The 673360-nt window shown below is 46.0% G+C and carries 602 protein-coding genes, 8 tRNA genes, 32 pseudogenes and 1 riboswitch; of the genes and pseudogenes, 297 read left to right on the plus strand and 345 right to left on the minus strand.

Annotation, left to right across the window (positions count from 1 at the left end):
• Positions 1-151: 151 nt before the first annotated feature.
• The 15 genes from BST99_RS08650 (at position 152) to BST99_RS14805 (ending at position 13455) form a co-directional block, all read left to right on the plus strand.
• Entirely contained in the window at positions 152-1129 is a 978-nt protein-coding gene (locus BST99_RS08650; protein ID WP_105001444.1) for a 3-oxoacyl-ACP synthase III family protein, read from the plus strand.
• Between the two features lie 2 nt (positions 1130-1131).
• Entirely contained in the window at positions 1132-1725 is a 594-nt protein-coding gene (locus BST99_RS08655) for a hypothetical protein (RefSeq protein ID WP_105001445.1), read from the plus strand.
• A gap of 158 nt (positions 1726-1883) precedes the next feature.
• Complete coding sequence (locus tag BST99_RS08660) at positions 1884-2561, plus strand: hypothetical protein (RefSeq protein WP_105001446.1); 678 nt, start codon at positions 1884-1886, stop codon at positions 2559-2561.
• 397 nt (positions 2562-2958) lie between these two features.
• The gene (locus BST99_RS08665) at positions 2959-3372 is read left to right on the plus strand and encodes a DUF6326 family protein (protein WP_104813706.1); all 414 of its coding nucleotides are present in this window, start codon (positions 2959-2961) and stop codon (positions 3370-3372) included.
• 220 nt (positions 3373-3592) lie between these two features.
• On the plus strand, positions 3593-4015 hold the full coding sequence (locus tag BST99_RS08670; protein ID WP_146106249.1) for a hypothetical protein: 423 nt from the start codon (positions 3593-3595) through the stop codon (positions 4013-4015).
• A gap of 267 nt (positions 4016-4282) precedes the next feature.
• Positions 4283-4762: an HIT family protein gene (locus tag BST99_RS08675; protein WP_105001448.1), complete on the plus strand. Its 480-nt coding sequence runs from the start codon at positions 4283-4285 to the stop codon at positions 4760-4762.
• Positions 4763-4910: 148 nt separating this feature from the next.
• Positions 4911-5462 (plus strand): nuclear transport factor 2 family protein, encoded by a 552-nt coding sequence (locus BST99_RS08680; protein ID WP_105001449.1) that lies wholly within the window; start codon positions 4911-4913, stop codon positions 5460-5462.
• Positions 5463-5750: 288 nt separating this feature from the next.
• A complete protein-coding gene (locus BST99_RS08685; RefSeq protein WP_105001450.1) occupies positions 5751-6938 on the plus strand; it encodes a hypothetical protein in 1188 nt (395 codons plus the stop codon).
• 155 nt (positions 6939-7093) lie between these two features.
• Positions 7094-8212, plus strand: a complete 1119-nt coding sequence (locus BST99_RS08690; protein WP_105001451.1) for a hypothetical protein — start codon at positions 7094-7096, stop codon at positions 8210-8212.
• 191 nt (positions 8213-8403) lie between these two features.
• Entirely contained in the window at positions 8404-9222 is an 819-nt protein-coding gene (locus tag BST99_RS08695; RefSeq protein ID WP_105001452.1) for an amidohydrolase family protein, read from the plus strand.
• Positions 9216-9887, plus strand: coding sequence for an amidohydrolase family protein (locus BST99_RS08700; RefSeq protein WP_105001453.1), 672 nt, complete (start codon positions 9216-9218; stop codon positions 9885-9887). The genes BST99_RS08695 and BST99_RS08700 overlap by 7 nt, the downstream gene beginning before the upstream one ends.
• Before the next feature lie 489 nt (positions 9888-10376).
• Positions 10377-11711, plus strand: a complete 1335-nt coding sequence (locus BST99_RS08705) for a sensor histidine kinase (RefSeq protein WP_105001454.1) — start codon at positions 10377-10379, stop codon at positions 11709-11711.
• Positions 11712-11720: 9 nt separating this feature from the next.
• Positions 11721-12263: an SDR family NAD(P)-dependent oxidoreductase gene (locus tag BST99_RS08710; RefSeq protein ID WP_105001455.1), complete on the plus strand. Its 543-nt coding sequence runs from the start codon at positions 11721-11723 to the stop codon at positions 12261-12263.
• Between the two features lie 50 nt (positions 12264-12313).
• Entirely contained in the window at positions 12314-13009 is a 696-nt protein-coding gene (locus tag BST99_RS14800) for a DUF819 family protein (RefSeq protein ID WP_105001456.1), read from the plus strand.
• The gene (locus BST99_RS14805) at positions 12976-13455 is read left to right on the plus strand and encodes a DUF819 family protein (RefSeq protein ID WP_181044189.1); all 480 of its coding nucleotides are present in this window, start codon (positions 12976-12978) and stop codon (positions 13453-13455) included. The genes BST99_RS14800 and BST99_RS14805 overlap by 34 nt, the downstream gene beginning before the upstream one ends.
• Positions 13456-13458: 3 nt before the next feature.
• Here BST99_RS14805 and BST99_RS08725 read toward each other — a convergent pair whose 3' ends face one another.
• Positions 13459-13938: a nuclear transport factor 2 family protein gene (locus BST99_RS08725; protein ID WP_105001458.1), complete on the minus strand. Its 480-nt coding sequence runs from the start codon at positions 13936-13938 to the stop codon at positions 13459-13461.
• A gap of 90 nt (positions 13939-14028) precedes the next feature.
• Here BST99_RS08725 and BST99_RS08730 point away from each other — a divergent pair, with 90 nt between their 5' ends.
• The gene (locus BST99_RS08730) at positions 14029-14916 is read left to right on the plus strand and encodes a PIG-L family deacetylase (RefSeq protein WP_181044190.1); all 888 of its coding nucleotides are present in this window, start codon (positions 14029-14031) and stop codon (positions 14914-14916) included.
• A gap of 14 nt (positions 14917-14930) precedes the next feature.
• Here the strand turns inward: BST99_RS08730 and BST99_RS08735 are convergent, their stop codons facing one another.
• Positions 14931-17000 (minus strand): TonB-dependent receptor family protein, encoded by a 2070-nt coding sequence (locus tag BST99_RS08735; protein ID WP_105001460.1) that lies wholly within the window; start codon positions 16998-17000, stop codon positions 14931-14933.
• 100 nt (positions 17001-17100) lie between these two features.
• Here BST99_RS08735 and BST99_RS08740 point away from each other — a divergent pair, with 100 nt between their 5' ends.
• The gene (locus BST99_RS08740; protein WP_146106250.1) at positions 17101-17361 is read left to right on the plus strand and encodes a hypothetical protein; all 261 of its coding nucleotides are present in this window, start codon (positions 17101-17103) and stop codon (positions 17359-17361) included.
• A 147-nt stretch (positions 17362-17508) separates the two neighbouring features.
• Positions 17509-17988, plus strand: coding sequence for a hypothetical protein (locus BST99_RS08745; protein ID WP_105001462.1), 480 nt, complete (start codon positions 17509-17511; stop codon positions 17986-17988).
• Here the strand turns inward: BST99_RS08745 and BST99_RS08750 are convergent.
• A complete protein-coding gene (locus BST99_RS08750) occupies positions 17985-19022 on the minus strand; it encodes an alpha/beta hydrolase (RefSeq protein WP_105001463.1) in 1038 nt (345 codons plus the stop codon). The genes BST99_RS08745 and BST99_RS08750 overlap by 4 nt on opposite strands.
• Before the next feature lie 146 nt (positions 19023-19168).
• Between BST99_RS08750 and BST99_RS14640 the strand changes: the two genes are divergently transcribed.
• Both BST99_RS14640 and BST99_RS14645 read left to right on the plus strand, forming a co-directional pair.
• Positions 19169-19780, plus strand: a complete 612-nt coding sequence (locus BST99_RS14640) for a hypothetical protein (protein WP_245916222.1) — start codon at positions 19169-19171, stop codon at positions 19778-19780.
• A 2-nt stretch (positions 19781-19782) separates the two neighbouring features.
• Positions 19783-20412: an APC family permease gene (locus tag BST99_RS14645; RefSeq protein ID WP_245916223.1), complete on the plus strand. Its 630-nt coding sequence runs from the start codon at positions 19783-19785 to the stop codon at positions 20410-20412.
• Between the two features lies 1 nt (position 20413).
• On the opposite strand, the gene BST99_RS08760 is transcribed toward BST99_RS14645, so the two are convergent.
• The 7 genes from BST99_RS08760 to BST99_RS08800 form a co-directional block, all read right to left on the minus strand.
• Positions 20414-20788, minus strand: coding sequence for an OmpA family protein (locus BST99_RS08760; protein WP_105001464.1), 375 nt, complete (start codon positions 20786-20788; stop codon positions 20414-20416).
• Between the two features lie 1591 nt (positions 20789-22379).
• Positions 22380-23348, minus strand: coding sequence for a PorP/SprF family type IX secretion system membrane protein (locus BST99_RS08775; protein WP_245916224.1), 969 nt, complete (start codon positions 23346-23348; stop codon positions 22380-22382).
• Between the two features lie 13 nt (positions 23349-23361).
• Entirely contained in the window at positions 23362-30603 is a 7242-nt protein-coding gene (locus BST99_RS08780) for a Calx-beta domain-containing protein (protein ID WP_146106251.1), read from the minus strand.
• A 149-nt stretch (positions 30604-30752) separates the two neighbouring features.
• Positions 30753-31628: an ACP S-malonyltransferase gene (gene fabD, locus BST99_RS08785; RefSeq protein ID WP_105001469.1), complete on the minus strand. Its 876-nt coding sequence runs from the start codon at positions 31626-31628 to the stop codon at positions 30753-30755.
• A 47-nt stretch (positions 31629-31675) separates the two neighbouring features.
• On the minus strand, positions 31676-32191 hold the full coding sequence (locus BST99_RS08790; RefSeq protein ID WP_105001470.1) for a gamma carbonic anhydrase family protein: 516 nt from the start codon (positions 32189-32191) through the stop codon (positions 31676-31678).
• Positions 32192-32195: 4 nt separating this feature from the next.
• Complete coding sequence (locus tag BST99_RS08795) at positions 32196-32930, minus strand: LytR/AlgR family response regulator transcription factor (RefSeq protein ID WP_105001471.1); 735 nt, start codon at positions 32928-32930, stop codon at positions 32196-32198.
• Positions 32927-35200 (minus strand): tetratricopeptide repeat-containing sensor histidine kinase, encoded by a 2274-nt coding sequence (locus BST99_RS08800; RefSeq protein ID WP_245916225.1) that lies wholly within the window; start codon positions 35198-35200, stop codon positions 32927-32929. Before BST99_RS08800 ends, BST99_RS08795 begins: the two co-directional genes overlap by 4 nt.
• A 170-nt stretch (positions 35201-35370) precedes the next feature.
• Here BST99_RS08800 and BST99_RS08805 point away from each other — a divergent pair, with 170 nt between their 5' ends.
• Positions 35371-36549, plus strand: a complete 1179-nt coding sequence (locus BST99_RS08805) for a vWA domain-containing protein (RefSeq protein ID WP_105001473.1) — start codon at positions 35371-35373, stop codon at positions 36547-36549.
• 61 nt (positions 36550-36610) lie between these two features.
• Here the strand turns inward: BST99_RS08805 and BST99_RS08810 are convergent, their stop codons facing one another.
• A complete protein-coding gene (locus BST99_RS08810) occupies positions 36611-37603 on the minus strand; it encodes a PorP/SprF family type IX secretion system membrane protein (protein ID WP_105001474.1) in 993 nt (330 codons plus the stop codon).
• A gap of 122 nt (positions 37604-37725) precedes the next feature.
• Here BST99_RS08810 and BST99_RS08815 point away from each other — a divergent pair.
• The 3 genes and pseudogenes from BST99_RS08815 to BST99_RS08825 all read left to right on the plus strand — a co-directional run bounded on the left by BST99_RS08815 (position 37726) and on the right by BST99_RS08825 (position 41562).
• Positions 37726-38617, plus strand: a pseudogene (locus BST99_RS08815) (NifU family protein).
• Between the two features lie 62 nt (positions 38618-38679).
• Positions 38680-40716 carry a thioredoxin domain-containing protein gene (locus BST99_RS08820; protein WP_105001475.1) on the plus strand — a complete coding sequence of 679 codons (2037 nt, stop codon included), beginning with the start codon at positions 38680-38682 and terminating at the stop codon, positions 40714-40716.
• A gap of 18 nt (positions 40717-40734) precedes the next feature.
• Entirely contained in the window at positions 40735-41562 is an 828-nt protein-coding gene (locus BST99_RS08825) for a mechanosensitive ion channel family protein (protein ID WP_105001476.1), read from the plus strand.
• Here BST99_RS08825 and tsaB read toward each other — a convergent pair.
• The 44 genes and pseudogenes from tsaB to BST99_RS09040 form a co-directional block, all read right to left on the minus strand.
• Positions 41559-42242, minus strand: a complete 684-nt coding sequence (gene tsaB / locus BST99_RS08830; protein WP_105001477.1) for a tRNA (adenosine(37)-N6)-threonylcarbamoyltransferase complex dimerization subunit type 1 TsaB — start codon at positions 42240-42242, stop codon at positions 41559-41561. The two genes, BST99_RS08825 and tsaB, sit on opposite strands and share 4 nt — an antisense overlap.
• Positions 42243-42301: 59 nt before the next feature.
• Positions 42302-43633: a TolC family protein gene (locus BST99_RS08835; protein ID WP_105001478.1), complete on the minus strand. Its 1332-nt coding sequence runs from the start codon at positions 43631-43633 to the stop codon at positions 42302-42304.
• Positions 43634-43666: 33 nt separating this feature from the next.
• Positions 43667-44800, minus strand: coding sequence for an efflux RND transporter periplasmic adaptor subunit (locus BST99_RS08840; RefSeq protein WP_105001479.1), 1134 nt, complete (start codon positions 44798-44800; stop codon positions 43667-43669).
• A gap of 30 nt (positions 44801-44830) precedes the next feature.
• Positions 44831-46093: an ABC transporter permease gene (locus BST99_RS08845; RefSeq protein ID WP_105001480.1), complete on the minus strand. Its 1263-nt coding sequence runs from the start codon at positions 46091-46093 to the stop codon at positions 44831-44833.
• Positions 46093-47322 carry an ABC transporter permease gene (locus BST99_RS08850; protein ID WP_105001481.1) on the minus strand — a complete coding sequence of 410 codons (1230 nt, stop codon included), beginning with the start codon at positions 47320-47322 and terminating at the stop codon, positions 46093-46095. Before BST99_RS08850 ends, BST99_RS08845 begins: the two co-directional genes overlap by 1 nt.
• Positions 47312-48017, minus strand: a pseudogene (locus tag BST99_RS08855) (ABC transporter ATP-binding protein). The gene BST99_RS08850 and the pseudogene BST99_RS08855 overlap by 11 nt, the downstream one beginning before the upstream one ends.
• Before the next feature lie 106 nt (positions 48018-48123).
• On the minus strand, positions 48124-48903 hold the full coding sequence (locus BST99_RS08860; protein ID WP_181044191.1) for a hypothetical protein: 780 nt from the start codon (positions 48901-48903) through the stop codon (positions 48124-48126).
• Between the two features lie 103 nt (positions 48904-49006).
• Positions 49007-49540 carry a cysteine peptidase family C39 domain-containing protein gene (locus BST99_RS08865; RefSeq protein WP_105001483.1) on the minus strand — a complete coding sequence of 178 codons (534 nt, stop codon included), beginning with the start codon at positions 49538-49540 and terminating at the stop codon, positions 49007-49009.
• Positions 49541-49844: 304 nt separating this feature from the next.
• Positions 49845-49997 (minus strand): hypothetical protein, encoded by a 153-nt coding sequence (locus BST99_RS14355; RefSeq protein WP_181044192.1) that lies wholly within the window; start codon positions 49995-49997, stop codon positions 49845-49847.
• Positions 49998-50086: 89 nt separating this feature from the next.
• Positions 50087-51280, minus strand: coding sequence for a zinc metalloprotease (locus BST99_RS08875; protein WP_105001485.1), 1194 nt, complete (start codon positions 51278-51280; stop codon positions 50087-50089).
• Complete coding sequence (locus BST99_RS08880; protein ID WP_105001486.1) at positions 51274-53175, minus strand: prenyltransferase/squalene oxidase repeat-containing protein; 1902 nt, start codon at positions 53173-53175, stop codon at positions 51274-51276. The genes BST99_RS08875 and BST99_RS08880 overlap by 7 nt, the downstream gene beginning before the upstream one ends.
• Positions 53150-54262 carry a hypothetical protein gene (locus BST99_RS08885; protein WP_105001487.1) on the minus strand — a complete coding sequence of 371 codons (1113 nt, stop codon included), beginning with the start codon at positions 54260-54262 and terminating at the stop codon, positions 53150-53152. The genes BST99_RS08880 and BST99_RS08885 overlap by 26 nt, the downstream gene beginning before the upstream one ends.
• A 36-nt stretch (positions 54263-54298) precedes the next feature.
• A complete protein-coding gene (locus BST99_RS14360) occupies positions 54299-54454 on the minus strand; it encodes a hypothetical protein (RefSeq protein WP_181044193.1) in 156 nt (51 codons plus the stop codon).
• Positions 54455-54674: 220 nt separating this feature from the next.
• The gene (locus BST99_RS08890) at positions 54675-54983 is read right to left on the minus strand and encodes a helix-turn-helix domain-containing protein (protein ID WP_105001488.1); all 309 of its coding nucleotides are present in this window, start codon (positions 54981-54983) and stop codon (positions 54675-54677) included.
• A gap of 165 nt (positions 54984-55148) precedes the next feature.
• Entirely contained in the window at positions 55149-56258 is a 1110-nt protein-coding gene (locus BST99_RS08895) for an efflux RND transporter periplasmic adaptor subunit (RefSeq protein WP_105001489.1), read from the minus strand.
• A 42-nt stretch (positions 56259-56300) separates the two neighbouring features.
• The gene (locus BST99_RS08900) at positions 56301-57557 is read right to left on the minus strand and encodes an ABC transporter permease (protein ID WP_105001490.1); all 1257 of its coding nucleotides are present in this window, start codon (positions 57555-57557) and stop codon (positions 56301-56303) included.
• Between the two features lie 6 nt (positions 57558-57563).
• Positions 57564-58814 (minus strand): ABC transporter permease, encoded by a 1251-nt coding sequence (locus BST99_RS08905; protein ID WP_105001491.1) that lies wholly within the window; start codon positions 58812-58814, stop codon positions 57564-57566.
• 68 nt (positions 58815-58882) lie between these two features.
• A complete protein-coding gene (locus BST99_RS08910) occupies positions 58883-59125 on the minus strand; it encodes a hypothetical protein (RefSeq protein WP_105001492.1) in 243 nt (80 codons plus the stop codon).
• Positions 59118-59651: a DUF420 domain-containing protein gene (locus BST99_RS08915; protein WP_105001493.1), complete on the minus strand. Its 534-nt coding sequence runs from the start codon at positions 59649-59651 to the stop codon at positions 59118-59120. Before BST99_RS08915 ends, BST99_RS08910 begins: the two co-directional genes overlap by 8 nt.
• A 4-nt stretch (positions 59652-59655) precedes the next feature.
• On the minus strand, positions 59656-60405 hold the full coding sequence (locus BST99_RS08920) for an SCO family protein (protein WP_105001494.1): 750 nt from the start codon (positions 60403-60405) through the stop codon (positions 59656-59658).
• Positions 60383-61018, minus strand: a complete 636-nt coding sequence (locus BST99_RS08925) for a hypothetical protein (protein ID WP_105001495.1) — start codon at positions 61016-61018, stop codon at positions 60383-60385. The genes BST99_RS08920 and BST99_RS08925 overlap by 23 nt, the downstream gene beginning before the upstream one ends.
• 72 nt (positions 61019-61090) lie before the next feature.
• Positions 61091-61474, minus strand: coding sequence for a cytochrome C oxidase subunit IV family protein (locus BST99_RS08930; RefSeq protein ID WP_105001496.1), 384 nt, complete (start codon positions 61472-61474; stop codon positions 61091-61093).
• 18 nt (positions 61475-61492) lie between these two features.
• Positions 61493-62476, minus strand: coding sequence for a cytochrome c oxidase subunit 3 (locus BST99_RS08935; RefSeq protein WP_105001497.1), 984 nt, complete (start codon positions 62474-62476; stop codon positions 61493-61495).
• Between the two features lie 89 nt (positions 62477-62565).
• Positions 62566-63147 carry a cytochrome c oxidase subunit 3 gene (locus BST99_RS08940; RefSeq protein WP_105002477.1) on the minus strand — a complete coding sequence of 194 codons (582 nt, stop codon included), beginning with the start codon at positions 63145-63147 and terminating at the stop codon, positions 62566-62568.
• 11 nt (positions 63148-63158) lie between these two features.
• On the minus strand, positions 63159-64058 hold the full coding sequence (gene cyoE / locus BST99_RS08945; protein WP_105001498.1) for a heme o synthase: 900 nt from the start codon (positions 64056-64058) through the stop codon (positions 63159-63161).
• Positions 64059-64169: 111 nt separating this feature from the next.
• Positions 64170-64727: an energy transducer TonB gene (locus tag BST99_RS08950; RefSeq protein ID WP_105001499.1), complete on the minus strand. Its 558-nt coding sequence runs from the start codon at positions 64725-64727 to the stop codon at positions 64170-64172.
• Between the two features lie 345 nt (positions 64728-65072).
• On the minus strand, positions 65073-65777 hold the full coding sequence (locus BST99_RS08955) for an energy transducer TonB (protein WP_105001500.1): 705 nt from the start codon (positions 65775-65777) through the stop codon (positions 65073-65075).
• Between the two features lie 48 nt (positions 65778-65825).
• Positions 65826-66257 (minus strand): VanZ family protein, encoded by a 432-nt coding sequence (locus BST99_RS08960; RefSeq protein ID WP_146106253.1) that lies wholly within the window; start codon positions 66255-66257, stop codon positions 65826-65828.
• Positions 66223-66603, minus strand: coding sequence for a glycine cleavage system protein GcvH (gcvH, locus tag BST99_RS08965; protein WP_105001502.1), 381 nt, complete (start codon positions 66601-66603; stop codon positions 66223-66225). The genes BST99_RS08960 and gcvH overlap by 35 nt, the downstream gene beginning before the upstream one ends.
• A gap of 37 nt (positions 66604-66640) precedes the next feature.
• Positions 66641-73760: pseudogene (gene sov / locus BST99_RS08970) on the minus strand (T9SS outer membrane translocon Sov/SprA).
• A gap of 5 nt (positions 73761-73765) precedes the next feature.
• Positions 73766-74347 (minus strand): Holliday junction branch migration protein RuvA, encoded by a 582-nt coding sequence (ruvA, locus tag BST99_RS08975; protein WP_105001503.1) that lies wholly within the window; start codon positions 74345-74347, stop codon positions 73766-73768.
• Positions 74344-76638, minus strand: a complete 2295-nt coding sequence (locus tag BST99_RS08980) for an NADP-dependent malic enzyme (protein ID WP_105001504.1) — start codon at positions 76636-76638, stop codon at positions 74344-74346. Before BST99_RS08980 ends, ruvA begins: the two co-directional genes overlap by 4 nt.
• 134 nt (positions 76639-76772) lie before the next feature.
• Positions 76773-78383 carry an MFS transporter gene (locus BST99_RS14650; protein WP_105002478.1) on the minus strand — a complete coding sequence of 537 codons (1611 nt, stop codon included), beginning with the start codon at positions 78381-78383 and terminating at the stop codon, positions 76773-76775.
• Positions 78384-78550: 167 nt separating this feature from the next.
• Positions 78551-79480, minus strand: coding sequence for a tRNA epoxyqueuosine(34) reductase QueG (gene queG, locus BST99_RS08990; protein ID WP_105001505.1), 930 nt, complete (start codon positions 79478-79480; stop codon positions 78551-78553).
• A 5-nt stretch (positions 79481-79485) separates the two neighbouring features.
• Complete coding sequence (ruvB, locus tag BST99_RS08995) at positions 79486-80517, minus strand: Holliday junction branch migration DNA helicase RuvB (RefSeq protein WP_105001506.1); 1032 nt, start codon at positions 80515-80517, stop codon at positions 79486-79488.
• Between the two features lie 4 nt (positions 80518-80521).
• Positions 80522-81352 (minus strand): GIN domain-containing protein, encoded by an 831-nt coding sequence (locus tag BST99_RS09000; protein ID WP_105001507.1) that lies wholly within the window; start codon positions 81350-81352, stop codon positions 80522-80524.
• 97 nt (positions 81353-81449) lie between these two features.
• Entirely contained in the window at positions 81450-83273 is a 1824-nt protein-coding gene (locus tag BST99_RS09005; protein WP_105001508.1) for a cytochrome c oxidase subunit I, read from the minus strand.
• 43 nt (positions 83274-83316) lie between these two features.
• Positions 83317-84380, minus strand: a pseudogene (locus BST99_RS09010) (cytochrome c oxidase subunit II).
• 27 nt (positions 84381-84407) lie between these two features.
• Entirely contained in the window at positions 84408-85841 is a 1434-nt protein-coding gene (locus BST99_RS09015; RefSeq protein WP_105001509.1) for a quinol:cytochrome C oxidoreductase, read from the minus strand.
• 8 nt (positions 85842-85849) lie between these two features.
• Entirely contained in the window at positions 85850-86413 is a 564-nt protein-coding gene (locus BST99_RS09020) for a c-type cytochrome (protein WP_181044194.1), read from the minus strand.
• A 4-nt stretch (positions 86414-86417) separates the two neighbouring features.
• On the minus strand, positions 86418-86942 hold the full coding sequence (locus BST99_RS09025; RefSeq protein WP_105001510.1) for a DUF3341 domain-containing protein: 525 nt from the start codon (positions 86940-86942) through the stop codon (positions 86418-86420).
• 2 nt (positions 86943-86944) lie between these two features.
• Positions 86945-88693, minus strand: coding sequence for an NrfD/PsrC family molybdoenzyme membrane anchor subunit (gene nrfD, locus BST99_RS09030; RefSeq protein ID WP_105001511.1), 1749 nt, complete (start codon positions 88691-88693; stop codon positions 86945-86947).
• 26 nt (positions 88694-88719) lie between these two features.
• Complete coding sequence (locus tag BST99_RS09035; RefSeq protein WP_105001512.1) at positions 88720-91845, minus strand: TAT-variant-translocated molybdopterin oxidoreductase; 3126 nt, start codon at positions 91843-91845, stop codon at positions 88720-88722.
• Between the two features lie 21 nt (positions 91846-91866).
• The gene (locus BST99_RS09040) at positions 91867-93231 is read right to left on the minus strand and encodes a c-type cytochrome (RefSeq protein WP_105001513.1); all 1365 of its coding nucleotides are present in this window, start codon (positions 93229-93231) and stop codon (positions 91867-91869) included.
• 224 nt (positions 93232-93455) lie between these two features.
• Here BST99_RS09040 and BST99_RS09045 point away from each other — a divergent pair, with 224 nt between their 5' ends.
• On the plus strand, positions 93456-93833 hold the full coding sequence (locus BST99_RS09045) for an SPOR domain-containing protein (RefSeq protein WP_105001514.1): 378 nt from the start codon (positions 93456-93458) through the stop codon (positions 93831-93833).
• A 13-nt stretch (positions 93834-93846) separates the two neighbouring features.
• On the opposite strand, the gene infB is transcribed toward BST99_RS09045, so the two are convergent.
• Genes infB through rimP form a run of 3 tightly spaced genes read right to left on the minus strand, consistent with a single transcriptional unit; the run spans position 93847 to position 98325 of the window.
• Positions 93847-96570 carry a translation initiation factor IF-2 gene (gene infB / locus BST99_RS09050; RefSeq protein ID WP_105001515.1) on the minus strand — a complete coding sequence of 908 codons (2724 nt, stop codon included), beginning with the start codon at positions 96568-96570 and terminating at the stop codon, positions 93847-93849.
• Between the two features lie 38 nt (positions 96571-96608).
• Positions 96609-97841 (minus strand): transcription termination factor NusA, encoded by a 1233-nt coding sequence (gene nusA, locus BST99_RS09055; RefSeq protein WP_105001516.1) that lies wholly within the window; start codon positions 97839-97841, stop codon positions 96609-96611.
• 22 nt (positions 97842-97863) lie between these two features.
• Positions 97864-98325 (minus strand): ribosome assembly cofactor RimP, encoded by a 462-nt coding sequence (gene rimP / locus BST99_RS09060; protein WP_105001517.1) that lies wholly within the window; start codon positions 98323-98325, stop codon positions 97864-97866.
• 132 nt (positions 98326-98457) lie between these two features.
• Between rimP and BST99_RS15165 the strand changes: the two are divergent.
• The 5 genes and pseudogenes from BST99_RS15165 to BST99_RS09085 all read left to right on the plus strand — a co-directional run bounded on the left by BST99_RS15165 (position 98458) and on the right by BST99_RS09085 (position 103754).
• Positions 98458-100154: pseudogene (locus BST99_RS15165) on the plus strand (glycoside hydrolase family 13 protein).
• Between the two features lie 74 nt (positions 100155-100228).
• Positions 100229-101038 carry a DUF3050 domain-containing protein gene (locus BST99_RS09070; protein WP_245916227.1) on the plus strand — a complete coding sequence of 270 codons (810 nt, stop codon included), beginning with the start codon at positions 100229-100231 and terminating at the stop codon, positions 101036-101038.
• Between the two features lie 230 nt (positions 101039-101268).
• A complete protein-coding gene (locus BST99_RS09075; RefSeq protein WP_245916295.1) occupies positions 101269-102225 on the plus strand; it encodes an oligosaccharide flippase family protein in 957 nt (318 codons plus the stop codon).
• Complete coding sequence (locus BST99_RS09080) at positions 102186-102560, plus strand: polysaccharide biosynthesis C-terminal domain-containing protein (RefSeq protein ID WP_105001519.1); 375 nt, start codon at positions 102186-102188, stop codon at positions 102558-102560. The genes BST99_RS09075 and BST99_RS09080 overlap by 40 nt, the downstream gene beginning before the upstream one ends.
• Positions 102561-102626: 66 nt before the next feature.
• Positions 102627-103754, plus strand: coding sequence for a sugar-transfer associated ATP-grasp domain-containing protein (locus BST99_RS09085; RefSeq protein WP_105001520.1), 1128 nt, complete (start codon positions 102627-102629; stop codon positions 103752-103754).
• Positions 103755-103758: 4 nt separating this feature from the next.
• On the opposite strand, the gene BST99_RS09090 is transcribed toward BST99_RS09085, so the two are convergent.
• Entirely contained in the window at positions 103759-104964 is a 1206-nt protein-coding gene (locus BST99_RS09090; protein WP_105001521.1) for a glycosyltransferase, read from the minus strand.
• Between the two features lie 516 nt (positions 104965-105480).
• Here BST99_RS09090 and BST99_RS15110 point away from each other — a divergent pair.
• Positions 105481-108932 (plus strand): annotated as a pseudogene (locus BST99_RS15110) (glycosyltransferase family 117 protein).
• Here BST99_RS15110 and BST99_RS09105 read toward each other — a convergent pair.
• From BST99_RS09105 to BST99_RS09115, 3 genes are all read right to left on the minus strand, one after another.
• On the minus strand, positions 108929-109225 hold the full coding sequence (locus BST99_RS09105; protein ID WP_105001522.1) for a thioredoxin family protein: 297 nt from the start codon (positions 109223-109225) through the stop codon (positions 108929-108931). The pseudogene BST99_RS15110 and the gene BST99_RS09105 overlap by 4 nt on opposite strands.
• Before the next feature lie 88 nt (positions 109226-109313).
• Positions 109314-110570 carry a metallophosphoesterase gene (locus BST99_RS09110; protein ID WP_105001523.1) on the minus strand — a complete coding sequence of 419 codons (1257 nt, stop codon included), beginning with the start codon at positions 110568-110570 and terminating at the stop codon, positions 109314-109316.
• A 73-nt stretch (positions 110571-110643) separates the two neighbouring features.
• Complete coding sequence (locus BST99_RS09115; RefSeq protein WP_146106254.1) at positions 110644-111387, minus strand: copper homeostasis protein CutC; 744 nt, start codon at positions 111385-111387, stop codon at positions 110644-110646.
• 36 nt (positions 111388-111423) lie between these two features.
• On the opposite strand from BST99_RS09115, the gene BST99_RS09120 reads away from it, so the two are divergent.
• Positions 111424-112413, plus strand: a complete 990-nt coding sequence (locus BST99_RS09120) for an isoaspartyl peptidase/L-asparaginase family protein (RefSeq protein WP_105001525.1) — start codon at positions 111424-111426, stop codon at positions 112411-112413.
• 73 nt (positions 112414-112486) lie between these two features.
• On the plus strand, positions 112487-115324 hold the full coding sequence (gene polA, locus BST99_RS09125) for a DNA polymerase I (RefSeq protein WP_105001526.1): 2838 nt from the start codon (positions 112487-112489) through the stop codon (positions 115322-115324).
• On the opposite strand, the gene BST99_RS09130 is transcribed toward polA, so the two are convergent.
• From BST99_RS09130 to BST99_RS09140, 3 genes are read right to left on the minus strand one after another with little or no spacing between them, the layout of a single operon-like run.
• Positions 115325-116881 carry an SLC5 family protein gene (locus tag BST99_RS09130; protein ID WP_105001527.1) on the minus strand — a complete coding sequence of 519 codons (1557 nt, stop codon included), beginning with the start codon at positions 116879-116881 and terminating at the stop codon, positions 115325-115327.
• Between the two features lie 3 nt (positions 116882-116884).
• Complete coding sequence (locus tag BST99_RS09135; protein ID WP_105001528.1) at positions 116885-118039, minus strand: LLM class flavin-dependent oxidoreductase; 1155 nt, start codon at positions 118037-118039, stop codon at positions 116885-116887.
• Positions 118040-118065: 26 nt separating this feature from the next.
• Positions 118066-118509: a MarR family winged helix-turn-helix transcriptional regulator gene (locus tag BST99_RS09140; RefSeq protein ID WP_105001529.1), complete on the minus strand. Its 444-nt coding sequence runs from the start codon at positions 118507-118509 to the stop codon at positions 118066-118068.
• Between the two features lie 93 nt (positions 118510-118602).
• Here BST99_RS09140 and hppD point away from each other — a divergent pair, with 93 nt between their 5' ends.
• The 15 genes and pseudogenes from hppD to BST99_RS09215 all read left to right on the plus strand — a co-directional run bounded on the left by hppD (position 118603) and on the right by BST99_RS09215 (position 135241).
• Positions 118603-119733 (plus strand): 4-hydroxyphenylpyruvate dioxygenase, encoded by a 1131-nt coding sequence (gene hppD / locus BST99_RS09145; RefSeq protein ID WP_105001530.1) that lies wholly within the window; start codon positions 118603-118605, stop codon positions 119731-119733.
• A gap of 13 nt (positions 119734-119746) precedes the next feature.
• Positions 119747-120906 (plus strand): annotated as a pseudogene (locus BST99_RS09150) (homogentisate 1,2-dioxygenase).
• Positions 120907-120915: 9 nt separating this feature from the next.
• Positions 120916-122148: a fumarylacetoacetase gene (gene fahA / locus BST99_RS09155; RefSeq protein WP_105001531.1), complete on the plus strand. Its 1233-nt coding sequence runs from the start codon at positions 120916-120918 to the stop codon at positions 122146-122148.
• A gap of 6 nt (positions 122149-122154) precedes the next feature.
• Entirely contained in the window at positions 122155-123036 is an 882-nt protein-coding gene (locus tag BST99_RS09160) for a flavin reductase family protein (protein ID WP_105001532.1), read from the plus strand.
• An 11-nt stretch (positions 123037-123047) separates the two neighbouring features.
• Positions 123048-124160, plus strand: coding sequence for a histidinol-phosphate transaminase (hisC, locus tag BST99_RS09165; protein WP_105001533.1), 1113 nt, complete (start codon positions 123048-123050; stop codon positions 124158-124160).
• Between the two features lie 491 nt (positions 124161-124651).
• The gene (gene rplM / locus BST99_RS09170) at positions 124652-125107 is read left to right on the plus strand and encodes a 50S ribosomal protein L13 (protein WP_105002481.1); all 456 of its coding nucleotides are present in this window, start codon (positions 124652-124654) and stop codon (positions 125105-125107) included.
• A 4-nt stretch (positions 125108-125111) separates the two neighbouring features.
• The gene (gene rpsI, locus BST99_RS09175; RefSeq protein WP_105001534.1) at positions 125112-125498 is read left to right on the plus strand and encodes a 30S ribosomal protein S9; all 387 of its coding nucleotides are present in this window, start codon (positions 125112-125114) and stop codon (positions 125496-125498) included.
• A 202-nt stretch (positions 125499-125700) separates the two neighbouring features.
• Positions 125701-126786, plus strand: a complete 1086-nt coding sequence (gene rpsB / locus BST99_RS09180; RefSeq protein ID WP_105001535.1) for a 30S ribosomal protein S2 — start codon at positions 125701-125703, stop codon at positions 126784-126786.
• Positions 126787-126860: 74 nt separating this feature from the next.
• On the plus strand, positions 126861-127688 hold the full coding sequence (gene tsf, locus BST99_RS09185; protein WP_105001536.1) for a translation elongation factor Ts: 828 nt from the start codon (positions 126861-126863) through the stop codon (positions 127686-127688).
• A gap of 85 nt (positions 127689-127773) precedes the next feature.
• Positions 127774-128481 carry a UMP kinase gene (gene pyrH, locus BST99_RS09190; RefSeq protein ID WP_105001537.1) on the plus strand — a complete coding sequence of 236 codons (708 nt, stop codon included), beginning with the start codon at positions 127774-127776 and terminating at the stop codon, positions 128479-128481.
• A 27-nt stretch (positions 128482-128508) separates the two neighbouring features.
• Positions 128509-129062 (plus strand): annotated as a pseudogene (frr, locus tag BST99_RS09195) (ribosome recycling factor).
• A gap of 97 nt (positions 129063-129159) precedes the next feature.
• Positions 129160-131604 (plus strand): efflux RND transporter permease subunit, encoded by a 2445-nt coding sequence (locus BST99_RS09200; RefSeq protein WP_105001538.1) that lies wholly within the window; start codon positions 129160-129162, stop codon positions 131602-131604.
• Positions 131605-131654: 50 nt separating this feature from the next.
• Positions 131655-133088, plus strand: a complete 1434-nt coding sequence (gene asnS, locus BST99_RS09205) for an asparagine--tRNA ligase (RefSeq protein WP_105001539.1) — start codon at positions 131655-131657, stop codon at positions 133086-133088.
• A 91-nt stretch (positions 133089-133179) separates the two neighbouring features.
• Positions 133180-134636, plus strand: a pseudogene (gene rpoN, locus BST99_RS09210) (RNA polymerase factor sigma-54).
• The gene (locus BST99_RS09215; protein ID WP_105001540.1) at positions 134636-135241 is read left to right on the plus strand and encodes a hypothetical protein; all 606 of its coding nucleotides are present in this window, start codon (positions 134636-134638) and stop codon (positions 135239-135241) included. The pseudogene rpoN and the gene BST99_RS09215 overlap by 1 nt, the downstream one beginning before the upstream one ends.
• 50 nt (positions 135242-135291) lie before the next feature.
• Here BST99_RS09215 and BST99_RS09220 read toward each other — a convergent pair whose 3' ends face one another.
• The 10 genes from BST99_RS09220 to BST99_RS09265 form a co-directional block, all read right to left on the minus strand.
• Complete coding sequence (locus BST99_RS09220) at positions 135292-135933, minus strand: porin family protein (RefSeq protein ID WP_105001541.1); 642 nt, start codon at positions 135931-135933, stop codon at positions 135292-135294.
• Between the two features lie 42 nt (positions 135934-135975).
• Entirely contained in the window at positions 135976-136443 is a 468-nt protein-coding gene (locus tag BST99_RS09225) for an ExbD/TolR family protein (protein WP_105001542.1), read from the minus strand.
• Positions 136440-137057 (minus strand): ExbD/TolR family protein, encoded by a 618-nt coding sequence (locus BST99_RS09230; protein ID WP_105001543.1) that lies wholly within the window; start codon positions 137055-137057, stop codon positions 136440-136442. The genes BST99_RS09225 and BST99_RS09230 overlap by 4 nt, the downstream gene beginning before the upstream one ends.
• 137 nt (positions 137058-137194) lie before the next feature.
• On the minus strand, positions 137195-137677 hold the full coding sequence (locus tag BST99_RS09235; protein ID WP_105001544.1) for an ExbD/TolR family protein: 483 nt from the start codon (positions 137675-137677) through the stop codon (positions 137195-137197).
• Positions 137678-137688: 11 nt separating this feature from the next.
• Positions 137689-138309, minus strand: coding sequence for an ExbD/TolR family protein (locus BST99_RS09240; RefSeq protein WP_105001545.1), 621 nt, complete (start codon positions 138307-138309; stop codon positions 137689-137691).
• Between the two features lie 12 nt (positions 138310-138321).
• On the minus strand, positions 138322-138762 hold the full coding sequence (locus BST99_RS09245; RefSeq protein WP_105001546.1) for a hypothetical protein: 441 nt from the start codon (positions 138760-138762) through the stop codon (positions 138322-138324).
• Positions 138763-138789: 27 nt separating this feature from the next.
• Positions 138790-139524 carry a MotA/TolQ/ExbB proton channel family protein gene (locus BST99_RS09250; protein WP_105001547.1) on the minus strand — a complete coding sequence of 245 codons (735 nt, stop codon included), beginning with the start codon at positions 139522-139524 and terminating at the stop codon, positions 138790-138792.
• A gap of 87 nt (positions 139525-139611) precedes the next feature.
• Positions 139612-139699, minus strand: a tRNA-Ser gene (locus BST99_RS09255).
• Positions 139700-139773: 74 nt separating this feature from the next.
• Positions 139774-140811 (minus strand): asparaginase, encoded by a 1038-nt coding sequence (locus BST99_RS09260; protein WP_105001548.1) that lies wholly within the window; start codon positions 140809-140811, stop codon positions 139774-139776.
• Positions 140808-141575: a TatD family hydrolase gene (locus BST99_RS09265; protein WP_105001549.1), complete on the minus strand. Its 768-nt coding sequence runs from the start codon at positions 141573-141575 to the stop codon at positions 140808-140810. Before BST99_RS09265 ends, BST99_RS09260 begins: the two co-directional genes overlap by 4 nt.
• An 83-nt stretch (positions 141576-141658) precedes the next feature.
• Here BST99_RS09265 and BST99_RS09270 point away from each other — a divergent pair, with 83 nt between their 5' ends.
• Complete coding sequence (locus tag BST99_RS09270; protein ID WP_105001550.1) at positions 141659-142105, plus strand: retropepsin-like aspartic protease family protein; 447 nt, start codon at positions 141659-141661, stop codon at positions 142103-142105.
• 8 nt (positions 142106-142113) lie between these two features.
• Here BST99_RS09270 and odhB read toward each other — a convergent pair whose 3' ends face one another.
• The 4 genes from odhB to BST99_RS09290 form a co-directional block, all read right to left on the minus strand.
• On the minus strand, positions 142114-143334 hold the full coding sequence (odhB, locus tag BST99_RS09275) for a 2-oxoglutarate dehydrogenase complex dihydrolipoyllysine-residue succinyltransferase (RefSeq protein WP_105001551.1): 1221 nt from the start codon (positions 143332-143334) through the stop codon (positions 142114-142116).
• 41 nt (positions 143335-143375) lie between these two features.
• Positions 143376-146174, minus strand: coding sequence for a 2-oxoglutarate dehydrogenase E1 component (locus BST99_RS09280; protein WP_105001552.1), 2799 nt, complete (start codon positions 146172-146174; stop codon positions 143376-143378).
• Between the two features lie 131 nt (positions 146175-146305).
• Complete coding sequence (gene galE / locus BST99_RS09285) at positions 146306-147322, minus strand: UDP-glucose 4-epimerase GalE (RefSeq protein ID WP_105001553.1); 1017 nt, start codon at positions 147320-147322, stop codon at positions 146306-146308.
• Positions 147319-148479, minus strand: coding sequence for a DegT/DnrJ/EryC1/StrS family aminotransferase (locus BST99_RS09290; RefSeq protein WP_105001554.1), 1161 nt, complete (start codon positions 148477-148479; stop codon positions 147319-147321). The genes galE and BST99_RS09290 overlap by 4 nt, the downstream gene beginning before the upstream one ends.
• A gap of 285 nt (positions 148480-148764) precedes the next feature.
• Between BST99_RS09290 and BST99_RS09300 the strand changes: the two are divergent.
• From BST99_RS09300 to BST99_RS14365, 3 genes and pseudogenes are all read left to right on the plus strand, one after another.
• Positions 148765-149891 (plus strand): annotated as a pseudogene (locus BST99_RS09300) (3-deoxy-D-manno-octulosonic acid transferase).
• 26 nt (positions 149892-149917) lie between these two features.
• The gene (locus BST99_RS09305; RefSeq protein ID WP_105001557.1) at positions 149918-151264 is read left to right on the plus strand and encodes a sugar porter family MFS transporter; all 1347 of its coding nucleotides are present in this window, start codon (positions 149918-149920) and stop codon (positions 151262-151264) included.
• Between the two features lie 99 nt (positions 151265-151363).
• The gene (locus tag BST99_RS14365; protein ID WP_181044197.1) at positions 151364-151501 is read left to right on the plus strand and encodes a hypothetical protein; all 138 of its coding nucleotides are present in this window, start codon (positions 151364-151366) and stop codon (positions 151499-151501) included.
• A 1-nt stretch (position 151502) separates the two neighbouring features.
• Here the strand turns inward: BST99_RS14365 and BST99_RS09310 are convergent, their stop codons facing one another.
• From BST99_RS09310 to BST99_RS09325, 4 genes are all read right to left on the minus strand, one after another.
• A complete protein-coding gene (locus BST99_RS09310) occupies positions 151503-151928 on the minus strand; it encodes a hypothetical protein (protein WP_105001558.1) in 426 nt (141 codons plus the stop codon).
• Between the two features lie 85 nt (positions 151929-152013).
• Positions 152014-153480, minus strand: a complete 1467-nt coding sequence (locus BST99_RS09315) for a T9SS type A sorting domain-containing protein (RefSeq protein WP_146106255.1) — start codon at positions 153478-153480, stop codon at positions 152014-152016.
• A 5-nt stretch (positions 153481-153485) separates the two neighbouring features.
• Positions 153486-154634 (minus strand): DUF6851 domain-containing protein, encoded by a 1149-nt coding sequence (locus BST99_RS09320; protein WP_105001560.1) that lies wholly within the window; start codon positions 154632-154634, stop codon positions 153486-153488.
• Between the two features lie 241 nt (positions 154635-154875).
• Positions 154876-154957 (minus strand) — tRNA-Leu (locus tag BST99_RS09325).
• Positions 154958-155086: 129 nt separating this feature from the next.
• Between BST99_RS09325 and BST99_RS09330 the strand changes: the two genes are divergently transcribed.
• The 4 genes from BST99_RS09330 to BST99_RS14990 all read left to right on the plus strand — a co-directional run bounded on the left by BST99_RS09330 (position 155087) and on the right by BST99_RS14990 (position 160106).
• Positions 155087-156475 carry a dipeptidase gene (locus tag BST99_RS09330; protein WP_105001561.1) on the plus strand — a complete coding sequence of 463 codons (1389 nt, stop codon included), beginning with the start codon at positions 155087-155089 and terminating at the stop codon, positions 156473-156475.
• 29 nt (positions 156476-156504) lie between these two features.
• Positions 156505-156819 carry a DUF4407 domain-containing protein gene (locus tag BST99_RS14810; RefSeq protein WP_105001562.1) on the plus strand — a complete coding sequence of 105 codons (315 nt, stop codon included), beginning with the start codon at positions 156505-156507 and terminating at the stop codon, positions 156817-156819.
• Complete coding sequence (locus BST99_RS09340) at positions 156809-158239, plus strand: DUF4407 domain-containing protein (RefSeq protein ID WP_105001563.1); 1431 nt, start codon at positions 156809-156811, stop codon at positions 158237-158239. The genes BST99_RS14810 and BST99_RS09340 overlap by 11 nt, the downstream gene beginning before the upstream one ends.
• A gap of 160 nt (positions 158240-158399) precedes the next feature.
• The gene (locus BST99_RS14990; RefSeq protein ID WP_105001564.1) at positions 158400-160106 is read left to right on the plus strand and encodes a DUF4407 domain-containing protein; all 1707 of its coding nucleotides are present in this window, start codon (positions 158400-158402) and stop codon (positions 160104-160106) included.
• A gap of 46 nt (positions 160107-160152) precedes the next feature.
• Here the strand turns inward: BST99_RS14990 and rfbD are convergent, their stop codons facing one another.
• From rfbD to rfbB, 4 genes are read right to left on the minus strand one after another with little or no spacing between them, the layout of a single operon-like run.
• Positions 160153-161019: a dTDP-4-dehydrorhamnose reductase gene (gene rfbD / locus BST99_RS09350; protein WP_105001565.1), complete on the minus strand. Its 867-nt coding sequence runs from the start codon at positions 161017-161019 to the stop codon at positions 160153-160155.
• 16 nt (positions 161020-161035) lie between these two features.
• Entirely contained in the window at positions 161036-161584 is a 549-nt protein-coding gene (gene rfbC, locus BST99_RS09355; RefSeq protein ID WP_105001566.1) for a dTDP-4-dehydrorhamnose 3,5-epimerase, read from the minus strand.
• 16 nt (positions 161585-161600) lie between these two features.
• Entirely contained in the window at positions 161601-162461 is an 861-nt protein-coding gene (gene rfbA / locus BST99_RS09360; protein ID WP_105001567.1) for a glucose-1-phosphate thymidylyltransferase RfbA, read from the minus strand.
• 28 nt (positions 162462-162489) lie between these two features.
• Positions 162490-163527 (minus strand): dTDP-glucose 4,6-dehydratase, encoded by a 1038-nt coding sequence (gene rfbB / locus BST99_RS09365; RefSeq protein WP_105001568.1) that lies wholly within the window; start codon positions 163525-163527, stop codon positions 162490-162492.
• Between the two features lie 271 nt (positions 163528-163798).
• On the opposite strand from rfbB, the gene BST99_RS09370 reads away from it, so the two are divergent.
• Positions 163799-164944, plus strand: a complete 1146-nt coding sequence (locus BST99_RS09370; RefSeq protein ID WP_105001569.1) for a hybrid sensor histidine kinase/response regulator — start codon at positions 163799-163801, stop codon at positions 164942-164944.
• On the opposite strand, the gene BST99_RS09375 is transcribed toward BST99_RS09370, so the two are convergent.
• The 36 genes and pseudogenes from BST99_RS09375 to BST99_RS09540 form a co-directional block, all read right to left on the minus strand.
• Complete coding sequence (locus tag BST99_RS09375) at positions 164941-166155, minus strand: glycosyltransferase family 2 protein (protein ID WP_105001570.1); 1215 nt, start codon at positions 166153-166155, stop codon at positions 164941-164943. The two genes, BST99_RS09370 and BST99_RS09375, sit on opposite strands and share 4 nt — an antisense overlap.
• Before the next feature lie 67 nt (positions 166156-166222).
• Positions 166223-167041, minus strand: coding sequence for a hypothetical protein (locus BST99_RS09380; protein ID WP_146106256.1), 819 nt, complete (start codon positions 167039-167041; stop codon positions 166223-166225).
• A gap of 98 nt (positions 167042-167139) precedes the next feature.
• A complete protein-coding gene (locus BST99_RS09385) occupies positions 167140-167508 on the minus strand; it encodes a hypothetical protein (protein WP_105001572.1) in 369 nt (122 codons plus the stop codon).
• A gap of 135 nt (positions 167509-167643) precedes the next feature.
• Complete coding sequence (locus BST99_RS09390; RefSeq protein WP_105001573.1) at positions 167644-168084, minus strand: thiol-disulfide oxidoreductase DCC family protein; 441 nt, start codon at positions 168082-168084, stop codon at positions 167644-167646.
• The gene (locus BST99_RS09395) at positions 168081-168755 is read right to left on the minus strand and encodes an acyltransferase (RefSeq protein WP_105001574.1); all 675 of its coding nucleotides are present in this window, start codon (positions 168753-168755) and stop codon (positions 168081-168083) included. The genes BST99_RS09390 and BST99_RS09395 overlap by 4 nt, the downstream gene beginning before the upstream one ends.
• A 77-nt stretch (positions 168756-168832) precedes the next feature.
• Positions 168833-169981 (minus strand): glycosyltransferase family 4 protein, encoded by a 1149-nt coding sequence (locus BST99_RS09400; RefSeq protein WP_219843827.1) that lies wholly within the window; start codon positions 169979-169981, stop codon positions 168833-168835.
• 10 nt (positions 169982-169991) lie between these two features.
• Positions 169992-171194 (minus strand): glycosyltransferase family 2 protein, encoded by a 1203-nt coding sequence (locus BST99_RS09405; protein WP_105001575.1) that lies wholly within the window; start codon positions 171192-171194, stop codon positions 169992-169994.
• 82 nt (positions 171195-171276) lie between these two features.
• A pseudogene (locus BST99_RS09410) lies at positions 171277-172628 on the minus strand (UDP-glucose dehydrogenase family protein).
• Positions 172629-172724: 96 nt separating this feature from the next.
• Positions 172725-174665: an LruC domain-containing protein gene (locus BST99_RS09415; RefSeq protein WP_105001576.1), complete on the minus strand. Its 1941-nt coding sequence runs from the start codon at positions 174663-174665 to the stop codon at positions 172725-172727.
• 23 nt (positions 174666-174688) lie between these two features.
• Complete coding sequence (locus tag BST99_RS09420) at positions 174689-175630, minus strand: glycosyltransferase family 2 protein (protein WP_105001577.1); 942 nt, start codon at positions 175628-175630, stop codon at positions 174689-174691.
• A 6-nt stretch (positions 175631-175636) separates the two neighbouring features.
• Positions 175637-177091 carry an O-antigen ligase family protein gene (locus BST99_RS09425; RefSeq protein WP_105001578.1) on the minus strand — a complete coding sequence of 485 codons (1455 nt, stop codon included), beginning with the start codon at positions 177089-177091 and terminating at the stop codon, positions 175637-175639.
• 73 nt (positions 177092-177164) lie between these two features.
• On the minus strand, positions 177165-177326 hold the full coding sequence (locus BST99_RS14370) for a hypothetical protein (protein ID WP_181044200.1): 162 nt from the start codon (positions 177324-177326) through the stop codon (positions 177165-177167).
• Positions 177326-179557, minus strand: coding sequence for a GumC family protein (locus tag BST99_RS09430; RefSeq protein WP_146106257.1), 2232 nt, complete (start codon positions 179555-179557; stop codon positions 177326-177328). Before BST99_RS09430 ends, BST99_RS14370 begins: the two co-directional genes overlap by 1 nt.
• 12 nt (positions 179558-179569) lie before the next feature.
• A complete protein-coding gene (locus tag BST99_RS09435; protein ID WP_105001580.1) occupies positions 179570-180316 on the minus strand; it encodes a TolC family protein in 747 nt (248 codons plus the stop codon).
• Positions 180317-180318: 2 nt separating this feature from the next.
• Positions 180319-181560 (minus strand): sugar transferase, encoded by a 1242-nt coding sequence (locus BST99_RS09440; protein ID WP_146106258.1) that lies wholly within the window; start codon positions 181558-181560, stop codon positions 180319-180321.
• Positions 181561-181596: 36 nt separating this feature from the next.
• A complete protein-coding gene (locus tag BST99_RS09445) occupies positions 181597-181962 on the minus strand; it encodes a response regulator (RefSeq protein ID WP_105001581.1) in 366 nt (121 codons plus the stop codon).
• Positions 181963-182212: 250 nt separating this feature from the next.
• Positions 182213-182506 (minus strand): STAS domain-containing protein, encoded by a 294-nt coding sequence (locus BST99_RS09450; RefSeq protein WP_105001582.1) that lies wholly within the window; start codon positions 182504-182506, stop codon positions 182213-182215.
• A gap of 72 nt (positions 182507-182578) precedes the next feature.
• A complete protein-coding gene (locus BST99_RS09455) occupies positions 182579-183277 on the minus strand; it encodes a LytR/AlgR family response regulator transcription factor (RefSeq protein WP_105002484.1) in 699 nt (232 codons plus the stop codon).
• Positions 183278-183290: 13 nt separating this feature from the next.
• Positions 183291-183596, minus strand: coding sequence for a histidine kinase (locus BST99_RS09460; protein WP_105001583.1), 306 nt, complete (start codon positions 183594-183596; stop codon positions 183291-183293).
• A gap of 1 nt (position 183597) precedes the next feature.
• Positions 183598-184404, minus strand: a complete 807-nt coding sequence (locus tag BST99_RS09465) for a sensor histidine kinase (RefSeq protein WP_245916229.1) — start codon at positions 184402-184404, stop codon at positions 183598-183600.
• A complete protein-coding gene (locus tag BST99_RS14670) occupies positions 184377-184649 on the minus strand; it encodes a hypothetical protein (RefSeq protein WP_245916230.1) in 273 nt (90 codons plus the stop codon). The genes BST99_RS09465 and BST99_RS14670 overlap by 28 nt, the downstream gene beginning before the upstream one ends.
• Before the next feature lie 24 nt (positions 184650-184673).
• Positions 184674-185801, minus strand: a complete 1128-nt coding sequence (locus BST99_RS09470) for an FIST signal transduction protein (protein ID WP_105001584.1) — start codon at positions 185799-185801, stop codon at positions 184674-184676.
• Between the two features lie 5 nt (positions 185802-185806).
• A complete protein-coding gene (locus tag BST99_RS09475; protein ID WP_105001585.1) occupies positions 185807-188191 on the minus strand; it encodes a PAS domain-containing sensor histidine kinase in 2385 nt (794 codons plus the stop codon).
• Complete coding sequence (locus tag BST99_RS09480) at positions 188184-188726, minus strand: heme NO-binding domain-containing protein (RefSeq protein ID WP_105001586.1); 543 nt, start codon at positions 188724-188726, stop codon at positions 188184-188186. Before BST99_RS09480 ends, BST99_RS09475 begins: the two co-directional genes overlap by 8 nt.
• Before the next feature lie 97 nt (positions 188727-188823).
• A complete protein-coding gene (locus tag BST99_RS09485) occupies positions 188824-189222 on the minus strand; it encodes a response regulator (protein WP_105001587.1) in 399 nt (132 codons plus the stop codon).
• Between the two features lie 146 nt (positions 189223-189368).
• Positions 189369-189719, minus strand: a complete 351-nt coding sequence (locus BST99_RS09490; protein ID WP_105001588.1) for an MmcQ/YjbR family DNA-binding protein — start codon at positions 189717-189719, stop codon at positions 189369-189371.
• Positions 189719-190156 (minus strand): Dabb family protein, encoded by a 438-nt coding sequence (locus tag BST99_RS09495; RefSeq protein WP_105001589.1) that lies wholly within the window; start codon positions 190154-190156, stop codon positions 189719-189721. Before BST99_RS09495 ends, BST99_RS09490 begins: the two co-directional genes overlap by 1 nt.
• Positions 190149-190775: a DUF4230 domain-containing protein gene (locus BST99_RS09500; RefSeq protein WP_105001590.1), complete on the minus strand. Its 627-nt coding sequence runs from the start codon at positions 190773-190775 to the stop codon at positions 190149-190151. The genes BST99_RS09495 and BST99_RS09500 overlap by 8 nt, the downstream gene beginning before the upstream one ends.
• Before the next feature lie 12 nt (positions 190776-190787).
• Positions 190788-191537 (minus strand): cyclase family protein, encoded by a 750-nt coding sequence (locus tag BST99_RS09505; protein WP_317046149.1) that lies wholly within the window; start codon positions 191535-191537, stop codon positions 190788-190790.
• Positions 191538-191547: 10 nt separating this feature from the next.
• Positions 191548-192687, minus strand: a complete 1140-nt coding sequence (hemW, locus tag BST99_RS09510; protein ID WP_105001591.1) for a radical SAM family heme chaperone HemW — start codon at positions 192685-192687, stop codon at positions 191548-191550.
• Between the two features lie 6 nt (positions 192688-192693).
• Positions 192694-193248, minus strand: a complete 555-nt coding sequence (gene ruvC / locus BST99_RS09515) for a crossover junction endodeoxyribonuclease RuvC (RefSeq protein ID WP_105001592.1) — start codon at positions 193246-193248, stop codon at positions 192694-192696.
• Positions 193249-193743, minus strand: a complete 495-nt coding sequence (locus tag BST99_RS09520; protein ID WP_105001593.1) for a hypothetical protein — start codon at positions 193741-193743, stop codon at positions 193249-193251.
• 41 nt (positions 193744-193784) lie between these two features.
• Positions 193785-194921 (minus strand): tetratricopeptide repeat protein, encoded by a 1137-nt coding sequence (locus BST99_RS09525; RefSeq protein ID WP_105001594.1) that lies wholly within the window; start codon positions 194919-194921, stop codon positions 193785-193787.
• A 23-nt stretch (positions 194922-194944) separates the two neighbouring features.
• Complete coding sequence (locus tag BST99_RS09530) at positions 194945-195547, minus strand: TonB family protein (protein ID WP_105001595.1); 603 nt, start codon at positions 195545-195547, stop codon at positions 194945-194947.
• Entirely contained in the window at positions 195436-196599 is a 1164-nt protein-coding gene (locus BST99_RS09535; RefSeq protein ID WP_105001596.1) for a M56 family metallopeptidase, read from the minus strand. The genes BST99_RS09530 and BST99_RS09535 overlap by 112 nt, the downstream gene beginning before the upstream one ends.
• Positions 196596-196955, minus strand: coding sequence for a BlaI/MecI/CopY family transcriptional regulator (locus BST99_RS09540; protein WP_105001597.1), 360 nt, complete (start codon positions 196953-196955; stop codon positions 196596-196598). Before BST99_RS09540 ends, BST99_RS09535 begins: the two co-directional genes overlap by 4 nt.
• A 159-nt stretch (positions 196956-197114) precedes the next feature.
• On the opposite strand from BST99_RS09540, the gene BST99_RS09545 reads away from it, so the two are divergent.
• Positions 197115-197636 (plus strand): DUF456 domain-containing protein, encoded by a 522-nt coding sequence (locus BST99_RS09545; RefSeq protein WP_105001598.1) that lies wholly within the window; start codon positions 197115-197117, stop codon positions 197634-197636.
• A 7-nt stretch (positions 197637-197643) separates the two neighbouring features.
• On the opposite strand, the gene BST99_RS09550 is transcribed toward BST99_RS09545, so the two are convergent.
• Complete coding sequence (locus tag BST99_RS09550; RefSeq protein WP_105001599.1) at positions 197644-198222, minus strand: nitroreductase family protein; 579 nt, start codon at positions 198220-198222, stop codon at positions 197644-197646.
• 279 nt (positions 198223-198501) lie between these two features.
• Between BST99_RS09550 and dinB the strand changes: the two genes are divergently transcribed.
• Positions 198502-199716: a DNA polymerase IV gene (dinB, locus tag BST99_RS09560; protein ID WP_105001601.1), complete on the plus strand. Its 1215-nt coding sequence runs from the start codon at positions 198502-198504 to the stop codon at positions 199714-199716.
• A 4-nt stretch (positions 199717-199720) separates the two neighbouring features.
• Positions 199721-202762: a DNA polymerase III subunit alpha gene (locus tag BST99_RS09565; RefSeq protein ID WP_105001602.1), complete on the plus strand. Its 3042-nt coding sequence runs from the start codon at positions 199721-199723 to the stop codon at positions 202760-202762.
• Here BST99_RS09565 and BST99_RS09570 read toward each other — a convergent pair.
• From BST99_RS09570 to BST99_RS09585, 4 genes are read right to left on the minus strand one after another with little or no spacing between them, the layout of a single operon-like run.
• On the minus strand, positions 202718-203896 hold the full coding sequence (locus tag BST99_RS09570; protein WP_105001603.1) for an acyl-CoA dehydrogenase family protein: 1179 nt from the start codon (positions 203894-203896) through the stop codon (positions 202718-202720). The two genes, BST99_RS09565 and BST99_RS09570, sit on opposite strands and share 45 nt — an antisense overlap.
• Positions 203897-203951: 55 nt before the next feature.
• Complete coding sequence (locus tag BST99_RS09575; protein ID WP_181044201.1) at positions 203952-204635, minus strand: tRNA1(Val) (adenine(37)-N6)-methyltransferase; 684 nt, start codon at positions 204633-204635, stop codon at positions 203952-203954.
• A 37-nt stretch (positions 204636-204672) separates the two neighbouring features.
• Positions 204673-205206: a ribosome maturation factor RimM gene (gene rimM / locus BST99_RS09580; protein WP_105001605.1), complete on the minus strand. Its 534-nt coding sequence runs from the start codon at positions 205204-205206 to the stop codon at positions 204673-204675.
• A gap of 9 nt (positions 205207-205215) precedes the next feature.
• On the minus strand, positions 205216-205863 hold the full coding sequence (locus BST99_RS09585; protein WP_105001606.1) for a 30S ribosomal protein S16: 648 nt from the start codon (positions 205861-205863) through the stop codon (positions 205216-205218).
• 247 nt (positions 205864-206110) lie between these two features.
• On the opposite strand from BST99_RS09585, the pseudogene dnaE reads away from it, so the two are divergent.
• The 4 genes and pseudogenes from dnaE (at position 206111) to BST99_RS09605 (ending at position 213271) form a co-directional block, all read left to right on the plus strand.
• Positions 206111-210504 (plus strand): annotated as a pseudogene (dnaE, locus tag BST99_RS09590) (DNA polymerase III subunit alpha).
• Between the two features lie 97 nt (positions 210505-210601).
• Positions 210602-211807, plus strand: a complete 1206-nt coding sequence (locus BST99_RS09595; RefSeq protein ID WP_105001607.1) for a hypothetical protein — start codon at positions 210602-210604, stop codon at positions 211805-211807.
• 147 nt (positions 211808-211954) lie between these two features.
• Positions 211955-212272, plus strand: a complete 318-nt coding sequence (gene trxA, locus BST99_RS09600) for a thioredoxin (RefSeq protein WP_105001608.1) — start codon at positions 211955-211957, stop codon at positions 212270-212272.
• Positions 212273-212341: 69 nt separating this feature from the next.
• A complete protein-coding gene (locus BST99_RS09605; protein ID WP_105001609.1) occupies positions 212342-213271 on the plus strand; it encodes a DUF58 domain-containing protein in 930 nt (309 codons plus the stop codon).
• Here the strand turns inward: BST99_RS09605 and BST99_RS09610 are convergent.
• The gene (locus BST99_RS09610; RefSeq protein WP_181044202.1) at positions 213268-214920 is read right to left on the minus strand and encodes a carboxypeptidase-like regulatory domain-containing protein; all 1653 of its coding nucleotides are present in this window, start codon (positions 214918-214920) and stop codon (positions 213268-213270) included. The two genes, BST99_RS09605 and BST99_RS09610, sit on opposite strands and share 4 nt — an antisense overlap.
• Before the next feature lie 147 nt (positions 214921-215067).
• On the opposite strand from BST99_RS09610, the gene BST99_RS09615 reads away from it, so the two are divergent.
• From BST99_RS09615 to BST99_RS09630, 4 genes are all read left to right on the plus strand, one after another.
• Positions 215068-215141: transfer RNA gene (locus BST99_RS09615), tRNA-Asp, on the plus strand.
• Between the two features lie 393 nt (positions 215142-215534).
• Positions 215535-216518, plus strand: coding sequence for a leucine-rich repeat domain-containing protein (locus BST99_RS09620; RefSeq protein ID WP_219843828.1), 984 nt, complete (start codon positions 215535-215537; stop codon positions 216516-216518).
• Positions 216519-216601: 83 nt separating this feature from the next.
• Positions 216602-217552: a HamA C-terminal domain-containing protein gene (locus BST99_RS09625; protein ID WP_105001612.1), complete on the plus strand. Its 951-nt coding sequence runs from the start codon at positions 216602-216604 to the stop codon at positions 217550-217552.
• Positions 217549-219747, plus strand: a complete 2199-nt coding sequence (locus BST99_RS09630) for a DEAD/DEAH box helicase (RefSeq protein ID WP_105001613.1) — start codon at positions 217549-217551, stop codon at positions 219745-219747. The genes BST99_RS09625 and BST99_RS09630 overlap by 4 nt, the downstream gene beginning before the upstream one ends.
• Positions 219748-220157: 410 nt before the next feature.
• Here BST99_RS09630 and BST99_RS09635 read toward each other — a convergent pair whose 3' ends face one another.
• The gene (locus BST99_RS09635) at positions 220158-221327 is read right to left on the minus strand and encodes a hypothetical protein (protein WP_105001614.1); all 1170 of its coding nucleotides are present in this window, start codon (positions 221325-221327) and stop codon (positions 220158-220160) included.
• A 292-nt stretch (positions 221328-221619) separates the two neighbouring features.
• Between BST99_RS09635 and BST99_RS09640 the strand changes: the two genes are divergently transcribed.
• From BST99_RS09640 to BST99_RS09705, 13 genes are all read left to right on the plus strand, one after another.
• Positions 221620-222543, plus strand: coding sequence for an HNH endonuclease family protein (locus BST99_RS09640; RefSeq protein ID WP_146106259.1), 924 nt, complete (start codon positions 221620-221622; stop codon positions 222541-222543).
• Positions 222544-223386: 843 nt separating this feature from the next.
• A complete protein-coding gene (locus BST99_RS09650) occupies positions 223387-224319 on the plus strand; it encodes a hypothetical protein (RefSeq protein WP_105001617.1) in 933 nt (310 codons plus the stop codon).
• Positions 224320-224354: 35 nt separating this feature from the next.
• A complete protein-coding gene (locus BST99_RS14815) occupies positions 224355-224921 on the plus strand; it encodes a DUF1963 domain-containing protein (RefSeq protein WP_105001618.1) in 567 nt (188 codons plus the stop codon).
• The gene (locus BST99_RS14820) at positions 224918-225244 is read left to right on the plus strand and encodes a YwqG family protein (RefSeq protein WP_262494668.1); all 327 of its coding nucleotides are present in this window, start codon (positions 224918-224920) and stop codon (positions 225242-225244) included. Before BST99_RS14815 ends, BST99_RS14820 begins: the two co-directional genes overlap by 4 nt.
• A 204-nt stretch (positions 225245-225448) precedes the next feature.
• On the plus strand, positions 225449-227179 hold the full coding sequence (locus tag BST99_RS09665; RefSeq protein WP_105001620.1) for a DMP19 family protein: 1731 nt from the start codon (positions 225449-225451) through the stop codon (positions 227177-227179).
• Between the two features lie 12 nt (positions 227180-227191).
• Complete coding sequence (locus BST99_RS09670) at positions 227192-227929, plus strand: carbon-nitrogen hydrolase family protein (protein ID WP_105001621.1); 738 nt, start codon at positions 227192-227194, stop codon at positions 227927-227929.
• 2 nt (positions 227930-227931) lie between these two features.
• On the plus strand, positions 227932-228249 hold the full coding sequence (locus BST99_RS09675; RefSeq protein WP_105001622.1) for a hypothetical protein: 318 nt from the start codon (positions 227932-227934) through the stop codon (positions 228247-228249).
• A gap of 15 nt (positions 228250-228264) precedes the next feature.
• Positions 228265-228687, plus strand: coding sequence for a hypothetical protein (locus BST99_RS09680; RefSeq protein ID WP_146106260.1), 423 nt, complete (start codon positions 228265-228267; stop codon positions 228685-228687).
• Positions 228688-228946: 259 nt separating this feature from the next.
• The gene (locus tag BST99_RS09685) at positions 228947-229459 is read left to right on the plus strand and encodes an STM3941 family protein (protein WP_105001624.1); all 513 of its coding nucleotides are present in this window, start codon (positions 228947-228949) and stop codon (positions 229457-229459) included.
• 53 nt (positions 229460-229512) lie between these two features.
• A complete protein-coding gene (locus tag BST99_RS09690) occupies positions 229513-230361 on the plus strand; it encodes a hypothetical protein (RefSeq protein WP_105001625.1) in 849 nt (282 codons plus the stop codon).
• A gap of 16 nt (positions 230362-230377) precedes the next feature.
• The gene (locus tag BST99_RS09695; protein WP_105001626.1) at positions 230378-230929 is read left to right on the plus strand and encodes a hypothetical protein; all 552 of its coding nucleotides are present in this window, start codon (positions 230378-230380) and stop codon (positions 230927-230929) included.
• A gap of 41 nt (positions 230930-230970) precedes the next feature.
• A complete protein-coding gene (locus BST99_RS09700) occupies positions 230971-231528 on the plus strand; it encodes a hypothetical protein (protein WP_105002485.1) in 558 nt (185 codons plus the stop codon).
• A 233-nt stretch (positions 231529-231761) separates the two neighbouring features.
• Positions 231762-232550 carry a hypothetical protein gene (locus BST99_RS09705; RefSeq protein WP_146106261.1) on the plus strand — a complete coding sequence of 263 codons (789 nt, stop codon included), beginning with the start codon at positions 231762-231764 and terminating at the stop codon, positions 232548-232550.
• Positions 232551-232664: 114 nt separating this feature from the next.
• On the opposite strand, the gene BST99_RS09710 is transcribed toward BST99_RS09705, so the two are convergent.
• Both BST99_RS09710 and BST99_RS09715 read right to left on the minus strand, forming a co-directional pair.
• Positions 232665-234137, minus strand: a complete 1473-nt coding sequence (locus BST99_RS09710) for a serine hydrolase domain-containing protein (protein WP_105001628.1) — start codon at positions 234135-234137, stop codon at positions 232665-232667.
• 90 nt (positions 234138-234227) lie between these two features.
• Entirely contained in the window at positions 234228-234968 is a 741-nt protein-coding gene (locus tag BST99_RS09715) for a LytR/AlgR family response regulator transcription factor (RefSeq protein ID WP_105001629.1), read from the minus strand.
• Between the two features lie 100 nt (positions 234969-235068).
• On the opposite strand from BST99_RS09715, the gene BST99_RS09720 reads away from it, so the two are divergent.
• The 11 genes from BST99_RS09720 to BST99_RS09770 all read left to right on the plus strand — a co-directional run bounded on the left by BST99_RS09720 (position 235069) and on the right by BST99_RS09770 (position 246495).
• Positions 235069-235398 carry a hypothetical protein gene (locus tag BST99_RS09720; protein ID WP_219843829.1) on the plus strand — a complete coding sequence of 110 codons (330 nt, stop codon included), beginning with the start codon at positions 235069-235071 and terminating at the stop codon, positions 235396-235398.
• Positions 235399-235415: 17 nt separating this feature from the next.
• Positions 235416-236138, plus strand: coding sequence for a hypothetical protein (locus BST99_RS09725; protein ID WP_146106262.1), 723 nt, complete (start codon positions 235416-235418; stop codon positions 236136-236138).
• Between the two features lie 12 nt (positions 236139-236150).
• Complete coding sequence (locus BST99_RS09730; RefSeq protein WP_105001632.1) at positions 236151-236570, plus strand: putative signal transducing protein; 420 nt, start codon at positions 236151-236153, stop codon at positions 236568-236570.
• A 57-nt stretch (positions 236571-236627) separates the two neighbouring features.
• On the plus strand, positions 236628-237734 hold the full coding sequence (locus BST99_RS09735; protein WP_105001633.1) for a DUF2891 domain-containing protein: 1107 nt from the start codon (positions 236628-236630) through the stop codon (positions 237732-237734).
• Between the two features lie 108 nt (positions 237735-237842).
• Positions 237843-240140, plus strand: coding sequence for a glycosyl hydrolase (locus BST99_RS09740; protein ID WP_105001634.1), 2298 nt, complete (start codon positions 237843-237845; stop codon positions 240138-240140).
• Complete coding sequence (locus BST99_RS09745; RefSeq protein WP_105001635.1) at positions 240137-242506, plus strand: Ig-like domain-containing protein; 2370 nt, start codon at positions 240137-240139, stop codon at positions 242504-242506. Before BST99_RS09740 ends, BST99_RS09745 begins: the two co-directional genes overlap by 4 nt.
• On the plus strand, positions 242503-243159 hold the full coding sequence (locus tag BST99_RS09750) for a T9SS type A sorting domain-containing protein (protein WP_105001636.1): 657 nt from the start codon (positions 242503-242505) through the stop codon (positions 243157-243159). The genes BST99_RS09745 and BST99_RS09750 overlap by 4 nt, the downstream gene beginning before the upstream one ends.
• A gap of 393 nt (positions 243160-243552) precedes the next feature.
• Positions 243553-243897 carry a PadR family transcriptional regulator gene (locus BST99_RS09755; RefSeq protein WP_105001637.1) on the plus strand — a complete coding sequence of 115 codons (345 nt, stop codon included), beginning with the start codon at positions 243553-243555 and terminating at the stop codon, positions 243895-243897.
• Positions 243870-244589, plus strand: a complete 720-nt coding sequence (locus BST99_RS09760) for a permease prefix domain 1-containing protein (RefSeq protein ID WP_146106263.1) — start codon at positions 243870-243872, stop codon at positions 244587-244589. Before BST99_RS09755 ends, BST99_RS09760 begins: the two co-directional genes overlap by 28 nt.
• A 162-nt stretch (positions 244590-244751) precedes the next feature.
• Complete coding sequence (locus BST99_RS09765) at positions 244752-245624, plus strand: alpha/beta hydrolase family esterase (RefSeq protein WP_219843830.1); 873 nt, start codon at positions 244752-244754, stop codon at positions 245622-245624.
• On the plus strand, positions 245608-246495 hold the full coding sequence (locus tag BST99_RS09770) for a hypothetical protein (RefSeq protein ID WP_105001640.1): 888 nt from the start codon (positions 245608-245610) through the stop codon (positions 246493-246495). Before BST99_RS09765 ends, BST99_RS09770 begins: the two co-directional genes overlap by 17 nt.
• A 149-nt stretch (positions 246496-246644) precedes the next feature.
• Here the strand turns inward: BST99_RS09770 and BST99_RS09775 are convergent, their stop codons facing one another.
• From BST99_RS09775 to BST99_RS09780, 3 genes are all read right to left on the minus strand, one after another.
• Entirely contained in the window at positions 246645-247709 is a 1065-nt protein-coding gene (locus BST99_RS09775; protein ID WP_105001641.1) for a hypothetical protein, read from the minus strand.
• Positions 247710-247859: 150 nt separating this feature from the next.
• On the minus strand, positions 247860-247994 hold the full coding sequence (locus tag BST99_RS14825; protein WP_262494655.1) for a hypothetical protein: 135 nt from the start codon (positions 247992-247994) through the stop codon (positions 247860-247862).
• A complete protein-coding gene (locus BST99_RS09780; protein WP_105001642.1) occupies positions 247995-248309 on the minus strand; it encodes a YbjQ family protein in 315 nt (104 codons plus the stop codon).
• 146 nt (positions 248310-248455) lie between these two features.
• On the opposite strand from BST99_RS09780, the gene BST99_RS09785 reads away from it, so the two are divergent.
• Positions 248456-248749 carry an STAS domain-containing protein gene (locus tag BST99_RS09785; RefSeq protein WP_105001643.1) on the plus strand — a complete coding sequence of 98 codons (294 nt, stop codon included), beginning with the start codon at positions 248456-248458 and terminating at the stop codon, positions 248747-248749.
• Here the strand turns inward: BST99_RS09785 and hutG are convergent.
• The 4 genes and pseudogenes from hutG to hutH all read right to left on the minus strand — a co-directional run bounded on the left by hutG (position 248735) and on the right by hutH (position 254466).
• Positions 248735-249718 (minus strand): formimidoylglutamase, encoded by a 984-nt coding sequence (hutG, locus tag BST99_RS09790; RefSeq protein ID WP_105001644.1) that lies wholly within the window; start codon positions 249716-249718, stop codon positions 248735-248737. The two genes, BST99_RS09785 and hutG, sit on opposite strands and share 15 nt — an antisense overlap.
• Positions 249719-249727: 9 nt before the next feature.
• Positions 249728-250966 (minus strand): imidazolonepropionase, encoded by a 1239-nt coding sequence (gene hutI / locus BST99_RS09795; protein ID WP_105001645.1) that lies wholly within the window; start codon positions 250964-250966, stop codon positions 249728-249730.
• A gap of 2 nt (positions 250967-250968) precedes the next feature.
• Complete coding sequence (locus BST99_RS09800; RefSeq protein WP_105002486.1) at positions 250969-252963, minus strand: urocanate hydratase; 1995 nt, start codon at positions 252961-252963, stop codon at positions 250969-250971.
• A gap of 10 nt (positions 252964-252973) precedes the next feature.
• Positions 252974-254466: pseudogene (gene hutH / locus BST99_RS09805) on the minus strand (histidine ammonia-lyase).
• A gap of 82 nt (positions 254467-254548) precedes the next feature.
• Here hutH and BST99_RS09810 point away from each other — a divergent pair.
• Together BST99_RS09810 and BST99_RS09815 are read left to right on the plus strand one after the other, a co-directional pair.
• On the plus strand, positions 254549-255445 hold the full coding sequence (locus BST99_RS09810; protein WP_105001646.1) for a LysR family transcriptional regulator: 897 nt from the start codon (positions 254549-254551) through the stop codon (positions 255443-255445).
• Between the two features lie 105 nt (positions 255446-255550).
• Positions 255551-255796: a hypothetical protein gene (locus BST99_RS09815; RefSeq protein WP_105001647.1), complete on the plus strand. Its 246-nt coding sequence runs from the start codon at positions 255551-255553 to the stop codon at positions 255794-255796.
• Between the two features lie 160 nt (positions 255797-255956).
• Here the strand turns inward: BST99_RS09815 and BST99_RS09820 are convergent, their stop codons facing one another.
• The 5 genes from BST99_RS09820 to BST99_RS09840 all read right to left on the minus strand — a co-directional run bounded on the left by BST99_RS09820 (position 255957) and on the right by BST99_RS09840 (position 260858).
• Positions 255957-257756 (minus strand): DUF3857 domain-containing protein, encoded by a 1800-nt coding sequence (locus BST99_RS09820; protein WP_181044203.1) that lies wholly within the window; start codon positions 257754-257756, stop codon positions 255957-255959.
• A 169-nt stretch (positions 257757-257925) separates the two neighbouring features.
• Positions 257926-258111: a hypothetical protein gene (locus BST99_RS09825; protein WP_105001649.1), complete on the minus strand. Its 186-nt coding sequence runs from the start codon at positions 258109-258111 to the stop codon at positions 257926-257928.
• Entirely contained in the window at positions 258108-259862 is a 1755-nt protein-coding gene (locus tag BST99_RS09830) for a DUF3857 domain-containing protein (protein WP_105001650.1), read from the minus strand. The genes BST99_RS09825 and BST99_RS09830 overlap by 4 nt, the downstream gene beginning before the upstream one ends.
• The gene (locus BST99_RS09835; RefSeq protein WP_105001651.1) at positions 259831-260310 is read right to left on the minus strand and encodes a toxin-antitoxin system YwqK family antitoxin; all 480 of its coding nucleotides are present in this window, start codon (positions 260308-260310) and stop codon (positions 259831-259833) included. Before BST99_RS09835 ends, BST99_RS09830 begins: the two co-directional genes overlap by 32 nt.
• A gap of 59 nt (positions 260311-260369) precedes the next feature.
• Positions 260370-260858 (minus strand): hypothetical protein, encoded by a 489-nt coding sequence (locus BST99_RS09840; RefSeq protein WP_105001652.1) that lies wholly within the window; start codon positions 260856-260858, stop codon positions 260370-260372.
• A 278-nt stretch (positions 260859-261136) separates the two neighbouring features.
• On the opposite strand from BST99_RS09840, the gene BST99_RS09845 reads away from it, so the two are divergent.
• The 6 genes from BST99_RS09845 to BST99_RS09870 all read left to right on the plus strand — a co-directional run bounded on the left by BST99_RS09845 (position 261137) and on the right by BST99_RS09870 (position 266612).
• On the plus strand, positions 261137-261784 hold the full coding sequence (locus BST99_RS09845) for a Crp/Fnr family transcriptional regulator (protein WP_105002487.1): 648 nt from the start codon (positions 261137-261139) through the stop codon (positions 261782-261784).
• Between the two features lie 12 nt (positions 261785-261796).
• Positions 261797-263539 carry a SulP family inorganic anion transporter gene (locus tag BST99_RS09850; protein ID WP_219843831.1) on the plus strand — a complete coding sequence of 581 codons (1743 nt, stop codon included), beginning with the start codon at positions 261797-261799 and terminating at the stop codon, positions 263537-263539.
• 145 nt (positions 263540-263684) lie between these two features.
• A complete protein-coding gene (locus BST99_RS09855; protein ID WP_105001653.1) occupies positions 263685-265088 on the plus strand; it encodes an MBL fold metallo-hydrolase in 1404 nt (467 codons plus the stop codon).
• A gap of 3 nt (positions 265089-265091) precedes the next feature.
• Positions 265092-265391: a thioredoxin gene (gene trxA / locus BST99_RS09860; RefSeq protein WP_105001654.1), complete on the plus strand. Its 300-nt coding sequence runs from the start codon at positions 265092-265094 to the stop codon at positions 265389-265391.
• Positions 265392-265634: 243 nt separating this feature from the next.
• Positions 265635-266192 carry a YeeE/YedE family protein gene (locus BST99_RS09865; protein ID WP_105001655.1) on the plus strand — a complete coding sequence of 186 codons (558 nt, stop codon included), beginning with the start codon at positions 265635-265637 and terminating at the stop codon, positions 266190-266192.
• A gap of 6 nt (positions 266193-266198) precedes the next feature.
• Complete coding sequence (locus BST99_RS09870) at positions 266199-266612, plus strand: DUF6691 family protein (protein ID WP_105001656.1); 414 nt, start codon at positions 266199-266201, stop codon at positions 266610-266612.
• A gap of 6 nt (positions 266613-266618) precedes the next feature.
• Here BST99_RS09870 and BST99_RS09875 read toward each other — a convergent pair whose 3' ends face one another.
• From BST99_RS09875 to BST99_RS09895, 6 genes are all read right to left on the minus strand, one after another.
• The gene (locus BST99_RS09875) at positions 266619-267026 is read right to left on the minus strand and encodes a Fur family transcriptional regulator (protein WP_146106266.1); all 408 of its coding nucleotides are present in this window, start codon (positions 267024-267026) and stop codon (positions 266619-266621) included.
• A gap of 6 nt (positions 267027-267032) precedes the next feature.
• Entirely contained in the window at positions 267033-267365 is a 333-nt protein-coding gene (locus tag BST99_RS09880) for a hypothetical protein (RefSeq protein ID WP_146106267.1), read from the minus strand.
• 96 nt (positions 267366-267461) lie between these two features.
• The gene (locus BST99_RS09885; protein WP_105001659.1) at positions 267462-267761 is read right to left on the minus strand and encodes a hypothetical protein; all 300 of its coding nucleotides are present in this window, start codon (positions 267759-267761) and stop codon (positions 267462-267464) included.
• On the minus strand, positions 267761-267901 hold the full coding sequence (locus BST99_RS14375) for a hypothetical protein (protein WP_181044204.1): 141 nt from the start codon (positions 267899-267901) through the stop codon (positions 267761-267763). Before BST99_RS14375 ends, BST99_RS09885 begins: the two co-directional genes overlap by 1 nt.
• Positions 267894-269174 carry an ABC transporter permease gene (locus tag BST99_RS09890; RefSeq protein WP_105001660.1) on the minus strand — a complete coding sequence of 427 codons (1281 nt, stop codon included), beginning with the start codon at positions 269172-269174 and terminating at the stop codon, positions 267894-267896. Before BST99_RS09890 ends, BST99_RS14375 begins: the two co-directional genes overlap by 8 nt.
• Positions 269171-269797, minus strand: coding sequence for an ABC transporter ATP-binding protein (locus BST99_RS09895; RefSeq protein ID WP_105001661.1), 627 nt, complete (start codon positions 269795-269797; stop codon positions 269171-269173). The genes BST99_RS09890 and BST99_RS09895 overlap by 4 nt, the downstream gene beginning before the upstream one ends.
• 101 nt (positions 269798-269898) lie before the next feature.
• On the opposite strand from BST99_RS09895, the gene BST99_RS09900 reads away from it, so the two are divergent.
• The 8 genes and pseudogenes from BST99_RS09900 to BST99_RS09935 all read left to right on the plus strand — a co-directional run bounded on the left by BST99_RS09900 (position 269899) and on the right by BST99_RS09935 (position 275649).
• A complete protein-coding gene (locus BST99_RS09900) occupies positions 269899-270288 on the plus strand; it encodes a MerC domain-containing protein (RefSeq protein WP_105001662.1) in 390 nt (129 codons plus the stop codon).
• Positions 270289-270334: 46 nt separating this feature from the next.
• On the plus strand, positions 270335-270937 hold the full coding sequence (locus tag BST99_RS09905) for a trimeric intracellular cation channel family protein (RefSeq protein WP_105001663.1): 603 nt from the start codon (positions 270335-270337) through the stop codon (positions 270935-270937).
• 65 nt (positions 270938-271002) lie between these two features.
• Entirely contained in the window at positions 271003-271425 is a 423-nt protein-coding gene (locus BST99_RS09910) for a 6-pyruvoyl trahydropterin synthase family protein (protein WP_105001664.1), read from the plus strand.
• Positions 271385-272163, plus strand: a pseudogene (gene folE, locus BST99_RS09915) (GTP cyclohydrolase I FolE). The gene BST99_RS09910 and the pseudogene folE overlap by 41 nt, the downstream one beginning before the upstream one ends.
• Entirely contained in the window at positions 272160-272708 is a 549-nt protein-coding gene (locus tag BST99_RS09920) for a glutathione peroxidase (protein ID WP_105001665.1), read from the plus strand. The pseudogene folE and the gene BST99_RS09920 overlap by 4 nt, the downstream one beginning before the upstream one ends.
• Positions 272709-272714: 6 nt before the next feature.
• Positions 272715-273095 (plus strand): alkyl hydroperoxide reductase, encoded by a 381-nt coding sequence (locus BST99_RS09925; protein WP_105001666.1) that lies wholly within the window; start codon positions 272715-272717, stop codon positions 273093-273095.
• A gap of 134 nt (positions 273096-273229) precedes the next feature.
• Entirely contained in the window at positions 273230-273919 is a 690-nt protein-coding gene (locus BST99_RS09930) for a Crp/Fnr family transcriptional regulator (protein ID WP_245916231.1), read from the plus strand.
• 269 nt (positions 273920-274188) lie between these two features.
• Positions 274189-275649 (plus strand): amidohydrolase family protein, encoded by a 1461-nt coding sequence (locus BST99_RS09935; protein WP_105001667.1) that lies wholly within the window; start codon positions 274189-274191, stop codon positions 275647-275649.
• A gap of 61 nt (positions 275650-275710) precedes the next feature.
• Here the strand turns inward: BST99_RS09935 and BST99_RS09940 are convergent, their stop codons facing one another.
• Entirely contained in the window at positions 275711-277909 is a 2199-nt protein-coding gene (locus BST99_RS09940; RefSeq protein WP_105001668.1) for a hypothetical protein, read from the minus strand.
• A 101-nt stretch (positions 277910-278010) separates the two neighbouring features.
• Here BST99_RS09940 and BST99_RS09945 point away from each other — a divergent pair, with 101 nt between their 5' ends.
• A complete protein-coding gene (locus BST99_RS09945) occupies positions 278011-278898 on the plus strand; it encodes a sugar phosphate isomerase/epimerase family protein (RefSeq protein ID WP_219843832.1) in 888 nt (295 codons plus the stop codon).
• Between the two features lie 16 nt (positions 278899-278914).
• Positions 278915-279286, plus strand: coding sequence for a DUF4345 domain-containing protein (locus tag BST99_RS09950; protein WP_105001669.1), 372 nt, complete (start codon positions 278915-278917; stop codon positions 279284-279286).
• A gap of 114 nt (positions 279287-279400) precedes the next feature.
• On the opposite strand, the gene BST99_RS15115 is transcribed toward BST99_RS09950, so the two are convergent.
• From BST99_RS15115 to BST99_RS09965, 4 genes are all read right to left on the minus strand, one after another.
• On the minus strand, positions 279401-279484 hold the full coding sequence (locus BST99_RS15115; RefSeq protein WP_146106320.1) for a DUF1272 domain-containing protein: 84 nt from the start codon (positions 279482-279484) through the stop codon (positions 279401-279403).
• 3 nt (positions 279485-279487) lie between these two features.
• Positions 279488-280006 (minus strand): DinB family protein, encoded by a 519-nt coding sequence (locus BST99_RS09955; protein WP_105001670.1) that lies wholly within the window; start codon positions 280004-280006, stop codon positions 279488-279490.
• A 76-nt stretch (positions 280007-280082) separates the two neighbouring features.
• Positions 280083-280604, minus strand: a complete 522-nt coding sequence (locus BST99_RS09960; RefSeq protein WP_105001671.1) for a peroxiredoxin-like family protein — start codon at positions 280602-280604, stop codon at positions 280083-280085.
• Positions 280597-281067, minus strand: coding sequence for an NAD(P)H-dependent oxidoreductase (locus BST99_RS09965; protein WP_245916232.1), 471 nt, complete (start codon positions 281065-281067; stop codon positions 280597-280599). Before BST99_RS09965 ends, BST99_RS09960 begins: the two co-directional genes overlap by 8 nt.
• Before the next feature lie 230 nt (positions 281068-281297).
• Between BST99_RS09965 and BST99_RS09970 the strand changes: the two genes are divergently transcribed.
• From BST99_RS09970 to BST99_RS09980, 3 genes are all read left to right on the plus strand, one after another.
• Positions 281298-281672 (plus strand): winged helix-turn-helix transcriptional regulator, encoded by a 375-nt coding sequence (locus tag BST99_RS09970; protein ID WP_105001672.1) that lies wholly within the window; start codon positions 281298-281300, stop codon positions 281670-281672.
• 96 nt (positions 281673-281768) lie between these two features.
• Positions 281769-282233 carry a hypothetical protein gene (locus BST99_RS09975; protein ID WP_105001673.1) on the plus strand — a complete coding sequence of 155 codons (465 nt, stop codon included), beginning with the start codon at positions 281769-281771 and terminating at the stop codon, positions 282231-282233.
• A gap of 144 nt (positions 282234-282377) precedes the next feature.
• Positions 282378-283043: a hypothetical protein gene (locus BST99_RS09980; RefSeq protein WP_105001674.1), complete on the plus strand. Its 666-nt coding sequence runs from the start codon at positions 282378-282380 to the stop codon at positions 283041-283043.
• A 34-nt stretch (positions 283044-283077) separates the two neighbouring features.
• Here BST99_RS09980 and BST99_RS09985 read toward each other — a convergent pair.
• Positions 283078-283159, minus strand: a tRNA-Leu gene (locus BST99_RS09985).
• A gap of 147 nt (positions 283160-283306) precedes the next feature.
• Between BST99_RS09985 and BST99_RS09990 the strand changes: the two genes are divergently transcribed.
• The 3 genes from BST99_RS09990 (at position 283307) to pth (ending at position 285549) form a co-directional block, all read left to right on the plus strand.
• Positions 283307-284263 (plus strand): ribose-phosphate pyrophosphokinase, encoded by a 957-nt coding sequence (locus BST99_RS09990; RefSeq protein ID WP_105002490.1) that lies wholly within the window; start codon positions 283307-283309, stop codon positions 284261-284263.
• Positions 284264-284277: 14 nt separating this feature from the next.
• A complete protein-coding gene (locus BST99_RS09995; protein WP_105001675.1) occupies positions 284278-284916 on the plus strand; it encodes a 50S ribosomal protein L25/general stress protein Ctc in 639 nt (212 codons plus the stop codon).
• A 66-nt stretch (positions 284917-284982) separates the two neighbouring features.
• Positions 284983-285549 (plus strand): aminoacyl-tRNA hydrolase, encoded by a 567-nt coding sequence (pth, locus tag BST99_RS10000; RefSeq protein WP_105001676.1) that lies wholly within the window; start codon positions 284983-284985, stop codon positions 285547-285549.
• A gap of 3 nt (positions 285550-285552) precedes the next feature.
• On the opposite strand, the gene BST99_RS10005 is transcribed toward pth, so the two are convergent.
• Complete coding sequence (locus tag BST99_RS10005) at positions 285553-286266, minus strand: hypothetical protein (protein WP_146106269.1); 714 nt, start codon at positions 286264-286266, stop codon at positions 285553-285555.
• On the minus strand, positions 286263-290000 hold the full coding sequence (locus BST99_RS10010; RefSeq protein WP_105001678.1) for a reprolysin-like metallopeptidase: 3738 nt from the start codon (positions 289998-290000) through the stop codon (positions 286263-286265). The genes BST99_RS10005 and BST99_RS10010 overlap by 4 nt, the downstream gene beginning before the upstream one ends.
• A 47-nt stretch (positions 290001-290047) precedes the next feature.
• Here BST99_RS10010 and BST99_RS10015 point away from each other — a divergent pair, with 47 nt between their 5' ends.
• The 15 genes and pseudogenes from BST99_RS10015 (at position 290048) to BST99_RS10085 (ending at position 302059) form a co-directional block, all read left to right on the plus strand.
• Positions 290048-290998, plus strand: a complete 951-nt coding sequence (locus BST99_RS10015) for a bifunctional riboflavin kinase/FAD synthetase (RefSeq protein ID WP_105001679.1) — start codon at positions 290048-290050, stop codon at positions 290996-290998.
• Positions 290979-292316: an HTTM domain-containing protein gene (locus tag BST99_RS10020; RefSeq protein ID WP_105001680.1), complete on the plus strand. Its 1338-nt coding sequence runs from the start codon at positions 290979-290981 to the stop codon at positions 292314-292316. The genes BST99_RS10015 and BST99_RS10020 overlap by 20 nt, the downstream gene beginning before the upstream one ends.
• A gap of 32 nt (positions 292317-292348) precedes the next feature.
• On the plus strand, positions 292349-293620 hold the full coding sequence (serS, locus tag BST99_RS10025) for a serine--tRNA ligase (RefSeq protein WP_105001681.1): 1272 nt from the start codon (positions 292349-292351) through the stop codon (positions 293618-293620).
• Between the two features lie 78 nt (positions 293621-293698).
• On the plus strand, positions 293699-295528 hold the full coding sequence (locus BST99_RS10030; protein ID WP_245916233.1) for a tetratricopeptide repeat protein: 1830 nt from the start codon (positions 293699-293701) through the stop codon (positions 295526-295528).
• 2 nt (positions 295529-295530) lie between these two features.
• Entirely contained in the window at positions 295531-295848 is a 318-nt protein-coding gene (locus BST99_RS10035; RefSeq protein ID WP_105001683.1) for a DUF4286 family protein, read from the plus strand.
• A 3-nt stretch (positions 295849-295851) separates the two neighbouring features.
• Entirely contained in the window at positions 295852-296685 is an 834-nt protein-coding gene (rsmA, locus tag BST99_RS10040) for a 16S rRNA (adenine(1518)-N(6)/adenine(1519)-N(6))-dimethyltransferase RsmA (protein WP_105001684.1), read from the plus strand.
• Positions 296672-298024 carry a magnesium transporter gene (gene mgtE, locus BST99_RS10045; RefSeq protein ID WP_105001685.1) on the plus strand — a complete coding sequence of 451 codons (1353 nt, stop codon included), beginning with the start codon at positions 296672-296674 and terminating at the stop codon, positions 298022-298024. Before rsmA ends, mgtE begins: the two co-directional genes overlap by 14 nt.
• 10 nt (positions 298025-298034) lie before the next feature.
• Positions 298035-298978: pseudogene (locus tag BST99_RS10050) on the plus strand (2-hydroxyacid dehydrogenase).
• 28 nt (positions 298979-299006) lie between these two features.
• On the plus strand, positions 299007-299462 hold the full coding sequence (locus tag BST99_RS10055) for a DUF1801 domain-containing protein (protein ID WP_105001686.1): 456 nt from the start codon (positions 299007-299009) through the stop codon (positions 299460-299462).
• Entirely contained in the window at positions 299459-299851 is a 393-nt protein-coding gene (locus tag BST99_RS10060; protein ID WP_105001687.1) for a VOC family protein, read from the plus strand. The genes BST99_RS10055 and BST99_RS10060 overlap by 4 nt, the downstream gene beginning before the upstream one ends.
• 19 nt (positions 299852-299870) lie before the next feature.
• Complete coding sequence (locus BST99_RS10065; RefSeq protein WP_105001688.1) at positions 299871-300215, plus strand: TM2 domain-containing protein; 345 nt, start codon at positions 299871-299873, stop codon at positions 300213-300215.
• A gap of 76 nt (positions 300216-300291) precedes the next feature.
• Positions 300292-300615, plus strand: coding sequence for an ArsR/SmtB family transcription factor (locus BST99_RS10070; protein WP_105001689.1), 324 nt, complete (start codon positions 300292-300294; stop codon positions 300613-300615).
• Between the two features lies 1 nt (position 300616).
• Positions 300617-301102, plus strand: a complete 486-nt coding sequence (locus BST99_RS10075) for a DUF6428 family protein (RefSeq protein WP_105001690.1) — start codon at positions 300617-300619, stop codon at positions 301100-301102.
• A 14-nt stretch (positions 301103-301116) separates the two neighbouring features.
• Entirely contained in the window at positions 301117-301632 is a 516-nt protein-coding gene (locus BST99_RS10080) for a GNAT family N-acetyltransferase (RefSeq protein ID WP_105001691.1), read from the plus strand.
• A 10-nt stretch (positions 301633-301642) separates the two neighbouring features.
• On the plus strand, positions 301643-302059 hold the full coding sequence (locus BST99_RS10085) for an arsenate reductase ArsC (RefSeq protein WP_181044206.1): 417 nt from the start codon (positions 301643-301645) through the stop codon (positions 302057-302059).
• A 6-nt stretch (positions 302060-302065) separates the two neighbouring features.
• Here the strand turns inward: BST99_RS10085 and BST99_RS10090 are convergent, their stop codons facing one another.
• The 3 genes from BST99_RS10090 to BST99_RS10100 are packed head-to-tail and all read right to left on the minus strand — an operon-like array spanning position 302066 to position 305685.
• Positions 302066-303919, minus strand: a complete 1854-nt coding sequence (locus BST99_RS10090) for a GNAT family N-acyltransferase (RefSeq protein ID WP_105001693.1) — start codon at positions 303917-303919, stop codon at positions 302066-302068.
• Positions 303920-303952: 33 nt separating this feature from the next.
• A complete protein-coding gene (locus tag BST99_RS10095; protein WP_105001694.1) occupies positions 303953-305200 on the minus strand; it encodes an aspartate kinase in 1248 nt (415 codons plus the stop codon).
• Positions 305197-305685, minus strand: a complete 489-nt coding sequence (locus BST99_RS10100; protein ID WP_105001695.1) for a GNAT family N-acetyltransferase — start codon at positions 305683-305685, stop codon at positions 305197-305199. Before BST99_RS10100 ends, BST99_RS10095 begins: the two co-directional genes overlap by 4 nt.
• A 134-nt stretch (positions 305686-305819) precedes the next feature.
• On the opposite strand from BST99_RS10100, the gene fbp reads away from it, so the two are divergent.
• The gene (gene fbp, locus BST99_RS10105) at positions 305820-306842 is read left to right on the plus strand and encodes a class 1 fructose-bisphosphatase (RefSeq protein WP_105001696.1); all 1023 of its coding nucleotides are present in this window, start codon (positions 305820-305822) and stop codon (positions 306840-306842) included.
• Between the two features lie 3 nt (positions 306843-306845).
• Here the strand turns inward: fbp and BST99_RS10110 are convergent, their stop codons facing one another.
• On the minus strand, positions 306846-307271 hold the full coding sequence (locus BST99_RS10110; RefSeq protein ID WP_105001697.1) for a tellurite resistance TerB family protein: 426 nt from the start codon (positions 307269-307271) through the stop codon (positions 306846-306848).
• A gap of 86 nt (positions 307272-307357) precedes the next feature.
• On the opposite strand from BST99_RS10110, the gene BST99_RS10115 reads away from it, so the two are divergent.
• The 5 genes and pseudogenes from BST99_RS10115 (at position 307358) to mfd (ending at position 316508) form a co-directional block, all read left to right on the plus strand.
• Positions 307358-308371, plus strand: a complete 1014-nt coding sequence (locus BST99_RS10115; RefSeq protein ID WP_105001698.1) for a ligase-associated DNA damage response exonuclease — start codon at positions 307358-307360, stop codon at positions 308369-308371.
• Positions 308368-309992 (plus strand): annotated as a pseudogene (locus BST99_RS10120) (ATP-dependent DNA ligase). The gene BST99_RS10115 and the pseudogene BST99_RS10120 overlap by 4 nt, the downstream one beginning before the upstream one ends.
• A complete protein-coding gene (locus tag BST99_RS10125; RefSeq protein WP_394335624.1) occupies positions 309986-312496 on the plus strand; it encodes a ligase-associated DNA damage response DEXH box helicase in 2511 nt (836 codons plus the stop codon). Before BST99_RS10120 ends, BST99_RS10125 begins: the two are co-directional and overlap by 7 nt.
• Entirely contained in the window at positions 312493-313125 is a 633-nt protein-coding gene (pdeM, locus tag BST99_RS10130; protein ID WP_105001700.1) for a ligase-associated DNA damage response endonuclease PdeM, read from the plus strand. The genes BST99_RS10125 and pdeM overlap by 4 nt, the downstream gene beginning before the upstream one ends.
• A gap of 30 nt (positions 313126-313155) precedes the next feature.
• Positions 313156-316508 (plus strand): annotated as a pseudogene (mfd, locus tag BST99_RS10135) (transcription-repair coupling factor).
• On the opposite strand, the gene BST99_RS10140 reads toward mfd, so the two are convergent.
• Positions 316505-317653, minus strand: a complete 1149-nt coding sequence (locus BST99_RS10140) for a serine hydrolase domain-containing protein (protein WP_394335614.1) — start codon at positions 317651-317653, stop codon at positions 316505-316507. The pseudogene mfd and the gene BST99_RS10140 sit on opposite strands and share 4 nt — an antisense overlap.
• A gap of 166 nt (positions 317654-317819) precedes the next feature.
• On the opposite strand from BST99_RS10140, the gene BST99_RS10145 reads away from it, so the two are divergent.
• A complete protein-coding gene (locus BST99_RS10145; RefSeq protein ID WP_105001702.1) occupies positions 317820-318410 on the plus strand; it encodes a hypothetical protein in 591 nt (196 codons plus the stop codon).
• Between the two features lies 1 nt (position 318411).
• On the opposite strand, the gene BST99_RS14680 is transcribed toward BST99_RS10145, so the two are convergent.
• The 4 genes from BST99_RS14680 to BST99_RS15120 all read right to left on the minus strand — a co-directional run bounded on the left by BST99_RS14680 (position 318412) and on the right by BST99_RS15120 (position 321561).
• Positions 318412-318645, minus strand: a complete 234-nt coding sequence (locus BST99_RS14680; protein WP_245916234.1) for a toxin-antitoxin system YwqK family antitoxin — start codon at positions 318643-318645, stop codon at positions 318412-318414.
• The gene (locus BST99_RS10150; RefSeq protein ID WP_245916235.1) at positions 318618-320390 is read right to left on the minus strand and encodes a DUF3352 domain-containing protein; all 1773 of its coding nucleotides are present in this window, start codon (positions 320388-320390) and stop codon (positions 318618-318620) included. The genes BST99_RS14680 and BST99_RS10150 overlap by 28 nt, the downstream gene beginning before the upstream one ends.
• A 66-nt stretch (positions 320391-320456) precedes the next feature.
• Positions 320457-321116 carry an aspartate kinase gene (locus tag BST99_RS10155; RefSeq protein ID WP_105001703.1) on the minus strand — a complete coding sequence of 220 codons (660 nt, stop codon included), beginning with the start codon at positions 321114-321116 and terminating at the stop codon, positions 320457-320459.
• Positions 321117-321171: 55 nt separating this feature from the next.
• Positions 321172-321561: a YraN family protein gene (locus tag BST99_RS15120; RefSeq protein ID WP_105001704.1), complete on the minus strand. Its 390-nt coding sequence runs from the start codon at positions 321559-321561 to the stop codon at positions 321172-321174.
• A gap of 117 nt (positions 321562-321678) precedes the next feature.
• On the opposite strand from BST99_RS15120, the gene BST99_RS10165 reads away from it, so the two are divergent.
• The 6 genes from BST99_RS10165 to BST99_RS10190 all read left to right on the plus strand — a co-directional run bounded on the left by BST99_RS10165 (position 321679) and on the right by BST99_RS10190 (position 330987).
• Entirely contained in the window at positions 321679-323187 is a 1509-nt protein-coding gene (locus tag BST99_RS10165) for a DUF1800 domain-containing protein (RefSeq protein ID WP_105001705.1), read from the plus strand.
• A gap of 10 nt (positions 323188-323197) precedes the next feature.
• Complete coding sequence (locus BST99_RS10170) at positions 323198-324901, plus strand: DUF1501 domain-containing protein (protein ID WP_105001706.1); 1704 nt, start codon at positions 323198-323200, stop codon at positions 324899-324901.
• Positions 324902-325088: 187 nt separating this feature from the next.
• Complete coding sequence (metG, locus tag BST99_RS10175) at positions 325089-327152, plus strand: methionine--tRNA ligase (protein WP_105001707.1); 2064 nt, start codon at positions 325089-325091, stop codon at positions 327150-327152.
• Positions 327153-327163: 11 nt separating this feature from the next.
• Positions 327164-327685, plus strand: a complete 522-nt coding sequence (locus BST99_RS10180) for a ferritin (RefSeq protein ID WP_105001708.1) — start codon at positions 327164-327166, stop codon at positions 327683-327685.
• A 29-nt stretch (positions 327686-327714) separates the two neighbouring features.
• Positions 327715-330078, plus strand: a complete 2364-nt coding sequence (locus BST99_RS10185; protein ID WP_146106270.1) for a hypothetical protein — start codon at positions 327715-327717, stop codon at positions 330076-330078.
• Positions 330079-330084: 6 nt separating this feature from the next.
• The gene (locus tag BST99_RS10190) at positions 330085-330987 is read left to right on the plus strand and encodes a histone deacetylase family protein (RefSeq protein ID WP_105001710.1); all 903 of its coding nucleotides are present in this window, start codon (positions 330085-330087) and stop codon (positions 330985-330987) included.
• Here the strand turns inward: BST99_RS10190 and BST99_RS10195 are convergent.
• A complete protein-coding gene (locus BST99_RS10195) occupies positions 330984-331355 on the minus strand; it encodes a single-stranded DNA-binding protein (protein WP_105001711.1) in 372 nt (123 codons plus the stop codon). The two genes, BST99_RS10190 and BST99_RS10195, sit on opposite strands and share 4 nt — an antisense overlap.
• Before the next feature lie 250 nt (positions 331356-331605).
• Here BST99_RS10195 and BST99_RS14490 point away from each other — a divergent pair, with 250 nt between their 5' ends.
• Positions 331606-331983 carry a hypothetical protein gene (locus BST99_RS14490; protein ID WP_105001712.1) on the plus strand — a complete coding sequence of 126 codons (378 nt, stop codon included), beginning with the start codon at positions 331606-331608 and terminating at the stop codon, positions 331981-331983.
• On the opposite strand, the gene BST99_RS10205 is transcribed toward BST99_RS14490, so the two are convergent.
• Positions 331970-332440 carry a CBS domain-containing protein gene (locus tag BST99_RS10205; RefSeq protein WP_105001713.1) on the minus strand — a complete coding sequence of 157 codons (471 nt, stop codon included), beginning with the start codon at positions 332438-332440 and terminating at the stop codon, positions 331970-331972. The genes BST99_RS14490 and BST99_RS10205 overlap by 14 nt on opposite strands.
• A 107-nt stretch (positions 332441-332547) precedes the next feature.
• Between BST99_RS10205 and BST99_RS10210 the strand changes: the two genes are divergently transcribed.
• The 3 genes from BST99_RS10210 to BST99_RS10220 all read left to right on the plus strand — a co-directional run bounded on the left by BST99_RS10210 (position 332548) and on the right by BST99_RS10220 (position 336424).
• Positions 332548-334839 (plus strand): M28 family peptidase, encoded by a 2292-nt coding sequence (locus tag BST99_RS10210; RefSeq protein ID WP_105001714.1) that lies wholly within the window; start codon positions 332548-332550, stop codon positions 334837-334839.
• Complete coding sequence (locus tag BST99_RS10215) at positions 334832-335662, plus strand: NAD(P)H-binding protein (RefSeq protein ID WP_181044208.1); 831 nt, start codon at positions 334832-334834, stop codon at positions 335660-335662. Before BST99_RS10210 ends, BST99_RS10215 begins: the two co-directional genes overlap by 8 nt.
• A gap of 69 nt (positions 335663-335731) precedes the next feature.
• Complete coding sequence (locus tag BST99_RS10220; RefSeq protein ID WP_105001716.1) at positions 335732-336424, plus strand: hypothetical protein; 693 nt, start codon at positions 335732-335734, stop codon at positions 336422-336424.
• Positions 336425-336429: 5 nt separating this feature from the next.
• Here the strand turns inward: BST99_RS10220 and BST99_RS14995 are convergent, their stop codons facing one another.
• The 3 genes from BST99_RS14995 to BST99_RS10230 are packed head-to-tail and all read right to left on the minus strand — an operon-like array spanning position 336430 to position 337480.
• A complete protein-coding gene (locus BST99_RS14995; protein ID WP_317046152.1) occupies positions 336430-336570 on the minus strand; it encodes a hypothetical protein in 141 nt (46 codons plus the stop codon).
• The gene (locus BST99_RS10225) at positions 336567-336938 is read right to left on the minus strand and encodes a nuclear transport factor 2 family protein (protein ID WP_317046153.1); all 372 of its coding nucleotides are present in this window, start codon (positions 336936-336938) and stop codon (positions 336567-336569) included. Before BST99_RS10225 ends, BST99_RS14995 begins: the two co-directional genes overlap by 4 nt.
• On the minus strand, positions 336935-337480 hold the full coding sequence (locus BST99_RS10230) for a hypothetical protein (protein WP_146106271.1): 546 nt from the start codon (positions 337478-337480) through the stop codon (positions 336935-336937). The genes BST99_RS10225 and BST99_RS10230 overlap by 4 nt, the downstream gene beginning before the upstream one ends.
• Before the next feature lie 63 nt (positions 337481-337543).
• Between BST99_RS10230 and BST99_RS10235 the strand changes: the two genes are divergently transcribed.
• Positions 337544-338479, plus strand: a complete 936-nt coding sequence (locus BST99_RS10235) for an NAD-dependent epimerase/dehydratase family protein (RefSeq protein ID WP_105001718.1) — start codon at positions 337544-337546, stop codon at positions 338477-338479.
• Between the two features lie 3 nt (positions 338480-338482).
• On the opposite strand, the pseudogene rimK reads toward BST99_RS10235, so the two are convergent.
• From rimK to BST99_RS10255, 4 genes and pseudogenes are all read right to left on the minus strand, one after another.
• Positions 338483-339879, minus strand: a pseudogene (gene rimK, locus BST99_RS10240) (30S ribosomal protein S6--L-glutamate ligase).
• A gap of 22 nt (positions 339880-339901) precedes the next feature.
• A complete protein-coding gene (locus tag BST99_RS10245; RefSeq protein WP_105001719.1) occupies positions 339902-340243 on the minus strand; it encodes a hypothetical protein in 342 nt (113 codons plus the stop codon).
• Between the two features lie 61 nt (positions 340244-340304).
• Positions 340305-340727, minus strand: a complete 423-nt coding sequence (gene moaC / locus BST99_RS10250) for a cyclic pyranopterin monophosphate synthase MoaC (RefSeq protein WP_105001720.1) — start codon at positions 340725-340727, stop codon at positions 340305-340307.
• 1 nt (position 340728) lies between these two features.
• Positions 340729-341166, minus strand: coding sequence for a molybdenum cofactor biosynthesis protein MoaE (locus BST99_RS10255; RefSeq protein ID WP_105001721.1), 438 nt, complete (start codon positions 341164-341166; stop codon positions 340729-340731).
• 87 nt (positions 341167-341253) lie between these two features.
• Between BST99_RS10255 and BST99_RS10260 the strand changes: the two genes are divergently transcribed.
• The gene (locus BST99_RS10260; protein WP_105001722.1) at positions 341254-341730 is read left to right on the plus strand and encodes a DUF4199 domain-containing protein; all 477 of its coding nucleotides are present in this window, start codon (positions 341254-341256) and stop codon (positions 341728-341730) included.
• Between the two features lie 7 nt (positions 341731-341737).
• Complete coding sequence (locus tag BST99_RS10265) at positions 341738-343246, plus strand: M20/M25/M40 family metallo-hydrolase (RefSeq protein WP_245916236.1); 1509 nt, start codon at positions 341738-341740, stop codon at positions 343244-343246.
• Here the strand turns inward: BST99_RS10265 and BST99_RS10270 are convergent.
• On the minus strand, positions 343243-343965 hold the full coding sequence (locus BST99_RS10270; RefSeq protein WP_105001724.1) for a tetratricopeptide repeat protein: 723 nt from the start codon (positions 343963-343965) through the stop codon (positions 343243-343245). The genes BST99_RS10265 and BST99_RS10270 overlap by 4 nt on opposite strands.
• Positions 343958-344491 carry an RNA polymerase sigma factor gene (locus BST99_RS10275; RefSeq protein ID WP_105001725.1) on the minus strand — a complete coding sequence of 178 codons (534 nt, stop codon included), beginning with the start codon at positions 344489-344491 and terminating at the stop codon, positions 343958-343960. The genes BST99_RS10270 and BST99_RS10275 overlap by 8 nt, the downstream gene beginning before the upstream one ends.
• A gap of 178 nt (positions 344492-344669) precedes the next feature.
• On the opposite strand from BST99_RS10275, the gene BST99_RS10280 reads away from it, so the two are divergent.
• The 5 genes from BST99_RS10280 to BST99_RS10300 all read left to right on the plus strand — a co-directional run bounded on the left by BST99_RS10280 (position 344670) and on the right by BST99_RS10300 (position 351174).
• On the plus strand, positions 344670-345941 hold the full coding sequence (locus BST99_RS10280; protein ID WP_219843833.1) for a hypothetical protein: 1272 nt from the start codon (positions 344670-344672) through the stop codon (positions 345939-345941).
• An 11-nt stretch (positions 345942-345952) separates the two neighbouring features.
• Positions 345953-346597 (plus strand): hypothetical protein, encoded by a 645-nt coding sequence (locus BST99_RS10285; RefSeq protein ID WP_105001727.1) that lies wholly within the window; start codon positions 345953-345955, stop codon positions 346595-346597.
• Positions 346598-346739: 142 nt separating this feature from the next.
• Entirely contained in the window at positions 346740-347240 is a 501-nt protein-coding gene (locus BST99_RS10290; protein ID WP_105001728.1) for a hypothetical protein, read from the plus strand.
• A gap of 17 nt (positions 347241-347257) precedes the next feature.
• Entirely contained in the window at positions 347258-348067 is an 810-nt protein-coding gene (locus tag BST99_RS10295) for a hypothetical protein (RefSeq protein ID WP_146106273.1), read from the plus strand.
• A 20-nt stretch (positions 348068-348087) separates the two neighbouring features.
• Positions 348088-351174, plus strand: coding sequence for a vWA domain-containing protein (locus BST99_RS10300; RefSeq protein WP_105001730.1), 3087 nt, complete (start codon positions 348088-348090; stop codon positions 351172-351174).
• On the opposite strand, the gene BST99_RS10305 is transcribed toward BST99_RS10300, so the two are convergent.
• The 5 genes from BST99_RS10305 to BST99_RS15125 form a co-directional block, all read right to left on the minus strand.
• Positions 351161-352681: a CHAT domain-containing protein gene (locus BST99_RS10305; RefSeq protein WP_105001731.1), complete on the minus strand. Its 1521-nt coding sequence runs from the start codon at positions 352679-352681 to the stop codon at positions 351161-351163. The two genes, BST99_RS10300 and BST99_RS10305, sit on opposite strands and share 14 nt — an antisense overlap.
• Before the next feature lie 20 nt (positions 352682-352701).
• A complete protein-coding gene (locus BST99_RS10310) occupies positions 352702-354327 on the minus strand; it encodes a tetratricopeptide repeat protein (protein WP_105001732.1) in 1626 nt (541 codons plus the stop codon).
• A 154-nt stretch (positions 354328-354481) separates the two neighbouring features.
• Positions 354482-355645, minus strand: a complete 1164-nt coding sequence (locus BST99_RS10315; protein ID WP_146106274.1) for a TolB family protein — start codon at positions 355643-355645, stop codon at positions 354482-354484.
• A gap of 191 nt (positions 355646-355836) precedes the next feature.
• Positions 355837-355908 (minus strand) — tRNA-Arg (locus BST99_RS10320).
• 23 nt (positions 355909-355931) lie between these two features.
• A complete protein-coding gene (locus tag BST99_RS15125; RefSeq protein ID WP_394335615.1) occupies positions 355932-356042 on the minus strand; it encodes a YgaP-like transmembrane domain in 111 nt (36 codons plus the stop codon).
• A gap of 315 nt (positions 356043-356357) precedes the next feature.
• Here BST99_RS15125 and BST99_RS10330 point away from each other — a divergent pair, with 315 nt between their 5' ends.
• The gene (locus BST99_RS10330) at positions 356358-357233 is read left to right on the plus strand and encodes a sterol desaturase family protein (protein ID WP_394335625.1); all 876 of its coding nucleotides are present in this window, start codon (positions 356358-356360) and stop codon (positions 357231-357233) included.
• Here BST99_RS10330 and BST99_RS10335 read toward each other — a convergent pair.
• Positions 357230-357616, minus strand: a complete 387-nt coding sequence (locus BST99_RS10335; protein WP_105001735.1) for a rhodanese-like domain-containing protein — start codon at positions 357614-357616, stop codon at positions 357230-357232. The genes BST99_RS10330 and BST99_RS10335 overlap by 4 nt on opposite strands.
• A 79-nt stretch (positions 357617-357695) precedes the next feature.
• Between BST99_RS10335 and BST99_RS10340 the strand changes: the two genes are divergently transcribed.
• Positions 357696-358274 (plus strand): DUF3109 family protein, encoded by a 579-nt coding sequence (locus BST99_RS10340; RefSeq protein WP_105001736.1) that lies wholly within the window; start codon positions 357696-357698, stop codon positions 358272-358274.
• On the opposite strand, the gene BST99_RS10345 is transcribed toward BST99_RS10340, so the two are convergent.
• The 4 genes from BST99_RS10345 to BST99_RS10360 form a co-directional block, all read right to left on the minus strand.
• The gene (locus BST99_RS10345) at positions 358255-359895 is read right to left on the minus strand and encodes a sensor histidine kinase (protein ID WP_105001737.1); all 1641 of its coding nucleotides are present in this window, start codon (positions 359893-359895) and stop codon (positions 358255-358257) included. The two genes, BST99_RS10340 and BST99_RS10345, sit on opposite strands and share 20 nt — an antisense overlap.
• Before the next feature lie 7 nt (positions 359896-359902).
• Entirely contained in the window at positions 359903-360640 is a 738-nt protein-coding gene (locus tag BST99_RS10350; RefSeq protein ID WP_105001738.1) for a LytR/AlgR family response regulator transcription factor, read from the minus strand.
• Positions 360641-361325: 685 nt separating this feature from the next.
• Positions 361326-362012, minus strand: coding sequence for a gluconate 2-dehydrogenase subunit 3 family protein (locus BST99_RS10355; RefSeq protein WP_105001739.1), 687 nt, complete (start codon positions 362010-362012; stop codon positions 361326-361328).
• Positions 362012-363730 carry a GMC oxidoreductase gene (locus BST99_RS10360; protein WP_105001740.1) on the minus strand — a complete coding sequence of 573 codons (1719 nt, stop codon included), beginning with the start codon at positions 363728-363730 and terminating at the stop codon, positions 362012-362014. The genes BST99_RS10355 and BST99_RS10360 overlap by 1 nt, the downstream gene beginning before the upstream one ends.
• 137 nt (positions 363731-363867) lie before the next feature.
• Here BST99_RS10360 and BST99_RS10365 point away from each other — a divergent pair, with 137 nt between their 5' ends.
• The 4 genes from BST99_RS10365 to BST99_RS10380 are packed head-to-tail and all read left to right on the plus strand — an operon-like array spanning position 363868 to position 367728.
• Positions 363868-364878, plus strand: coding sequence for a sugar phosphate isomerase/epimerase family protein (locus BST99_RS10365; RefSeq protein WP_105001741.1), 1011 nt, complete (start codon positions 363868-363870; stop codon positions 364876-364878).
• 10 nt (positions 364879-364888) lie between these two features.
• Positions 364889-365332 (plus strand): DinB family protein, encoded by a 444-nt coding sequence (locus BST99_RS10370; protein ID WP_105001742.1) that lies wholly within the window; start codon positions 364889-364891, stop codon positions 365330-365332.
• Positions 365333-365346: 14 nt separating this feature from the next.
• Positions 365347-366576, plus strand: coding sequence for a nucleoside permease (locus tag BST99_RS10375; RefSeq protein WP_105001743.1), 1230 nt, complete (start codon positions 365347-365349; stop codon positions 366574-366576).
• A gap of 9 nt (positions 366577-366585) precedes the next feature.
• Positions 366586-367728: a Gfo/Idh/MocA family protein gene (locus BST99_RS10380; protein WP_105001744.1), complete on the plus strand. Its 1143-nt coding sequence runs from the start codon at positions 366586-366588 to the stop codon at positions 367726-367728.
• On the opposite strand, the gene BST99_RS10385 is transcribed toward BST99_RS10380, so the two are convergent.
• Positions 367725-368189, minus strand: a complete 465-nt coding sequence (locus BST99_RS10385; protein ID WP_105001745.1) for an ASCH domain-containing protein — start codon at positions 368187-368189, stop codon at positions 367725-367727. The two genes, BST99_RS10380 and BST99_RS10385, sit on opposite strands and share 4 nt — an antisense overlap.
• A gap of 125 nt (positions 368190-368314) precedes the next feature.
• On the opposite strand from BST99_RS10385, the gene BST99_RS10390 reads away from it, so the two are divergent.
• Genes BST99_RS10390 through nadD form a run of 6 tightly spaced genes read left to right on the plus strand, consistent with a single transcriptional unit; the run spans position 368315 to position 372933 of the window.
• The gene (locus BST99_RS10390; protein WP_105001746.1) at positions 368315-369367 is read left to right on the plus strand and encodes a sugar phosphate isomerase/epimerase family protein; all 1053 of its coding nucleotides are present in this window, start codon (positions 368315-368317) and stop codon (positions 369365-369367) included.
• Positions 369364-370104 carry a 3-keto-disaccharide hydrolase gene (locus tag BST99_RS10395; RefSeq protein WP_105001747.1) on the plus strand — a complete coding sequence of 247 codons (741 nt, stop codon included), beginning with the start codon at positions 369364-369366 and terminating at the stop codon, positions 370102-370104. The genes BST99_RS10390 and BST99_RS10395 overlap by 4 nt, the downstream gene beginning before the upstream one ends.
• Position 370105: 1 nt before the next feature.
• Positions 370106-370909 (plus strand): 3-keto-disaccharide hydrolase, encoded by an 804-nt coding sequence (locus BST99_RS10400; RefSeq protein ID WP_105001748.1) that lies wholly within the window; start codon positions 370106-370108, stop codon positions 370907-370909.
• Entirely contained in the window at positions 370906-371763 is an 858-nt protein-coding gene (locus BST99_RS10405; RefSeq protein ID WP_105001749.1) for a YicC/YloC family endoribonuclease, read from the plus strand. Before BST99_RS10400 ends, BST99_RS10405 begins: the two co-directional genes overlap by 4 nt.
• The gene (gmk, locus tag BST99_RS10410; RefSeq protein ID WP_105001750.1) at positions 371760-372338 is read left to right on the plus strand and encodes a guanylate kinase; all 579 of its coding nucleotides are present in this window, start codon (positions 371760-371762) and stop codon (positions 372336-372338) included. Before BST99_RS10405 ends, gmk begins: the two co-directional genes overlap by 4 nt.
• 10 nt (positions 372339-372348) lie before the next feature.
• On the plus strand, positions 372349-372933 hold the full coding sequence (gene nadD / locus BST99_RS10415) for a nicotinate (nicotinamide) nucleotide adenylyltransferase (protein WP_105001751.1): 585 nt from the start codon (positions 372349-372351) through the stop codon (positions 372931-372933).
• Here nadD and BST99_RS15000 read toward each other — a convergent pair.
• Together BST99_RS15000 and BST99_RS10425 are read right to left on the minus strand one after the other, a co-directional pair.
• Positions 372905-373195, minus strand: coding sequence for a DUF6503 family protein (locus BST99_RS15000; protein WP_219843834.1), 291 nt, complete (start codon positions 373193-373195; stop codon positions 372905-372907). The genes nadD and BST99_RS15000 overlap by 29 nt on opposite strands.
• A 45-nt stretch (positions 373196-373240) precedes the next feature.
• On the minus strand, positions 373241-375502 hold the full coding sequence (locus tag BST99_RS10425) for an inorganic phosphate transporter (protein WP_245916237.1): 2262 nt from the start codon (positions 375500-375502) through the stop codon (positions 373241-373243).
• 156 nt (positions 375503-375658) lie between these two features.
• Between BST99_RS10425 and dgt the strand changes: the two genes are divergently transcribed.
• Entirely contained in the window at positions 375659-377017 is a 1359-nt protein-coding gene (gene dgt, locus BST99_RS10430; RefSeq protein WP_105002492.1) for a dGTP triphosphohydrolase, read from the plus strand.
• Here the strand turns inward: dgt and BST99_RS10435 are convergent.
• Positions 377014-378765 (minus strand): 1-deoxy-D-xylulose-5-phosphate synthase, encoded by a 1752-nt coding sequence (locus tag BST99_RS10435; RefSeq protein ID WP_105001753.1) that lies wholly within the window; start codon positions 378763-378765, stop codon positions 377014-377016. The genes dgt and BST99_RS10435 overlap by 4 nt on opposite strands.
• A 68-nt stretch (positions 378766-378833) precedes the next feature.
• Here BST99_RS10435 and BST99_RS10440 point away from each other — a divergent pair, with 68 nt between their 5' ends.
• Positions 378834-379280 carry a nucleoside deaminase gene (locus BST99_RS10440; RefSeq protein ID WP_105001754.1) on the plus strand — a complete coding sequence of 149 codons (447 nt, stop codon included), beginning with the start codon at positions 378834-378836 and terminating at the stop codon, positions 379278-379280.
• Positions 379281-379349: 69 nt separating this feature from the next.
• Here BST99_RS10440 and BST99_RS10445 read toward each other — a convergent pair whose 3' ends face one another.
• From BST99_RS10445 to aspS, 4 genes are all read right to left on the minus strand, one after another.
• Positions 379350-379544, minus strand: a complete 195-nt coding sequence (locus BST99_RS10445; protein ID WP_105001755.1) for a cold-shock protein — start codon at positions 379542-379544, stop codon at positions 379350-379352.
• A gap of 79 nt (positions 379545-379623) precedes the next feature.
• Positions 379624-379887 (minus strand): hypothetical protein, encoded by a 264-nt coding sequence (locus tag BST99_RS10450; RefSeq protein ID WP_105001756.1) that lies wholly within the window; start codon positions 379885-379887, stop codon positions 379624-379626.
• Positions 379877-381661, minus strand: a complete 1785-nt coding sequence (locus BST99_RS10455; RefSeq protein ID WP_105001757.1) for a chloride channel protein — start codon at positions 381659-381661, stop codon at positions 379877-379879. The genes BST99_RS10450 and BST99_RS10455 overlap by 11 nt, the downstream gene beginning before the upstream one ends.
• Positions 381661-383421 (minus strand): aspartate--tRNA ligase, encoded by a 1761-nt coding sequence (aspS, locus tag BST99_RS10460; RefSeq protein WP_105001758.1) that lies wholly within the window; start codon positions 383419-383421, stop codon positions 381661-381663. The genes BST99_RS10455 and aspS overlap by 1 nt, the downstream gene beginning before the upstream one ends.
• 201 nt (positions 383422-383622) lie before the next feature.
• Here aspS and BST99_RS10465 point away from each other — a divergent pair, with 201 nt between their 5' ends.
• Complete coding sequence (locus BST99_RS10465) at positions 383623-383970, plus strand: toxin-antitoxin system YwqK family antitoxin (protein WP_105001759.1); 348 nt, start codon at positions 383623-383625, stop codon at positions 383968-383970.
• Positions 383971-384059: 89 nt separating this feature from the next.
• Here the strand turns inward: BST99_RS10465 and BST99_RS10470 are convergent, their stop codons facing one another.
• From BST99_RS10470 to BST99_RS10485, 4 genes are read right to left on the minus strand one after another with little or no spacing between them, the layout of a single operon-like run.
• Positions 384060-387563, minus strand: coding sequence for an efflux RND transporter permease subunit (locus BST99_RS10470; protein WP_105001760.1), 3504 nt, complete (start codon positions 387561-387563; stop codon positions 384060-384062).
• Positions 387556-388737, minus strand: coding sequence for an efflux RND transporter periplasmic adaptor subunit (locus BST99_RS10475; protein WP_105001761.1), 1182 nt, complete (start codon positions 388735-388737; stop codon positions 387556-387558). Before BST99_RS10475 ends, BST99_RS10470 begins: the two co-directional genes overlap by 8 nt.
• Positions 388738-388758: 21 nt before the next feature.
• Positions 388759-390093, minus strand: coding sequence for a TolC family protein (locus tag BST99_RS10480; protein ID WP_105001762.1), 1335 nt, complete (start codon positions 390091-390093; stop codon positions 388759-388761).
• Positions 390094-390699, minus strand: a complete 606-nt coding sequence (locus BST99_RS10485; protein WP_105001763.1) for a TetR/AcrR family transcriptional regulator — start codon at positions 390697-390699, stop codon at positions 390094-390096.
• A 120-nt stretch (positions 390700-390819) separates the two neighbouring features.
• Here BST99_RS10485 and BST99_RS10490 point away from each other — a divergent pair, with 120 nt between their 5' ends.
• Positions 390820-391791: a polyprenyl synthetase family protein gene (locus BST99_RS10490; protein ID WP_105001764.1), complete on the plus strand. Its 972-nt coding sequence runs from the start codon at positions 390820-390822 to the stop codon at positions 391789-391791.
• Here the strand turns inward: BST99_RS10490 and BST99_RS10495 are convergent.
• Positions 391750-392922, minus strand: coding sequence for a lycopene cyclase family protein (locus tag BST99_RS10495; RefSeq protein WP_105001765.1), 1173 nt, complete (start codon positions 392920-392922; stop codon positions 391750-391752). The genes BST99_RS10490 and BST99_RS10495 overlap by 42 nt on opposite strands.
• A gap of 84 nt (positions 392923-393006) precedes the next feature.
• On the opposite strand from BST99_RS10495, the gene BST99_RS10500 reads away from it, so the two are divergent.
• The 3 genes from BST99_RS10500 to BST99_RS10510 all read left to right on the plus strand — a co-directional run bounded on the left by BST99_RS10500 (position 393007) and on the right by BST99_RS10510 (position 395171).
• On the plus strand, positions 393007-393660 hold the full coding sequence (locus tag BST99_RS10500; protein WP_105001766.1) for a metal-dependent transcriptional regulator: 654 nt from the start codon (positions 393007-393009) through the stop codon (positions 393658-393660).
• Between the two features lie 14 nt (positions 393661-393674).
• The gene (locus BST99_RS10505) at positions 393675-394496 is read left to right on the plus strand and encodes a ZIP family metal transporter (RefSeq protein ID WP_105001767.1); all 822 of its coding nucleotides are present in this window, start codon (positions 393675-393677) and stop codon (positions 394494-394496) included.
• A gap of 213 nt (positions 394497-394709) precedes the next feature.
• The gene (locus BST99_RS10510) at positions 394710-395171 is read left to right on the plus strand and encodes a DUF2141 domain-containing protein (protein ID WP_245916238.1); all 462 of its coding nucleotides are present in this window, start codon (positions 394710-394712) and stop codon (positions 395169-395171) included.
• Here BST99_RS10510 and BST99_RS10515 read toward each other — a convergent pair.
• The 7 genes from BST99_RS10515 to BST99_RS10535 are packed head-to-tail and all read right to left on the minus strand — an operon-like array spanning position 395158 to position 402163.
• Positions 395158-395553: a SusC/RagA family TonB-linked outer membrane protein gene (locus tag BST99_RS10515; RefSeq protein WP_105001768.1), complete on the minus strand. Its 396-nt coding sequence runs from the start codon at positions 395551-395553 to the stop codon at positions 395158-395160. The two genes, BST99_RS10510 and BST99_RS10515, sit on opposite strands and share 14 nt — an antisense overlap.
• Positions 395554-395562: 9 nt before the next feature.
• Positions 395563-396822, minus strand: coding sequence for a PDZ domain-containing protein (locus BST99_RS15005; protein WP_317046154.1), 1260 nt, complete (start codon positions 396820-396822; stop codon positions 395563-395565).
• On the minus strand, positions 396771-398840 hold the full coding sequence (locus BST99_RS15010; RefSeq protein ID WP_317046155.1) for a S41 family peptidase: 2070 nt from the start codon (positions 398838-398840) through the stop codon (positions 396771-396773). Before BST99_RS15010 ends, BST99_RS15005 begins: the two co-directional genes overlap by 52 nt.
• A gap of 30 nt (positions 398841-398870) precedes the next feature.
• Positions 398871-399020 (minus strand): hypothetical protein, encoded by a 150-nt coding sequence (locus tag BST99_RS14380; protein ID WP_181044209.1) that lies wholly within the window; start codon positions 399018-399020, stop codon positions 398871-398873.
• A 14-nt stretch (positions 399021-399034) separates the two neighbouring features.
• Positions 399035-401272 carry a ferrous iron transport protein B gene (gene feoB, locus BST99_RS10525; RefSeq protein WP_105001769.1) on the minus strand — a complete coding sequence of 746 codons (2238 nt, stop codon included), beginning with the start codon at positions 401270-401272 and terminating at the stop codon, positions 399035-399037.
• A gap of 3 nt (positions 401273-401275) precedes the next feature.
• Positions 401276-401512 carry a FeoA family protein gene (locus tag BST99_RS10530; RefSeq protein ID WP_105001770.1) on the minus strand — a complete coding sequence of 79 codons (237 nt, stop codon included), beginning with the start codon at positions 401510-401512 and terminating at the stop codon, positions 401276-401278.
• A 51-nt stretch (positions 401513-401563) separates the two neighbouring features.
• Positions 401564-402163, minus strand: a complete 600-nt coding sequence (locus BST99_RS10535; protein WP_105002494.1) for an SCO family protein — start codon at positions 402161-402163, stop codon at positions 401564-401566.
• 224 nt (positions 402164-402387) lie between these two features.
• On the opposite strand from BST99_RS10535, the pseudogene rseP reads away from it, so the two are divergent.
• The 3 genes and pseudogenes from rseP (at position 402388) to BST99_RS10550 (ending at position 404472) form a co-directional block, all read left to right on the plus strand.
• Positions 402388-403742 (plus strand): annotated as a pseudogene (rseP, locus tag BST99_RS10540) (RIP metalloprotease RseP).
• A gap of 112 nt (positions 403743-403854) precedes the next feature.
• Positions 403855-403928: transfer RNA gene (locus tag BST99_RS10545), tRNA-Asn, on the plus strand.
• A gap of 70 nt (positions 403929-403998) precedes the next feature.
• Positions 403999-404472: a cupin domain-containing protein gene (locus BST99_RS10550; protein WP_105001771.1), complete on the plus strand. Its 474-nt coding sequence runs from the start codon at positions 403999-404001 to the stop codon at positions 404470-404472.
• Positions 404473-404496: 24 nt separating this feature from the next.
• On the opposite strand, the gene BST99_RS10555 is transcribed toward BST99_RS10550, so the two are convergent.
• From BST99_RS10555 to BST99_RS10570, 4 genes are all read right to left on the minus strand, one after another.
• A complete protein-coding gene (locus BST99_RS10555) occupies positions 404497-404904 on the minus strand; it encodes a hypothetical protein (RefSeq protein ID WP_245916240.1) in 408 nt (135 codons plus the stop codon).
• A 168-nt stretch (positions 404905-405072) separates the two neighbouring features.
• Positions 405073-405801 (minus strand): nitroreductase family protein, encoded by a 729-nt coding sequence (locus tag BST99_RS10560; RefSeq protein ID WP_105001773.1) that lies wholly within the window; start codon positions 405799-405801, stop codon positions 405073-405075.
• 74 nt (positions 405802-405875) lie between these two features.
• Positions 405876-406358, minus strand: coding sequence for a nucleoside hydrolase (locus BST99_RS10565; RefSeq protein WP_105001774.1), 483 nt, complete (start codon positions 406356-406358; stop codon positions 405876-405878).
• A gap of 139 nt (positions 406359-406497) precedes the next feature.
• Positions 406498-407613 (minus strand): acyltransferase family protein, encoded by a 1116-nt coding sequence (locus tag BST99_RS10570; RefSeq protein WP_105001775.1) that lies wholly within the window; start codon positions 407611-407613, stop codon positions 406498-406500.
• 54 nt (positions 407614-407667) lie between these two features.
• On the opposite strand from BST99_RS10570, the gene BST99_RS14695 reads away from it, so the two are divergent.
• Together BST99_RS14695 and BST99_RS14700 are read left to right on the plus strand one after the other, a co-directional pair.
• Complete coding sequence (locus BST99_RS14695) at positions 407668-408081, plus strand: hypothetical protein (protein WP_245916241.1); 414 nt, start codon at positions 407668-407670, stop codon at positions 408079-408081.
• On the plus strand, positions 408045-408362 hold the full coding sequence (locus tag BST99_RS14700; protein WP_245916242.1) for a sterol desaturase family protein: 318 nt from the start codon (positions 408045-408047) through the stop codon (positions 408360-408362). Before BST99_RS14695 ends, BST99_RS14700 begins: the two co-directional genes overlap by 37 nt.
• A gap of 102 nt (positions 408363-408464) precedes the next feature.
• On the opposite strand, the gene BST99_RS10580 is transcribed toward BST99_RS14700, so the two are convergent.
• The 3 genes from BST99_RS10580 to BST99_RS10590 form a co-directional block, all read right to left on the minus strand.
• Positions 408465-409283 (minus strand): cobalamin-binding protein, encoded by an 819-nt coding sequence (locus BST99_RS10580; RefSeq protein ID WP_245916243.1) that lies wholly within the window; start codon positions 409281-409283, stop codon positions 408465-408467.
• Positions 409284-409339: 56 nt separating this feature from the next.
• Positions 409340-410170, minus strand: coding sequence for a hypothetical protein (locus tag BST99_RS10585; protein ID WP_105001777.1), 831 nt, complete (start codon positions 410168-410170; stop codon positions 409340-409342).
• 141 nt (positions 410171-410311) lie between these two features.
• Complete coding sequence (locus tag BST99_RS10590) at positions 410312-413533, minus strand: S41 family peptidase (protein WP_105001778.1); 3222 nt, start codon at positions 413531-413533, stop codon at positions 410312-410314.
• A gap of 109 nt (positions 413534-413642) precedes the next feature.
• Between BST99_RS10590 and BST99_RS10595 the strand changes: the two genes are divergently transcribed.
• Positions 413643-413972: a hypothetical protein gene (locus BST99_RS10595; RefSeq protein WP_105001779.1), complete on the plus strand. Its 330-nt coding sequence runs from the start codon at positions 413643-413645 to the stop codon at positions 413970-413972.
• A 14-nt stretch (positions 413973-413986) separates the two neighbouring features.
• On the opposite strand, the gene BST99_RS10600 is transcribed toward BST99_RS10595, so the two are convergent.
• Positions 413987-414601 carry a uracil-DNA glycosylase gene (locus BST99_RS10600; protein WP_105001780.1) on the minus strand — a complete coding sequence of 205 codons (615 nt, stop codon included), beginning with the start codon at positions 414599-414601 and terminating at the stop codon, positions 413987-413989.
• Between the two features lie 94 nt (positions 414602-414695).
• Here BST99_RS10600 and BST99_RS10605 point away from each other — a divergent pair, with 94 nt between their 5' ends.
• Positions 414696-415982, plus strand: coding sequence for an erythromycin esterase family protein (locus BST99_RS10605; protein WP_105001781.1), 1287 nt, complete (start codon positions 414696-414698; stop codon positions 415980-415982).
• Between the two features lie 250 nt (positions 415983-416232).
• Here BST99_RS10605 and BST99_RS10610 read toward each other — a convergent pair whose 3' ends face one another.
• Positions 416233-416646, minus strand: a complete 414-nt coding sequence (locus tag BST99_RS10610; RefSeq protein WP_105001782.1) for a hypothetical protein — start codon at positions 416644-416646, stop codon at positions 416233-416235.
• A gap of 371 nt (positions 416647-417017) precedes the next feature.
• Between BST99_RS10610 and BST99_RS10615 the strand changes: the two genes are divergently transcribed.
• Together BST99_RS10615 and BST99_RS10620 are read left to right on the plus strand one after the other, a co-directional pair.
• Positions 417018-418778, plus strand: a complete 1761-nt coding sequence (locus tag BST99_RS10615) for an LruC domain-containing protein (RefSeq protein WP_105001783.1) — start codon at positions 417018-417020, stop codon at positions 418776-418778.
• A 105-nt stretch (positions 418779-418883) separates the two neighbouring features.
• The gene (locus BST99_RS10620) at positions 418884-419333 is read left to right on the plus strand and encodes a GNAT family N-acetyltransferase (RefSeq protein ID WP_105001784.1); all 450 of its coding nucleotides are present in this window, start codon (positions 418884-418886) and stop codon (positions 419331-419333) included.
• 1 nt (position 419334) lies between these two features.
• Here the strand turns inward: BST99_RS10620 and BST99_RS10625 are convergent, their stop codons facing one another.
• The 4 genes from BST99_RS10625 to BST99_RS10640 are packed head-to-tail and all read right to left on the minus strand — an operon-like array spanning position 419335 to position 422374.
• Positions 419335-420090, minus strand: a complete 756-nt coding sequence (locus BST99_RS10625; RefSeq protein WP_105001785.1) for a LytR/AlgR family response regulator transcription factor — start codon at positions 420088-420090, stop codon at positions 419335-419337.
• Positions 420087-421145 carry a sensor histidine kinase gene (locus tag BST99_RS10630; RefSeq protein ID WP_105001786.1) on the minus strand — a complete coding sequence of 353 codons (1059 nt, stop codon included), beginning with the start codon at positions 421143-421145 and terminating at the stop codon, positions 420087-420089. The genes BST99_RS10625 and BST99_RS10630 overlap by 4 nt, the downstream gene beginning before the upstream one ends.
• 6 nt (positions 421146-421151) lie before the next feature.
• Positions 421152-421955 carry a hypothetical protein gene (locus BST99_RS10635; RefSeq protein ID WP_105001787.1) on the minus strand — a complete coding sequence of 268 codons (804 nt, stop codon included), beginning with the start codon at positions 421953-421955 and terminating at the stop codon, positions 421152-421154.
• Entirely contained in the window at positions 421955-422374 is a 420-nt protein-coding gene (locus tag BST99_RS10640; protein ID WP_105001788.1) for an ABA4-like family protein, read from the minus strand. The genes BST99_RS10635 and BST99_RS10640 overlap by 1 nt, the downstream gene beginning before the upstream one ends.
• A gap of 210 nt (positions 422375-422584) precedes the next feature.
• Between BST99_RS10640 and BST99_RS10645 the strand changes: the two genes are divergently transcribed.
• Genes BST99_RS10645 through BST99_RS10685 form a run of 9 tightly spaced genes read left to right on the plus strand, consistent with a single transcriptional unit; the run spans position 422585 to position 428698 of the window.
• Positions 422585-422749 carry a Lacal_2735 family protein gene (locus tag BST99_RS10645; RefSeq protein ID WP_105001789.1) on the plus strand — a complete coding sequence of 55 codons (165 nt, stop codon included), beginning with the start codon at positions 422585-422587 and terminating at the stop codon, positions 422747-422749.
• An 11-nt stretch (positions 422750-422760) separates the two neighbouring features.
• Positions 422761-423189, plus strand: a complete 429-nt coding sequence (locus BST99_RS10650; RefSeq protein WP_105001790.1) for a DUF2452 domain-containing protein — start codon at positions 422761-422763, stop codon at positions 423187-423189.
• On the plus strand, positions 423167-423457 hold the full coding sequence (locus tag BST99_RS10655; protein ID WP_105001791.1) for a TIGR03643 family protein: 291 nt from the start codon (positions 423167-423169) through the stop codon (positions 423455-423457). The genes BST99_RS10650 and BST99_RS10655 overlap by 23 nt, the downstream gene beginning before the upstream one ends.
• Positions 423454-424581 (plus strand): FAD-binding domain-containing protein, encoded by a 1128-nt coding sequence (locus BST99_RS10660; protein WP_105001792.1) that lies wholly within the window; start codon positions 423454-423456, stop codon positions 424579-424581. The genes BST99_RS10655 and BST99_RS10660 overlap by 4 nt, the downstream gene beginning before the upstream one ends.
• The gene (locus tag BST99_RS10665) at positions 424571-426019 is read left to right on the plus strand and encodes a cryptochrome/deoxyribodipyrimidine photo-lyase family protein (protein ID WP_105001793.1); all 1449 of its coding nucleotides are present in this window, start codon (positions 424571-424573) and stop codon (positions 426017-426019) included. Before BST99_RS10660 ends, BST99_RS10665 begins: the two co-directional genes overlap by 11 nt.
• A 1-nt stretch (position 426020) precedes the next feature.
• Positions 426021-426656 carry a flavin reductase family protein gene (locus BST99_RS10670; RefSeq protein WP_105001794.1) on the plus strand — a complete coding sequence of 212 codons (636 nt, stop codon included), beginning with the start codon at positions 426021-426023 and terminating at the stop codon, positions 426654-426656.
• On the plus strand, positions 426649-426783 hold the full coding sequence (locus BST99_RS10675) for a DUF2256 domain-containing protein (RefSeq protein ID WP_105001795.1): 135 nt from the start codon (positions 426649-426651) through the stop codon (positions 426781-426783). Before BST99_RS10670 ends, BST99_RS10675 begins: the two co-directional genes overlap by 8 nt.
• Positions 426780-428276: a cryptochrome/photolyase family protein gene (locus BST99_RS10680; protein WP_105001796.1), complete on the plus strand. Its 1497-nt coding sequence runs from the start codon at positions 426780-426782 to the stop codon at positions 428274-428276. The genes BST99_RS10675 and BST99_RS10680 overlap by 4 nt, the downstream gene beginning before the upstream one ends.
• The gene (locus BST99_RS10685; RefSeq protein WP_105001797.1) at positions 428273-428698 is read left to right on the plus strand and encodes a hypothetical protein; all 426 of its coding nucleotides are present in this window, start codon (positions 428273-428275) and stop codon (positions 428696-428698) included. Before BST99_RS10680 ends, BST99_RS10685 begins: the two co-directional genes overlap by 4 nt.
• 9 nt (positions 428699-428707) lie before the next feature.
• On the opposite strand, the gene BST99_RS10690 is transcribed toward BST99_RS10685, so the two are convergent.
• The 9 genes from BST99_RS10690 to BST99_RS10730 all read right to left on the minus strand — a co-directional run bounded on the left by BST99_RS10690 (position 428708) and on the right by BST99_RS10730 (position 435156).
• Positions 428708-429880 (minus strand): DUF6503 family protein, encoded by a 1173-nt coding sequence (locus tag BST99_RS10690; RefSeq protein WP_146106275.1) that lies wholly within the window; start codon positions 429878-429880, stop codon positions 428708-428710.
• Positions 429877-430173 carry a hypothetical protein gene (locus BST99_RS10695; RefSeq protein ID WP_146106276.1) on the minus strand — a complete coding sequence of 99 codons (297 nt, stop codon included), beginning with the start codon at positions 430171-430173 and terminating at the stop codon, positions 429877-429879. The genes BST99_RS10690 and BST99_RS10695 overlap by 4 nt, the downstream gene beginning before the upstream one ends.
• Positions 430174-430250: 77 nt before the next feature.
• On the minus strand, positions 430251-430493 hold the full coding sequence (locus BST99_RS10700; protein WP_245916244.1) for a colicin immunity protein: 243 nt from the start codon (positions 430491-430493) through the stop codon (positions 430251-430253).
• Positions 430494-430496: 3 nt separating this feature from the next.
• Positions 430497-430964, minus strand: coding sequence for a GNAT family N-acetyltransferase (locus tag BST99_RS10705; protein ID WP_105001800.1), 468 nt, complete (start codon positions 430962-430964; stop codon positions 430497-430499).
• A gap of 3 nt (positions 430965-430967) precedes the next feature.
• Positions 430968-431426, minus strand: coding sequence for a GNAT family N-acetyltransferase (locus tag BST99_RS10710; protein ID WP_105001801.1), 459 nt, complete (start codon positions 431424-431426; stop codon positions 430968-430970).
• A complete protein-coding gene (locus BST99_RS10715; RefSeq protein ID WP_105001802.1) occupies positions 431423-431881 on the minus strand; it encodes a hypothetical protein in 459 nt (152 codons plus the stop codon). Before BST99_RS10715 ends, BST99_RS10710 begins: the two co-directional genes overlap by 4 nt.
• Positions 431882-431891: 10 nt before the next feature.
• Positions 431892-434069, minus strand: coding sequence for a xanthine dehydrogenase family protein molybdopterin-binding subunit (locus BST99_RS10720; protein WP_105001803.1), 2178 nt, complete (start codon positions 434067-434069; stop codon positions 431892-431894).
• A gap of 3 nt (positions 434070-434072) precedes the next feature.
• The gene (locus tag BST99_RS10725; RefSeq protein ID WP_105001804.1) at positions 434073-434549 is read right to left on the minus strand and encodes a (2Fe-2S)-binding protein; all 477 of its coding nucleotides are present in this window, start codon (positions 434547-434549) and stop codon (positions 434073-434075) included.
• A gap of 7 nt (positions 434550-434556) precedes the next feature.
• Positions 434557-435156 (minus strand): c-type cytochrome, encoded by a 600-nt coding sequence (locus BST99_RS10730; protein ID WP_105001805.1) that lies wholly within the window; start codon positions 435154-435156, stop codon positions 434557-434559.
• A 225-nt stretch (positions 435157-435381) separates the two neighbouring features.
• Here BST99_RS10730 and BST99_RS10735 point away from each other — a divergent pair, with 225 nt between their 5' ends.
• Together BST99_RS10735 and BST99_RS10740 are read left to right on the plus strand one after the other, a co-directional pair.
• The gene (locus BST99_RS10735; RefSeq protein ID WP_105001806.1) at positions 435382-436656 is read left to right on the plus strand and encodes a ribonucleotide-diphosphate reductase subunit beta; all 1275 of its coding nucleotides are present in this window, start codon (positions 435382-435384) and stop codon (positions 436654-436656) included.
• Positions 436657-436659: 3 nt separating this feature from the next.
• A complete protein-coding gene (locus BST99_RS10740; RefSeq protein WP_105001807.1) occupies positions 436660-438453 on the plus strand; it encodes a ribonucleoside-diphosphate reductase subunit alpha in 1794 nt (597 codons plus the stop codon).
• A gap of 76 nt (positions 438454-438529) precedes the next feature.
• Here BST99_RS10740 and BST99_RS10745 read toward each other — a convergent pair whose 3' ends face one another.
• Positions 438530-439432 carry a hypothetical protein gene (locus tag BST99_RS10745; protein ID WP_105001808.1) on the minus strand — a complete coding sequence of 301 codons (903 nt, stop codon included), beginning with the start codon at positions 439430-439432 and terminating at the stop codon, positions 438530-438532.
• A 70-nt stretch (positions 439433-439502) separates the two neighbouring features.
• Between BST99_RS10745 and BST99_RS10750 the strand changes: the two genes are divergently transcribed.
• From BST99_RS10750 to BST99_RS10765, 5 genes are all read left to right on the plus strand, one after another.
• Positions 439503-441158: a caspase family protein gene (locus BST99_RS10750; RefSeq protein ID WP_105001809.1), complete on the plus strand. Its 1656-nt coding sequence runs from the start codon at positions 439503-439505 to the stop codon at positions 441156-441158.
• 138 nt (positions 441159-441296) lie between these two features.
• The gene (locus BST99_RS14385) at positions 441297-441440 is read left to right on the plus strand and encodes a hypothetical protein (protein ID WP_181044211.1); all 144 of its coding nucleotides are present in this window, start codon (positions 441297-441299) and stop codon (positions 441438-441440) included.
• 106 nt (positions 441441-441546) lie between these two features.
• Positions 441547-442224, plus strand: a complete 678-nt coding sequence (locus tag BST99_RS10755; RefSeq protein WP_105001810.1) for a metal-dependent hydrolase — start codon at positions 441547-441549, stop codon at positions 442222-442224.
• A 21-nt stretch (positions 442225-442245) separates the two neighbouring features.
• On the plus strand, positions 442246-442653 hold the full coding sequence (locus BST99_RS10760) for a DUF6503 family protein (RefSeq protein ID WP_146106277.1): 408 nt from the start codon (positions 442246-442248) through the stop codon (positions 442651-442653).
• 5 nt (positions 442654-442658) lie between these two features.
• On the plus strand, positions 442659-442991 hold the full coding sequence (locus BST99_RS10765; protein WP_317046188.1) for a DUF6503 family protein: 333 nt from the start codon (positions 442659-442661) through the stop codon (positions 442989-442991).
• Here BST99_RS10765 and BST99_RS10770 read toward each other — a convergent pair.
• Positions 442969-443514 carry a hypothetical protein gene (locus BST99_RS10770; protein WP_105001813.1) on the minus strand — a complete coding sequence of 182 codons (546 nt, stop codon included), beginning with the start codon at positions 443512-443514 and terminating at the stop codon, positions 442969-442971. The genes BST99_RS10765 and BST99_RS10770 overlap by 23 nt on opposite strands.
• Before the next feature lie 244 nt (positions 443515-443758).
• Between BST99_RS10770 and BST99_RS10775 the strand changes: the two genes are divergently transcribed.
• From BST99_RS10775 to BST99_RS10805, 6 genes are all read left to right on the plus strand, one after another.
• A complete protein-coding gene (locus BST99_RS10775; RefSeq protein WP_219843835.1) occupies positions 443759-445333 on the plus strand; it encodes a helix-turn-helix domain-containing protein in 1575 nt (524 codons plus the stop codon).
• Between the two features lie 107 nt (positions 445334-445440).
• Positions 445441-445728, plus strand: a complete 288-nt coding sequence (locus BST99_RS10780; RefSeq protein WP_105001815.1) for an SDR family NAD(P)-dependent oxidoreductase — start codon at positions 445441-445443, stop codon at positions 445726-445728.
• A 20-nt stretch (positions 445729-445748) separates the two neighbouring features.
• On the plus strand, positions 445749-445877 hold the full coding sequence (locus BST99_RS15130) for an SDR family oxidoreductase (protein ID WP_219843836.1): 129 nt from the start codon (positions 445749-445751) through the stop codon (positions 445875-445877).
• A 24-nt stretch (positions 445878-445901) separates the two neighbouring features.
• Complete coding sequence (locus BST99_RS10790) at positions 445902-446483, plus strand: TetR/AcrR family transcriptional regulator (RefSeq protein ID WP_105001817.1); 582 nt, start codon at positions 445902-445904, stop codon at positions 446481-446483.
• A 91-nt stretch (positions 446484-446574) separates the two neighbouring features.
• Positions 446575-447150 (plus strand): MarC family protein, encoded by a 576-nt coding sequence (locus BST99_RS10795; RefSeq protein ID WP_105001818.1) that lies wholly within the window; start codon positions 446575-446577, stop codon positions 447148-447150.
• A gap of 242 nt (positions 447151-447392) precedes the next feature.
• Positions 447393-447593, plus strand: a complete 201-nt coding sequence (locus BST99_RS10805) for a hypothetical protein (RefSeq protein ID WP_105001820.1) — start codon at positions 447393-447395, stop codon at positions 447591-447593.
• 4 nt (positions 447594-447597) lie between these two features.
• Here BST99_RS10805 and BST99_RS10810 read toward each other — a convergent pair whose 3' ends face one another.
• The 4 genes from BST99_RS10810 to BST99_RS10825 all read right to left on the minus strand — a co-directional run bounded on the left by BST99_RS10810 (position 447598) and on the right by BST99_RS10825 (position 451157).
• On the minus strand, positions 447598-449229 hold the full coding sequence (locus BST99_RS10810; protein WP_105001821.1) for a S41 family peptidase: 1632 nt from the start codon (positions 449227-449229) through the stop codon (positions 447598-447600).
• Between the two features lies 1 nt (position 449230).
• The gene (locus BST99_RS10815; protein WP_105001822.1) at positions 449231-449668 is read right to left on the minus strand and encodes a deoxycytidylate deaminase; all 438 of its coding nucleotides are present in this window, start codon (positions 449666-449668) and stop codon (positions 449231-449233) included.
• A 111-nt stretch (positions 449669-449779) separates the two neighbouring features.
• Positions 449780-450385: a HupE/UreJ family protein gene (locus tag BST99_RS10820; protein ID WP_105001823.1), complete on the minus strand. Its 606-nt coding sequence runs from the start codon at positions 450383-450385 to the stop codon at positions 449780-449782.
• A gap of 10 nt (positions 450386-450395) precedes the next feature.
• Positions 450396-451157: a TerB family tellurite resistance protein gene (locus BST99_RS10825; RefSeq protein WP_105001824.1), complete on the minus strand. Its 762-nt coding sequence runs from the start codon at positions 451155-451157 to the stop codon at positions 450396-450398.
• A gap of 124 nt (positions 451158-451281) precedes the next feature.
• On the opposite strand from BST99_RS10825, the gene BST99_RS10830 reads away from it, so the two are divergent.
• The 5 genes from BST99_RS10830 to BST99_RS10850 all read left to right on the plus strand — a co-directional run bounded on the left by BST99_RS10830 (position 451282) and on the right by BST99_RS10850 (position 455463).
• Positions 451282-451692, plus strand: coding sequence for a BrxA/BrxB family bacilliredoxin (locus BST99_RS10830; RefSeq protein WP_105001825.1), 411 nt, complete (start codon positions 451282-451284; stop codon positions 451690-451692).
• Positions 451693-451754: 62 nt separating this feature from the next.
• Complete coding sequence (locus tag BST99_RS10835) at positions 451755-452486, plus strand: SDR family NAD(P)-dependent oxidoreductase (RefSeq protein ID WP_105001826.1); 732 nt, start codon at positions 451755-451757, stop codon at positions 452484-452486.
• Between the two features lies 1 nt (position 452487).
• Positions 452488-453225 (plus strand): lysophospholipid acyltransferase family protein, encoded by a 738-nt coding sequence (locus tag BST99_RS10840; RefSeq protein ID WP_105001827.1) that lies wholly within the window; start codon positions 452488-452490, stop codon positions 453223-453225.
• Between the two features lie 3 nt (positions 453226-453228).
• On the plus strand, positions 453229-454002 hold the full coding sequence (locus BST99_RS10845) for an HD domain-containing protein (protein ID WP_105001828.1): 774 nt from the start codon (positions 453229-453231) through the stop codon (positions 454000-454002).
• Positions 454003-454038: 36 nt separating this feature from the next.
• Positions 454039-455463 (plus strand): Gfo/Idh/MocA family protein, encoded by a 1425-nt coding sequence (locus BST99_RS10850; protein ID WP_105001829.1) that lies wholly within the window; start codon positions 454039-454041, stop codon positions 455461-455463.
• On the opposite strand, the gene BST99_RS10855 is transcribed toward BST99_RS10850, so the two are convergent.
• The 5 genes from BST99_RS10855 to BST99_RS10880 form a co-directional block, all read right to left on the minus strand.
• On the minus strand, positions 455452-456540 hold the full coding sequence (locus tag BST99_RS10855) for a PA0069 family radical SAM protein (RefSeq protein WP_105001830.1): 1089 nt from the start codon (positions 456538-456540) through the stop codon (positions 455452-455454). The two genes, BST99_RS10850 and BST99_RS10855, sit on opposite strands and share 12 nt — an antisense overlap.
• 27 nt (positions 456541-456567) lie before the next feature.
• Positions 456568-458952: an enoyl-CoA hydratase/isomerase family protein gene (locus tag BST99_RS15135; RefSeq protein ID WP_394335616.1), complete on the minus strand. Its 2385-nt coding sequence runs from the start codon at positions 458950-458952 to the stop codon at positions 456568-456570.
• A gap of 2 nt (positions 458953-458954) precedes the next feature.
• The gene (locus BST99_RS10870) at positions 458955-460391 is read right to left on the minus strand and encodes a sensor histidine kinase (protein ID WP_105001831.1); all 1437 of its coding nucleotides are present in this window, start codon (positions 460389-460391) and stop codon (positions 458955-458957) included.
• Positions 460392-460462: 71 nt separating this feature from the next.
• Complete coding sequence (locus BST99_RS10875) at positions 460463-461008, minus strand: CopD family protein (protein WP_105001832.1); 546 nt, start codon at positions 461006-461008, stop codon at positions 460463-460465.
• Positions 461009-461084: 76 nt separating this feature from the next.
• Positions 461085-464183 (minus strand): WD40/YVTN/BNR-like repeat-containing protein, encoded by a 3099-nt coding sequence (locus BST99_RS10880; RefSeq protein ID WP_105002497.1) that lies wholly within the window; start codon positions 464181-464183, stop codon positions 461085-461087.
• Between the two features lie 184 nt (positions 464184-464367).
• Here BST99_RS10880 and BST99_RS10885 point away from each other — a divergent pair, with 184 nt between their 5' ends.
• Both BST99_RS10885 and BST99_RS10890 read left to right on the plus strand, forming a co-directional pair.
• Positions 464368-465666, plus strand: coding sequence for a hypothetical protein (locus tag BST99_RS10885; protein WP_105001833.1), 1299 nt, complete (start codon positions 464368-464370; stop codon positions 465664-465666).
• Positions 465667-465673: 7 nt separating this feature from the next.
• The gene (locus BST99_RS10890; protein WP_105001834.1) at positions 465674-465943 is read left to right on the plus strand and encodes a hypothetical protein; all 270 of its coding nucleotides are present in this window, start codon (positions 465674-465676) and stop codon (positions 465941-465943) included.
• Here the strand turns inward: BST99_RS10890 and BST99_RS10895 are convergent.
• A complete protein-coding gene (locus BST99_RS10895) occupies positions 465940-467325 on the minus strand; it encodes an MATE family efflux transporter (protein WP_105001835.1) in 1386 nt (461 codons plus the stop codon). The two genes, BST99_RS10890 and BST99_RS10895, sit on opposite strands and share 4 nt — an antisense overlap.
• Entirely contained in the window at positions 467322-468359 is a 1038-nt protein-coding gene (gene hemH / locus BST99_RS10900; RefSeq protein ID WP_105001836.1) for a ferrochelatase, read from the minus strand. Before hemH ends, BST99_RS10895 begins: the two co-directional genes overlap by 4 nt.
• A 90-nt stretch (positions 468360-468449) precedes the next feature.
• Here hemH and BST99_RS10905 point away from each other — a divergent pair, with 90 nt between their 5' ends.
• Positions 468450-469301 (plus strand): N-acetylmuramoyl-L-alanine amidase-like domain-containing protein, encoded by an 852-nt coding sequence (locus BST99_RS10905; protein ID WP_105001837.1) that lies wholly within the window; start codon positions 468450-468452, stop codon positions 469299-469301.
• On the opposite strand, the gene BST99_RS10910 is transcribed toward BST99_RS10905, so the two are convergent.
• A complete protein-coding gene (locus BST99_RS10910; RefSeq protein ID WP_105001838.1) occupies positions 469302-470204 on the minus strand; it encodes a helix-turn-helix transcriptional regulator in 903 nt (300 codons plus the stop codon).
• A gap of 195 nt (positions 470205-470399) precedes the next feature.
• Here BST99_RS10910 and hemA point away from each other — a divergent pair, with 195 nt between their 5' ends.
• The 12 genes and pseudogenes from hemA (at position 470400) to BST99_RS10970 (ending at position 481001) form a co-directional block, all read left to right on the plus strand.
• Positions 470400-471653, plus strand: a complete 1254-nt coding sequence (gene hemA, locus BST99_RS10915; RefSeq protein WP_105001839.1) for a glutamyl-tRNA reductase — start codon at positions 470400-470402, stop codon at positions 471651-471653.
• Entirely contained in the window at positions 471650-472567 is a 918-nt protein-coding gene (gene hemC / locus BST99_RS10920) for a hydroxymethylbilane synthase (RefSeq protein ID WP_105001840.1), read from the plus strand. Before hemA ends, hemC begins: the two co-directional genes overlap by 4 nt.
• Positions 472560-473261: a uroporphyrinogen-III synthase gene (locus BST99_RS10925; protein ID WP_105001841.1), complete on the plus strand. Its 702-nt coding sequence runs from the start codon at positions 472560-472562 to the stop codon at positions 473259-473261. Before hemC ends, BST99_RS10925 begins: the two co-directional genes overlap by 8 nt.
• 19 nt (positions 473262-473280) lie before the next feature.
• Positions 473281-474330, plus strand: coding sequence for a uroporphyrinogen decarboxylase (hemE, locus tag BST99_RS10930; RefSeq protein WP_105002498.1), 1050 nt, complete (start codon positions 473281-473283; stop codon positions 474328-474330).
• A gap of 5 nt (positions 474331-474335) precedes the next feature.
• The gene (locus BST99_RS10935) at positions 474336-474824 is read left to right on the plus strand and encodes a DUF6973 domain-containing protein (protein ID WP_105001842.1); all 489 of its coding nucleotides are present in this window, start codon (positions 474336-474338) and stop codon (positions 474822-474824) included.
• Positions 474821-475752 (plus strand): annotated as a pseudogene (hemF, locus tag BST99_RS10940) (oxygen-dependent coproporphyrinogen oxidase). Before BST99_RS10935 ends, hemF begins: the two are co-directional and overlap by 4 nt.
• Before the next feature lie 32 nt (positions 475753-475784).
• A complete protein-coding gene (locus tag BST99_RS10945; RefSeq protein WP_105001843.1) occupies positions 475785-476426 on the plus strand; it encodes a hypothetical protein in 642 nt (213 codons plus the stop codon).
• A gap of 13 nt (positions 476427-476439) precedes the next feature.
• A complete protein-coding gene (locus BST99_RS10950) occupies positions 476440-477243 on the plus strand; it encodes a PhzF family phenazine biosynthesis protein (protein WP_105001844.1) in 804 nt (267 codons plus the stop codon).
• Positions 477240-478229 (plus strand): porphobilinogen synthase, encoded by a 990-nt coding sequence (gene hemB, locus BST99_RS10955; protein ID WP_105001845.1) that lies wholly within the window; start codon positions 477240-477242, stop codon positions 478227-478229. The genes BST99_RS10950 and hemB overlap by 4 nt, the downstream gene beginning before the upstream one ends.
• 14 nt (positions 478230-478243) lie before the next feature.
• Positions 478244-479305 carry a bestrophin family protein gene (locus tag BST99_RS10960; RefSeq protein ID WP_105001846.1) on the plus strand — a complete coding sequence of 354 codons (1062 nt, stop codon included), beginning with the start codon at positions 478244-478246 and terminating at the stop codon, positions 479303-479305.
• A gap of 69 nt (positions 479306-479374) precedes the next feature.
• Entirely contained in the window at positions 479375-480505 is a 1131-nt protein-coding gene (locus BST99_RS10965) for a CNNM domain-containing protein (protein ID WP_105001847.1), read from the plus strand.
• Positions 480486-481001 carry a methylated-DNA--[protein]-cysteine S-methyltransferase gene (locus BST99_RS10970; protein ID WP_245916246.1) on the plus strand — a complete coding sequence of 172 codons (516 nt, stop codon included), beginning with the start codon at positions 480486-480488 and terminating at the stop codon, positions 480999-481001. Before BST99_RS10965 ends, BST99_RS10970 begins: the two co-directional genes overlap by 20 nt.
• Here BST99_RS10970 and BST99_RS10975 read toward each other — a convergent pair.
• Positions 480991-482115 carry a hypothetical protein gene (locus tag BST99_RS10975; protein WP_105001848.1) on the minus strand — a complete coding sequence of 375 codons (1125 nt, stop codon included), beginning with the start codon at positions 482113-482115 and terminating at the stop codon, positions 480991-480993. The two genes, BST99_RS10970 and BST99_RS10975, sit on opposite strands and share 11 nt — an antisense overlap.
• A 54-nt stretch (positions 482116-482169) precedes the next feature.
• On the opposite strand from BST99_RS10975, the gene BST99_RS14500 reads away from it, so the two are divergent.
• Positions 482170-482370 (plus strand): hypothetical protein, encoded by a 201-nt coding sequence (locus BST99_RS14500; RefSeq protein ID WP_219843837.1) that lies wholly within the window; start codon positions 482170-482172, stop codon positions 482368-482370.
• Positions 482371-482505: 135 nt separating this feature from the next.
• Here the strand turns inward: BST99_RS14500 and BST99_RS10985 are convergent, their stop codons facing one another.
• The 3 genes from BST99_RS10985 to BST99_RS10990 all read right to left on the minus strand — a co-directional run bounded on the left by BST99_RS10985 (position 482506) and on the right by BST99_RS10990 (position 485761).
• Positions 482506-484341: a S8 family serine peptidase gene (locus tag BST99_RS10985; protein ID WP_181044212.1), complete on the minus strand. Its 1836-nt coding sequence runs from the start codon at positions 484339-484341 to the stop codon at positions 482506-482508.
• Positions 484278-484634, minus strand: coding sequence for a hypothetical protein (locus BST99_RS14225; RefSeq protein WP_146106280.1), 357 nt, complete (start codon positions 484632-484634; stop codon positions 484278-484280). The genes BST99_RS10985 and BST99_RS14225 overlap by 64 nt, the downstream gene beginning before the upstream one ends.
• 137 nt (positions 484635-484771) lie before the next feature.
• Positions 484772-485761: an endonuclease/exonuclease/phosphatase family protein gene (locus BST99_RS10990; RefSeq protein ID WP_105001850.1), complete on the minus strand. Its 990-nt coding sequence runs from the start codon at positions 485759-485761 to the stop codon at positions 484772-484774.
• A gap of 32 nt (positions 485762-485793) precedes the next feature.
• On the opposite strand from BST99_RS10990, the gene hflX reads away from it, so the two are divergent.
• Positions 485794-487023, plus strand: coding sequence for a GTPase HflX (gene hflX / locus BST99_RS10995; protein ID WP_105001851.1), 1230 nt, complete (start codon positions 485794-485796; stop codon positions 487021-487023).
• On the opposite strand, the gene BST99_RS11000 is transcribed toward hflX, so the two are convergent.
• From BST99_RS11000 to BST99_RS11050, 11 genes are all read right to left on the minus strand, one after another.
• Positions 487020-487949 carry a DUF3078 domain-containing protein gene (locus BST99_RS11000; RefSeq protein WP_105001852.1) on the minus strand — a complete coding sequence of 310 codons (930 nt, stop codon included), beginning with the start codon at positions 487947-487949 and terminating at the stop codon, positions 487020-487022. The genes hflX and BST99_RS11000 overlap by 4 nt on opposite strands.
• Before the next feature lie 60 nt (positions 487950-488009).
• Positions 488010-488513, minus strand: a complete 504-nt coding sequence (locus BST99_RS11005) for a DUF2480 family protein (RefSeq protein WP_105001853.1) — start codon at positions 488511-488513, stop codon at positions 488010-488012.
• Positions 488513-488833, minus strand: a complete 321-nt coding sequence (locus BST99_RS11010; RefSeq protein WP_105001854.1) for an iron-sulfur cluster assembly protein — start codon at positions 488831-488833, stop codon at positions 488513-488515. The genes BST99_RS11005 and BST99_RS11010 overlap by 1 nt, the downstream gene beginning before the upstream one ends.
• A 1-nt stretch (position 488834) precedes the next feature.
• Positions 488835-489260: a SufE family protein gene (locus BST99_RS11015; protein ID WP_105001855.1), complete on the minus strand. Its 426-nt coding sequence runs from the start codon at positions 489258-489260 to the stop codon at positions 488835-488837.
• 4 nt (positions 489261-489264) lie between these two features.
• Positions 489265-490488, minus strand: coding sequence for an aminotransferase class V-fold PLP-dependent enzyme (locus BST99_RS11020; RefSeq protein WP_105001856.1), 1224 nt, complete (start codon positions 490486-490488; stop codon positions 489265-489267).
• 2 nt (positions 490489-490490) lie between these two features.
• Positions 490491-491801, minus strand: a complete 1311-nt coding sequence (gene sufD / locus BST99_RS11025) for a Fe-S cluster assembly protein SufD (protein ID WP_105002500.1) — start codon at positions 491799-491801, stop codon at positions 490491-490493.
• The gene (gene sufC / locus BST99_RS11030; RefSeq protein ID WP_105001857.1) at positions 491801-492553 is read right to left on the minus strand and encodes a Fe-S cluster assembly ATPase SufC; all 753 of its coding nucleotides are present in this window, start codon (positions 492551-492553) and stop codon (positions 491801-491803) included. The genes sufD and sufC overlap by 1 nt, the downstream gene beginning before the upstream one ends.
• Positions 492554-492597: 44 nt before the next feature.
• Positions 492598-494043, minus strand: a complete 1446-nt coding sequence (gene sufB / locus BST99_RS11035; RefSeq protein ID WP_105001858.1) for a Fe-S cluster assembly protein SufB — start codon at positions 494041-494043, stop codon at positions 492598-492600.
• Between the two features lie 41 nt (positions 494044-494084).
• Positions 494085-494414, minus strand: a complete 330-nt coding sequence (locus BST99_RS11040; RefSeq protein WP_105001859.1) for a HesB/IscA family protein — start codon at positions 494412-494414, stop codon at positions 494085-494087.
• Positions 494415-494522: 108 nt separating this feature from the next.
• Positions 494523-495860: a hypothetical protein gene (locus BST99_RS11045; RefSeq protein WP_105001860.1), complete on the minus strand. Its 1338-nt coding sequence runs from the start codon at positions 495858-495860 to the stop codon at positions 494523-494525.
• A gap of 10 nt (positions 495861-495870) precedes the next feature.
• Positions 495871-497190, minus strand: coding sequence for a choice-of-anchor B family protein (locus tag BST99_RS11050; RefSeq protein WP_245916247.1), 1320 nt, complete (start codon positions 497188-497190; stop codon positions 495871-495873).
• A gap of 60 nt (positions 497191-497250) precedes the next feature.
• Here BST99_RS11050 and thiL point away from each other — a divergent pair, with 60 nt between their 5' ends.
• Entirely contained in the window at positions 497251-498306 is a 1056-nt protein-coding gene (gene thiL / locus BST99_RS11055) for a thiamine-phosphate kinase (RefSeq protein WP_105001862.1), read from the plus strand.
• On the opposite strand, the gene BST99_RS11060 is transcribed toward thiL, so the two are convergent.
• The gene (locus BST99_RS11060) at positions 498303-498563 is read right to left on the minus strand and encodes a hypothetical protein (RefSeq protein ID WP_105001863.1); all 261 of its coding nucleotides are present in this window, start codon (positions 498561-498563) and stop codon (positions 498303-498305) included. The two genes, thiL and BST99_RS11060, sit on opposite strands and share 4 nt — an antisense overlap.
• A gap of 140 nt (positions 498564-498703) precedes the next feature.
• Here BST99_RS11060 and brnQ point away from each other — a divergent pair, with 140 nt between their 5' ends.
• Positions 498704-499993: a branched-chain amino acid transport system II carrier protein gene (gene brnQ / locus BST99_RS11065; RefSeq protein ID WP_105001864.1), complete on the plus strand. Its 1290-nt coding sequence runs from the start codon at positions 498704-498706 to the stop codon at positions 499991-499993.
• Here the strand turns inward: brnQ and BST99_RS11070 are convergent.
• A pseudogene (locus tag BST99_RS11070) lies at positions 499990-501281 on the minus strand (aminopeptidase P family protein). The gene brnQ and the pseudogene BST99_RS11070 sit on opposite strands and share 4 nt — an antisense overlap.
• Positions 501282-501291: 10 nt before the next feature.
• Positions 501292-501621 (minus strand): hypothetical protein, encoded by a 330-nt coding sequence (locus tag BST99_RS11075; RefSeq protein WP_105001865.1) that lies wholly within the window; start codon positions 501619-501621, stop codon positions 501292-501294.
• 95 nt (positions 501622-501716) lie between these two features.
• Between BST99_RS11075 and BST99_RS11080 the strand changes: the two genes are divergently transcribed.
• Together BST99_RS11080 and BST99_RS11085 are read left to right on the plus strand one after the other, a co-directional pair.
• The gene (locus tag BST99_RS11080; RefSeq protein WP_105001866.1) at positions 501717-504578 is read left to right on the plus strand and encodes a WD40/YVTN/BNR-like repeat-containing protein; all 2862 of its coding nucleotides are present in this window, start codon (positions 501717-501719) and stop codon (positions 504576-504578) included.
• Complete coding sequence (locus BST99_RS11085; RefSeq protein WP_105001867.1) at positions 504575-504973, plus strand: DUF2721 domain-containing protein; 399 nt, start codon at positions 504575-504577, stop codon at positions 504971-504973. Before BST99_RS11080 ends, BST99_RS11085 begins: the two co-directional genes overlap by 4 nt.
• On the opposite strand, the gene BST99_RS11090 is transcribed toward BST99_RS11085, so the two are convergent.
• On the minus strand, positions 504970-505923 hold the full coding sequence (locus BST99_RS11090) for a succinylglutamate desuccinylase/aspartoacylase family protein (RefSeq protein ID WP_105001868.1): 954 nt from the start codon (positions 505921-505923) through the stop codon (positions 504970-504972). The two genes, BST99_RS11085 and BST99_RS11090, sit on opposite strands and share 4 nt — an antisense overlap.
• A 3-nt stretch (positions 505924-505926) precedes the next feature.
• Positions 505927-506820 carry an ATP-grasp domain-containing protein gene (locus BST99_RS11095; RefSeq protein WP_245916248.1) on the minus strand — a complete coding sequence of 298 codons (894 nt, stop codon included), beginning with the start codon at positions 506818-506820 and terminating at the stop codon, positions 505927-505929.
• A gap of 145 nt (positions 506821-506965) precedes the next feature.
• Between BST99_RS11095 and BST99_RS11100 the strand changes: the two genes are divergently transcribed.
• The 3 genes from BST99_RS11100 to BST99_RS11110 are packed head-to-tail and all read left to right on the plus strand — an operon-like array spanning position 506966 to position 510393.
• A complete protein-coding gene (locus BST99_RS11100; protein ID WP_105001869.1) occupies positions 506966-507634 on the plus strand; it encodes a succinate dehydrogenase cytochrome b subunit in 669 nt (222 codons plus the stop codon).
• Between the two features lies 1 nt (position 507635).
• Positions 507636-509639, plus strand: coding sequence for a fumarate reductase/succinate dehydrogenase flavoprotein subunit (locus BST99_RS11105; protein WP_105001870.1), 2004 nt, complete (start codon positions 507636-507638; stop codon positions 509637-509639).
• A gap of 7 nt (positions 509640-509646) precedes the next feature.
• Complete coding sequence (locus tag BST99_RS11110; RefSeq protein WP_105001871.1) at positions 509647-510393, plus strand: succinate dehydrogenase/fumarate reductase iron-sulfur subunit; 747 nt, start codon at positions 509647-509649, stop codon at positions 510391-510393.
• Positions 510394-510712: 319 nt separating this feature from the next.
• On the opposite strand, the gene BST99_RS11115 is transcribed toward BST99_RS11110, so the two are convergent.
• The 7 genes and pseudogenes from BST99_RS11115 to trhO form a co-directional block, all read right to left on the minus strand.
• Positions 510713-511366 carry a 3-oxoacid CoA-transferase subunit B gene (locus BST99_RS11115; RefSeq protein WP_105001872.1) on the minus strand — a complete coding sequence of 218 codons (654 nt, stop codon included), beginning with the start codon at positions 511364-511366 and terminating at the stop codon, positions 510713-510715.
• Complete coding sequence (locus tag BST99_RS11120; RefSeq protein WP_105001873.1) at positions 511356-511703, minus strand: hypothetical protein; 348 nt, start codon at positions 511701-511703, stop codon at positions 511356-511358. Before BST99_RS11120 ends, BST99_RS11115 begins: the two co-directional genes overlap by 11 nt.
• Positions 511700-512402: pseudogene (locus tag BST99_RS11125) on the minus strand (CoA transferase subunit A). Before BST99_RS11125 ends, BST99_RS11120 begins: the two are co-directional and overlap by 4 nt.
• Positions 512403-512405: 3 nt before the next feature.
• Positions 512406-514733: a penicillin-binding protein 1A gene (locus tag BST99_RS11130; RefSeq protein WP_105001874.1), complete on the minus strand. Its 2328-nt coding sequence runs from the start codon at positions 514731-514733 to the stop codon at positions 512406-512408.
• 18 nt (positions 514734-514751) lie between these two features.
• Positions 514752-515234, minus strand: coding sequence for a gliding motility lipoprotein GldH (locus BST99_RS11135; protein ID WP_105001875.1), 483 nt, complete (start codon positions 515232-515234; stop codon positions 514752-514754).
• Positions 515224-516388: pseudogene (locus BST99_RS11140) on the minus strand (PSP1 domain-containing protein). The gene BST99_RS11135 and the pseudogene BST99_RS11140 overlap by 11 nt, the downstream one beginning before the upstream one ends.
• A 67-nt stretch (positions 516389-516455) precedes the next feature.
• Positions 516456-517487, minus strand: a complete 1032-nt coding sequence (gene trhO, locus BST99_RS11145; protein ID WP_105001876.1) for an oxygen-dependent tRNA uridine(34) hydroxylase TrhO — start codon at positions 517485-517487, stop codon at positions 516456-516458.
• Between the two features lie 270 nt (positions 517488-517757).
• Here trhO and recA point away from each other — a divergent pair, with 270 nt between their 5' ends.
• The 4 genes from recA (at position 517758) to BST99_RS11165 (ending at position 521298) form a co-directional block, all read left to right on the plus strand.
• Positions 517758-518765: a recombinase RecA gene (gene recA / locus BST99_RS11150; RefSeq protein ID WP_105001877.1), complete on the plus strand. Its 1008-nt coding sequence runs from the start codon at positions 517758-517760 to the stop codon at positions 518763-518765.
• 95 nt (positions 518766-518860) lie between these two features.
• Positions 518861-519289, plus strand: coding sequence for a hypothetical protein (locus BST99_RS11155; RefSeq protein WP_146106281.1), 429 nt, complete (start codon positions 518861-518863; stop codon positions 519287-519289).
• Positions 519290-519308: 19 nt separating this feature from the next.
• Positions 519309-519839 (plus strand): RNA polymerase sigma factor, encoded by a 531-nt coding sequence (locus BST99_RS11160; RefSeq protein WP_105002502.1) that lies wholly within the window; start codon positions 519309-519311, stop codon positions 519837-519839.
• A 10-nt stretch (positions 519840-519849) separates the two neighbouring features.
• Positions 519850-521298: an outer membrane beta-barrel protein gene (locus BST99_RS11165; RefSeq protein ID WP_105001879.1), complete on the plus strand. Its 1449-nt coding sequence runs from the start codon at positions 519850-519852 to the stop codon at positions 521296-521298.
• Here BST99_RS11165 and BST99_RS11170 read toward each other — a convergent pair.
• Positions 521282-522085, minus strand: coding sequence for a lysophospholipid acyltransferase family protein (locus BST99_RS11170; protein ID WP_105001880.1), 804 nt, complete (start codon positions 522083-522085; stop codon positions 521282-521284). The genes BST99_RS11165 and BST99_RS11170 overlap by 17 nt on opposite strands.
• Positions 522086-522137: 52 nt before the next feature.
• Here BST99_RS11170 and trpS point away from each other — a divergent pair, with 52 nt between their 5' ends.
• On the plus strand, positions 522138-523106 hold the full coding sequence (trpS, locus tag BST99_RS11175; protein ID WP_105001881.1) for a tryptophan--tRNA ligase: 969 nt from the start codon (positions 522138-522140) through the stop codon (positions 523104-523106).
• Here trpS and dprA read toward each other — a convergent pair.
• Complete coding sequence (gene dprA / locus BST99_RS11180; RefSeq protein WP_105001882.1) at positions 523103-524215, minus strand: DNA-processing protein DprA; 1113 nt, start codon at positions 524213-524215, stop codon at positions 523103-523105. The two genes, trpS and dprA, sit on opposite strands and share 4 nt — an antisense overlap.
• Positions 524216-524321: 106 nt before the next feature.
• On the opposite strand from dprA, the gene BST99_RS11185 reads away from it, so the two are divergent.
• Both BST99_RS11185 and BST99_RS11190 read left to right on the plus strand, forming a co-directional pair.
• Positions 524322-525251: an HU domain-containing protein gene (locus BST99_RS11185; protein WP_181044213.1), complete on the plus strand. Its 930-nt coding sequence runs from the start codon at positions 524322-524324 to the stop codon at positions 525249-525251.
• Positions 525252-525303: 52 nt separating this feature from the next.
• Entirely contained in the window at positions 525304-525816 is a 513-nt protein-coding gene (locus BST99_RS11190) for an acyl-CoA thioesterase (protein ID WP_105001884.1), read from the plus strand.
• Positions 525817-525922: 106 nt separating this feature from the next.
• Here the strand turns inward: BST99_RS11190 and BST99_RS14390 are convergent, their stop codons facing one another.
• The 22 genes and pseudogenes from BST99_RS14390 to BST99_RS11290 form a co-directional block, all read right to left on the minus strand.
• Positions 525923-526069, minus strand: a complete 147-nt coding sequence (locus BST99_RS14390; protein ID WP_181044214.1) for a hypothetical protein — start codon at positions 526067-526069, stop codon at positions 525923-525925.
• A 337-nt stretch (positions 526070-526406) separates the two neighbouring features.
• Positions 526407-527243 (minus strand): aldo/keto reductase, encoded by an 837-nt coding sequence (locus BST99_RS11195; protein ID WP_105001885.1) that lies wholly within the window; start codon positions 527241-527243, stop codon positions 526407-526409.
• Positions 527244-527279: 36 nt separating this feature from the next.
• Complete coding sequence (locus BST99_RS11200; RefSeq protein ID WP_105001886.1) at positions 527280-528503, minus strand: murein hydrolase activator EnvC family protein; 1224 nt, start codon at positions 528501-528503, stop codon at positions 527280-527282.
• A gap of 22 nt (positions 528504-528525) precedes the next feature.
• On the minus strand, positions 528526-529284 hold the full coding sequence (locus BST99_RS11205) for a DUF4292 domain-containing protein (protein WP_105001887.1): 759 nt from the start codon (positions 529282-529284) through the stop codon (positions 528526-528528).
• 7 nt (positions 529285-529291) lie between these two features.
• The gene (locus BST99_RS11210; RefSeq protein ID WP_105001888.1) at positions 529292-530218 is read right to left on the minus strand and encodes a tetratricopeptide repeat protein; all 927 of its coding nucleotides are present in this window, start codon (positions 530216-530218) and stop codon (positions 529292-529294) included.
• 68 nt (positions 530219-530286) lie between these two features.
• Positions 530287-531302 (minus strand): annotated as a pseudogene (locus BST99_RS11215) (sugar phosphate nucleotidyltransferase).
• Between the two features lie 15 nt (positions 531303-531317).
• Positions 531318-531752, minus strand: coding sequence for a dUTP diphosphatase (dut, locus tag BST99_RS11220; RefSeq protein WP_105001889.1), 435 nt, complete (start codon positions 531750-531752; stop codon positions 531318-531320).
• Positions 531733-532650, minus strand: coding sequence for an oligosaccharide flippase family protein (locus tag BST99_RS15015; protein WP_317046157.1), 918 nt, complete (start codon positions 532648-532650; stop codon positions 531733-531735). The genes dut and BST99_RS15015 overlap by 20 nt, the downstream gene beginning before the upstream one ends.
• Positions 532556-533194 carry a lipopolysaccharide biosynthesis protein gene (locus BST99_RS15020; RefSeq protein WP_317046158.1) on the minus strand — a complete coding sequence of 213 codons (639 nt, stop codon included), beginning with the start codon at positions 533192-533194 and terminating at the stop codon, positions 532556-532558. The genes BST99_RS15015 and BST99_RS15020 overlap by 95 nt, the downstream gene beginning before the upstream one ends.
• Positions 533191-533682 (minus strand): hypothetical protein, encoded by a 492-nt coding sequence (locus BST99_RS11230; RefSeq protein WP_105001890.1) that lies wholly within the window; start codon positions 533680-533682, stop codon positions 533191-533193. Before BST99_RS11230 ends, BST99_RS15020 begins: the two co-directional genes overlap by 4 nt.
• A 70-nt stretch (positions 533683-533752) precedes the next feature.
• Positions 533753-534616 carry an ATP synthase F1 subunit gamma gene (gene atpG / locus BST99_RS11235; RefSeq protein WP_105001891.1) on the minus strand — a complete coding sequence of 288 codons (864 nt, stop codon included), beginning with the start codon at positions 534614-534616 and terminating at the stop codon, positions 533753-533755.
• Between the two features lie 48 nt (positions 534617-534664).
• Positions 534665-536245, minus strand: a complete 1581-nt coding sequence (gene atpA, locus BST99_RS11240; RefSeq protein WP_105001892.1) for a F0F1 ATP synthase subunit alpha — start codon at positions 536243-536245, stop codon at positions 534665-534667.
• A 2-nt stretch (positions 536246-536247) separates the two neighbouring features.
• Positions 536248-536787: an ATP synthase F1 subunit delta gene (gene atpH, locus BST99_RS11245; protein WP_105001893.1), complete on the minus strand. Its 540-nt coding sequence runs from the start codon at positions 536785-536787 to the stop codon at positions 536248-536250.
• A gap of 3 nt (positions 536788-536790) precedes the next feature.
• Positions 536791-537291 carry a F0F1 ATP synthase subunit B gene (locus BST99_RS11250; RefSeq protein WP_105001894.1) on the minus strand — a complete coding sequence of 167 codons (501 nt, stop codon included), beginning with the start codon at positions 537289-537291 and terminating at the stop codon, positions 536791-536793.
• An 80-nt stretch (positions 537292-537371) separates the two neighbouring features.
• A complete protein-coding gene (gene atpE / locus BST99_RS11255; RefSeq protein ID WP_014032715.1) occupies positions 537372-537566 on the minus strand; it encodes an ATP synthase F0 subunit C in 195 nt (64 codons plus the stop codon).
• A gap of 29 nt (positions 537567-537595) precedes the next feature.
• Positions 537596-538714, minus strand: a complete 1119-nt coding sequence (atpB, locus tag BST99_RS11260; protein ID WP_105002503.1) for a F0F1 ATP synthase subunit A — start codon at positions 538712-538714, stop codon at positions 537596-537598.
• Positions 538715-538795: 81 nt separating this feature from the next.
• On the minus strand, positions 538796-539179 hold the full coding sequence (locus tag BST99_RS11265) for a DUF6168 family protein (protein ID WP_146106283.1): 384 nt from the start codon (positions 539177-539179) through the stop codon (positions 538796-538798).
• Positions 539179-539403, minus strand: coding sequence for an AtpZ/AtpI family protein (locus BST99_RS15140; protein ID WP_105001896.1), 225 nt, complete (start codon positions 539401-539403; stop codon positions 539179-539181). The genes BST99_RS11265 and BST99_RS15140 overlap by 1 nt, the downstream gene beginning before the upstream one ends.
• On the minus strand, positions 539387-539854 hold the full coding sequence (locus BST99_RS11275) for a bactofilin family protein (protein WP_105001897.1): 468 nt from the start codon (positions 539852-539854) through the stop codon (positions 539387-539389). The genes BST99_RS15140 and BST99_RS11275 overlap by 17 nt, the downstream gene beginning before the upstream one ends.
• A gap of 6 nt (positions 539855-539860) precedes the next feature.
• The gene (porW, locus tag BST99_RS11280; protein ID WP_105001898.1) at positions 539861-542401 is read right to left on the minus strand and encodes a type IX secretion system periplasmic lipoprotein PorW/SprE; all 2541 of its coding nucleotides are present in this window, start codon (positions 542399-542401) and stop codon (positions 539861-539863) included.
• A gap of 89 nt (positions 542402-542490) precedes the next feature.
• Positions 542491-543195 (minus strand): ABC transporter ATP-binding protein, encoded by a 705-nt coding sequence (locus BST99_RS11285; protein WP_105001899.1) that lies wholly within the window; start codon positions 543193-543195, stop codon positions 542491-542493.
• Between the two features lie 14 nt (positions 543196-543209).
• Complete coding sequence (locus tag BST99_RS11290) at positions 543210-544679, minus strand: DUF5687 family protein (protein ID WP_105001900.1); 1470 nt, start codon at positions 544677-544679, stop codon at positions 543210-543212.
• A 119-nt stretch (positions 544680-544798) separates the two neighbouring features.
• Here BST99_RS11290 and BST99_RS11295 point away from each other — a divergent pair, with 119 nt between their 5' ends.
• Positions 544799-545848 carry a ferredoxin--NADP reductase gene (locus BST99_RS11295; protein ID WP_105001901.1) on the plus strand — a complete coding sequence of 350 codons (1050 nt, stop codon included), beginning with the start codon at positions 544799-544801 and terminating at the stop codon, positions 545846-545848.
• Between the two features lies 1 nt (position 545849).
• Here the strand turns inward: BST99_RS11295 and BST99_RS11300 are convergent, their stop codons facing one another.
• Positions 545850-546662 (minus strand): patatin-like phospholipase family protein, encoded by an 813-nt coding sequence (locus BST99_RS11300; protein WP_317046159.1) that lies wholly within the window; start codon positions 546660-546662, stop codon positions 545850-545852.
• A gap of 128 nt (positions 546663-546790) precedes the next feature.
• On the opposite strand from BST99_RS11300, the gene BST99_RS11305 reads away from it, so the two are divergent.
• Together BST99_RS11305 and arsS are read left to right on the plus strand one after the other, a co-directional pair.
• Positions 546791-547126, plus strand: a complete 336-nt coding sequence (locus BST99_RS11305) for an arsenosugar biosynthesis-associated peroxidase-like protein (protein ID WP_105001902.1) — start codon at positions 546791-546793, stop codon at positions 547124-547126.
• 34 nt (positions 547127-547160) lie between these two features.
• Positions 547161-548216 (plus strand): arsenosugar biosynthesis radical SAM (seleno)protein ArsS, encoded by a 1056-nt coding sequence (arsS, locus tag BST99_RS11310; protein ID WP_105001903.1) that lies wholly within the window; start codon positions 547161-547163, stop codon positions 548214-548216.
• Here arsS and BST99_RS11315 read toward each other — a convergent pair.
• From BST99_RS11315 to BST99_RS11325, 3 genes are read right to left on the minus strand one after another with little or no spacing between them, the layout of a single operon-like run.
• Entirely contained in the window at positions 548213-549295 is a 1083-nt protein-coding gene (locus tag BST99_RS11315; RefSeq protein WP_146106284.1) for a glycosyltransferase family 9 protein, read from the minus strand. The two genes, arsS and BST99_RS11315, sit on opposite strands and share 4 nt — an antisense overlap.
• A complete protein-coding gene (locus BST99_RS11320; protein ID WP_105001905.1) occupies positions 549267-549884 on the minus strand; it encodes a DUF4254 domain-containing protein in 618 nt (205 codons plus the stop codon). Before BST99_RS11320 ends, BST99_RS11315 begins: the two co-directional genes overlap by 29 nt.
• A gap of 9 nt (positions 549885-549893) precedes the next feature.
• Positions 549894-550826 carry a hypothetical protein gene (locus BST99_RS11325; RefSeq protein ID WP_105001906.1) on the minus strand — a complete coding sequence of 311 codons (933 nt, stop codon included), beginning with the start codon at positions 550824-550826 and terminating at the stop codon, positions 549894-549896.
• 37 nt (positions 550827-550863) lie between these two features.
• Between BST99_RS11325 and BST99_RS11330 the strand changes: the two genes are divergently transcribed.
• The gene (locus tag BST99_RS11330; RefSeq protein WP_105001907.1) at positions 550864-551085 is read left to right on the plus strand and encodes a DUF6341 family protein; all 222 of its coding nucleotides are present in this window, start codon (positions 550864-550866) and stop codon (positions 551083-551085) included.
• 23 nt (positions 551086-551108) lie between these two features.
• On the opposite strand, the pseudogene purD reads toward BST99_RS11330, so the two are convergent.
• The 4 genes and pseudogenes from purD to BST99_RS11345 form a co-directional block, all read right to left on the minus strand.
• Positions 551109-552376: pseudogene (gene purD, locus BST99_RS11335) on the minus strand (phosphoribosylamine--glycine ligase).
• A 76-nt stretch (positions 552377-552452) separates the two neighbouring features.
• On the minus strand, positions 552453-553439 hold the full coding sequence (locus tag BST99_RS11340) for a UDP-glucuronic acid decarboxylase family protein (RefSeq protein WP_105001908.1): 987 nt from the start codon (positions 553437-553439) through the stop codon (positions 552453-552455).
• 77 nt (positions 553440-553516) lie between these two features.
• The gene (locus tag BST99_RS15025; protein WP_317046189.1) at positions 553517-553963 is read right to left on the minus strand and encodes a sugar transferase; all 447 of its coding nucleotides are present in this window, start codon (positions 553961-553963) and stop codon (positions 553517-553519) included.
• On the minus strand, positions 553956-554867 hold the full coding sequence (locus BST99_RS11345) for a hypothetical protein (protein ID WP_317046160.1): 912 nt from the start codon (positions 554865-554867) through the stop codon (positions 553956-553958). The genes BST99_RS15025 and BST99_RS11345 overlap by 8 nt, the downstream gene beginning before the upstream one ends.
• Positions 554868-554973: 106 nt before the next feature.
• Between BST99_RS11345 and BST99_RS11350 the strand changes: the two genes are divergently transcribed.
• Positions 554974-556077 carry a glycosyltransferase gene (locus BST99_RS11350; RefSeq protein WP_105001909.1) on the plus strand — a complete coding sequence of 368 codons (1104 nt, stop codon included), beginning with the start codon at positions 554974-554976 and terminating at the stop codon, positions 556075-556077.
• Here the strand turns inward: BST99_RS11350 and BST99_RS11355 are convergent.
• The 8 genes from BST99_RS11355 to BST99_RS11390 form a co-directional block, all read right to left on the minus strand.
• On the minus strand, positions 556019-557272 hold the full coding sequence (locus BST99_RS11355) for an O-antigen ligase family protein (protein WP_146106285.1): 1254 nt from the start codon (positions 557270-557272) through the stop codon (positions 556019-556021). The two genes, BST99_RS11350 and BST99_RS11355, sit on opposite strands and share 59 nt — an antisense overlap.
• Before the next feature lie 224 nt (positions 557273-557496).
• Complete coding sequence (locus BST99_RS11360; RefSeq protein WP_146106286.1) at positions 557497-558336, minus strand: hypothetical protein; 840 nt, start codon at positions 558334-558336, stop codon at positions 557497-557499.
• Positions 558337-558391: 55 nt separating this feature from the next.
• Positions 558392-559435, minus strand: a complete 1044-nt coding sequence (locus BST99_RS11365; protein WP_105001912.1) for a polysaccharide pyruvyl transferase family protein — start codon at positions 559433-559435, stop codon at positions 558392-558394.
• Positions 559436-559456: 21 nt separating this feature from the next.
• Positions 559457-560833 carry a lipopolysaccharide biosynthesis protein gene (locus BST99_RS11370; protein WP_181044216.1) on the minus strand — a complete coding sequence of 459 codons (1377 nt, stop codon included), beginning with the start codon at positions 560831-560833 and terminating at the stop codon, positions 559457-559459.
• A gap of 31 nt (positions 560834-560864) precedes the next feature.
• Positions 560865-561926 (minus strand): hypothetical protein, encoded by a 1062-nt coding sequence (locus BST99_RS11375; protein WP_105001914.1) that lies wholly within the window; start codon positions 561924-561926, stop codon positions 560865-560867.
• 9 nt (positions 561927-561935) lie between these two features.
• Positions 561936-563624 (minus strand): DUF6909 family protein, encoded by a 1689-nt coding sequence (locus tag BST99_RS11380; protein WP_105001915.1) that lies wholly within the window; start codon positions 563622-563624, stop codon positions 561936-561938.
• A gap of 61 nt (positions 563625-563685) precedes the next feature.
• Complete coding sequence (locus BST99_RS11385; protein ID WP_105001916.1) at positions 563686-565185, minus strand: GH3 auxin-responsive promoter family protein; 1500 nt, start codon at positions 565183-565185, stop codon at positions 563686-563688.
• Between the two features lie 9 nt (positions 565186-565194).
• A complete protein-coding gene (locus BST99_RS11390; RefSeq protein ID WP_105001917.1) occupies positions 565195-566067 on the minus strand; it encodes a M23 family metallopeptidase in 873 nt (290 codons plus the stop codon).
• 174 nt (positions 566068-566241) lie between these two features.
• Between BST99_RS11390 and BST99_RS11395 the strand changes: the two are divergent.
• Together BST99_RS11395 and BST99_RS11400 are read left to right on the plus strand one after the other, a co-directional pair.
• Positions 566242-566450 (plus strand): annotated as a pseudogene (locus BST99_RS11395) (twin-arginine translocase TatA/TatE family subunit).
• Between the two features lie 164 nt (positions 566451-566614).
• Positions 566615-568672, plus strand: coding sequence for an OmpA family protein (locus BST99_RS11400; RefSeq protein WP_105001918.1), 2058 nt, complete (start codon positions 566615-566617; stop codon positions 568670-568672).
• Between the two features lie 3 nt (positions 568673-568675).
• On the opposite strand, the gene BST99_RS11405 is transcribed toward BST99_RS11400, so the two are convergent.
• The 3 genes from BST99_RS11405 to BST99_RS11415 all read right to left on the minus strand — a co-directional run bounded on the left by BST99_RS11405 (position 568676) and on the right by BST99_RS11415 (position 572620).
• Complete coding sequence (locus tag BST99_RS11405) at positions 568676-569671, minus strand: DUF4837 family protein (protein WP_105001919.1); 996 nt, start codon at positions 569669-569671, stop codon at positions 568676-568678.
• Positions 569672-569680: 9 nt separating this feature from the next.
• Complete coding sequence (locus tag BST99_RS11410) at positions 569681-571303, minus strand: lytic transglycosylase domain-containing protein (protein WP_245916250.1); 1623 nt, start codon at positions 571301-571303, stop codon at positions 569681-569683.
• 123 nt (positions 571304-571426) lie between these two features.
• Positions 571427-572620: a phosphoglycerate kinase gene (locus tag BST99_RS11415; RefSeq protein ID WP_105001920.1), complete on the minus strand. Its 1194-nt coding sequence runs from the start codon at positions 572618-572620 to the stop codon at positions 571427-571429.
• Positions 572621-572705: 85 nt separating this feature from the next.
• Between BST99_RS11415 and BST99_RS11420 the strand changes: the two are divergent.
• Together BST99_RS11420 and BST99_RS11425 are read left to right on the plus strand one after the other, a co-directional pair.
• Positions 572706-573853: pseudogene (locus BST99_RS11420) on the plus strand (DNA polymerase III subunit).
• Positions 573850-574254 carry a DoxX family protein gene (locus BST99_RS11425; protein WP_105001921.1) on the plus strand — a complete coding sequence of 135 codons (405 nt, stop codon included), beginning with the start codon at positions 573850-573852 and terminating at the stop codon, positions 574252-574254. The pseudogene BST99_RS11420 and the gene BST99_RS11425 overlap by 4 nt, the downstream one beginning before the upstream one ends.
• 50 nt (positions 574255-574304) lie before the next feature.
• Here the strand turns inward: BST99_RS11425 and BST99_RS11430 are convergent, their stop codons facing one another.
• The 5 genes from BST99_RS11430 to BST99_RS11450 all read right to left on the minus strand — a co-directional run bounded on the left by BST99_RS11430 (position 574305) and on the right by BST99_RS11450 (position 581631).
• Positions 574305-574811: an OmpH family outer membrane protein gene (locus BST99_RS11430; RefSeq protein WP_105001922.1), complete on the minus strand. Its 507-nt coding sequence runs from the start codon at positions 574809-574811 to the stop codon at positions 574305-574307.
• Positions 574812-575032: 221 nt separating this feature from the next.
• On the minus strand, positions 575033-575857 hold the full coding sequence (locus BST99_RS11435) for a class I SAM-dependent methyltransferase (RefSeq protein WP_105001923.1): 825 nt from the start codon (positions 575855-575857) through the stop codon (positions 575033-575035).
• A 24-nt stretch (positions 575858-575881) separates the two neighbouring features.
• Positions 575882-577750: a tRNA uridine-5-carboxymethylaminomethyl(34) synthesis enzyme MnmG gene (mnmG, locus tag BST99_RS11440; protein WP_105001924.1), complete on the minus strand. Its 1869-nt coding sequence runs from the start codon at positions 577748-577750 to the stop codon at positions 575882-575884.
• A gap of 3 nt (positions 577751-577753) precedes the next feature.
• Positions 577754-578170 carry an rRNA maturation RNase YbeY gene (gene ybeY, locus BST99_RS11445; protein WP_105001925.1) on the minus strand — a complete coding sequence of 139 codons (417 nt, stop codon included), beginning with the start codon at positions 578168-578170 and terminating at the stop codon, positions 577754-577756.
• Positions 578167-581631 carry a DUF4175 family protein gene (locus tag BST99_RS11450; RefSeq protein WP_105001926.1) on the minus strand — a complete coding sequence of 1155 codons (3465 nt, stop codon included), beginning with the start codon at positions 581629-581631 and terminating at the stop codon, positions 578167-578169. Before BST99_RS11450 ends, ybeY begins: the two co-directional genes overlap by 4 nt.
• Before the next feature lie 111 nt (positions 581632-581742).
• Between BST99_RS11450 and gltX the strand changes: the two are divergent.
• Both gltX and BST99_RS11460 read left to right on the plus strand, forming a co-directional pair.
• Positions 581743-583250: pseudogene (gltX, locus tag BST99_RS11455) on the plus strand (glutamate--tRNA ligase).
• A 41-nt stretch (positions 583251-583291) separates the two neighbouring features.
• Positions 583292-584233, plus strand: coding sequence for an SPFH domain-containing protein (locus BST99_RS11460; RefSeq protein WP_105002506.1), 942 nt, complete (start codon positions 583292-583294; stop codon positions 584231-584233).
• 142 nt (positions 584234-584375) lie between these two features.
• Here the strand turns inward: BST99_RS11460 and BST99_RS11465 are convergent.
• Positions 584376-586063, minus strand: a pseudogene (locus tag BST99_RS11465) (glutamine--tRNA ligase/YqeY domain fusion protein).
• A 180-nt stretch (positions 586064-586243) separates the two neighbouring features.
• On the opposite strand from BST99_RS11465, the gene BST99_RS11470 reads away from it, so the two are divergent.
• The 8 genes from BST99_RS11470 to BST99_RS11505 all read left to right on the plus strand — a co-directional run bounded on the left by BST99_RS11470 (position 586244) and on the right by BST99_RS11505 (position 608115).
• Positions 586244-588505 (plus strand): T9SS type B sorting domain-containing protein, encoded by a 2262-nt coding sequence (locus BST99_RS11470; protein WP_105001927.1) that lies wholly within the window; start codon positions 586244-586246, stop codon positions 588503-588505.
• On the plus strand, positions 588505-589998 hold the full coding sequence (locus BST99_RS11475; RefSeq protein ID WP_105001928.1) for a PorP/SprF family type IX secretion system membrane protein: 1494 nt from the start codon (positions 588505-588507) through the stop codon (positions 589996-589998). The genes BST99_RS11470 and BST99_RS11475 overlap by 1 nt, the downstream gene beginning before the upstream one ends.
• A 54-nt stretch (positions 589999-590052) precedes the next feature.
• A complete protein-coding gene (locus BST99_RS11480; RefSeq protein WP_105001929.1) occupies positions 590053-597336 on the plus strand; it encodes a DUF11 domain-containing protein in 7284 nt (2427 codons plus the stop codon).
• Positions 597321-604313 (plus strand): T9SS type B sorting domain-containing protein, encoded by a 6993-nt coding sequence (locus BST99_RS11485; protein ID WP_105001930.1) that lies wholly within the window; start codon positions 597321-597323, stop codon positions 604311-604313. The genes BST99_RS11480 and BST99_RS11485 overlap by 16 nt, the downstream gene beginning before the upstream one ends.
• 194 nt (positions 604314-604507) lie before the next feature.
• Positions 604508-606625 carry a T9SS type B sorting domain-containing protein gene (locus tag BST99_RS11490; RefSeq protein ID WP_105001931.1) on the plus strand — a complete coding sequence of 706 codons (2118 nt, stop codon included), beginning with the start codon at positions 604508-604510 and terminating at the stop codon, positions 606623-606625.
• A gap of 18 nt (positions 606626-606643) precedes the next feature.
• Positions 606644-607591, plus strand: coding sequence for a PorP/SprF family type IX secretion system membrane protein (locus BST99_RS11495; RefSeq protein WP_105001932.1), 948 nt, complete (start codon positions 606644-606646; stop codon positions 607589-607591).
• Positions 607592-607642: 51 nt separating this feature from the next.
• On the plus strand, positions 607643-608017 hold the full coding sequence (gene folB, locus BST99_RS11500) for a dihydroneopterin aldolase (protein WP_105001933.1): 375 nt from the start codon (positions 607643-607645) through the stop codon (positions 608015-608017).
• A gap of 27 nt (positions 608018-608044) precedes the next feature.
• A tRNA-Cys gene (locus BST99_RS11505) sits at positions 608045-608115 on the plus strand.
• 11 nt (positions 608116-608126) lie between these two features.
• On the opposite strand, the gene BST99_RS11510 is transcribed toward BST99_RS11505, so the two are convergent.
• The 3 genes from BST99_RS11510 to rnr are packed head-to-tail and all read right to left on the minus strand — an operon-like array spanning position 608127 to position 611717.
• A complete protein-coding gene (locus BST99_RS11510; protein WP_105001934.1) occupies positions 608127-608792 on the minus strand; it encodes a LysE family translocator in 666 nt (221 codons plus the stop codon).
• A 3-nt stretch (positions 608793-608795) separates the two neighbouring features.
• On the minus strand, positions 608796-609485 hold the full coding sequence (locus BST99_RS11515; RefSeq protein ID WP_105002507.1) for a head GIN domain-containing protein: 690 nt from the start codon (positions 609483-609485) through the stop codon (positions 608796-608798).
• A gap of 42 nt (positions 609486-609527) precedes the next feature.
• Positions 609528-611717 (minus strand): ribonuclease R, encoded by a 2190-nt coding sequence (gene rnr, locus BST99_RS11520; protein ID WP_105001935.1) that lies wholly within the window; start codon positions 611715-611717, stop codon positions 609528-609530.
• A gap of 534 nt (positions 611718-612251) precedes the next feature.
• Here rnr and BST99_RS11525 point away from each other — a divergent pair.
• Positions 612252-612704, plus strand: coding sequence for a GNAT family N-acetyltransferase (locus BST99_RS11525; protein ID WP_105001936.1), 453 nt, complete (start codon positions 612252-612254; stop codon positions 612702-612704).
• Here the strand turns inward: BST99_RS11525 and BST99_RS11530 are convergent.
• The 5 genes and pseudogenes from BST99_RS11530 to BST99_RS11550 form a co-directional block, all read right to left on the minus strand.
• The gene (locus BST99_RS11530) at positions 612690-614327 is read right to left on the minus strand and encodes a S41 family peptidase (RefSeq protein ID WP_105001937.1); all 1638 of its coding nucleotides are present in this window, start codon (positions 614325-614327) and stop codon (positions 612690-612692) included. The two genes, BST99_RS11525 and BST99_RS11530, sit on opposite strands and share 15 nt — an antisense overlap.
• Positions 614299-614682, minus strand: a complete 384-nt coding sequence (gene rnpA / locus BST99_RS11535) for a ribonuclease P protein component (RefSeq protein ID WP_105001938.1) — start codon at positions 614680-614682, stop codon at positions 614299-614301. Before rnpA ends, BST99_RS11530 begins: the two co-directional genes overlap by 29 nt.
• Positions 614682-616535, minus strand: coding sequence for a M1 family metallopeptidase (locus BST99_RS11540; protein WP_105001939.1), 1854 nt, complete (start codon positions 616533-616535; stop codon positions 614682-614684). The genes rnpA and BST99_RS11540 overlap by 1 nt, the downstream gene beginning before the upstream one ends.
• 29 nt (positions 616536-616564) lie before the next feature.
• Positions 616565-618151 (minus strand): S8 family peptidase, encoded by a 1587-nt coding sequence (locus BST99_RS11545; RefSeq protein WP_245916251.1) that lies wholly within the window; start codon positions 618149-618151, stop codon positions 616565-616567.
• Positions 618152-618220: 69 nt separating this feature from the next.
• A pseudogene (locus tag BST99_RS11550) lies at positions 618221-619085 on the minus strand (MBL fold metallo-hydrolase).
• 224 nt (positions 619086-619309) lie between these two features.
• Between BST99_RS11550 and BST99_RS11555 the strand changes: the two are divergent.
• Entirely contained in the window at positions 619310-621157 is a 1848-nt protein-coding gene (locus BST99_RS11555; protein WP_105001940.1) for a cation:proton antiporter, read from the plus strand.
• Positions 621158-621160: 3 nt separating this feature from the next.
• Here BST99_RS11555 and lepA read toward each other — a convergent pair whose 3' ends face one another.
• The gene (lepA, locus tag BST99_RS11560; RefSeq protein WP_105001941.1) at positions 621161-622957 is read right to left on the minus strand and encodes a translation elongation factor 4; all 1797 of its coding nucleotides are present in this window, start codon (positions 622955-622957) and stop codon (positions 621161-621163) included.
• A gap of 98 nt (positions 622958-623055) precedes the next feature.
• Here lepA and BST99_RS11565 point away from each other — a divergent pair.
• Together BST99_RS11565 and dusB are read left to right on the plus strand one after the other, a co-directional pair.
• Positions 623056-625468: pseudogene (locus tag BST99_RS11565) on the plus strand (outer membrane beta-barrel family protein).
• A 49-nt stretch (positions 625469-625517) separates the two neighbouring features.
• Positions 625518-626510, plus strand: coding sequence for a tRNA dihydrouridine synthase DusB (gene dusB, locus BST99_RS11570; protein WP_105001942.1), 993 nt, complete (start codon positions 625518-625520; stop codon positions 626508-626510).
• 2 nt (positions 626511-626512) lie between these two features.
• Here dusB and BST99_RS11575 read toward each other — a convergent pair whose 3' ends face one another.
• Both BST99_RS11575 and rbfA read right to left on the minus strand, forming a co-directional pair.
• Positions 626513-627718: an ABC transporter permease gene (locus BST99_RS11575; RefSeq protein ID WP_105001943.1), complete on the minus strand. Its 1206-nt coding sequence runs from the start codon at positions 627716-627718 to the stop codon at positions 626513-626515.
• Entirely contained in the window at positions 627715-628110 is a 396-nt protein-coding gene (gene rbfA / locus BST99_RS11580; protein WP_105001944.1) for a 30S ribosome-binding factor RbfA, read from the minus strand. Before rbfA ends, BST99_RS11575 begins: the two co-directional genes overlap by 4 nt.
• A gap of 104 nt (positions 628111-628214) precedes the next feature.
• Between rbfA and mce the strand changes: the two are divergent.
• Positions 628215-628623: pseudogene (mce, locus tag BST99_RS11585) on the plus strand (methylmalonyl-CoA epimerase).
• 238 nt (positions 628624-628861) lie between these two features.
• Here mce and BST99_RS14395 read toward each other — a convergent pair.
• Positions 628862-629023 carry a hypothetical protein gene (locus BST99_RS14395; RefSeq protein WP_181044217.1) on the minus strand — a complete coding sequence of 54 codons (162 nt, stop codon included), beginning with the start codon at positions 629021-629023 and terminating at the stop codon, positions 628862-628864.
• Between the two features lie 145 nt (positions 629024-629168).
• On the opposite strand from BST99_RS14395, the gene BST99_RS11590 reads away from it, so the two are divergent.
• Positions 629169-629888, plus strand: coding sequence for a PepSY domain-containing protein (locus tag BST99_RS11590; protein WP_105001945.1), 720 nt, complete (start codon positions 629169-629171; stop codon positions 629886-629888).
• 84 nt (positions 629889-629972) lie between these two features.
• Positions 629973-630049, plus strand: a tRNA-Ile gene (locus BST99_RS11595).
• A 170-nt stretch (positions 630050-630219) separates the two neighbouring features.
• Here BST99_RS11595 and BST99_RS11600 read toward each other — a convergent pair.
• Together BST99_RS11600 and BST99_RS11605 are read right to left on the minus strand one after the other, a co-directional pair.
• Positions 630220-630681, minus strand: coding sequence for a BP74-related protein (locus BST99_RS11600; protein WP_105001946.1), 462 nt, complete (start codon positions 630679-630681; stop codon positions 630220-630222).
• A 730-nt stretch (positions 630682-631411) separates the two neighbouring features.
• Positions 631412-633403 (minus strand): immunoglobulin domain-containing protein, encoded by a 1992-nt coding sequence (locus BST99_RS11605; RefSeq protein WP_105001947.1) that lies wholly within the window; start codon positions 633401-633403, stop codon positions 631412-631414.
• A 178-nt stretch (positions 633404-633581) separates the two neighbouring features.
• On the opposite strand from BST99_RS11605, the gene BST99_RS11610 reads away from it, so the two are divergent.
• Positions 633582-634220, plus strand: coding sequence for a VOC family protein (locus BST99_RS11610; RefSeq protein WP_181044218.1), 639 nt, complete (start codon positions 633582-633584; stop codon positions 634218-634220).
• Positions 634221-634240: 20 nt separating this feature from the next.
• On the opposite strand, the gene BST99_RS11615 is transcribed toward BST99_RS11610, so the two are convergent.
• Positions 634241-634573, minus strand: coding sequence for a DUF6150 family protein (locus BST99_RS11615; RefSeq protein WP_105001949.1), 333 nt, complete (start codon positions 634571-634573; stop codon positions 634241-634243).
• Between the two features lie 73 nt (positions 634574-634646).
• Between BST99_RS11615 and BST99_RS11620 the strand changes: the two genes are divergently transcribed.
• The 5 genes from BST99_RS11620 to BST99_RS14510 all read left to right on the plus strand — a co-directional run bounded on the left by BST99_RS11620 (position 634647) and on the right by BST99_RS14510 (position 639532).
• Positions 634647-635561, plus strand: a complete 915-nt coding sequence (locus BST99_RS11620) for an HNH endonuclease (RefSeq protein WP_105001950.1) — start codon at positions 634647-634649, stop codon at positions 635559-635561.
• Between the two features lie 58 nt (positions 635562-635619).
• Complete coding sequence (locus tag BST99_RS11625; protein WP_146106288.1) at positions 635620-636123, plus strand: hypothetical protein; 504 nt, start codon at positions 635620-635622, stop codon at positions 636121-636123.
• Positions 636124-636244: 121 nt separating this feature from the next.
• Positions 636245-636625, plus strand: coding sequence for a beta propeller repeat protein (locus tag BST99_RS14505; RefSeq protein WP_219843838.1), 381 nt, complete (start codon positions 636245-636247; stop codon positions 636623-636625).
• Entirely contained in the window at positions 636589-638727 is a 2139-nt protein-coding gene (locus BST99_RS11630; protein ID WP_219843839.1) for a WD40/YVTN/BNR-like repeat-containing protein, read from the plus strand. The genes BST99_RS14505 and BST99_RS11630 overlap by 37 nt, the downstream gene beginning before the upstream one ends.
• Positions 638690-639532 (plus strand): flagellar hook assembly protein FlgD, encoded by an 843-nt coding sequence (locus tag BST99_RS14510; protein ID WP_219843840.1) that lies wholly within the window; start codon positions 638690-638692, stop codon positions 639530-639532. Before BST99_RS11630 ends, BST99_RS14510 begins: the two co-directional genes overlap by 38 nt.
• Before the next feature lie 75 nt (positions 639533-639607).
• On the opposite strand, the gene BST99_RS11635 is transcribed toward BST99_RS14510, so the two are convergent.
• Positions 639608-641119 carry a DUF2779 domain-containing protein gene (locus tag BST99_RS11635; protein ID WP_146106289.1) on the minus strand — a complete coding sequence of 504 codons (1512 nt, stop codon included), beginning with the start codon at positions 641117-641119 and terminating at the stop codon, positions 639608-639610.
• 184 nt (positions 641120-641303) lie between these two features.
• Positions 641304-641397, minus strand: a riboswitch (SAM-I-IV-variant riboswitch).
• A 54-nt stretch (positions 641398-641451) separates the two neighbouring features.
• Between BST99_RS11635 and BST99_RS11640 the strand changes: the two genes are divergently transcribed.
• The 3 genes from BST99_RS11640 to BST99_RS15030 all read left to right on the plus strand — a co-directional run bounded on the left by BST99_RS11640 (position 641452) and on the right by BST99_RS15030 (position 645122).
• On the plus strand, positions 641452-641931 hold the full coding sequence (locus BST99_RS11640) for a 5' nucleotidase, NT5C type (RefSeq protein WP_105001953.1): 480 nt from the start codon (positions 641452-641454) through the stop codon (positions 641929-641931).
• A gap of 66 nt (positions 641932-641997) precedes the next feature.
• The gene (locus BST99_RS11645; RefSeq protein ID WP_317046164.1) at positions 641998-644610 is read left to right on the plus strand and encodes a WD40/YVTN/BNR-like repeat-containing protein; all 2613 of its coding nucleotides are present in this window, start codon (positions 641998-642000) and stop codon (positions 644608-644610) included.
• A gap of 2 nt (positions 644611-644612) precedes the next feature.
• Positions 644613-645122: a hypothetical protein gene (locus tag BST99_RS15030; protein ID WP_317046165.1), complete on the plus strand. Its 510-nt coding sequence runs from the start codon at positions 644613-644615 to the stop codon at positions 645120-645122.
• A 343-nt stretch (positions 645123-645465) separates the two neighbouring features.
• Here the strand turns inward: BST99_RS15030 and BST99_RS11655 are convergent, their stop codons facing one another.
• Together BST99_RS11655 and BST99_RS11660 are read right to left on the minus strand one after the other, a co-directional pair.
• On the minus strand, positions 645466-646437 hold the full coding sequence (locus BST99_RS11655; protein ID WP_219843841.1) for a tectonin domain-containing protein: 972 nt from the start codon (positions 646435-646437) through the stop codon (positions 645466-645468).
• Between the two features lie 119 nt (positions 646438-646556).
• A complete protein-coding gene (locus tag BST99_RS11660; RefSeq protein WP_105001956.1) occupies positions 646557-647057 on the minus strand; it encodes a hypothetical protein in 501 nt (166 codons plus the stop codon).
• 29 nt (positions 647058-647086) lie between these two features.
• Here BST99_RS11660 and BST99_RS14400 point away from each other — a divergent pair, with 29 nt between their 5' ends.
• From BST99_RS14400 to BST99_RS11675, 4 genes are all read left to right on the plus strand, one after another.
• Positions 647087-647233 (plus strand): hypothetical protein, encoded by a 147-nt coding sequence (locus BST99_RS14400; protein WP_181044219.1) that lies wholly within the window; start codon positions 647087-647089, stop codon positions 647231-647233.
• A gap of 108 nt (positions 647234-647341) precedes the next feature.
• Entirely contained in the window at positions 647342-649306 is a 1965-nt protein-coding gene (locus BST99_RS11665) for a tetratricopeptide repeat-containing sensor histidine kinase (protein WP_105001957.1), read from the plus strand.
• Positions 649307-649375: 69 nt separating this feature from the next.
• Entirely contained in the window at positions 649376-650029 is a 654-nt protein-coding gene (locus tag BST99_RS11670) for a response regulator (protein WP_105001958.1), read from the plus strand.
• An 86-nt stretch (positions 650030-650115) separates the two neighbouring features.
• The gene (locus BST99_RS11675) at positions 650116-651168 is read left to right on the plus strand and encodes a hypothetical protein (protein WP_105001959.1); all 1053 of its coding nucleotides are present in this window, start codon (positions 650116-650118) and stop codon (positions 651166-651168) included.
• Positions 651169-651192: 24 nt separating this feature from the next.
• Here BST99_RS11675 and BST99_RS11680 read toward each other — a convergent pair whose 3' ends face one another.
• Positions 651193-652242 carry a retropepsin-like aspartic protease gene (locus BST99_RS11680; protein ID WP_181044220.1) on the minus strand — a complete coding sequence of 350 codons (1050 nt, stop codon included), beginning with the start codon at positions 652240-652242 and terminating at the stop codon, positions 651193-651195.
• A 245-nt stretch (positions 652243-652487) separates the two neighbouring features.
• On the opposite strand from BST99_RS11680, the gene BST99_RS11685 reads away from it, so the two are divergent.
• The 4 genes from BST99_RS11685 (at position 652488) to BST99_RS11700 (ending at position 656433) form a co-directional block, all read left to right on the plus strand.
• Complete coding sequence (locus BST99_RS11685; RefSeq protein ID WP_105001961.1) at positions 652488-653855, plus strand: carbohydrate binding family 9 domain-containing protein; 1368 nt, start codon at positions 652488-652490, stop codon at positions 653853-653855.
• Entirely contained in the window at positions 653792-654652 is an 861-nt protein-coding gene (locus BST99_RS11690; protein WP_146106291.1) for a hypothetical protein, read from the plus strand. The genes BST99_RS11685 and BST99_RS11690 overlap by 64 nt, the downstream gene beginning before the upstream one ends.
• Before the next feature lie 95 nt (positions 654653-654747).
• Complete coding sequence (locus tag BST99_RS11695; RefSeq protein WP_105001963.1) at positions 654748-655710, plus strand: hypothetical protein; 963 nt, start codon at positions 654748-654750, stop codon at positions 655708-655710.
• A gap of 363 nt (positions 655711-656073) precedes the next feature.
• Complete coding sequence (locus tag BST99_RS11700) at positions 656074-656433, plus strand: hypothetical protein (RefSeq protein WP_146106292.1); 360 nt, start codon at positions 656074-656076, stop codon at positions 656431-656433.
• Positions 656434-656507: 74 nt separating this feature from the next.
• On the opposite strand, the gene BST99_RS11705 is transcribed toward BST99_RS11700, so the two are convergent.
• Together BST99_RS11705 and BST99_RS11710 are read right to left on the minus strand one after the other, a co-directional pair.
• Positions 656508-657776 carry a hypothetical protein gene (locus BST99_RS11705; RefSeq protein ID WP_105001965.1) on the minus strand — a complete coding sequence of 423 codons (1269 nt, stop codon included), beginning with the start codon at positions 657774-657776 and terminating at the stop codon, positions 656508-656510.
• Positions 657777-657992: 216 nt separating this feature from the next.
• Positions 657993-658805, minus strand: coding sequence for a hypothetical protein (locus BST99_RS11710; RefSeq protein ID WP_146106293.1), 813 nt, complete (start codon positions 658803-658805; stop codon positions 657993-657995).
• A 134-nt stretch (positions 658806-658939) separates the two neighbouring features.
• Here BST99_RS11710 and BST99_RS11715 point away from each other — a divergent pair, with 134 nt between their 5' ends.
• Together BST99_RS11715 and BST99_RS11720 are read left to right on the plus strand one after the other, a co-directional pair.
• Positions 658940-660715, plus strand: coding sequence for a sensor histidine kinase (locus tag BST99_RS11715; RefSeq protein WP_105001967.1), 1776 nt, complete (start codon positions 658940-658942; stop codon positions 660713-660715).
• Complete coding sequence (locus BST99_RS11720; RefSeq protein WP_105001968.1) at positions 660712-661134, plus strand: response regulator; 423 nt, start codon at positions 660712-660714, stop codon at positions 661132-661134. The genes BST99_RS11715 and BST99_RS11720 overlap by 4 nt, the downstream gene beginning before the upstream one ends.
• Here the strand turns inward: BST99_RS11720 and BST99_RS11725 are convergent.
• Together BST99_RS11725 and BST99_RS11730 are read right to left on the minus strand one after the other, a co-directional pair.
• Positions 661131-661919: a sulfite exporter TauE/SafE family protein gene (locus tag BST99_RS11725; protein WP_245916252.1), complete on the minus strand. Its 789-nt coding sequence runs from the start codon at positions 661917-661919 to the stop codon at positions 661131-661133. The genes BST99_RS11720 and BST99_RS11725 overlap by 4 nt on opposite strands.
• Positions 661873-662730 carry a cyanophycinase gene (locus BST99_RS11730; protein ID WP_105001970.1) on the minus strand — a complete coding sequence of 286 codons (858 nt, stop codon included), beginning with the start codon at positions 662728-662730 and terminating at the stop codon, positions 661873-661875. Before BST99_RS11730 ends, BST99_RS11725 begins: the two co-directional genes overlap by 47 nt.
• Before the next feature lie 60 nt (positions 662731-662790).
• Between BST99_RS11730 and BST99_RS11735 the strand changes: the two genes are divergently transcribed.
• Positions 662791-664581: a sodium:solute symporter family protein gene (locus BST99_RS11735; RefSeq protein ID WP_105001971.1), complete on the plus strand. Its 1791-nt coding sequence runs from the start codon at positions 662791-662793 to the stop codon at positions 664579-664581.
• On the opposite strand, the gene BST99_RS11740 is transcribed toward BST99_RS11735, so the two are convergent.
• A complete protein-coding gene (locus BST99_RS11740; RefSeq protein ID WP_105001972.1) occupies positions 664578-665183 on the minus strand; it encodes a riboflavin synthase in 606 nt (201 codons plus the stop codon). The two genes, BST99_RS11735 and BST99_RS11740, sit on opposite strands and share 4 nt — an antisense overlap.
• Positions 665184-665224: 41 nt before the next feature.
• On the opposite strand from BST99_RS11740, the gene BST99_RS15035 reads away from it, so the two are divergent.
• The 8 genes from BST99_RS15035 (at position 665225) to BST99_RS11775 (ending at position 671327) form a co-directional block, all read left to right on the plus strand.
• A complete protein-coding gene (locus BST99_RS15035; RefSeq protein ID WP_317046166.1) occupies positions 665225-665542 on the plus strand; it encodes a hypothetical protein in 318 nt (105 codons plus the stop codon).
• Complete coding sequence (locus tag BST99_RS11745; RefSeq protein ID WP_317046167.1) at positions 665539-666273, plus strand: PdxA family dehydrogenase; 735 nt, start codon at positions 665539-665541, stop codon at positions 666271-666273. Before BST99_RS15035 ends, BST99_RS11745 begins: the two co-directional genes overlap by 4 nt.
• Positions 666274-666375: 102 nt before the next feature.
• Positions 666376-666906 carry a YceD family protein gene (locus BST99_RS11750; RefSeq protein ID WP_105001973.1) on the plus strand — a complete coding sequence of 177 codons (531 nt, stop codon included), beginning with the start codon at positions 666376-666378 and terminating at the stop codon, positions 666904-666906.
• 9 nt (positions 666907-666915) lie between these two features.
• Positions 666916-667113, plus strand: a complete 198-nt coding sequence (rpmF, locus tag BST99_RS11755) for a 50S ribosomal protein L32 (protein ID WP_105001974.1) — start codon at positions 666916-666918, stop codon at positions 667111-667113.
• A 197-nt stretch (positions 667114-667310) separates the two neighbouring features.
• On the plus strand, positions 667311-668309 hold the full coding sequence (locus BST99_RS11760; protein ID WP_105001975.1) for a beta-ketoacyl-ACP synthase III: 999 nt from the start codon (positions 667311-667313) through the stop codon (positions 668307-668309).
• A gap of 20 nt (positions 668310-668329) precedes the next feature.
• A complete protein-coding gene (gene accB, locus BST99_RS11765; protein WP_105001976.1) occupies positions 668330-668827 on the plus strand; it encodes an acetyl-CoA carboxylase biotin carboxyl carrier protein in 498 nt (165 codons plus the stop codon).
• A gap of 12 nt (positions 668828-668839) precedes the next feature.
• On the plus strand, positions 668840-670189 hold the full coding sequence (gene accC, locus BST99_RS11770; RefSeq protein ID WP_105001977.1) for an acetyl-CoA carboxylase biotin carboxylase subunit: 1350 nt from the start codon (positions 668840-668842) through the stop codon (positions 670187-670189).
• A gap of 16 nt (positions 670190-670205) precedes the next feature.
• The gene (locus tag BST99_RS11775) at positions 670206-671327 is read left to right on the plus strand and encodes an NAD(P)/FAD-dependent oxidoreductase (RefSeq protein ID WP_105001978.1); all 1122 of its coding nucleotides are present in this window, start codon (positions 670206-670208) and stop codon (positions 671325-671327) included.
• Between the two features lie 81 nt (positions 671328-671408).
• Here the strand turns inward: BST99_RS11775 and BST99_RS11780 are convergent.
• Positions 671409-673360 (minus strand): prolyl oligopeptidase family serine peptidase (locus BST99_RS11780; RefSeq protein WP_245916253.1); only part of this gene is annotated, 1952 nt, incomplete at its 5' end.

Raw genomic sequence — 673360 nt, forward strand, 5'->3', positions numbered from 1 at the left:
TTACTCATTCGCTCCGCTTGCCCATTTTTGCTAACTTCCTAATCAATCAAAAACGATCGGCTCTACTCGAACGAGTCATAGCCAAGACAGTTTAGCTGCAAGCATTGCACCCGTGCTGCACATCAACTGACAGACAAAAAAAAGACAACCTTTGGGAGTAAAAATTACAAGTTGGGGACACTTTATACCAGAGACAAAACTGACAAATTCTGAGTTGTCAAAACGTTTTAATGTAACGACTGACTGGATACTTGAACGAACAGGAATTGAAGAACGAAAATATTTTTCAGACGGTGCTACATCTGATATGATTGTAAAAGCTGCTTTAAATTGTATACAACAAACGGACCTATCGCCAACTGATATTGACTGCATAATAGTTGCAACCATGACACCTGACCAACACTGCCCATCAACAGCAACTTTTGTTCACCAAAAACTTGGGACTAAAAACGCTTGGGGTTTTGATATTATGGCAGCATGTAGTGGTTATTTATATGCTTTACAACTTGCGACTTCTCTTATTAATTCCAATAGCTACAAAACAGTATTGGTTTGTGGTGCTGATAAAATGAGCAGCTGCATTGATCCCAGCGACAGGAAAACAGTTTTAGTTCTTGCTGATGGTGCAGGTGTTTCATTACTCCAACAATCTTCAACTGACAACAATATAATTGACACAATTTGCAAGTTAGATAGTTCTCACTCCTCTGATATTTCAATGATTGCAAGCGGTAGCAAAGCTCCATCAACTATTGAAAATATTTCACAAGGAAAACATTATTTACGCTTTGAAAGCAAAACGATTTTTAGCACCGCAATATCTCTAATGCAAATTGTAGCAGAAGAAATTTTGAGCAAAAACAAATTGACATTTGAGGATATTGATTTCATTGTGCCTCATCAAGCTAACAAGCGTATAATTGAAACGTTGGCAAAGAAATTTGATTTACCAATTGAGAAGTTTCTAATCAATGTTGAACAAATTGGCAACACAAGTGCAGCGACAATACCAATTGCAATTTCCGAAGCATTAAAAGACGAGAAACTAAAAGGCAATGAAAAATTGCTTTTAGTTTCTGTTGGTGCAGGATATACCTATTCCGCAAGTTTAATGAACCTAAGTTAACTATGAAAAAAATTGAATACCGTCTCCACCATTTAATCTCAGATGAGATGGTTGAAAAGCGCTTTAATTGTTTTAATGAGGTATTACACTACTATAAAGATATCGAAAGTTCAAGAGAAACTTATGACAAAGATAGTTCACATCTTGTGTTTTATATTGATGGAAAATTTGCTGGATATACAAGGTTGACAGAATGCCCATATAATTACATGGCGTTAGAAAAAATGTCAGACATCAAACTTTCCAATGACAAATATACATTAGAGATGGGAAGAACATTTGTTATTCCAGAATACAGAGAAATTAAATTACTTAATGTAATTCTTGGCATTGGTTTAAATATTTGCAGACAAATCGGTTACAAAAAAGTAATCGGGAATGTTTCATATGAAAATCACATAAAAATGCCCGCAACAGTGGGTTTTGAATTCACTAACGAATTAGCGGACTTTAAAATGCCGTTTAGTGACAAAGGAAAGCATACTTTTTATCTATTAGAGTGTGACTTAGAAAAAACAAATGCAATCAGACAAAACGAATTACAAAGACTACAGGCACTTTTATTGACAAAAGGTTATGAGTTTGCAATTTACTAAAGAGTAAAGTATGCCAGCCGATAACATGGGTTTAGCATCATGTTGGGTGACGTGCATTAATTCAAAATTAGTTTTTCAAATCAACTTTAGTGCTGGTTTGACAGTTTTGCGCCCTGAAATCCCGTACGAACGCCAAGCCCAAAACCATTAGCTAACACATGAAAAGTAAAACTTGGACTTTATTATTCTTATGTTTTTGTCTTTCCTGCGGGTCTGTCAAACGAACTGACAATACAGATATTTTTGAAAAATCTTTTGGCCTTAAAAATTCAAAAGACTTGGAAAAGTTTGTACAAAAATTTGAAAAATTGGTACTTACTCCAAATTACTCAACTGGAGATTTAACGGAAAAATACAAGGACTTTGCCAAAACATGTCTAGAAAAGGGAGTTGTAGATGCTTTACCTGCAATTAATGGAGCTCTCATAGAATTCAGAGAAACTCAAGCATGGAATGAGATTTATGCACAAGTGGATTCCGTATGGACCGGTAAATATGAACAACTAAGTGGAAGGATAATCTACAATTCAGAAAAAGGGACAAAAAACATCGGGACAACAGGTTATCCCACCAGAAGAATTTCCAACTTGGATTCGTTAAAAACATCCATTCTTAAATGGCAAGTCTGGAATAATTATGGGAAATATGTCACAGCCCTTGAAAAGGTTAAAAAGGGGAATGCCTTTATCGAGGAGTATTATCAAGTCAAAACAAAAGTTGGAGAAATCAGCAGTGAAATTTTTTGCGATATGCTTCGGCGACACAATCCGGATTTTGAAAACCAATTGATTCGCAACATAATCGCAGTGGAGTTCGCACTATTATACGTTAGCTAACAAGGGCTATAATTCATTGTTTCTTTCTTATTAACTTTAAAGCTAGTAACCATTAACGGCCCGATTTCTAAACAACAATTTCCTGCCGGAAATCGTCACAACGAAATCATAGCCGAGACCGTTGACAAGCAACTAAAACGAGTCATTGAAAAGAATTACACCACTTAAAATATTAGGATTTATTTCTGTAATACTCGGACTGACAGTTACGATTCTGACAGATGGCTACTGTAAGGGTCCCTTACATTACCGCAAATTTGCCATCTTTCCGCCGTAGCCGAGACCGTTGGCAGCAAGCTGAAAATCGAACTAATTTTATTATTCAGGCAACCATTTGAAAGGATTTTTACGTCTTTATGAATGAACTGATTCTTAAAACTAAAAAGACCAAACCAAAATGTTAGAAAATCCTAAAGTAAACATCAAAATAAAACTTGCCTCATTGTGGGCTTCTGCGACATTCTGCTATTTATATGGCGACTATTTTGAACTATACACACCTAATAAAGTAAATAGCTTGATTTCAGGAGACAATATAATGGATAGTCCGACTACACTGCTAATTGCTTCTGTAATTTTAGCAATCCCATCTATTATGGTCTGTCTTTCAATTTTTCTCAAACCAAAAATAAACCGAACCCTTAATATAATATTTGGAATCATTTTTACAATAATGATGATATTTATCGGAATTATGTCAACGAACGAATGGTATTTATTTTATGTCTTTCTAGCATTTTTAGAAAGTATACTTACTGGGTTAATTGTTTGGTATGCTTGGAAATGGCCTAAAGAAAAAATAATTACTTAAAAAAGGTTTGACCGAATTATAAAATCTAAAAGCCAGTTGCCAACAATGGCTATAAGTAATAGCTTGTTCTCGTCTACTTCTCAAAATCCGCGAGGATTTTCAGTTCGGTTTGTACTTGCAAAGTTACCTGCTAACCCGCGCAACTACTCATAGCCAAGACCGTTGTGGTGCATTTGAAGCAACCAATGGAAAATTGGCTATCTAATAAAAAAGAGAATCAATGAAAAAAATATGTACATTTTTAATGATCGGGATTTTAATTTCTAGCTGTTCAGATGATGGCGGTGGTAACCCAATAAATTGTGATTTTGAAACATTAATAAGTGCTGAACAATACCAAAATGCACCTTCTGACCAATTAGAAATAAACAGTTTAGAAATAAATGGCAACTGCTTGAAAATTAATTTCAGTTCGGGAGGTTGTGACGGAAATACTTGGGAGTTAAAACTAGTAGATTCGGAAGATATTTTGGAGTCAAATCCACCTCAAAGAAATTTGAGATTATCATTAAAAAATGACGAAATATGTCAAGCGTATCTCACAAAAGAATTGACATTTGATATTTCGAACTTGCAAATAGACGGAAACGAAGTGCAACTGAACATAACAAATTCTCAACAAAATATTTTATACGAATATTAAAAAACGACACCACAACAATGGCAATAATTAATTGTTGCCTAAGAAATGATTGAATATTAATTGCCCATTTTTTTTAAAATGAAGAAAAATAAGAACGCTATGAAAGTTTAGCCAGTTGTGTTTCGCCACCCAAAGTGCCTCGGCCTAATCTCGATCCGATTGTCGGCAAAGCCATTGGTACAAAGCTGTCCAACAACAGAATAATCATAGCCTAGACCGTTGTGCGTAAGTAAAGAATGAACTTAAGAAAATAGAAGAATTAAATGAATGAGTGAAAGTCGATTTAGTGAAATTATAAACGGAGATAGAGAAAATGAACAAATAGTTTTTGAAAATAATAAATTCATTGTTTTAACTGACAGGTATAGAAAAACAAGTGTTGGCTCTATTTGTTTAGTCATTCCAAAAAAGCATAGACAGAATCTTTTGGAATTGACCGAATCTGAATCTAAAGAAATAATTCCAATAATAAATCTGATTTCTAAATCAATGCAAAAAGCTTATAAATGTAACGGAATAAGGGTTTGGACTGCCGTAAATAAAGAAGCTGGACAATCAATTTTTCATTGTCATGTTCACATTCTACCATGTAAATCCATTAAAGATAGACTAATTGCAAATTTTCCTGGGATTTATGATTTGAAAAGACTAGTTACAGGAAAGAGGGAATTATCAAAATCTTTAAATTATAGATTAGCTGAAAAGCTAAGGATTGAAATTAACACCTACGCACAACACAATTTATAAGTAATAGCGGTTTAAGTGATAAAATGAGAAACAAAACATAAAACAAAGGTCAGTGTAAAACCGAAAAGCTTGTGAGTAGAAATCCGCTACTATTCATACACTAGACCGTTGGCGGTAATTAGATAAAAACTAATCAAAAAAATAAATTATGGATTTCACAAAAGAACTTAATTCAAATACTAATCGAAAGTTTGTACTATTCTATTTGATTATTGTTTGCCTTTTGGTTTCATCCTGCAAAAATGACAAACCGGAAAACCAAACTGAAATAAAACCTGAAAACAAAGTCGAAGTTATCGAACAAATGAGTAAAGCCGCAGAGGAAATTTTAGCACAGGAAAATGCTTGGGCTTCAGCGCTTGTTGCAAATGACCTTAATACAGTAGAATCTATGATGCACAGAGACTTTCGACTGAATAGAGCTTATGATGATGCACCACCAATTAGCAAGGAGATGTATCTTGGAATGAAAGGAATGAGTGCTTCTGAAGCTGATGTGACATCTGTTAGAATATCTGAAGAAATGGATTCAATTGTTGTTGCTAGAGTGACTTGGACTATGGATTGGCAACAGGAAGGTGTAGGTAAACTACCACCTCATTTTGATATGATTGACACTTGGAAAAAAAATAAGAATGGGGATTGGCAAATTCTTTCAAGAGTCAGTCAGATTGCTGATAAGCCATATAGTGAGGAATAAATACTGCCGCTAACTATGGCTATAAGTAATAGCTTGTTCTCGTCTACTTCTCAAAATCCGCGAGGATTTTCAGTTCGGTTTGTACTTGCAAAGTTACCTGCTAAACCACGCAACTACTCATAGCCGAGACCGTTGGCGTTAATTAAACCATTCAAGAATACTTCAGTCAATTAGATATATAAACTAAACTAGTTTTTCAGGTTTTTTTGGGGGGAATTTGGGTAGGGTTTGTTGCCTAGGAAGTGTTTTAGAACTGTTCAATCTAGTTGCGTAACAAATCTTATTAAAATGAAAACGATAAAAGTTATTTCCGTCATCATGATGTTGGTCGTGATAACATCGTGTAGCAAAGATAAAATCCCCGAACCTTTAAATAAGTATTTAACTGCTGACTACATCCCCGTAAACAGAACTATCACCGGGATAGAGTTAGCACAGCAAGGCAATGTCACTTATGACAACGTTACCTACAACACAGATTTTTACCGGAATCTAAGCTATGATGCAGGTATAGAAGGAAAATATACTTTTTTAGTATTGAATCCAGCTAATAATCCAAGTGGAGAAGCTCCACTTTGGGTATATTTCCATGGAGGAAGCGTTGGCTATTATAACGATCAGCAACAATATCAATGTCTAAAAAGACAAAATGAATTGTCATGGAACAAAGAAGAGACCTACGAAAACTTGGTGAATGACATTTTGGGAGAAAGGCTCTTTGATGATGGTGTTTTAAGAGATAACACATTGTCGAGGAGAATACAGGAAGGTTATCGATTATTGGTTCTTTCTTATTCTGATCACGATTTTTACATGGGTACAGGAATCGACTACCCAAATAATCCTTACGGGGGTCAAGTAAATGGATTACAAGCTTCTATGTCGGCCGTTGATTTTGTAGCTGCCAACTACCCCACTACCTATGTATATTCTCACGGAACCAGTGCAGGAGGAGTGGGCGCATATGCAATGGGAGTAGCATATTATCTTGAAGGAACTCGATTAAGTGGTATTATTTCCGACTGCGGACCGCTATTAGCACAAGGTACAGAGATTTATGATGAATATGAGGGTCACCCAGAAAGTCTACAAATGCCAACTTTTAAAGGTCAAGGAGTACTTGAAAAAATTGGTGTCTTTGGCAATTTTGAAAACGGATTGTACGCTGAATCTATGGTTTCCAATGGATTTGATACGCCTTTATTGAGTATTGCAGGTAAAGCTGACCCATATTACAATTGTCATTTGCCTGTTATGTCAAAAGCAATAGTGGATGGTTATGACAACAATGTAGATTGGTTATTTAGAAACTTAATTGTAGAAATTGAGGAGCAACCTAATTCTTTACATAAAGTCTTGATATTAGATAACACAGGCCACGTTCCCTCGATTAAAAACAATCCTACTGCGAACAATTCCGTGGATGATTTTATAGATAATATTTTGTCAACCAACCCTGCTATTCCATTTAATTAAGAGAAAATAATCAAAATAGGAAAAAAATACCGCTAACATTGGCTATACGTAATACGGGCTAAAGTGCTGATATGAAAGCAAAAGTATTAAATAACCCAAGTGCTAAATTGAAAGGCAAGTGCTTTGAAATCCCGCACTACGCATAGCCGAGACCATTGGCAGCCATTATAATGAAACTACTGCAAATCATCATATTACTTTTTCTGAGCTTTCAAGCTTTTGGACAAAAGGTAACATATAACTTCAATGTTGATAGAGCAGATGTTGAAACTAAAAAGGTAATAATACTCTTTGAAAACTACTTGGCTTCAAGTCCCCAAAATAAAGGAAAAAATGAATTTTGGAATATTGAAGAGCAACAGAAACATAAGAACTACGACTTCTTGGAAAGTGAGTTTCAACCTTCACTTTATATGGGGTTTCCAGTTCACGTTTTGAGTATAAAATTCAGAAATAATATTTGCCAAATTAAAGCCCAGTTCTCTTACTGCAAAGAAGATGGAAGTCCATATGTTTTAGCAATAGTAAACTATTTTGCGAAAAAGGAAAACGGAACATTTAAACTGTTCAATGCGCTAACTGTAAATAAACAAACCTGGAATTGTACAACTGTTGGTGTTGTCGACTTTTACTATCCGACTTCCCATAAGTTCAACTATCAGAAAGCTCAAAAACTTAATAAGTTCATAAATGAAACTTGTGAGAATTTTGGGGTGCATCCAAAACCATTTGAATATTATCTCGCTGACGACTACGATGAAATCCAAAAACTAAAAGGGTTTGATTATTACATAGGAATGGGCGGACAGTCAAAACCAAGCGGTAAAGCAACTGACGACAAAGTTTATTGCGGTGGTTTGGGAGAATATTATCCACACGAAGTTTTCCACGTTCAAATAGACGAACACTTTCCAAACAAGCATTTTTGGGTTTCCGAAGGGGTAGCCACACTATTAGGAGGAAGTCGTGGAAAAAGCTTGGATTGGCATATAAAACGAACAAATATCTATTTACAGAAACATTCTGAAATAGATCTAAACGATATGCTCAAGTTAACAAACTTGGATAGCGAAACTTCTTATCATTATGTTTTGGGCGGACTAATAGCAAGGAAAATAGTAGAAAAAGGTAGTTGGAGTTTACTCTCGGAGTTTATGTCAAGTGGCAAAACTGATGAGGACTACTACAATGCGATTGAAAAATACTTAGGAATAAATAAATCTGAATTGAACGATTATATTAGAGAACAATTACAGATTGAAGTTAAAAAATAGCGGTTACAACACGGTTAATGAGTACTAGCGGAAAAGTTATAAACCGAAAGGTAAAGTACAAAACAAAGAACAGTGTAAAACCAAAAGGTGGGTGAGTATAAATCCACTATTACCCATACACGAGACCGTTGGCGGTAATTTAGATTAAACCTTATATGATTTATAAAGACCAAATGAGAAACTAACCCATAATGAAAAAATTAATCATACTCACATTAGGAATTGTTTTATTCTTCTCAGCATGTAACCAAAACAACAATTCAAAATCATCGGATTCAACAAAAAGCGTCGTTTACGACATTGTCATTGAAAACGGAAGGGTCATAGACCCAGAAACCAAAACCGACAAAGTCATGAATGTGGGTATAAAGGAGGACAAAATTGTCAAACTAAGCACAAAAACCCTGAAGGGTCGAAAAGTACTTGATGCGAAAGGGAAAATCGTTGCCCCTGGCGCAATTGATCTTCACCACCACTCACCAACCATTTTCGGAGCCAACAATTCCAACAGAGATGGAGTGACAACAATCCTAGAATTAGAAGCCGGTTCTTATCCTGTAACCTCTGCCGGTACCATGTTAGAAAATAAGTCAAAAGTTCATTTTGGTGCATCTTCCAGCCATATCATGATTCGAATAAAGGTGATAGAGGGAAAGGATTTAGGTTATTATGACATGGGAGATCAAACCACTCCGGCATGGTATCAAAAATCAACATTAGATGAAATAGCAGAAATAGAAAAATTGCATCATCAAGCGCTTGAAAATGGTGCTATTGGTATTGGATTGCTTTTAGATTATATGACTAATGCAATTACAGATGAAGAATTGGACATGGTTTTTAGAGTTGCGGCAGAACATCAAGTCCCTGTTTTTGTACATGTTCGCAGATATGTCAACGGAGATATTCGTGGATTAAAAGAAATTATTGATCTCGCAAAGGAAAAAGGAACACATGCCCATATTTGTCATCTCAATGCAAACGCCATGGGAAATTATCAAGCTTGCTAGACGCCATAGACGAAGCAAATACTGAAGGTGCTAAAATAACTACAGAGATTTTCCCTTATACTGCTGGTTCTACAAATATTACTGCAGATGTATTTACTAGAGATTGGCAAACGATATTTGACATTACCAGTAAGGATGTACAAATTAGTTCTTCCGGAAAGTACTTCACGAGTCTAAAAGAGTTTGAAGATTATAAGGATAATAATCCGACTGCTGTTATCATACATCACTACATGAAGGAAGAATGGATAAAAGCAGAATTAAAATACCCAAACATGATAGTTTCCACAGACGCTATGCCTTCTGTCTCAACAGAAGCTAAGGTTGTGCCAAATGGCATTGGTTCTTACACCAAATTATTAGCTCACTACGTAAGAGATGAAAAATGGATAAGCCTAATGGATGCTATATCCATGAGTAGTTATCGCCCTGCTAAATTATTGGAAAATGCAGCTCCAGTCTTTAAGAATAAAGGACGTATTCAAGAGGGTGCAGATGCCGACATTATTGTATTTGACATGAATAAACTAGAAACAAAAGCAAGTTTTATAAATCCTTATCAGCTCTCAACTGGTTATGATTATATACTAACAGCTGGCCAAATAGTCGTAAATCATGATAAAGGAACTGGTGCTACACCTGGCAAACGATTACTGGCTAAATAATATGAATTAATCTTACTATTAAACCAAATAATTCTTTCTATGAATCATTAGAAGATAGTTACAAGTGCTGCCAACAATGGCGATAAGTAATTGATTGTTATCACATAATTTGGAAATTCCGGCGGTATCCTCAACTTAATTTATACTTGCAAAAGTTAGTGCTACCCTACGCAACTCCTCATAGCCGAGACCGTTCTACACAATTTGTCCAACCGAAGAACAAAGAATTAAATATGGAAGCAGGTCCTTTGAATTCAATTAACGGAATTATCTTTTTTGCGGTAATTATGTATTTCGGTTTTAATTACGCAGATAGAAAGTATCTGAATCTAAAAAAACTATAGTCAGCGTTTACGCTCTGACTTTTTCTTTTCTCACCACGTTTGGCAGGGACTCTGCGAAGCGAACCCTTTTTAAACACAAAGCTAAGTCGCCAACCATTGCGGTTTTTTACAATAATATTTTATCTTACAAGTATAACTTATCCGGATGAAGACTCAAGATAACCCTGACGACTTCCGCAAGAAACTTGAAGAGCAAGCCGAAATAATAGAACGTCTGGAGGTTGAAAAGAATTTCTTTAAACGGGAACTTTATTCAATTCAAGAAAGAGATGAGGACTCCAAAGAGGTTATTAATCGCATTGCGACCTCCATCCTAGGAAAAACAGACTACCTCGCCATTGCTTGGGAATTGGCTCATATTATTCCTAGCTACCTCAATTGTGATGACTGTATTTTTTACTTGGTGGATTATGAAGATCGTGAATTATCGCAAATTGCAGCCTATGGTGAAAAGGTTTACAATGGCGAGATTCTCAATCACCTAACTATTCCGATAGGCAAGGGAATTGTCGGCACAGTAGCAGAAACTGGAATTCCGGAATTAATCCACGACACCTCAAAGGATGATCGATACATTACGGATTTAGAACGAAATTTTTCGGAGATTACTGTGCCAGTATTATATGATAACAAAGTCATAGGAATACTCGATTGTGAAGCCCACCCCAAAAACTTTTTTACCACCAAGCAGCTCAATACCCTGATGAGTATATCTCACTTAATCGGTTTACAACTCCACAATGTACTTAACATGCAGCGACTTAGGGAAGCAGAGGTGGCCACTCAGAAACTCAATACTATTTTGCAAACCCGGAACGAAGAACTAGAACAGTATGCGCGTATAGTCTCGCACGATCTTAAATCTCCATTAAGGGGACTTTCTTCGCTTTTTCACTGGATTAAGACTGATAATATAAATAAGATCCAAGAAAGCAGTCTGGAGCACTTTGATCATGTAGAAAGAACTCTGAGCCACATGGATAATTTGATATCCAGTCTTTTAGAATACTCCAGTTTGGATTCAAGAAAAGAAAAAATGGAGTCCTTTTCTATTCAATCATTAGTTGATGATTTATTAGTGACCATGTCTATACCGGAAAACGTAAAAGTCAACACGGAAATAGAACAAGGTCTTGAAATCAAAGCTTTTCGACTGCACTTTTTTCAAATATTTCAAAATCTGATTTCTAACAGTTTAAAATATATAGACCCTGATTCTGGGGAGGTCAGCATCAGAGCAAAGCTTCAAAACGGGTACTACCGCATAGAAGTGGAAGACAACGGAATAGGAATTTCTATGGATCAACGCAAAAAGATCTTTCAACTGTTTAGAACCGCCGGAAATCATAAAGACGAAACCGGTGTAGGCCTTTCTATCGTGCAAAAAATAGTACAACTCAACGAGGGTTCCATTTGGCTCGAGAGCGAACCGGGGGAAGGTGCACATTTCTTTGTTGAAATTCCGGAAGGTCAGCGCTAACGCTTTTCTATGCCCATCTCCAAGCCTGCGACAAATCTCAAAAACAAAGTAGCCCTGGTCACCGGAGCGAGCCGAGGCATCGGCAAAGGTACCGCCATTGCCTTAGCCAAGGAGGGAGCCACGGCGGGCTACAATGCGAGTCGCATCGCTTCAAATCATATGATTAAACAGGGTTCAGGTCTCATCGTCAATTTTTCCTTTTGGGCATCTCAGCAAAACGACAAAGGAGTGGCCTATGGAGTGGCCAAGGCAGCGACAGACCGAATGACCCAGATCATGGCACATGAATTGCTAAAACACCACATAGCGGTTGTTTGCCTTTATCCGGGCATCGTTCGTACCGAAGCGGTTTTGAAAGCCGCCGATCACTTTGACTTGAGTAATTCAGAATCGACGGAGTTCATGGGAAGAATCATTTCAAAATTGACCACCGACCCTGAACTCATGAAAAAATCAGGTAAAATCTTCATCGGAGCTCGTTTAGCTATGGAATACGGGGTCCTCGACACGGACGGCCGACAACCCCGCCCTTTGGGAATTGATGAAGTATAGGAGGAGACTTTCCTTTCGGTTGTAAATTGAATATATCTATCTTGTATCCCATGCAATTCACCACCAATCCCATTTACGTTCTCGCTGTTCTTTGCCTCTTGATCATTCTGGCCATTTATGCCGGAAAAACCCGATTTGGCAAGCAGTTTGGCCCCGCCCTTTTGGTCATTGTTTTTGGTGCGATCTTGGCCAATCTAGGACTCATTCCCACGGCTTCCAACAGCATTGAACTCTACAGTGGGATTTTTACCTATATCGCGCCTATTTCTATCTTTTACCTCCTCCTGGGCGTTAATCTTTCGTCCTTAAAACAAGCGGGATTACCCATGATTGGGCTGTTCCTTATCGGTTCTCTGGCTACTACGGCCGGCATCCTCATCTCTTGGTTTCTCTTTTCCCCTGCCGAGGTATTGGGCGACAAGGCGGCCATCATTGCCGGTATGCTAACTGGAACTTATACCGGTGGAAGCATCAATTTTAATGCTGTGGCCCTCGAATACGGATTTCAGGAAAACGGAGTGCTTTATGCCGGGACCATTGCCGTTGACAATGTCATTACCACCTTGTGGATCGTGGTAACCCTCGCCCTGCCCCACTTCATGCATAGAATTTGGAAAGCGAGTCGAAGCGCTCAGTCGGAAGAAGGAAGTCCAACAGAAAGCGAGGAGTCAAAAGTCGGGATGAGTTTGACCGGACTGGCCTGGTTACTTTTTTGGGTATCGCTGGTTTTTACCTCTCGGAACTGATCAGCCTGCCCCTGCCCGGGGTTCCTTTTATTCTGATCCTTTCTACCCTTGGAATTCTTTTGGCTCAGGTAAAATTCATCACCCGCTTACCGGGCAGCCATGAGTTGGGGCTTTACCTGGTTTACCTATTCCTGGCGGTCATTGGGGCCTATTGTGAGCTCAGTGCGGTTGCTGAACTCAAAGAAGTGGGGATAACCCTTATCCTCTTTACTGGAGTCGCCGTTCTATTACACGGGCTTCTCACTATTCTCTTGGGTGGATTGGTTTACCGGGATTGGCAAATGATAGCCATTGTCAGTCAGGCCAATATTGGTGGCGGTACCACAGCCATTGCCCTGGCCGAAACCTTTAAGCGCAAAGAGTTGGCGCTTCCAGCCATTTTAGTCGGCACCCTCGGAAACGCCCTGGGGACTTACCTCGGTTTTTTGGTGGTTTATATTTTGTAAGGACTAGTCTATGGTGGTGTACGCCTTAAACACGATTTTCCACTGCCCTTCCATCTTGTAGAGGGTAATGTAATCGGTATACGCATGACGATCGCCCTTGTAGTATATCAGTTTAGTCACGGCCACATCCTTGGCAATATCAACCATGCCGATCTCTCCACGGACTTCTTCCCCAGCCTTGTGCGGTAACTCGCCTTGGGCACGGCGCTTGACTTGGCGGTCTCTCCACTGCCCAATTGGGCGCTTAAAAATTTCGCCTTCTGCGGTGCGTCCAATCATTTCGAAAGAAGGGTGAAAACCTTGGTCTATTTTGACTGAATCCCCTTGATTTTGTAAGCCATCGATATAGGCCGAAAGCACTACCTCCTCGATGATTTTTTGTTCCGGATGAGGCGTATCCACTTGGGGTTCAGGAGTTGGTTGAGCTTGGTTACAGGCGCAAAACGTCACTGCACATAACAAGAGAGCAATTGAGGATTTCATGGTTCTAACTTAAGATCATAAGATAGGGATAAAGTCCAGCATGAGAAGATTTACTAACTTCCTCATCTGTAAATGCTAATTCAAGCCGCCATGAAATACCTCCTTCTCTTTTCGTGTGTCTTTCTACTACCTTTTTCAAACCAGGCACAGGTGCAAGAAAGTGATAGCCTTAGCCTGAACGTATTTCTAAGTGCTCACCCAGATGATTGGCAGCTGTTTATGAATCCCAATGCCTATGAAGCGATCAAGGCTAAAAGTCAAGTACTCTTTGTGCATACTACAGCAGGCGATGCCGGCACTGGGATGGGGTATGATGATTATACCCTGGCCCGAGAAGCCGGTAGTCTGAACGCCATCCGCTACCTGGTCAATATCGCTCATGGGGGTCGGGGAAAAGGCCCCCATGGAGTCGCTCAATCCGTCGAGATTAAAGGCAAGAAAATCCGAGCCTACCCCTACAAGCATACCACGGCTTACTTTTTACGCTTGCCTGACGGTAATGGGGACGGCAGCGGTTACGATATTCACCAATTCAAAAGCCTGGAAAAATTCTACAAAGGGGAAGTCAAAGCCTTGCATACCGTGGACAGCTCGGCCCAATACAAAAACAAAAAAGACCTTCTTAAAACCCTTAAAGCCCTGGTTAAAAAACACCACAAAATAGGGCAACTCCTGCGCTTTCATATTGCCGATACCAATGCCAAACGCAATCCTGGAGATCATTCGGATCACCGATTTACCTCTTGGCTCATACAGGAAGTTGCCAAAGATTTTTCGGGAGCTGAACTCTATTTTTACAAAGAGTACAGCAGCAACAAAGACCCCATGAACATCCTTGGGCAAGCCTTTTTAATTTCTGCAGGGACCTGGGGTGTAACCGCCCAGGGCTTAACAGATTTTGGGCACTACAGCACCTGGGATTCCGGACACAACGCCTGGGTAGGCCGGCAGTATTTTACTAAAACCATGGTGGAATAGACAGGAAGGAACAGCTACAAATCATAAGTCAACTTAAATCCACCAAAGAAATTCCGTCCGTTACCTGGATAGAAGAAACGCGGAGCATTGCCTCCAAAACCCACGGCATTGACCAAAACAGACTGAGCATAATTCACATTAAAGAGGTTGTTGACCCCAAAATGCATTCCTAGGTTCAATCGCGCTGACAATTCGGTAGAATAGCGACTGGTCAAGCCCATTACCTGGAAAGACTCGCTAAACAAGGTATTGCCATCATTGAGCGGCATCTCATCGACGTACTGGTGATTGATGGCCAAACTCCAGTTGTTTTGGTAAGCCAACAGTAAACCCGAATTCACCCGATGAACCGGAACTCCTGCCAAGGCATTCCCAGAAAAATCCTGTTCCTCATCAATAAAGGTCTCAAAACGGTGACGGTTGTAGGTATACCCCAAATGCGGGACCATTAGCCAACCTCCTCCCAGGACAATGCGGTAGCGCAAATCTAACTCCACCCCCTGATGACGGGAACTCCCCGCATTTTGTCCTATAAACTGATCCTCGCTAAAACGTTCGGCAACCAATAAATCATTGATATTCATCTGATATACCGCCACTGAAACAGCCAAGCGTTTGTCAAAAAGTCGACCGCGGTATGCCAATTCGTAATTCACTCCCTTTTCTTGTTCTATCTCCGGATTTAGAGCGCCATCCGGTGTCAAGGCCTCTTCCAGTCCAGGATTAGAGAATCCACGACTGATGTTCCCATACAGACTTCCATGGGTTAGTTGGTACTCCAGGCCCAAGCTGGGCAACAAAATAGGATCAAATGCCCGTTCAGCGGAGGTATTGTCTTCGCCAGAATTAAAGAGGTCTCTAAAGTCAAATCGGGTGTCGTTTAGACTTACGCCCAACTGCATCTGAAAATTAGAAGCCAAAGGCACCCGCCATACCCCAAACAGATTCAATTGAGAACGAAACTCTCGGTTATCACTTAACTGCCTTCCTTGCAAACTACCATTTCCTTCGTTATCCCTGAACAGATTAGCGTAAGTCTGCCAATTGTATTCGTCCCGATACAATTCCGCACCAAAATGCAACTCGGTCTTCCCAACTTGCCCGGTGGTTACAGACCGAAACCCAAATCCCTGAGTGTACTCATCCAGAATATTAAAGGGTCTGGGTTCGTAGTGATCCAGGTAAGTATAAAAAATACTCAGCTGACTCTCCCATCGGGAAGTAAAAGAGTGGGTATAGGAAGTTCCGACAAGGGTGTATTGGTTGTCTTCATATCCCCTTGCCGACAACCAATTGGCCGCCGCTTGCCGAGGATTTTCCCTAAAATTAGTGGCGTTCAAAGTACTCGGAATTCCAGCTTGGTAGTCAATATAATTCACCAAGAAACCGAGCTTGCCTTTTTCACCTGTCTTGACCCCGCCATTCACCAATAAGCCATCCCGCTCAAATTGATTATTCTGCCGAAATCCATCGGTGCGTAAATGATTGTAACTAACATTTAAATGGTACTTGGGCGTTGAATGTCGAAAAGCCAAATTATTCTTGACAAGGTCAAAAGAACCCAGAGTAAAAACATTCTTCAGTAAGGTGCGTCCTACCTCCGGCGGGCGCGTATTCAATACAATTGCTCCTCCTAAATTACTCCCCAAACTACTCCCCTTAGGACCTTTAACCACTTCGATTCGCCCCATATTTTCAAAATCAAAAGCCTCAATGGTCGACACCCCTGCTCCGTTGGTGACTGGAATCCCATTAAAGTAAAGACGAAGCTTATCAGTGCCGAAGGGCGTTCTGGCACCAACCCCTCGAATGGTGATCCGATTGGTATTCAAAGCCCCCGATAAAGTATAGAGACCCGTGATTTGATTGAGTCCACCTGCAAAATCCAGAGGACTGTACTGCTCTAAATCTGCAATACTAAGCTCATCAGAAGGGGTTATTCCAATAGCTAAATCATCCACATAGGATTGCAGTAGAATAACCTCTTCTAAAAAAGTTATACTGTCCTTTTCTTCTTGAGACCAAAGCGTATTGGTTTGCAGAAACAGTAGCCCAAAAAGGGTGAGTAAACCGATCTTTTTCATCCAACAATTTAAGACTGCAAGATACGCTTTTGCAAAAGGAGATCGGGAATGTGACTTTTTCAAAAAGAAGGTTTCTCATAGTTACAAAGCCTGGAAATCTATGATTACCTATCTCGATCAAAACAATAAAACCATCAGTATAAACCCCGATCTGGTCTGCTACTTAGAAAGACACAAGTCCGGGGCCGCCGTTCTTTATTTCAGCAAAGATTTTCACCTCCATGTTCCTCCTGAAGTCGCCCAACATATTGGCAGTTACCTCGAAACCAAGAAGAACGCCTACCACCTCTGGGCAAAACATCAGATTACCCCCGAATTTGGGTTACCTACAAAAGATACAAGTAAGAATATACAGAGCTAGCGAGCGGAATACGGCAAAATCCGCAATTTCAAACAAGGGCTATTTTTCTTTTTTACAAAAAACATCAGGAAGAAGCTTTTTCAGCCCAAATAGAAAAATGGCATTCTATTTGTACTTAATTTCATGTAATCATCAATCATAACAAACATGACAACCTCAACCTTTTTTCGTTATTCCATCAATTCTCTTCGGAAGATGGTTCGACTTCGATCTGTATCTCAACAGCTGTCTAAAACCGAAAACCAGACGGTGACAGATTTATTTGAATTAGCCGCCGAACCTCAGTTTGAAATCAAGAAAGACAAAGAATTTGATCAGCTCATGGAAGTCTCTGAAAGTGACCCCAAAGTACGCGACCTCATCAAGCGCTACGGAGCAGACCGAAAAATCATGCGCAAAATGTACGATCAACTCGTGCTACATGGTGCAGGTCGTTTTGCCCGAGGATACTGGGTAGCGGCTGCGAGTTTGGCTTTCCCAGAAACACTGGACGCCCTTTTTCGCCATTTTAATGGTGATATATTCCTTCTTCGAGGACATTCTGAGCACAATTCAGGATTAAAAGTAGCTTACCGTATGTTTACCTATTTTAGCGATCAAGAAAGCAGCGCCATAGAAGACATCTAGTTCACCGCTTCCGCCATTTCTGCCTCCTGCTCTGCGGCCTGAAGACCTAATACCTGCTCAAAGAATGCCACTGTAGCAGCCCGTACTTTGTCGACAGATCCGGAAGTGAGCGGAGAACCGATTACATGATCCCCAGCCTCAGGAAAGGCTACTTTTCTTTTATTATCATCAGGAGTAGCGAGTTCATCAAACATACTGAGCATGGCCGGCACAGAAACGACCATATCCTGTTCTTCTTCATTCTTGAAGTAATACCCCATAAAAACGGGTTGCTCAATCTCCTTAAAGGTTGCCGGCAGCATGGTCGCTTCTACCAGAATCTGCAGGTGCGTAAGGGCTTCCAGACGGTACTTCGTGGTCCAATATTTCTGTCGTTCCTCACTCGCCTCAAAGGTGTGGTAATTGCTTCCCTTGACAAAACGAGCCATTTCTAAGCCCCAGGGTTTTGCTAATAGCGTCGCATTCCCATCGTAAATCGCAACGTTAGGGGAATACAGAATTAAGGCGTGCAAATCCGGGTTACCCGCGGCCAAATGGAGGGCCAAAGTTCCTCCGGTGGAAGTACTCATCACGATTACTTTTTCTCCCAATTGCTTAGCCACACCAATGGCCTCCTTTGCAGAATCCAGCAATTGATCTGCAGTTAAGTTCAGCATGGGTTCTTCTTCTTCCAGTCCATGACCTGCAAGGCGTGGTAAATAAAGATTCGCACCGTAGCGCTCTGCCATTTCGCGGTGAAGAGGCGCACCTTCTTCCGCGCTGGCAGACCATCCGTGCAAATAGACAATACTGTATTCGGTTTTTGTCGGGATGCTGTCGTACCAAAGGATACGCGCTTCGTTCCCCGGTTTAATATTCGAAATGGATTGTTCCTGTACGGCGACTTCTTTTTCTAATTCAACCAGGTCGGCCGTCATGACAGGAATCTCCGTATCGAGCGATGGGGTGTCCACCCTGGGACCCAAAAGGTAAGCGGCCACGAGAATGATGACCAAAGCCAGGATTCCCCGGAATATTTTGGTGAGAAAATTCATTGTTGTAGTTTGGTTTTCAGATCAGAATTGGAAGATCTGTTGGTCACCATGAACGAGGGTAAAACAGCCTTCTTCTCTGAAATGAGTGGTTTTATCGCTAGAAGTAAATATATTAAAACCAATAACTTCCACCTAAGACCTCCGATGTGAAACGTTTTTTAAAGATCGTCGGCCCTGGATTGCTTTTTGCGAGCATGGCCATAGGAACTTCTCATTTGGTGCTATCGACTCAGGCCGGTGCACGTTTTGGCGGCTGGATGATACTCCCCATTTTATTGGCCAATCTGTTGAAGTACCCCTTTTTTGAATTCGGCGTGCGCTATACCCAAGTAACCCAACGCTCCCTGATCGAAGGTTATCAAAAACGTGGCAAGGCCATCTTTTGGACCTACGCACTGGTGACTCTTGTGAGCAGTTTTACTATTCTTGCCGCTCTTTATACTGTTACAGGAGGCCTCCTGATCAACCTGATGCCTTCTTGGCCGCTTGGACTGACAGAAACGGTCCTGGGACTGTTTGGTCTGCTTTCGGTGATCCTACTCATCGGACGTTACAAACTCATGGAAAACGCCCTTAAAATAGTTGTCAGCGCTCTTTTTATATCACTCCTTGTCACCACTTTTCTGGTATTGAATAAAGGCGCCATAGCTCCTGTCCAAAATTTTATGCCTGAACCCCTCTGGAACAAGGGCGGAGTTTTGTTCTTAATTGCCTTGATCGGCTGGATGCCAACAGCAGTCGAGCTTCCGCCTGGGTGAGTATGTGGAACCTCGAAAAGTTCAAAACTCTGGACCCCCGCCCAAGTTTTAAGGAAACCCTGAATGAATTCAATTTTGGGTACTGGATTACGGCATTTCTAGCTGCCCTCTTTTTACTCATTGGCTGGTTTACCCTTTACGGAAGTGGGGTACAACTCAGTCCTTCAGCCGTCGCCTTTGCTGATCAGCTGACCCGTCTCTTTACTGTGCATATGGGCGATTGGACCTATCCACTCATTTCCTTCGCCGCTTTTGCGACCATGCTCAGTAGCTGTATGAGTGCTCATGATGCCCTTGGCCGGGTAGCAGTAGATATCAAAGAAAAAATCACGTCCAAGACCAATCGATCCAAAAAAGAATACCCCTGGGCTATCATTATCCTGGCCGTAATCAATGGTGTAGTGGTTTACGCTTTTCAGGCGAATATGGGCGACTTGGTCACCCTGGCCACCTTTGTCTCTTTTGTATTCGCCCCGCTTTTGGGTTGGATGAACCTGAAAAATCTCTTTGGTAAAGAATTCGACTCACAATTCAGTCCATCTAAAACAATGCTGTTCCTGGCCCGGCTGGGAATTTTCTTTCTCAGCTTATTTGCGCTGTACTATGCCGCTCTCTTCTTTGAGCTGCTCTAAATTATTCGAAGAGTAAATTATCATTCAGCACAACAAAGAGTGTTCGCTGGTTTTGCTTGTGCAGAATCTCAAGGCAAAAAACGCCGTTCTTGCAATTGTTGGTGATTTTCTGCTCGCCAAACCCAACCGCATAGGGAATATTCGCCGCAGGAACGCCCTGCTGAATAAGATGATTCTTGATCGCGTCTGCCCGCTGTTGGGTAAACCTAAAATTCGTACTGCTTCCTCCGCGACTATCGGTATAACATTCAATACGAATCTGTGCCTCTGGGAACATCTGCATAAAGGAGACCACCTCGTCCAGTCGGGAAGAAATCTCCGGAGAGATATTGATTTTCCCTTTCCCGAATTCCAAGGGTTCCAAACCAAGAGCCATCTGCCTTCTTTCTTTTCGACAAGATCGTCATACAGACTCAGTCCAATATCCAAATTCTGGTTCTGCAAGGTTCTAAGGGCATCCTCATTAAAGGTCTGGCTAAAATAGGAATATCGGCTTTTGCTAGCCTTGAGTGTAATGCTATTCACCCAGGGTACTTCTACGCGGTAAATTCCTTCCTCATCAGCGTAGACCAGTTTCAAAAAATTGCCCTCCCCATCGTAGAGTTCCACCAGTGCATTCGAAACACCCTCTTTATTCCCATAGGGCTTGAGCACTTGCCCTTTGAGGGCTAGTGTTTTTAGACCCGGCTTTTTATCTACTCGAAAACCGTACACATCATCTCCCCCTAAACTTTCCTTTCGATTAGAAGCAAAATAACCGAGCAGTCCGTCCCGGTGATTGCGTATCACCAAGGCAAAGTCGTCTTGAGCACTATTGATTTGATCCCCCAGATTTACCGGTATACTGAAGCTATTGGCGTCTTCAACATTAGCCCTGTAGATGTCCATTCCCCCTCGACCATAGAAGACATCTGAGGCAAAAAAGAGGCTTTCTTCAAAAATGAAAGGAGCGATTTCATTCCCTGGGGAATTGATACGCGGTCCTAAATTGATCGGAGCCGACATGATCTGTCCGCTATTGGTATACACGTAGTAGATATCGGTTCCCCCATAGCCCTCGTCTGGGAAGTCCGCTGCAAAATACAAACGGCCCGAAAGATCATCGTAATAGGGATAATAAAAAGAGGTACTTAAATCCTTGAGCAGGAAATTGAATTTGCCATCGACCACCTTTTGACCGATGGCCAGAGCGTTCTTTCCCTTTTCATCAAAAGCCAAATCGCCTCCCTTGGTATTCGAAAGAATGTAGAGAAAACTATTCAGCGCTTTCGCATAAGAGGGGGTTGCTTTGTGGTAAGAAGATCTCGGTATTTCTTTAAATCGCTTCGGAAAGCTCGCCACTCCATTCTCGTTCAATTCCGACTCATAAATCTCCAGGTAACCCATCCCTTTGGAATTGGTGCTTTTTCCAGCGCCTGGTCGGGCACTCGAAAAGAGCAGTTTGTTCTGGTAAAAGGTCGGTGCAAAGTCGTCCTGTGTGCTGTTGATCCCCGGATTAAAAATCTCGTAGTTCAAATCCGCATCAGCCGGAGAACTCAAAAGCTGCAAATTGAAATCCGCATTCTCCAACAGTTCTTTGGGTAAAGAAGGGCTAAAGTCTTGCAGGTACTTTCCAAAGTCTTCCTTGCGCGAGGACTTGGCCAGACTCTGCATCATAAAATTGAAGTGGTAGCCATTCATTTGACGTGGACTCAAGGTGTCTTTATCGTAAAAAGCCACATAGGTATCAGCCGCCTGCTGGTATTGCCCCGTTTTGATGTAGCATTCTGCCATATTCAACTGCTGCGCAGATGTGAGTTGCCCACTGCGTTCCAACTGCTCATACAGCTGCCCCGCTTTGATGTAATTGTAGGCAAAGAAGTATTCATCTGCCGAGTATTTATCCTTGCGTTGTCCCCATACCAGGGCAACTCCAAAAAAAGCCAGCAAGAATGTTAATCTAAGGTGCATAGTTCTGGATTTAGGGCTTAAAAGAATCGAGGACTGTCGATTTGTTTTGGCTTGCCTTTGCTTCGCTTGGTGCGGCTGCTCTTGTTGCGTCCTAAGCCTTCACGGCCCAAGTAAAATTTAAAAATAAGTTCGTGTGAACCATTGGCAAAAGTGCTCAGGTTATTAATGACGTGATCATAGGAATAACCGGCAAAAACACCATCCGAAATCTGGAATCCTGCAAGCCCACTCACGGCATTGTCAAAACGGTAAGAAACCCCTAAGGTAAAGCGTTGATTCACCAGAGCATTGGCCGACAGATTCACATTCGCCGGTACACCTTCCGAAAAGTTCATCAAGAAGGCGGGCTTGAGCAGTAAATTATCGGAAACGTCAAAGACAAATCCTCCAATAAAGTTGTATTGAAATTGCTCTTGAATGAGAGCAGTAACCTCCTCGTTATAAAGCTCTCCACTCAGGAAATTGGGCACCGACATCCCTAGATACCAACTCTCGTCATACAAGAAGACTCCGGCACCTACGGTTGGGTAAAAGTTATTGGTTTGCAATTGACCAAGCAGAGGTTCTCCTGGGTTCTGAAAGTTTCCTTTGGTAAAGTCCAGATTCAAAAAGGATCCTCCGGCTTCTACCCCAAAGCTCAGGCGCGTGGTTTCAGAAACATTGATCTGGAAGGCATAGCCCACATCCAAAAAAGTCTGGGAAGCGGGTCCTATTTCATCGTAAATAATATTCACTGACATCCCATTCTTACCATTTGCAAAAGGAACATTGGTTCCCAGGCGCAAGGTTCGGGGAGCCCCTTCAATATCAAGCCACTGAGCGCGGTAGAGCGGGGTGATTTCGATATTCTCGACGGAAGCGGAATAGGCGGGGTTAAAACTTCCTATATTATACATATACTGGGTGTACTGGGGTTCCTGCTGAGCAGATACCCACGACACTCCTGTTGCCCACAACAGGATAAACACTACTGTACTGATGCGCATGCCTTTCATTCCCCTATCTTATAATTTGCAGCCATCCTTTGGTCGGTTCACTTCCATCTCCCAGATCCAGGATGTAGAAGTAGGTCCCGTTTGGAAGTTCTCCATTGTTCCCTGAGCCATCCCAGCTGTTATCGTAATTCGTCGCTTGGAAAACACTGTTGCCGTAGCGATCAAAAATCTCCAAGCTATTCCCAGGGAAATTCTCAATACAATTAATAATCAAGCGGTCGTTTTGTCCATCTCCGTTCGGCGAGAATTGATTGAACAAGAATCCACAATCTCCAATAGATCGGTTCACCGTAATACTGACAGAGGCCACATTATTCGAGGCCACATCATCCGAAGGGAAGGACTCCACAATGCGTACGGTATTCTCAAAAATTCCAGACACATTCAATTGAACTGTAACGGTCAAGGTCACTTCCTCTTCTGGATCCATATCCTCCACCAACCAAATACCGGTGGCGTCATTATAGGTTCCTTTGCTAGCCGTATGATTTACATAGGTGAATCCAGTACTTCCTCCAAGCAACTCTTGAACCCGTGCACTCCCTATGCGATCCATCGTCTCATTCGTCAGCGTAATCGTAAACACAATAGTCTCTCCAACCAAAGCACCTAAGCGGTCCGCAGTTTTTTGAATGGATAAGTCGATATTGGCCGGGTTACAGTCCGGAGTCAGGTTCGGATCACAAGCATCCAATGGGTTGGTGCCATCCAAGACTTCTTGTCCGTCGTTAATCCCATCACCATCGGTATCCGGATCATTCGGATCTGTACCCAAAGAGGTTTCTTCGCTCGTCGTCAAGCCATCGTTATCACAATCGCTATCGGGACGCGCTGTTCCACCGATATTATCACAATCATCCAAAGGATCAGTACCGTCTGCTACTTCTTGTCCATCGTCAATACCGTCGTCATCGGTATCAGGATCATTGGGGTCTGTTCCGATGTCGGCTTCTTCCTCGTCCGTCAAACCATCATTATCCGGGTCAGCCACACAATTCAAAACTGAAATGGTGACCTGCACTGAAACATCCGTACAAGGGGCTTGTGCAGTGTTGGTGGTGTACGTAAACACATAATCTCCGGCAGCAAGTCCTTCAAAATCTACCGTATTATCTCCATTGATCACTACAGAACCACCAGAAGGATCGGTCGTTATGGACCAAACTCCGGGATCAGCAGCTGTCAACGTATCGTCAAGATCAATGACTGTAGGATCGGAACCTCCTGTTGTCGAACAGGCATCCGCATTGGTGGCAGAACCGGCCGATGGCTCCTGATTAACAACGGCAAGAACCTCTTCTCTTGCAGAGGCACAACCGTTTTCTTCCGCCTCTACATAGTAGGAAGTAGTCATGTCCAGAATAGGGGTGGTAAAGCTACCTCCAGAAAAGAGTAGGTTACCTCCCGAAGGGGCGTCATACCAATTTAAAGTGGCCCCATCCGAAGTGGTCGCACTCAGTGTCAAACTAGCCGAACCACAAGATTCCGCACCTGATGTACTCAATATTTCCGGTGTTATGCTGATCGAAAGAGTGACCACCAGGGTCGGACTGCTACATCCATTCACACCGTCGTAGAAAAAACCGAAATAAGTTCCAGGCGCACTTACATTCGGGTCAATATGAGAAGATTCATCCAGCGGATCCGGATTAGCTCCTCCAGGAATCCAACGCAAGACAGCACCTGCTGGGGCAGGGCTACTCACAAAATCATTTAGGTTGACATTCAAATTGTCACAGAAAACCGTTGGTTGGCTTGCGTCCAAGGTTGGCGCAACCGTTCCCGCATCACAAGGCGCTGCACAATCGGTAACTGTTACCGTCAAGTCCGTTGAAGAATTCACACAAGGAGCAACCGCACCGGTAGTCGTATAACGGAAAACATAGGTTCCTTCGGCTTGCCCTACGAAGTTGACAATATTGGAACCATTAATAGAAATTCCTCCCGCGGAAGGATCCGTAATGATCGTCCATACCCCTGCATCTTCCCCATCGATCTGGTCATCCAAATCGATCGCGGTGTTTCCGTTAGCAACGACTGTACAAGCCGAAGCATTATTGGCGATACCTGGAGAAGGACTTGTGGTTTGGGTCAGGGTGATCTCAAGAGTCGGGCTGGCACAATCGTTTAATGGATCGAAGAAGAATCCGTAGTAAGTACCTGTACTGGTAACCACACTACTCGGCAAGTGATTAGCTTCATTGTCCAAGCCTGTATTTTGCGTACTCCACCTCAATTCAGACCCTGCCGGAGCAGTCGTCATGGAATAGTCATCCAAGTCTTTGGTAAAGGCATCACAAAAGTTGGTGTTCTGAGCGGGGTCCAGCATAGGAGCATCTGTTCCCGCTAAACAATCATCGTCGTTCAAGATAGTCACAACGGCGGTATCGTTCGAGAAGGTGACTAAGTTGTTTGTCAACCCAGAAAGTTGCACCGTAAATTGCTCATCGGCCTCGATCTCGGCGTCATTGAGAATGGTTAAGGTAATATTCTGAGACTGGTTCGCTGCACCTGTGAAGGTAAGCGTCCCAGAACCTACATTGTAATCCCCGTTGGCGACAGTAGCCGTTCCATCCGCCGTGTCAAAATCGACATCAAAAGCGCCTTGAACCGCACCGGTCAAGGTTACTGGCACATTGACTGTACCCAAATTTTCACTTACCGAAACATCCCCAATGGCCAAGCTTGCCGTATCGTCGTCTGTAATCGAAATGGTGGCCGGAGAACCAGAGACGCCGACACCGTTCGTGGGTGTTCCCAAAGTAATGATGAAGTTTTCGGTGGTCTCCACCAGGTTATCTGTTGTAATGGCAATCGGAATAGTTTCGACCTCATTCGCTGTACCCGCAAAAGTCAGCGTACCATTGGCAACGGTATAATCCGTACCTGAGCCTATGGCCGTTCCATCGGTTACCGTGTACGCTACCGTAAACCCTCCAGAAACTGCATTGTTTAGTGTCACATCTACATCCAGGCTACCGGCTCCCTCATTCACGGATTGGTCCAGAATACTCACTGAAGCCGCATCGTTATCCGTGATACTACCCGTGGCCGGCGTAGCACTAAAGTTGACCAAGGGGTTGGTTGAAGAAACCAAGGTCACCGTAAAGTTTTCGGTTCCCTCCACTATACTATCATCGGTCAGCGGAACAGAAATAGTTTGCTCCTCACCCAGGGTACCAACAAAAACAATAGTACCCGCTGTACTGTCGTAATCCGGGTTACCTCCACCTCCTGTCGCTGTTCCATCCGTAAAGGAATAGCCGATGGTCGCTCCACCTGGTGCAGCCTTGTCTAGTGTCACCGTAAATTCCAGATTTCCGTCACCTTCGCCTGCACTGGCATCCGCCACAGAAACTTCTGCAAAATCATCGTTCAAGATCGTGAGCAGTCCCGTATCTGAAATATTAACCGCTAAAGTAGTACCGGTTAGCGTAGAAAGCCCAATCGTCAGATTTTCATCGTTTTCTACCAAAGCATCTGTCGTTGGAGTAACTGTAAAAGTTTGGGATTCGCCAGCGGTTCCTGCGAAGGTCAAAATTTCTCCAACCACAGCGGTATAATCGCCATCAGCAACCGTTGCTGTTCCGTCCGAAGTACCTCCTAAGACTGTAAATCCACCTTGAACAGGGTTATCCAGGGTCACTGTGACAGTGATTGCGCCATCGTCTTCGTTCCCGCTTACATCGATAATGCTTAGGCTGGCCGTATCATCATTGTTTATGGTAATGATTGCTGTATCGCTAATATCAACAGTAAAAGCTGTACCGGCCAGATTACTCATACTGACCGTAAGCGTTTCATTGGCCTCGAGTTTCGTATCGGCTGTAGGAGTAACGGTGAAGGTTTGAACTTCCCCAGGAGTACCAGCAAAGGTCAGGGTTTGCGCCGTTACTGCGGTATAGTCCGAATCCGCCAAGGTAGCCGTTCCATCAGCCGTCGAGACATCCACGGTAAATCCACCGGGAATGGCCGTTCCCAATGAAACAGAGACCGTTATCGGTCCGTCATTTTCGTTTCCACTGACATCAACAATCGATAGGGTAGCTCCATCATCGTTGTTGATAGTCAAAATTCCTGTATCACTAATACCGACGGCCAGTGAGGTCGCGGCCAGATTACTAAGACTCAAGTTAACCGTCTCGTCTCCTTCAACCGTAGCATCGGCGGTTGGGGTAACGGTAAAGGTTTGACTTTCGGCGGCGGTACCGGCAAAGGTTAAGGTCTGAGAAGTTACAGTCGTATAATCACTGTCAGCTGTTGTCGCAGTTCCATCTGCTGTAGAGGCATCTACGGTAAATCCGCCTTGTACGGCATTATCTAAAGTTACCGAAACCGTAATGGCCCCATCATCTTCATCACCGTTCACATCGGCAATCGTAACCGATGCGGTATCATCATTGAGAAGAGTTGCCGTAGCTCCGTCACTGATATCGACTCCAGCGGTGGTTCCCACATAATTCGATTGACTAAAGCTTACCGTTTCATTGGCTTCTAGTTTGGTATCGCCTGTTGGCGTAAAGGTAAACGTCTGTGTTTCGGAAGCCGTACCGACAAAGGTTAGGGTCTGGCTCGTGATTGCGGTATAGTCGCTATCGGCCGTTGTTGCCGTTCCATCTGCTGAAGAGATATCCACAGTAAAACCGCCCTGAACAGCATTGTCAAGTGTGGCAGTGAAGGTGATATTCCCTCCATTCTCATTCCCGGATTCATCCTCAATAGTTACCGCAGCCGAGTCGTCGTTAGTGAAAGTAACCAAACCGGTGTCCGAGATACTGATTGAAAAAGCCGTACCCGTTAAGTTGCTCATACTGACCGTCACGGTCTCATTACCTTCCAAAACAGTGTCTGCCGTCGGCGTCACCGTAAAAGTCTGTGTTTCAGACGCAGTTCCGACAAAATTTAGGGTTTGGGAAACAACGGGCGTATAATCCCCACTACCTGAGGTCGCTGTTCCATCGCTGGTTGAAACATCAACACTAAAGCCCCCAGGAATGGAAGTGCCCAAAACCACGGAGACCGTGATAGCACCATCGTCTTCGTTGCCGCTAACATCCGCAATGGTCAGGGTAGCCCCATCATCATTATTGATGGTCACTAAAGCCGTATCGGTAATATCGACACCTAAAGTTGTAGCCGCTAGATTGCCCAAGCTAATCGATACATTTTCGTCTGACTCAACAGCAACATCGGCTGTTGGTGTGAGTGTAAAGGTCTGGGATTCACCAGCTGTACCGGCAAAAGTCAAGGTTTCAGAAACCACAGCAGTGTAGTCACTATTGGCCAGTGTAGCCGTACCATCTGCTGAAGAGGCATCGACCGTGAACCCGCCTTGAACCGCATTATTCAAAACCACAGAAACCGTGATGGGTCCGTCGTCTTCATTTCCGTTGACATCCGCAATGCTTAGAGCAGCCGTATCGTCATTGGTAATCGTTACCGTGGCAGTATCTGTTATGGTTGGTGTTCCTGTACCACTCAGACTGCCCATACTTAGGGTGAAGGTTTCGTTCGCCTCCAACTTGGTATCACCGACCGGGGTGATGGTAAAAGTCTGTGATTCAACCCCTGTACCAGTAAAAGAAACCGTTTCCGAAACCGCCGGATAATCGCTGTCGGCCGTAGTGGCGGTACCATCAGCACTTGTCACCACGACATCAAAAGCTCCTCCCGCATTTCCGTCGAGTTCAAGGGTAACGGTAATAGCCCCATCATTTTCATTACCACTCACGTCCGCGATGGTTACCGCCGCTGTAATCGAGTCGTCATTGTTAATCGTTAAGGTTCCCGTATCGGTAATGGTTACGGGAAGGGTAGTCGCCGCCAGGTTCGAAAAACTCAAGGCAACGGTCTCATTACTTTCAACATCGCTATCGACCGTTGGAGTCACCGTAAAGGTTTGGGTTTCCGAAGCCGTTCCGCTAAAAGTCAGTGTTTCTGCGGTGACTGCGGTATAATCACTGTCTGCCGTTGTCGCTGTTCCATCTGCCGTTGAAACATCGACCTCAAACCCGCCTTGAACCGCATTATCCAGCGTTACGGTCACGGTAATCGCCCCGTCATCTTCGTTCCCACTGGTATCGGTAAAGGTCACAGCAGCCGAATCATCGTTGGTAATCGTTGCCGTACCGGTGTCGGTGATATTGATTGCTGAACTGCTCACCCCAACGGTCAGAGGTACTAGACTGGTCATACTTAAATCAATGACCTCATTTGCTTCAAGCTTGGTATCCCCGGACAAAGTGATTGAGACAGTTTCAACTTCACCGGCTCCACCAGCAAATGTAACCGTCTGATTCACTACAGCTGTGTAATCACCATCTGCAGTGGTCGCCGTGTTATCTGCGGTATTGACAGAAAATAAGAATCCTCCATCAACAGCATTATCCACAGTAAGATTTAATGTTATTGAACCTGTATTTTCATTGACCGATGCATCTGTAAAGGTTACCGTCGCCGTATCATCATTGGTAATGGTGGCCGTACCCGTATCGGTAATATTGATTGCAGAACTACTTACAGTGACAGGAACCAAATTTGCGAAACTGAGATTGATTACTTCATCCGCTTCCACCTTGGTATCCCCGGTCAAGGTGATCGTAAAAGACTCCACCTCGCTTGCCGTACCTGCAAAAGTTTGGGTCTCATTCACAACAGCTAAATAATCACTATCGGCTGTCGTCGCGGTATTGTCAGCAGTACTTACATCGACATCAAAGCCTCCATCGACCGCATTATCTACCGAAACATTGATCGTTAAAGACCCTGTATTCTCATTAACCGATGCATCTGTAAAGGTTACGGTTGCCGTATCATCATTGGTGATGGTAACCGTGGCGGTATCGGTAATGGTCGCTGAACCTACACCCGAAAGACTTCCCATGCTGAGTGTAAAGGTCTCATCGGCCTCCACTGTGGTATCACCAACAGGGGTAATGGTAAAGGTTTGTATTTCGGGGCCCGTTCCGACGAAGGTGACCGTTTCGGAAACTGCCGGGTAGTCGCCCGGAGAAGAAGCTGTGACGTCTGAACTGCTGACAACAACATCAAATGTGCCTCCGGCATTGGCATCCAAACTAAGAGTTACGGTGATAGCTCCATCATTCTCGTTACCACTGACATCAGCAATGGTAACGGTTTGTGCCTGCAGCGTAAGGCTGACGCCCAAGAATACAAATACCGTAAAAAGAGTTTTACCCAGAGAAGTGGTTAAAATTTCTGCCGACTTTTTAAAGTAGAGAAACATTATAGCATATTGGTTATCAATCGTTTTTCTCAGGTTGATACGTTTGGGCGAACTCAATATTAATAAAAAATGTTACACATACCCTAGAATCCCGATTAAATCTGGGTTTTTTAGGCAAAATGTAGTAATCAGACTATAAAATGTAAAGATTAGCTTTGAGCAACTTCCACCTCCCGGTTGATCTTTCTGACCAGGCCTTGAAGAACTTTCCCCGGACCTACTTCAATAAAGCTCGCTCCTCCGTCGGCAATCATCTGTTGAACGCTTTGCGTCCAGCGAACAGGCGCCGTCAATTGAGCAATAAGATTTTGCTGAATTTGCTCAGGATCAGATATGGCAGAAGCAGTCACATTCTGATAAACCGGGCAAACCGGATTCGAAAAATTCACCGCGCGAATGGCCGCTTCCAATTCTTCACGGGCCGGTTCCATGAGCGGAGAGTGAAAAGCTCCTCCAACAGGAAGAAGCAATGCGCGTTTAGCCCCTGCCTCCTTTAAGACTTCGCATGCGGCTTCTACAGCGCTCAGCTCACCAGAAATAACCAATTGACCAGGACAATTATAATTGGCAGCCACAACAACCCCAGGGGTATCTGCGCAAGCCTTTTCCACGACAGCATCCTCCAATCCAAGGACAGCAGCCATCGTTCCAGGATTCGCATCACATGCTTTTTGCATGGCCTGAGCACGCTTAGAAACCAATTGTAAACCGTCCTCAAAAGAGAGGGTTTTGTTGGCCACCAGAGCAGAAAACTCCCCTAAAGAGTGACCGGCAACCATATCGGGTTGAAAGGAGTCCCCCAATACCGCAGCCTGAATAGTAGAATGCAAGAAAATAGCCGGTTGAGTTACGCGGGTTTGTTTGAGCTCTTCAGCCTCCCCCTCAAACATGATTTTGGTGATTTCAAAACCGAGGATTTCATTGGCTTTATCAAAGAGACTCTTGGCCTCGGCAGAGGAATCGTAAAGCTCTTTCCCCATCCCGATAAACTGGGCTCCTTGTCCCGGAAAAATGTATGCATTCATGGTACTACCTTTATATTTTTTGCGAAAATAGTAAAACCAAAAGGAAGCTATTCTTCCTTAAACCAAGAAGAGTACATCAGGTAGTTCTTGGCGATGCGTTCGATTTCTCCTTTACTGAGTTCCGGAGAGACTTCTTTCACCTTTTTCGCAGGAATTCCCGCATAGACAGAACCTGCTTCTACCCGAGTTCCCTGGGTCACCACAGCCCCCGCTCCAACGATGGATCCGCTCTCGACCACACAACCATCCATGACGATGCTGCCCATGCCAATCAATACGTTGTCTTCCAAGGTACATCCATGAACGATGGCATTGTGCCCAATCGAAACGCGATTCCCAATGGTCGTTGGCGCCTTTTGGTAAGTGCAGTGAATAACCGCGCCATCCTGGATATTGACCTCATCCCCGATATGGATGTAGTGAACATCTCCACGAATGACCGCGTTGTACCAGATACTGCAGCGGTCGCCCATTTTTACCTCCCCGACGATGGTCGCGTTTTCGGCTATAAAACAGTCTTCCCCTATTTGAGGATGATTTCCTCGAATTTCTTTTATGATCATATGTTTATTGAAAGTATTGCAGTAATTCAGCTTTCTTGGATGCGGAAACAGAAAGTTCTTTCCCTGTACTGAGCACCACGCTACCGCCTTTTCCTTTGCGGTAGCGGCTGACCTCATTCACATTCACCAGGAACGACTTGTGGATACGGGCAAAGGAAAAACCATCCAGTGCCGTTTCAAAATACTTCAGGGTTTTACTGACCAGAATTTTCCGATCCTTCAAGTGAATTTCGGTGTAGTTATCATCGGCCTTGCAGTAGATGATCTCCTGCGCACTGAGCACTTCAAAACCGTCTTGTTGAGGAACGGTAATCTTTCCTTCCACGGGCTGCAGACGCGCTTGCAGTACTTTTCCTTCAATGGCTTCTTCCTGCTTTTTGACTTCCCCAACATAGTCCACTGCTTTCACCAACTCATCAATGCTGATCGGTTTGGTAAGGTAATAAGCCGCATGGTGATTCAGGGCGTCCTTGGCATAGTGATCGTAGGCCGTAACGAAGACCGTTTCGAAGCTCCGGTCCGGCAATTGATCCAACAGATCAAAGGCGTTTCCAAAGGGCATTTCTACATCCAGAAACAAGAGGTCTGGTGGGCTTTGCTTTATAAGGTTAACCCCAGATTCTACCCCATCAGCCTCTCCCATAACCTCCACCGTTGGGCAGTATTTGCCTATGTAATTACGTAGGATCTCGCGGCTGTGGGTTTCGTCTTCAACGATCAGTGCCTTTAGTTTTTTCATTTTTTAGCCAATTCAAGTTCGACTCGGGTACCTCGCCCATCTGGAAAGAGGTCCTGAATTTCCACCTTGACCTGCTCTGCATTCAGCGCATTCAAAATGGCAATCCGCCTTTGGATATTCCCCATCCCTTTGGACTGTTGTTTCTTCTGATTCTTCGTTTTCAGCTGTTTGGATTGCTTTCGTCCAATACCGTCATCTGTAATGCTTATGCGTATACGCTCCCCTCCCATTGGTTCGAGACGAACCAGGAGTTCTCCTTTTTCCTCTTTATAGCGGAGTCCGTGCCAAATCGCATTTTCAATATAAGGCTGCAGGAGCATAGGCGGTATCGAAAAACCTTCGGTATCGAGATGTGGATCCACCTCGAGTTGGTAGTCGAATTTCTCGGGAAAACGCGAGTGCTCGAGCTTCATATACAAGCGAAGCAGTTCAATTTCTTTGGTTAGCGGGATAAAGTCCTCTTCGGAGTTTTCCAGTACCGAACGCATCAAGGTCGAAAAATCCGTCAGGTAGCGGTTGGCACTTCGCTCATCACTTTTTGCAATGAAGTTATTGACCGAATTCAGGGCATTAAAAATAAAGTGCGGATTCATTTGCGAGCGCAACGACTTCAAGTCCAATAAGCGGTTTGCAAACTGCTGCTGACGGAAGTTGCGGTAGAACAGATAAGCCGTAAGCCCCAAAAACAACAGACCTGCACATAGGGCGTAGATAACAGTCTTTTGAATGCGGTTTCTCTCTTGCCCCAATTCCTGCTCGGTCAAGGCCAGATCGTATTTGCTTTCGGCCAATTGACGATCTTGTTCTAAACTCGAAATACGCGCTTGCTTGGAAGCGATATCCCGGTTCATTCTCGCCGCCCTTGATATCTCTTGTTCCTTACGAACATACAGGGTATCCACTAAGGCCACATAAGCCTGATACGTTTCCAGGGCAGCGGTGTAGTCTCCTTTGTACTTGAGCACCTCAGCCAGCTTTCGGGTCGCATCCTTTTGAACGATGAGATCCGCCTCACTGTCGGCCTCTTCTATACTCTTTTCGAGATTAGGTATGGCCTCATCGTACTGATTTTGCTGAATATAGGCTTTGGCAATTTTATAATTGATACGCTGGGGAGTAATGGTGTCATTAGAAGAATAAACTGGTCTTCCCTGCTCATTTTTGGGCAGTTGCTGAATTTGATCCAAGCTCTTTTTACGCAATTGAATCTCGTCGTCATAGCGAGCGGTACGGTTGTAGTAATCGGCCACCTTTTCATTTTCTTCAATAGCTCGAGCCGGGTTTTGTTGTTCTGCCAATTGGAGGGAATTGGAAAAGAACTGATCCGCCTGAGGAGTAAGATCCTCTTTTTCGTAAGCCTCCCCGATCTTGGAATTCAAATCCGTCATCAGGTTGTTCTTTCTGAGCTTTGCTGCGAGGTCCAACGCTTTTTGGTAATAACTACGGGCTTCTTCGTTTTGATTAAGTCCTAAAAGTGCATCGGCCATCCCTTCCCAAATGGCAATTTGCTCGTCTGAAGACTTTTCGCTGCTCTTTTCTAAATCCTTGAAGGCATCTAAAGCAGGAGCATAACGTTGGGCTTGCAATAACACTTGTGCCAAGCGCAAACGCGTACGCGGGGTATCGCTTTGTCTGAGCGCAAACCGGTAATTGTCTATCGCCAGGTCATACTGCTTGTGGAATTCATAAATACGTCCCAGAAGTTCGTAGGCACTTGCCCTCTCGACGGGTGCATTGGCCGTACCGAGAGCATCAATCCCCAGGGTCACCCAATCCAGGCTCTTCTGAATGGGTTGGGTGGCATAAGCTCCAGCCGAATCGAGATAGCGTCTATAAGCATTCATCCGGGACCGCTCCACACTAACGGCCCGCTTAGAAATCTTTTTGGAAGGTGCCGATTCTTTTGAGGCTACCTTCATTTCCTCCTCCTGCTCCACCAAGAGCACCACATCGTCTTTAGAATTAACGATATGCCGTTTGCTGATGATCCCTTCGCCCTGAAAGGTTAAGAGGTCTCCGATTTGAACCCTTATACGGTATTGCCCCTGTGAATCGGTCTGGGCAAAACGGGCCCGGTCACTGCTGATTTCTATTCCAGATACGGGAGTTCGGTCCTCCGAAAGCAGCACCTTGCCCTTTAGAATAAAACTTTCTTTTTCGCTGCTTTGCACCTGAGCATACAGCCCGGACGGACTGGCCAGACCAACCCATACAAAGAGAAATAAAAGAGAAATCGCGTACTTCATAGGAGTAAACTTAGTCGTTTTCATGGGGCTTAAAAAATGGGGTTTTAGGGAATTAGTGTATTTTTTGGCATGATTTTCCCGGTTTACTCATTCAAAGGGCTCATTCACGCATCCACTTTCCCCCACGGCTCAATACCGATTTTTTGTTTGATAGGCCCCCACTACTTTTAGACCATTCATCAAAAGAAAAAACCATGAAACAAGCAAAGAACATCACACTATCACTAATGAGTTTACTGCTAGCCGGTTCTTTATCGGCCGCAGAAATGCCTGACTTTCTTCGGGCTAATACTCCAGAAACGACAGTAGAGACCCCAGTGGGACCTCTAAAACAACAGTACGTTCGTATTGCACTTTTACTGGACACCAGTAACAGTATGGACGGCTTGATCAATCAGGCCAAAGCTCAGCTTTGGGACATCGTCAACGAATTCACCTACGCCCGATGCGGCAACGGTACACGACCTCAGCTGGTCATTTCTCTTTACGAATACGGCAACGATAACTTGTCATCAGAAGAAGGCTATATCCGACAAGTAATTGGATTTACAGAAGACCTGGATGAGCTTTCCGAAAAGCTGTTCTCTTTAACCACCAATGGAGGAGAAGAGTACTGTGGAGAAGTTATTCAAACCTCCTTGGACCAATTGAGTTGGGGGAAGAATGCCGATGACCTCAAACTCATCTTCATTGCCGGGAATGAGCCATTTAATCAGGGAAAACTCGATTATAAAGACGCGGCACTACAAGCCAAAGAAAAGGATGTGATCATCAACACCATCTTTTGTGGCAACGTTCGACAGGGCATCAATACCCAATGGAAAGACGGAGCGGTCATGACCGGCGGCGAGTATATGGCCATTGATCACAACAGACAAGTGGTTCACATCAAAACCCCTTACGATAAAGTCATTATTGAGCTCAATGGTAAACTCAACAAGACCTATATCGGCTATGGTTCTCGCGGACGTGCTAAAAAAGCCATGCAGGCCACCCAGGACGCGAACGCGATGGCCATGGATGAGGCAGTAGCCGTAAAGCGAACACTGAGCAAGAATTCATCTTATTACAAGAATTCCTCCTGGGATCTCGTCGATGCCGTTGAAGAGGAAGAAGTCGAGATTGCCGATCTGAAAGACTCCGATTTACCAGAGGAACTCAAAGGCAAATCCGAAAAGCAGATCAAAGAGTACATCGCGAAGAAAAAAGCCGATCGCTCCAAAATCCAAAAGGAAATCAATTCCACCAATGCCAAACGTGCGGCTTACATCGCCAAGCAACAGGATCAGGAAAAAGGAGAACTCGAAAACGCCTTGATTACGGCGATCAAGAAACAAGCGACATCAAAAAATTTCACTTGGGATAAGAAGTAAGCCGATTGGACTTACTCAAACGGAAGCCCGTTTGCCACTCGGCAGGTGGGTTTCTTTTTGCCTAGTAGTTTGCCGCAGGGCAGAAGCAGTCGTATCTGTTGCTGTTCTGACCGATATTATAGCCAATGGTAATTTGGTGAAAACCACCATCCGCAAAACGGATATCGCCTACCTGGTAGCTGTAATTATAAGAGAACAACATACGCCCGAAGTTAATTCCGGCAATCGGTGTAAAAAGCTGAAGACGCTGTTCCCCGGCAGTAGTACCCGTATTGAAGCTGGCTCCGTTAAAACTTCTTCGGTAAGAAAGTCCACCCCAGATGGTGCTGTTACCCACATCCTTGTAGACCTTGGCATTCAAATCAAGAGCCCTCTCCCGAGTGAACTCCGAGACCTGCAACAAAACAGAAGGTTCAATGCGCAGGGATTTTCGCCCAAAAACATAGCCCATCGAAAACAGGAAGCGTCGAAGGTTATCAGTTTCTTGAACGGTATAGAGATCTCGCCCGGCACCCAGTACATTGAGCACTGCAGCGTGGGCGTAAAATTCAAAGATGTTATACGACACCCCTAAGTCGATATTGAAGTAGGCCACACTGTTGCGCTGACCACTGATCAAAGGGTCTGGAGCGACCGATCTAAAGTCTGTCTCATCCAGTGTACTCATGCTCACCCCGGTGCTCAATCCAAAAGAGAGTTGGTGCAGGGTTCTAAAATCGTAGCTCAACTTGAGGTGGTGCGCATAGGTCAACTTCAAACCGGTTTGGGAGTGATAGCCGTTACTATCGTTGTAGAGAATCCCTCCTACACCGCTGTTATCACTAACGCGGAAGTGGGCATTCAAAGTCTGTAAATTGGGAGCATTTTGAATATCAAACCACTGTTTACGAGCCGTAAGACGAATCTTTCCTCCTTCCCCAATTCCCGCCATAGACGGATAAACGAGGTAGTAGTTGTCTGCTAAATAATCAAAGTACACGGGAACTCCTTCTTGTGCACGCACAGAGAATCCGAAGGTCAGCATCACCAGGATAAGTAAAAACTTGGGATTCATTTGGAGATTGAGGCCTTAAAGTTAGTGTTCGATCGTACTCCTAGGTATAACGTCCGATTTCTTATGATAGTATAAAGATAAGCCAAGCTTTTTAGTTCGTATTTTTGCACGAAAATATAGGCATGTCCGACATCCATATCACTGTAAAAGAAACGGGTAAACCTCAGATACTAAAATTCGAAGCCAACCAGTTTCTGGTCAAACAAGGCAATTACGAATTTCACAATATTGACGAAGCCAAGGATTCCCCTCTGGCTCAGCAACTTTTCTATCTTCCTTTTATCAAGACCGTTTACATCTCCGGCAACTTTGTCGCCCTCGAACGATTCGACATTGTTCAGTGGTCAGACGTCAAGGACAGTTTAGCTCAGCAGCTCGTGGATTACCTCAACTCCGGTCAGCCCGTGGTCCGGGAAGAAAACCCCGACAGCCCGCAAGCGGTTACGGTTTACGCGGAGGTTACTCCTAATCCGGGAGTGATGAAATTTGTTGCCAATAAACTGGTTGTCCCTGCCATTTTGAATTCAAAACATCGATGAAGCAGCGGATTCACCCCTGGCCACAGAACTGTTTCACTTCCCTTATGTCAAGGAAGTTTTCTTTGATCAGAACTACGTATCGATTTCGAAGTACGATCGAGCAGAATGGAATGATATTTCTATGGAACTGCGCGAGTGCATCCGCGAATTTTTGGTAAGTGGCAAAGACGTGGTCGAACAAAAAGCCCAGGCCGTCGAACAAAACAAAGTGGCTTCAGAAGAAAAACAATGGGACGAGACCTCCAAGCAGATCATCGATATCCTGGAAGAATACGTCAAGCCTGCGGTCGCTTCTGATGGCGGAAACATTCTCTTTCAGGAATACGAAGAGTCAACGAAAAAGGTCCATGTTGTTTTGCAAGGAGCCTGCAGCGGATGCCCCTCCTCCACCTTTACCCTCAAGAACGGGATCGAGACCATGCTCAAGAACATGCTCGGTGACAAGGTGAGTGAAGTGGTTGCCATCAATGGCTAAGCTTTCGGCTTCTGCTGATTACCACAGTTCTCTTCTGGAGCTGTACCGAGAAAAAAGAGCCCATGGAACACGCCTTTACCAATGATCTGATTCACGAAAGCAGTCCCTACCTCTTACAACATGCCCACAATCCGGTCGACTGGAAACCCTGGAATCCGGAGGTTTTGGAACTCGCAAAAAAGCAGAACAAGCCCATTCTAATCAGTATTGGCTACGCCGCCTGTCATTGGTGCCATGTCATGGAAGAGGAATGTTTTGAGGATCCTGAAGTGGCCCAATTGATGAATGCTCACTTCATCAATATCAAGATTGACCGGGAAGAAAGACCCGACGTGGACCAGATCTACATGGATGCTCTACAATTGCTCACCGGTCGAGGGGGATGGCCCCTAAATGTCGTGGCCATGCCCGATGGAAAACCTTTCTGGGGTGCCACCTATTTACCCAAAGATCAGTGGATGTCGGCGCTTACCCAATTGGCAGAACTCTATAAAAGTGATCCGGGCAAAATTCAGGAATACGCTCAAAAACTGACCCAAGGGGTCCATGCCATGCAGCTTTTGAACTCTCCAAGCAGCGAACAACTGACCATGGGCCAACTCGATGCCTTGGTAGAAGACTGGACCCAATACTTTGACCCCTTTTTGGGAGGTTACAAAAGAGCCCCCAAATTCATGATGCCCAACAACCTGGATTTTCTAATGCATTATGGGTTCGCACAGGAAGACCAGGCCATTCTGGCTTATGTGGACAACACCTTAACCCGGATGGCTTATGGTGGAATTTTTGACGCCCTTGCCGGAGGCTTCTCTCGCTATTCGGTGGATACCAAATGGCATGTACCCCATTTCGAAAAAATGCTCTATGACAACGGGCAACTGATCAGTCTATATGCCCGGGCCTTCGGTCGCAGTAAAAATGCCTTGTACAAAGAAACGGTTGAGCAGTCGATTGCCTTTGTCGAAACCGAGCTCAAAGCCTCCACTGGCGGGTACTTCTCGTCTTTGGATGCAGACAGCTTGAACGAAAAAGGAGAACTCGAAGAAGGAGCTTATTATGTCTGGAAGGAAGACCAACTACGGGAACTTTTAAATGAAGATTTCGATCTATTTACCCAGTACTACAACATCAACTCTTATGGGTTTTGGGAGGAAGAAAACTATGTGCTCATTCGCGATAAAAGTGATGAGGAGATTGCTTCCCAATTCGAGATCAGCAAAGAAGAACTTCACAAGGTCATTGCTCGGTGCAAAGAGGTTTTGATAAAAACCCGAAACCTAAGGCCGAGACCTCGTTTGGATGACAAGATTCTCACTTCCTGGAATGCCTTGTATTTACAGGGCCTAATCGATGCTGGTCGATATCTGAAGCGGGAGGACTACCTTGAACTGGCTGCTCTATTGGCCGAGTTCATCGAAGGTCACCTTCGTCGTGAGGACGGGGGTCTGTTCCGCAACTTTAAAAACAACAAGGCCAGTATTCCAGCATTTTTGGAAGATTATGCTGCCCTTATCGAAGCTTACCTTGGCCTTTATGAAGTCAGTAGTGAAATGCGATGGCTAAACCGTGCCCAAGAGCTCTGCACCTATTGCTTGGAGTATTTTAGCACGGAAGAACAAGATTTATTCTATTACACAGAGGCGAGTCAACAAGAACTCATTCGCCGGTCTATCGAGACCTCTGATAATGTTATTTCGGCCAGTAACTCCATGATGTTTTTGAACTTAAAAAAGCTTTCTAAAATTAGGCCCCAGCAAGGGTACGCTCAGCGGGCATCCCAGATGCAGCTCCGTGTACAGGAGCTGCTCAAGCAACACGCTCAGGGGCACGCCAATTGGCTGCATGGAGTACTCTACGACACCCAGGCCTTTTATGAAATCGCAGTTGTAGGACCTCAGGCCAAAGAAACTGCGGAAGATTTACTGGCAGAGTATCGCCCCAACAGCTTTTTGGTCTGGAAATCATCAGAAAACCAATCCGACCTAGCCCTATTTCAGAATCGATGGCTGGATGAGACTACTTTGATCTATGTTTGCCAGGAAGGCAGCTGTCAATTACCGGTCGAAAACCCCCTAGAGGCCCTTAATCAAATGAACTAAAACCCTTGAATCAACAAAATGGATAAACTAGAAAACTACCGTAAACATATCGACCTAGCCATAGAGTGGCTTTGGAATCTGGTTCCTAACCTTGTGCTGGCTTTTTTAATTCTCGTCTTCGGTCTCTGGATCATTAAGTTCATCAACAAGGCGGTTGCCCACTTCTTCGATAAAAAGGATTACGATATTACCCTGGAGCGTTTCATTCAAAGTTTTATCCACTACACCCTGAGGATTCTTCTCTTTGTATTGGTCATCACCCAACTCGGGGTAAAAACATCCTCCCTTATCGCCATGTTGGGCGCTGCGGGATTGGCTATTGGCCTAGCTCTTCAAGGCTCTCTGGCCAATTTTGCTGGAGGTGTTTTACTTTTGGTTTTTAAACCCTTTAAGGTGGGGGATTTTATCTCGGCCCAGGGAATCGACGGAACAGTTAAAGAAATCAGCATCTTCCAGACCAAACTGAACACCTTTGGCAATCAAGTGGCCATTATTCCAAATGGACAATTATCCAACGGGAGTCTAATCAACTACAATGCAGAAAACATGCGTCGAGACAATTTCACTGTTGGAATTGGTTATGGCTCCGATATCAAGAAGGCCAAGGCTATTCTCCTTGATATTTGCCAAAGTCACGAGGATATTATGAAGGATCCGGCTCCGGAGGTCTATGTCAGTGAATTGGGAGACAGTTCGGTAAACCTAAGCTTAAGGTTTTGGGCCTCCAATGAGAATTTCTGGCCCGCTCATTTCTATGTTATTGAACAAACGAAAGAGCGCTTTGATCAAGCACAAATCGAAATTCCTTTCCCGCAGCAGGTTATTCACCGGACGGAGACCAACTAATTCTTGGGTTTAGCTTTGGGCTTTTGAAGTACGAAGTCTTTGAGGTAATAGGGTTCAAAATAGGCCACATCTTCGAATTCACCTGCACTGAACTTCGCCTGCGCTAAACCGATCATTTGAGCCGCCGAAGGGAGCAAATCGGGGTAATACGAAATTCCGTCCTCTCCTAGTATTTCTTGGCATTTTTCGGCTCCAGGGCCGATAAGATGCAGATGTTCCTCTTTGCGATAATCATGAAAAGAATCGGAGCTAATTACTTCGGCTTCTGTCGTTCGGATCTCGTTATGAGTGGAATCCAGGACTTTGGAATATACTTCCATCCTTCTAGCATCCAGCAAAGGGATCAGTACCCCCTCCACTTCGTTGACCTGATGAGCCAAAATATCCAGTGTTGGCAAGGCTATTAGTTTCAGGTCTTGTGCGAAGCACAATCCTTTGGCAGTAGACACGCCTATTCGCAATCCTGTATAGGATCCTGGCCCCATTCCTACCGCAACGGCCGTAAGCTCATCAAAAGAAACACCACAGTCTTTCAAGAGCGTTTCGATAAATACATGCAACCATTCAGAATGCATGTACTGACTACTGTTTTCTTCTTTTAGCCCCAATAGTTCACCCTCTCTTGCCAGAGCGACAGAGCATTGAGTGGTCGAGGTTTCTATACATAGAATGAGTGCCATGGAGGTAAAAAAAAGCCGGCCCCATGAGGACCGGCTAAAACGTTGTTGTTCCGATTTCCTTAATCCAAAGATAAGGGAACTCCGAAGTAGAATTCCAAAATCTTCAATCGGAAGATATAATCGTACTTGGTTCGGATGACGGTTGCATAGGCGTTATCTAAACGCGCCTGGGCTTGTCCAAACTCAAAGGCATTCATCAAACCAACATCAAATCGCTCTTTGGCGTAGTCATAGGCCAGCTTACGAGCATCCAAAGTTTTCTGAGCCGCTTCGTAACTCTTTCTGAAAGTCGTTACGTCTACGTAAGCCTGGTTGATGGTGTTTTCCAGATCCAATTTATCCTGCTCGAACTGCAGCTTAGTTCTAAGAACGTTGATCTTGTTTCGCTTGATGCTGTTACGCGTGCTAAAGCCGTTAAAAACCGGCACATTAAGCGACAATCCGTAACTGATACCATCGTTGTTCTCTAACTGTGTTTGAAAATCCAAGATGTTCGGAGTTACACTATTCTCGGTATAAAAAGAGCTGTAGTTCAAGAAAGCTCCCAAAGTTGGAAGGGCAGCTCCTCTAGCGATTTGCAAGTCTTTTTCAGCCAACTGAACGTTCGCTTCAGAAAGCTTAATATCGTTTCTGAACGTGAGGGCTTTGTCAAAAATAACCTTAGCACTGTTATCCAAGATATCTGAAAAAGGGACGTCAAAAGATTCCTCAGCAATATCGAAGTTTTCGTAATCCGTAATGAGTAGCAACTGAGCCAATCCGATTCTTGAAATAAGCACAAGGGCTTCGTTGTTGACGATTTGCTGCTCCTGGTTAGCGGCTGTGGCTTCAATCTCCAGCAAATCACCTTTGGGTACAACACCAGATTCTACTAGCTCTCGTGTACGCAACAAATCCTGCTCGGTAACTTTGTACTGCGCTTGAGCCACCTTCAAGGCCTCTTTGTTTGAAAGAACCTGTAAATAAGCATTGGCGACACGCAAACGGATATCGTCTTTCAAATCTTCGAGACGGTATTGATTGGCGATCTCATTGATCTTCGCACGACTGGCTCGGTGAACATTTCGTAATCCATCAAACACGGTCATGTTTGACGTAAGGGATGGAGAAACATTCAAAATCGTCGCCGAAGTAATGATGTTGGTCTGTGGATCGACAACCAAACCGGAACGCTCCGAAACCGTTACACTACCGCTTAAGGTTGGTAAAAAATTTCCTAGGGCATCGCTTTTATCAATACGAGCATTCTCTAGATCCAACTCGAACTGTTCTACAGTGATGTTGTTCTGGATGGCATATTCCACACATTCTGCCAAAGTCCATTTCTTGGTTTGTGCGTGAACACCTAGAGCTAATAAGGTCAATAGTGCACCTAAAACTACCTTCTTCATGTGTCTAATTTTGTCTGGTTAGGTTTATGAGAATTATTCTTCGGTGTTTTCGTTCTCTTCTTCCTCACCTAGCTTAATAGGCTCGGTTTTGTTCCATTGTTTTACGCTGTCTTCTTCGGTAAGCCCTGATATGATTTCAACAATAATCCCATCAGAAATTCCAATTTCTACATCGCGTCGCTCAAACTGTTGCTCTCCTATTGATACTTCAACATAGGGCTTATCCGTCTGATTATCGAATTGCAATAGGGCCTCAGGAATCACTAAAATGCTATCTCTTTTCTCCAAAATCAAAGAGGCGTTGGCACTATATCCTGCACGGATAACGGTTCCTTCGTCAACGGTTACGTCCCCTTCAATCTTAAACTGAACAGCACCAGCCTGCTCCACTCCTTTTGGAGCGACAAATCTCAAGACCGCATCAAACTTTTTATCTTCGATAGCACCCAAACTGATTTCGAGTGGCATCCCTATTTCTAACTTGCCCACTTCTCCTTCATCAACCTGTCCTTCGAAAATCATTTTTCCAAGGTCTGCAATTGTGGCAATGGTTGTACCATCGTTAAAGTTATTACTCTGAATCACCTGATCCCCTTCCTCGACTGGAATCTCTAAGAGAGTTCCACTAACGGTCGCACGAATATTCGTGTTTGCAGAGGCCGATCCACCAGCTGAACCTCGTCGAATAATCTGGTAATCTGCACGGGCATTTTTCAACTCTTGTTGTGCTCGCTCGTACGTCAATTTCAGGTTGTTATAATCCTGGTTAGAAATTACGCCTCGCTCATACAGTGCTTTATTTCTTTCGAATTCTATTTTAGAGTTGTTCAATGAAAGTTCTGCATTACGGACACGTCCGGCAGATTGGTTTAATGACTGCTCATTTGGAACTACTTTAATGACAGCAATTAGATCACCAGCCTTTACCTGATCTCCTTCTTCTTTGTAGATTCGATCTATAATTCCTGAAATCTGAGGTTTGATTTCGACCTCGTCTTGAGGAATTACTTTTCCGGTAGCAACAGACTTCTTCTCAATGGAAGAAATAAACGGCTTGTGGGTTTCGTAGGTAATTGCCGACTTACTGTTGGATTTAATAAAGAACATCGCTGCCCATAGACCTCCTGCGATAATTACGATTAGTAGGATCCATTTTACGACTTTCATGACTTGTATTTAAATTGATTTTTAGTAATTCTATTCTTCTCTTAATGCGTCAATTGGACGAATACTCACCGCTCTTTGCGCTGGAATTAGTCCGATTAATGTTCCCAGAACCACCATCAAAAAGAGGGCTCCTAAAACATAGGGTACGGGTACCGTTGGGTTGGTGTAAGGGAAAGCTGAACCTTCCGTCAGCGCGCCAACGAGTGCCAATGTAGCGGCACCTAAGGTAATTCCGATAATTCCGGAGATCAAGGTCAAAAAAACAGACTCGATCAAGATCAAGGAACGAACTTCTGCCGGTGTTGCACCCAGTGCTCTCCGAACTCCGAGTTCTTTGGTTCTCTCTTTTACAGATATCAAGAGGATATTACCGATACAGATAACCCCGGCTAAAATTGTTGCAATACCGATGACCAGAGACAGGAAAGTAAGTCCGCTGGAAAAGCCCATAACTTGTCCAAAGATCTCTCCTAGGTTGAACGTACCAAAAGCGCGTTCATCAGTTGGATCTACCCTGTGAATCGATTTTAAAACAGCTTTGACATCTTTCTCGACCTGAATTACATCTGCATCGTCGTAGGCCGCAATGGAGAACCAGGAAACCCGATCGCCCGTATTGTAAAGTTTTCGGAAAGTGGAAAATGGGATGTAGATATCAGAATCACTTTCAAAACCTCCTCCGGGGACGAACTTATGCACCCCAACGATCTGAAAATAAACATTGTCAATACGGATGAACTGCCCAACTGGCTCCTGACCATCCTCAAAAAGTTCCGTTTGCGTCCTTTCACCTATGACGCAAACCTTTCGGGCTTGCTCAATGTCTTCATCATTTATGAAACGACCGCCATCATAAATCTTTTTTGTCGCGATTTTCGTGAAAACCGGGAAGTCACCATAAACATTATAGTTACCAGAATTCAAGCCTCGAACTACTAATGCAGGGGCACCTCCAAAAACACCCTTCACATTTCTAGGTGCGATGTATTCAATATCCGGAATCCTTCTTTCAAGCACATCCGCATCACCCAATTTTAATTGAATTCTTCTTCCCGTCTTAAACCCTGCATAGGGCTTACTCGTGGATTGCGCCCAAGCAAAGAGACTATTCATCGCTACGCTTTCGAACTGACGCTCGAAACCATTATCAAGACCTTTTGCTGCCCCAGACATCGCGATATAAACAAAAATTCCCCAAAGGACCCCGATTACGGTAAGCAGGGTTCGAATTTTATTCTTGCTTATCGAGCTGAATATCTCTTGCCAGGTATTTCGATCAAATAGTAGTTTCATTATTCGTCTCTTAATGCAACAATAGGTTTAATACGAGCAGCTCGTCTGGCCGGAATAAGTCCCGCTAGCACCCCGCAAACCACTAGCAACAAGGTTGACCAAATGGCAAACCCAGGCGTGATATAAGGGTTCTTAATAAAATAATCTTCTAAAGTCACCCCTAAATTTTGTAACAGAAGAACACCTAGGCCCATTCCAATAAATCCTGAAACTGTTGTGATCACAGAAGCTTCTAAAAGTATTATTCCAATAATGTTTTTTGGAGTAGCACCCATTGCCTTGCGAATTCCCAATTCTTTGGTTCTTTCTTTCACAATAATGAGCATGATATTACCAATCGCAATGATTCCTGCCGCCATTGTTCCTCCAGCAAAAAACAACGCTATCCAACCAAGTACGGTAGCAAACTGCTGATTTTGCTCGTATTGATCCGCAACGTTTCGAATAAAGATGGCGCTCGGATCCGCTGGCTTAATCACTTTTTTATCCTTTAAAAAAGCCATTAGTTTTTTCTCAAAAGACAAGGCTCCTGCAATTCCTATTTCCGGTTTAAAGGCAACAATAATCTGATCTACTTTATCGGTACTTTTCTCAATCAGCTGTCTTGTGGTATAAGGGATGTAGATAAATCGCTCTTCATTATCACCGCCATCGTCTTGGAAGACGCCGACTACCTTCATTGCACTTCCCCCTACATCTATGAACTCCCCAATCGGGTTCGAATTCCCAAAAAGATCTTTTTTAACTAAACGGCCAATTACGGCGACTTTGGCCTTCTCTTTAATATCATTCTCGTTGATATACCGCCCACGCATTATAATGGTCTTCTCATTGTATTGATGAGCAGGACCAACCGCTCTTGTGGTATAATTATCGGATTCGTTCTTGTACTTCACCAGGGCTCCACGACTGATACGCGGAGTGATGTACTCCAAGTAAATGGCAAAATTATCTTTAATGTCTTGAAGATCCGTGTTGTCAAATTCAATTCTGCGCCCTGACTTATAGCCCTTGTAAGGCATGGAGGTACGATTAGGAAAGAGAAAAAAGGTATTTGTCGCATCATCCCCAAAGAACTCGTCAAATGTATTCTTTAGGCCGTTGGTCATACCGACAATGATTACGACAATAAAAATCCCCAAAGCCATAGTAAACCCAGTCAGAAAAGTTCTGAGCTTGTTTTTACTTATGGTTTGAAAAATTTCTTTCCAGGTATCTCTACTGAACATAATCCGACGCCCTTACTTGATCGATTTTCTTGTCTTCTACAATAACACCATCGCGTAAGTGTACAATTCGCTTACACATGTTGGCAATATCTTCTTCGTGTGTTACCACCAAGATGGTATTCCCTTCGTCATTGATCTTTTGGATAAGATCCATTACTTCATAAGAAGTTTTACTATCCAGAGCTCCCGTAGGCTCATCCGCTAAAAGAACTTTTGGTTCTGCGGCCATCGCTCTAGCGATCGCAACACGTTGCTTTTGCCCCCCTGATAACTCATTTGGCAAATGCTTCGCCCATTCCTTTAACCCAACTCTCTCCAGATAAGACAAGGCCTTTCGTTGACGTTCCTTTCGACCCACTTTTTGATAGTATAGAGGTAAAGCAACGTTCTCCAGCGCGTTTTTTGTAATTGATCAGGTTGAAGGATTGAAAAATGAAACCCAAAAACTTATTACGGTATTCAGCCGCCTGTGTTTCATTTAGGTTTTTGATTGGAACACCGTCAAGGATATAATCACCCTCGTCAGCTTCGTCAAGCATTCCTAAAATGTTGAGTAATGTGGATTTTCCGGATCCAGAAGATCCCATGATCGCAACTAGTTCGCCAGCTTCGGCAGAAAAGTTAATTCCCTTCAATACATGCAAGGAATTTGAGCCCATTTTATAGGACTTGTGCAGGTCACGGATTTCAATCATGGTGGTTGCGTTAGTTTGGTCTTACACTCCTAATAAGACCAGCAAGTTGCCCATTTGTTACAAGAATAATTTGAATATTATGTTAAAATCTGATAACCTATGGATTTTAAAAATTTTGACCGTTATTTCCTACATTAAAACCCCTGAAATTGAGCGCTTCTTTAAGTCTATTCCTACTTATTCTAAACTGCTTAAACTGCAATAAAAATTGTAGTAAAAATTGGGTCTTGGTAAAATGGAAAAACATCAACAGAAAAACCGCAGGTTCTAGTAATAGATTTTGAAAAAAGTAACTCAAACCAAATAGAGATAAACCCAACAAAATTATCTGAACAAATAGAATGGAATAGACTGTTTTCAACCACGATTTGTTCTTTTGGTTTTTCTCAGCTTGACAAGCGGTTTTTAAGAAGTCCTTCCAATGGTTGAATAAATCGAAATGGAACAACTTGCTTCCATAAAATAAGCGATAACAACCCTTCCTTAATTGATCATTTTCGTTTGTCTCCCCTGATTGGCTTAATAAACGTTTCATTCCTGTAGTTTGGAGGATTATCATGCTGACCAAAAAACTCAATAAGAGCAGTCGAGAATCTATAAGGTTTAACAGCAAGCTGAGATATAACCAAAGGAAAAGGTTCCAGGGAAGATCGATTAGGAGTCTTTCTGAAAAACCAACGAATTGAAACACATCATTCATCCTCGTATCATATTCTCCTTCTGAGTAACCCTCCCTAAGCCTTTTAGGAAGCCGGGCGATAGCTTTAATCAGCTTTCTCATCAGAAGAACTTTTTTCTGCTTTATCTTCACCCTCTTCGCTTGTTGAATAACTAAGTGAAGTATGTCGGTTATAAATAAAACTAAAAAGGAAACAGAATTACTCATTTCATTGGCATCGTCGAGAACTTGATAACCAAGACACATAAAACCAACTAGAATAAGCACATAGAATACATGTAAACTTTGCCCTTGGGTTAATACCGCTTCATTAGAAATACAATAGTGCCATTAGCGATACATTCTTTCTAATTTCTTCCTTAGCCGACTCCTGTTCTTCAACTGGATCCAAGGATATAACTACTTCCGACCAAAACCGACGAATTCTATACTTAGGAATCCAATATAATTTCCCAATGGCAGGATCCATAACCTTTACCATCCAACGACTAACCTTATAGACAACCACAAAATGTGGACCTTGTGAAGGAATAATTCTTGCGATATAGGGTACTTTTAATACATCTAAGTGGTTAGCGTTTAGTCTTAAACCCTTAGCATTATACCCTAACACTCTGGCTGTTTTTATCAAATTAAAAACAGAGGTTCCTGATTGATCTGTTCCTGCAATTGTTCGAAGCTCCATGATCGAAACTTCCTTACCATGGAATCGATGAAGAGACTGCAAACAAGCAATACCGCAATCGGACTTATCAAATTGCTTTACCCGAATCCCAGAACTACTCGAATTTCCATATTCAGATATCTTTCCGAATACAGGTATAGCGGTATTAAATGAAATCATCCGGCATGGTTACACTGAAACAAAAGCATTCCTAACAGAAAAGAAATGAACATAAGACCAAAGAAATAAATTACGATCAGAACATCTCTCTGGAACTTAATCAACTGAAAAAACCTGGCCATTACAGCCAGGTATACCTTACTCATGATCACAATTTCTGTGATACAAGTCTTGCCCAAACTCCCATGATTTTGAGAATACTTCTAAAAGTGCAACAGGCCAATTTGGCCGAAGCCATCCACCTTTTACCTGTCTGAGGTCTTCCAGACCTAAAAATCTAATTTCATTCATTAAAGGCCTGTCTTTAGTGATCACTTGTAAACGATTCATAAATATAGCCTCCCATGGTCCCCAGAAGAATAGCATCCAGGGTCATGACGAGTAACACAGGTAATATCCCTCCTTTTATTTCTTTCTGCTCTGATCTCCTTAAATCCTTCACGATTTCTTGTTTCATTCGATCCAATTACAATTACTTATACCTACTCTCACGTTTTTCGGCATCCACGTTTGCCAATTCCAATAGCATTGATCAAACCTAATAGTTCATACTGCACTAGACATGCGCTTTGATGGATTCTTGTTCAAAAGGTGTAAGGATTTTATCCCAAGAGATAGCAGGACAAATAAGGGAAGTAAACCGAAAAATTTATACCACGAAAACCTGAGAGAAGATATTCCCTTCGTGTTATTCGATTCAGCGAAAATGCTCGAATACAGTTCCAGAAGCACAGGTATACTGTAATGAAATACTGAACTAAGAGCCCATATAACTACTGCCCCAAAGCATAATCCATAAGCCAACAAAAAGATAGAAGAAGGCTTAAAGGTTCCTGTAAGCAGTCCCTTCCAGGCCGCCAGTGACTTCTGAGACAGATTGGAAACTCCCATAACATCCGTAAGAATCCAATAACCGTCACTTTTGATAAAAGGGTTCAAATTCCATAACGTTTTTGTGCCAATTAAGAGAAAAAGACTCCGACCACTATCCCAATTCAATAAGATGGAAATAATAACTCCTAGAGAACAAAAGATCATCTCAAAGTACATCCCTGCAAAATTAACTAGTTGGCGTCGCCTTCTCTTCAAAGCCCATATGTTAGTGACATTGGCATAAAGCACAGGACTGAGCAGGTAAAAAGCCCCTCCAATCGCGCCGGCCCTTTCACCCGAATACACCAAGGCTGAAGAATGACCAAACTCATGGAAAAGTACACTAACAAACATTAGCACAACGAATACAAATCCAGTGTTGGGCTGAATAAAAATTTCTGCAGGAACAAGCATGGTCTCCTGAATCCAAACAGCGATAAAGAGCGCCACAAATCCAATGAATACAGGTAGCGAAAACAAGAAAACTAACTTTTTAGAAAGCCTATTCACCCTAGCCGAATTAATTAGGATAAAACTCCACTGCAAATAGGTCGGAGGTTTAGTTTTCTTTGGTTCGGGAATTGGTTTGCTATCACTGGAAATCAACCAAGCCGCTTTTTTCCATGCGAATTGATGCAGTTGCCTCAGGGAAGATTCATCACTATAAGAGGACTTTTCTTTTTGATGGGATCTTATGACCTCTTCCAAACTGCCACCCTTTTCGAAGTGAATCAAAAACCTGACGAGCTCTCCCGAAACCCTCCAATACTGTTCTGAACTGATATTGCGCAGCACATAAAACTTTGACTCTTTTTCGCTTATCCGAAGATCTGGATTAAGACGGAATTGCTCTTCTTCCTTTAGCATAAAGACCGAAGAACCCAAGCGGTTGTCATCACTTCACTCTTGTAAATCTCTCCTGGTTTCGCAATAATAAAGGGCATGGCCTGCCATGAACCATTGGGCTGCTGTACAGAATCTAAGTACGATTTGGCTAGGCTAATAATAGTGGCATCGTTAAAGCCTAATTCCTTAAAAATCAATAAAGCGAAGGCAGTTGATAAAGGATCACTAACCAAGCCCTCAGTTGCGGCAAATCCCCCATCCTTATTTTGTTGCTTTAGCGTGAAGGTAAGAGCTTTGTGAATGGAGGAACTCTTTTCTTTTCCTAAGGATAGTATGAAGCGAAGACATTGGAATGTGCCATAGAGCTCTCCAAAATACCATCTGCTCTTCCAACCCCCTGAGTCCTCTTGAACGCTCAGCAAATAATCACGACATAACTCCAGATGTTCTAAATACTTTTCCTTGTTAAAGCACAACAAACTATAGGCAAAATTAGCCATCACTTCAGGGTCGGGCCCCCGGCCCCAACACTTGGTATTTAACCACTCTTGCTTCTGTTCGAGCGAGGTTCTGTTCTTTAGAGGCACCAACCACGTTTCCCATACACCAGGCTCAATTGCCCTCTCCTCCAAAGCTAAGCGAATCGCTCGGCCGACCTTTTCATCGAGCTTATCCTTACAATCAAAACGACAGGCTAATTGAATGACCTGTGCCAGATCATCTATATCAGATGACAATTCTGGAACTTCGTCAAAATAAGCCCAGCAACCAACTCCGAATTTACGTTTACACGATTCTACAAAAGTCCACTCTTTTTCTATAAAATCGCGCCATTGCGCATCTTCTGGGTTCATGGCAAAAGAAATACACTCACAAAGAAGAGTTCTTTGAAATAACTCACCCTTATGAACCCGATCACCGGAATTAAAACCATCTTCCAAGGATAACCACATCCAATGCGCCAGGTCGTTCCAATTGGATTCAGAAGCAGTTTGCAAATACCGCCAAGCCTTTTCAAAGCTTGCAAAATAGCTTTGTCCGATATCAGGCAGTCTATGGGATTCTGTCCTTGTTTGCAAATCGGCCCACTTCTGCTCGACCACCTTCAATTGAATCTCTGTTTTCTGTCGATATCGCTTAAACAAATCCTCTAATTGTTGCCCTAAGGTCAACCAGGACGATTGAATATTACTTGGAAGATCTGCTTGAGACAGATTGAGGTAGCGACAAGAATTATCAAGCAAAAGAGAGGCATGTCCACGGAGAAAAAATAGTTTGTGATTTCCCTCAACAGTATGCTTAACCCAATCGGAATTCTGTTTTTTATAGTCATAGACAGCCCAATTGAATTGACCTGAAATCCAATCAACTTTAAAGTCTTTAACGTCATCATACAACTGTATACCTACAGAAAAATAATGATGAGATTGGATCAAAGACTTCCATATCACAGAGTCAGGTTGCCCATTGAGCAAATGCATAGCATCAATAGCTAAAAGACCTCCACTGGATTTAAGTTGAGCAAGACGACAATAATCATTAAACTGTACCTCTGTTTGAGCTTGAAGTTCTTTATCCAAGGCAAGAGCTCTTTCGACTTCTTTCTTTCTATCAACCCAACATCGCCAAAAGGACGAATTCTTTTGGAATAGCTCACTTAAAACAAGTAAGGCCGCATCCCTTAAATCCAACAACATGGACAAATCGTCAACAACTCCTTCATCCATTATCTCATCCTGAATCAAAAAAGCATGGTATTGATAATAAGCTGCCAGACTCAACTGCTCAACTTCTTGCTTTGAGACGTCCGGATAATAAGCATCAAATAGCGCTGGGTAATTCCGATAAAAGGAAGGAGATCTATCATTCCTCACCCAGTCATCAATCCGATTAGTTCTTTCTATTAATAAATTCATATTCTTCTTGAGTTAACAGGTAGCTATTACCAGAAATCGGAACATATCTGACTTGGTCTAGAATAGGCTTTTGGAGATCCAGTTTTATTTTGGTTCTGGTTGATTTCTGGAAAGAAGGCTCTTCCTGCACCTGATAAGTCAAACTCACTTCGTCTATTGGCCCCCAATCAACAGAGTTATGCGTTACATATTCAAAGGAGCTCAGATGTCTATTTTGCTTTTTACCTAAATTGAACTTCCAACTCATGCGGCTATGGCTTGTCCGTACGCTGTACTTTTTACGGTAGCGTTCGGAAAAATAAGTACTCCCGTCCTCCGACCCTTCGAGTTCCCATGCAATACTTAAAAGATTTTTAGTCTTATTACAAAAGAATAGCTCCCCATGCAAAAGCTTTACTTCTGTCTTGAGATCCGGTCTGATAATCCCAGAAAATTGAATTTCAGTGAACGCTTTACTGTACCTTATTTTTTCAATGGTATAGTCTTTCATACATCTCAATAAGAATTGAATCGGATAGTTCAACTGAATCATATTCAAAAGGTCCTTAGGGGCAACATATCCCCCATGTGAAAGAGGAGAGTCCATTCTTAATTGACTTGCATATTGAATATTATTCAGAAAAAGACCTTTTCCCGGTTGTTCTGCTATTTGAGCTTGAAATAAATGACTCAATTCCCCATTGGTACGGCTGAGTTTTCGAAAAAGAAGGGTTCGCTTTGATGCTATTTTCTTTGAATCAATCAGCCATCCGTTCAAATATCCCATCAAATCAAAGGCATATAATTCCACTTCCTTCAGGACGGTAAAAACAGGACTTAAATAAAGAGTATCACGCTCTTCACCACTATCGTAAATCTTATATTTAAAACCTAAATGACTTATTTTCCAAAGTCCTTTAAAAGGCTTAAATAGTTTGCCTTCTTCATTGCTGATGAACCCATTGCCATCCTGCAAATGGATCATATGCGCACCGGCAATGGGCAGGGAGTCGAGCTCATTGAGCAGTTGGAGTTGTTTACTCTGAGGGGTCAGGAAATTGGCACAACCAATAAAAACTAAAAAAGTAAGGTGTATGGACTTTTTCATAAAAAGAAGGCCACCACTACGGGTGGCCTTTAAGAACTAGAATTTCACTTTAGAGGTTATTTTGAAATCTCCCCCAGATTCTACTTGGGCTCCAACTTCACCACCTTTAATCCAACCCAACTCGAACCGCTGTTCTAGTTCTTCAATTTCGAAATACCGCATCAACTCGGCTTCTTTCTCACAATTATCCATTACTCAATGTTTATTGGTTCTCCCACTTTAAAGGCAGCGGGAATGACCTTTAACCTACTTTCCTAAACAAAGACCGGAAAGCCAAGGATGCGCAATAAAGGAACCAAACATCCAGATTCAACATACGTGCTCCCCATCCAATCATCCCATTCGGAATAGTCAAAATATTTCATGTATTCAGATTTAAATTCGAGACGAATCTAAACGAGGTCCCTGCAACTCACATGCAGATCGACAATACGGTTGAGGAATTCCTGAACCCTCCAAAAAGCTCTGTCATTTCATCCTCATTCATGATCTGGACAGATATATTAACCTGAAATCGGAAGTACTCCTGGTAGAAATAGGTTTTACGACTACGGTCGTAACGAATGAGTGCCTTGAAGTCCTTGAGCTGTTCAATGAGGTGATAAACGAGTCTTTCGCTAATATGCAACCGGCGGGCTAATTCACCGGGGGAACCTGTGCACTCGTCCTCGATTAAAGAATGTAGTTGCTGTAAGCGCTCTAAATTTTTAATGCTGTTCATATAGACGTGATTAGGGTAGATAAATCAAACGACAAGAGACCTGAAGGCCAATTGCCGTTTATTACTTCCTAAATCTATCTAGATGTGAAGATTAGTTCAAATTGGAATGACGTTTATTTATAAAAGACCGTACTCTTTACAAATTCAGAAAAAATTAACCGGAAACTACTCCTCTTCTACTTCTTCAAGGGCATTCCATACCTTGATCTTGTCTTCTTTGGAAAGACCTTCGGTTACCTGAACAAAAATACCATCACTCAACCCGAGTTTAATCTCTCTGCGCTGGAATTGCTGCTCCCCCTTTTCGACTTCTACGAAGGGTTCTTTGGATTCCTTATCATACTGCACCAGCCCTTCTTTGATGGCGAGGACACTATCCGCTCTGGCCAGAATAATGGAGGCATTGGCGCTAAGACCTGCTCGAATAAACACGGTATCTGCCTTGCTCAAGGTTCCTTTAATTTCGAATTGTATGGCGCCATTCTCTTCTACTCCTTTGGGTGCAATATAGTCCAAAACCGCATCGAATACCGTGTTTTCAATTGCCCCAACAGTGATCTCTAAAGGAAGATCCTCTTCGATTCGCCCAACCTCAGATTCGTCCACCTTTCCTTCAAAGATCATCTTCTCTACATCTGCTACTGATGCTATGGTTGTACCCTCGTTGAAGTTATTGCTCTCGATCACCTGGTTACCCACCTCAACTGGAACATCCAATACCATGCCGCTCACCGTTGATCGAATCAGGGTATTGGCCACATTGCCAAAGCCTCGTGTTGTTCCTGTCTTAACAATATCGTACCGCTCATTTGCCGCTCTGTAGGCCTGTTGAGCCTGTTGAAAAGAGAGTTGAGCCCGCTCCCAGTCCGCCTGAGACACCACACCTTTGTCAAACAACCCTTTCTGGCGATCATAATTACGTTTAGCATCATTCAAGCTAATCTTGGCGTTATCAATACCGTTTTTCGCATCGTTCAGCGCATTGAGGTTGGGCACTACTTTAATTTTAGCAATAAGATCCCCAGACTTTACAAAGTCACCTCCTTCAACATAGACCTCTTCAATTACCCCAGAAATATTCGGTTTAATCAATACTTCTTCTAAAGGAATGATTTTTCCTGTAGCCATCGATTTTTTAAGGATCGTCTTAGTCTCTGCGGTGGCCGTTTCATACGTAACAGGATCCTCGGAGTTCTTTTGGTATAGGTAATACAAAGATCCCCCGAACAAGGCGACGATGACAATAAGGATGAGTAATGTGACAAATTTTTTCATGGCTCAAGTGATTGATGATTGTTCTATTGATTGATGGATTATTTATTCGCTTCTCAGGGCTTCTATAGGTTTTACTTTTATGGCACTATTGGCCGGGATAAATCCAGCCAGCAATCCTGAAATAATAAGGATTACGAGGGCTCCCACCACAGATCCCAAATCGACAGAGGGGGCCAAAAACATATCTACAGGGCCAGAGGCGTCCAGGGCCATATTAATGGCGAAAATGATAAGAGTCCCAAAGACCACCCCAGCCATACCCGAAATGATGGTCAAGAAAATAGACTCCATGATGATCTGCATTTTTATCGAAAAGGGTGACTCCCCTAAAGCACGACGAATACCGATTTCTTTGGTGCGTTCCTTAACGACAATCAGCATGATATTACTGACACCAATTACACCCGAAAGCAAGACCAAGGTCCCAACCACAATCGCAATCCAGCGCATGGCTCCAAAAAGGTTTTCCACTCGACTGTACTCCTGAAAGAGATCGAAGTTTCCCACAGCCCGATGATCCTTTGGGTTGATGCGGTGATTCTTTTTAATAATGTTTAAAATCTTCGGAGTTAGAGAGGTTATTGAACTCCCATCTTTAGCAGTTATCGCCATCCATCCTACCCGATCTCCGCGATTATAAGCTTGAGAAAAAGTAGTGAAGGGAATAAAAATCTGCTTACTGGCATTTTGGTTCCCCCCATTTCCGTTTCGATCCTTGTACGTTCCAACGACCAAAAAGTTCACCCCATTAATCTTAACATACTCCCCTAAAGGCTCTTCATCCGTTTCAAATAAATCGGTAACAACGCCATCTCCCAAGATGGCCACCTTACGCTTTTGATCCAAATCGGGTTGGTTTAAAAAACGTCCCGAAGTGATTGCCATTGAATTCTGATCCGAAATATTCGGGGTATCGCCAAAAATCCGATAGCCCCCGGCTTTGATTCCGTAGACTACGTTATTGATTCCCCGACTGCCCATGGCATTTCGAGGCGAAACAAACCTCAATTGAGGAATTTCTTCTTCAATAAGACGAACATCCTCGAGATTAAAACTGTAGTTCCTTCCTTTAGGTAAACCGTCGTACTCCATAGTGGTGGTCTGCGTCCAAACAAAGACGGTATTGGTCGCTACCCCACTAAAATCCTGTTTAACCCCATTTTCAAGGCCCTTACCGGCCGCCAACAACAGAAGGAGTATAAATATTCCCCAAAACACCCCAAACGCCGTCAACAGCGTTCTGAAGATGTTGGTGGTCAACACCTCTAAGATTTCTTTCCAACGGTCCCGATTAAACATAGCTTTCTATTCGTCTCTTAATGCGTCAATGGTATGAATATGCGCTGCTCTCCAGGCCGGAAAAAATCCAGCCAGGGCGCCTGCTAAGATCAATACGCTCACCATGGTAAGCGCTAAGGTAAAATCGACGGAGGGGTTCTTTACGTAGTCAATTTCAATTTGAGGTCCGAGAAACTCCAACAGGCCCATACTCAAAATAAAGCCTGTAAAACCTGAGATAGCCGTTACAAAAATGGCTTCTTGAAGAATCATGCCCACAATGCTAATGGGGCGTGCCCCCATCGCCTTTCGAATACCTATTTCTCGGGTTCGCTCCTTAACGACAATCAGCATGATGTTACTGACCCCGACTACTCCAGCGATAATAGTACAGATGCCCACAAACCAGAAGAAGAGTTTGATGTTGTCCATCAGGCTGTAATAGCGGCTTGCCTGTTCAATATCGTTACCGAAATAGATGGCCCGCTCATCGTCTGGTGAAATTTCATGCACTTGATAGAGGTAGTCCTTGAGGTTGGCAATAAAGGATTTTGAAGCCGCAACGGTTTCATCTAAATTGCCTTTATCTGGCAGTAGGAAGGTGAGGTTTCGGATGCGATCCCCTCCGTTATACGCCAATTGGGCAGTAGAAAGTGGGATGAATATACGCTCTTCTTCGCTCTCGGAAGTTCCTCGCTCTCCGTACACACCGACAACAGTGAACATAACCCCAGAAATACTGATCTGTTGCCCAATAGGGGTTTCGACCTCGGAAAAGATTTCACGCTTGATTTTATTACTGACAATGGCCACCTTGGCAAAACTATCCAGGTCTTTTTGATTCAAATAGCGGCCTTCCGACATGAATTCGTTTTCGATGTCCTGAAGATCACCAGTTGTACCAATGACCTCATAGACGATCGGGTCATTCTTGTACAAGAGTTGTGTATTCGGAGGGAAAAAGAAGGTAGAAGCTCTGTCGAAGTCATCGTCTAAATTCTCATGAACATAGTTCAGGTCTGCATTGCGAAATTGGATTCTGCGGTTGGGATTGAGCCCATTATGAGCCAGGCTTGTTCTTCCAGGCCAAACCCAAATACTGGTGGCGGCATCCCCTTTGAATTCTTCGGCAATGCCATTGCGCATACCGTTGCCAAAACCGAGAAGAATTACCAAAATAAATATCCCGGAAGAGACAGATACTCCCGTCAAAAAAGTCCGCAAACGGTTCTTGCGGATGGTATCAAATATTTCTTGCCAGCGTTCTAGGTCAAACATATGGTTAGTTGTACAACTAATGTAATACCCCCTATAGACAACAGAAAGCCGGAAATGTTACAGTTTTGCTAAGATTTTGCGGAAGACATATTCTTTTTTCGGAAGCGACTAAAATAGACCGCCACTGCAATCCCAAACAAGATATAAGGGATCGACATCAAATAAACAATTCCGTTGTTGATTCCCTCTGCCTGGCTCTGGTCATCAGCGCTTTCTAAAGCCGCTCGACACATGGCGCATTGGGCCTCAGCTGTTTCGGGAAACAGAATCAAAATAGCGACTATAGCAAAAAGAACTCTTCTCTTAAGCATAGTAAGGCGAGATCATCAGGTAAACAATAACTCCAGTGATGGCGACGTACAACCAGACCGGAAAGGTAATCTTGGCCCATTTGCGGTGCTCCTCAAATTGCTTCAGGTAAGCCTTGGCATAGGTGCGCAACACCAAGGGTATAACGATGATCGAAAGAGCAATGTGGCTAATGAGAATAAAGAAGTACACATAACGCATCGTACCTTCCCCTCCATAGGGCGTAGATTCGGATGTCATGTGATAAGCCACATACATGACCAAAAACAATAGAGACAAAGCGATACAAGTCGTATTGAGTCGCTCGTGCAACTTCACGTTCTTGTTTTTGATCGCAATCAAGGAAGCGATCAGAAGTACCGCGGTAAGCCCATTAATACTTGCGTAGATAGGCGGCAAAAAAGAAAGGGGCTCCACATTGGGCAACTTCACTCCAAACAAGATAGCGACCACCAAAGGCACAGCGATGGATACAATTGTAATCAAGCGGTTAAACTTTTTTTCCTTTAATTGAATTTCGGTACTCATTTTCTTACTGTTTTCTTTCTTTTAGCAACTCCTTAATGTCTTCTCTGAGCAAACTGATCTGCTCGGTCTCGCCTTGGCTGTTGGCTCCTTGTTCCTCAGTAATCGCTCCCCTGTAGTAGATCATGGGGTTGCCGTACTCATCCTTACGGCTGCGGATATATCCTTCTGTATCGATCAAGGCAAAAAGACCAGAATGCTCAAATCCACCCGCCACTTCTTCATCTTCCCGAGCGTACATATAAAACCCCTGTTGGGCCAGTTCGTGAATTTGTATGGGATCTCCGGTCAAAAAATGCCATCCGGCCTGAGCCTTATATCGAGCGGCGTAATCGCGAAGCACACTTGGCTGGTCATAGCGGGAATTAATACTGATCGAAACAAAGTCCACTTCATCTTTAAATTCCTTTTGTAATGTGGCTATGTTTTGACTCATCACCAGGCAGATCGTTGGGCAGGTGGTAAAGAAAAAATCCAAAACCACAATCTTCCCTTTTAAATCTTCCGATGAAAAGGCACTGCTGTCTTGGTCGATCAGATTGAAGCTCGGGATAGTTCTGCGTGAGCCGTTCTGCTCGACATAGGTAAGTCCTTGTACGGTTTGCACAGCCATAGCCCCAAGCCGATCCTGCTCGACCACTTCTCCATTTTGTAAACGATCCACAATCGAAGGGATGACGATAATCCCGAAAACGAAGATCACGGCAGACACCCAGATGTAGGTGTACTTTTTTTTACTGTTCGACGAGGTACTCATTGTTCTTTTTTAAAGCCAATCTGTACTCTGCGAGGATCACTTTTACATCATCCTCCATTTTGTTGTTCAAATCGGCCACAGAGCGCGTATCAAAGCCGTATTTGGTGCCTTGGTCTTCATCATCATTTCGGCCTCGTAAATTGAGTTTCTTGTCAATGATGTAGACAAAGGGGGTACTCAAGTCATCCTCCAACGGAAGGGGTGATTTAAGACTGCTGTAAAACTGCTTAATCTCATCCTTAGAAGCGAAAGCAAAATGCCAGGCCACAGGATCAGACAGCTCCCCGACTTCCTTTTTAAGGCCTTCGGCGTAGGCTTCCGTTCCTTCCGGCATGACCATCAGCATCTGAAAATCCTTGAACTCATAAAAACGCTTGTAGATCTTTTGATTTAGGTTGAACAAGTTCCCCTTCATTTTGCTCGGATCTTCTCCTAAAAAGCCAAGAATCGTGATTCTGTCGGTGAGTTGTTGTTCGCTGTCGATGGATTGGATTTCTTGCACTCCCTCCGTCAGAACAGGGAGTTTTCCAAATTGATTTACCCCGGAGGCAAAGAAGAGATAGGCCACCAGAGGAAGCACAAAAAGTGCAACTAAAACAAAGCCTTTTTTCATCAGGAATTTTGTTTACAAAAATAAAGAAAGGCGGCCTTTCGGCCGCCTTTTCATGTATGTTTTACAATCTTCTTAGAAGTTCCAGGCAAGGAATCCTTCCTTGAAGACGGTGTAGATGTAATCTGCTTCCATCAAAAGGATGGCTACCAAGTAGACTACCAAAAAGATAGGCGTCCAAACCACCGCTCTGCGCAAAGAGCTCTTTTCGTCTCTCATGTGCATGAAATCCCAAGTAATATAGTATGCCTTTACCAGGGTCAAGATGATGAACACCCAGTTCAATCTTTTCATCCCCAAGAAGTATTCCTTGGCCAAAAACTCTGGCTTGGCGATACCCAACCATACTTCCACAGCGGTTACCAGGGTTAAGAAAATCAGTACTCCCCAGATTTTCTGGACATTGGACTTGAACTTTACAAGACCTCTAAATATCTCTAATTTATGCTCGTGCGCCATCGATCAAGAATATGTTTATTATACCAAGTAGAAGAAGGTGAATACAAAGACCCAAACAAGGTCAACAAAGTGCCAGTACAAACCGACCTTTTCAACCATTTCGTAGTGTCCTCTTTTCTCGTAAGTCCCCAACAGAACGTTGAAGAAAATGATGATGTTGATCATTACCCCTGAGAATACGTGGAATCCGTGGAACCCAGTGATAAAGAAGAAGAAATCAGCAAACAAGCGACTTCCGTATTCGTTGCGAATCAAGTTAGCCCCTTCCACTACGCGAACGGCTCCTTTGATTCGTTCCAAAGATTCAGCGCGATTCAAAATCGTCTTTTCGCCTTCCGCATTGATCTGCTCTGTGCGGATCAACAGATTCGGCGTCGCCTGGAATCCAGCGACAACCTCGACCAGACTATGAGAAGGAAGGGCTTCACCGTCGTAAAACCAAATCCCGTTTTGTCTTTCGTGGTTAACACGTTCAGAGGCAATAGTGGTGGCAAACTCTCCGATTGCTACCCGTTTGTTATCTGCACTGGCGTCAACGAACTGCAGGATACGCCCTCCTTTGGTCTCTAGTGCTCCGTAATCACCTTTGATAAAGGTCGCCCATTCCCAGGCCTGAGAACCGACGAAGATGGCACCACCGATAATGGTGAGGAACATATACAGAACGACTTTACTTTTCTTCATGTTATGACCTGCATCCACGGCTAATACCATGGTTACAGAAGACATGATGAGGATAAAGGTCATGAAGGCCACATAGTACATTGGGCGATCCACACCGTCATGCAAAAAAGGAACGTGGGTAAAAACTTCATCAGCAATAGGCCAGGTTTCGATAAACTTAAAACGCGAAAAGCCATAGGCCGCCAAAAATCCAGAAAAGGTCAAGGCATCAGATACGATGAAAAACCACATCATCAACTTTCCATAGCTAGCTCCAAGTGGCTGATTTCCACCACCCCAAACGCTACCTTCAGTGCCTGTGCTTACGGATGTATCCATAGATCTTTATCTCTTTTTAGTAAAATCTTGACAAATGTAAGGGATTGCACCAGATTCCAAAAGGAAAACTGTTCCTCCCTAACGCCCTTTTACTGGAAAAAATACATGAACAAGTACAAATACAACCAGAGACCTCCCAAAAAGTGCCAAAATATGGCTCCCAAAGAGAATCCCAAGTGGCGTTCGCTCGTGTATTTTCCCAAGTATTGATTGACCGTTACCCAACCCAAAGAAATCAATCCAGCCACCACGTGAACGATGTGCGCCACCGCAATCACATAGATAAAAGACGATTTAATATTGGCGGTATCTCCTGTCAAATAATTTCCGTCTTGTATCAGGGATTTAAAGCCTTCAAACTGAATAAAAATAAAGGCGATCCCCAGCACCAAAGTAATACCCAACAAAAGAAGGGTCTTTTGGCCGTCGTTTGCTTTTAGAAAGCGACCCGCTAGAATATAAGTCACACTGCTCAAGGCAATGATAAGAAGTCCGTACAAGAAGGCGTCAGGCAGTTGAATACTGCTCATCCAATCCTCCCTTTTTTGGCTCACCAGATAGGCCGAAGTCAATCCTGCAAAGCCCATAAAAAGACTAAACAGAAGAACGACTACCATCATTTTTTTGGAGCGTTCTGTCTTTTGTTTGACTGAACCTTCAGTCAAATCCATCTGCCGTGGTTTCATATCCATTTGTCAACAACATATATCACTTGCAGAATGCTGATGTAAAATACACTCCACAACATTAATTTTCGAGCACTGGGGTTATCTCTCTTCTCATACAGGCGAAAAGCAGCAAAGAGCATAAGGCATCCCAAAACAAAAACAATGACCGCCGCGGGTACCGAAAGCTTCAGTGTTCCTGTGATGCCAAAAGCCGGTAATATAGAAGTAGCCATCATCCACAGTGTATAGAAAATAATCTGAAAAGTCGTTCCGGTATCTTTTTTACCTGTAGGGAGCATCTTGAAGCCTCCTCGTCGGTAATCCTCATCCAACATCCATCCCAAAGCCCAGAAATGCGGAAATTGCCAAAAAAACTGCACCATAAACAGAGTGCCTGGCTCTATACCAAAGCGTCCCGTATAAGCGACCCAACCCAACATAAAAGGAATGGCACCCGGAATAGCTCCAACGAATACTGCAAGGGGCGTCTTTGTTTTTAGAGGAGTGTATACACAAGTGTATAAGAAAACGGATAGAGTGCCAAAGAGAGCTGTCTTCGCATTTAATATGTACAGGCATACAAGGCCTGCAATGGTCAAGCCAATGGCAATCCCCAATGCCATCCCAGAAGACATACGACCCGCAGGGAGCGGACGATTCTGGGTTCTTTTCATGAGCTTGTCCAGGTCCTTTTCGATGACCTGATTGAAGGCGTTCGAAGCACCTACTAGGGCGTAACCCCCTAAGGTGAGTAGTAGAAGAGCGGTCCATTCCACCTGATCAGCAGCCAAAAGGTACCCGGCCATGGACGAAAAGACCACACTCATGGCCAAACGCACCTTGGTCAGTGCCTTGAATTCAGCCACAAACTGAGCGAATGAAAATTGATTTTGGTAATACACCGCAGACCTCATGTACAGTCACTTCTGGCGTGCAAAGATACGGGCCATTGGCTTCATTTGCAACGAAGAACAAAAAAAGGGATGCCTTTCTCACCCCTTTTCTTTCAAGTAATTTTTGAGCCCCTATTGTGGACTTTGAAAGACAATAGGAATGCTGTAAGTCACTCGTACTGACTTACCACCTTTCTTGGCCGGTTTCATCTTCGGCAGCTTGCTGATAATGCGGTAGGCTTCCTTGTCTAACGATTCCGTAGTCCCACGGCCCTGGTACTGAATCTGATCAACAATACCGTGTTCATTGATACGGAAATTTACGTACACCTTCCCTTGTGAACCGCGATCGAGATCAGCCTGAGGATACCGAAATACGCGGCGAACGTGGCGGTTCATCATCTTGTTGAAGCAGTCAAAGCGTTTGCTTTTGTCTACTTTCTCACAACCCGGGAAGACGGGTAATTCATCCAGTACTCCTGGAGCCATAACCACTGTTTCCGGTTCAGCATTGGGGTCTTCGTAATTTTCGATCTCCGAAAGATCTACCGGCTCATCTGCACAATCGGTACAGATTACCTCATCTTCTGGTCTATCTATATCGGTATCATCGGACACTTGCTTAATTTCCGCCCCCAAGCGCGTGGATTTCGGTACCACCTCGGTATAGATCACCTTCTTTTCTGGCACCCAATTTTCAGGAGGGATTTCCGTAAGATCAGCTATCGGCTCAGGAGCTTGGTATTGAAGCCCGGCGAAAGGTATTCAAAGGAGGCTTCCAGGCTCCGTACACCAACAACAGGGCTAGAATAAGGGCCAGCTGAAACCGCAAGAACCCATTTTTTCGTACATTTCTTTCCCCTCGGTCGTTGCCGCGACCGGGGGACTTGGTCTTGATTTCTTTCATTGTTTTCAATTTTATGAGTGCGCCTCAAGGAAAGGGTAAGCGCTTGTTAGTGAATTGAAAATCACAAGAAACGTACCAAAAAAAGCCCGATGGAATCCATCGGGCTTTATCTTGTATTGCAAAGTGCTTTACTGCAACTTAAATGTAATTGGAATACTAAATGGAACTTTTACTGCACGTCCACGTTGCTTACCAGGTGTCATCTTGGGAAGCTTTTTGATGATTCGCATAGCTTCCGCTTCCAAGTTCTTGTCTGGACCTCTCATTCGGATGTTTCCGATACTTCCATCCTTTTGGATAACGAATACTACGTTTACACGACCTTGAATACCCATTTCTTGAGCAATTTCAGGGTAACGGAAGTTCTTACGGATGTGCTTCATCATTTGCTCCTGGAAGCAAGCTTTTTTGTCTTTCGCCCTCTCACAACCCGGGAATACCGGTACATCTTCAATTACAGCAAAAGGAACACTGATATCTTCTTCAACCTCAGCCACTTCTACATCTTCGATTTCCATAACCTCTTCTTCCTGGCTGGTCTCGGTAGACTCGATAACCGTTTCTTCAACCTCTTCCTCATCTTCTACAACCTCGATGACTTCGGGCGCAGCTGGTGGTGGCGGTGGTGGCGGGGTTTTGATTTGCTCGGTCATTGGAACCTCTTCGTCCAATTGATCCTCGATATTCATGGAGATATCATACCCCTCGTTCTTGTCGTATTTTTTCCATTCCAAGGCAGTCCATACACCTAGCATTACAACCGCAAGACCTAGTACAAAGTACAGGCCGCTATTTCTGTTAATGTCTGCTTTGGGATTCTTCTTGAGTTCCATGTGCAATTATTTAATGTTCGCTAATTTAATATTTAATTCCAAACAGCTTTACTTTGAACGCGTTTTTAACGTCCAAATTTTATCTTTACTCCACAAGGTGAAAAAGGCACCGAAGATTGCTCCTACGCTATTTGCCAGAACATCCTCCCATTCTGCTGTTCGATCTGCCGTAAAACAGTATTGAAAAACTTCAATAACCGTACCATAAAGGCTTGCTAAAAAAGCCAAAAGAATCAGGAACCTTGAAGTAATGGTAAAGGGCTCATGTTTTTCTTTCCAAGCCATGGCCCCCAAAGTAACCGCTACTGCATAAAACGTTAAGTGAACCAACTTATCAATAGGCAGGTCCACAAGACGCTCTGTTTCGACCGAAATACCCGAAACAAGACTCAGGAAGGTGATCACCACCATCCATCCGATAAATAATACGGTAAAAAAGCGTGGGTTATCCGCCCACCAAAGCTTTGTACTCTTCGTCACTCATTAGGCTTTCTAGGTCGGAAGCATTGTCCACCTTTACTTTGATCATCCAGCCTTCTCCGTAAGGATCGCTGTTGACCTTTTCTGGCTCGTCTTCCAGACTTTCATTGAACTCAACGATTTCGCCACTGAGAGGCAAAAACAAATCAGAAACGGTTTTGACCGCTTCTACAGTACCAAAAACCGCATCCTTTTCAAGGGATTCGTCCAGGGTTTCTACTTCGACATAAACAATGTCTCCCAATTCGCTTTGAGCGAAATCAGTGATGCCAACGACGGCTAAATCCCCTTCCATACGCACCCATTCGTGGTCCTTCGTATACTTGAGTTCTGCAGGTATATTCATGTTAATAGTATTGATGCGCAAATGTAACAGATTCCACCTAGTTGCCGAAATTATAACGCAAGGTAAAGCCAGCGTTAATGGTCGTCTGTGGAAAGGCTGTAGAGACCTTAAACTGTGAGAAAGAGTGATCGTAGAAGAATAAAGCGTTGAGGCTCTGGCTGAGAGCATAATCCGCTGTAAACTTCAAAGACCACAGCTGCTGACCCGAAGTAATCTGGTTGTTGTTGAGATCCAGGTTACGGATAATAGTGACGTTATCGCGCAAAGACATATCGGCCTTCAGGTTCAAGTCTCCCTTCAGTCGGGTCTTCTCTCCGGCGATATTGGTCACAAACTTGACGTCCTTGATGCGATAACCCAAGCCCAGGGTGAATTCGCGCCCATTGACCTCTGTGAGCAGATTGTTGTCAAAGCTCAAAGAAATGGCCCGATCGGTGCGCACTTCAGCCAATACGCTCAAAGAATTTTCCATTTCGAAGTCCAGGCGAATCAAGGGGTTAAACTGATCGGTCAAGACCACATTACTGATAATATCATCCGGACGAATATCTCCGGTTTCAGGATCAATTGGCGTATTGAGTTTTTCCAGGTTGGTTTGAAAAGAGTTAATGCTATAGGCAGAACGGTACCCGTGGGTCAGCGAGAAACGCTTAAAGTTCTTTTTAAACCACTTGTTGTTCATCAAACCGGTGTATTTGATGGTCCAGTTCGGGATCGGAACTTCGCGGAACGCATCCAGATTAACCGTTTCTGGAGATTCTCCCGTATAGGCCGCGATCAATGCAGGCAGGAGTACATCTTGATTTGATTTTCCATAGCGCTCTGGGAAACCATCGGCATCCACATTCCCGGTATTCTGGCCACGGCTATTGGCCAAACGTTGCGCAATGGTCAATCGGTAATCCTTAAACTCCTCAAAAGTCTGAGAATCGAACTCATCGCTCTTTCTGAAGACCGTCTTAATCATGTTATTCGTTATACTGAAGTTACCTCGCGTATTGGTCAAAAGGTCGTTGTATACCAATTCTCCATTTTCGTCTATCACTTCAAAATTCTCTTGCAGGTTGGAAGAAAACTGCCGATCTGCGACTAAGTCAATGGTAATCTCCGGCGTCGGCTGAGCGGTTGCCGATATATTCAGCGCGGTTGTTTTGTTCTGCAGGAACTGGGAGTTAAACCCGTCAAATTGCGTGAGATACCCGTTCCGGGCGGCAGCAAAGCGCACATCAGCTTGACTTCCGAAAACAAAGCCCAAAGAAGGTTTGGTCGTACCCAGGAATCCAACCGAGCGGGTGTAGCCGGGAAGTACCGTACCTCGGGTATTGGTATAGCTCAGCGTACCTCTCTTGACCATGGTCAGGATATCCACCAGGGTATTAAATGCTTTACTGGTTTTCTTAGGTGGTTTTTCATCCGTCGCCGGATTACCCGCTTTATCTAAACGGGGTTTGGAAGTAGGTTGTTCCGTACCGTCTCGTTTCTTCAGCCCAATTAAATCGTAAAGACTTTGGAAGGTGAAAGTCGTTGTTAAGTTGTGGGTACTGGAATTCTGAACCGTGTTGATGTTTTCTCCGGCCACTTCGAAAAGAGCATCTCCTCCACGCTGCCAATCAAAGTTGGAGGTGTAGGTATAGTCACCACTCATAAAGGACAAGAAGGGGAATTTGTCGTAGGGCAACTGGTAGTTGAGCTCCATTTGTTGAGAATGCCTATTAGCTTCTCCCACGTTAAAGAAACCATCCCAAAGATCCAGAGTCTGGTCGATACCCGAGTTAGGATCTCCTTCGGTATTGAAGTAATTCCGAACAATGTTGTTATTCGACGAAGTCAGGTTCAAGCGCATCGACTTCGAAATGCTGTAGTTCAAGGCATACTGCCAGTTGAACACATAGTTACGTTGCTGCAGTAAAGGCAGATCAAGCGCCTCCACCCCTGGTTCCAAAACATCGCGGAAGCGCTGCTGGTTAAAGGAACGGTTGTAGTTCGCATTGACTTGCAGGCTGGTCGGTAGCAAATTGAAATTGAGTTCTTTTAACCACTTCCAGTAGTCGCTGCGAAGAATCGAATCGTTCTTGGCAAAAGGAGCAATCGGTGCCGGGCGGAAAGAGTGGTTGTATACAACCCCCGTATTGACATTCTGATCGGTCAGGCTGGCGACTTCAAAGTCGCGGTGCTGGGTTTCGTTATAGGAGTAGTTGAACGTGAAGTTTTCGACATCAAAGAAATTGGCTTCGGCCTCTTCCCCTCTGTTCTTTCGGACCCCAATAAAATTAACACTGGTTCGGCGCGTATAATCCTCGGCTTGTTCCCGGATGGCTTCGGCTTCACCTTGGTTAGCGGCGGCTGCGATTCGGTCGTCCAAACGCAAATCATCATAGACCGGATCAAATTCTGGGGTGATCAAGGTTTCTGAAATACCGTAGTTAAACGGAATCTGTAGTCCCCACTTTTTCGGAAACAACTGCCCAACATTTACGTTGGTTACCACATCATAGGTCACCTGATCTTGGCGCGCTCTTTCGTTTGGGATTTGGTCTACACTACCAAAACCTGAAGTACTGGTATTCAAGGTCGCGGTTACACTGGCAAAATCCGCAATATTGGCGTCCAAAGAGGCGACCGCAGCCCAACCTCCTTTGTTGTCCAGACCTGCCAAGCGCAATTCGTTAAACCACACCTCTCCATCGGCTGGTAAATCCCCTTGGTTTTTGACTCCAACCATCATCGCTCGGATGCTTCCAAGAGACGGATTACCGCGCAGCCCTATACGGTTGCGGCCTGGGGTACGGGGTGCAAATTCATCCACCACCTGAATGTTGCCATCCACCACTTCATAAAATACGGTCTGACCCAGGGTTTGGTCGGCAATCCCAATGGATTTGATTTGATTCAAGTCCGCCAACGCCAGATTGATCTCGTTCACCGACGGCCAAATCGCTTCCGGAGAAGTACTCCCAAAAGAGGTGTACTCCAGCGGCAGTTCAACCTGGTAGTAGTTATCGGTGAAATCCGTTCCGATTCTTAAGAAACCAACCAGATTTTCTTCATCACTAGGGTCAATTCTTTCGGCGTGCATAAACATGCGAATGCGCTCGTACTGCCGCATATCGATGTTCAAGTTCTTAAAGACCCCTCGGGAATCTCGGGGTTCTAAATCATTCACCACAAAAGAGAGGGATTGCTCGTTCTGACGAATGATGGTGTTATTGTTGTTCAACTGCTCCCGTACAACCCCTGGAGGCAGTACATAAGGAATCGGTGTTCTTCCTGAGTTTTCTTCGATGTTTACCGTATTCACATCCGTTACCGTTCCGTCGTCATTCGGATTATCGTCAATACCGGGCTGAAGGGTGTTGGTGTAGCTTCGCCAATCACCGCGCACCAGATCCAAGGTTGCAAAACGCAAGACCACATCATTGGTAAAGCCCGTGAGGTACATCCGCATAAAACTCACCGATCTAAAATCGGTAATCCCGCCAACAGCGTCTGTAAAATCAGAAAGTGGAATCTTGTACTGAATCCAACGACGATTCAGTTGACTTCCGTTGGGCAGAGTCGGTGTTTGCCCTTCCCGAATATCCGTCACATATTGATCGGTGATCTGGGTATTGGGCTTGATCTGAATGCGGTATTCGTAATAGCTATTGACCGTATTCATGGTCAAATCGCGGTCAATATCTTCAACATCCGGCAGGGTGGTGCTTCCTCGATTTGTATTGGTGACCTCCACCGGCGAGTTTCCGTCTACGTTATTGAAGTCGAGGTAACGCTGCAAAATACCCCCTTCACGATTGAGGTAGTACTGGTAGTTATCCAGGGCAGGGTCAGGACCCGGGTTGTTGTATACGGCTGCTTCCTCCGTATCATTCAGCCCATCAAATCCAAGATCCTGCAAGCCCCGGTTTGCCGCATCAGCATCAAAGGCATAGACCAGGGATTGGGTGGCTGGAACCTTACCCCAGGTGGTGGTCGAGGTGAGATCAGATGAATTCACTCCGGGAAGTCCATTTTCGTATTGCTTGCGCCCGTCTTTCAGGATATCCTCCGAGATGTTCCCCAGGTTGATTACCAGTTCACCGGGGCCCGTTGCTTGGCCATCGACATAGGGATCGAGCACCCAGAACTGGACAAATTCCACATTGGATTGTTCGAAGTTGGTACTGCTAAGCGAACGCATGATCCCCGCCCATTTCTGGTTAGGGGCATCGGAATCGAAGTTGGGATTGTTGTTGTAAGGACCTTTCTGATTCGGATAATAGGCAATATCCAAAGTTCCCTGCACCGTGGTCTGCCCCTGAGCGATATCAATCGTCGGAAAGACCTCATCAATAAAGACCCGACGGGTGGTATTCAAAGAAAGATCGTTGTCAGAAATTCCACTAGGGCGCTGGTTGGTATAGAAGATCGGATCAATGGTATACCACGCCATCTTCGCACGACCAAAGCCAGACTGTAAATTGAGTGGATCGTCCGGAGAACTTCCCGGGAGTTGGTTCCCTGGAAAGAATTCCAGCGGCGGTGAAGCGAGAGTCCACCCTAAGGAAGACCGAATATCAATCAGGGCCTGAGCCCCTTCAAAGTCATCCAAGTAAGTGGTGGTTTCGCCATTAAAATCAGCATTCTTCGGTGAGTTCGGGCTCAAAAAGGCGAATTCCCCACGAAGGCTCAAATTCGACGGCTCATCCGTATCAATATTGGGCAGCTTGTTAACCAAACGGGTTAGGAAAGGAAGTTCTGTACTGAAGTTTCCGTTCATTCCAAAGACGGTATTGTTAACCGGCTCTACCCCAAAATTGGCCTTCTGGGTCAGGGGCCTCTCGTTCAGGTTGATCAGGGTACCTCCTAAAATAAAGTTGTCGTTAAACCGGTGCTCGACATTAATACCGGTAAAGCGACGGGTTTGCTGTCCGAATACGGCATTGTTTTCGACCGAAATATTAATCGGTGTATTACTCGCTTCCAAAGACGGATCGATCAGCTGCACGGTACCCGCTTCGTAATTCACGGTATAGTCAATTCCTTCTTGCAACTGTCGTCCACCGGCGGTTACCCGCACCGATCCGCGGGGAGGGTTGTAGGCACCAATTGGAATACCGCTACTGCCTTGGGATTTGTAGCGTCCTTTGATTTGGAAGCGGTTCTTCCCAGCATCCTGTAGCGAAGCCGCCTTGGTCTTGGCATACATATTTCGGAATACATACCTTTGCTGGTTGGGGTTGTATCCTTGGTCGTTCTCGACATCGTAGACCTCCCCAATATTTCCTCTCAAGAGTTCAAAGAGGTACTCCCCAAATGGCTCCACTTTGGTAAAGATGATGCGTCCGGTTTGCCCGTCAATCGTTATTCCCTGAACGTAATCAAAGAATCCATCTCCCCCATCCTGCACATCGTTGTAGATATTGAGGCGGTCAAAGTTAAAGACGTTAATCAGGATGCGGTCTTGCAAATCTGCAGGCCATCCGTTGGTTGCATCCACAGGGGTAATGTAGTTTCTCGGGCTGGGATCCGAATAAAGGATGTTCAGCTTAAAATCTTCCTGACTCAACTGAAAAGCTCCGGTTGAGTAAATATTTTTCATCATCAAGTCCCAGATCGGGTCATCCACATTGGTGATGTTGCTCTTAAGCATCTTGAGGATCAAGGTGTTGTTATCAATAATGGGCTCTGCACCAGGGGCTACCGAAGTGGCTTCAATACCCCCGTTCGCAAATTCACCCACCTGAAACACTTCGCCATTGAAGGTGTACTGAAAGGCCACCCCCAATACTTCGTCATTGCTCAAACGTTGGTTCAAAGAAATATACCCCAATTGGGAATCGAATTGGTAATCCCGTCCGACCTCCAGTTTACGGGCATTCTCCAAAATGGTGTAGTCAAAGCCTTGATTGGCCATATAACCCGGAATACTGATTCCGGCTTCCACCGTCGCAATATCACGTATGTTGTCATTCAAGACACTACTCCCCCCAATTTGGTGGGATCAAAATCGTTGGCGTCGTTTCGGGGCAATCCGCGGCTATCGGCTACATTAAAAAAGCCTGGTGGAGCTGCTCCTATTCGACCGATTCGGGTCTTCTCGAGCTCGGACTCCCCCAAATCCTGGATGGCCACCACATTGCGAACATTCAGGGTTTGCTGAGTTCTGTTGGTCACCCAAACCTCCAAACGGGTAATCTGCACCTCACTTTGAATAAAGGGGTACTTTTCGAGGGCTGCATCGTAATTGTCCCGGAAGTACTGGGCCAAGAAAAAGTGCTTGTCTTCATCATAGTCCAGGGCAGTCAAAGCAAAATCATTCACGGTTCCTCCTCCTTGCGCTACAACAGTATTGTTTTGGGATCTTTGCTCAGAAAAGACTCCGGTGATGGTGGTTTTACCGAACTGTAATTGGGTCTTGACACCAAAAAGACTTTGGGCGCCACTGATCAAGGTGCTGTTCAGAGGCAGGTTGACGTTACCAATTTCAATGGAACGAAGAATATCATCCTCCGTCGGGGTGTACTCTAACTTGATTAAGTTCTGGAAATCAAAGGTCGCCTCCGTATCATATTGGGCCGAAACCTGCAGTCGCTCTCCGACCTTCCCGAGCAAGCTCAAGCTGATGCGCTGATCAAAATCAAAAGAGAGGTTGGTCCGGTTTCGAGGCGAAAGCGCAGGGTTATCGTTCTTCTGCCAGATTAGCCCCAGATCCATAGCCACAGAACCCTGTGGTATCACCTCGATGGTGTTTCCGCCAAAAACCGATTCAAAAAAGCTGTTGTTGATGTAGAAGTTGGGTAACAGGTTTTTCGCGCCTCCTGCGTTCCTTCTTTTTTCCCGCTGAAGGCGTCAATTTTTTGCTTGAAATACTCCTTCATGGACTGCTCACGCACCAGATCAAAGTATTCTTTAGGAGAGAGAAACAGGGGGTAGTTGATATCGTATTTGCCTACCTTCTCCGTAAAGACATAGACATCGAGCTTGGGATCATAGGAATACTTGGCAACAATGCTTTTGGGATTCGCCAGTTTGATGCGACCAAGGGACACACCGGTTTTCACCGAATCTGTCGCTATAGAGTCCTGGGCGTACAACGAGGCGCTGCAACCCAGTGCAAAAAACAGAATTAGACATCTAAATAACACGCATTTAGATCCGTATCGTGGCCCTACTTCCAAACTACTTACAAATTTTTAAGGGCGTACTTGATCATTTCTTCTACACCCAACGAAGGTTGATCGGCCAATACCTTGTCTATGACCTTCTCTGCAGACCTTCGCGCAAATCCCAAAACTTCTAAAGCTGATAACGCTTCTTCTTTGGCGGTATTGCCTGAGGATTTTGAAAGTTCTTCACTGAACTCCAAGCTTAAAATTTTATCCTTCAAATCCAAGATAACTCTCTGGGCTGTTTTGGCTCCTATTCCCTTGACAGCCTGAATGGAAGCTGCATTTCCTCCCGATATAGCCTGCACCATTTCGGCTGGAGACATGGCCGACAATAAATTGCGGGCCGTACTTGTTCCGATTCCGGAAACACTCAGTAAAAGACGAAACACCTCTCGTTCCGACGGTTCGGCAAAACCGTACAAGGTGTGGGCGTCTTCTTTGATGTGTAAATGGGTATAAATGTGTTGCTGCTCTTCCCCACTCAACAGCCCATACGTATGGAGTGAAATATGCAGCATATAGCCTACCCCCGCTGCTTCAACAATGACATAAGCCGGGGTTTTTTCTATCATCCTTCCGGAGATGTGTGTAATCATTCTTTTTGTTTAGCTTTTTTGCGCTTTTCTCGTTCTTGCGCGTCGAGCACTGCGACAGCGGCCATATTCACCATTTCATCTACACTGGCGCCTAGCTGAAGGATGTGCACTGATTTGCGCAAACCGACAATCACCGGTCCAATGGAGGTGGTGTTGTTCAGCCCTTTGAGCAACTTGTAGTTGATATTGGCCGCATCGAGGTTGGGAAAGATTAGGACGTTTACTTTTTTACCCGCTAGTTTACTGAAGGGGAAATTACTGCGACAGAGTTCCTGATCCAGTGCAAAATCGGTTTGAATTTCGCCATCAACAATCAGCTTGGGGTCCTGTTCGTGGATTAGGCGAACCGCCTCGCGAACCTTAACCGCTGCCGGGTGATTGGAAGAACCGTAATTGGTGTAAGACAGCATCGCTACCACGGGTTCAAACCCAAAGGTTCGGGCCATATTTGCGGCCATCTGAGCGATTTCGGCTAACTCTTCCGCATTGGGGTCGATATTGATACTGGTATCCGCCAGGAACAAAGGACCTCGACTGGTGAGCATGACATTGACGGTCGCCGCACGAGTCACTCCTTTGGAACGGCCCAATACTTCAAATACGGGCTTGAGCACCTTCGGATAGGATCGGGAATAACCCGAAATCATACCGTCAGCCTCGCCTTCCAACAACATGGTAGCGCCAAAGTAATTGCGCTTCCCCATATTGACATGAGCACTGTATCGGGTCTCGCCTTTGCGGTGTCTTTGCTGCCACAATTTATCCGCGAAACGACGGCGCATGGAAGCGAACTCTGGCACCCGCGGATCGATGATCGGAACATCGGCGTCGAATTCCAACACCTTCATGTGCTCCTTGATTTTTTCTTGATTTCCGAGGAGAATCGGATAGGCTATTCCTTCCTCATATACGATTTGTGCTGCTTTAATTACTTCAAGCAGTTCAGCTTCAGCAAACACAATTCGCTTTGGATTCATCTTGGCACGGGTGTGCAAGGAACGGATGAATTTGCTATCGTTCCCGGAGCGCAAAAAGAGCTCCTCCTCGTATTTCTCCCAGTTTTCAATCGGTGCTCTGGCCACACCAGTTTCCATGGCTGCCTTAGCAACGGCCGGAGGAATTCGGGTAATCAGACGAGGATCAAAAGGTTTGGGTATAATGTACTCCCGTCCAAAGGTCAGACGAGTAATATCATAGGTGATGTTGACTTGTTCGGGAACAGGCTCCTTGGTCATTTCAGCCAAGGCCCGCACTGCAGCCATTTTCATTTCTTCATTAATCTTGGTGGAACGAACATCCAGTGCTCCTCTAAAAATAAAAGGGAAGCCCAGCACATTGTTCACCTGATTCGGGTGGTCCGAGCGCCCGGTCGCCATAATAATATCTGAACGGGTTTCACAGGCGAGCTCGTAGGGAATCTCAGGATCCGGATTCGCCATGGCGAACACAATCGGATTGGGGGCCATACTGACGAGCATCTGAGGACTTACAATACCGGCAATGGACAGACCAATAAAAACATCCGCGTCCTTCATCGCCTCCTCCAGAGAATCGATTTTGCGATGGGTGGCAAACTCCGCCTTTTCGGTACTGAGGTTCTCACGGTCTTTGCGAATTACCCCCTTGCTGTCTAGCATGACCAAATTCTCGCCTTTCAGCCCAAAGGCTTTGTACAAGCGGGCACAGGAAACCGCAGCAGCCCCTGCTCCACTCACTACAACCTTGACTTCCTCGATTTTCTTTTCGGCCAGCTCCAAGGCGTTTAGCAGTGCCGCGGCAGAGATAATGGCCGTACCGTGCTGGTCATCGTGCATCACAGGGATGTCCAACTCTTCCTTGAGTCGCCTTTCGATTTCAAAAGCCTCGGGAGCTTTAATATCTTCCAGGTTAATTCCCCCAAAAGTGGGCGCAATGATCTTAACTGTCTCTATGAATTTTTCGACATCCGTGGTATCGAGTTCCACATCAATCCCATCGATATCCGCAAAAATTTTAAACAGCAAGCATTTCCCTTCCATAACCGGCTTGGAAGCTTCGGGCCCAATATTCCCAAGACCCAGTACTGCGGTGCCATTCGATATTACAGCCACTGTATTTCCTTTGGCGGTGTAGCGATAGACCTCTTCCGGGTTCTTCTCGATTTCCAAACAAGGCTCTGCTACTCCTGGAGAATAGGCCAAAGCCAGATCTCTTTGAGTCTCATAGGGTTTAGTCGGAACGATCTTGATTTTTCCTGGCTGCGGTTTTGCGTGATAAACCAGGGCTTCACGGCGCTGTTTTTCTTTGCTCATGACCTGCTAGATTGGGGTAAAGGTAAGGGTAATCCCCCTGATCCCCGAAACCCCTTTTTCAAAAAAAAGGCAGGGAGCAAAATGGGTTACCCCAAAAGTTTCTGATACTTGGGATTGTTCTGCTCATCATAAGATCACTGCACCGTCTGTTGATCCTTGGGCAAATTCAAGCGCAAGGCCAAGATCGCAGCAATACTAAAGAACACCCCCGCAAACAAAATGGCATTGGTGGCGTCGTTATCTAAATAGTTTTTGATAATCGGACCAAAGCTTACCGTCTGAATGAGCATAGGAATAACAATCATCATATTGACAATTCCCATATAGACCCCTCGGCGTTCTTCCGGAATAACTTTAGAGACCATGGCGTATGGAATACCCATCATCGCCGCCCATCCAATTCCAAATAAAATCATTGGAGCCAACAGAAGCCATTTATCGGTAATGAAAGGCATACTCAACATGGCAATGGCCGAAAGGAAAAGACAGACCACATAAACCAATTTTGACCCAATTCTTGAAGCCAAAGGCACCAAGGCCAAGGCCACAAGCATGGTCACAAAATTGTAGGTACCGTTCATTAAACCAGCATGTCCTAAAGCCTGTTCAGCCAAGGATTGGATATTCTCAGCAAAAGACTGGTCTGCCGAATTGATCTCGTTACCTGCCTTAAAAGATTCCATAATCCCATTGAACCGATCGTTATCCTCATTCGAAATCCCATACAAACTGGTTCTTAACATGGGCGGCAAAAACTGCCAGTAGATAAAAAGGGCATACCACTGGAACAAATAGACAGCAGCCAGCTTCCATAAAAAACCAGGCATAACCCCTATCGCCTCAGCTGCTTCCAATAAGGGATCCAAGGTGGCTCCCAATCGCTTAAGGGTCTTATTGGTTTTGTTCTTCTTAATCAACTTGTACAAAATGTATAGCCAGAAGAACGCATAGATCAATACGACAATGACTCCAAGGTTGATATTGTCCCAAAGCTGAGGGTAAACTTCCGCAGTAATATAACCTAGCACAAGAGGCACTGAGAAAATCACCAAAAGAACACTGAGGATCTGCACCATTGGCGAAGGTGTATCGGCATTGTGTTCTTGAATCTCTTTTAGCTCTTCCTCCGATGGTGGTATTTCAGGCGTTTTCCAGACCGACCACAAAATCGTTCCTATAGACGCCAAGGCTCCCAAAAAGAAAGAATAGTAGACCCAGGTGGGAATAGACGAAACACTTTCTTCCGTCCCACTAAAAAGTCCTCCCCCCTCAACAGGCGTACTGAACCAATGCTGAAAAGCAAAAAGAGAAAGGTTGGCGAGGGTAATCCCGGCTCCTACAAAAAGACTCTGCATTTGGTACCCATAGGTCAACTGATCGTCCGGCAGTTTATCACCTACAAAAGCACGATAGGGTTCCATGGCCGTATTGTTTCCAGCATCCAAAATCCAGAGCAATCCTACAGCAAACCACAATTCAGGACTGAAAGGAAAGGCGAATAAACACAAACTAGCCAGAATCGCTCCAATCAGGAAAAAGGGCTTTCGGCGACCTCCCCATTTCGGAGACCAGGTCTTATCCGAAATCGCACCAATGATGGGCTGAATCAATAAACCCGTGACCGGGCCCGCCAGATTCAGTAAAGGTAATTCGTCGTGATGCGCTCCAAGGAAAGAAAAAATAGGACTAACAGCAGTCTGTTGCAGACCAAAACTAAATTGGATTCCGAAGAATCCAACGTTCATATTCCAGATTTGCCAAAAATTCAATCTGGGTTTAACCAATTTTGCCATATAGTTAGTTTGTCAAGTGCCTTTCAGTAAAAGACAATCGCCTCTCAAGATAGTATTTTTCGCCAAGGAAAAACCAATGAGCTCACCAAAATCTAACACGAAAGGAATGGCTAATCCCCCTATTCCAAAAACGTAATGTTTCGGTTGAGGCCAGAGAACTTCGTCCTTTTTACCGCTGACTTTTTGAAGACCTTGCGAAAAACTTCTTCTGTAATTTCCTCCCAATCCCTTTTGGTCATAGACAAAAGTTCAGGATGCGGATTAAACCGAGGCTCTGCATGTGGACTGGAAAAACGATTCCACGGGCATACGTCCTGGCAGACATCACAACCAAACATCCAATCATCAAACTGACCACTCATGGCCGAAGGCAGCTCGTCTTTCAGCTCAATGGTGAAATAAGAAATACACTTGCTTCCATCGACCTGATAAGGCGCGATAATCGCCTGTGTGGGACAGGCGTCTATACAAGCGGTGCAACTGCCACAGTGATCCGTAACTGGCGTGTCGTAGACCAAGGGCAGATCCACAATCAATTCAGCGATAAAATAAAAGGAGCCGACCTTCTGTGACAAAAGGTTGCTGTGCTTTCCGATCCAGCCCAGTCCACTTTTGGCTGCCCAGGCCTTGTCCAGCACAGGAGCAGAGTCCACGAACCCCCTTCCGTCCACTTCCCCGATATGATCGCGAATAAAGGCCAGGAGTTCTTTGAGTTTATCCCGGATAACAAAGTGATAGTCTTCCCCGTAGGCGTATTTCGAGATTTTATAAGACTCCTCATTCTGTTGTTCATCGGGGTAATAATTCAGCAGCAGAGAAATAACCGACTGTGCTCCGGGCACCAACAAGCGGGGATCAAGGCGCTTGTCAAAGTGGTTTTCCATATAGTGCATTTGCCCGTGCATGCCCTGCTTAAGCCACTGCTCCAATCGAGGCGCCTCTTCCTCCAAAAAATCCGCCTTAGAAACACCACAAGACAAAAAACCGAGGCGCTGGGCTTCGGTCTTGATCATTTCGGTGTGTTTCTCTCTAAGGCTTTGTTGAATCATAAAGTCTAGGATTCCGTAAAGAGGTTCTTCTGGTCCCCCGGAGAACTAATCCCCAGGTGCTCATACGCTCTTTGGGTAGCTTCTCTTCCTCGAGGGGTACGAACCAAAAAGCCCTGTTGGATCAAAAAGGGCTCATAGACCTCCTCCAGGGTTTCTGCACTTTCTGATACCGCCGTAGCCAAAGTGGTTATTCCTACCGGGCCTCCTTTGAATTTTTCGATAATGGTCGAAAGGATTTTATTGTCCATCTCATCCAAACCGTGAGCGTCTACATTGAGGGCCTTGAGCGCAATGCGTGAAATATCGAGATCGATGGATCCATTCCCCTTGATTTGGGCAAAATCCCGAACCCTTCGCAACAAGGCATTGGAGATACGAGGTGTACCCCGGCTCCGCCCGGCAATTTCGATAGCAGCCTCATTGGTGATAGGTACTCCTAGAATTTCTGCACTTCGTTGAACGATGGTCGACAGAAGCTCGGTATCGTAATACTGTAAACGGCTTTGGATACCGAATCGAGCTCGCATCGGGGCCGTTAGCAATCCTGATCGTGTGGTGGCACCAATCAACGTAAAAGGCGCTAGGCTAATTTGAACGGAACGGGCATTCGGCCCGGTTTCCAGCATAATATCGATGCGGTAATCCTCCATAGCCGAATAGAGGTATTCTTCGACCACAGGACTCAAGCGGTGGATTTCGTCAATAAAAAGGACGTCGCGTTCGTCCAGGTTCGTCAAAAGACCCGCTAAGTCGCCCGGTTTATCCAGTACCGGACCAGAGGTGACTTTGATCCCAACGCCCAGCTCGTTGGCCAGAATATGGGCCAGCGTCGTTTTACCTAACCCTGGAGGGCCATGAAACAGGGTGTGGTCCAAAGCTTCAGAACGCAGATTGGCTGCCTGCACGAAAATCTGAAGATTTTCAAGCACCTGCTCTTGCCCGGTAAAGTCGTCGAAGCTGAGGGGCCGAAGCGCTCTCTCTATATCGAGCTCTTCCCGGCTAAAGTGCTCCCCATTCGCATCCAAATGTTCGTTCATAGATTTACTCCAAGAGTTTCTTACTCAACTGAGCTGTATCGAGAAACTCCTGCAGATCAATACTGGGGTTCCCGAATAAAAAGATTTTACTGCTGCCCTTGGCCTTGAGTCCGATCACCTCGGTGACGTGAGCCCTGGCCTGAGAACTCCCTGAACTGGTGAGCTGCAAGCGTCCGATAGGAGCCGTCTCTCCCTTGTACTTGCTCTGCTGAAAAGTCTCGATAATAGCGGTTCTCGCTTCCCCTTCCAGGGTCAGGTTCGCGTTCTGAACCAGCTTTATGGTTAAATCCTCACAAGTCGTATAGACCCGCGCATTAGCGCGCTCTTCCATATCGACCGTTAGGAATTGGGTATCTAAATTGAGGTCGCTCTGAGAAGTGTTTTCTAGCTTTACACGGACCGACTGGGCTTTGCCCGAAATATTCAGCGCCGCATTATTCGATGCCGTAAGAGACAGACTTCCAGTGGCTAAAACATTATCCGTTGTGATGCTACCCCCTTGGATCGCGATTGATTTCAAACTCTCGTAATTGATCGTGATATCCAATTCCTTTCGGGAAGTGATCTTGTAGAAAGAACGAATTTCCAGAACCGAATCCACCACCTTGAAGGTGATCACATCGACCAAATTGTCATCGGCCACCAATTGGTAACTGGGGCTATTTGCGGCGACCAGGACAACATCCAAATCGTCTTTGAGCAAAATACTGTTGAAAGCGGGAAGGCGTTCCGTTACCCGCGTCACCTTCCGATTTCCTTTGATTTTAGGCTTGCGTTGCTGTGCAAAGGCCACCATAGGAAGAAGGGTCAATAAGAAAACATAAGTCCATTTCATACCTTAAAGGTAAGGGAAGCGATCGATTTTTGATCAGGGCATCCAACAAAAAAGCCTGTCGGAAGACAGGCTTTTCAAGTTTATACAAACAGAGGTTCTAGTGATTAAGCTCCTCTTCGTCTGGTTGAATCGGCGTGTTTTGAGGGACGAAATCCTGCCCTTCAATAATGTACTCACCGTTCTCATACGTTTTACTGTAATCGTAAGCCCAACGGTAAACGTGAGGAATCTCTCCCTCCCAGTTTCCGTGAATGTGCTTCTGCGGAGCAGTCCATTCCAGGGTATTCGATCCCCAAGGGTTTTGAGGTCCTTTCTTCCCGTAGAAAATACTGCTGATGAAGTTGTAGACGAACACCAACTGAGCCGCTCCAGCGATCAAGGCGAATACCGTCATGACAATCTGAACATCGGTCAACTGATCGAACATTGGGAAGGCGGTATTCTCATAGTAACGACGTGGCACCCCTGCCATTCCAACAAAGTGCATGGGGAAGAAGACCCCGTAAGCACAAATGGCCGTTACCCAGAAGTGAACATACCCCAGGTTCTTGTTCATCATTTTTCCTTCGAACATCTTAGGGAACCAGTGGTAAACCCCTGCAAATAATCCGTACAAGGCCGAGATACCCATTACCAAGTGGAAGTGAGCAACGACGAAGTAAGTATCATGAACGTTGATATCCAGTGTACTGTCACCCAGAATGATACCGGTCAGACCCCCAGTAATGAAGGTAGAAACCAACCCGATACTGAAGAGCATGGCGGGGTTCAACTGCAGGTTACCCTTCCAAAGGGTGGTGATGTAGTTAAATGCTTTTACAGCAGATGGGATCGCAATCAAAAGAGTTGTAAAAGTAAATACAGACCCCAAGAATGGGTTCATCCCAGAGATAAACATGTGGTGTCCCCATACGATGGTAGATAAGAAGGCAATGGCGATAATCGAAGCCACCATGGCGCGGTAACCGAAGATCGGCTTACGCGCATTGGTTGACATCACCTCAGAGGTAATCCCCAATGCCGGAAGAAGTACGATGTATACTTCCGGGTGTCCCAGGAACCAGAACAAATGCTCGTACAATACCGGAGATCCTCCTTGGTAGTGAAGCACTTCCCCTTGAATGAAGATATCAGACAAGAAGAAAGAAGTTCCGAAGCTGCGGTCCATAAGCAACAACAGACCTGCAGAAAGAAGAACCGGGAAAGAGATTACACCGATAATCGCTGTGACAAAGAAAGCCCAGATCGTCAACGGTAGACGAGTCATAGACATCCCTTTTGTTCTCAAGTTTATAACCGTTACAATGTAGTTCAGTGATCCCAGAAGAGAAGAGGCAATGAAGATGGTCATCGAGACTAACCATAACGTCATACCCATTCCGGAACCAGGCTGCGCCATCGGCAATGCACTCAGCGGCGGATAAATTGTCCAACCAGCAGCCGCGGGTCCTGCTTCTACAAAGAGAGAAATCACCATGATCACACTGGAAAGGAAGAACAACCAGTACGACACCATGTTCAAGAAACCAGAAGCCATATCACGGGCTCCAATTTGCAATGGAATCAATAAGTTACTGAATGTACCACTCAATCCAGCGGTCAGTACAAAGAAGACCATGATGGTACCGTGGATAGTAACCAATGCCAAGTAGATATCGGCATCCATTACTCCTCCAGGAGCCCACTTTCCTAGTACGGCTTCAAAGATTGGGAATTCTCTTCCTGGCCAAGCCAACTGCATTCTAAACAACAAAGACATCGCAATACCCACAAATCCCATGATGAGACCTGTGATCAAGTACTGCTTCGCAATCATCTTGTGATCCTGCGAGAAGATGTACTTTGTGATGAATGTTTCCTTATGGTGATGCTCGTGGTCGTGAGCATGATCCTCAGCATGTGCGTTCGCCGTTGCAGACATAAGTTTTACTCTTTAGATTTATATTTCCTTTTCTAGCTAGCAATTATTGTTGAGGCTGAACTGATTCAGCGAAAGACTTCTGTGTAGATAGCCATTCCTGGTAATCCTCTTCTTCTTCAACAATTATTTTCATTTGCATGTTGTAGTGTGACTTTCCACAAATCTTATTACACAACAATACATAATCGAATTCCCAGGGGTCGCTATTCGGCTCATCATTGGCCGCGCGCTCCGCTCGGATTTCGTTTGTTCTTTTTACATGTTCGATGATCTCTGGACGCAGACGCATTTCTTCGGTGGTCACCGTTGGCGTAAAGCTGAATTCCGTAATCATCCCTGGTACACAGTTCATCTGCGCACGGAAGTGAGGCATATAAGCCGAATGCAAGACGTCCTGAGAACGCATCTTAAAAATGACCTTACGGCCTTTTGGCAAGTGCAATTCCTTGACAATCTTGTCGTCCGCGGCATTCGGGTCAGCTTCGTCCAAACCAAGGACATTGGCTCGGTTGATATCGATCAAACGTACACTGCGTCTCCTAAAACTCCGTCCTCACCCGCATATCGAGCGGTCCAGTTGAACTGTTGAGCATAAAGCTCGATAACAATATCGTCTTCCCCTTCCTCGATACTTGTGATCTCGGTCCAGGTGTACAATCCATAAAGAATAAGTCCTGCTAGAACAATCACCGGGATGATGGTCCAAATCGCTTCCAGACGGTCGTTGTCTGCGTAGAAAAGGGCTTTCTTCCCTTTCTCCCCGCGGTACTTATAACCGAAGTAGTGCAACAAAGCCTGGGTGACGATCTGTACAAAGAAGATGATGGCCATAGAGATCCACATCAACTGATCGTATTCTACCCCGTGCTCCGAAGAAGAAGCCGGTAGGACGAACTTCCCGTACTTGGCAAAACTGAAAATGGTAATCCCGTAGATAAAAACCAAAAAGGCAAATAGCAGGTAACCGTTGTTCTTGTTATCCGTATCGTTCGCAATCTGCGCAGTAGACGTATCGGTGGTCATTTGGGAAAACTCAAAGATTTTTCCCATTTGCCAAATGGCGATGGCTACTAAGAGTAATACGGCTAAAATTAAGGCTGTTGTCATCTTCTCGCTGTCTTCTTCTTGACTTAATTAATAATGAAACTGGCGGCTTTCCTCCAGTAATGGGTTTCTTTTCGGAGTAAGGGATTCCTTGGTCAAGGCAGTGAACACCACATAGATGAACAAGCCGGCGAAGAACATGATTCCACCGATCTCCGGAATTCCTAAGTGCCAGTGCTCCCCTACGGTTGCCGGCATAATCATATTAAACACATCCAGGTAGTGACCAAAAAGGATCACGATACCCGTGGCAATAACGAACCAGTTGATACGCTTGAAATGGCTGTGCATGAGAACCAACAATGGGAAAACAAAGTTAAGCACCAGCATTCCAAAGAAAGGCAGCTTGTAGTACTCAAATCGCATTTCAAAGTAGGTCACCTCTTCCGGAATATTGGCGTACCAGATCAACATAAACTGGCTAAACCACAAGTAGGTCCAGAAGATGCTGATACCAAACATAAACTTGGCCAAATCGTGGATGTGGCTGTCGTTCACCTCTTCTAAGTACCCTTTAGATTTCAAGTAGATGGTAATGATCGCGATCGTCGTGATTCCCGATACAAACATGCTGGCAAATACATACCAACCAAAAAGAGTACTGAACCAGTGTGGATCTAGACTCATAATCCAATCCCAAGACATCATGGACTCACTGACCAAGTAGAAGACCAAGAAAGCAGCCGAAAGACGGAAGTTCTTGACAAAAGGCTTGTTGTCTGAGGCCTCGTCCTGCGCCAAGGAAAGTTTACGTGAATACTGTCGGTAGAACACCCAGCCTCCTAAGAATAGGATCGCACGGATGATAAAGAAAGTCGGGTTCAAGTAACCTGCTTTCCCTTGAATCAGGGCATCGTGTTCTACAACCGCTGGGTCAGCCCACACAAAAATGTGGTTAACCTGCAAGGCAGACAAAAGCAAGAATACAAATACAATAATACCTCCAGGGGCTAAATAAGCGGTGATCCCCTCCATCACTCGGAACAGGATAGGCGACCAACCTGCCTGAGCGGCGCGTTGGATAGCGTAAAACGCCAAAACCCCGAGAGAAATCATAAAGAAGAAAAAGGCACCTGCATAGAAGGCCGACCAAGGACGGTTCTTCATACTATTCAAAAGGTGCTCTCCATGGTGATCCGCGTGACCGCCACCGTGACCGGCATCTCCGTGAGCAGCCGCTGCACTGTGGTCGTCTCCGTGAGACTCCGCTGCATGCGACTCCTCTGCGTGATCTCCAGCAGTCGCTTCCGCGTGGGTATCTTCCGCGTGATCGTTTTGTTCTTGTGCAATCAGGTGCCCACTGCTGTGATCCCCGCCATGGCCGTCACCATGCGCACTTTCCAGTGCGGCTTTTGCCTCCTCTACTGTCGAAGGAGCCGTAAAAAACCCAACACCAAGGCCGATGAGTCCGAGGACCATCAGTACCAGAGCAGAGATTTTTAAACGATTTGAAAAGGTGTACATAGAATCACTTATTTAGTTAGGTCCTGCTTTAATTTCATCACGTATTCAGCCACTTGCCACAACTCCTCTTCGTTGCTCATTTGAGAGGCGTAAGAGCCCATGGAGTTCAATCCATAGTACATGGTGTGGTAAGTGCTACCTACGGTAATATTTCGTCCGGCATCCGCATAAGTCGGAACCCCTAGAATCTTCTCTTGCTTTACCAACCAGCCTTGTCCATCACCTTTGGTTCCGTGGCAAATCGCACAGTAAACATCATAAAGGGCTTTTCCTTCGGCCAGGTTTTCTTCTTGCATCAAGCTATCCAGAGGACTCGCTTGAGCGCGGGCCAACTCCTTGCCTTCAACCGTATTGTCGAACTCATAAGGCATCCAACCGCGAGAGATTGTTCCGTCGACGGGAAGAAGAGCCTCTGTTCCTTGAGGAAAGAACTCCACCTTCTGGTAAGTTTCGTAACCTACTGGCTCATACATGTTCGGCATGTACTGGTAGTTTGGCTTGTTTTTGTCAAAACAGCTGCTCAAGCTAATGAGCATTGCCAAGGCACCTAAAATTATTCCTGCTTTCTTCATTGTCTTAGGCCGTTTTTGGAACTTGTACTTCAACAGCACCGGTGTCCAACAATAATTCTTTTAGTTTTTCTTCATCACTACCCGCGTGTACCTCGACCAAGAAGTGGTCATCTGTAGTACGCTTGTCCGGATTCTCCGCTTCCTTAAAAGGCCACATTCTACTTCTGAGGTAGAACGTGATTACCATAAGGTGAGCAGCAAAAAATACCGTTAGCTCGAACATAATCGGTACAAAGGCTGGCATGTTCTGCAGGTAGGAGAAGCTAGGCTTACCCCCAATATCTTGCGGCCAATCCTGGATCATGATGTAATTCATCATAACAACCGCAGTGATCAGACCTACACAACCGTACATAAAGGCTGCGATGGAAATACGGGTTTCGGCCAATCCCATTGCTTTGTCCAGTCCGTGAACAGGGAATGGGGTATAAACCTCCTCGATATGAACCTTCTCTTCACGCAGTTTTTTCACTGCCTTCATGAGAATGTCGTCGTCGTTGTAAAGTGCACGAAAGAGTTTTGCCTCCATACTTATTTATCTAGGTTTAAGAAAGAGCTCGCTTGACCAGCCCAATCGTCACGCTGTGCACGCCCAGGGAAAGACCCGGTAATCGTATCCAACAAATTGTATTCTGAGTCTCCCATTTTACTCAACTGAGCAAAAGAGAAAATTCCAATCTTATTCAAGGCCTTTTCCATCATGGGGCCAATACCGTTGACCTTCTTCAGGTCGTCCGGAGTCTGGGTCGAAGGGTCAAAAGATCCCAGTTTACCCAAGAGCTGCATTACGGGGGCTCCAGCACCTCCATAATCCAATCCTTCCTCGGCGGAGGCATGCGCTCCTTCCACCTCGTACTCGGTAATGATACCGCGTGGAGGCATGGTGTAAAGTGGCTTACCGGCATCCCGAAGGGCTTTATAGCCTTCACCAGAAGTCTTCATAATGGACTTCACTTCCGCTTGGGCGATCACCGGGAAGGTTCTCGAATAAAGAAGGAAAAGAACAAAGAAGAAACCGATTGTTCCAATAAAGATTCCGATATCAACAAAGGTTGGAGAGAACATCGTCCACGAAGAAGGCAGGTAATCACGGTGCAAAGAAGTCACGATAATTACGAAACGCTCAAACCACATTCCAATGTTTACTACAATCGAGATTCCAAAAGAGAACATGATACTGGTACGAAGTCTCTTGGACCACATAAACTGTGGTGAGAATACGTTACAGGACATCATTGCCCAGTACGCCCAGGCGTAAGGACCTGTTGCTCTGTTCAAGAAGGCGTATTGCTCGTACTCCACTCCTGAATACCAAGCCACAAAAAGCTCAGTGATGTAAGCACAACCTACAATCGAACCGGTAATCATGATTACGATGTTCATCAATTCGATGTGTTGTACGGTAATATAAGCCTCCAGATTACACACCTTACGCATGATAATCAAAAGGGTGTTCACCATCGCAAATCCAGAGAAAATCGCCCCTGCAACGAAGTAAGGAGGGAAGATCGTGGTGTGCCATCCTGGAATAACCGAGGTGGCGAAGTCAAAGGATACAATGGTGTGTACAGAAAGTACAAGTGGTGTTGCCAAACCGGCAAGTACCAAGGATACTTCTTCAAAACGTTGCCAATCTTTGGCACGGCCAGTCCATCCGAAACTCAATAGACCGTAGATTTTTTTCTGGAAAGGCTTCACGGCGCGGTCGCGAATCATCGCGAAGTCAGGAAGAAGACCCGTCCACCAGAAAACCAAGGATACCGAAAGGTAAGTCGAGATCGCGAATACGTCCCAAAGCAGTGGGGAGTTGAAGTTCACCCACAAAGAACCAAATTGGTTAGGAATCGGAAGTACCCAGTAGGCCAACCAAGGACGACCCATGTGAATGATCGGAAACAATCCCGCCTGAACAACCGAGAAGATGGTCATCGCCTCTGCAGAACGGTTGATCGCCATTCTCCATTTCTGACGGAAAAGCAAGAGTACCGCCGAAATCAAGGTCCCTGCGTGACCAATACCTACCCACCAGACAAAGTTGGTAATATCCCAGGCCCAGTTGACGGTTCTGTTCAATCCCCAAACCCCAATTCCGGTTCCTACTGTGTACACAATACACCCCAGTCCCCAAAGGAAGGCAATTAGCGCAATGCTAAATACAATCCACCATTGGCGGTTGGCTTTTCCCTCTACGGGACGGGCAATGTCTACAGATACATCGTGGTACGATTTTTCTCCTAGTACCAGCGGTTTGCGTATCGGTGCTTCGTAATGCGACGCCATATTCTAACTTCTAATTTCTTTATTGATTAGGCTTCCTCTGTGTTTCGGACTTTGACTTGGTAGAACACGTTTGGTTGTGTTCCCACATGCTCCAACAAGTGGTACATTCTGTCGTCTTTCTTCAGTTTAGAAACCTCGCTATGCTCATCATTGATGTCTCCAAAGACAATGGCTCCGGTGCCACAAGCCGCTGAACAAGCGGTTTGGAACTCCTCGTCCTTCACTTCTCTTCCATCACGCTTGGCATCCAGAATAGACTTCTGAGTCATTTGGATACACCAAGAACATTTTTCCATTACACCACGAGAACGAACGTTTACGTCTGGGTTCAAGACCATCTTACCGAGGTCGTTGTTCATGTGGTAATCGAACTCATCGTTGTTGTTGTACAAGAACCAGTTGAAACGGCGAACCTTGTACGGACAGTTGTTTGCACAGTAACGGGTACCCACACAACGGTTGTAAGCCATGTGGTTGTGACCCTGGCGGCTGTGCGCTGTAGCAGCAACTGGACATACCGTCTCACAAGGAGCGTGGTTACAGTGCTGACACATTACTGGCTGGAAGGCTACCTGAGGATTTGCTGATGGATCTTCCATCTTTCCAAAGCCTTTCAAGCTTCCATCTTCTCCTAGCAGACCACTGATTTCGTCTTTGTACTCGTCATCTCCAGCGAAGGTATCAGCAGAAGAGTAGTAGCGGTCGATACGCAACCAGTGCATATCACGCGACTTGCGAATCTCTTGCTTTCCAACAACAGGAACGTTGTTCTCGGAGTGACAAGCGATCACACAGGCACCACATCCGGTACAAGCGTTCAAGTCAATCGACATATTGAAGTGGTGACCGATCGAACGATCGAAGGACTCCCACAAGTCAACACTTGTAGCAGCCACTTCCTGGTGATCCAAAGAAACCTGTGGAATCGGATTCCAAACAGCGGCATCTTCGGTATTGAATTCGTCTAGTGTTGTTTCTTTAATGATGTCTCCACGACCCATCAAGGTTTTGTGCAGCTGAATACAAGCAAACTCGTGCATTCCGCTTTCCTTGGTCAATGAGACCTCTTGTACGTTATCAAAAGCCGTATACAAGGGGAAGGCGTTGACACCGGTCTGCATTTCGGCTTGGATACCCGACTTGCGTCCGTAACCCAAAGCCAAACCTACCGTTCCAGGCGCTTGACCCGGTTGGATCATCACCGGTACGTTAGGAACAGTAACTCCACCAACCTTTACAGTGACGTAGCTTCCGTTCAAACCTCCATTCGCTACATTTTCGTTGACCAACTCCATGCGCTCCGCATCGGCTTTGGACACCGTAATGTAGTTGTCCCAAGAAGCACGGCTAATCGGGTCTGGGAATTCTTGCAACCAAGGGTTGTTGGCTTGCTGCCCGTCTCCCATACCAGATTTAGAGTACAGAACCAGCTCCATTTCTGGGCTAGCCGAGTTCATCAACGAACGCAGCGATACCGTTAAGGCAGATACGCCTGGTGTGGTCTCTTCTCCAACAGAGGCAATGGCGGCAGCAACTTCGGACACAAGCCCTTCCGCATTCGCTCCAGCATGGAAAACACCATCCTGAAGGGCCTGGTTCCAAGAACCTCCCTGAAGAACTGTTTCACCCCAGTTGGCTTTGATGTAATCGTAGTAATTCTGATCGTTACCCATCCAGCTCAACAGACAATCCTGCAGTTGGCGGGTAGAAAATAATTTACGAATAACCGGCTGCACAAGGCTGAAGTGGCCTTTTTTCAACTCCACATCTCCCCAAGATTCGAGGTAGTGCGAGCGAGCAGCAGTATAGGTAGTAGACTCCGCCGTCTCGTCTCTCAAGAAAGAGAAAGAAACTGACAGATCCACTTGAGACACTAAATCTTTAAACTCTTGACCGTTAGGCAAGCTGTACACCGGGTTGATCCCATCAGTGATCAGCATTCCCACTTGTCCGGTCTTCATATCCGCCATCAAACGATTCAAATCATTGACGTTTCCTTCGCGGATGTAGCGCGGCGCTTTTGCATCGAATGCCTCACTTTGGATCAATTCGTTGATCGCCAAAGTAACTAGCTGAGCATCCTCATCCTGAATTCCACAAACCACAACAGCTTTGGAACCTTTCTGACGAATCTCTTCCGTGATAGCATCGACATAGGCATCGATGGCAGAATCTTCCCCTCCACCGACAGTACTACCATTCAATTTGTAGTACAACTTGGCAAGGGCAATCTTGATCTTGGCGTTCTGTAGCGGAATACGCGTATCAGCGTTCGCACCACTCAAGCTCATATTCGACTCGACCTGAATGTGGCGAGACATTTTTCCGTTTTTTGGGATACGTCCTTTGGCATAACCACCGTCGTAGCCTCCTCCTTGCCAATCTCCTAAGAAATCTGCGGCAAAAGAGACAATCAATTCGGCTTTTTCGAAATCGTAATCCGCAAGAGCGCGCTCTCGGTATTTTTTATCGAAGGCAGAAAGTGCTGCATCTTCTGAAATCGCATCGTATACCACGTGCTTCACAAAAGGATAAGCTGCTGCAAAATCAGCTACCAAACGCTTCATACTTGGACTAGCGTATGACTGAGTCAAGATGACCGCTTGCTTGGAACCTCCTTGCATGGCGTCCAACTTCGCTTTTACCGCTGCATCCAAAGCACTCCAATCGACTTGCTCTCCGGCCTGATTAATAGGACCTTGAATTCGGTTCTTGTCGTAAAGAGAAAGAACAGAAGCATTCACACGAGCATTACCGTGGCTTAATACAGAAGCACGGTCGTTTGGCTTGATGAAGATCGGACGACCTTCACGAGTCTTGACCAATACACTGGCAAAATCGAAACCATCTGCGATGGTGGTCGCGTAGAAGTTGGCTACCCCAGGAACGATACGGTCTGGCTGAACAACATAAGGGATCGACTCTTTAACAGGACCTTTACAAGCCGCAAGAGAAGCCGCTGCGGTACTAAAACCAACATACTTCAAAAAGTCACGACGACTGGTACTCGATTCAGCTAAGGTTTCTTCCTGCTGTAAAAAATCAGAGGTAGGAATTTCTTCTGGAAACTCATTCTGACGAATTTGATCTACAAGAGGATTCCCTTCTTGTAGTTCTATTTCGCTTTTCCAATATTTCTTATTTGACGCCATATGGTGCTCCTAAAAACCTGATTAATAATGACATTTTCCACATTCAAGACCTCCCATTTGTGCGGCGGTCAACTCTTCCACTTCATACTTCTTGGAGAGTTCAGCGTGGATCTTCTCGTAGTACGCGTTATCAGCCACCTTGATATTGGTCTCGCGGTGACAGTTGATACACCAGCCCATAGTGAGCGGTGAATACTGGTACATGATTTCCATCTCCTCAACCGGACCGTGGCAGGTCTGGCACTCGATCTCACCTACAGTGACGTGCTGAGAGTGGTTGAAGTAAGCAAAGTCAGGCAGGTTATGGATACGCACCCACTTCACTGGCTTAGACTCGCCTGTGTAGCTTTGGGTACCTTCATCCCATCCTACTGCTTCGTAAAGTCTTTTGATTTCCTTGGTGTAGAATTCGTTGGTGTAGCCATTTGCCAAATCTTCTGCAGAAGGCCCTTCCGGAGTTCCCTTGTACTCGTAGATCGATTTGTGACAGTTCATACAAACATTCAAAGAAGGAATACCGGAATGCTTGGACACTCGGGCAGAAGAGTGACAGTACGTACACTCAATTTTATTGACACCGGCGTGAATACGGTGTGAATAGTGGATTGGTTGTACTGGGGCATAGCCTTGGTCCACTCCAATTTGAGACATGTATGCGTAAGCGAAATAGGCACTCGAGAGCAACAAGAACAACACACTGACGAATACCAAGAATTGATTCTGCGCAAAGGCTTTCCAGATCGGAGTTCTCTTTTCACGAACACGCTCCACATCAATCCCGTTGGCCTCAGCAATGCGGCGCAAGGTAGAATTGACTGTAAACAACATGATCACCAACACCGCCAAGACAAAGGCCAGAGCTCCGAGGATGATCTCGTTGGAGATACCCGGCTCTACTGGTTTCAATTCTGTGATAGGTCCTTTACCACCACCATCAGTAACTGGCGGAACATAAGCCGTATAGGCCAAAATATTGTTGATATCGGTATCACTCAAAAGCGGAAAGGCCGTCATAGCCACCTGATTCCACTCGTTGTACACTTGATTGGCGTAGCTGTCTCCAGAAGCAATCAGTCCAGCACTGTTGCGAATCCATTTGTACAACCATTCGCGATCTAAACCTTGCTCTTCGCTCAAACGCGTTTCCACGTTGCGAAGCATCGGCCCAGTCATGTTCCGATCAAGGGCGTGACAAGCCGCACAATTCTGATTAAACAATTGTTTTCCAGCAGTCGGATCTCCTCCTAGATCTGCCGAGGCTTCAGCCGCAGCTGGCTCTACAGCAGCCTCATCCTGTGCGAACAAGGGGGTTGCATTAAATAAAAATGTAATGATGAATAACCGGAGAATCTGCTTAAATTGGATGCGGTGCGAGACCTTTCTCATGCTCTTATAATTGCTGATCAAACTTTGGCACGATTGTTACTCTAGCAGGGTGTAGAGCCACTTAAATCGGGGCGCAAATTGGCGACAAAAATAAGGCACAAGCAGCATTTTTTGAAGTGTTAAGAGAATGGTAATACTAATTTATAATCGCTCTAAATAAGCAAAATAAAATTTGTTTAATGGCGAAAAAAATGGAACTTTAATCCCTTGTAAAACAAAAGATCATGAAACGCATTAGCCTACTTGCCTTCGCCGGAATCGGACTGTTTTTTAGTACAGAAATCCACGCTCAAGAGGGAACTCTTTACATTGAACAGGATCCCAACCTTCCGGAACTGATCGAAATCTACAAAGCGGTGCGCTCCGAAACCGACTTTTACCAAATTCAGGTGGGATTCGGAACCTACGAACAGGCCCGAAAACTGAAGAGTCAGATCGAAATCGACTATCCCAATTGGTATTCCAAGATCGAATTCCTTTCTCCAACCTACCGTGTACGACTGGGCAAGTTTTACAACTCCCTAGAGGCTCAGCGAAAGTACCGAGAGGTACGCCGAAAATATCCGAATGCCGTTCTTTTGGAACCAGAAAACAAACAATAAAATCAACTGATTTTTACAGGGTCTTTTTGACCGCAACTTCCTGGAAGGCTTCGATGACATCATCAATCCGAATGTCGTTGTAGTTCTTCACCTGCAATCCACAATCGTATCCTTTCGACACTTCCTTGACATCGTCCTTGAAGCGTTTCAGCGAGGCCAATTCTCCGGTGTAAACCACCACTCCTTCGCGAATGATACGAACACCTGAGTTTCGGAATAGCTTTCCGCTGGTCACCATACATCCTGCAATGGTACCAATTTTGGAAATCTTAAAGGTTTCGCGGATTTCGGCCGTACCCGTCACTTCCTCTTTCATCTCTGGAGACAACATGCCCTCCATCGCGTCCTTGAGGTCATTGATCGCATCGTAAATGATGCTGTAGGTACGGATATCGATTTCTTCCTTATCGGCTACTGCACGGGCATTCCCCATCGGTCGAACATTAAATCCGATGATGATCGCGTCCGAAGCACTCGCTAAAAGAACATCCGACTCGGTGATCGCTCCAACTCCCTTGTGAATGATATTCACCTGGATTTCGTCGGTAGACAGTTTTTGGAAGGAATCCGTCAAGGCCTCCACCGAACCGTCCACATCCCCTTTGAGGATAATGTTCAATTCCTGGAAGTCTCCTAAGGCGATTCGACGACCAATTTCGTCCAGGGTAATGTGACGCTGGGTACGTACACTTTGCTCGCGCTGAAGTTGTGCTCGCTTCCCTGCGATTTGTTTTGCTTCTCTTTCGTCCTCGAGCACATTGAACTTATCACCAGCCTGAGGCGCTCCATCCAATCCAAGTACAGAAATCGGTGTTGCAGGCCCAACTTGTTTTACGTTGTTCCCACGCTCATCTTGCATAGCCTTCACCTTACCACTGGTTGTACCCGCGAGCAGGTAATCTCCGATGCTTAAGGTTCCCGTCTGTACAAGAATGGTCGAAACATAACCACGACCCTTGTCGAGGAAGGCTTCTACCACTGTACCCGAAGCCAAACGATCTGGGTTGGCTTTGAGTTCGAGAAGTTCGGCTTCTAAGAGAACTTTTTCCAAGAGCTCATTGACCCCCTGTCCTGTTTTAGCCGAAATATCGTGCGACTGGATTTTACCACCCCAGTCTTCAACCAACAAGTTCATACCTGCCAGTCCTTCTTTTATCTTATCCGGATTCGCCGTTGGGCGGTCAATCTTGTTGATCGCAAAGACGATCGGTACTCCTGCCGCCTGGGCGTGACTGATCGCTTCCTTGGTTTGGGGCATGATGTCGTCATCCGCCGCAATAACAATAATGGCCAAATCCGTTACCTGAGCTCCACGTGCACGCATGGCCGTAAAGGCCTCGTGACCAGGAGTATCCAGGAAGGTGATCTTTTGTCCAGATTCCAGAGTAACTCCATAAGCACCAATGTGCTGGGTGATTCCTCCGCTCTCTCCAGCGATCACATTTTCTTTTCTGATGTAATCCAACAAAGAGGTCTTACCGTGGTCAACGTGACCCATAACGGTAACGATAGGCGCTCGGATGACCAAGTCTTCTTCTTTGTCCTCAACCTCCTCAATAGCCTCTTCCAACTCTGCAGTAACAAACTCAACCTCGTAACCAAATTCATCAGTCACGATACTCAAGGTTTCTGCATCCAGGCGCTGGTTAAGTGTCACCATAATACCAAGAGACATACAAGCCGAAATAATATCGGTTGTGCTGACCTCCATCATGGTAGCCAATTCGTTAACAGTAACAAACTCCGTAACCTTGAGGATTTTGCTCTCCAGCTGTTGCATCTGAAGATCCTTCTCGGTCTGTTGACGGTGCTGATCTCTTTTCTCACGGCGGTACTTGGCCCCGCGACCTTTATTGGATTTCCCCTGAAGTTTTTCCAGGGTTTCTCTTACTTGCTTTTGCACTTCCGCTTCGGTCGGTTCAACTTTGGCTACCGCAGGGCGCTTGCCTTTGTTGTTTCCTCTGCCACGGTTATCTGCAGGACCTCCTTTACTGACGATTCGCTTTCTTCTCTTGCGGCGATCGTTGCTGTCTCCACCTTGAGCATCTTCCTTCTTCTTCTTCGGCTTCTCAAACTTGGACAGGTCAATCTTGGCCCCGGTAATTTTAGGACCAGTCAGTTTTTGGTACTTGGTTTCAATGTTTTGTGACTTCGCCGGAGTTCCTTCTGCAGGGGCCTCAGTTTGCCTTTCGGCCTCCGCCGTTGGAGCTTCCGCTTTCTCCTCTGCCTTTGGGGCGGCAGGGGCTTCTTCTGCAGGAGCTTCTGCAGGAGCTTCTTCTTTAACTTCAGGAGCAGCAGGCTCTTGGGCTTTTACTTCAGGGGCAGGAGCCTCTGCCGGTGTTTGCTCCACCACAGGAACTTCCTCCTCTTCTTTGGCCTTGGGCTCAAGATCAATCTTCCCAATAGTCTTAGGACCGCTGAGTTCAGCCTTGGCCTTGATTACTTCCTGGCGACGCTCACGGGCGATGCGCTTTTCTTCCTGCTCTTGCTCAATCTGCTGACGGAGCTCTTCCTTCTCTTTGCGCTTTTCTTCACCGACTTCTTTAGAAGCTACCTTCTTGGTCATGTCGGTTTGGAACTCCTCCAACAATACCTGGTATACTTCGTCAGAAATCTTTGTCGTAGGACGTGCCTCTACCTCATGCCCTTTAGAGTTGAGATAGTCCACTGCCCTGTCCAGCGAAATATTTAATTCTCGAAGTACTTTATTTAATCGTATTGTTGGGTTTCCCGCCATAAATAATTCTCGCTCTGCGTAATTGCTGCAAATATAGTTTAATCTTCAAACTCCGCTTTGAGGATTCGCACGACCTCAGCAACGGTTTCTTCTTCCAAATCGGTACGCTTCACCAAGTCCGCAGGATCCTGTTCCAAAACGCTGCGAGCGGTGTCCAATCCGATCTTTTTGAATTCTTCAATAATCCACTGATCGATTTCGTCCGAGAACTCGGTCAGCTCTACGTCTTCCTCGACTCCTTCGCGGAATACATCAATCTCGTACCCGGTTAGCTGTCCAGCTAAACGGATGTTATGCCCTCCACGACCGATGGCCTTAGAGACTTCTTCTGGCTTCAGATACACCTGAGCCGTCATTTTTTCGTCGTCCAGTTTTACGGAAGAAACTCGCGCAGGACTCAAAGCGCGAGTCACCATCAACTGAGAGTTGTTCGTCCAGTTGATCACATCGATGTTCTCGTTCCCCAATTCGCGAACGATTCCGTGAATACGGGAACCCTTCATACCGACACAGGCTCCAACAGGATCAATACGATCATCGTAGCTATCCACCGCTACTTTGGCCTTTTCTCCAGGAATACGGACGGCTTTTTTAATGGTGATCAAACCGTCAAATACTTCAGGGATTTCCTGAAAGAACAACTGCTCCAAGAATTTAGGCGCTGTTCTCGACATAATGATCGCCGGCTTGTTACCTTTGAGCTCAACGCTTTCGATGATCCCGCGAACATTATCTCCTTTACGGAAGAAATCTGATGGAATCTGCTTGTCTTTCGGCAAAATAATTTCGTTCCCCTCATCGTCCAACAGAATGATGGCCTTGTGACGAATGTGGTGCACCTCCGCAGTGTAGATCTCTCCTTCGAGGTCCTTAAACTGCTTGTATATAGTGGTGTTATCGTGCTCGTGAATCTTAGCGATTAAATTTTGACGCAAGGCCAAAATAGAACGGCGACCCAAATCAATCAACTTCACCTCTTCAGAAACATCCTCCCCTACTTCAAAGTCAGGCTCAATCTTGCGCGCCTCGGTCAATGAAATTTCTTCGTTCGGCTCTTCGACCTGTCCGTCTTCAACAACGATACGGTTTCTCCAGATCTCCAAATCCCCTTTATCGGGGTTAATGATGATATCAAAGTTATCATCCGAACCGAATTTTTTCTTCAGTGCAGCTCTAAATACTTCTTCCAGGATCGCCATTAAGGTTACCCGATCGATGAATTTATCGTCTTTGAACTCTGAGAACGACTCTATGAGTGCCAGATTTTCCATGGTAGTGGATACTTGTTTCTGTTTAAAATTTTAGTTTCACTTGTGCCTTTTCAATTTTATCAAAGGACACGAATTCTCTTTTTTCCACGGTGTGCTTTCCTTTGCCCACCGGTTTGGGTTCACGGGCTTTCCAGTACAACTCGATCCCGTTGTCTTCTACCTTTTCCAGCGTTCCCTCAAAAACGCCGTCTGCGGTTTTGACTTCCAGTTTGCGACCAATATGCTGGGGATACTGTCGAGGTAACTCTAGTGGAGAGGTGGCTCCAACAGAACTTACCTCCAAGGCAAAATCTTGTTCTTCCCGGTCCAGGTTGTGTTCTACCGCGCGACTGATTTCCATACAGTCTTCTAAATTGATCCCCTTGTCTCCGTCGAGCACGACGTGGATTCTATTATCTGCCCCGACGCTGCATTTGATGAGAAAAATATCTGGTCGTTTCTCTAATGCCTGATCGAGCAAGGCTTCTACCCGGTCTTTAAACATCAACCCTATGTATTGAAAGAGGGGACTCGAAGTCCCCTCATGAATATACTTATCCGTTCAGTGCTGCAAAGGTAATCCTTTTCCTGAATTATCAAAAACACACTAATATTGCCGAAAACTTGAAAAGCGGCTATGGCAGAGCAAAAGGAGGTTCTTGAAAATGGGGTTAAACGCACCTGGTGGAAGGAGTGCGTGGTGTATCAAATTTATCCTCGTTCCTTTAAGGACAGTAATGGTGATGGGATCGGTGATTTACGCGGCATCATAGAAAAGCTGGACTACATCAAAAATCTAGGTGCAGACGCCATCTGGATCAGCCCAATTTTTGACTCGCCCAACGACGATAATGGCTACGATATCCGGAACTACCGCACCATCATGGAGGAGTTCGGCACCATGGAAGACTACGACGAATTGATCAGCGAAATGAAAAAACGCGACCTCAAATTCATCGTGGACATGGTCGGAAACCACACCAGCGATGAGCACCAATGGTTTCAAGAAGCGCGTAAATCCAAAGACAACCCTACCGGGATTACTACCACTGGCGCGAGGGCGATGGAGAGAACCCTCCCAATGATTGGATCTCTTGGTTTAGCGGTTCTGCCTGGTCCAAAGACGACGCAACAGGGGAATACTACCTGCATTTGTTTTCGAAAAAGCAGCCGGATTTGAATTGGGAAAACCCCAAACTGCGTCAGGAGATGTATGACATCATGCGCTTTTACCTGGACAAAGGTGCTGCTGGCTTTCGTCTGGACGCCTTTCCTTTTATTTCTAAAAACACCGCCTTCCCGAATTTCCCAGAAAACTTTGATGGAGATTTCGCCAAGGTCTACGCCTCCGGGCCTAACCTCCACAAATACGTTCAAGAAATGCATCAAGAGGTTTTTGTAGGCCGCGACGAGGTATTTTCGATTGGAGAAATCGTCGGTATTGAGGTAGAAGACATTCCTCTTTTAATTGGCGAAGACCGCAAAGAACTGAGTACCGCATTCCATTTCGGGAATGTAGGTGTTGACCGCGACCCCACTAACTGGTGGATCTGGCAAGACTGGAAACTCCCGGACCTCAAGAAACTTTACACCCTCTACGAAGAGGTCTACCACCCGCATTCCTGGAACACCATCTTTTTCTCGAACCATGATAACCCGAGAATGGTTAGTCGTTTCGGAAATGACTCAGATGAATTCCGCGACCTCTCCGCCAAACTCCTTTCCACTCTGCTTTTGACGATGAAAGGGACTCCTTTTATTTACCAAGGGGATGAGCTGGCCATGACCAATTCTCCTTTCAAGAGCGTTCACGAAATGGACGACATCATGACCCGCAATGCGCATCAGGATGAAGTGGTTGAAGGAGGTGCAGATGAAGAGGCTTGGATGACCAATATGTGGCATATTGCTCGTGACCACTCCAGAACCCCCATGCAATGGGACGACTCTGCCCATGGTGGTTTTACGACCGCTGACAACGCCTGGTTTGCCGTCAATAAGAATTTTGATAAGATCAACGCCGCCGAATCCACAGCCAATAAAGACTCTGTTTACCATTACTACCGGGAGTTAATCGCTCTGCGGAAAGAAGAGATGGTATTGGTTTATGGGGACTTTAAAGATCTGGATACGAAACACCTGGAAGTCTTCGCTTATACCAGAACCCTAGGAGAAGAAAAGGTACTGGTCCTGCTCAATTTCAGCGATACGGAAACAACTTACCCACTACCTGAGGGCATGAACATCCAGCAAAAGCTCCAAGGAAATTACAGTTCAGAAGGGTATTCCGGGGTGCTGCAGCCGTGGGAGGCCATTGTTTTTCGAGTCCAATAAATTTTGATTGAAATCAGTCAGGCCTTGCAATTTGCAGAATAAAAAGAGACAACTGATCTTTGCAAAAAAAAGCCATGGAAGTCACCTGCATGACTACTTCTCATATTGAAGAAGAAATCTATTTTTTTCGCAAAAAGCTTCAAAATCACGGCCTCTACAACAACCTGAAAACACTTGAAGACATCAGGATCTTCATGGAATCTCATGTTTACGCCGTTTGGGACTTTATGTCGCTGCTCAAGGCATTACAGAGGGACCTAACCGGGAGCCGTCTGCCTTGGACTCCCCCGAACAACCCTGTTCTAGCCCGCTTCATAAATGAAATTGTTTTGGATGAAGAAAGTGATCTTAATGACCAAGGGGAAGTTCAAAGCCACTTTGAAATGTACCTCGACGCTATGGACGAATTGGGGGCCGACCACAACGGAATTGACGACCTTATTAGCCGTTTACAATCTGGAGACCATTTTACACTCGGCATGATTAATGGTCAAACAGATGAGAGAACCCGAGATTTTGTTGCTTTTACGCTCGATACGGTAGGTAGTCAAAACACAGTGGCTATTGCTGCTGCATTTGCCTTCGGAAGGGAAGAAATCATCCCTGAGATGTTTCTAAAAATTCTGAAATCAGCTGATCCGGAGTCCAAACGGTACACAAAACTGCGTTACTATTTGCAGAGGCACATTGAATTGGATGGTGATCAGCATGGTCCATTGTCCATGAGGATGATCGAAGAAATTTGTGGGACAAATGAAAAAAACTGGATGATCGCATTGGAATCTGCCAAAACATCCATTTCAAAACGAATTGCGCTTTGGGATACAATCAACGAAAAAATTGTTCGCGCTAAAGCTGCAGTCCGAACACACCATCTCATTTAGATCTTTGATTTTGGAGATTTTATAAGGCCCAAAACAACGATTTTAAAAATCATTATTTTGCAGTAAATTACTTACACATCACATAATCTGCCTCTCACAACATCGCCTATACTAATTAAATCATCTTGGAGTTGGTAATATCAAGAGTATCTTAGATATTTCTTTTTTTAGACTAAAAGATGATTCAAAAACTTAAGAAGCTCAAGGGAGAAAAGAATCTTTCTTCATTGATGGCCAATCTAGTTACGGCTGTCCTTGGCCTGATAAGCTTTATGCTTCTTACGCGACAGCTCAGCACTGAAAGATTCGGGGATTGGGTACTCTTTCTCGCTTTGACCAATTTTGCAGATTCCATTCGGTATGGACTAACAAGAACCTCTGTTGTTCGTCTTTTGACCAATGCCGACAAGGAACAAATCAAGCGACTTTTGGGCTCAAGTTTCCGCTTGAGCTGTATTGTACTTATCATTTTTTGGGTTATCCTTTGGCTAACGTGGGGGATATGGGAACACTCTGGCTGGCAAGTGATCAACGGGTATAAACTGTTTTTGATTTGGTATCCTGTCTTTGGTCTCGCAGCATTGGGATGGAAGAATGCCTATGGTTTATTCCAAGCTGAACAAAACTTCAATCGAATGATGCTTGTGCGAGTTTCAAATATTGGACTATTTGTTCTTTTTCTGATAATTAATCTTCTTTGGTTAAAACTTGAAATCACATCCATTATTATTGTTTACATCACAACCAACCTTATTTCTAGTATGTGGTGTACATTCCGAAAATGGGATGGCCTCTTCTATCTCAATCATGCAGACAAAATAACCGAACGTCAACTTTTTCATTTCGGAAAATACTCGATGGGATCGCTTATTGGCTCAAATCTGCTGAAAAGTGCAGATACCTTTATTATCGGATCAAGTACTCTAATGGGACCTGAGGCAATTGCGATGTATGCTATCCCCTTAAAATTAACCGACCTGATCGGAATCCCGTTAAAGAGTTTTTCTATGACCGCCTACCCGCGTCTTTCCAAACAGTTTCTCAAAAACAACATGGAAGAAGTGAAGCATATTTTCTATTCCTACACTGGCGCTGTCACCTTTATTTTAAGCCCATTCATATTGCTTTGTTACCTATTCGCAGACCCTTGGTTTACATTCTTGGTGGAGATGGGTACTTATCGGTAATAGATGAATTGGTTCTGGTATTGAGGATTTTTACTTTATATCTCTTTTTCCTTCCTTTTGATCGCTTTCTTGGGATTCTCTTTGACAGTATTGATCAACCTAAGCTCAACCTATTTAAGGTTTTAGCAATGGCCTCTGCTAATATTGCAATTGATTTGATCGCTGTCCATTATTTCCAGTCCTTGGCGCTTGTTGCGATAGGCACAGTTACATTTACATTGATTGGTATCGGCGTTGGACTCTTTTTAATTAGAGATCATTTACAAATAGATCTAAAAAACCTGGTTGCACAGACCATCTTATTTTTTAAAAATTTCAAAGAACAACTTCCGTAAAATTCACAAGTGGACATACAGGGAAATACCTTTGTAATTCCATAGACCAATAACTAAACTTCGTTCATGAAACGCATCTATCAAGTCTGGAAAATTATTTCGGAAAGAAGACTGAGGGCCCATTACAACAAGCATTACAGTCAAGAAATAAGAAAATATCGCAAGGCTAAGGATAAAAAGAAGAAGTCGGTCATAATCCGTGAAATGAGAACCCTTAAACAATACTGGGGATGCTATCCATTTCAGTACATACGCTATGGTATGTATAGACGAGAATGTACTCAATCCATCGAAGAAATGAAGAATTACATTCCAAACTTTTTCGCTTATTACCTTTTCTTTCCCAAATTTTTTAAGGACTATGGAGTTTTGAGTGAGGATAAGGAACTGACCTTTCAGCTGCTAAAATCCTACAATCTTCCTCAGCCAAAACTTCTGTGGCAATATAAAAATGGGTATTTCTACGATAACGAGAAAAATGAAATTACTAAGGAAAAGGCTTCTTCAGTAATTCAAAATTCCAACGCGCTGAAGATGTTTCTTAAACCGACAAATGGACTCGGCGGAAAGGGAATAAAAGTTCATCAGGCGGACCCCAATGAGGAGCAAAAATACAACGCCAAAAAATCCCGAGAAATAATCGAAAACATGGATAAGGCAACCGATTATATACTCCAAGAGGGACTTACTCAACACGAGGAGCTGAACGCCATCTATCCTAATGCTGTTAATACTTTTAGAGTTATTACAGAGTTTAAAAATGGAAATAGTCGGGTCTTACTTGCCATGCTTCGAATGGGGCAAGGAGGGAGCCATTTGGATAATGCCAGCAAATCAGGATTAGTTTGCCGTATAAACATTGAAACAGGAGAGTTTGATAAACTCATTCACAAAGGGCATGGAATAACCACAGATGCACATCCTGACACAGGATTTAGCTTCAACGGATACGTCTTTCCACATTGGAAAGAAGTCAAAGAACTCGCTGAAAAAGCGGCAGTGAAGTTTGGCCCAATTGGATTTGGTGGTTGGGATATTGCCTATACCAATGAAGGGGCTGCAATCATAGAACTCAATGCTGCACCAGGACTTGAATACCTGCAGGATTGCCATGGAGGAATTCGAGAGGTATTTGGAATTGACAACCCAAAGGACTTTTGGGTAAGCGAAAAGTTTTCCGTTCGGGAATTGTAGTCCTCTATCTGGAATCTTTAACCCTGGTTTTCTCTAAACTAGAGAATATGGCTTTTGCATTATTTTCCCATGTATGAGAACTTGCAAAAGCCCGACGTCGGTCTTCCAAAATCGGAGTGTTTTCTGCCAAGGCACGCTCAATTAAATGCAAGTAATCCTCTGGACTCTCTCCTAAGTAGACATAATCACTAAAATATTCCATTGCTTTAGTCATTGAAGCGACTACTGGTTTTCCCATGGCCAGATACTCATCAATTTTCCTTGGATAATTTCCCATAGTAATTTCCGTGATTCGCTGTGGATTTAAAGCAACATCAAAGCCCTGTATATACCCAGGCAAACTGTCCAGAGGTTGTAATCCTAAGAAATAAACATTGGGATAGTCGTGCAATTCGGATTCTTTAAAAACAGAATCTTCAGGCCCTACTAGCACCAAAGACCAGTCGGGTCTATTTTTAGCAATTTCTATTAATATATCGGGATCTAGACGACCATTACTCAAGAAACCAACATATCCGACAACAGGGCCTGAAATCTTTACCAACACTTCTGGAACATCAATCACCTGGTTGCGATTATCAAAGGCTTTTGTATCACATCCTTGACCGACCATGTAGCAATGACGATTGAATTGCAAACCGTAATCTTGATAGAGATTTGAATTACAAACAACACAATCTGCCTCCGCTATAAGGACAGGTTCTAACCTTTGGCCATGCTTTTTCCAATACCGGTTTCGACTTAGGTAATCCCGCATATAATAGATATAGCTTGAAGGGGACAGAAACTCACGAACATGTTGACCTAAGTGCATTGAACTGTCATTAAAAACAATTACATCACTAAAACCCAATTGATCGATAGCGCTTTGAACCTCAGAGGTAAACCGTTTTGCATTAATACGGTTTAATCTATCGAACAGCTTTTTAAAAGGAATTCTATTGATAGACTCAACTATTTTTTGAGGTTGGTAAGTCCAAAGTCCTGCCTTAATTTGTATTAATGGACTGCTGTCTTTTTTTGTTATTTTTTTTCTTCTTTGGACCCTGGCGGAATGCCTATCGAAAATGGAACTAGACCTGTCTATTGGAGGGTTAACATACAAAACTCTGTGGTGCTCAGAGAATGCAATAGCGATATTCTTGCAGTTACTACCAATTTTAATATCCCAATCTTGAATACCGATAACAACAATATCTCTTTCGTTCATGCTAATGAATTAGAATACGATGGGCCATTCAAAATTGACCTCATTGAAAAGTGGTTAAATAATGTCAACCGAAGATTAAAAGAACTAAAGAATTTTCAAACAACAATGGTTTTACCTTCTATCGCACGGGAAGAACAAACATAATATTGGACTATTCTTGATTTTAGAAGAACGAACTTAAATTAAAAAACCCCCTGAAAATCAGAGGGTTTTTACTGTTGGCCTACTAGGATCGAACCTAGAATGACTGAACCAAAATCAGTAGTGTTGCCAATTACACCATAGGCCATTCCATTATTGAGGGTGCAAATTTAAAACAATACTTCTTTTGACCAAAGTAAATCTTTTAAAAGTACACTAACACTTTTTAAGAAAGTACTAAGCAATCGTTATTGGCCTTTGGGCGTTCTTGCTCTGCATTACAAGAGTATTCTTAAGAAATAATAAGGTTTTGCAAAAAAGGAGCGGTCTGCACGATTATTTAATAAATTCGCCCAACCGAAAATAAACGCGTCTATGGTATTCCAACATTTGTCCTTTGTAAAACAAGCACACTTTGCCGAAGATTACAATAAATGGAATACCCTTTTGGGCTGGTTGAGCTTTTTGATCGCCCTAATCGTCTACTTTATGACGGTTGAACCGACCGGGAGTTTTTGGGACGCCGGTGAATACATCACGACCGCGGCCAAATTGCAAGTGGGTCACCCACCCGGAGCCCCACTTTTACAGATGATCGGTGCCTTTTTCGCCCTTTTTGCCTTCGGGAATGAGCTGAAAATCGCCTTGATGGTCAATTCGGTTTCGGTGGTATCAAGCGCCTTTGCGGTTCTTTTCACTTATTGGATTATCACCAACCTCCTGAAAAAAGTCATTACCAAAGAAGAGGGTGCCCTCGACAACAGCAATGCCCTTGTGCTTTTAGGGAGTGGACTTATCGGAGCATTGGCTTTTACTTTTTCTGACAGTTTTTGGTTCAATGCCGTAGAAACGGAAGTTTATGCCATGGCCAGTTTTATTATGGCCTTACTCTTTTGGTTAGGCCTGAAGTGGACAGACAACCTGGATGACCCTCGAGGTCATCGCTGGCTCCTTCTGATTTGCTTTGTCATCGGCTTGGTCTTTGGAATACAGTTCATGGGCTTCCTGGCCATCCCGTCCATCGGACTCCTTTTCTTTTTCAAAAAATACCCGAAACCGACCTGGAAACAATTCCTCTTGGGGAATTTAGCCGTAGTCGCGGTTCTCTTTTTGGTCTACAAGTTTTCTTTAACTTATGTATTAAAGCTTTTTGGGGCCGGAGAGGTATTCTTCGTCAACCAAGTGGGACTGCCTTTTAACTCAGGAACCATCATCATTGGTCTTTTATTTATCGGCCTGTTCTACTGGGGAATCACCTACACCAAAAAGAACAAACTGCCTTTGGCCAATCTGATTGTTCATTGCTTGCTGTTCCTTTTCTTAGGATTCTCTTCCTGGCTCATGCTTCCGATTCGTGCAAATGCCCAAACCGTAGTAAACGAGAACAACCCGGAAGACGCCCGTTCACTATTGGCCTACTACAACCGGGAACAGTATCCTGGAGTAGAAAGTCCTGTCTACGGGAGCTACTACAGTGACCTCTTTGCAGAACCGGGGAACGATATTGACGATAAACCCAAATACGAAAAAGACCACACCCTGGGCAAATACGTTATCGTCAACCAGTACGAAGACGCCCTTCAGGGTCCAAACCCCGAGCACGTCGCCTACTCCCCCGAATGTGGAGTGATGCCAATGCCGAAAATTACATGCGTTATTACGGACGCCTGGATTACAAAATCAAACCACGTCACCGCATCAGTGCGGGGAACGGAGAACCCATCACCGCTAAAGACTACACGGATCTAATCGATGCCATCCGCCGCTTTGAAGCCATGGACGCCGGTGGGCAAATCGGCACCGAACAGTACATTGACTTCCTCCGTTCTTTTGGAGACTATATCGATGTTCAAAAACCCACCCTGGGTGATAACCTCAGGTACCTCTTCGACTTTCAGTGGGGGTATATGTACGTGCGGTACTTTATGTGGAATTTCGTCGGTAGACAGAACGACGTTCAGGGTCGTTACGACGGCAACGGGAACTGGATCAGTGGAATCAACTTTTTGGATTCGGCCCGCATTGGAAGCCAAGATAACTTGCCAAGCGATGACCTAAACAACAAAGGGCGGAATACGTATTTCTTCCTTCCCTTTATCTTGGGACTCATCGGCATCATCTACCAGGTGGTGCGCAACCCCAAACAATTCTGGATACTCTTGGTCTACTTCCTCTTTACAGGATTAGCCATTCAATTCTACACCAACCCGCCCATCTTCCAGCCAAGGGAGCGTGATTACTCGCTGGTTGGGTCTTTCTTCATCTTCTGCCTGTGGATTGGTATGGGTGCATACGGTTTGTTTGTAGAATTACGTAAACGTTTAAAATTCCAATGGACCGGCCCTGCTGTTCTCGGTTTGACTTTCTTGACGGTTCCTCTACTGATGGCCACACAGAACTGGGATGACCACGATCGTTCCGGAAGACAAACAGCCCGCTCAACGGCCATGGCTTATCTCTCGTCTTGTAAAGAAGACGCCGGGGCCATTTTATTCACTATTGGCGATAACGACACCTTCCCGCTCTGGTACGTTCAGGAGATCGAAAACTTCAGAACGGATGTGCGGGTAGTCAACACCAGTCTTTTTGCTACGGATTGGTACATCGATCAGATGAAGCGACAGGCCTACGAGAGTGCACCCATTCCTTCTCAACTGACTCACGACAAATACCGTTTTGGAACACGGGATGCAATTTACTACCAGGGGCTTCCAGGAATATCCGAAAAGCGCTGGAGCCTGGATGACTTTATGAACTGGGTGAGCAGCGATGATCCGCAAACCAAATTGCGTTTTTGGCTGGAGCGCCGAGGAGCTGACTTGAGCCAATACCCGGAGTCCAACCTCAACATCGTCATTTACCCGACCAACAAGATTCGTGTGCCTGTCAATAAAGAGAATGTTTTAGCCAGCGGCCTGGTCAAAGCGGAAGACGCCGATCTTATCGTCGATTATATCGACATTGATCTTCCAAAAGGTGCCCTTCCCAAAAACCGCATTCTGATGTTGGATATTCTGAAGAACAACGATTGGAAGAGACCGCTTTACTTCTCTGGAGGAAGCTTTGATAAGGCCGAATACATTTGGATGAAGGATTACCTCCAATTGGATGGCTTGGTTTACAAACTGGTACCGATCAAAACCAAGAACGCCAGCGCCTTTGAAATGGGACGCATCGATTCTGATTTGATGTACGAGATCGCAATGGACTGGGAATGGGGGAACTCTTCAGACACCTCCATTTACCACGATACCCAAACCCGTTCCCAAGGGCTTTCTTTCCGCAGTAACCTGGCGCGATTAAGCGAGCAATTAATCCGTGAAGGTAAAATTGAAAAAGCCCGCAACATTATCGAATTGGCTATGGAACAGCTGCCTTTTGAGAGCTATGGCTTTTACGCCTTCCTGGAGCCTTATTTGGATGGCTACTTCAAGGTAGGAGAAACGGAAAAGGCCAAGGAACTCTTCGAAAAACTAAAGAAGGTCTACCAAGAGAGATTGGACTACCGCAGCGGATTAAAGGAAGCGGAAAAAGTGGATCAAATGGAAGATGTCTATGCCGATCTACAAGCCTACCGCCGTGTAGTGGATATTTTATTCGAGAACCAACAGTTGGACTGGGGAACAGAAGAACTCGGGGTTTACAGCCAATACGTGCAGCCTTTCCGCACCTATATGGGCGATGATAATGCAGACTACCTGCTGGAGTCTCCTCTTGAGTTAAAGATGAAAGAGTTAAAGTCAGAAGAAGGCATAATCCTTCCCGACAGCGCTACCCTGGACAGCCTTCAAAAGGCCTTACAAATTTCCGATACAGTACTGAATTAAACGTACTCCTGAAGAATACCCATCAGGGTTTCTGCATCTTGCTCTCCGCTTTGACGCCAAACCATTTCACCCTTTTTGTAGATCATTAGGGTAGGCAATCCTTTGATGCGCAAAGCTTGCGAAAGCTCTTTGTTTTTATCGACATCAATCTTGATGATTTTACCTTGGGCACCTATAGAAACGGCTACTTCTTGTAAAACAGGATGCATGGCCATGCTGGCATCGCTCCACTCCGCGTAAAAGTCAAGCAGAACTGGAACATTTCGATCGATTAATTCCCCAAATTTAGACATGTGCTGGTCTTAGGATTCATTTAAAATTAGCAATTTTTCAATTGGGCTTTTCTCCTGTAAGCGAATCACTTTCAAGAGCATAGTCCCATTAGGCTTCTCCCTTTTTCTTGAGGGTGATTACCGAAATTTCTGGCCAGATGCCCACCCTGCCCGGGTAACCCAAAAAGCCAAAACCGCGGTTTACGTTGATAAAGTGCTTACCCTGTTGGTAAATACCAGCCCATTCTTTGTAGCGGTATTGTACCGGGCTCCACTTGAGTTGAGGGATTTCAATTCCAAATTGAAAACCGTGGGTGTGCCCACTTAAAGTCAAATGAAATTGTTGTGTATGCGTCAATACCTGCTCCCTCCAATGGGAAGGGTCATGGCTCAACAATACTTTAAAACTGTCATTGGTCAAACCTTCAGAAGCCTTGTCCAGGTCTCCTTTCTGAGAGAATCCACCGGTTCCCCAGTTTTCTACCCCCACCAAGGCAAACTCCTCTCCATTGCGTCGGATAAAGCGGTGCTCATTGAGCAAAGGGTCAAAGCCCATATTGCGCTGTTCCGTCAAAAGGTTTTGTAGATTCTTATCCTTCGCCACGGGGTCTTCTCGGAAAGGCCCGTAGTAATCCCCATAATCGTGGTTGCCTAAAATGGAATACTTCCCATCCGGTGCAGTGAGTGTGCTCAGCAAATGACTCCATTCATACACTTCGTCTGCGCGATCATTCACCATATCTCCTGTAAAGACGATCAGATCTCCTTCTTGCTTGTTGACCAAATCGACCCCGTACTTGACGCGCTTATAGTCCGTGGACTTAAGCCAACTTCCAGCATGAATATCCGAGATCTGTACGATTCGATATCCGTCAAAGGATGCCGGTAAATCATCAAATTCCACCTGGTACTTTCGTACCTGGTAATTGTGCTTGCCCTTGTACATACCATATAACAAGCCAGCAAAAGGCACGGTCCCTGTGGCAATCGCCAAGCCACTGATAAATTGGCGACGACTAGGCATATAGCTTTGGTCTTCATCGTCCACCCCAACGATGTGATTCATCATCCAGGCAACTACCCGGTAAATGTCTTCGATCAACATGAATAGGGCCAGGATGGTAATCAGCACCAGAAAGGCCATAAAAACCCCAGCGGAGATGGCCGGCATTCCAGAAAAGGAGTCTCCTGGCTCTCGAGAATAGATAAAATAGGCCAGTGCTGCAGGAGTGCCGAAGAATAAAACGCGGTAAACTGTATGAATCCAAGGATTCTTGATCACGGTCTTTACGGCCTGAAATCCATAAAACCCCAAGACCAGATAAACGGCAATAACAATGATTAATCTGAGATATGCACTATCCACAAAATGTCTTTATATAGTTAACGGCAAACAACAAATTTATTTCTTTCTGCTCAAGAGCCCTAAAATGTTAAGATCATTTAACGATTTCAATTACAGGACGTAAGCTTTCTCGATTTGTTACTCTTACCTGGAATTCCGCCACCAAGTCCCCGGAATTAAACTGTGGAAAAATCCTCTTAGCAACAGGTATTCCTCTATCTTCAAAGGCTGTGCCAGAAAGATGAATCGCTTGAAAACCGGCCGTCTTAAAGGCTACTGAATTGCTTGCCTTGACTCCTCCACCTGGCATCACCACTCCGGAGGTGAAGATTTCTTTCATCCTGCACAAGGTTTCAAAACCTGATTCTACGGAGAGTGCTCCCCCTGAGCTCAGTATAGTGTCTACCGGATATTCTGTAAGCTCAGCTGCGGCCTCTACCGGATTAACCACCCAGTCAATGGCCCGGTGAAAAGTAAAAGACAAGGGCTGCGTTCCTTGCTCCATAAGTCGAATAATTCGCTCCAAACCTTTCAGATCGATTTGGTGCTCCAGGGTTAACCCACCCCAAACAATCCCATGCGCACCAGCGTCCAGGATGGCATGCAACTCCGATTCCATCTGACGCCATTCGGCTGCATTGTAGACAAAAGGTCCGCTTCTGGGTCGCAAGAGAACATGAACAGGCAGATCCACCTCCTGGAGTACTTGCTTAAGACATCCCTGAGAAGGGGTTATTCCTCCTACCGAAAGCTCCGCACAGAGTTCGATTCGATCCGCTCCAGCCTCCTGAGCGCGCAGAGCTGAGTCCAGGCCATTGGCACATACTTCGACAATCATTTGTTTATCTTTAGAAGCTTGAAAAATAACCAATCTATGAACAGAAGACACTTTCTTAAAAAAGGAGGACAAAGTGCCGCCAAAATTGGAACCACTGCTCTACTCCCGGCTAGCCTACTCACCGCCTGTCAGGAAGAAGAAAAGACAAGCGATAGCCCAGCGAACAAACCCGTTGTTATCGCGACCTGGAAGGTTCCAAACGCCACTGAAGCCGCTTGGAAAGTGTTGAGTGCTCAAGGTTCTGCCCTGGATGCGGTAGAGCAAGGCACTAGGGTGGAAGAAGCCGACACCAAGAACCAATCGGTCGGAAAAGGCGGTCGCCCGGACCGGGAGGGCCAAGTAACGTTGGACGCCTGTATCATGGATCACAAGGGAAATTGCGGCGCAGTGCTCTATATGCAAAATGTCACTCACGCCGTTTCCGTTGCTCGCAAGGTAATGGAAGAAACTCCCCACGTGATGTTGGCCGGTGACGGAGCAGAGCAATTTGCTTACGAAAAAGGCTTTCCCAAAGAAAATCTTTTGACTGGGGCGTCCGAAAAAGAGTGGAAACAATGGCTTGAAAAATCGGAATACAGCCCGGTGATCAATATCGAAAACCACGACACCATAGGAATGTTGGCTCTTGACGAGGAAGGGAATTTATCCGGAGCGTGCACAACCAGCGGAATGGCCTACAAGATGGCCGGGCGCATTGGTGACTCCCCCATCATAGGAGCTGGCTTATTTGTCGATAATGAAATCGGAGCGGCTACCGCCACGGGAATGGGTGAGGAAGTGGTCAAAACCGTGGGTAGTTTCTTGGTCGTCGAACTAATGCGACAGGGATACAACCCTCAGGAAGCCTGTGAAGAAGCCATCAACCGCATTGTCAAAAACAACTCCAAATACAAAGATATACAGGTGGGTTATATCGCGCTGAACAAGAAAGGAGAATACGGAGGATATTGCATTCAGAAGGGGTTCAACTACCAGGTTTACCAAAATGAAGGGCACCAAAATATTCCGGGTGCGAGTTACCTCTAAGCCCCCGGGAAGCCACAATAATTTCCTAGTTTTGAAACCGCTCTATTTTTAGGCGCCTAACAGTTCTATGCACATGTCAGCTCCAAAAAGACTCTTCCTACTCGATGCCTACGCCCTCATTTTTCGTGGTTACTATGCCCTGATTCGCAATCCTAGGGTCAATTCCAAAGGCATGGATACCTCCGCCATCTTCGGTTTTACCAACTCGCTTTTTGATGTGATCCGACGCGAAAAACCGGATCACCTGGCCGTTTGTTTTGACAAAGGTGGAAGCACAGAACGCACCGAGCTTTTTGAAGACTATAAAGCCAACCGGGACGAAACGCCTGAAGCCATCAAAATAGCAGTTCCGTACATTCAAGAAATCCTAAAATCCATGCATATTCCCGTGGTAGAATTGGAAGGCATGGAAGCCGATGACATCATTGGCACTCTGGCCAAGCAGGCCGAAAAGGAGGGCTATCAGGTATACATGGTCACCCCGGACAAAGACTTCGGTCAGCTGGTTTCAGAAAACATTTTTATGTACCGTCCCGCACGCATGGGCAATGGCATCGAAATTTGGGGAATACCCGAAATTCAAGCTCGCTTTGGAGTGGAGCGCCCGGAACAAGTGATCGACTACCTCGGGATGATGGGCGATGCCAGTGACAATATTCCCGGCCTACCCGGAGTGGGCGACAAAACAGCCAAAAAATTCATCGCCGAATACGGTAGCTTAGAAGGTCTGCTCGCAAACACCGACAAGCTCAAAGGCAAGATGAAGGAAAAGGTCGAAGAGAATGCCGAGCTCGGAAGGCTTTCCAGAAAGCTCGCCACCATCATTACGGACTGCGATGTCACCTTCAGGGCCGAAGAATTCGAAATGTCTGAACCCGACAAAGAGGGGGTTGGAGTCGTTTTTGAAGAATTGGAGTTCCGCCGACTCAAAGACCAATTCCTCAAGCTGCCCATCCACGGGGAGCATCCCGAAGCAGAGACCGAATCCAATACCACGGCATCACCGGCAAGTCCAAAGATCGCCGGGAGCGGTCAGTTCAACTTGTTTGGTGACGATCCTGCAGCGGCCGCCGCAACCCTAGAAGAGAGTGGAGGAAAGCAAACCTTAGCCAACAGCAGTCACTTTTATCAGTGCCTGGATTCCAAAGCGGCCAAAATGATGTTCCTGGAAGAAATGATGGCTCAGGAATCGGTTTGTTTTGACACCGAAACCACCTCCATTAACCCCTTGGAAGCGGAACTGGTTGGAATTGCTTTCAGTTGGAAAGAAGGCCGTGGATACTACTGGCCCATGCCGGAGGATCGCGGAAAAACGGAACAGGAGCTGGAGCAGCTTAAGCCCTTTTTTGATGCGGAGCAGATCGAAAAGATCGGTCAAAACCTGAAGTACGACGTCAAGGTTTTGCAGAACTACGGGATCGAAATCAAGGGAACTCTTTTTGATACCATGTTGGCCCACTACCTCATCAATCCGGACATGAGGCACAATATGGATATTTTGGCGGAGACCTACCTCAACTACAAACCGCAGTCCATCACCGAGTTGATCGGCAAAAAAGGGAAGAACCAAAAAAGCATGCGGGAGGTGCCCCTGGATCAACAGACCGAATACGCGGTCGAAGATGCCGACATCACCTACCGCCTAGCCCAACACTTTAGGCCTGAGCTCAAAGAAGCAGGTACCTGGGATCTTTTTGCCGACCTGGAAGTACCTCTCCTTAAAGTCTTAGCGGACATGGAACGAAGTGGTATTCGCGTCGATGCGGATTTCTTAAAGAGCCTTTCAGGCAACTTGGAGACCGATATCGAGCAGCTTCAAAACGACATTTACGAACTGGCAGGTACTACCTTCAATATCGCCTCTCCCCGACAACTCGGAGAGATTCTTTTTGATCAAATGAAACTGGTCGAAAAACCCAAAAAGACCAAAACCGGACAGTTCTCGACAGCAGAAGATGTACTTACCCCACTAGCTAAAGACCACAACATCATCCAAAAGGTGCTCGATTTCAGAGGCCTGACCAAACTCAAAAGCACTTATGTAGACGCCCTTCCGCAGGAGATTTCTCCTGTCACAGGCCGAGTACATACCGACTATATGCAAACGGTCGCCGCAACAGGACGTTTGAGTAGCAACAATCCGAATTTGCAGAACATCCCGATCCGGACCGAACGAGGTCGACAAGTCCGAAAAGCCTTTGTGGCCATGGACGACCAATACGTTCTTCTGGCTGCGGATTACTCGCAAATTGAATTGCGGATCATCGCCGCCCTCAGTGAAGAGGACACCATGATTGAGGCCTTTAATCGAGGAGAAGACATTCATGCTGCCACTGCGGCACGGGTTTTCAATGTAGCCCTGGACAAAGTTACCCGGGAACAACGAGCTAACGCCAAGACCGTGAACTTCGGAATTATTTACGGGGTTTCCGCCTTTGGTTTGAGTAACCAAACGGAGCTCAACCGAACCGAGGCCAAAGAACTCATCGACACCTACTACAAGACCTACCCCAAGCTGAGAAGTTATATGCAGAACCAGGTTGATTTTGCACGGGAGAAAGGCTATGTTCAAACCGTTTTAGGCCGTCGCCGCTACCTCAAAGACATCAATGCAGGCAATGCCGTAGTTCGCGGAGCCGCAGAGAGAAATGCCGTCAACGCACCGATTCAGGGAAGTGCAGCCGACATTATTAAAATCGCGATGATCAAAATTCACGAGGCACTAAAAAAAGGCAATTATAAGAGTAAGATGCTCTTACAGGTGCACGATGAATTGGTGTTTGACGCCCACAAAGACGAATTGGAAGAGCTTAAAGAACTCATACGGGAACACATGGAAAACGCGCACGAATTGGCGGTTCCGCTAAAGGTCGATATGGGAGAAGGCCTGAACTGGCTTGAAGCTCACTAACTAGTGAAAAATAAAATGCAAGGCGATCAGACTCATCCCGAGTAACCACCCTAGGCGTTTTACCTGAGTATTACTGGCCGGATCAGGTACTTCGACCTGCCCAAAAGATTGCAGACGAAAACGGGCCCCTATAAAGGCCAGAGAAAGTCCTCCAAAAATCACCCAAAAGGCGCGGAAGAAGTAATTCATATCGGGCATACTCGTTTTGAGAACCACCTGCAACACGATGGTCAGCACAAATGCCGCCAATAAATATTTTTCTTGAGGGCGCAACATAAAAGCAGCGGAACAAATCAGTACCACAATCCCGCAATTGATGTAGTAACGGAGTTCATTGAGGGTATGGGTAAAAGCCGCCTCTGGATTGTTGAATTTCAAATAAAGCAGAACAATCCCCATAAGAGTCCCACTGACAAAAGCGAACAAAATAGCCCGCTTTCCGGCCCCAATCATTTCGTCATCCGAAGCGGAGGGCTTGAGGTATTTCTTAAAGATATCCACCGACCAAAGGGTACCCAAGGAGTTGAATGTACTGTCTACCGTACTCATCAAAGAGGCAAATAGGGCACAGAGTACAAGTCCTTTAAGACCCGTAGGTAAAAAGTGATTGACCAAGTACGGAAAGCTCATATCCGGATCCGCTAAACCCTGATCTCCTAGAATTCCGGCCAAAGCAATCCCGGGAACCACAATGATGACGGCCATGATATACTTCATAAAGCCCCCAACCAGGAGACCTTTTTGGGCTTCCCTTATATTTTTAGCCGCCAGAGACCGCTGAATAACCGTCTGATTCGCGCACCAGTAGTTGATGTTCAAAAAGAAGAGTCCCAGCATATGCGTCCAGGGCAGCTGCTCGTGGGAGGCAGGCAAATGCAGGTGCATCAATTCAGGCGTCTTGGTGTACAAAGCTCCCCATCCCCCGAGTTGTTTTACGGCGGTCAGCAAGACGATCACCCCACCCGTCAACAGAATTAAAAATTGTATGATATCAGTGCGCACAACTGCTGACAAACCTCCAAAATAGGTGTAGACCGCGGAAAAGGTGCCGAGTATAAGGACCAATATTACTATGCGAGTAAAACGGTCCTCCGACAGAAAGCCCAAGAGATCTCCAAAGACCTGATCGGCCGCATAGGCGCCCCAGAAGAGAGCAGCCCCCAGCGTAATGGTCGAAAACAAAAGAATATTCGCCAAGGAATAGGCCAGACCAACCCGTGAACCCAACTTACTGTTAATGAACTGGGTAATCGTTACCACCTTTTCTCGTAAATAGAGCGGAACAAAGACAAAAGCTGCTAAGAGCAGTCCCTGTACAGCATTGATTTCAAGACTGGCCTGAGCCAATCCATAGAGGTAAGCCGAACCCATCATCCCCAGGAACTGATACCCTTGAATGTTGGTCGCAATGGTCGAAAAAGCAATGGAGGGCCAGCGCAAGCCCCGCCCACTTAAAAAGTAATCCTCGCTGCTAACTTTGCCCTTCAAACGACCGGACCAGGCGGCCATAAAGACCACCGCGAAATAGAGAAGTACTATCCAGAGATCCCACTGCATAATCTAAAATCGAGGCGCGTTACCCAGTGGGGTCAAAGGACCTCCAGCTGGAATTTTTTGATAGGCCATCGGCAGAGAAACCGTGTTGAGATACGGCATAACCAAACGGGCAAAATGATCGCACTCTTCCAGATGAGGGTAACCCGAAAAGATAAAGGAGCGAAAGCCCATGTCCTGGTATTCCCTGATTCTTTCTACAATTTGCTGCGGAGACCCAACCAAAGCTGCGCCGCAACCGGATCGGGCTCTTCCTATTCCGGTAAAAAGCAGCTCTTCCGCATAGCCTTCCTGATCCGAAGCTTCTCGAACGGCCTGTTGTCTACTCACGCCTAAAGATTTGGCGTCCAAAGCTCGATTTCTGAGTGCTTCCCCTTCTTCTTCATCCAATTTACTCAACAGGCTTTGGGCATAGTCCCGTGCCTCCGCTTCACTTTCGCGTACCACCACGTGTACCCGAAGTCCATAATCCAGCGTTCGCCCAAAAGCAGCCGCTTTTTCTTGCATAACCTCTAGTTGCGCTTTGAGCTTAGGACGGGTGTCAGGCCACATCAGGTAAACATCACAAAATTCCGCACAGAGTTCCAGGGCAGGCGGTGAATACCCCCCAAAATACAGAAGAGGCCCACCTGATTGAAAGGGTTTGACCGGTTTGGTATCTAGGGATAACTGATAGAACTCCCCTTCGTATTCAATTCGGTCCTGGGTCCAGGCCTGCTTCAGTATTTGGATCACTTCCCGTGATCGCTGATAGCGGGCCTCCGAAGGGAGGTCTTCTCCTGGCAAATTGGAAGAAATAATATTCAGGGTCAGCCTTCCTTCGAGCAGGTGGTCCAAGGTCGCTACTGTTCTGGCCAACATGGCCGGATGAATTTCGCCACAGCGAATGGCGGCCAATAGATTGATGTTTTTGGTCAAAGGAGCCATGGAACTGACAAAGGGCAGGGTGTCTTGTCCTACCTGATAGGAACTGGGACAAAGGATGTTTCGGAAGCCGGCTTGATCAGCCGCCAGAACAACTTTTGAAGTATTGTTCCAGGTGCTTTTGTACTGGGGATCTCTTTCGCCCAGGTACCGATCATCTCCATCACAAATCGGGGCAAACCAAGATACTTCAGCCCCTTTGAGATCGGAAGAGGTAATCCCTTCGTTTCTTTCCATAGAACTCAAAGAAAACAGAAATTCCCTTATTCTGAGTAATTATCGCGCACTTTATCCAAAATCTGCAGAAAGATTTCCCATTGGGATTCATCAATTCCCGCGATGGCCTGGCTGCGAAGTTCCTGGGCAATCGGCTCCAGTTTTTGAACCAATTCAAGCCCCTTTTCGGTCAGTACGAGGTTAAATCGCTTTCGATCCCCTTCAAACCGCTGCTGGGTCAAAAGCTCTTTTTTAACCAAGCCCTGGATTAGACGTGAAGTCGTGGCCTTATTGCGAAAGTTCAGACGGACCAATTCCCGTTGGGGTGCCTCCCCTCCTTTGTTGTGTATCCGTTGCAAAAAGACCCATTGTTCTACGCTGATTTCGACCCCTACTTCCCGGAATCTCTGGGTGTAAGCGAGCTGAATGGTCCGCAAGACCATATCCAAATGGAATCCAATTCCCGAAACCGCGTCGATTGTTTGTAACATATCGACAAAATTACTTATTTTTGTTGCAAATGCAACTATTTGCAACTTTTAACTGAAATTACAACGTTCAACGACTGAAATAAAATAAGCGAAATGGAATCTTCACCACTTACCCAAACAGCGGCAGAGCAAGACATCATGCCGATCAATGGAACCGACTATATCGAACTCTATGTCGGTAATTCCAAACAAGCAGCTCACTTCTACAAGTCGGCTTTTGGTTTTCAATCTTTGGCCTATGCGGGTCTTGAAACAGGATTGACCGACCGAGAAAGTTATGTGGTCGTACAAGACAAGATTCGTCTGATTCTAACCTCTCCTCTGAAAAGTGGAACCGAAATCGGGAAGCACATCGATAAACACGGAGATGGGGTGAAGGTGGTTGCCCTTTGGGTGGACGATGCCACTCAATCTTACGAGACGGCCATGAGCAACGGAGCAACTTCGTATATGGAGCCCGAAACCCATGACGACGACAACGGAAAGGTCGTTCAATCGGGAATTTACACCTATGGTGAAACGGTTCACTTGTTTATCGAGCGTAAAGACTACAACGGTATCTTCTTGCCCGGTTATAAAAAATGGGAAACCCCAGATTTCAATCCGGAATCCGTTGGACTCAAGTATGTAGACCACATGGTCGGAAATGTGGGATGGAACCGCATGAATACCTGGGTAGAGTTCTACGAAAAAGTAATGGGCTTTAAAAACATCCTCAGCTTTGATGACAACGATATTTCGACCGAGTACACCGCCTTGATGAGTAAGGTAATGAGTAACGGAAATGGCCGAATCAAGTTCCCGATCAACGAGCCGGCGGAAGGAAAGAAAAAATCCCAGGTGGAAGAGTACCTTGATTTTTACGAAGGAGAAGGAGTACAACACATCGCCGTGGCCACCGATGACATCATTAGCACGGTACGTCAATTGCGCAGCCGAGGAATTGAATTTCTTCGCGTACCGGACACTTACTACGATGTGGTAACCGATCGTGTTGGAAAAATCGATGAAGACATGGCTCCCTTAAAAGAGTTGGGTATCTTGGTGGACCGAGACGACGAAGGATACTTATTGCAAATTTTCACCCGTCCGATCGAGCCAAGACCAACCATGTTCTTCGAGATCATTCAGCGCAAAGGAGCTCAATCCTTCGGAAAAGGCAACTTTAAGGCTCTCTTTGAAGCCATTGAGCGCGAGCAGGAAGTAAGAGGAACTCTACACTAAAAAAACAGCGCCTATGCCTATGTATCACCGCTTGGGGAAATTTCCTCAAAAGCGCCATACACAGTTCGAAAAGCCAGACGGCAGCTTGTATTACGAGCAACTGTTTGGCACCATCGGATTCGACGGGATGTCTTCCCTCTTGTACCACATTCACCGCCCAACCCAGGTCAAAGAGATTCTGGAAGCGATTGATGTGACCCCGGAAGTCGCTGTCGAAAAAAACATCCACTCGCGTAAACTCATTGGGTTTGACGTGGAAGCCAAGGACGACTTCTTAGAATCCCGCACCCCTTTGATGGTCAATAACGATGTCTACATCGGATTGGCTGCACCACGCAAGTCAATGACGGATTACTTCTACAAGAATACGGACGCCGACGAAATGCTCTTTGTACACAAAGGAGAGGGCGTCCTCAAAACCTTCCTTGGGGAGATTCCTTTTGAGTATGGAGATTACCTGATTATTCCCCGTGGATGATCTACCAGATCGAGTTTAAAACGGAGGAAAACCGTTTGCTTTATGCGGAATCATTCAGCCCGATCTACACCCCAAAGCGCTACCGCAACTGGTTTGGACAACTCCTAGAGCACTCGCCTTTTTGTGAGCGCGATTACAAATTGCCCCAGAACCTGAAGGCGCACGACGAGACTGGAGAGTTTTTGATCAAGGTGAAAAAGCAGGATACCCTTCACCATATGGTGTACGCCACCCATCCTTTTGATGTAGTGGGTTGGGACGGTTACAACTACCCTTATGGCTTCAGCATTCACAACTTTGAACCCATTACCGGTAGAGTACACCAACCACCACCGGTGCACCAGACCTTCGAGACCAATGCTTTTGTGATCTGCTCGTTCTGCCCGCGTTTATACGACTACCACCCCAAGGCAATTCCGGCTCCCTACAACCACAGCAACATCGATTCCGATGAGATGCTCTACTATGTAGACGGCGACTTTATGAGCCGTACGGGGATTGATCAAGGCTATATTTCGTTGCACCCTGCGGGAATTCCTCACGGACCTCACCCAGGCACCTATGAAGCCAGTATTGGCAAAAAGGGAACCGAAGAATTAGCCGTTATGATCGACACCTTCAAACCCTTGAAGTTGACCAAACAAGCCCTCGCTATTGACGACGGCAATTACTACCAATCCTGGTTGGACCACTAACAAAACAAAATGATTCTAAATATTCCTGCTGATTCTCATTTCAGCATCCACAACCTCCCTTATGGAATTTTCTCTACCCAAGAGCGCGATGCTCGTCCAGGAGTTGCCATAGGAGAATACATTATTGACCTCAAGGCGCTCGCAGCAAAAGGTGTTTTTGATTTTGACACCTCCGTTTTTGACTCCAGCGTCCTGAATGACTTTATCGCTTTGGGCAAAGAAGTCACCAATCCGGTTCGCGAAGAGTTGCAAAAATGGCTTCGAGATCCTCAGTCGGTCTTGGCCCAAAACCAAGACGAAATTCTGGTTCCGCAAAAGGAAGCCCAAATGCACCTTCCGTTGCACATCGGTGACTACACGGATTTCTATTCCAGTATCGAGCACGCGACCAACGTCGGTAAAATGTTTCGCGATCCAGAAAACGCCCTTCTTCCCAACTGGAAGCATATTCCAGTAGGCTATCACGGTCGGGCTTCTTCCATAGTTGTGAGCGGTACGCCAGTGCGCCGCCCGATGGGTCAGGTCCTGCCAAAAGACGCGAAGGCTCCTGTTTTTCAAGCCTCTTCCCGATTGGATTTTGAATTGGAAATGGCCTTTGTTACGGGTAAACCGAATGAGCTCGGCACCTCCATCACCACCGATGCCGCCGAAGACCATATTTTCGGAATGATGCTCTTTAACGACTGGTCGGCTCGCGATATTCAGAAATGGGAATACGTACCACTTGGACCTTTCTTAGCGAAGAATTTTGCCTCCTCTGTATCTCCTTGGGTGGTCACTCTGGAAGCCCTTGACCCTTTTCGTGTTGACGGGCCTGTTCAGGATCCAGCGGTCCTGCCCTATTTGGAATACAGCGGAAAAAAGAACTACGATATCCAACTGGAAGTGAGTATTGCACCTTCAGGCAGCCTCCCAAAAACGGTTTGCCGTTCCAACTACCAATACATGTATTGGAACATGGCGCAACAGTTGGCTCACCATACGGTGAACGGATGCAATATTCAGGTCGGTGATCTTTTGGCCTCAGGTACTATTTCTGGGAAGACCGAGGACTCTTTTGGATCCATGTTGGAATTGGCTTGGTCCGGCACCAAACCGATCGATATGCCGGATGGATCAACCCGCACCTTTATACAGGATGGCGATGTGGTCAGCATGACCGGATGGGCGCAAAAAGGCGATATCCGTGTCGGCTTTGGAGAAGTCAGTGCCGAAATCCTACCCGCTAACAGCTCATTTTAAGACCGTATGTCGACCCGCAGTCTTTCTCCTGAGCAATTATCCCAAGCAGAATTACACGGATATTTGCTTTCGGCCGTGGCTCCTAGGCCCATTTGCTTTGCCAGTACCATCAGTGCAAAAGGTGAAGTGAATCTAAGCCCCTACAGCTTCTTCAACGTCTTCAGTTCCAATCCACCGGTGATGATCTTTTCTCCCGCGAGAAGGGGTCGAGACAATACGGTCAAGCACAGCTACGAGAATGTAAAAGAAGTGGCCGAAGTCACCATCAACGTCGTCAACTATCCCATGGTGGAACAGATGTCCTTGGCCAGTACGGAATATGCAAGAGGGGTCAATGAATTCGAAAAAGCAGGCTTTACTCAGGTGGAATCTGATCTGATCAAACCCCCGCGAGTAGGGGAAGCTCCTGTGAGTTTTGAGTGCCGGGTAACCGAAGTCATCGAATTGGGTGATGGACCGGGCGCAGGAAACTTGGTATTGGCCGAGGTGCTCAAAATCCATCTGCAAGAAGAGTACCTGGACCAGGACGGACGCTTAGACACCCGCGTCTTGGATTTGGTGGGCCGAATGGGCGGCAGCTGGTACACCCGTGCTTCAGGAGATTCTCTTTTCGAAATCCCGAAGCCCTTGCGAACCCTGGGTATTGGGGTAGACTCCTTACCCGAAAGCGCTAGAAACAGTACCATTCTGACCGGAAACGAATTGGGTCGACTCGGGAATTCTGAAGTCATGCCTGCCTTCGAAGAACAAGAGCGCTTAGCCGCTGAAGAAAAGTGGGCAGCACTGGCGGGTATTGAGGACGCTCACCGCAGCGTATCAAATTACCTGACTGCACAAGAAAATGAAAAAGCCCTGGCTCTGTTGTTTTGGGCCGCGAAAAACCACTAGACACCCCCGAGATGAAATCAACCAAACAAACCAGCATCAGTTCCGTTTTCAAGCCATACCTCAGACCAAAAACGGAATACAAAGGAGGAAAAAACGCCCCAGCTCATATCGAAGAGGTGGTCAAGCTCTCTTCCAACGAAAACCCATTGGGCGCCTCTCCCAAAGCCGTAGAGGCCTACCAGAAAGCCGCTACCGGAGTCCAGGTCTACCCCGATCAAACCGCCGTTCGCCTGCAAGAAGCCTTGGAACAGGCCTACAAAAACGAATTGCCTCAAAACCAGTTCCTCTGTGGTAATAGTGGTTCAGAACTTATCGATCTCATTCTTCGCGGCTTTGTACGCGAAGGGGACGAAGTAATTTTTTCGAACCCCTGCTTTTTACCCTATGCCGTTTTTTCGCGCTGGTATGGAGCCAAATTGATTGATGTTCCTCTTAAAGACCCCGATTATTCACTGGATGTAGAGAATATCCTTTCGGCTGTTGGACCAAAGACGCGGATCGTCTTTTTAACCAGCCCCAATAACCCCACAGGAACCTATATTCCCAAGGCACAGATCGACTATCTATTGGAAGAATTACCCGGAGACGTTTTGGTGGTCTTTGATGAAGTGTACTGGCATTTTGCTGATGCCGAAGACTACACCACAGCCCTGCCCTACGTGGAGCAAGGCTATCCGGTTATCTCCATCAACAGCTTTTCTAAAACCTTTGGTCTGGCGGGCTTGCGATTGGGATACGCCTATACCACCGACGAGATCGCGGCCTACTTGCGTCAGATTTGTAAGCCCTTTTTGGTTCCCGGACCATCAATCGCCGCCGGAATTGCAGCCTTGGAAGATGAGGAATTCATAGCCAAGACTGTTCGAACGGTCCTGGAAGGCCGACAACAATTGGAATTGGCCTTTGTTGAATTGGGCATCCGTTTCTGGCCAAGCCAAGGTAATTTCTTCTTGATCGATCCTCCTTTAGGGGAGCAAGAGCTAACCGATTACCTTTTAGAAAAGGGCATCATGGTGCGCCCAGTAAGTGCCTTTGGCGCTCCGGGTAAAGTGAGGATATCGGTGGGAACCGAAGCCCAAAACACCCGCTTGATTGCCGCTTTACAGGAGATCATTGTCGGGTAAAAAAAATCCCGCCTCTTGGGCGGGACTTGGTTCGGGTAAGTAGGCAGTTATATTTTTAGTGGGGGGGTATGACCGCCAATAATTCCAAATGACCGTCAATCTCGGGAGATCCCGTACCAATTACAGGCACAGTGCTTTACACCTTACTTTCAACCGGAGTGTTCTCGGGTTCGCTTGCAGCAGCCTCTAGGGCATTGAAGAGAAGAAGTTGTAAAAGAAATATTCTCCAGTCTTAAATACGGATAGTATTCATTTTGATTAGGCGGCTTGTCCAAAGACCAGCCGCCCGGTACCGCTGTTACAGCTACTCGGAGTTTTTGGGATATATTTATTAGCACTTAGAAGGAACAGCTCGGTTTTTCGGCGGTGAATTCCGCAAGATAAAAACACCCGCTTTTTTTCCAGAAGAAGCATTTGTATATCAATTGAATAATCGTACATTTGCAGCCCGTTTATCGCAAGCGGAAGAAAGAATTAAACTGGAACACGCAGTGGATACATTAAGTTACAAGACTATTTCAGCCAATAAGGCCACCGTACAAAAAGAGTGGGTTTTGGTTGACGCAGAAGGAGCAACCCTAGGGCGCCTAGCCTCTAAAGTGGCCAAAATCTTAAGAGGAAAATACAAGCCTAGCTATACTCCTCACGTGGATTGCGGAGACAACGTTATTGTCATCAATGCAGAAAAAGTGCACTTGAGCGGAAACAAGTGGAACTCTAAAGAGTACATTCGCCACACCGGGTACCCAGGTGGGCAGCGCACCGCTAAAGTCATCGATGTTCGCGAAAAGCATCCAGAGCGTTTGGTTGAAAGAGCAGTTAAAGGAATGCTACCTAAGAACAAATTAGGTGCAGAGCTTTTCCGCAACCTAAAAGTATACGCTGGTACTGAGCATCCACATCAGGGTCAAAATCCACGTTCCATTAATCTAGAAGATTACAAATAATCCTATGGAGGTCATTCACAAGATCGGTAGAAGAAAGACAGCAGTAGCTCGTATCTATGTTTCCGAAGGAAAAGGAGAAATCACTGTCAACAAAAGAAAGCTAGAAGAGTACTTTACTACTGCTCCTCTGCAGTACAAAGTAAAGCAACCATTCACCCTTACCGGGACTGATGGTCAATTCGATATGAAAGTCAACGTTGTTGGTGGTGGTATCACAGGACAAGCGGAAGCCATCCGATTGGCTTTGTCCCGCGCCATGTGCGAGATGAACGAAGAGCACAGAACGGCTTTGAAACCAGAAGGCCTATTAACGCGTGACCCACGTATGGTTGAAAGAAAGAAATTCGGTCAGAAGAAAGCCCGTAAGAAATTCCAGTTCTCTAAACGTTAAGAATTGGTCCATCCTTAACGGGTGGTTTATTTTTATATTAACCCTGTTCATTGAAAGCAGTGTTTGCACTGCCCTAGTTACCCGAAAACTGCTAATAATACGGCGGTACGGTATTTAGTTTAGCATCTAAATAAGAGAGGCGAAACACTTCGGTGTGGACCACTTTTTTATTGCTAATTCAAGAACGTAAACTAAATGTAACATGTCAAAAGTCGAAGTAAAAAATTTACTAGACGCAGGGGTGCACTTTGGGCACCTCACCCGAAAATGGAATCCGAACATGGCTCCCTACATCTACATGGAGCGCAACGGCATCCACGTTATCAATTTGTACAAAACTGCAGCGAAACTGGAGGAAGCTCAAGAAGCCCTCAAGAAGATTGCTGCTTCTGGTCGTAAGATTCTTTTTGTAGCGACTAAGAAACAAGCCAAGGACATTGTCGCCGACAAAGTGAGCCAGGTAAATATGCCTTACATCACAGAGCGTTGGCCCGGTGGAATGTTGACCAACTTCGTAACCATCCGTAAGGCGGTTAAGAAAATGGCCTCTATCGACCGCATGAAGAAGGACGGTACGTTCAACACCCTTTCTAAGAAAGAGCGTTTGCAAGTAGATCGTTTGCGTGCGAAGCTAGAGAAGAACCTCGGGTCTATTTCTGACATGACTCGTCTTCCAGGTGCTATCTTCATCGTTGACACCATGCGTGAGCACATCGCCGTAAAAGAAGCCCAGAAATTGAACATTCCGATCTTCGCTATGGTAGATACCAACTCTGATCCACGTCCGATTGATTTCGTGATTCCAGCCAACGACGATGCTGGTAAGTCCATCGAAATCATCATGACCGAAGTTACCAAGGCTGTTGGAGAAGGACTGGCTGAACGCAAGTCCGAAAAACAAGAAAGCAAAGAAGGTGCTGCGGAGGCTGCTCCAGCGAAAGAAGCTGCTCCAGCAAAAGAAGCTGCTCCTGTCAAGGAAGAGGCTCCTACTAAAGAAGAAGCTCCTGTTACGGAAGCTGCTCCAACAAAGGCAGACGATTTGACGAAGGTCGAAGGTATCGGACCAAAAGCTGCTGAAGCATTGGTTGAAGCAGGAATCAGTACTTATGCTGCTCTTTCCGCTGCAGATCCTGAAAAAATCAGAGAAATCCTTGCTGCTAAGAGTTCACGTTTGACTCACTTGGAGCCAGGAACATGGCCAAAGCAAGCCGGAATGGCTGCTGCAGGTCAGTGGGATGAATTGAAAGCCTGGCAAGACGAAGCCAAAGGCGGAGTAGAGCAGTCCTAATTGATTAGAATATTGTCCTAAAACTGATACGCGAAATCGTATCGCATATTTCAACACATTAAATACTTTTTAAGATGGCGAATATTACAGCCGCAGATGTAAATAAGTTGAGAAAGGCCACTGGGGCCGGAATGATGGATTGTAAAAAAGCTCTGGTTGAGGCCGAGGGTGATTTTGACAAAGCCATTGAATTACTTCGAAAGAAAGGACAGAAGGTCGCTGCGAAAAGAGCGGACCGTGATTCTTCTGAAGGTGCTGCTATTGCTAAAGTAAATGCAGACAACACTCAAGGGGTTATCATCTCTCTAAACTGCGAAACTGACTTTGTTGCCAAAAACGAAACCTTCGTTAGCTTGGCTAATGAATTGGCTCAATTGGCACTGACTTACGCAAGCAAAGACGACTTCCTTGCTGCTGATTTCAACGGAATGAGCGTTGCAGACAAGTTGACTGAACAAACAGGTGTTATCGGTGAGAAAATCGAAATCGGAAGTTTCGAAACTCTTTCTGCTCCTTTTGTTGGTTCATACATCCACGCAGGAAACAAGATCGCCACTTTGGTAGGTCTTTCTGCCTCTGTTGACGGCGCTGCAACTGCTGCTAAAGATGTTGCGATGCAAGCCGCTGCCATGAACCCGGTTGCTTTGAATGAAGAAGGTGTGGATCAATCGGTTATCGACAAAGAAATCGAAATCGCTAAAGATCAATTGCGCCAGGAAGGAAAGCCAGAAGAGATGTTGGACAAAATCGCTCAAGGAAAATTGAAGCGTTTTTTCAAAGACAACACCTTGGTTAACCAAGACTTCATCAAAGACAGCAAGCAGAGCGTTGCTCAATACGTAAAGAGCGTAGATGGTGGTCTGGCCGTTACCGGATTCTCCCGTGTAGCATTAGACAGCTAAGCGCTTCTTCATCGAACGATAAAAGCCGGCCACTTTGTGGACCGGCTTTTTTATTATTTTTGCCCTGACTACAACAGCAAAACACATGCACTACAAACGAATTCTCCTCAAGTTGAGTGGAGAAGCCTTGATGGGCGAACAACAGTACGGGATTGATCCCGCAAGACTACAAGAATATGCCGAAGACATCAAGGAAATCGTAGACCAAGGGGTCGAAGTCGCCATCGTTATTGGTGGCGGTAACATTTTCAGAGGTTTAAAAGGAGTTGGTCAGGGAATGGACCGTGTACAGGGTGACCACATGGGTATGCTCGCCACGGTCATCAATGGCCTTGCCCTACAATCCGCTTTGGAAGCCGCCGGAATGGAAACCCGCTTGCAATCTGCCATTGAAATCAACGAAGTTGCCGAACCTTTTATTCGTCGCCGCGCTATTCGCCACCTCGAAAAAGGCCGCGTGGTCATCTTTGGCGGAGGTACAGGAAACCCGTACTTCACCACGGATTCTGCAGCTGTACTTCGAGCGATTGAAGTGAAAGCCGACGTGATTCTCAAAGGAACTCGCGTTGACGGTGTCTACACCGCAGACCCAGAAAAAGATGCCTCAGCCACCAAGTTTGATCGCATCAGTTTTGAAGAAGTACTGCAACGCGGATTGAAGGTCATGGACACGACAGCCTTTACCCTGAGCCAAGAAAACAACTTGCCCATCGTGGTCTTTGATATGAATACCCGTGGGAACTTAAACCGTATCACCTCCGGAGAGAATATCGGTACGGTTGTTGACAATTAAGACTGGAGGAACTTATATTTACCACCTATGAACGAAGAAATTACCTTTGTACTCGACAGCGCTAAAGAAAGCATGGATGCTGCACTTGCACACCTGGAGAAGGCGTTTGTAAAAATCCGTGCTGGTAAGGCCAGTCCGGTGATGTTGTCTACTGTCATGGTCGACTACTACGGAACGCAAACTCCGCTTTCGCAGGTCGCGAACATCAATACCCCCGATGCCCGAACCCTTTCTGTTCAGCCCTGGGAGAAAAACATGATCCCCGAGATCGAAACGGCTATTATGAATGCCAATTTAGGCTTCAACCCTATGAATAATGGGGAATCAGTCATCATCAATGTACCCCCTTTGACAGAGGAGCGACGGATCGATTTGGTCAAGCAAGCCAAGCCGAATCCGAGGATGCTCGTGTAGGAGTTCGCAGTGCGCGCCAGGAAGCAAACAAGGAACTAAAGAAGCTCGAAATCTCTGAAGATTTGTTGAGCAATGCGGAAGTTGATGTTCAAGAATTGACCGACGCGTACACCAAAAAGATTGACGACTTGTTTCAAGTGAAGGAAGGCGAAATCATGAAGGTCTAAGCATTTTTAGCAAAAGGCCAGATTTTAAGGTATTCTTGGGCCGGGCAACTAGGTTGACCCGGCCTATTTTTTTAACTTTGCGCCCAATTCTCCGGGGATGTTAAAAGAGTTTTTAGAAGGGTTTTGGGCAATGACCGCGCGCATTATTTTGCGCAACCGCATCGCCATCCTTCTTGTGCTCGCTGCCATCACGGTATTCTTGGGAATGCAGTGGAACAAAGTGAACTTCTCCAACGCCGAGGCCAGTGTACTTCCCAACGACCATCCAGCCATTGTACAATACCAATCCTTTGTCGATCTTTTTGGGCAGGAAGACAACGCCATTGTTTTGGCGGTTAAGGATCCGGCCCTGTTCACACCGGTTAAATTCAGCCGCTGGAACCGCCTGAGCAAAGAAATTCACGCGCTGGAAGAAATTGACACCGTCATTTCTCTGGACAACCTCCATGAGTTGGTGCGGGATCAGGTGAAAGATTCCTTTCTTTTCAAACCCTTGATCACCAAAACCCCGACCACCATTCGGGAAATCGACAGCATCAAGCAGCATCTGTACGACCTGCCTTTCTACGAAAACCTAGTCTTCAATAAAGAAACGGGATCCATTCGGATGGTGGCCTATTTAGACAAGCAGTTGCTGGACGAACCCGTTCGGAATATTTTTATTCTAAATGACCTGGCCAACGCCGTAAAGAACTTCGAAGAAGAAACCGGTCTGGACGTCAAGGTTTCGGGCATGCCCTATGTGCGGACCTGGAACGCCAAAACCATCACCGACGAAATCAGCTATTTCGTATTGGCCGCCCTGGGGGTGACCTCCCTGATCTTTTTCTTCTTTTTTCGAAGCTTTAGAGCCACCCTCATCTCGATGTGTGTGGTCATTATTGGCGTGATGTGGGCATTCGGAATCATGGGACTGCTCGGCTTCGAAATCACTATTCTTACCGCCTTAATCCCTCCCTTGATTATTGTCATCGGAATACCTAACTGCATCTTTCTGATCAACAAATACCAGCAGGAAGTCAAAAAACACGGAAACCAAGCCCTATCTCTTCAGCGGGTCATCATCAAGATCGGTAACGCCACCCTGATGACCAATGTGACCACGGCTTCTGGCTTTGCCACCTTCATCATTCTGGACAGCTTACTTCTTAAAGAGTTTGGAATCGTTGCCTCTCTGAATATCCTGGGAATTTTCATCTTGTCCCTCTTGATCATTCCAATCATCTACAGCTTCATGCCACTGCCTAAAACCAAGCACCTGAAGCACTTGAACACCCAATGGATCGACACCTTTGTAAGTTGGATGGAGCGCTTGGTTCGCGACCACCGAATTGCCGTTTACGTAACCTCCTTGATCATCTTGATCACCAGCATCATCGGTATTTACCAAATCAAGATAACCGGAAGTCGGATTGAGGATCTGCCCAAAGAGAGTCACTTTTTTGAAGACATCCAGTTTTTTGAAGAAGAGTTCAATGGCATCATGCCGGTCGAGGTGGTCGTTAACACTAAACGAGCCAAAGGGGTGATGAAACCCGCCACCCTGAACCGCATGAATGATTTGGCAACCGAAATCGAAGAGACTCCGGAGCTTTCTACTCCCCTTTCGGTAATCAACTTGGTGAAATACTCGAAGCAGGCATTCTACAGCGGCATGCCCAAGTACTACCAAATGCCGTCCTCTCAAGAAAGGTCCTTTATCACCGATGCCATTCGCCGGTCCTTCTTTACTTCTCCAAAGGGAGATAGCCTAGCAACCGAAGGGGCTCAGGAGAAGAAAGAGTCCGAAAAACTCATGGAGGTCTTCATGGACAGCACCCAGCAGATCACGCGAATGACCACCTTTATGCGCGACGTCAAAACCGACCGTATGGAAGAAATCGAAGAATCCCTCTACGCGAGTATTGAAAAGATCTTTCCGGCGGAGCGCTATGAAGTTTACCTGACCGGAAAGGCCTTGTTGTTCCTCAAAGGGACGAAGTATCTGGTGAATAACCTTTTGATCTCCTTGGCCCTGGCCATTGCATTGATTTCGCTCTTTATGGCCTACCTGTTCCGGTCATTCCGGATGATCATCATATCGTTGATCCCCAACCTCCTGCCTCTGCTCATCACGGCTGGGCTTATGGGCTTTTTGGGCGTACCGATTAAACCATCGACCATCCTGGTCTTCAGTATCGCGTTTGGTATTTCAGTAGACGACACCATCCACTTCCTGGCCAAATACCGTCAGGAACTTACTGCGAACCGTTGGCAAATCAAGAAATCCGTCTATGCCGCTCTTCGCGAAACCGGAGTGAGTATGTTCTACACCTCCATCGTACTTTTCTTTGGATTCTCCGTATTTGTAATTTCCAGTTACGGAGGCACAGTAGCTTTGGGTGCCCTAGTATCAGCTACCTTGCTTTTTGCGATGCTGGCCAACCTGGTGCTCCTCCCTTCCCTCCTCTTATCTTTAGAACGTAACATCGCCAATAAGAAAGTATTTAAGAAGCCGCACATCAACATCCTGGAAGAGGAAGAAGTCCCGCGAAAAAAATAAATCCAAACGGCTTCAAAAAAGTATATTTACCGTCTTTTTAAACAAGCACTATGCACGTTTTTACTGTAAAGCAACTGTTGAGTACCTCAGGCATGAACCAAGAAGTCACGATTTCTGGCTGGGTACGTACCTTTAGAAGTAACCGATTTATCGCTCTTAACGACGGATCCTGCCTGAGCAGCATCCAATGTGTCGTAGATTACGAGAATTTAGACGAAGAGGTACTGAAGAAAATCAACACCGGCGCCGCGCTTAAAATCAGCGGAGTTCTAACCGCTAGTCAAGGCCGCGGTCAGGCAGTAGAAATTCAAGTCAATAAACTCGAAGTGCTCGGAGAGGCGGATCCTGATAAATATCCTATTCAGCCTAAAAAGCACTCCCTGGAGTTCTTACGCGAAAAGGCGCACTTACGTGTTCGCACCAACACCTTCTCGGCCGTGATGCGCATCAGCTCGGCTTTGGCTTTTGCAATCCACCAATATTTCCGTAACGAAGGCTTCTTCAATATGCACGCTCCCTTGATCACGGGTTCTGATGCAGAAGGAGCGGGTGAAATGTTTCGTGTATCCACGCTAGATGCGAAAAACCCTCCTCTGAATGAAGAAGGAGAAGTCGATTTTAAGGAAGACTTTTTCGGCAAAGAAGCCCACTTGACTGTTTCTGGACAATTAGAGGCCGAAACCTACGCTATGGGCTTGGGCAAAGTATACACCTTCGGCCCGACTTTCCGCGCCGAGAATTCGAATACTTCTCGCCACCTTGCCGAGTTCTGGATGATTGAACCGGAGATGGCTTTTTACGACCTGGACGGAAACATGGACCTTGCAGAAGACTTTAGCCAGAGCATCATTCGCTATGTATTGGAAAACTGTGAAGAAGACCTTCTCTTCCTCGAAAAGCGCCTGCTTGACGAAGAAAAGACCAAACCGCAAAACGAGCGGAGCGAAATGAGCCTGATCGAAAAACTGCGCTTTGTGGTCGATAACCAATTTAAGCGGGTCAGTTATACCGAGGCCGTTGACATCTTGCGCAACAGCAAGCCGAACAAAAAGAAGAAATTCGCTTTCCCAATCGACGAGTGGGGAGCCGATTTACAAAGTGAGCACGAGCGCTACCTGGTCGAAAAGCACTTCAAATGTCCGGTGATTCTCTTCGACTACCCCGCCAACATCAAGGCCTTTTATATGCGCCTCAACGATGACGAGAAGACGGTTCGCGCTATGGATGTGCTCTTCCCCGGAATCGGAGAAATCATTGGAGGCTCCCAGAGAGAAGAGCGACTGGACGTCTTACAAGAAAAAATCAAAGCCGTTGGCATTGACGAAGAGGAACTGTGGTGGTATCTGGATCTTCGACGCTTTGGAACAGCCGTTCACAGCGGGTTTGGATTGGGCTTTGAGCGTATGCTGATGTTCGTAACCGGAATGGGTAACATCCGCGATGCGATTCCTTACCCTCGTTTTCCACAGAACGCAGAATTCTAAGGAATTTTATCGATTTCCGATGCTTCTTATGCCTATGCATTTTGCTCTATCCTTGGATTGCTTACATTTATATTTCTAGAGGTATTTCGGTATGCTTAAGCAACATTTACAGTTCAAACTTTCGCAAAAACTTTCGCCTCAGCAGATTCAGCTGATGAAGCTGATTCAGCTGCCTACGCAGGCTTTTGAGCAGCGCTTAAAGCAAGAACTGGAAGAAAACCCGGCCCTGGAAAGCGGCAAAGAAAGCAGTGAATCCGAAACCGACACCTACGACGACCTCTACGATCCGGATGAAGGGAACGAGACCATACAGGCGGAGGACATCAACATCGACGAATACTTGAGCGATGACGAGATTCCTGACTACCGAACGCAGGTCAGCAACTACAGTTCGGATGACGAAGAAAAAACCATTCCCTACGCTGCCGGTGTTTCTTTTCACCAGCACCTGATCAATCAGCTCAACACCCTCTATCTGGACGATCAGCAGTGGAGAGTCGCAGAATATCTGGTGGGTAGCATGGACGAGAGTGGCTATATCCGTCGCCCTCTTCCCGATATCGTGGATGACCTGGCTTTTACCCAGAATCTCTTTGTAGAAGAAAACGAAGTCTTGGAAGTCCTCACTGTCGTACAAGAGCTCGATCCGGCAGGGGTGGGCGCCCGTAATTTGGAGGAGTGCCTTTCTATACAATTGAGCCGCAAAGAACAGACCGAAACCGTGGAATTGGCGTTGCAGATCATCCTGAAATCCTTTGAACAATTCACCAAAAAACACTTTGATAAGCTGCTACAGAAACACCAGATTGACGAAGAGCAACTCAAAGAGGTCTTACAAGAAATTGAAAAACTCAACCCCAAACCGGGAGGGGCCTATTCAGGAAACAACCGCCCTGTGGAGCAGGTCGTACCTGATTTTTCGATTCGCCTGGTCGAAGGGGATCTGGAATTGACCCTCAACGGGCGGAACGCCCCGGAGCTTCATGTTGCCAAGTCCTACAGCCATATGCTGGAAGGCTATAAAAACGCTAAAGAAAAATCCAAGTCCCAAAAGGACACCGTTCTTTTTATCAAACAAAAGCTCGATGCGGCCAAGTGGTTTATTGACGCCATCAAACAGAGACAGCAAACCCTTTTGGTGACCATGAGCACCATCATGGAGTACCAAAGGGAGTACTTCTTGACCGGGGATGAGCGGAAACTCAAACCCATGATCCTCAAAGATATTGCCGACAAAATCGGAATGGATGTTTCGACCGTTTCGCGGGTGGCCAACAGCAAATATGTCGATACGCCTTATGGGACCAAGCTGATCAAGGATTTCTTCTCGGAAGCCATGAAAAATGAGCAGGGAGAAGAAGTATCGACCCGGGAAATCAAGAAAATTTTGGAGACGGTGGTCAAAGACGAGAATAAGAAAAAACCACTGACCGACGATAAACTGGCCAAGATGCTCAAAGAAAAGGCTATCCAATCGCACGCCGAACCGTAGCCAAGTACCGGGAACAACTGGGCATCCCCGTTGCCCGTTTACGTAAAGAAATCTGATGAGGCACTTTTTAAAACTCCTCTCCTACCTCTTTCACCCGCTTTTCGCTCCCTTAGCAGGCTGTATTCCGGTCGTCTTACTCAATCCTCTCTATAGAGAACAAAAAGAGTCCTGGTCCCTTTTTCTGGCCTTTTTGGTCATCACCATTGTCATTCCCTTGATTGTTTACGCCTTGCTGCGCAGTATGGGAGTTCTCCAATCCGTATTCGCTCCCAGTGCCGCCGAGCGAAAGTACCCGCTGATGATTAGCGTAGCCTTGTATCTGGGACTGATTTACCGCTTTTTACCTGATTTGGGCACAGCCGAAATTTATTTCTATATGGTAGGCCTCTGTATGGCCCTGACCACTGCTCTAGCTCTACTATTTATGCGATTAAGAATCAGTATTCATATGCTCTGTATGGGAGCAGTACTGGTCTTTTTAATTGGGCTGAGCATGCACTTCGAGAAAAACATCACAGGGACCATCGCGGTTTGGACCCTCCTAACCGGTCTGGTCGCTTCTTCTCGTCTGGCCATGCAAGCCCACAGTAAAGTCGAATTAAGTCTGGGATTGTTTATTGGAGGACTGGCTCAATTACTGACCTACACCTACTGGATCTAACTAAAGAATATAAAAAACGATTCCGACTCGAATGACCCGGCTAGAAATAGTTACCCCATTGATCTGGCTTCCGGATCAAGGAGGGGAGTCAAACCGTAGTAGGTATGGATATTAAAGGTGTTGTACCCAAAATTAAGTACGGCTCCCACCTGCCACTGGCGCACATCCTGGTTTTTAAATCCCGAGCGTTGATCATCGGTCACCAGCACACTACGAGCGCCAAAGACATAACTCGTACGCATCCCCGCATGCACCCGCCAAAACTTATAAGAATCGGCCGTAGAGCTTCGTAACCGCACTTCTAAAGGAATATCTACCGCATGGGTCTGAAACTTGCTGCGCTTAAAATCCGCGTTATCCAAAACAAAATAGGTCCGTTGCTCTCCCTCTTGGGTCACACCGATATTCGAGTAGTACGCATCTGCGGCATAGCCCAGTCCGAGTCCGAGACCAAAGGTTCGGGAGGCATTGAGTGGAATATCCTTTACTAGACCTGCTTCCAGGTGATAAGACAAACTGCTTTGCACCACATCCGTGGGACGCTCAGTCAGAATATTGTAGGCGATCCCCGCATAGAACTGATCTTCGAAGTAACGCTCGTTCTCTTGCTGAGCCGCCAGAGAAAAGCAGCACAGAATACCCAATAGGCTCAAATTTAACCCATGCTTCCAAGAAGGCTTCTGTCTTTCCATACCACAAAAATACGAGAAGCTGGGTCAGTTGTGCGAAGAAATCTATCCGTCTCCCTTCGGCAGAGCCACGTAATGAACTTTTCGTACCGACAGGGCGCTGAGTTTCTCTTTGATTTCCTGAACGACGGCAAGGCGCACTCCGGCATCTACCTTGACGATAACTTCCACTTCACCTCTGAGGTATTGAGGCTTGGTATTGATCTCTTTCAAGACCTCATTCTCTAAGGATTGCAGACCTAGTAGACGATCGTTAATCTGAATGAGCGCTGATAGTTCTCCCTCAGCGGCGGCTTGTCCTTTAAGCGGTTGCCCCACCAATAGGGTAATAGTGCGATCCGTGCGCTCCAGGTGCTCTACTACCTTAGCAGAAGGCAACTGATTCTCTACCTGGACCTGAGTGTTCTTGAAGGTCGTGGTGGTCATAAAGAAAAAGAGGAGAATAAAGACGATATCCGGTAGGGCGGCTGTATTGAGTTCCTGCATGCCGCGACGTTCATTGCTAAACTTCATGATGCTTGGTTTTGAGGGTCGAGTTTACTTTCGACGATTTGTTGAGGGAAGAGGTTTTGAAGTTGTTTTAATTTCTGAGTCAACTGCTGTTTCTCTTCAGCTGTAACTTCTGGTGAAGCCCAGCGCTCTTTCATGGAAGAAAAGCTCTCCTGATAAAGTCGCAGCCCTTCGCGATCCCTGAGCTCCGTATAAGCAATAGAAAGGGCATCCTGAATAGCGATGTACTGCGCATAACTGGATTGAGAGGCGGAAGAAAGTGAAACAACGGCCGCTTTCGGAGAATCCGAGAGGGCATTCAGCCCCTGGCCTTGGCAATAAGAACAACTGTCCTTACCTCCATTGTCCAAAAAGGACATGACCAATCCGGGCACCTCTTCTAAGGTGACCACTTGATTACCCACCATAATAGCGTCCTGGGCATTTAAAGAAATTCGCAGAATATTACGCTCTGCTTTTGGTGTGGGCACCTGTGTATCACTAGAAGGCAATAAACGACTAATCCCTTGGTCCGTTTCCAGTGTGGTGGTAACTAAAAAGAAAATAAGGAGTAAGAAGGCAATGTCGGCCATGGATCCCGCATTGACTGAGGGGGCCTGATTTCGAGAAAAAGACATAATGATCGGTTTTGGTTTGACATCTCAATAAAGGGGCTGGTTGTTGTTCATTCATCTAAACAACAACCGTTCCAAAACCGGAGTAAAAAAAAAACGCCCCCCAAAGGGAGGCGTTTTTTCAAGCTCGTTAAACTATACTACTGTAAGTTATTGAAAGCGTTTCCTTGGTAAGTGGTGTAATTCACTTTAAGTGCATTCACCTTTCTCAATTCCTGCTTGATATCAGAAATCAATCCCATATTCGCATTCTTATCAACTTTCAGTGCAGTTGTCAAGAAGTTCTGTACTTCCTGAGGCTTCTTCGCACGCTCAGCTAGGATATAAGATCCTACTTCGGAAACATTGGCAAACTTATCATTCAACTGAATTTTTGCTTCTGTTCCGTAAACGGCTTGGTATTCCTCGGAAGGCGTTCCCACATAGATAAAAATAATGCGGTCTTTCTTCTCTAGCTTCTTGATTTCACTTGCGTTTGGCAGAGTATTCTCTACCAACAGCGTACTGTCTTTCATCGTAGTCACCGTCATAAAAAAGAACAACAACATGAATACAATATCCGGCAGGGAAGCCGTAGACACCGCTGGCAAATCTCCATCTTTCTTCTTAGCAAACTTGGCCATTCTGTTCTTGTTTAATTTTTACTGGTTTCCGCTTCAGACAGCTTCTGTGGGAAGAGGTCCTGAACACGCTTCACTTTATCCTTTAGTTCTTCTCGAACCGTTTCTGGTGTCTCTGGGTTGAGGTACTCCTGCTCCATGTCCGTAAAGTCACGTCCAAAAAGGCGGTTCGCCTCGCGGTTTCTCAATTCATTGTAGGCCGCTACCAATTCATTTTGTACAGTAATGTACACGCTGTATTTGGTCTCACGGTCATTCTTCAAAGAGATAATCGCTTTTCCAGGATTATCCGAAGAACCAGGATCGCGCTCACCTTTACAGTAGTTGCAATATCCTTCTTCTCCCGGTTTTAGTCCACCGTTATCCAAGAATGCTACTGCCGCAGCACGGAGGTTTTTGATATCCATCAACTCCTCCTCTACAAGCAATTGACCATTTCTGTTTACGTTCACCGTAAAAATGTTCTTCTGCTTAATTACTACGTCATCCTCGGGCGGTTCAATCGGCGGCAACATACGGTCCAAACCTGCATCTGTCTCAATGGTAGTGGTTACCAGGAAGAAGATAAGAAGTAGGAAGGCGATGTCTGCCATCGAACCCGCGTTTACTTCGGGTGCGCCATTTCTTCTAGCCATACTTGAATATTTTTATCGGCCCAACGCCCGCTTGAATCCAGGAACGACCATCAGCAAAATTGCGATAGCGACCATTCCAAAGAATACATTCAGGAGTGTTCCAATTGCTTTAACAGTGCCTGTAGTTACTTCCAGTCCTCTTTCATCAGCGACGGCGTCTACTACGGCTTGCTCGCCTCCAGCCATTGCATAACCTGCAATAGTTAATACGGCCAATCCAGCGAATGAAAACAACGCCTTTTTAAGCCCACCTGGAGTAGTGATCATTTTTGTCAATCCAAAGAACAATGCAGAAACAGCAGCCAAAGCCAACATTCCATACATGATAAAGAACATAAAGCCCATAGAAGTGCTGTCCAATGCTCCTGGATCATCTGCAGAAGGGAGCTGTACCCACAGAACTGCAGAAACAATACCCAACGCGATAAGTGCTATTTTGATAATTCTATACATCTCGATCTGCTTTTAAAAGGTTATTAATTACTTCTTGTGAGCAGACAACATGTCGATCAAAGAGATCGAAGAATCTTCCATATCGTTGACAATACTGTCAATCTTAGCAATGATGTAGTTGTAGAAAATTTGAAGTATAATCGCCGTTATCAAACCAAATACTGTAGTCAAAAGTGCTACCTGGATATCACCAGCAATCAAAGAGGCACTCAAGTTACCTACGGCAGCAATCTTTTGGAAGGCCTGAATCATACCAATTACCGTACCCATGAACCCAAGCATCGGAGCAATCGCGATGAAGAGAGACAACCAAGATACATTCTTCTCTAATTGACCCATCTGAACTCCACCGTAAGCAACAACCGCTTTTTCAGCAGCGTCAAGTCCGTCACCAGCGCGATCAAGACCTTGGTAGAAGATAGAAGCAACAGGTCCTTTTGTGTTACGGCAAACTTCTTTAGCCGCTTCAACACCCCCTGAAGCCAATGCATCTTCTACTTGCATTTTCAACTTGGAAGAATTGGTGCTCGCCATGTTCAAATAGATGATTCTTTCGATAGCAACAGCCAATCCTAAAATCAAACAAAGCAATACAATACCCATAAACTCAGGGCCACCTGCAATGAACTGCTCTTTTAAAACTTGCTGAAAACCTTTCTTTGCTTCACCAGCAGCTTCATCTTGCACAATGGCAGCAGAAGCTGATGCAGTACCTAAAACAAACATTCCGGCTGTGGCCAGACTTAAGGATATTTTTTTCATTTGTTCAAACTTAAATTTAGTTAGTTAACGAGTTAAAGATAAAAAAAATTATAAACCACTTGGACAGAGCCCGTAGTTCGAATTTAGCAGAGAGGAAGGGATTCGAACCCTCGATACACTTTTGGTGTATACACACTTTCCAGGCGTGCGCCTTCGACCACTCGGCCACCTCTCTAATTGACCGTTTACAGGCCTTTCATTCAGCCGGCCAATAAACGAAAAAATCGCCTTTTTAGAAAATTTGAGGCGTTAATTTTGGTTCATTTCACCCCTTATCGGTTGAACGAACCATTTTTTGAATTCTGAGCCTTTTAAACCTTGCCCCAAAAGGCTCATAGCCTTTGCCACAGCCGCTTCTGTGGTCAGGTCTTTCCCATCGATCATTCCGATGTTCTTGAGGGTCTTTCCATTCTCGTATTGATCCATGGCCACCTGCCCTCCTGCGCATTGGGTAGTATTAATAAGTAGCACCCCGCGCTGTTCTGCATTGCGAACCATACGGAGAAACCAAGTAGCGGTAGGTCCATTGCCTGCACCGTAGGTTTCGAAGATGAGAGCCTTCATCTCGGGATGCTCGATGAGCGGTCTTAACCAACTCTCTGTCATGCCCGGGAATAATTTGATCAATCCGACCTCCCGACACATTGCTGTCGACACCTCAAATTTATCCTTACCCTCCGGGAGCAAAAAAGGGGTATTTACTTTTAAATGTACCCCGGACTCCACTAAAGGCGGGTAGTCTGGACTTTCAAAAGCTTCAAAATGCTCTGCATTGATCTTCGTGGTTCGGTTGGCTCGGTAGAGTTTGTATTCAAAATAGAGTCCAACTTCCTGAATGACTGCCTTGCCCTTTTTCTTCAAGGAAGCGATCTGAATAGAGGTGATCAAATTTTCCTTAGCATCTGTTCGCAAATCTCCGATGGGCAATTGGGAACCGGTAAAAATCACGGGCTTCTTTAATCCTTTCAGCATAAAACTGAGAGCAGATGCGGAGTAGCTCATCGTATCGCTACCGTGTAACACCACGAAGCCATCGTACTTTTCGTAGTTCTTTTCGATAAGCTCAGCGAGGTAAGCCCAATTGTCCGGGCCCATGTCAGAAGAATCCAAAGGCTCCGAAAATGAGATCCCTTCGATTCGACAATCGAGCTGATCCAGTTCGGGAATATTATTCATCAGTCGCTTAAACTTATAAGCGCGCAGGGCCCCGGTTTCGTAGTCCTTCACCATCCCGATGGTACCTCCGGTATAAATCAGTAAAACGGCCGTATCAGTTTTCTTGCTCATATCCCAAAGAGTTGTTGTGAATTGGCCGTGGTCACCTTAGCGACCTCAGGCAGGCTTTTTCTGTAGATCGCAGCCACTTTCCGAGCGACCTCTTCCAGGTAGGCACTTTCGTTTCGTTTACCTCGATACGGGGTAGGTGCTAAATAAGGAGCATCCGTTTCCAAAACAATGGACTCAAGAGGAAGACGCGACAGGAACTGGTCAATCTTGCCATTTTTGAAGGTGACTACTCCCCCGATTCCCAAATAGAACCCCCAATCAATCAGGCGCTGGGCCTGAGTTTCGTTCCCTGTAAAGCAATGAAAGATACCCTTAAATTCCTGTTGAGGCATTCCTTCCAAGAGCTCAAAGATCTCATCAAAGGCGTCCCGGCAGTGAATGATGATGGGCAGGTCCTTTTCTTTCGCCCAAGCCGCTTGGCGCAAAAAGGCATCGGCCTGCTGCTGTACAAAGCTTTTATCCCAGTACAGATCCATTCCAATCTCTCCCACAGCAATGTATTCTCCGCTCTCCAATTCCTCCTGCACATGAGAGAGCTCTTCTTCGTAATCCTCTTTCACATGAGTGGGGTGAAGCCCGGTCATCAAGTGCACTTGTTCAGGGAAAGCCTTTTTAAGTGCTTTCATTGAATCGGTATAGGTCGAATCGATAGCCGGAACAAAAAAACGCTCGATCCCCTTTGCAAGAGCACGTTGAATCATTTCGGAGCGGTCCTCATCAAAGGACTCCGAATAAAGGTGGGTGTGGGTGTCGGTTAGAACCATGCTGCAAAAATAGGGCGCTTCGGCCCAAGGTCAAGGCTTTGTGCTGTTAAGTGCTCAAAAAAAGAAGGTTATCTTTAAGGAATATGAAAAAACGCCTAAAGTCCTTTCTCAAAGAGAAAAACTACACCCAAATCCCCCTGAAATACACCCCGAGCAATCACTTCGAAATCAAAGCCAAAATCAACGGCATCAACGGACGGTTTATACTGGACACCGGCGCCTCCAACACCTGTATCGATATCAACAGTCAGACACAATTTGGCTTAAAGACCAAGGAATCCGAAATCAAAGCTGCCGGAGCAGGCGCACTCGAAATGGACACCTGGATGGCTTCAAAAAACAAGGTGAAAATCGGGAAATGGAAACGCAGCAAAATGCCCTTGGTGGTCTTTGACCTGGTTCACGTCAACCAAGCTCTTGTCGCCCACAACAGCTCACCAGTTCAAGGCATCATCGGTGCAGACATCCTTAAAAAAGGAAAGGCCATTATCGACTACGACAAAAGATGCCTCTACCTTAAACTCAAATAAAAACAGGCTTAAAGCTCAAGCGCCTTTTTGATATCGCCATCCATCAGGAGCTCTTCTGGATTCTCCAGGGCCTCCTTAACCGCGACCAAGAATCCAACAGACTCCCGTCCATCGATGATGCGGTGATCGTAAGAAAGAGCGACATACATAATAGGAGCAACGACAATCTCTCCATCGCGAACAATAGGGCGCTCTACGATATTATGCATCCCCAAAATACCACTCTGTGGAGGGTTGATTATCGGCGTAGAAAGCATGGACCCAAAGACTCCTCCATTCGAAATGGTAAAGGTTCCTCCGGTCATTTCATCAACGGTAATCTCACCATCACGAGCCCTCAGGGCAAGGCGCTTCACTTCTGCTTCAACCCCTCTAAAGGTCAATTCTTCCGCATTGCGAATCACAGGAACCATCAATCCTTTGGGTCCGGATACCGCAATACTGATATCACAAAAGTCGTAAGAGACCATTTCTTTACCGTCGATCATGGAGTTTACCGCAGGGAATTGCTGCAAACCTCGAATAACGGCTTTAGTGAAGAAAGACATAAAGCCTAAACTCACACCGTGCTTTTCTTTGAATTCCTCTTTGTACTGCTTGCGAAGGGCGAAAATAGGCGACATATCCACCTCGTTGAAGGTGGTCAACATGGCTGTTTCATTCTTGGCAGAAACCAAGCGTTCCGCTACTTTTCTACGAAGCATAGAAAGCTTGGATCGGGTTTGGCCTCGGTTCGCCCCTTCAGCGAAGGAGCCCATGGCCGGTTTGGCCTGAACAGCATCCTCCCTGGTAATACGTCCATCACGACCAGTACCGCTTACTTCAGAAGGAGCGATTCCTTTTTCATCCAAGATTTTCTTGGCTGCAGGAGAAGGCGTCCCACTGGCGTAAGTCTCTTTTTGATTGCTTTCGGCCGGCGCACTTGGAGCAGGCGCAGCAGGCTGTGAAGCTGGCGCAGCAGATTCAGAAGCTCCTCCACCTTCTGGCTTCTCAGCAGAAGTGTCAATCAGGCAAACCACCTGCCCAACCTCAACGGCATCGCCTTCTTCAGCTTTCAGGGTGATGGTTCCACTGGCCTCTGCTGGCAATTCCAGAGTCGCCTTGTCCGAGTCTACCTCGGCAATGGCTTGGTCCTTTTCAACATAGTCTCCGTCTTGCACCAACCATTGGGCAATTTCTACTTCTGTGATGGACTCCCCTGGTGAGGGCACTTTCATTTCAAGAATCATAACTGTACTTTATCGTCTTGGAATTCGGTTAACAGCTCCTCTTAACTGAGCTGCATATTGTCTTTTGTCTTGTCAAATACGTAATCGATCACCTGCTGGTGTCTGCGTGCTGAACGCACTGTGCTACCGGCAGCAGGAGCCCCGTAAAATCTTCGAGAAGCTACACGGAAATCGCGCGCTTCTTCCAAGTGCAACAACAAGTGCCCCCAGGCACCCATGTTTCGTGGTTCTTCTTGTGCCCAAACCACATCGACTGCTTTTTTATAGCGGTGAATGGTTTTGCGTATGGCCTCAACAGGCAAAGGGAAGAGTTGTTCCAGGCGAACCAAAGCAACATCGTCTCGGCCATTGGCTTCTCTCTTCTTCTTTAAATCGTAATAGAATTTACCCGTACAGAAGACCAAAGTCTTTACCTGGTTACTGTCTGCGACAAGATCGTCGATAAGGGGTTGAAAACTCCCTTCCGCCATCTCTTCCTTGGTCGAAACCACCTCGGGATGTCTCAATAAACTCTTGGGGGTGAACACCACCAAAGGTTTGCGGTATTTGGCCTTCATCTGACGGCGAATCAGGTGAAATAAATTGGCTGGGGTCGTTACGTCAGCGACAAACATATTATCCTTGGCACAAAGCTGCAGATAGCGCTCCATACGTCCAGAAGAGTGCTCCGCACCTTGCCCTTCATATCCGTGAGGCAACAAGAGCACCAAACCGTTTTGCAATTTCCACTTATCCTCAGCGGAAGATAAATACTGATCAATCACAATTTGCGCTCCATTACTGAAGTCTCCAAACTGGGCTTCCCAGATGGTCAAGGTGTTTGGGCTCGCCATGGCGTAACCATAGTCATAGCCCATGACCGCGTATTCTGAAAGCAGGGAATTGTAGATGTCGAAATGACCGTTCTGCTGCTCCCCCAATTCGTTGAGCAAAATCACTTCCTCTTCGTGCATTTCAGTTTTAATGACCGCATGACGGTGAGAGAAGGTTCCCCTTTCTACATCCTGTCCGGTCATGCGCACATCGTAACCTTCTTCCAGCAAACTGGCATAGGCCAGGAGTTCTCCCATGGCCCAATCCAATTTATTGGAATCAAAATACATCTGTTTGCGCCCTTCAATGAGGCGAACAATTTTTCTGAGGAATTTTTTATCGGCAGGCAAGCCAGTGATGCGCTCTGCAAGTTGGTTCAACTTCTCGAGCGGGTAAGAGGTGTCAACCGTCTTCATCATCTCCTGTTCGTCTACGCGAACCAGTCCTTCCCAAGCATCACTCATAAAGGGAGTGATTCGGGTTTTTTCAATTTTACGGGAATCGAGTAAATCTTCCTCCAAAGCTTCTTTATAATCCTTTTCGAGCTGTTGAACATGACCAGCATCAATGACTCCTTCTGCCAAAAGGCGTTCAGCGTATTGATCCCTTGGGTTCTTGTGCTTCGAAATGGATTTGTACAAAAGTGGCTGAGTAAACTTCGGCTCATCCCCTTCGTTGTGACCGTATTTCCGGTAACCCAATAAATCCAGAAAGATATCACGTTTAAAACGCATACGGTACTCCAAAGCAAATACAGCAGCATGCACTACTGCTTCAGCATCATCGGCGTTGACGTGCAATACAGGAGAAAGTGTCACCTTCCCTACATCCGTACAATAGGTCGAAGACCTTGCATCGAGGTAGTTGGTGGTAAAACCAATCTGATTATTGACCACGATATGAATCGTTCCTTGGGTAGTGTAACCATCCAGTTTGGCCATTTGGATGACCTCGTATACCACTCCTTGACCAGCAAAAGCGGCATCTCCGTGCACCAAAATAGGCAACACTTCGGAAGGGTTATCCGGGTGATCCTTATCTTGTTTGGCCCGTGTTATTCCTTCTACAATGGAATTCACCGTTTCCAGGTGAGAAGGGTTGGGCGCAATATTCATTTGAACCATCTTGCCCGAATCGGCTTCGCGGGAAGAAGTCCACCCCAAGTGGTACTTCACATCTCCGTCAAAAATGGTTTCTTCATAGTCTTTTCCGTCAAACTCACTAAAAATATCTTTGGGAGATTTCCCAAAAATATTGGTAAGCACATTCAGGCGACCCCGGTGGGCCATCCCCATGACAAACTGCTTAACCCCTTGATCTGCTGCCTTTTCAATAATAGTATCCAAGGCAGGAATCAAAGACTCTCCTCCTTCCAGGGAAAAGCGTTTTTGACCGACGTATTTGGTGTGCAAAAACCCTTCGAATGAGACGGCTTCGTTGAGTTTTCGCAAGATGTTTCTTTTTTCATCCGGACTGAAGGACGGGTGATTGTCATTAACATTCAACCACTGCTGAATCCACTCGATACGCTCCGGTGTGCGTATGTACATATATTCTACACCAATGGCATCACAGTAGATTCGCTCAAGGTGCTCAATAATCTCGCGCAGGCTTTTTGGCCCCAGTCCCAAAATAGAACCAGCCGTAAAAACCGTGTCTAAATCATCGGAGCTCAATCCAAAATTCTCAAGAGCCAAACTTGGCTTATAGGTTCTGCGCTCTCGGACAGGGTTTGTTTTGGTAAACAAATGCCCTCGTGTACGGTAGCCATCAATCAGTTTGATGACCTGAAATTCCTTTTGCAGGGATTCAGGCGGATTAACTGCCATTCCATTGACTGCGCTGAGCTCACCGGCTTCTCCTAATGCGAGTTCCAATTCGTCTAATCCGCTCTCCATTCCAAAATCAAAACCCTGAAAAAAGGCTTTCCAGCTGGGTTCCAATTGGTCTGGATCTTCCAAGTACTGCTCGTAGAGTTCAGCAAAATAAGAAGTATGGGCTGCGTTTAAGAAGGAAAATCTATCCATAAAGACCGGGTCTGCAATACAAAATTTGCTAAGGGCAAAAATACAACAAATAGAGTTGTTACAACCACAATTTCACCGCATAACAAAAGCGGAGGTCGCCGTAATTTTTAGTTCAAACTACTTCTAAGAAATTAAGATCGAATTTTTTGCTCCCAAATCCAGGCAGACTTCAGCGCATCATCCAAGGTGGAGACTGCCGTCCATCCCAAAACCTCATTGGCTTTCGAAGTGTCAGCATAGGCTTGCACGACGTCTCCTGCCCGGCGTGCAGCAATCTTGTAATTGAGTTTTTCGCCGGAAACCCGTTCAAAACTGGCAATCACTTCCAGAACTGAACTGCCCTTTCCTGTACCGAGATTGAAGACTTCAAAGTTCTCTTCATTCTTGTCGTCCATCAGTCGTTGCAGAGCAACAACGTGAGCTTTGGCGAGATCCACTACATGGATGTAATCACGAATACAGGTCCCGTCTTCGGTCGGATAATCATCCCCAAAAACAGACAATTGCTCTCGTAATCCCATACCCGTTTGGGTGATATAGGGAACGAGGTTTTGAGGAACGCCCAAAGGCAACTCCCCGATTTCAGCCGACGGATGCGCTCCAATAGGGTTGAAGTAGCGCAAAGCAATCGCATTGAGCTGCGGATTCACTTTGCAAGTGTCCTTGATGATTTCTTCCCCAACTTGCTTGGTGTTTCCGTAGGGAGACTCTGCCGCCTTTACCGGAGCATTCTCCGTAATCGGCATCTCATCAGCCTGCCCATAGACCGTACAGGAAGAACTAAAAATAAAGTTGGCTCTATCGGTCGTAATCAGGTTTTGGAGCATATAGGTCAGCACCCCAAGGTTGTTCTCGTAATAGAGCAAGGGATCCTGTACACTCTCGCCAACGGCTTTGGATGCTGCGAAATGAATCACTCCATTCAAATTCGAATGCCGCTTAAAAAAGTCTTCCACCTCGCTTTTGTCTCGTAAATCGAGCTCTTCGAATGCAGGACGTTTACCAGATATGGCCTCAATTCCATCCAGCACCTGAGTAGAGGAGTTGGCCAGGTTATCGATAACGACAACATCATAGCCTTCATTTTGCAATTCGACTACGGTGTGGGAGCCAATAAAGCCTAGTCCTCCGGTGACCAGTATTTTCATGGGTTTTGGTTTATGTATTCCAGAACGCTCTCAGCGATAAAAGATTGCTGATCGTCTGTTAGTTCCGTATGCATGGGGAGAGAAATGACTTCATCGGAAAGTTGGTTAGTGACTCCGAAATCGGCCTCGTTGTACCGCTCATCGAGGTAAGCCTTCTGGCGGTGCAGGGGGATGGGATAATACACCCCACACGGAATGCCTTTGCTCTGCAGGTGTTGAACCAGGCCATCGCGTTTTCCGTTGGTGATTTTTAGGGTATATTGGTGAAACACGTGGCAGTCACAAGTCGCACAAACCCCTTCACAGCCCTGCCCTGTTTTGGGCAAGATAATGTCGGGCTGATTCGCCAGCAATTCGTTATAACGTCGAGCAGCGGCTCGACGTTGTTCGTTGTACTGATCCAATTTAGGAAGCTTGGCACGCAATACGGCCGCCTGCAGTGAATCCAAACGAGAATTAACTCCGACCACATCATGGTGGTAGCGCTCGTACATCCCGTGATTGACGATTCCTCTCAAGGTATGCGCTAAATCATCGTCATTGGTAAAAATTGCTCCACCGTCTCCGTAGCAACCCAGATTTTTCGAAGGGAAAAAGGAGGTCGAGGCCACTTGTCCAAGAACACCGGCCTTTTTCTTCGTCCCGTCGGCAGAAGTATGTGTTGCACCAATGGCTTGAGCATTGTCCTCGATCAGGTACAAATTGTGTTTTTCTGCAAGTGCCAAAAGTTGGTCCATGTCAGCGCATTGCCCGAACAAATGAACGGGTACAATTGCTTTTGTCTTGGGAGTAATGGCTTTTTCTACTGCCTGGGGATCGATATTAAAGGTCTCCGGGTCCACATCAACCAAGACCGGGGTAAGACCCAAAAGAGCAATAACTTCTACGGTTGCGGCAAAAGTGAAATCCGCTGTAATAACTTCATCACCGGGTTTTAAACCCAATCCCATCATGCAGATTTGCAGGGCGTCGGTTCCATTAGCACAGGGAATGACGTGTTTTACCCCGAGGTACTCTTCCAATTCCTGTTGGAAGGCCTTTACATGGGGGCCATTAACGAAGGCCGCGCTGCTTAAAATTTCCTGAAATGAAGAATTCACCTCTTCCTTAATCTCCTCGTATTGCCCCACCAGGTCAACCATCTGTATTTTCTTCATGGAGTAGCGTATTAGACGATATCCCGACCCGGGAGTATCGTTGATTCAAAAATAACAAATAATGGTCCCGGGGCTTCGGTTGATAGCAAGAAATGTAACTTCGCATCAAAACGAGACGACGGCTACTCGATGAGATTCTTTTACTCCTTACTGATTCAGTTGACCAGCGGGCTTTTGCCTGTAGTTGCTCTGTTTAGCAAAAAGATCCGATACTTCCTTAAAAGCAGAAAGGAAGCGCTTGCCCTCAATCAACAAGCAAGCCCCAGCCAAAAGGGAACCTTTTGGATGCATGTCGCCTCCTTGGGCGAATACGAACAAGGTCTGCCTCTATTAGAGAAATGGGGCAAGAGCCATCCGAAGCAAGAGCGTGTGGTGAGCTTTTTTTCGCCTTCGGGCTATGAGATCAAAAAGAACAAGGCCGAAGCCGAATTTGTCACTTATCTGCCTTTAGACACACCTATTGGAGCTCGGACATTTATCGATAAGTGGAATCCAAAATCGCGATTTTCGTGAAATACGAAATTTGGCCCAACACCCTTTTGGAGCTAAAGCGTCGAGGTATTCCCGTCTTTTTACTTTCGGCTCGATTTCATCCTGAACAGATTTACTTTAGACCTTACGGAGGGTGGATGCGAAAACAGCTCTCTTACATCCACACCTTTTTTGTACAGAATCAGATTTCTGCTGAATTACTGCAAAAACACATCGATCGTCCTGTTCTGATCACGGGAGATTCCCGCTTTGACCGGGTCGAAAACACAAGACTTGCCGCCTCTCCCCTGCCCCTAATCAAGCACTTCAAAGGCGAAAAGAAACTCTTTGTCGTAGGAAGCAGTTGGCCGGAGGATGAAGAAGTTCTTTTGCCTAGCATAAATAACGAAGAGCTGGCCTACCGCTGGGTTATTGCACCTCACCAACTCAATGAAACCAAAATCCAACACCTGGCACAGCAGATAAAAAAACCCATTCTGCGATTCTCTTCTTTGAGTATAGCAGAACACAAAAAGGGGGCTCTCACGGCGGAAGATTTGATCAAACTTCAACAGGCTGAAATTCTGGTATTAGACACCATCGGGCTTTTGAGTCGGACCTACCAATACGCCACCGCCGCCTATGTGGGAGGGGGGTTTTCGACAGGCTTACACAACATTCTGGAAGCTGTTGTCTTTGGTATTCCGGTCTGGATAGGTCCTCACTTTAACAAGTTTCCTGAAGCCGTTGATCTAGTGAAATTGGAGGCCGTTTTCTCTATTTGTTCCGCAACTGAATTCTATGACAGTCTGGAGAATTTAAAACAAAAAGATCCCGCGTTTTCAGAAGTATACCGCCGTGGACGAAAGTACTGCGAAGAGCAGCTGGGAGCTACCGACCAGGCTTTTAATGTCGTGCAAGAATTCACAAAAATCACTTAGTTTAGGGCGAGTTATAATGACCTACCATGAACAACCGCGAATTTAAAATTTCACTTACCGCAGCCTTAGCCGGCTTCCTCTTTGGTTTTGACACCGTCGTCATCAGCGGTGCCAACCTGCCCATAAAAGAACTTTGGGACACCTCTCCTCTTTTTCACGGTGTGTTCATTATGTCCATGGCCTTGTGGGGAACCGTTGTCGGTTCTTTGGCCGGCGGGATTCCCTGTGATCGTTTGGGTCGTAAAAGGACCCTTTTTTGGATTGGAGTGCTTTATTTCGCTTCTGCCTTGGGTTCTGCTCTGGCCCCTGACCCTTATCTCTTTTCTTTCTTCCGCTTTATCGGAGGAGTTGGTGTTGGAGCCTCTTCGGTTGCTGCACCGGTCTACATTTCTGAAATCGCAACAGCTAAAAACCGGGGGCGACTGGGCGCTATGTACCAGTTCAATATTGTTTTCGGAATCTTTATCGCCTTCATCTCTAATTACTTGCTCAAAGGGGTGGGTGGAGAAAATGATTGGCGCTGGATGCTCGGAGTAGAGGCCATCCCTGCCCTCGCCTACTGCTTTATGGTGCTGCGTATTCCCAACAGTCCACGCTGGCTCATCCTCAAGCAAAACGATGCTGCAGGGGCGCAAGCGGTATTAGCCACCATCGCATCACCTGAAGAGGCAGAACAAAAGGTAGTAGAGATTCAAGAAGCCACCAAACGGGAGTCACTCGGTAAAAAAACGTCCTCCAGGCTGTTCTCTGCTCAATATAAAAAACCTGTACTCTTGGCCTTTTTACTGGCCTTATTCAATCAGCTTTCCGGGATCAATTTCGTGCTGTATTACGCCCCTGAAATATTGGAACGCGCCGGACTGGCCGCTAAAGACTCTCTCTTCAGCTCCATCTCTATTGGGATTGTCAACCTGGTCTTTACACTCTTAGGCATTCGCCTAATTGATCAGCTTGGTCGGCGTCAACTGATGAAGATTGGTTCCTGGGGGTACATTATCAGTTTGGCCATGGTCGCTTGGTGCTTTTACAGCGGCGCATCGTCCAATCTGTTGCTCACCTTCATTCTGGTCTTTATAGCAGCGCATGCCGTAGGACAAGGCGCAGTGATCTGGGTGTTTATTTCTGAAATCTTCCCCAACCGAGTGCGCTCCTACGGCCAATCCTGGGGAACCGGTACACACTGGGTATTCGCAGCGGCCATAACCCTGCTAACGCCTTTATTTTTAGATGCGGACAAAGGCATCTTTAAGGACAACCCCTGGCCCATCTTTGTCTTCTTTGCGGTGATGATGGTATTTCAACTATTTTTTGTGCTGTTCATGATGCCCGAAACCAAAGGGGTTTCTTTGGAGCAAATGGAAGATCAGCTCTAACTTCCATCTATCGCATATTACTGACATCTAGTCGAATAGATTCAGGGAAACCCTCCGAGGTCTCACCTGAAATCCTTACATTGGAGAAAAATAACCACCATGTCGGAACAACCTTCTTTTGGTACCAATATGCTCAATGCGGTATTGAGGCTTATGGTCTTTGTACTTCTTCTTATTCTCGCCTCGGTTGTAATTAGCATCGGGCTGAATTTCTTAGGCCTCCTTCCAGAGTCCTAAATCACTGCATTCTGTTGTAGTAGTAGCGAAACCGGTTAAACACCTTCCTGGAGGGTTCCGATTGTAGCACGGGCAATAAGACAAAACGATCAGGGCCAATTTCTTCAATAACGGCCTGAATTTGCCCCGCCTCCTGCAGGCGCATTTCGAATCTTTTTCTCAGTTTATTGTATTTCCATATCCCTCGAATAACCGTGGAGTCAGACTTTAATAGGGTATAGGTTTTGTTGTGGTAAAACACAAAGCGATCCTTGATGGCTTCAACACCTTGAATCTTCAATCCATCCACTTCTCCATGAGACATCTGCCATTCCTGACAGAGTAAATTGATTAAGTCGTATTCAGACCCAAAAGTACTCTGCCCTTTTACCGGAGTTACAAGGGAAGCAAAGAGAACAAAAAGCAGGGAGGAGTACAGTTTGCGCATAGACCTTTAATTTCCTCTAAGTTAAGCATTTAGAGCAAACAGAAGACGTCAGAAAAGAAGGCGTCCCAAGGACAGAAATTTCGGCCTATTGCTTCAGTATACGGTAAGTGGTTTTGGTCGAATTGTCTAATTGCAAGAAATACAAACCTGCGGGTAACTCCTCCACGACCAAGTCGAATCGTTTTTCCCTGCAATACACCTCGCTCGTTTTCACGACTTGGCCGGCTGTATTGTACAATTGGTACTTCACCCAGCCATCCGGGGCGTTCGCAAACACCGTCGTTTCCACAAGCACGGGATTCGGAAAGACATAACCCCTATCAGTGGGCGACAAAAAGCGACTAAAGATACCTTCGCAAGGCAGCTTGGACGTCAAGGTCAACACTCCGCTGGAGGGTCTCTCCATTTCGTAGCTAAATCCATCAAACTCCCCGAGGATTTCGTTGTCCAGTTTAACCACAAAGGGCGGAGTTCCACTGAAGACCTCTAAAAACAAACGCTTCCCGTCCGGACTCTCTTTAGACCCCGCATTCAATCCTTGCCCCTCTGGTAATACAACACCAAAGCAACGTTCAAACTCGGCATTGCCGTCAATGCTAAGGCAAAGTTCATAAGTGCCAGCAGCCAAGGACTCAATAGTCAGGCTTTCCGTAAAAGTGTATTCTTGGTTGCCAATACGGGCTCGGTAGTTTCGGAACTCATTGGCCGTCACCACTAGACGACCATTGGCACTACCAGTACAACTTTCGGCTTGTGTTTGGACCAGGAAGTTATCGGCCGGAATGTCTTCCAGACCTTCGAAGTAGCGATCCGCCAATGCAAAAGCATCGGTACCAATGGCCAGTCCCAGTTTACGTCCCGGTATATCGTCTACTGGAGGGTGAATACCTCCCCAAATTCTGGATAAACTCGTCTGGTCGGAAGCATCTCGATAGGTCGCCCACTGAAGTGAGAAACTACTCGTCGGGCCTTCTTCAAAGACTAAAAATTCATTCTGAACGACATCAAAAACTCCCATCCCCCCAGGAAAAAAGGCATCTCCTGTAAAGAGGGTTAACACCTCCGCTGCTGCACTAGAGAAGGTCGAATGTCCGGAAACATAGCCTGCAAAAGGCGGAGTCACAAAAGAGGGTCTTTGGTAAGGCCACCAATCGGTCGCAAAAATCCAGCCTACACCTGCGGCGTCGACCTCCGGATCCCCAATAAAATCGGGCCCTCTCCAAGTGTATAATTTGAGGCGACCCACATTTTCGTCAGAAGCTCCGGCGAGGGGATCACCGGCTTCAATCAATTCAATCAATCCTGGGATTAGCGGCAATCCATGGGGATCAAAACTGGGAAGTGCTGGATCACTGCTTTGGCCTCGAGCCATATAACGAATAGCCGAAACCGGACGGATATAGTCGTAATAGCCCTTAACACCCCAGGTGGTTACCGCTGCATCGTGCATCGCACCCCCCATGGCCAAATACGCCTTTACATCCCATTCCAAATCAGAAACCAGCTCTCCGCTGCCTTTGATTCGCTTCACCGTTTGCGGGTGGTCGCTCACATAGTTCAAGATCGTAAACCAGTGGCCCGGAGGCGTTTCGGAATCCGGCCCATCGGCCAGAACTCAGCCAATACACGGGCATAATCCGAACGCTTCACCATTTGAGGTGCATAAGGCGCATTGGTCACTGGATTCAAATCGTGCCCCTGACCGATATCACCACCTTCGGCAAAGCGGTAAAAATTCTGATACTCTTCAAAGCTATCTGGGTAATTCTCGGGAGAAACATTGCCAATAGAGCCCGGTGAAATATCAATCTCTGTAGGATCATTCGGATCCAAATGGGCCGACCAGGCAGCAACCATGGCAAAATTCCATTTGTAAGGATCTTCTATCCCATTGGCAGTGGAGTTCTGAATAGAGGGAGGGGCACCCGGATCTCGGTAGATATAACTATCAAAGCCATTGTTGAGAATTTCCAAATCCGTTTCTTTCAAAGCAAAGGGCTTGACTACCCCCCATTCGGGACTTAAAAAATCAGGAATGTTATTCGGCAACACATTGCCGGATTGATCGACAAAAACATCAAAAGCTAAGGGCTGCCAGCGGTTGGGATCATTCATTTCATTCACCGTCTGACTGCTCTCCAAAATAAGAGGGTCATTGACAGGAAAGTAAAATACATTGTTGTAGGAGACGTCTTCATTCGAACCATCCGCCAAGCCAAAAGCAATAATTTGTTCGGCGAGGTAATTCCCTAAAGCCGCCGCAGAACCCTCACGGTAGTCCGTGGAAGTGAAGTTCAGGTCCAGACCCAGTTCAACCATATAGCCTTCCGCCGCCGAGCGTAACTCCATAAAACCCGGAGAGTCTGCAAACCGGTGCAAGAGCAAACGGTACATACCATAGCTCATCACAGCCGATCGGGCCTCCTCTGCATCTCCAGAAAATTCCAGTCCTTCAAAATCACAGAAGTAATCCTGGTACTCCTTGCCCAAGAACACGGTCTGGGAGGTGTCGTCAAACAAGGCCCAGGCATCGTAGAGGATTATAGAAGAGTGGAATAAATTTCGAGCGTGTACCGTTGGTCGTGCAAAGTCACCCCGAATCCCCGTCAATAAAATTTCGTTCCATTCTCGGGCTGCAGAATGGCTACTCTGACCAAAAACCGAACAACTCAGCAGCAAAAAAAGCAGGGGGTAGATTTTTTTCATAGGCGGTAATTGCACTAAAGATATCCAAAACTCCTTTTTTTTCAGGATTCATTCGATAAAATACCCCAGTTCTGGACCGGTCAATAAATCCTTTTGACTAGCTGGCTTACTTAAAAAGCGAAAGAGAAGCTTGGACTTTAAAAAGTGCGTAAACAAGTGGATCTACTAGAAAGAGGTGAAGAACCACTACATCATTTAAATAAAAAACCCAGAGCAGATCAAAATCTCTCTGGGTTTTACGTGCGGATGAAGGGAATCGAACCCCCACGCCTTGCGGCACTAGATCCTAAATCTAGCGTGTCTACCAGTTCCACCACATCCGCGTTTGTAGACTACCCTTAAGGGCTGTTTTCCTTTAGGGAGTGCAAATATAGATCAATTTTACAATTAGACAGAAGGGATGCCATAAAAAGTTCTTTACGTAATTTCGTTAAAATTTGATTTATCCCTCAATGTCTACAATACAGTCGTATATCGATCAACACAAAGAGCGTTTTATAGCCGAACTCATCGACCTTTTAAAAATTCCTTCGATCAGCGCTGACACGGCCTTTTCAGAAGATGTTATTCAAACAGCAGAGGCTGTTAAAATCGCTTTAGATCAAGCCGGTTGTGACCGGGTTGAAATTTGCGAAACCAAGGGCTACCCTGTCGTATATGGCGAAAAAATCATCGATCCCAAGCTGCCCACCGTCTTGGTTTATGGCCACTATGATGTTCAACCCCCGGACCCAATGGACCTATGGGATTCCCCTCCCTTCGAACCGGTGATCAAAAAGACCGATTTACATCCGGATGGAGCCATTTTTGCACGAGGAGCCTGCGACGACAAAGGGCAGTTCTTTATGCACGTTAAGGCCTTGGAATACATGGTTCGAGAAAACGAGCTTCCCTGCAACATCAAGTTTATGATTGAGGGAGAGGAAGAAGTGGGATCGGACAGCCTGGCGGATTTCTTAAACGAAAACAAAGAGTTACTGTCGAATGACATCATCTTGATTTCCGATACGGGAATTATTGCCAACGATGTGCCTTCCATCACCACTGGGCTAAGAGGACTTAGTTATGTCGAGGTGGAAGTGACCGGCCCCAACCGGGACTTGCACTCTGGAATCTACGGGGGTGCAGTGCCGAATCCTATCAATGTACTAGCCAAAATGGTGGCTTCTTTACACGACGAAAATGGGCACATCACCATCCCGGGCTTTTACGACAAAGTGGAGGTTCTCTCTGCAGAAGAAAGAGCCGAAATGGCCAAGGCTCCTTTTGATTTGGAAGAATACAAAAAAGCACTTGATATTGGGGATGTAGAAGGTGAAAATGGTTACAGCACTACAGAACGGTTCTCTATTCGACCTACACTGGACGTCAACGGAATCTGGGGTGGGTACACAGGCGAAGGCGCCAAAACGGTGATCGCTTCCAAAGCCTATGCGAAAATTTCGATGCGCTTGGTGCCTCATCAGGATTGGAATGAAATAACCGATTTATTTACCAAGCACTTTGAAGCGATTGCACCAGACAGCGTTAAGGTAAAAGTAACCCCTCACCATGGCGGACAGGGTTACGTTACCCCGATTGATAGTCCTGGTTACCGGGCTGCAGCCGCTGCTATGGAAACAACCTTCGGCAAAAAGCCCGTACCTCAGCGCACGGGAGGAAGTATACCTATTGTAGCTCTTTTTGAGGAGGTGCTAGAAAGCAAGACCATTCTTATGGGCTTTGGTCTGGACAGTGATGCCATCCACAGCCCGAATGAGCACTTCGGAATTTGGAATTTCCTGAAGGGTATTGAGACCATACCCCATTTTTTCAAAAATTATACGGCTCATTGGTCCTGAATTCGTAGATTGAAGCATTAAGTATCGATATGTCTGGCTTTCAACCTTTTCGTAGTTTTTTTACTTTTAGTTCCGGTGTCGATCGGCACATTTTGGAACTTTGTCCAGATGGTGAGCAAAAGAAGTTCCGTAACATCGGGGCCATCGTCGCCCTGACGTCCTTCTTTGCCTTTGTCTCGGGCTCCTATGCTTTATACACCATTTTCGACAATCTCTACATAGCCATCGGCTTTGGACTGTTGTGGGGCTGTATGATTTATGCTTTGGACCGCTACCTGGTGGCCAGTATGAAAAAACTCTGGTTGAAGTCCCCTTCGGAAATGGCCGAAACCGATGATCAATGACTTCTTTATTGAAGACAAGTCCAGGGAATGGTGGCAAGGGTTTCCGCGTATCGTGCTGGCTTTGGTTATCGCGGTGGTGATTTCGAAACCTCTCGAAATGAAGATCTTCGAAAAAGAGATCAACCAAGTCATTGCCGAAGAAAAAAACCAGCTTCGCTTGGAAGCGCGCGAACAAATCGGGCAGATCTACGGTCCGCAAAAACAAGCCCTAGAAGGAGAAATCAATCGACTTCGATCCGAAATCGCGACCAAAACAGAACGCTCTCAACAACTCTATGAAAGCTTTATTACAGAGGCTGAAGGGACCGCTGGAACAGGCCTAAGAGGAAAAGGCCCTGTTTACGCCGATAAAAAAGCCCAGTATGACCTGAGTGTTTTGGATCTGCAGGCGACCCAATTGAGAAACAACGCGAGCATTGATAGTCTGCTGGCTATACAGAACAGTCTGGCCGGAGAATTTGAAGCTTCAGTCGCGGAATCCGAACCCATTATTGAAGAAGTCGATGGCCTGATGGCCCGTATTGCTGCCCTGAACACGCTGGGAGGTGAGAACGGCCACCTGCCCTCCGTCTTCATTATGCTGCTCTTTATGGCGGTAGAAATGGCCCCTATTCTGGCTAAACTCTTATCCGGGGTCGGGCACTACGACAAGGAACTCATCAATTTCGAAATGCACAAAACCCTAATGATTGGGGAAGACATGCAAAGACGAATCGCCTATTGGACTGAAGTGGGTACCCTCTATCCGACCAATGATGCTGAATTAAGGGTTTCGGAAGAAGCAGCTAGAGGACAAATTACAGAAGAAATGATTGCAGAGGGCATAGGCAAGACAGAAGCCCGTGAACTCTTGCGCACTGCCTTAAAAGAAGAAGGGCGTGAATACCGAGAGCGGATGGTCAACGAGCACTTAAAGTACGACATCAAACTCTTCTCGGCCACCTATTTGTCTAAACGAGAAGACGAACTCTTAGCTGTTCGCAGCGAAACCAAGGCCTTAAAAGCAGAACGCGCTGCCATCAAAGCGGCCGAAAAAGCAGAACTGGAAAAACAAAAGACCATCCACGAAGCCGAGATCGCCAAACTGGAAGAGCAGCAAGAAGCCCAAAAGAAAAAAGAAGCTTTACGCATCAAGCACGAACAAGACTTGATCAAGCAAAAAGAGCGGGCTGAAATCGAAGAAAGAGAGCTGGCAGAACAACTCGAGCGTGAACGCCAAGAAAGAGAACACAAAGCGCAGATGAAGACCCAGGCCAAAATGAAGGAACTGGAAATGCAGCGTATCAAACAAGAACAAAAAGCAGAAGCCGATCTCAACCGGCTAAAAGAGAAGGGACGCCTTGCTGATAATGGGGCCTCCGATTCCTCGTCCAACGAAGAAGACAGCGCATCAGCCGCCGAAGAAAGCGAGATCGTATAGTTTGGCCCGATTCTTGGATTCCTAAATGCAGTTCTTGGGCTTGTTAAAAAGCCGAACTCCTACCCAACCGATTGAAATTTTATTTTAACTTGTATGTCCTGCAATTTATTCAGGCACAGTTACGTTAATCATTCAAGAACGCTTTAGAACACTATAGATCATGATGACCTTCTTGCATTTCTGCTCGGGAGCAGATACCGATATCCTTAGAAATTGTTCCAACTCCGAAAAGTACAAATACGCTGGTATAGGTGCGGTTGTGCTCTTCACTGCTATCATGGCCGCCATCTCAGCGAGTTATGCCCTTTTCACCATTTTTGAAAACCAAATAACCGCCGTCGGTTTTGGACTGATCTGGGGTCTGATGATCTTCAACCTGGATCGATTTATCCTCACGACCTTGAAGCGTCGCGGAGTACTCGCGGAAGGACGTACAGCCGAGTATATTCACGAGCAGGCGAACCGCAGTATCGTCATGGGCCAAGTCCAGTCCCCTGAAAAAAGAACGCGTTACCAGAGCATTCCGATCATGCAAGCGACACCTCGTCTGCTTTTGGCCGTGGTCATCGCCATTGTGATCTCGAAACCTTTGGAAATGAAAATTTTCGAGAAGGAGATTGATCAAATCATTCTGGAAGAGCAAAATGCGCTGAGTCTGTCTAACCGCGATCAAATCGGAAGCCTCTACAACCCTCAGATTGAGGCAATGAGTGCAGAGGTAGTTCGCCTACGTGACGAGATCACGGCAAAAGAAATAGAGAATAACGAACTCTATGCCACCTATATCGCGGAAGCAGAAGGACGCGCTGGTACTGGTTTATTAGGCAAAGGGCCCGTTTACAAAGAAAAGCGTGAAAAACATGACGCTTCCTTGGCAGCGCTTCAAGCGCTTAAAGTCAGCAACGGAGAAAAAATAGCTTCTCTCGAGACGCAAATCGCCAGCTTGCAAGGCGAGTACGAAACGGCGGTCGCGAGTACACAACCTGTGATTGACAATGTGGATGGTCTTATGGCGAGATTAAGCGCTTTAAACAAGTTACCTCAACTTCCTTCGATGTTCATCATGCTGTTGTTCCTCATCATCGAGACCGCACCGATCATCGCTAAATTATTAGCGCCAGCTGGAGAGTACGAAGATCGCCTGGCCAATGCGGAAGACGAGAAATTGGCTGTTCTTCAGTTTGATCGCATGAAAAACAAAATCTATGCCGATATCAAATTGGCCGATTGGCACCTTTTAAACCAACAGGATCTGCCTCGCCAAGAAAAGATCAGCAGAACCCTTGATTTCTTCGAGAACTACAACCGCATTACCGAAAAGGACCAAGAAAAGGTGCATCCCCTGCACAACACCCGCAATGACCGTGGCGATGATGGGGATATTCCTGAATACCGTCAGCCTCCTGCTCCGGTTGATCCTTCTCCGGATGTCGTCGTTCCACTCATCACCGAGGATGACTTTGTACCGCTTAAGTCGGGTGGAGCTACCCAAGAAGAATGGGATGCAGCCCTAGATAATACGCGCAACGAGCAACTGGAAAAAGAATACCAGGAACTTGGAAAAGAATTTGGAGATACGATCCGCTTAAATAACGCCATTATCCAAAAGGCCAAAGAGGAAGAAGAATCCCGCAAAGACAGAGAGGTTACTGACCGCGAGCAAGAAATGCGTTTCGCAGATATCAACGATAAGCCGGCGACCTCTAAAGTGATCGATCCTTTGACTCTGGAAGTAAAATGGACAGACCACAACGATTCATCTGAAGAAATTGGGCCTTCAATTAATCAGTTTTACCGCGAAATGCGGAACCACAGAATTCGCAGAAACAACGGAAATATCTTTGGTGAAGACACCGCAGAAGATTAATCGTGGTTTCTGATGAATGAAAAAGCCGCCCGATGGGCGGCTTTTTTTATGATTCAATTTCTTGTAAAGCCTTTACGGCTTGCTTCAGGCTATCTCGCCAGTGCGGCACCTCTATAGAGAATTGTTCCTTGATTTTGGTCTTATCCAGTACACTGTAATTCGGTCTTCTCGCCGGAGTGGGATAAGAAGAGGAGCGAATAGGCTTTACGTTCACCTCAATCGAGGCCTCTTCAAAAATCGCTTTGGCAAAATCATACCAACTGGCGACCCCTTCGTTGCTGTAGTTGTAAATACCGTATTCTATACTGTGCGCTTCGATCAGGTGCAAAATCACCGCCGCTAAATCAAGGGCGTAGGTCGGTGTTCCGACCTGATCATACACAACCGAGAGCTCATCCTTTTCGGCCCCTAAGCGCATCATGGTTTTCATAAAATTACTTCCGTACTCGGAATACAACCAAGAAGTTCTCAGGATAAAGTGCTCCTCTAAATTACTGATGATGGCGCGCTCTCCCTTGTACTTGGTATCTCCATAGAAGCCCAGTGGACGAGCTACATCCTCTTCGGAATAAGGGGTATTTTGAAAACCGTCAAAGACAAAATCGGTACTGATGTGAATGAGTACCGTACTGTTTTGGTGGCAACCCAACGCCAGATTACGAGCTCCGTTCACATTGACTTGGTGAGCCAAATCGGTATCGGATTCAGCCTTATCAACGTGGGTAAAGGCGGCGCAATTGATGCAATAGGCATATTCGTTATTACCGAGGATTTCGCTGACCGCTTCAAAATCGGTAACGTCCAGTTCTTTGTTGTTCTTAAAATCGGCTTCCCAGTTCTTTCCTTGGTCTTGAAGCAAACGACCCAAGGCCTGAGCCAGTTGTCCGTTACCTCCGGTGATTAAAACTTTCATCGTGTAATACTTAGGATTAGACCAGGGTAGATTCTGAGTACGCAGGCAGCTGTAAATCTTTTTCAGAAAGGATCAGTTCATGGTCTTCGAGCAACCAGTCAATTCCAAAGGTGGAGTCGTTGTAAATAATCCCTCCTTCGGCTTCTTTGTTGTAAAAATTATCACACTTATAGGAGAAAATGGCTTTTTCAGACAGGGTGATGAATCCGTGGGCACAGCCTCGCGGAATATACATTTGCTTGCGATTCTCTGAAGAGAGAATATGGGTGACCACCTGCCCAAAGCTTTTAGAACCATTACGCAAATCCACAGCGACATCCATCACTTCGCCTTGCAGTACTTGAACCAGTTTGGCTTGAGCGTATTGGCCGGTCTGAAAATGCAGACCTCTTAAAACTCCTCGGACGGATTTGGACTGATTGTCCTGCACAAAGAAGGGCTTGGCTCCCGTCAGGAGTTCAAATTTTTCTTGGTTGAAGCTTTCAAAGAAGTAGCCGCGCTCGTCTTCGAACACTTTGGGTTCGATGACAAAACATCCTTCAATTTTTGTTTTAGTGACTTTCATGAATCTTTCATTACAACTACAATAAGACTTCTAACAAGCGGTTACTGTATCCGCTCTTCAAGAAAGGCTCTGTTAATTTTTGAAACTGCTTTTTGGTGATATACCCCATCTTATAGGCCGCAGACTCGATGGCACCGATCTTCTGACCTTGGCGCTCTTCAATCACTTGAACAAATTGAGCTGCTTGCATCAAAGAAGTGAATGTACCGGTATCCAGCCAGGCCGTACCGCGGTCCATGATACTCACCTGCAGCTTGCCTCTTTTGAGGTAAACCTTGTTAATGTCGGTGATTTCCAGTTCTCCCCGAGCACTGGGTTCGATGGAGCGGGCGATATCCACCACTTCATTATCATAGAAGTAAATCCCCGGAACGGCGTAATTGGACTTGGGCTCTTCCGGTTTTTCTTCAATAGAAATAGCTTTGCCCTGCTCATCGAATTCAACGACTCCGTAACGCTCTGGGTCATTGACGTGGTAAGCGTAAATGATTCCCCCATCCGGATCGTTGTTCGATTGCAAGAGCGTATCAAGACCAGCCCCATAGAAGATATTATCGCCAAGGATCAGAGCAACTTTATCGTCTCCGATAAAATCAGCACCGATTAAAAAGGCTTCAGCCAATCCCTTGGGTTCCTCCTGTACGGCATACTCAAATCGGCAACCGTATTTGCGGCCATCTCCCAGTAGCTTTTGGAAAAGAGGGAGGTGTTCAGGAGTTGAAATAATAAGGATTTCCCAAATCCCTGCCTCCATTAAAGTAGACAGTGGATAGTAAATCATGGGTTTATCGTAAACCGGCATCAATTGCTTGCTCACCGCTAGGGTGATCGGGTATAAACGGGTACCAGATCCCCCGGCTAAAATGATTCCTTTCATCTGTTTTGTCTTAAACTTTGTAATTGGATTAAGCTAAACTTGAATTACTCTTTGCCTTGAACTTATTTAGGTACCAGTCAATGGTCTTTTCAATTCCAGTTTCAAAGTTCTCGTCGGCTTTCCAACCCAGTTCATTTTCAATCTTTATGGCATCGATAGCATACCGGAAGTCATGTCCGGCTCGGTCTTTCACAAAGGTAATCTGATCCTTATAAGAGGCACCACTATCTTTGGGATGCTTTTGTTCCAAGATTTCACAGATTTTATTCGCGATGTAGAGGTTGTTCCTTTCGTTGCGTCCTCCAATATTGTAGGTTTCACCAGACACTCCGTTTTGGTAAGCCAAATCAATTCCTTTGCAGTGGTCCAAAACATACAACCAGTCACGTACATTTTTACCGTCTCCATAAATTGGAATATCTTCTCCGCTCAACGCCTTGAGAATAATCGTTGGGATCAACTTTTCATTGTGCTGTTTAGGACCGTAATTATTAGAACAATTGGTCGTCACCACATTCAATCCAAAGGTGTGGTGATAGCTCCTAACTATAAAATCAGAAGAGGCTTTAGAGGCGCTATAAGGACTATTCGGTGCGTAAGGAGTGGTCTCCTGGAATAGACCTTCCTCCCCTAATGTGCCGTAGACCTCATCTGTTGAAATATGGAGAAAACGAGCATTCTTAAAGGCTTCTTTGTAAATACCCGGGCTGATCATCCACCATTTTTTAGCGACGTCTATCAGGTTAAAAGTTCCTATAATATTGGTCTGCATAAAGGCGTCCGGATTGGCGATAGAATTATCCACATGAGACTCTGCTGCAAAGTGAATCACCCCTTTGAAATCGTATTTTTCAAAAAGCAATTCTACCGTCGATCGATCCACAATATCTCCCTTGATGAAGGTGTAATTGGGGTTGTTTTCCACTTCCTTTAAATTGGACAGATTCCCCGCATAAGTGAGAGCATCCAAATTCACCAATTGAATGTTGGGGTGGGTTTCCAAAAAATACGGAATAAAGTTCGACCCAATAAAGCCCGCTCCGCCGGTAACAAGTATTGCATCCATGTTTAAGAGTATGTTAATTTTCTTATTGTAAATATAATCTTACAAATAAGCCTCTTTGAATAATTGTTGTCATCCACTAAGAAAGCGTGGTTATCTTCTTCAAAATAAGATATTTCACCTAAACCTCGGGAGAATTGTGATGGATTTAGCAGGTTTGCGCCCATTTTCCAGAAACCCAAGCCCAGTAACAATTCTGTATAGATCAATGGTGAAAGACCCGTAGCAAGAACTTCAGCTTTTTCTTACTTTCGTATGAGAAAATCGCCAACCTATGTCCAACTCGCCAAAGGAAACCCCTTACATTCTTGCCATTGATGATGAACAGCTCAATTTGGAGTTGATCCGCTTCATCTTGGAACGTCACGGCTTTAAGTATTCGGGGACCAGCGATGACGAAAAAGTATTTGTCATGTTGGAAGAAAGACTACCCGACTTGATTCTGTTGGATATTGTTATGCCACGTGTTGACGGATATAAACTCTGCCAAAAGATTAAATCCTATGATCGTTACCGGGATATACCCGTGATCTTCCTGACCGGGAAAGTACAGGTCAAAGATAAGGTCAAGGGTTTCGAAGTAGGCGGCGTAGATTACGTTACCAAACCCTTTAATGAACAGGAGCTCCTTGCCCGGATTAAAACCCACATCGAACTGGTCAACGCTCGAAAGCAAATTGAATTACAGGCCGAAAACCTGCAGCGATCAAACCAATTAAAAGACCGGATGTTTTCTATAATCGGCCATGACTTGCGTTCCCCATTGAGTGCAGCTAAACTCAAAATGGATTTTTTGATGCGGGGAATTATCGATCCCAAAGCCCCGGAATTTCTCGATGATACGGTATTTGGTTTGCTAAAAACCATGGATGAAGCCCTTAACCTTCTCCAAAACTTGTTGGGTTGGGCCAAGTCCGAAAGTGGTCAAATGAAGGTCATTACCGAGCCTCTGCAATTGAAGGATATCGCGGATCAGACTATTCGGCTTTTAAAAATGGCCAGTGATCACAAGAAGATAGAAATTACCAACGAGGTTCCAGAAGATCTTTACGTAGAAGCTGACATGAACATGATTAAAACTGTCCTTCGCAATCTGGTATCCAACGCCATCAAGTTTACCCCGGCCGATGGAAAGATTCGTATCAGGAGTGTTCAACAAGCTGACCGGGTACATGTACAGATAATAGATACCGGCCCAGGTATCAGCAAAGCAGACATTAAAAAGATCCTGGATACCGAAGAACACTTTAGCAAACTCGGAACAGACAAAGAGCCTGGGACAGGCTTGGGCGTGGCTTTGTGCCAGGCCTTTATAGCACAACACGAAGGACAAATGCGTATTGACAGTGTACCTGGTAAGGGGAGTTCGTTTTCTTTTGATTTAGCTAAGAGTAAAAGGGAACAGGTACTCAGGCCTTAAATCTCTGCTGAAGAGTTTAAATCACCGCGTCTGGCCCGTTCCCAATTGACCGATTGGTCACGTTTCATATACCGAATAAACCCTAGGTATACCGACAAATTCATAATGAAAAAATAATAAGGCACAAAGAGAGCCTTCAAACGTAGCTCTTTTCGCTCGAGTAACCAGCCTATTAGGGAAAGAGTATAAAATAAAATCTGGCCCAAGAGGAGCATGTTATAGATCTCAAAATGAAATAAACCTTCATCCAAAGCCAAAAAAATATTAATTGGAATGACCAGCAGCAATAACAAGGGAGTCAAAATCCAACGAAGAACACGATGGGATATATACTGAAAAGATAAGGTTCGGTATTTGAAAACATTTAGCAGGGAACGCAGGCGAACAATAGATTGAATACCACCAGCAGAAATGCGAATTTTACGTTTTATTTCTTCATGTATATCAGCTGATGCTGATTCCATGGCATAGGCTTCGGAACTGTATTGTATGGTATAACCCGACATTGCAATACGTAAAGAGATTATAAAGTCGTCCAATAAAGTGTCGGGCTCAACTTCTTGCCATAAATGAGTACGAATTCCAAAAAGTTCACCCGCTGCCCCGACCACTGAACACAACTCAGCGTCCCATTTTTTAAGCTGTGATTCGTATTTCCAATAGAGCCCCTCACCCGCTCCGGCAGCAGCATCGGCTGATTTATTATAAATTCTTTTTTCTCCTGAAACACAACCTACTTTTTCCTTGCTAAACAACTTGACAATTTCACGAATAGACTGTTTAGACAGTTCGGTATTGGCATCAGAGAAAATTACAATGGGAGTCTTTACAAATTGCATTCCACGATTCATTGCAGCAATCTTACCCTTGCGCTCAGGAATATGGTAAACCTCAACATCTTGGTACATGCGCAAAAGATCGGGAGTACCATCATCGGAACCATCGGTCACCCATATCTGTTGAACTTTTTCCGCAGGATAATCAAGGGAGCGGCTGTTTGCCACTTTTCTACTTACAAATTCCTTTTCATTGAAAGCTGGGACAAATAGCGTCACTTGGGGCTCATAATTCTCCTGGTGCTCTTCGGAGTGATTATCAAAGAATCGTCTCTTTATATTGACGAGCAAGTAAAGAAGGACACCATATCCTATATAAGAATAGAAAATAATGAAGATGGACAACCAAAAAATTACTTCAAGATTAAAAATCATCCCTAGATAGTTTATGTTAAGCTTTATATTCTATGCGTTGACCCTTATTTTTTCTTTTAACTAGAGGTCAAAAGATTTGTGAAAAGGGAGTGTTGATCAATGGAAGTAAAATAAATACCAAAAGAAAAAAACAGGAAAAATGAGTCAGCCTACCGTCTTCTGTAGATTGCATAAAGCCTAATAAAGCAAGGACTATTGCAAAACCGGCAACCGTGGCTATCGGATATGTAGTGACCATAAAAACAACCAACAAAATATTGCGGTACTTTGATAGCAGAAAACGTTTAGGCAGTAGAAATGATATCCCGATCAAACCCTCAAGAAAAATGGTCCAGTAAGTAAGAAAATGTGCTATCTCCATAATATTACTGGGCACAAGAATCGCAAAAGAATCCGATGGGTTCATCGATCCTCCCACCAGATTTTTTAGATTGGATTCATTTAATAAAAGTTGATCCTTGCTTAGGTCTCCAATTAACGAGAGTATTCCGAAGAATCTGGCATCGGTGGATAGGGTGAATTTAAAAAATGACGCATCGAGAAACTCAGGAGCCAAGAACTTTCCAGCGGTGGCAAAAAGGAAACACAATCCGATTATAACTTTTGACTGGTGGCGAATATTCGAAAAAATTCCAACCCTGTCTTTCATAAAAAAAGAGGCCGTAATCCCCAGCAAAGCGTAGGCATAAACATGTTTATGATTAGGTACATAGATCACCAAGTCAAGAATTAGGTAAACAAAACAAACAATCCCAGTGAGAGCCAACCAGTAGTATTTATTGTTCAAAATTTTGTGGAATAGAATTCCGGGTACCAAAACGACAGGCATGAACACCCGCAAATAAATAGTCTCGTTCATATAAAGAAGAAGTAATACTAAAGTCATCTTCAGAAAGAGATTTAAAATGTGATCAGTTGTACTTAAACCGAGGTATTGATCTATGAAGGAAACGATTTTTTTAAAAGTCATAACACGGTTACATTTTATTCATTTATACTCATTGAGGTGACCTCAGTGAGATTAACTGAATCTGAGGTCTGATCGAAATCTATTCTATAAACCAAGAATGATTTGATATTTCTGTTGGAGATAGAAGGAACGATACCTTCTTTATTGAGACGAATCTGATCCTTCTCTTCATCGTAGTACCATGAAAATCCATGAATCTTTTTCATGATTTGGTCCATCCTTTGTGTAGAGGGAAGAATACGAACCATTTGATCCTCGTATTCAAATTCTGGGAAGTTTCGGAGATTCACAAAGTAGATTTTGTCTTCATATTCAATTTCAAAACCACTTACGCGGTAAAGCATTTTATCGATTTCGCCAAACATCCGCATGCCCCCTCCCATCCAGCTGTCTAGATTTTCTTTTTGTTGGAGGTAAATATTTCTGAAGAAAAAAATGTCATAACGACGGCAACCAAGTATTTAGGGAGCAACTTTGAACTGATTGAAATATTCATGGTTTTAAGGATTAGGATTATTTCATATGAATTGGCGGGCCTCCTCTACACTAGGAAGACGACAGGATTGTTTTTTACCGAAGAAACGATATCGGTTTAACGCAATAAAAACATAGGCAAGATCACGAATTACTCGGGGAAACAGCAGCAAAAACCGAGCGATAAACCGCTTTCGTTTTCCGAGTTTCTGCATAATCTTTAGTACAGCAGTTGACTGGCTATAGAGTACTTTTTTTTCTAAAAAGTAAATGGTAGTCATCCCCTGGGTTGGATTTACGTCATACGGCTTCAAAAGATTTTCTGCTGTTTGAGACTGTAATGAGGTGTAGAAAATTTGTTTGTTTTTGTCATGACGAATGACAAAATCTATAAAGGCATTACAAAGGTTACAAACCCCATCAAAGAATACTACACAACTCTTATCCTCTGGTTTTACGGCATCATCAATTCCTATTTTTTTCATCTTGCCTTTTCGTTTTCGGTTGTTCCAACTTGAATTGAATCAATAGTATGATCTCCCGTTACCGACACCCATTTGCCTGTTTGCTTGTTATATTGTTTTATAACCCGAGCAGGATTCCCTACTGCAATTGAATAAGGAGGTATATCTTTTGTCACCACACTGCCTGCACCAATCTGACACCGCTTACCAATTGTTACACCGGCCAAAAGAACAGAATTGGAACCAACATGGGCTTCATCTTCAATGGTGGTTGCGCGAATATCCAAAGCTTGGTCACTTGAATTTTTGGTTCCGTCAGTGTAGCTATGGTTGAAACCGGTAACAAAGACATTTTGACCCAGCCCTGATCCGTGCCCCATCGTAACGGGACCGATAATTACACTTCCAATACCTACACGGACTCGATCGCCTATAATCACATCTCCTGAACCATTGTTTATCACACAATAAGATTCTATGGTACTAAGCTCTCCAAGATGAAATTGGTTCCATGGAAAAACATCCATCCGACAATTTCGGCGAACCGATGCTCTTTTGCCTTTCTTATGAACATATGGATTTAAAAACCAACGCACCCAAAATCTGGGACGAGGATTTCTACTCGGGGATATGGCGAATAAAACCCACTTTTTCAATCTAGGATTACTTTTAATTTTACTTACAATGCCCATGACTAATTTTTTTTAGAGTGCTAATCCATTTTAGCTACCCTGCTCTTTTACCTATAAAACCAATCCGGATACTTACTTTACAATTCACCGTAGACTTCTTCATATACTTTCAAAATATTTTTGGCCATAATATTCCAGGAGAACTCTTTGGCCCTCTTGATTCCTCTTTCAGAAAGAGTCTTAGCTAACAATTGATCCTGTACCAATTTGATCATGGCCTCGCTTATTTCATCCGGTTCAAATGGATCAACCATTAGAGCTGTTTCTTCTCCTGCAACTTCAGGCATTGATGATGTATTACCAGAAATTACGGGAACCCCACAAGCCATACCTTCAAGTATGGGAATACCAAAACTTTCGCGTAAAGACGGGTATAGAAATATGCTGCTCTGGCTGATCAAAGCAGGTAAGTCTGAGTTAGAAATATAACCCGTCAGGTGAATCATTTTTCGCAATTCAGGAGCCCCAATGAGCTCAAGCATTCGTGTTAATTTATGCTCCTCATAATCCAACATGACCAAATAGTAAGAATCCGGAAATTTCTGGTTGAACGAAGCAAAAGCCTGGAGGACTCCACGGGTATTCTTCTTTGGATCCGTATTCCCGAGAAATAAAAAGAATTGCTCTGGCAAACCACAACGATTCCTCACCTCATTCAAAGTGGCCTTATCCTCAATAGGTCTAAAATGTTCTCCTACTCCATTGTAAATAGTGCGTAAACGGCCGTCTTGTAAATTGAAATACTGATTGATCTTCTTTTTCTCATAGTTCGAAACTGTTATCACCCGCTTACTTCTACGAATAACAGGCGGTACAATGTAGCGTCGATACATATTTCCTAATTTCTGATACCAACTTCCTTCTCTCCTAAAAAGACTTATCGATTCCAGATAGATAATATCGTGCAAGGTCGTCACCAATGGTACAGATGAATAAACGGGTCCTGTATTACTCGTACAATGCAGAATATCACAACCTTCAGCTTTAGCTGCACGGGGCAGAGCAAACTGTTCCCAGCCAAAGTATCCACCTGGAGAATCCAGTTCTAAAACCTTAAAATTGGGAGCCTCCGGGATACAGCTATTATCGGAATCAGGACGAACAAAAACGACATACTCGTTTTCTTGGTCAATCTTCTGGATGTTCTTGATCAACTCAAGAGCAACCATATCCATGCCGTGTTTTTTCTCTCGAAAGAGGCGTTGTCCTTCAATACCGATTTTCATAGGGGTTTGTTTAAGTCTCAATTGTTCCGTGTTCGGTATGAATAAATTTTTTGTTTACTCCTTTTAGACGAAACAGCGAAATAAACATGATCCAGAAGGCTTGAGGTAACTGGATCAGGGCCTTGAATGTATTGTTGGAGTAATAGGCTTTGGGAATGGAAAGTAGAAACGTTAATGCCGTACCCAAAAGAGCCAAAAGCCACCAAAAAAAGGAAAACTGAAGCCACTTAAGGGACAACATATCATGTAATAGATAACAGCACGCTAAGAAACCCACAGCACCCAATAAGAGTATCCGCGGTGGAGCAATCATTTGATAAACTTTATCAGCAAAATCAATATTGCCTCTTAAAAAGAGTTCTTTCAATCCAGAAACAACAAAATGACGAAAGTAGATGAATTGTGCAGCCAACCAACGTTTTCTTTGATTTGCGAAAACGTCTGACTTCTGTACCTTTTCGTCATAAATAAAAGCTTTAGGTAAATACTCTATGACAATCTGATCTCTCAACAGCTTTAATTCAATCTCTTTATCAAAACCTCCAACAGCCTCTACTTCAGACATGGTCTTCCTAAAAAGTTGGTAGTCAAAGGCCATTCCGGATCCAATTAAGGCCGAAGAAAGACCCAAAACCCGATGTCCTTTACGAAAAATATGGTTATTAATTTCTTCACTCAGAGCATCGAGTATAGCGAAAGATGTATTGGTATTTTTAGCTACACGGTGTCCTTGAACGACCTTAAATCCGCAATCAAAAGCATTATTGATCTTTTCGATAAAATCGTATTCCATCACATTATCGGCATCCAGGACAAGAGCGACCTCGTAGTCATCTCCTATTTGCGCTAGAGCAGCATTCAAGGCTTTGGATTTGGTACTTTTTTCAAAGGAGACCTCAATGAGTTTGATGGGGAGACGACGCAATTTTTCGAGTGTGATCGGTTGAAATGAATCCGCGATAACCACCACATCAAAAAGGGTGGCCTCGTAACTTTGTTCCAGTGCGCGTCGCGCCACCTCAACAATAACACCATCCTCTTTATAACCCGGAATCAGAACTGAAAAAGTTCTTTTTTTGTTGACTATTCGACAACATTTTTTAGCAGTAAAATGACCTGCGATAGAAAAAATAAAAATATATACGCTTGCCCCTCCTAAATAAAGGAAGACCAATAATTCCAACCAATATGTTAACGAGTAAATAATATCCATAACTATTTATTTATCAGAGTTGCCGGGCATTTTGCTGAAAACAAAAAAGATAGAAGTCACTAGTTGGATGCTCCCAGAGTCATTAGCTTTCTACTGATTCTTCTTCATGCTGCCGAACAACTTCGCGACCAATACTGTAGTAATCAAAGCCCAAATCACGCATTTCTTCCATGTCGTAAATATTACGTCCATCAAAAATGGTTTTGTTGTTCATTAATTTTTCCATGACACGAAAGTTTGGCATGCGAAACTCCGACCATTCGGTTACCACAATAAGGGCATCAGCATCGATCACAGCGTCGTATTGGTCCTTTGCATACTGGATTCTATCCCCGAGAAGACGATTGGCTTCCTCCATCGCAACCGGATCATAGGCACACACAGTGGCACCCAGTTCCCTCAATGCATTAATGATCACCAAGGCTGGAGCTTCTCGCATATCATCCGTTTTAGGCTTAAATGAAAGGCCCCACATACCGAAATGCTTGTCTTTCAGGTTATCCCCAAAATGCATTTTAATTTTTTCGACTAAAATGGTTTTCTGACGGTAGTTCACCGCTTCAACTGCTTTAAGAACTTCTAAAGAGTGGCCGTATTCGTCCGCTGTACGAACAAGGGCTTGAACATCTTTGGGGAAACAACTACCTCCATACCCCGTTCCAGGGTAGATGAATTTGTTTCCGATTCGGCCATCAGAACCGATTCCTTTGCGCACCAAGTCAACATTAGCACCTACCTTTTCACACAGGTTGGCGATATCGTTCATAAAACTAATCTTGGTTGCCAGCATAGAGTTTGCGGCGTACTTGGTCATTTCTGAAGAGAAAATATCCATGAACAAAAGCGGGTGACCGTTCATCAAAAAAGGCTTGTACAAACGACGCATCACCTTTTCAGCGCGCTTGGACTCAACCCCAACGACAATACGATCCGGTTTGAGGAAATCGTCTACAGCACTTCCCTCTTTAAGGAATTCCGGGTTAGAAGCAACATCAAAAGGAATACGAATATCTCTTTTCTCCAGTTCTTCTTCAACAGCTGATTTCACTTTATAAGAGGTCCCGACCGGAACAGTACTTTTGGTGATGATCACTTTGTATTCTTCCAAGTGCTGTCCGATTTCACGGGCAACACCCAATACATACTTTAAGTCCGCACTACCATCTTCGTCTGGCGGAGTACCCACCGCAATAAAAACAGCATCGCAATCCTGAATGCCCTTTTTAAGACTCGTTGTAAAATGGATACGGCCCTTGTCAATATTTCTTTCGAGCAAGGCATCCAATCCGGGCTCGTAAATCGCACGTGCCCTTTTTTCAACTTCTCGATTTTCTCTTTATCAATATCGACACAGGTCACATTGATTCCCGATTCTGCAAAACAAGTTCCGGTTACCAGACCAACATACCCTGTCCCTACTACTGTGATATTCATATTGTTGTTTTTAAGCGTTTTAGATTCTTCTATGTAAATATTATCCTACACACACTATTCCCGTAATTATTGTTGTGAAAGCCTATACTAATGTTGTTATCTGATATACCAATCCAGGTCCTGTGTACCCCCTGAATTCGCCCAGTTCACGAATCGAGGATAGTGAATGGTAATAGGAATTCTCTCTGGCGAAAGAGTGAAATTGTCATAAATACTCATTGCCCAGGGTAAGTTTGTAGAGGTCTTGTAGTAACGGTTTTGGGTTGAATCACTAAAATCATCTTGCGTTCCTAAACCAGCTGCCTTGGATGTTGGAGGTAAATCGGGTAAGTGAACTTCTCTGGAGCGTTCTCCATTGACTATGATAAAGGGGTTGTAGGGAACGTCTCCTAAGTCACTCTGGTCCTGAGGGTTGACAAAGGTGATGGTAATATCCAGGGTTTGTCCTTCCAAATCAAAGGCATCCCCTACTACAAGCACAACCGTTTCATCGGCCGCCGTTCCGGACTCTGTGCCATTCGCAGAAACCGTCTCATAACCGCCATTTAGATTCTGGCCGGTGATAGAAGCGATATTGTCGGGGCTGATCGGTAAAATGAAGCCAAAACCGTTATGAAATGCTCCTCCAATGTGCTCAATGGTGAAACTACCTTCTAAGGTGGTAATCAAATTATCTGCGTTGGCAATACTGTTGAAGTTGTAGTCTACCACCAAATCGTTAAAGTCATAGTCCCCCTGATTAGGCCACAGATCCTCAAAGACTAGTTTTCCTGTAGAGTTAGCCCCCGGAGCATAATTATTGAAGGCCTGATTCGGATCAAAAGGAAAGTCATCCAACTCGTCATTTACTCCGTCTCCGTCGCTATCATTAGCGACTTCAAGCTGGGCCAGGTTACCAATTGATATAGCATCCACCGGATTAGAACGGGCATAGAATACCGCATCGTTAAAATCATCGTCTGTTGCGATATCCCTTCTTAAATCCTCAAAGCCTAGAAAGGTGATTTCTCTGGCTTCATCGTATAAGAGCACCATATGGGTTCTTTTGTCTTCAACGCTCTCAGGATTAAAATCCGGGATAGAATAATAAACCCCACGCCCCTGCGTAGTCTCCAAACCGTTCCAGCCATTAGCAACCAAAAACCAACCAATTACAGTATTCGCCGGGAAGGTTCCAAGATAAACACGATCACCAGGGACCAGCCCACCACCTGATCCCACCATGCTCGAATTAGGGAAGACAATCAAATGGTCTAGTTCTTCTACTGAGTCGGGCTCCTGTCCTAAAGTGTAGGTATAATAACCCAGACTGTTTCGGTAGCCAGCCCCTTCCGACACAAACGTCACCCAAACATCAGCATCCTTAGTCAAGATCAGATTGGTTTCTTTACCGGCTAAAAATTCAGGATTAGAATAGGGTATACCTCCAGGAAAATATTCAGGAAGTGAGGCATTCAAATCATCCAGTAGATTCTGCTGTAAAACATCGGGAAAGGCCAAATTATCCGGAACTCCAATTCCGTTATACGTATCGTGATAAGAAAAAATAGGGTTCCCATTTTGATTGATTACACCTTTAGATGGCTGATTGTGAATTGCATGCTTAGCCCCTCCCTCTTGACGCTCGTATAAAGAACGATAATCAAAGGTTAACTGACTCCCTTCAATAGGCAAACGAACTTCATTGATTAGACCGGCATATGAAGAAAAAATCAATAAACTGTCCGCTCGAGCAGAAACAATCAGGTTTTTAACCAATTGTCCTGACGAGTTAAAACTGCCACGAGCCACAGCCAAGCTATCCTGGTTTCCCGATTTGACGTATAAGGTCACCACGGCATTAGAAAGAAAAACAGGAACTTCTAATTGTACGCTTACTTTTTTACTTGTCGCATAGTTAAAATCATCTCCAACGTCCAAATCGGCAAAGGCATCCGCTGGGATTTCAGGATTTCCTTTTACCAAATCACTTTCATTTACACATGAGATCAAAAAGAGTCCGATAAAAGATAGAATGAAATAATTCTTTGTTTTCATATTACTTATAGTTAAATCACCTATTAAGCGGTGGAGGTTAGTAGTCTCTTTCGAAGTATTCTTGTTTTCCTATCAATCTTAAAATGAGTGAGATTCCACAAAACGGCACGCCAGAAAGCTATCAGGTGATTTGTCTGACCGTTGAGCAAAAAAGTGAGCGTGTACTTGGGAATAGAAACCAGGGCCTGAAACAATAAGCTGATCATCAAATGGGGTCCTTTGAAGTTTCGTCGTGCAAAAAGGATTCGATTTCTGGAGATGTAATAAGTCTTCAGTGAACTGTTTTTTCCAGTGGCTAAAGATTCTTTGTGTAAAATGAAACCCTTGGGTTGATAGTATACCTTATAGCCTGCCCGTTTAATCATTTCCGCCCAATCGTGTTCCTCGTAATAGAGAAAATAAATTTCTGTCATCATTCCCACTTGTTCTAATACTCGACGAGGAACCATCATGGCGGCCCCATGAATGGATTCGGTCTCTCCCGGAATATCAAAAAGACCATTGTCTTTCTGGTGATAGCCAATACTGTTATTGCGAATAGTCCATTTGTTCATAGGGGAGTATCCTGCGTACTGGATCAAAGAAGGGTCCCAGTGAAATTTGATTTTAGGGCTGACCATTCCAATCTCCAGATCTTTTTGTAAAGTCTCGACAAGAGGCTCAATCAATCCATCATCCACAATAGTGTCGTTGTTGATAAAAAAGAGGAAATCCCCATGACTGGCTCTGATACCCAGATTATTGCCTCCGGCAAAGCCGAGGTTCTCTTCACTTAAGATGAGTTTTACTTCTGGGTAAGATTCCTTTATTGTAGTTGGATCATCGGAAGGAGAAGCATTATCTACCACAATGATTTCCAAGGCAGGGTAACTGATCTTTCTCAATGAATCCAAGAGGTCCATGGTGACCGCTGAATCGTTATAATTGATGGTGATAATAGACACCAAAGGGACTTTCGTTTCCATAAGTCATTATTTAAGTGCCTGTTCGCTGAGTTCTTGTTCTTCTCTTTGAGCTTCCCTCTCCATAATCGCCTTATCCATACCAGGGGCAATGAACATAAAGACCATACCCGTATACATAAGTATGCAGGTAGGAAATTGGCCAAAAACACCATTGCCATAAGAAGCAACCATGATTCCAAACATGCCGCAGACCAGTGCGGCTATTTGTCCCCGAAGCCAGCTGTCTTGTATTTTAAACATGACGTTATAGGCCCCTGTAATCAAAATGAAAAAAAGGATAAACAAATGCAGACAAAGACCAACTATTCCAGTGTTTGTCCAAATAATCACATACCAGCTGTCTGTTTCAGCATTAGCCAAATATGTATTAGGAGTAAATCGCTCTCCCCAGCTTCCGGTTGATCCAATACCCCCACCAAAAGGTCTGGAGGCCAAATAAGTTTTGAGCTTACGTTGATTGTCCAGTCGGACTTGCAGGGAAGCATCGTTTGGATCAAAGGCCGTTCGCATGCGGCGTATCTCATAATTACTTTGCAGTAAGGTGGTATACTTAAAAAAAACAAAAACGCCTATACCTAGGAGGATACCAGCGATAAGTATAGGAATGTTCCTACGCAAAATCAAAAACATTATCCCACCAGCAGCAGGGACGGCAATAGCGCCTCGTGTTCCAGAAATCATCATGCCATAAAGTCCCGCCAGACAAACCAAAAGGCAGAAGACTCTAAAGCGTGTACTTCTAGTAAAAATTGCCAGTATACCAAAAACCACTCCCGCATGACCTTGAGAAGCACCAAATTGACCTGCATCAGAAAAAAAGCTGAAAATGCGAAGTTTCCCAAAAAGTAAATGAGTTAAAGCTCCTCCGTTATCTAGCCATTCTTGTTCAAAAGGGTCCAGGCCAAAAGCAAATTGCTGAAACCCTTTCATGGTTCCCAAAAAAGACATTATTCCCCAGATCACCAGAAACATCTTAAGGTCCTTGGGTTTGTTGTAAAGGATAAACAAAAGGGGAACAATCATAAATTGGTACAAGGCTAAACCTCGCATGGCGTATAACCAAGCCATGAAACTGACCGCTTCTGGATTGACCACCTGAAATAGGGCATAGCCCATCCATACTGCAGCCAGTAAAGTCATTTGTGACCGAGCTTTATTCCACGGCACTTTAATCTTAAAGGCCTTGAAAAACAAGACCAAGTAGATCATAAAGAGCAAACCATCGATTAATAGCCCCCAGGTCATGGGCACATACCGGCCAAGGCCCAGAACGAGAAAGTTCAAAACAAAGATGGTGAGCAGTCCCAATTTGGGTTTGGCGAAAAGTACCGCCATGTAGACCACCCCAATCGGTAAAATGATCATACCGATCCCTGCGATGAGTCCCTTGGTCGCTGTCAAGTGCCCCACCCAAGTGCACAGCAAATCAGGATGAGAATGGGCAGGGGTTCCTTCAACCAATCCGTTCCATAGGTTCGGTAAAAAGGGTTGGCCTTGGAGTCCCGTTTGGGCTGATATGTGGGTTGAAATACACTCACTCCACCGACTTAAAGTTTTTGATAAATTCCCAACTACCCGTCATAAGCTTTTGGGTCAACAAAATAAAACTGATCAAGCCCCGTGCTTCAAGAACCATTTTGGTCAGCAAGGAAGAGACATTCTTTACTTCTAGTATGTTCTTGATTTTACCAATCATTAGGTCACAGATTTTTTAGTGAAAAAGCGGAATTGGACCACTTTCTTAATAAAGAGTCGGATCAATGAACGATTCTTGGGAAGGTCTCCAATGACCGTCTCCATTTCGAGTACTTTCACCCCGTTTAGAATAATGGACGGTTCTGGTCCTGTAGTCGCTTCGTTGAATAGTCTCAGAGAATTCATGTCCGCTACAGACCAGGAGCGGTTTGCTCGAGTTATGAGGAAGGTGAAATCCATAGTCGAAGCCAGCTTTACCGGGAAGGGATTACGGATGATTCCAGGGATTTCAAGTATCACAAAGTCGTATGTATTGTAATCCTCAATCAATCCTTCCGGATCGAATTCGTGCATGCCAGCAATCTTGTACAATTGATCACTGATGGTGTATTGTAAACATCGGTACGTTTCTTTGGGCAAACGGAAATCTTCCGGATCGTAGGTGATGTGTAAAGTCTTGTAATCCAACTCACAGAGTTTAGAAATCAGGTGATCACAGATAAAAGTCTTTCCTTCTCCTTCTTGGGTAGAAAAGAACATATTAACCACCGGTCCCTCCTGCCCTTCCTTCTTGAATTGGTTGAGCATGATATTACGAGAAATGGCATTCACAGCCTTGTTCTTTAAGTAACTGTAATCCATTTTTTTACTCTTGTAATTGATCACCGGGAAGATGGAAGAAACCTCCAAACCAATCTTCTCTTTCGCACGCTGTGCTGTATTAATATTTCCATCGAGGAACTCGAGAATTAAAATGGTAAAGGCTACCATTATGAAACCGGCCATCCCAGCAATAAACACAAGCATCATGCGCTTACTCGCCTTTGGATTTATAGGGAAAAATGGAACTTCAATCAGTTTGAGGTTTGATTTCAACTCCACATTCTGCTGCCTTAACTTGGCCAGACCTAGGCTATGTAGTAGACTCAAATACTCCCGCTCCGCAATATCGATTTTGCGCTCCAGGCGTTTCATGGTCGCTCCTAGAGGAGCGAAAACCTGGTAGAGCTTTTTGAACTCTTGACGTTTTTGGTCCATCACCTTTAACTGAGCCTTCGTTCCTTCGAATTCAATAGTATTCGCCAACCAATCGGCCAAAATAGTGGTCGAAGCAACGCTCTTTTCGTCATAATCCAGGCTATACATCTGATCAACTTCTGAACTGAGTTGGGTCTTAATTTCATTGGCACGTTTTGTTAAATCAATCAAATCCTTGGCGTGCTGTACTTTTTTAATGGAATCACTCTCCAGATTTAAAGACTTCATGGAGATTTCAAAATTGACATTGCCCAACTCATTTCTTAAACCCACCATCTGCTCGCTGTTGAGGACTCTTTTTTGGTGAGCTGCTAGCTTGGCTTCTAGTGTTTCGATGACGGCCTTGGCGGCATAATGCTTGATGTGTATTTTTTGGTACTCAAGCTCAAAGTGCTCTTTCTCCGAAGCGATGTACTTGGTCTGCTCGTAGTAGTTGATGATGTTGTGGGTCTGGTTAAAGGCCAAAAGATCATCTTCCGCTTTGCGCAGATCTTGGGTTGAACCGGCCAATTGCCCTTCGAAGTACTTAACCACTGCATCGGTTTGATTCACCTTGATCTCAGCGTTTAATTTGACAAAAATATCCGCTAGGATAAGCAGTGTATTTTGGCAGATTGCCGGGTCTTCCGACTCAAATTCGATATCCACAAAATCACTGGAAAGAATACGGCGAACACTAATGCGACCACGAATGCTTTCAATACTGTAATCCGGGTGTTCTTTATTGATAAGTTCATACAGGAAATTTGTGTGATTTCTATTCTTGTAGGTCAAAAGATTTTCGTACGTCTTTTGTACATTGTCCTTTACCACCAAATCCTTTACTTCCTGCGGAACGAGCTGCTGTAATTCAGAAAATTTAGTAGGCGAAATAACACGGGTATCTGCACTGTCGAGTACAATATGCTGAGCAAACAATTTCAAGGCAACCGACTCGATGGTCGTTCGTGCCTTGATCAGGTTCAAAAGGTTGTCGTAAGCGGTATTGGTCGCCCTAAAATCCAGCTTAGTTTTGTTCAGTTCAATAGTGGATCCAGAAGCAATACCGGTATATACCCGAGCCTTTGAATTGAAAATCTTGGGCTCATTTTTCGTTAGTTGAAATACCAGGGCAGCCAGAAAGATGGGCACAATGATGAGCAGGGCCATATGCCGGAGTAATAAACGAATAAAAAAGAGCAAATTGAACTTCATAATTCTATTCCGCTAGTACATTTCGATTTGAATTCCTACCGTTCCTTCCAAAGCCTTAAAGGCGATCAAAAACTCAGCCCGCTGGGACTCATAAGCACGAATGGCCTGATTCAACATTTGCTGCAAACGGGTGTAATCCGCTAGATTAATAACCCCATTTTTAAAATCCTTTTCGGCCCGAATGGATTGTAGTTTGTAGGATTCCACAATAGAGGCATTGATAAAAAAGAGGCGGTGAGCCTTCAACAGATCATTGTATTGTTTGACGATCAGTTGCTCCAGCTCCCATTCAGCATATTCCTTCTGGTGCTGAGACTTTTTAGCCTCAGCTTTGGCATTTTTGATTTCGCGGTTGCGATTAAAAACCGAGGAGAGAGGTAACTTTATGGATGCCCCAACGGTATACCGACTTTGCTCTGAAGAAAAGAGCGTTTGACTTCCCGGATCTCCAGCAATTTGCTGATTACTCAGGTTGTCAAATATTCCATAACCGTAACCAGCTTCTAAATTGATATTGCGAAGCCATGCGCGACGCGCAAGGGTAATCTGCCCATCCCAAAACTCGTAATCTGCGTCGAAGAACTTCAGCCTCGGCGAGTTCGCTTTGGCCATTTTAATCAAGGTATCGAGTGGAGGTAAGTTCTTGGCTAGATCATTCTTTTCTAACCCATCTACCACAAACTCGTTAAGGGATTGCGCATGCACAACCCCTGTTCCCAAATACAGAACGAAAATCCAAACCCAGAACTTATTCCTCATTCCTAAACATTCTCTTTCTGAAATACAGCCTTAAACGTTCGCAAGAAAATCCACATGTCGATTAAGAAGGCACAAGGACTATTAGCGTATTCCACGTATTTGATATCCAATTGTTTTCTTTCTTCGGCTGACATTTTGGAACTGCGTCCCCGGGCCTCTACCTGCCATAAACCGGTGATCCCCGCTGGGCCATTAAAACGATCTGTCCATTCATCGGTCGTCAGCATTTCAGCCTCATATAAGGGCAACGGGCGATTTCCTACAATCGACATATCGCCTTTTAAGACATTGATCAACTGCGGTAATTCATCAATACTGAGTTTGCGAATAATCTTCCCGACCTTTGTGATTCGGGGGTCATTTTCAAACTTCACAAAGGCCTTTTCGGCAGAATATTTCTTTTGGCGGTTGTATTCGTTCTCGTCCACCTCATCTTCATCACTAATCAGGGTAATCCCATCTGGTTCTGCAGCGTATCCGTTTACCAGGTCCACCTCCTTATCTTCCTCCTTGTCTTCGTCGTGATCGTACTGATTCAAATGCTGAAACTCCTGCAGGCGCTTGTCGGCATCCGGATACATTGATCTCAATTTCAAAAAGTTGAATATTTTATATCCGGTTCCGACTCTCTTAGAAATGTAGTACACCTTACCTTTGGATTCTAGGCGAATCGCCAGGATAACCAACAGTAAAAAGGGAGCAATCACTAGCAAGGCCGAGGTAGCGACAAAAACGTCAAAAGCCCTCTTAAAAAATCCAATCTTGTACTCTGATTTCGACTGAAGAGCTTCTCCAATTTTTTGATGCGCTAAATTGGATTTGAGCTGTTTCAAAAAGTTGATGCGCTCTACCATTTGACGAGGTTTTGGGCTTTTGTCAAACCAGTCGTCAATACCGTGCTCCAAAGCACTGAGTTTTTCGACGCGGTCTTCGTATGGACCGAAAACCAAAACCGGAATACGGCCTCCTTCTTTGAAGTTTTCTCGGACGTAAGTGATCATTTCGCGCACCTCGCATAGCGAATCTCCTCGTTCGCACAGAATTCCGTCAACACATTTATCGGTATCCACCCAGGAAGTTCCCTGAAGGTTGCTGTTGTAATGCAACCATTTAATAGCCGATACCGTATTTTCGGCAACATAAATATTGAGTAAGTCCGATTTCTCTTCGGCCAAGGCCATATAAGAGTCTGCGTTCTTTCCAACGTATAGCAGGTTGGTCTTTTGTGATTGAATTACTTCCATAAGTTCAGGATGTTTTTGGAGGTGACGAATTCAGGCCTATTGACGAATCACCAATTTGTCGACACGAATCAGAAGTTCTTCTGGATTAAATGGTTTAACCAAGAAGTCGTCTGCTCCGAGTTGCAAGCTCTTTATGCGGTCAGCGCTGCTGTCTCTACAACTCAACACAATAATTGGAATATCTGAAAAGAGACCTGATGCTTTTAACTGCTTGATCAATTCAAAGCCATCCATTTCAGGCATTTCCAAGTCAGTAATGATTAGATCAGGTACATTTCCTCCATGAAGAGAGACCAAGGCCTGCATCCCATTTTCAACGGTGGTCACATGGTAGGTCTGTCCTAAGAACTGAGCTACTAAATCACTCAATGATTGTTTGTCGTCCACTACCAAAATTTTCATAGCTCGGTTTTAATTTTATTAGGGCCAGAAATGTAGGATAAATAGCACAACCGAGGAATTCATTGTTGTCAACCGCGAATAGCCTGTTGTAAGTATTTTATTACTCGTTGTATAGCTTTTTATGTACGTATTATTCCCCCCTTTGAGTTGCTTTGTTCAATCAGTCAACAACAGGCATAAACAACTTGTAGAAGACCTGATAAACAGAATTTTCCTCAAGGTAAATCGGGGCTAAAAAAGAAGGGGAGTCCTATTCGGTGTAGAGGTATAGTGTACCGGTCAGCAGCAGAATTCTTTCGACCTCCGGATTCTCTTGGCTGACAAGCGTGACCCTTTTATTCATACTTCGGGCCTTTTCGTGAAGCTTTTCAAGATAAAGTGCAGCAGAAACATCCAGTTCCTCCAAGCGATCAAGACGAATCACTAAATCATCGTACTTCTCAATCATCAAATCAAAGTAAATCTGTAAGGCACCGAGATTGTGCGCGCGGAGAGTTCCGAAGATTTCGAATATACCTTTGTGCTCAAGAATTTCAATAGCCATAGACGGAGAATTAAGAATTACCCACAATATAACGTGAAACCCTCTCTTTACTGTAATCTTTATCCTACTTTTTTACAATAGATTCAATCGTTGCATTAAAACAGGACGATTGGAACGGCTGATGGGAATCACCTGACGATCGATCAGCACACTGTTGTCTTGGATGTCGATTATTTTCGCGAAGTTGATGATAAAGGATCGGTGGATCTGCATAAAGAGGCGATCTGGCAGTTTATCATTGATCTTTTTCAAGGTAGAGTGTACGCGAAACTCTTCCTTAACCGTTTTGATGTGAATATAGTCACCTTTGGCTTCGATATAGAGAATATTATCGAACCTGAGTTTGATCAAACGGCGATCAATATTGATATAGAGTTCCTGATTTCCTGTTGTTTCTTCTCTATTCTCCAAGGGCTCAATAAAGGCTCTACGTAGGCGCTTTACTGTTGTTTCAAATCGGTCCTTCGGAATGGGTTTTACCAGATAATCCACAATAAAATCATACTGATAAGCCTCTATCGCAAAATTGGTATCTGAGGTTGTCAGGACGATCTTGGGAGCATCATTTAAGGTCTGAACAAAGTCAATCCCAGTCATTCCGGGCATGTGAATATCCAAAAAGATCAAATCCACAGGGTTGTGGTTAACATACTTCAGTGCCTCGATCGCATTGGGAAACAGGGCCACAATTTCCACTTCTGGAATGGCCTTGCACATTTCCAACATGATCTCCCTTGCGGTTGACTCGTCATCTACAATAATACCCTTCATCTTTACAATTTTTTTATATAGCATGTACAGCCTCTAGTATTGCGGTAAACTCTTTCTCTAACTCGCGTTGACCTTCCTTTAATTCTTCTTCATAGCTGACCGCTAAGCGGTAGCTGTCATGCATGCACAGGATTCCAAATTTGTGCTTAATTTTGTGCACCACGCTCGAAGCTTTTTCTAGGTCTTCCTGGCCTAAAAATTCCAGGTAAGCTTCCTTTTCTTTAGGAAATTCGTCTTGCAAAACAGTCACAAACTTCTGCTCAAACTCTGTATTCCCCCCAGAGATTTCCTGAATGTAATCCAACGTAGGTTGCTCCATGTTACCATTTAGTTTGTATCGTAAAAAAGAAGGTGGTCCCTTTTCCTTCCTCAGAAGAAAGCCAGATATCTCCTTTGTAGTAATTTACAATTTTCTTGACTAGCGCCAACCCAATCCCGGTGGCATTGGCATCGTTTTCTAATTTTTTAAACATATCAAAGATACCCTTCTGGTGATGGGCAGGAATACCTTTGCCATTATCACTGATGCTGAATAACCACTTGTTCCTGTCTTGTCGAGCATCGATAACAACGGTGCCATCTTCCTTGTGCTCCGTGGCTGATACCGCATTGGTAATAAGGTTTTTAAACAACTGCTCGATCCGGTATTTACTGGTATTCAGAACGGGCAATTCATCATCGATCAGGAGTTTTACATTCTCCGGAATGTAGACGGTGTTTTCAATCTCCTGAATCAATTTATTCAGATCCACTTCGCGTATTTCATCCTCCAGAGAATCGATGGTGGCATGACGCAAAATACCATCGATCAAACTGTCCATCTTTTTGAGGTTCTGGAAGATCAGTTCAAAATTTGCTTCACCTGTTTCCCCTAACTGAGCCTTGTGGTCTTCGCACACCCAGGTCACCAGAGAATAGACGTTTCGAATGGGGGATTTCAAATCGTGCGAAACCATGTGTGCATAGTTGTTCAAGGAGGTATTTTGTTCCTCCAGACTCTTCATCAGCACATCCTTCTCGTAGTTAATTTCTACAATTTTCCGGGTCTGCTTTTCGATGTCTTCCACCAGCTTTTGAGGATCGAATACCACCTCACAATTCAACTGTTTTTCGCTTTTACTTTCCATGAAGCAACCGCCTCGCTCAAGGCCTGAAGAATTTTTCTCTGGCTTACTGCTTCTCGATTCAAGCGGCGATTCGCTTCGCACAACTCTTTCGAACTCAACTGGGTTGCCCGATGGATCATGCTGAGTTTATCTTCAAAGTCGGTATAAGACTTGTCGATAGAATCGAGCATAGCCTGCAGCCCCGGATGATCTTGAAACTCATCCGGAAGAAACTTGCGTATCTGTCTTTTTAGCAGGCTGTGCATTTCTTTCTATTTATAAACGTAAGATTATTCGCTCAACAGGGTAAGGGTCATGGTTTGGTTATGCAATTGACATGCACTACAGCCTGCAAAGGGGGCCATTTCACCATAGGAATAAAACCCCGCAATCGCGGCTTTGCTGCCAATCACATCCTTCACCTCTTCTATCTCTTCCTCGATTCGCTGTGCCAATACCAGTTTACGGCCAATACAGCTAACCAAAAGGGCCAATTCAGGCTCGTTTGCACGATCGCTCATGGCGAACTCCGCCGCATAGGATGCTCCTTCTGCAATGTCATCCATAGTAGACATCATCAACTGTACACCAGATCCCTGAGGTACATCACCCGCAAGAATCATCGAGTTTTGCTCTTCGTCAATATTTAAAATGGTACGAACCAAAGGCTCTTCCCCTTCTGCACTCTGAACACTAAGAGGGTATAGCAAAGCGGACTGGGGCAACTCACTGGCCTTTTCTCCCAGATAGGTCTTGTACAGATCCAATGCAGGTTGTCCGTCGATTTCAAAAAGCACATTGCCTTCCGAACGGGTAATTTCCCGTTCAGGTCCAAAGGTTGTCCAGCCTCCGTAGTTTGCGTACGAAACTTCAAGTGTCTCGCCATATAGACCTATAGCCACCACTTCTCCTTGTTTAGGATTTTCGTTGTGGGAGGTCAAGGTCTTTTCAAAACGAGCGCCATCTCCGCAGAGACCACCCGTAATGGTTGCATTAAAGCCTTCTGCCTGTTCTAGGCCTTCGATTAATCCACTTCCGTTGACAAAACTTCCGTCAGACACGACAAAGAGGTGACGCAGCTGTTCGGTGTCAAAGGCCGAAGCCAATTCAGCACCCATTTTTTGGATGTCGACGAAGTCTTTGATGTTACGGCTGATGACTTTGAACTCCGATTTCTCAAACTCAATAGCGGTTAGTGTAAGGGTTTCTTCATAAACCCGTGTTTCCAGGATTTCACCGGAAGTAGATCCAAATACGATTTCTCCTTCGGGATAAAAGCCTCTAATTTCTTCATAAATTCCTTGGTCTTCTAGAAGCATTCGATCTCCGAATACAAGAACCAAAGGGTTATTTAAGGGCGTATCCTGCATAAATTGCCAGGACCCGCTTTTTGTGCGCATGGCTTGATTGATCTTCATAGCAATTATTTTATGACTACGGTTTGATTAAGCTGCTTTTTAAGAGTGAAAAAGAAGGTCGTTCCCTTTCCTATCTCACTCTCGAGCCAAACTTGGCCTTCGTATCGGTCGACGATTTTCTTGACAATAGAAAGGCCTATTCCTGTAGAACGTTCGCTGTTTCCTATGGATTGGAAAATCTTGAATACTTTTTCGTGGTACTCGGTTGGTATTCCTACCCCATTATCCTCTACGCTGAACTGCCAATGGGTTGGCGTTTCCTCGTAATCAATTTTCACCACACCTTCTTCCTTGTCTATTTTGACCACCGCATTACTGAGGAAGTTTTGGAAGAGCTGATGAATTTTGGTGCGGTCCGCGCGAATAATCGGCAGTGGCTTGACCACCTCAATACGGACGTGATCTGGTTTGTAAATGATCTCATCAATCTCACTGATGACTTCGTTGACATCAATGGTCGATTGATCTAATGAATCGCTGGTTAACGTAGAGTACTTCAGAATTCCATCGATGAGTTTATCCATCCCCTCAATTTTTTCCTGAATCATCCTTAGGTTGTACTCTCCACCTTCATCCAATTGGTCGTGGTAATCCTCATATAACCAACTCGCTAAAGCACTAACACTTCTCAACGGCGACTTTAAATCGTGGGATACAATATGGGCGTATTCCTGAAGTCCTTTATTGCTCGTTTCCAATTCTTTGAGGAGCTCTTCTTTCTGGGCCTCCAGTTCTTTCTGCTCTGAAATGTCTAAAACAACCCCAATAGACCCAACAAATTCTCCTTCTTCACTGTAATTCGGTGCTCCACTGATAAACCAGGTCTTGGTCTGCCCATTAAGCAATTGCAAGTTGATTTCATAGGAATCGGATTTATCGTCCTTGCGGTTTCCGTTCATCCGTTCCACCACTGCGTGATTTTCTTCGGTGAGATCAATCATATCCCAGAGGCGTTTTCCGATAAGTTCACTTTGCTCCAAGGACAACATATCACAGAAGCTTTGATTTACCATCAAGATCCGTTCCTCCTGATCCACTTCAACCAATCCCAGGTTCATATGGGCAATGATACTAGAGTACTTTTGACGTTGGATTTCGAGGTTCTTGCGGTAATTCTTACGCAAGGTGATGTCAGTATAGGTCCACAAATGGCCTTTGTACTTAGAACCAATAAACAGCGGAATGTAATCCCGTTCTAACGTACGTCCGTCGGACATTTCAACTTCATCAGAGACTACTAGTGTTTTATTTTTCAAGATAACTGAAACGCGTTGATATTCTTTCACGGGATCCGCAAAGTTGATATCGCCACAATTAATCAAATCAACACAATTCATTGTTTGAAGAGTCTCGACGGTATACTCAAACCCCATTAAGTTCCTGAAATTCTCATTGGTGAGTACGATATTGCGCTGATCATCTTCCAGCAGCACCCCGGTTTGCAGATTGCTGATGAGAGTGGCCAATCGCTGTTCCGAGGCTTTCAATTTTTCCTCGGCGACGCGGTCATTGGTGATATCTTCAATGAGTACCACCTTGTATTCCAACTTTCCGCGTGAGTTTCGCACACTGGAAACAGAGGTCTTCCCAAAGAAGTGCTTCCCTTCTTTTGTAAAGTACTTGCGAACCAGTGTAACTTTATCTCCCGGCGCATCGCTGTCTTCCGTTCCATTTTGAAAAAGACTGCTTTCATCAATCTCCGAAATACTGTTCAGATCCAACTTCTTCAGCTCATCTTCAGTATATCCGATCAGATCATTGAAGGCCGCGTTGGAAGTGATAATTTTATTTTGATCGATGAGAAGAATCCCATGAGAGGAATTCCCTACGATGATATCTTGTTGCTTTTTCTGGTCTTCGAGTAATTGCCTGATCTCAAATTCACGTGTCACATCGCGAAGAACCCCTTGGGCCGCGACTGGTGCTCCTTGGGAATTGTAGATCAAACTCGCATTAATATTGACCATTTTATAGCCGTGGGTACGGGTCTGAACACGAACCTGATAGTTCTTAAGAATCCCCACTTCCAGCAGAGTCAAAAACGATTCCCGGGTGTATTCGAGATAGTCCTTGTGAACCAGGCTTTCGAGCTTTACATTTTCTTTGGTGTGGTCAAAACCAAGGAATTCACGGGCACTGGCATTCATACTGATCACCTCAGTCTGCAAGCTCATCACCACATAAGGGTCAATGATATTGACAAAAGCACCATCCAAAGGAGATCCCTTTTTGGCCAACAGGTTTTCGAGCTTACCATTGACTTCACGCAGGTGAATAGAAGCGTCGTAAAGCTCCTTGGATTTGTCCTCTAAAAGCTTTTCGGCTGCTTTTCGCGCGCGCTTCTCTCGGGCGAGTGCCCTTTTTAATATGGACAATTCGTCCTTATCCATGCTGAAGAATAGAGAATTGTACCTCAGTTCCGTCTTCCTTTAGCAGTTTACAGGAAATCTTTGCATGGGTTCCAAAGTGCTCAAAGGTCTTGGTCATCAAGCCATGAGCAAGCCGATAAAGGCCTCTGGAAGAGGCGTACACCAATTCCATTTTGTCTTTGGTCTTCTCAAGAACCTTAAAGGTGGGGAGCTCTGCATCCGGATACAGTTTTTTGACCTGCACATGAATGTGGTCTTCAATGGAATACAAAAGTCCTAATGGATTGGTGTAGGCACTGATCACTTCTGGATGAATCTTGACCAGACTATTGAAAAGGTACTGACCAAATTCGAAGAGTAAATCGCCAACAGGAATTTCGGTTTTGGTACTTAAAGCTGTAAGCAGCTGCACCATTTCATTAAAGTCATAGGTACCCACAGCAGTGTAGGCCCCTTCAGAGGGTAAACTGGCACCTTCAATAATGGTATCAACCGACTCAAGGCCGAAAGTTTCTTCCACCATTTCTAAAAATTCGGTAAATATGATTCCTTTCATGCTTTTATTGGTTTAGCATAAATGTAGGAATTGAACTACGACAACATTAAAAAATGTTATGGAGAGCCCTTAAGTTGTTGTGAAATGGGATTTCTTGTTAGCCTTTGACCAATTCGCTAATCTCCCAGTATTCGAATACGCGTCTTAATTTTTCCTCGTAGTCTTCGTACTTGAGTGGCTTGATAACGTAGCCGGCTATCCCGATCTCAAAACAAGTCAGAAGATCGCTGCGGTTTTCTGAAGTAGTCAAAATAACAGTGGGCAAATAGCGAAGTTTGTCATTACCTTTTAAGTACGTCAAGAATTCTATTCCGCTCATACGAGGCATGTTCAAATCCAGAAGAACTAAATCCGGAAGAGGTTGCTCTTGTAGTTTTTGTATAGCCTCCTCACCATTCTTCGCTTCGATGATCTGGTGCTTCGTCGGTAATTTTGAAATCGCTCGCTGCAATTTCATTGTTTCAATCATGTCGTCCTCTATAAACAGAATTCTCACGCTTACTTAATTTTTCGGTGTGTTTTTGAACTTGCAAATATTCATATCAATCCCAAGAAAAAACCATTTACCGAGCCGAATGGAAGTTAAGTGTCGGTGAATGGTAGAAATAGCCAGTTGAAGTTAGTAATAATTTTCCTACATAACTACTTTAATTCTGCTCTTCGGTACTTGGGCAGCTTAGCGACGACCAAATCGTACGAGTGTTGGATTAGTTCCTGCGCCAGGGCCGGTGGCAACTGTTCGGTTAGCATGGTATTCCAGTGCTTCTTGCTCATGTGGTAACCCGGGTAGATTTGATCGGGGTACATTTCGCGGAGTTCGACAGATCGTTCAGGATCGCACTTCAGGTTGATCTTAGCGGGATGCTGCTCTAACGGAATCAAAGCAAACATCTTATCGAAGACTTTAAAGACCAGGGTCTCTTCGTCGAAAGGAAAACTCTCCGAAGTCTTGGGCAGTTGGAGACAGAACTCCCTCAGGGCTTCTACATGCATTAATCTAATTCCTTGTAAGGGAGGGCGTCATAAACCACCACTTTATTCCACAAGGGACTCGCCTGCTCAATAAACAAGAGGTGGGCCGGTTCATCCTGATACGCTTGTTGGTCTTCGGTCGAAGCAAAGGTGACCGTTAATTGGTAGGTATAAGAATCATCCACCACTTCACGGGTGGCCTTGGGTGGAATTCCCACAAAGTTGGTTTGGGCGTATTCCGAATTCTCCAGAAAGGTCTCCAAAGCCGTTTCGAAGGCTTGTCTGTCTTCCGCACTATCCGGATTCTTTAACCAGATAAAGACCGTATGCGAAAAGTGCGGATCAAATTCCAGCTTGACCGCTTGGGCTTCTGGAGCCGCTTCTTCTTTGGGTTCTGGCCTTGGTTGTACACAACTTACACAAAGGGCCAATAGGATGAGAGGAAAGAGCTTATTCATTTTCGAGGTAGTTTAAATCCGTTGCATTGAGTTCCAGAGCGGAGTAGTCCAACTTCCAACCGATGGTTTCCACCATCTTTTCGATCATCAGAACTGCCTGCAGCGCTTCTCTTCTGGCCGTATCAATTAGCCCACTCTCCGGAATCTTTTCTTCAATATGTTTCTTGGCCTGACTATTCAATTCGGTCAGGTCCTGTGGAGAAAAGGAATTGAACAAGCCATTCTTGATATCGTAAAACTGCAGATCCGGTTCAATCGAAAGGATCTCAGGTTGAGGAAATTCTTTGAGAATTATACGCTTGCGGTCGGTATCGGCTTCCAGCTGGATCTTTTTGAGGTCATAGCCGATTTGAGCTTTGGCATTGATCACGACCAAAGCCTTCTTCTTGCTACTCAGCATGTTCAAAAAACCCTCTTTGATGTTTTCGTAACGGTAGATCTCGGCAAAGTCTCCTTCGACCGAAACCAATTTGCAAACGCTTTTGATTTTATCCAGGATGATGGTCGACTGCTGACGCGTCAATTCCTTGTTGTTCTTTTTGCGCAAAGAAGAGAAGCCCCAGGCCATCCCTACAGCTCCTAATACAATCCCTAAAACAACTTCAATCAATGCATCCATGATTTCAATTTACTACTTTATACCAAACCGGACGGCTGGGGCTGGCGTCATTTTTGATCGGAGCCACCTGCAAATCCAAAAAGCCAAATCCGTCTTCCACTTCATTGGGAACGAAGATGAACTCGGTAATGGTGGCCGCTGTTCTGGGCTTGGCTGGCAATCCCCAAAAGGCCTTGTGGGCTTGGAGAGCTCCCCCATCCACTTCCCGGTCCACGGAGGCAGATCGATCAGGAGGTGTTCCACCCCCATTTCCCGAAGCCATATCGCCGCTCCTTCCGTCAAATAGGGCGGGTTGCTATGCGAATACTGCTGACTCCTTTTGTCTGCCACATTGGGCAGGGTTCGGATAAGCAAGGCCTTGACCAAAAAGGGTGCTGAACCCAAGTTTCTAAGACTTTCTTCCAAAAGTTCCTCCGTGATCAACTGGTCTTCTCCTTTCTTTTCTGGCGTAACACTCAGCGTTACCCCCGCTAAAAAAGGCAGAGGAAAGATTCGATTCACCGAATGAAACTCCTTACTTATATGACCCAGGCATTCGGTGTGGGTCACATGGGCATGGGGATTAAAGGTGATGGTATTGAAATTGGTCGAAGCTCCCTGCTCGACTGAGCCAACAAAGTCACCGTCTTGGTGAGGAGCGATAGTGGGGGGTCCGATATACCAGGCATTGAGGTTCTCTTGCCCGCCAACCAAAGGGATGGAAAGGTCCTGGCCCTTTGCGAGGCGAAAAGGCGGCTGGTCTTCTGCTAATCGTATCGTCATTTCCATAGACCTAGTCTTTAAGGTTGAGTAAAAAGAGGTCTGAAGCGATGCCGTCGACCAGGAATTTGCCCTCCCGGGTGGCCTTGAGTAAGTCTCCATCCCAGTAGAGCAAACGCTCTTCAATAAAAGGGGTGGCTTGCTCCTCTAAGAAGCCGACATACTGTTGACCAAAAGTGGCAGAGACCTCAGCCAAATCGACGCCCCATTGGGTGCGAAGGCGGGTCATCAAGTACTCATTATACCGGTCTTGGGTACTCAGCTCTTCCCATTCAAGGGGCAGACGCTCCTCTTTCAATTCTTTTATATACCCGGGATTACTGCGCACATTCCAGCCCCGTCTTTTTTGGTCGTAGCTGTGTGCTCCGGGCCCAATTCCAAGATAAGGTTTCCCTTGCCAGTAGGCGCTGTTGTTTCGGGAATAGTGACCCGGCTTACCAAAGTTCGAAATCTCGTAATGGTCGTATCCGGCTTCCGCCAGGCGATCGACCAAGAGGTAAAACTGCCGACTAGCCTGCTCTTCATCCGGAGAGGGGGATTTTCCTTTTTCGATAAAGGAGTGCAACGCCGTTCGTTCTTCCACCGTCAAGGCGTAACTCGAAATATGGGAAATACCCAATCCCACCACTTCATCAATAGCCGCGATCCAGGATTCGTCCTCTTGCCCCGGCGTACCGTAGATCAAATCCACCGATAAGTTGGGGATGTACTTTTGCACGAGGCGAATCGCCTCACGGGCTTCCTGACTGTTGTGGGCCCGGTTCATCCAATTCAGCTCTTTTTCTTCAAAGGACTGTATGCCCAAACTCAATCGGTTAACACGGGTATGACGAACCAAGCCGGCTAAATAGGCCTCGTTAATATCGTCTGGATTCGCTTCCAAAGTCACTTCAGTATCTTCCGCAAAATCATAGAGCTCAAAAGCAGTTCCCAAGAGGTCGACCAACTCCTCCACACTCAAGATCGAGGGAGTGCCCCCGCCCAAGTACAGGGTATTGAGTTCCCAGCCATCCGTTTCTTCCCGCCTCAAACGCATCTCGGTTTTCAGCGCCTCAAGCAGGTCGGTTTTGAGTTTGGTGTTGGTCGAAAAATGAAAATCGCAGTAGTGACAGGCCTGCTTACAAAAGGGAATATGGATATAGATACCGGCCAAAGCGACTTACTTTAAACGGTCGGGATTCTGCGAGACAAAACTGGCCCAGCCAGAATAGCTTTTACCCGTTTCCACCCGGCCCTGATTGTAAAAATGACATACGGCCGCAGCCAATCCATCAGTACTGTCTAAGCGTTTAGGGAGTTCCTTGAGGCCCAGCAAACTTTTGAGCATCATGGCCACTTGTTCCTTGCTGGCATTTCCGTTCCCGGTGATGGCCATCTTGATTTTTTTGGGCATGTATTCCGTGATGGGAATCTCTCGACTCAAAGCCGCTGAAATCGCCACTCCCTGGGCTCGGCCCAATTTGAGCATGGACTGCACATTCTTTGAATAAAAAGGAGCTTCAATGGCCATCTCGTCCGGATGGTAGGTATCGATCAGCTCGATGGTACGCTCAAAAATAAGTTTGAGCTTCACATAAGGGTCCTTGTATTTGTGCAAGAGCAGCTCGTTCATCTGAATAAACTCCATCTGCTTGCGCTCCACCTTGATCAGCCCAAAACCCATAACCGTGGTTCCGGGGTCAACCCCTAGTATTATTTTTTCTTGTTCCGCCATTTAGGTGGTTTTCAATATCAGAGGAAGGCGGACTTTGACCCGTACCGGAATGTCTCTTTTGAGGGCAGGATGTACGGTGAGTTCTCCTCGCATGGTCAATTGTCGCAGCCGTTGGCTCACCTCCGCTTTAAGATCCGGTATCAATTGATTGACGCGGGGATTGTCTTTGATTTCGAGCAGTTCTACAAAGCCCTGTTCGTTGACCAAAAGATCCACATAAACGATCTCGTCCAGATCTTCACTGACCTTGTAGTTGAGATCGCTTAGGGGCTCTGCCAGCCGCAAACTCATATTGGTCGCAAAGCACTCAAAGTCTTTTTCTTTGGAAACAGTTTCTTGGCACTCCTCGAAATAGGGAAACTTGTCGACCTCATCGAAGTGTATCAGCTCCATTTCGGCGTCAACAATGGCCGCAACACGTTCTTCATGTGAATTAAAGTACTCACAAGAAAGGAACAGAAAACCAAATAAACACAAGAGCAGGGACCGCTGCATTAATCCTTCTTAGTTTACTCGAAATTACGATTTTTAAGGGTTCAACGCTCCTCCCCTGCAGCGAAATGCATCTCCTCTTTAATCAGGCGAATACGCTTCTGGGCGAACTCCTTGAAGTACGGTGGAAGTTTCGGAAACCAGTCCAGTAAGTTTTGGTAGTAGCGCAGGCGTGTTTTGGGATCGGCATAGTACTCCTCCGCGATCACACACACCTGATAGTAATTCAGGTATTTGGTCCGGTCTTCTTCAAAGGCCTTGGTGTAGTAGTCCAAGGCTTCTTTAAGTCTTTTCTGTTCCCGTGCCAACCTGCCGAGAGCCTGGTATTCGTCCCCCAGAAAGACATCTTGTTCCTCAATAGAACGCTGGATGTAGACCTTGGCCGAATCCCGCTGGTCCTGCGCCCAAAAAATATGCCCAATCGTATAAAGCGCATTAGCTTTAGAATTGGGGAAATTCAGCAGCTTACGGTAGGTTGAATCAGCAGCAACCAAATTGCGGGTACTGAAGTAACTATAGGCCAACTTTTTCAGGACAAACTCTTTTTCAGCTCCTTGTTTCAGAAGTGCTTCAAAGAGTGGAATCGCTTCTTCGTATTGGGGCTCATTGAAAAAAGCCTGGGCCCTTAAACTGATAAGGCCACGATTGTCCTCGGCATACTGCAATCCTTTGCCGGTGTACTTGATCACCGAATCGTTCTCCTTAAATCCAAGGTACATTTTGCTGAGCTGAAACAAACTCCTCACATGAGTACTGTCCTGTTCCAAGGCCTCCATAAATGCCTGACCCGCCTGTTTAGGACTCTGAAATTCAAGAAAAATACGCCCCAGATAATAGGCATACTCCGGATTCACCGGGTTGGTCTCTTTTAAGTTTCGAAAAACCCCAGCTGCTGCTGCATATTGATCAAGCTGAAAGAACATCTTTCCCAACTCAAATCGGGCAATTTCCAGGTCGGAATGCTTTTGCAATAACAACTGATATTGCTTTATTGCCTTCGCATTCATACCGGAAGCCTTGTAGGCCCGAGCGATTTGCAAGTAGGCCTGCGGTGTTCCCAGTTCGGAATAAGCGTTGATGGCCGCCCGGTAATTACCCAATTGGTAGAGGCTGTCGGCCACAGCCCGGTCTTGGGCCTGCACCAGGGCAATACAAAAGAAGAACAGGAAGAATGAACGCATCAGTTAAGCCTATTTTGAGAACTTTAATTTAGTCTAAAATCGATTGGGATGGAATAGGGAATTGGAATTGGTTCTCCTTCCATCTCTGCTGGACTAAATTGTGGCATGCCATCAATTAATCGCTTTACTTCCTCTTCAAAGTCCTGTCGTCTGCTTTGAATTCTGATATTCTCACGTTTTCCGCTTTTTGAAATCAAGAAATAAACGAGAACCCGGTCTTCTGCTCCTTCCTTTTTGGCTGATTCTGGGTACTTGATATTATCGATGATGTATTGTTGAATACTCTGATTAAAGCAGGCGAATTCATCTTCTGCCGACTCACACCCTGGATAAATAGGACCCTTATCAATCTTTTTACGGGTACTAATTTTTTCTACACTTTCAACACGTGTTCGGATCTGGGTTTGAGTGGCAACCTCTCCGGTAGACTCTAATCGGAAACTAATCGGCACCGCATAAGGAACTGCAACGGCTTCCCCATTCTTAGTTCCCGGTATAAAGCGAGGCAATAGACCTATAATTCGTTTGGCCTCTGCTTCAAATTCCGTATTGGAAGATTGGGCTTTGATATCCTGAACATCTCCCTTGGCATCAATCTTAAATACGACTTGAACTTGTCCTTCCAAGCCTTGAGCTTGGCAGTTTCAGGGTACTTAAGACGCGATTGAATGAAGGCCGTCATTTGGGCATTAAAGCAATCCCGCTGATTTTCGGCGATTTCACAGGCTGTGAACTGAGGAGGTGTATCATAGGTAGGCACATCCGCAGCCACATATTCTGTTTCTATTTGCTGTTCCTCCTTTTCTTTACTCCCAGAGCTCACTAAATCACAGGAGGTATAGGATAAGATGGCCAAAAGCATAGGGACGACCATCGCAAATCGCAAAAGACGTTTTTGTGAAGAGGGCTTTCTATTGAGCATAGTAATGCGCTTTCTGAGTAAGGAAGCAGCGGCAAATTGATTCACTAAACTCACATGACTCACACCAAAAGCGGCCCCTAGCAAGTGCAAATAAGCCGTTTGTTTATCTTCTTTAGCACAGACTTGATCGGCAGTATACTCATGCACTTCAGAAATTCGATCTTGAAACATATAAACCAAAGGATTAAACCAAAAAAGGATTCGGGCTATCTCAAAAAGGAGCAAATCCAAAGAATGGACCTCTTTAATGTGCACCATCTCGTGTTCCAGAATCTGCTGGCGCTGATCAGACTTCACCTGATCTCCGATAAACACCCACCGGAAAAAAGAAAAGGCTTCTGAAGAATTACGCAGTTCAATTAACTGAACTCCCTTCCATTCACTTTTTGTGCCTTGTGCTCGCATGTGAAGGATACTCCCTAATTTTTTGACAAAAAGGAAGAAAGCTACAAAACAGCCTGCCGCGTAAAGCAGCAGCATCCAATTGACAGAGGTGGTAGCCACTGGAGTAGCTTTCGCTTCCACAGCCACCGGTTCCAAAGTATAGAGGAAAGCATCGGGCACAAAAGATTCGGTCGGCAGAGCCACCTCAGTTCTCAATTCAGGAAGCACTATGAAGGGCAACCCAAAAGAAGCCACAAAGGCGATCAGCAAGAAGTAGCGGTTCCAACGGAAAAAAGTTTCCCTTTTCAATACGGTCTCATAAAGACCAAAAAACAACAACTGTATCAGAATAACTTCAATGAGGTACTTCATTTTTCTTCGTTTACTTGATTAAGAATAGACTCCAGTTCTTCCAGGCTCAGCTCGTTCTTCTTCATAAAGAAAGAAACCATGCTTTTGAAGGAACCCTGAAAATAATTATCGGCCAGGCGGTTGAGGGACTGATGGCTGTACTCCGACTTGGAGAGCAACGGAAAGTAACGGTAGCCTTTCCCTTCTGCTTTGTGATCCACAAAACCCTTGGTTTCGAGTATGCGCACCACCGTAGAAACAGTGTTGTAAGCGGGTTTGGGCTCGGGTAGTCGCTCGATGATGTCGGCTACCTTGGCGTCCTGAAGGTCCCAGAGAACCTGCATCACCTCTTCTTCTGCCTTGGTCAATTGCTTCATTCAACTAAGATTTTAGTTTTAGTTCTTGCCAAATATAACTAATCTTTTAGTTTAAACTAATTTTTTAGTGGAAAAGTGGAAAAAGGATATCCTTTCGGTAGAAGAATTTTTATTTACCTTGTAACTTCTAGATACCTTTATCTACCAATTAATAAAAAGATGGATATCGCGCTTCTCGTCCTTGGTTTTTTACTCACCCTCGTGGGGATTCTGGGCAGCTTTTTACCGGTTATTCCAGGACCACCGCTGAGTTGGGTTGGCTTGCTATTGCTGTATTTGACCAAAGCCGTTCCAGAGGACTGGACCGTGCTGGGAATCAGTCTCGGAGTCGCGGTATTGGTGTTGGTTATGGATTACGTCATCCCGGCATTGGGCACCAAGAAATTCGGAGGTACCCGGGCGGGTATGGCCGGTAGTGTCGTGGGACTTATTGTCGCCATCACCTTTCCTGTTCTCGGGATTTTCGGGATCGTGGTTTGGCCTTTCTTCGGCGCCTTGGTGGGGGAACTTCTCAACAATGGAGACCGCAAAACCGCTTTTCGCGCCGCCTTCGGATCCTTGATGGGCTTTTTAACCGGAACCCTGATGAAGTTTACCGTCACGGTAGCCTTCTTTGGGCTCTATGTCATTAAGGTGTGGGAATACAAAGAGGCTCTTCTGCCCTTCTTGTTTGAGTCTTAAGAAAGACTTACTCCATCCACTCGATCTTGCTGCTAATTTCCTGAGGCTCTCTCTCGGGCCATTCCTGGTCGGTATACCCCATATAGAAGAAACCCATACAGCTTTCACCTTCAGCCAGATCGAAGAATTCATCCATATAGCGGATCAGCCCCGGAGAACTCCAATAGGCCCCAATACCCAATTCGGTACTCCGTAACCACATGTTTTGAACGGCCATGGCCACCGCCGCCTGTTCTTCCCAGAGCGGAAGGCTTTCTTTGGGGTCGCGTTGCATGCAAATCGCAATGACGGCTCCTGCCTTTTGGGGATTCTCGAGCAACTTGCGCACCTTGATCTGCTTGGGTTGTTCGGTCACCTCCTGGTACTTGGCCGACAAGAAAGTCCCGAGGGCCTTCTTCTGTTCGCCCAGAATCACCTTAAAACGCCAAGGTTCTGTCTTTTTGTGGTTGGGTGCCCAACGGGCGCATTCCAACACCTCCAGCAGGGTTTCTTTGTCGATGGGCGTATCGTTGTATTGTACAGGAAAGATCGAACGTCTTTTTTGAATCAGTTCAGCAACAGAGGTGATTTCTTTTTGCGGTTTCATCGGATTTCTTTGAAGGGGTTAAGCGGATACAAAAAAAGCCTCCCATTAGGAAAGCCTTTCATTGGTGTACCCATTCCTGGGTGACAACATAAACCCTTTACCGAGGCAAAGGATTTCAACACAACGCTGCAAATATAGGGAGGAAAATGGCACCCAAAGCAGTTTTCGCCATTTTCTGCCGGCAGCCGTGGGAGTTTCGCATTTTGTGAACAAGTATTTTTTGGATTATTTCCTAGTTTTTGTCTTTTTTCCATATTTTAGTCCTCCTATTTTGATGCGATGACAAAGACTATTTTACACCTGGATCTGGACACTTTTTTTGTCTCTGTTGAACGCCTGATGAACCCGGAATTAAAGAACAAACCTCTGCTGGTTGGCGGGGTCAGTGATCGGGGTGTCGTGGCGGCCTGCAGCTACGAAACCCGGGGGTATGGCATTCACTCCGGCATGCCGATGAAGATGGCCCGAGAGCTCTGTCCCGAGGCCCGGGTGATCCGGGGCAATGCCGGTACCTACACCCAGCATTCCGACATGGTGACCGAGATCATCAAGGATGATGTCCCTCTGTTTGAAAAGTCGAGTATCGATGAGTTCTACGCCGACCTCTCGGGCATGGACCGTTTCTTCGGTTGCTACAAATACGCCACCGAACTCCGGCAACGCATCATACGCGAGACCGGCCTGCCCATTTCTTTTGGCTTATCAGTCAATAAAGTGGTCTCTAAGGTGGCTACCAATGAAGCCAAACCCAACGACCAGATCAAAATCGATGCGGGTTTTGAAAAGCCCTTTCTGGCCCCCCTCTCTATTAAAAAGATCCCCATGGTGGGCGACAAGACCTACCAGACCCTCCGCAATCTGGGCATTCGCCAAGTCAGGAATGTACAGGAGATGCCGGTCGACATCATGCAACGGGTCTTGGGTGCCCAGGGGAAGGTAATCTGGAAGCGGGCCAACGGAGTCGACGACAGCCCGGTCATCCCCTTTTCGGAACGCAAATCCATTTCGAACGAGCGCACCTTTGACCGGGATACTATTGATGTGCACCGACTCAAAGGAATTTTAATCGCCATGACCGAAAACCTAGCCTACCAATTGAGGCGGGGCGAAAAGCTCACCGCCTGTGTGACGGTTAAAATCCGCTATGCCGATTTCAACACCTACTCCAAGCAAATGCGCATTCCCTACACCAGCGCAGATCACCTGCTTATTCCCAAAGTTCTCGGGCTTTTTAAAGCCCTTTACAACAAGCGGATGCTGGTGCGCCTGATCGGGGTGCGCTTTAGCCACCTGGTCACCGGCAACTACCAGATCAACCTCTTTGAAGACACCGAAGAGGCCCTAAACCTCTACCAGGCCCTGGACCACATCCGCAACCGCTATGGCGATCGCTCGGTGATTCGCGCCTCGGCCATGGGTGCAAAAACCATTGGCCGTATGTACAACCCCTTTAATGGTCAGCCCCCGACCGTACTCGCCCACCGCAAACAATGAGCCCATGTACCTGAATTGTCATACCTACTACAGCCTGCGCTATGGCACCTTCTCAGAACTGGATCTGTTGAAGCTAGCCCAGGAGAACCACATCCGCCAGTTGGTGCTTACCGACATCAACAACACCTCGGCCTGTCTGAACTTTATCCGGCGGGCACCCGAATACGATGTCCGCCCTCTGGTGGGCATCGATTTCCGCAACGGAGTGACCCCGGCCTTTATCGGGATTGCCGCCAACAACCAGGGCTTCCAGGAACTCAATGAATTCCTGTCGGATCACCTGCACAACGAAAAGAGCTTTGAAGCCAAAGCCCCCGCTTTTGAAAACGCCTTTGTGGTCTATCCGTTTGAGACGGTCTTAAAGGAAGAACTCTTTGAATTTGGCGACCGGGAATTCATCGGGATTTCGGTCCGGGACCTGCGGCGCCTTCCCTTCAGTCGACTCATGCGCTTTAAAGAGAAATTGGTGGTGCAACAAGCGGTGAGTTTTCGGCACAAAAGAGACTACAACACCCACCGCCTGCTCCGAGCCATTGATAAAAATGTACTCCTCAGTAAACTTCCCCCGGAAGAAGAAGGTAGTGAAGACGAGAAGATGTACCCCCTCGAAAACCTGGTCCGGGCCTTTGGAGACTACTCCTTCATCCTCGAGAATACCGAACGACTGCTCCAGCAGTGCCAGATTGAATTCGACTTTTCTTTGGAACGCGAGACCCAAAACCTGCGGAGCTATACGGGGAGTATGGAAGAAGACGAACAACTGATCGAACGCCTCTGCCGGGAGGGCCTGCCCTACCGCTATCCGGAGCCGAGCCAGGCAGTAGAAGACCGGATCCAAAAAGAACTGGAACTGATCAAGGCCAAGGGGTTTGTCTCTTACTTCCTGATCAACTGGGACATCATCAACTACGCCCGCAGCAAGGGGTACTTCTATGTAGGGCGAGGCAGTGGCGCCAACAGCATTGTGGCCTACCTGCTGCGTATTACCGATGTGGATCCCATGGAACTCGACCTTTACTTTGAGCGCTTTATCAACCTCTACCGCATCAACCCGCCCGATTTTGACATTGATTTTTCGTGGCGAGACCGGGAAGACATCACCCAATACATCTTTAAACGCTTCCCAAACGTGAGCCTCTTGGGGACCTATGTCACCTTTCAGGAGCGCGGGGTGATCCGCGAACTGGGCAAGGTCTTCGGCCTGCCCAAGGAAGAGATTGACGCCCTGACCAAGGGGGAATACGAAACATCCCGTCTCGACAGCATCGCCCGTCTGGTCGTACAGTATATGCCTCTTTTGCACGGGCTTCCCAACTACCTCAGCATCCACGCCAGTGGCATACTGATCAGTCAGCACCCCATCACCTACTTCTCGGCCACCCACCTGCCGCCAAAAGGGTTCCCCACGACGCAGTTCGACATGGTCGTGGCCGAAGACGTAGGTCTGTATAAGTTTGATATTCTGGCCCAGCGCGGCCTGGGTAAAATCAAAGACACCCTCGAAATCCTCCACTACAACCAGCCCGAAGCAGCGGCCCAGGTCGACCTACACGACATCAAGGCCTTTAAGCTGGACCGGCGGGTCAACACCCTGATCAAAACTGCCCAGTGCATGGGCTGCTTTTATGTGGAGTCTCCGGCTATGCGCATGCTGCTCAAAAAACTGGAGGTCGATCATTACCTGGGGCTGGTAGCAGCCAGCTCCATCATCCGGCCGGGAGTTTCTAAAAGCGGGATGATGCGGGAGTACATTCTGCGCCACCGCAATCCGGGACGGGCGGAAGAAAGGGCCCATCCGGTCATGCTCGACATCATGCCCGACACCTACGGAGTCATGGTCTACCAGGAAGATGTCATCAAGGTGGCCCACCACTTTGCCGGCCTGGACCTGGGCGAAGCCGATGTACTTCGGCGGGGAATGAGCGGCAAATACCGCTCCAGAGAAGAGTTTCAGAAGGTGCAGGACAAATTCCGCAACAACTGCCGCAACAAGGGCTACAGCGACCAGCTCATCGACGAGGTCTGGCACCAGGTGGCGAGTTTTGCCGGATACGCCTTTGCCAAAGGCCACTCGGCTTCCTATGCGGTCGAAAGCTACCAGAGTCTCTTTTTACGGGCCTACTTCCCCCTGGAGTATATGGTGGCCGTACTCAACAACGGAGGCGGTTTTTACCGTCCCGAATTCTACATCCACGACGCCCGTATGCAGGGAGCCACTATTCACCCGCCCTGCATCAACAAAAGCTACGCCATCAACCGGATTTACGACACCCACATCTACCTGGGCCTGATGTACATCCGGGATTTGGAAGCCCGCAGTATGCAGCGCTTTTTGGCTGAACGCTCCCAAAAGGGCCCCTTTAAGTCCCTGGAAGATTTTATCGATCGGGTGCACATGAGCCGGGAACAGCTCAGCCTGCTGATCCGCATCGACGCCTTTCGCTTTACCGGCATCAACAAGCACGAACTGCTCTGGAAGGCCCACCTCATGTTGGGTACCGAAACCCGGACCGAACACCCCAAACTCTTTGGCGCCCGACCGCAGCACTTCCGCATCCCACAGCTGCGGACCCGGTCGCTCGAAACCGCCTTTGAACAAATTGAACTTTTGGGGTTTTCGCTTTGCAGTCCTTTTGAGCTTTTGGAAGAAACGCCCAAAAACAAGCACGGGCAAGGTGATATGGAACGCTACCTAAACCGCAATATCGACCTCTACGGCTACCTGGTCACGGTGAAGAACACCCGAACCCACACAGGCAAGCGCATGTTCTTCGCCACCTTCATCGATCAGCAGGGCGAAGTCTTTGACGTGGTCCTCTTTCCGCCGGTAGCCAAGAAGTACAACTTTCGGGGCAAGGGGATTTACCGACTCTACGGCAAGGTGGTTTCCGAGTTCGGTTTCCTCAGTATTGAGGTGATCAAGATGCAGAAAGAGAATTATATTCCGGATCCGCGCTACAGTGATATGAAGACCGCTCCGCGTTTACTCCAGAACAAAGACCTACTTAAAGGCCGGAATTCCCGTGATATCGGCTCCCGTAATTAAAAGGTGAATATCGTGGGTCCCTTCGTAAGTGATCACACTCTCGAGGTTCATCATATGACGCATGATGGAATAGTCTCCAGTGATTCCCATACCTCCGAGCATCTGACGTGCTTCGCGAGCAATTTTGATGGCCATATCCACATTGTTGCGCTTGGCCATAGAGATCTGTGCGGTGCTGGCACGGCCCTCGTTTTTGAGCTGTCCCAAACGGAAAGCCAACAACTGGGCTTTGGTGATCTCAGTGATCATCTCGGCTAGTTTTTTCTGTTGCAACTGGAAGCCAGCGATCGGCTTGCCAAACTGCTCCCGCTCCAAAGCGTAACGCAAGGCGGTGTCGTAGCAGTCCATGGCCGCACCAATGGCACCCCAGGCAATTCCGTATCGGGCAGAATCCAGGCATCCCAGAGGAGCACCTAGACCGTTCTTTCCGGGAAGAAGATTTTCCTTAGGAACCTTGACGTTGTCGAAGATGAGCTCTCCGGTAGCCGAAGCACGCAGGGACCATTTGTTGTGGGTCTCTGGCGTGGTAAAGCCTTCCATGCCTCTTTCGACAATCAACCCGTGAATACGGCCTTCTTCATTCTTGGCCCAAACCACGGCAACATCCGCGAAAGGAGAGTTCGAAATCCAAAGCTTGGCTCCGTTGAGCAAAAAGTGATCGCCCTTATCCTGGAATTTGGTTTCCATACCGCCGGGGTTGGATCCGTGGTTGGGCTCGGTCAAACCGAAACACCCCATCCACTCTCCGCTGGCGAGTTTGGGCAGGTACTTTTGTCTTTGCTCTTCTGTTCCGTAGGCGAAAATCGGGTACATCACCAAGGAAGACTGGACCGAGGCGGTTGAACGCACCCCAGAATCTCCTCTTTCGATTTCCTGCATAATCAAACCGTAGCTGATCTGGTCCAGTCCGGCCCCTCCGTATTCTTCAGGGATATACGGGCCAAAGGCACCGATTTCGGCTAGACCTTTGATGATCTGCGTGGGGAATTCTGCTTTTTGAGCGTACTCTTCAATGATGGGAGAAATATCTCTTTTAACCCAGGCGCGAGCAGCGTCGCGAACCAGCTTGTGTTCTTCACTCAACAGGTCATCAAGCAAATAATAATCCGGGGCTTCAAAAAGGTCAGCTTTCATCTACGAAAATTTTCGCTAAAGGTAATCGGATTGGTTGAAATAGGCACGAAATCCGCTACATTTTCAGGTAAAAAGAGGCCACCAGCGCCCGGTATTCTTCGGTGTATTCTCCGCGACTCACTTCCAAAGTCAATTCTTCCTCCTCAAAAGCGTCTTCGGAGGCCTTCACAAATTCCCACAAAAGACGCTTGACCCGTGCCGTGGAATGACCGCGGACTCGGCAAAACCTCCGCAAGCCAAAACCCGCTTTTCGGGCTAAACTCCGGATCCATTCTTCCTCGCAAGCCGGGCTGACCAAAGCCAATCGCCCTCCGTCTTTCAATGACCGATCCGCCAATCCAAAGAGCGCCTCAAAAGGCAAAGATGAAAGCTGGCGAGCTTGATCTCGCGAAGGATCACCGCTACTGACATTCTCTTGGTAAAAAGGTGGGTTAGTAACCAGGGCATCAAAGCCTGCCTCTGGAACAAAATCCTGAGCATCTTGTTGCAGCATACTGAGCCGATTCGACCAAGGCGAATTTTCAAAATTTTCCTGGGCTTGTTCCGCCGCCGCCGGATCAATCTCGAGTCCGAGCAGCTGGACTCGGTCAAAACGCTGAGCGAGTTGCAAGGCGATGACACCCGATCCACTGCCCACGTCGAGCACGTGGAAAGATTCCTCGCCGATCCCAGTAAACGCCCAAGCGCCCAAGAGCACCCCGTCTGTGCCCACTTTCATGGCACAGCGGTCGTGTCGCACAGTAAATTCTTTGAATTGAAAAACGCCCTTTTCCACCCTATTCGGAGCCGTAGTACAAATCCACAAGCCCTTCGGGGCAGCGTACATGGATCTGTTGCTTATCACGGTCAACAGACAGCAAGATGTCGTCGTTGATGGGCAGCAGCATTTCTTTGCCTCCCTTCTCGGCAACAAAAAGGGCCTGGCTGCTTTGGTCGTTGATGGCCTGAATCGTCCCCAAGGAACCGGCCTCCTGGTCTACCAATTCAAAACCGATCACCTCGTGGTAGTAAAAGCGGTTGCCTTCTAAAGGGGGGAGAGCCGCAAGGGGCAGGTAGAGTTCGGCACCGAGAATGGCGTCTGCGGTCTCTTCATCGTCTACTTCCTCAAAATCCAAGCGCAGTAAGCTGGATTTATGCAGTTGGGCCTCGCGTATAAAAAAAGGAATCAGCGCTCCTCCTTGTTCGAGTAACACTGATTCCAATTGTTCGTAGTCTTGGGGATCGTCGGTGTCCAATTTGGCCAGGACTTCTCCCTTATAACTGTATTTTGAAACGATCTTGCCCAGAAAGAAACAGTCTTCCTTTCGCACGGCAATCGCTTATTCTGCTTTTGGAGCTTCTTCTTCTCCGGCTTCCTCAGGAGCAGGAGCTTCCTCTGCAGGAGCCGCCTCAGCTGATGCCTCTTCAGCAGCAGGCTCAGCAACTTCCTCAGCAGGAGCTTCCGCTTCTGCAGCAACTTCACCTTCAACAGCTGCTTCAGCTTCTTCGGCCGGAGCCTCTTCTGCTGGAGCTTCTACTTCTGGAAGTAGGGAAGCAGCACGCTTGTCGCTCACTTCTTTTTCATGCTCAAGAGCCTTGGCACGGGCATCTGCTTTCGCTTTGTCCAAACCGTCGACCTTGTTCTGAATAGCCGCTTCTTTGTCTTTCAACCAAGCCTCGAACTTCGCTTGCGCTTGCTCTTCGGTTAGAGCTCCTTTGCGAACTCCACCATTCAAGTGGTGCTTAAGCAACACCCCTTTGTACGACAAGATCGCTCTTGCAGTATCGGTAGGCTGTGCTCCATTCTCTAACCACTTTACCGAGTTATCGACTTTTAATTCGATAGTCGCAGGATTGGTGTTCGGGTTGTAAGTACCTAATTTTTCTAGGAATTTACCATCGCGTTTTGCTCTGGCATCAGCGGCAACCACCCAGTAAAATGGTTTACCTTTTTTTCCGTGACGTTGAAGTCTAATTTTTACGGGCATATCACATTAAATGTTAAGGGTTCCCGACCCTGGTTATTAATTCTATTTGTTAAACGGGCGGCAAAGATAGCCTTTTCTTTAAATAAAACAGAAGAAAGTTTCTGCTTTTTTCAGGGAGCGAAGATACAGCTTAAAGCAAGATTCCCAAGGAGTTGAAAGTTGATTAAAAGCTTGTGAATAAGTCCTCAAAGAGAGGCGAATCCCAAGGGGTATTTTGGTGTAATTTTAACCCCCTAGCAGTAGATTCATGTACCTTATTTTCGACACCGAGACCACCGGACTCCCCAAGCGCTGGGACGCCCCCGTATCAGACACCGACAACTGGCCGCGCTGTATACAGATTGCGTGGCAATTGCACGACGGTCTTGGGCAAATGATCGAACACCAGGACTTTTTGATTCAACCGGATGGCTTTGACATCCCTTTCGAATCCGAAAAGATCCACGGTATTTCTACCGCCCTGGCTCAGGCCGAAGGGGTTCCCTTAAGTGATGCCCTGGATGCCTTCCGGCAAGCCCTCGAAAAAACCACCTTTTTGGTGGGGCAAAACGTCGGCTTTGACCTCAACATCATGGGGGCAGAATACTGGCGTCAGGAAGGAAGCGATCCTTTGGCGGCCTTGCCTGTTCTGGATACCTGTACCGAGTCCACCGCAGAACTCTGCCAGATTCCCGGAGGTCGCGGGGGCAAGTTCAAGTTGCCTACCCTGACCGAACTGCACGAACACCTCTTTGGAGAAGCCTTTAAGGAAGCCCACAACGCCACGGCCGATGTAGAGGCGACTACTCGCTGTTTCTTGGAGCTACTCCGCAAGAAGCACTACCCGTTGCAGGAACTCAAGGCCGAGCCCCAGTACTATACCGAGTACGAAGAGGCCAACCCCGAGCTCATCCAGCCGGTTGGGCTCAAGCACCAGAACCTCAAAGCGGCTTCCAGTGCACTTTTGAAAAAACAAAGCGCAGGAGCAGCGACGGCCACCGAGGACTTTGTCGCGGTGGATCTTTCCGACAGCCCTTTTGCCCACCTGCACAACCACAGCCAGTTTTCGATTTTGCAGTCCACCATGAGTCCCAAGGACCTGGTGCAGGCCGCTTCAGCGAATAAGATGCCGGCGGTGGCCCTGACAGACCACTCCAATATGATGGGGGCCTTTCATTTTGTATCGGCCGTCCAGCAAGAAAACAAAGCCATCAAGGCAGCCAATGCCAAGGCCCTCGAAGAAAATGAGGAGGGCGACTTCGTGCCCCAACCCGAAATAACTCCTATTGTGGGTTGCGAGTTCTTTGTGTGCGAAAACCACCAGGACCGCACCCGAAAAGACAACGGCTACCAGGTCGTCTTTCTGGCCAAGAACAAGGCCGGCTACCACAACCTGGCCAAGATGTCGTCCATCGCCCACCTTGAGGGGTTTTACTATGTCCCTCGGATCGACCGCGAAATCATCAAGCAGTACAAAGACGATTTGATTGTGCTCTCCGGGAACCTCTACGGAGAAATCCCCTCCAAGATCCTCAACGTCGGTTTAAAACAGGCCGAAGAAGCCCTGCACTGGTGGAAAGAAGAATTCCAGGACGACTTTTACCTGGAGCTCATGCGCCACGGGCAGGAAGAAGAAGAGCGGGTAAACAACCAACTCTTGCAGTGGTCCAAAGAGTACGGGATTGAAGTAGTGGCCACCAACAACACCTATTACCAGGACCACGAAGATGCCGAGGCCCACGACATTCTGTTGTGTGTCAAAGACGGAACCAAAAAAGAAACGCCGATTGGGCGCGGGCGGGATTTCCGCTACGGCTCCCCAACCAGGAATACTACTTCAAGTCTTCGGACCAGATGAAGGAGCTCTTTAAGGAGCAGCCCCAGGCCATCAGCTCCATCGCTTCCTTGATCGAAAAAATTACGCCTTATGAACTCGCCCGGGAAGTACTGCTTCCCAAGTTTGACATTCCGGAAGAATACGTCGATCCCCTGGATGCAGAAGACGGCGGTAAACGAGGCGAAAACGCTTACCTCAGACACATCACCTACGAAGGAGCCAAGGTGCGCTACGGCGAAATCACGCCCGAGATCACCGAGCGGATTGACTTTGAGCTGGACACCATCGCCAACTCCGGCTACCCGGGCTACTTCCTGATTGTAGAAGACTTCATTCGGGAAGCCCGAACCATGGGCGTTTCGGTAGGACCAGGACGGGGATCAGCCGCCGGATCGGTTGTGGCCTACTGTTTGACCATCACCAATATCGACCCCATTGAGTACGATCTGCTTTTTGAGCGTTTCTTGAATCCAGACCGGGTGTCCATGCCCGATATCGATATCGACTTTGATGACGAGGGTCGTGGCCGTGTAATTGACTATGTGGTGAACAAATACGGTTCCAACCAGGTGGCACAGATCATCACCTACGGAACCATGGCGGGGAAGTCCTCTATTCGGGATACCGCCCGGGTTTTGGACCTGCCTTTGAGCGATGCCGACCGCTTGGCCAAGCTCTTGCCCGACATGACCAAGCTGAACAAAATCATGCACGCCGACCGCAGCAAGCTTTCGGCCAAGTTCCGCTCCCAGGACATCGAACGCATTGAACAACTGCAGGAACTCGCCAAAGGAGAAGACCTGACCGGGACCACCCTGCAAATGGCCCAGGTGCTGGAAGGCTCTGTACGCAACACGGGGATTCACGCCTGTGGGGTCATCATCACCCCCGACGACATCACCCAGTTTGTACCGGTGGCCAACTCCAAGGACAAGGAATCCGGCCTTTGCGCCACCCAGTTTGACAACTCGGTTGTAGAAAGTGCGGGACTGCTGAAGATGGATTTCCTCGGACTGAAGACCCTGACCTTAATTAAGGACACGGTCAAGATCGTCAAGGCCCGCATCGGAATTGAATTGGTACCGGATGAATTTCCGCTGGATGACGAGAAGACCTACGAGCTTTTCCAACGAGGCGAAACCGTCGGGATCTTCCAATACGAATCCAAGGGGATGCAGAAGTACCTCAAGGAGCTCAAGCCTTCGGTCTTTGATGACCTTATTGCCATGAACGCCCTCTACCGTCCGGGGCCTATGGAATACATCCCGAGTTTTATCGCCCGGAAGCACGGGCACGAAGAGATCACCTACGACCTCGACGATATGGAGGAGTACCTCAACAACACTTACGGGATTACGGTCTACCAGGAGCAGGTGATGCTGCTTTCTCAAAAACTGGCCGGCTTCAGTAAGGGTGAGGCGGATGTACTCCGAAAAGCCATGGGGAAAAAGAAGTTCGACCTCATCGAAGAACTGCGCCCCAAATTCCTCAATGGGGGCGAAAAGAATGGCCACCCGAAGGAGGTTCTCGAAAAGATTTACAAAGACTGGGAAGCCTTCGCCAGTTACGCCTTTAACAAGAGCCACAGTACCTGCTACGCCTACATCGCCTACCAGACAGCCTACCTCAAGGCCCATTACCCCGCCGAATACATGGCCGCGGTGCTTTCGAACAACATGAACAACATCGAGTCGGTCACCTTCTTTATGGAAGAGTGCCGTCGCATGGGTCTGACGGTATTGGGCCCCGATGTCAATGAATCCTACTACAAATTCGCCGTAAACAAAGACAACGCGATCCGATTCGGGGTAGGCGCTATCAAAGGGGTGGGGAAAGCCGCCGTCGAAGCCTTGGTGGACGAGCGTAAAGAGAACGGGCTTTTCAACTCCGTCTTTGACCTGGTCAAGCGCATTGACCTACGAGCTTTCAATAAAAAGGCCTTAGAAAGCATTGCCCTGGCCGGAGGGCTGGACTCCTTCGGAGACGCTCACCGCGCCCAGTACTTCCAACTCGATGGGGACGAGGTGCCTTTTTTAGAAAAGATCATCAAGTTTGGCGCCCGCTTCCAGGAGAACGAAAACGCCATGCAGGTCAGCCTTTTTGGAGGCTCCGACGAGGTTCAGATTCCAGAGCCCGTCATTCCACCTTGCGAAGAATGGGGCACCATGGAACAACTCAAGCGCGAAAAGGAAGTGGTCGGGATGTACCTTTCGGGTCACCCCCTGGACGACTTCAAAAAAGAAATCGGCGCTTTCTGCACCGCCCATATCGGCTACTTCAAGGATGACCTCATTCACTCTGTGGTCAACCGCGAGCTCATCGTGGCCGGGGTGGTGACCAATATTGAGCACCGGGTGTCCAAAAACGGCTTGGGCTGGGCCAGCTTTACCGTGGAAGACTACAACCACTCCTACGACTTCCGCATCTTTAAGGAAGAGTACACCAAGTACCGCCACTTCCTGGTTCAGGACGGCTTCGTGTATATGCGGGTTTTTGTCAAGGAAGGCTGGGTCAACAGGGATACCGGGCAAAAAGGAGATCCGCGCTTGCAATTCAATGAATTCAAGTTCTTACAGGATGTGATGGAGCACTGCGCCAAGAAGCTCACCCTCAAATTGCCTTTGGAACGCTTGCAGGAAAAACGCATTCAGGACCTGAAATCCACCCTGCAGAACCACAAGGGCAACCACGCCCTGAACATCGTGGTCTACGAACCACAGGACGAAATCAAGCTGAATTTTTCGAGCCGAAAGCAAAAAATTGAGATCAGCACAGAACTCCTTGAACTTCTTGACCAACAAGAGGTTGCCTACAAGCTAAACTAGCTTTTTCGGATTTTTTTCGGCCCTTGAAGTAGGGTTTGTTTAAGAGCGGTTGTTTTATAAGCGTTCAATCTTATATACGTAACAAATCCTATTTACAATGAAAACGACTAAAGTATTGTTCTGGCTCCTGGCCCTGGTATTTGTGGCCTGTGAAACTGAGAACTTAGAAGACGCTCTCAATACCGAAAGTACCGAACTCGAAAGCACGGTAGATGCTGTTAACCTCGAGGTCGCGGTAGAAGAGTCCCTCAACGTACTGGACGACATCGCGATGTACTCCAGTTATTTCCACGGAATTAATGACCTGACCTTTTCGAAGGACGACGATCAAGAATGGAGAGGTCGCTCCGGATTCTTCCGCGAGTGTTCTGATTTCTCGATTGTAAAAGAAGGAAACACCCTAACCATTACTATAGTATTCAATGGCGAGTGTGAAGACGAAAACGGAAACGTCATCACGGGAACCATTGTCAAGGTAGAGTCGTATAACGAAGGAAGCTCCGAGAACAGCTTGACCGTTACTGACTTGGCCATCAACGGTTACCTGATCAACGGATCACGTAGCTACAGCCATACCCGTTCCAACGAGAACGGAAACCCTGAAATGTCGGGTAATTTTGACCTGACCGTTGTCACCGAAGCCGGTACGGTAAGTAAAGCGGGTAGCCGTAAGGTCGAAATCACCGAAGGTGCCGATACCGAAACTTGGGTAGACAACGTAAAAACCATCACTGGTTTCTCTACCTACACGACGCTTGACGGAGCGACCTTCAGCGTCGAAATCACGACTCCTCTGGTGAAGCCTGCTGCTTGTAAGTTCATCGTGTCCGGTGTGAAGACTTACACCACGCCTACAGGAACATCCACTTTGGATTTCGGAGACGGCACTTGTGACGGATTTGCTCTCTACACCAACGAAGCCGGTGAGCAAATGGAAGTGGTCCTCGGAAAGAAGCGTCGCGATCACGACGATGATGATGATGATGACGAGGACGATGACGAAGACGAAGACGAAGACGAAGATGATGATGAGGACGACGAGGACGATTCTGACGAGGATGACTCTGACGATGAAGACGGAAACGACGAGGCGGGAAGCGTACGTTGTGTGCTGATCACTCCTTGTACTGAGAAAGTCTTTGAAGACGAAGGAGAGCTTTACGTAGTCTCTGAGCAAACAGACAACGGTCTTATGATCTGGGTCAAGAACATGGACGACGAAGTGATCTACGAAGAAGTATGCCAGGAAGAAGGTGAAGTAAGCCTGGAGTGTTCTTCAGAGAGTGACGAAGAAGGCAACTAAGAGACTTCAATTTCCCTCTATATACCAGGAAACAGCCACCCCCAACGGGGTGGCTTTTCTATTGGTGCAAAACTGGTGAACAAGTAATTCAGACTGTAAGGTTCTGACTTCCAATTTGACTAACTTTGCACATCAAAACTAGTAGCAATGGCATTAGAAATAACAGACGCAACTTTCGAAGAAGTTGTTCTAAAAAGTGATAAACCTGTAGTTGTTGATTTTTGGGCAGCCTGGTGCGGTCCTTGCCGTATGGTCGGTCCGATCATCGACGAGATCAGCAACGAATACGAAGGAAAAGCAGTTGTTGGAAAAGTAGACGTAGACGCTCACACCGAGTTCGCTGCGAAATACGGAGTCCGCAACATTCCGACGGTATTGATCTTTAAAGACGGAGAGATTGCTAGCCGTCAGGTAGGAGTGTCTCCAAAGACCGCCTACACCGACGCTATCGACGCCGTACTTTAAGACGAAAACACCACAGAGAAAAGGGTTGTTTCTGACAAGGGACAACCTTTTTTCGTTTAATTTCACTACATGGATCTGCAAAAGAGTCTTCACCAAGCCCCCTTGTTTTCGAACCTGGAACTCCTGGCCAAACAGGTGGTCGAAGGCTTTATCAGTGGAATTCACAAAAGTCCCTTCCACGGCTACTCCGCGGAATTCGCAGAACACAAGATTTACAACACGGGCGAAAGCACCAAGCACATCGACTGGAAGCTCTTTGCCAAGACCGATAAGCTGTACACCAAGCGCTACGAGGAAGAAACCAACCTCCGTTGCCACATGATCCTGGACAGCTCGGCCTCCATGTATTACCCGGCCTATGACAACCTCAGTCTGGACCGACTCAACAAAATTGGTTTCGGCACCCTGGCCATCGCGGCTCTGATGCAACTGCTCAAAAAGCAGCGCGACGCCACGGGCCTCAGTGTATATTCGGCCGATTTTGAAGAAAGTATTGGCGAGAAGAGCAGCGAGCGTCATTACCGCATGCTGTACGATATCCTCAACCGCATTCCCCAGCGCCAGGACCCGGCCAAGGCCACCCGTACTTATTCCCTATTGCACCAGATCGCGGAACGCATTCACCGCCGCAGCCTGATCTTCTTGTTTTCGGACATGCTGCAGACCGAGGTGGAGTCCAAGGCCCTCTTCGACTCCCTCAAGCACTTGAAGTACAACAAACACGAGGTGGTCCTCTTTCATCTGACCGACCGCAAGCTCGAATTGGAATTTGCTTTTGAAGAAGGCCCCAAGCGCTTTTTGGATGTAGAAACCGGAGAGCACATTGACCTCTATACCGACCAGATTCGCGAAAACTACAAAGGCCGCATGCAGGAATACCTGAATGAACTCAAGGTGCGCTGCGGGCAGTACAAAATCAAGTACGTCGAGGCCGATATCCACCAGCCCTTTGCCCAGGTGCTCAACACCTTCTTGGTGGAGCGTCAAAAAATGGTCTAGTTCCTCTTTGGCAGAGGCGTATTCATCCAAAATTGGGATTGGCCTTCCAGCGGATAAATCGGCTGCTCCGGATCGAATAAAGGAATTTCCTTATTCATCTTCCACGCTTCCCTTACCCCGTTCCGATAAGGCACCACCTGCTGGGTAAAGAACTCCCGAAACTGCCGCAGGTCTTCTACGTCACGTTCCCCCAGCTTATTCCCCTCGGCATCCCGAAGGCGCTTGGCCGTCACGATCAATTTGCTGCTGGAGACCTCAAAGTCGGGCGAAAACAAGAGCTGCACATGGCGCTTGTTCAGCTTGCCGCGGTCGACAATCAAACGGAGGGTGTTCTTATTGGGATCAAAGACCACATCTTCGATGGGGACTTTTCGGCCTAGAAATTCCACCTGAAAAGTCGACTTGCTCAATTCCTCGGGTTCAGCCGGAGGCACATTCAGCCAGATCTCCAGTTCCCGCCGGTTCAGGTCCAGGACCAGGTTATCAATCCGAAAAGCGGCTGGGCGGTTTAGTCGAAACACATTCTCAAAGGAGATGTAGTTCAGGTAGAGCTTGGAATCGTCACTTCCCTGTTGCTCCTTGTACTCCACATTGATTCTGTAGAGAAGTTCAGAACGGACCTTGGATTCCGGGTTGCCGTAGGCGCGGTTGCGGACGGTCTTAAGGGCGTCTTCACGGCTCCTGTCTGTGCGAGTAGCCTTGTATACGGAATAGTCCATCCTGCGAATCCCGAAGGTGTTCTGATCGATGTAGAGTCGGCCGTCTACCCAAAAACCGTTGGTCGACATCGAAATACCGATCTCATAGACTTTTTTGTTGTCGTAATCGGTTACCCCCCTCAGTTTAAAGTCGTGGCGAGGAATAAAGTCTTTGCGGATGCGGTTCACGTAGGAGTAGCTGTTGATCTCGTGGTTGCGAATGGCGTTGTGCACCCGAAGCAGGATGAGTTCGTTGCCCCCGTAGCTGGGCACCTCAGCGGAGAGTGCCACCTTGTCCCACTGCTTATAGTCGTAGGGCTTGGCCGCGAAGGAATCCACCTCAAAGGCCTTGTTCTGCTTGTATTCGTAGAGCAGGAAATGGGTGTTGATCGGGTCCAGACTCTGAAAGCCCATATCCATCACCTCGATCAGGGCCTCGTTCAGGTTGATGTACTCTTCCTCCTTCAGCTGATAATCCCGGTAGTAACCGACCAGCCCGAAATTGTCGGTCGGAAAATTAGACGGAATATTGTTCAAGGCGTATTGTACAATCTGCTCAGAGGTCAGCCTTTTCCTCTTTGCCGTCACCACAGATTCATTCAGCTCGAAAGCCGCGGGCTTTATGCGAATGGTAGTGCTGTTCTGTGCACTCAGCCCCGAAAGCGGAAAACTCTGGGTCTGGTAGCCCAAGCAGGAAATCTCGAGCGAGGTCCCTTTGTCTTTGTATTCAATGGGAATCCGAAAGCCCCCGTCCTTGTCACTGATGACGCCCAGAGCAAATCCCTGCAGACGCAGGGTGGCAAACACCACCGGCTCTCCGGAATCGCTATCCACCAATCGCCCGGTCAGATAACCGGTCTCCTGGGCATAGCTCACTAGGCTAAAAAATAAGGCCAGAAAAAGCAGGCTTCCCCTACTCCATTTTGCCTCCAAATACACTTTTTTGGTCATGATCTTATGCGGCCCTAATTGCATGTAGCAAGATACAACCCAAAATCCATGATTAATTTGACAAAATTGTTTGCCAATCAATAGCCAAAATGTATATTTGCACCCGCCTTCAAGGATAAGATGTTTCCGAAAGGCATTTGAAATATTGGTCCGGTAGTTCAGTTGGTTAGAATACCTGCCTGTCACGCAGGGGGTCGCGGGTTCGAGTCCCGTCCGGACCGCATTACAAGTTAGCCCTTGTCACGTTAGTGATGAGGGTTTTTTCATTTTAGAGCTCTTGAGCTTGCTCAAAAGAGCTGGGAAATGGAAAAAGACTCAGCTGCGCAGCAGCACAAGGGCGCAGTTGTTTTTGCAGGGCCACCCCTTAGGCCCTTTTCGCAGCGCTAGCGGAGAAAAGAATTCCGGACCTTTTAATAGAAGCTTCATTGTATTTCTGTCCTTTGAGGCTTTTCTATCTTCATATTTGTTTCAAATAAATCTTTCAGTAACATACAGTTTTCTGTACGCCTAATAGTCAAGTAAATAGTAAATTGAAAGCATACTTTGCATAAATACCATTTGCACTTTGTTGGTACGTTGGACTTAATATGAATAAAACGACACAAGCGATATTATTGACATTAGTTGTATCGATTGGAATCGGTGCTAGGCTTTCTATTTTGGGTTGGCTTTTCTTTCTTGGAATAGGAAGTGCTTTGCTATTCGGAGGATTTCATTTAATAGTTCAGTTCTATTCAATGAACTACCTGGCGAAAAGCGGAAGTAAGAGTTCATTACTAATCATTTTATCTCACCTCTCATTTCTTGGGATCTTCTTGTTCCAGTCTGATTTTGACGACTCAAGAGGCTATTCTGTTTTAGATCATACTTTTGGTATTGAAAGCGAAATCTTAAATAGCATTAACTCTCCAATTCTGATAATCTCAATTATTACGTTCATCGTTATTTCAATCATAATTGTAAAAAAGGCCAGAAGAAACAAGGTTTCGGGAGACAACTTACAATATATCATTCCATCGCTATTGGCATGTCTCATACTTCCTTTTATATTCATCAATGCCCTCTATGCAAACAAGGACCTTCAAAGGACCAAAAAACTTGAAAAGACTGGTGAATTTAATTCAATCAAAAGGGCATTAAAGAATTCAGAGTCAGTAGAAGTAATTAAAATCCACCCATATTCGGCTAGATTAAAGAATTTCCCTTTAGAAATAATGGAATTACCAAATGTCAAGATAATTGACCTAAATGGACAACAAATTTCGACGATACCAGACGATATTAATAAATTGGAAAGTCTTGAAGTCCTAAACCTGTTAGATAATAACATAGCCGAAATACCTAAATCAATTTGTGATTGTGAGAATCTTAAAGAATTAAGGATTGGCGGAGAAATTCAAAGATTCCCAGACTGTTTAAAGACAATGAAATATTTAAAGCACCTTTCAGTACAAAGCAATACCGTAAATGACTTAATGGATGAGCTTAGAGAGTTTGAATATTTAGAAACATCTCATTTTTACTTAAAAGAAGGGGTTTTAGATAAAAACAAGTTGTCCGAGATTAGAAAAGAAACAGGAATAGCACATAAATACTAAATATAACAACGGTTAGTATTCATTGTTTTATTAAGTCAACAACTAAACATACCTAAATCGTTGTCAGTAATTCAAAAAATGAAATGAGCTGGATTGAAAATGCTATTAAATCTCTACTTCTAAATGGCGAAGGTGAAATTCATTCTAGGATAGAAAAACTTGGGACTGAATTAAATATCGATAAAACTCAAGCGCTTGGTTACTGTTATTTTATAAAACTTGATGGACAGGGTAACCCCAGGACTCAAGATCTAATAGAATTCGTAGCAGCAAAAATCATAGACTATTCGATCCCAAAAAAATTGCAAGATGAGGCTAGTGAACATCATAAAAGAACTGGTTCGTTTTCTAAAATATCCGACTTGGAGAAAAGAGCAAAAGCTCTCTTCACAGATCTAAATAAAACAGGTGAATTTGGGGAAATGTTACTTTATACTTTAGTGCAAGAAATTCTAGAATTACCGCAGCTTATCAGCAAAATGTCTCTTAAATCGTCTGGTAAATTACATTACCAAGGTGCAGATGGTATTCACGTAAAGTTTGACCCCAAGGATGAGACTTTGGCACTTTATTGGGGCGAGTCTAAAATGCAAAAAAAACTTAATGATGCATTAAAAAACTGTTTTGATAGTTTGAAAGGATTTTTACTAGACACATTTGGACATAATTCTACGCAAACAAGAGATCTTGAATTAATCACGCAAAATCTAAATCAGAATATAAATAATCCCGAGCTGGAAAAGGCCTTAGTGCGATATTTTGATTTAGATGACGATATGTCAAATAAACTAAAGTATAGAGGAGTGTGTTTTGTAGGTTTTGAAAGCAATAATTATCCATCGAAGCCATTTGAAAAAACACTTGATGAAATTAAAGATCAGTTTTTAAAGGAAATGGATGATTGGCTTAATAAAGGAGGAAAGCATATCAAAACACATGTAGGCCTTGAAAGTTTTGAAATACATGTCTTTTTAATCCCTTTTCCTTCAGTTCAAAAATTCAGAGACAATTTCCTTGAGCTGATTGGATCATGATAGCAGACCAAATTTATAACCTAGATAGTTTTAGAAGGCAATACCACGCCATTATGGCCTTGTCGGTTTCGCAAACAATTAAGAATCTTCAATGGGCAACGGATAAGGAAAAGTTACTTGATGAAATAAACTGGAATAACATATTGGGTATCGCCAGTATTTTAAGTCATTCGGATAATAGCGAGCATCTCGAGGCAGCACTCAGAATAGCTCAAACTTGTTTGACTAACGAAACATCTTCAATCCAAAAGTCCGGGGCTGCAGTCATTTTGGAAACATTAACGAATATGCCCGCTATTAAGCTTGCTGTTAAAAGAGAGCTTATCGATACTGACTATAGAGAAAATTTACCTGTACCGTTCAAACTTCTTAGCAACAAAGTTAACATTCAAAATTCTGTTCTTGTAAATTCAAAAGTCGTTTCATTCAATAAATTTCAGAAAAAAGTCTATGATGCTTCCAAAGAAAAAAGGACTTTGAGCATTTCCGCTCCTACATCTGCTGGTAAGTCTTATATACTTTATCAGCTGTTATTAGAAGAACTCACCGAGCCCAAAAAGACGATCATTTATTTAGTACCAACAAGGGCTCTAATTAGCCAAGTGGAGGAAGACCTTAGATTACTAATTGAGACAAATCAACTTAAAAATATTAATCTAACAAGCGTACCACATCAGGAAATATCAGAGGCAAATAAAAACCTTTATGTATTTACCCAAGAAAGACTTCACTGGCATCTCATACAACCAAAAAATTCTGATGTTGACCTCTTAATTGTTGATGAAGCTCATAAAATTGACAATGGGAACCGAGGCATCCTACTCCAAAGGAAACTTGAAGATGTAGTAGAATTGAACCCAGAAGTTAAAATATTCTTTTCTAGTCCATTTACATCTAATCCAGAAATTTTATTAAAAGGATTGAATTACTCTCAAACTTCAGAAATAATAAATACTGAATTTGTAGCTGTAAACCAGAATTTACTTTACATCTCACAAGTAGAGAGAAAACCAAAACTATGGCAAGTAGAATTAGTATTGAAATCAGGGAAAATTTCTCTAGGTACTGTTGACCTTATTGACCGTCCTACTACTGAAGCAAAAAAAATATCATTCTTAACAGACGCAATTTCTTCAAAAGAAGGAGGCAGTTTAATCTTTTCAAATGGACCTGCTGAAGCCGAAAGATATGCCAAGGTACTTTATGATCTTATCCCAGAAAAGTCGAGTTCTAATGCAATAAAGGAACTAATTAAACTTGTCAAAACAACCATTCATAAAGACTATTCACTTGCTAATGTATTACAAAAAGGAATTGCATTTCATTATGGAAATATGCCACTTTTAGTAAGACAAGAAATTGAACGCTTATTTAAAGAAAACGAAATTAGATACTTGGTCTGCACATCTACCTTACTAGAAGGAGTTAATTTACCCGCAACGGCAGTTTTTGTTCGTAAACCAACAAGAGGCAAAGGAAACCCATTAAATGAAAATGACTTTTGGAATTTAGCCGGTCGAGCAGGTAGGTGGGGTAAAGAGTTTAGCGGTAATATAGTTTGTATCGAACCCAACAATTGGGAAATTAAACCAACTCCTACTAAGAGGAAACAAAAGATAGAGCCAGCTTTAGACTCAATTAAACTAAGGCGAAGCGAAGAATTACTGCAGTTTGTACAGGACGGCAGTCCAAGGGTAATTGCCGAAACTGATCAGGAATTAGAGTTTGCCTTTTCCTATTACTACTCCAGATTCTTACAAGAAAAACTGAAAGAAGAGTCTAATTTTGAGCGTGACTTAATAAAGGAGTTTAAAGAACTTAGACTTAAAATAAAAATTCCTGATAGCATAATATTTCGAAACCCTGGAATATCACCTATTGCTCAAAATGAGCTCTACACATATTTTCAAAAAAAAACAGAAGACATAGAATCGCTTATTCCAGTTTACCCGGAAGACGTAAATGCTTACCAAGAATATGTAAAGCTTGTTGCCCGAATTGGTAAAACACTTGCTAATTTTCCTCCACAACTTAATAATTCTAGAGCTTTACTTCTTATCAACTGGATGAGCGGTAAACCATTGTCATTTCTCATCAGCGGTTCATACGAGAACTATAAATCAAAAGGCAGCTCCAAGAAGATTGACACGGTTTGCCGTGAAACTATGGATTCAGTTGAAAATTGCTCGCTTTAGATTCGCAAAAGAATCGAGTTGCTACATTGACATATTAAGATTTTTTCTGAAAAATTTAATCGGCAAGATTTAATTCATGAAATTCCAGATCTAAACCTTTGGTTAGAATTTGGAGTATCTCAAATAACTCAACTATCATTATTAGCTATAGGGTTGAGCAGAAATACTGTTATAACAATATCGGAATATATAGCCAGAACCGATCTAACAATAGAAGAAGTAATGAATTGGCTAGAAAAAGCAGAAATTCAATCTATGAGCCTTTCTCCAATTATGGTTGAAGATATAAACAAAGCGATTAGAAATAAAAATGACTAGCTAAAACACCACCTTTAATACGTGCCCTTCCTTATTCTTGGCACATCCAAGCCGTTTTTTTTTTATTTTTACAATGATTTATTCAGGGATTCCTACCCCAACCCCTGACTACTCGGAAAAAACCTGAAATTTCTATACTGCGTCTTCAAATAAGAGCTTAAATCGGCAGATCGGATACCTACTGATTCTTCATATTTACCTTTCAGGTTTTCAAGACTTTCTAAAGGAATTATGTAAATACTCTCCGGCCCCGAAGGCTCACCTCCAACTCCGAGGATAACAAAAGTCGGATAGTTATTCCTTTGACTGTACTTCAGGTAATTTGATAGTTGCCTAGCATCAAAAAGTCGGTACATACCACCCACTTTCTGCAGGTTCGATCTGTATTTACATTCAATAGCGAATGTATTATTCAATCCATCTTCCTTGTACTTAAGGGAAAAAACAAAATCTGGATATTTATTACTCTCTGGGCTATCATGGCCATACCTATCGTCACTTCTACTTTCTAACCATTTGTAATACCTCGAATCAAATCCTTCCTGAACATATCGTTCAAAGGCCTTTCCTTTACGAACGGATTCCTCTTCCTCATTTACTGCTTCATCTTCTTCTAGAGGTTCCACACTAGAATACTTGTCATTAAGAGTTCTTGAATCACCTCTTCTTTTTGATTTAGTATAACCTGATCCCTTGGCCTTATTGTATGACACTTTAACAGCACTCTTCTCAACCTTCGGCGGTGTAACCTCATCAAAAGAAGTCATCTGTTCAACTGGCCTGCTCTTATTCCCCGTCCTAGAACCGAATGACACCAAGGATGGATACTTTCTCCTCGAGTAAATAAAAAGTCCAACAGGTGCCAGTATTACAGCTGCATAGAAGAAGTAATGGAGATAACTTTTCTGAACAGTTGACGTATAGAAAAACGGCATTGATCTTTGACCATCGGCGCTTTTCCAAACACCGGAGATAGAATTATCCTCATTGATATATCCATCAAAGTAATCAATCAGTTTACCATCAGGATCAATTCCCCTATAACTAAGCCTATCTCCCTCAACAGCACCTTCAATTCTAACCGACCTTTTAAATATGTTGTAATGGTATGATCCTGTTACTTTGTCTCTATTAATCTCTAAAGTTCCCGTGACACCTATTTTCTTCCCAATCTCCCCTTGAAAAGAGTAGATTTCACCATGATGCTTTGAGCATGAAATAAACAAGCAGAGAAAAAGAATAAGGAGTAGAGTTCTTCTCATTCAGTGGCATTTAGTTAGTTGGGTTGAATAAATCATTAAGTGAATTATTCACTCAAATCTTCCTTTCCAAGATATTCATCTGTTCGAAGAAATCCTCAAAATATGTGTAGTTCTATCCGATTTATTCCTGGACGGGGAGTATGGACCTCGAACTCAGTAAATCCAAATCATGGAATAAGGTGTTGTATCCAATTAGGAGATTGATTAAAATAATAGGATTGTTCTATATTACCACGTTGATAGTATCTGATCCTACAAAATCAGAAGACTGCCAACTGACTAAACACCTACCATGCGCAAAATATACAGGGACTTTACATTAAGTGATTTAAAGGATCATTTTTGGGGAGGCAAAAAGACTCTCCTGGACGTAATGCTTTACGAGCAATACAAAAGAAGTAATGAGTCCATTCTTTCGAATTGGTGGTCAAGCAGACAAAGTCTTTACAAAGCCTCAAGCGATAATCTGTTTAAAGAAGCTAATGGTAAATGTGTTTTTTGTGAAGAGAAGTTGAGTCAATCAAGTCCAGTTGAAATTAGCAGTAGTATTGATCATTTTAGACCTAAAGGTCAAGGGCATAAAAACGAAGGAAAGTACTATTGGCTGGGATTTTCTTATTTCAACTTGATGCTTGTTTGCTTAACCTGCAATAACAACAAAAGAGCAAATTTTAAGGTAAAAGGAACCAAATTATCACCCCCATTAATCAAACCAAAAGTTAGCAGAGGTAGCGGGGTAATTCGACTTTCTGGTCTACCTGAAGACCCAAAAGATTATAAACGATTCCAGTTCTACAATTGGCATAGATTGAATCTTGAGTATCAAAAACTACTGAGGAAAGAAAAGAGTGAAAAGCCGTACTTCCTTAATCCCTATTTTGACAATCCGGAAGACTTTCTAGCATACAATCTTGTGACGGAGAATGAAAAGAGTCGAATCGAGGTAGTCCCCAAAGAAACAAGTGGATTCGCATTTGATAGAGCGAAGTATACCATAGAAAAACTAGATCTAAATCGAAGACATCTCTGTGATTCCAGATGTAGAGAACTCAAAAAAATGCAGAGTAGAGTCCGATCAATCAACCGATCTAACCTTAATACCTTCAAGAAAAAAAGAAAACTGAAACAAGTAAAAGAAGAGTTTACGGGTCCTGAGGCGCGATTCTCAGGAATGCAAAGCTATTTCTGGAAGAATCACCGAAAAGAGTGGAAATAGAATAATGAGAATATAGATCCTTCAACACCTTTACTACAGTTTTCTATTGCCATAGTGAATTTACAATTTGATCTAAGTTAATTAGTTGCTTTTAACCTCATCAAGCAACAACTCTCTTTCTCCTTTCCGATTAAAGTAAAAATATCTCCCACTGGCAGATCTAAAAATAGCTCGACCGACGAAGTCTAACCCAGAATATACCGCTTCAGTATCTCCAGGATAAAGATTCGAATTATTGATATTGTAACTCTCGAAATAATCCTCTTCTGAAGGATACTTGAAAGAGGAGTAATTATCTCTTACTCTTTTTCGGTCGAGCTCGGTCTTCTTATCATGCTCTTCGATTGTCAAAAGTTGCATATTACAAGGATCGTCCGATCCCCCTTCAAATAGTGGAATTATATGATCAATTTCATATCCTTTAGGAATCTGTTTTAATCCTTGACTTTCTAAGAAATCCCTTTTATTAGTATAACTCCTTTTGACCTGAGACTTCCCAGTTGTGACGTAGAATAGGCTGTAATAGTAGTCGGTCTTTCCAATTCTATAAGTCTCTTGCCCATAACAAACCCAGACATATAACGTGCTTAAACCTAAGGACCAAAGTCGTATTCGCATTTGAATATAAAATTCTGTAGTAAGCCTAAATTTCGAGAATACAGAAGTATCAACATTCTCTCGGGAGAAAATACCAATTTCTAATCCACCATGTCTACATAAAACTACCTTGAAATTATAGTTTTCTACTCTCGCGTACTTCCGTCAAATACTATTTTGTAATTACAATTAACAAAGGCACCATTATAAGTTTCAAAAATGATGCTTTCCTATAATTAAGCAAGAATGTCTAATCGAGTAAGAAACATCAAATTTCAAATTGAAGGCGAAATTGTTTTTCATAATTATGAAAAACATAAAAATACGGAGAAGGAAGTACTTCAAACACTCATGCACCAACGAAATTCCATTGAGCAAAAAATCGCTTATGAATTGTCCAGGAGATTCGACACAAGAGTTTGGTGCGACTTAATTTTTGAAGAAGGAAGTATAATAGTATCTGGCACCGTTATGCTCGAATGGATAATATTAGCTGGCGGAATTATGACTTTTATTGATTACGCCTCAAGAATAATTAACTGGACCCTTGAAAGGATAATAAGAAATGAGATAGGCAACACATTTACTAATCGTAACTATACGGTATTTATAATGAGTCATACTGATTATGAATCGACTGAACCCAACAGTTTACGTGAAATATCGCCAGCATCTCCATTTAACTTAAGGACGATACTAATCGCCATCACATTAGCCAACTTAATCCTAATACTAGGCGGTAATATATACAACTTTATTACAGTTGAATCTACAAAGGATCAATATTTAAAGGCTAAAGAAGAAGTACTTGAAATGAACTTCAATTTAAAAAACTTAGTAACTGACTTAAAGCTAAAAGAACTCGAGGCTCGATCTAAAATTGAAGCATTACCAAACAAACTAGAAAATGAATACTCCGAGAAACTCATTGACAAAAGAGATTCAATTATAAGTCAAATGAAATCTATTGATAGTGAATTAACCGTTTTATCTGACTCCTTAGGTTATTACAAAGACCCCTCTAAAACAGTTATCCAACTTGTAGAACCAGTATCCGAAAACAAAAAAAGTGTTCAATTTTCAGAATTGGACAATAGACTTATCATTGTGTTAGCTTTACTACACACAGGATCTCTAATTCTAATTTTAATCCTATTTAGAGTTAAAAAAAGAAAATAAATATTCCTAAGCTCCGTATACGTAATCGCCAACCAATGAACCACTTAGACCAACTAATCTCCTTCATCAGAACTTCTGAAGAAATCGAAATTGATCCGAGTGACAGGGAAGAAATCATTAAAATGATTAGACCCACCATTGGAATGAAAACCATTCCCTGTGAGGATAAAGACATTAAAGTTGGGCAATCAAAATTTGGAGGGAAACCCGATTTACCGAAAGACTTTACCTGGCCCAGAGCGAATGGAAAACCCATGCTATTCTGCGCTCAATACAATCTTTCTGAACTGACGGACCTAGACAAGGAAGATATCTTACCCAAAAAAGGATTCTTTCACATCTTTCTTGCCCTGGATGAAAAGGGTACTGGCTTTAGTGGAATGGATCATTCTTTTAAGTTTTCATTCAGTGAAGACGAAAATTTAGTGAGAACTGAATTTCCAAATGACCTAGAAGACCATCATAGCTTCCAACCGGCCCTCATTCAATATGTGGAATTCTATACCATTCCAGATGCTGAAAACTATAAATACTTTGAGCTCCAAGAAAAGTACGACGATGATCTCTATGATCTTTTCTATCAACCTTTGAAGAATTCATAGAGTATGACTCAACTCTAGAACCAAAAGACAATCAGCACCAGATGCTCGGTCATGACCGATCCATTCAGTCCAGCGTGGTCTATGATTTCGCAGCGAATGATCTAGGTATTCATGAATTGCCAAGCTCAGAATATAAGAAACGTTGGAATGAGATTCTAGAGCAATCTAAGACCTATGAATTGCTACTCCAACTAGATTGTTTTGATCCCAACACCGATATTAAAAAATATGGAAGCAGTGGCACCTTCTATTTTGGCCTGTCCAGAACTGATTTAAAAAACAAGAAGTTCGATGATATCAAGATGGAACTTCAGATGACGTAGATAAAGCCCAACAAGTCAACCTCTCGGCCTTTGACTTCCCATGTAATCTCCTCCCCCACCCACCTACATAAAACTTTACTTGAATTACAGCTTTCTGCCTCTTCTATATTTCTGGATAACGTAATTTGTGGATCGACTCAGAATAAAGCCCTAAGGCTTCCTATTATCCCCTGAGCCAGCTAGAATATTGAACCAACACTACCAATGAAAAAAACACTCACCCTTTCCATCCTCCTACTCCTAAATTTTTTCGGATGCATCGCACAGAACCAAAACGATCCCTATTGGGAATTTGATGAAGCAAAGCACTTTCGACCTGAGCTGAATAAGGGGGATTTCTACAAGTTAAGCGGTTTTGATTTTGGATGGTTTGTACTCGAGCCTATGTCCAAATTCGTCAAGAAGAAGGAATACGAAATTGAACGTAACAAATCCTTATCGTACGGACAAAAAGCACTTTACTATTGGTGGTATCTAGATGCCCAAGTTACTAATGGTGGGTTTGATCAATTCTATGGGAATGGCTACGGACCTTATGCTTCAACCATAATCAAAGGTCTTGAACATATTGGCGATACGGCAATGGCCGCGCTGGTCAAAAAAGCTGATAATATCTATCAAAGAAGCCAAAAGCAAATGGACAAAGCTCAAGAAAGTAGTTTGTCTTCAAGTGACTTCTATGCGGGGCTTGATGAACTGTCTTTGCTCGATTCAAAATACTATGAGATGAATGATAAGACGATGTCTTTAATTGAAGCATACATCCGTAAAAACCCAAACGAAATCTGTGTCGATGAAAATGGAAAGGAATTTGACTTAGCCTTTACTGGACTTTGCAAGACCTTTTATTCGGACAAAACTGTTCAAAATGAATTTCCACTTGAACAGGGTGTGATCAATGGAGAATTCAAATCTTATTACGAAAACGGAATTCTAAAAGAAAAAATAGACTTTAAGAACGGAAAGGAGACCGGGGAGCGCGAGGAGTTTTTTGACACTGGAACCCTAAAATACAAGGTCGTAAAAGACGAGTCCAATGATATTGTAACCTATAACTACTTCTACGAAAACGGAGTACAGAATAAGTTAGTAACGAAAAAAGGTTCTACGGACACCAGGTTGGGCGTAACAAAAGAATGGTATGATAATACACAACTTAAAGAGCAATCAGTCTATGTTGGCAAATATACCCGGGCCGGAAAATGGGTAAAATTTTGGAAAGATGGAAGCAAAAAACTGGAAGCGAATTTTGAAGACGGTAAAGCATTTTACCAAAACTATTGGACTGAAAAAGGAGAGCAAATTTTAATTGACGGAACAGGACTTTATATAAATGAGTATGAATGGCTCAATAAAATGCGTAGAGAAGAAACCGGCTATAAAAATTACCTCAAACACGGTAAGTCTAGAAGTTTCACTGAAGGCTTATTACGATCGGAAGAAGAGTACAAGGATGGTAAAAGACACGGTGTTTCAAGAAGTTATTACAAGAACGGAAATTTAAAGCAAGAATCTGTTTATGAAAATGGTAAGGAGATTTCTTTTAAATATTTCCGGAAGTTTAAAAACCCAAAAGTCAAAACAAATATTATTTCCAGAATATGCAAGGGTTGCTATGACTTCCACGAAGGGTATCTACTTCCAGACAATCAACCCTTACCGATTAACGGTCAAGAATTAACACAAAGATTTAAGGCTGAAACCTCCATTATTGAGGCTTATGATGATGACAAAGTACTTTCCTATGGCTACTATTTATTTATTGACGAGAAAGGAAATGTAGAAAACATAGATTTTGCCGTTGGAGATAATATGTGGATACATGAAGAATTACAATCAAGTATGTCAGAGCTAAAATTTGAACCGGCCTTAAAGGATGGAGAGCCTATAAAAAGTATACATTACGTTCGATACCAATTACGCTTGGCCGAATAAAGTACTCAATCCATGAAAATCGCCTCCGCCCAAATCAATTCTACCGTTGGCCATATCCAGTCCAACCTGGAAGAACATTACCGCTTAATTGAAACAGCCATTGCGGAGGGTGTTGAGTTGATTGCTTTCCCTGAAATGTCAATTACCGGGTACTGCAGAGAGGAAGGGAAGGAAATGGCCTTTACCGAAAATGACCCCCGTTTAGATCAACTAAAACAGCTCGCAACAAATGGGAACATCCATATCATCGCCGGAGCACCAATTCTAAAATTAGACAAGCTATACATAGGGGCCTTCGTCATTTATCCGAACAAGCCGATGGCCATTTACACAAAACAGTATTTACACGACGGGGAAGAACTGTATTATGCTTCATCAAGGGATTTCAACCCCATTATTCAACTGGGCCAAGAAAAGATCTCCCTAGCCATCTGTGCCGATATCAATAACGAAGATCATCCCAGAGTGTCCTCTAAAAATGGAAGCACCATCTACATACCCTGCATCTTCTATTCAAAAGACGGAATGGGTAAAGGCAAGGAGCTATTAGGCGCTTATTCCAAGGACTATTCTCTGAACATTCTGATGTCTAATTATACAGGAGAACTCTGGAATATGGAAGCCGGGGGTCAAAGTGCATTTTGGACCTCCCACGGAAAACGCTGCGGCCATTTAGACTCTAGTGAATCGGGACTCTTGATTGCAGAAAAGACAGGTGAAGAATGGACAACCAACAAACGACTTGCATAACCATGAATAGAGTCAACCCACCACAATCCATTAAAACCGGCATCATAAAAATGCGAAAGGTCCTGGTTGTTTTTAGCATCCTTCAAATCCTTTATTTCTTCTTCTCCTTCTCCTCCTTGAATACAGATTTTATAAATATTCTGTGGTCCATTATGCTCCTATCATTTTACGCTTATTACCTCTTTTTCATTTGGAATATGCCTTTAGACAAAGCAGACAAATGGACGGAAACTATTCTAGCCTGTATCTTCGGAATTCTCGCTATGTGGATGTTTATACAGTTCAATGATATCAGTAAAAGGAAGAACCAAAAGACCTGAAAAAACAACTAATTAATGAAATACTTTCTCCCCTTTCTCTCACTATTAGTACTGTTCCTTAGCTGTAACTCCTCAGTAAGCGAAGAGGATTTAGTCCCTATTTTCGAGAATGACTCCATAAATCTTTACGCCTTCGTCGGGAAAAAAGTCTCGGTGGTTCAATTCAATCCGAACAACGGAAAATCTATGTTTAAGATAGATTCAATAACAGGAGACACCGTTCTCGCATCCGGACTCATTTGGGATAGAGGCTTCCGCAATAAATACAGACTCCTTAAAAACATTTTCAATGAGCTAGAGCCTGGGACCGTTGAATTCGTTTCTTATGACCACTATGGTCGACCGGAATATGAAAAGTACTCTCATGTGATTTTATACCTTTCCATCAGTCAAAAGACGGGACATACTATCACCAAAAATACCAATTCGACCCTGTAGAAAAGACGAAAGACGGTACTTGGAAAGGACCCAATGGAGAAAGTCTAGAGGAACTATTCAACGAAAAGAAAAACGGAGTATTGACCGCTCGTGGAATATTTGAAGAGTAGAGCATGAAGGCGAAATATTAGAGCATTTATCGGACGATATTAAAGCAAGAGTTTCCTTGTGCCGAACCTATTTTAGACTGACTTGGATTGCATTTATACTCTTTGCTGTGCTTTCGATTATGCCAGTAGTAATGACATGGGAATAAAAAATGGATAAAGTAGAAATAGGTAGAAGTCGATCAAAGACATTCTTACTGATTTTAGGAGCAATTGCTTTTGTAGCAGCCGGTTTAGGAATGATATACGCTTCAGATACTGACATGTTTGAGAAAGTAATTGGAGGAATAAGTATTTTGTTCTTTGGTGCGGCAATACCCATAGGCATCAAAAAACTCATCAAAAATGAGATTGCGATAGAATTGAATGCGAAAAAACTGATTATCGAACCAAAGTCATCCAAAAGGTTAAGCCTGGCTTGGGACAAGATTCAGGGTTTTGACGTGATCAAAATTAGTGGTACCAAAATCATTATCATTCTAGTGAATGAGCCCGAAGAGTGGATTGAAAAAGAGACCAATTCAGTAAAGCGAAACCTGATGCAGTTCAACCTAAACAATTACGGCTCCCCCTTCAATATAACCTCAACCGGATTAGCTGTTTCGCATTATAGTCTTCTGGATCTACTAAATGAATACCAGGGAAAGTATAACTTGAAAAAATAAATGGAATACAGAAAAGTATTCCTAACCAAACTCACTCAAAACCAACCAACACAATGACCAAACTAAAGAAAACACTCCTGCTGATACTTTCCGTATCACTCCTAACCAGCTGCGATTTCATCAAGAATGCATTTACCTACAAAGACACCACTGAAGAGTTTGTGGATGCTCTTATTGCAGAGGATTACGACAAGGGATTGTCCTATTTAGCTACCGAACACGTGGCTTATCAGGGTGCCAATAGAGACTCACTAAAAATCGGACTTCGGAACTTCGGTCAATTAATCGTAGACAATTTTGGAAAAGAACTGGACTATAAGTTCATGACTGCACACAAAACCTTTTCGACCATTGAAGGACAAAGCACGGCGCCCAATACCACCTTAGCGAGAATCGAATTTGCGAATGAAACGGAGTTCGGTGTTTTTGAAATTATCTTCGATGATTCCACCAATAAAATTTTACGCATAGACACCCTGGATGTAAAAGAGCCCATTCCAGATATGACTTTCTTTTGGCTCGTTGGGCTCCTAGCCATTTGCGTTCCGATATTCAATATTTGGGTCATACGCAAAATCAAAAAGAGTAAGGTCAAAAGAAAATGGCTGAAGTATTTGGGTGTACTCATCTTCAATGTTCCCTCCTTCACTTATAACGCCGTACAAGGGCTTTCCTTTAGTTTATTAAGCTTTCAATTCCTGTTTGGAATTGGTTTTTACTATATGGGATATCTCGGATCTGTATGGACAGTCGGAATACCGCTTGGAGGTCTGTATTGGCTCTGGAGATTGAAGGTAAGATCGAAGAAAGAAGCTGCAGAGGCTAAAGCTCAGGCTGAGGTTGAAGCGAAGGCCGAAGCTGAACCGGAGGCTGAGGATTTAAGCGAACAAGAGGATGAATAAGTAATAATCGTCTCAAATGAACACTACAGTTTTAGAAGCCAAATTAAAAAGGCATAAAATTTCTTATTCCAATGAAAATGGAAAAATAGTGATCGGAAAACATAAAACAGACCTGGCAACTATAATCGGACTCATTATTCTTCCTATTGCCGCTGGTATCGGAATTTGCTTAATGATGATCCTAAACAACATTGATTTTAGCGGAGCGAATAGTGGAAGAATAATCGCAGGAATCATTTTCTTTTTTGGTACAGGATTTTTCTATTTCTCACGGCTTAGATCCAAAAAGCAAGCAAACGACAACCTAAAGACACTTGATCATAAGGTCATCAAAGTCAAAAACGAGTTTGGGGAATTTACATTCGACTCAACGAACATAGAAGACTTTGAATTTTCGGTAGAACAAATTGATGAAGAAACCTTTGAAGGAAATCTCTATTTGGTAGACCATGAACAAAGGAGACACCAGATTCTAGGATTTGATGATGAGACCGAGCAATATGTCCTAAACGATTTAAAATGGTTCATTGAATTCTTCATGACCCATGTCGGATTACCGCTTTCCTAAGGCAATTGAAACAAATCAAGTTTGCACTAACATTGAATGAAATGAAAAAACACTTCCTTACCCTCCTCTTCGCATTAATACTAACCGGCACCTACGCCCAGGGCACCAACGATATTAGTACAGAAACGATTTGGAGAGTAAACTTTTTAAACCCCGGACTTGAATTGGAATTACCCACAGGTACCCACTCCACTTTCTCCGCTGGTCTTGGAGTTGGCTATGGCGGTGGATATCCCGATCTGACCTTTGGTGGCAATGGGTTCATCTACATTATCAGCCCCTTTTTGGATCTACAAGAAAAGTGGTTTTACAATCTCAATAAGCGGGACAGCAAAAACAAAACCACGGAAAACAACTCCGGGAATTTTGTCTCCTTACGATTCATCACACGCGGAAATTCTATCGCCGAAAACGTAAGCCGGACCTCAGACTTTGACTTCGCTATTGGCCCCACATGGGGAATTCAGAGAAAATACGGAAAGAACTTTCACCTCCTCCTCGATATCGGACCTCAATACTATTTCGACACCAACGGAAATGGAAATATCTGGCCCATCATGCTGCAATTGAACTTGGGTATTGATTTTAAAAAGAGGTAAGAGCCACTTATTTTTTCAAATGCCCTATCCCCAAAACACAAGGCGTTTTCAAATTGAATTTTAGGTAACTTTCTAACCGGTTGGAACCTTAATAAACCTTGTTTATATTACCACTGATCCTAGTTTAAACTTTTTAAAATTAATTACATAATGCGCGTACACTTACTCACCCTTCTTACGGCTTTATCTTTCATTCAGCTTACGGCCAATATGGAAAACCTGATACCAAAGAGATGAATCTTCGATCCCGGGTAAGGATGATTATTGAAACAGATTTTAAACCGACCGTTGCCAACAATCAAATTGTGAGCGAAAAAAGAGGACGTTCTACCCGTTACCTTTTCAATGAATTAGGCTATAAACTCACCGTTACCAACAATTATGAGAATGGCCTACCCTACATGCTGTACACCTACACTTATCAAAGCAATAACAAAAAGCAGTTAAAAGAACTTAAAGCGTATGAGTATAATAATAGCGGAAAACAGTTTCTATACGACCGAGTCGTATACCAGAATTACGATAATTCAGGTTTTGCAGGTTTAGTTTGGGGCTTGATAGAAGATAAGTACGATCGCGATAACAAGTTTTATTCAAAACGGAAGTATCGTATGAATCGAATGTGGCTGCCCACCGAGGTCGAGACCCTTGAAAGCACCTTAGGATATAAAGGTGCTAGATCGTATTACAAGTACGACGAGCAAGGTAACAAAACGCAGTATAGTTACTACGGTTCAGGTGGAGGTAGAATTCAGTTTCAAAAATTTCAATACAATTCCAGGAACCAGCTAATCAAGTCTCTGGATTACAATAGAAATGGAACCTTGAGCAGCTTTTATACTGTCTCCTACAACACCAAAGGCGATATCATAACCAAGAAATTCTTCGATTCTTCGGATGTAGTATACAGAACGGAAAGCTACACGTACAAATACGATACAAAAGGGAATTGGACCCGCCGGATTAAGAGTATAGATGGAAAGCCTACAGAAATTCATAGCCGAACTATAGAGTACTACTAAGATTTCCTAAATACTAGAAGTATTCATATTTAAAGCTACTTATTCCTATAGTTTCCAAGAGATAAGGTTAAGCGGTTTTGGTCAGTTTGGTAAGGCCATTAACTGAAGTATCTATCAGCCCTGCTCCAACAACCCAACAGCAACCCCAGAAAAAAGCACCCCTGCAAGGAGGAAGCATTGAACACACAATTCGATTCTTGCACTCCTTTCCTCGCGCCAATTCGCCCGTATCTGCCCAAGCACATTCCATCCCCAATACACCGTCAGCAATACCCCAAAGCCGTAGAGGTAATTAACTATTCCCGAGTGTCCCGTGAGCATCAAAACCAGGGACAACAGGCAGCAGCTCAGAGCAAGTAACCCTATTCTCAGGTTAGCGAATCGAATACCCCTTCTCCTCGATTTAAAGAAAACCAGGATCAGATTAGTAATCAGAAGCAGTGCAGTGAAAAGAGTACACAGGACGATAGCAGATAGCTTGGGAACAGAGCCCGAGAGCAGCAGTCGGTAAGTCAAATTCTGCGCAAATTGATCCCCTAACCTAGAAGAGTTGGTAAAGACCACAAAGCCCCATTCTTTCTCCTTGTCAAAGGCAAAATAGGAGGAAAATCCATCATTGTTACCGCTATGGGTATACAGTTCGCTTAGCCCCAGCACCGACAATCGTGTAAACCCAAGGGTATAGTCCTCCTGGAGCAAGCCCGAAACAATTTCGGAATGAGGACGGTAGAGCTCTGCAAAACCTTCTTCAGACAAACCTTCTTCCTGCATCATGGCGATCATCCATTTCGAAAAGTCAATCGCTTCGGAGTGAATTGTTGTTGGCGCCACAAAGACCGAATCCCGGCTGGTCCACCATTCACTCTTACTCTTATCAATCCAATTTCCGTCCACATCATAGGGCTGGGCCTTGTACTTTCGGGTATAGTCATTCTTGATAAATACCGTGTGCTCTAACCCAAAGGGAATCGCCACCCGTTTTTGAAACTCCGCTTCCAAACCCGCCCAATTGGTGTTTAATAAATGCTTTAGCACCTCAGCCAAATACTGATAGCCCTCGCCAGAATAATGGTAGGCGGTTCCCGGTTCAAACTGAATGAAGAGTTCCTTTTCGGGATAGTCGTCTCGCCAATTCGGGAATCCCGACCGGTGCGAAAGGACGATTCGGGCCGTAATTTTCTTGTACCGCTCATCATGCTCAATAGCCGGGTTGGGCAAGTATTCGTAAAGCGGTTTATCCAAATCCAGCAGGCCCTCCTCCACAAAAGTCATGGCAAAAAAACCGAACACCGATTTTGAAATCGAAGCCCCTTCGAATAGAGTCGTACTATCGGCCAGAATCTGCCTCTCTTTATTGGCGTATCCTTTAACCCTGTGATAGACCACTTCTCCCTCATTGATAATGGCGATAGAAAGACCAGGCATATTCAGCGCCTGCATCTGCTCATCAATAAAGGCATCGACCCTCTCTTTAGAAACAGAAGTACCCAGCAAGGTTTTAATTTGGGTCTCTTCCTTATGGCAACTACTGAAAGCGATGGTAAAAACAAAAAGCAGAATGAGTCTGAAAACGAACTTTTGATCCATGAATTTTTTTGGACCAAAGTATCTGTATCCTTCTGATCTCCAGACCAAATTCTAAGCATAGTTACGAATGACAGCCTTTTAGGGACGAAATCAATTAGACGGCAAACGCTCCTTGTAGTTCTTGCTCACGGGAACTTCCATTTGGGTAAGGGAAAGGGTGTTTCCGTTTTTCCAGGAAACCAAATGATCGGCATTGATAAGGTGCGATCGGTGCACCCTGATCAGCTCTGGCAGTTCCGTTTCGATTCGCTTTAGGGATGTTCGAATGGTCTTCTGCTTCAAAACACCGGCCTCCAAATAGTAGACATCGACATAGTTCTGCGAGCTCGAAATACACACCAGGTCTTCCCGCTTGAGCTTCAAATAATCCAGCTTATAGGTGCCGCGAATAACCAGCCATTGATCCGACTCGTGAGGTAATTTTACCAAGTGCATTCGTGCGAAAACAAGGAGCGGTGTCACCACAACGATCGAAGGCAAAAAGACCTTCAGAAAAAACTCAGGCACCGAATAGATCCCATTAAAAAAATCGCTCTTGTGGTAGAGATAACTCGGAAACCATGCCAGGGTATAAAAGAGTACAAAGAATAAGAGCTCGTAAGTTGCACTCCACTGCTTAGAGGTCCTGAAGATTTCTTTTTGAAGTGGAATAAGGACCAGGTAAGAGACCAAGGCGATTAGACTGTGCCCGGCAGCCAAAGTCAACCATTCCGAAATGGACAAAGGTTCCTGCTGAAAAGGCCTGATGAGCATTATAAAAAGAAACAGCCAACCCCCGATCAATAAAGAGACAATCAAATTGGGTTTAAAAGAGGTGCTGATCCGTTTCATTCAGGTGGGCAAAAGTGTCTTAAATTAGACACAGGGTATTCGGTGAGAATTTCTTCTACCGGAATACTAAAATTAACGAAAAGAGATGGCATCGGAAGGCATGAAGAATCGGTATTTAAAATTTGATGCCGGCCAAGACGGCACTGGTATAAGAGATGAGTTCAGCGGTTATATCGATCTAAAAGAGCTGCCCATCTCAGGAGATCTGATCCGTGAAATAACCCAATGGGTAGCCGAATACCCTTCCGCTCCGTATGAAAGCTCCAATTTAACCCCATCCGAAATCTCCAAGCATGATGATCTCGGAATATCATTAATGAAACGAACCGCCATAGAATTGGGAGATGGATATAAGTTCAAATACTTCTCTGATATTACCTCAATGGAATATTTATTGATGGATAACGGGAGTATAAAGAAGTATAGTTGACATACTGCCTCAACCACATGAAACAAATAGTACTCATCCTCTTAATCGTAATTTCACTTTTTAGCTGCAATAGCAACGAAAAGAGAAGCAAAGATTTCGGTGCATTCGAAATGATGCTCCCTCCGGGCTATAAGAAGTTTAAACTTCAAGGGATTGATAGTTACGTAGGAGGAATCACAAACGGTAAAGATTCCCTGATTTTTGATTACGGCTGGTATTCGGGCGATTTAAGTAGTGCGGCTACGAATCAACAACTCTTTGCCATAGACACGATAAATGGTAAGCTTGCCGAAATAACCAGGCCCAAAATAAAAGGAAAGGGGTTTACCGGATTATATATTGACAAGGCCTATAAGGATAATAAAATCACGTTCATAGGATTCAATATTGAAGATGAGGAATCCATTCTGGAAGCTTTTAAATCCATCCGATTTCCTGATAGCGACACTACAATCAATTCAATAAAGTTCGATTTTTCTATAACGGCAGCCCCTTCTTCAGGACGAAAACTATTTCATATACATTGTGCTGCTTGCCATTTCAAAGATCGCAATATGACAGGGCCAGCTTTTTCTTCCATAGAAGAGTCTAAATTCTATTCTTGGATCCTGGATACAACAGCCATCATTCAACCAGATTCCACTCGCTATTCGATAAAATATCACCGCGAAACTTTTGGTAAAACCCTTAATGAGATAGATGTTCAAAGGTTAATGGAGTATTCTAATTCAGATCGCTAAAAAACTAATTAATTGGAACTTATCACCCTTGTAACCTTTGACAATACCATTGAGGCCCATATGGTGAAAGCCAAACTCGAAAGTGAGGAAATTACATGCTTTCTATTCGATGAAAACATGGTGACCCTTTATCCGCTTTACAACATTACAGTAGGCGGCATAAAACTTAAGATTAATAAAAAGGACGAGAAAAAAGCCAGGAAAATCCTTTTGGAATTCAGCAACTCTAAGCTACTGGATGATGAAGGAAACCCTATTCAATGCCCAAACTGCAAGTCCAACGAAATCTACAGCGGATTTAAATCAATGAAAGGATGTAAAGGCGTTCTATCGGCTATTGTATCTTTCTTTTTCCTTGTCTTTCCGGTTTATTTCAAGACACTTTACAAGTGTAAATCCTGCGGGAAAGAGTTCAAACTCAACGAGGAATAAAACCAACTTTACGATTCCGAATATCTACAATCACTATCTTACTGCTAAATCACTAAGATGAAAAACCTCAGCCTCCTCTGCTGCCTCAGCCTCATCCTGAACTCCTGCATGGTGGAAGTGAAAAAAGAAAGCACTCCCACACCTCCGGAAAAAAGCACCAAAAAAATTGAGTTGGATCTCAGCGAAGCCAACCGTTTGGCAGACCTGCCGCTGGGATGTATCCAGAATCCCCTCCCCTACAAATCAGGGCTGGTCGTGGCGAAAGAAAGTGATTTGGCCATGCCGATAGACCACCACCCGGCCTTCTATGGTTGCTTTGACTGGCACTCCGCAGTCCACGGTCACTGGTCTTTGGTTTACCTGCTCAAAAACTTCCCTGATTTAGAAAGAAAGGACGAGGCCATACAAATGCTCAATCAAAACCTGACGGCCGAAAACATCGAAAAGGAGGTGGCCTATTTCTCCATCAACCGAGAAAGCAAGTCCTTCGAAAGACTCTATGGCTGGGCCTGGCTTCTCAAGCTCCAGGAAGAGCTCTACACCTGGGATAACCCCCAGGCCAAGCAGTGGTACAAAAACCTCCAACCCCTGGCGGACTATGTTTCGAACGCCTACCAGGAATACCTGCCCAAACTGCTCTACCCCATCCGCGTGGGAACCCACACCAATACGGCTTTTGGGATCAGCTTTGCTTTTGACTACGCCCAAACCGTGGGTGACGAGGAGCTGATGGCCTCCATCAAAGAGGCGGCATTGCGCTTTTACAGCGAAGACAAGGATTGCCCTATTGAATGGGAACCGAGCGGGCACGACTTTCTTTCGCCTTGCTTGCAAGAAATTGATATCATGCGGAAAGTCCTTTCTGAAGAAGAGTTTGCCTCTTGGTCCAAGGAGTTCCTACCCGCCCTGTATCAACAGAAGCTCGTGCTGGTTCCAGGACAAGTCAAGGACCGTTCCGATGGCCACCTGGTTCACTTGGACGGGGTGAATTTTTCCAGAGCCTGGTGCCTCTACCCCCTCAAAGAAAACAACGCCGCTTACAACCTGGCCACAGATCACCTGGACTACTCCTTGTCTAAAATCACCGACGGCGATTATGCGGGCCAGCACTGGCTAGGGTCTTTCGCCCTCTATGCCTTTAAAACCAAGATCGAAGCGCAATAAGCTTTTATCTTAAAGTCTTTTGACTACATTTAGGACTTATGCCTTAATCAATAGGGATTTGAACGCTGCGTTCACGATGCGTCTTTGCCCCCGTTTACAAAGAAATTTATGGTTCGATCCTTACTCTCGAGACTGCTTATTGGCTTCTTTCTACTCACTTCTCTTGCAAGTGCACAAGTGCAATTGGGAAGTGGAAGTTACACCACCAATTTCCCCGGAACGGATGTTGCGGGCCGAAACGGATTTCCTGCCGGCACTCCCCAACTGAGTGGTGCAGCGACGGGACGACCTGTTCCCACAAACGATTGGTGGTCTAAACTGGTAAAAGAGGACCAAGCTGACAATTTGTTCAACTACCCCATGACGATGAAAACCACCTCCACTGGCTTAATCGTCACCTATATCCCCTGGGGAGTCATCGGAGATTCCGCTCCAATCGAGGTGAGTCTGTCTGGCCTGCAAACAAGCAGAACAACGGTTTCGGATTTTTCAGACTGGACAGTTACCATGAACTGGAAGGATGCCGACAACGAACTTTCGGTCACCTCCGGAATCGGAATGCCCTTTCTCTATTTCGAAAAAGAAGCCAATGACCAGGTAGAAATCAAAGTAAACAGCGGTACGGTCACCATCAACCAAGAAATGCTCATCATCGAAAATGCGAATCAGGGCGCTGATTTTGTTTTTTACGCCCCAACGGGAGCAAGTTGGACCCAAAGCGGAAATACCTATACATCGACCCTGGACAACAAAACCTATTGGTCCATGGCCATACTGCCACAGTCCACGGCCAACGTAGCTCAAATGGCCGACAGCTTTAAAGAACACGCCTACGTTTTTCCTGCGAACACCTCTACTTCCTGGAGTTACAATGAATCGAATTCCGTGATGACCACGGTTTTTAACATCACTCCTGATATCAAAGAGGGAAGCAACTCAAATGTACTACAGGGTTTACTTCCCCACCAGTGGGATCACCTCTCCAGCGGGAGCGCAAGCCCTAATTTTGAAACCTATTCCAGTGTAAGAGGCGATCTAAAAATGCTGCAAGGGAATACCTTTAGCGTCGAAAACACCTTCTCGGGCATCCTGCCTACACTCCCCTTTCTGAGCCCTTACAGCAACTCTTTTGATCCGGCTGAATTGGATGAGAAAATTCGACAAATCGAAGACAATCAGCTCGATCTCTGGACCGATTCGTATAACGAAGGTCAATTGATGAACCGACTGGTACAAACGGCGCGTATCGCCCATGAGATGGGAAACTCCGCTTCCAGAGATAAGATTGTAAACACGGTTAAAAATCGCCTGGAAGACTGGTTGACCTATACCTCCGGGGAAGTAGCCTTCTTGTTTTATTACAACACGGATTGGTCGGCCATGCTGGGCTATCCGGCGGGGCACGGTCAAGACACCAACATCAATGACCACCATTTTCACTGGGGATACTTTATTCACGCCGCTTCCTTTTTGGAACAGTTTGAACCGGGATGGGCCGATCAGTGGGGGCCTATGATCAACCGCCTAATTCGCGACGCGGCATCTCAGGACCGCAATGACAACGACTTTCCGTTCTTGCGAAATTTCAGTCCATTTGCTGGCCACTGCTGGGCCAATGGATTTGCCTCCTTTCCTCAGGGCAATGACCAAGAGTCCACCTCCGAGAGTATGCAATTCAACTCCTCCCTTATCCACTGGGGAACCTTAACAGGACAAGACGATATTCGGGATCTGGGTATTTATCTCTACACCACGGAACAAACCGCCATTGAAGAATATTGGTTCGATGTTAGCGAGCGAAATTTTCAGCCCAATCAGACCTATGGCCTGGTCTCTCGCGTCTGGGGAAATTCGTACGACAACGGTACCTTTTGGACCTCGGACATCACCGCTTCTTACGGGATCGAGCTTTATCCCATCCACGGAGGATCTTTTTACCTGGCCAAGGATAAAAATTACGTCAACAAGATCTGGTCCGAAATCGAAAACTACACCGAAATACTCAACCCCAACTCAGACAACCCCAATTTGTGGTACGACACTTTTTGGAAGTATTTGGCCCAAATCGATCCGGCCAGGGCAATCGAACTTTACGAACTCTCGCCAGACCGAACCCTGAAATTCGGGGTTTCCGATGCACAGACGTACCATTGGCTTCACGCCCTCAATGCCATGGGAACTATACTCCCAGAAATCACCGCCAACTACCCCATCGCTTCCGTTTTCGAAAAAGAAGGGGTAAAAACCTATGTGGTCCACAACTACTCCAACAGCGCCATTGATGTTCAATTCTCAGATGGTTTTGTTTTGCAAGCGCCGGCCAACCAGCTCACCACCAACCGTTCCTTGGATATCGAAGCCCAGCTTAGCTCCAGCTTCGAACAGGCGTATGCAACGGACGAGTGACCCTGAGCCTCACCGTTCAAGGAACACCAGCTGACCGGGTTGAATTCTATGAAGGCGAAAACCTCTTGGGTATCGATACCGAGGCTCCTTATGAATTTTTAACCGAGAATCTGGAAATCGGTAAACGCAACTTCTATGCGCGTGCTTATGTGGGTGAAGCCTTTGAGATTTCGAATATCGTCAGTGTTCAAGTTGGCGAACAACTCCCTTATAACGGGCAAATTCACAGCATTCCCGGAACCATTGAAGCCGGTCATTACGATATTTTTGAAGGAGGTCTGGGGCAGGGCATTGCTTATTTGGATATCTCTAAAGGAAACAACGGGGATTTTCGTCCAGAAGAAGACGTCGATGCCGCATTAGTCCAGGGAGAAGGAGCCACCATTGGCTGGATATCCGGAGGTGAGTGGGTTGAATACAGCATCGATGTCACTGAATCCGGCTTGTATGATGTCGCCTTTCGTTACGCATCGGGCAACAATGCAGGAGGAGGCCCATTTCAGTTAGAACTAGACAGCTCCTCGATCTCCAATACCGTCTCGGTCCCAACGACCGGGGCTTGGGAGAGTTTTGCCACGCAAACCATCCCTGATATCGCCTTGCCGAAGGGAGAACATATTTTGAGGATCGCCTTTAGCAGTGGCGAATTTAACCTTGGGCGCCTCACCTTTACACGGACCGCAGATTTACCCTATGAAGTACCCTTGGCTGATGCGGGCGGCAATAAGACTGTTGTGCTTCCCAACTCCAGTACTGGCCTGGATGGAAGTGGAACCGAATACAACGGAACTGAGAAACTGATCTATACCTGGACCCAATTGTACGGTCCTTCCCTGGTCAGTTTTGATAACGCGAATGCGATTTCACCCCAAATCTCGAACCTGGTAGAAGGGGTGTATAAAATCCAGCTCAAAGTGGATGACGGCAGCTATTCAGACACAGATGAAGTCCTGATCATCGTGAACCAGACGGGGAACAGCGTTCCCAGCGTAAGCCTTCTCACCCCAGCCGATGGAAGTTCCTTTCGCGAGAACGAATCCATCTTCCTGAGTGCTTCGGCCTCTGATGTCGACGGAAACATCACCAAAGTTGAGTTCTTCCAAGGGAATCAGAAGCTCGCAGAGGTAACCGAATCGCCTTATGAATATACCTGGGCAGGAGTAAATCCAGGCAGTTATGAGCTTACGGCCCAAGCCACCGATAGCGGCGGGGCCATCAGTATTTCTTCAAGCAATACCATCACCATTAACGAAGTACAGAGTTGCGTAGAAAACAGCTCTGATGCCCAGCAGGGTCAATTCAGTGTCGGCTATATCTCGACCTTCGAAACAGTGGGCAATAGTGTGACCATCACCTTTGAATTGCTCGACACCGATAAACCAGGGCTAGTGGCATTTTTATGGCAAGAAAGCCCCTTCCAGGAATTCAATATGGATCAGATTGGTGCACAGGTCTTTCAAAGAACGATTACGGGCTTAAGCAGCGGACAGCAAATCAGCTATGCTTGTAAGTTTGCCTTTGCGGGTGGACTTTCGGTAACCAAGTATATTCAATATACCGTAGGCAGTGATTGCGCGGGCGAAAATGACACCACCGCGCCGACCAATTTTTCGGCACAGGTGAGTGAGGTGGGCTCTACTTCTGCGAACTTTCATTTACAGGCAGAAGATAACTCCGGAAGCGTGGTCTTTTCGTTAAAATTGGGGAATGAGGAACGTTTATTCTCCGGTGATTCTGGGGTCCAAACCGAAGCCACCTGGTCTGGACTGAATCCTGAAACAAACTACAGCTTTTTGGCCAGTGTAAAAGACGCCAGCGGAAATGAAAACGGCAACACTATCACCTTAAACGCGACGACCACCGAAAGCAGTAACAACGCTTGCAGTGGGCAGCGAGCGGATTCACAACAGGGCGCATTTCAAATCGGATACAATTACTGGTTTAGCACCCAAGGCAACAACGTCGTTCTCGAATTTGAACTCCTGGATAACCGTTCAGATGTCATCGCTTATATCTGGAGAGAAAATCCCTTCCAAGAAACCCAAATGAACAATTCGGGCGGGAAGAGATTCAGCATAAATCTCGCCAACCAGACTCCGGGAACAACCATTAGCTACGCTTGTAAATTTGCCTTCGCAGGAGGTCTTGCCGTTACCCCCTATCTTCAATATACCGTAGGAGATGATTGCAACGGCGGAAATTCCGACGCAGACAATGACGGCGTAGCAGACGCAGATGACCTGTGCCCAAACACCCCGGAAGGTGTCCAAGTCGATGCCTCCGGTTGCGAGCAGTTCAGCTTACCTTCAGACAACTTCCTGATTTCGACTACCTCGGCTTCCTGCCAGGTTCGACCAACGGGATGATTACTATTGGAGCTTCGGACACCTCTCACCAGTATTTGGTAAACGTACCTGGCGAGGGCACCTATAACCTTTCTACTGCCACCCAGCACACTGCGAGTATTGATGGTTTGGCCGCGGGCAACTATGAAATTTGCATTACCGTTTCCGGAGTATCCGATTACGAACAGTGTTTTACCGTCACGATCACAGAACCAGCTCCGCTCTCGGCGAGCTCAAAATTGAACCCCGACAGCAAATCAGTGAGTATAGATCTCGACGGAGGCCAGAGTTATTTAATTGAACTCAACGGAAACATTACGCAGACCACGGATTCCACTTTGATCCTCCCTCTTCAGACGGGCTTGAATTCACTAAAAATATCGACGGACAAAGATTGTCAAGGGGTATTCTACAAAGAGTATTTTATCAGTGAAGAAGTCCTTCTTTACCCAAATCCGGTAGAAAGTGAAGCCTTCCTCTACATCGGCGGACTGGAAGAAAATGTAGATGTGACCATCAACAACTCGGCAGGTCAGCTGGTACTTCAGAAGAAAATGAACATCCCCTCGGATCGTCTCATCCAACTCGATCTTTCGCAATGCGCTCTGGGAGTTTACTTTATCACGCTCGAAGCCCCTACGGTGCAATCACAGCTAAAAGTAGTGAAGCAATAAGCATCAAATTAATCTCTTTGTAACCTATGTTACCAAAGAGCAATGACCTATTTTATACTTTTAGCTCTATGTTCTTTTCGTCCAATCGATGAGAACACTATATTGAGTAGGATATTAACCGGTATTTATGCCGGAAACTCGAATAAGTAGATTATTTTATTTATAGTTAATGGTTAGTGTTTAGTAGTCGCTTATTCCCCCTACCAAATTAATCCCGGTTTCTACCGGGATTTTTTATTGCTCAATAATTCACCGCCTTATAATACCCCCTTTAAAAAGGATTGAATTTTAGTTATTTCATTGCCCAAGTATCTCTCTTCTTTTTCTAGTCAATTCTAAAATGATTTGTTATACTTAGAACTTCTATGTATATTGACTCCTTATTAATAAATTATGGAAAACCTCTCCAAGGAACTTATCGGGGCCTCCTCTATACCAATAATCCTATCGATTCTATCAAAGAATGAATCATATGGTTATGAAATTATTCAAAGAATAAAGGAGTTATCAGAAGGCAAAATTAATTATGCTGACGGCACTCTATACCCCGTTCTTCATAAACTAGAAAAAAAAGAACTCATAGAAGCGTATTGGAAAGTTGCCGAAACCGGACGCCGAAGGAAATATTATAGAATTAAATCCAAAGGGAAAAAAGAATTAGCCAGAGAACAAGAGAATTGGATTACAATTAACACAATCATATCAAAACTATGGAACATCGAACCACGTTTAACGTAAAGGATAGTCTCAACCTAACCACATTTAGCTTAGAGGATAGTCTCAACCTTTGGAAAAAGGAGTTAGCGAAAAGCTCAGTTATGACTACTGAGAACATCGAAGAACTAGAAAGTCATTTACGGGATGAAATGGATGAATTAACTCTAACCGGATTAAGCTTAGAGGAGGCCTTTATTATAGCCAAGAAAAGAATTGGGAGTACGAATACACTCACGAGAGAGTTCTATAAGGTCAACAGGAAATATCACCTCAAAAGCAAACTCATGCCTTATCTACAGGGTATTCTTCTCTTATTGGTCTTTCAATCAGCTCAAAATATCATCCAATCGGTTAGCGCGTTGGTGGGATCTTATTTTGATATGAGCGCGTATTACATCAGTTATATCTCACCTGGAATTGAATTACTTCTTCTTGTTTCAGGCTTACTTTTTTTCTTCCGTGGAAACAAATACAAAAAGTTATCTATTCTAAAAAGTACCCCACTCCTGATAAGTTTCGTTTTACTCATTAAAATTTCTGAGTTTGCTTTGGGTGTTAATGCTTCGAGATTGGTAAACCCCAGAACCTTTGGGCTCCTAAGGTATAATCATATCATTCTAGATCTACTCCTATTAAGTCTATTATTAGCTATATCTGGGCATTTATTCTATTCCATCAGAAAAAACAATACCAAACAATTCCAAAATGGATGAATTAAGAACCAGCAATTCAACCAACAAAACAACCGACATATCCATATTTAATCGACACAAGCACCCTTTATTGCATCGAAAAAAGAGACCTCGCCTGAAAGAATAAATCTTTTTTAATAATTGGCAGTTAAACCTTTTGAACTTTTTTGTGTCTTAGGGAATATGAGAAAAGTAAAGAGATCATCTGTACTGGTAACAACGCTTTTGATTATGGCGTGCTCTACATCAGATAACATCCAGCCGGATCCTGAGGTTCCAAAAGGAAAAGAGATCAAACAACTTGTGGTGAATGGCACGACCAGAGAATATATTGTTTATGTTCCTGAAAATTACTCACCTACAACCCCCCTTCCCGTATTGTTATCATTTCATGGACTTTCTAGTAATATGGAATTTAATTACGGCTACACCAAGTTCAATGAAATCGCTGAAGAAGAAAACTTCATAGTCGTTCATCCTAATGGTATTGATAATAAATGGGTTGTGTACGGCAGTAATAACCCCGATATCGATTTTACAGAAGCCCTTTTAACTGATTTACAAAAAGAATACAATATAGACACCAATCGTATATACAGTACTGGAATGTCAGATGGAGGCTTCTTTAGTTTTAGCTTGGCCTGTGGACTTTCAGAAAGAATTGCCGCTGTCGCTTCGGTAACTGGTTCGATGTACCAACCGTCAATAAATAATTGTTCTCCTTCAAGACCAATATCTATTCTTCAAATTCACGGAACCGAAGACCCCATTGTGGTATACTCGAGTGTCGCTGCTCTACTGGATTTTTGGAATAGCCATAATAATACGGATAATATCCCCATCGTTTCCAATATTACAGATGTTGATCCAGATGATGGCAGCACTGTAGAACGATTTGAATATGTAAACGGCGATTCAGGGGTAGAAGTTCATCATCTAAAGATCACAGGTGGAGGTCACCAATGGCCTGGATATAAAGGAAATATGGACATTAATGCCTCTTTGGAAGTTTGGAACTTCGTAAAAGCCTTTGGGTTGGATGGAAAGATTGAATAACAACTCCAAACATCAAAAACACTTTCTTATGACACTAAAAAAATTAGGACTAGCCGCATTAGTAATTGTATTTATATCGTGTACTACGAATGACGATTCAGTAGAGGAGAGCCAAGAAGGATATACCATGTTACTCATAGGAAATAGTTTTTTTAGACCCTATGCCGAGAAACTTGATGACTTGTCAATTCTCGCAGGATTTGAGGATCACAAGAGTACTCGTATCACTCGTGGAGGAGAGAATGGAAGACCAATAAATTTTTGGAATGATTCAACGAGTAGCGAACACCTCCAAATTAAAGCCGCTCTTGATCAAGGTAATATTGATGTCTTTGGGATGACTGCAGGCCATGATCCGGAAGATCGAATCGAAGGGCACCGGGCATGGATAGATTATGCCACAAAAAGGAATCCAAACATCATCATCTTTATAGCCATACCGCAAATTGATTTTCCGGCGGAATGGGAACAACGTGCACAAGAATATGGATTTAACTCCATACAAGAATTGAACGATTATTTTGTCGACATTGTACATGATGAAATGGTAGATAGTCTACGTATAGAATTTCCTACGACAAAAATTTTCACCATACCAACAGGATGGTCATCAATTAACCTGGACCAAATGAATGAGAATAATGAACTGCTGGATAATATTTCAAGATTTGGACCTCAAGCAACTTCCTTATTTGTTGATGAAAAAGGACACCAAGGAGACATCATTAGAGAAACAGGCTCCCTCATTTGGTTAAACAGCATCTACGGTGTTGATCTTAGTACCTTTTCTTATGACACGGGTTTTATGACAAACCTCCCTGAAATAGCTGAAGAAATTATGGATAGTCATGATCCAAATTACAAGTTATAAGAGCCCCTAGCTCCTAGGGTTCACCCTATTTGGAGTAAAAAACAGGTTGATTGAAGAAGGACTGTACTGAATTACTGGCCGTTATCTGATAACCCTAAAAAAAAGCCGGCTCCAAGGCCGGCTTTCTTATTCCTATTCAATTTCGATTATTAGTCGTCGCAGTGTCCTGGTCCGATCTCACCGTTGTTATAAGCATCAAGTGTTTCGCTGATCGCGATAAACTGCTTTCTAAGCTCGTCATCTCCTCTCAGATCCTTGATATCGTCAGGAGAATAAGTCGAGAATAAATCCATACCGGCTGCTAAGGCATCGTCCACTTCATCCGGTGAAGACGCTCCATTAGCAACATTCAAGGCCGCTGCAATGTATTGGTGAGCTGCTTGGTAATACGCATTTCTTCTCACAGGAGTCCTCAATACTTTCTGCCAAGTCTTTCCACTTAGAAAGAAAATATCGTCACGGCTATATGGATCTGGGAATGGTCCTTTCTTGGGGTTCTTCCAGAATCCTTGGGTATACGTGCAACCAGACTCTTCTTCCTCTTCTACACTTAAGCAGAATTCATCCAGAGCACCAGAACCGTTGAAAGTAATGACCAATCGGGCTACCCCCATAGCGTTTACCGGTACAACCTGTTGTGTACCATCCTCAATACTGAGGACATCCCCTTGAGCGATCATCACGTTTCCGCTATCATAGGCCACCCAGTCTCCGGCTTCCTCATTATCAATCGTAACAAAACTGTTGATGTCGACATAACCCGGTCCAAAACCGCTGAAGTCAAGGGTAAACACCCCACCTGGAGGCGCGTTATCATCAGGCTCAGCACCGTTCAAATCTTCAGAGATAATCAATACCTCCTGGTGATCTTCCCCAGGCACTACAAGGTCTTCGTCTCCTCCTGTTGGGTTGTCGGTATCAAAGATCATGGCGTGGTTAACATCAGGAGCGCCGTTGCTGACGTTCTCTCCATAAACGCTAACAGAACCGCTGATGGCAGTCCCGCTAATTCCATTTCCAGAAGAAACGGATTCTACAATAAGTCCGGCTTCTAACCCATTAAAGTCAATGAGAACATCACAGGACATGTCAGTTGTCAGAGAAGCAACTGCTGGTGCTGTACCCAGGTCAGCTTCCTCCATTTCGCAGGCCGCGAATACCAAAAGTGCAGGCAGCATAAAAATACCGACCCATAGATTGTTGATTTTTTTCATTATTACTAGAATTTAAAGTTTGTTTATCTTCAATAAGACAATAGTCTTAAAGAAATTAGCTTATAAGGTAGTAAAAGTTGCAACAACAACCTTCCTTTGAATTAGATAGTAGACCAAGACTCCATAATCTCGGTAAAATCCACAGAAAGGCTAGTTATCTCGCTTCTCAAAGTCTTCTTCTTCCTTCAAACCCACACGACGGATAACGAGGTAGATTAGGGCGACGGCACAAAAGAGCAGGAAAACCATATAGAGTCCTAGTATAACTACTTCAGCAAAGTCCACTTAGCGCAGCTTTACGGCTGTACCATAAGCCAGAATTTCAGAACAACCTTGCATCACCATGGAAGTGGTCAGGCGCACATTGACAATGGCATCGGCCCCCATGCGTTCTGCGTCGCGGTGCATTCGCTGCATGGCCTGCTCGCGGGATTGGGCTTGGAGCTTGGTGTACTCTTCAATTTCGCCCCCCACAATATTCTTTAAGCCAGCAAAGACATCTCGACCAATATTTCGGGCGCGTACGGTGCTGCCGCGGGCAATACCGAGGACTTCAATAATCTCTTTGTTCGGAATGGTTTCAGTGGAAGTAATGATCATGATTTACATTTTTTGATTCTGTACTTCTAAATGTACGATTTCATTCGTCGAACCACAAAAGGCGTTGATCGGGCGTAAAATTCGCTCGAACGGAAACCCAAAGCATAGAAGAAATAAAATAAAGTACTTGTAGGAAAATATAACCCATGTATACCACTGAAGAAAAAATCTGTTGTCGAGCCAGTCTAAAAGGCAGTCTTACACGGAAGAACCACGAGAGCCTGCGCATTTACCTAAATCAATTGATAGAAGAAAACGAGTCTATCATTGTTAGTTTCGAAAATGTCGAGCAGATGGATATGAAGTGTGCCCGCTTACTGCTGTCGGTCTATCACTACGCGAAAACGACGAACAAGAGGATCATGTATATTTCCAAATCAAACCCAAGAATAGAAAACACCCTGCAAAAGTCGGGATTGAACCACTTATTCTCCTTTTAGACCGCTAGACAGCTGATGAATGAGTCTCGCTCCCAAAAGAGCAGTTTGGCCCGATCCATCCACCTTGGGATTGCATTCGGCCAAGTCAAGACTAATGAGTTTTTTAGAAGAGCAAAGTCGCTCGATCACCTGTAAACCAAATGAGGGGTCAAATCCCATAGGAGAAGCAGCGCTGACACCGGGCGAAAAAGCCGAAGCAAAACCGTCTAGGTCAATACTCAGGTAGACTGCATCCACTGTATCTAGCCAGGCATCCAATCGCTCAAGGGACTCCTCTACAAATCCGTGTAGAGTGGTCCCCATTTCTACCCAGTCCACACCAAACTGCCTAGCCGTTTCAAACAATTCAGGGGGATTGGCTGCTTTTTGAATTCCCAGTACCAAATAGCTAAGGCGGTCCGCATATTCCTCAAGCAATTGGTGGTAAGGCGATCCCGAATGGGCCTTGGGCTCCGCTCTTCGCAGATCGAAATGAGCATCCAAATTCAAAAGACCGATGTGCTGAGCTGCCCAAGTTTTAGATTCCAATAAACCCTTCGCATGCCCGTAGGCCATGTCATGACCACCCCCCAAGAGTACCGGAAAGATGCATTGGTCATGCAAGCTGCTGACCGCTTCGCTCAAGGCGAGTTGTGCCTCTTCCAGTTGACCTTCCTGGCAATGCACATCTCCAAAATCAGTCACCGAAAGTTCTCTGTGGTGCCAGGCCATTTTAGCCAAAGCCTTACGCAAAGCTGTTGGGCCTTCTACCGCACCTAGCCGTCCGGAATTTCGACGCACTCCTTCATCGCAAGCGTAACCCAAGAATCCAATGTCACTCACCTCGGGAGTAGGCTGCTCTGCTAAATCCACTAAACGAATTGCTTCGTGCAGATACTGCGGTCCAAGCTCGACCGGACTTGTTCTTCCCGTCCAGCAGCTCGATTCTGGTCCTTTGTAATTATTTATAAATGCTTCACTCCAGGGCATAGGCTCAAACTAGGGGTTCCAGATTTCTCCTTGAATATACACCTCCTCCACCAGGTTGTGCGCAAACCGATAGGGAATCTCGGCATAGCTCTCAAGCGGCCTTGTCACCAAAAGGTTGGCCTTTTTTCCTAAGCTTATGCTCCCCACCTCTTTTTCCAGACCCATGGCGAAAGCCCCATTCAGGGTTGCCGCATTGATCGCTTCTTCCGGGGTCATCTGCATTTTGACGCAAGCTAGACTGACCACAAAGCTCATATTGCCCGAAGGGGCAGAACCCGGGTTGTAATCGGTCGCCAAAACCAGGGGCACACCGGCCTCCATGAGACGTTTAACAGGAGTATAGGGGATACTCAAAAAGTGAGAACAGCCCGGCAAAGCCACCGCCAGGGTATCGCTGGCCTGCAAGGACTTTACATCTTCTTCTCTTAACTCTTCCAAATGATCCACCGTGAGTGCTCTGCCCTCAACCGCTTTTTGCACCCCTCCAAAGGCGTGAAACTGATTAACGTGGATCTTGGCCGCTAAACCGTACTCTTGGCCAACCTGAATTACGCGCTCCGTATCGTCCAGGTCGAAGTAACCCTTTTCACAAAAAAGATCGATATAATCGGCCAAACCTTCTTTGACTACTTCAGGCAAGACCTCTTCGAGCATGAGATCCACAAAGGCAGACTTGTTCTCTTTGAATTCAAGTGGAAGGGCATGCGCAGCCAGAAAGGTCGCCCGAACTTCTACGGGGTAGTTTTCCTTTAGGCGGCGGATGACCCGGAGCATTTTCAGCTCGGCTTCGGGGGTCAGGCCATAGCCTGACTTAATTTCGACCGCGGTGGTTCCCAGGGTCATGATTTCTTCTAAACGCTGTGCACTTTGGCGGTAGAGTTCGTCTTCCTCAGTTTTTTCAAGAAGTTTGGCTGATTGTAAAATACCACCGCCTTTCTCAGCGATTTCGGCATAGCTCAATCCCTTGATTCGGTCCACAAATTCCCCACTTCGATTTCCGGCATAGACCAAATGGGTGTGGGAATCACACCAGCCAGGTAAAACGGCGCGTCCGGCCAAACTCTTCCTGGGAATTTCGAGACCCGGACATTGTTCCATCGGTCCATAGGCGGCGATACGGCCTTCGGAAACCAGAAGGAAAGCGTTTTCAAGCAAAGGCAATTGTTTCATCTCTTCTCCTCGCAGAGGGGTTTCCTGTCCTTCTCGGACCTGGACCAATTGCTTGATGTCGGTTAAGAGTACATCCATCGCTAAAATTGGTTTAAGTGCTCTTCTGCAACCAGGTGAGGCAGCTGTACGCGAAGTCCAGGACTGCGTTCCATTTCGCGCTCAATGGCCAAACGGGCGTTGGGGTTTCGGGCCCAACTACGTCGTGCGACCCCATTATTGACATCGTAAAACAACATGGACTGCAGACGTTTGGAAGCCTGTTCCGATCCATCCAATACCAATCCAAATCCGCCATTGATCACTTCTCCCCAACCGACTCCTCCACCATTGTGAATAGAAACCCACGAAGCTCCTCGAAAGGAATCTCCGATCACATTGTGAATGGCCATATCGGCCGTGAACTGGCTGCCGTCGTATATGTTGGACGTCTCGCGGTACGGAGAATCCGTTCCCGAAACATCGTGGTGGTCTCGACCCAAAACAACCGGGCCGATTTCCCCTTTTTCGATGGCATCGTTAAAGGCCTGTGCAATAGCGATTCGCCCTACGGCATCCGCATAGAGAATACGGGCCTGAGAGCCAACAACCAGCTTGTTCTCGCCAGCCTGTTGAATCCAGTTCAGGTTGTCCTGCATCTGCTGTTGGATTTCTTCTGGGGCTTCCTGAATCAGTTTTTCGAGGACGCGGGCCGCAATGGCATCGGTCTTTTCCAAATCCGAAGGCTTGCCGGAAGCACAGACCCAGCGGAAAGGTCCAAAACCGAAATCAAAGCAGAGAGGTCCTAAAATATCCTGCACATAAGAAGGGTAGCGGAACTCTTTTTGGTCACTTGTTCCTACCGCCGCCCCGGCACGTTTACTCTCGAGCAAAAAGGCATTCCCATAATCAAAGAAGTAGGTGCCCATACTGCTGTGGCGATTAATGGCCTCCACCTGTCTTCTCAGAGATTCCTGCACCTTTTCCTCAAAGCGGATGGGATCTTCCTTCATCATCTGGTTGGACTCTTCAAAAGACAGTCCAGCGGGGTAATAACCCCCCGAATAGGGCAGGTGCAAAGAGGTTTGGTCTGAACCGAGGTGAACATGAATTCCTTCGTCCGCAAAGCGCTCCCAAACATCCACTACATTCCCGATAAAGGCCAAAGAGCGTACGGCTTTTTGTGCGGTCAACTCCTTCACGCGATAGATGAGCTCATCCATATCGCGGATCAATTCGTCTACCCAGCCTTGGGCGTGACGTTTTTCCGCGGCATGGGGGTTGATCTCGGCACAAACACTCAGGCAGCCAGCAATGTTTCCAGCCTTGGGCTGAGCACCGCTCATTCCGCCCAATCCGGCGGTCAAGAAGAGTTTTCCTCCTCCGCTTTCTCCAGGCTTTAAAATCTTACGCAAAGCGTTCATTACCGTAATCGTGGTACCGTGAACAATTCCTTGCGGCCCTATGTACATATAAGAGCCCGCAGTCATTTGCCCGTACTGGGTAACCCCTAAGGCGTTGTACTTATCCCAATCGGCTGGCTTGGAGTGGTTGGGAATCATCATACCATTGGTCACCACGACCCGTGGACTGCCGGGCGCCGACGGGAAGAGTCCCATAGGATGCCCCGAATACATATGCAGACTCTGGTCCTCGTTCATTTCGGCGAGGTACTTCATACAGAGTCGGTACTGGGCCCAATTCTGAAAGACGGCACCGTTCCCTCCGTAGGTGATGAGTTCCTGCGGGTGCTGGGCCACCTCCGGATCCAGGTTGTTCTGGATCATCAACTGAATGGCCGCCGCTTCGGTGCAATTCGCCGGGTAGTCCTCAATAGGGCGAGCGTGGATCGGGTGCTCCGGCATAAAGCGGTACATATAAATCCGGCCGTATTCCTGCAATTCCTGCGCGAATTCCGGAGCGAGTTCAGCGTGCCATTCGGGTTTGAAATAACGCAGAGCGTTACGCAGTGCCAGTTTTTTTTCGGCTGGACTGAGAACTTGCTTGCGGCGAGGCGCGTGCGAAAACTGATCGCTTCGGCCTTTAGGCGGGGGGAGCCGATCGGGTATTCCTTGAAGAATTTCTTCTTTAAATGTCATAGCGTTTGTTTTAGACCAGGAACTGGCGGTTTCTAACCAATTGGACAAGGGCATCAATATCGGGTTTGAGCAAACGGTCTTCCTCCAGGGGGGGAACCTGCTGTCGGACTATTCGGAGGTTTTCTTCAATTTTATCTGAGAAGCGCAATGGGCGTCTAAACTCCAGCGCTTGGGAGCCATCAGAATTTCGATGGCCAGAATTTTTTCGAGGTTGCCGAGGACCTGGTTGAATTTACGTCCCGAAATACTTCCCATGGACACGTGATCTTCCTGCCCCAAAGAGGTGGGAATACTGTCGGCGGAAGACGGAAAGCAAAGCGATTTGTTCTCGCTTACCAAAGCAGCCGTGGTGTACTGAGGGATCATCATCCCGGAATGCAAGCCCTCTTTGCGGGTTAAAAAACGAGGCAAGCCATAGCGGCCTTCTAAAAGCAAATAGGAACGGCGATCCGAAATATTCCCCAATTCAGAGGCGGCAACAGTGGCGTAATCCAGGGCCATGGCCAGGGGCTGCCCGTGAAAGTTTCCGCCCGAAATAATTTCTTCAGCCGAAAAAACCAAAGGGTTATCGGTGACCGAATTACTTTCGATCTCAGCCAATTCTTTGAGGTGCGCAAAGGCATTGCGCGAAGCACCATGTACTTGCGGGATACAACGTACCGAATAAGGATCCTGCACCCGGTCGCAGTCTTCGTGCGAAGCCAAATTCTCTGAATGCTCAAGAAAGGCCCTCATCCGGGCCGCCACCACTTGGCTGCCGTGAAAAGGACGGCACTGATGAAGCCCTTCGTGAAAGGGCGAACTGCTGCCTTGGTAGCCTTCCAGGGTCATGGCGCCAGCCAGATCGGCCAGGTCCAGGAGATACTTCATTTTATCCAATCCTTGGAGTGTATGGGCCAGGATGAACTGGGTCCCGTTGATCAGGGCCAATCCTTCTTTTCCACTTAAGCGAAGGGGGGCAATCCCCGCCTCAGAGTAGACCTCTTGAGCAGAATGACGCTCCCCATTGACCCAGAATTCTCCTTCCCCGATCAAGGGCAAAAACAAATGAGACAAGGGCGCCAAATCCCCAGAAGCCCCTACAGAGCCTTGCTCGGGAACCACCGGTATCCAGTCTTTTTCTAAGAATAAGAAAAGGCGTTCCACTAAGAGTAAACGCACCCCGGAATACCCGCGGCACAAGGCGTGGATTTTGCAAATGAGCATGAGTTTAGAGAGCTCTGCCGCAATGGGCTGCCCCACTCCGACGGCATGGCTGAGCAGAAGGTTCTGTTGGAGTTCTCCACTCTGCTCTGCGCTGACCTGGGTATCGCAAAGCGGACCAAAACCGGTATTGATTCCGTAATGCGCCTCATCAGAATCCAAAACCGTCTCCACATGCTTGCGGCTGTTCTGTAGGCGTTTGATGGCCTCTTCATCCAACTCGGGAATACGGGGCATTTGCAGAAGCTCCATGGCTTTTTCGAGCTGCAAATCGTTTTTTCCCCATTTAAAATCACTCATTTGGACATGTATTTATTGGTATTTTAAAAGTAGATGTAGAATTAATACCTTACAATGAATTATTAATACCCTATCAATAACTATGAGTTATGATTACTCCTTGATTGAACTGCGCTATTTTCAGGTTTTAGCGGAGGAATTGCACTTCGGCCGGGCGGCAGAAAAACTCTTTATTACACAGCCCGCTTTGAGCAAGCAAATCAAACGCTTGGAGTCACGTTTAGAGACGGTGCTCTTTGACCGCCACAACCGCAAAGTGGAACTCAGTGAGTCCGGACGCTTTTTACAGGAAAAAGTCAAGGTACTCTTGGAAAACTGGAAGAAAGACGTCAATTACGCCCAACAAATCCAACAAGGCCTGGCCGGTAACCTCCGCATCGGGTATGTGGGGTCGGCCATACAATTCCTCACCCAGGAATTGCTGCTTAAAATCAGAAAGGGCTACCCAGACATCAGCTTTGAGTTGGAAGAGATGGGAAACAGTCGACAGGCCCAGCTTCTGAGCGAAGGCTCGCTGGATATTGGCTTTATGCGCTCCGAAACCGAAATCAAAGGTCTGGCGTCATCCGTTGTTCAAAAAGACCACTTCTGTTTGGTGGTCCCTCAAAACTACAAGCGACTGACCCGTATTCAATCCCCGGAAGACCTCAGCATGCTGAAGGAAGAAGACTTCATTTTATTCGACTCGGAATACAGCCCTACTTACTTTGAACGCCTAATGCAAATTTTTGAGCGGGCCGGTTTTAAACCCAAGATTGCACACAAGACCGTGCACGCCCACACCATTTACAACCTGGTCGAAAACGGTTTTGGTATCGCCATTGTTCCCCAATCCCTGCAGTACGGCTTTGCGATGAACATTCAATTCATTCCCCTGGACCCCTTCCCCCAGGAGGCCAGTTTGCGTATGGTCTGGAATACAAGCAATCTCAGCGAGGTATTACGACGCAGTTTAGGCCTGCTTCCCGTACAATCCTAGCAGCACGACTATTTTAAATTATTCTAAATCTATATACCTGAATTCCAGCTATTTAATTTCATTCTAAGGATCTTGGATGCTAAGTTTGAATAAAAAGAATGAATTATGGCGATTAGACTAGCAAGCAACTGTGTGAATTGCAAGAACCTGGCAGAAGGTTCCCTCTGTTCACAACACAATATTGAAGTCACCGAAAAGCACACCTGTGACAGTTTTACCATGAAAGAAGCCCTTAAGTCAGATGTCAACTGTGGCACCTGTTCCCGCTTCAATAGGCCCAGCTGTGCACACCCGGCCAAAGCCTCTGCAGAGATGACTTGCGCCAAGTGGGCACCCCAAGCGATGGCTTAGGTTAACATTGGGTAAAGGAATTGTATCTGCCCCCTTTTGGCTTGTTCAAAAGATGGTGGCAGACTACCTTTAACACTGTTCAAAATGAACAAGGTTAGGTAAATTACAAAAGCCGCTCGTTTCTCATCGGGCGGCTTTTTTTTATGTCTTTTTTAATGGATTACTGCACCGGTTCGAGCACCAGGGTCACCTTGTTGAAGTCCGCTGCACTATTGATTACCGTGCGGTACTGCTCAAAGATTTCGACGGGTATTTTATTGATATCGTAACTCTCGTCCGCCTTGATGATGAGCTGGTTTCCTTTTTGCTCATAAGAGGATCTAAAGTACATCAGTTCTTGGCCGTCTTTAATGTAGTGGTGATCGATATTGATGTCTTCCGGATTCACTACCCGATAGCCTTCCGGAATCTGCAGGGTAATGGTGCGGTAGTAAGTACGGGTAAAGTCATTTTCTAGGGGCAGGACACGGGCCTTTTCCTGGTACATTTCGATTTGTGGTCCGATCAATTGCCCCAGTTTAAACAGAAACTTTCGGCCAGCCTTCTCGGTAAGCGACTGGGATTGCAATTCCATGATAAATTCCAAAGGCTTCACGCCAAAGTCAGCAGGATTACCTCCCTTGACTTCCAAGACCTTGATGTCAGCATTGGCATCGACGCGCTTTCCGAAGCTCTCGATCAAATCATCCCGTTCTTTTCCTTTGACCAAATCAAAGAAAGGCTGCAGGTAAACGGCATAATAGCCGGTCATTTCCAAACCGAGCTTAACCGTATTCTGGCTCAGGTCATCCGCATCAAAATTCACATCGATCTTCATGCGGTCAATACTCTTATCGGCCCGTACGGGTGCGATATACTGCACTTTACCCACTGCCGAAACATAGGAACCTACCTTGACTTGCTTGATAAAGAGACCGTAGTTATCGGTATACTCTCCAGGGGGAAAGCCATAGCGGCTGTTGCTCTCGTTCGGCGCCAGGTACTTCTTGTACTTCGGAAAGTACAACAACACCTCCTGAAGGAAGTTATAAGCCTCAAAATCCTTATCAAAAACGGTCTCGCCTCGATCAGTGGTAAACACGATCTGGTTCTCAATACCGAGGGCATCGAGGGCCGCTACATAGAGCTTGATGACCCCGGTAGAACTAGCCACCTTATTGGTTAAAATCTGCTCCAGATCTTTTTGGGCATCGCCATCGACCTCTGCCTCATAGATTCCGCGTTTAATAGCGTTTTCCAACATTCGGATCTTGGCTTCTTCGTCCGCAGTAGCCGTTATACCCAATTCTGTAAAAAAGTCCTGCAAGAGTTTTGCGGCTTTCTTACTCGGCTCCTCGTTGTAGTACTTAAAAATGTTTTGAGAGGCGGTCTTATAACTCACCAGGTTGCGGCGGTTACGAGCCTTGTTTTCGTCAATCTTGTAAACCAAACTGGCCCGACTGGCATTGTAAGGAGCAGATTGCTCGTTCTCTAAGCCTTTCATTCCTTTTACACTTAACCGGTACCGGTTCTTACCCGGCACACTGTCTTCCTGGATTTCAGGCAAGGCATAGGTCTTAAAAGCAAATCCAAGATTGGAAGGCGACAGCAGTTCAAAAGAGAGGTCCTCCACCCGGTACTTGGACTGCAAGCGGTACTTGCGACCATTGTAGGAAGGCTGCTTGCGCTCAACATAGTAATACTCGACGATACTTCCTTTTTCGATCCCCTCAAAGGCAAAATACTTGTACTGTTGCCCCGTCTCCTCATCCTGAGCCGTCAAAATCTTGCTCTGGTCCAGTTCCTGTGCCTTTCCGCCAGGCTGAATGACCCGGGCACGGCTCACCACCAGCTCTGAACTGGCGGAATAGGGTAGATAGATACGGTTAAAGTCTTCTATACTCTCGTCAGAATTCAACCAAACAGCTCGGTGCTGCAGGGCAAACTCCGCCAGATTTTCACCATCAAAGATGAACTCCACCTGGTGCTTTTCAAGCAGTCCCAGAATGGGATCGTCTGTGGTCTTGATCTGATCAAATTTTGGGCACTACCCCAATCAAAAGAAAGGTATTCCGGTTGAACTTGGGCGTAGGTACTCCAAAAAGAACAGAGGACGATCAAAGAGAAAAGGTACTTTTTCATAGGGGTGTCTATTGGGTTTTCTTCAGCACGAGGACTTGCCGGAACTGAGGTTCAACTTTTTTAATCAGGCTACCCAACTCGTTGAGCTCCGCTGGGCTATAGAGGATTTTCTTTAGAGCGTATTGGTGGGTGTAATCAATGCGCCCGTCCTTTAGGGCGTAGCGAATGGTGCACTCGATCAAATCATTCTTCAATTCAAAATTCCCTGGTAAATAATCAACGGCATAGCTTCGGGTAAATCCAAAGAATTGTGGAAGTAGGCCTGGGATTGGTAATCGATTTCCCAGCTCAGTTCGCGGTCCTTAAAAAGGCCGAGATCGGCAATATCGCGGTTCAAATTCAGGTTCACGTAGATTTCGTCCCCAATTTGCTTGGCGTAATTGTCTAGTTTGAAGTCAAAACCGATGCTCACCGGCCCGTCGTACTCTGCCTGACTCACCTCAATATTTTCGGACAAGAAGCTGTTGCTACCCTTGCGGAAACGGAAATTGAAATACTCCTGCACCTTCTGCTCTTTGGTGCGGTCTTCCATTTCGTAGAGAAAGTCCACGGCGACATACCCGCTCAACTCCCCTTGGCTAGACCCCAAAATAGAGGCCCCTTCCAAACGGAGCGAGGTCTCTTCTCGCTGCTGGTTTTGTGCCGCCGGAATAATCGGCACCTCAACCACCTCATAGGTCTCGGGCGTCTTCCCAATCAAAGCTTCCTTGCCCTGAATAAAAGAACTCGGTAGGGCCATGGGCAAATAACGGCCCGTGGCGTCTAAAAAGTAGTTCTTCCCGTCAATCTCGACCGTGAGGATCATGTGGTTATCGACCTGAGGAGAAGGCACCTCTGAATAGGTGTAGGGCAAATCCCGGGTACCGATCCAGGTGAGGTAGCCCTTCATACCGGCGATCTCCAACATTTTAAAAAGAAGACTTGAATTGTCCTTGCAGTCTCCATATTTCTTTCGAAAAACTTCGTTGGCAGACCGGGGCACAAAACCGCCCAAGGCGTATTCAAAAGCCACATACTTGATATTTTTCTGCGTCCAGTAATAAATAGCCTTCGCCTTTTCGAGATCCGTACTCTTATCGGCGGTAATTTCTTTGACCAACACCTCAATAGCCGCGTCTGCTGATTCTTGGTTGACCGGTTGTACCAGAGAAGAATACCACCCGTAGAGATCCTGGGTGTCTTCTAAAACCGGAATGCGCTGCTTCTTGTATTCGTAGGCCTTGACCCGAGGAATGATATGGGGCAGGTAATAGCGGTAATCCGGGGCAGAGCCTTCACTTTCAAAGGGCTCAATATCCTTCATCGAAAAGGAATAGACTATCATCCCTTTCTTCTTCTCCACCGATTTTTCGATCGGCAGCCCATCGAGATGAAAAGTGGCAAAATCCAACTCCACTTTGGGGTCTGCCCAAATCTCCAAAACCGCCTTCTTCATGGGCTGGTAATCCGCGAAGAAAAAGGTCGATAAAAAGCGGGGATTTTTAATCTGATACTCGTAAGTGAGCTTGGTCTTTCCTCCTTTTTGCAATCGGGGGTACAAAAAGCTGACGCTTTTGTTATCGTCGTAAAAAGAGCCATCTAGCTCGTCCTTCTTCTTAAAATCCGTCACCAGGATTTCTTCGTATCGGCCCTTGTTGTAGACCAGGGTTGCGGCCTCCAGCTTTCGCAATTCAAAAAAGGTCGAATAACTCAGGCTGGAACGGGTACTAAAAGAGGCACTGTTATCCAAAAAGAGATCCTCTTCCCAGTTCTTTTGGTTAATCACCAATTCCCCTTCTTCAATTTCAATGCGTACGACCCGTTTGTTGACTAAACCTATACGTTCAGCTTCAGGATACTGCTCGAGATAGCCTGCTACTTCTGGATTCTGCTGGGCCTGAAGCTCAGCGAAAATCAGGAAGAAAAGCAGTAGATTAATCTTGTTCAACTTTTTCCACGTAGTCATTAAAGTAATATTCCTTTCGGGTTAATTTTCCTGTTTCTTTGTAAAAGCTCGCCCAACCTTGTAAGGAGTCTAAGAAGTAAACCTTCTCCCACTTCTTCTTCTTTCCGTTAGGATAGTACGCCACTTCCGTGCCATTTTTTTGATCGTTGGTGTAATTGATCTCTAATTTAAGAGTTCCATCCGCATAATACTCCGCATTTCGACCATTATAATTGCCGTGAAGGTAGCCGGTGGTCTCGGCCAACTGCCCGTCTTCGTAATAAGTACGGTATTCACCTTCATTCCATCCATTTTTGGTGACGTATTCCCGGGCCAATTGTCCGTTGGCGTAATAAGAGTAGTCCTTGCCTTGAATAACACCTCCAACAAAGTTTCTCTTGACATCGATGCTCCCGTTTTCATGAAAAAAAGGAAGGAGAAGAAGTAGTGGGCTTAGGAAGTGTTTCATCCTTCTAATTTAGACCTCCTCTACTTTTTCACAAGAAAAATGTTTGAAATGCGCAGATTTTATTTCAGTTTTCCAAAAACCTCATCCAATTGCTCTTCATAAAGCGCAAAGGCGAATCTTTCATTCTCTGCCGTGCGAAAACGCAATTCCCATTTTCGGGTGTTGGCCTTGTACAAGGTGACCAGGTGGTCACTGAGTTTAAATCGTATGAGTCTCTCCCCAACTTTAGTGTTTAAAGGCCTCAGTGTCCGACTCTTTTTCATGTTCTTCTTCATGGCCGAATAGAGCGCGTCAATTTCACCCGGCTCGGCTAAAAAGTCGAGGCGTTGGATGGGCTTGGAAGAACGAGAATTTTGGTACTGAAAAGCCCATTGGTCTGGTCTTTCGGACAGGGGTATCTGAATGAGTTTCAGAACGTCACCTGTGGTGATATCCATGGATTGCCCAATGACTTCCTCATAGGGATCGTCGGTCCAGTCCACGGCAGTGATTTGGGCCTGAAGAGTAAATGCAATGAAAAAAGTTAAGCAGAATAGTGTTCTCTTCATATTCTAAACTTCGAACGTTAAATATACCAATCTTCAGCAATCCTTCACAACAGCTCGAATGTTAAGTTTTTCCGTGTCAAAAAAAGCAGTCTTAAAACGAGCCATCAACGACGTAAGAGTCCTCTAAATTTCCGTTATCGATGCCGGTTGTAACCTAGATTACCAAAGGCTAGTTTTAGAGCCATTACCTTTGTAGCAGTTGCAATTCGCTAATTGCAGGCTTCTTCCGCGGAAGTTTTCTTATTAAGTTTGATTAGCGATTAGCCGCAGAGCCTATGATGAGCAAAGAAATTGGTTCGATCTACGGAGCGCATTTAGAAAAAGCACTACTGGAGGAGATCATTCAGGTGGGGACCTTTAGAGAAGTGTCCGCTGGAACCACACTTGTCGATATCGGTCATTATGTTAAGGGGATGCCCCTGCTCATTTCTGGTGCCATCAAAATACTTCGGGAAGACAAAAACGGAGACGAACTTCTGCTCTACTATATCGAACAGGGCGAAACCTGCTCCATGACCATCAATTGTTGCCTGGGTCAAAAACAAAGCGAAATTCGTGCCATTGCCGAGACCGATATCCGCTTAGTTATGGTTCCTATCATAAAAATGGAGGAATGGACCACCAAATACCGCAGCTGGAGACAATTCATTTTCAACAGCTACCACGAACGCCTATCGGAAGTGCTACAAACCCTGGACAGCGTGGCCTTCAACAGTATGGACCAGCGCCTGATGGCCTACTTGAAGAAAAAATCAGAAGTCAATAATGACAGGCATTTGTACAACACCCACCAAGAAATAGCCTACGACTTACACTCTTCCCGCGTGGTCATCTCACGGCTTCTAAAAAAATTAGAGCAAATGGGTCACATTGCCCTGCATCGAAATCATATCGAAATCATTAACCTGGAATCCGATTCGAATTAAATTCTCGTCTTAATGGCAGTCCGCCCGCCCATTCTGCATCGGCTTTTCCCTATCCTGACCTGGTTACCCCAGTACAAGAGGGCCTGGCTGGGAGCGGATTTGAATGCCGGTCTTACCGTAGGCATCATGCTGATCCCACAAGGAATGGCGTACGCGATGATTGCAGGTCTACCCCCGGTTTACGGTCTTTACGCCTCCCTTGTTCCCCAACTGATCTACGTGCTTACCGGGACCTCCCGAAAATTAGGTATGGGCCCTGTAGCCATGGACTCTCTTTTGGTTGCAGCCGGTTTAGGTGCTTTAAAATTGAGTGGTATTTCGGAGTACATCGGGATGGCCATCTTTTTAGCTCTTTTTATGGGGGTTCTACAGGTCGTTTTGGGACTGCTGAAAATGGGCTTCCTGGTGCGCTTTTTGTCTAAACCAGTCATCAGCGGATTTACTTCCGCTGCGGCTGTCATCATTGGGTTCAGTCAGCTAAAACACTTATTGGGAACCAATGTTCCTGGATCGAACCGCTTTCATCTGTTGCTGTATCAAAGCTTTCAGCATCTTGACGAAATCCACGGGCTGACGGTATTGGTCGGAATCCTGTCTATTGGCATCATTCTCCTCTTCAAACGCATCAACTCCAAGTGGCCCGCATCATTGATTGCGGTCGTTCTGAGCATTTTAGCCAGTATTTGGTTAAAACTGGAAGAAAAAGGAGTCCGTGTGGTAGGTGAGATCCCCCAAGGTCTGCCTGGTTTTGAAATACCTACAGTTCCCTTGGACCGACTGCAAGACCTCCTTCCGATAGCGATTACCCTGGCTTTGATCGCCTTTATGGAAGCCATCTCGGTTGCTAAAGCGATAGAAGAACAAGACAAAACAGATGAGCTCCGTCCTAATCAAGAACTTATCGCCTTAGGACTTTCGAACGTTCTCGGTTCCTTTTTTCAGTCCTACCCCACCACGGGAGGCTTTTCGAGAACGGCCGTAAATCACCAAACCGGAGCCCGTTCACCCCTTGCCCTTTTCTTTAGCGCCCTGGTCATCGGTATTACCCTCTTGTTCATCACCGATTGGTTCTATGCCCTACCGAATGCCATCTTGGCCGCTGTGATCATGGTCGCTGTTTCCGGTTTAATCGATGTATGCTATCCGGTTGAATTATACCACAAACGGAAGGACGAATTTATTCTCCTGCTCATCACCTTTGGGATCACCCTGTTCATCGGGATCAAGGAAGGAATCTTACTCGGGGTCTTGTTCTCTTTACTCCTTTTGGTCTACAGAACCTCTCAGCCGCATATCGCTGTTTTGGGTCGAATCAAAGGAAGCCCTTACTTCCGCAATTTGGACCGTTTTGAAGAAGAAGCGGAGGCCACTCCCGGAATTCTGATGTTCCGCTTTGACAGCGAACTCTACTTCGGTAACAAAGACTACTTTAAGCAAGAACTCTACCGCTTGATCCAAGAGAACCCGAGTCCGGTCAAAACCGTAATCCTCAATGCTAAATCAGTCAATTACATCGACAGTACCGCTGTTTATACCCTCCGCCAGATTTTGAACGATTTACACGAAAAAGAGATCACCTTCTTAGTCGCCGGTGCTATTGGACCAACACGCGATATTCTTTTTAATAGTGGACTGATCAAGACCATTGGAGACGAGCGTATTTTCTCTTCGACCCTGGACGCCTATGAGTACGCGGTAAACCAAAAAGGCCCCTCCCCTCTTCAGAAAAAAATCTCCCTTCAAAAAAAAGGCTGAAATCTTGCTGAAGCGTGCAAAATGACCATGAAGGCCCTCCCGATTTTTGCCCCTATATTTGTCTTTGGAATTGACGTGTAGATTGTAACCTGTGTTACCGTGTATCCTAGTGGTCCAAGGTACCTTTGTAATCAATTCGACAAGCATGAAAATAGAACAGATATACACCGGATGTTTGGCTCAAGGAGCTTATTATATTGAGAGTGATGGCGAGGCCGCGATTATCGATCCTCTCCGCGAGATCAGCCCTTACCTCAAACGAGCTGAGCAGGACGAAGCCGAAATCAAATACATCTTCGAAACCCACTTCCACGCGGATTTTGTCAGTGGTCACTTGACCCTCTCAGAAAAAACAGGAGCCCCTATCGTTTATGGGCCATTGGCCAACCCGAGTTTTGAGGCGCTTATTGCAACCGACGGACAGGTTTTTGAAATCGGAAAGATCAAAATCACCGTTTTACATACCCCTGGACATACCATGGAGAGTACGACTTACCTCCTCCAGGACGAAAGCGGGAAAGACCATGCCATTTTTAGTGGTGACACCCTCTTTTTAGGAGATGTGGGACGCCCAGATTTAGCGCAAAAAGCAGCCGATATGACCCAGGAACAACTCGCAGGAATGCTCTTTGACAGCCTGCGTTCCAAGATCATGCCCTTGGCGGACGATGTGATCGTTTACCCTGCTCACGGAGCCGGATCAGCTTGCGGAAAAAACATGATGAAAGAGACGGTTGACACCCTCGGAAATCAAAAAAAGATGAACTATGCTCTTCGCGCCGACATGAAGCGTGAAGAATTTATCACAGAGGTGACTGACGGCCTTTTGCCTCCACCACAGTACTTCCCCCTGAATGTGAAAATGAACAAAGAAGGCTATGAGTCAATCGACCAAGTATTGGACCGGGGATTAACCGCTTTGGATCCCGAGGCGTTTGAAACCCTGGCCGAAGAAACAGGAGCCGTTGTGTTGGATGTTCGCCACCAAAACGACTATGTCAAAGGCCACGTACCTCGCTCGATTTTTATTGGTTTAGACGGTGGTTTCGCCCCCTGGGTTGGCACCCTGATTGCCGATGTGGAACAGCCTATACTTTTGATCGCACCAGAAGGACGCGAATCAGAAACTATTACCCGACTTTCACGAGTAGGTTTTGACAAAACCCTGGGCTACCTCCAAGGCGGTTTTACAGCCTGGAAAGAAAGCCAAAAAGAATTCGACAGCATCGATCAAATGACGGCCGATGAACTCAAGGCAGATCTCGACAATCAGGTGGTTTTTGATGTACGTAAACCCGGAGAATTCGAAGCGGAGCACTTGCCCAATGCCGAAAATACTCCACTTGATTTCTTAAATGATCACATGGCGCAAATTGGACAGGCCGGACCTTTGGTTATTCACTGTGCCGGCGGATACCGCAGCGTAATAGCCGCCTCTATTTTAAAGAGCAGAGGTATTCACCAGATCACGGACCTCATCGGTGGATTTAAAGCCATAAAAGAAGCTGGAATGGAAGTAATTCAATTTCAATGCACTTCAAAGAGCTAAGGCATGACCTTTGACGAGATTATTGACCACGACAAGCCCGTATTGGTTGATTTCTTTGCCGAATGGTGCGGACCCTGCAAGCTGATGCCCCCCATCCTCAAAGAAGTCAAAGATCGACTGGGAGATGATGTGCGCATTGTCAAGATTGATGTAGATAAGAACCAAGCCATCGCAGAAAGATTCCAAGTTCGTGGAGTCCCGACCTTGATTATCTTTAAGAATAAGACCGCTGTCTGGAGACAATCCGGGGTACTGCAAGCCTCCGTCCTCGAACAACAGATTCAAACTCACCTCAACGCCTAAAATGAAGCGTTCAGGAAAGGATTATCTCTATGTAGGCCTGCGGTTGATACTCTTCGGGCCTTCTCTTTTCAGTCAAGGCCTCTTATGAAGAAAAACGCCTGATTCAGGTGTTTCCCAAGTATGGGCCATATCGTAAAAAAAACCGGTAAATTCTTGCCTTGGATTAAATAAGGAAACCTACTGTAACCAGAGTTACACCCAAAGTGTAAGGGAGATGTTTTCTTTGAGAAAAAATTTTGCAAGATGAATTGGATTTTTGAACCTTGGCCCTGGTATGTTTCCGGACCTTTGATCGCTCTGGTGATGATGACCTTACTCTTGGCGGGTAAAGGTTTTGGGATGTCATCAAACCTGAGAACCATATGCACCATTTTAGGTGCCGATAAACGCGCTGAATTTTTCCGTTTTGATTGGAAAAGTCAACGTTGGAACCTCTATATCGTCCTCGGGGTGGCCATGGGAGGCTTCCTCGCTTCCCAATTCCTTTCCAATGGTGAGGGGGTACAAATCGCACCAGAAAGTGCCGAAAAGTTAAAAGCCCTTGGCTTTGCCAGCACCGGAGAAGCTTACCTTCCGGACGAAATGTTTGCGCTTTCAGCACTTTCTGATCCCAAGACACTGATCTTACTGATTGTCGGCGGATTCCTGGTTGGGTTTGGAACACGCTACGCAGGTGGATGTACCTCCGGACATGCTATTTCTGGCCTGAGCAACTTGCAAATGCCTTCCTTAATTGCCGTTATCGGTTTCTTTTTGGGCGGCCTGCTTATGGTTCACTTCATTTTTCCAATCATATTCTAATTCACCATGAAATCAACTTTCTATATCATCGTTGGCCTTTTCTTCGGTGTTGTACTTTATAAATCCGAAGCCGCTTCCTGGTTTCGCATTTACGAAATGTTCCAGTTCGACAGTTTCCATATGTACGGTATTATTGGATCGACCATCACCTTGGGAACTTTGGGGATTCAGTGGATTAAACGCAAAGAAGTGAAAGCCGTTGACGGCTCTCCGATTGTAATTGCCTCAAAAGACAAGGGAATTGCGCGCTACCTGATCGGGGGAACCCTATTTGGATTAGGATGGGCCTTAGCAGGAGCTTGTCCCGGACCCATGTTTGTTCTGGCAGGTGCTGGATCTGGGTATATTTTGGTGGTTATCGCCTCCGCGATATTGGGAACCTTTTTCTACGGTATATTGCGCAACAAACTACCCCATTAAAGACTCCTAAGAATTGCAGTTACCGCAGATTCCATGGACAATGGTTTGAATCTGCTTGACGTGAACTTTGTCATCAACCTTGACATCAATACTTACAGAACCTTCCATACAGCTGACAGTCTCGCAATTATCGCAGACAAAGTGCGCGTGATCGTCTGATAGGTCTTGTTGGCCCAAGGCAAATTTCGCTATACCGCTGTGGTCGTTGATCTTGTGTATTAAACCCGCTTCTTCAAAACTCGTGAGGTTTCGATAGAGGGTAGACTTGTCTAATTTGGAAGACATCCCATCTTGGATGTCATGAAAAGACAGAGCATTGGAATTCTGCAGAAATAAAGAAACCAACTCCCTTCTGATTGGGGTCTTTTTTAGTCCTTTGCTGTCCAGTAGTTGTGTCTGCAGTTCTGTACTCATGATCAATTATTCAAAAGGATAAGCTACAGCTTTTTCCAGAATAAAATAGCTGTAGGCCGGGTCACTTTCGTTGAGGCGCAACACCCCTTCCACTGTGATCACATCATCCACTTCAAAATTATAGCTCTTGGTAAATTTTAGATCCATCACCGTTTCAGGCCCTCCGTTTCCGCAAAAAAAGCAAGAAGCGAAAGGGTTTTTAGATAGTAAAAAGCGGGATCGACGTGCATCCAAAACCAAAAAATAGCCGGTAATCGAAATCTTTTGACCCTCCATGGACTTCATGTCCGGGGTAAATGCTGCTGGTTCAAACTTCGGGATAATACTGTTTGGGAGCAAAGTTTAAAATAATGCCGGAGGCCAGATCCTGCCACCCCATATTGGTCTGGGCCTGAAGAGTGCCCAAAGCAAAGAAACAGATGGAAAGCAACGCTCCTATTTGACGAGCGTTCCTGTGGCTTGATCTAAAATGTAATTGCATCGTTCGGCATTTGAGTCATTCAACTGCAATATTCCTTCTACCGTGATCACCTGATCGGTTCGGAAGGTGGGCTTTTCTTTAAACGCAACTTCAATGATGGTTTCTGGCCCTGCTGCCCCACAAAAGAAGCAGGTCGCCATGGGATTCTTAGACAGCAGAAAAACCTTTCCGCTTCCTGAAATATCCAAAAAATAACCTTTGATCGCAATTTTCTTCCCCGATCTCTTTTTGATGCTTTCACCGAAAGTCGGCATCAAAAGTGGGCGTCATACTCCTCGAAATACTTGGGTTTGAACTCCACATCGGCCAAATCCGTCCAGGTAAGGCGCTCCTGCCCATAGAGTGTTGTTCCGCAGAGCAAGACCAACAGTAAAGCGATAACAGATTTATTCATCAGTAAGGGTTTTTGCAACATTAAGATTAAATACAGGCAGGGCCGCTAAAAAAGCCGCTACTATAGATAAACACAAGGTAATCCCCAATAGTATATATTCTTGCGTACTCGGTGGTCGAAGCAATAGGCTGTAGCCGTATTCACTTTCGGTATAAGACGAAAAAAGGGCAATACCTAAGCGTCCCAAAGCCCATCCAAGAGCAAAACCGAGGAGCGACAAAAAGAGTCCCTCCATCAGTGCAAGATACAGCAATTGCCCGGTACGGAAGCCATAGACCCGCAACAAGGCCAATTCTCTTTTGCGCTCGCGAATGGTTTTAAGCAGACTGATAAAAATACTCAAAGCAGAAACCAAGAGAATCGCCAAGGCAATTCCATTCACTGTTTTCACTCCAGAGCCTAAAAGGCCGAGTAAGCGTTGTACCTCAAAACTGGGCAAGGCTGATTGCATATTGGTGCCTTCGTTTATATAGCGTGGTAGTTGCACCATTCCCAAAGGGCTTCCGAATCGGACCAGCAAAGAGGTGATTTCGCGGTCGGCATCTTCCTCTACATAATCATGGTCGTGATTATCATGAGCATGATCTTGATCATCGTGTTCGTGCTCCTCGTCGTGCTTGTGTTCTTCCTCAGAGGACTTTGGTGCTTCACCTTCATGGGCATGGCTATCCCACACGCTCTCTAAAGAGGTAATCAACAACTGGTCCAAAACCGTGTTTGAGCGTTTGAGTATTCCGGTAACGATATAGGGATGCTCATCGTGAGCACCAAAATCGGTCTCGATCAATCCATGGCTTCCGACGACCTCACTCCCAATTTGGAGGCCTAGTTTTTCTGCTGCCGCTGCCCCAACGACAATATCGAAAGGCCGGTTAAAGAATTTACCTTCCGCCAATTCCCCTCCATAGGTGCTGATATACTCAGACGTTGTCCCAAGAATGCGGAATCCCTTGTAATTGTCTCCGTAAGAAACGGGAATGGCGTACTTGACAAAAGGGTGATTCATCAAAGGCCGAGCTTCTTTCAATTTGATATTTCCAGTGGGGTTATCAATGTGCAGAACCGAGGCCAAGACCAACTGCAAAGGGCTACCTTTCGCCCCAACCACCATATCGAAGGGGGTAATGTTCTTTTCGAGCTGTCCGCCCATTTGATCACTGAGCTGCAAAACAAAGGTGACCAATGAAATACTAAGCGACAGCAACAGCATGCTCAAAATCAAGTTGAGCGGCTTAGATATCATGTTCCGAAAAGCGAGATAGATCATTCTCATAATTCAATTCGGTTATCAAAGTGTTTCATCACCCGGTAATCGTGGGTAATGATAATGAGGCTACTCTTGCTGATATTGGCTTCTTCCTTCAAGAGGTTGATGACCTTTTCACAGTTGTCGTTGTCCAGATTGGCTGTGGGTTCATCCGCCAAAACCAAATCAGGCATATGAATAATCCCTAAAGCAATGGCCAGGCGCTGCTGCTGACCCTGACTCAAGGCGGAAACTTTCTTGTGCAATTGGTCTTGAAGACCCAGGCGATTAACCAGGGCCATTCGGCGCTTCTTTCCTTCTTTTCCAGCCTTTCGTCCTTGGCGTAGCCGCAGATTCTCTTCGACATTAAGCGCTCCGATAAACTGGTATTTCTGAAAGACTAAGCCGATGTGCTTTCCGCGAAATTGATCCAATTGTTTGCGATTGAGGGACTCCAGAGAAGTGTCTCCAATACGCAATTGGCCTGATTTAGGAAGCAGGAGGCCTGCGAGCAAATACAATAGGGTGGTCTTCCCTACTCCAGAAGGGCCAAGAATGAGCAAATGCTCATTAGTAGGCAATTGGATGTCCGGAAATTGAAGCAGAGCACCTTCTGGGTAGGCAAATTCCAAATCCTGCGTATGAACCATGAGGGGGTAAATATTTTAAACGCGACTGAGTTGCATCTGTAAATATACAGTACATTTGCCGACTAGAAGGAACAATATACGAATCCAGATTCCTAGACCCTATGACTTCCGTTGATAAAGCACAAAAAATAGACCTAATTGGCGTGGTGGCCAGTGCACTTTGTCTGGTCCATTGTTTAGTTACTCCTTTTTTATTTCTCGGACTTTTTGGTTTGAGTGCCTATACCGACTCTGTAGATCCTGTTTGGGGGAGTTTAGACTGGATCTTTTTAATCATCACCCTCTTTGCGGTTGCCCGTTCGAGCAAATCCAGCACCCGTTCTTGGTTACCCCTGGCTTTCTGGAGCAGCTGGGCGCTCTTACTGGCTCATGTAATCAATGAAAAAATCGGATGGATTGAGCTGCCTGAACTCTTCGTCTTGATCCCTGGTTTGGCCCTGGTCGTTTTTCATTCGATCAATCTGCGCGATTGCCGATGCCGCGTTGAATGATCGCTTTAAACACCCTATTTAACTTGGCTTCTCCTACCTTTACGGTATGGAAATCCTCTACTATTTAGACCTGTTTGGAACCCTGGTTTTTGCGATCAGTGGCGTCTTGACCGCACTGGATAAAAAATTTGATCTGGTGGGTTCGGTGGTGATAGGATTGATTACCGCAGTCGGCGGTGGCACCTTACGCGATGTACTCATCGGACGCACCCCGGTAGGATGGATGGAAGATCAGTGGACCCTGGTTGCTGTGCTGGCAGGGATTGTACTGTCTTATTTGCTAAAACCTTGGATCATTCGCCTAAAAAGAAGCATGTTCCTCTTTGATACCCTTGGAATAGGGGTATTCACTGTTTTGGGTGTTCAAAAAACCTTAAACACCGACCTCAGTTTGGGAGTAGCTCTTTTAATGGGGGTGGTTTCGGCTGTTTTTGGCGGTGTTATCCGGGATGTTCTTTGCAACGAAGTTCCCTTGATATTCCGGAGACAAATCTACGCCTCAGCCTGCTTAGCCGGTGGATTGGTGTACGAGGGTGGGCTTAGCCTGGAGCTTTCTCCTCTTCTCATTAGCCCCTTGGCCATCGCTGTGGTGGTTGGTATTCGCTACCTCTCGGTTCGCTACAACTGGTCCCTCAGCATCCCTCGTTAATTTTGTTTAATCTTTAACACTTTTTGTTAAACATAAGTGCTAGATTCGTAATTACAATTGGATTCATGACTAAAAAAAATAAAACGGCTATAATTCGCAAAGAGCACTTCAATGCGGCACACCGTTTGCACAACGAGCACTGGTCGGACGAAAAAAACAAACAAGTTTTCGGTAAGTGTAATAACCCCCACTTCCACGGCCACAACTACGATCTGGAAGTAAGGGTAGTGGGATTTTGCGACCAAGATACTGGCTACGTCATGGATGCCAAACTACTCTCGGATCTGATTAAAGAGAAAGTTCTAAACGATTTTGATCACAAGAATCTGAATCTGGAAGTAGATGACTTTAAAACGCTCAACCCGACAGCGGAAAACATCGCTCGGGTAATTTATGAGCGGATTCGCCCTCATTTGGATGAGGAACTTGAATTAAAGATAACCTTGTATGAAACCCAACGAAATGTCGTGGAATACCCTGCTCGATAACGAGGAGCACAAAGAGTTAACCGACCATAGACAAAGTGTCGAACCGACTAGTCCGTCTGAGACCAATGGTCTGAATGGCCTGAGTGCAGAAGAAATTGGTGACAACCATTTTTCTACAGGCCTGGATACTCCTATGACGGCGGATGCCTTCGAAAAAAGTGATTCCGAAAAGAAAATAATCATCGCCAAACACTTCAAAGCCATCATGGAAACCATGGGCCTTGACTTGACGGATGATTCCCTAAAGGGAACTCCCGAGCGTGTGGCTAAGATGTACATCGAAGAGATCTTTTCAGGATTGAACCCAAAAAACAAACCGAAAATTGCCCTTTTCGACAACAAATACCAGTACAACCAGATGCTGGTCGAAAAGGACATTTCGTTTTACTCCAATTGCGAGCATCACTTTGTTCCTATCATTGGGCGAGCCATGTAGCCTACGTCTCTTCCGGTCGCGTAATCGGTCTTTCCAAGCTCAACCGTTTGGTTCAGTATTTCGCGAAACGACCCCAAGTTCAAGAAAGATTGACCAATCAGATTGGGGAAGAGCTCAAAAAAGTATTGGGTACAGAAGATGTGGCCGTCATCATCGACGCTAAACACCTTTGTGTTTCTTCTCGCGGAGTCAAAGACGACACCTCAGCTACGGTGACATCCTACTACGGCGGAGTCTTCAATGATCTAGAGAGAAGAAAAGAATTGTACCAATACATCAATAATTCAAACGGGGCAGTATGAAATTGATGGATTCCCTTCAAAACAGCCTGGATAAGCTCCAAAACAGAAAAGAAAACACCTTAGCTGATCCTCTGGTTTCGATTTACGAGATTCCGGTCACCAGCCTCAACGGTGAACCCCTCGATATGAAACAGTTCAAAGGCAAATACCTGTTGATTGTTAATGTGGCTTCCCGCTGTGGATTCACCAAACAGTACAAAGCCATGGAGGCTGTTTACCAGGAATATGGAGAACGGCTTGCCATGCTGGGTATGCCCTGCAATCAATTTGCTGGACAAGAACCCGGTAATGCCGAAGAAATCCAAGCCTTTTGCGATCGGCATTTCGGTGTGAGCTTTCCACTGTCCGAAAAAGTGAAGGTTAAAGGTACGGATCAGCACCCTGTCTACAGCTGGTTGACGAAAGCAGAGCAAAACGGGCGTATGGACACCAAGGTAAAATGGAATTTCCAGAAATACCTGATTGATCCAGAAGGTCGTCTGGTCGACGTCTTTTATTCGGTAACGGCACCGGACAGCAACAAGATTTTGCGACACCTGAACTAAACCCGCTTGAAAAGGACCCTGCAACTCGCTGCCCTTTACAACCTCCTCTGGGGGGCCTGGGTAGTGCTCTTTCCGAACTCCTTTTTTGAACTGGTCGGTATGGAAGCGCCGACACACCCCATGATCTGGCAAGGAATGGGTATGGTTATCGGCGTGTATGGTCTGGGGTATTGGTGGGCCTCTTACAACCCGGTACGTCATTGGCCTATCGTGGCTGTGGGCTTCTTAGGGAAGATTTTTGGCCCCTTGGGTTTTGTCTTCAACTACTTACAAGATATTGTACCGGGAGCCTTCGCCTACACCTTGATCACCAACGATTTGATCTGGTGGATTCCCTTTGGTATTATTCTGCTGAAGGCCCACCGAGCTGGTTGGCCGCTGCGCTAAGGATTAGCCCATGGTAAAGGGCCGCCCTGTACTCTGTAAAACAGAAAATCAAAAATCGCCTGTTATTGTCTCTTAGAATAAATACACCTATGTTATTTTAGATTACATTTAATGGAAGGCAATCCTGTAAGATCATGGATGAACATAAGTGTGAAAACTGTATCATTCGTCAATTCAATGCGCTTCGAGCAATGAATAAGGATGAATTGAAACAAATCAACAAGGCCAAAGAAGATAAATCATTTAAAAAAGGAGAAGTGTTATTTAAGGAAGGAGAAACACTTCACGGCCTCTATTGCCTTAAAAATGGAGTTGCTAAACTTTCCAAGCTTAGCGAGAACGGAAAAGATCAAATTGTCAAACTTGCAGCCAAAGGCAGTATACTGGGTCACCGCTCGGTAATCGCAAAAGAAAACACCAATCTTTCTGCTGTAGCGGTAAGCGATGTTCAATCCTGTTATATCCCCAAGAGTAAAATAGAAGCAGTCCTGCGTTCCAACCCGGATTTCACTCTCGAAATGCTGAGAAAATTGGCCCATGATATCAAGGAATCGGATGATTCCCTAGTGCAGATGTCCCAAAAGAACGTAAAACAAAGAATGGCCCAAGCCCTACTCCATATTCAGGAAAATTTTGGTGCCGATGAAGAAGGGTACTTCTCGGTTCATTTTTCCAGAGAAGACCTGGCTAATATTGTGGGAACCGCAACAGAATCAGCGATCCGAATGTTATCTGAGTTCAAGAAAGACACCATTCTAAAATCAAAGGGACGTAAATTGGGAATAGCCGACTTGGAAGCACTCAAAAAAATGGCGGCCGATTGATGTCCCGTTTTGGACAATTGGTTGCGGAAGACAGGGCCCAGAGCGATTTATATACTAACCAACCTAAAATATAAAGAAGATGCTACAGGCCTTGTCTTCCTCAATAAGACCATGGCCCGATTTTTTTTGGTTCTCATTATTCAAGAGAGAACCGGTTGAATCACCCATTATAAGAAATTACTGATCTCTGTCGTTTTAATTTTATGTCTACTATTGTATTCCGGAAACTGCTATTTACAGCCATAATCGTTGTCATTCTTTGCACTCTTATGGCCTTTTTTTACAATAGAGGTTTGCGGAGAATTAATGGTGGTTTGACCAAAAAAGTCGATTGGTCATCAATCGATATTCCTAGTAGTGATGTCCTCTTAAGCAACGCCTTTATCTGGGATTCAGACAGTTTGCTGTTCCGTAAAGGGGCAGTTCTTATTCAAAATGGAATTATACAGCCAATCGAATCAAACCGGGTTACCTCTTCCGATATTCAAATGATCGATGCCCAAGGTCAATATTTGATTCCGGGATTGATCGACTACCATATTCATCTTTTTGAAAGTCCAAACGACCTCCTACTCTATTTGGCAAACGGTATCACCCAGGTACGTGAGATGTCGGGTACAGACGTTCACTTAAGGTGGCAATTAGAAATCAAATCAGGGCGTCCTGGACCAGATTTATATGTCATTTCTCCACGACTGAGTAGTTTCTCTACTTTGGAAGGTTGGAAGGCAGAATACACACAAGGATATAACAACATATCAAACCAAAAATCTGCACGAAAAAGTCTTATTCGCTACAAAGAAAAAGGTTTTCAGGGAGTCAAAATTCACTCAGGTCTGAACTTGGAAAGCTATCAAGCCATGAGTGTTCTAAGCGATTCATTGGACCTCCAAATGGTTGGACATCTGCCCAAAAGTATCACTTTTGACGACCTATGGGCTTCAAATCAGTCGGATATAGCCCATACAGAAGAACTCCTTTTGGTCTTTAAACGCGAATATGAAGAAGTGGGTAAAGTCATCGACGCTGACTTTTTGACTTATGTTCAAAAAAGAACCCTTGAAATTGCACCCGAACTCCTTCGTCAGGATATAAGCGTAAATACTAATCTCTGGTTGATACAGAGTTTTGTCAGCCAAAAATTTGATCTCAACAATCAACTGAGTCAAATTCATCTACAATACGCCAATCCAGGAATTACAGAATCCAAAAAATTCCTTCGAAACGGCCCCGGATGGCTCCCGGGAGTCAATCGTTATCGTCTGCCTAAAAATCTAAATGATCAAGAAATACAAAAAGAGAAAAAGTACTGGAACACCTACGCCAAAGCATGCGAGAGGATCGTAAAAACCTTGGCGGAATCGAAGGTTACCCTTATTCCAGCTACTGACGCCAATCTGCCACTAAGCGTGCCTGGATTTGGATTTTATGACGAAATAAATAGCTTACATGCATTAGGTATTCCAGCAAAAGATTTACTTCATTGGGCGACTGATATCCCAGCCCATAGAATGGGGAGTAAAACAGGTCGAATCGAACCCGGATATAAAGCTAATCTGGTACTACTAAAAGGTAATCCATTAGAAAATATCAAGCATTTAAACAATATCTCTTTGGTCATAAAAGGCAAGCAAATTTATGAGCGAAAATTACTGGATCAAATCCTGGAAATGGTTCTTGATTCAAATGAAGAGAGTAGAAGTATTGATATTAAACAATATACTCGATAGACACTTCAAATAGGTCCTTTGAGCAGAAAGAGCGGTTGTTAAAAATTCTGCTTTCGGAAGGCTAGGGTAGACTAATCGGGATATACAGGTCAATCAACTTGTTCTTTTGGTCCAAGCCCCGAATCAAAAGAACATACTCCTGGGTGTCCAGTTTAGGGAACTGCAATACGAGCTCCTTCTCTTCTTCCAAAGGCAATTGAGGCTCCCACAAAAGTGTGCCAAATTGCTGCAGATAAGAAGGATTATAAAAAGGCAGGTAACGCTCAAAAGAATCGACAGCGGAGATTCCCCATTCCGGAAGGCAGGTACAGGTTTTGGGTTGTCTTCGGCTCTTTTTCACCCAAAGGCTGATGAATTGTCTGCGATTGGAATCGTAGGTGATACTCTGGATCTGTGAAAGAGACATTTGAAAAATATCGGTGCCATCACTCGGCAAGCCATCAACAATGACCGGCACAGGAACGGGACCCGTTGCCTTTCCGGGACCGCCTCCTCTGGACATGGCGATCACCCGGCCTTCGTAGACCCGTACTCCGAACCCCAACTTGCGCAAATAACTAGCGAGAGTCGGGTAGTTTTTTTCATCTTCCGCTGTGATTATTCTGCCTTCGGTCAAGGCATCGATCTGAAAAGCTACCGGGGCCTTTGCTTTGGAAGTGACCACCACCTCATCCAGGGCAATCTGATTGTCCGGCCAGAACGATATTTCTTGGGGTTCTTCTTCCAAGGAATAGGTCGCAATCCATTTTTTCCAATCTTCTTCATAGGTGGGAACACTTAGCGGTTCCATCCAAATATTACAGCCGCTTTTGACCAAGGCCTTTCCACGGGCATCCAAAGGGGTGGCAAAAAGAGTGTCCTGGCTTTGGGGGGTCAAAGTCGCGCTAAATCGTTTATCTGTTCCCACAGGAGCAAGGGCGAATACGCCGTTTCTGCTTTGGATTAAAACCTGCTTGACCTCTGTGCTCTGAAGACCTTGAACCTGCCCTTTAAAGGGTACTCCTGTCAGCAGGGTGGTGGGGTCCATTTCGGCCTCTAATGCTTTTATCAAGGAAGCCCGGAGCTTTACCCATTGATCGATTTGGGCATTTTTCTTTCGACTGGGCAGTTTAGAAAAAGAGGGAATATAGTCGGCCGGAAACACCTGACCCAATTGATTCTTCAGACTGTGGTCCCGCTGGTAAGAGAGATCATAACTCTCTTTGGTCATCACCGTTGCACTGAGTCGAAGACCTTCTGATAAGGTCTTTGCCGAGGCGACCAGTCTGATGGAATCCGCTTCAAAGCTCGCTTCCTTCAATTGAATGGGCTGAGCCTTTTTGGACCATTGGTTCACAAACCAATTTTGACCTCTGGTTTGCCCGGCCACAACATAACGCAACTGTATTACTCCTTCCGGAAGTGAGGCCTTAGGCAATCGAAAAACCTCCTTGTTGGGATCAGCGTCCAATCGACTCAGCTGGCTCTGGCCCTTAAACCAAACCTCCAGTTCGCCATTTTTGTCTTTTGTCAGGGAGTTGAGCTCGATAAGCACCTCCTCAGTCTCGAGGTTGTTGATCCGGATTCCAACGGAACCCTTTTCGGCAGGAATTACAGGGAAATAGGCCGGTGACTTTCCTGCGCCAACCAATAAGAATTTATAGGACTTAGCCGGATCGTGGTAGTAGGTCAAATGCCCCATCTCTTGCCACGTACCTTTGATATCACTGATCAAAAGTTGGTTGTCTTCGTAAAAATCCAATCGTCTGTCGTCCTGGGATTCCGGACTCCGTAAAAGCTGAAACAACAGGGTGTTTTGCTGCCCAGCAATAACACTACCGTTCTCTGGAGTCCATAAAAATCGCTCCTCCGAGCCGAGGGGTTTTTCTTTGCTCAAGGGATTGGTTAACAAGCGAAGTCGCACCATATCACGAAGTGGGGCAGCTTCTTCATTTTGTAAAACCTGTGCCGCCAAAAAAACGTAATCATTTTTCCAGGACTCGTCCAGCAAGAGGTTCCCGAAACCCGATCCCTGACGTAGAGGAAAAACACCGGTTTTAAGAATTCCGCCCTCCTTGTTTAATAAATGAACCTGCACCAGGGCTTCTCCTTGTATAGGGGCCTCGAACTCGTCAAAAAGATAGGTCGTAAACCATACCTGCTCCCCAGGGGTAAAAACGGTTTTATTCAGGTGAAGCTGCAATTGGCCTTGTGAATACAGTCCAAAAGAAAACAGGGTAAAAAGGAGAAAAAGAACCTTAGGCGCTAGGCGAGTGTACATAGGCGAGAGCTAATGGATTAGCAGGGAACTCCTTACAAGATAGCCCATAAATGAGTAAATTATGCCTCCATTAACGCTTCTTTTAGACCATCTCAATCGCCATGAACAGACGCCGATTTATCCAAAATACAGGAATGCTTACCGCCATGAGTTTACTCCCGGCCTATGCCTGTCAGAAGGCACCTGTCAGTAAATACAAAATGGGCTATCAGCTGTTTTCGATTCGGGACGAAATGGCCAAGGATCCATTGGCCACCTTAAAGGCTTTAATCGCGATGGGGTATGAATCCTTTGAGACCTACGGATACGAACCGGATACCGATCAAATCTATGGCTACACTGCCCAGGAATTCCGAAACGTCCTTGATGAGCTTCAGGTGGTTGCACCGAGCGGACATTTTGGTTTTGATCCTTTTCATTTTGCGGAAGAAGCCGAAATCCTTCGCTTTGTCGACGGCTGCTTAAAAGGGGCCGAAACCATGGGCATGAAGTACATCACCTGGCCCTGGTTAGCGCCCGAAAAGCGAAACCCCGAGGGATTTGAGCAGCTCGTGATTCAATTGAACCGCATTGGAAAGCACATCCAAGGTTCTGGAATCGGATTGGCCTTTCACAACCACGGTTATGAATTTGAAGACCACAATGGGGTGAATGGATATGATATGATTCTCACGCAAACCGACCCGGAATTGGTCAAGCTCCAACTCGATATGTATTGGCTCAAGCATTCCACCAATATGACTCCACAACAACTGGCAGACGATCAACCTGGGCGCTACGTGATGTGGCACATCAAAGACATGGACAAGGTCACCCGAGATTATACGGAGCTGGGCAATGGTTCCATAGACTACACCACCTATCTACCCAAGGCAGAGGACGCCGGCTTGGAATTTTACTTTATAGAGCAAGGTGGAAACTTTACCGTCAATTCGACGGAAAGTGCCAAGCCAGTGCGGAATACTTCAAAGCGAATCTCCAACAATTGATATAAGCAAGACGGGCTTGATCAAGAAGAACCTTCAACTCCTGATTTCGGCCCTTGTCGTGGTGGGCGCAGCTCTTTTTTATGGAGCTAGCCCGGGCAATTTACTACCCTTCCTCTTCGACTTTGACACCCAGAATACGGACCTCCGCAATATTCTTCGGGCCGTTATGGGTCTCTACCTCGCCTTCTCTGGCTTTTGGATTTACGCTCTCTATCGGCCTGCCTATTGGCGTACCGCCACCTTGAGTAATGCCCTCTTTATGGGCGGTTTGGGTTTTGGCAGACTGATCAGTTTTATTCTGGACGGCTACAGTGAAGTATATTTTCCAGGCATGCTTTTGGAATTCGGTATGATGGCCTGGGCCCTATTCAACTTGAAAAAAGCGTAACCTCAACTGGAAATCCAAGAGTACCTTAACGCAACTTCAATGGAAAATTGATATACAAAGGAAGGCTGGCAGATTATCAAAGAGTTCTTTAGACCAGTCGCGACAATGCGTACACTAAAAACCACAGGCCACGGCCTTGACCGAATCGGGTGGTAATTCTTTGCGGCAGTGTTCGCAACTGGGCAGGAGCTCCAACATAACTCAGAGGTAGCGTTCTTCTATGATTCCATTATGCCAGATCTCGTGACCCGCAATGATAAAGGCCGCCGCCCGAGCAGAAACCAGGTTTCCGTTTACACTGCCCATCCGGCCCAAGTCAGCGGTGGATAAGCTCCCAAGCACCGAGAGTGTAAAAATTCGAGTTGTACGATACTCCTCCAACAGGGTCTCCATACTTTTCTTATTGGCACCGGAAGCAGGAACGTAATCGTTTTGATCGAATCCTGCCAAAGGGGTTTGGTCTCCTCGTGAAATTCGAAAGGCACGGTACAAGAAAATACGCTCTGTATCGATCAAGTGTTGCAGTACTTCTTTGCAGGTCCACTTCCCTTCGGCATAACGGTACTCGTGTTTCTCTTCCGGTAAATTTTGATAGAAAGCTTCGGTCTTCCTCCCCCCTTCTTTCAAAGCATCCATAAGTTCGGAAGCAGGGTCTACCCGAGCAATATAGGCAGCGTAGTACGGGTGAAATTCGGATTCTTGTAGGGCCTGTGTAGTCATGATCGTCTATTGTGTTAATCTAGGACAAAATTAATTATTCCGACCGGGCTAAAGCCATACGACCTGATCAAGGTTTTTAACCGATCACCTCTCCTCTTGCAGGATATCTAGTTCTAGTAATATAGTCTACAGCCTTTAGAAAAGACGGTAAATAAGGCCTCCCCCAAGGATTAGAAGTGATAGCTGCGTAGTACACCTTATTTTGCTTATCGATTAAAAATAGACCAGGCTCACTAAATTCTTCCGGTTCTCCCTCCTTCACACCCTTACTGAGGTATAGTCCCCAATCCCTAGCTTGTTTTCTATCCAAACCATAACCAATTTTCAGCTGATCGATGCCCCATTTTTGGCGAGAAAGTCTAGCGCGCTTTTCCGAGTCCATACTAAGGGCGACTACGTCGACACCTCTCTGAGCAAATTCTGGGAGTAAATCTTGTAATTGTTGCAAATATCTCTCGCAGATCGGACAGTGAAGGCCTCGGTAGAAAACCAAGAGTTGGAAATTTTCAGTTTCCTGTTCTGACAAGGTGAATTTTATCTGATCCAGTGTATTGAATTCCAAAAAAGGAGCCACTTGTAAAGGGGTGGGTCTATTCATTACTCTTTGTATTAAAATGTAGGTTTAAATGTTGGTCAAAGCGTTTAAAATCTTGATTAATCTGAGGGTTCTTCATTACATCATAAGACATGAAAGTGGGTAGGGCTTTTAAACCAAACCATTGAAAATTTAAATGCATGGGATTAAGTAGTTCGTCCTCACTAATTCCATTAAAAAAAGTTTCCTCCGGATTTCGAAAAGCCTCTTCCGGCGCATTAGCCGTTACGGAGATCATATACTTACCCTTTAGTTTTCCTCCAAGGCCATAATTCTTCTTGGGCTCTTCACGACTTCTACCATCCCCTGCAGACAGTTCTCCCATCATTCCAGCAGAGAATACCTCATCAATGTACTTCTTAAAAGACCAGCTAACACCCATCCAGTTCAAGGGAGTCTGAAAAAAGACCAGATCAGCCCACTTGAAATTTTCAATCTCCTGATTCACTTCATAGCTATCTTCCATTGTTCTAACCCGAACAGCACATCCCTGACTTTCAAAAAAATCGATGGCTTTCTTAGTATAACTGGCATTCAAACGTCCTTCGGAGAAGGATACTTTTGATGCCCGTTGAGTATAAAAACATTCTTCATTGGAATATCAATTTATTAGTATCACAAAGAAACTTATATTAGTTTATTTTTGATACTATAAAATACGAGCAAGCGATAATTTGTGGTAACCTCAGAGTAACTATGTCTAGAAAATACATTGATAACCCAAACGCCTGTACCCTGGTTCACACCATGAATACAATTGGCAACAAATGGAAACCAATTATTCTTTACCTATTATCCCAAGGTCCTTTGCGTTTTGGAATGTTGAATCTTTTAGTCCCAACAATATCCAAGAAGGTACTGAGCACACAACTCAAGGAGCTCGAAAATGACGACCTAGTTTCTAGAACTGCTTATGCTGAAACACCACCGCGTGTGGAGTACGCCTTAACTCAGAAATCAAAAGGCTTACTTCCCATTTTAAAGGCACTTAGTGAATGGGCAGAAATCACTTATCCTGAAATTGATTTTGAGCAATGCCGAATAGCCGATCATCAGCTTAAAGAGGAATAAAAGCTCCATAATGGCATCCTTTTGTGACCTCTACCTGTATCCATAGAAAAAGCCGTTCCAAAACCTCTTCGTACATTTACTATCAAATATCATAACATGAGAAACACCATAACTATTTTATTTTTTATTGTAGCCACGGGTCTAAGTGCCCAGGGTATTTCTAAAAATGCCTTAGGGCTTCGCTTTGGAGACAACAATGGCCTTGGCGGAGAGATCTCTTACCAAAGAGGCCTTAGCGAAAACAACCGACTGGAATTTGACCTGGGTTGGAGAAATTCAGATAATGTCGATGCTTTTAAGTTGGTTGGACTTTACCAATGGGTTATGCCCTTGGACGGGAACTTCAATTGGTATATTGGGGCCGGTGGCGGTGTCGGCTCTTTTGACGCAGGCGAAAACGATGGCTCTTTTTTCGTTTTGGCCGGAGATATCGGTATCGAATACAACTTCGAAATTCCGCTCCTCATCAGTCTGGATATGCGTCCAGAGCTTGGCTTTAACGACAACTATTCCGACGACCTGGATTTTGATATCGCCCTCGGGATTCGCTATCAATTCTAGAGCGCTAAAACAACTATTGAAAAAAAGGGCAAACGATGTTTGCCCTTTTTTGCTGAATTTCAATTACATTGAGGCCCGATTACTTCATTAAGTATTCTTTTTACCCCACATCGCTTTTGAGGCGAAATAAAAGATCTTATTGGAATGGCACTACATGGAAAAAACACTGAAATAGGCGACTGGGAAGACTACGCAACTGCCCTGATTGCCGGAAAAATGGGCTCCGGTCGCTCACCGGAAGGAGAGTCCTCCTCTCTGTATTCCCTGATTCGCTTTTGGCGATTATTATTCATTATGAGTCTGGTGATTGTCAGCTATACTCTAATCACCATCATTTATGAATCGGCCTCTGGTAAAAGCCTCATCGGACTTTTTTACAGACTCTTGGAGATGACACCCGAAGAGCCCTTTGCTGTTCTCAATCCAGGAGAACTCGAAAGTTGGAAGACCTTTTACAGCGGGTATGGGGGTATGGTTCAATGGATCGCAGGCTCCTTAGCACTTGCCCATTTTTGGATTGGTAATATGATTCGCTCTTCTTTTGGAACGGTTTCGCGTACCTGGCGTTTTATGAAATCCCATGCCGGAGACCTAAGTGAACAAGCACTTTCGGTTCCTGAAGCTTCCCAGATCGAAAAAGAAATTATGCTAAGCACCTCCTTCCGAGGATTCTGGAAGAAAAAAGCAAACGGCTTCCCCCTTTCTCCTTTTGGATTGCGCCTCCTTATGACGCTTTTGTTTTCGGCCGTTTATGCAGGTCTAGCTTATATTGGGCTATTGACTAACCCCTTAATACAGGCGGGACTCTAAACAAAAAAACCCCTGCAACTGCAGAGGTTTCTTGTACCTTGGGTGGGAATCGAACCCACACTCCCGAAAGAACTGGATTTTGAATCCAGCGCGTCTACCAATTCCGCCACCAAGGCTCGGGTAAATCCATTTTTTCTGAAATGGATGGCAAAGCTAAAAAAATATTCTAAAAGACAAGGTGCAAAAACTCTTCTTTATCCTTTTCTGGGCAAAATAATTGGTTAAATTTGCACCTCCTTAAAATTCACGCGCTTAGCAGCGAGATCAAAGAACGAGAAGATGCCTTATCAAGTACCGGAACCAAAAATTTTGCATGTACCCAGAGTCAAGCTTTGGGAGCAAAAATCGCTGCAGCCTATGGAACGGATTTAGGCAACATTCGCTTTTCTCGTTACAGCGACGGAGAATTTCAGCCTTCTTTTGAAGAGTCCATTCGGGGAGCCCGTATTTTCATTATCGGCTCCACCAATCCGAGTTCTGAAAATCTGATGGAAATGCTGTTGATGTTGGACGCCGCCAAGCGTGCATCTGCTCGTCACATTACCGCTGTGATGCCCTACTTCGGGTGGGCACGTCAGGACCGGAAGGACAAACCCCGTGTTCCAATTGCTGCCAAGTTGATTGCCAAAATGCTGGAAACGGCTGGTGCTACGCGTATCATCACCATGGATCTACACGCGGACCAAATTCAAGGCTTTTTTGAGAAACCGGTGGATCATTTGTTCGCTTCAACCCTTTTTCTGCCTTATGTAGAGAACCTGAAGCTGGACAATTTGTGCATCGCCTCTCCTGATATGGGAGGGTCCAAAAGGGCTTATGCCTATTCCAAAGCCTTGGAATGCGATGTAGTGATTTGCTACAAACAGCGCGAAAAGGCCAATGTGGTGACCCACATGGAACTCATCGGAGAGGTAAAAGGAAAAAACGTCATTCTGGTTGACGATATGGTGGATACGGCGGGCACGCTGACCAAAGCGGCTGATTTGATGATGGAGCGCGGAGCGGAAAGCGTACGTGCCATAACAACACACGGTTTATTAAGTGGGAGTGCCTACGATCGAATCGAAAAATCCCAACTCAAGGAGTTGATCATTACCGATTCCATCCCGACCACCCAAACCAGTAATAAAATCAAGATTTTGAGTTGTGCAGATTTATTTGCCGATGTGATGAACCGCGTTCACCACAACACCTCAATTTCGTCCAAATTTGTACTTTAATTCTTATACATAAAATGAAATCAATTACTATCAAAGGATCCCAAAGAGAAAGCGTGGGCAAGGCTTCAACCAAAGCCCTACGTAATGCTGGAAAGGTCCCTTGCGTACTGTACGGAGGGGAAGCACCAGTTCACTTTTCATCTGAAGAGTTGTCTTTCAAAAATCTCGTGTACACTCCAAATGCGCACACGGTATTGATTGAACTAGAGAATGGAGAATCTTACCAAGCGGTTTTGCAAGACATTCAATTCCACCCGGTAACCGATCGCATTCTGCACATCGACTTCTTCCAGTTGTTCAAAGACAAGCCAATCACCATGAATATTCCTGTTCGTTTGGAAGGAAATTCTCCTGGTGTTCGTAACGGTGGACGTCTATTGCGCCGTAAGCGTAAATTGGCCATTAAGGCGCTTCCGGATTTGTTGCCTGACGAAATCGTCATTGACATCTCCAAGCTACGTATCGGAGGAACTATTTCTGTTGACTCTCTACGTGTTGACGACTACACTATCATGCACCCAGACAACCAGGCCATCGTTCAGGTTAAAACCTCTAGAACGGCCGTTGCTGACGCGGATGATGATGAAGATGAAGAAGGAGAAGCACCAGCTGCTGAAGGCGCAGAAGCTCCTGCCGCTGCTGCTGAAGAGTAAATCGATCTTCAAACCTTATAATCAAAAGCACTCTGGGTTCCCAGGGTGCTTTTGTAGTTTTACACTATGAAAAAGTTTTTGGTTGTTGGTCTGGGGAATATCGGAGAAGAATACCGAGGAACCCGCCACAATATTGGTTTTGAAATCCTGGATCACCTGGCAGAAAAAGAAGAGTTCCAATTCAGCTTAGATCGCCTGGGTGATGTTGGTCAATTCAAATACAAAGGGCGCACGGCGATTTGCCTTAAACCTTCCACCTATATGAATTTGAGTGGGAAGGCGGTTTTGTATTGGCTGCAAAAAGAGAACATCCCCTTAGAGAATTTATTAATCCTCACTGACGACCTCAACTTGCCTTTCGGCAGTCTTCGTTTAAAAACAAAAGGGTCTGATGGCGGACACAACGGTTTGAAAGACATTCAAAAAATGCTTAATACGGGCTCTTACCCTCGACTGCGCTTTGGAGTAGGCAGTGATTACTCTCGCGGGCAGCAGGTCGACTTTGTACTCGGTCGATGGAACGAGGAAGAAGCCGAGGCACTTCCGGAACGGCTAAATCGCTGTTCCGAACTCATTCGTTCCTTCCTGTTCGCCGGTCCCAAAAACACCATGAACAAGTTCAACAATACGTAGACTCTACTGAACTCGGAAGCCCTGAATCGGTGATTCAGCACGATTCCCTTGGCGGTCAATGGCAATAATCTGCCAGTGGTAAAGACCTCCGGAAAGTACCGCCACAGGAAACTCGGAAATTCCGGCCGACTGGGTATTGACGACCGTTGTTGGAGGATTGCTTTCAGAAAAGCGCACTTCGAATTCCCAAAGATCGCCGTCGACATCCCCGCTGGTTGTCCAATCCAAAAGGACTTGCCCATTGGTATCGGCACTGACCGTTGCACCCGAAGCCGGCGTTGCAAGTGAGGGCGGAAAGGGTGCATATTCCGTTTCTGAACCTGCATTGTAAAAGGCCCAGGTCGGACTGGTAGCCGTTTCTTCCGTATCGGTATTGCTCGCTGTGACATTCCAGGAATAAGGAACCCCTTTTTGCAAGGTGACCGGAGCTGTTGTCGAGGTCGTATTGATCACCTGTAGGTTCAAGTTCGTATTCAGATTGCGGATGCGCAAGGCATAGGCGGTGGCATTATCGGCGGCCTGCCATTGAAAAGTCACCTGACTGGTCGTAGCGCTTTGATCTACCCCCGTTGTACATTCAGAACTTTCCTGAGGAAAGGTCAACAAAGGTGCACTTGGAGGGGGTGGCGGCCCACTGCTCTTTGAACAAGCATTTAGTCCAATAAATAAAACGAGAAGTATTCCCGCAGCTAGAGGGTGTGTATATTTTTTCATCATGGCTTGATGATTTTTACAGTTTTGGTATAGAATGGTGCTTCTAGTGTCAAGAAATAGATTCCGCTGCTTAATTCAGCGGTTGGGTACTGAAGGAGACCCGCTTCTGCCTGAAGGGTTCGATCGACGAGTAATTGCCCACTCAGGGTGTAGAGTCTGGTCCTCAATTTCGTCAGGTTCTGCGGAAGGTAGATCATCCCAATAGCGCCGACCGGGTTGGGAGCCACAGTGGCTTCCTGTCCGATGACAATGGTCTTTGCGAACTCCCCTTGGCAGCTCTTATCGGTTTTTACCTTCAGTACATTTATACCCTCCTCTAAAGACAGTCGGATGGAACTGGCCTGGGTGGTTTGTACGTTTCCGTTGAGGGAAATCTCGTACTCCTCGGCCCCACTCATTTCGAGTACCACCTGAGAAAGTGCTGCTTCAATTTGAGATTGTACTTGCAAGACATCGGGCTGAGTAACCTCAAGGTCAAAACATACCTGCTCGTAGGTATTCCCTCCGTCCATTCCATCTATACAGAGTCTATACGTGCCTGCACTTAAGTTTTCAAAGGTGTTGGCCGCGCTGAGATCAAGGCTTTGATTTACACCGTCCCCGGTTAGGGTAGCATTTAAATCAAAAGCGGCTACGGTGGCATTGACTACAACACGAATCAATCCGTCATTGGAAGAACGACAAGACTCGGAATTCACTTCAATTTGGAAAGCGTTATCCGCGAAACGGTAAACAGCACATCCGTTGATATCGACTTCCTGGCCAGGGGGAGTTCCCAAACAGAGATCGTCCCCATCATCGAACACCCCATCGCCGTCAGCATCAGGTCGAAAATCGCCTTCCACACAGTATTCTAGGCTTACCGCCTCAATACTACCTCCATCCGCGTTGGCCGTGTCTTCGACTTCAAGAACCCAAACACCCTGAGAACTTTCTCCAGCAAATGCACTTAAGGCTCCTTGTGGTAAAATATTCCCAGAAACCACTGGAGCTACTCCGCCACAAGAAAGACCGGTGCCTTCATCGGTAAAGAGGGCATCAATATCTTGTCCCCCGCCACAACTCTGCGAGAGCAGGGTTACGGTGGTACCGGAAGGAGATCTCAAACGCAAGACCAGATCACCAACAAAGGTGTGGGTAATTAGCACCCGCACCGTCACCGATGAGATCGGCAGGTTCTGGGTCACTGGAATTTGAATTTCTTCTGTCGATGGCGCTCCACTTGAAATAGAGACCGGTAAGGTATCAACGACCACCGTATCACAACTGATGGTTGCTGTTGTAAAGGTTCGTACGGTACTGTATGCACCTGCTCCACAAGCACTGGTTCCTCTAACTCTCCAGTAATACTGTGTACCACCAACCAATCCTTCAGGACTGATGGTTTCGAAGGAAGTGGTTCCCTGATCAATAATTGAGCTAAAGCCCGCATCGGTGGCGATTTGCCACTCGTAACTATCTACTCCGCTTATTGCTGTCCAATTCAGGGCTGTTCCAATCGACACTGCGGTTGCGTTGGCTGCCGGACTTTGCAATTCTACCGCTCCAGGAGCACTGTCCAAAAGAACCAGATTTAAATCAACACTGTAAGACTCTCCGCCTCCGTCGGCCATTAAGGTTAGGGTATAGGATCCTGCAGGCACCGCATTCAGGTTCGAAAGCTCCAAATTCAATGCGGTATCTGTTGCCGAAACGGTCGGCTGAGAAAAGCTGGCAGTCACCCCACTGGGGACGGTCGCGCTCAGGGTCATGGTCTCAGAAAATCCTCCATAAGCCTCATAGGTAAATGGAATATCCAAGGTACTGTCCTGGCAACCGGCAAGTTCCAAAGACTCCACATTCAAAAGGGCAGCCGTTTCTGTCACCGTAATATCGGTGCTGTTGACCGCCAAGAAAATCTGGTTTTGAGGACGAACCATCAGGCGTCCTTGGGTAGTGGCATTTCCAGGAATTTGAATTTGGGCTTCTCCATCATTCAGGAGACCGGAAGCGACAAGAATCGGAAAACTCACGCCTTGGTCGGCAGAGAAGTAAACGTCCACTTTGGTCGCACTGATACTCCCTTGTTCGGTTCCCCCAGTGTCCCACTGCAAAGTTTGAATACTCCCCGCAGCATAAGTCGGCGAATCACCTTGGGAGGTAACCTGAAAAGGAGTATAACTGTCTAAAACTTCTATACGGATCTGATCGGCGTCAACCTGCCCTCCACCGGCGGCATTGTCGCGTACGGTCAAGGCAAAATTGTACGCTCTCGCCACATTCGCCAGAGTTTCCCAAGCCGATCCATTGGTCGGCCCACTTTGAGTGAGGTCTCCCGAAACAATACGGCTCAAGCGCGGAAAGTAACGGTAAGGCTCCACCGTCGGGGGTAAGGATCGGAAACTCGCACCATTGGTGTTATTCGGTCCAAAAATGGAGTTGGTCACGACCCCGTTATCGATCTGTTCCCAGCAATAGGTCAACTGATCTCCTGCGTCCGGATCAGAAGCAACTCCCTCCAAAACAAAGGGAGTACCGACCGGAATTTGATAGTCCGGTTGCTCGGTAATAACAGGAGGTTGATTGCTAATGGCCGTTTCGGTCCCACAAGTCGTGGTCCCCAAATAGGTGGTCATTTGTAAAATACTGTTGTAGTGGTAGTAATCATCCCCAGAAGAAGCCACGTCATTGGCTCCGGTAATTCCGGCATACCCCATGATGGTGGTACCGGATCCCGGTTCAGCCTGAACTCCGGTTCCTTCTGTCTGGAAGGACCAGGTGTGGTTGGCCCCAAATTGGTGCCCCAATTCGTGCGCCACATAGTCCAAATCGTATCGATCTCCTTCCGGTGTCAGCGCCGAAGAAAAGGCCGCACCTTTAATTCCATTTTGACATACTGTTCCAATCCCACCGGCATTTCCGTTGTCGTTATCTCGGTGAAAGAGGTGTCCCACGTCGTAGGCAGCTTCTCCGATTCGCGTGGTCAAGGCATTTTGTACCTCGGCGTTCAGGTTGTTGCTGTAGGGATCCGAAGTACTGTTGGTGAAAATGAGTTGATCGTTGTTGGCGATGAGCTCCAAGCGAACTCCCATATCGGTTTCCAAGACCTCATTGATCCGAGAAACCGTGGTATTGATAGCCGCCAAAGCCCCTTCAACCGTTCCTCCGTGAAAAGAGGCGTACTCTCCGGTGGTTGATACCGCGAAGCGATAGGTTCTCAGGGTCTGGTCATCCACCAGCTGTGGGGGCAATTCACTGGGGTCTCGTTCCGGAGTTTTACACTCAAAGTTCTTCTCTTCTTTATGACTGCCTCGGGCATACAAGCGATACTGCTCTCCCTCCTTCTCTAAAAAAGCGTCCTTTTCGCCCTGCTGACGAATCATCAAGGCCAACTTATTGGGACTGATCGTTAGACGAATACGGGTTTTGCCGTCCTCAGAAAATCCGACCAACGATCGGATCTGGGGGTATTTGGCCTGTAGGTCAGGATGCATCACCGATCGCTCCTCCATTTGAAAAGCGCGAATCTTTCCTTGGGCATCCGGAAACCACAGTAGGGTTTTGCTTTTCGAAGACGAGGCTACCGCATTTTGAAAAGCTTCCTGATTCAACGTAAAGAGCTGGATAACTTCCCCTGACTTAAAACCATCACTTTTGGAAGTGGTGAGCTGGTGTTGCCAATAATCCTGTTGACTCCAAAGCGAAAAGGAGGTCAGGAATATGGAAAATGATAAAACAAGGCGTAATTTAGCTTTCACTCGATTAATGTTTAGTGACCTTAAAATAGTCCATTTATTTCATTCAGTTGGAGACCCTTCCCAGTATTAACCATTACAAATCAAAAATCCCTACCGTTTTAACGATAGGAACCTTCGATGGCGTACATATCGGGCACCAAAAAATTCTGGAACGCCTTCTGGAGGAAGCCCAAAAAAGACAGCTGAATTCACTGGTTTTGACCTTCTTTCCGCACCCCCGACGAGTACTTCAGAAAGATAGCGACCTGCAGTGGCTCACTACCCTGGAAGAAAAAAAGCAAATTCTGGACCGAATGGGGCTCGATGTTTTGGTTGTTCAACCCTTTACCGAAGAGTTCTCTCGCCTTAGCCCGAAAGAGTACATTGAACAAGTGCTCGTCAAGGCACTGATGGTGCAAAAAATCATCATCGGATACGACCACCGCTTTGGCCGAAATCGCAAAGCAGACATCACCGATTTGATTCGCTTCGGAAAGGAATTTGGTTTTGAGGTCGAACAAATTGCCGCCCAGGACATTGAAGAAGTGGCCGTGAGCAGCACCAAAATTCGGCGGGCTTTAAGTGAAGGAGCTATTGATACGGCGCACAAGTACCTCGGCTACCCTTACCTGTTGACCGGAACCGTTGTCAAAGGGAAAGGAATTGGCAAGACGCTGGGATTCCCGACCGCCAATGTCGAGCTCTCCGAAGAAGGCAAACTGGTGCCCGGAAACGGAGTTTATGTCATCCAATTTGAATTTGAAAAGAAGTCCGGCTTTGGCATGATGAACATCGGTACCAACCCTACTCTTTTAGGGGAGTCCCAAAAAATCGAAATCCATCTTTTTAATATAGACGAAAACCTCTACGGTAAATCCCTCCAGGTGGGGCTCTTGCACCGTTTGCGAGATGAACAGAAATTCCGATCTTTAGACGAATTGCAGGCCCAATTAGAACGGGACCGGCAAGAGGCCTTAAACTATATCAAAAACAGAGGAGATGAAACGCTGGCTCTTTGAGAGAACGGATAATATCACCCTGGTACTCTTTCGGATTTTCTACGGCTTTTTAATGGCAGCCGAAAGCTTTGGAGCCCTAAGCACCGGCTGGGTTAGAAGAACCCTTATCGAACCTCAATTCACTTTTAATTTTATTGGATTCGACTGGCTGCAGCCTCTTCCTGGATGGGGAATGTATGCCTATTTCGCCTTGATGGGTATCGCCGGCCTCTGTATCATGGTGGGGTATCGGTACCGCCTGGCCACCTTCAGCTTCGCTATTCTGTGGACAGGAGTATACCTGATGCAAAAGACCTCCTACAACAACCACTATTACCTGATGGTTCTTTTAGGTTTCATCATGGCCTTTTTACCGGCTAATCGGGACCTCTCTGTCGATGCTCACCGCAATCCAGCCCTGCGTCGTCAAGACATGTCCCGGGGTATTTTAGTCTTGATTATCGCTCAGTTGGCCATCGTATACACCTATGCTTCCGTCGCTAAACTCTATGCCGATTGGCTGGATTTTAGCTTCTTGAAATTACTGATGGAAAGCAAGAAAGACCTACCTGTCATCGGGGAATTCCTGCAGCAAGAGTGGGTGCATACCGCTATGGGAGTCTTCGGGCTTGTCTTTGATGGTCTGGTGATCTGGGCCCTGCTCTACAAGCCGACTCGAAAAATCGCCTTTGGCCTATCGATCTTTTTTCACCTCTTCAATAGCTATGTTTTTCAGATTGGGATTTTCCCTTACCTCTCCCTGGCATTCTGTGTTTTCTTTTTTCCTGCCGAAGAATTGAGGATTTGGTTTCACTTAGCCCGCACCGAAGAACTTGCGGAAGGAACTGCTGAGATTCCAAAGCACAGCCAATGGTCCTTGCCGCTCATTGGGGTATACCTGGTTATTCAATTCTTACTTCCCCTGAGGCATTTTACCATTAAAGAGCCTGTCATTTGGACGGAGGAAGGGCATCGGATGAGTTGGCGAATGATGCTGCGAAGCCGCAACGGTCATATTTCTTTTCGCGTTAAGGATAAGAACACGGGGGAGATGGCCTTGGTGAAGCTTGAAGACTACCTCACCCGCAAACAGATACGGAAGGTGGCCACTTATCCGGATTTTGCCTGGCAGTTTGCCCAACGTCTTAAAAGAGAATACGAAGCCAAAGGCCTGGAGGTCGAAATCTATGCCCAGGGCCGGGTGAGTATTAACCGAAATACCCCCTACCCTCTTATTGATCCCGAGGTGGATTTGGCCCAGGCCAAGTGGGATTATTTCTTTCACAACGAATGGATCTTGCCCTATCCCGAAATCGAGGTGGAAAATGCCTCGGAATAACGTAATTTTACCGGCTTAAAACGCATACCGCTATGCTTACGCTTCACCGTATTCGCGAAGAAAAAGACAAACTCGTTCAGGCTTTAGGCAAAAGACAGCTCGAAGCTGGACCTCTTTTGGACAAGGTAATCGGTTTGGATGAAAGCCGCCGAGCTTTACAGACTGAGCTGGATGCCACCCTGGCCGAGGCCAATAAACTTTCCAAAGAAATTGGGCAGTTATTCAAATCCGGTGAAGTAGAAAAAGCCAATACACTCAAGGCGCAAACGGCGGATCTAAAAGAAAAATCCAAGGAATTGGGCGAACAGCTGCAGACGGCAGAAAGCCAATTGCAAGAGGAACTATACCAGCTGCCTAACGCACCGCACAGCAGTGTTCCGGCCGGAAACTCCGAGGAAGATAACGAGGAAGTTTTTCAAAAAGGAGAAGTTCCTGAACTACACGGAGAAGCCTTACCCCATTGGGAATTGGCCAAGAAATACGACCTCATCGATTTTGAACTCGGCGTAAAGGTAACCGGGGCAGGATTCCCGGTGTACAAAGGCAAGGGAGCCCGTCTTCAACGCGGACTGATCAATTATTTTCTGGACCGCAACACCGCTGCCGGATATACCGAAATCCAACCCCCTCACCTGGTTAACGAGGCCTCAGGCTTGGGTACCGGGCAGCTTCCGGATAAAGAAGGTCAAATGTACCATGTGACTGCAGACGATTTGTACTTGATCCCGACAGCGGAAGTTCCCATCACCAATATTCTAAGAGGGGAACTATTGCAAGAAAGCGAATTGCCTATCGCCTACACCGGCTACACCCCTTGCTTTCGTCGAGAGGCTGGAAGTTATGGAGCGCACGTCCGCGGATTGAACCGCCTCCATCAGTTTGACAAGGTTGAGCTGGTTCGCGTAGAGCGAACAGAAGATTCTTATGCCGCCTTAGACGGCATGGTGGAGCACGTAAAGGGACTCTTGGAAGAACTGCAATTGCCTTACCGCATTCTTCGCCTTTGCGGAGGAGACTTGGGCTTTACCTCTGCCCTCACTTACGATTTTGAGGTGTATTCAACGGCACAAGAGCGCTGGTTAGAAATCTCCTCCGTTTCTAATTTTGAGGATTTCCAATCCAACCGCCTAAAACTGCGTTATAAGTCAGCAGATGGCAAAAAACAGTTGGCTCACACCTTGAACGGAAGTTCCTTGGCCCTGCCTCGTGTTGTCGCCGCTTTGCTTGAAAACTTCCAAAAAGAAGACGGTATCGAATTACCCGAGGTATTGCATTCTTACTGCGGATTCTCCAAAATCGATTAAGGCGGATCGCTATCGAAGATTTCGGCTTTTAGCAGGAAGTTAACGGCATATTCAAGTGAGTCATCGTAATTTACACCTATGCTAAAGACAGGGTCATTTAAAAAGCGAAGGACAGCCCAATGGGTAATGGTCTTGCTTTTTACCATGGCGTTCTCTTGCAGCTCTGCGCTCTGGGGTCAGCAGGAACTCCTGGCCAAACGGTACCTGGAAGACGGAGAGTACGAAAAGGCCCTCGTCTATTTTATTAAACTCAGCGAAAAAAATCCTTACCGCATGGAATATGCGGAGGCCACGGTCAAGTGTTACCAGCAATTGGAACGCTATGCGGAAGCCGAGCAGTTTTTGCTGAAAAAGATGGAGTCCAAAACCACCTTTCCGACCTTTTATATTGAGTTGGGTTACACCTATGTTCTGGCGGGACAACCTGAAAAGGCTCCGCCCATGTACCAAAAAGCCATTGACGCCATTGAACTCAACCCCAATATGGGATACAGCATAGGGTACCGCTTTCAGCGCTACGCTCTTCTGGACGAAGCCATCGCGGCTTTCAACAAGGCCCTGGAACTCAAACCACAACTCAATTACGGGATTCAACTGGCTCGTGTGTATGGCGAAAAAGGCGACATTCAAAAAATGTTTGAGGCTTATCTGGATCTCATTGAAGAAGGCAAAACTTCTTCTTCCAGAGCCATGCGAAGTATTGATGATTTTCTGGAAGATCGGGCCGACGCCCCCAACAATATTCTTTTTCGAAAAAGTCTTTTGCTTCGTGCACAAAAAAGACCCAACCTCGTTTGGAATGAGCTCCTCAGCGGACTCTTCGTCCGACAAGGTCAGTTCAAGCTGGCCTTTGCTCAGGAGAAAGCCTTGCTAAAACGCCTGCAGGACGGACAGATGGATCGCCTGTTTGGCCTGGGGGATCTGGCCGATAAAGAAGGAGATCGCAAGACCGCTAAGGCCTGTTACACCTTTATTGAGGAGACAACTCAACAGCCACAATACAAACTCAGGGCTTCCTTGAGTCTCTTGAATTTAGAAAGGGCAGAAACCGGACCCAATGGCTACGACAAAATAGAAAAACAGTACCGCGAACTACTCGCGATTTATCCGCCTCGGGACCAGACCATGGGGCTGTATTTGGCCTACTACCGTTTTTTGACGTTCCAACAGAACAAGGCGAAAGAAAGCAGCCAACAACTCAAGGAACTTCTGGATGGCAACCTCAGTCCCCGATCAAAAGCACAGCTCAAAATGCTTTTGGGAGACGTATTGGTCTACGATCAAAAATTCAACCAAGCACTGGTCTACTTTTCGCAAATTCAACAAGAGCTCAAAAACGATGTCATTGCCCAAAAGGCACGGTTCCAGGTTGCGCGAACCAGTTTTTTCAAGGGTGATTTTGACTGGGCTTTAACCCAACTCAAAGTCCTCCGAAACTCGAGTACTCAACTTATCGCGAACGATGCCATGCAATTGAGCCTAACAATTTCGGACAACAACTGGGGGGACTCTACCCAGGTGGCACTGAAGAAATACGCTCGTGCGGATCTACTTTCCTATCAAGAAAAAAGAACAGAGGCCATTGCCGAATTACAAGACCTGCTAGACAACCACAAAGGCTCTCAGATCGAAGATGACGCCTTGTTTCTGCAAGCGCAATTGCTGCAAAAAGAGGGCAAGTACGAAGAAGCCCTGTGGAACTATCAACGCCTGTTGGAATTCTATCCTTACGGTATCTGGACCGATGACACCCTATACGAGAGAGGTCTGCTTTACGAGACTAAACTCCAGCAGACCGAAAAAGCCATGGAGTCATACGAAATCCTGATTTACGATCACCAGGACAGCTATTTCTTTCCTTTGGCGCGTAAGCGTTTCCGCAAATTAAGGGGAGATCAAATTCAATAAACATGCTGATTTACAACGTTACCATCAATATTGACGAATCCGTCCACGACGCTTGGCTCGGTTGGATGCGCGACACCCACATTCCCGATATGCTGGGTACAGGAAAATTTACCAAAGCCAAAATGAGTCGGGTTTTAGTCGAAGAAGAAATGGGTGGACTCACCTATTCCGTACAGTACAGCTGTCGGGATCAAGCCACTTTGGAACGCTATTATGCAGAGGATGCCGACAGCATGCGAGCCGATGGAATGTCTCGTTTTGCCAATAAATTCGTAGCCTTCCGAACAGAATTGGAAGTGATCAGCGAACAAGAAGCCTGATTCATGAAAAAAGAACGGCGCCCCCGTCCCTCCGAAGATGTACAACCCAAAAAACACCTGGGTCAACACTTCCTCAAAGACGAGAATATAGCATTTAAAATAGCCGAAACCCTTTCTCTGGAGGGCTACAACAAGGTTCTGGAAATCGGACCGGGGACCGGCGTTTTGACCAAGCATCTTTTGGAGCGTCCCTTGCAGTTATGGGCCATGGATGTCGATACTGAATCCATCGCTTACCTCCGCGAAAATTACGAGGCCCAAGCCATTCAGGACCTTTCCAAAAAAGCCCCTTTGACTGTAGTTGAAGCCGACTTTCTCAAGACCCCCCTAGAGAAGTACTTCGGGGAAGAGCCCTTTGGTATTACCGGTAATTTCCCCTACAATATTTCGACCCAAATCGTCTTTCGCCTTTTGGACTATCGCCATCAGATTCCGGAATTTTCGGGTATGTTCCAAAAAGAAGTGGCCAAACGCATCTGTGAAAAACCGGGCAGTAAGGCTTACGGGATTCTTTCGGTTTTGGTGCAGGCCTTTTACGAGACCGAATACCTTTTTACTGTGCACCCCCAAGTGTTTGACCCCCCACCTAAAGTGCAATCCGGAGTAATTCGCCTGGTGCGAAAAGAGCAGCAAGAACTTCCTTGTTCGGCCTCCCTCTTCTTTGGTGTGGTCAAGCGCGCTTTTAATCAGCGTAGAAAAACCCTGCGAAACAGCTTAAAATCCTATGCCTTGAGCCCGGGTCTGAAAGAAGATAGTATCTTTGATCGGCGACCGGAACAGCTCTCCGTTGAGGAGTTCATCCAACTCAGCAGCCGCATAGAAAATGACACCGTTTAAGCTAACAGACGAGCTTCTCGATCAGATCCAGCTCCTTATTGAAGCTGGGAAGGATTCGGACCTGCAGGAAAGCATGCAGGAATACCACTATGCGGATATCGCAGAGATCACCAACGAACTCGATACCGAACAGGCCACCTACCTCATCAAGCTGCTCGACAGCGAAAAGACCTCCGATGTTCTTACCGAGCTGGACGAAGATGTGCGGGAGGCCATTTTAAATCAGCTTACACCAAAAGAAATTGCCGAAGAAATCGCGGAGCTCGACTCGGATGATGCCGCGGATATTCTCGGTGAACTTCCCGCTGACCAGGTTCAAGGGGTCATCTCCAATATCGAAGACAAGGAGCATGTCAAAGACATTGTTGAACTCCTTCGGTATGACGAAGATTCTGCTGGGGGACTCATGGCAAAGGAACTCGTCAAAGTCAACGAAAACTGGACCGTCCTGACTTGCGTTAAAGAAATGCGGGAGCAGGCCAAAAATGTCACCCGCGTTCACTCCATCTATGTGGTAGACGATGAAGAAATACTCAAAGGCCGGCTTTCTTTAAAGGACCTTCTGACCACCTCCACCCGCACCGACATCAAGGATGTATACATCCCCAAGGTCGATTATGTACGCGTGAATGAAAAGCCAGAAGAAGTGGCCAAAATCATGTCCAAATACGACTTGGAAGCCATTCCAGTCGTGGACGAAATTGGCCGCCTGGTGGGACGCATTACCATTGATGATATCGTCGATGTTATTCGGGAAGAAGCCGATAAGGATTACCAAATGGCTGCGGGTATCTCGCAAGACGTAGAGGCCGATGACAGCATCTGGGAATTGACAAGAGCTCGTTTACCCTGGCTCATTTTAGGGCTTATTGGCGGATTGGGAGCTGCGGCCATCATGGGAGGGTTTGAAGAAATGATCACCAAGCATGCCGTCCTTTTCTACTTTTCGCCCCTTATTGCGGCCATGGCCGGAAATGTTGGGGTTCAATCCAGTGCGATTGTCGTTCAGGGTCTGGCCAACGACGACCTCAAGGGCAGTATCAGTGATCGTCTCTGGAAAGAAATGCTTTTGGCCTTATTCAATGGCCTCATCCTCGCCGTAATCCTCTTGTTGTTTACCTGGTTTTGGAAGGGAAGTTTTGAAACGGCCTTAGCCATCTCGATTTCTCTGGTGGTGGTGATCATTGTTGCCGGATTGGTCGGAACGTTTACTCCTTTATTCTTGGACCGTCGCGGCATTGATCCCGCTATTGCCACGGGACCCTTTATCACTACCAGCAACGACATCTTTGGGATCTTGATTTATTTTACCATCGCCCGCTGGATTCTGGGCATTTAAGTCAACAAACATGAAGGTACTCCACCTGGACAACAACCACCCTTCCCTGATGCAGGGATTGGCGGCCTTGGGTTATACCAACGAGGAAGACTACACCAGTTCTCGAAAAGAAATCCTCCAAAAAATTGGGGATTATCAGGGGCTTATAATCCGCAGTAGAACGCCGATTGACAAGGAGTTTTTGGACCACGCCACCTCCCTTCGTTTTATCGGACGTGTCGGTGCGGGAATGGAAAACATCGATATTCCATACGCTGAATCCAAGAATATTTTTTTGGCCTCTGCTCCTGAAGGAAACCGCAACGCGGTTGGAGAGCACGCATGGGAATGCTGCTCGCACTTATGAACAAGCTTCGGATTGCACACGAATCTGTGGTCGAGGGCCACTGGCTTCGGGAAGAGCACCGAGGAACCGAAATAGAAGGCAAAACAGTAGGCATCATCGGCTATGGAAATATGGGAAAGGCCTTTGCCCGTAAGCTAAAGGGGTTTGACTGTGAAGTCCTCTGCTACGACCTACTCCCCGATCTCGGAGACGAAAACGCCCGCCAGGTCACCTTGGAGGAGCTCCAGCAAAAAGCCCATATTCTCAGCCTGCACACGCCGCAAACGGCAATTACCCGAGGCATGGTTAATCGCGATTTTTTAAACGCCTTTCAACATCCCATTTGGCTGATCAACACCGCTCGTGGAAGTGCTGTGGTTTCTGCTGATTTAGTGGAAGCCTTAAAGTCTGGTCAGGTTTTGGGTGCGGGATTGGATGTACTCGAATACGAAAAAGCCTCTTTTGAGAATCTGTTTGAAGTCAGTCAGAAACCGGAAGCCCTGGCCTTTTTGCTTTCGGCTCCCCATGTTTTGCTCAGCCCTCATGTCGCCGGATGGACCCTCGAAAGTCATCAGAAACTGGCCCAAACCATCGTCGACAAGATCAAAGAACATTTTTCATACCTTTAGAGGAACCCCAATTAATGAACAAAGCCATATGCGTATCCAAGCCGATACCGTAGACCAGTACATCGAAAAACTCCCAGTCGAAAGACGCAAATCCATTTCGCGCATCCGGGAAGTCCTTCAAAAAAATCTGTCTTCCGATTTTAAGGAATGCCTCAGTTATGGGATGATTGGCTATGTGGTGCCTCACGAGGTTTATCCCGACGGCTACCATTGCGATCCTAAGCTGCCCTTGCCTTTTATCAACCTGGCCTCTCAAAAAAATTACATCGCCCTGTACCACATGGGGGTATATGCACAGGAAGACCTGCTGAAGTGGTTTCAGAATGAATACACGTCTCGCGTTCCCCATAAATTGGATATGGGAAAAAGCTGTATCCGCTTCAAAAAAATAGACCAGATCCCTATGGACCTCATTGGAGAATTGGCTCAAAAGATGGATGCCAAGCAGTGGATTGCCCTCTATGAAAAAAGCCGTAAAAAATGAAAAAACGCGTAACAGGCCTCGGGGGTTTTTTCTTCAAAACCTCCCAACCGGATCATCTAAAGCAGTGGTATAAAGAGCGTCTTGGCATCCCCACAGACAATTACGGCTGGTCCTTTTGGTGGAAAGATGCCGAAGGCAATGACGGGTTGACCCAGTGGAGCCCTATGAAGGACGATACCGATTATTTTGAGCCGAGCGAAAGCTCCTTTATGATGAACTTTCGGGTCGAAAACCTGGACGAACTATTGGCCGCCCTAAAAGAAGAAGGCGTTACCGTAATGGAAAAAACCGAAGAATACGACTACGGTAAATTTGGTTGGATTTTGGATCCGGACGGAAACAAAATAGAACTTTGGGAACCCAAAGACGAAGCCTTTAAAGAAGAGTAATCAATCATAAACCTAGAATATGTCAGAAGAAAGCAACTTTGCGGAAGAAGCAAAAAAAACAGCGAACGAGTTCAGTGATGGCCTAAAACAAGCCGGAGGAGAAAACAAGAAAGTCCTTGCCGGAGTGCTGGCCATTTTACTGGGCTCCCTGGGAGTGCACAAGTTTATTTTGGGCTACAACAAGGAGGGCTTTATCCTACTGGGTGCCTCTTTGATTTCGTATGTCCTAACCTGTGTGGTCATCGGAGCCTTTATTCTCTGGATCCCCGGTGTCATCGGCCTGATTGAAGGAATCATCTACCTGACCAAATCAGACGAAGAATTTTACAACACTTACCAGGTTGGACACAAGCCATGGTTCTAAAAACAAAGAGCTGATTTTCGGATCAGCTTTTTTATATACTTACATTATCGTAATATTGCAATATAATAATTAAACAATGGGTACAACCAAGTCAGAACTCTTCAGTACCAAGCACAACGCATTGGCCGTAGCTGCAAAAGTACTGGCTCATCCCGCCCGGGTAGCCATACTGGAGTACATCAGTCAACAAGAGGCCTGTATCTGCAATGATTTGGTAGATGTGATCGGCCTTTCACAACCGACCATTTCTCAACACCTGAATGAAATCAAAAAAATTGGACTCCTTCACGGCAATTTTGAAGGAAAGAACCTGTGCTATTGCATCAACAGAGAGCGCTGGGAAGAATTAAAAAACTCCTTCCAAAAGTTCTTTGATCAAATCGCACAAAACTGTTGCTAATATGAAAACATCCGAATTCCTAGACCTGCTCAAAGAGCACAGCGGTAAATCCCTCCACTTCGAATACACACCGGGTAAGCGAGTGGGTAACCACTACCACATCACCGAAGTCAAAAACGTACAAATTGAAGCCGTCGACTGTGGTGGACGTGCCGATCAATGGTCAGAAACCGTCATTCAGCTTTGGGAAAGCGAAGCCGAAGCCGGAAAAGAAAAACCCATGTCGGCCTATAAAGCCCAAAGCATATTGAATCGGGTCCACGGAGTACGTCCGATGCAATTGGATGCGTTGGTTAAATTTGAGTACGGCATCGATACCTTTCATACCGCACAACTTCCTGTTCAGGCCGCATACTTCAACGAGAATGAACTGTTGATCCAGCTCAAACCAGACATTACGGACTGCAAAGCCAAAGATGCCTGTGGCGTGCCCGAACATGCAGAAGCGACTCAGAACACCTGTCAACCCGGGAGCGGCTGTTGCTAAAACCCTAAAAGCCCATGCAGATTCGGAAGATGCATAACACCGATTGGTCTAGAGTACAGGACATTTACCAAAAAGGGCTGGACACTGGAATCGCCAGCTTCGAGACCGAAGTGCCTTCCTATGAAAAATGGGATACCAAGTTTCTGCAAACCGGACGCCTGGTGCTCGAAACCGAGGAAGGTGTGGTCGGGTGGACGGCCCTGAGTAAGGTCTCGCCTCGTTATGCCTACCGCGGGGTTGCAGAGGTAACCATCTACTTGCATCCCGACGCACAGGGTCAGGGATGGGGTAGCGCTCTGATGACTAAACTGATTGAAGAAAGTGAAGAGGCGGGTATTTGGACCCTGCATTCGGCGATCTTCCCTCAAAACGAAGCCAGCGTTCAACTCCACCTGAAAATGGGTTTCCGTAAAATCGGACTCCGCCAGCGGGTCGCTTATCGCGATGGCCACTGGCACGACAACCTCCTGATGGAAAAAAGAAGTACAACCGTAGGACTCAATAAGCCTACAACCTCAATACCCACTTAAAATCCAACACATGAAAAACATCTTGGTTCTTTGTACAGGGAACTCCTGCCGTAGTCAAATGATGCACGGCTACCTCGCCCATATGCTCGAAGGAAAAGCGAGCATTTACAGCGCAGGAATCGAAACCCATGGCCTCAATAAACGGGCGGTGGCCATCATGAAAGAAGACAACATCGATATTTCAGGGCATACCTCCAACCACGTAGCCGAATACGAAGGAATCGCCTGGGACTACATCATTACGGTCTGCGATCACGCGAACGAAAACTGCCCTTTTATTCCAGCTCCGGCAGCCGAACGTCTGCACCACAACTTTTCAGACCCTTCTAAATTAAACGGGACAGAAGAACAAATACACGCGGCCTTCGAGAAAACACGTAACGAAATTCGAGAGTACGCGGCTGAGCTGGTTACTCGCGCATTTTAAGACTTGCTAAGAGGTGGCGGATGCAGCGTCGTCCGCTGCCTTTGCCGTTTGAGCCCCTCCGCTGGCGTCCTGAAGCTTTCTTTCCAACTCGGCCTGAAACTCCTCCATGACGGGTTTTACCGTACTTTCTGGGAGGTCAGCTATGCGGATGTACATCAATCCATCCACGGCATGATTGAAGAGGGGATCGACATTGAAAGCGACCACCTTGGCGTTTTGCTTAATGTACTTTTTAATCAACACCGGCAAACGCAAACTCCCCGGTTCCACCTCATCAATGAGCTTATCAAACTTATTGAGGTCGGCTTGGGTTTCATCAAAAATGAATTCTTTGTCGGCATCTTTGAGCTGCACCTTGAATTCCTTTTTTGGTCGAATGTATTGGGCCACATAAGGATCCCAATAGTTCGATTTCATGAATTCAATCATCAGAGATTTCGAAAAGTTCGAAAACTGATTACTGATACTCACCCCACCAATCAGGTATTTGTGTTCCGGGTAGCGGAGGGTGGTATGTACAATTCCTTTCCACAACAAAAAAAGCGGCATGGGTCTTTGCTGGTAAGAGCTAACGATATAGGCCCGGCCCATCTCGATCGACTGGCTCATCATATCGTATAACTCGGGTTCAAAGCGGAAAAGATCCTGCAGGTAAAAACCATCGATCCCGTACTTTTCGAATATCTGTGAACCCAAGCCCATTCTGTAAGCTCCTACCACACATTCGGCAGCACTGTCCCACAAGAACATATGGTGGTAGTAGGCATCGAATTTATCGAGGTCGATCGGTTTGTTGGTCCCCTCCCCGATCTCGCGGAAGGTCAATTCCCGTTGACGGCCTATCTCTTGCAACAAGAAAGGCATATCGTTTTCCTGGGCCAAAAACACTTCGTAGTTCTTACTCTGAAGCAAGCGGAGTTCCTTTTCCCGGAGTTTTTCAATTTCTCCGATCAGGACCTCTTTTCGGACGGCACTGGCCACCTTGCGAGGGGGTTTCGGAATTTTGAGTTCCCCTCTAACCTTCTGTAAAAAGGGAGATTTCTCATATACATTGGCCAAGAGGTAGGTCTTCTTTCGGAGCAGATCCGAATAATCTTCCAGAGAGTCTGCTTCTTGTTGCGTCGCCACAGAAATCGGTTGCCCAATTCGCACCGTAATCGGTCTTCTTCGTTGAGAGGTCAATTCAGAAGGCAGCTTTGCCGTTCTAAAGACATCATTAATCTTGGAGAGCTGATAAAAAAGCCGGCTGTTGCGGGCGTGAAAATAAATAGGCACTACCGGCACCTCGGCCTTGCGAATCAATTTTAGAGCCGCCTCTTCCCAAGGCTTGTCTACCAGAAGTTTTCCTTCTCGGTAAGTCGACACTTCTCCCGCAGGAAAAACACCCAAAGGATGACCTTCTTTTAAGTGTTTGAGTGCATTCTTAAAACCTAAGATACTGCTCTGCGCATCCTTGTGATTCTCGAAGGGATTCACAGGCATGATGTAGGGCTTCAAGGGAGCAATTCGGTGAAGCAAAAAGTTGGCAATGATCTTGTAATCCGTGTGCTGACTCAACAACAACTTAAGCAGTAGTACGCCATCAATACCTCCTAAAGGGTGATTGGAAATAGTGATGAAAGGTCCTTGTTTGGGGATACGCTTCAGGTCAGCTTCGGGTATATCAAACTGAATCTCGTAATGCTTCAAAATAGCATCCAGAAATTCCGGTGCCGACAAGTGCTGGTGCTTGTCGTAAAAACGGTTCATGGTACTGATGCGAGTCGCTCTCATCAATAACCAACCCACAAATGTTCCGAGGACCCCGTAGCGATCCAGACGGATAGCCTGGGCTACTTCCTTCGCTGTTACTAATCCCATAGTGGAGATAAATCCTACGGCTAAAGATAGCAATTAGCGGGTAACCAACTGCACCGTTTCTCCATTGCGCTGTTCCAGCACAACTTCCTTGTCTTTTCGAGTTTTTTCGACCGCCTCTTCGGTAAAATGACGGATGGTATAGAGATCGACATCACGGTAGCAGTTCACCTTGAATTGCTGCTCCAAGTCCTTGAGCAAAGCCTCCAGTCCTCCGAAACGGTTGTCGAGGCAAACCGAAAAACTAATGGCCGAATTTTGGATCAAATCTGTCTTCAGGCGGTACTGGTGGAGCAAATCAAAAAGATTACTCAAGTGATGCTCCGCCATAAAAGAAAAATCCAGGGTGGACAACTGCAGTAGTACCTGCTTCTTTTTCACGATGAAACAAGGGATTTCCGGCTTGATCTTTTTCCCTCGACCGACTTCCGTTCCCTTTTCTTTTGGCTGAATAAAGGAGCGAACGTAGAGCGGAATCTCTTTGCTTTGCAAGGGCTGCAAGGTTTTGGGGTGGATTACGGAAGCTCCGTAAAAAGCCAACTCAATGGCCTCACGATAAGACACTTGCTCCAATAGGGTGGTTTCTTCAAAATAACGGGGATCAGCATTGAGAACTCCGGAAACATCTTTCCAAATAGTGACTGACTCGGCGTCCAGGCAATAACCCAATATCGCAGCGGTATAATCCGATCCTTCCCGACCCAATGTGGTCGTGAAGTTGTTTTCGTCACTTCCCAAAAATCCTTGGGTAATATACAGTGGCCCGGATTTTATTCCTTTTCGAATGCGCGCTTGGGTCTGATCCCAATCGACCCCGGCATCCCGGTAATTTCGGTCTGTTTTGATGTAATGGCGCACGTCAATCCATTCATTTTCTAAGCCTTGCGACTGCAAATAATGGCTGACAAGTGCAGTGGACAAGAGTTCCCCATAACCCACTACCTGATCATAGACAAAGGCATATTTGGGAGAACGAATCCATTTTAAAAACCCACGCACCTCCTCAAAAAGCACTTGCAATCGAGTAAAAACAGGATCCCCCTCCTCAAAGAGTTCTTGAGCCAGGCTAAAGTGAAAGGATTCCACCGGGTCAAGGGATTCAGAAAAGTCTTTCCCCTCCTTAAAGTAAGCTTCCACCACTTCCTCCATGGCATTGGTTGTCTTCCCCATAGCCGAGACCACCAAAAACACATCCGAATGCCCCGTTTGCTGTAAAAGACGGCAGAGGTTCTTCACTCCATCAGCATCCTTTACAGATGCTCCTCCAAACTTAAATACCTTCATCTGTTCTTAAAATAATCCTGTAAGGCCGTTCCATCCAATTGAACGACATGCCAATCCTCCATTACCCGGGCTCCGCGACTTCGGTAAAACTCGATGGCTTTTTCGTTCCAATCCAGGACTTCCCAGGATACACGCAAGACACCTTGCTCCTGCCCATAACGAACCACCTCATCCAGTAATTGTGCTCCGGCCCCTTGCCCTCTATAGGCTTGTTTAACCAAAAGATCCTCCAAATGCAGCACAATTCCTTTCCAGGTGCTGTACCGCGGGTAGACCAAAGCCATACCGACCAATTCTTCGTCTTCCTTCTCGGCGACAAAACAGCGAAAAGCTGGCTTAGACCCAAAACCATCGCGTTTTAAATCCTCAGCGCTGATCTCGACCTGCTCCGGTTCATTCTCGAAGTCGGCCAATTCCTGTATCATTTCCAATACAGCAGACATATCCGGTTCTTCGGCAAGTCGTATACGGAAAGCTGTTTCCATGGCGTTTGTTATAAATAAAACACAAAGTTACAAATCAAAGAAAGCCCTTCCGAGCTTTCTTTTACGAAAACGTTATCGTATCACATTTTCATCGATATTTGTACTGGAAAAAACAACCTCTACCTCGCTATTTCATGGGAAAAATCAACAAAACGCTCGGAGAATTCATCATTGAGAACCAATCCTCATTTGCCTACTCCACGGGCGAACTTTCCAAACTCATTCACGCCATCCGCCTGGCCGCAAAAGTGGTTAACCACGAAGTCAACAAAGCCGGACTGGTAGACATCTTGGGAGATGCCGGTGATCAGAACGTACAAGGGGAAGACCAGCAAAAACTGGATATTTTAGCCAATGAAAAGTTCATCCAAACCCTGAAAAATAGAGAGATCGTTTGTGGTATTGCTTCAGAAGAAGAAGATTCATTTATCGAAGTCAATTCCCATGACGAACTCCATCAAAACAAGTATGTCGTGCTGATTGATCCACTAGATGGTTCTTCCAATATCGATGTCAATGTATCGGTGGGGACTATTTTCTCGGTGTACCGCCGGGTGACTCCCATCGGTAGTCCAGTGACTCTAGAAGACTTCCTCCAGCCCGGACGAAACCAGGTTGCAGCCGGTTACGTGGTCTACGGAACGTCGACCATGCTCGTCTACACCACTGGGCACGGAGTAAACGGTTTTACCTTGAACCCCGCCATTGGAACCTTTTACCTATCGAATCCCGATATGCAGTTCCCGGAAGATGGTAAAATTTACTCGGTCAATGAAGGAAACTACATTCACTTCCCACAAGGCGTAAAGGACTACATTAAGTACTGCCAGGAAGAAGACGGAGATCGTCCCTACACTTCACGATATATCGGATCCTTGGTTTCGGATTTCCACCGCAATATGATCAAAGGGGGAATTTACATGTACCCCAAAAGCAGCAAAGCCAGTAACGGAAAGTTGCGCTTGCTGTACGAATGCAACCCCATGGCTTTTTTGGCGGAACAGGCCAAGGGTAAAGCGAGTAACGGCTACGAGCGCATATTGGATTTACAGCCAACGGAGCTACACCAACGCGTTCCCTTCTTCTGTGGAAGTCGAAAAATGGTAGAAAAAGCCGAATCCTTTATGGCCAAACACGAGGCCGTCGAATTCAAATAAGTCTTAGTCCTTATTCACCAAGTAGTTAAAATCTTCAAAGCTGATCTGGCCGCAGAAGATTTCGAAGGCACGCTCTATGAGTTTCGAAGCGTCCTCAGTAGAGTATCCCAATCCAATCGCGTAGCGCGCAATGAGGGACTTTTGATCCTCATCGATTTTATGATCAGCGAAGGCCATGCGGAAAAAGTCGAACAAACGCTTTAACCTCTTCTCCGAATCATGAGGAGTTTCGATGGGGTACTTGTTCTCTTTCTTCATCACTTCGGCGTAGTCTTCCTCGCTGATGTTCAATTTAAAAGCAAAACGGTCCAAGATTTCTTTTTCGCTTGCGCTGATTTCGCCATCCACTGCAGCCAAACTGGCCAAAGTAGCGAAGTGAGCCAAATTGCGTTTTTGTTCTCCGTGCTCGTATAAATCTAAAATCGGCATGTGATCGAAAATTTGGTTGCAAATATAGCAGGAATTGAGCAATGACCTGCCTTAGCACGCAGAAGAATTCGTAATTTCAGCAGGCTATGAAGGAACCACTGCTCGCATTTACCGAAAAAGGGATTTATTGCGCCGCGGCGGATGTTTACCTCGACCCTTGGAAACCCGTCGCCAAAGCCCTGATTACCCATGGTCACAGTGACCACAGTCGATGGGGTCACGGGCAGTACATCACCCACCACCGCAATGTTCCCATCATTCGCCACCGACTCGGCGACATCCAGGTCCAGGGGGTGGAATGGGGCGAAAGCCTGCTTATTCGTGGAGTGCGTTTTCAATTCTTTCCGGCTGGTCATATCGTCGGCTCTTCCCAAATCCGAGTAGAATACCAGGGCGAAGTCTGGGTCTTTTCCGGGGATTATAAAACAGAAAACGATGGACTCTGCACGCCCTATGAAGTGGTGAAGTGCCACACCTTTATCACCGAATGCACCTTTGGCTTGCCGGTCTTCCGTTGGCGCCCCCAGGAAGAAGTGATGACGGACATCAACCGCTGGTGGGCCGAAAATAAAGCCGAAGGAAAAACCTCTGTCCTTTTTGGGTATTCCCTCGGCAAAGCCCAACGACTGCTGCACCTGCTCGATACCGAAATCGGAACCATTTACACCCACGGAGCCATCGAAAACATGAACGAGGTGCTCAGACCATTGATTGAATTAGCTCCGACAGAACGCATCACCGCAGATACCGCAAAAGAGGCAGTTAGGGGGAATTTGGTCCTGGCCCCACCAAGCGCACACGGCAGTACCTGGCTCCGCAAATGGGGTCCTTTCGAAACCGCCAGCGCCAGTGGCTGGATGGCTTTTCGAGGGGCCAGAAGAAGGCGTGCTATCGACAGAGGATTTGTTTTAAGCGACCACTGCGATTGGAGTCAGTTGCTCAAAAGCATCACGGCAACAGGAGCCGAAAAGGTGATCTGTACCCACGGCTATTCCGAACTCTTTGCTCGCTACCTCAACAGTAAAGGCTGGGATGCCCGCACGGTAGAAACACAATACGAAGGAGAAAGTCTAGAAGCCACCTCAACCGAAGCCCAGTGAAAGACTTTGCCTACCTCATCAAAGAACTAGACCGCACCAACAAGGTCAATCCCAAGGTGAATGCCCTGGCCGAGTACTTCACCAAAGCTTCTGATCGAGACAAGGTGTGGACCATCGCTTTGCTCTCGCACCGACGTCCGCCCCGTCCAGTAAACACCACCTTGCTTCGGGAATGGGCTGCAGAAGAAGCCCAAATCGATCCCTGGCTCTTCGAAGAGAGCTACCACATCGTAGGGGATTTAGCCGAAACCATCGCTTTGGTACTGCCCAACCCCTCAGAATCAACCACCAAAAGCCTCACGGATTTTCTGGAAGAAATGATTGTACTCAAGGCTTTGGAAGAGGACGAAAAAAGAGACTACCTCCGAACCAACTGGAAAACCCTGGACTACTATGAACGCTTTGTTTTTTGTAAGCTGATCACCGGTGGATTCAGAATTGGGGTAAGTCAAAAACTGATGACCAGAGCCCTTTCTAAAGCCACAGGAGTAGAAGAAGATCTACTGGCCTACCGCCTGATGGGGAACTGGAATCCCAAAACGGTTGACTTCAAAGAATTGGTTCTTGAACCCCGAGAAGAAGATCAATTGTCCAAGCCGTATCCTTTTTTCCTGGCCCACGCAGTGGAAGAGAATTTTTTTGAGGAAGAAGATCCCAAGAACTGGTCTGCGGAACACAAATGGGACGGAATTCGGGCCCAGCTGATTTTTCGCAAGGGCAAGCACTTTCTCTGGAGTCGGGGCGAGGAATTGGTCACAGACAAATACCCGGAATTTGAGATGTTGTTGGAACATCTACCCGACGGCACTGTGCTTGATGGGGAACTTTTGCCCTATCCGGATGGGCAAATTGGAGACTTTTCTCTGCTTCAAAAACGCATTGGACGAAAGCAACTCACCAAGAAGATACTCGAGTCTTGTCCGGTGATCCTAAAGGCCTACGACCTGCTCGAAGAACGCGGAGAAGATTTGCGTGAGAGGCCCCTTCAGGAGCGACAAAAAAGACTTCAGGAGCTCTTGTCCACTCTGCCTGAAGGCCTTCCTCTGCAACGATCTCTCCCCTATTCCTTTGAAAGTTGGGGAGACGCTGCCAAAGAAAGGAACGTTCCCGGGAAATACGGAGCGAAGGGCTGATGCTTAAAAGAGTGAATTCACGTTACCGCGTGGGCCGCAAAAAAGGAGATTGGTGGAAGTGGAAGGTGGACCCCTTTTCAATTGATGCCGTCTTGACCTATGCCATGCGCGGTCACGGCCGGCGCAGCAACCTCTTCACAGATTACACCTTTGCCCTTTGGGGTAACCCAAAAGACGGAGGAGCTCCCGAACTCCTTACTTTTGCTAAAGCCTATTCGGGATTGAGCGATGCGGAATTCCGGGAAGTGGATCGCTGGATCAAACAGCACACCTTAGAGCGATTTGGTCCTGTGCGCAGTGTGGAGCCTCAATTGGTTTTTGAAATTGCCTTTGAAGGAATCGCCCTGTCGAGTCGCCACAAGAGTGGGGTAGCCACTCGATTCCCCAGAATAGCCCGCTGGAGAAAAGACAAAAAACCAGAAGACGCCAATACCCTGGAAGACCTCAAAAAGTTGCTCCCATCCAATAGCCAAAAAACGAAATCGTGAACCCTAAAACCTCTTCTACTCTACTTCCGCAGCAGGAAGTTCTGCTGCAAAAAGCCGAAGACTGGTTTTCTGATCAAGGCTGGAAGCCCTTTCCTTTTCAAAAAGAAACCTGGCGGGCCTATATGGAAGGTAAACACGGGCTATTGAACGCTCCGACTGGAAGCGGAAAAACCTATGCCCTTTGGTTCCCGATTCTCATGGAATGCCTAAGGGTTTCCGGTTATTTGGACGAGAAGAAGAAAACCAGGCCTAAAAGAGGGCTGCGGGCCATCTGGATTACTCCACTTCGAGCCCTTTCCCAAGAAATATTTCAGTCTGCACAACGGATTATTCAGGATTTGGACTTGCCTCTTTCGGTAGGAATCCGAACGGGAGACACCTCCACCAAAGAACGGAGTCGACAGAAACGGCAGATGCCCGAATTGCTCATTACCACTCCGGAAAGCTTGCACCTTTTGCTTTCTTCCAAAAACTACCCCAAGACCTTTGCACTCTGCCAGGCCGTGGTGGTCGATGAGTGGCACGAACTCATGGGAAGTAAGCGGGGCGTGCAAATGGAACTCGCGCTTTCGCGCTTAAAAACCCTTTCAGAAAACCTCCGAATTTGGGGGATTTCGGCCACCATTGGCAACCTGGATTTGGCCCGGGAAGTCCTGTTGGGCCCCGGCTCTCCAGCGTTCGAAAACTCGGTAATGATCCGGGCCGATATCCAAAAGCGAATTGAGGTCAAGAGTCTCTTGCCCAAAACCATGGAGACTTTTCCTTGGCGAGGGCATTTGGGCTTGCATTTACTGGACGATGTTATTCCCATCATCAAGTCCAGCAAGACGACCCTTCTGTTTACCAATACCCGGAGTCAATGCGAAATCTGGTTCCAAAAAATCCTAGAACGCTACCCGGAATTTGCGGGCGAAATGGCCATGCACCACGGAAGCATCAACAAAGAAACCCGCCTTTGGGTGGAACAGGCCATCCGCAACGAAAGCCTTAAGGCCGTGGTCTGCACCTCCAGTTTGGATCTGGGAGTAGACTTTGCGCCGGTCGAAACCGTCATCCAAATAGGGGGTCCAAAAGGGGTAGCCCGATTTTTTCAGCGAGCGGGGCGTAGTGGCCACCGGCCTGGTCAGCCCAGCGTTATCTACTTTTTACCCACCCATGCCTTGGAACTGGTGGAAGCTTCTGCCCTGCATAAAGCCATCGAGAAAAAAGCCGTAGAAGACCGCATGCCTTATCTGATGAGTTATGATGTGCTTCTGCAATATTTGACCACCCTGGCTGTCTCAGACGGTTTTTATCCCAAAGAAATTTGGCCCGAAATCCGATCGACTTTCTGTTACCAAGGGCTGGATGAAGACCAGTGGCAATGGCTGCTGAATTTTATGGTTTTGGGCAGCCAAAGTCTGCGATCCTACGACGAGTACCGCAAGGTTGAAGTGGAGGAGGACGGACGATTCAAGGTGAACAACAAGGGCATCGCCATGCGCCACCGCTTCCAAATGGGAACCATTGTAGGAGACGCTAACCTGTCGGTACACTACCAAAGCGGAGGCTATATCGGCTCTATTGAAGAGTGGTTTGTCTCGGGCCTTAATCCGGGTGATGTCTTCACTTTTGCAGGACGCAACCTGGAGTTCATACGCCTGAGAGGAATGAAAGTACAGGTACGCAACTCCAAAAAACGCACCTCCAAAGTTCCCAGTTGGATGGGCGGACGACTTACCCTGAGCGCCCAAATGTCTCAACTCCTTCGTGAAGAGTTGTACTCAGCCCGGCTCAGCAAAGCTGAACAAAGCCCTGAAATCCAGGCCTTGGATCCGGTTTTCGAACAGCAACGAAAAGAAAGCATCATCCCGTCGACCGACCATTTTTTGATGGAGTACTTCGAAACCCGTGAAGGTCACCACCACCTCTTTTACCCCTTTGAGGGTCGCTTTGTACACGAAGCCCTGGCCAGTTTATTGGCCTACCGCATCAGTCTAATGCGGCCGGTATCTTTTTCATTGGCCTTTAACGATTATGGTTTTGAGCTGCTGTCCGACCAGCCCGTTGATTTGCAGGAGATCATTGACAACAACCTGCTGACGACCGATCATATGCTGGAGGACCTACAAAACAGTCTGAATTCGACCGAAATGGCACGTCGAAAGTTCAGAGACATCGCCGTCATCAGCGGCTTGGTGTTCACGGGCTATCCCGAAAAAGGGATCAAAATGAAGCATTTACAAAGCAGTTCCCAACTGCTCTTCGATGTCTTTAAAGATTACGAGGCTGACAATCTGCTGTATACCCAAGCCTACCGAGAAACCTTTGAACACCAGCTGGAAGAAGGTCGTCTACGTCTGGCCTTGAAGCGAATCGGCCGACAAGAGTTGGTGATCCGAAACTGCAGTCAAGCGACTCCTTTTTCCTTTCCGATTATCACCGACCGTCTGCGAGAAAAAATGTCATCCGAAAAGCTGGCAGACCGTATTCGTAAGATGACCAAAAAACTACAGGGCCGGTGAACCACCGTATTCAAATCGGCGGCCAGCAAATGCTGATGCACCCCAGTGGAGCTCTCTTTTGGGAAGAGCGATCTCTGCTGATGCTCAGTGATGTACACCTGGGCAAGATCTCGCATTTCAGAAAGTTTGGTGCAGCCATTCCCACTCAAGCTGTACAAGAAAACTTTATTCTCCTGCGTCGGCTTGTTGAAGAATTTCAGCCTTTTCAGATTGTCTTTCTGGGAGATCTCTTTCATTCTTCCCTTAATAAGGAGTGGGACCTTTTTGAACACTGGGTCCAAGCCACCCCTTCAGAATTGATTCTGGTCGCCGGGAACCACGATATCATCTCTCCACTCCGCTTCGAAAAAATAGGCCTTCACTATGTGGAAGATTGGGAACTAGGCCCTTTTTACCTAAGTCATCACCCGACCGATACTTCAGAACACATCAACATCTGTGGTCACATCCATCCGGCCATCGTTCTACGAGGCAGCGGTAGGCAAAGTCTGCGCCTTCCTTGTTTCTTTCTGAAACCCAAACAGCTGATCCTACCCGCCTTGGGAGCCTTTACCGGGAGCCACAGTCTCAAACAGGGACCAAAAGACCGGGTTTTTGTTCTGGCCGAGGGAGAGGTAATTGCCCTATAAAGCCCCTATATTTGCAAAAAATTCGATCCCTTGTCTGTCGATCTGATCACCCAGGCCTTTACGAATTCAACACCAACTCAAGACCTTCTCAAGCTTCTAAGCCAAAAAGGAAGAGCGATCCCAAGCAGTGGTTTGGTGGGTTCTGGTGTGTCTTTTTGGCCAAAAGTATCTTTCAAAAACAGGAAGAGAGCATTCTCCTGATCTGCTCAGATAAGGAAGAAGCTGCCTACTACCTCAACGATTTGGAACAGTTGCTGCCCAAAGCGCAGGTCTTGTTCTATCCAGCGAGTTACCGACGGCCCTATGAAATCGAAGAGACCGACAACGCCAATGTCTTGTTGCGAGCAGAAGTCCTCAGTCGCTTGCAAAGCGCAAAAGAAAAGTTGTTGCTGGTCACCTATCCGGAAGCCCTACTCGAAAAGGTCATCACCCGGAAGGAGTTCGAAAAGAACCGGCTGAAACTTTCTGTAGGCGACGCCCTGAGCCTCGACTTTTTGAACGAAACCCTCTTTGAATACCATTTCAAACGGGTAGACTTTGTCACCCAGCCAGGGGAATTTTCGGTACGAGGAGGAATTGTCGATGTGTTCTCTTATTCCCACGACCTGCCCTACCGAATCGAGTTCTTTGGAGACGAGGTAGACAGTATGCGCACCTTTGATGTCGAGACCCAGTTATCCGAAGAAAAGGTCAAAAGCATCAGTCTGGTACCCAATGTAGAGAACAAGGTCAGCGGTGAGAGTCGTGAATCCTTTTTTAAGCACTTACCTTCAGAAACAGTACTGTGCGCCTTTCATTACGGCCAAATCCGGGCCAGCCTGAACGCCCTTTTTGTGAAGGCCGAAGAAGCTTTTGAAAAGCTGCAAAGTCCCATAGAGCACACCAAGCCTGCCGATCTCTTTTTGGATGGCCAAAGTGCCGAAAAGCAATGGGAAAGCTTTAGTCGGATCGAGTGGAAAAGCGAAGAACCCGAGATTCAGTGGCAACAAAAACCACAACCCTCTTTCAATAAGCGTTTTGACCTGCTGCGATCCAACCTGATTGAAAACACAGAAGAGAGTCTGACCAACACCATCAGTTGCGCCACTCCTCAACAGGCCCAGCGATTGGCCGATATATTTGCTGAAGGCAAAGGGGACGTGCCTTATTCCACCTTGGTGTGCCCGCTCTACGCCGGTTTTATTGATCAGCAAGCGGGCATTGCGCTCTACACCGACCACCAACTTTTTGAACGCTACCACAAGTTCAAACTGAAGAATGGCTATGCCAAACAACAGGCCATCACCCTAAAAGAACTCAATAAATTGGAGATGGGGGATTTTGTCACCCACATCGACCACGGGATCGGAAAGTTCGGCGGCCTTCAGAAGATTGAGGTAGAAGGCAAGAAACAGGAGGCGATCAAGCTCATCTATGGGGATCGCGACATCCTGTATGTCAGCATCCACTCTATTCACAAGATCAGCAAGTACAACGGCAAGGATGGCACTACTCCAAAATTGTTCAAATTAGGTTCTGCCGCCTGGAAAAAGCTCAAACAGAAAACCAAATCCAGGGTTAAGAAAATTGCTTTTAACCTCATTCAGGTCTACGCCAAAAGACGTTTACGCAAAGGCTATCAATACGCCCCGGATTCCTATCTGCAACACGAACTGGAAGCCTCCTTTTTGTTTGAAGACACCCCGGATCAGGAAAAAGCCACCCTAGATGTCAAAAAAGACATGGAAAGTGAGCGGCCAATGGATCGTCTTATCTGTGGAGATGTTGGATTTGGAAAGACCGAAATCGCTATCCGTGCAGCCTTCAAAGCGGTAGATAACGGCAAGCAGGTTGCCGTGTTGGTCCCGACGACCATCTTGGCTTTTCAGCACGCCAATACCTTCCGCAAGCGCATGGCTGATCTGCCTGTGCAAGTCGATTACCTGAACCGTTTTAGGACGTCCAAAGAGAAAAAAGACGTGCTAGAGCGTTTAGCCAATGGCCGCCTAGACATCCTTATCGGAACCCATCAATTGGTGAGCAAACAAGTTCAATTCAAGGATTTGGGCTTGCTCATCGTGGATGAGGAACAAAAATTTGGGGTTGCCGTAAAGGACAAACTCAAATCTATCAAAGAAAATGTGGACGTGCTGACCTTGACCGCTACCCCTATTCCTAGAACCCTTCAATTCAGTTTGATGGCGGCCCGGGATCTTTCGGTCATCAATACCCCACCACCGAATCGTTTCCCCATTGACAGCCGGGTGATTCGCCTGCAAGAAGAGATCATCCGCGATGGGGTCTCTTACGAGATTCAGCGGGGAGGTCAGGTCTTCTTTATCCACAACAGGGTAGAAAATATTCAGGAAGTGGCCGGGATGATCCAACGCCTGGTTCCAGACGCCAAAATCCGCGTAGGGCACGGGCAGATGGACGGGAAAAAATTGGAAGAATTGATGCTCGACTTTATGGCCGGACGCTTTGACGTCTTGGTTTCGACCACCATTGTCGAAAGCGGCTTGGATGTGAGCAATGCCAATACCATTTTTATTCACAACGCTCATCAGTTCGGATTAAGCGATCTGCATCAAATGCGCGGTCGTGTCGGGCGAAGCAACAAAAGAGCATTCTGTTACTTTATCACCCCGGGCTACGAATCCATGACGCCGGAAGCCCGTAAGCGTATTGAGGCCCTGGAACAGTTTACTGATCTGGGTAGCGGCTTCAATATCGCAATGAAGGATCTAGAAATTCGAGGGGCTGGTGACCTTTTGGGCGGGGAGCAAAGTGGTTTTATCAATGAAATTGGTTTCGAAACCTACCAGAAAATCCTGAGCGAAGCCATTGAGGAACTCAAGGACAACGAATTCAAAGAACTCTACGAGGAAGTGGAGGGCAAAACCACCAAAGAGTTCGTCAAGGAAACCCAACTCGATACGGATTTTGAATTGCTCTTCCCGGATGACTACATCAACAATATCAGTGAGCGACTTACCCTGTACACCGACCTGAATGAGGTGAAAAACGATGAAGAATTGGAGGTCTACCGCCAAAAACTCATCGATCGTTTTGGTGCCCTTCCAGCTCCCGCAGAGGCCCTATTGGACTCCGTTAGAATAAAATGGTGGGCCACCTATTTGGGTCTGGAACGGGTCATTATGAAGAAAGGGAAACTTTTGGGTTACTTCTTGGCCGATCAACAATCCGAATACTTTCAAAGTCCTCGCTTCACCAAAATTTTACAGTATGTGCAGGCCAATCCCCGTGCTCTTCAGCTCAAAGAAAAGCAGACCCGCAGCGGATTGCGTTTGCTTTTGGTGATTGACCAGGTACGTAGCGTTCAGGACGCCATAAGAGGGCTGAAACCTCTAGTCCCGGAAAAGGAGAAGGCTGTGAGCTCTTAGCGTAAAGACTCGTACACCTTGGCCATAAACTCCCCCATTTTGGAGGGCTCCAACCAGCGGGTTACGATGACCAAATCATTCTTTTGATCCACCACAATAAAATTGCCGCCGAATCCTGCTGCATAAAACAAGTGCTCGGGAACTCCTTTCCACTGACGTCTTCCTTCCTTATTCAACCACCAGAGGTAACCGTAACTTGGATTCGGCTGGGATGGGGTTAGGGCTTCAGCAATCCAGGATTCACTCAGTAGTTGTTGATCTTTCCATTTGCCTTGGTTCAAAAAGAGCATCCCAAAACGGGCCATATCTTCCGTATTGATAAAGATTCCTCCCCCGGAATGTCCTCCTCCGGTAACCGATTTCATCTGTCTTCCGTCAATGGTAGTCCAGGCATCTTTGTAACCAAACCAGCGCCAGGTAGTCGATGCGCCAATTTTGTCCATGAGTTCTTCCTTCAACACCTGAGGCAGGGGTTTACGCCATACCTGGGTTAGAGAATAGGCCAGCACATTCACTCGCACATCGTTGTACTCCATAACCGTTCCCGGCTCTACTGGCTTGGTAAATCGCCAATCATCTGTACTGCCCTCACGCGGTGGTCGGTCAGCCCAGTCCTTGATTCCCCAAAGAGTACCTGACCAGGCAGAGTTCTGTTGTAGAAGGTGCTTCCATTCGATCTTGGCATTGTGAGGTCCTTCAAAAGTACCATCCCATATTTGCTCCCCAACCTTGTTCGAGGTGCTGCTGATCAGGCCTTGGTCGACCGCCAATCCCGCGACGGTGGACAAGAAACTTTTGGTAACGCTGAAGGTCATATCGACTCGTTTCAAATCACCCCATTGGGTAATAGTTCGACCCTTGTATAGGATAATGCCCGCAGGTCCTCCCCTCTTTTTTGTGGGGCCCAAAATTTGGTGGTAGGGCTCTTTCTCAAATCCTTTGAGAATGGCAATGCGCAAATCCCTTGAACCCGTGTATTCGTTCTGCTCGGCAAAGGAAACGGCTTTGACCAGGGCTTGGGTATCAAACTTCTTTTTGAGCTTTGTTTCGGCTTCCGGAAAGGATTGATTTCGATCAGGAAAGACCAGGTCCTGTGCCTGTAGTTGTAGAGTCGCCAGCAGCGCTAGCATCGCCATTAATCGCATACTTTGAGTGCTTTGTGGAAAGATACGACGAAATCAACTGTAGGAAAAGATCAGCATAAAGAACAAAAGACCCCCTTTAAGCGAAAAATCCATGCGGTACATCGGTTTCCACTAGGGCTCCTTCAGATCAAGTTGTTCCTTAGGTATAGTCCTAATACAATCCATTGTGTACAGAACAATCCTTTCGCTTCTCCTGTTTTGGCCACTTCTCGTCTTCGGACAGCGGGTAGAAATTCCCAAATGGCATTCCGTACAAGAGACTTATTGGCAAATCAGTGTAGATTACCTCGCCATCGATGACTCCGGTCGCTTTATCAGTGACCCGGTCAATGTCGAAGATCATTGGCAAATCTTGCCTTATCCGAGTCGTATTGCTTTGAGTCGCCGTACCGGAAAAAATCTCTCTTTTCAAGTTCAAGGAGCCTATTCCGTGTATTCAGAAGGAAAGATTGTAGACGGAAGTGTACTCGACAACAACCGGAACTACTGGAGCATGGATGTCAATGCAGTCTTTCACTTCAACAATTTTCTGGGATGGGGACGATTTTTTGATCCCTATTTAGGCATTGGCACGGGCTTTACCCGAGCAAACAAAAAAAGTCAAGGCACTTTGAACACAGTTGCTGGAGCCCATTTTTGGATCTCAGATCGCTGTGCCATCCTACTGAATTCTACCGGCAAATTTTCGATGGCCATTCAAGGAAACAACCACTTAGTTCACAGCGCCGGGCTGGTCTACCGTTTCGCCATAGAGTAATTTAGAAACGCTTTTTACGCACCAACTCTCCTTCAGGGTTGTAGTACTTCCAAAGACCTATTTGTTTATCCTTGCGGTAGCGCCCTTTGAGTTTGAGGGTGCCATCCGGATAATAGGCCTCGTATCGGCCGTGCTTTTTGCCATCCTTCAGGTGCACTTTAAATCGCCTTTTACCGGAGGCGTATTTCTTTTCAAAAGACTTGGCATTCAGATCCGAAGGGTAAATCCTCGGCACATTAAAAACGGCATCGGTGAGTAGCTTGGCGCACTCGAAGCCGGTTGATCAAAGCGGAGCTGCTGTTGCCTAAACTGACTTTTCTTCTTGACTTCTGAAGCATCCTGGTAGTTGATTACCAAGGCGCTTTCAAAAAGATTTTCTTCCGGTAAAAGCTCAAATCCTACTTGTGGAAAGCAGATGATATAGTCCTTGTTTTTCTGCATCTGGGCCCGAGTCTCTTCATTGGCCAAAGCATACATATTCTCGTACAGTATGGGCGTATTGACATAGGCAAAAACAGCCGACTCCTCCTCAAAATAAGTAATGAATTTTTGGTAGTCCTCCGAGGTATCCAGGGTCTCGATTTCGACGTAGGCATCGATAATTCCCTTTAGTGTATTGGGTTGATTGCTAAAGACCACATAATCATCGATGATGGTGTAATAGGGCTTGTCGAAATCGGCAAAGAGTTTCCCGAGAAAGAGTTTAAAAAACCCTTTGATGGACAAGAAGTGTATGCGGTGATCCCGGTAATCGATGGCCTTGAACTTGACCGGAGTCCGCTTTTTGATTTGCGATAAGATGAAACCGAGTTTCTTTTCGGCCAGTTCAACACTATCGGTCTTGATCACCAGGGCCAAATCATTCGTTCCTTTTTCGATGGTCGACTGAATTTGTAAAACCCCGATTTCATTACCAATCCAACTGGCAAAGTCCTGTTCTACATCAATCTTGAGGAATTTCTCAATGTCTTTTACCCCTTTGTCGTAAAGCTCAAAAACAGCCGGATCTGCCTGTTTTAGCTCCTGAAAATTCTCGTGAAAAGTCGGGAAATCTTCAAATCCATAACTGAGATAAACGGCGGTTCTCTTGGGTGCAATTGAGGCGATTGTCCGCTTAGCAGTCCCTGATTTCTGAAGCGCTTTTAAATAGGTTTGGTTGTTTTCGGTAATGTTAGTAAACCCCCGAGCACTGATGGTACTCGGATCGCTAAGATCAAAACGAAAGCCCGAAAACAAATAGTTTTCGGTCAAGTGCTTGATCGCCGGGGGAGGATTGGTAGCAAAACTCAGGGAGTAGTCATCCAGGTAATCATACTGGATGTAAAGGTGAATATCTTCGCTGGTGCCCAGCTCTCCTTTCACTTTTAAAAAATTCAGGTCCCGTCCTAGCGTTGGCGATTGGTACTGATCGATAGAGGCTTCTACCAAGGTGTGCGTATAACTCGCGATCATCTGATTCCGAACAAAGGAGAGGTAGAGAATATTACCGGTTTGTTTACTGAAAACCTCCAGAATTTCCTGATCGTTATAGGCTCTCTTACTGAGGGTAAAGTTGTCGTTTAAGATTGTTTCCAAATAGGTTTTCAGCATTTTCAGCTTCGCGATTCGTTTGAGATCCACGGTGTAGAGAATGCCGTATTCGGACTGAGAGATCATGTGGATCGACAGATACAGAGATCGATCCCCAAAGAGATCAAAGAGGTTCTTCCGGTTGTTAAACACCGTGTCCATCTTTTGAATACCCTCGGTAATCTCACTGAAATAGGCATTTCGGTTCAAGTGCTTCCAGGCATCACTCCCGCGTATTTCTTGCCAATTTTCGACAGGCTGATCACTTTGGAGCACAAAAACGGCATCCTTGGGAATCAGATAAAGGGGCTGCAAATTGTTGGATGGGGATAAGACAAAAACGTACAACAGATAGGCAGCATAGGCCATAATAACCCCTAGCAGTACGAACAGGATTCTTTTTTTCGTCATTTCGGTTCTCGTTGAATTCGAAGCGTATTCGTACTAAATGTAACGATGTTTCTTCAAAATTCTTGCTTAGAGATCCTTGAGACTCTTGATTGTAGTAAAGGCTTTATCGACTTGATCTTCGCTCACCAAAATGGTAAATTCATTCGTGGTTGAAATGACCTCATACAAGGTAATTCCCTCCCAGGCCAGGCGCTGAAAAATAAAGTAATAGATCCCGGGAACGGACACATTCTCTGAGGGTAATTTTACGGTAACGGAGGAAAGATTCTCGGCCTTTTGGGTCCGTCTCTCTCCTTGAAAGAGGGCATCGACCTTGGCATCCATACTGTTACTAATCACAATATTGATCTCGTTTACACCACGTGAAGAGGTATAAAAAACACTCTTCTCTCTGTTGACCTCTTCCAAGAGTTTCGCCTGCAAAGGCAAAATCGTTTCCGAAGCCAAAAAGGTGTAATCACTTAAGGAAGAGCGCACCGTGATTTCTCCAATACCCTTCAAGACCTTAACAATGCGGTGGGTCGCACGAAATTCCAGGTTTTCAGAAAGTCGCTTGAGGGCCATGATGATTGCTCCGTCCCGGACGGTCTTGCCCATTTCTAGCTCGATCTCGGGCTTGATCTGCCGGCTGAGGGAAGTTAAATTAATAATCCCCTGCGCTAATGCAGTCTGCAGGAAGGGCTTGCGGTGAATAAAATGTTCAACAGCAGAAGAGATCGTTTTCATCCTGTAAAAGTACAAAAAACAACAGGTTGTTATATAAAAAACACAGTGTTAATATTTAGTAGAAACAATCCGGTTCATATTTCAAAATCAGGCCCGTTCCTCGCACTTCCAGGAACAACAGATCCAATCGAACTTCTATCGCCCAAGGGTGTTCCCTTAGGGACTGTCTAGCCGCTCTTCGAAGGCAGTTACGTTGGGTGTATTTAAGTTGCTGACTCTTTGATGCCAACGGACTTCCACTCGCCGTTTTTACTTCTACAAGAACCAAAGTCTTCCCGTCCCGAAATAACAGATCTACCTGACAGGGGCCATAACGCCTGTCACGACCGATAAAAGTGAGGCCCAAAAGCCGTAAAAACAGCTCGGCAATGCGCTCCCCTCCTGCCCCTAAATTTCGTGGTATTACGATTTTTCCTACTCCATTTGCGCATTTTATCGAAAAAATATGCGATTCAGCGTCTAAAACGTTCTAATACTATAAATTGGGTATGCAATAAACCAGCACCGCCCAAACACATAGTTAAAAGAGTAACTATGCTTGTATGTAATCAACCTACTGTCTATGGAATTTTTTGTTAATTGTAACACTTCCAGTCTGGCACTTCACACCGACTCACTTGAGTCCAGGCAGGTATCCCATTTGTACAGAAGAATTGGCTTCAGTGCCAACCAGGCGACGATTGATGCTGGAACAGGCTCAAGTGCAGATGCCCTGGTCAATCAAATCATTGCGGACGCGCAGGCAGCAACGCCTATTGCTCCGCCTCTCTGGGCTGATTGGACCGTGGACGACTATCCTGAAGATGAGGACCTTCAACGCGCGGTATTCCGCGCACAATTAGAAGAGTTTGCAACCTCTTACGGGAATGCGATGTTGTCGAATGGACTTCTGGATCGTTTGAGTTTCTTTTGGAGCAACCATTTTGTTACCGAAAGAGATGTGTACAACTGTAATTCTTATTTGTATTACTACATCAATTGCCTACAGCGCAATGCCTTGGGTAATTTCAAGACCTTTGTCAGTGAGGTTGGACTGACCAGCGCCATGCTGTATTACCTCGATGGTGCTTTCAACAACGGAAACAATCCGAACGAAAACTACGCCCGAGAGCTTTTCGAACTCTTTACTTTGGGTGAGGGCAACGGTTATACCGAGGACGATATCATTGAAACCGCCCGAGCACTTTCAGGATATACCGATCGCGGTGAAGTGGGATGTTCTCCCGTGAATTACAGAGCAGATCGCCACGATGCTGGAGAAAAGACAATATTGGGTCGTACCGGAACCTGGGGATACGACGATGTTATCGATATCCTTTTTGAAGAAAGGCCCAATGAAATAGCCACCTTTATTTGCACCAAGCTTTACGAGTTCTTTGTGCACCCAGATTCTTCTGATGACGACGGCAATGCCGAAACGATTATCAGTGGAATGGCCGCTACCTTTATCGCCAATGACTTTGAGTTGGCGCCGGTAATGAGCCAGTTATTCAAGAGTCAACACTTCTTTGACGACGACGCTATCGGTGTCATTATCAAAAGCCCTTTTGACATATACCTCAACTTCATGAAGGAAACGAATTTTCCTTATGATGACAGTACCGTCCTCAACGTGATTGACGCTTGCCGCTTAATAGGGCAAACCATGTTCGACCCTGTGGATGTAGCCGGATGGCAAAGAGACCGCCAGTGGATCAACACCAACTACATCATCGGTCGTTGGCTCACCATGGAGGTATTCTTGGAGCGTTATTACCAACTAAATCCCGAACTATTCAGGGACCTGGCTATGGAGGCTGTTGGGCCCGCAGATAGCAATACCAGTAATCCAGAAACCGTCGTCCGAGCATTGGTCGATAAATTTCTACCCAAAGGACTACTGACTGAGCAAGATTTTCAGAACGCCGTCGATGCTTTTAAGATTGACGATGTCCCTGAAAACTATTACTCTCCCGATTATGTCGATGGAGGATTGAGTTTATGGATGCTCGCTGTGAGTATGGAGTCACCCCTGATGGTGTACACCCTCATGAGGCATCTTAGTCGCGAACCTGAATTCCAACTCAAATAATCCTACTGCTATGTGTGATACTCATCATACTTCTGAACCCCATAAAGGCCTCGAGCACGAAGGTCACCACCAAGAACATAAAGCCTGGAGCCGCCGCTCCTTTTTACAGGCCCTCGGAATCGCTGGTTCCGGATCCATGATGTTGAGCAACCAAATGCTCAGCGCATCCGCTCCTTCCCCACTGATGTCGGCCTTAGGAGATAGCGAAACCGACAACATTCTCATCCTTGTTCGCCTCAATGGCGGAAACGACGGTTTGAGTACCGTCATTCCTATTGAGCAATACGATACCTATGCCAATGCCCGCCCGAATATCTATATTCCAGAGAGTAAGATCTTAAAACTGACGGATGATTTCGGGATCCCTACTTACATGAATTCCTTGGAACCCATGTGGGGCGAAGGCCAATTCAAAGCCGTTCACGGAGTCGGATACGAAAACCAGAGTTTATCTCACTTTACCGGATCTGATATCTACGCCAATACGGATTTGACCTCCACGGGTTTCAGCGGATTGGATACCGGTTGGATGGGACGACATTTTGAAACTTGTTTCCCGGATTATCTGATTAATCCACCTGAATCCCCTGCGGCCATTCAAATCGGAAGTATCTCGAACTTGGTTTTCCAGGGAGAAGAAACGAATTACGCCTTCGTAACCAATAACATTGATCAACTGGAAGAAATCGCAGCCACAGGTACTTTTTACGACCTGAACCAGGCCATTTTTGACAGTTGCATGTACGGAGATCAGTTGCGCTTCCTTCGCGGAGTAGCGAATACAACCTATGAATACTCCGGCTTGATAAACGCAGCATATGAACGCGGACAAAACCAGGTCGAGTACCAAGACAATGGATTTGCCCGACAATTGGCTCTATTAGCACGTTTGATCAAAGGAAATCTAGGAACCAAAGTCTACATGATTTCTATGGGTGGTTTTGACACTCACGGAAATCAACCCCTGGCCCACGAACGCCTGATGTCTAATCTGACCATCGCCATCGAAGCCTTTTACCGAGACCTGGCCTTCACTGAACAAGACCGTCAGGTGCTCAGCATGACTTTTTCGGAATTCGGTCGCCGAATTTTCGAAAACGGATCCAATGGAACGGACCACGGAAAAGCAGCACCAACGCTCTTCTTTGGATCGGGATTAAACGGCAGTGCCTTTGTCGGAGATCACCCGGATCTCGATGCACCGAACGGCCGAGGAAACCTGGAATACACCATGGATTTCAGGGACCTCTATGGCACCGTTCTGCACGAATGGCTCTGTGTTCCTAAGGTTCAAGTAGACCAACACTTGTTGGGCTATAATTTCAATCGTATTGATCTTGGGTTCAATTGCAGCGGCGAGCCCTTTGACGATATTGTATACAGCGATGATCCACCAGATTTGCCCGACACCCCACCCAGCGACGGCACTGATCCGAATCCTGAGTTGGGCAATACCGTGGTTCACCAGCCTTATTACCCCTCGGACCAAAATCCCCATATCTATGTCCAGATGCCTTTTGCCGGGCACTTAGACATCCAGCTGTTCAATATCCTTGGTCAGCATGTGGGAACAGTCTTTAACGAAATGGTATTTGAAGGACCGATCGAAATCAACATCAGAGAACGGGTACAAAACCGACTCTCGACCGGTAAATACATCTACCGTATTCAGGTTCAAGACCAAAAGATGAGTAAGTCTGTAATGATTATGTAGGACCATCCTACATTGTGTAACCCCTGTGAAGCGTACCTCCCCGCCCCAAATCGGTACTACTTCCGGGGGTTTTTTATTTCTGAAACCTTCCGCTTATCACCCCTGACAAAGGCCGGCATAAGCCTAGTATTGCGTATTTTTGCCTGAAATTTATCTCGCTTTTTTCGCGATTCTACTCAGAAACTACATGGCAGCCCAACATCCAAAACGCTATACCCTTACCGCCGCCCTTCCCTACACGAATGGGCCTATCCATATTGGCCACCTCGCTGGGGTTTATGTCCCTGGCGACATCTATGCTCGCTACTTGCGCGGTTTAGGGCGTGATGTTATTTATATCTGTGGTTCTGATGAACACGGGGTAGCCATCCCGATGAAGGCGAAAAAAGAAGGCGTTAGCCCACGAGAAATCATCGACAAATACCATCCACTGATTAAGGAATCCTTTGAAGAATTTGGTATTTCATTCGACCACTATTCGCGCACTTCCGCGCCTATACATCACCAAACGGCATCTGAATTCTTTAAAAATCTGGACGACAAACAGGAATTCATTGAAGAAACAACAGAGCAGCTTTTTGATCAGGAGGCCAATCAGTTTTTAGCCGATCGCTTTGTGACGGGAACCTGCCCCAAGTGCGGTCATGAAGAGGCCTATGGAGACCAATGCGAAAACTGCGGATCCTCTTTGAACGCCACCGAACTGATCAATCCAAAGTCTACCCTTACCGGAAGCAAACCCACGTTGAAAAAAACCAAACACTGGTTTTTGCCCTTAGACAAACACGAGGACTTTTTGCGGGAATGGATTCTAGAAGGACATAAAAAAGATTGGAAACCCAATGTATACGGCCAGTGTAAATCCTGGATCGAAGAAGGCTTAAGGCCCCGCGCGGTTACCCGCGATCTCGATTGGGGTATTCCCGTTCCTCTAGCGGATGCCGAAGGGAAAGTACTTTATGTGTGGTTTGACGCCCCCATTGGCTACATCTCTTCGACCAAAGAGTGGGCCCAAGAAAACGGAAAAGACTGGAAACCCTACTGGCTTGACCCAGAGACGGAATTGGTCCACTTCATCGGGAAAGACAACATTGTTTTTCACTGCATCATCTTTCCGAGTATGCTGAAAGCTCACGGGGATTATGTACTACCCAAAAATGTGCCAGCCAATGAGTTCCTCAATCTCGAGGGGCAAAAACTTTCGACTTCGAAGAACTGGGCTGTTTGGTTACATGAGTACCTAGTGGACTTCCCAGGACAGCAAGATGCTTTGCGTTATGCCTTGACCGCCAATGCGCCCGAGTCCAAAGACAACGATTTTACCTGGAAAGATTTTCAAGCGCGCAACAACAACGAACTGGTGGCCATCTACGGCAACTTCGTCAATCGCGTAACCGTTTTGACCCACAAATACTACCAGGGCATAGTGCCACCCTCCAACGAGCTGAGTGAAAGCGATCAGCAAGTACTGAACGAAATCAGGAAGTATCCGGCAGAACTCATGGATTCCCTGGACCGTTACCGTTTTAGAGAAGCGAGTCAGGTACTGATGAATTTGGCCCGATTAGGAAACAAATACCTGGCAGACGAAGAACCTTGGAAGTTGGTCAAGGAGAATCCGGAACGCACCCAAACCATCCTCTACGTAGCCCTCCAAGTGGCGGCTGCTTTGGGAGTGCTCTCGGAGCCTTTCCTTCCCTTTACAGCGCAAAAGCTGAAAACAATGCTGGATCTTTCTCCGGATTTCAATTGGGAATCGGTACAGCAGAATCAGGCCTTACTACCCTCCGGAAATCAGATCAAAGAAAACCAATTGCTCTTCCAAAAAATAGAAGACAAAACGATCGAAGCCCAGCTTCAAAAACTAGAAAATACCCGTAAGATGAACGAAGCTTCTACGACTAATCTCGAGGAACAAAAAGAAACCATCCAATTTGATGATTTTACCAAATTGGACATGCGGGTCGGTACGATTATTGAAGCAGAAAAAATGCCGAAGGCCGATAAATTATTGGTCTTAAAGGTCGATACCGGACTGGACACCAGAACCATTGTCTCGGGCATAGCTCAAAGCTTTAAACCCGAAGACATCGTCGGTCAACAGGTCACTGTTTTGATCAACCTAGCTCCTCGAAAGTTAAGAGGAGTCGAAAGCCAAGGGATGATTTTGATGACAGAAAATGCCGAAGGAAAGCTGGTCTTTGTTCAGCCTGCAGAAAACGATGTTGCCCCTGGCAAAACCATTTCATAAAACAGAACGCTATGTTATCTAAAAACTTAGAAAAAGCACTTAACAAACAAATCCGCATTGAAGCGGAATCGTCTCAGATATACCTGGCTATGGCCTCCTGGGCAGAAGTTCAAGGCCTTAGTGGTGTGGCTGGATTTATGTACGGCCACTCGGACGAGGAACGCATGCACATGCTTAAATTGGTCAAGTACGTGAACGAGCGTGGAGGTCATGCGATCATTACGGATCTCAAAGAGCCCGCAAAAGATTTTGGAACACTTCCTGAAGTATTTCAGAAACTTCTCGACCACGAAATTTTCGTTTCTCAAAGCATTAACGAGCTCGTTCAGGTGACCCTGGATGAAAAAGACTACGCGACACATAATTTCCTGCAGTGGTATGTTGCCGAACAGATTGAGGAAGAAGCCTTAGCACGAACAGCTTTGGACAAAATCAACTTGATCGGGAACGACAAAGGAGGTCTTTATCTCTTTGATCGCGATATTGAAAAACTCACTGTAGAAAGTGCCGCTACCGACGGCTCGGCCATGTAAATCAATTCCCCCCGCCTAAACCTTAAATTATGCACATTGCATCTCGAAACGGGGGATTTCTCCTCTGCCTACTCTTGCTTTTTACGGGCTTGAGCCGGGGACAGTCCGTCATGGACCTCCTCAAACAATTTGAATCCTATGTCGAATTACCGAGGGAAGTAGCTTTTGTTCACCTGAACAAGTCCGTCTATCTCGCTGGTGAACCTCTAGGATTTAAGGCGTACGTCTTGGATAAGGCCAGTATGGAACTCTCCGAAAAAACCACCAACCTCTATCTCACCATCAAAGACGAGAATGGAAAAACGGTCAAGAGTGACTTACTGTGGGTACAAAAAGGTACCGCTGCTGGTGCCATCCAACTCGATAGTGTCTTTTCTCCAGGAGAATATACCCTTAGGGCATACACCAACTATATGCTCAATTTTCAGGAAAGCAATCATTTTGAGCAATCCATTCTTGTGGTCGATCCTCAAACCAAGGTGGAAGAGAACAAACAGATTAGAAGTGAGATTATCGCTCATGTTTTACCGGAAGGTGGACATGCTCCAGTGGGAGTAGAAAGCGTTTTTGGTTTGGCCTTTAAAGATAGCCAAGGTTACGGTCTTGATGGAGTTACCGGTCGGGTGCTTAACCAGGACAAACAAGAAGTCACCACCTTTAAGGTCAACGCCTTAGGCCTGGGTAAATTCATTCTCACCCCTCAAGCGGGCACCCAGTACCAGGTGGAATATACCTACGAAGGGCAAACCAGAAATTTACCCATTCCCAATATTCAGCCTACCGGCACCGGAATCAAGGTGCAGGAAATGAGGGATGAAGTACTCGTTCGCTTGAGCTCCAGCAAAGAAATTTCTGAAGAGTACACCCTCACCATCCACAATGGAAGTAAAATCACTGGTGTACCTGTTCAGTTCAACAAGAGTCGAGAAGCTGTTCTTGCTTTGATCAAGAAAGACCTTTTCCCGGGGGTAAACATCCTAACCGTATTTGACAGTAAAGGCAATCCTGTATTGGAAAGACTGTATTTTAACAACTACGGTTGGCAGAACCCAGAGACCGCCTTTGATATTCGCCCAGTACAAGGAAAAGACTCCTTAGACATTGATATTGCTTTGGCCGGCTACACAGCAACAGAAACCTCTTCCCTAAGTATAGCCATTCAACCCGCCACCAGCATTTCTTCCAATAGTCAACACACCCTGACTTCTTTCACTCATCTGGCACCTCATCTGAAAACACCTGTTCAGAATGCCCAATACTATTTCAATGACCCTACACCCAAGAAATGGTATGAGCTCGATCTGGTCATGATGATTCAGGGCTGGAGCGCCTACGATTGGAATACCATCGCCAACAAAACCCCAGAGGAACTCTTCACTTTTGAAAAAGGAATCAGCTTGGTCCTTACCGACAACAACGATTCAGGACAAAAGTATTTTGTATACCCTCTGACCAATCACAAGTCTGCGATACTCAAGAATGATGAAGGTCAAAACATCATGAATTTGGATTACCTCTTTCCAATTCAAGACGAAAAAATCTCCATCTCCCAGGTTCAGACCAAAGGAGGCTTTACAAAGCCTGGGGTCTATTTGCAATTTAAACCCTCCGAAATACCCGAGGTAGCGCTAAACAAAACTTTCTTACTTCCAGACCTTTGGAACCGAAAAGCAAGCGATGAAGACCTGCCCTCTCTAGATATTTCAGCCTTTAACAATGTCCGCCAGCTCGATGAAGTTGTTGTGACAGAATCCAAGGTTGAAAAACGACGTGAAAAAATCAGAAATGTCAGTGCCTTTGGAAACGTCGATTTCTTTGAACCCGATGATCCTAGAAGAAGTCAACTGCTTTCCACTTACCTCAGTACTCGTGGTTTTGTCGTTAACGAACTCAATGGTCGCTTTGAGATCTCTGCTCGTGTGCCCAACAGTCCAAATAATGCCACTCCGGCTATTCTATTGGACGACATCTTACTTACAGACTACAGCAATCTCTACCAGTTCCGTATGGATGTTGTTGACTATATCGTCGTCAATAAATCCGGTATCGGAGGTGGACTTCGCTTTGGAGGAGGAGTTATTAAAATCTATACGGACCCTGCGAAAGTCCTCACCATTAAATCCAATGCCGAGGCGGTTAAATCATCCTATAGTATTCCGCTCACCTTTACGACCCCTCAAGAGTATTACGCTCCTCAATTTGAATCCTACAACAGTGCTTCTTTCTTGCGATATGGAACCCTGTTGTGGAGTCCTGAAATTGAATTGGATTCCGCTGGTAAGGCCCGTCTGCGCATCCCCAGATCAAACGTTTCAGAGATCAACATCGATTTGCAAGGCGTATTTAATGGTAGGCCCTACAGTCATCTATTAACTCTTCCACAAACGCCCTAGGTTCTATTGCTGAAAATAGCACATCATCCGATCTACCGACTACCGCTTCCAGAGGGACACCGATTTCCGATGGAGAAGTACGATCTTATCCCGGAACAGTTGCTCTATGAAGGCATATGTGAAACCGAAAATTTCTTCCGTCCGGAGAAACCGGTACTTCAAACGGTTTTACCGGCACATGACCTTTCTTATGTTGAGAAGCTTGTTGCAGAAGAACTAAAGCCCAGCGAGGTTCGCAAAATTGGTTTCCCTTTGAGCTCCCATCTCATTGAAAGAGAATTCATCATAGCCGATGGTACCATTAAAGGATGTGAATTTGCCCTTCAACACGGTGTTGCCATGAATATTGCCGGAGGCACCCACCATGCCTTCCGAGGGCACGGTGAAGCCTTCTGCCTATTGAATGATCAAGCTATAGCGGCTTACCATCTTCTCAATGAGAAAGACTTAAGCAGAATTTTGGTTATCGATCTTGATGTTCATCAGGGCAATGGCACTGCCGAAATCTTCCAGGATGACGAGCGGGTATACACCTTTTCGATGCACGGCCAAGCCAATTACCCCTTTAGGAAAGAAGTTTCGGACTGGGATATCCCTTTAGAAAAAGGCACACCTGATAAAACCTACCTCGATATCCTAGAAAAAGCCCTCCATAAGCTATTCACAGAATGCGACCCCCAATTCGTTTTTTATTTATGTGGGGTGGATGTTCTGGAAACCGATAAACTGGGCACTCTAGGAATGACCATGGAAGGTTGCGAAAAGCGAGACGAAATGGTTCTCAAAGCATGCCACGAGGCTGGAATTCCTGTCCAATGCAGTATGGGGGGAGGGTACTCCCCCGAAATCAAACACATTGTTCGTGCCCACTGCAATACGTATCGACTTGCACAGGAAATCTATTTCTAGATTTCAGTTTCATCCAAAACACTGGCCTGTTCTAAGGCGACTGTTGACCTCCCTAGGAGTAGCAATTCGTCACATCGGATCTCGGTAAAGTAACGTTTCTCATCCTTATCTGTTAGATAGGAACGAGTCATTAACTTCCCTTCAACACCAACCTCTTTTCCTTTAAACAGATAAGACTCCGCTAAATCAGCCAAGCGCCCCCAGGCAACGACCTGATGCCATTGAGTGTCGGTTTGCTTTTCGCCTTCGCCATTGCGATAGACTTCATTTGTGGCCATAGAAAACTTTGCCCTTTTTGACCCATTCTCATAAGTAACCACCTCCGGATCTGCCCCTAGATTTCCAATTAACTGCACCTTGTTTCTCATACTATTTACTCTGTTTTAATTAAAAGCGTTTCACTCGCTAAATACAAGACAAACCTCCGGAAACAACGCTGAACAATCGTCCATAAAACACTTAAATACATTTATTTACACTTAATAGTATTTAGAAATGAATAGCCCGAATAAAAAGAAATGGTAGCCCTACGCGCCCTCATCATATTGACCAATTCAGAAGAGCCTACTTCATAATTGCAGTGAGGCGGTACATCTTTGCCCCTAAAGATGAAGAGGCATGAATCAAAGACGGTGTGAAGAATGCAATTCCCCGCTTAAGGGCCGGTCTGATAAAAGGTTTTGTGGGGACTATTGCCGCAATACGTACCACAATCGAAAACACCAAAAAAGGAATAGGGTTCGTTATGCAACGCACCAGAAACTGCAGAGAAACAGGCAAATACTAAAGGAAATACTCGGATCCAAAGCACGCAGAGTAATCGGACGTGAACAGCTTATACAACTGGGATTTGATTTTGGTTTCCTGACCGAAATACTCCGACTGACCCGTGGTCAAAACTATTATTACATCTACGATGTAGGCTACCGTCTACTTGAAGCCAATCGGCTTCTTATCGTTCACAAAGACAAACGGCCTTTGGCTATTTCCAGTTGACTCCGCTGAGTTTTAGGGCAGCGATGACAATATCCTTGCGGGATATTTGACCCACCATAATGTCATTTTTCATGACCGGTAGTCGGCGGCGGTTATTCTTGATAAAGCGCTCGGCCGCATCAAAAATACTCATGTCATGAGGGATGGTTTCCACCTCTTTGGACATGTAACTATCTACACGTTTATCCAGAATAGGCTGGTTGAAATAGCGACTTTCGGAAATTTGCTTCAAACAATCGGCTTCCGAGATAATTCCGACCAAAAAACCGGCATCATCTACTACAGGACCACCGGAAATATGATGTTTCGCAAAGGCTTCCATCACCTCTAGAATCGATTGATCCGGCAAAAAGGTCACCAATTTGGTTGTCATATAATCTGACACCAAAATGGGTGCTTCTATGGTGGTCTTCGGCTCGGCTTTGGCTCTGGCTCCTTGAAAACTCTTGATTCCCATAATCTTACTTGTTGAAGGTTTCTTTCTAATTTAATGATTTTTTGTTAAATCTTTATTTTTAACTTGTAATTGCGATCCAAATCACGCAACAGGCCCCCAATCCTTATATGAAATATCCAAGATTGCTTTCATTACTCTTGCTCACTTTAGCTGTAGCCTGGAGTTTTTGGTCTTTATTGCCTTCTTATGAGCCGGATGCAGATGCTGACCCAAGCGTTTTTTCGACAGATCGGGCCTTTGCTCATGTAAAAAATATGGGGCAAAAACCCCATGGGGTGGGGTATTCTGCGCACAAAGAGGTCCGGCAATACATCGTGGACGAATTAAAGGAACTCCTCTTAGATGTTCAGTTTCAGGAGGGGTACACTGCAGGAGACTGGGGCAATCTTTCGAGGGCGACCAATATTCTCGCTCGAATTCCCGGTACAGATCCCTATGGCAAAGCCCTGGTTCTCATGTCTCATTACGACAGCAGCCCCCATTCATCTTTCGGAGCCAGCGATGCTGGCAGCGGGGTAGCAACCATTCTGGAAGGAGTGCGTGCTTACACAAGTGGAGAAACAAAGAACAAAAACGACATCATTGTTTTAATCACCGACGCCGAAGAATTGGGTCTAAATGGAGCTGCTCTTTTTGTTCAACAGCACGAATGGGCTAAAGAAGTAGGACTGGTTTTGAATTTCGAAGCGCGAGGTAGTGGCGGGCCTAGTTATATGCTTATCGAAACCAATCGCGGGAACGCCGAGCTGATCAAAGGGTTTCAAAAAGCGGGAGTGAGCTACCCTGTTGCCAATTCCCTCGCCTACAGTATCTACAAATTACTCCCCAACGACACCGATTTAACGGTTTTTAGAGAACAAGGCGATATTGAAGGATTCAACTTTGCTTTTATCGATGATCATTTTGACTACCACACCGCTCTGGACAGACCGGACAGATTAGATCTCCCGACGCTCAAACACCAGGGGGAATACCTCATGCCTCTTTTACAACACTACGCCCAGGCCGACCTGACGGCTCTAAAGAGTCTAAATGATTCTGTTTACTTCAACATGCCCTACTACCGGATGCTGAGCTACCCCTATGAGATGATATGGCCTCTTTTCATTGGAGCCTGTTTGGTTTTTATCAGCATTCTGATCATTGGTCTTCGCAAAGAAAAGTTGAGTGTAAAAGGCATGCTCAAAGGATTTTTTCCGCTTTTAGGGATCCTATTGGTTAATGGCTTGGCTGGTTATTTCGCCTGGCCGGTCATCACCTATTGGTACCCTGAACTTGGGAATAATTTGCACGGCTTTCCATATAACGGGCACGGCTACATCTATACTTTGGCCTTTTTCTCGTTATCGATTTGTTTTTTCTTTTACAACCGATTCTACGCCCACCGCACGGCAGATTTAATCGCCGCCCCCCTGTTTCTATGGCTTCTTATTACCGGGCTATTGAGTCACTACCTCGCCGGTGCCAGCTTTTTTATCGTCCCCATTTACGGGCTGCTGGCCGCTTGGATGATCTCTATGGATGATCAGCACCCGAATACCTTTGTGTTGCTCTTGCTCTCGTTACCGGCCATCTTGATTTGCACTCCTTTTGTGGTCATGTTTCCTGTCGGTTTGGGTCTCAAGATGTTGATCGCTTGTAGCCTTTTGGTGAGTTTACTTTTTCTGTTTGCCTTGCCTCTTTTGCACAAGACTCAGTACATGACCCGCTTAGCGGTTCTCTTTCTTTTCGTGGCCATAAGCCTGGCTGTCAAGACGCACATCGATAGTGACCAAAGTCCGGAAAGACCTCTTCCGACCAGTCTGCTTTATGTAGAAGACGCCAATAAAGACAAGGCCTATTGGGCTTCTTACGATGCAGTACTCTCGGAGTGGAATGCTCCCTTTCTTGAAAAAGAGAGTTCACGAGCTGAAGTTGAACTGAACAACATCAGCAGCAAATACGGAACTTCCTTTAATCATTTGGTCCCTGTAGAGTCTGCTAAAAGACTAAGGCTTTCAGCTCCTAAAATTCGGATCGATAAAGACACCCTTATAGGAGACACCCGCTATCTGGACCTTTGTATTTCGCCCACCCGAAATGTCAATCGCCTCGAGGTATACACCAACGAAGTCGGTCTTAAGAAGGCAATCATCAAGGGGGTCAAGCTGAAGGATTATTACCTAGAAAACCGCCAGACGGATCGACTCTTTACCCACTTCATCAGTGACAACGAGGACACCGAAATCCAACTGGAATGGCCAGAAGGACAAGAACTGGAACTCACCCTTTACGAAGCCAGTACCGATCTGGTCAATTACCCAGGTTCCGGCGTTTCGGTCCGTCCAGAAATCGAAATCCCCATGCCCTTTGTCCTGAATGACGCCCTGCTATGGACCAAAACCTACCGTTTTGAATGATCAAAAAGATCCCGGACTGGCCATTCTCGGAAGTGGTTGGCTTGGCTTAGCTCTAGGAAAATATCTAGTTGGCAAAGGCTATCGGGTAAATGGAAGTACTCAGTCCAGTCTGCGCTTTCCGCAACTGCAGGAAGCCGGTCTACACCCTTTTGAAATCGCCTTAGACGAGGAGGGCGTTCAAGGAAATCTCCGCGGCTTTTTGGAAGGCATGCATACCCTGTTAATCGCTGTCGCTCCTGGCCTTAGAAAAGATCCTACTTTGCGGTATGACCTCCGCATCGCCCAACTCATCAAAGAGCTGAAAGACCATGATCTGCATAGGGTACTTTTTATCAGCAGCACTTCCGTCTATGGAACAGACATTCCCAGAGAAAACCGGACCCACTTGGACGAAAAAAGCGAAGTAAATCCACAGACGGAACCTGGTCGCCAATTGGTCCAAGCAGAAAAATTACTGCTGTCCGCACCCCATTTGGAAACGACAATACTACGCCCAGGAGGATTGTTGGGGAGCGATCGTCATCCGATCACCCGCCTGAGTGGAAGAACAAACCTCCGTGGGGGAGGCAGGCCCGTAAATCTTATTCAGCGAAAGGAGTGTATTGAGATCATCTTTCAATGCCTTCAAAACGAGTGGAAAGATGAAGTCATCAATTTGGTTCACCCCAACCACCCGACCAAGAAAGAATACTACACACAGGAAGCGCTAAACCGCCAGATTCCCCCTCCGGAATACCTGGATGAAAAACGAGAGGGCCTGGCGGTAGAACCCGAAGTTCTTCGCGGCAAAGGCTACTCCTTCCAATTCCCAATCGAATCTTAGGCCCCTTTCGTCGAGAAATCCGCTCTAAGCGGGAAATTTTACTACTTTTGCGGCTCTAAATTCATCGGAATGAAAAAGTTACTTCCCCTGTTTTTTGTTTTAGCAATCAGCTTTACTCAGGCTCAAGACAAGAGCGCTTTGGCCGCTCATTTTGAAGCCTATTACCAAGCCATGAAAAGTCAAGGCGATGTCAATGGCGTGATCAATTCCCTTACCCACTTGAACGTGCTTAGTCCGTCTCAAGAGCGCATCGACACCCTCGGATACATCTACATGAACAGTGGACAACACGAGCAAGCTTTGAGAACAGTAGGAATTGAAAACGATGACAAGGCCAGTGACTTGGCTGTTCAGGTAAAGGCAGTTTCTCTGAAAGCCATCAACCAACCTAAACGCGCACAGGAACAATTCGAAATCTTGTTCTCGCGCAACGCCAATGCCTACTTGGCCTATGAGTTAGCCGATTTGATGATTCAAAATGGTGACAACACCAAAGCAGCCGAGAAGATTGAGTACGGTTTAGCCAACGCTCCTGCCGATATGAAGTATGCCTTTTTTGAAAGACAACAACCGTATGAGGTATCGATTAAGGCGGCCTTCTTGCACCTTAAAGGTCTCTTGACCTACAACAACGCTCCGGACAAAATTGATGATGCCTTGGCCTTGGTTAACCAAGCATTGCAAATGGAACCCAAGTTCAACTTGGCCAGTCTAAGTCGTCAAGCTCTTGAAAGTCGCAAAGCGGAAGCCAACAAGCAGTAGAATAGTTAGCGCATTTTCCTGCGGTCAGCAATAAAGGTGCTGTCGCGTTTTTGCTTTAGAGCGGTGAGCTCACTGACGTTGTCATTGGGAACATCAATCGAAAGAACGTAGTGTTTGATATGCCACTTTCCTCTCTTTTTGATCAAATACCCGAACCTCTGCAGATACCCATTTGAGTTGACAGTAACTCATCAAACCAGGCCACACCACCCTTTTTTTGCACATAAATGTTGCGGTCTATTGCGGTAAAGCTCCAGGCTCTTCCACAATCAAAATAGGGCTTGGCAAAATCCTGAAACTCCTTTTTGGTCCAGTTCTCCGTAGCGTCGGTTCCGATGAAAATACTTTCTTCCGCCATAGCTCCAAAGTAGCCTTCATAATTTGCATCTGCAGCATCTTTGTGCCAATGGTCAAGCAGTTGATTCAGAACTTCTTTGTCTTTATCCTGCGCCTGAATCAGGGCCAGCGAAAACAAAGCGACCAACAGAGTTCGGTGTTTTTGGAATTGCTTCATGGTGTTGGGTTTTCTTCTTCGATTTCTGGTGCCAATAAGGCCCGCTCCATCACAGAATCCAAGGGAGATCTGAGGAGCACATTCATTTGATTTCGCCACGAATTTCGTGCGCGGTAAATCGCAGCCATACTGCTGTCGGTTGGGGTTTCATCTTGCAAAGCCGCCTTGAGTTGCATCAAATGAGTCCGAATGACCTTCTGCCGTGATTCGATGGGCAATACCTGAAAAGCCTTAGGGGGGCTTGACGCATCAAGAGTGTCTTGCTTGGATAATAAATCCTCGACCGCTAGTAGGAGGTCTTCTTTGGTTGTCGCTCTCTCCATAAAGCCAAAACTGCGTTCCCAATCCTGATACTCTTTCCAGGGTGCAACCAACTGAGTTGCTTGATCATCCAACTCCTGCAAAGAAGGCAGATTGGTGTAATTCAAAACAGTGTCTTTTTTGACTTCAGCCTTCTCCTCCGCGGCTTGCTTCTCCTTTTTACAGGAAAAGCCTAGTAGCAAGAACAGAACCAAGGTCATTGTACGTGAAGTGAATCGCATGCAAAAGGGCTTATTGGGTAAAGATAGGTTATCTTTGCGGCAAATATTTCGAATACCAAGGGCGTGTCCAAAAGCATTTTAATTATCGGGGCCTGTGGGCAAATAGGCACCGAACTCACCACAACTCTTCGCGCCCAGCACGGGGCTTCCAACGTTATTGCAACTGATATCCGACCGGCACCGGAAGGCTTGTTAGGCGACGGTCCTTTTGAGGTACTCAATGCCATGGACGGTCAAGCCCTCAAGAAGATCGTAGACCAATACCAAGTCGGAACCATTTACCATATGGCAGCTCTCCTCAGTGCGAAGGCTGAAGGGCAACCAGAACTCGCTTGGGACCTCAACATGACTTCTCTGTTCCACGCACTTAACCTGGCCAAAGAAGGGCATATTGACAAGATTTTCTGGCCCAGCAGCATCGCTGTCTTTGGTCCAACAACACCGAAGGAACAAACTCCTCAACAAACCGTTACTGAGCCAACTACGGTATACGGAATCAGTAAGCTGGCTGGAGAAGGCTGGTGTTCTTACTACCAAAAACGCTATGGGGTGGATGTTCGAACGGTGCGCTACCCTGGCCTCATCAGTTGGAAAACCATTCCCGGTGGTGGAACAACCGACTATGCAATTGCCATCTACCAAGACGCCCTGGCCAAAGGTCATTACAATTGCTTTTTGCAGGAAGACACCCGAATGCCCATGATGTATATGGAGGACGCCGTTAGAGGAACCATTGAACTCATGGAGAGTGATAACCTGGACAACTACAAGGCCTACAATCTCGGAGCGATCAGTTTTACACCGAAAGAACAGGCAGAAAGTATCCGAAAGTATCTTCCAGGATTTACCATGGAGGCCACCCCCGACTTTCGTCAGGCTATTGCTGATACCTGGCCCCAAAGCGTAGATGATTCTCAAGCGCGTGAAGATTGGCAGTGGAATCACCGCTATGACCTGGACGACATCACTAAGGTTATGCTACAAAATCTGAAGAAGTAATCCTTATTCCTGAACGGCTTCTACCGCTGGCAAACTGAATTTTAGTTTCTTTTCAATGGCCCGAATCATCAGGTGAGCAATATCCAATCCAGTGGCATTTTCAATCCCCTCCAGTCCTGGTGAAGAATTCACTTCAAGCAAGAGAGGTCCGCGGTTAGAACGAATAATGTCCACCCCGGCAACGACCAGGTTCATGGCTTTGGCTGCCCGCACAGCTAACTTGCGTTCTTCGGGTTTAATCCGAATTTTCGAAGCCTGACCTCCCATGTGCAAATTGGAACGGAACTCTCCTTTTCCGGCTCGGCGTTCAATCGATGCCACAACCTTTCCATCTATGACAAAACAACGGATATCAGAACCGTTGGCTTCCTTGATGAACTCCTGAACCAAAATATTGGTTTTGAGACTCTTGAATGCGTTGATTACACTTTCTGCTGCTTTATTAGTTTCCGCCAAAACAACGCCCTTCCCCTGAGTACTTTCCAATAGTTTCAAGATTAGAGGAGCTCCGTTGACCATCCGAATAAGGTCCTTGGTATCGATGGGGGATTTTGCAAAGCCCGTCGTGGGGATGTGCAAATCGTTCTTGGCAAAGATCTGCGAAGCATACAGTTTATCTCGTGACTTGGAAATCGCATCGGCGCTGTTCTGGCAATAGACCCCAAGGGTATCGAACTGCCTCAGCATGGCACAGCCATAAAAGGTAACCGCCGGCTTTATACGTGGAATAACAGCGTCAAACTTATTGAGCACATTTCCTCCCCGGTAGCGCACCTCCGGCTCTGTAGTATCCAACTTCATATAGGAATGCTCTACATTCAAAAACACCATTTCGTGCCCCCTAGCCAAACCAGCCTCCATCAAACGCTTATTACTGTACAAAAGCGGGTTACTGGCCAATACAGCAATCCGCAAACCCGTCTTATCGGGCATATAGGATTTATAGAGTTCGTCTAAGCGGTCATCGGTGATATCTCCTTGTAAAAAACTCTGGGAGGGATCCACCAAAAAACGGGCATTCAAGGCTTCACGACCCAGCAGCATACGGTACTCCATGGTATCACGATTGGCAGGGTAAGTTCCAAATCAAAGCTGTGCTTTCCTACGGTCACCTCTGTTCGAATCACCAAGCGCTCCTCGGAAACCCCGGAGGAACTCTTCACCATTCGACGGTCCACCAAGGGCGCCTCACAAATCAGTTTGACACTACGGTTATCTTGAATGGGATTCAATTCAAACCGAACCCATTCTTCCTGATTTCGACGAATGATCTTCGCGTTTTGGGATTGAATAGAAGAGGTACGTGCACCCGAATCAATCCGGGCCTTTACGGCGGGTATCCCCAATTGTTCAAAGGAACACCACTCTTCACTACCGACTAAGGATAAGGACTCACTCATAGAGAATATTTGAAGTCCTAATTTAGCTATCCTCCTCCAATAGTTTTACACTTTTTTTACGGCTAATTTCAAGTAAGGAATCGAGGACTTCTCCATCCTCCGTTTCTTCCAACATCCACTGCAGGGCAGCCGTATCTTCTTGTACTCCCGATAAAGAATGGGTGGTGTATTGTTCTTCGACCAAGACCAAATAGTTTCGGTCTCCCTGGCAAAAGTCAACCGCTAGGCCTTTCTTATTCGGTCCCAAGGAAATTCGCTTGATTAGATGGGAAGGGAAACCCTCTTTAAAATCTGACTCGAAGACTTTTCTTAAATGTGGAGATAGCTGCCGAAAACGCAGCAACAGGCTTTTCTTTTTTCTCATATTTCGGGTTTTGATTCCCTCAAATCAACAGCCCGAAAACGCAATGCCCTTGCAGCGAAATTTACCCGACATCTGATTTACCCCCCCGCTTTTGAAGCAATCGTATATGGCGAATTTCCACCCCTTTATCCAGTGGCTTCAACATATCATACATATTGAGGGCTACCAGGCTAGCCCCGTGCATGGCTTCCACTTCCACCCCGGTTTTATAGAAGGTTTTCACCTCAATTTCAATGCGGATTTCCAGGTTCTTGGTCTCGTATCGAATGGCGGTAAATTCAATGGGCAGAGGGTGGCAATCAGGCAATAACTCCGCCGTCTTTTTAACACCGAGCAGACCGGCAGCACGGCTCATTTCAAATACATCCCCTTTGGGCACCTCTCCATTCGCAATGGCTTGCATGGTCTCGGGAGAGCTCACCTGGACAATCGCCTCAGCGATGGCCATACGGTGGGTGTTTTGTTTTTGTGTTATATCAACCATCTTACTGATTTACTTTCCAAGTGGAGGAGGCATCACTCCAAACTTCTTTACCAAACACAGGCAATTCGGCCTTGAGTGCTTCAACAGCCTGATTCAAACCAACAAAAACTTCTTTGCGGTGAGGGGCAGAAGCGAAAACAAAGAGGCAGATTTCTCCGGCCTTTACCTCTCCCAGGCTGTGGTATATCTGCAGCGAACTCAATCCGTGATCGGCAACCGCTTTTTCCGCGATTTCGTGTGCCTTTTTATTGGCCATCTCCTCGTAAGCCGTATAAACTATAGCCCCCACTTTTTTACCCTCCTTTTCATCGGCTCGAACCTGGCCTAAAAAGATATCATGGCCTCCAACCCTGATTTGGGATTGCAGTTCTGTGATGCATTTTGCGATGAATTCAGGAGAGATGGCTCCATTTTGAAATATGGATGTTTGGGTACTCATTTACACGGGATTGGCTTGTAAATGTACGGAACAGAAAAGATTAAAAATCACTACATTGTCTTAAACATCCTTTAAAAATAGACTCCAATGGGTAAGTTCAAAACCGAAATCAAGTGGGGGATCATCTTTGTTTTGACCACTCTGATCTGGAATTTCCTGGAAAAGTCTTTGGGCTTTCATGGAGAAAATATCGCCCAGCATGCTGTAGTCTCTAACTTCTTTATGATTCCAGCTTTCTTTATCTATGTTTTAGGGATTAGAGAAAAACGAGAGAAAGACTTGGGAGGAACCATGACTTTTAAACAAGGTTTTATCGCTGGAATGATTATCACCTTGGTCGTGACCGTTTTCACACCCCTGACCCAGTACCTCGTTTCCACAGTGATTACGCCCGATTACTTTCAGAATAAGATTGACTACTCTGTTGAAATCGAAACGTATACGCAGGAAGAGGCCGAGAATGTTTTTAACCTCCAGAGTTATATGGTTCAGAGTACCCTCTTGGCTCCTGCAATTGGTGCTGTTACTTCTCTGCTTATAGCCCTTTTTATGAAAAAAAGCTAATTCTATTTTGAAAAGAATCTTCACACTACTCGGACTGCTTTTATGCAACAGCCATCTGCTGTTCGCCCAGCAAACACCAGCTAAATTCGTCTCTAAAGGAATTGAATCCCTGCCTATGTTTAGGGAATTACTCGCTTTGGCGAACGACGCTCATTTTCCGACAGATATCGAAAAGAACATCCAGTGGTGTGAAGAAGCTTTTGCTAAGAGAGGATTTACAAGTCAACGCCTGCAAACCCCAACCGTTCCCCTGCTCTTAGCCGAACGCAAAAGCAAAAAGAAAAACGCTAAAACCGTCCTGATCTATTTGCAGGTCGATGGGCAACCAGTGGCACCTCCCTTCTGGAACCAGAAGAACCCTTACAAAGCAGAATTAATGGAGCAAGATGCGGAGGGGAATTGGGCTCCAATTTCCTGGGAACGCATAGGCCAAAATCCCGATCCGGACTGGCGAATTTTTGCCCGATCAGCTTCGGACGCCAAGGGACCAGTAGCCGCCTATTTGACAGCCCTGGATATGATTGCAGATGAAAAGAAAAAGATTCCTTTTCACATGAAAGTAATTCTGGACTTTGAAGAAGAATTGGGATCGCCACAGTTGCCGAAAGCAGTCGTTGAAAACCGGGAGGCTTTGGCTGCCGACATGCTGGTCATCTTTGATGGGCCCCGGCATTTGAAAAACGAACCCACCCTTACCTTTGGAGCACGAGGTATTTCGACCCTGACCCTGACCCTGTATGGGCCTATCCGGCCACAGCACAGCGGTCATTACGGGAACTATGTACCCAATCCTGCACTACGCCTTTCTCAATTACTCGCCAGCATGAAAGACGAAGAAGGCCGAGTAACCATTCCAGGCTATTACGACGGGATTTCTTTGGATTCCGATACCAAAGCCATCCTGCAGGCCGTGCCAGACGACGAAGAAAACATCCGTAAAAAAATGGGAATAGCGGCCACAGACCGAGTGGCGAATACCTACCAAGAATCTATACAGTACCCTTCCCTTAACATCAGAGGACTGTCTTCGGGTTGGGTAGGATCCGAAAAAAGGACCATTATCCCTTCTTCAGCCACCGCTGAGATTGACATGAGACTGGTTATTGAGAGTGAGCCTGAGCGACTTATTCAGCTGGTAAAAGACCACATAAAAAATGAAGGGTTCACCTTGCTTGATCGCCCTCCCACCGAAGAAGAAAGAGAACAAAAAAGCCGATTGATCCAAGTAGAATCAACGACTTCCTATTTGGCTTATCGCACCGAAATGGACTCTGAAATTGGGGTATGGCTGACTAGGGCCCTGACCAAATCATTCGGAAAATCCCCTATTCGACAGCGCACCTCAGGAGGAAGTATTCCGATTTCTCCCTTTGTCAACGAATTGGGAATTCCCGCCGTAACGGTACCTACAGTAAACCGAGACAACAACCAGCACAGTCCAAACGAGAACATTCGCTTGGGGAACTACTTTGATGGAATCCGCACGATTTATGGAATCTTAACCGAAAAAATTTAGGGCAATTGTTCTAGGAGTTCCTGAGCCTCTTTCTTTTTGAAAGTTCCGGGATGCTCCACCACACGCTTAAAAGCATCTTTCGCTGCTTCGGTCTCTTTATTTTTAAGAAGAACAAGTCCGTAATACCAATGAGTCTCAGCTTTAAATTCATTCTGAGGAAATTCCTCCATCAACTCCTTTAAAACCGATTCGGCTTTCTGATTTTGTTCTGTATTTAATAGAGTCATAGCCCAATAGAACTGAATTGAATCACTTGGATTTTGCTTGAGCAACTCTTCAAATAAGACACTAGCGCCTTGGTAATCTTCCCTATCGTATTTTGAAAAGGCTCTTTGAAGGATGGAATCCGGTGAGTCCTGGCCCCGAGTAGTAGGCACTAAGACATTGGGATAAGGGTCAAAATAATCCTGGTAAAGGTCTTCGCCTGGTGCCCATTGGTAAACCGCAAAAATACCGAATAGAATAGCTACTACAGCCGCAGCTTTCCACCACACAGGTTCGCTTTTTGAAGCTACCGAGCTAAGGGTTGTGAGTTGTTTCTTGAGCTCTTCCCCTTCCTGGACGATCAAAACCTCAGCAAGGCTCTTGTACTCCTGGTACTCCTGGGCAAAATCTTCTTCAGCTGCAATACGCGCAGCAAAAGCCTGCTCTTCTTCGTCTGAGAGAAGAGATAACATCCGCTTGTGAAATAGCTCGGTATTGTCGTCCTGCTTATTCATGGATCAGGCTTTTCAGTTTCTTTAAACACCTCGACCGAGAACTCTTGATCGTGTTAATGTCTTTGTAGTCGGTCATTTTTTTAATCTCTTTATCGGTCAACCCCCGGTAGTAATGCAAGCGCAGTAATTGCCTGCAGCTGTCACTTAATCGTTCGAAGGCTTTTTTTAGGGCCAATTGCTCTTCACTCAAATTCTCCTTCTCAATTTGATAAATTGCCTCCTTGGGTTCGATCTCTTCTCGCGAAACCAGTTGAGGTCCTCGAAAATGAGCAGCTGCTTTGTTCTTGCCTATTGCGAATAAATAGGTCTTTATACTGCTGCTTTCCAGTTCCAATTGCTTGAGCACAAAATTCTGAAACAAGGACACCACAGTATCCTGATAGAGGTCTTCGAGTTGATCCCTAACAATTACTCGATCCGAGAGGTAGGCCACAAAAGCATCCTTGTATTGGATATACACTTGTTCCAGGGCCTTTCGATCGCCATCTCTAAGCCTTTTTTGAAGTTGTGCTTCTTTCTTTTCCATTAGTCAGGTGAAATCTACAAAGGTTAACAGCCATTTCAAAAAATTGATTGCCTTGTTAACCTTTCTTCTTTTTCTGCAACCAAGAGGAAAATCAATTAGAATACTTATGAAATCATTAAAATTCCTAACACTTCTTATCTGTCTCTTGGGGGCCTTCCAACACACAGAGGCCCAGTTTTTGAAAAAACTGAAGAAAAAGGTCAAAAAAACAGCCGAAGAGACTATCGAGCGCAAAGCCGAAGACAAAACGGCGGAAACCACCGAAAAAACCATTGACGGACTCTTTAAAAAGAAGAAGAAAAAGAAGAAAAAATCAAAAAAAGGTGGACAGGATCAGCAAGAAGGTTCAGATACCAAGTCCTATGGTAGTGCCAATTTAACAGGCCCTAATCACGGACCAGTAGAAATCTTTCAGGTAGCTCAACCAAAAGTCGAAGTAAATGCCGGTGCAGGATCTACTCGAATTAGTGCCTGGTGGAACACCCACGGTACAGACACCTACGATATGTTTGACCTTCGGGTCAACCAGGTAATTGATGAGAAGACCACCTTTCCTTTAACCTTATCGGTTCCCGGAGACGCAGAACTCAAGATTTACTACGACGCTCTTTTAGGAGCTTATCTTTCACAAGACGATTGGCAGCGAAGTGAAGACCCTAATTTTGAATTGGTCCACGAAAACCCACCTATCAACGGAACAGTGACCCTTCAGGCCATTGACCAAAATAGTATAGCCTTTGAATTTTCTGGGGGAGGTTTTAGCGGAACCATTGCGGTCAGTGAGCCGATCTGGTCTGAGGTAAAAGATCAAAAACAAGCCTCACCAAAACCGAAAAAAGAAGAAGCCGAACAGGTTTTGACTTTAAAAGACGGAGAACCTGGGCTTTACGAGTTCAACTATGAAATTGCCACAGTAATTACCAGTACGGATGGAGAAGTATACCCGATCTCCTACCTAATCAACGATCAAACCAACTACTTTGGGATGATGGTTGATATGAGTCAATTTGAGGATGGTGAGGTACAAGGGTCATCGGTGATTGTCATGCAAAAAGACCAAACCCGTGTTTTTGTAGACACTCCTATGATGAAGATTCAATTGAATCAAAGCATGGGTGATCAAGGAAAGAACCCCGTTCCAGAAATGGACCAATACAACTTCTCGAAACCCATCAAAACAGGAAGCTCTCGCGTTATCGCCGGCTACACTTGTCAAGAATACCTAATCGAGCACGAACAAGGTACTCTTACATTTTGGGCGGCTCCAGAGTTGCACATACCCAACTGGATGTTTGGCAGTCAAAGTGTCGTTGAACAAACCGGAGTTCTTGGATTTGTCTTGGCCTTTTCTGCTACTGATCAAAATGGTACAACAAAAAGTGAAGTAAAATCCATCAATGAGAACTATTCTTTGAAGATCGATGCTTCGGAGTACAAAAAGATGTTTTAACAAGCAGAGTTATGAAATCTAAATACCCTTATACCCTATTGATTTTGATCCTCCTATTGACGACAATTTCTTGCACCGGAGACCGCAAGAGTCTGGTAAGGCAGGACCTGGAAGACACCTCTTTTGTCAATAAAAACTTCAAAGGAAACCTGGTGGACTTTGACGAGAAAATGAGTGCTTGTGATCAAATTACTGCCAACGAAATTTCATCGCTCTACGGTTTTTCCGCAGTAGATGTTGTTATACAAGACGCCTCAAAACTCAATTTAAAAAACAACAGCAAGCCGAGCTGTATGTTCTACATCAAATCCGGTGCGTCTGATTTTGAATGGCTGAGAGGTTCGATCAGCGTAGAGCGAGAAATTGCTAAAGACGAGTACATGGGCGATATAGCCGAAGCGGTTGGTTCTGGTGAAAATTGGAAAGAAGCCTGGTCGCTTAAAAAGTCGATGTACAAATCTTCCGAGTGGGTACCAGGATTAGGATTAGCCGCGATCTGGAACAAGAATAAAACAACCCTTGAGATCAAATTTGACGGCTATACCCTCGTGGTTAACCCTATTAAAAATGTATTGAACAAAGAAGAGGTCGCCCACAACCGCGACTATAAAAAAATGGCCTTGGGGCTTGCGCGAGCAGGTGGCTATATCAACTAACCCCTAAGTATTCTAAGAACCCTTCTAGGCCCGGTTTTTTCTGGGCCAAGGGATCTTCATTAGCGAAATAAACACGAACACAATGAAAGATATTTTACAATCGACTACTTACGCTCTTATGCTGTTGCTATTTTGCTGTTGCATGGGTGGTACACATGAACAAGAGGCTTCAACGGAAGAGGAGGAGGTGCCATTGTTTCAAGAAAATATGGCCAATAAAGTTGCGGAAATGAACACCAGTCTATGTGCTAACATTCCAGCTGAACTTATTATGAGTTACCATCCTTATGGCAAGCAAATCGAAACCGAGAAGATGAAGGGGTCTGGCCTGGACAGGGGATGCCTCATCAAAGTCCGCTATGGCAAAAAAGAGCACAATTTTGTACAAGGCCAAGTTCAGGCTTGGGCGGTCAAAACCAGCAACCCCTTCTTTCAGTACAAACCGGAGAGAAATCCCAGTGCGTATCAGAAGGTCGATGGTCTGGGAGAGAAAGCAGTTTATTTGGCCTACCAACGACAACTCCTGGTTCTCAAAGAAAGAGTCATGTACTCCATGGTTCCTCCAAGCACCGGAAAACTAAGTGATAATGGAAAAGAAATTAAAGATTTGGCCATAGCAATGGCTAAACACTACAAGTTGTAGCGGTCTTGATTTTGCCTATGAAACCATTTTCTCTATTTCTATTCGTCTTGCTTACAGGGCTGTTTGCTTGTAATAAAAAGCAGTCAAACATCCCTTCCAAGGTCAGTGAGGATTCGCCGGTCACTAGAGAAGTCCCGGTACCGATCGATTCTTCAGCAACCCTAAGCAATACCTACCGGGAAGAAAATTGGAAGCCCCAAGATGGACAATTCTATTTTTCAGAATCCTACCATTTTGAGCTAATAACCCCAGAAACCGAAGCTCCAAAGGAGTTCGGTTTTTACCTCGACCCCGAAAGTGGCAGCATCTTGTTAGAAAAGTACCTAACGGGATTTCAGGACGAGATGACCGATTGGTTAATCCTTCGTCCAAACGGCCTTGTTTTACAGGGTTTTACCGATGAGTTTGGGAAAAAGAAATTGCTCGTACACCATCTACATAAGCACCATTATTACACCCAAACAAGGCCTTATGCGCAAGCAGACTTCGAAGCCTTTTGGACCAAGAAGGAGGAGACCAAAGAGTTTGGCCCCAATAAATACTACCAGAAAAGTCACCGAGGAGTCCACTACCAACGGCAATACCCCAAGACTGAGGAAAAGGCAGACCTGTATTTGGCCAAGACCCGCTTGGCCACCCATGAATTGTATTATATCGATCGACTACTTCCCGAACTGGGAATGCCCTACCGCACGGACTATGGCGAAGTGCTCGATCAAGGTATTCTCGTGCTTAAAGAAGTCTACGCCCAGCCCAATGGTCAACCCCTCGGCTTTCAGCTAAAGGAGATCATGGCCAGTGAATACCATATTCAATTGCCTGAGTAAGCCCCAATAAGGTAAATGAGATGACCCCTACCCACTTTGATAAAGACCGAAGAAAATTTCTAGTACAAATGGTACTCGGCAGCATGGCCGCCAGCTTGCCCCTCAGCTTACTGGAATCCTGTAAAAAGGACCAACTGCCCTTGATTGAAGGAAGCGGAATGGTTCCCTTTAAAATCTGGGAGGAACTCCTCATCGCACTCGAAAGCAGCCCGGATTTTCACCCTGGAAGGATCCGGCGTTTGGTCAAGGCTAAAGATCCGGAAGCCCTATTTAATTATGTCCGTGACGAAATCGTATTGATTCCTTCTTCACCTGATTTAAGGTATGAAGGAAAAGCCATGAAACATGGAATTCCAGGGGTAATGCGAACCGGAAAGGCTACCCTACGTGAAAAAGCAGAACTCCTTACCCAACTCTTTCAGGAGATTGGAATGGAGGCAGAAGTAATCATGGAGTCTTGTGATTTAACCGAAGAGCAATTAATCGATTGCTACTTGCGGGATTACGAAACCGATTTTGCCCCCAATATCAGTGATGCCCAATTTGAACGCTGGTTTGATCAGTTGGAAGTCTCCGATGAAAAAGTCGACTTGCACGAAGAAATTGACCAAGAAGCGGCTAAACTCAGTAAGGACATTTTAAAAAATGTGGCCTGGGAAGACCAGGTAGAAAAACAGAAGATTCGCTGGGCTGAAAGTCAGGTAGCGACTGTCAAATTCAAGCAAGATGGGCAAGAAAAGTATGCTCACTTACTTGATCCTAAGGTCGATTTTGGCCAATTGCGCAATCCATCGGCAAAAACCTACAGTGGTGGACTTACTTCCATCAGCAAAGATAAGATCAAGCTTGAATTGATCGGAAGACATTCCCGTGACCCTCGTGAAAAAATTTCTCTTTTGAAAGGAGAATGGGAATTGCTCGATTTACTGGGGAAACAAGTGAACATTGCTTTTCTGAAAGACTTAACGATTAGCGAAATATCGACAAAAAGTATCAACCAAATTTCTTTTTTCACTCCCTCCTTCTCTTTACAAGGGGTAGATGCGGAAAGGTCTTTCTTGGAAGAAAATTCATTTCTGGGCGAGCCGATTACGATCGAAGGGGATCAAATAGCAATCAATCCTGAAAAAGGCCCCACCTTGGAGGAGATTCTCAAGAACGCACCTTCGGCTACAGTAAGTGATGTGGCCTCGCTTGAATGCAAAGCCAAAGCCTTCAGCTTTCCAAGAGTCCGTCTCGAAGTTTTTGCCAAGGATAAAACGGGGAAGCCGGTTGAAGGTTTACAAACGACGGATTTTCTGGTAAAAGAGGATGGTCAAACGGTCCAGGCAATCCTCAGAAACAACCAGTTAAAACCAAAAATCCTCATTCTTTCAGATTCTTCCTTAAGCATGCCCCATACGTACCGAGGTACTTATATGAAGGCCTTCAACACCCGTTTGGAAGAGGGGGTTCGCCAAAAATATCCTGCCGCCGAGGTAAAGTTCTGGTCAACAACGAGTGCATTGTATTCTTCCTTATTGAAGGCATCTCAAGAAAATGTAGATCTTATTCTCTATTGTACGGATGGGCATAACTCGGACAAACTCAATGAGGAAGACGCGGTTATCTATGCGACCGGAGCACCGGCTCTGATTCTCGATGTAGAAGAGAACCAATCCGAAAGCTTTGGACATATGGCCCGCTTAACGGGCGGAGAAGTCCTTCCGGCCAAAGATCAGGAGGTCGTTCTGCAGCGCCTCATTGCTTATGTAGAACAAATGGAAATTCCACCCTACATCTTGGAATTCAACAGCAGCTCTCGATCGGAGCACATGGCGAAGGTCGAATTGCAAAAATCCTCCTTAACAGCGGAGGCACCTTATGAATTTGGCGCTGCGCACCCTGCAGAAGGTGGGCTGATATCCCTGCACCTGAAGGTCAGCATGGGCTACAGATACTCCTGGACCAAGGTGTTGGCCGGAGCCGACGAGATTCAAATCGAGAAATTGGTTTACAACAAACGCGGCCTGAAAAAGAGTTTCCGAGAAATGAGAAATGAAGTACGGGGCTTTTTACTCGGCGGAGCTCAATTGTATATAGAATCGGAAGGCCCCACGATGGCGACAGCGCTCACGGATGTCTTGAAGGCCCAACTGAGCAATCGGAAATGGGGAGAAGCCTTTATGTCTGGTCAATTGAAGGAGGCCAAGGAAGAGTTTGAGAAAGGAAGCGCTAAGCTTTCGGGCTCCATGCTTTCCTTACTTACCCAGCCCAAAGATACAAACCCCAGCAAGGGACTAACCTTTGTCGCTGGATATCGTTTTGCCCTGGTAAAAACCCTTTGGCCCGTAGAAGATCAGGCAGGGAGTAACAGCTATGATTACTTTCTTTCTTCGAATTACAGAACCTTGGGCAAAGACCCCAAAGAAGAGTTCAAAAAAACGGCAGCCATCACTGCCCAGCTCGCCTTACGAGAACACATTCTCTTCAAAAACTCCACCTATTCTTCACTTGAAAAGTCTTCTTTAATATCCAATATTGGTTTGAATGAAATCGAGGACAAAGAGAAAGCCCAGAGTTTACAAAAAAGGATTTCCACCTCTGGAATGCGGAAGCGTCTCTTCCCGAATAAGCAATACACGGTATTCGATCAAAACCTAAGCTCCTTAGCTTACTGGCAGATAAACCCCAAAAGCGGGGAACTCTACGGGATGCTTTTCGACGGAACCGGAGGGGGTAAAAACCCCATCCCGATGGATCCTCAATTCGAAGAGGGTATGTCGATCATGATGAATATTGTGGGTATTCTGGAACGTATTGTAACCATCGCATCAGCGGGTAGGGCAACCATGTTTGCTAATCCTGCCGCGGGAGTTTCCCTGGCCATTGTAGCCAAATACGGTGTTACCCTGGCTAAAATCTACGGTATTGTCACCCAAACCATTGTGGTCATGGATACCGCTGGTATGGACGATCGGATTAAAAGAGAATTGCAGATTCTAGCCTGTGAAGTTTATAAGGAGATTGTTTTCGCCATGTTTGGGAATGCCGGAGCCGTATTTGCCGGATTGGAATCCCTCATCGGGATGATGTCCAATTCAAAAAGTCCTTTTAGTTGTGGTTAAGTCGAAATAAGGACCGAACGGGATGACCTACTGCCTTTCTGAGTTCTGGGTTTATGTATAATAAAACCACAAACAACAGTAGAGGAAAAAAAGCGACTATCCACCAGTAGTTGGTACCCTTGAGGTCAATGGGAGCTGTATCCCCCAACAAAACAACCCCAGCCCAATAATAGGGGTGTTTTAATCGGGAATTATCCGTACTTTTTAGGTATTCCAGCTTTGCTTTTCGCAAAGCTTCACCCTTGCTAAGTCCATCTTTGAGACCCCGGTAAAAATTCACCATGATCTCCGAAGTATTTTTGTCGGGAATCTCCCAAAGACTCGCGACTAAACTAGGTACTCCGGCATAGGTAAAGGCACGAGAAGCATTGACCAGACCTTCTCCTCTGACCAGTTCGCCAGAACCCGTATTACAGGCACTAAGTACTGCCAAATCAGCATTTAAACGCAAATTGTAAAGCTCAGACACATAAAGTTCACTGGTGCCATCCTGGTCAGGTGCAAAAATTAAGCTAGAGAATTCCCCATCGATATTATTAATCGTAGAATGCATCGCCAAATGCAAAACTTGGTAATCCATGGCTTTTGTTTTGAACTTGCCAATATTTGCTTGATCTCCGATAAACACCTCAGAGGGGAATAGATCTGCAATGGTTTCGGCTTCATAGCTGGCCCCCACAAGTGCCCCATAACTCCCGCGATTAAGGATATTAACAGATTCATCATAATATTTTGGTGCAAAGACCCCGATGAGTCTTTTATCAGAAGGACTTGCCCTTCTCTGTTCCTTCCACAAAAGAAGGGAAGGGGTATAACTCATTTCAAGATGCTCCACCAGATAGTCTCCATTTGAGTCAACCAAGGCTTCAAAAGGCAAGAAATAAAGGGGACCATCCGGGATAACGACCAATTGATTAAGACTTTCTTTCTCCAAAAGGTCCTGAAGTAAGATTCCGAAGACCTCCGCGGCTTTTTGGTTATACCCACCCAGACCTGGGTTTCGGAGCCTCTCCAAAAGGGGGGCTAGCTGATCCTCCACTTGCTCTTTAGTCGTAAGTTGCCGCAACTGAATACCAGAACGAGTCAGCAAAAAAGCATATAAATTCTGATCGCCTAGGACGTATTGGATAATTCCTTGACCCTCTTGCAAAGAGCTAATCACCTCTTTTAAATTAAAAGATTGGGATCTTTGGGCAAAGTAGGCCGGATACTTCTGGGCATACCATTTTTCAAGCTCTTCCAGGTCAGACTCTACTGTGGACATCTGGGCTTTGAATAAGGCAATCTTTTCTTCGTCCTTAATCTGATTTAAATAGAGCTGTTTTTTGATGAAATAGAGCTCCGAGCGCAGCCCATCTTCTCGTTTGAGAAGAGAATCAGGAATATTGAGGTTCTTTCTTTGTTGGCTCCCCAAAAAACGCTTCCAGACGGTTTTGGATTGGTTTTTTATAACTCTTTCTATTCCTGATTCCAGTTGGTCCTGACCGGCCCCCAGATTGGCGCGCAAGAGCTGTTCATGTAAACGGGTTACCGTCTGGTATTTTTGGTCGTTAAAAGGAAGATGACTAAAGCTTCCTCAAAAATATCGGCCGCCAAAAGTGATATATTCTTTCCTTTTTCATTAGACTTTTCTACCTCCTTAAGCTTAGGCATGGTCTGATAACGGTCGCTGGCTTCAATCAAAAAATCCAAAACAGATTGACTCCTATAAGGTTTGATATCGTCAAATTCGATCTTGTCTAAGGCTACGCGCTGACTTGTATCCCGAAGCATGAGGTGAATCGCTGCCTTGTAAGAGTCATCGACAGCAGAATATTCCTCCCTCCTATGCTGTATCCCAGCCAGCTTGTCGTAAAAGTGAATAAGACTATAGCTGTCTTTCCTTGTCCGCGCATAATCCATCCAAGAATTGGTGAGTTCCAAAGCTTTTCCCGTCTCTGATTTATTCAAGTGATAATCGATCAGCAGTAACTTATCTCCTAAGATAAATTGAGTCACATCTCCTTCTTTGGTAACCGTTAGAATTTTTTGGGTATACCTCACTGCTTCTTCTGGATCCTTGTTTTTCAACAAATCCGCCATCCTGCGGAGGTTGGCCATGTGATAATTCCGGACAAAGTCAAAAAAATAAGGCAAGTCCCTAGGATTATTGGCCGGGTCTTCTTTGTCAAAATTTTCAATAAAATCAAGGGATTTTTGAGTAAAGTCAATCGCTGAAGCCGTATCCTTCTTCATCAAAGCCAAACGAGCCTGATTGTACCACAAACCCATCTGGGTTCGACCCTTAAATGTTTCATTAAACCAGTACTTTTCTATACTCTCTTTGTTTTCATTTACCAGTTGCTTGGCTTTTAAGATGTACTGTTCGGCCCTTTTGTAATCTCCATGTTGGCTGTACCAGACCGACATCGCTCCGAGTGCAATATTTAGGTAACTGCGGTCCTTTTCTTCCGGCATCCCTTCCCAGCGACGGACCACATTCTTATAACAGTCCAGTTCTAACCAGTAGTAGCCCAAGTGATCAAAGGTATTGGCCAATTGGTGCTCCTGAATAGCCGCTAATTTGTTGAACTCACCCTGATAAGCGATATTATTGGCAATCGCCTCCCTTTTGACTTCGATTCCTTTTCGACTCTCTCCTTTATTAGCGAGCGCATTCCCTTTTTCGAACAAAGAAATAGAAATGGATTTGTGATGAGGACCAAGGGCTTCCTTCAAACTCTTGACCGCCAGATCAGAATAGAGCAAAACGGAATCTTGCTCGTGCTCATAGGCCCAATACTGTTGTGCGTTCAAATAGAGCTGTCCCATTAGGCGCGCTTTATCGGCACCAGCTTGATTGGCCCACTTCCGCCCTTGTTTGGCCAGTTCTATCCCCTTTTTATAGTCCCGATTTTCAGCCGCAATCATTCCCTGAGCTCCTAAAATTTTGGCTTCAAGGACTGGATTCACCTCTGTACTCTTCTCTTTTTCAACCAAGAAAAATTCCAAGGCTTCCTTTAGTCCCTTGTGTCCTGAGTATAAATAGGAATCGAAGTAAATGGAATCAGCGTCCTCCAGGCGCTCGACGAGAATTTTGGGGTCTTCTTGGGCCCTACTAAAAGCAGATGCAAGCACCAAAAGAAAGAGGGTACAGGTCGTCCGAATGGGCATTCTGTGTGATTTTGGTCAGTGTCTTCCAAATTAAGGATTAATCCGAAAAAAAGGGGCGCTGAGCTCCCCCTTTTTCGTATTATAAGACTACAAACACTCTTGACTCCAGTTATACGGAACCACTTATCATAGGGTTCATCTTTCCTCTCAGCGCTTAATTTTGAACTGTAATTTTTATCCTGTCCTCGGTCCTATTCAAAAAATCATCTTCCGCGCTAATAATCAGTTCAAAATCCCCGGGCTGAGTTGGGGTTCCTGACAACTTCATCCTTTCACGATCAAATTCCAACCAGTCCAGTTGATGGGGACGAATACGTAAGGCCAATTCTTTGTCATCTATGTCTTTAAAATAATCTGCCGGAATTTGTATTTCAAATTGCTCATCGACTTGCAATGTCTTGGGAGAAAGCGGGTTGTAAATAAAGGGCTTAAATACTTTGGAAGTATTTACCCAATAAATGTCCGATTCAGATAAGTTGAATTCATCTATTTCTAAGCGAGTAAAAAACAGAAAATTATGGTCGGAACTAACAAATGGTCTTCTTTCCCAATCGCCGGTATTAATCGATGCATCCAATGATCTTGGCTTTGTCCAATTTCCATTGGAATCTCTGTAACTAATAAAAAGATCTGGAGGGTTGTCATTGGCTACATACCTGCTCAAGACCATATAACGCTCATCAGGCGAAATAAAAACACTCTCTTCATCTCGCTCCGTTGATACAGAATCAATACGTTCAGCAGTTAAATACTTGCCGTTATCTAGTCTTGAAAAATAGATATCAGCCAAGCCATTTCCATCTCGGTTAGATGAAAAATAAATAGTGCCATCCGAGGTAAAAGAAGCTGACGATTCCCTGGCCAATGAACTAATCGGGGCCTCTATTTTTGTTGAAATACCCCATTGATCATTTTCCTTATCCATGACCCAGATATCGGTAAGGTAAAAATCTGTTTTGGAGCTACTTTGTGCAAATAATAGGGAGTTTCCGTCCGGCGAAAAATAGGGAAGAAACGCGCTCTTGTCTATTAAAGGTTCAAAAACAAGAGGGTCAACCCAATTGTTATCAGCCCATTCAGAATGAAAGAGTGTACCACTAAAATCGTCCTCATTCAGCACTCCAAATATCAATTGCTGGTTGTCCGGGCTGAATGAAATTCCGTGCTCCAACCTACCTTCTTTAGAAATAATATCGGGGGCAAAGACTACAGGAATGGAATCGGGAAAATGCTGTCCAAAAACATCAGTCACTTGAGCTGATTGCTTACAGCTCATCAGTGCAAGAAATAGAACGAAGGAGAGATAATTTTTAATCATGAAGTGCAATTTACGGTAGTATTCGGCTTGCACCGGCAAGATTGAACTCGGTTCTTCTTTTGGACCTCATGTTGAAAATGCAGGCCATTGGCTACGCCAAGCACCACTATAAACGAAAAAAGAAACCTTTGGCTCCCTTTTTTCGTTTTTCTCGTGCAATGTACGCTACTATTCGGCCTGCGCTTATTTTGTAGCCCCGGCAAGAATCGAACTTGCATCAAAAGTTTAGGAAACTTCTATTCTATCCATTGAACTACAGGGCTGAATGAAGTTTCTAAAAATACGCTTATTGCTTAACCTTATGGGTACTTACACCTGCTAAGGTATAAAGGGGACAAAAAGCGAAGAGGCTGCTCAGAATATACACCCCAGCCAAACCCAATAAAATGTATAACAATGTACCTCAAATGATACCTGTGTAGTCTAAAACAGTGATAGCAATCACAATTAACAGCCGAATGGCACGGTCCAAATTGCCCATGTTCCTTTTCATGTCGGATGATTTAGAAGTTCAAAATGCTGTAAGACCAGAACGGCAGATGCAACAAGGGCCAAGCAGCCTATGCAGACCAAAAAAATTTTAAACATCTTAAAAAGGCATTCTGAATTCACGAATGCAAATTAAATGGAATTTAGGCTAAAAACGTAGCCTAAAATACACAAACCCAAAAAAAGAAAGCTGAACTTTATCTTTGCTATAAGTGCTATGGAAATTCAACAACTTGCAGAACTGTTTTGGGGAAGTGTCGAAAACCAGGCTTCCTATACCTGGAAGTCAATTCTCGGCCAGGTACCCTGGTACCAGAATTACTTCTATGGTCTTATCCTGATTTCATTACTGGTTTGGGCCGCAGAAATTCTATTTCCCTGGAGAAAGGAACAGAAAGTGCTTCGAAAAGATTTCTTTTTGGATGGATTCTACATGTTTTTCAATTTCTTTCTGTTCTCCATTGCCATCAGTGGCTTTTACAAGCTCCTCGGATACTTCTTTTCAGAAATGGGAATCCGTTCGACTTCCCTGGCACTCCTGCCCTTGAAAGAATGGCCCCCTGTCGTGCAACTCCTCGTCTTCTTTGTACTCCTCGATTTTGTGCAATGGCTTACCCATGTACTTCTACACCGAATTGAATTTTTATGGCGTTTTCATCAGGTCCATCACAGCGTAAAAGAAATGGGATTTGCCGCTCATTTGCGCTACCACTGGATGGAAAATGTCCTATACAAGCCCTTAAAAACTCTTGGAGTAATGCTATTAGGAGGATTTGAGCCCGAGCAGGCCTATATCGTTCACTTTGCAGCCATAACCATTGGCCACCTCAACCACGCCAACATCAAATTGGATTGGGGGCCCTTACGCTATGTATTAAACAACCCGGTAATGCATTTGTACCACCATGCGTACGAACTGCCCAAAGGTCGTTTTGGAGTCAATTTTGGCATCAGCCTAAGTTTATGGGACTATCTTTTTGGCACCCACCACATTCCAGAAACCAGCGGAAAAGTAGCCTTGGGCTTTCCTGGAGACCACCAAATGCCTACAGGTTTCTGGGGGCAACTTCGCCATGGATTTAGAAGAAAAAAAACCTAACGGTACCAGTCGCTGTAACCGCCTTTATAATCCAAAACCTGTGTAAATCCTAAAGACAGAAGTATTCCCGCTGCCTTATTCGATCTAAAACCGGATTGACAATAAAGAATGACCGGCTTGTCTTTGTCCAGATGCTCCAACTGTTCCGAAAATTCTTCTGAGCGAATATCCAAATTCAGGGCTCCTGGAATCGCGCCCCGATTAAACTCTTCCGGCGTGCGCACATCCAAAAGTTTAGCACTCCCCTCTTCCACCTGTCGAAGTAAGGAGGAGACTTTTTCCTTGTTGACAATCTGAGCTTCTGCACCTGCCGATTGACAGCATACCAAACTCACTTGCATAAACAGCAATAGCACAATAAAGCGCTTCAATAAAGAGTGCATAAAAATTAGTTTAAGACTTGAAATTAGGGATTCTTTCTGAGCTCTGTAAAGCTTCGCTATTTTTGCCAAAACGAAAAAGGTGATTCAAATCGATAAAACCCTGGTTTCGGAAGATCTCATTGACCAGGCCTTTGTTTGTGATCTCAGTCGATGCAAAGGCGCCTGTTGTGTGCAAGGAGCCTATGGAGCCCCTCTGGAAGAGGAAGAAACCAAAAAACTAGAGGAGATTGCGGAAGCTGTACGCCCCTTTCTGAACGAAAAGGGTTTGAAGGCTTTGGATGAGCAAGGGCCTTATGTCAAGGGCGTTGATGGAGACTGGGAAACACCCCTAGTCAATGGAGAGGAATGTGCCTACACCATATTCGACGAAAAAGGAACCGCTCTATGCGGAATCGAAAAAGCCCATCAAGCAGGTGCCATTGATTGGCTTAAACCTGTTTCTTGTCATTTATACCCGGTCCGGGTAACCCAATACTCCAGTTTTGCGGCCGTCAATTATCATCGCTGGGATATCTGCGATCCGGCTTGTCAACTCGGTGACGAGCTCCAAATGCCGATCTATAAATTTGTCAAAAAAGCATTGATTCGTCGGTTTGGAGAACAGTGGTACGCAGAGTTGGAAGAAGCCGCTGAGGCTTTTAAGCTAAAGGGATCCTAAGAACAACTTCGGTTCCGGAAGACTCCCCTGATTCCGTTTTCAAATCAATAAATTCCAATTCGAAGTCCTTTTCGTAATTCCGGGCAAAATGATGCAGGCGTTCCCGCGTATTTGTCAATCCAACGGAATTGCGCTTATGGGTACGTTTAACCTTCTTTTGCTCCGCTCTCTCCCGGCCTATCCCATTATCGGTGATGCTGATACGCATCCGCACATCTGATTCTTTCTCTACATGAATCCAAATCTTCTTTTCGCCATCCTTATCGGAAAGCCCATGCCAGATTGCATTTTCTAAAAAGGGCTGCATCAATAGCGAAGGGACTTTGATCAATTCCGTATTCAGGTTGGGATCAACCTGTATATTGACATCAATATCATTCGAAAAACGCATGTTTTCAATCTTGAGATAGAGATCTATGGTTTCTAATTCTTCCGCTAAACTCGTCTCTCTTCGACTGGATCCATCGAGGATCTTACGCATCAATTTGGCAAATTTATTGAGGTAACGTACCGCCTTCTCCTTCTCGTTAACAATGATGAATTGTTTAATGGAATTCAAGGAATTAAAAATGAAATGAGGATTCATCTGGCTCCTCAACATACTCTGTTCCAGACTTAAAACCCGCTTTTCGTTGTTTGAAAGGTACTGCCTATAGATATTGAGAAGGACCATGGCCAAAAGACCCATGATTAAAATCCCTCCAATAACCAAGGTTCTGTTTCTTTTGGCTTGTAAATCATCTACCTGGAGTTTCATCATGGTATAGGAATAGTCCTGTACCGTTTCACCCAGAACACCCATACTGGAATCCGCCAGTACCACTTGAAGACTATCGTATTTGGCTGTATAGCTTTCGGTTAAATCAACTGTCCCTTGGTATTTCTCGATATCAATAAGAATTCCATAAACCTCCAAACGAGATTTTAGGCTGAGCTGTTCAAACCGCAGCATGTCGTAGGCCTTGTAAGAGGCGTCTTGGTAACGCTTCTGCTTCGCATAAATTCGCAGTTCCAACAAATCCATCTTTTCCTTGAACTGATCAAGGTTTTCAATCTCCCTTTGAATGGCCTTGAGTTTCAGAAGTGCTTCCGCGCTGCGGTTCAATTCCAAAAGGCTATAGCCTTCCGCCAAAGTGGCCTCCGCCCAGAGGTATTTCTCTTCTTCTTTTTTTCGATCAAATACCGTTGTCAACTCACTAAAAACTTCCTGTCGTACACTCGAACTCAAACGGCTGTTTATTTGAGAACAGTGGAGCTTTATCCTGTTCCAGGTCAGCGGATCGGAGACCGAATCGAAGGCCTTCATGGCACCCATAAAGTAAGTCTCAGCCATCTGATTAAGGCCCAGGTTCTTGAATTGAAGCCCAATGGCTGTTCTAGCATAAATTAAGCCCGGTTCGTAGTTCTTCTTGGAGGCTTCTTGCAATAGAATATCCATTCGAGGCAAGTCGGATTGGTAAGGATACATAATCTCGTCAATCTCGCTTTGCTTTTTAGGCCTTTCAACACATAAATTGTATACGAGTTTTGCGTACTCTTCCTCACTAATTTCCTGATTGCGCTGCGAATAAAGCACACCGACAAAGCCAAGAAAAAGTAAAAGGATAAAGTTCTGACGCATACAAGGCTTAGATTAAATCGAGGAAGTCAGATTTCTTCTGGCGAGATACGGGAATCTTCTTCCCGCTCTGTAAGATAACATATCCATCTGATTTGAGGTATTCCTTGATCTGGCCCAAATTGACCACATAGGAGTTATGTACTCTGAAGAAACTTCGTTCTGGAAGCATCTGATTGACTTCCTTGAGCTTTTTTGACAGGACTATTTTTTGATTCTCTGCCAAGAACAAGGTCGTATAGTTCCCGTCTGATTCGGCATAATGAATTTGATCAGCCTCTAAAAATAAGAGACGGCCATCGGTTTGAATGGTGACCTTTTGACCCAAAGCACTGCGGTTAACTTCCAAAAGTAACTCCTCCAGCTGTTCCGAAATCTTATTCTTTTTATGAAAACGAGTGAGCTTATCAAGGGTGTCCTTTAGATCATCACCGTCTATAGGCTTGAGCAGATAATCTATAGCCTCATTCTTCAAAGCCTGGAGAGCATACTGGTTGTAAGCAGTGGTGATGACAACCGGAAAAGAACGCTCTCCCAATTCCCGAATAAAGGTAAAGCCATCCATACGGGGCATTTCAATATCCAAAAAGAGGCAATCGGGCTGTTGAGTTCTCATGAATTCCAGTGCACGATCGGCCTCCGTAAAAGTCTGCATCACCTGTATTTGATCGGGAAATTGTTCCAATTCCCAAGTCAAACTCTCAAGAGCATTGGGTTCATCGTCTACTAAAATTGCGCGCAGGGCCATCTACATTCAAGTTTAAAATAAATGTAGTCGATTTAGATCAATACGAAAACTTCCTTGTGTTGAGGGAAGATTAATTGGTATAATCCGTCCGAAAGCCTCTGTTTTTGGACAGTTTGAAGGAAATCAGCACCTCTGAACTCCAATTGTAAAGATTTTCTGTCCAGATATACATAGATTCCGAATTCCACAGGCCTGACCAATAAATTCGTACAACGAAATAATGAATTCACCTGCCGGTTTACTTATAAACCCATCGCAAAAATTAGAAAGCGGGCGTCTGCGAAGGAACAGTTGTCATTAGGATTTTAGGTTTCGGGGGGAACTATCTGAATGAATAAGAAGCTGGACCGGAAAGACGCCCGTTTTCTTTTTCCCCCTCCCCTTACTTTTTGAAGTGGGTCTTTAGCATGCTGTACGAAAGCAAAGCGAAGTAAATCCCGAGAAAGATGATGTATTTTTCCATGGCCAGTCGATTAAGGGCGCTGGTCTATCTTCTTGTGCGGTAAAGCTGAAGCAAGAGCCGGCTTAGGATTACCAGTAGCATATGTAGAAAAGTAATTTGGGTTAAAAGTCTAACGTAAAAGACTCGCGATATCTTGTCTTTCAGCTTGTTAATCTTTTTTTAAACCAAAAAAACTCCCCCATCCCGATGGATAGAGGAGTTCAAATCTTTAGAATGTCTTGTCTACAACGACCAGGCCTTCCCGCCCGTTAGCTCATCGACATCTCCACAGGCGATGTACCCACCAGGAATAGGATCGTAAGCCAGTACTTCTTTGGCAATGGTCGGATGGTTCTTAAAGCCCCAAGTAGCCAAATCCCGGATAGAAGTCGCAAACAGGTAGCGAGATACTTCTGCATCCATGCTCGGATCAGGCCCAGGCTCTTGCCCTAATACCTTGGCCATCTTTTGTTGGTACTTGGCTTTTGAATAAGCCTTATACATGTCTTTATGTGCCTTTTCTGTGGCTTCATCGAGCTTGGCTAGGTGTTTCCCCATAAAGGATTCCAGAGCCTCGTCTTTAACGTCTGCAAAGCTTTCTACTCCAGTCTCAGCAAAGAGGGCCTCTTTAAAATGCCCCATAATCATGCGAGTAAATGCTTGATCTTCTTCCTCTGATACTTCGGTCCAAAAGGTGTCGATGAATTGGTGGATTCCCAATTCTGTTGCACTTGGTGTGTCCGTTTTCGGCAAGATCATATCGACCATACGCGCCACTCCTCGGCCTTCATCATCACTTAAAAAAGTGGGCGCCCAACCCTCGAAAGGGTCTTTGCCTTGACAACTCTGTAGGATACTGAATGCGGCTGGTGCTGCCATCGCATAGCCCAACCCAGCACCCATATGCTTTAATACGGTTCTTCTTTTCATTACAAGTTTCCTTTTTTGAGTTCAGCGGCAGCGTGATTGGCTGCTCTGGCAGTAAACGCCATATACGTTAACGACGGGTTGACACAACTCGCAGAAGTCATAAAGGCACCATCGGTAACATAGACGTTTTTAACCGCGTGTAATTGGTTGTGTGCATTGACCACGGAAGTCTTTGGGTCTCTTCCCATACGGGCCGTTCCCATTTCGTGAATTCCCAATCCGATCGCGTAGGTGCGGTCATAAGGTTCAATATCACGAGCTCCAGATTTCTCCAGCATAGCAACCGCTTGGTCCTGCATATCTTTACGCATTTCCAACTCGTTTTCCTTGATTTCGGCATCAAAAGTTACCGTAGGTAAGCCCCACTGGTCCTTCTTGTCGTAATCCAGCATCATCTTGTTTTCGTGGTAAGGTAAAATCTCCCCAAAAGCGAGCATATTCATGTTCCAACCCCCAGGCTTCAAAATACCGTCTTTGTAGTTTGAACCGTAAGCTGCTTCCGCAACAAGGTCTTCGTAGTCTCCACGACCAGCTCCCCCTTGATACCCATATCCACGCTTGAAGTTCGGCATATCGCTGCTTCCTCCAAGGTTTCTAAATCGAGGAATATAGATCCCGTTCGGCTTGCGCCCTTTGTAGTATTTATCGTCAAAGCCATCCATTTTACCACGGGCCCCCACCAAGAAGTGGTGATCCATGATATTGTGTCCGAGCTCTCCTGAATCGTTCCCCATTCCGTTCGGGAAGCGGTCCGACTTGGATTGCATCAAAATCGAGGTAGAGGCTACTGCAGAAGCGCAGAGAAAGACCACCTTGGCTTTGAATTCGTATTCTTCTTTGGTTTCGCGGTCAATTACTTTTACACCGGTCGCCTTCTGCGTATCGGCATCATACATGATTTCATGTACAATTGAATCCACACGCAGAGTCATATTCCCGGTATCGACAGCGGCCGGAAGGGTCGAAGACAAACTGCTGAAGTATCCTCCAAAAGGACATCCTCGAATACAGCGGTTACGGTATTGGCAACGTCCGCGCCCGTCTCCTTTAAATTGTTTATCACTGGTAATGTGCGCGACACGTCCGGCGGTAATCACACGACCCCCCATTTTTTCGGCCACTTGTTCCCGCACGTGTTGCTCCACACAATTGAGCTCCATCATGGGTTCGAACTTGCCGTCAGGAAGTTGGGGTAGACCAAGCATTTCGCCCGCAACGCCAATGTAGGACTCCACCTTGTCGTACCAAGGCGCAATATCCTTGTAGCGAACAGGCCAATCAATTGCCCAATTCTCTTTCGCGTTTGCTGCAAAGTCAATTTCGCTCCAGCGGTAGCTGTGGCGACCCCACATGATGGAACGTCCACCTACGTGGTATCCTCGCATCCAATCAAAGCGCTTTACTTCGTTGTACGGATGGTCCAGGTCATTGACGAACCAGAAGTTGTGAGGGGCTTTTGTGGTATAGCCCGTTCGGGATTGCTTTTGTTGCTTGGCCATATCCTCAGCAGACAACTCTCCGTTGTTAGGAAAATCCCAGCTGTCTTTGTAGGCCGTTGGATAGTCTTTGCGGTGTTCTTTCATGGGCCCTCTTTCCAGAACCAAGGTCTTTAAACCGTTCTCGCAGAGTTCTTTGGCAGCCCATCCTCCGCTAATCCCAGTACCCACTACGATCGCGTCGTAGCTCTCCTGTTCATCGTTATAAAAAAATTTGCTCATGCAATGCGCTTTGATTAATTCCTAAAAGTATTAAAAGTAGAATAAATTTTCTACATTTATTCGCGTCAGAAGTTGACGATATTGTAGAATAACGTCACTTCCATTCCTTAGAATATACTGCTTCGAAATTTATAGCTATGCTGCGACGTCACTTCCTGGGCAAGAGTGCTCAAGCTTCTGTTGGTTTAGGTCTACTCGGTCTTACCGCTTGTAAAAACGATTCCAAAAAAACGCCAGAAGAGACCGATGGCAACGCGAACAACCAAGCCCAAGGGGAGGAAGAACTCTTCCAATGGTCCTTGGCCCAATGGTCCATCAACCGCATGATTCGCGAAGAAGGGCTCGACCCCTATTCCTTTGCCGAAAAAGCCGCTGGTTGGGGCTTTACTGGCCTCGAATACGTGAGCGGTCTGTACTATCCGGAACTAGAAAAGAGCAATTTCTCAACCGAAGCCATGGAGGCCTTTGTCTCTAGATCGCTTGAGGAAAGTAAAAAATACGGCCTTCAAAACCTGCTCATCATGATCGATGGGCAAGGAGATTTGGCCGCCAATTCTGAAGAGGAACGCAACAGTGCGGTCGAAAACCACTACAAATGGGTGGATGCAGCCGCGGCCTTAGGATGCCACTCCATCCGCGTCAACCTCAACGGTGTACAAGAAGAAGCGACTTGGAAAGAAGCCTCTATCGCAGGACTCAAAGCCCTGTGTAGCTACGCCGCACCAAAAAACATCAACGTCCTGGTGGAAAATCACGGAGGACTTTCTTCTAAAGCCAGTTTGCTTGCCGAAGTCATGAAAGAAGTTGCAATGGACAATTGCGGAACGCTGCCTGATTTCGGAAACTTCTGTGTCCGACGCCGCGATGGGGACTACTACGAATCTCCCTGCGTCGAAGAGTACGATATTTACCAGGGAATCGATGAACTCATGCCTTATGCCAAGGCGGTAAGCGCCAAGTCTTATGATTTTGACGAAGAAGGCAAAGAGACGAAAATCGATTTTTACCGGGTAATGGACATTGTTAAAAGCGCTGGATACAAGGGATTTGTGGGAGTGGAATACGAAGGAAACCGTTTAAGTGAGGAAGACGGAATCATTGCCACCAAAAAATTGTTAATTAGCGCTGCAAAAAACCTAAAGGCCTAAGCGGTACTCTATGAAGCAGTTTTTTCAAGAGCTTTTGGACTACAATTACTATTGTAACAAAGCCATTATGGAACAGTTAATCGCCCTGGATAGCATGCCAGAGCAAAGCCATAAACTGTTCAGTCATATCCTCAATGCTCATCACATCTGGAACCACCGAATTTTAGAAACTCCTTCTGAATTCGAGGTTTGGCAGTTGCACGATGCCAAAGAGTGGGAAGAGATGCACTACGACAACCAAAGAACAACCTTCGAAATCATCTCGGGCCGAGACGAATTCGATCAGCGGGTGGATTATACGAGCACAGAAGGCCGCACCTTCAGCAACAGTATGAGTGATATCTTATTTCACATCACCAATCACTCAACCCACCACCGCGGACAAATCATGACCGAACTCCGGGCCCTTGGGCATACCCCCCAACCCCTGGATTACATATTCTACAAACGATAAACAAACCGGACCTTATGAAATCAACGACCAAAATTCAGCTTTCCCTGATGATGTTCCTCGAATTCTTTATTTGGGGAGGATGGTTCGTCACCATGGGAACCTACCTAACGCAAACTTTGGGAACCGATGGTGCTGAAACCGCTTTGGCCTACAGTAGTCAATCCTGGGGAGCTATCATTGCTCCTTTTATTATTGGACTCATTGCCGATCGCTTTTTTAATGCCGAACGCATACTAGGTGTTCTTCATTTGATCGGTGCTGGCTTGATGTACCAGCTGTACAATGCACCTGATTTCGACGCCTTTTTGCCCTATGTGATGGGCTATATGATCGCCTATATGCCAACACTGGCTTTGGTGAATTCGGTTTCCTTCAATCAAATGACGGATCCGGCTAAACAGTTCTCTTTTATCCGTGTTTTTGGCACCATCGGTTGGATTGTGGCTGGACTGGCCATCAGCTATGTCTTCCTCTGGGACAGTGCAGATCAAATCGCAGAAGGAGCACTAAAAAACACCTTCTTGATGACCGGTGTTGCTTCAGCCTTTTTAGGGCTTTTTAGTTTCACACTTCCCAAGACACCACCAAAGGTTAGTAAGGATGAAAAAATTAAAATTGGAGATATCATTGGATTGGATGCTCTTAAACTCCTGAAGGATCGCAACTTCTTAGTCTTCTTCCTGGCCTCCATTCTCATTTGTATTCCCTTGGCTTTCTACTACCAACACGCCAATCAATTCTTAACAGAAATCAATGTAGAAGGTGCTACCGGTAAGATGACTATTGGACAAGCCTCAGAGGTCTTCTTCATGTTGCTTTTGCCCTTTTTCTTTAAACGCTTTGGCTTTAAAAACACCATCCTAGTCGGGATGTTGGCCTGGGCTGTACGCTATTTACTTTTTGCTTACGGAGACTCCGGAGAACTCGCCTTTATGTTGATTGTCGGTATCGCCCTGCACGGGATCTGTTATGACTTTTTCTTTGTCAGTGGACAGATCTATACCGATTCCAAAGCAGGTGAACGCTACAAGAGCGCCGCTCAAGGCCTGATTACTTTAGCCACTTACGGTGTAGGTATGCTTGTCGGATTCTGGGTCGCCGGAAAAATCACCGACCATTACTTGGTTTCTGAGAACGTACACGACTGGCGGAGTATCTGGACGGCACCCGCCATCTTTGCTGCCGGTGTGATGGTCCTTTTTGCCTTAGTTTTCAAAAGCGAAAAAATCGAATACAAATCCTAAATCCATCCCATGCCTAAAAAAATCAGACTGGGGATCGTCGGCGGTGGCGGAGACTCTCTTATCGGAGTTTTACACCGTGTGGCTTCCTTTATCAACGACAACTATGTAATCACTTCGGCTGTTTTTGCACCTGAGTTTGAAAAGAGCATCGAGTTCGCGGAAGAAATCGACATCCCGACGGATCGGATTTACAAGGATTTTGATACCATGATCGCGGAAGAGATGAAGCTGCCGGAAGATCAGCGCATGCAGGTTTGCAGCGTGTTGACTCCGAACTTCCTCCACTTCCCCATGGCCAAAAAGCTATTGGAAAACGGTTTTCACGTGATTTGCGAAAAACCAATGACCACCAATTACGATGAAGCCACTACTCTTCGGGACACCTGGAAAAAGGCAGGAACCGTCTTTGCGGTGACCCACACCTATACGGGCTATCCCATGGTGCGCCAAATGCGCGAAATGATAAAAGCCGGAGAACTGGGACCCATCCACAAAGTGGACGCGAGTTACTACCAAGGCTGGATCAACCCCATCATCCACGACGCCGAAAAAAGAGCCAATACCTGGCGATTAGACCCAGCCAAAGCAGGAATCAGTTCCTGTATGGGAGATATTGGGGTGCACGCCTTCAACATGATCGAGTTTACCACAGGCCTATCGATTCAATCGGTGCTCTGTGATTTCAACTACCTCTACGACGATAATGCCATGGATGTGGACGGCACGGTATTAATCCGTATGGCCAAGCATGTCAAAGGAGTTATTCGCGCCAGCCAAGTGGCTACAGGCGAAGAAAATGGCCTGACCATCAAGATTTACGGTTCCAAAGGAGCCCTTAAATGGGAACAGGAAAACCCGAACTTCCTCTACTACATGCAGGAAGACAAGCCTCTACAGGTACTTAAACCCGGGCATGCTTACAACTCGGAGCTTTCTTTGGACGGCACCAAACTCCCTCCAGGTCACCCGGAAGGGATCTTCGATGCCATGGCCAATATCTATTTGGGTGTTGCTCGTGCAATTCGCGGTGAAGAATACAACGACGGGGAATTTCCGACTATGCGGGACGGGGTGCGCGGCCTGAACTTTATCGAGGCCAGCGTCTTTTCTCACCAAAGAGGAAATGTTTGGATCCCGCTGGATCCAGCCTAGTGCGGGTAAAGCTTTTCGAAGCGTTCAAAGACCACCATCATCGGCACCTTAGGGATTCTGCCATGCTTTGCTAATTGACGAGCCCAAATTTGCCATTGGGTTTTTCGCCAGTGCTTCAGACTTTTATCGCCTTCTCCCTCTAATCGGGCATGTTCTTCGTGTATCGAAAAGAGCGGTAAAAACTTCATGGAAGTGGTCTGTAGAACATATTGCGCATGGCCTTCCCAATCGGTTGCGATGGCAATACTGCCGATATGCGGGTATTCCTCTTTTTCGAGTTGAAGCTTGAGTAAGGCTTGTGAATAGGCTCTTTTGGTCCCTTGACCTAAGCGATCAACGGCACTATTGGCCGCCTCTTCTGTATCGTAAAAATGAAATATTCGCTTGGGACGTGCGGTGCGATATGCAGGATACTTTGCCACAAATTCTTTCCAAAGGGCTTCTGCCGACTGATTTTTCATGACCTATGGGGGGTTTTGTTTTTCTCCTTTTTGTTGTACTTTTCCTTCTCGCTATAGAGCCTTCCAAGCTAATGTAGACGTTAAATTCCATAGATTTCAATATAATCGACAAGCCGTCAATTTCCATGAAGACCATCAAAGGACCGGCCGTATTTCTGGCACAATTCATCGACCAACAACCTCCGTTTAACAGTTTAGATGGGCTCTGCCAATGGGCAGCCGATCTGGGGTACAAAGGCATTCAGATCCCTACCTGGGAATCATTTTTGATCGATTTAGATCAAGCAGCCGGAAGCCAGATGTACTGTGACGACCTCAAGGGGAAAATCAACTCCTACGGACTAGAAATCACCGAACTTTCCACCCACTTACAAGGGCAATTGGTTGCCGTGCATCCCGCTTACGACGTGATGTTTGACAATTTTGCACCTGATGCCTACAAGAACAATCCGAAGGCCCGTACAGAGTGGGCCGTAGATACGGTTAAGAAGGCGGCAACGGCGAGTAGAAGATTAGGACTCAATGCCCACGCTACTTTTTCAGGAGCTCTGCTTTGGCATACCGCACACCCTTGGCCACAACGACCTCCGGGACTGGTCGAAATGGGCTTTGAAGAATTGGCCAAACGCTGGATGCCCATCCTGAATCATTTTGACGAAGAAGGTGTAGATGTGTGCTACGAAATCCACCCCGGGGAAGACCTCCACGACGGAGATACTTTTGAGCGCTTTTTGGAAGCGACCGGCAATCACAAGCGTGTGAACATTCTTTACGACCCAAGCCACTTTGTTCTTCAACAACTCGACTATATCGAATACATCGATCACTACCACTCCTTTATCAAGGCTTTCCACGTAAAGGATTCAGAATTTAACCCAACCGGTAAAAAAGGAGCCTTTGGTGGGTACAACGATTGGGGAGACCGCGCTGGACGCTACCGTTCGCCCGGTGATGGGCAGGTCGATTTTAAGACGATCTTTTCTAAACTGACCCAATACGGCTGTGATGTGTGGGCCGTCATGGAGTGGGAATGCTGCATCAAGAGTCCGGAACAAGGCGCGCGAGAAGGAGCCAAATTCATCTCGGATCACATCATCGAAGCCACCGAGAAGACTTTTGACGACTTCGCCGGCTCTGCGACCGACCCAGAAAAGCTGAAGAAAATCCTCGGGTTATGAAAACACAGTTCTTAAGCACCCTTTTTGCACTATCCTTATTGGTTGTTTCCTGTAAAAAGCAAAACGAAAAACAAGAAGAAAACCCCACCGACACCAAAATAGAGGTGGCCGAATTCCGGGAGCTCTTTGACGGAGAGAATTTTACCGGCTGGAGACTCTACAGAGGAGACGAACCTGGCAAGGCCTGGAAAATTGAAGAAGGGGCCCTGGTATTTTACCCCCCGACTGAACGACCACAAGGCGAAAGCTACAACCTGGTTTCGGAAGAAGAATTCACCAATTTCGAACTCAGTCTGGAGTGGAAAATCCAGAAAAACGGCAACAGTGGCATCTTTTGGGGTGTCTACGAGTCAGAAGAATTTGGCCAGCCCTATCAGACCGGGCCGGAGATTCAGGTTCTGGATAACCAAGGACATCCGGATGCACTAAATGGAGAAGATCGGCAGGCAGGAGCCCTGTACGATATGGTACCCCCTTCTGAAGACCACACCAATGCCGCCGGAGAGTGGAACGAATGCATTTTACATGTCAACCACGAAACCGGACAGGGATGGGTAAAGATGAACGGAAAGTTGATCGTTACCTTTCCGGTAAAGGGCGACGGATGGGATAATCTGGTAAAAGAATCGAAATTTGCGGACTGGAAAGGCTTTGGAGACTACCCCAAAGGGCGTCTGGGCTTGCAAGACCACGGAGATACCGTTGCCTACAGAAAAATTAAAATTAAAGAATTATAACATGAAATACCAACTCCTGCTTCTGCTGGCCGTGGTTTTTATCGGCTGTCAAAACAAGACAGAAGAAGAAGCTCCAACAGCAGATCAATCCACTGATACCACCGAAATGTCATCAGAAAAAGAACCAACCAAACCCGAAGAAACGGAACTGTACCAACCGGTTCCACCTCGTGTAGTGCCTGGCGTAGCCGGGGCACCACCTAGCGATGCCATTGTCCTTTTTGACGGGACTAATTTTGACGCTTGGGAGAGCGCAGTCGACAGTTCTGCCGTGCAATGGCATCTCAACGGAGACGGCAGCATGACCGTCAAAGACAAAACTGGTGACATTCAAACCAAGCAGAGCTTCGGAAGTGTTCAGCTCCATATTGAATGGCGTTCTCCTGCAGAAATCCAGGGCGAGAATCAAAGCCGGGCAAACAGCGGGGTCTTTTTACAAAGCCGCTACGAAGTTCAGGTGCTTGACAACAACGATAACCCGACCTATGTCAACGGCCAAGTCGGATCCATCTACAAACAATCCATTCCCATGGCCATGGCTTCTGTCCCTTCAGGGCAATGGAACACCTACGACATCATTTTTCACGCACCTGAGTTTGACGAGGCCGGTGAGCGCACCAAGGCAGGAACCATCACGGTCATCCACAACGGTGTTCTGATTCAGGATCATTTTGTACTGGAAGGAACCACCGAATACATCGGCTGGCCAAAAAATATTGCGCACGGGAAGGCACCGCTTAAACTGCAGGATCATCAAGACAACAGTCGGGTGAGTTACCGCAACATCTGGGTACGCGAACTATGATTCAATCAATGACCGGATTTGGCAAGGAGGTTCTCCAATTGCCGCAAAAGAAAATTACCCTGGAGCTCAAATCGCTCAACAGCAAAAACCTCGACTTAAACGCCCGCTTGCCCTTGCTGTATCGCGAAAAAGAGATGGAGATGCGCAAAATGCTCTCAGAAGAGCTCTCTCGGGGTAAAATTGACTTTAACCTACAAGTAGAGCTGAACGGGACGGAAGTGTCTACAGAGATCAATAAACCACTTGTAGAGGCTTATATGGGTCAACTCCGCACCATAGCCTCCGGAGATGAACTCAAATTGATGGAACTGGCACTACGTTTACCCGACACCTTGAAGTCAGACAAAGACGAAATAGATCCCGAGGAGTACGGTCAAATTCTGGAGGGACTCAAGCGTGTAATCAGAAAGTTGCAGGATTTTCGTCAAAAAGAAGGAGCCGCCTTGGAAGCCGACTTCCAAAAACGGATCAACACTCTGGAAACGCTATTGGAAGAAGTAAAATCCCTGGATACCGAACGCATCGACAGTATTCGAACCCGGCTTGAAAAAGCGGTAAGTGATCTGCATACCGAGGTCGATGCCAATCGCTTCGAACAGGAATTGATTTACTACCTCGAGAAGTACGACATCACGGAAGAAAAGGTACGTTTGGCCAACCACCTGAAGTACTTTTCCAAAACCATGGAAACCGAAAAGGCCGGAGGAAAAAAGCTGGGCTTTATCTGCCAGGAAATCGGTCGAGAGATCAATACCATTGGATCCAAGGCCAACTTCGCTCCCATGCAGAAGTGCGTGGTACAAATGAAGGACGAATTAGAAAAGATTAAAGAGCAAATGCTCAATGTATTATGAGTAAAACAACGGGCAAATTGCTGATTTTTTCTGCTCCCTCTGGTAGTGGAAAGACAACCATCGTCCAGCACTTGCTTCGCCAGAGCGAACTCAATCTCGCCTTTTCTGTTTCGGCTACCACCCGCGAAAAACGGGAAGGCGAAACCGATGGTGTCAATTACTACTACCTGAGTCCGGACACCTTTAAAGAAAAGATCCAGACCAAGGAGTTCCTTGAATGGGAAGAGGTTTACCCTCTGCATTTTTACGGTACACTGCGCTCAGAAGTAGAGCGTCTTTGGGAAGAAGGGAAGCACGTTATTTTTGACATTGATGTCGCCGGTGGGCTTCGTCTGAAAGAACATTTTCCCGAGCGCACGCTCTCTGTCTTTGTTCAGCCGCCGAGCATGGACACCCTTCGAGAGCGCTTGGAAGGGCGATCCACCGAGTCCGCCGAGAAGATTGAAATGCGACTCGCCAAAGCGGCCCAGGAACTCGAGACCGCCCCTCAATTCGATTATCTTTTGCTCAATGAGGACTTGGAAGTGGCTCTAAAAGAGGCCTATTTGGTCGTCGAGCAATTCCTAAATTCTTAAAATAGTCAGGATGAAAAAGGTGGGCTTATTTTTCGGAACCTTCAACCCCTTACACATCGGCCATTTGATCTTGGCCAACCACTTGGTACAGGAAACAGATTTGGAAGAAGTCTGGTTTGTCATCACACCCCAAAGCCCTTTCAAAAAGAAAAGTAGCCTTTTGGACAACCACCACCGGTACCAAATGGTCTTTGAAGCGGTGGAGGAGTTTCCGCACCTCAAGCCCAGCAAGATCGAGTTCGATCTACCCCAGCCCAACTACACCATCAACACCCTGGTCCACCTCGAAGAAAAATACCCGAAAGGCTATTCTTTTCAGCTCATCATGGGAGAAGACAACCTCAAAAGCTTCCGTAAATGGAAGAACTATGAAGAAATTCTGGCCCGCTACGAATTGTTGGTTTACCCGCGTCTGTCGGAAGGTGTTGTGCCCGAAGACCTACAAGATCACCCGGCAATCCACCGTATAGAGGCTCCCATTATTGAAATCTCATCGACCCTGGTAAGGCGCATGCACAAAGAAGGAAAAGACGTTCGGCCCATGCTGCCAGCTGCTGTTTGGAAGTTTATGGACGAGATGAATTTTTACCGCTAGTTATTACTCCCTCGTTTGGAATCAAAAGGTCACTACCGAGGAACTTGTCATCACTGTTATAATACCAATCGCGTTTTTTAGGCATCTGAATGCCCTTGATGTCCTCTAAGCCCGAAAGAAGAATGTACTCTCCGTCGTTCTTGCTTTCGTCGTGGTAAGCAATCGCTTTTTCTAAGAGCTCCTCTCCGGTTATTTCTTGGGCGTTTAGACTTAACAGACCGGCAATGGAGTAGAAAAGGACTCCCAATAGACCTGCTTTCATAAAAAGGGTTTTGATTATAAGGTAGTCGAAAAGGAGGAAGGTGAGTTATTCGTCCTCGGGCTTATCGATACGGATAGGCTCCACTGTGCTGTCGTGCTCACTGTAGTACAATTCCAACAAATCCATGGCCGCCTCAATCATGTCCTTGCTTTCGCCCAGTAAGGAGAAGTAGAGGGTGGTGTTTTTCGGGCTGGATTCCTCCGTACGCGTCCGCGCAACCTGCTGCTCAATTTTTTCTTCAATCGCCTTCAGGTACTCTTCCTTTTTGTTCAACATGGGCAGAATGCGATCAAAAGACTTGGATTCGAAGATGGAAGAAGTATCGTGAAAAAGGGTCTCCAGCATCTGATCCAGCTCCTGGAGGTCCTTGATTTGGTTGTACTTGAGCTTTTTGTGGTTGTTGAGTACGTGGGTATGACCCAACTTAGCGATGTACTCCAAAGACTGCGCAAAATCCTGCAAGTACCCCAAAAGGTTAATGTAAAAATTACTCGCTGGCTCCACGCTGGCTTCGTCCAGGTTCTTGATAAAATAGAATAACTGATCTTTTAAACCGTCAATTTCTTTGGTGAGCTTAACCACGTCTTTGTTCGCCTTTTTCAGCTCTTCCAAATCGTGTTTCGCCAAGCCATCCACCGCGGCAGTATAAATGCGGTTACTCCGCTTGATCACCTTCGAAATGGTCTTCGCACTTTCTTCAATAACCCCCTGAATCGAACCACTCTCGGCACGTCTGAGCTTGTCTTCCGCCACGTTGTCCTGGCGACTCTTCTTGTGCTTGATGAAGTTTCTTCCCAAAAGAACGGCAGCACAGAAAAGTAGCAATACCAAAGCAATAGTCCCTCCGTAATACAAGAGGGTTGCGATCACACCGGCCGAAACAAAGGCAATAAGGGCCGTCATAAACCAACCGGCAATAACATTCAAAACCCCTGCCACACGGTAAACAGCGCTTTCTGCACCCCAGGCGCGGTCAGCCAGGGAAGTTCCCATGGCCACCATAAAGGTGACATAGGTGGTGCTCAGTGGTAATTTCATAGAAGTAGCGATCGAAATCAAAACACTGGCCACCATCATATTCACCGAGGCCCGAATCATATCAAAGGCTGGTAAATCCTGGCGACGGTTCTTAGGAACCGTTACTGTTGGTTTGGCCAAACGATGACTTACGGTATTGCGAACAGAAGCGGGAAAGACTTTGCTCACACTATCGAACCCGACCAAAACAAACTTTACAATTTGTCGGCTGAGAAAGTTGGGCTGAAAGCGTTCCTCGCCTTCTCCTTCACGCGCCAAGTTGATCTCTGTCTCGGTTACGTAGCGGGCTTTGGTCGAAAGCCACAGGGTAATGATCATAATCAGCCCTGCCGCGATGAGTAACATCGGATCCGTGCTGACTTTGGAGGCTAAGCCTTCCATAGAAAATTCGTTTGCAGCAACACCAGAGGCTTGCCAGGCTTCGTAGGATTCCAGGGCAGCAATAGGGACGCCGATAAAGTTCACCAAGTCATTCCCAGCAAAAGCCATCGCCAAGGCGAAGGTTCCTAAGGTGATAATGATGCGGTAGATATTCCAGCGGAACAAGTAGGTGAACAACAAGGAAAGGAAAGACCAGATCACCACATTAATTCCGATAAAAAGGACGGTTTGTTCCTTGATAAAGAGCAACAATTCTTCTGGAATCAAGGTCGTTCCCTTCAGGCCTTTAACCAGAATGAAGTAATTGATCGCCGTAATCGCAACACCACCGAATACAGCAGCGGCCGTACGGTTTTCTTGTTTGGAATCGTATCCGATCAGCAGGCGCGATATAAACTGTACGATCGCCCCGATCGAAAAGGCGATAAAGACCGAGAGCAGTATCCCGGATATAATGACTAAGGCCTGTTCGTTGTTGATGTACTGCGAGAGGGTATCTAAACCGTCACCCTTGTTCATGATTTTAATGATTGCCATAGCGACTGCAGCACCCAAAAGCTCAAAAACGATGGAAACCGTGGTGGATGTTGGCATCCCGAGGGTGTTGAAGAAATCCAAGAGCAGGACATCCGTGATCATCACAGCCATAAAAATCAAGATGATCTCGGCAAAGACAAATTCACTCGGGTTGAAAATTCCTTTCCGGGCTACCTCCATTAAACCAGCCGAAGACATGGCCCCCAAGGCTATTCCAATACTGGCCGTAATCATGATGGTTCTCACGGCGATGGCCTTGGATCCTAAAGCAGAGTTTAAAAAGTTAACTGCGTCGTTACTAACCCCCACAACCAAGTCAGTGATGGCCAGTACCGCCAGCGCAATTATCATGATAAAGTAAATCTGCTCTCCCATAGTGCTAAATCAGGGCAAAAATGAACTTATAATTTAGCTTATAAGTTAACCTAATGTTACCAATAAATCTCTGCGAAAATAAGGGATAAATAGGCTACAGCCTGTATCTTCACCTACCCAAACACCGGAATGATGGAATGGAGCCGACTACTTTCGCTGAAAAGGCACGGAGATAGCGAGAAGCGCTTGCGAAAAAACCAGGACGAAACCCGCCTCGGATTCGATGTGGATTTTGACCGCATTTTGTTTTCTTCCGCCTTCAGAAGCCTGCAAGACAAGACCCAGGTCATGCCCATGCCGGTCAACACAGGATCAACCAAAGGCTTTGTTCACAGTCGTTTAACCCACAGTCTAGAAGTTTCTGTAGTAGGCCGAAGTTTGGGTAGACTCGCGGGTCAACGTCTTCTTGAAAAATACCCGGAACTCAGCGAAAAACACGGATACCGCTTCAACGATTTTGGGGCCATCGTCGCCGCTGCAGCCCTCTCTCACGATATAGGCAATCCGCCCTTTGGGCACAGTGGCGAAAAGGCCATTGGTCACTATTTCAGCGAAGGTCCAGGTAAACACTACAAAGAACAACTCAGCCCGCAACAGTACCAGGATTTGGTTGATTTTGAAGGAAACGCCAACGGCTTTCGAATTCTCACCGAAAGTCGACCAGGCATTCCCGGCGGTCTGCGATTGAGCTATGCCACACTCGGCACCTTTACCAAATACCCCAAGGCCTCTTTGCCTAAAAAGCCCAATCGCCATATCGCGAACAAGAAGTTTGGAGTCTTCCAAAACAACTGGGCTGATTTTGAAGAGGTGGCCGTAGATCTTGGGTTGCTTAAGCAAACGGATGTTCCTGGATACTACAGGCACCCCCTCACCTACCTGGTCGAGGCCGCAGATGATATCTGCTACACCATAATCGACTTTGAAGACGGAATCAATTTAGGGTTGATTCCCGAAGAATACGCTTTGGAATACCTCATCAACCTGGTGAAAGACCGCATCGATACCAAGAAGTATCATCAACTTCAAAATACCTCCGACCGTTTGGCTTATTTGCGTGCCCTGGCCATCAATTCGCTTGTGGTTGAAACCGTCGACCGATTTATGACGGAGGAAGAACAGCTCCTCAATGGTAAGATGGACATGGCCTTGCTGGATAAGAGCTCTTATTCCGCGCAGATCGATGACATCATCAAACTGAGTGTAGACCGCATGTACCGCTCCACAGAAGTAATCGAAAAAGAGCTAACGGGCTACGAGGTGATTCAGGAATTACTACACCGATACACCGAAGCAGCCTGCCTTTACAAGGATGGAAAAGGAGGCCAGTACCAGGACCTGCTTTTATCGACCCTCCCTCCGGAATTTTGGGCCGATAACAAAGAGAATACGGAACTGTATACCCTGCTGATGAACATGAGTTGTTTTGTCGCTAGCTTGTCAGACAGCGCCGCCCTAAAAAGACACAACTTAATGACAGCCAGATTTTAAGAAAGAAGTTCTTTCCCTATTTCAGAAAAAGACAAACCGGTCTGGTTATTTAATTCGTCCGTGCTGCCGTGCTCGATAAAGGTATCCTGGAGACCTCGCTGAGCCAATTGCCCTGAGTAACCAGAAACTTGTGCTTTTTCGGCTACCGTACTTCCTAATCCGCCTATCAAAGTACCATCTTCCAGGGTCCAGATTTCTGCATAAGAATCGAACACTTCCTGTAATAGAGTTTCATCCAAGGGCTTTAGGAATCGCATATCGTAGAGCCCTATTCGATTATCCACATCATGCTCCTCTAACCACTGACTGAGTTGCTCTCCTAAAGGTCCTAAAAACACCACGGCCTTTTCTGATCCTTTCCTTAAACACTCCCCTTTACCCCAGGGAATCTCCCTGAAATTACCCTTCCAATTCAGGTCCGGGCAGTACCCTCTGGGATAGCGCAAAGCGACCGGTCCTCTTTCTTTTAGCTGGGATGTATAGAGGAGGTTTCTCAATTCCTTTCCGCTTCTCGGCACCCCTATACTCATGTGGGGAATACAGTTCAAATAGGACAGATCAAATACCCCGTGGTGGGTAGCACCGTCCTGACCAACCAAACCGGCTCGATCCAAACAGAATATCACCGATAGGTTCTGCAGGGCCACATCGTGGATGACCTGGTCGTAGGCCCGCTGTAAAAAGGTCGAATAGATGGCACAAAAAGGAAGCAAACCCTCCGTAGCAAGACCTGCACTTAAGGTGACCGCATGTTGTTCGGCTATCCCGACGTCCCAACTGCGATCCGGAAAGGCCTCCATAAAGGGACCCAAAGAACTACCAGTCGGCATAGCGGGGGTTATCCCGACTATCTTGGGATTCTGCTGACCTAACTCCACGAGGGTTTCCCCAAAAACGTCCTGAAACTTCGTTCGACGATCTTCATCAGTCCGCTTGCGCTCTCCGGTACGGGGCTCAAACTTTCCTGGGGCATGGTAGGTTACCTGATCTACCTCTGCAGGGGGTAAACCCTTTCCTTTTACCGTCTTGATGTGCAGTAATCGGGGACCCTTTAAGGTCTTTTGCCTCTTTAATTCGGTAATCAAAGCGAATAGATCATGTCCGTCAACCGGCCCACTGTACGCCAGTCCAAGGGAAGTAAACCACTGGTTAACAAGATGTTGATCTCGTCCTTGTAACAATTCATGTAGGGCTCCCACACTGGGATCAATGCTCATCCCATTGTCGTTCAAAATCACCAAAACAGAAGCTTGAGAAGAACCCAAGTGGTTCAAGGCTTCGAAGGCCATGCCACTGGCAAGCGAGGCATCGCCTATAACCGCGATGTGCTGGCGGTTTGATTTTTTTAGGAGGTCTCCAGCCAGGGCCATCCCTAAGACAGCGGAAATCGAAGTAGAACTATGACCCGTGCCAAAGGCGTCATAAGGACTTTCGGATCTCTTGGGAAAACCACTGAGTCCATTGAATTGGCGGTTGGTACCAAAGGCAGACCTGCGTCCCGTCAGGATTTTATGCCCATAAGCCTGGTGACCAACATCCCAGACCAATCGGTCGTGTGGCGTATCAAAGACCCGGTGCAAGGCGATGGTCAATTCAACCACCCCCAAACTGGCACCGAGATGCCCCCCTTTTTCAGCCACGGCTTCAATAATGAACTGCCGCAACTCCTCGGCTAATGGAACCAAGTCGCTCTCAGCCAATTTTCTCAGGTCTTCCGGCCCGTTGATATGTTCTAAACCCTTTCCCAAAGTGACTGGTAAAATTACGATAAACCCGGGAGTTCCTTCGACTGCAATTCGTAGTTTTAGACCTGTCTATGAATCCCTTTGACCACAACTACTATATGCGAAAGGCCTTGCAGGAGGCCGAAAATGCCTATGCACGGGGTGAAGTACCTGTTGGAGCGATTGTGGTTGTCCAGGACCGCATCATTGGAAGAGGGCACAACCTCACCGAACAGCTCCAGGATGTCACCGCCCACGCTGAGATGCAGGCCATAACTGCTGCCTCGCATTTTTTAGGCGGTAAATATTTACACAACTGCACCCTTTACGTGACCCTGGAACCCTGTTCCATGTGTGCGGGTGCCCTGTATTGGAGTCAAATCAGCAAGGTCGTTTTTGGAGCCCCGGATCTGGAGAGGGGATTTCAGGTGATGGGAGGCAGTCTCCACCCAAAGACAGAAGTGATCAGCGGCGTATTGGAAGAGGAGGCCTCCGACCTACTCAAGCGCTTCTTTATCGAAAGAAGAAAGCGCAAATAGGAAATGCCCAAAAAGAAAAACCCCGAACAAATGTCCAGGGCCTCTTTTATTTATTGATTGTTTTGGAACTTAGTTGATTACTTGCACTTCTGCAGCAACGGTTCCTTTTCTTCCTTCGGTCTCTTCGTACTCGACTTTGTCGCCTTCGTTTAATTGCGTCCCGTTAAGGGCGGTAACATGAACAAAAATGTCTTGTCCTGTTTCATCGTTGGTTATGAATCCATATCCCTTAGACTCATTGAAAAATTTTACTGTACCAGTCATTCTAATTGTAATTAATAAAAACCAAATGTAGTGGTTCTGAACACCCGGTAGGTAAATTCCACTTTAAATTTGAGTAGAATTATTGATTTTCAGTCTTTTCCCCTGATTGATTTTGCATTTTCTCGATGTTTTCCTTAGTTAACATATAATCTTTCAATTGCTTTCCGCGACTTTCTTTAATTAAGAAGAGGGGCATGGCCACCAAAAAGAGCCCAACAGTACCTCCACCGATGAAGCGATGACCCAATAAAACCTGTTCGGATTTGATGCTAAAACCATAAATAATGGAGGCAAAAGAAGCCAATACAACCAGGATAGTGAGATGAGAAAATTTAACGCGCATAATAGATCAATTTTCGCCTGTAGGCAGTCAACATTTTTGATTTGGAAATAAAGCCGTCGTACTTATCGTCTTTGATCACGGGTAAATTCCAGGCACCGCTGTCTTGAAACTTCTTCATCACCGCCCTCATATCGTCGGTTTCATAAAAAATATACTCCGGAGGAGCATGCATCATGTTCTTGACATGCCTCTTGTCGTAGAGTTCTGTCTGAAACATCATCTCTCGGATATCGTCCAAAAGCACCACCCCCACCATTTTTTGTTCGTCGTCCAAAACCGGAAAGAGGTTTCGATTGGATTTTGCCACAGAAGAATGAAGCATTTCGCCCAAAGTCATCTCGGGATGCAGGGCTCTGAAGTTGCGTTCAATCACCTCGTCCATTTTCATGAGGGTCAACACATTCTGGTCTTTATCATGGGTCAATAAGGCTCCTTGCGCCTTGAGTTCCTTGGTGTAAATCGTATAATCCAGGGTTCCCCGGGTAATGAGGTAAGAAATGGAGGCCGTGATCATCAAGGGCACAAACAACTCATAGCCCCCAGTTAACTCTGCGATCAGGAAGATAGAGGTCAAGGGAGCGTGAATAACTCCAGAGATTAATCCTGCCATCCCAATCAAAGTAAAGTGGCTGCTGTAGACTTCTCGGCCAAAGCCCAAGACCGAAAGAATCTGCGCCACTGTATTCCCCAAAGCACTCCCAACCACCAAGGTGGGAATAATGATTCCCCCAGAACCGCCCGCAGCTAGGGTAGTTGTCATAGCAATGGCCTTAAAAAAGATGATGCCCACCAAAAGAGCAATCACTACCCAAGCGTTATCGGTATAGGCATCAAATGGGGTCTTGCCTAAAGCCGCCAAAGCGTCCCCAGCCAATAGGTTATTGATCAGCCCGAAACCTTCTCCGTATAAAGGAGGTATGGTATAGAGTAAGAGTCCGATCGCCAGCCCTCCGATCAGTAATCGGTAGAGTGGATTCTTCAACCTCGCAAACAACCCCTGTATGGCAAAGTACATCTTGGTGAAATAGATGGAGCCAAAACCCGTCGCAAGGCCCAGAAAGATGTAATACAAGGTGTCTTTGAGCTCAAAACCTCCTTGCAACTGAAAATCAAAGAGCAATTCGTTCCCTAAAAAGAAATAGCGCGTCAATACCCCGGAGACCGAAGCCAAAAGCAGAGGCATGAGTGACAACATGGTCAAATCCAGACTGAAGACTTCCAAAGCGAAGATCACTGCTGCGATGGGAGACTGAAAAATAGAACTAATAGCACCCGCTGTAGCGCAGGCGATCAGGAGCGAGCGCTTTTTGACATCGAGGTGCAAGAGACGACTCACCTGTGAACTCAATGCCGAGCCCGAGGCAATAGCAGAACCCAGTAATCCTACCGATCCCCCAAAACCAACGGTGACCGGAACGGTTAACAAAGGGGTGTAGCAATGCTTTAAAGACAACTTGGACCCCTTCTTTGACAACACAAACAAAATAGACGACACCGCCTGGCTTAGTTGCTCCATATGTACAAACTTTACATAGAGGTGTACGAGAATCAAGCCGATAAGGGGCAAGCCGAGATAAATCCAATTCTGGGTACCTTCAATAGCCGGACGCAAGGCCTCCTGAATAAGGAAGGTGAGGTTCTTGAGGGTGACCGCAATAAAGCCCGAAAGAAAACCTACCAAGACGCTCAATAAGAACACAAAGCCCTTGTCCGATACATTTTTGTATCGCCAGCGGATAAACCGCGAGAGCCTGTTGTGGGAGGAACCGGGCATTAGTCCACCTCCTGGGGATTTAGTTTGAGATTCAATTCATCCAATTGGGCGTTATCCAAAGGTGCAGGGGCATCGATCATCACATCGCGGCCGCTGTTGTTTTTCGGGAAAGCGATGTAATCGCGTATGATTTCCTGACCACCCAAAATAGCGACTAATCGGTCCAAACCAAAGGCGATTCCTCCGTGAGGAGGCGCGCCGTAACGGAAAGCGTCCATCAAGAATCCGAATTGAGCTTCGGCTTCCTCCTTCGAAAAGCCCAAGTGTTTGAACATGGTCGACTGAATTCCCTGATCGTGAATACGGATGGACCCACCTCCAATTTCATTTCCATTCAACACCAAATCGTAGGCATTGGCCCGTACGGCCCCTGGATCCGTTTCCAGGAGTTCCATCTGACCGGGTTTTGGCGAGGTAAAGGGGTGGTGCATGGCGTGGTAGCTTTCGCTTTCTTCATCCCATTCCAAAAGCGGAAAGTCAATCACCCACAAGGGAGCGAATTCATCCGCTTTTCGCAGGCCTAACTCCTCGGCAACCGCCATTCGCAAGGCACTTAACTGCCCACGAACCGGCATGGCATCCCCGGAAAGAATCAAGATCAAATCACCTGCCTTCGCTCCAATCGCCTCTGCCCACTGGGCCAGGTCTTCCGGAGTATAAAATTTATCTACACTGGATTTATAGGTTCCATCTTCGTTGCACTTGACGTAGACCATTCCCTTGGCCCCGATCTGGGGGCGTTTTACCCAGTTAATCCAGGCATCAATCTGTTTACGGGTGTACTGTGCTCCTCCCGGAACGGCGATTCCAACCACCAATTCGGCTTCATTAAAGACCTTGAAGTCTTTGTGCTGGGTCACTGCATTCAATTCTCCAAATTCCATCCCAAAACGAATATCCGGTTTATCGTTACCATAGCGTTTTATCGCCTCATCATAGGTCATGCGGGGGAAGGCTTCCACCTCCACTCCACGAATAGTCCTGAGCAAGTGACGAGTCAATCCTTCAAAAGTCTGCAGGATGTCTTCCTGTTCCACAAAAGACATTTCGCAATCAATCTGGGTAAACTCCGGTTGGCGGTCTGCGCGTAAATCCTCGTCCCGGAAGCACTTCACGATTTGGAAGTATTTGTCCAGGCCACCCACCATCAGCAGTTGCTTGAAGGTTTGGGGGGATTGAGGCAGGGCGTAAAACTGCCCTGCATTCATTCGACTGGGCACCACAAAATCACGAGCTCCCTCCGGTGTAGACTTGATTAAATAGGGGGTTTCTACCTCTACAAAGTCTTCTGCTGAAAGGTAATTGCGAACTTCCATGGCCACTTTGTGGCGAAAGAGTAGCTTTTCTTTGACTGGGTTACGGCGAATATCTAAATAGCGGTACTTCATGCGAAGCTCATCTCCACCATCCGTTACGTCTTCGATGGTAAAGGGAGGGAGTTCTGCAGGATTCAGCACCTTCAACTCGCGCACCAAAACCTCCACTTCCCCGGTTGGAATATTCGGGTTTTTTGAAGCGCGCTCGATCACCTCTCCATGCACCTGAATCACGGTCTCACGGCCCAACTGTTTGGCCTGTTCTAAAACTTCTGCCGGGCTGCGATCCTGATCAAAAACCAATTGGGTAATTCCATAGCGATCCCGTAAATCGATCCAAACGACAAATCCCTTGTCTCTGACCTTGTGAACCCAACCGCTCAATTGTACTTCCTGACCTTGATGAGAAGCCCGTACTTCTCCGCAATTATGGGTGCGATACATGTGCAAAAAATTAAAGCACAAAGGTAGTAAGTAGAAGGTCAAGGGGTCAAACCAGAGTGCATCTTGTCGAAAACTTAAAAGTTAAATTACTGATTACATGGGTTTTAATTTTCTATTGTAAATTTAATGTTACGTGATTGTAAACTATTTGCATATTAATTGTTACCTTTGAATCAACTTGACGTTAAAATACCCGAAATAATGAAAAAGATCATCCTCATAGCATTCCTCAGCCTGGGCCTAGTGGCTTACGGACAAGAGGCAGAAAGTAAATTAGAAAAAGTCGGGAAACTCGTAGAAAAAACAGTTTACCACGAAAACGGCCAAGTGGCCCAAACCGGGTATTTGCTCAATGGTAAACCACACGGTCAGTGGCTACAATACGATGATACCGGTAAGAAGATCGCTGTTGGGCGATATGATGAAGGGGTCAAACAAGGACGTTGGATGTTTTGGTCTGAAGGAACCCTTACGGAGGTCGAATTCGAAAAAAACATCATAAAAAATGTTAAAAAATGGAATAAATCAGAACTTGTTTACGTTGAGTAAATGAGTGAGTGTTTAATACGAAAAGCCCCTGCTTCCATCAATGGAAATCCAGGGGCTTTTTGTTATACCTAAAAGTCTCAATTCAGGGCCTAGGCCACCAGACCCAACTCTTCACGCTCTGCTTTCTGTTGATTTCTTCCTCCTCGTATTCTAATCTTCAATCGGTACACGATATTGAAAAGAACCGGAACAATGATCAGGGTCAAAAAGGTCGCCACGATTAATCCAAAGATGACCGTCCAAGCCAAGGGCCAGAAGATTACGTTATCTCCCCCCATATAAATCTGAGCATCGAAATCCGAAAACAAGGTCATAAAGTTGATGTTCAAACCAATCGCCAAGGGAATCAAGCCCAATACTGTGGTGATCGCTGTTAGGATTACCGGACGCAAACGGGCCTTTCCTCCTCTTACGATCACTTCGGTCACCTCTTCACGGGTCAGTAATACCTCATCCGGCAAACCGAGTTCCAGCTTCTTCCGGTCAATCAGAATCTGCGTGTAATCCAAGAGCACTACCCCATTGTTCACCACAATTCCTGCTAGCGAGATAATCCCCATCATGGTCATCATGATCACGAATGGCCATCCGGTCGCCATCAGACCTCCAAATACGCCGATAAAACTGAGGAAGATCGCCAACATAATGATGGTTGGCTTCGAGATGCTTCCAAACTGGAAAACCAGAATCAACATAATCAATCCGAGACCGGTGAAGAAGGCTCCAACCAGAAATTCCATCTGCTTATTCTGCTCTTCGATCTGACCGGTATAATCAATTTTTACAGCATCAGGCAATCCGACAAACTCTTCCATTTCTAGTTTGATCTTCTCGACAATAGCCCCTGCATCAGTAAATCCTGGCTTTAAAGCCGAGTAAACCGTCACGACCCGCTTACCGTCTTTGTGCTTGATCGCACTAAAGGAAGAGGTGTTGCGCTGTGAAGCCACAGCCGATACCGGTATCTCTTTGATTTGTCCATTCGAAGGATCACGGAAGATGATTCGTTGATCAAAAAGGGCACTAGTGTTGTAGCGCAGATCCTTCTCAAAACGAACATTAATGTTGTAATCCTCTCCGTCTTTCTTGTAAATCCCCGCTTTATCACCGAATAAGGAACGTCTGAGCTGTTGTCCAACCTGTCCAACAGCCACGCCCAATTCTCCTGCTTTTTGGCGATCAACGATCACCTGCATGCCTGGCTTGCCCTTGTTTACATCGATCTTGAGTTCTTCAATACCGGCGATATTCTTGGTATTGATGAATTCACGCATGCGCTCTGCTACGGCAATAAGGGTATCGTAATTCTGACCTTCTATCTCGACGTTAATCGGGTATCCAGCTGGAGGTCCAACGTAGTCTTTCTCAACGGAAATCGCCACTCCTGGGTATCTATCCTTAACACTTTCCTGAATTTCTCCTCGCAGAGCCTCAGAATCCGAACCCTCTCTAAACTTAAACTCACGCATGGAAATGGTGATCTTTCCACGGTGAGGCATTTCTGCGGCTGAACCACCTTCTGTAAAGGGGTTCTCTGCACCTTTACCGACCTGAGAAATACTGGATTCCACCAGGATGTTTTCTTCTTTTCCTTCGTATTTATCACCATTGATAATGCTGTACACCTGCTCTTCAATGGCCAGGGTAATCTCGTTCGTCTTTTCGATATCTGTTCCCTGAGGGTATTCGATGTAGACATAGATTTCTTTGGGGGTGTTGTCCGGAAAGAACTCCACCTTGGTACGCCCTGATCGCAGAGAGGACCCAAAGGCCATAAAGGCCGCAATCAACATCAAAACCGTCACTCCAAAGTAAGCGTACACATTTTTACCGCGCAGCGCCACCTGAAGGACTCCTTCGTAGAAGTTCTCGAAACGGGTAAGCACCTTGGTCTGAAACCAAATGGCCAGGCCACGCAATACAAAACGATAGATCCAGAACATGGCCGCTATCACGATCATCAGCGTACCCAGTCCACGTACCGAACCTCCAAAAATCAGAATGAAAGCTCCGATCGGAACAAAGACAGCACTCAGGCTTATTAGAGCCTTCATACTCATCGCCTCTTCGCCCACCACCATGAATTTAGAAACCAACATGGAGTTCATGAAGATGGCCACGAACAAGGACGAACCGAGGACGACCGAAAGGGTAATCGGGAAGTAAATCATAAACTGCCCCATGATTCCCGGCCAAAGACCTAGAGGAACAAAGGCCGCTACGGTCGTCAGGGTCGAAATGATAATGGGAAAAGCAATTTCCCCGATCCCTTTTTTGGCCGCTTCAGCACGAGACATTCCTTCCTGCTCCATCAGACGGTAGACGTTTTCGACGACCACTACCCCGTTATCCACCAGCATCCCCAGACCCATAATCAGTCCAAAAAGAATCATGGTGTTCATCGTATATCCCAGCGCCGATAAAATCATGAAAGACATGAACATCGACATGGGGATGGCAAACCCTACGAAAAGGGCGTTTCTAAACCCGAGGAAGAACATCAAAACCGTGACCACCAGGATGATCCCAAAGATGATGTTGTTCACCAAATCTTCTACCTGATTCAGGGTAATGGAACTCGAATCGTTGGCAATAGTGACTTGCAGATCCGGCGGAAAAAACTCTGCTTGTGCGTCTGCAACCATTTCACGAATCTGCTCTGCTGCTTTTACCGCATTCGCACCGGAACGCTTCTTGACGTCCAACATGACCACGCTGGCCCCCATTTCACGGGCATAGGTCGTGCGGTCTTCCTCCTTGAAGGTAACCTCTGCGATATCCCCTAAATAAACGGCTCCATTCTCGGATTTCACTACAAAGCCGGTAAGCTCCTCAGGCTTCTCGATTTCACCCAGAATACTCACCGTACGACGTTGACCCGCCGTGATCAAGTTCCCGGCAGACATCGTCATATTTCCATTACCGATGGCTCCTAAGACATCCTCAAAGCTGACTTTAGCCGCCATCATTTTGTAGATATCCACTGCGACTTCTACCTCTTTTTCCTGAGCTCCTCGGATATCGACCTCCTTAATTTCTTTGAGGTCTTCGATTTGATCTTCCAGGTGTTCGGCGTATAACTTGAGCTTATCAACCGGATAATCCCCGGTGAGGTTAACGTTCATGATGGGGAAAGACTCCGCCAGGTTCAAATCAAATACATTGGGGTCGACCTTGGCATTGTTGAAAATGGGCCAGTCTTCTGTCGACTTTTCGGCATCCACTTCATCTTTCACCTTCTGCTTGGCCGATTCCACGGTAATATTCTCATCAAACTCGACCACGATCATTCCGTAATCCTCCTGAGAAGTAGAGGTCACCTCAACGACATTACTCACGTTCTTCAGGCGGTCTTCCAAAGGGTCTACGATCAACCGTTCGATGTCTTCCGCCGTGTTCCCCGGATACAGGGTACTGACATAAATCTTGGTTTCATTCACCTCTGGAAATTCCTCCCTTGGCATCGTGAAATAAGAAGAGACTCCGATGAAAAGGAACAAGCCGATCATCACCCAGATCACTGACGGATTGTCAATGGCCCAAGACGATAGTCTGAATTCCTTGTTGGCGTTTTTTTCTGCTTTATTACTCATTGCTGGTCAATTCAGAGGTGAGAACTTTTACTTCCTGCTTGTCACGTACGCTTCGGGCTCCTTCAATGATGATTTCTGTTCCCTGAGCAATGCCGTCCAAGACTTCGATATAGTCTCCTTGGGTAAGGCCAGTTTTGATCACCGCTTTAGTCACCGTTGGGTTCTTGTCACCTTCCTGCGGCTGAACCACATAGATATACTGCTCCCCCGCTGCATTCTCTGAGACTACACTTTGAGGGATCAAAAGGGCTTCGCCGTTGGTGTAATCGTTGATTCTTACCTTAGCAACCATGTTCGGCTTCACTTTTCCGCCGAGAGCTGGAACAGGTATTTCTGCGCGGAAAGAACGGTTCCCAGGCTTGATGAAGTTACCTGTTTGACGGACTTTGGTCTTTACGGTTTCATCCAAAATAGGGAAGTAAACTTCGACCGTTTTCCCAGCGGTTACATTAGGCAAATGCGCTTCTGGCACATCCACCTCGATAAACATATCCGATAAGTTTACCACGCGGAAGACTTCGGCTCCAGGTCCAGGCGAAACAACGGTTCCCTGATCTTTGAATACATCGTCTACAACTCCGCTAAATGGAGCGACCAATCGGAATTTCCCCAGGGTGCTTTCCATCTGCGCTACTGCATTTTTTTGGGCTTCGTAGTTCGTTTTCGCCTGCAGAAATTGAATTTCGGAACCGATGTTTTGGTCCCATAGACGCTTTTGACGTTCGTAAGTTGTTTTGGCCAACTCCGCCTGGGCTTTCATTTGCGCCAAGGAACTGGATGTACCCCCGTCGTCGATTAATCCGAGGAGTTGTCCTTTTTTCACGCGCTGTCCTTCTCTGACATAGACTTTCACCAAGGTACCGGCCATCTCTGGGTAAACCAACACATTTTGTTTTGTGCTTACCCCTCCTTGTAAATCCAGGTAATGATTGAACAACTGTGGTTCTACCGCCATGCTGGTAACTAAAGGAAGATTTCCTCCTCCGTCAATTGCGGCGATAGCCGAGTCCAATTGGACCAGCTGAGCCTCTAATGCTTTCTTTTGTCCGGAGATGTCGTTGCGCATGGTGCGAATAGCATCGAGATCCTTCCCTTCGATCACTTGATCAACGCTCTGTTCCTCACCGCAGGCGAGCAATCCGAGAAGTAAAAAGAGTGAAATGAATTTTTTCATGATATGGTTTTCTGATTGTGTTTATTTGTTCAAGATGTTCTGTAGTTCTGTTTTGCTATTGATTACCCGCACCATGTTTTGCAGGTACTCTTGTTGTGCAGAGTAGAGCTGGGTTTGTGCTTGACGCAGCTCAAAACTACTGGCAACTCCTTCGCTGTACTTCACCTGATTTTGCCCTTCTATACGCTCTGCCAGTTCCAAGTTTTTCTTGGAAGTGTTGTACTCTTCGATAGCCAAAATGTAATTGCTCTTGGCTGTTTCGTGTTGCAACCAAATGAGTTGTTCGGTTTCTTTCTTCTGGGTCTTGGCCTTCTCGTAGGCAATTTTAGCCCGTTGGGTACTGGCGCTGCGACCTAGTGAACTGAAGATGGGAACACGTAAATCGATTCCCAATACGGAAGAAGCAAACCAATCTTGCTCTCGCTGCAAAAAGTTGAATTGCTCACCAAAGCCTGAAAACCCATAGTTGACAAAGGCATTCAAGGTCGGCAAAGCCCGGCTTTTCGCCAGCTTCAACTCCAGACGACGTTGATCGTTAAGGTTTTCGACTATTTGATAATCGATATTGTTTTCCAGGACCAGATCCGATTCCAAAAGGTTGTAGTTGATCTGGCTTTGGGTCAGTTCGTTTAGCTTATCCGTTAGGACCAATTCAGAACCGACTTCTCTACCCAACAGTACGTTGAGCATTTGCAGGGTGATCTTTTCCAGACGCTCTGCGTTCTTCAGCTGATTCTCTACCGAAGTAAAGGTGATTTGCAACTGGTCAACACTTTCCTGGTCCCCGAGGCCATTTTCAAAGATGCGCTTGGTCTCGTAGAGGTTCTTTTCTAAAGTTGCCAGATTCTTTCTGAAAATGAGTACACTTTCTTGCGCTAAAAGCACATTCCCGTAGGCTTCCACCACCGATTGAAGGACTTCCTGATCTGTTTTTTTCTTGTTGTTTTCGGAGTAACGAAGAAAGGTCTGGGTCGCCTGAACACCAACGATATAAGATCCATCAAAAATCTGCTGTGTCAGGGTCGCAAAAGCCGTAACCGACTGGGGCTGACCAAAGACAACCTCAGCAAAAGTTCCGGGTTCACCCCCAAAAAATTCGGCAGGAATCTGATTGACAGGCTGCTTCAGCTGATTCTGGTAGCTGACCGCGGCACTGATCTGTGGCAGTCCGGATGCAATGACTTCCCATTTCTGCTTCTGGGCGTCGAGCAAATCCCGGTCGGCATTGAGAATACTGTAGTTGTACTTCAATGCATAGTCAATAGCCTCTTGTAGGCTAAAAGATGTAGGCTCTTCTTGAGCATGAGCCTGAAAAAACCCAAGTACGAGGACGAGGGTAACCAAAATGGATCGCATTTATTCTTGGTTAGAGTTAATGATTGAGTTTAATTTTTGTCGACCCTCAGGAGTTACAATCCCGCGTAAGTGGTACTCGAGGAAGTTGTCCATCAATACGGCTTGGGAGAATTCTCCTGTAGAGAAATATTCAGAATCTTTGATGTTGTTGACCCCGGCAAAATAAATGCGAGCGACAAACTCTGCATCCAAATTGGGGCGATAGAGACCCATTTCGACCCCGCGCTGTACGTTCTTCAACACACATCCGTGCATCTTGTCAAACTGCATGGTCTTCAGGCAGCGGTGGACCTTGGGGTAGTACTTTTGTAATTGAAATTGAGGGGAAGCTTTTTCGTCATTCAGATGTCCCATGACGAGCTTTTTGATTTCGTACAGCTCTTCAATGGGATTCTTTTCTTGGGCAACAATCTCGTCAATACCATCCGTAATCACATTGAACAAGTGCATGGTACTTTCTTCAACCAATTTGGTCTTGTTACAGAAGTGACTGTAGATCGTTTTTTTCGAAATGGACATTCTTTTGGCCAAATCGTCCATGGTCACGCTTTTGAACCCCAGGTTCAAAAACATTTCCGTCGCTCTATTTAAAATTTCTTCTTTCACGGGGTACTAAAATCAATGCAAAACTAGACTGGAAACTTTTAATACCAAAAAAGTTTCCTCGGTTTTACAAAGATTTAACATCCCCTTAAATTTGCCGTATTTTTGCAGCAAAACGCCTTCATGCCCAGCCTTGATACTTATCGCCAACTCCTAGAAGATCACATCGAATCCTATATCCAACCGGGGGAACCCAAAGGTTTGTACGATCCGATGAACTACATCATGAAGCAAGGCGGCAAGCGTATGCGGCCGGCCTTGACACTGATGGGTGCAGAACTTTTTGGGACGGATTGCCGCAAGGCCCTCGACGCCGCCTTGGCGGTAGAGGTATTCCATAACTTTTCTCTGGTTCACGACGATATTATGGATGAGGCTCCCTTGAGAAGGGGTAAGCCGACGGTCCACCACAAATGGGATGTGAATACAGGTATACTGTCAGGAGACGCTCTTTTGATCAAGGCCTACCAACTCTTTGAAAAGTATGAGCCTGCGACCATGAGCGCTTTGGTAAGCCTGTTCAGCAAAACCGCACTGGAAGTTTGTGAAGGTCAGCAATACGATGTTGAGTTCGAAGACCGCAAAGTGGTTGCTCTGGAAGAATACCTCAAAATGATCGAGTACAAAACGGCTGTTCTCCTCGGGGCCGCGTTACAAATGGGCGCCATTGTGGCAGGTCAAAACCAAGACAACCAAAACGCCCTTTATCGGTATGGTGTCTTGCTAGGAACCGCCTTCCAGATCAAGGATGATTACCTGGATGCCTTTGGAAATCCAGAGACCTTCGGTAAACAAGTCGGGGGCGATATTCTGGAAAACAAAAAGACCTTCCTCTACATCAAAGCACAAGAACTGGGGTCAGCCGAAGACAAAGCCGCCTTGGATGGTTGGTATGAAACCACGGAAGCTTCCGATGAAAAAGTAGAACAAGTCAAAGTGCTCTTTCAAAATACAGGAGCTGTAATCGCCACAAGAGAGGCGATCGCGGATTATACACAACGCGCCTTTGATCAACTCGACACTATTCAAACAGAGGCCGCTCGCTTAGAAGAGCTAAGAGGATTTGGAGAATACCTGATGAACCGTACGGTATAAATTCCGCCTTAAGGCACCTAAAAAGAGCCAGGCATTGGAGGAAGACATGACCTGAATTTCTTCCCAAAAATTCGTTCGCTCATCCAAAAATTTAAAAATTAGCTGAGGAGCCCGTCGCTCAAAAAGACGCCCAAAAATACCAGCGCCCAATTCGTTTCTTCTCCAGAGGATATCCAAGAGCAAAAGATCGTAAAACCAGAACCGATCCAAGCGGGCAAATTGATGTAAGGGCTTACCCGTTTTCAAGAAAGCCGCTAGGGATCGAGCTTTGCGCTCGCTTTTCTTGAAAGTATAGCCGGTGCTGGCTTTGGCCCATCCTCCTGCCATACCAATAGGTATAATTCTTTTGGTTGTCTTCTCCCAGAGCGGATAACAGGTCATGGGGATATTCCCACTTTCTTTTTCAACCACTTGGTATTTTTTTACTTTCAGCTTGTCCCGGAGGTATTCCTCTATCCCTGCTTCATACTCTTCTTTCTTCAGAGGTTCGGCAGAAAATAAGGTGTATTCCAACAGGGCTTCCCGTTTACTTAAAGGCAAAACATACATAAATCGGGTATTCCCTTTTTGCGGAATTTGAAAGTCCATAAAGGTGGCCTGATCCGGCTCAAATACATCTTCCTCGACTTTCACAAACCAGCCCAAAAAATGCTGTTGTAAAACCGGATACCGCTTTTGATCCAGCAAGGTGCGGTAATCAAAACGACTGTCAAATACCTGCTTCGCTCTGAACTCTTGACCGGCACATTTCAAGACTACTTCTTCTTGATTTTCTTGCAGATCCTGCACTTCCTCTTGTATACGTTCCAGATTAGGGGCCTCGGCCATCCTTAAGGCCATTCCTTGGTAAAAACCCTTGGAACGAACCATTTTATAGGTGTAGGGTGCGATGGGGGTTTGGATTCGCTGTTTCAACGAACCAATCTCAATCTGGCTCCATGTTTTATCGAGGAATTCATCTTGTGCACCAGGGCCCGGCTCCCAAAAACACCAGGTCCTGTCATTGGTATCCTTGCGGTCCTTTTCGAGTACCAGAATACGCTTATCCGCAAAATAAGGGTCATCCAAGAGTGTACGTAGGACCAACAAGCCTGCTGCCCCAGCTCCTACGAAAGCGTAATCGTAAATCATCTTTTAAAGGTAGCCATTTCCGGCGGGCTTTTCTTTTTTAGACATCCCTAAAAAAAGATTACATTTGCATAAAACCACAGTGATTTGACCCGGTCTGAAGAAAATTACCTCAAGACAATCTACCACCTGGGAGGAGACGAAAAAGTTCCGGTATCCACCAACGCCATTGCGGCTCAAATGGAAACCAAGCCCTCCTCGGTCACCGATATGGCGAAAAAGCTAGCCGAGAAAAACCTGGTAGACTACCAAAAATACCAAGGGGTGGTCTTGACCAGTTTAGGCAAACAGACGGCATTACAAATCATCCGAAAGCACCGGCTCTGGGAAGTCTTTCTGTATGAAAAGCTGGACTTCCAATGGGATGAAGTGCACGAAGTAGCCGAACAACTGGAGCATATTAAAAGCGAGCAACTCATCGATCGCCTCGACGCTCTGCTGAATTACCCCAAATTTGACCCCCACGGGGACCCTATCCCAGGAAAGGACGGTCTTCTGGCTGTACAGAAGAAAACCCTTCTCAGCGAACTGGAAGAGGGTCAAAATGGCCTTTTTGTTGGGGTTAAGGACACTTCGACTAGTTTTTTACAGTACCTGGATAAAAATCAGATCGCTCTGGGTCAGTCCATCCGCTTGATTGAAAGAGAAAGTTTTGATCAGTCCCTGCAAATTGAAATTCAGGGACGTTCGCTAAGGCTTTCTCATCAAATCGCCACCAACCTTTATATCAAAACCGATTAATTCCATCCCACACTATGGATCAAGTCATCTCTTATCTCGAAAGTATTAACCCCATCACCGCAGCCCTCTATGCCACCCTGTTTACCTGGGGACTTACCGCAGCGGGCGCTGGATTAGTCTTCCTTTTTAGAACCATGAACAGGGCCGTTCTTGACGGCATGCTGGGCTTTACAGGAGGTGTTATGGTCGCCGCTAGTTTTTGGAGCTTACTTGCCCCAGGAATCGAAATGAGTCCTGGTGAGGGTTTTGTTAAAGTCATTCCAGCTGCCGTTGGTTTCTTACTCGGCGCTGCCTTTATCTTTGGATTGGACAAAGTTCTGCCCCACTTGCATATCAATTTTAAGGAAAGTGAAAAAGAGGGGATCAAAACCCCCTGGCACAGAACCACCTTATTGATCTTGGCCATTACCCTGCACAATATTCCTGAAGGACTGGCGGTCGGTGTTCTTTTTGGTGGAGTGGCCTCCGGTTTTGAGGGCGCTACCATTGGCGGAGCAGTCGCCTTGGCCCTGGGAATTGGTTTGCAAAACTTTCCAGAAGGCTTTGCAGTGGCTATGCCGATCCGTCGAATGGGACTTAGCCGTACCAAGAGCTGGATGTACGGACAAGCCTCTGCTATTGTGGAGCCGATTGCCGGGGTAGTCGGTGCCTGGGCCGTATTGACCTTTGAACCGATCTTACCCTACGCCCTGTCCTTTGCCGCAGGCGCGATGATCTTTGTGGTCGTAGAAGAGGTTATTCCAGAAACACAGCGGGACAAATACACCGATATCGCTACCATGGGCTTTATCGCCGGCTTCATTATTATGATGATGCTGGATGTAGGTCTGGGTTAATCTCTTTTTTAGTCCAATAGCAAAACCGGATCGAGACTCTCCAGAGTGCCGAATCTCCAGCGCTGATTTTCATAAATGGAGGCATATATCACCTCAAAATCGCAGGCGTCGTCTTCGGCTTCCCCTTTTTCCGAGATAGAACACCATTGAATCCAAAGATTAGTAGTGGCACGGTTCGTGAGCTGCTAGTTTAGTTCCATCTAATTAAGAAATATGGAGAAAGTACTCTCAGAAAAGACGAAATTCGCAGATATGTTCAAAAAAGCCTTCTTTACTGTCCTATTGCTGTGCACAGTAGCACTTTCCGCTCAGCACAACCTACAAGTCAAGGTCACTGGAATCCCCAAAAGTGAGGGACACATTCGGGTTGCTCTCTACACCAGCGCCGATGGTTTTCTAAAGTTTGAACAGGTGTACCGAGCGGGAAGCGCCAAGACTTCCAAAGGCACCACACAAATCGTATTTAAAGATTTACCCCAGGGAACCTATGCCATTGCCCTTTACCACGACGAAAACAGCAATTCAGAACTCGATAAAAACTGGTTAGGCATCCCCAAAGAAAAGGTGGCCTTTTCCAAGGCAAAAATGAGAGCCTTTGGGCCTCCTCCTTTTAAGGACTGCGCTTTCAAACTTCAAGAAGACATGCTCATAGAGATTCCGATTAGTAAGTCGTAATCTTAATCACTCCATTTCCAGCTCTGGAACCGTAAAACGAGGCCTCGGAGGAAGATAACTTCCGAACCGACTTGACATTGTAACTGTCTACAAGTTCAATGACGGACCGAAAACTGTTTCCTACGATATAGTTATTTAAAACATAGAGAGGTTCCACATTCGCACTCTTATCGATGCTGTTCGCCGTATTGATGATTACCGGAACCCCATTGCTAATAGTGACTCCAGGCAATTGACGAATACGCTGCAACAAAGAGAGGTTATTGCGGTTTTTCTCTTCCAATTCCTGACCCAGGGCTCCTGCCTGGGTCGGTTGTGTACTGATACAGCTGGCTAGACTTAAAAACAAAAGCAAGCTGACTAGGCGGATGGTTATTTTCATGCTTAAGATTTAATTCGGTTCCTTCTCATAACCCGCTGCGCGCTTCCAGCGTACTGGAGGAGCAGGCTCGGGCTTGAACTTGAATTCATTTCCTTTCAATAGTCTCATGGCTTCCTGTACAGCGCGCTCCAACTGAGGATCAGCACCACCAAGAACGGCTTTGGGATCTTGAATTACTTCAATATCCGGGGCGATGCCTTCCCCTTCAACAGCCCACTGACCGTCCAAATCGTAGAAACCACCACGTGGGGCAATCATATAACCCCCGTCGATGAATCGTGGGGTATCCCAGGTCCCTACCAAACCTCCCCAAGTGCGGGTTCCGACCAGTGGCCCAAGACCCTGCGCCTTGAACATATAAGGTAATAAGTCTCCTCCTGACCCAGCGCGTTCGTTGATGATCATAACCTTAGGCCCCCATATTCCAGCATTTGGAGTCGTCCATGGATGGCGATCTCCCGCCTTGCTATTGAAGTAGCCAAAGGGTTTACGGGCCATAATGTCAATCATATAATCGGCGGCAGAACCTCCGCCGTTGTTGCGCTCATCGATCACGACTCCCTTCTTGTCTTGCTGAGAGAAGTAGTAGCGGTTAAAAGAAGTGAAACCAGCACCAGCCGTATTCGGAACATAGACGTAGGCCAGTTTTCCACCGGAGAGTTCATCGACACGACGGCGATTGGATTCTACCCACTCCACCGTGCGCAAACGATTCTCGGAACGCAAAGGCTCCACTAAAATCTCTTTGGCCCCTTCGCGGCTTGCCTTGCTGTTGACCAGAAGACGGGTCACACGGCCAGCCCTTTGCTCTAAAAGGGAATAAGGATTCACTCCAGCTGTAAGGGTTTGCCCCTCAATAGCCAGAATATAATCTCCTTCTTTCACTTGAAGACCCGGCTGGGCCAAGGGTGCTTTTAGACCGGTATTCCAACGCTCACCCGAATAAATTTTAGCCATACGGTAGTAGTTTCCTTCGGCTACAAAATCACAACCCAGAAGGCCTACCGGTACAAAATCCACATCGGGCATATCGCCTCCTCCCACATAAGAGTGTCCAATGGCGATTTCTCCACTCATCATATCAATGAGGTAGTTCATATCGGTGCGGTGACGCACGTGCTTCACCCAAGGCGAATACCACTCGTAAATCGTATTCCAAGGAGCTCCATGGGTATTGTCCACATAGAGAAAATCCCGCATAAAACGCCATCCTTCTTTTAGGATTTGAGCGTACTCTGCTTGCGGGTCCACTTTGACTTGCAAGTCCATTTTGAGGTTGTCTTTACCTCCTTTAGGGCTGATGCCGTAGAGCTGATGCTCCAGGCTCCCCCCTTATTCAATAGAGCCGATTTACGGTCATGAGAAACCACCATTTGGCTCAGTCCATCCGCATAATCGGAGGGCTTTTGCTTTTTCACATCGTACTTGTGCGCCTTCAAGCCTCTCTCATTCGGAATGGATTCCCATACAAAAACGAAGTGCTTGGGCGCCTTGGCTAGGCCCACATAGTTGCGCGCAGGCAGATCCAGAGGAATGGCCCGATCATAGATTCCTTTGGCGTCAATCACCACCGGTTTTAGCTTAGGAGCCTCTTCTTTTTTGGTGTCTTTGGATTTCTTCTTGTCCTTTTTCGCATTGGGTTTAGCTGCTGCTGATGCCGTCGCCTTTTCTTCGTCGCTTTCCGGAAGAACCGGGGCCTTTCCGTTGGCCTTCAAGACTAACGCATAAAGACTTCGACTGATCTGCGGATCGTAGGAACTCATGTCCAACCAGCCCGACTGTAAGCCGTAATCGGTACTGGCTAAGAAGTAGAGGTACTCCCCGTCTTCATCCCAGACCGGACTAATGGCATCCGCCATTCCATCGGTGAGTTGGACGACCTTTTTACTGTCGACATTGTAAGCGAAGATGGCCTTGAAGTGACTTTTAAGTTGCTTAGCGTAGGCCACCCACTTGCCATCGGGAGACCAGACCGGATTCATACTGCGATTAGGGTGGGCAAAACCGTCCGTATCGGCAATCCAGCTTTTTCCGGTCTCTACATTCGTAATCCAAACGTTGTAGTGGGTATCCGTATAGGCGATGTGCTTACCATCTGCGGACCAATCCGGGCGGAAATAGAAGGTCGGTTTTTCGAAAGAAATCCGCTTTTTGATCGCTCCTTTCTGGTCGGCAATAACCAACTGATACTCCCCGGAAGCGTCCGAAAACCAAGCCACTTGATCGCCCTTAGGAGACCAAAGTCCGGCGCGATCAGCTACTCCTGAGCTCTGAGTCATATTTCTCCAGCTGCCCTTCTCTTTGGGAACACTCATGATTTCACCTCGGTGCTCAAAAAGCGCTCGTTTTCCGGTTGGCGAAAGACTCGCATTCGATAGTTGCCAGGACTGAACGCGTTCCCATCGCGGGCGCGAAAAATTCATGTCGGCCGCCACATTAATGCTCAACTGCTGGCTGCTCCCTGATCCGGGACTATAACGGTGCAAATAGCCTCCTTGTTCATAAACGAGACCATTGGCATCAGCATCAATGCTCATGACGTCGTACTTCTTGTGAAAGGTGTGCTGCTTTTCGGTTCCCGTCTCCGGATTAAATGACCAGATATTAGCGGTATAATCTCTTTCAGAAATATAGTAGACCTCTCCTCCAAACCAGACAGGATCCAAATGTCTTTCGGCCGTGGGTTGAGGGGTGCGCTGCACCTTCATGGTCTTCAAGTTCACGATCCAAATCGGCATGGCCTGTCCTCCGCGATAATTGCGCCATCCTGGATCCCAAAAAGTAATGGGCACATAAGCCATGTACTTGCCGTCCGGAGACATTTCTCCAAAGGCCGCCCGTGGAAGCCCTGCAGATACAGGAAGTCCACCTTCGACCCCTACAGTGTAAAAGGCATTGGTTTGCGTTGGATGGGACTTTCGACCTGAACGAAACAAGACCTTGCCTTCCGGTGTCCAGCCTTGAACGATATCCGCACCAGGGTGCCAGGTCATTCGCTTGGGTTCTCCTCCTTCTGAAGGAATTACGTAAACGTCTGTATTTCCGTCGTACTGGGCAGAAAAGGCTATCCATTTTCCGTCAGCAGAAAAGTGCGGGTTCGATTCGTACCCCTCGTTACTTGTCAGGCGGTAAGAAGAGCCCCCGTTGGAAGAGGTCATCCACAGGTCGTTGGCGTAAACGAAAACAATTTTGTCTTGGTGAATGGTGGGTTGTCGCAATAAACGGGTCGACTGAGCCCAAGCCGCTGTGCTGAGACAGAGGGAGAGGAATAAGGAGAAGTATTTCATCGGGTTTCGTGTTGGCCCGCAGCAATTGAATCAGGAACAACCACAAGAATCATCACCGCAATTGCGCTTGGTCTTTTTGACGCCGCTGAAGCTGGCCTGTGGCCAAAACCAAACACGGATCAAATAAGCGAGTGCGATGAATAAAGAGAGGTAGACTAAAATCGTTTGAACAAACTCCATAGAAAGGTTAGTTTCTACTGCAATAGCTGATAGGCGATTAAAGCAGTAAGATACGCAATTACACTCATAAAACCGAGCTGCAACATCGGCCATTTCCAGCCGTTGGTCTCGCGTTTGACAATGGCAAGGGTACTCATACACTGCATGGCAAAAGCGTAAAAAAGCAAGAGTGAAACCCCCGAAGCCAAATTAAATAAGGGTTCTCCTTTTTTATTGAGTTCGGCCCCCATCCGTTGTTTGATGGTTTCTTCTTCCTCACTGCCCACACTGTAGATCGTGGCCAAGGTTCCCACAAAGACTTCACGAGCAGCAAAGGAGGTGATCACGGCTATCCCGATCTTCCAGTCGTAACCCAAGGGTTGTACCACGGGTTCTATGGCCTTCCCAGCCCAGCCAATAAATGAGTGTTCCAGGCGGTAACTTGCAATTTCTTGTAAGCGAGCATTGTCCGCTAATAACTGTCTAAATTGAGTGATAGAATCCAAATCAGCAGCAGCCAATTGTCCACTTTGGAACTGCTTCAAATCCAAATGGCGCTGGGCCGCATACCGGTTCATGTTTTCCTGGATGTAATTCCGAGAATAAGGTGTTAAGCCCTCTTGTTCGATACGGGTATCCACCAGGCTCTCCGCATTTTTGAATTCCTCCGAAATACCGTTGGATCCCAAGAACCAGAGGACAACCGAAATGGCCAGAATGATTTTTCCGGCACCAAACACAAAACTCTTGGTCTTCTCGAGTACCGTGTAAAAGACGTTGCTCCAAAGCGGTTTGCGGTAGCGAGGCATCTCAATAACAAAGAGGCTTTTGCTTCTGATTTTCAATAGCTTATGCAAAATCCAAGCAGCGGTCAACGCTCCGCCAAAGCCGAGTAAGTAGAGCCCCATGAGGGTTAACCCCTGATAACTCAATCCAAAAAATCGGCCTTCCGGAATAACCAATGCCGTTATTATCAAGTAGACGGGTAAGCGGGCAGAACAAGTGGTAAAGGGAACCACCAAAATCGTAATGAGGCGTTCTTTCCAGCTCTCAATGGTCCGGGTGGCCATCACGGCCGGGATAGCGCAAGCGGTTCCTGAAATCAAGGGCACCACACTCTTTCCGCTCAAACCAAAGGGACGCATCAATTTATCCATCAAAAAGACCACCCGGCTCATATAGCCGGTTTCTTCTAGCACAGCGATAAAGAAGAAAAGAAAAGCAATTTGCGGGATGAAGATCACCACGCCTCCAATGCCTGCGATGATACCTTCTGCCAATAAATCGGTAAAAACCCCGGCAGGTAAAAGTTCTTTAGTACCGTCCGCCAATTGCGCAAAAAGGGCATCGATAGCATCCATGGGTACACTGCTCCAATCAAAGATGGTCTGAAAGATGAGCAGGAGAATGGCAAAGAAGATCACATAACCCCCGATTCGGTGGGTTAGAATTCGGTCTAATCGGGCTTGAAAGGTGGTGGCTTCCTGCCGATTTACGGTATACCCCTCCGATAGAGCGCCGTTGATAAACTGGTATCGGAGCGCGGTTTCTTTATGCTGCAGTTGCTTCAAACGCTGCTTGGAGAGGGTCTTAAAAGACTCCAGCTCTTCCCCAAGAGGTTGTTTGTCCAAAGGAGTGAAGTTCACATCCTGGGTGATGACCAACCACAGCTTGTACAGGTCCTCTTTCGGGAAGGTCGTCTTTAATCGCTCAAAGTAAGGCGGGTCAATACGGGAAGCGTCCAGTACCGGCTCAAGACTGAGCGAGGCATAATTACTGATCGCTTGCTTTAGTTCATCTACGCCCTCCTTCTTCCGCGTACTCACCAAAACAATTTTGGTTTGCAAGGAAGTCTCCAGGGCTGGGATATCAATATGAATGCCCTCCTTTTCCATGCGATCCGACATATTGATCACCAAAAGGGTCGGAATCTTCAGGTCTTTGATCTGGGTGTAGAGAAGCAGGTTGCGCTTCAGGTTTTCGACCTCCGCAATGACCAGGACCACATCCGGAAAGTCAACGTTCTTTCGGTTCAACAGGATTTCTACCGCCACACTCTCGTCCAGAGAAGTCGTGTTCAAACTGTAGGTGCCGGGTAAATCAATGATTTTGGCCTTTTGACCTCCTGACAATGTACTGCTACCCGTTTTCTTTTCGACGGTGATACCAGGATAGTTCCCTACTTTTTGATTGAGTCCGGTGAGCTGGTTAAAAACCGAGGTCTTCCCCGTATTGGGGTTCCCGATCAGGGCTACTTTAATCGGGTCACTCATGCTTTAGGCCTGTGGATTTTGTTCTAATTCAATCTCTGCCGCAGTCACACGACGGATGGCCATATGGGTGCCATCAACCGTAATGTAAAGAGGATCGTTCAGGGGAGCGATCTGGACCAATTCAACGGCACTACCCGGCAAACAGCCCATTTCCATTAGCTTGACCGGAAGCTCTTCACCAATAAATGCCTTGATGATGCCGCTTTCTCCTTGCTTCAACTGAGCGATTGTTTTAGCCAATGTTTATTTAGATTGAATTCAATTTGTGCAAAAATACGGAAAATAGCGCCGCTAGTCCATGTAGGTCGCCTTCAAGGTTTCCAGGTCCTTCAAGAGCTTTTCGATCTCTTCCGAATTGGTTCCATCGTAAAAGCCACGAATGCGTTTTTCTTTGTCCACCAAAATAAAATTCTCGGTGTGGATCATATCATAGGGGCCGCCATCTCCATCGGTTTTGACCGCTAAGTAGGATTTGCGTGCCAATCGGTAAATCTGCTTTTTATCTCCTGTGACCAGATTCCATTTGGCATCGTTCACCCCTTTATCCAGCGCATATTTTTTAAGTTGAGCGACCGAATCAATTTGAGGAGTTACACTGTGCGAAAGCAACATCACCTCGGGATCATCCATGATGACGTCCTGTATCTCGGCCATATTCTTGGTCATCAGCGGACAGATAGAGGGACAGGTGGTGAAAAAGAAATCCGCGATGTAGATCTTACCCTCGTAATCGGCTTGGGTAATAGTTTTGCCATTTTGATTTAGTAAGGCAAACTCCCCGATTTTGTGATAGCGCTTGGTATAGTGTAAAGTACTGTCCACCAACTCCGGATTGACCATATTGGGTTGGTAAATGGGCAAAAAGGGTTTCGGCTTGATGGCTTGGTACATCAGGATGAGGATGACCCCCGATAACAGTGCGAAAAAAATCGCAAACTTTTTGTAGCGCGAAAAAAGGACAGCATAGAGATACAAAATTAGCTACCATCCCGTTAAACATCAAATCAGCCTGGTATTGGGGATGCTAAAAATTTCACAATTCCATTTTTGAGAGCGCTCTGGTTTTCAGGTGCCATTTAGAACAACTATTTTTACTGCTTACTAATTACTCATTCATCTACAATATTGTGATTCAGGTATTACAATTCCTTATAAGTCTTTCTATCCTTATCGTTCTTCACGAGTTGGGACACTTTATTCCTGCCAAGCTCTTCAAGACGCGGGTCGAAAAATTCTTCTTGTTTTTTGATATCAAATACGCCCTCTTCAAAAAGAAGATCGGTGATACCGTCTATGGTATCGGTTGGTTACCCCTAGGAGGGTATGTCAAAATCTCGGGAATGATTGACGAGAGTATGGATACCGAGCAAATGGCACAGGAACCTCAGCCTGGGAGTTCCGCTCAAAACCGGCTTGGCAACGTCTAATCATCATGCTGGGAGGGGTGATTGTCAATTTTGTACTGGCGATTATCATTTTCATCTGCATGGCCTGGGCCTACGGAAAGGAATACGTTCCTATGGACAGCCTCAAAGACGGGGTATGGGTCGTTGAAGAAAAAATCGGTAACAAAGCCGGTATTCAAACCGGAGATAAGATTATTGCAGTTGATGGGGATCCCATCAAAGAGTTTCGATCTGTTTTTATCGAACTGGTGAATGGTTACAACATCACCATTGAGCGCAATGGGCAAGTCATTGAAAAAGAACTTCCTGAGGATTTTATTGCGACCTTGATCGAAGATGAAGACAAGGTGCAGTTCTTACAGAAGAGAATGCCCTTTGTCATCGGAAAAATCCCAGATGAATCTCAAAACAAGGATTCCGGTTTAAAAGTAGCGGATCGCGTAACCCGTATCGGGAACGACGAACTGACCTACTACGATGAAGCCCAAGCAATCCTTAAAAAATACAAGGGTCAAAAAATTGATCTTCAAGTGGTTCGCGACGGTAACAACCGCATGACTATTCCTGTTCAAATCAGCGATACGGCCACTATTGGTGTTCGCCCTGGTGCGGTTAGCTTAGATGATATGGAAGATCTTGGCTTGCTCAAAATCGAAACCATTGAGTACAATTTCTTCCAGGCTTTCCCTGCGGGAATTGATCAGGGAATCAGTGTATTAGGAAGCTATGTCAAACAGCTGGGTAAAATCTTCAACGTCAATACAGGAGCCTATAAAGGGGTTGGTGGTTTTGCCTCCATCGCCAAGATGTATCCAGATTCCTGGGATTGGGCGGCCTTCTGGTCGACTACCGCCTTTATTTCGATGATTCTGGCTTTTATGAACATTCTGCCTATTCCCGCATTGGATGGAGGGCACGTAATCTTCTTGCTCTACGAAATGGTTTCTGGCCGCAAGCCTGCCGACAAGTTTTTGGAGTACGCCCAGATGGTTGGATTCTTCTTGCTGTTGGGCCTCTTGCTCTTCGCAAACGGAAACGACCTCTTTAAATGGATATTTGACTAAAAAGCAGGCTCTTTTTTCTTTGGAGCAAAATCAAGAAATATTATATTTGCACCCGCTGTACCAGAAAGGCTACAATTACAAGTCTTCCATCACAGCAGAATTAATGACATATTCCTCCTTAGCTCAGTTGGTTAGAGCATCTGACTGTTAATCAGAGGGTCCTTGGTTCGAGTCCAAGAGGGGGAGCAACATAAGCGGTTATACTGTAATAGTAAAGCCGCTTTTTTTTGTCTTAAATTCAATCAAAATCCAGATCATGCACTATTTGAATATTTTCATTTTCCTCTTTTTACCTTTCTGTATCTATGGACAGACTGCTGATTATTCAATTTCTTCTTATTTGGATGAAGGCGCAAAAGCTCCTAATACGCATTACTTAGGCGAAGCCTGGTTAAAACGCTTACTCACCGCTGAAGACGGATTAGATTACAATATCACCAAAGCCACCTTCAAAGCCAATTCCACCTTGGACTGGCACAAACACACCTCACCACAGGTTCTGATTGTCGTAGAGGGAGAAGGTTATTACCAGGAAAGAGGCAAAGAACCGGTTAGGATGAAAGAAGGCGATATCATTAAGTGTGATAAAGAAACCGAACACTGGCATTCTTCTTCTAAGGAAAGTGATGTAACCTATTTAGCGATATACGGAGGTACAACACCGACTACCTGGACGGAAGTTCTCAGTCAGGAGGATTATGATCAGGTAGCGGAGAAGTTGAAAGAGTGAAGTCAATCACATAGAGTTGACAATCTAGGTATTTCGAATAAAAGCAATTTTCTCTTCCACCTCTTTTACTCGATCACTCCAATAAACCTGTGCTTGAAGTGCATCGTATTGAGGGGCTTTTCGTGTTCCGCCTTTTAGTTTCTTCGGAATACTGTAGAGAAAGCCAAAATTTTTATGCCGGTCTTTGGCTACCTCACTTTCGCCAATAGGATCTTTTCCTCTTCTGGCCCAGAACCGTTGATTTTCGAGGTAGTTCTGCTTGATTTCCTGAAAGTGCGCGATTAATTCTGCATTATCTCTAGGGACATACCCAGGTCCAGTGCATCCACAAGAATGAAACGCAATCCCTACTTGATAAAGGTTTTTGAGGTGTTTCCATGCTTGTAAATCGGACTTCTTAGGAGCCTTAAAGTCCATTCCCATATCAGCCATTAGTTCACTGCATTCCGGACACTTAGCGGGAACTTTTTCTAATGAATCTGCCTGCGATCGATTAATATCGCGGAGGAGCCTTCGCTTAAATGACTTCCTGCACTCAAAACAAGCGAAGTGGGGTTTATAGGAGGTCATTGCATATCGACACATTAAAACAAACTTGATCTACAATTTACGGTATACTTTTTCAAATGGCACACGGTACCGCTCTCCCCAGATGCCTTTGTTCCCGTCGCGGACACCACAGGCAATAACCATATTGATTTCGGCGCGACGGGGGAGTTTTAATGCCTTTTTCAAGACTTTACTGTCGAAGCCTTCTAAAGGACAGGTGTCGTAACCCTCATTGGCCATGGCAATCATAAAGGTCTGAGCAGCTAGGGCCGTTGATTTATGGATAACCACTTTCATGTCGTTTTCTGAGACCTGCCGCACAATGGTTCTGAATAGCCCCGTGGTTTGGGTCATGAGTACACGGAAGAATCCCAGAAGTCCAAAAAAGCGACTGTATAAAAAAGGCATAATGCGACCGTAATACATCTCCCTTTGCTTAATCCGTTTGGCGTGTCTTTCTTCCGGACTGTATTTTTTGATGTTCTCCCTTTCAAAGGCCAGAATCCCCTTTGCGCGCTCTTTGTAGAGGTCCTGGCGGGTTACAAAAACAACCATCTGGTCTGCAGTGGAAGTTGCACTCTGCTTTAAGCAAGCATGAGAAACTTTTTCTTTGAGCTCAGGGTCGGTGATGTGATAAAACTCCCAAAGTTGCATATTGGAACTGTTGGGGGCTAAGGTGGAAAGCTCAATACACTCCCGTACCTTCTCGGTATCCAGGGGCTTTTGCTTGTCAAAAACACGCACCGATCGGCGGTGGTGAAGTATTTCAGATAGATTCATTTCAATTGGTCTTCTTTTGTTTGGGCAGGACTACCTGCTTAATTTAATTCTAAACAGAAGATATTCTTCTGTTCTCATTTATTTTCTCGTAAGAGCATTTCAATTAGCAGAAAGGTTACCAGCATATTTCCATTAAAATTCCTTTCGTACTGACTGTTCGGAAAGTTTCTTCCCATAATGGCAATCTCCTTAACTTTCTGGCGTACGAGCACCATGCCATTTAAGTTGAAATAAGAGTCTGTTTGGGACTTGAGTAAGTCCCGGATATTGAAAAGAGGACCTACAGCTACCACTACCATAGAGTGATTTTCCGTTTTAGATAGCAGTTCTGAGTAGAGCCGAGTCGCATCCGGTACTGATCGTACATTGGCATAGTGTTTTAGGTTATAGGTCAACAACTCCAGTTCTCCACGGATTTGAAAATGATTGAGCATAAAAGCTCCTGAATCGTTCGCACCTCTACCAAAATCATCACCAAAAATCATCTTGACCTGGGCCAAAACATCAGTGGAAAGCGCCAAAAAACTGATCAGTAAAACGGTTTTGAACAACTTCATTTTGAAATCTTTATCTTCAATATCCTAAAAACTATCCAATGTTGGAACATAACAAGTGGACAGAATCCATGTTCAAGAAATACTGGAAGTTTGTGGCCGTCATCGCTATCGGCTATTTGGTCATACGCGGTTTGGTCTATTAGACCTTGAAAAAGATCCGCTTGCGGTAGAGAATGTCCATAGGAATATAACAGATCGCTAGGTATAGCACAGCCCACAACAAGGACACTTGCTTGGGATTCAGCGGCAAGTTTCTCAATTCTCCCAACACCCATCCCTGAATAGAATGCTCCGCTCCAAACAAAGGCAAAGCGAACGGAAAAGTCAAGACAAACGCCAAGAGATAAACGGTAATGGCATTCGCCCCAAAAACGAGGCAGGGCCTGACTCCCCACTTCCATCCTCTTATATCAACCAGCCAGGTTACTCCCGCTAAAAAGAGCATGGCCCAACCTGAGGTATAGACCACATAAGAACTCGACCAAAGATTCTTATTGAACGGAAAATGCAAATCCCAAAGTAAACCCAAGGCCACTAATCCCAATCCGACTCCAGCGAAATACCGAAGTAATTTGTGGTGGTCATGGAGATGCAAATAAAGGTGACCGGCGAGCATACCGCTTATACCGGTTCCAATAGCCGGCAAGGTGCTCAGGAGACCTTCAGGATCATGAACCTTCTGATACAAGGCCCCAGGAAGGTATTGACGATCAAACCAAGACGCCCAGTTGTCTTCCCAGGCAAATCCTGTAGAACCCGTACCGGGTACAGGAACAAAACCCAAAAAGAGCCAATAACCGACTAAAAGAACGACACAAGTGATGAGCTGGGTTTTCCAGCTCGTGTTTAAAAATAGAATACTGCAAACCAGGTACACGACCGCTATACGTTGCAAAACACCTACCCAACGGAAGTCAGGGCCAAAGAGCAGGTGGATCATGAGTCCCATACCGACTCCAAACACGAAAAGCAAGAAGGTACGCTTCCCAATTTTAGGGTAAAGACTTTTCGCAGGTACGCCTTTGGCCAATACACGACTAAAAGCCAAAACAATAGAAACCCCCACGATAAAAAGGAAGAACGGAAAGATAAAATCCGTTGGTGTCGCTCCATGCCATTCGGCATGTGCCAAAGGCGCGTAGAGGTTCCCCCAATCCCCAGGATGGTTGACCAAAATCATCAAGGCGATGGTCAAGCCCCGGACGATATCGAGAGCCGTCCAACGTGAACGCAAGGAAGAATTACTCTTACCCAATGGATTAGCCGTTTAAACCTGAAGATTAAGGTACCTATTAGTGGTATAAAGAAAATGAATTGCTGGAATAAAAAGATTGGGTTGCAAAAAGAAAACCTACCTTCTCGCCGATACCCAATCCTGTTTATGCTAGCCGAATATCTTCGAACCCTCTTTATCGTATTTTCTTTTTTCTTCGCTTTTATCCTTCTGGAGTACTTTATCACCAATCACAAAAAGCGGAATGTCTATAATGTAAAAGACTTGGTGGCCAGTAGCACCTTTGGGATTGGAACCATCTTAATGGCTCCTATGATAAAGGCCATCGTCACCACCTCCCTCTTTTTTTTGGCCTATGAGTTTTTTAACCCGCTTACCAATGGGGTACGCAATACCTCCTCAGCTATGAGTCGTTTCAATGGCAATGGTACGCTTGGATTGCCTGCCTTTTATTGGATGACTTTATTTACTATTGGTTCCATCGCCTGAATCACACGATTCGGTTTTTGTGGGCCGCTCATATCGTTTATCACTCCTCTGATCATTTCAACTATGGAACAGGCGTCCGCAATGGATGGTTTACCCTTTTCTATAAACCCCTCTTCTACATGTGGATTCCAGCTTTGGGTTTTAAACCCGAAATGGTGCTGATCTGCATGGGAATCGAATCTTTATGGCAGTTTCAACTCCATAATAAATATGTGCCTAAATCGGGCTATCTGGTGAAATTCACCAGTTCCCATACCAAGCATCAGGTACATCATCGATGATGTCAAATCTTCCAAAAATTGGTTCGAAGCCTATATGTACGTCTTTGGTGAGCCCGGCTGAAGCCCAGACGGGAGTAGTTTAAAGGTCAAACAGAAACTTCTTTAGCTCTTCGCCCAAACCGAAAAAATCTGATGCAGTAAGGGCAGACCCTCTATAACGGAAGCGGGACCGGGCTGCAAGATGATCTCGGATTTAATTTCGTAAATCGCATCTTTTTTCACTGCCGTGATTTTATTCCAATCGGGCCGTTCAAGCATTTTTTTCTTCTTGAACATCTTTCCGCACCAGGAAGCTAAAATGATGTCTGGGTTTTTTTGAACCACGGCCTGAGCATCAGCCAAGATACGGTCCTTGGCCAGGGAACCGGCGGTATGCTCTGGGAACGCATAGACTCCTCCAGCGAGCTCAATCAATTCAGTCACCCATAAAATTCCGGTAATTAAAGGATCGTACCACTCTTCAAAGTAGACGAGGGGTTTGGCCTTCCAAGTCTTTGTTTCTTGCTGGATGCGTTTGACATTCTGTTGAATATCCTGAACCAGCTGTTGGGCTTCAGAGCCTTTACCCACAAGGGTTCCCAGCTGCACCATAAAAGCAAAAATCTCTTCCACACTGCGGTGGTTATTGACCCATACAGTGACTCCTTTCGCGATAAGTTCCTGGGCGATCTGGGACTGAATATCTGAAAATCCGATAACCAAATCCGGCTTCAGTGCGATGATATCATCGATCTGTGCGTCCAGAAAAGTAGAAATAACTGGCTTCTCTTTACGCGCCTGCTTCGGCCGAACTGTGAAGCCCGAGATTCCAACTATTCGGTCTTCCTCCCCCAATAAATAGAGGAGTTCCGTGGTTTCTTCTGTTAAGCAGACAATGCGCTTTGGGTAATACGACATGAGGTACTTCGTGTAAGGGCTCAACCGCTCCCGAATTTACATTGAAGCGCTGGAAGCACAGAGGAAAATACGTTATTTCCTTACTCTCTTTCAAAATAAACCCTTTCCACGGTTGCATAGCTGTACTCCAGATTGCCTTCCTCTCCAAAGTCCAGACGCCCCGGACCGGCGGTTTCGGCGACAAAATACATGCCGTCGGGTAGCTGGTAATAAGCGATTTTATCGTCTGTGGTAAAATCATTTGGGCTAGCCTTAATAAGAGTATACATATGGCCTGGTTCGCCCGCAAAACGAATGTCTCCTGGGTTAATCAAATGACACAGGATCCCGGCAAACAAAATGGCTTTGGTATCGCAATCGCCAAAACCACAGGTCAGGATATTGGGCGTAGAAATGACCCCTCCGTAGTACCAGTTAGGATCAATATCGTTGGGAATGGCATAGGGAATGTCCTGCACAAAAGCCATAGCCAATCGGATGCGGTTCATGCGGTTATCGACGTAATAAGTCCTCAGATAATCAATCATCCACTCGGCCAAGACCTGGGTGTATTCCCGGTAAGTATTGATCATTGCGCTTTTGTCGACCATGACCGTATTCTTTTCGACCTTAAAGAGCCCTCTGGCCATTATTCGGTGGCGTCGAGCCCGCACCTCCGGTCGATCCGCATAGGGTTCAAACATGGATTTGGGAATGCCAAATACGGCGATATCCTTATCCGTTTGGGCCTTGTCCAGCTTCCAGCTGATACGACAGAGCGCATTGCGGTGATCCTTAAACGTGTATTGAATTTGGTATTCGTCCCCCACCTCATCAATGGTGTAACGAACATGATCATTGGCGGTGTAGTTGCGCTGGGCGTAGAGTCCAAAACTCAAGGCCATCAAGGCCCCAAAAAGAGAATACTTCATTCCGATTAAGCATTTGCGTGAAGTAGTTCTTTTCTATAGGTTTTGGATTGAATTGCGCGATCTACATGGCTAACGCAAAAACAGTTGAATTTAGTCCATTAACAAATAAAAAAGGGCCGGAAAACCGACCCTTTTTTGAACTTATTTTAAATCAATGAGTAATTCATCCACTGCTCTTTTCAATTGGGGGTCACTCTTCTTCGCTTTGGAATCAGGAAGCATCTCCACAATGATATCCGGTGTGGCCGGGTTGTTCTCCATGTTCATACCAGACTCCTTGACAAACCAACCTCTAAAAGGCATACGAACAAAGGAACCGTCGATTAAGCCCTGGCCTCCCGTAGAAATCACCGCGCCAAAAGTCGGCGTACCAACCAATTTTCCATGGCCCAGGGCCTTGTAGGCGTGCGAAAAGATTTCTGCATTTGAGTAGCTACCCTCATTACACATGGCAATGGTAGGCACCTTCACCACTGGGAAAGGCAAACGCTCCCCGAATGGATAATTATTCTTGAACTGACCGTGATTTTTCAAATTATCGGTTGCTCCCCGAGGCACGGTGTAGGAGTGTTGACGTGTATTCAATACAGCCATCACCATATCGGTGGTCCAGCCACCCCCATTGTTACGTACATCGATGATCAATCCCTTTTTACCATAAGCGCTTGCGGTAAGTTCGCGCTCAAAGACCTCAAAACTTGGCCAGTTCATTCCACGGATGTGGATGTAACCCAATTGGCCGTTGGAGTATTGATCCGTCAGTCGGCGTCTTTCTTCCACCCAGTCTTCGTAAATCGCACTGCCCAAGCTGGCTGCAGGCTCAATAATAACCTCGCGCTTGCCTGTACGGCTTTCGACCTCCAATGAAACCAAATCATTGCGGGTTTCGTCCATTAACTTCCAGAAGTTGACCGTGGCATCTACTTTTTGACCGTTAACGGCTGTGATTTTATCTCCGACACGCAGCATACTTTCTTTGCGATCTGCCGGTGCCTGTCCGATTTTACGCGTGATCACAACACCTCCACGCTCCGGCTGCACTTCTACTCCAAGGTATCCGGTGCGGTCGGCTTGGGTTTCTTCCGGGTTGGATCCGTAGAGCCCCATATGACTAGCGTTGAGTTGCCCAAGCATTTCGTTGACCATGGCTCTAAAGTCTTGCGCTGTACTGGCCTTGAGAATGCGCTCACGGTATTTCTTACGCAATTGCTCCCAATCTTGTCCGTGGAAGTTGGGATCGTAGAATCCGGCATTGAGGGCTCTCCACACCTCGTTCATAATTTGCTCGCGCTCGCTGATCTTATCAATCGTCATCGAAGCGGCAAATGGACGAGCTTCACTCTTCTTACTACCGGTATTGAAGACGGACAAACGCCCTCGAGAAACGTTGTAGATTTTTGATCCCTTCTTATCCCATTCCAGTCCAAAAGAGCGGAAATTTCCGGAGAGAACACTGGCATCGCTTCCATCCCATTTGATTTTCTTCAAAGCCCGGTCTCCGGTCCCCGTGATACGTCCACCATTGTTGGTAGTATAGTAGAAGAAATCTCCTTTTGGGCCAATCAACAGACTGCCTTCATTTCCGTTCTCACTGGTCACCTGAACCAAACGGCGGTGGATGTTGGCCAAATCAATGACGACTGGCTTGGCTCCACTTTTCTTGGCGTCTTTCTTGTCCTTTTTATCGCCTCCTTTTTTATCGGACGCGGTTTCTTCGGCCAGCTCACGACCCAATCGGGTTTTTTCCCAATCCTCTTTTTTTAACCAAACAAACCACACATCACTGTTCATGCTGTTTCGGTCCGAAATAAAGCCGAGCTTACTCCCATCAGGACTCCAGAACGGGCTAAAATCATTGCGGGGGTGCATACTCACGTTAACCGGCTTGCTGCTGCCATCCGCTTTATGAATAAAGATCTCAGAGTTAAAGTCCAGGTCTTGCGCTGAGTAAGCCAACCACTTGCTGTCCGGGCTCCATCGCAATCCAGAAACCCCAGCCCACCCATCAATGATAGTTTTTTGGTTGCTGATTTTCCCTTTTTCATCAATGTCTGCAAGATCTACCTGACCACGGCCAATTTCGATACTGATGCGTTTTTTATCTGGCGAAAGGTCGTAGTACAAAACCCCTTCTTTAGTCGAGGTCAATTTTTTAACCTTGGACTTCATACTGAGGTAGAGATCCGACTGCTCAGGATCAGCAGACATGGCTGCATAAAGCTCTTCCTGCCCACTGCGGTCTGAAACAAACACCAAGGTGCTGTCGTTCAACCACTGCACATAGCGATCGCGGTAAGGGTGATCGGTGATACGCGTTGTACGGCTCTTCTCTTTGTCGTTACGGGTGACGAAGATTTCGCCATGCACGGTAAAGGCAATATTCTTTTCGTTTGGAGAAACGGCAAAGTCTTCCACTCCCGAAGAAAAACGTTCTTTTTCTTCCGGGTAAAAGCGGAAATCAGAAGTCGTTGTAATGTTGACCAGCTTTGGTTTGGCGTTATCTGATGCCATGTGGAAGATTCCACCGTCACCTCGGGTAAAGACAATTTGTCCTTTGGCATTCACCTGGAAAGAACGAATGCCTTCATCCGTAAAATTGGTAAGGGCAACCGCATTACCGGCAGAAGGTCGTGCCCCTGCAGAAATGGTCATTGCGTAGATGTTGTAGCGTCCGTTGCGCGCCGAAAGGAAGTACAAACGATTCCCTTGGCCCCAAACAGGCATATGATCCTGCCCATCAAAATCCGTTACTTGAACATAGGTGTCACTTTTTTTGTTCCACACCCAGATATCGCGGTTGGCCGCTCCCCGGTAGGCCTCACGGACCACACGACACCATCCGCGCTCAAAGGCGATCAGGTCACCGCTGGCGTTAACTGTAGGGTTGTACCCCATTCCTCCCAAGGCTCTACGTGGTGTAGACTCTTTGGGGTCCAGTACAAAGATTTCGGCATTGCGCTCCGTCTGTTGCCACAGGCGGCGACTGTTGAAGTAAATGCTTCCATCCGGTGCCCAGGACGGGGCATAATCCGCTGTAGAGTGGAAGGTCTTTCGGACCAAATCCTGCCCATTCTTATCGATGACAAAGACATCGTTGTTTCCGTGGCGATTCCCTTGGAAAACCAAGTGGCTCCCCTCTTTGTTCCACCTTGGACGAGCTTCATAACTTTCGTGTATGGTTAGACGCTGCGCTCGTCCTCCCTGAGCACTAACCGTCCAAATATCACCTTGGTAACTGAAGGCGATTTCATTTCCGTCGGGCGAAATAGCGGGGTCTTGGTAAATGGAGCTCGCGTCTTGAGCGCTCATATTCAGGGTAAGTACCACGGCTATGAACAGGCCGTTAGCAAAGCGAAGATTCATTGTGTTGCTTTTAGGTTGATGATTAACCTTCTGAAAATACGGATAGATTAGAAGGTGACTTTTTGTTTTATCAAAGTTTTAAGATTTACTTTCGTCTAAGATGTATAGAATGGCCACTAGAATAACCAAATGGCAAAAAGCCACCTGGAGCAGTGTGATCTGCCTAATCGTGCCTGTTTTGTTTTTCGGTCTTTGGATTCAAGCCTTTGAGGCAGGCAAAAACCAAACAGAACGCGTCGCTATTTTTATCGACTTTTTTCCCGCCTTTTTGCAAAGCAAGAGCAGAATTATGTTGTTCAGTCTCGGTTTTTCTTTTTTGTCAGTACTGCTCAGCGTTTACGGCATCTGGAATTCCCAAAAATTGGGTTGGCTTACGAACCTCTTGATCTTAACCCTGGCCACTAGCCTTCTCGCCCTGAATATTTTTACCCTTTTGTAAAGGGGTAATGACCCCTATTTGCCCAGTAGTTTTATCAGGCCTTGCTGAAAATCGGTTTTACCCCCAAAAGAAGGGTGTCGAACCGCTTCAAAATCCAAGTTCATGGCTCGTAACTGTTTTTCGGCCTTCTTGCCAATCGCAATAACGCCTTGAGGCGAATAGGTCTTCATTAATCTTACTAAAACACGCTTGCCTAAAGCGAGTTCTTCCTCATTAGGCGCCCGGTTACTCATGGGATCGTTCACTTGATGGGGATGAAAAGGGTAGCTGTTCCACAAAAGCGGAAGTGTATTGAGAGACGAGATCACTTCCCAGACAATGGTGGCTGAACTTTCAGAATGAGGTACTCCTTTTGAATTGAATTGATAGTCACCCTGCTTAAAAAAGGAGTGTTCTTCTAAAAGACGCTCACTGGTAAACGGAATTCCGGTTGTTCCGCAGCCTCGATACCCGGGAGCTTCTCCTACCAACAATACCTCAGGGGAGCTTTTTGCGAATTGGCAAAGATATTGCCTGAGGTTGTGTTTTCGGACTTGAACAGCGCGGCTTCGTCCAGCGTATAAATGACGGCTGTTTTCCGGGGCTTTACAACGCGCCAAATACCGCATAAAAGAGTCCGTCTTCTCCATATCAGAAATATACTAAATACAGGCATTAGGGAGTTTTATTAAGCACAACAACATTTAATCCTTACATTCAGGAAGCAATACTACGATCCCATTTATGGCCCTCAAATCCCGCTTTAACCTCTCGGCATTTCTACTCTTCTTTCTGGTAGGTCTAGGTAGCCTTAACGCTCAAAAGTTTACCAAAGAATCCGAAGCCTTCATCAAACCATTTTCGGGAACCGAATCCCTGGTTCTAGCGAAACACATTAAAGGCTTATCAGACGACATACGTATAGTCGGCTTGGGCGAAGTAAGTCACTTCACTAAGGAATGCTACGAGCTGAAAGAAGAGATTATTCTTCAGCTGATCGAAAAAGGTTATGATGGCTTGGTGATGGAGGTTGATTTTGGCCAAGCCCTGCTGTGGAATAAGTTCGTCACCAAAGGGGAAGGAGATCTCGATAAACTTGTATCCTCTTCAGGCTGGTTCACCTACCGGACCGAAGAGTTCAAAAGCCTGTTAGCGGCCTTACGCGAACACAACAAAACGGCCAAGAAACCTTTTCAGGTCTTCGGTATGGAGATGACGGCCATGAACCACAACCTGAAGTGGATGGCCGATTATATTACTGCCCATTTGCCCGTGGAGCTGGCCCTGGTCAACGAATTACGAAAAGATAGAACCCTTGTTGCCTTCCAATACCACGATCAAAATGAGGTGCTGGGATATTGGCAACTGTTTTACCAAATGAGAACTGTTCTTGCTGCTAAAGAAGAAGAGCTCCTCAGTAAAGGGGGAGAGACGGCTTACCAGATTGCCCTGCAAATTGCAGAAATTACCCGGCAATACGCGACCTTTATTTCGCACGATGATTTTGGCCTAAAAGTGGAATTCCGCGATCAGTTTTCGACCAGAAATGTCCTCTGGTCCATGAATCGATTAGGGAAAGAAAGCCGCATCGCCTTGTGGGCACACAATGGCCATGTGGTCAAGAAATCCGTCATCTTCAACTACGATATACTCGGTTACTACCTCAATGAGGTCTTTGGCAAAAACTACTATGCCATAGGATTCACCTTCAATCAGGGGGAATTTGGTGCCTTTTCTTCCAGCGGATTTAAAAAATGGCAGATAAAGCCCCTGCGCTCGCCCTCCTGGACCAAGGATTTCAGCAGTTATCGCTCTCCTTATTTGATCTTCGATGTGCGGTCAAACTTGGGCAGTAAAAAGCTAAAAAAGAGCAGTCCCCTCTTCCAGAATATTCCCATTAGACGTGATATTGCTGAATCTTACCGCGAAGACAATGCTCCCTCCATGGACATTAATCTCGCCCAGTCTTACGACTGTTTGATCTACTTCGAAAAATCAAATTATCCGACGCGTTTACCCTGGTTACGCTAATTCATTTTGAAATAAGCGTTCTGTTATACCACTAACGCCCTTACAAGGACGATAACAGAAGAGATTTTCAAGAATATTGAGTAGTCAAAACCTTATTTAGTCCTCTTTATGGGGTCTTTTACGCAGTAGCCAGCAGAGCAAAAACAAGCAAGAAACGGATGAACCCTTTGCCTAAGCCGTTAGTATTGACCAAAAAAGAATTGAGCAGTTTTTTAAGCTCTAAGAGGATTTTGGAGCTCACCCATAAGGACTAGTGAGTTTCGATGAATTGGCCGTTGTGCTTATCCTTTTTGAACTCGATTAGTTTCAGCTCTAAGGTATTTTCCCCAATATTTTGCAAATCTCGGATATATCCCGTCTTTTCTGAGTGATCATAGATTCCCGCATCTCCAGCCTCGAATTTGAGCATCTCAATGCATCCATTGGCATTTCTCGAAATGGCCATACCCCCTTGGCGACACACCCAACTAAAGTATTTATTGTGCTTTGCAAAAGGCAAGCGCTCCCCTGGTTTCAGTACGATAGACCACAAGACGATTCCTTCGTTCTCAAAAATCAGTTGATGACCCAAGTCATCACTGATCTTATTTTCCTTCAGTTCTTTGATATGAACAGGGTCCCAGGTACTGTACTTTCCTTCTGAATTAATTTCTGAACAAATCATTGTACATCAGCTTAAGACAAGTAAAATTAGAGGGAAAACTTATTCTAAATCCTCTATGAAAAAATATTAAAGTCACTTTTATGAACTATAGAACAGATGCCGATAAATATTATATTATTTCTTTTTATTTGGCCTTTATATTACGAATATGTCAGTTTGAGTGAATTTTCAGTTATTATTCTTGATTTTAATTGCGGCATTTTATCGAGAATTCTTGCAGTAAATCGTAAGTGCTCAGCCCCCTTCCTCCACACCTTGAATTTGGCTCGCCTATAGTTTCTTGATATCCACCGATAGGCATCATTCCTTCACCTCTTCAACATATCAAGAAACTACTATTAATAGACATATTGCATTTCAATTAAATCATCATGAATAAAGTACTCTCTAGCCTTATGGCATCAGCACTATTGTTCTCTTGCGTCCCTGATAAGATGGAGAACATGGAAGAACAAAATGTTGTTGAAGAGATACTCACTAATGCTAAACTGGATATTCCTCCAGGATTTTCCTTCGAGTCTACACTCTCAACAACAACAGCCATAAGCTTGGACAACACCTTTACAAATGAAAATGTGAAAGTTCAAGTCAGTGTAATTGGCGCAAGTGGGAACAAGAATATGATCTACGACGGTTTTGCGAGTCAAGACCGTCCACTAAATGAGGTCCTCAAAATTCCGAATCACATCTCCGAGGTCGAAATCAAAGGAACCTATCAAGGAATAGAGAAAGTAGTAAATCGCTCCAAAGCCGACATCAGAACGGTATTTCGAAAATCGGATTTTACTGCCTCACCTCAAAACAAGATGCTTCCCCTGCAAATGCAGAGCGAATATACTTTTTGTGAACATGGTTCTAAAGCAAAAGGAGATGTAGAGATTTTTGAAAGAGTGCTGGTAATAAAAGGATCCAATAAAGCTGATGTTGTTGCCCTAAGTCATCTAAGTTCCCCTAGTAGAACCTATATCTTTATGTCCAACCTCCATGGAATTACCATTAAAACATTCAACAACAACAACTTTGATTGTATTTTCATTTATACAGGTAAAGGCAATGATAACGTCTCTATGGGATCTATTCTAAAACCATCCCTGATTAATTTAGGAGATGGAAGTGATGTTGGTACCGGATCTTCTTCCGCCGAAACTATCATATACGGAGGTAAAGGATCAGATGTAATAACAGGATATACGAGTACAGATCAACTTTTTGGGGGTAATGGAGTTGATAACGTGAACAGCACTGGAGGAGGCTCAGCCATTCAAAATGGAGATAATACTAACTGTAACCCTTCGTGCTACTCGCCCGTTATTGATGAAGATGGAGATGGTTATGAGTCCATTGAAAATGGGGGTGTTGATGTCGATGATAATAATCCAAATGTGGTTAGCAGAAATTACCCTCAAGGTCAAGGATTATATCATTCTCTAATATTTGAAGATCTATGGCCTTGTCAAGGAGACTATGATTTTAACGACCTCATCCTTAACTACAATGTCGTTGAAGGTAAAAATGGAGATAACGATATTACAGAAATTGATTTCAACTTCAAAGTTCCCGCTCTCGGTGGTGCATTTAATAACTACACAGTTTTAAGAGTCTATGACATAGACAACAACGCTGCTCTGAGTCGCAGTGATGAGGAGTCTATCAACGTCGAAAGAGTTCATGACCTAACCAACCAGACAACTCTGTTTTACTTTGAAGATTTAAAATCCTATTATTCTAATAATAGCGCAGAAGTAATCAATACAAGAGAAAAAACCTTCAACACCATTTTGGAGCTCTCCGGCACAGTGACCGGAGTGGATGGAATGTACGATGCCTTTATGCTTAAAGACGGAGATGAAACTGCAGAAGTACATCCCAATGTGGTCGACGGAATTCAGGGAGTATCATCCTTTTTCAATAGCGAATTAAGTGGGTGTCATGAAGGAGCGGTCATTGACTTTAAGACCGACGACGGCTTTCCGTGGGGAATTGTAGTGCCGATTGAATGGCAATGGCCAAAAGAAGGAATTGATATTCTGGACGCCTACCCTGATTTCCGTGTATTTGTAGAAACCTCCCCTGGATTGGATTGGTACTCTTCAAACAATCCAAACAGAGTTACAAATAAGATTATTCAGTAGAATAGTTAATTAATGTTGATTTTTCAGGAAACGGCCAGGGTAATAGAACTCTGGCCGCTTTTTATTTGCGCAATTTACTTCACCTGAATAACCGATTTTTGCCTTATGAACATCATTTCTCTTCGCGAACAGCCAGAATACCTCGAAAAGACCATTGCGTACTTTCAAGCCAAATGGCCCAGCGTTCTTCCTGAAATTTATGATAACTGCTTGCGAAATGCGGTTGGGGCCAGGAATGATCTGCCCCAGTGGTACCTGCTCGAAGAAGACGGCAAGACCATTGGCTGCGCAGGGCTAATCACCAACGACTTCATTAGTCGGGGTGATCTGTACCCTTGGTTATGCGCTCTATTCGTAGAAGAAGAATACCGGGGTCGGCGACTAAGCGAGCTGCTAATTGAAAGAGCCAAGGCCGATACCAAGTCCTTTGGGTTTAGTCACCTCTACCTCTCGACTTCTCATGTAGGACTCTATGAAAAGATGGGGTTCACCTATATCGGTAATGGTTACCACCCCTGGGAAGAAACATCCCACATTTACGAAATCCAATTGTGATTTATTGATTTAGCCACTTTCTGAAGTCAGCCGAACGGGGGCGACTCACCAGAAATTCATGGTCTTTTCCGTTTTTCATTTCCAAAAGAAGTCGGTTATTGAAGTAGGGATGAATCTTTAATATCGCATCCCGTGCTACCAGCTGCCCTCTGTTAATTTGATAAAAATCGGTAGGGGAAAGGCTGGCGAAAAATTCTTCAATAGTCTCGTCAATAATGAATCGACGATCAGCAGTCATTCCAAAGGTAATACCCTCTTCGGAATAGGCATAGAGCAGTTCATCAACGCCTACTTGTACCATGCTTTTGCCTTCCCTGGCCAATATTCCTTTTCGCTTCTGAGGCGATTGCAGGCTTTTCAATAATTCCTGCAAGACACTTTGATCTGGTTGAAGTTCCCGGGGTTTGGCCTTTTCGAATTTATCGATGGCCGCCTTCAGCTCTTCTTTTTTGACCGGTTTCAGCAAATAATCCACGCTGTTGACTTTAAAAGCCCGCAAAGCGTACTCATCAAAAGCGGTGGTGAAAATGATCGGCGCCTCGGTTTGAATCGCTCCAAAGATTTCGAAGCTGATCCCGTCGGCCAATTGAACATCCATAAAGACCAAATCAGGCTGCGCGTTGGATTTAAACCAGGAAACTGCATCTTCGACCGTATCTAAAATACCCAGGAGCTCATAGGAAAAACCAACCTCCTTTAGCAAGCCTTGTAACTGGCTAGCCGCACGAATTTCGTCCTCTACAATGAGTACTTTCATGGCGTTTCTTTTGTTGATGAAAGCAAGGGGACTTCTACGCGAAACACACCCTCTTGATCCGTGATTAAAACCCCTCGATCCCCTAATAAATTATAGCGTTGCCGCAAATTCTTTAAGCCGAGTTTGGTGGAAGAAATCTGGGTGGATTTGGGTTGAATTTTATTCTCGACTACCAGGGTATTCTCCTCTACAAGCACCCGAACGACCAGGGGTTTTGATTTGGATACTACATTGTGCTTGATCGCATTTTCGATGAGCAATTGAATACTGGTCGGCACCACCAACTGCCCTTTTTGCTTCCCCTCTCCCCAGTCCAATTTCAGGTTATCCCCAAAGCGTTCCTGCTGAATATGCACATAGGCTTTAGCAAATTCAATCTCGTCTTCCAGGGGGATCAGGTTTTGTTTTCCGGTTTGCAATACAAAGCGATAGACTTCGGCCAATTTATTGACGAAGGTCTTGGCTTCTGCCTTGGTGTTGTGGTCTATGATATCCCGCAATGTATTGAGGCTATTGAAGAAGAAATGAGGCTGTGATTGATTTCGTAACGCATCCAACTGGGCTTGTACCGCGGCGCGCTTGCTTTCTTCCTCCCTGACAATGGACTTTTTTAGGCGTAGGTAGTAAAAAACCGCTTCGTAAATCGCCATGGTCATAGTACTGATCAAAATGACAGGGATTTGCACCTTGTAGTTGCTGGAATAATTGAAATTTTCTCCCAGTAATGCTTCAATGGTAGTACCTCCAATATAATCAACTGTCAATACAGTAACCACGATAGACAAAAAGAACAGAGTAATCCTCTTGACATCGTCTTTCATATTCGGAAAGCGTTTGCGCAATCGAATCAAGACCAACCGAAGAATAATCCAATCCATGGTTGCGAAGAATAAGGAGATACTCCAAATCAACACCGCCCATCTAAAGGGATATCTGAGAAAAGAGTTGCTGAACAAAAAATCCGTCACAAAACTCAGGATCAGAATACCCACGATCATAAAGCGCAAGTCATCAAACCCCAGGTATTGAATTCGTTTCTGTCTGTTCAGCAACATCTTATTCTATAAGGTCAAAAAAGGCAGGGCTTGTTTAGCTTGCCAGAAGGTGTATCCGATAAAGCCCCCGTAGAGCAAAGCAAAGACCACAACCCCTATCAATTGCAGGGACTTTGGGCTTTTGGCTTTGACCAACCCCAAAGCGAATAACGGTATAATTTGAATGGCATGCAATCCAAAGAAGTGGGCTACCCGCAGATCTCCCGCTATGGTGCTCCAATTCAAAATTGGCAGGCCTTCTCCTCCATCGGCAACCCCAACATTGTGGGCCATTTGCCCAATCATTCGGCCTCCGACCCAACTCCCAAACAGGACCAAAAGCCATCCTAAAAAGATCCCCCATTGAACTGCTTGAGGAGTATTCATTTTTGTGCGCAAGGTATCAAAGGCAAAAAGAACCATCAATAACACATTGATTCCGATCAACAGTCCCATCAGGGCAAAGAGAATTCCATCAAAGGCTGAATCCTGATTGTAATGGGATTTTACCCCTCGAGCCCCCTGGTAAACAATGATTCCAATTTCGATGAGTAAGGTGATCGAAACAATATTTCGAAGCACATGTTTCTTTCGATTTGAGTAGGGATAAAAGTTGATTAGATAACCCACTGTTAAAATATAAATCGCTCCAGAAAGACAAAACTTCAACGGTTTAATCCAGACATTGATGCCCATCAATTCTCGTTCGTCTATAAAGATCCCAGCTGTTGCAGCCAAAGCTCCCACCAGGTGAATCATCACCACGGCATATAAAAAGGGGCTGTTTTTGCGTACGGTATGAAGTACGGGTACATGAGTATACGTTTCCATTAGTTCTCCTTTTTAAAGCTTCGGATAAGAGAAAACAGAAGAAAGCCCACGGGGCCAAACATAAAGGTCCCGAATAAACAAGGCGCCATAAGTACCGGATGAATCCCCAGAGTACGGTTCCTTTGAACCATCCACATTCCGACTAAAAGATCAAAAGCGAGGTAATGTATCCATCCCGCTAAAACGGCGTCTTTTTCGGTAAATAAATTCATTACAGAATCCAAGGTTCTAAAGTCGAAGTTGGCCCCGCCCTGCAAGGAGATTCCGATATAGGTCGCGTAGACCAACGAAAGTAAAAGCGGAAGGACCCGGTAATCCACAAGAAAACGGGTCACCTTCCACTTGGGTAGCACGATCATCAGCAGCCACATGGGCAAAACACTGGTGCCGGCGATAGAAAATACAGTATCAGCTGTCATGTTTTTTGATTTTTGGTTGACCCAAATATGCTATCAACTTCATGATTTACGGAATGAATTCTGTTGAGTTGTCTTTTTAAGCACTTGAATTGCCGATCAAAAGTGAAATTGAACTAAAATTTCGGTTGACTTAACAAAAAATAACAACCCGGAGCAGGTCAAATCCTTTTTGTTTAATTATTTTTAATTTTTCTTAAACATATTGCTTTTATGTTCGGATTATTCAAGAAAAAATCAGAAAAAGAAAAGCTGCAAGAGCAGTACCAGAAACTCATGAAGGAGGCTCATGCCCTTTCCACGTCCAACCGAAAACTAAGTGATCAGAAGGTTTTTGAGGCAGAAGAAATCATGAAAAAACTAGATGCTCTGGAATAAGAGCTAGGCACATGACCAAAAAGAAAAAACCAGATAACGTTGTCTTTGATGAAGAGACTCAGCGGTACGATGCGGCCTTAAAACCCTATGCGACCAATGTCGGTGCACCTAAAATCGAGGCCACCGACTCCCTTGCTTGGAAAAAACGGAGCATTCATAAGGTCAACCAAAAGATGCAGACCCAGTACCGGGAGCTCAAGGCCCAGTACGATAAGATGATGGAAGAATTCGAGCACAACAAACTCCTGTTTGGAGCGAAGTTCTCGTTCGAACCCATTGTTGGCCAGGTCTACCACCTCTACAAACGAGAAAATGGAGTATCCTTTTTATCCTTGATCGAGCCTGAGTACTGCAATTTCGATTTCTTAGGTAGCTTTTACCTCAATGCGGAGTTGATCTGGAAAAAAGTAAATCAAGATGGCGGAACAGACCTCCTTTAATGAGCGCGAACTGGATCGCATCATAGAGATGGCCTGGGAAGACCGAACTCCCTTTGAGGCGATCAAATTTCAATTTGGATTACCCGAAAAAGAGGTCATCCGACTGATGCGAAGAGAACTGAAGACCTCCAGTTTTAAACGCTGGCGGAAGCGAGTCAACAGCGGGGTCAGCCAAAAGCACCTCAAAAAAAGAAATCCCGATATCAACCGCTTTCGGTGCTCGCGACAACGCGCCATCACCGGAAACAAAATCAGCAAACGGCGATGAACGACCTCTTTGACAACAAGATTAGGGCCTTCCCAACGACCTACGAAGATATACTGTACCGCATGAAGCAGGTACAACCGATCAAGTACGGGAAGACCCGAAACTTCTTGAACGGAGCAGTGACCTATCTGTCACCTTATATTTCTCGGGGAGTAATCTCTACCAAGCAAGTCCTTGACTGGGTGCGGGAAGAAACCCCCTATTCCCTAAGCAGCATGGAAAAATTCATTCAGGAATTGGCCTGGAGGGATTATTGGCAGCAGGTCCAAAAAGCCAAGGGCGAGGCCATTGACCACGACCTGAAGAACATTCAGGAACCCATAGCCCATACGGCCATGCCCATCTCCATAGGGCAGGCGCAAACCGGAATCGAAGCCATCGATCGAGGAATCAAAAACCTCTACAAAACCGGGTATATGCACAACCACCTGCGCATGTACACTGCGTCGATTTGCTGCAATATGGGCCAAAGCCATTGGAAAACACCAGCCAAGTGGATGTACTACCACCTCCTCGATGGCGATTGGGCGAGCAACGCCCTCAGTTGGCAGTGGGTTGCCGGAGCGAACAGCAACAAAAAGTACTACGCCAACCAAGAAAACATCAACAAATACTGCTTTACAAAGCAGAGGGGAAGCTTTTTGGATGTGGCCTATCAAGACTTCCCGGACATGCCGGTTCCCGAGGTCCTGAAGGAGGCCGCCATGCCCGAACTCAATACCCCTTTGCCAGAAAGCGATACCCTGGAGATACACATGGAAGTCCCCACCTATGTGTACAACTTCTACAACCTGGACCCCCGATGGGAGCAGGAGGAAGATGCCAACCGGGTGCTTTTACTTGAACCCGAACATTTTGAAGCCTACCCGATCTCCCAAAACTCGGTGGACTTTATGTTGGGATTAGGTAAAAACATCAAAGACCTTCAGGTTTTTGTTGGTTCCTTTAGTCAACTGCAGCAACACTGCGGCGCCTCCGAAATCCATTTTAAAGAACATCCCTTTAACGAACACTACAGAGGAATCGAACACGAAAGGGATTGGATGTTTCATGTAGAGGGCTACTACCGCTCCTTTTTTGCTTTCTGGAAAAAATGCCAAAAAGAACTCAAAAGTGCCTTTTGAAGCCGCCCATATTGTTTGGTTAAAAAGAGACCTGCGGCTGCAGGATCACGAGGCCCTCTTTGTGGCAGAGGCCAGCGGTAAACCCTACCGCATCATTTACCTCTTTGAACCCTCCTTACTCCAATATCCAGACACCTCCCTGCGGCACCTGCAATTTGTCTACCAGTCCATACAGGCTCTTCAAAAACAACTCGCTCCCCTAAAAAGAAAAGCGGAACTCTTCTATTGCGAAGCCGTTGAGGCCCTAACTCATATTCAAAAGGAACAGCCTATCCTCTCCTTATTGAGCTACCGAGAGAGTGGAGTCATGGCGACCTGGAAAAGAGACAAACAAGTCGCTGCTTTTTGCCGTGAGCAGGGCATCGAATGGCAAGAATTTCAACGGGATGGTATCCTCAGGGGTATCAAAAACAGAAAATCCTGGAATGTAATTTGGGGGAAGAAAATGCTGGAACCGGTCTTCCGCAATACCTATACCCTATCCACCTTGGATCCCTTGGATCATCCTTACGGTATACCGGATGAGCTTCAAAAAAAATGGGAAAACTATCCGGACTACTACCAACCGGCAGGCGAAAAAAATGCCTGGCGATACCTGACTTCTTTCGCAGAAGATCGGGGCAAGAACTACCAAAGAAATATTTCGAAACCCCTGGCCAGTCGCTCATCCTGTAGCCGTCTTTCGCCTTATATCGCTTGGGGAAACCTCACCGTTCGCCAATGCTTTCAATACCTGAATACCCACGCCAACCGCAAGCAGTACTTGCCCATGCTGCAGCGTCTGAATTGGCACGATCATTTTATCCAGAAATTCGAAATGGAGTGCACCTACGAAACCCACTGCATCAACCGCGGCTATGAGCTCTTGGAACGCCATAAAAATGAGGCCTACATCAACGCCTGGAAGGAAGGGCAAACGGGCTACCCACTGGTAGATGCCTGTATGCGAGCCGTAAGTAAAACAGGCTGGATCAACTTCCGAATGCGGGCGATGTTGGTTTCTTTTTTCACCCTCAACCTGGATCAGGATTGGCGGGATGGGGTGTACCACCTGGCCCAACAATTCTTGGATTACGAACCGGGAATTCACTACCCTCAATTTCAGATGCAGGCCGGAACAACGGGCATCAATACCATCCGCCTCTACAACCCGGTCAAAAACTCCGAAAAGCACGACGCAGAAGGCGCCTTCATCCGTAAATGGGTACCGGAACTAGAAGCCGTGCCCCTGGCCTACCTGCACGAACCCTGGACCATGAGTCCGATGGAACAAGAATTTTGTCAGGTCTTTATCGGCAAAGATTATCCGGCCCCTATCGTGGATTTACAAGAAAGTGCTCGAGCCGCCCGTGATAAAGTATGGGGTCACCGGGAACATCCGGTCGTACGCCAGGAACAAAAACGCCTGATGGCCAAACACGTCAATAACCCAAGGTAATATGAACTACTCTCAAGAACAACTTCGCGATCTGGATCGCATTACCAACCTGAAGCTGATCAATGCGATTACCGGCATAAAACCGGCCAACCTTATCGGTACGACTAGCGCTGAGGGTCGGGCCAATCTGGCTATCTTTAGTTCCCTGGTTCACTTGGGAAGCCGCCCCCCTCTATTGGGCTTTGTCGCCCGTCCTCGAACCGAAGAAGTGGGCCACACTCTCCGAAATATTGAGACGACAGGAGAGTACACCATCAACCACATCAGGCAAGAATTCATTACCAAGGCGCATTACACCTCGGCCAAATTTCCGGCTGATCATTCGGAGTTTGAACGCTGTGGCCTTACGCCCGAATACTTGGAGGGGTTCCAGGCGCCCTTCGTAAAAGAAAGCACAGTAAAAATGGGGATGCGCCTCAAAGAGGTCATCCCTATTCAGTGGAATGGAACCTATTTTGTGATTGGCGAAATTACCCAATTGACTTTTCCGGAAGCGTATTGGGTAGATGAAGATGTAAACCTGGAAGCCAGCGGCAGCGTAGGAATTTCGGGGCTGAATACGTATTACAGTTTAAAGAAAGAAGCCTGGCATCCCTATGCCCGGGTGGAAGAAAGCCCCGACTTTACAAATGAATAAGAAACACCTCCCTCAAAAGACCTGTCCGGTTTGCCAAAGGCCCTTTAGCTGGCGCAAAAAATGGGAGAAGAATTGGGACGAAGTCAAATACTGCAGCGAGCGCTGTAGAAGAAATAAAAACACATGAAAACTGCGCACCTGGTTTTTCCACATCAACTCTTTGAGCACTCTCCTCTTTTTGAGGAAGAGGCTCCGCTCTTTGTGATCGAAGAATACCTCTTCTTTGCTCACTACCCCTTCCACAAACAGAAGTTGGTGTACCACCGCAGTTCCATGAAGAAGTACGCCGATTTTCTGGAAGCTCAGCAAAAAGAAGTGCGCTACATACCCGCCACGGAGGAAGAATCCGATATTCGTGTGCTCATCCCGGCCCTCAAAACAGAAGGGTACGAGAAACTGGTCTATATCGACCCGGCTGATGATTGGTTAGAAAGACGTATTAAAAAAGGAGCTACTGACCACGGAATGACCACCCAATGCCTGGATTCCCCTTCTTTTTTACTGAACCGAGAGGAGCTCAAGAGCTTCTTTAGACCCGACAAAAAGAAGTTCTTTCAGACTACATTTTACAAAGAACAGCGCAAGCAACGCCGATTATTGCTGGTCGAAGACGAGCAACCCGCTGGAGGAAAATGGACCTTTGACACCGAAAACCGCAAGAAGTATCCCGCTAAAAAAACACCTCCAGCTATTCAATTTCCGGATACCGACCCTTACTATGAGGAAGCCTGTACCTATGTCGAAACTCACTTTGCCCACCACTACGGAAGCGTTGGAGAGCAACCCTATTACCCGAGCGATTTTGAAGGAGCACAAGCCTGGTTTCGGCAATTCTTAACCGAGCGCTTTGCCGAATTTGGGCCGTACGAAGACGCCATCGTGGCCGAGCACCTCATCCTTAACCACAGCGTACTGACACCCATGCTCAACACCGGCTTGCTCTGCCCGGAACAGATCGTGGAAGAGAGCCTGGACTTCGCCGAAAAGAACAGCATTCCCCTGAACTCTACAGAAGGCTTCCTGCGTCAGATTATTGGCTGGCGTGAGTTTATGCGGGGGGTGTATCACAGCAAAGGACAAGAGCAAAGAACCCGAAACTACTGGGGGTTTGACCGGAAGATCCCGCCTTCATTTTATACAGGAACTACAGGTATTCCTCCGATTGATCAAACCATCAAAAAAGTACTCCAAACCGGCTATTGCCATCATATTGAGCGCCTGATGGTCCTCGGCAATTTCATGCTGCTTTGCGAGTTTGATCCCGACGAGGTCTACCGCTGGTTTATGGAGCTTTTTATCGATGCCTATGACTGGGTCATGGTCTCTAATGTGTATGGGATGAGTCAATTTGCCGATGGCGGCCTACTTTCGACCAAACCCTATATCAGCGGAAGCAATTACCTGATGAAAATGAGTAATTACAAAAAGGGAGATTGGCAGGCCCAGTGGGACGGTCTGTTTTGGAGATTCATGGACAAGCAGCGGGATTTCTTCTTAAAAAACCCAAGGCTTTCTATGCTCATCCGCACTTTTGACAAAATGTCTCCCGAGAAAAAAGCCCTGCACTTGGAGCATGGCGAAGCTTTTTTAAACCGTTTAAATGCCGAACAAAGCGTATGATTTTTAACACCACCTACAAGAACGAAGACTACCTCTTTGAGAGTGATCAACAACTGGGAAAATCCTTTTCTATAATGGAGCGCATTCGCTTGGGCGGAATTGGTTCTGGGCGGCTGATGATTCATCAAATCAGCCCTAAACTCAAGTTGGGAAAGCTGGAATTTTCTGAAATCGACTACGGCAATATTGAGCTGCGTCCAAAGGGGATCATTGTGCATTACACCAGCAAACTAGAGCGGTTTTCCTGGGTAATCCCTTACTACAGACTGAACCTTTACAACGCCCAGTTCTACAGTATCCACGCCAACGGCAACTTCATCCAGTTCGAAAAGAACAAGAACTACAAAGAAAACAAGAAGTTTCTGGACCGTATGGCCCAGAGAAAAATTGATGTTCTGGATCTGGGGTACTACGACGAATAATCAAAAGTCCTACAAGGATGCGCAGGCGGCTTCTGCGATTCGGGCATAGCGCAAGACAAAACTTCGATAGTCCGATTTCCACAATTCCCATTCCTGGGAGTTCTCGGGGTAAATGTGTTGCCTCCACTCTCCATCTTCGGTCTCATCTAACCAAACATGGGGTTTCAAAAACACCTTGAAGCCTTTTTCGCGAATTTGCCCAATACGCCATATCCAGGCGGAATCCCGACGTTGCAGCTCTTTTTCGTCTCCGTAATGGTGGGTAATCTTACCACTACTGACCACCTTCTGAAATCCCCAAGGCACCAAAGTCACCCACTCCACATTAAGAGCCTTGACCTGGGCTAAACCACCGGTGTCTCTTAGCCGAAACACATGGGCTCCCCTTTGCTTATCAGAAGGCTCCACTGCACCCACGGAGGGGTTGACGGCTACCATGTCCCTGGTTCTGAATTCATCCACTTGGTAGTCGTAGCTGGCGCGCAAATAGAGCGGATTAAATTCTTTATCTGTGAAGTAACTCTTGCGCTTCTTATTCAAATACAGCCCCGTCTCTGACTCGGTTTCTTCGTTGATGATCAAACTGATCCGCTCTTGGTGGACCACTCCGGTCGCCGCCAAGCGTTGGCTTTCTTTATCAATAAAGTAGTACCATACATCCCCGTTTTCTTCTTCCGGATAGACGACTTTGAGCTCGAAGACTTCCACCCCATTAAACAGGGTTCGCTCACGCCCCAGTTGTATATGCGCTGCCTCACCCAGGAGCTTTCTGGGCTGCCAGAATACATAGTGCGCTCCATCCAGACTTCTTTGGGTGCCTTCCAAACGAAGACTATCTGTAATCGGTTTTCCGTTTTCGGTGAGAGACAAGCCTTTTCGCGAGCGGGTCGCCTGGTAGGTCATGTTATTTTCTTCCCAGCTCATCTGGGTAATACCCGCTGTAAAATCCAGGGTGTGTAACTGAGTAACTTCCTTTTCGAGCTGCCCTTCTTCCGTAAAGAGCTGAATTTTTTTGGTGTACGATAAATAGCTCACCTTATCCCAACTCTCGACTCCTCCGTGCGCTTCCATCAGGCGGTTGAGCATGTCTTCTATCAAGACTTCGTCAAGGCCTTTTTTCTGTTGGCAGCTTACAAAAACGACAAGGGCGATCAAGCCCCATAAAACACGGACTTTCTTCATGCCTCGTTCTGATTCTGTTTTTTCCACCGCCAGGCATCAAATGCTCCCCAAAGGAGAGACATCACCAAAAAGAAAAAGAAGGATTTGGCCCAATCAATCCCTTTACCATCATAGACATCCCAAAGAGTCATCCAGGCGGTAAAGGAAAAGCCCCAGAGCAGAGCGGGCAGAATGACTTGTTTCACCAAACGGGGATTCCTCTTGTGTTTCATCCAATCAAAATACGGATTCCTTACCTTAGAACCATGCTCAAAGCGGTCCCAGCACAATATTGTCGTTGCTGTTTTACTCATTCAGTTGGTTTATGAGGCAACAGCAGCGAATACCGTTCGCAATCTCCAAAACCAGGTCATGACCAATAATCTTCTTTTTAGAGTCGAATAGGCTTGTATGCTAATAAGTGATCAACCACCTCTTCAACGGTGGGGTTGTACTTCGATAGATCATCTCTTCTGGAATTAAAATTTTCGGGGTAATAGAAACGTGAGCAGCCCGCAGGATCTAGAACATTTTCATTGAAAAGCAGACACAAAGCGTTCAGTTCTTCTTCCGAATCGGCTTCGCAATTGACTATTCGTTTCCCAAGTGCTATCAGTTCATCTCTATTCATCATAATCTAAAGCATCAATTCCATTCGAATATTACACCGCTCATAAGGGGAATCCTTAGGGACGGGTATTTCTTTAAAACCCACCTTCTTATACAAAGTAATCGCAGGAGTCAAGATGGTATTGGAGTCCAGAAAAAGACGTCTAGAACCGAGCTCCGCCGCAAAATGGATGCAGGCATACATCAACTTTTGCCCCACGCGCTGCCCAAGATATTCTTCCGAAACCGCCATCTTCGAAAGTTCAAAAGTGTCTTCTCCTCGGGCGATCAAGGCTACGGTGCCGGCCACTGCTCCGTCGATCAGGGCAAGGTAAATATGCCCTCCCGGATCCAAAATATAAGTACGTGGATCACCCAGTACCTTCTTGTCGTATTCCTCGATATAGAAGTACTTTTCTAACCAAGCAAAATTCAACCGGCCAAAATCTTCCCGGTATTGGTCTTCAAAAGAAATAATCTTCACGCTTGCTTCCATGCTTTAAAAATGCAATTTCATTCCTTCATGGGAAGCTACAAAACCGAGTTTCTGATAAAACTTCAGCGCTTCCGGCCGCTTTTTATCGGTGGTGAGTTGCAATAAGTGCGCCCCCTTTTCTTTGGAACGGGCAATGGCCCACTCGAACATTTCCTGACCCAGACCCTGTCCGCGCACACTCTCTTTTAGGCGTACACCTTCGATCTGCGCCCGCAGACCACCTTGGTAGGTCAGGTACTGCAAAAAGGAAAGTTGAAAGCAGCCAATCACTTCACCCTCTTCTGATTTGACCGTCCACAACTCCTGGTTCGAGTCTTGGTCTATACGCTGAAATGCCGATTGGTATTTTTGATGAAGATCCGGCGCTAACCCTTCTCTCTGACTACCCAAGGGATCGGCTGCCAATAAGTCCACAATGGCTTGCACATCGGATTCCAGGGCTTGTTCGTATCGCGTAATCATACTTCTAAACGTCTGTTGCGTGCTCTTAAAATCACCGACCGAAAAATATTGATGGGGAACATGAATTGTCCAAGCAGAAAAATGAGCACAACAAGTGAGATCCGCTCCATTTGTCTTTCATAAGCATCAAATAAAGGCATCACAGCTTGGAGATCAGATACAATCGGATCATTGAAGGTCCAGAAAAGACAAAGAAATAGGCTTCCCAAGCTAAGGGCTATGTGTAGCCATACCATTCCGCGATGCAAGGGGTAAATATACCGGTCAACCAAGGTGTAAAATGTCCAAAGGCCAAAGAGTATAAAAACCGACAATACAATCATGCTCGCATGGTCGACCACCAAACAACTATCGTGTATGTTTAGATCAAAAGACCAATCCTGCTCAAAACCTAAACCAAATATCAAGATCCCCAAAGTGGCGATGAAAAAGAATGTATGGGGTTTTATTTGCATCCTTGACAACCTAAGCGAGTAGTTGATCTAAATTTTCCTGCAATGGAATATCGGTGAGGCGCTCACCCGTCAGTCTTCGAATCGCGTTCCCAATTGCGGCCGCGATCGGACCCAAAGGCGGTTCTCCGACCGGTAAGGGGATGTCAGCACCCTGCACCAAATCCACCACAATTTCTTTGGGAGCGTGCTTCATCAAAGCCATGCGGTAAGGACCATAAATAGTAGGAAACAGTTCCCCATCCCTAAGGGTCATGCGTTCAAAAAGGGAGGCACTCATCCCCATAATAATAGATCCTTCGCACTGGGCTCGGACCTGATCCGGATTAACCGCAACGCCACAATCCAGAACACAGGTGACTTTGTGAACCACAATTTGCCCTTCCTCTATCGACACTTCCACCACATGGGCCGAGGGCACATTGGTATCGGTAGATGCTGCAAACCCCATCGCCCTGCCGTTGGTAAAAGTGTCGCTGTAAGCGCCCACTTCGGCAGCTCTTTCGATGACTTTTTTCAATCGTCCATGCATACCTTCATCCCCCAGCACCTGGGTTCTAAACTCCACCGGGTTCTTTTTGGCTTTTAGCGCCATTTCATCCACAAAGCTTTCAATGGCGAAGGTGTTGGCCAAGAGCCCGAGACTTCTCCACCAACTGGTTGCAAAGGGCAAAGTAGTATGCCATTGGACGGCCCGGTGATTCGGAATTCCATTGTACATCACATTTCCTCCGCGCATGGCCCCGATATCGGTACCTAATATTTTGGTTGCCGTATTGGCTAGGGCAATAGCCGAATTCGCAGAAACATCCCCACTGGCGTAGTGGTGCTCTAAACTGTCGAGGTAACCCTCGGCATTGAGCTTTCCTTTAACGGTATGGTAGGTCGGAGGTCGAAAGGTATCATGCTGAAACTCTTCTTTCCGTGAAAACTGATACTTGACCGGTTTGCCCGCTGCCTTCGCCAATTGAGCGGCAATGATCGCGTGGGAAGTATCTAAACGTCGACCAAACCCTCCCCCGAGGAAGGTGGGTACCACATTGATTTGTTCTTCCTTCATATCCATGGCGTCGCTCAGTTGAGTACGCGTGATCCCCGGAACCTGGGTCGACAAGACCACGGTCAATCCCTTGTCATCAAAATAGGCCAAGGCACCGTTAGGCTCGATCTGAGCGTGAGCTCCCATAGGAGAAGAAAAACTCAGGCTTACAACGCCTTCCTCATCATCATCGAGCGCACTCCCTTCCTTTTGGGTAATCATGCGTTTGCCTTTTCCGACTTGCAACATGTCCTGGAGATCTTCTTCTGACCACTTCTTCGGAATGTCCCACTCGACCTCCAATTTGGTCTCGGCCATCAGGGCTTCGGGATAGGAATCCGCCAAGACGGCCACCCAGTTCTCCCCTTCCACCACCTGAACAAAGCCCGGCATGGATTCTACACCGGTACTGGTATAGCTCTTGTATTTGGCGCCCACCACTGAAGGACGGATGACTGCAGCGTGCACCATGCCTTCCTTCTGAGCGTCCAAGCCAAAAATGGGATCACCAAAGACCTTGGCATCCAAATCGACACGAGGCACCGGCTTCCCAATATGCTTATAACTCTTGAGCTCCTTTAATTCTGGCGTATGCGGCACCTCCCACTTCTCTACTTTAGAGGCGATTTCGGCATAGGACCAGCTTTGATTTCCGGCCGTGACATAGCCCTCCTCAGCAGTAAGGGAGGAAACTTCTTGACCACTTTGACTTGCGGCCTCTTTAATAAGCATCATCCTCATGGTCGCTGCTAATTCACGCAGAGGTTGCCACAAACCGGCCACGGAAAGACTTCCTCCGGTGCTGAGTCCATCCACAACCCCGGTCGCTGTCTCGGCCGCAATGACTTCTACCTGATCCATCCGCAAATGCATCTCGTCGGCGATCATTTGAGCAAAACTGGTAAAGGACCCCTGGCCCATTTCGACCTTGGGCGAATGAAAAAGTACTTTGTTGTCTTTTGTTAGTTCAAACCAAAGCTGAGGCTCGGTACCCGAACCACTGTACATGGGCGGAGCGGTCTCAGCAAAATCCATGATGGTTCTTCTCAGGGGATTCCGAAACAAGACGGTACCCACAGCCATAACCCCTACGGTTCCCAGTCCGCCCCGGACCAAAAACTTTCTTCTCGATATCTTCTTCTTTCCGGCCATGGCTTATTCTTTGGTTGAATTATTCGCCAATTCGGCGGCTTGGTGGATGGCTTTCCGCATGCGGTAATAGGTTCCGCACCGGCATACATTAATAATGTTCTGATCGATGTCCTCGTCCGTAGGGTTTGGAATTTTCTCGAGTAGAGCTGCGGTGGCCATCATAAATCCGGGCTGGCAGTAACCGCATTGTGGGACTACCTGATCCTTCCAGGCTTGTTGAACCGGATGCGGATTTTCTTTGGTTCCCAAGCCTTCGATGGTCGTGACTTGGGCGCCTTCCGCAAATTTTACTGCATAGCTGCAGGAACGAACAGCTTCTCCATTCACGTGAAGAGTACAGGCACCGCAAGCGGCTTTTCCGCAACCGAATTTGGTTCCTTTTAAATCGAGAATATCCCGCACTACCCACAACAAAGGGGTATAGGGATCAGCCACTTCGACCGTTTGGTCCTGGCCATTAATAGTAAATGAAATTTTCATAGTCTTTTTATTCGGCGGCCGGAATGACGGCGCCTTGTTCGAACCACGCCTTGACCACGCGGATGTATTCTTCCTTACTCAATGGAGGGGTTTCTCTGGGGTTGCCCTGAGCGTCTACTCCAGGTTCCCAAGCCCAAAGCACCAGTTCATGTTCCGTGAGGTGGTGCATCACCTCGTCTGGGGTTCGGCCTCCATTGCGCTTGGGGTCCATCATGGACTCTGCAATTTCTATGGGGCTCAGGCCTTCCCACTTCATACTCGAGGGCGCCAAACTCCATTCAGGAGCTCCGGGCACCCCTGAGTAGGTATTGTTCTCTGCCTGGTGACAACTGGCGCAATTGGTCGCGGCAAAGCCATGGCTGTCTTGCTTTCCGTTAATCCCAAAGTTGTGTGGGTGGCTGTCTTCCCCTTGTTTGGGGACCCCGTCATTCGGATGGCAATTCACGCATCGGCGGTGGGTGAGCACCGACATCATCTTATCGAAATTTTCTCTTTCGACTACTGGAGGTTCTTCTACAACCTCCATGGTGGACTTTGGGCGATTCCAATGCATCGCAAAAAGCACCCCAGCACAGAATAAAAAGAGGGTAAATAATCGTGCTTTCATATGGGTTGGCTATTTAGGATTTAGCCGAAAAATTTTCCTCTAACAAGTTAAGAAAGAATTCATCAGAATAAAATATTCGGTATAATTCTGCTTAAGTACTGGTGGTCAGAAATGTAAATTCCATGTTAATAAAAGTGTTAAGAACATGAAATAAAAAAGAGTAGGAGAAACCAAATATCGGAGGAACTTTATAGTCCGTTTCGTTTCGATTCAAATCTCAATTTCATGGAGCTAACACATATTATCAAAAGGGATTTTGACACTCAACCCTTTGAGTTGGACAAAATCACGAATGCCATTATGAAGGCCATGACGGCCGTTGAAGAGGGTAATTTAGGAGATGCCGAAGAAATTAGTAAACAGGTTTTCAGCGTATTACAAGATCGCAAAAACCAGGATGCTGATTACATGCCCACCGTAGAAGAAGTGCAAGATGTGGTAGAAGACAAGTTGATGGCCAGTGCGTTCCACTCTGCTGCGAAGGCTTACATTCTGTACCGAAACAAACAAGCGTTGAGCCGCAAGAGTGACATCTTCGAAAAGCGCATCAACCTGAAGCCATACGAGTACGCACAGCTCTACGAATACGTCCCTGCGATTCGTCACTCGTATTGGATCCATACGGAGTTTAATTTTACCAGTGACATCCAAGATTTCAAAACACGTTTGAACGAAACAGAAAAATCAGCCATCAAAAACACCATGCTGGCGATTTCTCAAATCGAGGTGGCCGTCAAGTCCTTTTGGGGAGACATTTATCAAAAAATGCCCAAGCCAGAAATCGGTGCTGTAGGAGCCACTTTTGCAGAAAGTGAAGTCCGCCACGCTGACGCCTATTCTCACCTACTCGAAATCCTCGGTCTAAACCGCGAATTCGAAAGCCTGAAAAAGAAGCCGGTCATCATGAAGCGTGTCAAGTACCTGGAGACTGCGCTTAAAAATGCCAAAAGCGATGACCGCAAGGAGTACGCAGAAGCCATTCTACTCTTTTCTGTATTCATCGAGCATGTTTCTCTTTTCTCTCAGTTCCTGATCATCATGGCTTTTAACAAGCACAAAAACATGCTGAAAGGAATTTCGAATGTGGTAGAAGCGACTTCGAAGGAAGAGCAGATCCACGGAGATTTTGGAATCGACGTGATCAAGATCATTCAGGAAGAGCACCCAGAGTGGTTCACCAAAGAGTACAACGAAATGATTCAGGAAATGTGCCGCAAAGCCTTTGACGCCGAAAGCCAAATCATCGATTGGATTTTCGAAGAGGGCGAACTGGACTTCCTGCCAAAGAATTTGATTAACGAGTTCATTAAGAACCGTTTCAACCGCTCACTCCAGAGCATAGGGATAGATCCGATTTTTGAAACCGATGCCACCCTACTTCAAGAAACGGAATGGTTTAACGATGAAATCATCGGCACCAAGCACGGTGACTTCTTCGTCAAACGATCTATCAATTACAGCAAGAGAACCCAAAGTATAACCAGTGATGACCTGTTTTAGAAAATGAAAGACCAAAGCCTGAAAAAGCCACAAACACTAACCGAAGAAGTAAACAACGGAGAAGCACTCGTAAAAGCCCGAAAAGAAGGGATGCGAGAACGCCAAGAGGAACCTCAAAAAGAAGCTTTCCAATGGTTGAATGAAAACAGCCGGAAGTTTTTGGCCTCAGGGTACCTGAAAAAAGGTGTCTCTCCGGAAGAACGAATTCGTGAAGTGGCTGATCGGGCCGAAGAAATCCTCGGTATCCCAGGATACTCAGACAAATTCTACGGATATATGTCGGAAGGTTTCTTCTCTTTAGCATCACCAGTATGGTCCAATTTTGGACGTGAACGAGGATTGCCTATCAGTTGTTTCGGTTCCCACATCGACGACGATATGGGAAACATTCTGTACACCCAATCAGAAGTGGGAATGATGTCAAAGTTGGGGGGCGGTACTTCCGGTTACTTTGGTAAAATCCGTCATCGCGGAGCTGCCGTTAAGAACAACGGTGAAGCTTCTGGTTCTGTTCACATTATGCAACTCTTTGAATCCATGGTTGACGTCGTTAGTCAGGGATCTGTTCGCCGTGGTCGTTTCTCCCCTTACCTTCCGATCGATCACCAGGACATCATGGAATTCTTGGAAATCGGAACAGAAGGAAATCCAATTCAGCAACTGACTCACGGGGTTACCGTTTCTGATCAGTGGATGCAAGAGATGATCGATGGAGACGTTGACAAGCGTAAAGTATGGGCCAAGGTACTGCAGTGCCGTGGTGAAATGGGCTACCCTTACGTCTTCTTTAGCGACAACGCGAACAAAGGGAAACCAGACGTCTACAAAGACAAAAACAACACCATCTACGCCAGTAACCTCTGTACAGAAATCATGTTGCCTTCTAACGAAGACTGGTCGTTTGTCTGTGTACTTTCTTCCATCAACGTCTTGCACTACGATAAGTGGAAAGACACCGACGCGGTTGAAACCATGGTACACTTCCTGGATGCTGTTATCACAGAGTTTCTGGAAAAACTAGAGCGCTACCGCGATTCTGAGAACCGCGACGATCGCCAGACATTCTTGTTTATGGAGCGCGCCTACAACTTCGCAAAAGACAACAGAGCCCTGGGTCTTGGGGTACTTGGATGGCACTCCCTACTTCAATCCAAGCGTCTAGCTTTCAACAGCCAAGAAGCCTACGATTTGAACAACGAAATCTTTAGAGAAATCAAAGAGCGTTCTTACAAAGCATCTGAAGCATTGGCCGAGCGTTTCGAAGAGCCTGCTATGCTCAAAGGATACGGAAGAAGAAATGCGACGTTGAATGCTGTGGCACCTACCACTTCCTCCGCCTTCATCCTCGGGCAGGTTTCACAGGGGATTGAACCCATCTGGTCCAATGTCTACGTGAAGGATATTGCAAAAATCAAAACCACCATCAAGAATCCTTTCCTTCAGGAACTCCTTGAAGAAAAGGGACAGGATACGCCCGAAGTTTGGACCAGCATCCGCGATATGGACGGATCAGTTCAACACTTGGATTTCTTGACCGATCAAGAAAAGGATGTGTTCAGAACCTACTCTGAGATCGATCAACTCGATATCGTTTACCAAGCGGCTAACCGCCAAAACCATATCGACCAAGGACAGTCTGTAAACATCATTGTTCACCCGGACATGCCGATCAAAGAAATCAACCACATCCATGTATCGGCTTGGAAGTTGGGGCTTAAATCCCTCTACTACCAGCACAGCATGAACGCAGCGCAGAAGTTCAAGCAGAAAAAAGACTGCGCGAGCTGCGAAGCGTAAACAACTATTTTACTACTAACTCGAAGAGAAGGGCTTTCCAAAAGAAATTTAGGGAAGCCTTTCTTCGTTTAAGGTATTAACGCACAGACCAGTGTATGTGGTCCTGGTGTCCTCCCACAGGATGGTTGGGATTGAGTTTGCCCGTTTCTTTGGCATATTTAGTTTTGAGAAAAGGCCCAAAATTCTCCCGGGTATAGGGATGGTTCAGCATGGCCGCCTGCAGGTATTGGATTCTGTCCGATAAAAAGATCTCATCCAGGGCATAAGGCTGTCCTTCGACCCGAATATAATCGCTGTCGCGTAGTTGGCTTCTGTAATCCAAACTGGCCAATAACTCCTTTAGTTTTTCGCGTTGCTGCGAAGAAAAGTGGTTGTAAATCATTCGCTGGCCATTGACCTCACTGATATCGATTGCCTCTTTACGCGAATGGTTGCTTGTAGGCGAGTGTTTACCGTTTGTACTAGCGCTGATATACAATCTTCGAATCGGAGGGATAGAGTCTCTTAAAAGAGCTGCATTGGCTTCCTCCAAAACTTCCCTTAAAGCCTGCACCAATTTTGAAGACACCTCTTGATTGGCCGAAACCATATCAGCTGAGCGCCCAAATTCCAGTTTTACGCGATCTCCTGATTGCAAGATGATGGGCAATTCAAAAAAGCGAAACTTCCTGGTGGGAACGCGCGCGTCCTTATCGGGAATATTATCGCTAAGGACCTGCTTTTCTTCATCAAACTCAACACCCTCGCTTTGGTTTTCGAAATAGGTGTTGACGAATTGATCGTACTGCTGTTTTTCCATCAGGTAGCCCAACTGAAAAGTGGGAACAACTTCAACACTTTTGAAAGGAGAAAAAATATCGGAAGTGGTCTGTTTATACTGGGCGCGGGCCTGCTGCAAAATAGAATCTCTATTCTGGGCACTCAGGTTTGAGTTCAATAAAAAAGCCGTCGCAAAGAGGAAAAGAGCTGTTTTTTTCATGGTCTGCTTCTAACTAGCGTCCCCAAAATAGCAGGATTCCTTAACTTCCCCAAGATCAACCGATAAGAAAATGACTTTCTCTTCACTCCTTCGTACCTCTTTTTCTCTTTTGTTGGGCCTACTTTTAGGGGCCTTTTCACCCCTTCATGCACAGCGCGATTTCGCCAAGCATTCCGCTTCTGAAAACAGTCGGGGTATCGCCCTTGTGGTTGCTAACCAGGCCTATGAGACCGGAAAACTCAAAGGTGTGGTCGATTATGGTGAAAAAATGAAGCAAACCCTCTTTGACCAGGGTTTTGATGTGATGAGCGGTTACGACCTAGGTCGAACCGATATGCTTCGTCTGATCAGTGATTTCGGAAAAGCCATGGGAGATTACGATTTTGCATTGATCTACTACAACGGCCACGGCATACAGTTTGACAATGAAGACTACCTCATGCCTGTCAGCGCCAGTATCGCGGAAGATAACCCCACCCTGATGAAGGAGGCCAATGTTGGGCTGCTCAGCTTATTGGAGCTCACGACGATTAAAAAGAACAACCGCAAATTGCCTATTCCTCGAGTAATCATTTACGACGCCTGCCGAAACAACCCGTTCTGGAAGAATCTATACAGCACCTATAAGTCCACGGGAGGAATTGGCTTAAAAAAGGCAACGCTGGGGGTCAACACCATAACCGTCTATTCCACCTTTGAGAATACCCGTGTAAGCGCGAACAATCCTTTTACCGATTTCTTTAGCGCCAACCTAAGCAAAGGAGGGTGCATCAGCGACATCATCAACCGCACTGCCGCCGAGGTGTTTGCTAAAAACCAAAAACAAATCGTAGAACCCAAAGGGGTGATCATTGAGGGGGAAGTGTGTATAGACAGTCAGAAGGTGGTCATCAGAGACCCGGATCAACCGGCACCAACACCTATCCCCCCAGTTAAGCGAGGTCAGCAAAAAAGAACACCACTGCAAAAAGCCAATGCCTACTACGAGGTGAACGACTTTATCGACGCCCTCTACTGGTATAAAGAATCAGCTAAGTCTGGAAATGCCGAAGCCCTCTTCAAAGTGGGGTATATGTACCGTTGGGGAATGGGCTTGACACGCGACATGAACGAAAGTGCCAAATGGTTCGAAAAAGCCGCCGCTCTCGGACAGGCTGACGCCATGTTGGAACTCGGTATCAGTTACCGTTTTATAGGGCTGGGAACCGGTTACGATCCGGCCAAATCCTATGAGTGGCTAACCAAAGCAGCCGATGCAGGTATTGTTGAAGCAGAGTATGAACTGGGCGTCAATTACGCTATTGGAATTGGGGTGCAAAAGGACGAAGCCAATGCCGCCTATTGGTATCGCAAGGCGGCCCGTGCCGGGAATCCTTTAGCCATGGCCAACTTAGCAGGTCTCTACCGGGAAGGCCGAGGTCTTCCACAGGATTATGCCCAAGCCTTAAGTTGGTACCAAAAATCAGCCGACGCCGGGCATGAGTGGGGAATGAACGGACTGGGAATACTCTATGAAAATGGCTGGGGAGTCCCTAAAAATGCCGACAAGGCCAAAGATTGGTATGAACAATCGGCCGAAAAAGGCTTCTATGAGGCCCAGTACCGTCTCGGAATGCTCTACCGCAATGGTCAACTCGGTGCACCGGACGAAAAAAACGCTCTTTACTGGCTCAAAATCGCCTGCAACAACAACAGCATGGAGGCCTGTCGGGCCCTCAAGGATTAAACCGCGCCATCCATGACCCTCTTCCAACCGCTTAGGCGGATCATCTGACCGCTCCTCATAAAGTGGTAACAGCTTTTTTGGTTGCGCTTCTAATGAAGAAAATCAAACATCATTTTCCTCAGGAGAAAAACAATCAAATTGGCGCTTCTTTTGATCAGCGCATGGGCCGGAAGCGCCAATCTTTATGCCCAAAAAACACCGATTACCAGTGCGGACCAATTGGCCCGCAGAACCTATGAAGTCAACAGCCTTGAACTACTTCCAATTCTAAGACCCTTTTAGCCGGCCTTTGATAGAAAAACAGTGACCTGTGAACGAAATTTGAACTGCTCACATGTATATTTCTTTATCTTCAAGCGATCAACTAGTTCAATAACATCACTCTAGCATGTTCGTCGGTCATTACGCAGCAGCTTTTGCTTTAAAAGGAAAAGAACCATCGGTTTCGCTTGGAATGCTTTTTATTGGTGTACAGCTTGTCGACATCTTCTTTTTTCCTTTCGCCTTATACGGTATTGAATCCCTTCATTTTGAAGACAGCCACAACCAGGTGAACAATTTTGTCATGGAGTTTCCCTATACCCATGGCCTGCTCGCTTCCATTGTTTGGTCCTTGGCCTTTATACTCCTGTACCTGATTTGGCCTTCCAAAAAGAAAAAAACCTCCCGCATCGCCCTCTTTTTAGGACTATCGGTGGTTTCGCATTGGTTTGTAGACCTCTTGGTTCACACACCGGATCTACCGCTGGTGCACGGTGATCCCAAATACGGATTTGGGCTCTGGCAAAACAAACACATGGCCTTTTCGGCAGAGCTTTCGCTCCTGGTTGTTTGCTGGTGCTATTACTTCTTTAAAAGTCAAGCTAAATCAAAGTCCCGGCAGTTCTTTATGGTGCTCTTTTTGTTGTTCTTAATCGCTGTCAACACCTTAAATTTTTACGTACTTCCTGCCTCCGAAAATCTGGAAGAACTGACCATAAATGCCCTGGCCGCTTACTTCATTTTGGCCCTACTTGCAGGGGCTTTTGATTTAAAGCGTAAGGAAAAGAAGCCTGCCACTACTTAAATGGAGCATAAGCGAATATCCATGAAATACCGTTTTACCCTGGCCCTTCTCGGTCTACTTCTTTTAGCCGCTTGCCAAACTGGACCATCCTATACCTCAGACGAATGGGTTGACCAAAGTATTCAAGCTCATGGCCTGGACCAATGGAATGGACAGATCATCGCCTTTGATTTTAGGGATCACCATTACACCTTATGGCGACAAAATGGTCAATACGAATACACACGCTTTAAAGTAGACGGAAAAAAGGCTACACTCGATCGACTCAATAGCGCTGGAGATTTTAGTCGTACCATCAATGATCTGGCGGTGAATGTCCCAGACAGTTTGCAAGTCAAATACAGTGAATCCATCAATTCTGTGGGGTATTTTTTCGCCCTCCCGCTACCTCTTAAGGATAAGGCGGTGATTAAAGAAAATGGAGCCTGATCACTATCGGGGGGAAGCAATACCAGACCCTTAACATCCGGTTTAATCAGGAAGGGGGCGGAACTGATTTTGAGGACGAGTTCCGTTATTGGATCAATACAGAGACTCTCTTGGTGGACTTTTTGGCTTATCAGTATGCAACCGATGGTGGGGGTGTTCGGTTCCGAGAGGCCACTGCCCGTACCGAAGCATCAGGAATGGTGTTTCAGAATTACAAGAATTTCAAGCCAGAAGAAAAATCCACTCCCCTAGACAGTCTTCCGTCCCTTTGGGAAAAAGAAGAACTGATTCTACTTTCAGAAATCAACAATACCGCTATTCAGGTAATTCCTCGCTAGTATACAGCAAGGATCCTCGTCCTGTGTAGAAGGCTGTTACTCCAAAAAGAACAATCAGACTCACTTCCACAAAAATCAGAAACATTCTTATTCGCGTTTGTTGCTGTAATTGCCTGAAGACATTCTCTGATTCAAGAGCTGGTGTAATAATCCAGTTTTCTCCTGTTGCCCAAAAATGACCTGGGGTTGCAATTAAAATGGGTAAAAATGGCAAGAGCAAGGCCAGCAGTAAAATGAGGTACCCATTACTAGATAAGAAAATGATGTTGGTTAAAGAGTTATCAAAACGATTAAGAAGCACTCGCGGTAAGTAGATCGCAAATACAAATATAGCCAGAAGGCTTAAGAAGTAATTGATGGGCTCCACCACCAAATAAGTATCACCAAACTGGATGTCTGGTACTTGATCATATAGCCTGGGTGTACTTAAAAACCGTGAGCCAAAAAGTCCGGAATAGGCCACGAGTGTTAGTACTGTAGAGACAATAAGCCAAATAATTTCTCTGCGATGTTTGCGTCCCATAATGTTGAGTGCTTAAAGACTAAAGGTATGAATGTAAATTTTCTTTACTGCATATTCCTTGCAGCCAATCCTGACAAATTTGGGCATAAACCAAAAAATATCTTTTAACTATTTTGAAAGGATTTAACAAATAACGTCCTCAGTTGAATTCTTTACTGATTCGTTAAGAATTGTGGGTAAAATGAATTTTCCTATTTATAAAATATCAAATTGCTTTTCTACGACCGTAGTCTTGGTTTGTTTCTTGATTCAGAGTCTTGCTTATACTCAAAAGAACAACGAAATTAAAATTTCAGATTTAAAGAACTTATCCTTCGAAGAACTCACCAATTTAGAGTTAAGTGCTGATATTCAGAGTGATGTAGAATGGCTGCATTCAATCCTTGATTATCATATTTGGAAAGCTAAACAAGAATCCAATGAATATGAACTACTCAGTGTTTATGACTGGAGGATTTGGAGTGAACCCTTAGATAGAGCTAAACTCTACAGTGATAGTGCTATAAGGCTAACTTACAAGCTAGAAGATCCTATTGCACGAGCAGAGTCATTAATATCATTTGGAACTTATCTCTATTTACAAGATGAAGCATCTAATGCATTTAAAACAGTCATTACTTCCTATTACTTAAGCGACTCAATAGAGTTTAGAGAAGGAGTGGTTAATAGTTTAAATATTATTTCAGGTATTCAAAGGGAATACGGTCAAGAATTTAAGGCTTTAGGGTCTCAATTGAAGAGTCTGGAAATTCTTGAATCTAATTCCAGAGAGTTTGAAAACTATAAGGAAACATTACTATATACTTTGGATGCGACGAGTAAATGCCACTTAAATGTAGGTGAAATTGAGTCTGCATTAGCCTATGCTTATAGGGGTAAAAAGTTAGCCAAAGAGCTACAGATTAAGAGTTTTCTAAACTCGTATGATGTTATAATCGGCCAAGCCTTTTATTACAATCAATCTTATAAAAATGCTATAGAAATTCTGTCAAATATAGATTCACAAAACAACGCACTTACCTTAAGCGACATATACTTCTATATCGGAAGTAGTGAACTAAAAATGAATAATAATTCTAAGGCAATAAGTTACTTTGAGAAAGTAGATTCTATTCTAATCACAAAGAACTATCCTCTAATTGATAATGTCGAAATTCTATATCAAGAACTACTAAATAATGCAATAGATAAAAATGAGAAAGACAATGAAAAACAATACTTAAGGAGGCTAATATATTACGATAGTTTAAAGAAGAGGATAGATTTGGAAGTTGAAAAAATATCCCTAATTGATTTCCAGTTAATGAAAGATCGAGAAATTCCATCTTCAAATGCTCCATTAGTAGAGATAGTAATATTGATTGCTATATGCTTAGTCCTATTTATTTTAATTAAAAGGCGAAGTTCACTTATCGAGAAACATATTGTCCCAAAAAAGAGATCTATATCAAATCAAATTCCTCAGACCATAAAGAATAGACTCCTTTTAGAGCTAAAAGACTGGGAAGCCCAAAAAGGTTTTCTTAATCAAGATATTTCTCAAGTAGAACTAGCAAATAAGCTAGGCACTAATAGTTCCTATTTATCTCGATTAATAAATGAGACTTTTAATATCTCATATTCCAAATACATCAAGGACTTAAGAATAGAGTACATGGTTAATGATTTAAACATCAATCATAAACAACTACGTAAAAAATCAATGATTCAACTTGCCGAAATGTACGGGTTCAAATCACAAGATTCTTTCGTTAGAGCCTATAAGGAACGAACTGGTCTCACACCATCAGCATTTCTTAAGAACAAAAAGTCAATTTGAGGTACTTGGTTAATTTCCCAATTAAAAGTTAAGTTCTTTATTTATTTTGGAATGTTTGTTCCAACACATTTGTTTTATATTGGAATAATCGTTCTGATATAACTCTCATGAATAAATTATCAGGAAAAGTAGCTATCGTAAGGCGTGCTACCAGCGGAATAGGACTTGCTACAGCCAAGCTCTATTTACAAGAAGGAGCGACGGTGGTTTTAACGGGTCAAAGCTCAGAAAAATTAAACGTTCTGGAGGAAGAACTGTCCGGAGACCATCTATTGGTCAAGCCGGAGGCATCCAATACAGCCGACAGCAAAGCCCTTGTAAACGCAATCGCTCCTGGACCAATCGAAACTCCAATCTACGGAAGCACAATGTCTCTCAGGAAAATATTGACCTAATGGCCGCTGTTTTTCCAAGCATGGTTTCACTAGGTCGATTTGGACAGTCGAATGAAGTGGCTCAGACCACCCTGTTTTTGGCATCCTCAGAATCCAGCTATATCACTGGAGCTGAGATTTCTGTAGACGGCAGGTTTGCGCAAGTTTAATTTGAAATCACCAAATTTACCTCTATGCCAAGAACAAAGCAGTTTTGTGAAGTAGAAACACTGGAAAAAGCAGTGGAACTCTTTTGGAATAAAGGGTTCCACACTACCTCCATGCAGGACCTCGTTTCTTATCTTGGGATCAGCCGGGCAAGCCTCTATGCCACCTACGGGGACAAGAGTGATTTATTCAAAAAAGCGCTTAGCGCCTACACCAAGTCCAATGGCGACATGCTAAAGAATATGCTAGCGGCAGAAACCAACCGAAAGGAAGGATTACGGAAGATGCTCGTTCTTATAAGCCAAGTGCCCCCTTCCTTTTCTTCCTCACCCGGTTGTTTGGTCGTAAATACAGCGGTAGAGATGTTGCCAAATGAGCCTCAATACGTTGATATTATTCGCGATAGCAAAGAGGTTATCCTTCAAATTTTACGCGAATTTTTTAGCCGGACAGCTCCTTCAGATAAGCCATTGAGCAAAGAAGAGAGCAATCGACTGGCTTATTTTACCTATGCCTTTCAAAACGGCCTTCAAGTATTAGCGAAATCCGAGAAGGATCCGTCAAGAATCACCTCCATGATCGACGATTTTGTTGATGTATTTGGCTGATTGATGCGCTTTTAGCAAAATCGACAAGGCGTTCATTTATTTTCTTTCCGCTTCCCTATTTCAAATACCTTTGCGGCGAAAATTCAAGACTATGAACTTCGCATTAAAAGAAATCCTCACGGCGTCCATGGTATTGTTTGCCGTAATCGACATTTTGGGCAGTGTTCCCATCATCATCTCTTTGCGTAACAAGGTTGGCCACATCCAATCCGAGAAAGCCTCGCTGGTAGCGGTAACCATCATGATTGCTTTTCTTTTTGTGGGCGAAAGCATCCTTAAATTGATCGGTATCGATGTGAACTCCTTCGCCGTTGCCGGTTCTTTCGTCCTCTTTTTTCTGGCCCTGGAAATGGTCTTGGGCATTACCCTGTATAAAGACGACGAGCCCGAAAGTGCCTCTATCGTCCCGATTGCCTTTCCGTTAATTGCAGGGGCCGGAACCATGACCACCCTTCTGTCTTTACGTGCAGAATTTCATGTCGAGAACATTATCGTCGCCGTACTGATCAACATGATCTTCGTTTACGGTGTACTGAAGTCTTCGAGACGAATCGAAAAGAAGCTCGGGAAAAACGGCTTGAGTATACTTCGAAAAATCTTTGGAGTGATCTTGATGGCTATCGCTGTTAAGCTATTTGCGGCCAATGCCCCCCAGCTTTTTCAGTAAAATAAGCCCGTTTAAACTGGACAGACTTGTTCAGTCAAAATAAGCGCCGTAGATCGATCTTTGCTCGATTTTCGTCTGGATTTTAACAGAATCCGTTCGAACATTTGTTGATTTATACTGAATTCTGAACCCCAAAATGAGCCTCCCTTAAACGCTAAACGGCCAATTTGATCGTCAAAATTCAAAGGGTAACCCTTTTTAGTGCCCATCTAAGCTTTAAATTTGCATATAAAAATTTCCGCATGAATAAGTGGGTTCAGTTGACTTTGGTACTTATAGCCGTAGCGCTTATCATCTATAACAGTACCGTTCTTGATTTCGAAGACATCACCTATGGGGACAGCGGTATCGCCCTCATCGGAATTTTTTGTTCCCTGATTGGAATTGTTCTTGTTCTGATCCTCCGGCTTTCTAAAAAGGTCGAGGAACGAATAGATAAGTAAATTCTTAGGATTTAGAAGGTACTTCCTGCTCTTCAGCGCTCTCTTTTAGGTTCGCCTCAGTATCGATTCGAAGAACTTCCTGAATCATGCGATCTTCTCTGGATAATACCTGCGCTCCCACGTTCGGAGAGTACAATTGTTCCGCTAAATTGGCCTTGATATAGGTCTTGATCAATTTCTCGTGCGCGTAGAAGTCCAGACGAACCTTTCTGTTCAGGACAAAATCGACAAACTGTTCAAAAACAAGGTCGTCCACCCTGTAATCGGCATAAAACTCGGATTCGGGGTAGTGCATAAAGCGGCTGCGGTCCTTCTCTAAGAAGTCAAAAACAAAGGCCGAGAAGAAGCCAGAAGCCTCCAGATTACGAATCTTCTCTTCGTCCAAGGAACCAATGGGCACGAAGACGTCCGGAATGATTCCTCCACCACCATAAACCACCTTTCCTTTTGGTGTGACAAAGCGCAGAGAGTCCGCCACTTTAATACTGTCTGGTGAAACCAGTTCTCCATTCAGATAGCGTTCCATATAATTCTGATAGTAGTCGTCGTACCCCTTGGCATAGGATCGTTGAATCGAACGTCCTGTGGGCGTGTAGTAACGCGACACCGTTAAGCGGACTGCGGATCCATCCCCGAGGTCCATTTCGCGTTGTACAAGACCCTTTCCAAAGGATCTACGTCCTACAATGGTTCCAATGTCGTTGTCTTGTAGGGCTCCCGCAATGATTTCGCTGGCAGAAGCAGAACGTTCATTGATCAAGACGTAGATGGGTTTGCCTTCAAAGGCACCTTCCTTGGTTGCAAAGGCCTTCTTGATGCGTCCTTTCTTGTTTTTGGTGAACAGAATGAGCTTTCCTTCTTCCAAAAACTCATCGGCCAAGAGTTCCGCGATACCCAGATAACCTCCTGGATTGTCGCGCAAATCAAGGACGAGCTTTTCGGCTCCTTCCTCCAGTAGCTGGTCCAGGGATTGGACAAACTCATTATAGGTCGATTCTGCAAAGCGATTGATTTTGATGTACCCCATCTCGGAAGTCAGCATATACTGAGCCTCCACACTGCGAATCGGTACCCGGTCGCGAGTCACTTTTACTTTAAAAAAGCGCTTTTCAACAGGACGGTATACCCCAAGGGTTACATCACTTCCAATCTTGCCTTTGAGCTTGGCGATGATATCGGAATTAGCCAGATCCTTGCCGTATAGTATTTCGTCATCCGCCGTCATGATCTTGTCGCCGGCCTGGATTCCTTTTTGATCACTGGGCCCGCCGATAATCGGACGTACGACAGTGATGGTGTCTTTTTCGTTTCTAAAACTCACACCAATCCCCACAAAATCCCCTTTCATGTTCTCGGCTACTTCCTGCATTTCGCTTTTCGGGATATAGACCGAATGCGGATCGAGGTTCCCCAGAATATCATTTACCGTAACGTCGACTATGCTGTCGGTATTGATTTCATCGACATATTCGTATTCGATAAAATCGATGAGGCGATTGAGTTTATCTTTCTTGGAATTGGTAGAGAAAAGTCGTTCGGGACTGTCGTAAAAGTGGAGTTTCCCGCCAATAAATATCCCCACGGCTAAGGTTAAAGCCAAGACAGCAGGCAGTAAAAAAGAAAGCTTTTTGTTCATTTTAGACCAGGGTTTCGCTCAGTGGTAGGTGTTCTGTTTTAACCCCGGCACGTTCCAAAAACAGCAGTCCGGAATTGTCTTTATAGGCTCGATTGTACACCACTCGAACGATGCCCGCCTGGTGAATCAGCTTACTGCATTCTCTGCAAGGAGAAAGGGTGATATACAGCGTCGCGCCTTGACACGACTGGGTTGAGGAGGCCACTTTTAAAATGGCATTCGCCTCGGCATGCAAAACATACCATTTGGTATATCCTTCTTCGTCTTCGCAGTAATTCTCAAATCCTGAGGGGGTTCCGTTGTAGCCATCCGAAATAATCATGCGGTCCTTGACAATGAGGGCTCCCACCTGCTTGCGTTTGCAGTGCGAAAGCTTACCCCATTCCTGGGCCATCTTTAGATAGGCAATGTCATAACGAAGTTGCTTGTTCTCGTTCATTGAGTAAAGGGCTGAAAATAAAAATACCTTCTTTCCTTGGATTCGACAAGGTCGTTTCGTGTATTTTAACGAAAAGGCAGAAAGCTGTAAATCAATACTACCTGACTCTTTTTATTGAAAGAGTTCTTTAATCAAAGGCCAAACAGCCGAAACCAAAAGTGGAAGGGTAATTACAATAACCACTCCTGATAAAACGAGGATAACTGTATTTTGTTTCAGGGGGGTGAAGCGTTGTAATAGGGTTGTGAGACCGAGCATCAGGAGGATGACAAAAACCTGTGACAACTCAATCCCGGTGGCAAAGCCCAAAAGAGGTAAGACTTTCTCCTCTTCCCCGGCCATCAGCATATTGAAGTAATTCGAAAACCCAAAACCATGAACGAGCCCGAATACTCCGGTGGCGATGGAATGAATAATACCCGCTCGCCCCAAATCATCCGTAATCACCAAGGCAATATTGCCCAAAGCGGTGGCTACAATAGTCGCTGGAATCAGCGCTTCGATCCAGGCGGGATCAGGGCGCATAACATCAAAAGCGGACAGCGCAAGGGACAAGCAGTGGGTTATGGTAAAAATGCTCGCTAACACGATGACCTGCTTCCACTGCTTAAAAACAAACGGAACAGCCAGGGCCGCCAAAAACAAAATGTGATCGTAAGCCGACGAGTCCAGTACATGATCCAGTCCCAATTCCGTGTAAAATCCGAATTTGCCCATAGGTGTATTCTTAACTCATACCGCGTTCAGCCTGAATGGTTTCGTAGGCTTTCTGCACTTCTTTGAATTTTTCTTCGGCCCCTTTCTTTATCGCTTCATCCTCGGTGATCACCTTGTCGGGATGGTACTTCTTTACCATGGTTCTGTAAGCCTTCTTGACCTCAGCATCCGTGGCAGACTTGTCAATTTCTAAAATCGTGTAGGCCTGGTCGGCAGAGCGAACAAACATCGCCTTGATACTGTCAAAATCCCTTAATCTCACCCGAAAGAAACGCGCAATCTCATCGAGTTTATTCAATTCCGGTTCACTGACCCGACCATCGGCCTGAGCAATCCCGAAAAGGAAATGCAGAATTTGAAGACGCATCTCGTAGCGGGTGCGCTGGCTCAGAAATTCGCTGATACGCTGGGTAGAGATTTCTCTTTTCTTCACCACCTCATTGAAGGTCCGAAAGATGGCATTGGCCCGCTCCTTTCCGTAAGCCGAGACAAAGTACTGCCGAACATAGTCCAATTCACGCTGGCTGGCCTGACCATCCGCTTTGATGATTATAGAACAAAGCGAAAGCAGGTGCAATTCAAAATCCTGTGGAGAAACAGAACGACCCTGAAAGTCCCGAAAAGAGCGACCTCTGGGGCCCGATCCTCTTTGACCTCCGGGGTTTTGTGCTGATTGGTATGATTCGATTAGCATCCCCACGATAAACCCGAGCAATGCACCTGGGAAGCGCATGAGGTAGTAACCGATAAGGGCAGCAAAATACTTGAGCATGAGCGCGATTGTGTCTAGTCGGGTAAAGATAGTATATCTCTTGGCAAACGGGGCCTTAAGGAGCTGTTAAGGAATTCCAGAAAACAGGACAAATCCGTTATCTTTGTGCAAATAAAATTAGTCTATGTACCCAGAAGAACTTGTAAAACCCATGCGTGAAGACCTCGTGTCTGCCGGGTTTGAAGAACTCCATACTTCCGACGCCGTTGAAGATGCCCTTAAAAAAGGGGGAACTACCTTGGTTGTCGTGAACTCTGTTTGCGGATGTGCTGCTGCCAATGCCAGACCCGCTGCTAAAATCAGTCTCCAAAACCCTAAAAAACCGGATCATTTGGTAACGGTTTTTGCCGGTATGGAAACCGAAGCGGTAGATCGTGCTCGCGCTCACATGGTCCCTTTTCCTCCTTCCTCTCCCAGCATGGGATTGTTCAAGGATGGTGAATTGGTTCACATGATTGAACGCCATCACATCGAAGGTCGTCCAGCGGAGATGATCGCCGACAACCTAATGCAGGCTTATAACGAGTTCTGCTAAACGCGTTTATCCCCGTTAACTATAACAACAAGCCACCTCATTTTCTGTGGGGTGGTTTTTCTATGAAACACTGCTTTTTACTTTTAGGAGCCTCTTCCGGAATTGGTCTTGCCCTGGCCGAAGTCCTGGTAAAAAAACAACACCAGGTTGTTCTCGTCGCACGTCGGCAAGAACCCATGGCAGCACTGCAAAGTCAGTATCCGGGCTTGGTGAATCACTACCAGCTCGACCTGACTCAACCCAGTATTTCCGAGGCTTTGGACGAGATCTATAGCCTTCATCCAGAAATAAACCGAATAGTATATTTAGCGGGATGGGGAGACCTCAATGCAAACCTTGATCTCCATATTGAACTAAAGACCCAAGAACTCAACACCCACAGTTTTACCAAAGTAGCGGTTTGGGGGACAGGTGTTCTCAGTACGGCCACAGAAGCAGTCTTTGTCAACATCAGTTCCTTAGCTGGTCTGCGCGGTGGCGGTTTTGCACCGGCCTACAATGCGAGCAAGGCATATCAAATCAACTATTGGGAAGGCTTGAGGCAAAGAGCGACCAAGCAAAAGCTGCCCCTTCGTTACTGCGATGTTCGTCCAGGGTTTGTCGATACAGATATGGCCAAAGGCGAAGGTCAGTTTTGGGTGGCCAGCCCGAAAAAGGCAGCCAAACAATTAGCCAGAAAGATCGCCAAGAAGCGCGCAAAAGACGTTCCGGAGATTTTTTATCTGACAAAACGATGGAAAATAATCGCCATAATTCTCAAGATTTTGCCAAATTGGCTCTACAAATCCCTTTAGCATGCGAAAACTCCTGGCCTATCCTCTTTCGATCCTTTTCTTGATCGCCTTCGGACTTTCGTTGCTGATATTCCACCCTATTCAGTGGATTTCTTATAACGTATTCGGCTATGAAGCGCACCGCATGAGTGTCGCTATTTTGAACTGGTTCCTCATTCGATCCACCCATATTTTGGGAACCACCTATGACTTTGGAAAGATGGATCATCTGCCTAAGGGCCGGCCCATGATTGTGATTACCAATCACCAAAGTATGTACGACATCCCGCCTTACATCTGGTTTATGCGACGCTTTCATCCCAAGTTCGTCAGCAAAAAAGAACTGGGCAAAGGCATCCCAAGTGTTTCCTTTAATCTCAAATATGGAGGCTCCGTGCTGATCGATCGCAAAGACAGTAAACAAGCCCTGGGTAAAATTGCAGAACTCGCCGCTTATATCGAAAAGCACAACCGAACCGCAGTGATCTTCCCCGAAGGAACGCGTAGCCGAGACGGAAAACCCAAAAAGTTCTACACTTCCGGTTTGCGGGTTTTACTGGAGAACGCACCCAATGCCATCTTGGTTCCGGTCAGTATTAACAACTCCTGGAAAATGGTTCGCTATGGTCAGTTTCCCTTAGGGATCGGAAACCGCATCTCTCATACCATTCACGATCCCATCGAAAACAACAAAGATCCCGAAGTTCTGCTCAAAGAAATTGAGGCCATCATCGTGGGAGGAGTTCACCATCAACCTTAGTTCATGCTGGCTTTACCCGAACACGCGCAACTCCGTCAAGAACTCGAGCCCTGGACCAATCAGTTTGGCTATACCGTTCAGTATGTTTTTAAAGTCCTTCAAGACGCAGAGGCAGGCCACGACTGGCATCACGTACAACGGGTCTACGATAACACCTTGCAAATTTTAGAGCAAGAAGCGCTCAATCAGCGTTTACCCGAAGGAACTACAGCCTTGGCCATTTGGGGGGCTCTACTCCACGATATAGCCGACGACAAATTCCATCCCGACCCCAACAGTTCAGCCCGCCAAGGCCTGGAAAATCATTTACGGGAACTCGCCTTCCCGGAGGGTATGCGTGACGAAGTCTTGTACCTCATCGAATGGGTCTCCTTTAAAAAGTCTTTTGACGCCAAAGCGGGCTCCGAAGAAGAACAACCCGAGCACAAAATCAAAGCCCTGCACATCCTGCGCGATGCCGATCGCCTGGACGCCATTGGAGCCATTGGTTTGGCCCGGGCCTTCCACTACGGTGGATTTAAAAACCGCCTTTTTTTTGATTCTACCATTCCTCCTGTTCATTATCAAAACGGCGAAGCCTACCGCAAAAGCACAGCCCCAACGATCAATCACTTTTACGAGAAACTGCTGCTCTTGAAAAAGAAGATGTACACTCCCAGCGGTCGCGAGCTTGCGGAACAACGACATTCCTTTCTTCTCGCTTTTTTAAAGCAGTACTATTCCGAAATGGGTTTCCAAAGCCCCCCACCCGGGTTTGAGCTGGAAGTCTTTGAGTGATTTCGTATCTTCAGAGTCAACCACAAACCAGTTTTAATGAAACGGCGATCATTTGTCAAGCAAATTGCGGCTTCCTCCGCAGCTTTTTCTATTGTTCCCAGCCATGTGCTCGGGAAAACCCATGTCCCACCTTCAGATACGCTCTATGTCGCCGCCTTTGGCGTTGGAGGACGCGGTGCCGGCGTCATACGAGGCATGGAAGCCACAGGCAAGGTCAAATTTGTCGCCCTGTGTGATGTAGATGATAAGCGCGCAGCCGCCACCTATAAGCGCTACCCCAACGTAAAACGCTACCGGGACTTCCGCAAAGTCTACGACGAAGCCTTGTCCGATATTGACGCGATCATGGTGGCCAGCCCAGACCACACCCACGCCAGTACCTCCCTGCCCTTTATGCGTGCTGGCAAGCATGCCTATGTCGAAAAACCTTTAACCCACAACATTTACGAAGCGCGGTTAATGACCCGTGTAGCCGAAGAACAGGGCATTGTCACCCAAATGGGGAATCAGGGAGCCTCCAGTGAAGGCAGCCGCAAAGCCAAAGAATGGGTAGAATCCGGCGTCATCGGAAAAGTTCACACCATTGATTGCTGGTCAAATCGACCGGTTTGGCCTCAAGGGGTTCCCCTACCAACTAAAAAGATGAGAATCCCCAAGACCCTCGACTGGGACCTGTGGTTAGGCCCCGCCGAAATGCGGGACTTTCACTCCTCTTACTTGCCCTTTAAATGGCGCGGGTTCTGGGATTTTGGAACGGGAGCGCTCGGTGACATGGGTTGCCACATCATCGAAACCCCCTTCAGTGTTTTGGATTTGGGATACCCCAAAGAAGCCGAAGCCAGTTGTACCACGGTTTGGGTGGACGACTTTGTCGTGGCCGATTACAGTCACTCCTGCCCTCCTTCTTCCAAAATACACCTCAAATTCGATCACCCGGACCATGGCGAAATCGCTTTGAACTGGTTTGATGGCGGGATTATGCCCAACCTGCCGGACGAACTCAAAGATGGAGAAACCATCGGCGCCTCTGGTGGTGGAACGGTGATGTATGGCGAAAAAGGAATTTTGGTCGCAGATGTCTATTCCCGCAACGCTCGTCTTCTGCCTTCCGAAACCATGGATCTTTTTAACGCCCCGGAACCGAGCATTCCTCGAATCGAAGGGAATATGGGCGGTCATATCGCCAATTTTGTACAGGGATGCCTGGAAGGAAAACCCACCTCCTCGCCTTTTTCTCGCTCTGGTCCATTGACCGAAATTGTACTGATGGGGAATTTGGCCGTTCGAGCCTTCCAATACCGCAAGTTCACCCCTTCCACAGATGCAAACGAAAACGGAAGCTACAGCTATCCGGGACGTCGCAAATTGCATTGGGACGGAGAGAATATGGAAATCACCAACTACCCCGAAGCCAATCAATGGGTAAAACGGGAATACCGAGAAGGCTGGTCACTCGAATAAGCTCAATTGGGTAGAGGGGGCCGAAGAGTCGGACGGAAAGCGTATAAATAAATCCTTTCGCAAAACCGTCTTCGGCGCATCCGGAAAAAAGCGTCTACGCGCTAAGCGTGCCATTTGTTGAATTTGCTGAGCAACCGGGCCTTGTCCGGTTTGCCGCAATCCAAATCGGCTCTCATTCAACTTGCCTCCATGACAAGCCTTGATCTGACTCAGGATACGGTCGGCTTTTTCAGGCAAAGCACTTTTGACCCATTCCTCAAAAATAGCCCCTATACCTCCGTTTAAGCGGACCAAAGAAAACCCCATTTCCAGCGCACCATGATCGGCTGCCGCTTCGGCTATACCCAAAATTTCTGAAGAATTGAGGGCGGGAATGATCGGCGCAATCATCACCCGAACGGGCACCCCCGCTTCGCTGAGTTGCTTGATGGCCTTTAAGCGCTTCTGCACACTGGCTGTTCTCGGTTCAAGCAATCTTCGGGTCGGCTCGTGCAGGGTGGTCAAAGAGATATAAACCGATACCAATTCCTTTTCGGCCAAGGGTTTCAGTAGATCCAAATCCCTTAGAAGCAAAGCGTTCTTGGTAATAATTCCGACTGGATGTTGATGCTCCAAAAAAACTTGCAAACACTTTCGACTGAGTTTAAACCGTTTTTCGGCCGGCTGATAAGCATCCGTATTTCCCGAAAGCATAATAGCAGAGGGTTCCCAGGATTTCTTCTGAAGGTGCTTACGCAAAAGTTCCGGCGCCTGCTTTTTGATCAGAATCCGCTTTTCGAAATCCAAAGAGGCATCCATTCCCCAATAATTGTGAGTATTGCGGGCATAGCAATAAACACAACCGTGTTCACAGCCTTGGTAAGGGTTTAGCGAATAAGCCATAGACAGGTCCGGGCTCTTCACGCGATTGACCAAGGTTTTGGGAAAGACCGGAACAAAGACCGTATTGGACGATTCTGCCTGCTCTTCATTAAGGCGGCAGTATTCTAAAAAGTCGTCCCGCTGGGTATGGCTTAAGCGTTCAAAGGGGTTGTCATGGTGGGCCTGGGCTCCACGACCTTTTTGATGTGGGTTCAAATCAGGATTTATTCCAATTATAAGGAATTATTCCTGAAAATCAAGCATGACAAGTTGTTTTTTACTTCCTCTTTTGGCGTAGAACAAGAGGTGGTTGTCGTCTTGCAAGTCGAGGGGTTTAGAAACCATCAAAGGCAGGCGAGCTTCTGAGGCATCAATCACCTTCTCGTATTTCAGTTTTCCTTCCTCGTCCAAGCAGATCACAAACAGATTCCGATTGCGACTGAGGCCTTGTTTAAAAATCAAACGCTCGTTCGCGATGAGCTCGGGATGCTCTGTGGCGGAGCTAATAAAGAAATAGGTCTTTCCATCTTTTTGGTAACTCCCATAAGAAGCATAAGCCCCATCGTTTTGGGTCACTTCCGCCTTGTTGATATTTCGGGCCCAAAGAAGCTCTCCATTTGGACTGAGTTTCGCCGAAATGATATCGTTGTGGTGAAAGCGATCTACCTGTACGCGTTGACCCGCTCCGGTGTCGTGCAAACTCTGAGTGACAAAGTATTCCTCGGCGTTAAAAAGAAGGTTTCCGTTGCGATCCGTATAAGCCCCCTTGAAAACAAGGTTCTTGATCGACTGATCGTCTTCTCTACCAAACTTATCGGCCATAAACTGGTCCGTAAAGGGGTTGTAGCGCTGAGCCGTAACCGAGAAGGATTGGGGCTGAATCTCGAAAAAAGACAGACCATTGAAGCGTTTATCCGGACGATCTGCATAGAATCCCAAACAGACTATTCTGTCGGCGAGCACCATCGGATAAAGGCCTTCCGAATGCTTGTTTCCTTGATCAAAAACAAGAGAATCAATACGGGAATCGGCAAATCGAAGCATCTCATACTGGAACTTTCGCTCCTTGGCTTCAAATCGTTTCTTTTTGAAATGGGCCTTTCCTACCAGGTAGACTTCGCCGGGGTTTTTACCCAGTGCCATCTGCTCAAAAGCATAGTTTTTCTTCTCGGTGAGCTCGCTGAAGTCGCGCTCCCACACCTTGGTCAGGTCCGCTCGGTAATAATGCAAGCGTTGTTGCTCAATTTTGCCCTTTTTTTGCTGCACATGAATAACGAAACCCTGGTGATTGGTGTCAAAGAAGACCGCCGTCGAGAGTCCCCTTTTAAATCGCCTGTGGTAATGGTCCGAATCCAAGGGATTTTGCACTTGTTGTGAACGGATATGCAAAAGAGGCACCTCCTTGAAGCGGCAGGGGTCGATTGAACTGCGGTGCATGCTGTAGGTGTACCGCTCACGTTCGTAATCATATTTTAAGAAGAGTAGGTGCAATTGGCCATTGTGTACATAACCATCCACAAAATCAACGCCTTTTAGTTTGTAGTTGAATTCGGAAACCAGCTCCATCTCGCTGTTGTACTGCTCGATATAATAGCCTCGAGGACGAAGAATAAGACCCTGAAAATATTCGCGAACACCGATATAACCTCCGTTACCGTCCTTGCTAAGGGTCAGTAAACGTGAGTATCTATACCGGTCGTTATATTTTTCACCAAAGTCGTACTTTATGGGCATTTCCTGGGCTTTCAAGCCCGAAAAACAAAGACAGCATAAAAAGAAAAGGGGGTAAAATTTGCGCATAGACCAGGGGTTTGGTTCGTCTTTTACCCCTGCCTGCTCAGAGCTTAACTTCCCGGGAAATTGGCTTTTCTCTTTTGTAAAAAAGGCCTGGGTCCCTTCCTTGAAGTCGTCCGTTCCAAAACACGTGGCAAAGGCATCAATCTCAACGTCATAGCCGTTGACATCGTGTTTAAAACCGGCATTGACGGCATTTATTGCGTGTTTAATGGCTACAGAAGAGTTTTGTGTGACCTTTTCGGCCAACTGCATCGCCAAGTCCAATAATTCGTCCGCCGGCACCACATGATTAACCAAACCATAGGCCAAAGCCTTCTCGGCATTGATCATCGAAGCGGTTAGAATAAGTTCCATTGCACGACCCTTCCCGATCAGGTTAGGCAAGCGCTGTGTTCCGCCGTACCCGGGAATTACGCCCAGAGTAACTTCAGGTAATCCCATTTTGGCGTTGCTACTGGCAATTCTAAAATGACAAGACATCGCCAATTCCAGGCCTCCGCCCAGAGCAAAACCGTTCACCGCGGCAATAACCGGCGTTCCCAATTCTTCCACAAAGCTGAAGAGCTGTTCTTGCCCCTTGGCCGCCAATTCGCCTCCCTGTTTCGCATTAAAGTCAGCAAATTCCGAGATATCGGCACCCGCCACAAAGGCCTTTTCACCACTACCCGTCAAGATGATGGCCTTGATCTCGCGATTTTCATCCAAGGCTTTAAAGGCATCGTGAAGCTCTTCTATCGTTTCCCTGTTTAAGGCATTTAGCTTATTCGGGCGGTTAATGGTCACTTGGGCGATAGCATTGTTTATTTCGACCAAGAGGGTATTGAATTCCATAGTTATGCGGGTTTTTGATTCTCTGTTGCTCCGGAAAAGACCGGATATAAAACTTTAAACGTGGTTCCAACACCCTCTTCCGAGGTAAATTCGATGGATCCCTGACTGTTTTCTACAATATTTTTGACCATCCCAAGGCCCAATCCCATCCCACTGTTCTTGGTGGTGAACTTGGGCTCAAAGATCTTGTCCATATTCTCTTCCGATATTCCAATTCCATTGTCTTGAACGGCAATGCAGATCATATCTTCTTCTCGAGCTACGGTGACCAGAATCTTAGGGTCTTTCTGTTCTTCCATGGCCTGAATGGCATTCTTGACCAGGTTGGTTACTACCCGGATCAACTGGGTTCGATCCAGTTTGGCAATGAGCTCCTCTTCCTCGGCCATAAAGAGGATATAAGGCTCGTGAAATATGTCCAGAGCCAGCTTAACAATGGCGACCACATTAAGGGTTTCTCTTTGTTGAGCAGGCATCTTGGCAAAATTGGAGAATGCCGACGCGATGTTACTCATGGTGTCAATCTGCTGGATCAGACTTTCTGAAAATTCCCGAAGTTTTGCCGGTGAAGCCGGATCTTCTGGATCAAAACGCCGTTCAAAACTCTGTACACTCAAACGCATCGGGGTCAAAGGATTCTTGATCTCATGAGCGACTTGACGCGCCATTTCTCGCCAAGCCTGCTCCCGTTCCCCTCGGGCCAGTTTAGCGGCACTTTCTTCCAGCTCGTCAATCATTTCGTTGTAGCCAGCGACCAGTTGATCAATTTCAATAGAACTCTCTTCTATTTCGATCTTTTCATTGCGCCGGGTAAGGTCCGTTTTGGCCATCTTATCCGTAATCTGCTGAAGGGATTGGGTGATGTAGCGCGAGATAAAAAAAGCAAGGAAGACCGCCGCGACCAACATCAACAGATACACGCCCGAAAGACGGGTCAAAAACTCCCGCAGTTCGTTTTCGTTAAAGGAGTTGTCCTCGTAGTAAGGGACATTTAATATACCGATCGGTTTAAAGCGATTATCATAGATAAAATTGTAGCTCGCCTGGTAGGTCTGTCCCGCCTTGTCCTTCTGCTCCACATAGCGCTTATCCGCGGTGTGCCAGAGGGTATCGATGATGGCGTATTCCAGGCAATTTTCGATGGTATCGGTTTCAAAGGACTCGCTCGAACTCTTGAGTAATTCCCCTTCCAAATCATAAATATTGAAGGGAATTTTATGGACTTCTGCGATCTTGTAGATCTCGTCCCGAAAGATAAAAGGCAGGTTTTCTGTAATGGGTTCGTAGCTCGTCTCGCGGATGGTAAAGGCGATACTTTGCATCACCTGAGCTTCTTTTCGCTCCAGCCTTTTCTTGTGATAATCCTGGGACTGTTCTCCGTACTGGTAGATGGTAACACCGGCAATCAAAACAGAAGCGATGAGCACCAAAATGATCATCGACATGAAGATTCTAAACCGTAAAGATCTTTTCTGAAACACGCCAGGCTTTTTGCTAAAGGTATTTAAAATTACGCCTTGGGGTTTCGCTCACGCACCTTTTTGTACCAGCGTATCCCCAACATCAACAAGACGGCCAACCCAAACAGTCCGAGCACCCCGTACACCCAATCTAAACTGTTTCTCAGAATGACCAAGAAGACGACAGCAAACAAGATTAAGGTTGCGACCTCATTCCAGATCCGCATCTGGCGCGAAGTGTACCGAAACTCTCCCCTCTGCATTTGCAAGAAGATCTGGTGACACTTGCCGTGGTAGAAAAACAGCAGCAGAACAAAGCTGAGCTTGATGTGCATCCACCCCATTTCTAACCAAACCGGTTGTAAGGTCAACAAGGTAATTGCAAAAACCGTGCAAAGAATCGCAGATGGCCAGGTGATGATGTACCACAATCGCTTCCCCATAAGGGCCAACTGCTCCCCCAATATGCTCTTGGCGGGTTCCTCTTTAAGATTCGCTTCTATTTGGTAAATGAAAATTCGGGGAATGTAAAACAAGCCTGCAAACCAGGTAACCACGAAGATTAAATGCAAAGCTTTGATGTAATTGTACAGCATAACGAATCAAAAAAGCACTCTCTAAAACCTGGGTTTCTAAGAGTGCTTCAAAGGTAATGCTCTTTTGGCTAAGGCCTTATTCTTCGATGAACAAGTAATCCAATTGAAGTTGATTGAATTCCTTGTTAAACGCCTTGATTTTTTTGGTTACCAAGGCATCAAAAGCCGTCAATTGGGTATTGATCTTGCGCGTCAATTCCATTTTGACTGCCTTGTCCTGAGCAGTCGGTGGAAAATCATCCAGCGACACCAAAGAATTCAGGTGAGCCAACTTATTCGTCAGGCGAATAGGGAAGTTCAGCGGATCCTGATTCGAGCGGTTCTTGGTCTGGTACAACGCCTTCTCAATGGTGCTCAATGAATCCTGCAAGCCTTTGGCCTTCTCTCTGAGATCTGCCGTTCTGTCGTCGTCTTTGTACTGCTCCTGGAAGGACTTCAACTGTCCGTTGATCTTGCGGATCTTCTTGATATAATCGTGCGCTCGATCGACCGTCTTATTGATATCGGTGATGAAGTCATACTGTTCTTGCATCTGTGCAACCGTCACCTCAGCGCGAGGATCTGGAAGAATGCGGAAAGACTGTGTCTGGGTTTGTCCATTCACATTCAGGTGCACCTGGTACTGCCCTGGAACGGCCTTGGGACCGTTGAAATTGGCCCACCAGAAAATCATGCCTTTCAATCGCTCGGCTCCTTCGCCTCGGGTATTCCAATTGTGGGTGTTTCCACCGGCTTTTAGCTTGAGCTTCTCGGCACTCTTTTTGGCTTTATTCGAAAAATTCGCCAGGGTATCGCCACTCATGGTGGTGTACGTCAAGGATACCTTGTCTTTTTCGCCTACTTCCTTCATGTAGAAGTGAGTCACCACACCCGATGGGTGATTTTTACCGGTTGTTTTTGACGGACGAGATGAAGCTCCTCCCTTGGTACGGTAACTGTCTTTGGGCTGGTAAAGAACAGCCGAATTGCTGCTCATCGCCGGGTCCTGCTGATGAAGAACCGTCAAATCATCAATAATCCACAGACTTCTACCCTGGGTGGCAACGATTAGGTTGTTGTCTTTGATCGCCAAATCCGTAATCGGTACGATCGGCAAATTCAATTGGAAAGGCTTCCAAGATTGACCGTCGTTAAAAGAGATGTACATCCCGGTTTCTGTACCGGCATAAAGCAAGCCTTTTCGCTTGGGATCTTCTCTTAAAACACGGGTAAAGTGCTCCGATGGAATTCCGCTGGTAATCTGTTGCCAGGTCTTTCCGTAATCGGTGGTTTTGTACAAATAGGGCTTGAAGTCACCGAGCTTGTATCGCGTCGCAGCAACATAACAGGTTCCCGCGTCAAAAGCCGAGGGCTCAATACTGTTGATCATACTCCATTCGGGCAGATTGTTTGGCGTAATGTTTTCCCAGCTCTCGCCGCCATTACGGGTCAAATGAATCAAACCATCGTCACTTCCTACCCACATCAGGCCTTCTGTAATAGGACTCTCCTGAGCAGCAAAAATCGTACAGTAGTATTCAACTCCGGTATTGTCTTGGGTGATCGGTCCCCCACTCGAAACAAGCTTGGCCGGATCGTTACGCGTCAAGTCTCCACTCTTCAATTCCCAGCTCTGACCTTCGTCTGTAGACATATGCACGTGGTTCGAGAAGGTGTAGAGCTTCTTTGGATCGTGCTTACTGAAAATAATAGGGAAGTTCCATTGGAAACGGTACTTCATCCCTTCTGCCCCATAGCCCATGGGGTTGTCTGGCCAAACGTTGATCGCACGGGTGGTTTTATTCGCGTGATTGACTCGTGTCAAGAAGCCTCCGTAGCTTCCTCCGTAGACAATTTCGTTATTGGTCGGATCAATCGCAATGTGGGCTGATTCACCCCCTGCTGTAGGCTCCCAATCGTCCTCGGTAATCGCAAAGCCATCACTTCGGTGGTTAATTCTCACCGTCGAGTTGTCTTGCTGCGCAGCATAAATTCGGTAAGGGAAAGCATTATCTGTCGTAACGCGATAAAACTGAGCTGTGGGCTGGTTGTAGTAAGTAGACCAGGTTTCCCCCCCGTCGTAACTCACTTGAGCTCCTCCATCATCCCCAATGATCATCCGCTGAGAATTTTCTGGAGCAATCCACAAATCGTGGTGGTCGCCATGAGGCGCGTTAAAGGTTTTAAAAGTTCGTCCCCCATCGGTTGAGCGGTGGTAACGCACATTGAGTACATAGACCAAATCCTCGTCTTGGGTATCGGCGTACACCCGGGTGTAGTACCAGGCTCGTTGGCGCAATTTGCGCTCACTATTGACTTGGGTCCAGGTTTTTCCGCCATTATCACTGCGGTAAAGCCCTCCTTTGTCTTTGTTTTCTACTATGGCCCAAACCCGCTCAGAGTTGACTGGAGAAACAGTCACCCCAATAATGCCTAGGGTGTCCTTCGGGAAACCATCGTTTTTCGAGATCTCCGTCCAGGTCGCTCCGCTGTCGGTACTTTTCCAAAGTCCTGAACCGTCACCCCCACTACTTAAGCTGTAAGGTGTACGTTGCACACGCCAGGTGGAAGCGTACAAGACTCGTGGGTTATTCGGGTCCATGGCCAGATCGACCGCCCCCGATTGGTTGTTGACAAACAAGATGTTCTTCCAGGTCTTCCCCCCGTCCGTACTCTTGTAGATTCCTCTTTCTTTGGTCGGTTTATAGATATTCCCCATCACCGCGGCATAGACCGTATTCGGATCATCGGGATGCACGCGTAAACGCGGAATATGGCGACTCTTACTCAAACCGCTCTCGGTCCAGGTTTTTCCGCCATCCACGGTTTTCCAGACGCCGTAGCCGGAAGAAACGTTTCCTCGAACTGTTTTTTCACCGCCTCCAACGTAAATAACGTTCGGATCGCTTTTGGCTACCTCAACGGAACCAATACTCCCACCGAAAAAGCCATCAGAAATATTCTCCCAGCTTCTCCCTCCGTCCAGGGTTTTCCAGACACCACCGCCGGTGGCGCCAAAATAGAAGAGGTTGGGTTTACCCGGAACGCCGGTTACCGCTGCAGAGCGCCCCCCTCTAAAGGGCCCGACCAAGCGGTACTCCAAGCTGGAATACAAATCGGGATTCGGACTGTTGTCGGTTTGTTTTTTGCGTCGTTGCGCCTCTGCATTTTGCGGACTCAGCAAGAGCAATGTCATTGCCAAGACCGAAAAGTAAGTCGTCCATTTAGTCATCAGAGAGTAGAGTTTAAGATCCTAAATGTAAGAAAAAAGAGCCCTTTTCACCCGGTGGATTTTAACATTCTTCTAGCGAAAAGGCTGTTAAAGTCTGGGAAAGATGCGATATATTGTGAGGCCGTTAACCAACGAACATCTCACAACTATGACTACAGAAGTAGCCATTCTAAACAAACAGGCTGTTGCCATTGCCTCCGATAGTGCTTCTACAGGATACGATGAATACGGCAGGCCCATTTTCTCAACGGCCAACAAGATCTTTAGTCTCTCGACCGCCGAACCGGTGGCCATCATGATCTACGGCAGTGCCTCTTATATGGGCATTCCGTGGGAAACCGTGATCAAGGTCTTTCGGGACAAACTCGGGGATTCCCGCTACAACTCTCTTCGGGACTACGGCCAGCGCTTTGTTCAGTTTTTACAGGAAGAACGGGAGTTTTACCCGGAAGCCGTTCAAGACACCTATGTAGAGGGGCACCTCTACGACTATTACGATATCCTGAGGAACATTATCCTGGACAATATCGAATACCATTTTGAAAACAAGGAAGAGCTGGGAACCCAAGAAATGTCAACCCTTATCGATGACATCATCGATCACCAAATCAAGGTGTGGAAAGAAGGGAAAACCCACATTCAGGACCCGGAGGTTTTTTCTAAACGATTTTTAGCCAAACACGGCAATACCATTGATCAGGCGATTCGTGAGGTCTTTGAAGAACTGCCTATTTCGGAGCAGGGCAAGATGCGTCTTCAACGCCTGGCAGCTCATATTTTTGTCTACTACCCCCAATCCAATGATTACCTCACCAATACCGGTGTAGTCATTACCGGTTTTGGGCACCTCGATATATTTCCTTCACTGGTTTCCTACAAGGTACAAGGAGTGGCGATGAACACTTTGAAGTACAAGGAGGAATCTCACCGCCAAATTGATCACCAGAATACGGCCATGATTATTCCTTTCGCTCAAGACGAAGTGATCCGCACTTTTATTGACGGAATTTCGCCTTTGATGGACACGATTTACTACAACTTCATCGAGGACGTCTTCGGGTACTATCCACAATTCATTGTAGATGCCCTGGCAGACGAAAGTGGGTTGGATCAGGAGCAGCGCATGGATTTGGAAGACCGCATTCGCCAAATCGGAATTGATAATTTCAGAGATGGCTACCACCAAATCAACCAGATCAAAAGCGATATCAACATTCGACCCATCTTGACAGTGGCCTCCATTCTACCTAAAAATGAGTTGGCCGAAATGGCCGATTCACTGGTCAATTTGACCTGTCTGCGCAAGCGTTTTTCGACAGACGAAGAAACCGTCGGAGGGCCAGTAGATGTGGCTGTGATCTCCAAAGGAGACGGCATGATCTGGATACGAAGAAAGAATTATTTTGATCCGAACGATAATTATCGTTTCTTAAATAACCTAAAATAGTTGGACCATGAATACGGAAAAGACCTATACATCCTACAAGCAAGTACTCGACGAGTGCCTTCCTAACTACTCCAACAAACGCTGTAATAAGCCGCAATCCTCCAAGCATATTTCTCCGGAAGAACGCTTGGCGAGAACCAAAGAAAAGCAGGCTGCTAAAGCCATCTTTGAGGGGATGCGTGCAGATTGGGCCAAGAGCAACGCCAAAAAGCAGCCCCTGCTTAAAAAAGTGGGAGGTGTGTTCGGGAATTTTCTGAACTCAAAGGAAATTTCCTAAGCGCTCTTTCGCACCAAGCGTTTTAATTCAAACTGCAAGTAGAAAGCGGTCACAATAGTGGCTAAAACATCGGCGAGCGAAAAACTCACCCATACCCCTGTTGCACCGTAGTATAGTGGCAGAATCAGCACCAGTGGAATAAAGAAGAAACCTTGACGGCTCAAGGTCAATAAAAGAGCGGGCAAGGCTTTTCCAACCGCCTGAAAATAAGCCGCTCCTATGAGCTGCAAAGCGATAATCGGTGTTGCCGCAAACACCCACCGCATGGCCGATGGAGCGTTTTCGCGAACGAAGGCATTGGTGGCCTGATCTTCGGCCGATAAATCAGCACGATCACTTAAAAAGAGCCCTACAATACTGTCCGGAAACACCATCAAAAGGACAAACACCAGGCTAGCTACCACAGAAGCATACGTGATGGCCGTATAGATGCTCTTTTTTACCCGTTCAAACTTTCCTGCACCAAAATTAAAGCCCGCAATAGGCAAGAATCCCTGGGTAACCCCGAAGACCGGAAAGAGGGCAAACATGAGCATCCTTCCGATAATGGCATAAACAGCGACCATGGCCGCCCCTCCCAGATTAAAGAGGATGTTGTTTACCAGCAAATAGGTGATGCTGGTCACGGCTTGACGTGCAAGGGTCACAAAGCCCAGAGCGCCCATTTCTTTGAGGATACCTCCTTCAAATTTCAGATCCGTCCAACGCGGCTTGAGCTCGGAATGAGGCGATAAGAAAAAGTAAAAAATGTAGCTAAAACAGAGCAAGTATCCTGCTGTGGTCGCCCAGGCAGCCCCCATCATCCCCCAGTCCAGTATATAGATAAAAATATAATCGAGCACCAGATTCCCTATGGAAGGGATGATCATGGCAATCATGGCGTGGCGGGGTTTTCCTTCCGCGCGGATCACCGTATTCCCCATCATACAAAGGGCCAAGAAAGGCACCCCGTATAAAACGATGGTGTAGTAGATTTTGGCCGGTTCAAAAATGCTCTCCTTCCCCCCAAAGGCCGGTATAAGACTATCGCGGAACCACAGTCCCAAGAGGACCATGGTACAGGTCACCAGGATGGTCAGGCTGATCTGGTTTCCAAAAGTCTTGAGAGCTTTTTGTTTGTCTTCTGCGCCGAGAGCCCGAGAAATAATACTCGATCCCCCGATCCCGATCGCCATCCCCAAAGCGGCGATAAAAAAGGAAACAGGGAGCACCACATTGATGGCTGCAATAGCGATCGGTCCGATCCAGTTTCCAACGAAAATGGTATCGACCAAGATATTCAGGCTCATCACCAAAATTCCAATGGAAGCGGGTACGGCCTGTTTGATCAATAGAGGCCCTATGGGCTTGGTGCCCAGTTCTTCTGAACGGGCTCTACTCATACGGTTAAGTAAGCTTCTCTGGTACTCCAGTCCTTGATCCAATCGGCCATAAGTGCTGCCCAATCGTCGCGATCGTTAAGGCAAGGAATGTGCTTGTACGACTTTCCACCAGCCTCTTCGAATTCCTCCTTTCCTTCCATGGCGATTTCTTCCAGGGTCTCCAGGCAATCGCTCACAAAAGCGGGGGTGATTACCGCGAGGCGTGTTCGGCCTTCTTTGGCCAGACGCTCAAATTCGTAATCCGTATACGGCTTCAACCACGGATCTCCAGCCAATCGGGATTGAAAAGAAGTACTCACCTTCTCGGCGGGTAGATTCAAGGCTTTTCGGACCAGCTCTGTTGTCGCATAACACTGGTGACGATAACACGTGTGGTGGGCTACTGAATTGATGGAGCAGCAGCTGCCATCGATCTTACAGTGGGAACGGGTAGGATCGGATTTGCGGATGTGGCGTTCCGGAATACCGTGGTAACTAAACAGCACGTGATCGTACTCAAAGCCTTCAAGCCCTTCGCCAATCGAATGCGACAAAACCTCGATATAATCCGCCCGGTTATAGAAAGCTGGCAAGGTGTCGACTTTCATTTCAGAGAATTTCTTCTGAGCGACTTCCATTGCTTTTACCACGACGGTCTCATAAGACGACATGGCATAATGCGGATAAAGCGGCACCAATAAAACGTGATCCACTCCTTGTTCTTTGAGCTCCTGGAATCCTTTTTCGATGCTCATGCTGCCGTAACGCATACCCAGCGCAACGGGCATATCGAGATGTTTCTTTACTTTTTCTGTAAATCGTTCCGAAATAATGATAAGCGGAGAGCCCTCATCCCACCAGATTTTTTGATAAGCCTTGGCTGATTTTCTTGGGCGGGTTTGCAAAATAATTCCGCGTACCAAAAGGTTTCGGAGAACAACAGGAACGTCAATAACACGTTCATCCATCAGGAATTCATCCAAATAAGGACGCACCGCTTTGGGCGTGGGATTGTCCGGAGAACCTAAATTGACAAGTAAAACACCTTTTTTCACAAGCTTTTCTTTTTGTTTTGCAAAAATACGACATGATTAGGTCTCCCCGGATTTCTCTGTCAACGGTTTTGAATTCGTAACTTTCTGTCTATGATAAGATCCTTCTACCGACTGTTCTTCCTTTTCGCTTTTTGCTGTGCCTCTTTGCAAGCTCAATCAGCATTGGATTACCAGGAAGAAGATCAGCGACTCTTTGAAGCTATGGTCGATCGACTACAGTCTTCTGCTACACTGCAAGGCCCTACTTCGGAGCGTCTGATTGCTTTAGGCAAGACTTTTCTCGGCACCCCTTATGTGGCAAAAACCTTGGAACAGGAAGGCGATGAACAGGTGGTTCTGAACTTGAGAGGCTTGGACTGTACCACCTATATCGAGAATGTACTGGCCTTTGATCGTCTTTTTCAAAATAAACAAAGCGCTCTGGAAGAATTTGGCCAACAGCTCGAATACATCCGCTACCGCAATGGACAACTCCAGGGCTACAGCTCCAGGTTGCATTACTTCACCGACTGGATTCGCAACAACGAACAAAAAGGCCTGATCAAAAACATGACGGCCGCTCTCGGAGGTGTAGAAGAAGAAAGAGCTATAAATTTTATGGGCACTCACCCGCAGTACTACCCGCAATTATCGGCCGAATCGGAAGTCAAAAAAATTCGTAAAACCGAGGAAACCCTCTCCAAAGAAGCGTTTTGTTATATCCCTTTAGACCAAATCGAAGGGATCGAACAGCAAATCGCCTCCGGTGATATACTGGCCCTGGTTACCTCCATTAAAGGATTGGACGTAACCCATACCGGATTTGCTATTTGGCAAGGGGAACAACTCCATTTAATGCACGCTTCAACCTCCGGAGAGGTCGTGATTTCCAAAAAACCCTTGCGGGAATACCTGAAAGGAATCAAAAAGAATATGGGTATTCTGGTCGTTCGCCCGCTCTAGTTATTTCACGGATTGGGCCTTCAGGTATTTTTTAGGGGTCACCCCATACTTCTTTTTAAAAGCCGCGATAAAATGACTCGAGGTGCTGTAGCCCACACGCAATCCCACATCGTGAACATTGAGTTCCCCTCTCAAGAGATGCTTGCGCGCCAATTCCAATTTGTGGTTCAGTAAAAATCCAAAAACCGTATCCCCATAAATCTCGCGGAAACCCTCCTTGAGTTTTTTGAGAGGCAAATCAATTTCTACCGCTAGACTTTCGAGCGTTGGAGGCTCCAACATGCGGTTAATCACAATGTCTTTGGCCATGCGAATTTTTCGCACGTTTTCTTCATCTGCCAAATACGGGCATTGTTCCAAATTAGCCTCCTCGTTCCGATTAAAATAGAGGGCAAGCAATTCGTACAGTTTTCCTTTGACGTAGAGATGTCTTACCGAGTCGTGTACGCCCAGGTGCATCAACTGATTGAGAATAATTGCCTTAGAAGGCGAAATCGCCTCCTGTGAATAGTATTTTTTCTCTTTGCTGATGGAGCTCAGGTAAGGGATCTGCTCGGTTTGATCCGAAAAGAGGGAATGGAATTTCTTCAGGGTCATCACCACAGTAATCATCCAAGTACCGGGCCATAGCTCAGCATTGATGGGGAGGTCTTTTTGGGTATTGTAAAGCAACAGGGAATGCTCTTCTAAGAGTTGCAACTGGTAATTATTTTCGTTGAAGGCCAGTTGAACCTGACCTTTAAGCACAAAGTGCAGCTGTAAAAAGTTCTTATCCAGCGGGTAAGAAGTTGTGATGCGTTCGCTTAAAGGGTTTTGAAACCGCAGTAAGCGAAAACCTTCTTCCAGTATTTCTTCCTGAAAGGACCCTTTAGCGGTGTTTTTTACGGGATTCTCCTCACTCATGAGCTAAATATTAAATTTAGAAAGACTCTAAATTACGGTAAAAATCCTTTGTAAACCGCCTATTTAGAGGAAATATTTAGACTGAGTCTGCCGCCATAACCCTCTAAATTTGTCCGAATAGACCCTTGAACTTTTGGCGTTATTAGGTCCCACCTTGCTACTGTAATTTTGCAGAGTATACAAGTAACAGCATCCTTGACCTCAACCGCATCCTCTTCCCTTTCTTTTTTTGTCGTGGGACTCAGCTTTCAGAAGGCAGAGGAAAGCATCCGTGGCCGTTTCAATTTAGCTACGGAGCAATACGAGGCGCTTTTAGATCAGGGCAAAGAACAAGGCTTGAGCAGCCTGATGGGGATTTCGACCTGTAACCGAACAGAACTTTACGGTTACGCCACTAATCCGATCCAACTGATCAAATTGCTTTGCGCTCACACCGAGGGCAGCTTCGAGGAATTTCAGGACTACGCTTACATCTACAAAAACCAGGAAGCCATCACCCATCTCTTTCGGGTAGGTACCGGCCTGGAAAGTCAGATTCTAGGAGATTTCGAGATTATCTCGCAGATCAAACAAAGCTTTGGCAAGGCTAAAAAGGCTGGAACAACATCCCCCTTTCTGGAGCGCCTTTGCAATGCGGTGATTCAGGCTAGTAAACGCATCAAAAACGAAACTGCCCTTTCTTCCGGCGCAACTTCGGTGGCTTTTGCCTCTGTAAAATACATATTGGAGAACGTGACCGAGCTGAACAAAAAGCGCATTTTGCTTTTTGGCACCGGAAAAATCGGCCGAAATACCTGCGACAACCTGACCAAACACGCGCCAGGTGCAGAAATTACCCTGATTAACCGCACCCGAGAAAAAGCGGAAGAAATCGGAGGAAAATACAACCTCAAGGTCAAAGATTACGGAGATCTTCCGGCCGAAATTCGGCGTTCAGATATTTTGATTGTCGCTACCGGTGCTCAAAAACCGACCTTGTCCAAAGAACTCGTTTTTGCCAAAAAATCCCTTTTGATTTTAGACCTCTCGGTTCCCAAGAATGTAGCAGACGAGGTGTCAAAAATGGATCATGTTGAAGTCGTTCACCTCGACCAGCTATCGCGTATAACCGACATAACAAGAGAACAAAGAGCCAAGGATATTCCTGCTGCAGAGCGAATTTACAAGGAAGTAATGACAGACTTTATGGCCTGGCTTGGAACCCGGAAATTTGCTCCCGTCATCGGCGCGCTCAAAGAGAAACTCTTGCAGATGAAGGAAGAAGAACTCGATTTTCACGCCCGCAAATGGCCGGATTACAATGAAGAGCAGATGGATAAGTTTTCGGAACGTCTGATTCAAAAAATCACCAAACAAGTGGCCAACCACCTCAAATCGGCCAACGGAAGCACCGATACAAGCATCGAGTACATCGAGGCTATTTTTCAACTGGATACCGCCAAAAAATGAGTCAATCTTTGCTTCGACTAGGGACACGCAACAGCGCTTTAGCGATGTGGCAGGCCAAAAAAGTACAATCCCTTCTGGCCGAAAAAGGGCAGGAAGTGGAGTTGGTGCCGATGAAGTCCGAAGGAGATATTGAGCTGGAAAAACCCCTTTACGAATTGGGGATTACAGGAATCTTTACCAAATCCCTGGACCTGGCCCTAATCCAAAACAAAATTGACTTTGCCGTGCATTCGCTCAAGGATGTGCCGACTGCTTTGGCCCATGGGCTTAAAATGTGGGCTGTACTCGAACGAGCCGATCACCGGGATGTACTGATTCACAAAGGCGCTGACTTTTTAGAAGACGAAGACAGACCGGCCACCATTGCCACGGGTAGCCTGCGGCGTCAGGCCCAATGGCTACATCAATTTCCTCAACACCAAGTGACCAACCTGAGGGGAAATGTGCAAACCAGGTTGCAAAAACTCCAGGATGAAGATTGGCAAGGTGCCATATTCGCCCTGGCAGGTCTGGAAAGAATGGAATTGGTTCCAGAAAAAACCGAATTCCTCGATTGGATGATCCCCGCACCGGCCCAAGGAGCCATAGCGGTCGTCGGTCGAGAATCGGACACGGCCACGGAAGCCCTGTTATCGCAAATCAACCACCAGGACACCCGTATCTGTGTAGAAGCAGAACGTCGCCTGCTTAGAGAATTGGAAGGGGGTTGTACCGCTCCGATCGGCGCCTACGCCTCTCTTCAAGGCGAAGAAATGACACTCAAGGCAGGTCTCTTCTCTCTTGACGGACAAGAAGCAATCACCGCTGAGGATAAGGTCTCTAAAGAGCAAGGTCAGGATCTCGCCATTCAATTGGCCAAAGAAATCAAAGCCCATGGGGGTGATGCCATCTTAGAAGCGCTGCGAAATGGCTAGTCTATTGTCGACAAAGCGCCTCGATACACCCAATAAGAATCACTTGTTGGCAGCCGGAATTGGAGTGGTTGACTACGATGCAATTTCGATTCAATTAACTCCTCCCGACCTCAAGTCCATTACCTCCGATAAGCCCTTAACTCATCTTCTCTTTACCAGTCAAAATGGTTTCTTGGGATTTAAATTGGCCTTTGATCAATTGGACTTAGTGACCCAATCCCGCTGGCAACTCTCGGTTTTCTGTGTGGGAGAAGGTACCGCTTCAATTATCCGGGAAGCCGGTTTCCAGGTTAGGGAATACTTTGAAAATGCCCAATCCTTGGGCGAAAGAATACCCAATAACAAGGGAATACGGTGTTGTTACTTCTCGGGAAATCTTAGAAGAGAGAACCTTCTTAAAGAACTGTCTAGTAGAAATATATATTTTATTGAGCGTCGATCATACCAAACGGTTTTGAAGCCCAAAACCTTTGAACGCTCTTTCGACGCCATTCTCTTTTTTAGTCCGAGTGGAGTCCAGAGCTTCACACAAAACAATACGCTTAAAGAGGCCATGGCTATTTGTATTGGTTCGACAACGGCGGCCGAGATTCAGAATCATACCGAAAAGTATATTGTTGCTCCAAAGCCAACGATAACTCAGGTCATTCTGCAGAGTATCAACTATTTTAAACAACTTAATGGCGCGGATTAAGGCCGCATCAAAACGCACTATGGACGTGAATTCAACTAAAACAACTCCCAAGAACGATCTGCTACTCCGAGCCCTACGAGGAGAAAAATTGGATAGACCTCCGGTATGGATGATGCGTCAAGCAGGGCGCTACCTACCAGAGTTCCGAGCGATTCGGGATCAGTATGACTTTTTCACCCGTTGCCAGACTCCGGAACTGGCCTCTGAAATTACCGTGCAGCCTATTCGCCGTTACGGAATGGACGCAGCCATCCTCTTCAGTGATATTCTGGTTATTCCGCAGGCCATGAACATCGACGTGGAGCTTCGCCCGAATTTCGGCCCTTATCTCCCTGAACCTATACGAACCCGAAAAGACCTGGACCGGGTTATTGTACCTGATGTACATACAAGCCTGGATTATGTCTACAAAGCCATCGAACAAACCCTAGAAAAACTAGACGGTGAGATACCATTAATCGGTTTTGCAGGGTCTCCCTGGACCATATTGTGCTATTGCGTTCAAGGTCAAGGTAGTAAAACCTTTGATCTGGCCAAGGAATTCTGTTTTTCACAGCCTGCCCTGGCCGAAGAATTACTTCAAAAAATCACGAATACCACCATTGCTTACCTCAAAGCCAAGGTAGCCGCTGGTGTCCATGCTGTTCAGGTATTTGATTCCTGGGGTGGTCTTCTAAGCCCTGCGGATTTCGACCGTTTTTCTTTGCCCTATATGCAGCAAATCGTAGATGAGCTCAAAGATCTCTGTCCGGTCATTCTGTATTCCAAAGGCGCTTGGTATGCCTTGAATAAAATGTCGAAAACCGGGGCAAGTGCCCTCGGTGTTGACTGGACCTGTACGCCAGAAACCGCTAGAGCCCTTAGTGGAGGAAACATTACCTTACAGGGCAACTTTGACCCGGCTCGATTGCTATCGCCTCCCGAAACCATTTCGGCCATGGTCAAAGAAATGATTGATTCCTTCGGCACAACAAACTATATTGCTAATCTGGGCCACGGTATACTCCCCCATATACCCCTCGAAAATGCGAAGGCCTTCATCGATGCTGTAAAAAATTATTCGGCGTGAACCCAATGACCGTCATCCGCAAGGCGAATATGAAAGAACTCTGGCAGCTTATGCTCTTGGGGTTACGTTATCCTCGTTTTGTTTTTCCGACCTTAAATGCCACCAAAAAAGCCCTGTCCATCAGTCAGCAGTACTACGGGAGGGCGCATTCCAAGAACGGACCGGCCAATGCTTTTCGACACGCCATTTGGAACTACTTAATTGCTCAGTACTGCTATAAAAAGTCGAGAAAAATGGGCAAAGTTCTGCGTTGGACCAAGCGAATCACAGACTGGCACGAAAAACTGTTTCCCAACCCGGAATCTGACCGGTTTATGGACTTGCACAACAACGCCTTCGGCCGACGATTTTTTGAAAAATCTCCTGAATTGCCGAAAACGGAATTGATCACCAAATTACAGGAAGCCGCGAGCAATGCTGTTCAGATCCACGATACACGCCAGGATTTCAACGTCAAAGAATCCATGGTTTACCTGAAAAAAGCCGAATTATGAAGACCCCCTTTCAAGCCTATATTCTGGACCTTCAGGATCAGATAACATCGGCTATTGAGGCCCTTGATGGAAAGGCTAACTTCCACGAAGATCACTGGAAGCGTCCTGAAGGAGGAGGCGGTCGAACACGTGTTATTGCTGAAGGAGCTGTATTCGAAAAAGGCGGTGTAAACACCTCTTCCGTGCATGGACCTTTGCCCAAAAGCATGCAAGACTACTTCAAACAACCGGAAGCGGATTTTTTTGCTTGTGGGCTGAGTCTTGTTTTGCACCCGCACAATCCAATGGTGCCGACAGTACACGCGAACTGGCGGTATTTTGAAATGTATGACAAAGAAGGGCAACTACTGGATCAGTGGTTCGGAGGCGGATTGGATTTGACCCCTTACTACCTTTTTGAGGAAGACGCCCAGCACTTCCATCAAATCTGTAAAGAGGCCTGTGACCGGCACCACCCGGAATTCTACGCACGCTACAAAAAACGTTGTGATGAGTACTTCTGGAATCACCACCGGAATGAAGCCAGAGGCCTTGGAGGCTCTTCTTTGATTATTGCCGCCCGGATCAACCGTTAAGTCTCGAACAATGGTATGCCTATGTCACCGATGTGGCTGATCATTTTTTAGACGCTTACCTGCCTATAGCAGAAAGACGGAAAGATCTGCCGTATTCGGACGAGCAACGCCAGTGGCAAGAAATTCGCAGAGGACGCTATGTCGAATTCAACCTGGTACATGACAAGGGAACCCTTTTTGGTCTTAGGACTAATGGACGTATTGAAAGTATCTTGATGAGTTTGCCCCCTGTCGTCCAGTGGGCCTACGATCATCAACCTGAAAAGGGAAGTCCGGAGGCAAAACTTTTGGAGGTTTTAGCTCATCCCAAGGAATGGGCCAGTCCTACAATTGCTGAAAATTCTGAAAAATAATTTAGTACCTTTCCTACAAAGAATTTAAACCCATGAAAACACTAGTCCATCTCCAAAAAGGCCTTGTCCTTTTGGCTCTTGCCCTTGTTTTTAGCTGCAATACGATCAGTTCCGAGGACTTTGTGATGACCAACAATAATACCGATCGGTTTTCTCTGCAACACCGCTTCTGGGTTGGGGTAGACGATCAAGGCATCCCTACAGACACCATCGGAATTGAAGCCCGTGGCTATTCACAAAGCGCAAAAAGAAAGATCTGGATTTTGGAGCCTAATCCTAACCCAGACGGTTCAACCCCTATCTACATTCGCTACCAAGGTTCTGAACCGAATCGCGGGGTTTACCAAATCACTTCCTACGATGAGGAGGGCCGAAGCATTCAATTTCTGACCGGTTTTTACCGTCCGGATCGTTCCGAATTGGTTCTCTATGAACCCAGTGATGACGCCATGGCCAGTCTGACAGAAAAACTCAAAAAAACGGACCTTCAGTACGAACTGAAGAAGGACAAAATTCATTTTAAAGCGGAAACAGCCCAAAAGCATGCCGATGTGATTCTCGAAATGCTCAAAGACTTTAAAAATCCGGAAGACTTTAATGATTCCCTTATTCTAAGAGGAGTAGATGACAAGGCCGCCCTTGAAGCCCTACTAGCCACAGCAAAAAAGAATTAGGCCCACTGCAGACATGAAACAAAAAATCTACCAGATCGACTCTTTTGCCCGCAAGGTATTCCAGGGAAACCCAGCGGCAGTATGTATTTTGGATTATTGGCCAAGTCCAGATCAAATGCAGGGGATTGCTGAAGAAAACAACCTTTCAGAGACCGCCTTCGCCTTAGCGGTAGGCGACCACTATACACTTCGGTGGTTTACTCCCGAAAACGAAGTGGACTTATGTGGACACGCCACCTTGGCCACCGCTTTTGTTTTAAAAGAATACTACGGATACAAGAAAAAAACCGTCGTTTTTGATTCCCCAAGAAGTGGTCGTCTGGAAGCCCACTTCGAGAAGGACGGGAAAATCAGATTAAACTTTCCTCTGGATCCACCCATAGGGCTAGAAAGTCTCCGTGAAATGAATGAGGCCATTGGATTGGTGCCTCAGCGCACCCTGAGAGGAAAAACTGACTTCATGCTGGTCTATGATTCTGAAGAGACCATCCGAGGTTTGGAACCTGACTTCAGTCTCTTAAATAAAATCAATGCCCGAGGAATTATTGTAACCGCCCCAGGGGATGAAGTGGACTTTGTATCCCGCTTCTTTGCACCAAAATGCGGTATTCCTGAAGATCCAGTAACCGGATCAGCCCATACGACCATGGTGCCTTATTGGGCGAAAGAACTGGGAAAAACCGAATTTGTAGCCAAGCAACTCTCTAAACGAGGAGGAGAGCTTTGGTGTAAATTGGATGGTGACCGGGTAGAGATTGCCGGTTACGCAACTCCTTACCTCATTGGTGAAATCGATATCAACTCCCCCACATCATGATTCAATTTAAAAGGAACCGGAGACTCCGAGTTTCTCCGGCCATGCGTCACTTGGTACAAGAGAACCAGGTGACCCCAAAAGACTTTATCTATCCGCTTTTTATTGAAGAAGGATCTCAAAGCCGAACGCCTATTGGGGCCTTACCAGGGCAATTCCGCTTGACTTTAGATCTTCTGGCGGATGAGGCCAAAGAAATTGCTGCCCTCGGAATCCCGGCCGTATTGCTTTTTGTAAAAGTCCCCGATGAGCTTAAAGACAACCAAGGGAAAGAAGCACTCAATCCAAACGGTCTCATGCAGAGAGCGATTCGCGAAATCAAATCGGCTGCTCCTGAACTACTGGTCATGACGGATGTGGCCTTAGACCCGTATTCCATTTATGGCCATGATGGTATTGTGGAGCAGGGGCAGGTTCAAAACGATGCTACAATTGAGGTTTTGGGGCAGATGGGCCTTAGCCATGCCCAGGCAGGAGCCGATGTGCTCGCTCCCAGCGATATGATGGATGGGCGTATTGCCAAAATCAGACAAAGCCTCGAAACACAAGGGTATTCTGATACTGGAATCATGAGTTATTCTGCCAAATACGCCAGTGCCTATTACGGACCCTTTCGGGAAGCACTGGATTCCGCGCCGGTCGATGAAAAAGGAATTCCAAAAGACAAATCCACTTACCAAATGGATTCGGCCAACGTCAAGGAAGCCCTACGCGAAACCCAAATGGATATTGACGAGGGCGCAGATATTGTCATGGTAAAACCCGGTATGCCCTATTTGGATATTGTCCGTAGTTTAGCGACACAGATTCATACGCCCATTGCCGTCTATCAGGTATCAGGTGAATACGCCATGCTGAAGGCTGCTGCCGAAAAAGGCTGGCTCAACCACGATGAGGTAATGTTGGAACAACTCCTGGCCTTTAAACGAGCCGGAGCGAGTATGATCGCAACCTACCACGCCAAGGACGCCAGTCGTCTATTGGGGTAAACAGCCCTTGAACTATGTATACCAGACACCTTTATTCTGCCAGAGCCTTCGCCCGCTGGACCCGATGGGAAACACTTTTCTTTTTGGCGCTCGCCGCCCTCGTCGTGGTGCTCTACCATGTCTTTGAGTTTACCTTTCTCAATGTGCCTTGGACTCCTGTTGCCCTCATTGGTACGGCCGTCGCCTTTATCGTCGGTTTCCAAAACAACGCCGCCTACGGTCGGATCTGGGAAGCCCGAAAAATTTGGGGTGGAATCGTAAACACTTCGCGTACCTGGGGGATGAAAGTCCAGGACATGGTCAACAACCGCTATACGGACAACCCGGTTACAGAACGCGAGCTAAAAAAGATCCAAAGAGAATTGGTTTACCGCCACATCGCCTGGCTGAGTGCGCTTCGACATGGTATGCGTCAAAAGAAAAAATGGGAGGTCTCGCACCTTAGTCATACCAACAGAGAGTGGCACCGCATCGCCTACATTCCCGAACAAACCACACCTCTAAAAGATGACTTGCTGGAATACCTCAAACCCAAAGAAATTGAGCATGTGATGTCTAAGGGCAATAAGGCCACAGCCCTGCTCTATCTGCAATCCAAACACCTGAAAGAATTAGTAGATCGAGGGCTTATCTGGGAATTCTCCTTTTTAGAACTCGAAAACGTGCTCCAGGAACTCTTTACCCTCCAAGGCAAATCTGAGCGCATTAAGAACTTCCCCTATCCCAGACAATACGCTAGTTTGGCTTACTATTTTGTTCGGGTATTTTTATTGCTTTTGCCCTTCGGTATTGTTCCTTCCTTTCAAGACATCGGCGACCACATCATGGAGCAGTTCCCCCTGATCGGTCAGGAATTCATTTGGTTGTCTGTTCCTTTCTGTGCAGCAGTTAGTTGGGTTTTCTATACCATGGAACGCATTGCCCGTGTGGGCGAGAATCCTTTTGAGGGTAACCCCAACGATGTACCCATCTCGACCATCTCCCGAGGGATCGAAATTGATTTGCGACAGCAAATGGGTGAATCAGACGAAGAAATCCCGGATCAATTCCCAGAAACCTACCATGTTCAAATGTAGGTGAGCAACTGCTGGATTTCTTTGCGAATCCTTACTTTTACAAGAACAACTTAAGGCCAAGAGAACAACATGGGTTTACTCCTTTTCTACGCGTTTATTTCTATCCTGTTCTCCTTTTTGTGCTCTATACTGGAAGCGGTTTTGCTCAGTGTCACACCGACTTTTGTCAACCTGAAAAAGCAAGAAGGCAAACCCTATGCCCGCGCCCTGGAAGAACTTAAGAAGGATGTTGACAAGCCCTTGATCGCCATCTTAACACTCAACACTATTGCCCATACCGTCGGAGCCATCCTGGTAGGGGTTCAAGCCAAATACGCCTATGCCGATATGTTCGGCAGTCAGCCAGAATTTCTGGGTATGCCCTTTTCAGAGGAAGCCATGGTCGGGGTTGTTTCGACCATCATGACCCTTTTGATTTTAATCGCTTCCGAAATCATCCCCAAGACCATCGGGGCCACCTACTGGAAGCAGCTGGTGAATTTTTCGACCCGCACCTTGCGCATCATGGTCCTTATCCTCAAGTACACGGGTATCCTTTGGATCCTCCAACTCTTTACCAAACTCATCGGTAAAAAAGGGGCGCATGGAAGCGTATTGAGCCGAGAAGACTTTACCGCCATGGCCGAGATTGCCGAAGAAGAGGGTGTGGTGGAAGAATCAGAATCCAAGGTGATCCGCAACCTCCTGACCTTTGACGAAATTCAGGCCAAAGACATTATGACGCCCCGGACGGTCATCAAAATGGCACCAGAATCCATGTTGATTCGGGAATTTTTTGAGGCGAACCGTCAACTGCGCTTTTCACGTATCCCCCTTTACGGCGAAAACCAGGACCACATTACCGGTTACGTACTCAAGGACCAAGTACTCGAGAGTTTGATTGACGAGAAAGGGGATCAACCCCTGGTCACCCTTAGGCGAGAAATTCAGGTAACCGAACGCAGCAAACCCCTCCCAGAACTCTTCAACACCTTTGTAACCAACAGAGAGCATATGGCTCTGGTAGTCGATGAATACGGGAGCGTGAGCGGTTTGGTCACCATGGAAGACGTTATCGAAACCCTTTTGGGTCTTGAAATCATGGACGAAAGCGACAATGTCGAAGACTTGCAGTTACTAGCGCGTAAGAACTGGGAAGCCCGTGCAAAACGCTTGGGCCTACTCAACGATAAGCCCGATAGTGAAGAGCCTGAATCCTGATTACGAATACTGTACACTGCAGACACCTTTTGGGAAAGCCCTCCTCGGATGGCGGCCCGAAGGCCTGGCCATATGCCGTTTGCTAAAGGATTCCGAAACCCTGCCTGAAGGTATCATTCCTCTCGAACAACCCTCCCCTTGGTTAGCGCAAGCCAGACAAGAACTCAAAGAGTACTTTGACCAAAAACGAGATCGCTTTAGCATTGAGCTTTACCCGGAAGGAACACCCTTTCAGCAAAAAGTATGGGAGGCCTTGCTTCAAACCGAATGGGGCGAGACGATGAGTTATTTGGAACTCTCCAAAAAGTTAGGCGATCCCAAAGCCATTCGAGCAGTCGCCTCAGCAAACGGTCAAAATCCACTATGGATATTTATTCCCTGCCACCGCATCATTGGTTCCAATGGGGAGTTAACGGGCTACGCTTGGGGTCTGGAATGCAAGTCTTGGTTGCTCAACCACGAATCCAAAACACCTCAGCTGACCCTTAATCTCTAGCGATGATAGCCGTTGGTATATAAGGTAATTCTCGCTGGGCGAGAATACTCCCTCCGGCGTCCAGAATAAGCACGCCACCTTCGACCGAGTTGTCGGTCGTTTGGTAACCATAGCCCAAATAGTACTGCGGGGGACTTCCTTGGCCCACCCCTTTTGCCGTAAACACCAAACGCAGGCCCCTTTCATCTTCCAGCTGCAACCGGAGAGCGTTGATATCAACCAGGCGATTGATGCCATCGTCCAAATTGATTTGGGCCGGGCCATCCACCACAGGAGAAGGCTGAGCATAGGTAAAATAATAATAGAAATTGCTCCCGATCAGTTCGGCTTGCACCGGGCCCGGCTGAAAGAACTGATTGACCTCAAGGGTATTGGAAAATAAAAATTGCAATGAGTTGAGATCGTAAACTTCAAGTTCTGGGCTCACCCCCAACCCACTGCGCAAGACACCTAAACGTTGATCCTCAGTGACAAAATAGGAAGGGGAAGCACCATTTCCCAAGTCAAGAGTCCCCTTCAGTTGGAAGTTTTGCAATTGGTATACCGCAATTTTGTAATTCCCGGTTCCCGATTGGTAACCCACCAATAAAGAGCCATTGAAAACCAAGGGAGGATAAACCTCCTCCACTCCGAATTCCACCGTAAACTCATCCGTGATTGCCGTGTCTAATCCCATCCTCAACAGGCTCAGGTTCTTGCTTCCCACTGGTGCAAAAAAGGCCAGGTAAATCGATTCATCGGCATCGGCTCCCCAGATAATGGAGCGCTCCGGGCTGTTGATATAAAAGCCGGCAATACTGGTCGAAATTCCATTGGTCGGATTGGTTCGAAAGAGACTAAAGGCCCCTCCTTCAAAAGAGTAGAAAGACAATTCATTTTGGTAGTCCCGTTGGATCAGGTAATCCAAGGGTACTCCAAGTTCAGCGGTCAGATTTCGACTCGCAAACACCCCTGTCTGGGGATTGTATATACTGGTATAGACCGAAGTAAAATCTTCCCCTACGAGAATGACTTCGTCCGGATCCTGGGGTTCTTGCGGCTGTTGTAGAGTTTCAGTCGAACATGAAAAGAAACCAAAGAGCAACAGGTAAAACCCTAATCTTCTTATTTTCATAGCAAATACTTGCTCATAAGATAGGCATTATTTTGCCGCCTTAATGCTGTTCTCATGCCTGAAAAGCCCCGGTTTTTACAAATGATTCCTGACCCTCCGCTGATATCAAGCGGGATGTTGGCTGGTACGCCCAGGTACTGCGGATTGATTCGGGATGGGCTCGAAATTCACTTGCCGTGGCATGCCGATGACGAGGATGACCCACTATTAGGAGGTTCCGTAATCAAGCTCTTTGTGAATACCATTAAAACCTAGTTCGAAGAGTTTGTCAAAAGGGGAACGGTTCAGGCCGATCACCTGAGAAAATATACCCCGTGGAGTACCCCATGAATTTGGTTGTTTTGACCCCACCAAAAATGGGATTTTCCTGGTGCAGGATGCCGAATAGCTCTACTCCTTGTAAAATTTAAGTGCCGCCCAGTCGTCTCCCTCCGTTTTTACCTGTAAAAAATAGAGTCCTGAAGAAAGCAGAGAGGTATTGATCGAGCCTTCATTCTTTCCTTTCATCACGACAGTGCCTGCCGAATTGACGATTTGGTAGTTCTTGTCGGCCATAGAAACCGATGTCATCAAAAAAGCACCAGCAGGGTTAGGGAAAATCCTCGGTCCTGTTGTTCCATTAGAAAGAGGTGCTAAAGAATCCTCCTGGTAATGTATCACCAGAGGTTCTGATGGGTTTGATCCATAGCCCAATCCGCATAATGCGTACACTTGAAATTCGTAAAATCCACCAAAAGAAAGGTTATCAAATCGGTGTTGGTTCCCCTGCACCTCCTCATATTGCCACTGCTCCCCCAATTGCCTGTACGCGATACGGTACTGGTCTGTACCTGCAGAAGACCAAGCTAAAGTCAATTGCTGGCTATCTAGAGAAAGTACCTCCACATTCCGAGGTTGTTGTGGACGACAGTCCGAAAAACGAGCTCCACTGATCAAAAGGCTATAGGTCTGAACCTCTTCAAGCAGCTCCCCCTTGTGGCGAACCACCAATTCAAAACTTCCCTGAGGATCAAATACCTCAATTTGTTCGTAAGGATCCACGCGATTATCCCCTGGAAATGCTGGGCTTTCGGCCGCTAAGCGGTTCAAAACCCAGGGCTGGAATTCCTGCCCATTTTGGTACAAGCGAATATCCAAATCGTGAATCAGTGCCGCAACGGGTTTATTGGCAACTAAGCGCTGAGCCTCACCTGGCGGATCCGTCCAACTGATTGAAACGCGTAAAGGTTGATCTCCTATGGCCTCCAGAGTCATGCGGTGTTCCCCTCCTCTCTCGAGGTTTTCTTCTAACAGAGCGCTCGAGTAATTGAGTTGCTGTAAAAAATGGATGCCATTTAAGGCATTAAAAGCGCCCCAACCCATTTGGTAGTCGGGACCTTCCCCATTGATTTCGGTAGCCGTATGTAAGGCCAGCCCTTTTAAGGAGGCGGCAGAAAGGGTTCCCTGATCCAACTCCTGCGCATACTCCTGCAAAAGCAAAAGTCCTCCACTAACTGCTGGAGCCGCCATGGATGTTCCTGAAGCAGTACCGTAGGCTTGGTTCCCGTTAGCGCTTGCTGCTTCGAGCAAGGTACCATCGGAAATTAAATCCGGTTTAATTCTTCCGTCATCGGTCGGGCCAATGGTACTATAAGAGTTCAGACTGCCTTCAACAGAATAGTTTCCTTCCCATTCCAAACGAGCCGAACCGACGGTCAGGCTGTTTTTAGAAACGGAAAAGCCCAACAACTCATCAAAGCCTTCCTGAGGCGTGCCGTATAGCGGCTCCGCATTGTGAGCAAGGCCTCGACTGTTTCCGGCTGCATTGACCAAGAGGTAATTCTTTGCGGCATACATAACGGCATCCCAATCGCGAGAAGCGGCGATATAGCATCCAAAATACCAATCTGGTACATTTTCACTTTTGATTCCATAGGAATGATTAGAAATACGAAGCCCTTCGGCTGCAGCTTCTGCAACTTCCAGTTTATCGGCGTTCCAATCGTATACCCTTCCCTGGCCTTGAGGCAACATCCCTTGGGCCTCTGATCGTAACCCTTGAGCCAAGAGTACACTGGCCACTTGGGTAGTATGGTTGTCTAGATCTGTGCTTTGGTCCCATTGAAAAACACGTCCACTAATTTCCTGGTGGGAATCCAAGACCGCGCCAGCATCCCAGATGCCTACTTGACTTTCTCTTCCCTGAGGAGGGCTAGAGAGCTGAGCATGCCGGGGAATTGAAACCACACGTGTCGCTTCCGCTGCAGTCGACTGCGTTGAATAATACAAGGCAATCCCTTCTGACGTAAAAAAATAGGCCTGATCAGAACCCCCTCTTTCTCATACACCTGTAAGCTTTGTTGCCTTTGGGCGAGAAGGCGATTAAACAATTGGGTTGTTTGGTCCTGCTCCAACTGAAAACGCTGAATCAATTGATCCAAGTTTTCGGCAGTGGATTGAGCGCTGACCGAGGTGGCTGAAAGGGCTAGAAGCAGTGCCCAAAACAAAGCAAATTGTAGGTTGTTGTTCTTGCGGAACATGGCAGGTTTGTAAGATTTGGACTACCAATTTACCTCAACAACCCAAGGAGATCAACAAATTGTACGATTATTCGATCAACAGCGTATCTTTTTTCTTACTCCTGTTGTGAAACTAGATATTCTTGTGGTCTGATCGATTAAAGGCGAGACTTTTTTCGCTTCAAAGCCACATAAACAGGGAAGTGATCGCTGTATCCACCCCGGTATTTCGGCCCTCCATAAGTTCGGAAAGGACTGCCTTTAAACCGCCCTTTGTACTGGGTTAAGAAGCGCGGCGAATAAACCGAAGCATCTCGGAAAGCCGGACCCTCGGATTGGCCTTGAAAAAAGGCCGGAGAAAGTAGTATTTGATCAAACAAAGACCATTTCCCTTTAAAAAAAGCACTTCCCTGCCCCGATTTTTTGACCTGCTGAAATGGATTAATTAAAGAGATACTCTCGTCCAGCAAGCGTATACTAGGACTTTCTGGGCCATCATTAAAATCCCCCATCACCACGATATAAGGATCGCTCTCTTTCTGCTCCAGGGCATTGATTTGGCGCAAAACGGTTTCGGCGGCGTGAAGTCGCTTTTCTTCGGTTTCTTCAACCCCTGCTCTTCTGGATGGCCAGTGATTGACAAACAGGTGAATCAGATCCTCTCCCCACATTCCATTGACGTATAGAATGTCTCGGGTATAGTCCCGGTCTCCGTACTCATCGGTTAAATAGACTGGAACTCGCTCCTGATGGAGTAATTGAAAAACATCTCGGTTGTAAAGCAAAGCGGTGTCGATTCCCCTTTCGTCTGGAGAGTCAAAATGGGCGATTCCGTAATTGACCTGGTTTAGAAACTTGGTTTCTAAAAGACGTTCGATCACTCCGCGATTCTCTACCTCCGCCAGGCCCACGAGTACCGGGGGTTGCGTAGATACATCGTCACCAATTCTTCGAATCGTCTTAGACAGCTTCTTGACCTTGTGCCGGAAACGTTTGGGCGTCCAGGCCTTTTTACCGTCTGGGGTAAAGTCGTCATCCAATGCATGGGGGTCGTCCTTGGTGTCAAAGAAGTTCTCCAGATTGTAAAAAGCCACGGTTGACACTTGGGTATCGACCGTTTTTGATCGGCGATAAAAGTTGAGATTCATGGGCTTTAGTTAGATTTGCAATTTATTGATTTATGCTTGAGCAGAAAGAAAGAACCTATGAAAAGACCGTGTTGATCGGAGTGATCAATTCGCGTCAGAACGAGCAAAAAGTCACGGAATACCTGGATGAGCTGGAGTTTCTTACCCAAACAGCGGGCGGAGAAGTGCTAAAGCGATTTGTCCAACGCGTAGAGAAACCCAATGCCAAAACCTATATTGGTAGCGGTAAAATGGAGGGGGTTCAGGAATTCGTGAAAGAGCATGAAATCGGTTCCGTCATTTTTGACGATGAGCTCAGTCCTGCCCAACAAAACACCATTGAAAAATTACTGAAGTGCAAGATTCTGGACCGGACCGGTTTGATTCTTGATATTTTCGCTCAAAGAGCGCAGACCAGTTATGCACGAACCCAAGTAGAACTCGCCCAATACGAATATTTACTGCCCCGCTTAACGGGTCTCTGGACTCACTTGGAACGCCAACGCGGGGGTATTGGAATGCGGGGACCCGGTGAAACCGAGATTGAAACCGACCGGCGTATTGTGCGGGATCGAATCGCCTTACTCAAGAAAAAGCTTCTCAAAATAGACCGGCAAATGGGTGTACAACGCGGGAATCGCGGTGCGTTGGTCCGTGTCGCTCTGGTCGGTTACACCAATGTGGGAAAATCGACCTTGATGAATGTAGTCAGCAAGAGTCAGGTCTTTGCCGAAAACAAACTCTTCGCTACCCTCGATACAACTGTTCGTAAGGTCGTTCTAGGTAATCTTCCGTTTCTTTTAAGCGACACGGTAGGATTTATCAGAAAGCTACCTACACAGCTCGTAGAGAGCTTTAAAAGTACCCTGGACGAGGTGAGAGAGGCTGATCTTCTTCTTCACGTGGTGGATATTTCGCACCCCAACTTTGAAGAGCACATTGCCTCGGTCAACAAAATTCTGGAAGAAATCGGCTGCATGGATAAGCGCAGCATCACCGTATTTAATAAAATTGATCAGTACCATCCTGAACCTCTCGATGAAGATGATCTCATCACCGAACGAGAAGCCCGTCATTTCACTTTGGAAGAATGGCAAAAAACCTGGTTCTCTCGCCTGGGAAATCGGGCCCTTTTTATCTCGGCAACTGAAAAAGAAAATCTGGAAGTCTTCCGAAAAAGAGTATACAAGGAAGTGCGCGACATACACATCACGCGCTTCCCGTATAACAATTTCTTGTATCCAGAAAATCTGGATGAATACGGCTCCGAAGAGCTGTCTTAATTGATGGAGTAACTCAGACCCAAAGTCCAGTAGGTCTGCAATTCGTTGTCGAGATTATCGAAAGTAATATCGGTGTTACCCAAGGTATTGACCTGGTAGTTCAAGGCTTCCTGACGGTTATTTCTCAAACCAAAATCGAACCCAACACCAATCACCTTCCAGAGCGTGTAAGAGAAGGAGTTGATCCACGTCCAGTTGCTTAAATCACTGCTTTCGTAGCTGTTGAACATGGAAAGGTTAGATTTGAAGTTCACCGCGCCAATCTGCTTCGTGTAATCCGCCACAATTTTGGCACCCAAGGAAGAGTTGAAAATGGTGTCATCCTTACTAAACACAAAGTTGTAGTTCAAAGGGTGAATCACCACGACTAAGTCATTGATCGGAGTCCAGGTAGCACCCACACCCAAATCCAAATAACCCGGATCGTTGAAGTTACTCAAGATCGTCGTTCTGTATTCTCCTAATCCAGATACAGCCCATTTATCGCTCAACTTACGGCCATAAAGGGAGCTGAGGTTAAAAACGTCTGTCGCTTGTCTGAAACCGGAGTTGTCCGTATCGTCATCACGGTCATCCAATTTCACCCAGTTCAGGTTGATGTTGGCTGAGTTTCTCCAAAAGAATTTCTCTTCCTTTTGATTAGCGTACGCATTTACTGTAAAGCCGATGTTACCGGAATTGTTGTTTGGAATGCCTTGTGCGAACCAGTTATTAAAACTCGAAATGTTGGTTCCGATGGTTCCAAAAGCACCTACTTTCCAGCCAGGAAGGGCATCAATTTGTGCCTGTAGGGCATTTGCTCTTCCCTGAATTTGGGCAATGGAGTCCTTTTTAGAAGCGAGTTTAGCCTTTAACTCCTCTTCTGTCTCTTGGGCGAAAACCCCCAACGGTAGGGCAACCAAGGCCCACAGAATCATTTTTTTCATCTTGTAATAAATAGTGTTTATTCTTCACAAAAGTACACGGAAGTCACTCTTCGGACAACCTTAACGCTTAAAAAGGGGAACAGCGGAACAAGATTCACCGTACATTACTTTTTTTGCAACGGCCTGTAGTTTTTCCATGGCCATTAGGTAGGCGGCGAGAGGAACAGCCTTTTCTGAGCACCCCTTCAAGATGACGGCCTTGTCTTGATAGGCGCTGTAATCAAGGGCATTGAGAATGTCTTGATAGAGGGAGGAATTTAAATCTTCTTCGCACCCAAGAACTACTTTTTTCGCAAAAGGCAATAGGGAGGAACAGACCAAAGTGTAGCCCCAAGCAGGTATAATGGCATCCGTGCTACAGTACAAGGCGATGTATTGATCTTTGTAGATGGACCAGTCGATCGACTTTAGGGCCGCACGAAACTCTTTTTCTCTTAGAATAAGTCCTGCATGCAACCACTGGGACAAGTCAATTTCGGCCCGTTGGCCTTCCGGAAAGTGATCTTCCAAGTCAAAGGTCATCAGAGCACTATTGGCTACCCTATTTACAATTTCTTCTTTCATTAGAGCATCCCAAGTTCGAGCTTAGCCTCTTCACTCATTAATTCCTGGGTCCAGGGCGGGTCAAAGGTGATTTCGACAATAGCGTCGCTCACCTCATCAATGGATTTGACCTTTTCTTCTACTTCCACCGGAAGGGTTTCTGCCACTGGACAGTTGGGAGAGGTCAAGGTCATCAGGATTTTGACTTCCTGCTCCTCGTTCACAAAAACGTCGTAGATCAGGCCCAATTCGTATATATCAACCGGGATTTCGGGATCATAAATAGTCTTGAGAACACGGACAATTTTATCGCCCAGTTCAGCGGTATTGGGTTCACTCATGTTACTGCCTTTGAGATTGGAAAGCCACAGCGTACAACTTCATTTGCTTGATCATACTGACCAAACCATTGGCGCGGGTGGCGGATAAATGTTCTTTTAAACCGATTTGATCAATAAAATCGGTGCTGGCGTCAACAATGGCTTGAGGGGGCTGGCCACTAAAGACACGAATCAGTATGGCGATGATGCCTTTGGTTAAAATGGCTTCACTGTCAGCGGTAAAATGCAGCTTGTCTTCCTCCATATCGGCATGAACCCATACCTTGCTCTGGCAGCCTTTGATCAGATTGTTTTCGGTCTTGTGTGCCTCGTCAATCAGGGGCAAAGATTTACCCAAATCAATGATGTATTCATAGCGCTGCATCCAGTCTTCAAACAGCATGAACTCATCAATGATCTCTTCTTGGATGTCGGATATAGCTTTCATACGATTATTGTAGCATGTTTACGGCCCGTTGAACTCCGGCGACCAGGCGGTCAGCCTCTTCATAGGTGTTGTAAAAACTAAAGCTCGCTCGAACCGTACCCGGAATCCGATAAAAATCCATGATGGGCTGAGCACAGTGATGACCGGTACGAACAGCAATGCCCATTTGGTCCAGTAAACTCCCAATATCATAAGGATGCAGCCCTTCGACATTAAACGAAATGACAGAGGTCTTGTTTTCGGCCGTTCCGTAGATCTTCAGCCCCGGTATCTCGAGCAGCTTCTCACTGGCATAACGAGTAAGCTCTTCTTCGTAGGCTCCTATTTTGTCTAAACCAATCGAGTTCATATACTTTACGGCAGCCCCAAAAGCAATTCCACCACAGACATTAGGTGTCCCCGCTTCGAATTTATGAGGTAAATCAGCGTAAGTCGTTTTATCAAAGGTCACCTCAGCAATCATCTCACCCCCTCCTTGATAAGGAGGTAATTTAAGGAGCCATTCTTCCTTCCCATAAAGCATCCCTATTCCTGTAGGTCCGCACATCTTATGGGCCGAAGCAGTGTAAAAATCGACTCCAAGCTCCTTCAAATTTACGACCAGGTGAGGGGCGGCCTGGGCTCCATCCACCAAAACAGCAGCACCTACTCTGTGGGCCATCTCCACCATTTGGGCAACGGGATTCACAGTCCCCAAAGCATTCGAAATATGATTGAAGAAAACCATCTTGGTTCTTTCGTTCAAGAGAGCGCTGTAAGCCTTTAAATCCAATTCTCCAGCTTCATTCATCGGAATTACCTTGAGCACAGCTCCGGTCTTTTCGCAGAGCATTTGCCAGGGTACAATATTGGAATGGTGCTCCATGGCCGATACCAGAATTTCATCCCCGGATTTCAGCAGGGCAGACATCCCGGAAGCCACAATATTAATGCTGTGCGTGGTCCCCGATGTAAAAATAATCTGGTGAGGCTTATCGACCCCAAAATGCTCCTGTAAAGTGGCTCTGGCCTCTTCAAAAGCATCGGTAGCCGTTTGCGATAAATGGTGTACCCCACGGTGAATATTCGCGTTGTACCGGGAGTAGTAATCAACGATGGTGTCGATTACAGCCGTGGGTGTCTGTGAGGTCGCCGCATTATCTAAGTAAAGCAGGGGTTGGCCTTTCACCTGCTCCGAGAGGATTGGGAAATCCGCTCTAATGTTTTCTACTTCTTCTTTCTTCAGCATTTTTAAACATCAAATCCCAGTTCTACTCCTAGTTTATCTGCAATTATTCCGTTGATTCGATTTTTTAAAGCATCCAGTCTAACACTCTCCAAGACGTTGTTGGCAAAAGCATACATCAAAAGCGCAGTCGCTTCCTTCTTGGGTACTCCTCGGGATTGCAAATAGAAAAGTGCATCCTCATCGAGTTGCCCAATAGTACAACCGTGGGAACAGCGCACATCATCCGCAAAAATTTCGAGCTGAGGCTTGGTGTTTACCGTGGCCTTGTCGCTGATGAGGATGTTGTTGTTTTGCTGGAACGCATTGGTTTTCTGGGCGATTTGATCCACAATGATTTTCCCGTTAAACACTCCGGTGGAATGGTCAGCGTAAATGCCTTTGTAATCCTGGTGGCTTTCGCAATTCGGTTGTGCGTGGTGCACTAAGGTGTAGTGGTCTACGTGTTGCTTTTCACCCAACAAGGTGATCCCCTTCAAAACCGAATCAATGCGAGATCCGTCCTGATAAAAGTTCAGGTTGTTGCGGACCAATTTTCCTCCGAAAGAAAAGGTGTGAACACTGGCTACACTGTTGCTTTTTTGATCGATATAGGTGTTGTCTACCAAGGAGGCATTGTCGCGGTCATTCTGCACCTTGTAATAATCCAGATTAGCACGTTCAGCGACAAAGATCTCCGTAACTACATTGGTGAAAACCTCATTCTTGGTGAGGTTTTGGTGTCTCTCGATAATCTGAGCTTCCGCACCCTCTTCCAAGACAATCAGATTGCGTGGCTGTAACATTTGAGCAGCCTCACTACCTGTACTGAAGTGCATGATCTGAATAGGCTTGTGCGGCGCTTTTCCTTTGGGAATGTAGATGTAGGCGCCTTCTTTAGAAAAAGCCGTATTCAAATGGGTCATAGAATCATCCTTTACCGCCTTGTTGAAGTAGTTGTCAATGACTGCCTTGTAGGTCGGCTTGGTCAAAGCCGCACTCATTAGGCAGATATCCATGCCCTCATGCGTTGTCTCCGACAAATACGAACTGTAGACCCCGTCGATGAAGACAATCTTGTAACTGTCAATTTCGTGCAAGAAGTAAGACTTCACCTCTTTGTAATCCAAGGCACCTTCCTTAGGAAACAAACTAAAATCAACCTTTTGCAAGGCATTTAGTGATGTGTATTTCCAGGCTTCTTCCTTTTTTGTCGGAAAGCCGTGGTCCTCAAATTTTTTAATAGCCTCAGACCTCAACTCGTGAACTGAACTGTCCAGGTCCACAGAATCCTCAAAGGCCAAAAAAGAGGAAACGATTTTTTCCTTTAAATCCATTAGACGGTAGTTTTCTGTTTCAACCAATCGTATCCTTTGTCTTCCAATTCAAGAGCGAGCTCTTTGGTTCCTGATTTTACAATCTTTCCTTGGTGCAATACGTGCACATAATCTGGAACGATATAATCCAACAAACGCTGGTAGTGGGTAATCACGATGATGGCGTTGTCTTTGCTTCTCAATTTGTTCACCCCTTCGGCCACAATGCGCAGAGCATCGATATCCAATCCAGAATCCGTTTCGTCCAAGATGGCCAATTTGGGTTCCATCATCGCCATTTGGAAGATCTCGTTTCTTTTCTTCTCTCCACCAGAAAAGCCTTCGTTCAGGGATCGAGACAAGAACTTTCGATCGATCTCGAGCAATTCGGCTTTCTCGCGAATGAGCTTCAACATCTCGTTCGCCGGCATCTCTTCCAAACCTCGTGCTTTACGGGTTTCGTTCAGGGCCGTTCTCATAAAATTGGTTACGGTGACTCCTGGAATTTCAACAGGATATTGAAAGGAAAGAAATACCCCCATGTGGGCGCGTTCTTCCGGAGACAAACCTTCCAGGTCTTCTCCTAAAAGCTCCATTTTTCCAGAAGTTACTTCGTATTCTTCTTTACCAGCAATCACGGAGGCCAGGGTACTCTTACCGGAACCGTTCGGTCCCATGATGGCGTGTACTTCACCGGCATTCACCTCGAGGTCAATTCCATTGAGGATGGTACTTTCTTCTATTCCTGCAACTAGATTAGATACTTTTAACATGATTCGTTTTAATTCAAATAGTGTTTAATAGAATGTCCCCGGGATTATCCCACTGAGCCCTCCAAACTGATTTCTAATAATTTTTGTGCTTCCACAGCGAATTCCATCGGCAATTTGTTCAGTACTTCTTTGCTGAATCCATTGACGATTAGAGCAATCGCTTTTTCAGTATCGATTCCCCTTTGGTTGCAGTAGAAAATTTGGTCCTCACCAATTTTACTGGTCGTCGCCTCGTGCTCGATTTGTGCCGAGCTGTTCTTGGCTTCGATATAAGGGAAAGTGTGTGCTCCGCAGAGATTCCCCATTAAGAGGGAATCACACTGCGAAAAGTTTCTTGCATTTTCTGCTCGCGAATTGATTTGCACCAATCCTCGGTAGCTGTTCTGGGAGTGCCCGGCCGAGATACCTTTCGAAATAATGGTACTTCGGGTGTTCTTCCCTAGGTGGATCATTTTGGTACCCGTATCGGCTTGCTGGTGGTTATTGGTCACCGCAATGGAGTAAAATTCTCCGATACTGTAATCCCCCTTCAAAACACAGGAAGGATACTTCCAGGTGACGGCCGAACCAGTTTCTACTTGAGTCCACGAAATCTTGGCTCTTTTCTCGCACAGACCACGTTTGGTTACGAAGTTGTACACACCTCCTTTTCCTTCTTTATCGCCAGGGAACCAATTTTGTACCGTTGAGTATTTTATCTCCGCTTCGTCCATGGCAATGAGTTCAACGACGGCGGCGTGCAACTGATTCTCGTCTCTTGAAGGGGCGGTACAGCCTTCCAAGTAACTCACGTAACTCCCTTCATCGGCAACCACGAGTGTGCGTTCGAACTGACCTGTTCCCGCCTGGTTGATTCGGAAATAAGTCGAAAGCTCCATCGGACAGCGAACACCCTTTGGGATATAACAGAAACTTCCGTCCGAGAATACGGCGGAATTCAAAGCAGCGTAAAAATTATCTTTTGGCGGAACCACCGATCCGATGTATTTACGGACCAACTCAGGGTGTTCCTGAATGGCTTCAGAAATGGAACAGAAAATAATACCCTTCTCGGCCAAGGTCTTTTTAAAAGTCGTCGCAACTGAAACTGAATCCATCACGATGTCTACAGCAACCCCGGCCAGCCTTTTCTGTTCTTCCAGAGAAATACCCAATTTTTTGAAGGTCTCCAACAATTCAGGATCCACCTCGTCCAAGCTGTCGTACTTGGGCTTTTTATTCGGTGCTGAATAGTAAGAAATATCCTGAAAATCAGGCTTGGTGTACTCCACGTTTGGCCATTCCGGCTCAACCATCTCCTGCCAGTTACGGAAAGCCTCCAGACGCCATTCGGTCATCCACTCCGGCTCTTCCTTTTTCTTGCTGATGGCTCGAACGATATCTTCGTTCAATCCTTTCGGAAAGGTTTCGGACTCAATATCCGTGTAAAATCCGTAGGCATATTCTTTGGATTCGAGCTCTTTCTTTAACTCTTCTTCTGTATAAGCCATTTTTTGTTTTTTGGTGGAAATTCAGTGTGCCTGCATAGCGGTTAGAGCGAGAAGCTTTCACCGCATCCACATGTTCGTTGTGCGTTGGGATTGTTAAAAACAAATCCTTTTCCGTTTAGACCTCCGGAATACTCCAGTACCGTTCCAACCAGGTAGAGAAAGCTCTTTTTGTCAACAACAATGCGCACATCGTTGTCTTCAAAAACCTGATCATTATCGGCGACTTGAGCATCAAAAGTTAAATCATAAGACAAACCGCTACATCCTCCGCTTTTTACCCCTACACGGACGAAGTCGGTATCCGTATTGAACCCTTCTTCTTCCATAAGGGTCAATACTTTTTTTCGGGCTGATTCTGAGACTTGTATCATAAGACGCTAACCGCTTGAACTATTTTGCAAATATAGCCCATAAGTCGCGGAATAACAGCCACACTAACATTTAGATAACAAATAAAGAAATCGAGAAAAACGATTGCCTTAATGAAGCTCGAGAAGAAGGAGATCACCACCTCCCTTTGACGGCAAGTCCAGCAAGTCGTTGGAGCGGGTTTCGCCCACCCATAAAATACGCCCATCACGCATCTCTACCGCGTCAAAACCAAAGTCGATGTCGGCTCCACCAAAGTTCTTTTGCCAAATGACCTGTCCACTTGGATTACAGCGCAGCAGCCATAAGTCATTTTCTCCTGCGATATTCACCCCGACCGCATCGGAACTTTTCGTATTTCCAATCAAAAGCAGATCTCCGTTATGACAAGATTTAATGCTCAGCACGGAATCAAAATCAGAACCTCCATAGGTCTGTTCCCATTCCATATTTCCATCAGCATCCAACTTGAGCAGCCAAGCATCGGTTACTCCAATGGCACGGCCGATATCTTGATCATCACTATTGGTGTCTCCGGCGATGTAGACGCCACCATCGCGGGCCGCAATGACTCCGTATCCGTGATCAATACCGCTGCCTCCAAAGGATTTTTCCCAAACAAAGTCCCCGGTAGGACCGACTTTAACGGCCCAGACATCATAGCTCCCCTTGGGGTTACTGATGTCAAAGTCGTCACTTTCAGAAGCCCCCACTAAAACCAGATTTCCGTCTACAGTTTCGGTAACGGCATAAGAACGGTCATTACTCGTTCCTCCAAAGTAACGGCGCCAAACCAAATTGCCAGCGGCATCCAATTTGGTGCCCCAAAACTCGCCTACCCCGTGACGAAACAGCCCATCATTGCCCTGGCCACCGGAGAGGGTCACGTCTAAAAAACCAGCAAAAAACAAACCGCCATCCTGGGTTTCAATCACCTGGTACGAATGGTCGTGGCCGGCAAAACCAAAACTCTTTTCCCACAAAATATTACCCGCCGAATCCAGACGGACGATCCAATTGTCGTGAAAACCTTCGTTGCGGCTTCCATCGCCATCGGAGCTCATGGCATATCCCACCAAAGCATATCCGCCGTCCGACGTTTGAACAAGACTTTGACCACGGTCATCGCCACTGCCCCCAATGGTTCGATTCCACTGCAAAGCACCGTACCGATTGTACTTTAAAATCCAGTAATCGTTTACAGCGAGGTCCTTATCCTGGATGTCTCCATCGGTGCTGTTGGTAAAGCCCAGAATGGCGTAGCCTCCGTCCTGGGTTTCAATAATAGACCGAGGAGTATCATCCCCTGAACCTCCTATTCTTTGGACGAGCATCAATTCACCCTGATTGAGCAAAGGAGCGTCGTCAATTGCAGGATTGCAGCTGCTAAGCAAGAGCATACCTGCTAATACAGTTTTTAAACCGATTAGTACATTTCTCTTTTTCATCGCGAATATTCTAATTGCTCTCTTTTAAAATGAAGAGTCCTTGCTCAATGTCATTCACCAAAATAAAACCACTGGGCAGATACGGATACACACTCCACACCCCATTGAATTGAGCATTGTCTGAAGTGGGATGGGTGTCAAAATAGGCCAGCTCTGTCATGCTCCGCTGGGCGATATTACTGATGTCGATGATGCGCACACCTGCTGTGTAATTGGCCAGGTAGAATTTGTCTCCCAAGACATAACCGTTGTGGTCAATTGCATTGGTGGGTCCTTGGTACTCGTAGTGGTTCACAGGGTTGTCCAGATTGCTCACATTGAAGACGATGGTGCGGGAACGATAGCCCGTCGGTCCTGTCTCATCCAATTCATCTCCCAACAAAAAGAAACGGTGGTCTTCTGTAAACCAACCTTGGTGGGTGTAGCCAATATCCGCATAGGTGACCGAACTGATAAATTGAGGATTGCTTTTGTCGGTTATGTCGACGAATACCACTTCGTTTTCGTTAGCTCCGACAAATATTTCACGACCGAGGTACACCTGATCTGGTCCGTTGTAGGTGATTACCTGGGCATCGTGGGTATAACCACTTCCTCCGTAACCTCCTCCAGGACTGGGGGACTCCGGGTTAGAAACATCGACAAAGTGCACTCCTCCCTGGTAGGTGTCATTCCTATCCGTCCCAACAGGATAAGCGTAACCAATATCTTCATTGATGACCACATTGTGGGCATTTCCGATACCATTGTATACGGCATCCGCGTCATAGGTGGACGCAGAAGTCTGCCCACGAAGACGGGTTAAATCAAAGATCTGCATCCCGTGATTGCTTGCTTCAGCGACAATAAAGGCATGATTTCCATACACTTTAATATCGCGCCAGATGCTGTTTTGCGTAGCCGTTGGCAATTTTCCCAGGTAGGTTCCCTGGCCTTCAGCATCCAGACGGACAAAGCCTGTTCCGTTCTGCAGACCAACCAAGGCGTACTCCGCACCATCCATGGGATCCACCCATCCCCACACATCATTGGCTTCACCAGATGACATTTCTTGCAGTGTCACTCGATCAACCAGGTCAATCCCCATACAAGGAAACCCGCCTGCACTACCGTTTTCGCAGGGTGCACTCCCTGAAGTATTTCCTCCAGTTCCGCCCCCGTCAGTGCCACCGCTACCAGTGCCACCGCCATAGTTACCCCCACCACCTGTTCCCCCTCCGGTTACAGGGGACATATAGTCCGAATCAGAACCGCAACTCGCTAAAAACAAACAAGTGGCAAGACAAAGAAAAGAAAGGGCCCAAATGGGCTTATGGATTAGTGTTTTCATCTTTTTAATTGATTCAAAAAAGAAAGATACGATTTAATATGGCTGAGTTAAATTTGCGCCATGGAATGGGAAAACAAAGACCGGCAAAGTACAGCAGTATCAACACTTGGCGAATTCGCCCTTATCGAGCACCTTACCAAAGGTTTTGAATTACAGAATCCAGGAAGCCTGGTCGGAATTGGAGACGACGCAGCCGTTATTCATTTCCAAAAAGAGCACGGCCTAATCAGCACCGATATGCTGGTGGAAGGAGTGCATTTTGATTTGGGGTATATGCCTCTCACACACCTGGGCTACAAATCCGCCGTGGTTAATATTTCGGACATCTGCGCCATGAATGGCCGGCCGACACAGCTGACCCTTTCGCTGGCTGTTTCCAACCGATTCACCCTGGAAGCTTTGGAGCATTTTTATGATGGCTTTGCTAAAGCCTGTGCCCACTACAAAGTAGACCTCGTCGGAGGAGATACTACTTCTTCCAACAAGGGGATGATTATCAGTGTTACTGTTTTGGGGGAAGCAGAAAAAGAAAAAACCACCTACCGGAGCAAGGCCGCTGACAACGAATTACTCGTGGTCAGTGGAGATTTGGGCGGCGCTTATCTGGGTCTGCAGGTTTTAGAAAGAGAGAAACAGGTGTTTCAGGTGAATCCTCAACACCAGCCTGATTTAGAACCCTACCACTACCTGGTCGAAAGGCAACTCAAGCCGGAGGCACGACTCGACATTGTGGAACTTCTCGAAAAACTTGAGGTCCAGCCAACAGCAATGATCGATATCAGTGACGGGCTTTCTTCTGAAGTTATACACCTCTGTCAGAACAGTCAATTGGGCTGTCAGTTGTATGAAGAAAAAATCCCAATTGATCCCACGGTGATCTCTACGTCAGAAGAATTCAAGATGGATCCCACAACAGTGGCGCTTAACGGCGGAGAGGATTACGAATTACTCTTCACCATCAAACAAGAAGATTTTCCAAAAATTAAAGGGAATCCCAACCTTACCGTGATTGGGCACATGACCGAGGCCTCCCGAGGGGCTCAACTGGTGACAAGATCGGGGGAACTCTTTCCTTTACAGGCTCAAGGCTGGAACGCCTTTAACCAAGAAGACTAGTAAAATTCAGCCGAAGATTGGCGGCGAGACTTGCGCTTAAAGTGAATAGCACGAAGGGTGTTATTGATTTCGATCTTTTCGGAAGTCAATTGGGTTAGCTGGCCATTTACATCGGCACATACCTGTTTCTGGCAATGCATGCAGGTGTATTCCTTGATGTGATCCGTGATTTCTCTGGATACCTTATACTCATGTCCGAGCACCGCACAGAGGGCGCCCTTTATTTTACTTCCTTGTCCAATGGGTCTCTTTTTCATGTAGGTTGTTGTTTACTCTTTTGGGGTTTGGTTTTAACTTTCTGGATCGGCGAAAAGCGAAAAAAGTCGTTTAAAATCGCTCAACCCTTCAAGCGCACTTTTAAATTAGTAATTTCGGTTCCTCCGATCAAGCCTAATCTGTGATTCGTACAAAAAAATCGACATGGCTACTTGCCTTCGCTCTTTTTTCGCTCTTTTTTGGTGCAGGAAATCTCATTCTTCCGCCTCTTTTGGGTCTAGAAGCCGGCGCAAGCTGGACAGCCGTTGCTTTAGGCTTCTGTCTATCAGCCGTTTTTATTCCTGTATTGGGTATAGTGGCCCACTCCCGTCTGCAGGGAAGTCTCTACGATTTAGCTAAACCGGTTTCCGGCAGTTACAGTCTTTTGTACTGCCTGGTCATCTACAGTATTTCGATTAGTCTGCCCTCACCGAGAACAGCTTCCGTCAGCTATGAAATGGGAATTGCCCCCTTATTCGAAATGCCCAGTTGGGTCTTTGCCACGATTTACTTTGGTTTGGTATTCGCCTGCGTCTGGTTTCGCAGTAAAATCCTGGACTGGTTGGGCAAAATCCTGACTCCTGCACTCTTGTTACTTCTCTTTACCCTCATCGGGGCTGTCATTTTTAATTTGGATTGGCCAGTCGACCACACCCCTCAGGCAGATACCCTTTCTAAGGGTCTTTTGGAAGGCTATCAAACCTTTGATGCTATTGGCTCTGTAGTTGTCGGTGGGGTGATTATTATTTCGGTCAACCTCAAATTTCCGCAATACGACTTAGCAGAAAAACAAAAACTGATCGCAAGAGCTGGATTTCTGGCCGGACTGGGCTTGCTCACCGTATACATCGGACTGATTTTGGCTGGAGCCAAATCCACTCCCTTTTTCCCGCAAGAGATCAGTCGTGCCGATTTACTCATTGGCATTACCCGACAAAATTTAGGGGCCACAGCCCAATGGATCTTAAGCCTGATGGTATCCTTGGCCTGCTTCACTACAGCCGTAGGAATCATTACGGGAACGTCTGACTTTATTAAAGAACAACTAGGCAACTCCCAACGAGCATACCGCATTACAGCCTTCGTCGCCTGTGTTATTGGAGTTTTGGTGGGTCAGTGGCGTGTCGACTTCATCATCGCGGTAGCCGTTCCGGCACTGATGTTGGTTTATCCGGTAACCATTGTTTTGATCCTCCTGAATGTACTCCCTAAAAGCTGGACCTCTCGAACGATTTTCCGTATAGTTGTGGGAACGACCATGCTGTTCAGCCTTCCAGACTTCCTGGGCTCTGTGGGTTATCCCTTGTCAGAGTCTATGACCAGCAAGATTCCCTTACAGGCCTACAGCCTAGGCTGGTTTATTCCAGCTGCAGTCGCTTTTGGCCTAAGTTCGATTTTGACCAGAAAAAAAGGCGTATCTGAAGAAGGCTAAGCGTTCATCAAGTCTTCAATCTCTTCCGAGATTATCGGAATATGACCCATCAAATTCAAAGGGGCTGCATCCTGCTGAATGACCACATCGTCTTCCAAGCGAATTCCGAATCCTTCATCAGGAATGTAAATCCCGGGTTCAACCGTAAACACCATCCCCTCCTTCATCGGGGTTTTTAATACCCCATAATCGTGGGTATTCAATCCCAAATGGTGACTTGTCCCGTGCATAAAGTACTTCTTGTAGGCCGGATGCTCCGGAGATTGGTTCTGTACATCGGCCTTGTCAAGTAGTCCCAAACCAATCAATTCGTCGGTCATGATCAATCCGACTTCTTTGTGGTACTCCTTCCAGAGGACACCGGGTGTTAATAGCGCAGTTGCTTTGTCCTTGACCCGATTCACCGCGTCGTAAACGGCTTTTTGACGCGGACTAAAGCGGCCCGAAACTGGGATGGTTCGCGTCATATCACTGGAGTAATTGGCGTATTCGGCACCTACATCCATCAGGATGAGGTCTCCGGCTTTACACTCCTTGTTGTTTTCGATGTAGTGGAGCACATTGGCGTTATTACCGGATGCAATAATGGGCGTATACGCGAAGCCTTTTGACTTGTTGCGGATAAATTCATGCAGGTATTCAGCTTCAATTTCGTACTCCCATACCCCGGGTCGAACAAACTGCAGTACCCGGTTAAACCCTTGGGCTGTTATATCACAGGCCTTTTGCAGTAAGTCAATTTCTTCCGGTTCCTTTACTCCCCGGATATCCTCTAAAATCGGAAAGCTTTTGGCCACCTTATGGGCCGGAAACTCTCGTTTGACTTTTTCTATAAAACGGTCTTCCCTGGTTTGGGTTTCGACCGCCTGACGGTAGTGCTCGTTGGTATTGAGATAGACGGTTTCAGCCTCTCCCATCAAATCAAAAAAATCCGGTCAAAATCACTGAGCCAGTAAACGGTTTCGATTCCGGAGACAGCCGTGGCCTTACTTTTATCGAGTTTAGCCCCTTCCCAGACCGCAATATGTTCATTGGTTTCTCTGACAAACAAAACGGCTCTGTGCTTGGGGTCCAGGGCGTCAGGAAAGAGCAGCAAAATGGTTTCTTCTTGGTCTACTCCGCTGAGGTAAAACAAGTTACGCTCTTGCTCAAAAGGCATAGTCCCATCTGCACCAATGGGGTAAACATCATTTGAATTGAAGGCAGCCAAGCTTTTGGCTTGCATCTGCTGCATAAACTTCGCTCTGTTCTTGATAAAGAGAGAGGCTGGAAGGGAATCGTATTTCATGGATGTGGGTTTAGTCGTCCAAGACTACCGCTGGGCGGTAAAATATCGCTTTGAAAACCCCAAAAATCAGAAAAAAACAGGCTCCAGCGAAAAAACCGGGCCAAACCCCTGCCCATAATTCACCTGTAGGGGTAATGGTAGAGAGGTATTCGGCTTGCCATTGCTGCAGAAAAGCCCAGTTCGCCAAATAACCCTGACGGCTTTCAAAAAAAGCACCCAAAACACCCAACAGGGCATTTCCAAGAAAACCATAGGACCCTCTTTTGATCAAAAGACTAAAGAGTCCGGAGCCCAGTAATCCTGCAAATAACATCAGGGCGAGAGCGCTTTGAGATTCCATAATTGGCCGGTTTGGTTCCCTCAATATATAGATTCTAATGCTTATCTTCAGGCTGCTTTTGGCAAAGCTGGACTTTGCCTAAACCCGACAATAACATGAGAACCTTCCTATTCGTGGCAATCTGCTTAAGTTTCGCCCTGGGTACTGCCCAAAACGCCAACGACAATTTTCCAACTTCAACACCCGCACTGGAATGGCTAGAAGCCAACCAGAATCGGGATTTTCGCCACAACACTTCCCTACTAAAAAACATGGAACTTCAGTTAATCGGCCCTTCCGTCATGAGCGGTCGTGTAGTCGATATAGCTGTAAATCCTGAGCGTCCGACTGAGTTTTACGTTGCCTATGCCTCAGGTGGGTTATGGTTGACCAAGGACAATGGAATTTCCTTTGATCCGGTGATGGACAATGCCCCTACCCAAAACATTGGCGACATTGCCGTGGACTGGAAAAACAACGTCATCTGGGTCGGTACTGGAGAAAACAACTCCTCCCGTTCCTCTTATGCCGGTATGGGGCTCCTTCGTTCCGATGATGGAGGCGAAAGCTGGGAGTTTAGAGGACTCCCGGACGCCCACCACATTGGTCGAATTGTTTTGAACCCAGAGAATCCTGACGAATTGGTCGTTGGGGTAATGGGACACTTGTACTCACCAAACAAAGAGCGCGGGATTTTCCGATCTACTAATGGAGGTAAAAACTGGACCCAAAGCCTTTTTGTCAGCAACGAAAGTGGGGTCATTGACCTGGCCATGGAACCGGGCAACTTCCAGGTGCTTTACGCCGCAACTTGGGAAAAAGACCGCAAGGCCTGGAATTTTAGCGGAAACGGAAATGGATCTTCTATCTACAAGAGTACCAATGCCGGACAAACTTGGGAGCGCATTAGTAAACCCGATAGTGGCTTCCCTACAGGAGAAGGAGTCGGACGGATCGGTCTAGCCGTTTACGATGCCCGAACCCTATATGCGGTAGTCGACAACCAATTCCGCCGACCGGCCGACAAGAAAAAGAACAAAAAAGAAGGCCTGGTCAAAGAGGATTTCCGCTCCATGAGTAAAAGCAACTTTTTGAAATTGGAAGACAAGGAACTCAACGACTTCCTCAAAAACAATGGCTTTCAGGAGAAGTACCGAGCAGCCAATGTCAAGCAAATGGTCCGTGAGGGCAGTGTTCAACCGGCAGATCTCGTCAGTTATCTGGAAGACGCCAATTCACTCTTATTTGACACTCCTGTCATTGGCGCCGAGGTGTACCGATCTGATGATGGCGGAATGAGTTGGTATAAAACACACCAAGACTTCATCGACGATCTGTTCTACAGCTATGGATATTATTTCGCTCAGGTTCGTGTTGATCCGCAAAATAAGGAGCGTATCTATCTCGCCGGGGTTCCTCTGATCGCCTCTGACGACGGCGGAAAAACCTACTATTCCATCAGTAAAGAAAATGTACACGCAGACCACCATGCTCTCTGGATTAACCCCAAGCAAAGCGGTCACCTTATCAATGGAAACGACGGGGGTATTAACATCAGTTACACCAACGGAGACCACTGGATGAAGAACAATTCTCCCTCAGTTGGTCAGTTCTACGCCATCAATGTCGACAACGAATCTCCTTACAATGTTTACGGAGGCCTCCAAGACAATGGTGTCTGGAAGGCATCCCACACGGCCAGAGAAGATTCTCGCTGGCATCAAAGCGGGCAGAATCCTTGGACCTCGATCATGGGAGGTGATGGAATGCAGGTCGAAATCGACCCCCGCAATTCCAACATCGTATTCACGGGCTTTCAGTTTGGAAATTACTTCCGTTTAAATCTAGAAAACGGCAAACGGAAGCGGCTTCAAATCAAGCACGAACTGGGTGAATCGCCTTACCGTTTTAACTGGCAGACCCCCATTCGCTTGTCCAAGCACAACCCGGATGTAGTCTACTTTGGTGGAAACAAACTACACCGTTCCCTGGACCGCGGAGACAGCTGGACGACAATTTCAGAAGACCTCACCCGAGGGGGTCGCAAAGGAAACGTGGCTTACGGTACCCTGACCACCATCAGCGAATCGCCATTTGTTTTTGGTCGTTTGTATACCGGAAGTGACGACGGAAAAGTTTACACCAGTCCTGATGGCGGTTACAGCTGGCAGGATATTTCGGCGGGGCTTCCCAAGGAATACTGGATCAGCGAGGTTACGGCTTCCAAACACAAACCCGAGCGCGTTTATGTTACCGTCAACGGATACCGCTGGGATGACTTTGCTGCCCATGTGTACCGCAGTGATAATTACGGAAAAAGCTGGACGGCCATCCACCAAGGACTTCCTCTAGGTTCGGTCAATGCATTGGTCGAAGATCCGGTCAACGAAGACCTGCTGTTTGTTGGAACAGACATTGGACTTTTCGGCAGTCTGGACGGTGGTAAAAGCTGGAACCAAATGAGTAATGGGCTGCCGGCCGTAGCCGTTCACGATTTGGTCATCCAAGAAGAAGCGGCCGATTTGGTCGTGGGAACCCACGGGCGCAGCATTTATCGCCTGCCGATTGCTTCCTTGCAAAAACACGGGAAAACAAACGGAAAATCCGTTCACTTGTTTGCCCCTGAATCAGTGCGTTTTTCCCGTAACTGGGGGAACAGTTGGAGTCAATGGGGCAAAGCCTTTGAACCCTCTTCTGCTATGATGTACTTCTCTTCTGCACCGCAAAGTGTACAACTGCAGGTAACCGCAGAAAACGGAAGTTTGGTATACGAAGACAAATTGGACACTGACAAGGGTTACAATGTCTTCAACTACGCGCTTACATTCAGCGAAAGCGGTTACAAGAACTGGCGAAAAGCCAAGGGTGATGAAGTAGACGAGGCCAAGAACGGCCTGCGTTACCTACCCAAAGGCGACTATACCGTCAAGCTAATTCAAGGAAAGGCAAGTTCGACCGCTGAGCTCAAAATCAAGTGAAATTAGACCTCACCATTCCGGCCCTCTTGTTCCCGGCCATCTCTTTGACGATGTTGGCCTACAACGCGCGTTATTTGGCTCTGGCAGCCTTGATTCGGCAGCTTCACGGACAGTACATGCAAACCTCCTCCCTGCCGCTTAAAAGGCAAATCGATTCCTTAAAAAAGAGGCTGGGAATTATCAAGCAAATGCAAGCCACGGCTATTTTGAGCTTCTTGCTGGCAGCCGTGACCATGTTTCTGATTTACGTGGAGGCCATTGTGTGGGCCAAGGTCATTTTTGGTATAAGTCTGATCAGTTTAATGATCTCCTTGTCCCTCTCTTTGATTGAAGTACAGCTATCGACTCGGGCCTTGCGCATCCAACTCGAGAACATGGATCAATCGGACGATTAAGCTTCTTTTCCGAGATGAAACAAGGCATCTCCTCGGCTGATTACCGCTTGGTGGTTGACGGAAAATACCGGCCCTGTATGGGGGGCCTTCACTTCCTTGCCTTTGGTTTGGAAGGTATTGACCACCGAACCGATCACTTGGCCTTCTTCGACCCAACTGCCGTTTTCTACAGCCGGTAAAAACATGCCTGATGCTGGTGAGCGAAGCCAAACAGAATCGCTCAGAAGAACCGATTTCTTTTTCGCCTTGGGAACAGAGATGTCTTTGCTGAGCATCTTGTGTTTTTTCAGCAAGCGCAAAACCCCGTTGACTCCCGTCTGAATACAGTGCTCATCAAAGCGCATGGATTCACCCGCCTCATAGACGATGACAGGCTTCTTTAAGCGGTGAAGATGCTTGCGGAATGATCCTTTGATCAAACCCGATTCCAGCGTAAAGGGCGCATTAAAGTCTACTGCTAACTGCGCGCTGGCCTGATCTCCGGTGCTATATCGAATTTGCGGATAGTTAAAGCGCTGCGCTCCTCCGGTATGTAAATCCACGGCCCAGTCGATCTGTGGCAAAAGCTGTTGACTGTATCGGGCAGCAATTCGGCTGGCCAAAGACCCGCGTACACTCCCCGGAAAACTCCTATTGACGTCCTTCCCATCCGGCACTTCTCTCGAGAAGTGAATAAACCCAAAGACGTTGAGAACAGGAACCAGAACCAGGGTGCCCGTGACGATTTGATCATTGAGCATGCTGCGCAGGCGCCGAACAATTTCTATCCCGTTAATTTCGTCTCCGTGCAGACCACCCTGAACCAAAACAACAGGGCCTTCTGCTTTGGATTGAATCACATTCACTTGAACTTCAATCAAAGTGCCTGTCGGCAATTGGGCTATCGCTAATTGCATGCGGCTGGTTTTCCCCGACTTACTCTTTTGGTCGTCTATGACAATTCTCTTCATCCCCTATCTTCTTTTTCGCCCACTACCTCTTAAAGCATACTCCATAATGGCCTTGGCTACATTTACCCCTGTTGCCGATTCAATTCCCTGCAAACCCGGGGAAGCATTCACCTCGATAAGAAGAGGACCATTCTTGGATCGAATCAGATCAACCCCAGCCACTCCAAGCCCCAAAAGCTTGGTTGCTTGCAGAGCAATAGCCTTTTCTTTCTTGGTCAGTTGTACGGCTTCACCCAATCCTCCACGATGAATGTTGGCTCTGAATTCTCCCAAAGCGCCTTTGCGTTTCATGGAAGCAACCACTTGTTGATCTACCACAATCACGCGAATATCTTCCCCCTTGGCTTCCTCGATATAACGTTGTAATAAGATGGGCGTACCCAGACGGTAGAGGGTATCGCACATCGATTTAGCGGAAGCCAGCGATTCGGCCAGGATCACCCCGGTTCCATGGGTTCCTTCCTGCATTTTAATGATTACCGGTGGCCCCCCAAGGAGTTCAATTTGGGCCGAAAGACTCTCCGGATTGATCGAAAACAGGGTTTCGGGAATGGGCAGCCCTTCCTTGGCAAAGAGTTGCATAGTTCGGACTTTGTTCCTCGCCCGAATAATACCGAGCGAACGGGCGACACTGAAAGCCCCTTCAATTTCGAATTGCTTGACAATAGCCGCACCATGCCGGGTAACACCACTACCAATTCGGGGAATCACCGCTTGAAATTCGCCGCTGATGGATTCTTCTCTTAAGAAGAGTTCCGATCCATCTGAGCTGAGGCGAACGGAACACAGACTGTGGTCAATTTGTTCGGCATAGAGCCCGAGGATTTCGGCTTCTTCGAGTAATCGGCGTGTAGAATAACCTCCTCCGCTCTTCGATAAGATGGCAACTTGTATCATTTGATGGGAAAGTTCGCACAAAAATGCCACTTCTTTCTCATCCATCCGCATAAGTATTTAAACTGATTCTAAACAGCCCGCCTTACGCAATGGATTTCTTGTTAAAAAACGAGCCGTGCCCTAATTTTGTAAAAAACAGAATTTTATGAGCGGAATGCTTAAATCTTCCATTCTTCGGAAGGTAGTTATGGCGCTTTCAGGCCTCTTCCTAGTCTCTTTTTTGTTGTTGCATTTTTCCATCAACTTGAGCTCGGTAATCGATCCAGAATTATTTAATCAGTGGTCGCACTTCATGGGGTACAATCCACTTGTGCAATACGTTGCACAACCCATCTTGATCGCAGGGGTCATTGTTCACTTTGTCATGGGGTTCATTTTGGAAGCCCAGAACAGAGCAGCAAGAGGGAAAGGCTATGTGCAGTACAAAGGAAGCGCGAATGCTCCTTGGGTATCGCGCAATATGTTGTTGAGTGGAGGAGTTGTTTTGGCTTTTCTCGCCTTGCACTTCTATGACTTTTGGGTTCATGAGATGACCTACAAATATGTCGATGCCCTCCCGGAAGATCCTGCGCGCTATTACGAAGAGACGGTTGCCAAATTCGTCCCGATGTGGAGAACGGTCATCTATATGATCAGTTTCTTCTTATTAGCCTTGCACCTGTGGCACGGATTCGCCTCCTCTTTTCAGAGTATGGGAATCAACAACAAGTACACGCCTGCCTTGGTGAAATTCGCCAAGTTTTACGCCATTGTAATTCCTGGTGGTTTTGCATTTATCGCCCTCTATCATCACTTAAATCACTTAGCGCACTAGTATGAGTACATTAGATTCCAAAGTCCCTTCAGGACCTCTAGCCGAAAAGTGGACGAAGCATAAAAACACCATTGACCTGGTCAACCCCGCCAACAAAAGGAACATCGATATCATCATCGTTGGAACCGGATTGGCAGGTGGTTCCGCAGCAGCTACTCTGGCTGAACTGGGTTACAATGTCAAGACCTTCTGCTACCAAGATTCCCCTCGACGAGCGCACTCTATCGCGGCTCAGGGTGGGGTTAACGCAGCCAAGAATTACCAAGGAGATGGAGACAGTGTCTACCGCCTCTTTTACGATACCATCAAAGGAGGGGACTACCGCTCCAGAGAAGCCAACGTACACCGCCTGGCCGAAGTATCGACCAATATCATTGACCAATGTGTCGCTCAAGGAGTGCCTTTTGCCCGTGAGTATGGAGGTCTTTTGGACAACCGTTCTTTTGGAGGAGTACTCGTTTCGCGTACCTTCTACGCCAAAGGACAGACGGGCCAGCAACTGCTTCTTGGTGCTTATGCAGCGATGAACCGTCAGATCCAAAGAGGAAAAATTAAGTCCTACACCCGTCACGAGATGCTCGACCTCGTACTCGTTGACGGCAAGGCTCGAGGGATTATCGCTCGTAACCTGGTGACAGGAGAAATCGAAAGACATTCTGCGCACGCCGTTGTTTTGGCCACTGGAGGTTACGGAAACCTCTTCTTCCTTTCTACCTACTGTATGGGAGCCAATGTGATGGCCGCATGGAAAGCGCATAAAAAGGGCGCTTATTTTGCTAACCCTTGTTTTACACAAATACACCCGACCTGTATCCCGGTTTCCGGAGACCACCAATCCAAACTGACCTTGATGTCAGAGTCTCTCAGAAATGATGGGCGTATTTGGGTTCCTGCAAAACTGGAAGATGCCCAGGCCATTCGCGAAGGCAAACTGAAGCCGACCGAGCTGGCTGAGGAGGATCGTGATTACTACCTCGAAAGAAGATACCCTGCCTTTGGTAACCTCGTTCCTCGAGATGTTGCCTCTCGTGCAGCTAAAGAGCGTTGCGATGCCGGTTTCGGTGTTAACAAAACCGGAGAAGCGGTTTATCTGGACTTCAGCTCCGCCATCATGCGTTATGGTCGCGAAAAAGCCATGACCAGCGGAATGAAAAACGCAGACGACAAAACCGTTCGCCGTTTAGGAGAAGAAATTATCGAGGCCAAATACGGAAACCTCTTCCAGATGTACGAGAAGATCGTGGATGAGAACCCGTATAAGACACCGATGAAAATATACCCTGCCGTTCACTACACCATGGGAGGTCTGTGGGTGGATTACAACCTGCAAACCACCATCCCTGGATGCTATGCAGCAGGAGAAGCCAACTTCAGTGACCATGGCGCCAACCGACTCGGGGCTAGTGCCTTGATGCAAGGATTGGCTGATGGTTACTTTGTATTGCCCTACACCATTGGAGACTACCTTTCTGATGATATCCGTACCGGGCCTATTTCGACAGAGACGCCTGAATTCGACGCCGCCGAACAAAACGTTCGCGGGCGTATCGAAAAGCTGATGTCGGCCAGTGGACAGCACAGTGTCGATTACTACCACAAGAAGCTCGGGAAAATCATGTGGAACAAATGTGGTATGTCCCGTAACGCCAAGGAACTTCAGGAAGCCATGGAAGAAATCGCCGCACTTCGCGAAGATTTCTGGCAGAATGTAAAGGTGACGGGGAAGGCCGACGGCAAGAACCAAGAACTGGAGAAAGCAGGCCGTGTGGCGGACTTTCTTGAATTAGGAGAGCTGTTTGCCAAGGATGCTTTGGAACGCAACGAATCCTGTGGAGGTCACTTCCGTGAGGAGTACCAGACCGAAGAAGGAGAAGCACTGCGTGATGACGAGAACTTCAAATACGCTGCTGCTTGGGAGTACACTGGAAATCCCAGAGAATCCAAGTTGCACAAAGAAGAATTAGTATACGAAAACATCGAGGTTAAGACCCGTTCCTATAAATAATGTTGCTATGAAATTGACGCTTAAAATTTGGCGACAACAAGACGCCAAGAGTAAAGGAAAAATGGTCAAGTATAACCTGGACAATGTCGATGAAGACATGTCGTTCTTGGAAATGCTCGACATCCTGAATGAAGGATTGATTGAAAAAGGAGAGGAACCGGTGGAATTTGATCACGATTGCCGAGAAGGTATTTGTGGTACCTGTTCACTGCAAATCAATGGTCGCCCACACGGACCAGATCGCAAGATCACGGTATGCCAGCTGCACATGCGCAGCTTCAAAAATGGCGATACTATTACCATTGAGCCCTGGAGAGCAAAAGCCTTCCCTGTCATCAAAGATTTGATCGTAGACCGTTCGGCTTTTGATCGTATTCAACAAGCAGGAGGTTATATCTCTGTGGGTACTTCTGGTAATCCGGTAGATGCTAACGCCATCCCAGTTGAGAAAGAAATGGCAGACCAGTCTTTTAACGCAGCGACCTGTATTGGATGTGGAGCTTGTGTAGCGGCTTGTAAAAACGCCAGCGCCATGCTCTTTACCTCCGCCAAGGTTTCTCAGTTCGCCCTATTGCCGCAAGGTCAAGTAGAAGCTGCAGAGCGTGTTCAAAATATGGTGAAGCAAATGGACCTGGAAGGATTTGGAAACTGCACCAATACCGGTGCATGTGAAATCGAATGTCCTAAGGGAATCTCCTTAGAAAACATCGCGCGAATGAACCGCGAGTACCTCTTTGCTTCTGTGAAGGGATAAGGAATAATAAAACATCTTCCTGACTTCAAGTCCAGGTATAAAAGTCCGCTAGCGGACTTTTTTATTTTTTAGAGGAGTTTTCTACAACATAAATAGCTTTTTCATTAGACTTACAATTCCGCTGTAAAAGCTGTTTCTGTGAATCGGTAGATTCTCCTGCGAGGCAGTTTGTTGTTTGTAGTCGGTAGTCATCGGTTTGTTGGTTTTAACAGAAGAGTAATATCCAAATAAAATTTGAATAATTCAAAAATAATTATCGAGAGAGAACAGACTGACAAAAATGTTGTCAATCCATTGATAATTGTTGCGAAAAGACCTTCTATAATTGCATTTCCGGCACCTGGTCCGGAATGTGTAATTGCCCTTCTGTTGCGGCCTGAATGTCTTCCACACTGACACCTGGGGCTCGCTCAACCAGATGGAAACCATCTTCTTCGACAGTCAGCACTGCCATATTGGTCACAACTTTCTTTACGCAACCCACCCCAGTCAATGGTAAACTGCACTTCTTCAAGAGCTTAGATTCTCCTTTTTTATTGGTGTGCATCATCGCGACAATGATGTTTTCTGCGGAGGCTACAAGGTCCATGGCCCCGCCCATTCCTTTCACCATCTTACCTGGAATTTTCCAGTTCGCGATATCACCATTTTCAGCTACCTCCATGGCGCCCAAAATAGTCAAGTGGACATGCTTACCACGAATCATCGAAAAGCTTATAGCAGAGTCGAAAAAGCTCGCTCCAGAAAGAGTAGTGATGGTTTGCTTCCCAGCGTTTATGATATCGGCATCTTCTTCCCCTTCGTAAGGAAAAGGCCCCATCCCCAAAACACCGTTCTCACTTTGAAATTCGACCTCAATATCGTCGCGAACGAAGTTGGCTACCAGGGTAGGGATTCCTATCCCCAGGTTCACATAAAAGCCATCTTGAACTTCTTGCGCGATGCGCTTAGCAATCCCGTTTTTATCTAACATGTCTTTCGATTCGATTCAAATTAAATTGGTGTACTTTTTCATTCTGCTGCTTCCAAACTAAAATGGGCAAGGAAAAAGTCAATGCCCACATTAATCCCAGGTAGTAAATCAGCACCCCTGTCAAAACAAGTTCTAGAACTCCTCCCGCAAGTAGGATCCTCCAATCTGCAACCGCATAAATATCTTTGTGATGCTTTTTTTCCTGGTGATCACAATGAGCACAAGTCGTTCCTACTTCCTCCCTTTTTAACTCACTTTTCGCGATCAAACGATTGGCATAATGGCCGTCAATAAACGATTGCTTATAAGATTTGCGGCAGGTAAAAGCCAGTCTCATAAAGCCTTTTTACGTGTCGTACGTTGTTCGATACGCTTCTCGTATTTCTCGCCTTGGAAGATGCGGTTGACAAAAATTCCAGGGATGTGAATACTGTTGGGATCCAAACCGCCAACGGGCACCAGTTGCTCGACTTCGACTACGGTTACTTTGGCTGCCCCACACATACAGGGATTGAAGTTTCTTGCAGTACCTCGAAAGATCAAGTTACCGGCCTCGTCTCCTTTCCAGGCTTTTACAAAGGCAAAATCCGCCTTGTACGCCTCTTCCAGTACGTGCATCTTACCATCAAACTCTCGGGTTTCTTTTCCTTCGGCTACTTCCGTACCATAACCCGCGGGAGTATAAAACCGGGGATCCCCGATTGGGCCGCACGACATTTCTCGGCCAGGGTACCCTGAGGAGTCAATTCCACCTCCAGTTCTCCGCTCAGCATTTGGCGCTCAAACTCATCGTTCTCGCCACATAGGAAGAAATCATTTTCTTGATCTGCTTGCCTTGCAACAAAAAGCCCAAACCAAAGTCATCGACTCCGGCATTGTTCGAAATACAAGTGAGGTCTTTGGTGCCTCGTCGCACCAACTCGGCAATCGCGTTCTCGGGGATTCCACAAAGACCGAATCCACCCAGCATCAGGGTCATTCCATCCTCTACCCCCTCCAGTGCCGATTGGGCATCCTGAACGGTTTTTGTAATCATAAGTTAAAAATCCAAGTCGTCCAGATCGCTATCGTCCAGATCGAGATCATTCTTTAAGTCTTCCAGCATCTTAGCGCAGTCCACATTAATGGTCTGGTTTTCGGGCTCGGGGAAGGCCCCTTTGGAGATGCCTAATTTCTTGTCGGCGTAATTCGCCTTCATATACAAGGCCCAGATCGGTAAGGCCATAGAGGCCCCCTGTCCGTAGGCGGAACTGTCAAAGTGCACGGAGCGGTCTTCCCCACCTACCCATACTCCGGTAACCAGGTTAGGTACCATGCCCATAAACCAACCATCACTTTGGTTCTGCGTGGTCCCTGTTTTCCCGGCAATGGGGTTCGAGAATTCATACGGATAACCGGTAATAATTTCTTTGTAGACCGTGTTTTCGACCATAGCGTTTCCGCGCAGTCTCGCTCCTGATCCGGACTGGGTTACCCCTTCCATCAGGTTCACCATGGCATAGGCCACTTCCTTACTCAGGACGTCCTTAGTCTCGGGCACATACTCATAGAGTACTGTTCCATTTTTATCTTCAATTCGGGTGACAAAAATCGGTTTTACATAGACTCCTTGGTTCGCAAAGGTCCCGTAAGCCCCAACCAATTCAAATACGTTGAAATCCGGCGTTCCCAAGGCAATGGAAGGCACCTCTGGAATCGGGTGAGTCAGCCCCATATCCTTGGCAATTTTTACCACGGAGGCGGGCCCTACCTTGTCGATTAATTGAGCGGTGACCGTGTTGACCGAACTGGCCAGTGCACGCTTAAGGGTAAAGTTTTTACCCGAGTATTTTCCGTTAGAATTTTTAGGGCACCACTCTTCAATATTACCGTATTTCAAAGGTTCAATACAGTATTGCGTGTCTGGGAATGAGTCGCATGGCGAGTAGCGCAATTGATCAATCGCCGTGGCATAAACGAAAGGCTTGAAGGTCGACCCCACCTGGCGAGCACCCTGAATAACATTGTCGTATTGGAAGTGGGTATTGTCTACCCCTCCAACCCAGGCTTTTACGTGACCGGTTTGGGGTTCCATACTCATCATGGCAGCTCTTAAAAAGGTCTTGTAGTACCGAATAGAATCCAAAGGCGTCATGGTCGTGTCTTTATCGTAAGAATCCGAGTTGTAATCGAACACCGTCATCTTGGTCGCCTTACGGAACGAAGCTCGGATTTCTTTTTCAGACTTGCCTTCGCGTTTCATCGCTCTCCAGCGAGCCGAATTTTTCATGGCTCTCTCCAGAATATTGTCGATTTGATGCTGCTCCAGATCTGTAAAGGGAGCCGTTGCATTTCTTTGCTTGGTATTCTGCACAAAAAACTCAGCCTGCAAGCGCTTCATATGTTCTTGAACAGCGACCTCAGCATTCTTTTGTAGACGGCTGTCGATGGTAGTATAGACGGTTAAGCCGTCGTTATAGATATTGTATTTGCTTCCATCATCCTTGGGATTCTTGTCTACCCATTCCTTCAACCAACGTTGCAAATAAGTTCTAAAATAAGTGGCTAAACCTTCGCGGTGGCTTTCTGGATTGAAGTTGATTTTCATGGGCAGAGCCTTGAGAGAATCCGCCTGTTCCTGGGTGATTTTCTCGTATTTCGCCATTTGATTCAGCACCGTATTACGGCGATTGAAGACCAATTCTTCCCGGCGGATGGGATTGTAGTAGGAAGAGTTTTTCAGCATCCCAACCAAAACCGCTGATTCCTCCATGCGCAGATCCTGGGGTTCTTTTCCGAAATAGATACGGGCAGCGGAACGAATCCCGTCAGCGTTGTAGTTGTAATCGTAAATATTGAGATACATGGCGATGATCTCCTCTTTGGTGTAGCTTCTTTCGAGGCGAACCGCGATCACCCACTCTTTGATCTTTTGGATGATGGCTCCCTGTTTGTCCGGAGCACGAGGTCCGATAAAAAGCTGGCGTGAAAGCTGCTGAGAAATGGTACTCGCCCCTCCTTTCTTGCCCAGATAAGCGACTGCACGAGCAAAACCTCGGGCATCAATCCCAGCGTGGTTGTAATAACGAGCGTCTTCCGTTGCAATCAAAGCGTCTACAATATTCTCCGGTAACTCCTCGTAAGATATTGGCGTCCGGTTATCACTCAAATAGAGCTTGGCCAGGGTCTCCCCATCTGCCGACAAGATCTCGGTGGCCAAGTTAGTCTGTGGATTTTCGAGTTGCTCAAACTCCGGCATATCTCCAAATACTCCGGCCGAGGCCATCATGAATACCGATGCCACCCCCAAGGCGATCACTAGAAAAGTGATCCAAAAAATCTTGATGTACTTCCAATAACTTGCGGCGTCATTCCAGACAATTCCCATAATTCCAGGATTTTAGGTTTAATCCAATCGCTCTAATTCGATTCCCAAATCGGTTACTCCAGACAATACCTCGAGGCCTTCAACAACCCCGTTTTCTCGCATAGCGTGAGTAACCTTTAAGTTATATACGCCAGATTCGGGAAAAACGATGTTTTCGCGGAACCAAAGTCTACTTTCTTTAAGTCCTCCCCGTCCTTCGCCCAACCATTCTCCATTGGGTTTGGCCATGGCGTACTCTAAAGTATCGACTGCAGTCTCCCCGCTAGGGCCTCTGAATGTAGTAATTAAAAACAGGTTACTAAAGGGATAGGCCTCGTTATTCCTCAAATTGATGTAGATATTGTGCACGTTGAGGGTGTCTTGAACATCCAGATCAAAGCTCAGCGTATCGGTTCGTTGCCACTGGGCATCCTCCAAGGCGGAGTATTCTGAATACACCAATTGATCTGTACAAGAAAAGCACAAGCACAGAATACCTAATAACACTAGTTTACTTCTCACTCTTTTGATTTTTGGGGGATCGTGATCGGGGGTTACGCCCTTTTCTTTTTCGGTTCCTCTTTCTCGGTTTGTCAAAACGGTTCAGGCTGTCTTGACCCACCACATTTTCAAAAACCAGTTTTTCTTCGGTTTTGAGTTCGGCCACATACTCTTCCAAGCTGGCCACACTTTTGTTCTTTTTATTCGCCGCCATGATTTCCTGCACCTGGGCTTTGGTCAAGGCAAACCAATTAGCGGAGTCATTTTTATAGGAAAACCACAAGGTCTCTTTGAAGATGTCGGCTTTTTGACAAAAGGCAATCCCTTTTTCGGTTTTGAGTTTGGCGTCTTGTGGAGGAAAATCCTTGAGCGCTTCGAGGTAGGTATCCAATTCGTAATTCAGGCAACACTTGAGCTTTCCGCACTGGCCGGCGAGTTTTTGCGGATTCAAAGCCAACTGCTGGTATCGCGCTGAAGCGGTGCTTACAGAGCGAAAATCACTGAGCCAGGTCGAACAACAGAGTTCTCGGCCGCAGGAACCAACCCCTCCTAACCGCTGGGCCTCTTGACGGTAACCGATTTGACGCATCTCGATACGAATGCCAAAGGCCTTGGCCATATCCTTGATCAGCTGACGAAAATCAACCCGATCTTCGCCGTGTAGTAAAAGGTAGCCTTGGACCGTCTCCCTGAAATTCAACGTCGCTGATCTTCATTTGAAGACCCAATGAGATGGCGATCTCTCGGGATCTCTTTTTAATCTCCTCTTCGCGATCACGGCATTTTTCCCAGACCTCAATGTCTCGACTACTAGCCTTCCGGTAAATTTTAAAGTGGGTTTGGTCTTCCGGATCGGATTTCTTCTTCTTCATCTGAATGCGGACCAGTTCCCCGGTCAGGGTCACCATCCCAATGTCATGGCCCGATTTGGCCTGGGTAGCCACGACATCCCCAACCTGTAAAGGCATATTTTCCGTATTGCGGTAAAACTCCTTACGGCTGTTCTTGAAGCGCACTTCGACCATGTCAAAAGGCTTCTGATCTCCAGGAAGTTTCATGTTGGAAAGCCAGTCGAAAACAGTGAGTTTATTGCAGCCATCAGTGCCGCAGGTACCGTTGTTCTTGCACCCTTTTACCTTACCATCTTTACTGCTTGAGCAGCTGCTACACCCCATGCATTCAGTCTATCGATTCATTATACCACCCGTAAAGATAGCATAATTCACCACGGGTCACCAAGCGCTATTTCTTAAACTTAAGGGCTTCTGAACGGCCCTTTTTAAAGATCTTATTGCTGTAGACCTTTCCCTTGCGCAGTGCTTTCTGTTCTTCGTAGGGCAGCGCATGAACCTCTTTGCATTCTTCGCTGCAACAAGCGTCCATTTTGGCCTTGCAGTCGTCGCACTGAATAAACAGCAGGTGACAGGCGTCATTGGCACAATTCACGTGGGTATCACAGGGCGCGCCACACTGGTGGCATTGGGCAATCACCTCATCCGAAATGCGTTCTGCACGTCTTTCGTCAAAGACAAAATTCTTCCCGATGAATTTATTTTCAAGGCCTTGATCTCGCACCTGTCGGGTGTATTCTATGATCCCTCCTTCCAATTGATAAACCTGCTTAAATCCTTTGTGCTTGTAGTAAGCGCTGGCTTTTTCGCAGCGAATACCTCCGGTGCAGTACATGACCAGTTTTTTGTCTTCTTTGTGTTCCTTGAGTTGATCCTCAATAATGTCCAAAGAATCCCGAAAGGTATCGACATCCGGGGTGACTGCTTTTTGAAAATGCCCAATTTCACTTTCGTAGTGATTGCGCATATCGACGACCACAGAATCCGGATCATCAATAAGCTTATTGAACTCTTCGGCCGAGACGTGGACTCCCTTTTTGGTGACATCAAAGGAAGAGTCGTTCAAGCCGTCCGCCACGATTTTGTCACGGACCTTGACCTTGAGTTTTAGGAACGATTTGTTGTCTTGTTCGATGGCGATATTCAGACGGATACCATTCAAAAAAGTAATGCTATCCAGGTGCTCCTTAAAGGCGTCAAATTGGATTCTCGGAACCGAGAGTTGGGCGTTAATTCCTTCCTTAGCGACGTAAATTCTACCGAGAACGTCGAGCTCGTCCCATTTCAGAAATAAGTGGTTTCGAAGAATTTGTGGATTTCCGATGTGGGCGTACTGGTAAAAAGAAATGGTCAGGCGGTCTTCCCCTGATGCTTCAATAAGCACTTCTCTCTCCCGAGCACTTAAGGTGTTGTACAGTTGCATGCTATACTTGATTAGGTGCTAAAAGATTCAATTCAAATGTGGGGCAAATGTAGTATTTCGGTGGAGGCAAACAAAAAAAACCCGCCAAATGGCGGGCTTACAACCCCTTGATTTTCTTTTTCATAGGTAAAGCTAATGGGCTGTGTGTTCCTTCTGCAGTTTATATAAATGATCGTTGTTACTTAAAAGAGTCTTGTTAATTAAAAAGGTTGCGTACTGCAATGGAAAAGCAAAAGAAACCCATACTTTTGAAAACTAATATTTCGAGATATGAGTACGGAGAATGAAGCCAAATTAAAAGCCTTAAAACTAACCCTAGACAAGCTGGATAAGACCTACGGAAAAGGAGCAGTGATGAAGTTAGGCGATACGGTCATTGAAGAGGTAGATGTGATTCCATCTGGATCTTTAGGGCTAGACACAGCGCTGGGTGTAGGCGGGTACCCCAAAGGAAGAGTAATCGAAATATACGGACCGGAATCCTCGGGTAAAACAACCTTGACTCTGCACGCCATTGCGGAAGCACAAAAACAAGGGGGTATCGCTGCATTCATTGATGCAGAGCACGCTTTTGATCGTTTTTATGCCGAAAAGCTGGGGGTTGATATTGACAATCTGATCATTTCACAACCCGATCACGGAGAACAAGCCCTGGAAATTGCAGATAACCTAATTCGCTCAGGTGCAATTGACTTGGTCGTTATCGATTCTGTGGCGGCTTTAACACCAAAAAGTGAAATTGAAGGCGAAATGGGAGACTCGAAAGTAGGTTTACACGCCCGCTTGATGTCTCAGGCTTTGAGAAAGCTTACCGGTACGATTAGCAAAACGCATTGTACAGTGATTTTCATCAACCAATTGCGCGAAAAAATTGGGGTTATGTTCGGGAATCCGGAGACTACAACAGGAGGTAACGCCTTAAAATTCTATTCTTCTGTTCGTCTGGATATTCGTCGTTCTACACAGATTAAAGATACGGATGGTACCGTTCAAGGAAACAAGACCCGTGTGAAGGTGGTCAAGAACAAAGTGGCCCCTCCATTCAAAACGGCCGAGTTCGATATCATGTACGGTGAAGGTGTATCCAAAGTGGGAGAAATACTCGATTTGGGTGTCGCGTATGAGATTGTCAAAAAGAGTGGATCCTGGTTCAGTTATGGAGACACTAAACTCGGACAAGGTAGAGACGCTGTCAAAACCATTCTTTTGGACAACCCTGAACTCTCTGAGGAGATCGAATCCAAAATTCGAGAAGCCATTCATACGGTAAAAAGCTAATATCCGTCCATAAACAGCTGAATATCGGTAAAGAACGCAACCCATTGCGTTCTTTTTCATCTATATTAGTGCTTTAAAGGAATTCTATGAATAAGATGAGCCATCTCTCGTGGATAATCGTCTTTCTTTTGGGTTTGAGCTTTTATGGATGCGAAATTGAGTCAGGGGAAACCTTTCATTTCACACCACTTGCTATAACAGCAGCCGATCTTCCGGAAGAATTTGTCATTAACCAGGTGTACGACATACCGGTTACCTTGGTTATCCCTGACGGCTGCACCTCGTTTGAAGGTTTTACTTCCAGCATTGGAATTAACAACACCCGCACAGTGGAGGCTATTGGTATCGTTCAAACGGTCGATGTCTGTACCCAAGCTATTCGGACGGTTGAACACTCTTTTCAACTCCCCATCGAATTCATCGACACCTATAATTTTCGATTTTACAGTGGGCAATCAGAATCTGGCGAAGCAACGTATTTAGAGTATTCTATACCTGTCGTCAGTGAAAGTAGCACACCTTAAAATACTAACGACCAACGGCTTGCATCTGGAAGAACTCATATCCCAGTGTCAAAAGGGGCAGCGTGCTGCTCAGGAAGCCCTATACAAAGAATATTCGCCGGTATTGTTTGGGCTTTGTTTAAAGTATTCGCCTAACCGCTCTGAAGCGGAAGACAATTTGCACGACAGTTTTATGACCATCTTCGAAAAGATAGACCAGTTCGGGTTTAAAGGGTCTTTTGAAGGTTGGCTCAAACGCATCACCGTCAATACCGTATTACAGAAATACCGCAAGTCCAATCACCTGAATGTGATTCACGATAATATCCCCGAAGAAGAGGAATGGAGCAGAGAACCGGAGCAGATTTCTCTATCGCAACTCCTATCCTACATACAGGAACTACCGCACAAATACAGACTGACTTTCAGCTTATATGTGCTCGATGGCTATTCGCATAAAGAAATCAGCGAACTGCTGGGGACGACAACCGGAACCTCCAAATCCAATTTGGCAAGGGCCCGGATGATATTGAAAAATAAAATTGAAAAGAATAATATAAACATCGCTTAAAGAATCACTTATGGAAGACAAGGATTTGGACAAGCTGTTTCAAGACAAATTCGAGGGTATAGAAGCCCCACCCGATCCCCAGGTTTGGGACCGGATCGCTTCTTCCTTGGATGAGAAAAAGAAAAAGAAACGCGTCGTACCGTTTTGGTGGCTCTCTGCTGGAGCTGCCGCTGTTTTGCTGCTCAGTCTTTGGTTGGGTGGAGTATTTAGTTCAGAGCCCCAAGGCCCTGTACTTCCCGAAATTGTCAATGAAGACCTGAAAGAGGATCCTAAACAAGAAGATCAACGTTCAATCACACAAGAACAAGATATTCAAGAAACTACTCCCCTTGCTGAGGAGCAAAAGCAAGAAGATCTTCCGGTGAATTCTGCTCCAAAAACTCGTTTTGTTCTGCCAACTTCCGGGCAACAAATTCAAAACAAAAGACAGGACTTGGCTCAGCAGAATTCCGTTTCTCCTAAAAAAGCGCTCGTACCAGACAAGGAGCGCATTGAACGGCTACTCGAAGAAAAGAACAGCCAAGTCACTAGCGCTGAGCAAATGACAAGCGAAAAAGGGACCGAGAAAAACGCTGAAGTCACAGCAAACATTTCAGACCAGTCCTCCAGCGCTAACACCACAACCGTAGCTGATAATAATTCCACCCCTCCAGTAGAAGAAAATCCGAAGAAGGATCTCTTTGAGGTGATTAAAGAACAAGAAGCCTTGGCTGAATTGGAGGAAGACTCCTCTAAAAAGTGGAGTTTGAATGCCGCAGTGGCACCCGTTTACTACAACACGCTTGGAGAAGGCTCCCCGATACACAGCAACTTTGCCACCAATAGCAAATCAGGAGAAATCAACATGAGTTACGGTATGAACTTGGCCTATTCTGTGAATAAAAAATTCAAGATCAGATCGGGTGTACACCGGGTTGATTTGGGATATACGACCAATGACATCGCCTTTTCTTCTTCCCTGAGCAGTTCTACGAGCGATATGATCGAAAATATCGACTACGGAGATAATGCCGTAAATCTGGTGGTCACCTCAACGGCCCGAGGAGGGGCGGCATTGGATGTAGCATCAAGCGATATTGTCGCAGACAGTCCTGCTCGTAATGGTCAAATGAGGCAGCAAATCCGTTACTTGGAAATTCCCGTTGAGATGCAGTACCGCTTTATCGACAAGAAGTTCTCGCTTGACTTGATCGGTGGTTTCAGCTCCCTGATGTTAATCGATAACCAAGTGAGTCTTTCTTCCGAAGGCCGGGTAACGACTATGGGAGAAGCCAACAATGTGAACCCCTTTAATTTCAGCACCAACCTCGGAGTAGGCCTGGGTTATCAATTGGGTGAACAATGGAGTCTCTCTGTAGAGCCGCTCTTCAAGTACCAATTGAACACCTTCGATGGGGAAGCAGGGAACTTTCAGCCTTATAGTTTTGGGGTATACAGCGGGATTAACTTCCGTTTTTAAACTTCTTCCAAAGCTGCTCTTCCTGTAATTCTTGAAGTAGAATTCCGCGAAAATGATCGGGGGCATCTTCGAGTTGTTTCAACTCTTCAGAAGTTGTTCCCGGAAGTTGAAGAACCCGCAATGGTCCCGGTCCGCCTTTAAAATAACTCCAAGAAAAGCGCTGTTTGCAGTCGTAGAATACCATGGGCGCAATGTCCATTCCGTGTTGGGCCGCCATGCGAAAGGCACCTGATTTGAAACGATCCAGTGCTACACTTTCGTCCGGAACACCCCCCTCGGGGAAAATACAGACGTGTAACCCGCGCTCAAGACGCTCCTGTACTGCTCTGTATACCTCAGCCTTGCTTTGGGCATTTCCTCTATCCACTAAAATACAGACCCTTCGGTAAAAGAATCCAAAGACAGGAATCTTTTCGAGCTCCTTTTTTCCAACAAAGACAAAAGGTTCAGGGCACGCCCGAAGCATCAACATAATATCCAACATACTGGTGTGGTTGGCGATGATCATTTGAGGGGGTTTGGACTTCCAACCGTCCATCCGATGGATCCGAGGTGGGCAGCCCATGCCGTAAAGAATAAAACGAGCCCAGATGGAACGTGCCAACCAATAAAAGAAGGAATAGGTCCTGGGGGACAAGACACTAAACAGCAAAAATGGAAACATTATACCGATCGGTATGGCTGCTAACACATAAAACCATACCCGGTATAGAATGTAGAAAGGGGCCAACAGCAGACGCACGAGCAAAAATGAGCGTATCCCTTTATTTTTCACTTCCTCTGGCATAGCCCGAAAGTATAAATTTTGTAATTATGCAAGGTTAAAATCCTTTTTATTCATGGCTCGAATCCTCACCGGAATTCAAAGTACAGGTACTCCGCACTTAGGAAACATCCTGGGCGCAATTTTACCCGCCATTGCAATGGCCAATAAGCCCGAAAATGACTCCTTTCTGTTTATTGCAGACATGCACTCCCTGACCCAGATCAAAGATGGGGCGCAATTACGCGAAAACACCTACGCCACCGCTGCCACCTGGCTGGCTTTTGGCCTGAATGTGAATAAAACCATTTTTTACCGCCAAAGCGATGTGCCCGAAGTAACGGAACTCGCCTGGTACCTCAGCTGCTTTTTCCCTTACCAGCGCATGACCCTGGCACACTCCTTTAAGGATAAAGCTGATCGCCTCGAAGATGTGAATACGGGCCTGTTTACCTACCCCATGCTGATGGCTGCCGATATTTTACTCTACGATGCCGAAATCGTGCCGGTAGGAAAGGACCAGTTGCAGCATTTAGAAATGACCCGGGATGTGGCCAACCGATTCCACAACCAACTGGGAGAAACCTTCGTGGTGCCCGAGGCTCAGATGCAAGAAAACACCATGTACGTCCCCGGAACAGACGGGGCCAAGATGAGTAAGAGTAAATCCAACATCATCAACCTCTTCCAGCCCGACAAAAAATTACGCAAGCAAATCATGGGTATTGTTACCGACAGCACACCCATGGAGGACCCAAAAGACCCGGAAACCGACAATGTGTTTGCACTCTACAAGATTCTGGGCAGTCCCGAACAAGTGGAGGAAATGCGTCAAAACTACCTCGGAGGAAATTACGGTTACGGACATGCCAAACAGGCTCTTTACGAACTCCTACTCGAAAAATTCGGAGAGGCCCGTGAAAGGTTCGACCACTACATGGCCAACCCTGCAGAAATGGATGAAGCCCTGGCCGAAGGTGCCGCTCGGGCACGTCAAGTGGCCCAAGAAGTGTTGCAACGGGTTCGCACCAAAGTCGGTTATTAGGTCAACACCAATAAATTACCGGGTTCGGTACGGATTTTACCGGCCAATTCCAGCCGCAAAATCCACTCCATTAACTGCCCATTCGAGAGCAATAAGTGCTTTTGGACGTTTTCCGGCGTCATTTTCCCGTTCTTCTGCAAGCATAACAAGATAGACTGTTCTGTTACAAGGGTTTGTATTTTCCCTTGAGCTCCTGCACCCTTTTCCGTTGGATTGTGGTCCAAAAATCCGCTATCCGGTCGCTCCCATTTCAAAAAATCAATCAAATCCTGGGGTTCAGAAATCAATTGTGCCTTGTGATCCCGAATGAGTTCCAAACAGCCCTTGTTTTGAGGATCTGTGGTTCTGCCCGGAACCGCATAAACCTCTCGGTGATAGCCGAAGGCCAAGTCTGCTGTGATCAAACTCCCCCCGGTACTCGCCGATTGAATAACCAGTGTCGCTGAAGACAAACCAGCAATGATTCGATTGCGCCGAACAAAATGTGAAGGAATGGGTCTTTCTTCCCTCCAAAACTCCGTTACCAAGGCGCCTTGTTTCACCACCTTTTTCCGAAAGCCCGTATGAACTGCCGGATAGGTTGCGCCTAGCCCGTGAGCCAAGCAGGCTACGGTCGCCAAGCCGGCCTCTACAGCAGCCATTTGCACCGTAATATCGATCCCCTCGGCAAATCCAGAAACCAGGGTTGGACGGTAGGCTTTAAGATCCTCGATCAAAGCCTTACAAAAAGCAGCTCCGTAGGGCGTCATTCGACGTGTGCCGACCACACTAAGGGTGTTCGAGGCCGCGAGACTGGCCTCCCCCTCCACAAAAAGCACCAAGGGTGGATCGGGAATTTCGGTTAAGCGCCGAGGATAACCAGCTTGCCCATACCCAAAAAGGGTATACCCTCGGTCTTGGGCTTCTTTAAACTCTGTTTCTGCCCTTCTTCTGGGGCCATCTTGCCTGAGTATTTCGGCCCATGGGGGCACCGAATGCCGAGCGCTTCTTGCCCAACAAATGGCATCCCAGGCCGAGCCAAATTTTTCAATGAGTTGTTTTCCTCTCACCGAACCAATTCCCTTACTGCTTTGAAATTGCAGCAGAGAAACAGTCTCTTTCTCCTTCATTATCAACGTCTTAAGCCCTCAAATTACACAAAATCGATCATTGTATAACTATTAACTAATTATTCTGATTCATTTTCTATTTTTTGAGATATTTGTAGTGATGCAAATGGAAAGTCACATCCAGGAACTCTTGTTTAAGCACAGCTGTATCGTCGTGCCTGGATTTGGTGCGTTTATGGCGCACACCGCGCCAGCCGCCCACGACACAGGAGCGAATCAATTGCATCCTCCCAAAAAAACCTTGAGTTTTCACCCGCGCTTGAACCACGACGATGGTTTGCTCGTGCAGCACCTCCTCAAAGGAAAAGTCAGCAGCTCAGCAGAAGCCAAGGAGCAGATCCAAGCCACTGTAGAGGAGTGGAAATCCACTTTAGAAAGTGGTAACGCCTTGTTTTTAGAGGGGTTGGGAAGCCTCAAGAAAAGTGCTTTAGAACGCATTGAGTTCGAAGCAGAAGTTCACAGCAATTACTTGCCTTCTTCTTTTGGGCTTTCGGCCATTGAAGTCTTGCCAAAAAACCAGGCTAAGGCGGCACCCGTTCATGAGAGTAACGAAAGAAGCTTTCAGTTAACCACCGCAGAAGAAATTGAAGAAGATGAAGCCGGTATCTTGCCTTGGCTGAAGTACGCTTCTATGATCCTTTTATTGATTTCGGTCACTTTGACAGCCTTCTATTTCTACAACCAGGATCAGAAGAAGAACCGCCTTGCGCAACAAGAGGCCAATGATGCTATTGCCAACTACGTTCAGCAAGAGACTTTTTACGAGTCGTCCTTGATTGAATTGCCTCCAGTGGAAGTCAAGGTAGAAAAGTTCCACGTGATGGCCGGGGCCTTCCGCATTCAGGAAAATGCGACCCGTAAAATCGCCGAGCTTCGAGCGAAGGGTTACGATTCCCAGTACCTTGGTAAAAACCAATACAACCTCCACCAGGTTACTTATGGAGGTTTTGAAAATCCGAAAGACGCGAAAAAGTTTCTTTCCCTTATCCAAGAGAGCGAAAACGCAGATGCTTGGATTCTTGCCAAAAACCAATAAACGCTAGTCCATCCCGGACCTAGCCGCTATCTTTACCCCCAAAATACACAGCATGAAGGCCAAGTCGCCCAGTCAATCTCGTACCGTCATGACCGACCTCGTTCTGCCGAGCGAAACCAATCCTCTGAACAACTTATTTGGAGGGGAATTGTTGGCCCGTATGGACCGTGCGGCCAGTATTTCGGCCAGACGTCACAGTCGACGCATAACCGTTACGGCTTCCGTAAACCACGTTGCCTTCAACCACAGTATTCCTTTAGGCAGTGTTGTAACCGTAGAAGCGTCCGTTTCTCGAGCTTTTAGATCCTCCATGGAGATCTTTATAGATGTGTGGATAGAAGACCGTTTCAGCGGCGAAAAAACCAAGGCAAACGAAGCGATATACACCTTCGTCGCCGTCGACGAGACCGGGAAGCCTACCGAAGTGCCCCCAATAGTTCCTGAAACCGAACTGGAACAAGCGCGTTACGACGCAGCTTTGAGAAGAAAGCAACTCAGCTTAGTCCTCGCCGGCAAAATGAAGCCCGAAGACGCGACCGAACTCAAAGCCCTTTTTACCGATTAGTTTTAGCGTATATACAGCCTGATCCCTACACTGGGAATGAAGTAATCCACCCGCTTAAAAAAATCCTCCATACCTGGGGCCGTTTTGATATTCATCCAAACCCGGATCAATAAGCCGTGAGCATAAGGCAGCCTAGACTGGCTTCTCCCAAAACAGCGCAGTAGTAAGGGGGCTTGTCCTGGGCACAGGTACATCCCGTCGCTAGGAGCACCCCTAAAACCAGATGCTGTATATTCTCACTAATCCATTGCATAGCGGTAAGTTTGGTTAGCATCGGGGCTAAGGGTTACACTTCCTTCTTCCTGCACTGCCCTATTGATTCGGAAAAATTGGATCTCAAAGTAGCTCCCTTCCCGGGTTGTGAATTCTAAGCTTGCTGAGGGTTCACCCGGTAAAAGCCGAAAGAAGTCGGTCATTTGATCACTCGCGAAGCATATCGAATACTGACCTCCAAGGCATCTCCTGTAAAAACGGGACGGCTTCCTCGTGCCTCCAGGCTTGTCATTCTATCCCTTCCTTGACCATCCAGACTCGTGAGACCTAAGACATCAAAAAAGGTCTCCTGTCGAAAGCTTTCTCTTTCTCATCACTTAAAAATCAAAGTTATCCGGATCCGGACCAAAGCGTTTTCCGCGGTTTAAGCCGTCTAGAATAGCTACATCCTCTGCGGATAACTCAAAATCAAAAAGGTCCGCATTGCTTATAATGCGTTCTTTTTTCACCGACTTGGGGATGGTCACGACCCCCTTTTGTAAATCCCATCGCAAAACGATTTGGGCGATACTCTTTCCGTATTTATCAGCCATTTCACGCATGACTTCTAATTGGAAAATATGGCCTTGCATCAAAGGAGACCAGGCTTCGTATTGGATCGATTTTGAGGCGCAGAAATCCAAGAGTTCTTGCTGCACCAAGTAAGGGTGAAATTCCATCTGGTTGACCATGGGCACCACTTCGGCTTCCGTCAGTAAATCTTCTAACTGATGTTGCAGAAAATTACTGACTCCAATAGCCCGTACCCGCCCTTCGGCATAGATTTTTTCGAGAGCCTTCCACGTCTCCTTGTACTTTCCCTTCGTAGGCCAGTGAATCAGGTAGAGATCCAGGTATTCCAGTCCCAGTCGTTTCAAACTCTCGTCATAGGCACGCAGGGTACTTTCAAAGCCCTGGTCAGCATTCCACACTTTGCTCACAATAAATTGATCGTCTCGGGAAATTCCGGAATGGCGCAGGCCTTCACCTACCCCTTCTTCATTTTTATAAATTGAGGCGGTATCGATATGGCGGTAACCGGCTTCTAAAGCCCATTCTACCGCTTGAATAACTTCTTTTCCGTTTTCTGAGAGGTAGACGCCTAAGCCCAAATAAGGCATTTTGACGCCATTGTGCAGTTGGAAACTTCCGTCCAGGGTAGTAATTGCAGACATGGCCGTGTTGTGTTCTAGGTCACAACAAGATAGCAACTACAGGCGATAAATCCAGTTCTCCGGATTCAATTTTTTCAGGTTCTTGTAGAGGTAAAATTTGAGCTTGGTACTCCCCTGCCCATTGGTGTAGATATCTCCCAAAATGGTCTTTGAGGTCACCTTATCTCCCTTTTCGACATACACCTTCGAGAGGTTGTAGTAAAACGAAATGTAGTTCCCGTGACGCACGTAGACCCCTTTACGGCCTAGCTTACTGGTCATCACGGTCATCACCTCGCCTTCAAAAATAGCCCGGGCCTGCTCGCCCTTTGCCGTACTGATGGTGACCCCGCTGTTGTTGTGCTGGAGAGATGGATAGACCTTGTCCTGGTATAGTCCAAAACCTTCGCTTTTCACTCCTTTCTCGACCGGCCAAATCAATTTGCCGCGGTTGGATTCAAAATTGTTCGCTAACACCTTGGCTTCCGGGGTCAACACAAAGGAATTGCCACTGGCTCCGGACTCCTTGTTGGCCCGCGCGATTTCGAGGCGAATCAATTTGTTGATTTCGGCATCGATTTGACGCGCATCTTTCCTCTTTTTCGCCAATTGACTGGAATAGCGTGATTCGTTTGATTTGATGCTCTTTAATAAGGCCTTTTGAGATTGCAAGTCCTCCGTCAGGCTCTCTTTGGCCTCTTTGTTTTCGTCAATAAGGCGATTTTTGTCTTTTCGTTGAATAATGAGGTCCTTGTTCACCTCAGCGAGGCGCTTGGTTTTGGATTGAATCTCTTGCCCCTGTTTTTTACGGTACTTGGTGTACTGCTTCATGTACTGCCAACGCTTGTAGGCCTGTTGAAAGCTCTCCGAAGAAAGCACGAACATCAAACGGTTCTGTTGCGCTCTGTTCTGGTAGGATTTATGAATCATCCCCGCATAATCCTTTTTCAGATTCCCGAGATCTTGCCGCAGCCGACTCACTTCCCGAATATTGCTGTTGATTCGGCGGTTGATCAGGTTAGACTGCTGTTGGGTAAGGCGCAATAGTTTTTGCTGAGAGCTGATTTTTTGATCGATGGCCTGCATCTGTTCCATCACATTGCCCTTCTGCTTTTTCTCTGTGAGCAGGAGCTCATTGATGCGTTTGATATCTTGTTGCAACTTGGCTCTTTCAGCCTCCAGAGCCTTCTGTTCCTTGGATTGGGCGTTCAGGGACAGGGTGCCCACTAAGGCGAGCCCCAGAATAAAATGCTTGAAGAAATGCGTTTTAAACGTGCCCATGAACCGAGTTCTTTCCGTGAAATTACTGAATCAGTTTGTATCCTTTCGGTATTCGGTAAGGAAAACTCAATTTGCGATCGAATTCCATTTGCCGATAATCCAGATCGATTATACTGTTGTTGTCTGGCAAACTGGCTTTGACCAAAACCTTTTCGGGCAGTACGCGCTCCCCTACTTTTTGGTAGCGGTAACCCACTTCAAAAGACTGTCCTGCTCGGGAACGATAGACCTGCTGAGAAGCGATCTTGAAGGTGGCCGGATCAATCAAAATGAGTAGATCGAATAAAAAGTCTTGCTTTTTGGGCTCCAATCGGTACTGTTTGCCCAGAATATCCGAAGTAAAACGGCGACGGTCCAATTCGACGATCGATTGGCCTAACAACAGGTTCTGAACCTGATCAAATTCAAGCTCGACCCCGATCATTCTCTCCAGATAGGCGAAATCACCCTCGAAGTACTCTTTCTCGAGTTTATTGTAAAAACTGATCCGTTCTGGGGTTAGGTAAGCCTTAAACATGCCGAGGGGGGCACTGATCCAAATCGCCTTGTCCTTTTCCATGCGAAAGCTCAAACTGGTCCCTTGCTTGGACGCCCCGTTGTCGTATTCCACTTTGATCCTCCCTCTCAAGGTTTTAAAGTTGAGGGCTCCTTCGTTGTGGTTGCGCACCAATGCCTTGGTGGTAATCGGTTTTATCTCGGCCTCCGAAATGACTTTCCGAGAACTCGAACAGGCCGAAAAGACCAAGAGAACAAAAAGGCCTGTAATTTTGTAAATACGCATGCTTGCCTTAATTGGGATTATTCTCGTTCAACTTCTTCTGGTAGTACTTCAACTTTTCCGGCTCTCCCAACAGCTCGTAAGCTTCGGCAAGCGCTTGGTAAATAAATAGGCTTAACTGCCCTTCCTCCAACAAATAATCCAGGCTTTCCTCCAAGATCGTGGTCGCCTCTTTCGCTTTGCCTTGTTTCAATAAGGCCCATCCCTTGTAATAGTAAAAGTCGGGCTGAAGAGGGTAATTCTCATTGGCCTCCGTACTCTCTTTGTACAGACGACTGAACTCCCCTTCTTGTTGCAAGGTCCTCAGGTTTTTTTTGATCTGATCTACCGGGTTCTCTGCATCATCCTGCTTCTTTGCTTCTACAGAAGTGCTTTTAGGTTGCTTAAGGGCCTCCGTAAGGGCTCTTGTCATTGGATCTCCTTTCGCCTTGGCTTCTTCTAAATCAGCGCTAAGTTGAGAATAGTTATTTGGGCTTTTGATCCTCTTGAAAAAACCGGAAGCTTCGTCATAACGGTTTCTTTTTAAACTGATCCTAGCCATATTGGACCAAAACACATCGTTCTGAAAACTGAGATCTTCACCCTGACGAGCGATACTTCCTTCTCCCAAGCGATACTGGTAGTACCAATAGGTGTCCGTATACCAGTAATTGTCAGGTTCCATACGAACTGCTTTTGCCGCGTACGGGAACCCCAAAGCAAATTGGCGATCCAACCGATAAATCCGAGCCATCTCGTGATAGACCGCTGATTGATCTGGCTGGAGCTGTATGCACTTTTGGAGGTAATTGATCGCACGGTCGTAGTTCTTGATTCCTTTTTGCTGGAGGGCCGAGAAAAAAGCCTCTTGAAATTCATCCGAGTATTCCTCGAGGTAGACAGAAGCATCTTCCTCCTCCTGAGCAAATATACCGATCGGAATAACAAAAACACCCACGAACAACAGGCTGTTAACGCAAGGTTTTACAGCTTTTATAATGTTCGGTATTTTTTTCGTTTTTATCACTACTTCAATTCGCTATAGTCCCCCAGACTCACACTATGGAACTCCCCATTATAAGTAACGTGATTTCCGATCATTGCGTCTTTAAGCTTTGCATTTTCGATTACGGAATGACTTTGGATCAAACTGTTTTCGATTACTGAATCTACAATTTTAGTGCCAGGTCCGACCGAAACATAGGGGCCTATCGTACTGCCTTTAATCTCTGCGCCTTCCCCAATAAAGCAAGGCGGAATAATCTGAGAACCTGCATCGCTAGCAGAACGCTCACTCACCAACGGCTCCCCTTCTTTCTCCAGAAAGCCCAACATGCGTTGGTTAGTCTCCACAGTAACGGCTTTGTTTCCGCAATCCATCCAATGATCCACCTGCCCGGTCACAAAACGTCTTCCGGCGGCCATCATTCGCTTAATTCCATCATTGATCTGGTATTCCCCGCCATTGACGATATCGTTGTCTAGAACGTACTGGAGCTCGTCCTTGAGTACGCTGACGTCTTTGAAGTAGTAGATTCCGATGACGGCCTTATCCGAAACAAACTCGGTGGGCTTTTCAACCAATTCTACGATGTCTCCCGCTTCGTTCAAGTTTACGACACCATAAGCCTCAGGGTTTTCGACCTGCTTAACCCAAATCACACTATCGGCCTCTCGATCCAATTGAAAATCAGCGGATCAGGGTATCGGCGTAGGCGATTACAGCCGGGCCGCTCAACGAAGGCTTAGCGCTCATAATCGCGTGTCCGGTCCCTAAAGGCTCGTCCTGTCGGTATATACTGGCTTTGGCCCCTAACTCTCCGGCCAATTTTGGAGGCTTTCGACCACGTCCTCTCCAAAAAGGCGGGATCCCCCAAGATAAAGGCTACTTCTTCAATGGGATCGCCTAGCACCTTGGCGATGTCCTTGACCAAGCGATGAACAATGGGCATCCCAGCGACGGGAACCAGAGGCTTGGGCACAGTTAAGGTGTGGGGTCTGAGGCGCGAACCTCGACCGGCCATGGGTACAATTATTTTCATGTTAATGTTGGTTTATTATTCTGTTCCAGTGCTACCAAATCCACCGCTACCGCGTTCTGTGGTTCCGAGTTCACTGACTTCTTCCCACTCAATACGCTCGTGCTTGGCAATCACCATTTGGGCAATGCGCTCTCCGTTCTCGACCACGAACTCGTCTTGTGATAAGTTCACCAGAATTACACCGATTTCTCCACGGTAATCCGCATCGATGGTTCCGGGGGCATTCACCAGGCCAATTCCCTTCTTAGCCGCCAATCCAGAACGCGCTCTGATCTGCGCTTCGTATCCTCCGGGCAGTTCAATATGCAGTCCGGTTTTGACAATGGCTCTTTCGAGGGGTTTAAGGGTGATGGGTTCGCTAATAGAGGCTCGGAGGTCCATACCTGCAGACAAAAGGGTTTCGTAAGAAGGCAGTGGGTGGTTGGAGTTGTTAATAATGCGTATGTTCACGTCTAAAAAGTGCTTTTAAAGATTTGTATTCCAAGAGGGTAATCAGGACTAAAAATACAAAAAGTAGAGCCGCTCCAGGGGCCAGAGAGGCGTCAAAATAGTAGTAAGACAGGCTGGCCAATCCAAAGGAAAGGAACATATAAAAGAGGATACGCCCCAAGCGATACGGAATAGGATAGTACTTTCGCCCAAAAGCATACGAAAGGGTCATCATGGTGCCATAAGCCAATAAGGTGGCCAAAGCCGATGCCCAAAAGCCATAAAGGGGAATGAAGTAAAGATTTACACAAAGAGTAATGCAGGCCCCCAAAGACGAAATAATCGCCCCAAAATAGGTTCGATCGGTAATTTTATACCAAACCGAAAGGTTGTGGTAAACCCCCAAGCAGAAACTCGCCAATAAAACGATAGGCACAATATCCAAGGCCTGGTGATAGACCGGATTCTTGATAAATAAGTCCGCCAGCACCGGAAGAACAACCACAACGGACAAAAGAATCAAGCTGCCCAACAAAACGAAATAATACGTGATTTGGGCATAGGTGAGCTGCGGATTTTCCTTTTTGGCTTGGCTAAAAAAGAAAGGCTCTACTCCCATGCGAAAGGCGGTGCCGTACAAGGTCATAAAAACCGCTAGCTTATAACAAGCCCCGTAGATTCCGGCCTCCTCCTTGGAAACCATCTGAGTCAATAAAATTTTATCGAACACCTCGTTGACTGTAAAAGCAATTCCCGCTACCAAAACGGGCAAGCCGTAGGCCATCATCTTCTTCCACAAATGAGAAGAGAAATGCAGTTTGTTCTTAAAGTAGGTCGGTAAGAGCAAAGCCAAGGTGAAAGCGCTGGCCGCTACATTCGAAATCAGAATGTATTGAATCTGGAAATCCTCTTGGTACAAACTCGCCCAAGAAGCTTCTGGATTGCTTTCTGCCCATTGAGGCAAGCCGACCAAAAAGAAGAGATTCAACAAAATTTAGGGCCACATTCAGGGTTTTCAAAAAGGCATATCGCAATGGTTTTTCCTTGGCGCGTATGAGGGCGAAAGGAATGATGACCAAAGCATCGAGCAAAAGAATAACCAGGGTAAACTTCAAAAAGGAAGCGCGAATTCCAGTGACCTCTGCGATGAGATCAATAAAGAGGAATCCCAATATGCCGAAGATCAGAGTAGAGCCTATCAGGCTCACTAAAGAGGTTGAAACAACCTCCTCTGGGCGTTTTTCTTTGTGGTAGAAACGGAAAAAAGCCGTTTCCATTCCATAGGCTAAAAGCACATTAAAAAAAGCAATCCAAGCGTAGATGTTGATGTACTCTCCATATCCTGAGGCTTTCTCCAGAATCCCTGTATACAGAGGGAGCAAAAGAAAAGAAAGCACTCGGGGAAGCACGGTGGCTATTCCGTAAACAAAGGTTTGCTGAAAAAGCTTTTTGAGTGGATTCAAATGCCTGTTTTCGTTTTTCCGTCAACAATACCGCCTACCTTAAAGTAAACGTACTTCTTTCCTGATTTATAACGAAAAACAGCTTCGTCCTCGGCCAGCTCAAAAGGAAATTCCTTCAGTAGCGGTTGTAGACTTGGAGGTTGATTTCCGCCTTCCTTCTGGCTATCTCCTTCCATCACCATATCCGGCTTAGAGGGGCCATTCACAGAAAAGCGTGCGGTTAAGTAGGACTTTCCTCCTACAGATTCGAATGTATAAGGCTTGACTTCACCACGAAAAATGACGTAATCTCCCCCTGCTCCCTCCGGAATTTGATTGATTTCTACCTCCAGCATCAACTGGGGTTTTGATTCTTCGCGTCCTTGTAAAAGCTTGTAGCACTTTGCCGATTGGACGACAAAATCAGTTTGCTCAGTCAGCTTCTTCTGTGAAGAGCATCCTCCCAAGCCAAACAAGAGAATTAAGGATAAAATGTAAAGGTCCTTCATAACACCGCTTTTAAAGGTTCTCTAAGATAAAACCAAAATCGGTGCCAAATCGTATACCGGAAGTGAAATGCTAGTCGTTCAAGGCCTCTGCACCACCCACGATTTCGAGGATTTCTCCTGTAATGGCGGCTTGTCGGGCTTTGTTGTACGTCAGTTTCAATTGAGAACGCAATTCGCTGGCGTTGTCTGTTGCCTTGTGCATCGCAGTCATTCGTGCTCCATGCTCACTGGCAAAAGAATCCCGGATCGCTTTGAACAATTGCGTTTTTAGCGCTTTCGGGATCAACTGCTCCACGATTTCTGCTTCAGACGGCTCGAACAAGTAATCCATCGGCGCTTGGTCCTGACCTTCGTTCTCTTGCACCAATGGCAAGAATTTTTCGGTCATTACGATTTGCGTCGCGGCATTTTTGAACTTGTTGTACACCAGGTAAATCGAATCGTACTTTTCGGATTCAAAAGCCTCCATCATTTCTTCCGCAACAGCTTCGACCGTATCAAAGGTCAAGTTGTCATAAAGCTCGCTGTGGTTAGCCACCACCTCCAGCTTTTTGGAAAGAACATCGTTCCCTTTCTTACCGATACACAAAAGGTCCACCTGCTTGCCTTCGAACTGCTCAGCAACCAAGTTATTTACCTGCTTGATGATATTCGAATTGAAGGCGCCACAAAGACCTCTGTTCGAGGTGATCGGCACCAAAAGAATACGGTTTTCAGGACGCTGCTGAGAGAAGGCACTACCGTTGTCGTCATCCAAGCTCGCGCTTAGACCGATCAACAGTTCAGTGAGCTTATCTGCGTAAGGCCGCATGGCGGTAATAGCATCCTGAGCCTTCTTCAACTTCGCTGCAGATACCATTTTCATTGCACTGGTAATCTGCATCGTTGAAGAAACGGATGCGATTCTGTTGCGGATTTCTTTCAGGTTTGCCATGAACTTCTCTTTACTTAATTGGCGTAACTATTGAAACTCGGGTTTGAATTAGGCCTTGTATTTGCCTGACAGGTCACGAGCCACATTGGTCAAGGTCTCGATAACTTCGTCAGTCAATTTTCCAGCTTTCAAGGTGTCTAGAACGTCGCGGTGTTTGGCGTTCAAGAACTCGATATAAGCCGTCTCGAACTCTTTAACTTTATTTACCGGCACGTCGCGTAGCAAGTTCTTCGAACCAGCAAAAATGATGGCTACCTGATCTTCTACAGTAAATGGATCGTTCTGCGCTTGCTTCAAGATCTCTACGTTACGACGACCTTTTTCAATAACGTTCAAGGTTGCTGCATCCAAATCAGATCCAAACTTCGCAAAAGCTTCTAGTTCACGGAACTGAGCCTGGTCAAGCTTCAATGTACCCGCTACTTTTTTCATGGACTTGATCTGAGCAGATCCCCCCACACGTGATACAGAGATCCCTACGTTAATCGCTGGACGAACCCCTTGGTTAAACAAATCCTGCTCCAAGAAGATCTGTCCGTCGGTGATCGAGATCACGTTTGTTGGGATATAGGCAGAAACGTCCCCCGCTTGCGTCTCAATGATCGGCAAAGCAGTCAAGGATCCTCCTCCTTTTACTTTTGATTTTAGTGAATCGGGCAAGTCGTTCATCTCTTTGGCCACGTTGTCATCGGCGATAACTTTAGCCGCACGCTCTAGTAGACGAGAGTGCAAGTAGAAAACGTCACCAGGATAAGCCTCACGCCCTGGAGGACGACGAAGCAACAAGGACACCTCACGGTAAGCAACCGCTTGCTTAGACAAATCATCATAGATAATCAAAGCTGGACGTCCGGTGTCGCGGAAGTACTCTCCGATGGCCGCTCCAGCAAAAGGAGCGTACACCTGCATAGGAGCAGGGTCAGAAGCATTCGCAGCAACAATAGTCGTATAAGCCAGAGCACCTTTGTCTTCCAAAGTCTTAGCGATAGCCGCTACAGTAGAGGCCTTCTGACCTACAGCAACGTAGATACAGTAGACGGGCTCACCAGCATCGTAAAATTCTTTCTGGTTGATGATGGTATCGATACAAACCGTGGTCTTTCCGGTTTGACGGTCACCAATAACCAACTCACGTTGTCCACGTCCTACAGGGATCATAGCGTCAATCGCTTTTACACCTGTTTGCAGTGGCTCATTTACCGGCTGACGGTAAATTACCCCAGGAGCCTTGCGCTCTAGTGGCATTTCGTAGGTTTCTCCTTCGATAGCTCCTTTACCATCGATCGGGTTACCCAAAGTGTCTACAACACGGCCAACGATGCCCTCACCTACTCGGATCGAGGCGATACGCTGGGTACGCTTTACCGTTGCACCTTCCTGAATCTCTTTAGAAGGGCCGAGGAGTACTACCCCTACGTTGTCTTCTTCCAAGTTCAAAACGATACCTTCCATTCCACCGTCGAACTCAACAAGTTCTCCGTACTGGGCGTTAGAAAGTCCAAATACACGAGCAATACCATCCCCCACTTGGAGTACAGTACCCACCTCATCAAGGGAAGCTCCTGCTTCGAATCCTTCAATTTGTTTCTTCAAAATTGCTGAAACCTCAGCCGCTTTAACCGTTGCCATCTCTATAGACTATTAGTAAATTCTCGTTTCATTCTGTCGAGTTTTCGGGCGATAGACGCATCGTACTGGACATCACCAATACGCAATACGAATCCACCGATCAACTCGGGGTTCACCTGGTTTTCCAGGTGGATTTCTTTATCTGTAAACTCTTTGATTTTGTCCAGCACTTGAATGCGCAATGATTCCGAAAGCGGAACCGCTGTAGTCACGTAAGCCGTGTCTTCGTTCTTGTGCTTTTTGTGCAGAATTAGGTACTGCAAGGCCACCTCTTCCAGAAGTTCAATTCTTCCGTTTTCGTGCAATGTTCTCAACAAGCCCTTGGTGGTCTCGTGAGCGGTAGACAAGTACTCATTCAGGAAGTTCAGCTTTTGATCAGATTTGACCATAGGGCTGAGCAACATCTCCTTGATCTCCGGATTGTCACTAATGCCGTGGCTGAGTTCCTTCATGTTGAGCATTACCGCATCCTCTGCCTTCTGACCGATAGCCAGAGAAAGAGTTGCTTTTGCGTAACGAATGGCGGCTCTAGATAAAACCATAGTTTAGTTCAGTTGAATGTCTTTCAGACTGTCCTCAATATATTTTTGCTGCTTCTTATCGTCAGCCAACTCTTCTTTCAACATCTTTTCCGCAACGGCTACAGATAGGGTAGCGACTTGCTTTTTGATGTCTTCCAAAGCCGCTTTTTTCTCGGCCTCGATAGTGAGTTTCGCTTTTTCGATCATCTTGCTTCCTTCCGCTTCGGCCTGTTCTTTGGCTTCAGCAATCATGGACTCTTTGATGTCTTTGGCCTCCTTTAGCATTCCTTCGCGTTCAGCGCGGGCTTCTTTCAGGAGTTTTTCACTATCTGCAGTGATGTTCTGCATCTCTTTTTTAGCCTCTTCGGCAGAAGCAAGAGCGTCTTTAATTCCTTCTTCTCTGCTTTCAATAGCAGACATGATTGGTTTCCAAGCAAATTTGACCATCAAAAAGATCAATCCCAATAAAAGGAAGGTCTGAATGATGAATAAGCCTGGTGAAAAATCGTTTAGTAATTGATCCATTTCTTTCTAATTCTTTGAAGTTCCTGATAATTAATCAATTCCGGCAACCAACCGTTACCGGAATTGATCGTTTTGGAAAATTATTTTCCTAGGAAAAGGGCACCGAATGCCAATCCTTCCAAAAGTGCAGCGATGATAATCATAGCCGTTTGAATTTTCCCGGTAGCTTCTGGTTGACGAGCAATACCTTCCATTGCGCTTCCACCGATTTTACCAAGACCAATTCCTGCTCCGATTACAATTAAACCTGCACCAACTAAATTTGGAACTGTCATAACAAAAAATATATAATTAAACTAAATTCTTAATGTTCGTGTTCTTCTACCGCAAGCCCGATAAACAAGGCCGACAGCATTGTAAAAATATAGGCCTGAAGGAAGGCAACAAGCACCTCAATCAGGGTTATAAAAAAGGATAAAACAATCGAAATCAACGAGGATCCGACTATACCCATACTTGCTTTAAGTGTAAAGGTGATGGCAATCAAACTCATCACAACAATGTGACCCGCTGAGATGTTCGCAAACAAACGGACCATTAAGGCGAAGGGCTTCGTAAACATTCCCAAGACCTCAATAGGGGCTAGAATTACTTTCATGACCGGATGAACCCCAGGCATCCAAAAGATGTGTTTCCAGTAGTCCTTTGTCCCGCTGAATTGGGTAATTAAGAAAGTGAAAAGCGCAAGGCAGAAAGTCACGGCAATCTGTCCGGTTACGTTAAACCCAAGGGGAGTCAATCCGAATAGGTTTAAAATCCAGATGAAAAAGAAGACCGTTAACAAATAACCCGTAAAGCGCTTGTATTTTTTCTCACCGATGTTTGGGCGAGCAATTTCGTCACGCACATAAATCACTAAAGGCTCAAGAAAACGAGCAAAACCTGTAGGAATCTGGTCATTCTTGTATTGCTTAGCCAAACCACCAAAAGCAAGGAGCATCAATACCCCTACAAGCAGGATTCCGAAAACACTTTTTGTAATAGACAAATCCAAAACAGAGGCTGCATTGGTAGGCTTGTGTGTTTCGTGATCAAACTTTACTGCGTGAGCTCCAGCATTGAGTTCGTAGATTTTTTCGTGGTACTTAACCAATTGAACCCCATCCGCCTCGACAATGTGGTGACCACTGTCATCATGGTGAAATTCTGACGACATAAATGCGCGAAGGCCTTCACTGGTGTATACGATTACCGGTAGAGGGAATCCGATGTGCTTGCGCTCTCCGTCACCATTGGTATAAGAAAACAAATGGAAATCGTGCGCGTCTTTGATGTGGTGGAGAATGTATTCAGAGATCTCTTCCTGTGAGTCGACGATACCCCCGTCGTCGGCGTGCTTTTCTTCTTTTTCCTTAGCGAAATTGAATTGAGTGGCTAAAACACTCAGTACTACCAAGATATATTTTGTAAAAGCGGGTCGCATCAATGCCTTCATTGTAAACGAATCAAGGGTCTAAAAAATCAGCGCAAAGGTAGTTATTAATACCTAATTACAAAGGTAATTTTAGACATTCATTTTGTCGAGCGCTTGTTTAAGGAAAAGAACCTCACAAACAAGGGCGATAAACAGGGGGGAAAGCATAAGTAAAGCTTCTTTAGACGGTATGTTCTCAGCGGTCACCACCGCAGGAAAAACAAGGGCAAAAACAAAAAATTTAAGGAGCAGGCTCCCTAAATAGTAATAACCGAGGTTGGGAGCCCAGGCAGGATTGCGCTGTACCCAGGGAATCAAGCTAATGAGTATTGCGCTAAATACAAGGTGGTAAATAAAGACCTCGTGAAGACCAAATCCTAGGCTAAAAACCGGATCCGCCAAAGCAATAAGCCCATAAGACAGGGCCATACCAATGAGTAAAGGAAGAAGATCAGTGAATGTTTTTCTGATCATTATTGATGGAGTCTAGTTACTCTTTTTATCATGGAGTACATAGACAAAAATATAGCAAAGAGGGTTAACGCTGTTTCGTAACCCTCTTTGCTGTATTTAATATCGAGCCAAGAACCGAGTCTGTTTCCGAGGTAAATGGTCACCCCCATTTGGATCGCCATTCCCGAGAGGGACATGGCTGTACGAAGACCCTTATTCTTTGTTTCATTAAACTTTTTTGACATCTGACGCCTGTGCTGGTGGAGCTGCAGGGCTAGAAGATGACTGGAATTTGCTTTCGGGTTGTATGCCTTGGCCTTTGCTCTTCATGCCTGCCTTGCCCATCATGTTGCAAGTTGCGTTGAAGTTGGCCCCGGGCTCAACCGATAGCTTAGAAATATTCACGGCACCTTTAATGACTGCAGAGGCTTTCAAGGTAAGCAATTCTGTAACGAAAAGCTCTCCGTTAAAGTGACCTTCGATATCGGCGTTGACACATTCAACTTTTCCTTTGATAACTCCATCCTTACCGATAACGATCTTTCCGGAAGTCTTCACATCTCCTTCCAGCTTTCCGTCGATACGGAAATCCGCTTCTGAGGTAATGTCACCTTTGATGACCGTGTTCTTTTCTATTCGGTTGGGTTGTCCGCCAAATTCATTCATTGTTCGGGGTTTTTTGTTGTCTGAAAACATGGGGTCTTAGGGTTTTGGGTACTCTACTTGAGCCATATAGGCGTTGATGTTTTTATGTACCTGGATGATCTTGTAGTTTTTAGATGAAATGACAAAATTCTCTTTCTTCACTCTGTACTTTCGGTTGGTGTTGATCAACTCGACAAAGCCGAGTGCGAACTCCTTGGACTTAAACCCGTGAACCAGCACAAACTGATCTTCCAGGTTGTAGATGTCTTTGGAGATCTTGTTTTTGTAAGCCAAATCTTTGATGATCTCTTCCAAACGATTCTTCAGCTTTAACGCCGATTCGTCCTCTCTTATTTTATAAGGAAAGACAACTTTCCAATTTTCTGCTCCTTCAGCCCCTTCTTCCTTCGAAAAATCCTTGGGAGCCAATTTAGGCAATTGTTCCTTTACCATGAATTCGGCCTTCTTCCCTTCCGGGTCGTTCGGGTAATTCAAGGCGACGTAGTTCAAGGCCTCCTTAAAAGCCTCAAAACCTTGAAGTCGACCAATGGAATTCGCCTTCAGCATTTCGAACTTGGGTACGATTTGGTCCCCGGTGAAGCGCTCGATGTATTTTTGACTCTGGGTTATAACCTCCAAGTATCGCTGCTCTTCATACTTTTTATACAGACCGTCGTAAAGGGCATCGGGACTCTCGGTGTCGCCCGCCAAAACGGCATCGGGATTGAGTAAAATTTCGGCGTACCGGCTACTTCGGTGGTTGGTCACGATGTCTTCCTTGACTTCTTCCGCTCGATACGGGTAGGCAGACTGGTAGATCTTGTAGAGGTTGTACTTGGACGGCAGAATGAGCCTTTCTTCGGGGTTTTGAGCCAAAACACGCTCCAAACGCTCGGCGGCCAGTTCATCGTCCTTGAACTTTTCTTTGTAAATCAGGCCCAATTGGTACAAGGCAAAGTTGCGATCTACGCGAATACTGTCGATTTGACCAAGACGGGTTGGAACCTTATTTAAATAGTAGTCCAACTGAAGTTTTGGATCTTCCTGGGCGGTGCTGTCGGCTGTATTATTGACTACCTGGGTCAGGTCATCGGTACGGCTCACCGCAATTTTATTACTCCAACGCCAATTGTCTTCCAAGGGTCGGTTCCCCCAGCGTCCTTGGAAATCGGTTTTCCCATATCCCAGGCTGGCGATGTTGTAGAAATAAAACTTTCCTTTATTGTCTTTTCCGCCTTTGGTTTTCAAGAAATTGGCCAAGCCGGTATTGCGGCGTTTTTCAGCCACTTCTTCTTCCGCTTTGCGCTTGGCAATCAGGTCATCAATGGTTTGCTGAAAGTAATCCTTGCGCTGATCAGGATTCATTTCGACCACCTTCAGGACGCTGTCGGTATACTGAACAATATCTTCGTACTTGATAACGTCCACCAGATTATCCCGTTTTTTCTTGATAAAGCGGTAATCCCGTTGCTTCTCGTTCATGTTTTGAAGCACGCTGTCATAATACCCTCCTGCCCCTCTGTAGTCCCTTTCATCAAAATGGTACTCGGCCAAGTCCAGGTAATTCAAGGCGTTTAGTACGCGATCTTCCTGATTTCTTCTTAGGGATTTGTTGTAATACACCAAACCGAGGCTGTCTTCCTCCGCTCTAAAGTGGAAAATTGCTTTCTGGCGAAAAACCTTGTCCAAAAAGGGCCGGTTCTCGCGGTTCTCTTCCAATTCCGTCAGGTATTCGCGTAAAAACTCCTTGTTTTCGTCCGTGACGTCTATGTTGTTGATCTTTTTCAGGTGGGCATTGATCCAATACACCCGAGGGGTCTTGCGCTTGAGTGCGATAATCTTGTCAAAAGCAAAATTGGCACTGTCCTTTTTGCCAAGTTGGTTGTAAAGCTGTCCAATGATGAAGAGGTACCGCCCTTGCTCTTCCCGGTTGGGAACATAGGTCTGGGCGTACTTTAAACGTCGAATAGCCGAATCGGGTTGCTTCATCAATATGAAGCATTGGGCGATGACGGCCTGAGCATCAGAAAACTCCTGATCACTCAATCGCTCGTACTTGATTAAGTTCTTAAGGTTCTTAATCGCCAATTCAGGGTTGTCCAGACGCATATTGGTCTTTTCTCTCCAGATTTTGGCTTGGTTGTGCTGATTGCTCTGATCGTGTTTGTAGAGGATGTAATTAAAAGCCTCCAAAGCCGGCACATAACGCTGATCAAAATAGCGGGCCTTGCCTAAAAGTAAAAAGGCTTCATCGGTTTGGGGGTTTCGCTCCCGGTTCTCGATGTCCATGGCGTGCTTTTGGATCGCCTTGGTGGCCTTTTCTTCTGCCCGTTCAAAATTGGGGTTGTTGCCTTCCGAATCCAAGCGAACCTCATCGGTGACCTGAAGTCGTTCGACAGGAAGTAAGGCCCAGTAATTTTCTTTATAGCTCTGGCGCAGTTCTTCACGCCCCTTTTCAAAGGCCAAATTACCGTTATACAGGACGTTGTACTTGGTGTTTACCGCATGCCAATTCCTGTTCACAAAGGCATTTTTCTTTGTGGAACAAGCGGTAATAAGCAATACCAGGGCCCCTAAGTAGATTTTCGTGTTCTTCACCTTATATGCATGGGTATCCAAACTTAACTAATTTTTTAAGGGATTAGTATTTGGACGCCCTGCAAAATCTCGGCGAATTGGCAAGCTGTTTACTCCTCGACCTTTCCGAAAAATGCCTCGAGTTCGCGTAGAGTTGCCGGAGAGGTTTGGATGTCTTTGACAATTTGCCCTTTTTCGAGCACAACAATACGCTCACAAACTTCCGTTACATGGCTCAAGTCATGACTCGAAACCAAGACGGTTACTCCTTGTCTGGAAGCGAGCTCTTTGATAATCCCTTTGAGGCGAATCTGAGTCGTAGGATCCAGGTTAGCAAAGGGCTCATCCAAGATGATGACCTCGGGATCTCCGATAAATGATGCCACAATTCCGGCCTTCTTTTGGTTTCCTTTGGAAAGATCCCTCAGGTACTTCTTTTGCCCCAGGATTTCTCCGTGAAAAAAGTCCTCGTATTGGGCCAGGTGTCGATCCACTTGCTCTTTCGAGCGACCGCGCAGTTCCCCGATGAAGTAAAAATACTCTTCCGGAGTCAGGTAACCGATCAAAAAGCTTTCATCGATAAAGGCTGCGGTATGAGGCTTCCAGGCTTCACTCTTGTCAACCTGAATGTCTTTGTTGAGTATATTCCCTGTGGTAGGTTGTACCAGATCGAGTAACAGACTAAAAAAGGTGGTCTTTCCTGCGCCATTGTTTCCGACCAGTCCGAAGGATTCCCCTTTGGGAATTTCGAGCAAGTCCAAATGGAGCACTTTGTGCGGACCGTATGTTTTACTGAGGTTAGTGGCTTTTATCATCGTCGTTTTTTGAATTATGCATTTTCTTTATAGGCCAGTAAGGTCTTGTATTTTTCTTTCTTGTAAATCCGCTCAATCAAACGGAAGGTGGGATTCTTAAAGACAAACCCAAGCACCCCAACGGCGGCCACAGCCAAGTAGCCAGCGGGCTCATTGATCATGGAACCTCCCCAATAAATCAGCATGGGCAAGAACATCTTGGGAATGGTCAAGAGCATGGTTTTGGCGTTGAAGGCTTGTTTGTCTCCAAAGGCCTTTTTATTGGAGGTCAGATCGATCGGGGACTTTACATAGGCGCCTCCCAATAGGACCAGATAAGAATTAATACCCAGGTTGTACATCGCACCGGCGAGAACCGCAGCGTAGGCTTCCCAACCGAAATAGATATAGAAGGTAGAGAGTACCGTACTGATCAGGGTCGCAATGATGATCAGGTACCATTTGGAATTCAAATAATCCCGGTACTTGATGTTTTGACTCATCATGAGTGGATAATAGCTGCTGTCCCAACTGGGCACATACTGCCCAAAGGTGAACAAGAAGCCACCGGTCACAAAGATGCCTGCAAAGATCTTCCAAAAGGCGTTGTCGTACATTTCTACCGCTCCGGTAAAAAACAAGAGTCCATAGAACAAGAAGAAGAAACTGGTAATCACCGAGGTCTTCGAGCGCTTATTGCGACGGATCAGTTTGATGTCGTTCTTCAAGAAAGTACCCAAATACCCATATCGATTGAGCCAATCCAGGTTTTCGGTCTTGGCCTCCTTTTGCTTGACCGCCAATCCTCCATCGAGGTACATGCGGCTTTTGAAATAGTAAAAGGAAGATAAGTAGAGAATAATCAGGACTGCCCAGGGTACAGCCGCCCAGACCGGTTGATCGTACAAGAGATCAAAGAATGTCTGGGTATAAACGGTAATATCAAAAATTTGGTAGTACTGCACCAGGGCTGCTCCGGCAAACAAACTGGCCATGATGTAAAAGGCCCAGTCCCGGTTGTTGACCAAAACATTGAGCATATTGTTGCTGTAGATCAAGCCCATCATACCCAAATGCCACGCCAAAGCGCCCACCAAGTCGTAGTCCTTGGTGATCAAAATGATGGTAAAAGGAATAAAGAAAAAGGCGTGAGACCAGTTGAAAAAAGAAACAACTGTTTTAAAAAGGGAGAAACGTACAACCTGATTCTTCTTAACCGGTAAATACAGCAGCGGCTTAATATTGGTCACTGGCATTTTCTGCAACATATACCGAAAGACCATATCAAAGCCTAAATAATAGATCATAAATCGGTTGACCACCCGAAAGGGATCGCCCATGTCTAGTTTCTCAATGATAAAATAGGAACCGAATCCCAAGGATAAGAATACGGCAATGAAATAAAGGGCACCGAACACCATGAGGATTTTGAACCAAATTTCGGTACGAAAAGAGGAAGACCGGATCATGGACTTCCATTGCAAACTGAGAAAGCGTTTTAGCATTAGATTGGTTTTTCCAAAGGAGTTAGTGTGAAAATAATGGTTTTTGTTACAGGGATCCTCAAAAAATTTAAACGCCCTAGGATTCAAGAAGGTGTCGTAATTTTGCGAAAAATTGAATTATGCCCACTTTTCACCGACTGCGCATTGCAGCAATCGATCGACTCACTCCAAAGGCCGTACAACTCCAGTTTGAAATCCCGTCAGAACTCCAGGGGGTGTTTCATTTTTATGCCGGTCAGTATATTACTCTTAAAGCCGATATACAGGGTGCTGACGTCCGCAGGGCGTACTCGATTTGTTCGAGTCCTGAGGACGGTGTATTATCCGTTGGAGTCAAAGAAGTTCCCCAGGGTATTTTTTCAACTTTTGTCAACCAACAACTCCAAGTGGGCGATCAGCTTGAAGTAGCCGAACCCGAAGGACGATTCTTGTTCAAAAAAGAAGGGGCAAAAGACAGTGTATTGGCTATTGCTGCCGGCAGTGGAATTACTCCGATCCTCAGCATTGCCAAAACAGCCTTGGCTGGCGGAACTCCCGTTATTCTTGTTTTCGGAAATAAAACAGTTGAGGACACCATGTTCGCGGAAACACTTGTAGAACTCAAGCAGCAATACCCTGATCACTTTACATTACACTCCATGTACAGTCAGGAAGCGGTTGAGGGAAGCCGATTCGGACGTATTGACAACGGATTTTTGCGTTGGGTACTCAATCAACACAGCGGCGAAACCATAGGCGCCGCATACCTCTGTGGTCCGGAGCCTCTGATTGAATTGAGCAAACAAACCCTGAATGACAGTGGTTTTGGCGAAGACCAGATTCACTTTGAACTCTTTACTTCCTCCTCCTCTTCGGACGAAGCCGGAGATCCTGTGGAGGTAGCAGACGGAAAGATCCAATACGCAGTGGTTCTCGATGGAGAAACCCACGAATTTACGGCGGATGCCAAACCCTTGGTCCTTGATGCGGTATTGGCCGAAAACATTGACGCGCCCTATTCCTGTCAAGGGGGTATTTGCAGCTCTTGTATTGCCAAGGTCACCGAAGGAAAAGCCAAAATGGTCAAAAATCAAATCCTGACCGACGGGGAAGTGGCCGAAGGGCTCATTCTAACCTGCCAAGCCCATGCGACCTCGTCTAAAATCACACTGGATTACGACGACGTCTAATCTATACGCTTAAGAGTAAAGGCGATTCACTGCCCAAACGATCCAGTTCGCGGGAGGCATGATCATAGCCAATGGTAAAGGCTTTCTCGATAGAGCTTTTGTCGAGTACCCCAATACTCTCGAGTTCCTTGGGTTCGACAGCCCATTGGCATTGTCCGAGTTTCTTCTTGCTGCTCGTGTAAATCATCAGGCTGGTTACTCGGGCGGTAATCTGAAAGGGATTTTTCAAGTCTTTTTTGTGCATCTCTCCCGCAATGGTCACGTTGCTTCCGACAATGCTAGAACAGTGCTCATCCAAATACTCCTTGGGGAAATTGTTCATGATTCCTCCATCTGCGCAGAGCAGCTTCCCCACTTTAACCGGAGAGAAAACAGGGGTAAGGGCTGCCGAAGCGAGTAGAGCCCGAATGAGTTCTCCTTCCGAGAAACAGATCTCTTCTCCCTGAAGTAAGTCGGTGGCAACCACATGAAGCGGCAGGTCCAAAGAGGCAAAGGTATCTTTTGGAAAATAGGCCTTTAGAAGTTTATAATACCGTTCGGTATCTATAAATCCAGCCTTGTTAATGGTAAAAAAATTATACTGAAACAAAGGCGTTTCCTTGAAGAAGGACAGCATGTCTTCCACCGTGTTGCTGTTCGCGTAAAAAGCACCGACCAAGGCTCCAATACTGGTTCCTGCTACCCGGTCTGCTTCCCATCCTCGTTCTCGCAAGGCCTTGATCAGACCAATATGAGCCATCCCTCGAATCCCTCCTCCGGACAAGACCAAACCCTTCTCATTTTTCTTCTTTTTCGCCATAATTTCTTCTTCCAATCGACCGAGATCTTAAAGGTAAGTCGAAAAAGGAACTTTTTTTCGGCCCTTTAGTGTAATGCATTTCTTTTTTCTCGACTCAAAAAGCAGCGCGATTTGTTGTAGGTTTAAGCTTAAATCAAAAAAGAATGGCAGCACCATATTACGATCCGGCAGATCTAAGGAAATTCGGAAAGATTACAGAATGGAGTGAAGAGCTCGGAGAAAAGTTCTTCGATTACTACGGAAAGGTGTTTGAAGAAGGCGCCCTGAGTGCCCGTGAAAAGTCTTTAATCGCCCTGGCGGTGGCCCACGTGGTTAAATGCCCTTATTGCATTGACGCTTATACCAAAGACGGACTGCAACGCGGCATCACCAAGGAAGAGATGATGGAGGCCGTTCATGCAGGAGCAGCTATTGAAAGTGGCGCGACCCTGGTCCATGGCGTGCAAATGATGAATAAATACAACAAGCTTTCGATGTAAATTCCGAAAGCTCGAATGAAAAAGAAGATACCTTATGGCGACGAAGTCGTTAAAGGCCCGAGCTGACGAACTGGCTCAGGCAAACAAACAACTGGACATCCTCAACGGAGGAATTTTTGAAGAAGGAGAACTCCCCTATTTTAAAGATAAGATTGCCGAAATCGGGCATTTCCCATTGCGTCCTCGCAAGCTGGAAATCCTGCAGATCAATGTAGGTTATATGTGCAACCAGGTGTGTGAGCACTGCCATGTCGATGCCGGTCCTGACCGCAAAGAAATCATGATCCGGGATACCATGGAGCTCTGTCTGGAGGTCATTCGCAACACCGGAGCGCATACCCTGGATCTCACAGGAGGGGCCCCCGAAATGAACCCTGATTTTCGTTGGTTTGTGGAAGAGTCGGCCAAGGCGGGAATCAAAGACTTCATCGTCCGCTCCAACCTGACCATTATCCGAGCCAACAAGAAGTATCATGACCTTCCTGAATTCTTTAAAAAACACAATGTGCACGTGGTATCGTCCATGCCGCACTATACCCGCGGGAAGACAGACAAGCAAAGAGGAGATGGTGTTTTTGACAAGTCCATTCAAGCCCTGAAAGACCTCAACGCAGTGGGTTATGGTAAGCCCGACAGTCCCTTGCGTCTCGATTTGGTTTACAACCCTTCCGGCGCCTATTTGCCCGGGGATCAAGCTGCCCTAGAGCGAGACTTTAAAGCCGCTTTACTTCAGGATTTTGGCATTGAATTTCACTCGCTTTTCGCCATCACCAATTTGCCTATTGCCCGTTTCTTGGATTACCTCATTGCATCCGAAAACTATGAAGACTATATGACGGCACTCGTTGACGCTTACAACCCGGCTGCTGTTTCTCAGGTGATGTGCACCAACACCTTATCAGTGAGTTGGGACGGCTGGTTATACGATTGTGATTTCAACCAAATGTTAGGGCTTAAAGTGGCCAGCAAGGTTAAGCACATCAAGGACTACAACGAAGACTTGCTTCAAGACCGAAACATCATCATATCACAGCATTGTTATGGTTGTACAGCCGGAGCAGGAAGTAGTTGTCAAGGAACCGTAGCCTAATCCTGAAGATCGCCCTGGTCTCGGAGTAATTTTAGGACCTTTCTAAAGGCTTTTTCGACTGTAATGGTCGACATGGCTTCCTCGTATCCCTCAGGCACTTTTTTACCGTATACCGAGGTGGGAATCAAGGGGTATTCTTTTCGATCCACTAAAAGCTGGTAATCCTCCGTTTGACCAAACGGAGCATAACCCAGAAAGGGGTGCGTAACCCCCCAAAGTGTTAAGACTGGAACGCCAAAATTAGCCGCAAGATGTCCATTCCCGCTGTCCATAGAAATCATCAACTTCAATTGAGATATCACGGTGAGTTCGTCAGCGAAGCTCAGGCATTCGGCCAGATTGATGACACGGCCCTGGGAGACGCCTTCCCATTCTTTGAGGATTTCGGCCTCCTCCACCCCGCCTCCGAAGAGCAGTACTTTGCATTTACCGTTCTTGTCCAGGCGTTCGACCAGTTGACGACTCATCTCAATAGGGTATCTCTTGCCGTCATGAGCTGCAAAGGGCGCAAAACCAACCCAAGGGAGATCGTCTTGGCCTATTTGTTCCTGTATGGTTTCAGTAACCTCGCGTTTAGGGGCTCGAGCTCGCCCATTCAATTCAAAGTCAAAACCTGCCCGAACAAAAACATCAGCATAGCGCTGGTGCATGGTCTTCAATGGCTCCATTATCTTGTTCTCTGCACGGGTAAGGGCCGCTTTTTCTTTTCGGCCTTTATCGAGGGTATACCCCTTTAGCCCCATGAGCTGCAAGCCTCGGTTAATGTAGTCAGAGCGAAGTACATGGTGCAGGTCAATGACCCCTTGGAATCCTTTCCATCGCAGGCGGAAAGTCAATAAGAGTAAGCCTTTCCAGTCTCCGTGTTTCTTTTTATTGAAATCAATGAAGTACAGCTGTTCTATATCCGAAAAAATCGGTTGCCAGCGCTGGGGGCACAAAAAATGCAATTCTAAATTGGGATACCGGCTGGTCAAGGCCTTTAAGACCGGATAGACCATCGCGATATCTCCCAAGGCGGAAGTCCGAATGACCAAAAGGCGCTGGGGCGTTTTAGCTATTCTCTTTGCGTTTATTTTCACGCAGTACTGGGTTTAGTTCATCGTCGTTGTACATTTTCATCTGCTTGTACACCTTCATGTACTTTCGCCCCGCAGCGATATCAGACAACAACTGATCAATGGCTGTAATTAGGTCCGTTCTCTGTTCCTGTAAAACAACCAGTTTTTGGGCGCAGGCTTCCCGGTGTGCCACATCAGCCTCTTCCCGGGACGCTTCTTCGTCCATATGGTAAATTTTTAGTGCCAAAATAGAAAGACGGTCCAAAGCCCAGGCAGGGCTTTCCGTATTTATCGTTGCTCCTTCCATGGCTAAAACCGATTGGTATTTATCTAGAAAATACGCGTCCAGGTACTCGACCAGATCTGTTCTGTGCTGATTACTCGCGTCAATCTTGCGCTTCAGAACCAAGGCTCCTGCAGGGTCTATCCTGGGGTCTCGAATTAAGTCTTCAAAATGCCACTGAACCGAGTCAATCCAGCATTTCTTGTAGAGAAGAAACTCAATGCTCCCGCTCTCGAAAGGGTTTGGCATTTCTGCATCTACAGAGTCCGTCTTGTGGTAATCAATCACCACCTGTTCAAAAGTCTTAAATGCGCTTTCGGCAAACATATCAATCGGCTATAACAGGGCCAAGATAAGCGTAATGAATGGGATAAGAAGGGCCAGAACAAGGAAAATTTGTTTCCACAAAACCTTCTGAATGTTTTCGATGTAGAAAGCAGCTAAAATACAGGCAGGAAAGTAAGCGTACATCAAAGTAGCCGGACGTTCGACCCCCCTTAATATAAAGAGGGCCACAGTCAAAATCAGATAAACGGAGATCAAGCGAAGGGGGATGATTTTTCCGACCACCTGATGTCCTTGACGGATGTTGAACAAAAAGGCCAATAAAACAAAGAAAACCAGAAAGCCCAAGAACCATCCATGAACCCTCCAATCAAAAGTTGAAAAATCAAAAAGTGAAACATCCTTCCAAAGGGTAAAGCCAACCCAGATTCCCTCTCCTTGAATCGCCGACCAACTTCCGAGCAACAAAAAGGCCGTTAGCAAAGCGGCCAGCAGTGCTAGCCAGTCTTTGATTGCACTTTTGTCGTTCATATACACCCCCATTCCCACCGCAAGAAGAAAGACGATACTCATCGGATCAAAGAGCGCCCCGATAGCCACCATCAAACTCGCATTGTAAAAATCGAGTGCCGGTTTTTTCTCCGGATTGAGGTAAATGAGTTTATAAGCCGAAAGCAAAACAAAGAAATTGGCAATCACTAAAGGGGAGTCATCAAAAAAGACCGCGAAAGAGCATGCAATAACTACGTAAAACAGCATGGGAAGGGAATTGTATTCCGTCACCTTGCTGCGTCGAACGATAAAACTAACCCCGATAACCGTCAAAATTAAGAGGGCCGACGCCAAACCCCTTATCCACCAAGAAGGCTCGTTTTCAAGGGATTGAGGTAAAACAAAAAAGGAAACCCAGTAGAATACAAACAGGAAAGAGAGTAAAACCGCGTAGTTGATGGGTTTTGTTTTGTTAAAAAAGCTGGATATCATCCTGTTGTTTTACTAAATTTGCACAAATTTAATTGGGATGTCTGACTTCTTTTACGCTATCGAGGACTTATTTGTTAACGTACTTTTCCTCCCTTACGATACCTTTCGTTTTATGGAGAGCTGGTGGTCGGCCAATACCGTGAACTGGTTGTTCATGATTATTGGGTTCTTGGCGATGTGCTACTGGATGTTCCAATTGAATATTTTCAACGCGAACGGGGAAGAAGACAAGAGCATCAGCTCACACTCTTTCCTCTAGTCTCCCTTACCCCATAGTTTCCTTTATAAATCGAAACCGATATCGGTTCGATAGTACATGCCCTCAAATTGGATCTGCTTAATGCTCTCGTAGCTTTTGGCCAAGGCTTCTTCCATGGTTGTTCCGCGTTCCGTTGTCGCCAAAACTCGGCCCCCGCTGGTCACCACATCGGCACCTTGTTGAGTGGTGCCCGCATGAAACAGGGTCTTCGTTTCTGCCGCATTGGGAAGACCATGAATCACCTTCCCCTTTTCGTATTTTTCGGGATATCCGCCCGACACCGCCATTACTGTGGTTGCAAAACGAGGGTCGATCTTTACCTCTTCCGTGATTTCATTGGGCAAAGAAGCCAATAGGGACAACAGGTCTGAAGCCAAGCGCGGCATAACCACCTCGGTCTCCGGATCCCCCATTCGCACATTGTATTCGATTACAAAAGGATCTCCATCACAAATCATCAAACCAATAAAGACAAAGCCTTCGTAGACCATTTCTTCTGCCGCTATGCCCTTGACGGTCGGCTCGACGATGCGGTCTACAATTTTTGACGCAAGCTTTCGTCCAAAAAAGAAACAGGAGAAACAGCTCCCATTCCACCGGTATTCAGTCCGGTATCGCCTTCTCCTATGCGTTTATAGTCCTTGGCAAAGGGCAGTAAACGGTACTGGCGCCCGTTGGTCAGCACAAAGCAGCTCGCCTCAATACCATCCAAGAACTCTTCGATCACTACCCGGCTTCCCGCCTCTCCAAATTTGTTGTTCTCCAGGGTATCCTCCAGGGCGTCTTTGGCCTCTTGCAGATCACTCAAGATCAAAACACCCTTCCCAGCGGCAAGTCCATCCGCTTTAAGCACGTAAGGCGCTGAGAGTGTCTCTAAGAAGGTGTAAGCCTCTTGAAGTTGTCCGGCAGCAAAAGTTTGGTAACGGGCCGTAGGAATGCCGTAGCGGCCCATAAAGGCCTTGGCAAAGTCCTTGCTGCCTTCGAGTTGAGCACCCTTGGCCGAGGGTCCCACTACCTGAACACTTTTTAATTCTTCGCGGGCAGCAAAATAATCCTGAATACCTTCTACCAAAGGAACCTCCGGACCGACCAGTAAAAGATCGATTTTTTGCTCAACACACGCCTGTGCCAGTGCCTCAAAATCGGAGACTCCGATGGGCAGATTTTTGGCCAATTGCGCCGTTCCCGCATTTCCGGGTGCGACGTAAAGGTCGTTACACAAAGGGCTTTGTTTAATCTTCCAGGCGAGGGCGTGTTCTCTTCCTCCGGAACCGACAATAAGTACGTTCATGGCATTCATCTTGGCGCTGGGCCGTTACGAAGTGCCAAAAATAAAAGAATCCGGCCATTTCTGACCGGATTTGCTTTTACATTCTGTTGTGTTGGGCGAAGTCCCTGTGCTCCGTTTTGGTGAGCTCGTCCTGGGTGAGACTCTTGAAATAATCGAAGGTTTTCTTCATTCCTTCCTCTCGTCCCACTTTGGGTTCCCAACCCAGTATCTCTTTGGCCTTCGAAATATCCGGCTGGCGTTGCATCGGATCGTCTTTCGGTAAAGGCTTGTAAATAATCTTTTGATCCGTACCGGTCAATTTGATGATTTCTTCCGCAAAGTCCTTGATTGTAATCTCGTGCGGGTTACCAATATTCATCGGCATGGTGTAATCACTCATCAGCAAGCGGTAGATTCCCTCGATCTCGTCTTCGACAAAACAAAAAGAACGCGTCTGTGAACCATCACCGAAGACGGTTAAGTCTTCTCCTCTTAAGGCTTGACCCATAAAGGCTGGGATAACCCGTCCGTCATTGAGTCGCATACGAGGACCGTAAGTATTGAAAATACGAACAATTCGGGTATCTAGTCCATGAAAACGGTGGTACGCCATGGTGATCGACTCCTGAAAACGCTTCGCCTCATCGTAAACCCCGCGAGGTCCTATGGTGTTTACGTTTCCGTAATATTCTTCCGTCTGCGGGTGAACCAGTGGATCCCCATAGATCTCTGAAGTAGAGGCAATCATGAATCGCGCGTTCTTCTCTTTGGCCAGTCCCAACAAGTTGTGCGTACCCAAAGCCCCTACCTTCAAGGTTTGAATCGGGATTTTTAGGTAGTCAATCGGACTCGCTGGAGAGGCAAAATGCAGAATATAATCCAGATCACCAGGAACGTGCACAAAAGTGGTTACATCGTGGTTGTAGAACTCAAAGTTCTTCAGGTGAAACAGGTGTTCAATGTTCTTTAAGTCGCCCGTAATCATGTTATCCATGGCGATTACGTGGCACCCTTCTTGGATAAATCGGTCACAGAGATGGGATCCTAAAAAACCAGCCGCGCCTGTGATTAATACTCTTTTCATAGAGGTAAATTCTGGCTTATGATTATGTTGATTGCCTCTTTAACGGGATCGCTGGAATTAAATTGTCAGTATTCGGCCTAATATGCCTTTTCTTCTTTGCGAAAAACGTTGAGGACAGTTTGTACAATGATTTTAATGTCAAGAAACAAGGACCAGTTCTCGATATAGAAAATGTCGAATTTGATTCTGTTCTGAATATCGGCATCGGTCTCAATTTCTCCTCGGTATCCACGAACCTGAGCCAAGCCAGTAATACCTGGTTTTACAAAATGACGAACCATAAACTTATCGATTCGGTCTGCAAATTCATTAGTGTGTTTAACCATATGCGGCCTTGGGCCAACTACGGACATACTGCCAAAAAAGACATTATAGAATTGAGGTAATTCGTCAATACTGGTTCGTCGAATAATGCGGCCTATTCGCGTTACTCGCATATCATTTTTGGTGGCAGAACTCTGATCAGCATTTTCGTTGGGGGTCATTGATCGGAACTTGTAACAGAAAAATTCTTTGTTATCTATTCCATTTCTTCTCTGACGAAAAAAGACGGGCCCTGGATTCTATCTTAATCAGAAGAGCCAGGACTGGTGTTAACCAAGAAAGCAAAACCAAAATGACAAAAAGAGAAAAAACAATATCGAAAGTTCTTTTAAAAAAGGAATTGATTGGATTGTGTAGAGGAATATTTCTTAACGAAAGTATTGGTATATAATCGTAGTACTCAAACTTGAGTTTTTTAGTATAGATATGCCTATTATCAGGGACAAATTTGAGTGTGATCAGGTTGTTGTCCGCAAAATCAATTAATGAAGTTAGTTCTTGATCACTTAGATCTGAAATAGAGCAATAGATCTCATGTACCCCTTCATCTAAAATTTCTTCTTGAATGTTTTCAAGATTCCAATCTCCCTTTATCGGTTTATATTGCTTATGTAATAAGTAACCGTATTCGGTTCTATTCAAAAACACTTTCAATAACTGATCAGTCTTCTTGCTCGCACCGATTATAGCCACTTTCCTAAGATTGGAAGCGAATCTCTTTCTGTACTTCAACAAGAAGACATACGTAAAAAGCTTTACAAATGAGACTGCTAACAAAAGGCTAATAAAGTATTTAGCAAGCTCTAACCGACTAATGATTGGCTGTCTGAAAAACCCTATAAAAGCGAATAGAATCAAAAAGTAAAACACAAATTGCTTGAAGAGCAATTTGTTGATATGTGTCACCTTTGAATATCGGTTAATATTGTAGAACTTAATTTGAATAGCAATCACTAGCCAACTCAACGATAAATAACCATGGAACACTATCGGCTTGATAAAATTAATAGTCCATAGATAGAGCATTGAATTAACTAATAGCAAGTCAATGAGAAATGTTAATGGTGTAAGCCTTGTAGAAAAGCCAAATTTTTTGCTAATCATAACGTTCGTTGTTATCAAAATTACGAACAGTTAGAACAATTAGAAACTCGACGAGGTCTAATTCAACTTCGATTTTAATAATATTGCAAAAAAAATCTTCTTTTGTATGAAGAAGCTTAAGGTCGTTCATGTCGTAGAAGCACTTGGCGGTGGAGTTTATAGCTACTTCTGTGATTTGAGTAAAGTCTTTGCGAAAGACGAAAGGGTTGAAACTTACATCATATACAGTTCAGGCAGAAATGAAGTTAATAAGGCGACCATTTTAGATAAAATGGCTCCTGAAATTAATTATGTTCTGATGGACATGGCAAGCTCAATTTCTCCAGTCAAAGACGCTCACGCCGCGCGCGAGTTAGCAAAACTATTAAATGGCATACAAGCCGACATTATCCACTTGCATTCTTCAAAAGCCGGGGTCATCGGCAAACTTGCTATACAGCTCTCCAAAACCAAATCACTCGTCTATTACACTCCACACGGATACTCTTTTCTCAGAAAAGACATAAGCGCATCAAAACGCACTTTTTTCAAAGCTGTCGAGCGCTCAATGAGTTCGTTTTTCCCCGGCAGCACTGTCGCATGTGGAGACACAGAATACAATTACGCCAAAAATTTAGGCGAAGCATATTTGATCCGAAATGGGGTTAACCTGGAGAATATAAGAAAACACCTTTTAGAATTTTCAAATCCACGAATGACGGTGGGCATTTTAGGGCGAATCACTTTTGCCCGCAACCCTCCTCTATTTAATCGCTTAGCTCATCACTTTAGCGAGCTAGATTTCATGTGGATTGGAGACGGTGACTTAAGAGATCAGTTAACCGCTCCGAACATTAAGATTACCGGATGGTTCACTGATCGAGAAGAGGGATTGAGATACTTAAATGGCTTGGATGTTTACCTTCAACCCTCACTTTGGGAAGGTCTTCCGATCTCAATAATAGAGGCTATGGCCTTAGAAAAACCTGTGGTCGCCTCTAAAATTGTCGGTAATAAAGATTTAGTTAGGCATGGTCAAACAGGGTTCTTGTTTGAATCTTTTGAAGTAGCTGTACAACAGATTGAATCCCTTAAAAAAGAAGAGCTGCGCAGAACTTTAGGTCAAAGAGCGCTTAAAGTTGTTGAAGAAAACTTCGATTGCACAAAAAACTTTAGCTCTTTAATTGATCTTTACGTTTCGCATTTAGGAAATAAAGAGAAAAAAGGCTAAGCCAGAAGGTGTTGAATACTATTCCGTCAAACCTTACCAGAAAATCCTCCAAAAAATTTGCCAGAACGAACATCGTGACAAAGATCAGACATAAAATATGTCGGCTTTGAAAAGACAACCAAAAACCAGAACCAAAATATATCAATAGAAGAAGAACCCCTATCACACCAAACTTTAAAAAGAAATCCAAGAATTGATTGTGGACAGGAAACTTATTTCGATATAAAAATTGTTGATCTGTTCTCTCGTACTCGGTTATTAACTCTTTTCGAGCGTCTGCGGGACCATATCCTACCAGCCATTTTCTTTTTCCTAAGCCGTAAGTGGTTTTCCAAATTGAAACCCTCGTAACTAGACTATTATAAACTTCAGCCTCCGGGTTTTTAAATTCATCCAGTCTACCAACCTTATCCATGTGATGAAAAGTAATTTGCGAGTACTTTTCGATTAAATAGGGGAATTTTTGCACGAAACCAAATACCAATACAGTGATGACAAGGACCCCGATAAGAAATGCTTTAATGGATAGATTAACCGATAATTTTTTATTTAATTCGACAAAGAGAACTACAAGTGATCCCGCTATCCCACATACCACTGCAACTCTTGTATTTACAAAAAGGAGCAATATAAATGCCAAAAGGAACAGTATCCCTGAATGAATAAATGCCTTTTCCTTAAGCCTCAAAGGTTGTTGTGTCCATATGTACATGTTTATAATGCACAAAAAAGCGATATGAAGATTGAGAGCTGGTCCGTGCAAACCCATGCTAAGAGCAAATTCATAACCCATTCTCCAGACCATCTTACCTTGTAGATAACCTTGGAAATCCCCAACAGAAGTGAAAAAATGAATCAAAAAACAGAAGGTTAAAAGTAAGGTGAAAACCAAGCTATAAACCTTTAGTATCCGCCTTAGATTTATTGCCCTTGGAAAGCTTAAAATGGCTATAGGTATTAGCAAAGTCCCCAAATGCTTTTCTCCATTGACAACAGCTTCTTGAAAAGAGTCATTATTCCAAACAAAAAGAACATCCAACAAAAATGGAATCGCCAGAAGCATGATTATCTTCCACTTTCTCTTGTCAAAGTGAAGTCTTTTATAATTCAAAACGGTAAGCAAAATAAGCAGGTTTATCCCAATCGTTGCAGGAATTCTATAAACAAGTAATCCCATCACTATCCCTAAAACCAATTCAAAGTTTTGAGTATATAATTCAGTTAGTTGCGAGATTCTCTCGGACAGTAGGGTTAATCTTGGCACGGGTTCTACTCTTTTTATTTAAAGGATAATTATAATACATCGCAACATAAATCAACGGAATTACACCTAGCTTGTGCTTTACGGCAGACCCCAAATCAGGTTCAAATACCCCTTGCACAATCAAATAGGCAAATAACAAGTGAAAATACCACTGTTCATGCCTGTACTGCCTCCTGTTTTTTCATACACCTGTTGTATTGAAAAAACAGATAACTCAAAAGGACTAACTGCCAGAGAATGAAGGCAATCACTTGAGGTTTATTATAAAACCGAAACCCATTAACCGGAAAATTAACCGAAACGAACCCATAGAAAATACTAACGCTTTCTCCGATAACGTTGTCCGTCTTAACAGGCGATAGAATAATTGTTTGAGAATCCTCTCTGCCCTTTCTATCTTTATTAAGCCTCTCTCTTGTGCCTTCAGTTAAGTATTCACCCTTGACAACCCCAAAACTCAAGGACAGTAAACAGGCAAAGAACAGCCCAAATATCACGTTATTTATGCCAGTGTTTTTAAGCTTAATGAAGCTTCCAAAATACAAGACGGCCGCAAAAAAGGGAACCAATAAATAATAGGGCCTGTACCACACCCCAAACCAAAAAAGCAAAAGAAAAACCACCACTATTTTGGGCCAAAAAGCACTTCTTCCGAGTAGTACTTTAACCAAAAGCGCGATATAAAGGAAATTGACAAATTCCTTTGAAGGCATTGCTATATAGACCGAGCAAAGAAGTAATGTAACCCAAATAACAGCATTGCTAAGATAGATTCGGTTAAACCGATCGGGAACCCCAATGCTCCATAGTACCAGAAAAATTATTGGCAGTTGTATTAAAGCTACTATTGAATAATCGAGCCTATTCAATCCTGTGATGTCATAGAGCCACATACAGAATGAATAACTGCCCATGAGACCTTTTTGATTATAAGGGTCTTGGGTAATCAAATTTGCATCAAAAAAGTACTTTTCAGGCAGAACTTTACTCGTCATGAACCCGATTAAAAGGGTAATAACAAACAATACAAAATACCCGATGGTCTTTTTCCTAATGCGCACTCTCTGTTTTTAGTTCAGCCTGCCCAATAAAGGCTCTGCATTTCTCTTTTAATGCGTCTGAAAGTGCTCTAAAAGATTCAGGATTGGTTGGAGGGTTATCAAAGTCGACCTCATCGGGATGATAAACATTCATTTCCTTTCCAAACAATTCATTCAATTCGGCCTTAGATTGGGTGGTAAGAATATTGATATGATCCAGAATCCCTCTGAATCTCGACATGTGTTGTTTCTCGTCTGTCAATCCTTCCATAACAAACAAAACAGGAGTTCCCAATGCTAAACAAGGCAAAGCACAATGTATTCTTGAAGTAATGACCAATTCAGCCTTTGCATATTTTTTCAAAATGGACCTTGCTATTCGATACAATTCGTCCGTGCTTTGTTTAGAATCAACATAATGTTCAACCGATTCAGCCTTATCTATGATGGATGAGGGAACATAATCCTCTATTTTGGCTTTATCTTTTTTAAAATAATCCTTAAGTTTTATTAGTTTTTTAAGTCTGCTTAAACTCAATCCTTTCAAAGCTTCAGCAAACGAAATTTTAGAGAGCAAATTCTTGTCATACCCGTACAAAGGATCGACCATATAGATTCCCTCGCGATTTCCTTCAGTATACTTATACTTTTCATCAAGCGTTGTGGTAAGACAAAAACTAAAGTAAGCCTCAATACCCTTGTTCTTAAGTAATTCAACAGTACGATAATCCCGGCAACCAATAGGTTGATGTTTCTTTAAGTAATCAATATTCTCTGGTTTTTCGAGAATAATGGCGGCACTTGTAGGTTGTAAGTGGAAAGAAACGAACAGAGGGTCCAAGTTAGGGTTCGGTGGCCAATTGTGAGGGGCGTCTGTGAACCATCCATTCATGATTACCAGGGCCTTATCATAATCCGGATTATTCAAGTGGTCCCTTTCTACATAGAAATCAACATGTGGCAAAAATTGCTCAGCTGCGCAACTTTGGATATGGTCACCAATGTTGACTAATCCTAAATTACTCTGTTTGTGTTCAAATAATGCGTACTTCATAAGACTGCAGGGTTATAAGGTTTATGGCAGTAAAAACTTCTCTTTAATCTTTAATAAAAGATCTTTGTTCTTGTAAATAAAATAACCGGTCATTAAAATTAAGACACTCGCTTTTAACTCATGACTTTGAGAAAATTGGACCAGTGTGGTAACTAAGAAAATAGCCAGTAAGGTACACAGCTCTAGGTAATTTATTTGCAAGCTAAATCGTTTTTTTCTCAGAACAAATGTACAAGCAAAACCAGCAACTGATCCCAAAGCAACCGCATATAATCCTAGAGTCTGAATTAATCCTACACTAATTATAAAATTCAGTACCCCGCCGGCCAAGGTCGTAGTAAAGACTTCTTTCGTGTTCTTTGCCTTCAGATAATATGCTCCTAAAAAAGCACAGAAGGCAGAAAAACCAGATGAGAGTAACAATAAAGGCAAGTAATTCTTCGATTCTTCAAATTCGCTAGCGGCAGTAAACTCAATCAAAAAGCTTGCACTTGAAGTGATTAAAACAACCAAAGTAAGCTCAAAGATCATGTATCGATTGAAAAAGTTGTGGTTGACATTGATCTGATTGGGATCCTCACCTATTGTATGATCTTGCCATGAGAGAATAAAAATTGAATTAAACAAGGCCACAATGCCGGCATACCGTGCCGCTACGGCATATATTCCATTCCATTCCTCACTGAGGAAGTATAAAATCAAAAATCGATTTCCCAAATCTATTAACCACCAGCTAACTGAATTAGGCAATAGGGGCCATGAGTATTTCAGCATACTTGTCGTTAATTGAATAGAAGTACTTCGTAGTGAAAAATAGCGGAAAATACCAGAATACAGAACTCCAAAAATCAAAGCCGCGAACTGGGCAAGACTGAGAGCCAAAATGAAATTATATAAACTGCTCATTCCACTAAAGATTACAAACATCGTGGCTATAACAATAGTCAGGGCATTCGTCACCCCGAATACGGCATATTCCTTATTCAATTGTAATCCCCTTAATGATTGCTGAAGGAGGTTAGTAAAGCAGAAGGAAGCCTGCAAAAAAACAAAGGGCCAATAGAGTTGATTATACGCTTTGGGAAATAGATAGTAACCCAAGACTGACAACAGGAAAAGACCGGTTAACAAAAAGGTAGATGCCGTGGTTATAATACTAGGTCTTCGTCCTTCAGACCGCTCCTCCAAAAGAAAACGATAAACACCATCAGCTATTTGTAAGGTAATGAGAGGAGTCAAAAGAGTAATTGAAACAAGTATTAGATCGTAGACACCTAAATCCGATTTGTTTAAGAAAAAGGACAAGACAGGTATTAGCACGAACATGACCAATTTCGTGCCAATAATACCGATAGCGTACAATCCAGTTGATTTAAATAATTTATTTTTTGTAGTCAAAGAAAATATAGTTTAAGACTAAATTCACTATCTAAGCTGCTTTCTCCTTCTCACTTTGATACCTGTTCAAAAAACCGTTCAATTCAATCAAAAGACCGAACAAGAACCCAAAAGCTACTCCCAGTATTGGAAAAAGATACTTGTACTCGTTGAATACTCCTTTTAAGCTTACTCCGTTCTCTGGAAATTCACTAATAACGTTTAATATGCTTAAAGTGTTTGCTTTCATAGTGTTAAGAGCAATAAGCTTCGTTTTTATATCGTCCTTTTTGTCAATTACAGTGATTTCTGTATTCGTTGACCCCCCTCCTTCGGCAAGATCAATTTGGGTTCCTTGAAAACTGTTTTCTGCCTGTTTAAGCATGACCCTTCTATACAGAACTTGTAAAGAATCAACGTCAGCTAACTCCTGATTTAGCAGAGTTTCTTGCAAGGAAATATTCTCTTCATTGGTCTTCTTCTGTAGCTGGAAGTACGAATTCTTACTGATCGAATTCAAAAGAGGCTCCTGAATTTTTTTTGCTATTTTCGGGTCCCTGGCAACAAGGGCTAACCTGTGGAATTGAGCGTCTAAAGAATTAAAACTATTTAAATATGATTTGATATCGATATTTTGCCTTGTGGTAGAATCCAACCCTTTAATAAATTGATCAAACGTGCGAATTTTTTGATTCCGATCGGCAAAAGACTCAATTGATATTTCATCTATAAGGGCAGCCTCACCGGTCTCAATATTTAATGTCCTAGCCAAATTGATGCTGTCTTGTGAGTCCGCAAGATTGTTGTAGTATTCTATATTATTATAAAGTTGCTGAGTACTGTTAAAATTGGGTTCCAAAACCATCTTTGACACATATTTAGGGGGCAATAAATAATCCGCAATCAAACCGGCAGTCAATCCAAGGATACCCATTATTACAATTAGCCTAAAATACTTCTTGATAAAGAGTAAAAACTCAATGACAAATTGACCAAAGCCAATAAATAAGCTTCTAAACCAACCGATGAATCGATTAAACGCTGCACCTACAGCGTTAAAAAAGTCTCCCAAATCTATCTCGTCAGATTCCTGTTTTTCCGATTGTTGAGCCATATTCATTTTTTAAGTTGAAAATATTTGTTTTAGAATTTTTTCAGTTATCAGGTAAGTGGGTTTTACCCCGGTTTGCCCCAATCCGCCTGAAGCCAGGGTACTCCCCGTTTCTAAGGGATTATCTGAGGCGTAATAAGCATAGCGTAGAGCAACATCTTTGCGGATGTTCTTTCGGATCTTTGAAGCGGCTTGGATGGCCTTCTGATAGTGTACTCCTTCCATTTCCAAACCGATCACGTTCCAGGTCGATTCGTAGAAGAACCTCAGCAGGTCTTTGTTTTGTAGTGAAGTGCCCAGCACCGTTACCATCGTTCCTTCCAACACCTTCAATCCGCTGTCCTCGAAGTCGGAAGCCTTCAACTGGTTCGTAAAGGGATAATTATCCGCGGTACCCTCAAAAATATGAGCAGATGGGATCATCAGGTCCCCTTTACCTCCTTCCAAAATACCGGCTTTCCCCATCACCGAAATCGATTCTACCTTTAAATAATGCTTTTGACCTTGCTTTTCAAAAGGCCTCAAAAGTTCATCAATCGTTTCGTACGCCTGCTCTCCGAAGGCATAGTCCATAACAAATATAACGGGTTTGTCTGCGTCCGAATCTCCGGTCAATAAATCATATGAACAGTCTTTGTTAATAAACTTCGCGCTGTCAAACAGCTGCACATCGATGTTTGCACCGGTGGTGTCATCGATAAAAATCATCCCGTTTTCTTCGGCTTTTGACCACACTTGTTTGCGAAGAGCCTCGCTCCCATCCTTGCTAAGGGTTTCGAACATTTCGAGGTCCGATTGTCCCTCCATGAGTTCCTCCAGTGCAGGACTCGCGAAAAGAGAATTCATGACCGAGTGCATATTGGCCGAGATAATGTGGATGGGGCGGTCAATGAGGTCATTCTTGAGCAGCTCCTCTTTGATCGTCGTTGCCCAACGCTCGCCATGGATGTGATGACCTAGACGCTCTCTCAATAAGGGGCTAAACGTAATGGTGCGTTTGTTTCTTTCCGTTCGCTCCTCAATGGCCAGGGATCCCAAGGCGTAGACGATACGTAAAAACCGATCGGTATTATTCGCTTGTGCGAAGCTCTGTAAGGCGTCATCGATTTCATCAAAAGTTCTTCCAAGGATTTGTGCCGCATGGATAATAGCCACTTCCCGCTGCTTGGAGGTCGGCTTTTTCAGAGCGAGGTACTCGCCCAGTTTATCCCAGTCCCTGACCGTTTGTCCGCTCTCTTCAACGAGTACCTTGTCACATATTTTTTCGGATTCGATAAACAGAAAAGTCAGGTGGGTGAGAATATCATAAATATCACTCCGGCCTCGGGTAATCTCTATATTCATTTGCTCCTGATCGATACGGTAACAGTTTCGCCTTCTCTTGGGAGGAACAATGGCCGGAATATGAGAACGAGAGAAACCTTCGTCCGAGGTAAGGTTGATAAAACGGCATTCTTCTATGCCTTCGGGCAAGCGGTCCAGCACATAGACTAATCCGTTGAGTTCCGCCTTCTCTTCTGCAACAGAACCGTAAATCTCAGGCCTTAAAACCAGAAGGGCGCTTTTGAGAGATTTCCCCGATACACCCGAAGGTTTGTAAAACCCTCTGTTGAGCATATGGCGCATGGTAATGTAGAGTCGCTCTATGGCATTTGTGGATTCCTGAGCTCTTGTAGTTGGGTTGACATGGGGTACCGACATCCGCTTTTTGAACGCAAAGGTAGAACAATATAGTCCCCGTGCTTCTTAAAGCAGCTAAATTCTAGGTGGTCTTGAAAGCCGAAAGGGGGTCCGCCGTGCTTCGGTCATTCGCTAATCGCTTGACCTTGTTTTGCCCACCAAGCTTACCGATCGATTTCATAAAGGCGTCGAATCCACCTGCTTGTATCGTGGTAATCTTTAAGGGTTGGAGAATTTTACCCTCTATCAAATCCTTGTAGTAACTATTCTGCTCTTGCATGGACTTGTCCATTTCTGCAGCAAAACCCTTGAGGTCTTCCGGTTCCTGATCGAATTCTATGAGCCACTCGTGATAAGGCAATTCTCCTTCCTCCGGAGCCGTTTGTGGTGATACTGTAAATTCGTTGACACGAGCAGGGAAAGCCTGTATACCCTCCTGAATGGCTTGCTCCACTTCTTTGGCGATGACGTGTTCGCCAAAGGCGGATATAAAGTGTTTAATGCGTCCCGAAACCACCACCTTGTAGGGGTCTTTAGAAACAAACCGAACGGTATCTCCAATATTATAACCCCATAAACCCGCGTTGGTTGACAGGATAAGCGCATAATCTTTGCCCAAAACAACCTCCTCCAGTCCCAATCGGGGCGGGTTATCATCAAAAAACTGGTCGGCCGGAATAAACTCGTAATAGATCCCCGCATCCAACAACAGCAACAAGCCAGGGTCATCCTGTTGGTTTTGAAAGGCAAAGAAGCCTTCACTAGCAGGAAAGAGTTCCACACTATCGACCGATCGGCCAATGAGGGATTCAAACTTAGCTCGGTAAGGTTCGTAATTAACCCCCCCGTAAACAAAGAGAGAAAAATTTGGAAAAAGATCACCTACCCTTTTGCTTCCTGCACTTTGCAAGCGTTCAAAATACATTTGTACCCAAGACGGTATGCCCGCAATAACACGCATATCGGCCCGAATCGTCTCTTCTACAACAGCATCAACCTTGGTTTCCCAATCCTCTATACAATTGGTTTCCCAAGAAGGCAATCTATTGGTCTGCAAATAAGCCGGGAGGTAATGAGCCGATATTCCTGAAAGGCGGCCATAATAGATTCCGCCTTTCTTTTCAAGGACAGGGCTTCCCTGCAAAAAAATCATTTTTCCATTCACAAATTCCGTATTTCCGGATTCATGTATGTAATGAAGCAGTGCTCTTCTTGAGGCCCGAACCTGCTCCTTCATCGAAATGGAGGTGATGGGTATAAACTTAGATCCAGAAGTCGTTCCCGAGGTTTTAGCAAAATACTTCGGGCGTCCTGGCCACAGGACATCTTCTTCCCCGGCAACAATTCGTTCTACGTAATTCCGTAGCTGTTCATAGTCCCGAACAGGCACGCGCTCTCGAAAATCTTGTGGTGATTTAATGGAAGCAAAATCGTGGTCTTTCCCGAAGGCCGTATTTTTTGCCTGGCGGATGAGTTTCTTGAAAACGGCCTCTTGAGTCTGATGGGGCTGTGCCATCCACCGGGCATCTGATTGAACCACTCGTCTGGCGTAGTGCTTAGCGGCCCAGGCCTTTAAACTCATAGTGTCCTTCTACTTAAAATCGATAAAGTTTTTGGGGTTCACGGCTTTCCCTCTCTTCCACAATTCAAAGTGGAGATGGGGTCCCGTGGTCAATTCACCCGTGTTGCCTACAGTTGCAATGACTTCTCCGGCACGGACAACATCTCCCTGACTTTTGGTCAGAGAACCATTGTGTTTATACACAGAGGTAAAATCGTCGTTGTGCTCCACGATTAGGACATAACCGGTTTCGGCCGTCCATTCCGCAAAAATAACGGTCCCGTCTGCAACTGCTTTTACAGGGGATTTACTTTTTGCGGCAATATCGATGGCGTAATGCTTCTTTAGCAGATCAAACTCTTGGGTGATAGAACCGCTCAAGGGCGAAAAGAGGGCAACCGCTTTACTCTTGTCCGAAAGTTCGAAGATGCTGTATTTATCTTCTTCATCGACCTGACGTCTCAAATCGAGGTCTTCCCGACTGGGTTTAAGATCAATATTGCTGAGATCCGGGGCTTGAAATTGGCTTTTTAGAGAGTCTGGATCAAAATCCACAATGGCCACTTCACCCCTTAAAACACGGCGAATTGTATCAAGATACTGATTGGTATATGCAATTCTTTGCTCCAGAGAGTCCGCTTTGTACGTCAAATCACTTGCCTGTCTTCTCATCTGTGTTGACTCGTATCCCGGAATCCATTCCCGCAGAGGAGTAAAGGCAATGAGAAGGTAAGTCAATCCGGTAAGGCCCAATATCACAATGGAACCGGAGACAAAAACATTTAGGCGGCTCAGTTTGAAAGACATTTTTTCTTCAAATGTGCTTTCGTTGAGGATGACCAAGCGGTACTTGTGGAGTAACCTCCGCTTGATTTCTTTGCCTTTTCTTCTTTTTCTGGCCATAAAAACAAAGATAGCAGATGATTTTAATTCAGAGAGGCTTTGGACGAATTATAAGAAAGTCTTAAGAATTCCTCAGCCACTGCAATTATTGGCCCCTCTCCCCGATTTATTCCCTAGAATTCGGTTCTGCCGAACTCTAATCTTTTTATTACTTTTACTACTCTAAACTACATTATGGATTTTTTAGTACAATCAATATTCCTAGCCATTCCTGGACCTGCTTCTGTAGCCCTGATTGTCGTTGTTGTTTTGCTGCTTTTTGGAGGCAAAAAATTCCAGAACTAATGCGCGGTTTGGGTAGCGGAATCAAGGAATTTAAAGACGCCACCAAGGAAGACGAACAGCTGGACGAAGGAAAAAAAGAGTCTTCTTCCAACGAATGATCCTGTCTTCGCGGTACTGAACCACCTCTCTCTACCTCAAAAAACACGCTGGTAGTGCCGTCTTTTAGCGCTTTCACAACAAAAAATTAAACCGCTGATTGCCTTGGTCTATTTTGGTCTTGATATAATAGGGCTTCTTTGCCTGGATCGAAATCTGATTAAGCATGAAAACGCGTCTATTTTCTTTTTTGATGTTGATCACCGTAAGTGCCTGGGGGCAAATTGCCGACCTGCAATTTCAGGACGACGACTTCGACGCAGAAGAACTACTCGAAAATCTAAACTTTCAAAACCTTGACGAGGTCAAGGCCACAGCACAGCGGCTTATGAAAAGAGCCGACATGTACTACAACCGCATGTGGTATGCTCAGGCCTCAGAACTTTACGATCAGGTACGCTCCATTACCAGCGACAAGGAATGGACCAAGCGACTATTGGAGCGCGGGGGTGACTCCCACTACTTTATCTCTGCCCTCGACAGTGCTTACGACTGGTTCGATCCTCTATACAGTCGCTATGGCTCTCAACTGTCCGAGGCGCAGGTTTACCGATTCGTGCACGTTCTCAAGGGCACCGGGCACGAAGAACGTGCGGATGAACTATTGTATCAGCTGAGCATTGAAACCTCATCCGAGACCAACTACGAATCCCACACCACCTTTATGGGCATGATGGAGGAAGGGACGGTTTCTGTTGTGAATCTGCCCATGAATTCTCCGATGTCTGATTTCTCACCGATCTTTTACCAAAAAGACCAGGTGGTATTTTCTTCGTCAAGAGACAGCTCTTTCCTCGTGAGCAGAAAGTACAAATGGAACAACCAGCCTTACCTCGATTTGTATATCGGTAAACGCGATAGCATGGAACGGGATGTGGAAAACGTCAAAAAACTCTCGCCCGCCATCAACACAAAATACCACGAAGCAAGTGCAAGCTTCAGTCCTGACGGGCAAACCGTTTACTTTACCCGCAACAACTACAAGAAAAAATTGAGCAGAGATGAGGATGGGGTAAACCACCTGACTCTTTTCCGCTCAGTAAAGGAGAATGGTAAGTGGTCCAAGCCTAAAGAACTTCCTTTTAACAGCAAGAACTACTCTACAGGGCATCCGGCAGTAAGCCCTGACGGCAAGAAACTCTACTTTGTTTCGGATATGCCCGGTGGACTTGGAGGTACCGATATTTACGTCGTCGACATTTACGAAGATGGAGAGTACAGCCAACCTCGAAACCTGGGGACCGCTGTCAACTCAGGCCGTAAAGAAATGTTCCCCTATGTATCCGGAAATGCCCTTTACTTCTCTTCTAATCGTTCAGACGGATATGGTGGTTTAGATGTTTACCAATCCAACTACCGCTATGGAGAGTTCGATTTGGCGGTGAACCTAGGAGAGCCGATCAACAGCCGTCGAGACGACTTCTCTTTTATTATTGACGAAGAGAAAAAGAGCGGATACTTTGCTTCTAATCGCCCAGGCGGAAAGGGAAGCGATGACATCTACTCTTTTACCAATAGGATGGTGCCGGCTCCAATTGCCGGGGTCATCAGTGGCCGCGTCATTGACCAGGAAACAGGTGAAATACTGATCGGTGCAGAAATCAGTTTGGTCAATGACCAAAACAGAATCATCCGCAAAGAGGTCAGTAATGAAGAAGGGGTTTTCCGCTTTGAAGACCTCGACCGTTACAGCAGCTTTACCATACAGACCTCCTTGGCTTCCTACAAAGAATCTACGCAAGACGCCGTTTGGGAAGTAAAGACCGAACAAACCTTGGCGATGGAGGTGCCCCTCGAAAAAGATCCTTACTTCCAAGAAAACTTCCTGGCGGAGGAAGAAGGCGATCTCCGTCTTAAAAATGACCGCATTCTCTTTGCTTTTGACAGTTACCGCATCACCCGTGACTCCAAGGAGATACTGGACGAAATGGTACAGGTCTTCTTAGAGAACCCCGGGCTGGTCGTACGCATTGATTCGCATACGGATTCAAGAGGAAGCAACCAGTACAACCAATGGCTCTCTGAGAAGCGTGCAGAGTCGACTAGAGACTATCTGCTCTCCCAAGGCGTGAACCCGGCTCAGATTGCCGATAGCGTTGGACATGGGGAGGATGATCCTCAGGCCAAATGTACCCAAGCGATGGAGCCCTGTGAAGAAAATCTGCACAAGCAGAACAGGCGATCCGTCTTTGAGATCGTGTCCTGGGATAGATTATACCAGTAAGTATTATTTGGAATCTAACCAGCGAACCGAGCGAATAACGGCTTCCAGTTCAAACATATAATCCCTTTTCTCCGTTTGAGGCGCAAAAACGAATCCTTCAAGCACTAGCTTGCGGTCATTCTCTTTGTCGTTCAGAATAAAGGTTACGTAAGGGCCGGCCATTGGGTAGTTGTGAATTTCCCAAATCCCCCTGACTTCCGCGGCCTTCTTTCCGCCTACTTCGGTTGGAAATACCGATGGCGCAAAGATCTGTTCCGTTTTCATATACGTCACCTTACCCGGCATATCTGGCCCTGGAATAAACTGCTTTCCTATAGAATCCCGCATGGCGATGATATCGCTCACAAAGGTGGAGTCTTGTGAAAAGCTGTTTGACGGCATGGTGTACACCAAGAGATTCATGGTTCCATTTTCTACCGGTCGGTCTATCCAAACGAATTGGTCCTCTTCCCTTCCGACCGCATAAATTGACGGCAAGGTGAGGTCGATTCCAAACTTCTCTTGCAAGACCTTGGTTTTGCTCAAAGAGCGTTTAAACCTTTTTTGCGCTTCTTCCATCTCGTTATCTCGGAAAGACTTGATGGCTTCTTCCGCAATAGCGTCCAAACCGGCGATCATTTCGGCTTCTGTAGTGCCTTTTACCACAGCAACTCTTTGCGGTTTTGCATAAGCATCCGGGCTGATGTAACTCTGAGCAACCGAATCCTGGGTGACTAACAAAAGGGAACGGGCATGTGTCGTGGTCCCTTTAAAGACCGAAGGAGGAATCTGAGTGATGCTAAACTTGGGCTCGTCCCAAGGCATCCCAACAATGGAAGCGGCAAAATGATCGCGGATACGATCTCCCACAGCCCCATTCCAGAGGCCGTTATCGACGACAACAAATAAAGAGTTTACCGCTCCGGTGGAACCGGGCAAGTAGTTTCGCTTTTCTTTGGATTCATCACAAGAGGTGACCCCCAAAAGAAGGGCGAAGGCAACAATTAAAGCTTTTCTCATAGTTTAAAATTACGAAGAACAGTCGCACAATTTAAGTTTTGTGCCTGGTATTAAACGACTACCGCTAATACCGTTCCATTCTCGCAATTTTTGGATAGAAATTCCCGGATATTTTCGGGATATGGTCCAAAGGGAGTCTCCACTGCGCACGATATGGTACTTACTGGAGGATGTCTTTGTGCTCTTTTTGGCGCTACTAGAAGACGCTACAGCCGCTTTTCGGGGGTAGATGGTAAGTCGCTGCCCGATTCGCAATTTGGAGCTTCTCATGCCGTTCCAGCGCTTGATTTGACTTACTCCTACACCGTAGCGTTCCGCAATTTTACCGAGGTAATCCCCTTTGCGAACACGGTAGCGAATTTTGTTCTGGACTTTCGTCAGTTCAGGCAAGGGCTTTTCGCGTGTTTGCATGTCCTTTTGGACCGCTGCATAGATCTCCTGTTCGTTGGTTACGAATTGGCCGAGTTTATCAATCGGTAATCGCAGGGTATAGCTCTTATTGGCTTCTTTGGGAATAATCCCCAGCTTATAAGCCGGATTCAAGACCTCCAACTCCTCTTTGGTCATGTTCAACAGTTTGGACAACTGATCAAAAGTCACCAAAGTCTTGACTTGTACCGTATCGGTTTCAAAATAAGGGCGGTACACCGGGCGCTTCTTCAGTCCGTGCTCTTCGGCGTATTCAAAGACGTACATGGTTGCGATAAAAGCGGGCACATAGCCGGCCGTCTCACGCGGCAAGAAGGGTCGGATATTCCAATAATTGCGGTACCCTCCCGATCTGCGAATCGCTTTGTTCACGTTCCCCGGGCCAGAATTGTAGGCTGCTAAAGCCAAATCCCAGTCTCCAAAGATCTTGTACAGTCTCGAGAGGTATTGTGTCGCCGCTTGGGTGGATTCAATCGGGTCTTGACGCTCATCTACATAGCTGCTCACCTGCAGTCCATACATCTTCCCTGTGCTGTACATAAACTGCCACAGACCTGTTGCTCCCACACGCGATTTTGCCTTCGGGTTCAAGGCCGACTCCACAATGGATAAATATTTGATTTCAAGTGGAATATTGGCCAGGTCCAGTTCCTGCTCAAAGAGAGGAAAATAAAACTGACTTGTGGTCAACATCCGCTCCATCAAGCCTTTCTTTTTGGTGAGGAATAACTTGATCACACTCTCCAAAGAAGGATTGTATTCCACATTAAAAGGGGTCTTCGCATTCAGGCGTGCTAGACGAGCCTTAAGAGTGTCGGTAGGCAAATTGAGTTGATCCGCATCCGGAAGATTGTTGAGTTCTGACTCATCGGTCAACACCCCGGCATACATCTCGTTATACAGCTCGGCGTTGCGATGAAGTTCCCGCAGCCAAAGGCTGTCGTAGGCATAGGCTTCTTTGGAATCTCGAAGGCTCAATTCATTTCCTTCCCGTCTAACCGGAGGAACATAGAGTTTTCCGTCTAAAGCAGGTTTTGGGGCCTCAGCGCTTGGTCGTTTTCTCATAAACAACAAGCTGTCGGCCGCAGAACTGAGAACAATCGTTGTGTCCTTGCGCGCAACTTCTTTTTCGCCAGTGGCTTGGCTTTGAGCGTTTATACCAATCGGCATAAGGGCCAAAAACCCGAGCGCGCTCCATCTCATTACTTTATTCATAAAAGACCTTCTTGATTTGGGAAACCTAAAAATCACCCAACTACAATCAAATAAAAAATTAATAGGATCAAATCCTAGAAAAGTAGGATAAACTTAACGTTTAAACGCTGGCTAATCCTCTACTATTGCGGCGATTCCGGGCAAAGTTCTGCCCTCCAGGCTTTCGAGCATCGCCCCACCGCCCGTACTGACATAACTCACCTTGTCCTGGTAGCCAAACTGCTTAACCGCAGCTACGGAATCCCCTCCTCCAACGAGTGAAAAAGCACCTTGCTGAGTGGCCTCGTCGATATAGTCTCCAACCGCCTTTGTACCTCCTGCAAAAGGTTCCATTTCGAATACACCTACAGGTCCGTTCCACAGAATCGTTTTAGAAGCCAAAATGACCTCTTTCATGGCTGCTAGCGAATTGGGGCCTGCATCCAATCCTTGCCATCCTTCCGGGATTTCGTCAACAGGAACGATCTGGGTGTTGGCTTGATCTGAAAAGGCATCTGCCGCAATAACGTCCGTGGGCAAGTGTACTTGAACGCCTTTGGCTTCTGCCTGCTTCAGGATATCCAACGCGAGTTGGTTCTTGTCGGGCTCACAGATGGAGTCTCCAATCTGACCTCCTTGCGCCTGAACGAAGGTGTAGGTCATCCCTCCTCCTACGATCAGGTGATCAATTTTGTCCAAAATATTCTCAATGATGGTGATTTTAGAAGATACTTTTGCGCCTCCCAAAATAGCCGTCACAGGCTTTTCGCCGGTTTTCATCACTTTTTGAATGGCCTCAATTTCTTTGGCAAGCAAATACCCAAAGCACTTGCTTCCTGAGAAGAAATCAGCCACCACCGTTGTGGAGGCATGCGCTCTGTGAGCGGTACCAAAAGCGTCATTGACATAAATGTCTCCTAAGCGGGACAAGGCTTCAGCGTAATCACGGCCGCCAGCCTCTTCTGCGGCTTCAAAACGCAGGTTTTCTAACAACATAACTTCCCCGTTCTGCAGTTCCGCCACAGCAGCTTCTGCTTCCGGGCCAGAGCTTGCGCCGACAAACTTCACCTGAACTCCTAAAATCTCCGAAACGGTATCTACAATGTGTGCCAAAGACATATCGGGATTCACCTTGCCTTTAGGGCGACCTAAATGGCTCATCAAAACGGCACTTCCGCCATCTTCAAGGACTTTGAGAATGGTAGGACAGGCGGCCGTGATACGGCTGGCGTCGGTTACCTGCTTCTCTTCATTTAAAGGCACATTAAAATCAACACGGATCAGTGCTTTTTTATCTTCAAAATTGAAATTGTCGACGGTTTTCATGTTCGTTTTGGATTTGAGGCCAAAAGTATAAATTCCAAGGCAGACTTTATCCTGCCTCCGGAAGGAATTATCCTATCTTTACGCCATGATTCAGGAAGAAATTCTCGGGCAGAATGCGCTACTTTCACAGTGGAATGAAGCCCTTTCACGGGGGCGTGTTCCCCATGCTCTTCTACTCAGCGAATCTGGAGGGTACGGAGCCCTTCCCCTGGCTTGGCACTTTGCCACAGCATTGCTCTGTGCTTCGGTCGAGGGTCCTCAGGCCCAGGCCATTTGCCGCACACGATGCGCCAAAGCAGAACATCCCGATCTCCATTTTATCTTCCCCGTTGCCACCACTGATCGTGTAAAAAACCACCCCAGAAGTGAACTCTTTTTGGAGCCCTGGAGGCAATTTTTGACTGAACAGCCCTATGCCTCCTTAAACCAATGGTATAAATGGGCCGGACTCGAAAAGAAGCAAGGCATGATCAATGTAGATGAAGCCGAAGATCTCCTAAAAAAGATGGCGCTTAAGTCCTACGAAGGCGGCGCCAAAGTAGTCGTGATTTGGGAAGCCACAAAATGAATACCCCCGCAGCGAACAAGCTTCTTAAACTTATCGAAGAGCCCCCCGCAGGAACCTATCTTTTACTCGTTAGCTCTCAACCAGAGCAAATACTTCAAACGATTTATTCGCGCTGCCAGCACTTGCGTCTTTCTCAGCTCTCCGAAAAAGATATTCTCGGGTACCTGAGCAAACAAGGTCTCGGTCAAGATCAAGCCCTTTATTTGGCCCAACAAGCAGATGGGGATTTAGGTCTGGCCCTGGAACAGGCCTCCGACAGCAGTGAACTGGAAGCTTTTGAGCGTTGGTTTGTCGAGTGGGTCCGTGCCGCTTTCCGAGCAAAAGGAAACAAAGCCGTAGTACAAGATTTACTGGACTGGAGCCTTGAATTGGCGGGGCTTGGTCGAGAGCAACAAAAACAGTTTTTGAGCTACTGCACCCAGCAATTCCGTCTGGCCTTATTGGTGAATTATGGCTTGCCTACCAGTAAGCCTGCCTACGCAGCCACCCAATTCAAAATTGAAAAGTTTGCCCCCTTTGTCCATGAAAATAACATAGAGGACATTCGGGCCGAGCTGGAAAAAGCCCAATACCACATTGAGCGCAACGTGAGCGCTAAAATGGTTTTTGGCGATCTAGCACTAGCCCTGACTCGCTTTATACACCGTAAACCCACCGAAATATGAATACACTAGACTGGAGCACAAACGAATTGGCTATTACCGGACTTTTATTGTTTTTCGCCATTGCCTTTCTGCAGAGCGGGATTGACAAATGCCTCGATTTTAAAGGGAATTTGGCTTGGTTAAAAGGACATTTTAAAGACAGTCCTTTGGCTTCAATGGTTCCATTGCTTCTTGCCGTTTTAACCTTAACCGAGTTGGTGGCCGGCTTATTTAGCGCCGTTGGAGCGGTCTCCGAATTGTTCTTGGATTTAGAAGGCTGGTCCTATTGGGCGGGGCTTTTCAACATTTTGGCTCTTCTCATGTTGTTCTTTGGACAGCGCCTGGCCAAAGATTATGAAGGCGCCAAAACCATTGCCATCTACATGGTTCCGGCTATTTTACTGCTGTATATTTTACCTTAAGGCATAAAAAAAGCCCCTTGTTGGGGCTTTTCAAATTTATAGAGCAAAGCTTATTCTTGCTCTTCTTTATTGAGTACCGCAAGAATTTCTTCGGTAATATCCATGGCTTCCTGCCCGTAGAGAACACTTCCTCCTTCGCCTCCACTGAGGATGTAAGTGTATCCGTTGTCCTCTCCGTATTGCTTGATTGTTTTGCGAACCTTTGAAATAAGACTGTCCATCTCTTCACGACCTTGGGCCTGGATGAGCTGAAGTTCTTGCTCCAACTGTCTAGAAACCAACTCTCTACGCTTAGTGTAATCCTCGATACGTTGGTTTTGTTCTTTCTGTGAAAGGCGTGCCAATTCAGCCTGTAAACGCTCCCCTTCGATCTGATAAAGGCTACCGATACTGTCCCGCTTCTTAGCAAACTGGGTCTGCTTACCCTCGAACTTTTTATCTACTGCCTTTTTCTCATTCAAATCTTCAAACAACTTTACGTTGTCAACGTAAGCCATCTTGTCCTTTTGACAAGCGGCCAAAAGCACAACGGCCAAAATCAAGCCTATTTTTTTCATTTTAATCAGTTGAAATTTTTAAGTCGTCTAAAATAGGCATTCGTTGAAAATAGAAGCCTTTATACCGAAAGATTCTCATTATAGCTTTTAATTATAGCAAAAAATCATACCAATAAGTTTAAACGATTAAAAACTGGGTTTCTACGAAGGCGCCAGCTATGCGATCAAAATTAGCGCAGGGCATTGCATAGCTTTCTTAGCAAAAGCCTCTTAAAGCGCTTCTAAATGGCTTTTTCCGGTTTTTGAAGGGCATAGAGCATAGAAGAATGCTCATTTGTACGCAAAGCGCTTAATGTAGAGCGGAACGCCACCCAGGCAGCATGTAAAAGGTTTGAGTTGGGCTTATACTTTTCTGAGAGAAGACTCACGTAAAACACATCAAACCACATGGGCCACTTTCTTATCCAAACCAATCCTGCTTCTTCTCCTAACCGTTGAATGGTCTTGCTTGAAAAATGCCACAAGTGTCTAGGCACATCATAGGCAGCCCAATAGGCTCCAAACTTCTTGGCGTCATAACTTCTAAAGTTAGGCACTGCGATCAGAAGTACTCCTCCTGGTTCTAGGCAATCACTTAATTGCCTAAGTGACTCGCCGGGATCCTCAAGGTGCTCAAGTACGTGCCACATGGTGATGACCCGAAAAGATTTATTCTTTAACTCCTCCCAAGAAGAATACACTTCTATTCCTTTTGCCATGGCCATCTTACGGGCGGCAGAGCTGGTCTCCAAACCATGGACTTTATGCCCTCTTTCCTGTAAATAAACAGGCCAATCTCCCGTGCCCGTCCCAACATCCAATAAAGAGAAGTCTGAAGAAACTAAACGTAAAAGGCGGCTTCTTTTCTGAGAGAGTTGAAATCTTTTGACCTTCTGATACACCCAGTCCACAATGCCCTTTGAGCTGTCCGTATGAGAAATGTATTTGTCGCTTTCGTAATAAGGAGAAAGGTCTTCCGGAACTGGCACTGTGCGGTAACATTGAAGAGTGTCGTCGAAAACCAGCTCGAACTCTTCCTGGGATAGCATGTGGTCTTTAACCTTCATTGAATTATATTGTTCCACGTGGAACTATCGGCCTAAATGTACCAAAAGCACGCTCAAATCCGCTGGCGAGACTCCGCTGACTCTCGAAGCTTGAGAAAGACTTGACGGGCGTATTTCTGAAAGTTTTTCGCGAGCCTCATAAGACAACGACTTCAACGAATGGTAGTCCAAATGGTCTGGGATACGCACATTCTCTAGCCTGCTTAATTTATCGGCATTCTGTTTTTCCTTCTCGATGTAGCCCGCATACTTTACCATGACCTCGGCTTGCTCCAGCACTTCCGCATCATACCGCTCTTCTTTCATGTGCTCTTGCACCTCTGGCAAACGCTCTAAATGAGCTAGGGTCATCTTAGGGCGGCTATAGACCTTGATCAACTTATCCGATTGTTTTACTTCAGCCGAATTAATTTCTCTTAACACCGGGTTCACTGTTTCCGGATGATAGCTCGTATTCTTTAGAAATTGAACGAACTGCTCCGCCCGATTCTCCTTCTCCTCTACCCTTCTAACGCGCTCTTCACTTGCCAAGCCCAATTCATTACTCATGCGGGTTAATCTCAGATCTGCATTGTCTTGACGTAAGAGGGTTCTATATTCTGCTCTGGAAGTAAACATCCGATAAGGCTCCTCTGTTCCTTTGGTAATGAGATCATCAATCAACACCCCAATATAGGCTTCGTGTCGTTTGAGTACTACCGCCTCTTCTTCTTTTACCTTACGATGAGCATTCAGCCCTGCCATTAACCCTTGAGCAGCAGCTTCCTCGTAGCCGGTAGTACCGTTGATTTGTCCAGCAAAGAAAAGACCCTCCACAAGTTTGGTTTCAAGACTGAGCATTAACTGTGTTGGAGGAAAGTAATCGTACTCAATTGCGTAACCCGGACGAAAGAACTTTACGTTCTCAAACCCACGCACCTTCTTTAAAGCCTTGTATTGGACATCTTCCGGCAAACTGGTCGAAAATCCATTCACATAGATCTCTACAGTATTCCATCCCTCAGGTTCCACAAAAATCTGATGAGCATCCTTTTCCTTAAAACGATCTATTTTGTCCTCAATACTAGGGCAATATCTTGGACCAATACTCTGAATTCGCCCGTTAAACATAGGAGATCGATCGAATCCCTCCTTTAGCAACTCATGCACCTCAGCACTGGTGTGCGTCATATAACAATCCCGCTGGTGCTCCAGCAAAGGGGTGTTGGTATAGGAGAATCTAGAAGGCACATCATCCCCTGGCTGCACAATCATCTTAGAAAAATCAAGGCTTCGACCGTCTACACGTGGAGGTGTTCCCGTTTTCATTCGGCCTTGATCGAAGCCCAATTCGACGAGCTGTTCCGTTATTCCCCTCGCCGCGGGTTCACCGGCACGACCTCCTCCAAAATTCTTGTCGCCGATATGGATTAACCCATTTAGAAAAGTACCATTAGTAAGCACAACCGACTTTGCTTCAATGGTAAGCCCTAGACTCGTCTTCACTCCCTTTACAATGCCATCTTCTACTACAAGTCCATTGACCATTTCCTGGTAAAAACTCAGGTTTGGTGTTGCCTCTAACATTTCTCGCCAGGTTTCTGCAAAACGCATCCGGTCGTTTTGGGTCCTCGGGCTCCACATGGCAGGGCCTTTTGACTTGTTGAGCATCTTAAATTGAATCGCGCTTTTGTCCGAAACAATCCCGCTATAACCCCCTAATGCATCAATTTCTCGCACAATTTGGCCCTTTGCAATCCCTCCCATGGCAGGATTGCAAGACATTTGCCCAATATTCTGCAGGTTCATTGTTACTAGCAGGGTGTTAGAGCCCATATTCGCCGCAGCGGCGGCGGCCTCCGCTCCCGCGTGGCCACCGCCCACTACGATTACGTCAAAAATTTCGTCAAACATAACTTATTGTTCCACGTGGAACATACTCATTAATACCTCTTCTTCTTTACGCATGATCTCCTTTTCCGCCTCCGTTTTATCGTTCAAACCAACTAAGTGCAGAATCCCATGCGCCATCACACGCAACAATTCTTTTGAAAAAGGAACTGCAAATTTACTTGCATTATCAGAAACTCTTTCGACACTGATAAAGATGTCACTGTGTATCGCTTCTCCTTCAGAATAATCAAAGGTGATGATGTCCGTATAGGTGTCATGATTTAAGTACTGCATATTCATCTCGTACAGATACTCATCGTCACAGAAAACATAATTCAGTTCTTGGATTGCTTTTCCCTTGCTTTCACATATTCTTTCAAGCCAAGCCTCTAAATCCTCCCTCTTATAGCCGGAGTCTTCTACATTATGCAGTGCAATCATTTCCGTTGATTTCTATCCTGAAAATATTTCTTGATCAGATTTTTATAGCGTGAGGTCATCGGCAGCGGCTTCCTTATCAATTCTTCCTGCTCCTTCTTCTGTTCTGCCTCAAACAAGAACCCACCACGTTCTTCACCACTGAAGGTCTCTTTATTCGTGTTACTTGTTCTTTGTTGCTCCCTTTCTTGCTGAAAAGTGGCCCCTTGAAGCTGCAACAAGCGCTGCTGTATTCTGTTCATCCGATTCATGGTCTGTTGGGTGACCCCGCTGCGCAACAGCTCATTTTCGGCCCGCTGCATTTCCCGCAAGGTCTGCTGCAATACAGCACGTTCCGCCGCACCCATTTTGTCCGACAATTGCTCCTCCAGTTTATTCCGCAACTTCTGCTGCTCTTTGTAGATCTCATACAGTTCTGCCAACTGCTGATCCGACATTCCATTTACTCCTTCTTGACCTCTCTGACCATTCCTGCTGTTCTTTCCTTGTTCGCGACCATTTTCTCCCTGCCCATTGCCTTGCTTCCCACTCCGGCCATTTTCTGACCGGCCGCCTTGTTGCTGACCGTTTCCATTCCTGCCTTTTCCAGACTTTCCATTACGCCCCTGACTTCCAGACTCCCCTTGTTGTCCTTGTTCTCCTTGCTGTCCTTGTTCTCCTTGCTGTCCTTGTTGACCCTGTTGCCCTTGTTGACCTTCTTGTCCTTCTTTTCCCTCCTGTCCTTGCTGTTCCAGTCGTTCATTGAGTTCCTTTTGCGACTGAATGATGTCTTCCAGTTGGAATTCGTTTTGGCTACCTCCCTCACTGTTACGGCTCATCTCCTCCTGCATATTATCCAAGGTTTCCGCCAAGAAACTTGATAAGCGATTACCAGCACTTAAGGCATATTGTTGGTTGGCCCCGCCCTGATAGATCTGATTTTCCGCGATTCTTTCCAATGCGCGATCGATATTGTAATACACCTCTTCGATTTGCTCGTTCACAAATTCAGAAATGTCTGTTTGCCGCAGTGAAAGAGAAAATAAACTGTCGTCTACGTGGGTGAACAACTCCCGTAATTCTTTCTGCTTTCGGATTCCCTGAGATTGAATAGCTTCTAAATCCTCTCCTTTTTCAATCTGATTTAACAGCTCTTCCTGCTCAAAGGTGAATTCCAACAGATTGTCCATAATCTTTCTGAGCGTCTCAGCATCTTCAGCTTGTTGTTCCCTCCCCTGGCCTCCACTGCCCGCCGTGTCCAAGGCCTCGGAGAGTTCCTGCAATCGTTCTTCGCTGCGCTTTTGTTGACTTTGGCTTTTTTCCGTAGCGCCATTCTCCCGCATTTCTTGTTCGATCTGATTGAGTAGATCGTCTTCTTTTCTTTGGATTCCTTCTGCCTCCCCTACTGGATAAGGTTTTCTTAGATCAGTGTTCTTATCTAAAGCGTTCTTCAACTCCTCCGAAAGCGATTTGAAGGAGGCCTGTACACTGTCTTGCGCCTGCTTGTTGGCTACCCTGGTTTGTTCTTCTGCTAATTCCTTGAAGTCCTTCCCGAGTTCCTTCAACTTTTCTTTCACCAAGAACCGCTTCGTTAATTCCACCAGCTGCTCCAGGCTTTTTTGTTGGCTGCTTTGTTTCTTGGCCGTTTCATCAAGTTCCTGTTTGAGCTCTTCACTCTCTAACTCTCCTGCCATTTTACGCAACTCATCTAAAAGGCGTTTGTTTCGCACTGCCAATTGCTCCTGCCTTTTTAAGCGTTCACTCAGTAATCGGGCATCTTCTTTATTCTCCAGATTTTTGCGGAGTTCCTGACTAAACCGCTTCATCATTTCTTCCTGCTGGATCTGTTCTTCAAGAGCCGACTTCAGCTGATCTCTTTCCGAAAAACGCATGTTCTGCGCATCCTTTCTCCCTTCCTGGTACTCCGCGACCTTGGCGTTCGCCTTTTTGAGTTTCTCGAGACTTCGCTCTAAGCCATCAGTCAACCCTTCTCGTTCTCTTTGCAATTGATCTTCTTCCTGTTCCGCGGTGCGCACGCGATAATCAAACTCCCTGGATCGGGCCCATTTTCCATTGCGGTTTCCGTCGTTATCGCGAGCTTCTATATAGACCCGGTAGCCGCCCGATTCTAAATTGGTAAAAGTGGCACCAAAATCAACCGCGAAATCCGAATACAACTCCCCGGACAGGGGCAGCGCTTTATAAAAGGTACTATCTGGCTTGCGGACTGCGTAGGCGACTATTCTCAGCTGCTTAAGCCCATAATCATCAGAGGCGTTTCCTTCAATACGTAATTCGTCTGCTGCCAGGGTGTCAACAACTCTTTGCGCCTCTATGGCTGGCAACTCATCTGGAATAACTTTTAGGCTATAATTAAGCGCCTCAAAATCATCAAAAAAGGAATTGCTGCTACTCACCTCATAATCCGTATCCCGGTAAACCGATTCTTCGTGTTCAAAGCCCCTTTCTGATCGGTTCATTTCAACGACTCGCTTCGGTCCTCGCCATTCCAGCACTTCGGTGTTCTGAGTCTTTACTCTCCATTGAACCAGCGTCCCTTCTGGAACGGTGGCGTTCCCAGAACCACTGATGATTTCTTTTCCTTTGTTCAAATAGGCCGGATAATTCAGGAGCATTTCAAAATCCAATATGCTTGGGATATCACGAACAGTCAGCTCATAATCCCGGCTGCGGTACCGCCCGGCCTGAAAATACAGGGATCCGGTTTCTAGCGGCTGTTCGAGCCGAATGATGAACTCCTCCCCTTCTTTCAACATCAGGCGTTCCTGTCCTAGATATCGTAGTTTCATCTGTTCCGGGGTCAAAGAGCCTTCCGTAACAACCCGCAGCAAAATAGATTCGTGACTGCCTATTTCAAGCTCCTCATTTTCGAGTATAAACCGAAACGGTGCTGGCGGCTCATAGGCCAACTGGTAATTGGCAACCCGCGTATAAGACTTCGACCAGTCAGACCAGGTTCCAGCGAGCACAACCCCCAAGAACAAACTGAGCGGAATCAATAATAAAAGGGCGTACTTTTTCAGGTCCTCTGTCGCTATAGCTTTAACAAAAGGGATTCCTTCAAAGGATTTGGCCTTTTGTTCTAAAGCGGCGTCCAACAGGTCTGATTGCCCTCGATCTCCGTGAAGCTGTAGGTAGTTGAGTAAGCGGTCCTCTATTTCAGGAAAGTGCTGCCCAATGACCTTTGCTGCAGCCTCTAGATCCCATTCTCGACCCAGGCGAAACAGGGATCGCAGTGGATTAAAAACAAAGCGGAAAATCAGGAAGACAAATACAAGTCCAAAAGCGACTAACAAAAGGAGGCGGCCTGTGCTGTTGAGCCAAAATAAATACTCAACGCCCCCTACCAGAAAAAACAGCAGTCCTGACAGCAAGAGAACCAGCAACATTCCTTTAAAAAGTTGAATGCTGTGGTACCGCTGAACATAGCGTTTTAACTTCTGAATGATCACTCCTTCCTCCATAATTCTATCCTACCAACGATAAATTACTGCCGATTACCAAAGGATGTGCAAAAATAATTGTTAAATGTGGGATTCCTTCGCCTTATGGTATCTTTGCGGCAAAGCTTTTAGATGACAAAACCAGTACGCGTTCGCTTTGCTCCTAGCCCTACCGGACCCCTTCATATCGGTGGTGTGAGAACGGCTCTTTTCAACTATTTATTTGCCAAAAAAACAAGGGCACTTTTATTCTGAGAATCGAAGACACGGACCAAAACCGATTCGTGCCTGGAGCAGAAGAATATATTCGTGAAGCCTTGCGCTGGTGTGGCCTAGAAATCGACGAAGGTCCAGAGGCCGGCGGAGACTATGGCCCCTACCGTCAATCCGAAAGAAAAACGACTTACCGCGAATACGCTGAAGAGTTGCTCCGTTTGGGAGCCGCTTATTACGCCTTTGATACGCCCGAGCAATTGCAAGCCGAAAGAGAGCAGGCGGAAAAATCGGGAGGGGCTTTTACCTATTGCGCCAAGAACCGGAACAGTCTACAGAACTCCCTGGCCCTCGGAGAAACCGAGACAGAAAAGCGCATCCAAGAAGGTCAGCCCTACGTTATTCGATTTAAGAATCCAGAAGCGGAACGATTGCAATTCCATGACATCGTTCGGGGAGAAGTCGAGGTCGATACCGCTGTACTGGACGACAAAATTCTCTTTAAAAGCGACGGCATGCCCACCTATCACCTGGCCAATGTGGTCGATGACCAACTGATGAAAATCAGCCATGTCATCCGCGGTGAAGAATGGTTGCCATCCCTGCCTTTACACGTGCAGCTCTATAAAGCCTTTGGTTGGGAAGCGCCAGCCTTTGCCCACCTACCCTTGATCCTTAAGCCTACCGGTAACGGAAAGCTAAGCAAAAGGGATGGCGAAAAAGGAGGTTTTCCGGTCTTTCCACTGAACTGGAACGAAAGTCCAGGCTACAGAGAGTCCGGTTATGATGCTCCGGCCGTAGTGAACTTCTTGGCCTTTCTGGGCTGGAATCCTGGAACGGAACAAGAACTGTTTTCTTTGGACGAATTGGTGGAGGCCTTCGGTCTTGACCGCGTTCAAAAAGCAGGAGCGCGATTTGATCCAGACAAAATTCGCTGGTTCAACCAAAAGCATTTGCAACAAAAATCCACCGAGACCCTTGTCCGTGAATTTGTCGCCTTGGCGGAAATTGAGGGTTGGACAGAATACCGTTCTGCCAGCGCGGAGTCTCTGAACAAAATGATGGCGTTATTGCAAGAGCGGCTGGAATTCTTGAGTGATTTTAAAGAGCTCTCAGCTTTCTTTTTTCACGCTCCACAAGAATATGATCCCAAGGCGGCTAAAAAGCAATGGAAAGAGCAAACTCCTGCTCTTATGAAGCAGGTGCAGTCCCTGTTGCAAGAGGCTGAAGCGTTTCAATCATCCTCTTTGCATGAGACCATCAAGAGCTGGTGCGCCGAGAACGAAATTGGCCTGGGCAAAGTCATGGCTCCTCTCCGACTCAGTATGGTGGGTTCCCTTCAGGGGCCTGATTTATTTCAAAGCATCGAGCTCTTAGGAAAAGAAGAGAGCGTACAAAGAATTGAGAAGGCCCTTTTGACCTTGTAACAACTTGGTTAACTTAGAGACTCATAACCTAAATGTTTCTCATGGACTTCATTAATCCTCTATTATTTCCCCTAATTGCCTTTGGGGCCTTTATCTTTTTTAAATTCTTTTTCATTGTAAAACAGCAAACCGCCGTAATCGTAGAAAGGTTTGGTCGTTTCCAAAGCATCAGGAATTCTGGCTTACAAATGAAAATTCCTTTAGTTGACCGAATAGCCGGTCGCCTCAGTCTTAAAATTCAGCAATTGGACGTCATCGTCGAAACCAAAACCCTGGACGATGTATTCGTTAAACTCAAGGTTTCGGTTCAATATGTGGTCATCAAAAGCAAGGTCTACGAGGCCTTTTACAAACTGGAGTACCCCCACGACCAGATCACCTCCTATGTCTTCGATGTTGTTCGTGCCGAGGTGCCCAAGATGAAATTGGATGATGTCTTCGTCAAGAAAGACGATATCGCCATCGCGGTAAAAACGGAATTGCAGGATGCCATGCTGGAATACGGCTACGACATCATCAAGACCCTGGTAACCGATATCGATCCGGATTCCCAAGTAAAAGAAGCCATGAACCGCATCAACGCTTCTGAGCGCGAGAAGATCGCGGCTCAATTCGAAGGGGACGCTGCCAGAATTCTTATCGTTGAAAAAGCAAAAGCGGAGGCCGAAAGCAAAAGACTACAAGGTCAGGGTATCGCTGATCAGCGTAGAGAAATTGCACGCGGTTTGGAAGAGTCTGTTGAGGTGCTGAATAAAGTGGGTATTAACTCCCAAGAAGCATCCGCTTTGATCGTTGTGACTCAACACTACGACACCTTGCAGTCCATCGGAGAAGAAACCAACACCAATTTGATTCTTCTGCCCAACTCTCCGCAAGCGGGAAGTGACATGCTGAACAATATGGTCGCCAGTTTTACCGCCAGTAACCAAATTGGAGAGGCGATGAAGCAAAACAAGAAGAAAAACCCGGACAAGGAAGAATAAGCCCTTCTGTGAGGGTTTTGAGCAGCCGGCCTTACAAGTAATCGAAAAACTCAAAAATCGCGCTTAAATAAGCCGCAACTAACCAACCTTTATAAGCGTCCTTTATGGGGCGCTTGTTTTTTGATTGTATTTTCTTATGTTGCTATTTCGGGGCTTCTTGAAGCTTGGCCCAAGTGTCTCTTAAACCAACTGTTCGGTTAAAGACCAATTTCTCCTTTGTCGAATCCGAGTCCACACAGAAATACCCCATGCGCTGAAATTGAAAACGCTCTCCTTCTTTGGCCGAAGCAAGTGACGGTTCAATAAAAGCCGTGATGGACTCTAATGAGTTCGGGTTGATAAATTCCATAAAGTCGGTGTCTTTATGACTGTCCGGAGCCGCATCGGTGAATAAGCGGTCATACAAGCGCACTTCCGCCGAATGAGCGTGTTGAGCAGAAACCCAATGAAGGGTTCCTTTTACTTTACGCATGCTTTCTTCGGTCCCGCTTCCGCTCTTACTCTTCGGGTCATAGGTACATTGAACTTCGGTAATATTACCGTTCTCATCCTTTGTACAACTCTCAGCCTTAATAATATAGCCATTTTTCAGACGAACCTCCCCTCCTAGTTTGAGCCTAAAAAATTTACGGTTGGCTTCCTCTTTGAAGTCAGCCTTTTCGATCCAAAGCTCACGCCCAAAAGGTACTTTTCTCGAACCTGCGGATTCATCCTCGGGGTTGTTTTCGGCCTCCAGCCATTCTTCTTGCCCTTCAGGATAATTGGTGATCACGACCTTCAAAGGGTCCAAAACCGCCATTACTCTAGACGTAATTTTATTTAAATGTTCCCGAACATGAAACTCTAACAGAGAAACGTCAATCAGGTTTTCACGCCTTGCGATTCCTATAGTGTCTGCAAAGTTACGGATGGACTCCGGTGTGTATCCTCTTCTCCTCAGCCCAGAAATAGTGGGCATTCTCGGATCATCCCATCCATTGACGACCCCCTCCTCTACCAAGCGAGCCAATTTACGTTTACTCACCACGGTATGACTCAGATTTCTTCTGGCAAATTCACGTTGTTTTGGGCGCAATTTATTGTCGTCGTAGAGGGCGTCCAAAAACCAATCATACAACTCCCGGTGCATGGCAAATTCAAGGGTACACAACGAGTGCGACACCTGTTCAATGTAATCGCTTTGACCATGCGTCCAGTCGTACATGGGGTAAATACACCAGTCGCTTCCGGTGCGGTGGTGGTCCTGGTGCAAAATGCGGTACATCACCGGGTCCCGCATCAGCATATTGCTAGAAGACATGTCGATCTTTGCCCGCAATACGTGGGTGCCTTCGGCGTGTTTCCCCGCCTTCATTTCTTCGAAAATCCGAAGGTTCTCTTCCACCGATCGATCGCGATAAGGGCTGGCCGTTCCCGGTTCCGTGGGAGTGCCTTTTTGGGCCGCCATTTCTTCTGAAGTTTGGCTGTCAATATAGGCCTTTCCTTCCTTGATTAGCTCCACTGCCCAGTTGTACAACTGCTGAAAATAATCGGAAGCATAGCACTCTTTGTCCCATTCAAACCCTAACCATTCCACGTCTTTTCGGATGGCCTCTACGAAGCTTTTTCTTCTTTTGCCGGATTGGTGTCGTCAAAGCGCAGGTTCACCGGAGCGTTGTAGCGGAGTCCCAGGCCAAAATTCAGGCATATCGAGCTGGCGTGACCAATGTGCAAAAAGCCGTTGGGCTCAGGCGGGAAGCGGAATCTGAGCGATTCAGGCTGATAACCCTGAGCCAGATCTTCTTCTACAATGTGCTCGATAAAATTCAAGGACTTTTCGGTCTCCTCCATGTGTACAACATTTAAGGCGCAAAAGTAGCAAAAATGCGGGTTTACCCCCTATTTAACCCTCCGAGCCTACAAGAAATCCGACTTCACAACAAGATTCCCCTCCCCTACAACAATAACTTTCTTTTCCTATGATTTCCCTGCAATTTTGAGAGTAGAACACTAGATAATGAACAAAAGCCTATGAAGTCTTTTTCATTGTTTAGCACCTTTTTGTGTCTGATGGCCTGCCTATTGGGTGGGTTAAATACAGCTCAGGCGCAAATACTAAACGCCCCGACCCCCGCCGATAACCCCAATCTTCCTGGGAATTCTGCCTGGACGGCCGCCTGTGCGTCCGACACCTTTAACGAGTACTTCGTAAACTTTACCTGGAGTCCACCACTAGTGGAAACCGGGAACGAGTTTGTTCTGGAGCTCTCTGATGCCAGTGGAGATTTTAGCGAAGCCCGTGAATTGGCTAGAGAAGCGGGGATGAACACCACCTTTGATTTCAACTTTCAGTTTGAACTGCCGACCGATGTTCGGGGTCCGGGATACCGCCTCCGCGTGCGAAGCACCAGTCCGCCTTTAACGAGCCCTGAATCCGAGGCCTACCCCATGTATTATATCGGTTACAAAGATCCGATTCTAATCAGTCAAGACGGTAATGGAACCATCCCTTCTGGAGGGATCGTCCCTGTTTGTACCGGTAATGACGTTACCCTGGCTACCCACAACGTCGACGACCCCGGAGCCTACGAATACAACTGGTACCGCGATGGGGTTTTGCTTTCAGAAAGAAGCAACAGTATCACCACAGATCAAGCGGGTTCTTACCAGGTCGAAATCGACTACGGAGCGGCTTGTTCTGGTTCCGCCAACACCTTGTCCAACACCATTGACGTCACCATCACAACACCGGTGGGTATAGCCCTAAATACCCCGGCCCAAACCGCCCTTTGTAATGGCGATAGCGTACTCTTAGAAGCCAACGTCAACGACGGAGATCTGCTGTATACCTGGTACCGAGATGGAGTAGAGGTCGCTGCCCCGCTTTTGGGGAACTCAACCTATTTGGTCAGTACCGCTGATTCGGATTTTGAAGGGTCCTATACCGTGGTTGTCGAAGGCACAACCGTGTGTCGTGAAGAGTCTGCGGCCATTGCCATTACCGCCACCGGAAGCTACGATGGAAGTATAGAAGGAGCCGCTACCCGCCTTGTTCTGCCTGGGGTTGGGCTTACCTTAAATTCAACAACTACAGCAGACACCCCCACTTATCAATGGTACAGAAACAACCAACCGGTTACCGGAGAAACGGGCGCTTCCCTCAACCTCAGTGATCCGGGAGAATATTTTGTGCGAATTACCCAAACCGGTGGAGTTTGTCCACCGAGCAGTTTAGACACCAACAGCATTACCGTGGAAAGTCCGGTGAGTTATGAGCTAGAAATAGTCCCTTCAAGCGGTTATGCCGCCTGTCAGAGCAATACCGTTACTTTAAGTCTCGATGCTATTCTTGGAGTAGACGGTTCCGGCGGTAGAACAGACTACCGTACCGAACTGGAATCCCAGATGACCTGGCAATGGTACCTCGACGGTGCTCCGGTTTCTGGGGCAACCAATACCAGTATTGATTTAATGGACCCGAGCGAAAACGGGGTGTATACCTTAGAGGGAACCCTGACAAGTTTTCTTGCTCCGTCTAACGCCCTGGCTATTCAATTAGCTACAGGAGTGCCTCCGGTCATCACGCCGGACGCCCTTTCTTTTTGCCCAGATGGAGGCAGTATTATCATCAGCTCAGATACCGATTTAACCGGCCTGACTTACGAGTGGACCCTCGACGGAAACAGCCTGCCCGACACCGGGAATTCACTGGAAGTTAGTGCTGCCGGATCATATCGCCTGGTACTACAGCGCGATGGTTGCACCCAGCCATCCAATGAAGTCGTTCTCGCCGAAGTGGATGACAGTGGATTAGACGTAGATGCAGAAGACGAAATCCTTGTTCGAGAGGGGAGTAGCAGAACAGTAACCGCCACAGGAGCAGATAGTTACCAATGGTTTGATCCCAACAGCACTCAAATTTCTTCAACCGATTCTGCCTCGTTCGACACCGCTGGTCAGTATGTTCTAATCGCTACCATTGGAGGATGTCAATTTAGCCGTTTTTTCCAGGTACTTCTAGAAGACACTTTTGAACTACCCAACACCATTAGCCCCAATGGAGATGGTTTTAATGATGTGTGGGTGATTCCCAACACCTATTCCGGGCGTGGTTCGGTTCGCATTGACCTGATGGACCGACGCGGTCGAATCGTTTACAGCACAAATAACTACCAAAACAACTGGCCCGAGAGCAGCACAACACTGCCTATGGGAGTCAGTGTTTACTACTACGATATTTCCGAAAACGGAAAAACCAAAAAACGCGGAACCCTAACAGTGGTTCGAAACTAATGAGAAAGTATTGGGGTATCATATTCGGTGTTTTCTTTCTGGGGATGGCTCATCTTCAGGGGCAGGAGACTGTGGTTGTACCAAGCCTGGATCCACCGACGCATAATTTATTGAAGTACGGGGACTTCTGGAATAACCCGGCTTTCGGGCAGGTCCGAAAGACAGAAACTTATTTTCAATTGTATCACAGGAACCAAAATTTTGGGTTTGAGAACAATTACGAAGCTTACCTGGCCTCGTATTCCGGCATACTCAATCAACAGACCGCCTTTGGGGTTAGCGCCTCACATCAGCGGCTGGGGATTCTCGACAACAACACCATTATTCTGAATTTCACCAGAGCTATTCGTTTGTCGGACAACAGTCGTCTTGCGCTCGGATTTAATGGTGGCTTTCGTCAGTTAGGTCTGAGCAGCAGCAGAAGGGTAACCCTGGTTCCCGATCCTTTCTTAGAAAGCATTGCCAATCAGTCCGAATTGATATTAAGTCCAGGATTGGTCTTTTCCAGTGGCCGATGGGATTTCGGATTTACCGCTTTTAACCTGGTCCGTTATTCTCTGCAAACCGAACTGGAATCAGAACCCCTGAGCGCTGAGGCTTTTGCAGGCCAAATACGCTATTTCAAGCCTATTGATAGCTCGAGCTCTTTCTTTGAAGATGCCCAATGGGTGTTCTACGCGCAAGCCATTTCGCCCAAGGAAGGCGACGCCCAATTAAGCGGATCCCTGGTTCTTGACCTCCCTCAAAAGGGTTGGTTACAAGCTGGATACAACAGTGAATATGGCGGGCATGCCGGGTTTGGACTGAACCTGTCCAGCAGTCTGCGTTTGTCTTACCTCTTTGAGCAACCGCTCTCCGGGAATCGAGTGAATTTGAGCACTACACACGAAATCGGTTTGACCTATGCCATCAACAGCAAGAATGCCGATAAGATTCCGGTTAAAAAACCAAAAAGAGAAAAGACACCACGAACGAAGAAAAAGAAACGCCAGCCTATTGACGATACTGCCGGTATCGATAGCCTCAAAACCCAACTAGCCGAAACCAATGCCCTCCTCAATGATTTGCTGAAAAGACAGGATTCTCTTGAGAAGAGAAATGCTCAACTAGAGGACCGCATGGAGGAGCTTCTTGCGCTCCTCAAGAGTGGAAATGGTGGAGTACTTCCAGGAAACATCAAAGAAATCGTACAGCGATCAGACAGTGATGATGAAAGCGGATTACAGATTGACAAGTTGAACATCAACGGAAACAAAGTTGGTTTCTACCTGGTGCTTGAAACCTTTGGTTCAAAACTTGAAGTCGATGCAGCCCAAGCGCGGTACAAACGAATGGGCGTCAATACCGGGCATTTCTACAACGACGGAAACAACCTGTACTACGTCTACTGGAAGCGTTTCGAGTCCAGAAGAAAAGCCTTGCAGGCCTTGAGAATTATTAAGAACAGTGATTATCAGGATAAAGCCTGGATTATACAGATGGAAAACAACTAACAGCAACGGAAGGGAAAAGGAAGGAGCTGAGAGTAACCTAAAGTGCAAATAAGAATGGCCAAACAACTAAGCAACCTTTGGGCGGGGTTCGTACTAACATTAGTCGTGGTATTTACCGCGAATGGACAGGAGTACAACTCTTTTGAGATTCGATACCAGAATAACATCAAAGGGGACTTAACATTCATCGGCAACCAAATCGTCAATAGGGACGCAGGAGTAGCGGGGCAGGGGCCAAATGACCCTTACAACAACTTCAGTTCTAACAACAGCAACTACAACAGGGAAACCGGTGGACACTTCAATTACAACGATTACAAAAACATGCAGTACATCGATGTAGATGCTGATCCCAGCACCTTCTCATCGAGCACCGCTACCTTGAGTTTTCCGAACCCCAGCTGTAATCTAATTCGCTATGCGGGTTTATATTGGTCCGCGACCTATCCCAGCGAAACAGCCAACGGCTCTTATGATGGCAGCTCCTATTCCGGCAACACTGTTGCGGTAGGGACTGGGCGCCAAACCGACTTTAATCAGGTAAAATTCATGATTCCCGGTGGAGCCTATGTCGATATTACCGCAGACGAAATTATCTTCGACGGTTCGACCAGCGGAGATTCCAGTGTAACCCAAAACAGCCCTTACGCTTGTTATGCAGACGTGACTTCTCTGGTGACCGCCCTGGCCAACCCAGAAGGAGACTACACCGTAGCCAACATCCGATCCGTAACCGGTTCATTAACTCCTGGTGGGGGTGCTGCCGGTGGATGGACTTTGGTGATCGTCTATGAAAATCCAACCCTCCCAGGTCGCCTTATCAGCACCTTTGACGGTTTTGCCCGTGTAAACGGATCGAACTCTGTAGACATCTCCTACAACGGGTTCAACACCATTCCAGCCGGGCCGGTAAACGCCGATATCGGGGTAGCCAGTTTGGAAGGAGATTACCGCATCAGTGGTGACGGAATGAGTATTCAAGCGGCAAGCAGTGGATCCTTTACCACGATTAGTAACGCGACCAATCCCGCAAACAACTTTTTCAACTCCAACATCACCCTCGACGGGGTGGTGACGACAAATCGGAACCCCGCCAGTCAAAACACCCTGGGATACGATACGGATATCTTTTTATTGAACAACCCGGCCAACGCGGTAATTCCCAATGGCGAAACCAGCGCCACCTTCCGATTCAGCACCAACGGGGATCAGTATTATCCGTTCTTCAACTCCTTCAGTGTCGAAATCATCGAGCCCAATATCGTCCTGGAAAAAAAGGTGGAAGACATTGGAGGTAATGATATTACAGGGTTGGGGGTAAACCTTGGTCAATACCTCGACTATGTGCTTTCCTTTGTAAATACGGGTAATGACGACGCGACCAACTACACCATTCGCGATGTGCTGCCGATTAATGTTACTCTGGATGAAAGCAACATGAACCTGCCTACAGGAGTCACCTATGTGTACGATGCGGCCAGTCGAGAAATCACTTTTACCATCCCAGACAACCTGGTAGAAGAGGGTGATCCTATTTCTGAAATCCGGATGCGGGTAAGGGTTGCTGAAAACTGTTTTGACTTTATTGACGCCTGTACGGATCAAATCGAAAATGTCGCTTATTCTACCTATGAAGGGGTTATCAATGACAACCAAATCACCGACGACCCTTCGGTTTCGGATTTTGACGATTGTGGGTTCACGACTCCGGGAGCCACCAACTTCCTGCTGGATGACCTCGAAAACTGTAACTACACCCGTACGGTTCAACTCTGTGGAGACGATGTACTGTTGGACGCCGGAGACAACTTTGACGCCTATGTCTGGGTCCGCGACACCAACGGAGACGGGCAGATCGATGCTGGAGACGAAGTCTTGAACGATGGTGACCCTGACGGAGACCCGAGCACACAATTGGTAGACCGTACCGGAACCTATATCGTAAACAAACAAGTTGCGGATCCGTGTAAAGACTTCAACGAGATCATTATCGTCGAGCTCTTCGGGACTACACAAACCAACCCTATTACCGCCCTTATTAACGATACCTCCAATACGGTTGAAGGCGAAGTAGTCGTCTGTCCGAACGACGGAGAAGAGTTGCCTCAGGTGTTTTTATGTGGTTTAAATGATGCCGAGCTTATACAAATCAATATCCCTGATGCGGACAGCATTGTTTGGGAACAACTAGACGACACCAGTTGTAGTGCTGCCACCGCAGACTGCGCCAACCTAAACAATAGTTGTACCTGGAATACGGTTGGAACAGGCAGTGACTTTCTGGCCCAAGATGCCGGGGAGTACCGATTGGTGATCAACTACCAAAACGGATGCTTCAGCCGTTTCTATTTCAACATCTTTAAAAACCCGCTTGACCCGCAGTACAACAGCAGTGATATCGTCTGTACAACACCCGGAAACATAACGGTAACCAATATGCCGGTCGATTACGAGTACCGCTTATTGGACGCCACCACCAGAAATGTGCTGGTCGCCTACCAAAACAGCCCGAGTTTTGACATTACGACCAACGGAGCCTATGCAGTAGAAATGCGCCAGAGTGGTGTTACTGGGGGTTGTGTGTTCGTTTTAGATAATATTGGAATCCTCAGCAGAGACTTCCAGGTCGATGTGACTACCAGTGACTCGGATTGTAGTGGGCTAGGGGAGATTTCGATCTCTGTTCTGGATGTCAATCCACAATACAGTTATGAGCTCTTCCAGGGAGTGACCTCCTTAGATACTTTTGGGCCGTCCAACGACAACAACCACACGTTTCAGAACCTCAACCCTGGCACTTATACCATTGAGGTAACAACAGACGACGGCTGTAACTTTACAGACACCTATACCATCAACGATGTCACCGACCTTGCCCTGACCGCTCTTACCACCAAAGAAATAGATTGTTTGGATGGTGAAATTACCCTTACGGCTACAGGAGGAAACCCCAGTCCGAATTACAACTACGCCATCTGGGCCTTTAACGGAACACCGCTTTATGCCGATGTAGCTTCCATTCCTGGAGGCGCCTACCAATTGAGCAACCTTTTCAGCTTTGATTCGAGTCAGGCAGGGGATTATCAATTCGTGGTCATCGACGGAAACAACTGTCCGGCCTTTTCCAATACGGTAAGCATCAGTGTTCAGCCCTCGGTGGACTACACAACCACCCTGACCAATCAGACTTGTTTTGGAGTGGTTGACGGTAGTTATGCAGTCAATGTGACCAATTCCAACGGGTATACCCTTTCGTATCTGTTGACCTACCCAGACAACAGCACTGTTTCAAATTCCTCTGGGGTATTTACAGGCCTGCCTCAAGGCGGCTATGTCTTGACCATAACCCAAACCCAAGGAGCGGTTACTTGTGACTTTATTGAAACCTTTTCGATCGGTGGGCCTACCGCACCAATCAGTGGTGATCTAGCCCTTATTCAGGACTACACCTGCCTGCAAAACGCAACGGTACAAATTCAGAACCCTGCTGGTGGAATTCCTCCTTACGAATACAGTATTGACGGAATCAACTTCGTGTCTGGATTGGGAAGTGACACCTTCGGAAACCTCATTCCTGGAACTTATAACGGAACCATTCGCGATACCAATGGATGTCTGTTTACGACCAATGCCATCGTCATTGATCCCCTGACTCCGCCGAGCGATATGACCTTTACGGCGACCACGCCGACTTGTCCTACACAGGAAGCCGATGTCCAAGTGACAGTAGTTGACGGGGAAGCTCCTTTTGTTGTAGAAATCATTTCTCCTGCCGCTGTTTCGGCGACTAGTATTAGTGGAAATGTTGCCCAGTTCGACGGGTTGACTCCAGACACTTATTTGTTCCGAGTCACCGATGACAACGGTTGTACGTATGACGAAACCTTCACCCTCAGTCCCGTTAGCCCTATTCAGGTAACCGGACAGCTCATCAGCAATATTAGTTGTTTAGGAGACAGCGATGGAGCGATTCGCTTTACCGTTTCTGATTTTGTGGCGAGCTACGACTATGTTCTTAGCGGTCCTTCCGGAAGCTCTGTAACAGGCGAAACCTCTTCCGTTCTCGACTTCACGGGTCTTGCGGCCGGAACCTACACCCTTAGTGTGACTGATTCGGATTCTGCCTGTACCAACACCGCCTTTGTAACGGTTCAAGCTCCTGCAGCCCCATTAACCCTATCTGCATCGGCGGATCAACCTACCTGTTTAGCAGACGGAAATATCAGCCTGAGTTCTACGGGAGGCTGGGGAAGCAACACCTTCGATATTGTTTATCCGGATGGTTTGACCACCGATAGCAATGCCACCGGAACATTCAGCTCACTGCCACAAACCGGAACCTATACGGTCTCGGTAACGGATGCCAATGGATGTGTTGTAACAACGACCATTGACCTCAATGCCCCTGCTGCTCCGGTGCTCAGTGTTACGCCAAACGACTATTGCTACGATGATGGAATCGGCCTGACCTTAACCGCGGCCGTGACCTCCGGTGGAGACGGCAACTTTGAATACAGTTTGAATGGAGGGGCCTACCAGGCCAGCACGACCTTTTCCGGGCTAACCGCAGGAACGTACTCCGTCAGTGTTCGGGACGGAAATGACTGTACCGACACGGTATCCATAACCATCAATCCGGAATTAGAACTCACTGCAAGCGCTGATCCTATTACGGCTTGTGCTACCTCAACAACGGTAAATGCAAGTGCAAGCGGAGGCGACGGTAATTACGTATACGCCCTGGTGGCGAACGGAGTAACGCCAGTACCTGGAGACTTTGGCACTTCTTCAAGCCTCACGGCCAACAGTACTGGAGATTTCGATGTTTATGTTCGGGACCAAAACGGGGGTGCCGGATATTGCGAAGTCTCCTTTAATATCACCATAACACAGGATGCCGCGCTGAGTCTCAGTGTTGTCGAAACCCCTATCCTGTGTAGCGGTGATTTAAATGGATCCCTAGCCTTAATGGCAAGCGGAGGAGAAGCCCCATATGAGTACAGCAATGATGGAGGAGCAAGCTACCAAAGCGTAAACACCTTCAGCGGCCTGGGGGCCGGAAACTATACCCTGCGCATCCGTGATGCGAACGGTTGTACCCTGGATCAGGTCTACACCCTAACCGAGCCTTTTACCTTATCGGCTTCTGCGGCAGTCACCGAATTGGCTGAGTGTAATCCGGGAATAGGAGCAGAGGTTCGCATTACCAACGCACAAGGAGGAACCGCTCCTTATGAATACAGTTTTGATGGAGGAAGTAACTACGGAAGTAGCGCCATCGCTAACCTTTTGCCGGGTACCCACAACCTGCTTATCCGCGATGCCAATGGCTGTACCTTCCCCATGACGCTAACCGTAGAGCCTGAATCCAATGCCCCAACGGTTACTGCAGCAGTAACCTATGAGTGCGATGGAGAGGGTGTAATTACCCTTACGCCCAGCAGCGGATCCTTCGATTACACCTACGAACTTGACGGGGTGCTGAATACTCCTGCCTCTTCAAATGTCTTCACCGATGTCGCACCAGGCAACTACACGGTAACGGTCAATTATACCGTAAACACTCCCCCTTCTCAAAGCACCTTGTTTACGGAAGACTTTGGAGCTGGAGCCAACACGGCAATTTCGGAAATCGACCCAGTTTACTGCTACGAGCCGCAAGACGGAACAGCGAGTGCTTGTGGTTTTGGAACCAACATCAGAATCCAGGACGGGGAATACTCCGTAACCAACCTAATCGCGAGCCCTTATGGCTCTTGGAGAAGTCCTAATGACCACAGCGGTCTTGCTTCGGGTCGTTTCCTGGCCATTAATGTCGGCGGTGTTGCCGGAGTTGGAGGAGTGATCTACCAAAGAACAGGAATTGAAGTGATCCCGAATCAGGATGTCACGATTTCCCTTTGGGCCTATAACTTACTGCGTGCGGGAAGCGGGGGAGGAGACCCTTCTATCGAAATCCAATTGGTAGACGGCGGCGGAACCGTTATTGCCAGCACCACTACCGGAAACGTGCCTAAGAACAATGACGCAGACGATTGGCACAACTATTCAGTAAGTCTGAATCCAGGGGCAAACACCAACCTGGACATCGTCGTGAGAACCAATTCAGCGATCACTTCCGGAAACGATATTGCCATTGACGACATTCAGGCTTTTCAGGTTCCTGAGGTCTGTTCATCAGCCCTGACGATCCCGGTCACTGTTGATCCGGGTAATGCTTTTGGAGCTTCTTTGCTTTCTTCTACCGACATCAGCTGCTTCGGTGGAACTGACGGGGCTATTCGTTTTGAGGTCGAAAACTTCGACGCGGTGAACGGCTTCGAATACCAAATTAATGGTGGAGGATACTCTGCGGCTCAATTTGCAAGCCCTATTGACTTGACAGGTCTTGCGGCGGGTGCTTATACCATAGATGTTCGGGATGTGCTGGACAACAGCTGTTCCATCACCCTCAACACCACTTTAACAGAGCCTGCGGCTCTTGCTGTAAGTGCGAGCATCACGGATGTTTTGACTTGTGTTAACGGAGGAGCCACCCTGACCGCTTCTGCCACGGGAGGAACTCCTGCCTATGAGTACGAATTACAAGACAACCTTGGAGGGGTATTGGTCGCCTTCCAAAGCAGCCCCGTTTTTGGTGGCCTTGCCGCGGGTGATTACCTGGTGCGTGTAAGAGACGCCAATGGTTGTATTGATCCCTTGGATGCCCTGATCACGATCGCGGCCCCTCAAACCCTCAGCTTCAGTTTGGCCGCCACCGCTTGTTATAGTGGGTCTAATGATGCAACTGTTGACGTAACAATAACCGGAGGAAACAACGACTACGAATTCCGTTTAAATGGTGGTGCCTGGATAGTTCCCAGCCCGTCAACCGCAACGACCTACAGCTTTGGTTCCTTGGCCGCGGGCACGTACAGCGTTGAGGTACGGGATGGTTTCGGTTGTGTGGCCGGACCACAAAACATGACCATTGACCCCGTCATTACCGCCAGTACGGATATCGTTCATTTGAGCTCTTGTGCCAATGGTTCAATCTCGGTTACGGCCAGTGGGGGAGACGGAAACCTGGAATACGCCTTTGTTCCTACAGGAGGTGATCCTACAGGGCTCTTTAGCACAACCTCAACCTATACCGTGACAGCCGGCAATGATGGAGACTACGACGTCTATGTTCGCGACAACAATGCGAGCACGCCTTTCTGTGAATGGATGAGTACCGTTACCATTAACCCGGCCGTTCCGATTGCTTTCACAACCACGCCTAACGACCCTCAGTGTCACGACGGACTAGGCAGTATTGACCTAAACATCAGTCTGGTAGCATGCCTTATACCCTGAATATCATTGACTTGGATAACGCAGGCGCTGGTAATCAGACCATTATCAACTACCTGAACTCCACCTATACCTTCTATAATCTGCAAGCTGGAGATTATACGGTACAGGTAACGGACAGCTTTGGCTGTACCCTCACGGACACCCCAATCACCGTTAATAACCCAGACGAGCTAACGGGCTCCGTTTCGGGGATTACTCCTGCTACCTGTGGTGGTCCGGTTTCGGATTTCGGATTTGAATTTGTTGGTTATACCACCACACTCGGTACCGTTCAGTTTAGTGCCGACGGAGGGGCGACCTGGCCTGCTGGATTTGACAGCACCAACCCGGGTACTTCGGACCGTTTAATGGGCATCGCTTCTGGAACAACAGTTTACCCGTCTATGCGAACGGTAGATGGATCAGGAAACACCTTGTGCCAAACCGATCTGCCACCCTTTATCATCCCTTACCCCCTGGATGATCTCGATATTTCCATTTCGGCGGTCGTCGTAAACTGTAATGACCTGCAGGTTACTGTATTAGGAAGTGAAGGAACGCCAAATTACCAGTATACCTACACCGACGACCCGGCCAACTTCAATCCGGCAGCCCCCACCAATCCGTGGACAACACCAGCCCTTGACGGCTCAACCCCTTATGTGTTTACCGGTCTTATCCCAGGAAGAACCTATGTCTTCTATGTGCGCGACGCGGTCGGTTGTGTGCGAGAGAGTAACGTCAATGTCAACAACCTCATTACCATTCCGCTTGATATCACAACGGCGGTTACCCCTACTTGTAATGGTGCCAGTACGGGTGAACTGAGCTATGTGGTTACCGATAACCAGGCGCCTTTTGAATCCCAATTCCGTTGGGAATTGTACGACATGAGCAGCGGTGCTCCTGTATTGGTGACTGACAGCGGCGGTATTCTGCCTTACGCTTCACCTCAAACGGTCAACATCACTGGCTTGCCCGCTGGAAACTATTTCTTCCTGGTATGGGAAGTAGATGGTGCTAATGCAGACAGTTGTGTTGGCGCAACAGAAAACACCCTTCTGGAAGAACTGGACCCGCTTACGGGCACCCCAACAGTTCTTCAAAACATCAGTTGTAACAGCCCCGGTTTGATCCAAATTGTCAATCCTCTGGGCGGTGGAGGAACCTACACCTATACCGTTACCGGTCCTGCTCCTTTTGTAACCATTACGGCCACAGGCGATAACCCTATTGAAATCCCGGCGAACTCTCCGGCGGGAAGCTATACCGTTACCATGGAAGATCAGTACAGCTGTTCTGTGAATCTGGGTAGCGTAAACCTCACCCTGACCCCAGACCCGACCATCGATAGTGTGGTTGTCGATAACTGTAGTGGACAAGGGCTAGTCACCGTTACCGCCAGCAGTGCAGCCGCGACCATTTTCTATTCCCTGGATGGAGGAACAAATTTCGTCAACAACGGAGGTGCCTTTACAGGAATTGCCGCTGGAACCTATACCCTGGTCATTCAAGACAGCAACGGATGTACCGACACGACTACCGTTACGGTACACCCTCCTTTAGAAGCCCAGGTTACCTTGACCAAGTTGTTAGATTGTAGCGTGAGTCCTGACGCAGAAATCACCATTGACATGATCAATGGTTCAGGAGATTATGACTACGAACTCAGCGATAGTGGCGGGGTGGTTGTTGCAAGAACAACTCTGCCTTCTGATCCATTTGTCTTGAGTGTTTCGACAGCGGACACCTACTCGGTTACTTTGTTTGATAACCTGACCGACACTCCTTGTACACAGGTGTTTACCATTGAGGTCCCTGCGGTGGTGAATCCTGCCTTTACCGCAACTCCTACCGATGTGAGTTGTCAGGGTAGCACCGATGGAAGCATCGAAATGGATGCTTCTTCAAGCCCGATCAGTATTGTACAATATACCCTGAACCCTGGCGCAATTACTTCGGCTACCAACCGCTTTGACAACCTGGCTCCCGGCACCTATACGGTTACAGCAGAAGCCGCCAACGGATGTACTTTTGCGGTAACCAATATTGTCATTGGTGAGCCTGCGGCCATCGTATTGCCTGCGGCCTCGGTTACAGAATTTAGTTGCGATAGTGGAAACAATCCGGATCCAGCGCAGGTAAGTATTAACCCGGCAGGAATAAGTGGCGGTTCTGGTACTTATGTTATATATGAGTTCGTCGACACCCAGGGAACAGTTCCTACTGGAGATGATATCGTTCTACAAAGCGGTTCCAATAGCACATTAACAGTGACCAATACAGCCGGTGTTGATCTGATCATCAACGTCTACGACGACAATAGTTGTTTGGGCAGTACGACGGCTAGTGTACAACCATTTGATGAACTGCAAGCCCTCGCCCTGGCCATTAGTAATCCCTTGAGTTGTTCTCCTGGAAGCGATGGCGAAATAACGGCGACGGCAACGACGACTTTGAGCAACCCTGCGGTTTTAGAATACAGTATTGACGGTGGGTCAAACTATCAGGCCTCCAATGTATTTAGCGGGCTTGTAGCTGGAACCTATACGGTGCTCGTTCGACATACTTCTACTGGCTGTGTGGTCAGTAGCAGCATCACCCTGGATGACCCCAACACCTTCAGTGTGGATTTGACCGTACTAAGCGACGTTGTTTGTTTTGGAACCAACAGTGGTTCTGTTCAAATTACTTTGGTTGACGCCACCTATGTAGGGCCGTTTACTTATACGATTTACAATACCCAAGGCACGCCGACCAACCTGGCCGATGACACCTTGGAAACCACCGGAAACTCACCGAACAATGGGCCTTTCGGCCCTGTGGCACTTCCTGCCGGAGATTACTATGTGGAGGTAGTTCAGGACAACTTCCCTGCCTGTACGCAGACAGAAGCTTTCAGCATTGCCTCTCCTTCAGCAGCGATTACGGCCAACACCCAGGTGTTGCCTATTACGTGTCTCGGTGCGGACGGTCAAATTACCATCACCGATGTCCTTGGAGGATGGGGTGGTTACACCTACTATGTCGGTACTGTTGCCCCTTCAGGTCCTGGAGATTACCAGGCTTCCCCAGTCTTTGCAGGTTTGGGTGTTGGCACTTACCAGTCATGGGTTCGCGACTCCGCCGGTTGTGAGCAACTCGTCCAAACGGATGTCTTGGCCGACCCTACAGCGATTAGCGCTACGCTTCAAATCAACCAAGACAACTGCAGCAATTTTTCAGGAGAAATTGAAGTGGTGTCGGTTAGTGGAGGAGCGGGTTCCAACTACACCTATCAACTGATCCAGAACAGCCTTGCGGTAGGCTCTCCTCAAACGAGTCCTGTTTTCAGCAATTTAGGCGCCGGTCAGTACGAAGTATTGATCACCGATTTGTGGAGCTGTAGCTTTACCACCTCCGCGGTGTTCTTGTATGATGAGCTCAACCTTGGAGCTAGCATTGTGAAGCCTTTGGACTGTTCGATTAGCCCTGATGGAGAAATCACTGTTGTGGCCACGGGAGGATCAGCCAATTTGGAATACACGGTAACATATCCTGATGGGGTAACCACACAAACCAATACTACGGGAGTCTTTGTGGGATTACCAGACCCAGGAACCTACAGCTTTGTCGTCCGGGATCTCGATACGAGTCTCCCTCAATGTCAAGCAACGGCTTCGGCCATCTTAGTCCCTCCAACACCGGTTACTCTGGACCCTACCGTTGTTCAGGATGTAAGTTGCAATGGAGGAAGTGATGGTCGTCTGGAGGTTGTGCTTCAGGCAACAGGACCGGGTGTTAACGACGACCCTGCCTATACCTATGCCCTTTACGATGCTGCCGGCACAACTTTGTTGGCGGGTCCTCAGAACAGCCCTGCATTTAGCGGTCTTGCTATTGGAACGTATCAGGTAGAGGCTATATCTTCGAAATCTTGTACCGCCAGAGAGACGGTGACTATTTCCGAGCCTGCGGTCCTAACGGCTTCCGCCAGCGCAACTGCTTTTGTCTGTAATGTTTCCAACACAACAGACCCTTCTGTGGTTACCCTTACCGCCGGAGGAGGAACAGCGCCTTACCAATACAGTTTAGACAACACCAACTTCCAAACGAGTAATGTGTTTACACTGCCCGATACCGGAGTGACACAGAATCTGACACTCTACGTCCTCGATAACAACGGCTGTTCTACCTCAACAACGATTTCGCTTGAGCCAAGAAACACCTTTAACGTGGCCATTTCGCAACTGACTCCGATCAGTTGTGTAAATCCTGAATTGGTACAAGTTGATGTAACCGATAATGGACAGCCGACGAACAGCTACACATTTGAGCTCCTGCCGGTAGGCAATACTCAAGGAGCCTTCTTGAGCAACCCCTCTAGTACGAGCGCTCAGTTTGAATTCTATCAGGCAGGTACCTATACCATTCGGGTGACCGATACCGCTACAGGATGTTTTGTAGATTCCAATCCCTACACCATTGCTCCTTACGACACCGCCAGCTTAACGGCTGAGCCTCAAGATCCGGTCATTTGCGCCGGTGATGGCAGCGGAAGCTTGACGTATACCATTAGCGGATATACCGGTTCTTATGACTATGAAATCTTCTTTGATGACGGTACGACGACCGGCCTGAGCGGTTCTGATACAGCCAGCAGCTTAACGGTTGCCGGATTAAACGGAGGCAGTTACTATGTTGTTGTTACACAAACAGCCGCGCCTTTCTGTACCCTTCAGTCGGGAATCCTGACCATGGCCGCTCCAGATGTCTTGTTGATTACCAGCCTGACGGAAGAATCCAATGTCGGGTGTCCAGACAACTTAGGAGAAGTATTGGCTACGGCCTCGGGCGGATATCCACCCTATGATATGGTGCTCACCCACTTAGGTACAGGAGTAAGCTATACAGCTACCGATGTACAAGAATTCCTGTTCACAGGATTAAGCGGAGGGGATTACCGATTGGATGTGACCGATGACCTGGGTTGTCTTGAGTCCGATACCATCACCTTGGTAACTCCAGGACCAATTGCGGCCGATATTGCTGCAAGTCCCTCAGCCCTGACTTGTTTTGGAGATACCGACGGCGTAGTCACCGCGACCATTCTAAGCGGGGGAGTAGCTCCATTCCAATACCGTCTTAATGAATACGACGCTACAGGAACAGCAATTGCCTTCCAGGGAGGCTTTACCCAAAGCCCTGTATTCGACAACCTTGGTGCGGGAATTTACTCGGTCACTGTTGCCGACGGATACGGTTGTAGTACCGAAACCGCTCAGGTGGTTATTACAGAACCAGTCGAAATCCTGGGCAGTCTGATTCAGCTAAGTCCACTGAGTTGTACGAATCCTGCAGAGCTCGAATTGACCGCCAGCGGAGGAACAGGACCTTACCACTACAGTGAAGATGGTGTTGCCTTCTTCCCGATGTCGGGAGGAAACACCCACACTTTTACCGTTTCTGATGGGCGCTACCAATACTATTTACGCGACGCTTTTGGTTGCGAATCCATGATCTCAAACGAAGTTGAAGTAGACGCCTTGCCTCCATTGGCCATTGATCTCGATCTAACGGCCGCAGTCATCAACTGTACCGGAGAAGCCACGGCCATTATTTCGGCCCGTTCGACGGGAGGCCTCGGAAATTACCAATACCGTCTGTTCGGTGATGCGGCCCGCACTAACCTTTTGGCCGGACCACAAACCGATTACGAATTCCCTGGTCTTACGGCGGGGTCCTATTGGGTCGAGGTCGTAAGCGAAGACTGTACAGAGTTTACCAGTGAGATTGTTATTGCCGATCCTACTCCGCTTCAAATCGTACAGCAGTCCTCAACGGATGTTAGCTGTAATGGAATGGAAGACGGAACAATTACCGTTGAAGTCACTGGCGGAACGGGCGATATTTTCTACGCGATTTCACCAAACCTGAATCAATTCGATACCCAGAACACCTTTACAGATCTGGGTCCAGGAGTTTATGACGTCTTGGCCCAAGACCGATACGGATGTTTTATTTCTTTTGTTTTCACCATTGCAGAACCTGCTCCATTAGATCTAGGAACCGTTCAGGTAATAAATGAATCCTGTCAAGGAAACGCAGACGGCACAGTTGAGCTCGAAATTTTTGGTGGAACAGCTCCTTATAGAACGAGTTTGAATTCCAATGTAGAAGCCGACTTTACAGATGGCCTATTGACCTACAGCGATCTGCCTTCCGGAACTCACGTGTTCTTTGTGCGAGATGCTCGTAACTGTGAGGCCAATATTATTGTCGAAATTGATGGCGGTGTTTCTTTAAATGCCACCGTTGCGCCAATTTACTACTGTACAGGAGACACCCCTGAGAGTGGAATTGACCTCATCATGGATGATCCGTCTGTACTCCCTGATGTGCTCTATGGATTAGACACCATGGATCCGGCAGCTTTTCGTCTTGATACTCAATTCGGAAATATCGCGCCAGGGGCACACACCCTAACCATTGCTCACGCCAATGGCTGTATCTCTACCGTAGACTTCCAAATCCGCGGATTTGAGGCCTTGAGTGTGGTCATGACCAATGACCGGTTGAATGAATTTAGTTTTGCGGCAGTTGGTGGCTCCCCGGCTTATCGCTATTTCGTCAATGGAACCGAAACAACCGAAACAACACAACGCATCACAGAAAGCGGCACCTATGAAGTGCGAGTAATAGATCAAAATGGCTGTGAAGCCATGGCTTCGCTTTATGTGGAATATGTCGATATCGAGATCCCCGATTACTTTAGCCCGGATGGAGATTTGATGAATGATACTTGGGGCCCTGTCAATCAGGAAGCCTTTCCTGAAATTCTTACTCTCATCTTCGATCGTTACGGAAGAGAGCTTTACCGAATGAGATCGTATGACGATCCTTGGGACGGGCTTTATAACAACAAAGAATTACCGAGCGGAGACTATTGGTACGTCATTAAGCTCCGAGGAGAAGACGACAAACGTGAGTTTATCGGTCACTTCACCTTGTACCGTTAACCTTCTTTCTTACAGTGTTATACAGAAAAAACACTTTCACTTGTCAGGGCTTACTACCTGATGAGTGGAATCTTCTTTCAGAATAGTGTATTACATCGAATAAATCTGCATTTCGTCGGAGGACACGTCTTGTTTTCTCTATATTAATTGGGCTTTCAGAGCACATTAATCACCACTAGAGAACACAACAAGGAATGATTCGGGCATTCTTAACATTTGGGTTATTGCTGTTTTGCTTCCAACGGAATCATGCACAATTACAAATCACGGCAGAAACCACTGCTCCAATCGCTTGTTCAGGAGAACAAGATGGTGGAATACGCATTCTGGCTAACGGCGGAACCCCTCCTTATCTCTTCAGTATTAACGACGGCCAAAGTTACCAGGATAACAACCTCTTTTTTGGTCTTTCGGCGGGAATTTATGACATCCGTGTTCGGGACCATAGCGGACGGGAAGAAACACAGAGTCACCGTTTGGAAGAGCCCCAGCCCCTTATGGCCTCTGCCGTCGTTACGGAGGAGGTAGCTTGTAATCCTGAGCAAGGTGCTTTTATTCGGGTGGTCAATGAACAAGGAGGTGTCGAACCCTACCGCTACAGATTCCGCCCACAAGACAATTTTAGCAACAACAATACCGGTTACCTGGTTCCCGGTCCTCATGTTATAGAAATGCAAGATGCTAATGGTTGCCGGCTCTTACTCGATATCGTCATTGATCCTCCTCCGGTTATTCCGGAGGTCGAAACACTCTTCGAATGTTCGGATGACGGAACCGTAATCGTCGAGACCAACCGTCCTGAATTTACCTACCGCTATTTCTTGGACGGGGAGTTGAATTCACCCCCCAACTCTCCGATTTTTACTGGGGTTCTTCCCGGGGAACACCAAGTGTCCCTGGAATATACAGACGGAACAAGCCCCCCGCCTAGAACCCTTTTATTTGACAACTTCGGAAGTGGGGCCAGCACCCCCATTTCCGAGATTGGCAGTGATTACTGTTATGAACCCCAAGCAGGCGAACGTTTTATTTGCCGCGATGAACAAGGGGACTTGAGAACCTGGCTTGGCGAGAACTCCTATATCGACGATGGGGAGTACGCCGTTTACCGCGATATCAATCCAATACAAGGCCCTTGGAAGGTTCCAAACGATCATTCCGGGCTGGAAGAAGGGCGGTTCTTGATCATCAATATTGGATCCGTTGCGGGTTTAGGGGGTGTGATCTATGCAAAAAGAGGAGTAGAAGTGCTCCCTACTCAGGATATTACCGTTTCCTTATGGGCTTTCAATCTGCTCAGAGAAGGGACCAGTGGAGGAGATCCGAATGTGGTTATAGAACTCGTGCGGCCCAACGGACAGGTCATTGCCTCCGAATCCACGGATTTTATTCCTAAGAATCGGTCAGCAGATGACTGGAGAAACTACCAAGTCGCCCTCAACCCCGGGAACAATACACTTTTGGACATTGTCATCCGTACCAACTCCACGGTCACCAACGGAAATGACATTGTTATTGATGATTTGGAAGCCTTTCAGATTGCGGCCGATTGTCCTTCTCGCGTAAATGTTTCGGTTGATGTCCGGTACGAAATTAACGCCTCGGTTGAGCCTGTCTATTCCTGTGGTCCAAACGGCCTAAGCAATAGGCTGGAGATCGAGTTCCAAGACGGTACAGATGAAAGCCTCTTGCTTTATGCTTTGGACTCCACAGATCCTGATAATTTTAGGTTGGAACCCGATTTTGAAAACATCCCTCCCGGGGAACACTACTTGGCCATCGCAAATGTTGAAGGCTGCTTAACCACTTTAGCTTTCGAGATTGAAGCTTCACAAGCGCCCCGTGTTGTTCTGCAACAAACAGATCTCAATGAGGTCACTGCACAGGTGGAAGGAGGGCAGGGACAATTCACCTTTTATTTCAATGGAATCAACCAGGGAAGCAACAACACCTTTGTTCTGGAATCCGATGGAGAGGTACGTGTTCGTGTGGTAGATCAGAACGGTTGTGAGGCTATAGACAGCATCAGTTTACTGGTCTGCTCCAACGGAAATCCGGAGTTTTTTACACCTGACGGGGATTCATTCAACGATTTTTGGTCTCCTGGGTGCCAAGAACGCTTTCCGGACATACTAACAACGATATATGATCGTTATGGTAGAGAAGTCTATGCTATGGGGCCCAATGATAAGCCCTGGAACGGCATGTACGGCAATAGTCATTTACCTACAGGTGACTATTGGTATGTGATGCAGTTTACGGTAGACCAGGAGAAACGTGAGATCGTTGGTCATTTCACGCTTCACCGATAACAAAAAACAAACTAAACCATGATTAGATCGTCCCAAATCCTAATCTGCCTACTCTTCGTATGCTTTGGCCTCAGAGGTCAAGAGTTGACCATTCCTCAACTATCCCAGTACATTGCAGACAATCCTTTTTTGATGTCGCCCACCTATGCCGGTGTTGGTGATCACATCAAATTACGTATTAACGGCCTGACCCAATGGGTGGGGATTGAAGATGCGCCAGATACTCAAACCTTAGCCGTTGATGCCCGTATCGGGAACCGTTCCGGAATCGGTCTGGTCTTGTACAACGATAGCAACGGTAACACGCGCCAAAGAGGGTCAAGGGTTTCTTTTGCCCACCACCTCACCCTGGACCGCTACGAAGACGAATTCCTTTCGTTCGGGCTCTCCTACAACTTTAACCAGTTTAGAATTGATGTCGAAAACTTCACCGACCCGAATGGTTTGGCTCCTACGGACGATCGCCGAACTGTTAACCATAACTTTGATGTGGGTGTTCTTTACCGTTTAAGACAATTCTATTTTAGTGCCAATGTGTCCAACATCTTGCCCAAGAACCTGGAGCAATTCAATCCGACCTTTGAGCCCAATACCTTGAGAAATTATTACGCCTATACCGGTTATACCTTTGCGAAGCGAAACCGAAACCTCGAAATTGAACCTTCTGTTTTCTTTCAGTGGTTCGAGAGTGACGGCCGATCCGTAACCGACCTCAACGCGAAGTTTAGATGGCGTTCGTTTGAAGATTACTACTACGCTGGTCTAACGTATCGTTTTTTGAACGATCAGATCGGAAATCCACTCTATATTGCTCCTATTGCAGGATTCAAGAAGAGTAACTTCTATTTTGGCTATTCTTACCAAGTAATTGTCAATGAAATTCTGGGTTACAGTACGGGAACACATGTGTTAACCCTCGGAATGGACTTGTTTCAAGGAATTAGCAACTGCCGATGTACATACTAGACCCCGGATTGAAGGTCTGGCAACGGGTTTTGCACTACCTTCGCAGCTTCTATGGGAATAATTCGAGTCAACACCATTCGGGTCCACGCCTGGCATGGCTGCCTGAAAGAAGAAAGCATCATTGGGAGTGAGTACACAGTCGACGTAGAATTGGAAACCGACCTGAAACAATCTTCACGCTCTGATCAATTGCAAGACACCGTGGACTATGTTCACGTGCATCAGATCGTAAAAGAAGAAATGGCGATTAAATCCAAATTATTGGAACACGTCGCTCAGCGAATTCTGGATCGTTTTTTCGAAGAACTTCATTTGTTGGATAAGGCACAAGTGGCTGTTTCTAAAATCAATCCCCCTATTGGTGGAGATGTTGCCAGCGTAACCATCGTAATGGAGCAAAGTCGTGCTTCAAAAATCAAAAAATAGGTTAACTTTGTCCCCCATTAGACTTAAGGCATCGTGGCCGAGTGGCTAGGCACAGCTCTGCAAAAGCTTGTACAGCGGTTCGAATCCGCTCGATGCCTCTTTTTTTCCCTTATTTATCGATTTGCACAGGTGCTTCTTTCTCGAAGCGGTGCAATTTGTCTTTGGGTAAGAATCCCTGAGTGATCAAAACCGTTCCACACACCACCAATAATACCCCTAGTCCTTTTCGCAAAAGAACAATACGGTTCTTGGTCAAATAACGCTTGAGTTGTTTCGCCGCTGCAATCTTTACTAAATCCAGGCTGAAGTAGCTGAGGATGATGAACAAGAAGAACATAAAGATGCGTCCCCCATCGTTGTTTAAAGCCGGACCAATCCACAGCAAAACACCCAGCCAAAACACCAAGACGCCCACATTGATAAAGTTGAGTAGAAATCCTTTGACGAAGAGACCCACATAGGACTCAGCAAAGACCTTGTACTTTTCTTTGGCTGTTTCCTTATTTAAAAAGAGAATAACCCCGTAGACCAGCAAAATCATGCCTCCAAAAACATAAAGTCCCGGCTGATTACTGAGGTTTTCAAGTAATTGATAGCTACTGAAATAAGCGATCAGAATGAAGATAATATCGGCAAAGACGACACCCAAGTCAAAACTAATGGCCGCTCGGTATCCTCGAGAAGCACTGGTTTCGAGTAAGACAAAGAAAGCTGCTCCCGGTATAAAGGCCAGGACAAATCCCAAAGGGATGGCTGCTTTCAATATCTCCCACATAGCTTAGTCGACTCGTTCTATTGTTCCACCAAAAACCTTCTTTTCGTCCATTTTCAAGGGATCCCCATAGACGTAAATACGACCTCCTGCCTTGACCGAAGCTCCAACATAATCTGTGGAGTAGATTTCGGCTCGCCCTCCGGCATTCACTTTCACCGTGGTATACTCAGTCAAGAACTCCTTGGCTTTGTAGAGTCCTCCTGTATTGATCACGATGTCCTGATTCTTGGCTTTTCCGTTGATAAAGATTTCTCCTCCCGAGACTGCCTTCACCAGCAATTGAGTGACCTGGCATTCCAGGGTGATGTTCCCGCCTTCCTGGGCTTTAATTTCGAGAATTTCTTGTTGAAAGGCCGTATCCGATTTGATCTGGGCGTCTTCGTTCACATCCAAAACCCGTAATTCTTCAGCAAAATAAACATCAACAAAAGTCTGGTATCCTCCGAAAATGCGGTCGATTTGCATTCTAACCTTTAAAACACCCGAGTTGTTTACAATCGAAACTTTATCACTTCGGTCACCCCGGATGACTGCCTTATTTACGGTGGAAGGGATCAGATTGACTGAAATACCATCAAAAGCTTTTACCTCAAAAAAGGGTCGGAGCTCTTTGGTTATCGTCTCGTCTTGTGCCTGTAGAGGGGCTCCAAGAAACATCACCAAAAGGCAAATAATGAGTTTGTTGTTTTTCATAATCGTTTGTATTGATTTGTTTTTAAGCCCCTTGTTCAAATTCTATTCCACAATTGCTTCTTCCAATAAAACAAAATCCAGATGGCGTTTTTCTAAATCCGCGTTTTTCACTCGCACATAAACGACATCTCCTAACTGATACATTTTGCCGCTGCGCTGCCCCACAATAGCAAATTGTCTTTCATCATAAATGTAGTGATCATCTTTGATCTCGCGAATCCGGACCATACCCTCACATTTATTCTCGGCAATTTCAACATAGATCCCCCATTCGGTTACGCCAGAAATAACCCCCTTAAAATCCTGATCCATATGCTTCTGCATAAAACGGATCTGCATATATTTTATCGAATCCCTTTCGGCATTCGCTGCCAGTACCTCGCGATCGGACGAATGTCGGCATCGCTCTTCATAAACGGCTGCTTTAGCCGATTTCCCCCCATCTAAATAGTGCTGTAAAAGTCGATGCACCATTACGTCCGGATACCGTCGAATAGGAGAGGTGAAGTGGCTGTAAAAATCAAAAGCCAGTCCGTAATGACCAATATTTTCTGTCGAGTACACCGCCTTACTCATACTGCGAATGGCCAGGGTATCGACCATATTCTGTTCCCGTGAACCCTTGACATCGTCAAGCAATTTATTCAAGGATTGACTGATGGACTTCTTGTCTTTTAAGTTCAGACTATGACCAAAACGAGAAATCACTCCGTTCAAGGCGAAGAGCTTATCCATGTCGGGTTCGTCATGAATCCGGTAAACGAATGTCTTTTTTTGCTTTCCTATGAATTCTGCCACTCGACGGTTGGCAAGCAACATAAATTCTTCGATCAATTTATTCGCCGCTTTCGACCGTTTAAAGTAAACTCCGGTCGGGTCATTTTCTTCATCCAATTGAAAACGAACCTCAATTTTATCAAAAGAGATAGCTCCCAATTTCATCCGGCGTGCCCGCATGATCATGGCCAGGCGATTCAACTCCAATACCGCTTCCTTGATTTGGTCCGAAACCGTGTAGGCGGCGCCCCGAATAGAAACTTCCTCCGGAATTTCGGCTTCTTCTGTTTCTATAATGTGCTGGGCTTCTTCGTAAGCGAAACGTTCATCTGAATAGGTCACGGTTCTTCCGAACCACTGATCCCGAATGTTCGCATGATCATCTAAAGTGAAGACCGCAGAGAAGGTGTATTTTTCTTCATGAGGTCGCAAAGAACACGCTTGGTTCGATAGAATTTCCGGCAACATGGGGACTACACGATCCACCAGGTAAACCGAAGTTGCCCGGGCGTAGGCTTCCTCATCCAAAAGGGTGTCCGGTTCCAGATAATACGAAACATCAGCAATGTGAATACCGACTTCTACCCAGCCATTCTCCAGGCGTTGAAACGAAAGGGCATCATCAAAATCCTTGGCATCCTTGGGATCGATCGTAAAGGTGAGCACCTCCCGAAAATCTCTCCGCTTGGTAATCTCTTCCGGTAAAATTCGGGTATCGATATTATTGGCAAACTTCTCTATTTCAGGCTCAAAGCGATAAGGTAAACCGTACTCGGCCAGAATAGAATGAATCTCGGTATTGTGTTCTCCAGGCTTTCCTAACACTTCGACGACCTGACCGTAAGGAGAATCAGCTTCCTCCGGCCAAGCTCCGAGTTTAACCAGAACTTTATCCCCGTCTTCTGCCCCGTTTAGCGCATCACTGGGAATGAAAATATCGGTATACATGCGGGTATCCATCGGACGTAAAAAAGCGTAAGCATTGGCTTTGTCCACAATCCCTACATAGGTGTCTTTTTTTCGTTCCAACACCCGGTGAATTTGGGCTTCCATTTTCTTACCCCTTCTCTTAGGTAAAAGAGAAAACTCCACCCGATCCCCGTGAAACGCGCGTCCTAAACGGTTGCCCTGAACAAAAAGATCATCCTGAAAGTCATCTGAAATGAGGTAGGCATTTCCGGAACTGGTCAGATCGACAAGACCTTCAAATTTGTCGCCTCTGCCTTCCAAAACAGCGAACTGCCCCCGGGATACTTCCCGTATTCGGTTCTTGGCTTTTAGCTGTCCGAGTCTCTTTATCAGTTGGTTACGACTTTGGGTATCGGTTACCCCCAGTTTTTGAGCGATATCTTTATACGAAAAGGACTTCTTCGGAGAGCCTTCCAGGACCGTAAAAATCCCTTTAGTCAATTCGTTCTTCCGCTGATTACTCGCCCTCTTTTTCCTTTTCGCCATTCACTCAAACTTTGAAGCAAATTACGAATATTCCACCGAGAGCTACCCAAGATTTACTTCACAGCTATTAAACTATATATATTCTTTTTCTTCTTTTTTAAAAATGAAATATGATAATCATTATAGCTTGTTAATGAGCGGGAAAACTTTTCTGTTTTTTATTTGGAAAATGGGTTGTCAATTCTTGTGAACAGCTTATCGAAAATAGAAGATCAGTGGATCAAGGAATTAACAAAAATATCAACAAGGCTTGACTTGAATTATTGACTGTATTTTTGGAAAAAAAAGAAGAAAAGTAGCTGTTAATTAGTGGGCCTTTCGATTGGGATAAATCGGAAGCAAAAAATGATCAAATGAAGGGGCTAACTAAAAAGAAAAGTCTATCAGCATAATATTTTTGATTTACCAAATCTTCTTTTGGCTTTTTCTGGATTTTGTATTCACATTATCTTCACTTTTTGTCAACTTGATTTTCAAGCAATTAGACGGCTTGAATAAAGATATTAACATCACTGAAAATCAGTACTTTAGCTTATGGTAGAGCAATATAAGAGCTTCGAGGAATTGAGTCTCAAGGAGTTGTATACCATTTTACAACTGCGCTCTGAAATTTTTGTCGTAGAGCAGAACTGTGTTTATCAGGATCTCGATGGCGAAGACTACAGAGCCATACACTTCTTATGCACATCAGACCAGAACAAAGGGGACTTAGTGGCGTATTGCCGCATATTTATGCCCGAGAGCAAACAAGAAGAGGCTAAGATTGGACGGGTACTGGTAAAAGAGGAGCACCGCACCGCTGGTTACGGCAGAAAAATGATGATGTCGGCCATGAAATGGATCAATCAACAGGGTGTTGATAAGATGCGTTTAGAAGCCCAAACCTATTTAATCGGCTTTTATTCTTCCTTGGGTTTTGAAGCCCAGGGCGAGGAATACCTGGAAGATGGCATCCCTCATATCAGCATGGCTTTAAGGCCGCAATAGTTGTTGATAACGATTACTATTCCCGAGTACGCTTATCGCCTCCTGAATGACCTTATCTTCTTTGAGGTAATGGGTGTACAGCCCTTTACGGTAGAAATACCGCTTGAGAAGTTCCTCTTCAATATACTTTTGAATCGGCACCTGATAGGTATCAAGGGCTTTGAGTTTTTCTTGTTGAAAACGTTTTTCCAGTTCGTCAAAACCAGCTTCAATATCACTGGAAGCTAAATCGTTTTTGGATTCCCTGGCTTTTTTCAACAGGGCTTCTGTGGGGGTGTTGAATTGAATTCCTTCTTTCTTCGCGAAGTTTTTAAAAGTTTGGTAGTCCTGTGGAGTAAAACGGAAATCACCCAATTCTTTAAATGGGTTTTTGTAATAAAAGTCTGTTGCAAAATTGAAAAGCACTTCGTTGCCTTGAAGCGAACGAATAAAGTCATTAGTTTGAGCTTCAGCGACGAGAATTTCTGGTAAAACTCCTCCTCCGTCTTGAACAGTACGACCGCTTCTGGTAGTAAAGTTTTGGTAATTGCTGTTGCGAACAGCATTTCCGCCTTCGTCTCTGTTCCAATAATCCAAGGCCTGAATACAGCGACCCGAAGGGGTGTAGTAACGTGAAATAGTCACTTTAAGCTGGGTCCCATAAGTCAAACGCAAAGGGCGTTGAACCAAGCCTTTTCCAAAACTACGACCTCCTAAAATAACGGCGCGGTCCAAGTCCTGTAATCCACCTGAAACGATTTCACTGGCAGAAGCACTGCGGCCATCGACCAAAATAGCCAATGGAATTTCGGTATCGACTGCTTTGTTTTTGGTGCGGTATTCCCGATTGAATTTTTTGACTTTGGAACGGGTTGTAACGATTAACTCCCCTTTAGGAACAAAAAGGTTGACAATTTCGATCGCTTCCGACAGAAGACCTCCGGGGTTGCCTCGTAAATCCAGCACAATACGCTCTGCTCCTTCTGCTTTTAGGTCTATCAGGGCTTCCTTGGTCTGAGCAGATGCTTTGCGGTTGAATCGGGTTAGCGCAATGTATCCGGTTTTATCATCGGCTAAAGCGTAAAAAGGAACAGCATCTACTTCTACGTTGGCCCGGCCAACTGCAGCGGTCATTTGCTTATCCTGGCGTTTATAAATCAATTCAACTTCGGTATTTCGAGCGCCTTTGAGAAGTTCACTTGCATTGCCTTCAAAACCGCTCAAGTCCGTTCCATCAATAGAAATTATTTCGTCTCCGGCCTTTAAACCTGCTTGATCGGCCGGATAGCCTTGGTAAGCTTCAACAATCACCACCTTGTCGGCATAGCTGCGTACGCTGGCTCCAATACCGGAGTACTCTCCGGAGTTGTTGATTTTGTAGGCCTCTACATCCTGTTCGTTCAAAAATGTGGTGTAGGGATCCAGGTCTTCCAACATGCTTTTAATCGCTGTATCCATCAGGTCTCCCGGATTGGTATCGTCCACGTAATTCATGTTCAATTCTTTGAACAGGGTGGTGAAAATTTCGATCTGCTTGGCGATTTCAAAGAAGTTGTTGGCAAAGGAAGTATTACCTACCCAAAGCACTGCCACGGTGGCGACAACGAGGGATCTTTTAAGAATCTGCTTTTTTGTTGCTTTCATTTTGAACGATTTGATGCAATGCACTTTCCATAGAACGCAGAATTCGGTTACTGCGTGTAAGTTCACGACTTCTGTAAATACAGATCAGTCGTACCGGGCCTTCAAGAGGCGCGAGCAGGTGTTGATGTAAGCGATAGGCTTCCCGCATTTGCCGCTTGATGCGGTTGCGGTCTACGGCACGCTTAAAACTCCTTTTAGGAGCAATAAAGGCCGCTGCAGAATGCGTCCCTTCCTGTAGAGGGAGGTATTTTATTCGCAGCGGCCCCTGTTGTATGGTAAAGCCTTGTTGATACAGGCTTTGTATAGCCGATGAGGATTTTATCCGCTGAGCGGAACCTAATCGACGCTTATTCATTATTGACCTTGATAAACATTGTTATCGCGATCGACATCTGCCATCAGATTCGATGGATCAATCACAATCTGTTCGATTTCTTCTGGTGCAAAAGGGAGTTCCAGAGAATAAGTCGGGTAAGCCCAAGCCCAGTCAGCAGCAAGGGTGCGCTTCATCTGAGGGTAAGGGTTCTCTTTTTCTCCTCGCATCATACGCAGAGGAATATAGAACAGCTCCGCTGTGCCGTCTTTCTTTACCACAACCACATCCAAAGGCATGGGCATTAAACCGATACGCTTTAGGTTAAGGGTACTTCCACCTTCGCGCGCATCCAAAGACTCAATACCGTAATCGATGGTGTTGGTCGTCTGGGTCCAATCCGTAAGGTACCAGTCCAACTGCATCCCGGAAACTTTTTCGGCTGAGCGCTTAAAGTCGTTCGGTACTGGGTGTTTGAATTTGAAATCGTGGAAGTAGCGCTTGATGCTTTCCATCAGGTTTTCTTGTCCGATGACGTAAGCCAACTGCGCTAAGAAAACCGATCCTTTGCTATAGGCAGAAGCGCCATAAGCACCGTTGAGCTCATAGCGGTCAGCATGCGTAGTCTGTGGGTGCTCAACTCCAGAAGTGGCCAGGCGTAAATAGCTCCCGTAGCTCCCTGTAAAAGGGTTCTCTCTGTTCTGCTCCATGATTTCATTCATGCAAAGCGAACTGATAAAAGAGGTGAAACCTTCATCCATCCACTCGTATTTGGATTCATTGGTCGCAAGCACGTGCTGAAACCAAGAGTGAGCCAGTTCGTGAACCATGACCCCAACCAGGCTGTTGAAGCTGCGCTTCCCGGTGATCAGCGTACTCATGGCGTATTCCATACCACCATCACCCCCTTGTACAACAGAGTATTGATCATAGGGGTATTGACCGATATTCTTGCTAAAGAATTCCATAGCCGCAGCTGTTTTGGGCTGCAAATAGGTCCAGTTTTCTTTCAGCTCAGGATCGTCTTTGTAAAAGAAGTGCAGAGTAGGACCGTTTGGCATTTCGTATACATCGTGTACATAGTTAGGATCTGCTCCCCACATGAAATCGTGAACCATTGGTGCTTTAAAGTGCCAGGTTTGCTTCTTCTTTTTGCGCTTCACTTTGGTGCCTTTAGCCTCGTATCCGTGCCCAATTTCGTTCGGATTTTGGAGGTAGCCCGTTCCCCCGATCGTGTAGTCGCTGTCTATGGTGATCTTTACATCAAAGTCTCCCCAAACACCGTGAAATTCACGTGCGATATACGGGTTCGGATGCCAACCTTGGGCATCGTATTCGGCTAATTTTGGGTACCACTGACTCATTGAAAGAGCAACTCCTTCAGCGGAATTGCGCCCAGAACGACGGATCTGTACCGGCACTTGCCCCTTAAAAACCATGTCCAATTGTGTGCTGGCTCCAGGCATTAAAGGCTTGGCCAAATCGACGACCAAAATGGTTTCCTCTTCGCTATAAGCAACAGCGGCTCCATCTTGTTTTAAAGACTCTACCCGTAAAAACCCAATTTCTTCCGGGCTCAAGGAGGCGATTCGGCTTTTGCCTTCGGAAGTCATTCGACGGTCCGGATCCTTGATGCCCTGTAGGCGGGCATCCATCTCACTCCCGGGCTGGAAAGCGTTGAAGTACATATGGTAGAACACCCGGTTCAGGGTATCAGGCGAGTGATTGGTATAGGTCAAGGATTGTTTTCCGTCGTATTGGAAATTCTTGACATTCATATCAATCTGCATTTTGTAGTCCACTTCCTGTTGCCAGTAAGCGGCATTACTTTGAGCGTGAAGCCCAGCCGTGATGCACGTTAGGCCAAGCGCCAATAAGAGCAAATTCTTTCGCATAATGATGAGTTGTGTTCTTGTGTTAATTATTATTTCGCTGATAAGGCCAAACTCGCCTTTCCTTTACTGACCTGATCGGCAAGAAGAAGGGCGTTGTAGGCGTTTAGCATTTTTCCTGATTTCGCAACTTCGTTGAAGCGAGCTGTTTTTCCGTTTTGTCCAGGTACGAGCAATTCGGTTTTCGTAGTCAATCCGGATTGCATCAAGATTTGTTTGACCTGAACAGCGCTGAGTTTAGGGTAGTATGAGCGAATCAAAGCAGCAACACCACTAACCGCCGGAGCGGCCATGGAAGTCCCATCGCTGTAATCGTATTCACTTCCCGGCACGGTAGAATAAATATCACTACCTGGAGCAAAAAGATCCACATTGCGGGCACCGTAATTTGAAAAAACGGACAGCATTTCTGGTCCGTATTCTGGAGCCAAGGAGCCGATGGTAATCACGTTGTTGGCAATTTCTTGTGTTCCAAACCTATGGTCGTTCGGGTAATTCGGATTGCTGGAGTCATCGATGTTGTGGGAATCGTTACCTGCTGCATGAACAATCAACACGTCTTTGGAAGCAGCGTATTGAATGGCCTCGTATACCCATTCTGCATTTGGCGAGAAGGATTTCCCGAAACTGCAGTTGATGATTCGCGCCCCGTTATCGACCGCATACCGAATACCAAGGGCAATGTCTTTGTCGTATTCGTCTCCGTTGGGTACCGCCCGAATACTCATGATTTGAACATTCTTGGCTACGCCATCTACTCCGATACCGTTGTTGCGTTCGGCGGCAATAATACCGGCCACGTGGGTGCCGTGCATTTCGTCTTCATGGCGGTTACTCGGGTCTCCGTTCCCGTAACCCCGATCATTGAAATCATAAGGGTTGTCGCCTACCACAGCGCGGCCATCCCATTGTACATTGTAGTTGTAATTGGCTTGCTCGGTAAAGTATTGAACGCCAAATTCAATCTCTTCCAATACTTCTTCAATACTGTCGCCGTAGAGGAACATTTGCTTTAAAATGCCTACGCTTTGTTGCATCTCAGCCTTGGTGATTCTAGCCAGATCTTCTTTGGTGTAAGAACTTTGGTTGAGCTCTTTCTTAACCGCTGCATCGGCCTGCTTGACAGCGGCCAAGATCTGCGTGTATTGGGCTTTATTTTGTTGCGCCTTGGGAAGTTCCGCATCGATTTCGGCCTGCGCTTTGGCACGAGTCGCCGCATCACCTAACTGAAGGCGTAACATCCGTGCAGATTCCAGTTGTTCATTATAGGACTCGCCTAAAAAGTTGTAGCCGTGAATGTCATCGACATAGCCGTTACCATCGTCGTCTTTTCCGTTTCCGGCTTTTTCGCCTTTGTTGGTCCAGATCACGTCGTCCAAATCGTTGTGATCCAAGTCAATTCCGGAATCCAATACAGCAACAACAACAGTCGCTCCTTTTCTTTTCCCTAAGAAAGCATACGCACGGTCCAAACTGATCCCAGGCAGGGTGTCTTGTACCAGGTCGGCCTGCGCCCAGCGCTGCTTTTCAGCATCAGTCAGTTCCATTATTTTGGAAGGGAGGGTGTCTATGTTCTCTACAGGGGTCGAAACCAAGGTGGTCGATCCACAGCTAGCCAATAGACCAGCACAGACAAGAAGAAGGGGGATTTTGAATAATTCATATAAACAGATTAGATCAGTAAAACTCTACAGCGAATCGAATATTTCGCTGAATCCAAATATTTCGTCTTTTCGAACCCCTTTTTCTGTGTTTTTTAAGGAGCACAACTCGTTGTGGGCGTCATGCTCAAAGAGCAGGAGCCAGTTTTCTTCTGTAGCTTTTTGCAAAAACGGGCCTTTTCGTCCAAGGTGAGCAAGGGCCGGGTGTCGTACCCCATTACATAAGGTAAGGGAATATGGCCTACCGTGGCAATAAGGTCAGCCGAAAACACCAGGGTTTGACCCTTGTAATCAATGACTGGAAGCATTTGTTTTTCGGTATGCCCATCCACACAAAGCACGCGGAAACCCAAAGGAGTATCCTGCAGGTAATCGGTGGAATTTAAAGGCAAAAACTCAAGCTGTCCACTCTCTTGAATAGGCAGTATATTTTCTTTTAAGAAGGAGGCTTTTTCCCGTGCATTGGGCTTGGTTGCCCACTCCCAATGGTTTTTGTTGGTCCAGTATCGCGCATTCGGAAAGGCGCATTCGTAACTGGTTCGCTTGTCATTCCACTTCACTGCACCCCCACAATGATCAAAGTGCAGGTGGGTCAAAAAAACATCGGTTACATCCTCGGCAGAAAAGCCTTTTTCTTTCAGGGACTTATGCAGTTCAAAATCACCCAAAGGGAATAGTAGCCGAAAAATTTGTCGGACTGCTTGTTGCCCATTCCAGTGTCGATCAACACCAAGCGATCGCCATCCTCGATGAGGTAGCACCGGGCAGCAATATCGATTAAATTTTTGGAGTCTGCAGGGTTTGTTCGGGTCCAAATAGATTTAGGAACCACACCAAACATGGCTCCGCCATCGAGTTTAAACCGCCCTGCCTCAATGGGGTAGAGCTGCATAAAAAAGTCAAATGGGGCTTAAATTAGTAAAAGTGCCGCGGAATAAGGGGAGAGGCAGCTTATTATTCGCCAATTTTTAACAAATCAAAGGGAATCTACCTGCAAAAGAGCCCTTAAGCCATTCGAACCGAAACAAGCCGAAAAACCCCTGTTTTCTTTGGCCGGACTTCCGCTGAAAAGCCCCGGTTTTGGTCAAAAAAGTTATTTTTAGGCAAAATTGAATTATGATAGAGCTCGCTGGAATAATTATCCTGGGCATCATTGCCCAGTGGTTTGCCTGGCGCCTAAGAATTCCCGCTATTCTTCCCCTGATCCTGATCGGTTTACTGGTTGGGCCCTTGGCTTCTGAATACTTTGGCGAAAAACTGATCGAACCCAAATGGGCCCCGGAAGATGACAAAATGGGTCTGTTTCCGGGAAACAGCCTGTACTTTTTTGTGTCTTTGGCGATTAGTGTTATTCTGTTTGAGGGAGGCCTGACCCTGAAACGCTCCGAAATCAAAACCGTGGGCCCTGTAATCACAAAGCTGATCACTTTAGGAACCCTGGTAACCTTTTTCGGCGCTGCTATCGCTGCTTACTACATCATGTACCCCAAGCTGAGCTGGCAGATGGCCTTTTTGTTTTCGTCATTGATCATTGTGACGGGACCGACTGTAATCGCACCGATACTCCGCAATATTCCCCTAAAAAAGAACGTCTCCACCGTCTTAAAATGGGAAGGGATTTTGATTGATCCTATCGGCGCTCTCTTCGCGGTATTGGTCTACGAATTCATCGCTTCCATAGGGGTAGGAAAGGAATACACCCTTACCGCCCTGGAAGAATTTGGAAAGATTCTACTCTTTGGTTTCACTTTCGGATTCACCTTTGCCAACGCTTTAGCGGTCATGATTCGCAATAAATGGATTCCCCATTATTTGATGAATGTCGCCACTCTTGCCATGGTGCTTTTTGTCTTTGTGGCCTCTGATGTAGCAGCCCATGAATCGGGCCTTTTAGCCGTTGTGGTCATGGGAATGGTCATGGGGAATATGAATTTACCAAATCTTGAAGAGCTCCTTTACTTTAAAGAATCACTGAGCGTCCTGCTGATTTCGATCCTCTTCATTTTGCTGGCCGCGAATATAGACATGAGCGACCTGGAACTCATTTACAACTGGGATACCGCCATTTTGTTTGCGGTTATTGTCTTTATTATCCGGCCTTTGGGCGTGCTCTTTAGTACCCAGGGCTCCGACCTGAGCTTCCGTGAACGTTCCTTTATCAGCTGGGTGGGCCCACGAGGTATTGTGGCTGCGGGTATCGCTTCGCTTTTTGGACAACAACTCGTTGACCAAGGAATTCCTGGAGCCGAATACATTACCCCGCTCGTCTTTATGATCGTGCTGGGAACTGTATTGCTCAACGCCACCACGGCAAGGCCTGTTGCCCATTGGCTTGGGGTTTTCTTGAGCAAATCAGAAGGTATTTTGATTGTGGGCGCCTCCAAGGTGTCGCGTTTGATCGGAGACTACCTGAAAAGAAACGACCGCCATGTCGTGCTTATCGATAACAACGCGGCCAATGTCAACAAGGCGAAAAAAATGGGCATTGACGCCCTGAACGCGAACATCTATTCCGATAGTTTTGCCGACAGTATTGAACTGAACGACATCGGTTACCTCTTTGCCATGACGGGTAACAACGACATTAACCAATACGCGATCGACCGCTTCGGCAAGCAATTCGGCGAGAACGGAGCTTTCCGACTAAGCACCCTTGACGAGACGAGAAGTGACGAGGTGGGCGATTCCAGTCATCTCTTTTCGGGGGCGACAGACTTTTTGCGATTGACAGAAGCGGTCCGGAAATACCCGAGCATTCAAGAGATTGACTTGAAGGATCAGGATCACCTCAACACCTTACTCGAAATCAGCGGAAAGGACCAGGACACCGTGCCCTTGTTTATCAAAAGTAAGGCCGGGGAGCTGAAGATTCTACGCCCCGCAGAGGAGGTGCCAGAATACAGCGCTGGAAGTAAATTGGTTTACCTCGGAAAAGTCTACGATTTCGATCAGGAAGGGGTATAAGCCCTAATCATTCAGCTTAAGAACCGCCATAAAGGCCTGTTGTGGAATTTCTACATTCCCGACTTGGCGCATACGCTTCTTTCCTTTTTTCTGCTTCTCGAGGAGTTTACGCTTACGAGAGATATCCCCACCATAACACTTGGCGGTAACATCCTTTCGGAGCGCTTTGATGGTCTCACGAGAAATGATCTTGGAACCGATGGCTGCCTGAATCGGAATATCGAATTGCTGGCGCGGGATCAGCTCTTTCAGTTTCTCGCACATGCGCTTTCCGATGGTGTGCGCGTTATCGGCGTGAACCAAGGCAGAAAGAGCATCCACCGGCTGGGCATTCAAGAGAATATCGACCCGGACCAGCTTGGAACTGCGAAGCCCAATCGGGCTGTAATCAAAAGAAGCATAGCCTTTAGAAACGGTTTTCAGACGGTCGTAAAAGTCAAAAACAATTTCGGCCAGAGGCATATCAAAGTTGAGTTCTACTCGCTCGGTAGTCAGGTAGGACTGGTTGGTGATCTGTCCGCGCTTGTCAATACAGAGCGACATCACATTCCCCACAAAATCACTTTTGGTGATGATGGAAGCTTTGATATAAGGTTCTTCCACCCGATCCAAGGTCGAAGGATCCGGCAAATCGGAAGGGTTGTTAACAATGACAATTTCGTCAGGGCTTTTACGCGTAAAGGCGTGGTAACTAACGTTAGGAACCGTGGTGATCACCGTCATATTGAACTCCCTTTCGAGGCGCTCCTGAATGATCTCCATGTGGAGCATTCCCAGGAATCCACAACGGAATCCAAAACCAAGGGCCGCACTACTTTCGGGCTGAAAGACCAAAGAGGCGTCGTTCAGCTGTAGTTTTTCCATGGAGGATCGAAGCTCTTCAAAGTCTTCGGTATCCACCGGATAAATTCCAGCAAAAACCATGGGTTTTACCTCCTCGAATCCAGCAATGGCTTCGGGAGAAGGGCTGTTCGAAAGGGTAATGGTATCTCCCACTTTGACCTCTCGAGCGTCTTTGATCCCCGTAATGAGGTAGCCCACATCACCGGTTTTGACTTCTTTTTTCGGGTGTTGCTCCAGTTTGAGGGTTCCGATTTCGTCTGCGAAATAATCATTCCCGGTGGCCATGAATTTGATCTTGTCTCCTTTCGAGATCTTTCCATTTAAAACGCGGAAGTAGGTTTCGACCCCTCTAAACGGATTGTAGACCGAGTCAAAAACCAGGGCCTGTAAATTGGCCCCTGGATCCCCTTCTGGAGCGGGAACACGCTCAATAATGGCCTGTAAAATATCTTCGATTCCGATACCGGTTTTAGCACTGGCCGGAATCACTTCTTCGGCATCACAACCCAAGAGGTCTACGATGTCGTCGGTTACTTCTTCGGGATTTGCGCTGGGCAAGTCCACCTTGTTCAGAACAGGGATGATTTCCAGGTCGTTGTCCAGGGCCAGGTAAAGGTTAGAGATGGTCTGAGCCTGAATGCTCTGCGCGGCATCGACCACCAAGAGCGCTCCTTCACAGGCGGCAATGGAACGGGAAACTTCATAAGAAAAATCCACGTGTCCCGGAGTATCGATCAGGTTCAGGATGTACTCCTGCCCCTCATAGGTATATTCCATTTGGATCGCATGGCTTTTGATCGTAATCCCGCGTTCTCTCTCCAAATCCATATTGTCCAGCAGTTGGTCCTGCTTTTCTCTCTCCGTCACCGAGCCCGTAAAATCGAGCAAACGGTCAGCCAGCGTGCTTTTACCGTGATCGATGTGGGCGATAATACAAAAGTTGCGAATGTGCTTCATAAGACTAGCTCAGGGCCCTAAAAACGGGGGATTCACCTGAGAATTGCAAATATACTTCATTATAGTTTTGTAGATTTACCCTCCAACCCCCTTTTAGCATGAAAAAAACACTGACCCTGAGCTTGTTCCTGTTGGCGAACATTTGTTTCCTGCAGGCACAGGAGTTTGAACTGAGCGGAAAAGTCGTGAACCAGGACTCGTCTCCCTTGTCCTTTGCGACGGTTTTGCTGTACAAAAACAGCGATACGACTCAAGTCAAAGGGGTCTCGGCCGATGAAGAAGGAGACTTTCTTTTTAAGGGGGTGCCTGCGGGCCTTTACTTGCTCCGAGCATCCTACGTCAGCCGCTTATCAAACTACGTCTTATTAGACGTACAGCAGGACGTCAAAATAGGCGCTATCGTCATGCCGGAAGAGGTCAACGAATTAGGCGAAGTGGTGGTCGCCGCCAAAAAGCCGGTGCTTAAAAGACAGGCCGACCGTCTGGTTTTTCAGGTCGAAAACACCGTCGTCACCCAAGGAAACAGCCTGGACATTCTAAAGAGCACCCCCGGCCTGATCACCAACCCGAATGGCTTTAACATCAGGGGCCAAGGAGCAACCGTATACATCAACAACCGGCGAGTTCGCCTTTCGAGCGATGAGATCAACCAACTTCTGGAAGGCCTTCCCGGGAATACGGTGCAGTCCGTAGAACTCATTCACAATCCACCGGCCCAGTACGATGCCGACGGGGGGCCTATTTTAAATATCGTGACGTCTAAAAATGTCAGTCTGGGCTATAAAGGAAGTTTGAACGCAGCCTATACCCAGGGCATATTGGCCAAGTACCAATTTGGGATGAGCCACTACTGGCAAAACGAAAACTCCAACCTCTTTTTGAACTACAACTTTAGCCCGTCCAACCGGCGAATTCAGGTAGACAAAGGGATCAACTTTATCAACCCCCAAGGCGATGTTTTTTCACGTTGGTTGACCGACGAAGTGGACGACCGCAAACAAAAAATGCACAGTGTCAATTTTGCCTATGACCTGAAGCTGGGCGAAAAAGACGCGATCAGTTTGACGGCGAACGCCTTTGTCAACCCCGATCTGGAGTGGCGCCGCCGCATGGATGCCACCTTGAGCAATGGTTCTGGGGTTTTGGATTCCACTTTCAACACCGCCAATACCGGTACCGAAAACGCCGAAAATATTGCCGCGGATTTGGTGTGGAAACACAGCACAGACAACGGAAGCCTAAGCCTTGGAGGGCATTACACCCGCTTTGAGGAAGACCAGAACCAAACCATTTTTACGCGTTATTTCAACCCGGCAGGTCAAAGCCTCAACACCTTTGGTTTTGATACCCGAGCCGATCAACAGATCGATATCGCTACCGCCCAATTGGATTACAGCTACCAAAAGGGAGTGAGCTCTTGGGAAATGGGGGCCAAGTATTCTTATATCGCTTCGGATAACGAGATCGACTACCTCAACTTTATCGGAGGCACCAACGACGCCGTTAACGCCGGCTTGAGTGATGAGTACCGATACGAAGAAGAAGTACTCGCGGCTTATTTATCCTGGTCTGCCGATTGGGAAAAGTTTTCGGCCAAGGCCGGATTACGCGGAGAACAAACCAATGCTTTAGGGGATTCCCGCCTCTTGAACGAGGTGAATGAACTGGACTTTTTCCGCCTCTTTCCGACCCTCTACATGCTTTGGACCGTGGACGATAGCAACAGCTTTGCCTTCGATTATGGTCGACGGGTGGATCGACCTCAGTACAATGACCTCAACCCCTTCCGCTACTTCTACAACGAGAATGATTTTGAGGAAGAACCCGCGTTTACAGCCCGTTTTCAGCCACAATTTTAACCTGAACTACACCCTGAATGGGGAATACTTTATCGATCTCTACTACCGCGACAACGGGCAGTACATTTCGTATCTGGTATTTCAGGACAACGACAACTTGACCCTGCGCGAACTCAAGCAGAACATCCAAGCCAGCCGGTCTTACGGAATTGACTTTACCGTGAGTAAGAGTATTGCCAGCTTCTGGGACTTCTTGGCCTATTCGTCTTTGTTCCACGAGGAAGAGGTCTTCTTGGCGGAAGAAAGCGGAGACGTAGAAGTCACCAACAGCTTTGACGGTTTCTATATTTACCTGGCCAACTACCTCAACCTCTCGGCCGACGGAAGTTGGACGGCGGAAGCGACCGCGGAGTATATGTCGGGTAATATTTTTGGAAGCTATGTGCGGGAGGCCACTACCAATGTGACCCTCGGTTTGCGCAAGAGTTTGTGGAACGATAGGGCCGTCCTCAGCGTGCGTGCAGAAGACCTGTTGGGCCAGGCCATGGGGCGTTATACTTCGCGCTATTTGAACCAGAACAACAACTTTTTCACGCAACCCGAGACGCAATTTGTGCGTTTTGGCTTCACCTACAACTTCGGAAACTTTCGTCTTACGGATAACGAGAGAAGGATAGAGAAAGACGAAAGAGCGCGCCTGGGCGAAAACTAAGCCCTTCAAAGTCAAAGAATTCGTAAATTTACCGCCCAAAAAAAGCGCTGTGCCCAAGATTGGTCCAATAGAATTACCGGAATTTCCACTCTTGCTCGCTCCTATGGAAGACGTGAGCGATCCGCCTTTTCGTGCCTTGTGCAAGGAACAGGGAGCTGATGTGGTGTATACCGAATTCATTTCTTCCGAAGGCCTCATTCGCGATGCGGCGAAGAGCACCATGAAACTGGACATCTACGAAAAGGAGCGTCCAGTCGGGATTCAGATTTTTGGAGCCGAAATGGACTCCATGCTTCAAGCCATCGACATCGTTGAAAAAACAGGACCGGACATCATCGACATCAACTTTGGTTGCCCGGTAAAGAAAGTGGTTTGCAAGAATGCCGGTGCCGGTATTTTAAGAGATATTCCGCTGATGGTCAAGCTGACCGAAGCCATGGTTAAGCGCACCAACTTGCCCGTTACGGTAAAAACCCGATTGGGATGGGACCAGGAATCCATCAAGATCGTAGAGGTTGCAGAGCGGCTTCAGGACGTCGGGATTCAGGCGATATCTATTCACGGAAGAACCCGGGTACAGATGTACAAAGGGCAGGCCGATTGGAAGCCGATTGCGGCAGTCAAGAACAATCCCCGCATGCACATTCCGGTCTTCGGCAATGGAGACGTAGATTCTCCCGAAGCAGCGGTCCGGATGCGTGATGAATACGGTTTAGACGGCGCCATGATTGGCCGAGCCAGTATCGGATACCCGTGGTTCTTTAAAGAAGTCAAGCACTTCTTTGAAACCGGGACACACTTGCCTCCACCCACCCTTCAGGAGCGGGTTGATGCTGCACGCCGCCACTTGCAGATGTCCATCGATTGGAAAGGCGAAAAACTCGGGGTCTTTGAAACCCGCCGCCACTACACCAACTACTTCAAGGGCATTCCGCACTTCAAAGAGTACCGCATGAAAATGGTTACCAGCGACGCTTCAGAAGACGTCTTTGCGGCCTTTGACGAGGTGCTCGAAAAGTTCGGAGACCACCAATTCGTGTAGTCTTATCTCAGTAATTCTTTAGAAATTCTTCGGCTCGCCATAAAGGAAGAAAGGAAGCCGAGCACACTGATGGTTCCCATGACCAAAAGAGCGTTGGGCAGAGTGAGTTCCACCGGGTAAGAAAGGGTTTCGGTGATTTTAAGCCAGCCCCACATGACTTGAGAGCCTACCAGCAAACCGCCAATCAGGATGCCAATGGCCCCACCCAAAGTGGTCAACAACAGCCCTTGCATAAAGTAAATCTTGCGCAGAGAAGGAATAGTTGCCCCGAGGTTATACAGGGTTTTCGAATGCTCGCGCTTGTCGAGAATCATCATAATAATCGCGCCCACTACATTGAACAAGGCAATGATGAGCACCAGGGTAAAGATGAGGTAGGTGGCGAGGTTTTCGGTATTCAGCATACGATAGAGGGTGCCGTTGAGTTCCTCCCGGCTGAGAACTAGCACCTCTGGTCCGAGGAGGCTCTGCAGTTCAGAGCGGACCTCTTCCAGTCGAGCTGGATCGGTGATCTTGACGTTCAGTCCTGTGATTTGGGCGGCCTCTTTTTCTAAAAGGGCCTGTACCAAAGGAAGGCTGGCAAAGAGGTATTTTTTGTCGAGTTGGTCTTCAACAGCGTAGACTCCACTGACTACAAGGGGCAGCTCGTTATAGGGCTTGGAGTTGATGCCCCGGGAGGCGAAACCGCCTTTTCCTGGCTTGGGCGCAAGGACGACTAAAGGGTTCTGGTAGTTGTTGGGCGGCACTCCCAAAATGCTGACCAGCCCAATCCCCACCACGGTTTGCTCTTCGGTAATACCCCAGTTGCCAAAGTAGAGCAGGCTGTCGACCTCGGTGACCTGTCGGTAAGAAGGCTCGATGCCTTTGATGGTCGCTAAATGACTTTTCTCTTTATAGCTGATGTAGACCCGCTCCTCCATTTCACGCGCCAGACCGTCCACAAAAGGAACTTCCTTGAGGCGGTTTTCCTGAACCGAATCCAATTCAAAGAACTTACCGGTCAGGGGCGTGACCTTGAGATCGGGGTCAAAACTGTTGGTGAATTGCAGACTGAAAGTCTTCAGGCCTGTAAAGGCGGAAAGCACCACAAACAAAGAGGCCGCTCCGATAATGATCACCAAAAAGGTGACCGCATTGATGATATTGACCGCATTCTGGCTGCTTTTGGAGCGCAGGTAGCGCTTGGCCATGTAGTACGGAAAACTCACTTTTTCTTGCGTTTATCCAGCAGGTCGCGGTTCTCTATGGGGTTGTCTTTTCCTTTTAAGGAGTCTTCGATGTTTTGGATGTACTCCAGGGAGTCGTCCAGGTAGAAGAGCAGTTCGGGCATGCGGCGCATTTGGTTGCGCGTGCGCTGAGCCATTTCGTGACGGATGAGTGGCTGATTCGAGCGAATGCCTTCCAGCAACTCTTCTCCCTTGTCGTTCGGAAAGATGCTGAGGTAGACTTTGGCAATCGACAGGTCTACACTGACCCGCACTTTAGAGACCGACAAAATCACGCCCTTGAGCCCCCCTTCGGTGGCTGCGCGTTGTAAAATTTCGGCCAGGTCTTCCTGTAAAACTCCGGCGACTTTCTTCTGTCTTTGAGACTCCTCCATCACCACAAAAATAGGCTATTTGTGGTATCTTCGAACAGCCGTGCCCAACGGACTTTTTCGCACTACAAAAAGACCTGCTTTTAGACTGGCAAAATTCGCTCCTTATGAAGAAAATCGAACACCTCGGCATCGCGTCAAAGACATCGAAAAGGCCAATGCCTTATACACCCAACTCTTTGGAGAGCCGCCTTATAAGCAGGAAGAGGTGGAGTCCGAAGGAGTGATCACCTCCTTTTTCAAATCAGGCCCGAACAAGATTGAGCTTTTGGAGGCACTCGCGAAGACAGCCCGATTAGTAAGTACATCGAAAAGAAAGGAGAAGGAATTCACCATGTGGCTTTTGCTGTGGACGATATCTTGGCAGAGGTTGCAAGACTCAAGGAAGCCGGTTTCCGCATCCTCAACGAAACGCCTAAAAAAGGAGCAGACAACAAATGGGTGGTTTTTCTACACCCCAAGGATACTCACGGGGTTCTACTGGAACTGTGTCAAGAAATTGACGGGCCCCTTTAGGCAAAAAAAAGAGAGGTGCGCTTCTATAACACCTCTCCTTAGTTTTACAGAATAAAGGGTGATTTGCTTCTAATCACTTATCCCTATTTCGGGGGGACACTATCCTGCGATCAATCATGTAATCAAAACAACAATCCAAAAACAATATCGGGCATTCTTTTCCTTTATCTGGAGCTGGTGGGGTGGGTGCTCGCTAAGGGACGATGAATGACGTTTAGCCTTCGGTAAGCGATTTTGACTAGGATGGAAAGTCCAATTCGAGGGACGAATTCAGGTTAATTCCCCGCACGATACCGCTTTGGCTTTGGTCCATCAGTTTGGAAATCAAAGCAAGGGGTTCGCGACTTAGGCGTGCGGTTTCGGCGGCGAGTTTTTGATCTGAAATAGAACTGGTTTTCATCGGCTGATTGTGTTGTTGATTCCGGTGAGGAATTATTTAGATCTAACGGGCATCAGCTCCCTCATATTGAATTCAAAAGCCTGAAATATGTGAACCCTGGCAGAATGGTTGTGAAAAGCTATTATTGTAATATAAAACAGGAGTTATGGTGAACAGAAAAACGGCATTGTTGATTAGGAGAAGTCATCGGTATCTGGGGTTATTCTTAGGAATACAATTCCTGCTTTGGACAATCAGCGGACTTTATTTTAGTTGGACCAACCTTGACAATATCCATGGGGATCAGTTTAAGAACATGAACTATGAAGCTCCGCCCTTTGGAGGACTGAACAGGCCTTTACCTATGGGAAGTTCTGCCGGAATACGAAGTATAGAACTAAGGGATATCGGAGGAAAGCCTTTTTATTGGATTAACAACCAAACACTAATCAATGCGATTGATCATAGTCCAAAAGAAGGAATTACAAGAGAAGAAGCCCTTTATATTGCCGAAAAAAGGATGAATAGCGGTTTAGTGGTTTCCGGAATAGAGCGCATAGAGCAAGTCAATAAACACCACGAATACCGAGAAAAACTCTTACCTGCCTATGTAATCTCTTATGAAGGCAAGGAAAACCTAAAAGCTTATGTCTCTATAGATGACGGTAAATTTCAGACCGTACGACACCGCGATTGGCGTACCTTCGATTTTCTGTGGATGACTCACACTATGGATTACGAAGGAAGAGATAATTTTAACACCCTGGTTCTTCGGATTTTTTCTTTGATGGGATTGATAACGGTTCTTAGCGGATTCACCCTGTGGTTTGTCAGCTCCCCAAGAGTGAGGAGAGTTATGTCTAAATACCACCAGCGCAAGGGGTAGAAACATTATGAGAACTGCAGGGAAGTGCCTAAATTTGCTTCATACTTTAACGGGAAGATTTAGTCTACTCCTGAAGAGCAAACCGGTCCTATAGCTCAGTTGGTTAGAGTAGCTGACTCATAATCAGTTGGTCCCTGGTTCGAGCCCAGGTGGGACCACCAACAAAAACCCTTAACTATCTAAAAACCAGGTAGTTGAGGGTTTCTTTTTTCCCAAAAAGTGGGGGTGAGTTCCAAGTTGAGTTCCAAAATCATCCTTTTTTGGGTGTAAATTCTACTAAATGGGAGTTCATTTTGGGTTAAATTTCAGGAATCCATAATAATTAGATTGGTCATTCTATGATTTCACCAGGATACATTTCTCTATCTATTTGAGAACCCCATGGACAATAATTTCCGTTAATGTTATTTATATAATAATCAAGATTTTCTTCAATGTAAAATGGATTTCCATCACATAATTCTATAGAAACCTCTGCAATAGTCCATGTGTTATCTTCGAATCTCCAACTCCAATCATAATTGTAATCACCATTTCCTCTAACAATCGTTCCATTTATGTGTTTAAATCTTTCACCCAATGGTTTTGATAGTTCATTTTCAATTATTTCAAGTAATAAAGAATCAGAGGTTCTAACAATAAAATATGGTGTTTTATTATCAATTGTAGGATAAGTAACTCTAAAATATCGATACGAATCATCTGGAATAATCATTCTATCATCAGAAACCGGGATATTATCTTCACAACCACAGATTATAAAAAAAAATAAAAGAATTAGAAGGTTTTTCATATCCTCAAATTTACAAAAAAATCACTCTGTAATATTTATAGGTAGTAACACGAACTAATGTGAAACACTATGAATATGAAAAACATGAAAATACCAGAGTATGAGATCGACGGTTTGATCCTCACACTCAAAGAACTGTATTTAAATGGTTAGAAAAGAAACACATCAAAGGATGTCTTTGGAAAGGAAAACGATTGATTGACACTGTTTCTGTGATCGGTTTTCTTTTAGAAAAGAAATGTCTGGAGAATGGACAAATCAAAGAAAGAGAAATAAGAGAGAAGATTGAACTTGGGGAGTTCCAATCATCTAACTTATGATCAACAAGGAGGGGATAATTTTTTTCATTTTTATGATATATTAAATTTCTCAATCTCCCTCCAAGTTGATCTGTTTATTAACTTTATATTCAAGTGGGGTACTAAATGGGGTACTAAACAAATAATTCAAACTTGGAACTCACTTTGAAGGTTTACTTGGAACTCACATTTATTTCACAACCTCAAAACATTCTAAAATAACATAGACTTGGAACTCACTGAGTCCGTCAATATTTGTTAACTAATTGATTGTCAGAGAAATAGTCAGTCGATTAGGGTACAGGTGGGACCACATCAAGCAGAAGCCTAGCGTATAAGCGCTAGGCTGTTTGTTTTGCCAAGATTCTGGCCAACACTTGGCCCTTGTTAAGACATCTGATGGGCCGCTTCTGTATGGTTTACAGAGAACATCAATTGCTTTTAACCCGGTAGGATATCCTTCGGTTGGTAATTACTTTCTGAACGCGCATTGTGAGCAATGCAGGAGAAGAGATTAGCGAATCACAGGCATAGCTCGCACTGCCTACTAAAACCCTATATTGATTTGCATCCTTCGGCACATCTGCTGATAGCAACGTTAGAACCGGAGTTGTCGTACCAGTATATTCTGTATTGTCTGTTAAGTTACTAAAGACAGACCCTCCATTCACACTACTTTGCCATTGGTAGGTTAGGTCAGATGACCCTGAAGCTACAACGGTAAAAACCCCATTGTTTCCAGCAAAAACAGTTTGTGAAACAGGTTGTGCGCTTATAACCGGTACAGAACCCGCCTCCTGAAAATCATAAATAGAATTGGTATTACGGTCTTTTGGGGGCGTGTAGCCATCGACAACATCTGCTCCTAAAACGAGGCCATTTGAATCAACAACTGTAGGTAAATCTCCCAGTACTCCATCGTTGTTAGGGTCGGTAAAGCCAGCCTCATCAATATCATTGCACAGATCGTTATCTGAATCAAGTTCATACCCATCATAAGAATTATCAGAATCAGAGTCGAAAATAATGTAGTTGATAAGACCGCTGTTGGCCGCGGATTGTACCGCGTCTGGAATACCATCTGTGCCCACAGTCCCATTTACTACTCCGCCGGTATGACTCTGGCCGTGCCCTGCCTCTACAGCATCATAAATTCCGTCGTTATCTGAGTCTAAATCTAGGGTATTGACAATACCATCCTCATCAGAATCCAGCCCAAGGATTTCTACTTTTCCTTCATCGAAGTTGGTTGGGTTAGACATAATAACAACCATCGAATAGGTTCCTGCAGGGAGTGTAACCTCACTTTCTGCGTAACTCCAAGGTGAATTTTGAGTGTCTCCCCCGTTGCTTGAAATGGTAATTGTGCCAGTAGAATCCATTAAGGTGCCGGTGTTTCCTGTACCTTGTCGTATTGAAATTGACGCACTTCCTGAGCCTCCGTCTCTTGGAGAGAAATATCCTGAATAACTAATGTCTCGGGTTGATGTCAAGGTAAAAGGTTGATATAAATCACCAGTTCCATTAATGTCAAAGTAATGCTGTTCAGTACCTACAGTGGTGTTGGGGTTTGCATCCAATCGGGGGCCTGAATTATTATAACCTGTACCACCATTCACCTTAACAATATTGGTTTGACCACTTGTAAGTATCCATGGACTAATAGATACACCTAAATTGTTTCCTAATTTAGGCTGAATCACATCTTCAAAGCCAGTTGAAAGAAGTAAGTTATCTCTTTCTTCCTTGTCGGGAATCCCGTCATTATCATCATCTAAATCAGTTAGGTCATCTACACCATCTCCATCGCTATCTACTATACCACCAGTCACAATAGAAATATTATCTATCCACCATTCTTCATTGTTTTTGTTTATTGAATTACTAGAACCGGTAATAAACCGAATCCGCGTATTCGATCCTCCCAAATAAGCGACAGGAATTACAATGCTGATATTGGCTTTAGGGTTAGGAGAATTTGTAGTCGCCGTTAGGGTAAGGACCGTTAAGTAGGTGCCGTCATCTTCTGGATCGATTTCTATTTTAAGCGTTTCTCCTCCATCCATTGATTCATCGTAGTCATAATCGAAGGAAAGATTTGCGAAAGATTTACCACTTAAATCAATTATTCGATAGGCCCCGGCGTCATTGTCTTTTAGTTGTAACAGGCTCCCACCGATATTCTCATCTGCATCTGTTGGGTCTGTGGCCGTTACGTCTGAAGGACTACCATTAGAGCCACTTCTCACCCAACTGTTGTTTACCCAGTTGGCTCCACTAATTCCTCCCCCAAACACATCGTTTGCCGGATCAAAATCTTCTGTAGCGGTCTGTGCAAAACCATCAGAACACAGGAAAAGACAGAATAGGAAAAGAAGAAGACTATTTCTGAATCTCTGCGCATGTACAAGATTTTCTATCATAAGAATCAGCCGAAATAATAAATCAAGTATATTAAAGGAATAATAATCTCGCGGCAAAAAACAATTGATGTTGTCAAGAGTGGACAAACCATGGTCAGTTTCGATATAACTGTGGTTTTCTTATGTGTTGTTCAAAAAATCTAAGGGGCAAATAATAAAAGGGTTAAGTCGGTTGAAATTGGGTCATATTCTATTCAAGGTTAACAATTTACAGGAAGCCGTAAAGAACTTTTCTGACAAAGGGTTTAATGTAGAATATGGATCAAAACGCAATCCAAAGAACGCTTTAATTTATTTTTCGGAAGGTGCTTATATCGAGTTACTAGAGTCTGCCCCAATATCCTGTTTTCAGAAGGTTTTGTTGGTGCTAATCAGAAGGCATCAATTAGTTCAGCGCTTTGCCTCCTGGGAAAGTTCTCCCGAAGGTTATTTCGAATTATGTTTTGAAAAGCAGAACATCGAGTTTGACCGAGAGATAAAAATTTTAAAGAAACACGGGATTAGTTTTTTTATCACTTCTAGCCAGAGAGTTGATCCTTTCAATAGGCGTTTAAAGTGGAAATTACTTTTTCCACTGGAAAATAAACTTCCCTTCCTCATGACTCCGTTTAATGAAGATCCTCGCCCCAAAAACTTTATTCACCCCAATGGAGTGTCAAAGATTAGTCAAGTGATTTATGGGGCTGAATCCACAATGATATCCGTAATCAAAATGCTCTGTTCAGACCCGGTTCTCTTTTTTTCGAAAGACAAAGGAGTGTTACAGGTAAAATTTGAAACCAACGAAGGCGAAAAGACTTTAGAGTCTTTCCCTTAAAAGAGCAGGAAGTCATTTTTTCAGTAGAGCAAATGTTTTTTCTGGGTATTTTTCCATCCGGCTCGAGAAGAATAATCAACAAAGAAGATAGTCAAATCTGCTCTCGATTCGTATTCTTCAAAAAAAATCGTTTTGTCTGCTCTTGAAGCATATTCTTCAAAGAACCACAAACCCTTGTTTCCTGTTGCTCTTGAGGCGTATTCTTGTTTGTATACTAACAAGTCTGCTCTGGATTCATACTCCGTTACGTAAACAGAAATATCAGCACGTGAGGAGTACTCTTCAACATAAATTTTCTGTGCGCATAGGTTTAGAGGAAGTAATAGCGCTAGTATGAGTTTTGTTCTCATCATTTTGTTTTACTGGAATAACGTCATTTTCTGTGCCAAAAAAGCACTATATTGATTAGTTCATCAAGTTACAAGAATGATTCCCCTCAAGAGACATGTTAATGGCGAGATGCCTTTTCACGCCACAGGAGTTGGTAAAATTAGTGATGATTTGGAGATATTCACAAAACAACAGCACGAGGGAAATAAAATAGCTGCGGATTGGTGGAAGGCCTCCAAGTGGAGAGCTTTTGCAGAACGTTTGTTAGAAGAAAGTCATGGTAAATGTGGGTATTGCGAGGAAAAATTAGGGCTGAAAACTCCTGAAACAAACCGGGCAAGTGTTGATCACATAAGACCAAAATCAAAAAAGGAGTATCAACACTTGGCTTATTCTTACTTCAATTTTGTTATCGCCTGCAAAAAATGCAACTCTTCAAAAAGCAATTCATTTGAAATTTTAGGAAGGGAGATAGAGCAACCAATCGTTAAAATAAAGACCAGCGGAAAAAAGAGCCATGTAAAGGCAAAAGGCTTCTCCATTGATCCTAAAAAACTTTGGGCGGGTTGGTCATCCCCACTGAGAATATTCGATAGTTCTTATCAAAAAATGAGTGCAGAAGAAAAAAGAGAACAGCCCAAACTAATTAACCCTTATTTTGATCAGCCTAACAAATTCTTTGGGTACAAAATTGTTCAATTAGACAAAGGAAATGTAGTCGAGATTTATTCCTTATCAAAGGACGATAAAAGCATTATGCGCGCAGACTACACAATTAAAACACTTCAATTGAACCGTTTAGAATTAGCACAATCAAGATTTAAAGAATACAAGCAATTTCAACGTGTTTTTACGCGGGTGGAGTCCGCTAAAAAATCAACTTTCTGGAAAAAAAAGGAAAAGCGAAGATTAAAAAAGAAGTACTTGTCTGCAGACCAACGATTTTCTGGGATGTTCCGTTTTTTTGGGGATCAAAAAGAAGCTTTACACAAAAAAGGAAGAACGACCTGAAATCCTAAAAATCAATATGTCTGAGCGCAGCATACCCTATCAGAAATTCCTACTCTTTTTGTCCAAGCCCTCAGAAAAAAGAGATCTAAAAATAAGCAGAAGATATCGGGGATATCTTTCAAAAGACAGGGCCTGTGAACTATTGAATTACTATTTCAAACCCATTGCCAATAAAAAAGAGTGTATCTGCGTGGAGGTCAAAAAGGAAGACCTTAAAGAGCTGACATTTCTTCTTAGGGTGTATTTTGGGCTTTGGATTGAAATAAAAGATACCCGGATTACTATTTTTAAAACTTTTCCAGAACGCTTTACGGTTATCCGGAAAGTAAATAAACAAAATCACTGGTTTACTCCAAAAACCTATTCAAAAGGGCAGATAATGTATTCAACAAGGGATCCTTATCGTGTGTGTGATCGACGGAATGGAATTCCGTTAACCGATGTTCCCCCGAGCTACAAGGGAGAAAACGGCAGGCGTCATTCAAATCAACTACCCTTTTATAAAAGCAATACCAGACGAAACACAGACTTGATTTCAATCAAAATACCCCCTGTTCGCTAATTTCTTAGGAGATTCTTAAAAAGAGAGCCACTCCGCCCATCTTAGCTCAGAATAAAGTATTTTCAAAGGACGGTCAGGCGCAAACCTACCCTCTTCAACCCAACAACCAGAAAATCTAAAAATGAAAAAAACACTCTACCTCCTGCTGGCGTGCCTGGTGGGATTCGGCCAATCTGCTGAGGCCCAAAGAAAATCCAAAAAGTCCAAAGACGAAAAAGCCCCTTTAGAATCGATTTCGATTTCGGGCCTTTCGTGGCGAAATGTCGGGCCCGCCTTGACTTCTGGGCGTATTTCGGACTTTGCTTTTAATCCGAATAACCCTTTTGAATACTACGTGGCCACCTCGGCCGGAGGGGTCTGGAAGACGGTCAATGCAGGGGTTACTTATGAACCGATTTTTGATTCCCAGGGCTCCTATTCCATCGGAGTAGTGACCATGGACCCGAACAACCCCAATGTGATTTGGTGGGTACGGGAGAAAACAACAACCAGCGCTCAGTAGGTTACGGAGACGGACTGTACAAGTCAGAGGACGGTGGAAAAAGCTGGAAACATGTCGGGCTTAAAAACTCCGAACACATCGGAAAAATTATTGTCCACCCGGAGAATTCGGATGTCGTTTATGTAGCTGCTATTGGCCCCCTTTGGAGCAAAGGCGGAGACCGCGGACTTTACAAAACGGAAGACGGCGGAAAGACCTGGAAAGCCATTCTAACGGTAGACGAGCACACCGGAGTGAACGACGTGGTCATGGACCCGCGCAGCCCCGATGTCCTTTACGCTTCCACCTTGCAGAGAAGACGCCATGTGTATACCTACGTCGGCGGCGGCCCCGGTTCGGGCATGCATAAGAGTGTGGATGGAGGAGCCACCTGGACCAAGATCAACAAGGGCCTTCCCTCTGAGGAATTGGGCCGCATTGGCTTGGCCATTTCGCCCGCCAACCCAGAAATCATCTACGCCATCGTAGAAGCAGCAAACGGAAAGGGCGGATTTTTCGCCTCAACCAACCGCGGGGCTAGCTGGGAAAAAAGAAGCTCGCACGTGACCAGCGGAAACTACTACCAAGAGATCATCGCCGACCCGGTTGATGAGCACACTGTTTATTCTATGGATACCTGGATGTCGGTAACCCACGACGGAGGACGAAGCTTTGATTTGGTGGGTGAAGACACCAAACACGTCGACAACCACGCCATGTGGATCAACCCCCACAACAACAAGCATTGGATCATTGGGTGCGATGGAGGAATCTACGAGACCTATGATGCGGCCAAGACCTGGGACTTCAAAAAGAACCTGCCCATCACCCAGTTTTACAAGGTAGCGGTCGACAACGATGAGCCTTTCTACAACATTTATGGAGGTACCCAAGACAACTTTAGTTTGGGCGGACCTTCACGGGTTTTGACCAACCACGGGATTCGCAATTCCGAATGGTTCATCACCAATGGAGGAGATGGATTTGAATCGCAGATTGATCCGAATAACCCGAATATCGTTTACGCCCAGTCCCAGTACGGAGGCCTGGTTCGCTTCGATAAAAAGAGCGGAGAAAGCGTTGGGATCAAGCCCAAGCCACCCAAAGGAGAAAACAACTACCGCTACAACTGGGACGCGCCTTTGGCCGTTAGTCGCCACGTATCGGGCCGCTTGTATTTTGCAGCGAACAAAGTATTCCGCTCGGACGATTACGGAAACAGCTGGGAGGAAATCAGCGGTGATTTGTCTCGTCAAATCGACCGCAACACCCTCAAGGTGTACGACCGAGTGGTTAGTATGGACGCGGTGATGAAGAACGGTTCGACTTCCCCTTATGGAACAATTGTGGCCTTTTCTGAGTCTCCTAAAAACAAGGATTTATTGGCCGCTGGAACAGACGACGGGCTTATCCATATTTCGGAAAATGGAGGGAACAGCTGGAGAAAGATTTCTTCCATTCCCGGAGCACCCACCCAGTCCTATGTCAACAGTATTTACTTATCGCGCCACGACGAGAACGTGATCTATGTGGCCTTTAATCACCACAAATACGGAGATTTCAAACCCTATATTTTCAAGTCGACCAACAAAGGAAACAGCTGGACAGCCATTGCCTCCAATCTTCCGGAAAGGGGGAGTGTTTATGCTATTGAAGAGGATCATGTAGACAAGGACTTACTCTTTGTAGGAACGGAGTTTGGGGTTTTCTTCTCGCCGAATCAAGGCCAAGATTGGAAGCAACTCAAAAGCGGCTTACCCACCATCGCTGTGCGTGATATCGCGATTCAAGAAAGAGAAAACGACCTTGTTCTGGGAACCTTTGGCCGTGGCTTCTATGTGATGGACGACTATTCTGTTCTCCGCAACATTGAGAACGCAACGCCGGCCGAAAGCGCCAAAATTTACCCGGTCAGAACAGCCTTGATGTGGGAGCAGAGCAGCCCCTTGGGCTTGCCCGGCAAGTCCTTCCAGGGAGACAACTTTTACACCGCAGCCAATCTCGGTCCGGAAGCTGATTACTTATTACTACAGCGACAGCTATACTTCGCTAAAGAAGAAGCGCCAAAAGAACGACAAGAAGTTGGTGAAAGACGGAGCGGACGCCCCTTACCCTTCTTATGAGACGCTAAAAGCAGAGTCGGACGAAACTAAACCCGAGCTTGTCTTTACCATCAAAGACGCGAGCGGAAAGGTGGTCAAGAAAGAGTACAAATCGGTGAGCAAAGGGGTGCAGCGTTTCCACTGGAATCTGCGTTACACTCCACAGAACCCAGTTAACCTGAATCGCTCTTCCTTCTACAACCCATTTGCTGGAAATGATGAAGGGACCCTGGTCAACCCGGGGATGTACACGGTCGAAATGGGACTGCTTGAAGACGGTTCTTTAAAGTCCCTGACCAGTCCTGTGCGCTTTGAAGTAAAAGCCTTGAACAATGTAGAGCTGCCGGCCGAAAACCGCGCAGAGAAGGTGGCTTTCCAAAAAGCGATTGGGGCTGTTCAAGCCGATATGGGTATTGCCCAGCGCTTGATGTCGGAGACCAGAAACAAGCTGAGACACATCAAAGTCGCCATCAAACGTGTGGAGGCTCCTGTTGGCAACTGGACGGCTGAGGTCAAGGCCATCGAAGACCAACTCGACCAGATCCAAATGAGCATGTACGGAGACCCCGTCAAGCGCAGACTGGACATGGATCAGCCGATGTCTATCGCAAGTCGACTGGGATCGATCGGATACGAACAGAAATACTCGACCGCTCAACCCACCCAAACCCACCGCGACAGCTACGCCATCGTCAAGGAAGCGGTGGACAAGATCAAGGGCGATATGGAACGCCTCTATAACAAAAACCTGAAAGCCTTAGAAGACAAGCTCATTCAGGCCGGAGCTCCTTATTCGCCAGGACGTGGCGGGGAGCCGAGGAATTAAGCATAGTTAATGAACAAAAAAGAAACCCATGCCGGAAGGTGTGGGTTTTTTGTTGAAAGCTGAACTTAATTTGAGTTAATCACCCATCAAGTAACGGTAAATTTCGACCATAGCCAGAGTATCTAATCGGCAATAGTCCAGTAGATTTTTTCTGGTTTCCTGAGGGTCGCCTAAAAAATTAGCATCAAGCATTAATCGTCCCCAAGTGTCAAGCGCCATCCCGCCATCTTGAATTTTAAGGTCAGAATAACTGAATTCAGGACAGACGACAGGGAGCACCTTTTTAATGGAGGTAGAACCCCTAAAACGATAATCTACATAATCTTGCTTGAACACCTCCATAAGGTCGTACATGTGCCCATTCATGTACTTCAAGTAGTTTTCGAATTGAGGAATTAAGCGCATCATTTCGCTATTTCTGCCCATTTCAAAAGGAGCGTTCCACGAGACAAAGGTTCCAGAGAGCTCCGTAAACTCTTGCATTTTCGCCAACATATCGACCGGCAATTCCATTTGATCCCCCAGCCATTCAAAGTGAGTTAACTGACCATTTTCTAATAGGGTATGAACGGAAACCTGAAAAACCATTTGCCTGTGGGGACCTAGGCCATCCGTTTTTGGGATGGCGCTTGCGAAAGTTTCATAATCCACGAAATGCAAAGGGAATGACAATGCAGAGAGGGTGTTCCTAACCCCGGATTTATTGAAGACTATTTTTTGGTCTTTTACCGATTCCACTTGCCGCCTTTGCCTTGTGTTTAAATCAAAGTCCTCGGGCACATCGGCTATTTGGACCACCCCTAAATCAAGAAGTTGTTGGATCTTTTTGGCAGAAATTCGAGCTATTTCATAAATAGAATATTCGGGGATATCAGAATTAAAGTAGAAGAAGGTATCACAATGGTTGCTGCGAGTCTTTGAACGACAAGAACATTGAGATTCATTAATTGACGTAGTCTTGAGATATTTCAAGGCAGAGTTGATTTCTGCAAGTGTAGAGGAATACATTTCTGAAATGAACTCAGTGACATCTTGAATCGTTAGAAGTCTTTGCGCTTTAATTACCCCTTCTTTTTTAAATGAAGGATTTAGATGAATTATAGAAACCTTGGAGACCTTAAGTCCGCATTCCTCAAGAACGTACTTCTGGAAGCAGGCATCTTTCAGATGATTGTGCTTCTTGTCTGTTTTGATACTCGTAGAAGACTTGACTTCATAAAGATGAAAGCTGTTATCGTCCAGCTTTTCTAAAACGTCGACACGGGCGAAAGCCTTGCTTTCACTTAAAAAAGAAGCTTGAAAAAGCACTTTTTGTCCGCTATTCAAAGCGTCTTTTGTCCCTTTTGGACTGGCATTGTCAGGAAGGTCTTTTCCATTAGGAAACAGCTTTTTTGCATACCCTTCGACCTCATAACCCTCCTGAGCAATCTTTTCCAGAAACAAAGAAAATTCTCCTATGAATTGAGAGGCTTCAACCGGCTTATTCTTTGCCAACCAGAGCGATTCTGGGCAGCGCAAATATTGAATAAAATCGGTTTTGGTTAATTGCTTCATTGCGACAGCTTTTAGTCCAAGCACAATATACACTCATAACGCTATATAACGCTCTCTCTTTTATTGAAATGCCTGTGGATGGGGAGTTGAAAGTAAATCCCTGATATTTTTCGAATAATCAGGTAAGGAAAAAAGCCATATCCCTTTTCGATATGGGCAAGGTTTTCGGAGCGCCTCATGATATTAAATTTTAAGGCAACAGGTCAAATAAGGATAAAGTGGATCATTTGTTTTGATAGATCTATCCGCATTCTGAACCACCGTGGCTTTTGTGCTCGGTTGGTACGCATTTAGCGTTCCTGATGCGAGATAAAGTTATTAAATTTAAAGTGAGATTATATCCCCCCATAATTTTACCACCTACCATGATTAAACTTGACCCAACTAAAAAGATCCTCCACATCGATATGGACGGCGTTCTTGTCGACTTTAAGGCAGGGCTGGCTAAGGTCCACCTTGCAATTCAAGAAGAGTATTTGGATAGGGAAGATGAAATTCCTGGCATTTTCTCTTTAATGCCGCCGATGGAAGGAGCCGTGGAGGCTTTTCATGAGCTATCCAAGAAGTACAACACCTACATCCTTTCTACCGCCCCTTGGGAAAACCACACCGCCTGGATGGAGAAATTAATTTGGGTTAAGAATTACCTTGGTGAAGCGGCCTATAAGAGACTTACAATCAGTCACAATAAACACCTGGCAATTGGAGATTTCTTGATTGACGATCGACCGCACAATGGAGCAAAGTATTTTCAAGGGGAATGGATTCACTTCGGATCAGATCGCTTTCCGGATTGGAAAAGCGTAGTAAATTACTTATCATCTCCCCTTATTCATGACCTTTAGGTTAGAATAATTCAGTTCCCCCAACACTCCCTATCTTAGAGCTTTACGAAACCAATCCTATTCAAAATGAAATTTCGTCTGCTCTTCACCTCCTTATTCGTCTGCGCCATCGCCTTTGGGCAGACCGCGGAAGACTACTTCAAACCCCTCAAATACCGCAATATTGGCCCTTTTCGAGGCGGCCGTTCCGTAAGCGCCACAGGTGTTGAGGGAGATCCGCTGACCTACTATATGGGCACCACCGGTGGGGGTCTTTGGAAGACCGAAGACGCCGGTCAACACTGGAAAAACATTTCCGACGGCTTCTTTGAGCTCGGATCGGTGGGAGCCGTTCAGGTTTCTTCCTCCAACCCCAACGTAGTCTATGTGGGGATGGGCGAGCACGCGCCTCGCGGGGTGATGACCTCCTACGGGGACGGGGTTTACAAATCCATCGACGCCGGGAAGACCTGGATGCATATGGGCCTGAAAGAAACCCAACACATTTCTCGTATCCGCATTCACCCAACCAACCCGGACATCGTTTTTGTAGCAGCCCAAGGGGCGCTTTATGGGCCGAATAAAGAAAGGGGAATCTTTAAATCGGAAGATGGCGGAAAGACCTGGAAGAACGTTCTTTTTGTCAATGAACTCACCGGATGCTCCGAGCTTTCGATGGACCCTGAAATCCCGGAAACCCTTTACGCCACGATGTGGGAGCACCAGCGCAAACCCAATCAGGTGGTGAGTGGTGGAGCCGGTAGTGGCGTCTACAAATCCACGGATTCCGGAAAGACTTGGAAGAAAATTGAAGCCGGTCTTCCGGCCGAAAGAGGAAAGATGGCCATCGCGGTCAGTGGTGCTGATCGCAACAAGGTCTTCTTGCTCATGGAAAGCGATTCCAACAAAGACAAGGGCGGCCTATTTGTATCGAACAACGGCGGGGCGAGCTGGTCTATGGTGAGCGGAGACAACCGCCTGACCCAGCGTTCCTGGTACTATATCGAGGTCTTTCCTGACCCCAACAACACCGAAGTACTTTATGTCTTGAGCGCGCCTATGCTCAAGTCCAAAGACGGCGGAAAAACCTGGTCCACCATGAGGACAGGGCACGGCGATTACCACGATCTGTGGATCAACCCCGACAACTCCAACAATATGGTGGTTGCCGATGACGGCGGGGCTGAGGTCACCTTCAACGGAGGCAGCAGCTGGTCGCGCTTAGATCATTTGCCAACAGCGCAGTTCTACCGCATCAATACCGACAATCTTTTCCCCTACAATATTTACGGAGGCCAGCAAGACAACTCTTCTGTGCGTATTGCCAGCATGTCAGTTCGCAGCGGAGGAATTCAAGCCGGTCTGGACTGGACGGTTTCTGCCGGGGGCGAAAGTGCTTTCCTCGCCTTTGACCCAGACAACCCGCGCTATGTAATGGGGGGCAGCTACTTGGGAACGATTGAGGTCCTCGATACCGAGTCCCGCCTTTCTACCAAGGTGATGCCGGCTCCGATCCAGTACCTCGGGCGCAAGGCCAGAGACATGAAGTACCTCTACAACTGGAATGCACCGATCATCTGGTCTCAGCACGAACCCGGCACCTTCTACCACTGCGCTCAACTCGTGTTGCGCACGCGCGATATGGGGCAGACCTGGGAAGAAGTTTCGCCTGACCTGACCCGCAATATCGACGCTAAGCAGGGGAATGGAGGAGCACCTTATACCAACGAAGCGGTAGGGGCCGAAAACTACGGTACCATTGCTTATATGGTGGAGTCTCCACACGAAAAAGGAGTCTTCTATACCGGAAGTGATGATGGCCTGGTGCACGTTACCAAAGACGGGGGCGAAAACTGGACCAATGTGACCCCAAAAGGGCAGGGAGAAACCTTGGTGAATGCCATAGAGGTATCTCCACACGATCCCGCCACGGTCTATATCGCTACTACACGTTATAAATTCAACGACTACACTCCGGGTCTTCTCAAATCCACGGATTACGGAAAGACCTGGAAGAACATCAGCACGGGCATTCCTTATGGAGCGTTCACGCGTGTTGTTCGCGAGGATCCCAACCGCAAAGACCTGTTGTATGCCGGAACCGAAAAGGGCATCTACCTGTCTTGGAATGGCGGAAAAAACTGGGAAAGCTTTCAGCTCAATTTACCTGCAACGCCCATCCTAGACCTCAAAGTGCACCAGAACGATTTGGTTGTGGCCACCTCTGGACGTTCCTTCTGGATTTTAGACGATTTGAGCGTTCTGGACCAGTACAATTCAGCCAATAAATCAGCGGTTAAGATTTACCAGCCAGAAGAGGCGTATAACGGGATGTGGTGGAGTCCACTCAACGGAAACAACCCGTCCTTCAAAGGAACCCAAGCCGGTACTGGAGTTAATCCAGCCAATGGTTTGGTGATCTACTACGAGTTGCCGGAATTGGCGAGTGATAGCGAAATTACTCTAGAAATTCTCGACGCAAACGGCAAGCAGGTCAACCACTTTTCTTCCAAAAAGGACGCGTCTTACAAGCGTTATGCTGGAGGGCCACCTCCGAGCCCAACCATCAGCAAGAAGAAAGGCCTCAACCGCTTTGTCTGGACCCTGGGACACAAGATCATGCCTGGAGTGGATGGCGTTTATATTGAGGCCGGATACGGTGGACATCGGGCTATTCCCGGGACTATACCCTGCGCTTAAGAGTGAACGGAAAGACCTACGATACCAAAGGGGTGATCAAAAGCATGCCGACCTATCCAACGACCAAGGAGCAGTACATGGCCTATGATCGCTTTATGACCGAAACCGAAGCGGAGCTCACCAAAATGCACGACATGGTGAACACCCTTTACGAAGCCAAGAAGCAGGTTGCTGATGTGCTAAAGGAAGTAAAGGACGAAACCCTAAAAGCGGAAGGAAAGAAACTTCTGGATGCCCTTGATGCTTGGGATAAGGACATGGTTCAACGCAAGAGCAAGGCCTATGACGATGTCGAAAACTTCCCCAACAAATTCACAGCGGAGTACCTCTTTATGATCAACCACTCGAACAGTAGTATCCCCCGTATCACCCAACCGGCCTTGGATCGCCGGGTAGAACTGGATGCACAATGGGCAGGACTAAAGGCAAAAGGCCAAAGCCTTTTGAAGGAAAAGATTCCGGCCTACAACGCTATGCTTTGGGAAAAAGGAATCGGTGCGATTCGTAAATAACCAGCGCCTACAGAAACGAGAAAGCCCGGGATTTCCGGGCTTTTTCTTTGAATCTATTATTAATATCATCTTCTTTCAACCTTGAAGCCAATGAACATCTCGTTAAGGAGATTTCCCGGTGCCTTAACTAGAAAAAATAGTTCTTTATTCATGGGTATTTCATCAATGGGCATCTTAAGCCGTTGAAACTTAAAATCAACATCATAGAAAGCGGCTGTCTTCATTTTTATATTCGTCTGAAGGTCAAAATAAAGGTTGGAGTTCGCCACAGAATTAGAGACATTAAACTCTCGAATAATTCCCAATTCGAATTCACCAGTATACCGTTTTCTGAAAGAACGTTTTAAACCTTCCTCTGGGATAAAACATTGAATATATTTTGGTGCTCCTTTCCAAAAAATGCTTTTGCATTTTGAGGATCTGATTTACTGACATCCCAAACGCGATTCTTAAATCCATCCATAGGTTGGATATCAACTTCGCGTGTTGCATTTAAACCTTTTGCATAAATGCCGAATGTCCCAAAGAAGTCTACACTCTTTTGAATATGTTGTTCAGAAGTTCTTGTCAACGCCCTTGTAAAAGTTATACGGTATACTCCTGCATAGTTTGAAGCCCTTTTTCTAGTGTCGTATTTATAGATGGATTTGTTGGTAGAGATCGCCCAGATTTCTCCATTATGAACAGCGACATCTACAAAGTCTTTGCGCGTTCCTTTGAGTAAGTTCCATTTTTTTGCTCGGCTGTCCCAAGAGTATATTCCTTTGTTTCTTCCAACCGCATAGATTCTATTGGTCTTTTGATCTAGGGTTATCTTATTCGGCTGTCCGTTTAAGGTTTTCCATGTCCCAGCAAATTCTCTAAATCGATTGCTCCCGTCTAATCCATGTAGCCCTTTAGAGCTGGTTCCTACAATTTGATTTAATCCGTTGCTGTTTCGATTCTGCCCAATTAGAAGTTTCCATTGTCCGCCGAACAACTGGCGTAGCTTTTTGCTGGTGTCAATAGCGAATATCTTCCCGAATCTGGTAGTAATAACCTCGTTGGTTTTAATACCCGGCACTTTAATCCACTTTCCTTTCACCTCAATGAAAACATCTTTAGCCGTAGATACCATATAAACCACCCCATCTTTGGTAATGGCAATTGACGAGGCGTTGTTGGGTCGACTGCTGTAGGTTCTCCAGCGTTTAGAGGAAGTGTTGTAGTCTGTAAACACATTCTTATTACTCACTACAAACACCTTCCCATTCTTGGGGTTGATGGCGATATCAGTCGCTGATCCACCGACTTTTACAAATTGTTGCGCTTGCATCGCGCTTATGCTGCACAGGATTGCAAAAAGAAAAAATTGCTTTTTCATCATGATTGGATTTGCCCCTTGGTTGCAGAAGAAGCCAAAAGGTTAACAAATCCGAGAAAAACAATTTTTAACTACTCCTCTTCCAAACTCGCTTCCGTCAGAATAAGGCGATCATACATCTTGGGGTTGGTCAGGACGCTGTAGAACTCGTCCAGGTACTCCACCGCTGTTTGGTACATCATGGGTTCTTTAAAGTGATTTTCCATGAGTGCCGCTAAGGCCATGATTTCGTCTTTTTTGGCGAGGAATTCATCTCGGACCAGGGTACAGGATCCTTCGGGTCTCTTATGTCCCCGATACACCCGCTGGGTCACGTGTTCGATCCCCGTTTGCTTATTCAGCCAATCGGGCACAAAGGCGTACTTGGGATTGACGAGCCCACAGAAATTAAATTCGTAGGGAGCAGGAATGATGATGTTGTCGTTGTTGTTCTTATCGCGCTGACAAGGCAGAACAATCTTGAGTTTGCGATCTGATCGGAAAGGGGTGCCCTTGGCTTTTTTCTTTGGGATCTTGACTTTGATAGGTGGAAAGAAAGCGGTATGAGGAAGAAGCCCCTTCTTGGATTGCACTCACCGAAAGAGATCTCTATCCCAAAAGTATGATTGATCAGATGGAAAACGCGCCCGGTTTGGACGAGATCAAAAGAGACGATTTAATCGCCGCTATGCAGTGGCACAAACCCTTGTCGAAAATGTTGCAGGCCTACCTGGAAGACACCGAAGGCAAACGCAGTATTATGGTTTAGCGCCTTGAAGGGGATGCCGAAATTCTAAAACTCCTCAACGAGGAGATTAAGTTTTAAGCTCCCTCCTTAAAAAATCCTATCTTTTGATCAATACAGTTTGATCATCCAATGAGAACCCATACACTCAACTCTCTTTTTGTTCTTGTCGGCTTCCTATGTATCGCTTCTGTTTCTGGGCAAAACAGTCGCCGGCTAGACAGTCTTTTGCAGGCCCATAAAACTCAGCAAGACACCACTCTAGCCATTACCCTGAACGAAATAGCCTGGGAATTCAAGAATTCCAATTTGGACAGCTCCTTTTACTATGCCAATAAGGCTTTAGCCGTTTCCAAAAAATTAAAGAGCAAGAAATGGATTGCTTCAGCTTACAACAGCCTGGCGAATTGCTTTGATAGCCAAGGCTTGTTGGACAGTGCTGCGGCTTACCACAAAAAAAGCCTGGCATTAAAACTAGAAATAGGGGAAGTTGTTGGAGCGGCAGATACCTACAACAACCTGGGTATACTCTATGACTTAAAAGGGGAGTTCAAAAAGTCTTTAGAATATTATTTTAAAGCGCTAAAGATCTACGAAAGCGAAGACTTGTCCTACCAGAAGGTCCCTATGGTACTCGGAAACATCGGGATAGTCTACAAGAAGCAGAAAGAGTACGACAAAGTAATTTCTTACTACCAACGAGCCCTCAAAATTTACGAAGACAACAACTACGACTTCGGAACGGTAGTGACCAAGGGGAATCTGGGCTCGGTATATATTCACCTGAAAGACTTCGAAAAGGCCATACGGTATTCTGAAGAAGCCAAAGACCTCTATGCAAAACTCGGATACGGTCGCTATGTTCCTTATATGTTGACCAACATAGGGATTGCGAAAGACAGTTTAGGACAAAACCAGGAGGCGCAGAAGATCTATTTAGAAGCGATTTCCCTTTTTGAAAAGGACGAAAACCGATACGAACTCACCTACGCTCAGATTAATTTAGCGCGAAGTTATTTGACAACGGGGCAAAGTAAAAAGTCCAGAGAATTAGCAAATCAGGCCCTTGCTACCTGCCAAAACAAAGGATACAAGGAGTTTGAGGTCCAGACCTATAAATTACTTGCTGAAGCGAGTTCTCAGCAAGGTCTGCACAAGCAGGCTTTTGATTATTTCGGTCAATACGCTCAAGGAAAGGACAGTCTGTTTGAGAAGAACAAGACCAAGGCTATCCTGGAGTTAGAAACCAGCTACGAAACCGAAAAGAAAGAAAAAGAGATTCAATCCCAACGGGCCATTCTGGCCGAAAACGCCTTGGAGATCAATAAAAAGGACACCCAGTTGGCCTGGCTCGGTTTTGGCTTGCTGTTTTTAATGGTGATCGGTTATGTCATTTATCACCAGCAACAATTAAAAACGCGCCAATTGCTTCACGAGCAGCAAATGACCGAAGCGATGGCGCACATACAAACACAGAACAAACTTCAGGATCAGCGGCTGCGAATTTCAAGGGATTTACACGATAATATTGGGGCGCAGTTAACCTTTATCATTTCCTCTCTGGACAGTCTGAATTACGGCCTAAAAGATGAGCAGGGGGAGTTGACCGGAAAGATCGACAGGATTTCTGGTTTTTCAAGGGACACCATTGTTGAATTGCGGGATACCATATGGGCGATGAATAAGGAAGAAATTACCCTTGAGGATCTACAGGAACGGATTTCGAACTTCGTGGAGAAAGCAAATCTCAGTGCCAACAGAATTAAGTTCACCCAAAAAGTGAGTAGTCAGGCGACGGACCCTAAGCCTCTCTCTTCTTCAGTGGGGATGAACCTGTACAGAATCATTCAGGAGGCCCTGAATAACGCTCTAAAACATGCCGAACCTACTCATGTAGAATTGCATATCACAGAAAGGGACTCCAGCCTTAAAATAGTAGTGATGGATGATGGTCAAGGTTTTGACACCAGCCAAAGGACTTCAGGGAATGGACTAAATAATATGAGAAAAAGAGCGGAGGAGATCGGTGCTGAATTGAGCCTAGATGCTGAACCAAGCAAAGGCACTCAATTGGTGGTGGAATACCACGTATCATAAATACGCACAATATCGTATGGTCTTTCAATACACCTCTGATTAGTTTTAACCTCAGATAGAAATTTAAGGATGAAGACGAGAGTAGCGGTAGTAGATGACAATTCCTTTTTGATCCATGCCTTGATCGAAAAGCTTTCCTTTTTTCCAGAATTAGAAATTAAAATGACCGCTCAAGACGGGCATGAACTGTTGGAACTTTTGGCAGACAACAGCACTATCGATATCATCATGATGGATATCGAGATGCCCGGTATGGATGGAATAGAAGCCACCTTTGCTGTGAAGCAGAAGTTTCCGCATATCAAGATTGTTATGCTAACGGTTTTTGATAACGATGAGCATATATTCAAAGCCATTCAGGCCGGTGCCAATGGCTATCTGCTCAAAGAAACTCCACCAGAGGATTTGCATCGAGGAATTATAGAAACCCTTGATGGAGGTGCCGCCATGAGCCCCTCAATAGCGTCCAAGACTTTGCGATTACTACGAGACCCGCTGATGACTCGTGAATTCACCAAACCGGAACAAGAGATCAAGCTCACTTCTCGCGAGGTCGAAATTCTGGAGCACCTCAGTACCGGCTTGAGCTACGATGCCATAGCCAGCAACCTGAATATCTCTTACGGAACCGTGCGTAAACACATCGAGAATACCTACAAAAAATTGCAGGTGCACAACAAGCTCGAAGCCGTGCAAAAGGCAAGGAAACAGCGACTTATTTAACCTCCTCCTTCATAAAATACGAAGATCTTCGTATTGAGCTGCCCCTGGACAGCGTATACTTTTATCCCCAATAAAAAACGTATACCATGTCCAAACAAAAAGCACTATTTGTACTGTTGATTGCGATGGTTTTTTCGGTCTATGCACAGGAAATTCCGGCCAAAAGCATCAACACGTTAAGCATTAAAACCAAGAACTTTTCGAATGCCCCTAAAAAGATCTATATCCGAACTTTTAAGGTCTATTATCAGATGATCGCCGAAGCGAAAAAGACCGTTTACGGAGGACGTCAATTTGGAGGAGGCTCTTATACCGGAAACGCCACCGCTCGGTTAGCCGTAGGGGTAGAAGGAGTTAACCCAGAGGATTTGCAGGCTTTAACGGATAAACTCTATAAAGACTACATCAAGAGTTTAGAAGATATGGGCTTTGAAGTTATCACCGCCAATGAACTACCCGATTTAGAAGAATTTGAAGGTTGGGGTACTTTGGAAGGTCCTCGCATTAATCAGGAACAGCTCAAAGGAAGCTTGATGGTGATTCCAGAAGGCTTTTCATATAAGGTAAAAAAGGTGAGTAAAAACGGAAAGGAACGAACCGGAGGATTTTTAACGGGACTTAAGAATACAAACGGTGGGCAAGCCGCGGATTTTGTTTCGTCCATTTACGGTCTCCTGCCAAAGGTATCCAAAGCCATGGACGATGCCTTAGTGGCAGAGGTGGCGATCAGTATCCCGAGTATTTATCTGGATCCTAAATCCAAGCTGGGAACAGCCAAGATTAAGGGTGGGCCCTATTTGAGATTAGGCCAAGCCAAAATCACCTATATCTCTGGACGAGCCAAAGGGATGGGCGTTGCTAGCCCTAATGCAGCACTTGAATTTACGGTAAACAAGGCGGTCCCCATTCCGAATGTATTTGCGAGTGAGGAGTTCAAGGTTGTTGCCACCAAGTTACGGACCATTGTGCCTTCCTACGCCACCTTTTTCACGGTCGAAAACAAAACCGTCGAGCTTACGAACACCATCGATTGTGAAGCGGCTGCCTACCAAGCAGAGGTAGAAAAAGTGGTGAAAGCCTATTTAACGATGTCCTTAGACAAGCTAAGTCGTGCCCTCAAGGGAGAAAAAGTAAAGTAGTTACGGGGAACTGGCCATTTCGAACTATTCAAGCGTTTGGGCTAAGCTTCGTTTGGCCAGTTCTATTTCAAAATTCTCCCCGCCGTCGGCAGGCTGAATCAGGTAGCGCACCGAATCTGCAGCTTTGAATTCTTCTCTTCTGGCAATGATGTCACAGACCTCGTAATCTTCACCTTCGATTTGAAGAATAACATCGCCGTAGCTGAGCTTATCTTTTAGCTCTTCCTCCCAAACCAGACCGATCAGCAGGTGTTTGCCGTCGCTGGTCAGGGAGACGCCCCGCGCTCGATCATCCATTAAGGTTTCTTCTTTAAAAGGCTCAAAATAGAAGCGTTTTTTCTTGTAATCCAGGGTCAGCAGACCGTGTTTTAAAATCGTCGCCCCAATACGGGAGTTGTCGTCGTTGGTGGTTTCGAGCACGACATTCCGAAATGGGTGTCCCGCCAATTTAAGTGTGGGCAGCAGTAAGCGGGCATGCTCCTCCTTTGCACCAGCGCCAAAAAGGCCGATAGAAGACCCTCCAACACTTGTCCCTCTTTCCTGAAAGATGGGCAGTTTAGAAAAGGTGGCATAATGGGCTTTGCTGAGGTCGTAGAGGTCAGCCGCTCCGGTATCCACCAAAAGGCGTTCCCGTCCGGTTTTTTCGCCTATCACCTCAATCCAGACATAGGGGCTTTTTTGCTTACCTACCAGTTCCAGTTTTTCTCTGTTGGCGTTGTCGAGTTGCAGTTTTTTGCGCTGGTCCGTTAGGATCACCTTTTTGTTCGGCAGGTCAAACTGCACCACGGAGGTGCTTAACACATTGCTGCCCAAGAGTCCGTCGATTTGGAAACAGCGGAAAACCACATTGCTATCGTCCAGGTTAACCAGGGCCGGGATGTTTTTAAAAAGGGCGTTTCCGAGCTTGATTTCTGAAAGATTGGCCACATTCATTTGGGAGGACTGGTTGTTGGCGTCCGAAACACGCAGGCTGCTCACGGCTTTACCCCCAAGCTTTTCAAAAAGCCGCTTGGAGACGACATTGGGAGCTCCGGTATCCAGAATAAAACGGTAGGTTTCACCCTCGATCTCCACCGGAATCAGGATTTTTTCACTGACGAACTCAAAGGGGATTTCTTCGTAGTAATTCCGGGGAACATCGCCCAGTTTGCTGAGGTTAACCCTTTGGGCCTGGAGGCTACTACAAACAGCAGTATGAAAGGAAAGAGCAGCTTTTTCATATCCTTAAAGATAAGAAGGAGAAAGGCATTAGTCTAAGGCCTTATAAGTATGCGTACCTTTGCACTTCAGCCTCTCCGACCTAAGATTTTGGATAAAGCATGAAGACCCTATTCTCTTCTGCACTTTTTTGTTGCATTGTTTTGGGCGTTTCTGCCCAGCAGAGTCGCCCTACACTCCAAGTGGGCTATACCGAATCCGCTGTTAAAGCCGACGGAAAACTGGATGAGGCCGATTGGTCCACCGCCCCGGTTCAGGACCAATTCAAAACCACCGTACCGGTTCAAGCAGGAACCCCGAGCCTCCGCACTACCCTAAGGGTGCTGGCCCACGATCGTTTTATCGTTTTTGGAATTGAATGCGAAGATGACCCTGCCTTATTGACCAACTTCTCGAAACTTCGCGACGCGGATCTGGACAACGAGGACTACCTCCGGGTGATTATTGACCCTTTTCAAGACGGGCAGTCAGGCTATATTTTTATGATCAACCCCAGTGCTGCGCGTTACGATGCCTTGGTTTCGAACCGAGGCGAAAGCGAGAGCAAGGATTGGGACGGTATCTGGGAAGCGGGGACCAGTATTACCGAGAACGGCTGGACGGCCGAGATCAAAATCCCCATGCAGAGCATCAATTTTAGAAAGGGATTAAAAGAATGGGCCTTCAATGTCGAAAGAAACATACAGCGTAAATTGGAGGTCATTCGCTGGGCGAATCCGTCCCGAGATCAGTGGTTTACCCAAACCAGTCGCGCAGGGCTTATTACGGACCTTCCGGACTTCAGTTACGGGGTGGGGATGAATATTCGGCCTTCCCTCATTGGAAATTGGACCAATGAAGCCGGGGCGGGAACCGATTTCGATTTTACCCCTACCCTGACACTAAGTCAGCGACTGAGTCCCAACGCTATTGCAACAGCAACCTTCAACACAGATTTCGCCGAAACCGAAGTGGATACCCGGCAGACTAACCTCACACGCTTTGCTCTTTTCTTCCCGGAAAAGCGCGCTTTTTTCTTGGAAGGCTCTGACATTTTTGAGTTTGGCTTTGGTTTGAGACGCGATGTGGTTCCCTTTTTCAGCCGCCGTATCGGGCTCTTAAGCGGTAATCCCATCCCCATAGTCGCGGGAGGAAAGGTGAATGGGCGGGTAGACCGAACCTCCTTTGGTGGTTTGGTCATGAATACGGCCGAAACGAATTTTGAAGATGCGACCGACCCCATCACCATCCCCAACAGCACCATGGGGGTCTTTAGGCTCAAACAAAATATATTACGCGAGTCCTCTGTAGGGGTTTTTGGTTCTTTCGGCGACCCTTCCGGTGGGAGCGGTTCCGGACTCTTTGGAGCCGATTTCACTTACCAAACCACACGGTTTAATGGAAATAAAAACTTCTTGGCCGGGTTATGGAGCTCTATAATGAACGAGAAGGCTCCACCGGAGATCAATCGGCTTATGGATTTAAGCTAGACTATCCCAATGATATTTGGGACGCCTCCATCACCTATGTTCACGTTGGCGATGGCTTCAATCCAGCCTTGGGTTTTGTGCCCCGAAAGGGAATCAATAAGTGGGTGGTAGGCACCACTTGGGCTCCCCGCCCTGAATGGGGTTGGTTGCGGCAGATGAGAAATCAACTCTTCGGTACCTACATCACCGATTTGGCTGGCCAGTGGCAAACCTACCGAGTATTTACCGCCCCGATCAATTGGCGATTAGAAAGCGGGGAGCGTATAGAATTTAATGTTATACCGCAAGGCGAACGCATCATCGAGCCTTTCGAAATCTCAGACGGGGTGACCATTCCAGTGGGGACCTACGAGTTTGTTCGTTACCGTCTCGAAGGAGATATAGCGGCCAAGCGCAAGCTGAACGGACGCCTGTCTTGGCGATTTGGGTCTTTCTATCAAGGAAACCTCAACGAATACCAGCTGCGAATTAATTGGATCCCTGCCAGTATTTTATCCTTTGAGTTTGCGGGAACCCGTAATGTGGCTTCCCTGCCTTTTGGGGATTTTGATCAAACGCTTTTGGGGCTCCGTGTGCGTTTTAATGCAACTCCCGATTTACAGCTCAATTCCTTTGTACAGTACGACACTGACTCTGAAAGTATCGGTATAAACTCGCGGATTCACTGGATCTTTGACCCCCAAGGCGAGTTCTTCCTGGTGTTTAATAATTCCTCGGTTTACGACGACATCAACAACCGTTTTCAGCGGCAAACCTCCCAGCTTATACTCAAGCTGCGTTATAATTTCCGTTTTTAGTAGAGAATCTAAAGACTTGATAATTAGCGATTAAAATCAAATCTTGATTTAATTCACTAATTTTGTTTAATATAAATGGTTAATCATTAAACAAAATGAACAGGTTCAAGCATAGATCTTTAGAGCATTGGTTTGAGCTTTTTCTGTCGAGCCGTACTAAAGAAAAATTAGAGCGATATATCATCGGTATTGCCATAATCAGTTTTATTGTACACTTGGCTTTGGTTCTGCTGGGAGATGCTTTGAGTGAAGGGATTTTGGAATTTACTGACTCCTCCTTTATCCAGATTTTAGTAGAAGGACAGCTTTTTAAAAGTCCAGTTGCTGCTATTTACACTCCCTTTTCTTTTATTCTTCTGTATGAAGTATACCTGTTGGTTTATTACTTGCCGAAGTCGATCTCCTCCTATATCCGGAAGCAGTACGAGATCATCACTCTGATTGTCATTCGAAGAATATTCAAGGACATGGCTAATCTCGATTTAACCGGAAGCTGGGTGGAGAGCGACTATGATTTGCAGCTTACCTATGATCTGCTGACCACTTTGGTTTTGTTCCTTTTGATCTTTTTGTTCACTTACCTGAATAAAAAGACCAGCAGTGCTTTGATGCCGCAAGGAGAAAAGGCGATTTTGAATCAATTCCTGAAAAGAAAGAAAACGATTGCTGTCTTGTTGATTCCAATACTTTTAGCGTTGTCTCTTTTCAGTTTTGGTAGTTGGGTAGTTAACGAAATCACCTCCCTAGAAGGCCTTTTCTCGGGCATAACGGATATCAATAAAATTTTCTTTAATGAATTCTTTACCGTACTGATACTCGCAGATGTACTCTTGCTGTTGTTTTCGCTCTATTATACGGATCGATTTGACCGGGTTATTCGAAATTCTGGATTCATTATTTCGACCATTTTATTGCGGCTCTCTTTTGGTGCGGATGGGCTAACCAATAATATTCTGATTTGTGCTGCGCTGATTTTTGGGGTACTTATTCTTCTCATTTATAATTTATACGGACGATTAGTTTTACCAAACAATCCAGACCGCATTTGCAATACATAAACATTATTTTATCCTGCACAGAAAAAGCAAAATATACACGCAGAAAAAAGATTTTCGAAAACCACGCGTTTAGCAGGCTTTTACTGGATGGTGGTCGGGCAGAAGGGATCCGGGGAGACCTTTTAACCTGGCCTTTTTTGTAGGAAGAAATCATCCTTCTTACAGTCCCTGACACAGCAATCTTACGGGAATAGATGGGGGTTTTACAAATTGGCCCTATTTATCTGTAAAAATTACCCTATTCACTTATTTATTCTATATTTAAGTCTGTAATTTTTAGAACCCCCGAGGCATTCGAAAAGAACTGACAACCAAAAAATTGCACTGAATAACTAAAGAAAAGACCACCGTAAAACGTACACTATGAAAATTCCAAATTCCGCAGTTGGAGGATTGATTTTAATGGGATGGATTGGAAGCCTGGCTTTGGCTTTTTCACTTTATCCTAAATTGATGAAGCCGGTTGACACACCACCTTCTACCGGCTTGGACCAAAAACAACTCGAAGCCGCCGTATTTGCCTTGGAGGAATTCAAGTACTTGATGAAAGAAAACGACAGTCTTTACGATGCCGTAATAGAGGCTCGTGAACTGGAAACAGAAAACAAGGTCTTGCGCAAAATTATTGACGAAAACGTAGGTCGCAACGTTGTAATCCGTTACCAAACCAACGGTAAAACACGAGTATACGATAGAGAGAATAACGTTTGGGTGACCCAGTAAACCGGGACGTTCCAAACAAAAAAGCCTGCTCCGTTAAAGACGAGCGGGCTTTTTTATGCGGTAGAGGCTTGCGCTTAGTACTCGTCTAAGAGGTCCGCTTTAATATTTTTCAGGGTGAGTAGGTATTCGCTTTGCTTGACCTGGTAGTATCCTTGAATCCCCAACTTATTGAGTTTATCGAGGTAGCTGCCCGATTTCGGCTTGCGCTGCTTGATCAATTCATCCAGGTAAGACAGTGCTTTTTCGCGAATCCATTCGGTGTGATTAACCCCTTCCTCATCATAACCCAAGGCTAAAATTTGATCCCCGAGTAGATCCTGATACACTTCTCTTCCGGCCAAATAGTAAGGCCCATCTTCCGTTACCAACTGGATGGCTTTGTTGTCGGTCATGGGTACAGGACCGTATTTGTCAATTTCGACCGTCATGTACTGAAAGCCCGCAGCGCGGTTGTACTCTCGCACTTCAATTTTGGCAGCATCTTCTTTGCGTTCAACAGCAGAGATATAATCTTCCAAAAAGATGTTCCTCAGCTCTTTGTCAATATCATACCAGCGCTGTTCCAGAGCAACAGAGTCCGAATAGCTGATATAGTTGTCCAGTCCCTTGATCATGTAGTGAATCTCGAACAACTCCCCTTTCTGTTGAAGGCCTTGTGCAAACCGTTTGATGCCTGGGATGAGGTTTTTCCTGGAATTCAGCTCTTCATAGAGGAAGGAATCTTTAAAAATATAGTCGTGGTTGCGTATATCGTTTTGCTTAAAGACATCGTCTTCTGAAACGGTACGACCCAAAATCCTTGACTCCAAATAATTCAAGCGGTTCTTATCTCCATTGATCGTGTCGATCTTGACAATGGCTAGACCTCCAAAAAGAGAAAGGAACTGGCTTCTCTGGTTTTGTACGTCCTGTTCCAGAATATGGATATCGCTATAAAAGATTGTTCGAAGCTCATCAAAGCTTTTCTTGCTGCTACTGGTCAGCGGCATTTGAAAAAGCTCCTTGGTGATGTTTAGCTTTTTTTCTTCATCCTTCCCCAATTGGATCACCTTCATCGGAAAGGTGGCCCCGTTTTGAAAAGTGATTTCTAGCCAGACAAAGACGAGCTCGGATTTTTTTAGGCTGCCAAACTTTAGGTCACGCTCTTTACCAACCTTCAATTCAAATGGACTAGACTTGAGCGGCGTACGCAGTTCTCTGGGGGTAGTCGGCAGATTGCTTTTGAAAGCGGTTACTTTGATGGGCCCATAAAACTCATTGTATACGGTGAGTTTGGACTCCCTGGCGCTGATTTGGCTGGTAGCCAGAAAGAAAATGCTGAGAAAAATGAAACGCAGTTTCATGAGGTGAGGTTATTAAGGTTTTAATCTTCAAAAGGTAGCGAATTATTTGGGAACATTCATGTAGTTAATTTCTTCCCTTTCTTTTAGCGGTTTTCTTCCATAAATGGCTTATTATATGAGGATTGAGAACAGATGTTAAAGCAAGATTCCTGCCTTTTATTTCCATCAAAAAGCCCGGCGAAAAAGGCCAGTCTCCATCCATATTTTAGAAGGGAGTTACTCAATGATATTCTTGACCGAGGAATTCGAGGTCATACTCATTTTCATAATTGTCCCATCTTCCATGGTCATGTTCATGGTCATCGGTAAAACCACATCGTAGCTCAAGACATAATTCTTTTTAGAATCAAACTTCATGACCCCTTCTCCTCGGCCGGTGGCCGACATATTGATGCCTTCACTCATGCCGTCAAAGCTGAGGTCTTGAATGACTTCAAATGTGCCGATTCCTCCTTCGAGTGCCAAGAGTTTGAAGTTGTTCTTGATGAACATCTTAATGGGTTGGCCTCCAGGAACGGGTAAATCCATTGGGTAGCTGTTTTCGAAACGGTCGCCAACAGCCAGGGCCGATTTTGGAAATTGTACCTTATCCTGCAGGTCTTTCATGGCGCTGCCGAGACTTTCTTCAAGTTCAGGAGTCAGGTTGGAAGATGCGGCTTTATCCAATGTAAATGCTCCACTGCGGTACATTCCAACCATTTTCGCCTTCATTAAAGCGTCGTCAATAGGCACGGGAATTTCATTTCCGTTCATTTTCATTTTGACGGTCATCTTATCATAGACCATAGTAACCGGAAATCCCAGATCACCTTGATTAGCCTCTGTGGTCATGGTTAGGGCAATGGTCAATTCTTGGTTCATATTCATTTTTCCACCCAACGGGCCCATATCCATGGTCATGTCATTGACAGTTACCATCTCGGTCTTGTAGATCCGATTGGGTTCCATTTCATTTTTAAAGACAGCAGATTTCTGTGCGGAAAGGCTAAGGGTAAGGATCAAAAAGATCCCGGAGATTATCTTTTTCATGTGGGTGATTTTCTGTATTTGAAAGGTAAGCATTAATGCAACATGCAAAGGAACGATAAAGAAGAGCCTAAAATTTTACTCTTTAAGCAATATGTAGGAAAAAGACCACGTTTTAAAGTTTCACCACTTGACTGATGAGCAAAGAAAAAACCACCACTTCGATAGATCTACCGTGGGCTGTTTTTCAAACAGACGCCACAGGTAAATTACTCAATGGTTCACCAAAAGCACGAGACTTGATGCAGTTTTGGAGGACCACGGATCTCTCTACTATAATCAGGGCCATTGAATGGAATGGGCCTTTAAACTGGGAGCAATTGGTTCAAAAAGAGGTTCCTGAGGTTGGTTATTATAAGTACTACGACAGTAAATCAGTTATTCACTGGTTTCGCTTCTCCTTGCAATTTCAGAATGCTGATCCCTTTATCAGTGTAGAAGATATTACCAGCCGAAAGATGGCCAACGACCTCTCCAATTTGGCCTGTGAGGCAGCCAATGTAGGGAGTTGGGAACTGGATTTTCTACGGAATCAATTGTCCTGGTCCGATACGGTTCGCGAAATCCATGAGGTTCCAAAAGACTATGAGCCTCAATTAGACACCGCGATTGAATTTTACAAAGCAGGGTACCACCGCGATAAGATTCGAGAGGTTGTTTCTCTTTGCATAGAAACAGGAGAACCCTATGACGGTGAACTTATTATCGTTACGGCTAAGGGGAATGAAAAATGGGTTCGCGCCATCGGTCATAGCGAAATCGTTAATGGTGTATGTACACGTATGTACGGGACCTTTCAAGATATTGATCGCCAAAAAAAGGCAGAGATTGAACGTCACCGCCTGAGCGAGCGCATGCAAGTGGCCGTTCAAAGCGCCAAAGTAGGATTATGGGATTTGGACATTGTCAACAATGTGGTGCATTGGGATGATGTCATGTATGATCTGTACGATCTCAAAAGAGATGAATTCGCTGGAGATTTTGACGCTTGGGAAAAAACAGTACATCCCGATGATAAGAAAGAGGCCTTAATTAATGTAGAAAAGGCCATTTCGGGTGAACAGGAATTCAATACCGTTTTTAGAATTATTTCGGGCAAAGGAGATATACGCTACATCACTGGAAAGGGGGAAGTCTTCCGAAATACCAAAGGAGAGCCCATTCGTATGATCGGTGCCAATATCGACATCACCAAGATCAAACGGAACGAATCCCGTTTGCGAGAGCTATTAGAAATTACTGAAAAGCAGAACCAGAGTTTATTGAATTTTGCTCATATCGTATCGCACAATCTGCGTTCCAACTCGAGCAACCTCGGCTTGTTGACAAGCATGTTCAAAGCTGGTAAAATGCCTGTGGACAAGGCCGTCGAAATGATACAGGTTTCTGCAGATCGATTGGAGCAGACGATAACCGATCTCAACGAGGTCGTTCACATCAAGACCAAAGACAAGCATCAGGCACCTCTTGGTTTCCGCCAAATTTTATTGGAAGTCATGGAGGGTATCAACGGAACCTGGAGTAGTGCAGACGCTAAGCTGGACCTCAATATCGATGCTGATCTACGCGTTTATGGGGTTAAATCTTATATCGAAAGCGTAATTCACAACATGCTAACGAATGCTTTAAAATACAGCAAAACAGACACTCCCCTCAAGTTATCGGTCTATGCCGAAACCACCTACGAAGAAGCCCGCGTTTACTTTAAGGACAATGGACGAGGTATTGATTTAGAAAAACACAAAGACAAAATTTTTGGCATGTATAAAACATTCCATGGGAACCCTGATGCCAAGGGGATTGGACTTTTCCTCTCTCAAAACCAAATGGAGAGTATGGGAGGTAAGATTACTGTGGAGAGCCAACCGAATGAAGGAACCACCTTCTGTTTACATTTTAAAAGACAAGCATGAGCAATACAACACACTATTTCAATCGCGTAGCAATCATTGATGATGACTTTATTTTCCGAAATGTATTCGAGATGCTTCTAAATGCTGAGAACTTTTCTGAGAAGATTTTACACTTTGATCACTCGGCCCTTGCCCTTGATTTTTTTAAAACCAATCCGCCGGCAGAGGAAATCCCCGAATTACTCTTTCTGGATATCAATATGCCAGTTTTAGATGGCTGGCAATTTTTGGAGGAGTACCTGGAGCTTTCGCCCTCGCCAAGAGTACCCGTGGTCATGATGAGTTCTTCAATCGACCAACAAGATTTGGAAAAGGCCAAAAGTTACCAAGATCAACTATTGGCTTATATTCCAAAGCCGCCAACGGAAAGCGACCTGCAAACTATTGTAGCCTTATTCCGAAAGGGTGAAACGGCTTAGCGTGCCAGCATGAGCAAAGCGCCAAGTGCCGTCACCGCCAGAATAAATTGGCGATAGGCCTTTTCAGGAATGAAGCGGACGATTCTTACCCCCACCACAAGTCCGACAAGCAATAAGGGCAACAGTTGCAGATCGACTCGTAAAGAGTCAGCATTAATCGTACCCCATACCCAATAATGAAGGGGCAATTTGATGGCATTGGTAATCAAAAAGAGCCAGGCTGCCGTGCCCACAAAGGTGTTCTTTTGCAGACCTAACCCAAGGAAATACAAGTTAGTAAAGGACCCTGCAAGGTTCCCCAGCATGGTAGCAAGACCCGCCAATAGCCCCATAACGGGTGCAAAAAAAGGTGGGATTTTTTGCAATTGCCCAGGCCGTAAATCCCGGTAGAGCAAGAGCCCAAGACTGAGGAGTACAATTCCGGCTAAAGTGTATTGAAAAATTCGTTCCGGGAGGGCGTCCCCAATCCAGGTACCCAGTCCAATCCCGACCAGCATAATGGGCAAGATGCGCAAAAGAGGCTTCCATTCTGTATGCCGATTGTAGTACCAGACGGCAAAAACATCTCCGACTACGAGGAGCGGCATAATTAAGCCAGTACTCGAAAACGCCCCATAACTCAGGGCCATTAAAGTCACATTGAGAACAGACAATCCCTTTAAACCTGCTTTGGAGGTGCCAATTAAAAAAGCCGCAAGAATAGCGGGCCAAGGTTGTTGCAGCAGGGAATCCATCGGGCTAGGGAACCAAAGTCCACCGCACCAAATCAAAACGCGCAGAGCCATTGCGGTCTCCACGAAGAATCTCGGTCGTCAGATCAGTGTCTAAAAAATGAGCCTGGTCTACTTCGTCCGGGTCTCCAAAGACCAGGGCTATTCCGTCGGGTTGTACGCAAATGGCGGTGTACTCATCCGCAGCGATTCCCCTTCCTTGAATCTGGGTGACAAAACCGCGGTGCCTTTCTGATCGGTTTCTTTCGGAATAGTGGGTGTCTGTGATAATGCCTCGAAGTACAGGGATATCAATAAAATCGGTTTGTATTCCGCTTCCATCCCAAATGTGCTCCCCTAAAATGGCCATTCCCGCGCTGGTGCCCCCAATCACGGCTCCACGATCTACTGCGCGTTGTAAGGCATCTTCAATGGCGTTGTCTTTCCAATAATCAAGGTACTTCCCTTGATCTCCTCCAGCGAACCAGATGGCTTCCGCCTGGTCAATTTTGTTGACTATTTCTGAGCTTACTTCCTTGGCACGGAATACTAAGGTCTCCACGGAGTTGAGGTTAACGCCCAGTTCCTGATAAAAGTAGTCCTGGTATCCGTTTGATCCCGAAGCACGCATCACCAAGACATCTCCCCCCTGGGCTCTTCTCAAAAACCAACGCATGGCCTGATCGTCTTCGCTTCGCCCCCCCATCATACAGATACCTCCTTCAGGTGTGGTGTCAATATTGGGGTTACCCACAAAGTAAGACAAAACAGCCTGTGATTGAGGTGGTTGTGGCTCCATGTCGGGTTCTTCGGCAGTACTGGAACAGCTGATGAATACCGTGATAAGCAGGGCAAAGGACATAAAAAGCCAGGAGTGCTTTTGCATGGGACTTTATTTGGTTCTAAAATAAGAAAAACCCCTATTTTAGGCGGAAACAATCGACCCATGACCCTCTCTTCCCTGGATTACGCAATCATTATTTTTGTCTTTGTGCTGGTACTCGGTGTGGGTGTATGGGTTTCCAGACAATCGGGGAAGAACTCGACGGAATTCTTTTTGTCGGGCCGGAATATGCCCTGGTGGTTGTTGGGATTTTCGATGGTAGCCACCACTTTTTCAACAGATACCCCCAACCTGGTTACAGACATTGTGCGGGTCAATGGGGTGGCCGGAAACTGGGCCTGGTGGGCCTTTCTGTTGACCGGCTTGCTTACCGTTTTCGTTTATGCGCGCCTATGGCGTAAATCCAATGTGGCCACTGATATGGAGTTTTATGAGCTTCGGTACGGGGGGAAAGCAGCCGACTTTTTACGTTGGTTCCGAGCCCTGTATTTAGGAGTAGCCTTTAACCTTTTGGCGATGGCGGGGGTGACCCTGGCCGCTATTAAAATTGGTCAAATTATGTTGGGGCTTCCGCCCTTGACTACAGTGGCGATTGCCGGAAGCATTACGGTCGTGTTCAGTATGTTGGGAGGATTCCGAGGGGTCGTCTACACGGACTTCTTTCTGTTTTTGATCGCTATGGTCGGTGCCTTCGGTGCAGCAATTTACCTCATCGATTTGCCGGAAGTAGGAGGTTTAGCAGACCTGCTCACTCACCCCAATGTGGCCGATAAATTGGCCATGGTCCCGGATTTGGAACAGACCGATGCCCTGATTGCCATTCTAATTATTCCTCTTGCCGTTCAGTGGTGGAGCGCCTGGTACCCTGGTTCTGAGCCGGGGGGCGGTGGCTATATCGCTCAGCGGATGCTGGCAGCAAAAGACGAAAAACACGCCGTCGGTGCCACCTTCTTTTTTAACGTTATGCACATTGCGGTGCGGCCTTGGCCCTGGATTTTGGTGGCTCTCGCCAGTTTGATCCTTTACCCGGATCTGGCGAGTATTCAAGAGGCCTTTCCGAGTGTGACCGCCGATAAGCTCGGTCATGATTTGGCTTATCCGGCCATGTTGACCAAACTGCCTTCAGGGCTTTTGGGTCTGGTGCTGGCTTCTTTGGGAGCGGCGTATATGTCGACGCTTTCCACCCACTTGAATTGGGGCTCTTCTTATATCGTCAACGATTTCTATAGACAAAAAATTAAGCCACAAGCCGGCGAAAAAGAACTGGTTCGGGTAGGTCGGATTTCGACTTTCTTATTGATGGTATTCTCGGCATGGATTGCCTTGAATATGCAGAACGCCAAGGAGCTTTTTGACCTGATTCTGATGTTTGGTGCAGGAACCGGTTTGATTTTTATACTCCGTTGGTTCTGGTGGCGCATCAATGCTTGGAGTGAATTGTCTGCCATGTTTGCTTCGGGAATAATTTCGCTTTTGATCAAGAAGACCAGTCTTGGGCCCATGCTGTTCGGGTCTGCGGAGGCAGCAGGGCTTTTCCCAGCCTGGGCAGAACTGCCCGTTGCGGTCCTCATTACGTCTTTGATTTGGATTGCGGTGACCTTCTTGACGCCCCCAGAAAAAGAAGCGGTCTTACAAAAATTCAATGACAAGATTCAAGCAGGAGGGCCTGGTTGGAAGAGATTCCAAAGCAGCGAGGAACAAACCACAGCCTGGGTGGTTCCCCGGGGTCTTTTGGCTGTTTTGCTCGGAAGTGTATTGGTCTACAGCACCCTCTTTGCTGTTGGAAACTGGCTGTACGGAGTATACCCTTGGGCGATTGGCCTGAGTTTTCTGGCCTTGATTTCGGCCTATTTGCTCAACAAGCAATGGAGCAAACTCAAAGAGGTGTTCTAGTCTCTTAAAGAAAGCAAGCGAGAAACATATTTGCCAATCACGTCAAATTCCAAATTGACTTTGCGTCCGACCTGGTACTGCTGAAAACAGGTGTGTTCATAGGTGTAGGGGATAATGGCAACACTGAAGGCATTTTCGGTTGAATCCACGACCGTCAGACTGACACCATCCACTGTGATCGATCCCTTTTCTATAGTGACTGCAGGACTCCCGCCTTCGAGGGCTTTGGGTTCGTATTGAAAACGAAAGTGCCAGCTTCCATCCGTTTCTTCTGCTTGAATGCATTCAGCGGTTTGGTCCACGTGGCCCTGAACAATGTGACCGTCCAATCGAGCACCCATTTGCATAGCGCGTTCCAGATTGACCAGTTCGCCAACCTGCCATTCACCAATTGTGGTTTTTATGAGGGTTTCTTGAACAGCCGTGACCACGTATTCATCGCCTTCGATGGCTACAACGGTTAGGCATACCCCGTTATGAGCTAAGCTTTGGTCAACCTTCAGTTCAGAAGTCATGGAGGATTGCAAACGAATATGGCGGTTGCCTTCTTCGGTATCAATACCAGTAATTTTACCCAAAGACTCAATAATTCCAGTAAACATAGCAGTGCATTTTTAAGTAGATTTGCAGGATTGGAATAGGCATGGTAAAAGTAGGTATTTCTGTCGGGGATATAAATGGTATTGGATGTGAGGTCGCCCTCAAAACATTCAAAGATCAGCGGATGCTGGATTTTTGCAGCCCCGTCTTTTTCGCTTCAGAAGGGGTGCTGAAAAAACAGATGAAAGCCTTGCGCATGGATCTTCCTCTTAAACGGGTCAATCAACTGGACAAGATCAACAAGGCGGGCATTTATTTTTTGCCGCCAAAACAGCACGATCCACCTCTAAAATTTGGCGCCTCGACACCTGAAGCGGGGCAATACTCGGTCGCTTCTTTTCAAACCGCCGTGGAAGCTTGAAAAAAGGAGAGATCGATCTTTTGGTGACTGCGCCCATCAACAAAAACAACATCCAGTCCGAGTCTTTTTCTTTTCCGGGGCATACCGATTACCTCAGTGAGCAAATCGAAGGAGACGGTTTGATGTTTATGCTCAGTCAAGAATTGCGTGTGGGTTTGTTGACCGACCATATCGCGGTAAAAGAAGTAGGGGATGCCATCAACGGAAAGTTGATCGATAAGAAAGTAGGCGCTCTTTTAAAGAGCCTGAGGGCAGATTTTGGTATCCGAAAACCCAAGATCGCCCTGTTGGGAATCAATCCTCACAGTGGGGATAACGGAACCATTGGGCAGGAAGACGAAAAAATCATGAAACCGGCGATCAAGCGTTGGTTCGACAAAGGAGAGATGGTTTTTGGCCCCTACTCTGCAGACAGTTTTTTTGGGTCCAACACCCACCAAGGTTTTGATGCGGTGCTTGCGGCTTACCACGATCAGGGGCTGATTCCATTTAAAACGCTCTCCTTTGGACAAGGGGTGAATTATACGGCCGGACTAAAAAAAGTACGCACCTCTCCTGATCACGGAACGGCTTATGAGATTGCCGGACAGAATAAAGCGGACCATCACTCCTTTAAACAGGCGGTTTTCACAGGATTAGAAATCCTCCAGAAACGCTCTGAATACGAGGAGCTAAGCAGCAATCCACTGCAAAAACAAAAGGTTCAGCGCAGAAAAGAAAAGAACCCGTAAAAGAAGGAAGCGGCTCTGCTGATTTCGAGTTGGGTTTTTCAGAATAAATAGTATCTTTGCACCCGCCTTATACGGCTGGTACACAAACGATAAGTGTAAACTATGAAGCCAAATGAGTTTCTTATCCCCTTCCAGGGATTGAAGCAAGGAAAACATGAGTTTGCGTATCAACTGGGCAACGAGTTCTTTGAACAGTTTGATTATCAAGAATTTGAGTCTTGTAAAATTGATGTCAAAATCGATTTAAACAAGACCAGCACCATGTTAGAATTCGATATCCACGGCCAAGGGACGGTAGAAGTCCCTTGTGATTTGACCCAAGAGTTGTACGACCAACCTGTTTCAGGAGAGTTATCCTTGGTGGTCAAGTTCGGAGAGGAATTCAATGACGAAGACGATGAATTATTGGTGCTGCCTCATGGAGAACACCAGGTTGATCTCAGTCAGTATGTCTACGAGATGTTGGTTTTGGCTGTGCCATTAAAGCGCATCCATCCCGGAGTAGAAGACGGAACCCTGGAATCGGACATTCTTGACAAACTGGAGGAGCTCGAACCGGGCGAAAATAAAACAGACGATGACGAGAGCGATCCCCGATGGGACGATCTCAAAAAACTATTAACGGATAAATAAAGGAGTAGCATGGCACATCCAAAGAGAAAAATATCAAAAACGCGTAGAGACAAGCGTAGAACGCACGTAAAAGCGACCATGCCTACATTGGCGAAGGACGCCACCACTGGTGAAATGCATTTGTACCACAGAGCCCACTGGCACGAAGGTAAAATGTACTACCGCGGTCAGGTTGTTCTAGACAAAACCGAAGAAGTAGAAGACTAATTCACAGTCTTTCTGTTAAATATTCGAGCTCTCGTTGTTCCCAACGGGAGTTTTTTTATGGAATAAAGTGGCCTTTTAGTAAAAAGGCGAAAAATGGACAAAACTGACCAAAAACACTAAAAATTGCCGAGAAATCACTAATTTTCACCACTTTTGCGCGAAATTTTGATGTTTTTCGCCCAAACAAAATATTTTGCATGAGTAAGATCACTGCAGCAATTACCGGAGTAGGAGGCTATGTGCCCGATTTTGTTTTGACCAACGAGATTCTCGAGACCATGGTCGATACCAATGACGAATGGATCACAACCCGCACCGGAATTAAAGAGAGACGACTTCTCAAAGAAGATGGAGTCGGAACTTCCTTCATGGCCCAGCGAGCCGCCTTGGATTTGCTAGCCAAAACCGGGACAGATCCCAAGGATATTGACATGGTATTGTTGGCTACCGCAACCCCGGACATGCCAGTTGCCGCGACAGCCGCTTTTGTGGCTTCCGAGATCGGAGCGACCAACGCCTTTTCCTATGACTTACAAGCCGCCTGTAGTAGCTTCCTGTATGGAATGTCTACGGCTGCCCGCTACATTGAGTCAGGTCGTTATAAAAAGGTTTTGCTCATCGGCGCAGACAAGATGTCTTCTATAATTGATTACACTGACCGTGCCACCTGCATCATTTTTGGTGACGGAGCCGGAGCGGTTTTATTCGAACCGAATGAAGAAGGATTGGGATTGCAGGATGAGGTGTTGAGAAGTGATGGCCACGGCCGTGAGTTTTTACGCATTGAAGCGGGTGGCTCCATCATGCCTCCTTCTGTCGAGACCATTGCGAACAGCAAGCATTACGTTTATCAAGACGGAAAGACGGTATTCAAATTTGCCGTTTCTAATATGGCTGATGTTTCGGCTCAAATTATGGAGCGCAACGGCTTGACACATGACGATGTGAACTGGTTGGTACCGCACCAGGCCAATAAAAGAATTATCGATGCAACAGCAAAGCGAATGGGCCTCGAAAAAGAAAAGGTGATGATGAATATTCACCGCTACGGGAACACGACTTCGGCAACCTTACCTCTGCTGCTATTCGATTACGAGAAACAACTGAAAAAAGGAGATCAACTCGTATTTGCCGCCTTTGGAGGTGGATTTACCTGGGGAGCTATATACCTAACATGGGCCTATGATGGCCAGTAGAACTAACTAAATCAAGATGCATGGACATTAAGGAAATTCAAAGCCTGATTCGATTTGTCGCCAAATCCGGAGCCAGTGAAGTAAAGCTGGAGACCGACGATATTAAAATCACGATCCGTACAGGCGGAACATCTGGCGTGGAAGGTGCTTTTGTACAGCCTATTCAGATGGCTGCACCGACAATGCCAGTCGCACCTGCTGCTCCTGCAGCACCTGTTGCTGAGGCTCCTGCCGCTGGAGGCGGAGACAAGGGAGGCGAGAGCGAAGATGACAGCAAGTACATCACCATCAAGTCTCCAATCATTGGAACTTTCTACCGCAAACCTTCTCCTGACAAAGATGCCTTCGTAGAAGTTGGAAGCAGCATCAGCCCCGGAGATGTTCTTTGTGTGATTGAAGCCATGAAATTATTCAACGATATCGAGTCAGAAGTCTCTGGTAAGATTGTCAAAGTGTTGGTAGACGATTCCAGTCCAGTTGAATTCGATCAACCCCTATTCCTGGTTGATCCATCCTAAGACCTCGGGACTATGTTTAAGAAGATATTGATAGCGAATCGCGGTGAAATCGCGCTTCGTGTAATCAGAACCTGCAAGGAAATGGGCATCAAAACGGTGGCCGTCTATTCCAAGGCAGATGAAGACAGCCTCCACGTCCGTTTTGCGGATGAAGCGGTGTGTATCGGTCCTGCGCCGAGTTCTGAGTCTTACCTCAAGATTCCAAACATCATTGCAGCCGCAGAGATCACCAACGCAGATGCTATTCACCCTGGATATGGATTCTTGTCAGAGAACTCCAAGTTCTCCAGAATCTGTGCGGAGCACGATATCAAGTTTATCGGAGCGACCGGGGAGCAGATCGACCGCATGGGAGATAAGGCTTCAGCCAAATCCACCATGAAGGAAGCGGGAGTTCCAACCATTCCTGGTTCTGAAGGCCTGCTTAAAGATCTGGATCACGCAAAAGAGGAGGCCGGTAAAATGGGCTACCCCGTGATGATCAAGGCGACTGCAGGTGGTGGAGGAAAAGGGATGCGTGCGATCTGGTCCGAAGAGGAGCTGGAGACCGCTTTCCCAAGCGCCGTTCAGGAAGCAACTGCTGCCTTTGGTAACGGAGGGATGTATATGGAGAAGCTCATTGAAGAGCCTCGCCACATCGAAATACAGATTGTTGGAGATCAATTCGGAAAAGCCTGTCACCTCTCAGAGCGTGATTGTTCCGTACAGCGACGACACCAGAAGTTGACGGAAGAAACTCCTTCGCCCTTTATGACTGACAAGCTTCGGGAGGAAATGGGGGCTGCTGCCATTAAAGCGGCAGAGTACATTAAGTATGAGGGAGCAGGAACCGTAGAATTCTTGGTTGATAAGCACCGCAATTTCTACTTCATGGAGATGAACACCCGTATTCAGGTCGAGCACCCGATTACGGAACAGGTAATCGATTACGATTTGATCAGAGAGCAGATTTTGGTTGCTGGTGGAGTACCGATCTCAGGGAAAAACTACACGCCGAAGCTACACTCGATCGAATGCCGTATTAACGCGGAGGATCCTTACAATGATTTCCGCCCTTCTCCGGGACGTATTGCAACTTTGCACACGCCAGGAGGTCATGGAGTTCGATTGGATTCGCATGTTTACAGTGGATACGTTATTCCTCCGAACTACGATTCCATGATCGCGAAACTGATTACCACTGCACAAACCCGTGAGGAAGCCATCAACAAGATGCGCCGTGCCTTGGACGAGTTTGTGATTGAAGGAGTTAAAACCACAATTCCTTTTCACCGTCAATTGATGGATCATCCGGATTACTTGGCTGGGAACTACACCACCAAGTTTATGGAAGGCTTCGAGATGAAGCCTGAAGAGGACTAAGACAACAGAGGGCCCTATGAAGCTATCCTATTGGGAAGAACAAGCCTGGCTAAGCCAAGTCGATTTTACCCTGATAGGAGCTGGCTTGGTAGGGCTCAATGCTGCTCTAAGGCTTCGAGAACGCTTCCCCAATAAACACATTGTCGTTGTTGAACGCGGCCCTCTTCCTAGTGGAGCGAGTACGCGTAATGCTGGTTTTGCCTGTTTTGGCTCTCTTTCGGAGCTATTGGCCGATGCCAAACACCACAGCCCAGAGGAGATCCGCGAGCTGGTTGCCCAACGTTTTGAAGGAATTCAATACCTGAGAAGCTTGTTGGGGGACAAGGCTCTCCGGTATACCAATAAAGGTGGCCATGAACTCTTTTTGAAGGAGGATCAAGCCCTATTTGAAGCCTGTGAAGCGGCCTTGGAAACAACCAACACCCTTCTTCGAGAGGTGTTCGGGGGTGATGCTTTCCAGATTCAAAAAACCAATCCTGCCTTTGGGCAAATTCTTCCACATCAATTTACCCACCAATACGAGGGTGAATTGCATCCTGGTTTTATGATGCAAGCACTCCTCGAAAAGGTCAAGAAAGCCAATATTTTGGTGCTAACCGGTGTTCGGGTAGACCAGTTGGAAGAAAGTCCCACAGGAGTTACACTGAGGGCGGAGGAGCGCGAATGGACCAGCCAGCAGGTACTGATGACCACCAACGGATTTGCCTCCCGTCTTCTCACCGATAAACAGGACCAAGTCAAACCCGCAAGAGCACAGGTGCTCTTAACCAGCCCGGTAGCTACCCGGATCGAAGGCTGTTACCACCTGGAACAAGGCTACTATTACTTTCGTCAGATCGACGGCAGGGTCTTGCTCGGTGGAGGAAGAAATTTGGATATCCCAGGCGAAACAACCACAGAACCCGGAACAAGTCCGCTGATTCAAGACCGCCTTGAAGCCCTCCTCAGAGAGGTCATCTTGCCCCAAGAGTCTTTTGAGATTGAAAGGCGGTGGAGCGGGGTCATGGGGGTTGGCCCCAAAAAGAATCCCCTGGTCGAACAACTCTCGCAAAGGACGTACTGTGGTGTACGCCTCGGAGGAATGGGGGTTGCCTTGGGCAGTCAGGTTGGCAAACGTTTAGCAGATCTTGTGAATTAATAGTGGTCTACAACATCAATCTCAAATGCTAAAAGAAAAAGAGCTCCCGAGGGAGCCCTTTCTTTTGTAATATAGCGAGGATTAACCTTTAATCTCGCTAAGAACCGCTTTGTTCGGTAGCTCTTCAAAGCCCATATTGAACAGGGTGAACCCGAAAATATCGGAATACTGCTCGATGGTTTTGCTCACAGGAGTTCCTGCACCGTGTCCGGCATCGGTTTCGATTCGGATGAGTGTTGGATTGGCTCCAGCTTGTTTGGCTTGTAACTGGGCCGCAAACTTAAAGCTGTGTGCTGGAACAACTCGGTCGTCGTGATCTCCTGTAGTGACCAAAGTTGCTGGGTATTCTACCCCTTCTTTGACGTTGTGTACAGGCGAATACCCCTTGAGGTACTCAAACATTTCGGGGCTGTCTTCGGAAGTTCCGTAGTCGTAAGCCCATCCGGCACCCGCAGTGAACGTGTGGTAGCGCAGCATGTCCAACACCCCTACAGCGGGCAAAGCAACCTTCATCAAATCCGGGCGCTGGGTCATGGTCGCGCCGACCAAGAGGCCTCCGTTCGAACCACCGCGAATGGCGAGGTAATCGCTGCTGGTGTAGTTGTTCTCGATCAGGTATTCTGCCGCAGCAATAAAGTCGTCAAAGACGTTTTGCTTCTGCATTTTGGTACCTGCATCGTGCCACTTTTTCCCGTACTCTCCCCCTCCACGAAGGTTAGGCACGGCATAAACTCCCCCTTGTTCCATCCAGACGGCATTGGCAATGCTGAAGGAAGGCTGTAAGCTGATGTTGAACCCTCCGTATCCGTAAAGGATGGTCGGGTTTTTTCCATTGAGCTCCAAGCCTTTTTTGTGGGTAATGATCATCGGTACCTTGGTGCCATCTTTTGAGGTGTAGAAGACCTGAGTAGAGGTATAGTCTTCAGGATTGAAGTCAATCTCGGGCTTCCAGTATTGCTCGTAATCTCCGGTCTCTACATTGTACTTGTAGGTCGAGCCAGGCGTGTTGTAGTTGGTAAAAGAAAAGTAGAATTCCTTCTCGTCCTTTTCACCCCCAAAGCCACTTGCCGTTCCAACGCCAGGGAGTTCGATATCCCGAACCTTGTTGCCGTCCATATCGTATTGGTAGACCTTGGAAATGGCGTCAACCATGTACTTGGTAAAGAAGTATCCTCCTCCGCTGCCCGCAGTAAGCACGTGTTCGGTTTCGCGAACAAAGTCTACCCAATTGTCAACTCCAGGATTACTGGCGTCGACCGAAACAATCTTCTTGTTGGGAGCATTGCGGTTGGTCACCAAGAACAGGCGACTGCCTTCATTATCCAAGACATAGGTGTCAGCCTCATCATCGCCTTGTATGGTCACCAAGGAGCTGTTTTTGCTCTTGAGATCCTTCATGAACAGCTTGTTCCCTGAAGTAGCTACCGAAGCGCTGATAAAGAGGTAGCGATCGTCCTCAGAAACATATCCGCCAACGTAGCGGTGTTTCTCAGACTCAGTTCCTCCAAAAATGACCTGGTCTTCTTTTTGATCTGTTCCCAGTTTGTGGAAATACAGCTTGTGCTGATCAGTTTTGGCCGATAGCTCACTACCCTCTGGTTTATCGTAGCTGGAGTAGTAGAAACCTTCTTTCCCTCTCCAGGAAATACCACTGAATTTCACATCCACCAAGGTGTCCTGCACACGGGTGAGGTTTTCGGTTTCGATGACGATCACCTTGCGCCAGTCACTTCCTCCTTCAGAGATGGAGTAAGCAGCCATGCTGCCATCCTCTGTAAAACTCAATCCGGCAAGAGAAGTCGTTCCGTCTTCAGAGAAGGTGTTGGGATCCAAAAAGACCTCCGGTTCTCCACCGCCTTTCTGGCGGTAGTAAACGTACTGGTTTTGAAGGCCGTCGTTTTTGGCGAAATAAGTGTAGTCTCCCCGTTTAAAGGGAGAGCCAATTTTCTCGTAATTCCAGAGTTTTTCGAGTCGGCCTTTGAGCTGCTCTCGAAAAGGAATATTGTCGAGGAAGCCGAAGGTAACGCCATTTT

The organism is Aureicoccus marinus (assembly GCF_002954325.1).
GTDB lineage: Bacteria > Bacteroidota > Bacteroidia > Flavobacteriales > Flavobacteriaceae > Aureicoccus > Aureicoccus marinus.

Bases quoted from the DNA above. Each gene is read 5' to 3' on its own strand.
- ruvC (WP_105001592.1), bottom strand. From the start codon at position 193,248: ATGGCGGAACAAGAAAAAATAATACTAGGGGTTGACCCCGGAACCACG.
- BST99_RS11325 (WP_105001906.1), bottom strand. From the start codon at position 550,826: ATGATATCCAGCTTTTTTAACAAAACAAAACCCATCAACTACGCGGTT.
- BST99_RS10795 (WP_105001818.1), top strand. From the start codon at position 446,575: ATGAACTTCGCATTAAAAGAAATCCTCACGGCGTCCATGGTATTGTTT.
- BST99_RS09785 (WP_105001643.1), top strand. From the start codon at position 248,456: ATGTATACCACTGAAGAAAAAATCTGTTGTCGAGCCAGTCTAAAAGGC.
- BST99_RS08860 (WP_181044191.1), bottom strand. From the start codon at position 48,903: ATGAGTAATTCTGTTTCCTTTTTAGTTTTATTTATAACCGACATACTT.
- BST99_RS11705 (WP_105001965.1), bottom strand. From the start codon at position 657,776: ATGAAACTGCGTTTCATTTTTCTCAGCATTTTCTTTCTGGCTACCAGC.
- BST99_RS09715 (WP_105001629.1), bottom strand. From the start codon at position 234,968: ATGAAACGGATCAGCACCTCTTTTAAACCCAATTTGATTGTCTCTTTA.
- BST99_RS10090 (WP_105001693.1), bottom strand. From the start codon at position 303,919: ATGGGATTAGTAACAGCGAAGGAAGTAGCCCAGGCTATCCGTCTGGAT.
- arsS (WP_105001903.1), top strand. From the start codon at position 547,161: ATGGCGACGAAGTCGTTAAAGGCCCGAGCTGACGAACTGGCTCAGGCA.
- BST99_RS09955 (WP_105001670.1), bottom strand. From the start codon at position 280,006: ATGACTACACAGGCCCTACAAGAATCCGAATTTCACCCGTACTACGCT.
- BST99_RS10945 (WP_105001843.1), top strand. From the start codon at position 475,785: ATGAAAACACTAGTCCATCTCCAAAAAGGCCTTGTCCTTTTGGCTCTT.
- BST99_RS08955 (WP_105001500.1), bottom strand. From the start codon at position 65,777: ATGGAACTCAAGAAGAATCCCAAAGCAGACATTAACAGAAATAGCGGC.
- BST99_RS09605 (WP_105001609.1), top strand. From the start codon at position 212,342: ATGGATCTGCAAAAGAGTCTTCACCAAGCCCCCTTGTTTTCGAACCTG.
- hutG (WP_105001644.1), bottom strand. From the start codon at position 249,718: ATGCCCTGGAGTGAAGCATTTATAAATAATTACAAAGGACCAGAATCG.
- BST99_RS10230 (WP_146106271.1), bottom strand. From the start codon at position 337,480: ATGCGATTCACTTCACGTACAATGACCTTGGTTCTGTTCTTGCTACTA.
- BST99_RS08890 (WP_105001488.1), bottom strand. From the start codon at position 54,983: ATGAACAGCATTAAAAATTTAGAGCGCTTACAGCAACTACATTCTTTA.
- BST99_RS10875 (WP_105001832.1), bottom strand. From the start codon at position 461,008: ATGCTGTACAATTACATCAAAGCTTTGCATTTAATCTTCGTGGTTACC.
- hflX (WP_105001851.1), top strand. From the start codon at position 485,794: ATGCTTGAGCAGAAAGAAAGAACCTATGAAAAGACCGTGTTGATCGGA.
- BST99_RS11390 (WP_105001917.1), bottom strand. From the start codon at position 566,067: ATGGCCAGAAAAAGAAGAAAAGGCAAAGAAATCAAGCGGAGGTTACTC.
- polA (WP_105001526.1), top strand. From the start codon at position 112,487: ATGTCAGCTCCAAAAAGACTCTTCCTACTCGATGCCTACGCCCTCATT.
- BST99_RS08730 (WP_181044190.1), top strand. From the start codon at position 14,029: ATGAAATACCTCCTTCTCTTTTCGTGTGTCTTTCTACTACCTTTTTCA.
- BST99_RS10310 (WP_105001732.1), bottom strand. From the start codon at position 354,327: ATGCCCATTCGGACGACCTGTACCCTCTTTCTTTTGGTGCTTGCATCT.
- BST99_RS08740 (WP_146106250.1), top strand. From the start codon at position 17,101: ATGATTACCTATCTCGATCAAAACAATAAAACCATCAGTATAAACCCC.
- BST99_RS09765 (WP_219843830.1), top strand. From the start codon at position 244,752: ATGAGAAAAGTAAAGAGATCATCTGTACTGGTAACAACGCTTTTGATT.
- feoB (WP_105001769.1), bottom strand. From the start codon at position 401,272: ATGAGTGACCCGATTAAAGTAGCCCTGATCGGGAACCCCAATACGGGG.
- BST99_RS10695 (WP_146106276.1), bottom strand. From the start codon at position 430,173: ATGAGTAAAACAGCAACGACAATATTGTGCTGGGACCGCTTTGAGCAT.
- BST99_RS11525 (WP_105001936.1), top strand. From the start codon at position 612,252: ATGGTAGAGCAATATAAGAGCTTCGAGGAATTGAGTCTCAAGGAGTTG.
- BST99_RS15035 (WP_317046166.1), top strand. From the start codon at position 665,225: ATGGTAAAAGTAGGTATTTCTGTCGGGGATATAAATGGTATTGGATGT.
- BST99_RS09435 (WP_105001580.1), bottom strand. From the start codon at position 180,316: ATGAGGAATAAGTTCTGGGTTTGGATTTTCGTTCTGTATTTGGGAACA.
- trpS (WP_105001881.1), top strand. From the start codon at position 522,138: ATGGCTCGAATCCTCACCGGAATTCAAAGTACAGGTACTCCGCACTTA.
- BST99_RS08930 (WP_105001496.1), bottom strand. From the start codon at position 61,474: ATGGCGCACGAGCATAAATTAGAGATATTTAGAGGTCTTGTAAAGTTC.
- mgtE (WP_105001685.1), top strand. From the start codon at position 296,672: ATGACACCGTTTAAGCTAACAGACGAGCTTCTCGATCAGATCCAGCTC.
- infB (WP_105001515.1), bottom strand. From the start codon at position 96,570: ATGGCGGGAAACCCAACAATACGATTAAATAAAGTACTTCGAGAATTA.
- ruvA (WP_105001503.1), bottom strand. From the start codon at position 74,347: ATGATTACACACATCTCCGGAAGGATGATAGAAAAAACCCCGGCTTAT.
- BST99_RS08940 (WP_105002477.1), bottom strand. From the start codon at position 63,147: ATGGATTTGACTGAAGGTTCAGTCAAACAAAAGACAGAACGCTCCAAA.
- BST99_RS10095 (WP_105001694.1), bottom strand. From the start codon at position 305,200: ATGAAGGTATTTAAGTTTGGAGGAGCATCTGTAAAGGATGCTGATGGA.
- BST99_RS09385 (WP_105001572.1), bottom strand. From the start codon at position 167,508: ATGGGAGGGGGCATGCGGATGTTTGGCGAAATCGATAAAATGCTTTAC.
- BST99_RS10835 (WP_105001826.1), top strand. From the start codon at position 451,755: ATGAAACACTGCTTTTTACTTTTAGGAGCCTCTTCCGGAATTGGTCTT.
- BST99_RS11010 (WP_105001854.1), bottom strand. From the start codon at position 488,833: ATGAGTGAACCCAATACCGCTGAACTGGGCGATAAAATTGTCCGTGTT.
- BST99_RS10070 (WP_105001689.1), top strand. From the start codon at position 300,292: ATGGGTACAACCAAGTCAGAACTCTTCAGTACCAAGCACAACGCATTG.
- BST99_RS10705 (WP_105001800.1), bottom strand. From the start codon at position 430,964: ATGGAAGCAAGCGTGAAGATTATTTCTTTTGAAGACCAATACCGGGAA.
- BST99_RS14810 (WP_105001562.1), top strand. From the start codon at position 156,505: ATGTCTGGCTTTCAACCTTTTCGTAGTTTTTTTACTTTTAGTTCCGGT.
- BST99_RS10895 (WP_105001835.1), bottom strand. From the start codon at position 467,325: ATGAGTAGAGCCCGTTCAGAAGAACTGGGCACCAAGCCCATAGGGCCT.
- hisC (WP_105001533.1), top strand. From the start codon at position 123,048: ATGAAATCAACCAAACAAACCAGCATCAGTTCCGTTTTCAAGCCATAC.
- BST99_RS10710 (WP_105001801.1), bottom strand. From the start codon at position 431,426: ATGATTACGCGATACGAACAAGCCCTGGAATCCGATGTGCAAGCCATT.
- BST99_RS09520 (WP_105001593.1), bottom strand. From the start codon at position 193,743: ATGCAGCGGTCCCTGCTCTTGTGTTTATTTGGTTTTCTGTTCCTTTCT.
- BST99_RS15140 (WP_105001896.1), bottom strand. From the start codon at position 539,403: ATGTCAAAAAAGTTTAATGAAACAAAGAATAAGGGTCTTCGTACAGCC.
- BST99_RS10285 (WP_105001727.1), top strand. From the start codon at position 345,953: ATGAAATCTAAATACCCTTATACCCTATTGATTTTGATCCTCCTATTG.
- accB (WP_105001976.1), top strand. From the start codon at position 668,330: ATGGACATTAAGGAAATTCAAAGCCTGATTCGATTTGTCGCCAAATCC.
- BST99_RS10760 (WP_146106277.1), top strand. From the start codon at position 442,246: ATGAAATACCGTTTTACCCTGGCCCTTCTCGGTCTACTTCTTTTAGCC.
- BST99_RS11350 (WP_105001909.1), top strand. From the start codon at position 554,974: ATGAAGAAGCTTAAGGTCGTTCATGTCGTAGAAGCACTTGGCGGTGGA.
- BST99_RS11450 (WP_105001926.1), bottom strand. From the start codon at position 581,631: ATGGAGGAAGGAGTGATCATTCAGAAGTTAAAACGCTATGTTCAGCGG.
- rpsB (WP_105001535.1), top strand. From the start codon at position 125,701: ATGTCAAAAGTCGAAGTAAAAAATTTACTAGACGCAGGGGTGCACTTT.
- BST99_RS11730 (WP_105001970.1), bottom strand. From the start codon at position 662,730: ATGCAAAAGCACTCCTGGCTTTTTATGTCCTTTGCCCTGCTTATCACG.
- BST99_RS10615 (WP_105001783.1), top strand. From the start codon at position 417,018: ATGAATAAAGTACTCTCTAGCCTTATGGCATCAGCACTATTGTTCTCT.
- BST99_RS10210 (WP_105001714.1), top strand. From the start codon at position 332,548: ATGAAATATCCAAGATTGCTTTCATTACTCTTGCTCACTTTAGCTGTA.
- BST99_RS09865 (WP_105001655.1), top strand. From the start codon at position 265,635: ATGAATTGGATTTTTGAACCTTGGCCCTGGTATGTTTCCGGACCTTTG.
- BST99_RS10080 (WP_105001691.1), top strand. From the start codon at position 301,117: ATGCAGATTCGGAAGATGCATAACACCGATTGGTCTAGAGTACAGGAC.
- BST99_RS10720 (WP_105001803.1), bottom strand. From the start codon at position 434,069: ATGGCCGGAAAGAAGAAGATATCGAGAAGAAAGTTTTTGGTCCGGGGC.
- BST99_RS11415 (WP_105001920.1), bottom strand. From the start codon at position 572,620: ATGAAAACCGTCGACAATTTCAATTTTGAAGATAAAAAAGCACTGATC.
- BST99_RS11195 (WP_105001885.1), bottom strand. From the start codon at position 527,243: ATGTCTGCAATTACTACCCTGGACGGAAGTTTCCAACTGCACAATGGC.
- BST99_RS09935 (WP_105001667.1), top strand. From the start codon at position 274,189: ATGGCCTTTTTTTACAATAGAGGTTTGCGGAGAATTAATGGTGGTTTG.
- BST99_RS11385 (WP_105001916.1), bottom strand. From the start codon at position 565,185: ATGAGTTTAAAGGCCTGGGCCGCTAAGCACTACGCCAGACGAGTGGTT.
- BST99_RS10740 (WP_105001807.1), top strand. From the start codon at position 436,660: ATGAAAGACCAAAGCCTGAAAAAGCCACAAACACTAACCGAAGAAGTA.
- folB (WP_105001933.1), top strand. From the start codon at position 607,643: ATGGGAATAATTCGAGTCAACACCATTCGGGTCCACGCCTGGCATGGC.
- BST99_RS10725 (WP_105001804.1), bottom strand. From the start codon at position 434,549: ATGAAAATTTCATTTACTATTAATGGCCAGGACCAAACGGTCGAAGTG.
- BST99_RS09025 (WP_105001510.1), bottom strand. From the start codon at position 86,942: ATGGAGGCAAAACTCTTTCGTGCACTTTACAACGACGACGACATTCTC.
- BST99_RS10030 (WP_245916233.1), top strand. From the start codon at position 293,699: ATGCTAAAGACAGGGTCATTTAAAAAGCGAAGGACAGCCCAATGGGTA.
- BST99_RS10290 (WP_105001728.1), top strand. From the start codon at position 346,740: ATGGGTGGTACACATGAACAAGAGGCTTCAACGGAAGAGGAGGAGGTG.
- BST99_RS11665 (WP_105001957.1), top strand. From the start codon at position 647,342: ATGAGAACCCATACACTCAACTCTCTTTTTGTTCTTGTCGGCTTCCTA.
- BST99_RS10065 (WP_105001688.1), top strand. From the start codon at position 299,871: ATGTCAGAAGAAAGCAACTTTGCGGAAGAAGCAAAAAAAACAGCGAAC.
- BST99_RS14695 (WP_245916241.1), top strand. From the start codon at position 407,668: ATGAATTGCTGGAATAAAAAGATTGGGTTGCAAAAAGAAAACCTACCT.
- rfbA (WP_105001567.1), bottom strand. From the start codon at position 162,461: ATGAAAGGAATCATTTTAGCCGGGGGATCTGGTACCCGTTTATACCCG.
- BST99_RS09890 (WP_105001660.1), bottom strand. From the start codon at position 269,174: ATGAGAATGATCTATCTCGCTTTTCGGAACATGATATCTAAGCCGCTC.
- BST99_RS09625 (WP_105001612.1), top strand. From the start codon at position 216,602: ATGAGCTGGATTGAAAATGCTATTAAATCTCTACTTCTAAATGGCGAA.
- BST99_RS10950 (WP_105001844.1), top strand. From the start codon at position 476,440: ATGAAACAAAAAATCTACCAGATCGACTCTTTTGCCCGCAAGGTATTC.
- BST99_RS10870 (WP_105001831.1), bottom strand. From the start codon at position 460,391: ATGATCATTTTGGTGCTCATCGCTTCTGTTTTGATTGCCGGTGTTACC.
- BST99_RS09465 (WP_245916229.1), bottom strand. From the start codon at position 184,404: ATGGAAAGTAAAAGCGAAAAACAGTTGAATTGTGAGGTGGTATTCGAT.
- rpmF (WP_105001974.1), top strand. From the start codon at position 666,916: ATGGCACATCCAAAGAGAAAAATATCAAAAACGCGTAGAGACAAGCGT.
- BST99_RS11695 (WP_105001963.1), top strand. From the start codon at position 654,748: ATGAACAGGTTCAAGCATAGATCTTTAGAGCATTGGTTTGAGCTTTTT.
- BST99_RS08935 (WP_105001497.1), bottom strand. From the start codon at position 62,476: ATGGATACATCCGTAAGCACAGGCACTGAAGGTAGCGTTTGGGGTGGT.
- BST99_RS09525 (WP_105001594.1), bottom strand. From the start codon at position 194,921: ATGCGTTCATTCTTCCTGTTCTTCTTTTGTATTGCCCTGGTGCAGGCC.
- BST99_RS08705 (WP_105001454.1), top strand. From the start codon at position 10,377: ATGAAGACTCAAGATAACCCTGACGACTTCCGCAAGAAACTTGAAGAG.
- BST99_RS09225 (WP_105001542.1), bottom strand. From the start codon at position 136,443: ATGAAGTTTAGCAATGAACGTCGCGGCATGCAGGAACTCAATACAGCC.
- BST99_RS11495 (WP_105001932.1), top strand. From the start codon at position 606,644: ATGATTAGATCGTCCCAAATCCTAATCTGCCTACTCTTCGTATGCTTT.
- gcvH (WP_105001502.1), bottom strand. From the start codon at position 66,603: ATGAATATACCTGCAGAACTCAAGTATACGAAGGACCACGAATGGGTG.
- BST99_RS11330 (WP_105001907.1), top strand. From the start codon at position 550,864: ATGTCTGACTTCTTTTACGCTATCGAGGACTTATTTGTTAACGTACTT.
- BST99_RS10060 (WP_105001687.1), top strand. From the start codon at position 299,459: ATGAAAAAACGCGTAACAGGCCTCGGGGGTTTTTTCTTCAAAACCTCC.
- trxA (WP_105001654.1), top strand. From the start codon at position 265,092: ATGACCTTTGACGAGATTATTGACCACGACAAGCCCGTATTGGTTGAT.
- BST99_RS09200 (WP_105001538.1), top strand. From the start codon at position 129,160: ATGTTAAAAGAGTTTTTAGAAGGGTTTTGGGCAATGACCGCGCGCATT.
- BST99_RS09550 (WP_105001599.1), bottom strand. From the start codon at position 198,222: ATGAAACCGCAAAAAGAAATCACCTCTGTTGCTGAACTGATTCAAAAA.
- BST99_RS11655 (WP_219843841.1), bottom strand. From the start codon at position 646,437: ATGCAAGCGCAACAATTTGTAAAAGTCGGTGGATCAGCGACTGATATC.
- BST99_RS10975 (WP_105001848.1), bottom strand. From the start codon at position 482,115: ATGAAAATAAGAAGATTAGGGTTTTACCTGTTGCTCTTTGGTTTCTTT.
- BST99_RS09810 (WP_105001646.1), top strand. From the start codon at position 254,549: ATGAGTTATGATTACTCCTTGATTGAACTGCGCTATTTTCAGGTTTTA.
- BST99_RS09115 (WP_146106254.1), bottom strand. From the start codon at position 111,387: ATGATTGTCGAAGTATGTGCCAATGGCCTGGACTCAGCTCTGCGCGCT.
- BST99_RS11590 (WP_105001945.1), top strand. From the start codon at position 629,169: ATGGTGAACAGAAAAACGGCATTGTTGATTAGGAGAAGTCATCGGTAT.
- BST99_RS10270 (WP_105001724.1), bottom strand. From the start codon at position 343,965: ATGAATAAGCAGGACGACAATACCGAGCTATTTCACAAGCGGATGTTA.
- BST99_RS09540 (WP_105001597.1), bottom strand. From the start codon at position 196,955: ATGAAGCAATTGACCAAGGCAGAAGAAGAGGTGATGCAGGTTCTCTGG.
- BST99_RS10910 (WP_105001838.1), bottom strand. From the start codon at position 470,204: ATGAGTGAGGAGAATCCCGTAAAAAACACCGCTAAAGGGTCCTTTCAG.
- BST99_RS09610 (WP_181044202.1), bottom strand. From the start codon at position 214,920: ATGACCAAAAAAGTGTATTTGGAGGCAAAATGGAGTAGGGGAAGCCTG.
- nusA (WP_105001516.1), bottom strand. From the start codon at position 97,841: ATGGAAAATCTGGCACTCATAGAGTCGTTCTCAGAGTTCAAAGACGAT.
- BST99_RS10005 (WP_146106269.1), bottom strand. From the start codon at position 286,266: ATGATGAAAAAATATACACACCCTCTAGCTGCGGGAATACTTCTCGTT.
- BST99_RS09735 (WP_105001633.1), top strand. From the start codon at position 236,628: ATGAAAAACCTCAGCCTCCTCTGCTGCCTCAGCCTCATCCTGAACTCC.
- BST99_RS10335 (WP_105001735.1), bottom strand. From the start codon at position 357,616: ATGCACTCTTTATTGAAGCGCTTTATTGTGCTATTGCTGTTTATGCAA.
- BST99_RS09945 (WP_219843832.1), top strand. From the start codon at position 278,011: ATGAACAGACGCCGATTTATCCAAAATACAGGAATGCTTACCGCCATG.
- BST99_RS08905 (WP_105001491.1), bottom strand. From the start codon at position 58,814: ATGTTTGACCTAGAACGCTGGCAAGAAATATTTGATACCATCCGCAAG.
- BST99_RS11715 (WP_105001967.1), top strand. From the start codon at position 658,940: ATGAGCAAAGAAAAAACCACCACTTCGATAGATCTACCGTGGGCTGTT.
- BST99_RS09290 (WP_105001554.1), bottom strand. From the start codon at position 148,479: ATGAAGAAAATACAGATGGTTGACCTGGTGGGGCAATACGAGGAGATT.
- BST99_RS10990 (WP_105001850.1), bottom strand. From the start codon at position 485,761: ATGAATCTCAACTTTTATCGCCGATCAAAAACGGTCGATACCCAAGTG.
- rnpA (WP_105001938.1), bottom strand. From the start codon at position 614,682: ATGAATAAGCGTCGATTAGGTTCCGCTCAGCGGATAAAATCCTCATCG.
- BST99_RS15010 (WP_317046155.1), bottom strand. From the start codon at position 398,840: ATGAAATACTTCTCCTTATTCCTCTCCCTCTGTCTCAGCACAGCGGCT.
- dinB (WP_105001601.1), top strand. From the start codon at position 198,502: ATGACAAAGACTATTTTACACCTGGATCTGGACACTTTTTTTGTCTCT.
- BST99_RS10605 (WP_105001781.1), top strand. From the start codon at position 414,696: ATGGCCCTCAAATCCCGCTTTAACCTCTCGGCATTTCTACTCTTCTTT.
- BST99_RS08660 (WP_105001446.1), top strand. From the start codon at position 1,884: ATGAAAAGTAAAACTTGGACTTTATTATTCTTATGTTTTTGTCTTTCC.
- BST99_RS11090 (WP_105001868.1), bottom strand. From the start codon at position 505,923: ATGAAGAGAATTGTCATAGACGACCAAAAGAGTAAGTCGGGGAAAACC.
- BST99_RS09310 (WP_105001558.1), bottom strand. From the start codon at position 151,928: ATGCGCAAACTGTACTCCTCCCTGCTTTTTGTTCTCTTTGCTTCCCTT.
- BST99_RS11250 (WP_105001894.1), bottom strand. From the start codon at position 537,291: ATGGATCAATTACTAAACGATTTTTCACCAGGCTTATTCATCATTCAG.
- BST99_RS11735 (WP_105001971.1), top strand. From the start codon at position 662,791: ATGACCCTCTCTTCCCTGGATTACGCAATCATTATTTTTGTCTTTGTG.
- BST99_RS09430 (WP_146106257.1), bottom strand. From the start codon at position 179,557: ATGAAGTTCAATTTGCTCTTTTTTATTCGTTTATTACTCCGGCATATG.
- BST99_RS11690 (WP_146106291.1), top strand. From the start codon at position 653,792: ATGGAGCTCTATAATGAACGAGAAGGCTCCACCGGAGATCAATCGGCT.
- atpG (WP_105001891.1), bottom strand. From the start codon at position 534,616: ATGGCAAACCTGAAAGAAATCCGCAACAGAATCGCATCCGTTTCTTCA.
- BST99_RS09750 (WP_105001636.1), top strand. From the start codon at position 242,503: ATGATTACTATTGGAGCTTCGGACACCTCTCACCAGTATTTGGTAAAC.
- BST99_RS09675 (WP_105001622.1), top strand. From the start codon at position 227,932: ATGAATAGAGTCAACCCACCACAATCCATTAAAACCGGCATCATAAAA.
- BST99_RS09320 (WP_105001560.1), bottom strand. From the start codon at position 154,634: ATGAAAAAAATCTACCCCCTGCTTTTTTTGCTGCTGAGTTGTTCGGTT.
- BST99_RS11005 (WP_105001853.1), bottom strand. From the start codon at position 488,513: ATGAAAGAAGAAATTGTAAATAGGGTAGCCAATAGTGCTCTGATGACC.
- BST99_RS14800 (WP_105001456.1), top strand. From the start codon at position 12,314: ATGCAATTCACCACCAATCCCATTTACGTTCTCGCTGTTCTTTGCCTC.
- BST99_RS10165 (WP_105001705.1), top strand. From the start codon at position 321,679: ATGGAATTTTTTGTTAATTGTAACACTTCCAGTCTGGCACTTCACACC.
- BST99_RS10790 (WP_105001817.1), top strand. From the start codon at position 445,902: ATGCCAAGAACAAAGCAGTTTTGTGAAGTAGAAACACTGGAAAAAGCA.
- BST99_RS08880 (WP_105001486.1), bottom strand. From the start codon at position 53,175: ATGAATTTATTAATAGAAAGAACTAATCGGATTGATGACTGGGTGAGG.
- BST99_RS09840 (WP_105001652.1), bottom strand. From the start codon at position 260,858: ATGAAGAGAACACTATTCTGCTTAACTTTTTTCATTGCATTTACTCTT.
- BST99_RS09380 (WP_146106256.1), bottom strand. From the start codon at position 167,041: ATGACTTTAGTATTACTTCTTCTTTATATGAACGAGACTATTTATTTG.
- BST99_RS09340 (WP_105001563.1), top strand. From the start codon at position 156,809: ATGATCAATGACTTCTTTATTGAAGACAAGTCCAGGGAATGGTGGCAA.
- BST99_RS10140 (WP_394335614.1), bottom strand. From the start codon at position 317,653: ATGCGATTAATGGCGATGCTAGCGCTGCTGGCGACTCTACAACTACAG.
- fahA (WP_105001531.1), top strand. From the start codon at position 120,916: ATGATTCTAAATATTCCTGCTGATTCTCATTTCAGCATCCACAACCTC.
- BST99_RS09905 (WP_105001663.1), top strand. From the start codon at position 270,335: ATGGAAATCCTCTACTATTTAGACCTGTTTGGAACCCTGGTTTTTGCG.
- BST99_RS15115 (WP_146106320.1), bottom strand. From the start codon at position 279,484: ATGTTGGAGCTCCTGCCCAGTTGCGAACACTGCCGCAAAGAATTACCA.
- BST99_RS10880 (WP_105002497.1), bottom strand. From the start codon at position 464,183: ATGACATTGCTCTTGCTGAGTCCGCAAAATGCAGAGGCGCAACGACGC.
- BST99_RS10395 (WP_105001747.1), top strand. From the start codon at position 369,364: ATGAAAACACAGTTCTTAAGCACCCTTTTTGCACTATCCTTATTGGTT.
- BST99_RS11675 (WP_105001959.1), top strand. From the start codon at position 650,116: ATGTCCAAACAAAAAGCACTATTTGTACTGTTGATTGCGATGGTTTTT.
- BST99_RS10475 (WP_105001761.1), bottom strand. From the start codon at position 388,737: ATGAAAAAATTCATTTCACTCTTTTTACTTCTCGGATTGCTCGCCTGC.
- BST99_RS09090 (WP_105001521.1), bottom strand. From the start codon at position 104,964: ATGAACGAAAGAGATATTGTTGTTATCGGTATTCAAGATTGGGATATT.
- BST99_RS11130 (WP_105001874.1), bottom strand. From the start codon at position 514,733: ATGGGAATTGTCTGGAATGACGCCGCAAGTTATTGGAAGTACATCAAG.
- BST99_RS11540 (WP_105001939.1), bottom strand. From the start codon at position 616,535: ATGCGAAAGAATTTGCTCTTATTGGCGCTTGGCCTAACGTGCATCACG.
- BST99_RS09000 (WP_105001507.1), bottom strand. From the start codon at position 81,352: ATGAAATGGACTTATGTTTTCTTATTGACCCTTCTTCCTATGGTGGCC.
- BST99_RS14490 (WP_105001712.1), top strand. From the start codon at position 331,606: ATGAATCAAAGACGGTGTGAAGAATGCAATTCCCCGCTTAAGGGCCGG.
- BST99_RS11530 (WP_105001937.1), bottom strand. From the start codon at position 614,327: ATGAAAGCAACAAAAAAGCAGATTCTTAAAAGATCCCTCGTTGTCGCC.
- BST99_RS10555 (WP_245916240.1), bottom strand. From the start codon at position 404,904: ATGGCTGATATGGGAATGGACTTTAAGGCTCCTAAGAAGTCCGATTTA.
- BST99_RS10020 (WP_105001680.1), top strand. From the start codon at position 290,979: ATGAAACGCTGGCTCTTTGAGAGAACGGATAATATCACCCTGGTACTC.
- BST99_RS14400 (WP_181044219.1), top strand. From the start codon at position 647,087: ATGATTGATCAGATGGAAAACGCGCCCGGTTTGGACGAGATCAAAAGA.
- BST99_RS09780 (WP_105001642.1), bottom strand. From the start codon at position 248,309: ATGATCATTACTTCCACTGAAACCATTCCGAACAAAGAGATTATTGAA.
- sufC (WP_105001857.1), bottom strand. From the start codon at position 492,553: ATGTTAAAAGTATCTAATCTAGTTGCAGGAATAGAAGAAAGTACCATC.
- BST99_RS11075 (WP_105001865.1), bottom strand. From the start codon at position 501,621: ATGGAATCTCAAAGCGCTCTCGCCCTGATGTTATTTGCAGGATTACTG.
- rbfA (WP_105001944.1), bottom strand. From the start codon at position 628,110: ATGGAGGAGTCTCAAAGACAGAAGAAAGTCGCCGGAGTTTTACAGGAA.
- BST99_RS10425 (WP_245916237.1), bottom strand. From the start codon at position 375,502: ATGATAATTGCGCTGGCGGTACTGGCCATCACTGACTTGGTTGTGGGG.
- BST99_RS10355 (WP_105001739.1), bottom strand. From the start codon at position 362,012: ATGAAAAGAAGAACCGTATTAAAGCATATGGGTGCTGGGTTGGGCTAT.
- BST99_RS09500 (WP_105001590.1), bottom strand. From the start codon at position 190,775: ATGGATGCATTGATTGAAGTTGTTTTAGGGATTGTATTAGGAGCTGTA.
- BST99_RS09775 (WP_105001641.1), bottom strand. From the start codon at position 247,709: ATGAAAAAAATCAACAATCTATGGGTCGGTATTTTTATGCTGCCTGCA.
- BST99_RS08895 (WP_105001489.1), bottom strand. From the start codon at position 56,258: ATGAAAAAATTTGTCACATTACTCATCCTTATTGTCATCGTCGCCTTG.
- BST99_RS09280 (WP_105001552.1), bottom strand. From the start codon at position 146,174: ATGGATAGATTTTCCTTCTTAAACGCAGCCCATACTTCTTATTTTGCT.
- BST99_RS11670 (WP_105001958.1), top strand. From the start codon at position 649,376: ATGAAGACGAGAGTAGCGGTAGTAGATGACAATTCCTTTTTGATCCAT.
- BST99_RS08980 (WP_105001504.1), bottom strand. From the start codon at position 76,638: ATGAGCAAAGAAAAACAGCGCCGTGAAGCCCTGGTTTATCACGCAAAA.
- BST99_RS09305 (WP_105001557.1), top strand. From the start codon at position 149,918: ATGAACAACCGCGAATTTAAAATTTCACTTACCGCAGCCTTAGCCGGC.
- trxA (WP_105001608.1), top strand. From the start codon at position 211,955: ATGGCATTAGAAATAACAGACGCAACTTTCGAAGAAGTTGTTCTAAAA.
- BST99_RS10815 (WP_105001822.1), bottom strand. From the start codon at position 449,668: ATGAACGAGAACAAGCAACTTCGTTATGACATTGCCTATCTAAAGATG.
- BST99_RS09135 (WP_105001528.1), bottom strand. From the start codon at position 118,039: ATGGAAAGAAACGAAGGGATTACCTCTTCCGATCTCAAAGGGGCTGAA.
- BST99_RS11110 (WP_105001871.1), top strand. From the start codon at position 509,647: ATGAAATTGACGCTTAAAATTTGGCGACAACAAGACGCCAAGAGTAAA.
- BST99_RS09755 (WP_105001637.1), top strand. From the start codon at position 243,553: ATGGAAAACCTCTCCAAGGAACTTATCGGGGCCTCCTCTATACCAATA.
- accC (WP_105001977.1), top strand. From the start codon at position 668,840: ATGTTTAAGAAGATATTGATAGCGAATCGCGGTGAAATCGCGCTTCGT.
- BST99_RS10635 (WP_105001787.1), bottom strand. From the start codon at position 421,955: ATGGAAACGTATACTCATGTACCCGTACTTCATACCGTACGCAAAAAC.
- ybeY (WP_105001925.1), bottom strand. From the start codon at position 578,170: ATGATTGCACTGCATAATGTAGAAGACTCCGGCTATAAGAGGGAGGAT.
- BST99_RS09120 (WP_105001525.1), top strand. From the start codon at position 111,424: ATGAACAGAAGACACTTTCTTAAAAAAGGAGGACAAAGTGCCGCCAAA.
- BST99_RS11380 (WP_105001915.1), bottom strand. From the start codon at position 563,624: ATGTCGGTACCCCATGTCAACCCAACTACAAGAGCTCAGGAATCCACA.
- BST99_RS11410 (WP_245916250.1), bottom strand. From the start codon at position 571,303: ATGAGATGGAGCGCGCTCGGGTTTTTGGCCCTTATGCCGATTGGTATA.
- rfbC (WP_105001566.1), bottom strand. From the start codon at position 161,584: ATGAAAGTCACTAAAACAAAAATTGAAGGATGTTTTGTCATCGAACCC.
- BST99_RS09390 (WP_105001573.1), bottom strand. From the start codon at position 168,084: ATGAAAAAAATAGGAATTGATGATGCCGTAAAACCAGAGGATAAGAGT.
- BST99_RS09405 (WP_105001575.1), bottom strand. From the start codon at position 171,194: ATGGATATTATTTACTCGTTAACATATTGGTTGGAATTATTGGTCTTC.
- BST99_RS09020 (WP_181044194.1), bottom strand. From the start codon at position 86,413: ATGAAGAAAGCAGGAATAATTTTAGGTGCCTTGGCAATGCTCATTAGC.
- BST99_RS11460 (WP_105002506.1), top strand. From the start codon at position 583,292: ATGGACTTCATTAATCCTCTATTATTTCCCCTAATTGCCTTTGGGGCC.
- BST99_RS11700 (WP_146106292.1), top strand. From the start codon at position 656,074: ATGAAAATTCCAAATTCCGCAGTTGGAGGATTGATTTTAATGGGATGG.
- BST99_RS08790 (WP_105001470.1), bottom strand. From the start codon at position 32,191: ATGATCATAAAAGAAATTCGAGGAAATCATCCTCAAATAGGGGAAGAC.
- BST99_RS08800 (WP_245916225.1), bottom strand. From the start codon at position 35,200: ATGAAAACGACTAAGTTTACTCCTATGAAGTACGCGATTTCTCTTTTA.
- BST99_RS11640 (WP_105001953.1), top strand. From the start codon at position 641,452: ATGATTAAACTTGACCCAACTAAAAAGATCCTCCACATCGATATGGAC.
- BST99_RS10925 (WP_105001841.1), top strand. From the start codon at position 472,560: ATGGCTAGTCTATTGTCGACAAAGCGCCTCGATACACCCAATAAGAAT.
- BST99_RS09415 (WP_105001576.1), bottom strand. From the start codon at position 174,665: ATGAAAACAAAGAATTATTTCATTCTATCTTTTATCGGACTCTTTTTG.
- atpH (WP_105001893.1), bottom strand. From the start codon at position 536,787: ATGGTTTTATCTAGAGCCGCCATTCGTTACGCAAAAGCAACTCTTTCT.
- BST99_RS10205 (WP_105001713.1), bottom strand. From the start codon at position 332,440: ATGGGAATCAAGAGTTTTCAAGGAGCCAGAGCCAAAGCCGAGCCGAAG.
- rsmA (WP_105001684.1), top strand. From the start codon at position 295,852: ATGAAAAAAGAACGGCGCCCCCGTCCCTCCGAAGATGTACAACCCAAA.
- BST99_RS09160 (WP_105001532.1), top strand. From the start codon at position 122,155: ATGTCGACCCGCAGTCTTTCTCCTGAGCAATTATCCCAAGCAGAATTA.
- BST99_RS09900 (WP_105001662.1), top strand. From the start codon at position 269,899: ATGACTTCCGTTGATAAAGCACAAAAAATAGACCTAATTGGCGTGGTG.
- BST99_RS10375 (WP_105001743.1), top strand. From the start codon at position 365,347: ATGAAATCAACGACCAAAATTCAGCTTTCCCTGATGATGTTCCTCGAA.
- BST99_RS10685 (WP_105001797.1), top strand. From the start codon at position 428,273: ATGATTTTTAACACCACCTACAAGAACGAAGACTACCTCTTTGAGAGT.
- rimP (WP_105001517.1), bottom strand. From the start codon at position 98,325: ATGTTTAAAGACCGGGTAGAAGCCTTGCTCGATCAGGCATTAGAGAAA.
- BST99_RS10700 (WP_245916244.1), bottom strand. From the start codon at position 430,493: ATGATGAATAGAGATGAACTGATAGCACTTGGGAAACGAATAGTCAAT.
- BST99_RS15000 (WP_219843834.1), bottom strand. From the start codon at position 373,195: ATGAAAGCAGGTCTATTGGGAGTCCTTTTCTACTCCATTGCCGGTCTG.
- hutI (WP_105001645.1), bottom strand. From the start codon at position 250,966: ATGGATGTACTCTTAACCGACATCAAGCAATTGGTCCAGGTCCGAGAA.
- BST99_RS11425 (WP_105001921.1), top strand. From the start codon at position 573,850: ATGAATACACTAGACTGGAGCACAAACGAATTGGCTATTACCGGACTT.
- BST99_RS09440 (WP_146106258.1), bottom strand. From the start codon at position 181,560: ATGGAAGTAATTCAATCACAAAAGACCAACCTGCTATACGTTGGAAAG.
- BST99_RS14505 (WP_219843838.1), top strand. From the start codon at position 636,245: ATGAAAAAAACACTCTACCTCCTGCTGGCGTGCCTGGTGGGATTCGGC.
- BST99_RS09235 (WP_105001544.1), bottom strand. From the start codon at position 137,677: ATGGCCAAGTTTGCTAAGAAGAAAGATGGAGATTTGCCAGCGGTGTCT.
- BST99_RS10450 (WP_105001756.1), bottom strand. From the start codon at position 379,887: ATGCGCGTTAAATTTTCTCATCTCACTATCCTGGTTGTATTGGCTTCT.
- BST99_RS08735 (WP_105001460.1), bottom strand. From the start codon at position 17,000: ATGAAAAAGATCGGTTTACTCACCCTTTTTGGGCTACTGTTTCTGCAA.
- BST99_RS10195 (WP_105001711.1), bottom strand. From the start codon at position 331,355: ATGAGAAACAAGGTGCAGTTAATTGGAAATCTAGGGGCAGATCCGGAG.
- BST99_RS10660 (WP_105001792.1), top strand. From the start codon at position 423,454: ATGAACGACCTCTTTGACAACAAGATTAGGGCCTTCCCAACGACCTAC.
- BST99_RS11200 (WP_105001886.1), bottom strand. From the start codon at position 528,503: ATGGGCACGTTTAAAACGCATTTCTTCAAGCATTTTATTCTGGGGCTC.
- BST99_RS09040 (WP_105001513.1), bottom strand. From the start codon at position 93,231: ATGAGAAAGGTCTCGCACCGCATCCAATTTAAGCAGATTCTCCGGTTA.
- BST99_RS09845 (WP_105002487.1), top strand. From the start codon at position 261,137: ATGAGCAAAGAAATTGGTTCGATCTACGGAGCGCATTTAGAAAAAGCA.
- BST99_RS08840 (WP_105001479.1), bottom strand. From the start codon at position 44,800: ATGAAAGTCGTAAAATGGATCCTACTAATCGTAATTATCGCAGGAGGT.
- BST99_RS11105 (WP_105001870.1), top strand. From the start codon at position 507,636: ATGAGTACATTAGATTCCAAAGTCCCTTCAGGACCTCTAGCCGAAAAG.
- moaC (WP_105001720.1), bottom strand. From the start codon at position 340,727: ATGGTTGATATAACACAAAAACAAAACACCCACCGTATGGCCATCGCT.
- BST99_RS09330 (WP_105001561.1), top strand. From the start codon at position 155,087: ATGTCTACAATACAGTCGTATATCGATCAACACAAAGAGCGTTTTATA.
- BST99_RS09630 (WP_105001613.1), top strand. From the start codon at position 217,549: ATGATAGCAGACCAAATTTATAACCTAGATAGTTTTAGAAGGCAATAC.
- BST99_RS14375 (WP_181044204.1), bottom strand. From the start codon at position 267,901: ATGAATAAATCTGTTATCGCTTTACTGTTGGTCTTGCTCTGCGGAACA.
- BST99_RS08850 (WP_105001481.1), bottom strand. From the start codon at position 47,322: ATGTTCAGTAGAGATACCTGGAAAGAAATTTTTCAAACCATAAGTAAA.
- BST99_RS11295 (WP_105001901.1), top strand. From the start codon at position 544,799: ATGCCCACTTTTCACCGACTGCGCATTGCAGCAATCGATCGACTCACT.
- BST99_RS10390 (WP_105001746.1), top strand. From the start codon at position 368,315: ATGAAGACCATCAAAGGACCGGCCGTATTTCTGGCACAATTCATCGAC.
- BST99_RS11120 (WP_105001873.1), bottom strand. From the start codon at position 511,703: ATGAGACTGGCTTTTACCTGCCGCAAATCTTATAAGCAATCGTTTATT.
- BST99_RS10275 (WP_105001725.1), bottom strand. From the start codon at position 344,491: ATGGAAAAGAAAGAAGCACAACTTCAAAAAAGGCTTAGAGATGGCGAT.
- BST99_RS10640 (WP_105001788.1), bottom strand. From the start codon at position 422,374: ATGACAGCTGATACTGTATTTTCTATCGCCGGCACCAGTGTTTTGCCC.
- BST99_RS09370 (WP_105001569.1), top strand. From the start codon at position 163,799: ATGTCCAACTCGCCAAAGGAAACCCCTTACATTCTTGCCATTGATGAT.
- BST99_RS14395 (WP_181044217.1), bottom strand. From the start codon at position 629,023: ATGAAAACCAGTTCTATTTCAGATCAAAAACTCGCCGCCGAAACCGCA.
- BST99_RS09105 (WP_105001522.1), bottom strand. From the start codon at position 109,225: ATGTCTAAATTTGGGGAATTAATCGATCGAAATGTTCCAGTTCTGCTT.
- atpB (WP_105002503.1), bottom strand. From the start codon at position 538,714: ATGCGACCCGCTTTTACAAAATATATCTTGGTAGTACTGAGTGTTTTA.
- BST99_RS11750 (WP_105001973.1), top strand. From the start codon at position 666,376: ATGAAGCCAAATGAGTTTCTTATCCCCTTCCAGGGATTGAAGCAAGGA.
- BST99_RS14360 (WP_181044193.1), bottom strand. From the start codon at position 54,454: ATGGATAATTGTGAGAAAGAAGCCGAGTTGATGCGGTATTTCGAAATT.
- BST99_RS08900 (WP_105001490.1), bottom strand. From the start codon at position 57,557: ATGTTTAATCGGGACCGTTGGAAAGAAATCTTAGAGGTGTTGACCACC.
- BST99_RS09085 (WP_105001520.1), top strand. From the start codon at position 102,627: ATGAAACGCATCTATCAAGTCTGGAAAATTATTTCGGAAAGAAGACTG.
- BST99_RS10100 (WP_105001695.1), bottom strand. From the start codon at position 305,685: ATGGAAACAGCTTTCCGTATACGACTTGCCGAAGAACCGGATATGTCT.
- BST99_RS10345 (WP_105001737.1), bottom strand. From the start codon at position 359,895: ATGCGTCAGAACTTTATCCTTTTACTTTTTCTTGGCTTTGTCGGTGTG.
- BST99_RS10260 (WP_105001722.1), top strand. From the start codon at position 341,254: ATGGGTAAGTTCAAAACCGAAATCAAGTGGGGGATCATCTTTGTTTTG.
- hppD (WP_105001530.1), top strand. From the start codon at position 118,603: ATGGAATCTTCACCACTTACCCAAACAGCGGCAGAGCAAGACATCATG.
- odhB (WP_105001551.1), bottom strand. From the start codon at position 143,334: ATGATTCTTGAAATGAAAGTGCCCTCACCAGGGGAGTCCATCACAGAA.
- BST99_RS09720 (WP_219843829.1), top strand. From the start codon at position 235,069: ATGAAGAATCGGTATTTAAAATTTGATGCCGGCCAAGACGGCACTGGT.
- BST99_RS08760 (WP_105001464.1), bottom strand. From the start codon at position 20,788: ATGGCTCTTGGTTTGGAACCCTTGGAATTCGGGAAAGGGAAAATCAAT.
- BST99_RS11320 (WP_105001905.1), bottom strand. From the start codon at position 549,884: ATGTTTGCCGAAAGCGCATTTAAGACTTTTGAACAGGTGGTGATTGAT.
- BST99_RS10295 (WP_146106273.1), top strand. From the start codon at position 347,258: ATGAAACCATTTTCTCTATTTCTATTCGTCTTGCTTACAGGGCTGTTT.
- BST99_RS11285 (WP_105001899.1), bottom strand. From the start codon at position 543,195: ATGATAAAAGCCACTAACCTCAGTAAAACATACGGTCCGCACAAAGTG.
- BST99_RS11265 (WP_146106283.1), bottom strand. From the start codon at position 539,179: ATGATCAGAAAAACATTCACTGATCTTCTTCCTTTACTCATTGGTATG.
- BST99_RS09240 (WP_105001545.1), bottom strand. From the start codon at position 138,309: ATGGCTAGAAGAAATGGCGCACCCGAAGTAAACGCGGGTTCGATGGCA.
- BST99_RS14380 (WP_181044209.1), bottom strand. From the start codon at position 399,020: ATGGAGTTTGTTCAAACGATTTTAGTCTACCTCTCTTTATTCATCGCA.
- BST99_RS14390 (WP_181044214.1), bottom strand. From the start codon at position 526,069: ATGCAATGGATTAGTGAGAATATACAGCATCTGGTTTTAGGGGTGCTC.
- BST99_RS11480 (WP_105001929.1), top strand. From the start codon at position 590,053: ATGGCCAAACAACTAAGCAACCTTTGGGCGGGGTTCGTACTAACATTA.
- BST99_RS09800 (WP_105002486.1), bottom strand. From the start codon at position 252,963: ATGACATTTAAAGAAGAAATTCTTCAAGGAATACCCGATCGGCTCCCC.
- BST99_RS10490 (WP_105001764.1), top strand. From the start codon at position 390,820: ATGCCCAGCCTTGATACTTATCGCCAACTCCTAGAAGATCACATCGAA.
- BST99_RS09670 (WP_105001621.1), top strand. From the start codon at position 227,192: ATGAAAATCGCCTCCGCCCAAATCAATTCTACCGTTGGCCATATCCAG.
- BST99_RS08865 (WP_105001483.1), bottom strand. From the start codon at position 49,540: ATGATTTCATTTAATACCGCTATACCTGTATTCGGAAAGATATCTGAA.
- BST99_RS09760 (WP_146106263.1), top strand. From the start codon at position 243,870: ATGGAACATCGAACCACGTTTAACGTAAAGGATAGTCTCAACCTAACC.
- galE (WP_105001553.1), bottom strand. From the start codon at position 147,322: ATGAAAATACTGGTCACCGGAGGACTAGGCTTTATTGGCTCCCACACC.
- tsaB (WP_105001477.1), bottom strand. From the start codon at position 42,242: ATGGCACTCATTCTATGTATAGAAACCTCGACCACTCAATGCTCTGTC.
- BST99_RS08745 (WP_105001462.1), top strand. From the start codon at position 17,509: ATGACAACCTCAACCTTTTTTCGTTATTCCATCAATTCTCTTCGGAAG.
- BST99_RS09215 (WP_105001540.1), top strand. From the start codon at position 134,636: ATGAGGCACTTTTTAAAACTCCTCTCCTACCTCTTTCACCCGCTTTTC.
- BST99_RS11185 (WP_181044213.1), top strand. From the start codon at position 524,322: ATGGAAAGTCACATCCAGGAACTCTTGTTTAAGCACAGCTGTATCGTC.
- BST99_RS10675 (WP_105001795.1), top strand. From the start codon at position 426,649: ATGAATAAGAAACACCTCCCTCAAAAGACCTGTCCGGTTTGCCAAAGG.
- BST99_RS10055 (WP_105001686.1), top strand. From the start codon at position 299,007: ATGCGTATCCAAGCCGATACCGTAGACCAGTACATCGAAAAACTCCCA.
- BST99_RS11405 (WP_105001919.1), bottom strand. From the start codon at position 569,671: ATGAGAAAAGCTTTAATTGTTGCCTTCGCCCTTCTTTTGGGGGTCACC.
- BST99_RS09680 (WP_146106260.1), top strand. From the start codon at position 228,265: ATGAAATACTTTCTCCCCTTTCTCTCACTATTAGTACTGTTCCTTAGC.
- mnmG (WP_105001924.1), bottom strand. From the start codon at position 577,750: ATGTTTGACGAAATTTTTGACGTAATCGTAGTGGGCGGTGGCCACGCG.
- BST99_RS09045 (WP_105001514.1), top strand. From the start codon at position 93,456: ATGAAACGCATTAGCCTACTTGCCTTCGCCGGAATCGGACTGTTTTTT.
- BST99_RS09140 (WP_105001529.1), bottom strand. From the start codon at position 118,509: ATGTTACAAACAATCGACGCGGTTTCGGGAATTGGATTCCATTTGGAT.
- BST99_RS09490 (WP_105001588.1), bottom strand. From the start codon at position 189,719: ATGCATGTAGAAGCCCTGAGGGAGTTCTGTCTCCAACTGCCCAAGACT.
- BST99_RS11400 (WP_105001918.1), top strand. From the start codon at position 566,615: ATGAAAACGCGTCTATTTTCTTTTTTGATGTTGATCACCGTAAGTGCC.
- BST99_RS14370 (WP_181044200.1), bottom strand. From the start codon at position 177,326: ATGATTGGTAAAATCAAGAACATACTAGAAGTAAAGAATGTCTCTTCC.
- BST99_RS10670 (WP_105001794.1), top strand. From the start codon at position 426,021: ATGAACTACTCTCAAGAACAACTTCGCGATCTGGATCGCATTACCAAC.
- BST99_RS11170 (WP_105001880.1), bottom strand. From the start codon at position 522,085: ATGCCAGAGGAAGTGAAAAATAAAGGGATACGCTCATTTTTGCTCGTG.
- BST99_RS08655 (WP_105001445.1), top strand. From the start codon at position 1,132: ATGAAAAAAATTGAATACCGTCTCCACCATTTAATCTCAGATGAGATG.
- BST99_RS10315 (WP_146106274.1), bottom strand. From the start codon at position 355,645: ATGATTAAAAATTATCTCTCCTTCGTTCTATTTCTTGCACTGATGAGC.
- BST99_RS10805 (WP_105001820.1), top strand. From the start codon at position 447,393: ATGAATAAGTGGGTTCAGTTGACTTTGGTACTTATAGCCGTAGCGCTT.
- BST99_RS09220 (WP_105001541.1), bottom strand. From the start codon at position 135,933: ATGGAAAGACAGAAGCCTTCTTGGAAGCATGGGTTAAATTTGAGCCTA.
- BST99_RS10085 (WP_181044206.1), top strand. From the start codon at position 301,643: ATGAAAAACATCTTGGTTCTTTGTACAGGGAACTCCTGCCGTAGTCAA.
- BST99_RS10455 (WP_105001757.1), bottom strand. From the start codon at position 381,661: ATGCCCGGTTCCTCCCACAACAGGCTCTCGCGGTTTATCCGCTGGCGA.
- BST99_RS10890 (WP_105001834.1), top strand. From the start codon at position 465,674: ATGAATACGGAAAAGACCTATACATCCTACAAGCAAGTACTCGACGAG.
- BST99_RS10825 (WP_105001824.1), bottom strand. From the start codon at position 451,157: ATGCTCAAGTATTTTGCTGCCCTTATCGGTTACTACCTCATGCGCTTC.
- BST99_RS09740 (WP_105001634.1), top strand. From the start codon at position 237,843: ATGGTTCGATCCTTACTCTCGAGACTGCTTATTGGCTTCTTTCTACTC.
- BST99_RS10845 (WP_105001828.1), top strand. From the start codon at position 453,229: ATGCTGGCTTTACCCGAACACGCGCAACTCCGTCAAGAACTCGAGCCC.
- BST99_RS10960 (WP_105001846.1), top strand. From the start codon at position 478,244: ATGTATACCAGACACCTTTATTCTGCCAGAGCCTTCGCCCGCTGGACC.
- BST99_RS14990 (WP_105001564.1), top strand. From the start codon at position 158,400: ATGATGACCTTCTTGCATTTCTGCTCGGGAGCAGATACCGATATCCTT.
- BST99_RS09875 (WP_146106266.1), bottom strand. From the start codon at position 267,026: ATGAGTACAGAACTGCAGACACAACTACTGGACAGCAAAGGACTAAAA.
- BST99_RS11190 (WP_105001884.1), top strand. From the start codon at position 525,304: ATGAAGGCCAAGTCGCCCAGTCAATCTCGTACCGTCATGACCGACCTC.
- BST99_RS09690 (WP_105001625.1), top strand. From the start codon at position 229,513: ATGACCAAACTAAAGAAAACACTCCTGCTGATACTTTCCGTATCACTC.
- BST99_RS09070 (WP_245916227.1), top strand. From the start codon at position 100,229: ATGGAAGTCACCTGCATGACTACTTCTCATATTGAAGAAGAAATCTAT.
- BST99_RS15130 (WP_219843836.1), top strand. From the start codon at position 445,749: ATGGTTTCACTAGGTCGATTTGGACAGTCGAATGAAGTGGCTCAGACC.
- BST99_RS10655 (WP_105001791.1), top strand. From the start codon at position 423,167: ATGGCGGAACAGACCTCCTTTAATGAGCGCGAACTGGATCGCATCATA.
- BST99_RS09450 (WP_105001582.1), bottom strand. From the start codon at position 182,506: ATGGCTATTGAAATTCTTGAGCACAAAGGTATATTCGAAATCTTCGGA.
- BST99_RS10650 (WP_105001790.1), top strand. From the start codon at position 422,761: ATGACCAAAAAGAAAAAACCAGATAACGTTGTCTTTGATGAAGAGACT.
- BST99_RS09920 (WP_105001665.1), top strand. From the start codon at position 272,160: ATGAAATTGATGGATTCCCTTCAAAACAGCCTGGATAAGCTCCAAAAC.
- metG (WP_105001707.1), top strand. From the start codon at position 325,089: ATGGCAGCCCAACATCCAAAACGCTATACCCTTACCGCCGCCCTTCCC.
- BST99_RS09035 (WP_105001512.1), bottom strand. From the start codon at position 91,845: ATGGCGTCAAATAAGAAATATTGGAAAAGCGAAATAGAACTACAAGAA.
- BST99_RS11275 (WP_105001897.1), bottom strand. From the start codon at position 539,854: ATGTTTTCAGACAACAAAAAACCCCGAACAATGAATGAATTTGGCGGA.
- BST99_RS08670 (WP_146106249.1), top strand. From the start codon at position 3,593: ATGAAAAAAATATGTACATTTTTAATGATCGGGATTTTAATTTCTAGC.
- BST99_RS10370 (WP_105001742.1), top strand. From the start codon at position 364,889: ATGAAGCAGTTTTTTCAAGAGCTTTTGGACTACAATTACTATTGTAAC.
- atpE (WP_014032715.1), bottom strand. From the start codon at position 537,566: ATGACAGTTCCAAATTTAGTTGGTGCAGGTTTAATTGTAATCGGAGCA.
- BST99_RS09770 (WP_105001640.1), top strand. From the start codon at position 245,608: ATGGAAAGATTGAATAACAACTCCAAACATCAAAAACACTTTCTTATG.
- BST99_RS10400 (WP_105001748.1), top strand. From the start codon at position 370,106: ATGAAATACCAACTCCTGCTTCTGCTGGCCGTGGTTTTTATCGGCTGT.
- BST99_RS10245 (WP_105001719.1), bottom strand. From the start codon at position 340,243: ATGAGAAAAAAGAAAAGCCTGTTGCTGCGTTTTCGGCAGCTATCTCCA.
- BST99_RS14650 (WP_105002478.1), bottom strand. From the start codon at position 78,383: ATGAACGTTGGATTCTTCGGAATCCAATTTAGTTTTGGTCTGCAACAG.
- BST99_RS08835 (WP_105001478.1), bottom strand. From the start codon at position 43,633: ATGAAGAAGGTAGTTTTAGGTGCACTATTGACCTTATTAGCTCTAGGT.
- BST99_RS11155 (WP_146106281.1), top strand. From the start codon at position 518,861: ATGAGCCATCTCTCGTGGATAATCGTCTTTCTTTTGGGTTTGAGCTTT.
- atpA (WP_105001892.1), bottom strand. From the start codon at position 536,245: ATGGCAACGGTTAAAGCGGCTGAGGTTTCAGCAATTTTGAAGAAACAA.
- BST99_RS10170 (WP_105001706.1), top strand. From the start codon at position 323,198: ATGTGTGATACTCATCATACTTCTGAACCCCATAAAGGCCTCGAGCAC.
- BST99_RS10585 (WP_105001777.1), bottom strand. From the start codon at position 410,170: ATGAAGTATTCTCTTTTTGGGGCCTTGATGGCCTTGAGTTTTGGACTC.
- BST99_RS10905 (WP_105001837.1), top strand. From the start codon at position 468,450: ATGATAAGATCCTTCTACCGACTGTTCTTCCTTTTCGCTTTTTGCTGT.
- BST99_RS10405 (WP_105001749.1), top strand. From the start codon at position 370,906: ATGATTCAATCAATGACCGGATTTGGCAAGGAGGTTCTCCAATTGCCG.
- BST99_RS08820 (WP_105001475.1), top strand. From the start codon at position 38,680: ATGGAACACGCCTTTACCAATGATCTGATTCACGAAAGCAGTCCCTAC.
- BST99_RS11375 (WP_105001914.1), bottom strand. From the start codon at position 561,926: ATGGCTCAACAATCGGAAAAACAGGAATCTGACGAGATAGATTTGGGA.
- BST99_RS10755 (WP_105001810.1), top strand. From the start codon at position 441,547: ATGTTCGTCGGTCATTACGCAGCAGCTTTTGCTTTAAAAGGAAAAGAA.
- BST99_RS14815 (WP_105001618.1), top strand. From the start codon at position 224,355: ATGAACCACTTAGACCAACTAATCTCCTTCATCAGAACTTCTGAAGAA.
- BST99_RS10035 (WP_105001683.1), top strand. From the start codon at position 295,531: ATGCTGATTTACAACGTTACCATCAATATTGACGAATCCGTCCACGAC.
- BST99_RS11515 (WP_105002507.1), bottom strand. From the start codon at position 609,485: ATGAAAAACAACAAACTCATTATTTGCCTTTTGGTGATGTTTCTTGGA.
- sufD (WP_105002500.1), bottom strand. From the start codon at position 491,801: ATGGATTTAAAGGAAAAAATCGTTTCCTCTTTTTTGGCCTTTGAGGAT.
- BST99_RS09230 (WP_105001543.1), bottom strand. From the start codon at position 137,057: ATGTCTTTTTCTCGAAATCAGGCCCCCTCAGTCAATGCGGGATCCATG.
- BST99_RS11605 (WP_105001947.1), bottom strand. From the start codon at position 633,403: ATGATAGAAAATCTTGTACATGCGCAGAGATTCAGAAATAGTCTTCTT.
- BST99_RS10445 (WP_105001755.1), bottom strand. From the start codon at position 379,544: ATGACTGGTACAGTAAAATTTTTCAATGAGTCTAAGGGATATGGATTC.
- BST99_RS09910 (WP_105001664.1), top strand. From the start codon at position 271,003: ATGACTAAAAAAAATAAAACGGCTATAATTCGCAAAGAGCACTTCAAT.
- serS (WP_105001681.1), top strand. From the start codon at position 292,349: ATGCTTACGCTTCACCGTATTCGCGAAGAAAAAGACAAACTCGTTCAG.
- BST99_RS08915 (WP_105001493.1), bottom strand. From the start codon at position 59,651: ATGAGTACCGAAATTCAATTAAAGGAAAAAAAGTTTAACCGCTTGATT.
- BST99_RS11435 (WP_105001923.1), bottom strand. From the start codon at position 575,857: ATGAAGGTTAAAGACCACATGCTATCCCAGGAAGAGTTCGAGCTGGTT.
- BST99_RS10075 (WP_105001690.1), top strand. From the start codon at position 300,617: ATGAAAACATCCGAATTCCTAGACCTGCTCAAAGAGCACAGCGGTAAA.
- BST99_RS09710 (WP_105001628.1), bottom strand. From the start codon at position 234,137: ATGGATCAAAAGTTCGTTTTCAGACTCATTCTGCTTTTTGTTTTTACC.
- BST99_RS11000 (WP_105001852.1), bottom strand. From the start codon at position 487,949: ATGAAAAAAATGATTCTGTGGGCCTTGGTTGCCCTACCGTTGGGGGTT.
- BST99_RS10715 (WP_105001802.1), bottom strand. From the start codon at position 431,881: ATGCAAATAAAACCCCATACATTCTTTTTCATCGCCACTTTGGGGATC.
- BST99_RS10730 (WP_105001805.1), bottom strand. From the start codon at position 435,156: ATGAAAGCACGATTATTTACCCTCTTTTTATTCTGTGCTGGGGTGCTT.
- BST99_RS10620 (WP_105001784.1), top strand. From the start codon at position 418,884: ATGAACATCATTTCTCTTCGCGAACAGCCAGAATACCTCGAAAAGACC.
- BST99_RS10850 (WP_105001829.1), top strand. From the start codon at position 454,039: ATGAAACGGCGATCATTTGTCAAGCAAATTGCGGCTTCCTCCGCAGCT.
- fabD (WP_105001469.1), bottom strand. From the start codon at position 31,628: ATGAATGCATACATTTTTCCGGGACAAGGAGCCCAGTTTATCGGGATG.
- BST99_RS15135 (WP_394335616.1), bottom strand. From the start codon at position 458,952: ATGGAATTCAATACCCTCTTGGTCGAAATAAACAATGCTATCGCCCAA.
- BST99_RS10935 (WP_105001842.1), top strand. From the start codon at position 474,336: ATGACCGTCATCCGCAAGGCGAATATGAAAGAACTCTGGCAGCTTATG.
- BST99_RS11365 (WP_105001912.1), bottom strand. From the start codon at position 559,435: ATGAAGTACGCATTATTTGAACACAAACAGAGTAATTTAGGATTAGTC.
- dgt (WP_105002492.1), top strand. From the start codon at position 375,659: ATGGAATGGAGCCGACTACTTTCGCTGAAAAGGCACGGAGATAGCGAG.
- BST99_RS08750 (WP_105001463.1), bottom strand. From the start codon at position 19,022: ATGAATTTTCTCACCAAAATATTCCGGGGAATCCTGGCTTTGGTCATC.
- BST99_RS08695 (WP_105001452.1), top strand. From the start codon at position 8,404: ATGAAAAAATTAATCATACTCACATTAGGAATTGTTTTATTCTTCTCA.
- BST99_RS09855 (WP_105001653.1), top strand. From the start codon at position 263,685: ATGAAAATAGAACAGATATACACCGGATGTTTGGCTCAAGGAGCTTAT.
- BST99_RS11020 (WP_105001856.1), bottom strand. From the start codon at position 490,488: ATGCTGAAGAAAGAAGAAGTAGAAAACATTAGAGCGGATTTCCCAATC.
- BST99_RS09665 (WP_105001620.1), top strand. From the start codon at position 225,449: ATGAAAAAAACACTCACCCTTTCCATCCTCCTACTCCTAAATTTTTTC.
- BST99_RS10155 (WP_105001703.1), bottom strand. From the start codon at position 321,116: ATGAAAACGATCTCTTCTGCTGTTGAACATTTTATTCACCGCAAGCCC.
- BST99_RS09270 (WP_105001550.1), top strand. From the start codon at position 141,659: ATGAAAAAACGCCTAAAGTCCTTTCTCAAAGAGAAAAACTACACCCAA.
- BST99_RS11360 (WP_146106286.1), bottom strand. From the start codon at position 558,336: ATGACGAGTAAAGTTCTGCCTGAAAAGTACTTTTTTGATGCAAATTTG.
- BST99_RS09375 (WP_105001570.1), bottom strand. From the start codon at position 166,155: ATGATTTTTAATCTTGAAGTAATTTTTTGGTTGTCCATCTTCATTATT.
- BST99_RS09870 (WP_105001656.1), top strand. From the start codon at position 266,199: ATGAAATCAACTTTCTATATCATCGTTGGCCTTTTCTTCGGTGTTGTA.
- nadD (WP_105001751.1), top strand. From the start codon at position 372,349: ATGAAAAAGGTGGGCTTATTTTTCGGAACCTTCAACCCCTTACACATC.
- BST99_RS10385 (WP_105001745.1), bottom strand. From the start codon at position 368,189: ATGAAAAATCAGTCGGCAGAAGCCCTTTGGAAAGAATTTGTGGCAAAG.
- BST99_RS09885 (WP_105001659.1), bottom strand. From the start codon at position 267,761: ATGCCGACTTTCGGTGAAAGCATCAAAAAGAGATCGGGGAAGAAAATT.
- BST99_RS10470 (WP_105001760.1), bottom strand. From the start codon at position 387,563: ATGAGTAATAAAGCAGAAAAAAACGCCAACAAGGAATTCAGACTATCG.
- BST99_RS08795 (WP_105001471.1), bottom strand. From the start codon at position 32,930: ATGAAAAAACTAAAGGCACTGATCGTTGAAGACGAAACCCACAGCCGC.
- BST99_RS09545 (WP_105001598.1), top strand. From the start codon at position 197,115: ATGGATATCGCGCTTCTCGTCCTTGGTTTTTTACTCACCCTCGTGGGG.
- BST99_RS11710 (WP_146106293.1), bottom strand. From the start codon at position 658,805: ATGAAAAAGATAATCTCCGGGATCTTTTTGATCCTTACCCTTAGCCTT.
- rfbD (WP_105001565.1), bottom strand. From the start codon at position 161,019: ATGAAAGTTTTAATCACCGGAGGTAACGGACAACTGGCTCAGGCCTTG.
- BST99_RS08680 (WP_105001449.1), top strand. From the start codon at position 4,911: ATGGATTTCACAAAAGAACTTAATTCAAATACTAATCGAAAGTTTGTA.
- BST99_RS08845 (WP_105001480.1), bottom strand. From the start codon at position 46,093: ATGAAACTACTATTTGATCGAAATACCTGGCAAGAGATATTCAGCTCG.
- BST99_RS09535 (WP_105001596.1), bottom strand. From the start codon at position 196,599: ATGAAGTACCTCATTGAAGTTATTCTGATACAGTTGTTGTTTTTTGGT.
- BST99_RS11015 (WP_105001855.1), bottom strand. From the start codon at position 489,260: ATGAAAGCTATATCCGACATCCAAGAAGAGATCATTGATGAGTTCATG.
- BST99_RS09455 (WP_105002484.1), bottom strand. From the start codon at position 183,277: ATGAAGGGTATTATTGTAGATGACGAGTCAACCGCAAGGGAGATCATG.
- BST99_RS11345 (WP_317046160.1), bottom strand. From the start codon at position 554,867: ATGATTAGCAAAAAATTTGGCTTTTCTACAAGGCTTACACCATTAACA.
- recA (WP_105001877.1), top strand. From the start codon at position 517,758: ATGAGTACGGAGAATGAAGCCAAATTAAAAGCCTTAAAACTAACCCTA.
- BST99_RS09265 (WP_105001549.1), bottom strand. From the start codon at position 141,575: ATGGTTCTAACCGACACCCACACCCACCTTTATTCGGAGTCCTTTGAT.
- BST99_RS11645 (WP_317046164.1), top strand. From the start codon at position 641,998: ATGAAATTTCGTCTGCTCTTCACCTCCTTATTCGTCTGCGCCATCGCC.
- lepA (WP_105001941.1), bottom strand. From the start codon at position 622,957: ATGAAGCACATTCGCAACTTTTGTATTATCGCCCACATCGATCACGGT.
- BST99_RS09640 (WP_146106259.1), top strand. From the start codon at position 221,620: ATGCGCAAAATATACAGGGACTTTACATTAAGTGATTTAAAGGATCAT.
- BST99_RS11510 (WP_105001934.1), bottom strand. From the start codon at position 608,792: ATGTGGGAGATATTGAAAGCAGCCATCCCTTTGGGATTTGTCCTGGCC.
- BST99_RS08780 (WP_146106251.1), bottom strand. From the start codon at position 30,603: ATGTTTCTCTACTTTAAAAAGTCGGCAGAAATTTTAACCACTTCTCTG.
- BST99_RS10600 (WP_105001780.1), bottom strand. From the start codon at position 414,601: ATGGAGAAGACGGACTCTTTTATGCGGTATTTGGCGCGTTGTAAAGCC.
- BST99_RS09505 (WP_317046149.1), bottom strand. From the start codon at position 191,537: ATGACGATACGATTAGCAGAAGACCAGCCGCCTTTTCGCCTCGCAAAG.
- BST99_RS10690 (WP_146106275.1), bottom strand. From the start codon at position 429,880: ATGAAGAAAGTCCGTGTTTTATGGGGCTTGATCGCCCTTGTCGTTTTT.
- BST99_RS10225 (WP_317046153.1), bottom strand. From the start codon at position 336,938: ATGAAGCAATTCCAAAAACACCGAACTCTGTTGGTCGCTTTGTTTTCG.
- queG (WP_105001505.1), bottom strand. From the start codon at position 79,480: ATGATTCAACAAAGCCTTAGAGAGAAACACACCGAAATGATCAAGACC.
- BST99_RS10480 (WP_105001762.1), bottom strand. From the start codon at position 390,093: ATGCGATCCATTTTGGTTACCCTCGTCCTCGTACTTGGGTTTTTTCAG.
- BST99_RS11095 (WP_245916248.1), bottom strand. From the start codon at position 506,820: ATGATACAAGTTGCCATCTTATCGAAGAGCGGAGGAGGTTATTCTACA.
- BST99_RS11470 (WP_105001927.1), top strand. From the start codon at position 586,244: ATGAAGTCTTTTTCATTGTTTAGCACCTTTTTGTGTCTGATGGCCTGC.
- BST99_RS08885 (WP_105001487.1), bottom strand. From the start codon at position 54,262: ATGAAAAAGTCCATACACCTTACTTTTTTAGTTTTTATTGGTTGTGCC.
- BST99_RS08805 (WP_105001473.1), top strand. From the start codon at position 35,371: ATGAAACAAGCAAAGAACATCACACTATCACTAATGAGTTTACTGCTA.
- BST99_RS10590 (WP_105001778.1), bottom strand. From the start codon at position 413,533: ATGAATCTTCGCTTTGCTAACGGCCTGTTCATAGCCGTGGTACTTACC.
- rnr (WP_105001935.1), bottom strand. From the start codon at position 611,717: ATGGCGAAAAGGAAAAAGAGGGCGAGTAATCAGCGGAAGAACGAATTG.
- BST99_RS10360 (WP_105001740.1), bottom strand. From the start codon at position 363,730: ATGAGCAAATTTTTTTATAACGATGAACAGGAGAGCTACGACGCGATC.
- BST99_RS09595 (WP_105001607.1), top strand. From the start codon at position 210,602: ATGAAAACGACTAAAGTATTGTTCTGGCTCCTGGCCCTGGTATTTGTG.
- BST99_RS08685 (WP_105001450.1), top strand. From the start codon at position 5,751: ATGAAAACGATAAAAGTTATTTCCGTCATCATGATGTTGGTCGTGATA.
- pyrH (WP_105001537.1), top strand. From the start codon at position 127,774: ATGCACTACAAACGAATTCTCCTCAAGTTGAGTGGAGAAGCCTTGATG.
- BST99_RS09970 (WP_105001672.1), top strand. From the start codon at position 281,298: ATGTCTAGAAAATACATTGATAACCCAAACGCCTGTACCCTGGTTCAC.
- BST99_RS11615 (WP_105001949.1), bottom strand. From the start codon at position 634,573: ATGATGAGAACAAAACTCATACTAGCGCTATTACTTCCTCTAAACCTA.
- BST99_RS11555 (WP_105001940.1), top strand. From the start codon at position 619,310: ATGATAGAGCTCGCTGGAATAATTATCCTGGGCATCATTGCCCAGTGG.
- BST99_RS10185 (WP_146106270.1), top strand. From the start codon at position 327,715: ATGCACATTGCATCTCGAAACGGGGGATTTCTCCTCTGCCTACTCTTG.
- ruvB (WP_105001506.1), bottom strand. From the start codon at position 80,517: ATGAACGAACATTTGGATGCGAATGGGGAGCACTTTAGCCGGGAAGAG.
- hemC (WP_105001840.1), top strand. From the start codon at position 471,650: ATGAGTCAATCTTTGCTTCGACTAGGGACACGCAACAGCGCTTTAGCG.
- BST99_RS09260 (WP_105001548.1), bottom strand. From the start codon at position 140,811: ATGAGCAAGAAAACTGATACGGCCGTTTTACTGATTTATACCGGAGGT.
- rpsI (WP_105001534.1), top strand. From the start codon at position 125,112: ATGGAGGTCATTCACAAGATCGGTAGAAGAAAGACAGCAGTAGCTCGT.
- BST99_RS09475 (WP_105001585.1), bottom strand. From the start codon at position 188,191: ATGGATAAGGACGAATTGTCCATATTAAAAAGGGCACTCGCCCGAGAG.
- BST99_RS11205 (WP_105001887.1), bottom strand. From the start codon at position 529,284: ATGCGTATTTACAAAATTACAGGCCTTTTTGTTCTCTTGGTCTTTTCG.
- BST99_RS10625 (WP_105001785.1), bottom strand. From the start codon at position 420,090: ATGAAAGTACTCATTGTAGAGGACGAAATTCGTGCGGCTAGCCAGTTA.
- BST99_RS10840 (WP_105001827.1), top strand. From the start codon at position 452,488: ATGCGAAAACTCCTGGCCTATCCTCTTTCGATCCTTTTCTTGATCGCC.
- BST99_RS10300 (WP_105001730.1), top strand. From the start codon at position 348,088: ATGACCCCTACCCACTTTGATAAAGACCGAAGAAAATTTCTAGTACAA.
- BST99_RS14225 (WP_146106280.1), bottom strand. From the start codon at position 484,634: ATGTTCCGCAAGAACAACAACCTACAATTTGCTTTGTTTTGGGCACTG.
- BST99_RS10110 (WP_105001697.1), bottom strand. From the start codon at position 307,271: ATGCCGATTTTAGATTTATACGAGCACGGAGAACAAAAACGCAATTTG.
- BST99_RS10630 (WP_105001786.1), bottom strand. From the start codon at position 421,145: ATGTTGCTGAACAGACAGAAACGAATTCAATACCTGGGGTTTGATGAC.
- BST99_RS10735 (WP_105001806.1), top strand. From the start codon at position 435,382: ATGGAGCTAACACATATTATCAAAAGGGATTTTGACACTCAACCCTTT.
- BST99_RS09470 (WP_105001584.1), bottom strand. From the start codon at position 185,801: ATGAAGATCAATCAAGCCATGCGCACAAAAAGCGGGTCCTGGCAATTT.
- fbp (WP_105001696.1), top strand. From the start codon at position 305,820: ATGGGAAAAATCAACAAAACGCTCGGAGAATTCATCATTGAGAACCAA.
- BST99_RS09130 (WP_105001527.1), bottom strand. From the start codon at position 116,881: ATGCAGTGGGATCTCTGGATAGTACTTCTCTATTTCGCGGTGGTCTTT.
- BST99_RS08910 (WP_105001492.1), bottom strand. From the start codon at position 59,125: ATGCTTAAGAGAAGAGTTCTTTTTGCTATAGTCGCTATTTTGATTCTG.
- BST99_RS10350 (WP_105001738.1), bottom strand. From the start codon at position 360,640: ATGGCCCTGCGCGCAATTTTAGTAGACGATGAACCCAATGCTCTTGAG.
- BST99_RS10440 (WP_105001754.1), top strand. From the start codon at position 378,834: ATGAATCCCTTTGACCACAACTACTATATGCGAAAGGCCTTGCAGGAG.
- BST99_RS10150 (WP_245916235.1), bottom strand. From the start codon at position 320,390: ATGACGAAAAAAAGAATCCTGTTCGTACTGCTAGGGGTTATTATGGCC.
- BST99_RS11045 (WP_105001860.1), bottom strand. From the start codon at position 495,860: ATGAAAAAGAGAAATGTACTAATCGGTTTAAAAACTGTATTAGCAGGT.
- BST99_RS10565 (WP_105001774.1), bottom strand. From the start codon at position 406,358: ATGAAGTTGTTCAAAACCGTTTTACTGATCAGTTTTTTGGCGCTTTCC.
- BST99_RS09975 (WP_105001673.1), top strand. From the start codon at position 281,769: ATGAGAAACACCATAACTATTTTATTTTTTATTGTAGCCACGGGTCTA.
- BST99_RS10770 (WP_105001813.1), bottom strand. From the start codon at position 443,514: ATGGGACGCAAACATCGCAGAGAAATTATTTGGCTTATTGTCTCTACA.
- BST99_RS10885 (WP_105001833.1), top strand. From the start codon at position 464,368: ATGACTACAGAAGTAGCCATTCTAAACAAACAGGCTGTTGCCATTGCC.
- BST99_RS10510 (WP_245916238.1), top strand. From the start codon at position 394,710: ATGGAGAAAGTACTCTCAGAAAAGACGAAATTCGCAGATATGTTCAAA.
- BST99_RS11485 (WP_105001930.1), top strand. From the start codon at position 597,321: ATGCCTTATACCCTGAATATCATTGACTTGGATAACGCAGGCGCTGGT.
- BST99_RS09585 (WP_105001606.1), bottom strand. From the start codon at position 205,863: ATGCCCGTAAAAATTAGACTTCAACGTCACGGAAAAAAAGGTAAACCA.
- BST99_RS09960 (WP_105001671.1), bottom strand. From the start codon at position 280,604: ATGAATAGACCCACCCCTTTACAAGTGGCTCCTTTTTTGGAATTCAAT.
- BST99_RS09705 (WP_146106261.1), top strand. From the start codon at position 231,762: ATGAATCTTCGATCCCGGGTAAGGATGATTATTGAAACAGATTTTAAA.
- BST99_RS11165 (WP_105001879.1), top strand. From the start codon at position 519,850: ATGGAAGACAAGGATTTGGACAAGCTGTTTCAAGACAAATTCGAGGGT.
- tsf (WP_105001536.1), top strand. From the start codon at position 126,861: ATGGCGAATATTACAGCCGCAGATGTAAATAAGTTGAGAAAGGCCACT.
- BST99_RS10610 (WP_105001782.1), bottom strand. From the start codon at position 416,646: ATGATTTGTTCAGAAATTAATTCAGAAGGAAAGTACAGTACCTGGGAC.
- BST99_RS09830 (WP_105001650.1), bottom strand. From the start codon at position 259,862: ATGACTACGTGGAAAAAGTTGAACAAGATTAATCTACTGCTTTTCTTC.
- BST99_RS14500 (WP_219843837.1), top strand. From the start codon at position 482,170: ATGCCTGAAAAGCCCCGGTTTTTACAAATGATTCCTGACCCTCCGCTG.
- BST99_RS09965 (WP_245916232.1), bottom strand. From the start codon at position 281,067: ATGGAAGATAGCTATGAAGTGAATCAGGAGATTGAAAATTTCAAGTGG.
- BST99_RS10680 (WP_105001796.1), top strand. From the start codon at position 426,780: ATGAAAACTGCGCACCTGGTTTTTCCACATCAACTCTTTGAGCACTCT.
- BST99_RS11340 (WP_105001908.1), bottom strand. From the start codon at position 553,439: ATGAAAAGAGTATTAATCACAGGCGCGGCTGGTTTTTTAGGATCCCAT.
- BST99_RS10515 (WP_105001768.1), bottom strand. From the start codon at position 395,553: ATGAAAATAACCATCCGCCTAGTCAGCTTGCTTTTGTTTTTAAGTCTA.
- BST99_RS10750 (WP_105001809.1), top strand. From the start codon at position 439,503: ATGACTTTCTCTTCACTCCTTCGTACCTCTTTTTCTCTTTTGTTGGGC.
- hemE (WP_105002498.1), top strand. From the start codon at position 473,281: ATGGACGTGAATTCAACTAAAACAACTCCCAAGAACGATCTGCTACTC.
- BST99_RS09895 (WP_105001661.1), bottom strand. From the start codon at position 269,797: ATGGTTCATACGCAGGATTTGGAATTTGCCTACCCAGAAGGTGCTCTG.
- BST99_RS10505 (WP_105001767.1), top strand. From the start codon at position 393,675: ATGGATCAAGTCATCTCTTATCTCGAAAGTATTAACCCCATCACCGCA.
- BST99_RS14355 (WP_181044192.1), bottom strand. From the start codon at position 49,997: ATGAAACAAGAAATCGTGAAGGATTTAAGGAGATCAGAGCAGAAAGAA.
- BST99_RS10465 (WP_105001759.1), top strand. From the start codon at position 383,623: ATGAAAAAGATCATCCTCATAGCATTCCTCAGCCTGGGCCTAGTGGCT.
- BST99_RS10550 (WP_105001771.1), top strand. From the start codon at position 403,999: ATGCACTATTTGAATATTTTCATTTTCCTCTTTTTACCTTTCTGTATC.
- BST99_RS14645 (WP_245916223.1), top strand. From the start codon at position 19,783: ATGTGGAACCTCGAAAAGTTCAAAACTCTGGACCCCCGCCCAAGTTTT.
- BST99_RS09495 (WP_105001589.1), bottom strand. From the start codon at position 190,156: ATGAATAAGCTCTTTCCTCTCATCCTATTGGCCCTTTGTGTAAGTTGT.
- BST99_RS09245 (WP_105001546.1), bottom strand. From the start codon at position 138,762: ATGTATAGAATTATCAAAATAGCACTTATCGCGTTGGGTATTGTTTCT.
- BST99_RS09685 (WP_105001624.1), top strand. From the start codon at position 228,947: ATGGATAAAGTAGAAATAGGTAGAAGTCGATCAAAGACATTCTTACTG.
- BST99_RS08825 (WP_105001476.1), top strand. From the start codon at position 40,735: ATGGATAAACTAGAAAACTACCGTAAACATATCGACCTAGCCATAGAG.
- pth (WP_105001676.1), top strand. From the start codon at position 284,983: ATGAAAAAGTTTTTGGTTGTTGGTCTGGGGAATATCGGAGAAGAATAC.
- BST99_RS10595 (WP_105001779.1), top strand. From the start codon at position 413,643: ATGGCCACTAGAATAACCAAATGGCAAAAAGCCACCTGGAGCAGTGTG.
- asnS (WP_105001539.1), top strand. From the start codon at position 131,655: ATGCACGTTTTTACTGTAAAGCAACTGTTGAGTACCTCAGGCATGAAC.
- BST99_RS08665 (WP_104813706.1), top strand. From the start codon at position 2,959: ATGTTAGAAAATCCTAAAGTAAACATCAAAATAAAACTTGCCTCATTG.
- BST99_RS11775 (WP_105001978.1), top strand. From the start codon at position 670,206: ATGAAGCTATCCTATTGGGAAGAACAAGCCTGGCTAAGCCAAGTCGAT.
- cyoE (WP_105001498.1), bottom strand. From the start codon at position 64,058: ATGAGGTCTGCGGTGTATTACCAAAATCAATTTTCATTCGCTCAGTTT.
- BST99_RS09850 (WP_219843831.1), top strand. From the start codon at position 261,797: ATGGCAGTCCGCCCGCCCATTCTGCATCGGCTTTTCCCTATCCTGACC.
- thiL (WP_105001862.1), top strand. From the start codon at position 497,251: ATGGAATGGGAAAACAAAGACCGGCAAAGTACAGCAGTATCAACACTT.
- rfbB (WP_105001568.1), bottom strand. From the start codon at position 163,527: ATGGATGCAATACTTGTTACCGGCGGAGCGGGCTTTATTGGGTCGAAC.
- BST99_RS11115 (WP_105001872.1), bottom strand. From the start codon at position 511,366: ATGTTAGATAAAAACGGGATTGCTAAGCGCATCGCGCAAGAAGTTCAA.
- BST99_RS08920 (WP_105001494.1), bottom strand. From the start codon at position 60,405: ATGAGTACCTCGTCGAACAGTAAAAAAAAGTACACCTACATCTGGGTG.
- dprA (WP_105001882.1), bottom strand. From the start codon at position 524,215: ATGAAGGAGAAAGAGACTGTTTCTCTGCTGCAATTTCAAAGCAGTAAG.
- BST99_RS09815 (WP_105001647.1), top strand. From the start codon at position 255,551: ATGGCGATTAGACTAGCAAGCAACTGTGTGAATTGCAAGAACCTGGCA.
- BST99_RS11720 (WP_105001968.1), top strand. From the start codon at position 660,712: ATGAGCAATACAACACACTATTTCAATCGCGTAGCAATCATTGATGAT.
- BST99_RS09075 (WP_245916295.1), top strand. From the start codon at position 101,269: ATGGCCAATCTAGTTACGGCTGTCCTTGGCCTGATAAGCTTTATGCTT.
- BST99_RS10495 (WP_105001765.1), bottom strand. From the start codon at position 392,922: ATGATTTACGATTACGCTTTCGTAGGAGCTGGGGCAGCAGGCTTGTTG.
- BST99_RS11740 (WP_105001972.1), bottom strand. From the start codon at position 665,183: ATGTTTACTGGAATTATTGAGTCTTTGGGTAAAATTACTGGTATTGAT.
- BST99_RS10220 (WP_105001716.1), top strand. From the start codon at position 335,732: ATGAAAAAGTTACTTCCCCTGTTTTTTGTTTTAGCAATCAGCTTTACT.
- BST99_RS10255 (WP_105001721.1), bottom strand. From the start codon at position 341,166: ATGAGTACCCAAACATCCATATTTCAAAATGGAGCCATCTCTCCTGAA.
- BST99_RS10965 (WP_105001847.1), top strand. From the start codon at position 479,375: ATGGGTTTACTCCTTTTCTACGCGTTTATTTCTATCCTGTTCTCCTTT.
- BST99_RS08810 (WP_105001474.1), bottom strand. From the start codon at position 37,603: ATGAATCCCAAGTTTTTACTTATCCTGGTGATGCTGACCTTCGGATTC.
- BST99_RS14365 (WP_181044197.1), top strand. From the start codon at position 151,364: ATGTCGGAACAACCTTCTTTTGGTACCAATATGCTCAATGCGGTATTG.
- BST99_RS08725 (WP_105001458.1), bottom strand. From the start codon at position 13,938: ATGAAATCCTCAATTGCTCTCTTGTTATGTGCAGTGACGTTTTGCGCC.
- BST99_RS09835 (WP_105001651.1), bottom strand. From the start codon at position 260,310: ATGAAACACTTCCTAAGCCCACTACTTCTTCTCCTTCCTTTTTTTCAT.
- BST99_RS10115 (WP_105001698.1), top strand. From the start codon at position 307,358: ATGAAGGAACCACTGCTCGCATTTACCGAAAAAGGGATTTATTGCGCC.
- BST99_RS10645 (WP_105001789.1), top strand. From the start codon at position 422,585: ATGTTCGGATTATTCAAGAAAAAATCAGAAAAAGAAAAGCTGCAAGAG.
- BST99_RS08925 (WP_105001495.1), bottom strand. From the start codon at position 61,018: ATGAAAAAAGGCTTTGTTTTAGTTGCACTTTTTGTGCTTCCTCTGGTG.
- BST99_RS09420 (WP_105001577.1), bottom strand. From the start codon at position 175,630: ATGGAAACGAAAGTCCCTTTGGTGTCTATTATCACCATCAATTATAAC.
- BST99_RS08875 (WP_105001485.1), bottom strand. From the start codon at position 51,280: ATGCTAAAGGAAGAAGAGCAATTCCGTCTTAATCCAGATCTTCGGATA.
- BST99_RS09445 (WP_105001581.1), bottom strand. From the start codon at position 181,962: ATGAAAATTTTGGTAGTGGACGACAAACAATCATTGAGTGATTTAGTA.
- BST99_RS09400 (WP_219843827.1), bottom strand. From the start codon at position 169,981: ATGAAAATCGGTATTGAAGGACAACGCCTCTTTCGAGAGAAAAAACAC.
- BST99_RS09005 (WP_105001508.1), bottom strand. From the start codon at position 83,273: ATGTCTGCAACGGCGAACGCACATGCTGAGGATCATGCTCACGACCAC.
- BST99_RS09650 (WP_105001617.1), top strand. From the start codon at position 223,387: ATGTCTAATCGAGTAAGAAACATCAAATTTCAAATTGAAGGCGAAATT.
- BST99_RS09570 (WP_105001603.1), bottom strand. From the start codon at position 203,896: ATGAAAGCTGACCTTTTTGAAGCCCCGGATTATTATTTGCTTGATGAC.
- BST99_RS11490 (WP_105001931.1), top strand. From the start codon at position 604,508: ATGATTCGGGCATTCTTAACATTTGGGTTATTGCTGTTTTGCTTCCAA.
- BST99_RS10180 (WP_105001708.1), top strand. From the start codon at position 327,164: ATGTTATCTAAAAACTTAGAAAAAGCACTTAACAAACAAATCCGCATT.
- BST99_RS09565 (WP_105001602.1), top strand. From the start codon at position 199,721: ATGTACCTGAATTGTCATACCTACTACAGCCTGCGCTATGGCACCTTC.
- BST99_RS11725 (WP_245916252.1), bottom strand. From the start codon at position 661,919: ATGGCTCTGCGCGTTTTGATTTGGTGCGGTGGACTTTGGTTCCCTAGC.
- BST99_RS11050 (WP_245916247.1), bottom strand. From the start codon at position 497,190: ATGAAAACACTAATCCATAAGCCCATTTGGGCCCTTTCTTTTCTTTGT.
- BST99_RS11060 (WP_105001863.1), bottom strand. From the start codon at position 498,563: ATGAAAAAGAGACCCATTGGACAAGGAAGTAAAATAAAGGGCGCCCTC.
- BST99_RS11430 (WP_105001922.1), bottom strand. From the start codon at position 574,811: ATGAAAAAAATAGGCTTGATTTTGGCCGTTGTGCTTTTGGCCGCTTGT.
- BST99_RS11760 (WP_105001975.1), top strand. From the start codon at position 667,311: ATGAGTAAGATCACTGCAGCAATTACCGGAGTAGGAGGCTATGTGCCC.
- hemB (WP_105001845.1), top strand. From the start codon at position 477,240: ATGATTCAATTTAAAAGGAACCGGAGACTCCGAGTTTCTCCGGCCATG.
- BST99_RS10830 (WP_105001825.1), top strand. From the start codon at position 451,282: ATGTACCCAGAAGAACTTGTAAAACCCATGCGTGAAGACCTCGTGTCT.
- gmk (WP_105001750.1), top strand. From the start codon at position 371,760: ATGAGTAAAACAACGGGCAAATTGCTGATTTTTTCTGCTCCCTCTGGT.
- BST99_RS10535 (WP_105002494.1), bottom strand. From the start codon at position 402,163: ATGTACCAAGCCATCAAGCCGAAACCCTTTTTGCCCATTTACCAACCC.
- BST99_RS09695 (WP_105001626.1), top strand. From the start codon at position 230,378: ATGAACACTACAGTTTTAGAAGCCAAATTAAAAAGGCATAAAATTTCT.
- BST99_RS11290 (WP_105001900.1), bottom strand. From the start codon at position 544,679: ATGCTAAAACGCTTTCTCAGTTTGCAATGGAAGTCCATGATCCGGTCT.
- BST99_RS11305 (WP_105001902.1), top strand. From the start codon at position 546,791: ATGGCAGCACCATATTACGATCCGGCAGATCTAAGGAAATTCGGAAAG.
- BST99_RS10560 (WP_105001773.1), bottom strand. From the start codon at position 405,801: ATGAATCTATCTGAAATACTTCACCACCGCCGATCGGTGCGTGTTTTT.
- sufB (WP_105001858.1), bottom strand. From the start codon at position 494,043: ATGGCTTATACAGAAGAAGAGTTAAAGAAAGAGCTCGAATCCAAAGAA.
- BST99_RS09725 (WP_146106262.1), top strand. From the start codon at position 235,416: ATGAAACAAATAGTACTCATCCTCTTAATCGTAATTTCACTTTTTAGC.
- BST99_RS09930 (WP_245916231.1), top strand. From the start codon at position 273,230: ATGGATGAACATAAGTGTGAAAACTGTATCATTCGTCAATTCAATGCG.
- BST99_RS11230 (WP_105001890.1), bottom strand. From the start codon at position 533,682: ATGAAGGACCTTTACATTTTATCCTTAATTCTCTTGTTTGGCTTGGGA.
- BST99_RS09395 (WP_105001574.1), bottom strand. From the start codon at position 168,755: ATGGGCATTGTAAGTAAAATTAAAAGTAATCCTAGATTGAAAAAGTGG.
- BST99_RS09995 (WP_105001675.1), top strand. From the start codon at position 284,278: ATGAAATCAATTACTATCAAAGGATCCCAAAGAGAAAGCGTGGGCAAG.
- BST99_RS09250 (WP_105001547.1), bottom strand. From the start codon at position 139,524: ATGAAAAAAATATCCTTAAGTCTGGCCACAGCCGGAATGTTTGTTTTA.
- BST99_RS08675 (WP_105001448.1), top strand. From the start codon at position 4,283: ATGAGTGAAAGTCGATTTAGTGAAATTATAAACGGAGATAGAGAAAAT.
- BST99_RS11475 (WP_105001928.1), top strand. From the start codon at position 588,505: ATGAGAAAGTATTGGGGTATCATATTCGGTGTTTTCTTTCTGGGGATG.
- BST99_RS10365 (WP_105001741.1), top strand. From the start codon at position 363,868: ATGCTGCGACGTCACTTCCTGGGCAAGAGTGCTCAAGCTTCTGTTGGT.
- BST99_RS08710 (WP_105001455.1), top strand. From the start codon at position 11,721: ATGCCCATCTCCAAGCCTGCGACAAATCTCAAAAACAAAGTAGCCCTG.
- aspS (WP_105001758.1), bottom strand. From the start codon at position 383,421: ATGTATCGCACCCATAATTGCGGAGAAGTACGGGCTTCTCATCAAGGT.
- BST99_RS09480 (WP_105001586.1), bottom strand. From the start codon at position 188,726: ATGAAAGGAATCATATTTACCGAATTTTTAGAAATGGTGGAAGAAACT.
- BST99_RS10745 (WP_105001808.1), bottom strand. From the start codon at position 439,432: ATGAAAAAAACAGCTCTTTTCCTCTTTGCGACGGCTTTTTTATTGAAC.
- BST99_RS10780 (WP_105001815.1), top strand. From the start codon at position 445,441: ATGAATAAATTATCAGGAAAAGTAGCTATCGTAAGGCGTGCTACCAGC.
- BST99_RS10810 (WP_105001821.1), bottom strand. From the start codon at position 449,229: ATGAACAAAAAGCTTTCTTTTTTACTGCCTGCTGTCTTGGCTTTAACC.
- BST99_RS10380 (WP_105001744.1), top strand. From the start codon at position 366,586: ATGCCTAAAAAAATCAGACTGGGGATCGTCGGCGGTGGCGGAGACTCT.
- BST99_RS14670 (WP_245916230.1), bottom strand. From the start codon at position 184,649: ATGCACAGCCTGCTAAAAAGACAGATACGCAAGTTTCTTCCGGATGAG.
- BST99_RS09940 (WP_105001668.1), bottom strand. From the start codon at position 277,909: ATGTACACTCGCCTAGCGCCTAAGGTTCTTTTTCTCCTTTTTACCCTG.
- BST99_RS11685 (WP_105001961.1), top strand. From the start codon at position 652,488: ATGAAGACCCTATTCTCTTCTGCACTTTTTTGTTGCATTGTTTTGGGC.
- BST99_RS15005 (WP_317046154.1), bottom strand. From the start codon at position 396,822: ATGGACTTGCAAGTCAAAGTGGACCCGCAAGCAGAGTACGCTCAAATC.
- BST99_RS11620 (WP_105001950.1), top strand. From the start codon at position 634,647: ATGATTCCCCTCAAGAGACATGTTAATGGCGAGATGCCTTTTCACGCC.
- BST99_RS09635 (WP_105001614.1), bottom strand. From the start codon at position 221,327: ATGAGAAGAACTCTACTCCTTATTCTTTTTCTCTGCTTGTTTATTTCA.
- BST99_RS11080 (WP_105001866.1), top strand. From the start codon at position 501,717: ATGAGAACCTTCCTATTCGTGGCAATCTGCTTAAGTTTCGCCCTGGGT.
- BST99_RS08775 (WP_245916224.1), bottom strand. From the start codon at position 23,348: ATGCGCATCAGTACAGTAGTGTTTATCCTGTTGTGGGCAACAGGAGTG.
- BST99_RS09980 (WP_105001674.1), top strand. From the start codon at position 282,378: ATGGCACTACATGGAAAAAACACTGAAATAGGCGACTGGGAAGACTAC.
- BST99_RS09015 (WP_105001509.1), bottom strand. From the start codon at position 85,841: ATGTACACCTTTTCAAATCGTTTAAAAATCTCTGCTCTGGTACTGATG.
- BST99_RS10820 (WP_105001823.1), bottom strand. From the start codon at position 450,385: ATGGGCAAATTCGGATTTTACACGGAATTGGGACTGGATCATGTACTG.
- BST99_RS11100 (WP_105001869.1), top strand. From the start codon at position 506,966: ATGAGCGGAATGCTTAAATCTTCCATTCTTCGGAAGGTAGTTATGGCG.
- BST99_RS09460 (WP_105001583.1), bottom strand. From the start codon at position 183,596: ATGGAGCAACCTACGTTGGATTACATTCAGGAAATCTCTGGGGGGAAT.
- trhO (WP_105001876.1), bottom strand. From the start codon at position 517,487: ATGCAACTGTACAACACCTTAAGTGCTCGGGAGAGAGAAGTGCTTATT.
- nrfD (WP_105001511.1), bottom strand. From the start codon at position 88,693: ATGGCGTCGCATTACGAAGCACCGATACGCAAACCGCTGGTACTAGGA.
- BST99_RS11600 (WP_105001946.1), bottom strand. From the start codon at position 630,681: ATGAAAAACCTTCTAATTCTTTTATTTTTTTTTATAATCTGTGGTTGT.
- BST99_RS11040 (WP_105001859.1), bottom strand. From the start codon at position 494,414: ATGATACAAGTCTCAGAATCAGCCCGAAAAAAAGTATTGACCCTTATG.
- BST99_RS09700 (WP_105002485.1), top strand. From the start codon at position 230,971: ATGAAAAAACACTTCCTTACCCTCCTCTTCGCATTAATACTAACCGGC.